We start from the raw sequence: 910,762 nt of genomic DNA on the forward strand, positions 1-910,762 counted from the left end.
CGTTCGAGTCGTCCTTGAGCATCGCCTGCAACCGTTCGCGCTCCGCACGAAAGGACTCGAGGTCGGCCTCGACGTCTCCGTTCGCGAGTTTCTGCCGTTCGGTCGCCGAGAGCTGATCACGTGCAGTGGCGGCGACCTGAAGCCGGTCGAAGTCCTCGTCGCGGGTGAGCGCTCGCACTTCACACAGGCGGTCGACGACGTCCTGGCCGCCGATACGTTCGGCCAGCGGACGGCTGTCACGAATCGCGTAGCGTAGCGTAACCGCGTCGCTGGGCGGCCACTCGAGACACAGTGGGGTGGCGTCGATCCGCTCGAGGTACGTTTGCCGGGTGGCGACGCGGCGCTTGAGTTGGTCGGGGTCGTCGACGTAGTGGCTGAGCTTCGAGCGCGAGTGGTCGGCGTACTCGAGTAGCGTGGGGATCGGATACTCGCCGGCGTCGGTTTCGGCGACGTACTCGCGTAGCTCTGCCGGCGGTCGCTCGAACGGGACGAAGGGGTGCCAGCGACTGCGCTCGAGACAGTCGAAGACGGTGCGTGCGGACTCGTCGTACAGATACGTTTCGAAGGACTCCTGGATCGCCTCGTTGTACACATCGATCGGCTCGTGGAGGCGCTCGACGGGCGCGTCGATGTCGACGTCGGCGAGCGTGAGGAGTCGCTCGTGGTTATCGATTTCGTCATCGAGGTCGGACAGGCGATCGCTTACCGCTTTCCGCGCGGCGACCAGTTCCTCCCGTGCCCGCTCGCGTTCCTCGAGGAGGTCGGCGACCGCTTCGGCTGGCTCCAGGGCACCCTGTGCCCGGTCGAAGTCCGACTCGGTGAGGCGGCGTTTGTCGATCGCGTCGAACGCTGCCTCGAAGGCGTCCCGGTGTGGGAGTTCCGCGGGTAGCCCTTCGACGAGGGTCGAAAACTGGCCCTCGAGCTGGATGTAGTGTTTGAACGTCTCCCGGCCGGAGCCGCTGGCCCGGTCGACGTAGTTCTCGAGGAGTGTGGTGGCGTTGCGATAGGCTTCGGCACCCGTTTCGACGGTCTCGAGGCCACCGGCGTCGTCGATCTCGCGTTCGATCGCGTCGACTCGCTCGCGGGCGCGCTCGAGTCGGCTGGCTGGGTCGTCCTCCGTCGCTGGGTCGGTGGCAGCGTGTGACATAGAGTGCGTTGATATCGGTCGCAGCAGTTACTCGTCGTAGACGGCGTCGGGATCGAACACTCGTTCGCTGACGTTCTCGCCGTCGATCGTTCGATAGAAGCACGAGCGGTGGCCGGTGTGACAGGCACCGCCGGCCTGCTCGACGCGGTACAACAGCGCGTCGGCGTCGCAGTCGACGCGCACCTCCCTGATGGCCTGGGTGTGGCCGCTCGTCTTCCCCTTCTGCCAGAGTTCCTCGCGGCTCCGGGAGTAGTAGTGGGCGACGCCGGTCTCGAGGGTCTCCTCGAGCGCCTCGGGGGAGACGTAGGCGAGCATCAACACGGTACCGGAGTCGGCGTCCTGGGCGATGGCGGGTACGAGGCCGTCCTCGCCGAAGTCGACGTCAACCGTGTCGACCGTGTCGACAGCGGCCGTCCCACCGTCGGTCACGGCGGGATCGTTCCCGGCAACATCGTCGGTCATATCCGAGTGAAAGACCGTCAGGGCTATGGGTCTTTTGCTGGCCTCGATTTCTACCGATCCGTCGACGCACACTCGAGGCAACGCGCTCAGGAGGATACGTCGATGGACGTCCTGAACGGCCACAACTCGAGGGTTCCGTAACAGTTCACAGGCTCAACGGGATACGACCTTCCCCACGGCAAACACCATTACCCCCGTGGCCCTTCCTAGGACTATGAGTTCATCCGACAGAACCACCGTCGAAGACGTCATGTCCTCGCCTCTGGAGACGATTTCGAAGGACGCGACGGTCATGGAAGCCGCACAGCGCATGCGCGAGAAGGACATCAACGCACTGGTCGTCCCGACCACGCCGCGAGCGATCATCAGCAGCACGGACGTCCTCGAGGCCGTCGCCGACGGCAAGGACGTGTCGACGTTGACGGTGGCCGACGTAATGACGACCGACGTCGAGACCGTCACGCCGGATCTCTACATGGAGGAGGTCGCCGCGATGATGACCACCTACGGCATCAAACACCTCCCGGTCGTCGACGACGACTACGTCGGGATGGTCTCTTCGACGGACGTCACCGCCCACCTGTCGTGAGCGGTCGATAGTCCGCCTCGCTTCGCCTTAGCGATTCGTAGAAGTCAGGGTCGTCACAGCAATTCCTGGAAGTCTCGAACCACTCGAGCGGGGGCGTTGGCGTTCGAGTGTCCCGATTGTCTCTGGAATCGGTTCAGTTCCCGCCGACGCGCCGCTCGAGGAAGTCCGCGAGCAGCTCGAACATCCGCAGTTTCTGTTCCTGGTCGGAGGAGGCGTGACCCTCCTCGCCCAGTTCCTCGTACTCGAAGTCCTCGCCCTCCTCGTAGCCGGCCTCGAGCATGGCGTCACGGAAGATTCGCGCCTGGGAGACGGGCACGCGGCGGTCGTTGACCCCGTGGACGAGGAAGATGGGGGCAGCGACGTTCTCGACGTGGGTCACCGGGCTTCGCTCTCGGTAGAGGTCGGGATTCTCCTCAGGCGTGCCGAGGTAGGTCTCCATCAGCTCCGTCCGGAAGTGAGGCATCGTGTTCTCGAACATGTCCTCGAGGTCGGTGAGGCCGATCCAGGCGACGCCGGCCTCGTAGAGCTCGGGGTACTGTACCATCTGCCAGTAGGCCGAGTAGCCGCCGTAGGAACCGCCGAAGACGACGATGTGCTCGTCGTCGAGCCAGTCGTTCTCCGCGAGGACGTGTTCGGTGGCGACGGCGACGTCGCCCTGTTCGGCGCCGGCCCAGTCGTCGTGCAGTTCCCGGACGAACTCGCGGCCACGACCGGTCGAGCCGCGGTAGTTGATCTGCAGGACGGAGTAGCCCAGCGCGGTCAGCACCTGCGTGTAGAGGTTGAACGCTTTCGTACTCCGGGCTCGCGGCCCGCCGTGGGGGTTGACGATCAGCGGTGAGGGGCGCTCACCCGAATCGTAAAACAGCGCGCCGATCTCGAGTTCGTCGTACGGTTCGTACTCGACGGCTGCCTGCGTCGTTTCGGGTACCCCGTCGGAGTCGACCCGAAGGTACTCGGCGTCGGCGAAGTCCTCGGGATCGAACGGGCCGTACTCGGCCTCGAGCAGCGTCTCGTAGCTGTCGGTTTCGAGGTCGTAGACGAGCAATTCGGGTCGCCGCGTCGGCGTCGTGTGCTGGATGAGAACGCGGTCGTCGTCGATGACGACGTTGCCGGGGCCGTACCCCCCGAGCGAGGCGACGCCATCGGGGACGTCGAGTTCGCGGCCCTCGCCGGTCTCGAGGTCGTAGACGACCGGAACGGCGATGGCGTCGCGGCTCCGGGTGACGAGGATTCGCTCGCCGTCGGGGAGGAACGTGCTCCCGCTCTCTTCGAACTCGCCGGTTCCGTACCACTCGATCGTGTCTGTCTTGAGGTCGTAGACGCCCGCCCGACCGAGATCCTCGCTGTTGTCGCTCACGAGCAGTCGGGTGCCGTCGGGGCTCCAGTCGTTCGCCCCTGCTTCGGCGCCGTCGTCACCGATCTCGAGGTTGCGCGGGTTCGAGCCGTCGACGTCCATCACGTAGACGTCCTTGTTGTTGTAGTCGTCAGACTCGTTGGTCGTAAATGCCACTCGATCGCAGTCGGGCGACAGCGTCGCACCACCTGCGGCCCGCTCGTACTCGGTGACCTTCGTGGTCTCGCCGGTCTCGAGGTCGTGGCGATACAGGTTCATCTGACCGTCCCGGGAGGAGCCTAACACGAGCGTTCGGCCGTCGTCGCCGACGTCCTGGATCGCGACCTGCCCGTCCATCTGTACGATCGGTTCGACCGACCCGTCTCGCGAGAGGGCGTGGATGTCGTTTTGCTCGTTGCCGCCTTCGTCGAGGTGAAAGAACACGCGGTCGCCGTCGGTACCCCAGGAGACGTACCACCTGGCGTTTCGGGGAACTTCGCCAGCGGACCACTGCTCGAGGTCGCCGCTCTCGACGTCGAGTACGTGGAGTTCGTTCCGGCCGGAGATGTCGTAGTAGAGGGCGATTTCGTCACCGTCGGGGGACACCGTCGGATGGGCCATCGTCGGGAGCCGTGCCAGTTCTTCGAGCACGTCAGTCTCGGTAGCGTGTGCCATAGACGGTGGTCTCGCGGCACCCTCTTTAGAACTTGGAAATCCGTCACGTTTCGCCGGTTACGGCCGGTCTCGTCACTGATTTTCGAGCGCGTCGCCATCGCGACGGAACCTGGGCTCGAAAACGAATCTCGATCCCTCGAGCGTCTTCGTCGACGAATCACCTTCGACAGCTGTCCGTTCCGATCCGATGATCGTACTGATCCACGCGAAGCGACGACTTTTTGCGTCACGACGGCAGCCTCGATCCATGGACGACGAGACGGTCGGCATCGCGCTCGTGCTGACCTCGGCCATCGGCTTCGGTACGCTGGGCATCTTCGGCGTGCTCGCTGCCGATGAAGGGCTCTCGATTCCGACCGTGCTCGCGCTTCGCTTCTCGCTCGCGGCGGTCGCCGTCTGGGCGGTGCTGTGGTATCGTGGCCGGTTTCGCCTCCTCCGTGGTCGTCTGCTGGCTGTGGCCTTCGCCCTCGGAGCCGTCGGCTACGCCACCCAGAGTGGGCTCTACTTCCTCGGGCTCGAGTTCATGACCGCGGGAATGGTCGCCATCGTCCTCTACACCTACCCGGCGTTCGTCGTCTGTCTCGTCGCGCTCACGAATCCCGATCGAGTGACGAAGATCGTTCTCTTCGCGCTCGGACTGTCGATCGGCGGCGTGGCCCTCATCACCGGTGTCGACCCGGCTGGGGCCGATCCGCGGGGGATCGTGGTCGTGCTGGGCGCGGCGCTCGCGTACTCGCTGTACATCGTGGTGAGTCAGCGGGCGCTCACGTCGGTCGACGCCGAGACGTTGACGGCGTTCGTCCTCCCCGCAGCGGCGATCAGCTTCGTCGTCTTCGGGATCGGGACGAACACGCTCGCGTTGCCAGGGAGTGTGACTGGCTGGGGGGTCGTCCTCGCGATTGCACTCGTCGCGACGGTCGTTCCCGTCCTCACGTTCTTCGCCGGCCTCTCGAGAGTCGGAGCGAGTAGAGCGAGCATCATCAGCACCGCCGAACCGGGCGTTACCGTCGCCCTCGGTGCCCTCGTCTTGCACGAACCGGTCACGGGGGTCACGGTTCTCGGTGGAACCCTCGTGATTACCGGCGTCGTTCTCATCCACCTCGAGGGAGCGTGACGAGAGGCGTTCCTCGAGCGATTTATGATCGACCTTCACCGTGTTCGTCGGTGATCGCGCCTCGCCGTGCTTATACCGCTCGCCGGCCAAGAGCGCTGATATGGATCCGTTCGAGACGCGACCCACTCGCGAGGCCGAAATCGTCCTCGTGGGCCGGTCGAACGTCGGCAAATCGACGCTGATGCGCGAGATTACCGGTCATCGCTTCGACACCGGTGGCAAACCGGGCGTCACCCGTTCTCCCAACCACTACGACTGGGCGTCCGAGGACTTCGTCATCACGGATTTACCCGGCTTCGGCTTCATGAGCGGCGTCGAAGCGGAACGACAGGAACAGATCAAGACCGACATCGTCCAGTACCTCGAGACGTACGCCGACTCGATTCTCGTCGGTATCCTCGTCGTGGACGGCAAGAGTGCCGTCGACATCATCGACCGCCACTCCGGCCCCGACGAAATCCCCTACGACGTCGAGATGTTTCACTTCCTGCGCGAACTCGGCGTCCCGACCGTCGTCGCGGTGAACAAGATGGACAAAGTCGACGACCGGGACGAACGCCTCGACGAACTCTGTGACCGCCTGGGGTTGCACCCGCCGTGGAAACAGTGGCAGGACACGATCGCCCCAATTACGGCCAAACGCGGGCAGATCGATGCGCTCAACGAAGCCGTTCGAACGCACGTGCACGAACAGAATCGGGACGACCTCTTCAAGTTTTTCTGATTCTTCGTCGAACGGTTGTTTTCACACTCGATACACGTCGTCGAGAACGGGATAAAAAAGCCAGCAGTGTCCGATGATCGGGGAGAACTGACCGGGTTCGTTTACTCGTCGTCGCGCTCGCTGTCACCGATTGCGTCGATGACGAACTCGAGTTCCGCGTCCGCTTCGAGCGTGACTTCCTCTTCCTGGGTTTCGAAGTCGTTCTCGCTGTACTCGTCGGCTTCGACTGTGACGAGGTAATCAGCGGGTTCGAAGGTGTCCTCGATCGTTCCTTCGGCAATCTCCGAGCTAAAGTACTTGTCGGAGCCGATGTCGTCGACGAGTTCGACCGTCACGATGACGCCCTCGGAAACAGTGTCGCCATCTTCGTTCTCGAGACGGATCGTCAACGTGTACTCCTCGGTTTCGTCGCCGTCGCCGTTGCCGTTGCCGTTGTCGTCGCCGTTGCCGTTGTCGTCGCCGTCGCCGTTGTCATCGTCGTCGCCGTTACCGTTGCCGTTGTCGTCGCCGTTTCCGTCCATGTCGTCCGTATCGTCAGTGTCGTCGCCATTGTCGTCGTCATCGCCCATACACCCTGCGAGCGGCAGGGTAACGGCTGTGGCGAGACCAAGTCCGAACGTCCGGCGGCTAAGTTTTCGTGACATATCGAAACGAAACACCATTGTTGCAATAAGTCTTTATATCTAAATTCTGAGAACTAATGACTAGCATAGGCTGGATGCAGTGTGTTATTCATGGCAATAATATTGGAACGTGTGTGATGGTGACACGATTGATGGTGTCATTACGCATCGTTTCCGTTCGGTTTGTGCGGGTAACTGACGTTCAACTCACGCTTCGTGGCCGAGTGCTTTCGTCATCCGCAGGCACTCGAGGACGACACCACCCGTCGATTCGTGGTCGACCCACTCGAGGCCCCGCCAGCCGTGGCGTTCGTAAAAGTCGACGGCGTTTTTCGAGGACAACAGGGTCAGCCGCTCGAGGTCGTCGGCTCTGGCCGTCGCCTCCAGGTGCTCGAGAAGCGCGCTTCCGCAGCCTGCTCGTGCGTGATCGGGGTGGACGTAGACGGCTTGCACCTCCCGGTGCTCGGAGGCGAGGTGACCGAACCCGACGACGGCCCCCTCGTGGGTGGCGACCACGAAGTGGTCGTCCTCGCTCTCGACCGGATAGCCGTCGGGATCCTTGTTTGCGGCCCAGGCGTCCACCTGGTCGGGATCGTATGCAGTCGCCCCCAGTTCGCGGATCGCAGCGAGATGAACGGCGACCAGTGCCTCGCTATCCTCAGGGCGTGCGGGTCGAACGGTGACCATGCTGCGATGGATGGTCGCTACGGTACAATCGGTGTCGATCGGGCAGGTAGATCTGTCAGACCGGCCCAACCGACGCGACCGGGTTAGACGACCCGGTTCGTAAACGCTTCGCCTGCCTCGAGTCGACGGACGTTCTCACGGACGAGGTCGCCGATGTCGTGGGCGTAGTCCCTGGTGTACGCGCCACAGTGGGGCGTGACGATCACCTCGTCCATCTCCCACAGCGGCGAGTCTGCGGGCAACGGCTCGGTCTCGAAGACGTCCAGTGCCGCCCCAGCGATGGCACCGGTCTCGAGCGCCTCGATCAGCGCCGATTCGTCGACGACGGGGCCGCGACCGACGTTGACGACGTAGGCGGTTTCGTCCATCGCCTCGAAGACGGCGGCGTCGAACAGGTGATGAGTCTCGTCGGTCAGCGGCAGCGTGGAGACGACGAAGTCGACCCCGGAGACGGCCCCGTACAGCGCCGACACCGGTTCGATCTCCTCGAATCCCGGCACTGGTTTGGGGGTGCGACGAACGCCACGCATCGACACCCCGAGCGCGCCGGCGACCTCGGCGACGCCCTGTCCGAGCGTCCCGGTGCCGACGACGCAGGCACTCGTCCCGGGGAGGGTGAACGCCTCGTCCCAGTCGGGACGCTCCCAGGTCTTCGACTGCTGGTGGGCGACGTGGCGGTGGAGCCGACGGGAAAACGCGAGGAAGAACCCGGCGACCGTCTCGCCGATCGTCCGGTCGTGGATACCCGTGCTATTGGTGAGAACCACGCCTCGATCGTCGAACGTCTCCGCCGGGAAGCGGTCGACCCCGGCCTGAATCGAGTGCACCCACGCGAGGTCGGCGAACGCCTCCCGATGCTCGAGCGTGACGATGGCGTCGCAGTCGTCGACGTCGTCGTCGCCCACGACCGAGACTGCTACGGACAGTTCCTCGAGGTCGCCAGCCAGCACCTCGGGCGGGAAGACGGCGTCGACGGAGTCGTGAATGCCGAGGTGCTCGAGCTCGATAGCTGGGGCGTCATCGTGTGACATATCGGTCGGTACGGGCGTCGACTAATTCAACCTTCGTCCGAACGAGAACACGCCGGTTAGAGCGTGGGCGGCTCGGGTTTAATTCCCTCGTCACACGGGGCTCGGTGGGGGTAACTCTTCGTCACCGCCGCCCATCTCCCCTTCGCCCCGGAACGGTTTCGGTCTATCGCTTCCCGCCGCGGGCGGCGCCGACGTCGACACTTATGCGAGCCAGCCCTCGAGCTCGCGCAGTTCCTCGACCAGCGAGTCGACGTCCGCCGGCTCCAGGGCTCCCCGTTCGGTGACCACTTCGGTGACGCAGTCGGCGGGCGTGACGTCGAACGTCGGATTCGCGACGTCGACGGGGGCGTCGCCGTCGTAAACCGTTGACCGTGAGCCGGACTCGAGGGGTACCTTCTCCCGGGTGGTAACCTTGTCGCTGGCGGTAACGACGGTGACGGGGACGTCCTCACGGTCGGCGGCGACGGCCAGTCCGCGGGTACCGGTCTTGTTGATGACTGCCCCGCCGGCGTGGATCGTGTCGGCGCCGACGACCACCCTATCGATCTCTTCGCGCGCGAGGAGCGACGCGGCTGCGGCATCGGTGTGTACGGTGACGGGGTGGTCGTCGACGAGCGACTCTGCAACGGCAACGCCCTCGAGCCCGGGCCTGGACTCGGCGACGTAGATCCTGCGCACGTCACTCGTTCGGAGGGCCTCGAGAACGGTGCCCGAGCGCGAGAGCGTCATCACGGTTCCCTCGAGACGGTCGCTCGCCTCCCGTGCGGCATCGGTGTCGGCGGTGGCTGCACGGTCAATTCCCTCGATGGTTTCCTCGAGAACGGCGTCGGCGCAAGGAACGGGATCTTCAGTCGCGCCGTCGGCCCCCTCGCCACCACGGGTCTCGGTAGCGTCCGAGAGCGCCGCCGCCATTGCCCGATTGATCCGGTTGCGCAGGACGGCCATCGACGGCCGAACTTCGAGAACGCGCTCGGCCAGCGCCGTCAGTTCGTCCCACTCCTCGACTGGGTCGGATGCGCCGCCTTCGCGTTCGTCGACGAGGATTGCCGCCCGGTCGCGCACTACCTCGAGCCCTCGCAGTGAGAGCCAGGCCGCGCCGTGGTCGTCGTCCGCGGCGATCGAGCGAACGGTTGGGGCGACCCGCTCGTAGGCGTTCCAGAGGCCGGGAACGGTGTTCCCGTTCACCTCGTCGTCGACGAGCATCGCCGTCGGTGACACCCACTTGACCGCGTCGTGTTCCTCGCTCAGGTCGACTTCGCGCGTCTCACAGTCGAACAGGTACGGATGGACGACCCACGTCCGACCGTACTCGGCGTCCTCGACCTCAAGTTGCCGCCCCGATCGGACGAGCGTCGACGTGTCGGACTCGAGCCCGGTCTCTTCGGTAATCTCGACTCGCACCTGTTCGTCGGGGTTCCCCTCGGCGAAGCCGGAGACGCCGCCCCACTGGCCGGTGTAGGTACCGACCGCGTCGCTCCGACGCGCCAGGAGTATCTCACCGTCGTGTCGCAGGAAGGCGGTCACCACGTGGTCTTCGATCATACTCGGGTCGAGGGGCGAGTGGCAGGAAGTGGTTTCGGACGGCTGTGGAACGTGGCGACAATAGAAGTGGACGACGATGGACGACGATAGAAGCGGTCAACGATGGTGACGACTATTACACTACACTTTCTATAGCAAATGCTATCCTTTATGTAGTATTTACTATCTATTCTGTAGCATTGTGATTGGGCCTGCAGCATCGACACGACGCTACGGTTCCTCCCTCGATCGAGCAGTAACCACCGGGAATCGGCGGTCGACAGTCGAGTGACACTCGAGGAAGCGGCGAGTCCCTCCCCGGCAACGAAGGCACTCCGGAGACCGATGTCGGTGCCTGTCTCCGGTGACGGTGCGTTTTTCACCCCGCTCGCCCACCACCTCCGTATGGAACTGCACGCAGTCCCGGATCTCCCCGAGATCCGACCCGGCGACGACCTCGCCGCCCTCATCGCCGAACGGGCGAACCTCGAGCCCGGGAACGTGCTCACGGTCGCGAGCACGGTCGTCTCGAAAGCCGAGGGGCGCGCCGCCGACCTCTCGGAGTTTCCGGCCGGCCCCCGCGCCCGCGAGATCGCGAGTCGGCTCGAGGAACTCACCGGCGAGGAGAAGGATCCCCGATTCGCCCAGGCGGTGCTCGAGGAGAGCACGGAGCTGGCGATGGATGCGCCGTTTTTACTCACCGAAACGCGCTTTGGCCACGTCTGCGTCAACGCGGGGATCGATCGGTCGAACGTGCCCGATCACGACCTGCTGTTGTTACCGAAACGGCCGACGGAAAGCGCCCAACGGATTCGTCGAGGGCTCGAGACCCGCGGTATCGAGGACGTCGCCGTGATCGTCACCGACACCTGCGGACGACCGTTTCGTCACGGCCAGCGCGGGGTAGCTCTCGGTTGGGCCGGAATCTCCGCCAGCCGCGACTGGCGCGGCGAACACGACCGGGATGGCCGCGAACTGGGAGTTACCGTCCAGTCCGTCGTCGACGAACTCGCGTCGGCGGCAAACCTCGTCACTGGCGAGGGAGCGGATGGTACCCCCGCTGTCGTCGTCCGTGGCTGGTCGTTCGGCGACCTCGAGGGGAGCGACAACCTGTTTCGCGACCTCGAGGGCGATTTCGTCCGCCAGGCGCTGCGCGAGTGGAGGTTCGAGGGCTGATGGACGGGGACACTCGAAAGCCGACCTGGGGGATCGAACTTACGCCCGAACACCCACCCGCCCGACTCGCGAGTCTCGCCGCTCGCGCCGAGGACGAGGGGTTCGACGTCGCGTTCGCGAGCAGCCACTACTTCAACCGCGATCCGTTCGCGACGCTTTCGCTGATGGCCGAGGCGACCGACTCGATTCGACTCGGCCCCGGCGTCGTCAACCCGTTCCAGGATCACCCGGTTCCGCTGGCGGCCCGGGTGGCCACCATCGACGAGGTGAGTGACGGCCGCGGCGTCTACGGCATCGGTGCTGGCGACCGCTCCGCGCTTTCGAACCTCGGCATCGAACACGAGCGCCCACTTCGGCGCGTCCTCGAGTCGTTCTCGGTGGCCCGCGACCTCTGGGCCGGCGATACCATCACTCACGAGGGCACGTTCACCGCTCGCGACGCGTCGCTCAACCTCGAGCCCCGCGACATCCCGGTGTACGTCGGCGCGCAGGGGCCGCACATGCTACGGATGAGCGCGAAACACGCCGACGGGGTGCTGATCAACGCCTCCCACCCGCGCGACCTCGAGTGGGCGGCCGAGCAGGTCGAAATCGGCCTCGCAGATCGGCCGGACGACCGCGGTGCGTTCGAGTCACTTGCGTTCGCCAGCGTCAGCGTGGCCGACACGGACGACGCCGCCAGGGAGGCCGCTCGACCCCCTGTTGCGTTCATCGCCGGCGGGGCGGCTCCACCGGTGATCGAACGCCACGGCCTCGACGTCGAGGCCGTCGAGACCGTCCGCGGACACCTCGAGGCGGGCGACCTCTCGGACGCGTTCGCGGCCGTGACGCCACCAATGATCGACGCGTTTGCCATCGCGGGGACGACCGAGACGGTGGCCGATCAGTTCGCGGACGCACTGTCCTTCGTCGACGGGATCGTCGTGGGCTCGCCGCTGGGGCCGGATCTCGAGGCGGCGATCGAGAAAGCGAGTCGGGCGCTCAGGGTCGCACAACGGGTGTGAAAAGATCGTTCCGGCGGTTCTCTCAGTCGAGCGAGAAGAGACTGGCGATCCCACCGAGGGTCAGGACGCCGAATACGCCCATAGAGACGGCGATGATGACGGTACCTGCGAGCACGAGCAACGGTGCGACGCCCTCGCCCATCGCGACGTCCGCGAAGTACTCGTTCATCTCGATGAGGTTGTCGATGATCGTGTTCAGTAGCGCGACGGTAGCCATACGTGATCGTTCTCACCGGTGGTACTTGGCGATACCGATCGCTGGTGCTTGGCGGGAGTCTCGAGGTCAGGGAGAGCGGTGACGTGGAAGCGGGCGCTCGAGGTCGGAGGCGGGCGGGTGCGTGGAAACCCCTAAGCACCCGCCGTCCGTAGCCGCCCACGTGACCGAGGATCGCTCGCTTTCGGATTTCGTGAACGCAACCGGTGCCAAAGATAGTTCGGGCGGTTCAGGCGGTTCGGACAGGTCGGACGAAGACTCCGGTGGCGACCTCGAAGGCGCCTCCCCCGATGCGGAGCCCGAAACGGACGATCACGCCACATCCACCGATCCAGGGCCTGGAACCTCCGACGCCGACTCGGGTCTCTCGACGTACGCGTGGGGGACGTACACCTGCCGCTCGTGTGGCGAGACGGTCGACCACGTCTGGCGGGTCGAGGACGACCTCGTCTGCTCGAGGTGCGTGCAGTGGTGAGCGGTAGTCTCGACTCGGCAACCCACCGCTGACTGGTCGGACGCTATCGATAACGAAATCTGACCGTCTCGTTGCCTACCAGCACCTCCAGAAGGTTTATGTCTTCATCGTGAGTGTGTACAGACGCAATGGCGAAAGGTACGGTCGCATTCTTCAACGACACTGGCGGTTACGGATTCATCGAAACTGACGACGCGGACGACGACGTGTTCTTCCACATGGAGGACGTCGGCGGCCCTGATCTCGAGGAGGGACAGGAGGTCGAGTTCGACATCGAGCAGGCCGACAAAGGCCCGCGCGCGACGAATCTCGAGCGACTCTAAGTCGATCCGAGCCAGACGGAGGTATCGTTTTCTGATCGCTACGTGGTGAGTGCCGACAGTCGTTTTCACTGACCGAACGCAGGTACAGCTATTTCCCGCTGGAGCCCCGAGAGTGAGTCACACGAATCTCCGAACCCCAGCCGGCGTGTGACCCAGCCGGCGTCCTCGTTGAATCAGTCACAAATTGAAAGGCACAAAACATATGTTGCCCAATCCCAGAACAGGGAGTAACGAGCAGACGTCCAGGGTGTCCCCGCGCCGCTGGCGTCACGACATGGAGCTATGACCGACGCCAACCTTCCACCGCAAACAGAAGCCTCGAACCGCCCCGGAGCCACCGATCCGTTGCCCGTCGAGACGGTCGCCGAACTGATCGAGACCGTTCACAACAACGTTACCCGTGTTATAGTGGGTCACGACGAAGAGGTCGAACACGTCATCACGGCGCTGCTAGCGCGCGGTCACGTCCTCCTCGACGACGTTCCCGGCGTCGGCAAAACGATGCTTGCCCGGTCGATCGCCCGGTCGATCGACTGCCGATTCCGCCGAATCCAGTTTACGCCTGACCTCCTCCCCTCGGACATCACCGGCGTCAACGTGTTCAACCAGAAGACCCGTGAGTTCGAGTTTCAGGCCGGTCCGATCTTCGCGAACGTCGTCCTCGGCGACGAGATCAACCGCGCACCGCCGAAGACCCAGTCGGCGCTGCTCGAGGCTATGGAGGAACTGCAGGTGACCGTCGACGGCGAGACCCGTTCGTTGCCGTCGCCGTTCGTCGTCATCGCCACCCAGAACGCCGTCGAACCAAATCGCACGTACGACCTGCCGTTCGCCGAAATCGACCGGTTCATGAAGAAGCTCACGCTCGGCTATCCGGACACGGAAGAGGAGACGGAGATGCTCGGGCGAACCGTCGGGAACCATCCGATCGAGGCACTCGAGCCCGTTGTCGACCTCGAGTCGATCGTCCGTGCCAGAGCGACCGTCGCCGGGGTCGCCGTCGAAGCCCCCGTTCGAACGTACGCGAGCGAACTGGCCGGCTACACCCGTGAACACGCCCAGATCGGCGCGAGTCCGCGTGGAACCATCGCCCTCCTGCGGGCCGCCCAGGCGCGAGCGATTCTCGACGACCGGGAGTACGTCATCCCCGACGACGTGCAGCACGAGGCTCCGTACTGTTTCGCCCACCGGATCAAACCGGCCTCGAGTTCGGGCAACCAGGAGCGAGACGGCGTCGCCATCGTCGAGGACGCCCTCGAGCGCGTCCGAGTGCCATGAGGTTGTCCAGGCGCGGCTGGGCTGCTCTCGGCGTGATCGCGTTCTGTCTCCTCATGGGGGCGCAGTTCGGGTCGCGGGCACTCGACGCCGTTGTCGCACCGCTGGTGCTCATCCTCGCAGCGGGCGTCGTCACCGCTTACCGCACGACTCGTCCAGAGATCGATCGACTTCCGATCGAGGAGGGCTATCCCAACGAACGCCGGACGGTCGAACTCGCCGTCGAGGTCGAAACGCCGCTGTCGGCGACCGTCGTCGACGCCCTTCCCGACGGTGTCTCGGCCGTCGACGGACGGAACGCAGTCGAGACCACGTTGCTCGACGGCGAGCCCATTCGCTACGAGATCGACCTCGAGTCCCGCGGTCAGCACGCGGTCGGCCCACTGACGGTGACCATCACCGATCTGTTCGGCCTGGTCGAACGCCGGTTCAGGTACGCCCAGACGAGCGACGTCCTCGTCTACCCGCGGGTGTACGATCTTCGAGGCGGCGCGAAACACGACCTCCAGTTACTTCGGGACGCCGTCGGACGGTACGACCGCGAGGAGTTCGATCACCTCCGGGAGTACGAGCGCGGTGACTCGCTCCGTGACATTCACTGGAAATCCGCCGCCAAGCGCGCCGACGGCGAACTCGTCGTCAAGGAGTTCGTCGCAGATGGCCGCGTCGGCTCGGTGGAACTCACCGCCGAGTGTACCCCCGGCTACGCCGACGACCTCGCGACGGCCGTCGCCAGCGTGGCGACCTACCTCCTCCGGGAGGAGGTCGCCGTTGGGGTCGCACTTCCGGAGGCAACGCTCGAGGCCGAAACCGGGGAGCGCCACCAGCTCGAGATGCTCCGACGGTTGGCCGTTCTCGAGCCTGGCGAGGCCGACGACCGAGCGCGAACCGGCGCGGACGTGTTGATCCAGGCGGATACGACCGGTGTGGTCGTGATCGTCGAGGGCCACGAGATTCCGTTCGAGCGACTCAGCGGGCGTATTGACCCGGATACGGTTGCGGGACGGGGTGCGGACGAATCGGCGACCAGCCGGGAACCTGGCTCGAGCGACGATCGATCGAACGCGGGAACGGGAACGGGGGTGTCGGCACACGCATGAGTACCGACTCCCGAACCGTCCCCCGAACGGTATCGACGTCGCTCGAGGAGACGGTCGACGCGTCGGTGTTCAGAACGCTGGCACTGGCCGGCATGATCGTGTTGACGGGCGCGTACGTGCACGTGCTGGCGGACATCACGCGAACGGTCGGTGGTACCCAGTCGCTGTACCTCCTCGTCCTGACGATGGCCGTCACGGCGACGGTGCTCGCCCACGCGATCCAGCCGCGAACCGCTCTCGCGATCGGGCTCGGTGCTGGAGCGATCGGCTTTCTGTACTACCTCGAGGCGACCGGTCACGGGGCTGGTGCGATGATCTTGCAGGCGGACACGTTCCTCTCGGATACGATTACGCTGGCGACCGGGATGTCGATTCTCCAGATGGTCGAAGCAGGAATATGGACGCTCGGGTTCGCTCCGGGGCCGGTGTTTCTGTCGTGGTATCTCGTCATGCGCGAGCGCTACGCGTTGAGCGTCGTTCCGGGTGGAATCGCGCTGGTCTTCCTGGTGTTGACGACGGACGCGACGACCGGGGTGACGGTCGTCGGCGTCGTCGGCGGCATCGCCGCAGTCGGTTTCGGTGAACTCGACCACCGTGGCGGGACGATCGCCCAGGCGGACGTGCTGGCGATTCTGTTCGCGGTGATCGTCGTCCTCTCGATGACGATCACGTTCGTCCCCGGTGGGGCAGCAAGTCCGACGTTCCTGGTCGACAGTGGCCCGAGCACGCTCGACGGCGCGATCGACAGCGACCCGGATCGGACGTCGATCAGCGGGTCGGTCGATCTCTCCCCAGAGGTTCACTTCACGGTCGTGAGCGAGGAACCGACCTACTGGCGAACGGGGGTGTACGACCGCTATACGGGCGACGCCTGGGTCAGAAGCGGGCCAGACGATAGCTACAACACTGCTGGACTACCCACACCGGAGGGCGAATACGACACCGTCAGACAGACGGTCACGATCGAACGCCAACTCCACGTGATGCCCGTTTCGCCCCACCCGACGGCGATCGAGGGCGACATCGCCGAGCACGTCAGCGTCACCGATCACGGCCAGCCGATGCCCGACGGCCCGGTCATCGAGGGCGACACCTACAACGTCGAGAGCGCCGTCATCCGGGCCGACCCCGAGGAACTCACGAACGCGGGCACCGACTACCCCGAGCACGTCACCGACTACTACCTCCAGACGCCGGAGACGCTCTCCTCGGAGTTCGAGACGGCAACCGCCGACATCGTCGGCGACGCCGAGACGCCCTATGAAAAGGCCGTGGCCATCGAGCAGCACTTCCACGACGAGTACGACTACTCCCTCGAGGTCGACCGCCCAGGCGGCAACGCCGCGGAGGAGTTCCTCTTCGAGATGGACGAGGGTTACTGCGTCTACTTCGCGACGACGATGGCCCAGATGCTCCGTGCAGAGGAGATCCCTGCCCGGTACGTCACGGGATACACGTCGGGTCAGCAGGTCGACGATCACGAGTACGTCGTCCGCGGCCTCGATGCCCACGCCTGGGTCGAGGTGTACTTCCCCGAGCACGGCTGGGTCGCTTTCGAGCCGACCCCGTCGTCCGAGCGCGACACCACCCACCAGGAGCGCCTCGAGCAGGCTCGCGAGGACGGCGAAGCGAACGTCGACACCGATACCAGCGAGGACGTCCCGGCTGACGGTATCGAGGACGAAGAGCCCGACATTCCGGAGCCTGACGACGACTTCGAAGACATCATCGATCAAAACGACTCCGACAGCAATCAGTCGTCTCCGGGCATGACGCCTGGATACGAAGGACTCGATCCGGGTGGCGAAGGCGGGACGACGGACGGGAGCGATCTGCTCGAGCCAAGCGACCCCGGATCGGGGCTCCCTGATTCCGATGCGGGCACCGACGGGGCAGAGGAGGAGGACGAGGGTATCCCCGTCGCCCCCGGTGACCTCCTCCTCGGCGTCGCGCTCTTCATCGGCGTCGCTGCCGGCGTTCGCCGCTCGGGAGTTCCCTCCCTGGTCAACCGGGAGGTACGGCTGTACTGGCACGGGTTCCGCGCGGATCCGGTCGCCGACACCGAGCGGGCGTACGACCGTCTCGAGGTACTCCTGGCCCGGCGGTACCGCCCGCGAAAACGGGGGGAATCACCGCGACAATATCTGGAATCGCTGCGCCTGTTCGGCACCGTCGATCCCCGCGCCCGACGGGTCACCAAACTGTACGAACAGGCCCGATACGGTGGCGGCGTCGACCGCGAGGCGGCCGACGAAGCCGTCTCACTGGTCTCCGAACTCGCGCGTGAACAGACGCCAGTCGTGGGACGGCTGTGGCGGTGATTGGTTCGGGTGGCCAATCGAGTCCGTGGGTGTGCTGGAGTCGACTCCTCCGAGCAGTAACCGGTTACTCATCGCCGACTCGAGTTGGCTTTGACTCGAGTCTCGATGCGTGCGCCTCGAGCGTGATCTGGATGCCACTCGCGGCGTGTCGATTTCGTCGGTCGTGAATTTCTCGCGTGGAGCGTGCCGAAGCGTCTGTCGCCCGCTTACCAGAGCTGTGCCTGTGGCGTTCCACACTCCTCACAGAGTGCCGCCAGGTTACCTTTGTACCGGTCGCGAACCAGCGATCCCGCTCGACAGCTCGGACAGCGTCTCCCTTCGAGCGCGCTGAGTAACTGTCGGCCGTCGCCATTGGTTGCTGCCATTACACGATGGACAGTGCGTTCCCGAGAAGTCCTTGGCCTTGCCAGTGCCGGCCCTGGGCTGCTAATCGACACCCGTGAGGCACTGATCGATACCCGTAAACTCGAGGGGGCTCGAGTAACCCTATGCGCCACTTCGTGTTGCTGGCACATGACGTCCCCATCGACGGCGAGTTCTCCCTCGACGACCTCGCGGGCGGAGCGGGTCGACTCGATGCCATCGCTCGCTCGATCACCGCGTCGTTCGTCACCTCACACGGCATTCGAACCGACGTTCGAGTACACGTCGTCGTCCGGGATCAGTTCACGATCACGTTCGACGGCGCTGAACTCCGGCGGCTCAACCCAGACGAACGAAGCACGGCGGCGCTGGTCAGAAACGCCCTCGAGCAGCGCGAGGAAGCGATCGGCGCACTGCCAGCCGAACCAGGCCCGGGGATCGAACTCTATCGACGCGGGTTCGAGGCGACACTCGAGCAGGTCGGATCGGCGGGAACGGTCGTCCAGCTTTACGAGGATGGGGAGGCAATCGTCGACGTGTCCCCGGAGACGCTCGTCGATCCCGTGTTCGTCCTCTCGGATCATCACGACTTCACCGACGAGGAGGCGAACGTGCTCGAGACAGCGGTCGACCGGCGACTCCGACTCGGCCCGACGGTGCTCCACGCCGATCAGGCGATCACGGTTGCTCACCACTATCTCGACACGGACGGCTACGCGCAGTTTTGAGGTTTCAGCGTGATTTTTTGAACTTGGTCACGCACCCGATTCGCGAACGTGAGACGAAGCGCAAAGCCCTAAACCCCACCAGCGAATGTACTCATCGAACCCGACATGTCCACACGGAAGCGCCTCGTCGTCGTCTGTGGTCTCCCCGGCACCGGAAAAACCACCGTCGCGGGCGAACTCACCGACCGACTCGAGGCCGACCTCGTCCGTACCGACGTCGTCCGCAAGGATTGTTTTCCGGATCCCGACTACACCCCCGAGGAGACGCGTGCGACCTACGAGGAGACGCTTTCGCGGGCCGCCACGACGCTCGAGCAGGCGGGAGTCGCGGTCGTGGATGGCACGTTCCGGCGGGAGTCCCTACGCGAGCAGGCACGCGCGGTTGCCGAGGCTGCCGACGCCCGGTTCGATCTGGTTCGGGTGACGTGTGAGACGGACGTCGTCCGGGAACGGATCGCCGAACGGGAGGGTGATGCGAGCGATGCGGACTTCTCGGTCTACACGCTTCTCGAGTCCGAGTTCGAGCCGCCCGAAGAATCGCATCATAGCATCGATAATTCGGGCTCGCTCGAGACGACCCTCGAACAATTGTCGGCGATCTGTGCGACGCTCGAGGCTCGTGCGCCCTGATTAGTATCGAAATCGCCACTATTCGCAAACGTTAAACTGCCAGCTAGCCTGCCCTCGAGTGCGGGCCGGTGGGGTAGCTTGGCATCCTTCGGCCTTCGGGTGGCCGTAACCGCAGTTCGAATCTGCGCCGGCCCATCATTCTTTCCGCATTTCACGACGACGAGCGGAGCGAGGAGTTCGAAATGCGGGCGATGATGACGTCGTGCAGATTCGAGCAGGGAAGTCGCAAGCGCTCGAGCGTAGCGAGAGCGACCGTCTTCCCGTGTTCGATATCTGCGCCGGCCCCTCGTCTCGGTATATAACTGAAAAATAGGTAGTGACCCAAACGACGAAGCTGGCAATTGGGCTCTCGAGGAGCGTTCCGATACGCGTCGTTGACGTGTGCGATATGCTTCGATTTATGTAGCTATTTGATATACAAATCGAAGTAATTGTGGTGTGTTGTGAGCTCTTCTCTTCGAAGCCAGTCGCCTTCGAGCAGCCGATCGTGCCAGTTCCTTTTGATGGGTTTGTCAGAACGCCCTAATGGTGACTACTGGTATCACGGAACGGAGCCACTGATGCCAGCACGCGAGTCACTCGAGTCACGAACCAGACGAGCCGTTCTGCAGGCCGCTGCGGGCGCGTTGGGCGTCGCAGCCATCGGCAGTACGGCGGTAGCGCACAAGGAATCGACCAACGGCGGAACCGGCGATCAGTTCGACGGAGAGCGGCGAGACGCCGCGGCGAACACCGAAGTCGTCGGCTACCACAGCGCCGGCGGCGTCGGCTCCGCCTCCCTCGCCGGGCGACCGGAGGATCCCCACTACGGCGGGTTCAGCGAACTCCGGATCCACGACGACCTGGCGTTCGCGTCCGTCTTCTCCTCGCGTGACGAGACGCCGGACAGGGGGTTAGCGATCTTCGACGTGAGCGACTTCACGCGAGCCGAGTCCCGGAGCGAACTCGAGTCGGTCGACATCAACTGTCTCTCCTTTTTCCGGAACGAGAACGACGCCGCGGCGGTGATGGACGTGAAAGTGAGCGACGACGGGCAGTACGCGTTTCTCTCGAAGCAGCCGCTCACGGCGCTGTTCGGGGAGGTCGACGGCTCGAGCGGGACGGACGACCACGACGGCGGTGCCGACGCGGCGGCACTCGAGGTCGTCGACGTCTCCGATCCGGGGAACCCCGAGTTCGTCACCCAGACGACGCTCTCGGTGTGGACGCTCGGGCCGCACAACGCCTGGTACCACCAGATCGGTGGCCGCGAGTACGTCTTCACCGCCCACGGCGAGGACGGCGTCACCGGCGGGATCAACGTCTTCGCGTTCGACCGCGAATTGGGGACGCTCGAGCACGTCAACTGGTGGAACTACGACAGCGAACTCGCCGAGCCGGAAGTCGGCACCGAGGGCGGCTCGACCTACGTCCACGACGTCGTCGTCCAGGACGACCCCCGGTACGGGATTCCGATCCTGTACGACGCCAACTGGGACGCTGGCACGCGGCTTCTCGACGTGAGCGATCCGACGGACATCGAGGAACTGGGGGTCTTCGAGATGGAGCGCGCCCACCACACCGTCCCCGTACCGACGCTCCTCGGGGGCAAGCGCGTGTTCGTCGCAGGTCACGAGACGCCCGCGAGCCACGCGGATCAGGGGCACGTCCGCACCGACGGCGAGTCCGGTCACTACTACCTGGTTGACGCTGACCCGCTCGACGCGGTGATCGAAGGCGAGGCCGACCCTACCTATCTCGGCATCTCCTCGACGCTCCTCGAGGACGGCGTCGAACCGGCGAGTCGAGAGGCGTTTGAGATGTACGATCCGGAGGCGAAACCGGCGACCGAACTCGACCACTGGATCCTCCTCGAGTCGACCGATCAGACGTTCGACGAAACGCCCGGCTTCGAACACGAAGCCGCGGACGACGACTGGGAGTACGAGGGCTTCGACGACTTCAACCTGAGTGCACACAACCTCGATATCGACACGGACGGCACCGTCGTCGCGGGCCACTACCACGCCGGCACGCGGTTCCTGCGGATCACCGACGACTTCGACCTCGAGGAGACCGGCTACTCCCGCGTCGGCCCCGACGTGCCCGAGGACGCGACGCTCGGGGAACTCACGACCGGAACCCCGTTTCACTGGTCGGCCGTGATCCGGAACGGCGTCACCGTCTCGAGTGGGATCAACGGGGGGCCACAGACGATCGCTCACGACGAGATCGAGGTGGGTACCGACACGCCGGTCGACCTCGAGATCGAACGCGAGGCGGACGCCTCGCTGTTCACCGCCGGCCAGACGAGCCAGGTTCGCGTCCACGTGGACGCTGACGAACCCGTCCGCGTCCGGGATCGGATTCCCGTCGACTGGGAGGTCGTTGCCGGGGACGTCACCGTCGAGGAGCTCGAGGGGTACCGCACGGTCGTGACCTTCGACCACGAAGTCGAGGAAGGGACGCTCCGGTACTACGTGGAGGTTCCCGACGACGCCACGGGCCAGTACGCCGTTGGCCCCCTCGAGTACGCCCGCCCGGATGTCGACGCGCCGTACGGTGGGGGCGTCTCGGTGAACAACCGACTCTGGCGCAAGGAAAACGGCGAAGTCGACGAGGCGACCGTGCTCGGACTGGATCTGTGATGATCTCGGGGAGTGCGAATCGGCACCGCTCCTCGGTGTGATCGTCGAGGCTACTCGCTACTGTCGCTCCGTACGTCTGCTCTTTCACCTACTCCAGCCACTTACTCCTCGAGGCCACCGTATCGACACCGGGACTATACAGATAGCGGGGCTCGCCATCGGGTTTCGTGAATCCGTTCGCCTCGAAGAGCGTGTTCTCCTCGAGGACGACGTCGACGTCGTAGAGCGGCCACTGTTCGTGGTCGATTTCGGCGTATCGAAGCGTGCCATCCTGGGCTTCGGTGTAGTACCGTCTCCGGTCAGTCAGAAAGCTCGCGAGGGTTCCAGGGGCAGCGTGGAACGCGGTTCCCGTGGGCTCGTAGCTCGCCCGAAAGTGAACCGGTCTGGAACCGGGGTGTCGTCTGCGACTCCGGAACCTGATGCGACCGCTGCTTGCACGGATATCGATACTGGCGTAGTAGTACGGCAGGTGATGGAAGAGCCTGGCGCCGAGGACGGCCAGCAACCCGTCCGCATCGAGGCTGAAAAAGTAGACACCAGGGTTGGCGCCGTAGCGAACGTAGGTGCGAAGGTTGAGTTCGGGGAGGCCGATCCCGATGCCGGCCGGGGCGACTCGAGGGCGGACGTCGACGTTCGTAAAGGGAACGACCGAGAGCCAGGCCGCCCCGTCGAACGCCTCGAGGGTGAGGGCGTCGGGGACGGCCGGTTCGACGAGAGCAGGGTCGACTGGCCAGTTGGCAAAGAGCAGGTGACGCCAGCCCATGTGGAGGGAGACGACCATCGTCTGTAGGTCTTCCACGCCAGGGGACAAGATGGTGTCACCAATTTTCGGGAATCACGACCGTCGTCTGTGGTCGATACAGCCGAAGTCGGCGTCGCTGAGACTCGAGTCACAGCCAAGGGACGTTACTCGAGTCACTTTCGCGATTTTCCTGTCCACCCGACAGAAGCTGTACGAATCGTCTCGAGCCCGACTGATAAACTATCTTTGTTATAAATTAGTAGATTTACTAGGCGAAAAACGGAATATAATGTCACTCGGATATTATCCTATGTTTACAAACATAGAATTTTATATACTGTGATGTTGGATGTTACCTCGAACCATGGCAGAATATCACGCACATGGCTGTACCGACACGGAACACACCGGTAGCTGCGGGCAACCGGCTGATATGGACTGGGTGGAGACGAAGATCGATCGACGAAAGCTGACGCTCACGCCTGAGGAGTTCGAGGAACGGGCTCGAGAACACGCCAGAGTACCGGAAGACGAGAACCCTGGCGGTGACGGACTCAGCCGACGATCGGTACTCGGCAAGGCGGCCGGAGTCGCGGCCGCCGGCCTCGCCGCTCCGGTCGTGCTCTCGGGGAACGTCGCCGCCCACGGTACCGACGAGCCGATTTACACGACCTCCAACCTGAACATCCGCGATCACCCCAGCCTCGGCGGAAACGTCGTCAAAACCGCTGAGGAGGGGACGGGCATGATCATCGATGGTGGCCCATGGGACAACGACGGCTACCGCTGGTGGCAGGTGCGGATCAACGGCTGTGGCAACGATAACAGTCGCGTGACGGGCTACTGTGCCGAGGACTGGACGGCCCATCCCAACTTCTCGTACGGAACCTGGGGGTACGTCTCCTCGATCTGGGGCGACGACCGCTCCCACGGCTACCACCGGGGAATCGACATCGCGAACGATTCTGGAACGGCGATCTTCTCCAGTCGTCAGGGTACCGTCACCTACGCCGGCTGGGCGAGTGGCTACGGGAACGTCATTTACATCGACCACGGCGGCGGGTTCGAAACACGGTACGCGCACCTCTCGAACTTCCACGTCAACCAGGGCGACTGGGTGAGCGCTGGTCAGCGTATCGGGGACATGGGGTGTACGGGGAACTGTTCCGGCCCGCATCTCCACTTCGAGGTTCGCGTGAACGGATCGGATCAGAACTGGCCACAGGTTCGACACGCCCAGCAGTGGCTCAATACGGCTATCCCGCGAGATTGGGGACTCGGTGCCGTCTATCCGGGGTATCCGTACTGACAGCTCGAGTTCGAACACGAACGGCACAACCCCGTCAACGCCCGCCATAACGGCGGCTGCTGACGCTATTCGCGTGTCAAAGGTTACTTACCCACGGCTCCGCTCTAGAGAGACAATGAGTCAGGAGGGCGACCAGGAGGGATCCGACCGGAAGAAATACGAGTTCCGGAAGGTCATCGAAGATCTCAACAATTTCGAAGGGTCGGGCACGCAACTCGTGACGATCTACGTCCCCGAAGACCGACAGATCAGCGACGTGGTCGCACACGTCACCCAGGAACACAGCGAAGCCGCGAACATCAAGTCCAAACAGACCCGGACGAACGTCCAGGACGCGCTGACGAGCATCAAGGATCGACTGCGCTACTACGACAACTTCCCGCCGGAAAAGGGGATGGTACTCTTTTCGGGTGCCGTCGACTCCGGTGGCGGCCAGACCGAGATGGTCACCCGCGTCCTCGAGAGCCCACCCCAGCCCGTCGAGTCCTTCCGCTATCACTGCGACTCGGACTTCCTGACTGACCCCCTCGAGTACATGCTCGAGGATCACGGATTGTACGGTCTGATCGTGCTCGACCGGCGCGAGGCGAACGTCGGCTGGCTCAAAGGAAAGCGCATCGAGCCCGTTAAATCCGCCTCCTCGCTCGTTCCCGGCAAGCAGCGAAAAGGTGGCCAGTCCGCCCAGCGGTTCGCCCGCCTGCGACTCGAGGCGATCGACAACTTCTATCAGGAGGTGGCGGGAATGGCGAACGACCTGTTCGTCCCGAAGCGCCACGAACTCGACGGCGTCCTCGTTGGCGGACCCTCCCCGACGAAAGACGAGTTCCTCGACGGTGACTACCTCCACCACGAAATCCAGGACACGGTGCTCGGAAAGTTCGACGTCTCCTACACCGACGAGTCGGGACTCAAGGATCTCGTCGACAACGCAGGCGAGGCCCTCGCCGACGCCGAGGTGATGAAGGACAAAACGCAGATGGAGCGCTTTTTCAAGGAGCTTCACAGCGGGGAACTCGCCACGTACGGGTTCGAGCAGACTCGCACCAACCTCGTGATGGGGTCGGTGGAGAACCTGCTGATCAGCGAGGATCTGCGCAAGGACGTCGTCACCTTCGACTGTGGTGACTGTGGCAACACCGACTACGAACTCATCGACCGACGAAAGGCGACGCCGTCTCACAGCTGTAGCGAGTGTGGGAGCGACGTCGAGGCGACCGAGGACGACCGCGAGGACGCGATCGAGCACCTGATTAACATCGCCGAACAGCGCGGCACCGAGACGAAATTCATCTCGACTGACTTCGAGAAGGGCGAACAGCTCTACAACGCCTTTGGCGGGGTTGCGGGTATTCTGCGGTACAATACGGGCGTCTAACAGACTCCTCACTCGTCGGTGGGCGTCTGAGTCGTCGCCTTCGGCTACACGATACTACCGTCTCGGTTACACCGCACTCGAGTCGCTCGCCGACCATCTGCTCGCAGGTCACGTGACCGAGACCTTTTCCTCACGGCCACTCGTGGCCCTACTAGATGGCGTCTCCATCACGCTCCAATCCGCTCGAGACGATTTCCCGCCGGTACGATCTGTTAGCGGCACTCGAAGCCGACCCGGGGACGAAAGCCGACCTCGAGGCAACGACCGACTCGTCGAGATCGACGGTCGATCGGGGCGTTCGCGAACTCATGACGTTCGGCTTACTCGAGCGAGACGAGGGGCGACTCCGGTTGACTATGGCCGGCCGACTGGCACTCTCGGCGTTTCGGGACGCCAGAAACGCACTCGAGTCGGTCGTCGACGTCAGTCACCTTCTGGCGGCCGTTCCAACTGATGCGCCGCTGTCGATGGCGTTGCTCGAGGGAGCGACGATCCACGAACCCTCCCGTCTGACTCCGAACCAGCCGCTCGAGACGATCGCAAACCGGTTACAGGATGCCGTTCGATTTCGCGGCATTGCGGCGACGGAGCCGATTCCACAGTTTCGACGGATTTTGACCGAACGAACGATCGCTGGCCACCTCGACGCGGAGGTCGTCTTTACCGACGAGTTGCTCTCGTTCGTGCTGGACGACCACGGCGCGTCACTCGAGCGAGTATTTCAGACGGGTCGATTCCACGGTCACGTCGTCGAGTCGATCCCGTACGGACTCGTGCTGCTGGAGACGACGACAACCGCCTACACGTTCGTCGTGGTAACCGACGACGGCGAGACGGTGGGCGTTATCGAGAACGATTCGGAGGCAGCCTACGAGTGGGGGAGCGACGTGTTCCGACGGTTTCAGGCGGCAGGGGTTCGACTGCCGTCCGGTGGGGAGACGTAGCGAGTCGGGTGTCCTGGGCCGACGCGCTCGAGGATCGGGGCCTCGAGATCAGCATGCCCGAATCAGCATGCCATAGGAAGAACGACCCGTCGGGTGATTTTTCACTATAGGCTGTGAACGACTCGGCAATGAGTGCACAGGCATCTGCCTGGGACGTGTATCGACAGGCGCTTCCGGTGATTCTCGTCAGTCTCGTTGCCGGCCTGTTTGCCGGCACGATCCTGGGTAGTGAAACGATGCGAAACGGGATCGAACGCGTCCCGGGAATTCTCGTTCTGTTGCCCGCGTTTCTGGCGACTCGAGGCGGCGTCTACGGCTCGCTCGGTGCCCGACTCTCGAGCGGACTCCACCAGGGACTGATCGAACCCCGGTTCACCCTCGATACTCGCCTCTCGAACGCCATCGTCGCCTCGTTCATCAACGGCATGGTCGTCTCCGTGTTCATCGCGGTCGTCGCGTTTTTCGTTCTCGTCCTCTTCGGTAGCGGCGGGAGCCTGCTCCAGCTCGTCGGCATCATGGTCGTCGCCGGGTTCCTCTCCGCGATACTCATGCTGTCGACCCTCGTTACCGTCGTCTTCGTTGGCTACCGATACGGACACGATCCCGACAACATCGTCGGGCCGCTCGTCACGACACTCGGCGACGTCTTCGGCATCGCCTTCTTGCTCATCGCCATTTACCTCGTCGGGTTGTTCCTATGAGAGACGAGTACGCCGGGGACGACCTCACCGGAATGAGCGAGTCGCTGGGCGACCTCTACGAAGAGGTCACCGGCGCGGACGATGACGACGATCAGTTCGGGCTGGGGGACGACTGGCGGATCGGAACGATGGTGTTCACGATGGTGCCGTTGCTTGCAGCACTATCGCTCCTCCAGATGGTTTCGGGAACCGTCCTCGACACGTTCGAGGAGGTTTTGCTCACCAACCCCGCGCTCTTGATTCTGGTTCCGGTACAGATCGGGACGGCGGGTAACCTCGGATCGATTATGTGTTCTCGCCTGTCGACGCAGTTGCATCTCGGGACGTTCGAACTCTCGCTCGACAACCCGGGCGTTCGAGCGAACGCCGGGGCGGTGCTCGGACTCGGGTTCACTGTGTTCGTGCTCGTCGGCATCGCTGCCTGGGCGATTGGACGAGTGCTCGGCGGCACGCTCTCGCTGGCGGCAGTGCTCACGATTTCGCTGGTGAGCGGGATGCTCCTTTCGGTGTTCGTGGTCGTCGTCAGTGTCGTTTCGGTTTCGACGTCCTACCGGTTGGGGTACGATCCGGACGATACGACGATTCCGGTCGTCACGAACGTGTGTGACATCACCGGCGTGCTCATCCTCTTCACCGTCGTCACGATCGTCCTCTAATACCGATTCGTGGACGTCGTGAGACACTCGAGCGGAGACGTTGGCGTTGGTGTTCTAGCCGTACAGCAATTGCTCGAGCTGGTGGCGTCGACGCTCGAGGTCGATCGCCGGCTCGACCGACGGCTCTGCGAGCAGCCGATCGAGGGCCAGTAAGGGGTCGGCCCCGGCCCGTTCGACGGCCTCGAGTGCGTCCTCGAGGGCCGAGCGGTTCGTCGCCAGCGACGCACACAGGCCGATCGCGAGCGCGAGCGCCACGCCGGCCTCGCCGGTTGGGAACGACGAACTCAGCCGATCGAAGGCCACATCGTCCGTCGTGTCGGTGTCGGCGACCGGTTCGACGCGGAGACAGCGCGGACAGATCGCCGCCGCGTCGGCTTCGTCGGGCGCATATGCTCGAAGCGACGTGGGGACGGCGAACGAAATCGGGGTGGTGTCACAGTCACAAGAATACATCATCGAGAGAAAAACGGTGTTTCGCGGAGGTATTCGGTTGGGCGTCAGTTGGTTCCCGGGACGCCGCTCGCGGTTGCGGGTTCGCGCTCCTCGGCGTCGCGGAGGGCCTGGGCGGCTTCTTCCTCTTCTTCGGCTTCTTTCTTCTCTTTGATCTTCTTCAGCCGGAAGATCTCCTCGCGCTCTTGTTCCTCGAGTTTCTGCTCGATGAACTCCTTGTTCTCGTAGAGTTCCGGGAGGAGTTTGAACTCGAGGGCGTTGACGCGCCGTTTGGTGGTTTCGATCTCCCGGAGCATCTTCTTCATCGCTGTCTCGACCTCGGCGGCGAGGATGATGCTCTGGAGGAGCTCCTCGTAGGCCTCGGCGGCCTCGTCGATGCGGGCAGAGGTGCCCATGATCCCGTAGCCCCGCTGGTCGAGGCTCTTGGTCACTTTCGAGGACTCGATCTGGGGGACGACGACGCCCATGATGTTCTTCGACTCGGTCGTGATCTCGGGGTGTTCCTGCAGGGCCGCCGCCGCGCCACGAACGGCGACGTCACCCTCCATGGCCCGGGCCATGTTGATCGTCTTCTGGGCGCGCTCGTAGTCGTCCGAAAGCTCCCCGCGGACGTCCTGGGCCTGATCCAGAATGTCCATGAACTCCATGATGAGCCCGTCACGTTTCTTCTCGAGGGTTCCGTGCCCGCGCTCGGAGAGGTCGATGCGATCTTCGATCTGCATCAACTCTTTCCGGGTCGGTTTGACGTCCTTGGCCATCTTGTGGGGTGGTTGCGCCCGCAGTCGGATAACTGTTTACAGTTGTGTTCGCCGACTCACCGGCGGGCTACCCCGATTCATGCGAGTACTATCGTGGTCCTGCACGTCAGTGTACATCTGCTTGTCAGGCGTATCGACGATCAGTGTGTACATCGTTTCAGTTGGTACTATTGTCGTCTTCGGCCGTGAGCGCACGCTCTCGTAGCTCCCGTCCCCGTTCTGAATCTACCTCGAGGTCGGGAACCGGTGTCGGCCGTCCATCGGTATCGATCGCGACGTACGTGAAACTCGATTCCGTCGTCTTCTCGGTCGCCCCCGTCCGGGGCTCTTCGCGCCAGGCACGGATGCGAACACGGACGCTCGAGGTACCGGCGGCGTACACGTAGGCCTCGACGAGCGCCGTGTCGCCGATCCCGATCGGTCGCTCGAAGTCGAGTTCGTTCACCTGGGCGGTCACGCATGTTTCGCCGGCAAAACGCATCGCACTCATCGCGCCGACCTCGTCGATCCACTTCATCAGGTTGCCGCCGTGGAGGGTCTCGTTGTTGTTCGCGTGGTTGGGCTGGACGCGAAATCGGTTCCGGATGTGGGTGTCGAGCACCGTTGGCATGCCTTTCGATACCACGGCGTTGATAGTGAGCGTGTGGGTGTGGTGTGTAGATGCGGTATGTGGTGTGAGGGTGTAGATGTAGTGTGCAGTGTGGTGTGTAGATGCAGTATGCAGTGTGAGGGTGTGGATGCGGTATGCGGGTGACAAACCGGTACTCGAGCGATGGCACGGCTCGGAACGACACCGCGGCTCGAGCTAACGGATTTCTCGACTCCCCGTACCGAGTCCTCAGCTATCCCGACCCAACTCAGCCAGCAGATGGCCGACGTGAATCCGGTCGCTCGCTCCTTCGGTCATCTCGAATTCGATGTCGGCGACCAGCCGGTGGATACGCGCCAGTTCCCGACCCTGGTAGCGCTTTCTCGCCACCGACAGCACCTCCTCGAGCACCTCACCGCCGTCGAGGCCCTCGTCCACGAGGAGGTCGTCGAGGGTCGAGCGGGCGTCGGTGAACGCCCCAGTTTCGGCGTCCTCGAGCATCGACTCGATTTCGTCGGCGTAGCCGACCGTCCCGATCGTCTCGTAGGCCGTCGTCATCGTGATCTCGCCTTCGGTCTCGGCGGTCGTCTGGGCGGCCAAGATCGCCTGTCGGAGGTTCCCGTCGGCGTAGCCGGCGACGAACTCGAGGCCATCTCGTTCGTAGTCGACGTCTTCGGCCTCGACGATGCGCTTCAGGACGGTCACGGTCTCTTCGCTCGTGGGCGCGCGCATCGAGACGGGGAAACACCGCGAGCGGATCGGCGGGATGAGTTTCGTGGGCTGGCGGGTGGCGATCACGAACTGGGTCGTCCGGTGGTGTTGCTCCATGATCCGGCGCAACGCCTGCTGGAAGTCCTCGCGGACGTCCTCGGCGTTGTCGAGTAGGACTGTCTTGTAGGTGCCCGACACGGGGGCGTAGCTCGCGGACTCCTTGAGGACGTGGTTGATCATGTCGCGTTTGGACATCGCGGAACGGCCGGTCAGAAAGCTCGCAAAGCGGGGATCGTTCTTGATCTCGGTTTTCGTCCGGCCGAAGAAGTCGGCGACGTTGATGATGATCAGGTCGTTGTCCGGATTACCGCCGGACGGGGTCTGGCGCTCCCCGGAGTCGTCCACGGACGACTCCGGAACTCCGTGGGCTGCCGCCGCGAGTGCCTTCGCCGCCGCCGTCTTCCCGCTTCCCGGCGGGCCCTGGAGGATGAGGTTGATCGGCTCCTCGACAGCTCGTTCGAGATAGCGTCGGGCGTCGTCCTGTGGCAACTCCTCGAGGGTCGGCGCGTAGGTCTCCGTCCACAGCGGCGCGTCCATCGAACTGGCGTAGGGTCGGTGGCGGTAAGAATCGGTCGGTTACCGCTGGATGTCGTAGGTGTTGTTCCAGGCGTGGCCTGCAGCGCGAAATCGGACGCAACCGCCTGTTTTCGCCATCAGTTCGGGCCTAGAACGCCACTAGTCTTCGGACAGTTCGTCGTCGCTCGAGGTGATCGCCGCTTCGATCCGGTCGCCTTCGATGGTGATCGGATCGGCGTCCGGGAAGCCAGTTTCCTCGTCGTACCCGCCGGGTTCGCCGGCATAGAGGACAACGTACAGCGTCTCGTCGCCGGCCTCGGCGTCGAACTCGATGGTGACGTTCTCGTTGTCGCCGGCCGAGAGATTCTCGCTCGTTCCACGCAATGCGTTATCTTCGTTTTCGACGGTCAGGAACCCGTCTTCGGGGAGCGACGCGTTGACGACGGCAGCCGATTCGTTCGCTTCGAGTATCTCGAGTGACGGTTCGATGTCGTACGCCACTGCGAGGACGCTCAGCGCGCCGTGGCCGGTCGTGTAGACGCCGATGGTTCGGTCGCCGGGTTCGAGGTCGGCAGTGTCGATCTCGAAGACGACGGTGCTGGTCTCCTCGGCCTCGAGTTCGACGATACTTCGCTCGCGAACCTCGCCGTCGACGCGCAGGTCGACGTGTTGGCGGGTCTCGACGTCGGTTGGGTTCCGAATTTCGGCACGGATCTCGACCGTCTCGTTGGTCGTTGCCGTCGAGGGAACGTCGATTGATTCGACGTGGAAGGAGTCCGTGGCGATGTCGGTGTCGTTGCTGGTGAGGGTCACGCTCGCCCGATCGCTTACGGGATAGCCGTTTTCGATGTAGGGGCGGTCTTCCTCGCCGTCGCTCGTTTCGAACGCGTAGGTGCCATCACCCGTCGTATCCTGGTGAACAGTTGCCGTCAACTGTCCGAGCAAGTCACCTGAATCGTCCTCGTTTTGCTCGATTGTGACGTTCTCGTGGCTTCCAGCCCCGAGATGTTCGGAGACGGCGACGCGCTCGCCGGCGCTGTTCGTGATCACCACGAATCCGCCGTCCGAGAGCGACACTGATTCGATTTCGACATTGGTGCCGTTGGTGGTCTGATCCTCGAACGTGATCGTCGCTTCGGGTTGGTCGTCGACGCCCATGATCGCTGGTGCCTGTCCGATGACGACGACGGCCGCGACGACGACGGCGACTGTACCCAGTATCGCGACGAGGAGTTTGAGGGTGCTGAATGTAACGCTCGGACTCATCGGGTGTGACAGTTATGGTACCGTACAACGGCATCCGGGTAAAGTGATTCGTTCGTTCCACTGGTGAACGCTCGAGTAGTTGTCAGTTACTGGTCGTCGGACGATTCGAACACACTCCGGTGATCGAGGGTGTGTCACTCGTGGTCTGGCGTCGGTTCTCCCTGGTCGCCACCTGGAATCAGTTGTATGCTGCTCCTGTGCGCACCTGCGGTTCAGCAGGCGTACGCGACACGTGGTTTCCCGGGGCGTCCTCGAGACGAGTCCTGATCCGAAGCGGGTTTAATCGACGCGGACAGAGACGGTGATGATGCAACTGTCAGTCACCTTTCTGGGGACGAGTGGCGCGATTCCGACCACGACGCGGAATCCGAGCAGTCTCTTCGTCGCCCGCGAGGGTGACCAGTTGTTGTTCGACGCCGGGGAGGGAACCCAGCGACAGATGATGCGCTGTGGAACCGGCTTTGCCATCTCCCACGTGTTCGTCACCCACTGCCACGGCGATCACGTCCTGGGCATCCCTGGCTTGCTCCAGACGATGGACTTCAACGACCGGGAAGACCCCCTGTCGATCCACTGTCCGCATGGCACCCGCCGCCAGATTCGCTCGCTCGTCTCGCTACTCGGCAATCGCCCGTCGTTCCCGGTTCGAATCAACGAAGTGAGTGGCGGCGACCTCGCCTACCGCGGCGACGACTACGAGGTTCGGACGTTCGACACCGATCACGACACCAGGTCGATCGGTTACGCGCTGATCGAGGACGAGCGAAAGGGTCGGTTCGACCGCGAGCGCGCCGAAGAGCTGGGCGTCCCCGTTGGGCCGGCCTTCTCCCGGCTCCACGAAGGCAAGTCGGTCGAGCTCGAGAACGGTACCGTCGTCGAACCCGAGCAGGTCGTCGGCGACCCGCGACCGGGCCGAACGGTGGTTTACACCGGCGACACTCGTCCCACGGAGGCGACCGTCGACGTCGCAGACGAACCGGATCTCCTGATCCACGACGCGACGTTCGCCGACGACCGGGTCGACCGGGCGGCGGACACCGCCCACTCGACGGCTCGTCAGGCCGCCAGAATCGCAAATCGAGCCGGTGCGAAACGCCTCGCCCTCGTCCACCTCTCCTCGCGGTACGCTGGCCGTTCGAGCGCCCACCTCGAGGAAGCCCGTGAGGTGTTCGAGCGCGAGGTATTGATCCCCGACGACGGCGACCACCTCGAGATTCCACACCAGGACTGATCCAGTACCGGTGCTCTCGCCCTCTCGAGTAGCCATCGGGATCGCTCGAACTCGATGGGGACGAATGCACCAACTCGAGGCCTGGCACGGACGTGGTGAACGGTTTCATTGTGTGAAACGGTCTTATTCCCGGGATAGGCACAGTTTCATACTGTCGTATTCTCATTTCAAACCATAGTTATGTAACACAACGTGCTTCGAGAAGCCATGGTGAGTCTTTCGTGCTCGAATTCCTGAGTCAGTTCACCGACATCATCTTTCCAGCCGTATACATTCTGTTCTTCATCGGAACGCTTGGCGTGCTCGCGCTCGCCCACTGGGGAGTGGCTCGGCAGGTCTGGCTGGCGGGCTTCTTTGCCACCCTGATCGCGGTAACGCTGGTTGGGATGCCGCTGTTGCCCGTCGTCGAGATGCACAAATTCGCCCAGCCCTCCGACGAGGAGGAAACGTACTACGAAATCCGCGTCGTCGACGCTGCGGGCAACGAGATCGAACTCGACGACCGTGCAACGCCGCCGATGACTGGAACGCGAACGTCGACGGTGGCTGGCGAGATGGCCAACGATTACACCGACGAGGAACGCCTCGAGTTGGGTGGATTCTACCTCGAGGCGATACAGGAGTATCGGGGGATGATCGAGGCGGGCGGGCCGCCGGCCTACGAGCGCCTGCAGCCGCCACGGTACGTCGACGACCACCAGTGGACGGCTGACGAACTCGAGGACTACGAGGAGTTCGAAGCCATTCACATCTACGAGCGAACCGTGATCTACACGGACGACAACACGGCCGTTGCATCGAACGAGGAACGCCACCGCGTCACGATCGACGTGGCAAACGAGACCGTTACGGAGCCTGAACAGACATGAGCGCGTTCATCAACTATTTTGCCGACGAGACCCGATCATCCCCAATCAACCTCGCCGTCGTTCGCGTCCTCGTGGGTGCGTACGTGCTGTGGCGGGTCGTTTCGCTCGACTGGGGGTTCTACCAGGAGTGGCCCCGTCACTTCAACCCACCAATTGACTTTCTGCACCAGGATCTCTTCCTGACGATGTTGGGCTACCAGCAGTGGGTCGTCGCCGCGTTGCTGATCGGGTTCATCGTCGGGTACCGAACCCGTTGGACGGGCGGACTTTCGAGTCTGCTGTTGATGCACATGCTGTCGGTCAAGTCGACGCTCTATCTGGCTGGCACCGTCGAATCGCTGTTCGTCTGTGCGTACATCATCCTCATGTTCGCCCTGTTCCACGACACCGACGACGACGTCCTCTCGGTCGACGCGATTCGTCGAACGGGGGAACAGTCTCTCGAGGAGTTAAACGCGTTCCTCAAGAGCGATCCTGAGCGGACGTACCGCGTGCGCGTGCTCAAGTGGAGCCTTCTCGCCGTCGCCATCATCTACGTCGGGTCGGCGTGGGGGAAGTTCCTGAACGGCCCAATCGACATCTGGCTGTCGGGTGCTAACCTCCAGCGTGACATCCTGTTCAACCGGGAACTGACCGGTATCGAACGGCCGCTCGCCGTACCGTTCGTCGAGAACGAACTGTTGGCGTGGATCGGTTTCGTCGGCACCGCGCTGGTACAGGTGTCGCTGCTCGTCGCGGTCGTACTTGGGGTATCGATCACGCTGCCCGTACTCGGCCTGATCGGCTTCCATCTCTCCGTCATCGCGATGCTCGGGCTCTACTTTATCGACATGATCCTCGTCCTCTCGCTGTTTGCTGCCTGGGACGTCGCTTATCGACGGCTCGCCGCGAGCGAAGACGACACCGTCCAGGTGGTGTACGACGAGCGCTGTTACTTCTGTGCTCGCAGCCTCTACCCGTTCAAACACCTCGACGTCAACGACTCGGTGCAGTTTTACTCCCAGTCCGACGTCCCCCGTGAACTGATCGATCGGGACGACGTCGACCTCGAAAAAGAGCTGTACCTGTTCCACGACGGCGAGGCCTACGGCGGCTACGAGGCGTTTCGACAGCTGTTCGCGCAGTTCCGGGTCTTCCTCCCGCTGACGCTCCTGATGGCGTTGCCGCCGGTCAGAATGGTTGGAAACCGCGTGTACGCCTACATCGCCCGCAACCGAAGTCGCCACTTCGTCTGTAGTATCGACGCAGAGCAGTCCTGATCGAGTCGACCCGCGTCGGATTTATACCTCGTTCGCCCCTATGGCCTTCCGTGAGCACGCGAACGAGTGCACTCGACGCGGTCGTCTTCGGCGTCGACATTCAAAGCGGCGACGTCCGCGGCGATGCCCCTTCCTATGCACTGGTCGTCTACGACGGCGACGAGGAGAACCTCGAGCGGGACGTGGTCTCCCATCGAAAACTCAGACGGTTGATCGCCGACGAGGAACCGGCGATCGTCGCGACCGACAACATGTACGAACTCGCCGCCGACAAGGATCAGTTGATCCACTTTCTGGGGTCGCTCCCGACTGGCACGAAACTCGTCCAGGTGACCGGCGACGAGCGTCCCGAATCGCTCTCACGTGTCGCCAAACGCCACGGCATTCCCTACGCCAAAGAGCCGATGAAGGAAGCGGAGGCGGCCGCCAGGCTGGCCGCCCACAACGTCGGCTACGAGGTCTCGGCGTTCACGAACACGACCGAGGTCAAAGTGTCCCGAGGGCGCTCGACCGGCAAGGGCGGCTGGAGCGCCGACCGCTTCACCCGACGTATCCACGGCTCGGTCAAACGCCGCGCCCGAGAGGTCGAAAACTCCCTCGAGGAGGCCGATCTCGACTTCGAACGCGAGGTCAGGGAGGCCTACGGCGGGTTCGCCAACGCGGTGTTCACCGTCGAGGGACGGCCCGCGGAGATTCCCGTGTCGACCGAACGATCCGGTGACGTTCGGATCGAGATCGAACGCGAACGCCGCGACGGGATCGAGTTCCGCCCGCTCGCGAAGCGTCGCGATCACGTCGTCGTCGGCGTCGACCCCGGTACGACCACCGCCGTCGCCATCGTCAGCCTCGAGGGGGAGGTACTCGACGTCTGGAGTTCGCGCACGAACACCACCGCGGAGGTCATCGAGTGGATCGTCGAGCGCGGTCGGCCGATCATCGTGGCCGCGGACGTGACGCCAATGCCCGAAACTGTCGAAAAGATCCGTCGGAGTTTCGATGCGGCGGGGTGGACGCCCGATCGGGATCTGCCGATCGACGAGAAACAACACCGCACGCGGGACGACCCCTACGACGACGACCACCAGCGGGATTCGATGGCTGCGGCCCTCTACGCGGTCGACGATCACGCCGATCAGTTCGACCGAATCGACCGAAAGCTCCCGCCCGGGATCGATCGCGGGCCGGTCATCGCACGGGTGGTTGCCGGCGGTGAAACCGTCGAAACCGTTCTCGAGGATCTCAGCGAGGACGACGACCCGGACGAGGAGGACCCCGAGCACCAGCCCCGAGAGCTTACCCCTGAGGAGCGCCGAATCCGAGATCTCGAGCGCCAGGTCGAGCGCCTGGAGGGCCACGTCGACACCCTCGAGGGTCGCATCGACGACCGCGACGAACAGATCGAAGACCTCGAGGCCGAACTGGCGGTCACGCGTCGAGAAGAGCGCCGCAAAATTCGGAAGGAACGCGAGGTGTCACGGCTCGAGCGAAAAGCCGACCGTCTCGAGACTGAACGCGACGACGCTCGAGAAGAAGTCGAGGCGTTAAAACGGAAGGTCGAGCGGATGAAAGCGTTGTGGAAACTCGATCACTCGAACTTCGCTGACGTCTCCGAAAAACAGGCCGGGTTGGTGCCAGTGAAGGTGGTCGAGAAGTTCACCAAGGGGGCGATTCGGGAGGCCAACGACGCCTACGGCATCGCGGCGGGCGACGTGGTCTACGTGCGCGATGCGAGCGGCGCTGGTCGCTCGACTGCGGAGCTCCTGGCGAACTTCGAACCGCGCGTCATTCTGAAAGACGGCGGTCTCTCCGACATCGCGGAGGCGATTCTGTTCGACCTCGAGATACCGATCGGCCCCGCGGACGACGTGGCGATGCAGGAAGTCGACGAACTCGCGGTGGCTCGCGACGCCGACGTCGAGGACGTCATCGCCGACTGGCACGAGCGGGCACTCGAGCGCGAGCGCGACCAAAAGGCACAGCTCGTCGATCAGCTCATAAGCGAGCACCGGGCCGGCGACAACGAGGTTTGAGTGATCCGACCGCCGCCGGTCGTCCCTCGAGGTGGTCTCACACAGGTTAGGCCATTCCCCAGGACGAGAGCATGCCCGTCACGATCGATTTAATGAGGAGGCCGACACCGGCGAGCATGAGTGCGATGCCGACGGCGATCAGGATGTTTTGCGATCCGATCAGGGCGATGCCGCCACCGACGAGCAGGATGCCGAGGATGCCGAGCGGACTGAGGTTGTTGCGCATATCCGTGCTGATCAGCCGATCATCTTAATGACGATGGTTTCGCTGCCGCTCGAGAGGGCGTGAGACGGGTCGTGGTCAAAAGCGTGAGATGAATCGTGGTCGAAAGCGTGAGACGGATTGCGGTCGATAAACCGAGGACGGAATCAGAATGTAGTCCCCTTTCAGGCGTCGACTGACGAGTGAAATCGGATGACTGACATCGATTCACTCATCTGTTCAGGCTTGGAACGCCACTAGCCGGAGTCGTCGGCCTCGTCACTATCGCTGTCGTCGCTGTCGTCGGCATCCGAGTCGTCGGAGTCGTCATCGTCGAAGTCGTCGTCATCGTCCGTCGACTCGAGTTCGAAGAGGACGAGCTCGTCTTCGCCATCGATTTCGATGGTCGTTTCGGCGTCTTCATAGCCGTCGGCGGAGACGCTCACGCTGTACTCGCTATCCTCGAGCGTGAACTGGACGACGCCGTTGTCGTCCGTGGTGCCCTCTTCGCTGTGTCCGAACAGTGCTGCGTCCTCCTCGATTTCGATGGTGGCGTCCTCGATGGGATCGCCGTTGTCGTCCTCGACGATCACGGTCAGTGTGGATTCGTCGTTGGAGTCGTCGGAGTCGTCGCTGTCGTCGCTGTCATCGCTGTCGTCGGAGTCGTCGCTGTCGTCGGAGTCGTCGCTGTCATCGGAGTCGTCGCTGTCATCGCTGTCATCGCTGTCATCGGAGTCGTCGCTGTCATCGCTGTCATCGCTGTCGTCGCTATCGTCAGAGTCATCGGATTCATCCGAGTCGTCGTCAGGCTGCTCACCATCGTCGGCACCGTCGTCTGCGTCATCAGTCTCGTCGCCGTCATCTGCATCACCGCCGGCGTCGTCATCGACGTCTGATTCGTCGCCGCTGCTATCGTCGGTCGGCTCCGTTGACTCGCCGTCGTCGTTGTCGTCGTCTCCAGGTGACGATGCCCACGGCGGTAATTCGTCGCCGATACTGCTACCGGCACCGGCGATTCCCGACCCACCGGCTGCGAGTACGAGCCCGGCGAGGAGAAACACGACGCCGACGGAGACCAGCAACAGCTGTACGCCGGTCTGTATCGATCGCGTCTCGGATTGTTGTTTGGTGTCGTGGTGAGACATGGTTATGGGAGGTGTCGTCTCGTTTCAGTCGTAACCGACTGTCGCGCTCGGACGCTAGATCGGATGCTCGAGCCGGTCGCTGTCATCAGTAGAGTTACTACCGTCTGAGGGTTTCATTATACGGCTGATAAGGTCGTTTGTGAGGCAGAATAGGGCTGTTTAGCCATCACTTAGGGGGACGGAGGTCAGCGGGAACCGTGCCCGTGTCCTCCTGGCTGGTGACGCAATGCTCACTCGACGGTCACGCTCTTGGCCAGGTTGCGGGGCTTGTCGATCGGCCGCTCGAGCAGGTCGGCAGCGTGGTAGGACACGAGCTGGAGCTGGACGTTCGCGAGCAGCCCCGCCCAGACGGGGTGGGTGTCCGGTATCTCGAGGGTGGTCTCAGCCACGTCCGCGATCGGGTTGTCCGCGGAGCCAACGGCGATGATGGGTGCGCCACGACTCTGGGCTTCGATGGCGTTCGTCTTGGTCTTTCCGTCGGCGTTGCCCGTACAGATCGCGAAGATGGGCGACTCCTCGGTGACGAGCGCGAGCGGGCCGTGTTTGAGCTGTCCGGCCGCGAACCCTTCGGCGTGCTCGTAGGTGATCTCCTTGAACTTCAACGCGCCCTCGAGCGAGACGGGGTGGCCGAGTCCGCTTCCGATGAAGAAGTACGACTCGCTTCCGAGGTACTCGCGGGCGAGCTCCTCAGCGTGGGTCGACTCGAGGATCGTCTCGACGTGTGCTGGCAGGTCGGCCAGCGTCTCGAGCATCTCGGCCTGGTCGCCGGGCGGGCTCGCTTCCGGAACGTCCTCGGCCAGGCGCTGGGTGAGCAACGCGAGGGTGACCGCCTGGGAGGAGAACGTCTTCGTCGCGGCGACGCCAACCTCCGGTCCGGCGCGGATGTAGAGCGCATCGTCCGATTCGCGGGCGATGGTCGAGCCGACGACGTTGGTGACCGCGAGCGTACGACCCCCGCGGTCGGCCCCTTTTCTGACGGCGTCGAGGGTGTCTGCGGTCTCGCCACTCTGGGTGACCGCGACGACCAGCGTGTTCTCGTCGACCGGCCCGGTGGCCGTCTCGTACTCACTCGCCCGGATGACGTCGGTTCGAACACCGGCCGACCGAAGCAGCTGGGAGCCGTACAGCGCGGCGTGATAGGAGGTGCCACAGGCGACGAACTGGACGGTGTCCACGTCGGCGAACGTTCCCGGCGGGAACTCCTCGAGGGAAATCTCGCCGTCGTCGACGCGGCCGTCGATCGTGTTCGCGAGCGACGACGGCTGATTGTGGATCTCCTTGAGCATGTAGTGATCGTACTCGCCTTTTCCAGCGTCTTCGGGATCCCAGTCGACGGTCTCGACTGATCGCTCGACGGGCGTCCCCTCGGCGTCGGTGAGTCGGTAGGAGTCGGGCTCGAGGACGACGACGTCACCGTCTTCGAGGTAGATTACCTCGTCGGTGTGATCGAGGAACGCCGGCACGTCACTCGCCAGGTACCACTCGTCGGCACCCAGACCGAGGACGAGCGGCGACCCCTTTCGGACGGCGTACACCGCCTCTTCTCCGTCGACGATTGCAGCGATCGCGTAGCTGCCCTCGAGGGTATCGACGGCGCGTCGCACTGCGGTTTCGGTGTCGTCGGTCTCCGAGCGGTACTCGTCGATGAGGTGTGGAATGACCTCGGTGTCGGTATCGCTCTCGAACTCGTGACCGTTCTCCTGGAGTTCGGCCTTGAGCTCGTCGTAGTTCTCGATGACACCGTTGTGGACGACGGCGACGTCACCCGCCGAGTCGGTGTGGGGATGGGCGTTCTCGTCCGTTGGCGGCCCGTGGGTACTCCATCGGGTATGCCCGATCCCCATGTTTCCGTGGGGTTCGTGATCGAGGGACGATTTGAGGTCGGAGACCTCGCCCGAACATTTGTGGACTTTTACGCCGGATCCGTTCTGGACGGCGATTCCGGCGGAGTCGTAGCCACGGTACTCGAGGCTCTCGAGCGATGAGAGCAGCGTTTCCGTCGCGTTGCCGCGACCGATGCGGGCGACGATCCCACACATCAGTGGGTCACCTCCACGCGGGCGGACGCGACATCCCATGACGTTACACCAGAGAGACGACTCGCGGCTGGGTTGGCCACGGGGCTCGTGGGCGCAGTCGGTGCGAATCGATTCGACACAGCGGTCTGGGTTTCGGTGCTGGAGTGTGTCATGGTTGGCTACTACCCATCCATCTTGCCCGGTATCGGGCGGTTGGGTATCTATTCATGCCAACACGGACAGCACCCTTTACTATAAGACGGATAAGGATCTGCCACTCTGTTTTATACCGTCGTTAGCACCTCAGTGGCCCGATTACCGGCGTCTTCGTATCCGGTGTAGCAGCTATCAGGTGTTCCGAGGCGTGATCACTCGACAGACGCATCGTTTCTATTCAGGAATAGTTGCAGTGAGCACGACGGTCGGTATTTCCGACCGAAACTGGCAGTTTCTGGATCGCTGTGCATGCAGGAGGTGATCGTCGGCGACCTTGCACGATGCGGTGTGTCGATTCCGCTCGGATCTGGGAGTCGAGTCGAGATGGTTGCGCCCAACCAGTACTGGGTGTACCGAGGGGGTGTTGCTGGCGATGGACGGGTGGTGTCGACCCTGGTGGGACGACGTCGGTCACGACTGTGTATCGTAACCGCGATCATCTCGACGACACTGTTGTCTGTAGCTGGTGGCTCTCCGGGTCGATTTCAGCCTCACCCGGCACGCGACGGTGGGCGCTCGAACGGATCTGGCCCTGTGGTGGCGAGGTCGACGCACACCAGCTCGCTCGAGTCAGTCAGCGCTCGGATCCTGACTCTGCGCTTTGGTGTATTATAGTAGCCACTGAACGTCACTGCACACCCGATCGCAAGACGTGTCTGCGATGGGTGGATAAATCGCTTCAGGTGGTACTATAGCGGTAGCTCTCCGCTGTTTGTTGTGTTAACGACAGTCTTCGCGGCTGACCGTACTCTGTACGGTCGTAGCTGGTCTCCGATGCCAAACCGTGTTCGGACGCGCCGGCACGAACGTCTACTCGAGGGATCGAGTACGCAAAAAATAGGGGTCGGTGGTGGTGGAAGTGGTCGTAGCGTGTCACACGGTCTGTTGTAGTCGTTTACCGGTGGTTGCCGACACTACTGGCAAGCATCGGTAAACCGGTACAACGACCCGTATCAAGGGTCGGTGGTGTGACAGGGGTGGTGTGTCGAGACTGTCGTTCCCCTGGGGACTGAAGATGGGAGGACACCTCGACGCTCGAGGTGGCCCCCGTGACGGTGGATGGTGAGTGTGGGTTGGTGCGATGTACCCACGGTGTCAACGTGGCCTACGGGAGCGGCTTCTCGACGTTGAGTGGTGTGTCGTCTGTCGGCTGATCCGCGAGCGAGATGACGTTCTCCCGTCCTGCGGACATTTTGTCGATCATCCCATCTTCGTGCATCTGCGAGACGATCCGGCTCACTTTCGATTTCGACCAACCGGTCTCGGTGGTGATCTGGTTTTGCCGGATCTGGCCCTCGTTCTCGACGAGGAGCCTGATTACTTCCCCTTCGTCGCTCAGGAGCTTCGACGGTGTCGAAGCCGAGACGACGTGCTGAAACGAGTGATTGGTACTGATCTGGTGGTCGTCGGGGTCGTCATCCGATCCCGTCGAAAACGACACCGGAACGGAGATGTCGAGATCGAATCGGGACAGGACGTGCGCGAGACGAATGCCGACGAGGCCGCCGATCAGCAGGGACAACACCGTAACCAGGACGACATCCCAGACCGATGCGACGGGGCTCGCGAGGAGCCATTGCATCGCTCCGTCCGATCCCAGCGGCTCGAGGAGCCAGCGAGTAAGCGTTGCGCTCGTTCCATCCCCCTCAAGGATGGTGCGTGCGATCGGAGTTGCGTCGCCAAGGTCGCTGAGTCGACCTATCGTGGTACTGTGCCCGGCGGCGACATGGGAAGTCGAATCTATCATGGTACGGCGTTTGTGCGGTCACCGCGCAGGTCAGGGGTGGGAGCTGCCCGCGCCAACCGCACTCTCTTCTCAGTTCCATACCCCCTTCATTATGGGTTTACTCAGGCCCGTTTAACAGCCTGCTAAGCCTGCGACGGGGCTAATTTGCGAGTTTTCGCCTGAATCCGGCGACAGGCTCCCTCTCGGCGGTGTTGTGTCGGGGCTAGTCTGGCTGCAACGGTTTTACCGGCGCTATAGTAAACGGCTGAAAGACTGTGGGATGGTGATGAGGAATACCCGCTTCGGCGGGAACACACGAAAACCGGTTCGCTCGCGTGATCGAGCGCGACCACAACACAGATACGAGGCACCATGACCCCACCACTCAGCAACACCGAACGACGGACGGACGACCGAGCACGCACCGGGCAGACATTCCATCGGGACGCAGAACGTAAAACGTTCGAACACACCGAACCGGACTCGGACTCGGGCGTGCAACGTACCCGCGAAGCAACCGTCTGTGTCGTCGGACTCGGCTACGTCGGGCTTCCGCTCGCGGTTGGCTTCGGCGAGGCCGCGTTCGACGTCATCGGTTTCGACGTCGATGACGAGAAGGTCGACACGCTCCAGGACGGGGTCGACACGACCGGCGACCTGTCGGACGAACAGATCGAAGAGAGCGGCGTGACGTATACGGCCGATCCGACGACGATCCAGGAAGCCGACTACGTCTTCGTCGCCGTCCCGACGCCGATCGACCGTGACGGCCACCCCGACCTCGACTACGTCGAAAGCGCCGCACGCACCGTCGGCTCGAACATGACCGCCGGAACGACGGTCGTCCTCGAGTCGACGGTCTACCCGGGTGCTACGCGCGAAGTTCTCATGCCCGCACTCGAGGAGTCCTCCGGCTTTGACGCTGGTGAGGATTTCTTCGTCGGGTACTCGCCCGAACGGGCGACGCCCGGTGACGAGGAACACGGGCTCGCAGATGTCGTCAAGGTCGTCAGCGGCCAGAACGAAGCGGTGCTCAACGACGTGGCGGCGCTCTATGAGTCGATCGTCGACGCCGGCGTCCACCGCGCAGCGTCGATCGAGGTTGCTGAGGCGAGCAAAGTCGTCGAGAACACCCAGCGCGACATCAACATCGCGTTCGTCAACGAACTGACGATGGCCCTCGAGGAGATGGACGTCGACGCCCACGCCGTCCTCGAGGCGGCCGGGACGAAGTGGAACTTCCACGACTATCGACCTGGACTGGTCGGCGGTCACTGTATCCCGGTCGATCCGAACTTCCTCGCCTACCGCGCCGAGCAGTCGGGATTCACGCCCGAACTGATCCACGCGGGCCGAGAGGTCAACGAATCCGTCCCCGCCCACCTCGCCGAGATTACGATCAAGGCGCTCAACCGCTGTCACAAGACGCTGTGTAACAGCCGCGTGCTGGTACTCGGCCTCGCCTACAAGCCGAACGTCGACGACATCCGGAGTTCGAAGGTGTCGAACGTCATCGCGCAACTCGAGGACTACGACGTCGACGTCGAGGGCTACGACCCACACGCCGACAACGAGATGGCGCGCGAGGCGTTCGGCATCGAGATGCAAGATCAGCTCTTGTACGAGGGATTCGACGCGGTCATGGTGGCGACTCCTCACGACGAGTTCGCCGCACTGGATCTCGAGGCTGTCGCAGCCGACCTCGCGGAGCAACCCGCCTTGATCGACGTCACGGGGGCGGTCGACGAGGCAGCAGCCGCTAAGGCTGGGTTCGTCTACCGGAGGTTGTAGTCCAATGTCCCTTCTCGATTACGACCGCTCGCCAGCACTCGCGACGACGTCAGCGTTGGCGTTTGCGTCCGTCTCCGCTTTCGCGTCTGTGTTCACGTCAGCGCTCGCGCGAGCACCCGTGCTCGAGAGGGCCTGGCCATCGACACTCGCTTCGTGGCCACCGACACTCGCTTCGGACAGGGGGGTGACCAACTGATGCGCGTGGTCGTGACGATCCAGCACCCTGGACACGTCCACTTCTTCAAACACGCCATCGAGGAGATGGAGGGGCGTGGCCACGAGGTGTACGTCTTCGCCCGTGAGAACGAGGTCGCCGTCGACCTGCTCGAGGCCTACGACATCGACCACGAGGTGCTCGCTGGAGAGTCGGACTCGTTGCTTTCACTGGCGACGGTACAGGCAACGTACGAGGCCCGGTTGCTTCGGCGTGCCCGGCAGGTCAAACCGGACGTCATCACGGCGATCGGTGGCGTTGCCGCCGCCCACGTCGCGACGGCCGTCCGCGCCAGGAGCGTCGTGTTCTACGACACGGAACACGCGAGCCTCATCACGCGGCTTGCTTATCCGTTCGCGGACGTCGTCTGTACGCCCTCGTGTTACCGGGGTGACGTCGGCGCGAAACACCGTCGCTATCCCGGCTACCACGAACTGGCCTACCTGCATCCCGACCGATTCGAACCCGACCGCTCGGTGCGAGACACCATCGACTGCGATCCATCCGACCCGCTCGTCCTGGCACGAATCAGTAGCTGGGGTGCGTCCCACGACGTCGGGCAGGGCGGCTTCGAGAGCGTTCGCGACGTCGTCGAGCGTCTCGAGAACGCCGGGGCCCACGTCGTGTTGACGGCGGAGGGAGATCTGCCGGCCAGCCTCGAGTCCAATCAACTCACAACGGCTCCCGAACGCTTGCACGACTGGCTCGCCGCAGCCGATCTCGTGGTGAGCGAAGGAGCGACGACGGCAGCCGAAGCCGCCGTCCTCGGAACACCAGCGGTGTACGTCAACTCCCAGGCGCTCGGCTACACGACCGAACTCGAGGCCCAGTACGGGCTCCTGTTCGCGTTCTACGACGAAACCCGTCACGCGCGTGCGCTAGAAAAAGCCGTGTCGATCCTCGAGGACGACGACACCGACTGGTCGGCTCGACGGGCCGCCATGTTAGACGAGCGTATCGACGTGACCACGAGAATCGTCACCGAACTCGAGACCGCTGGTCAGGAACGCGTATCCGACCGATCGCCGGTTGTTGCGAATCCGGGGTAGATAGATGAACGTGTTACAGCTCGTCACGTCGCCGCGCCCGTTCTTCGACCAGCAGGTGTCGACCCTCGAAGCACGGGGCGTCGAGTGTACCGTCCTCAGCGTCCCCGGCGAGTACAACGGCGACTCGACGCGTGGCCCACTCGAGTATGCGCGATACTATCCACAGGTTCTCGGGGAGCTTCGTTCGGGTGAGTACGACCTCGTCCACGCGAACTACGGGCTCGTCGCGCCGTTCGCGCTCGCCCAGCCGAAACGGCCGGTCGTCCTCACGCTGTGGGGTACCGACCTGATGAGCGACCAGGACTGGCTGCGGACGATCACCCGGCAGGGCGCTCGGTTTGCCGACGCCGTCGTCGCCCCAAGCCCGGCGATGTCGGCTGCACTCGAGGTCGACCACGAACTCATCCCGTTCGGCGTCGACACCGACCGGTTCAGGCCTGTTTCGAAAGCGGAGGCGCGCGACCAACTCGGCTGGGACACCGACGAACCGATCGCCCTCTTTCCGTACGACCCGTCCCGTGAGGTGAAAGATTACCCGCGAGCCCAACGGGTGGTCGAACGTGCCGACGCCGACGTCGAGTTGCGGGCGGTCACCGGGGTGCCACACGAGGAGATTCCCTTGTACATGAACGCGAGCGACCTGCTGTTGGTCACCTCCGAACGCGAGAGCGGCCCGATGGTCGTCAAGGAGGCCGCCGCGTGTAACGTCCCGATCGTCTCGACCGACGTCGGCTTCGTTCGCGAAACGGTTGGCGACGTCACCGGCTGTGTCGTCAGTGACGACGACGCGGCACTCGTCGACGGTATCGAACGGGCTGCCGAGACGTCGATCCGACCGGACGCACGAGGTGCCATCGACGGACTGAGCCTCGAGTCGATGGGTGATCGGCTGCTCGAGCTGTATTACGACCTGCTCGAGGGGCCGGTGGACGGCAGCACCGATCAGGCTGCGGGGGTGACCCAGCGTGCTTAAGACGATCGATCAGTTGCGACCGTTCAGACTCGACACCGTCGCCGCCATCGCGGGTCTCGCGCTGGCACTGGCGCTGTTACCGCTGCGGCTGTTCGCCTCCCAGATCTACCTCGAGACCGTGCCGATCGTTCTCGGGACGGCGTGTGGGTTGTACCTGCTGTCGCTGTACCACCAGGGGAACGTGACGTCGCTGCCGACGCTGCCAGGGTCGGTTGCGATGACGCTCCCAACGGTCGTGTTGGCTGGTATTTCGGCCATGATCGTCCTTCCGGTGGTGCAGGGTGAGCGTACCCTGTTGTTTTTCGCGCTCTCGAGTCTCGTCGGGACGCTGTTGCTCGTCCAGATCGTCTTCACCGACGACGAGGTGTTTAGCGCGGGCCAGATACTGTTTCAGCTCGTGTGTTTCGCGCTCGTCTTCCGGTTTACGGCGCTGTACGTGACGCCAGGCTACATCGGCATCGACATCTGGACGCACATGGAGCTGGCGAACGCGATCCATCAGGAGCGTTCGCTGGCTGCGATCTCCCACGATAAACACTTCGCGTCGCCATTGTATCACCTGCTGGTCGTCACGGCGTCGTTCCTGTTCGAAGTTCCCCTGCGAACTGCGTTGTACCTGTCCGTCGGGCTCGTGATGCCACTGTCGATTCTGCTGGTGTACGCGACGACGAACCTGCTGGTGCCTGGCCGGTGGGCGACGCTCGCGGCGGCGCTGTATGCCTTCGCCAGCCACGTCTCGCTGTGGGGGATGCACATCATCCCGACGAGCCTGGGACTGGTTTTCTTCCTGGGGCTGGTGTACGCGTTGATCCGAGTCATGCGGATCGAGTACACGCTCCGGGACTTCTCGTTGCTCCTGGTGTTGAGCATCGCCGTTATCCTCACCCACCAGGTGTCGACGTTCATCATGCTCGTACTCCTGGTCGCGGCGTTCATCGCCCAGGTGACGTTCATGATCGGCCCGTTCGGCCTCACGCGCCTGGACACGAGCGTGTTCCGGGCGAAAAAGCCGGTCAACCTCATCGGGCTGGTCGTGTTCAACTTCGGACTGACCATATTTGTCTGGTCTCTAACACCCTATCGCGAGCAATCGTTCCTCGCGACGGTGTTGAGCTTCTTCGGACAAACCATCGAAGAGAGCGCTGGTTTCCTCAACATTGCGAGCCAGACTGACAGCGATTCGGCAGAACAGAGTGCCGCGGCGGCCGATCCGTCACTGCTCGAACAGGCCGTCCCCTACACCGACGCGGCGGGCTTCCTGCTCTTGCTGGGGCTGACGTTCGCCGGCTGTCTGTACGTCGTCCACCGACGTCGCGCCGAGCAGTCGGTGTTCACGCTGTTGCTCGCGGCGGCGTTCATGCTGGTGTTCGTCCTCGGGTTGCCGATGTTCGGCATCCGGAATTTCATCCCGACCCGGTGGTTCGCGTTCCTGTTCGCGCCGATGGCGATCCTCGGCGCGGTCGGGGTTCGCCTGCTGGTACGGGATCTCAACCCGGCGTTCGTCGTCGCCTGTCTGTTACTGGTCGTCCTGGTGTACCCGGGGGCGATGATGCTGGCTGTAGAGAGCAACACCGAGAACCCCGTGTTCTCGAGCCAGCACGAACGACTGGCCTACGACGAATCCGAACTGGTCGCTGCCGGGTCGATCGCCCAGCTGACGGGTTCACCCGACGGACAGGACATTCGCCAGGATCAACGGCTGTACACTGACCACCCCTATCAGACGTTGATCAGTCGAACCGGGGCGTATCAGTCGACGATGGCAGGCACCGTCCCCACTGATGGTACTGCCGACCACGAGTACACGCTGTACCGAACGACGCAGTCGTCCGAAAGCGTCTACTTCCAGGACGAAGACGGGCACGCCCAACTCGGTACCATCGACCGGGCACAGCTCTGTCGACCCGACCAGGCAACGGTGTACACGAACGGTGACGTAACGCTGTGTACGCCGTCGCCGGTCAGCAGCTAGCGATCGCGTTCGCGATCGGGTTCGTCTTTTTGAACGGAGGCTGTCACTCGAGACGGTGTCGTGACCACTGGACAGACACGGCCGGCTACTGCCACGAGTGACCTTTTCCGATTCGGTGCGGAAGTGTCGCCGATGTCTTCACTCCACTCGTTTCTCGCCAGTGGTGCTGGGTTGGGGCTCGGGGCCGCTGCCGATCCAGTTACCAGCCCCGTCAGAAATGTCGACGCCGGTACCCTGCCCGAGGCCGTTCCGTTCGTCGACGATCCGTGGGTCGTGGCAGCAGTCGTCGTCGTTATCGTGTGGGTCGGCTCGGGGATCCTCGTCAATCGCGTCCGTCCGCAACTCGAGGATCGACTTCGTCCGTCGACCGCGAACCTCGGCCTGGTTGTTGCTCGTATCGCCGTCGTCCTCTATGCACTCGTACCATTTGCCGGGTTGCTCGGCTTTCGTCCGCGGAACGTCCTCCTCTCCTTTACCGTGCTCTCGCTCGTCCTGGGGGCGATACTCGCCCCGGTCGGTCGAAGCTACGTGAGTGGACTCTTCATCCTCTTCAACCGGCCCTACGAGGTGGGGGACGTGGTCGAACTCGTCGAACGGGAAGAGCGCGGCTACGTCGACGATATCACCCTCGGCTACACGAAGCTCACGACGCTCGACAACTCGTTTCTGGTGGTGCCAAACGAGACGATGCGCGAACGCGACGTCCGGAACCTCTCGGCGGTCGACGAGCGACTCAGGGAGACGATCTCCGTCTGCATCACCTACGAGAGTGACCTCACTGACGCCTGTTCAATCCTCGAGGACGCCGCTCGATCGGTCGACGGCGTCATCACCGGTGGGCCTTCGATACGGGTTGGCCACACGCCGTTCCCCGCCGAACCGACGACGCTGCTCGAGTCGTTCGGCGACCACGGACTTCACCTCGTGTTGGCGTTCTGGATCGATGACCCATCCCTCGTGGCTGGGATTCGATCCGAGGTTCGACGGGCTATCTGGGACGGTGTCGTTGACACCGACGTCGACATCGCCTACCCACACACGCACGTCGTCTTCGACCAGACCAGCGGTCGAGCCAGGATCGATCTCGGCACATCCGATACAATCGATTCGAACGGCGAACTGTGGGCGGGGTCGGCGTCGCCGCGGGAGTGAACGGTATCGCGGACGATAGCCCCGAACCACCCACAGTCCGGTTATTGAATTCGGTCGGAAACCCACCACCACAGATCCGAGACGAACGGTGCGCCATCGGAGAGCCAGAGCACGACGATTCCACCCCCAAGGCCGATCTGGAGCAGTACCTGTGTCGTCAGTCCATCGCTGAGGAGGATATTCACGTACCTGGCGAAGTAGACGACGAAGTGATCGAGAAGGCCACCGTGATCGTTCGCGGGTGGTGACGCGAGCGGCCACAGTACGACTCGCGGTTCGATACTCCCTCCGCGCAACCATGGGTAGAGCACGTCCGTAAGGAGGTGGGACAGATACGCGATCGAGAAGGCGATTGCGATCGGACGGTCGTTCATCCGGACTGCCAGCAGGGAGATACCGAGACAGACGAACGGGGCGACGAAGATCGAGTGGCCGATGGCGTATCCCGTTTCAGTAATACCGAACGTCCAGGCCAGCGGCTTGTCCACGAGATCAGGTACCTGCGATCCGAGGACGACCGCGGCTGTTTCACGACCCGTTGGTGACCGTCCGCTCACCAGATGTGCGTACAACGAGTAGCAAAGATAGGCAACCGCAAGGTGCTCCCACGGCCACATCCTACTGAACCACGATCGGCAGGTGAATCACCCTGTAGGCGTTTTCGCTGTTGGGGTCGTCCGGTGGGTCACCTTCGTACAGCAACACCGTCAGCCGGAGATCGTCGCCTTGCATCGTCGGCGTTACCTCGAGCGTCTGGTGGTGTTGCTCGCCGTCGGGGACGGTTGCCGATGCGTGTTGCAGCTGTTCGCTCTCGTGGACGGTCGCTTCGTCGCCGTCGTAGCTCACCTGCTCGAGTAACACGACGGTCGTGTACGTCCGTTCCTCGTGTTCGTGGTTGGTTATCAGAACGGGCAGTTCCTGTGTCTCGCCAGCGGTGTACGTCGACTGGTACATCGTCTCGGTGTCGCTGGTCACGTCTTCGGTATCGACGGCGAACTCGGTGAATCCGTCGTGTTGGGGTGGGTTGGCGACGGCGAACCCGGCAGTGGCGACCAACAGGAGTAATCCGATGGCGATGCCGACGTTGTACGGTCGTAGGTTTCGCTTTTCGGACGGTGGTGACTGTGTCTGGGTGAAAAATGGAACCGACAACGGAAGGGTTGGCGTGAACCGTTGATCGGTCGGATATCGGGCACGGGCGATGATCGCAAGTACTGTCAACCCAATGGTGAGTGCTGAAATCCCGAAGATCACTGTTTCGGGCGCAAAACCCCTGGGGGTAACGTGCGTGAAAAGGGCAACTACGGGAACGAGGAATACGCTACATACCACTGACAGGACTAGCCGTTCGATTAGCTCGAGTCCACCGGTGACGAGCAGGGGGTTTCGAAGGCCGGTTCGCTCCGCGTCGAAGGGGTAGTACTCCTCGGACGGGTCGTCCGGAAACAGTACTGAAACCAGGGCATACCCCGGTAAAACGAGGAGTAGCGGCAATGCAATGACGATCCGTCCAACGCCTGGAACACCGAGTAAGAGGCCGAACGAAAGGGCACCAGTCACCAGGATGACGAGCGCCAGATCGAGGAACCACCAGTTCGTATCGCTCATACGCGTCGTGTAAACGAGGTGCTGGGGGATTATTACAGGCTCAATAAGTGGTGACTCGAGTGTGGTGTTGTCCCGTTCTCGTGAACCATCTGTCTGATAACTGACGACGTTTCGATACCGGCCGAAATTCAGTGCGTTGAACCGTCTCGATACGACACGAACGGTTACAAAACAATCGTTAAATTCCTCTTGCTATTCTGTGATGTATATGTTTCTGCATTTGAAAATTTACATCGGAAACTGGCGTCTCAGGGTCTGTGTGGCAGATATGAAAGGTTGTGAAACAAGTTAAAGGGTGCTTGAGGTGGGGATAAAATCAGATGAAACGTACTGTTCAGCAGTGGACTATTTCTATCCTTTATTACCTCCCCCTGATTTGTGGAGACTGGTGCGATGACGTCTACACATATCAGCCCTGAAGAACAGACCCGAGCGGAACCGGCAGAGACGGATGAACCGATGTCGTCTCCGCAGGATGACGACGAGCCAACGGAGTCGTTCTCCAAGGACGAACTCTTCCACCTCCTACAAAACGAGCGCCGTCGTATGGTTCTCGAGTACCTGCGCGGTACCGAAGGCCCCGTTCGTATGCGCGACGTTGCAGAGCAGGTCGCTGCGTGGGAACACGATACGGATGTTCAGAACCTCACTTCCACGCAGCGCCAGCGAGTTTACATCCCGTTATACCAGTCCCATCTGTCGAAACTGGATGAGGCAGGTATTATCGACTACCAGAAAAACCGCGGGATCGTCGAGCGCAAACCGGCAGCTGACTACGTCGATCAGTACCTGCAGGTCGAGCCCGCGGAGAACACGACGAGTACGTCGCCGTCGGTCGGAACCGGTTGGGACGATTACTACCTCGGTGCAACGGCCCTCTGTTACCTCGTGTTGCTCGGGGCCGTGTTCGAGTTGCCGTTCGTCTCGCTGCTCTCCGGTATCGGCCTGAGCGCGCTCATCTTGCTCCTGTTCACCGTCCTGACGGTGCGCCGATTCATCGAGTAACGACGACGTTTTGTTCTTGACGAACGCTCGACCCCATAGCTGGTCGTTTCGCTATTTCGTCCGCGTGCACAGTGATGATTCGACTCTGCGACTCGCTGTTCCGACAACGTATCGATGCGAGGTCGCTCACACGCCGACGGTCATGAACGTAACCATCACGGCGGTTGCGAACGCCAGGCTGAGAAGAGCGACGATAGCAAAGAGGAACCCAATGGATATTCGCCCAAGCGAGGAGTCGAGCAGCCAGTCCTCGTCTCCCGATACCGGGATGTCGACCGTCCCCATCTGTGGATCGAACTCGATGTGACCGTCGGTGTCGAGTTGAGGGAGCCGATTCTGGTACAACTGTTCGTGAATATCCGCCCAGACGGAAACTGGTGGACGCGACGGCCGAAGCAGCTGATCCGTAATTTCGTCGACGGTCACCGGCGTGTTCATCCGCTCGAGAGCGGTCACGAACGCGTCGTCGGAGGATGGGATGACATCCTCCGGCTCGATCGCTGAAGCCGGCTCACGAGCGGTTGTAGAGTTCTGGTAGATGGTGACGTCGACCAGCTGCTCTGTTCCCACGGTGCTGGCAGTGGTTTCGTCTGAAGAAGGGTCTGACGAGGAACGAAACCTGGATGGCGTCAGACGCATATTCCAGGTGAATAGATCCTGGGATATAAGTATTCTCCCGGTTGAGCGAATTAGAACGATTTATGCAACCCGTTCGGTCCGTTTCTCGGTAGACGTTGCCGGCTCTTCTGGATGTATCCAGACGGGCGCGACAGCACGAACACAGGGTGCGTGTCACTCCGGTGTATCGGGATCGAACTGGTGTGTGATGACCACCCGCGCGCAGTAGCGATCAGTTCAGCGGGTAGCGGATACGGCCGTCCGTTCGGCAGGCTGGAGCCACGGGAGTGACGCCGCAGGATCCGTCGACCAGTGCTCGAGCCACGTTCCAATGTCGTTGATCCGCAGTTTGTGTCTGGCAGGGAGGGTGTGAACGTGCTCAAGGTCGGGAAGCAAGCGTTGGTCGAGATTGTACTGCTCGAACAGGTGTCTCCGATCCGGCCACGGTGGCTCGAACGAGGTGATAAATGGCGTCTTGCGGCGGACGAATCCTTCGACTTCGTTGAGGAGTGTCGTCCGATGTGGGCGATCCGGCGGATGGTGACGGAGTAACTCCGGATCGATTCGCTCGCACGCTCGAAGGAACGTCTCCGTCGTTCGGTGGGCCGGTGGCGTCTGGAGGTGCCACTCGAGCAACTCGATGTCCGTGGCCAGAAACGAAGCGAAGAAGTTGTCGGCGAGGTGGTTGTGGAAGGGAACCGACGGCTGGTTGGCGATTCCACAACACGTCAGATTGTTCTGTGTCGTCGCTGCTCGGTGGCTGACGCTCTCGACCTCGTTTCCGACGGCCTCCCTGACGAACGCCTCGGGGTCGACATCAATTGCGAGTCGGTCGGTCAACTCACGGCTCGCGTCGCGATCGTAGCCGTACTTCTGGAGCAACACGTCGACTGGGTTGGGATCCGGATCGAGTCGTTCGAACGGAACACGCTTGCCGAGAACGTCGACCCCGTCCTGGGCGGTGAAATGGCCCCGGTAAAACGTGTCAGAGAGCAGGCCGTGATAGATGGTGTCGACGGCCATCTCGTCCGTGTATCCTGCGTGGTGGATGTGGAGTGACTCTTTCATTCCCTGTGAGTACTGTACCTTCGACCGGTCGGCGTACAGATACCGGTCGTCGGGCTGGAACGCGACGTGGTCGACACCGTACTGTGTTGAGACCCGTTTTGCACCGGCAACCTCCTGGGCGTCTAGTGAGCCGACCGTATAGCTGACCTCGAGATCCGGAATCGCTGAGAGGAAGATTCGCGAGTCGTATCCTGCAGAGAGGAGCAATCCCTTTCTGCCGGGAAGAATCGATCGCCGATCAAGCGCACGCTCGAGGCGGGAAGCGAGTTCCTCGACGTAGTTGAACTCCCGGGGGCTGTAGACGAACCGATCGAACGAATCGACGTCGGTCGCCGTCAAGCGACTGTCGAGTGGCAGTCGATGCATGCCCTCAACAGCGGTCTTCGTCCCAAGAATTAATCCGAGGTGGAGGAACTCGAGCACCCCCTCTCGACGTGGTGTCGGCTCCCCGAGCGTGGCTGCGACGGTCGCTGCGTCGGTGCCGAACAGCCGAACGCCCGGTTCGTTCGTGTAGAAACACTCCCGTGACCGAACCGGGTCAGTCGCGACGAACGCGTCGCCGTCGGCCGGGTCGACGACGGCGAGGTAGGAGCCGTTGAAGCTCTCGAACGCGTCCGGCCCGTCGGTCTCAACGCGTTCGAGCAGCCATCGAGCGGTGTTCGTACCGCCGCTCGGGGCGTAGGCTTCACCCCAGACGACACACGTGCCAGCGTCGCTCTCGTATCGAGCGGACCAGCCGGGGGTTCCCAGGCCTGGATCTCTGATGCCGACTGTGATACTCGAACCGGTGAGCACCGCGTCGAACTCGCTTACCGATCTGAATCGTTCGAAGGTCTCTCTCCCGCCGAACACGCCGAAAAGTTCCTTGTTCATACTCAGGTCACTGTGTGTGGTGTGCGATTGGCGGACACGTACTGGTAGTTGCCCGCACGCACGGTCACGTTGATGGTATCTGTGCCGGTTTCCCCATTTACTATAACGTCGTTAAACGTCGTCTCCAGCCGTCTCTGATGCCTTGCCTGTCGACACCTTCGGAAACACCGGTTAGAATACTCAGTGATGGCGATAACGGTCGGTACGGCGGTCACAGGTCAGGGTCTATCGGATCTATAATAATAGGGGCTCTGTCGGTATGGCTACGTGTCCAATGAAACGAGATCGATCGACCCGCAGACGGTTCCTGACTGCATCGAGCGCTGCCGCACTGACTGTCGGTCTCGCTGGGTGTACCAGCGATTCCGAACCCACGGACGACGATGGCAACGGATCCACGACCGACGACACCAACGGCAGTACCGACGACGTCGGGGACGACGATAATGGCGAGCAGGACGGCGAAGAGGACGGTGTCCCACCGCTCGAGACCCAGTATCACCCCCGAGAAGAGTATCGCCAACCCGGCGAGTCGCTCGACAATTTCGAAGATATTGACGCGTGGGAGATCGTCCGCGGGGAAGGTGAGGCCGACGAGGACATCGTTTTCGACGGCTCACAGAGTCTCAGGCTGACCGCCGAGGACAGCCAAAACATCGTCGTCCAGCGCGACCTCTCTGGCGAGGATCTGACCGACGTGGATCTGTCGTTCGCGGTTCGAACGACGACCCCACAGAACATCACGATCAACGTCCGCCTGGTGGATCTGTACGGTAGTCAGGTCACGTACTCTCTGCGTGAGATCACGTATCGTGACCCCGACGTCGGCTGGTTCCGCTCGAGCCCTGGCGTGTTCGAGGCGGACGAAATCGAGCCGATGATGGACGATCTCGACCGTATCGAGATCCAGGTACTTCACAGCATGGAGGAAGCCGAGGTGTGGATCGACGACCTGCGCACGCACGAGAAACCCGACCAGGGGTACGTCATGTTGGTCTGGGACGACGGGTTCAGTGACTACTACGACGTCGCTTCCCCGATCCACGACGAGTACGAAGTACGGACGGTTCAGGCTCCAGTTCCGCAGTGGTCTGAGGAACGTCGTGACGGTATCATGTCCGTCTCGGAGCTGCAGGAACGCCAGGAAGCCGGTGACGAAATCGTCGTCCACGGAACGCACAATGAACTCCACGAGGTCGAGAGCGAAGACGAGATTGTGGCCCGTCTCGGCGGCGACAAGCGCTGGTTCATCGAAAACGGCTTCGAAGGCGCGAATTACATCGTCTACCCGTACAACAGCTTCGACAAGACGAGCCTCGAGCACATCGGCGAGTACCACTACTGTGGCGGGTTCAACCAGGCCGGGAACGTCAACACGACCGGCGTCTACGGCTTCGATCCCCTGGTGTTGCCACGAACGATCGGTCACGACCTGGACATCTCGAAGCGGTGTGTCGACCTCGCCGCCGAGCACAACCAGTGTACGATCCTGAACTTCCACACGTTCGACGCGGACAATACGATGCCCGAGGACGACTACGAGGAGTTGATCCAGCACATCGTCGACTCAGACATCGAGGTCATCACGTTCGACGACCTCTGGACGATGCGGACGGAGAACCATTGATAGGCCGAAGTGAATAGGCCACCATCACCGCCGACGTACCACACTGGTCTCGCCCTGTCGCCTCGAGACCGACCGGCTGACTCGAGTCACCGAATCTTTTTGCTCGTGGTATGTGAACTCCGTGGCATGTCGCTACGGACGCGTCTGGCGGTACTCACGCCGCTGATTGCCGTTATCACGCTCCCGGTCGCGATGCTCGCGGCCATATTCGCCGGGCCGACCAACGCACTCGCGGTCGTGATCGTCGGCTGGCTCCTGTTGACGCCCGCGTCGGCGATTCTGTTCGGTCATCCTGGCGATGCGTTCGGCACCGCCGATCTCGACGAGGAGATCGAGTCGGTAGTTCGGGAACGAGTGCGAGAGCGCCTCGACGGGCAGACGACGGTGGACGAAGGGACGGAAACCGACCCACTGGCGACCCTCCGGGAGCGCTACGCGAGTGGGGAGATCGACGACGTCGAACTCGAGCGTCGACTCCACATCTTGCTCGAACTCGACGACGCCGATGCCGACGACGTGGCCTCCATCGAGCGAGTGAAGACGACGCTCGAGCCTGATCTCGAAACGTGAGCCACCGCGATGCTCGAGAGGCGGGCGTCGACTGTGACCGTACTCGAGGGTGGGATAGTGAAAGTGACGTGACTCGAGGGACAGACGCTGAAACGGTGCGACGTGAGAAACAGACACCGAAACGCAGTGCCGTCCGTCACGACGACGAATCGCCTGTAGCGCTACGTCGTGCTGAGGGTGATCTCTGCCGTATCGGAACGACCCTCGTCGTCTTCGACCCGAAGAACGATCGGATACTCCGATTCCGCAGAGACCGTGACGTCGACTTGACCGCCCGTTTCGTCCGGATCGTCGTCGTCGGTGATGTACCACTCGTAGCTCACGATGTCGCCGTCCGGGGCATCGGAACAGGTTCCATCGAGTTCGACAGTATCACCCGACTCGAGCGTTCGCTCGGCGGCGTCATCGGGGATCGTTCGAATCTCGGCGGTCGGTGATTCTCCAGGATCATCGTCCGGTTCTTCGGGGTCGGTATCCGGTTCGGTATCCGGTTCTTCGGGTGGCTCATCGACGTCAGGGTCTCCATTATCGCTGCCATCGGGGAACAGTCCGTCGGCGACCAGGCGTTCGACGAGCGCTAGCTGCCAGTGGACGCGCGTCTCGAGGTCGATATCAACCGATAACGTCTCGACGAGGAAGGCGTCGGCACCCAGGTCGCGGGACGCCTTGTGGACGAGCAACCCGGTCGGCTCGGTGTTGGGGCCCGTAAAGCCGCCCGTCATGAAGGCGAGTTTGTCGTCTTCGACGTACTGCTCGTTCACGTACGTGATAGCGTCGTCCGCGGCCGTCGTCACGCCCTGCCCACCGGAGTGGAAGATGGCCTGGCCGACGCCGTCGACCGGGTCGCCGGCGTAGATCCCGATCGATTCGTGGAGGTCGATGACGACGTCCGGGTCGTACTCGAGCAGCACGTCCCAGATAGCCCGGGCGAGTTCCGTTCCCGGCTCGCCGCCTTCGGGGAACTGCCGGTTGAGGTCGCGGCCGTCGGCGTCAGTTCGCGTGCCGTGTTCGATGGCGACGGCGTTCGCCTCGGGGATGGTGATGAGCGTCCCTGCTCCGATTTCCCAGTTCGCGATTTCGCCTGCGGCGACGTAGCCTGCGGTCTCGTTTCCGTGGATACCGCCAATCACGACGACTGTAGGCCCCTCCTGTGGCCCATCGGTGACGTGGACTGTGGTCTCACGGTCAGTCCCCGGCATAATTTCGAAAGACTCCCGAGAGAAGTCGTCGGTATCGCGTGCATGTACAGCGCCGACGCCAAGACTCGCGATCGTACAACTACCAGCTATGGTCAGGAGTGACCGTCGCGAAAGCAAATCACGTGGCATTCCACCCCTCTCTCTCGCCACGGACGTATTTACTATCGCGACTGTAACCGGTAAAATGGGGTGTGAACGCTCGAGCGGCCATAATTGGATCGATCGGTGTTTATTTCACAACATCCTGTTCGAATTTCAAACGGTTGGGTCACCGTGAATCGATGTTCGTGTCTCGAGCGATCCGCTCCGTCGGCGAATTTGTCGATCCGACCCGAAGGGCCGTGTCGGGATCGTTTTCACCGATTGAAACCGTTCATCGACGTCCAACGGTACATACCACCCGGAAAGCGGCTATTCTGCGGTCGACGTTGCACCGACGAGCGCCTGTCGACCCAAGACGGCTGCTACGAGGACGAGGAAAACCGAGGCCACGACCGGGAGCGGACGCCGCCGAACACCCGTTCCGGCGACCCAGAGGAGACCGGGGTAATGACGCGCGGAGACGGCCGCCCGTCGCAGATGCCACGCACCTCGTAGCAGTCGCCCTTCCGCGAGATACCGTTTCGCGATCACGAGCTCGTGGCTCGCGTACACGTCGTATCCCAGGGTCTCGAAGTACTCGACGGCGTCTTCGTGTTTCTCGAGGTACTGACGGTCGGCCCTGTGGACGACGTTTGCAGGCGGGTGGCCGGTTTCTTCGCGAATCACGAGCGGTTCGTCGACGTAGGCGAGCTTTCCTTCGTACAGTACTCGAACGCAGAACTCGGGATCCTGGAACCGGTCGAGCGACTCGTCGAAGCCGTCGATCTCTCTGGCGACGTCCGTCCGAACGAGCAGTGTCGAGCCGGCACCGGGCTGTACCGCGTCGGTGAGTATCTCTCCAATCAGTTCCTCGTCGCCCTCCATCGTCGGTTCCTCGTCCGTTCGCGACAGCGCGTCGGCGATTAGCCCCCGTACGTGTCCGGTCGTTCCCGATAGCTCGTAGGCCGTATCGCAGTAGACGCCGACCCAGTCGGCCGAACGGCCCTCGAGGGCGTTCAGTTGTTTCTCCAGTTTCTTGCGGTGCCAGTAGTCGTCGGAGTCGAGAAAGGCGACGTACTCCCCACGAGCGTGGTCGATGCCCGTGTTCCGGGCGACGTTGGCCCCCTGGTTCGTCGCGTGAACGACGGGGCGAACGCGAGGATCGTCGTAGCTCGCTAACAGCGACGCGGTGTCGTCGGTCGAGCCGTCGTCGACGACGACAACCTCGAGATCCTCGATCGTCTGTTCTAGGGCACTGTCGATGGCGTGTGAGAGCGTGGCCGCTCTGTTGTACGTCGGGATGATCACGCTGACACGTGGCATTTTCCGGTAGTTTAGGGACAGCGGGGATTATTATGCTGGCGCTAAGCTGCAGGATGGCTCATCGGTCGTCACGAACGCCGCTGGGGAAGTCGTTGTTGCTGAGTGCGACGCTCCCCGAGTTGCTGAGTATGCGTAGCGAGACGCGATCAGCATACGATTCGCTGTAGCAGTCTTCGATTACCACGTCGTCCGAGCCGTTGACGACGATCGGGATGTGGTTCGTCCGGAAGTCGCTGTTGGCGACGCGGTAGTTATCGCCCCGGAGCTCGAGGCCGCCTCGATCTTCGCCGGGTTGATCGATAGAGAGCCCATCGAATTGACAGTCGTTCCGTTCGCAGTAGACCGTGTGCCGAATGGGTGATCCACTCGCGTCTCCCGTGATGGCGACGTCTCGAAGGCTGACCTCGCCAGCGTCCTCACCGAGGATACGGAAGGCGTACCCGCTGCCGTCGATGTCGAGATCCACGTTTTCGATCGCCGTCGGGCCCGCTTCCGGATCGATCCGGATTCCCGAGTTACGGCGATTACCGATCGAGATCCGCGCGTTCGAGATCGATGCCTGGTCGACGCCGTTCATCACCCTGATCGCGTCGCCGTTGGGCTCGGGCATCCTGATATCGACGCCGTCGATCTCAAAGCTGGTGCCGTAATCGAGCCGGATCGGATGCTGACGAGTCGCCCGCTCGGGATTCTCGTCGACGACCACGATCGCGTCCCTGATCGTCCCTCGCGGCCCGGACAGGCGGATCGAGGCGGTATCGCTGTTCTCGAACCAGCCACCTCGAACGTCGACCTCGCCGTACTCGGTCGATTTGTAGAGGCCGGTGTCGGGGAACCCGCCGAGCGTACAGTCCCTGAAGACGAGCGTTCCGCGATGGTTGTTGACGAGAATTCCCGTCGGGCCTTTCCACATATTTCCACTGTTTGGGGTATCCTCGACGTGACGGCCACCGTCGAACGCCCGGAAACACTCGACGCGTCCGTGGCCACCGGGCTCGTGTATGTTGAACAGGCCAGGCCCCCAGGTGCCGCTGTCGTGAACGCCGTAAATCGAGACGTCTTTCACGAGGAGCCCGTCTTCGACCTCGGCGTTGATTACGCGGATTCCCGTATGCTCGGCAGTCTGATCGACGGCGAACCCCTCGAACCGGAGATCGCGACCGGGTCTCGAGGCGGTTCCCAGCCTGAACAGTCGATACTGGGGGCCGTCGAACTCGTGGTAGTTCGCCGGCACCAGCGTCGCGTTCTCGCCGACGAACCCGACGTTCTCGAAGTTGGTGAACCGGAGCTGTTCGTCCATGTAGTAGCGCCCTTCCGGGAATTTCAGGAGCGTGTCGTCACCAACCACGTCTCGCAGAACTGGAGTAATGGATTCCTCCCCCGTATTGTCCGCCCCCGCGTCGGTGACGTCCACAACGGTTCCGTACTGCTCGTCGTCGTTCGATGCGGCCGCCGCCCCCGAGACAGAAAGCGCAGCGCCAATGCCAACGATACAGCCCTTCACATACGATCGCCGACCGAGTCGACCCGTTCGTGATTCGTTCGAACTCACGGAACTCCCTGTGAAGTGGGATCACTTGGCTATATTCTCGGTAATACCGGCGCAAACATTGCAGGAATCAAACGATCAATCCACGACCACTTGAACTGTGGCTCTCACAGCGAGGTCGGTGGGAGGCTTATTTGGTCAGTAAATGCGACCAGGCGGTCGAATGAGGGTGTCTACCGGCAGATTTCAGTAATGGTGCTATGATCTGTATAAGAAAGGTCGGATAGTACGAAGTGAGGGTCGATGACGTACAGAAACCGACGATCGTTCGTTACCGCCGTTGCAGCGACCGGAACGTTGGGGCTCGCAGGATGCCTCTCGGACGCGAGCGAGTGGTACGGCGACGACGACAACGACGACGACTCGACCCCCTCCGAAGGAGACGACGACTCGTCACCGTCTGACCCGTCTGATCCATCAGACGACGGTGATGACTCGTCGGAACTCGGGCACTTGCCGGGGGACTCCATCGACGACTTCGAGTCACTCGACGAGTGGGTGACGATGCTCGACGCGGGCGCGCTCGAGGCCGCCAGCGACGACCCCTACGCCGGCAGCCAGTCCGCCCACCTCACCGCAGATGAGGGGACGAGCTACGCCGGAATCTACCGGACGTTCCCCGGTGGAACCGACCTGAGCGACTCCAACTTCTCGGTCGCCGTCAAATTCGCCGAGCAAGAACAGCTCCAGCTCACCCTCGAGGTGTACGCACCGAACTCCCGGAACACGCTCACGATGCGTCGGACGCTCACCGGGCCTGCTGACAGCTGGGTTCGCGTCGACTTCGGTGTCACGAGCATCGATACGCAGCCGGATCTCTCCGACGTCCGCGAGGTCAGGCTGATCGCCCGCCGACGCGGGAGCGACGAGGGGCCGATCGATTGCCAGCTCGACGACCTGCGTGCAGTCGAACGTCCCGAGCGGGGCAGGGTGATGTTCCTGTTCGATGGCACCCTCGAGTCCCACTACACGCACGCGTTCGAGCACATGAACGAGTTCGGATTCGGCGGCGTCGAGGCCGTCATTCCGGAGGCCGTCGGCGAGGACGGCCGGCTCACGATCGACCGGCTCGACGATATGAGCGAGGCTGGCTGGGATATGGCTGCCCGCCCGCGAACGGGTGCGCGAAACATCCACGAGTTCACCCCCGAAGAACAGGAAGGGATGATCCGGCGCACGCGCGCCTACCTCGAGAACCGCGGGTTCGAAGACGGCGCTGACCACTTCGTCACGCCTCGAAACCTGCTCGGCCCAGAGACGATGGAGCTCGTCCGGGAGTACCACGAGCAGGCGTTCCGCTACGGCGGCGGCCCGAACGGGCTCCCGCTGACCGACCCGCACAACCTCGGCGTCTTCTCCGGGGCAGCGGACGAAGAGACCAAACAGTACGTCGACTACGCGGCCGACTACGGCCAGCTCGCCGTGCTCCACTTCGAGGAGATCGGTGAGGACGGCCTGAGCGAAGACGCGTTCGTCGACCTCCTCGAGTACGTCGAGGAGAGTGACGTGGACGTCGTCACCGCGACCGAACTGCTGGAGGGCGAATAATCCACCACGCCTGCGCAGACATCCACATGGACATGGTTCACCACACCGGAGGCGACTGATGTATCAAGATCACACGATTGGCGTCGTCATCCCCGCGTACAACGAGGAGGGGTTCGTCGGTGACGTCATCCGCGAGATGCCCGACTACGTCGACCGGCTGTACGTGATCGACGACTGCTCGACCGACGGCACCTGGTCTGAGATCCTCGAGGCTGCAGCGGCCGATGACGGCGCCGACGCCGACGCCGACGCCGATGCATCCCTCGAGGACACCGAACAGTCGCTCGACCGTCCGGCCGACGAGGAACCCCGTCCCGTCACCGACGGCGGGGCCACGGCGCTCGCGACACGCGCCGAGGTCCACGACCCGGTCGGTCGGGTGTACCCGATCCAGCACCGGGAAAACCTGGGTGCTGGCGGCGCGATCAAGACCGGCTACCTCGCCGCCTACGTCGACGGGGCTGACGTGACCGCGACCGTCGACGCCGACGGCCAGATGGATCTCTCCCAGTTGCCACGACTGCTCGACCCCATCGTCGAGGGGAAGGCAGACTACGCGAAAGGCAACCGACTCATCAACGGGGAGTACCGGGCTGCAATGCCACGATTCCGGCTCTTCGGGAACGCGATACTAACGTTCCTGACGAAGATTGCCTCGGGCTACTGGAAGACGATGGATCCACAGAACGGCTACACGGCCATCTCCCACGAGGCGCTCGAGGCGGTCGATCTCGAGAACCTGTACGAGTACTACGGCTACTGCAACGACCTGCTGGTCAAGCTCAACGCCAGCGGGATGCGCGTCGCCGACGTGGCGATGCCGGCCGTCTACGGCGACGAGGAGTCGAGTATCAGCTACGGGGAGTACATTCCGAAGGTGTCGACGATGCTCCTTCGGGACTTCCTCTGGCGGCTCCGAACGAAGTACCTCGTCCGGGACTTTCACCCGCTCGCCCTGTTTTACCTGTCCGGGGCGGCGGTCGCCGGCATCGGGCTCGTCGGGCTCCTGTGGACGATGCTCACGACGCTGTCGCTCGGCTTCGTGCTGTCCTCGACGAGCTTGCTGGTGTTCGTCGCCGGCTGGGCGCTCATCCTGTTCGCCATGGTGTTCGACATGGCCGAGAGCGAGCACCTCGAGATGCAGGTGTAAATTGGTTTTTCGCGGTATCTGGTTCAGCGATTTAAGAGTGACATCTGGTTCAGCGACTCGAGAGCGTCACCTGTTTTTAGCGACTCGAGAGCGGCGCGACCGCCCCGTTTTGAATGCCGTACGCTGGTCGGCTGGGCTGCGATAGTAACCACTGGCACGTCAATCTACATCCGATCGCCAGCCGTCTCGGTGATCGGTGTACCGACTGGTTGAGTGGTGGCGTCATTCCCACGAGTATCATAAGCCCCTGACTCGAGTATCAGGTCTGGACGAGCAGCGTCTGTTTCCGGGTAGGGTGTCGGCTGCTGGGCAAACCCTTTGTGCCTTCCACGGAATGTAAACCACATGAAACAACCGGAGTGGTTCCGGTCGCTTCCGACCTGGGCCAGGGTCATCGGTGGACTGCTCGGTCTCCTGGTCGTCATGACTGGGCTCTCGATGGTACTTGGTGTCGTCTTCGCCGGAATCGCTCTGGGGCTCGAGTTCGGTAGCGTAACGTTGGGGCTCCTCGCTGCCGTCGTCGGGTTGGTACTCGTCCTCGTTCCAACCGCCGCACTGGTGATGATCCGCACCGGTGACGACCGTGGTGTCGACGCTGGAGACGAGGTCGAAACGCTCAAAGAGCGATATCTCGCCGGTGAGATCGACGAGGCGACGTTCGAGCGACGCGTCACCGAACTGCTCACCGCCGCAGATGCATCCCAGGAGTCGGCCGCGACCGATTTCGATGGGCGGGACGTCGAACGGATGCCGAAGCGCGAACGACAGTGAGTCGACGCACTATTCGTGTCACACAACCTACTTATAATCGCTGCCAGTTGTGGTAACTGATGGCTGGCGACACGGATACGGAGGTGGAACAGTACGTCGGATATCCGCGCCAAACGGTAGTTCTCGAAGCGGTTCGAATCGCCTATGCGATTGGGATCAGTGGTGCGGTAACCGTGGTGATCGCACTCGGCTGGTACTGGTTCGATCCAGGCGTTTCTCCGGGAGCAGAGCGGATAGGCGTATTGCTCTTGATCTTCTTTCCGACAGCGTTCGCTCTCGGACTGTACACGTACGATCGGCGCCACAGACGAGATCTCGTCATTGCCGACGCAGTAGTGCGTGTCGTCAGACCATTTGCCGCACTGATCCGACTTCTCCGGGGCGCCTCGTAATGCGAGACACACTCGAGCTCGAGCAATATAGTAGCCATTGCAAGTCAATGCACATTTGATCGCCAGACATGTCGGCGATCAGTGTGTAAATCGTTGCAGTTGTTACTATAGCACGGCGTAGGCTCCCCTATCGGATCTCTCATCCGGTTGCGAGACGTGGTGCGCTCGCCGGTGACGGCTTTCGATCACCGGAATCAACGGCTTCGTCGGTACGTGACTGCCATACGTTGATGCTTCTTGGTCGGAGAGAGCCGTCGTCTCGCCTCGGGCAAGTCCATCCGACTGGTTACACTTTGAATTTTATACTAATACACTACAACATGTGTGCTATTGTGTATCACCGTTTCAGCCAATTCTCGGGGGACGGCACCGACGTTCTGACAGGAACCGTTCTTGCGGTGAGACCGCGCGGGTTGATCGGTGTGAGATGACGGGTCGAAATCGGCGACGCAGAGGCAACCCGGGAGGGGCGACGACGTGTCCGACTCAGGGTAGAAGTCCGTTGAGCCACGGCCCGATGAAGCCGAGAACGAGTCCAGCGACGAACAACGAGAGCCCGACCGCGAACAACAGCCCCTGGAGCACGCTTGGCGGCGAGGAGACACCACGGGTGCCCTCGAGGCGGCATTCGATCGTTTTCGCTCGTGACCCAACTGGATCGGGGAATTCCGACAGGATCGTAAACGGTTCGGCGAGATCGAGGGCTCCCATGAGGATCGCGAACGCGAGGAAAATGCCGAGGCCGACGGGCGGAACCACGATGAGGGCGACCCACGGGTTGGTGATGGCCGCCGCGAGCGCGAAGATGGGGAGTCCGGCGAGGCCGGTGGCTGCGATGGCACGGCTGAGTCGGGCATCCGCCAGCGGGTCGAATCCGACCAGGCGGGCGCTCCAGACGTGGAAGACGAACATCGATCCGTAGCCGACACTCGTCGCGATAGCCGCGCCGTGCATCCCGTAGCGCGGGATCAGGAGGACGTTCAGGATGACGTTGATTCCCGCAGCGACGCCCGTCGCCGCAACCGGATATCGAAGCGTCCCGTTGCCCTGTGAGACCGCGAGCACCGGGCGTGCGAGGGCAAAGCCGAGTGCACCCGGGAGCAACAGCAACAGCGGGGCGATCGCCGGAGTGGCGTCCGAGCCGAAGTAAATCGGCACGGCGACGTCGGCCAGTGCAGCCAGCCCGACGGCCATCACGGCGGTCAGCAGGAACGTATAGCGCGTGGTTCGTGACGCGAGCGAGCTGATCTTGTCGTGGCGGTTCTGTGACCAGAGTTCAGACGTCGAGTGGACGTACACCGTCTGTAACGCCAGCGGGACGAACCAGAGGAACTCCGCGAGCGTCAACGCGGCACGGTAGTTCCCCACGTCCGAACTCGGGCGGAACTGCTGGAGCATCACGATGTCGATGTGATACAGCGACATCAACAGGAAGACGAGAACGATGCTCATCGAATTGAATGTCAACATCTCCCGGCGGGGGAACCTCGCCGGCGGCTTCGACCTGATACAGGCCAGCGATTCCCGTCGGTGGATGAGTACGAGCCCGATTGCCCCGACGAGCAGGCTCCCGATCAGATGGCCAGCGAGTGCGCCGACGACGCCGAATCCGACGTACACGAGCGGGATCGCGACGACGACGAAGCCGACGGTGTCGAGCACCTTCAGCGGCTCGGAGTAGCGCTCGAGTCCGAACCCCATCAGGGTTTTCCGGGCGTAATCGCGAAACTGCGCGGTGATGACGAGGACAGCGAGCACGACAAAATACAGCTGATACTCCGGGCCGAACGCCAGCGAGACCAGTTCGAAGTAGACGGCGACGAGCAACAACAGCGCGCCGACGCCGGCGAAGAGGATCGCGAGTCGAAGGTAGAATCCAACGACGTAGCCACTCCAGTTGTCGGTCTTGCGATCCTCGGCGAGGTACTTTCGTACTCCGTCGGTGATCCCGGAGCTGACGAAGATCATGTAGATGGCGAACACCGAGAGGACGAACGCGTAGTCGCCAAACCCGGATGGACCGAGGAGCCGGTACAGGAGCGGCGTCGAAAGTGCGGTGACGAGAAGGACGATAACCTTCGCGCTCACGACCGAGAGGACGCCGCTAGCGATACTCCTGTTCACGGTGTCATCCCCCCGTACCAACACGACGACGTGACGACTCCTCGTCGAGAGACCCGCTGCACGCTCACAATATTTTGACAAGGGGTTCCGCCGGGCCTTATTATAGGGCTGTTAAAGGACTCGAGCGGCAAAAATCGAAGCAGGTTGCGGTTTTTGTTGGCCTACTCGAGGGTGTTCGCCCAGGTGTCCACGCCGCTCGCACCGAGGTCACGAATGCCGTTGACCAGTCGGTTCTTCCTGAACGAGGGGTTGCTCGAGGAGGAGTACAGACAGACGGCGTGACGGCCGCCGGTGGACTCGAGGTCGGAATCACGCACGAGGTTGTCAGCACCGATGTCGATGTAGGGGTACTGGCTGGCCCGGAGCGTACTCCGGTAGACGGTCGTGTCTGCTGCCGTGCTGACGATGGCGTTTCGACTCGCTCCATCGCGCCCGGGCTGGGCAATGTCGACGTTGCTGAACCGGCAGTTGTCCCGTTCGACCCGAACTCCGTCGCGGAAGCCACTGGCGTCGCCAGCGCGCCCGGAGACCGAGAGGTGTTCGGCGAGGACTCGATCGTTCGTATTTCCGCCACGGATCCACAGCGGATAGCCGCCCACAGTTTCGTGGACGATTTCTGAGTTCGTGATTGTGACTTCGCCACACTCCGGCGAGAGGACGATTCCGTGGTTGATGTCGTTGCCACGCATGTCGACTCGAACGCGCTCGATACGAGCGCTTTGACAGGAGTTCATCGTGGAGATCGCGTGGCTCGTCGGCATCGGCGACGACACTTCGACGGCAGCGCCGTATATCCGGATGTTATTGCCGTTTTCGACCCGGATTCCCCGTTGCGTCTTGTCCTCCGGGCGGGTGTTGTCGACCCTGATCGTTGGCCACCTGATCTCGCTGTTGTCACCGCCGACGCGGATGTTCGCGCCATTGCTGTTCCGGTAGAGTCCTCCGAGGACGCGTACCCGGCCACCGCCACCAACGGCGTAGAGACCGTTGTTCGGGAACGCCCCAACGACGCAATGTCTGAACGTGAGGGTGCCTTTGTTCTGGTTGGCCTCGATGCCGATTGGGCCGCGCCAGCGGTTACCGGCGTTCGGCGTGTTGTTGATCCAGGCAGCGCCGTCGGGTGCTCGGAACCGTTCGACGATCCCGCTCCCGCTCGGGTCGGTGATGTTGAACAGACCAGGGCCCCACGTTCCGCTGTCGTGTTGGCCGTGGATCGTAACGTCACGCACGGCCATGTCCTGGGAGATATTGGCCTCGATGACACGGATTCCCGTATCTGGGGCCGTCTGATCGACGTCGAAGCCCTCGAATCGGAGCCGTCGACCCGGCCTGTACGTGACGCCGAGACGGAACAGCCGGAACCGCGGGCCGTCGAAGTCGTAGTAGTTCGCCGGCACGAGCGTCGCGTTCTCGCCGACCATCCCGAAGTTATCGAATCCGGTGTACCGGAACTGTTTGTCCATGTAGTACCGGCCTTCGGGGAACACGAGCAGCGTGTCGTCCGCTCGCAGATTCTCCAGAACGGGAGTAATCGACTCCGATCCCGTGTTGTCCGCACCCGCTTCGACGACGTTGATGACGTTCGAGTAGTCGTCGTAGTGGTGTGAGTACTGTCCCGTCGAGGCACTCGCCGTCGAGGCACCCGTCGTCGAGAGCCCGAGCAGCGAGGCACCGGCGACCGCCATTCCCCCCATGAACGTTCGCCGTGATCGACGGCCGATCGAAGATTGTTCGGACGAGTTGTGCGTGCAGTTTGAATCGATCGAGTGAGTTTCAGTCAAATTCTCAGAATCTGAGTCTATCGAGCCGCTTCGTTTCACCATTGATATTCACTTTGGTTAGAGTAACCTATCGGGCCAATAAGTACGGGTTCGGATAGACAGCCTTTAAGTACTATATGTAGACTCCCCCACAGATCCATGTTATACTATCCCACGAATGAAACAGTTGAGCCGTGTGGAATTGGAACATATGGGTTCTGAAAACGCCGATATCGCCTGCTGTCTGTGATTGGTTATCTTGGCTATAATCGCCTACGGGACAGAACCAACCGACATTAATCGACAATTTTCACACGCTGCAGTGGCGGCAACGATACCACCATCGGAACGACTGAACCAATGTACACACTGGCCAGGCGCAGTCTTCGATCGGGTGTGCAGTGATTCAGAGGGTAACGATGTACCGTCGATCGCCCGCCAAGGGGTTGCCAATCGACGGTACGTGACTCCAACGATCATCTCGCTCCTGCAGGCGGCCGAATCGATCGTTAGTCAGCGGTCGCTCCTGACCGCTCACAACCGTGCCGTAGCGCTTGCCAGCAGCGAATTTTGTTCTGACCGCCAGTGTACAGCAGACGCAGTTACCGGCACGGTCAGGAGCCGGTTCGGATGGTATTCGGATACGACCGTCGTCGAACGAACCTGCCTCGCCAACGGGCACCTGGCTATAGTAGCCACTGCAAGCCATTGCACACCTGATCGCCAGACGTATCGGCGATCAGTGGGTGAACCGTTTCAGTTGTTACTGTAGCGCTCGAGTAGTCGCAAACGTCGGGCTCTACAGTACCGATAGTCGCCCGCTGACTGCCGGCATCAGGCCGCAGCTATCGAGTATCGGTTCGGTCTCACGTAATCGGCTGCGAGAAAATCGCGGTCAGCGGTGATTTCGTCGACCGGGTGTTCGATCGTTCTCGAGGGTGGCGGCGATCAACTCGGCGACGGCACGACGATGGCGCTGTGAGACAGCCGACGTGGAGATGCCGAGCTTTTCTGCCAGGTAATCCTGTGACACCGCTCGTGGAATCTCGTAGTAGCCGGCGTAGTACGCCATCGAGAGAATCTCGTGTTGTTGTTCGGTGAGAAAGTAGGTACCGTCGTCAGAGACCATCGAATCGTAGAGCTGGGTCATCCGGAACGATATCGAGTGGCTTCGACAGTAGTCCTGAAACGCGGTCAGCGCGTCGCGGTCGGGCATATGGGTTCGTACCATCCAGTCATCTTCGCCGCTCGTAATCCGGAAGACGAACACCCCATAGGCGGCGCACTTCTCTGGCAGTAAGTCGAGATCCGTCTCGACGGTGATTCGATAGATTGCCCGGTTTTCGAACGTGGCGACGTGTGTCGGGTTCGACACGGTGTGATCGTCCACCATCGTCTCTTCGATGGCATCGTATTCACCGCCGAACACGGACACGAAACACAGGTCGTTCTGGGCAGCCGTGGCACTGTACTCGTACCGAATCGTCACGTCAGGATGTGTCTCGATCGTCGGCATTAACACGAGATCGGGGTGATCGATCGAGAGGGTTGCAACGAATCCCATGGCCACTTGTGTACATCTTGTCCAGTTATGAACAAACGCTCATACTTATACGGCGAGTAACCACTGTTGCAATGGTTGCACGTATCACAAATCGATAGCTGGCGTCGCATTCTGGCAGTCATTGCACCCTGATCAGCATCCATTGCGTCCCACGCCGACTCAATACAAACCGATTATTCCTGCTCCGAATCAGCAGGATACGTTGGGGGTCGCTGTTCAGTTCATGTAGCCCAGGTCGGCGAGTCGCTGTGTGACCGCCTCGTCGGCGTCGTCTCGAGGCGTCGATGTCGCCCCTTCGTACTGTTCGTACGACTCGGCACCTATGGCGTCGACGACCGGAATTACGTCGCCGTCCATCCGATCGCTGTGAGGGAGTCCAAACGCCGCCATGATCGTCGGTGCAACGTCGAAGAGGTGTGCTCGATCGATTGGCGCAGCCTCGTCGACGCCCGCTCCCATCGCGGCGAACACGCCGTCGAGTTTGTGGTTCCACGGCTCTGCCGGAGCGAAGTACTCTCCGTGGAGTTGCTCCGACAGCGCGTGTTCGAAGTCGGTCGGGATCGTCACGATGTCGACGGTCTCGTCTTCGTGCTCGCCGTGGAAATACGCCTCACGTGGGGCGACTGTCTCGAACACGGGTTCCCCTTCGGGCGTCGTCACGCCCTCGAGCGTCTCGATGAGATCCTCACGAACCGACTCGTACTCCGTCGGCGGAACGACGCCGTTTGGCTCACGTCCCTCGAGGTTGATTCGAACGCCGAGTTCGGTTCGTGCACGGACGTACGCCGTCGACGCTTCGAAATCGACCTGTTCGTTCGCCGTTCGCGAGACGTTGGTCGGTGCGTACTTGATCGCGACGTCAGCGAGGCCGACCCGCTCGAGGGCGACTCTGGCGCGACGTGCGGTGAGTCCGAATCGAGCAGCGATGGCGGCGGCACGTTCGGTCATCGTCGGTTCCCAGCTATCGCAGTTTTTCCCCTCGCGAAGCTGATTGCGCATCGGCGTCCACGACGGCATCCCCTTCCCGCCCGTCGTCGTCTCGACGTATCCTTCGTCACGGAGGAAATCGTTGATACGGAACTCGTAGCCCTCGTACGGCCCCATTCCGTGATCGCTCACCAGGAAGACGGTGTCGGGATCGCAGTGGTCGAGAACCGCTCCAATCTGTTCGTCGGTCGCTTCGTACACCGTGTCCACGCGTTCTTCGTCACCCTCGAACTCGTGAAAGACCGTGTCGGGCTTTTGAAACTGAACGAAGCCGAAATCCGGGTCGTACTCGTCAGCGAGGTACCGGAACGCCTCCCCGCGCATCCGGATCAGCCGCTGGTACTCCGCGATTTTCTCGTCGTCAGACACCGAGTCGTCGTCGCGGGCGTAGTTTGGATAGACGCGATACTCACCAATGGCGTCGCGAACGTCCTCGAGCAGTCCCGATGGGTGACAGTTCGGATCTTCGGGACCGATGAACCCCGGGATCAAGGCACCCTCGAAACTGTCCGGTGGGTGAGTGATGGGTGCGTTGACCACGACGCTCGAGTACCCGTGCTGGTTGAGTAGCGTCCACACTGGATGTTCATCGACGTCGTCGCTACTCGTGACGTGCCAGTCGTAGCCGTCGTAGCCAACGAACCCGATGGCACCGTGTTTCCCCGGATTGACGCCCGTGTACATCGATGGCCAGGCGCTCGGCGTCCACGGCGGGATCTGTGACTCGAGCGGGGCACTCACGCCCGTGGTACACAGGTGTTCGATGTTCGGGATTCGATCGGCTTCGAAGAGGCGTTCGAACACTGGCAAACAGCCCGCGTCGATGCCGATGAGAAGCACGTCCATCCCGTCGGTTCCGTTCCGTTTGGTCGATACGTCTCCGTTTTGAGGGGGCTTCCGAGTCATCGTATCATCTGGTTGCACTCCTGTTCGTCCACTGACCGGTCGATTTCCCACTCACCGATCTGTTACGAACGAGTTCCTGTGCGAACCGGTTATTCACGAGAGGACGAAACAACCCTGCACACTTCATTATCGAGCTGTTAAACGGCGATAGAGCCCGCGTAGCCTGTCCCACGACCGACTGGTAGGATCGTTCCAATCGAGACACTTAACCGAGTTCCGACCCTACCACTCAGTGGGAGAGAGAGCCTGGCTGCCGCGATGGCCGCCCCGAATCGGGTCGGCCACCAGACGCGAGCGACCTGTTCGTTCGCGCCCGCGAGGAAAGTCCCCCCACCCGTTGGGCGGGTGACCGGACGCAAGTCCGGAGCGGGAGACCGCTGGCTCTGGAACAGAAACGACACGTCTCGGCCCGATCGATGATGCGTGCGAACCCAACCGCAAGGACGGGGAGTCAACCCGCAGAGAGCGCGCGGTCGTGTACCGACCGCATTAGGTGAGGCGGTGATACCGCCACACAGACGGCCGAGGATCGATGGAACGGCGAACCCTCACCGGTGCAAGTTCCCGTCGCAGGTAGCCCGACAACGCCGCGGTTCGCCGCGGGCGACGCGAACGCTCAGCCGAATGCCGGGATGAACAGAAGGGGGCTTACTCCTCTCACCTATTTCCTCCGTCGAGTGACGACATCCCCTCTCGAGCGACGCGCTCGAGTGTCGACTGCCCACTGCCGACTGCCGTTCGCGAGGAGCGTGCCATAACGCTCGAGCTGGTGCACTCGTCGACCGATGCCGTCGCTGGTTCGGCTCTCCGCACCATCACAAAGCCGGATCTGGCTCAAACCGTCGACAACGACACGTCGATCCCCGTCTCGTGTTCGACGTTGTCGGTGATCGGACACCGTGTTTTCACGCCCTCGAGCCACGCCTCGAGTTCGTCGTCCGTTGCCTCGGCGTCGATCTCGATGTCGACTTCGATCCCCTGGAAGCCGGGCCGGGCGTCGGTCTCCTCGCCCCTGTAGGCCGAATAGTCGACGCCACCCTCGACGGTCACTGACAGCGACTCGATGCGGATATCCATGTCTCGTGCGACCATCGTCCCCGTCGAATTGAGACAGCCGGCGACCGAGCTGAGCATGTACTCGACCGGGTTGACGTCACGACCGATTTCGAACTCTGCGTCGCCCGTGTCGACCGCCATTCGTTTCGGGCTGATGCGAGTTCCCTCGAGCGTGTACCACGATAGTGCCGACTCGTCGTCTTCGTCTACCATACGTGGTCGTTTTCACGCCGTCGAGTAATGTGTTCTGGGTGGTGGCGGCGACACTCGCGGATGGTGTGCGTTCGTCGATCAGATCCCGTTTAGACACCCTGACAGAGTCTATCGACCACGATGCGGGCACTGGGAACGTAACGTCGCGAACAAAGTGAGCGTCCTGACGGAGATTTGAACTCCGGTCCCTGGCTCCGCAAGCCAAGAGGATAGTCCACTACCCTACCAGGACTCATATCCAAGTAACCCGGAGTGCGTTAAAGCCCTTTCGAAAGACCGGTGCCCACCGTCTGGTGATTTTGGGGCGTGTTCCCGCTATGCACGCACCTCGAGTGAGCGTCACGCGTGACTGAACCCCTGTTTCCTCTCGACCTTCACTCGCCTGGGAACCCTATCGTGTTGGCCACGTATCCTGTACCCCTCCCCTGTGAGGCTTATTTGACTGCTAACGCACCGATGAACGGTCATAGGCGGACGCTGTGGCGGCGTGACGATCTCGAGGGAATCGTTGATCGATAAACGCAACGGTAGAATGGTCGAATTTCGTTCGTTCCCTCGTCGAAACGGAGCCGTGATCGCGTGATTCAGCATCTATGCACGTTGATTGTTGCGGCGTGTGAACGGCTGACAATATCTTCGGCCTACTCCCGACGCCCAAAACTGAAACGGTAGCCTGCGGATCGTTTCGACGGCGAGACAGTCTAAACTGGCTGCAATTCGAGTCAATCACGGCGGACGGTGACCGTCGCTTATGTGGCACTCCGTTGGCCCACCAACTGGCACTATGCCAGACAACCCACTCAGCAGACGTCGATTCGTAACCGTAGCTAGCGCATGTACGGTCGCCGCACTCGCGGGCTGTACTGATGAAGGCCCTGGCGACGAGATTGACGACGAGGGCGAACCGGTTGACGACGAGGATGGGCTAGATGACGATGTCGGCGACGACGAGGAAGACGACGACTTCGGCGACGACGAAGAAGATGACGGTGTCGGTGACGATGAAGAAGACGACGACTTCGGCGACGATGAAGAAGACGACGATGTCGGTGACGACGAAGAAGATGACGGTGTCGGCGACGACGAAGAAGACGATGGTGTCGATGACGACGAAGAAGACGACGGTGTCGGTGACGACGAAGAAGATGACGGTGTCGGCGACGACGAAGAAGACGATGACGACACCACGGACTGAGGGGACTGCGTTCGACTACTAACAGATCGAGACTTTTCTTTTTATCGTGCGTTCGAGCCCTGGCTTCGCTGAGACTTTAAATACGAACGCGAACCAGTACCGGTATGAGCCGACGACGACCGAGAGCGCGACGCTCCCGACGACATGCCGATCAGGGGCCTTGGAAGAGTGGTGAGTCATAGTGATTCTTGGAACTGTTGAGACACTCGAGGCAAGCCGTCACTGCTCGCGTGTCTCAGGATCGCCAAGAATCGCTATCAGTCGGACGAACACTGCTACCGGTAGTTCGAGGAATGTTCACTGGTGCCGACAGCAAATGGACAATGCTTATGCGCGGGCTACCCATGCACGAGCATAGAATGAGCGAGATCGAGGGTATTTACGAAGACCTCGAGGCTGACGTCTCCCTCGAGGAGTTTCGCGAGGCCGTCGAGGCCAAAGTCGAGCAGATGGGTGGGCTCGCCGACGAGGAAACGGCGGCGATGCTGATCGCGCACGAACTCGGCGAGAGCGAGGTCAACGGGGTAGCCGACGTCGAACCCGGGATGGAGGAAGCGAAGTTCGTCGCCAAGGTGGTGCGCATCGGCGACCTCCGAACGTTCGAGCGCGACGGCGAGGACGAAGACGGCCGCGTCGTCAACGTCGAAGTCGCCGACGAAACCGGAAGTATCCGGGCGGCGTTCTGGGACGAACACGCCGAGGCGGCGATCAACGAACTCGAGGAAGGCCAGGTATTGAAGATCAAAGGCCGGCCGAAGGAGGGCTTCAGCGGCGTCGAGGTCAGTGTCGACGACGTCCAACCGGACGACGAGACTGAGATCGACGTCCAACTCACCGACACTTACACCGTCGAGGCACTGTCGCTCGGCCTCTCGGACGTGACGCTCGTCGGCGTCGTTCTCGATACCGATTCGGTTCGAACGTTCGACCGGGACGACGGCTCGACGGGTAAAGTCTCGAACCTCACTCTGGGCGATTCGACCGGCCGGATTCGCGTGACCCTCTGGGACGAGCAGGCCGACCTCGCCGACGAGTTCACCCCCGGGGAAACCGTCGAGGTCGTCGACGGCTACGTGCGCGACCGTGACGGCGCGCTCGAGCTCCACGTCGGGAACCGCGGCGCGATCGAAACCGTCGACGAGGACGTGGAGTACGTCCCCGAGAGTACACCGATCGAACAACTCGAGATCGGCGAGACCGTCGACATTGCCGGCGTCGTTCGCTCCGCCGATCCGGTGCGGACGTTCGATCGGGACGACGGCTCCGAGGGGCAGGTACGAAACATTCGCGTCCAGGATGCGACCGGCGACATTCGGGTCGCGATGTGGGGCGAGAAAGCCGACGTGGACGTCGGCCCCGGTGACGAGGTCGCTCTCGCGGACGTCGAGATCAAAGACGGCTGGCAGGACGACCTCGAGGCGTCGGCCGGCTGGCGATCGACGGTAACCATCCTGGGTGACGGCGGTGGCGGTGACGCAGGCGACGCGAGGGACGACGAGTCGACCGGCCTGTCGGCGTTCACCGATGCAGACGGCGGCGCTGAATCGGCGTCAACCGATGAAGAGACCGAGGCCGATTCTGCGTCACCGGCTCCCGATCCGGTCGAGGACGGCGACTCGGACGAACCGATCGAGTTCACGGGCGTCGTCGTTCAGGCTGGCGACCCGGTCGTCCTCGACGACGGCGACACGACGATGAGCGTCGAGACGTCTGCCGACGTCGGACTCGGTGAGGAAGTGACCGCTCGCGGACGAGTTCGTGACGGGCGGCTCGAAGCCGATGACGTCTTCTAGTACCGTTCCAAACGTCGACTGTTGGGTAAACTCGGACGACCACAATCGATTGCACCCACCAGTTCTGGTTTGGAACGCCACTAGCGAAGACGGCCGGTCGCCTGTACGAAAAGCATTAAGAAGGTCAACTTCGGCTATCTGTGTATGAACGTCGAACTCCCGTTCGCTCCGGTGGACACCATCATCCGGCGAAACGCGGGGGAACTTCGGGTAAGCGCGGGCGCGTCTGAGGAACTCGCGAAGGAAATTCAGGTTCACGGGGCACGCCTGGCCGTCGACGCGGCCGAACGCGCGACGGCCGATGGGCGAAAGACGCTGATGGCCGAAGACTTCGAGGTCGAAACGCTCGTCGATAAAGACACACTCGAGTTGCCGGTTGCACCCGTCGATCGGATCGCACGCATCGACATCGACGACAACTACCGCGTCTCGATGGACGCGCGCATCGCACTCGCGGACATCCTCGAGGACTACGCCGATAACGTGGCACGGGCCGCGGCTACACTCGCTCACCATGCCGACCGCCGAACGATCACGGCGGACGATATAGAGACGTACTTCGCCCTCTTTGAGTAACCATATGCGATTTGGGTATAGCGCCACCTGTCTCGACCACGACCCCGGGCCGCGCCATCCGGAGACACCGGATCGCCTCCGGGCGATTCGAGGGGGGCTCAAACACAAACACGAGGTCGAGTACGTCGAGGCCGACCCCGTCTCGATCGATCGTATGGCTGGCGTGCACGACAGGAACTATCTCGAGGACGTCCGTGCGTTCTGTGCCGATGGCGGGGGCAACTGGGATCCGGATACGACTGCCACCGAGGAGACCTGGGATGCCGTCCGGATGAGCGCTGGACTCGCCTGCTGGGCAGCCGAACGAGCGATCGAGGGCGACGACGGACGACAAACGCCGTTTTCGATTGGGCGGCCACCTGGTCATCACGCCGTGGTCGACGACGCAATGGGATTCTGTTTCGTCAACAACGTGGCCGTCGCTGCTCAGTACGCACTCGACGAACACGGCGTCGACCGGGTGGTGGTCCTCGACTGGGACGTCCATCACGGGAACGGAACGCAAGATATCTTTTACGACAGGGAGGACGTGTTCGTCGTCTCCCTCCACGAAAAAGGGCTGTACCCGGGGACGGGTGAGGTCGACGAAACCGGTCGTGGAGCGGGAGCGGGAACGACGATGAACGTCCCGATGCCTGCGGGGGCCCACGACGGCGACTACTGTGCGGCGTTCGACCGGGTGATCCTCCCGCGCTTGAAGACGTACGACCCCGATCTCGTCCTCGTCAGCGCTGGCTTCGATGCGCATCGCCACGATCCGATTTCGCGCATTCGCCTCTCGACGGAGGCGTACGCGCTCATGACCGATGGGATACGATCGTTCGTCGACAACGTGGGCGCTGGACTGGCGTTCGTCCTCGAGGGTGGCTACGGGCTCGAGGTACTCGCCGACAGCGTTGGCCTGGTTCACGAGACGTTCGACGGACGCGATCCACTCGGCCCCGACAACGGTGTGAGCGACGACGTCGATGCGTTGCTCGAAGCGGTATCCGTGACACACGGACTCGAGTAACCCGGGCCTCGATCCGTTCGGTGACACGCGTCATCAAAACGTCACGTCGGGGGCCAACAAACTCATACGAACTGGATGGGTAGGGAATTCGTAATGCATCGCAGAAATGTCCTCACGGGGGCAGGTGTCGTGGGGATTGCAAGTCTCTCGGGATGCCTGGGTGTGCTGGGACTCGACAGCCACGAATCGAAACCGGCCGGCGTCGACGAAGGTGTGCTCGCGGATACCGGCTACGAACAGACGAAGGTCGAACCGATCGGAATCGAAGAGGAGTTCGATGCCGTCCTCTATACGGAGACGATTCGGGTGACGAACTACCTGACCGAACACGAGAAAGCTATCGATCTCGGCCCACTGGGTCGCCAGCGAGCAGCCGTGTTCATGGTGTTGACGACGCCGAAGGTCGAAGTTGCTGGCCGAGAACTCAACCCGGTCGAGGATATGTCGACCGACGAACTCGTCTCCCTCGTCGAGGATAATTACGACGACATCGGTGATATCACCCACCAGGGCGACGAGTCGGTGACGATCCTCGGCGAAGGGACGACAGTCTCCCAATTTAGCGCCGATGCACAGTTCGACGGCCAGGACGTGGACGTACGCATCCACGTGTCAGAGGCCGTGCAAACGGACGACGACCTCGTCGTCGCGATCGGTATCTACCCGGAACAGACGCGCGATCAGGAGGGGCCGAACGTTGGCTCGCTCATGGAGGGCATCATCGAGGATGCCCACGACGATTCGTAGTCTGATTTTCTCTCTGCCTCGGATGCACTCGAGATTCGATCACGGCGTAGGATCGTAAAACCGGGCCAGTGCTCGCGGGAACTCCTCGAGTAGTGCGGTCACCTCGTCATCGACGAGGATGTCGTAGCGTTCTTCGAGGGCGGTTTCGACGTGTGCGCCGAGGCTCACGCCGAAGAGGTCGTCGCTCTCGAGAAACGCGATAGCACTCCGATAGTCGCGTTCGCGCTCGACGACGTACCGATCGCCGTCGAGAAACGGGCCGTAGACGGTGTCGTCGTTCGTATAGGCGTCGAAGAACCCTTCGGCGTGGGTTCGGACGTGCACCGGCGGCCCTTCGTGGCGCTCGATTGCGGGTCGTTCGGTGACTGCGAGCTCGAGGTACAGGACGCCCGTCTCATCGGCGAAGGACTCGGCGCGGAACACCTCGAACCCGCGATCGTCGAGGCCACGTCGTACCCCCTCGAGCGATTTTCTGAGCTGTGGATACAGTTGATCGTCGACAACATCGGGGGCATCGAACCGGATCGCGACCGGTGTCGTGTCCCGGCGCTCGAGGTGCGTCTCGAGGGCGTCGACCTCGAGTGGCTCCGGCGGTTCGGCGTCGAAGAGTCCGGGGTTGGGTGCCTCGAGGAGTTCGCGGGCGTAGTGCTGGACGCGGGCGACGTTTTCGGCCGAGCAGACAGCCGCGACGTTCCGTCCGGGGTCAGTCGGATCGATGACGATCAGTGGGTCATCGAACGTGGCCTGTCCGTGGTCTTCGGGATCGAGTTCGACGGGCGGGTGCCAGTCGGCTGCGGCTTCGAGAAACGAGCGAAAGCCGCCGTACTCGACGACGAGGAGTTCTGTCAGGTAGCCGCTGAACCCTTCAGTCCTGAGGTTCGACCCGTAGGCCCCGATTCCCTTGAGAAACTGCTTGGCAAGGCGAACGTCGTCGACGAGGTCGTCGTCGAGGCGCTCCTCGAGATACCAGTTGTGAAACGGTGTTCTGTCGACAGCCGACCTGATGTCGGTGGCATCCTCCAGGCGAAAGCAGGGGACGAGATCCACGTCGAACCCGTCGTACTCCCCTTTGACGTAGGGATGTTCGGCGTACTCCTCGTGCCCTGAGGGCAACGTTTCGTGCCCGACCTCGAGCCCGTACGTTTCGAGCGTCTGGCGGTCGATCGTCGGTGGAAAGCGAACGAAGATGTCGATGTCTCGATCGCCGCTAATCCAGGTGTCCCGCGCGCTCGAGCCGACCTGGAGGACGTCTGCACCGGGACTGCGGTCGGTTGCGGCTGTCGCCGCGCGCTCGAGCAGCGTTGTGGCGGTTGCTCGAAGGATTGCCCGCTCGTTCTCGTCGGGTTCGATCTCCGCGAGCACTGCTCGAGTGACGGCCTCGAACGTGGGTTCCCCGTCAGTGGACGCGTCGTCGGCCTCGTCGGCGTTCGATTCGCCACGGGCCGTGTCGTCGGTCATTACGGAGGCGTACTCGAGCGATGGGGGAAAGCGTATCGACCTGCAACCGACCTCGTATGTCACCGACGAACACGACCGCGGGAAAAACGAAAGCCCTATCAAATCGACCCGACAACCTGCAGATGAGCCGAAGTAGCTCAGTTGGTAGAGCACCTCGCTGTTAACGAGGCGGTCCCAGGTTCGAGTCCTGGCTTCGGCGCTTTTGTTTCGACCGGTACAAATGGTGCGTGTGCTGTGTCTCTACCTGCTGACGTCTTGCTAACGTTCAAGTGACGTCCTTGCGACGTCTAAATCGTGCTCGGCGACGTCGATCCACAGGCACAAGGTGCCTCCGCTCGAGCACTCGAGTACATGGCCGTGCCTGTCACGATCCTCTGTGGGGCCCTCGGTGCCGGAAAGACGACACTGTTGTCGCAGCTACTCGAGCAAGACGACCGCGAGATCGCCGTCGTCGTCAACGACGTCGGCGAGGTGAACGTCGACGCGGATCTGGTCGAGACGCGTACGGATCTCGAGACCGGTGAGGAGGTCGTCGCCCTCGAGAACGGCTGTATCTGCTGTAGCCTCGGCGGCGACCTCTCTCGTGCCGTCGTGAACCTCTGGAAACGACACGATTTCGATGCGCTCGTCGTCGAAGCCTCCGGCGTCGGCGAACCCGAGCCGATCGCCCACCAGTTCGTCCGCGGTCCAGCCGGCGGCCCATACGATCTCGACGCTATCGTCACGGTGGTCAACGCCCGCCAGTTCTCCGATACGTTCCTCGCGGACGGCACGAGTGAGCCCCCGACGCAGTCAGAGCCGGACGAGGCGGGGACGCGCCCGTTGTCCGATCTCTTGCTCGAGCAAATCGAGTTCTGTGATCTTCTCGTGGTCAACAAATGTGATCTTGTCTCCGAGACCGAACTGGGCGCGGTCGTCGACGCGCTCGAGGCACTCCAGCCGCGTGCGGCGATTCACACGACGTCCTACGGCGATCTCGCGGTCGATACCGTCCTCGACACCGGCCTGTTCGACTTCTCGGTCGCACGGGAGGCCGCGGGATGGAAGCGGGCGATCGACGGTGACGATGGCCACTCGTTTTACGAACATGATCACGACGACTCCGACAATGATCCCGACGACGACGACGACCACGATCATGGGCTACACCACCAAGACGACCATGACCACGATCATGACGGTCACGATCACGCCCGCGACCACGTCCACCCACTAGAACGATACGGCATCGTCGTCGACACCTACCACCGCGTGCGCCCGTTCCACCCTGAGCGACTGGTCGAGTTCCTCGAGCACCCGCCCGACGGACTGATCCGGATGAAAGGCCTCACCTGGGTTGCTGGCCGCGAGGAGCAGGCAATCACGATGAGTCTCGCCGCGACCGAAACCAGCCTCGAGGTCACCGGTAGGTGGATCGCCAGTTTCTCCGCCCAGCAACAGGAGACCTACCGCGCCAGCCAGCCGGATCTCCCCTGGGACGACACCTGGGGCGACCGGGAAACCCGCCTGGCGGTCATCGGTCACGACCTCGAGCTCGACCCTCTGTTCGACCGGCTCGACGAGTGTCTGGTCACCGATGCGGAACTCGAGGCGGGGCCGGAACGTTGGTCGACGTTCGAGAATCCCACGCCGACGGCGATGAATCGGACGGTGGTGGTCTCGAGTGCTGAGCGGGAGTGTTGGTGATGAGCGTGCGAGTGAGGAGCGCTGACGGCTGATCAGGTGGCGCTGAAACGGGCGCGGATTCCGCCTGCGTGGGATGGCTATTTGTCCCTTCGTTCCCCAGACACGCACATGACTGATCCCGACCGACGAACGACGGACGACCACGGCCACGACGTGATCGACCCGCTGTACGTTGCCATCGTGACGGTATCGACCTCGAGAGCGGGCGACGAAGATCCGGACGACCCCGGCGGCGACACCATCCAGGCGTGTTTCGAGAGCGAGGGCCACGAGGTGCGCCGGCGTGAACTGGTACGAGACGACTACGCCGCCATTCGAACGGCCGTCAGGAGCCTGGTCGTCCAGCCCGACGTCGACGTCGTCGTGACGACCGGCGGCACTGGCGTCACCGCCGACGACGTCTCACCAGATGCCGTCTCGGCGTTGTTCGAACGCGAACTACCCGGTTTCGGCGAACTCTTTCGCTCGCTGTCGTGGGATGAGGTCGGCACCCGGGCGATGGCCTCTCGAGCCACTGCGGGAATTACCGCCGACACGCCGGTGTTCTGCCTCCCCGGGAGCACGAACGCCTGTCGGACGGCCTGTGAACAGTTGATCGTTCCCGAGGCTCCACACCTGGCCGGTTTGGCGACCAAACATCGCGTCGGGACGAACACCCAGACCCAGACGCTCGCGGATTTCGACGGGGAGTGATTTGCTAGAGCGAGGGTGAAACCCGTGTTCGCTACGTGTCGTGACCTCGAGTGCGATACACGGTGCGAAGGGAGGCTGGTCTGGACGGTGACTCGAGCCGTATCAGACAGCAAGCGTTAATTAGCCCGCCCGTTTTCTGCCGACTACGGGCCCTTAGCTCAGTCTGGTTAGAGCGCTCGGCTCATAACACGCTCTCATACGTGAGGGGGTGTGGGATACCGAGTGGTCGTTGGTTCAAATCCGGCAGGGCCCATGGAGATCACGAGCGATTGGAATGGAATGCTGACGGATTTCTACCCAGAGCGAAGCGGGTTCTGTAGTTTAAATTCGGCGGAATCAATGAACTATATGGCTTTAGGCTAAGGGGTTTGGAAAACATATGGATCGACCATCTTTTTGCGAATTAACCGGTAGCCAAATCACGAGTCGGAGTTGGGTTCATTTACCTGTTAGCTGTGATTCGCTGCCGCCGTACCTCATTGATCATCGAAGAGAGGCCAGCCAATATGAGAATTGAGTGATACGTGCTTTGTGAAGAGATCGCGTTGTGGTGAGTTATACGCTCTTTTAAGGATATGAACGTCTAATAGGAGGAACATAATTATTAATACCTTTGGCTGGGATTGACAACCACAATGCAACGACGCGCATTCTTAAAGTGTGGTGCCGCTGGGACGACCGGTTTGACAATGGGGCTGGCAGGGTGTCTCGGGGACATCGGAGGTGGAGACGATTTCCCGTCGGAGTCACTTACCTGGATGATCCCGTGGTCGGAAGGTGGTGGGACGGACACGTATGCGCGCCAGTTATCACCGCACATGGAAGAACCACTGGGGGAATCAATTGAGATCGATAACCGTGAAGGTGCCGGCAGTATGGTCGGATCCGAGTGGCTCCACGCACAGGACAACGACGGTCACACGTTTGGTACCGTCAACAGTCCTGGCTGGGACTTCACCTGGCGAGCGCAAGAAATCGATGATTGGCATCCCGACGACTTCGAGCCGATCAGTTATGCCGGCTTCTTCGGATACACGCTCATCGTTAACAACAGGTACGAAATCGAAACCTTTGACGGACTTCGCGACGCGTACGCCGACGGTGACATCACGGGATTCGCCCACCAGGGTGCGGGGAGTGACAGCCACTTGACCACGCTGTTACTCAGAGAAGAGTACGGCCTCGAGTACGACACTGCCGTTCCGTACGACGGTGGTGGTCCGGCGATGGAGGCAGTGATCTCTGACGAAGTCGCAGCCGGCTTCGCAACTAACACTTCCGCGGTCAACGCAGAGGAGTCCGGTGAGGCGAGCGCGATCGTGAACCTCATGGACGTGGATCTGACGGACGTCTGGCCGGATATAGACCGGATCGACAACTACGGGGACAGCCTGGCCTGGATCACCGAGTTCGGACAGATGCAGGTTGCACCGGAGGGGACACCGGAAGACGTACGACAACAAATCTCCGAGGCCGTGGAGGAGGCCATCAATCACGACGATCCCCAGGCGTGGTCAGAAGACACCGGTAACATCCTCGAGTACGGTGATATGGATGCGGCGGCAGACCGACTGGATGGCACTGTTGACAAGATTGAACAGCGGGTTGACGAGGCGATTGGTGGGTTCGACGAGTTCTTGCGAATGGCAGAAGAAGAAGAATAGTCGTACGACCCGCGAATCGCCGTTTCGACACGGAGATAGTGAGGAGAATACGCCGAAGCGAGGGGTAACTCAATGCGATGGTCTCCGACTGCGCTCACTGACACAGCCGTGACGGACGCCAGCGACGGGAAGACACGGCGTTTGATACACTAACTAGACGATGACTCAAGAGGATACACTGGTAGACGACACGAGGCAGATGGCACAACGGCTCGGCCGGAGTGTATCGAAAGTCCTCGAGAAAGTGTTGCGAGAACCGCCGACAATGGAGCACGTTCTGCTCGTACTGTTTCTGGTCACAGGCGTGTACATGTACGTCGGTGCGGCGAATTTTTCCCCGGCGGCGGCTGAATTTCCGCGACGCATCGCTGCCGCGACAGCCTTGCTGTCGTTTCTGATACTCGCGAGGAACTACCTGCGGATCGTCGCACCGGTCGTGACTGTTGCTCTCGGACTGTATGCACTGTACATCGGAGCAAACGCGTTCACCGAAGACGGAAGCGGAGTGGTGTGGCTCGCTCTCGGTATAGCACTCCTCTGTATCGGTATCGTATTCCGGAATTACATCGGTGAGTCCGCCGAATCGTTCGTCGCCGAACCGATGCAGGTGCTCGGGGAGGAGGACATCATCGAGGACGATGAGGACGACGATCAATCGGACGAACAAGCGGAAACGGAGGAGTCAGGCGCGATGTACGTCTACGACATCGACGATCCGAAGGGGCCTGTCGTCACCGGCATTTTGTGTATCGGGTATATGTTGTTGACATTTACGATTGGGATGCTGTACGCGACTCCACTGTTCGTCATAGCCTGGACACTCTGGGTGAAGATGGACAGAGCAAAAGCCGTCGCCCTCGTCCTCATCAGTTTCGTCTGTGCGTATCTGTTCTACGAACTGATCCAGTCGGACATCGCCGAAGGCTGGGTCACCGGGTTCGAACCCCCACCACCTGACGTCTTACTCGAGCTGTTGATACGCTTCCTCAGCTTCCTCAACTGGGGTGTGTGGTTCGTATGAGCCTCGAGACACTGATCGACGCCGTCGCCGTGTTATTCACGTTCGAAACCATGCTCTGGGTCTTCCTGGGGGTCGTCATCGGCATCATCGTCGGCGGTCTGCCTGGTCTCGGCCCACCGCTGGGAATGGCGATCATCCTTCCGTTGACGCTCCCGCTCGATGCGGGGAACGCGATCATCCTCCTGGTCGGCGTCTACAGCGGTTCGATGTACGGCGGATCGATCGCTGCAGTGTTGATCAACACGCCCGGTGTGTCGTCGTCCGCGGCGACGATGTTCGACGGGTATCCGATGTCACAACAGGGGCGGGCAGCGACGGCGCTCTCGATTTCGGCCACTGCGTCCGCCCTCGCGGGATTGTTCACCATTACGGCGCTGATCCTCTTTTCGCCGCTGTTGATCGAGATGGTGCTCGCTGTCGGTACCCCCGAGCGTTTCCTCGTCGCGTTACTCGGGTTAGCGATGATCACTGTCATCACTCGCGGTTCGTTCGCGAAGGGGTTGCTCGCTGGGGCGGCGGGGTTGCTCATCACGACCGTTGGTTCGGCACAGCCGATCGCTATCGATCGACGGTATTCGGATCACATTCTGCTGTTTGACGGGATCGACTTCGTCGCGGTGTTGATCGGCCTGTTCGCCATCGCCGAGATGATGAAACTTGCCGGCCAGGAAGGTGGCATCGCGGAGGGCGACGTTGTGATCGACAGGGCTGGAATCACGGAGGGAATTGTCGCAACGGTCAAACGGCCAGTGACGGTAATCAAGTCCGGCATGATCGGAATGATCGTCGGCGCTATTCCTGGTGCGGGCGCGACCGTGTCGAACTTCGTATCGTACTCCGAGGCGGTTCGATCATCATCGGATCCCGACTCCTTTGGTAGCGGGAACGAAGTTGGCGTCGTTGCCTCTGAAGCGTCCAACAACGGAACCGTCGCGGGCTCGCTCGTCCCGGCGATTTCGTTCGGTATTCCTGGGAGTTCGTCGACCGCCGTCCTCATCGGTGGCCTTCTCATGCACGGGTTACAGCCCGGGCCAAGTATGTTTCAGGCAGACGGCGAGTTACAGCTGACCTACGTCATGCTCCTGGCACTGCTCGTCGGGAACGTAATCATCCTCGTCTTCGGGCTCTCAATGGTCACACAACTCGGCTACCTAACGAAGATCAACACGGACTACATCATCCCGATGGTTGTTGTGCTCTCGTTCTTGGGAACATACGCCCTCCGAATCAACCCTATCGACATTCTGACGATCATCATTTTCGGTGTGATCGGGTTCTACATGGTACGGTACAACTACTCGGTGATCGCGTTCGTCCTTGGCGTGGTGCTCGGTGACATCGCCGAGGCGAACCTCTACACCGCGTTGCAGCTTTCGGGCGGTTCGTACATGATCTTCGTGAATCCGTTCGAGTACGGTAGCAGTCGGTGGCTCTCACTCATTCTGGTGATTCTGATCTTCGCACTGCTGTTTGGCCCGTTTATTAAGCGAGGGATTACCAGTCTGCGTTCTGCCTGAGTGATTCGGTCGTTTTAGGGAGACTCAGCTCGTTTCACGGGGCGAGTCTCATCATTGAATATGACTCCCCATCTCCGGACAGACGTACACAGGGTTGTCCGCCTTTCCGAGGCGAGTACGGATCGGACACCGATTACTCGACGTCACCCCGGAAGTGATACAGGTTCGAACGCTCGCAGTCCTTCATCCGTCAATACGACCGCTCTAAGTGCGATAGGGAAAGGCCGACCACGATCAGACCACCAAGTATCGGAATCACTTCAAACACCTGTAACAACGGCATGATAGCGACGACTCGTGCCAACGTATCAGCTAACCGATCAGTATTCTCGATGTTTGGTGCAGTTATCGATCCTGATTACGAACTGTCCTCGCGTTGCTCCTCGTCGATCGACGAAAAACGGCTCCAGGCACCGAGTAATATTACGAGAAAGAGGACACCGAGTGCAACGCGGAGACCGATCTCCTCCCAGCCCGTTGCCTCGGCGTGGACGAGGCCACCCGCCCAACCGCCGACCACGACGGCGAGCCCGGTCGCGACGATAACCATGATCAGGAGCCGATCGGTGGGAATAGCCATCGGTTGATCTATCACCGTGCGCTCGGTAAGTTCGTTCCCTGAAAGTGCCACGCTGGTTTTCGTCCCTTCACACGCGTGGATTCCTATCTCATCTATCTCATCTCAGGACGGTGTGAGTGCCTCGAGTTCACTGCCAAAGTATCTACACGATGATTCTTGACCACCAACTACCCACTGAGTCGTGACGACGGATACGAGGGAAACGCCTCCCGACGAGCGAATCTCGCCGCCGCATAGCCCCAGAGCATCGTTCGTGAATACGCAGTGTGCCCTAAGCTACACGAGGAGCGACACAACGTTGGTAGAGGCCGGTTGCTGTTCTACCACGACCCGATCATTATAGTATTTTGAACTTTACCGGAAGATAAAAATAACCGGGGTTGAAACCACTGGTGGACAACGCGGTGGTATAACCATGAGTGTGAAACTGCGACGATGGCCGATGTGTCTATCTCTGACATGGGAGACGCCGCCCGGAATTATCAGAGTTGGTAATTTCTGGATGAATTTTTTGATGGGTGAGAGATTGGAGGGAGTCAATGGCTACTGAGGAGGTCGACCAATCTTCCCCCGAGACGTCTTCTGACGGTGGTGGGCCGGGGGATCGGTCGGAAACGCAGGATGCACACGAACCGACGCAGGGGTCAGCGACTCGCGTCGGGTCGTACACGTGGGCCGATTTCATGGCTGAGTACGGCTACGAGGACGAGATCTCGATCCTCTATCCCCACGGGACGAGCGGGCCCGACGATCAGCTCGGACTTGAGACTGACGATCGACCAATCGTTCCACACGGGGACGCCTGGGATCGCGTCGAGTTCGACCCGACCGCACATCTGGGCTACCATCCGGACGACGTCCCCGAGTTGCTGGCGGAGGTGTTCCACCCGAACGCCGATACGCTCGAGGATATCTTTTTGCAGTACGTCGATCCGGAGACGACGCCGGTTCGCAAGGACTTCTACACCTGGGAACACTACAAGTGGGAATACTACTACGACGAGGATGGAAGTCGCCCGCGCAAGAGTGACGGCTCGATCGATCCCTTCGACGAGGAAGCGGCGTTGGGGTTCGACCCGGAGGAGATCCACCAGAAGCTTCACGTGGGCGGCCAGGCGGCGATGGAACTGGACGACGTCGTCGAGGAACGAACCGTCAACGTCAACGAGGAACTCGACGAGGACAAATTCTTTTCGACCGACATCGGCGGGACGACGGTCGTCAATCGGTACGACCTCGAGAAGGCCGTCCCGTTCGCGAAAAAACGTCACTTCAGGGAGGTCGAACGCTACTGGGTCAACAAGCCCTACTCGTTCGTCATAATCTTTCACTCCGAGAAGGAAAACGAGAAGAAATACTACGCGATCGAACCATACCTCAACGAGATCGAGGAGGATCTCCAGGAGTTCCTCTCGGGGAAGTTACGAACGGCGATCAAGTACTCCGACGACGGGATCAAACACACGGCCGACGTCGAGGGTCGGCGGGAAGTGATCGAGGAGGAAACCCGTCGCCTGCTGAAACGGTACGACCTCTTCGAGAAAACCGGTGGCAAGACGAAGAAAGGCATTATCGAGTCGCTGCGGACGCTCCTTGACGAGGACGACGAGCGCCCGACCCGGGGATCCTTCCAACTCGATGGGGTCGAGACGCGACCAGAACCAGCGATCCTCGCGGACGACCCGGATACGCTGAGCGAATACCAGGTCGAAAAGCTCCTGTACCTCCTGAAACGGGATTTCCTGGGGTACGAACGGATCGACCCGATCAAACACGACATCAACGTCGAGGACATCTCCTGTGACGGCTACAACTCGCCGGTGTTCGTCTACCACTCCGGGTACGAGCAGATCATCTCGAACATCTTCCACGGCGAGGACGAACTCGACGACTTCGTCGTGAAACTCGCCCAGCGGTCGGGGAAGGGGATCAGCAAGCGACTGCCACAGGTCGACACGACGCTCCCCGACGGCTCCCGTGCCCAATTAACTCTCGGAAAGGAGGTCTCCGATCACGGGACGAACTACACGATCCGACAGTTCAAGGACGTCCCGTTCACGCCGATCGACCTCATCAACTGGAACACGTTCAGCCTCGACGAGATGGCCTATCTCTGGCTCGCCATCGAGAACCACAAGAGCCTGATCTTCGCTGGCGGGACGGCATCCGGGAAGACGACCAGCCTGAACGCCGTCTCGCTGTTCATCCCGAGCAACACCAAGATCGTCTCCATCGAGGACACCCGCGAGGTCGAACTCCCTCAGCGAAACTGGATCGCGTCGGTGACTCGGCCATCCTTCTCAGACGACGACCAGGGAGACGTCGACGAGTTCGACCTCCTCGAGGCCGCGCTCCGTCAGCGTCCGGACTACATCGTGATGGGTGAGATCCGTGGTGAAGAGGGTCGAACGCTGTTCCAGGTCATGTCGACGGGTCACACGACGTATACGACCTTCCACGCCGACTCCGTCGACGAGGTACTCAAGCGATTTACCACCGACCCCATCAACGTCTCGAAGACGATGTTCACTGCACTGGATCTGGTCTCGATCCAGACCCAGACGCGCGTGCAGGGCCAGAAGGTTCGCCGGAACAAGTCGCTCACCGAGATCAACCACTACGAGGCCGAACACGACGAGATCAACGTCCAGGACGTATACCAGTGGCAGGCCGAAACCGACGAGTATCTCAAGATGGGCGAGTCGAACACCCTCGAGGAGATCAAGTTCGACCGCGGCTGGAGCGACGAGAAACTGCAGACCGAGCTGTTCAAGCGCCAGGTCATCCTGGCATACCTGATCAAAAACGACCTCAACACCTACGCTCAGGTCGCCGCGACGGCGCAGGCGTTCATCAACGACCCGGACACGATCATGACGCTCATCGCCAACGGCCAACTCGAGAACAGCCTCGAGGATCTCCGGGAGATGGAGAGCGTGTTGATCGACGTCGATCCGGAGAAAGAGGAACTCGTCCCGCGACCGGATTCGACCACCGAGACCTACAACCTCGCGATGGATCTGCTCGAGCGGGCCGAGGAATCCCTCTTCGAGGAGTATCGGGGCAACGTCCCGAGCGGACTTGCGAGCGCACTCAGTGACGTCGAACCGGCCGAACCGATCGAGGTCGATCGGGCAGATGTCGACGAGTTCGACTTCGGCGGTGACGTCGACGAGGACGTCTCGGACGAGGCGTGGGATCTCGGCGATGGTTCGACCGAGTTCGGCTTCGATTCGGGCGAGAGTCCGTCCTGGCTCGACGACGACGGTGGATTCGGGATGGACGACGGAAGCGACGAGGCGGAGGCAACGGCGACGGCCGACGCATCGCCAGAAGCGACACCCGATACGGCGACACCGACGTCCGAATCACTACCAGAGACCGGGTCTGCTATCGAAGCTGCCGACACTGACACGCCAGTTCCGGAACTCGAGGGCGAGACTGAACCAGAATCGAGCCGGAACGTGGAACCTGGATCTGGATCGAGTGTGGGGGAAGGGTCGTCTTCGCCCCAGCCTTCGCCCTCGTCCCAACCCGCGCCCTCACCGTCGTCCGATTCCGCCCATGCCGACGACGGGTCGAGCGCTCCGTCCACTCACTCGAGTGGGGACGCAGACAACATCGGAGACGAGGGTGGAACCACCGAACAGACCTTCGAGGGGCTGTTCTCGGATATGGGATCGACGCTCGAGCGCCTCGAAGAGGAGCCCGGCCGTGACCCTGACCTCGTGTCAGATACGGGTGACAAGCCTGACACGTCGGACTTCGATGAGATGTTCCCCGATCGTGGTCTCGATTCGATCTTTGGGTCTGAGTCGCCACCGGAACCCGGTGAGGATGCCGGTTCGCCACCGCCGGGGCCTGGTGCGAACGAGCCCCTCGACCTCGATGAGGGTCGCTCGTCGACGACCGATCAGTCGATGACGGCCGCCGAGACGGACGAAACGTTGTTCGAGGAATCGGGGTCGATCTTCAGCGACGACGCCGACGAATCGTCGGACAGCGATGACGCAGACGACGAGTCCGGCTCGATTTTTAGCGACGATTCGGGAGCGTCGTCCGTCGATGACGACGGGGGATCGATTTTCAGCGACGACGATGCTGATGGATCGATCTTCGATGACGACGACAACGATGACGCAGACGGCGAGTCCGGCTCGATTTTCAGCGATGATGAGGAGGAAACGGACACATGAGCTTACAGCGGAGTGATGGCCCTGGCGGCGTGGCCGCCAGTTCGGACGTTCTGGGGGAGACGTTTTATCCCCTCTACAGTCGGCTGTTCGGGGATGACAGCCAGTTCGTCTCCGACGTCGAGTTGAAACTGGCCCAGGCGCGGATGACCGACACGGTCGAGATGTACCTCTCGCGGTCACTCGGCGTCGGCTTCCTCTCGGGGTTGGTTCTCTGGTTGATGGGCTTGATGCTGGGCTACGGGCTGTTTGCGACCGGCGTCGTGCAGGTCGATACGATCATCGGCATGCCCGTCCGGAACCCGACCGTCCTCGAGGTCATCCAGATGACGCGCATTCCCGCGCTCATCCTCGCGACGGGGCTGTTCTTCGGAACGATCGGATTCGCCCTCGGCTTTGGCTCCCTCGTCGCCATTCCGTACTCGCGAGCGTCGGCGCGCAAACGCGAGATCAACATGCTCATGACCGACTCCGTCTCGTTCATGTACGCACTGTCGGTCGGCGGACTCAACCAGCTCGAGATCCTCGAGGCGATGGCCGAGGCCGACGACACCTACGGCGAGGTCGCAAAGGAGTTCCAGAGCATCGTCCAGGAGACCGAATACTTCGACGTCGACTACCGGACGGCGATTCGCAATCAGGCGATCGAAACCCCGAGTGACGACCTCTCGCAGTTCCTGACGGACATGCTCTCGATCGTCAACAGCGGTGGGGACATGGAGAGCTTCCTCGAAGACAAGAAAGAAAAGCACATGCGGACGGCCAAGCAGGAACAGGAGCTGACTCTCGAGACGCTCGAGCTGTTCGGCGAGATGTACATGACGCTCTCGCTGTTCCCGCTCCTGTTGATCATCATCCTGGTGATCATGCAGATGGTGCCAGATGCCGACGTCGATACGAACCTGCTGTACCTGGCCGTCTATGGCCTGATCCCGCTCACTGGAGTCGGATTTATCGTCCTCGTCTCGACGGTCAAACACGACGAGCCCGGCGATGGCTATCTCACGTCGACCTCGGGTGACGACACCCGGATCAGAAGCGCGCAAGAACAGGGCCTGCTCAATCTGGGGCTGATCGAGCAGTACACCGGCAGCCACCGCGTCTTCGACCGGATCAAAAACCGAGAGGGAACTCACGAGACGGTCAACGTCCTCCGCCGGCCCCACATCTTCTTCCGGGACAACCCGCTGCTCACCCTCGCGCTGACGGTGCCGGCGGCGCTCGTCGTCGTCACGATCGCGATGGCCAACGGCTCGGCACCGACGTCGTGGGAGGGCCTGAAACAGCGTCCAGTCTGGGGAACGTTCATCTACGTCTACGCGCCGCTGTACATCACGATGGTGCCGCTGGCGATCTTCCGCGAGTGGAACGTCCTCTCACGAAGGGCCGTGGTAAAGACGCTCTCGGAAGACCTGCGCAAACTCGCGAGCGCAAACGACACTGGACTTACCCTCCTCGAGTCACTGAAATCGGTGTCGGACACCACCTCCGGGAAACTCGCCCGCGAACTCGAGTTGATGCACACCAAGGTTAACTACGGGATGAGCCTCTCGGAGGCGCTCATCGAGTTCAACAACAAGTATCACATCCCGCGGCTGGCACGGACGATCAAGCTGATCACGAAATCACAAGAAGCGTCGAACCAGATTTCGGCCGTGCTCCGGACGGCCGCCCGCTCGAGCGAGAACAACGACGATATCGAGCGTGAACGCAAGTCCCGAACGCGGATGCAGGTGGTCATCATCATCATGACGTTCATGACGCTGCTGGCGGTGATCGCCATCCTGCAGACCCAGTTCATCGGGACGATGGCCGGACTCGAGACCGGTGGAAGCAGCGACGTCGCTGCCGACGGTGCCGGGAGCCAGTTGGCTGACGCCGATTTCAGTGAGAACGTCGACATCGACTTGCTTTCGGTGTTGTTCTTCCACGCGGTGACGTTGCAGGCGATCCTCTCGGGGTTCATAAGCGGCTACATCCGCGATGCGGATCTCCTGAGCGGGTTGAAGTACGTGATCATCCTCTCGACTATCGCCCTCATTGCCTGGGCACTGGTGGCATGAGATGAGCAAACGGCGTCCACACACGAACACGGTCTCGATCTCGCTGGCCGATCGCGGCCAGACGACGCAGGATTTCGCCGTCGGTATCGGTATCTTCCTGCTCGCCGTGGCGTTCGTCTTCTCGTTCGTCCCGACGCTCATCACGCCGTTCGCGACCTCGACGGCCTCGGAGACCGCACAGGCTGACCGGATCGCTGACGAGATCGTCGCCAACTACTCGGAGGAACCAAACCAGCTCGATCTGACGGCGCTCGAGTCGGCGAACGTGAGCGAGTTGGGCGTTCGGGCAGTCGACGACCACCAGATCGATCGGGTGAACATTACGGTAGTGAACACGAGTGATGGCGGCGGGACGTTCGCCCATCCGGAGGATAGTCCGTACACCGACGAGTCGGCCGGGAGTGCGACGCGACTGGTGACGGTCACCGAGGACGCCGACATCGAGTGCGATAGGGGCTGTAAACTCATCGTGAGGGTGTGGTAACCATGTCAGGACGTCGATCCCAGGCGAGGAAACCGCGCCCACGAGGTGGCCGGCCGCTCTCGTCGACCGACAGAGGTCAGGCCTTTACCCTCGAGGGGTTCGTGGCGGCGTTCATTCTCCTGATCGCGGTGTTGTTCGCGGTGCAGTCGGTGGTCATCACGCCCTCGACCGGCGGGGCGGTGGATCGAACGGCACAGGCACAGCTCCAGCAGCAGACTCAGGACGCGCTGATTATTGCCCAGCAGGAAAATAATCTGTCGGTGATGGTTCGCCAGATCGAATTCGATAATGACGACTTCGATGGGTTCCACAACGAGACTACCGGTGCCCAAGGCGTCTACTCCATGAGCGACTTCGGCAACGAATCGACGCTCGGGGCAGTGTTGAACCAGAACCTGGATGCGGGCCAGCGGTACAACGTGGAGTTGCACTATCAGTCGCTCGATCCCGATGGCGACTCTCCGGAGCCGATCAAACTCGTCGATCAGGGCTCGCCCTCGAGTACGGCGGTGACGGCGAGTTATACGGTCGTGTTACACGGGAACCAGTCGATCACGACACCGGGTGAGAACAGAACGCTCGCTGATGTCTCCGACCCGGATGAGGAGTACATACCCCATCTAAACGACGGTGATTCCCTCTACAACGTCGTCGAAGTACGGGTGGTCGTATGGTGATCGCTATCGGAGACTCGAGCGGCGACCACGCCGGCGGCCACGACCGCGGCCAACTCGTCCTCATCGCCGCAATCACCATCGCGTTCATCCTTCTCGGCGTCGTCGTCGTGTTCAACGGCGTGCTCTACACCCAGACGCTCTCCTCGAGCGCCTCGACCCAGACGGTGTCGGATACCGATCGGACGATGCTCGAGGTGACCGATGGGGTCTGTGCCGTTTCGCCGAACGGTGAACTCGATGATGCTGCGATGGATGACTTGCAGGATCGATATCCAAGCGTCCGATCGGGGTCGACGGCGGCGGCTGTGACGATCGAATATACGCACCCAGATAACAGCACTGTGAACGTAACCGTCACGTACGCGTCGACCGACCTCGAGTTCACGCGAACGGAGACGGTCGACCTCGAGGATTGCCCAGAGGAGGTGGAGGCATGATCGGCCGTTCCGAAACCGATCGCGCCGTCTCCATCGCCATCACCCACGTCCTCACCATCGCGATTACCACAGTGCTCATCTCCGGCCTGCTCATCTCCGCCGGCAGCCTCCTCGCCGGCGAAACCGACCGCAGCGCCCAGCGATCCCTCGATACCATCGGTGAACGCCTCTCGGGCGAGATCTCGAGCGTCGAGCGGTTAGCTGCTGACGGTGAGGCTGAGACAGTGCGATTGACCGTCGAACACCCCTCGATGGTTGCGTCTGAGAGATACACGGTGACGTTGTACAACTCGACGGACTCCGATGTGTGCGCTGACGACGCGCCGTTGCTCACCGGCGACACCAACTGCATGCACCTTCAAACCCAGAGCGGCAGCGTCGACGTCTACGTCCCTGTGACCGCCGACGTCGATGACGAAAGCTCGGTTGCTGGTGGGACGATTACGATCGTGTATGAGGACGATCAAATCACACTCGAGCGTGGTACCTGATGTTCACACGAGAACCCACTGAAACGGACGAACGCGCAGTCTCCGAAGTACTCGCGTTCATCCTCGTGTTCACGATCGTTATCGGCTCGGTGACGATCGTCTCCGTGTTCGGGATGCAGTCGCTGACGAGCTATCAGGAGGGTGAGCAACTGCGCAATGCGGAGCGGGCGATGGATGCCTTGAGCGACAATTTCAACGACGTGGTTCGCTACGATGGGATTACCACCCGTTCCGGGGAACTCAACCTGCGTGATGGATCGATTACGACGAATCACGAGGGGACGGAGCTGTCCATTACCATAGATGGTGGTTCTGATCACACCATCACGACCGGCGGACTCGTCTACGAAGCCGGTAGCGGTACCGACACCATCGCCTACGAGGGCGGCGGCATCTTCCGTGGGGATCACACCGGGAACGTGGCGCTCGAGCGACCGATGATCCGCTGTACTGAGGACACTGCCGTCATCTCATTGCTCGTGATCGAACAGGAGCCACGGACGTTCCAGAGCAGCGAGATCAGCCAGATTTCGATCAGTGAAACCGACTCGATCCGCCGGACGTACACTAACCCCGGCGATGTCACGATCACCGTCGACGACTCCGACTACAAAATGGGCTGGGAACGGACGCTCGAGCAAGGTGAGTGGGACTGGAACGAGGATGATAGTGAAGCGACCTGCACCCCAGACCGCGTAACCATTCACATCGTTACCGCCGAACTCGACTACTGATCCTCCCAGTCGCCGGTCAACATCACACGATAACCGGCTCGACACCCCAGTGCCTCGATGCGCTCGACGTGTTCTTCGACGGTCCCTGCGGTGTTGAGATGGATGCCGTTCGAGAGCTGCTGGCCCTGACTCAACCGATATGCCTCGTCACGACTGACGAGAACGGGGTCGCCGTTAGCTGCAGGCACGTGGCTTGCTGATTCCGATTCCGATTCCACCTCCGGCCAGGGCAGACGAACGCCCGACAGGCCTCGCTCGAGGAGAAACTCCGTGGCGTGGACGAGCGCACCCGTGGAGGTCGAGTGTCCAATCGCGCCGATCGATCCCTGGTCGCTGAAGAATCTGACGACGTACTCGCCGTCTTTGTCATGGTCGCCGTCTCCGTTGTAATCGCCATCCTCGTCCCGACCGGCGTCGGATGGCTCGTCGTCTCCTCGAGTAGCCGTCCCACCCATCTCCACAGGTGCCTCCTCCTCCTCGATCGTTCGATCCGTGTAGTGGACGGCATTCGACGTATCATCACGGGCAGGTTCGCCGGTTTTTTGTGTCGGTTCGCCAGTCTCGGCGTCTGTCCAAGCGGTCGCCGGCTGAAACGGGCTCTCAGCAGGCGAGGACTGAGCGGCAGTCGACGGCGAGGCGGTCGTCTCCCACGCGAACGCCGCGATGAGTGAGTCCAGAAACCGATCGCTGGCTCCCTCGAGTTCGCGAGTGTACGCCTCGCCGGTGACGTCAGCGAGCAGGTCGACCATGGCCGCTCGAACTGCCTCGCGCTCGAGCGCCAGCTTCCGGGCCACGACGGGCCGTGAGTGGCGCTGCAGGCGCTCTGAGAGCGCTCGCCTGGTGTAGTGATCAGCGAGTGGCTCGAGGGTGTTCGGCTTCCACAGGTCACACCGGTGGATGTCGACTGACGCAGTTCCGGCGAGCAACAGCGTCGTCCGGCCGTTGGTGTAGATAGCCCGGTCGACGCCCGTCGCCCCGAGCAGCGGTATCAGTTCGTCCACCCGATCGTCGACGAGGTCGCTCGAGGCAGCTTCGACGGCGACGAAGAGGGCGGGAACGCTATCGATCGTACAGACGTACTCGAGGGTCGTGCCCTGGAGCGAGACGTTGGTCTGACAGTGGTCGTAGACGTCCCATCCCAGTGCCCGAAGGAGGTCGTCGACGATCGAGCGCGTCTCGAGCAGCGTTGTCGGTGGCATCTCCTCGATCCGTGCTCGCGCGAGGCGACTGAACTGGTGAAGTCGGTCAGTACTCATTTTCTCTCAATCGGTCGTCAGAGGGGATGTTTCGACGGCTCGCTCTTAAAGAACGCCTGTTGTACTACACGTGTTCTCAGTCGTGATAATCGTGGGTGAGGATTTATTGTCGATGGTGACTGTCTACGACCGTATGCTAGGCCCGGCGCGAAAAGTTATTCCAAAATTTATCAGACGAAGCTATGCGTTGAAGTTCGCCATAGTGTTGCTGGTGATTGGACTGTCTGTGGGGGCGGTGGGGTATCTCGGTACAAATGAAATTGCAGGGGAGGTACAATCCCAGGTGCAAGAGGATTCGGCGGAACTGGCCCAACAGGAAGCTAGGAACGTTGACAAATGGAATCAGCTGAACCTTCAAGAAGTACAGTCGCTCGAGTCGGCGATGCCGGCCGACGGTCAGGTAGAGTTGGTCGGCCTCAGATCAGATATCGATGGTGCACACAGTATTCATTACGTCAATCTGAACGACGGTGTCGTCCAACAGAGTACGAACGACGAGTTACACGAGCAACCGCTTGACGCCGTTGCTGAGGAACACCAGCTGCTGTGGGCAGCAGAGTTTTCCCAGGTCGAAGGGAACTACGATAGTAACTCTGATTCCTATCAGGATGACGATATGGTCTTTGGCGAGCCAATCGCTAACCTCGCACGAGAGCCAACGGTCGTCCCACACCAGGCGGCCGATGGGACGCCAGTCTTGAGCTACGTTATCAGTAACGACTGGCGAAACGAGTTCATCGTCCTCTCACTCGAGATGGAGTCCTACGCAGACGAGATGATCTATAACGAGGACGACGGTCGCGTCTCGTTCATCGTCATGGAGGGTGTAGACGGTGAGGAGGACGTGGTCGTGATGGATCCAAGTGGTGAGGCGTTCTTCATGGACTACGACCAGGACGACGTCGATCTCGGTACGGTTGGAATCGAGGGAGAGGTGTTTCCCGGTTCCCAACCAGGTGAGGCCCTCAATGCCGCAACGGCAAGTAATTTCCACGACGAGGAATACATCATCTCGGCAGCACGGGTTACCGAAGACAGTCCGTTCCTGGTAGCGGTGCAAACACCCGAATCTGAAGCCTACGGATTCGTTCAGGACGTCCAGCAGTACGGTATCTACGCCTCGATAGGCGGCATTCTGTTCGTGATGCTCATAGGCGGTATCGTCGGCCGGAACACGTCACGCTCGATAGACCGTCTCACGAGCAAAGCCCAGCAGATGGAAGACGGGGATCTCGACGTCGAGTTCGAGACTCAGCGAATCGACAGCATCGGTCGTCTCTACACCGGATTCGCTACGATGCGTGACTCCCTCAAGGCACAGATCCAGAACGCACAGGAAGCACGCGAGGAAGCCGAACAGGCTCGGGCGGAGACCGAAGCGATCAACCGTCATCTCGAGTCGAAAGCCGACGAGTACCGTGGCGTGATGCAAACGTGCGCCGCCGGGGATCTGACCGCGCGGATGGACGCCGACACCGAGAACGAAGCGATGGAGGACATCGCACACGAGTTCAACGCGATGGTCGGCGAACTCGAGGAGACGACCGCCCAGGTCAAAGCGTTCGCGGCCGAAGTGGCCACCGCATCCGAGCAGGTGACGGCCTCGAGCGAGGAAGTCCGCTCGGCCTCCGAGCAGGTGACGGAATCGGTGCAGGAAATCTCCGATGGTGCTGAGCGCCAGAACCGCAGCCTGCAGTCGGTCAATCACGAGATGAGCGGGCTGTCGACGACGATCGAACAGATCGCGGCCTCCTCGAACCAGGTGGCCGACATCGCCGAGCGGACGGCCCAGACGGGCAAACACGGGCGCAAAGCGGCCCAGGACGCGATCGAGGGCATGAACGAGATCGAAGACGAGTCCAAAACTGCCGTCGAGGAAATCGAGCGCCTCGAGGCGGAGATGGAACAGATCGACGAACTGATCGAGTTCATCACGGAAGTCGCCGAGCAGACGAACATGCTGGCGTTGAACGCCAACATCGAGGCGGCGCGTTCCGGTGACTCCGGTGAAGGGTTCTCGGTCGTTGCAGCGGAGGTCAAGGAACTGGCCGAAGAGACGAAGGAGGCTGCTGAGGACATCGAGTCGATTCTCGGGACGATTCAGGAACAGACCGAGCGGACGGCGACGGAGGTGCAACTGACCAGCGATCGGGTCGCCGAACACACCGATTCGGTCGAGCGAGCGTCCGATGCACTCGACGAAATTGCCGAGTACGCCACCGAGACGAACACGGGCGTCCAGGAGATTTCGGCTGCCAGCGAGGAGCAGGCGGCTTCCACGCAGGAAGTGGTCTCGATGGTCGACGAAGCCGCGACGATTTCCGAGGAGACGACGGCCGAGAGCGAGAACGTCGCCGCGGCGGCCGAAGAACAGACCACGGCGCTGACGGAAGTCTCGCGAAGTGCGAGCGACCTGGCGAATCAGGCCGCACAGCTCTCGGAGGCGCTCGATCGGTTCGACACCGACGCGAACCTCGAGTCGACGGCGATTACGTTCGAGGACGATTTAGACGTGTCACCGGAGACCGACCAACTCCCGCCGGTGGAGACGCCACCAGCGGGACGCGAGGCGCTGCCACCCCAGTCGGACTCGGATGCGCCGTCGCTACCGGCGGAGGACGAGGATGACAGCGAGCAGCACACGGAGTCGAAATCCGACGACGTGTCGATTCAGGACGCGGAGTCTGACGATGTGACCGAAGGAGAGAGCGACCACGACGACGCTGACGAAGACGGGGACGACATGTTCACGTTCGGTAACGACGCCTGAGGCGGAACGTCGAACGGCGGTCGGTGCGGTTTTTTCACGAGACGAGCGTCGGTGGGTACTCGATGTGACGAGCTATCGTAGCCACTGAACGCCGATGCACGCCCGATCACAGGCTGGTTCCGGTTACAAGGCTGGTCTGTGATCAGGGGTGTAACTCGTTTCAGTTTGTACTCTCCGTAACCGGGGAGGCTCGAGTCTCGGAATCTGTTCTGACCGGTCATCGCATTCGGCCATCGCCCACCCGCTGCAAGTTGGATGAACTTTCACAGCAAACGTTTATTACCGTGAGCTTACTCTAGGCAGTATGGTTGGTGCGTTACGCAAGATCGTTCCACGACCGATACGGCGGAGTTATGCGCTCAAATTTGCAATCGTCCTTCTCATTTTGGGGATCACGGTTGGGGTAATTGGGGTCGTCGCGACGGACGAGGTGCAGTCGGAAGTCGAGTCGATCGTTCACGACGACCACGGCACGCTCGCCGTCCAACAGGCACAGAGCGTCCGAAACTGGAACGAGAACAACGAGGACGCCGTCGAGGCGATGGCGCGTTCGAGTGCCATCGACGACGGTGAGTCGGAGGCGGTACAGGCGTACATCGACGACGAGATGGATGAACGCCACGGTAGCGGGCGGATGTACCATCAGCTTCACTACATCGACGTCGAATCGGGGGAGGTTCTGGCGAGCACGAAGAAAGATGAGAACCTCAATCCGGTTTTGGAACTCGAGGGTGAGTGGGTCGAAACCCTCGGAGACGTCGATGGGACGGTCAGCACGGAGGTATACATGAGTGGATCGTACGGCGACAACGAGCCACGAATCGCCTACGTGGCGACGGAGGGTGACGTCGCCGATGGGCACGTGCTGGTCTATACGGTTCCGCTCCAGTTTTACGAACAGCAGATGCAAAGCGGCGATTCCGGCGTGGCGATGATCGTCGACGAGGGGGGAATGATTCTCTTTGCGAGCCCGAGCGGGCCAGGGTGGGAGTCCTACGACGAGGATACCCACCCGCTCGAGGAGGCACGTACGCTCTCGGCAGGCAGCGGGACGGGAATGGTGATCGACGGTGCGTCCGGCGTGTTGACCTCGCGAAGCGGCTACGGCATCAATGCAGATGAGGAGTACGTCGTCGGCGCTGCTCCGGTTCCAGGCACCGACTGGGTTGCCCTCGTTCACACGCCCTCGGCGAACGCGTACGGGTTCGTACAGGACATCCAGCGGTACGGCATCTACGCCACACTGGGCATCGTTGCGCTGGTCGTTCTCGTCGGGGCTGCGCTCGGCTTCAATACCTCGAGATCGATCGATCGGCTGACGGGTAAAGCCGAGCAGATGGAGAACGGTGATCTGGACGTCGAACTCGAGTCGCCACGCATCGACAGCATCGGTCGCCTCTACGCCGGGTTCGACAGTATGCGAACCTCGCTCAAGGAGACGATTACTGAGGCCGAAACGGCACGAGCGGAAGCCGAACAGGCTCGGGCGGAGACCGAAGCGATCAACCGTCACCTCGAGTCGAAAGCCGACGAGTACCGTGGCGTGATGCAAACGTGCGCCGCCGGGGATCTGACCGCGCGGATGGACGCCGACACCGAGAACGAAGCGATGGAGGACATCGCACACGAGTTCAACGCGATGGTCGGCGAACTCGAGGAGACGACCGCCCAGGTCAAAGCGTTCGCCACTGACGTCGCGACGGCCTCGGAGCAGGTGACGGCCTCGAGCGAGGAGGTGCGTTCTGCCTCCGAACAGGTGACCGAATCGGTACAGGAGATCTCGGATGGGGCTGAACGACAGAGTCAACGCCTGCAGTCGGTCAACCACGAGATGAGCGGGCTGTCGACGACGACCGAACAGATCGCGGCCTCCTCGAACCAGGTGGCCGACATCGCCGAGCGGACGGCCCAGACGGGCAAACACGGGCGCAAAGCGGCCCAGGACGCGATCGAGGGCATGAACGAGATCGAAGACGAGTCCGAAACCGCCGTCACCGACATCGAGCGCCTCGAGGCGGAGATGGAACAGATCGACGAACTGATCGAGTTCATCGGCGAGGTGGCAAAGGAGACGAACATGCTGGCGTTGAACGCCAACATCGAAGCCTCGCGCTCGAGCACCGGTGACGAGGGGTTCTCGGTCGTCGCGGGCGAGGTCAAAGAGCTCGCCGAGGAGACGAAACAGACGGCAGAGGACATCGAAACTCGCCTCGAGACAATTCAGGCGCTGACGGCGGAGACGGCCGATTCGGTGACGGGAACGAGCGAGCGCGTTGCGGCGAATCGGGATGCCATCGAAGAGGCAGTTTCGGCACTCGACGAGATCGCCGAGTACGCCGAGGAGACGAATACGGGGGTCCAGGAGATTTCGGCGGCGACGGAAGAACAGGCAGCCTCCACGCAGGAGGTGGTCTCGATGACCGCCGAGGCGACGACCATCGCCGAGGAGACGACGGCCGAGAGCGAGAACGTCGCCGCGGCGGCCGAAGAACAGACCACGGCGCTGACGGAAGTCTCGCGAAGTGCGAGCGACCTGGCGAATCAGGCCACAAAGCTCTCGGAGGCGCTCGATCGGTTCGACACCGACGTCGCCGCGGTATCACTCGCCGACGACGAGGCACTTCCTGAATCGGTCACGATTGCCGCCGACACGAGCGGTGTGGACTCCCTCGAGTCGGACGTGTCGACGGTCAATCCAGCTGGCGACGCCGAGGACGTCGACGACGGCCTCGATTCTGCTGGGACTGCAGGCGGCCGCTCGAACGGATCTGATCGCGATGTGGGAACTGACTCGAGTTCGGCAGACGAGTTCGAAACGGACGGAGAGGACGTCTTCACGTTCGGCGAGCAGGGTGACGACGGCGACGACAGGTAATCCCTCAGACAGCGACTCCGCTTTTGTCGACGTGAGACAGGGCCTCTGATTGACCCTCTGTCATTCTTAGTAGTCACTCGGAATTTCGACGAGTGCAGAAGAGCTGCGACGTGCTCGTGAGTGATACGAACTGCCCCAAACTCGAGTGGCGGCGGTCACGCGTCGGGTATCGATACTAACCGGTGAAGCCGGTACGAACTCTCGTAGTTACCGCCCGTCATTGCACATTGCACACCTGATCGCCAGTCGAATCGGCGATCAGTGTGTCTCTCGTTTCGTAGTGAACGTGGAACTGTCGAGACACTCGAGCGCTACCGTCACTGCCTGAGTGTCTCAGAGCTTCCAGGAATCGCAATCAGTTGGTACGCTCGGATGAGACCGCATCCCGCTGGTAGATTCGAAGCCGTCCCTTTCGCACGTCGAATGCGGATTTGACGTTCGGCGGAATCGTTTCGGCCTTCCCGATCACGAGGTAGCCCCCTGAGCGAAGCGAACGGGCGATGGTCTCGAGCATGGACTGTTTGTGCTCGTTGTCGATGTAGATGAACAGGTTGCGACAGATGACGAGGTCGAACCCCGATTTCGGGCCATCGTTGATGAGATCGTGGCGTTCGAACGTGACGTTCTCGGCGACGGTACTCGTGACCTGGTAGGTCTGTGCGGCAGGATCGTGGTCGACGTACTCCTCGTACTCGGAGAGAAACGCGAGCTGGTCACCGAGGTCGACCGTTCGTGACTCCGTGTAGGTGCCGCTGCGGGCGGTCTCGAGTGCGCTCTCGCTGATGTCCGTCGCCAGGATGTGAACGTTCGATGCGTCGATCTCGTCGTCGTCGTGGGCGAGCATCGACAGCGAGTACGGCTCCCGGCCGTCGGCACACGCCGCACTCCAGACGTGGATGCTCTCGTTCTCGGCCGTCAGCCTGCGCAACACGTCGCGAATCCCCTCCCAGACGTCCGGATTCCGAAAAAAGCCGGTGACGTTGATGCTCAACGAGTCGAGGAGTGCTCGTTGTTCTGCTGTCTCGTTTCGGAGTAACTCGAAGTACTCCTCGTAGCTGTCACTGCCGGTACGACGCATCCGAGAGGAGACTCGACGATTGAGATAGCTCGTGTTGTAGTGGCTCGTGGCGAACCCGAGCTCTGCCTCGACGTATTCGAGGAGGCTGGCGAACGTCGCGTCGACGCTCACAGCTCTGTCACTCCATCTTCGCCGTTAGCCGTTCGGACGGTAAGTGTCCCGGTTCCGGGCGTGAACTCGACCGTTCGTCCGTACTTCCCGCCGACGTCTTCGGCGAGCAGCGGGACGCCGAGTTTCTCGAGTTCCTCTTTGGCGGCGTCGACGTTTCGTTGTCCGACGCCGTCGCCGAAGCTCTCGAACTCGAACATATCGGAGCCGCCGGCGATTTTGGCTTTCACGGAGGTGTAGCTGGCCCCGCGTTCGACCATTCGGCGAAGGAGGGCCCGAATCGCCGTGTCCGCGTACTTGCCGGGTTTGATGTCGCTATTTTCGGCTGTGTCCCCGTCTGGAAGCATGACGTGAGCGAGGCCGCCGATATCCGAATCCGGGTCGTACAGCGCCACGGCCAGACAGGAGCCGAGGCCGTAGGATTTGAGCGTGTCGTCGCCTTCACTCACGACGAGTTCGGAAATACCGACCTGCACCGGCTCTGGAATACCCGGTTCGCTTCCGTACGTTTTCATATGTTTTCGACGTCTCCAAACTCTGCGGTCGTCGGCGTCTCGTCGATACGATCGACGTCGAGGTCGTTGAGCGCTCGCTCGAGGTCGTCCTCGTCGGGGATCGCGTACACTTCACAGTCGAACTCGCGGCCGTCGGCGACGACGTGGGTGTCGAAGACGAACGCGAACTCCTGGTTCTCGCCGAGCTGGATGATGACTGGATCGACGGCGGCGGCCCCGATGTCGTGGATGAACTCGGGCGTCGAGTGGTCGATCGTCGTATCGAGGACGTTCGCCCAGCCGTCGAGGAAGCCACTGGCCATGATGTTTCCAAGCTCCTTGATGGCGCTTTTCCCCATCTCGTCGAACGTCTCGCCGTCACCGTCTGTCTCCATCGGCACCATCGCGTCGACGATTTCGTGGGCGGACTTCTCGTCGAACAGAAACAGGAGGTAGCCACTTGGCGTCCCGTCGAACTCGAAGGCAACGCCGACGAGGCGTTCGTTCGAGACCGACTCCGGAATCGTCTCGAGTGAGACGAAGTTGAGCCGCCTGATCTCGACGCTGGTCTCGATGCCGGTCAGCGTCGTCGCCGTCTTGGCGACCTCCTCGGCCCCCTGTTCGGCCATTCGATCGAACCCATCGAGTTTGTCGTACTCGATCCCGTCGCTCGTACGCAGGCGCTCGAGCAGCCCAGCCATCGAGTCGCGGTTGGGGAACAGGTAATGGCTGAACCCGATCTCGTTGCCGACCGCGTTGATGTGGCTCTGAAAGAGCAAGGCGAGATCCTGTTCGCCCGGGGCTTCTTCGATGTCGCCGAAGAACGGCTCGGCCGTCGCCCCTTCGATGAATTCGGGCGTCGAAACGTCGATGACGGTCTCGAGGACGTCGGCCCAGCCATCGACGAAACCGCTGTTCATCACCTGGCCGACCTCGGTGGCCGCGCTCTTGCTCATCTCGTCGAACGCCTCGGCGTCGGCGTCGGCGATCAACATCTGGACGATTCGGAGGGCACTCTGGCGGTCGAAGACGACGACGGAGTGGCCGTCGAGGCCACCACTGAGTTCGACGCGGATGCCGACTTTGTCGGTGCCGTCTTCGAAGTCGTAGCGGATCTCCTTTCCCCGCATGAAGTTGAGCTTCGTGACGCCGACCTGGGTGTCGACGCCAGTCATCTTCGTCAGTCGACCGGCTGCCAGGCCAGCACCTTCCCGGGCCATTCGATAGAACGTTCCGAGGGCGTTGACGTCGAGTTTCATGGGGTGTGCACGTCGATTCCGTTGACCATCTCGACGAACTCCTCGAGTTCTGGGAAGGCGTAGATCTCGGCTTCGATCTGGTAGCTCGGTACCGAGAGGTCGGAATCGAAGAAGAGGGCGAGATCATCGCCGCCGAGACCCGCCGTTCGGACGACAATGTCGCCGGCGGGGGCGTAGACCAGCTGGGGTGCGGCGATATCGATCGCCCGGCCGAGCACGTCGGCCCAGCCGTCGATGAAGCCACTGGCCATCATGTTCCCCATCTCCTCGACTGCACTGCGGGCCATCTTCCCGGAGACGTTCGACATGTCGTCGACGACGTCTCGAAGCATGATCGCGGTGATCTTCTTCGCGCTCGCCTCCGGGAAGAGGATGAGGATGTGTCCGTGTGGCGGATCGAGGAGTCGGACGCGAACGCCGACGCGTTTGCCGGGCTCGAGCTGACTCTTGATGTCGTCGACGTCGATGAAGTTCGTCTTCGTGACCTCCATCTGGGCGTCTTCGCCGGTCAGTTTGCTCATGTTGTCGGCAACGCCGTTCGTTCCGACTTTCGCCATTTCGTTGATAAAGCTCAGCTTCCGAATGTCGACCATCATCGTCATTGGTTTGGATGCCTCCGTAGGTGTTCGTGCCCGCTGCTTGCCGGATGCGGGCGGGGGGTGTGGGTGGGGGTAGGGTGTGTCTGCATACGCTCGTGGGGTACCGTGCTGTTGGTGTTCATAGTGTGTTTACGTCGAGAATGTTGACGACCTCGCCACGGCCGCGAATCGTTGCACCGCTGATGCCGGGAACGCCACTCAGGAAGCCTTCGAACGGCTTGACGACGACCTCCTGTTGGCCGTGTACGGTGTCACAGCGCAGGGCGATCGGCCGACTCGAGTCGCGGATCCGAATCACCATCCCGCCGTCCGGGTCGGTGTATCGGGGCGTCTCGAGCCGACTCGAGAGGTCGAGGACCGGAACGTCCTCGGTTCCTGACGTCACCATCGGTTCGCCATCGACGGTTTCGATGACTCTCGCATCGTCGATGTCGTGAACGGCCTTGATCGGGATCCCGAACTCCTCGCCGCCGATTTCGAAGAACAGGACGTCGGCGATCGCGACCGTCACCGGGAGTTCCATCGTGACCGTCGTCCCTTCGTTGGGGTCGCTGTCGACCGTAACGGTTCCATCCAGATTCTCGATCGTCCGTTTGACGACGTCCATCCCGACGCCGCGGCCACTGACGTCAGTCACTTCCGTCGCGGTCGAGAGACCGGGATGGAACACCAGGTCGTAGACGTCGTCGTCGTCCATCGCGTCCGCTTCGTCGGCGTCGAGTACGTCGGCTTCGACGGCGGCCTCGCGTAACCTGGCGGGATCGAGACCACGGCCGTCGTCGCTGATCTGGATCGTGACCCGGTCTCGAGCGCGATCGGCGGCGAGCCGGACGGTTCCCTCGCGTGGCTTGTCGGCGGCTTCTCGTTCGTCGGGCGACTCGATTCCGTGATCGACCGCGTTTCGCACGAGGTGAATCAGCGGATCGCCGATCTGGCTGAGGATACCTCGGTCGAGTTCGACGGACTCGCCGTCGATTTCGAAGCTGACATCCTTGTCCTGGTCGCGGGCGATGTCCCGAACGGTTCGTGGCAGGCGATTGGCGACGGTCTCGAGGGGAACCAGTCGCACGTCCATCACCGTCTCCTGTAGCTCGGAGGTGATGTCCTCGAGGTCGTCGAGTTCGTGCTCGATCGTCTGTGGGTCGGCACCTTGATCGATCGTGTCCCGGAGTCGAACGCGGGAGGTCACCAGGCCTTCGACCAGATTCAAGAGTGTATCGACCTGTTCGATGTCGACGCGAACCGATTGGGTCTCGTCGGTCTCCGTATCCGATCGATCATCGGTTGCCCGGGATGGAATCGACAGCTCCGGAATCGGCAACGGTGGTACCGATTCGTAGATACGATCGGGATCGGTGCTCGCCGACTCGGTGCCAGCAGTCGACGAATCGCTGTCGAAGCCGCTCGGTTCCTCGAGGTCGAACGCGCTGTCCGTCTCGAAGGATTCCGTGGTGGGCTCGGTATCCGGAACTTCGTCGAACCCGTCGTCTTCGAAGGCGTCGTCGGTAAAGACGTCGTCCTCGACCCCTCCAGCGTCCTCGTCTTCGAAGTCGGAGGACGCTGCTGTCTCGTCGTCCTCGAAGGTGTATTCGTCGTCTGTGACAGCATTGACGTCCTCGATGTCGTTGGCATCATCGATGTCGTGGACGTCGTCGAACGACTCCTCGACGGGGTCGAACTCGCCGTCCTCCACAGTGGCGAAGTCGTCGGCCGATTCGTCGATCGCGTCGAGTCCGAAATCCGCCTCGAAATCGTCCGTCGACTCGTCGGTCGATCCGAGGGTCTCGAGGGTGATGTCGAGGGGTTCGTCTTCGTCAGTTTTGTCGACGGTTTCGTCGTCACCGATGACCTCGTCGCTGATTGTATCGCCCGGTTCGTCGACGCTGCCGTCCTCGGCCTCGTCGATATCGTCTGCGTCTCCATCATCGTCCACATGGACACTGACATCAGCATCGATGTCGCCATCACCGAAGTCGATCCCATCGAGTGCGGCAACGTCCTCAGGCTCGTCGGTTTCCGACGCCGACTCGAGTCTGGCGTCGGCTGCCGTTTCGTCCTCGAGATCGTCGAACGCGAACGCCTCGAAGTCCGCGTCGTCGGGAACGATCGTTTCGTCGTCTGCCCCTTCGCTGTCCGCTACCGCTGGGGCAACATCTTCCGGTTCCACCTCGTCACTCGACGATTCGTCGCCGATGGTCACGTCCTCGAGATCCTCGTCGATATCGAGGAAGCTGTTGTCGTCGACGTCGACGTCCTCACCGAGCAGTTCGTCCATCCCGACCTCATCGTCGCTGTCGAACTCGTCGAACTCGAGTTCGTCGAGTTCGGCCTGCAACTCGTCGAAGCCGACCATCTCGACTTCGTCTTTCAGTTCGGCGAAAACGGCTCCGGCGTCGTCGACGTCGTCACCGTCGGATTCGTCCGCCTCGGCTGCCGATGTCGTTCCCGGCGCCACCGTATCCTGGCTCTCGGTCGCTTTCGTCTCGGCTGCCTCGTCCACGTCGCTCACATCCGTCGCTGTCGCCGCTGTCTCGTCGTCCGATGTCGTGCTTTCGCCGAGCAGATCGTCGAACGAGCCCGCATCGCCCATCTCGTCGAAGACGTCGAGATCGTCGTCCTCCACCTCCTCGACCATGGCATCGAGGTCGTCGAACTCCGAGAACTCCTCGAGCAGTTCGTCGACGGAAAGGTCGTCCGGGTCGATGTCGTGATCCGTCCCGTCGTCACCGATGTCGTCAGTGGGTTCGGCCGTGATTTCGGCTGCCGAGGTCGTCTCCGTGGCCGCCTCGAATTCGTCCGTCACATCGACGATTTCGAAGGCGGCAACCGCTTCGACTGGTTCGAGCGCGGCGGCGATCGCGTCTTCGCCAACAGCGCTTCCGAACACGGCGTCGAAGGAGGTACCGTACTCGTCGTTCGCGATCGCCTCCTGGGAGGGATCGGTACCGATGAAGTCGAAGGCGTCGATCAGCGCTTCGACGACGAGTTGCCCGTTGTTGACGGACTCGTCGTCGACGATCGACAGTCGCACGAAAAACGCGTCGTGTTCGTCGTCCGCCGGGGCCTCGAACCGCGCGAGCACTTGCTCGATATCGGCCGCCGTGGGCGACGACAACGCCGTCGACTCCGCTGGGGGATCGATGTGTGATCGAAGCGCTCCGATCGTCGGCGACGGATCGCGCTCGATCGTCTTCGACGCGGCCGCTTCCTCGAGCATCGCCTCGAGTTCGTCGACGGCATCGAAGACGGCGTCCATCACGGCTGCGGTCACCTCGATCTCGTCGCGACGGATGCCGTCGAGGAGGTCTTCGATCGCGTGGGCGAGATCGCTCGCCCGGGTGAGTCCCATCGCACCGCAGTTTCCTTTGAGGGTATGGGCGGTACGGAAGATCTCCTCCATTGCCTCGTCGTCGTGGGGGTTTCGCTCGAGGGTGAGCAGGGAGTTGTTCAGGCTCGTGATCTGTTCGTCGCTCTCTTGAGCGAAGTCTGTCCAGTAATCAGTCATCGGTCTCACCGTCCGTGGTAAATACGTCGATCAGGCGGTCGATAAGCGCCGGTGCGGGAACTATCTCGTCGACACAGCCGGTTTCGATCGCCTGCTGGGGGATGCCGAACACCGGACTCGTCGCTTCGTCCTGGGCGATCGTGTACCCTCCGGCGCGTTTGATCGCCCGGATGCCGGCCGCTCCGTCACGACCCATACCGGTCAGCACGACGCCACAGAGCGGGTCGTTCACGCGTGTGGCGGCGGTTTCCATCGTCACGTCGATCGCCGGACGAACGCCGTGGACGCGGTCGCCATCCTCGAGACGGACGCGGAGCGCTCCGTTGACGTTGTTAACGACCTGCAGGTGTGAGCCACCTTTAGCGATCAGTACCTCGCCGGCGCGGACGCGGTCGCCGTCACGTGCTTCGGCGACGTCGTAGGCGCTGATCGCATCGAGTCGATCGGCCAGCCGCCTAGTGAAATCGACCGGCATGTGCTGGACGATCAGTACCTTCGCCCCGAGGTCGACCGGAAGGTGGGTGAGGAGCTGCTCGATGATTCGGGGGCCGCCCGTCGATGCGCCAACGATGACGGTCGGGTTCTCGAGCACCGTGTCATCGACAAGGGTCGCTGTGTCGATGGTCGGCGTGTCCGCCTGCCGCCGAGACGAAATCGTTTGGACGCCACCGTCGTCGGTTACGGTGCTTCCACCGCCTGACGGCGTCACCTGACGGCGCTCGGTCGCGCTCACGGCTGCTGTCGCCCGTGCGAGCGCCAGCGTCGAAATACTCGCTTCCGAGAGCTCTTCGACCTTCTCGACGACGGCGTCGGTGAGGTGCCCGATGTTCGTTCCGCCCGATCCATCCGGTTTCTGCAACACGTCCAGCGCCCCGCGTTCGAGGGCGTCGAGGGTGGCTTCGGTACCACGCTCGGTATAGGCGCTCAGCATGAGAATCGGCGTCGGCCGTCGACACATGATGTGCTCGACGGCATCAATCCCGTTCATGCCTGGCATCTCGACGTCCATCGTGATCACGTCCGGCTCGTTCGCCTCGACGAACGCGATGGCGTCTTCGCCGCTCGAGACGGTCGCGACGTCGTAGCCGGCATCTGTGAGCGCGTTACCGACGACTGTTCGGATGAACTGCGAGTCGTCGACAACGAGTACGCCCGTCATGCCGCGACGACGTCAGCGAGGGCTTTCCGTACGCTGGGTTCCTCGAACGGTTTCGTGACGTAGCCGTCCGCACCAGCTTTTACGGCGAGTTTCATCTTCTCTCGTTGCCCAACACTCGTACACATGATGACCCGCGATTTGGGGTCGAGTTTCTTGATCGCGGCCGTCGCCTTGATGCCGTTACACTTGGGCATCACGATATCCATCATGACGATGTCGGGATTCTGTTCCTTGTACAGTTTGACTGCTTCAGCGCCGTTCGACGCCTCTCCAACGATATGGTAATCCTGCTCGAGAATCTGGCGCAGTAGATTACGCATAAAATGAGAGTCGTCTACGATGAGCACCCCTGTCGACATTCAGTTGTACACCAGACTCCGATAGAGATACAACTACCATAAATGCTGTCTCTCGATTATCACACGTGATAAACGACGGCTACACGCGGGTTTGCGGGGGTATGCGCACGTTTTCGCGTGAGCACGATCAGGAACTCACTCGCGTTTGTTACGCTTCTGAACCGGACGCTAACAAGAGTCTGGAGACGTCGACGACTCCGGTCGCCTCGACCACGACGGTTCGTCCCCCCTGCTCTTGCCCGTCGTCCAGATCCGATGTGGGCTCCTCGAGCAGGAACTCGTCGGCGACCACACCGTCTTCGTCGGCCGGTGTGGATGCCGCCCGACTCGTCCCGGCCGCTCCGAACTGGCGTTGACGGGTTCGTTTTCTCGAGCGGCGGCTCGATCGATCACGCCTCGGCGACGGCTTTCGCTCCCGTTCGTTTTCCTGTTCGATGAGCGCCAGTATGAGCGGGTGTTCGATCGCGCCGCCGGCCACCGTCGGGTCGTCGACCGCGTCCGCCTCGAGGACGTTTCGGGCGGGAATCGTGTGGACGCCGAGCACCTCGTCGACGCGGATCGCGGCCGCCTGCTGATCCGTCGGCCGGTCGAAGACGACGAGTCGCTGGGTCGGCGGCGGTGACCCCTCGACCGGGAAGTGAACTCGAGCGTCGATGACCGCCGCGATCTCCCCACGCAAGTCGACCAGGCCGTCGACAGCCAGTGGCGAGCGCGGGACGCGCGTCACGTCGGCTTCGTCCGGTGGATCGGTGATGGTCTTTACATCGTCGACCGGGAGAGCCAGGCGGTGGTCACCGATGGCGATGAAGAGAAACCGCTCGAGTTCCTCCTCGTCGGTCTGTGTGTCGTCCGCCGACTCTCGGTCGCTCGGGTCGTCGATACTGATCCCGAGGAGTCGGTCAGGAATCTCCGGAGGCATTCTGGTCGACTATCTCAGCCCACCCCTAAAACATTGACTCTGTTACAGACGACCAGCCAGTCTGAGCGATCGCTCTTGCTCGAGTGGTGTCCGCACCCGGAAGGCGAAAGGCCCTTAAGTAGTAACCGTCTATCTCAATTCGGACTAGGTCGGGCAGTTAGGCCCTGCTCAGAACCCACATTATGGCCTTCAGTGGGGACCAAAGCCCGTGGGCGTCCGGTCTGACCTGCCGGGGCCCCGGGAGCTAACGTGGAAGCCTCGTCCGTCGGGGACAGCGGTCTACGATGATCGTCCGCAGGGACGTCCCATCGTCGTTAATCGGCGACAATCCATCAGGCGCGGAAGCGAGCAGTGGATCGCCGGACACCTGTCGCTCGACGGGTCGCGGGGTGGAGGAGGCAACCGGGATTCCCCCGGCAGGAACGCCGGGCAACCGCGGGGTCCGCATTCATATTCCATACCACTTTAACGCGAGCCACAGCAACCGGTGCTGACTCGAGTGTTCACCGTCGACTTCTGCTGAATATGCCGTGACCGTAACATCGTTGGTCCTCGAGACCACTGTCGAGCTATGATCAGTCTCGAGCTATCCGTCCGCCAGGGAGACTGCCCGCTGAGCGCCGCGAGTGCGGCTCAGGACGTCGCATTCGTGACTCCCCACTGGCACTACCGCAGCGACCAGGCCCGCCTCGAGCTGCGGATGCTGGTCGCGGGCGCGAGCCGACGCGATCTCGAGTCTGCCCTCGAAACCGTTCGCGCCCACGACGCGACGACGGCCTTCGACCTGCTTGCGAAACAGGATGCGACCGCGCGTGTCCGGCTCACGATGGGGACGACTGCCGTGATGGGGGCCGTCGTTGCCCACGACGGCTACCTCACCGGCCCGTTTCGCAACGTCGACGGCGTCGAACGCTGGGCGCTCGGCTTCGACACCGAGGCGGCGGTCGACGGCGCACTGGCAGCCCTCGAGCGAACCGACGATACGTGCGAGCTCCGCTCGAGACGGACGATCACGCCCGAAACCGCCCTCGAGGAGGTACACGCCGTCGACGCCGGTACTCGGTTGCTCGAGGCCCGGCGAAGCCTGACGCCGACCGAACGGGAGACGGTCACTCGTGCCGTCACGGCTGGCTACTACGACGTGCCACGGTCGATGACCCTTGGCGACCTGGCTGATACGCTCGAGGTGTCGGATGCGGCCGTCTCGAAGACGCTCCGCCGTGCCGAATCGAAGCTGCTGTCGGCGTCGCTCGCGGACTCGAGGCCGCCCCAGTGGCGAACGTGATGCGGTGGGGTGAGACGGCAAATGAGATCGAGACCGACACCGAGAACGGGAAAGTGACCGACAACGAGACCGAGACTGAGACCGACAACGGGGACGGGAACGAGAACGTGAAAGAAGACGAGGGGGAGGGAGAGGGCATGAACCGAATCGAATCGACGACAGGGATCGGTCGACCCCTGATCCACCCCTACACACTACATACCGAGGGCCCACATGATCGACTCGGACGCGAATCGACGGAGTACCCAGCAGGAACGTGGATCACCATCGAACCCAGCACCAAACTGAGAACTGACACGCTCGAGCACAGGGTTAAGATCCTAACGAGAGTACCCATGGTGGTTACCAACCGAATGCAACCGTGATCCGTCAGCTCCGTCCCGTCCGTTCGCTCGCAGTGTACGTCTTCGCCCTCGCACCTCTCGCCGCCGCTGCGTTCTGGGGCGGCCTCTACGTCGTGAGCAAGTGGGGGTTCGCCTCGATCCCGCCGGTCACGCTCGCGTTCGCTCGCGTGGCCGTCGGAGCCGCCACACTGCTGGTCGTCGTCCGGTTCGCCTATCCCACTCGAGCGTTCTCGAGGTGGGACTGGCTCGGCTTTTTCACCCTCGGTGCGGTCGTCGCCGTCTCCATCGTCACGCAGTTTCTCGGGACGGATCTCACGACGGCCAGCCAGGGGTCGCTGATCACGGTCTCGACGCCCGTCTTCACCGTCCTCCTCGGCGTGTTCCTCCTGGGAGAACGCCTCACCCGCCGCGTGGTGGTCGGCATCGGTCTCGCCACTATCGGCACCCTGCTCGTGCTGTCGGGCCAGTACGACCTCGGGTCGATCACCGGCGGGACGACCACCGGTATTGGCATGTTGCTCCTCGCGAGCGTCACCTGGGCCGCCTACACCGTCTTCGGCAAACCGCTGATCGAGCGCTACTCCGCGCTCGAGACCGCGACGTACTCGGCGACGGCGGCGGTGCCGATGCTCGCGCTTCTGGTACCACTCGAGTTGGCGGTGCTCGGTATCTCTCCGGGAGAATTGACGCTGTCCGTCCCGCTCGCGCTCGCGATTGCCTACCTCGGCGTGTTCGGCACGGCAGTTGCCTGGTACCTCTGGTACAAGGGGCTTGAGTACGTCGACGCCAGCGTTGTCTCCGTGTTCTTTTTCGTCCAGCCGGTCGTCGGCGGGCTGCTCGGGGCGACGTTTCTCGGCGAATCGCTCGGCCCGCTGTTTCTTCTCGGCGGCCTCGTGATGGCCGTCGGGGTGTTCCTGATTGCCTCTACGGAATCAGCGTCGACATTGACGGCGGAAGCAGACGGTGACGATCCAGGCGCGTCGTCGGCGGTTGGAATGTCCGATTGACCATCGTTCGAGGCGACACCGAAACGCACAACCTTCCCCGGTGGTAACTCTCGAGTGCCTTCTTTGCGAGGGTAGCCAAGCAGGCCAACGGCGGTGGGCTTAAGACCCGCTCTCGTAGGAGTCCGAGGGTTCAAATCCCTTCCCTCGCATGTGCGACGAACGTCGGTGAGCGACGAGTATACCGCACGATCGGGAGCTCTCACGATCCCTGGCCGCTCGCAACTACTCGAGCGCCGGCAGCGTAAACGAGAACGTCGCTCCCTCGCCGGGTTCGGATTCCACCCAGATACGCCCGCCGTGGCGTTCGACGATCCGTTCACACAGGGCGAGCCCGATCCCGGTACCGGCGTGTTCCTCGCGGGTATGGAGCCGCTGGAACACCTCGAAGACGGTCGCTTGATCCTCGGGTGCGATTCCGATTCCGTCGTCGCGCACCGAAATCTGCCACGTCCGTTCGCGTCGGTCGGCCGTCACGTGAATCCGTGGCGGCTCGTTTCCGCTGTAGGTGATTGCGTTCGAAAACAGATTCTGAAATACCTGCCGCAATTGGCCGGAATCGCCCCGAACACGGGGGAGCGACTCGACCGTTACGTCGGCGTTTGACTCCTCGAGCTGGATGTGCAGATCCTCGAGCACGTCGTCGACGACTGACTCGAGTTCGACCGGTTCGAGCGGGTCGCCCTGCGTATCGACGCGCGAATACTCGAGGAGTCCATTGATCATATCCCGCATACGATCGGCACCGTCGACGGCAAACCCGAGGAACTCCTCGGCGTCGTCGTCTAACTCGTTGGCGTAGCGATGCTCGAGCAGCTGGAGATAGCTCGACACCATTCGCAGGGGTTCCTGGAGGTCGTGGGAGGCCGCATAGGCGAACTGCTCGAGTCGGCGATTCGACTCCTCGAGCTTTCGCTGGCGTTCAGCCTGCTCGGTGATGTCCTGCGCAATCGTCATTCCGGCGAACACCTCGCCGTCGTCGTCGGTGAGCGGCACCACGCGGATAATCCACTCACGACGTGCGTACTCGCCCTCGACCGCGCTGGTCTCCCCCTCGAGTGCGTCACGGAACGCCGACTCGAGGTTCCGGCCAATGTCACCCGGCCACACGTCACGGACGTGTTTTCCCTCGACGTTGCTCGCCGAAAGCGGGAGGTCGTCGAACCCTCGGCCGGCTGCCAGGGTGTATCTGAGCTCGTCGTCGAACATGGTGACGATCCCGTTGGGAAAGTTCTCGGCGAGCGTCCGGTGGCGTTGCTCGGACTTTTTGAGCTGGCGCTCGCGCCGCTTCCGTTCGGTGATGTCCCGGTCGGAGACGATGATCGAGACGACTTCGTCGTCGCCGTTGGTAACGGGTCTGAAAACCCCGTTGAGCGTGTATTGCTCCCCGTTTGGACGGGTGAGGTCGGCCTCGAACTCAACGTACTCACCCGAGGCCGCTCGCGTGGTCCACTCCCTGACGTCACCCCTGACGTCGTCCCCGCTACCCCACCACGGCGTCTCCCAGAACGGCTCGCCGATCACGTCGTCGAGTTCGGGATCGATGTACTCCATCGCCGTCTGGTTGATGTCCATCACGGTGCCGTCCGGCTCGAGCAGTCCGACGAGGATGTTCGGATCCTCGAAAATCGCCTCGAACCGCCGCTCGGTCTGGGCGTTCTCGATCGCTGTCGCGAGGACGTTAGCGACGCTCTGGACGAAGTTGGCGTCGTTCTCCGTAAACTCCCGTTGGTCGGTCGTGTGGACGCCCAGGACACCCCACGGCTCGTCGACCGAACCGATGATGACGCTGATTCCGCTGACGACGTCGTGATCGATGAGCAGATCGGGTCCGTAGAATCGGGCTTCCGCCTGCATATCATCGACGACGACTGGCTGCTCGCTGAGCAGTGTATAGCCCGCCTGTGAGTCCTGGTCGGTCGGTACAGTCGCTGCTCCGACGATCCCATCGTCCCATCCGACGCCGTGTCGAAGGAGGAGCGATTCCGACTGGGGGAGCAACTCGAGCACCTTCGCGTAATCGGCATCGAGCGTGTCGATGACCGCGACCGTGGCGTCCGCCATCAATCGATCGAGATCGTTCCGTTCGAGTGCTTTCACCCCGAGGTCGGCGACAACCTCCTGCTGACGAACGTAAGTTGCAACGTCTTCGTCGACGTTGCTTTGGGGGACGGAGGGCATTTAATCGCTAGATCGCACAAAACTGTATAAGGGTTCTGCTGGATTTTGACACGCGCGGGATGGCTGCCGTTCCATTCCAGTCGCCGTCTCGAGTCTGCCGGTGTGGGCACAACGCTGAATCGGAACCGAAACTGAAACTGAAACTGATACCGAAACCGGAACCTGCAGGGCGTGGTGTTTCCCGCCCACCGCCGTTCTATCCGCTCGAGATGGTCGGGGCGAACTCGGGTTCGGGTTCGGGTTCGGATCCAAATCGGAATCCGAATCGAAATTCGGATCCGGACGCGAACGCGGGCCCGAACGCAGACGACAAGCGAGCGAATGCTGCCGATTCGACACCACAGGGGTCGCGAATCCGTGCGAACCGGACTGGGGTCGCGGTCACGGTCGTATTCGTCCTTTTCGTAGGAATCCTCCACCTGTTCGATGTCCTTGGCTCACTCCCGCCAGTTCAGGGGCTGGGAATCGAAGCCCTTCCGCTGTATCTCCTGTTTGGCGTCCTCGCGGTCGTTCTCGTCACCTGGAGCGTCGTCCGATTTGGCTCGTTTTTCACCCGGTAGCCTCCGTCACGAACATCCACCAACGGTCGTCGCTCGAGCGCCCGTCCACGGGAGTCGTCACCTCGGATTGTCGTCCCCGAGTGCTGCGATCGTCCTGGGTTTCCGGCTTCGAATAATGACGACGTCGTAGGCATCGTCCGTCGCGACACCACGGCCGACGCTGCTGACCGACGCCACCAGGCGTCCCGCGTTTTCGCTCCCGATAAACACCAGTGTCGCCTCGAGGGTCTTGGCGAGTTTCCGAACGCGCTGGGCGATCGTCCCCGTTGGTGCGTAGCGATCGACGACCTCGTAGCGGAACTCGGTGGCTGGACACAGCGCCGTCACCGACTCCCGGAGGTGGGTGATGATCGTCTCGAGATCGAACGATTCGTCCGTTCCGATCCACGACCGATCCCTGGCGTAGTCGGCGTTGTTCCGTGGAATTACGCTGAATGCGATGACGGGTTCCTCGAGGACGGTTCCGAACTGACTCGCCCGGACGAGTGCGGCTTCGGAAAGCGGCGAGCCATCGAATGGAACGAGCAGGGTCATAGTCGACGGTTGCTCTCGGCACAGATATACCCTCCCGGTAAATCTCACCGGACGGTGGCGATTAGCGTACCAGACCTGACTCGGTCGTTCGTCCAGACTCGGTCGTTCGTCCAGACTCGGTCGTTCGACCAGACACCACTCGCTCGACCGAACCTGACTCGCGACAGAAGCGGACGAGTTCGGATCAGCCGACCCGCTCGAGTCGTAGAAGCCGCTACGTCGATGTCGTCGGCAGCCCACCACACGGCGATTCGATGGAGCTTTTCCCGCCGAGGTCAATCGGTCATCTGTGACGAGATTCGACCTCGAGATCAGGCCGGCGACGCCGACAGACGCCGCGGCCATCGCCCGGCTGTACCGACGAGCTTACCGGAGCGCGGCCGATCTCGGCTATCCCTCGCGAATGACCGAGATCGACGCCGAAACGGTCGCCGACTGGCTCGAGCGAGATGCCACCACGCTCGTGGCGCTCGAGTCGACGACGTCGGCGTCGGTTACCAATGACGACGCCGGCAACGATGCTGGTGACGACGCGTTCGTCGGCACCGTCCGCCTGCTCGAGGAACGCGAGGAGCCGTACCTCGAGCGGTTGGCCGTCCACCCCGAGCGACAGGGTGACGGCGTCGCGACGACACTCGTCGACCGAATCGAAACGATCGCTCGTGAGCGCGGGTACGACTGCATTCAGCTGACGACCTTCGACGAACATCCGTTCCTGATCGAGTGGTACCGCTCGCGTGGGTACGAGCCCATCGAACACCACGAGACCGACGACCGTGAGTACGATTTCGTCACGATGGAGAAACCCCTTTCTGCGACGACTCCGGAACCCTGACGCACGAAAAACGGCCAGACACCGTTCGAACGCTCGGTATGGTGACTCTTGGATCTGTCGAGACACTCGAGCGCTACCGTCTCCGATCGAGTGTGTCAGGACTTCCAAGAATCGCTATTACACGCCAGTCCCCGTTCGAAACGACAGGTCGAGCGACGGTGCCGAGTGGGTGAGCGACCCCATCGAGATCACGTCGACGCCTGTGGCGGCGTACTCGGCTACGGTCTCGAGCGTGATCCCGCCGCTGGCCTCCGTCAACAAGCCGCCGTGGTCAGCCTGCTCGAGTGTGTCGACCGCTTCCCGAACGGTTGCCGGGGACATATTGTCGAGGAGGACGATATCGGCTCCCGCGTCGGCCGCCCGAACAGCATCGTCGACGGACTCGACTTCGACGTCGATCTTCGTTGCGAACGAGATTCGGTCGCGAAAGTGTGCCACCGCCTCCTCGAGTCCCATCTCGGCGATGTGGTTGTCCTTGATCATCACCATGTGCGAGAGGTCGAGGCGGTGGGTGTCGCCACCGCCGGCGACGACGGCGCGCTTCTCGAGGCCGCGAAGCCCAGGGGTTGTCTTTCGGGTGGCGGCAATCCGGACGTGAGCTGACTCCTCGCGGGCCACGGCGACGACCCGGGACGTGCGCGTTGCGATTCCCGAGGCGTGACCGACGAGATTCACGGCGACCCGTTCCCCCCGAAGGATGGCTCGAGCGGCCCCTTCGACCTGGAGCACCGTATCGCCAGCGTCGATCGTCGCCCCGTCCGGCACCGCCTCGAGGATGTCGACGCCGAGATACTCGAACACAGCCCGGCCGGCCTCGAGTCCGGCGACGACGCCGGGTTCTTTGGCAACGAGTCGACCGATTGTCGTGCCCGGCACGTCATTGGTGACGTCGTGGTGGCCGAGATCCTCCTGCAGCCAGCGCTCGGTCTGTCCGTCGGCTATCATGGGTGTCAGGTTGGCGTCCCCGCCGATAAACGACCCGTTTTCGCTGATCGCCTCGATCACATTCTTGCCGATCCGCCCGACTCTCGGCGAGCCGATGTCGTGTTCCGGGCCGAGAGATGTTCTCGAGCGTCTTTTCGACGGGTTCGGGACAGGTGGAGGGAAAACGTTAGGTCAGTCTCGCGCCTGTGTCAGTCATGCTAGATGCAATTATCACCCTGTTGGCCGATCTGTTCGAGGAGGTACCGGCCTGGCAGGCGACGCTAATCCTGGTCGGCGTCTCGGTCGCCATCGCGGTCGCCCTCGAAGTGGTCGTCCTCCGGTCGCTGTTGCGATACACCAGTCGAACGAAGACGGAGTACGACTACATCCTCGTGGGCGAACTCAGGATGCCGGTCGTGGTGACCGTGGCGCTCGCCGGGGTCTATCTGTTGACGCAGATCCCGACGGTGAACCAGAATGTGCTCCTGACGACGGAGCAACTGGACATGTTCTTCGGTCGACCCTCGCTCTCGGTGATCATCGTCGCCTGGGCGTTCGCCGCCAACCGGGTCGTCAACCGGTTCGTCGAGGAGGTCAAGGACAAGGGCTCGCGCTTTGACTTCGCGCCAGTCTTTTCGAACGTCTGGACGCTGGTCGTCTTCGTCGGCACGATCGGTGCGCTCATGTCAATCTGGGAGTACAGCATCACGCCGCTACTCGGGGCCGCTGGCGTCGCCGGTATCGCCGTCGGGTTCGCCGCGCGGGACACCGTCGCTAACTTCTTCGGCGGGATCGCGCTCTACTTCGACGACACGTACAAACTCGGCGATTACATCACCCTCGACTCCGGTGAGGCCGGCACCGTCGTCAAAGTCGGCGTTCGATCGACGACGCTCATGATGCGCGACGAGGTGCTGATCACCGTCCCGAACGCTGCGCTCAACGCGTCGAAGGTTGTCAACCAGTCGGCACCCCAGCGTCGCAAACGGCTCAAGGTGCCGATCGGCGTCGCCTACGGGACGGATATCGACGATTTCGAAGCTCTCGTGCTCGAGATCGCCGAGAGCGAATCCCTGGTTCTCGAGTCGCCAAAGCCACGGATGCGGTTTCGGAGCTTCGGTGACTCGGCGCTCGAGTACGAACTCCTGTGCTGGGTCGGCTCGCCCGTCCGGGCGAACAAGGCGCGCCACAAACTGAATCGTGCCATCTACAAAGAACTGATGAACGCGGGGATCGAGATCCCGTTCCCACAGCGGGACGTCCGGGTGATTCCAGCAGACGGCGATACGACCTCGAGTCAGGTACCGGCGGAGACTGTATTACTCGACGATCCCGACTCGAGCGGGAGCGTTCAGGCTGGGGACTAAGATTAAGTGCTCCTGCTCGAATCGACTCACTGACACAATGAACGGCGTGCGGAACTGGCTGCCGGGAGCGATCCTGCTCACGGGCGTATTCTACATCGGCTTCGGCCCGAGCGACCCGTTGTGGCTGTCGCTCGTTTTCAAGGCACTTCCGATGGTGTTGATCATTGCCTACGCAGCCCTCCTGTTGCCACCGCAGCGACGACGGGTACACACGTTCGTACTCGTCGGACTGGGATTCTGTGTGGTCGGCGACGTCACCCTTCACTGGTTTCTGATTGGGCTGACCGCGTTTCTCGTCGGCCACGTCTGCTACCTGGTGGGGTTTCTGACTCGAGCGCGGGCGACGCGGGCTCGGGTTGCGTCAGTCGTCCCACTCGCCCTCTTTGGCGTCGCCATCGGTGTCCCACTGCTGTCGGCGATTCAGAGCGCTGGTGACACGGAACTCCTGCTTCCGGTTGCCCTGTACATCGTGGTGATTTTGTCGATGGCCTGGGCGGCGATTCTGACCGGAAACCGGTGGGCTATCGCCGGCAGCCTGCTGTTCGTCACCTCGGATGCGATCCTCTCGTGGAATATGTTCGTTCAGGATCTGGCGTTTTCAGGGCCGGCGATCATGGTCACCTACTACAGTGCGCAGTTTTTGATCGCTCGAAGCGTCGCTGCGTTTCGGTGATCAGTGCTGTGGATCAGGAGTCACGTTGTGCATGTCATCGACCACGTGGTGACAGCCGACGGAGTCGCGGTTCTCACTCGCCGCTCGAGCGATCAAGAGCGCCGTGACGCTGGCGTTCCTGAGTTCGTAGAGGTCACGAGCCGTTCGCGTCCGAACGTAGGCGTCGACCTCGCCTTTGAGTCGCCGGAGAATCGCGCCCGCTCGAGCGACCTCGTCGTGGGTTCGCTCGAGACCGAGAGCACCGTCCATCGTCTGCTGCAGTCTGGTGAACTTCTCCGCGGCGAACCGCGGTGGGAGGGCGGGATCGCAGTTGCGCAGGTCGGGCGCCTCGACGATTTCGGGTTCGGTCTCGAGTCCTGCGGCGTGCTCGCCGGCGCGAAGGCCCCAGACGAGTCCCTCGAGCAGGCTCGTGCTCGCCAGGCGGTTCGCGCCGTGGACGCCGGTTCGGGAGCACTCGCCCACGGCGTATAGTCGGTCGAGTGTGGTCTGGCCCCGGTGGTCGACCTCGACGCCGCCACAGAGGAAGTGTTCGCAGGGGGCGACGGGGATTCGATCACCCTTCAGGCCGCGCTCGCGACATTTCGCGGCGAGGTCGGGGAACTCGCGCTCGAAGTCGAGCGGAGAGACGTCGAGGACGACTTCTCCCGTTCGCTCGCGTTCCCGGGCAACGGCGCGCGCGACGACGTCCCGCGGAGCGAGTTCGGCGTCCGGGTGGTACTCGTGCATGAACCGTTCGCCGCCGGCGTTCTCGAGCAGCGCTCCCTCGCCGCGGAGGGCTTCGGAGAGGAGGAACGTGGGCTCACCCTCGTCGCCGTCTCGACCCTCGACGCTGCCATTGCCTGCATAGGCCGTCGGATGAAACTGCACGTACTCGAGGTCGGCCACCTCGGCCCCGGCGAGGGCGGCCATGGCGATGCCGTCGCCGGTCGATCCCGCGGGGTTGGTCGACCGGCCGTAGAGCGAACCGATGCCGCCGGTCGCCAGCACGGTCGTTCCGGCGTAGACCGGGTGGCCCGTCGACGACTCGTCGGTCAGCACGCCGTGGACGCGGCCCTCGTGGGTGAGTAACTCGAGGGCCGCGGTGTCGGCGCGAATCTCGACGTTCGCGAGGCCGTCGAGGTGGTTGAGGAACGGGCGCAGGATGTGCGTTCCCGTCGAGGCGTCGACGTGGAGGATGCGCGAGTCGGAGTGGGCGGCCTCCCGGGTGTAGTCGAATTCACCCTCGCTCGTCTCGTCGAAGCCGATCTCGAGGGTCTCGAGCAGCACGTCCTCGACGGCGTCGTCGGCGTGTTCGACCAGAACGTCGACAGCGGCCGGGTCGGCGGTGCCGTCGCTGGCCTCGATAATGTCGGTTTTCAGGCGGTCGGGGTCGCCGCGGGTCGTCGAGATGCCGCCCTGGGCCCAGTCGGTGCTCGCGTCTTCGGGGCGGGTTGCTTTCGTGAGGACGAGGACGTCGGCACCCTCGCGTGCTGCCGCAAGCGCGCTCGCACAGCCGGCGATGCCGGTGCCGACGACGAGGACGTCCGCGGTGTCGGGTGTGCTGGACTCGGTCATGGATTCAGACCTCGAGCATCCGCTCGAGGGCCACCTTCGCTAACTCCTTCTCTTCGGGAGCGACCTCGATGACGTTGCGCTCTCGACCGGCGACCAGTTCCTCGAGCACCCAGGTCAGGTAGTTCGGATCGATCTGACGCATGGCGTTGCAGTCCATGCAGGCGTCGCCACAGAGGGGCACGACCTCGACGTCGGGGTGCCAGCGCTGGAGGTGACGCGTCAGGTGGATTTCGGTGCCGATCGCCCAGGTGTCGCCGGGGTCGGCCTCCTCGACGGTACGACAAATCTCGGCGGTTGAGCCGGCCTTGTCGGCGGCCTCGACGACCTCGCGGCGGCACTCGGGGTGGACGATAACCTTCGCATCCGGGTTCGCGTCGCGAACCTGCTCGATGTGCTCGACGCGGAAGCGTTCGTGCACCTGGCAGTAGCCGTCCCAGAGGACGATGTCCGCCTCGGCGACTTTCTCGGGGTCTTTCCCCGCGGGATCCCAGGGATCCCACGTCGCGATGCGGTCTTCCATCCCGAGTCGGTGGGCGGTGTTCTCACCCAGGTGTTTGTCGGGCAGGAAGAGGACTTTGTCGCCGCGCTCGAACGCCCACTCGAAGGCGCGGTGGGCGTTCGAGGACGTACACACGAGACCGCCCTGACTCGCACAGAACGCCTTCAGGTCGGCGTAGGAGTTCATGTACGTGATCGGGATGATGTCAGTGTCGGGGGCGGCGGCCGTGATCTCCGCCCACGCGGCGTCGACCTGGAGGGCCTCGGCCATCCCCGCCATCGGACAGGAGGCCTCCATACTCGGCAGGATGACGGTCTGGTCGTCGTCGGTGATGATGTCCGCCGACTCGGCCATGAACGTCACGCCGCCGAAGACTACGTACTCAGCGTCGCTCTCGGCGGCTTCGACCGACAACTGGTAGGAGTCGCCCACGAAGTCGGCGTGTTCGACGATCTCCTGGCGCTGATAGTTGTGCCCCAGAATCACCACGTCGTCACCCAGTTCCTCGAGCGCGGCCTCGATCCGCCGCGTGCGTTCGTCGGCTTCGAGCTCGCGATACCTCGGTGGTAATTGCTCGAGCGTATCGTATTTGAAGAGACTGAGTTCGGTGTCCAGCTCCGTTGTTTCCATTGTAACCATTCACGTCACCTGTAGTTGCTACCACATCAGATGCAGGTATTGAAAACATTTTTCCTTCAAAGACCACTCTCGAAAGCCATCGTGATCTCGATCGAGGTGTACTGAGCACCCGGTAGTCGGTAGCCGGTAGCCGGCCTGTTGCCGGATCCGACCGTCACGACGGCCTGAATTGGAACTTTCGCGCTCGTCACCGTAGATGGTGTATGGCACTCGAGGACACCTTCGACCACTTCACCCGACGTGACTGGGATCGAGACGACGTCGACGGCACCGTGCGACTCGCCATCGTCGGTGTCGGCGGCTTCGCGCGCAACCGGGCGATCCCCGGTATCGAGGCGGGACAGTACTGCGAGACGACGACTCTCGTCACGAGTTCACCGGATCGTCTCGAGGACGACCTCGTCGAGGACGTCGACCACTGCATCGATTACGACGCCTACCTCGAGGGGGAGGCCGCCGACGCTTACGACGCGGTGTACGTGGCGACGCCCAATGCCCTCCACGGAAAGTACGCCATCCCGGGCGCCGAACGGGGCAAACACGTCATCTGTGAGAAGCCCCTCGACGTCTCGGTCGAGGCGGCCCGAGATATCGTCGACGCCTGCGAGGCAGCCGGTGTCACCCTGATGACCGCCTATCGTCTCCAGGTCGAACCGACGATCAGACGGGCACGAGACCTGGTCGAATCGGGTGCCATCGGCGACGTCGTCCAGATTCATGGCGGATTCTCTCACCCGCTGCTCGAACACACCGGCCCCGAGACGTGGCGGCTGGATCCCGAACTCTCCGGCGGTGGCGCGCTGGTCGACCTCGGCATCTACCCGCTGAACACCATTCGGTTCGTGCTCGACTGCGATCCCGTCTGCGTCTACGCGAACGCACAGTCGGACGGGGGGCCGTTCGACGAGGTGGACAAACACGTCGCGTTCCAGTTCGTCATGTCGACGGGCGCGACGGCATCCTGTACCGCCAGTTTCGACGCCCACGCCGCCAGTCGGCTCCAGTTCGTCGGCACCGACGGCATGATCTCCGTCTCCTCGCCCTTCGGCGGCACCGTCCCACAGGAGATGGTCGTCGAGAGCGGCGACTTACGCATGGAGTACACCGGCCCGCCGGTCGACGAGGTCAGCGAGGAGTTCGACTACTTCGGCTGCTGTGTCCTGACGGGGACGACGCCCGAACCCGACGGCTACGACGCGCTCGCGGATCTTCGGGTGATCGAGGCGGCCTACGAGTCATACGAGTCAAGAACGGAGATTCGATTCGACTGAGTTCTCGAATTCCTCCCGTGGATCGATGCCCTCTCCTGGGCTCCTTCGGTGGCTTCGAGCGGGCAGCGACCGCGAACCCGCTCGAGCAGTTTCACGGTCGATTCGACGGTTCGTTTTCGTCCGCCGGTCTGACGTGTCGGTTGGTGAGGATCCGTTTGCCCTGGTTGTCGCTTGGAACGTCCAGTCGCGCTCTGCAGTTTTATCTCGATATCTCCCGTACTGGACAGTAGGTACTACTCGCGACGAGGGGCGGGCGCGCCCGCAGGGGGTTTTGTCCGTCTCCTCTCGCGGTAAGCGTTCGCGAGCGATTCGGCACCCCGTGAGCGCATCCGAAATAGCGAGCAACCCATGACAAACCACGATTCGACGAAGACCAACGACCGACACGACGGCCACGAGGGGAGGATCCGCTCCACCAGGCCAACTGATCAGGATTGCCCGTGTTGTCGCGTGTGCGGGTTGACCGCTGGGAAGGGCGACCCCCCTCGAGAGACGCCGACACACCACGAACACGCCTCGATGGACGAGGACGAAAAGGGCAGCGTACACGATCAGGAGATGGGCGACGAACACGTTCACGGGGTGGGCGACGAGCACGACCACGGAACGACAGAGGAACACCGAGACGATCATCGTCACGAGGCACACGTCGACCACGCCGGTCACGAAACGATGTTCAAGCAGCGCTTTTTCGTCTGTCTCGTTCTCGCGCTCCCGGTTCTCTACTACAGTCCGATGCTCCAGGGGTGGTTCGGGTACGCCGCGATCGCGTTCACTGGTAGTTGGCTCGTCGGCCCGCTCTTTGGCACGATCGTCTTCCTCTACGGCGGGATCCCGTTCCTTCGGATGGGCGCTGTCGAGGTGCAAAACCGCGAGCCAGGGATGATGCTGCTGATCTCGTTGGCGATCACCGTCGCGTTCGTCTACAGCGTCGCGGCGATCACGCTGGACATCGGGGAGCCGTTCTTCTGGGAACTCGTCACGCTGGTCGTCATCTTCCTGCTCGGCCACTGGATCGAGATGCGAAGCGTCCGTCGTGCGTCGGGTGCGCTCGACGAACTGGCCGAACTGATGCCGGACACGGCCGAGCGAATGACGGAAGACGGCGACACGGAATCGGTTCGTGTCGATGACCTGCGGGAAGGCAACCTGGTGCTCGTTCGCCCAGGGGCGAACATTCCGGCGGACGGCGTCGTCGAGGAGGGCGAGTCGAACGTCACGGAGGCGATGATCACGGGGGAGTCACGCCCGATCAAGAAAGAACCCGGGGCAGAGGTGATCGGCGGGACGACGAATCGGGACGGGAGCCTCCGTGTTCGCGTCACGGCGACCGGCGACGAAACGACGCTGTCGGGTATCATGCGTCTCGTCGAGGAGGCCCAGGAGAGTCGGTCTCGAACGCAGGTGCTCGCGGATCGGGCGGCAGGCTGGTTGTTTTACGCGGCGATAGCGGTGGCAGCGATTACCGCCGTGGCGTGGACGATCGCCGTCGGATTCGGATTGCCGGTCGTCGAGCGCGTGGTCACGGTGCTCGTCATCGCCTGTCCGCACGCGCTCGGACTCGCCGTTCCGCTGGTCGTCGCGATCAATACGTCGATGGCGGCGAAAAACGGCATGCTCGTTCGCGATCGAATCGCGATGGAGGAAGCGCGGAACCTGGACACGATCGTCTTCGACAAGACGGGAACCCTCACGGAAGGCGAGCAGGGAGTCGTCGATGTCGCCACGACGACTGACTGGGACGAAGACGAACTCCTGGCGGTGATGGCTGCAGCCGAAGCCGACTCCGAACACATGATCGCGGCGGCGATACGTGACGCGGCTCGTGAACGAGGACTTTCCGTACCCGATGTACGAGAGTTCGAGGCGCTCGAAGGACGAGGCGTCCGTGCGACGGTCGACGTGGAAGCTGCTCCAACACCCGGCGTGGACGGTGGGCCCGTACAGGACGGGGAAACGGTCTACGTCGGCGGGCCAAACCTGCTTCGCCACCTCGAGGTCGAACCCAACGCGGATCTCGAGCGGTTCGCCGACGACGCCGGTTCCCGCGGTCAGGGGGTCGTCTACCTGCTCCGAGACGAGGAGGCGGTCGGCGCCGTTGCGCTGGCCGACGTCGTTCGCGACGAGAGTTTCGACGCCATCGACGCGCTCAACTCGATGGGGATCGACGTGGCGATGTTGACCGGTGACTCCGAAGCCGTCGCCCGCGCCGTCGCCGAGGAACTCGGTATCGAGACCTACTTCGCCGAAGTTCTTCCGGACGACAAGGACACGAAAATCGTCGAGCTTCAGGAGCAAGGAAACCTGGTGGCGATGGTGGGCGACGGGGTGAACGACGCGCCGGCCCTCACGCGTGCCGACGTGGGTATCGCCATCGGTTCGGGAACCGACGTCGCCGTGGAGGCCGCCGACGTCGTCCTCGTCGAAAACGACCCTCGAGACGTCGCCCGCCTCGTTCGATTGAGTCGGAAAAGCTACCGGAAGATGCAGGAGAACCTCGTGTGGGCGGCCGGCTACAACGTGTTCGCGCTGCCGCTCGCAGCGGGACTCCTCGCGCCGATCGGGATCCTGTTGTCCCCGGCGGTCGGCGCGATTCTCATGTCGGCCAGTACGGTGATCGTCGCCGTAAACGCCCAGCTGTTACGCCGCGTTGAGCTCTCGGCGTGAAGGCGAGCACATTTTACGATCCATCACCAACGTGCTCCCGTGAAGCGAACGCGCGCCGATGGGGTTGCTCTCATCCTGCTTAGTGTCCTCCTTCTCGCCGGAGGGCTCGTGACGTGGCAGGCCTACCGACAGTGGGTGGCCCTCGAGGAGATGGGGAACCATATGGGTATGTCCGCCACAGCAGTCCACGGCACGCACCCGCTCTGGTACCTCATTGGAACCATCGTTGTCGTTAGCGTCGTCGGTGGCGTGTACGTACTCGTTCGTGAACGACTCATCGACGAAGAGGCGACTACGGCCTCACCTGACGCGAATAAAGGAACCTCTCGTGGGGTCGACCCGACTGACACTCCCATAACGTCTGGCCCTGCTGGTGGTCGGGCGTCGGCGAGCGACGTCCCGGATCGAGACCGACGCGTCCTCGATCTCCTCCCTGAGGACGAACGCCGTGTTCTCGAACCCGTTCTCGAGTCTCCGGGATTGACCCAGATCGCCCTCCGTGATCGGTCGAATTTTTCGAAGAGCAAAGTTAGCCAGACGGTCACCGATCTGGAGAAACGAGGGCTGTTGTATCGCGAACCGCAGGGGAGAACGTATCGCGTCTACCCCGCGGACGATCTCGCGCTGACGGGGTGAAGCCAGGCTCCCGGATTCGGGCGTGATGAACGATCTCCTCGGAACGAAACGGTTAGATCGGTAGAGAAACGTTCTCGGACGATCTCCTCGGTGCGTTCACACCCACATCGGTAACTCCCCGTACGCGTTACTTCCACTCGAGGTATCCAATCATGACGTCCAGAACGAGCGGGTTGATCGTTGCCGTCGTCGTTGTCGTCGCCCTCGTGGGTGCAGTCGGTCTGGTGAACGCAAACGCAGGCTTGGCCGACGAGCGTCCGGGTGACGGTTCGATCGTACATGCCCTCACTCACATGAGCGGTACGTTTACCGGAATGGCTGAACATTCGCACAACCACCACGACCACGACGGATCACACCACGAGACGTGCTCATCCCACGACCACGGCGCTCACCACGAATCCGGTGCACCCCACGACCACGGCGCTCACCACGCCGGTGGTGCCGACCACTGTTGAGCCCGGTTCGAGCAACGGCTCGGTGAACGATCGAATCACGGCCTCCTGGCCGGATATCCGCCGATCCTACCGTTTGAAGTAGCGATTTCGAACGCGCTCGAGGGGGCCTGACGAGTCGTCGTTGCCTGCGGGGTCGGCGGTGTCCGACCCCGCCTCCGCCCCCGACCTCGATTTCGATTTCGATTCCGATGTCGACTGTGTCGACTCGTCGTCCGCAGCCGACCGTTGGCGACGTCGTCGCAGTCGCCGTCGGATCCAGGTGCGGGGCCCCCCGATGCGTCGAACGAAGAAGTTCGGGGCGAACAGGGCGACCAGACCGAACGCGAACAACAGGATTCCAAATGCCAGATCGCCGGATCGAAGGAAGATGGCTCCCGCGACGAACATCGGGCCGGCCATAAAGAGGCCAGCCGCTACCTGCGCCATCCACAGGATCCCCGGTCGTTTCATCGGGTCGACCTTCGAGGGCGGCGGTCTTGACACTCTCGACTCGTCGTCACGTCCGATGGGTGGCTCCAATCGGCCGTTCCCGGATTCTATCATCCCTCGAGACCCTGTCGCCGATGGAACTACGCCACGCCCGCTACAACCCACCGGTATGGACGTCGATGGGTACGAAACCGACCGGGTGGACGGGGTATCGAGGTGCTGACGACGTGAGCTCGTGCCCCAGCGAGAACTCGCCTGCGACCCTCGTCAGGCGATACTACGCCGCTCTCGATAGCCACGACTACGACGAACTCGAGACGATCCTCGCACCCGAGTTCGTCCAGCGACGGCCGGATCGAACGTTCGAAACGCGAGCGGCGTTCGTCCGGTTCATGCGCGACGACCGTCCCACTCCCGACACGCGCCACGAACTCGAGGAACTCGTCGTCGAGGGCGACGGCGACACGGTCGTCGCGCGGGGTCGCGTGATCGACATGGAATCGACGAACGCTGACGCGCCCGGATCCACTGACTCGGACGTCCTCCTCTCGTTCGTCGACACTTTCACGGTCGAATCCGGCCGTCTCGTCCGCCTCGAGACGCGGCTCCGGTAGCGATTCAGGACTCAAACGTACCCTCCAGGCGAACTCCTTCCCACTCGAGATCACAGTCCAGGGTGTTTCGATCCGCCGTGGCGGCCTCGTACTCCTCGCGCAGGATGGTGAACCGGTGCTGGTCGGTCACCTCGCCGTTCGGGCGCGGCGAGTGCTGGCGCAACAGCCCCTCGTGACGGCCACCGTATTTCTCGATGTACTTCTCGATCATGCGCCGGGAGGGGTCGTTTCCGGCCGCACAGGTGGTGTAGTAGGCCTCGAGGTCGTAGCTCTCGAACGTCAGTTCGATGAACACCGATGCGCGTTCCAGCCCGTACTCCCGGCCCCAGTAGGACTCGGCGAGGACGATCTCGGACACCGCCCGCCGTTCGTTCCACTCGGGGCGATAGCCGGTGATGCCGACGAGCGCCCCGTCTTCCGCTTTCGATCGCATCAGATAGCGAGCGATCTCGCGGTCTGCCCACTGCCGTTCGCACTTCTCGAGGAAGGCGGTGACCCGGTCGAGTCGGTTGAATCGGAACCACGGCATGTGCTCGGTCGCCGCCCCCTGCCAGTCCTCCCGCGTCACGAGGACGTAGCACTCGAACGGGTCGACGGTTTCGGGGATCATCGGTTCGAACACGAGGCGATCCGTCTCGATTCGCTCGGGAAAGAGTCCGTGCATCATCTGTATCCGCGTATCAGTTGAATTCGTGGGGTACAATTCCTGACGGTAGTGTTCAGAAACACCGGAACGCTGAAGGGTATTTACGTTCTAGTCGGGAACGAGATTCTGTCTCGCAACGACCAGTCCGGTGAGCGCCGCAGCTACGGATTGGTTCTTCGGAACCCGTACTCGACGTTCAGCCACGTTACGCGTAAATCGCGCCCGACCCGGTTTTATACTGCCCAATAGACACCGTTTTCGACGCCATCTAATTCGATTTCGACACCTCGAGCGTGCTGCTCACTCGTACACCGGCAGGCGCGCCGACCGCTCGGATCCCTCGAGGAACGGTAGCGGCTTCAGGATCGCGGGCACTTCCTCGCCGCCGACGCGAACGGACAATGTACGGCCGTCCTCCTCGAGGCCGTACTCGACCAGGGCCAGCGCGATGGGAGACTCGAACATCGGCGTTCTCGCGGCCCGGGTCACCTCGCCGACGGTGGCGTCGCCGTCGAAGATGGTTGCACCGCCCGCGGGTACCGAGTCACCCTCGAGGGTCAATCCGACCAGTTTCCGGCTCGGTTGGCCGCGATTTTCCACTCGGGAGACGACCTCCTGGCCGACGTAACACCCCTTCTCGAAATCGAGGGCCAGCCGCAGGCCGAGAACGTTCGGGACGGTTCCCTCTAGTTCGCTCGAAAAGAGCGGGGAACCGGCCTCGAGGGTCAGCGTCTCCCAGGTTCGGTAGCCGAACGGGGCGGCGTTCAGTCCCTGGGTGGAGAGGACGTCGTGGACGTCGGCCGCATCGTCGGCGCTGCAGACGACCTCGTAGCTCTCCTCGCCGGCCAGTCCCTCGGTTCGAATCACGCTCACGCCGGCGTCGCCCATCGACCCGCGAACGAACGAAAATCGCTCGTCGGGCGACCCGGGGCCGGTGAGGACGCTGGCGATCTTCTCGGTCGCCGTCGGCCCGTGGACGCCGAAGACGGCGAACTCGTCGGTTGCGTCCCGGATATCGACGTCCTGGATGAACACCTTCTCCGACCAGTCGGCGGCGATGTCGGCGGCCTGATCCGGCGGGGTGAACAGCAACAGCCGTTCGCCGGCGTTGTAGACGTACAGTTCAGATTCGATCCGCCCCTGGGGGTCGAGGAGGAGGGCGTAACAGCCCTGGCCATCGGCTGCGGGAACGCGATTCGAGACGACGTTATCGACGTACTCGAGCCGATCGTCGCCCTCGACGACGAGCACGCCGTAGGCGACCTCGAGCAGTCCAACGCCGTTTCGGACGGCGCGGTGGGCCCGTTCGGGGCGTCCGTAGTGGTCGACGACGCGCCGGCCGTCGCGCTCGAGGAAGGTTGCACCGTGATCGTCGTGGATCGACTCGATGACGCTCGGCTTCATACGTGTCCTCTGGCGTCGAGCCCCTACGGGCGTTTCGGTGTCCCCGCGTGGGCCGACAGAACGTTTATTCCTCCTCGACCGCCTCCTTCAGCTAGAATGGGAGACAGAGCGGCTGTCGACGATGACTCGAGCGTGGACGGACGGCTGTCGCCGCCGCCGTCGTTCGTCGAACAGGCGAACGTCGGTGAGAACCTCCGCGAGGAGTTCGACCGGGAGTGGCCGGCGTGCTGGAACCGGGCCGGGGAGTGTCTCAGCTGGGAGACGCCCGCCGACTCGGTGCTCGACGATTCGGAACCGCCGTTTTATCGCTGGTTCCCCGGGGGACAGCTCAACGCCGCCTACAACTGCGTCGACCGACACCTCGAGTCCGGCCGAAAGAACCACGCGGCAATCCGCTGGGAGGGCAAAGACGGCGAACGCCGAACCTACACCTACCAGGAACTGTTCGTCGAGGTCAACGAGTGTGCGGCGGCCCTCCGCGACCTCGGGGTCGAGGAAGACGACGTCGTGACGATCTATCTCCCGATGATCCCCGAGTTGCCGATCGCGATGCTCGCGTGTGCGCGCATCGGCGCCCCTCACTCGGTCGTGTTCGCCGGGCTCTCGGCGGCCGCGCTCGCGACCCGGATGGACGCCGCCGAGAGCGACTTTCTGCTCACCTGCGACGGCTACTACCGCCGGGGTGACGCCTTCAACCAGAAACGCAAGGCGGACAACGCCGTCCTCTCCGTCGACGCCGACGTGACGACGGTCGTCGTCGACCGTCTGGGCGAGGAACTCACACACGTCCTCGGCTCGAACGAACACGATTACGACGACCTGCTCGAGACCCACGCCGGGGCGACGGTCGACCCGGTCACTCGCGACGCCGAGGACATGCTGTTCCTGATGTACACCTCGGGAACGACCGGCGAGCCGAAAGGGGTAGTACACTCGACTGGCGGCTACCTCGCCTACGCCGCCTGGACCACACGAACCGTCCTGGACGTCAAGCCCAAGGACACCTACTGGTGTGCGGCCGACATCGGCTGGATCACCGGCCACTCCTACATCGTCTACGGCCCGCTCGCACTCGGGACGACGACGGTGATGTACGAGGGTACGCCTGATTACCCGGACCGCGACCGCCTCTGGGAGCTCGTCGAACGGATGGCCGTGGACGTCTTCTACACCGCACCGACGGCAGTTCGGGCGTTCATGAAGTGGGGGACGGCGTACCCCGAGGCGCACGACCTCTCGAGTCTCCGCCTGCTCGGAACCGTCGGCGAGCCGATCAACCCGCGGGCGTGGCACTGGTATCACGAGCACATCGGCGGCGGGGAGTGCCCGATCGTCGACACCTGGTGGCAAACCGAAACCGGCGGGATCGCGATTTCGACGGTGCCGGGCGTCGACGATATGAAACCCGGCGCGGCTGGGAAGCCACTGCCCGGGATCGAGGTCGACCTGCTCGCCTCGGATGGAACGCCCGTCGATTCCGGCGAAACGGGCTACCTGACGCTCTCCCGACCGTGGCCGGGGATGGCGAAAACGCTGTACGACGGTGACGACCGCCACCTCGAGGAGTACTGGCAGCAGTTTTCAGACCCTGACGCCGGTCGCTGGCGATACGCGAGCGGGGACGCCGCCCGGATGGACGAGGACGGCTACCTGACGATTCTCGGTCGCGTCGACGACGTCATCAACATCTCCGGCCGGCGCTTCAGCACGATGGAGATCGAGTCGGCCATCGTCGGCGTCGAGGGCGTCGCCGAAGCCGCCGTCGTCGGCGGCCCCGACGGCTCGGACGTCTACGCCTACGTGAGCACCGAAAGGGGAACCGAACCGGGTGCGGAACTCGAGGAACGAGTCCTCGCGGGCGTCGAACGGGCGATCGGTTCGATCGCGCAACCGGGAACGATCGTCTTCACGCCCGAATTGCCGAAGACGCGGTCGGGCAAGATCATGCGTCGGTTGCTCGAGGACGTGACGAACGGGGAGCCGCTCGGTGATACGAGCGCGTTACGGAATCCGGAGATCGTCGGCGAAATCCAATCGACGGTCCGTGACCAGTAGGTTTCGCAAACTCGACTCAAACGAAATATGTCCCCCTGCTTCGATACCGAGTTCCATCGTTCAAGACCAAAGACGATATGATATCGATCGCTCAATGGATATGCTTTTATTCGTAATAATTGAAACAGCGAACCATGTCCGGTGGCAACGCTGAATCGGTGGCCCTGACCCCGAGACAGTACGAGGGAATCCTCAACGCCGCCGACACCTATCGCGAGGCCCTCGTCGTTCGTCTCTGTGGCGAGGTGGGGCTCCGACCCGTGGAACTCGCTCGCTTGCGCCCCGGCGACGTCCGCCAGCTTCGAGACGATCCGCCGCGGTACGGACTCGCCGTCAGGGACGGCTCACAGGCTAACCGCGGGAAGAGCGGCGCTGACGTCGACGACAACGACGGCGACAGCACCGACGACCTGGGTTCCGAGACGACCGCTCGAATCGACCGAATCGCCTTCCTCCCGACCCACGTCGAACGCGACCTCCGGCGGTACGCAACCAGCAACGGCATCGACGAGGGCGATCGGCTCGTTCCCGTGACGGCCCGTCGTTTGCAGATGCTCGTAGCCGAGGTCACGACCCGGGCCGGCGAGGTGATCGACGATCCGATGGTCGCGTCGACCTCCTCGAGCGACCTCCGTCGGTACTTCGCCCACCGTGCGCTCGTCGCCCACGACGTGAATCCGCGGGCGGTGAAAGCCGCCGGCGGCTGGCACAGCTTCGAGGCGCTCGAGCCCTACCTGCCGGAACCGTCGCCGGACGAACTGGTCGAGGCGTTCGAACCGCTCGAGCGGCCAGTTGGGGGAACGGCCGCCCATCGACACCGTCACGTGGAAGCGCCACAGCCACGGCTCGAGGCGACTGACGGAGATAACGTGGAGGCAGGATCCGCCGTCGAACGTCGTCACCCCGACCCCGAAACACAGCAGGCGGTCACGGCGGCGCTGCTCGAGGCGTCGACCCACGAGGCGATCGAGGAAGCGGTCTGTGCGGCGCTCCTCGAGGGACGCGCCTACGAGTTCGCCTGGTTCGATCGAACGGCCGTCGCCGGGAACCGACGTACGTGGCGGGTCGCAGACGACCGACGATCTGCGCTGGTCGAGCAGGTGACGACGGCGCTCGAGGCGGTTGATAGGGTTCAATCTACCGACTCGGTGCAAACGGTGGATGTAGCGTACCCGGCGAATTTGGATGGTGACATCGATGCCGACATCGGCGACGCCGACGGCGACGGTGATGGCGGTGATACTGTCACCATTCACGAGAACGTCGTCGAGAGCGACGTCTTCGAGGGTCCCGTCGCGACGGTTCCGATTCGTTACGGGGACACCGTCTACGGCACGCTCGGCCTCGGCGCACATCGATCGGACGCGTTCGACGACCGGGAGCGAGCGTGGCTCGAGACCGTCGGTCGGCAGATCGGCCACGCCATCGCGGCCGTCCGGCGGCGCAACCTCTTGCTCTCCGATGCCGTCGTCGAACTCGAGTTCGTCTGTCGCGACGAGGGCTCGTTTTTCGTCGACGCCGCCGGCCGACTCGACTGCCGGTTCGAACTCGATTCGCTCATCCCCGTCGAGGAGCACACGCAACTGTACTACGTCACCGTGACCGGCGCTGGACCGGCGGCGGTGTTCGACCTCGTCGAGACCGATCCCGGCATCGACGACTGTCGCGTTATCGAGACCTACGAGGGCGGTAGCCGGCTCGAGTTCGTCGTCGAGGGCTCATCGCCGACGCTGACGCTGATGGAGTACGGCGTGACGGTTCTCGAGTCGGTCACCGATGGGGGTGCGACGACGATCACCGCCGAGTGTGCGAGCGATACCGATATCCGAACGGTCGTCGACGGCTTGCGCTCGTCGTTTCCGGGGTCGGAACTCGTCGGCAAACGCACCGTCGAACGATCAGTACAGACGGCCCGTGAGTTCCAGCACGACCTGCACAACCGCCTCACTGACCGCCAGGAAGCGGCGCTCCGGGCGGCGTACTCTGGTGGGTACTACGACTGGCCCCGGGAGAGTACGGCCGAGGAAATCGCCGACGCGATGGGCATCTCCTCGCCGACGCTTCACAACCACCTTAGAAAGGGTCAACACGAACTCCTGCGGACGTTTTTCGATGCCTCGACCGTTGATGGCGATGCGAGGGACAGATAGGTCGTCGCGTCCCGCCGGTCACCGCACGTGTCGGTGAACGCGCCAGGCCGTCTGTGTGACCGCGGCAGTACAGTGGTACACCGTTTACTGTTCCCTCCAAGAGCGTGTGGTCGCTCGAAGCGGCCAACGCTCTTCGTGACACCAGCCGATGACTAACCATCTAGACTCACGCTCATTGGCAACTGATATCGGCCGAAAACCCATCAGATCAGTGCGGTTTTCTCGCCGATTCGGTCGGAAAACGTGACAGTCATCGACACCAAACAATTTTGTGCAGTTAAACCGAGTGTGGAACAATGGTTGAACTGATTTCACTCGAGGACTCGATTTAGTACAGTTAGATCCTGTATTTATCCCCGTTATCTCACAGTGTTGGAGTGTACCATGGCACAGGAAGAACCCGAACTCGAGGCGCGGCTAGCTGCGGGCGAAACGTACGAACCGCCGGCATCGTTCGTTGAGCAGGCGAACGTGAACGATCCCGGCATTTACGACGATTTCGAGGAGAACTGGCCCGACTGCTGGGAGCAGGCGGCCGATCTCGTCAGCTGGTTCGACGAGTACGACACGGTGCTCGAGGACGACGATGCGCCGTTTTACCGCTGGTTCACCGGTGGGACGCTCAACGCCTCCTATAATTGTCTCGACCGCCACGTCGAAGACGGCGCGAAAAATCGTGCGGCGATCAAGTGGGAGGGCGAACTCGGCGAGACGCGCACTTACACCTACGGCGACCTGCTGAACGAGGTGGAGGCGTTCGCCGCCGCCCTTCTGGATCTCGGCGTCGAGGAAGACGACGTCGTCACGCTGTACATGCCGATGATTCCCGAGTTGCCGATCGCGATGCTCGCGTGTGCGCGCATCGGGGCGCCCCACTCGGTCGTCTTCGCCGGCTTCTCCGCGGACGCGCTCGCGACCCGGATGAACGCGGCCGAGAGCGAGTACCTTGTCACCTGCGACGGTTACTACCGCCGGGGTGACGCCCTCGATCACCTCACGAAAGCCAACGAGGGCCTCGAGGGCGTCGACCACGCCGTCGACACCGTGGTCGTCGACCGCCTGGGCGAGACACGTTCCCACTCGCTGACCGATCACCAGCACGACTACGATGCACTCGTCAGCGATAACGCGGGAGCCACCGTCGAGCCGGTCGAGCGAGACGCCGAGGACATGCTGTTCCTGATGTACACCTCGGGAACGACGGGCCAGCCCAAAGGGGTCAAACACACCACGGGTGGCTACCTCTCGTATGCGGCGTGGACGTCTCACGCCGTCCTGGACGTGAAACCCGAGGACACCTACTGGTGTGCGGCCGACATCGGCTGGATCACCGGCCACTCCTACATCGTCTACGGGCCGCTCACGCTGGGCACGACGACGATGATGTACGAGGGAACTCCCGACTATCCCGACAAAGACCGACTGTGGGAACTTATCGAGAAGAACACGGTCGACATCTTCTACACCGCGCCGACGGCGATTCGCGCGTTCATGAAGTGGGGCACCGACTACCCTGACGCCCACGACCTCTCGAGTCTCCGCCTGCTCGGAACCGTGGGCGAACCGATCAACCCCAGAGCGTGGACGTGGTACTACGAACACATCGGCAACGAGTCCTGCCCGGTCGTCGACACCTGGTGGCAGACAGAGACCGGCGGGATGATGATCACCACCCTGCCAGGGATCGGCGAGATGAAACCCGGATCGGCCGGCCCGCCCCTTCCGGGTATCGACGCGAAAATCGTCGACGCCGCTGGCGAGGAAGTCGGTGCGGGGAACGCTGGCTACCTCACGGTACAGAAGCCCTGGCCAGGCATGCTCCGGACGCTCTACAACAACGACGACCGCTTCCTGAACGAGTACTGGCAGGAGTACTCCGACGAGGACGCCGACGAGTGGGTCTACTTCCCCGAGGACGGCGCGAAGATCGACGAGGCCGGCTCCATCACCGTGCTCGGGCGGGTCGACGACGTGATCAACGTCTCGGGCCACCGACTGGGAACGATGGAGATCGAGTCCGCCATCGTCGGTGTCGAGGGCGTCGCCGAGGCCGCCGTCGTCGGCGGTGACCACGAGGTGAAAGGCCAGGCCGTCTACGCCTACGTCATCCCCGAGGACGGCTACGAGGGTGGCACAGACCTCGAGAATGCCATCGTCGAGGGCGTCGAGGACAGTATCGGCCCGATCGCCCGCCCCGAGGAGGTGCTGTTCACACCCGAACTGCCGAAGACGCGCTCGGGCAAGATCATGCGTCGCTTGCTCGAGGACATCGCGAGCGGCAACGAACTCGGCAACACGTCGACCCTTCGGAACCCCGATATCGTCGACGAGATTGCCGCACAGGTCGACGGTAACTGAGCGATCACGCGGTTTTCACGAGTCGATTGACGACCCCCAACCCACGTGACACACCCTATGACAGAGAACGACACTCATGATTCGACTGCTGCCGACGACCCGCCGGCCGTCGAACCCGACGGCGGTGTCAGAACGGACGAGTATCTCGACAAGGAAATCAACATCTTCCGCCCGGCGACCCCGTTTATGCGCGATCACCTGAAAGTGATCTGGGGCGCCTTCATCGCCTGGATTCTCGTCGTCTTCGGTCCCGTCACCGGCGCACTGCTGGCACCCGACCTGTTCGCCGACACGACCGTCCTCGGCGGGTTCCCGCTGCACTTCGTGCTGACGGCGATTTTCACCCCGCTCGGAGCGCTGTTGCTCTCGGTTGCCTACGCAATACAGCGCGACCGACTCGACGCGAAATACGACATCTCCCATGACGTCGATTCTCCCGATGCGGACGCCGTCGCCGCCGACGGAGGTGACCACTGATGGCAACCCTGCTGGAGTCGTGGACGCTCGAGGTGCCTGTATCGGTTCTCGAACCGTCGGCACTCGACAGTGCGCTCGAGGTCGTTGCGCTCGAGACCGCCCTCGACGTCGGCGAGTTCAAGCTGATCCCGGCACTGACCGTGGCGGCGATGCTGGCGCTGTTCCTCGGCGTCGGCTACTTCTTCCGGGTCGCCGCCGTCGACGAGCTGTGGGTCGCTGGCCGTTCGATCGGGAGCATCGAGAACGGAATGGCCATCGGCGCCAACTGGATGTCGGCGGCGTCGTATCTCGGTGTCGCGGCTCTGGTCGCCACCGCCGGCTACTTCGGACTGGCGTACGTCGTCGGCTGGACGACTGGCTACTTCATTTTGCTCATCTTCATGGCGGCCCAGTTCCGCCGCTTCGGGAAGTACACCGCACCCGACTTCGTCGGCGACCGGTTCTACTCCGACTGGGCACGCGGCATCGCCGCGTTCACCACCCTCGCCATCGCGTTCACGTACGCGATCGGTCAGGCGAGCGGCATGGGGCTGATGGCCCAGTACATTTTCGGCATCTCCTACGAAGCCGGGGTCATCCTGCTGATGGGCGTTACCATCGGCTACGTCGCCCTCTCGGGGATGCTCGGGACGACGAAAAACATGGCCATCCAGTACGTCATCCTCATCGTCGCGTTCACCGTCGGCCTGTACGCGACGGGGTGGAGTCAGGGCTGGTCGACCGTCCTTCCGTACCTCGAGTTCGGCTCCGAGGTGGCCGAGGCCGCGAGTATCGAGGAACAGTTCGTCGAACCGTTCGCGAACGCGGGCTACTACGCCTGGATCGCGCTGGCGTTCAGTTTGATCGTCGGTACCTGCGGTCTCCCCCACGTCCTCGTTCGGTTCTACACGGTGGACAACGAGCGGACGGCCCGCTGGTCGACCGTCTGGGGGCTGTTCTTCATCTGCCTGCTCTACTGGGGAACAGCCACCTACGCGGCGTGGGGCGGCCTCCTGTACGACCGTGAGGTGACAGACGGCGGCGGCTTCGCTGGCGAGGGCGGGATGTCCGGCGCTGAAGCCGACGCGCTGGTCGTGCTCACGACCCAGCTCGCCGACCTCCCGACCTGGCTCGTCGGTCTTGTCGCGGCCGGTGCCGTCGCCGCAGCACTGGCGACGACCGCCGGGTTGTTCATTTCGGCGTCCTCGGCCGCCGCTCACGACATCTACACGAACCTCTACAAGGAGGACGCGACCCAGCGCGAACAGATGATCGTCGGCCGCGCCACGATCCTGGGCATCGGTGTGCTCGTCACGCTCATCGGGCTCAATCCACCGGCGCTCATCGGCGAACTGGTCGCGATGTCCTTCGCCATCGCGGGCACCGTCTTCTTCCCCGTGTTCTTCCTCGGACTCTGGTGGGAGAACACGACTCGAGAGGGAGCCCTCGCCGGGATGGTAACGGGAATCACCATCTCCTTCGGGGCGATCCTGAACGACACGGCCATCCCGATGTACACCGGGTACGAGGAGGCCGTGATCCCTGCACTCGCTACCTGGCTCCCCGGAACGTCCTCGGCGCTGGTGGGCGTGCCAGTGGTCTTCGCCGCCATTATCGTCGTCTCCATCGTCACGGAGAACCCGCCACGGCAGGTCAAGCGCCTCGTCCGCCAGTGTCACAGCCCCGAGCCGATGCACCGCATGGAATCAGCCGAAGACGCCGCCAGCGGCGGCACACCCGCAGACGACTAACGATGTACGACACCATCCTCATCCCGACCGACGGTAGCGACGTAGCCGAACACGCCATCGAACACGGCCTCGATATCGCCTCGAGATACGAGGCAGACGTCCACGCGCTGTACGTCGTCGACACCACGGCGATGGACATTTCGCTGGGCACCGAACAGGTCGAGCGGATCCGGCGGGGCAAGTTCGGGGAGATGCCCGAGGTTCGCGAGCGAGCGGAGCGCGCCACGGGGACGGTTGCCGAGATGGGGCGCGAACGGGACGTTGCAGTCACGGAAGCGGTCGTCGCCGGCCAGCCCCACCGCCAGATTGCCAGTTACGCCGCCGATCACGACGTCGACCTGATCGTGATGGGGTCGGCCGGCCGTGGGGGCATCAAACGCGCCCTGCTCGGCAGCGTCGCCGAGCGAACCCTCCGGACGACCCACCGGCCGGTGCTGGTGGTCGACGTCCACGACGAATAGGCTCCAGCGGCAGTGCCAGGGTCTCGAGACCTGACGGTGCCGTCGTGATCGTCCGTTTTCGATTTCGATCCAAAAATACGAAAAGTATAGCCAATAACTACACAAGTTATAGTTCATCGATATTCGTCCCCCGAAATCGTCGTCTGCCCGGGCGGGCAATCAGCGGGAAGTGACGACGACAGACCGTCTCAGTCCTCGGTCGCCGCCTCGAGACTCCACACGAAGCCGAAGTAGGCGACGATGCCCGCGAGCATGAACAGGTAGTACGCGAGGTCGGGCCCCTCGAGGATGCGAAAGAGGAGATCGGCGAGGGTCACCCAGACGACGGCGAAGAGGAGGTCGGTGAGAATCCCCCAGCGCTGGTCGCGGGCGGCTGCGAGTCTGGTTCGGAGGTCGGTCATCGTGTGGTTACCGCCCGCCGTTCGGGCTGTTCAGGCCGTCGAACCTGCTCGAGCCGCCCGGATTGGTCACTCTGCTCGAAGCGTTCGGACTGTTCACGTCCGTGCGCTCGCGTACCTGTGCAACGCATGCTGGGAGGGTTCCGTGGCTGTTCGAAAAAGGGTGTCGACGCTCCGCTCCTTCGTTCCCGTACTCGATACCCGCTTACTCCCAGTACTCGGTATCGTCCTCGATCCGATAGTACCCCTCGAGCGACCGTTCGTCCCGACTGCCCGGCGGTGCGCCGACGTAGACCCCGAACTTGTCATCGTCGGGGTACACCGTCACGTCCGGTTCGGTCATCGTCGACAGCATGAGGTATCGAAGCGTCTCCTCGCCGTCGTTGACGACCCGATGGCCGCCGCGTTCGTCCGCCGGGAAGGCCGCGTAGTCCCCGGACTCGAGCGCTTCGTTCCCGTCGGGCGTCCGGAGGAGGCCGCTTCCGGAGAGCACGTACAGCGCCTCCGCGTTCGCCGTGTGGTAGTGATAGGGCCACGAGCGTTTCCCGGGCGGTAGTTCGTACAGGCTACAGCCCAGCCCCGTCGCCTCGAGCGCCCCCGAGAGTTCCTTGCGCCGAAACGTCGCCTCGCCGTGTTCGTACGTCCGCCACTCGAGTTCCGACTCGTTGACCGTTGGCATGGATTCATTCCTCGTTCGGTGGCCAGGCGGTAAATCCTCGGGTCGAACATAGTGGTACACGCGCTGCATCGTTCTCGTCGTGTGCATCGATCGCCGCGGCTTTTTAACCCGGCCGTTGACGGGACGCGTATGGATCGCTCGAGTGCGCTTTCGTTCGGCCGGGACGTCGTCGCCGTCTCCCGCGAGCGACAGCTTTCGGTCACATCCGCGGGGCTCGCGTATCACGTGTTCAACACGCTCGTCCCGTTCGTGATCCTCCTGCTCGTCGCGGTGACGCTCGTCGACTCACTCGAGGTCGCTCTCGAGTCGCTGGAAGCCGATATCGGACTCGAGGCGACGGGGGCGCTGGAGACTCTCGAGGGCGTGACTGGCGACGGCGCGGGTGACCGCTTGCGCGCCGCCGCAATCGCGCTCGTCGTCTTCCTCTGGAGCACCGTTCGCATGTTTCAGGCGACAAACAGCGCCTTTACGGGCGTGTACGGCTCGCGCAAGCACCAGTCGTTCCTCGAGGGGATCGTCAACACCTCGCTCATCACCGCCACGGTCGTGGTTGCAGTCACGCTGGTCGGCATCGTAGGGGTAGCGCTCTCGATCGTCGTCGACGGGACGTGGTTTGCCCTGGTCAGTCCGTTGGTGCTGTTCGGACTCCTCGTCGTCGCCTTCTTCCCCACGTACTACCTGTTTCCCGAGGCCGACGTCTCCGCGCGAGAGGTGCTGCCGGGAACGGTGTTCGCGGCAGTTACCTGGACGATTCTCGCGGTCGGCTTTCGGTTCTACGTGGTCACCGCCGACAGCGTCGCCTTGTTCGGTATCGCCGGGGCTGTACTCCTGTTGCTTACGTGGGTCTACCTCGGCGCGCTCTGTGTCCTCGTGGGCGTCGTCGGCAACGCCGTCCTCGCGGGTCGCGTCGACGTCGATGGGGAGTGGGTGCCGATGGAGGAGCTCTGGTCGCGGTACGTGTGAGCCACCCCGTTCGTGGCCGTCTTCGCGTGCACTCGAGGCGGATTCGTCCTCCCACGCTCGCTCGAACGGGTGCACGCCGTCCGCCTCACCTGTCATCGCTAGCCGTGTTCTCGAACAGCAACTCGAACGCTTTTCGCTCGGCTTTTCGGAGGTGCTGGTGGAACGTCGGCGGTGCCACTCCCATCGATTCGGCGACCGCTTCGCCAGTCGACGTTCGAGGCCACTCGAAGAACCCAGCGTAGTACGCGGCTTCCAGGCAGGCGCGCTGTCGATCGGTGAGGGCTCTGACGAGGTGATGCTGCATTCGCGTTGGATCGTCGCGCGGTCGCGTGACCTGTTTCCGGCGGAGCATCTCCGCCTGTGGGTATTGTTCCGTGATGGCGTCGGTGACGCCCCGAACCTCGGCCGTTGGCGCGAGGTGGATTATCGTCTGGATGTCGCCGTCTTCGATGACGGCCCGTTCGACGTAGCCGCCGAGGGATCCAACGGTCGAAATCACGGGCGGATCGACCATCCGAAGTTCGAACCTGGTCGAATCGTCCGCCGAAAAGGTGGTTACGCCCTTCCAGTGTGGGTGGCGCTCGACGAGGGTACTCAGGGTGTCGGTCGCATCCGGCGTTGCGTTGCCGTAAACGAGGAATTCGCCGTCGCCGAGGGGAACCGTATTCTCGAGCGTGATGGTTCCCTCCATCCCGACCGGCCTGTCGAGGTCAGCAAACGCGTCCTGGATCTGGAACTCGAGTTCGACGAGGTCGTCGCTCAACAGTGCCCGTCGTTGCTCGGCGGCGGCTATCGCGTGGCCGATGATCGTCCCGAGGCGACCGATGATCGCCGTCTCGTCGGCGTCGAACGCGTTCAGTCGGTCGGCGTACACGCCGAGCATGCCATACACGGTTCCCTCGTGAACGATTGGAACCGACGCCATAGCAGTGAATCCGTACTCAGCCGCGGCCTCCCGCCACGGTTCGAACGATGGATCCGAGAAGACGTCCTGGATGGCCTGTGTCTCCTGTTCGCGGATGGCCGTCGCTCCGGGGCCCTCGCTCGTCGGATCGTCCGGATCCATCGAGATCGTAATCTCGTCGACGTAGCCGCGCGTCTCGGCGGTGGCACGCGGTGTGATGGTGTCGGTGGCCGCGTCGACGGCGGCCAGCCACGCGAACTCGTAGGCGTCGGCCGCCGCCAGTGCGTCACAGGCGGCCTGTTCGATCTCCCCCCGAGTCGATTGCTCGATGACGGCGTCCGTGATCTCCCTGCTGACCTCGTTGATGCTGTTGAGCGCCGCGAGTTGTTCGCGCTGGCGCTCGAGTTCGTCTTTGTACTGCGTTCGTTCGGTAACGTTCTGTGACATTCCCAACGCGGCAAAGACATCGCCGTCGTCGTCGCGAACGGGAGTGAAGTTGAACTGGTACGTGTCGTCTCCAATCTCGCTCTCGAACTGTGACCGCTCGCCGTCGAGGGTCGCTTCGTAGTGTGGTATGACGACATTCGCGACCTCTTCGGGGAGCGATTCACGTAGTGAGGTTCCCTCGAGTTCCGCTGCCGTCATATCCGAATCACCCTCTAGCGTCCCACCGAACGCGACGTATCGAAGGCTGGAGTCTACCAGTGCGACGACGCCGTTCGGGAAGTGATCGATGAACGTTTGATAGCGGCGTCTCGACTTCTCGAGTTCGCGCTCGCGCTCGACGCGATCACTGATGTCTCGGACGACGCCGACGTGACCGGTTTCGTCGACCTCGACCGGCAACAGGCCGATACGACTCTCCACGACGAAGGAGGCTCCGTCGGCCCGGTAGAGTTCTTCTTCGAGGACGGCGATGTCCGTATCCCCCAATTCGAGTTCGGTCTGTTTTTCGTTCGCGATTTCGACGAAGTGATCGTCAAACGTTGTTTCCGCGTGGGCACCGAGGAGTTCCTCCCGATCGTATCCCGTCAACGACGCAAACGCATCGTTGACCATCGTGAATCGGCGGTCGCTGTCGAGGACGTAGATTCCCTCGTCGACCGTCTCGAAGATTCGCTCGTATTGCTCTAACGTGCGCTCGCGTTGTTTCTGATCGGTGATTTCGCGGAAGTACACCGAGAGTCCGCTCTCGGACGGGTAAATGGCGTTCGAGAACCACCTGTCGATCGGATCGTAGTAGTCCTCGAAGACGGCCGGTTGCTGGGTGTCCCGCGCCTCGTACAGCGCGCGTTCGAACGGATCGGTGAGAACGACCTCGTCGCGAATGTCTTCGCCGACGGCGGACTCGTCAACCCCCAGGACGCTCGCCGCGTGGTCGTTCAGGTAGCGAAACTGCAGCCGATCGTCGAGCGCGTAGAACCCGTCGGAGATCCGCTCGAACACCTCGTCGAGTTCGGCCTGGAGCTCGTTGCGCTGGCGCTCGAGTCGAAGCTCCATCCGTTTCAGGTCAGTCACGTCTTTCCCGGCAACGATGACTCGTTCGACCGCGCCGTCGTCGTCGAACAGTGGCGCTGCAGTGAGCGACACCCAGTGACGATTGCCGGTCGGATCCGTGTGTTGAACCAGTCGCTCGGTGATCGGCTCCCCGGTTTCGATCACGGTCGGAACCGGGTGCTCCGCCGGCGGAACCGCCTTCCCGTCGGCGTCGTAGACGTTCAAATCCTCGAACGTGACCGTCGGGAGTTCCGGCTCCTCGATTCCCAGTGCGCGTCTCGCCCGGGAGTTCATCCGCTCGAGCGACCCGTCGTCCTCGAAGACTGCAAGCCTGATCGGGGCAGTCTCCAGCAGTCGTTCCGAGAGTTCGCGCTCGCGGTGAACGGTGTCCTCGTGTTGGCGGCGATCGGTCATGTCCCGCGTTACCTTGGTGTACCCCTGCAGCGACCCGTCCGCGTCGCGGATTGCCGTGATGGTGACGTTCGCCCAGAATAGCGAGCCGTCGGCTCGAACACGCCACCCTTCCTCCTGTATCGAGCCGCGTTCGGCGGCCGTGTTCAGGTTCGCCTCGGGAACGCCGTCGTCGCGGTTCGCCTCTGTGTAGAACGTGGCGACGTGTTTTCCGACGATGTCGTCTTTCCCGTAGCCTTTGATCCGTTCGGCACCAGCATTCCAGGTCTGGACGTACCCCTCCGCGTCGAGCAGGAAGATTGCGTACTCCTCGACCGCATCGACCAGTGCCTCGAACTGGACGTGCGCGTCTCGAGGCGACCCCACTCGCGGTTCCCGATCCGTGACGTCAGTACCGGTCGATTCTGGTCGAACCGTCGACTCGCGACCCTGTTCGACACGGGGCGTCGCCGACGGTCGCCACCAGACGCGGGCGTTTGCACCGACTTTTTTGGTTTCGAGCCAACCGTGTTCGACCAGCTGCTCCAGTCGAGCGTAGGTACCTCGATGCCCGAGGTCGTGCGATGCTGCGACGTCCGAGGTCGTGAGCGGTTCGCCACCAACCTCGAACGTCGTGAGCGTTTCCTGGAGGTGGGCAGTCAGCGGTTCCGATCCCATTGGCCTGTATGCAGGCTTCAAGCGTATTAACATTCCGTCGACGGAACTGACGCGGTAGATACGCGTGATGCGGCCGGAGAATCCGTGTTGTGAAGCCCGTTTACCTCGTCTGTATTCGCGTGTTCGAAACCGCACGGACACACCAATCGAACGCACCTAATCACTTCTAGTGTCCCCTTATGCATCTTGAGGGTTATCCCATATATGTATCAACGCTGAACGACTGCCTCCCTTACCATGTCCCATACTCCAGATAACGTGGCCGAAAAACCGTCGAGCGAGTCAGAACTGAGCGCCAGTGACCGGCACGCACTCCTCACGTCGGATCGACGGCGACTGATACTCGACGTCCTCTCGGGGACGACCACCCCGATCGAACTCAAGGAACTCGCTGCTGGAATCGCCGCTCGGGAGGACGGGATCGACGCTACGGACGCGGCGATACGGAACGTACAAATCGACCTCCATCACAACCATCTCCCTTGCTTCGATGCGGCGGGACTCATCGTGTACGACGCCGACGGAACCGTCGTCGACCCGTCACCCCTCGCTGACGTCCGGTTTACCGTCCGGTTCGACGTTGGAGCAGAAGAGTCGTAACCGAGTGCTCCTCGCCTGAGTACGTCGATAGGGACGGCAGCGGTCGATTTTTTGGGTCGGCTCTTTAGTTCGTCACAGCGTCGCGCCTCGCATCGGCGGGGCCAAAACGAAACCACCTAACCTCCGCCACCACTGGGTCGAGCTATGAACGACACCCCCGAGGTCGTCGTCCTCCGTCTCGGTCATCGCCCCGGTCGGGACGAACGGATGACGACGCACGTCGGCCTGACGGCTCGAGCGCTCGGTGCCGACCGCGTGCTCTTCCCCGAGAACGCCGGCCAGTCGCTCGAGACCGTCGCGGACATTACCGACCGATTCGGCGGTCCGTTTGACGTCGACCTCACGGACTCCTCTCGCGGCGTCGTCCGGGACTGGGACGGCGTGGTCGTCCACCTCACGATGTACGGCGAGCGTGTCCAGGACGTGGAAGCCGAAATTCGGGCCGTCCATCTCGAGGATGACGAACCGCTCCTGATCGTCGTCGGCGCGGAGAAGGTTCCGTTCGACGTCTACGAGGAAGCCGACTGGAACGTCGGCGTCACCAACCAGCCCCACTCCGAGGTCGCGGGGCTGGCCGTCTTTTTGGATCGACTGCTCGAGGGTCGGGAACTCGAGCGCGAGTGGACGGATGCCGACCGGCGCGTGGTTCCGATGGAGACCGGGAAGCGGGTGGTGTCGGCGGACGAGGAGTGATCGGTCGGCGGACTGTTCGAGTCGCCCACGGCACTTTCGTCGCCCCTTCGAGCCGTCCGCCTCGATGCCGGCTCCACGTGAGGTAGTGCCCACCACCGAGTAACAAGACTTAATGGCCGTATGCGATTATAACAGGCTAATGGCTTTTGAGGACCTGCTCGAGGATCCGGTCATCCAGAAGTACCTTCACGAGCTCGTCGGTCCAAAGGGGATGCCCGTCGCGGCGGCACCGCCGGACGGGGAGGTTACCGACGAGGAACTCGCGGAGAAGCTGGATCTCGAGCTCAACGACGTGCGGCGAGCGCTGTTCATCCTGTACGAGAACGATCTCGCCACCTATCGTCGCCTCCGCGACGAGGACTCGGGCTGGCTCACCTACCTCTGGACGTTCGAGTACGACAACATCCCCGAGAACCTCGAGGAGGAACTGTACCGGCTCCACGACGCCCTCGAGGATCGCCGGCAGTACGAACAGAACCACGAGTTCTACCTCTGTGAGATCTGTTCGATCCGCTTCGAGTTCGGCGAGGCGATGGACTTCGGCTTCGAGTGCCCCGAGTGTGGGTCGCCAGTGGAGTCGATGGACAACAGCCGGCTCGTCCACGCGATGGACGACCGTCTCGATGCACTCGAGGACGAACTGAACATCGACGTGGAAGGCTAATGGTCGTTCTGGCAACCAAAATCTACGTCGAGGGAGACGCACGCCAGCGCGCGCTCGACTCCCTGCGATCGCTCGTCGACAACGACATCGGCGACCTCGAGGTCGAGTTCGACCTGGGGATCCGCCACGACGACTTCCCCTCCGTGACCATCGAGGGCGAGGACGCCGTCGTCGCCCGCAACGTCCTCCGGGAGGAGTGGGGCGAGATCGTCCCCGACCTCGAGGCCGGGGAGACCTACGTCGGGACGCTCGAGCGCTGGGACGAGGACGGGTTCGTTCTCGATGCGGGCACGGCAGTTCGGATCCCGACCGACCAGCTAGGGCTTGGGCCCGGTTCCCCCGCACAGATCCGTGAGCGGTTCGGGTTAGTCCAGCACCTGCCGATAGAGTTCGTCTACGGCGGCGCTGATGGCGACACCGATGACGGCGAGGATGCCCCCTCTCGCCTCAGCGACGCCGAACGCGACCACCTCTTCGAGTGGTCTCGTGGCGACGGCCGACTGAACGTCAACAGCGCGACACGCGCCGAGGTGCGAGCGACGCTAAACCGCGCCGGCCACGCCCAGGATTACGTCACGGTCGAACGTCTCGGTTTGCTCGAGCAGAGCGTGATCTGCACCGACGACACTGATCCGCCGGGACTGCTCGCGAGTATTGGCTCGTATCTGCCCGCTGAGTTGCGCTGTGTCGTCCCCTGACCCTGACCCGCACCAATGGACGTGAACGTTAACCGCCGCCTCCTCCTCGCAACCGCCGTCGTCGCACTGTTGATGGTGACCGCCGGCTGTTCGATGATCTTCGGGGGCATCTCCGATGAGACGCTCGACGAAGAGCAGGACTACGACGACCTCCGGGATCGGGAGGCGAACGTCACCATCGAGGTTGGCAGCGGTGGCATTATCAGCAGTGGCGAGTTCAGAGCCGTCTACGACCTGAACGATACCGAGGAACTCTCGCTGTACCGGTCGACCTTCTACCGAGAGAACGCTCTCGACATTCGTGCCGTCCGTTACTGGTATCCGAACGGTACGGAACTCACCGGCTCGGAGATCCACGTCGACCAGGGCCGCTCGAGCACCGAGGTACGCGTCCCCGACAGCAACGGGACGCTGGCGTTTACCGGCGACGCGGGCCAGCGAACGTTCTACCTGCCTGCCTTCGTCGACGACTCTTACGAGGTGATCCTTCCGGAGGGGTATCGAACGACGAACTACCTCTTCGGACAGGTGAGTCCAGGCGGGTACGACCGCGAGGTGAGAGACGACCGGGAGCACCTCACCTGGGAGCACACCGGTAGCTCGCTTTCGATTCGGTTTTACCCGAGTCGGGATATTCCAATCTTTATCGGGGTACTCGTCCTGGTCACCACGCTCGGCGGTCTCGGCGTCGCCTACTACTACCGGCAGGTCAAACGGCTCGAAGAACAGCGTAAGGAGATGGGAATCGACGTGGAGATGGATGACGACGACAGGAAGCGACCACCGCCGGGGCGCTGATCGGACGTACCCGCTCTGGATGATGGCTCGCTCTCGTAGGGAAGGTTGTGGACACGTCCCGCCGACCAACGACCGCCGTGGCGAGACCTCGACGATATATTGTCACCCTCTCAGACGTTCTCTTTAAATCCTGGCTGCTGCTCCTTCTCGAGTCGTTGACAGCCGAGTATCAGCGACTCCGGAATATCGTCGGCGACGCTGTATAAGGCTTCGAACACGATAGCGACCTCCTCGAATTTCGGCCCGCGAGACGCAACGAAGGGGTCGTTCTCCCATTCGATGAACCCTTTGTCGGCCAACATCGGCAGGTGGCGGTGATACAGTTCCTGTCGAATCTCGTCGGGATCGCCTGGGACGTTGGGATTGATCGCACTTTCCGGGAGCGGAACGGATTGATCGGCCGGGGCGTCGAGCAGCGAGACGACGAGCTGGCGGCGCGGCTCGGCCGTGATGGCACTGAAAACTCGATCCCACCCTTCGATGGTACGGTGCCCGTTTTCGATCCGTGTGTCCAGTTCCATCATGCCACGTTTTTGGCATACGACCGTATAAACAGTTACCCTAACGACACGATTGATGACTGGTCAGGACGTTGCCGATTGGCGTCGAACGGGTGCGGTCTGCTCGTGCTCCACCGGCAGCACGGATCACGCTGGACTCTCCTTCGGTCTCTGGATCTCGAATGCATCCGACGGATCGTTGCAGGACTCGAGCCGATCAGGACAGCGAGAGGCCGCGAATCTCGACCGAGGAACCCTCCTCGACATGACCGATGATCGCTCCGTCGGTCTCCTCGAGGAGGGTCTCGGCGTCGGCTTCCTCGAGAGCGACGATGAATCCCGTACCCATGTTGAACGTCCGGTGCATCTCCTCGTCGCTGACGTTCCCTTCCTCGGCGATGAACTCGAAAATCGGCTGGATCGGGTGAGGGTTGTCGATCACGTACGTTCGCTCACCCATCCGGAGGAGGTTCGTCCACCCACCGCCGGTGATGTGGGCCGCCGCCCGCACGTCGTGTCGGCGCATCGGCTCGAGCAGGTCGGTGTACAGTCGGGTCGGGCGAAGCAGTTCCTGGCCGATCGTGACCTCCGGGTTCAGCGGGAAGGTGTCGTCGTAGTCGTGGTTCCGGGTTACGGCTTCCCGGGCGAGGGTGAGGCCGTTCGAGTGAACGCCGTTGGAGGGAAAGCCGACCAGCACGTCACCGACGGCGGCTTCCTCCTTGAGGATCTCGCCTTTGAGCGCGAGACCGGCACAGGTGCCCGCGAGGTCGAAGCCGGTGATGACCTCGGGCATGACCGCGGTTTCGCCGCCCAGCAGGGTGAGGTTCGCTTCCTCGAGGCCGACGGCTAACCCTTCGCCGATTTCGGCGGTCAGGTCGTCGTCGGGTTCGTCGATCGCCAGGTAGTCGACGAATGCGACCGGTTCGACGCCCGCGGCGACGAGGTCGTTGACGTTCATCGCGATGCAGTCGATGCCGATGGTCGAGAAGTCCTCGATAGCCTCGGCAACGAGTAGCTTGGTGCCGACGCCGTCGGTCGCTAGCGCGAGGTAGCGGTCGCCGATGTCGAGCAGGCCGGCGTACTCCGTTTTCAGGCCGCTGCCGAACGCCTCGAGTAGCGCCGCCGTCGCGTCCTCGCTGGCGTCGATGTCGACGCCGGTGTCGGCGTAGGTGAGTTCCTGACCGTCCGCGTCGTCGCCGTCGATCGCCTCGCCGGCTTCGTGTTCGTCGCCTCCCGTCGGTGGTGCCTCGCCCTCGTTGCTCATGCTCGAGAGAGCACGGGGCTGAGAGAAAAGAACACCGGTCTTCGATTTCGATTTCGTTTCCGTTTCCGATTTTTGGGTTCCAATTCCACCCCTCAGAACGGCTCCGAGAGATACGCCTTCGGCACCGCGTTCCTGACCGTCACCAGCGGGTCGACGACTTGACTGATCTCGAGGCCGCCGACCAGGCTCGAGAACATGTACGCCTCGGTGTCGTCGAAGCCGTGTTCAGCGGCGAGCAACGCGATGGCGTCCTGATTGGCGAGTTCGCACGCCTCCTCGAGCGTCTCGGCGCTCGCGAGGGGCTTCCAAGCGTCGTCGGTCTCGACGAGGGGACGCTCGAGGGCGACGGCGGGATCGCTAACGACCTCGAGGGTGACGTCGATCTCGGTGGCGATCTCGGAACCGGTGCCACACATCTCGCCGTCGGCCATCACCGCCTTGCAGTCGCCCATCGCGAGCATGGCGCCATCCTGAAAGACGGGGAAGTAGACGGTGTTCCCCGTCGTGATGTCGGTCGTATCGAGGTTGCCACCGTGATCGTGGGGTATCAGCGTGCTGTACCCCTCCTCGTCGTCGCGAGTAGCCACACCGATCGTGCCGATCACCGGATCGACCGGTACCTCGAGGTCGTCGAACGACAGGGTTCCGTCGTCGACCGGCGTCATCTTCGAGCGCGGCGACTCGACATTCTCGTGGCCGTCGAGAAGCCCAAACCCGTCGATCGTCACCACGCGGCCGGCGGGTTCGGTGATCCGGATGTCGTCGATGTGGACGGCGAGGAGGTCACCCGGAGTCGCTCCGGCCACGGCGATCGGCCCCGTTGCCGCGTTGACTTCCTCGGGAACGGACTCGAGAACCTCGTCGTCGTCCATTACGGCACCCTCGAGGCTGTCCGCGGTCTCGACGGTTACCGAATCGCCGGACTCGACGGTGAGCGCGGCCTCGAGATCGGGTGTGAACTCGTAGATCTTGCTGTCCTCGTAGCCGATGGTGTGGTCGGTTCCGGACATAACTCGAGTGGACGGAGGGGCGCGTTCGGTATCAAACCGCATGGTTCCAGCCCGTCCGGTTCAACAGGTATCGGCGGGTGGTGAGCGGTGGCGGGTGTTCGGCCTCCGGCTTCCGCCTCTCGTCGCCAGTCTGTTGCTTCTCGTCGTTAGTCGGTCACACCTTGTCGTCGGCCGCTCACACTCACCCGTCTTCGAAGGTCTCGACCAGTTCGCCGTCCTCGAGCGGATCCGGCGCGTTCGCCTCGTAGGCATCCGGCTCGAGCGTCCCCGCGTCGTCGTACGCAGCCCTGGCGACCCCGCTCTCGTCGATGGCGTAGATCACCCCACTGAAGCCGAGGTCGGCTTCCCAGACGCCGCCGTCGTCCGCACCGGCCGTCGCGCCGGCAGCGCGCAGGAAGAAGACGATCAGCACGTCCTCGTACCAGTCGAACTGCTCTCGGTTCTGGATGCTGTGACCGATCCTGAGGATGTGACTCGACCCAGCGCGCTCACACAGCACGTCGTGGGTGACGTATGCTTCGTCGAACGCCTCGAGGTACGCGATCAGGTCGGCCTCGTCGCCTGTCGCCGGCGGATCGGGGTACGGGATCGTTTCCGCCGTTTCGTACTCGTGCGTGTCGTCCGCGTACTCGACCTCGATGCGTTTCGATTCGCGCTCACACTCGGGCCGTGTCACTTCGCCGTCGAACGACTCGCGAACTGGAACACCCGACTGATCGACGAATCCGGACGACTCGTCGTCGGTCGCGTTCCCGGTGTCTGATTCGTTTCCGTTGCCACCGTCACCTCCGCTCTCGCCGCTCGAGCGACCCGCTCCGTCGTCCAGGCAACCCGCACCCGCCGCTGCACCGAGGGCTGCCAGGAGCGCTCGTCGGTTCATACCTGTCCGTACGAAAACAGGTGTGAAAAAGGCGACCCAGACTGAAAGAGTGGTTTCAGCTTCCGGCGAGGGTCAATCTCGCTCAGAACTGCAGCCCGAACGTCAACACGAACAGCGCGAGCAACCCACCGCAGGTCGCGAACGTGACCGCGAACACCGGTTTGCTCCAGGTGAGCACCGACTTCCCGTCGAGTGGGCCGAACGGGATCATGTTGAAGGCGGCCAGAAACAGGTTGATCAGGACGCCCATGTAACCGATCCGCTCGAGGAGACCGCTCTCGAGTGGCGACCCCAGGAACATAATCGGGAGGAAGAGGCCGGCGAGGGCGACGTTCGTGACCGGGCCGGCGACGGAGATCAGGCCGTTTTCGCGGTCGGTGATGCGCCCGCGGTGGTAGACGGCACCCGGAGCGGCGAACAGAAAGCCGACCAGGGCGCTCATCACTGCCAGAAACAGCATCTGGTAGTCCGCCCGGAACGCCGCGACCTGCCCGAAGTGAATCGCGACCACTTTGTGTGCAAGTTCGTGCAGCAGGAAGGCGACGCCGACGGTAACGAAGCTCAACCCGACCATCGTCGCGAACCCCTCCGGTGTAGCCAGTCCGCGGTGGATCGGCGCAAGCAACAGCGCGAACGCGACGCTCAGCGTGATCCACGCGACGGCGAGGTCGAACAGCTCCTTGTCACTGAACGAGAACGGCGACTGCTGACTGTAGCTCACGTGAGCACCTCGCGGATGAGCTCGAGACTGTTTCGGGCACCTTCCATGAGTTCGCCCATCAGCGCGTCCACGCCGCCGAGTTCGCCGCCGGCGAGCCACGGCAGGACGACCACCGGGAAGAGGAAGGTCGCAATCATGCTCCCGACGTTAGTCAGGGCGACGATCATGATCAGACGGAACAGCGGCACGTCGAACATCTGCTCGATTGCGTCGGTGATGGGCTGGCTCGTGTCGCCGGCGATCTCGTTCAACGTCTGGATGTCAGTGACGTTCACCGGGCGGTGTCTGAGTTCCATGTAGCCGGCGAACCAGCCCGGTGCGAGCAGGGGGTTGATGCTGGTCAGCCAGGCGACGGCACCGCCGACGCCGGCACTCGTCCACCGGGCTCCGGCCAGTCTGGCAAGGGTAAACGCGAACACGCCGTTGAACAGGAACCACGCCAGGAAGATCTGGAGCAAGAACACGTCACGCACGCCGGCCATCAACAGGAGGAAAAAGAAGCCGACGAATCCGATCATCACGAGGTAGCCGAGGAGCTTGGCAATCGAAAATCGACGACCGGAGTCCGTCCCGGTGAGCGTGTCCATCGGGGGCAGCGTCTCGGGATTGGCGAGGAAGCGATCGATGCCGGCTTTGTGGCCTGCGCCGACGACGGCGACGACGTTGTACCCCTGGGAGCGAAGCGCGTGAAGTTTGTGGGCGATAAATGCGTCTCGTTCGTCGATCAGGGCGTTTGCCCCGCGGGGGCTGAACCGCCGGAACTCCTCCATCATCGCGGCGACCACGTCGCCGTCGGTCATCTCCTCGATGTCGATCTCCTCGACATCGTCTACCTCTGCGCTCATCGAATCGAGCAGCAGGCCAACGGTCGCGCCGACGACCACACCCACGCCGAGACCCGCGAGGCCGCCGACCGTTCCCCGGAGGGTCAGGTTACCGGCACTCTCGAGGGTACCGGCGCTAAAGGGGCCGACGAACGTCTCGGTGGCGACCAGCGCACTCATCGCGAGAACGCCGAGAATCGCCCCGGTGAGTACCCGGAGGGACGACCCGCTGAGAACCCCTCCGGTGTACTCGCCGGCGTGCTCGAGCGACGGTAAAAACAACAGACCGATGGAGAGACCGCCGACGACACCGATGCCAACGGCACCGACGTACTGGAGGGTAGTCAGGTCAGTAACGCCCAGCGCAACGGTGCTTTCCAGGGCAAACCATGGACTCATCACGGCGCCGAAGAGGACGCCGGCGAGCAGGCCGAACACCGCTCCGAACGCGAGCGCAAGCGTTCGTGGGTCGGTAATCCCGATGGCGAGGCCCCCGACCATCTTGAGCTTCTCCGTCATCGTCAACCGCGCCCAGAATCGCTGGATAGTGACCTGGATGTCGCGGTCGACGAGGGCGACGCCGTGGCCGTTTTGTTCGGCGGCCTCGATGGCTGCTTTCATGTCCGCGCCGGGCTCGACGTCGAACTGTTCGCCCAGCCGCGACTGGACGTACGAGAGCATCCAGTAGGCTAAAAACTGAAAGACGGTGTTCCCGCTGAGGAGATCTTTGGCTTCGATGTCGTCCGGCGTCCCGCCCTGCATTTGGCGGTAGCGACCTTCGTCGAGTTCGACGGCGACCACGTCGGGGTTTTCCTGCTCGACGGTGTCGTGAACGTCCTCGACGCTGGCCTGGGAGACGTGAGCCGTGCCGAGGACGAACACGGAGCCGCGATCCCGTTCCGGGGGATTCGCCCGGTCGGAAACGGTCGCGTCACCTGCATCACTCATTGTCGGGTACACTCGCCGACGACTTTTACCAGTATCGAAGCGTGTCACTTTTTTGTGTGACCACCGCTGTCACTCGTGTGCGCGCCGTGTGGGCAAATAACGGGGGAGAACGACTACGAAGACTGATTGTACCGCTTCCGAAAGAGTATGCCATGACCGACCTGCTCGAGACACTGATCGAAAACCGCGAGATGGTACAGCCGACTCACGCGAACAACCTCGAGACGACCCACGGTGGCAACGTCATGCTCTGGATGGACGAGATTGGGGCGATGTCAGCGATGCGCTTTTCCGGGGAAACCTGCGTGACCGCACGGGTCGATCGGATGAATTTCGAGCGGCCGATTCAGGTGGGCGACGTGGCGTTCATCTCGGCGTACGTCTACGACGCAGGCCGAACGAGCGCGAAAGTGCGCCTTCGCACGTACCGCGAGGATCTACGAACGGGTGACCGGGAGAAGACGACCGAGTCGGTGTTCACGTTCGTTGCGATAGACGAAGACCGCAAGCCAACGCCGGTGCCGGAGCTGACGGTGAGCACGGATCGCGGCGAGCAGTTGCGACAGGAGGCGCTCGCGTACGATTCCGACGACCGGTGACCCTCGATCCCTGACCGCCGATCACTGGTATGGGACGACGCTGTGTAGGACGGCGGATCATCGTGCCCACTCGAGGTCACGCGAACCGAACCGTTTCCGTCTCCGGGTCGATCGTCAATCGGCCACCGATCGGGATCGGCACCGTCGGCCAGGTGTGGCCGAACTCGATCCCCTGCACGACCGGGGCCTCGGGATTGTACACCCCGAACGCGTCGCTGATCGCCTCCCGCTGGCGACGACGATACTGCCTGCGCCACTCGCTGGGTCGATCCTCGCGGTGTGAGCGTGCCGGCGGCCGGCCGACCAGCACGCCCGAAAATCGCTCGAGGAGACCGCGCTCGCCCAGTGCACGGAGGACGCCGGCGACCCACTCCGGGTCGGGAATCTCTTCTGAGGTCTCGAGTGCGAGTACCGTCCCCTCGAGGGTTGTCGGCTCAGGGAGGTAGCGATCGGCCAGGAACTGCTGATCGAGAATTTCGAGACAGCCACCCCAGACGCGCCCTGAAATGCGCGTTGAACCGCCCGACCAGTGCCAGTCGGGGCTCGGTTCCGTCTCCCGAGGTTCCTCGAGAGCGGCCGGATCGTCCCAGTTCCCCGCCTGATCGGTGAAGCGCTCGGCTGGCTCGAGCTGGCCGATCGACTCCTCGAAGAACGCTCGTTCGGTGTACTCGATGGTGTGCTCGAACAGCGAGCCGTCCATCGCAAGTTCGCTCATCACCGACGGGCCGTAAAAGGAGATGATGCCGAGATTCCACAGGTACAGCGCGAGGTTGGTGTTGTCGCTGTAGCCAAAAAACCGAGTCGGGTTCGCCCGAAGCACCTCAGGCTCGAGGTGTCTGAGCATCCGAATCTGGTCGTTGCCACCGATGACGGCGATCACACCCCGAATCTCCGGGTCTTCGAAGGCGTCCACGACGTCGCGGGCTCGAGCCGCCGGCTGTTCGAAGAGTTCCTCGTTCTCCATCGAGGCCGTCGGGAACTCGATTGGCTCGAGGTCGAATACGGTTCGCAGGCGCTCGAGCCCCAGTTCGTAGACGTGGGGCACCTCCGGGGCGGGGTTCGATGCCGGGGCGACGACGGCGATTCGGTCGCCACGCTCGAGCGGCGGCGGAATGACGAACTCGGATGTGGTCGTGGTCATAGCGCTACTGTTCGCGAGCAGGACAAAATATGCTGGGTTGGTGTGGGAGGCCCTGTCAGATACTCCTACGAGCAATCGGAACCGCGGGGCACCCACCTCGAAAGCCCCACCCGAAAGGGTTGTTCGGCCGGTCGACACGGGCGGGATTGAAAGGGACTTTCGTGGCGGTAACATCGCTTTCAGCCCTGAGGGACCGTACTCTGACCATCTCCGTCGGCGTGATAGGGAGGTGCATCTCACTGTCGGTGTGGGAGGCAGTTGCACCCGTCAGGGACGAATTGGGTCGATAGCACCCGACAACTTGATCCTACCGCCCTCCAGCAAGGACGCCCTCGAGTTCGGCCAACGAATCGAGCACGTACGTCGGTTCTTCTTCAACATCGGCGAGGTCGTCTCGCCCCATCACACCCGTCGTCACGAGCGCGGTACCCATCCCCGCCCGCCGGCCGAGTTCGACGTCCGTGTTCAGCCGATCGCCGACGATCAGCGTCCGTTCGGGCTCGCTCCCGAGGCGCTCGAGGGCGGCGTCGGCGGCGATCGAAGACGGTTTGCCGAGGATTGCATCGACCGACTGGCCGGCGATCGCCTCGAGCGACGCGATTATCGCCCCCGACCCGGGACTCATCCCGCCCTCGGTGGGGATCGTCACGTCCGGATCGGTGCCGTAGAAGGCGTCGGCGGCCTCGAGCGCGACGAGCGCTCGCTGGAGGTCGTCGTAGGACAGGTCGCGGTCGATCGACCCGAGGACGACGTCGGCGGCTTCGGGGTCGTCGGTAACCGTGAGCGAGGCACCCTCGAGCACATTTCGAAGCCGACGCTCGCCGACCAGAAACACCGCGTCGTCGGGATGAGTGCGGGAGAGATACTCGGCGGAGACGGTTGCGGAGGTGAGGACGTAGTGAGGGTCGACCGCGATGTCGTGCACGGATAGCCGCTCGCCGTAGTGGGCCGCCCCGCGGGTTGGATTGTTCGAAAACAGCAGTCGATCACAGTCAGCGTCCCCTATCGCTGTCAATCCCTCGACGGCACCAGGAATGAGCCGTTCGCCACGGACGATAGTGCCGTCGACGTCGAGGATGACTGCGTCGTAGCTCGTCATGTCCTGAGTGAGGGTCGCCAGCGGGTTGAGCGTTCGGTTCGAGACGCTCTCACTGCCTCGACTGGTCGGCGCGATGTCCTGGGAAACCGGGTGCGCGTACGAATTCTTATTCGACACCAGGGCATAGGATCGCCCATGACACTCGAGGTCGAGGCACCCGATCCGCCGGAGCTGTCGTACGTCGATCCGAACGAGTACGAGGACGCGACCGTCGTCGGCGATCCCGACGATATCGACTACCGGCGCGAGGAACTCCAGGGATTTCTCGAGGACGGGGCCTGGGAGGAGGCGTTCGAAATCTGGCGAAAGGACGCCGACTTAGCACCCGAGGCGTTCGATATCGCGACCGATCTCGACCTCTTCTCGCAGTTCGACTTCTTCTGGGACGATTTCGCCGACCGCGTCGGCTACCACGCGCCGGGGATTCCCGAGGACTGGCGCGAACGCGAGTATCACCCGGGACTCGACTCCTGGGGGACGGTCTCTTCGATCAACGCCGAACTCACCGAGTTCGGACAACTGGTCTGTGAGATCCTGAAAGACGAGTACATCGACTGGGAAGCCGAGTACGAACCGCCGGAGGATCTGCCGGACTTCGACTGATTCGGTCGATTCCCGGGGCCGTTGACAGGGTCGATCGAACGGTTCTACTCACTCGCCGGGCATTCGAGCCGCCACCGCGACGGTCTCCGGTCGGTTTCTCGCCTCGAGAATCTCGAAGCCGGCGGACTCGAGGCCATTTCGGACGTCCGCGAGGGAGAACCGTTCGTCCGTCGAGGGGCCGTCCTCGCCGTCTCCATCGGCCGACCAGTCGACGATCGCCAGGCGGCCGCCGGGGCGGAGCACGCGAGCGAGTTCGGTGAGCGCGGCGTCTTCGAAGGTCTCGAGAGCCGCCGAATCTCCTGCCTCGAGATCCTGGATCGTCGGATCGGCGTACTCGTGGTGGGTCATCGTGGAGTACGCGGCGTCGAGGTGGTCGTCGTCGAACGGGAGCGAGTCGATTCCAGCAGTCACGCAGTCGACGTTCTCGGGCAGCCCCTTTTCGCGGTAGAACCCGTGCATCGCCGCCTGCACGTCGACGGCGTAACAGGTGCCCGCGAAGGGGGCTACGTCGTCGGTGTAAAAACCGGTACCGGAGCCGAGATCCGCGACCCTCGTCTCGCTGTCAGCCTCGAGGTCGAGCATGGCCAGCAGTTCTTCGCGCGAGCAGAACCGGTACCGACCGGGATCCTCGAGTGCGTCGGCACGGTCGGTCGGGAACGTGTGAAACCCCGACATTACTGAACCTCCGGGGCGACCTCGTTGCCGAGGCGTTCGATACACGTCCGCATCGCGTCGGTGTCGGTGCCGGGGTGGTAGGTGCGAAAGATCATGTGGATGTCGTTACCGAGGGCCTCTCGGTAGGTCTCGAGTTCGTCGATTACCTGCTCGGGCGTGCCGAAGATCGCCTGGTCTTTGAGTTCCCGTTTGCGGTTGGCCGACAGTTCGTCGACGGGTTCGCCGGAGAATATCTCGGCGTAGCGGCGCTGAATGTAGAGATAGCCCTCGCGCATCGTCTCCCAGGCGGCCTCGCGGGAGTCGCCGACGAAGCCGTGTTTGATCAGGTAGATGGTGAAGTCGCCGTCGATCCCCTCCGATCTTCGAACCGAGCGGATGTCCTCGACGCGTTTCTCGAGCCCGCGAAGCGAGAGCGAGGAGGGCGCACACCAGGCGTCGGCGGTGCGGGCGGCGCGACGGACGGCCGGTTTCGCCTTGCCGCCGAGCATGATCGCGATCGAGTCCTCGGGTTTGGGCGTGACGGTGACGTCCGGGGAGACGTCGTGGAAGTCGGCGTCGTATCCAAGTGGCCCGTCGCTCCAGGCCGCCCGGCAGAGTTCGACCTGTTCCTCGAGGCGGTCGACCCGTTCCTCGCGGGGAACGCCGAAGGCGTCGAACTCTCGAGGGTTCGAGCCGATGGCGAGGCCGAGGGTCAGCCGACCGCCAGAGAGGAGGTCGACCGTCGCCGCGTCCTCGGCGAGTCGAACGCCGTCGTACAGCGGCGCGAGGGCGATGCAGGTGCCGATTTCGACGTCGTCGGTGGCCGCTGCGAGCGCCCCCAGCGTGGGCATCGTCGCCGAGAGGTAGCCGTCCTCGGCGAAGTGGTGTTCGGAGACCCAGGCGCTGTCGAGGCCGGCGTCGTCGATCGTCCGCCCCAGCTCGAGCACTTCGTCGTAGAGGTCGCTCATCGACCGATCGTCGTCGGGTCGTCGCTGGCAGGTGAACAGGCCGGTGCCCAGTTGCATACCGCAAAAATTGCGCGAGGGAGGTAAAGTCGTTTCCACACGATTGTACCCGTTTCGGGTGGCCACCTCGGCGTCACCGTGTTCCTCACTGGCATCAGTCCGGTCGTTAGCTCGGGTTCGCGTCGATGGTTCCGGACACGTCACTCGCTCGAGCGAGTACGCGAGCAACCCGGATCGGCTCCGGACGGCCGCCTTCGGGGGTGAACGCCCGGACGACGCTGGCAGCCACCTCCGGCTCGAGGCCGACGGCTCGGACGTAGACCGTCTCGTTTTCAGTCGGCCCGTCGTCTTTTCCCGCCTTGTCATCCAGGTCGACCGGGTGTCGCCTCGGCAACGCGGCGTATCGCTCGAGCCGCGTCTCGAGTTCGGCCCCGGAAAACGCCTCGCGGAGTCCATCTTCGAGCCCTTCACTCGCTTCGAACGTGACCGCGAGGACGGGGAGACCCGTCCGGTCGGCGAGTTCCTCGAGGTCGAGCAGGTTGTACCAAGCCGGGGCGACCGCCCCGACGAACAGCACGCGAACGTCGGGGCGCTCGAGGGACGCCACCAGCGAGCAGATGCGCTCGGTGGCGTCGAGTTCGCCGACGGTGCAGCGATCGAAGGCCGCACCGTCGAGGACGCGATCGGCCCTGACGACCGCGCCTGCAAGCGTGCTGTGGTCGGCATCCGGACGGTACGATTCGGCCACCCCGAGGGCTCGTGTCCCGCGCTGGACGTTCATCGCAAACGCCTCGAGCGGTGGCTCATCGTCACCAGCAACTCACCCGTCGTCTTTGATCTCCTTGAGCCGATCGAGCAACTCAGAACTCGAGGCTCCGTTCTCGAATTCGATACTGCCCTGGTGGTTGGTTTCATCTGACTGCACCGCGTCTTCATCGTCAAAATCAGCGTCTACGTCTCGTTGTTCGGATTCGTCGTAGCTGCCGAATCCCATGATAAAATGTAGGGACTGTACCCCAATAAGTCCACTGGCGTCCGTCGGAACTGCTTCTGTACCCGAGCCCCTACTCCGACTCGAGGCCCCGACACCAGCGTTTTTGTCCGTCGGCACGGATCGTTCCTTATGGCGGTTCACCACGTCACCGAAGACGCCGAAACGTTCACCTGCAACGCGTTTCTGGTCACCGGCGACCGACCGACGCTCGTCGACGCCGGCGCGATGGACGGCGTCGCCGACGCCGTTCGCGAGCACACGAACGATCTCGAGGCGGTCGTCCTGACCCACCAGCACGGCGACCACGTCGCCGAACTCGAGGCCGTCGTCGACGCGTTCGATCCCGAAGTGTACGCGTTCGCCGACCACCCCCTGCGAACCCACGCCATCGAAGACGGCGACGAGGTGCAGATCGGGGACGAGTCGTTCGCGGTGATCCACACGCCGGGTCACGCCGACGATCACGTTTCGCTCGTCTCCGAGACGGCGGTGTTCAGCGGGGACGTCGTCGTCCACAACGACGGCGCGTTCGACTACGGTAGCTTTGGACGGACGGACATGGCCGGTCAGTCCCGGGAGACGCTGATCGAGAGCATCGAACGGTTGCTCGAGCGCCTTCCTAAGGGCGTCGAGCACCTGTATGCTGGTCACGGGGATGTCTTTCACGGCGACGTTCGAGACGTGATCGAGACGGCGCTCGAGCGAGCAGAAAAGCGGGAGCCGAAGTATCCGGACGAGTAATCGGTTCGACGTGACCTGCCGTCGGCAATTGGTGGTGCCACCGCTCGGTGGCGACTGATTAGTGGATAGGAGAACCGAGAGATCGATCAGGCTGCGCGGGCTTCCTTCGCCTTTGGGCGGAGGTTCTTGTAGCCGCACTTGCGGCACTTCTTCGCTCGCGGGGAGTTGCGAGCGTTACAGCGCATGCAGATCATCTTCTCGAGCGTTCGTTTTTCCGCGGCGTCGAAACTGGCCATACCGTCCAATTGCCGGTGAGCCATATAACGGCTGTGATCCCACCCTGCTGGCAGCCGAAGCGGTAGCCTTACGGTTCGGTCGGCCATCGCCATGCATATGCCAGACGGCGCGCCTCCACCTCGAGCGGCCCGACTCGCTCATCGCGGGCTCCAGGCGATGGGGGTCGGATTTCTCCTGTCCGGGATCGGTGTCGCGTGGGTGCTCCTTCGGCAGGGCGCGCTCACCGTCGGGTTCGTGGCACTCCCGCCACTGTTTCTCGGAGCGATCGGACTCTCGTTGCTGGTCGCGGCCCGGCGTCGAGCGCTCGCGTGGTGAGATAAGCGGCCTCCGATCGCCCGACAATCACTCCTCGTCACCGGCCGACAGTCACTCGTCGGCGAGGTAGTCGTCCTGGACGGCGACGACCTCGCCCGAGTCCGCACAGTCGGCGTACCGCCTGAGCGGTTCCTCGTTGAGCGTCAGGAAGGTTTCCCCCCAGCGAAACGGCTCGAGAAGGTCGGCTGCCGCCTCTTGTTCCCCGAAAATACAGAGGGCTGATGCCAGCGCCTCCGCAGTCGTCAGTTGAAACGGTCGCCCGTAGTTGACGGGGTTAGCGGCGACGAGAAATGGCAACGCACGATGGATTCCGGGCATCGAAAACGCCGCCTCTTCGGCGGATTCCCAGGAGCAATCGAGGGCCACGATTGTGTCGAGGGCGTCGTCGGTGTCGGCGGGCGACAGCGCCTGCTCGGCGTGGGGGTTGAGCACGACGCCGTAGGGAACCTGGCTCATCGACCGGTGAAGGATTGCCCGGTCGAAGCGCTCGAGGCGACGCGCGGTGCACTTTTTCGGGTCGTCGTCGCCCTCGTAGTAGACGTGGCACTCCACACCGAGAAATAGAAACCGCGTATACAAACACGTTGGTATCCGCAAGAAACGGATGCCAATATCCGTTCACGCCTGAAATTCGTTGAGAAATGCTGGAAAATGTTGATCTATTTATAACTGGTCTTGTAAATTATCCAAAATTCGAAACCGACGACGAGACATTTATATACTTTTACCCAAACCTATTGGGTGTAGCAATGGGAACACATAACACATCACGCAGAACGGTGCTCAAGGGTGCGGGGGCGGCTGGGGTAGCAGGCCTCGCAGGGTGTCTCGGTGGCGGTGACGACGACGGCAACGGAGACGTCGACGGTGCCGACGAACTCGGCGAACAATTTCCAGAGATTCACTTCCTCGTACCGACTGCAGGCGTGAACGCGTTCCGGAACGAACTCGCCACGATGGTCGCGGAGAACTGGGAAGAAATTGGCTTCGAGGTCAATCTCGAGGAGCTCGAGTTCGGTGCGCACGTCGATCAGGCAGTCGTCCAGCAGGACTTCGACGCATCGCTCCTCGGCTGGGGTGGAACGCCGGAACGGATCGACCCGCACACGTTCATCTTCGACATGCACCACTCCTCGACGACGGGGGAAGGTGGGCGGAACACGCCGGGCTACGAAAACCCGGAGTACGACGAACTCGCGGAACTGCAGGTGACGCAGGTCGACGAAGACGAACGACAGCAGACGGTGTACGAGGCGCAGGAGATCATCGCTCGCGATCAACCGCGTACTTACGTCGCGAACGAAGGCGGCTTCCACCCGTACGCCAGCTCGCGCGTCGAGAACGTCGAGGCGGGGCTCGGTGAAGGGTTCAACTCGTTCTGGAATATGATTTCGGTCACGCCAACCGAAAGCGATACGGTTCGCTTTGGCTACCCCTCCGAAATTATCTCGCTGAACCCGATGCAGGATCTGGCGACGCCGGACAGGCAGTTCGTCCGCCTCATTTACGATCAACTGTACCGGATCGGCCCGGACGGGATGCCGACGCCGTGGCTTGCCGTCGACGAGCCCGAAATCGAAGACGACGGGATGGTTTACACCGTCGAGGTGCGCGACGACATGACGTTCCACGACGGCGAGGATCTCACGATCGACGACGTCGAGTTCACGTACGAGATGTACGCCGACTCGCCGACGTACGGCTCGCTCGTGGAGAACATCTCGGAGATTGACACCTCCGGAAACGAGATTACCTTCCATCTCGATGAACCGTTTGCCCCGTTTACGGCGAACGTTCTCGGCCAGGTGTACATCTTCCCCGAACACATCTGGGGCGACGTCGAACCGGACGATCTCGCGGACTTCGAGGACGAGAACTGGGTCGGCAGCGGTCCGTTCCAGTTCCAGGACTGGGAGCGCCAAGAGGAACTCCAGCTCTCGGCGTTCGACGACCACTTCGAGACGCCGAACGCGGATACCTTCATCCGTATCCCCGGTGCGGACGTCTCACAGCTCGTGGGCGACCTCGAGGCCGGCCAGCTGGATATGCTCGGTGCGGTTCCACAGCCAGCGGCTATCGAGCGCGTGCGAGACGACGACGACCTCGATATGGAGGAGTTCGCGGCCGTCGGTTACGCGAAGATCGCCTACAACATGCGCCGCGATCATCTGGACGACGTCAACGTTCGCCGCGCACTGTCCTACGGTGTGCCCAAGGAGGACTGGGTCGAACTCGTTCGTGACGGCATGGGAACGGTGACCCACACGACGATCTCGGAGGCCGTCGAGTTCTGGCACAACCCCGATGTCGAGCAGTTCGACGAGGATCTCGACGCTGCACGAGCGGAACTCGCCGAAGGCGGATACGGCTGGGACGACGACGGAATGCTCCACTACGGCGCAGACCAGTAGGCGAACTGCCATCTTTCATGAACGTCTTTCACTATAATCGAATGGTCACGACGACGCACACGAGACGGGGGGAGCGATGGGGCTGAGAGAGTTCGTCATCAGGCGCGTTCTCCAGCTCATCGTGACGTTCTGGGCGTTCTTTACGATCCTGTTCGTCCTGTTCCGGATGATGCCCGGCGATCCGACGTCGATGTTCATCCTCGACGGGATGACACCGGAACAGCGCGAACAACGGATCGCCGAACTCGGGCTCGATCAGCCACTGTACGTTCAGTACGTCGAATACGCCAGGCAACTGCTGACCGGAGACTTCGGCCAGTCGTTCATCTACCGCGACCCGGTCATGGACATCATCGTCGTCCGGTTCATGAACACGATCGTGCTGATGGCGACGGCGCTGTTTTTCGCGTACGTCATCGGGATTACGTTCGGGGCTCTCATGGGCTGGTGGCGCGATTCGAAGTTCGAGCGCGGTGGCATCGTTGTCGCGCTCATCGCTCGATCCTCCCCCGAGTTTTGGGTTGGGATCGTCCTCCTGTCGGTGTTCGTCTACTGGCTCGGCTGGTTCCCCTCGAGCGGAATGCGAACCACCGGTGGCGAACTCGGCGGCGGCTTCATCGCCCGATACGGCTCGGTCGATTTCCTCCGCCATCTGTTCCTGCCAGCCTTGACGGGCGCGATCGTCTATCTGGCGACGCCGACGCTCCTGATGCGGAGTACGATGCTCGACGTCCTCAACGCGGACTTCATCGAGATCAAGAAAGCGGAGGGGCTACCCGAGCGAACCGTCCTGTACAAACACGCCGCCAGAAACTCGATCTTGCCGGTCGTGACGGTCGCGGCGATCGCCACAGGTGCGGCGATGGGCGGTTCCGTCGTCATCGAGACGGTCTTCAACTGGCCCGGCATGGGGCGTGAGATGGTGCGCGCGGTGAACAACAACGATTACCCGGTCGCGATGGCCGCGTTCTTCCTCATGGGATCGGTCGTGATCATCATGAACTTCGTCGCCGACCTGGCCTACGTCTACCTCGATCCGAGGGTGGAGTACGAATGAGCACTGAAACGACATCCCCCATCGACAACGCGATGGGCAAAGTGGGGAGCAGCGTCGACTTCGTTCGGGACAAACTCGAGGTGTTCGAGGGTGACCGACTCGGGCAGATTGGCCTGGCCATCCTGCTCGTGTTCGTCTTCGTCGGCATCTTCGCCCGACCGATCACGATCGACTTCCTCAATATAACGATTCCGGGGCTCGCACCCCACGATCCGACCGAACGGGGCATCGGTGGGCGACTCGAGAGTCCGTCTGCGGCACACCCGCTGGGGACGACCGACCTCGGTCGTGACGTCCTCTCACAGCTCATCGTCGGCACGCGCGTGACGCTGGTCGTCGGCACGCTGGCGGCGTTCATGGCGGTGTTCATCGGCACGAACATCGGCCTCATCAGCGCCTACTTCGGCGGTATCGTCGACGACGTGCTCATGCGAATCACGGACATCGTCTACGGCTTGCCGTTCTTGCCGTTCGCGATCGTGCTCGTCGCGATTCTTGGCAGCAGCATAGTCAACATCATCGCGGCGATCGTGTTAATCCTGTGGCGCTCGACGGCACGTGTGATCCGGTCACAGGTGCTGAGTCACAAGCAACGACCGTACGTCGAGAGCGCACAGGCGATCGGTGCCAGCAACGTCCGAATTATGTATCGGCATATCCTGCCGAACGTCCTGCCACTGGCGTTCCTGTACGCGGCGTTCGCCGTCGCCTACTCGGTCATCGCCGAGGCGAGCCTCGCGTTCCTCGGCTTTGGCGACCCGAACATGCTCTCGTGGGGTAAGATGATCTTCGAGGTGCGCACCGCCAATGCCGTCCGCGAGGCGTGGTGGTGGGTCTTCCCACCGGGTATCGCCATCATGCTGTTCGTGATGTCGGTGTTCTTCATCGGCCGCACGCTCGAGAAAGTGGTCAATCCTGAACTGAGGCATCAAGAATGAGTTTACTCGAGATATCCAATCTGAAGACGTACTACCGGGCCGACGACGGCTGGGTTCGGGCGACCGACGACGTCTCGCTGTCCGTCGACCGCGGCGAAACCGTCGGGCTGGTCGGCGAAAGCGGCAGCGGGAAGACGACGCTGGCGAAGTCGATTATCCGACTGTTCCCGAAAAACGCCGAGATCGTCGACGGTTCGATCGATTACGACGGGACGGAGGTCACCGACCTCTCGGACAGGGAACTGCGCAAGCAGATCCGCTGGTCTGAGATCTCGATGATCCCCCAGAACGCCATGAACGGGTTCGACCCCGTCTACACCGTCGGCGAACAGATCGTCGAGGTCATCCGCTACCACGAAGACGGTACGTCGAAGCAGGAGGCCCGCGAACGGGCCAGGGAACTGTTCGACGACCTGGGTATCGAACCCGACCGCGTCGACGACTACCCCCACCAGTTCTCCGGTGGCATGGCCCAGCGGGCGATGATCGCGCTCGCACTCGCGCTCGATCCGAACATGATTCTGGCCGACGAGCCGACTACCGCGCTCGACGTGGTGATTCAGGATCGCATCCTCGAGACGATCAAGGAGAAACAACGCGAGATCAACAGCGCGATGATCATGATCACCCACGACATGTCGGTGGTCTCGGAGACGTGCGACCGAATCGCCGTCGTCTACGGCGGCCGCATCGTCGAAGTCGCCGACGCGGCGACGATCATCAAGAACCCGCGTCACCCCTACACCCTGGGACTGCGAAACGCCTTCCCGGACATCAGCGACGACGATCAGGAGCTGATCTCGATCCCAGGAACGCCGCCGGATCTGGTCGACCCCGACGAGGGCTGCCGATTCGCGCCGCGGTGTCCGTTCGCCGAGGACGACTGCTGGGAGGTGACGCCCGAACCCGAGGAGTACGAGGACGAGCACCTCGTCGAGTGCCACCGCGCCGACGAGATCGAATATCTGCAGGAGGAAGCCGGCAAGAAGGAGACCTGGCTCGAGCAGGATATCGGGAAGGATGGCGACCTAGCACCCGGGAGCCGAGTCGATGCCGATGCTGATACGGAGGCCGAGGAGGTGACCACCGATGACTGAGGGCCGCGAACTCATCAGTAAACCCGAGTCGGAGCAGTCGTACAAACTCGAGGTACGCAACCTCGAGAAACACTTTCCGGTGAACACGGGCCTCATCTCCCGCATTTTCCGGGGTGAAAGCGACAAGGTCGTCAGAGCCGTCGACGGCGTCTCTCTCGGTATTCGTGAGGGTGAGGCGTTTGGATTGGCCGGCGAATCCGGCTGTGGAAAGACGACCCTCGGCAAGTCGGCGATCCGATTGCTCGAGCCGACGGGTGGAGAACTCTACTTCGATGGGCAGGAGATCACGGACGTCGGGGGAGCCGAACTCAACGCGTTCAGACGCGAGGCCCAGATCATCCACCAGGATCCCTACCAGTCGATCAACCCCCGATTTACCGTCTACAAGTGGGTCAAAGAGCCCCTCGACGTGCACGACATCGGGACGGCCGAAGAGCGCGACGCCCGGGTGTACGAGGTCATCGAGCAGTCCGGCCTCGAACCCGCCGAAGCGTACGTAGACGAGTATCCGAGCGAACTCTCCGGCGGCGAACGCCAGCGCGTCGGCATCGCTCGAGCGCTCGCCCTCGAGCCGTCGTTCCTGCTGGCCGACGAGCCGGCGAGCATGCTCGACGTCTCGATTCGAGCGAGCATCCTCGACCTGTTCAGGCGGCTCCAGACCGAGCTGGGACTGACGGCGGTGTACATCAGTCACGACCTTTCGTTGCTCAAGCACATGTGCGATCGGATCGGGATCATGTACCTCGGCGAACTCGTCGAAGTCGGCCCGGCCGACGAGATCATTAACAATCCCAAACACCCTTACACGCAGGCACTGGTGTCGTCGGTGCCGCGTATCGATCCGGACGTAGATCGGGAGCGAATCGAACTCGTCGGCGAGGTGCCGGATCCCGTCGACGTGCCGAGTGGCTGTCGGTTCCACCCGCGGTGTCCGAAACTCGTCCAGCCCACGAACTACGCGTTCGACCAGGATCACTGGCGAGCGGTCGCCAACTTCAGACGCGACCTGCTCGAGGACGACGTGACGATCACGAGCGAAGCAGCGGAGGTGACGCCCGAGCGGATCCGTTCGTCCTACGAGATCCCGTCGACGCTCTCGGATTCGGCTGCCGAACGCGTTCTCGCCACTGCGCTAACGGAGGTGGCCAACGAGAATCACGAGGTCGCCAAGGATCGCCTCGAGACCGAGTTCGCGACGCCGTGTGAACGTCCGCCGATCGAGATGCACCAGGTGACGCCGAATCAGCAGGCCAAGTGCGTCCTCTACGACGACGTGGGCAGTCGTCAATAGCGTTCATTTTTCCAATCGGGGCGGTGGTCACCGCCCTCGAGTGCGTCGCAGATCCGAGCAGCGAACGGCGAATCCTGCAGCGCAATCGGTGTACCTCGAGCCAACGCGCATTCGGTCTGCTGTAGTCTCATACCAGCGATTGCCCTATCGGGTCGGCAATCACCGGTAAAAAGTTACAGCAAACCGTATCACTCCTCGTGGATCGTCTCGCCCCGGTTCAGTCGCGAGGCGATCCGGAACGTCTGTTCGGCCTCCCGTCGCGTCGGGAAGTGCGCTGCCATGTACCGGGCCGTCGCGACGAACGGCATCCGTCGCGTCCGCTCGTCGACAGCGGGGCCGCTGGCGTCACCCTCGAGATCGCTCGCGCCGCCCTCGAGCAGATCGAACTGGCGGAAGGCGGCCTCGACGTTCTGGAGCGTGTGGAAGCCGGCGTCCTCACGCAGGAGGCCGTGGCCGAGCGTTCGCTTCAGTTCCGTGGGGTCGCCGCCACAGTCGAAGAACTCGCTGACGAGCCGTCCCGCGTCGTTCACGCCGCCCTCGCGGTCGAAGGTGTCGAGCAGTTCCTCGAGGACGTCCTCCGGTTCCCGGCCCGTCTCGTTCTCGCCGGGGGCCGACACCGGCGCGGGCGGGGTGTTGAGGAACCGGTCGAGGTAGACGTTCAGGGCCGCGTCGAAGACGCCGCGGTAGAGGGCGACGGCGTCGGTGCGACGCGTGCTCTGGTGGACGGCGTTGGCGTAGGTGAACGTGTGGTGTACCGTGTTCCAGTCCGAGAACTCGTTGGCGACCCCGAACTGGGCGACTCGAGTGGTGGCCGCCCGCGTGACGGCCGCGGCCAGCTCTTCGGTCGTCGCCCCCGCCAGGATGGCGTCGGCGAGGGCGTCGACGATCGCCCCGGGGTCGTCGCCGAGCAGGATGTCCTGGAAGTCCGCCGGTGGCTCCCACCCGTCGCCCGCCTCCTGGGCCGCCTCCCCCTCGGCTGCCAGCGCCTCGAGGCCGCTCGTCTCTGTCACGTCGCCCCCGTAGACGTCCTCGAGCAACGCGACGAGGTCGATCGGTTGCCGCCACGAGGAGCGCTCGTCGCTTCGGGCGGCGGTCACGAGGGGGTCGACGAGGGAGGCGAGGACGTCGGCGGCGAGACTGGCGTCGTCGGCGGAACCGTCGTCCCAGGCCCAGTCGACGTGCTCGAGACTTTCGAACGCCGTGTTCGCGAAGTCGAGGACGTGGCCGGTCGACAGGTATGGGTGGTCGGTCGCGCCGGTGAAGACGATTTCAGCGACCTCGCTCTCGGTGTGGCCGGCGGCGATCGCCGTCCGAAGACAGCGCTCGGCCCCGTCGGCGTCGCGAACCTCGACGCAGTCGCGGAACCAGCCTTTGAGCCGATCGAAGGCGACGTCGCTCGTCGAAAACGACGGCTGGTCGAAGTTCGGTGGCTCGCCCGCACAGTCGCTCGCGACGTGGCGAACGCCGGTGTAGAGCGCTCGCTTTCGATCCTCGGGTTCGAGGTCGTCGACCACGTTCGCCAAACAGCCCAGGATCGTCGCCCCCGACGACCAGCCCATCTCCCGGTAGCGGGTGGCGAACTCGAGGGTCGTCGCCATCGGCTCTCGGTAGTCGACGCCGGCGTCGAGCAAACCGATCGTGGATTTCCCGATCACCAGCCTGAGGTTCTCCTCGAGCCCCGTCTCCAGCCGGTCGGCCCAGTGTTCGGCGGGCGCTTTCTCGAGCGGCGGATTCGGATCGACGTACACCGTGCCGTCTCGCACCTCGACGGGGTAGGTTCGGACGTCGTCGGCCCACGGATCGAACGTATCGCCACACGAGAGTTCGAACCGGGCGTGGTGCCAGTGACAGGTGAGGATGCCGTCGTCGACGCTCCCCTCCGCGAGCGGAAAGCCCATGTGCGGACAGCGGTTGTCGACGGCTCGAACCTCGCCATCGTGGTAGAAGAGGGCGATCGCCGTGCCGTTTTTCGTGATCAGTTCTCGTCCCTCCGCTTCGAGCGTCTCGAGGTCGACGGCCTCGAGGAAGCCCGTGGTCTCGGATGACATACGAGAAGGATGGACGAGGAGTCCTAAAGGCGTTCCCTGAAGCGCAGTTTTGTAACCGAGCTGATGTTAAGCCGTCATTCGCCGCGACCGTCGTAGACGACCTCCCCGTCGACCATCGTCAGCGCGACGTCGATCTCGTCGATTCGATTCGGCTGTTCCCACGGTGACTCTTCGAGTACCACTATATCGGCTCGCTTGCTGCGCTCGAGCGTCCCCAGTCGATTCTCGTCGAATCCGGCGTAGGCGGCCCCGCTGGTGTACGCCTTCAGCGCCGCCGTCACCGAGAGGCGCTGGGCCTCGACGGGCGCGTTCACCGCGTACTGGACGCCCGCCAGAGGATCGAGGGGCATACAGTCCGAGCCGAACGCGAGGGGGACGCCCGCCTCGAGCACCGAGCGGAACCGATCCAGTTGCCGTCGACGCGCCGTTCCGAGACGCTGGTCGTACATCCCGCCTTCCTGTGCCCACTGGAGGAAGTTCGGCTGCATCGAGGCCACGATGCCGGGGTCGGCCATCCGCTCGAGGTGGTCGTCGCTCGCGAACTCGAGGTGTTCGACCCGGTGGCGGGCCGACGCGACGTTCGGCGTGGCCTCGAAGGCAGAGATCGTCTCCTCGATGGCCTCGTCGCCGATGGCGTGAACGGTCAGCTGGTAGTCGCCGTCGTGGGTCGCATGCGTTGCGATCTCGGCCAACTTGTCGGGGTCGACGACCCACTGGCCGCGTCCGTCGCCGCCGCCCTCGTTCCCGTTGGCGTCGCCGCTGCCGTCGCCATGGACTTCACCGTCGCCGTCGCGTCCCTCCGGCAGGTCGTCGTACGGCTCGAACACTTTCGCCGTCCGGCTGCCGAACGTCCCGTCGGTAAAGGTCTTGATCGCTCCCGTCTGCACGAACCCGGAGCCGCCGTTGGTCACCAGTCCCGTCTCGAGCGCGCTCTCGAGGTGGTCGCTCCAGTAGTCGATTCGCACCCGGCAGGTGAGGTCACCCGCCCGCTCGAGGTCGCGGTACACCCGCGGGGCGTGGGAGTGGCGGACTTTGTCGTGGACACCGGTCACGCCCAGCGCGTTGGCGTGGTCGATCGCCGCGGTCACGAGATCTCTGGTCTCCTCGTAGTCGGCCTCGATGGCGTCCCAGACGGCTTCCGTGGCTTCCTCGACGACGACGCCCGTCGGGTCGCCGCCCTCGGTTTCGACGTCGTAGTCGGGCATCGCGTCGGCGAGTCGCTCGAGGGCGACGCTGTTGAGCGAGGCGTTGTGCATGTCGACGCGCATCGCCACGACGGGCCGGGTTTCGCTCACGGCATCGAGGTCGCTAGCACGGGGGTATCGGTTCTCGGGCCACTCGCTCTCGTCGTAGCCGAAGCCGAGGATCCACTCGCGGTCGTCCTCGGCCTGGTTGCTGAGGGCGTCGATGGCTTCGTCGAGCGTGTCCGCACTCGACAGATCGGCGTGCACCAGGTACTGTCCGAGGTGTTCCATGTGGGTGTGGGCGTCGATGAACCCCGGGAGGACGACGCGGCCACCGCAGTCGATGACCTCGGTCTCGACGCCGTCGAGGAACTCGACTTCGTACTCCCGGTTGACGCGAACGATCTCGCCATCGCGAATCGCCAGCGCCTCCGCGGGTTCCGGCTCGGGTTCGTCTGGGTCGCCGCCGCTGGAGGGATCGCCTGTGAGAGGGTACACCGCCGCGTTTATCAGCACCGTATCGGCCGCTCTGGTCATGTTCGAGGACGGGCGCGGAGAGGTCAAAACGATTGGGAAAGCGGGTGGCGCTGTTCTCGCTCGCTGCTCGAGCCATCGCTCACGGTCAGCACCCGACCAGCAGTCGACGCGGACGCACAAGGAAATCTAGCCAAACCAACACCATTTAACCCACGCGGCACCAACGCGAACCCATGTCCCCAGCTTCGTCCCTCGCGATCGAGACCGACGGCCTCACCAAACGCTACGGCGAGGAGGAGGCCGTCGCCGACCTCGACCTCGAGATCCCAACGGGTGCCGTCTACGGCTTTCTCGGCCCGAACGGGGCCGGAAAGACGACGACGATGCGGATGCTGACGACGCTCACCCGGCCCACCTCGGGGACGGCACGGGTCGCCGGTCACGACGTGACCGACCGGGACGCCGTGACGCCCCACATCGGCTACCTTCCCGAGGAGCCACCCATCTACGACGAACTCACCGGTCGCGAACAGCTCGAGTACGTCGCAGGGCTGCGTGACCTGCCAGCGGAAGCGGCGAGCGAACGCATCGAGTCGCTGCTCGAACGCTTCGACCTCCTCGAGGACGCCGATAAGCGTATCGACGCCTACTCGAAGGGAATGCGCCAGAAGGTCGGCGTGATCCAGGCCGTCCTCCACGAGCCGGCGGTCGCCTTCCTCGACGAGCCGACCAGCGGCCTCGATCCTCGCGCCGCGCGGACGATGCGCGAGACCATCGCCGACCTGGCCGACCAGGAGATGACCATCTTCCTCTCGACGCACATCCTCTCGGTCGTCGACGACCTTGCCGACACCATCGGCGTCCTCCACGACGGTCAACTCGTCGCCGAGGGCGACCCCGAGGCGTTGAAGTCCCGCGCGGAAACCGGCGAGAGCCGGAGCCTCGAGGATGCGTTCCTCGAGATCACGCAGGACGCCCCCCGTCCTCGAGGGGAGGCGGTTTCGGCCGATCAGTCCTGACCATTCTTCGGCCATCCGGGCCGGCGTGTCCGTAACTACACCGATTTCTATCAGTCGACGTAGCCCTCGAACCGCCTGATCGCGTAGCGATAGGAGAGCGCCGGCGCGGCCAGGCCGAGCGGCAGGGCGACCCACGCGGCTCCGGCGATGACCGACGCGGGAATCGTCGCTTCGAGAACTGGTGCCAGCCCGACGAGTGCCGACAGCATCGCGGCGATCAGGTCGGCGGCATCGGCGTAGATGACGGCGGCGGCACCGACCGGGACGGTGAGTCCCAGCGTGTACACCAGGAACGCCGTCTTGCTCGGCATCACCGCCTCCCGCTTGCTCGAGAGGCGAACGCTGCCGAATCGGGGAAACAGCGAGCCGACGCCGATCGCGAGCGCTGGGGAGACGAGGACGCCGACGACGGTGCCGACGACCAGGAGACCGGTCTGAGCGAGCGTAAGCGGGCTCACGAGTCCGACGCCGAGGCTCACGACGACGGCGACCGGGAGCGCGACGAGCGTGCTCGCGACCACCTGACCGGTGACCGCCGCCCGTCCCGATATCGTCGACGTGAGGACGACGGGTCGGGCCCGGCCGAGGTCGCCGAGCGGGTTGAGCGTGAAGAGCGCGCCGGCACCCCAGACGACGTACAGACTGACCAGGACTGCCAGATGGGACGGGATCGTCCCCGTTCGGGCGATCTCATCGACGAAGAAGGCCGCCATGAACAGCGGATAGGCGACGTACAGCAGCCGGATCGGTGCCCGCTTCGTTCGTCGGATCGCGGTGATCGCCACCGTTCGAACCGGCTGGCTCAGCCCCGGCTCGAGCAGGCTCGAGAGCCGACTCGAGGACGGTCGATGCGTGGACGTCGTCTCGGAGTCGTTCCGGTAGGGATCGGCGTACCAGTGGACGGCTCCAATTCGGGTCGCCGCGGTGACAGCGAGGCCGGCGAGGGCGACGGAACCGATCAGCGAGACGGCGAGGTGTGATGTGGAGGGAGAGACGTTCGGCAGGCCGACGAGCAGCAGGTGGCCGGGCCAGCCCAGCGGACTCTCGCCGAACAGGTCGAAGAGAACGATAGTGACGCGGTCGAACCATCCCATCGCGATGGTGCCGAAGTACGCGACGCCGACGAGAACCAGCAGCGGCGTGCGGAAGCGAGCGATCGGCTCGTAGACGGTGATCAGGTGACGGATGCCGAGGCCGACGGCGAACCCGACCGGGAACGTCGTGGCGAGCAGGACGAGGACGACCACCGGGCCGACGACGGCGGGCCAGACGGTGCCGGCTCCGTAGGCGAACGCGCTCGAGAGGACGACCGATATCGGGAGCAACCAGATCCCGAACACGAGGAGTTCGGTACAGATCAGCCCCACGACCGTATTTCGGAGCGGCGTCGACACCAGGATGCTCGAGGGGTGATCCAGGTCGCCGACGGCGGTGACTGTCCGAATCGTCGCCAGGGTAGCCAGTCCGAGCCAGAGGAGAGCGACGCCACCGGTCGCGATCTCGGTCACGGTGATGACGCCGAACGCCTCGACGGTACCGTCGGCGACGGCTTCGCCCGCGACCGGGAGGAGCAACGCGCCGAAGACGAGCACTGGTCCGAGTCCGAACAGGACGGCGAGCGCCAGAAACAGGAGTTTGGTTCGATCGCCGACGGAGACGCGTGCCTTTCGCCGGAACTCCGTCGTCGCGATGGTGGCGGGGACGAACGCCACGGTCACACCTCGTTTGAGCCGGCAGAAGGAGGCGCTATTAGATCGTTCATGGGTTGGCCTGCGACCCCAGTGCTCCTAAATCGTTCGGTTGTTTGTCACCTTTGGTGGTGATTCTGTGGGAGTAGGGCGTTCGAATCGAATGACGGTGGGAGGGGCAGTTGAAAACAGTCAGGGGCCGCTCCCGAGGCCCTGACCGAGGTCGCCGTCTAACCGCTACTCGAGGTTACCCTCAATTTCCGCACGAAGCGTCGCCATGTCGACGACGCGTTCGGCGTGGGCGTTGTGCTGGTGGATCGACTCGTCGTTGGACTGGGACATTCGGATCACGGCGTCGTCGGGGAGGTCGGGGAACTGCTCGAGGACGCCCTCGGCCATCGCCCGAACGCAGTCCTCGACGAACTTCGCGTCGCTGTGGGCCTCGAAGGTCATGTGATCCTCGTCGGGTCGCTTCGCGAGGTTGTAGATGTGGGCGCTCATCGAATCGCGGGCGACGTCGATGACGTCGTTCAGGTCGACGTCGGGCGCACCGTCCGATTCGATCGTCAGCGTGGCATGGCCGCGCTGGGAGTGACCCGGTTGCGGAATCTCGTCCAAGAACTCGGTGATCTTCTCCTCGGGCACCTCGAGATCCTCGAGTTTCTGTTTCGCCCGGGCGACAGACATCCCCTGCGAGCAGGGACAGACGGTCATGCCGACGACATGGGCGCCGATCTCCTCGCGGGTACCCTCCTCGGTCGCCGTCGCGGAGGCGATGATGTCGACGGTATGCTGGGTCTCCCTGTCGCTGGCGGGGGTTTGCTCGCGGCGGATAAACTCCGCTTCCATCGATACCTCCGCTCTGGAGGTGTAGTCGTGTTTCTCGAGCAGGCGTTCGGCGGCGTCGCCACAGACGTCCTCCGCGCGGAGGGCTTCCTCGCGGGTGGCTTCCTCGAGCGTCTCGTCGATGACCTCCATGTTGCGGCTCATGTCCGCGCCCTTGCGCCAGGCGGGGAGGTCGACGAACACCTCGAACTCGGCGGTGAACACGAGCGGGCGTTTGTTCTCTCGAGCGATCTTGACGAGCTTTTCGACGCCGGTGACGCCGACCTGGCTCAGTCCGACGGTGACGTCGGGGGCCGTCGCCTGCACGTCCGGAAGCTGGTGACTCATTGCCGATACTCGGGCCAGAACGTGATTAGGCCTTTCGGAAGGGGTGAGCCGCTCGAGGGTCTGGTCTCCTGTGGTCGAACCAGTGCTCGGGAGTCATTGATGTGGTGTGTTATCATCCATCGTCCATTTAAGTCATTCTCGTCACAAGGAGTAGCTATGAAGGGCATTTTGGCAGTGGTCGTACGTACGAAGAAGCCCCTGCTATCCAGCGTGAACCCATATCGGCTGCTCTCGCCCTGGATTGAAGTAGATGTTCGCTTTGAGAGCTGATTGCTCCGACCCATCGTACTCTACCGGCCACGGGAACTCGCGTTCGTATTCGTCACTCACCGTAATGTGGAGGGTTGCAGGAATCCCGTCGAACGGTATCCGTTCGTCGGCTGTAGACGCATCTAGCTCGACGGTCATATTCTCGAACGCCTCCGCTGGACGTCGCCCTATTCTAATGATGAACGTGTGATCCTCGTCAGAATAATTGTAGACGCCAATCGAATACTGTCTCTGCTCGTCGTCAGCGATGAAATCTATCGCAGAACAACCTGCGAGCGGAATCGTCAAGCCTGCCCCAATACCTGTCAGCACTGATCGACGTCTCATGTCTCTTGGTTGCTCTCCTCTCGTAAAATAGTCACTAAGTTAATTTAAATTATCGTTCCCAGGTAGAGATGGGGTACAGGTTGAGACCCGCATCGACAACGGACAAGGAGTGATTGACTACAACGGCCACAGTCGAATCCTCGAGAATCGATACGGTGTGGCGCGTAGACGAGCGGCGACGCCGTGACGACGGGGTTAAGGGTGTGTGGTGAGTAGTCTCGGCGAATGAGTACTCCGGCGCTCGAGGTCGTCGAGTTTCTGCTCACTACGAGCATCTACTCGGACGACCGTTCGCTCGACGAAAACGATCTCCCGCCGGCGATCCGACGGGTGTTCTGGACTGGTGGGTCAGGTGGATCGGACGACGATGAGGACGACTCGAGCCACACGCGAACGGGCCGCCACCACGGCGGCATCTCGCGCCCGCTTTCGGCGACCAACACGACGGCCAGGGACGCCACCGGCGTCGACCGCCCGTGGAACGCCGTCAGCGACCTCATGTTCACCGAGCGGGACGACTTCTCGGGAACCATCTCGCTGACCGAACGCGAACTCGCCGAGCGGTGGTACCTCGAGCGCACCGACGAGGAACGCCTCCTCGAGAATCCCACGCTCGCGAAACACTTCGAGGGCCGGGACGACCTCGGATTCGAAGTCGAGTACGAGGCCGCCCGCGAGCAAAACCGCCCCATCCAGGCCGATCGGGTCTGGATCGACGGCCTGCTCGAGGAGTTCTTCGCCGACGAGGAGGACGAGGAGATGCTCGACCTCGTCGAAGTCCGCGCACCAGAAGAGATCGAGATGACCCTCGACGACCTGGTATTGACGCCGGATCAGGAGGCCGAAATCGAGAAGATCGCCAAGGCGATCGAACACCGCGATTACCTCGCCCAGATCGGCCTCCGCGAGATCGGGAAGTTGCTGTTCGTCGGCCCACCGGGAACGGCCAAGACGTCGACGGCGCGGGCGCTGGCCCACGACATGGATCTCCCGTTCGTCGAGGTCAAACTCTCGATGATCACGAGCCAGTACCTCGGGGAGACGGCGAAGAACGTCGACAAGACGTTCGAGGTCGCCAAACGGCTCTCGCCGTGTATCCTCTTCATCGACGAGTTCGACTCCGTCGCGAAGACCCGCCGGAGCGACGAACACGCCGCGCTCAAGCGGGCGGTCAACACGCTGCTCAAGAGCATCGACAACGTCTCGCTGATCCAGGATGACGTGTTGCTCATTGGGGCGACGAATCACCCCGATCAGCTCGACGCCGCCGCCTGGCGACGCTTCGACGAAATCGTCAACTTCCCCAAGCCCGACACTGGCATGCGCGAGGGCATCCTCCGGGTGATTACCCACGCAATGGACATCGACGAGTTCGATCCAAAGGCGATCGCCGAGGCCACGGAGGGGTTGACCGGCAGCGACCTCCGGATGGTGCTCCGGGAAGCCGTCCTCGAGGCGCTGACCGAAAACCGGACGACGCTCACCCAGGACGACCTGCTCGAGGCCGTCGCGGACTTCGAGGAACGGGACAACCTGAAGAACATGGACATGATCGACGGCGACCACGACACGCTGGTGGCCGGCGGTGATCTGGGGGCGGCGAGCGATGGTGGGCACGACCATGGCCACGATCACGGGCACGACCACGACCACGACCATTGACGACGACGCGTCAATGACTGTTATCCGTCGATGACGGCTGCACGATTCTACGGGACTGTCACGTAACCGGTAATCGACAGGCACGACTCGGAGGGACGTCAGTTTCCCCAAACGAACCGTCAGTCCGCACGAGCCGTTAGTCCACAGACAGGGGCACTCGCGGCGAGCGATCCCAAATCGACCACCTCCCTTCGTTCCCGACCGACAGGATATTGCCAGTCGACACGCCTCTGACCAGTAGTGAAGCGAAACGACCGTGCGATAGCCGCCTTTACCAGCCTCGGTCACGGCACTTTTCACGGCCTGGAGCTAGCGATTCCGTTGTTCGTTCCGTTGTGGCTCGCCGAGTTCGACGCTTCGCCCACCGCGCTGGGTCTCGTCGTCGCAATCGGCTACGCCCTGATTGGCTTCGTCGCGCCGCTCGCGGGCGTCCTCGCCGATCGGTACGGATCGAAGCGAATCGTTCTCGTCTCCATCGGCGGGATGGGACTCGCCTTTAGTGCCCTGAGCGCCGCCAGTTCGCTCGCCACGCTCGCTGCCGTGCTCATCGTCTGGGGAACCGCTGCTGGCCTCTATCACCCAGCGGGACTCTCGCTCATTAGCCGCGGGGCGACCCGTCGAGGTTCCGTCCTCGCCTGGCACGGTGCCGGTGGGAATCTCGGGATGGTAATCGTTCCCCTCGCCGTCGTCTTCCTGTTACTCGTGGTCGACTGGCGAACCGCCGCCGTCGTCCTCGTCGTCCCCGCTGCACTCTGTGTCACCGTCGGCTTTCTCCTCGAGTTCGAGACCCACGAAATCAGGGACGAACACACGAAACCGTCCGATTCTGCCACCAGAGTCCACACGTCACTTCGCCGGTTTCTCAGGGATACCCGAACGCTCTTCGTCGGTGGCTTCCTGCTCATCCTTGCGATCCAGATGGTATACGGGACGTACTATCGCGGCATATTCACGTTCTTGCCGGACGTCCTCGGTGATTTGCCGGTCTTCGCACCCGTCGCCGTCGGCGCTCACGAACTCGAGGCGAGTCAACTGGCCTACTCGGGGCTCCTGCTTATCGGCGTCTTCGGCCAGTACGCTGGGGGAATGCTCAGCGACCGACGCCAGCCCGAGTGGGTACTACTCGCGACGGTGGCCACGCTCACCGTCGCGTCGCTGTTGTTCGTCCCGGCCGCTAACGCAGGACTGCTCCCGTTGCTCGTTATCTGTGCCATTCTCGGGTTCTGCATCTACGCATTCGCCCCGGTCGTCCAGATCCTCGTCGCTGACTACGTCGCCGATCACCAGCACGGACTCTCATACGGCTACGTCTACCTGGGAACCTTCGGGGTCGGCGCTGGTGGGGCCGCTATCGCTGGAGCCACCCTCGAGTGGGGTGGCACGACCGCGCTGTTTGCTGTTCTCGCCGGTCTCGTCGCGTTGTGTGCGGTACTCGTGGGCGGGCTCGTCGCCGTGGCACCAGCTAGCCAGTAGCTCGTCGCTACCAATCACCTCGAGCGGTGGCTCGACCTGCCAACCCGAAAAACCATCACGAACGTTTTGACGGATTTGTCAGTATCCTCTTGAAGGCGATTGTCGTGGTTCCCTGTATGTCACGGCAGCCAGTCGATCGACGATCAGTACTCAAAGCCTCCGGTGCGCTCGCCGGCGCTAGCGTGCTCGGCTTGCTCGGAACGACACCTGTCACGGCGACCGACGGGATCGAATCTACGAGCGGTGAGACCGAACCGCGATACGACCTCGCCGATCCGGAATCGCAGTACGTCGAGGTCGAGTTCACCTTCGAGAACCGCGACGGCAAGGAAGTGACGGAATCTCCCTCGCTGTATGGCGAGATTATCCGGCCAGTCGACTCGAACGGGGAGATCGTCGAGGACGTCCCCGTTATCCTGACGTACTCGCCGTACAACGACCTCTACCAGGCGCTCAACGGCGGCGACAGTCCAGCGAAAGACGGCATCGCGGAGTTCTTCGTTCCGCGGGGGTACGCTCGAGCCCAGTTCGATCTCATCGGGACGCGCAACTCGGGGGGTTACTACGACTACGGCGGCATCCGCGAGCGTCTCAGCGGAGCCGAACTGATCGACGCCCTCGGCGAGATGGACTGGACGAACGGGAATATCGGCATGATCGGGGGCTCCTACGACGGGACGACCCAGTTGGCGGCCGCCATCGAGGCGCCCGACCACCTGCAAGCGATTATCCCGCAGGTCGCTATCGACCGCTGGTACGACTACCGCTTCCACGGTGCGTGCCCGTGGGACACCTACGGCACGCCGACGCTGTTCGACTTCGGGTTCGGATTGCTCCCGCCGGCGGCCGTCGAGTACCCCGACGAACTGCTCGACTCGCTCACGACGCGGATCGAACCAGGTGAGCGCCTCGAGCACGAGATTCGTTCCTACGAATACGATCCGCCATACGACGAGTTCTGGACGGAACGGGACTACCGCCGCCGCGCGGATCGAGTCGAGTGTGCGGTCATGATGGAAGCCGGCTGGGAGGATCGCAACGTCAAGCGGTGGGGGACGACGCGGTTCTACGAGGCGCTGCCCGACGACCATCCGAAACGGCTCGTGGTCGGCGACTGGGGACACGCCGCCGGTCAGTATCCCGACATCGCGGCCCTCTATCACGGCTGGTTCGACCACTGGCTGGTCGAGGGCGTCGAGACCGACGTTATGGAACTTCCCCCGGTGGACGTCCAGTCGGCGTCTTCGCCCCGAACGCAGTTTGAGACGTGGCCGCCCGCCGATAGTCAGACACTCGCGCTCCCGCTCGTTCGCGACGATCCCGGGGCCGGCGAACTCGAGTTGCTCGGCACCGGCGTCTCGACGTTCGAGGACGGCTCGCCGCCGATCGAGGAGGACGGGATGTTCGCCGAGCGCGCCTCCGGCGACGACCACCTCATGTTCGAAACCTCTGCACTCGAGGACGACGTCCGCATCGCTGGCCGCCTCACGGCCGACCTCCTCGCGGCCTCGGACGACGACACCTGGTTCACGGCCGTCGTCTACGAGCGTCGATCCGACGGCAGCACCCGCATCTTCGCCCGCGGGTTCTGGAACACTCGGTTCCGCCGCGGCATCGACGAGGAGTCGCCAACGCCGACCGATCGAGCCTACCGCGTGCCGATCGAGTGCTGGGACATCGACTGGACGCTCGAGGCTGGCTCCCGGCTCGGTCTCGTCGTCGCCTCGGACAACGCCGACTGGGTACGACACGATCCGGATCTCGAGGGGACGAACCAGGTCGTCCTCGGGGAATCGGCCCTCAGGATGGACGCCATCGTCGACGACGTCGATGCGCCGACCTTCCCCAACGCGACGCTCGCCCGCGACCAGGACGCCTCGGTGTACACGGCCGGTCAGACCGCCCGCGTGACGATCACCGTCGAGGAGACGACCGAGGAGGCGCTCGTTCGCGACCGCCTCCCCGACGGGTGGACAGTGCTCGACGGCGACGACCACACGATTACCGAACTCGAGGGCGCGACCTACGTCGAGTTCGAGGAACCCCTGAACGACGGGGAATCGGTGCGCTACTATGCGGAAGTGCCCGGCGAGACGGGCGACCACGAGTTCGGCCCGCTCGAGTACAGTGCGACCGGCGAACTCTGGGCGAGCGACGCTGATACGTCGGCGGCGGTGACGGTACTCGGGCTGGATACGAGTCTCTAACGGGACGGTACCAATCCGTCGCGGCAAACCGTCGCGGGTAACAGCCTTGTGCCCCACGCCCGTAGCCATCGGCGATGAGGCAGGTGTTATGGACGTGCCGGTCGAGAGGATGTCTCGAGGGAACGATGGAGCGATCGTCGATCCGTAGCTCCGTCAGCGCGGAGAGGTGTCGGTGACCCATGCGCGTCACGCTGCTCGGAACCGGCGACACCACCGGCACGCCGACCGTCGGCTGTGACTGTGAGACTTGCCAGCTCGCCAGGGAACGGAACCTCGAGCGCACCCGATTTTCGGTGCACGTCCAAAACGGGCGGACGGGCGAGTGTCTGTTGGTCGACGCCAGCCCGGACTTTCGCTACCAGTTTCTCCGGGACGGCGTCGCCTTGCCGGACGCGGCGATCATCACCCACATCCACTTCGACCACCTCGACGGGCTGGGCAACGTGTTTCGGCTCCTCCGCGACATCGACGTTTACGCGGCCGACGAAACCGACCCCCAGACCGGCCAGAGCGTCGCCGAGACGATTGAACGCGACTATCACTACCTCGACGCGGTGACCGTCGAGGCGCGACCGCCGCTCGAGCCGTTCGAGACCTGCGGCCTTGAGGTGACCCTGGTGCCGGTTGTCCACCCACCGCTAGTGTGTTACGGGCTCGCGATCGAAGACCCCGAAACGGGTGCGAAGCTCTCGATCACCGGCGATACGACGTACGCGATCCCCGACGAGTCACGGGCGGTGCTCGCCGATCCCGATCTCCTCCTGGCGGAGGCCATCGTGCCCGCCCACCTCTGTGACAAACATCCGATGGGCGGCCGAGACGAAGGCCCCGACGGCGTCCCGCGAACGTTCGGGACGAAACACATGACTCGAGAGGGAGCGCTGGCACTGGCGGACGAGCTCGAGGCCACGAAGACGCGGCTGGTTCACGTCGCACACTTCTATCCCGCCGACGAGGCGTTCGAGGAGCCGCTGGCGATAGACGGCGAGCAGTATGAGTTGTAGCGCAGAGGGAGTCCGGTGATCTAAGAGAACCGATCGAGTCCCGACTGTCGTCGTCGTTTTCCTGCCGGGTCGGCGACCCACGATGTCCACCGGTCGCGTTCGGCTGTGAGATTCACGTCGGGTTCATCCGCAGATTCGTAGCCGGGACACGCCGATCCGCAATCGGCATTCGCGTCGACAACTCGCTCCGCCCACTCGCAGTACGGAAGGGTCGCCCCATCCTGCTCGAGCGGCGTACACCGCGCACAGGCCGGGAAGCCGTACGTCCGCCACCCTTTTCCGTATGCCCGCTCGGCGATTCGCCGCCGGATGCGGGCTTTCTCGGACGGCGAGACGACCGCGATGTCGGTGCGGCCTGGCTGGTACTCGAGCGGCTCGATTCCCGATTGATCGACTGGAAGCGGCGTTGGCTCGCGTATGACCTCGATCGTGACGGAGGCGATACCTGGCTCTCCTGGTAAAAATCCACTTTCTATAGTATTAACCTCGAAATCTATAGTGTTGAATTTCGATAGATCGGTACGGCCACCACCATCACCGCTACCTTCGTCGCTGTTTTCGTCTCTACCCCCACCGCTGACTCTACCTTCGACGCCACCTCGAGTCCCCCGGTGCACCCGCCAGACGCCGACCTCCTCGGGAATTCGGTTGAGATGTGCTCGCGTCACGTAGCTCTCGGTCGCCAGAATCGCCGCATCGACCAGCCCCAGGCTCACGTCGAGTCGCAGCTGGGCCTCGAGGTCGCCCGGCCGGCCGAGGTCGGGCTTGTTCTCGATGCCGATCAGCGACCCATACCAGTCGGGGTAGCGGGCGACCTGGCGGATGTACTCACGACCACGGCGACGTTCGGCCTCGAAGAACCCGATCTCGAGGGCGCGGTCGACGACTCGGCGCGCCGTATCTGGATGGCAGTCAAAACAGTCCTTCCAGTAGCGGGCGCGCCCCGTCCCGACGTCGGCCGCGAGCGCCAGGTCGGGGATTGCCTCGGGCGTGATCGCCGTCCGCTCGTCGAACTCGGGGCCGGGTTCCACGCAGACGATGTCGAGAATCCGTCCGCCCGGGTTGGCGACGCTGCCGCCGAGCTGGCGGGCGAGGAGTCCCAGCCCCTCGTGCCGGCGCTCGAGGGCCCCACAGAGCTCGAGTTCGAACGCAAACTCGCTCACTGTCTCGTCTGGGGGCGCGTCGGACATAAGCCTGTACCGTCGTCTCGAGCACGTGACGCCGAATCGCCTAGACCGAGAAAGGCGTCCGCGCCGTACAGTCGTGATTGTTCGCGTTTAACTCGCCGACGGCGGTGTACTCGCCGGACTCGAGTTGGTCGCCCTGTGCCTCGTAGGTGGCCGTCTCGCCGGCGACGAGCTCCTGGCTGGAGAGCACCTGGGTGAACATACGGGTGTCGGTGAACCGCCAGCGTTCCTCGCCGTCGGATTCGACGGCGAAGTCCGCCTTGCAGCCGTTTCGAAACTGGAACGTGACCGGCTCACTACCCGTATTCTCCACCACCAGCGAGAACGTCGGGACGCCGTCGGTGACCGAGACGTCGAGTGTGCCCTCGAGTGTCATAGCTCTCCGTTCGTCCGACGACCCTATATTCCTTGCGCTGGAGACGAAATAATGGCGGTGGGAGGTCGAACGTCACGACTTTCTATCCCGGATTCGAAAGATGGGTGTGTACGTAGTCGGGTACGAACCCCGCCGGCCGGACGCGAACGCTGATAGGTCGGGAGCGAACGTTGATGGGTCGGGAGCGAACACTGTCGAGAGCCGAACCGACAGCGAGCTTGGAGCCGATAGAACGCCGGACTCGCGCCTCCCCGCTTCAGCGAGCTACCTCAAGGCGGCCGCGCTGGTGCTCAGCGACGCGAACGGGACGCCCACATCTGTGACTCGGCTTCCCCTCGAGCCCGGCACCACGCTCGAGTACACCCTGGGCGATCGCCAGTGCGCCGGATCGCTCGAGGGGGACGTCCACCATCCCTGCGACCGCCCAACTGCACCGTACTGCTCGTACCACACCACCACGTGGGTCTGCGCTCGCTGTACGGGTACCTGCCTGAAAGACGAGATGGACTGTTACGAGGAACACGCGGTCTACCTCGCAGCGTTCGCCCCGGATACGTTCAAGGTCGGGGTCACCCGGAGTTGGCGACTCGAGACCCGCCTCAGAGAGCAGGGTGCCGATCGGGCGGCGCACGTCCACACCGTCTCGAACGGCCGGATCGCTCGCGAACTCGAGGCCGACATCGCCCGGGAACACGGACTCGTCGATCGAGTTCGAACCGACGCGAAACTCGAGAGTCTGGCGGCGACCGTCGACGACGCCTGGGAGTCCCTCCTCGCACGCGAGGCGTTCGACGTCCTCGACCGGGTCGACTTCGAGTGGGAACTCGACCTCGAGCGCCAGCCGGTTCGGGAAGTCATGGCCACGGGCACCGTCGTGGGGACGAAAGGCCGGCTGCTGGTGCTCGAGCGCGGCGGGACGACCTACGCGGTCGACATGCGCGATCTGGTCGGGTACGAACTCGAGGAGGCGGGGCCGGAGTCGACGCGTCGGCTCCAGTCGTCGCTGGGCTCGTTCTCGTGATCACTCGAGCTATCGCAACAGTGCGAGCACCAGTCCGAGCACACTCAAGACGAACACGAGCGCGATCGCGAGGACGAGCGCGGCCAGCAACAGCTCGTCGCTCACGTCGAGTACGTCGATCACCGACAGTGTCGTCCACGCCATAGCCGGTGTGCGCAGTCAGCGCTCCTAACTGTTGTCCTGCGCGACTGTAACTCCCGAGATAACAATCCTTTTCCGACCTGCTCGAGAACTTCGGGTATGGCAGACGAACACGACAACGACGCCGACGCTGGCGAGGAAGCCGGTGAGGAGAGCGAGGAGAAATCCTTCCGCGAGCGCGTCGAGGAGATCCGCGAAAAACGCGAAGCGGAAGCCGAAGAGGGTGAGGGGCCGCCGGAGAGCCCGTTCGGCGGTGGCGGCGGCCCGGGAGGCATGGGTGGTGGTAACCCGCTGGCCCAGATGATGGGCGGCATGATGGGTGGTGGCCCAGGCGGCCCGGGTGCAGGCCCAGGCGGCGACTCCGGCGTCGGAAACGAGGAACTCGTCCGCGAAGTTCGACAGGTTCGGGACGAACTGCGCGACCAGACCCGTGCACTCAACCGGATCGCAGACGCGCTCGAGGACGACTGAGAATCGCTCACAGGCTACTTTCCGCCGTTTTCCGTTTTTTCGCACGTGCCGTCATCCTACGATCAGTGTCGACTCCTGATCCGATCACTCAAGCCTCTATCGAGTGCCGACACCCCCACTCGAGTAGCGACTCGTACAACTGACCCTCACTCGAGCAGCGACTCGTACAATTCCCGCACCCGATCGATCGATCGATCCACCCCGAGCGCCTCCCGTCGCTCGAGGCAGTTCGCCGCCAGCTGCTCTCGGTGCTCGAGCACGGCCCGAATCCCGTCCCTGAACGACTCGAGGTCGCCTCGCTCGTAGTGGATCCCGGTGACGCCATCCTCGACTGTCTCGGTGAGCGCGCCCGCATCGACGGCGACGACGGGCGTTCCCGTGGCGATCGATTCGAGGGCCACCAGCCCTTGGGTTTCGACCGGGCTTGGGAAGGCGAAGGCGTCGAGGCTGGCGTAAAACGCCGGCAGTTCCGACCGCTCGAGGAAGCCGAGAAACCGGGCGTCGACGCCACGGGCGGCGGCGCGTCGTTCGAGTGCGGGACGGGCGGGGCCGTCGCCGGCGAGGACGAGGGTCACCGCCCGGGATTCGACCGCACCGCCGAACCCGGCCACGGCGTCGATCAGTTCCTCGAGACACTTTTCGTGGCCGTGGCGGCCAGTGTAGCCGATCAGGAGCCGGTCGTTTGCTGACTCGAGTCCGTGGTGCGCTCGAAACGACCCCGCTTCCTCGGGTACCGGTCGAAACCGCTCGAGGTCGACGCCGTTGGAGACGACCGCCACCGGCGTGGAGATGCCGACCCGCTCGCGGACGTGCTCTCGGGCGGCCCTCGAGGGGGCGATGACGAGGTCTGCCCGATCGTAGAACCACCGTTCGTACGCCGTAGCCGCGGTTTGCAGCAGGCGTGTGAGACGACCCCGGGGTGTGACGTAGCCGGCGTACTCCGCGGCCGGCGTGTGGTAGCTCGCGACCAGCGGGATATCCTGCGTTCGTGCGTAACGACTCCCGGCCAGCCCGAGTGCGAACGGCGTGTGCGCGTGCACCACGTCGGGCCTCGAGAGCCCGTTCGGAACGGTCGGCTGGCCGAGGCGGAACCCGTCGTAGAACGGAAACGGAAGGCTCCTGACCGGAAACTCGAGGTCGCCGGGGTCGTAGTCGCCGTCGGGGAAGACAACCGCCATCTGGCCGCCCAGGCGGTGAAAGCGTTCCTGCCAGGTACTGACGGTGTAGGTGACGCCGTTGACCGTCGGCAGGTACGTATCGGTGAATGCGGCGACCTGGTCGACCATCGTTGCTCGTCTGGCGACTTTCGGCTCAGCGGCTTAAGTCGGTCGTTCGTCGCTGACCGGCGCTAGCGACGACGTGCTCAGTCTCGGCGGACGTACGACCGAACGCGGGTTGCGCCAGGGATCCGCTCGAGGACGGCTCCGTTTCCGATGGCGTCGTAGACCGACCAGCGACCGACGAGATACTTCGAGAGGGTGACCGAGATCCAGGCGAGGGCGATCCCGGCGACGACGTCGGTTGCCCAGTGAATGCCGAGGTACATCGTCGAGATACAGACGCTGATGCCGAGCCAGGCTGCGAGCCAGAACCAGCCGCGGTAGATGTCGCGAGTTCGATACGATAGTAGTGTGACCGTTACTGCTAGCGAAGTGTGCAGCGACGGGAAGACGTTGGTGTTGCGGTTGACCTGCCTGGTCAGGTGCTGGTACCGTGGATACGTGTCGTACAGCAAGGCGTCGATGAGTTCGGGCATCAGGTTCCGGGGGCCGTAGGCGATGATGATCGCATAACAGACGAGGCCGAGCGTGTAGTTGAGCGTGTAGGCGGTCAGTAGCTCCCGCAACGGGCGCGTGTTCGGGAGCATAAAATACGCGACGACCGGGAAGATGAGCAAGAAGATGTAGCCGTAGATGTAGATGAACGAGAAGTACGCCGTGAGTTCCGGCGTCGCCTGTGCCTGCAGAAAGAGGATGAAGTCCCCTTCGATGTCGTAGATGACCGGTTGGGTTATCTCCCAGTCGATGAGCCAAGAGACGTCGGGGAGGTTCTGCCTGGCAACGCTGTTGAACAGCAACACCGTGACGAGCACGACCGTCACGGGAGCCATCGCCTTCAGACGGCCTGGCCACTCACGGAGCGTTCGAACCAGTCGCTGACGGCCGACGAAGAGGGCCGTCGAGAGCACGATCAGGGTCGTAACGATGATCGCCAGCCGAACGAGCACGTCGACCAGCATCAGGACCTCACCACCAGCGTCTCACCGTCGTACCGATACCCGGCCTCCTCGAACCCCGATCTGGCGGCCGCCGCGTCCAGTTCGCCGCCAGTTCCGTGAAACGGCACGACCGGGTCACCGTCCTCGAACGCGAGCGATTGTGGCATCCACTCGTCGAAAACGGGGGTCGCGATGGGCGTAGCGTACCCCTCGAACACCGTTTCGGCGGCCCAGGCCTTATCGATCAGTCTGGCAACCGCCTGGCGGAAGTACGGGTTGCTACATGGGCCACGACGGACGTTGAATCCCAGGTGGTAGAACTCCTGTGACGTCGTTTGCAACCGACGGAGTTCGTCGGTGTCCTCGAGGTCGCCGAGCGCGTAGGCCTCGAGGGGCGAGATCGTAACGTCGGCGTCGTCGTTTTCGATGAGCGCGATCGCGGACGGGCTTCGGGGATCGATCTGGGCACGAAAGGAGGTGGCCGTTGCTGCCGGGAGGTCGACATCCGGTCTGGTCGTGAAGTGGTCGTCGAAGCGCTCGAGGCTCAGGTGTTCGCGCTCGACGCGTTCGTCGAACCGGAACGGGCCGCTGCCGATCGCCGGCACGTTGTCGACGACGAGTGCCTCCGTGGCGTCCTGGGCCACCCGAACGCCGCGAACGTGTGCCGGATCCGCTCGGGGTTCCCAGATGTGCTGGGGGAGGATCGGGACGGTCAACGCTCGCTCGACGACGGCTTCGGCGGCGTCGACCTCGGCGGCGATCGTGTGGTTGTCCGGCGTCTCGATCGCGTCCGCGTCGATGGCTGACGCGAGCCCGCGATAGTGTGGGGACGGCGCGGGAACGTCGGTCTGCCCCATCGCGGTGTCTGCGAGGAACCGGTACGTAAATTCGACGTCGTCCGCCGTTACCGGCTCGCCGTCGTGGAACGTATGGTCGTCCCTGATCGTCATTTCGAGGCGGCCGTCCTGGTACGTCCACTCACTCGCCAGCCACGGCACCAACTCGTCGGTCTCCGGATCCGGTGTGGCAAGGGAGTCGTACAGCAACTCCATGATCACCGGCTGGTAGCGATACTCGACGGTGAGCGGGTTGACGTTTTCAGACGGGCTCGCGTAAATGACCGTCCCACGGAGGCGTCCCGGCTCGTCCGGATCGGCCTCGGTTCCTGGCTCGAGGTCGAGATAGCCAAGTCGGGTCGCCAGGGCGTGTTCGTTCCAGCCGTCGAAGCGGGTGGTTCGGGCCAGGCGAACCTCTTCGAATCGACAGATGGGGACGAACGGTTGCTCCAGGGCCACGTACTCGAGCAGTTCTTCGACGGCGTCGCGTCGCTCCTCGCCATCGGTCACTCGCTGACGGTCGAGCAGCCGATCGACTGTCGTGTCCGCGACCCCGAACGGATTCTGCCAGCCCGCTTCTTCTGCGTACCGTGAGTACAGCGCTTCGTACAGGAAATCCGGATCGCTGCCGCCCGGGTGACGACCGACGTAGAGGTCGAAGTCGTGATTGATGAGCGTCTCTCGGCGGAACTCCTCGGAGGAACGAAGGCGAATCGAGGTGTCGATGCCGACGGTCTCGAGGTGGTCGGCGAGGCGGCGAACGATCTGGATCGCCTGTCGGTCGCCGTCAGCCGGCTGGGTCGTGATCGAGAGCGAGAGTTGGTCGAGTCGATTTCGGTTGACTGCCGTTCGAAATTCGCGTATGCAGCCGCTGAGGCCGAGTGTAAGTCCGGTTGCCGTCGCTGCGAGCATGGAGCGGCGATCGACCCTTCCCGCGTTTCTAGTCGATGGCTCCGCTACGCTACGCTCGAACTCTGCCTCGCTTGGCCCGGTTGTGGTCACGTTCTCTGCGTTACTTCACCGGTAGCCGTATAACAGTATTGCGCCATCGGTCGGCGAATCGCCACCCGAACGGTTCGCGGCAACCTCACCGACCGTGTTCGTCGATTGCGCGGTCATATACCTCGAGCAGCCGCTCGCCGACGCGTTCGAGGCGGTGTTCGGCAGCGGTTTCCTGGGCGGCTTCGCCGAGACGTTCTCGCAGCCCCGGGTTTGCCGCCAGCCGCTCGAGGGCGCCCCGGAACTCGCGTTCGCTCGAGCAGAACAGGCAGTCGACGCCGTCGGTGTAGAACTCCCGGAAGACGGGGAGGTCGCGGAGGACGACGGCCTTCCCGCAGGCCATCGCCTCGAGGACGGCGATCCCCTGGTTCTCGGCGTGGGTCGGAAACAGAAAGACGTCGCCGGCGGCGAACGCCTCGCGTTTGTCGTCGACCCAGCCGGTGAACGTCACGTTCGGGGGTGGATTTTCTGTCCAGTGGCGAACAACAGGGCTCGCCTGGGGGCCGCTGTCATAGGGGCCGAACCAGACGAACTCGTAGGGCATCCGTACGGCGAGACGGCAAAACGTCGAGAGCCCCTTACGCTCGAACACGTTGCCGACGGCGAAGACGACCAGGTCGTCCGCCGCGAGGCTGAACCGATCGCGCGCCGGTTCTCGAAGGCGATCGACTCCCTCGAGCGAGGCGTGGTCGACCCCGTTCGTGATCGGTTCGATGGGGGCGTCGACCGGGTAGGCCTCGAGGTGGCGTTTCGTCTGCTCGCTGGGACAGCAGACGAGGTCGGCCCGGGAGTACATATAGCGGAGATAGCGTCCGAGCGGCCCGGCGAGCGTGTTCGAGCCACGAAAGCTTCCCCGGAAGTCCTCGCGAGTGACGTGTGCGTGGAGGACGAGCGGGATGCCGTGGCGGTTGGCGTATCGAGCGACGGCAAGCGAACCGGGGCCAATAGCGTTGCAGTGGACGACGTCGTGGACGGCGATGGGCAGTGAGTCACGGAACAGCCTGACGGGAACGCCGGCGAGCGAGCCACCCCACGGATCTGTACAGACCTCAAGGTCGACCGGGTCGACGGGCAACTCGTCGTCACCGCCGTCGGCTCTCGCTCGCTCTCGAAGCCGAGTCAGCGCCCGCCGCTGCTGGGCGGCGGCCGTCCCGATGCCGCTTCGCTGGAGCGCTCTCTCGAGTTCCAGGTAGGTGAGTACGCGCACGGGTTGGTCGTATCGACTGACACAACCGGGAAAGTCGTACCGGTTAGATCTGGCACAACGGCGTTGTTTACGGGTACGTCTCAAACACAACAGCAATAGGCGACCCCCAGTAACAGCGATGTGATGAGCGTCGCCGCCGAACGCATCGACCGCCTCCACGAGCTGGCTCGAGCGGCGGCTGCCGACGGCGAGGACGAACGGGCGAAAGCGTACGTCAGGCTGGCGCGTCGCGTTGCCGAGCGAAACCGGCTGGCGCTCCCGCGGACGTTCAAACGCTTCACGTGTGACGCCTGCGACGCCTACCTCCGGCCCGGCGTGAACGCTCGAGTCCGCCTCCAGAACGGCCACGTCGTCGTTACCTGCGACTGCGGTCACCACGCCCGTTATCCCTACGACCGACACGACGGGTGACGGCTGTACAACGCGACTCGAGACGCCACTGTATCTGGTTCTCGCCGCCGCTTTTGTCTCTTTCACCCCAACGTATTCGGGAACATTGAAACGGACGGCGGCCATATCCCGCGGTATGGACGAACAAGAGCTCAAGCGCCGCGCACACGACCTCGACGTCACCGTGTGGGTCGGCAAGGGCGGGATCGACTCGGTCGTCGACGAACTGAACGACCAGCTCGCGAACGAGAACCTGATCAAGGTCAAGTTCCTCCGGGCGGCTCGAGCGGGCGATCCGACCGAGGAGAAAGCGGCCGACCTCGCTGACCGCGTCAACGGCCAGCTCATCGAGACCCGTGGACACACCGCAGTGATCTATCGATGATTGGGGTTCCCTTGCAGGCCGACGGGGACGACCTCGGTTTTCTCGGTGATCAGCTCGAATCCCTCGTCGGTGACGCCCTGGCGAGTACGCTCGAGAGCGCGATCATCTTCGTTCTCGCGTTTCTCTTCCTCTGGATCGTTGGCCGACTCGTCGTCGGGGCGCTCGTCAAGCGGGCGCTCGATCGGCGCGAACTCGATCGACACGCCCAGAAACCGCTGTTGATGATCACTCGGTTCGCGATTGCGTTCGTCGCCATCGCGATCGCGTTCGGGGCTGCCGATTATGGGAACTTCCTCGTGTCGATGGCCGGCATCGCCGCCGCCGGGGCGCTCGCAGTTGGGTTTGCCATGCAAAGCGTGATCTCGAACTTCGTCGCTGGCGTGTTCATCTACACCGACCGACCGTTTCGCATTGGGGACTGGATCGAGTGGGACAACGGTGATTACTCGGGTATCGTCGAGGACATCAGCCTGCGGGTCACCCGCGTCCGCACGTTCGACAACGAACTGCTGACCGTCCCGAACAGTGAACTCACCGGCGGCGTCCTCATGAACCCCGTCGACGCCGACAGGCTCCGGCAGAAGTTCGTCTTCGGTATCGGGTACGACGACGACATCCAGCAAGCCACCGACATCATCATCGAGGAAGCCAAGCGCCACCCCGACATCATGGAAGACCCTGCACCGAGCGTCCGGCTGACCGAACTCGGCGACTCCGACGTCGGCCTCCAGTCGCGCTTCTGGATCGCCAACCCCTCCCGGGCCGACTTCGTCCGGATCCGCGGGGAGTACGTCCAGTCGGTGAAAGAGCGATTCGACGAGGAGGGCATCGACATCCCCTACCCCGTCCGCACGCTCGAGGGTGCGCTGGGGCTCGAGACCCCGGCGGCGCTCGAGGTGGCGGACGACTGACGTCGTCTTCGAATCCGTTTTTCGTTCCGAAGGGAACACAACGTTGAACAGTCAGCCCTGCCTCTGCTCGAGCGACACGCGATGAACCGACCGCTCGGTCTCGACCCGTTCGCCACCCAGTCGCGCCTCGGTCACGCGCTTACGGTGGGTGGGGGCATCGGAGTCTGCCTGCTTACGTACTTCGGTGCCGTCGCCGCCGTCTACGGCGACCTCTCGGTGCTGGCGCTCGAGGCCAACGTCGAGGCCCAGCGCGTCGGCGGGATGGCCGCCAGCGTCGCCACCTGGACGTACTTCGCGCTGGCGTTCGTCCGGGGCTACGGCGGGCCAGTGTTGAACACCCTGGCGTACCCGCTTGTGATCGTCGTGCTCGCGCCGTTTCCTGCTCGCTGGGCGCTGTACGGTCCGGACGTCTCGGGACTCATCTCGCGGTTCGTCGGCCTCTTCGTCTTCGAACCGATCGTCACGACTGCCCTCGCCGTCGTCCCCGGCCTTAGCTTCTTCATCGTCATCCTGATGGCCTGGGCGTCGCTCATCGGCGAGGAGGCACGTGAGCAGTGGGAACGCCATCATCTCACGCCGTCGTTTTACGAGGCGTTCGTCGACGCGGAGTAGGCACCGGCTCGAGGGCGATTGGACATCTACATCCCAGTCTTGAGCCAAACAGAACCCGACCGAATTTGACCAAATCTCGAGTCCGATACCGAACGCGTTCAAACCAGCAGCGAGATCACGGCCGCGTCGTCGCCCACACCGCCGTCAGTGCGAGCAATACTGCGGGAACGAGCGGGATTATCAATAGCGCGAACAGGTAGCTCGTATCCGGCGGGATCAACAGGATCATACCCGGGGCGACGATAAACGCGAGGACGATCATCCCGACGAGGATCCAGCCCCGGCGGCCGAACTCCCTGTCGATCGACTCCGGGTGGATCGGCTCCTCGAGCCAGGCGTCGTCGTCGCCCGTTCGGTCAGTCGCCTCGTCGCCTCGACGATTTCCGTCCTCGTCGAACGCGTCGGGATCGTGTACATAGCCGGCGTCGTCGCTCGCGGTCACACCCGGATGTTACGAGCGCGTGTGCAAAGCCCTCACGGTTTTACTCGGTCGTTTTTTTTTCGGCGGTTCCGCTCGCGCCAGTCGTTCCGTCACTCGAGTTCGCTATCTGGCTCGACGACGACCTTCCCGAAGCCCTCGCGGTTCTCGAGTAACTCGTGTGCCCGGCCGGTGTCACTCATTGGGAGGACGTCCCTGATCGCAGGTTCGAAGGTGCCGTCCCAGACGAGGGACATTACGTCGTCGACCTGACCGGGCGTCGCCATCGTCGAGCCCAGAATCGTCAGCTGGTTCCAGAAGATTCGTGGGATGTCAGTCTGTGGGCTCGGCCCTGCGGTGCCCCCGCAGGTGACCAGCCGGCCGCCCTTGGCGAGGCTCTTGATCGAATCCTGCCAGGTGCCAGCGCCGATGTAGTCGACGACGACGTCGACCCCGCGTTTGCCGGTCTCGGCGCGTACCCAGTCGGCGAAGTTCTCCTCCTCGTAGTTGACCACGTGGTCGGCCCCGTGCTCTTCGGCGTAACGAAGCTTCGCCTCGCTCGAGCCCGTCGCGTACACCTCCGCACCGGCGTAGTCGGCGATCTGGAGGGCGGCGTGGCCGACGCCGCCGCTGGCCCCGAGGACGAGCACCGATTCGCTCGCCGAGAGGTCGGCCCGGTCAATGAGCATCCGCCAGGCCGTCTGGAAGACCAGGGTGCTCGAGGCGGCGGTCGTCCAGTCGACGTCCGCGGGAACGGGGATCAGGTTGTCCTGGTCGACGGCGGCGTACTCGGCGTGGACGCCGGGGACGTGTTCGCCGACGACGTGGTAGGAGACACACAGCGGGTACTGGCCGCGCCGACAGAACTCACACTCGCCACAGGAGACGCCCGCCGACAGCGCGACGTGGTCCCCTTCCGAAAAACGAGTGACGTTTTCGCCGGTTTCGACGACGACGCCCGCGCCGTCGCTGCCCGGGACGTGGGGCATCTCGAGGTCGAGGCCGGGAAGTCCGCGCCGAACCCAGACGTCGAGGTGGTTGAGCGCGCCCGCTTTCACGTCGATCAGCACGTCCTCGGGACCGACCGTTGGGTCGGGAACCTCGGCGTACTCGATGACGTCGGTGTCTCCGTGGCCGGTGAATGTCACGGCGTGCATACACGTGCCATCGGGGTAATCCGTGAAAAACTTCGTGAGACTGGGCGGAGGGGCGGCCGATCACGTCACTCCACCCGATTGGCCGATACTGACAGCACGCTCGACCACCACACGAGCATCTAACACTATGATACAAACTATATAGTATCTCAGTATGAAAACTATAGTTAAGGTTTTAGACTCGAGCCACCGCCAGGATGTGATTCGCCCAGTCGACGACAGCGGGATCCGTCCGGAGCGCGCGAACCGTCTCCGTGACCGCCTCGACGTGGTCGTCCTCGAGTTCCTCGAGCGGCTGGCGCTCGCCGACGTTCGTCGCGATTCCCTCGAGGCCGACCAGCGCCTGGACGTCGAAGCCGGCGGTTTCGAGGGCGGCCTCGAGTTCAGCCGCCCGGAAGAAGTGACAGCCGGTAAACTCCGGAGACTCGAGATCGTATTCGCGGGCGAAGGTACGGTCGTAGGTTCCGTCGGCGGCAATCGCGTCAACGCCCGGGATGTACTCCGGACTGCGGACGAGATTTTGTAAGACGGCGAGCCGGCTCATCACGGAGATGAACACCGGGCTGTCGGCTCGAGCGACCCGGCGTAGTTCCGACAGCGCGTGCTCCCGATCGGCTGCCTCGACGATGTGTGAGAGCGGGCCACCGGTACAGCAGACGGCGTCGAATAGGTCTCCCCGAAAGGGAAGATTTCGGATGTCGCCCCGCTCGACCGTGACGCGGTCGTCGACGCCGTGTTCGTCGGCTTTCGCTCGAGCGATCTCACACTGACGTTCGCTGATGTCGACGAGTGTCACCTCGTATCCGCGTTCGGCCAGCCAGACCGCGTACCGACCCGCACCGCCACCGGCATCGAGGACGTGGCCGGTTTCGGGCAGGTACCGGGCGAGGTAGTCCGTCGTCCCCTCGAACTCGAGGTGGCCGCCGAGCGTCGCCTCGAGGCGCTCCCACTCTTCGTGTCCGTACTCGTCGTAGTAGCGTTCGGGCTCGAGCGTCGCCAGGCTGTTTTCGTCGTGTACGTCGTGTACGTCGCTCGACCGGACGCCATCGCGCCCGTTCGTATTTACCCCGTTGGGCTCCCTCCCGGACGCTGTTTCGGGATCCGCTTTGGAGGACGATCTCGAGTGAGGCTCCTCGGTCATACGAACGTGTCAAACGGGACACGACAAGTAGACACTGGTTGTGTGGCCTTCGTTAGCACGTCACGGCTGTCGATAGCCACCGCCGCAAGCGTCCGTGTCACGCCGTCTCGTGGGGATTTCCGTGACCGAAACCCTTTATGTACGCCGGTTTTAATCGTGAACAACATGCGGAAAAGTGGGCCGCCAAAAGGACTTATCGCGTATCTCGTCCTCGAGTTGCTCGAGGAGAAACCGCGGTACGGCTACGAGATTCTCAAAGAAATTCGCGACATCAGCGGCGGTCATTGGGAGCCATCGTATGGCTCCGTCTACCCGATTCTGTACAAGTTCGAGGAGAAGGGATGGGCTGAACGGATCGAACGCGAGGACGAACCCGACAGGAAGTACTTCGAACTCACGCCGGAGGGCCAGGTCGAACTCGAGGAACGACGCGAGTCGAGCGCCGAGAAAGCCAGGGACTTCGCGGACGTCATCCTGGGCTTTTTCCACGTCTACGCCGCCTTCTCGACCGACGAGCGCTTCGAGGTACCCGAACTCGAGGACGAGTGGCGCTTCAACGAGGAGTTCAGCGCCTGGGTCGTCGAACAGGTCGTGCGTCACCACGAGTACTACTTCGACACCGAGTTCGAGCGCATCGAGGACACCCCCGAGGAGTTCTACGAGCGCCACGGCGTCGACGACGAGTAAGTTGGATGGCCTCGGGGCGTGACTGCTCCGCCAGGAATTCTCGTCATCGGACAACCGCGCGAGCCCCACACATACCTATTAGTCTGTCTGGCCTGAGCACACAGCTAGGATGTCTGCACAGACGATCGGATTCATCGGACTTGGAATCATGGGCCTACCGATGGCTCGCAACCTCATCGATGCAGGGCACGACGTCGTCGGGCACAACCGCTCGAGCGACCCGACTGCGGAACTCGTCGCGTACGGCGGCGAAGACGGTGGCTCGCCCGCGGGCGTCGCGGAACGGAGCGACGTCGTCCTGCTGTGTCTCCCCGACTCGCCCGACGTCGAGAACATCGTCCTCGGCGAGGGAAACGAAGCGAACCCCGTCATCGACGGCGTGAGCGAGGGGATGACGGTGATCGACCACTCGACCATCTCGCCGACCGTCGCGGAAGCCGTCGCCGACCGCCTGGCCAAGGAGGGGGTCAGCATGCTCGACGCACCCATCTCCGGGGGCGAACAGGGCGCGATCGACGGCACGCTCTCGATCATGGTCGGTGGTGAGGAGTCGACGCTTGAAGCCCACCGCGAGGTACTCGAGGCGATGGGTGAGACGGTCACCCACTGTGGCCCCAGTGGGGCTGGCCAGACGACCAAAGCCTGCAACCAGATCGTCGTCTCCGCACAGATGGTCGGCGTCAGCGAGGCGCTCGTCTTCGCGGAGAAAGCGGGGGCCGACCTCGAGGCCGTCGTCGACGCGATCAGCGGCGGCGCGGCGGGTTGTTGGACGCTCGACAACCGTGCGCCGAATATGATTACGGGCGACTTCGACCCGGGCTTCTTCGCCGAATATCAGTACAAGGATCTCCGCATCGCAACCGCGGCGGGCGAGGAGTTCGGCGCGCCGATCCCCCAGACGTCGGTCGCCCACGAACTGTACAAGACGATGGTCGAAAACGATATGGGGCGAGACGACAACTCCGGCGTGATGCAGGTACTCGAGCTGATGGCCGGGACGGAGGCTCGTATCGACGACTAACGGCGATCCAAGGGGCCTGTCCCCTTTTGGCACTCGATGTATCATTCATACTGTGAAAATAGCTAACATATGGCATGGCGTATTACTGGTGAGCGTTCTTCGTAAATCGGCGCACCCAAACGGTGCCCGTATCGACAGATGCTCCTCGTTACAGAGAGGCAACCATGGCAAAAGCAACAACACCAGACGTTGAACAACTCATGAATGACTACTTTGACTTGCGGAACGGAGATCTCTCGAAGTTGAACGTGCTTTCTGAATCGTTCACATTTTATCTCCCAATCGACGAGATCCACGGCCGGGACGCAGCCGAAGCGATGCAGCACGAGCAGGAGACGGCGTTCCCCGATTTCGAGCTGACCGTAGACGATATGCTCGTCAGCGATGACATCGCCATGTGGGAGTGGACGGTGGCGGGCACACACGAGGGGGAATGGCAGGGTATCCCGTCGACCGGCCGTGAAGTGGAATTCAAGGGAATATCGAAATCAGTGATTTCGGACGGCAAAATCCAGGAAAACTGGGCGTACTTCGACTCCCAATCTCTCATGGATCAACTCGGTGTCACCGAGTAGCGCCCGTAGTTTTTCTTTCGGCCGCCCGCCCGTCAGTTTCGTCATGCATCGTGAATTCCTATTTAGCAACGTGTCTCGAGCAGGTTTTCCGGTTTCAATCGATACAGTCCTTCGTCGTTTGCTACAGCCTAACCCTTCGCCTTTGAGGCGTCAGGCAGGTTGAGGCATTGTGAAGAACACCGTTTCTCCCACCTCGAGTCGAACAGTAGTTGTTCGAAAATGAACTCAGTAGTGACTCGAGTTCGCTCCGGTCAGTCGTGTCTAAATGACCGCTGACCCGTGAACACCATCGCCATCCCGTGTTCGTCCGCTGCCTCGATCACGTCGTCGTCGTTGACCGAGCCACCGGGCTGGATCACCGCTTCGATGCCCGCCTCCGCGGCCGCCTCGAGGCCGTCCGGGAACGGGAAGAAGGCATCGGAGGCCATCACGGCCCCCTCCGCGGACTTGCTTTCGGCGTGCTCCTCGGCTTTCATCGCCGCCAATCGAACCGCGTCGACGCGGGAGACCTGTCCCATGCCGATGCCGACGGTTTCCGTTCCCGTCGCAAAGAGGATTCCGTTCGATTTGACGTGCTTGAGCGTCTGCCACGCGAACACCATCGACTCGAGTTGTTCGTCGGTGGGTTCGTGCTCGGTGACGACCTCGAGGTCGTCGACGGTTACCCGCTGGCCGTCGCGCTCCTGGACGAGTCGGCCGCCGACGATGGGTTTCTCGGTGAAGCGTTCGGTGGGGGTCTCGAGTGCTCGCGGCGAACTGCCGCTCGCTCGTTCCGAGGCGCGTAGCGCCTCGCGCCCAACGTCGAGCACGCGCAGGTTCTTTTTTTCGCACAGGATCTCGAGTGCCTCGTCTGTGTAGCCAGGGGCGACGACGACCTCCTTGAACGAGTCGATGATGGCCTCGGCCGTCTCGGCGTCACACTCGCGGTTGAGCGCGACGATGCCGCCGAAGGCGCTCATCGGGTCGGTCGAGAGCGCGCGGTCGTACGCCTCCGACAGCGTGTTGGCGGTGGCACAGCCGGCGGGATTGGTGTGTTTGATCACCGCGGCAGCGGGCTCGTCGAACTCCTTGATCAGATTGAGCGCGCCGTCGGCGTCGTTGTAGTTGTTGTAGCTGAGCGCTTTTGCTCCCTCGTTCAACTGGTTTGCGTGGACGACGGAGGCCTCCTCGCAGGTGTAGTCGGCGTAGACGGCCGCGTTCTGGTGAGGGTTCTCGCCGTAGCGGAGGGTGTCCAGTCGGTCGCTCGAGGTGAGTCGCCGTGCTGGCAGGCCCTCGTCCTCGTCGGCATCGTCCGCGTCGACTGTAACCTCGCCGGCCTCGAGATCAACGTCGACAACGTCCTCTGCGAACCACTTCACTGCTCGCGGGTACGCGCGGAACTCGCCCTCGTAGAGGACGCGCTCTTTGAGCGCCTCCGTGGTGTCACCGTCGTAGACGGGAATCGGTTCCTGGGTGACGATCGGGCCGCCGTCGACTTCGCCTTCGATCACGTTTCCGTCTCCGTCGGTCGCGTCGGTGACGACGTGTACGGTACAGCCCGTCACGGAAACGCCAGCCTCGAGGGCGTCGCCCCAGGCGTCCATCCCTGGGAACGCCGGCAGGAGTGAGGGGTGAACGTTCAGTGTCGTCGGCTGGGCCTCGAGGAATGTCTCGGAGAGGATCCGCATGTAGCCGTCGAGACAGACCAGGTCGTAGTCGTAGTCAACGAGGGCGGCGGTGACGGCCTCTTCGTGTTCCTGGCGGCTCATTTCGTCCTCGAGCGAGACGACTTCGGTCGGAATCCCGCGGTCAGCCGCGTCATCGAGCACGGGTGCGGCCGCGTTGTTCGTGAGGATCACGGCGACCTCCGCACCGCCAGGCGCTCGATCGGCGATATTCAGCAAATTGCGTCCGCGGTTCCCGGCCAATCCGGCGAGTCGTGTCATACTGGAGGTGCCGACTGCGAACGGCAAAGTGGTTGCGGTCTCGAGCGAGAATATGTGCACAAATGTGTATAAATACCTGGGTGATGTGGCTCGAAAGGACAATCGATGTGCACGGGTGTGGAACGAAATCCGACACGCTTTTGCACACTGCTGGTGCACCCACGGACATGACCGACACGCACGCGCTGTACGCCGTCTCGCCGCTCGACGGCCGCTACGGCTCCCGGACGGAACCGCTGGCTCCCTACGCGAGCGAGGCCGCGCTCATGCGCGCTCGCGTCCGCGTCGAAGTCGAGTATCTGATCGCGCTGGCCGACCTCGAGGCGACGCCCCTCGAACTCGACGCCGACGACCGATCCCACCTTCGCGGGCTGTACGAGGACTTCGACGAAGCGGACGCCCAGCTCGTCAAGACGCTCGAGACGGAGGGGTACGCGGGCTTCGACGCGACCAACCACGACGTCAAGGCCGTCGAGTACTTCGTCCGTCACCGTCTGCCCGAGGGGAGCGACGCCTCGGCGTGGATTCACTTCGGGCTGACCAGCGAGGACGTGAACAACCTCGCCCACCGCCTGCTGGTTCGCGGGGCCGTTGAGGACGTCGTCCTGCCGGCGCTGTTCGAGGTGCGCGACACGCTCGCGGAGATGGCCCGAACCTACCGGGACGTGCCGATGCTGGCACGAACGCACGGCCAGCCGGCCACCCCCACGACGTTCGGGAAAGAATGCGCGGTGTACGCGGCGCGTCTCGGTCGGGCCACCGGCCGCGTGTCGACGGCGACCGACGCCCTCTCGGGCAAACTCGCCGGTGCCTCCGGCACGTACGCGGCCCACATCGCCGCCTATCCAGACGTCGAATGGCGGGCGTTCGCCCGCGAGTTCGTTACGGGGCTGGGTCTCGAGTTCACGTCCCTGTCGACGCAGGTCAACCCCTGTGACGACCTGGCGGCGGTCTTCGACGCCCTCCGGGGGGCGAACAACGTCCTGCTCGACCTCGACCTCGATATCTGGCTGTACGTCTCCGATAGCTACCTCGGCCAGGAGGCTGTCGCGGGCGAGACAGGATCGTCGACGATGCCCCACAAGGTGAACCCCATCGACTTCGAGAACAGCGAGGGGAACCTCTCGAAGGCCAACGCCGACCTCACCTTCCTCGCCGACTACATCACGACCTCCCGACTCCAGCGAGATCTCTCGGATTCGACGGTCAAACGCAACATCGGCGCCGCCTTCGCCCACTGTCTCATCGGGTACACCAAGACCCAGGCCGGCCTCGAGAAGGTCGTCCCCAACGAGCACGTCGTGCGCGAGGAGTTACAGAACACGCCAGCGATCATCGGCGAAGCCGTCCAGACGATCCTTCGCCGTGAGGGCCAGGACGACGCCTACGAGCAGGTGAAGGAACTCACTCGCGGCCGGGAGGTCTCCCTCGAGGACTTTCGTGACCTCTTCGACGACCTCGACGTGAGCGAGGACGTCCGTGAGGAGCTACGGGCGCTGACGCCGGAAACCTACGTCGGCGTTGCGAGCGAGTTAGTCGACGACCTCGAGTAGTGATCTCTGCAAAAAAGACGATTCAGGCCTCCAAGAGGGGATTCAGGCCTTCATCTTTGTGATTTCGTCCATCGGTGGGAGGATACCGAGTTGCTGGAGGAACTCCAGATTGTCGGATTCCGCCCACCGTTCGACGATCAATCCGTCCTCGAGGCGCATCCATACCATGTTCGACCCGGACACCTGTTTCCCCGTCGGTTCCATGCCGCCGTACGATCCATCGTTCGTTCCCTCGAACGTGAAGCGAACGGCGACCGTCTCGTCCTCGGCGATCATCTCCTCGATCGTCACCATCGCATCGGGGAACGCGTTGCGTGCGCTCTCGACGTGACGGACGAATCCCTCGAAGCCCCTCGCCTCCTCGGGAGTGAGCGTCTCGTCCGAGACCGGGTCGTGATTGACGACGGTCTCCGCGATTAGCTCGTCGAGCAGTTCGGTTCGTCCCCTGTTGAAGGCTTCTTCGTAGTACCGCCGTACGACCTCCATGTTCTTCGCTGGTGTAGCCATAGCCAACTCACCGATGGACTCTACGCTTCATAACAGGTTAATGTATTCTGAAATATATCCGGTCGGTCAGCGAAACCGGAGCGTCGCCCGGCCACCGTCACAAAAGCAGCGGGTTGCTTTCCACAGGCATGTGGAACACGGTCTCCAGCCCGAGTGCGGTGCGTACCGAGCAGCGCGGACGAACTACGGGTACTCGACCGCTGTCTCCGCCTCCGATCGTTCCCAGAGCCGCCGTGCAGTCTCCGGGTTGTGAGCAGCGCTCGAGGGCCGTTGGCGCGTTGGGGAGCCACGGACATTGAAGGGGCCGCCCGGGCCGTAGTACGCCCCACCCTCCACGTCAGGGGCGGTCGCGGCGTACAGCGTCGGCAACGCACCCTTCGACGCCGGCTGGGCGAAGAGTGCGTTCGCCAGCCCCATCATCACGAGTTGGAGGCGCGACCCCTTGGCTCGAGCGACCCGGAGCTGCAGGTTCGTGTCGGCGTAGCCCGGATGCACCGCGATGCTTTTCACGCCACGACCGGCGGCCTCGAGCCGCCGCTGTAGTTCTCTCGCAAAGAGGACGTTCGCGAGTTTCGACTGTGCGTAGGCGTCCCAGGGGCCATACGATTGCTCGCCATGGAGATCGTCGAAGTCGATCGACCCCATCTTGTGCATCGTGCTCGAGACGGTGACGACCCGTCCGCCCTCGACCAGGTTCTCGAGCAACAGGCCAGTGAGGGCGAAGTGCCCGAGGTGGTTGACCCCAAATTGTTTCTCGAAGCCGTCCGCAGTCGTCTCGTGCGGGATGCCCATGACGCCCGCGTTGTTCACCAGGACGTCGATCTCGGAGTCTTCCAGTCGGTCGGCGAACGCACGAACGGACTCGAGGCTGGCGAGGTCGAGGTGTTCACGCCACAGGTCGGCCCTCCCGACGTCGGCGTGGATTGCCCCGGCGGCGGCCTCGGATCGGTCGCGACTGCGACAGGCCATCACGACGGTTGCGCCGGCGCGGGCCAGTTCGCGGGCCGTTTCGTGACCGATTCCGCTGTTCGCCCCCGTCACGACCACTGTCGCGTCGGTCACCTCGGGAATGTCCGCGGCAGTCCAGCCCATACGTGGTCGTGGGCCGCGAGCGGTTTGACGGTATGGGTTTCGGAACTCGAGGCGTCGTGACCGATCGCGTCAGGGTCGTTCGATCGTCTCGGAAACGAACTGTCCGCTGTCGTCGTCGTGATCGTGGTCGTTGTCGCGCCACCGCCAGGAACCGATGACCTCCTCCCCGTGATCCCCTTCGAGGCTCACGATCACGTACGACCGATCCGGCCACGCCGCACCGGCGACGTCGGTCTCACTCGGTTCGTGCGGGCCCCGTGGATGGGAGTGATAGAAGCCGACGATCTCCTCGCCTCGATCCTCGAGTTCCTCGAATACGGCGAGTTGCTCCTCGGGGTCGATTCGATACTCCCGTCGTGGTTCCGCGGCGACGTTGCGGGTCGGATACCGGCTGTCGACGCGGCTTCGGTTCGTGTCGAACCCGCCGCCGAAGACGCCACAGCACTCCTCGGGGACGGCCGATCGAGCGTCCTCGACGATGGCTTCCTCGATCGATTCGGGAAGCTCGAGCGTCGGTGCGGTCGTGGTGCCACCGTCCGTGTGGTGGGAGTCTCGCTCGATCACGCTGTCGCCCCGTAATCCGCTCGGAGAACCGACCACGGCACGGCCACGTCAGTCGACGGCCGTTCGTCGAACCGCTCGGGCTGGATGATCGGTGCAAGGAGCTCGAGCGTATCCACGAGTCGCGGCCCGGGTCGGTTGAGGTACTGATCGCCGTCGAGCGCCCAGATGCGGCCCTCCTCGACGGCCGACAGCTCGTCCCACCCTTCGCGGTCGGCCAGATCCGCGAGGTTCTCGGCGGTCTGTGCGAGGTCGAATCCGCACGGGGCGACGATCACGACCTCCGGATCGTAGTCCCGAATTTCGTCCCACTGGCGCGGCCTCGAGCGTTCCCCCACATCGGCCAGCCCGTAGCGTCCGCCGGCCCACTCGACGAGTTCGGTCGTCCAGTGGCCGGCGATCATGACCGGGTTCGTCCAGTCGAAGATGGCTACTCGCGGTCGCTCGCTCGCGTCGATGTCGGTCGTCCGATCCCTGACGGCGTCGATCCGTCCCTCGAGATCGTCGATCACCGTTCGAGCCCGCTGCTCGACGCCGGCGGCCCGCCCGATGCGCTCGACGTCGGCGAATACGTCCGCGACGGAGTGAGGGTCGGTCGTCAGGAGGTCGGGTTCGGCCTCGATCGCGTCGACCGCGCGTTCGATCGCCGCCGTATCGACCGCACAGACGTCGCACATTCCCTGTGTGACGATCAGATCCGGATCGAGCGCCTCGAGCGTGGCGTGGTCGATTTCGTAGACGCCCTCACCGCTCTCGTCGTCGGCCGCCTCGAGCACCTGTTCGTCGATCGCCGCGCTCGAGCCGTCGGTGTCGATCCGTGAGCGGGTGACCGGCGGGTGGTCGAGAACGCGGGGTGGGTAGTCACACTCGTGGGAGACGCCAACCGGCTCGAGCCCGAGGGCACAGGCGATCTCGGTCGCCGAAGGGAGCGTGGTGACGAGGTTCATGCGAGCGGGTTGGGTCTCGAGGGAGAAAAGCGTACGTCGCCGCGGTGCTGTGCTGGGCACTGATCATTGGACACTGGTCACTGGTCACTGATGCCTTGTCTCTAGCCTCTAGTCAACGCCACTAATCCCTGGTCATTCCCCGACGAGCTCGAAGTGGGACACGGCGAGCACCGTTCGCCCGTCCCGTATCTCTCCCTCGCGAACGGCCTCGAGCAGTTCCGCGTAGGCCATCGGAGTCACGCGAATGCTCTCGTCGTGATCGAGTCGTTGCTCGCCCGCCGGCTCACAGCCTCGAGCGACGAAAAAGTGCATGACGGAGTCCGCGAGTCCGTTCGCCGGTTCGACGGTAACCAGCGGCTCGATGGTGTCCGCCACGTGGCCGGTCTCCTCGGCGAGTTCGCGACGGGCGGCCGCCTCGAGATCGTCGTCGTCGGGTTCGGTGGTTCCTACGGGGAGGCCACGATTGATTCGCTCGACTGCCTGACGCCACTCTTCGATGCAGACGACGGTACCGTCGGCGGTGAACGGGAGGATACAGACGCTGGCCGGCTCGGAGAGGTAATCGAAATCGGTTTCGTCGCCATCGGGGAGTCGTACGGTCTGCGTAACGATGTCGAAGCCAGGGCAGGAGTAGGCTACACCGGACTCGCGCGTCTCCCAGGCGAGCGGATCGTCGGGCATACCGGCCGATACGGCGGTCGCTGGGAAAAACGTCGTGGCTCGTGGCCGCTCGAGTGCAATCACACGAGTCGGGCGTTCAGTACCGCGTTCTACGTCGTCAGTTCCGGTCTCACAACTTCCGTGTACTGGCTCTATAACAAAGCCACAGATCGATGAACGTTCGTTTTCAGAGGGTGATCCATGGATCAACTAACAGGTTTCCAACGCGACTTGCTGTACGTCATCGCCGGCATGGAACGGCCGTCGGGCCAGCAAATTCTCGACGATATTAACGAGTACATCGACCAGCCGGTCACACACGGTCGGCTGTATCCGAACCTGGATACGCTGGTCGAAAAGAAACTCGTCGAGAAAGGGCAACTCGACCGACGGACGAACTACTACGCGTTGACCCCGAAGGGTCGGCGCGAATTACAACGACGCCAGGAGTGGGTACAACGATACGTCGACGTCTAACGTTTTTTCACGTTTACGAGCGGCGCGGTGGGTCGAGCCAGCGGGTATCCGTTGTATCCAACGGATTGCCCGTTTCGACCCGGTATTTCCGAGGTGTCGTTGCTGTAGCGACGCTCATTCTATCACCTCATATCGGCCAGCTACTCCACTCGAGTGTCGGCTTCCGGGCGGTGACTGATTCGATACGTGACGGGTCACCCGACTCGCGATCGCGTTCCCAGTTCGAGTAGTGATTGCGCTACTGGCTCCGTGCATCACGCCCGAAAACTGACGACGGAGCCGTCTCGAAATCGAGCGTCAAAACGGGGCGGCCATCCGTTTCGTTCAGGTGTCGTTGTCGTCGTTGTCGTCAGTGTCGTCGGGTTCCTCGTCCGGCTCTTCTTCGGGTTCCTCTTCTGGCTCATCCGGTTCTTCCTCTGGCTCCTCTTCAGGCTCCTCCTCCTCCGGTTCCTCTTCAGGCTCCTCCTCTGATTCGTCGACCGCCGGTGGCCCGTCGACGGTGAGGTTCACCGAGAACGCACGGTCTTCCTGGTCGGCTTCCGGCTCGAGGTACCCTGCTGCGAAGGCCGTGTACGCCGTTCCCATCTCGAGGTCGACGGTGACGGAGGCGACGGCATCGGTGTCTTCGGCTTCGTCGTCTTCGTCGCGCGCTTCGGTTTCGTCGTCAGCCGCTTCCTCGTCGTCGTACTCATCATCGGTTTCCCTCTCGTCGTTGTCGTCGTCAGCTGCTTCCTCGTCGTGGTCGTCGGTTTCGTCAACATCGTTCGCACCGTCCTCGTCGTCCAACTCGTCGTCACCAGCAGCGGGCACGACGTCGAGCGTGTATGACCCCGCCGGAACGGCGACGTAGTTCGTCCCCTCGCCGAAGGCCACGTTCGCGAACAGCGCCTGTCCGCTTTCGCTCTCCTCGACGTCGACCGCTGGCGCGTCCGGTGCGGCGTGAACCAACCGGACGAGCGAGGAACCAGCGTCGGTGAGAACCAGCATCTCGAGGGTGTCGGCCTCGAGTTCGCCGATCGCGGCGATCGTGTAAAACGCGTTGCCGACCGCGAGCTCCTCGTCGTAGACGACCGTTTCCTCGTCGCCGGCAGCGGTCACCCGAACCGAGTAGGTTCCGGGCTCCAGCTCGAGATACGGGGTCACCTGGTCGTAGGCAGCGTCTGAAACGACTCGCTCGTCGTCGACGTAGACGTCGACTGCCGGGGCGTCCGGGGAGAAGTGAGCGACACGAACGCCGCCCGTGGGGGCCGTTCCGTCGTCCGTTTCGTCGTCCGTCCGCTCGTCGTCTTCGTGTTCGCCCATCGCGAAGACGCGTCCGCCCGCGAGTACGCTTCCCGTGCCGACGACACCCAGTGCTTTGAGTGTCGTGCGTCGTGATGTCCTCATAATGCACTCGATACGGGGGACACTGAACGAATAAAGCGAGCCGTCAGTTCCGCGGATTTGGCCGTGGTTTACACTCGACGCGTCCCTGTAGGCTGTCTCTGTGGCCGAGAAACGTTCCCCTACGCGTGGTCGTTAGTCGCTCGAGCACGGTGACAAATATCCGTCTGCCACTGTACGAACGTGTCCGAGAACAGTCCCCTCGAGGCCGCTATACCCCGCCCAGACCGCGTCTCGCTCCCCCTCAGCGAATGTTGTCGGGAACCCGATTCGACGAGTCGCCCTCGAGGAGCAGGGCGAAGCCGCCATCCTCGAGGCCGATAACGCTCACGCCCGACGTAAACGTTGTGTCCCCTCGTCGGCCGATACACGTCCCCTTCCAGCGCCAGCCGGCGGCGGCCACCGTGAGCGCCGTCTCCTCGAGTCGCCGCACTTCGTCGTCGGGATACGGGAGTCCCCAGTGACTCCCGAGGAGTTCCTCGCGGGCGACGGCGAACTGCCGGACGTAATTGGTGTTCACTGCGATCACGGTTCCGTCGGGGTCGACGAGTGCGATCCCATCACCGACAGCTTCGAACGCTGTCAGCACGTTTCGAGTCAGCGTTCGCTGCCGGTGGTGATCGATCAGCCGACGAATCCGTGCAGCCAACCGGTCGCCGTCCCGTTCCCCGGGACGGTGCTGGATTGCCCAGTCGTCCTCGAGCACCGCGTCGAACAGCGCCTCCGATTGTGGCGCCGTATAACAGACGACGGGAAGCGTCGATTCTTGACGCCGAACGCCCGAGAGCACCTCGAGGGCGGTCGCCGGCGATTCGGGGGCCACGCACACGACGCTTTCGACCGCTGGTGATCCGATCGGTGCCGTCTCGACCGTCTCCGCCGTCTGCACCTCGAGCACGTCGGTTCGACCGAGTGCCGTCTCGAGTGTCGTGATCGGGTCTCCGGTACCGATCAACAGGACGGTCGCTGCGGCGTCAGTGTCCGTACCTGTCGTGTGTTTATCGGTTTCGACGGCTGTCATCGTTGTGAACACCTGTTCGGTACCGGCATCGTCTGGGAACTGCGGCGGAACAGCCAGCGGAACGACCGGGAGTCGACCCCGACGATCGGTTCATGCCGGTGGGTACACCGACCCATCGACGGTGACGGTACCGTCGTGTTGAACCGTGATTTCGCGACCGACATATTCGAAGGTGACCGTACACTGGACGTCGTCTCGAAAGAGTTGATCCAGCGCTTCAGGGTCGACTGCCTCGAACAGCGGTACCTCGAGATCGAGTGGATCGACACCACTGTCTTCGGCGATGGCTTCGATCACGCGCATACTCATCGAGTGGGCGGAGGGTCTGGTGTCAATCTGGGGCATCGTTGTTCCGGCCTAAGTGAACGCGGGGTATTTGCCTAGCCGTTTTATGTGTATCCCCAGCGTATATTCGACACTATATGTATAGCGCGGGCTTGACGTGCCCGACTACTCGGCGACGACACTCAGCGGGTACAAGCCAGCTATACGCGTGATTGCTATCGATTCATGGGACTAATGACAGCACACTGTGATGGCGATGCGAGCAGATCCCTCGAGCGTGTCGACAGCGCCTGGTTCGAACTCCTTTCGGTGGCGGGTGACCCACTGGGTGCGGTCGACAGTGTGGGTGTGTTCGCCCTGTGGATCGCTATCAGTGTGGGTGTTCTCGGACTCACCCGCGAGACGGGAAACGGTGGCGGGAGTTCGGGAAACACTGATGACGGCACGCCGACGGGCGACGTCGACGGAAACGACCCACTCGAGGCGCTCCTCGAGGCGATCGACACGCTCGAGGAAGGCACCTACGACATAGCGGTTCCGACGGAACGAGCGGACGAGTACGGCCTGCTCGGTGACCGTCTCGAGGGGCTGGCGGACTCGCTTCGGACGCGATCGGCCGACCTCGAGCGGTATCGCGGCTACACTGACGACCTCGTCGATGCCGTCGACGACGTGTTCATCCTGCTCGAACCGGACGGCACGATTCGACGCTGGAACGAGAGTCTCGTGGCATCGACGAGTTATACATACGAGGACGTCACCTCGATGAACGCCTTCGAGTTCTTCGGTTCGGACGAACGGACGCGAGTCGAGACGGCCGTCGAGACGGCGCTCGAGACCGGTCACGCTCGGATTGAGACCGACGCGGTCGGAGTCGATGGAACGGTCGTACCCTACGAGTTCGTACTTTCGCGTGTCGAAGACCCCGACGGGACGGTACTGTTGGCTGCGGTCGGCCGTGACGTCAGCGACCGAAACGCCCATCGCCAGCGGCTGCGCGAACGCGAACGGCAGCTTTCGACGCTGATGCACAACATCCCGGGCATGGTCTACCGATGCCGGAACGAGCCGACGTGGCCGATGGAGTTCGTCAGCCAGGGCTGTCAGGAACTGACCGGCTATCGGCCCGACCAGCTCGTCGACGGCTCCGTGGTCTGGGCTGACGACGTGCTGGTTACGGACAATTCTGTGCTCTGGGAGCACGTCCAGGGGAGCCTCGAGACCAGGAAGCCGTTTCAGGTCACCTACGAGGCCGAGACGGCGGACGGCAGGCGACGGTGGTTCAAAGAACAGGGACGCGGCGTCTTCGACGATGCGGGAACTCTCGAGGCCCTCGAGGGAGTGATCATCGACGTTACCGACCGCGTCGAGAGCGAGCGCGAACTCGAGCGGACGAGCGAACTCCTCCAGCAGACGCAGCGGGTGGCGAGTGTCGGCGGCTGGGAAATCGACGTCCACGGTGGGGAACCCTACGACGTCCTGTTGACCGATGAGACCTTTCGTATTCGGGGCCTCGAGCCCGCTGATTCGATTCCGCTCGAGCAAGGGATCGAATGGTACCATCCGGACGACCGCCACCGAGTTCGCGAGGCCGTGTATCGGGCCATCGAGGACGGTGTGAGCTACGACCTCGAAGCTCGACTGCACACCGAACGCGGCGACCAGCGGTGGGTCAGAGTAATCGGCGATCCCGTCAGGGAGGACGGTGAAATCGTCATGCTCCGTGGGTCCCTGCAGGATATCACCGAGCGAAAGGAACGCGAGCGCACCCTGACCCGAACTCGCGAGATGCTCGAGCAGAGTCAACACATCGCCGACGTCGGTGGGTGGGTCATCGAACTCGAGGACGGCGAGCCATCGGTCTGCCAGTGGACGGAGAAAGCCGCCGAGATATTCGGTCTGGAGCCAGAGGGCTCGCTGGAATTCGACGAGAGCATAGCGCTGATTCACCCCGACGACCGAGCCCAGGTTCGAACCGCGTTCGAACGAACGGCCGCCACTGGCGACCCCCACGACCTCGAGGTTCGGATCGGTACCGACACCGGGCAGGTTCGCTGGATCAGGACGATCGGGAAGCGCTACACCGACGACGGTGAGCCGAGCCACTTGCAGGGCTCGATCCAGGATATTACCACGCGGAAAGAGCGGGAACTGGCGCTTCAGTCCCTCCACGAAACGACCCGGGAGCTATTACAGGTCGACTCCATCCCGGCGGCCGCGTCGCTGATAACCGAGACTGCAGACGGGGTACTCGACGTTTCCGGCAGTTGTGTGTACGCGTTCGATTCGGAGACGAACACGCTCGACCCCATCGCGAGCTCCGGCGGATTTAGCGGCTACTGCGATGGAGACGTTTCGATCGGGGCCGGTGACGGAGACTCGGTGCTCTGGGAAACGTTTCTAACGGGTACGCAAACGGTCTTTGATGGGGCAGAGGTTACGAGTCAGTCACCCGTGTTCGGTACCCGTGTCGAGGCAGGGCTGGTCGTTCCGATCGGCAACCACGGCGTCTTCGTGGTCGCTCACGACGACGTGATCGACCACGAAACCCGACGTCTCGCCGAGACGCTCGTCGCCACGATGGAGGCGGCGTTCGATCGCCTCGAGAGCGAAGCCGATCTCCGAACCCGCGACGCTGAACTCGAGGCCCAGAATCGCCGGCTCAGCCGACAGATCCAGATCAACGACATCATTCGGACGGTCGATCAGTCGCTCATCGGGGCATCCAGCCAGGCGGACATCGAACGCACGGTCTGTGATCGGTTGAGCGAGAGCGAACACGTCGAACTCGCCTGGATTGGAGGCCTCAACGTCGCCGAAACGGTCGTCGAACCGCGGGCCTGGGCCGGACAGCCCAACGAGTATCTCGATGCCGTCTCCCTCGAGACCGATGTCGACGAACCGGAACTCGCCGTGGCGACGGCACTCACCGAAACGCCGGCGGTCGTCTCGAACGTAGCCGACGACCTGCGGACACCCTGGCGAAAAGCCGCGCTCACACACGACCTGTCCTCGTGTCTGGCAGTCCCCCTCCGCGTCGATGAGTACACGTACGGCGTCCTCGCGGTCTACACCGACGAACCTGGTGCATTCGGCGACCTCGAGCGAACGGTCTTCAGCGAACTCGGTGAAACGATCGCGAACGCGATCACGGCCGTCGAGGCGCGTTCGGCGCTCTCTGCGGAGTCCCACCTCGAGTTGACGCTGCACATCGACGGCACCGACGACGTCCTTGCCCGCCTCGCTGCGGACGCCAACTGTCAGGTGACCTACGAGGGGATGGGGCGACACAGCAGCGACGAGGTGCACCTGTTCGTCATCACCGAGGGTGCCTCGGCGGCAGCCGTTACCGCGATATTGGACGACCTGGTTACCGTCGTCGGTTACCGACGTATCGGTGGCGGTGAGACGGCGTCGTCGGACGAATCCGAACCCGAACGCTGTCACTTCGAGATCACCGTCTCGGGAACGCCGCTTGCCTCGCGGCTTACCCGTCACGGCGGCAGTCCACAATCCATCCGGGCGACTGCATCGGGTATCGACGCCGTCGTCGATTTACCGACTACGGCCGACGTCCGGGAGTTCGTGGACACACTCGGCGAGACCTACGATCACGTCGAATTGCAAGCACGTCAGCACGTCGACCGGGCCATGCACACCAGAGCCCAGGTCGTCACCGAACTGTTCAACGACCTCACCGAGCGCCAACTCGAGGTGCTCCGGACGGCGTACTTCGCGGGCTTTTTCGACTGGCCACGTGAGAGCACCGGTCAGGACATCGCCGATATGCTCGAGGTGAGCCAGCCGACGATCAACAGGCATCTGCGGTTCGCCCAGCAGCGGCTACTCACACAGCTATTCGAGCGAGACGGGGTCGGAACCGGAGGATCACGATCCTGACCGAGAGAGGAACGCCCAAGGCTATTCACGACAAACGGCCGGATATGGATACACACAACCGCTCGGCGGGATACGGCCGCTCACTCCTCGTCGCCGTCGCCTTGACGATTGGGGGGATTATTTCGGCGGAGTTCCTGACGTTGCCGGCGATTCTGGCCGAACCAGGGCTGATATCCGAACCAGCTGAGACCTCCCGAGAGATTAGGACGGCGTTTTTCGTCCTCAACTTTGCCGGCTTCTTCGTCGCAGGAGCAGCCTACCTCTGGTGGACTGAACGCGGTTGGGGGTTCATCGACATCGCGGTTCCGGATCGGCGCGGGTGGCTCATGTCGATCGTCGGAATTCTCGTCAGCATCGGCTTCGTCATCGGTGCGGGGGTACTGTCGACGCTCCTCGACATCCCGCCGTCGTCGAACCAGGTGATCAACTTCATCGGTGAGGATCCAACGATGGTCTTGATCATGATCGCCATCGTTTTCCTGTTCAACGCCCCAGCCGAGGAGTTTCTCTTTCGGGGCGTCATCCAGAAACGCCTCTACGCCTCGTTCACGAAGCTTCACGCCGTCCTCGTCACGAGCGCTATCTTCGCGCTCGTACACCTCCCGGCATACGGGCTCGTTCCCGGCGGCGAATCCGTCCCACCCTCGGCAATCGCGTTCTCCATCACCATCGTCTTCGGCGGTTCAGTCATCTTCGGCTACCTCTACGCGATCACCGACAACCTCTTCGTTCCCATCGCCGCTCACGCGGGTTTCAACGCTTTCCAGTTCGGTACCATGTACATCGTCCTCCAGTACGGCGACGACGAGGACATCGAGGCCATCACCTCGACGCTGCTCGAGGTACTCCCGGTGCTGCTCGAGGTACGGGCCATCGTCGGGGTGTAGTCTCATACCGTCGAACGATTCTTCGGACGATGTGCTCGAGGTTCGCGTGATGCCGAGAACTCGAGCAGGCAGCAAACGGAAACGCAGGCGAAAACGAACACTGAGAACCGAGTGACATGAGTGTGCGAGACCGTCACGTCACCGATTCTGGCGTTATCGATCCTGTACGCCCCGTACGTGCGTCTGTTCGTGGGCCGGAAACAGCGACCCGATCGAGTCCTGCCCGTCGGCCTCCGCGATGAGCGCCCGAAGTTCGGCTTCGTAGTCCGCCCGGGTGATCTCCTCGCTCGGCCCGACGGTGACGTCGAGCGTCGAGTCCACCAGCCGATCGACCGCCTGCCGTCCGAAGCCCGACAGTGGCGCGATGTAATCGACGTCGTGTCGATCCTCGAGGCTCTGGGCCTGTGCCCGCGAGACCGTCGGCACCCGGTCGTCTCGGCGCGTTCCATCTGCGACGGCGTCGAATCCGGACTCGGCCAGCGCTTCGAGGGCGTGCTGGTGTACCCGCTGGATGCCGTTTCGCGGGAAGCCGTCGGTGCGGATCGTCTCGACGGCGTCGGCCGCCACGTCCGGGTCAAGATCCAGGCGTTCGAACGCGAAATCGAGTGATTCGGCGGTGTCGCGCGCGTACGTCCAGTCGTCGGTAATCCCGAACGTTGCCGTCATCAGGGTGACGTCATAGAAGTTATCGAGGAGGAGCGCGGCGAGTGTCGAGTCCTTCCCGCCGCTGTAGAGCAATCCGAGGCGCATCGGACTCGACGGCTGTGTCGGCGTTGACATCGATGTCTGCTCAACGTCGTTTGATGTCAAAGCTCTTCTTCTCGGGCTGGAGTTCCTTGAGTAGCTGTTGCATCTTTTCGTCGTCGATCTTGCCCTGAATCCGTCCGCTCTGGGCCAGCGCGACGATCTGTCGTTCGACCTGTTCGCCGAACTGCTGCTTGCTCATCTTTACCGTGTTGAGTCGCTTTCGTGCCTCGTCGGTCAGATACTGCCGTAAGAGCGCCTGACGCTGGGCTTCGGCCTGTTGCTGGGCGGCCTCCTGTGCTTCGGCGTTGGCCTGTCCTTGCCCCTGACCGGACTGGGACTCGGCGCGCTCCTGAAGCTGCTCCATCTTCTTGCGGCGCAGTTCATCGAGGTCGTCGTCCGATTGTCCACCGTTCATACACACGTGTTGTTTGGGGACGGAGAAAATGATTACGGACGCGGGCGATCAGGAACTGATGACCGATACTCTCGACGACGTCGTATTCGTTTCACGCAATTGCACCGCTGACGGCGATCCGGCCCACGCTATTGCGCTTCCACTACGGAACAGCGAAAGACGATAAACGATCCCTATCAGGCGTAGCGCTCGAGTTCCGGACGGTCGAGGTCGGAGAGAACTTCGCCGGCGGTCTCGTCGAGGAAGCTGCGTCCCTCGGCGGTGATCCGTCGACCCTCACCGTCGGCGGTCTCGACGTAGTCGAGTTCCTCGAGTTGCTGGAGGATCGTGCGGATGACGTTTCGCGAGCCGTCCGATCGCTTGTCGGGGGCGACGCGGTAGCGGTTCGAGCCTGGTTTGCCGCCACCGTACTCGGTGGCGAGGCGCTGGACGCCGACCGGGCCGTCGTCGGCGACCTTCCGAAGCAGGCTGCCCGCGCGGATCGCCCAGAAGTTCTCCTGCTCTGGGGGCAGTTCTCGATCGACACCGTTCTTCGTAAACGCTGCCCACTCCGGTTCCTCGAGGTCGTCGGCGAGGTTCTCGGCGAGCGCTTCGATGAGCGCTTCCGCCGGAACGTCGTACATCGTAGCCATTGGGGTTTCGTTCCCTCTGGCGCCATTTAAGGGCATCGTTGTCCCTCCACCGCCCCGTCGGTGGTTTCGGGTGACAGTGCCACGCACGTCGACCACACGCGTCGCTCGCTGACTCGGTGACCGGCTTCCGGTTCGCTTTTCGCCCTGCCCTTGGTAGGGGGTGTATGGACGAACGGGCCGCGCTCGCGTTGCTCGAGCGCCACCTCGACCCGGTCGGCGACGACGCCGCGATCGTCGACGATCTGGTGATCACGACGGACATGCTCCACGAGCGGACGGACTTCCCGGCCGGGACGACTCGCTATACGGCCGGCTGGCGGTCGGTGGGGGCTTCGCTCTCCGACGTTGCCGCGATGGGGGCGAGCGCGACGGCTGCCGTTGCGGCCTACGCGGCCCCCGAGTTCGATGCGGACGATCTCGAGGCGTTCGTCGACGGGGCGAACGACGTCTGTGATGCCGTCAACGCGGCCTACGTCGGCGGTGACCTCGACACCCATCAGGAGTTTACCGTGGCGACGACTGCAGTGGGCGAAACCACAGCCCCCGTCCTCCGCAGGGGAGCGACCCCGGGCGACGTCGTTTGTGTCACCGGCTCGCTGGGACGGAGCGCGGCCGCCCTCGACCACTTCGACGCCGACAACATAGAGCGGGCGAACGAGCTGTTCAGGTTCGAGCCACGGGTTCGAGCCGGCCGCGAGCTCGCGGACGTGGCGACGGCGATGATGGACTCGAGCGACGGACTGGCCCGCTCGCTCCACCAGCTGGCCGAGGCGTCAGACTGCGGGTTCGCCATCGAAGGGGCGTCGATTCCGGTCGCTTCGGCGCTCGAGGACGCGCTCTCTGAAACGGGCGCGACCGACGCTGAGATTCTCGAGCGGGCGATCTCCTTCGGCGAAGACTTCGAACTGGTGTGTACGATACCCGAATCGGCTGTCGAGGCCGCTCGAGAAGCCATCGACACCGAGTTGACCGTGGTCGGGGCGGTCGTCGACGCTGGCAAGGGCATCACCCTCGACGGGGCGAAACTCGCGGATCGGGGCTATACCCACGGCGGGTGAGCGGCCCCGTATGCGCCCCCTCGAGACTCGCTTATAGCGATTCGTGGACGTCCTGAGCCACTCGAGCGGAGACGGTAGCGCGTGCGTGTCTCGACAGTTTCACGGAACACTATTAGTTGACGATCGAGACCGGTGCTGGCATGAAACAGAGCAGACCGAGACCGAAGGTGACGAGGCCGAGTGCGACCCGCTTTCGATCCAGGCGGTCGTCGTTCACCGGAACGGCTGGCCCCATCGCGGCGAGTAATACGGCGAACAATCCCCAAAACACCCAGATGAACACCGCGTTGCCGCTGTAGCCGTCGACGTAATAGAGGTACGCCGCCAGGGAGAACAACACGCCGGGAACGACGGCTGCGACCGTTTCCTGAAGGTCACCGACCATCGCTCGCATGATGTGACCGCCGTCGAGTTGGCCCACCGGGATGAGGTTCAAGAACGTGATGAACATGCCGACCCAGCCCCCGATGACGACCGGATTGACGTTTTGCGTCGGATCGTCGGCGTACAGTGGCCGATCGACGGCGGCGGCGATCATCTCGAGCATCGGCGGAAAGCCGAGTCGAATCTGGGTCGCGTCGGGGTCGGCTGCACCCTCCGGGACGGGCACCGGCGGCAGATAGAGGCCGATTACGGTGACGACGACGGTGGCGACCAGCCCGGCGAGCGGGCCGGCGACGCCGATGTCGAACAGTGCTTTTCGACTCGGCATCTGGCCTTTCATCTTGATCACCGCTCCCATCGTCCCGATGAGCGTCGGCACCGGCAGGAAGTACGGCAGCGAGGCGTCGACCTGATGGTAGCGACTCAGGACGTAATGGCCCATTTCGTGGACGCCGAGTACGCCGAGAATGGCGACGGTAAACGGCCACGCGCGCCACAGCTCGAGCGGGTCGCCGATCGGGTCGATGCCGTACCACATCGCCCCCGCAAACAGCGTCGAGGCGACCGTCGCCAGGAACAGAACGAGGTTCGTCCAGGGAATGCCGTCGACGCCCAGCGAGAGGGGCTCGGCGACGAGGACGTACTCGCCGCGTTCGACGGTGAGCCGAACGTCGTAGCCGGCCTCGCGGAAGTCACCCCAGAGTTCCCGCATCATCGGCTCGGGTGCCAGTTGTGGCGTCCCGTAGTAGCGAATCTCGTCGCCATCGACCGCGATTTCGTAGACCGGAAACACCGATTCGATCCGCTCGAGGGGCGGACCGTTCCCGGGCACCTCGGCGTCGGCCGAATTCATTGCCTGCTCGTTCGTCGCCACCTCGTATAAATCGACTGTCGTCGGCGTGACGGCTGTGTCATAGTCTCCCGGGGTATGTCGGCGCTCGACGACGGAGTCCGGTTCTGCTGTGGGTGCTGTAGCTCCGTGTCGAACTGGGGGATAGGAGAAACCCCGACGTCGACTGGTGTGCGGCCAGCGACGACGGGGTTTTGTGCGTGTGATCGTCTCGCCGCCCGCCGGTATCAGCGGACGGCTGTGCGTGAGACGGGCGGTCTGGATGCCGCCTGGGTGATCGTCGTACGCGCCGCGTGTGGAGTAGCGCGTACGTGTGGGACCAATTGCAATTCAGGGGGCCGATGACACGACCCGTTCAGGCTGGAGCGACTCGCCACGTGGTCGCACTCGTGTACGACCACTTTTCGATCTCGAGATCCGTCGCGGATTCCGAGAGCTTGACCATCAGGGCACCGATCTCTTTGGGGGAGAGACCGACGTCGTCCGCGATGAACTTTCCTTTGAAGTACATCTCGCCGTCGGCAGCGCGTTCGCGCAGGTACTGTTTGAGGCGGAGTTCTTTGCCGTCCGTGGAGGGTTGGGCTGTCGTGCTCATCGACAGCTATCCGTACCAGTGGGATGATGTTATAAAGGCGGGTTACTTCGAACTGTTTCAAATGTCTTCAGCAATCCAAGGGGTAACACTCGTTTCACCTGTGTTTTCGATACTGTTAAAGGCGGTGTGAGAGGACAGTAGAAGTTTTAAAACTGCTTCTAACGTATTATTGGACGTTTTACACTCCGTCCACTGTGAAGCGGCCACGGTCGCCATAAACCCAATATATTCGACATATTTACCGATCAGGAACGGTCGTGAACCCAGAACGTCTCTTCGACCGTCACCTCTTTTTTGAACAGAGGTACCTCGTCTTTGAGGCGGTTGATACCGTCCTCGACGGTGCGAAACGCCTCTTCGCGGTGGCCGGCAAGCACGACGACGTGGACGATGTCCTCGCCGTTACGGACGACCCCCGTCCGGTGGTACAGTTCGACCCCGTACACGCCCTCACGCGCCTCGAGGTCGGCCTGCAGCGCCGCCATCCGCTGGTCGGCGACGCCGTCGTACTTCTCGAACTCGAGGTACTCCGTTCGGGCGTCCTCTGGGTCGTCTTTCGCGCGAACGCGACCCGTAAACGTTGCGATGGCTCCGGCCTGATCAGCGTCCTGACGTGTTTTGACCCGTTCGACGAGCGACTCGAGCGTCCGATAGGGATCCGTGGCCTCGAGATCAGTCGCCAGGGCCTCCAGATCGAGATTGTTGGGCGTGCCGACGGTCGCGATCACGGGCGATTTCGAGGGTTCGCGTTCGTCGCCGACGACGACCGTCGGATGGCCCGGTATCTCGAGGCCGATGACGACAGCGTACGCGCAGGTGGGCGCGAGTGAGTCGAGCGCATCGGCGACGGTGAGTTCCGTGCCGGAGGCCGTCCAGTCGCCGTCGGCACCGAGGGCGTACGTGACGTCGCCACCGGGGGTAATCCCCGCGTCGCGAAGCGTGTTGAGCCCGTCGGCGATGGTGGCGTCGTAGCGGACGACGCCGACCCGACCGGATCGCGAGAGTTGATCGACGATCCGGTCGGCCGTGCGCTCGAGGCGGTCGTCATTCGCCCCGCCGTCGATGATGCCGAGTACGTACATATCGGAATGGTGGGTGGCGGACGTTTTGTAGCTGTCGTCGGTAGACAACCCCACACGCGGTGGTGACCGGCGTTGACAACCCTTAAGATGGACTCGCGGTTACACCGCGGTAGTATGAAAGTGGTCGTCTCAATCGGTGGGAGCGTACTCGTTCCCGAGCCGGGTGCGGATCGGGTGGCAGCCCACGCCGCCGTCGTCGAAGACCTCGTCGCGGATGGGTGTCGGGTCGGTGCCGTCGTCGGCGGCGGCGGTGTCGCCCGCGAGTACATCGGTGCCGCCCGCGAACTGGGCGCCAACGAGATCGAACTGGATCAACTGGGGATCGACGTTACCCGACTCAACGCCAGACTCCTCATCGCGGCCCTCGGTGAGGACTCGGTGACCGCCCCGGCTCGAGATTACGAAGCCGCGGGCGAGGCGCTCCGGAGGGGCAACGTCTGCGTGATGGGTGGAGTCGCCCCGGCCCAGACGACCGACGCTGTGGGTGCCGCCCTCGCCGAGTACGTCGACGCCGACCTCCTCGTATACGCGACGAGCGTCCCCGGCGTCTACTCTGCGGATCCGAACGAGGACGACACGGCGACGAAGTACGACGAACTCTCGGCGGCGGAACTCGTCGACGTGATCGCCGGCCTCGAGATGAATGCGGGGGCGTCCGCTCCCGTCGACCTGCTCGCCGCGAAGATCATCCAGCGGTCGGGAATGCGAACGATCGTCCTCGACGGCACCGACCCCGAGCGTATCGCCCGCGCCGTCCGGTACGGCGACCACGAGGGAACCGACGTGATCCCCGAGTCGGCGGGTGAAGAGCCGACCTACTGGGCCAGCGATGCACACTGACGGCGATTCCTCGAGCGCTGGTTCGACGGACGAGACGGACGGGATGGACGACACGGAGAGCCCCTACACCCTCCAACGCGAGCGAGAAGCCGAGACCGACGACGCGTTCCACGTCTTCTGGGCCGACGAGGTCGCCGACCGTATCGAGGCCCGCGACCCCGAGGAACCGATCGTCATCAAGGGCGGCATCTCGCCCTCCGGCGTCCCTCACCTGGGGAACATGAACGAGATCATGCGGGGCTACTACGTCGCCGACGTCCTCCGCGAGCGTGGCCACGAGGTTCGCCAGGTGTTCACCAGCGACGACCGCGACCCGCTCCGAAAGCTCCCGCGCACGCTCTGTGACCTCGAGGGGAACCTCGTCGACCTCGGGGACGTCAACGCGGGCGCGCTGGGTCGAAATCTGGGGGCACCCTACACCGACATCCCCGACCCCTTCGGCTGCTGTGACTCCTACGGCGACCACTTCTCGACGATCATCCAGGACAGCGCCGACGCCCTCGAGGTACCCATCGACCTGGTCTCGACGACTGACCTCTACGAATCGGGCGACCTCGATCCTGTCACCGAGTTCGTGCTCGAGCACCGCGAGCGCGCCGCGGCAGTGCTCTCGAACTACCAGGACAAAGTCGACGCCGACTACGTCCCGTTCAACCCGATCTGCGAAGAGTGCGGAAAGGTGACCGAGACCGTGACCGGCGTCGACCTCGAGGCCGGTACCGTCGACTACGCGTGTACGGACATGAAAGCCGGCGACCAGACGATCGGCGGCTGTGGCCACGAGGGCACCGCGACGTTCCGGGAGGGCAAGATGCCCTGGCGCTTCGAGTGGCCCGGTCAGTGGCAGGTGCTCGGCGTCGACTTCGAACCGTTCGGGAAGGATCACGCCGAGGGCTCCTGGCCCAGCGGCGAGGACATCGCTCGCAACGTACTCGATATCGAACCGCCCGTCCCGATGGTCTACGAGTGGTTCACCCTCGACGGCGAGCCGTTCTCCTCCTCGCAGGGCAACGTTATCCTCGTCTCGGAGGTGCTCGAGTTGCTCGAGCCCGACGTGCTTCGGTACTTCTTCGCGAAGGATCCCTCGAAGGCCCGGGATTTCAGCGTCGAACGCCTCGACCTGCTCGTCGACGAGTTCGACCGGTTCGAGGCGACTTACTTCGGCGAGGTCGATGCCGGCGAGGACGAGCAGGCGTTCGCCGACCGCGTCTACCCCCTTGTGGTCGACGACCCGAGCGCGGATCGAATCCGGCTTCCGTACACGTTCGCTGCCGTCCTGGGGATGACCGACGACCCCGAGCTCCGCGAGGAAATTGCCCGCCGGGAAGGGCATATCCCGGAGGATGCCCCGGAGGAAGCCGTCGAGAACGCCCTTTCCCGCGTCGAACAGGCGCGAAACTGGGCCCGGCGCACCGAAAACGAGTTCGACTACGAACTCAAGCGAACGACGATCCCCGACCACGAGTTCGACGAGGCGACCGAGAACGCCCTCGACGACCTCGCGGCGTTCGTCGCCGAGGGTCACGATGGTGAGGCTATTCAAGGCGAAATTTACGAATCTGCGAAACGTCACGACCTCGAGATCGGGGACTTCTTCGGCGCCGGCTACCGGTTGTTCTTCGACGAAGAGCAGGGGCCGAAGCTGGGCCCGTTCCTCGCGAAGGTCGATCGCAACTTCGTCGTGGATCGGCTTCGACGGGAGCGATAACGGTTCCTTGCGTCGCTCGAAACGCCGTTCGCCACGTTCATCGCTGTCCTAATTACAGATTTTGTAGCCAAAACACTTCAAATAGTGACGTAAGCGGGAGGACGCTCGAGCACGCTATCCCGTAACACGATTTTCGTCGCGCCCAGACAAAACGCCTTTGGCCACGCCTCCCCGAAGACGTACCAATGCAGCATGCCACGTCCGTCGCACTGCTCGAGCTCCCAATTTCGGGAACGCTCACGTGGATCCTCGCCGGGATCGCCGCCTACTGGCTCGCGGTTGTCCTCCTCCGTCAGCAAGGGCTCCTCCCCGACTACGTCAACACCCAGGGCCCGATCCTGACCGTCCACACGAAGCGTGGTCGAGACTTCCTGGACTGGCTCGCCGGCCCCAAACGCTTCTGGCGGGCCTGTGCAAACCTCGGCGTCGGTATCTCCATCGTCGTGATGGCCAGCATGTTCGTCTTCTTGCTCACCGCTGCAATCGCCGCTGGACGGGCTCCTCAGCCCTCGAGCGTCCAGCAGCCGACGAACGTCCTGGTCATCCCCGGCGTCAACGAGTTCCTCCCACTGTCGGCGACCCCCGGCATCGTCTTCGGGCTGCTCGTCGGCCTGGTCGTCCACGAGGGCGGCCATGGCCTCCTCTGTCGGGTCGAGGACATCGACATCAACTCGATGGGCGTCGCGATGTTCGCGCTCCTCCCGATCGGCGCGTTCGTCGAGCCCGACCACGAGAGCAGCCGAAAGGCCTCTCGTGGGGGGCAGACCCGGATGTTCGCCGCTGGCGTCACCTTCAACTTTGTGGTGACCATCATCGCCTTCGCGCTCCTTTTCGGCCCCGTTGCTGGCGCGATCGCCGTCGCACCGGGTGCCGCCATCGGCGGCGTCGCCCCCGGCTCACCCGCCGATGCAGCTGGCATCCAGCCGAACGACCGGATTACCGCCGTCGAGGGACAACACGTCGAGTCGAACGACGACCTCTCCGACCGGCTGGAAGACGCCGGGAGCGGCACCGTCACGGTCGAACTCGATGACGAGCGCACGGTAGAGATGCAACAGTCCCTGCCCGTCACGGCGACGATCGACGGGGCACCCGTCGGCCTCGAGCCCGGCGATCTGATTCTCGCCGTCGACGGCGAACCCGTCGTCACCGAGTCCGGCTTCTTCGACGCTGTCGGCGAGTCAGAGACGGTCACCCTGACGGTCAACCGCGACGGCGAAGAGACCGAGATTGCTGACGCCCCGATCGGTAGCGCCGTCCAAATCTCGGGCGACGGGCCGCTCGCCGACGCAGGTGCCCCCGGCGGCGAACTATTCGTCATCACCGAGTTCGACGGCGAGCGAACCCCCTCGTACAGTCACCTCGAGTCCCTCCTCGGCTCGAACGAGCCCGGTGACGAGGTGGTCGTCGCGGGCTACCTCGGTGGCGAACGGGTCAGCTACACCGTCACCCTCGGCGAACGTAGCGAGCGCACCGGCGGCGGAACGGTCGGCTTCTACGGCATCCAGGGCATCTCGGGCGTCGACGTCAACGACGGCGGCCTCGAGCTGTACCCCGCCGAGGAGTACCTGGCAATTCTCGGCGGCGACGCCGACGGCAGCTTCGGCCACGTGACCGACAGCTTCCTCGGCAAGATCGCGTTCGTCCTCTTCTTGCCGATCGTCTCGGTCGTCGAACTCCTCCCGTACAATTTCGCTGGCTTCACCGGCGGTATCGAGAACTTCTACCAGGCACAGGGCCCACTCGCCGGACTGGGCGATTGGACGGTGTTCGCCGTCGCAAACTTGCTGTTCTGGACCGGCTGGATCAACGTCCAGCTCGGCTTCTTCAACTGCATTCCGGCGTTCCCGCTCGACGGCGGGCACATCCTACGGACGAGCACCGAAGCCGTCCTCTCGCGGCTGCCGTTCGATGCGACCCGCGGGATGGTTCGGGTGGTGACGACCACCGTCGGGATCACGATGCTCGTGAGCTTCCTGTTCATGCTGTTCGGCCCGCAGTTGCTCGCGGGCTGAGGGCTGACGCAGTCTCTGTCTCCGTTTCCGTCTCCATCGGCTACCGAGCCCGCTGATATTTATTGGTTGGGAGTACCTTCCTTCGCGTATGGCACCCGATTTCGAACACGTACACGAACTCGAGCCGGCGACCACCGCCGTCGTGGTCGTCGACATGCAAAACGGCTTCTGTCACCCTGACGGCTCGCTGTACGCACCGGGGAGCGAATCTGTCGTCGACCCCATCGTCGACCTCGTCGCTCGAGCGCGGGTGGCGGGCGCGCAGGTGGTCTACACGCGTGACGTCCACCCGCCGGAACAGTTCGAGGACGCCCACTACTACGACGAGTTCGAGCGCTGGGGTGAGCACGTCCTCGAGGGCTCCTGGGAGGCCGAACTCGTCGCGGAACTCGACGTGCGCGAGGACGACCTCGTCGTCGAGAAACACACCTACGACGCGTTTTACCAGACCCAACTCGAGGGCTGGCTGAACGCCCGGGGAATCACCGATCTCCTCCTCTGTGGAACGCTCGCGAACGTCTGCGTCCTCCACACCGGTGGTAGCGCTAGCCTTCGTGACTTCCGCCCAATTCTGCTCGAGGACTGCATCGGCGCGCTCGAGGACGACCACCACGAGTATGCCCTCGAACACGCCTACTGGTTGTTCGGCGAGGTGGCGCCGAGCGACGCGATCGAGTTTCGGTGACTCGGCATCGACCGGGCGCAGGGGCCACTCCGGCACGCGTTTCGCCGAACGACAGGTAATTGACGGCGGAAACGGTACCCCGAATATGGACGCGGCACTCATCATCCTCGACGGCTGGGGCCTGGGCAGCGAGGACGGCGGTCGGAACGCGGTCGAGGCGGCGCACACACCCGTCGTCGACCGGCTGACCGCTACCTGCCCGTCGGGATGCCTCGAGGTCGCCGGCCGCCGGGTCGGCCTGCCGGACGGACAGATGGGAAACAGCGAGGTCGGTCACCTCAACATCGGCGCTGGCCGGGTGGTCTTACAGGAGTACACCCGGATCGCCGACGCCGTCGCCGACGGCAGCTTTCGGGAGAACGACGCCATCAACGCCGCGTTCGACTACGCGCTCGCTCACGACGGACGGGTTCACTTCCTCGGTCTCGTCAGCGACGGCGGCGTCCACGCCGACCAGGAGCACCTCCACGCGCTGATCGGCATGGCTGCCGACCGGGAGGTCGAGGCCGTCACCCACGTGATCACCGACGGTCGGGACACCTCGCCCCACGGCGGGGAGCGCTACCTCGAGACCCTCGAGGCGGTGGTCGAGGAAGCCGGGACGGGCGACGTTGCGACAGTCACCGGCCGGTACTACGCGATGGATCGCGACCAGAACTGGGAGCGAACGAAACGGGCCTACGACGCCATCGTGAATCGGGAGGCCGACTACGAAGCCGAGTCGGCGGTCGATGCCGTGATTGAGTCATACGAGCGCGGCGAGACGGACGAGTTCGTCGAACCGACGCTCGTCGAGGATGGACTGACACTCGAGGACGGTGATGCGGTCGTCTGGTTCAACTTCCGCTCCGACCGGGCGCGTCAGTTGACCCGCCTGCTCGCCGATATTCGCCCCGAGTGGGAGTTCGAGTCGCACCCACCGGAGAGCAAGGTCGTCATGCTCACCGAGTACGACAAGACGTTCGACCTGCCGGTGGCGTTCCCGCCCCACCAGCCCACGCAGGTGCTGGGCGAGGTGCTCGCCGACGCCGGGAAAACCCAGTTGCGGATTGCCGAATCCGAGAAGTACGCCCACGTTACCTACTTCCTCAACGGCGGCCGGGAGGTCGAGTTCCAGGGCGAGATCCGGGAGATCGTCGCCAGCCCCGACGTCCCGACCTACGACCTGCAACCGGAGATGAGCGCCCCCGCGGTCACCGATACCGCTATCGAACACATCGAACGCGACGATCCCGACGTCCTGGTACTCAACTACGCCAACCCCGACATGGTCGGTCACACCGGCGACTACCGCGCAGCTGTCGAGGCCGTTGAGGCCGTCGACACCCAACTCGGCCGCCTGCTCGAGACGCTCGCGGATCACGGTGCCCACGTGTTCGTCACCGCCGATCACGGCAACGCCGATGATATGGGCAGCGAGGAGGAGCCCCACACTGCCCACACCTACAACGACGTCCCGTTCGTCTACGTCGATCCGACGGCCGGCGAGGTGGGGAGCGACTGGGCCGTCCGCGAGGGCGGGACGCTCGCCGACATCGCCCCCACGATGCTCGAGTGTATCGACCTCCGACAGCCGCCGGAGATGACTGGCGAATCGTTGCTCGAGTAGATCGCTCTTGTCGGCCACACAGCGGACGTTTGGGCTCGATTTCCCCGTCGTTTCCGCTGGAAAGGTCGACTTCGGAGCTCGAGGAGCAGGTTCGAGTGCTCGGTGTGATAAAACCGTTCGCTCGAGTGTCCGCTGTCGTTCCGAACTGATGTCGGACGAGACGGGATTCGAACCACGTCTGAGAACCAGTTCGTTTCGCTCGCGGAATCCCGTGTCTAATTCGAATCTCCCTGTGTCGTTCCCGGAGCTCACCGCCGTCTACGGTAGACTCGGGCGGGACGGGATTCGAACCACGGTCGCAGCAAAGCTGCTCCCTGATTCGAATCCCGCACGATCCGTCAACGGCCTCGCGTCGCTCGGCGCGTTGACGGGCGAGACGGGATTCGAACCCGCGATCAGAAGGTTAGGAACCTCCTGCCCTCTCCGCTAGGCCACTCGCCCCGATAAAAATCCTAGTTCGTTTCCGTTTCGGTTTCCGTCTCTGTCTCCGTCTCGGTATCGAACTCATCGTCGTCCGTGACCGGCTCGGTGTCGACGAACTCGTCTTCCTCCTCGTCGTAGTTTCCAGTCTCGCGCATTTCTTCGAGTTCCTTTTCAACTTTCTCCTGCCCCTTCTTGAACTCGCCCATGGCCTCCCCTGTCGACCGAGCCAACTTGGGGATCTTGTTCGCCCCAAAGAGCAAAATGGCGATGAAGAGGATGATCAGGAGTTCCGGACCCCCGGGAACGCCGGGGATGACAAGCGGTGCGATTTCGGCTACCATCTCTATGCGTGGATTACCCGCTGGCAATTATAACCTTTTTGGACCGGCGGGTGAAGCCGCAGGAAGCGAAAACAGTCGTGTATGGCCCCGCTACTGCCGATATTTTGACCCGAGCGGGATCACCGACGGTTCACACTCCCGGAACGTTGGTATGACCGGTTAATTGGCTGTGACGGCCGTTCGAACGCCTGGCGACTTCGATGAGGCGAGTCCCCACTCCCTCCCTCGAGCGACCCGGTCAGAGGCGTCCGAAAACGAAATCCCCTTGCCGGCCGCCCCGGAGGTACCGATATGGTCGACGTCGGCGACATTGCTCCCGAGATCTCGGCACCGGTCGCAACCGGAGATGTCGAATCGTTCACACTCACCGATCGCCTCGAGGAAGAGGCATCGATCGTCCTCGCCTTCTTCCCGGCGGCGTTCACGAGCACTTGCGCCACTGAACTGTCCACGTTCGAGGATCGATTGGGCCGATTCGACGACCTCGAGGCGACAGTGTATGGCGTCAGCGTCGATTCCCCGTTCGCGCTCAACGAGTTCCGATCCCAGCAGGGACTCTCGTTCGATCTGATCAGCGACTTCGAGAAGGAGCTCATTGACGCCTACGACGTCCGGACTGATTTCGCCACCATCGACGTGTACGGTCTAGCCAAACGAGCCGTGTTCGTCGTCGATGCCGATGGTGTGGTGACGTACACATGGGTCAGCGACGATGCGGGCGTTGAACCGGACTACGACGCGGTCGAGGAAGCCGTTGTGAAGGCTTGATGGGGAACGCTTTGCCAGTGTACTGTCGACCGTGCGCCCAGTGCCGGACGAACGGCGATAGCTGACGACAGATCCCTGTGAGGCGTCGATGGCGTGGACGTGCCGCCAGCGGAGCCCTTTTTTGTGTTCCCGACGACCACTGGGGTATGGAACAGAGCGACCCCCTCGATAGCACCAGCGGTGACAGCGGTGACGGTCGTCGGGTGTACGATCCCGACGAGGAGCACCACTTCCCTGATGAGAAACTGAACACGGTTCTCGAGTTCATCGAGGAAGATACGGAAATTCAGACCTATCTCGAGGCGCAGAACATCAACGCCGTCGACCGCAAGCGGTACAACGATCACGGCGCGAAACACATCGAAATCGTCCGCAACCGGGCGCTCTGTCTCTACGATCTGCTCAAAGCTGGCGACGTCGATTTCAACGGCGCCCGCCAGCAGGGTCTCGAGGAGGCCGACGAGTCGGTAATCGTCGCCCTCGCGGCGACCCTCCACGACGTGGGCCACATCGTCCACCGCAGCGAGCACGCGTACTACTCGATTCCACTGGCTGCGGACATCCTCGATCGTGTGCTCCCTGAGTTTTACGACGTCGCCGATAGCGTCCGGGTGAAAGGCGAAGTCCTCCACGCAATTCTCTGTCACCACACCGCCGAAACGCCCCTGACGACCGAAGCGGGCGTTATCCGGGTTGCCGACGCCCTCGACATGGAGCGTGGTCGCTCGCGCATCCCCTACGAGCAGGGCGGACGTGGGATCAACACGCTCTCGAGCCAGGCGATCAGTCGCGTCTCCCTCCACGAGGGCGAAGCGACTCCCGTGATGGTCGAAATCGCGATGACGAACGCCGCCGGCGTCTATCAGGTCGACAACCTGTTGAAAGCGAAGCTCAAGGGATCGGGTCTCGAGGACGAGATCCGAATCGTCGCGGTCAACACGAACGAGAACCGGGAGCAACTCGTCGAGCGGATCGAGCTGTGACGACGTCGATGCACGGGCTGTGCTGTACTCGAGGCGCTGGTGGCGTCACTCGATGACTGCCGGCGACCGAACCTCGAGATCGGGATCGAACACTCGCGAGGGAGATGACGGCATGGATACTGAGAACGAGCGTGAGGAGGACTGGCCCGACCCATCACCAGGGATTGCCTCGGCCATCGACCGTCGCGGCCTCGCCGTTCGACTCGTGTGTGCCGTTGGCGTCCTGATCGTCCTGCTCGTCCTCACCCGTGGGTTTCTGGACGATTCGCTGGCGTTGCTCTGGACGCCAACGGAACCGCTCGCGCAGTGGTCGATGCTCGTGATGCTCCACGCCTTTGGCTACGTGCTGGTGCCGCTGATGGTCGGCTCGTTTCTCGCGGATCTCCTCCTCGAGTACGTCCTCGAGACGCCGGAAAACGATCCGTAGTGTGCGGTTGCAGGAAAGAGCTATCGTGCGGTCTGGACGACCCGGTACTGCCCGTCGGCGCGCTCGACGTAACCGCGCTCGCGCAGCGTTCCGAGAATCGAGAGTGCCGATCCCTTGTCGACGTTGAGATCCGTACAGAGGTCGTCGACCGTCGCGTCGTCACAGACGGCGAGCGAGAGATAGAGGAGCTTCGCCTGTGATGACTCGAGATCGGTCGGCACTGTCAGGTTCGTCTGTCGAACGGTGGTTTGCATACTACACCGTCCGGAGTTCGACGATATTAAAACTGTGTATCGTCAATCGTCGATAATCCGTCGCTCGAGTGAGCACCAGACTGGGCTTCGGCCACGACGATCCAGAGCGCTTTTGGTGGCGGTGTTCCCACTCGTAATGCTATGGCAATCAAACTCGTAGTTCTCGCGCTCCTGACCGGCTTTCTCGCCGGTGCAGTGTTTGCGTTCGTGGAGGTTCCGATCCCGGCCCCGCCGGAACTCCCCGGCATCATGGGTATCGTCGGCATCTACCTCGGCTACAAAGCCGTGCAGGCAGCTGGCGTCTCGGTCGACTTGCTCGAGGCCGTCGGTCTGTAGCCGGTCGCTCGCTTGAACAACTCGCCCAGGATGCGACCAGCGGTGGTACACTGGTCGAGAACCGCCGTTGTAGCCCGCCGTTCGACTATCGCTTCGTGCAGTAATTGCCGACGTTCTCTTCGACTATCGTCGATGTCACCGTGTGACGAACGCGACGCTCGCTCGGTAGCGTCTCACTGCGTGCTCGTGGGTCGTTGAATTCCCGGACAGTGGCTCGCACGTCGGTGCACGCTGGTCGAAACAGCGATGGAGGAAAGTGGTGTGGTAGGGGTACCCGGGTCAGTGGTCGGACTACTCGAGGTCGAAGCGGTCGAGGTGCATCACCTTGTTCCACGTATCGACGAAGTCACGGACGAACTTCTCCTCGGCGTCGTCGGCACCGTAGACTTCTGAGATGGCGCGAAGCCGGGCGTTCGAACCGAAGAGGAGATCCACGCGGGAGGCCTTCCACTCGACCTCGCCTGTTTCGCGGTCGCGCAGTTCGAAGATCTCTTCGGACTCCGAAACCGGCTCCCACTCGTAGTCCATGGTGAGCAGGGTCTGGAAGAAGTCGTTGGTCAGCGTCTCCGGTCGGTCGGTGAAGACGCCGAGGTCGGAGTCCTGGTAGTTCGCGTTCAGTACGCGCAGGCCGCCGACCAGCACGCTCATCTCGTCGGCCGTCAGCGTCAGGAGGTCGGCTTTGTCCACCAGCAACTCCTCCTGTGAACGGTCGTGATCCCCGTCACCGAGGTAGTTGCGGAACCCGTCGGCGTCCGGCTCGAGCCACTCGAAGGACTCGACGTCGGTTTGTGCCTGCGTCGCGTCGGTACGACCCGGTTCAAACGGCACCTCGACGTCGTAGCCGGCATCGCTCGCGGCCTTCTCGACGGCGGCACAGCCGCCGAGCACGATCAGGTCGGCGAGCGAGACCCTGACGTCGTTGGATCGCGAGCCGTTGAAGTCCTCCTGGATCGCTTCGAGGGTCGAAAGCACCGACTCGAGCTGTTCGGGCTCGTTCGCCTCCCAGTTCCGCTGGGGCTCGAGTCGAATGCGGGCCCCGTTCGGGCCACCGCGCTTGTCGCTGTCGCGGTAGGTCGACGCCGACGCCCAGGCAGTCTTGACCAGCTGGGAGACGGTTAGTTCCGACCCGAGGAGGCGCTCTTTGAGTTCGGTGATCTCCTCCTCGCCGATCAGTTCGTGGTCGACGTCGGGGATGGGATCCTGCCAGAGGAACTCCTCGTCGGGAACTTCCGGGCCGTGGAACCGTTCCGCCGGGCCCATGTCGCGGTGGGTCAGCTTGTACCAGGCCTTCGCGAATGCCTCCTGGAACTCGTCCGGGTTGTCCTGGAATCGCTCGAGAATCTCGCGGTAGTCGGGATCCCGCTTGAGTGCGACGTCCGTCGTCAACATCATCACGTCTTCTTTCTCGGACGGATCTTCGACACCCGGTGCGGCGCCGTCGAGTTCGCCGTTCTGGGTAGTCCACTGCCACGCACCACCGGGGCCCTTCTCGGGCCACCACGTGAAGTCGAGCAGGTTGTCGATGTAGCCCGTGTCCCACTCAATCGGCGTGGCGTTCCACGGCCCTTCGATTCCGCTGGTGATCGTGTCCGCGCCCTTTCCGGAGCCGTAGTCGCTCTCCCAGCCGAGACCCTGCTGCTCGATGGGTGCTTCTTCGGGATCAGGGCCGAGGTGCTCGTCACCGTCGCCTGCGCCGTGAACTTTCCCGAACGTGTGGCCGCCAGCGATGAGTGCGACCGTTTCCTCGTCGTTCATCGCCATGCGACCGAACGACTGTCGAATGTATTTCGCCGACTCTTCCGGATCCGGCTCGCCCTGGGGCCCCTCGGGGTTCACGTAAATGAGACCCATGTGGTCGGCGGCTAGATTGCCCTCGAGGTTGCCCTCTTCGTCGTGACGGTCGCTTCCGAGCCACTCCTCTTCGGGCCCCCAGTCGACGGCCTCGTCTGGTTCGAAGTCGTCCTCGCGTCCGCCGGCGAAGCCGTACGTCTCGAATCCCATTGACTCGAGTGAGACGTTCCCGGCCAGCACCATCAGATCCGCCCACGAGAGTTTGTGGCCGTACTTCTGTTTGACCGGCCAGAGTACCCGGCGTGCCTTGTCGAGGTTCACGTTGTCGGGCCAGCTGTTGAGGGGGGCGAGGCGTTGTCTGCCACCGGACGCGCCGCCGCGGCCATCGCTGGTGCGGTAGGTGCCCGCGCTGTGCCACGCCATTCGGATCATGAGCGGCCCGTAGTGGCCGTAGTCGGCCGGCCACCAGTCCTGGGACGTCGTCAGTACCTCCCTGATGTCTGCCTTCACTTCCTCGAGGTCGAGTGTCTGGAACGCCTCGGCGTAATCGAACTCCTCTCCCATCGGATCGACGGGACGGGCGTTCTGATCGAGGATCTTCAGGTTCAACTTATTCGGCCACCAGTTTTGGCTTGACCCAGTCATCATCGGGCTATTGTTACTTTCGCCTATTAAGATTGCCTAAATCGGAAACGAAGTCTTCACTGAAGACCAATCAATTTTTCGCATTCACGAACTCCGTTCTCGAGGGGTTTCCACACTGAATTACAGCAATACGTAGTTCCCTTCTGAAAACAGTCGGGAACTGAATCTTGATTATTCGATCGATTGGAGAAATTCGTCCAGCGTATCTGTGAGTTCGTCAACCTCTTCCCCGTTAATTTCAGCTGAATACCGGACGATGAACACATCCTTCTCATCAGTGTGGCGAGCTTCGTCAACTTGCTCAATCCCTTTCCAAATCCCTGCGACCACAACCTGGCCGTGTTCTGCGTGGGTGTACGTTTCACCACGATTTACGACCATATCAGAGTCAGAACCCGGCAATTCGTCGGAATCACTCATGTAAATCTGTGATAGCCGCTGGCCCTTGTTTCTGTTGGTAGATGGAATATGTCATTCGCCTGTGCTGAGCGATCTCTCTTCACAAATTGACCCATATCTCGTGTGACATTCGCGCTATGATGCAGCACTCATCGAATAAGTTCCAACTCAACTGTCAGAAACGACGTGATTCACCCAGAGGATGGCTGGAGGAAGGCATCATCATCGACCGCCCCGTCATTACTCTCAGTGCACATCTACGTCGTCGAGTTCGTAATTGATCGCCCAGACGTGGAAATGACGGAAGGCGGGGAATAGTTGCTCAGCTTTCGGTGTCGGTTCGTACTGAACCCGTGGCGGAACTTCGTTGTATTCCTGGCGAACGAGTAAACCAGCCTCAGTCAGTTCCTGCAACCGAACTGAAAGCGTATTCGCAGCGATGTCGAGTGAAGATTCCAGTTCAGAGAACCGTAGTGGGCCGTCGACAAACGCGAACTCCGACAGAATCGCGATCGCATGAGCTTTCCCGAACAGTGACAGCAGATCTTCGACCGTTGTCTCGAGCCGCTTTCGTTGCTTGGACGACAGCGATTCACGCAGGTCACGCGCCTCCCTGGCGGTCAGTCCCAAGCCCAACTGGGGCGACTCTTTATCAGAAGATGCATGCTGAATACAGAGACCCTATGCATCAATCCGCGATACGGTAACCGATTTGATGGCCTTGAACACGGTACCGTCGTACGGAATCCGACACAGCTGACACATGGCAGCCTCCTCTGGCCTATTTGCGGACTCCTGTGGCCGCCATTGACGCGACCGGGAGACGAGTCACGTGACCGCGGTCACGTCAACACATCGACGCAGTTCCCGTTCCAGAACTGGTGACTCTCGATACCGAACCGTTTGGCTCCTGTCGTCGTACTCGAGGAATCCAAGCGTTGCCAACTTCGGGAGTGCGACGTGATGTAACTTCACGGCGATGTGTCTCCGGTTCTCGGTAACCTCATCGTGATCGTGAAGATTCGCGATTAGTTCATCTACCGTGGCGACGTCGCCCTCGCAACCGGCCAGATACTCTACAACCCGGCGACGATATGCGCAGGCCAGCGCCCTGTGAACAGCGGTTTGTGTATCGGTGTCGTTCGGAGGTACGTTCACATCGAGGTGTATCGGCCCACGCCACTTTGGTGACACTATTGTATGCTCAATCCCTTTTTAAGCGGATCAGATCACTCGAAGTCCCTCGCCGACGTGAGCAACACCTGTTGGAGGATCTTTTCGTTCCCTCGGCGAATTCGATTCGAGACGGCCTGTTCGCTGATCTCCAATTCCGCGGCGATATCCTCGAGACTCGTCTCTCGCGGCGTAGCGAAGTAGCCCTGCCGGGTAGCGAGTACCAGTGCCTCGCGCTGTTCTTGTGAGAGGCCGAATCGGTGACCACGCTCGGTCGTTTCGCTCAACGTGTACGTTCGCTCGATGTGAATCGGGATGTCGTGTTCGAGGATGAAGTTATGAAAGAGGGAGAGTTTGTCGTGGTTGGGAAACCGTAGTCGAAAGCTCCACTGACTGTTTCCCCGGGCTTCGAGTACGACCGCATCGGCCACCGCGATCCCCTCGATGAGATCGGTCGGGGCGTCGTGCCATTCGACCCGATACAGGGCGCTGTCGCCCACGACGTCCAGCGACAGGAACTTACTGACCGCTGGATGGGTCTGGACGGTTTCTTCGAACCCGCCGTGATTCTCTCCAGTCGCCCACACGAACGGCATGGTCATGTCCCCCGTCGGGACGATCCGTTCCAGTTCGAGATGCATGGTCTCCGGGCCCGAGAGAACCTCTCCGAGTTTGAAGTCCTCGCCCTCGACGGTAAATTCCAGGATGACGCTCATCACTACCGGCTTCGAGTGCCAGTAATGTAGGGGTTTCCCGACGTGCGGCGATGCCAATTCGTCGATTTCGGCTTGTGTTCCACGAACCTGCTGACACAACTCGTGAGCACCCTCGAGCACACTTTCCCGAGGTTCGATGGGTTTCACAGCCGGTATCGAACGATCCTTGATCTCGAGGGAACAGATGGGCCAGGGCCTACTTTTTGTGCAAGCGCCACCGGTCGATGTACAGGCTCAGATCGTCGCCCGCCCGCTCGAATCGGACGGGCTGTCGGTTACCGGCGGCGGTCACCGCGTAGAATCGACCCGCCTCGAGATCCGCGGGAATCAGCGGCGTCCACGAGCCGTCGCCGATCGGCCCACCGACGCGGAGGCGCAGGATGCCGCCTTCGGGTTCGACCTCTGCTTCTTTGATGGCGCGGTAGGACTCGTACTCGCCCGAAAGCTCCTCGAACCGTTTCTTGCGAGCGAAGAACGGGAGTTTCTGTGGATCCTCGCCGACGAGTGCCGCGAACACGCCCTGGCCGAGCTCTGCTAGCCCGTAGCCAGGTGCCGTGTTCGCCAGCAGGGCGATCCCGACATCGTGTTCGCGGCTGAAACCAGCGTACGCGGTCGAGACGGCGATCGACCCGCCGTGACCGACGAGCGTTTCGTCCGCAACCGTCCGCGTGCGCCAGCCGTAGCCGTACGGTCCCGACGGGGTGTCGGCGTACGCGCCGTAGGCGCGCTCGAGCGTCTCAGCCTCGAGCAGGCGATTCCCGTTGGCCGCGCCGCCTCCAAGGTGCAGACGGAGGTACGACGCCATGTCCGTCACCGGTGCCAACAGTCCGCCGGCGGCGGCGCTGAGTTCCCGGATTGGAACCGGCGTCTCCTCGAGGCCGTCGTCGGTCTTGTGATAGGGCGTCATCCGGTCGTCGAACGCCTCGAAGACTTCGCGGTCGTAGGTCGATCGTCCCATCTCCAGTGGCTCGAGGACGTTTTCGGTCACGTATTCGACGTAGGAGTTCCCCGAAACCGCCTCGACGACGGCCCCGGCGAGCGTGTAGCCGGAGTTGCAGTACATCCAGTGGTCACCGGGGTCGCCGGCAATTTCGTCTCGAGCGCCCTCGAAGTGGGCGAGGAAGTCCTCCCAGGTGCCGAGGGGGACGCCGGCCTCGCCCACCGTCATCTGCCGGGCAATCAGTGCCTCGCTGGTCGCGAGCGAGGGGTAGCCGGAGGTGTGACTCAAGAGGTGGTGGAGCGTGACCGCCTCGGGAACGTCGACGGCGAGGTGATCCGCGACTGGATCCTCGAGTGAGAGCGCGCCCTGGTCGACCAGTTGCAGGATCGAAAGCGAGGCGAACGACTTCGACACCGAACCGATTCCATAGACGGTATCGGGCGTCGCCGGGTCGTTGGATGCGAGGTCTCGAGAGCCGTAGCCGCGGGCGTACCTGATCCCGTCGCTGTCGGTGATCGCGAGGCTCAATCCGGGGATCGTATCTTCCCGGAGTCGTTCTCGCAGCAGGCTGTCGATGGTGTCGGCGGTGGTCGACTCGAGGGGTGATGGCCTTGGCATGGCTACGGTATCGACGTATGCGCCACCTCGTATGAAGGTTCAGGTGTCCTGTATGAGTGGCCGCGATCCGAGTCGGCTGGCCGGGCGGACAACCGGCAACCGCGAACGAGACGGGAGCCCTTTTGAGGCCGCCGGGAGGAGAGCAACCGACGGTGGATCCTGACGACACAGGCGGTGGCAAAGAGGGCCCGATGGTCGACAGCGACGGCAGTGGCGGTGGCAATACCGATATCGATACTGATCCCGAGTCGGCACACGGTGCTGGCGACGATCCCGAATCGAGGTCGACTGACGAAGCGGCCTCGATCGAGTCTGGTTCGACCCCGGAATCGAACGCGGGTGACCCCGTCGAGGATCGCAAAGGGATCGACATGACGACGGGGTCGATCCCGCCGAAACTCGCCCAGCTCGCCTGGCCGCTGGTGCTCGGCAACCTCTTACAGACGTTTTACAACCTGGCTGATATGTTCTGGGTCGGTCGCGTCAGCGCCGAAGCGGTCGCGGCCGTCTCGCTCATGTTTCCGCTCTCGTGGATGTTCGTCTCGACGGCGATGGGGCTGACGGCGGCGACCATCGCGCTCGTCTCCCAGCACGTCGGTGCGGGTGACCAGCGCGCGGCCGACCGCGTCGTCGGCCAGACGATTCTGCTCGCCCTCGCGGTCTCGAGCGTCCTCGCCACGCTCGGCCTGTACTTTAGACACCCGCTCTTGCAGCTGATCGGCGCGCGCGACCAGGTGTTCGTCGAGGCGCTGGCGTACATCGAGGTCATCTTTCTTGCCCTGCCGCTCACGTTTCTGTTCTTCGCGTTTCGCTCGTCGTTACAGGGCGCTGGCGACACGAAGACGGCGATGTGGCTGGTGTTGATCTCGGCGGGAATCAACGTCGTCCTCGATCCGTTCTTCATCCTCGGCTGGGGTCCGTTCCCCGAGATGGGGACGCGCGGTGCCGCGGTCGCGACGTTCATCGCCCGTGCGTTCGCCACCCTCGCGGGCGTCTACATCCTGCTCGACGGGCGCTACGGCGTCCGTCTTCGGTTTGGCGACCTCAAACCGAACCTCGGGATTCAGCGCCAGTTGATCGACATCGGTTATCCCGCCACCCTCGACGGCTGGGCGCGAAGTTTCGCCGCCGTCGCGATGGCGGGGTTCGTCGCCCGATTCGGTGCCGCACCGACGGCGGCGTACGGCATCGTCGTTCGCCTCATGTCCGTGACGTGGTCTGTCGCGGGGGCCGTCGGCGACGCGACGTCGACGGGCGTCGGCCAGAACCTCGGGGCCAAAACCCCGGATCGAGCGGCGACGGTGGCAAAGACGGCAACTGCTGGGACGATCCTCTTCATCTTCGCGATCGCCGCACTCGTCTTCGCGTTCCCGGCCCACGCGATGGGCATCTTCGTCGACGATCCCGACGTGATCGCCGAGGGCATCGTCTTCATCCGGATCAATGCTCCCTTCTGGGCGGTCTTCGCCGGCGTCATGGTGATCCAGGGGGCGTTCCGCGGTGCCGGAAACACCCGAGAGGCGATGGTACTCTCGTTCCTCTCGCGGTGGATTTTGCGCGTCCCGGTCGCACTCGTGCTGGCGTTTTCCTGGGCCGTGACGATTCCCGTCGTCGGGGTCACGATCGTCGCGTTCGACTGGGGCGTCGAGGGCATCTGGTGGGCGTTCTCCTTCGGTATGGGCGGGTCGTTCGTCGTCGCCGTGCTGTGGTTCCGGCTGGGTACCTGGCGTAAAGCGGTTATCGGCGACGAAGGGGATTCTCGAGCAACAGACACGGAGACGGACACGGACACGGATGCGAACGGCCACTGACTGTGAACGGACACGAACAGGGATCCACACACGATCGATGAGTGAACACTGCCTCGAGCCAGGTCGTGGAGTCACCGCCCGAGTCAATTCGTGAAGTCTGTCGGTTCGACTCCGAGCGATATGTCAATTATCTGCACCCTAGCCGCAGACAATATATAACCTGCCGACCGTGTTTCACGCGATATCGATGATCGAGGGGACGCTGTTTATGGCCGGCCTCGTGATGGCAACGGTGCTGTCGGCCGTCCTCGGAGGGATGACCTGGCGGTATCGCCGACGGCCCGGAGCGACGCCGTTTCTCCTGCTCGTTGCCGGCCTCGGCATCTGGACGGGCATGGCGTTTCTTGCGTCAGTCGACCCCTCACCCGAGCGGACGCGGTTCTGGTACTATCTTACGTACGCCGGTATTCCGACCGTCGTCCTCGGCTGGTTTCTATTCGCCCTCGAGTTCACCGGGCACGAGGAGTGGATCACCCCGAAAACAGTCGGACTGTTGCTGGTCGAACCGGTTGCCGTCCAGTTAGTCGTGTGGACGAACGAATACCACAACTTATTCTGGCGGGATCTGCCGGAGAACCCCCTCAACCAGGCGTCCTACGAATTGCTGTTCTGGATCCACGTTCTGTACTCCTACGGGCTCTTGCTTGCAGGGTCGATCATCCTCGTTTCGTTCGTACTCTACTCCAAAACGCTGTACCGCGACCAGGTTGCCGCCATCCTGTTCGCCTGTAGCGTACCCTGGGGAACGAACATGGTGTATCTCTTCACGTCGTTCCCGACTGATTTGACGCCGCTGGCGATCGGCGTCTCCTCGATTGCGTTCGCCTGGTCGATGTTTCGATACGGATTCATGGACGTCGTTCCGATCGCTCGAGACACCGTTATCGACGAGATGAGTGATGGCGTTCTCGTCCTCGACGCCCACTGCCGGATCGTCGATTACAATCGGGCCATTCACCCCTTGATCGCGGCCGAAGAATCGACGCTTGTTGGGAGTCACGTCACGGACGTGTTCGCGTTCGGACGATTCAGGGCCGTCGACGAGGAACCGGGGAACGGTACAGATGCGGCATCTGCGAACCTAGCACTCGAAGCGTTCTTCGACGAATCGATCGAAACGGAACGGACGATCGAGGTCGAAACCGTCGTGTCGGACTCCGGGTCTCCGCGAGCGTTCTCGCTCACGCTCTCGCCGTTCTATGCCCGGAAATCGACACAGACCGGCCAGCTGCTCGTTTCCCAGGAGATTACCATCAGTAAACGCCGGGAACGCCAACTCAGCGACCTTGCGGCCGAACTCGAACATCGGACGCGCGAACAGTCGGCACTCATCGAGAACATCCCGGGGTTGGTGTACCGGATGCCCGAGCCCGATTCAGGGACGTGTTCGTTCGTCAGCACGGCGGCGATGGCGGTGACCGGCTATCCACCGGCAGCGTTCGAATCCGGCGAGCGATCGCTCAACGATCTGGTTCACGGCGAGGAGCGCCAACGCGTCCTCGAGCAAAAGCAGGCGGCGATCGCCGACCGAAGCCGGTACGACGTCACGTACCGCATCCGAACTGGGAAGGACGGAACCCGGTGGGTCAGGGACGTCGGCGAGGGAATCGTCACCGACGACGGAGATCTCGCCTCGGTCGTCGGCGTCATCATCGACGTCACCGAGAACAAAGAACGCGAGCAGTTGCAGGTGCTCAACCGCGTGTTGCGCCATAACATCAGAAACGAGATGAACGTGATCAAAGGCTACGCTGGCATGGCAGCGGCGAACGCGTCCGAGGAAGTTGCTCCGGATCTCGCGGTCGTGAGACGAAAGTCCAAGGAAGTGATGCGGATGAGCGAAAAAGCCCGTATCGTCCAGCAACTGTTAGGCACTCAGTCCGGAGCGAACCGAACGCTGAATCTCGTCGATGCCCTCGCCAACGCGCTCGCCCGAATCGACGACCGCTACGGCGAGCGTGTCAGAGGTCGCGTCGACGTTACCGTCAGCGGTGCGCTCGATACGCACGCCGACGGCGATGACCCGTTCGAGAACGACCTGTTCGTCACTGGCTCCGATCTGCTCGCGGTTGGATTATACGAACTCCTCGAGAACGCCATCCTCCACGGCGGCGACAGCCCAACTCTCGAAATCGACGTTCGAGGCCGCGACGGAACCGCGGAACTCCGGATCGCTGACACCGGGCCAGGGCTCCCGGAGACCGAACGGCGGGTGCTCGAGGACGGGCTCGAGTCCCCGCTCGAGCACGGCAGCGGGATGGGGCTGTGGATCGCCCAGTGGGTTTTCACCCCCGATGCCGACCTCGCGTTCGACGCTGACGACGATGGAACTACGGTCTGCGTCACGTTCGGCAGGTCGGGAACCGATCGGGGGGACGAGGTCGACCGACACCAGGAAAGCGACGGCGTCGGTACGTCGTCTGCCGACGTCATTTCCGAGTGGCTCGTGGATACCGATTCGTGAGACTCTAGGAGCCACTGCACGTCAATGCACACCTGATCGCCAGATGTTTCGACGATTAGTGTGTACATCGTTGCAGTTGGTACTACACCGTCGGTGTGGGTTGTACGTGTGCCGAAGTGACACACGGCTCGCGTGTCGGTAGCTTTCTTATGGATTGTTCGTGAGATAGGAGTATGTACCAGCGAGACTTCATGGAGGGAACGCGCGGCACCCAGGCGGTCGACTGGGAGGAGCGAATCGACGTCGCGCGGATGCGACGCGAGCGCAAGGAACGCGCGCTCGGGCGTCTCCAGGCGACCGACCTCGGTGCGATGTTGCTCGTCTCCGACCCGAACATCCGGTACGTGACCGGGCTGGCGATGACCGGCGGCAGCGGGGCCGACCACTACACGGTTCTTACAGAGGAGGGCGACGTGATCCACTGGGATACGGCCGACCACGCGAGCAACCAGCGGTTCAACTGTCCCTGGCTGCACGACGTTCGGTACGCCTGTCCGGGTCTCGGGAACGTCCCCCGGGCATCAGGCCGCGATTCCGCTCGGGACTTTCTCAAAACCAAGATGGCCGAAACAGTCGCAACGGCCCTCGAGGAGTACGGCGTCGCTGACGAGACGCTGGGAATCGATGTCGGCAACGCTGGGCTGGTTGGGGCGTTCGAGTCCATGGGGGTCGAGGTCGACACAGAGACCGCACCCGCGGTGATGGAGGACGCTCGCAGGGTGAAGACCCGGGACGAAATCGAGTGTCTGCGCCAGGTCGCAGCGATCTGTGAGGCCGGCTTCCAGCGGATCACCGAAACGGCGCGGCCGGGCGCGAAAGAGACCGACGTGTGGGGGGCTGCCGTCGAGGAACTCTGGAAACAGGGTGCGTTCGTTGGCGGGGGTTACGTCACCTCCGGGCCGAACACCTGGCCGAAACACCAGGCGAACACCACCGACCGGATGATCCGGCCAGGCGACCTCGTCTACGCCGACTTCTACAACATCGGCTACCTGGGCTATCGCTCGTGTTACTACCGCACGTTCTCCATGGGCGAACCAACACAGGCCCAGCAAGACGCCTACGAGACTGCTCGAGACAACCTGTACGACGTCCTCGAGCGAATCGAACCCGGCGTTACGACCGACGAGATCTGCCAGGGCTTCCCGGACATGGAAGGCGAGCACGCCGACTGGTACGACGCCGACGAACACTGGCAGATGACGACCAACCATTGGGGCCACGGCCTGGGTCTCCAGCTATACGAGGTGCCGCTCATCTGGCGTGGCCTCTCCCCCGACCACCCGATCGAAATCGAGGAGGGAATGACGATGGCCGTCGAGACCCAGGAGCCAGCCGACCGCCAGGGTGTCCGCGTCGAGGAGATGGTCGTCGTTCGTGAGAACGGCGTCGAGATCCTCAGCCAGTGGCCGGTCGAAGAGATCACGACAATCGATTACTGAGTTCTCGAGCCACGACGGTGGGACTGTTGTACCTTCGAGTCACGGACCCCCGGCCTCGAGCCACGACGATTTTTCATCCTCGTCGACGTACTGCCACTTATGGAGTTCGACGTCATCCAGGGCGACATCGCAGCACAGTCGGCGGACGCCTTCGTCAACGCCGCCGGGACGAGCCTCCGGATGGGGTCGGGTGTCGCTGGCGCGCTCAGACGGGGTGCAGGCCCCGAACTCAACGAAGCGGCAATGGCCAAGGGGCCGGTCGACCTTGGCGACGTCGCCGTCACCGACGCATACGACCTCGAGGCCGAGTACGTCATCCACGCGGCGGCGATGCCCCACTACGGCGACGGGGCGGCGACCGCCGAGAGCATTCGTGCGGCCACGCGAAAGAGCCTCGAGCGAGCGGACGACCTCGGGTGTGCGTCGCTCGTGATACCAGCACTTGGCTGTGGTGTCGCCGGATTCGGCCTCGAGGCTGGAGCCGATATCATCGCTCGAGAAATCGAGGCGTACGAACCGACGGCGCTCGAGGACGTCAGGCTCATCGCCTATAGCGACGAGGAGTTCGAGATCATCGAGCGTGTGGCGCAGCCTCACTCGGCGTGAATCGCTTCCTCGTCGAGCCAGAGATACGTGTTACCCGCTACCGGAAGCCGCCCGGTCACGAACGACATCCCCTGTGGAGTTGCCTCGAGCTGACGCCGGTCGACGCGCTGGGTCACGCCGACGTCGTCGACCAACCAGCCGATGTATGCGCCATCGTCGTCGGTGACGCCGAAGACGAGCAGTTTTGGTTCCGGCGGCCGCTCGAGGGAGGCTACTGGGGGAGAAAACACTTGGAACAGGTCGATCACGCGGATCGTTTCCCCGCCGACGGTAATCTCGCCAGCGTGCCAGGGGTCGTCCGCATCGTCGATGACACTGGCGTCACCAACACCGAGGACGGAGGAGAGCCGCCTGGATTCGACGCAGTAGCGATCACCATCGAGCGAAAACGTTACGATGGTGGTTCGATTGCTCCGATCTCCAGAACTGGCAGTCGCTGGCATCTATTTCCCTCAAACACAGTTGAATAAAATAAATGTACCGGGATCCAAGCTGATGGCCACCGATCTGCCTGATCGAACGCGAGGTTACTCGCTCGTGATCGGCTCCCGGGAGATGTCCTGACAGAGTCGTCGATAGACGTTCTTTTCGAGCAACGCCGTCATCGTGTCGTCGACGTTCGCCCGCAACACCGCCAGTCGATCCTCGAGTTTGGCGTACTCCTGGCTGGATTTGCGCTCGGCGTCGGTTTTCTCGGCGTCGAGCAGCGCCTTCTTCGAGGCGAGTGCGAAGAACTCCTGGAGTTGCTGGTCGTACGTCGAGCGCAACTCGAGCTGGTCGATGGTGCCGAGGAGTTCCGATTTCGACACCGGTTTGACGAGGTAGTCGTCGAACCCCATGCCGATGATGTCGAAGTCAGGTTCGACCGCCGTCACCATGGCGACACGACAATCGAGTTGCCGCTCGCGAATCGTCTCGAGGACGGTGTCACCCGACAGTCCCGGCATCCGCCGGTCGAGGAGGACAATGTCGACCGTCCCGTTGATGGCATCGAGCGCTTCGGTGCCGCTGTAGGCCGTCTCGACGGTTGCTCGATCCTCGAGCCAGGTTGCATACAGTGTCGCCAGGTCTGGTTCGTCTTCGACGATCAGGACGTGTTGGTTGGTGGACATTCGATTCGTACCCCCAGTGTCTACTGGTCGTTGACATACTGACTGTGGGGGGATATCAATATAACGGGCGGTTCCCCCAGTTTCGTTCTCGTGAACCAAATGAACGGTTCGAATCGAGGATGAATGGTGTGGTGGTGCGTTCGGGTGGGCGACTGTATTGCGGGAATCAGCGAGGGAGTGCCGGAGTTGGTGTCGGCGTAGCGGTGGTATCGGAGGGGGCCGGCTACTCGAGTTCGTCCTCGATGACCGACCGCAGTGAGGCGAGTTCGCTGGCGGTGGTTTCGAGCGTCTCGTCACCGACAGTGATCGTGAGCGTCCCGTCGGTCGTCGGTCGACCCAGGTCGATCACTGGCGCGCTATCGCCGATGGCTTCCCGTACAGCATCGGGATCGGTCGTCTGGACGAGTACGCGACCGGGCTGTTCGTGGAACAGGGCGCCAGCAGTGTCGTCACTCGAGATGGTGACCTCGAGGCCGACGTCATCCGTGACCATCTCGGCCAGCGCAACGGCCAGCCCGCCGTGGCTGACGTCGTGGGTCGCGAGGGTTTGTTCGGTATTTGCAACGGTTGCAATCGTCTCGATGCGGGCTGCCGGGTCGTCCGGCAGCGTGGGGAACCGGTCGCTGCCGCCGTGCTGGGCGAGGTACTCGGAGCCACCGAGGGCGAACGCTCCGGCCTCGAGGGCGTCGTCGCCGATGAGGAGGAGCGTCGAGTTCTCGCCATCGTCGGCGTCGTCCGCCCCGACGAGTTCGAGCGGCGGGGCGGTGTAGCCGGCTTTCGTGCCGACCATCGCCAGCGTTGGTGTCGGCGGGATCGGCCCACTCACCGAGTCGTTGTACAGCGAGACGTTGCCCCCGACGATCGGTACCGATAGCTCGGCACACATCTCGGCCAGGCCGTCGACGATGCCCTTGAACCCGCCGTAGACGTCGGGCTTCTCGGGATTGCCGCCGTTGAGGCAGTCGACTGCGGCGAGGGGTGTGGCCCCTTTCGCGGCGAGGTTGGTCGCGTTCTCGAGACCGACTGCGCGGGCACCCGTGATCGGATCGGCGCTCGTCCAGTTGGGGGCCGCCCCGGACGAGATCGCGAGCCCCGTCTCGGCTTCCCGGAGCGCGATGATCGCCGCGTCGTCGCCCGGCGGGACGCTCGTCCGGACGCCAACTTCGTGATCGTACTGGCGGTAGATCCACCGTTTCGAGGCCGTGTTCGGCGAGCCGACGACCGCTTCGAACGCGTCCTCGAGAGCCAATTCAGGCAGCTCGGTCTTTGGCTCGCTCGGTTCCTCCCACGCGAGATCGTTCATCGGAGCGCCCTCGCCGAGGAACTCGGCGTCGACGTCGACGACGGTCTCGCCGTCGAAGGTACAGACGTAGTTGCCGTCGGTAACCTCCCCGATGACCGAACAGCCGAGGTCGAACCGCTCGGCGATCTCGCGAACGCGGTCGACATTCTCAGGCGTAACCTCGTAACACATTCGCTCCTGGGACTCCGCGAGCAGGATTTCGAGGCCCGTCATGTTCGGTTCGCGCTGGTGGACAGCCTCGAGGTCGATCGCCGCGCCGAGGCCGCCTTTGGCCACGAGTTCGCTCGAGGCACCGCCGAGACCGGCCGCCCCGAGGTCGCGAGCCGATTCGACGAGGTTCTCCTCGACCAGCACCTCGTTGGCCTCGATGAGCAGCTTTTCGGCGTAGGGGTCGCCGACCTGGACGGCCGGGCGATCCTCGGTTTCGGCGTCCTCAGCGAGATCCTCGCTCGCGAAACTCGCGCCACCGAGGCCGTCCCGTCCGGTCGCGTTACCCACGAGCACGAGTTTGTTCCCCGGCTCCTGGGCGACGGCGGTGACCAGTCGATCGGCGGTGAGGAGGCCGACGCAGGCGACGTTCACCAGCGGGTTCCCCTCGTAGTCGGGGTGAAAGTCGACGCTGCCGGCGACGGTTGGGACGCCGATGCAATTGCCGTAGTGGCTGATGCCGTCGACGACGCCCTCAAAGAGGTACCGGGAGTGTTCGCGGTCGAACGACCCGAAGTAGAGGCTGTCGGCGAGGGCGACCGGATAGGCACCCATCGATAGCGTGTCCCGAACGATGCCGCCGACGCCCGTCGCAGCGCCGTCGAACGGGTCGACGTAGGAAGGGTGGTTGTGGCTCTCGATGCCCAGGGTGATGTAGACGTCCTCGTCGTCATCAGTTCCGCCGTCTTCGTTCCCGTCGACGCTCCCGTCGGCGCTCGAAAACGAACTCGAACTCGAGGGCACCGCCACGACCGCCGCGTCGTCGCCCGGCCCCACGATGACCTGTTCCCCTTCGGACTCGAACGCAGAGAGCAACGGTCTCGAGGATCGGTACGCACAGTGTTCACTCCAGAGGTTTTCGAACAGTGCCGCTTCGGCCGGGGTCGGCTCACGCCCCAGTTCCGCGACGATCAGTTCGTGATCCGAATCGGCTTCGCTCATTCATCTAAGTGGTGAAAGCCGGTCGGTAAATGGGTTTCTATATCCACGTTCGTGCATCGATTTGGATGTCTCGAGCGAGATGAAACCAGTCTTCTGACCGCTGACCCGGCGAGCAATGTAGACACTCACGAACAGCAACACTTTTTGATTTCGCGAGCCGCGGTTCGAATATGAGTGCCGCCAATTCGACCCAGGAACACCCGTTCGAAAACCCGCTGTACCGCTATGCCGTCGGCATCTCGGGTGCCGCAATTCTCGTCTTCATCGCCGTCTTCTACCTCGAGGGGCTGCTCAGATACCTCGTTCTCGGACTCGCCGTCATCGACGCCGTGTTGGTGCCGAAGATCCTCGAGAAAACGATCGAAGCGGCCGAGTAGCACCCGAACGACTACCCAACGCCTTGTTCACTGCCCAATGCGCCTGTCCGACAGTTTTTGTACGATACCGCCGAATCACCGCGCATGAAGACGATCAAGGACAGCGTCCACGACCACATCGAGGTCGATGGGGTGGCTCGAGACCTCCTCGATACCCCGGCGGTACAGCGACTCCGACACATCGCCCAGCTCGGCACGGTCTCGCTCGTCTACCCGTCGGCAAATCACACGCGATTCGAACACAGCCTGGGCGTCTACCACCTCGCCTGTGAGGCCCTCGACCACCTCGGCATCAGCGGAACCGAGGCCGAACGCGTCCAGGCCGCCGCGCTCTTACACGACGTCGGTCACGGCCCGTTCAGCCACAACCTCGAGACGCTCACCCACCGGGAGACCGGTCGCTATCACGACGACGTCCACGAGCTACTGGCGACCGGCGAAGTCGGCGACGTCTTGCGAGCGCACGATCTCGAGCCCGCCGCAGTGGCGGATCTGGTCGCCGGCGAGGGGCGGTTCGGCCAGCTCGTGTCCGGGGAGCTGGACGTCGATCGGATGGACTACCTCGTCCGCGACGCCCACCACACCGGCGTCCCCTACGGAACGATCGACCACGGTCGCCTCGTTCGCGAACTGCGCTTCGTCGACGGCGAACTCGTCCTCGCGGCGGGGAACGTCCAGAGCGCGGAGAGCCTGCTCGTCTCGCGGGCGCTGATGAACCCGACCGTCTACAGCCACAGCGTCGCCCGGATCAGCAAAGCCATGCTCAGACGCGCCGGCGAACAGTTGCTCGAGGCCGAGGCGACCGACGCCGAGACGCTCCAGCGGATGGACGACCACGACCTGATCGTCGCCCTGCGCTCGAGCGATGCCACGAGCGAGTTCTTTCGGCGATTCGACCACCGAACCCTCTACAAACGAGCCGTCTGGGCGGAGATCGACGACGTTCCCGGCGGGATCATCGAGGCCGATCACGAGGCGATCACGACCTTCGAGCGCGAGATAGCCGACGAGGCCGACGTCGACCCCACGTCGGTCATCCTCGACGTGCCCTCCCGACCGTCCATGAAGGAATCCACGACGCGCGTCCTCGTCAACGGCGAGGTTCGCCAGCTCGGTCGCCAGTCGCCGCTCGTGGACGCGCTCAGGGCCGCTCAGTACTCCCAGTGGCGGCTGGGGGTCTACTCGCCGGCGGACGTGCGAGAGCAGGTCGGATCGGCGGCCGTCGACGTCCTCGGCCTCGACATCGAGGGCCCACTCGTGACCGACGTTCGCGACGGGTTGTACGCGACGCTCGATCAGTTCGTTGGGTAATGCTCGAGTGTGAAAAGGTGAACAAGTGAACAGGTGCGTTCCTCTGCGTGTTCACCCGGTCTGCTGATCACTTTCGGCTAAGGTGTCGCCATCGGCTCCGTGGAGCAGGGAGACGTACCTGATCGCGAGGGCCGCTGCGAGGAGTATCGGCACCATCGTGAACACGAGCGCCACGAACGGCACCGTAACGTCGTCCTCGAGCACCAGAACGACCGTCATCGCCGCGATGGTCGGTGCGAGGAGGGCACCGAACACGAGACCGACGCCAGCGAAGACGTATCCCCAGGAGCGGCCCTGGATGAGCCAGACGGCGCCGACGAGGAGGCCGGGGACGACGACGGCGAGGTCGAGGAAGTGCGAGACGAGCGCCTGCGGCCCCATCTCCTCGACCAGCAGTGGTGGGGTTCCGGTCAGCGTGGCCGGGACGAGTTCGGCGAGCCAGAGGACGGCAAGCCCGAGTGCGATAACGAGCAGGAAGCCGCCGTACAGTCGTTCAGAGAGGTGATCGGCGAGTGACTGGCGAACGCCGACTGGGTCGATGGCGACCGTCCCTCCCACGAACGTGAACAGTGAGAGCCCAAACAGGAGAATGTATCCGAGGAAAAACCGGTTGAACGGCACCTGGAGGCCGACGGACGCCCACATGTAGGTCATGTACGCGAGCGCTCCGAGCCAGACGATGTACCCTCGAAGCGATCCGGCGAGGGCGGTGTACAGACCGAGCGCCAGCGCCGGCACGCCGACGACGAGCACCAGGGCGTCCTGGGCGTAGAACTGCGGAAGCAACGCCGGATCGTAGTGCCCTGGCCGGAAGAGTCCGAGTAGGCTCGAGACGACCGAAAGTACGGCGATACCGATGGTTGCAAAGACGTGCCAGCGGCGGATGGCGTGGGACGTCATCGTGTTTCGGGAGGTTGCACACCTCGAGGGACAATAAAATGGGTTCTCGGACGGTAGGATGAGGAAACACACGTCAATACGACGGAATCGTCACTCGACCGCAACCATTGAACGTCCCCGCGCCGAACCACCGGCTATGGAACTCACCGGAACGATTCTGCAGGGCCCCGACCTCGAGCCCCTCGAGGGGCGAGTCGTCGTCGGCGAGGACGGCCGTATCGAGGCGATCGAGGAGACGGTTGTCGACAGCGAGGACATAATCCTGCCAGCGTTCGTCAACGCCCACACCCACGTCGGCGACTCCATCGCGAAGGAGGCCGGCGGCGGCCTCTCGCTCGAGGAACTGGTCGCGCCACCCGATGGGCTCAAACACCGGCTGCTCCGGGCGGCCAGCCACGAGGAACTCGTGGACGCGGTTCGAACCTCCCTCGAGTACATGGAACGCGGCGGTACCGTGGCCTGTTTCGACTTCCGAGAGGGTGGCGTCGGGGGGGTCGAGGTGCTCCGGGCGGCTGCGGAGGGGCAAGCCATCGATGCCTACGCGTTCGCTCGAGAGTCTCTCGAGGCGATGGAAGCCGGCGACGGTTTCGGGGCCAGCGGGGCGAACGACGATACCTTCGACCGCGAGCGGGAGGCGACGCGAGCGGCCAGCAAACCGTTCGCTATTCACGCGGGCGAGGGCGATCCGAGTGATCTCGACCCGGCACTCGATCTCGAGCCCGAGTTCCTGATCCACGTCGTTCACCCCGAACCCGACCACCTCGAGCGAATTGAGGAACAAGCGGTGCCGGTCGTGCTCTGTCCCCGCTCGAACCTGGTGACGGGGGTGGGCTTCCCGCCGGTCGAAGACCTGCTCGAGCGGACGACGCTCGCGTTGGGCACCGACAACGTCATGCTGAATTCGCCGTCGATGTTTCGCGAGATGGAGTTTCTGGCGAAACTGAGCGACGTCCCCGCCCGCGAGATTCTCAAGATGGCGACCGTCAACGGGGCCGACCTGCTGGGGCTCGAGTACGGGGCACTCGAGGTCGGGCGCGTCGGTCGGGTGCTGGTGCTCGACGGCGACTCCCCGAACCTCTCGGGGGTTCGTGACCCCGTTCGGGCGGTGGTTCGACGGGCGGGCGTCGACGACGTCGAGCGGGTTGTCTTCGCCGAGTGAGGCTATCTGCTGAAGACTCGCAGGAAGGCCAGTGACGCGCCGTACACGAACATGAGTGCGAACGCGGTCACCTGCACCCACGTTCCGATGAGGTACGCAATGACGTCCCCCCGCGGTACCCCGATCGAGGCGACCGCGAGGGACACGAACGAGGTGGCGAGCAAAATAGTGGACGTCCGAGGATCTAACGAGTCGGAAAATCGCGTGGGGTGCTGAGAGAGGTAAACGGCCGCGAGGACGATACCGGTGGCGAGGAACGCAAACAGGACGACCGAGGGCTCGAGCCAGACCGTTTCTATCTCGCCCTGGCACCTGGCGTGTCGGTGTGCGTCCTCTTCGACACACAGCCGGGCCTGGGGTAGGAACGCACTCACCGCGTAGAGGGTGGCACTAGCGAGGGCGATGAGTTCACCCCGGTTCGTCGATCGCGTATCGAACCACCAGATGTTCACGAGGGTTCTAAGATCTGTCTTTCAGTCGGGATCTCTTGAATTTTCGGGTCGCACGGCTCTGTCGGGTCGTGATCGTGGGTTCACTCCACGACTCGAGTGCGCTTTGGGACGCGTGTTCGTTCTTGACCGTCGAGGGAAACTGCGCGAACCACGGCCACCCGAACCACAGGCATCACGTCCCTGCCACAAGGGTCGCCCAACGCACCCAGATATATGTACCCCTCGCCACATCGGTCAGGTATGCAGACACTCGAGGTTACGGACGAACAGTATGCAGTGATCCAGCGGTTGCGAGCGGCCATCTCGGCGGACGTCGTCGGCAAGTACGGCTTCGTACGCGAGCAGGACGCCGTGCAGTTTTTGATCGACAATCTCGACGGCGACCTCGAGGCGGCCACCCTCGTCGATGCCGATGCTGACGAGGTCGGGTCGACGGCGACCGACGACGTTGCGGCGGCGGTCGAAGCGGCGATTGCAGGGGAGGAAACCCGGGAGGGTGTCGAGTCGGTCAGTTACGAAGAGGGCGAGGACGTGGTGGACGAGGATGGCGAGTCAGTCGACGATGAAGACGGATCCGGCGATGTCGACGACGACGAGGACTCGAGCGACGGAGATGACGAATCGGCGGACGACAGCAATGAGTCTGACGACACTGATAGCGATGAGTCCGACGATGGTGACAGCGATGGGGACACTGACGATAACGACGAATCGGCGGACGACAGTGACGAGTCCGAAGACACCGCTGATAGCGACGGGGACGATGACAGCACTGGCGGCGCAGCCGACGATGACGACATGCTCGATCGAATGATGAACCTGCTCGAGACCCACGACGACAAGTGGGAGGAGTCGCCGTCGGGGGACTACCGGTACCGGGTGACGCTGCCCGACGGCTCGACGGATGACGTCCAGACCAAAGACGACGTACGAGCGTTGCTGTTCAAGAATTATTAGCGGGTACGAATCGAGGGCGTGAAATCGACGGGATCGGTACGAACGCCCCACTCACCGGTGTTACAATCACATCGAATCCGCTTCTTTCGGCAGCCGTCCTCGAGCAACTCAGACAGAGGTGATCACTGCACGTTTCCGTGACGCTGCGTTGAGCTGTGGCTCGATCTCCTCGAGCCGATCGGTCGGGTAGACGATTCCTCGAGACTGGTCGTACTCGACCATGCCGAACTGAGCCAGTTTTGGGAGGAACGACTGGAACAGTGGGACGTATGCCTCGAGACGTTGCTCGGTCTCGAGTTGGTCGACCGTCGTTCCCTGTTCGTCGGCAGCGACGTATTCTGCAATCGTCCCCATTTTGACGGGGCCGTTTGCCGCGAGCAGGAAGCGAACCGCTGCTCGCTGTCGCGAACTCTCGAGTTGGGGGGTACCGTCCGTTTCTGGGGGCTCGTCGATACTCCGACGCTGATCGGGTGGGCTGTCGGTACGGGGGCTGGGTGAGTGGTGGTCGTCGTCTGCCGATTTCAATCCGTTAAAGTGCAGTGCACACTGTATCGACGTTTCCACCCTGTGAATCATTTGTGCACCCTTCTCTGCCAAATTTCCGCTCGGTTTGTATGCAAACATCGTAGCCCACTGGTCTATATGGATGTCTAGAACCCCGTGACTATCCGTGTTGACCCAAAATATATTGGTGTGGAGTGTTGGGCTCCCACCTGAAATGGCCGGTCGTCGCCAGTGTTGCCGCGTGGAACAACCCTTTTACACGTCCTCACACTCCTGAGTGGTATGAGTGAACGCGAGGTGCTCGAGTTGCTTCGTGAGAACGCGCGATACGACACGGCCGACATCGCGCGAATGACCGACCTCGAGGAGTCAGAGGTCGAGGCAGCCATTGAGGCACTCGAGGCAGTCGGGGTGATCCGGGGCTACCAGCCGGTCGTCGACTGGGATCGCCTCGAGGACGAGCGCGTCCGTGCGGAGGTCGAACTCAACGTAACCCTTGATCGCGAGACGGGCTACGACGACATCGCCGAGCGGTTGGCTCGGTTCCCGCAGGTGACGGCGCTGCGCCTCGTCAGCGGCGACTACGACTTCGACATGGAAGTCGAGGGCGACTCGATCCGCGAAGTGTCCCAGTTCATCAGCGAGAAGGTCGCGCCGGTGCCCGAGATCACCCAGACCGTGACCCACTACATCATGACCTCCTACAAGGAACAGGGGATCGAACTCGGGGACGGCGAGGACGACGACCGGCTGTCCGTGTCGCCATGACGCTCGAGCCCGCCGATCGTGTTCAGGCGGTCGGCCCCTCCGGAATCCGCCGGTTCTTCGAAATCGCCGAGGAGCGCGACGACGTGATCTCACTCGGCGTCGGCGAGCCAGACTTCTCGACGCCGTGGGCGGCCCGCGACGCGGCGATTCAGTCGCTCGAGCACGGTCGAACCTCGTACACGGCCAACCGTGGTATGCGTGAGCTTCGGGAGGCGATTTCGACTTACGTTGCCGACCGGTTTGCCCTCGAGTACGGCGCGGACGAGGAGATTCTCGTCACCGCGGGTGCGAGTGAGGCCGTCGACCTGGCCTTCCGGGCGTTCGTCGATCCAGGCGAAAAGGTGGCGATCGCCCAGCCGTCGTACATCTCCTACGAACCGGGCGTCATCTTTGCTGGCGGCGAGGTCGTGCCAGTGCCGACGGACGAGGCCGACGACTTCCGGCTCACCGTCGACGCCCTCGAGGATGCGGGCGCTGCCGACGCGGAGTTGCTCGTGCTTTGTTACCCAAACAACCCGACGGGAGCCGTCATGAGTCGGGCTGATCTCGAGCCGATTGCCGAGTTCGTCCGCGACAATGATCTCGCGGTGCTGTCGGACGAGATTTACGCCGAGTTGACCTTCGACGACGATTTCGACAGCAATCACGGGGGTTCCGCCAAACACACCTCAATCGCTACCCTACCCAGCATGCGCGAGCGAACGATCGTTTTCAATGGATTCTCGAAGGCCCACGCGATGACCGGTCTGCGACTGGGTTACGCTCTCGGGCCTGCCGAGGCCATCGCCGCGATGAACCGTATCCACCAGTACGGCATGCTCTCGGCGCCGACGACCGCCCAGTACGCCGCGCTCGAGGCACTCGATTCGTGTGCCGACGACGTCGCGACAATGGTCTCACAGTACGACCGTCGCCGGCGATTCGTGCTCTCGCGCTTTCGTGAGATCGGGATGCCCTGTTTCGAGGCCAAGGGTGCGTTCTACGTCTTCCCGGAGGTACCCGATGGCTGGATGGCGAACGAATTTGCCGAGGAACTGCTGCACGAGGAGGGGGTCGCGGTCGTCCCTGGCGACGTCTTCGGCGTCGGTGGCGAGGGTCACCTCCGGGTGTCCTACGCGACGGGGCTCGAGGAACTGCGCGAGGCGCTGGCGCGGATCGAGCGGTTCGTCGCCGAACACGCCTGACTTCGAGGAAGGGCGGTTGACAGCGCAATTCTGGTCTTCCGAACGGCCGATCAATCGTCGCCGAACTCGCTCAAGAGCCGGTCTTCCGGTGCTGGGCGACCCGGGTGGATGCCGTAGAGCCCCATCGCGTAGAGCGCCGTAATCGAGATTGCACACAGGAGCGTGGCTCCGGCAACCGCTTCGAAGATGGTCGTCGGAAGCACCTCGGAAAGTGCCTCACCGAGCGCGGCCGATCCCGCACTCGATGGCGCAGCCACGATTCCGTAGGGAAGGAAGGCGACGAACGCGACCAGCCACCACCGTTTCGTACTACGGCGCAGCTGATCGAGCGGTCGGTGACTCACGCCGCTTACGATGCCGACGAGTCCGATCGAAATGACGAAGAGCGCGGGAACCGTTCGAACGGAGGGTTCCAACCCGCTGTTAATTGCAACACCGATCGCGACCAGGCCGGTCGAAGCTACCAGCGATGTCGCCGACAGTGTGGAGTGACCCTTGCTCATCGTCACGGCGGTAGTGCGTAATTACACAAAGCTCTCTCGAAGCGCGTATCTGCAGGCTATCCCGACAGTCTCGAAATCGGAACGGAGACACAACAAAGGACGTATTACTGGTGCGGATGAGACGTGAAGATAGATGCCGAACACGCGTGATCGAGTGGGGACGGAGGTGATCGTGTGGTTCTGAGACGATTGTGGAAGCGACACGTACGCGGGTGCCCCGACGACTACCAGGCGTATATCTCCCTCCCAACGGAGCCACAGGAGCCGACACTGAGTGAGGTTCAGACGCTCATCGAAGATATCGAATTCGTCTTCGAAGGACGACTGGACGTCTATGCACGAGTCGAACGGCTCGCGATCGTCACGGATCCGGTTCCGAGAGGAGTGGTGGATCCAACGGCGTTCGAAGCGGTTCTCGAGCAACTCGAGGAGCTGTACGCGGACACACACTCACTCGCCCGGATCGAAAAGTGGCGATCGAGTAATAACCGATTGATCAAAACGTACGTCGTCGTTCCGGTCAAGCCGCTCTTTCCGAGATCCGAGCGCCCGAAACGGACTCGGTCGGTTGTCGGGTGAATTGCTGGCGCAGCGGAATTGGTGTGGCGGTGTACCGCCAGTCGCCGACCAATGGCAGGCGATCGGCGGTGCAGTGTTACACCAACTCTGTCAGTCGTCGGAACCAGCACCCGGGCCGGGCTCAGATCCTGCCTCTCGGTCGGATCGCTGGCGTTGGTCACCACTGTACTCGGTGTTGCTTCGTTGTCTCTCCTCGCCGCCTTCGCCCGACGGCGTAACCGCGTTCGTTCGCCCCATCCAGCGGTCGATGTTGTCGGCGACGTAGTCTTTGCCACCCCAGCCGAGGGCGACGCCGACGCCGATCGCCACGGCGGCGGCGAGACCCCACGCGAGCGCTCGCGCGAATACGTAGAGGATTGTGACGTCGATTCCCATCGTGCTGAGACCGATAACGAGTGCCGTGAAGTAGAGGAATACTCTGGCACCGTCCGCGATCCAGCGGGAGTACGCGGTTCGCGTTGCCGCTCGAGTTCGCTCGATCATGTCACCGACGAAATCGGCCACGACGAACCCGAGAACGATCACGAGCAAGCCCGCGATGAACGCCGGCAAGTACGAGACTGCCGTGGAGATCCACTCGGACAACAACGCGATGGCGAGTGCGTTCGCCGCTGCGAGGATCGCGAGACCGTACACGAACCATTTCGCGAGCTTTCCGAACGTTCTCGAGACGGCCTGTTCTGTCCCCCCGAGGATGCGTCCGAGTGGGGTCTCCAGTACCATTCGATCGAGTTCTATTCCGTCGGCGATCCGCATGACCACTCGACCGGCGAGCCGGCCGACGAACCACCCGATGGCCAGGATGACCAGTGCACCGATCAATCGCGGTAGAAACACCGCGAGCTCGGCGATGGGATCTTGCAGCCAGTCGGGAACCTGCTGTATCGGATACGGTTGATGTTGAACCATACGGTCGGATTCGACCGGCATTTGGCTTTACGGTTGAGCTTGCTCTCGACTGTAAATTTCTACTTAATTATTAATGAAGATTGTCATGGCTACGAATCACCACTTTACCGGGAGGGCTGAAGGACCAGCCCGTGATGAAACGAACGACGAACCGGGGCGGTCGTGTCCGGTACGCAGGCGGCGTCAGTCGCTGAAACCGCGTGCCCATCCGCTGACAAACGCTGATTGACTGCTCGAGGCGATTCAGGCGTGGATCTGTCTGGAATCGAGACTCGCGAACGGTGTGGTACCGTCCGACATATAGGATCACGTGAGTATCGACGCCAGCGCCATTTTCCCGGTTGTCACGAACGACGGACTTCCGAACATGTGATATGGTACCACAATTCGCGAATCTACTTTTCCCTCGCGTGCGGCTCTCATGGTATGCTCGACTACCGTCCCCTTCCCGACGCCCAGCGAGACGTCTTCCACGAGTACGTCACCTACGCGTTCAGACCGGAGGACGGCCCGCCGGCGTACGACCCCGACGAACACGACACGCCACAGAGCCGACTCGGCGCGAAGCGCGGGCTGTACCCGGACGGCGCAGACGAAGACACCGAGCCGCTCTGTGTTTGCAACCACTACTGGTTCGACGCCACGGTTCGCGGGGAAAGTCACCCGACGCCCGGCCTCTCGGCGGTCGCCTCGCCACCGGAACATCGCCGCGGTGGCCACGTTCGCCAACTGCTCGAGGCCTCCCTCGAGGAGTACCGCGAACGAGCGGCCCACTTCTCGATCCTGTGGCCGTTTCGCTACCGGTTCTATCACCAGTACGGCTGGGAGACGACCAATCGCCACGTGCTCCTCGAGTGCGACCCCGACGATCTCTCGTTCGCCGGCGAACGCCTCGCGAGCGACCTGACGGCGTCGACGCGGTATCGCCAGCTCGAGGCCGACGAGTGGGAGACGCTCGCACCCGTCTACGAGACCCACGCCGGTCGGCACGATCTGACCCTCGAGCGTGACGGCGACTGGTGGCGCTACCGGGTCTTCCAGCGCTGGACGACCGACCCGTTCGTTTACGTCTGGGAACGCGACGGCGAGCCGGCAGCGTACGTCGCATACACCATCGAGGGCGACTGGGGCGACCGCACGATGATGGTCTCGGACATCGGCTACGTCGACCTTGAGGCCTTTCTCGCCGTCCTGTCGTTCTGTCGGGATCACGACTCCCAGGTGAACGCCGTACAAGTGCGACTGCCAGTCGACACTCCGCTGTACGATGTCGCGCCAGCGCCCGACGCGCTCGAGGCCGAGTACCAGACCGGGCCGATGGTTCGGATCGTCGACGTTACGCGGACGCTCTCGGCACTCTCGTATCCGGATACCGACGCGAGCGTCACGCTCGAGGTGTCCGATCCGCTGGTCGACTGGAACGACGGCAGGTTTGCCCTCACGGTCGACGGCGGCGTCGGTACCTGTGAGCGGGTCGACGGTGACGGCACGAGTGCTGACGTCATCCTCGACATCGCAACGCTCTCACAGTTGGCCGTCGGCAGCCGGTCGGTGGCCGCCCTCGAGCGAGTGGATCGACTCGAAGCTCATGAATCGGTGCTCGCGGTGCTCGAGGGGCTGTTCCCGGAACGACCAGTGTATCTCGGGGACGGGTTCTGAACGCTGTGTGTATCAAAATTCTTTAAATTCTGCCGCGTTGTATCTGGTCAGTTCAGTTCGAACGTACGGCGTTTTATTCTCAACTCGTTACTGCCTGGGTTTTAACTTCTTTAAGAAAATAACCTCGAGTATGGGTGACAGGAAGCCAAACAACCCGCTATCACCGTACTATCCAACCGAGACTCCCAATCTATCGGGGAACGTCCCCAAATGGATCGCAATTGGTGTCCTATTGTGGCTGGTGTTCTGGGGAGGGTGGATCGTTCTGTCCACGCTTGAAATTGTCCCACCGCCACTGTAACAGCGGTGTCAGAGGAGGTCGACCACCACTGGGCTACGTGTTTCACCGTCGCTGATTACTGAAACTACACTCCTGTCATTCTGCTAATTATTCATCATGGAAAACGCGAGAAACGGCGCTCACTCGTCAGATTCGTAGTGCTCGCCCGCGGCCGACGGCATCCGGGTTCGCCCGACGAAGGTGAGCACGACGAGGACGGCGACGTAGGGTATGATGCCGACGAGCGTCGAGGAGACGCTGTAGCCGGCGATCTGCTGGAGCTGTAACTGCAGGGCGTCGAGACCAGCGAAGAGGAACGACGCGAGGAACGCCCCGACCGGGTTGTAGTTCCCGATCAGGTACGCCGTCAGGCCGATCCAGCCACGGCCGTCGACCATCGTGTCGCCGCTGCCGACGAACTGGCCGGTGTTGAGTGCCAGGCCAGCCCCGCCGATACCACAGTAGATCCCCGAGAGGATGACACCAGCATATCGGACTTTCCGGACGTCGATCCCGGCTGTGTCGAGCGATTTTGGATCCTCACCGCTGGCTTCGATCCACATCCCGAACGTGGTGTGATTGAGCAGGTACCACGAGAACGGAACCGCGAGTATCAACAGGAACACCGGTGGGGTAGCGACGAACAGCGATCCGATGCCGGGCAGCGACGAGAGACCGGGAATCGACACGGTCGAAAACGTGCCGACGCTCGGACTGTTCGTCCGGTTCCAGATGATGATGCTCGCGAACGGCGCGAATCCGAGGGCGATCAGCCAGACGGCGAGCCCCGCGATGATCTGATCCGCTTTGAACTCGATGCAGACGATCGCGAACAGGAGGGCGACGAACGTGCTCGCCGCCACCGCGAGGAGGAGCGCCACCCAGGCGTTGGCGCCGATCGGCGTCGCCGTGAGCGCGTACATGCTGGCGATGGCGCCGAACGCGCCGATGATGAGCAACCCCTCGAGGCCGATGTTGATAACGCCGGTCTTCTCGGCGAAGATGCCGCCCATTGCGGCGAAGGCGATGGGAACGGTGAGACGGAACGCGGAGGCGAGGTACGAGGTACTGATCACGCCCGTGACGTCGCCGAGGAGTTGGCGACCGCCGTCGACGAACAGTCCGAGCGCGAGCAATCCAAAGAGAATCGCCCCAATGGCGAGCCCCTGTCGTCGACTCAGTTCGGAAACCGTCGCTCTCAACTGCGATCACCTCCGTCGGCCGCCACCGCAGTCGGATCGGATCCGAACCCGAAGTGCTTGCCCACCATGCGGAAGAACTCCGGCATCGCGATGAACAGGATGATCAGTCCGCGAAGCACCTCGACGAGTTCGTTCGGCACGCCGAGGGTGAGGTTAATGGCCAGGCTCCCGCTCTTCAGACTGCCGAACAACAGCGCCGCGGGTATCACGCCGATCGGATTGTTCCCTGCGAGGATGGAAACGGCGATCCCGTCGAAGCCGAGCGGCGGGATACCGGCCTGCCAGCGGTACTGAACCATCGTGACGTAGATCGCACCGGCGATGCCGCCGAGGGCCCCCGAGAGGGTCATGCTCGTCACGATGTTTCGTTTCGCGTCGACGCCAGCGTACTCCGCGGCGCTCTCCTGTAAGCCGCTCGTCCGCAGGTCGTAGCCGATGACGGTTCGCGTATAGAGTAAGTAGACACCGACGGCGACCAGCAACGCCCCGACGAGGGCGACGACCGAAAACCGCGAGCCGCCGATCGTCGGCGGCAGTCGCGCGACCGCCGGAATCGACTCCGTCTGGACGGAGTCGGTCGTCAGGTCGCCGACGTGTACCTGGACGAGCCAGAACGCGATGCCGATCGCGACGAAGTTGAGCATGATCGTCGTGATCACCTCGTGGGCGTCCGCGTAGGCCTTCATCAATCCCGGAATCATGCCCCAGAAGCCCCCGACGATCGCACCGACGACGATTCCCGTCGGGATCACGAGGAGGGTACCGAACACGTTGTCCGGCACCAATTCACCGAGGTGTAACACGACGAGTGCTGTGGCGAGCGCTCCGAGAATCATCTGTCCCTGCGTGCCGATGTTGAACAGGCCGGCCCGGAACGCGACGGCGACGGAGAGACCGGTGAACAACAGCAGCGTCGTCTCCTGGAGCGTCTGCCCGAGGTCATTCCACGAACCGAACGAACCGTCGAGCATCGTCCAGTACACCTCGAGCGGGTTGTAACAGCCGTAGCCGGCCCCGGGGAAGTAGATGAACGGGTCGGGACAGTCGGCGACGAACCCCGAGACGAAGACGAGGACGGCACCGACGACGATCGCGAACAGGAGCGACGTCACGCTGATGATGATTCGTTCGGCCGCCGAGGCGTCGACGAGTCGATCGAGCGTCGATCGCCAGTCGGCCCGGCTCATGCGGTCGACCTCCGTTCGCTGACCCGTGCACCGTCGACGTCGAGTCCGGACGGTCGTTCACCGGCCATGAGCAGGCCGAGTTCCTCCTCGGTGACGTCGTCGGGATCGACGACGGCCACGATTTCGCCGTCGTGCATGACCGCCAGTCGATCCGAGAGCTGTGTGACCTCGTCGAGCTTCGAGGAGACGAGCAGGACGGCTTTCCCCTCCGCACGCAAGTCGAGCAGTCGGTTGTGGATGAACTCGATGCTGCCGATGTCGACGCCGCGAGTCGGCTGGGAAGCGACGACCAGAGAGGGATCGCGTTCGAACTCCCGGCCGACGATGAACTTCTGCTGGTTGCCACCGGAGAGCGAATGGGCAGTCGCCGTCGGATCGGGGGGACGGACGTCGTACTCCCTGATGACGTCGTCGACGTACTGATCTGTCGCGTCCCAGTCGATCAGTCGACCATCCGAGAACGGCTCGAGGTGCTGGCGGCCGAGCAGCCCGTTCCGACGGAGTTCGTACTCCATCACGAGGCTGCGTTTCTGGCGATCCTCGGCGACGTAGGCCATGCCGGCGCTGGTTCGGGTTCGCCGCGATTCGTTCGTGATGTCCCGCCCGTCGAAGGTGATAGTGCCGGCAGTCGGTCGTCTGAGGCCCGTGACGGCTTCGATCAATGCCGACTGGCCGTTGCCGTCGACGCCGGCGATGCCGAACACCTCGCCCTCGTGAACGCTGAAGCTGACGTCGTCGGTCGCGACGACCCCGCGATCGTCTTCGACGACCAGGCCGTCGACGTCGAGGATGACGTCACCCCGGGTCGCTGCCGTCTTTTCGACGTTGAGCAACACGTCCCGTCCGACCATCATTCGTGCGAGTTCCTCCCGGGTCGCTCCCTCGGCCGGGACGGTACCGACGAGTTTCCCCTTCCGGAGGACGCTGATCTCGTCGGCGGCTGTAAGCGCCTCGCCGAGTTTGTGCGTGATGAAGATGATCGTCTTCTCTTCTGCGATGAGCTCTTCGAGTATCTCGAACAATGCCTCGACTTCCTGTGGGGTGAGCACCGCCGTGGGTTCGTCGAGGATCAGAATGTCCGCACCTCTGTACAGGGATTTGAGAATCTCGACGCGCTGTTGTTCGCCGACGCTGATCTCCTCGATGCGTTCGGTCGGGTCGATGTCGAACCCGTAGCGATCGGCGAGTTCCTGGGTCTCTTGGTTCGCTCGTTCACGATCGCGAACGATTCCACCCCACTTCGTCGGTTCGTTCCCGAGCACGACGTTTTCGGCGACGGTCATCGTGTCCACGAGCATGAAGTGCTGGTGGATCATGCCGATGCCGACGTCCATCGCGTCGCGAGGATCGTCGAAGGTCTGGGGCTGACCGTCGATTCGAATCGTCCCCTCGGTCGGCTCGTACAGCCCGTACAGGACGTTCATCAGCGTCGTCTTTCCGGCACCGTTCTCGCCAATAAGTGCGTGAATAGTGCCGCGTTCGACTCTGAAGTCGACGTCGTCGTTCGCGACGACGCCGGGAAACCGTTTCGTGATCCCGTCGAGGTGAACGGCCGGCGGGGCGGTCTCGTACTGGCTCGACGGACGATCCTCGGAACCCATCGCTTAGAGGTCGTCGAGGTTATCCGGCACGTTGATGTCACCGTCGATGATCGCCTGACGAGACTCGGCGAGCGCGTCGACGATATCCTCAGGCAGTTCGCCTTCGAAGTCCTGCCCGATGACCGCGCTTACACCCTCCTCCTCGAGGCCGAGGTCGTTCAGTCCGCCCTCGAACTCGTCGTTGATGACGGTTTCGATCGACTCGTAGACGGCGGTATCGACGCGCTTGACCATGCTCGCGACGATCACGTCACTGGAGGCCTCGGCGCTAATCGACTGGTCGTCGTCGACGCCGATGGCGAAGCGTCCGGCGGACTGTGCGGCTTCGAACACCCCACCACCGGTTCCGCCGGCAGCGTGGTAGACGACGTCTGCGCCGCCGTCGTACATACTGGTCGCGATCTCCTGGCCGGTCGAGGGGTCGTTCCAGCTGCCAGCGTAGGCCGATGGCGTCTCGATATCTTCGTCGGCGTACTGTGCACCGGCTTTGTATCCGGCCTCGAATCGCTCGATGAGGGCGATTTCCTCGCCACCAACGAAGCCGACTTCGGCTTGGTCGGGGTTCGTCTCGCCGCCCCCGTGAGCGTACTCGGACGTCGACAGCAGGCCGGCGAGGTGGCCGACCTGGAACGATCCCTCGTGCTCGCGGAAAATGTAGTTCGAGACGTTGTCGGCCTCGACGACGGCGTCGACGAGGGCGAAACGCGTGTCGTCGAACTCCTCGGCGTTTTCGACGAGGTCGGTTTCGTGATCGAACCCGATACAGCAGACGAGGTCGATGTCTTCGTCGTTCGCGAACTGTCGCTGCATCTGGTTCATGTCCGCCGGCGAGTCCGGTTCGGCCTCCTGGGAGGTGATGCCGAAGTCGTCCTCCGCCTGCTGGATGCCCGCGTGGGCCATGTCGTTGAATGACTCGTCGCCGAGGCCGCCGGTCGAGTAGATGATCCCGACGGTGATGTCGGCGCCGGCATCACCGTTGCCATTGCCGTTCCCATTTCCGTTGCCGTCGTCGTCGTCACCGTTGCCGTTCCCATTTCCGTTGCCGTCGTCGTCCCCGACGAGGCAACCAGCGATACCCGCCGTCGTTCCCACGCCCACCGACGCGAGAAAGCTCCGTCGTTGCATACAGTTCACAGAGTGTTCGCTACCGGTTTATAGACTTGGTTTTTCGAAAGCGATGGCGAACTAACGTGACATCGACGAACAAAACGCCCCGTTTAGTTTACAACCCTCACTTGCCACGGTGTGGATCGCCGTGGCGAAACGCGTCCAGCATCATTTGCTGGAACCGATCGCCGTCGACCGATTCGATCACGCGCGTCCGGTGTTCCTCGTCGGTCACGCCAAGTTCGTCGACCAGACTGTAGCCGCGGGTCATCCCTTCGCGGTCGTCGACGGCGACGTGGTACGTGGTCGCCTCCTCGACGATATCCGGCTCGAGGAGCGTCGCGACTGTGAGTGAATCGGGCTGGGTCGTGACGTCGTCGCCGAGCGAATCGTGATCTGACTGTTTGTTGAACTCGCGGACGGCTTCAGTGATCGTGAGATAGAAGTCGCCCAGCGGCGTTCCCATGGCCTCGATCTCCTCGAACACGTCGGTGTCGAACGTCGAGTCGCGGACGGTTACGCCCCAGTCGACCAGCTTCGTCTCGAACGCGTCCAGCACGATTGCGGCCGCGTCGGGATCGACCCAGAAGTTGTACTCCGCCGTGGGGGTGATGTTCCCGAGGGTGTTGACGGCCCCGCCCATGATCAACACCTCGTCGAGCAACGCGGGGAGGTCGGGCTCGTGCTGGAGAGCGACTGCGAGATTCGTCAGCGGGGCGATACAGACCAGCGTGATCTCGCCGGGGTTCTCCCGTGCGCTCCGGACGATGAAGTCGACTGCGTGTTCGTCGGCGGATGGGATCCCCGTGTCCGGGAACAGCTCCCCGCCCAGGCCGCCCTCGCCGTGGATGTACTCGGCGAATTTGTGGTCTTTCTGAAGGGGCGAGCGGACGCCCTCGTACACCGGCACCTCGTCGGCCACGCCGGCCTGCTCGAGCGTGTATTTCGCGTTCTCGACCTGGTTGTCGAAGGGAACGTTCCCCGCACAGATCGTCACTCCCTCGATCTCGACGCGGTCGGAGGTAGCGGCGAGCACCAGCGCCTGTGTGTCGTCGCCGGCCGTATCGGTGTCGATGATGATGCGTGTCGGATCGGAATCGGTCATCCCTCGAGGATGGGTGGACGGGTGGGAAGAGTCCTCGGATTGCAGTCGTCTGTACCCATTTCGGGCATCGATTCCCTCGAAACCGCCGGTAATAATTTCGTCACCGGATCCGGCCGGTGACGGCGCCAGCAACCCGTCACCACGCACACTCAAGTGCTCGAGCGCCCACATGCAGCTATAGCTATGGTTCGCGTTCTCTCAGCTGACGACGTCTCGGCGCTGCTCGACCTCGAGGCCCTGCTCCCGGTCGTCGAGGACGCCTTCGCCGCCCAGTACGCGGGCACCGTCGAGCGACCCGAACGGCCACACTACTCGATCGGGATCGGTCGCGGGAAATCACCGGAAACGCCCCAGGGAACGGGGCTCTGTATGCCGGCGTACATCCACGGCTCGCCGTACGCCGCGACCAAACTCGCGACCGTCTTCGAGGGGAACCCGGAACGAGGACTGCCGACCGTCTCGGCACAGATCGCGCTCACCGACGCCGACACCGGTGAGCCGGTCGCCTACCTCGACGGGACGACCGTCACCAGCGCCCGAACCGGCTGTATCGGCGGGCTCGCCGCCCGCACCCTCGCGCTCGAGGAGCCAGTTACCCTCGGCGTCATCGGCGCTGGTACCCAGGCTCGCTGGCAAACGCGCGCAATAGCCGCGGCAACCCCGCTCGAGCGCGTCCGGATCTACTCGCCGAGTAACTCCCGAGAGGCGTGTGCCGCCGACCTCGAGGAGACTCTCGATCCGTCGGTGACCGTGTCGGCCGTCTCGAGTCCGACTGCCGCGCTCGAGGACACGACGGTTATCGTGACTGCCACGCCGAGCACGGAGCCGGTGTTCGACGGGGACGACCTCGAGCCAGGTGCGCTCGTAATCGCCGTCGGTGCGTACACCGAATCCATGCGCGAACTCGACGATCGGACGATCGATCGCGCCGCACTCGTGTACGCGGACGTTCCGGACGAAGCGCGAGAAACGGGCGACCTTCGGGGGCACGGCGGCCTCGAGATCCACCCTTTCGGCGGGCTGTTCGTAACTGACTCGGACGTTCCTGGGAGCGGAGACGATCCGCGGTGTGCTCCCAACGACGTGATCGTGCTCTCGAGCGTCGGTTCGGCCGTCCTTGACGCCGCGACGGCGACACATTTCCACGAACGGGCGGTAGATGCCGGCTACGGCGGCGTTATCGACCTGTAGGTGTGCCGAGCGTGGTGTCAGATCGCGCTGAAGCGGCCACGACACTCAAATACCGTGTCGGGCAAGTATGAGTCAACACACACTTCGATGAGGGGCGGACGAGTGAGCGTCTGGCGGTTGCTCGAGCGGACTCGACGAGTGGGAACGCTCGCCCGTCCCACGGCATTGGTCGCTGTCAACGCACTATTGCCTGTTCCTGTCACGCCATTTTTCGCTTCCGGCACGCTACTGCCTACTCCCGCCACGTCGATACTTCTCGTACACGGTTCCAACCACTCGGGCACTCAGGGTGATCGCCCGTGACCCTCCGTACCCTCCCGATGATCGACCGCGTCGGAGACGCTTTTTTCGCACTCGACACCGACTTTCGCTTCACCTACCTCAACGAGCAGGCCGAGGCGCTCCTCGAGCGCTCCCGTCAGGAACTGATCGGCCGGGTCATGTGGGACGAGTTTCCCGAAACGGTCGAGACGCAGTTTCCCGACGGCTTTTACCAGGCGATGGACGAGCAGGTGGCCGTCTCCTTCGAGGTGTATCACACGCCCCTCGACACCTGGTTCGAAGCCAGAGCCTGGCCCGCCGAGAACGGGCTGTCGGTCTCGATGCGGGACGTCACCGACCGGAAGGAACGGGAGACGAAACTCGCCCGGAACACCGCCGTCGTCGAGGCGATCCAGGACGGCGTGGTGACCCTCGACGACAACAACCGCATCCTGTCGATAAACGCAACGATCGAGGGCGTGTTCGACATCGACGCCGAGAGCGTTCACGGCGAGCACGTCGAGATGCTCCTCGAGCACGCCAACGTCGACCCCGAGGATACCGTTCGCGTCGGCCGAGCGCTCAGCGACGTCGACGTCGGTAACAGCCAGCTTCGAACCCTCGAGTTGCCCTACACCGATGCAAGCGGCGATGCCCGCGTCGCCGACGTCCGAGTGGTGCCGATCGACCACGGCTCGGCGAACCTGGCGTGTATTGCCCGCGATGTGACCGACCAGCGCGAGTACGAACGGATCGTCACCTCCCTCCACGAGGTGACCCGGTGGCTGCTCGACTCGAACGATCCCGAGGAGATCTGCGCCATCGCCGTCCACGCCGGTGGCGACCTCCTCGATCTCCCGATCTGCGGGGTCTGGTTGCTCGACGACGAATACGGCTACCTCGACCCCGTCGCCGGGACGGCCGGTGCCCACGAGGAGTTCGGTGGCCTCCCACGATTTCGCCCGGGCGAGGGGCTCGTCTGGGACGTCTTCGAGAGCGGTGACCTCGCACACTTCGACGACCTCCTGGAGGTCGAGGGGCTGTACAACCCCGAGACGCCCATCCGCTCGGAGGTGATCGCACCCATCGGCACCCATGGGGTGTTGATGACCGGATCGAAACGGCCGAACGACTTCGACGAGACCGATCTCGACTTGCTCTCGACGCTGGTCGAAAATACCCGGGCGGCCCTCGACCGGGCGATTCGTGAACAGGTACTCAAGGAGCGAAGCGACCAGCTCGAGCGCCAGACCGACCGACTCGAGGCGGTCGCGGACATCCTCTCGAACGACCTCAAACACCAGCTCGAGACCGTCGAGACGGCGCTCGAGGAGGACGACGAACCGGCCGACTGGGAATTCCCCCTCGCCAACGACACCGTCTCGACGACGCTCGACCGGGTCGAACACCTCGTCGACGACGTCCGGGAGTTCGCCCGGAACGCGACCGCCGTTGGCCCGCGCACCCGGATCGATCTCGAGGCGGCTATCCAGGAGGCGATCGACGGCTCGAGTCTCGAGCAGCCCGCGATCGTCGTCGACGCCGACGCCACCCTTCGGGCCGACCGCGAGCGATTCACCCACCTGCTCGAGACGGTGTTCGACGATACGGCGGCCCGCGCCGACGGCCCGGTGACGGTTCAGGTTGGGCTCCTCGGCGTCGAGGATCCCGGATCGAACACGCGGGGCTTTTTCCTCATGGACGACGCGGCCGAGATTCCGCCAATCGATCACGACCGGGTGGTCACGCTCGAGTTCGAAAACGGCGACGGATCGGGTGAACGCGGCCTCGGACTGGCGCTCGCGCGAGCGATCGCCGAAGCGCACGACTGGTCGCTCTCGGTCACCAACGGACAACACGGTGGCACCCGCATCGAAATTCGTGACGTGACGACGCTCGAGCGTCACGCCTAGGGTGTGTTCTGTTTGGGTTTTATCGCCAGGTGTGCGGGTGATGTTCAGATTACATGATGAACCACTTGATGATGCAGTCGAAATTCTTCTCGAGTACGTGTGAGTGGTTCGGGACAAAAATATAGAATTTGTATCTATAAGCTTTATTTCCGTAGTATTAAACCAGCTCGAGAGAGCACCGATCAGTAGCAGGATGGATCCCGTCGGTCGTCATCAACAGCACGAACCCGACTAAATCCATCACCTTTTTTGATTGGACACGACGTCGCTCGAGATGTATGTACAAACACGTCGCGCTGTTGGTTCGGAAGGACGACCTCAACCACGAGGCGTTCGTCGACTACTGGCAGAACACCCACACGCCGATCGCCCGCGACATCGAGGGCGTGACGCGCTACCAGACGGTGCTGCCGACGGAACCCGACCACGCCGAGTTCGACGGCCTCGCCGAACTCTACTTCGACACGCTCGAGGAGCTTCACGACGCGCTCGGGAGCCCCGGCTCGCGGGACTACGACCCGACGAAGGAGGTCGCCGCCGAGGCCCGCGCGGACGTGGACAACTTCCTCGACCTCGAGGGACGCCCGCGGTTCATCGGGGAAGAGATCATCCAGAAGGACGAGACCGACGGTGACACGACGGGGCTGTACAAACACTCCGCGTTCCTCGTCCGCCAGGAGGGGATGAGCCACGAGGAGTTCGTCGAGTACTGGCAGGAGAAACACACCCCAATCGCCCGCGAAATCGAAGGCGTCGTCCGGTACGCGACCGTGTTGCCCGCCGATCCCGAAAACGCGGAGTTCGACGGTATCGCCGAACTCTACTTCGAGGATCTCGAGGCGCTGTACGACGCCCTCGGTAGCGAGGGCTCCCGGGACTACGATCCGGATCGCGGCAAGGCGAAGGAGGCCCGCGAGGACGTCGACAACTTCCTCGCGATCGAGGAGCGCCCGCGGTTCATCGGCCAGGAGACGCTGCAGGTCGACCGGACGGACTGATTCGAATGCCAGACGAAACCGACTACGAAACGCAGGTTCGAGACGCCTTCCCGGAACTCGAGGCCATCGCCGACGACGACCTCCGCGAGCAGGTCATCGAGGCGTGGGTGCTCGCGCTCGAGCGCGGCGGCTGGCGCGACGTCCACGACATTCCCTACGCCTGGAACATCCACGAGGTCGACAACGTCGAGCACGTCCGCGGGACGACGAAGGTCGCCCTCGAGTCCGCTGAGATCCAGCGCGAGTTCCACGGTGCCGACCCCGACGAGGACGTCCTGGTCGCAGCCTGTCTGCTCCACGACGTCGGCAAGTGCTACGAGTACGTCGACTTCGTCGACGAGGAACTGGTCGACCCCGACCCGACCTACTGTAGCGAGGAGATCCCCCACTCGATTTCGGGCTACGCGCTGGCCCACGAGGTGGGCTGTCCGCTGGCCGTCCAGCGGGCGATCCCGCACTTCCTTGGCGAGGTGCCGACGCGGACGCTCGAGGCCGAACTCGTCAAGAGCGCAAACTCGGCGAGTTCGAACGCGATCACCCAGGCGACGATGGGGATCACGTTGAAGGAGTGGGTGGCCGAGTACTCCCAGACGACGAAGTAACACCTCGAAGTGGCTCAACGGCTTTCAGCACGTTGAGGGCGGGTAGTTGACTAGTCGATCACGTTTCAGTTGACCAGCGGATCACGTTTTCGTCGGCCCTCGAGACGGTTCCTCGATACCCAACTACCGTCGCAGTTCGTGACGGTTCCTCGATTCCACACCACCCTGTCGTAGACGCTAGAGACGGTTCGTAACGACTCGAGGAACGACCACCCGCCAGACTGTGACTGCTGGAACCGGTGAGTACTCCTGTCTGGCCGGTCGTAGCACCCAGCAGTACCGAATGACGCGAAGCAGGTCGTGGTCGTGGTCGTCGCTCCGGGAGCTCGGCCGTTACGATGCGCTCCTCCTGACGGCACTGATCTGGTTTCTCGCCAAGTTCCTCCGATACGCGTTCCCGCCCCTGTTCGGCCCCTTCCAGGAGACCTACGGCGTCTCGAACACCGTCCTCGGGGCCGCGTTCACCGGCTTCATGCTGGTCTACGCCGCGATGCAGTTCCCCTCCGGCGTGCTTGCAGACCGCCTCGGGTCGGTGACGGTGATCACCGCGGGGGTCGTCCTCGCCTCGCTCGCGGCGCTCGTGCTGGTGGTCGACTCGCCGTTCGTCGTGCTCGTCCTCGCCATGCTCGTGATGGGGGCGGGGACGGGTGCCCACAAGACCGTGGCCGTCCGGTTGCTGGCTCGAGCCTACCCCGCACGAACCGGGCGAGCCCTCGGGTTCCTCGACACTTTCGGCGCGTTCGGCGGCGTCGTCGCCCCGGCCGCGGTCGTCTTCGTCGCGGGGTTGACCCTGTTCGTCGGGACGGGATGGCGACTGCTCTTTTTCGGTGCCGGCGTAGTCGGCCTCGTGCTGGGTCTCGCTTTCCTCACTCGCGTCCCCAGGCGGTTGCCAGGGGAGGCCGTCGGGGCCCCCGTCAGTCGATCCGCATCCGTCGAGTCGGATTCGCCGCGTGACAACGGTGGCAACGGTGACAACGGTAACGCCGATGTAGACGGCGACTCGAGCCCCAGCGAAGCGGATATTACTTCCGATTCGAACTCGAGCACCGCTGATCCCGGCTCGAACAGCACCGAAACCAGCCCGAGCCCCGGCCTCCGCCAGTACGCCGTGCTCTTTCGCGACTACCGGTTCACGGTCTTCGTCCTCGCGACGATCTGTTTCTCGTTCACCTACAACGGCCTGGTCGCGTTCGCCCCGCTGTATTTGACCGACGAGGCGGGACTCGAGGCGACGACGGCGAACTTCCTATACAGCGCTCTGTTCGTCGTCAGCCTCGTTCAGCTCCTCACGGGCGAAGTCAGTGACCGCGTCGGGACGCTGCCGGTGATCGTCGCCGCGCTGGGGCTGGCGTCGGTGGCCATGATCGCCTTCGTCGCCCTGACGGGGCTCGGCTCGGCGCTCGTACTCGGCGCTGCACTCGTCGCCGTCGGACTCGGCTCCCACGGGTTCCGGCCGGTGCGGGGTGCCTACCTGATGGCCGCCGTTCCGGACTCGATCGCCGGCGGGAGTCTCGGCGTCGTTCGAACGCTGCTGATGGGTGCCGGCGCGATTGCCCCTGCCATCGTTGGCTTCCTCTCCGAGACGGCCGGCTTCCGACCGGCGTTCTGGCTCCTCGCAGCGACCATCTGTGTCGCGACCGTGCTCTGTGCGTACCTGCTCGCGACCGACGCGACGACGTTTCGGGGCTCGAGGGCGATGACGTAGGTATAGTCCTGCTGATATGTGGCTTCCGGTGGCGCCGACTACATATACATCCGGTCGTTCGGAAAGTCCCGGCTGTGGAGGGATTGTTCCTCCTGCTGGAGCTCCTGTAACCGGTCGGCGAGCGTCTGATAGTATTGTTGCATCTCCTCGGACTGCCGCCGAAGTTCGCGTTCATCGACGCCGACGCCGTACAGTTCGCTCACCGCCTCGAGCAGTCTGAGCGTGGCGTCGAAATCGGCGCCCGGGGGGTGTGTTGGGGTGGTGAGTACGCCGACGGCGGGGGGATCGTCCTCGAGACTGCGCACGAGTAGTTCGGCGTTGACACCGTCGAGGACGCCGCCGGGAAGGGGATCGACGGTGGACGCGTGTTCCCCCTCGAAGTGGGCGGATCGGAAGTCGGGCGAGCCACTGTAGTAGACGCGGTGTTCCTCTTCTCGGTGCGGATAGGGGGCGCCGTGGACGATACCGATCTCTTCGACACTGGCGCTCCGTGCCCACTCGAGAACGGCAGCGGCAAACGTTTCGGCGGCCCAGACCGGGATGAATCGTTCGCTGATCAACACCGACAGGTCTGTGTCCACGATTCGCTCGAGTCGAATCGGATGGCGGGGCACGCCGTCGGCGATCGGAACGACGTCCGGAAGGCCGCGACTCTCTACTCGCCCGAGCGGTGTCGTCTCTCGATGCTCGAGCAGGTAATCGACCGTCGTGAGTCCTGCCGCTCCGATGTCGACCGTTCCGAGAAGGAGCGTTCGACCCGGTGTGGCGTCGACTCGAGTCTGCACCGTGAACGAGGGAGTTCCTTCCAGCGCCATACGCGTGCTTCGACACAGAGAGATATAGTGGGGGAGGGTGTCTCGACGACCAGTGGGGTGAATAGCCGAAGTGAGTGGGCAGCCGAAAGACGAAGACGACAAAGTTCATGGCGGTTCGCCCCAAGGTGCCGTCGATGCCACGCTGTCCGTCCTGTGATCGGCTCGTCATCCGAAACGAACTGTTCGAGTCCGCGTACGAGTGTCCCTTCAGCGACTGCGGGGCCCCGCTTCTCGGCCGAACGTCGTATCCGGTGTTCGGCCCTAACGACCACGACCACGACCACAGCCACGGACACGACGAGCACGGAGACGTGTCCTCGAGCGAGCACGAGGAACTCACGCACTGACCGCGACCCGGTTCGTCGTGTTGCCGTCGCCCGTCTCTCGTTCGCCGTCCTCGTTCACCGCCCCCGTTCGACGACACCCCACGTGACGACCAGACCTTTTTGCCTGCTCGGTGTACGACCCTCGATGTCGAGCACACCGCCGAACGTCCTGTTCGTTCTGACCGACCAGGAACGCTACGACTGTACGGCTCCGAACGGACCACCTGTCGAGACGCCGGCGTTCGACCGTTTTTCGAGTGCGGGACTGCGCTTCTCACAGGCGTTCACCCCGATCAGCATCTGCACGAGCGCCCGTGCCTCGTTGCTCACCGGATTGTTCCCCCACGCTCACGGGATGTTGAACAACTCCCACGAGGCGGACGCCATTCAGCCGAACCTCCCACTGGATCTACCAACGTTTTCCGAACAGCTACGCAAAGCGGGGTACGACCTGACCTACACCGGCAAGTGGCACGTCGGCCGCGACCAGACGCCTGCCGATTTCGGCTTCGAGTACCTCGGCGGAAGCGACGTCCACCACGACGACATCGACTCCGACTTTCGGGACTACCGTCAGTCCCGGGGCACGCCCATCGATGAGACTGAACTCGAGGACGAGATATACACTCACGGCGATCCGGATACCGGGACGCTCGTCGCGGCGACGACGCCAATCGAGGTCGAGGACACCCGGGCGTACTTTCTCGCTGAACGAACGATCGAGGCACTCGAGGCTCACGCGAACGGCCGTGGGGGCACCTCGAACGGTCGCGGGGATGGCTCGAACGACCGCGACGGCACCTCGAACGCAGCCCATTCGACCCCCTTCTTCCACCGGGCGGACTTCTACGGCCCCCACCATCCCTACGTCGTCCCCGAACCCTACGCCTCGATGTACGACCCTGACGACCTCGAGCCGTGGGCCAGCTACGCCGAAACCTACGCGGGAAAACCCGCCGTCCACGAGCAGTTCCTGCACTACCGGGGCGTCGACGGGTTCGACTGGGAGATGTGGGCCGAGGCCGTCGCCAAGTACTTCGGCTTCGTATCCCTCATCGACGACCAGTTTGGACGCATCCTCGAGACGCTCGAGCGCCTCGGTTTGGCGGAGTCGACGGTCGTCGTCCACGCGTCCGATCACGGCGACTTCACGGGCGCCCATCGCCAGTTCAACAAGGGGCCGCTGATGTACGACGACACCTATCACATCCCGTTGCAGGTACGTTGGCCCGGGGTCACCGAGGCGGGATCGACCTGTGAGGCACCCGCCCACCTCCACGACCTGGCGGCGACGTTTCTCGAGATCGCCGGAGAAGCCGTCCCGGAGTCGTTTCACGCCCGTAGCCTCGTCCCGCTCCTCGAGGGAAACGTCCCCGCCTCCTGGCCTGACTCGATTTTCGCGCAGTACCACGGCGAGGAGTTCGGCCTCTACTCCCAGCGGATGGTTCGCACTCGCTCACACAAGTTCGTCTACAACGGCCCGGATCGAAACGAGCTGTACGACCTCGAGGCCGATCCGGCAGAACTGCAGAACCTGATTGACCACCCCGACTACGCTGACGTGCGGGCGGCGATGGCCGACCGCCTTCGCGACTGGATGATCGAAACCGAGGATCCAAACCGGAAATGGGTACCAGAGACGCTCTCGTCAGCTATCCACGAGTGAACTCGTGCTCGTGGGCTTTCGTCTTGTCCCTGTGTGACCCCCGCGAGCACCCCGACCCCCTGTCAGAGGTACCCGAGATCTGCCAGCCGCTCTTTCGTTCCCTCCCGCATCTCGGGCGGGGACTTGGCCGTCGCTGGGCTGTTGACGCCCTCCAGTCCATCGAAGTGGGACTCGAGTTGGCGTCGAAGTCGGTCGGCTTTCTCCGGTCGCTTTGTGGCGATATTCGTCGCTTCGGTCGGATCGCGCTCGAGGTCGTGTAACCGTTCGAAACCACCGTCGCCGCGGACGTACTTGTAGCGGTCGGTGCGAATCGACTGCAGCCGCCGATCGTAGGTGTACACGTGCTCCGGCAGCGTTCCGAACCGATCCTCGAGGCGTTCGATCGACGGCTGTGGCGAGACGTACTCGGCGTAGACGGCCTCGCGTTCTCGTTTTCGTTCTCGCTGGCTCCGATCGGCCGTCACCAGTGACCGGCCGTCACTCTGGGACTCGAATGCTGGATCGTCGATCCCGACGGCCTCGAGCAGCGTGTTCGGAAGGTCGAGCAACTGCACCAGATCCGTGCGCGTTCCCCCGCCGGTGAACGGCCCGCCGTGGATCAGGAGGGGGACGTGCAACACGGTATCGTAGAGGTTGTACTGGTGACCGAAAAACCCGTGATCGCCGATGTTTTCGCCGTGATCCCCGCAGACGACCAGCAACGTGTCCTCCCAGAGACCGGCGTTTTCGAGCCCGGAACTGAGGCGGGCGAGCTGGCTGTCGACGTAGGCGAGTTCGGCGCGGTAGAGCCCGTGAAGGGCCGCAAACTCTGACTCCGTCAACTCGTAGTCTTCGCAGTCGAACGCGCGCGGATCCTGTCTGATCGCCATCGCCTCCTCGACGTCCCAGTCGTCGGGGAGAAAGTGCTCGGCGAACTCGCTGGGCGGGTCGTACGCAATGTGGGGTTCGATGTAGTTACAGAACAGAAAAAACGGACGGTCGTCCGACCGCTTGTGGAGCCAGTCGACCATCCAGTCCGTCGAACGGTCGGCCCCATCGTCTCCGGTCGGCTGGAGCACCTCGCTGTAGAGGACGTTCGCCAGGTTGATCAGCGGATTGCCGTCGAACAGTCGACCCCGCGTGGCCTCGAGTTTTTCCCGGAGATCCTCACCCCGGACGACGGTTCCCATGTCGACGTCCGACTGAATGTACTGCCAGCCCCGTCGGAGGTCGTCGAAGCCCCGGTCGAAGCCGAACTCGTCGGTGATCCAGGTGTTGTTCGTGACACCGACCGTTTCGTACCCGGCGTCCAGAAACGCTTCCGGCAACGTCCGCAGGCTCGAGTCGAGGTAGGTGTGGCCGCCGTGGGTACCGTGTTCGGCGGTGTACGTGCCCGTGAACATGGCCGCGTGTGATGGCACCGTCCAGGGGGCGGTCGCGAACGCGCGTTCGAACGTCGTGCCCGCCTCGCCGAGCCGAGCGAGCGTCGGCATCGTCTCCCGTGAGACGCTCGCCTTTCGGGCCGTATCGAGGACGACGAACACGACGTTCGGGGCCGTTTGATGGGTCTGTACATCACGTCCGTTGGACTCGCCCGCAGACATACCATCCCTTCCACCACATGCGGGGAAGGCCATCGGGCCGGCGTATGCAGGGCCTACATTCGTCGAGGTACGGCCTCGAGACCGACGAATTCAACACTGAACGGCGTCACCTCCCACGTAATGCGGGCCTATCGCCTCGCCTACGACGGGACGGACTACTTCGGCTTTCAGCGTCAGCCCAACGTTCCGACCGTCGAGGACAAGGTGTTCGACGCTCTGCGAAATCTCGATGTGCTGGCCACTGACGCCAGGAAACCGGCGGGGTACGCCGCCGCAGGCCGAACTGACGCCGGTGTCTCCGCGCTCGCCCAGACGATCGCGTTCGAGGCGCCCGACTGGCTCTCCCCCCGTGCGTTCAACTCGGCACTCTCGGCCGATATACGGGCATGGGCCAGCGCTGAGGCCCCGGCGGACTTTCACGCGACCCACCACGCAACACGCCGGACGTACTCCTACCACCTCTACGCGCCTCGAGACCGGGATTCGCCACCGTCGGCGGTCGCGGGCGCACGACCCGTTGACGACGACCGTGTCCACGCCGCCCTCGAGGCGCTCTCGGGCACTCACGACGTCGCGAACCTGACGCCTGACGACGAGGGAACCCGGCGCACGCTCACGCTCGAGGCCGAACGCGACGGTTCGTTTCTCGAGATCACGGTCAGTGCACCCGGATTCGCCCGCGAACTCGTTCGACGACTGGTCGCACTGGTTCACGCGGTCGCCACCGGGGCGGAACCCCTCGCGAAGATCGATCGAGTGCTCGACCCGGAGCCACTTCCCGGCCACGAGGGGATTGCGCCCGCCCCGCCGGAGCCGCTGGTGCTCACCGATGTAACGTACCCAGTACTCACATTCGAGCGGGACACGGAAGCCGCTCGACGGACGCACGAGATTTTCGAGCGACTACGTCTCGAGCGAACGACGGGGGCTCGAGTTGCAAAGCAACTGTGTCAGGGGCTCGAGTGAACTGGCCGTGCTGGTCAACGGGCCCGCTTTGAGACTCACAAATCTGGGATTCGTTCGAGACTAGAGCATTTGAAACACCATCGATTGGATGGTGTTCGGTAGATTCGACGACCGCCCAAACGGATCGAGTGGTTTCCGATTCGTGATACGTAGTTTCGGTGCGAGATCAATAGGAATCGACGATTTCCCTCGCAATCGGCTTCATTGTCGACAAATCCCTTGCTGTAATGGCTATGTGCGATATTTAGGGCTATATATCACTATGTTACAGTATGTGTGGCTATTTTTTCAGTATCGTACGTGTCTCTGATATTCAAATTAATTAATGACGTCTCTGCAACTGTGGTGGATGCATGGATCAACCAACCACGTACCGTATCCGCCGTGAAGAAGGATTTATCGGGCAGGTACATCCCCTCCACGAGTCACCACCTGGAACTGCCATTCAGTTCACCGAAGACGTGCCGTCGTCTTTCCATGGACGGTCGTAACGCCAGCCCATGCTCTCTGAACCCTGGATCTCCTGGCTTCCGCCGAACGTCCTGAAACTCCTCGTGGCCGTTGCCCTGGGCATGTTTCTCGGTCTCGAGCGCGAGTGGTCCGAGAAGGACGCCGGTATTCGAACGTTCGCGCTGATCACGCTCGCCGGAGCGGTGTTCACGATACTCGAGACGCCTGCACTGTTGATCATCGCCGGAGTCCTCGTCCTCGCCCAGGGAATATTACTCGGGATTCGCGGCGTCTATCGGGACGAATCCGGTCTCTCGTTGACGACATCGATCAGCATGATCGTCGCCTTTGGCGTCGGCATCCTCGTCGCCTCCGGCCACTTCATCGAGGGTGTCATCGTCGCCCTGTTGTCGTCGATGCTGTTGGTACTGCGCCGGGAACTCCACGGATTCGCTCAGGATCTCTCGAAGGAGGAGGTTCGAAGCGCCAGCGAACTCGCCATTCTGGCGTTCGTGGTGTACCCGCTACTCCCCGACGAACAGCTCGGGCCCTGGAACGCGATCAATCCGCGGGTCGTCTGGCTGCTCGTCATCGCGATGAGCGCCATCGGCTTCGTCAACTACATCATCATCCAGAAGTACGGGACTCGAGGCATCGGCGTCAGCGGGTTCGTCGGCGGCCTCGTCAACTCGACGGCCGTCGTCGGCGAAATCGCGACCCGGTCGCGCCGAAACGAAACGTTCGCCGGGCTCGCCGTCAGCGGCATCCTGCTCGCCGACGCTGCGATGGCATTTCGCAACACCCTCATCATCCTCTTTTTCCTCCCGGAACTGGCCCTCGTCATCGGGGCACCGTTGCTCGCGATCACGATCGCTGGAATCGCCCTCTCGATCGTCCAGGGTAACTGGGACGTGGAGTTCACGGCCGAACTCGACTCCCCATTCAGCCTCCAGAGCGCCCTCAAATTCGGCACGCTCTTTCTGTTCGTCCTCGTGCTCTCTGCGGCCGCCCAGGCGACGTTTGGCTCCACCGGCTTCTTCGTCACTGCCTTCTTTAGCGGGCTGATCTCGAGTGGCTCCGTCGCGACGACGGCAGTCGTTCTCGTCGGCTCCGGGCAGCTGTCGGTCACCGACGCCGCGCTGGGCGTCGTCGTCGCCACCTCCGCGAGTATTCTCGTCAAAATCGGGTTTGCGGCGACCGTCGACCGATCGCTGATCAAGCCGGTGGGGGCCGCGAGCCTGGTACTTATCGCCACCGGGACGGTTGCGACCATCGTGCCGTTTTTGGTGGCGTGAGCGCTCGAGGCTAGATCGTGCTGCGTTCTGGAACCCGGAATGTCCGACGGTTACTCGAGTCCCGCCCCCTTCGGGGACTGGCCCGATCGTTCGTCCAATTCGTCGAGACCGTTGGTGACCGGAACCCTCACCGATACGCGAGCGACCAGGAACGGTGAGGGTTCACTCGAGTGAGAGGGGGCGAAGGTTTCCGAAAGTCTGACCTTTTTCCGTGGCAGTCGTGAACGCCGAATCCGTTGTGCCATGGACGGATCCGATCCACACGGCAGCTTCGAGGACATCCGCGACGAGGTCGACGGCGATCCGATGTGGAAGCTGGTCGACTACGTCACGCCCTACTGGCTCCCGCTGACCGTCGGCTTCCTCTCGACGATGATCAACCGTGCGGCACGGCTGTTTCCGGCTTTGATGATCGCGGCGGCGATCGACCTCGTGATCACCGCCTCGGGGAGCGGCGACAGCCTGCTGGCCGCCGCGGGGATCATCCCCGCCGAACCGGTACCGGAAGAACAGGTTGGCGATCGACTGAGCCTGCTCTACTACCTGGGCGGACTCACCATCGCCGCCTACGGGATCCAGTCGATCACACACTTCGGGGCGCGCTACTTCTTCCAGACGACCGCCCAGCGCATCCAGCACGACCTGCGACTGGACACCTACGACCACATGCAGCGGCTCTCGCTCGACTTCTTCAACAACCACCAGACCGGCGGGATGATGGCGATCCTGAACAGCGACGTCAACCGACTCGAGGAGTTCTTCAACAACGAACTCCGTCAGATCACCGAGGCGGTGTTGATCTTCGCGCTGGTCGGCGGCTACATGCTCTACACGGCCCCCTGGCTGGGCGTGCTGGTATTACTTCCGGTGCCGATCATCGCGCTCATCACGACCAAGTTCATCATCTGGATCGAGCCAAAGTACAAGCGGATCCGCGAACTCGTTGCACGGTTGAACACCCGACTCGCGAACAATCTGGGCGGGGCGGCCATCGTGAAGTCCTTCGACCGCTACGACGTGGAGAATCGGCGCGTCGAAGTTCAGAGCGAGGGCTACCGTGACGAACAGATCAGCGCCATCACAGTGCGAAAGGCGTTTTTCGCCTCGCTTCGCCTCATCGTCGGGGCGATGTTCGTCGCCATCCTCGTCCTCGGCGGTCGCTCGGCGATCACCGCGGGTGGGCTCACGGCCGGGACGTTCGTCGTTTTCTTCATGTACCTCCGGGAACTCGACGGGCCGATGACTCGCATCGGCAAGACTGCGAACAACTACCAGAAGGCAAAATCCAGCGCCGAGCGAGTCTTCGGCATTCTGGCGACCGACGCCGACATCCAGTCGCCGTCGAACGCACACAGCCCCGACACCCTCGAGGGCGACGTCGACTTCGACGGCGTCGATTTCAGCTACGCCGACGACGGCGAGCAAATCCTGGATGACGTGTCCCTCGAGGTCGAGGCGGGTGAAACGGTCGGCTTCGCGGGCACCAGTGGCTCCGGCAAGTCGACGCTGTTGAAACTCCCGACCCGGTTTTACGATGTCGACTCGGGAACGGTTCGGATCGACGAGAACGACGTCCGCGAGTACGACCTTCAGACACTCAGGGATCGGATCGGGGTCGTCGAACAGGATCCGTACATGTTCTCGGGTACGATTCGGGAGAACGTCGCCTACGGGGACGACGAGGCGTTCCAGACGGTTCTCGAGGCCGAAGACGAGGTTCCGGCGGGTGTCGACGAACGGATTCGAACGGCCGCGAAGGCAGCCGGTGCCCACCGGTTCATCGAGGAGCTCCCCGAGGGTTACGACACGATGGTCGGCGAACGTGGCGTCAAACTCTCGGGTGGGCAACGTCAGCGCGTCTCCATCGCCCGGACGATCCTCAACGATCCGGACGTGATCGTGCTGGACGAGGCGACGAGCGACGTCGACACCGAGACCGAGTCGCTCATCCAGCGGAACCTGGACGAACTCACCGCCGATCGGACGGCGTTCGTCATCGCCCACCGGCTGTCGACGATCCAGGACGCCGATCGCATCGTCGTCATGGAGGACGGGGAGATCATCGAGGTCGGCACCCACGAGGAACTGGTGGACGCGTCGGGAACGTACGCCTCCCTCTGGGAGTCTCAGACGAGCGAGGAGGAACACCAGGCGCTCGAGGCCGACGACTGACTTCGGCGGTCAGTTCGCCATCTTCCGATCTTCCGAGACCCACAGGTTCAAACGAGTGCAGGTTGGGAACCGTACCATGGTACGGGATGTTCGACCCTATCTGAGCGCTCGCGGGACGAGGGGGCCGTCGATCACGTCGGACGGTCGGTTAGCGTTCCGCACGGACACGACGGGGACGATGCAAATCTGGATCCTCGAGGAGCCACAGGGGTGGCCGACCCAGCGGACGTTCTACGACGAGCGCGTGTCGTTCGTCTCGTGGTCGCCCACGGGCGACGCGATCGCGTTCGGGAAGGACACCGGCGCAGACGAGCACGACCAGCTGTTCCGGCTCGATCCCGACGACGGGACGATCGAGCAGTTGACGGATCGACCGGATGCGATCCACTCGTGGGGCGGTTGGAGCCCCGAGGGCAATCGGATCGCCTTCACCGCCAACCGTCGCGACGCCGCGCACTTCGACGTGTACGTGATGGCAGTCGACGATCGGCCGACAACCGATGAGGCTCACAATCGAGCGATAACCGGTGTCGAGAACGATCCGACACTCGTGTACGAAGGCGAGGGACGGATCCACGTCGCAGACTGGAGCCCGGATGGCGACCGTCTGCTCGTCGGCAAAGCTCACGCGAGCTCCGACGACGACCTCTTCGTTGTCGACGTCGCGACCGGTGAGGGTCGACACGTCACGCCCCACGAGGGGCACGTGCGCTACGGCCATCCGACGTTCGGCCCCGACGGATCCGCGGTCTACTGCGTGAGCGACGCGAACGCCGACACGATGGAACTCGTTCGGATCGACGTCGAGTCACTCGACGTCGAGACGGTGTTCGACGGGGGCGAGTGGAGCGTCGACGAGTTCGCCTTCGACGCCGCCACCGGGCGACTCGCCTTCGCGCGAAACGTGGACGGCTACGCCGAGGTACAGGCGGGTCGGCTGGTGTCCCCTGCGGCGGTCGCCACCACCGAGGTTGAGATCCCTGAGGGCGTCGCGTCCGACCTGACGATCGGTTCCGGGGGTGATCGGTTGGCGATGACCGTTTCCGCGACCGATCTGAACTACTCCATTTACCTCGTCGACCTGGCTGATGCGCTGGTGGGGAACGCGACCGAACGGAATATCCTCGAGGGGAACGCGCCTGAGGGAAACACGCCAGAGGCTGAGCGCTGGACGGTTCCCTCCGCCGGCGGAATCCCGCTCGAGCGATACCACACGCCCGACCTGATCCGCTACGAGACGTTCGACGACCGGGAGATTCCGGCGTTCTTCACCCTCCCCGATGACGCCAAGGGCGAGTCAGGGGAGACGCCGGTGATCGTCGACATCCACGGCGGCCCCCACTCCCAGCGCCGCCCGTCCTGGCGGAATCGTCCCATCAGACAGTACTTCCTCGATTCCGGTTTCGCCCTCTTCGAACCGAACGTTCGGGGCTCCTCAGGCTACGGCCGCGAGTACGCCGCACTCGACGACGTGGAAAAGCGCATGGATTCGGTTCGCGACGTCGCGGCTGGCGTCGAGTGGCTCCGCGATCATCCGGCGATCGACGGCGACTCGATCGTCTGCTACGGGCGCTCCTACGGCGGGTTCATGGTGCTCGCGTGCATCACCGAGTACCCCGACCTGTGGGCGGCCGCCGTCGACTTCGTCGGCATCGCCGACTGGATCACGTTCCTCGAGAACACCGGCGACTACCGGCGCTCTCACCGCGAGGCCGAGTACGGCTCGCTCGAGGACGACCGGGCGTTCCTCGAGTCGATCAGTCCCATTCACAAGGTCGACCGCATCGAGTGCCCGCTGTTCGTCCAACACGGCGTGAACGACCCCCGTGTGCCGGTGGGCGAAGCACGACAGATCGCTGACGCCGTCGCAGAACAGGGTATCCCCGTCGAAACGTGTCTCTTCGAGGACGAGGGCCACCACACAACTAAACTCGAGAACCGGGTCGAGCAGTTCGAACGGATCGCCGCCTTCCTCGAGGAGCACGTGTAGCGAGATCGCAACTCGAGCGTCGCCGACGGTGCGTGGTCAGTAGGAGGGGCGCTGTGCCTGGATGACGCCGGCGAGTTGCTGGTGTTCGTCGGCGAGCAGTTCGTTCAGGTCGTCACTCGTGATGATCCCGGTCAGTTCACCGTCAGAATCCACGACGGGAAGTCGACGAATGCCGTGTTCGCTCATCAGTTCGGTTGCCTGGTAAAAGCCGTCACCCTGGTCTATCGTACACAGATCCGTCGACATGACGGCTTCGGCGGTTACTTCCGTCGGGTCGTCACCCGCGGCGACGACTCGCACCGCCAGGTCGCGATCCGTGACGATGCCAACGGGCTCGTTGCCGTCGGTGATCACGACGCTGCCGATGTCCTCGTCGTCCATCATCGTCGCGAGTTCGCTGGCCGGTTCGTCTACGGACGCCGTGATGACATCGCTCCGTGCGAGATTTTCGATTGGCATCGTTCCAACTGTCCTTCACCGACGACGGTCATAATGCCAGACCCTACTGGTTGTCTGCGGGTATCGTCACGGGTGCTGACACTGATAGAAGCGCTCTGGTTCGAGTCATCGACACTCGGGATGGAACCGTAGTAGTGGCTCGCAGGGTTGCTCTCGGCGAGAATATGGGCCAACTCGGATTTGAACCGAGAGCCTCCACCTTATCAGAGTGGCGCTCAACCTGATTGAGCTATTGGCCCGCTTCGCAATAGGCAGTTGCGTGGAGGGACGTTTAAACGTTTCTTTCTTGCAGACCCGTGAGAACCGCTAGCGAGCGGTGGCGTCGCCGGTGTCGTCACGGTCGTCCTCATCGTCCTCGAGATCGAACCGTGTATCCCTGGTCTCTTCGTGCCCGGTATCGACCGTGTAGGCGTCTTCGCCGAGGTCGACGGTGTCGTCGGATCCGTCGCTGTGCTCCCCTCGAGCGGTTCCCACCGTAAAACCACCGGCGGAACTCGAGGTGCCGCCGGCCCACGAGGCGCGGGCGGATCCCCCGTCTCCGCTCGAGTCGTCCGGGAAGCCGCTCGTCCAGACGACGCCGCTGGCGAGGCCGTCGGTCTGTTTGTCGAGGTAGGGGACGATGATGAACCGCTTGAGCGCCATCCGGATGGGAATCCGCGTCGGCGGGAGTACGAGCAGGAAGCCGATGGCGTCCGTTACCAGCCCCGGCGTCAGCAGGAACGCGCCAGCGGCGATCAACAATCCACCGTCGAGGAGCTGGTTCGTCGGTGGCTTCCCCGCTGCCAGCGACTGTTGTGTCTTCCGGAGCGTTCTGCGGCCTTCGGCCCGTACGAGTAACATCCCGATGAGGCCGGTCAGGACGACCAGTGCGACCATCCCGACCCACCCTAGCACGTCGTACTGGGAGACGACGATGGCGAGCAACACCGCGTCGAGAAACGGGATGAACAACAACGCGAGGATCCACCGAAGCATTACTCGAGATAGCTGCCCGAGGGTGAAAACCCTTTACTCTCTCTGCAGGCTGGCTGGTTCCTCGATCGTCCTCGAGTCCCGAGCGCGAACCACAGGTGCGTACTGAAAGTCCCGAACGAAGGGCTTACCCCACCGACAGCCCACCGATCGGGTATGGAAGACGTCACGCGGGTCGAGTGGCGCGAGTGGGGGACAACGGCGTTCGACGAGGCAGCCGAGCGCGATGTCCCGGTCTTGCTCTCGCTCACGGCGACCTGGTGCGATCACTGCCACGAGATGGATGCCGAAACGTACGCCGTCCCGACGCTGGCGGCGAACGTCAACGATGGGTTCGTCCCGGTTCGCGTCGACGTGGATCGCCAGCCACGCGTGCGCGACCGGTACAACATGGGCGGCTTTCCGTCGACGGTCTTTCTCGCTCCGGACGGCTCGCTGTTGACTGGCGCCGGCTATCTGGGACAGGATGGATTGCGACAGGTGCTCGAGAGCGTTCGCACCATGTGGCAGGAGAAGGGAGCCGACGCGGGAACGATTCCGCGTCCGCTCCGGGACACCGAGACGCCGTCGGGGTCGCTGACGGCCGACGTCGAACGACAGATGCTCGGCCAGCTCACCGACAGCTACGACGAGGTTGCCGGCGGGTGGGGTGAGCAGCCGAAGTTCCCGCTGCCGGACGCCCTCGAGTTCGCGCTCAAGCGCGACCGGGAGATGGCGTTACGATCGTTCGACGCCGTCTCGGCGAACCTGCTCGACGAACACGAGGGCGGGTTCTATCGGTTTGCCACCGAGCGAAACTGGTCGGGGATCCAGCACGAGAAGCTGCTCGATTCGAACGCAGCGCTCGTGCGGGCGTTCGCGAACGCCTACCTCTACACGGGAGCCGACACCTACCGCCAGCCGGCCGAGCGAACGATCGAGTACCTGACGACGACGCTCTGGACGACTGGCGATACGACTGATGCTGACGGAGCTGCTGAGGAGGAGACGACCGGTACCCGAGGCGCGTTCGCCGGCAGTCAGGCGCCAGGCGATCCAGCGGCATACACCCTCGAGGCCAGCGACCGGGAGGCCACCGCGGAACCGCCAGTGGACGGGACTGTTTTCGCGGGCGCGAACGCACTGGCCGTCGACGCGCTCTGTACCTACCACGCCTACACCGACGACGAACGCGTGCGTCGATACGCCGAGCGTGCCCTGACCACACTTCGGGAGGAACTGCTCGAGAACGGCGTCGTCGTGCACCACCGAACCCCACGGGGCGAGGGTGCTGATGAGACGGACACGAACACGGAACCCGATAATGTGATCGAACGCGGCCTCCTCGCCGACCAGGCGCGCGTGCTCCAGGCGCTGACGACCGCTCGAGCTGTTCTCGGCGAGGGGACGGTCGAGGAGGCGGTAGCCGTCGCGGAGGCGACCGTCGATCGGCTTCGCGACGGGGACTCGTTCGTCGACGGGCCGGCCGACGGTGCGGGTCTGCTCGAGCGTCCGCTACGGCCGCTGAACACGAACGTCGAACTGGCCGACGCGCTCCTCGATCTGGCGGCCATCACGGGCGACGATCGATACGAGACGATCGCTCGCGAAACCCTCGAGGCGTTCGCCGGCGCGAGCGATCGGTTCAACGTCCAGGTCGCCCGGTATGCGAGCGTGACGACGCGCGTGCTTGAGGGAACGCTAGTGATCCGCGTCGGATCGCCTGCCGGCTCCGATCTCCACCGGGCGGCCTGCCGGATCGCCGATCACGAGAAAGTCGTCGTCCCAGACGCTTCCGACGTCCAGGATGGCGAGGCGGTCGCCACTATGGGGGATCGATCGACCGCACCTGTGACAACGCCCGCCGAGTTGAGCGAGCAGCTTGCAACGTTGCTGTCGGCGTAATCTGGGCGCCTCGAGGGAACTCGCCGAGCGATCAAACTACCCAAGCGTTTATACTTGTGGATTACCGTGGTAGGGATATGGCCACGTTACGGGATCTCGGACTCTCTGAGTACGAAGCACGGGCGTACCGGGCACTGCTCAACACCGGCCCCACAACCGCAAAAGAGTTGTCCCGCGCGAGCGACGTCCCGATGGGGCGCATTTACGACGTGCTCAACAGCATCGAACAGTACAATCTGGTGCGTAGTCAGACCGCCAGCCGACCCAAAAAGTACGTCGCCGTCGAGCCCGCGACGGCGCTCGACCGGCTGCTGGACGACAAAAAACGCGAACTCGAGGAGAAAGCAGATCAGTACGAGTCCATCGTCGACGACCTGGCTGCGGAACTCGACGCGGCCGAGCCGGTCGAAGAGCAGTTCTGGACGGCCGCCGTCGGCCCCGATGAGACGATCGACCTGTTGCTCGAGCGCCTCGCTGCCGCCGACCGGAACATCGTGATGGTGGCGGCCGACCCCTCGCCGCAGATCGACATCCGAACGGTCGGCGACGACGTGCTGGCGACGCTCGAGGCGGCGCTCGACCGCGGCGTGTCGGTGAACGTCCTTATGAGCCGCAGTCTGGTGAATGCACTCTCGCCGAGGGTGGGCCGGCGCTATCAGGAAGCGTTGCAGGAACGATCGGATTTCGACGTGCGGACGAACGACGACGTGACCGGCTCGTTCAACGTGATCGACGACGTCGAGGTCGTCATCCAGGTACCGAACCCGCTGGGATCGGGCGAGGCCTTCGGGATGATCGATCTGAAGGATCCGGAGTTCGCCGCGGACGTCCACGAGGAGTTTTTACCGCGGTGGGAAGCGGCGACGCCGTTGACGTTTTGACCGTCGTGGACGGCTCGCTCCGGATTCTTCTCTCAGTATTTCCCGTCTCGCTCTGTATGCCTTTCCCGGTCTCACTCGAGTCCGCAGATCGATGTCTCTCGAGTAGTGGCGTTCTCGGCGACGCAGAAGGGCGGTCAAATGAACGCGTGGGTAAAAGCGCTACTCGCCCTGTTCGGCGAGTTTCAGGTACGGGTCGATCACGTGTCGGTCGATCGCAAGCGAGACGAGTTCGGTTTCCTCGTCGTATCGAACGAGGCCGAAATCACACAGGTACGGCAGGTGCCGGTGATGTAAATCGACGAGGATGCGCTGGTACCAGTCGAAGGACGGGGTGTCCTCTTTCAGGGCGATGTATTCGCCGAGATCGCCGATGTGGATTGCCGCCGGCTTCTGTGCGAGATACGAGAGCGTAAACTGGCGTCGTTCCTCCGCAAAGGCCCCGAACAGGTGGGTGGGGGTGATCTCGACGGTCGCAGGTGCTGTGTTCTGCGGATGCTTGGTTTGTGGCTTCATAGTGGCTCTGTACCGTACCTACGCTCTCGCACCGACCAGTCTCGTCGCCAACTTCAGCAGAGTACGTATCGAGGTGTCGCGCGCATCCACATAACCTTTGTTGTGTGGGTCATATCTAGAAAGAAAATGGTTCAGGGACGTTACCGGTCATTCCTCGAGGAATTCCGGTTTGTAGGCCGATTCGTCGTCGGTCTCTATTTTTTCGATCGTCACCGTCCAGGCGGGGGCGGCAGAAACGGGAGATGTGAGCTGCCACTCGCCTTCGACAATTGTACCGCTGCCGAATGCGGTCGCGATAAGCTCCGTCAGCTCGTGTTCGAAACGCTCGATGGCGCTAGTATCGGGGGAGGGTTGTTGGGTCATGATACGGCGAGCACCGACCGATATGCTCACCCCGTTTCAGGTACGGCGCGGAGATAACGTTGTCTCCTCGAGAATCACCGACGGGACTGTCCCGTTCCGGCCGGTTACACGTCTTTGACAGGCCCAGCCGTCGGTGGACACTGGATCGGAGCTCGCCGTACGGATCAACAACGCTTAGCATCCATGCGCCTCTCGTCGTAGGTATGACCAACGCCGAAACCCTCGCCGACCGCGTCCGGTCGGGGGAGTTGCGACTGCACGAACTCGAGGAACACGCCGACCACGACACCGCCGCGGCGGCCCGTCGGCACCTGCTCGAGACCGACACCGGCGTCGATCTCGAGACGGTCGGCGACTACGCCTTCGACGCCGAAGTGGCCGACTCGGCCATCGAGAACATGATCGGCGCGGCCCAGGTACCGATGGGCGTCGTCGGCCCGGTGACCGTTAACGGCGGGGCCGCGAGCGGGCAGTATCACCTCCCCCTGGCGACGACCGAAGGAGCCCTGCTGGCCTCCGTCAACCGGGGGCTGTCGGTGATCGAATCGGCCGGCGGTGCGAGCGCCCGCGTGACGAAAAACGGGATGACTCGAGCCCCCGTCTTCCGGGTCGACGGCGTCGTCGAAGCCGCCGAAACCGTCGAGTGGGTGGGCGAGAACCTCGAGGCCCTGCGCGAGGCCGCGGAGTCGACGACGAGCCACGGGAAGTTGCTCGACGTCGAACCGTACGTCGTCGGCGATTCGGTCTTTCTGCGGTTCGCCTACGACACGAAGGACGCGATGGGGATGAACATGGCCACGATCGCTACCGGCGAAGCGTGTGCGGTCGTCGAGGAGCACACGCCCGCCTCGCTGGTCGCCCTCTCGGGCAACCTCTGTTCGGACAAGAAACCGGCGGCGATCAACGCCGTCGAGGGTCGGGGCCGATCGGTCACCGCCGACGTCGTCATCCCCGGCGAGGTCGTCGAAGAGCGCCTCCACACCACCGCCGACGCCATCGCGGAGGCCAACACCCGGAAGAACCTCATAGGAAGCGCCAAGGCGGGCAGCCTGGGGTTCAACGCCCACGCGGCCAACGTCATCGGCGCGGCCTTCCTCGCGACGGGGCAGGACGAAGCCCAGGTCGTGGAGGGGGCGAACACGATCACGACGATGGACGCCCGGCCGAACGACGGGGACGAGGGGTCGGCCGACCTCTACGCCTCCGTCTCCCTCGCCTCCCTCGAGGTCGGTACCGTCGGCGGCGGCACGAAACTCCCGACCCAGTCCGAGGCGCTCGAGATTCTGGGCCTGCGCGGCGGGGGCGACCCCGCCGGCAGCAACGCCGACGCCCTCGCGGAGGTGTTCGCGGTGGGCGCGCTCGCGGGCGAACTCTCCCTGCTGGCGGCGCTGGCCTCGCGCCATCTCGCGAGTGCGCACGCGGATCTGGGCCGGTAGTTCGAGCGAATCGGTACTCGAGCACGATCCACGTCCGCCATCGCCGCGAACGAAATACTGACGTGACAGTCACGAAAACGTACACGCAACTATGCCGTCCCTTCGCTCGGTGCTGTCGTCGCTGTTGATCATCGTCGCCGGAATCGTCGTCATGGTCGTCCTCTCGACCGTCGTCTTCTTCGTGACGATTTTCGTCGTCTCGACGGGCTCGAGCCTGGCCGGTTACGACCCGAGCGCCGACTTCGTCGTCCTCTCCTCGGCACTGATCGTCGTCGCCGTCATCCTCACCGGCGGATTCACGCCACGGCTGTCGGGCTCGAGCGAGCCAGAAGAAGAGACCACGTTCGACGACCGAACGTTTCGGTGAGCACCCGCGGGACGTGATCGTGCACTCGCTGCCGGCCGGGACGCCGCGGCGAGGACGTTCCGCGACGTAGTGTGGGTACTCGAATGGCTGAACCGAGTTCGAGTATCTGAATACCGTTGAATGTCGGTCAACACACAGGGATCCCCCGTAGACCACGACTCGAGCAGCGGACTCGAATCAGTCGAACACCCAGGAACCCTACTTATAGGCCTCGAACTCCTTCCCGAAGAGGAGGAAGTACGCCGTCCCGAGGAGGCCGATGACCGTGGCGATGGAGAACGCCAGGACGGGATCGCCCGTGATGAGTTCCTCGCCCGTGAACGGGTTCGAGATGCCCTCCCAGAGAACGCCGCCGAGGGCGGCGCTGGGGATGACGATCAGGTTCCGGAGCAGGTAGTACGAGCCAGTGACGCGCCCGCCAGCGCCCATCTCGGCCGGGCCGACGATCAGCGCCTTGTGCGCTGGTAGCCCCGCAAAGCGCAGGCCGGAGAACGCGAACAGCAGCGCGAGCACGCCCGCAGTGGTGAGCGCGCCGATCCCGCCCTCGGGCACCGAGATCAGCATGATCGGGAAGACGGCGTAGACGAGAAAGCCCATCGCGACGATCGGTTTAAGCCCCACGCGTTCGGCGAGTTTGGCCGCTGGAATCATCACGAGCAGCGCGACGGCCATCTCGAGGCTCAACAGCAGGCCGAAAAACGCCGGCGGCGAGAGGGAATCGCCGACGAGCGGGAGCGCGACGGGGAGGGAGAGGCCGACCGCGAGGAAGTCGGTGACGACGAGGACGAAGAAGATGTAGACCATCCCGTTCGCGAAGCGGACGAGGGTGTCCCCGACGAGCAGCGGACGGAGTTCTGCGGGCATCTCGCGAAGATCCCGTTTGATCTGGGCGACCCCCTCGAACTCCTTGCCGAAGGAGTCTTCGCTCGAGTCGTACAGCTGGTGCTGGACGAGCGTGCCGAGGACACCGAAGACGATGGCGACGACGAGGATGAGCTGGAAGGCGAGCACGACGTCGTCGGCGGCGCCGGTGAACGGCGCGAAGATGATGGCGGCGATCAGCGGGCCGACGAGGAAGGCGGTGCGCCGGAAGCTCTCGGTGCTCGCGAAGCCGGCAGCCAGCTGTGCCGGCGGGACGGCCTGTTTGACGATGGCGTAGGTCGCCCCGAGCCCGAACGATTTCCAGGCTTGAGCGAAGACGAGGCCAACGAAGATGGCGACGATCGAGAGCTCGACCGGACCGACCGCGATTCCCGAGAGGAGCGGGGCGGCGAGCCAGATGCCGAAGCCGACCGTCGCGAGAAAGCCGAACGCGGTGAGGGCATACCGCGAGCCGATGCGATCGGAGATCGCCCCGCCCGGATACGGGTAGACGGCGCTGATTACGTTCCCGAACGTGCCGAAGAGGCCAACGGCGATGCCGGTCGCCCCCAGCGCTACCATGTACTCGGCCATGTAGCGATTGGTCATCTGGAAACCGAGACTGAACGCGAACATCGCCAGCGAGAGGACGATAACGTCCCGCTCGAGCGCGAAAAATTGCCGCCAGGCGTCGAACGGGTCTGCCCCGTCCGTTTCGGTGGGCGACTCCTCGAGACTCATGAGCGCTCGTTTCCGAGTCCAGTTCCAAGGGTGTTTCCGTCCCGGCGAGGCCCACGGCGGTGGATGCTCGATCGTCGGTAGTCGATTCCCCATCGAGGGCCACGCCCTCCCTCATCGAGAGACCGAACCAGTAAAGGCGGGGGGCTTCGTCGTGAGGCACATGACGACGACGCTCGGGACGGCGAGCGCGTCACCCGGCGAGATCGACACGGGCAGACTCGAGGTCGGCGAAACTCGAGATGGGAGCCCGTTCAGTCTCCCGGTCGCCGTGGTCAACGGCGCCGAGCCGGGACAGACGCTCTACATGCAGGCGGCGAGCGACGGCGACGAGTTGAACGGCGTCGGCGTGCTCAACCACGTCGTTCCACAACTCGATCCGGCGGCACTGTCGGGGACGATTCTCCTCGTTGGAATCGTCAACTACCACGCCTTCCAGGTCGCCGAACACCGCAATCCGATCGACGACACGAAGATGAATCGAACCTACCCCGGCAACGAGTCGGGCACCTCGAGCGAACGGATCGCCCACGAGACGTTCCAGGTCGCCCGCCGGGCGGATCTGATCCTGGATCTCCACCAGGGATCGACCAGCCGGATGATCGACGAGGTACGTATCCGCTGTGGCAAACGCCACCGGCTCCACGATGCGTGTCTCGAACTCGCCCAGGCGTTCGGCGTCGAGTGTGGACACATCCTCGACCAGAAAGGGCCGGAGGGTCAGCTCGCTCGGGCGGCACCAGGCGAGGGAATCCCGACGGTCGACCCCGAACTCGGCGGCGCAGTCGGCTGGAACGAATCGAGCATCCGGAAGGGCGTCGCTGGCGTCTTCAACGTCCTTCGTCATTACGACTTCCTCGAGGGTGACGCCGAGTTCACCAGGCAGACGCGGGCAACCGGGTTCGAGCAGTACGGAGCGCCGGCGGGCGGCCTCGTCCGATTTGGCCCCGACCTCGGCGACCGCGTCACGGCCGGTGAGACGCTCTTCACGATCACGTCCCCCTTCGGGGAGCCAAAAGCGACCGTCACGGCCGACACCGACGGAATCTTCTGGCGCACACGACGACTACCGCAGGTGGCGACCGGCGAGTACGTCTGCTCGGTCGGCACCGATATCGACACGATTACTCATGCCTAGCGACCTCTACTGCCCTGACTGTGGAACCGAGTACGCGGCCGGCCCTGACGAACCCTGGCGATGTACCTGCGGACACGCCCTCGAGTTCGTCGCCCGCCCCCATCCCGAGGGGAACCCGCTCCCGCTGTCCCGACTCGACACCTCCGAAGGGCTGTGGACGTTCTTCGAGTTCCTCCCGATCGAAAAACACGTCACGTTCCACGAAGGGTTCACCCCGCTCGTGGATGCCCCCGAGTGGGACGCCCAGTTCAAACTCGAGTACGTCTTCCCGACGGGCTCGTTCAAGGATCGCGGGGCGACGACCACCCTGTCCCGAGCCGTGGAACTCGGCGTCGAGAAGGTGATCGAGGACTCCTCAGGCAACGCCGGTGCGTCGATCGCCGCCTACGCGGCGAAGGCCGGGATCGAGGCGGACATCTACGTGCCTGCGGACGTCAAACAGTCGAAGTTGATGGCAATCCAGCGCGTCGGTGCCAGGCCAGTCCGGGTCGAGGGAAGCCGCGAGGACGTCACCGCCGCGTGTCTCGAGGCCGTCGGGGACGGCGAGGGCTGGTATGCATCCCACGCCTGGAATCCGGCGTTTTTTGCGGGGACGATGACGTTCGCGTTCGAAATCGCTGCCCAGCGCAACTGGACGGTACCCGACGCTGTCGTCCTCCCAATCGGCCACGGGACGCTCTTTCTGGGCGCTTACCGCGGATTCAAGCTCCTCCTCGACGCCGGTATCGTCGACCGGATGCCCCGCTTGCTCGGTGGCCAGGCCGCCGGCTACGCCCCCATCGTCGCCGCGCTCGGCGGCGAGACGACCGATGCCGACGGCGAACGAACCGACATCGCCGACGGCATTCAGATCGCCGAACCTGCTCGTGGCACCCAGATCCTCGAGGCCATCGAGGACACCGACGGCGACGCTATCGCCCTCGGGAGCAACGTGCTCGAGACGACGCTCGACACCCTCCACCGGCACGGATACTACGTCGAACCGACGTGTGCGGCGGCTCCGGCGGCCCTTCGACGGTATCGGGAGGCCGGCGTCATCGACGAGGACGACGACGTCGTCGTCCCGCTCACGGGGAGCGGACTGAAGACGATGTAGTGATTGAGTGGCGACCTGATCGCTCTGCTGTGTCCCTCGAGCCGAGGCACTCGATCGTCGTGTTCTGTCTCGGTCGAACAGGTGACAACCGAGAGTAATGTTTTTACAGGCACATATATTTGTGAATCACATGGGTGGACTACCGGGACGCAAGGCCTCAATGCTGGCCGGTCTCGTCGCCGGCGTCTTGCTCTCCGGGAGCGTCGTCGCGTTCCACGTGTATCTTGCAGGCTTCGAACACAGCGACGGACTCGTTGGGGGAATCGCGGCTCTCTGGGTGTTTGGCGGCGTCTTTCTGTTCGGGGCGCTACCGGGGTATCTCTCGGTGCGATATCGGCTGTTCTCACCGGCTGCCCTCGCGTCGGGCGTCTACGTGCTCGTCCTCTACGAGAGCGTCCCGCACGTACTCGACCGCGAGCAATCTGCCGGTGCGGGGCTGGTGACGACCCTCTTCGATCTGTTTCTCCTGTTCTGGTTCGTGCCGCTCGCCGGCGCACTCGTCGTCGGTGCTATCGAATACGCGATTCGCTATGACGACCCGCTGTCGTCGAAGGAGTGACCTGTCACGTGCATTCGTTCCCTCGGTATCAGCAACACAGGTGAACGGGTGTCGTACCGTCGTCGGTATCACCTCGAGTCTCGTTTTGGCTGCCTTCTCAGGCCGTGGGAATGATCAACTAACCTCATGGTCGTGGGTAGCCAGCAACCACTGATGATGAAAACGGGGAGCCACCGATGGAATCGCGAGACCGAGTCGGCCACGATTGGTGTCGTCAAAGCCGTTGCAGCCGCCACGGACGTCCAACCGGAGGCTATCGAACCGCTCTATGGCTCCGTCGACGGCGACGCGCTGAACAGCCTGCTTGAGCGGGGCGACGACGTCTGTGTGACCTTTCCGTACGCCGGGTTCGACGTCGAGGTGAGGGCGACCACGGTACAGTTGACGGCACCCGCCGACGACGGTGGGTAGCGACGAGACGGAAAGGAGGACTGAGCGATGACACGAGGATGAGGACTGAGCGACGATACGATTTTGAGGGTGGCACTCGAGTGTCCACATAATGACTGATTCCGAGGACGACGCACGGGTACCCGTACAGTGTGACGTGTGTGAAACCCGGACGCGAGTCCCGCTGTCGGAGCTCGCCGAATCCATCGAGCGTCACAACGAGGACGTCCACGACGGCGAGCCGATCGCCGAAGTCGACCCCGACCTCAAGGAACAACTGGCCAACCTCGTGGTCGACGACATGGGATTGCTCGAGGAGGATGCCTGAGGGCACCACCGACTCGAGGCTGCGGGATCCGACGACACTCGACTGGCGGTTGCTCCCCGCGGTGATCGTGGTCGGACTTCTCGTCGTCCGTAGTACCCTGAGCCTGTGGGGTGCCGAGTCATTCCCGTGGGCACTGCTCGTCGGTGCCGCCTTTGGGGCGTTTCTCGTGTTCGGTCCGTTCGCCTGGCTCGCCCGTGGGCTCCTCGAGGCGAGTGCGCGGGAAGTCGCCGTTCTCGTCGGGTTCGGACTGGCCATCCTCGCGCTTCCGTTCGCGCTGACGGCGATGCTGGTACTGGAGCTCCCGTTCTGGTTCGCCGCCGACGCGTTCGTCGTGGGGTCGATCCTCGGCGTCGCTGGCGTGTTCGCGGCCGAACGAACTGGCCTTCCGGAGCGGATCGTCAGCGCGGCGACCGTCGTGATCGAGATGGATGATTGAAGCGGGTGCCTGAGTCGGAAATTCATTTATTCGGTATTTATTTGCTCGAGGCGACGGTCGTTGAGTACTCGACCCTACTACGAGAAGCATAGCGACTGACTACACTATTTGTACCAATAGCGGTGGTGTGTCACTCTTCGAGGTTCGTCACCGTCGCTCGAGTCCCAGCTTCGCCTCGCCATCCTCGAGTTCCTCAAGGGCGGAAATGTCTCGAACCCGACCGAAGACGTTCACGGGTGAGGCTGCACGTGGTTCGTCGGCATCGCTCGCGGGGGTAGGCCCCCAGAACAGACACAGCGCGTTGCCGGCCGGCCAGTAAGCGAGGGCACCTACCGGAACGTCAGTGCGGGCGTTCTCGGCCGACACGTCCACCGGAACCGAAACGTACAGTTCCTCACCCCAGCGGGCAGCGTCGCCCGACAGCGGGAGCGCCTCGCCGATGGCGGCGCGGGTGTTTGGGGCTTCGTCGAGCCAGTCGGCCTCGAGGCGGTGTTCGTCGACGGTGACGACGAGGGCTGCGTCATCGGAATCGCTGGATCCGGACATGGATGCGTGTGCGTCCTCGAGTCCCAAAGTTCCCTTCGACTGCAGGGGGCGCCCGTCCGCGAGGCGCCCCTGCCACTGCGTGTCGCGGCGAGCCAGTCCCGAAATCGTTTTGACCTCCTCACCCGGACAGTCGGTATGCCGACGGAACCGGACACCCAATACGACTCCTCGCTCGGGAGCAAGTTTATTTTCGTCACCGGCGGGGTCATGTCAGGTCTCGGAAAGGGAATCACGGCCGCGAGCACCGGCCGGCTCTTGAAGAACGCGGGCTTCGACGTCACCGCGGTCAAGATCGACCCGTACCTCAACGTCGACGCGGGGACGATGAACCCCTACCAGCACGGGGAAGTCTACGTCCTCAAAGACGGCGGCGAGGTCGACCTCGACCTGGGGAACTACGAGCGCTTCCTCGGAATCGACATGACCTCCGATCACAACGTCACCACCGGGAAAACGTACCAGCACGTGATCGAGAAGGAACGCGCGGGCGACTACCTGGGCAAGACCGTCCAGATCATCCCCCACATCACCGACGACATCAAGCGCCGCATCCGCGAGGCCGCCGAGGGCTCCGACGTCTGTCTCGTCGAGGTCGGCGGCACCGTCGGCGACATCGAGGGGATGCCGTACCTCGAGGCCCTGCGCCAGTTCGCCCACGAGGAACCCGAGGAGAACGTCCTGTTCGTCCACGTCACGCTCGTTCCGTACTCGAAAAACGGCGAGCAAAAGACCAAGCCGACCCAGCACTCGGTGAAGGAGGTGCGCTCGATCGGCCTGCAACCGGACGTGATCGTCGGGCGATCGGATAACAAACTCGACCGTGAGACCAAAGAGAAGATCGCCCTCTTCTGTGACATTCCCACCGAGGCCGTCTTCTCGAACCCAGACGTCGAGGACGTCTACCACGTTCCGCTGGTCGTCGAGGAAGAAGGACTCGACGAGTTCGTCCTCGAGCACTTCGACCTCGCCGCCGATGCGCTCCCGCCCGCAGAGCGCACCCGGGAGTGGCGTGACGTCGTCACTACCGAGAAGACCGAATCCGTCGACATCGCCCTCGTCGGGAAGTACGACCTCGAGGACGCCTACATGTCGATCCACGAGTCGCTGAAACACGCCGGCTTCGAACTCGGGGCCGACGTCAACGCCAAATGGGTGTTCGCCGACGACCTCGCCGACGGTCACGACGGAGAACTCGAGGACGTCGACGGGATCATCGTCCCCGGCGGCTTCGGGATGCGCGGCACGGAGGGGAAGATCGAGGCGATCCGCTACGCCCGCGAGAACGACGTGCCCTTCCTGGGACTCTGTCTGGGCTTCCAGATGGCAGTCGTCGAGTACGCACGCCACGTGCTGGGCCTCGAGGGTGCTCACTCCGCGGAGATGGACGCCGAGACGGAACACCCGGTGATCGACATTCTGCCCGAGCAGTACGAAGTCGAGAACATGGGCGGGACGATGCGCCTCGGCGAGCACACGACGGTGATCGAGCCCGAGACGCTCGCCTACGACCTCTACGGAGACACGTCGTGTGCCGAACGCCACCGCCACCGATACGAGGTCAACCCCAGGTACTTCGAAGACTTCGCGGACGAACCGCTGACGTTCTCGGGCACCGCGGGCAACCGGATGGAGATCCTCGAACTGGAGGGCCATCCGTTCTTCTTTGGCACCCAGTATCACCCCGAGTACAGTTCCCGCCCCGGCAACCCGAGTCCGCCGTTCGTTGGGCTCGTCGAGAGCGTGCTCGAGGTCGGTCGCACAGAAGAGGATGCGGACGCAACCGAAACAGACGAAACGGAGGTTACCCACTGATGGTCGACACAGACACATTCGTTCCGGAGGCCGTAGCAGAGATTGAAGACGAAATCGGTGACGCCAACGCCGTCATCGCCCTCTCGGGCGGCGTCGACTCGAGCGTCGCCGCCGCGCTGGCGTACGAGGCCATCGGCGAGCGGCTGACCCCCGTCTACGTCGACACCGGTCTGATGCGCAAGGGCGAAACCGCCCAGATCCGCGAGACGTTTTCGTTCATGGAGAGCCTGCGGGTCATCGACGCCAAAGATCGGTTCCTCGAGGCGCTGTCGGGCGTCACCGACCCCGAAGAGAAGCGCGCGGTGATCGGCGAGCAGTTCATCCGTGAGTTCGAGCGGGAGGCCCGCGACGCCGACGCCGACTACCTCGTCCAGGGGACGATCTACCCCGACCGCATCGAGAGCGAGGGCGGGATAAAGTCCCACCACAACGTTGGCGGCCTCCCGGACGTAGTCGACTTCGACGGCATCGTCGAACCCGTTCGCGACCTCTACAAGGACGAGGTTCGCGAGGTCGCTCGCCACCTCGGTCTCGACGAACTGGTCGCCGAGCGGATGCCGTTCCCCGGCCCCGGTCTCGCCGTGCGCGTCATCGGCGAGGTCACCGAGGAGAAACTCGAGGTCGCCCGCGACGCCTGCCACGTCGTCGAGGAGGAACTCGAGGAGTACGAGCCCTGGCAGGCACTGGCCGCCGTCATCGGGAAGGCAACGGGTGTCAAAGGTGACAACCGCGTCCACGGCTGGGTCGTCTCCGTGCGGTCGGTCGACTCTCGGGACGGCATGACTGCCCGCGCCCAGGAACTCGACTGGGAGACCCTCCAGCGGATTCAGTCGCGGATCACCGGTCAGAACGAGACCGTGGCTCGCGTCGTCTACGACGTGACCCACAAGCCGCCGGCAACGATCGAGTACGAGTAGCGCCGTCGCTCGCGGTTCGTTTTCGCGTTCTACGTTGCCGACGAACCACGTCCGGCGGTCACGGATCGGTCGTTTACTCGAGCAGGCGTCGCCTGATACTCACTCCTCGTCGACGTCGAGCAACGACCGGTAGCGCTCGAGTTGGTGTGTCGGCACGATCAGCCCGTCTCCTTCCTCGTACTCGATGAGCCCGTACTCCTCGAGCAGTGGGAGGTGCGTGCGGTGGAGCGAGACGTGGATTCGCTGGCGAAGCTGATGGATCGAGGTTTCGACCGTTGGATCGTATTCGGCGTCGGCGATGTGGCCGATCACCGTCTGGACGTTCAGGGACGAGCGGGCGTTACAGAGCGTCGACAACAGCGCCCGACGCCGCGCGGAGGACAGTATTCGGGGTATCGCTGCCCGGTTGAGCGAGTCCACGGCCTGACCGAGCGACCCGGTTTCGAGCCTGGGGACGGCGTTGTCCGAGCCTGTTCGTCCGCGCTCGCTGTTCGCCAACCGACGTGCGTGGAACGTCATTGGATATGCGAAACACTGTCGAACACGATAGATAAAGGGGAACGGTCGTTTCAACGGTGCCGTGTAAATTCATCGATCCCGAACGGTTTCGACGTGCGTAACGCCAGTTTACCCTGTCGATATGGCAGCCTGCGGCGGTGTGGCGTCGCTTCTAGCGTCGGTTGGGACGGCATCAATTTGGCCCGATTTAGCGCTAAACCCGGCTCGAGAGTCACGGAACTCGATACGTTTCGGGGGCTATCGGTTTCCTAAGACCGTCGTATTGATCGCCGATACGTTTGGCGATCAGGTGTGCATTGACTTGCAGTGGCTACTATTGACTCGAGTCGTCCCGCTCACGCCTGCCAGGCGGCGGCTCGAGTCGGTCCGGACAAGCTACCCCGGCGCGGTACCGATGAGGAACCAGAGGTTGAAGATGGTGAAGCCGACGAGCACGGCGACGGTGTAGTAGATCACGGAGACGAGCAGTGTGAGTTTGTAGCCGAGATCGTAGACGATCATGATCGAGGTGTACGCGAGCGCGATCAGAAAGGGGGCGACGACGAGCGGCCCCCACTGCTGGAGGAGAATCGAGGCGAGCGCGAGAATCGGGCCGACGGTGAACGCGTGTTTGAGTCGCACGGTTCCCAGCACGTATCGGGCCGCGATGTGGAGCGTGATGCCGTAAAACGCCGTTGCGAGAAGGAACGTGCCGAGATAGGCGAGGGGGCCCCCTGCCGCTGGCTCGATGCCGCCGCCGGTCACCTGGGCGATCGAAGCGCAGTCCATGGTGGGTGTAGGTGGGCTACCCCTTTGTGTGTGGCGAATAGCGTCGATGCCGATACCGTCGTCGACGTCGAATGCAATGGCTCAGCGTCTCGATCGACGGTGAAAAAACGGTGCCGTGACCCGGTGCCTTACTCGAGCAGGCCGAGATCCTCGAGTCGGGAGACGATCTTGTCGACGGCGTGTTCGGCGTCAGCCGGCTTCTTGCCGCCGGTGATGACGAGCTTACCCGACCCGAACAGCAAGGCGACGACCTCCGGCTCGTCGAGACGGTAGACGAGGCCGGGGAACTGCTCGGGTTCGTACTCGATGTTCTCGAGGCCGAGGCCGATCGCGATGGCGTTGAGGTTGAGGTTCCGTCCGAGGTCGGCACTGGTGACGATGTTCTGGACGACGATTTCCGGATCCTCGTTCACCTGGATCTGGAGTTCGCGCAGTTTGTCGAAGACGATGCGCAGGCTCTCGTGGACGTCGTCGGTACTTTTCGCGCCAGTGCAGACGATCTTCCCCGAGCGGAAGATCAAGGCGGCGGACTTGGGATTCTGGGTGCGGTAGACGAGACCGGGGAACTGTTCGGGGTCGTAGTCGGCCCCCTCGAGGTCCATCGCGACGCTCTGAAGGTCGAGTTCCTGTCCGATGCCGGTCGACGCCACCACGTTTTCGATGTTTATGGTGTCCTTCGGATCCGTCATAAGTCGCTTAAAAAGACGTATTTAAGGTTTATAAAGCTTGGTACTGTGCACTGAAATGTCCGCTTTTTTGGAGGTGTCAGACGGGCGGCTGACGCCCTCTGTGGGATTTTCACGGCCGGTTCGGGGGTGTGATGGCTCTCGGCTCGAGGGCAGTTTGATGGAGCACAGTCTCGAGTGGTGGGTGGTTCGATGGTGTGGGGATGTCCGCTCGAGTTCGGGGGAACAGTGACGGTGTCCTCCCGAGAAGGGGCAGTATGGTCGACTGGGACGAACGATTTCGAACGGGGTCTTATCCGCAGGAACCCGACCCCTCGCCGGTTCTCCGACACTACCTTGCGGACATCCCATCGGGTCGAGCACTCGACGTCGCGACCGGCACGGGGCGCAACGCCGTCTTTCTCGCGGAGGCAGGCTACACCGTCGACGCCATCGATCAGTCGCTCGAGGGACTTCGGATCACGCGCGAGCGGGCGGCCGAACGGGGCGTCGCAAATCGGTTGAATCCCATCCAGGCCGACGTACCAACGTATACGTTTCCGACGGCAGCGTACGATCTGATCACGATCAGCTTCTACCGTGCGGTCGACCGCCTCCCCGACGTCGTGGACGCGCTCGCCGCTGGAGGCTACCTCTTCGTCGAACACCACCTCCGCTCGACGGAGCCGACGCCCTCGGGGCCGAGCACTGACCGATACCGGTTTGCCGCGAACGAACTGTTACACGCGTGTCTCGACCTGACGATCCTGTACTACGACGAGTCGACCGAGGAACGTCCCGAGGACGAACGCCGGGCGAGCGCCCGCTTGCTTGCCCGACGGAGCACCGGAACCAGCCAGTCCTATCCCAGCCGCTGGGATCGGTGACTCGAGTCGGACACTGTCCCAACGACCGTCGTCGGAGGCACCGTTCACACCGAAACGGTAGGCTCATTGTCCGCCCGGCACGTTCACTCGAGTGACGTGTACGTACTCGAGCTCGGCGGCGAGGACGATGCGTTTGCAGCCTGCGAGAGTCGCCACGCCGCCGCCGGCGTCTCTCGAATCGCGCCGGGGCTGGCGGTCGCCGACGTCATCGCCCCCGAACGCGTTCGGGGCCTGGCGTACACCCACGCTGCCAGCCGCCTTCTCGGACGCACCGACGCCTCCCTAGAGAGCGCTCGCATTCTGCTCGAGGCAGCCTCCATCGACCGCGAGGGATCCGTCGCGGTGCGGGCAACCGATGTCCACGGCTCGAGCGGCGTCTCCACGACGCGTGTCGAACGCGAACTCGGGAGCGTGCTGGTCGACCGGGGGTTTTCTGTCGACCTCGAGGAGCCGGATCACGTGCTCCGGGCGGTGTTTTCGGTCGGCGAACTCGAGCCGGACGCCGTCGATGACTGGACCAGCCTGGCAAATGCAGTCGACGGCCACCAGCCTGTGGATGGCGGTGCCGGCGAAAGAGACGGCGAGCGCGTCTCGGTGTGCGCGCTGGGCTGGCTCGAGGCCGAGAGCGTCCGTGATTTCGGCTCGCGCGCCCCCACGGACAAACCGTTCTTCCAGCCGGGGAGCATGGATCCGTTGCTCGCGCGGGCGGTGGCCAACATCGCCGGCGCGCAGCAGGGACGAACGATCCTGGATCCAATGTGTGGCACCGGCGGGGTGCTCGTCGAGGCCGGTCTCGTGGGGGCGGACGTGATCGGCACCGACGCCCAGCGGAAGATGGCCGCCGGTGCACGGACGAACCTCACGCACTTTCTCGATCGAAATGAACCGTCGCCTACGGGCGTCACTCGTGGTTCGTGGCAGGTGGCCCGCGGTGATGGCACGCAACTCCCACTCGTGGACGACGCCGTCGACGCCGTCGTCTTCGACGCCCCGTACGGCCGCCAGTCGAAGATCGAAACCCACGGCCTCGAGGAGTTGGTCGTGGGTGCACTGGCCGAAGCCCGCCGCGTCGCCGACCGGGCGGTCGTCGTCGCCGATCGATCGTGGGCGGATCCGGCTCGGCGGGCGGGGTGGGAACTCGAGGCGGCGTTCGAACGGCGGGTACACCGGTCGCTGACGCGGTACGTGCTGGTGCTGTCGGCGTGAGCCGATGCGAACGATTTCGCCGTTGATTTCGCCGGCGACGGCGTTTTTTGGACGTGGGAAGGCGCGAACTGGGGGAGCGAAGTCGAGTGCTCGTCGGGAGGACTCCGTCACTATGGGAATGATCGCTGACCATTATTATCCTGGAGCGACGAATGTCACTCGCACCATGAACGCCGAGACCCTGCGATCGAAACTCGAAGCGAGCGGCGAACTGCTGGTCAACGTTACTGATTTCGACCAGCCACTCGAGTTGCACCTCCACGACACCGAGATCGGCGAGGACGTCATCACCGTCGAACTGGCCGACGGCGAACTCGAGTTCAGCACCGACGAGGTCGTCGGCGCGTGGAAACACTACCACTCACTCGCGGACTACGGCCTCGAGTAGGGAGGGCTGTCGCGGCACCGCTCGTTATTTTCGAACGCGAGGAACCCACCAGCTAGCGCCGGCGACGATCAGCCCCACGACGAACGCGACACCCCAACTCGCCAGCGCGATCTCCTCCGCACCGTCTTCGATCCCCAGCCCCTGCCAGAGGACGACGGCCGTCAGCCAGTGGGTGACGCCGAAGCGCCAGACGTGGGTGTAAGTAAGCCGCTTGTCCGATCGGGCCACCAGGCCGAGGATCGTTCCCGGCGTCAGCGCCAGCAGGCTCAGCCACCAGCTGAGAAAGAATCCGTCGTGGTAGATGCCGAACAGGGCGCCCATCGGGAGCGCGACGACGATTGCACACCCGAGGACGATGCCGACGGCCTCGAGTCGGTCTGCGGAGGACATGCTCGAGGGTCGGTTCGGGGTCAAAAGAGCCTCACGATCCCAGTTTGATTACAGGCATACTCACCACTGCGGAACGAGTTCTGTGTTGGTGAATCGGGAGTAAGTGAGGCGCGTCTCCTGCGGCGTTCGCGCCCGCTCGCAATCTCGAGAGACTACCGTCAGGATCGACACTGTTCTGGCTCTGTGCCACTGAACAGCGAGCTTAAGCCGCTTTTGAGACAGGGATGGGGGATTGCCGTTGAACGGAGTAAATCACCGAAACTATCAGTTCCTCGCAAGTATCTGCTATATTCTCTCTATTGGTGTGGGGAAGGTATGCCTGAAGAGACAGGACGTAGATCGGCCACAGGACGCGGTATCGACGGTCGTCGCCGCGAGATAATGATTCTCGGTGCGGCCGCGGCACTCGGAACCGGACTCGGCGCAACCGCGGCGACGGCGTCTCTCGACGGCGGGAAAGACGAACACGATGAGGCGACCGGCCTCTTCCTCGCTGCGATCACTGGCGATCAGCAATCCGATCCGGTTGAGACGATCGCGACGGGCGGTGCGGTATTCAGCATGAACGAAGACGGAAGTGAACTCGAGTACGCGCTGCTGGTCAACGCCATCGACGATGCCAACCAGGCGCACATTCACCTCGGCCAGATCGGTGAGGAGGGCCCGGTCGTGGCGTGGCTCTACCCCGGCCCCGATGCGGACGAACCCGAATTACAGGAGGGACGGTTCGACGGTATCCTCGCGACAGGGACGATCACCGAGGATCATCTCACCGGTGACCTCGAGGGACAGTTGCTCGAGGCGCTCGTCGACGAAATCGACGACGAGAACGCGTACGTCAACGTCCACACCGAGGAGTACCCTGCCGGCGAGATCAGGGGCCAAATCGTGCGGGTCGAAGACGTGGCCGCAGCGTTGCTGGACGAAGATAGAATTGGAGACGACGTCGAGAGAGACGATGCGGAGCCAGTCGAAGATGACGAGGAGCCGGATGTGGATGACGAAGCGGACGTGGATGACGACGATGAACTGGAGGAGGACGAGGAGCCGGATGTGGACGGTGAGGAGCCGGACGAGGACGTTGACGATCTGGACGAGGTATTCACATTCCTCGATTGCCACACCGTTCGCATCGTCGGAGACTTCCCCGAGGCAGTTCTCTACGGTATCGAACTCCTCGAGACCGACCAGGGAGAGGTCGTTCCTGGCGCCATGGGATCTTTCCCGATGGGCCCGGTCGACGGCGAACGAACGATCGATATCGAGCAGGAGCTGTTCGAGGGGGTCATTATCTCGGCGGCTGTTGTGTTAGACGGACCGTTCTCGGAAGGTACACCGGTTCACGAGCGGATCCACCCGGAGAGGGATCAGTGCATCGAACAGCTGTTCGAGGATGCCGGTCTCGAGCCGCCGGATCTCACCGAAGTGCCTGAGACGGATGACGATGAGGCCGATAACGAATCTGATACGGACGAGGATACCAATACCTGATCGAGACGGAATTCGATTGATGTTTCGGCAGCGAAGAAAGTCGCCACGATCGAAATTGAGGCTGATACGGGCGCTGAACCTATAGTAACAACTGAAACGGTTCACACACTGATCGCCGATACGGCTGGCGATCAGGTGTGCACTACGTGCAGTGGCTACTATAGTCTTCGTTCCATACCCATCGTGCAACAATCGTTTCGTCCGAGTCGATCTCACTGAAACGCTCGCGCACGTGTTCGACGGCCACAAACGTTCGGTAATGGTGACTGTCAATCGTGGTTCAGTGCTGCGGTTTCGGCCGGCTGCGGGCGTTGAAACAGCCGTTCGCTCGTCGGATCGGAAATCGCCCTAAACACCTTGGAACGCACGTCTTGCCGTTCAGTCCACTGCGGTAGGTACGGTCGATCGATGAACCGGTCGACGCGTGTCGATTTCGGGAGCAATCTCGCGTCGGCGACCTGTCTCGGAACCACCATCTGTCACCCCCACTACCATGCAACTCAGCCTCGAACTCGAATACTGGATCGTCGACGACACGGGTGCCCTCGCACCAGCCGCGCCGGTGCTCGAGCGCATCGACGACCTACACGCCGAGAGCGCCGACGCCATGCTCGAGGTCGTCACCGACCCCTGTGACACCGTGCCCGAACTCCGCGAGGAAGTCACTGCCAGACTCCGGGAGGCGATCGACGTCGCTCGAGCGGAGGGTCGCCACCTCGTCCCCCTCGGAACCCCGCTCAACGCCGAGTCGATCAGCACGAGCGATGGGCCCCGGACGGCGATTCAGCGCCAAATCCTCGGTGAGCCGTTCGACAACGCCACGCGCTGTGCCGGCACGCACCTGCACGTCGACCAGATCGACGGGGCGGAAACCGACCAGTTGAACCTGCTGACCGCGCTAGATCCGGCGTTCGCGCTCGTCGCGAGTTCGCCGTACCACCGCGGGCACAACGTGGCCGCTTGTGCGCGACCACACGTCTACCGGCGAACCTGTTACGGCGACTATCCTCAGCTCGGTCGGCTGTGGCCCTACGTAGAGACACTCGAGGAGTGGGACGAGCGAATCGACACCACGTTCGATCGCTTCCGCCAGGAGGCGCTGGCTCGCGGCGTCGATCCGGCGACGTTCGACGAGCACTTCGCCCCGGAGAACTCGATCTGGGCACCGATTCGACTGCGCGAAACGTACGACACGGTCGAGTGGCGCGCGCCAGACGTGGCGCTGCCTGGACAGGTACTGCAACTCGCCGAAGATGTCCGCGACATCCTGGCTCTCGCCGCGGACAGGCGTGTCGAGATCGGTGATCGTGCCGGTGTCACGGCGTCAACTGTTTCGATCCCGTCGTTCGAGCGATTACAACACTACGTGCGGATGGCCATCAACAACGGGATCGACGCGCCCCCGCTCGAGCGTTATCTGCAGACGATGGGGTTCGACCCCACCGATTACCGCCCGATCTCGGCGGAGTTCGACACTGCCTCGGTGTCACCGGCGCGAGCGCGGTGGCTCCGACTCCGGTACGCCGACCGGCTCGAGCGGGAGGTCGAAGCGCTCGCCGGAACCCAATCGCGGGCGCGTGAGCCGGCGATCCAGCCGATCTGAGCCTCTTCGTCGTGGTTTTCACCGGATCCTAATGGGACACGGACTCGAATCTCAATTGGACTCGGACAGCGGTAACGCGACGTTGGCCAGCGTGTCGCCGGCTCTGACCGTTGCTTCCTGGGTCAACACGTAGAGGACGCCGTCTCGATCGGCAGTGACCCGCTGCTTTTCTTCGAACGTTAGCGGATCGAACACGCTTCCCAGGAACGTCCCCTTCGTCACGCGCTCCCCGACGTGCAGCTCCGGGTCGGGACGGAACAGTCCCGATTCCGTTGCCCTGACGCGACCGAGGTGGTTGCGAGCCAGCGTCGGCGTTCCGTTCGGCTCGGGGTCGGCGCTGAGGATCCCGAGTGATCGAAGCACGTTCAGCAGGCCGCGAACACCCAGTTCGACGGCGTCCTCGAGAATCTGCGTGTGGTTGGCGAGTTCGGGCGTGATACAGGGGATACCGGCCTCGTGGGCCGTCACGCGGAGCTTGCCGTCGAAGTTCCGTTTCACCCACTCTTCTTCGGCATCGTCGTGAGCTGACTCGACGAGCAAGAGGTCGGTGCCGAACGCACGCGCGAGCTCCATCGACGCCTCGTCGCCCTCGGTGACGACGACGTGGGGAAACATCTCGGGACTTCCGGTGTGTAAGTCGATGATGGCGTCGGCCCCACTCGCGGTGTCCCACAGCCGTGCCGCCATCCGCTCGTGAATCGTGCCGTCCTCGTTCCCCGGCCAGACCCGGTTCATGTTCGGGTTGACGTCGTCGAGCGCCGCGGGGCTGGTGTAGGAAACGCGGTCGAACGTGATCGGATTCGCGACCGGGACGACGACGACCCGGCCGCGAAGCTCCGCCTCGAGCAGGTGCTCGTGGAGCCTGCGTACGGTCTCGACGCCGTTTATCTCGCGGCCGTGCTGGGCGGCCTGGACGTATAGCGTGGGGCCGGAATCGCCGCTGTCGGTGTCGGTGTCGCCCTCGTAGGTGTGCAAAACGGTTCGGAGCGCCACCCCGGATGGAAGCGTCGCCAGGGTGACGGACGTGGCGTCGTGGCGAGTGGTCACGGCTAGACACAGGCGACATCCGGTATTCAATGTCCGGGGGTACCACCGTCGCTGTTTGGGGAGGAACCGTTCAGAATCACCCTCGACAGCGCGTCGATCGACACACCAGTCCCTTACAAGCCCACGATACAACCCCTTCCAGCCGAACGTTCGTGCATGGACGATACAGCCGTCGACTCGAGCACCCACATCGAGGAGATCGCCGGCGTCGAGGACTTCGCCGACCAGGCTCGACGCCGCGCCGAGACCGAACGCGAGGCCGTCGAGTGGGCGATCGACGAACTCGAGCGGGTGATCGCCGAACAGGGCGTCGACCTCGAGCCGATGCTCGAGTACGCCCACCGAAGTCGGGAAAGTCTGCCCGACCGTCACAGACGGGCGTACGAGACGATGGCCGAGGTGTTCGACGTCGACCGCGACGTCTACGACGTGTACGCCCTCGCCTACGCGGAACTCTGTGAGGAGTTGGCCGAGGGTACTGGTCGCTCCGAGAAGAACCCGATGGGGTGTACGAACGCGCTCGTCCATCCGTCGACGGTCGCCTCGAGCCAGGCGGTCGACACATACTCCACTACCGGGCCGCTCGTCCTCAAGAACCGGGACATCGCAGGACGGGGCACACGCCCGAAGTCGATCATCGAGCAACCCCCGATCGACGACTACTACGGCTTTCTGGCGGTCGATACGTGTGGCACGATTTCGATCTTCAACGGGGTGAACGACCAGGGACTGGTCGCGGCCAACACCTACATCGATTGCGAGCGAGAGGATGTCGATCCGGAAGCCAACTTGCGAAACGGCACGGTCATCCGAACTCTCCTCGAGGAGTGTGCCTCCGTCGACGAGGCACGCGCACAGCTCGAGTCCTACCCGACGCGTCGGCTGAGCGGCCAGACGCTGTTTCTGGCGGATGCGACCGACGCCGCCTTGCTCGAGGTCGATCCCGTGACCGAGCGAATTACTGCCGACGACGATCCCGTCGTGACCCGCACGAACCACTTCGTGCACTCACCGTCGACCCAGTCCGAGAGTTCGACCGAGCGGCGCACGCGCGCACTCGAATTGCTCGAGTCGATGGATCGATTCGACCGCGACGAACTGTGGTCGCTCGCCCGGGATCACGCGAACGGCCCCGGCGACAGGTCGATCTGTCGCCATCCGGAACCCGAAACGGACGAGCCCCATGCATTTGGGCAGCTGACGACGGCGAGTACGGCGATCTTCGAGGGCGGCTCACCTGTGGTCGAGGTCGGGATGGGGAACCCGTGTACGGCCGAGCGGACACGGTGTGTGTTCGGGGAGGCGATTCCAGCCGATCTCCGAACGGGGCAGCGGTGGCTCGAGCGGCTTCACTGATGCTCGAGGAGATCATCTTCGATCGCTGGTGATCCACACGAGGGTGGCCTCGAGAAGATCAAATCGGCATTTGTCACTGCTCGAGATACTGCCTGCTCGAGACTTTATGGCTACTCCCCATCCTCTACCTGTTTATCCAGAGAACTCCCTCCAGTTGAACGGTAGAAAATGAGGATTCCTTCCTGCTTCTTCTCAGTCGTCAGTTGCAACCGACTGTCGGATCCGTGAGAGTGTCGATTCTCCGTGTTTTTCGGTGTGCGTCTGTGTGACCTGACTTGAGACCGATTCGGTTTCTTCGTCCTCGATGATCGATGCGGTGATCAGGCTCTGTACAACCTGTTCGGCTGCACGATCGGCCGCCTCCGAAACGAGATCAGCGTGTTCGGACGGCCCCGTTGTGACCATCGCGTCGGCACGCATCGAGAGCGCTTCGAGCACCTCGTCGAGATCATCGTCGAGATCAAGCGTTCTGAACTCCTCGAGTGCGAAGGCAGTGACTCGCTCGAGCGCGTCCGATTCATCTCCCGGCACGTCGAGAACATCTTGGAGTGTCTGTTCAAGCTCAGTCGCCGTCGCTGTCGCCTGACCTGGGGAGTCGTGAATCTGGGGATCGAGTCCGAGGCCCGCATAGAGTTCTGTCATCGTTGGGTCGTATGCGGTGAGCCCGGCATCCACCCAGTGGTCTTCGGTCGAATTCACCATGTAGCCGGTGAAGGCAGTCTTCTGCCCTTCGCCGATCTGGTTTCCAGGCGAGTGTAGCGAGTCGTCGACGGACTCGATGAGATCCATATCGAATACGTCCTGTTCATCGCCGTAGGTCGGTGCGGCGACGAAGTTCCACCCTTCTCGAAGGTGTGATTTCCCGGGTTCGGCATCACGATGGCCGGGTGGCGTGCCGTCTGGGCCGACCGGTGGATCGTCTGCTCGCTGGAAGTGCATCTCGGCGCGCACGCCTTCGGCTGGCGTTACCTTGAACGCATAGAGCGTGTCGGCGTACTGTAACTCACCATCGCCGGTAACGGACTGCCACGAACCGGAGTTGTGGTTCCACAGTTCGATCTCGCCGGCGAACTCGCCGTATCCATCGACCCCGAGGACGTCGTAGATCGTTAGATCTGTCGGGCCGGGGAAGCCGATAGCGTACGACCCACCTGGATCGAGGTAGAGATCGGTCGCGATCTCCGTTGGTTCGATACTGTCGACGTCCAGTGTCCCGGGCTCGGTCGCTGTGTCGACGGCATCGAGTTCCTCCGGGGGAACCGTCAGATACGGATCGTACGCGATGTCGCCGTCGGCGATGGTCTCGTCGTAGTCACGCTCACCGAGGTAGTTCTCACGACAGTCGAACGGCCCCTCGGGAGCGTTCCATCCGTCGGAAGGCTCACCGCGGAACGGCAAGTCAGTTTGTGAGAGGTCGTTGTACCGAGCCAGGATACCATCGGCATCGAGCCCGAAGGATCCTGGCCCAAGGTCGAGGCCAGTGTCTGCCTCGATGTCGTTTAGCGTGAGCGTAGCCGTGTCGCCAAACTGGCGGAACCCGATGGCGGCGTTTTCGATGCTATTGCCTTCAATGAGCGCCATCGCCGGCTCGAGTCCAAATCCGAACTCTGCGACGCGAATCCCGGTGTGGGCGTCGACGATCTGGTTAGCTTCGATTTCGACATCGACTCCGTCGACGTAGATGCCGTTGTTCCGATCGTCGGAGAAGGGTGCCTCATTGGGGCCGATGATCGTGTTGTTGGCGATGTGGCAGTCTGCTCCCCCATCGAATGGGCCAAAGAGAGCCACACCCGCGCGGTCGCTGTCTTCGTGCTCGAGGTAACACCCCTCGACGGTAACGCGAGTCGCACCACTGACGATGACGCCGCCCTGGAACGAATAATCGGGGCTGTCCGTCACCGTGATGTTCCGGATGGTCGCCCCATCGACGGTGCCAGTGAAGCCGGAGTCGGTGCCGACGCCGATGACCGTCTCGAACGCGGTTACGTCCTCGACGGTGACGTCTGTCGTTTCGCGGAGTTGGACGCCGAACGTCCCGGACGCCGTGACGTTCCTGATGGTCACGTTGTGGGTGCCATCACCGGCGAGTACCCCGGTTCCGATGGCGTTTTTCTCGTCGACCTCGCCATCGACGACGTTCGCTTCGACGTTCTCGAGCGTGACGTCGTCGGCACCGACGTGAATAATGCGTGGGCCTGGCAGATCGCGTTCGTGGATGATCGATGGGGTTGCGCCGTCGACGCCACGAAGCGTGATCCCGGGTGTCTCAATGTACAGTCCCGTCTGGAACCCACGATCTGGGGCATCGCACTCGTACACACCGTCGGCGACTTCGACGGTATCGCCCTCACGGACGAAGTCGACTGCCGCTTGCAGGTCATCGATCTGTTCGGGGACGCGTAGCGGCGACTCGTAGACCGTCGTCGGTCGGAACGTCGCTCCGGTCTCGATTTCCTGTCCGCGCTCACCGAGGGTCACGAATCGGGTAGTGAGTGCGAACTCGCCGATCCGGTCTGCGGTTTGTACGGTGATACCGACCGTTCCATCGTACTCGTCGTATGAGACCGGTTTATCGAACGCGACGTCTTCTCCATCGATCGAGAGTGTGAGGTCATCCTCGCTAAGGAACTGTAATCCGGTGACACCCACTTCCAGTTCGACGAGTGCGTCGACGTCCACCTCGAGGGTGACTGACTCGCCAGGGGCGACTCGTTCGTCTGTCGGGGACACGACGTCGATCGGCGGCGTCGTCGCGGCATGGGTCACCAGGTTCCCGAGCAACGTTTTCCCTGCCGGCGTGATCGCATCCCGATCAACGAACATTCCAAGCCCGAGCGAGGAGGCGTGGACGACCCGCGAGAGGTCGTCTATTGCGAGGCCACTACCGGTCTCGGTGAACCCAACCGAAGTCGTCGCAACCCTTGAGCCAGCGATGTCACCGCGATACCCTTCGAAGTGGGTGTGGAACCCGCTGAAGTAGAGGCCCATCCCGGCCGAAACCACGTCGGGTTCGCTGATCGTGACGCTCTCACCCTCGCCTGCGACCTCCAATGCAGGGTGATCGGCCGTTATCTCGTAGTCGATCGGATACGCGACCGGCATCGCCGATTCGACAGCCACATCGAACGTGTCTCGCGGGTCGCCCGTCACCGTCGAGACCTGTGAGACTGCATCACTCGCGTCGCCGAATTGATCCAGGTAGACCGCCCCGATATCGGGGGCAGACGCCACGTCGACGAACTCCTCGATGAGGGCTGTCTCGTCGCCCAGGTTCTGGACGACGTACCCCTCGTGATCTCGAGCGATAGCTGCGTCAAGTGCCTCGTCCGGTTCGAGGTGGTCGAACTGGTATCGTGGATGCATCTCCTCGGCGAGAATCACCTCGATATCGGCCGCATACCCGCTTCCAGTATCGACGATACCGATTGGAACCGGCTCGTCGTACACGAACGTCAGCCCCGTCGACACGGTGATGGTGTCGCCAATCCCCTCGAACGTGTGCTCGAGTTCGAGGTTACCGACGCCATCGGATTCGGTTCCAACGGTGATCGTCACCGCATCGGAGCGCGTTTCGTCGAAGGTGACGGGCTCGCCGAAGGCTGCTGGCTCGCCGTCGACCTCGAGCCAGGCGTCACCTGCGTAGTCACCGACCTGGTTGACGGTGACGGCGTCAACGTGGGCAACGTTCGCAGTCACATCGAAGGACTCCCCCGCCTCGAGGCCGTCAGGTTGCCCATCGATGATCGCAATTGCGAGGCTATCTCCGAGCGTGAAATCGACCGTCGTGAAGCCGTCATCGACGTCGACGGTCACGGTATCGGGTGTGTAGCCAAAGGCATCCGCTGTCAGCTCATACGTTCCAGCAACCGTCCGAACCTGGAATTCCCCGTGAGAATCCGTCTCCACTGGGAAGCCATCCAGGGTGACGGTGGCATCCGCGATGGGGGAGCCGTCCGAATCAGTGACCGTCCCGATGACACCGCTGTTTGCTGCGACGCGCCCGACGGCGGCGAACGCATCGACGATGCCACGTCCGTATCGCGAATCGGGGTCGTCGGATTCGCCGTCGGGTTTCCAGGCCGTCGCGGCGAGGGCTCGTTTCACCTGCTCAGTGGTGGCCTCTTCGATAGCGGCGGCTCTGATGAGACCGACAACACCGGCCACGTGTGGGGAGGCCATCGACGTCCCGGAGATTGCGTGATACGGGCCATCCGAATGGTCGACTGGAAACGCGCTGGTGACGTCCACACCCGGTGCGGAGACGTTCGGGACGACGTAGGTCTCGGGCCACTCCTCGGGGGCCAGCGATCCCCAGGCGCTTTCGGTCGAGATCGTTTCACCACTCGAGAAGTCAGCGATTTCTTCGTCCTCGTTTGAAGCGCCGATGGCGAACGAGTCGTAGACGTTGGCCGGTGATCCCGACGTGTTCGGGCCGCTGTTGCCCGATGACGACACGACGACCGTGTCCGCCTGGTCTGCGTTTCGAACCGGCTCGATCATCTCACCGACGTAGCCGGTGACGCCGAGACTCATGTTGATCGCGTCGGCGTCTTCTTCGACTGCCCACTCCATCCCGCCGATGATCTGGGCGAACGTCCCGCCCCCATCTGGGAGGACGAGTGCGCCTAACAACGTCGCCCCGGGGGCAACGCCGATCGCTGTGCCGGAGTCATCGCCACCGACCACGGTTCCGCTCACGTGGGTACCGTGATAGTGAGAATCGTAGGGGTCGGCTTCGACCTCCTCGCCATCGCTATCGAACTCGGCGAAGTGATCGGGATCGAGGTCGATATCCGGGTGGTCGGGATCGACGCCGGTGTCAAGAACCGCGATCCGGGCTCCCTCGCCGCGCGAGTCGTACGCATCCCATGCTTCGGGCGCGTCGATCTGGTCGAGACCGTAGGTAACGTCGGTCGTGTCGGTGCTTGTTGGCCCACTCTCTGGATCAGGAATCTCGTAGTGGAAGTTCGGGTGGACATCCGAGACGCCGTCCTGTGCAGTGAGCTGGTCGAGACTGACGGCGTTCGTATCAACCTCGAGGAGGAGGGCGTTCGCGAGCCAAAACTGTTTTTTCACCGTGAGGCCCGCGGTCTCATCGACGTACTCGACGATCGGCTCCTGGCTCTGGTGGGCCGTTGCTTTGAGTTCGTCAACGACGGAGTCTGCGGACGTGAGCAAGGGCACGTCGACGGCATTGGCACGGACGATAACCTCCGTTGTCGCATCGGCGCTCACGCTCGAGGTCGATAACAGCGAGAACATGCCGGCGCCGGCCGTTCCCTGGAGGATGCGTCGTCTCGATACGAGCGTTGCGGCCTCGTTTCTGGGGTCGCAATCTGGGGCCGTCATTTTCTATCGACTGGTTCGAGAACCATAGGGTACCAGCGAGACTCAGAAATGATAAAAATACACACTGTCTGCAATTTCTGAACGCAAGCAAAAATAATATGTGCTCTGGTGATGTATTTAGGAGGTTAGTTGTGGATAAAGTGGTAGAAATACAACACTTTCGGGCCGGACACGGGTTGTGGTATCGGTACGCCCGGTAGACCGGGGCTTGGATAGTGGTTCTGTAGGATGCGTCGGTTGTCGAGTCAGTGACGGTTCGATCCGGTGCGTTCCCGATATCCGACCGCTATGCTCGTTGGTCACCGACTTCTACCGCCCTCCCTCACTAGATATTGTCCAGTGGCGCTCCATTTCCCTCGGGGTGTTCCTCGAAGCGCTCGAGCGCGAAGTACTCGAGATCGACCAGGTCGGTGTCGCCCTCGAGGACGAGGTCGGCCGTGATCTTGCCGACGGCGGGACCGTGCTTGAAGCCGTGTCCGGAGAAGCCACAGCAGAGGTAACAGCCCGCCGGGCCGGCCTGGTCGATGACGAAGTCGTGATCCGGCGTCACCGAATAGATCCCACAGTACTGCCCTTTGATGCCGGCATCCCGCAGGTCGGGGACGTGCTCGCCGAGTTCGTCGACGAGCTCGAGGATGGTCTCCTCGTCGGGTGTGTTGTCGTAGTCGTCGGGATCCGCCTGGTCGGTGTACCGATGCGTGGCGACCAGAATGCCGTCACCGAAATCGGAGCGGATATACCACTCACCACCGGGAAAACTCGTCGTCGGCGTCGGGGAGGGATAGGCGTCGGTGTAATAGGCCGGCGGATCGAGCAACACGACCTGCTCGCGAACGGTCTCGATCGGCACCTCGATCCCCACGGTTTCGGCGAGTTTCGGCGTCCACGGGCCGGCGGCGACGATTACCGTCTCACAATCGATCGTGCCCTGGTCGGTTTCCACGCCAGTGATCTGGCCGTCGTCGGCCTCGAGCGACTGGACTTCGACGCCGGTGATAATCCGAGCGCCGTTCTCGCGGGCTCCGCGAGCGAACCCGAGGGCGGCGTCGGTGCCATCGGAGAAAGCCGCCGCGTCGTCGCTCACCGCGAGGTCGTATCGGTCGGCCACCTCGAACATCGGATACTGCGACGCGATGTCCCCACCGGTGTACTCAGAGACCGGGATCTCCCGGTCGTGAAGGGCCTCGTAGCCGGCTCGAGCGTACGCGCCGCTGTCGCCTGCGGCGTCGGCAAACCGAACAAGCGGCGCGTTCTGGTAGGAGAGACCGGCGTCGAGTTCCTCGGAAAAGCGCTCGTAGAACTGGTGGCTCCACCAGGCCATCTCGGTGTAGATGGTCTCCTCGCCGTAGTGATGGCGAAGGATGGCCGAGGAGTCGCCGGTCGACCCCGAGGCGAGCTGGGACTTCTCGAGGAGCGTGACCGAGCGATCGGTCATCGTCGTGAGGAAGTAGGCGATACTGGTACCCATGACGCCCCCGCCGATGACGAGGATGTCCGAGCGTGCAGGAATGGCGTCGTTTGACATGGTTTGGTGTCACTCGTGTCTCGAGCGATCTCGTCTCGTGCTTCGGTGGTACGACCTGATATGGTTTCCCCCAGTTTCCCAAACGGACTAAGAGAAAACCCTGGGATTTGCCTCGAGGCGATTCACAGTTCGTTCGAGGCTTCCACATCGGTGAGATACCGTCGACTAACCCAGAGAACAACGGCAATGGTACCGGCGACCAGGGCGGGCCACTGGTCGCTACTCAGGTAGAGGCCACCCGAGGGCGGACGGTAGCTCGAGAGGGGCCAGAAGACGGCGTAGGTTTCACCCGTCGCGGTCAGGAGGGCGATGTCGAGGACGTGGTGGGTGGCAACTCCGATCGCCAGCAAAACGATAGCCCGTTTTCGGTACTCGGGAGCGAGCAAAAGCGAAATGAGGAGGGTCACGAGGACGGTACCGACGAGGGTGTGCAGCGGCGACCACGAGAACGGAACGCCGAGGTGGTGGGCGACGAGTCGGTCAGGGACGAACAACTCGATTTTCACGAAATCGGGGGCTAGCGCGCCGAGCATCACCAGGGTCACGTGTTCTCCCCGCAACCACTCGTACCGAAAGCTGAGGCTGACGCCGACGATGTATCCCACTAGCACGTGGGTGAGGACGTCGGCCATTAGCGGCCACCTCGTTTTATGTTCGGGGTGGGCTGGGTGTTCCGGTCGACTTCGTTTTCCCCGTCGAGTTGAGATCGCGCTTTTGCATCTTCGTTGCCTCGAGATCCTGCTTTTGAGCGAGGGACGAACGCGAGCGCCTTCCGGTCGAACCGCCAGCCGTTGAGAAACCGGCCAGCGACCAAGAGCCCGCCGAGGATGGAGACGAGAAACATGTACCCCCGGTCGTCCGGATTCTGGGTTAACCCGTGTTCGACGACGAGTGCCTCTTCGTCTGTGAGCGTCCCGAAGACGGTGACATGATCGCCGGTCTCGAGTGCCCCATCGACGTTTTGCACCTGGTCGTTCGCATCGACGAGCAGGAATCGGCCGTAGCCGCTGGCGCGTGTCGCGATCACGACTGGATCGGTATCGACGATCTGACCGCCGAGAACGACCTGCTCACCGACGTAGGTCTCTGGTGTCGGTGTAACCTCGACGTCGGTGGGGTACTGATGCTCGAGCGGATCGTCGGTGGTCGTCCCGGCCCAGACCATCATGCCGGCCAACAGGCAACACAGGAGTATTCCGGCGAACAGGCGTCCACGCTGCCCAAACAGTTCGCTCGCAGCCATCTCTCGGAGGCTGGACGTGGCGGGGTAAAGTGTTTCTGTATCGGCGGTTGTTCGCGGAGACTCGTTCGTTCTCGAGTCCTGCTACGCTACTCTCTATTGATCGACTCGTGGGACATGACGTACTAACCTGCATCTTCGCCATCAACGAAACTTCCACGATTCAGTTCTGAGAGTTCATAATTGGAAATACCTCTCGTCCGTTCACGAGAGGATGTCTGGTGAAAGTTAAGGGAGTCACATGCCGTTGATAATCAGTGTGAACACCCGCAAAGAGGATGTTGTGTGTATCTCATCGAGTCAACTAGAAACGAGGGCACCCCCTCGAGTGTGGTCGGATGTAATCGCGTATATCTTGGAACTCAGAGATGAGTGAGTCGTCTGCCTCGAGGTAGTCGGGCTCGCAGGATGAACAGTGAGATGTTCGAGAACTGCTTTCACGTAATTCGCTACTCGTTCGAAGGGGACACTGTGGTCCAACGTCGCCAGTGACGGGCCGTAGAGAGAACGAAAGCAAACACGAAGACGAGAGCACACCATCACCCGCGTTGAGTCCGAAGAGGACAAACATATCAAACGCTAGTGTGCTGACATTCCCTAGGCGATGCACTGTTGGCATCTGATTCTTTAGTGGCGCGATGACGGCCTTTCATCCGCATCTCACGTTATTCACATAGATAGGAACTCGATTTGTATTGTGATGATCTGCACTCGATATTCGAATCCGACTTTTCTCGAGTCTTCTTTAAATAGGCTGAAAATTCGAAACCGATAGACCGTAACCGATTATGAAAATTTTAGCCGGGGTCGATTCAATCTAGGTCGGCGCTCGAGGCGAAAACGCATATCCGGGTTACAAGACGTGAGGCGGTTGAATTCTGAACCCACGATTTCACCTATTCGGAAATCACCTCCAGTGCCGATAGGTGCTCCCATCATACCCCCAAAGCGATAGACGGAAACCGATTATGAACGTTCAAGGAAGAGTAGATCGCCCATCCATTGGTCAGAGTGAGAAGGGAAAATCGTCTCAGATTGGAGAATTGCCTGCTCTCGAGAGTCGTCTTTCTTTGACTCATCTGGTCACTTTTTGAAGTTCCACTAATCTACAAGGGTATTTGCGGATAGTAAGCCGACTATGAATGACAGACAATACACTAGAAGTAGAGCAGATCGTCTCTTCTCACTCTACGATCCTCCTAACTGACTATGAACGACCAAGCACAGGTGATGATTCAGGAAGCGGCCGAGGTGGGTAAACGAAGTCAAAAGTGTGTACGACGAAATCGCTGGAGATGAGACCGCTGTTCGTGTATCGAGAATGGATTGTCTCTCACGGAGTGGTGAACAGGGGGTGACATGCGCGAGCCGACGTGACACGAGACATGGCTACGGTCGAATGCGAGAGTCGACGCCGTCCAGTTCAAAACAACGCGTTCAGTTCTCCGCCGGTATCGAGCAGCGAGTCGAACTGTTCGTCGCTCTGTAGTTCTACCTCTGCAGTCGTCTCCTGGGCCTCGATGGCAATCTCCTGCAGTTGATCGATCCGATCGACGGTCGTGACGCCCGAGAGGAGGACAATCGCGCCGGCCTCCTGGGCTCCGGAGATCGGATAATCGCCACCGCGGATCTCCATGCTCCCGGTTTCTTCCTCGAGCCACGTTCGCCCGCGCTCGATCCCCTTTCGGCTCAGGGCCTCGGATGGCCCCGTGGCCACGACGAGTCCGCGGTCGGCACTCGAGACGTCACAGGGGAGGGTAAGACGCCCGAGCGTGGCTTTGCGGACGAGGCTCGTTAGCCGATTCGTCGAGGCGAGTTCGGTACTCGCTTCGTTGCCGGTCACGCGGGAGAGTAGCCCACCCCCGGAGACGTCGACCGGTTCGGTCGCGTACCCCACGGTGGCGACCCCGTCCGAGAGCGTGTTGATGATCTCGGAGGCGTCGACGACGCTCTCGGCGACCTGATCGCCCGCGCTGACTTCGCCGGCGGCGAACAGCCGTCCGAACCGTTCTGCGAGTTCCCGGTTGGTTCGATCGAAACCGCCGCCGACGGATTCGCCGGTCTGTCGCCAGGCGTCGTTGTCGAAGACGAGCAGTGAGTCGACCTCACGCGTGAACGTCCGGAACGATCGGGCGGCGTTGAGCGTGTAGATGCCGCCTTCGTCCTGTCCGGGTAGCACGCCGAGCCCGTAAACGGGTTCGGTGTAGATGCGTTTGAGGTGTTTCGCCAGTACGGGAGCGCCGCCAGAGCCGGTGCCACCGCCCAGACCCGCGACGATCAGGAACGCGTCGAGGTCGTGGACGGGCACGCGGTCGACCGCGTTCTGGATCTCGTCGAGATCCATCTCCGTGATCTGGGCACCCAGGTCGTTGTCGGCGCCCACGCCGTGCCCCTTCACGCGTGACTGGCCGATGAGGACGCGATCCTCCTCGGCGACGTGCTCGAGGCCATGTAGATCGGCCGTCGCGGAGTTGACGGCGATGGCAGCTTCGACGAAGCTCCGGTCGATTGTTTCCTCGAACGCGCAGAAGGCGTCGACGATCTTTCCACCAGCCTGTCCGAACCCGATGAGTGCGAGTTTCATGGTGATTACCGTTCGTGACTCCGCAGTAGTCCCGCCGTACACGCCGTCGCTCGACCGATACGAATCGTCTGTCTCGAGTGGGAACTCGAGCGGAAGCCGTCCGAGTCGACCCCTACCAGACCTATTGTTATGGCTGAATTACTCGAAGTAACGACTGTCTACCCAACGTGAACGTCACTGAGTCTCGACCCATCTACCTGTGTGAACGACCCACATAGCTTAGGTCAACGAAATAGAACGTGCGTGCGATGACTGACACACTCGGAATCGGCTTCATCGGCGCTGGCTTCATTACGAAGACGTTCCACGCGGAGACCCTGCGAAGCATCAGAAATGCTCACGCAGCGGGCGTGATGAACCCGACCGAACGCAAAGCGCAGGCGGTCGCCGACGACTTGCGTTCGGCGGGATGTGGCGATCCGAACGTCTACGGCGACGTTCGCGACCTCGTGCAGGATCCCGACGTCGACGCCGTCTGGGTGACGAGCCCGAACTATACACGCGTCCCAACGGTCGAGGCGATCACCGAGGAAGTCACCCAGGGTGGTGCCGACCTCGAGGGAATCGCCATCGAGAAGCCCCTCGCACGCACCCTCGAGGAGGCCCGACGGGTCGTCGACCTCATCGAGCAGACGTCGCTGAATCATGCCTACCTCGAGAATCAGGTGTACATGCCGGGGGTCGAACGCATGAAGGAACTGCTGTGGGCCGGCGCTGGCGACAGACCCTACCTCGCGCGGTCTGCCGAGGAACACAGCGGCCCCCACTCGAGCTGGTTCTGGGACGGTGAGAAACAGGGCGGCGGCGTGTTGAGCGACATGATGTGTCACTCCCACAAGGTGAACCATCACCTGCTTGCCGATCCTGACGACCCCGACGGGTTGACGCCGATCGCCGTCTCCGGGGACATTTCGACGCTGAAGTGGGGGCGGGACGCCTACGCCGACGAACTGGCCGAGGAGTACGACGTCGATTACCGCACCAGTCCGGCCGAGGACTACGCCCGCGCCTCCGTGTTCTACGAGACGGCTGACGGCGACCTCGTCGTCGGCGAGGCGACAAACTCCTGGTGTTTCGTCGGCGAGGGGCTGCGGATCACCGTCGAACTGCTCGGCCCGGAGTACTCGGGTAGCCTCAACACGCTCGAGTCCGGGACGAACGTGTTCTTCTCGAGCGACGCCGGCGACGAGACGGGCTACGTCGTCGAGAAACAGGAGGCGGGCGAGGGCAGCCTAACGGTCGTCCCCGACGAGGCGACGACCTACGGTTACGTCGCCCAGAATCGCCACGTCGTCGACGCCTTCCGCCGCGGCGAGGACGCCCGCGAGGATCTGTACGACGGCCTCGAGGTCGTTAAACTGTGTATGGCCTCTTACAGGGCAGCCGAGGAGGGGCAACGGATCGATCTCGAGACGACCGATCTCGAGTCGTACGTCCCCGAACCCGCACGTGGCGAGTTCGACGTTGGGATCGAGGGCCTCGAGTAGTGATTTTCGTCCTCCGTCGCCACCACTGCACCCCATCGAGGTTCGGTGGCTCGAGTGGGCTGGTTGTCGAACGAGTGAGTGAAAACGGAATCGCTCTCCTGTCTACTCCTCTTTCTCGTAGGGTTCGCCCACCGACGAGGGCATGCGGGTCTTCCCCCAGAGGGTGAGGACGACGATCACGCCGACGTAGGGAGCGAGTCCCATGAGTCGGGCCGAGATCGCCCGTCCCATGATGGTGATGTCGGCTGTCTGGAACTGGATCTGCAGCATGTCCAGGCCGGCGAAGAGGAGCGCGGCGAGGGCAGCCCCGATCGGGTTGTAGTTACCGAAGAGGTAGGCGACGATGGCGATCCAGCCCCGGCCGTCGACCATCGTATCGCCAGTTCCGATGAAGTCCCCCGCGTGAGCGAGGAGGACGGCGCCGCCCAGGCCGGCCATCGCCCCGGAGAAGATCACCGTCGCGTACCGCACGCGATTGACGTCGATACCGGCGGTATCGAGCGCCTTTGGATTGTCGCCCGCAGCCTGGATCCAGTAGCCGTAGCGGGTGCGGTAGAGGAAGACCCAGGCGGCGATCACCATGATCAGCGTGAGCACGACCAGCGGCGATTGGCTGAAGACGATGGAACCGACGTAGGGGATCTCCACGAGGTACGGAATCGAGTAGTGGTTAATGCTCGCCAGCCCGGGGCTGCGAACCGTGTCCCACAGTAGCGACGCTGCAAACGGCGCGAACCCAAGTCCCATGAACCAGATGGCCAGGCCGGCGACGATCTGATCGGCCTTGTACCGGATCAGGAGTACCGCGTAGAGAACGGTCAGAACGAGCGTGAACGCAACCGCGATGGCGATCGCGAGCCAGATGTGAGGCTGGCTCGGTGACGTTCCACCCATGCCGTACATCGTCGCGGCCGCCGTGATCGCCCCGAAGATCATGAACCCCTCGAGCCCGATGTTGAACACGCCGCTTTTCTCGGCGTAGAGGCCGCCGATGGCCGCGAGCGCGATCGGTGCGGCGCCGACCAGCGTACGGTTGATGAATCCGACGGTGAAAATGCGCCTGAGCGTGACCCAGATGTCATCGAGCGAGACGCCGAAGAAGACGACGCTCACGCCCACGAGCGCGGCCAGCACGAGCACGACGAGCCCGCTTATTCGAACGCCCCGACTGGACGTGTAGTCGGCGACGCTCATCGGTCGTCACCTCCGAGGCCCGTTCGCTTGGCGATCATCCTGAACAGCTCGGGTGCGGCGACGAACAGGACGACGAGCCCGACGATGCCGTCGATCAACTGGACGGGAACGCCGCTGTTGATCTGGACGTACGAACTCGAGGAGTCGAGCGCGCCGAAGAGCAAGGCGGCCGGAACGACGCCGAGTGGGTTGTTCGCCGCGAGCAGGCTGACGGCGATGGCGTCGAAGCCGTAGTTGCCGATGCCGCTCGGGTCGATGAAGTAGCCCTGCACCATGATCGCGAAGACGGCGCCGACGAGGCCGGCGACCATCCCCGAGACGGTCATCGTCGTCACGATCATGCGCTTCGAGGCGACCCCGGAGAACGTGGCCGCCGGCTCCTGGTGGCCGCTGGTCACCATGTCGTAGCCGAAGCTCGTTCGCGTCATGACGACGCTGATGACGACGACGACCGCGAGCGCGAGCAGGAGGCCGACGATCGAGAAGTTGGGGTTTTCGAACACCAGTTGCGGAAATCCAACGTTGTCAGGCAGATACGCGGTTCGCACCGACCGGGCGTCGTCGGGACGTAGCGGGCCGTCGACGGCCCAACCGACCAGCCCGATGGCGATGAAGTTCAACATAATGGTCGTGATGATCTCATTGGCCCCGTAGTAGGCCTTCAGCGCTCCGGGTAACGCCCCGTACAGCCCTCCTGTGACCGCAGCGACGACCAGCCCGAGGACGATCAACACGACGCCGCCGAAAGCGCCGGTCGGTAGAAACGGTGCGACCCAGATGATCGCCAGCACGCAGGAAATTCCGCCGATGATCAACTGCCCCTGGGCGCCGATATTGAACACGCCAGCCCGAAAGGCAACCGCGACGGCAACGCCGGCGAGGATGAACAACGTCGTGTATTGGAGCGTTCTCGAGAACGCCCGTTCGCTGCCGAATGCGCCGACGACCATGTCGCGGGCGAATTGCAGCGGGTCGTGACCGACGGCGGCCACGATCACGAGGCCGATGAGGATCGCCAGTGTGGTCGAACCGATGGCGATGCCGATTCGCTCGTAGACCGACGCGGTGAGCATGCGGTCGGCGGCGCGGTCGAGGCCGCGACGAAGTCGGCCCGGATCGTCGCTCATGACTGCACCTCGCCGTCGGTTCCGACGGTTTCGTCTGTCTCGACCGACTCGCCGTTTTTCCCTTCGAGCGACTGCGATTCGTCCTCGCCCTCGAGTCGCTTCCCCGCCATCAACAGACCGAGTTCCTCCTCGGTGACCGCGTCCGGATCGACGATCTGGATGAACTCACCTTCATACATGACGGCGATACGGTCGGCGAGTTTCTGGATCTCGTCCAGCTTCGAGGAGACGACGACGATGCCGAGTCCCGCATCGCGAAGCTCGATCAGCCGGTTGTGGATGAACTCGATCGAGCCGATGTCGACCCCGCGGGTCGGATGTGCGGCGACCATCACGATCGGATCGTGCCCGATCTCGCGGCCGACGATGAACTTCTGCTGGTTGCCCCCCGAGAGCGAGGCCGCTCTCGTGTCCGGATTCGGTGGCTGGACGTCGAACTCCTCGATGATCTCCTCCGCGTGATCCGAAACGGCGCCCCAGTCGAGCCAGCCGTTGACGGCGTAGGGCTCGACCGTCTGGTTCCCCAGTAAGGTATTTTTGACCAGGTCGTAGTTCTGTACCAGTCCCTCGGTCTGGCGGTCGCCCGGAATGTAGCCGATACCGAGTTCGATTCGATGGCGTCGACTCGTGTCCGTGATGTCGGTTCCCTCGAACCGGATCGTTCCCGATTCGACGGGCCGAAGCCCGGTGAGGGCCTCGGCGAGTTCGGCCTGGCCGTTGCCCTGGACGCCGGCGATGCCGAGTATCTCGCTCTCGCAAACCGTGAGGTCGACGCCGCTGACCTGCTCGAGGCCCCGATCACCAATCACCGAAATCTCCTCGGCGGTGAGTACGGGGTCGCCCACGGGTGTGTCCCGGGTCGCCCGGTCGAACAGCACTTCCCGCCCGACCATCATCCGCGCCAGTTCCTGTTCGCTGGTATCGGCGGCGTCGACCGTTCCGACCGCCTTGCCGTCCCGAAGCACGGTGATCAGGTCGGCGATCTGTAACACTTCGTCGAGTTTGTGCGAGATGAATATTAGCGACCGGCCTGCCTCCCGAAGGTCTTCCATCAGGGCCATCAGTCCGTCGACCTCCTGTGGCGTGAGGACGGCCGTCGGCTCGTCGAGGATGAGCGTCTCGGCCCCCCGGTAGAGGCTCTTGACGATCTCGACGCGCTGGCGGGTGCCGAGATCGAGTTCTTCGACGGGGGTGTCGAGGTGCTGGTCGACGTTGAAGCCGTAGCGCGCACAGATCTCCTCGATGTCGGTTCGTGCCGCCGACTCGTCGACCAGCCCGTTCTCGGTCGGCTCGTGCCCCAGAATAACGTTCTGGAGAACCGTCATCGGCTCGATCAGCTGGAAGTGCTGGTGGATCATGCCGATCCCCTGTTCCATCGCGTCGTGGGGCGATTCGAACGTCTGAGGTTGGCCGTCGACGTAGATCGTGCCCGAATCCTGGTCGTACAACCCGTACAGCACGCTCATGAGCGTCGTCTTGCCAGACCCGTTCTCGCCAAGCAGCGCGTGGATCGCCCCCTCCTCGAGGGTGAAATCGATGTCGTCGTTTGCGACGACGTCACCGAAGGTCTTGGTGATCCCCTCGAGTCTGACGTTCGCCGGTTCGTCACTTACAGCCATGGTACTCCAGTCGATGTATGCATGCGGGCCAAAGGTCAAAAGGTGTGCGGCTCGTTAGCAGCCGGTCGGTCCGCAGCTGAGCTCTATCTCATCGTCGAGGAACGCCTGTCTCGCGGCTTCGATGTTCTCTTCGAGGGAGTCGGGAAGTTCACCTTCGAACTCCTGACCGACGACGAAGTCGATCCCCTCGTTCTCGATGCTGAGGTTCTGTTCGCCCGAGACGCTTCCCCAGTCGTCTTCGTACACCGCTTCGGCGACCATGTACGTGGCCTCGTTGAGGGCTTTGATCGCCGAGCCGAGAATGACGTCTGCGTACTGGTCGTCGGTGACCGACTGGTCGCTGTCGACGCCGAGGGCGAAGCGATCGTTGTCCTGTGCGGCAGAGAACGCCCCTGCGCCCGCTGCGGCCGCGGCGTGCCAGACGATGTCGGCACCGTCGTCGAACTGCGAACTGGCGACCTCGTTCAGCGCTTCGGAGTCGGAGAAGCTGCCACCGTAGCCGGTGAGCACCTCGATGCTGTCGTCGACCCACTCGACGCCTTCGATGTAGGACTGCTCGAAGGCGTTGATCAGGTCGATGTCCTCGCCGCCGGCAAAGCCGACGATGGACTCGTCCGGATCGGTGGAACTATCGTCGTGTTCAATCTCCTCGTGGGTCAACGTTCCGGCAGCGACGCCCGCGAGGAACGACATCTCGTTGTTCATCTCGATCCAGCCCGAGACGTTCTCCGCACCCTCGACGTGGTCGTTGATGAGCATCCAGTACTGATCCGGGTACTGCTCGGAGTTCTCCGCCAGCCCCTCCCAGTGCTGGTAGCCGACCATCACGATGAGATCGTAGGAACCATCCGCAGCGAGGTCTTCCTGCCTGGCCGCGAAGTTGGCGGTCTCGGTCTCTTCGACCTGTGTAACCTCGAACCCGAAGTCGTCAGCTGCCTCCTCGAGCCCCTCGAGGGCGTTGTCGTTGAACGCGTTGTCGCCGAAGCCGGCGTCGCTCGAGATGATGGCGACCTGGTTGTCGGCGTCGGCGTCGCCATTGCCGTTACCGTTCCCGTTGCCATTGCCGTTGCCGTTGCCATTACCGTTACCGTTTCCGTCGTCGTCACCGTTCCCGAGACACCCAGCGATCGCAATGCCACCGAGGGCTGCACTCGAGCCAAGTATCGATCGGCGAGAGATGCGCGATTTAGAGGACTCTACCGGTTCCTTCTCACCATCATTGCCATTGGGTAGCACCATACGTGGAATGTTACTACACAGATATTAAATCTTTTCGACAAACATTTCGACCGACGTTTTGGCTGTATTATCTGAGATAAGTAACAATGTGTGTATGTGTTAGTGGGCTAATTATAGTTCGTAGGTAGCTTCGGGGAAGTACACGTATGTCCAGCCATCAATTCGACAGCCTGGAATCCCACTCGGGAGCGAAACCGATCGGTGCGAAAGTCGGTCAAGATCCCTGGCGAGTCTCACACCGATCTCCAGTCGGCGCAGTGGCAGGGACACGATCGTGGTAGTGTCTGCGCCGATTCGACGGGCGTCAATCGGTGATCTCGGTCGTCGGCTGACCAACAGATCCAGCGAGGCGTTTACGATACACGCCGAGTGCCCCATACAGTCCGATCTCGGTTCCGAGCGGAGTGATCTCGAGTTCCGGCCGGTCGACGAAGCAGTACCGCTCGAGGTAACGATCGATTCCCTCGAGCAGCCAGTCGGCATTGTTGAGCGCGACGCCGCCGCCCACTGTCACGCGACCCGGGTTAAACGAGTTACACAGCGTGCCGATGCCAGCGGCGTTGTACCGGGCGATCCGATCCAGACAGTCGGTCGCGAAGCGATCCCCATCCGATGCGGCGTCGAAAACGTCCTGAGCGGTGAGTTCGCGTTCGATCTCCGAGAGGACGCTCCCATCGCCGTCTCCGTTCTCGAGGCGGTGAGCGACGTACTGTGGGATCCCTCGACCCGAACAGTACGCCTCCCAGGCGCCGGTGACCGCAGCGCTTTCGAGGGGGCCCTCCGGTTCGATCGGGAGGAGACCGAACTCGCCGGCCTGGCCGTGTTCGCCGCGAACGAGGCGACCGTCTTCGACGACACCGCCGCCGATTCCCGTGCCGAAGGTTACGTGGAGCAACGAGCGGACGTCACTCCGTTGCCCGAAGTACCACTCACCGAGTGCGGAGGCACTACAGTCATTTTCGACGACCGTCTCGAGGCCGAACCGACGTTCGATCGGGGTGGACAGATCCAGGTGCTCGATGAGTGCACCGTCCGGCGTATCGAACGCACTGATACACCCTGACTCGGGATCGACCAATCCCGGTGCAGAGATCGCGACAGCATCCAGGGACTCCGATTCCAGCCGCGTCTCGAGTGTGTCGATCAGTTGCGTCTCGAGCGCGTGGGGTCGCGTCGGTTCCGTCGAGACTGCGGTCACAAAATCGCCCTCCGGCGTTCCGACCGTGTAGTGGAAGTTCGTGCTTCCGACGCCGAAGAGCGCAACGCGAGTCATACGACGGACGACAGCACAGAGCGGGAAATGTGTTCGGTTTGCTCGTACGTTTTACGAACCGAGTTTCCAGTTCGCTGGCCGCTCGGCGTGGGGTCTCGAGTTGTGATCGCTCGAAACCAGTCGCTTACGCATCCATCGCCGAGTCCGATACCTCGAGGGCGACGTCGATCGCGTCGATCGCGGCGTCGACGTCTTCCCGGGTGATCGTCAGCGGCGGGGAGATGATCAGCGTGTTGATCATGTTCGCCACGTAGGTGCCGTTCTCGAGGGCGGTCGCCGCCACCTCGTCGACGATGGTCGACCCCTTCGAGAGCTTGTCCGCTCGCGTGCCGAAGGGCTCGCGCCCGTCGCTCCGCTTCGTGAGTTCGATGCCGTGGAACAGGCCGATACCCCGCGTGTCACCCACGCTCGGGTGACTGTCGGCCAGGTCGTCGATCCGACCCTCGAGGTACTCGCTCATCTCGCTCGAACGCTCGATGAGGTTCTCCTTTTGGTAGGTTTCGACGGCGGCGAGCCCGGCGGCGCAGGCGACGGGATGACCTGCGTAGGTGTGGCCGTGAGTCAGCATGTTGTCCTCAAAGTGGTCGGCAATCTCGTCGGTCACAGTAGTCGCCGCGAGCGGCGCATATGCCCCCGAGAGTCCCTTGGCCATCGTCATGATGTCGGGGGTGACGTCGTAGACATCGCTGCCAAACCACTCGCCGGTGCGGCCGAACCCGGTCATGACCTCGTCACAGATGAGCAGTGCGCCGTGGTCGTGGGCGATCTCCTTGAGCCGGGGGAGGTACTCCGGCGGCGGGACGAGGATCCCGTTAGAGCCGACGATCGGTTCGACCAGGACGGCCGCAACCGTGTCGCCCTCGAGCATCAGCATCTCGTCGATGTACTCGAGGCTCTCCATGGGATCGAGCGTCGAGCCGTAGGCGTAGGGGTCGGGCGCTTTGATCATTCCGGGGATACCGGGTTCGGCGGCGAGGCGTCTCGGATCGCCAGTGACGCTGATCGAGCCAGCCGTCGCGCCGTGATAGGAGCGGTAGCGCGAGATGATCTTGTCCTTCCCCGTGTAGAATTTGGCAATTTTGAGGGCGGCTTCGACGGCTTCGGTGCCGCTGGTCGAGAAGAACGTCTTCGAGAGATTGCCTGGGGTGACGTCGGCGAGTTTTTCGCCGAGTTTGGCTCGCGCCTCGGTGGCAAACCCGGGCGCAAAATACGCTCCGTTCTGGGCTTGTTCGGCGATGGCGTCGGCGACGGCATCGGCCGAGTGGCCGAGGTTCGAACACATGAGCTGTGCGGAGAAATCGATGTACTCGGTGCCATCGGCGTCGGTGAACGTCACCCCGTCGCTCTCGACGATCTGTGTCGGTGCGACCTCGCTCTGGTAGGCCCACGTGCCGAAGACGTACTCCTTATCGAGCGCCTCGATTTCGTTGAGATCTGCCGCATAGTCGCCTGTTGCCATCTGTCTACCCCACGTTGACTCTCCATTGATTAATATTTATCCCTGCTCAAAATCGACTGGACAGTGTCCTATCTAAGCTTGTTATTCTAGACTAATTACTTCTCACCACTGTTCGAGAGAATATTGTTCAGCATCTCCAGAACCCTTATAGGGGTGCACGAACAGTCATAGATAAATGTCACACGATAGCTCAGCCTCAGGTGGCGATGTGCGAAACTACGTCGACGGCGACTGGGTCGCCCCGACGGCCGACGACGGCCAGGACGTCGTCAACCCCGCTACCGGGGAGACCCTCGGCTACGTCGGATACAGCTCCGAAGACGACGTGGATGCAGCCGTCCAGGCTGGCGCCGACGCGTTCGAACAGTGGCGACGGACGCCGGTCGAAGCGCGCATCCAGCCGCTGTTCGAACTCAAACCGCTGCTCGAGGAACACCAGCAGGAACTCGCCGAGATTCTCGTTCGAGAGCACGGCAAGACGATTGGCGAGGCCCGCGGCGAACTCCGTCGAGGAATCGAGAACGTCGAGGTCGCCTGCGGTATCCCGACGCTGATGCAGGGGGGCCACGTCCAGAACGCTGCCCCGTCGATCGACGAGACGGCCGTCAGAGAGCCCCTGGGCGTGTTCGCCGCGATCACACCGTTCAACTTCCCCGGCATGATCCCGCTGTGGTTCCTCCCCTATGCGGTGGCGACCGGCAACAGCTTCATCTTGAAACCGAGCGAGCGTGATCCACTCGTCGCCGAGCGGATGTTCGAACTCATCGACGAGGCCGGCTTCCCCGACGGTGTCGTTCAACTGGTCAACGGCAGCGTCGACACCGTCACCGCCCTCATCGAACACGACGGCATCGAAGGAATCTCCTTCGTCGGCAGCACGCCCGTTGCCAAACACGTCTACGAACAGAGCGCCGCCAACGGCAAGCGCGTCCAGGCACAGGGCGGGGCGAAAAACCACGTCATCGTCTCCGAGACCGCCGACCTCGAGTTCGCTGCCGAAAAGACCGTCAGCTCGGCGCTAGCCTGCTCGGGTGAGCGGTGTCTCGCAAACGACGTCGTGCTCGTCGAGGAGTCGGTGTACGAGTCGTTCGTCGACCTCGTCGCCGCGGAAGCCGACCGCCAGGTCGTCGGCAACGGCCTCGAGGAAGACACGACCGTCGGCCCGCTCATCACGCCGGAACACGAACAGCGGGTTCGCGAGTACGTCGAGACGGGTCTCGAGGAGGGGGCCGAACTGGTCGTCGACGGGCGGGACGTCGACGTCGACGAGGCTGGGAACTTCCTCGGCCCGTGTGTCTTCCGGGACGTCACCCCCGAGATGGTCATCTCTCGAGAGGAGATCTTCGGCCCGGTGCTCGGACTGATGCCCGTCGAGAACGTCGCCGAGGGGATCGAGGTCATGAACCGCAGCGACTTCGGCAACGCCGCCAGCCTCTTTACGGGAAGCGGCGCGGAGGCCCGGCAGTTCCGCCACGAGGCCGAGGCCGGAAACCTCGCGGTCAACGCAGGCACCGCCGCGCCGATGGCGTTCTTCCACTTTGGCGGTCAGAAGGACTCGTTCTTCGGCGACCTCCACGCGCAGGCCGAGGACGTCGTCCGATTCTACACCGACGAGACGGTCTACATCGAGCGCTGGCCCGAGGAGTAACGGGCTCGAAGTGGATATACTCTCGAGATCGCTGTAGACTCCCCCCAGACCGCTCGAGAAATTAGAATCGAGTCCAGTCGCTCACTCCTCTTTTTGCACGATTCCCTTCATGTCGTCCGACATCACCGACACGACGCTCGGGGAGCTTTTGATCTCGTCCATGACGAACCGCGAAGAGGTCTCTTTGACGCCGTCGATGCCGACGATTTCGTCGAGCACCTCGTTCATCTGCTCGCGATCCTGGACGCGCATGATGGTGACGAAATCGACGTCCCCCATCGTGTAGTAGACCTGTTCGATGCCGTCGATCCCGGCGAGATCCGTGCCGATGTCCTCGGAGTAGCCCTGCTCGTGTGTCACCGCCACCTCGGTGATCGCCACCATGTCGAGGCCGAACGGCACCGGGTCGAGGTCGGCGGTGACGCCCTTGATCACCCCGCGCTTTTTGAGCTTCTCGAGGCGGTAGTGGATCGCCGATTTCGACAACCCAAGCTCTTCGGAGAGGACGTTGAGGTTGACGTCGAAGTCGTTCTCTATGTACTCGAGCAGGTCGATATCGGTCTGATCGAAGGTCTCGGCTCGAGAGCGAGTTTTTGACATACGCTCAGTTGAGCACGGTGAAACATAAAAGAGGTGTGTTATTTCCGCAATCGTCGGGTCGCCGTCGAGGACACTGGCTATTTTCGGGCGTGGTACCGAACCGCGGATAGTGAACAAAACCGACCACATGGGTCGGGGTTCTCGCCCTGCACCGCCTATAGAGGAATTCTTGACGTCACTCGAGTTCCCGTTCGACGACCAGCCCGTGCTCGTGTGCCTTTCGAGCGACGCCGACCGTCAGCGCGTGGTAGGCACCGCCGAGGTCGGCGTCGATCTGAACGTCGTCCAGGCCGCCGATCACGACAACGTCCGAGAGGACGTCGGCGGCCGAGTGAGTGACTGCAACCGCCGCGTCGGGAGCCAGGTACGGCGTCGTCGACGTCGTGATGGCCTCGGTCACGGCCGGGTCGGCGCCGTCGGCGGGCACCTCGGCCGTGAAGCGCTGACCCTCGTAGCGTAGATCGAGTTCGACACCAGCACCGACGTCTCGGGGCGAAACGGTGATCTTCCCGTCGTTCGTCTCGAACGAAATCGTCTCACCCACGGTCGTCCGGCGTTCGGTACCAGAACGTTCGGTACCGACGTCGGCCACCGCCCTGGCGAGTGCCGGGTTCGGCAGTCCCGCTGGATGGCTGACGACGGCGTCGGGGCCGCGCTCGCTCGAATAACAGATCCGGTGTTCGGGCCTCGTGAAGTCCCACTCGCTGGTGATCCCGACGACGTTCGCGGCCGTGACGCCACCCAGTCGAAGCGGCCCGAGAACGTGTTCGACGACGAAGGCGCGGTTTCTCGAGACGCCCTCGAGCGATTCGACCAGATCGACGCGAACGTCGGCCTTGCGGACGTGCTCGAGGGTCGCCGGAATCCCGTTGATCCGGATGCCCGGCTCGTCGCTCGGTTCGACGCGGACGTACTCGCCTTCGGCGGGTTCGGTGACGGTTCTCATCGGGATCCCTCGATCCCTTTCGCTCCCATTTCCAGCGTCTCGATCGTTCGCTCGAGCAGCCGACGACACGTCTCGACGTCCTCGGCGTCGAACGACTGGCCCGCAGCGCCGGTTCCGAGGGCGAGTTTGTTCGGGCTGGGAACCGCCGTGAACGGCGCGGTCGGTGGGAGCCACGCGTACTCGTCGTCCCCTACGATCGAGACGTGGGCGGCCTCGGCCGCTTCTCGAACCGCTGGGTCGGGAACCGCCCGTTGGACGCCGCTCAGGCGCTCGAGACGAACATTCGTGACGCCCGAACAGTCCTCGAAACGGGCCTCGACAGCGTCGGCCGTCGTCGCTGGCGTCGTCCGGACGTCGAACGCGACGACCATCGTCTCATCGGCGACCTGCATCGACTCGAGCGCGAACGTCGTCATTCCCGTTGTGAACACCCCCAGGTCGTCGTCGTCGACCGGGTAATACTCGTGGTCAGGCTGGGCTGCCTCGAGCACCGACCCCACTCGCTCGTGATCGTCGGCCACGCGATTCCCTGCCGAGCGCTCTAGGGTGACGGTTACCGTCGCCCGGCCGCGAGACACCGTCCCCAGGCGGCCGCCCAGGGGCTCGAGGACGAGCCACGGCCCCTCGGCGGTGAGATCAAATTCTGCCTCCGGGTAGTGCAACCGGGCGTCGGAGTCGGCGGTCACCGTCGCGGCGGCTGCGAGCAGCCCGGCCCGTGCGCCATCAGTGCCGACGTAGGCGTCTCGTTCCGGGCCGCCGTCTTCTGGCTCGATCGTTGCCCGGTCGACGGCCGAGAGCAGGTCGTCGCCCTCGAGTGAGTGAGCCAAGACGTTCACCCCATCGCCGTCGACACCGGCGAGCGCCCGCTCGCGAACGGTCTCGAGCGACGGAAGCTGTCCGTCTTCCAATTCGCCGGAGCCACCCTCAACCATCTAGCTCCCCCATCAAATCGGCCGTGGCCGCGGCCATCACCTTCGCCGCGGTGACGACCTCCTCCGTTGGCACGTACTCGTCTTCGACGTGGGCCTGCTCGAGCAACCCCGGCCCGTAGACGATACACTCCTCGATGCCGGCGTCGTTGACGACGAAGCGCTGGTCGTCCGACCCCGGCGAGACGACGTACTCGGGTTTCCCGTGGTGAGGTTCGATCTCGCGGGCGAACGACTGGGCGACCGTACAGTCCCGGGAGACGATGGCGGGTTCGGCGAACATGATCTCCTCGTACTCGACACGGGTACCGGTCGCGGCCTCGGTCTCGGCCATCAGCGTTTGAATCTCCTCGCGAGCGCTCTCGACGCTCTCTTCGGGTACCAGCACGCGGTAGAACGTCGAGGTACACCGGTCGGGGACGACGTTCTCGGAGTAGCCCGCGTCGATCATCGTCGCCGAGATGTCGGCTCGGGCGGACTCCGACGGGACGACGGGTTCGTCGGTCGTCCGCTCGTGGAGACGGTCGCGGTAGGCGTCGATCCGGGTGAGGAAGTCGTTCATCGCCATCACGGCGTTGTGCCCGTCGTGGGCCATGCAGCCGTGGGCCTTCTCGCCGTGTGTGCGAACTCGGAACTTCAACACGCCGCGGTGGCCGAGACAGATGCGCGAGGAGTCGAAACACTCGGTGTAGACGCAGTAGTCGGTGTTCTCCGCGGAGAGGTGCCCCTCCCGCACCAGTTCACCCAGGCCGGTGAACCCGCCGGTCTCCTCGTCGACGGTCATGCTCTGGGTGATCGTTCCTCGGATTGGTACGTCGAGTTCCCGGAGGGCGTCGATCGCGAGCACGCTCGCGGCGATGCCCGATTTCATATCGCTCGAGCCGCGGGCGTAGAGCTTTCCGTCCTCGAGACGGGGCTCGTAGGGGTCGGTCGCCCAGTCCTCGCCCGCCGGCACCACGTCGAAGTGGCCGGTGAAGTGAATGTCAGGTCCCTCCCGTCCCTCGTCCAGGTGGGCGAGGACGTTCACTCGCTCGTGATCGGTTCGATCCGGGTAGTACTCGGCGACGACGGACTCGGGGACGGTGAGCAGGTCGACGTCGTAGGTGCGCGCCTCGAGCTGGTCGCGGAGGAATTCTGCGCCCTCGCGGTAGTTCATGCCCGGCGGATTTTCGGTCTCAATGCGCAGGAACTCCTCGAGGAATGCGAGGCCCTCCTCGTACTTTCGGTCGACGGCGTCGGTGATCGCGTCGCGTGTCGTCATCTCGTGGCCACCTCAGATGTCACGTCCACCGTCGACCTCGAGCGCCGTCCCCGTTATCATTGCGGCATCCTCGCTGGCGAGGAAGACGGCCGCGGCGGCGACGTCCGTCGGTTCACACAGCCGCCCCAGCGGGATGGTGTCGTGCATCGACTCGACGCTGAGGTCGCCGGCGGCGAAGTCCTGTAACATGGGCGTGTCCGTCGCGACCGGGCAGATGGCGTTGACTCGGATGCCGTCGTCGGCCAGTTCGTAGGCGAGTTGTTTCGTCAGTCCGACCATGCCCGCCTTCGAGGCGACGTACGCCGAGAGGCCGGTTCGTGGCCGTATCGCCGCCGTCGAGGCCGTGTTGAGAATCACGCCGGCGTCGGACTCGCGCAGGTGTGGCACCGCGTACTTCGTTCCGAGGAAGGCGCTTTTGAGGTTGACGTCCTGGATCGCGTCCCACGTCTCTTCGTCGACGTCTTCGACGGGCGTCGACTCCTGTGGAATGCCGGCGTTGTTGTGCAACACGTCCAGGCCGCCGAACTCGGTGACGGCTCGGTCGATCATCCCCTCGACCGCCTCCGGGTCGGAGACGTCGGCGACGTGGGTCACGGCATCCCCGCCGTCGGCGCCGATGGCGTCGGCGGTCGATTCCGCGGCGGTTTCCTCGAGGTCGACGACCAGGACGCTCGCCCCCACGTCGGCGAACCGCCGAGCGGTCGCCTCACCCATGCCCGAGCCAGCGCCGGTCACGATCACGCGTTGGTCACTATCATGCATACTCGAGGATCGATTTGAACAGTCATCAAGTTTTGGGAGGATGCGGCGTTGCTCGAGAAGGCGTGCATTGATTGTGGGGTGTCGAAGAACATATTCCAGTTTTACTGGGTTGTGGGAGAACTATGTTCGGGTAGAGGGCTGTGGAACGCCAGCGTAGATCATCGGATCGCGGCAGATTGAAGTCGCCTCTCGGAATCGAGACTCGGGAGAGCACCGCTCGATCGCTCGATTTGTCGTAGTGACCAGCACCCTAAGCCCGTCGACGGGGACACCGGAGGTGACTCAACGACCGAGGGAGGCCACCTGGTTTGCAGAGGCCAGTACGATTGCACTGCGTGGGCACCTTGCACCGTTCGCACGAAACACAGCGGCTGGAATATTGTCGTCGGCTAGCTATCTTACTCGTGACCACGTGCTATCGACGATGCCATGAGCCAGACGACTATCACAACGCAGGACGGAGAAACGACGTCACTCTCAGCAGAGACACTCGAGTCGTTCGACCACCGCGTGCGCGGGTCGATACTCTTTCCGGCGGACACCGGCTTCGAGGAGGCGACGCGCCTCTGGAACGGGATGATCGAGAAAACGCCCGCCCTGGTCGTCCAGCCAACCGGGACGGCCGACGTCGTCGCGGCAGTCGAGTTCGCCCGCGACCACGACCTCTCGATATCGGTGAAAGGTGGCGGCCACAACATCGCCGGAACCGCCCTCGTCGACGGCGGCCTGACCATCGATCTGTGCCGTCTACGCGGGGTCGTCGTCGATCCAGACTCCCGGACGGCGACGGCCCAGGGCGGCTGTCTCGTCGGCGACGTCGACCGTGAAACGCAACTGCACGGTCTCGCCACCCCGCTCGGCTTCGTCTCCGAGACCGGGCTGGCCGGCCTGACCCTCGGTGGCGGCTTCGGCTACCTGACCCGCCGATTCGGCTGGGCGGTCGACAACCTGCTCGAGGTCGAAATCGTCACCGCCGACGGGGAGGTTCGGCGCGCCAGTCGCGAGACGAACGCGGATCTCTTCTGGGCCGTTCGCGGCGCTGGCCACAACTTCGGCGTCGTCACGTCGTTTACGTTCCAGTTACACGCCGTCGGGCCGACCGTCTACGGCGGGCTAATTGCGTGGCCGTTCGACTCGGCCGAGGACGTCCTCGAGACGTATCGCGCACTCACGGATGAAGCGCCGCGGACGCTCACCGCGTTTCTGATTCTTCGTCGTGCGCCCCCAGCACCGTTCGTTCCCGAGGAGTGGCACGGCAAACGGATCTGTGCGATGGCCGTGTGCTACAGCGGCGACCTCGAGACCGTGGAGGAGGTACTGTCACCGATTCGGGGGCTGGGAGAGCCGGTCGTCGACCTCCTCCAGGAACAGCCGTACACGCAGCTCCAGTCGTACCTCGACGCGACCCAGCCGAAAGGCCACAACTACTACTGGAAGACCGAGTTCGCGTCCGAACTGGGTGACGAGTTCCTGTCGACGATGCGGGAGCTGGCTGCGGAGTGCCCAATCCCGGGCGCACAGTTGCTATTCGCACACGTTGGTGGGGCGCTCAACGAACGCGAGGAAGGCGACGGCGCCGTCGGCAACCGCGACGCTCGCTTCGTGTACGGGGCGGCGGGGATGTGGGAGCCAGACGACCCACAATCGGCGGCCCATCAGCAGTGGATTCGGGAGGCGTGGGAGCAGTTCCAGCCGTTTTCGACCGGCGGGAACTACGTCAACTTCCAGACCGCGGACGACGACGAGAAGCGGTTGCGAGCGACGTACGAGGCGAACTTTGATCGCCTCGTCTCGGCCAAAACGGCGTACGACCCGGACAACGTCTTCCGGTCGAATCGGAACGTTCGTCCAGCCGACCCGACTCGGTGACTCTCTTCGCCCAAGTGACTCACACGGACGGCGGCAGAAAATATATCACTGCGTCTAAGGTTTTGAAAGGTAGGACGGATCGTTCAGGTGCGTAACGATGACTGATAACGAACGGGAGACGACCCCAACCGCTGCGGGCTACATCTATTGGCAGAACGGCGAGACAGCGTGCAAACGAGTCCGTGGGGCGAGAGCGACTACCAGCGCCACTACGTGTGGCCGGGCGTTCGGTCGATGCTCCCCGACCTCACTGGCAAACGGATTCTCGACGCCGGCTGCGGGATCGGCGAGTACACGAATCGTCTCCTCGAACGCGGTGGTGATGTCGTTGGCGTCGATCACAGCGCTCGAGCGATCGGGGTCGCGACCGACCGCTTCGGGGATCGGGCCACGTTTCACCACGCCGATCTCACCGAACCCCTCGCGTTCGCGGCCGACGACGAGTTCGACCTCGTGGTTTCGATCCTCGTTCTGGGACACATCGAACGCTGGCGACCGGTGTTCGAGGAGTTCCGCCGAATCCTCGCTGGCGACGGGGCGCTGCTGTTCGCAGTGATACACCCCATGCGACGGTACCGACGCCACCGTGACGAGTTCGATAGCTACTACGACGTCGATTCGCACACGCTCGAGTGGGGCGACACGGGGGCCACCGTCGAACAGTACCACCGGCCGATCGGTGAGGTCATCCACTCGCTCACGGAGAGCGGCTTTCGACTGGAGGCGTTTCGTGAGATCACCCCACAGGAGGGCTACAGGGAAGCGAATCAAGACCGGTACGAGACGGCCATGCACGAACCGGATACCCTCTGTGTACGGGCTCGTCCGGATAGCGGTGACTGATCGTATTTCCGGCCTACTGTGTGGGGGTGCCTCTCGTATCGGTGCCCTCGAGTTGATATGTTCAGCTACGCGCGTTCACACGCCTCAGCGCGTCATAGCATCGCGAAAAGAAACCCGGTTCACGCACCACGGGGTTCAGCCGCGGGCGGGGTGACGTCCTCCTCGAGGTGGCGTCCGCCGTAGGCAACGCCCACCATCGAGAGGCCCGTGAAGAGCAGGCTCGCGCCGACTACGAAGCCGACGAACCAGGCAGCAGTCACGGGGAAGCCGGCAAAGAGGAAGACTGCCAGGACGAGCGAGAGGACGCCGCTGGCTGCGATCCAGCCACGGCCCGATCCGCTGCCCATGCGAAGGCTCGTGCCCAGTTCCGCCAGGCCGTCGACGATCAGGTAGCCGATGGCCAGCAGCGTGATGGTCATGAGGCCGATGATCGGGTTCACCAGGAGGAGGATCCCGGCCGCGATCGAAACCGCGGCGAGGACGACCTGCCAGCTCGTTCCCGTCCATCCTCTCGCGGTGTAGGCGTGTGCGCCGTGGACGACGCCGCCCAATACCAGCATGGCGCCGATGACGTAGGTGATCGCGATTCCCGTGGCGACGGGAAGGATCATTGCGAGTAGGCCGAGTATCGCGACGACCGCACCCGCTAGCGCAAGTGTTCTCCATCCCTCTTCCAGGGAGTAGGCTCCGGTTTCAGTTGTAACTGTGCTCATGGTATTCACCGGTAGAATGAACGTCGTGTGAGTGTATAGATCTTTTTGACGATTTGACAGTTCATCAGGGGAACGGACTGGTTGATTCGGCTGAGCGACGACGCCGAGGCGTTGATATTCGGATCAGACCATCGGTACGCTGCTCGAGTTGCTGTAGTCGGCACGACGTGTGTCGTGATGGTTTGATTAGTAGGGCGGGTGTCGTGACTCGAGCGTGAATTGCTATGCGTCAGCCATACCGCTTCGAAACAACTGCCACCCCACAGCGTTGGCGTGCTCGCTGTTTCGTCGAGTTAGTCAGCCCAGTGGTGACAGGCCACCGATCCGATTCCCGTGTCTTCGAGGTCAGGATCCTCGACCTCACACTGCCGTTGATCCCCCTCAGCCAACTCGGGCTTCAACTGGCATCGTGGATGGAAGTTACAGCCAGTGGGCGGATCGGCCGGATCCGGCGGCGTGCCCTCGAGGTGAATCCGGTCGTCCGACCGGCCACCAGTGCCGACGGTCGGCACGCTCGAGAGCAGCGACTGCGTGTAGGGGTGTTTGGGATCCTCGAACAGCGTCTCGACGTCGGTCAGTTCGACGATTCGGCCGAGATACATGACGGCCACACGGTCGGCGATATGCCGGACGACGCTCATGTCGTGGCTCACGAACAGGAACGTGAGGTCGTACGTCGTCTGTAACTCCTCGAGCAGCGAGAGGATCTGTGCCTGTACGGAGACGTCGAGTGCACTCACCGGCTCGTCTGCGACGACGATGGATGGATTCAACGCGAGGGCTCGAGCGATCCCGACGCGTTGACACTGCCCGCCGGAGAGCTCGTGGGAGAATCGGTTGAAGTGGTCGTTCGGATCGAGCCCGACGACGTTGAGTAGCTCGCGAACACGCTCGTTCGGGTTCTCGACGCCACCGTGAATGCTCATCGGCTCCTTGATAATTCGTCCGACGGTCATTCGGTCGTTGAGGCTGGCAGAGGGATCCTGGAAAATCATCTGGAGATCCCGCCGAATCCGTCGAAGCTCCGATCTGTCGAGGCTAGCGAGATCCTTGCCATCGTAGCGAACCGTGCCGGCTGTCGGTTCGTGTAACTGGAGAAGCGTTTCAGCCAGCGTGGATTTCCCGCAGCCAGATTCGCCGACGATCGCTAAGGTTTCCCCCGGATAGAGGTCGAAACTCACGCCGTCGACGGCTTTGACGTCACCGACGTGGCGATTGAGGATCCCGCTGGTAATCGGATAATACTTCTTCAGATTTTCGACACTCAAGAGTGGCTCGGTCGTCACACGCTCCTCGGTCGGTGACGGTATGGTCATCGGTGATACTCCTCCGTGTGGATGTAACAGGCGCTCATTCGTTGGGGGCCGAATTCGACGTCGGGTGGGCGCTCCTCTTTACAGAGCGGTTTAGCGTCTGGACACCGGGGGTGGAACCGACAGCCGGATGGCGGGTTGGCGAGGTTCGGTGGCATTCCGTCTATCGGATCCAGTTCACCTGGATTGTCGATTCTGGGGACGCTGTTCAGGAACGTTCGCGTATAGGGATGTTTTGGGTCGGCAATGATCTCCTCGAGCGACCCTTTCTCGGCAATCCGACCGGCGTACATCACGATCACGTCGTCACACACCTCCGAGACGACGCCGAGGTCGTGCGTGATCATCAACAGCGCCATCTCTCGAGTCTCCTGCAATCGTTCGAAGAGATCGATCACCTGGGCCTGAATCGTCACGTCCAGTCCGGTCGTCGGTTCGTCCGCGATCAGCAAGTCCGGCTCACACGCCAGCGCCTGGGCGACGAGTGCACGCTGGGCCATCCCTCCGGAGTACTCGTGTGGATAGCGGTTGACGGCTTCCTCCGCGTTCGGTATCCCGACCTCCTCGAGCAGGCTGATCGCCCGCTCGTGTGCCTCCTGTTTACTAACATCCTCGTGGGCACGAATCCCTTCCGCGATCTGGTAGCCGACCGTGTACGCAGGATCGAGCGCGGAGCGTGGCTCTTGGAACACCATCGCGATTTCGTTGCCGCGAATAGCGCGAAGTTCGTCGGTGCTCATCTCGAGTACGTCGCGCCCTTTCCAGCGGACGGTGCCCGATTTGATCTCGCCGGGCGATTCGATGAGGCGGACGATCGAACGAACAGACACCGATTTCCCACTGCCACTCTCTCCGACGATACCGACGGCATTGCTGGGGGAGACCGTATAAGAAATGTCATCCACTGCAGACACTTCCCCTTCGCTCGTCCGAAAGGTGGTTGTAAGATTTTCAACCTCCAATAACGGGTCTGCCATTTGTGTACATCTGTGTGAGTGAGGACAAAGGCTTTTCCCTGGCCGGTTCGATTTATTCTCGTCTGAAGGAGACATACAAACGCAGGATGCGTCTGTCGTCCACATCTGCACACGTATTTCGGTGGTGGTCTCGGTATCGAAATTTCGTTTAATGATTTACGATACCTGGTCAATATCATTCAATGCTAATTGGGGGCACGGACGCCACAACTTTCGGTAGAGAGGCGCCATCGGCACACTCTTCTCACTGTTTGTGTTTGTACTAATGTCTCCAAAACTGATCTAAACCAGCAGCTATAGGTGGATAGAACAGTATCCTAATAATCATGGACAATATGGAAGATCCTGGTGAGAATGTGGGTGAAAGAAGAAAATTCCTCAAGCTGGCCGGTGTCGTCGGTGCCAGTGCGCTCGCGGGGTGTATGGGTGGTGATGACGATGAAGACGACGGTAACGGGACACCCGACCTCGGCGACGACAACGGCAACGGAGACGATGAACCTGACGAAGTAACCGAGGGTGGAACGCTTCGAGTCGGCTACGAAGCCGACCTGACGGGACTGGATCCGCACAACATTTCGAGCGTCGTCTCGTGGAACGCGATATACAACATCTGTGAGACACTGATCACGTTCGACGACGGTGAAGCGGTCGGTCGACTCGCCGATGACTACGACGTCGACGGAACGACGTATACGTTCCACCTGAAAGAGGGCGTTCAGTTCCACGACGGCTACGGCGAGATGACCGCCGACGACGTGGTCTACTCGTTCGAACGTATGATGGACGAGGAAGCCTCGACGAGTCCAGATCTGCTCGCGACCGTCGAGGACGTGCGTGCCGTCGACGAATACGAGGTCGAAGTCGAACTCCAGGAGACGTTCGGCCCGTTCTTACAGTATCTCGCCCGTGTCCACTGGGTCATCGTGCCAGAAGACGCCGTCGAGGAGCAGGGTGGGAACATCGACGACTTCCAGGAGCCGGTCGGCACCGGACCGTTCGCGTTCGAAGAGTACACCCCGGACAACAGCCTCGTGATGTCGGCGTTCGACGATTATCACGTCGAGGACGCCCCTCACGTCGACGAGGTCGAACTAATCATTACCCCGGATCCGGACTCGCGCGTACTGGCACTACAAAACGACGACCTCGACTTCGCTCGTGAGATTCCGGGTCGACACGCCGAATCCCTCCAGAACGATGACGATACGAAAGTCGCCCTGAGCGAAGCAACCGGGTGGGCAATGATCCACATCAACTGCAGTGAACCACCGTGGGATGATCCCGCCGTCCGACGCGCCGCTGCCCACGTCATCGACCGCGATGCGGTTATCGACGCCGCACTCTTCGGCTTCGGGTCGGCCGGTGTTCAGCCGTTCCCGGAAGGAAACGTCTGGAACTACGACCTCGATAACGAACGCTGGCAGGATCTCGAGGAAGCCCAGCGCATCCTCGAGGAGGCCGGAAACCCGCTCGAGGGCGAAACGCTCGAGATCAAAGTCACCAGCGAGTACTCCATTCAGGAAGCGATGGGCGAAATCATCCAGGCTAACTTCGCCGAAATCGGTGTCGACGTCGAACTCAACAACCAGGAGTGGGGTACTCATCTCAACGACTTCGTCGAATCGAACTTCGGTGCGCTGTCGTTCTCGGTTCCCTACAAGGTCGACCCCGACCGCCACTACTACGGGTTCCTCGTCGAAGACGGGTACAACAAGTACAACGACGAACAACCCGACGCCGACCGCGTCCGTGAGCTCCTCGAGCTTGGTCGCGACGAACTCGACGAGGACGAACGTCTCGATATATACGCCGAACTCGAGGGACTCGTCCAGGAACACGTTCCGTGGGTATCGGTCGCTCACACCGACGACATCAATGGCCTCCGTGCGAACGTTTATGGATTCGAGGAGTGGACGCTTCCGTACGACCGCTACTGGACGATGTGGGTCGACGAGTAGTCGATCCGTCGCCATCTCACGAGATAGCATCACCTCACAACGCTTCACCCCCATATGACGCCAACTAACGTATGACGCAGGTGCACGAGTACGCAATTAAACGAATTTTGTCGGCGATTCCGGTTCTCTTCATCGTCTCGTTCACGATAGTCGCACTCATTCGGATGGTTCCCGGGGATCCAGCCGTCATTATGCTCGGAACCGACGCCGATCCCGAACAACTCGCGGCGCTACGCGAGTCGATGGGGCTGAACCAGCCGTTGTATATTCAGTACATCGACTATATGTCCGGCGTCGTTCGTGGTGACTTCGGCTACTCCTACATGGGAGGGCAGTCAGTAACCGATGCAATTCTCCAGCGCCTTCCGATTACGATCTCGGTCGCAATCGGCGGATTCATCGTTTCCCTGGCCATTGCGATCCCGGCCGGAACGATTAGCGCTGTCAAACAGGATACCTCGAGCGACTACGCCGCACTCACATTCGGGCTGCTCGGCGTCTCCATTCCGAACTTTTGGCTCGGGATTATGTTGTTGATGGTGTTCGCCGTCTGGTTCGGCTGGTTTCCGGTTACCGGATACGTCTCACCACTCGACGATCCGATCGAGGGGATCCGCTATCTCGTCCTCCCGAGTATCACGCTCGGCACCGCAATGGCCGCGATCGTGACGCGGATGCTTCGATCGGAAATGCTCGAAGAAATCCGCATGGAGTACCCGGATTCGCTCCGAATGAAGGGCGTCAGCGAGATGACCGTCCTTCGTCACGTGATGAAGAACGCCTTCATCCCCGTGATTACGGTAATCGGGATGCAGGTCGGATACCTCCTGGGTGGCACGATCGTCATCGAGGAAGTGTTCAGCATCCCCGGGATGGGGCGGCTATTGCTCGATGCGATATACAGCCGAGACTACATGATGTTACAGGGTGTCGTACTGGTCTACACTGCCATGTTCATCGCGGTCAACGCGATCGTGGACATCACGTACTTCTACCTGAATCCAAAGCTGCAAGATCGGTAATATGAGCACGAAACTTCCATCACTGAGCGACTCCAGCGGCACCGAATCAGTACTGCGTCGCCGTACGAAGTTGTTCTGGCGTCGATTCCTGGCGAGCAAACTGGCAGTCGTCGGTGCCGCGATTCTCTCGACGTTCGTGCTGGTCGGCGTGTTCGGCCCGTATCTCGCTCCCCACGACCCCGCGGCAATGAACCCGACACACGCACTCGCGGAGCCGTCGCTGACGCATCCGTTCGGCACTGATCACTACGGACGCGATCTGTTCTCCCGTGTTCTCGCCGGCGCGCGGATCGCACTCATCGTTGCCCTTGGCGTCCCGGTTATCTCCATGACCATTGGCGTTCCCGTCGGTCTCGTCTCCGGCTACTTCGGCGGTCACGTCGACAACGTCCTGATGCGACTGATGGATTCGTTGTTCGCGTTTCCGGCCGTCCTGCTCGGGTTGACACTCGTCGCCGTCTTCGGGACGGGACTGACAAACATCATCATCGCCATCGGTATCGTGTTCATCCCACAGTTTGCCCGTATTACGCGCGGAAGCGCCGTCTCCGCCTCGAAAGAAGAACACGTGAAAGCGGCCAGGGCACTCGGTGGTTCCAACGTCCGAATCATCGCGCTTCACATCTTCCCGTTCTGTATCTCTGCGATCATGGTTCAGGCGACGATCACGGCCGCCGCTGCGATCCTGGTGGAGGCGTCGCTCTCGTTCCTGGGTGTCGGGATGCAGCCACCGGATCCCTCCTGGGGATCGATGCTGCAGGTTGCCAAAGGATATCTCGGCCACGCATGGTGGTTCGGGTTCTTCCCCGGCGTGGCGATCATCTTCGCGGTAATGGGGTTCAACCTGCTCGGCGACGGCCTTCGGGACGTCCTCGATCCGCGGATGGATCCGGATCGGTAAACAGCGAGCAATCCCGGACTCTTTCGTTAAGCTGCCCAGATACTCGAGACTCGAGTCACTCCTCGAGAACGTTCAGTACCGAGCCGACGATCTGCCCCGTTGCCCCCCAGATCGTCGCGTCGTCGTATTCGAATTTCGGCTGGTCGGAGCCGTCGTACTGTTCCTGAAGCACCGCGAGCGGGACGAAGACGAGTTCCTCGACCTCGGTCTCGCAGGGGTCGAACGTTGCATTCGGGTCGACGTGGCCGACGAATGGGACGATCCGGTACCCCGTTTCGGTCGCGACGTCATCGACGCGACCGAGCAGGTCGACGTTCGTGATCGAGACGCCGGTCTCCTCGGTGAATTCGCGTAATGCCGTTTCCCGCGGAAAGTCGTCGCCCGGATTCGACCGTCCGCCGGGAAGCCCAATCTCACCGGCGTGTTCGTCCCGGTACGCGGTTCGTCGGATAAAGACGATCTCGGCCCCGGTCGAATCCGATTCGCGAATCGGGACGACGACCGCACTATCCTGTAACGTCGGATCGGACAACTCGGTCGGGACAACTCCGGTGAGTCGGTTGGCGACCTCTCGTTTCACAGATCGACTCCCCCATCCACGATGGCCGAACGGTTTATTCGAAGCGCGTCTGGTACCGCTGCCAGTGAATCGACCGTCACGTCGGCCAACGGCTGCAAGCGTTCGCTCGTCCGTGCATCTCCGTCGTCGATGAACACGGCGAAATCGGCCACCTCGAACGCGAACCGGTCGTTCACGAAGTCGCCGACCATGACGACCGGTCGATCCTCACCCAGCGACTCGACCGTCCTGCGCTTGTCGACCGCTGACTGGTACGGGTGGACGTTTTCCGCTGGAATACCGACGACGTCTGCGACCGACTGGAGAATGTTCGTCGAGTCTCCGGAGACGATGTGCGGATCGTACCCGTTTTCGGACGCCCAGGCGACGACCTCCGGCGACACCTGAAGCGGCGTTGCCGTGTAGCCGACGACACGAACGACCGTCCTCTCGCCCACGTCGGCGACGAGCTGTGCACCGGCCGGTGGCGTGTTGGTCTTCAGGTGGGACGTCTCGCGATCCATCGTCCGTTCGACTGCCAGCTCGACCTGGTCGGCGACGACTCTGGCAGGAAGGTCTCGTTCCTCGAACAACAGCTCTCGAGCCCGGTCGACCGTCATCTCGCAGTTCGACAGCGCCAGGCGAATCGGGACGTCCGCGGCGTCGAGCACGCTTCCCAGGGGATCGGTGGACTGGAAGGGCTCGAGATCGTCGCAAACGAGATTCACGAGGGCGAACTCGCCCTGGTTGCTCGGCGTGGCAGGAACCGACTCGAGCCAGTCGTATCCCGGTACAACCGTCTTTCGGACGACGGTCGTTTCACTGAGCGTGCCGGAGTTGTCGAAGGCGACGACCGGTGTTGTCATCGTCCATCACTCCGTTTGACGGCACCGTTGAGACTGCAACTGGCGTCGATCATACCGTGTCTGGATACTGGTGTGTGACCGTCCGTGTGCCTCGCGAGTCCGCATCGAGGCTAATCGCCACGGTTTCTGGCAGATTCATGCCCCTCAATAACGTGCCAGATCCCATCAACCTTTGGAAAATAGCTGCAAATTCCGATATATTTCCTAACCTACGGTGTTGGTTATGAATCCTGTTCTCGGAATCCGCACAGAGTAGAATTATCACCAACGAAACCTTCCTCAAATGTACGAATTCACTGCCCGGTTCAGCGATGAATCGCCTCGAGTGGTCTCTCCATCGACTTCGGCAACTGTCTTCGGCTCTGCCGGAATGGATCGAGGCTGGCTGTGCGCGCTAGCCCGCATCAAGCCCCTCGAGCACCCGGACGTGAACCGTGACGAGCTGGTTTTCGTCTCCTCCCGAGTGTGGGCGATGGGCCACCTCGACCGAACGTTCGTCTGTGGAGGGACGGGGCCTCATCTTCGATCGCGAATCGCCTTCGACGACCGTGTGCCCGTCGGCTACCCCCGTGATACGGGTTGCTGCTTGCTCAGCCTTTTTGTGCCCGTTTCGCCTTGTGTCGGCAATGCACGTCACGTTCCTCGGAACGGGTAGCGCGATGCCGGTTGCGGATCGCCATCAGACCGGGATCCTGCTCGAGACGAACGACCAGGTGCTGCTCGTCGATTGCGGTGCGGGAATACTCCACCGGCTCGCCGCGACCGACGTCGGTTACGAAGGCGTCGGAACCGTCCTGTTGACCCACCACCACCTCGACCACGTCAACGACCTCCTGGCGCTGTTGAAAGCACGGTGGCTGGCCGGAGAGGACGAGTTCGAGGTGATCGGGCCGGCCGGAACGGAGGCACTCGTCCACGATCTGCTCTCGATCCACGACTATCTCCAGGATCGGATCGACCTCACCATCAGGGAGGTCGGTTCCCACGAGTTCTCCATCGGTGCGATCGACGTGGACGCGTACCCGACTCGACACTCGATGGACTGTCTGGCCTACCGGTTCTCCACCGAGGACGCCGCTGGCGATTTCACGTTCAGCGGCGACTCCGAAGCATTCGCCGACCTGGCTGCCTTCGCGGACGGCTCGAGCGTTCTCGTGCACGACTGTTCGTTCCCAGACCAGACGGCGACCCCGAATCACGCGTCGCCCGCCGAGTTGGGGGAAGCATTGACGGGCACCGACATCGGCTGCGTCTACCTCACCCACCTCTATCCCCACGTGGACGGCCATCGCGAGTCGATGCTCGAGTCGATCGGTCGCCAGTACGATGGCGAGGTACGATTCGCCGCAGACGGTCTCTCGCTCGAGATCTGACCAGGCTTCCGTTGTGGAGGGGCGATCCAAAATTTCGTTATAGTTCTTGCAAAATTGCGTCCGTCACCGCACGTGTCGAGGCTGACCCACCCATATCCGGTGTGTGCGGCCCCGACGCAAGCACCCCTGTAACGGCTACTCGAACGTCTGTTGCCGCCTCCGCGTAGCCGAGATTCTCGAGCAACATCGCCGCCGAGAGGATCGTCGCAGCCGGATTGGCGACGCCCTTTCCAGCGATATCGGGGGCGCTGCCGTGTACCGGTTCGAACAACCCGCCGCCGGGGCCGAGGTTGGCCGAGGGCAACACGCCCAGCCCGCCGACGAGTCCCGCGGCGAGATCCGAGAGCACGTCGCCGGCGAGATTCGGCATGACCGCGAGTTCGAACGTCTCGGGGGTGAGACAGACGTGCGTCGCGAAGGCGTCCATGAGTACCTCTTCGGTCGGAACATCGTTCTCCTTGGCGACCGCGAGTACGGCGTCTCTGAACCGCCCGTCGGTCTCGCGCATCACGTTCGCCTTGTGAACGACGTGCAGCGTCTCCACGTCGTGGGTTCTCGCGTACTCGCAGGCGAACTCGGCCAGCCGCGTCGCTGCCGACGTACTCGAGACGCGCGTCAGCGTCGAGAGGTCGTCACTTAGGCGTGTCTCGTGGCCAGCATAGACGCCTTCCGTGTTCTCACGCAGGATGACCAGATCCAGGTCGGGACACAGCACGTCGGTTCCGGCGACCGCTCGAGCGGGCCGGACGTTGACGAAGGAGTCGATGGCGTTTCGCAGGGGGATGACGACGTCGGCCGCCGTCTCGCCGACGGCACCCAGGAGGGTTGCATCAGCCCCCAGTACGGCCGTCCGCGTCTCCGCGGGGAGGGCCGTCCCCGTCCGCTCGCGAACGGCATCACCCGCATCGACCTCGACGAACTCGAGATTGCCGACGGCCTCGAGCACGTCGACGGCCGCGGGGACGACCTCCTGGCCGACACCGTCGCCTGGGATGACGGCGATGCGGTCTGTCATCCGAGAACCTCCCGTGGCGGTTCGATCGTTGCGATCCCGATCATCAGGCACCCGGGAGGTTCCCGCCGCCGTCACCGATGTTGATGGCGACGTTTTTCGACTGCACGTAGGACTCGAGCGCTTCCAGCCCCTTCTCCCGGCCGATTCCGCTCCGTTTGTAGCCGCCGAAGGGGGTCTGCTGAGTGTCGACGAACCAGTCGTTGACGTAGACGTTCCCGGCCTCGAGGCGACGTGCCAGGCGGCCCGCCCGGGAGACGTCGCTCGTGAATATCCCGGAGACGAGGCCGTAGTCGACGTCGTTCGCGATCTCGAGTGCCTCGGCTTCGGTGCTGAAGGGTATCACACAGAGCACGGGGCCGAAGATCTCCTCCTGGGCGATCCGCATCTCCGAGGAAACGTCGGTGAACACCGTCGGCGGAACGAAGTAGCCGCGGCGATCCGGCGGGGTGCCGCCGGTGGCGAGGGTCGCCCCCTCTGATTGCCCGACGTCGATATAGCTCGTCACCTTCTCGTACTGCTCGGCGGAGGCGAGTGGCCCCATGTCGGCGTCTTCATCGCCGGGGGCGAGTTCGTAGTCGTCCGCGAGGGAGACGATCCGCTCGACGAACTCGTCGTAGACGGACTCGTGGATCAGGGCCCGGTCGGCGGCCGAACACACCTGTCCCGCGTTCGTGAAGATGGCCGTCGCGACCGTCTCAGCGGTTGCCTCGAGGTCGGCGTCCGGGAAGACGAGTGCCGGGTTCTTCCCACCGAGTTCGAGCGTGACGGGCGTGATCGTCTCGGCGGCCGTCCGCATGATGGTCTGGCCGGTCGGCACGCTGCCGGTGAAGGTGATCGTGTCGATCCCCTCGTGGGACGTGACGGCGGCCCCGGTCTCGCCACCGCCGGGGACGACGTTGATCAGGCCGTCCGGGACGTCCGTCTCCGCACACAGTTCCGCGAGGCGAAGGGAACTCAGCGGGGTCTGGGGGGCCGGTTTGAGGACGACCGCGTTCCCGCCGACCAGCGCGGGTGCGGTGCCGCGGGCGAACAGGTTCCCGGGGAAGTTCCACGGCGTGATCTGGGCGCTCACCCCGTAGGGCTCTCGGATGGTGAAGTCGAGTTTATCGGGGCCGAGCGGGATGCTCCGTCCCTCGAGTTTGTCCGTAAACCCCGCGTAGTACTCGAAGTACCGGGCGGCGCTCTCGATGTCGCTTTTCGCCTGGGAGAGCGGCTTCCCCTGATCGAGGCTCTCGAGGGCGGCCAGTTCGCCCAGGTGGTCGCGTATCTGCTGGCCGATCGCGTAGACGAGCCGACCGCGCTCGGCCGGGGGCATCTCTCGCCACTCCGCGAACGCCTCGCGGGCCGCGGCGACGGCTGCGTCGACGTCCGGTTCCGTACACCGTGCAACGGTGGTGAACGCCTCCTCGGTGGCCGGATTCACCACCTCGTCGTAGCTGTCGTCCGCTGGCGGCGTCCACGCCCCGTCGATGAACGGGTCGTACGCCGACTCGAGGTCGAGGTCTCCTGGGTGCATGGTCGTCTCTTCCCCCCCAGCTATATCACTTCTTGGAAAATTGTACTTTTACTCACCAATGTTCTCTGGATGGTGGTATACTAAGAAATGTTTTCTACGGGCTCATGAGAATGGGCTAATTATTTCATCGAATGGTGGCAACTGCCTTTGCAGTGACGGTGGCGTCCCGCCGAACGTACCCGAGTGGGCGGGACGGAGTCAGTCGATCCTCGCGGTCGAGTGACCATCCGAGTCGACGGTCATGTCGAGAGGTCGAGCACCCAAACTCGCTCACTCCCGAGGCGAATCGTCCTCGGGTACCTCCCGTTCGTAGGTCGTGATCGGTACCACGGTCGATCCAGCGGGTTCGCCGGTGATCGTCGCCGAGACGGTGGTCTCCTCGAGATCCGTGTTCGACTCGAGCGGCTCGTAGCCGTCGTCGGTTGCCACCGCGACGGCTACGTTGGTCGGACTTGCTCCCGGCGGCAGTGCCGAGGGGTCGTACGGCAGCTCGAGACGAAGCACGTCCAGTCCGCCGACGGTGTCGATGGCGTTCAGGTCGACGGGATCGCCCAGGGCACCCGGCGGGGCGTCGGCGTCGCTCTCGATGAGGGTGACGGCGTCGGGGACATCGTCGGCGATGAGCGAGAGTCTGGCGGTGTCCCCACCCGATTCCGGTTCCAGTGTGCTCTCGACGATTCGGTCTGAATCGTAGCCAGGGATCGTCATACAGCCGATCCGGTCGCGACCCGCTAAAGCGTTGAGCCAGCCATCGCGTGCTTGCGGTCGGCTAATCGATTAGGCGTTGACTTCGTCCTCACGGCGCGGTGGCGTCGACGCCTCGACTCACACTGAAAGCACGGGTTGGCTCGCGTACGAGAGCACGTACTCGGCGGCCTTCTCGAGTACCTCCGTGGGGGCGTCGGTGACGGACTCCCGTGGGAGGACGATGAAATCCGCGTCGATCGAATCCGCCGCGTCGAGAACGACGCTGCCGGGGTGGCGGGTTTTGATCGAGGGCGAGAAGCCGTGGGCGACGGAGGTCGTGTACGGGACGTCGTAGGCGTCGGTGACGCCGGCGACCTCCTCGAGGAAGCCCTGGGTGTTGTCGGCGACCTCCTGTTCGTCGACGACGCCCGAGTCCATTCCCTGGACGACCTCACGGCCGAGGACGAACAGGACGTGCACGGAGGCGTCGTAGCGGTCGGCGACGGCGACGGCGTACTCGACGGCGGTGGCTGAGTCCTCGCTGCCGTCCACGGGGGCGAGGACGGTTTCGACGCGGAACGGATCGCTGACGTCCATACCTCATCTGGGGATGCGGGGAGCAAAAAAACCCACTCACCGAGGGGCGAGTGTTGCTGCGGGTAGGCGTAGTGACTCCCCTCGTTCGAACCCCACCGCTCGAGTTCGACTCGCCGTTGGCGTCGACGATCATCGTTCGGTACGACGAGTGTCCTCGAGTGTAGGGGTTGTACAGGACTGCCCGCGTTCACCACCATTTCTCGAGCGAGTCGGGTGCGTTTATACGCTCCGACGAGAATGGTGAAGCATGTTCGATACGGTCGTCGTCGCAACGGACGGCTCAGAGAGCGTCGAACGAGCGGTCGACGTCGCGCTGGATCTGGCGGGCCGGTTCGGGGCCGACGTACACGCCCTCTCGGTCGTCGACGCCGGCGAGGTAGACGCATCACCGGAACAGCTCCGCGAGGAACTCCGAACCGCCCTCGAGACCCACGCCGAGGGCGCCCTCTCGAAAATCCGCGATCAGGCCGGCCCCGGCATTACGACTGCCGTCCGCGAGGGGCGACCCGCGCCGGAGATCAGTACCTACGCGCGGGAGGTCCACGCCGATGTCATCGTCACCGGCACCCGCGGTCGTCACGGCGAGAACCGATTGTTACTCGGGAGCGTCGCCGAACGCATCGTGCGAACCTCACCGATTCCCGTCTTGACGGTGCGTCAACTCCCGGACGAGGAACCGGCGAGTGACGCCGATGCAGTCGCCTGATTCGGATCCTTACCCACTCGTTTATATTTTCTCTCGTGCGTCACACACTCGAGCACTACCCAACCGCTACGCCACTCGAGTTCTGCGACGAGCCACTTGAGTCAGCCCACTCGAGAGACCGGCGGTTACTTCCCCCCAGACTACACAGACACCGTATGGACGAGGATCTCATTTCGAGTTCGAATCTCCCGCTCGCCCGGAAATCCGTCATCCCTGGCACCGGGTTCTTTCTCCCGGACGACGTCGAGGACGGCCTCGAGGAGAAGGAGGCACAGGCGGCCCTCGCCGGTGCGGATGTCGCCGTAATCGCCGACGCCGACGCCGATGGCCTTGCCTGTGTGGCACTCATTCGGGAGGCCTACGACGACGTGCAGGTGGTACCGGAACCACCCGTTGACGACGAGGAGATGGACGACGCAGCGGACGTGGAGGCAATCACCGAGTCGACTGACGCGGGGACGGACGTTCCCCCCGAACCGGAACCTGACGTCGACCCGCTCGAGGAACCCGAGCCGACCCCCCACCGCGTCGCCTTGCTCCCGGCAAGCCCCCACAACGTCGAGGACACCATCCAGCGGGTCGCCGACTACGCTAACCCGGGGATCGACTGCTACGTGTGTGACCTCTGTCCGGACAAGTACGAGTACGTCGAGACCGAACTCGAGGCGCTGCTCGAGGTTGTCGACGATGTCTCGTGGTACGACCACCATCAGTGGGACGAGGACGTCGCCGAGGCCGTCAGGGAGGCGGGCGTCGACCTCGTCGTCGGCGACTCGGAAGAGGAGTGTACCGCGGACGTGGCGCTTCGCTCCCTCGCGTACGACTTCGACGAGCGTTTCGAGACGCTGGCGGCGGTCACCCGTGACCACGACCTCTGGCTGCGCGAGGATCCGCGTAGCGACGACCTGGCGGATTACGCCTACTGGACGGATGCGGCGGAGTACGTCGAAGTCGTCAGGGAGTACGGCGTCGACCTCCCCGAGTGGGTGCAGGCATTCCTCACCGAACGACGAGTCGAGAAGCAAGGGCTCATCGACCGGGCCGTCGCTCGCGCGGAGTTCCGCGAGGTCGGCGGCTACACCGTCGGCGTCACCTACGGCCGCTGTTCACAGAACGAGGTTGCCGAAGCCATGCGCGAACAGGATGCTGACGCGTCGGTGATCGTCAAACCGGCTGGTTCAGCCTCCATTCGGGGCACCGACGCCTTCGAGCGCTGTCACGAGGTGGCGGGGCGGCTCAACGGCGGTGGCCACCCGAAGGCTGCAGGCTGTAAACCAGACATCTACGACGACATGCTGGATTACGCCCAGCACTGGACGACCCGCGGCGCGGTCGCCAAGCAAGTGATTCTCGACGCGTTCGAAGCGGTGCTCGAGGAAGCGGACGAGGTCGACGGGAGCGACGAATCCGAAAACTGAGCCGATCGACCCCGTTTCGTGGATCGATTTACTGTTCACTTTCTATAGTATATTGGTGCAAAAACGGTAGTATTGGAACGACGATAATGCGGATAGCGACTCGAGTACGAACCGGCCACACTTTCGCCCGACGCGAAACGAACTGCCGGTAGTGGATCACCGGATCGATCGAACTGCATCGATCCGTAACCACCCGTGGCTCGAGGAGCGGGAGATAGCGATCTGATGGAAAACAGCCCCCAAACGCCTCAAAAATGGTGCTACGGTGCTTCGCTCGTCTCGATGGAGAACTCCCCGCGCGGGTAGGCGACGCAGGTGAGGACGTACCCCTCCGACATCTCGTTCTCGTCGAGCATCTGCTGGTCGTCGTGTTCGACGAGTTCGTTCGCGTCGCCGGAGATTTTCCCGGAACAGGAGACACAGCTCCCCTCGCGGCAGGCGTACGGCAGATCCCAGCCCTGTTCTTCGCCCTGGTCGAGCAGCGGCTCGTTGTTGGCCACTTCGATCGTCTCGCCCTCCTTGACGAACTCGACTTCGTAGTACTCGATCTCGTCCTCGGGAATGTCGCCGGGGCCGGATTCGGCTTCGGCCTCGCCGCCTTCCTCGAGTTCCGCGCCGGCTTCGCCACCGCCGACGGCTGCGACCGCTCCACCGCCACCGATCGCGCGGTTCATCGGCTCCGGAAAGTCGGTCTCGGGAACGCTCTGTGCACGGTGCTCGAGTACCTCCTGGGTGAGATCCTCGGTCGGGCGCCACGGGGTGCCGCGGGTGAAATGAAGGACGACTGCCCCCACGGTCAGGGCGATCCCGATAATGAGCCCGATCTGGCTATAGTCCATATGCGAGGGATTTGGGTGCAGTGATTTATGTGTGTTGCTCTTTGATCGGCAGCTTGCTCAGAATCAGTTGGCCGATTTCACTCCCGGCGCTGTACTTCGTGACGACCGAAGCCATAGCGCATGCGGTTGGCCAGACGCCGCGAGAACCGCCCGTCGTCGGCTCGAGAGCCAAATCGCTCGGAGAGCGCGGTGTAGATGAGCGGCAGCGGCACCTCCTGGGCGAGCCCCTCCTGGACTGTCCAGGTGCCCGTCGAGCCGCCTTCGATCCGGTCGGCGACGTCGCCGAGGTCGGTGCCTTCCTCACGGAATGCCTCCTCACAGAGTTCGAGCAGCCACGAGCGGATGACCGCGCCGTTGTTCCACACTGAGGCAACGGCCTCGAGGTCGAGGTCGTAGCGGCCCTCGTGGAGCAGTTCGAACCCCTCGCCGTAGGCTTGCATCAGCGCGTACTCGACCCCGTTGTGTACCATCTTGACGTAGTGTCCCGAGCCGGCCGGCCCCATCCGGGCGTGGCCATCCGGGCCGGTTGCGACGGCGTCGAACGCCGGCTCGAGTTCCTCGTAGGCCCACTCGGGGCCGCCGATCATGAGGGAAAAGCCAAGTTCCGCACCGGCGGGGCCGCCCGACGTGCCACAGTCGAGATACGCCGCCGGGCAGGCCTCCGCGCGACGAACGGACTCCTCGTAGTAGGAGTTCCCCCCGTCGACGACGACGTCGTCTGCCTCGATGAGGGGTTCGAGTTCCTCGAGGGTCGCATCGACCGGCGCACCGGCGGGCACCATCAACCAGAGGCGCTTCTCGCTGCCGAGGTGGTCACACAGCTCCGCGATGGAGTCCGCGGGGGTCGCGCCTGCCGCCGCGGCGGCCTCGATTGCCGCCTCGTCGAGGTCGAACGCCACGACGTCGTGACCGGCCGCGAGGACGCGGTCGACGACGATCTGGCCCATCCGTCCGAGTCCGATTACGCCGAGTTCCATGGCCAGTGGTGCGCGCGGATGTGTGGTAGGGGTTGCGGTTTCCGGGAGCGACTCGCTGCTCGATGCGTTTATGGGAGCGCCTACTGGAACACCTCTCGAAGGATACGGGGACGTCGTGTCCGACAGTGCTAGGTGGTGCTGGATCAGTGGTGGCAGTGCAGCTACCATCCGGAGTCGTGACACGACACGCCAGCAACTGGTGTCGGGTGGTGGGTGGCGCTGGAACGCGGGAGTCAGGGCGACCCGACGCGTTCACAGCCCGTGATCGCGTCCGCCACGTCGTCCGATAACTCGGTGTCTCGAGGTGTGTCCGGTTCCGGCTCAGGTTTCGGCCGATCCGATTTCGGTTCCAGTTCCGGTTTTGGTCTCGAGTACGTGGTCGTTCCAGCGGCGTACAGCCGCTGGTGGAGGTCGTTGACGATCGCAGCCGCCGTGTAGCCACATCGGCTGCACACCGTCTCGCCTGCTCGCCCATCCCATTCGAGCCTGTGTTCTCCGGCGTCACAGGCCGATTCCGTCCCCATGAGCATCGATCTGGGGTGGGTCGACCTTAGCTGTTCGCCAACCTCGAGACCACGTAGGCGATTACTTCAGAGTAAGTCGATTCGGCTCAGTAACTGGCTCACGAACGTCGGGGCTCGGCGATTCGAATGGCTCCCACACCGTTCATCCGGCGACCCTACCGACCCCTTCACTCTCAGTGTTCGACGCCCTCGATCATCCGTAGAACTGTCTCCGACTCGGTCTCGATCCCTAGCGGTCGTGGGTAGACGGCGACCCCGATCACGAAGTCGTCGCCGTGGGCCACGGGTTCGGTGAGCTGGAGGGTAACCGGCATCGAGAGCCCCTGCTCGAGGAAAGTCGCTCGAGCGTGGTAGCGAACCAGTGGTGTCGACGAACCGAGGACGGTCACGGACGTCTCGTCGACTCGAGACACGTCCCGAACGTCTCCGTAGTGATCCTGGATCAACTCGACCAGGTCGTCGGTGTCGTAGTCGCCGACGGGATTGAACGTCCGGCCGAGTAGCGACACTTGCGGCGTGGTCAACACGACGACGACGGCGGCCTGTGCTCGGGTGAGGCCGAGGTCGTCGAGCGCCACTGCCCGGTCGTACTCTGCGTACCAGTTTCGGGCTTCGATGGTTCGCTCGAAACCGAATCGGCCGACCGTCTCCTGGATGACGAGCTCTTCGACGGTTCGCTCGGCGTAGCCGGTCGTCGAGAGGACGTCCGGTGAGATGGTCGCCGCAGACGACGAGAGGACGTCACCGGAACGCTCGAGACAGCCGGCACTGACGGCTACTACGCCCGTGCCAGTTGCTGCCAGAAACTGTCGTCGCGACGTGAACGTCATCACCAGAGGCAGGTGCCGAGCCAGCAAATCCCCTTCGGTTTCGGCGAGTCGCGTTCGTCGGGGTTCTGTCGTGTTGCGGTGGGGTTACTGGTACGTGGTCTCGAGAGCGTCGATACGGTACTCTATCGACCAGGGTTTGTAGGCCGACGATGGCGTGACTACAGGCTGATCGACGTCGTGAAAAAGCAACGGTGTACGCGATCCCCCCAGGATCGCCCGTTGTGATGGTGGATTTCCCCCATTGCGCGCCCACGTCCGCCGAACTCCAGCAACCTGTGGTCGCGGCGGTCGTGGTGAGCAGCATCCTGCCTAACGTGCTGCTAACGGCTCCTACCATGGAGTGGCATATAATTGTACATGATTGTCAGTCGGCGCGGTAGATGGCTGAACTGTTCACAACGGATGCCTGAAGACGACGCTGTCGAGGCATGGACAGCTTGAATGTCCAGCTCTTGGATACGAGGGGCGCTGCAATCCAGTGATTGCTTCGATTGACAATGTTCTCGACGTCTGTTGAAACCGTTCGTCACGGCAATTCAATCTTCGTCGGGGAGTCACTCGAGCAACCAGCTCAACACGGCTTTCTGGGCATGCAACCGGTTTTCCGCCTGGTCGAACACGATCGACCGCTCGCTCTCGAGTACCGCGTCGGTGATCTCCTCGCCCCGATGGGCCGGCAGACAGTGCATCACCGCGGCCTCCGGCGCGTGCTCGAGCAGTTCCATGTTGACCTGAAAGCCCTCGAACGCCCGGAGTCGGATCTCGCGTTCGTCCTCCTGACCCATGCTGACCCAGACGTCGGTGTAGATGACGTTCGCATCCGATACGGCGTCAACGGGGTCGTGGGTCGTCGTCGGCGCGGTTCCGAGTTTGGCTGCCCGCTCGAGCACCGACTCGTCGATGCCGTGGTCGGGCGGGGTCGCAACGGTGAGATCGATGCCGGCGAGCGCACAGCCGAGGACGAACGACTGGGCGACGTTGTTCCCATCGCCGATCCACGTGGCCGACACCGAATCGAGGTCGGCGAAGCGTTCGCGGATCGTCAACAGGTCGGCCAGCGTCTGGCAGGGGTGGGCGTCGTCGGTCAACCCGTTGATGATCGGCACGTCGGTGTACTCTGCGAGCACCTCGATGTTCTCGTGTTTGAACACGCGTGCCATTATCGCGTCGACGTACCGTGAGAGCGTTCTCGAGGTGTCTTTCATCGGCTCGCCGCGCCCGAGCTGGATGTCGTCGGCCCCGAGGAAGATGGCGTGGCCGCCGAGATGGGTCATTCCGGTCTCGAAGGAGACGCGGGTTCGCGTACTCGGCTTCTGGAACAGCATGCCGAGCGTCTGTCCGGCCAGATCCTCGTGGCCGTAGCCGCGTTTCGTCGCCAGCTTGTAATCGGCGGCCAGGTCGAGCACGGTGAACAGCTCCGAACGGGAGAGGTCGTCGATATCGAGGAGGTGTCGAACCCCCGAGCCGTCGGTGACGGCGAAGTGTCTCGAGTGGGCCGGTACCGTCTCGTTCCCCGTCACGCTGCCTCACCCCGCAGGCGGCCGGCCACGTCCTCGAGGATCCCGATCGAGCGCTCGAACGCCGACAGCGAGAGGCGCTCGTCGGGCGCGTGATCGAGAGCCGAGTTCCCTGGCCCGTAGGTAACCATCGGGCAGTCCCACGCGCTGGCGTAGATGTTCATGTCGCTGGTGCCGGTCTTCCGGAGGAGCCGCGGCTTTCCGCCCTGGTCTCGAATCGCGACCCGAAACGCACGTGCGACCGTGGTTCGTGGGCTCTCCATCACTGGCGGGATCGTCTCCTTCCAGGAGATGGTGCCGACTTCGAGGGCGGCCTCGGCGGTCTCCCTGACGCTATCGGCGTCAAGATTCGGCGGGATTCGTAGTTGAGCCTCGAGCGTCGCCTCGACGGAGAGGCCGTCGTCGCTGGTGCCGCCCTCGAGGGAAACGGGTTTGGCCGTCACTTGCTCGAAGACGGGTTCATAATCTTCTTCGTCGAACGCATCCTCGACGGCCGACCACCACCGAATCGCCTGCTGGATGGCGTTTGGCTCGGGTCGAGAGGTGTGTCCCGACTCGCTGGTCGCGACGTACGTGCCGGCGAGGAAGCCGCGATAGCCGAGGGTAATGCCGTCGACGCCGGATGGTTCGCCATTGACGACAGCCTCTGGGACGTCGCGGTCGGTCACGAGATGACGTGCGCCGCGGGAGTCAGTCTCTTCCCCGGCGACACCGACGAAGGAGACGCCGGCGTTGACGGCCGCGACGGCCATTGCCGCCAGCGGGCCGGTAGCGTCTACGCTGCCGCGACCCCAGAGCACGTCTTCGCCCGCGTTCGCGACCTCGTCGTCCGTATCGACGGTCTCGACGCGAACCGGAATCTCCCCGGGAACCGTGTCGACGTGCGAGGTCAGAAGCACGGCGTCGTCCGCCGGTGCGCGAACGTTGCCGACGTCGTCGACCCAGACCTCGCGGTCGTGTTCGTCGAAGAACGCGACGAGCACCTCGGCGGCCGCCGCTTCCTCCCAGGAGGGCGACGGCGTCGAGACGAGGTCGATCAGGAGGTCGCGAGCGGACTCGAGCGAGACGGCGGTATCGTCGTCCCCGGTCGCGACGTCTGTGTTCGTCTCCGGATCAGTGCGAGCGGTCGCGGTTGGCTCGCCTCCGTTCACGATTGACTCGCCTCCGTCGGTGCGAGAATCGATTCGAGCGCAGCGACCAGTTCGTCGGCGTGTTTGCGCTCGAGCACGAGCGGTGGGAGCAGCCGAACGACCGTTCGACCCGCCGGAAGGGCGAGTATCTGGTGCTCGAGGGCGAGGTCTCGGAGCACGCGGTTGGCACCTCGTTTGACCTCGATGCCGACCATCAGGCCTTCCCCGCGGACGTCGCGAAGCGGTACGTCGGACGCCTCGAGTTCGGCCTGCAGGTAGTCGCCGACGTCGGCGGCGTTGCCCGCCAGCTGCTCGTCGACGAGGACGTCGATGGTGGCGTTGGCCGCGGCGCAGACGACCGGGTTGCCCGAGAACGTCGACCCGTGGGGGCCGGCCTCCTCGGCAATCCAGTCAGCACAGAGGGTGGCTCCGAGGGGAAGTCCGCTGGCGAGTCCCTTCGCCGTCGTGAGGATATCGGGCGTGACGCCGTCTCCGGCGATTCCCTCGTTCTGGCAGGCCCACGTGGTTCCCGTGCGGCCGAGTCCCGTCTGGATCTCGTCGAAGATCAGCGCCGTGTTCGTGTCCGCGGTAATCTCGCGAGCGGCCGCGAGGTAGCCCGCGGGCGCTGGATTGATCCCGCCTTCGCCCTGGATCGGCTCGAGGATCACCGCGGCGGTGTCGTCGTCGACGGCCGCCTCGAGTTCGTCGCTATCGCCGTAGGTGACGAACTCGACGTCCTCGAGCAGCGGTTCGAACGGCTTCTTGTACTTCGGTTTCCAGGTGGCCGAGAGCGTTCCGGCGGTGCGGCCGTGGAACGCGCGCGTGGCGGCGACGAGCTTCGTCCCACCGGTGGCGCTGCGGGCGAACTTGAGGGCCGCCTCGTTCGCCTCGGTTCCGGAGTTACAGAGCCAGACGTTCTCGAGGACGCCGGGAGCGAGCGCGGCCAGCCTAGTGTGGAGGTCGGTTCGAGCCTTTACGGGGTAGGAGGCCTGCACGAACAGCAACTCGGCGGCCTGTTCTTTCACTGCCTCGACGACCTGTGGATGACAGTGGCCAGTCGGCGTACAGGCGTAACTCGCACCGAAGTCGAGGTAGTCGGTGCCGTCCTCGCTCGTGAGCGTGACGCCTTCGCCCGACTCGATGGTGATCGGTTTCTCGGAGAAGACGAAGCTGTACTCGCTCATTGGCCGGTCACCTCGAGCGTGGCATTGGCGTTGTCGGTTTCAGTCTCGTCATCCAATCCCAGCGCGCCAGGCGTGATCGTCGTCCCGTGCCCATCGAGTGCGTTCGTGACGGGGTCGTTCGCGTTTGCGTCGGCGACGACGACCGACGTGGAACCGGTCTCGAGAGCCTCTTTGGCGGCCATGACCTTCTTCGTCATGAACCCCTCCGCGGCGTCTTCGACGGCGGCGAACGCGTCTTCGGTCGTCGCCTCTTCGATCCTCGTCGCTTCGTCGTCGGGATCGGCGTAGATCCCCGAGACGTCGGTCAGGAGCACGAGGTCGGCCTGAAGCGCTCCTGCGACTGCTGCAGCGGTACGGTCGGCGTCGGCGTTGACTGCGGTGTATCCCCCATCCTTCTCGGCACCGAGGACGGGGCCGCCCACGACCGGAACGTAGCCACCGTCGAGAAGCGTCTCGAGGAGGTCGGCGTTGACGTCCTCGATCGTTCCGGAGTGGTCGCCGCGTTTGATCTTCTTCTTGCCGTCCTCTTTCACGCGAACGGCGGACTTGCGTTTCCCAGCCAGCAGTTTGCCGTCGAGCCCCGAGAGGCCGACGGCGTCGACGCCCTGGTTCTGCAGCCCTTCGACCAGTTCGGTGTTGAGCTTCCCGGGCATGACCATCTTGAAGACCTCCATGGTTCGTTCGTCGGTGAACCGACCGACGATTCCGCCCGGCGTCTCGACGTAGGTCGGTTCCTCGCCGAGGGCCTCGAGCGTCTCGTCGACGGCCGTCGAGCCGCCGTGCACGACGACGACCGACGCGCCGTTGGTGATGAGGTGGGCTACGTCGGCGAGCGCCCCCGCGGGGTCGACCGCGCGAGCCCCGCCGATTTTGACGACGACCGTCTCGCCCTCGACGGTGACACTCGTCATCTACGGTGCCCCCACGGGATGGAGCCCCGCGAACTCGAGTCCGGCGGTCTCCTCGAGTCCCAGTGCGACGTTGGCGGCGTGGACGGCCTGACCGGCCGATCCCTTCATCATGTTGTCGATGGCAGAGAAGACGACGATCCGCTTGTTTGTGGGATCGAGTTCGAAGCCGACTTCGGCGTAGTTCGTGCCCGCGACGGCCTTGGGTTCGGGGTAGCGATAGACGCCGGATCCGCCGGCGGCCATGCGGACGAACGGTTCGTCCTCGTACGTTTCACGGTAGGCTTTCCAGAGGTCTCCTTTCGAGACTGGACTCGAGGGAAAGACGTGGCTCGTCGCGCTCGCGCCGCGAACCATGTCCACGGCGTGGCAGGTGAACGCGACCGAGGTGCCGAGGAACTGCTCGATCTCAGCTTCGTGGCGGTGTCCCGTCGGCGCGTACGGGCGAACGACGCCCGAGCGCTCGGGATGAGAGGAGGCCTCGCCACCGCCGGCACCGCCCTCCGAAGAGCCGACTTTCACGTCGACGACGATCTGTTCCCCACCGTCGAGCACCCCGTGTTCGAACAGCGGGTACAGTCCCAGAATCGTCGCCGTGGCGTTACAGCCACCGCCGGCGATCAATTCGGCGCCCGCGAGATTCTCGCGGTTGATCTCGGGGAGGGCGTACTCGGCTTTCTCGAGGTATTCTGGACTGACGTGCCCGTCGTACCACTCGTCGTACTGTTCTTCAGTATCGAGACGAAAGTCTGCCGAGAGGTCGACGACCGTCTCAGCGACGTCGAAGAACTCGTCGATCTGGCCCATCGAGACGCCGTGCGGCGTCGCCGCGAACAGAACGTCGACGCTCTCGAGATCCGTCGGGTCGCTAAAGCGCAGATCGCTCCCGCGAAGTGGCGGATGCTTCGAGCCGACGCTCTTGCCAGCGGCCGATCGACTCGTAGCCTGCTGAATCTCGAAATTCGGATGGCCGGCGAGGAGGCGTAGCAGTTCGCCGCCCGTGAAGCCGGTGCCGCCGACGACGGAGGCGGTGACGGTCTCGCTGTCGGTCGCCGTCGCGTCGTTGGTGGCCTGTGCCCCCGTCGACATCAGGCGGTCACCTCGAGTGTCGCGTCGTCTTTCTCAGACTCGACTCTCGCCTCGAGCCAGTCGACGACGGCCGCGGGCACGTCCACGTCGACGGCGTCGGTGAGCGCCTTGAACTCGACGGTGTGGTTAACTTCGTGAACCGTGTACCCGCCTGCCGTTTCCATGAGATCGATACCGAGCAGCCCACCGCCGACGGCATCGCTGGCCTTCGCGACCAGCTCAAGCGCCTCGTCGTCGAGCTCGAAAACCTCGGTTTCGGCCCCCTTCGCGGCGTTCGTCAGCCAGTGTTCGGAGGAGCGAGCCATCGCCGCGATGGGGTCGCCGTCGACGGCCAGCACGCGGATGTCGCGGCCGGGCTTCTCGACGAACTCCTGGACGTAGAACACCTTGTGCTCGTAGTGACCCAGGGTCGCCTTGTGTTCGAGGATCGCCTCGGCGGCGTCCCGGGAGTCGATTTTGGCCATCAAGCGGCCCCAGGAACCCACGACGGGTTTCAGGACGCAGGGATACCCGAACGATTCGATGGCCTCGAGCGCGCTATCCTTGGTGAACGCGACCTTCGTCGCGGGCGTGGGCAGGCCCGCGGACTCGAGCGCGAGACTGTTTTTCACCTTGTCGGCACACACCTCCGCCGTCTCGTTGCTGTTAACCACGGGAATCCCGTAGGCTTCACAGAACCGCGTGGCGTAGAGGCTGCGGCTGGTGGCGAGACAGCGGTCGACGACGACGTCGAGGTCGGCGAACGTCTCGCCGGCTTCGCTGATGTCGAAGGTCTGTTTGCGGACGTCGATCTTCTCGACCTCGTGGCCGCGCTCGCGAAGCTCGTTCAGGAGGAGCTTCTCGTCTTTGCGGATCCGGGAGTAGAGTATTCCTACGTTCATGCGAACCACCCGTGAGCGTGAGCTTGGAGCAACTGTGTTGCGACTGTGTGCAAGGTCACTCACCCCAGTCCTCTTCGAGCTCAGGGGCTCGCTCGAGGACTGGCGGCTCGGTGTCGATCACTTCGAGTTCGGCTCCGCAGGTGGTGCAGTCGACGATTTCTCCCACTTCCAGATCGTCGTGCAGGGTCACGTCGGCCCCACACTCAACGCATTCTGTCATTGTACTCCTCTCTCGGCGGTGATTGGACTTAAACCCTTCGAAACTACCAGAAAAATTATGTGACTTATACTACGCTCTAAGAGCGGTGAAAAGGCAATTTTTACGCAAATCCAATTTTGATTATCATCGAAGTGGTATGTTGTCCCCGGGCGGGGACGGCGGCGAAACCGGCGGTCGTCGCCGCAGCGGCACTCTGGCTTCACACATAGCCCGTCACCTCCGATCGCAGGTTGGCATGGGCGTCGTCGAGATCGTCCTCGAGCGCCTGTACGGCTTCTGTATCCGACTCGAGGGCGTTAGCCGCCGACTCGAGCTGGCTCGAGACGGCTTCGGGGGCCGGCCCGCCGGTCGAGTCGCGACTCGCCACGCTCTGGGCGGGATCGAGCGCCGATTCGACGGCCTCGGGGTCGACGTAACCCTCGAGAGGTTCCTCGAGGACGTCCGCCGCGGCGGCGTGGATTGCGTCGTAATCCGCCCCGTGTTCGGCCGCGTGACTCGCGCCTTCACCGCTCGTTCGTTCCGCGGCGCGTTCCGCCGCGCGAGCCACAATCTCGTGCGCCGTCCGGAACGGCAACCCGTTGGCCGCGAGCAAATCCGCGACGCCGGTCGCCGTCGAGAAGCCGGCACCCGCCTCCGCGGCGAGCGCTTCGGCGTTCCAGTCGGCCGTCGCCACCGCACCTGCGGCGACGCGGCTCGCCTCTGACACGGCGTCGACCGTCGACCAGGCGTGGGGGGTCGCCCGCTGCAGGTCGCGGTTGTACGCCCGGGGAAGCCCCTTGAGCGTCGTCGTCAGTCCCTGGACGCCGGCCGCGGCGTCGCCCGCGACCGCCCGAACCAGCTCGAGCGTATCCGGATTCTTCTTCTGGGGCATGATCGATGACGTCGAGGAGTAGTCATCGGAGAGGTAGACGAATCCGCGGTTCGCGAAGATGATCACGTCCTCGGCCAGGCCGGATAGCGTCGTCGCGAGCGTCGACAGCGCCTGGACGGTCTCGAGCAGGAAGTCCCGACTCGAGGAGGCGTCCATCGAGTTCTCGAGCACGCCGTCGAAGCCGAGCAGGTGGGCAGTCCGCTCGCGGTCGATGTCGAACGTCGTTCCCGCGAAGGCGGCCCCGCCCAGCGGCGAGACGTTGGTTCGCGCGTACGCCCCGAGCAGGCGTTCCGTGTCGCGGCGAACCGCTTGCTCGTAGGACAGCGCCCAGTGACCAACGGTGATCGGCTGGGCGGGCTGGAGATGGGTGTAGCCGGGCATCGTCGTCTCGACGTGCTCGCTCGCGACGTCGGCGAGCGCCTCGCGAAGCGCGAGCGTCGCCTCGAGCGCCGCGATGACGTCCTCGCGCAGGCGGTAGCGGATGCAGGTGGCGACCTCGTCGTTGCGACTTCGGGCGGTGTGCATCTTCCCGCCGTCAGCACCGATTTCGTCGATCACTGCGGTCTCGATGGCCTCGTGGACGTCTTCGCCCTCAGGGAGCGCTGCGTGGCCGTCGACCTCGATGGCGTCGAGCGCGTGCAGCACGTCTCCGGCCGTCTCGTCGTCGATGACGTCACACTCAGCGAGCATTACCACGTGGGCGCGGTCAACCGCGAGGTCTGCAGCGAAGATACGCTCGTCGGCCGCGAGCGACGAGAGGAATCCCCGCGCGGGCCCGCCGCTGAACCGGTCGCGGCGAACGACGCTGTCGGCGCCGTTATCGTTCTCGAGCGCCGCGTCGTCCAGGGTATCCTCTTCGGTCATCCTCACTCCTCGTCGGTTTCGGCTCCGCCGTCGGTCGCCATCTCGAGTGACTCCTCACCATCGGTCTCGAGTGACTTGTTCGCCAGACGGCGCTGGAAGCCGTGGTACTTCGCGACGCCCGTGGCGTCCTCCTGTGTGATCTTGCCGACTGTCTCGGTGTCGAAGGAGGCGTGGGCCGCCGAGTACGCCGCGTATTTGCTGTCGCGGGCGACGGCGCGAGCCTGGCCACCCTCGAACTTGATCGTCACCGTTCCGGTGACGCGCTTCTGGGTTTCGGCGATGAACCCCTCCAGCGCGCCCACGAGCGGGGCGTCGACCAGCCCCTCGTAGCCTTTCTGGGCCCACTGGTTGTCGACCTGGGTTTTGAACTGACGTTCCTCCTGGGTCAGGACGAGGCTCTCGAGGGACTCGTGGGCGTTGAGCAGCGTCGTCGCCGCGGGGTGTTCGTAGTTCTCTCTGACCTTGAGCCCGAGCATGCGGTCTTCCATCACGTCCGTGCGACCGACGCCGTGGGAACCGGCGACTTCGTTCAGGTGCTCGATGAGGGCTACCGGTTCCATCTCCTCGCCGTCGAGGGCGACGGGATAGCCGTTCTCGAATTCGATCTCGACGAGTTCCGTCTCGCCGGTTGGCTCTTCGGTCCACTCGTAGATGTCCGCCGGTGGGATGTAGTTGGGGTTCTCGAGTTTGTCCCCCTCGACGGAGCGACTCCAGAGGTTGGTGTCGATCGACCAGTCGCCCTCGTTGCCCCCCTCGACGGGGAGGTTCTTCTCGGCGGCGTACTCTTGTTCCCACGTACGCGTGAGGCCGAGTTCGCGGATGGGCGCGATGACCTCGAGGTCGGAGTCGCGCCAGACGGCTTCGAAGCGAAGTTGGTCGTTACCCTTGCCGGTACAGCCGTGGGCGATGCCCGTACAGCCGTGTTCTTCGGCGACCTCGAGAATCTTGGTCGCGATGACCGGGCGGGCGAGTGCGGTTCCGAGCGGATACCCCTGGTAGGTCGCGTTCGCGCGAACGCCGTCGAGACAGAGCTGGGCGAACTCCGCTCGCGCGTCGACGACGTAGTGTTCGAGGCCGAGGGCCTCGGCGGTCTCTTTGGCTTCGGCGAATTCCGAAGCTGGCTGACCGACGTCTACCGTGACGCCGATAACGTCGTCGTATCCGTATTCTTCCTCGAGCAGCGGGACGCAGATGGTCGTGTCCAGGCCGCCCGAAAACGCGAGTGCAACGCGTGTCATGTCGTACTCGAATACATCGGGAGGATGGACTTAAATTCGTTGGTTTAGGATTTGGAATTTATTGACAGAGCGGACGCTAACCGGGAAAAACAGGGTTTCCTGCAAAGTTGCAATATACCGAGGTCAGGGGATGGAGTAATAGTGGGCCTAAAGGCCCGGTCGTCGTCGTGGGGCGACAGCGCTCGAGCTACCGAGAACAGCGAGTACGGTAGTGGCGAGGTCGCTCATCTGGGAGTACCTAAACGACTCGAGCTATTAAAGGCTACTGGGTGGGCAAATGTTACAGTTCCTGTACTGACATGGTCGACACGAGTTGTGAGCAACTCAATAGCTGCTGTACGGATGCACTGTCGATCGTCGACGGTGTGGCGGGCAATCGGCTGTAACGGCGCACACCGATTTCTATCAGGGCTGGTCGTCGTCCTCGGTCGTCTCCCCGTTTCCGATCGCTGGCTCGACGGACTCCGAAAGAGTCAACACGTTTTCACGACCGATCCGGAACGCGTCGATATCGCCGGACTCGCGAAGGCCGCCGACGACCTGGCTGGTTTTAGCCTCCGTCCACTCGAGTTCGGCGGCGACCTTCTGTTGTTTCATGCGGCCGCCGTGGCGCTCGAGGAGTTGAAGGACGCGCTCTTCGTTGCTCAGCAGATCGTCTGGCGGGGTGACCGGTTGTGGTGTGGTCGGTTCGCCGGATTCCACCGACGATTCCGACCAGGTGTGTGGCGGCAACTGCTCGATGTCGCCGTCTCGAAGGATGAACCAGCCAAGCAGTGCTGCCGCCGCGAGCACGAATAGGCTCCCGAATCCGAGCCAGGACAGCGGAATCAGTGGCTCCGCACTGGATTCGTCCTCGCTCTGACTCGCCGTCTGCTCCATCAACTCGATGATGGGTTCTCCCTCGAGGAAGTCGGTCTGGTCGCCGTTCCAGATGGCGGCCCTGTCACGTCGGTCGTCGGGGAACGGCTCGATCATCGTATCTTCGTACTCCATCGGCCAGGTGACGACCAGTTGCGTCCGGTCGTCGAGTTCGATATGACCGAACGCGTCACCGACCTCGATCCGGTTGAGTTCCACTCGTGCGAACTCCTCCCAGTGGAATTGGAAGCGGACGTACCCCGTCTCCTGTGGCGTCGAGGTTTCCTCGAGTGTGACCTGATGGCCGCGGGCTGACATCTCCCGCCCGGTCACATCCGCCGCCTGTTCGACACGCTCTGACCAGTTCTCCTCGAGCAGTTCGAGGTGCCGTTCGGGGTCGTTTTCGATCTCGTCGCGCACGGATTCCCAGCGGTCGCTGGCGTTTTCGTCGCCGTCGAGCCGGTACCGGTACTCGAGCGTCCAGGTGGCCGTTCCGTTTTCGTAGATCTGAACGTTGATCGCGAGTTCGTCGTATCCCGTCGGTGTCGCGCCGAAACTCGAGGTGTCGTTTTCGGTGATGACGGTCTCATTGCCGTTCGTGGTCTCATTGCCGTTCGTGGTCTCGTTGCCGTTCGTAGTCTCGTTGCCGTCCCCATTGGCATCCGTTGCACTCTCGTTTCCGTCATCTGTCTCGTTGAGCGCACCCAGGGACGTTGCTATCGGAAGCGCGTCCAGTGAACCGACGATCTGGCCGCTCTCGGAGTCACCTTCCATCGTCACTTCATCGATTCCGTTGCTGCCGGGATGTGCACCCATCCCAGCCTCGTATACTCCGGAATCAGCCGCCGCGACCGATGGGAAGCCCGTACAGAGACACCCGAGCACGACGAGCACCATGAGGAGCGCTCGGTGCTCCCTCGCATCCATTGCCCGGTAATGGCATGGCCGGATAAATAGGTCTTTCCGACCTGTTGGTCGTTCTGTGTGTTGGCTGATATACTGACTGGCGTCTTCCCTCGTTGTTACCAGCCACTGTTGAAACCGGTCTCCGCGAACCTGCCCTGGTGGTTCCAGGCCACCGGTTAGGCGGTGAATCGTGACGGCCATCGACCAGGCCACCTCCCGACGAACGCAACGGTTTACAGAGAGGTCATCCATCGAACGCAACGGCTTTTGGAGACCTGACTCGAGCGCCAACTGTGAAAAAACTACACAACTGCCCCCGAGAACCGACCGGAACCGTCACTGTGGACGGTTTACCGCCGTGACTGGAGTCGCTTGCTGACGTACGGTCCATCCTGGTGGTAGCCGAGTTTGTTCCGGTAGTACTCGCGTGCGCCGATCCCCGAGATGACGCTCACCTTGTCGTAGCCCGCCCCCGCCGCGAGTTCCTCGGCCCGTTCCATCAGTTGCGTGCCGTAGCCCTGATGTTGATGCTGGTCACCCTCACTCTCGTCGCCGACCGAGACCTCGCTGCCGTAGACGTGTAGCTCCCGAACCAGGGCCGCGTTCTCGAGTTCTGGCCGAACGGGATCTACGTCGGACGAGTCCGACGAGGATCGCCTCGCTTCGCTCGCCTCACCGTTCGGGAACCGGAGTCGACAGAACCCGATCAGGAGATCCTGTTCGAAGTCCTCGATCGAGATGAAGTGTTCGGTGCCGCCACAGGCCTCGTAGGTCATCACGTCGAGGTCGATCTCTTCGGGTTCGGCGTCGTTCATGCCGACTTCACGACAGCGGATACACTCACACGTCCAGCCGTGTTCGTCCATCCGCTGACGGGCGAGTTGCCGGAGGTTCGACTTCCAGACGCCGGCGTCGATGAAGTCCGCCGGGATGTCCCGCTGGACGCGCTGAAGGCGGGTGTACCGCGGAATCATGTCCTTAATTTCGGCGACGAGGTCGGCGGCTTCCTCGTTCGTCAGGGGCTCGTACTCGTCGTTGTACCACCAGTCGTACGTTGCCGTCCCCCGAACGACGAGGGTCGGATAGATCTTGAGGTAGTCCGGTCGCCACTGGGTCGATTCGAACAGCTCCCGGAAGTCCTCGAGACACATTTCCTTGCTCATTCCCGGCTGGCCAGGCATCATGTGGAAGCCGACCTTGAAGGCCGAGTCCCGGAGGCGGCGGTTCGCGTCGATGGAGTCCTGGGTGCCATGGCCGCGGTGCATCTCCCGGTTGATGCGCTCGTAGGTCGTCTGGACGCCGACTTCGACCTTCGTCCCCCCTAACTCGAGCATTCGATCGATCTGTTCGGGGTCACACCAGTCGGGTTTCGTCTCGAACGTCGTTCCGATATTTCGTACCGAGTTCGTTTCGTTCTCGGCGATCACGTCCTCGAGGTACCGCCACTCGTACGCCGTTGGATCTTGTGCGAAGCTCTCGCCCTCTGCGGGCTCGGGCGCTTTGTCGACGTCGTAGTCGTTCATCGCCTCGAGGGCGCGCTTGACGAACCACTCCTGGTAGTCGTGGCTGCGGGCGGTCATCGTCCCACCCATCAGGATCAACTCGACTTTGTCGACGGGGTGGCCGATCTCGCGCAGTTGCTCGAGGCGGAGGGTCACCTGCCCATAGGGGTCGTAATCGTTCTGGACGCCGCGGGCGGCGGCTGGCTCCTGTCCCGTGTAACTCTGCGAGGACGAGAACTCCGAGTCCGGCCCGCCGGGACAGTACAGACACTTCCCGTGGGGACAGCGCTCGGGGCTGGTCATGATCGCGACGGGGGAGACGCCCGAGGCCGTCCGGACGGGTTTGCGCTGGAGTACCGCCTCGAGTTCCTCGCGGTGTTCCTGGGGAGCGTAATCGAGCAGTTCGGAGTTCTTGGGCACCTTGGGCGCGGAGTGTTCCGAACACGCCGCTAACTTGGCCTTCTCGACCTCGTCACGTTCGATCTCTCCCTCGAGAATGCGCTCGATCAGGGTCTCACAGACCGCCTCGAGCGCGGCTGACTCGCTGGCACCGCTCATCGATATGGTATCACCGTGGCGGCCGGTTAAGGGTATCGCCTCGGTGATAGGGGTGGTAATCGGGTCAAGGGGTGCTCTCGATTCGTGGCAGGCGACCTTTTCGACACGAGTCGCTCTGGTTCGGCCACGAACTGGAGCCGACTCCGGAACGACAGGAAGAAAGACCTTCTTTCCATTCACACAGGGCTGGTGTCGACGCAGTGTGCGCGATTTTGAACACCGTCCACCACTGGCCAACCTGTTGAAATATCGCATATATAATGGTTGCACGCTGGACAATCGACGATTGTACTGGGCTGAACTGTCGGCCGCAGCACGGTTGTTTTCCCCGAACCGTTGTGTTGTTCTATTGATTTATTTTGTTGAACTCCACAACAAATGATTGATATTCATCCACCTCCTTTTTTGTGCCGTGAATACAGACCTCTCCCCCATCGGCAGCGGCATTGACGGATTGGACGACATCCTTTCGGGGGGGTTCGTCCCGGGCCGGATGTACCTCGTCCACGGTCAGCCCGGTTCCGGAAAAACGATGCTCGGCATACACTTCCTCGAGGAAGGGCTAAAGCAAGGGGAGACAGCGTTGTTCGTCCACGGGGAGGAGTCCCGTGAGGAAATCCTCGCGAACGGCGCGGCACTTAACGTCGATATTAGCGATGCGTTCTTTCTGGATCTAGGCCCGGATTCTGCGTTTTTTACGGAAGATTACTCGTACGACCTCGTCGAACCCAGCGAGATCGAACAGGATCGGTACACGCAGGACATTTACGAGGCGATCCGGGAGATCGACCCGGATCGGGTCGTCATCGATCCGATCACGCAACTTCGGTACGTCGAGGCCGATGAGTATCAGTTCCGAAAGCGGATTCTCTCGTTTATGCGATTTCTCAAGGAGCGCAACGTAACCGTCCTCACGACGGCGACACCGTCGTCCGACGTGTACAACACCGAGATTCAATCGCTCAGCGACGGCATCGTCGCGTTGCGGCGAGCGGAAAACGGCCAACGTCGTATCGACGTGACGAAACATCGCGCGCTCGGACAGAAAGAGGGCGATAACGGAATGAAGATACGCGAGAACGGTATCGAGGTCTACCCCCGACTCGATCCCCACATGGGTGAGCGCCCATTCGAGACCGAGTTACTCACGTTTGGGATCGACCAGCTGGACGATTTGACCGGTGGCGGGTTCGACCGCGGCTCGGTGACGTTCATCAGCGGGCCGACGGGTGCCGGGAAGACCTCGACCGGGACGCACTTGCTGGCGAAGGCTGCCGGGAAGGGACTTCGCTCAGTGGTGTACCTGTTCGAGGAGGATTTCCAGACGTACACGCACCGTTCGGAGTCGATCGGACTCCCTATTTCGGAGCTACAGTCGAACGATTTGCTCTCTGCCGTCGAAATCAAGCCGCGAACCTACTCGAGCGAGGAGTTCGCTCACATGGTCGTCGACGACATCGAGGAGAACGGGACGGATATCGTGATGATCGACGGGATCGACGGCTATACGACGGCTATTCAGGGCGCTGAAAGCGATCTGATCAGGAAATACCACGCACTCACCAGGTATCTGAAACAACACGGCGTGACGACGATCACGACGAACGAGATTCCCGAAATTACGGGTATCACCTCCGCGACGGACAACAATCTCAGCTACGTCGCTGACAACATCATGTTCCTGAGCTACGTCGAAATGGACGGGAGCCTTCGAAAGGTCGTTGGCATGTTGAAAAAGCGATCGGGAGCGTTCGAACACAACCTCAGGGAGTTCACGATCACTGCCGACGGAATCGAGGTGGGTGACTCCCTGACTGGCCTGTACGGCATCTTGCAAGGGACGCCACGAGACAACGGTCGGATGGGGTCATCGGAGTAAGCTGTACGGACAATTGTGCCCTCCATACATGAGCACGATCCAACTACTCATCGACGGTGACGGGAATCGGGAGGCGATCCGCGAACTGCTCGCGGGCCAGTACGAAGTACTCACTGAGCAGTCTGCGACGGACGCTGATCTGTACATCGTCGACGACACCTCGTTTCCGAACCACTACGAGCATCTGAGCGACTGTATCGAAGCGAGTGAGCCAGTCTTCTGTCCGGTCATCCTCATTCGTCGGACTGTACATATGTCTCGGCTGTCACTCCCGAAACCCGACGAACACGACGGGCCGCTCCTCGTCGACGACATCGTGGATGCACCCGTCGATCAGAATCAACTGTTTCGACGGATCAACACCCTCCTGATTCGGCGGAACCAGTCCGCACAACTCCAGCACTACGTCTCGAGGCTCGAGGAATCGAACGCCCGGTTAGAGCAGTTCGCCTACGCGGCCTCACACGACCTCCAGGAGCCGCTTCGGATGGTCACGAGCTACTTACAGCTCATCGAGAGCCGGTACGGCGACGAGTTCGACGAGGACGGCGAGGAGTTCCTTGAGTTTGCCATCGACGGTGCCGACCGAATGCGGTCGATGATCGAGGGACTACTCGAGTACTCACGAGTGGATACCGAGGGGAACCCGCTCAAGCCGACCGACATGAATGACGTCGTCGAAGACGTCCGGATGAACCTGGAGATGAAGATCGACGATCACGAGGCCCAGATCGAAGTCGATTCGTTACCGGTCGTCAATGGCGACGAATACCAGCTCCGACAGCTTCTCCAGAACGTCCTCTCGAACGCGATCGAGTACAGCGGCGACGAGCCACCACGCATACGGATCGCTGCCAACCGGAACGGTACGCACTGGAAACTCTCGGTGACGGACAACGGGATCGGTATCGACCCCGACGACCAGGATCGAATCTTCGAGGTGTTCCAGCGACTCCACAGCCGGGACGAGCATCCGGGTACGGGGATTGGGCTCGCCCTCTGTAAGCGGATCATCGAACGACACGGCGGCGACATCTGGGTCGACTCCGAACCCGGCGAGGGGTCGACGGTGACGTTTACACTCCCACCGGCTGAACAATCGGCCGTTTGATGGTGAACGTTGTAACAGTGTGCCATCGTTTGCCGGCATCGAAGTAGGCAAACGGTGGTACGTGACGGCAACGATCCCTGTGAGTCGTTAGCGAAGCAGCTCTCGAACCGTCCGTTTCAACGAGACGAACGCCTGCTCATCGATATCCCGCGGCCGCTCGAGGTCGACTGGAACGATCTCTCGGACGTCACCCGGTTCGGTACCGCCCATCACGACGATTCGATCGGCGAGCGTCACCGCCTCCTCGACGTTGTGGGTGACGAAGAGGATCGTCTTCCCGGTCGTCCGCCAGATCTCGAGCAGTTCTTCGTGGAGCATCGCCCGTGTCTGGGCGTCGAGCGCGCCGAACGGTTCGTCCATGAGGAGGATATCGGGATCGACGGCCAGCGCGCGGGCGATTGCCACCCGCTGTTTCATGCCGCCACTCAACTGAGATGGATAGGTGTCTTCGTGCCCGGAGAGTCCCACAAGGTCGATGAGCCGGCGCGACCGTCGTTCGCACTCGTCGTCGGTGTACGAGCCGTGCTCGAGCCCGAAGCGAACGTTGCCACGAACCGTTCGCCACGGGAACAGGTGGTACTCCTGGAAGACGATGCCGAGGTTGGGTGTCGGCCCAGTGACCGCCTCGTCTCTGAGTCGAACTTCGCCGTCAGTCGGTCTCTCGAGCCCCGCGATGAGCCGGAACAGCGAGGTCTTCCCGCAGCCGGAGGGGCCGACGATGACGACGAACTCGCCTTCTTCGACCGCGAAGGAGACCTCCTCGAGCGCGGTTATCGATCCCTGCTCGCTGTCGTACCGCTTGCTTACCCCGTCGACGTCAACGAGCGGTGTCGAATCGGGGCGTTCCAGACAGTCGTCCGCAGACGCCGATTCGCTCAGTTCTGCCATGCGATCACCCGCTGGCTGACCGAACGGAAGGCCGCGTCGACGATCAGGTAGACGATGCTGAGGACGAGGATATACGCGATCACGCGATCGACGCGTAAGTTGTCTCCGGCGCGGATGATCTGTCGACCGATGCCTGAGACGCCGAAAATCTCGGCGGCGACGACCAGCATCCAGCATCGGCCGATCCCGGTTCGAACGCCGGTGAGGATCGCGGGAAGCGCGGCCGGAATTACGACCGACCGGAGCAATTTCAGGTTGTGCTGCACCCCGAGACTGCGTGCCACGTCGACGAGTTCAGTCGAGACGTTCTCGACGGCGCCGTAGGTCGCGTAGAAGTTGATCCACAGCGCGCCGACGGCCACGATGAACGCCGCGCCGGTGTGATTGATGCCGAACCAGGCGATCGCGAAGCCGATCAACGCTAGCGGCGGTACCGGACGGAGGAGGCGAACGATCGGTGCCATGGCGTCGTCGACCAGTTCACTCCATCCCATGGCAACGCCGAGGCCGATGCCGACGAGCGTGCCGACGATCGTCCCGGGAATCCAGTGGAGCATGCTGTCTCGGAGCGCCACGAGCATCGTCCCGCCCCGGAGTTCATTCAGGAACGCGGCGGCGACGGCGTCCGGCGCCGGAAGGATGTACGGTGGCTGGGTGAACGAGACCGCCCACCAGAGGCCGACGAAGGCGACGATGCCGAAGAGTCCACGGCCGACCCGCCGGCCGGTTGGGAGCCGATCGACCACCGCTCCGGCACCCGACCTGCCGCTCACCAGGCCGGCGTCGGTTGCGTTCGCGGTCTGTCTATCAGCACCCATACTCACGCAACCTCGTCGTACACTGACGTGTCGAAGATGTCCTCGAGGTCGAGGTAGTCGTCGGTCTGTCCGTTCCGATGGGCGAACTCCGCGAAGATCTCCGTGCCGTTCTCGATTTCGCGCGGATCGGTCACGAAGTTCGACAGCGGCGACTCGAGCGCCTGCTGTGCTCGCTCGAGCGGCATCCCGATCCCCTCGCTGACGTGTTCGGCCGTCTCCCCGGGGTTATCGTTGATGAACTCGGTGGCACGGCGGTGTTGCTCGAGGAACTCGCGAGCCACCTCACTTTCGCGAACCTCGTCACTCATCAGGGTCACCGCCGCGGGTTGGCCGGGCATGATCTCTGCCGCCGTCAGAAACGTCGACACCGATGACTCCTCTTCCTGGGCGATCGTCGGCACCGGTTCCATGATGCTGGTACCGTCGATCTCGTCGTTGGCGATCGCCTGCCAGACCGCACTCGCACCGTTGATCTCGATGATCTCGGTGGCCTCCTCGGGTTCGAGGCCGACGTCGGTCTCGAGCCAGTAGCGCAGGAGGACGTCGGGAACGGAACCCTGGGGAAAGGTACCGAACCGGAACGGTGTGCCACGTTCGTCCGTCCAGCGCTCGAAGGCGTCCGCGCCGTGGTCGGCCCACAGTTGCTGGAAGTCGTCGTGAGCCATGATTGCCATCGGTTCGGTGATGTTCGCCGCGGTCACTTTCGCGGGTATTCCCCGGTCGATGACGATCATCGAGGGAACGATGCCGAACATCGCGACGTCGATCTCGCCGCCCCCGTAGGCCTGCACGATCGCCGGGCCGTCGGTGAACTCGCGGGCGTCGACGTCGACGCTTAGTTCGTCGAGGTATCCTTCCCCGTCCATGACGAAGTACTGGAGATCGGGGTAGATCGGCATATACGCCAGCGTGAGTTCCTCGAGATCGCTCCCGAGACAACCCGCTAAACCAGCCGTGCCGGCGGCGACGGCGCCGCCGACTCCCTGAAGGTAGTTACGTCGAGAATACACACGAGTATCATCGGTAGTCATTACCGTCACGTACCGGGCGGGGGTGTTTCTCAGGCCCGGTGGCGGAAAGGTTCGTCCGTATCACTGGCGCCCGAAAACGCCGCCGGTTCGCAAAACCCGGTGACTTTACCGATTTATTGGAAAATCTGTCTCGAAGCGACGTCATAGATCGGCGCAATATCAGCCGCTAGTACCCGTCGTTCCCGGTCTGATTTATCACGAAGAAAGTACGACGTGCCCACGGTTGGGTTGCAGGCTCGTCCCGAGCATCTCGTGTCGGTGCTCGAGCACGCAGCGGCCGCTCGAGGATCCCATCGGCGGGTGCCTCTCGACGGGGAGGCGAATCCATCTCGTTACTGGCTCTATCTTTCGAAGTTGGTATACTATCTGTATCAAAGCACTATAGTGATCAAACTATGTTGATTTCGGGAAATGCGACGCTCGAGACGCCGATGGTCTCTGTAGCTGGGATCTCCGAAACCGGGCGTGGATTCTCACCGATCCGCCTGGTTCTCAACCCAGTCGATGACCGCCTCGGCGGGAATGAACCCCTCTGCGCGCCGGTCGACCGGCTCCCCGTCGACGAACACCACCAACAGGGGAACGCTCCGCACGTCGAACCGCTCGATCAGGGGCGGGTCGTCCCGAGGGTTGATCGTCCCGACAGCAGCGTCGGTCGCCTGGGCGACGCCAGTGAGTACTGGTTCCATCGAGGCGCAGATGCCACACCCCGACGTGTAGAACTCGAGTAAGACGACTGGGTGAGCGTCGACGAACGCCTCGAGCTCGGCTTCGGTCTCGAGCGCGACGGGTCGTTCAGGGGTTTCCTCGAGCGGCAGTTCAGTGTCTGTATCGGGAGTCATACCTTCGGTAGGGGGCCGAGCTACCAAGGTGTTCCGCCGATTGGACGCGACAACTATCACGGCGCGCCGACATTCAGGCACTTTAATAGGGGTCGCTGAGTCCCAACGCTGTATGGAACGCGTTGACGTCGCGATCGTCGGCGGTGGGCCTGCGGGCGCCTCGGCAGCAGAGCGCGCCGCCGCCCACGGCGCCGAGACGATCCTCTTCGAACAGGGTGTACCTCGAGAAGACCGCGAGGGCCTCGGTCCGGATTCGACCGACGCCGCCGGGATGCTCGACTACTGGATCGACATTATGGACTTCGACTACGAGGAGATTCCCGACGAAGTCATCCTCCGGGAACTCGAGGGCACCGAGTTCATCGGCCCCTCGAGTCGCGTCCACCTTCGGACGACGGGCATGGACGCCCGCTATCCGAAGTTCGGCTACACCTTCCACCGCGCCCGGATGGACGACTGGCTCCACGAGCGGGCAACAGAGGCGGGAGCCGACCTGCGTGTCGGGACGGGCGTGAAGAACCTCGAGAGTGACCTCTCGGGGGCCGAACCGATCCACACGCTCACGCTCTCCGATGGGGAGCAACTCGAGGCGACCCACGTAATCCTCGCTGACGGCCCACAGCGTCGGATCACGCTGAACGCGCTGGATCAGTTTCTGGTGGGCAAGAGCGTCTCGGATCACCTCTCACCACCGAAGGCCAACCACATTGCCTACCAGGAGTATCGCGAGTTCCCCGAGGAGCTCTTCACGGAGTTCGAGGACACCCTCAAGTTCTGGTGGGGGTACATGCCCGGGGAAACGGCCTACCCGTGGATCTTCCCCAACGACGGTACCGTCGCCCGCGTCGGCCTGACGATGCCCATCGGGATGACCCTCGAGGACGTGCCCCACCCCGATTCGTACAAGCTCCTGAAGCCGAGCGACGACGGGATTCCGACCGGGAGCGAGTACATCCGCCGCCTGCTCGAACTTGAGTACGGCGACGAGTACGACATCGAGGAGGACATCCCGATCGTCGAGGATCGCGGGAAGTCGAAGGGAACCGAAACGTATCCGATCTCCTCGACGCGTCCGATCGAGTCGCCCGTCGGTGCCAACATCGCCGTCGCCGGCGGCGCGATGGGGACGACCTCGGCGTTTCACGAGGGCGGCTACCACGTGGCCGTCCGCACGGGCAAGATCGCCGGCCGACTCGCGGCGACGGACGGCCTCGAGCACTACAACGACGTCTGGAAGCGGGCGATCGGCGACGAGATCCTCCGGAACGTCGCGTTCGCGGACATCGTCAAGGACTACGAACCCGACGACTGGGACTGGGCGTTCGACGTCGTCAGCGGCATGCAGGGCTCGAGCGACGGGGGCGGCTCCATCCTCGATAAGAAGTACTCGAAGGGGATCGGGGCGACGAAGATCCTCACCGCGTACAAAAAGCGGAAGTTCACATATCGAAACGGGAAATACGTCCAGTTGGCCGAAGACGAGTACGTGTACTGACGGAGACTACTTTTACCGCTCGCTCGAGAGCCGTGCCATCGCCGCCGCGAGCACCCGCGTTGCGGTCGCACAGTCCTCCCAGTCGGTCCACTCGAGCGGGCTGTGGGAGTAACCGCCACGGGAGGGCGCAAAGAGCATCCCGGTATCGGTGACGCGGGCGACGTTCATCGCGTCGTGGGCCGCTCCCGAGTGAAGTGAAAGCGAGTCGACGCCTAACGCGGTCGCCTCGGACTCGAGTGCCTGCTGACAGCGCTCGCTCATCGCGGCTGGATCGACCTCGAGGTGGCGTTCCATCGTCGTTGCCACTCCGCGTTTGCCCTCGAGAGCCTCGAGAACCGTCTCGGCTTCGGTGAGCAACTCGCGCATGACGTCGCCGTCGACGTCCCGAATGTCGACGCCGAGGTCGACAGTGCCCGGGATCACGTTCGTCGCGTTCGGGCTGACGGTACAGTTCCCGACGGTTGCGACCGCGGTGTTGTCACCCGCCTCGGCCGCGTGATTCCCCGCCGCCTCGAGGGCCAGAACGAACTCGCTGGCCGCGGCGAGGGCGTCGGTTCGGTCGGTCATCGCGGTCGCACCGGCGTGGTTGGCCTTGCCTCGGATCTGAACGCTCGAGTGGGAGATGCCCGTGATAGCGGTTACGACGCCCACGGAGACGTCGTGAGACTCGAGAACCGTATCCTGTTCGACGTGCAGTTCCAGGAAGGCGTCCCACTCGCTGGCGTCGAGGCGGCCCTCGCCCCGGTAGCCGATGTCTTCGAGGGCCCGCTCGAGGGTTCGTCCACCGTCTCGCTCGCCGTTTTGCGTCTCGCGACCGTCGCGATCCAGCGCGCCGCCGTCGGTCAGTGCCAGGGCGTTTTCGACCGATCGCTGTCCCGTCGCGACCGACGACCCGAGCAACCCGCCGGCGAAGGTGGCCCCCTCCTCCTCGGTGAACGAGACGACTGTCAGCGGGCGGGCCGGCTCGAATCCGGATTCCTGCAGCGAGCGAATCGCCTCGAGGGCGGCGTACACGCCGAGTTGGCCGTCGAAGATGCCGCCCTCGGGAACCGAGTCGAGGTGGCTGCCAGCCGCGACCGGGGCCTCCCCGGGGTTGGCGCTCGGGGGTGTCCAGGTTCCGGTCAGGTTGCCGACGGCGTCGACGCTGACGTCCAGGCCGGCCCCCTCGAGTCGCTCGATGAGCCTATCTCGGGCGTCACGGTTCGCTTCACTCCCGGTGAGAACCGTTCGGCCGCGCCCTTCGTCGGCCTCGATCGCCCCAATTGATGCGGATTCCTCGAGGTCGGATCGAAGTCGTCCCGTATCGATTTCCATGGTTGTCTCTCGTCTCCCAGGTGAATGTGTATTGTGCCCGGGGGCGTTCGCGCCTACCAGTCGGTGTTGGGCACTCCCTCGAGCGAGATGAACGAACCCCCTTCCCGATGGGTGTCGAACCGAGCCAAACGACCGTCCTCGAGTCAATCGACCACCACGATTTTTCATCTCCGGGCACGTCTCCCCGACCAGCATGTCCGTCGAACACGATATCCGCTCGTTCGTCGACAATCTGGTGTACGAGCAGACGCAGGTACACGACCACGGGGTCGATCTGACGGTCAGCGCCATCTACCGGGTCGCAGGCCCGGGCGCACTCGACTTCGGTGGCGACGAACTCGAGGACGCCGACCTCGAGCCAGTCCCCACTGAACCGAGAGACCCCGAGGACGACTACGAGTGGTGGAACCTCGAGGGAGGCCAGTACGTCGTTCAGTACAACGAGTTCCTAACCGAGACCGACGAGTCGCTCGTGTTACAGCCGCGAAACGAACTGCTGGCACGCGGCGGCTCCCATCCGACGGTGCACGTCGTCTCCCATCTCCCGCTATTGCCACTGTCGGTTCCCGAGGGCGGGTTGTCGATCAAGGAGAACGCCCGGATTTCGACGCTGCTGTGGCCGGCGGGCGGTGACGCCGGTGGTGCGGGATCGGCCGAACCCGTCGACACTCGAGGCGACACGAACCGATAGGATCCGAATACTACTGGCAGGATGGTGGAGTGGCTCCCCAGTACCGACCGTGGCGATGAGCTGTATCCCCTCTTGCTGCCGTCTGTCACCTCGAGCATCGTCTGTACGCCAGGTGGTGTCCGATCGGCCTGGATCTGTACCCTCGATTTCGTTTCCGTTCGTTTAATTGACGGTGACTCCTTCGAACGGCTGTGAACGTCATCGAGAAGTACCAGACGGTGGTCGTCGTGCTGGCGATCGTCGGTGGCGTTCTCGTCGGGCAGGTTACTGGCGTTCCCGGCCTCGCCGAACGACTCATCCTCCCGTTTCTGCTGGTCATGCTGGTCGGAGCGTTTCTCCAAATCCCGCTGGGCAACCTGCGAAAGGCGTTCAGGAATCGCCGCGTCGTCGGGCTGAGCCTCCTGGTCAACTTCGTCTGGAACCCGCTGTTCGCCGTCGTGCTCGGCTTCGTCTTTCTCCGCGAGCATCCGGCGCTGTGGGTCGGGCTGATTATGCTCATGGTGACGCCGTGCACCGACTGGTACCTCATCTTCACCGACATCGCCGACGGCGACGTCCCACTCGCGACGTCGTTGTTGCCGTACAACCTCGTCCTCCAGCTGGTTCTCCTGCCGGTGTATCTCTACCTGTTCGCCGGGGAACTCGTCACGCTGCCCGTCGAGACGTTGGTCGAAAGCGTCGTGCTCGTACTCGTCGTTCCGCTCGTCGTCGCTGCGATAGGTCGGGTAACCCTGCCGAAACTGATGGGGGAGACGTACTTCACGTCTACCCTCTTGCCGGCCCTCGGGCCGGTGCAGATACTCTTTCTCGCGCTCGCAATCGCGGCGATGTTCGCCTCACAGGGGGACGTCATCCTCGACAATCCCGGCGTATTGCTTCTCCTCGCGATCCCCGTGATCGCCTTCTACGCGATCAATTTTGCCCTCGGGATCGGCATTGGACGGCTCGCCGCGTTCAGCTACGAGGAGGTCGTCTGTTTCAACTGTACGATCCTCTCGCGCAACTCGCCGACGGCGCTCGCGATCGCGGTCGTTGCCTTTCCACACGAACCGCTCATCCCGCTGGCGCTGGTGATCGGGCCACTGCTCGAGTTGCCACTGCTCAGCGTCGTTTCGAACCTCCTCCTGGAACTACGGGAGCGAGAGCTATGGGGGCGAACGGAGGCGCTTTCGAGCGGGATGGAGTAGCGAGGGGATCGAACGCTGGTACGCCATTGACCTCCTCCCGCGCCTGAAGTCGCGGGTATGCGCTCGCACTATGTATCAGACCGCCTCGAGCAACGCCCGCACTTTCTCGCTCGAGACCCGATTCGTCGTCTCTCTCCCTTCTTTCAACGCCGTGCCGACGATAGCGCCGTCGGCACCGACATCGAAACAGTCGCCGATCGAGTCGGGGGTGACGCCGCTGCCGACGAACACCGGTACCTCCTGCTCGAGCGCGGCGACCGCCTCCACGACCCGTTCGACGTCCTCAAGCGGCGTCACCTGCCCCGTCCCGCTGCCGGAGACGATCAGGCCATCAGCCCGCCCGCGGGCAGTCGTCTCGATGGCGGTCTGCTCGAGCCCTGCCTCGCCGAGCGGCGTCGCGTGTTTGACGTGGACGTCGGCGAGGATAGCCACGTCGGCCTCGAGTCGGTCGCGGAGCCGAACGGTCTCGTGAGCGCGGCCTTCGACGATTCCCTGGTCGGTCGCGGCGGCCCCGACGTGGACGTTGACGCGGACGAACGACGCACCCGCGGCGGCGGCAATCGACAACGCGGCTTCGGCGTCGTTGCGGAGGACGTTGATCCCAACCGGGACGTCCACGGCGGCGGTCAGCGTCGTCGCCAGCGCGGTCATCTCGGTGACGGTGTGCGTCGGTACCTCGTCGGGAAAGAAGGGCGAATCACCGAAGTTCTCGACGACGATGCCGTCGACACCGCCGTCCTCGAGCGCCGCGGCGTCCTCGAGCATCCGCGTTCTGATCGCCTCGCGAGAGCCCTCGTAGTCGGGAGCGCCCGGGAGCGCCGGAAGATGTACCATGCCGAGGATCGGGCGATCGTTTCCGAACGTCTCGATGAGCGTGTCGGTGTCGTCCATACTCCTGATGCTTGTCGATACGGCATAAATCGCATCGATGTCCCGCTTCGCCGCTTCACTGCCTCCGATCCGTCCCGCTCGAGACGGCGGTATAGGGGAGGACGGATCTGTCGCTCAGCTCCTTCGTACTCGGCCCGAGGCTGTACGCCCGGTAACACCGTCACCGCCAGCGACTCCGGCAAACACGTCGGCCTCCGGGGTTGTTATTCCTCTCGAGACGAAAGCGTCGAGCGATGACGAACCTATTTTCCCCACTCACGCTGCGCGATCTCGAGGTGCCCAATCGGATCGCTGTCTCGCCGATGTGTCAGTACTCCTCGCCGACTGACGGACTGGCCCGGGAGTGGCATCGCGTCCACCTCGGGAGTCGAGCCGTTGGCGGGGCCGGGCTGGTGATGGCCGAGGCGACCGCCGTCGAGGCCAGGGGGCGCATCTCGACGCACGATCTGGGTATCTGGAGCGACGAGCACGCCGCCGCGCTCGAGCCGATCACCGAGTTCATCCGCGCGCAGGGTTCGGTGCCGGCGATCCAGCTCGCCCACGCCGGCCACAAAGCCAGCAAGAACCAGCCCTGGAAGGGGAACGTGCCCGTCCACCCCGACGAGGGAGGCTGGGAGGTGCTCTCCCCGTCGCCGGAAGCGTACCCCTTCGAGAACGAACCCCACGAGATGCGACGAGCGACCCAGGACGACATCGAGGCCGTGATCAAGGCCTTCCGCGAGAGTGCCGAACGATCGCTCGAGGCCGGATTCCAGGTCGCGGAGGTACACGCCGCCCACGGCTACCTCCTCCATCAGTTCCTCTCGCCGGTGACGAACCGCCGGAAGGACGACTACGGCGGGAGCTTCGAGAACCGCACCCGGATCGTGCGGGAGGCGACGGCTGCCGTCCGCGACGTCTGGCCCGAAGAGTGGCCGGTGTTCGTCCGGATCTCGGGTTCCGACTGGCTCGACGACCGGGAATCCTGGGATCTCGAGCAATCGAAGCGCCTCGCCCGCGACCTCGTCGACCTGGGGGTCGACCTGATCGACGTGAGCTCCGGCGGCATCCACCCCGACCAGCAGGGACCGACCGGGCCGAACTACCAGGTACCCCTCGCGGAGGGAATCGGCGACGCCGTCGGCGACGACATCGCCGTCGGTGCCGTCGGCGGCATCACCCAGCCAGAGCAAGCTGACGCCATCGTCCGGAACGACCGGGCCGACCTCGTGCTCGTCGCTCGAGAGTTCCTGCGTGACCCGTATTTCCCGCTTCGATGGGCCGACGATCTCGAGCTCGAGGGGCCCGAGTGGCCGGTACAGTACCGGCGTGCGGTGGGGAAGTAATCCCCCTCGATCCGACGGTAATGTTGTCTCCTGGTTCTCGAGCGTTCGATACCGACAGCCGTGGCGACAATCAGTTCCCGCTCACTCGCCGTCCCACTTGATCGAACAGCCCTGGGACGGCTTCCACTCGAGGTCGACGTCCTCGCCGGCGAGGACGGCGTCGATGGCCTCGCGAATGTGGAATCGCGTCGGCTCGTCGTCGGGGTTCAGGGCGTCGTCGAGGCGACCCTGGTAGACGAGGCGGAACTCCTCGTCGTCGCACTCGAACAGGAACGGGTCGGGCGTACAGACCGCACCGTAGGCCGTCGCCACCGCCTGGGTGGAATCGCGGAGGTAGGCGTCGTAGGAGATCGTTCCATCCTCGACGAGTTCCTGCATCGCCGAGAAGGAGTCCTCGGGGTACTCATCGGCGTCGTTCGGGTTGATGCCGACGACGGCGACGTCGTCGTACTCCGCCGCCAACTCGTTGAGCAGGTCGAACTTCGCCTTCGCGTACGGGCAGTGATTGCAGGTGAACACGACCAGCAGTGCCTCGTTGTCGGCGAACGACGAGAGCGTGTAGGTTTCACCGTCGACGCCCTCGAGTGCGAAACTGGGGGCGGCGTCGCCAGCCTCGAGTTCGGACTCGGACTCTTGTAGTACCATGCCGACCGCTACTGGACGTTTCCCCTTAAGCGGTGTGTTCTCGGCCAACGAGAGAGGCGGGCGGCCACTGTTGGACGGCGGCGACGTCACCGACTCGCGCACCATCACAACGTTTTTATCCCACTCGAGACTACCCCGAGTTACGATGGTAGGTGTCTGCTTTACAGGGCCGTCCGCCCGCTTTTAATCCCCACCTACCGCTTGCTGTGTCGGAACGAACCCGTCAGCGAGCGGTGTACGCGACGCCCGCGGGATCGACCGAGAGGCGCCGCTTCTCCACCGTTGATCCAGTCACACGAGGACACCACCCGAACGAATCCACCGACCGATAGCACGCGCCACAGACCGCACACACCACACAGACCGCACACACCGCACACACCAGATACAATGTCAGAACCCGACTCATCAGACGCAGAATCAGCACAGTCACCGATCGCCGTCGTCCTCCCGGACGGGTCCGAACTCGAGGTCGGCCCCGACGCCACCGTCGAGGACTGCGCCTACGCAATCGGCCCCGGCCTCGGCCGCGACACGATCGCCGGCAAACTCGACGGCGAACTCGTCGCTAAAGAGGAACCCGCCTATGATGGCGCGAAACTCGAGATCGTCACCGACCAGTCAAACGAGTACCTCGACGTCCTCCGACACTCCGCGGCCCACTGTCTCGCCCAGGCCGTCGAGCGCCACTTCGACGACGTAAAACTCGCTATCGGCCCGCCAACGGAGGAGGGCTTTTACTACGATTTCGACGATCTCGACGTCGACGAGAGTGACTTCGCGGCCCTCGAGGCTGAGATCGAGGCCATCATCGACGCCGACTACGAGATCGAACGCGAGGAGGTTTCGATCGAAGAAGCCGAGGAACGGCTGGCCGACGAACCCTACAAACTCGAGTTGCTCGAGGAGTTAGCCGAGGAGGGTGAGTCGGTCACCTTCTACAGCCAGGGTGAGTGGGAGGATCTTTGTGCCGGCCCACACGTCGACTCGACGGGCGAGATCGGCGTCGTCAAACTGCTCGAGATCGCCGGTGCCTACTGGCGCGGGGACGAGGAGAACCCGATGCAGACCCGGATTTACGGAACGGCGTTCGAGGACGAGAGCGACCTCGAGGCCTACCTCACGCGTCGCGAGGAGGCCAAAGAGCGCGACCACCGCAAGATCGGCAACGAGATGGATTTGTTCTCGATCCAGGACGTGACGGGGCCGGGGCTGCCGCTGTATCACCCGCCGGGGAAGACGATCCTCAAGGAACTCGAGGCGTTCGTCGAGGAGATCAACGAGGACGCGGGCTACGACTACGTCGAGACGCCTCACGTTTTCAAGACGAAGCTCTGGGAGCGATCGGGTCACTACGAGAACTACGCCGACGACATGTTCCTCTTCGAGGTGGGCGACGACGAGTTCGGCCTCAAGCCGATGAACTGTCCGGGCCACGCCGCCATCTTCCAGGATCACTCCTGGAGCTATCGCGACCTCCCGATCCGGTACGCCGAGAACGGCAAGGTCTACCGGAAGGAACAGCGCGGCGAACTCTCCGGGCTCTCCCGCGTCTGGGCGTTCACGATCGACGACGGCCACCTGTTCATCCGCCCCGACCAGATCGAACAGGAGGTCGAAGCGATCATGGACGCCATCGACGAGGTGCTCTCGACGTTCGACCTCGAGTACGAGGTCGCGCTCGCGACCCGGCCGGAGAAGTCGGTTGGCTCGGACGAGATCTGGGAGCGTGCGGAGTCACAACTCGAGAACGTTCTCGAGAAACGTAACGTCGACTACGACCTCGAGGCCGGTGACGGCGCGTTCTACGGACCGAAGATCGACTACGCCTTCAAAGACGCCATCGGGCGTAGCTGGGACGGGCCCACGGTGCAACTCGACTTCAACATGCCCGAACGCTTCGACCTCGACTACGTCGGGAAGGACAACGACGAGCACAAGCCGGTGATGATCCACCGGGCGCTGTACGGCAGCTACGAGCGCTTCTTCATGATGCTCATCGAGCACTACGAGGGGAACTTCCCGTTCTGGCTCGCCCCCGAGCAGGTACGCGTCCTCCCGATCTCGGACGCCAACCTCGGCTACGCCCACCGCGTCGCCAACGAGTTCGACGACTTCCGCATCGAGGTCGACCACCGCGACAGCACGCTCGAGCGCAAGATCCGGGCGGCTCACGACGATCGCGTCCCGTACCAGATCATCGTCGGTGACAACGAGGAGGAGGCGGGTACCATCTCGGTTCGCGACCGCTTCGAGGCCCAGGAGTACGACGTCTCGATCGACGAATTCAGCGCCCACCTTGAGGCCGAGCGCGACGAGAAACGCTCGGAACCGGATTTCCTGGCCGACTGAGTGGTGTCCCTGCTCGAGCACTACCACGTCTGATCGTTCGGTTCAGTATTCTCACGGTGGCCGGGAGATGTACCCGCACTGATCTCACCCTCACGTTCCCACAAGTGTGATCAATCCTCGAGATAATTACATCGATGTATTCATAATTGTGCACTCGTGAGTATACCGGTATGAACCGAGCCGAAAAAGCCGCGCTCCAGCTCCGGGCGGTCGACGTGTTGTGTATGCTCAAGGAGACCCGAACGTACGACGAACTCGCCGAGCGAACGGGGCTGCCGGCAGGTGATCTCAACCGGTACGTTAACGGACACGTCCTCCCCGGTACTGACCGCGCTCACAAGATTGTCGAGGACGTCGGTCACGACGCGCTCGCGGCCGAACTCGAGGCGCGCATTCGGGTCGACGACGAGGGCTACGTCGACAACTCCGGCGCCGTCTTCGACCAGCCGTTCCTCGAACTCGTCGCCCCCGTCGTCGCCGAATCGTTCGACTTCGACCGTCCCGACGTCGTCCTGACGGCAGCAACCGACGGTATCACCCTCGCCGCCTCGCTCGCCAGCTACTACGGCACCCGGTGTGCCTACGCGAAAAAGCGCAAGGAGACGGCCGTCGAGGAGTTCATCGAAGCCCGCGAGCGCCTCGAGTCGGGGATCGAACTCACCTACTACCTGCCGGCGGCGGCCATCGACGAGGACGACTGCGTACTCGTCGTCGACGACCTGATCCGGTCGGGGGAAACCCAGGAACTGCTGCTCGACATCGTCGACGCCGCCGGGGCCGACATTGCGGGGGTCTTTGCGCTCATCGCGGCTGGTTCGGACGGGATCGACCGGGCACAGGCGCGAACCGACGCGCCGGTCGGCTCGTTGACGACGGTCTGAGTGCACCTCGAGACGGTTCTCGCAACCGATTCTCCGTCTCGAGTGGTCACTTGAGCATTTCTTCGGTAATCGTATTCGGCAGGAGTTCCCCGAGTGTGTACTCCCTGGGGGGATCGTCGTCGCCTTCGTCACAGAGAATCACGAGGTCGTCGTTCGCGAACTCCACCAGCGTCTGGCGACACATACCACAGGGTGTGACGCCGTCCCGGCGTCCCGAACTCACGGCGAGTCGGGTGAACTCCCGGTGACCGTTCTTGACCGCCTCGGCGATGGCGACTTCCTCGGCGTGGAGGCTGTTGCTGTAGTTGGCGTTCTCGAGGTTACAGCCGACGAAGACTTCGCCGTCGGCGGTCTCGAGGGCGGCCCCGACCCGGTACTCAGAGTAAGGGACGTGGGCTCGCGATTGGATCTCACGAGCGGCATCGATCAGCGCGTCCATGGCTCGAGATTGGCCGGAGGCGACAAAGGGTTCCCGGTGTCTGGATCGAGGGCGGTAAACCCATTCCCAGTGAGTGGGAGTGAGTACCGGGGTGTATGATACTGTGTAGACAAGTGTTTGCTATGAGCCACTCAACCATCCAGCACCACCCGTGTGGTATCAGCGACGGGGAGGACGGGTGCAAACCCGAGCAGATAATCACACTCCTCGCCGAGAACACCGCCCGCCAGCTATTTCTCCACGCGGACGGTCCGACGACCGTCCAGGAGTTCTGTGACGAACTCGACGTGGCGATGACGACTGCCTACCGAACCGTCGAACGACTCGAGGATGCAGGACTATTGAAACGACAGCCACCAACCGCCTCACCACAGACGTACGTCAGAGCGAGCGAACACGTCACAATTACGTACGAAAATCCGGTACGGATCTCGTGCGTGAAAGGCGGCGTTCCGGTGTACTGTGAGCTCTGAGCGGAATTTTGGAACTGGTCACGCTCACACGCACACCCACTAAGCGTCAATATTTCGTTGAATCACTGCCTTCGCGTCGGCAACCAGCGCATCAACGTCGTCGCTCTCGGCGTAGAGTCGGACGTAGGGTTCGGTGCCGCTCGGGCGGACGAGAATCCAGGCGCTATCGGGGAACTCGAGTCGGATCCCGTAATCCGTGTCGACCGTCGCCTCCTCGAACGCCGCCGGTAGCGCCGTCTCGAGGGCGGCCATCGCGGACTCCTTTGCGTCTTCCGGGCAGTCGATCGAGACCTTTCGGTACGGCCGCTCTGAAACGGGTTCGCGGAGGCTGTCGAGCGATCCGGCCTCGAGCGTGAGTGCACTGATTACCGCGGCGCTGGTTACGCCGTCGATCCAGCCGCCGAAGGCGGTGTGGATGTGTTTCCAGGGTTCAGCGGCGAAGACGACTTCCGTCCCCGTCCGGTCGTCGTCGCCATCGGAATCAGTACCGTCGGCCGCCTCGACGCGATCGATCCCCTCGTGGAGGGCCCCCAGTCGAACCCGCTCGACGCGGCCGCCAGCCTCGCGAACGAGTTCGTCGATGCGGGCGGAGGCGTTCGGCGTCGTCACCACGACCGGGTCGTCGACGCTCGCCGTCCCGACGTAGTGGGCGGCGACGAGGGCCAGAATCGTGTCCTCGTGGACGACCTCGCCGGACGGCTCGAGGACGACCAGTCGATCCGCATCGCCGTCGTGCGCGAGACCGAGGTCGAACTCCCCAGCAGCGAGAAACGACGAAAAGTCGGTCAGCGTCTCCGCGGTCGGTTTGCTCGGTCGACCCGGGAAGTGGCCGTCGACGGTGGCGTTGATCGTGACGACGTCGGCTCCGAGGCGCCCGAGCACCTGTGGCGTCGCCAGCGATCCGACGCCGTTCCCGCAGTCGACGGCGACGTTGAGTCCCTCGAGGGGGCGCTCCTCCTCACCGAACCGGCTACGGACGTACGCGGCGACGGCACCCTGGTAGTTGTCGAGGACGTCGCTGCGCCGGGACGAGCCCCACTCGTCCCAAGAGGCTTGCACTGGGTTGTCCACGAGTTCCTCGACCATCTCCTCGGCTTCGCGATCGTACTCGACGCCGTCGACGAACAGCTTGATCCCGTTGTCCGCGGGCGGATTGTGGCTCGCGGTGACCATCACGCCACGTCGGCCCTGGGAGGCGAAGGCGAGTCCCGGAGTCGGCACCTGTCCGACCCGTTCGACGTCTGCGCCGGCGCTCTCGAGGCCGGCCTCGAGGGCAGCGGTGAGAGCTTCCCCGGTCTCGCGGCCGTCCCGACCGAGGACGAACGTCTCGCCTGGCGAGCCAGCTGCCTGTCCGACCGCGAGCGCGAGTGCGGGCGTTATCGCCTCGGCGACCGGCCCGCGGATCCCGGCGGTTCCAAACAAGGTCATGGGGGTGTGTTGCTCGAGGAGCTACTTATCGACACCGTCTCCGTCACTCGGGGATCTGGTTCGCAGTCGGTTAGCACTGTGATGGCGTCGTTCACGTCCGGGAATCGGAATCGAGTCGGTCCTCTACGGCCGATCCAGATACGTCATCGCTTCCTCGTCGCTCACCTGGCCGAAGTCCCGGTAGAACTGTCCGACCGCCTGGAACCAGCGCGGCGTCTGCAACGCGAACACCTCGTCGGCTTCGGTCTCGAGGCGCGATACCGAGTCGGGCGAGCCGACGGGAACGGCGAGCATCACGAACTCGCAGTCGGCCGCCCGCACCTGTCGCAGGCAGGCGATGGCCGTCGCCCCGGTCGCCACGCCGTCGTCGACGATGACGACGCGCTTTCCCTCGAGATCCGGGAGGTCGTCGCCGTCCCGATAGCGGGCGGCTTTGGTCGCGGCGTTCTCGGCTTCCCGCTCTCGCGTGTCTTCGATGATCGCGTCATCGACGTTGAGGTGTGCGATGACCGACTCGTTCAGCCAGACGGAGCCATCGCTCGCGACCGCGCCGAGGGCGAGTTCGGGGTTCGACGGCGCACCCAGCTTGCGCGCCACGACGACGTCGAGGTCGGCCTCGAGCGCATCGGCGACCGGTCGAGCGATGGGGAGTGCACCCCGCGGAATTCCGAGGACGACGTCGGCCTCGATCCCCCGTTCTACCAGCGCGTCGGCCAGTTGGTTCCCGGCGTCGGTTCTGTCGTCGAACATGGAGTCTCGAGCATTCTACCACGTCGTTCCATTTGATCGTTGGCCACGCAGCCGATGGCCGTGGAGCCGATGGGACAAAGCCGCTGTGGCTCTGTCGGCGAGGGAAACGCTGATACGAGCACCGGACAATGATCGGCTATGGGAACAGAGTGGACGGATCGGATCGTCGGCGAGCGAATGACCGTCGATCGGGAGTTCTCGACGCGGATCCAGAGCTCCCGCTTTACGAGCCAGGAGTGGAGCCTGATCATGACCGCGACGGAGTTCGAGATCGAGAACCCCGACGACCCCGAGGCGGCCCGGATCGTCGCCAACACCGAGAAGGTCGAACAGATTCTCCCCGAACTCGAGAACGTTCGCTCGCAGGTGGGCGCGATGGGCGGTGACCCTGGCGCTGGCTCGAGTTCGAGCGGTGGCATCGTCTCCTCGATCAAGGGTGCACTTGGCATGGGCGGTGGCGGTGGAAGCTACGACGAGGAACGCGAGGCCGCCGAGACGCTGACTCAGGAGTACGCCGACGAACTACAGTCCCAGCTCGAGTCGAAAGGTCGCTGGGAACAGGTTCGATCGCTAGCTGCCGAGTAACCCGGGACGTCAGAGGGATTATTGTCGTCACGCACCACCGATCGCCGAGTCCTGGTAGGCGATCGACGGTACATTGGTACATCGTTGCCTATCAGTCGTCAGCACGACACAACGCTTTCTCGAGTTCGGTCTGTGGCTTCCACGTGGTCGCCAGCAGTGTCGGAACAAACGCGGGCAATGGAGGCATGGCGCGATCCACCGGCCGGCGACGGAAGCCACAGCACCTTTAGGGCTGCCCCGCAACGAGGCAGTCATGGCAGACGACGTCGAGACCACGACCTTTTCGATCGAAACGGCAGACGGCGACACAGACGAGGTAACGCTTCCTTCGGGGCTAGTCGACCTGCTCGCCGAAGGTGACCAGACCCAGGCCGAGACCGTCGGCGACATCACGTTGTTGTCCTTCGCGAGCCGCGCCCACCACATCGTCCACCACGGCGAGGAGCCGAGCGAGGAACTCGAAGCCCAGGAAGCGCGTGCGATGGAGCTGTTCGAGGAGCGCTTCGGCGTCACTTTCGCGGAAGCGACGGGACATCACCACTAGCTCGATATTCGCGCTCGAACCGACTCGTGTCGACCGCTGACCAGTCGGTCGAGATCCCTTTTCCAGGCCGCGTGGCGATGCTCACGACGAGGCTGTACTGTCTGTGAGTTCGACCCCCTCTTCGAGTTCCGCTGTGGCTGAACCGGACGGGTATCACACGATGTGACCGAACAACACACGCGCTCGTAAACCGAACAGTTAAACACGGTTTACGAGACAGTCGAGGTATGGCGACATCCACCAACTCCGTCAACCTCGTCGACGGCGACGTCGCGCAGTCGTTCGCTCGAGCGGCCGTGCTCGCGGCGCTGATCAGCGCGACGGCGTACGTCTCGATCCCGATTCCGTTCTCACCCGTCCCGTTCACCCTGCAGGTGTTGTTCGTGTGCCTCGCCGGCCTCGCACTCGGCCCCGTCTGGGGCCCTGTGTCGATGCTCCTGTATGTCACCGCCGGCGCGGTCGGACTCCCGGTGTTCGCGAACGGCGCGGGCGGTCTCGGCGTCATCGCCGGTCCCACGGGTGGCTACCTCCTCTCCTATCCAATCGCGGCGTTTGTGATCGGACTCTTCGTCCACCGGGGGACGACGCTGCGCGATCCGGCTACAGTTTCGTTGCCGACGCTGGTCGTGAGCGTCGTCGCCGGACTCGTCCTCGTATACGGGATTGGCGTTCCCTGGTTCGGCTGGGTGCAGAACGTTGGGATGGCCGAGGCCGTCGTCGTAGCTATGGTACCCTACCTCCCGTTCGATCTGGTGAAACTCGCGGCAGCCATCGCTATCGTCCGTAGCGGTAGACTGTCGATCGGCAACTGAGCCGATGCTCGAGTTCCGATCGGTTTGCCACGAAATCGTCGGCGTCACCGTCCTCAAGGACGTCTCGCTCGAGATCGACGACGAGGCGTTCGTCGTCCTCGTCGGCGCAAACGGCAGCGGAAAAACCACCCTGTTGCGCCACTGCAACGGGCTGCTCGAGCCGACGTCCGGAGCGGTGCTGGTCGACGGCACCCCCGTCCATTACGACCTGGTCGCCGCCCGAACGGCCGTCGGGATGGTCTTTCAACACCCGCGCGATCAGTTCGTCGCGGCGACGATTGGCGAGGACATCGCCTTCGGCCCGGAAAACCTGGGCCTCGAGCGTGCCGAGATCGACGACCGCGTCACGGCGGCACTCGATGCCGTCCGGCTCGAGGGGCGGGAATCGGATCGTATCGACACCCTCTCCGGCGGCGAACAGTCCCGCGTGGCCATCGCCGGCGCGCTCGCGATGGAACCGACGCACCTCCTGCTCGACGAGCCGTTCACCGGCCTCGACGAGCCCGCTCGCCGGTCGGTGCTCGAGCGGCTGGAATCGCTCTCGCAGGCGGGGACGGGAATCGTCGTCGCGACGCACGATCTTCGGGACGTCGTCCCCCTGGCCGATCGGGTCGTCGGAATGCGCGACGGCCAGGTTGTGATCGACGATCGGCCAGAGGCAGCGCTCGAGGCGCTCGCGGAACTCGACGTCCGCGTTCCAACGGAGGTCGATTGAGGAGACTACCGTGCTCGCCTACGAACCCGACGACACGCTCGCCCATCGGCTGGATCCGCGATCGAAACTCGCCGTCCAGATCGGTTTCGCCGTCGCTGCCATCGTCCATCCGACCCCGCGAGCGCTCACCGTATTGACGCTGCTCGCACTGGCACTCCTGTGGTCGGCCCGCGTGTCGATCCAGCGAGCACTCGTCGCGTACCGATTCGCCTTTCCGCTCTTGCTCGCGGCTCCACTGGTCAGCGCGATCACCATCGGGAGTCCGTGGATCGATCCGCGGCAGGCGCTCGAGCCGGCGCTCGCGAGCTACCGGATCGTGTTGATTCTGCTCGTCAGCGCCGCCTACATTCGATCGACGCCGGTTCGTGCCTCGCGAGCGGCAATCCAGCGAACGTTTCCGGGGAAACCCGGGCAGCTCATCGGGATGGGCGTCGCGCTCGTGTTTCGATTTCTTCCGCTCCTCCGATCCGACCTGCGGACGATTCGAGATGCCTCCGCGGCCCGGCTCGGAACCGAACGCGGGCAGCTCGAGCGGGTAACCCATCTCGGAACCGTGGCGATCGAGCGAGCTTTTCGGCGGGCCGACCGGCTCTCCCTCGCCCTCCAGGCGCGCTGTTTCGCGTGGAACCCGACGCTGCCACCGCTGTCGTTCACGCGACTGGACGCGCCGGCACTCGCGCTGGCGGTTGTGTTGGTAGCATCGGCACTGTTGTGAGTGGACTCTGCCGGAAGGCTCAGGCCGAACTGATCTCCTCGTAAACCGGGTCGCCGTCGCCGACGAGGGCGTCCTCGAGACGCTTTCGAAGCCGATCGGGGTCGGCCGTCCCGCCACCGTTGGCAACGCTTCCGACCGACGTCGGATCGAAAGGGACGTCGAGCGCGTCGTAGACCTCTTCGAGGACGGCCGCGAGCTCGACCGCGGCGTCGACGATGATGATGCCCGAGACGAGCGCGCCATCGCTGCGGACGCGCTGGGCGATGCCGACGACCTTCCGGAGCGAGCCGTCCGCTGACGTGAGCGAAATCGAGTGCGCACCCGGACAGAACGAGTCCGCGGGTTCGCCCCGAACCGGCTCGAGACCCAGGCCCTCGAGCACCCCTTCGACGTCGTTCGTCAGTCGTTCGTAGCGCTCGTCGGTGCCTCGCCGGAAGTCCGCGACCGGTTCCGCGCGGACGAACGCCAGCGCGTTCGTCCCGTCGTAGGCGACCGCCCGGCCGCCGACGCTTCGTTCGACAGGGGGGAAGTCGTGTTCGCGCGCCCGGTTTCGGGCTCGTTCGTATCCCTCGAGTCGCGCGTCCCGACGGCCGAAGGCGATCTGGCGGTGGGGCGCCCAGACGCGGACGGCCCGCTCGCCGGCAGCGGCGAACTCGAGGAGACGCTCGCTCTCGACCCGGTCGACCTCGATGGTCGATGCGCGGCCACGGAGCACCCGGACGGACTCGGGGAGTTCCATAGCCGACACTGCGAGCCGAACTATCTAAACCCCGGCGACACCGACTCGAGGGTGATGACGCGGACGGTCACGCTGGGCCTCGACGTGCTCGAGCGATACACACGGTTTTCGCTCTACAACTCGCCGTACCCGGCTCACGACGACGGCTGTGCGATCGATCTCTATCCCGGTACCCTGCGGGATGGCCGGACGACCTGGGCACCCAGCCCCGTTTCAGGAACCGTCCTCGAGACCCGAACCGTTCGCGCGCCACCGAAACCGTACGCGCCCGAACACGACCACCTGATTCTCATCGAGTGTGATGACTCTGGCCCGCTCGAGGGGCTGGTGACTCGTGTCCTTCACGTCGACCCCATTGTCGAGGCAGGCATGACCGTCGAGGCCGGGGACTCCCTCGGTCGCCTCGTCCGAGCCGGCTTCTTCGCCCCCTGGGTCGACAACCACCTGCACGTCGGGTTTCGCACACCGGAGCAACACCTGCATCGGGCAACCGGCTCGCTGCCGATCGAGCTGGGGCTCGAAGTGACGCCACTCGAGTGGGACGGCACCGGAACGGTCGTCGAAACGGGCGAAACCTACGCGGTTCTCGACGCGCCGCGCCATCCCGACCCGGGTAACGGATTCGTCGGGATCGCTGCTGACTGCGGTAGCGTCTTGGACGGCGGGATTCCCCACTACGACGGCGGTGGTGTCCTCGGTCAGGACAGCGATCGGGATCGGGACAACGGCGACGGCGGGAGTCGACTCAACGGCGAGAGCGACGTTCGACTCAACGGCGACCGACTCGGCGTCAGCCAGGGACGGACGGTCACCTGGGACGACGTCACCGTCACCGTCGACGATACGCCGATCACCGGCCTCTCGTGTTTCTGCGCTCGAGACGACGGCTTCGGCGCGAAGCTCATCTGTCCGAATCGGCCCTTCGAGGTGGGGTCGGACGTACGGGTACGCGTCGAGCGGACTGGAAATGAAGATCTCGAGTCCAGAGATGGTGGTCTCGAGTGAGGGGCGTACATAGAGACTTCGAGTGAGTACCGTGTCCCGTGGGCTCGAGCCCACTGAGCACTGTTCGATTTACTCTTCTTGCAGCGTCTCCCCGTCGATCACACGCCCGACGAACAGCGGCGTCTCGGTCGGCCGATCACGGATGTAGAACAGGAACGGCCGGTCGACGACCATCTCGACGTGATCGGCTGGCGCGCTCTCGTCCATCGCGACTGCCGTCGCCGCCGCGGCTTCGGTACCCTCCTCGTCGACCTCGATGAAGCTCTGGTGGATGATCTCGCTGATCTCGAGCCCGCCGTCGCCGTCGATTCCGCTGAAATCCCCCGCGAGCGGCATCCCGAGGTCTGCCATGACGTCGAGCAGGCTGAACCGCGACTCGATGCCGAATTTCGGCATGGTGAGATCGACCTGAGGAACTGTCGTCGCTTCGAGCAGCGTCGCCAGCCGGTCGACGGAAAACGCTTCCTCGAAGTCCTCGAACTCGCCGTCGGCGGGGAGAATCACGATCATGCTGGTCTCCTGGTTGGCGTAGGGGAGCTCGACGAGCTGGTGCCCCTCGATTTCGGCGTACGGGAGCTCGGTCGACTGGTACATGAGCTCGAGTTCGGTTTCGGAGCCGTCGAGACCCGTGAACGTCCCGGGAGACGTATCGGCGGGATCGAAGTCGTGACGCCACGGCGCGAGGAAGTAGATGGCGTTGGTCAACACGAGCCTGGTGAGACTGGAGATGTCCCCCGGTTGCAACAAATCCTCGATCCGGTCGTTCGTCCGCTCCTCGACCCACGCGTTGATCGTCTCTCGGGCGGCGTCGGTATCCCCCGAAAAGTCCACGAGTTGCATCCCGGCTCCGTAGTATGCCTCGAGCAGGTCGAGGAACTCCTCGCGAAACCCGTACCCCTCCTGGCCCCACAGGGCGTTTCCGGTGGCGAGTTGGAACGCCGGCGTGTCGTCGTTTTCGTCATCGTCGGCACCGTACGGCGTCTCGACCGATTCGCCGTCTTCGTTTCGGCGGGCGAACTCCGCCTCGAGCGCACCGAAAGCGGCGTGGATGTCGTCGCCCTCGAGGCGGAATTGCAGGGCCTCGGCCATCGCTTCGGCGGTCTCCCCGCGGGCGCCGGCGTAGGTCATCGCCAAGGCGACGGAGACGCTGTACGGCGAGACGAAGAGGTTCTGGGTCGGTGCCTCCCCGCGGAGTTGTGCCAGCAGCGTCAGCGAAAAGTCGACGTTCCCCCTGATCTGGGTCGCCAGCGCGTCGTCGTCGATGTCGGGATCGGTCACGAAATCGAGCTGTGGAAACGCCGGGACGTCGTAGTCGTCGAAGCCGTTTCCGTCCGGTTCAGGCGGCGAGGTGTCATCGATCGAGTCGCTATCGCCGTTTCCAGTTCCCGTATCGTCGGTGGCTGGATCGTCCTCACCGCTCAGACAGCCAGCCATCCCGGCGACGAGCGCGCCGGTGAGCGCGAGGACGTGCCGGCGGTCAATCGGTGGTGACGCACGAGTCGGTGTCTCCATAGGTGAGACTCCGCAGGAACCGATAAACCCCTTTGGCAGACTGAAAGAACCATTTTACCGTCTGTGATGGTGTTACGTGCTGGCAATGTGCCGGCGTTCCCACGGTAGTACGCCCACACTGTGACCTCTTTACATCAACAGAAAGTGTTACGTCGCTCGAGGCGATAGAATACGTCGTGACTGCCGTAAACACTGACGTCCTCGTCGAGTTCGCGATACTTCTCATGTACACCATCATCGCGGGCATCCTCACGGCGATGGGTGCGGCTGCGGAGTACCTAAGCGTCCAGCAACTGGGTTCCGGGGAACTGGTCGCCGCTGTCTGGCTCGCTGCCCTCGGCGCGATTATGCTTTACGCGGGCATCTATGGAATCGGCTATCAGAAAGTACTCGTCCGTTTCGTCTAGACAACTGATGCTTTTCCGATGACTCGATGCTCTCGAGCGAGCGCTCAAATTCCGCGTTCGTTTGTTCACCAGTAGCGCGTGCGGTAGCGAACTACCGACGTAAAATCAGCTTGAGCACGTCTTCGTCCTCGAGCACGTGCTGGTCGCCGACCTGTTGCTGGTCGTGAGTGGCACTGGGCCCCGAAACGCGGGCGAACCGGAACCGCTCTTTCATCTCGCCGCCGAGTTTCTCGACGGCCTCCTCGATCGTCGACCCTGCCTGGATCACCAGCGGTTCCTCGTAATCGACACCGCGTCCCGGCTTGTCCATGTAGACCCGGATCAGGTCGAGGTTGTCCCACATCCGATCTTTCAGCGCCTCGAGCCCCTTCTCCTCTTCGGCGCTGATGAACGTCACCTCCTCGGGGTCGAGACCGCGCTCGCGTAGCTGTTCGTCGACGGTCTCCTTGTACTCGGGGGTGATCAGATCGACCTTGTTGACGCAGGTGATCGACGGGATGTACTCCCGGTTCTCCATGAGTCCGTCGATGAGCCGGTCGATGTCGACCTTCTCTCCCAGATTGAGGTCGGCGTTGACGTACCCCTGATCGCGCAGCACCTCCTTGATCGTGTCCTCGTCGAGATCCTGGTCGGCGCTCGAGGTGATCTTGATCCCGTCTTTGATCTTCGGGCGGACGGTTACCCGCGGCGGCTCTTTGTCGACCCGGATGTTGATGTCGTACAGCTCTTCCTGGAGGCGGTCGTACTGTTCGATTTCGAACACCGAGAGGACGAAGAGGATGAGGTCGGCGTTTCGGACGACCGAGAGCACCTGTTTGCCGTCGCCTTTGCCGATCGCTGCCCCTTCGATCAGCCCGGGGACGTCGAGCATCTGGATGTTCGCTCCGCGGTGTTTGCACATCCCCGGGTTCACGTCGAGCGTGGTAAACTCGTACTCGCCAGTTTCGCTTTCGGCGTTCGTCAGCGAGTTCAGCATCGACGACTTGCCGACGCTCGGAAAGCCGACGAGGGCAACTGTCGCATCGCCGGTTTTTTCGACGGAGTAGCCGGTTCCACCGCCGGCCGAGGACTGATTCTGGAGTTTCTCCTTTTTCTCCGCGAGTTTGGACTTTAGCCGGCCGACGTGGGCCTCTGTCGACTTGTTGTAGGGCGTATTGGCGATCTCTTCTTCGATTGCATCGATCTCCTCCTCGAGCCCCATTCTACCTAGAGTCACCCGGCCGTGGCGAAAAACCCTTTCGACCTCACGCGGCGGGGAGGGTCGAGTCACAGCGATTCGTTCCTCGAGAGTGATCCACTCGTTGGTACCGTTTGCAGGCTTACCGACACTTCGACACACATAAACGAGGGGCTTGTCATCCTCCGAGTGTACGCATGCCAGATCCGTCGAGTTTGCGTGATAGTACCCAGATCGTTCTCCCCCAGGAGGCTCTCAGGGGCCTCGAGGCGCAACTCGACGAGGAGTTCACGGTCACGATTTTCCCGGAGGGTGAGCACCATTGTCGGATCATCGGTAGCCCGGTCGAGATCAAACAGGCGAGTGACTTTCTGGCGCGGCAGGGCGTGAGCGTGCCGTAATCCGTCGTACCCAACTGACGGCCACACTATTCCCTGGTAGAAACGGTCGTTTTTCCTGGTAGAAAACAGTCGTTTCGACTTCGAGTACGAGGAGGAATCGAACTCGAGTCTGTCTCGAGTCAGTGACGGAACGCCGTTCGAGAGTAAATCGTCGGGGGAAATTTCACTTGTGCTCGTGCCCGTTATAGTGCTCGTCGCCTTCGTGCGGGGCAATCACCGTTAACAGTTCCTGCCCCAGTTCTCCGGTCACGTCTCGAACCCGGTTCGTTTCGGAATCGTACGCGACCAACCCGGAGTCTTCCAGTTTCGGTAGATGGATATGGTGGAGTGCCGTGTGGACACGTCGTCGATCGGCGTCGGTTGGGGGTTCCCCATCTAACGTATGTTCGGCAACGACGTTTGCGAGTTCGGAAACCGCCATGGCTTGCTCGTCTGCGTCGTTCAGTAACCGAAGAATCGCCCGTCGCTGGTCGTTAGCTACCGCGAGGAGCACTGCTTCGGGAGTGGGTGCGCCCTCGCTTTCAAGAGTCTTGCTCGTCGAAGACGCATCACTCGTCGTGTGATCCATATCCACCTAGTCTGGTGCAAGCCCCCTGAGGGCATCGCATGGTGGATAAGGGTGACGGCCGTGTTAGTCCTCCGTCTTGGGAGGGATGATTGTGTAGGAAACGAGGGCGACAATCGCTCGGCGGAGTCGTTCCGTCACGGCTTGATCGGAAATCTCGAGTTCGTCCGCGAGTTCCTTCGTCGTACAGCCTCTGGGAATGTCGTAGTAGCCGTTCTGGACGGCGAGCGTAATCGCTTCGCGCTGGGGCTTGCTCAAACTGTACCACGGGCCAGCGTCGGGTTTCGTCGGGTTATACACCCGCGTGGCCTCCAACGAGACCTGTGCGTCTTCACAGTGTGACGTAAACTCGCTGAGTGCATCGTGGTTGGGAAATCGCAATTCGAACTCCCAGACGTCGGGAGTGCCGATGGCACTCAGGAGCTGACCATCCGTCTCTCTGATCGCTCGAAAGACGTGGTCGTGGTTCGCATCCCAATCGAGGGTAAAGAGCGCTCGATCCTCGAATACGTCCACTTCCGACGCGTCGTTGACTGCCGGATGCCGCTGGACGTTCTCGAGAAACGAGTGGCGCGTGGTGTTGTGAATCCAGAACAGCGGAACGGTGGCTTCGCCGATCGGAACGAGCGTTTCGAGTTCGATGGAGGTGACCCCTTCCACGTGAAGGATCCGTCCAAGTTCGAAGTCAGCAGATGGAATCTGGAATTCGACGATTACGCTCATTACTTCCCTGTCACAGTCGTTGGGTATGCCCATACAAAACCGGGTGGCATGATACACCAAGCTATCTTATTTGACGACGCGGAATACCACAATCGAACCATGGCACACCACCCACGTGGACTATCGACTGTCATGTCGAACTGGTCTGTATGGCTACCGTGATGGAGTTTACGAGTCCGGCGGACGAGTTCCCGCTGGGGACGGTCTTCGAAAACCTACCGGCGGTATCGGTCGAACTGGAACGACTCATCCCACACGAGACCTTAATCATCCCGTACTTCTGGGTGCGCGGCGCGGAGGCCGAGGATATCGAAGCCGCGTTCGAAGCACACGCCGGGGTGATCAACATCGAACTCATCGACAGCGTCGACGACGAGTATCTCCTGCGTGCGGAGTGGGAGGAGACGTATTTTGGCCTTCTGAGTGCCCTCGCCAGCGCTAACATCGCCGTCCTTTCCGGGGTCGGGACGAACGACGGCTGGCGGTTCGAGGTTCGCGGGGAGAATCGCGAGGCGGTCAGCGAGTTTCGAACGATCTGTCAGAACCACGATATTCCTATCGAGATCACTGCCGTACACGAGTTGCTCCCAGTTCAGGGCGATGGGTACGAACTGACTGAGACCCAGCGAGAAGCGCTGGTGTTGGCCTACGAACGTGGGTACTTCGATTCACCACGCGAGGCGTCACTCGAGGAAGTCGCTACGGAACTCGGCATCACCCAGCAGTCGCTGTCGTCCCGACTCAGACGTGGGCACAGACGGCTCATCGCCGGGACGCTCATCCGCTGATGAGCAACTCCAGTCACGGCCACTGGCTGTATTAATACCTCCTGTATAATCAGTACTGCTTTTAACACGCGTCAAACCGTTAGGATAGGGTAGAACAGAATGATTGCCACACAGTCGGGTGTCGAGTTGGAGTCGCTCGAGTATCAGCAGGACTCGAAGACGTATCGGGCCCAGTACGACCAGGACACGACAACCGCCAGTATGGCTGTCGTCGCGACAGTGACGAACGCCCTGGGGGTGGATCCGCTCGAACTGAATCCGCTTCACGACATCATCGACACTGATGCAGTAAATGAGTTGCTACGGGATCGAAACCTGCCGAACGGGTTCGTCCACCTCTCGTTTAGGTTCGCAGGGTGCGATATCTCGGTCTCAGGCGACGGCGTCGTGACAGCCACCCCTTCCGAACTGGACGGGGGCGCCAACGTGGACACAGGGGCCACACACGTATGACCACTACCGAGGACGCGCTCTCGTCCGACGAAGACTTCCAGGCAGAACTGCAAGCGCTCTTGCTTCGGGCGTACACCGCTGACATAGATCTCGAGGGCGGGTGGGACTGTCGAAACGGCGACGGTCATCCGGACTGGGACGTGATCGTCACCGAAGTTCGCAAACCCGACGAACAGGAGTAGTCGGGTTCAGTCCTGGATTCGACCGAGAAATGCCTCGAGGTAGTCCTCGATGCGGGTTGCGACGCGTTCGCTGTATTCCCAGAGCGCGGCGTTGAGTCGCTCTTCGGTTTCATCGTCGAGCCCCGTTCCGCCCTGGAGAACTGAGTCGGCGGTAATCTGTGGGTGGTACACACAGACGACCCCAAGTGGCATGTCCGAATCGGTGACACCGGCCGTGTGAATGCCGTACCGGTCGGTTCCCCAGACGCCGTCGCCGCCCTGTCGTTCCAGTGCTGAGTCGAGTGCGTCGAGACGCTGCACGTCGTCGTCGGTGAGAATTGATTCGTCCCCCTCGAACAGTTCATTGTATGCCGCCGTTCGAGCCCTGTTCGTCCATTCATCCAGGTGCGATTGTGCTCGTACGACCAGTTGTCGGTCGTCTGCGTCCGTAGCCATAGTCTCCTGACGACGAGCAGGTCAATAACCTTTGGAGGCCGGTTCGGGCTGTTTCGCTGTCTTCCAGCCGACGAGCCGTCTTCCAGGAATGCGTTCGTTTTTTCCAAACTACGCCCATTCGAGCGCCGACCACAGCGTTAACCCGTTCACCCACGTGTGTGTGAGTATGGCAGACACGAAAAAGGGGCGAGAGAAGCAAGCTCATGACGCGGAAAAACGGCAACGAGAGCGGGAAGTGTCGGAAGCGCGTGACCGCGCTGACGAAGCCGAACCGTCGCGTGAGGAACGAATCGAGTGGGACGATCTCGACGAATCCGGCGAAACCGCACCCGAGTGTCACCGCCGCGGGTGTGCCGAACTGGCGGCGTTCGTGGTCGTCGAACGGTACCAGGAGGAGACCGGTCACGGTGCCGTCGAAGCAACGGCCGTCCTGTGTCGAGAACACACCGCCGAGGAGAGTCCCGTGAATCTCGACGGGGCCTACGAGGACTACGTGTTTCGCGTACAACCGCTGGACGGGGCTGTCGAGACGGAGACAACGTAGCTCGACGGCAAGTGACGACTCCGCTCCAGTTGGCCCACGCCCGGGCAGGACGAACTGCTAGCGTTCGGGGTGGGTCGGCCCGTCGAATCCCCCGCGAACCAGGGGTTTCGCGATGTGGCGGCGGGCACACGGCGGCACCTCGTACCAGCCGATCTCGAGGTCACGCTCGAGCCGACGGTCGACCTTCTCCTCGGCGCTGGTTCCACAGTCTCGACAGCGATAGCCCTGATTCCGGCCAGCGCTTTTCATGCGACGGCCACACGACGAACAGGTGGGAGTCACCCGCTCCGTACGGACGAGGTCGCGAACGGCGAATTTCTCGAGTTTGAGCGTCCCTCCCGATACCTCCCCACAGGCGGTGATCCGATCACCGACGTGCAGCGACCGGACGCGGTCGCGAAACCGTTTGGTGGGCTCGAAGGCGGCACACGTGAGTCGGGGGCTCGTTCCGGTAGCCGTCTCGTCAATTGGGGTGTTCGAGCCCTTGGCTCCGTCCCCAACGGCCGGTGGCTCGCCCGCAAGCTCGAAAAAGACGTGGCCGCCGCGACGGGTTGCCGGTTCGCTGGCGACCCACCCCTCGAGTCGGTAGGCGCGGCCGTCGATGGGTTCCGACGCAAATCGTAGCGAGCCGTGGTTGCGCAGATGGACGTCGGTACCCTGGTTCGTCACGAACAGCTGTCGTCCGTCGACCGGTTCGCTTTCGATCGTGTTGGCCACCGTCCGAACGACCTCGGGGTCGTCGCCGCGGATGCCGTGTAAAATCGGCCCGGGCGTGTGTGGCACGCAGACGGTCTCTCCCTCGCCACGGTCGATTGTATCCCAGACCGTCGGATAGCCGCGATCGGCCGCCGTGAAGACGCTCTCCTCGTCGACGGCTCGAGGGGTGCCCCACCGCGCTGGCTCGCGATAGGAGATGTACTCGTAGGTCCAATCCTCGAGCGCGGCCCAGGCACCGATGGCCGCGAGCGCGCCGATGCGGCCGCGGCCGTTTCCGAGCCCCCAGTGGCGGTACCCGCTGTCGGTCGCGACGGTGACGGCGTCCTCGATCGTCAACTGCTCGCGGATGGCGTCCATAGCGAACGACCGAACCCGATCGGGTACTGCGTCGGGGTCGTGATCGGCGACGACGAGTCCTGGATTCGTCCGCTCGTCGGCGGTTTCCGATCGCTTCTCGAGGACGTCTCTTGCCACCGAAAACGCCACGTCGGGATCGTCCTCGATGTGGATCGCCAGGGCGGCGTTCCCTCGCGTCTTGTACCGGACGGCCGGATTGAGCCGGACGAGTACCAGTCGGTCGACGGTGACGTCGTCTCGTTCGCTGAGCGCGGCGGCGATCTCTGTCGCGACGTAGGTCGTACACATCCCGCGCTCGCGGGAATCCGTATCGTCCAGCCCGACGACGGTCATCGGTGGAGGTAGCGGGGCGATCGGTTAACCGGTTTCGTCTCGTCGGACGGCTGAAAAAGTTCTATATAAGGATATCGCTCAGGAAGCCGTCGAATGGCAGACAGCACGTCCCCACCACTGGGGAAACGCTCATATGGGATGAGTGACTTACTTTCCCCTATGTCCCGATCCGCACTGGTCGGCAACGTCACCGCGATGCTCGAGGACGCAGGCTTTACGGTGAGTGACCGGTGTGCGATTCGCCCAAAGAGCTTCGACATCGCTGCCCGCCGCGGTACGGATCTGGTTCTCGTCAAGATTCTGGGCAACGTCGACGCCTTCAACCAGGAAACCGGCCACGAGATGCGACGACTCGGCACTTACCTCGAGGCAACGCCACTGGTCATCGGTCTCCGCAGTCGCGACGAGGATCTAAAACCGGACGTGGTGTACTTCCGCCACGGCGTCCCCGTGTTCAGCCCCGATACGGCGTACAACCTGTTCATCGAGGGCGTACCACCACTGATCTACGCCGCGCCTGGCGGCCTCTACGTCAACATCGACGGCGACTTGCTGGCCGACGAGCGTGAGTCCCGGGAGTGGAGTCTCGGTCGGCTGGCGAACGAACTCGGCGTCTCCCGCCGGACGGTCTCGAAGTACGAAGACGGCATGAACGCCTCCATCGAGGTGGCGATGGCGCTCGAGGATCTGTTCAACGCGCCGCTGACGAGCCCCGTCGACGTGTTCGACGGCGCCGATTCGGTGTACGACCGAGAGACCCCGCCGGAGGAACCGGACGCCGACCCGGACGACGAGGAAGTCGTCGCGGTGTTGACCCGAGCGGGCTATCGCGTCCACCCGACGCTTCGTTCGCCGTTCAAAGCCGTCAGCCAGGACGAAGACGACGACGAGGACGTCGTCCTCACCGGTCACTCCCAGTTCACCAAGGCCGCCGAGAAACGCGCCAGGATCATGAGTTCGATCGGACACGTAACGCACACGCAGTCCGTCTACGTCGTCGACCGGGCCAAACAGGACGCCGTCGACGGTACCGCGCTCGTCGAACGCGAGGAACTCGAGGCGCTGGACGACGCCGCCGAACTCCGGAAGGTCATCCGCGAGCGTGCCGAGCGAGAAGAGGCGGCCTGAGACGGTCTGCTGTCGTCTCTTACCGGTGATAGACCGGGTCGGCAATCACTGAAAAGTTACAGCAAACCGTATGAGACGGTTTCTCGTCATCCTGCGGGTACGGCACGACGGACACCAGCACACTCATACGAGTCAACGAACTACCTCGATCCACGATCTCCGTGTACAGCGTCAACGTCCCCGTCCCTGGACGCGTGAAAGCCCTCGCGAGTGACCTGTATCCGTCGCTCGTCGGCTTCGACACCGTTCGGGAGACCCACTCCTGTCTGCTCAAGCGACTCGGCGACGACCCGCAGGTCGCCCGCCTCCAGCAACGGGCACACCGCGCCCTCGAGGGGTCACCGGCCGTCGAAGCCGAAATTACGGGCATCGACTACTTCGAGGAGCCACCGCTTGGCTCGACGCCGGTCGTCTACCTAGCCGTCGAGAGTCCCGGCCTCGAGCGCATCCACCGGACGCTAACCGAGGCGTTCGATCCCATCGAGGGGCTCGAGGGGCCGGATTACGTCCCTCACGTCACGCTCGCCAGGGGAGGCAATCTCGAGGCGGCGCGTCGGCTGGCCGACCGGGAGATCGAGCCGATCCGCTGGACGGTCACCGAACTCGAGTTCTTCGACGGGACGTACCGACTGCCGGTGAGCCGCGTTTCCCTGCCCGCGTGAGTACGTCACCTCCCTGTTTTCGATAACTTACGTCAACGTTCGCTGAGCGGTGTCGACGGCTGCCAGGGTTCGGGCGGTGCCCTCCCCTCACTGCTCACCGCTTACGGTGCCGGCGGCTCCCCCTCGTACCGGTCGTGATCGGCGTAGAAGTTGAGCATCGCGAACTTGAGTTTTTCCGGGTCGATGTCGATCAGTTCCTCGCGCTCCTCGTGCGGGAACGTCCCGTTGACGCTGTACTTCCCGAGATCGGACTTCGCGCGCCTCGAGTAGCGTCTGTCGAGGAGAATTCGGACGCCGACGTCCTCGGGCGAGCGGATGACCCGGCCGAGCGCCTGGCGGGTCTTTCTGACGGTCGGAATTTCGACGGCGTAGCGCCAGCCGGTTTCGGTGCCGTCGAATGCGGTGTCGTAGGCCTCCTGGACTGCCTCGGCGCGATCGTCCAGGTGGGGGTAGGGAACGCCCACGACGAGCACCGTGTGTGCGTCGTGCCCGTCGAAACTCACTCCCTCGGCGAGCGTACCCCACAGTGAGGTGAAACAGACGGCGTGGTCGTCGGCGACGAACTGCTGGCGCAACTCCTCTGCGCCGACGCCGGGTTCGTCGAGGTAGACCGACGCCTCGGTTCGTCCCTCGAGGCATTCGGCGTACCGGGCCGCCTCGCCGTAGTTCGGGAAGAACGCGAGGGTGTTTCCGGGAGTCATCCTGACGGCGTCGTGGATGCCGTCTGCCACCGCGGCCTGCACCTCCGGATCGTCCCGTGCTGAGGCGAAGAGAGCCGGCGTCTCGACGGCGTAGGTGCGCCGACGCTCCGGGGGGAACTGGAGCCCGTACGCCATCGTGACGCACTCCTCGAGACCGAGGACGTTCTCTGTGACCTCGAAGGGCTGGAGGGTCGCGCTCATCAGGACGGTGCCGGAAACCTCCTCGAACAGTTGGCCGGTGACGTGACGCGGGAGACAGCTGTAGAGTTCGGCGCGACCGTAGATTTCGTCGGTTCCGGAGTCCCGGCGGACGGAGACGACTGGATACAGCCCCTGATCGCCGCCCTCGTTCATCCAGGCGTTGACGAACGCGCCGGCCTGGAGGGTCTGACACTCCGTTCGCGTGGCCGTTTCGCCCTCACGGTAGGCCTCCTCGTACTCCTCGTCGAGTTGCTGGCCGAGTTGCATCGCCGCCTCGAGATCTGGACCGATTCCCTGCCCGGCGTAGCGCTGGAGGAACTCAAGGGTGAGGTCGTCCCGGCGATCTTCGTTGCTGATCGGGACGTCCTCCCAGTTCTCGCCGATCCGTTCGCGCTCGCCGAAGCCGAAGCTATCCTCGTAGGTCTCGACGAGAGCATCGCGGAACGCCTCGAACACGTTCGCGGCGTCGTCGGCCCGTGGATCGCTCGCTTCGGCCAGTTCGTCGAGCGCCGAGTCGAACGTCCGTTCCGAGCAGGCGCGGCTGGCGTGGTCGCGGGCGGCGTCCTCGACGTTGTGGGCCTCGTCGAAGACGGCGATGACGTCCTCGGGGTCGCGACCCAACCAGCGGAAGAACTGCTCGCGGATCATCGGATCGAGCAGATGGTGGTAGTTACAGACGACCAGGTCGACGCCCTCGAGTCCCTCCTTCAGGAGTTCGTAGCCACAGAGTTCCCGCTGGTCGGCGTACTCGTAAATCTCGTCGGGGGTGCGGACGTCCTCGAACAGCCACTCGAAGAAGTCGTCGGTGGCCTCGGTATCGAGCAGGTTGTTTCGATAGTGATCACAGACGTTCGCCTCCTCGAGGTCGTCGATCCGTTCCTCGAGGCTCTCGAGTTCGTCCATGACGGCGCTGCGGGCGTCGGCGGCGGCGGCGCTGCCGCCCTGGCTCGCCTCGAGCAACTCGCGCTGGCGGCGCTCGAGCTGGGCGTAGTCGGATTCTGTGTCGACGAGCGCGCGGGTGTTGTCCCGCAACGCCTGACACTCCTCGTAGCCGACGTCGATGTGGCACATCGATGCCTTCCCCTTGAAGACGACTGCACGGATGGACTCCTCGCGGGTGATCGCTCGGGCTTCGGCGATGAACTGGCGCATCTGCTGGTGGACGTTCGTCGTGATGACCACCGTCTTCCCCTGCTCGCGGGCGACCTCGAGGGCGGGGACGAGCGCCGAGAGGGTCTTTCCGGTGCCACAGGCCCCCTCGAAGAGCACGTTCTGCCCGCGAACGAGGGTGTTGTAGATACGATCCATCGCCTCGCGTTGGTTTGCGTACGGCTCTTCGTAGGGGAAAAACCGCAGGTACTCGCCCACGTCTGACACGCTGGGTGGTTGGGTGCCCATCGGATAAAAGGTCTCTGCTGAAAGTCTCCTTATCTGATATTTGGTGGGGTCGCCACGCGAGCAGGCGCGAGTACTCGGGGGGAGCTTTTTTCGTCCCACTCTCCGTCTCGACAGTCGTGCGTCTGGTTCAGATCACCATCCCAACGGGAAAACGCGATACGGTTCGTCGGTTGCTCGAGGACGAGGGACTCGAGTACACCATGACAGACGAAACGAGTCGGCGTGAGTTCGAAGCCGTTGCGTACGTCCCGCTTCCGCAGCCGGCCGTCGAACCGGTGATGGACAAACTCCGGGCGCTCGGTATGTCTGACGACGCTATTACCGTCGTCGTCGAGGCCAGCACGGTCGTCTCAGAGCGGTTCGAGGAACTCGCCGAGCGCTACGCCGAGGAGAACGACGAGGATCGAATCGGCCGCGAGGAGTTGCGATCGAGCGCGGCCGATCTGATGCCGACGACGCGAAACTATCTCATCCTGACCATCGTGAGTGCCGTCGTCGCGACGGCCGGGCTGTTGCTCAATTCGGCCGCCGTCGTCGTCGGTTCGATGGTGATCGCGCCGCTGGTCGGCCCAGCGCTGTCCGCCAGCGTCGGCACCGTTATCGACGACCACGGCCTGCGGGTTCGGGGTGTGACGTTACAGGCGCTCGGAATCGGCTGTGCGATCGCCAGCGCCGCCATCTTCGCCGGCTTCGTCCAGATGGCGAATCTCGTCCCTCCAGGGATCGAGATACTCGATATCGATCAGATTCGCGAACGCCTCGCGCCGGACTTTCTGGCGCTCGCCATCGCTCTCGGGGCCGGGGTCGCCGGAGCCGTGAGTCTCTCGACGGGCGTCTCGGCGGCGATCGTCGGCGTCATGATCGCCGTTGCCCTGATCCCACCTGCCGCAGTCGTCGGGATCGCTCTCGCCTGGGGCGATACGACGCTCGCCCTCGGCTCAGGCGTGTTCGTTCTCGTCAACGTCCTCTCGATCAACATGGCAGCGCTCGCAGTACTCTGGTACCAGGGCTACCGACCGGAGACCTGGTTCCGCACTTCCACCGCTCGCGTGGAGACGTTGACCCGAATCGGCGTGCTCGCCGTCGTCATCCTCGTTCTCTCGGTGTTTCTTGCCGGCGTTACCTTCGCGAGTTACGAAGGTGCCCTCGCCGAAGAGGAGATCCGCGGTGAAGCCGCAGCAGTCATCGACGAACACCAGGGACTCGTCCTGATGGACGTGACCGTCGAACAGAGCGACCATCCACTCCGTGGCACGCCGGAAACCGTCGTCCTCACGGTAGGCAAGGCTGAATCAGTCGATTCGCCGCCGATTGCACACGAACTGCAGGAACGACTCGAGTCGGAGCCACGGGTGGAGGTGCACTTCGTCGAGGTGCAGGTCAGAGAATGAGCGGTTGAGAGACGACACGCGGAAGCGAGTCGGTGTTCAACCGCCCGCGTTCGAGGGGTGAACCGGAATTCCAACCTCGTGGGAACGAGCGACGGCCCCTACCCCCTTGGGCCCGAACGTGTTCATATGAACTCGACCGACCGACTCTCTCGCCGACGAACGTTGCAACTGACTGGACTCGCCGGAACGGCGCTGCTCGCAGGCTGTCAGGCACCGGTTCAACAGACCGAACCCGAGGCTGACGACGCAGAGGGCGACGAACCAGTGGGATGGGAGAACGTCGAGGAGATCGTTCTCGAGGGACACTTCGACCACTGGATCGGCGTCGAACCGCCGGAGATCGCCGACGAGGAGAACCCCACGTTGGTGCTGTACGCCGGTCGCGAGTACGAACTGACCTGGGAGAACGGCGACGGTGACTTCCACAATCTCGTAATTTGGGACGAGGACGATAACGCCCTCGAGGAGACCGACTACACGGACGAGGAGGGTGCGACTGAGACGCTGACGTTCGAAGCCAGTGAGGAGATGGTTCGGTTCGTCTGTGCACCACACGTGCCGACGATGGACGGAGCTATCGAGGTTCGAACCGAGTAACAGCGGTCGTGAAATGAGGCAGGTGCTACACTCGAGCGCCAGCCTTGGCGTTACTCGTTGTCGTCGGTCTCCGGAACGGACAGCGCCACATCGGCCGGTGCATCGTGTGCACTCGAGGCCCGAACCCGGACGGTCGCATACTCGAGGGCTTCCTCGAACGTCTCCGGGCCGTCGTACCGAGCGCCAAAGAGCGACATGAATCGCTGGGCGAGTTCGTTCGCCCGCTCGAACCGCAACACCGACCGGATCGTCTCGTGTTCGACGAAATCGAGTCCCGGGTAGGCCGTCGTCGTGATCGCGTACCCTGGTTGGTCGCCGCAGTCGATCGAGGCGGGTGCGACCCTGAGGCGCAGGTCTCCGGCATCGTGACGGTAGGTCACGTACGCCATCTCCCGGTCGCGGTCGGCGGGCGTGTACTGGCGGGCGTGTTCGATCGTCCAGTCGGTGGCCACGTCCTCGTAAGCCATCGGAGGCGTTTCTTCGTGTTTCGTCTGGGGCACGTCCTCGCCGATCATCACTCACGTGTAACTCGCCGAAGACGACGTTCGTACCGACTCGAGCAATATTCACGACGGATTCCATCAATTTTGATCTAACGTTGGGTTCTTGCTCCCTCTTCCCTCATATGTCCGCACATTCGTACACTCGTGTTCTGCTCTGGTGGGTTGTGCCTGGTGAGACGATCCACTATCCCGTGTTGTGTGGGTGCTGTCGTTTCCTCGGCGTGTCGCGTTAGGGGCCATACCCGGTCATTTGGCTGGGAGCGAATCGACCGGTTTTCTGTTGCTTTCTTCGACCGTAGTTGTTCGCTGTGAAACGATTCCAGGTGCGTATTTCGTCACCGAAACGATGCTACAGACTGCGTAGTAAACTGATATGAATCCGTTCAATCGGCCGTATGAATCGATCAAGTCGACGCCGATTCCTGCACCGAACTGGGCTGACGATCGCCGCCGGCAGCGTCCTGGCTGCGTCTGGCGGTGGAGCAACCGCGGTCGCATCGTCGGCGAGGGCGGATAGCCACGACTGGCCCTCACTCGGCGGGAACCCGGGCAACAATCCCCTGGTTCCAACCGACCCACACCCGGGTGAGACGGCCGACGTCGCCTGGTCGTACGAGCACGGAGAACCGGGTGGATATTCGACGGATACGGGTGCACTCGCGGTCGCCGGCGGAACGGTGTTACTCACGACCGAAGACGGCGAGGTTCACGCGGTCGATACCGCCGACGGCTCCCTCGAGTGGCGCACCGATCCCATCGGCGCGACGGGAACGCCGGCGGTGATCGGCGACTTCGTTTACGTGGGCGGCGAACGCTTGTCGAAGATCGACGCCGACACCGGCCAGATCTGTTGCCAGACCCGCCTGGGATACGACGAGGAGATTCCGTCGCCGACGGTCGCTGACGGCATCGTATTCGTCGTCGGCGACGGGGTTCTCTACGCCATCGAGGCCAGCGAGAACGCGGAACGGTGGCGCTTCGATCCGCCCGGTGACCCGCTGTACGAACAGCCGGTCGCCGTCGGCGACGGCGCGGTGATCGCCACCAGCGAATCCCGTGCGTTCGCCCTCGAACTCGAGGACGGCACCGAGCGCTGGGTCGACGACGCGTCGGTAGGAGAGAGCGACGATGTCGTGTTCGCGGGGACGAACGACCGGCAGACCGTCTTCCCCGTCGCAACTGACGACTTGGTCGCGATCGGCAGCGTAGACCGGGAGCAATCCGGCATGTGGCCCATCGGTTACACGACGCTCTATGACCTCGAAACCGGCGAGAAGCGCGTCGTCGGTGAGTCGCCGTCGTGGGATTCCGGGGCGATCACCGACGAACGATTCTACGGACTCGATTCCCACAATCTCCGGGGATACGATCAGGGAACTGGAGAGGAGACATGGTCGACCGAGGTCAGCACCTACCACGTATCGTCGGTCGTCGTCACCGAGGAGACCGTGTATGCGGGGCTGCTGATCGACGGTGAGGCCTACGCACCCGAGGATCAGCCCGAGCCGGAGGTCGGTGTCTACGCGTTCGACGCCGAGACGGGCGACGTCGAGTGGACTGTCTCCACAGATGGCGTCCCGGCGCTCGCGCTCGTGGACGGAACGCTCTATGCGGCCAGCACCAGGGACGTGGTCGCGATTCGAGACGAATCAGAAACCGACGCCGGCGGCGACGATTCTGATGATGCTGACGACACTGATGACGAGCACGAAAGTGATGAGCACTCGAGTGACGACACCGACACCGACTCCGACTCCGACTCCAACGACGCCGACGGCGATGACGATACAGACACTGGAACCGACGACGCGACGGACGACGATCAAACGACTACCTCGACGGACGACCCCGCGAGCGAAGGAACGGCGTCGGCCGGCGAAGAAACCGACGACCCGACGCCCGGATTCACGACGGGGGCCGGCATCGCCGGCGGGGCTCTCACCCTCGAGTGGCTCCGACGTCGGGTTAGCGGTGACGAACCCGAGTAAGTCGCTACAAGGCGGTAGACTGGCACCATGACATCCTCCTCGCCGTGAACGGCGAGGTTTCCTCGCGCTGGGGGTATCGCTTACCGACCCACGGAGGCAACTTGCGGGTTCGTATGCTCCTCGTTGAGAACTGAGCGTGGTGACTCTGACCAATCATCGTCGTCCCACTTGAGGCATACAGGCCGTGCCATCGACCGTGTTACCGTCGTCTGCCGTTGACGAGACGCTCCGCGTCTCGTTCGCCAACCAGAACTCGGAGAGTTCTGGTGACGTCTCAAGAACGATTCACTTGCCACGAGGTCGGCGTGCCCCTCGAAACTACACGAACACGTCAGCGTATCCTGATGCCGAATTGTGTCCTCTGTCGAACCACAGTTCGGACACGTCTGACTCGTCCACGCTTCCGACCGAACTTCTACCGACATGCCGTATTCTTCGGCGGTACACGCCAGTCGGTTCAAGAACGCTCTGAACGCCCAGAAGTTGTGTGTCTTCACGTTCGCCTCCACCGACCAGTGAGTTTCCAACACATCGGTCAAATCGCCAACGTACACCATTGAAACGCCTTCTTCGTACAGGCGTTCGATGAGGTTCCGAGCAAGCGCGTCCCGTGCGTGGTCACACCGCTTTGTACGTCGGTCGTACAGGCGTCGGATACGGTGACTACTGTATCGACTGTCCTTCAACAGTGATTGGAGGCGGGCGATTTCTCGCGTGGCTTCGCGGAATCTGTCGAACAGGTCACGTCCTTCGTACAGGTATTGCTTGCCGGTCGTTGTTGTGCAGGCAACGATGTTGTTCGCACCGATGTCCAGAGCGGCTTCTTCCGAAGCCAGTGGTTGTGCCAGTCGAGAATGATTTTCGCTGATTGTGACTGGCTGAAAGGCCCTGAACGTCTGTGCTTGCTCGTCGTAGAACAACTCTAAAGGGCGGGGACTCTCTCCTTGATTCAGGTAGCTGAACGTCCGTTGCAATTTTTCGTGGGTGAAAACGGACGCCTCGAACGCTCTCGAACACTCCCTCGACGGCTCAGTGGTCGGCTCGTGGGTACTCCGCTGTGAACACGTCTTCCACGAGTGGCTCGCCCGTCCCTTCGACCGCCGTCTCGCCAGCTTCGACGCTCGAGTCCTCGCCGGCCGGACTCACGCTCCCCGTCCGGTAGCCGTGGAGGTCGAGCGTGACGTGGTCGAATCCGAGGTCTGTCAGGGGGTCACGGATCGACTCGACGAACGACGGATCGAGGGCTGCCTCGAGTTCTTCCGGGGCGATTTCTATGCGGGCGAGGCCGTCGTGGTCGCGCACGCGGAACTGTTCGAAGCCCCACTGGTGGACGAGCGCCTCGGCGCGTTCGATCCGGCTGAGGCGATCCTCAGTCACGGCCAGCCCCGTCGGGATGCGTGAGGAGAGACACGCCATCGATGGCTTGTCCGCGACCGAGAGACCGTACTGGTCGGCGACCTCGCGCACCTCGTCCTTCGAGAAGTCGTGGGTGAGCAGCGGGGAGTGCACCTCGAGTTCCTCGACGGCGCGGAGTCCCGGTCGGTGGCCCGCAACCGGATCGTCTGCGTTCGTCCCGTCACAGACCGTCTCGATACCGAGCTCGCGAGCGCGCTCGAGCATCTTCCCGAGTCGCATCGTCCGGCAGTGATAACAGCGCTCGTCGTCGTTCGCGATGAAGGCGTCGCTGTCGAGTTCGGAGAATTCGACGATCTCGTGACGGATACCGATCTCCTCGGCGACGCGTCTGGCGTCCTCGAGTTCGGCCGCCGGGAGGGTCTCGCTCTTTGCCGTACACGCCACGGCGTTCTCGCCGAGGGCGTCGTGGGCGAGGGCGGCTACCGTACTCGAGTCGACGCCGCCGGAGAAGGCGACGAGGACGCCGTCGTGTGTTGCGAGGTCGGCGAGGGCGGCCTCGCGTTTGTCCTCGATGGTTGTCATACCCTTCGTTTGGTTCGAACGGCAAAAAGCGCGTTGTAACTGGCTTCTTCCCATTGGCTGCCCGACGTCGGTACAAACAGTTGTCGACTGCGCGACGAACAGCCTACATCAGTCGTCACGAACACTTGTCGACCGCCGTCACGAACACGTGTCGATCGCCGTCTCGAGCACGTCGAGATCGCTATCGAGCCTGACCCGCATGACGTCGCCGCCGACGGGCATCCGTACCTCGAGCCGATACGGATCGCGGCCGACGATTCTGGTGTACTCGTCGCTGACACACCACGGCAGCGTCCAGTATGGTCGCTCGTCGAGGCTGACGCCGCGCTCACGGTGAAAACTGACGACCTCGGAGTGATCGAGCAGGCGCAAACCGGCGGCTGAGCAGAGGGTGTGCCCACACTGGACGCACTCGTGGTCGACGCGGACGTCGACGCCGAGACAGCACCCTTCCTCGCCCTCCTCGACGATGTGCGTCTCCATCCGGCCGCTACACTCCGGACAGACGCCGTCGGCGGCGAGGCAGTGGAGGTGGCGAACCCGATTGTCGAACGCCTCGGTCACCTCCTCGTGCGTCCGGTCGTTCAGTCCACCAGGCGGGAACGAGTACTCGCCGTGACGTTGCCCGCAGTCGGTGCACTCGATGGCCAGTCGTTCGTCCGAGTAGACGCCCTGGAGCGGGCCGCCGCAGGTGACACAGCCGCCCTGGACGGGAAACGGATCGAGGCGGGGATGCTCGTTGAACGAGCCGGCGATCACGGCGTGGACGACCTTCTCGCCGGCGTGTTTGAAGTCGTACCCGCCGTCGACCTGGTCGATGAAATGACCCGAGAGCTTCTGGAGGTGGTAGTTGAACTGCGCCGAATCACGCATCTCGACGGCTCGACGCAGTTCGGAGAACGAAACCGGCCGCTCCTCGGCAGCCCACAGCGCCTCGAGAATCGAGAGTCGCGTCTCGTTGCTAATCAGCGCGAACGCCTCCGCCGGGTCGAGGCAGTCGGTACACTCGAGGATAGTCGACTCGCTCGAGGTGTCGGGGTGGCTCATACGTGATGCTCAATTGGCATCGACTAAAGCGTTCGCTGAAGCTCGTTTTTGTAAAATGTGTGATGGGTCTGGATAGCAAGCGAGCCAGACGATTTATCGCTGGTTGTCACTTATCAATCCGCGTGAATCGATTCGGGACTCGAGCGAGCGTCTTCGCGCTTGTCTGCGTCGTCGTGATGCTCACGGTAGTCGGCGGCGGGGTCGACACCGGTGCCGTTGTCGGTGACGAGCATGGGAGTAACGACGACCGGATACCCGCCAGCGGTGTCGACCATCGAGACGGCCAGGCCTGGTCAGCCCACTCGAGTCACGTTCTCACTCACTCCGACCACGACGAGGCACCTGACCCAGCGGACGGCGAGGTGGCCGACGACGGCGAACTCGAGACCGCGTACTTCCTGATCAGGTACCACGCGGACTACGCGGACGAGGCGGAAACGATCGCCGCCGTCGCCGACGACCACTACGTCGTCCTCCACCAGAAGTTCGGACTCGAGTTGCCCGAGCACCGGACGCAACTCATCGTCGGCCCTCGCGAGAATCAGCCCTGTGACGCCGTCGGCTGTGTCGACCCGCTCAACCGGGTATGGGTGTCGACGGACTCAAGGTCGCTGCTTCACCACGAACTGGTGCACACGATCCAGTTGCGCGAACACTGGTCACCGTTGAACCAGCTTTCCGACCCCGACCCGGGCGAGGGCATGTTCATCGAGGGTACCGCGAAGTACCTCGACGCCTCGGCTGCCCAGATCGAGCGCTCGGCCAGGTTTGATCCCGACGCGATCGACTTGACGTCGTATCCGGAGGGCAGCACCGAGTACGCCGAGCGGGCGCTGTTCGTCGAGTTCGTGATCGAGACCTACGGCCGCGAGGCGTTCGACGCGCTCTATCTCGAGGGCTCCGTCGCGGGGCTCGAAGCGGCGACGGGGGCGTCCTTCGCCGACCTTCGCGCAGACTTCGACGTCCACCTCGATGCCCAACAACAACGCCTGCGCGACGGCGGCGCACCGCTGCCGGCGTTCACCTACGACCCGATCGAACCCGAACCCGAGCAGGAGGTTACCCTCGACGCCCGGACGCCCGACGCAGTCGCCGCCATCGGCCGGACGTGGTACCCTACGGAGCCGGACGCGTTCGCCTGGGATCTCACCGGCGACGGCGAGGTCGACGCGACCGGGCCTACGGCGACGCTCGAGGTGCCGACGACCGGCGAGTGGCCAGCCGAGGTAACGCTCCTGGTCGAAATCGACGGGGAAACCCACGCGGCGACCCAGCGGATCGTCCTCTCTGGCGAGCCGTCGATCGGGGTCGCGGACGCGGCCGTTCCCGATCGCCTCGAGCCCGAGGAGACGGTGTCGGCGACGGTAACCGTCGTAAACGACGATCCCAGACCGACGAGTGACACGCTCGAACTCGTTGTGGGTGACGAACGGGTCGCCTCCACTACCGTGGAGCTGGCACCCGGCGAGGAGCGGACGGTCGAGCTCGAGGGCACCGTCTCCGGCCTCGAGGCGGGCACCTACAGCCTCCGGATCACCGGGTCGGACGAAGATGCCGGTCTCGAGGGGTCGATCGTCCTCGAGGATGGCGGCGATTCCGCGGCCGATACTGACGCGGACGTGGACGGTGACCTCGGTGACGAGGACGGTTCGGGCGTGGCCGACTCGATTCCGGGATTCGGCGTCCTCATGGTGCTGAGTGCGCTCGCCAGCGTCGCTCTCGCGCATCGAGTGTTGGGTTGGTCGCTCGAGGGACGCGGCCGCTCGGCGGGAGCGGACGATTGACCTCGTGTCGCCGAGTGTGCTGTTGATAGGTCTGTGCCACACGGTAGGGCGGTGATCTGCCTCAAACTTCAGATATTGTAGTATTGCGTCGGATATGGCTTCAAAAACTGTAGTAAAATCTCGAGCCACCCGACAACGGGCGTCGTCACGGGTGAGAACTCGAGACCTGGTTGCGGTTCGGCACCCGGTCGCGGTTCGCACCGACGCACTAACCGTGCGCTCGCGTCTCGAACCCTGTGCAGCGCTCACACACGGTGTCGGCCCACACCTGCAGAACAGTAGGTTTATCAATCGCAGAGCGGAACCCCTAGTACAATTACTCACCGTCTTATGGCAGGAAATGGACAACCGGAGGTGAACATCGGACTCGTCGGCCACGTCGATCACGGCAAGACGACGCTGGTGCAGGCCCTGAGCGGCTCGTGGACTGACCAGCACTCAGAGGAGATGAAACGCGGTATCTCCATCAGGCTCGGCTACGCGGACGCGACGTTCCGTCGCTGTCCCGGGGTCGACGAACCCGAGTGTTTCACCGTCGAAGAGGAGTGTCCGGACGGCTCAGAGAGCGAGCCCGTCCGAACCGTGTCGTTCGTCGACGCCCCGGGTCACGAGACCCTGATGGCGACGATGCTCTCGGGAGCATCGCTGATGGACGGAGCCGTGCTGGTCGTTTCAGCATCCGAGCCCGTCCCGCAGCCACAGACTGAAGAACACCTGATGGCGCTCGATATCATCGGTATCGAGAACATCGTTATCGCCCAGAACAAAGTCGACCTGGTCGACGCCGACCGGGCCCGCGAGAACTATCAGCAGATCACGGAGTTCGTCGAGGGCACCGTCGCCGAGGACGCACCCATCGTCCCCATCTCCGCCGGCCAGGAGGTCAACATCGACTACCTGATCGGCGCGATCGAATCGGAGATCCCGACGCCGGATCGCAATCCCGACGACGATCCCCGGATGCACGTCGCCCGCAGTTTCGACATCAACAAGCCGGGGACGACCCACGACAACCTCGCCGGGGGCGTCCTCGGCGGCAGCCTCGTCAAAGGCGAACTCGCCGCCGACGACGAAATCGAGATCCGTCCGGGTCGCCAGGTCGAAGAGGGTGGCCAGACGGAGTACGTGCCGATCCAGACGTCGGTTCGATCGCTCCAGGCGGGGAGCCAGTCCGTCGATACCGCCACGCCCGGCGGACTGCTCGGGGTCGGCACCGGCCTCGATCCCTCGTTGACGAAGGGTGACGCCCTCGCCGGCCGCATCGCCGGCCCGCCGGGGACGCTCCCGCCGACGTGGGAGCAGTTCACCATGGACGTCGACTTGCTCGAGCGCGTCGTCGGCTCCGACGAGAGCGAGACCATCGACGACATCAGCACGGGCGAGCCGCTGATGATGACCGTCGGCACCTCGACGACCGTCGGTGCGGTCACCAGTGCTCGAGAGGGCGAGTGCGAGGTGTCGCTGCAGCGGCCGGTGTGTGCCGAACCCGGCGCGAAGATCGCCATCAACCGTCGAATCGGGGCTCGCTGGCGACTGATCGGCCTCGGTACGCTGCAGGAATAAGGGAGGACATCGATGACCACGCAGGTTGCACTCGATACGAGCGCGCTGATGATGCCGGTGGAACTCGACGTCCGCCTGTTCGACGAACTCGATCGGGTAGCTGGGTCGTACGAGCCGACGACGCCCCAGCCCGTCCTCGAGGAACTGCGTCGCCTCTCGGAGAAGGGCGGCGAGGAGGGAACGGCGGCGAACGTCGGCCACGACCTCGCAACCGAGCGCTGTCTCGTGGTGGACACGGAAGCATCGTACGCGGACGACGCGCTGGTCGAACTCGCCCGGGAGGGCGTCGTCGACTACGTCGTCACGAACGACCTCGCGCTACGCGACCGGGTGCTCGAGACGAACATACCGGTAATTGCATTACGCGGGAGAAACAAGTTGGCAATCACTCAACCATAGATGTACAAACGGGTCAAACTAAAGGATACGGTAGAAGTGCCCCCCGAGGAACTCGGCGACGTCTCGCCAGACCTCGTGAAGCGACTGCTCCAGGACAAACTCGAAGGCCGGATGGACGAGGAGGTCGGCAGCGTCGTCTCCATCACCACTGTTCACGACATCGGTGAGGGAACGGTGTTGCCGAACCGCCCCGGCGTCTACTACGAGGCGGAGTTCAATGCGGTGACGTTCGATCCGCAGATGCAGGAAGTCGTCGACGGAACGATCGTCGAGGTCGTCGAGTTCGGTGCCTTCGTTGGCATCGGCCCCGTCGACGGCCTGCTCCACGTCTCCCAGATCTCCGACGAGTATCTGGCGTTCGATCGGGAGAACCAGCGACTGGCCTCGAGTGAGTCCGACCGCGCGATCGGCGTCGAAGACGCCGTCCGGGCGCGCATCGTGACGAAAAGTATCGACGAACGCAACCCGCGCGATTCGAAGATCGGTCTGACGGCCAAACAGCCCGGACTGGGCAAACACGGCTGGCTGGCCGAGGAGTTCGAAAAGCGCGAAGAAGCCACCGCAGGTGAGTGACCATGGCATCGAATCGACTCGTCTGCCGGGAGTGTCACCTCGTTAACCCGGCAGATGCCGAAACCTGTAACTCCTGTGCGTCGTCGTCGCTCACCGAAGACTGGGCGGGCTACGTCGTCATCGCTCACCCCGAAGAGAGCGAGATTGCCACAGAGATGCAGGTGACCGAACCGGGCGCGTACGCGCTCAAAGTGCGTTAACCGTCCCGACAGTCGTGACTCGAGACGACGGCGACGAGCCCGAACCTGAGCCAGACGCTGGATCAGAATCGGAGACCGACGGCGCGGACACATCGAGCAGTGAGCGCCAGCTTTCACTCCCGCAAGCACTTCGCCACGAACTCAAAGACCCGATGGGTCCGATCGAAACCGACGCACGGGTGCTGCTCGAGTCGATCGACGGCCCGCTGATCACCGTTGGCGACGTGGTCACCTACCACGTCCTCGAGGCCGGTCGCGAACCCGACGTGGCGCTCGTCGACGGACAGACCAAACGGGAGGCCGTCGACGACGAGATCGAGCGCGCGGTTACCGCCGACCCGGCAGCGACGATCACCGTCACGAACCCGCCCGCCGTCCTGACCGAGTCGCTGCTCGAGGCGCTGGTCACGGCGCTCGAGCGCGCGGAGCCGACGACGATTTTCGTCGAGGGCGAGGAGGATCTGGCGGTGTTGCCGGCGCTGTTGGCCGCCCCCGACGGCGCACACGTCGTTTACGGCCAACCTGACGAGGGGATGGTACACGTCCACGTGGACGAGTCTGCTCGAGCACGTGCACGGGCGTTGCTCGAGCGGTTCGAGGGTGATGCGGCTGTGTTGACCCACGTTATCGAGCGGAACGGATAATCACTCTCCCCTGGTTCGTCGAGCAAAAATTCAAACTCGCGAGCGACAGCGTCTATTGTCTTCGTTTGAACTCGACCGACTCACCCGTGATCCTCGTCTGAACTCGACTATATATTGGTCGCTGCGCTGACCGCTGCTGCCCTCCGGTCGCTATGCTGATCACTGCCACACTGGCCACTGCATCCCTTTAAGTACTTCTCGTCACAAGGTAAAGATACGAAGGGCTTTTCGAGGGGAATTTTCTGGTACGCAGCGATAGCGTTCTCGGTATGCTCGAGTCGTCAGCTGACCGTCTTCGAGTAAACACTCTCACTACGGAGCCGACGGTACACTCGAATTGGCAGTGTTCCAGACCTATCACGCGAGCACAATCCGAGCGAGGTTTTTTCACCATCTACGTACCATCCCCACGGGAGGATGAGCCCGAACGGTGTCTCGAGCGGGGCGGGAATCGATCGACCGGCAGGTCTCGAGCACGATCGCCAGCGCCAGGCCATCGAGCTCGAAACCCGGCCAGGGTCGGGCACGCTGTCGCGCGCCGACCACCAGCGCGACGCGACGGTTCGTCGCTGGGGTGTGATCACGCCGAGTGCGACCGTCATCGGCCGCCCGGAATCCCCGGGAGACGATCTCTCCACAAGTATTCGGCGGCTCCACGACGAACAACACGGAGCGACGCCAGGATACAGCGAGCGCGCCCATCGACTCGACCGGCTGCGCACCACCCAGGCGCTCTGTAATGCCCTCGAGGTCACCCCGTGGCAGCGCGACCTCGCGCTTGGCGTGATGGACGAGATCGATCTCACCGAGTTCGGTAGCCAGCGCGCGATTCCGAAGGTCGCACTCGTGGTCATCCGTCACGTCGTCGACGTCGACCGACGATCGTACTTCGGGCTCGACGACATCGACGTCAGTGCGCTCTCACCCGAACGGATGGAGGAACTCTTCGGACAATACCGGGCTCACGACATCACCGACGAGGCGACGTTCAAACGCCTCGCGGCCCAGCACGGGCTGGATACGACGAGTCTGAATCGCTTGCGTCGCGTGCTTAAGGGCCAACTCGAGGACGAGCTGCCTGCCTACGGACGGAACCCGTATCGCGATCCGAATTTACCCCAGGTTACCGAGGACGACGATGCGGCAGACGGGGCAAGCAGTGGCGACGATGCGAACGGCGACGACGAGACTCCCGCCGAACCCGAGTGACCGACGGCCGCGAGTGGACGCACTCGAGGATTGTGGACGCCACTCGAAAATACGTGACTGATACATCAGTTCGGGCTCGAGGATCCGAAAACGGCAGCCACCCCACACCAGCCGCCCGCTTTTGTCGCTGGCGTTCCAATCACCAGGCGATGACGACCGACGCACCTCGTAAGCCGATCACCATCTACGCCGACTACGTTTGCCCCTTCTGTTACCTCGGGCGACAGTCCCTCGAGCAGTATCGACGATCCCGTGACGCCCCACTCCCGATCGAGTGGCATCCGTTCGACCTTCGTCGCGGGAAGCGCGATTCGGAGGGAGCGATCGATCGCGACGTCGACGACGGGAAAGACGACGAGTACTTCGAGCAGGCGAAAGCGAACGTGCGCCGGCTGCAGGAGCGCTACGAGGTCGAGATGGCCCAGGAGCTGGCGATCGAAGTCGACTCCTACGACGCCCAGCTGGCATCGCTGTTCGTCGCGGAAACGGATCCCGAGCGGTGGGAGGCGTTCGACGAGGGGGTGTACGACGCGCTCTGGAAGGACGGGCGAGACATTAGCGACGGGGACGTTCTCGCTGCCATCGGCGACGACATCGGCGTCGGGGCGCAGGACATTCGGACTGCCCTCGCGGACGAGGCGCTTCGCTCCCGGCTCGAGTCGCTGTTCGACGAGGCCGCCGTCGCCGGGATCTCGGGCGTTCCGACGTTCGTTTACGAGGGGTACGCGGCGCAGGGTGCGGTGCCGCCGGCACACCTCGAGCGGCTGGTCGAGGGCGAGTGACCGGCCGTTCTCAGCCACGCATCTCCGCTCACCTGCGTTTCGTCGACAACACTAGTCTCGTCGGGCACTCGGGTCTCGCCAGTCACTCGAGTTACGCCAGTCACTCGAGTTTCTCCAGCGCGTCGAAGAAGTGCACCTCCGGGCCGGCGAGGGTGATCGGGTCGTCGGCGACCGTCACGGTTACGGTTTCGGGTGGCTCGAGTTCCTGGCGCGTTCGGCCGTCGCTGATCGCCCAGGTGGGGCCCCGACCGGAGAGGGTGAGCGTCACCTCGCTGTCGGCACCCACGACCAGCGGCGGCATCGACTCCGCGGCACACATCTGGGTGACGACGAGGGCGTCGACGGTCGGGTGAACGAGCGGCCCGCCCTCGCTCAGGTTATAGGCCGTCGACCCCGTCGGCGTCGAGACGAGCGTGCCGTCGGCCCAGCTTCGGGCGTACGAGACGCCGTCGATCGCCACGTCGACCTCGACCCCGCCGGCCGGCCCGCGTCGCGGCCCGTGGACGACGATCTCGTTGAGCGCTGGCTCGAGCGTCCACCCCTCGCCACTGGCCTGTAGCCGCGGGACGGATCGGCCCTCGATCGTGCTCGTCTCCTGGTGCTCCTCGAGCAGCCCTTCGACCGCGTCGACGGCGGCCGCCGGTGACACCGCGTTGAGAAACCCGACCTCGCCGAGGTTGATACCGATCAGGGGGACGCCGCCGGTTTCGCGGGCGACGAAGAGAAAGGTGCCGTCGCCGCCGATGCTGACGACGAAGGCACAGTCGCCCATCGCGGAGACGGGAACGGCGGGGGCGTCGACCGCATTACCGGTGGCGTCGTCGACCACCGCGTCGGCACCGAATGCGGCGACCGTCCGGACGAGTTCCTCTGCGATGGCTCGAGCCCGCTCGTTGTCTCGCTGGGCGACGATACCGACGTCGGCTACCATGTCCTCTGGTAGCGCACCCGTGCGCAAAAATCCACCTCTGTCTGGGTCGAGCGCTCGTACTCGAGGTGTCTGTGGCAACAACATTCATCGTTGTGGGGCGTTACCTCGGAAGCAGACGCGACCCCAGAGACAGTATGGTGTACCTTACTGGCGGATCGAGATCGGCCGCCCCTGCCACTCGTGGTGGACGTGATAGCCATGAGTGACGAACTCGAGGACGACTGGTTCGAGCGGGCCATCGATGAGCGAGCGGCGAGTGAAAACGAGGGCGCCGAACCGAAAGCTGACGAGCCAGATGGGGAGGGGATGGACGATGCGGACGATGCGGGAGCGGCGAACTCGAGACCGTCGAACGAGGACGACGACCGATCTGCCTCGAGGCCCAGTGACGGCGAGGGCGGCGATGGAGGTGATGGCACCGGCGGCGATAGCGAGGGTGGGACGCTGTTCGACACGGACTTCGCGAGTGCCCTCGAGGGCGTCGAGGTGCCAGAGATGGCCGGGCCTGACGTCGAGGATAACACGAGCGGCGGCGGGCCGACGGACTTCGACGAACTGGATTTCGAACTCGGCGGCCCGGAGACGCCGGACTTCGATGCCGAACTCGATAGCAACCTCGAGCGCATCGATCTCGGGATCGACGGCCTGGATCGAATGATTCAGGGCGGCGTCCCCGTCCGATCCCTGCTGGTCGTGATGGGGCCGGCCGGCACCGGCAAAACCACGTTCGGCCTCCAGTTTCTCTATCACGCCCTCGAGCAGGGGGAGAACGCGGTGTTCATCACGCTCGAGGAGAGCAAACAACGCGTCATCAACAGCGCGACGGAGAAGGGGTACGATTTCGACGAGTACGTCGAATCGGGACAGCTCGCCGTCGTCGACGTCGACCCGGTCGAGATGGCGAACAGTCTGACCTCGATCCGAAACGAGTTGCCCCGCCTGATCGAGAACTTCGGAGCGAGCAGGCTGGTACTCGATTCGGTTTCGCTGCTCGAAATGATGTACGAAAGCCGCGCGAAACGTCGCAACGAGATTTACGACTTCACACGCAGCCTGAAGGAGGCGGGCGTAACGGCCATGTTGACCAGTGAGGCCGCAGAGGAGTCGGCGTACGTCTCCCGGTACGGCATCGTCGAGTACCTTACCGATGCGGTGTTCGTGTTGCAGTACGTCCGTCCCGACGATTTCCGCGAGACGCGGCTAGCGGTCGAGATCCAGAAGATCCGCGACGCGAACCACTCACGTGAGAAAAAGCCCTACGAGATTACGGACGAGGGGCTCTCGGTGTACCAGCAGGCGAATCTGTTTTAAGGGGCGATCACGGATCCGATCGGCTACCGGGGTCGTTCCGGCCAGCAACGAACGATCGTTCCCTGGCGTAAAGTCACACCGTCACCGTGGGAACGCACAGTTTGTGTCTCGAGTGTTGTGTGTTTCGTGATTCGGGACTGGAACTCGGGAACTCGTAACTGGAACTCAAACTGAAACTTGATCTCGAGGCGTGTCCGAATCGAGAATGGAACGATTCTCCAGAGCAATCCTCGACCGCTGGGGGTTGCAGTGTCGAGTTGCCGGACACTCCTGAACAGGCGATCGCTGTCGCTCGAACGGCCGTGAAAACAAAACGAAAAAACGATTCACCGAACCGACTCGCGTCGAACCGGGTTAGCCGAGGAGGTACCGGAGTGGGGGGTAGCGCTCGACCAGCTTCTGACCGCCGACCTCGAGTCCCTCAATGTACTTGTCGGCGCCGAGGATCCGACCCGCGCCGAAGGCGGCGATCGCCATGAAGACGAACGCGTAGATCAGCGTCGAGTCGAACAGGGCCAGGAACTCGCCCTCCCAGCCGCCGAGGTAGAACGCGAGCATCTGGAGCGTGCCGCCGAGGGCCGCCAGGCGGACGAAGCCGCCGAAGATCAGCGCGACCCCGATCAGTACCTGCGTCGTCGGAATGACGACGTTCGTGACCTCCATCAACGCGGCGTTGCTGGCCATGGCGGCGTAGAGCCCGCTGACGGGGCTGACCGGGTCGACACCGTGGACGAGGAACCCGCTAGCGTCGAACGGCTCACCGGTGAACTTGCTGATGCCCGCAAAGAGCATCATACCGCCCATGACGAAACGCAGGGCGACGACGAACCACGCGGTCAGCGCGTGGGGGTAGCCTTCGAGCGTGATGCCGCCGTAGCGGCTTTCGAGTCGGTTTTGAGTAGTTGTGGACATGATCGGTCACCTTACATCCTATCCTTGGGGCTATGGGGTGATAACTCGAGGAGCGTATTCCCGTCTGGCGGGAACGCGTTACAAAATAGCACACTTTCTCGAGAAAAAGTGACGTTTGCAGCCCAGGCGGCTCGAGTGGTGTGCAAACGGACATCGCCAATTCCCGGCGGGTGAGATCGAATAGGGACGTTCTTTTCCCTCGAACGACGACACCTAGTACCGATGTACGAGCGGATCCTCTTTGCCACCGACGGAAGCGCACACGCCGAGACGGTCGCCGAGCACGCGATCGATATCGCCAGTACGCGAACTGCAGACCTCCACGTCATCTCCATCGTCGACGACCGCGCGTTTCTCGTTCTCGACGACGAGCGCGTCAAGGCCGTTCGAAACGATTTGCGCGTGAAAGCGCGCGAGGCCGCTGACGCGGCGGCCAGCCGGGCGGCCGCACACGATGTTCCGGTCGAAACCGTCATCGACACCGGGAACCCGGCCGAATGCATCGTCGACTACGCTGCGGAGTACGACGCCGACCTGATCATCATGGGGACGAGCGGCGACGCCTACGAGCGAAACGTCGTGGGCAGCGTCTCCGAACGCGTCGTCAGAACGGCACCGGTACCGGTTCTTACGGTCGGGCCCGACGCCTGAGTCGGACGACGACACGTCATCGCAACCACGTCGACTAACCTGATTGTCAGGTAACCCTACATTGATACTATTGCTTCCGGTACAGTCGACGTATGCGTCGCTCACTGGTCATCGGACTCGCGCTCCTGGCGATCGCGTTCCTCTTTATGGGTGGCCCATCGCTCCTGTTCTCCCCGTCGACGGCCGACGTCGCCCCCGAGGAGACCGACGAGCCGGAGCTTGAGCTCGTCGAGTTCGAGGATTCCGACAGCTCAATCTGGGCTTTCATGAGCGCCAGGGAGGCACACGACAAGCGAAGCCCGATCAACGTCTTCGTCCGTGGTGACACCGACAACGTCGTTAGAACCCTCACCGAGGAGGGCGACGGCGACTGGGAGGAACTCGACGAGGAAGAGCTAGACGCCGAGTCTGAGACGTTCGCGTTCATCGAGGACGAGGGCCACCACGCGACGGGGACGGAGTGGGGAGATGCTGCGGGGACGACCAGGTACGCTTGGGTCGATCCTGGCGACAGCGATCCCTACTGGATGACCGAGACGCTCCAGCTCGACGACGGCGACTACTACGGCGAGCGTATGCACATTCGCCTCTACGAGAGTCCGAACGATGACGACCAGTGGGTCGCGATGCAGGGCCACACCGAACACTTCGACTGGTTTACGCTCCGCCATCGGGTCGACGGCGTCGAAGAGGCTCAGCTTCGGATCGAACAGGAGTTCATGGAGCTTCCGGGGGTCGATCCCCAGCAGGACGTCGTTCGGATCAACGTCCAGAACTCCGGCCCGTCCGACGCCGACGGCTGGGCGACGAAAATCAACCTTCTCGGGATGACGTTCACGCCGTTCCTGCTGGGAATCGGTCTCGCAGCCGGGAAGACCGTCGCCAGGCAAACTCCCGAGAGCGTCGACCGCCACCTTACCGACGTCGACCGGAAGCGCCTGCAGGCCGCGAGAGATCGGCTCGAGGCCGATCACCTGCTCCTCGCGATGACAATCATCTCGCTGTTCCTCGGAGTTCGCATTGCGGGGGTCGCCCTCGAGCGCTGGACGGAGTTCCTCAGCATGCACATGATCGCGGCGCTCCTGTATCCTGTCATCGCGCTGGGAATTCCGGTCGCGACCTATCTGGTTGCGAGCCGGCTCGAGCGCCGACTCGATGCGGCCGTCGCCGCCTCGCTCTCGCTCGCAGCGGCGATCTGGATCGACTACGGCCTGATGAACGTCGACTCCCTGCCAGTGGACGTCGTCCTTCAGCGGATGCTCGTCATCGTCGCCCTTGGCCTGATCGCGGGTGGTGCGGCTCGCCGGGCGACCCGCGAGAGCCGATTCAACGACATGCTCGTCGTCGGCGTTGCCACGTGGGCCATCGTGCTCGTCGGCACGTTGTTCGGGTACTTCTGAACTGGAATTGGCGTCCCGGTTCGCCAGATCACTCACCAGGCTCGTAGGCCCCGAACAGCGGGAACGAGTCGTTGAACGCCCCGGTCTCGAGGATCGCCGGGTCGTCCGCGAGGTGGCTGTCCTCGTCGATCACGCGGTCGTCGTTGAACCGGAGATCCGTGTTCAGCCCGCTCGCGAGCGCGTTCAGGTTCGCGAAGCCGTCGTCGTCGGTGTCGGCGCTGCCGAGGAGGATCACGGCACCGCCCTCGGTTCGGTATTTTCGGAGGGCGATGATCTCGCCCATCGTGAGTTCCCGCGCTGGTGCCGTCACGAGCACCGCACGCGGCGTCGTCTCCTCGCGAGGGAGCGTCCGCTCGAGGTCGTTGACCTGCCGGAGTCGCGTGCCGACCCCCTCGAGGTAGCGCATGAAGTACTGACAGCGCTCGAGGGAGATCGAACCGGGGGCGTTGAACTGCCCCTGACCACCTGCGATCAGGACGTCCCCGTCGGTCTCCGACAGCGAGTCGATGAGGTTCGCGAGGAACGGGAAGTTGCCGTAGCCGCTCGTGTCGACGAACCCTTCGGCCCCCTCGTACTGTTCGTGGATCAAGAGCCCGCCGACAAGTGCGAGGTTCTTGCGTTCGTCGACGCCGACCAGTGGAACGTCGTCGTAGGCGACCCCGCTCGAGCCGCGTTCCTGGGTCGCTGTCTGACTCGCGTACACCGGGACACGCTCGGGGCGAAGGCGGCCACCGTCGCGGCCCCGGCGGCTTCGGACGCTGCGGGCCTCGGGAACGAACAGCGATTCGACCGGGTCGTTCCGGATCTCCTCGAGAGCGTCGAAATCGGCCCCACTCCAGACGCCGATGCCGTCGGCGAGGGCGGCCTCTTCGATTTCGGCCCACGCGTCGTGTTTCGAGAAGCCCGAGGAGTAGATGCGGGCGTGGCCCGTCTCGATCATCTCGCGGTTGTAGTTCACCGTGTACTGGCCGGCGGGGCCGGCGTCGAAGTCGTCTGGGTCGTAGTACATGTACATCAACAGCCGACCGTAGTTACCCCGTTTCGGCTCGACGGGATCGAACGTGAGCTTGACGCGCCGACCCTCGACGTCGCTCTCGCCGGCTTGCGCGTCGGGTGCCAGCCGCTCGAGCGAGTACGCGGTGGCGTTCGCCCCCCAGGCGTCGAGGTGCTCGAGGTCGTCGATGCCGAACCACTCCTCGGGATCGTTCGTTGCCGTTCCCGTTTCCGGCGTGTCGATGCCGATGTGCCGGACGACGTCCCGGTAGTCGAACTCGCTGTCGAACTCCACCTCGGCGGTATCGCCGTCGAACACTCGAACGACCCGGCCGTAGTACTCGCCGCCCTGTTCGAAGGGGATGGCGATCGACTTCTCCCGGGTTTCGAAGTACGGGAAGTCCGTATTGAGGTTCGACGTGGCGATGTTGAAATCACCCTCGTCGTTGACCTGATCGGAATTGAAGCGGAACGCGAGATCGAGCGCGTCGGCGATCTCGTTCAGGTTCTCCGTCTCGTCGAAGCCGACGGCCTCGTTGCCCTGGCCACCGAAGTCAGACTGATCGAACAGGAAGAGTGCGCCTCCGTCGTCGACGTACGCGGAGAGGGCATCGCGCTCGGCCTGGGTGAACGCCTCCTCGGGGGTCATGACGACCAGGCCGTCGCCGTCCTCGAGTGTTGGGCCGTCTACCTCGCCGAAGTAGTCGAAGCCGGTGTTGAAGTTCCCGCTCGTCGGCACGAAACTGGTTCCGGCATTGTTCGTCCCGTCTTCGACCTGGTCGGCGTTGAACCGGAACGGGAGGGTGAGGTGCTCGGCGATCGCGTTCAGATTGTCGGTCTCCTCGTTGATGTGCTCGGACTCGTCGAACAGCAAGAGCCCGCCGCCGTCGTCGACGAACGTGGAGAGGGCGTCGAGTTCGGCTGATGTAAACGCCTTGCTCGGGGACGCCGTCGCCAGCACGGCCGCCGTCTCGAGCGCCCCGCCGCCTGCAAAGAAGTCGAACGCCTCGTTGACGTTCGTCGTCTGTGGGATGAAGGGTGCCCAGGCGCTGTTGTCGTCGTCGACGACCTGATCGGAATTGAAGCGGAACGCGAGGTCGAGCGCGTCGGCGATGGCGTTGAGTTCTGGTGTCGAGTCGCCGCCGAAGTTCGCCTCGTCGTGGAGGAACACCGCGCCGCCGTCGGTGACGAACGCAGAGAGGGCGTCGAGGGTGTCGTCGGTGAAGTCCTCTCCGGGCGAGGTGATCACCACCAGGTCGGCGTCCGCGAGGCCGCTCTCGAGGTCGCTCGTAGCCTCGACGGTAAAGCCGCGCGATTCGGCGAGGGTGCGGAGCTGACTGTAGTCCTCGAGGCCCAGTGCCTGGCCGTGGCCCTCGTCGTACAGTACGGTTCCCGTCCCGCCGAGTCGATCTTCCCAGGCGTTGACGAGGAACCGTCGGTTGGCGTCGACGTCACTCTCGTCGGTGGCGAAGTCGGCACCGACGCCGACCACGGAGCCGTCGACGGCGACCAGCGGAATGTCGACGTCGTCGGGGTAGGCCACGAAGCCGTTCGGGTCGTGAGCGACCTCGGACTCGATCGTGACGGCGTTCTCGTCGCTGGTGAACGTGATAGTCGCCGTATACTCCTCCTGTGGCGGGTTCTGGAGGCCTTCGATCGTCACGCTCGAATCGCCGACGATGGACGTCGTGAAGATACCGCTGAGGTCGAAGGTGGCACTCGAGCCGCTATAGCTTCCGCTGTTGACGCTGATCTCGCTCGTGTCCGGGCCGCTGCTCAGTTCCCGCGTGAGGACGACCGTCACGTCGTCGTTGGTCAGCCCGTCGAGGCTCGTTCCCTCGGGGTACTCGACGGTAATCGTGTCGACCTCGCCCTCGCCCTCGACGTCGACGTCGTCGAACGACCAGGTGTGCGTCGCCGTGGCCGACGGCGTCGAGGGGACGGCGGCGAGCGTCTGCTCTCCGGCACCGTCGCTCGCATCCTCGTTCTCGGCCGTCGGCTCGGCCCAGACGGCGACCAGGGAGTCGTCGGTCAACGGTGTTCGGTCGGCGGCCAGGAGACTCGCCGTCGAGAAGAACTCGAGTTCCGGCACGGAGCCGTCGCCCTCGAGCAGGTCGTCGGTCGTGGCGAACGCGTAGCCCGCGTCCTCGACGGTCGACGCGAAGTCGGTGAACTTACCAGCGTTCCAGAAGGTGTCGTGTGCCTCGTCCCAGAGGATCGTCGGCGTGTCCGCGGGACTCGACGCCGTGAGGTCGTCGAGGACGTTCACGATGAATTCGGCGTTGGCATCGCTGAAGTTGTCGAAATCGCTGTCGGCGGCGAAGCCGGCGCCGCCGAAGCCGACGACCTGGCCCGCTTTCGCGATGAGCGGAATCGGGTCGTCGTCGTACAGGTACGCGCCGTCGTCCTCGCCGTCAATGTTCTCGGCCGTCGGCTCGGCCCAGACGACGACGTACGCCGGGTTGGTCAGGGCGGTGCCGTCGACGTCGACCAAGCTCGCCGTCGAGTCGAACGTCAGTTCCGAGAGGTCGGTCTCGAGCAACGACTTGGTCGCTTTCAGCTCGTAGCCCGAGTCGGCGGCGTACTGGCGGAACGACTCGTAGTTCTCGAGGGCCAGCCCGTGGAACTGGTCGTGGCCCTCGTCCCACAGCACCGTCCCCTCGCCGCCGATTTTGTCGTCGAAGCAGTTCAGGAGGAAGTGTTCGTTCCCGAAACGAAAGCCGCCCTGGTCGTCGCTGACGAAGTCGACCGAGCCAAAGCCAAGGACGTTCCCGTCCTCGGAGACCAGCGGAATGTCGTTGTCCTCGTAGACGACCGTCTCCGGGCCGTCGGCCGTCGTCTCGAAGTTCTCCGCAGTAGGTTCGGCCCAGACGACCACGACGTCGTCGTCCGCGAGTTCGCTCTCGCCGTCGGCGGCGATTTGGCTCGCCGTCGAGTAAAACGAGAGGTGAGTGAGCTGGCCGTCCTCTGCGGGTACCGTCGACGACTCGAGTGCACCGGCCTGGGGGCTTCCGAGTGCGAGACCGCCGGCTGTGGCCCCGAGCATCGACAGAAACGATCGCCGCCTGAGATTTTCGACCCCGTTGGGTTCCATGGGTCTACATTTTGGTTTTCGGATAAAAACGTTATTAATACTTTTTCAAGTATGGTTGTAGTTCGTCGATTCCCGACCTATTTCTTGGGTGATGAGGGTGAGACTATAGGAACCTCGGACTGAAAGAAGGTGTCGATACCTCGAGCGTCGACGGTGGTCGGGGGTACGTGCCGGGTCGGCGCTGGCAGGGGTGCGTGAAGGCGAGTCCGACGGGAGTGATGAGCGACCGCTCGAGAGGCATTCGAGTAGCACGGTGGACGTAACCAAACGGGACGAAGCCGACGCTCACGACCGATGAGAGCGCGGGGAATATCAATGATGTGGTGGCTGATAAGTCACGAGGTCAGCGTTGGCAACGACAGACCCCACCCCCGCGCGTATAGGGGAACGCCCTCGGTGAAGGTAATCTTGTTGGCTCCGTTCTCGTATCCTACACATCAGGTCTCTCGCCTGCAGTTAGAGGTGGCACGTGTCGTCAATTATGCCGCTGCAGGCGACATCGATACCGTTCGCCTCGAGCGGACTGCCGTCACGTGCAGGCAACCCGGTCGGATTACGCTGTCTCCGACGCCGATGGGAAGCACTCCGCTCGCGACTTTCTGGGGAGCGCGTGCTGAGACGAGAACGCCCACTCCGGTTGCGTGTTTCGCGAGCGGACGCGGAACCTATCGGAGCCACTGCACGTCACTGCACAGTTGATCGCCAGCCGTGTCGGCGATCAGTGTGTAACTCGTTGCAGTTGTCACTATCTCTTGCTGGGATTCGGTCTCGAGGTCGTTCGCGAGCGATGTAGTTTCCCACTCGTATCGATCGACTCGAGATGGCGGCTACAACTCGCCCCCAGTTCGCTTGAATCGCATTATGATGGCAAACACGAATGCGAGTGTGAACAGTATGCCACCGCCGACCCTGAGGACGCCCGCAAGCGATGGGAGATAGTACATCGGGTCGATCCCCTCAAACGCCAGCTGTATACGCTGGCGAGCCCCAAACGCAATGACGATACCGTGTACAGCGACGAGAGCCAGCATCCACCGAGTCGTCTTTTGATCCATAGGTGGTGCTGCAAGACGAACTCATATAGATCTACTACCATTTCGATGTGGGATTGCAGGGATAGGTACTGAACGAGTTTCGTTTCACAGGGCTGACGTGGATGGGTGGATACGGATACCGGCTCCACGTTACTCGAGATTCTGGTTCATCGCTCGCTCAAAACGGAGTGACGCGACCGGTGGGTGGCCGTCCAGACAGATGGGGGAGTTGTTATATATCGGCGCGTGATGTGCGTGGTGTGCGTGAATCGCTCGAAGCGAGCGAACCACTTCGGCACGATCTGTGAGAAACGGATGGCTCGAAAGCGACGGTTCGAACTCGAGTTAGGCACCGTGCTCGGCCAGCCACTTCTGGAACGGGGAACAGTCTTCGATGTGATCCGCGAGGCCCATCAGATGGTGAATTCGATTGGCGTAACTCTCGATGCCGTACTCAGCGCTCCCGACGAGCGCACTGATTTCCTCCCGATACTTCCTGGCACGGTAAGAGGCGTTCCCGTTCTCGAGGTCGAGAATCTCGCCTAGATCCTTGCTCGCTCGATAGGTCGTCGCCGGGTGGGTGCCCAAGTGAGGGGAGGTCATCGATCACCCTACCCGACTCGCTCGGCAACGTTCTTCGGCGTCTCTCTGATCCCCGACTCAGCACGTTCGCTCGTCGCCTCGAGGCCACGGTTTGAAACGGCCTGGTTTTGGGGGCGCTTCCAGGGCTGGTCGTCGACGTCGGCAGCTCGAGGCGTCCGTCCACGGATACAATTGTTCGCCGTCGCCCAAGCAAAGGCACGATGGGATTCGAACCACGGTCGCAGACAAGCTGCTCTCTGATTCGAATCCCACGAGAGCCGCTAAGCACGGCTCACAATCGTTCGCCGGCGTAGCGGGCACGATGGGATTCGAACCCACGACCGTCGGATGTCTTCCCCTCTCGCACCCGCGACAGGGATAGAAGTCCGACGCTCTATCCAGACTGAGCTACGTGCCCTCGCCCTCGTATCGTCGGGCAACCGGTATAAGCAGTGGGGATTTCGCCCTCCCACCGACCAGGGTTGCTACCCCGGCAGCAATCCATTCAGATCCGGATGCGCTCCCATATCCCCGCCCGTCAACGCAACACGATCACGCCGACGTTGCCACTGCTCGTGGCGCACGTAAACGTGAACGGGAACCGACTCGAGCCCCAGCAGAGATGCCAGGGCCAGCCGTTCGTGGCCACTGTGGAGAATACACCGCCCGTCGCGGCCAACGTTCACCCGGATCTCCCCTTTCGCGGCCGGCAGATGTGGATACGGGTCGGCGATCGTCGGATCCGTCACGGTTCGATACTGTCGCCGATCCGTGATCGACACCGCACCCCGCGTCGCGATATCAGTGAGATACCACTCGAGGGCGTTGCGATAGCCAGCTCCCTCGTCTCGCCCACCATCGGCCGTGACAGTCGCTCGAGTCGGGTCGTCTGCCACTTCCACGTGTGACGCACGTCGAACGAGTCGCGCAACCGCTCGATAGCGCTCGGTCTCGAGAAACCGTTCGGTCTCGAGATCCCAGCGACCACGTTCGACGGCCTGGACGTGTGGCGGCGAGGCCGCCTCCAGCGCTCGCCTGCGGGGCTCCGGCAGGGCGTGTCTGATCGCCCCCGGTGATAGCTCGAGAACCCGAAACGGCTCGATCGACCCGGCGTGGTGACGCCCGCAGTGCCACCACGTCTGCCAGCGCAGTCGCTGACGGTGATACCAGCGAGCGAGGGCGATACCCGAGTCGGGGACGTCCGCCTTCCGCTCCGTCTCGGGCTCCGACTCCTCGAGGGTGGGCACTGACGCTTCGACGGTTCCCATCTTCCCTTCGAGACACCCTCGAGACGACCGTAAGTAACCACCGCGTAGGAACGGGTACGCTCGCCGATCCGAATCGAACGGGGACGTTACCGGTGCGCTGGACGCTACAATTTCACAGTTCGTCGTCCGGGTCGTGCTGGCTCGCGACGCGACTGGCTTCGCTGGCGTAGCGTTCCCGGGTCTCCGCGTCGGGAACCGGTTCGAGGTTCTCCACCTGGATAGCGGTGGCGGCGGTAACGGGTGCCCCGTTCTGGAGTGCCGTCGCCGACCGTTCGCGCTGGCGATACCGGCTGCCGTCGGGTGTGGCGTACACGGTCGTGACCAGATTCCGATCGTCGAAGGTTCGTTCGACGAGCCAGCATCGAACCGTGTCGGCGTTCTGGTCTTCGGACATACCAGTACCAACGACGGTGGCGATTGTAGTCGTTGTGCCGCGAACAGTGACCAGTCTCGCACGAACCTGAACTGGTTTATCCGAGGGCTCGCAACCGAGGGGTAATGAGTGAGACACTCGTTGCGTTCGATTTCGACGGCACGCTGTCGGATTCGGAGATGACGGTGCTGCTCGGCGACCGTCTCGACGTCGCCGACGAGATGGCTGCGATCACCGAGCGGGCGATGAACGACGAGATTGGCTACGCCGAGAGCCTCCGCTCCCGGGCGGCCTTGCTCGAGGGACTCTCCAGCGACGATGCCGACGCGGCCTACGGTAACGTCGAACTCCGTCCCGGTGCGGCGGCCCTGCTCGAGACGCTCTCCGAGAACGGGATTACGACGGCCATCCTCACTGGCGGCTTCGAGCGTGGGGTAGAAGCCGCACTCGAGCGCGAGGGTGCCTCGGTCGACCACATCGTCTCGAACTGGCTGCCGTTCGACGACGCAGGGACGTCACTCACTGGCGATGTCGAGGGCCCGCTCATCGAGGGAACCAAAGACGACGCCCTGACGGAACTTGCGGTGGAGACTGGCGTCGACCTCCAGGACACCGTTGCCATCGGTGACGGCGCGAACGACCTGCCCATGCTTCGAGTCGCCGGCCTCGCGATCGGATTCGATCCGAAACCTGCCGTCGAACCTCACTGTGACGTCGTCGTCACCTCGATGGCTGACGTTCGTGAAGAACTGCGTAAGTCAGGCATACTCGAGTAATCCCTTCCTGTCGCCCGCGATTTCACCGGGTACGCGTTTTGTCCCAGTGCTTGCCACATATTTGCCTGCCCGAGAGTCAGGCACTGGCGAAAATAATTTCAACGATTAGTTTATGATACCAATGCCCTTTTACGCACCACCCCAGTAGAACCGCCGATGATGTGGCAAGATATGATCTTCATGATTGGGAGCGGACTCTCGATTTTCTTCCTCGCACCGACCCTCCGTGATGCGGCGGCGCGCGTTCCGCTCGGCACCAGTATCCCCTCGATGGCGATCGGTGTCGTCTACGGCGTCACGTTCGCGACGATGGATATGACGTTCTCGGCACTCGGTGCGCTCGCAGCTGGGTCGATGTGGGCGTTGATCGCCGTGTTTCGATCGCCCGGTCGACAATCGGCGACGCTCACGCGCACCGATGGGCTCGTGCTATTCGTTCAGGACTGCCGTCGCTGGGTCGACCGATCGATTGCGGGTAACGACCCGTTAACGCAGTTCGTGACTGATTCGACAGGCCAGTCGGAATACACTCATACCACGACCGGCCAGCAACACGGAACCCGCTTCGGAACGTCGCACGCAGACGACTGATTTTCACGACCATTCTGGAAGGCAGTGATTGCACCTGTTCAGCGACTGGCGAGGGTCGCGCCGCGCAAGTGGTGGCCGAGAGAAGTTACCCGATTCGCGTTCCGTGACCGTGGCTCACTCCCTCGAGGGACGATACCGGTCGTGATCCGTCTCGTCCGTCGACCGATTTGTGGCTGGCCGGTACCGGTCGTGATCCGTCTCGTCTCCCGATGTGTTAGTCTCCGAAGCGTCCTCCTGGGGGCGATCCGCATGCCCACGAGTAGCGTTCACGCCGCTTTCGAACTCGTCTCTACCGGCCGGTGGCGATCTGTCGACGGGACTCGAGGCGGCGTCACCGCCCGTGGCGAGCGGCGCCTCGCCGGGTTCGGTCGATCCGTCGGCCCGATTCCCGCTGCCGATTCCGAGGAGTGTCGACCAGCGTGAAAGGACGACGCCGATACAGGCGAACGCAAAGACGATGACGATCGTCGAGCCGATGAGCGTCCCGTCGAGGCTAATCGCGATGGTTTCTCCCTCTAAGTTCGACCAGCCGGGACCACCAGTCGTGCCGGTCTCGTCGATCTCGGTTGGGGTGAACCTGGTCACTTGCGCCGTGACCACGACCATCATTAGGTAGCTCGGCACGATCGACGCCGCACAGAGCCCGATCGATTTCGGTGACGACGGTTCGAGCGTTCGCCCGAGCAGGTAGCCCGCGCTAACGAGGGCGAGAACGATAAGTGGGATCAAGAAAACTGTACCGAGCTGGCCGGCCATCGTGTATCGGAGTTCATCTTGCTCGCTCACGTACGTTCCGCCGTGGCTCATGAGCGTGGTAAAGCCGGCCAGTACCCAGGTTGGGGGTGCGCCTTCGGGGATTTCGAATCCGCCTCTGGAAGCCAGGGACAGCTGATAAGCTACCAGATAGATGGTGGCGAACGCGGCCGTCCCAAGTACCGATCCAGGTTTCAGGAACGACCACGGGTCGATGTCGTCGCCTTCGCCACCCTCGTTTATCGGTGGCTCGTTCGGTTCGCCCGGTGTCTCCTTTTGCTCCTCGGGCGGTGTCTCGTACTCGAGTTGTCGCTGGGGGGTCATACGTCACCATCCAAGTAATTTCAAATTATTCTTTCGATCAGTTGACGAGTATTCGAGTGTCATAGCAGGTGCGACGTGACTGGCGCTCTATCGCAACTCGAGTAGCTGGCAAAAAGGGGATGTCAGCCGTCTCGTTTCGCCATCCCTTATTCGACCAGATCCGACCAACGGGGACTGAAATCACCACCGTTCACTTCGAGAACAGACTCGTGTGAACCGGTGCGAACGTCTCGTTCTCGGGCACCGCCGAGTGGACGGTATCGGTGATCGACCGGGCTTGTAAGCCGTCCTCGAGCAGTCCGGCGAGCGGCGGGCCGACGGTTTCTGGTTCGACCAGAAAGGCGTCGTGGCCGTGGTCGGACTCGATGACGTGGTGGGAGACCGGAACCCCCGTCTCGCGACACGCCGCGGCGAGCGCCTCCGCCTGTTCGACGGTGAAGTGCCAGTCGCCGGTAAACGACAGCAAGAGGAGTTCACCCTCGAAGGCGGCGAGCGCGTCGCCGTCGGAGCCATACCCCGACGAGAGGTCGAAGTCGTCCATCGCTCGCGTTAGATAAAGGTAGCTGTTGGCGTCGAACCGGTCGACGAAGCGCTCGGCCTGGTAGTCGAGGTAGGATTCGACCTCGCGATAGGGGAAAAACCCACCTGCAGGATCCGGTGGGCCGTCACGTGTCGCCTCTCGGCCGGCCGCTCGTCGGCCGAACTTCCGATCCATCGAGGACTTCGAGAGATACATGATGTGACCGAGCTGTCTCGCTCGAGCGAGCCCGTCAGTTGGACCGACGGCGTGGCCTGGCTCGTCCGTATCGCCATAATCGTCATTATTATCATCGCCATCATCGCCATCATCGCCGTCACAGTTGGCCCCGCTGTCGTAGTAGTGACCGCCGTTCCAGTCCGGATCGCTCGTGATGGCCCGCCGGGCGACCGCATCGAGGGCGAGACACTGCGGGTCGAGTCTGGGGGCTGTTGCAACGGCGGCAGCGACCTCGACGTCGTCGGGGTACCGCCGAAGCCAGTCGAGGACGTTCATCCCGCCGACCGATCCGCCGACGACTGCTCGCAGGCGGCCGACGCCGAGTTCGTCGAGCAGCCGTCGCTGGGCGCGCGTCCAGTCGCCGACGGTGACGGGCGGGAAGTCGGTGCCGTAGGGCTCGCCGGTCTCCGGGTTACTGCTCGAGGGTCCCGTCGTCCCGTAACACGAGCCCGGAACGTTCGCGCAGACGACGTAGTACTCCGTGGTGTCGATCGCTTTCCCTGGGCCGACGACGTCGCCCCACCAGGCGCGAGCCTGCCCGGCCGTTTCGTCACCGACGTCGGGTCGGCGCGCAACGTGTGCACTTCCCGTGAGGGCGTGACAGACGAGAACGGCGTTACTTGCGGGAACCTCCCGCTCGCCCATGGCGGATCCCGGCCCCGCTCGCCCTCCGTCGAACTCGCCGTACGTCTCGTAGGCGATCTCGAGGCTGGGGATCGACTCCCCGCATTCGAACGTGAACGATCCGATGTCGACGGTGTCTCTGGTCGTCATGGGCGTCACTCCTCTCCCAGGGCAGCCATCGCCGCGTCGATGGCCCCCTCGAGATCGGCCAGCAAATCTGCGGGGTCTTCGATCCCGACCGAAAGACGCACGAGGTCGGAGGTAACACCGGCCTCTGCCTGTTCCTTCGGGGTGAGCTGGCCGTGGGTCGTGCTTGCGGGGTGGATGACCAGCGTCTTTGCGTCGCCGATGTTCGCGAGGAACTGGGCGAGATCGACCGATTCACAGAACGTCTTGCCAGCGTGGTAGCCACCTCGCTCGCGGTCGCCACCCTCGAGACCGAAGGCGATCATCCCGCCGTAGTCAGACAGGTAGCGGGCGGCGTTGCCGTGGGTCGGATGGCTCTCGTGTCCGGGATAGGTGACCCAGGCGACGTCGTCGTGATCACGGAGGTAGTCAGCGACGATGGCGGCGTTCTCACAGTGTTTCTCGATCCGGAGGGGCAGGGTCTCGAGCCCCTGTATTGTCTGCCACGCATCGTGGGGTGATTGCTGGTTGCCGAGGCTGCGCGTCGAGCGGTAGCGGACGGCCGCTGCCAGCGGCGCGTCGGCGAAATCCCGGGCGAAATCGACGTCGTGATAGGCGTGGTTCGGCCCGGCCACTTCGTCGTAGCCGTTGGCACCCCAGTCGAACGTGCCGGCGTCGACGACGACCCCGCCAACCGTCGTTCCAGAGCCGTGGATCCACTTCGTCGTCGACTCCCAGACGACGTCAGCGCCGTGCTCGCAGGGCCGACACAGCGCAGGGGTAGCAAAGGTGTTGTCGACGACCAGTGGGACGCCGTTGTCGTGGGCGATGTCGACCAGTCGATCGAAGTCTGGCGTCACCAGGGAGGGGTTGCCGATCGTCTCGACGTGCACGAACGCGGTGTCCTCGTCGATCGCCTCGGCGTAGGCGTCGTACTCGAGCGTCGGGACGAACTGGGTGTCGATCCCTCGTTTGGTAGCGGTCTTCGCGAAGTAGGCAGTCGTCCCGCCGTAGGTGTCCGTCGAGCAGACGACGTTGTCGCCCGACTCGGCGAGGACGAGGACGATCGAGTCCAGCGCTGCCATCCCGCTGGCTGTCCCGACGGCACCGGCCCCGCTCTCGAGCGACGCCAGCCGATTCTCTAGTGCCTCGACCGTGGGGTTGCTGATCCGGGAGTAGATGTGCCCCTCGCGCTCGAGGGCGTACAGTTCGGCAGCGGTGTCGGCGTCGTCGAAGGTGTAGGAGGTCGTCTGATAGATCGGCACCACCGGCGCGCCGGTCGTCGGATCGCCGTCGTACCCCCCGTGGATGCTCTGGGTGGCAAATCCCGGCGTCGATGGCCCGTCGCTCCCGTCGTCACTCATGTTTTGTATGCATAATCCTGTGGAGACTTATGCACAGCAGTAACGGCAAATACCGTGAGCGACCCGCTCGAGTGGCACACGAGAGACGGGAACACGCCACAGCACTGGTTTCCTATCGTCCGGGGTGGGTACTCGAATAATCACCGATCCTGGCGCGGCTGGCGTCGAAAACGGACGCTTTCATAGTGTCGCCACCCCAACTGGCGTCCGTGCACTCGAGTGACCGGGATCGAGTCGTTCTCGCCGCCGTCGTTTTCGCGGTGCTGTTCTCGCAGCTATTACTCTATCCGGGCATCGGCGACCTCGTCACCGCACTCGGCGCCGACGCTGCGACCTCACCGATTACCGAGACGACCCTCGATGCGAGCATGTGGTTCCTGGTAGCCGAGTTCGGAGCCTACGTCGTTTTCGTCGGAATCTGGGGACTTGCCAGCGATTACACCGCTCGTCGAACCCCGTTTATCGTCGCCAGCGCCCTCGCCGGAGCGGCCGGTTACGCAGGCCTCGCCGTCATCGCCGTGGCCACCACGATCCCCTTCGAGGGCGTCCTCCTCGTCCGGGCCTTTCAGGGCGCGATGACGGTCGGTGCGCTCTCGCTGACGATGACCATGCTCATGGATCTCGAGGGCGGCCACGGCCGGAATATGGGTGCCGCCGGCATCGCCATCGGGCTGGGGGCAGCGACGGGTGCCCCTGTCGGTGGCCAGCTGACCGGCATCGACCCGCTCGCACCACTCGTCGCCGCCGCCGCGTTGCTGTGTCTCGTCGGCCTACTGGTCATCCTCGCCGACGACCGCGCCCCAACCTCGAGCAGAGGGGTGGCGGCTATCCTCGACGGCGTTCGCCGCCGACCGACGCTCTCGATTCCGTACGCCTTTGGCTTCGTCGACCGCCTCACCGCTGGATTCTTTGCCCTCGTCGGCACGCTGTACTTCCAGGACACGTTCGCCGTCGACGCCGCCACGACCGGTCTGTTGCTGGCGTGCTTTTTCGCTCCGTTCGCCCTGTTCCAGTACCCGATGGGCATGCTCTCGGATCGGATCGGACGCACCGTTCCGATCGTCGCCGGCTCGATCAGTTACGGCGTCGGCATCCTGGCAGTTGGGGCGGCACCGAGCGTGACGATTGCGGCCATCACGATGGTACTCGTTGGAGTTCTGGGTGCACTCATCTCCCCGGCGACGATGGCACTCGTGACCGACCTGGCCGACGACGAGGAGCGTGGCCTCGCTATGGCTGGCTTCAATTTGGCAGGTAGTCTCGGCTTCCTCGGCGGGTTCCTCATCGGCGGTACCGTCGCCAGCACTTGGGGGTACGACCTGGCGTTTCTCGTCGTCGGCGGCCTCGAGATTCTGATCGCTCTCGTCGCCGTCCCGGCGTTTCTTCGCTGTTCGATCGGCGCTAGCCCACAGCTCTCACTCGACGAACGGGAGGCGTGAGCGGTTTCGGTCAGTCTGGACTGACGCATCTGCTGGCGAGGAACGCAGCGCATTTCGCTGTCGACCGTGGGATAGTAGGGCTGGCGCTTATTCCGCTCGAGCGCCCATCTATGGCCAATGCGCTCATTCGATTCGCTCTCGCGACGGACGATGATGGCCCTCGCCGGGACTGGCGTGACTGTGGCAGTTGCGGGCTGTGTCGGAAACGGGGACGACGGTGACAGCGGGGATCCGGAGGAGTGGGAGGATGTCTCCGAAATCGAACTCGACGGGCAGGTCGAACAGTGGACGGGCGTCTCACCCGATCCGATCGACGGCGTCGAGAACCCGACGCTCGTGTTGTTCGACGGGAACGAGTACGAACTCACCTGGTACAACCAGGACGGGCAAGAACACAACATCGCATTCGTCGACGACGGTGGCGACATCGTCGTCGACACCGAGTGGACGGACGACGACGAGCAGTCGCTCACGTTCGAAGCGACCGAGGAGATGGTCGAGTATCACTGTGAACCCCATCAGACGTCGATGGTCGGCGACGTCGAGGTACACACGGGCTGATGTGGACTATCGTTAGGCGTTACTGAATCACACCGACGGCCACGAGGGGACTCGTATACCGGTTTCTCGAGGGTAACCTGCACGTGCAAGTCGTCACTCTATTTGACCGTCCATCAAACGAGGAGGTATGGTTCCCAAACCGGCGTATTCGCGACGACGAGTACTTGGATTGACGGGAGTGACACTGACAGCGCTCATTGCGGGTTGTGGCGGCCCCGGTGAAGAAGAAGGCGCTGACGATCCGGCAGAGGATCCAATCGATGAGGAAGAGCCGGCGGAAGAGGAAGAAGAGGAGGAAGAAGAGGAGGAAGAGCCGGCGGAAGAGGAAGAAGAGGAGGAAGAGCCGGCGGAAGAGGAAGAAGAGGAGGAAGATCCGGCGGAAGAAGAGGAAGAAGAGGAGGACGAGGAGGACGCATAAGCCACCGCGGCTCACACTCACAATCGATCCAACTGACCGAATAGCTGTTTCTACACGCATCGAGCGATGCGCACACCGTTGTGTCCTTCCCGGTCAATTACTTGATGCTCGAGGCATTGGAACCTCAACTCGTACCAGTACCGCCTGTGCGTAAACTACCGAGCAGCTTGGCCGCTGCGCTGAACGGGATCAGCCCCTGGATGTGGTGCGATCCCTGCTCGAGTTTCACTCTTCGGCCCCATCAGGGTCTCCTGTCCATCTGGGTCTCCAGCTGACTCGGCCAAAATTTATCACGTTATGGACTAACATGCCAAATTACCATTGTGTGGTGTGGTACCAACCATCTGTGAATATTGGGGTTTCAGACCTCGAAACGTCCGGATAGCAACATAGATATACCTCCGAGCCATTCGAACGATAATGACTGGAAGAAGAGATATCTTGCTCTTTGGCGGGCTGGCACTCGTCTGGGGCACCTCGTTTGCAGCGATCGAGGTCGGACTGGCAACCTTGCCGCCGATCCTCTTCGCTGCGCTCCGTTTCGACGTCGCGGCCCTCCTGTTTGCCGTCGCGGTCGCCCTTACCGGTGCATCCTGGCGGCCGCAAACTCGAGCGGACTGGCTGTTGATCGCCGTCGGCGGTGGCCTCCTGATCGGTGCCCACTTCGCCCTGCTCTTTCTCGGGCAGTCGTACGTCTCGAGTGGGGTTGCCGCGGTCGTCCTGAGTTTGACGCCGATCGTGACGCCGCCACTGGCACTCGCGTTACTCCCGCAGGCGCGAATCCGGCCGCCAGCCGTTCTCGGCATTCTCCTCGGGCTGGTCGGCGTCACCGTGATCGCCATCGGCGGCGGCTCGCTCGACGGCCAGGCAGCCGGCGTCGCCCTCCTCTTCGGGTCGGCAATCGTGTTCGCGCTCGGCTCGGTGTTGACCGAACGGACGAACGGCACGCTCCCCATCGTCTCCTTGCAGGCCTGGGCGATGGGGCTCGGAGCCGTCGTCCTTCACACGCTGAGTGGACTCCACCCCGCGGAGACGATAACGGGTCTCGAGATCAACTTCGCTGCACTTGCCGCCCTGGCGTACCTCGCTATCGTGGCGACGGGCGGGGGCTTTTTCGCCTACTTCGTATTGCTCGAGCGCATCGGTTCGACGGAACTCAGCCTCGTCAACTATGCCGTCCCCGTGGTCGCCGCCGTGGTCGGGTGGCTGGCGCTGGGCGAGTCGATTACCATTGGCACTCTCGCTGGGTTCACACTGATCCTGCTCGGATTCGCGCTGTGTAAACTCGGTGCCCTCTGGCAGACGGCCGCTCCTGCGGTGGGCTATGGCCCGTACCGGCCAAGCGACCCCGATGGCGTCGTCGTTGGCGGCAACGTCTACGTGACGACCGAGGACGAACGACGGCACGGAACGGGGGTTCGAGGAAACGTCGTCGCCGCGGATTGATGCGGCTTCGCCGTTCGTTTCTCGAGTGACGATTTGCGGAGGTGGGTCATTGTTCTATTCTCCGACCGGGCCGCTACTGCACCATTCCAAAGTACCATACCGTCCCCCGACGCAGTAGCACGTACTCAGGTGGTTTGCGTGACCAACGAACGCGAATACAAAGCCGACTATCCCGACAAAACGTTGTATATCCCGGGGCCGACCGAGGTTCGTGAGGACGTCATCGAGGCGATGTGCGAGCCGATGTTCGGCCACCGCATGGATCGCATGACGGATCTGTACACGACCATCATCGAGGACACGAAGACGTTCCTCGGCACCGACAACGACGTGATCGTCCTCACGGGGTCGGGCACGGGCTTCATGGAGCACTCGATCCTCAACCTCGTCGACGAGAACGTCCTCTGTACGACCTGTGGGAGTTTCAGCGAACGCCAGGCCAACATCACCGAGCGCCTCGGCAAGACCGTCGACACCCTCGAGTACGAGTGGGGCCAGGCGGTCAAACCCGAGGACGTCCGCGCATATCTCGAAGAGAGCGACACCGACTACGATGTCGTCACCTGCGTGATGAACGAGAGTTCGACTGGCGTCCGCAACCCCGTCGAGGAGATCGGCGACGTCGTGGCGGAGTACCCGGATACGTACTTTGTCGTCGATGCGGTTTCCGCCCTGGGCGGCGATTACGTCGACATCGACGAGCACAACATTGACGTCATCTTCACGTCGGTACAGAAGGCCTTCGCTATGCCCCCCGGACTTGCCGTCTGCGTCGTCAGCGAGGACGCCTACGAGCGCGAACTCGAGCGCGAGTCGGCGTCGTGGTACGGGGGCTTCCAGCGGACGATAGACTACTACGACCGGAAGGGGCAGACCCACTCGACGCCCGCCATTCCGATCATGCTCGCCTACCGCAAGCAGATGAAATATATGCTCGAGGAAGGCCACGATGCCCGCGACGAGCGTCATCGAGAGATGGCCGAGTACACCCGCGAGTGGGCACACGAGCACTTCGATATGTTCCCCGAGGCGGGCTACGAATCACAGACCGTCAGTTGCATCGAAAACACCCGAGAGATCGACGTCGCCGCAACCATCGAGGCCGTAAGCGAGGAGTACGACATGGTCTTTTCGAACGGCTATGGGTCGGCACTCGGCGAGAAGACGTTCCGGATCGGCCACATGGGCGAACACGACCGCGAGTCGATCGAAGCCTTGACCGACGCCATCGAAGACGTGGCCGGGTTGTAGGATTACAAATCGCTCGAGACGAATTGCACGGCCCGTCTGAAAGGTAATCGCTGTGCTATTCCGTTCAGTGGCCGGGAACACGACTCGAGCATCGCGAGAGGCGTGTGACTCGGGGGAGGGCAGGTGTGTTTCCGACATTGACCGCGAGCGAGGCGACGCCGAGCGAGCGGGCCGACGACTGACCCGAAGCGAACGCAGTGAGTGGAGGGAAAGGAGGAGTGCTTTTGGCCGAGCTTTTGCCGAGTCTCAACGCGATGTGGAGCGCCACTGGCGCTCCCGTCGTGATACGAACGCAGCGTAAAAGGTCGTATTATTGGATGTGGCCTTCTCGCCGCAATTGGTCAGCGTCGGCTTTCTCGTAGCGCCAGGTGATGTCGGCTTTTTCGTCCTGCCAGTCCCAGGGTTCGACGAGGACGACGTCATCCTCACGAATCCAGATTCGCTTTTGCATCTTCCCGGGGATGCGAGCGGTTCGCTCTTTCCCATCAGCACACCGTACCTTCACCCGGTTCGCGCCGAGCATGTTCGTGACGGTCGCGAAGACCTCGTCCTCGTCTGGCATTCGGAGGTTCTTGCGACCACCCTCGTCGTCGCTCATATGGCGGCGTTTACTCTCGGTACGGTTAAGGGTTTATCGTTCCACGCTGATAGAAATCGGGTGCCCCAAACCGTTCGTCGCTATATTTCGGTCTCGAGAGATCGAGACCAACTCCGATAGGATCGGTGAACGAGCGTCCTCAAGGACGACCCACTACGACTCCCCCGATCACTGGCGGCGTTCGGCGGCCACGGCCGTCCTGATGAGACGAGCCAGTCCCAGCGTGAGTACGAAACAGCCGACGAAAACGAGTCCGATGAAGAGGACGAACCCGAGGGCTCGAGCCCCGAGGTCGGAGTAGCCCAGAAACGGCGCTGTAAACCAGTAGCCGACGACGAGGACGAGCACACCGACGGCGATGCGGGCGGACGCTTGCCAGTAGGCGCCGTACTCCTCGGGGGTGAGTTCCATGCTTCGAGGTGTCGAGTGAGGGGTACTAAACCCTGGTGCTCGCCGCTGGTATGCGCTGAAACTCGAGCCCGAGCGAATCCGTCCCTCTCGATGAACCCGACTATCTCGGAACCGAGATGTGAGCCGGTTCCCGTCGATGACAGTAGTCGGCGCTGTGATGAGGGAGCGCCACGCCGTGTCGACACCGTCAAATCACTCGAGTGGCACCTGGCGAGTGTGAGTCCGACCGCTCCCGTCTCCATTCGCCCGGCAACGCTCGCGGACGCCCCAACGCTGGCCCGCCTCTACCGGGACGCCTACGCGTTGAACGTCGAACTGGGGTTTCCATCACGTGCTGCGGAGGCTGATCGAGGAGCCCTCGATAACTGGATCCGAGGCGCCCGGCTGTTCGTCGCCGTCGACGGCGGCAAACTCGTTGGCAGCATTCGCTATCGTGATCACGGGTACTACCACCCCGACGATCCCGAGTTCGGACGACTGGCGGTGCCACCGCGGGCTCGAGGCGCTGGCATCGGAGACGCGTTGATCGATCACGTCGAAGGAGTGGCTCGGCGAGACGGCCACGATCGACTGCGACTGCGAACGTTCGCTGGCCACCCCTTCCTGCCGGAGATGTACCACCGGCGGGGGTATCGAGACGTGCGCGTCCGCGAACTCGAGGGCGCACCGTTCGACGTGTTGCATATGTGTAAACCGCTGTCGGATGCTGGACGATAGCGAGCCACCGCGGGCGGCAACTACAGTTAAGCCATCCCTGTTGCAACGTACAGGTGTTGATGAACGTTCTGTTCGTGGGCTATCTCCTCCTTTTTGGACTCAGCGCACTCGTCTGCGTGCTGAGCGTGAGGCGCTCTCAACACATCCCGAACCGCGAAACGCGGCGGGGACTGACCTGGCTATTGTGGCTCAGCGGCGGCTGGGCAACGGCCCACGTGGGCTACCTGATCGCCCCTACGGCGGGACTGGCCGAGCTGTTCTACCTCGTCGGTCTCGTGATCGGGATCGCAACCGTCGGGCCCTGGCTGTATTTCTGCTCTGCGTTCACCGGGCGGTCGTTGCATCTCGACACCGGCGTGCGTCGGGCGGCGGTCGTGGTCTTTCTCGGTATCGTCGCCGTGAAACTCACCAACCCGATCCACGGCTGGTACTACACGGCCGAACTGGCGACGACGCCGTTCCCCCACCTCGAGATCGGGCACCTCCCGTTGCACTGGGTCGTCATGGGGCTGGCCTATGCCCTCTCGTTCGTCGGCTTTTTCATACTCCTCGAACTGTTCTCACAACTCAGCCACGATACACGCCCGCTCGTGGTGGTACTTGCGCTCACCGGCGCACCGGTCGCCCTCGATTTGTACGCGACGACGACCCCAATACTCGTCGAAACCACCCACTCCGCGGTCGGGGTTGCGTTCTTCGCCGTGGGAATGTTGTACGTCTACCTCGATTCCTTCGAGACGATCCGACTGGCGGCAGCACACGACGACCCGATCGTCGTCATCGACAGCGCCGGCCGCATTGCCGATTACAACGACGATGCCGAATTGCTCTTCTCGGAACTTCATCAGAACGCCATTAACGAACCGCTCGAGGCGATACTCCCCGCGGTGGGGTCGGTGCTCGACACGGAGCGTGCGATTCTCGAACGCGGGTCGCCACGGCGGTACTACCGGATTACCGCCAGCCCGTTCGGTGCCGGCTCGGCCGAAGGGGGACGGATTCTCACCGTCGACGACGTCACGGATCAGGAACAGTACCGTCAGAAACTCGAGCGCCAGAACGATCGATTGGAGAGCTTCGCCAGCATGATTTCACACGATCTCAGGAATCCGCTGTCGGTCGCGAAGGGACACCTCGAGCTGGCTCGGGCTGAACCCGAGGAGGCAACCGAACACCTCGAAATCGTCGCCGAATCACACGACCGAATGGAGGCACTCATCGAGGACGTCCTCGCGTTGGCCCGGCAGGGGCAGCCGATCGACGACAAAACGACGGTCTCACTCGAGGTGGTTGCCAACGACTGCTGGTCGATGGTGTCGACGGCAGGGGCTTCCCTCGAGCTGGACGTCGATAGCGTGGATCGGGTATCCGGTCGACTGTTCGCTGATCCCGACCGCCTCCAGCAACTGCTCGAGAACCTGTTTCGTAACGCCGTGGAACACGGTTCCACGAGCGATTCGCTCGCTGGCGCTCGCAAAGAGACGACCGAACGTGAGCATGGGAACGAGTTGGATACACATTCGACAGCGAGTGTCGAGGTGACAAACGAGAATACCTCTGCGAGCGGGCTAACGATTCGCGTCGGCCTGCTCGAGGACGGACGCGGCTTCTACGTCGAGGACGACGGTGTGGGTATTCCCGAATCGAATCGCCAGTTGGTGTTCGACTCGGGCTACTCCACTGCACAGGATGGTACCGGATTCGGTCTCGCTATCGCCTCTGAAATAGTCGACGCCCACGAGTGGAGTATCGAGGTAACGGCGGGGACAGACGGCGGAGCGCGCTTCGAGATCAGTGGTGTCGAGTTCGCGTCCTGATAGGGAGAGAGCGTTGGGTATCCGCCAGCCCGGTTTTAGACAAAGCGGTTACTCGAGCAGTGCATCGAGTTCGTCGAGGCGCTCGCGATACGTCGAGAGCGCCCGGTCGACCGGTTCGGGCGACCGCATGTCGACGCCGGCGACGTCGAGCAACTCGAGTGGGTACTCTCGCGAACCGCGGCGGAGGAACTCGAGGTAGTCTTCGGCAGCCTCCTCGCCGTTCTCGATGATGTCGTCGGCGATGGCGAGGGCGGCCGAGATCCCCGTCGAGTACTGGTAGACGTAGAACGCCCGGTAGAAGTGCGGGATGCGCATCCACTCGCGAGCGATATTGTCGTCGGTGGCCGCCGGCTCGTAGTACCGATCCTTGAGGTCGCCGTAGACCTCGTCGAGTCGGTCGGCCGTCAGCGGTTCTCCTCCTTCCTCCATGGCGTGGGCCTCGTGTTCGAACTCCGCGAAGAGCGTCTGGCGGTAGAGCGTCGAGCGCACCCGCTCGAGGAACTCGTTGAGGATGGCCTTGCGGAACGCCGGCTCCTCGACGGTCTCGAGTAAGTGGTGGGTCAGGAGGGCCTCGTTGACCGTGCTCGCGACCTCGGCAACGAAGATTTCGTAGCTCGAGTAGACGTAGGGCTGTTCGTCCTTCGTCAGTTCGGAGTGCATCGAGTGGCCGAGTTCGTGGGCCAGGGTGTACATCGAGGCGACGTCGTCCTGATAGTTCATCAGGATATACGGCTGAGTGTCGTACGTGCCGCCGGAGTACGCTCCCGAGCGTTTGCCCTCGTTCTCGTAGACGTCGACCCAGCGCGAGTCGAGCCCGTCGGCCACGCGGGACTGGTACTCCTTGCCCAGGGGCGCGACGGCGTCGACGACGTACTGGGCCGCGTCGTCGTACTCGACGTCCGGCCCTTCGTCGCCGGTGAGGGGCATGTACAGATCCCACATCTGCAGTTCGTCGACCTCGAGGGCTTGGCGTTTGAGTTCGGCGTGACGATGCAGGTGCTCGAGGTTGTCGTTGACGGTCTCGACGAGCGTGTCGTAGACCTCGACGGGGACGTTAGGGCCGTCGAGGGCGGCCTCTCGTGCGGTGTCGTAGCTGCGCGCCTGGGCGAGTTTGACGTCGGTCTTGACGCTGTTTTTGTAGGTCGATGCGACGGTGTTGCGCACGCTCTCCCACTCGTCGAAGTAGGCTTCGTAGACGCGCTGGCGGAAGTCGCGGTCGGGTCGCTTGAGCAAGTTGACGAAGTTGCTCTGGGTGATCTCGACTACCTCTCCGTCGGGATCCTCGACCGTCGGGAACGTCATATCGGCGTTCGAGAGCATGCCGTACACCTCGCCGGGGGAGCCGGTGACCTCACCCAGGTCGGCCAGCAGTGCTTCGATCTCCGCCGACCTGGTGTGCGGTTTCATTCGCAACACGTCGTCGACGTAGTGGTCGTAGGTCTCGAGGTCGGGTTCGTTCTCGACCATGGCATCAAATGCCTCGCGGGTGAGCTCTTGGAGTTCGGGGTCGATGAACGAGGCGGCCGACTGTGCCTCAGCGACCAGCGCTTGTGCTCGCGCACTCAGTGCCTGATACTCCTGATCCGTCGTGTCCTCGTCGCTTCGCATCCGGGCGTAGGAGGCGATCATCGAAATCTCGCGCATGAGCGAATCGCGCAGTTCGAACACCTCGAGCAGCGTCGCTGCGTCCTCGGTCGCTTCTCCCTCGTAGGCGGCGAGTTCGTCGATCAGTTCGCTTGCGTCCTCGTTTGCGTTCTCCCAGTCGTCGTCCGTGGCGTATATGCTCTCGAGATCCCAGGTGTACTCCTCCTCGATCTCCGATCGTGTGGGAACGGAACTCATAGAACCTATTGCGAAACGAAGGTGGTAAAGGGTATCGAAGCGCGATGGCGATCGTCAATCGGTGGTACGATCGGGTGTGTCGAGTCACTCCGCTTGTGTCGATTTTTCGGTCTCGGGTTCGGTCTCACTCGAGTAGCGTTTCGTCCCGTACCGGGTCGCGAGCACGCCGAGGGCGATCAGGACGGCCGTCGGCACTGCAGCCGTCTGAATCAGGTCGTCCCAGAGCGAGAAGACGAAGAGGGTACCTGCGGCGAGATACCCAAGTCGCGTCCGGCCCGTGACGACCGCGACACCGCCGGCCCAGGCGGCCAACACGAGGATCGAAAGGAGGAGAAACCGCTCGTGCGTGTACCCGAACTCGAGTAACAGGACGGGAACCAGCAGGGTGAGGCCGACGATCGCGAGGATCGCACTCCCTCTGAGGATCTCGTGCCAGAGCGCCATTGGTCGTCTCGAGGAGAGGGAGTCCCATAACGGTTGAGATGTCCGACGATCACTGTCTCGGTTCGCCTACAGCCCGAACTCTGGCGAGAATTCGTCGCGAACGGCTCACTCGAGCGACTCGAAATCGGTCGTCAGATCCAGCACTCGCACGCGGTCGGGAACGTCCTCGAGCACGGCCGCGGGCCAGTCGCGATGGCCCAGCGTGAACGAACTGTCGGGATTCGCCTCGACCAGCCGTCGGACGCCGGTGGCGGCCGCTTCGAGCGCCGACCGATCCTGGTGCTGTGGCACTTCCGCAGAGAGCGGATACGTTCGCGAGAGCGCTCGTGGAAACGGCCCGAACGGGGGACGGACGCGCCAGGAGGCGTCGTAGCGCTCGTCGCTCGAGGCGTCGCCCTCCGTGAGAAACACCGAGTCGGGAACGGCGAGGCGCGCGAGGCGCTCGTGGTGGCGCACCACCTCCGGCCGGTTGGCGCTCTCGTGAGAGGTGTAAAAGAACGCACCCTTCGAGACGGGGTCGGTGCGCTCGAGCTGGTCGGCGTGGGCGAGCAGGGCGCGGTAGCCGTCGAGCATCGTCGGGTGCGAACGGGCGCGCTGTTCGACGAGTTCGAGGAGGCGGCCGGCACGAATAGCCTGTTTGATCCGGCGGATTTCGGCGAAGCTGACGTGGAGGTTGTGCCGGGCGAGAGCGGTTTCGCGGGCGTCGTCTGGCATCGCACGGATGTCGTCGACGTCGTGGCTGGTACAGACCGGACACGGGCACGGGAGATACTCCAGGTCTGCGAGATGCTGGGTACCGCTGACGGTCAGATACCGGTCGTCGCGGGCGTACAGCGCGTAGGCTGCCGAGTCGAAGAGGTCACAGCCCATCGCGACCGCCAGCGCGAACATCATGGGGTGGCCCGCCCCAAAGAGGTGGACGGGCGCATCGGCGCCGAGCCCGCGTTTTGCGGCCGCGACCGCGTCGACCATGTCGTCGTAGCGGTAGTCGTTCATCATGGGAACGACGGCGCCAATCGGGAACACGTCCAGCCCGGTGGCGTCGGCGTGGCGGCCGGCTTGCTCGCGCAGATCGGGGTACGTCGACCCCTGAACCGGCGCGTTGACCAGCATCTCACCCGTGTCGACGGTCTCGGCGATTTCGAGGCGTTCCTGGGTGGTCTCGAGGTCGGCTTCTGCGCGCTCGCGGTCGATGTCTGGCGGGGTTGGGATGTCGACGGGGGTGCCGATGTCCGAACCGATATCGCGCTGGAACTCGAGGATCTCTTCGGTGGTGACGCTGATCTCACCGTATTCGGAGAGCTGGAACGAGCCGGAGTCGGTCATGATCGCCCCGTCGAAGCCGAGCAGGTCGTGGAGACCGTCCTCGAGGGCGCGCTCGCGGACGTCGCTGCTGTTGTAGATGATGTAGGCGTTCGTGATCAGGATCTCCGCGCCGAACTCCTCGCCGAGTTGCCCGGGTTCGATCGTATCGAGGTGGGGGTTGATCACGGGCAGGAGGGCGGGCGTTTCGACGGTGGTGTCGGCGCTGGGGACGGTGAGGTCACCGAGGCGGCCGGCGGCGTCTGTCGCCCGGATTTCGAAGCACTCGCGCATCGCTCGAGTGTTAGTGAGCGTGGCGGTAAACGTTCCGTTCCCAGCTGTCAGAAACGCAATCTTGGAATATGCAAGCGACGAACGGATCCGTCGGTGGCGGCACCTACGTCCGCTGTGTCCGCCGGTTTATTCAAAAGCAAACTCGTGAATCTGGCATTATCGGCCGTTTCAGGTCTCAAACCTGTGGTTTTGTCCAAGAAATACTGAAACAGTCGGCTTCATTTACCCCTGTTCCCGGGATAGCTTCGGAGGCATGGTTTCACGACCGCACAAGCTTAGCGTCATATTCGTTGCCCTGGTAGTCGCCCTCGCTGGCGGCCCTGCACTGGCGGGTGCAGCGGCGGGCACAAGTGCGAACGATGACACTGAGTTCGGAGACGTGAGCGTAACGATTGAAAATGTACAGGTCGAGTCCCTCGAACTCGAAAACGTCACACTCGAGAACGTGACGATTGAGGAGCTCAACGTCGAAGAGCTGAACATCGAAGACGATGAGCTCGAGGATGAACTCGACGAAGACGACACCGATGACGACGAGAACGGTGTCGACACCGACGATGATGAGAACGGCGTCGATACGGACGATGACGACAATGGCGTCGACACCGACGATGACGACAATGGCGTCGACACCGACGATGACGACAATGGCGTCGACACCGACGATGACGACAATGGCGTTGGTGACGACGACAATGGCGTTGACACCGACGATGACGAGAACGGCGTCGACGAGCACGAAGACGAGGTAACCATCTCCGACATCGAGATCGAGTCACTCGAACTCGAGAACGTCACCATCGACGACATCAGCTTCGAAGAAGACGAGATGGACGAGAACGGCGTTGGCACCGACGATGACGAGAACGGCGTCGACACCGACGATGACGAGAACGGCGTCGACACCGACGACGACAATGGCGTTGGTGACGACGACGAGAACGGCGTTGACACCGACGATGATGAGAACGGCGTCGACACCGATGACGACGAGATGGACGATGACGAACACGACGTCATCGACGAGGATGCTGACGAAGTCGTCATCGAGAACGTCACCATCGAAGAGATGAACGTCGATCGACTCACGATCGAAGAGCTGGAAATCGAGGACGATGACGGTATCCTCGACCGAATCACCGGCTTCTTCAATGGTCTGTTCGGTGACGACGAAGAGGAAGAAGATGACAACGGTGTCACCGACGACGATGAGAACGACGTCGACACCGATGATGACGAGATGGACGATGACGAGAACGGCGTCGACACCGACGATGACGAGATGGACGATGACGAGAACGGCGTCGACACCGACGATGACAACGATGTCACTGACGACGACGAGATGGACGACGATACTGAAACCCAGGAGATTGAAGAACTCACCATCGAAACCTTCGACATCGAAGAGTTGACCATCGAGTCGATGACCATCGAGTCACTCGAGAGCGCTGAAGACGACGAGATGGATGACGACGAGATGGATGACGACGACGGCGCCGACACGGACACAGACGATACTGAAACCGACGATGACGAGAACGGCGTCGACACCGACGATGACGACAATGGCGTTGGTGACGACGACGACAATGGCGTTGACACCGAAGACGACGAAAACGGCGTCGACACCGACGATGACGACAACGGCGTCACTGACGACGACGAGATGGACGAGATGGACAACGGTGAGACCATCGAGTACATCTCAGCTGGCGAGATGACCGTCGAGGACGGAACCGCTGAAACCGTCACCCTCGGTGATGCGAGCGAACTCGAGGAAGAACTCGACGATGACGACGAGGAAGACGACGATACCACCGACGACGAAAACGACACGACTGATGACGACACCACCGACGACGAAGACGATCAGGCCTCCCTGCCGTTCCTCGGCTAACTAACGAGGAGGCGGCTGTCGCCGTCCCCTGTTCCCGCAGTTTTTTGACCCGCTAACCCGGTGAGAGACATCGTTGGCGGTGTCAGCAGATCTCTCACACCCACTGATCGCCACGCGATGGATGTGGGCAGCACGAACGGAGCAACCTACTCTGTGGTGGATCGAGGTGTGGGTCACGCTCGAAACGCGCGATCACTGCCCCACCACGGACGACGATCGAACACGTGATCGCCACCACGGCGACTCCCGTGTGCATACACACCACCGGTCACTGCCGGCATAGTTTGGCGAAGACATTTATAACCACTGAGGGCATACAGCCTGCTCAACTGAATGGAAGAGAGCATCTCGGGATTCAAAGTGCGCGGCGACTGGGGCGACGTCGTCGAACACGGCGAACGGATCACGCAGGCGTTGCGCGAGACGGGCGTCGACGATCCCGATCTCGACGCAGGGGCACGCTTCGCTCGCGCGTTCGACGAATGGGAGGAGTGGCGACCGAAAGCACACGAGCGCCTCGAGACCGACGTCAGCGAAAAGACCGCCGACCAGGCGAGCGTCGAAGAAGGCAAAGGCGAAAAGGCCGGGAAAGAGCCCGACGAGGATCTCAAAACGGCTGGTGAGAAACTCTCCGAGTCCTACGAGGCGCTCGAGGCCGACGACGCCGACGACGCCGTCGATAGCTGGCGTGAGTCGGTCGATTACGTCGCTCGAGCGGCGGACACGGCAGGCCGGAAGGCGATTCGGCGCGTCGAGGACACGGTCTACAAGAAGGTGATGACCCAGATGGCCCCGTACTACTTCGACAACGCGCTCATCAGCGCCAACATCCAGCAGACCGGTCGGTCGAACGGCACCAAGTTCGTCTTCGAGGTGAACGTCAACGACGACGTACTCAAAGAAGACGTCTCCGGCCTGCTCGCGGCATACGACGACGAGTTCGACCGCTGGCACGTCGAAACCGAGAAGGACACTGAGACGGCCGAGGCGATCGAAGGCGTCGAGCCACCACCGGAGCCGAGCGACAACTCTCGGTCGACGACGAACTGAGCCCGGAGCCTTCTCCGTAGTTCAAAACGCGACGTTTCCAGCTGTCGAAACGCCGTTATCCGAATCCACTCATCGGTCGCTACGAGCCGACACCGAGAGCGCTCGAGGACAACAACGGTTCGAGAACGTTGGTGGTGCACCGACGTGACCGTTTCGTGTCGGCCAGTCCAGTCACTGCAGGTCGGCACACACTTGTATCGGCCGCGAGAAGGGAGGCGGTAGGTAATGGTCGAGCTCGTCACGATCCTGACGTTCGCGCTGGCCGCCCTCGCGAGCCTCTTTATGGCCTGGGCCATCGGCGCTGGCTCGAGCGGTTCGACCCCCTTCGCACCGGCAGTCGGGGCCAACGCCATCTCGGTGATGCGAGCAGGGTTTCTGGTCGGCCTGCTCGGCTTTTTGGGGGCCGTCTTGCAGGGGGCGAACGTCTCCGAAGCGGTCGGGACGGAGCTGATAGACGGTGTCGTCCTCTCACCGGTTGCGGCAACGCTCGGACTGACGATCGCAGCCGTCCTGGTCGCAATCGGCGTCTTCGCTGGCTACCCGATCGCGACCGCGTTTACTGTGACGGGCTCGGTGATCGGCGTCGGCCTCGCGATGGGTGGTGACCCGGCCTGGGCGAAGTACCAGGAGATCGGAGCCCTCTGGATTCTCACGCCGTTCGTCGGCGGCGGGAGCGCCTACGCTATTGCCAGAATCCTCCGTGAGGAGCTGTTCTCCGAACGTGTGCTCATCGTTGGACTCGCGGCGCTCGTCGGCGTCATCGTCGCGAACATCGAGTTCGCCGTCCTCGGATCCAACGGCGGCGCATCGATCGCCGTCGCCGCCGCTCGCGAACTCCCCGGCTCCCTGTTGGTCGGCATCGTCGCTATCACGGCACTGCTGGCTACCCTCTGGGGGCTCGTCTTCTGGTTCGACACGCGAGCGGACGTCGAACGCGGCGAACGTCACTTTCTGCTCGTTCTCGGCGGACTGGTCGCCTTCTCGGCTGGTGGCAGTCAAGTCGGACTCGCCATCGGCCCGCTCATCCCGTTATCCGGCGACCTCGAGATTCCGCTACTCGCGTTGCTCGTCGGTGGTGGCTTCGGCTTGCTCCTTGGCTCCTGGACCGGTGCGCCACGGATGATCAAAGCGATCGCTCAGGATTATTCCTCGCTCGGCCCGAGACGCTCGATCGCTGCGTTGATCCCGTCGTTCGCCATCGCCCAGGTAGCCGTCTTCTACGGAATTCCGGTCTCGTTCAACGAAATCATCGTGAGTTCGATCATCGGCAGCGGATACGCTGCCTCGACTGGCGGCGGCGTGAGTGCCCGGAAGATGGGCTACACCGTTCTCGCGTGGGTCGGGTCGCTCGCAGGTTCGGTCGTCCTGTCGTACACTGGCTATCTGCTCGTGAGTTGGCTGTTGCTGTGATGACGGTTCGAACCCGTCTGCCGGAGTCGAGACCGGGAGATCGAACAGTCTTTATCGTCACAGAAGCGAGCACGAGTATGGCAGAGGCCCAGCGGATCCAGTGGCGACGGGATACGAGTACCTCCCGGACGGTTCGGACGCTCTGGTCGCTCGGCGTCGGGACGTTTTTCGCGACCATTACGATCATCGTTTTCTGGCGGCTGTTCATGTTGACTGGCCAGGCCGGCACGCAGGTGCTCTCGATCACGGTCATCGAGGGGGTATCACTCACGCTCACCACCTGGCAGGTGCTGGTAGTCGGTGTGACACTCGGCGTCACCGTAACGATTCTCGCACTCGGCGTGAGTCGCCATCCCGGTGCACACCTTCGTGGTCTTGCCTCCCGTCTCTCGCTCCCGTCACCTGGTGAGGGAGCTCTCCAGCGGGCGGTCGACGCCGCCGTCGGCACCGTCGTCATGATGGCCATCCTCGGGGGATTGATCGGTGCCGCACGGGTCGTCTCACAGGGTGATTTGCTCGCCGTCGGTGCCGGCCCGTTCACGTTCGTCGCTGCGCTCTCGATCCCACTCGCATTGCTCGCGCTCGTCCTCGCTTCGTTCCTGAGCTCCGTCGGTACGATCGACGAAGACGACGGTGCCCTCTACCTCTTCGACCCCGAGGAGCGAATCGCCCTCGAGCATCTCGAGGCCGTGTCCGTCCGTGCAATCGGCGAGACGGCCATCGTCAGCCTCGAGTACGCCCAGCCGGATGGCCAGTACGTGCCAGGGCCGCGTCGACTGGTCGTTCCCCTCCCCGTGGCTCGGGAGCTAGAAGGGGTCGTTTCCACGTCGTCGCAGATGTAGGTATGCGGTGACACGGTTACAGGGGTGGAACGTCGAGCATAGATTCGTCGCCGAAACAGCCAGGCGTGCTCGAACGGTGCTCACCTGTTTCCGGTTCACCCGTCGTCGTTTCCGTTGTCGTTCTCGCCGCCCTCGTCGCTCTCGTCTCCGTTCTCGAGGTCGTCCTCGTCCTCGGTTGGCGCCTTCTCGAGTCTGGCTTTCATGATCCGGGTGTTCTCGACCTCTTCGACCGTGATGTCGACGCCGTCTTCTTCGTAGTGCATCTCTTCACCCTCCTCGACCAGCCGTCCGGCGCGGTTGAAGATGAAGCCGGCAATGGTCTCGAACTCCTCGCCTTCGGGCAACTCGATGTCGAGGGCTTCGTTGACGTCCTCGATGTTGACTTCGCCGCGCACGATGACGGTGAAGTCGTCGAGGTACTCGATTGGCTCTTCCTCGCCGCCCTCGAGAATTTCGCCGACGATCTCCTCGACCAGATCCTCCATGGTGACCAGCCCCTCGGTCGTTCCGAATTCGTCGATGACGATGGCCATGTGCGTCCGGTTTTCGCGCATCTCCCGGAGCAACTCGTCGACGTTTTTCGATTCAGGCACGTGCAACGTCGGCCGGAGGACATCGTCCATTTTCAGATCGGTCGACTCGCCGTAGTTGAGGTCGCGAACGAGGTCGCGAATGTGGACGACGCCCTGGATGTTGTCGAGACTTCCTTCGTACACCGGAATTCGGGCGTGTCCGCTCTGGATGCTCGTTTCGATCGCCTCGTCGATCCCTGCCTCTCGCGGCACCGCCGTCATGTCGAGTCGGGGGGTCATCACCTCCTTGACGATGGTCTGGTTGAACCGGAAGATCCGGGTCAACATCTCGTGTTCTTCCTCCTCGAGGACGCCCTCGCGTTCGCCTGATTCGATCATCTCCTGGATCTCGTCCCGGGTCACGTAGGGTGTCTCGATGGCGCCGGTCGAGCCAGTAACTTGGTTGACCAGGCGGGTGAGGTAATCGAAGAGGACGACCAGCGGGTACAGCAGGTACTCGGTTGCCTTCAGCGGTTTGGCGATCCGAACCGACCAGGTTTCGGTATTCTCGACGGCGTAGGATTTGGGCGCGCTCTCGCCGAACAGTAATACGATGGCCGTAATGCCCAACGTCGCGAAGATGACGCCGTACAGGCCGCCGAGGTGGATCGAGATGACGGCCGTCGCGATCGAAGACATAGCGATGTTGACGATGTTGTTCCCGACGAGAATCGTCACCAGCAACCGATGTGGGTCGTCCTTGAGCGCTTTCACGCGGTCGGCACCGGGAACTTCCTCCTCGACCATTCCCTCGACGCGGTGTTTCGGTAGTGAGAACATCGCGATCTCGGACGAGGAGAAAAACCCGGACAATCCGATGAGAATAACGACTGCCAGTGCACCGAGAAGCGTCACTGTCGACTCATCGATTTCCCCGCCAACGAGTGGCACCTCGTACGCGAGCACCACGGCCTCGAACAACGAATACGGCATTGACTCCCTGACCTTTCTCACGCGACTGATTAACCCTTTGCCCTTTTCGTCCCGGATCGCCGCCGACGATACCGTTTTCGGGCTCCTCTCCCAATGGCTGGCATGGCCACGTCCACAGACCCACCGCGAACCCTGTACCGACTACAGGCCTGTCCCTACTGCGAACGCGTCGCTCGACGCCTGCAGGAGTACGATCTCGAGTATCGATCACGATTCGTCGAACCGCTGCACTCGAAGCGAGACGTCGTCAAACGGGTCGCTGGTGTCCGAACCGTTCCCGTCCTCGTCGACGAGGAAACCGGCGCGACGATGGCTGAAAGCGCGAACATCGTCGACTACCTGGATGCGACCTATGGCGACGGCTCGCGGACGGACGGCGATGATCTGCGGACGGACGAAGATGACCCGACCACGGACGGAGGCGATGCCTGATGCCCGACTTCGACGTGGTCGAACTCGAGCCACCAGCGAACCCCGACGTCGGCGAGGAGGCTCCCGACTTCACCCGACCGCTCGTCTCCCGGGAGTTCTGGGCTGATCGGGCGCTGACGTCGCTGCTCGAGGACGACGAGCGCGTCGTGGTAGTGTTCACTCCGATGATCGGCTCGTTTGTCTGCCAGTACGTCTGGGACGAACTCGCCGAACGCGGCTGGGACGAGCGGGGCGTCCGTATCGTCGGCGTCACGGCGTCGACGCCCTATTCGATATCGGGTTTCCTCGAGGAACGTGATCTCCCGTTCGAGATCGTTGCGGATCCGGCGAACGGGGTCGCCGAGAAATACGGGATCGCTCACGACCTCGACGACATGGCCGGCATCGCCGAACCCAGACTCGCCTTCTTTACGATCGACTCGGATCGACGCGTCGAGGCCGCGTGGGTCGCTACCGAGTGGCCTGAGTTCCCCGACTACGACGACCTCGAGGCGATGCTTGGGCTCGAGTAGCCACTGGGACGAAGACCGTCTCGAGAGCGGTAGTCTCCCACCCGGAATTATACTGAACGGTTCACGAGTCGAGACTCGAGTCACTGCCTCCGGCATCGAGGCCGGGATAGTCGACGATGATCCCGTCGACGCCGGCCACCCGTAGCTGTTCGAACTGCACCCAGGTGTCGATCGTCCAGACGTTCACGAGCCGACCCTCGCCGTGGGCGATCTCGAGGACGTCGATCGACGGCTCGTCATCGCCCAACCCAGCGTACGATTGACCTGCTAGCCCTGTTCCCGTGATCGCGTTTCGCGGCAGATTGATCGCTTCACAGTCGTATCGTCGGGCGATCTCGACCCCGGCTTCGAGATCACCCCAGACGAGCGTAGCCGCCGGGTATTCGTGGGCGACGTTTCTGGCCGCTGCCAGCGCCCCCTCACAGAACGACGAGAATATCACCTCGCCGTCGAATCGGTCGCAGTCGGCGACGACCCGCTCGACGAACGGCTCCCACAGCGCGCGCTGGTCGTCCCTGGCGGCTTCCTCGAGGTTGACGCCCGGCTGAATCGACGACGAGCCCGGGTTTTTGAGTTCTACGTTGACCCCTATACTCGAGGGGAGGGCATCGAACACCGCCTCGAGCGTCGGCACCGACTCCTCTGTGGCGAGCACGCGCGTCTTCGAGAGCGTCTCGAGTGACGTCTCCCAGAGCACCCCTTCGCCGTCCGTAATCGGCTGCCCGTCACGGGTTCCCTCGAGACGATTGTCGTGAAAGACCACCGGCGTCCCGCAGGCGGCGGGCTGGACGTCGAGTTCGATCATGGTCGTTTCGGATTGGCTGGCGCTCGAGCGGAACGCGGTGAGCGTGTTCTCGGGATATACTCCGGCGAATCCACGGTGGGCGATAACTGCTGGCTTTGGCGTAGTCATAACTGGAGGCAACGCGGGAGTGTGAGTTGTATGTTCTGGCGTGGCGGCCGCTCGGCGGATTCGACCACTCCCGAATCACGAGGGCTGTCAGGGGTCTCGAAGTCCCTCGAAAAGTGCGTCTGGGACGTGCTACTGGCGTAGCGTCCCCAGCGTCTCCGCTGCCTCGTGGGCCGCCTCGAGACACTCCTTCGCGTACCGCGGATCGTCGGCCTCGGCTGCCGCCGCCGCAAAGCGCTCGAGGGCGGCCACGAGTGCGTCGGTGGCGGTCTCGAGGTCGCCGTCGACTGGCGGGGATGCACTCGTTCCGTGTGGTGTCGGATACTGTGGTGATCGTTCCCCGGCCGCTGGTGATGGTGACGCTGTCGGCGACGATGTTGCCTGGTGTTCGGGACTGGCGCGTTCCACTCGCCCCGATTCGGGGGCTGTCACGTCGGTACGTCCATCGGAACCACCAATTGTCGAGTCGGCTGGAGCGGTGGTGTCTGCAGCACCTGTCCCACCGTCGTTGCTCCGCTCGCTTGCGTCGGAAACTGCCGTCTCGGTGGATTGCTGGTCACTTGCTTCCCGTTGTTGGTCACCAACGGAGGCCTCGACGCCCTCCGGCCCCCCGTGACAGCTCGGACAGAACGTCGTCCCCTGCTGACGGAAGAGTGGATCGCCACAGACGTCACAGTGTGTGTTCGTCATCGTCGCCCCCTTCAACAGGAGGTCACTCATCCGCTGGGTCGCCTCGCGGTCTTGCTGATCGCGCTCGTACTTCTTCCGAAGCTTTTCGCGTTCGGCTTCCTTGTCGAAATCGCTCATATCGGGTCTATTGCGCTCCGATGTCGAAAAAGCTGCGCCCCATCGTCGTCGTTTTTATCGCGAGGTGGTCTCGGATCTATCTAAACAGTGTCACGATCGACCGAACTCCCACCCACGCACCCCGCATCACTCCACCCGGTGATACATCCCTTTCGAGGCGGGCCGGGTCTCTTCGAACCCGAATCGCTCGTAGAAGCCGTCGACGTCGGCGATCAGGTTCACGTAGGCAGTCTCGGGGGCGGTCTCCTCGATGTACGCCCACAGGCTTTCCATGATCCGCGTTCCCAGTCCTGTCCCCTGGTGGTCGGGGTGGACTGCCATATCCGAAATGTGGTAGACTGCACCGTCGTCGCCGACGATACGACCCATGCCGACGATGTCACCTGTCGGCTCGTGGATTACGTGGACGGCGAACACCGAGTTCGGCAACCCGCGTTCGACCGCCTCGAGCGACCGCGGGGCCATCCCGGCGGCCTTCCGGAGCGCGAGAAACGCATCGGGAGTCGGTGCGGTGGGCTCGAGTCGGTAGCTGCCGTCTGCTGTGGGTGTCTCGGTCGGTGTGCTATCAGCACCATCGCTCATGGATACTGTGAGATCGCACGCGGTGAAGGCGGTGTCGACTCGGTTAGACCAACGGCACTGGTCGCTTTCAGTCGCTGACGGCTCGTTCGACGGCATCGATGGCTCTGGCGGCCGTCTCGACGCCCTCGATCTCGGGCACGTCGTGGGTCTCGAGGCCGACGACCGGTCGCCCGTAGATCAACGCGAACCCGATCTCGGTGAGCGTTCCCGGCCCGCCCGTGAGTGCGATGACGGCGTCGCCATTGAGCGGTACCATCGCGTTTCGGGCGTGGCCGAGCCCCGTGGCGATCGCCACGTCGACGTACGGATTCGCCTCCGAGCGCTGGCTCGAGGGAAGGATCCCGATGGTCTCCCCGCCTTCGGCTTTCGCTCCCTCGCATACCGCTTCCATCGTTCCGCCGCGGCCGCCACAGACGACCGTGTGATTCCGGCGACCCAACTCACGACCAACCGCCATTGCCCGTTCACGCTGTTCGTCCGTGATCGTGCCGCCGCCGATGACGCTAACGCGCATACTCGAGGTGGCACCGCGAGGGGGCAAGGAGGATTCGATTCGCTCGAGCGCCGTTGGTGGAGTCCGCTCGACTCGAGACACTTCGCCGGCCAGGGAGCGCCAGGCCGTTCGGTGGATGTGGATGCTGCGGGTGTCCGCCACCGTGACAGGATTATCTCCCTGGTAGGCGTGCGTTCTCTGTCATGCCGATCATCCAGTGTAACGGGGCCGACCTTTACTACGAAGCGCACGGATCGGGCCACTCTATCGTCTTCCTCCACGGCGCGTGGGCCGGGTGTCGGTACTTCGAATCGCAGCTGACTGGGCTGTCCACCGAGTATCACACCGTTGCGTTCGATTTTCGTGGACACGGCAGATCCGAACCGACCGATACCGGACACACCCTGGCGCAGTACGCTCGAGACCTCCAGGCCGTTCTCGATCAGCTCTCGCTCGAGGACGTCGTCCTCGTCGGCTGGTCGCTGGGAGCGATCGTCTCCTGGGAATACGTCGATCAGTTCGGTACCGACCGTGTCTCCGGTCTCGTCGACGTCGATATGGAACCGTGCCCGATGGAACGGGACGACTACGAGTATGGTTCCTACAGCGTCGACGGCCTCAAAGCACTCAACAGGCGTATCCAGTCCGATCAGGCGGCGGTCATCGACGAAACGATCGACCTCCTGCTCAAAGACGTACCGTCCCGAGAACGTCGTATCATGATGTACGATGAAATGTCTCGAACGCCGCCACCGATCAAGAGTGCGATGCTCCTGGAACTGGTCTGTGATTACCGGGCAGTCTTGCCCGATATCGACGTCCCGACGCTCGTCTGCGCCGGTGCGGACGAGACGTGGCGGAGTGTCCCGGCCGTCGAGTACGCGGCCGAACTCGTCCCCGATGCTCGAGTCGAATTGTTCGAAGAAAGTGGGCACTGTCTCACCATCGAGGAACCGGAACGGTTCAATCGCGTGGTGAGCGAGTTTGTCGACGCTCGCTGCTATCGTCGTCACTGATATCTGCGCGTATGTCATCTCCAACCTCCATCGATTACGCCCGCTCGATTCGTCGTTGTGCCTCTGACCGCTACGATCGCTACCGCTTTCTCGAGCGGTATTCGTCAATTGACGTTCAACACATCGTCACATCACGCGAACATGCCGTTTTCGACGGATTTAACGCCAGGGCGGGTGGATTTTCACGTGGTATGACGAAAGTTAGCGTGATCGGCGCGGCCGGCACCGTCGGTGCCGCGGCGGGCTACAACATCGCACTGCGGGGGATCGCGGACGAACTCGTCTTCGTGGACATTCCGGACATGGAAGACGACACGATCGGCCAGGCAGCCGACGTCAACCACGGCGCTGCCTACGATTCGAACACGGTCGTTCGCCAGGGCGACTATTCGGCCACCGAGGGGTCTGACGTCGTGGTCATCACCGCGGGCATCCCGCGTCAGCCAGGACAGACTCGAATCGACCTCGCGGGGGACAACGCGCCGATCATGGAGGATATCGGCTCCTCGCTCGCCGAGTACAACGACGACTTCGTGACGATCACGACGTCGAACCCGGTTGACCTGCTCAACCGCCACCTCTACGAGGTCGGCGACCGCTCCCGGGAGAAAGTGATCGGCTTCGGCGGGCGTCTCGACTCCGCCCGCTTCCGGTACGTCCTCTCCCAGCGCTACGACGCTCCGGTCGGAAACGTCGACGCGACCATCCTGGGCGAACACGGCGATGCCCAGGTACCGGCGTTCTCGAAGGTTCGCGTCAACGGCGAGGATCTCGGGTTCACCGACGACGAGAAAGACGAAATTCTGACCGAACTCCAGACCTCGGCGATGAACGTCATCGAGAAGAAAGGCGCGACCGAGTGGGGGCCAGCGACCGGCGTCGCTCACATGGTCGAAGCCGTCATCCGCGACACCGGCGAAGTCCTGCCCGCGAGCGTCAAACTCGAGGGCGAGTTCGGGCACGAGGACACCGCCTTCGGCGTCCCCTGCAAGCTGGGTGCCAACGGCGTCGAGGAAATCGTCGAGTGGGAGCTCTCGGCGTACGAGCGCGAACAACTCGGCGAGGCGGCCGAAAAGCTCGAAGAGCAGTACGAGAAGATCGCGTAAACGGCGACTCGAGTCCGTTCCGGTTTTTGTGTCGACGCAGTACACCCAGGAGCGCTCCGTAGCCGTTGCTCGACCGTTCGATGATTCTCGAGGGGAGTGTGTCTCCACCATGTCAGTACCGAACTCGAGAAGCGGCCACTCTCGGGTCGAGCAACTCGAAACCGTGAGCGAACTAGTCTGCAGAACCGATCTCGGAGACGAGCGCCTCTCAGAACGGGCCGCCGCCCATCCCGCCACCGCCCTGCTGTTGCATCTGTTGCATCATCCGCTGCATCTCCTTGTCCGACCCCATCCCCTGGAACTGCTTGATGGTGCGCTCCATCATCTTGAACTGCTGGAGGAGTTCCCGGACGCTCTCCTCGGAGGTACCCGATCCGCGGGCGATGCGCCGAATCTGACTCGCGCCGATGGCGCGCGGATACTCCTTTTCGGCGTCAGTCATCGAGTCCATGATGACCGAGAACGTGTGCATCCGATCCTGGGTGACGTCCATCGCGTCGTCGGGCAGCTGGTCTTTGATTCCGCCGCCGAAGCCGGGGATCATGTCGAGCACCTGGTCGAGCGGCCCCATGTTGTTCATCGCCTCCATCTGCTTTTGCATGTCGTTGAGCGTGAACTGCCCCTCGAGCATGTTCTCCGGATCCCAGTCGTCTTCGTCCTCGCCGGTCTGTTCCATCGCGCGCTCGACGCGTTCGGCGAGCTGACCCAGGTCACCCATCCCGAGCAGTCGGGAGATGAAGCCGTTGGGCTCGAAGCGTTCGATGTCCTGAACCTCCTCACCGGTACCGAGGAACGCGATCGAGGAGTCGGTCTGATCGACGGCAGTCAGGGCACCCCCACCCTTCGCCGTCCCGTCAAGTTTCGTGATGACGACGCCGTCGATGCCGACCGACTCGTCGAACTGTTGAGCCTGGTCTTTCGCGCCCTGCCCAATCGCCGCGTCGAGGACGAGCAATCCGACGTCGGGATCGACGACGTCCTCGATGTCCTCGATCTCGTCGATCAGGTCGTCCTCGAGGGCGTGGCGACCGGCGGTGTCCACGATGTGGACGTCGGCCTCGCTCGTCGCTTCAAGGCCGTCGCGGGCGATCTGGACGGGGTCGTCGGCGTCGGGGTCGCCGTAGAAGTCGACCTCCGCACGGCGGCACATCTCCTTTGCCTGGTCGTAGGCACCGGGGCGGAACGTGTCCGTCTGGATCACAGCCGGACGCAGCCCCTTCGTCGAGAACCACCACGCCATCTTCGCGGACGTGGTCGTCTTCCCCGACCCCTGGAGGCCGGCCAGCAGGATCGTCTGCTCTTCGAGTGGTAGTTCGGTCGACTCCCCGATGAGGCCGACGAGTTCTTCGTAGACGATACGGAGGACGAAGTCGCGTGCCGGCGTGCCGGCGGGTGGCTCTTCCTCGAGTGAGCGCGTCTTGATGTTGTCCGAGAGCTCCATCACCAGGGAGACGTCAACGTCGGCCGAGAGCAGCGAGCGCTGGATCTCCTTGACGACCTCCTCGACGTCCTCCTCGGAGATACGGGATTTGCCGCGGAGTTTGTCGAGGGTGCCCCGGAGGGAGCTCCCGAGATCGTCGAGTACCATTTGTCCCTTGATAGGCGACGATGCGGTTAAAGCCTTGTCCGTTGGGCTGGCCGTCGGGGGGCATCCTTCTCCTGGGTGCTCGAGCGTCGCCTCTTTGCTCTTGGAACGTCCCCGATGCTCGCTCTAGCGTCGGTCGCCGGTACCGTTTACCCCGATCAGAACGGTCAAATGCTCGAGTCCTCTGGTGGTTGCTATGGAGGTGGCGTTCCGGCTGTTGGCACTGCTTGCGGTGTTGCTCGCCGGAACCGGATTGCGAACGATCGGTGTCTTGAACGCGACCCGAACGGAGCGGCTGAACGCGGTCGCCTACTACGGAGCGCTCCCGGCACTGATTTTCGTCGCAACGTACGATCAGGCGATCGGCTCGCTGGTGTCGCCGGCGCTGTTCGCAGGCGTGCTTCTCGTTTTGCTCTCGACGGCGATTCTCGCCTGGCTCGTCCATCGGAACCGTACCACGGACGAGCGCCGGGGCGTCGCCATCATCCAGTCCTATCACACCAATCTGGCGTATCTCGGGGTTCCGCTCGTCGCGGCGACGTTCGACGCGAACGTCACGGCCATCGCTATCGTGGTTCTCGGCATCGCGTCCCTGATCCAGATCCCGTTGACGATCGTTCTCCTCGTGGCGCTTAACGGCGCTGACACCGACCTGCGTTACCAACTGTCGCGGCTGGCGACGAACCCAATTCTGTTGGCGCTGGTGGCCGGCGCGCTCGTCGGGTCGATCGCCGTCCCCATCCCGGGAACGGTCGTCGTCTGTCTCGACGCTCTCGCCGCACTTGCCCTGCCGCTCGCCTTGCTCTGTGTGGGGGCATCCCTCGAGATCGATCTCCCGGACGTCGACCCCGTCGCAACTGGCGCGGTTACCGCCGTCAAAGTCGCCGCAATGCCCGCCATCGCGTGGCTCGTCTTCTCCGCACTGGCGGTCGACGACGACACGTTCACCGCCGCCGTGGTCATGCTGGCGATGCCGACGGCCGTCTCGACGTACGTCTTCTCGAGCGAACTCGGCGGTGACGAGCAGTTCGCCTCCCTGAACGTGTTCGTCACGACCGTAGTCGGCGTCGCGACGGTGCTGATCGTCGTAATGCTGCTCGGTGGCACCTGAGTGTTACATCCCCTCGGTGGTGTTCAACGTACACGAAGGCCGAACTGCAACCGATCTAACCCCACGAACACCTCCCGCTTTCATTCCATCCGTGTCGGCTGCCCGAACAGCCACTGTGGGCGGGAATGAAAGGGGCTGGCACGATCGATTCCCTGAGTCGAGCGTGCCGGGAGCTTTCGTCGTGGTTGCACCGCGATCCGAGTACGTGCGGTGGTTTCTGAACCCGCCCCACACTCGTACAAACGTTCTTGTACGTGCCGACAGCCACCTCGAGTATGCACGTCGGACTCGTCGCCGATACACACGACAACCTCGAGGCTATCGACCGGGCAACCGACATCTTCGAACAGGAGGGCGTCGACGTGATCGTCCACTGTGGGGACTTCGTCGCCCCGCCCGCGCTCGCTCCGTTCGAGGGTTTCGAACTGCACGGCGTCCTGGGAAACAACGACGGCGAAGTGCTGGGGCTCGCGGCGGCCTTCGATTCGCTGGGGAACCAGAGCGAACTCCACGGCCGCTTCGCCAGCCTCGAGTTCGATGGCCTCTCGATAGCCGCCCTCCACGGCGAGTCATTCGAGACGGTCGACGCGGTAGCTGCCTCAGAAACCTACGATCTCGTCTGTTACGGGCATCACCACGAACGGGAGCACCGCGAATCGGGTCGAGCGACGATCGTCAACCCGGGTGCTCACTTCCCGACGGTACCCGACGAACACCGGACGGTAGCCATTCTCGATACACTCACGGAGACGGTGCGATTCCGGTCGGTGCTCGAGTGAGTGTGGCGTCTTCGCGCGTTATCGTTGCAGTGACTGACTTCACGGCGAACTCGTCTTTATACTGGGCCGCGTCCGCCCAAAAGCTTCAAAATAGGACACATTTTGGTTCGGAAACTATAGTATTATGCTCCACATACTGTAGTTCAGACTGATCTCGAGCCCATCACCTTTACTGGCCACTTGTCGACGAACGTGATAGCAGTAGCCCACCAGGTGGTGAATGCCACCCCTGATTTCGAAGTTCCACACCACAGAGCAACCGCTGTCCGTCGCGTTACTCGTCAAAAAACCGACCGCGTATGGTCGTCAGTAGAACTTTCGGTACGCCACGAACAGGCCACCGACCACGGCGACGCCGATGAGGGCAGTCGTCGTATCGACAGGCAGCAGGGAGGAGTCATCCCCGGTCGCATCCTCGAGATAGGAGCGCACCTCGTCTTCGTCGATCGATGGGAACTCACGATCCCACTCGCCGGGCAGGTGGACGTCCGTGTCCTCGCCGACGTGACGTTTCTCACGCACTTCGGACTCGTCTGCGTTCGCACCGACGTAGCCCTCGGCAGTGATGTAGAACGTCGTGGTTCCGTCTTCGGTTTCGGCGTGGACGGCCGACACGGTCAGTTCGTCGTCGACCTCGAAGGGAACACCTTCGAGTTCGGTCATGTCTTCGAACGCCATCGCCGCCTCGAACTCTGCTTCTTCTTCGGTCACGGACATGGTCGCTCGTGCGATTTCGAACTCGGCTTCGCGGAAGCTCTGAATCGCTTCGAGCACCTCGTCGTCGATCATCGGATCGTTTTCGATGGCTGTCTCGTACTCGTCGAGGACTTGCTCGAGCATCGCGTCCTCGGTGGACTCGAAGTCGTAGGTGACGTGGAGTTCGTCGCCAACGGTTTCCGCGTCGAAGGTCAACTCGGTCTCGGCGGCGAACTGCTCGACGCCGCGGTCTTCGAGTTCGGAGACGTAGTCAGCCCAGTTCTCGGCGTCAGAAGTCATGCTGAACTCGAGGGTCGTCTGGTCGGGCGTCTCGCTCGTGTAGAACTCGATCTCGTTCGTCTGGACGAGATCCGACGCTTGCTGGGCTTCGAGCATCGCCCGCACTTCGTCGAACTGGTCGGCCATCTCGTCGTCGACGTCGTCGATCGATTCGGCGACCTCGACGACGCCTAGAACGACCTCGTCGTAGTTGTCGAGCTCGACGTTCCAGTCGACGGTCACCTGCGACCCATCTGGCTGAACCGAGACGTGCATCTCATCGATTTCGAGGGCGACGAGTCGGTCAGCGATCGCGCGTGCTTCGGTCTCATCGAAGTCGAACTCCGGATCCTGCTGGAGGTTCATCGCGATCATCTCGCTCAGCTGGTCGTTGATCCCGGTGAACTCTACCGTGTACTCGAGTTCGACCATGTCCCCGCTGTAGGCGTAGGATTCGAGGGTCACGTCAGCCTGGCCACCGAGACCCATGGCGACGCCCCGGTACTCGTTCTCGAGGGTGGTTCGGGCGTCCGCTTCACTCTCCCAGTTCCCTTCCGCGTAGGACGGAACCGATCGGATCTCGCTCACGGACAGGTCGTACTGGTCGCCATCCTGGGTGAGCGTGAGGTCGATTGCCTCGTCGTTAGTCGGTCCGGGTTCAGCACCCATCTCCATCGTCATCATGCCGGTGGAACTGAACGTCGTGGCGGTGGTCTCGGTGGTTGCTTCGAACTCGACCCACTGTTCGTCCTCGACCCAGTTATCCTCGACGACAGTCATCGCGAAGTCGATGTCGGAGTGATAGTTCGTCGACGACTGCTCAAGGTCGACGCTGGCCTCGAATTCCTCGAGATCCTCGGTGTCGGTGAACGTCAGATCGGCCGAACTGGCGACCGTTTCCGGCGTCATGTACATCGACATGTCGCCGGTCATCCCGAGTTCGTCCTGGGCGTCCTCGTCCATCTCGCTAAAGTTAGCGTTGTAGAGGACGTGCATCAGTCCGGTCTGGGTCTCGAGTCCGAACGACCCGGCGACTGCTTGCGCCTCGGGGTCGTCGCTCGTTTCCTCGTAGACGAGGACGGCGTCACCGTCCTCGGTTACGTACACTTCGTCCGCTTCGTCGGCACCATCGACGTTCTCTGGGGCTTCTTGGGTGGACGCGAGCGAAGACGATCCGGCCGCCATCGCCGTTGCACCCAGGCTCGCGACGAGCAGGAGCGCCAGAAGGAGGGCACCAATTTGTTTCCCACGATTCATACACTGGAATATGAAATCTTGGAAGTATAATACTTTCTGTAGGGTCGTGCTGTCACCTCGCATGGTTCCGGCGGTGAACGTGGGACGAGCTAGCAAGATGGGGCGTTCACAGGCCGCAGCAATCCGTCGGGCTTTTGACCGCGGACGCCCCAGACGGTACCAGACGAATGGCCCGCTATCACATCGAAACGTACGGCTGTACGTCGAATCGCGGCGAGAGCCGCGAGATCGAGCGACGGCTTCGCGATGCGGGTCACTATCGCGTCGACGGTCCCAGGGCCGCCGACGTGGCAATCTTGAACACCTGTACCGTCGTCGAGAAGACCGAGCGAAACATGCTCGAGCGCGCGGCAGAACTCAGCGAGGAGACTGCCGACCTGTTCGTCACGGGCTGCATGGCGCTCGCCCAGGGCGAGGAGTTCGCGGGCGTCGACGCCGAGGTACTCCACTGGGACGAGGTACCGACGGCGATCACAAACGGCGAGTGTCCGACGACGACCCCCGACGCCGAACCGATCCTGGACGGCGTCGTCGGCATTCTCCCGATCGCTCGTGGCTGTATGTCCGACTGTTCGTACTGCATCACCAAGCAGGCGACGGGCAAGATAGAGTCACCGCCGGTCGAGGAGAACGTCGAGAAAGCGCGCGCGCTCGTTCACGCCGGAGCGAAAGAGATCCGAATCACCGGCCAGGACACCGGCGTCTACGGCTGGGATACGGGCGAACGCAAGCTCCACGAACTCCTCGAGCGAATCTGCGCCATCGAGGGCGACTTCCGTGTCCGCGTGGGCATGGCGAACCCGAAGGGTGTCCACGGCATCCGCGAGGAACTCGCCGCGGTGTTCGTCGAAAACGACGAACTGTACAACTTCTTGCACGCCCCCGTCCAGTCCGGGAGTGACGACGTCCTCGGTGACATGCGCCGGCAACACCAGGTTCGTGAATACCTCGAGATCGTCGAGACGTTCGACGCATCCCTCGAGTACTGGACGCTGTCGACCGACTTCATCGTCGGCTTCCCGACCGAAACCGACCATGATCACGAGCAGTCGATGGCCCTCCTGCGCGAAACGCGACCGGAGAAGATCAACGTCACCCGGTTCTCGAAGCGACCCGGCACCGACGCCGCCGGGATGAAGGGGCTGGGCGGGACGATCAAGAAGGAACGCTCGAAGGCCATGTCCGAACTCAAGATGGAGATTGTCGGGGCGGCCTACGAGGAGATGGTCGGCGAAACCCGGGAAAACGTCCTGGTCGTCGAGGAGGGCACCGGCGACTCCGTGAAGTGTCGGGACGAGGCCTATCGACAGCTCATCGTCCAGCACGCCAGCGAATACGACCTCGTGCCCGGTGACTTCGTCGACCTCGAGGTGACGAGCGCGAACACAGTGTACGCGTTCGCCGAGCCGTTCTAACTCGCTTTTTATCGCCTGCCAGGGCCGACAGTCGATGGATGCGCTCACTCGCCGTCGAACCTGAACCTGACGGCGCTATCTTCGTCCGGAACGATCGCCCCGTCCTGTGCGGCGAACGCCTCGTGCAGCAGGTCGTAGGTGTCCTCGAGCGCTTCGACGATCACCGTCGTCTCGCTGAGCACCGGCATGAAGTTCGTGTCGCCCTCCCAGCGTGGGACGACGTGGGTGTGGAGGTGATCGTCGATCGAGCCACCAGCGCCCTCGCCGAGGTTCAGCCCGGTGTTGAATCCATCCGGCGAGAGCCCAGCCTCGAGCGCGTCGAACGTGCGCTGTTTGAGGCGGGCGTGATCGAGCAGTTGCTCGTTGGTGAGGTCGGTGTACTCGCCCGTGTGTGCGTGCGGGATCACCATCACGTGTCCCGGATTGTACGGCGCGTTGTTCAACAGGACGAACGCGTGTAGGCTTCGGGCGACGAGCAGGTTCTCGCGCTCCTCGGGCCACTCGGGAAGCTCACAGAACACGCACTCGTCGACGTCGGGATTTTTGTCCTCGCGTCGAATCCACTCGATGCGCCACGGCGCGAACACCTGTTTCATAATCGGATCCACTCGAGACGGCGACATAGAAGCATCGGGACGACGACAGCGTACGAACGTCCGCTCGAGTGGGTCGGAACCGTTATTGCCACGTGATACCCTTCACCACGCCGTCTCGCGGTAATCCAAACTTATTCTATTGTCACTTCATTACAGATATAGTGAAATAATTTCTTATATGAGGTTATGAACTATCTAAAACTCTCTGAGAGGTCTATCGGGTGTATTACCACCCCATCTTGCGTTTTTCACAACTCACAACTCGAAATGAAGCGCGGGTTTAATAGCCTCCTAACGTAAGTAATCTCTCAATGGCAACGACAGACAACTCATTTAACGGGATGACCGAACACTGTGAAAACTGCAACCTGGAGACCCTCCACGAGGTGAACGTCCAGATCCGCACCGAGAGTTTGAAAAAGGAGAACGCCCAGTTCTCACGCGAACCGTACCGCGTTACCGAGTGCCAGGGCTGTGGGCACCGCTCAAGCCAGCGGATGAACAACGCCTGAGACGGTACCAACGTCCCCGCTCGTTGCCCGCTCTCACCACCGATCCGTAGGGTTTTCTCGATTTTCGCGACGGGGAAGGTACGTCGCCGATACCGACCATCACACGCAGCAGCAATAGCTCTCGAGTTGGTGGCGCGGTCGATCAGGCTCGAGTCGTCACGTCACACCCGTCCTCGGTGATGATGAGCGTGTGTTCTTTCTGGCTGACCAGACACCCTTCGTCCTCTTTGAGTACCGGGTAGCCGTGAACTACGTTTTGGCGTTTCAGTCGGCGTAGCGCCATCTCGGGACGGTCGGTCTCGAGCCAGCGGGTTGCGAACGGGAGCGTGCGGAACTCTTCCGTTATCTGCTCGAGTGCCTCTCGGGCTTGCCGGTTGCGGACGGCGGCCTCCCGCTCGAGGGAGAAGATCTCCTCGCTCGTTCCCTCAGTGACCTTCCCGCCGCCGTCGGTTGCGAACGGTTCGATAGCGACGACGTCGCCGACCTCGAGGGTCGTCCCCTGGGAGACCGCCCGGTTCGGGATGTTCGGACTGGTGTGTTGTTCCCAGTGGCCCAGGCCGTGGCCGGTGAGGTTGACGACGGGGTTGTAGCCGTAGCCGTCGATGACGCTCTCGATTTCCGCGCCAATGTCACCGGTGTCGACGCCCGGTTCGATCATGTCGATCGCCGTCTCCAGGGCCTCCTCGGATGCCTCGACGAGCTCAGGGTTCCCGGAGAGATCGACCGTGATTGCGGTGTCGGCGAGCCAGCCGTCGATGTGGACGCCGATGTCGAGGTTGATCATCTCCTCGCCAAACGTCGACTCGTCGTCGATCGATGGCGTCCGGTGGGCGGCCTCCTCGTCGATCGAGATGTTCACCGGGAAGGCGGGGTTCCCGCCGAGTTCACGGATCCGATCTTCGGCGTACTCGGCGATTTCGAGGTGGCTCACGCCGACGTCGACGCGGTCGACGGTCTCTTCGCGAACCTGTGCAAGAATCTCGCCGGCTTCGCGGTGTTTCTCGTATTGCTCCGACTCGAGGTCGATCGCGGTGTCGCTCATGCCAGGTGATTAGATGGGTCAGTAAAAAGGGGTTGCGTCACCGGCCGACCACACACGACCTCAGCGCCGAACGCCTTTCACGACGCTCTGGGCAACCAGTCCAACGAGTGCCCACTTCCAGGCGAGGGCGGCGACGACGAGTAGTGCCATCGCTCGCAGTTTCGAGCCGTTCTCGAGGGCCCGTTTCGCTTCGACGACGACGGAGACGACGGTCAGCGTGCGGGTTGCACTCGAACCGAGGAATCGCTTGAGTACCATACGGGCAGGAGGGGACGAAGCGGGATAAGCCGCCCGCCGGGACGCGCAAGCGGTCAGTGACTGGTTCTCGAGCTCGAGCGCCGACGGATCACGCCTTCGAGCGCCGATCGTTTACTCGGGATCGAACCCGCCCGTGAGATAATCGAGTGCCACGAGGACGATTGCACCGACGAGTGTCCAGCCTGCAGCCAGCGCGATGGTCTCGACCGTCCACGTGTGGTGCTCGCTGATGTTGTGCAAGGGTGCCGGCGTCGAGCCCGCGATCAGACTCACCAGGAAGATCAGCGTCAGGTTCCGATGGCGCTCGAGCGCCCGTCGGACGAGGCGAGCGATGGTCAACAGCCCTACCAGCCCGCCCGCCACGAACAGGACGACGGTGGTTCCCGGATCGACGACGGCCTCGAGCGATCCGCCACCGAGGAGCCCCCCAAGCCCGGAGAGGAACGCACTCAGTTCGCTCGAGAGGAAGACGTACTGGCCGAGCAGGATCAAAATGAGCGAGCCAGAGATTCCCGGAAGGATCATCGCGCTGATGGCGAGTGCACCCGCCAGAAGGATTACGATCCCGCCGCTACCCGGCAAGGTGATGACGTTCGCCGCGACGAGTAAGGCGAGTGAGACGCCGGCGAGCGCCGCGAGCACGTGTTCACGGGTCGAGATGCACAGGCCGCGGTAGAGGACGATTGCCGACGCGCCGATGAGGCCCGTGAAGAACCCAAAGAGGGGAACGGGGTGGGTATTCGCAAGGGTCGAAACCGCACTCGCGATCAGCGCCACGGCGGTCACCATTCCCACGCCGAGTGGCAAGAGGAACTGAACGTCCATCTCGAGGATCGCCTCGCGTGCGCGGTCTCGGTGAGCGGGGTGGTATCCTCGCAGAACGGCCACTATTCGCCCCGGGGTAATCGCGGTGATGGCGGCGATTAGTCGTGCGTAGAACCCGAGTAACAATGCTACGGTACCGCCGGAGACGCCCGGCAGCGCGTCGGCGGTACCCATACAGAGGCCGTAGGCGTACACGCGAAAGATGGACAGGCGGTCGAGGAGATGCTCCTGGACGTTATAGCCCACGTCCGAACACCTCTCGAGCGGTTGCTCCCCTCGAGCACCAAAAAGGGCGCTCGAGCGGATAGTCAGCAGACATTGCTGGTGCGTACTTCGTGGAGCCTATAAAACGATTGCACTCGCTGCACGCGAGGAGTCGGCGATGATGGTGGTGTCGTATTGGGTGTGATGGCTTCGTTCCGTTCGCGTTCTCTTTCGTCCTTCAGTCGTCCTCGGGCCCAACACCCGACTCGAGGAACCGATCCTGGAGGTTCCCCGTCGGCATCATACACTGGTCTTTCTTGCCGAACCAGCGATAGCGTCGGTTGGCGACAAAGTCGTAACACCAGTTCCGGAATCGCTTTGGAAGGACGCGAAACGGCCAGAGCAGCCGATAGAGTCCGCCGAGGTGGTACGCAGTCCGGAGCGCAGCGCCTGATTTGACGTAGACGTCGTCACCCTCGATCAGGACGACCGACTCGAGTTCGTCCGTCGGCAGGTCGTGTCGCTCGAGGAGTTCGACGCCGGCGGGCGACTGCAGGGAGGCGTAGTAAAACCGTTCGTCGTCGTCCCGTGGCGCGATGTACTGGACGAACCCGTTACAGAGGTTGCAAACGCCGTCGAAGAGGATGATCGGATCGTCGTCCGGAATCTCGGCGCTCATCTCAGGTCTGGAATTGGGCGTGTCGACAGTTCAGCGTTCCGATTGACGAGGGCGAGGCACACGTCTCGAGGGTAGAGAGGTAGGTTGATCTCGAGCCGGCAACCGCCCACCAGGGGGCAGGCACTACAGAGCTACGACGAGTTCGATCCCGATCCGGTTCCAGTATACTCACTCCCGATTACCTCTCGCATCCGCTCGGCGGTGACCGAACCGACGCCGTCGGCCGCCTGCAACTCGTCTTCGCTGGCGATCATGACCGCCTCGACGGTGCCGAACTCCTCGAGCAACGACCGGGCGGTTACCGGCCCGATTTCGGCGATCGAGGAGACGACGTACTCCTGTTGTTCGCCGAGGGTCTTCGCCCCCTTCTCGCCGTGAACCGAGACCTCGCGGCTCGAGACCTGCTGTTCGCGGGTGGCCATCGTCGCCAGCAATTCGGTCGTGTCGGCCTCGCTCTCGGTTCGGAGGACGCTCGCGCCGAAGTCGACGGCCAGGCTCGAGAGCGCCCCCCGGATCGCGTTCGGGTGGACGTCCCGCTGTTCGTAGATGCCCTCGCCCTCGACGATGACGACCGGTCGCGAGTAGTGACGGGCCATCGCCCCGACCTGCTCGAACACCGAGCGGTCGCCACTGACGAGCGAGTCGACGAAGTCGGCGACCGACTTTCGCTCGACGACGACCCGGTCGGAGCAGACGTAGTCGCCGACGTCGAGCGTCTCGAGGCGGATCTCGATCTCCTCGCGGCGGGAGAGATCGCGGGCGATGTTCGCGTCCATCTCCCGCTGGTCGGCGACGATTTCGACGACGTCGCCCCCGGCGCTGGGTTCGTGTACCTCGAAGGGATCGGATTGCTCGTCCTCGCTGTCCTCGCTGGCTTCGCTGCCGTCGCTGTGCCTGCTTCCGTCGTCGTCCGTTTCGACGCCTTCCCTGTCTCCTGACTCGTCGGCCGCACTCGAGTCGGCGTCCGCCGCGAAATCCTGTAATCCGGGCTGGATGTCATCCCCAACGCTTCCACTCGTGTTCCCTGCACTCGATGTGGATCTGCCGCCCGATCCATCCCCGTTCGAACCGGTGTCGAACGCCTCGAGTGACTGTTGAGCATCGTCGAGTTCGGACTCGAGGTCGCTAGCCATCCCCTTTAGCTCGCGCAACTCACTTTTCATCTCCTTCTCGCGCCGTCGCGAGATCCAGAAATACGCCTCGTCGCGGGTGTCATCGGCCATCAGGACGACGACGCGTCCCTCGGACTGGCGGCCGGTTCGCCCCTTGCGCTGTATCGAACGAATCGCCGTCGGCACTGGTTCGTAAAACAGCACGAGGTCGACTTCGGGCACGTCGAGGCCCTCCTCGGCCACCGAGGTGGAGACGAGCACCTCGAACTCGCCGGCCCGGAACGCGTCGAGCACCTCCTGTTGTTGGTTCTGGGTCATCCCGTCACTGCCCTCCCGATCCCCCTGCCCGACGAAGCGTTTGGCGTCGAAGCTCTCGTTCAGGAAGTCGGTCAAGGCTTCGGCCGTATCCCGGGACTCGGTGAAGACGATGACCCGTTCGCCGCCCTCGAGCCCCAGCGTCTCCGCGAGCAGCATCCGCGTCTTGCGGTACTTGGGGTGGAGTTCGTCGAACGACTCCGCCCGTCGCATCGCTTCGCGCACCCGCGGATCGCTCACGAGACGCTGGCTCGCCTTCGAGGCACCCGACGTGCGAGCCTGGTTGCGCTGGCGTTCGAAGTACCGCCGCAACGCCTCCACGCTCTGTGTTTCGACCAGGGTGACGGCCTGGCGCAGTTTCATCACCTCCGCGTGCACCGACATCCCCTTGAACCCCTCCGATTGGTCGTTGTTGATCAGTTTCTGGAGCTCCGCGCGCATCCGGTTGAGATCCTTCTGGGACTGGTCGGGCTGGGTCGACCGCGCCACGCCCAGCTCCTTGAGTTTCTCGAGGCGCTCGCTGATCACCTCGTTCAGCGCATCCCGGATCTCGATCACCTCGTCGGGCAGGTCGATGCGCTCCCACTCGACTTCGGTGTCGTGGGTGAACTCGGCGACATCGGCGTCCTCCTCGGTCATCACTTCGACCTCCCGCAGCCCGAGGTTTTCACAGACCTCGAGGATGGCCTCCTCGTCACCACCGGGCGAGGCCGACATCCCAGTCACCAACGGACGATCGGCGTCGGCGTGGTAGCGCTCGGCGATGTAATTGTAGGCGTAGTCGCCGGTGGCCCGGTGGCACTCGTCGAACGTGATGTGTGTGACGTCGGCAAGCGAGATCCGAGAGCCCACCAGGTCGTTTTCGATCACCTGCGGGGTCGCCATGATCACCGTCGCGTCCTGCCACAGCGCCGCTCGGTCGTCGGGGCTGACGTCGCCGGTGAAGACGACGATTTCGTCGTCGGGAATCCGGAGTGCCTCCCGGTAGAAGTCGGCGTGTTGCTGGACGAGCGGTTTCGTCGGGGCGAGCATCAACGACTTTCCGCCGACCTCGTCGAGGCGTCGCGCCGTGACAAGTAGGCTCACTGTCGTCTTCCCCAGCCCCGTCGGGAGGCAGACGAGGGTGTGGTCGTTCGCCGCGGTGCCGGCGAGTTTCAGCTGGTAGAGGCGACGCTCGAGGAAGTCAGGCTCGAGCAGGGGGTGGTCGATGGAAGGCGGGTGCTCGTCCGTCGCGGCCATTGCCCGTGATTCGACGCGGTCGCTGTTAAGGGTTGAGATACCGTGGTGAAAGTAAACGGTGGCGACCAGTCATCGGAGGTGCGCTCGAGTGGCCGGGTATCTATCGTGTTCGATACCGTATAGGGTATATGGACGAAATGACTGCGAGGGGCGGGTCGACAGACCGCTCGCTCGAGCGAACGGACATCCTCGAGGCCGTGGCGTTCGTCGTCGCGATCAACGTCGTTGGCGGCCTCCCGGGAATTATCTCGAGCCCCGATAGCGCCTGGTTTCGCGACCTCGAGAAACCCGGCTTCTACCCACCCGAAATCGCGTTCCCCGTGGTCTGGACGCTCCTGTTCACGCTGATGGGCGTCGCTCTCTGGCTGATCTGGCGCTCCTCGAGGACGGGTCGAACTCTCGCGCTCGGTCTCTTCGTCGCGCAGATGGCGGTCAACGTGGCCTGGACGCCCGTCTTCTTTGGCCTCGGAGAACTGTTCGCCGGCCTCGTCGTCATCGCCTCCCTCTGGGTGCTGGTCGCCGCAACGATCGTCGCGTTCCGGGCCGTCGACCGTCGCGCGGCGGCGCTGCTCGTTCCCTATCTCCTCTGGGTGACGTTCGCGGCCGTGCTCAACTACGAACTCTGGCGGCTCAACAGCTGACGCTGCGTCCCTTCCTGCAAACCCGCACGCAACGACCACCCGGCTCAGGAGTCGACGAATGGGTTCGCGCCGTCGACGAGGTTCGTCTTGTACACCCCTCGAGTCGTCGCGAGCGTCCGGTCGTCCGCGTCGACGATCTCGGCCTCGACGACGCCCGTTTCGGCCCCGTAGCGAACTACCTCGGCGGAGCCGTAAATGTCGCCCGTTGCCGGCCGCAGGTAGTCGATTCGCACGTCGAGCGTCGGTCCCGGTGCCCCCTCGACCGAGGCGAGAGCGGCGGCCGAAAGCGAATCCGCGAGGGCGAACGGGACGGCCCCATGGGCGAGCAGCGTCGACTCCGACAGCGAGTGGTAATCCTCGAGTTCGATCGTTCCCTCGACGTAGCCCTCCTCGACCTTAGTGATCTCGAGGCCAACGTGCTCGCCAAAGGGGTACTGTTCGTTAAACCGCTCGTGAACGTTCATGCGTTCGACACTCACGGGGAGACAATGACTGTTTCCCACGTTTGTTCGACGGCCGTTCCAATTGATGGCCGGTTGCTCAGGAGCGTATACCTGATTTAGCGGTCGTGTTGCACGCAGTAGAGAACTCGAGAAGGTATTTAGCCACGGATCGACACGGATGTGGTATGTACGACTTTGCCGTCGTCGGCGTCGGGCCGGCTGGGGCACGGTTCGCCCGCCGGAGCGCCGAAGCCGGATACGACGTCGTCGCCTTCGAACGGGGGGACGTCGGTGAGCCACTGGCGTGTTCGGGCCACGTTAGTACGGACATCTGGTCGTTCACGGGGCCCGGTGCACGCGAGGAACTCTTCCAGAACGAAATCTACGGCGCGCGCTTTCACGTCGGTGGCCCCCACGAACGAAACGGCGAGGACGACCAAGACACCTACCCGTTTTACAAACAGGAGGTCGTCTCGAACGTAATCGACCGCGTTGGCCTCGACCGCCATCTCGCGGATCTCGCCCGCGAGTCCGGTGCGGACGTCCGCGAGCAGCACACCGTCACCGGCCTCGAGGAACACACCGACCGGGTCGAACTCACCGTCAAAGGCCCCGACGGCACCGACACCTACGAGGCGAAGATGGTCGCCGGGTGTGACGGCCCGCGCTCGCGTGTCCGCGAGGCGCTCTCGTTGCCGGAGCCGGGGGAGTTGCTCCACGGCGTCCTCGCGTTTTCGGACGAACCGGACGACGGCAATTTCGTCGACGTTCACCTCACGGCCCCCACCTTCTTCGCCTGGCGCATTCCTCGACACGACGCCGGCGTCGAGTACGGCTTGGCCGCCCCACCTGGCGTCCACGTCACCAAACACTTCGAGGAACTCATCGACGGCTACGAGATCGAGGTCTCACACCGCTGTTCGGGCCTGATCCCCATTGGCCCACCCGATCGCGTGACGACTCGCCGTGGCTTTCTCATCGGCGATGCGGCCGCCCAGACCAAGCCGTTCACCGGCGGCGGCATCCTCTACGGGATGACCGCTGCCGACCACGCCGTCGACCGGATCGACCCCGATCGACCGGGAAGCACCGCCACCTACGAGCGGGCGTGGCGGGACGACCTCGAGCGGGAGATCGAGCTTGGTCACTGGCTCAGGCGGGCGTACTCCCTACCCGAGCCGGTTCAGCGCGTGGGGCTCTCGGTTACGTCTGGCGAAATCGGCGTCCACATGGATCGCCCGACCTCGGTCACCAGCCTCGAGCACCTGAAGGCGATGCTCTTGAGTGGCCGACGCTAACGGAGCGGGATGTCGAACGGTGACTCGAGCAGTCGCTCAGCATTCGAAAACAAACGGAACTCGATCGCAATTATTCGACGACGACGACGCCTTTCTGTCCCATGTTGACGTGTGGTTCACAGTAGTAGCGGTACGTCCCCTCGTCGTCGAAGGTGTGTTCGAAGGTTTCGCCAGCGTCGGAGAGCATGCCGCTGTCGAACTCGCCGTCGTCCTCGGTGACGGTGTGGCCGCCGCCGTCGCCCGTCCACTCCCAGACGACGGTCGTACCGGGGTCGACGACGATCGCTGGCGGATCGTACTGGTAGCCGCTCGGGCCGGTGCCGTTCATGACGGTCACCTCGCCTTCGCCGGTGTGATCCTCGACGCCGTCGTAGTTGTCGACGTTGTCGAACCAGTCGCCGAAGTCGTACTCGTCGTCGGTGCCGCCGTTGTCATCACCGTTGCCGTTCCCGCCGTTGTCGTCGCCGTTGCCGTTCCCACCGTTGTCGTCGTCACTACCGAGACAACCGGCAACGAGTGAGACTGCAAGTGCGCCGCCCGATACCTGGAGGAGTTTCCGTCGGCTGATGTCTGTCGTCATGAGGTTTCCCTACGCGATGATATGGATGGGATATGGTTGACCCTCTCGGTGATTACCACGAACTGGGGATCGGATCGAATATGTTCGGCCGGTTATTTCGATTGGTGGTTCTCTCAATGGGTCACTGATCACACCCAACTCCTGAACCCGCGTTCGACACGGTTTCATCGTCGTGAACGGCCGATAGAGTGACGTACCAGCACGCCAGAGACTCACATGCGCGGGGTGGGGGACATCCGTTAACTCGGTCTGTCGACATCGACAGACAGCAGGCCAGCCACCTGCAAATCACCCCGCGTTTCTCTATGAACGACTCACGATGAGGAACCATCGGTTCCGATCCATCGCTCAACGCGTCCGATAGCATGGCCTCGAGAGGCCGATATCCACTCCCTACCACACGATGGGTCACCGTCTACTTACGGTCGGTAGCGGTGAATCTGGTCACGTACCGTGGCCCCCGCGATCGTTCACTTCCTCGTCGGTGCATCGATTGTCCTTCTGGTAGCGACACCGTTCGTCTCTCGAACCGTCTATCCTACCCCGTGGGCACTTTGGCTCGTCGTGATCGGGGGGCTGTGGGGACTCGCTCCTGACGTGTATCACATTGCCCCGGTCTACCGGTCGGAACTGGTAGCGTTTCACGACAGCCAATGGGCTGACCTGTGTGCCTTCCACTACACGCTCGACCGACCATTCGTTCGTGCGCGGTACGTCGAGAGCATCTTCGGTTCGATTCTCCTCTTTTTGGGTGCCGTCAGCGTGTTCTCGCTCGCAACATGGCGTCGTTCGCGGCTGATCGCACCCGAGACCGACGCCCCCGCCTCGAGAACGTGATCGGTTCCGTTACGTGGAATCGATCCTTCGAACACACTCGACATCCTATTTTCATCCGCCCGACTCGTTCGGTTTCGATCACTGTCCAGATGAATAGCAGTTCTTGGATCTCCTGAGACACTCGAGCGGAGACGGTAGCGCGTGCGTGTCCCGACGGTTCAATAGTTGCTATCAGTTACTCGGTCCCGAGCTGCGCGCTGCTGAGTAGGCACATATTTAAGAGACATGTCTCCGTACTGAACCTATGTCTGCGATCCAGATAGCCAATCTCACCAAGCGATACGGTGATATCGCCGCAAACGACGGCGTCACCTTCGACGTCGAGTCCGGCGAAATCTTTGGCTATCTCGGCCCAAACGGCGCGGGAAAGACGACGACAATCCGTCTCCTGCTCGGTCTCATCAAACCGACGACGGGGACAGCAACCGTACTCGGAACGGACATCCGCGACCGCCGGGCGCTAACCGAAACCAAAGCCACCGTCGGCTACCTGCCAGACACGCTCGGGTTCGACGATCGGCTCACCGGACGGCAGGCACTCGATCACTTCGCGCGAATGCGCGGGGACGAGCGGCGCGAAGAGCTCCTCGAGTTGTTTACCCCGCCGCTCGACCAGTCCATCGAAACGTATTCTGCTGGGAACCGTCGCATGCTCGGGATCGTCCAGGCGTTCATGCACGACCCCAATCTGGTCATCATGGACGAGCCGACGGCCGGCTTAGATCCCCTCAAACAGGATCGCCTCCACCTGTTTCTCGAGGAAGAACGCGAGGACGGTAAGACCATCTTCTTTTCCTCACACATTCTCAGCGAAGTCCAGCGAGTCGCCGACCGCGTCGGGATCATCCGCTCCGGGACGCTCGTCGCCCTCGAGGACATCACCACGCTGTTGAAACGGAGCGGCAAAGACGTTCGGGTTCACTTTGCCGAACCGGTTGACCGGGACGCGTTCGTCACCGAGGCGATGATCGACGTAGAGGCCGTCGATACGTCGATTCAGTTTACGTACACGGGCGAGACGAAACCGTTGCTCGAACACCTCGTCCAGTTCGACGTCCGTGACGTCGATATCGGTGATCCACAGTTGGACGATATCTTCAAACATTACTACGGGGAGGCGTTCCCGGGCGGAGGGGTATGACGGCCATCCTTCGCCAGGAATCACGGCTGTTGCTCCGCGGATCGATCGTCCTGGCCGGGCTGTTCGCTATTCTATCGACCTTCTTACTCGCCGTGTTCCCTGGAATGGCCGAACAAGCAGATGCCATCGAACAGGCGTACCCGGAACACATCCTCGTGTTATTCGGTTTCGAGGAACTGCACACCATCGAAGGGTTCATGGCATCGTACATTTTTCCGTTCGTCTGGGTAATTTTCGCTGGCATCTACTTCGCGTACCTCGGTGGTGGATTGATCGCCGACGATATCCGGTCACGCCGGATGGATCTCACGCTCTCGAACCCGGTTTCCCGGGAGTCGGTGATACTCCAGAAAATCACCTCCCTCTGGGTACCGCTGGTCGTGCTAAACGGGGTGCTGTTCGTCGTCCTGTACGTCGGTTCGCTCGTTCTCGAAGAGTCGGTCAACCCCCTCGCATTGATGATGGCACACCTGCTGTCGATCCCGTATCTTTTGGTCTGTGCCGCGATCGGTCTCGTTCTCTCCGTCGTCCTCGACCGGCCCGGAAGCGCACAGAGTAGTGCCCTCGGGGTGGTGTTTCTCCTCTGGTTGATCGACGGCCTCTCCGAGCTGGAGCCGAATCTCGAGTGGGTGGGCGACCTGACGCCGAGTCGGTACTTCGATCCGGCGGCGATTCTCGTTCACGAAGCGTATCCGTTCGGCGACGCCGTGATTCTTCTGGTGGCGTTTCTCGCCCTACTGGGAATCGCCCTTCTCATCTTCACTCGACGAGACATATGATCATAGACGCTCATCACAGTGACCGGAACACGAACGCCACTCTCAGCGAATCAGCTGGGGCCGAGGAATCAACGACGCTCGAGGAACCGGCCACGGTCAAAGCTCCAGCCATGCTTGCGGAAGCAATGACGGGCGAGGTAATGGGAATGGTGATGGTGGTATGACCGCTATCCTGCGCCTCGAGTCCAGACGACGGCTCCGCGGTTCGCTCCTGTTGACCGTCGCGTTCGCCCTGATATCGATCTTTTACTTCTCGTTTTTCCCGGGCTTTGCGGAGGACGCAGAACAGATTGCGGAGGCGTTCCCTGCGTTCATGCTCGAGATGTTTGGCATCGAGCAACTCCATACGATCGAGGGGTTCATCGCCGCTGAGGTCTACTCCTTCTTCTGGGTCGTCCTCCTCGCCGTCTACTTCGCGTACGCCGGGGCCGGGATGATCGCCGCGGACGTCCGCACTCGAGCCATGGATCTCACTCTCTCGAATCCGGTCTCTCGGGAGTCAGTTATCCTCCAGAAAGTCGGTTCCCTCTGGGTACCACTCGTGGTGTTAAACGTCGGCGTCCCGACCGTCGTCTACGTGGGTTCGGTCGTCATCGACGAAACGATGAATCCCGTCGCGCTGGCGATGGTACACGTGCTTTCTATTCCGTATCTGCTGGTCTGTGCCGGGATTGGTCTCGTTCTGTCCGTCGTCATCGACCGCGTTCGGACGGCTAGAGCGGCCGCCCTGAGTGGCGTCTTGCTTCTCTGGATGATCGACGCCGCTTCGAGATTGAGTGAGGATCTCGAGTGGGTTGGGGCGGTCACCCCCAGCCGATACTACGATGAGACGGCGATTCTCGTGCGCGAAGAGTACGCGTTTACCGATGCAATTCTGTTGCTGGTGGTGTTCGCGTCGCTGGTTACACTCGCTGTCATCATCTTTATTCGTCGGGACATTTGAGTGGGCGCCGTGTCCGTCACGGTTCTTGGCAGCTACCGCACTCGAGTGACCGGGGCCAAACGCCGTCGCGAAACCGGCCGATCACTGCACTACGAACCACCGTCGACGAGTTCGGCCTGGCCGGCCGTTTCATCGACCTCCGTCACGCGGACGGTCGCCTGGATTCCCGTGACCTCAGCCTCGAGAAAGAGGACGAAGCCGCCTTCGGTTTTACAGACGAGCGTGCCGTCGTGTTTCTCGTCGACGATATCGACGATCACTTCGTCCCCCGGTTCTGGTTTTCCGCCCAGCGGCTCTCCACAGCGCCAGCAGTCGGTGTCGTACGCCGCTGTCCCCTCCGGGGCATTGTTCGCTCCACATCGCGGCGTGTCACACTTGATGAACGAGTCGTGCTGGCCGGGTTGATAGCGTCCCACAACGGGTCGTCGACACTGTCGCTCAAAAAGGTGGTGCTCTGGTCGCAACTCCTGGTCTCCAGTGGTTGCTGTGACGACACGAACGTGACCTCTCGAGAGACCACCGATGCACAGCAACCACCCGTCAGGAATTGCGGAACGGCCAGCGGATTCGACCGCACTGGTCACTCCCTGGCGTGTACGGACGACATTCGATCGGGATCGCCCTGCGTCTCGAGCACTGAAACGCCCGTCAGTGAGAACCGCGCGCCGCCTTCGGGTGATTCGGTCACATCGACTGACCAGCCGTGTGCGGTACTGATCTGCTCGACAATCGCGAGTCCGAGTCCGGTACCGTCCGGTGAGGTGGTAATTCCGCGGTCGAACACGTGCGTTCGTCGCTCGGACGCGATCCCTGGCCCATCGTCGTCGATGGCGAACCCACCAGGGATTGCACGGACGGTGACCGAGACGAAACCGTCGGGGAGCGTACCCGATGACGATGTTTCTTTGTACACACCCACCTGCTCTGTGAACGTGACCCGATCCACGTTATCGCTCGTGGAGCAGTACTCCATGGCTTCTTCGTGAGCGTCAGCGACCGAACGGCTCGTGGAGCCATGCTCCACGGCGTTTCGAAACAGATTCTCGAGCAGTTGCTGGAGGCGGTCGGGGTCTGCGGCGATCGTACAGTCGGCTTCGACGCTGAGTTCGGCTTCCGGCGTCCAGACGCTCCCCCAGGCCCGCTGGGCGACCGACTCGAGTGAGACGGGAGTGGGGTCGTCGATTTGTCGGCCAGAACGGGCGAGTTCCAGGAGATCGTCGACGAGACGATCCATTCGATCGGCACCCTCGAGCACCTGCTCGACGTGGTCTGACTCCCCCGTCTGAACTGCGAGTGTGGCGCTACTGCGAACTTCCATGAGCGGGCCCTGCAGGTCGTGGGAGACGATGTTGGCGAACTCCGAGAGGGTCTCGTTTTGCTCGAGGAGTTGGCGCTCGCGACGGATGCGATCGGTCACTTCACGAAAGACGAGCACGCGACCAGCGTTGGGATCGGAGCCAACGGCCGAAGCGGTGCAATCGAAGTAGCGAGTCCCCTCGTCGGTCTCGATGCGCACCTGACGGTGGCCGACCTCGCCGGTTTCGAATGTGGCAACCGTTTCGTCGGCCACGTTCGCAAAGAACGCTCGAGCGGGGGCCCCGATTCCCGCCTCGGCGTTGAAATACTGCTGTGCGACCGCGTTGAAGTCGATTACGCGACCGTCACTGGCGAGGGTCACGACGGCGTGTGGCAGTTCCTCGAGGGCGGTATTCCGGGCGATTGGGACGATATCGAGGAACTCGGCCCGGTAGAGCGCCCAGGACATGATAATCGCGCTACCGACGAACCCGAACGGGCTCAGATCGTGGGGTATCTGCACGAGACCGCTGATCGTCACCAGGTTTGCGATGCCGGTTGGTACCACGGCGACGGCCAGGAGTGCACTCTGTCTGCGTCGCAGGCCGGTCGCCCGGATCGCCTCTGCGGCGAGGACGACCGTTGCACTCGCCATGAGGACGTAGTTGATCGTCGCCTGGATCCAGAACCAGGCGTTCCAGTCCGGTGTCACCCCGTCGGTACCGGCGACGACCGCCGGATCGAACCCGAACTGGTGGAACGGATTCGTCGCGAGTACCAGGAGTTCGAGCCCGACGTAGCCGGCGAGGGCGGCGACGAGCCACCACCGGGGTTCTCGATCGGTCGTGATGCGAACGGCGAGCAACAACCAGCCGACGGTGAGGACGGTCGGCGCGACGAGACGCCCGCTCCAGGCGACAGCCGCGGTGATGTCCCCGTCGACGAGTAGCCCCAGGCTGAGGCTCAACGGCCACAGCGCACAGCCAACGACAGTTACGGCGAACGCCGTACTTCCGGGTGTCCCCGGACGGGTGAGTGGTTTGTGCAAGAATCCGAGGATAATGATCCCGGTTCCGAGGAACGCGAGTCCCAGTGCCGAGACCTCGAGGCTCATTGCGTAGCGGTTCGATCCTACCGTAATAACTGTTGGTAGCCGTTCAGCTACGTGAATTCCTTCAGAAGGGTGAATTGCGTATCATCGAAAACCGGGTCTGAAACGTCGCATCACAAGATAGCGTTTTCGGCCGGGTCGAGGCTGTTCTCGCTGACGATCAGTCGTCGATGAACGTGTTCCCGGTGGTTTTAATATTAGATACTCTAAGTGAATGGTGTGCATGGTTGGTGGTGCCAAAGAATTTGTTCGCGGACAGTGCGACGACGCGCTGAGTCCGACGGGGCGGTTTGTGACAACACAACTCGAGTCCCTCAAGCGAAAAGGATGTAACATACTCGTCACGGGAAATGTGCCGCCTGAAGTGAGCTTTCACGCCACCAGGAACCTGTTCGGTGACGACCAGTGTGAACGATCGAGACAGCGAATTCTCGCGTGTACGGATCTCCATCCGCCCGGAAACCACTACCTGTGGACGGGCTATGAGTCCGAACCCGAGCTGATCTCCTCCGCTGGGCTCCAGCGAAGCATTTCACGGCTTCCTTCGCCGCGAGGAATCGCCGCGGCGGATCTCAACTGGATCTCCGAATTCCAGATGCAGATCTGTGAGGCGATTGCCGAGGCCGACGCCACGACGGACGGCCTCGAGCCGTCGCAGCTCAGGATGTCCGTCATGACGCTTCGGCCGACCATCGAGACGGTTACCCACGATGAGACCGATCGGTTTCTTCGTGTGTTGACCCATCTCGTCGAGGGTGTCTCGGGGATGGCGCATTACCATCTTCCGGTCGACGACGAGGACGAACTCGTCACTCGTCACGCCGACCACTTCGACATCCGCATCGAACTTCGCAACCGCGACCACGTGCCACCGGAGAGCCGGTGGCACTTTCCCGACTGCGGGAAAGCAACACGATGGCACCAACTGTAACCTATGGCAACCAGATTCAAACACCCGGAGATTCGCGAGACGGACAACCGCCTCGAGCTCTGGGATCCGATCGAGCGGTCGACGATGGGGTTCTCCCTTCCCGACTCGGTGACACTCGAACCGGCGAACGCGGACGCGTTTTACTTCCCAGTGGACACCGCCGTCCGATTCGAGACGTCGCTCATCGAGTGTGAGGGCTTACACGACATCCACGTCTGGACGGGCGACGGCGAGTTCGTCGCCGAATCGACCAACGGCGAACCGCTGTTTTTACCCCACGACACCTACCTCTTCGATCTGACCGGCCCAATCAAGACCTACTTCCAGGTCGACGGCCCGCTCCAGGTACTCTCCGACGGTGGCCGTTCCTCGATCGCCTTCGGTGGGGAGACGACGGTGACCCTGGGCATTCGCTCGTTCCACGACAACCCCGCCGGCGAGATCGTCGTCGACGACGATCCCTATACGCTGCTCGAGGCGATTCCGTTTCTTGCGACGTCGCTCAAGACGCTCTCACCGGAGCGGTCGTTCCCCTCGATGCGGGGCCACCCGCCGCGACTCGTTCGTCGCGATTCGACCCCGGAGGAACCGCTCACGGCCGATCTCGAGAAGCCGGATACGGGCATCCACCTCGAGGTGCCGCCGACTTTCCGGCATCTCTACCCGATCGCACCGCTGGCGTTTTACCTCGGCGCGGACGTTCTGCCGGCGTCACAGCCGCGCCTTCGTACCCAGTCCCAGCGCCTCCACCTTCGGTCGATTCACGAGGAGTACGACACGGCAGTTTCACGGCTACTCCAGCACGTATTCTTCCTCGATTGTCTCACCCGAACTGAGGGTTACTTCCAGGTGCCACTGCACGAGCGCCAGCAGTTCGAACTCGCCCTCCGTCATTCGCGCGAGGGGCCGGACGAACTGGATTTCGCCGAGCTGTACGACTTGCCGATCGCCGAACGCGTCGATCGGTACCTCGAGGTGCCGTTCTCGGTGTTCGAGCACTTGCTCCCTGAGTGGCGACTGACGGCCGACGTCCAGCCCGATGCGGAGTATCTGGAGTGCTTGCCGTTCCTCGTCGCCGACCTGGCGACGATTCGGTGCCCGAACCCGACCCCCGTTAGCAGCGTTCCACAGACGCCCCAACCCGTCCAGGACTTCTTCCGGGACGGATCGCTCGATCACAACAGCCTCGAGTTCGTCGAAACGCCACGGTCGAACTCCCTCGAGCAGACGTTCATCGGGGAGTCGAACCCGCTCGACGCCTCGAAGGCGACCCTCGAGTCGTTCGAGTCGCGGTTCCAGCGAACGGCGACTGATCGCGAGGACATCGAGGTTGCGGTGGTGCGCAACGACGAGGAGATGGAAGGCGAACGCGTCGCCGTCTCGGAGTCGTATGGCTCGCTCGAGGAGACCGGGGCGTCGGTTCGATTCCTCGAGAACTGTACGGTCGAGGAACTCCATACCCTGTTCACGTCGGAGACGGACTTCGTCCACTACATCGGCCACGTGGATGGGCGGGGCCTCGAGTGTGCGGACGGCTATTTCGATGCAACGGCCCACGAGGAGTACGGCGTCGGGGCATTCATACTGAACGGCTGTCAGTCGTATAGGCAGGGCGAGGCGTTGATCCGTGGTGGGTGTATCGGCGGCGTCGTGACGGCCTCCGCGGTGTTGAACGAGCCAGCGGTGGAGATCGGTGGAACGTTCGCTCGGTTGCTGGCGGATGGTTTTTCGCTACGGGCGGCGACGACAATTGCGACCGATCAGCGGATCGTCGGGAATCAGTATCTCGTCATTGGGGATGGTGAGGTCAGGATTGCTGATCGGGAGAATACGACACCGATGTTAGGCGAGTTAGAACTCAGGAATGATAATCAATTCGACATCACGATCAAAACCTTTCCAACTAATTGTAATGATATGGGTTGTTTGTTCACTCCTCTTTTGAACGGTGTTGACAAGCGATACTTGTCTTCTGGAGTTATCGATACTATTACGGTTACAAAAGAAGATCTAATCCCTTTCTTTGACCTCTCATCGTTCCCTGTGCAGTATCAGGGCAAACTTGTTTGGAGTAAGGAACTACTCGAGTATTTATAACTAAAAGATCGGTTTACGGGCCCGTGGTCGTTGCTGATGATTCCGCCATGACCGTCCCCGCCTGCGAAAGCAACAACATAGCGGTGAACAGCACGCCGATCATTCGTGGGTGATTCTGTAGGTACGATACTATCGTCGGGGTGTCCGTGTTGGACATACCTCGAGGTGTGAGCGCGACTGTTATTATATTATTTAAAGAGTTCTTACGACAAGATAAAAGATCCAACTCTCATCCCTGATGAATTATTGTGTCATTAGCACACACTGTTCTAATACTCACACCTATCTGAATCAATAACACACTCATTGCGCGTTGCTCGAGTACGGCGATTTCCCCAATTCAGACGGTGTTCAACCGGAACGGAACACGAGGGAGGTGTCTCTCGCAACAAAAGTGGTCAACTGTCTACTGCTATTGAATTCCGTTCAAGCAATAGATTGATACTGGGACAATAACAAGGATGGAATACGAGATTTGGAACCGTTCCACCAACCAACCACCACCACCACCAAATCTCGTAGCACCCATTTTGGGTTGCTCGAGACGAACGTCCGAGCCACGCAATCCCTTTAGTCGATGGCGCTCAATGTCGCCATAGATGACGCGGGTGATACACACGGGCGACACCCATATTGGGTACCAGCAGTACAACGCGCCCGAGCGACGACAGGACTTTCTCGAGGCGTTTGGTGCCGTGGTGGACGACGCGATTGCGGACGATGTCGACGCCGTAGTACACGCAGGCGACCTCTTTCACGATCGACGACCCGGCTTGATCGATCTCCAGGGAACCGTCGAGATTCTTCGCCGACTGGCCGAGGCGGACGTCCCCTTCCTCGCGGTCGTCGGCAACCACGAAGGGAAACGCGATGCCCAGTGGCTCGACCTCTTTGCTGATCTCGGCCTGGCGACGCGACTCGGGCCCGACCCCGTCGTAGTCGATGCGGTGGCGTTCTACGGCCTCGATTTCGTCCCGCGATCGAGACGCGACGACCTCACTTACGACTTCAACGCCGTTCCCGAGGACGCTGACCACGCCGCCCTCGTGAGCCACGGTCTGTTCGAGCCGTTCGCCCACGCCGACTGGGACACCGAGACGGTTCTCGAGGAGGCGTCGGTCGAGTTCGACGCGATGTTGCTCGGAGACAACCACGCCGCCGACACGGCCGAGGTGGCTGACACCTGGGTGACCTACTGTGGGTCGACCGAACGCGCGAGCGCGAGCGAGCGCGACGACCGTGGGTACAATCTGGTGTCCTTCGAAGAGTCCGTTGCAATCAGTCGCCGGAGTGTGCCCGACACCCGGGCGTTCGTTTTCGTCGACGTGGAACTCGACGATGGCGAAGGAATCGACCGCGTCCAGGAACGCGTTCGCGAGTACGAACTCGAAGACGCCGTGGTAATCGTCACGGTCGAAGGGGAGGGGCGGCCGATCACCCCCGCTGGCATCGAGGAACTGGCGATCGAGCGTGGAGCACTCGTTGCCCGGGTGAACGACCGCCGGGAACCTGCCGAGGCAGACGAGGAGGTCTCGGTTAGCTTCGCCGATCCGGACAACGCGGTTCGCGAACGGGTTCGCGAGATGGGGCTCTCGAACGCAGCCCTCGAGATCGACCGTACCGTCCGCGACGGCGAGGTGGCCGATACGAACGTCCGCGAATCAGTCGAACGCCGCGTTCGCGAGTTGCTCGAGTCGGACGATTCGGCGTTCGCGCCCGCGCCAGAGAGAGACCCTGAGGAGGTGACGACGGTCGCAGATGCCCTCTCGAACGGCTGCACTGAAGGGAGCAGCAACGATGTGGTTGACTCGAGCGCCGATGGGGACGAATTCGAAACCGTGATCGAATCCGATGGTTCCGACGGAGCCGAAACGTCCGGAGATGCAGTGGTCGAAGGCGGTGCGGATACGGCTGAATCGGCAGCCGACGAACTCGAAACCGACGTCGACGACGGTGAACCCGAAACTAACGCCGACGACGAAGGCGAAAATTCCGGCGAGCGTGGGAACGCTGACGACTCCGAGGATGTCGGAGACACGGGAACGACCTCACTGGGTGATTTCGCGTGAGAGTCGACTTCCTCAGGCTTCGTAATTTTAAATGCTACGCCGAGGCAGAACTCGGCCTCGAGAACGGCGTCACCGTCGTCCACGGCGTCAACGGCAGCGGCAAATCGACGCTGCTCGAGGCGGTGTTTTTCGCCCTCTACGGTTCGAAAGCGCTCGATGACCGGACGCTGGACGACGTGATCACGACCGGTGAGGAGGAAACCGAGGTCGAACTCGCGTTCACGCACGCGAACACGAGTTATCGCATCGAGCGGGCACTCAAACTCCGGGGCGACCGGGCGGCGACTACGAAGTGCGTCCTCGAGACCCCCGACGGGACGGTCGAAGGCGCACGGGACGTCCGCCGGGAGGTAACCGAACTCCTGCGGATGGACGCCGACGCGTTCGTCAACTGCGCGTACGTTCGACAGGGCGAGGTCAACAAGCTCATTCACGCCTCACCGCGTGAGCGCCAGGACATGATCGACGACCTCCTTCAGCTCGGAGCCCTCGAGGAGTATCGCGAGCGGGCGAGCGAGGCCAGGTTGGGGGTCAAGGACGTCCTCGACAAACAGCAGGGTGCCCTCGAGAAGTTGCGAGAACAGATCGAGTCGAAGGAGGAGAAGAACCTCCACGAGCGACTCAACGGCCTCGAAAGTCGGCGAGCGGACGTGACCGAGAAGATCGACCGATTCGAATCACAGCGGGAAGCGGCCCAGGAGACGCTCGAGAACGCGACGGACGTCCTCGAGCGACACGAGGAGACCCGCGAAGAGATCGAATCCCTCGAGACTGAGATCGAGGAGCTGCGGACGACGATCAGCGAGACCGAACGCGAACGGGAGGAGTTACTCGAGGAGATCCAAAATCTCGGGACGGAACGCGAGGATGCGCTTGAGGAACGACGGGAACTACTGGCCGAACCCGACGTCGATCTCGAGATCGATCCCGATGCCGACGAAAATACCGAGGAAATTTCGTCGACCCTCGAGAACCGAATCGACGAATTCGAGGCCGAAGACGAGGCGCTTCGGGACGACCTGGAGGAGATCCGTGTCGAGATCAACGAGCGATCGAACGAGGCCGAACAGCTCCGTGAACGGGCGGTCGAACTCGAGACAGAAGCGGAGGCGGCGGAGGCTGACGCCGAGGAACTCGCCGAAACGATTGCCGACGACGAGTCGGCGATCGAGAAACGGGAGTCGACGCTCGCGGAACTCGAAGACGAGATCGATGAGATCCGTGAGCAGTTCGCGGATGCACCGATCGACTTCGGTGATGCGACAGCCCATCACGCGGAACTCGAGGACGAACGCGAGGCGTGTCGGTCATCGCTCGCCGACACATCCGCCAAGCTCGACGCCGTGGAGGCCTCCATCGGGGAGGGCGAGGAACTGCTCGAGCAGGGGAAGTGCCCGGAGTGTGGCCAGCCAGTCGAGGACTCCCCGCACGTCGACGTGCTCGAGGAGCGCCGTGCCGAACGTGACGACCTGGAAGCCAAACGAGTCGAACTCGAGGACGACCTCGAGTCGGTCACGGAACGGCTCGAGCGTGCGGATGCGCTGCGTGATGCCGAACGACGCGTCGACGAACTGGAGACGAACCGGGACAACGTTCGACAGTTACTCGAGGAAAAGCGGGAGACGATGGCCGATCGACGCGACCGTCGGGAGACGGGACTCGAGCGAGCGGACGAACTCGAAGCAACCGCCGAAACGAAGCGGGCCGATGCCGAGGACGTCGATGAGGCGGTGGAAGCGTCGCGTGCTCGACTCGGCGAGATCAACGGCGAGCGCGCCGAGCTACGAACCCGACTGGAGACGCTTCGGACGATCGCCACGCTCACGGATCGAATCGACGACCTCGAGCGAGACGCCGAGGGGCTACGCGACCAGCGCGAGAACAAGGCCGAACTGAACGAGGAGCGACGGACGCGCCTATCCGAAAAACGCGATCGAAAGCGCGGACTCGAGGACGAGTTCGACAGTACGCGAATCGAGGAGGCACGACAGGAACGGTCGAACGCGCAGGCGTACCTCGAGAAGGTCGCACCGAAACTCGAGGAACTCGGTGAGACTCGCGAGGGGATCCAGAACGCCATCGGCGCGGTCGAACAGGAACTCGAGGAACTCGAGGCGCTTCGAGAGGACGTCGACCGGGTCGCCGACCGATGTGACGACCTGCAGTCGCTGTACGACGAGGCCGAGACGCTCCAGGCGACCTACGGCGATCTGCGGGCGGAACTGCGCCAGCGAAACGTCGACACGCTCGAGCGACTGCTCAACGAGACGTTCGACCTCGTCTATCAGAACGACTCCTACGCGGCGATCGACCTGGATGGTGAGTACCGCCTGACGGTCTACCAGAAAGATGGCGAGGCTCTCGAACCGGAACAGCTCTCGGGCGGCGAGCGGGCGCTGTTCAATCTGAGTCTGCGGTGTGCGATCTACCGATTGCTGGCGGAGGGTGTCGAAGGGTCGGCACCGATGCCGCCGCTGATCCTGGACGAGCCAACGGTGTTCCTCGATTCGGGGCACGTGACCCAGTTGGTTTCGTTGATCGAGTCGATGCGAACGCTCGGGGTCGAACAGATCGTCGTGGTCAGCCACGACGACGAACTCGTCGGTGCGGCAGACGACCTCGTGCGCGTGGAGAAGGATGCGACTTCGAACCGATCGCGCCTCGAGCGCGGGGAGCCGCCGGAGGCGGCCCTGCTGGCGTCTGACTGAGCACGCACTATCGTTGGCGTCGCTCGATCTCAGTCGGGCTTGCTAACTCGCTCGATCTCAGTCGTCCTCGTCGGTGGTGGATGCGGTTCGAAGCACCGAAATCGCTTGCGTTGCTTCGGAAGTGAGGGTGTAGCCGCGTTCTCCGTTGACGGTCGTCTCCTCGAGCACCCCGGCGGCGTTGAGGACGGTCAGTCGGCCGTGAAGGTCGCTCTCACAGAAGTCGTAGCGATCGAGGATCGTCCGGACGCCCAGTTCGCCGTGGGCGTCGATCTCGAGCACCAGCCCGAGCGTTCGCTCGTCGGGAATACTCAACAGGAGCGTGCGGACGGACTCGTCGATCACGGCGGCGGCCATCTCGAGCGGCGATGCCCCGGGAAGGGTCTCGAGTTGATCAGTTGGGATGTGTCGCGTCTCACCCGTGGCGGGGTCGCGAACGAGACTCGACTCAGACGAGCGTTTCAGGAGCAGGTATCGTCTCCCATCTTCGTCGCGGACTGGTTTCATTGGTCGGAATCTGTCTCCCTGGTCGACCCGGTCGATTCGCTCGTGTTGCCCGAGTGACTCGATTCGCTTGACTCGCTTGATTCGCTCGAGTCGTCTCGAGCCGAGCCGTCCGTTCCGGTGGCAACACGTGTCGAGTCTACGGGCCCGTCAGAGTCGGTATCGTCGCCTGCTGCCTCGTCGTCTTTGTTCGAAAAAGCGGCCGGATCGAACGATCGATAGCGATAGATCGCGAACCCGGTGAGGATCAGACCGCCGGCCAATAGCACCCAGCCGAACTGGGTGTGGCGCTGGAAGATGAGCAACAGTAACCCGAGCGAAGTGGCGATGACGGCGGCCTTCGTGACGAGAACGAGCGCCCAGAACATCGTCACCACCTGTGGGTGGGCATCGCCGGGTTCGGCAGATACCTGTGGGATCGTCAGCGAGTCCGACGTCGGGTCGTGAAACTCGGCTTCGGGGTCGTACTCGTCGGGTTCGTGCTCACTTGGTTCGAAGTCCACGACTGAGCGTTCGGGCAGTACGGTCAAAAAGTGTTCGCGTTGGGAGAGCCGTCAGTTCACAGCACCGCACCGCTCGCGATGGATCAGGCGAGTTCCTCGAGGGAAAGGGGTTGCGTCGTCTCCATCCACGCGAGCGGGTTTTCCGCATCGTAGAAGACGGTACCGTCGTCCGTTTCGTACGCTTCGATCGTGGTGGTTCCATCGGGTTCACCACGCGGTTCGCCACCATCCGTCGTATCGTCGTTCATATGGATAGACACGGCAAGTACCTCACGATATGCTATGTGTTACCATGTTAAATGTCTTGTTGCTTGTTGTTGCCGGCAAGACATGATTATGGGGGTGGGTATCGGCTGGGGGCCGACCGTCGGCTTTCCGTGATCGTCGTCGGCAATTCGCGTGGGTTTTTATCCGGCGCCTCCAAATGCCGACATCATGACTGACGCGGGCCAAACAGGGCTGGATGCCTTCTCGAGCGGGGACGAGGAACGCCCCGACGAGGAGGCCGCACACGTCGCCGGCAACGGCGGTGTGACAGCGGGTGAGGTAATCGACGTCACTGCGGAGACGCTTCCGGACGCCACCGGTGCGTGTGAACTCGCTGTGATGCAGGTCGACTACACCGTCGCGGGTTACGGCGACGACGAGTACCCCATCGTCCACGTCTTCGGTCGGACGATGGACGACGAACTCGAGCACGTCAAGGTGCTCGGTTTTCGGCCCTACTTTTTTGCACCCACCGAGACGCTGTCGGAGGACGCCCTCGAGCGCAACGACCGGATCACGGGCTGGGAGGAAACCGACGAGGACGAGGAACCTTACGAGAGTATTCGTGGTGAACGCCTGACGAAGATCTTCGGCCAGACGCCCCGCGACGTCGGCCAGATGCGCGACGAGTTCGAGCACTACGAGGCGGACATCCTGTTCCCGAATCGGTTGCTGATCGATAAGGACATCCGCAGCGGCGTTCGGGTTCCCGAGCGACGGGACGAGGACGGCACCATCGTCGTCCCCCACGACGAACTCGAGGCCTGCGAAGTGGATGCCGACCCCCGTGTACAGACGTTCGACATCGAGGTCGACGACCGCAACGGCTTCCCGGAGGACGGCGAGGAGCCGATCATCTGTCTGGCCAGCCACGACTCCTACCGGGACGAGTACATCCTGTGGATCTTCGAGGCCGACGAGGGAGACGGCGAAATTCCCGCCGACCTCACCGAGTACGAGCCGATCGAAGGCGATATCGGTCACGAGGTACGCGCGTTCGACGCCGAGGAGGCCATGCTCGAGGCGTTCCTTGAGTACATCGAGGAGACCGACCCCGACCTCCTGACGGGATGGAACTTCGACGACTTCGACGCGCCGTACTTCCTCGACCGTCTCGAGGTGCTGGAGGGGCCACACCACGACTACGATCTCGATCCGGATCGCCTCTCCCGCATCGGCGAAGTCTGGCGAAGCAACTGGGGTGGCCCGGACATCAAGGGGCGGGTCGTCTTCGACCTGCTTTATGGCTACCAGCGGATGGTCTTCTCCGAACTCGATTCCTACCGGCTCGACGCCGTTGGCGAGGCCGAACTCGGCGTCGGCAAGGAGCGCTACGCGGGCTCGATCGGCGACCTCTGGGAGGACGACCCCACTCGTCTGCTCGAGTACAACTTGCGTGACGTCGAACTCTGTGTCGAACTCGATCGCCAGCAGTCGATCGTCGCCTTCTGGGACGAGGTGCGTTCGTTCGTCGGCTGTAAACTCGAGGACGCGCCGACTCCGGGAGACACCGTCGACATGTACGTCCTGCACGAGGCCCACGGGCGATTTGCCCTACCATCGAAGGGGCAACAGGAAGCCGGCGAGGAGTACGAGGGTGGTGCCGTTTTCGATCCGATCACGGGCGTCAAAGAGAACGTCACCGTGCTCGACCTGAAGAGTCTGTACCCGATGTGCATGGTGACGGTCAACGCCTCCCCCGAGACCAAGGTCGACCCCGAAACCTACGACGGTGAGACCCACGTCGCACCCTCGGGAACCCACTTCCGACAGGAACCGGACGGCGTCATGCGGGAGATGATCAACGAACTGCTCGCCGAACGTGAAGAGAAAAAGTCACTTCGAAACGAGCACGAACCCGGCACCCAGGCGTACGAACAGTACGACCGTCAGCAAGGAGCTGTCAAGGTTATTATGAATTCGCTCTACGGCGTTTCGGGGTGGGAACGCTTCCGCCTCTACGACAAGGAGGCTGCGTCCGCGATCACGGCGACCGGCCGGGAAGTGATCGAGTTCACCGAAGAGGCCTCGAACGAAATCGGATACGACGTGGCCTACGGCGACACCGACAGCGTCATGCTCGAGCTCGGCCCCGACGTCTCGACGGAGGAGGCTATCGAGCAGTCGTTCGAAATAGAGGAGTACGTCAACGGCCGGTACGATGACTTCGCGCGCGAGGAACTCAACGCCGACGAGCACCGCTTCCAGATCGAGTTCGAGAAACTCTACCGGCGATTCTTCCAGGCGGGGACGAAAAAGCGCTACGCGGGCCACATCGTCTGGAAGGAGGGCAACGACGTCGACGACATCGACATCACCGGCTTCGAGTACAAACGGTCGGACATCGCTCCCATCACCAAAGAAGTCCAGCATCGAGTGATCGAAATGATCGTTCGGGACGGCGATATCGACGCCGTGACCGACTACGTTGCCGGCGTGATCGACGATTTCCTCGAGGGGGACGTGAGCCTCGAGGAGATCGCGATTCCAGGCGGCATCGGCAAGCGCCTCGACAACTACGACACCGACACGGCCCACGTTCGTGGGGCGAAGTACGCCAACCGCCTCCTGGGGACGAACTTCGACCGGGGCAGCAAGCCGAAACGACTCTACCTCGAGCGCATCGATCCGTCCTTCTTCCGTCGCGTCGAGGAAGAAGAAGGGCTCGACCCCCACACCGACCCGATCTACGGCGCGTTCAAACGCGACCCGGACGTGATCTGTTTCGAGTACGACGACCAGATCCCCGAGGCGTTCGCCGTCGACTACGACAAGATGCTCGAGAAGACGCTGCAAGGGCCGATCGAGCGAATTCTCGAGGCGCTCGGGATGTCCTGGGACGAGGTAAAATCGGGACAGGAACAGACTGGTCTGGATAGCTTCATGTGACGGCGTCTCGAGGTAGTCGACGCTCGAGATCGGGTACTCATCACGTTGGGTGGGGGTTTTAGCCAACCGACCGACCGCTCGAAAACCGTTCCGAACTCGGTTCGGATCTCCGCCTATATTTTACGATCGAGAAAATAATATTCCCGAATTAGCACCTCATCCACTCGGATACGAAACCATTATCAGGCTGACGCTCCACCCTTCAGACGACAGAGGTAACCGACTATATGGCACGTCTTGAACTTAAAAACCTGCACGCGAAAGTGGCTGAGGGCGACGAACAGATTCTCCACGGGGTCGACCTCGAGGTCAACTCCGGCGAGATCCACGCCCTGATGGGGCCGAACGGTTCGGGGAAGTCCACTGCTTCGAAGATCATCGCCGGCCACCCGGCCTACGAGGTCACAGAGGGTGAGGTCTTACTCCACCTCGAAGAGGGCGAATTCGGAGCGGAGATCGAGATTCCAGAGGACAAACGCACCTGGAATCTGCTCGACCTCGAGCCAAACGAGCGCGCAGCGCTGGGCGTCTTCCTCGGCTTCCAGTACCCTGCCGAGATCGAAGGCGTCACGATGACCAACTTCCTCCGGACGGCGCTCAACGCCAAGATCGCAGAGCGTGAGGAGTTGTTCGAGGACGAAGATGAGGAGACCGAGTCAGCGGACGAGGACGACGAACCCGTCCCATCGCCGATGGAAGGGCCTGCCGACGAAGGCGAGATCGGCGTCGGCGAGTTCCAGGATCTCCTCCGGGAGAAGATGGAACAGCTCGACATGGACGAGAAGTTCGCCCACCGCTACCTGAACGCCGGCTTCTCCGGCGGGGAGAAAAAGCAGAACGAAGTGCTCCAGGCGGCCATTCTCGAGCCCTCGATTGCCGTCCTCGACGAGATCGACTCCGGGCTGGACATCGACCGCCTGCAGGACGTCTCCAACGGGATCAACTCGCTGCGCGACGACCAGGGAACGGGCATCCTCCAGATCACGCACTACCAGCGCATCCTCGACTACGTCGAACCCGATCGCGTCCACATCATGCTCGACGGCAAGATCGTCAAGAGCGGCGACGCGAGCCTGGCCGAAGTACTCGAGGACAAGGGGTACGACTGGGTACGTGAGGAAGTCTACGAGACGGCGTAACCAGATTCGACTAGCCAAACCGTAATACCGCTACGGCCGTAACCACAAACATATACCAATCATGAGCTCAGAACAAGACCACCTCAAAGAGACCGACACCGAAGCTCGCTTCGACTTCAAACAGGAGGAGCGCTCGGCCGTCAGATCCGAGAAGGGGCTGACCGAAGAGGTCGTCCGCCTCATCTCCGAAGACAAGGACGAACCCGAGTGGATGCTCGAGCGTCGCCTTCGCGCGCTGAAGCAGTACCAGGCAATGCCGATGCCGACCGACTGGCCGGGTCAGCCCGACCTGTCGGGACTGGACGTCGAAGAGATCGTCCCGTACATTCGCCCGGACGTCGACAAACGTGAAGGCGTCGACGACTGGGACGAACTCCCTGACGACATCAAGGACACCTTCGAGAAACTCGGCATTCCGGAAGCCGAGCGGAAGGCGCTCTCGGGCGTTGGCGCGCAGTACGAGTCCGAGATCGTCTACCAGAACATGCAAGAACAGTGGGAAGAGAAGGGCGTCATCTTCATGAACATGGACCAGGCGGTCAAGGATCATCCCGAGATCGTCAAGGAACACTTCATGACGACCTGTGTCCCCCCGAGCGACAACAAGTTCGCCGCGCTCCACGGCGCCGTCTGGTCGGGCGGCTCGTTCGTCTACGTCCCTGAAGACGTCACGGTCGAGATGCCCGTGCAGGCGTACTTCCGGATGAACTCCGAGGGGATGGGCCAGTTCGAGCACACGCTCATCGTCGCCGAACCCGGTTCGGAGGTTCACTACATCGAGGGCTGTTCCGCACCGAAATACGGCAAGCACAACCTCCACAGCGGGGGCGTCGAGGTCTTCGTCAAGGAGGGTGCGCACGTCCAGTACTCCACCGTACAGAACTGGTCGAAGAACACGTACAACCTCAACACCAAGCGCGCGCTCGTCGAGGAAGACGCCACGATGGAGTGGATCTCCGGCAGCATGGGCTCGAAAGCGACCATGCTCTACCCGTGTTCGATCCTCAAGGGTCGCAACGCGACGGACACCCACATCACCATCGCGTTCGCCGGCGAGGGCCAGGACATCGACACCGGTGCGAAGGTCTACCACAACGCGCCGAACACGAAATCGACGATCGAGTCCAAGTCGATCAGCAAAGACGGTGGCCGTACCAATTACCGCGGCCTCGTCCACATCGCCGACGGTGCCGAAGGATCGAGCACTGCCGTCGAGTGTGACGCGCTGATGTTCGACAACGAGTCGACCTCCGACACCATGCCGTACATGGAAATCGAGGAGTCGAAGGTCGACGTCGCCCACGAGGCGACGGTCGGGAAGATCGGTGACGAGGACATCTTCTACCTCCAGAGCCGCGGCCTGGACGACGACGACGCAAAGAAGATGATCGTCGCCGGCTTCATCGAGCCGATCACCGAAGAACTGCCGATCGAGTACGCGGTCGAACTCAACCGCCTCATCGAACTCGAGATGGAGGGAAGCCTCGGATAATATGAGCACGACACCGACACAGGTACACGCCAATCTCACGGAGGAACAGGTACGCCAGATTTCGGGTGAACTCGCGGAGCCCGAGTGGATGCTCGAGACCCGTCTCGAAGCGCTCGAGGCGCTCGGGACGCTCGACATGCCGAAAGTGATCCGGACGCCGGGTCGCGACTGGACGAACCTCCACGACCTCGACTTCGAGGCGCTGGTCGACCCGCTCAACGCAGCGGAAGAGAAAGACCAGTTCGGCCCCGACGACGTCGACGTGCTCTCGTGGGCCGACGCGCTCGTCGAACACGAGGAACTCGTTCGCAAGCACTTCGGCTCGATCGTCGACCCCCAGGAGAACTACCTGACCGCGCTTTCGACGGCGCTCTTCACGACGGGGACGGTCATCTACGTCCCCGAAGGTGTCGACGCCGAGGACGTCACGATCCGAACGGAGCAAAACTCCCAGTCGCTGTTCAACTATACGCTCGTGATCACCGAGGAGAATTCGTCGGTGACAATCCTCGAGCGCCAGTCCACCGGGACGGAACTCGAGGAGGAGCAGTACTACAGCGGCATCGTCGAAATTGACGCGGGAGAAAACAGCTACGTCCAGTACGGCAGCCTCCAGAACCTCTCGGAGGACTCCTACTGCTTCACCGCCAAGCGCGGCGTGACCGACACCTACGCGACGATCAACTGGATCGAGGGCAACATCGGTTCGAAGCTGACCAAGACCGAAACCTCAACCGTGCTGGAGGGCGACTCCTCGGAGTCTCAGATCGTCGGCGCGTTCTACGGCCACAACGACCAGCACTTCGACCTCGACGTCAAGGTCTGGCACCGCGCCGAGCACACCACCGCGGATCTCGTCACCCGTGGCGTCACCGACGACGTCTCGCGCTCGGTGTACGAGGGCGTCCAGGACGTCGGTCGCGACGCTTGGGACACCAGCTCCTACCAGCGCGAGAACACCCTGATGCTGAGCGACGAGTCCGAGGCCGACGCCTCGCCGAAACTCATCATCAACAACCACGACACCGAGGCGAGCCACTCCGCGACGGTCGGGCAGATCGACGAGGAAGACCTCCTCTACATGACCTCCCGCGGTGTCACCCCACGACTGGCCCGCAACATGCTCGTCGCGGGCTTCTTCGTACCCGTGCTCGAGGAAGTCGCCGTCGACGAACTGCGCGAGGATCTCGAGGCGCTCATCCAGGAGCGACTTCGAGACTGACGCGGACGACGTATCGGGAAGAAGCGTTTTTCAGCGACGCTCGAATAGTTCCGTCTCGAGAGCACAATGGACTCCGACGCCGCCTCACGACGCTCGATACTCGGTCTCTCCGGCGTGGCGAGTCTGTGTTGTCTCGCGCCCGGGGCGTTCGCTGCGACGGGTGGCGGCCTCGCAGGGGTTCTCGGCGCCGGCGGTACCCAAATCCTCGTCACCATACTCACTCTCGGCGCTATCGGTCTCGTTATTCGGCATCGAACGGGCTGCACCGACTGCGAGTCGTAGCTCGAGTCCAACCGTCCGGGACTCCTTGCTCAACCGATCGTGATCCCCGTCTCTTCGTGTGCAGTCTTGGAAGAGTACTAGTATCCCGGAGACACATCCCCGGTATGGACGAGACGGATCGAAGCGACGATGAACAGCGGATGGACGGCCTCGAGGTGACCGCCTGCGAGCGGTGTCCCGAACTCGTCGACTCACGCAGCCAGATCGTCAACGGTGACGGCCCCAACGACGCGGACGTACTTTTCGTGGGCGAGGGCCCGGGGGCAACCGAGGATCGAGAGGGGAAACCGTTCGTGGGTCGCAGCGGCTCCGTACTCGACGAGCAGTTGCGGATCGTCGGCCTCGACCGGGAAACGGTTCGCATCACCAACTGCGTGCGCTGTCGCCCACCGAAGAATCGGGATCCGACGAAGACTGAACTCGCCAACTGTCGAGGCTACCTCGAGACCGAAATCGACCGCCTCGACCCCGAGGTAATCGTTACGTTGGGCAAGGTGCCGAGCGAACACCTCCTCGAGCGGTCGGTCGCGGTGACGAAGGAGGCGGGTACCGTCGAGGACGTTCGACTCGGGGGAACGCCCCGTCGCGTACTGATCTGTCTCCACCCGGCGGCGACGCTGTACGACCGGAGCCAGCTCGAGACTTTCGAGGCGACGCTCGAGACGGCGGCGGAACTGGCGGGGGTCGATAGAAACGGCTCCAGTGGAGGCGGGCAGTCGCGATTGGACGGCTTCTGAACGCGACCGAATTCGGTATGTCATTTATTTTTCGCTAACTCGTTCCTGAAAACGATCGTCTACTAATGGCCGAAGAAGTGTGAAAATCAGCGTAAACTCGAGGAGTGTATGGACAGAGTGTGTCACAATTCGCCAGGACACTGAATGGGTATGTAGGACACATAGAAACTCCTAAATGGGTTCGTTCATACTCTAACCTAATGTCCGATCACAAACGGTGGACAAAAAAGCGGCGAACGTTTCTGAAAGGTGCAGGTGTGACGGCAACGGCGGGTCTCGCTGGTTGTCTCGGTGACCTTGGTGGGAGCGACGATGGTGACGTCGTACGGTTCGTACTCAACCCAGCAGAGGCTGACGTTTCGATCGAAGACCAGTACCAGCCGATGTTCGAGTACCTCGAGGAGGAAACTGGCGCAGAGATTGATCCTGTCCTCACGGACTCGTACGCGGCGACGCTGACCGCACTCCGCGACGATCAGGCCGACATTGCCGACACGTCGCCATCCGCAGCGGTTGCAGGTTCGGACGTCGCCGACGTCATCGGTATTCGGGTTGCCTTCGGTGCCGCACAGTACTTCTCCACGATTACGACGACGCCTGACAGTGGGATCGACGAACTCACTGACCTCGAGGGCGAGGAAGTGTACGCTGGGTCGACGCTGTCGGTCAGTGGAACGCTCGTTCCACTCTTGATGATGAACGAGGCTGGTCTCGACACTGGAACGGCACCTGATGGGGATCCGGTCGACTTCGACATCGCGTACGAAGACCATGCAACTGCTCGAAACCAGATGATCGTTCGAGACGAAGTCAAGGCAGCCCTGTCGGGCGCGTTCGTCTCCGCTCCATTGGTGCCACAGGAGCAGTTCGACGACTATCCAGACTTCGTCGACATCTCTGCGGAGTACGACGGTGCAGGCTCTGACATTGACGACGAAGATGCGGATCCGAACGACGAACTCAAACTGCTCGACGTTTCCGACCCACTTCCTCGTGCGCCACTGATGTCCCGTTCTGACTGGGACGACGGCATCCGTGATGACATCGAAGAAGCGATTCTCAACGTGACTGAGGAGGATCTGCAGCACGACGACGATTACGAGGGTGAGGAACTCTGGTTCACTGGTGTGCAGGAAGGGTCGATTGACGACTACGAACCGATTCAGGACGTTCTCGACACGCTTGGTCTCGAATTCGAAGACCTTGAATAGTCCCGTCAGAAAGAATATTTGGAATCGTGCATGAGTGAAATAGCAGTTGACGGACTAACCAAGGAATTCGGGGATACTGTCGCCTTAGACGACGTATCTTTCGAGATTGAAGACGGTGAATTCGTCATTGTACTCGGCGTCTCTGGCTCCGGTAAGTCGACTCTCCTTCGCTGTATGAACGGGTTGACGAAACCGACGGGTGGGGCTGTGTATATCGATGGATCTCGAGTGACATCGCCGCGTAAAGATGTCGCGATGATCTTCCAACAGCACAACATCATCGGTCAGATGACGGCCTACTCTAACGCCCTCACGGGGGCTTTGAATCGTACGGACTACGTCGAGAGTCTCCTTCAACTCCACGACGAACAGGAAAAGATCGAAGCGCTCGAGGCGCTCAATACTGTTGGCCTACTCGATCAGGCACAACAGCGAACCAGGCGGATGAGCGGTGGACAGCAACAGCGTGTCGGCATCGCTCGAGCCCTCGTCCAGAATCCGCGAACGATGCTCGCAGACGAACCCGTTGCCAGCCTCGATCCGGGAAGTTCACAGCAGGTGATGGGATATCTGCGCCGCGCCGCCGAGGAACGTGGGCTGACGGCGCTGATCAGCCTCCACCAGGTAAATCTCGCCCGGAAATTCGGTGAACGGTTCATCGGTCTCAGAAACGGACAGCTCGTGTTCGATGGGTACCGCGAAGACTTCACGATGGACGTCATCGACGAAATATACGGCGATATCGACACCGAGGGAATGTTCGAGGCATCCGCCGATACGGGCAACACTGAGGGGACATCGGACTCGGATCAGCCACAATCATCCCCGTCAGGTGATTACGTATGAGTACTGATTCCGGTACTGATTACCGAATCAGAGAGCGGTTCGAATCGATCAAGCGAGCGCGCCGAGTCCGATGGATCGGCTACGGTACCCTTATCGGCCTCATCGGATACCTGTTCGCGAGTGCACTCCTCGCAGTTGAATGGTTTAGCACGAATCGACAGTATGGCGTGTTCACTCGGAGGGCGACCGACTTCTTCCCGTTCCTCTCGACTGAGCCGCCGTTTTTCGCTCCCAGTGGGTTTGCTGAGTACGGTGCGTATATCCACGAACGGAGTCTGCTCTACAACCGCGAGCTACTCGGTCAATACCCCGGGCCGCTGAGCGACCCGCTTGGGTTCCTCATTGCGATCCCGGATCTGCTGTTGGCGGTGTTGATCTCCGAAGGAGGGCCACTAACGTTCTTCGGCGTCGCCGGAACGACGCTCTCGATGGCGGTCGCTGGCACGGTCATGGGGTTCCCGTTTGCGCTCCTGTTCGGTATCCTCGGCAGTGAACGCGTGACGCCGTTCCCGTTCAACTTCATCTTCCGTGGGATGATGAGTACCATCCGCGCTATTCCAGCGCTCGTCTGGGCACTCATCTTCATCCCACTATCGGGTCTGGGGCCGGTGACGGCGACGATTGCTATCGCCGTCGACACCGTTGGTAACCTCGGCCGACTGTTCGTCGACGAACTCGAGGAGATCGAGGATGGGCCGATCGAAGCGATGGAGACCACTGGTGCCAGTCGACGGCAAACAATCACCTTCGGGATGCTCAGCCAGGTTCACACGCCGTTCATCGCGTGGACGCTGTACATCTTCGAGATCAACGTGCGTATTGCCGTTGCACTCGGGATCATCGGCGGTGGTGGTCTCGGTCAGGTACTCGAGGTACAGATGGGGCTCTTCGCTTACACGAACGCGATGGCAACCATCCTCGTTATCCTGATCTTGATCATCTCCGTCGAGATGTTCAGTCAGCGGATTCGCGCGCGAATCCGTGCCGATGACACCGAACCAATGGGGCTGTGGGAACTTCTGAAAGGCTTCCCAAAGCGGATGGCCAAATCGCTCGCGAAGTAGCGGTATCCCATTCCGAAGGCTGTGATTCTTTCTCGAAAGAGAACGCACTTGTCTACTGAGGGCAGAGCGGTACCTATGGCTACCACTTCGTCTCCACCCGAGGAGGCCCTCGCCTCAATCGCCATCGTCGACTACGGCCTCGGCAATCTCCGGAGCGTCACCCGCGGCCTCGAGCGTGCCGGAGCAACCGTCGAGATTACCGACGACCCGGCCGATTTCGCTGATGCTGACGGTGTCGTTCTCCCGGGCGTCGGTGCGTTCCGTGAGGGGGTCGAGAACGCCGATCCCCTTCGGGAGGATTTGCTCGCCGTCGTCGAACGCGGTCAGCCACTGTTCGGCATCTGCCTCGGAATGCAAATGCTGCTCACCACGAGCGAAGAGGGGGACAACGAGGGCGAGTCCGCAGTTACGGGCCTCGATCTGATCCCCGGCACGAACGTTCGGTTTTCGGGCGGACAGAAGGTGCCACATATGGGCTGGAATCAACTCGAGGTCGAGCGAGATCACCCGCTCGTCGACGGCGTCGACGGCGAGTACGCCTACTTCGTCCACTCCTACTACGCCGTCCCCGACGACGACGAGGCGACGGTCGCCGCCACGGACTACGAGCAGATGTTCCCGTCCGTGATCGCGAACGAGGACGGCACCGTCTTCGGTACCCAGTTCCACCCCGAAAAGAGCGGCGAGACCGGGCTGCGGATTCTGCGGAACTTCGTCGAGCTCTGTGCGGACGAGGAGTGACGCCGGACGCCGAGAAACGCGATACTCGAGTCGCGTACCCGACGGCGATTGTGAAACCAACACTCGAGCCTGATCCCACGATCACCGCTCTCGCCCCTTCTTCACCGCTCCCGAGCCTTCTGGAAGTCCACACACGCCGATCGCGCCTTTTTTCGATTCGCTCGCTCGCCTCGCCGGATGCCTCCTCCTCGAGCGCGTCGAGTTTCTGAATCAGTTCGGCGATTCGGTCGACCTTCGGCCCCGGTTCGTCCTGCGTGCGGTGTCCATCGAGTTCCTCGGCGAGCCCTTCCTGGATCGAGTCGACCTGTTCTTGCACCGTTCGGTCGGCGACGTCGCTCGCCCGGCGAAGGTGGTCGCGGGCTCGCTCGAGGTGCGGTGGTTCGGTAACCATGACTTGTTCGTGTGCGCTCCCGTGACCCAACAAGTACCAGCCGGCGAACGACGGTTCGCGGCGTGATCGCGTGCGGTTGACCCGCTACCGACCACCTACCCCTCGAGCCACTCGACTGCGTGTTCCTCCTGAGCGCCGAACGCGAAGGAGTCGAAGCGATCGAACGCCATCGGCGGCGGGTGCGGGTAACGATCGCCGATTTCGTCGGGCAGATCCGCGTGGTACCGAATGTGGGTCTCGACGTCGTACGGATACGCCGCGGTGTCGACGCCGACGAAGTCGCCTCGGACGCGGCCGCGCTCGAGTACCCGCCGCCATCGATCGATCGACGCGAGACCGGCCGACTCGACACCGTGGGAGAACAGGGTGGCTCTCACGTCGTCGTACGGCGCCGCGTCGTCCAGATACTCCTCGACGAACTCGGCGTCCGGTTGGGTGTTAAAGGCCGACCAGTAGGGCACCGATCCGGTGCGGAGTGTCCACCATGGCTCGACCAGAGCAAACGACTGCACGAACAGCCGGTTCGCGTCGTACCCCCGTCGGTCGTAGCGGTCGCGGTAAAGGTCAGCGACGAACGGGCTCAGGTCGCGCGGATCGTCGAAACACAGCCGACGAACATCGTACCCTCGGGACGTGGCCACCCGTTCGATGTCGTCCCTGAGCGCGTCGTCGAACCCCCACTCCGCTTCGGAGATCTCGCCGTCGGGTTCCGGCACGTCCCAGCGACGAATATCGGCGTCCTGTTCGGCCAGAAAGCGAGCGATCCGCTCGCTCCCCTCGTAGTACTCCCTGGACTCGAGGCCGCCGAGCCCGCCCAGCTGGAAGCTGTAGCGATCTCCCAGGTTTATCGCTGGCCACTCGTAGCCACACTCGAGGACGATGATCGTGCCACCGGGTTCGAGCACCGTCTCGAGGAAGGACTCGTAGGCCGCCCCGAGCGTTCGAAGCTTGGTTCGAAAGTACGCCAGCTTTCGCACCATCAGGCGATCCTGATTCGGATCGTGCATCTGGTGGAGGGCGACGTCGGGATTGGCTTCGAGAAACGGCGGCGCGTGATGGGCGCCCCAGGCGATGTCCGTGCGAATCTCGTCGGCCCCCATCGATCGCCGGATGGGCAATTGAAACGTCTGGGGGAAAAACGGAACCCCGAGCGCGGCGGCGAGGAAGACGGCCGCTCCGTTGCTCGAGCCGACGATGACTGCCGGATAGCCGCGTTCGGGATACTGGTCGACGACCCACTCCCGAAACGAGTCGACGTCTACGTTGCCCAGTTCGTCGGGGGAGATGCCCTCGCTCGCCCCGCCACAGGTGTAGCCCTTCGTCCGCACGGATCGCGGGAGCGAGTTGAGCAGCGGCGTCAACGGCGTCGCTGCGGGGGAGATCATTCCCAGCCGCGGAAACGCCTCCCCGCAGAGGTAGCTGGCGGTCGCCCGGACGAAGACCGTCGTCGAATCGAAGTTGGGGAGCGCTCTGGGCGTCGACCGCTCACCCGAAAGTACGTTCGAGAGTTTCACGGCTGTTTCTCACCCCGATTGGGGCGGTTTCTCTGTCCCTCCTCTCGAGTAGTGTGGGGATCGAGGCTGGATGCACGCACGCATTCAGACGAGGACCGACGCGGTACGGCTCCGGTCAGTCTATGTCCGGTCGTAGACGGATTCGGTGACGTCACGAGCCCCCTCCCTACCACGTCCCGACTGATAATAGGCGGGTGGTACACTCGAGTGACCACTCTCGATGGGTGATCCGTTACCAGTCACTCGTCACTCGTCGGCCGAAGCTTCAACCGCGTCGATGGTGTACGGCGATAGCATGGTCGACACACCTGATGGCGACAAGCAACCGGCGAGGGTAGCCGAACGGCTCGTCGACGACGAACCGCTACCCGAACCGATCGACGTCGCCGGTCGAACGCTTTCCATACTCAAAGAAGGAGCACGCGGCGGATCACTTGCACTCGCGGTCGGCGGCTTGTTCCTCTGGCGGGGCCTCCACTCGATTCGACAGGGACGAGTCAGAGGCGTCGTTCCAGCCGCTATCGGCGTCGTCGCCGTTCGTGCCGGCCTCCGGAAACGACGGTCAGTCTCGAGCAATGGTGAAACGGAAACGACGCTGGACATCGAAACGAACGATTTCGACCCGACGACCGAAACGAGCGACGAGGACGGATCCGTCTCGGACGAGGCGTACGCTGCGGTGCGTCGGCTGGAGGGGGACCGATCGACGAATTTGGAGTCGGCGTCGGAGTTGACGGGGACAGCTGACGACGAGGAACGTCCTCGCTCCGATTCGGACGAGTCGGTGGAGCCGTCGGCCGATCTCGAGTCGTCGGAACTGTCGGTGGACGACTTCGATCCTCGCCTGGACGATGACGACGGGGCCGACCTCTCGGAGACGGCACGCGCCGACGAACCCGCTGAAGCGACCGGCCCCGCTCCCGAGCAGGCGCAGCCGGCCAGATCGATCGATGCCCAATCCGACCCTGTTTCGGGCGAACCAGGCCCCGATGTCGGCGACGAGAACTATCGAAACGGATCGGACGAAGCTGACGAGTCGATGCGCCAGGATGAAACCGATCCCGACGCGGGACATGCGGCCGACGACGATACCACGGCACTGGACGAGAACGAGGAGGACGAACAGGACGAACAGGGGCGGTGATCCGGCCGCCACTAACTGGTGCATCGATCAATACTCGAAACCTGAAACGAGGCGACTGCGTACTGATGAGGCGGTTGAGGCTCGCTGATCGATACGGACACACCAGCGTCGCCGCTCCAGGAACGGCGTCCGTGGCTAGGGCAGTGGGGTCTATAGAGGGGCCAGAATGAGCGACGATCGAGCACCGTTAGCGTCGGTCGGCGCCCCGGTCGGCTACTACACTCGAGAACTCCACCGGCGGGTGGCCCACTACTGGCGCGTCCGACGTCACGGCTATCCCGACCACGGCTCGCTCGAAACGGCGGCCGACGAGATCATCAGCAGGCGTGCCGACGGGGGGTTTAGATCGGGTGGACACTTTCGCGGGCTCTGGCCGCGCGACCTCTGTTTCTCGGCGACGGGATTGCTCGAGTCCGGGTTCTGCGAGGAACTCCATGCGGCCGTCGAGTGGCTGCTGGCGCGCTACGACGGGACGTTCTTCACCGACGTGCAGTCCGATTACGCGGCGGCGGTTCCCTCATCGGGGGTGGATACGTTTCCGGCGCTGGTAATCGTCCTCGATGCGGTCGACGAGTTGGAGAACCACGCCAGCCACGTCGAAACGCTCGCCGTGCATCACCGCGACCGGTTCTTCGACGAGGAGACCGGTCTCGTCTCCGGTCACGGGAGCGGGTGGTGGGATTCGGCGGCGGATCCTCGCACGGCGTACAACACGGCGATGGTGCTGGCGGCCCTCGAGCGCATGGCCGATGCCGGTATCGAGTCGGCCTACACGGCCAGCCGCGAGCGCATCCGCGCTGCCTGGATCGGCCGGTTGTGGACGGGCGAGTACTTCGCCGAGCACGCGGACTCGACAGTGCTCGCCTGTGACGCGAACGTGGTTCCGCTGTACTTCGGCCTGCTCGAGTCGTCGCGAGCCCGTTCGGTCGCGACGGCGCTCCGGACGCTCGAGACCGGCCGCGGAATCGTCCTTCGGGAGCGGCCGTTCTCGATTCGTGAGGTACACCCGTTCTTTGCACTGCATCGGGACTACCACTACCACGTGTGGCCCTGGAACAGCTTCGTCTACGCCATCGGGCTCGCCCGGTACGGATTTCTCGAGCGGGCGAACCAGGAGGTCGAACGCGTCGAGCGGACGCTCGAACGATACGGTACCTTCCTCGAGAGCTACACGCTCGAGGGGGAGCCGTACGTCAAGCGCGGATACGCGGCGGCGGGTGATTTTACGGTCGCGGCAGCGCTGTGGACTCAGTTCCGATCCCGCGGCGGACGGTAGTCCCGGAGCACGCGGACGACCCGGTCGGGAAGCGGCCACGCGGCGACGAACTCACCTTCGTTGACGAGGACGAGCAGGTGGTCGCGTTCGGAGACGTCAGGAAGCCGTTCGCGGTCGACGACGAGTTGATCCACGGTTCGACCGCCCTCCTCGAGGAGAATGACGACGTGGCGGCCGTCGACGATGCGGTCGACGGTGCCGACGTAGGTTTCGTAAGGGGTGTCTGGGAGGTAATCCTCGATACCGATGGCCGAGTGATCGGTGCTCGCAGCGGGCGGGTTGCGTTCGTGTTCGGCTCCGTTCGATTGCTCGTCGGCAGTTGCACCTGTTACCCCGGCGAGTCCGATTCCGGTCGTGAGTGCACCGATGGTTTCGCGCGCGGTTCGTCGTGTCGTGGATGGCTTTCGTGCCATGGCCGGTTTGGCCGCCCCTTCCGATTTAAACTCGAGCCTCGCTCGATTCTCGCTCGATTGCCGGTTCCCCGATGCTCGAGTAGTCAGGTTCCGTCGACCTACGTATGGCAGCCAACGGCATTCCACAGCCCGGATTCGGCACCTCCGGCCACGAGGGCGATAGCTGCGTCGAGAGCGTCGTCGACGCGCTCGAAACCGGCTATCGCCACATCGATACGGCCCAGATGTACGACAACGAAACCGAAGTCGGGACGGCTCTTGAGCAGGCAGACGTCGACCGCGATGACGTCTTTCTCGCGACGAAGGTACACCCGTCGAACCTCGCGGCCGACGACGTGCGAGAGACTACCGAGGAGAGCCTCGAGCGCCTGGGCGTCGACAGGGTGGATCTGCTGTACGTCCACTGGCCGATCGACGCCTACGACCCCGAGGAGACCCTGCCGGCGATGGACGAGGTGCGCGAGCGGGGACTCACTCGTCACGTCGGCGTGAGCAACTTCACCGTCGAGTTGCTCGAGGAGGCCCGTGAGATCCTCGAGTCCCCGATTCTGGCCCACCAGATCGAGGTACATCCTTTCTTCCAGCAGGACGAACTCGTCTCCGCCGCTCGCGACCACGACGTCACGACGGTCGCGTACTGTCCGATCGCCAAGGGGGACGTCCTCGACGACGGGACGCTCACCGAGATTGCCGACAGCCACAATGCAACAGCTGTCCAGGTGACTCTCGCCTGGCACACCGCTCGAGACGGCGTCGTCGCGATTCCGAAGGCGACTGGCGACCACGTCGCCGAGAACTACAGCTCACTCGAGATCGATCTCACGGAGGACGAACTGGAGCGCATCGAGGAACTCGACCGCGGAGAGCGACTGGTGGATCCGGATCGCGCCGCCTGGAATCGGTGAGTAGCGGTTCGAGCGGTGATCGGTGGAGTTCTCGAGCGGTGATCAACGGTTCGAGCGGATATCTGTTCGATCCGGGTTGGAGACGTCCGCTCGAGCCGGATCGATGACCTCGACCGGGTGGTGGGCATTCCGCGAGAGGAGCGACTCGAGCTGGTCGCCACAGGAGGTGCCGCTGGCGACGACGAGTCGGTCTCTGGTCTCCGCCGTCGTCAACTGCTGGCGAAGGTGGTCGCCGACGTCCATGCTCAACTCGTAGTACTCGCGCTTGTAGCCGAAGCTGCCGGCCATGCCACAGCACTCGACGTCGCTCGTAACCACGTCGTAGCCGAGTCGCTCGAGCGTCGCGACCGTGTATCCTCCGAGCCCGAGCGTTCGCTGCTGGCAGTGGCTGTGGTAGGCGAGGGCGTCGTTGTCGTTCCCGGTTCGCAACGCAGACGGATCGGCGCCGTGCTCGAGCAATCCGTAGACGTACTCGAGGATATCGTAGCTCGCTTCGTTGAGTCGGTCGAACGACGCCTGCGGCAGAAGCCGCTCGTAATCGGCTCGGAACATCGCGAGGTCGGAGGGTTCGATGACGACCACGTCCCGTCCTGCGTCGACGTGTTCGGCGAGCGCGGCGTACACCGCACTCGCGCGCTCGTCCGCGGTTGCGATCATCCCCTGTGAGAGCGGTGCCCGGCCGCTCTCGGGCACCGGTGGGACGCGAACGTGAACGTCCAGCGCCTCGAGAACCCGGACGGCCGCTTTCCCGCGGTCGACGTCGATGTAGTTCGTGTACACGTCCGGGTAGAGGACGACCTCGCGGTCGGCGTTGGCGGCGTCGATCCGCGAACCGCCACGAGCGTCGAACCAGTCGCGGAAGGTCTCTCGGGCGAACGTCGGCAGGTCGCGGCGGTGATCGACGCCGGCGATGCGCTCGAGGCCGCGTCTGACCGGAGCCGAGCCGGCGAGCCAGTTCGACAGCGGGGCCGTCGCGCTCCCGACTTTCGCGAGCGTCTCGTAGTTCCCGAAGAGGCGTTTTTGCAGGTCGATACCGCCCGGTTCCTCGTCGGGCGTGAGTCCCTCGACGAGGAAATCGAATCGGTCGTGCTCGCCCCCGCGATTGACTCGGTCGCGGACGACGGTGTTGATCCACGGGATGTCAATTCCGACGGGACAGGCCTCGACGCAACGCGAACAGCCGGTACACAGGTCGTTGAACGAGGCGGCCGATTCGTAGCTGTGTACGCCAGCTTCCCAACCGGTTGCGATGCCGCCAGTGTAGGTTTCCCCGCCGAAGGCGTGGCCGCCGACGGACTGGAAGTTCGCGCAGGTGTTCGCACAGGCCGAACACCGGATGCAGTACAGCGTCTCGCGGAGGTGCTCGTCCTCGCGCATGGCCATCCGGCCGTTGTCGATCAACACGAGGTGGAACGCGCGGTCGTCTTCGCGGTCGGCCAGCGGCGTGTCGGGATCGTCGAACGCGACGACCGGCGACGCCGTCGGTGGGGTCAGAAACGACACGTACGACGTGAGATCCTGGCCCGTCCCCGACTTCGCGAGCAGTTCGATAAACGGTGCCAGCTCCTCGACGGAGGGGACGATCTTCTCGACGCCCGCGACGGCGACGTGGGTGTCCGGCACGACGGCCGTCTTCCGGGCGTTCCCCTCGCTCGTGACGAGCATCAGGGTACCCGAGTCGGCGCTGATGAAGTTCGCTCCGGTCATCCCGACGTCGGCATCGGCGATCAGCTCGCCGAGGCGGTCGCTGGCGAACGCCGTCAACTCCTCGGCCGTCTCGAGCGGCTCCTCGAGGTCGAACCAGTGCTCGAAGAGACGGGCGATCTCCTCGCGGGATTTGTGGATCGCCGGGGCGACGATGTGTGAGGGGGCCTCGTCGGCGAGCTGGAGCACCCACTCCCCGAGGTCGGTCTCGACGACGTCGACGCCGTCGCGCTCGAGGGTGTCGTTGACCTCGATCTCCTCGCTGGTCATCGACTTCGATTTCACCAGCCGGTCGGCGTCGCAGTCGGCGACCACCTCCCGGATGTACCGGTTGGCATCCGCGGCGTCCTCCGCGAGGTATACCGTGCCCCCGTTCTCCTCGACGGTTTCGGTGACTTCCTCGACCAACTCGGGAAGCCGTTCGATCGCCGCTTCCTTTATCCCTCGCGCCTCGCGTTTCAGTTCCTCGTAGTCCTCGAGGTCGGCGACGGCGTCGTAGCGACCCTGGTTGAACCCGCGCGTGTTCGCGGCGACGGCGTCCCCCTCGGTCTCGAGCAGGTGGCGAATGTGGGCAGCTTTCGATCGGCGAGCGTCGCTCATGTGTGAACCTCCTCGATGTCACCAGCATTCGAGTTTTCAACACCTGTGTCCCCAGTATCCGCGTCTTCAAGAACGATTACGTGTACATGCTTCGGGCCGTGGGCACCCCGAACCAGCGCTCCCATATCGGCGGTCGCGCTCGGCCCGGTGGCGAGGATGGCGCTCTCCCCGCGCCGGAGCCGAGGCGCGAGGCGGTCGACCGCCGTGCGGACGTCGGGGACGATCGCCGACGCCTCGAGGACGGCGACGTGCGTGTCGGGAAAGAGGCTCACCGGTTCCGCTCCGGCCGGACGCTCCGGAATGAGGACGCTCCCGTAGTCGGCAATGCCGAGGACGGCCGGCGTGACGCCGGTGGTCGCGGCCTCGAGCGTCGCCGGCGTCGGATCGGTGTCGATCCACGACGGTATCGAGACGTCCGCGGCGACCGACTCGAGGGGGACGCCGACCGCGGGTGGGTCGACGACGGACTCGAGTACCGCCGGCAGTTCCGACCGTGTCGTTCTCGTCACGCCACACTCCAGGTCATCGAGCGCGGCCGTGAACCGCTCGAGCGGTGGGCGGTGCTCGCTATGCATACTCCTACCACGGAGGCGGAGACCGTTACTGTTGGGTTCGCGACGGGGACTTATTCCCCCACGGAGGGAAACGTGTTTGTAGATCCCTCCAGATAACGTGACTATATGACTGACCTGGGTGATTTCGAGGCGTTCGATGCGAGCGATACAGCGGACGGCCTCGAGGCCGAGGCTGAGGCCGACGTAGCCGACAGTGACGGCGAGACGGCGCTCGAGGCTGGTGACGGCGCTGACAGACGGACGACTGACGACTTCGAGACGACACCCGTCGATCCCCTAGGAGCCGACACGGGCATCGGTACCATCTGCGTCTCACAGGGACTGCGCGTCGCGACCGACACTGACGAGACGACGCTCCGGGCGTACGTCACCGCCGACAACCGCTCGGCGATTCGGCTCGGAACCTACGTCCTCGCGCAGTATCCCGACGGCGAGCGCCTCTTCTGCCAGATCGCCGGCCTCGAGTACGCCCAGCAGTACCACGCCGACGACGCGACTGAAATCCACGCCAAACGGGCGATGCGTGGCGGTGGTTTCGACCCCGAGAACGAGGCCGACTACAAGTTCGTCGCCGAACTCGAGCCGATCGCGGTGCTCTACTCGGACGACGGCGAACTCAAACGGCGGATGACCGACCGCGTCCCGAAACCCCAGACTGTGATCCAGGCCGCCAGCGACACCGAGGAGATCAAAACGGGGCTGAAGATGCCCGAGGAGGGCGTGTTTCTGGGCCATCTCTCCGTCGGTGGCGAGAAGGTACGCACGAACGCCTCCCCGCCGACGATCGACTACCGGCTCAAGGACGACTACGAGTCGGGCGACCCGCTCGTCTTCCGTCACACCCTGATCGCTGGCGGGACGGGATCCGGGAAGACCCACGGCGCGAAGAACATCCTCCGACAGTACCTCGCCGACGAACGCCGATATCCGATGGCCGACGGCAGGACGGTACAGCCGGCGGTCGTCCAGTTCGACCCGCAGGACGAGTACGCCCAGATGCACGACGACAACCCCGACCTCGAGGACGAGTTCGCCCGCCGAATCGAGCGCGAGGGAGTCGCCTACGGTGGCCACGACGACACGACGGCGTTCGTCCCAAAAGTGGGGGACGCTTCCTACGCGGCGGGTCACCACCGGGCCGAACAGGTCGAGTTCACGATTCCGTTCTCGATGTGTCGTTCCCGCCCGTGGCTCGTCTCCGGCGGCTCGCTCAACGACAACCAGTACGGCGGGTTGACCTACCTGCTCGATCGGTACTTCAAACAGGCCTCGAGTACCTCGTACGCGGGCTTCAAATCGTTCCTCGACGATCCGGCACTCCGTGAGGAACTCGACGAATCGGGTCGGGTTCACGAGGCGACCTACGACGCCGTCCGCCGCCGCGTTTTCGGGTTCGACGACGTGTTCGATCAGGACGCCCGACCCATCACCGATCTGATCTCGGAGTTCGTCGCCCCCGGCCAGCTCAGCGTCGTCCCCACCTACCACATCAACGACTCGCGCGCGACGGAGGCCGTCGTGCTCGCGCTCTCGAGCCTTCTGATCGACCAGAAGCTCTCGAACGATCCGACGTACGATCGGATCAAGGAGACACCCCTCATTTTGGGGATGGACGAGGCTCACAACTTCCTCACCGACGCCGACAGCGTCCAGGCCCGGAAGGTGATTACGAAGTTCACCGAAGCCGCCAAACAGGGCCGTAAGGAGCGCCTCGGTCTCTTTCTCATCACGCAGGATCCCCAGGATATCGACGACGCCGTCTTCAAACAGATCAACACGACCGTCGTGCTCAATCTGGGTGACGAGGATGCGATCAAGAGCGTGAACATCCCGAGCGACCTCGAGTCCAAAGTGCCCTACATGGAGAAAGGCCAGATGGTCGTCTACTCGCCCGACAACTCCGAACCGGTGGAGTTGATCGGGCTCTCGAGGTGTCTCACGCGACACGGACGAGACTGACGACGAAGACGAAGCTGTGTTTCTCCGGCGCTGATCATCCGGGTCGGCCGCTGTATATCGCCCAGGCGATCCACACGAGAATGTACGCGCCCAGCAGTGCGGCGACGACGATGAGACCCTTTTCGACGGGGGACTGTGGCACCTCGAGGACGATGAAAATGGAAAATAGGGTTCGTAACGGCTCGAAGAAGGCGGATATCGCCACTCCACGGAGGGGAGTTGACGACGCAATCGCCGGCAACACGGCCATGTCCGAACGGACGGGTGCCACGGCCATATTCCCACCTCAGATTCCAACTCGTTGGGATTGTGCAAATCCGGAGGGGTTGCGATGTTCGGTGAGCGCACGAGTAAACGAGCGACGCGACGTTGAGAGGTGAACTCGCAGGGCGTCGGCTATCCGGTCAGTCGTCGACTGTCGTGCACCCGGTGATCGTCGACTGTCGTGCCCGACACACCTCTGCTCGACCCGACCCTCGCCCGTCCCAAAATCGCCCCCTCTTTGACACTCGAGCACTTGACCTCGCCTATGACCGAACCGTTGTATCTCGAGGACTCGCGTGTTCGAACGTTCGAGGCGGTCGTCGAACGCACGCTGGAGGACGGCCGCATCGTCCTCAACCGAACCCACTTCTATCCCGAGGGCGGGGGCCAGCCGGCCGATATCGGCGTGCTTCGCCTGGCCTCGAGTAACGCTGCTGGCGTCGAAGTGAACGACACCGCGGACGACGAGACGCTCGAGTGGCGAGTGTCCGACGTCCAGAAACGCGACCGGATCCATCACGTACTCGACCTCGAGTCGGCCCCAACGGTTGACCGTCCCATCACCGAGGTGCTCGCTCCTGGAACCACCGTCGTCGGCGATCTCGACTGGGAACGACGACTGGCACACATGCGCTATCACACGGCCCAGCACCTTCTCTCAGCACACCTTCTCGAGGCATACGACGCGCCGACGACGGGCAATCAGCTCTACGCCGATCGGGCCAGACTCGATTGCGCGTACGAGCGGTTCCACGACGATGACCTCGATGCGATCGAGACAGCGGTCAACGACCGAATTGCCGACGATCTGCCCGTTCGGTGGTACGAACTCGAGCGCGAAACCGCCGAAGACGAATTGGATCTCGAGCGCACGCGCATCGATCTCCTGCCCGAGAGCATCACGGAGATCCGCATCGTCGAAATCGGTGACCTTAACGCGCCGTTCGACCGGGTCGCCTGTGCGGGCACCCACGTCGAGTCGACCGGCGAACTCGGTCGTCTCGAGATCATCGGCCGTGAAACCGCCGGGAGCGACGAGGAACGGATTCGCTTCCGGTTACACGCCTCACCATAACGTCGTGGCACGCACTTCAGGTTTCGTCCACTAACTCCGCGAACTCGCGTTTGAGCGAGAGGACGGTGCGAGTAAACGAACAGACGAGGTCGTCGTGCTGGTTGAAGACCTCGACGTCCATCGTCACGACGCCGCGTTCACCGTCGCTCGTCTCTCGCTTGTCGGTAACCGTCGACTGCACCCGGATGGTGTCGCCGTGAAAGACTGGGTGGGGGTGCTCGACGTCGTCGTAGCTCAGGTTGGCGACGATGGTTCCGTCGGTGGTCTCCGGGATCGAAATCCCCACCGCCAGCGCCATCGTGTAGATGCCGTTGACCAGCCGTTCACCGAACTGGGTCTCGGCGGCGAACGTCTCGTCCAGGTGGAGCGGCTGCTGGTTCATCGTCATGTCACAGAAGCGCTGATTGTCGCTCTCGGAGATCGTTCGTCGACGGTCGTGCTCGATCGTCTCCCCGACTTCGAACTCCTCGTAGTACAGTCCGGGCATCGTCTCGAAAATCCGCCGGGAAGCCCTATAATGGCAGTGGTATCGCGTGGTCGGCCACCGGCGGACGCCCTCGAGGCGAGCAATACTTGCCCCATCCACAGTCTAATGGCAAGGGTTAATAAGTGGCCCTCGGAAAATCTAGTCGAATGCGTCGTCGGGTTGGCTCGATTTACCGACCCGTCGACGGGTTGTTCCCGGACACCGGTGTCGTCAATCTCGCCGTGTCCGTCCCTCAGATACATTATGGAATCCGCTGAACCCACCACCGAAGCAGAATCAGCGACCGAGGCAGAGTCTGCCGTCGACACCGCTCGCGCCCAACTCGAGCGCGCCGCGGCACATCTCGATGTTGACGACGGCATCATCAACCGCCTCCGCCACCCAAGCGGCGTCTACGAGGTTTCGATCCCCCTCAAGCGCGACGACGGCACGACGGAGATTCTCACCGGCTACCGATCCCAGCACAACGACGTTCGCGGGCCGTACAAGGGCGGGATCCGCTATCACCCAGAAGTTTCGAAAGATGAGTGCGTCGCGCTCTCGATGTGGATGACCTGGAAGTGTGCGGTCATGGATATCCCCTTCGGCGGTGCCAAGGGTGGCGTCGTCGTCGACCCGAAGGATCTGAGTGAAGACGAGGAAGAACGGCTGACGCGTCGCCTCTCTCAGGAGCTCCGTCCCGTCATTGGCCCGATGAAGGACATCCCGGCACCGGACATGGGAACGAACCCGCAGATGATGGCGTGGTTCATGGACGCCTACTCGATGCAAGAGGGCGAAACCCACCCCGGTATCGTTACCGGAAAACCGCCTGCCGTCGGTGGCAGCCACGGTCGCGAGGAAGCGCCCGGTCGAAGCGTCGGCATCATCGCCGAGAAAGCGATCGACCACTACGGCTGGGACATCACGGACACGACCGTCGCCGTGCAAGGGTTCGGCAGCGTCGGCGCGTACGCCGCCCGCTATCTCGACGATCAGGGGGCGAGCGTCGTCGCCGTCAGCGACGTCGATGGCGCGATCTACGATCCCGACGGGCTCGACACGAACGACGTCGAAGATCACGATGCCCGCCCGGGTATGGTTTCGGGCTATGATGCCCCTGAAAAGCTCACGAACGCCGAACTGCTCGAACTCGACGTCGACGTCCTCATCCCGGGTGCGATCGGGAACGTCCTGACGGGTGACAACGCCAACAACGTGCAGGCGGATATGATCGTCGAAGGGGCGAACGGTCCAACGACGTCACAGGCGGACACCATCTTCGAGCGACGCGACATTCCGGTGATCCCCGACTTCCTCGCCAACGCCGGCGGGGTCACGGTCTCCTACTTCGAGTGGCTGCAGAACACGAACCGCCGCGCCTGGTCGCTCGAGCGCGTCCACGAGGAACTCGAGGCCGAAATGCTCCGGGCGTGGGAGGCCGTCAAAGCCGAACACGAGGCTCGAGACGTCACCTGGCGGGATGCGGCCTATATCGTCGCCCTCCACCGCGTAGCCGAATCCCACGAAGCGCGTGGGCTCTGGCCCTGACTGGACGGTTTCCACCTCGTATCGCCCGCCCGTCGAATCACAACTCACTTTCAGTACGTTCACTACCCTCCTTCTCGAGAACGAACGTATGGTGCGTCGAAGCGTCCTGTTTACCCCTGGTGATCGACCGGAAATGCTGCGCAAGGCTCCGACGGCCGGTGCCGACGTGATCGTGTTCGACCTCGAGGATGCCGTCTCTCCGGAACGGACACCCGAGGCCCGCCGGCACGTTCGCGACGTGCTCACGGATCCAGCGTTCGACGCTGACGCCGACTGCGAGGTCTGTGTACGGGTCAACGCTGTTCCCGAGGAGGCACACGCCGACCTCGAGGGGATTCTCGGGGGGACGGAAGACGTTCGTCTCGACGCGATCATGAGTCCGAAAGTCGAATCCGCAAACGACGTCGCGCGCCTGACCGATCACGCACGGAGTCACGGGACGTCCGTTCCGGTTCTGGCACTTGTCGAAACGGCACGCGGTGTCCTCGCCGCGCCCGACATTGCTGGTACGGACGGTACAGATGCCCTCGTCTTTGGCGCTGAGGATCTATCGGCGGATATCGGTGCCACCCGAACCGACGAGGGACTCGAGGTGCTGTACGCTCGCGAACGCGTCGTGATCGCCGCAGCGGCGAACGACGTCGACGCTATCGACACCGTCTACACCGACTTTAACGACGAGTCGGGGCTGATCGAGGAGACCGAGTTTGCAATCCAGCTCGGCTACGAGGGCAAGATGGCTATCCACCCGGCACAGGTCGACCCGATCAACGAGGCGTTCACGCCCGCCCCCGCCGAAATCGAGTGGGCCGAGGCCGTCTTCGAGGCCAAACGCGAGGCCGACGCCGACGGCCGAGGCGTCTTCGAGGTCGACGGCGAGATGATCGATGCGCCGTTGATCGCGCAGGCTGAACGAATCCTCGAGCGGGCGGCAGCCGCAGATGCCGAATAATGTGGTTGTAACCCGTCTCCTGACCGGTCGCAACGTTCAGTATGGTCGACGCGCTTTTACTCGCATCTGTAGAAGTCGCTGGTATGACTGCGAACGCGAATCCATTCGAGAGCCTCCAGTCACAGATCGAGGACGCGGCGGTTCACCTCGACGTCGGCGACGACGTCATCGACCGGCTCAAACATCCAGAGCGCGTGCTCGAGACGAACCTGACGGTCGAACTCGACGACGGCTCACTCGAGCGGTTCAGAGCGTACCGATCGCAATTCAACGGTGATCGGGGGCCCTACAAGGGTGGGATCCGGTACCACCCCGGCGTCACCCGTGACGAGGTGAAAGCGCTGTCGGGCTGGATGGTCTACAAGTGCGCCGTCGTGAACATTCCTTACGGCGGCGGGAAAGGTGGCATCGTCATCGATCCTCGTGAATACTCCCAGGCCGAACTCGAGCGTATCACCCGTGCGTTCGCCACCGAGTTGCGGCCTTTTATCGGCGAGGATCGGGACATCCCTGCCCCGGACGTCAACACGGGCCAGCGGGAGATGAACTGGATCAAAGACACCTACGAAACGCTCGAGAACACCACGTCGCCGGGGGTAATCACCGGGAAGGCGATCGAGTCCGGTGGCAGTTACGGGCGCGTCGAGGCGACCGGACGGTCGACGATGTTGACCGCGCGAGAGGCGTTCGACTACCTCGGGAAGGACATCGCGGGGGCGACGGTCGCCGTCCAGGGCTACGGTAACGCCGGCTGGATCGCCGCGAACCTCCTCGAGGAGATTGGCGCGACCGTCGTCGCCGTCTCGGACTCGAGCGGAGCGATCTACGCCGAATCGGGGCTCGATACGCAGGCCGTTCGCTCGTTCAAGACTGATACCGGCACCGTCTCGGACTACGAGGATGCCGACGATGAGTTCTCGAACGAGGAGCTGTTGACCCTCGACGTCGATTTGCTGGTTCCCGCTGCGCTCGAGAACGCGATCGACGAGGAACTGGCACACGACGTACAGGCGGACGTCATCGCCGAGGCGGCTAACGGCCCGCTGACACCTGGTGCAGACCGGGTGTTGGCCGAACAGGATGTCCTCGTCATTCCGGACATTCTCGCCAACGCCGGTGGCGTCACCGTCTCGTACTTCGAGTGGGTACAGAATCGCCAGCGGTTTTACTGGAGCGAAGAGCGCGTCAACGAGGAACTCGAGACCCTCATCGTCGACGCCTTCGACGACCTGGTAGAGACCTACGAAACTCACGACATCGATACCTTCCGAACGGCTGCCTACGTCGTCGCCATCCAGCGGGTCGTCAACGCGTTCGAAGAAGGTGGCACGTTCCCCTGACGGTGACATCGACACCGGTCTCGAGGCGTGCGCGCGTGATTTGGGGATGAACGCCCCCACCACGAACTCACTCACCACGTACGCCTCCACCACGACCGCGCACCTGGCTGCCAGGTCACGACGGCTTTTGTGACGGCTCGAGTCACTAGCTGGACGCCATCGGATGCTGTTCTCCCAGAGTGCGACAGCTGGCCACCCCGAGTTCGAACGCTCGCTCGCAAAACCGTCGAAAATCGAATTACAGAAGGGCCGCGTTCAGGTCTCGATGCCTAACTCGGCGAACGACGGCGTCCGTTCGACGTCGTCACCACATTGTGGACACGAATCCATTTCGTCTGTGATGTACGTCGTCGAACAATCAGAACACGTGTATAGCGGGGTTGGTTGGCGTTCTTTGGCATCCGACGGTTCCGATTCGGGACGCGAGTCTGCCACCGTAAACAATTCAACTACCTGTCCGAGTATACGCGGTGCCATGTCTGCTCGATAGCATTGGCAACGGCCCGGTGCTTAAAGGCAGTGCTCGTTCACAGGGACTGCTACGATCACCGAGTGACGAGCACCGAACGACGAGCTACGAGAGGTGGCTCTCGAGTCGGTCGACGTACGACTCGTTGCCGACGTACACCGGCGTTCGCTGGTGGACGTCCGTCGGTTCGACCGCGAGCAAGGACTGCTCGCCGTCGCTCGAGCGCCCGCCAGCCTGTTCGACGATGTAGCCGATTGGGTTCCCCTCGAACTGAAGACGCAACTTCCCTTCGGGGGCCGACTCGAGCGTCGGATACGCGAAGAGGCCGCCGTAGGTGAGCACCTGGTTGACGTCGCCGATCATCGCCCCGCCGTAGCGGAGTTTGAGTTCGTCTTCGATCTCTCGGACGTACCCTTCGACGTCCGCTGGCCAATCGGGCGTACGTCCCCCGACGCCGTAGACGACCGGTTCTGCGGGAAGTCGCACGTCTTCGCGAACGACGGTTCGTTCGCCGCCGCTCAACTCGTACTCCGTGACGCCGTCGTCGGTGGCCACCATCATCGTCGTGATCGGCCCGTAGAGGACGTAGGCGGCGGCGACGATGGCGTCACCACGAGCGGGCAACGGTTCGTCGTAGACGCCGACGATCGTTCCCATCACGTTGTTCGACTTGAGGTTCGAGGAGCCATCCAGGGGGTCGACGGCGACGGCCAGGCCTGGCTCGAGGCTCCCGCAATCGTGACAGTCGTCCTCCTCCTCGCTCGCGTACTGGACGACGCCGTCGATCGACGACAGCCGCTTTCGGAGGAGCTGGTCGGCCCAGACGTCGGCCTCGAGCTGGGTCTCTCCGCTCGGATTCTCCTCGTCGACGGGGACGCGACGGCCGATGAGCCCCTGACGGATCTCCGTGGCCGTGTAGGCGACGGTGCCGAAGATCGAGTCGACGGTCTCGTCGATCGAGGGAAGCGAGGCGGACATGATCAGGACTGGATGGCGGCGTCGGCAGTTTCGCCCCCGTAGATGACCTTCTCCAGGGCGTCGAGGATCTCTTCTGGGTTCTCACGCTGCCAAACGTTTCGGCCTACCGCGAGCCCCTTCCCGCCGGCGTTGGTGTGGGCTTCGACCGTCGAGAGGAACTCGTAATCGTCGACCTTCGAGCCGCCGCTCATGACGACTTTCATGTCGCCGGCACATTTGACGGCGTGAGCCATCGCTTCCGGATCCCCGGGGTACTTCACTTTCGCGATGTCGGCACCGAGCTCGAGCGCCAGGCGGGTGGCGTAGGAGATGGTCGACGGTTTGGTGTCGTTTTTCAGCCCTTGTCCGCGCGGGTACGACCACATGACGACGGGGAGGTCGTACTCGCGGGCGGCCTCCTGCACCTCGCGGAACTCTTCGGCCATCTCGACCTCGTTGTTCGAGCCACCGTACAGCGTGAAGCCGACGGCGTCGGCACCGATTTCGGCGGCGTAGTCGACCGAGCAGTTGATCGCGGAGTCGGGTTCGCCCATCCAGAGGTTGGAGGTACCGTTGAGTTTCACGAGGAGGTTGACGTCGTCCTCGTAGCTCGGGTAGTAGCCCTCGGCGATCCCCTTTTGGACGGCGATACAGGTGACGGCGTCGTGGGTCGCGGTTTCGAACACTTCGGCCGGGTCGAGTTTGTCCGGTACGTCTTTGAAGTCGACCGGCCCGTGCTCGAGACCGTGATCCATCGCCAGAATCAGGCTGCTTCCGTCGCGAACGATCGGTGAGTCGTCGATTGGTCGCATCTGTCTGACTCTCCACCATCTTCCCATATATGATTGGCGGTGTTATCAGCTGAAAAATACTTTCTCGAGTAGTAAATTGTGTGGGTAGCGGGCTCGAGAAGGGGTGACCGAGTGTCACACTGTTCGGCTTCTGTGAATGTGACAGGTGCTTCGGGGGGTCGAGGGTTGCTGCGATACGACTGCGTTGAAACCCGTAGCTATTGCTGGATGGTGACTTCTACCATGTCCGGTGTGTTGGATTCGTACTGTGGCGGAGATCCGCGCGACGGGCAACAACGTCACGATGACGGCTCCGACGCCAACTCCGGGACACATGACGTTTTCGGTGGTCGTCTTCGTCCGCAGTGAACTCTCTGGAGGTTCGGCGGAAATGTAGTGTTAGTTTACGTTGGTTCGACCACGTACCGAAGCATCGACGACCCAGTAGATCGCGGCGAGGCACGCTGATTTGTACGTTGGCCAGATGACAAATTTTTATTCACTACGTTTGGTTATTGTGCCTATGGAACGAAGCACCGAAGCACCGTACGGAGCACATCTCCGTTCGATTCGATCCGCCATATCTGCTCTAGCGGTAGCGGTTTTAGCCCAGCCCCTGCTAATGGCTGACGAATACTATGGGTTCTTCCTGTTTCTCGTCACACTCGTGCTCATCGTCCACTCGTTCGTACCGACGTTAATGCGCTCGTAACACCCTGGTGTGGTTCTCGGAGGCGAATCCCTGGGTTCCCGACACGGAATCGAACACTACTCGATATACTCGTTGTAAACACTGCCAGAATAGGCGAGCGTTGAGACACTCGGTGTGGGAATGTTGGTCTCTGTCGGCGAACTCAATCGACGAGCTCTCGAGCCGCGTGTCGCCACGTCCGGACGTGTAACACGCTCAGATCGAGCACCTTCGCGACTTCCGTGGCGTTGATCGTCGCGAGTCGCTCGGCGGAATTGATGCCGGCTTCACCGAGCGTCTCGGCCTTTTCGGGGCTGACGCCGGTCACCTTCGTCACCGGCGTGGGCCGTGGCCAGGGACGTTCGCCGTCATCGTCCGACTCGTTGTCGGTCGTTCGAGAGGACGTCCACTCGAACGCCTGCCAGGTCTCGTCGGCGCTGGCGGCCACCCACTCTCGTTCGGCGTCGCCCAGTCCGCGTACCTCGCTCGAGCGCCGGGTGAGGTCGCCGTCGGTTTCGAACGACCAGGGGAGCGACCACTGCCGGCGAAGGGCGTCAGCGGCCGCTTCGTCGACGCCCGCATCCAGCAACATCCGGTACGAACAGTCCCGTCTCGAGACGACCGCCGGGTCGATGCCTGCCTCCTCGAGCGCCTCGCGGTGACGATCCTCGAGGAGACCACCGTGCCTGCCCGTCGTTTCGACCACGTTTTCCTTACTCACCCAATTCACCGAATTAGGTATATCTCTGCAGCCGACACCTTGAATGTTCCCCCTCGAAAATCGCTATCCGGTTCGACGTCTGACGCGTTCGTCGGCCGTTGCTGATTGCACTCGCTCGCTGCTCGTTGCACTCGTGTTCGTCGCCGTCTGTGGGTTACACTCACTGCGTAGGAGACCAACCGGGCATCGCTACACTTACCAGTAAATCGCCAGTACAGTCGGCCATGGTACGCCAGGATATCGATCGCATCGGCGTCGTCGGTGCCGGCACGATGGGCAGCGGCATCGCACAGGTTGCGGCCACCATGGGCTACGACGTGGTCATTCGCGACATCGAGACTGACTTCGTCGAACGCGGTTTCGAGACGATCACCGATAGCCTCGAGCGATTCGCGAGCAAGGACGCGCTCCCGGACGACCCGGAGACGATCCGCGGGCGAATCACGGGGACGACGCAGTTGGCCGACCTCGCCGACTGCGACCTCGTCGTCGAGGCCGCCCTCGAGGACATGGCCGTCAAACAGGACGTCTTCCAGGGCCTCGAGGCCCACTGCGACGACGACGTGTTGCTGGCCACCAACACCAGCACGCTCTCGATTACCTCGATCGCCGCGCCGCTCGAGCACCCAGAGCGCGTCGTCGGCCTCCACTTCATGAACCCGGTACCGATCATGGAGGGCGTCGAAATCGTCGTCGGCGAGAAGACGAGCGACGAGGCGACGGCGCTGGCACACGAGATCGCCGAGGATCTCGGGAAGACGACCTGGGAGTCCGACGACAAACCCGGCTTCGTCACCAACCGAATCCTGATGCCCTGGATCAACGAAGGGATCCGGGCTTTCGACGAAGGCGTCGCGAGCAAGGAAGACATCGACGCGGGGATGGAACTCGGGACGAACGTCCCGATGGGACCGCTGACGCTCGCCGACCACATCGGCCTCGACGTCTGCCTCCACGCCTCCGAGACGATGTACGAGGAACTCGGTGACCGCTACAAGCCTGCCTACCTGCTCAAACGGAAGGTCGAAGCGGGCGATCTCGGCAAGAAGACCGGGAAGGGCTTCTACGAGTACGACTGACAGGCACGACTCTCGAGTCGAGTCCCCTCGAGCGAGGTGGGTTTCCCTCGACGGGACAGATACACTCTCTACCCTCGAGCACAGACGTACTGCATGGACGTTTCGGTTCTGGACACGACGATCGAACTCGACGAGTCGGTGATCGCCGACCCACCCGCCGACGTTCGGTCACAGGTTCGCGAATACGAGCGTGGGGAACGACGATCCTTCGACCTCGAGGTCGCCTTCCCCGCGGGAACAACGGGTGACGTGATGGCCGCGATGCTCGAGATCCCTTACGGCGAGACGCGGACGTACGGTGAACTCGCAGCCGCGCTCGAGACGGCCCCCATCGCCGTTGGGCAAGCGTGTGCCCGCAATCCCGTCCCGCTGGTGGTTCCGTGCCATCGCGTGGTCGGCAGTGACGGCAGCCTCAACGGCTACTCCAGCGGAGACGGCGTCCCGACGAAGCGACGATTGCTGGATCTCGAGGCGCAGGTTGCGGGGACGGAACCAGTGCAGACGCGGTTGGTCGATGACCGTTGACACGTTCGGTGTTCTGGATCCGTAGTCGTTCTCGTGGTTCTCGAAATTGCTTCCAATCGTCTCAGCGAGTCTCGAAAAAGCTGCCCATCTCCCCGGCCACTCGAGCGCACCCTCGACTTTTTATCAGTCGACACGAATGTTCGGCCGATGCCCTCCATCAACACGTTCAGCCGTCGAACGCTCGTCGGCGCTGGCCTCGGTGGGGTCGGTGCCCTGCTCACTGGCAGCATCGCCTGGAACCAGTACGCGAGGCGCAACTACCTGACCGTTCCCACCCTCTCCGCGAGAAACGCCTCCGAAGAACCAGTAACGCTCACAGTCGACGTCGGCATTGACCTCGAGGAGCCACGGACGAGCACGCACCGGCTCGAGGCAGCCGGGCTCGAGGACGGAGCGAACGAAACCTACATCACCGGCCCCTGGATCAAACGCGCACGGCTGTGGGCGATTCGGGCGGTGGCGGGCGAGGAGACGCTCGTCCTCTCGAATTCGGAACTGAACGACCGGGCAAATACCAGGTGGGGAGCCGACGCCATCGAGGTCACGATCGTCGTCACCGCCGATGGGGGCCTCGAGAGCGAGGTCGCCGCGGTGGAGTAGTCACTGCTCGATGACTGCTGGGCACCAACGCAGAAAAGTGGGCCAACGGCTATCGTTTCACTGATGAAGCGGCTTCTCCGACATCTCGCTACGCAACTCCTCGAGCGCCGATCGCGAGATATCTTCCTCGAAGTGCTGGATGACGGCGAACACCTCCGCCCGTGAGATCTTGACGTTCCCCTCGCGGATGACGTCCTCGGGTCGCTCTCGAAGCTCTCGAAGCGTCCCGACGGCGAGCAGGTAAGGAATCGCCCACGCCGACAGCGTGTTGCCGTGGCGTTCCGGCAGCACCTCGAGGTACTGCTGAGCGTCGTCGAGATATCCCTCCGCGCGGCCGGTCACGCGCTTGATCACGTTCGTGACGCCGCTGTGGTGATCCTCGTCGGTCACCGCTTCGACGGCGACGTCCTCTTCTGCGAGCCACTCCGCCGGCAGGTAGACGTTGTTCTCCTCGTGATAGTCCGCCTCGACGTCTTTGGCTATATTGACCAGCTGGAGGAGTAACGCGAACGACCGGGCGTTGTTCCGTAACGTCTCCGCCCGATCCGGCGACGTGCCGCGGGCGACGAGACCCGTAATGAGTGTTCCAACTGTCCCGGCCGCGTACCAGCAGTACTCCTCGAGTTCCTCGAGCGTCTGCAGCCGAAGTCCGCCCTCGTCTGCGTAGCGAGCGGTGAACATCGCCATCCCGTCGACGAGTTCGCGAACGGGTTCGCGCATGATCTCGCGTGGTTCCGCCTCGAGCGATTCGAACGTTCGAACCACTCGTGGCGTCTGGGCGACGACTTCCCAGTCGCTCGTGCGTTCGTCCGGGATCCACGGCTCGACGTCATCGAGGAACGCCTCGGCGTCGAGGTCGCTGGACGGATCGAGCACGTCGTCGTAGGCTTCGAGCAAGGTCGTCTGTTCGGCCGGCGGGATGTGGCCGGCGTCCTCGATGGTGTCCGCGATCCGGCAGAGGAGATATCCCAGGCAGATATGGCGTGCCATCGGTTCCTCCAGTCGATCGATCGTGATCGAGAAGGTGCGTGAGACGCCGTGTACGGCCTCATAACACCACTCGAGGTCGGCGTCAGTAGTTGCGGAGGGTTGGCCCGTAGTCATCTATCGTGTTCTATTAGAGGTCATTCCGGAAAAACACCGCGGTCGCGGTCGATGCTACCCGGGATCCGACGCGCGAGGTAGTGGAATCGATCTGCGTATAACAATAATAAAGGTGCGTCCGGCGAATTTCCACACATGGACTTCAGTCTCTCACCCGAGCAGGCCCAGATTCGCGACATGGTCGCGGAGTTCGTCGACGAGGAGGTCGTCCCCGTCGCGAGCGAGATCGACCACGACGACGAGTTCCCCGCCGACCTCGTCGAACAGATGGGCGAGTTGGGGCTCATGGGCATGCCGTTCCCCGAGGAGTACGGCGGTGCTGGCCTCGATTATCACTCCTATGCCATCGGTATCGAGGAGATTTCCCGGGGTTCGGGTGGCCTGGGAACCGTCGTTGCCGCGCACATCTCGCTCGCGGGGAACATGCTCTACGAGTTCGGTGACGAATCTCAGAAAGAGACCTATCTGACGCCGCTGGCCGAGGGCACCGACATCGGCGCGTTCGCGCTCTCGGAGGCAGGTGCCGGCAGTGACGTTCCCTCGATGACCACGACGGCCGAACGAGACGGGGACGAGTACGTCATCAACGGTAACAAACTCTGGATCTCGAACGGCTCGGTCGCCGACACCGTCACTGTCTTCGCCAAAACCGACCCCGACGCCGGCAACCGCGGCATCTCCTCGTTCGTCGTCCGTCCCGAGGAGGACGACGGCTTCTTGGTCGAAGGCACCGAGGACAAACTGGGCGACAAGGGCTGTCCGACCGCAGAGTTGCGCTTCGACGACCTTCGAATCCCCGCCGACCGTCGCCTCGGCGAGGAGGGCGACGGCTTCATCCACGCGCTGAAGACGCTCAACGGCGGCCGCATCACCATCGCCGCCCGCGGCGTCGGCATCGCTCGAGCGGCCTTCGACGAGGCTCGCTCCTACGCCACCGAGCGCGAACAGTTCGGTCAGCCGATCGGGGACTTCCAGGCGATCAAGCACAAGATCGCCGACATGGACACGAAGATCCAGGCCGCGAAGCTGTTGATGCACAACGCTGCCGACAACAAGATCCGGGGCGAGGACTACATCACCGAGGCCGCCCAGGCGAAACTCTACGCCAGCGAAGTCTCCCGCGAGGTCGCAAACGAGGGCATCCAGATCCACGGCGGCTACGGCTACACGAAGGACTTCCCGGCCGAGCGCTTCTACCGCGACGCCAAACTCAACGAGATCTACGAGGGTACGAGCGAGATTCTGCGGAATACGATCGGCGATCGCCTGCTCGACTGAGCGGCTCCGTGAACTTGCTTTCTGGTCGGTGTCCTCGATATTCGTCTTCTCGAGACTCCTTACTCAGCACCTTCCTCGAGACACTCCCGCACCCACGAGCCGTGTCCGCGGACACGGTCTTCGCCGGCCTGGCTCAGCCGATAGACGTCGTGGAGACCCTGGACGTCCTTCTCGACGAACCCGGCCTTCACGAGCGCCGAGAGCGATCCATAGAACGCCTTCGGCTCGATTCGCTCGTCGTAGTGGGACTCGAGGGCCGATTTGAGTTCTTGGCCGCGTGCCTCGTCCATCGCGGCGAGTAGAAAACAGATGTCGCGCCGTCGTCCACTTTGCAGCCACCGTGTCATGGGTCGTGATTCGGCCGTCGAGGCTACAGTCGTTTCGGTCGCCTCCTGAGCGAGAGACTGAGGTTTGTAGTAACAACTGAAACGGTTTTACACTGATCGCCGACACGTCTGGCGATCGGGTGTACAATGACGTGCAGTGGCTACTATACAGTCGAGATGGCCGTCCTCGCGCTCCATTGGTCTCAATGTGAGTCTTTGAGAATTGGATCTTCTATTTATATGGATCGCAGACTTCGTTACCTCCATGAACACCACAGCGACTACCACGATCTCAACTGTCTCTTCGGACAACCCTGACGAGGTCATCGAAAGCGTTGTCACCGCTGTCGCAGACGCAGCAGGTGTCTCTCCACTGCAGTTACCACCGCTGCTGAATGCGGTCGACCCCGATGCGCTGGATCGGATCGTTCGAACTGGCAGCCATGATCTGACTGTCGAGTTTACCTACCACGGGTATCGAGTACGTGTTTCCGGTGACGGGTACGTCACTGTAAGGGCGCTCGATGACGGGCAGTAGAGTGCGGATTTTTGTACCAACTGTGGCATAGAATATGCGTCACCAGCTCCCCCACCTATCGTCGACCAACACGAGTGGTTTCTCCATCGGTTCGAATCCACAATTCTCCGGTGTGACCGGTATCAGTGCACGATTCCGGTCGCCGGCTGTGCCCGGGCATCCTGCTGATCGCCCACCGGTTCGGCCACTTCGACGGCTGTCGACGCCTGGGTGTCGGCCGTACGGACGGTGACCTCGAGGTCGCCGACGTCGTCCGGCCCGGTCTGGACGGTAACGACGAGTGTCGCCGTTTCGCCGGGGGACAGGGACACGACGTCGGTCGCGGCGTCGGCGAAGTCTCCAACGTCGAAAACGACCTCGCCCTCGCCGGCCGCCTCACCAGTGTTCGTCACGTCCGCGACGATGTCGAACGACGCGCCCGCCTCGACGGTCGCTGGCGCGTCGATGCCCGTCACTTCGAACGCCGGTTCTCCTGGTTCATCGACGGTGATCGTCACCGAATCGCTCCCCGCTTCTGGAGCGGCCACGTCCGGATCGGCGATTCGAACCGTCAGGTCGATGATTCCGACGACGTCCTGTGGAGGATCGACGGTCATCGTGAGCGTCGTCGCTTCGCCGGGCCCGAGCGAGACGTCCTCGGTCACAGCTGCCTCTTGCGGGCCGACGTCGAGAACCACGGGGCTCTCGCCGCTTCCGGCACCCAGGTTCTCCACGTCGACGACGAGTTCGATCGGTTGATCGGGTTCGACGGTTTCTCGAGCGTCGACGATCGAAACGGCGAACGCCGGAGCCAACGTGAGTTCGGCTCCGTCGGCAACTGGGTCACCGTTCGCGTCTAGATAGGGGCCGTCGTGGACGCCCACTGCATCGAGGCTTTCGAAGGCGAACTGCTCGTCACCGGTCAGGTCGCGATGGACGACCGCGACGAGCGTTCGATCCTCGTCGATCGGTTCCTCGAGCGCCACGGTCACGTCTTCGTGCGATCCGGGCTCGAGGTAGTCGGAGACGCCGAGGACTGACTCGTCCTCGATTGGGGCGTCCGCCTCGTAGAGGGCGACGAAGCCGCCTTCCGAGAGGGTCACGTCATCGATAGTTGCGTTCGTCCCATCTGACTCCTGGTCGACGAACGTCAGTTCGGCGGTCGGTCGCTCGCCGAAGCCCAGTTCCTGACAGTCCTCGATAGTCGCGGGGTTCGGATTCTCGAGCACGTTCTCGTCGCCCGCCTCGAGTTCGTCCGGCTGCTCCCCAGTCTGGGAGAGGTGGACGAACTCGACGTAGTGAGTGAACTCGCTGTACGGGTAGAGATCGGTCGTCGAGAGCACCGTCCCGTCCTCGATCGGCTCGTCGACCGTCTCGGCGAGGTCGTCGTCCGTGAGGAGCGTCGGGGTGTCGACCCATGGGCCCTCCAGGTGCGAGATTTGCAGGGAAAGCCCTTCGAACGCGGTGGCATCTTGAATCTCGATCGTCGTACAGTCGAGGAACGTCACCGGTGTGTCGACAGTGTACTCGATCCCGCTCACCGCTATTTCCGCGTCGTCCTCGGCGGCTCTGACGGCAATCTCGATTTCCGCGTCCTCTTCGAGCGACGGATCGAGGTCGAGCGTCAGGTTCTCGACCGACTCGTCGGCTTCGAACGCGTCGCTCCGAACGGTTTCGTCGTCGTAGTGCGCCTCGAGGTAGTACTCGACGTTCGCGGTGGCCCGGTCGACGGTTACCGTTTCGCCGTCGCCACTCTGGTCGGCGACCTCGAGTTCGGCGGTCGGATCGAGGATTTCATCAATTTCGTCTTCGTCTTCAATCTCTACCTCATCATCGACTTCGTCCTCGTCACCGACCTCGACCTCGTACTCGACCGTTGCGGTCGATAGCGCTTCACCGTCTTCGGCGGCGCGGATCGACACGTCAACGTTCGCGTCTTCCTCGAGCGGGGTTTCGAGGTCGAGCGTGAGGCTGGTGGTCGTCGCGTTCGCCTCGAAGCGTTCGCTCTGGACGATCTGATCGTCGGCTCGCGCCTCGACGTAAAACTCGACGTTGGCCGTGGCGTTTTCGATCGTCAGCGATTCTCCGTCGCCGGTTAGATCGTCGATGTCGAGGGTTGCAGTGCGCTCCTCGACGACCGTCACGTCGAACGACGCCGCTATCGGCTCGCCACCCGCTCGGACGTACTGGGGATTCTGGTCGCCGTCGGTATCGACGGAGTCGAACTGTCCGTCGCCGTCGGCGTCCTGGTATGGAACGGCAAACAGCGTGTGCGAGCCGGCCTCGAGCGCGTCGGTCTCGAACTCGGTTCCGGGGACGTCAGCGAACAGCGTAACGGTGACCGAGTCGTGTTCTCCCGGTTCGAGGTAGTCTGAGACGCCGATCACGCTATCGACGCGCTCCCCCTCGAGCCAGCCGGCGTCGTGAATCGCGACAAATCCGCCCTCCGAAAGGGTCACGTCGTCGATCGTGACCGTTTCGCCGTCGATGGTCTGGTCGGCGGTTCGCACCGTTGCGTCGCCGTCGATGGGTTCTTCCTCGGCCGTTCGATCGACCGCGTGCACAGAGGCTCGCTCGCGAACCTCGGCTTCGCCCTCGAGGCCGTCCGCGGCCGATTGCCGGACGGTGTCTGCAGCGGTGTTCTCGGTGATCCGTTGCACCTGTTCGACGGTGACCCGCTGGTTCTGCACCGCGGTCGCGACCGCTGCACACGTCGCTTCGGCGGCCATCTGTATCTGTACGACCGTCACGCGCTGTTCCTGCGTAACCGACAGTGCGCCCTTCGACGCGCCACGGGCGATCGTCTGCACCTGGTGTACGTTCACGGTCTGGGACTGCTTGACCGCACCCGTTCCGGCCCCTCTCGAGGCCGCCTGGATCTGCGTCACGTCGACCACCTGGTGCTGGACAGCCGACTCGACGGCACCTGTCGCGGCACCACGAGCGGCGTACTGCACCTGCGTCACGTGAACCGCCTGTATCTGGACGAGCGACCCCGTCGCCGCACCGACGGCCGCCGCCTGTATCTGCTCGATCGTCGCCTCCTGGCTCTGGTAGATCGCACCCGTCGCGGCACCGAGAGCGGCCTTCTGAATTTGTGTGATCGTTACCTGCTGAATCTGTGTGATCGACAGCGCGCCCTTTCCGGCACCGCGTGCGGCGACCTGCGTCTGTTCGACGGTCACCTGCTGTTTCTGCACGAGCGCCCCTTCGGCGGCACCCATCGCGGCCGTCTGTACTTGCTTGATCGTCACGTGTTGTTGCTGTTCGACGGTGACGGTCTGCCGTTGTTCGACCACACCGTCGAGTACACCGGAAGCCGCGCCAGCGGCCGCGTGTTGCACCTGTTCGACGGTTATCTCCTGGTGCTGGGCGACGTGGTGCTGGGGCGCGTGCTTCTGTTTCTTCGCGCCTTCGAGCGCGCCGTGGGCTGCACCCTGGCTCGCTTCCTGGATGGTACCGACGTGGCCGATTCCCTTCTTCCCGGCCTCGTGTGCTGCACCACCAGCGGCACCGCGAGCGGCGTGCTGGATCTGTTCGACCGTTACTTCCTGGTGTTGGTCGAGCGCCCCGTGACTTGCCCCCCACGCCGCGTTCTGTAGTTGCGTGACGTTCGCCGTCTGGTGCTGGCTCAACGCGCCGGACGTACTGCCGATCACGGCGGACTGGAACTGGGTCTCCGTGACCGTCTGGTGCTGGAGCAACGCGCCGTGTACCGCTCCCGTTGCGGCATGTTGCACCTGCTCGACGGTAGCCTCCTGATGCTGTTCGACGGCCTCGGAGGCGGCCGATTTTGCGGCCAGTCGTTGCTCTTGAGTGACGTTGATGCCCTGTTCCTGGGCGAGTTCGATTCCCTTCTCCGCACCCTCCTCCGCCGCCTCGTGTTTGGACTGTGGAGTGTCATCGTCGTCTTGGGATGGCGACTGCCCGGATTCGTCACCGAACTCGACGAGTTCGATGTTGGTGTCGTTCTCGGCTGCTGCCACGGTAGCACCCGACCCACTCGCACCGGCCGCGGCCGATTCCTGCTGGTTCCCTTCGGTCACGATGTCGCCAATCGATCCACTATCGACCGACAGTCCGGCGGCGCTGACGATCAACCCACCGGCGACCACGCCGACCAGAAGTACAATCAGAACCCCTCTCATCGGTCGACGGAGCCCCTACATCCTGCGTGGAACGCCGACTCGAGCGTGGTTGTTAGATCGATTGGTAGGTCGAGCGTGGTTGGTACGCATTTTCCGGTGTCCGTACGCGGTCGCGGTGAGTTGCTCCAGCCGGTTGGGGAACGCAGAATCATCGACTGAACAGGTCGTCGCGGCGGTATAAACGGATCCTACCGTTCGCTCCCGTTCCAGTCGGTAACCGTCTTTTCCGTTACACCTGGGCGACGGGATGGGTACGCTCGTCCTATCAGGGGTCACAAACTCGAGTCTGCAGCGCTGAGTAGGCGAAGCGCGAGTTCCGAGCGACGTCCACCGAATCTGGAACGTCTCGCCGAGTAATGTCGAATTTCGAACAACGTAATTCTGCGTGGTCGGCGGGACGGACACCGTACGGTGTCGACGACCGTACCTCGAGGACGCGACCAGTCGAGTCCGGATATGCGTTCGTTGTCGTCGAAGGAGATTCGAACTGATTTCGCTCTCGAAACGTGAATACGAGCACTACGGACTACGGACAACGGAATACGGACTACAGCGGATCACCGCGGACGAACAAGCCGGCGTCGTCGGTTTCCCGGTTCTCGGCGTAGAAGTCGTGGTACTCCATGAGTTGAAAGAGCGTGCCCGTCGGGTTCGAGGGCGAGACGAACACCTCCGTCCAGTCGTCGTAAGTCTGGTAGTCGACCGTTCGGTAGCCGACCTCCGAAAGCACTTCTACTGCCCCGTCGATGTCCGCCACTTCGAGCGTCACGTGATGAAGACCGGGCCCCTGCTGACCGAGAAACCGGGTGAGAAACGACTCGGTACCCTCGAGTGGAGCGATGAGTTCGAGCCGGGAGGCGTCCCCGAACCGGTACGTCGCCTACGTGAACTTCTGGTCGGTGACTTCCTCGTGGACTTTTTCGGCACCGAAGGCGAGGAGCTGTCCCTCGGCCTCGTCGATGGCGTCGACGGCGATACCGATGTGGTCGATGCGCATGGCAGGTGGCTCGCTCATGAGTGAGGAGACGGATGGGGTGACAGTAATTCTAGGGTCGCCCTCGAGTTCGACAAAAGGCTCACCAGACTGATGATCGATCGAAGAAACCAAAACCAGGAACTCTTCCAGAAATTCATGGACAACGACGAGGTGCAGGACATCATCACAGAACACCTTCGGAAGGCCGTTTACGAAGCGAGTCAAGAAACAGAGGCCTGAGTCAGCCACGCTATTTCAGAAGATAATTTCTCGCGTCCGTTTGCTTGCTCGTTTTTGCGCTCTCGCTTCCTAACGACCGAACACCACGCTTGACGATTCGGACTAACAGAAGAGTACAAAAAGAACCCGCGGATACTGAAGCCTCCTCGAGATCCGACTCACCGTTCGCAACATCCATTGTGCACTACTCACGGCTGCCAGGATTCAAAACTCCAAGTTAGTAGTCCCGGGCGGATTCGAACCGCCGTCAATGGCTTTCTCTCGTACCAGCCGAAACTGTGTACGTCCAAAGGCCATTATGATTGGCCACTACACCACGGGACTGCGTACTCGAGTCCATCGATTCCGCGTGTCGATGGCTACATCCTGATAGTGGATGGGACAGTAATAGTGTTACCTTTTCCCGTCGGAACCGACCTCGAGCGTGCCCTCCTCTGCGAGCCGATGGCACGACCGACACAGCGACACGACGTTCTCGAGCGTGTGGGCCTCGATTGGCTCATCGAACCGCCTTACAGGGATAACGTGGTGAACGTCCGGGTTTCGTCCGAGGTCGTCTCGAGTACGTCCGCACGCTCGACATCGATAGTCGTCGCGTTCGAGGGCCTGTCGCCGTATCGCCCACCACGACCGTCCGTACGCGATCGGGCCACCGGTCCACTGGTGATGATCCTCGCCGACGATGGTCGATGAAAGCCACTGTCCGTAACACGACAATCACAGAACACACCGCGTTCGTTCGCCTCGAGTCGAGAGGAGTACACGGACAGTGTGGTGTCACACCAGCCACAGTCGACGGACACGCGCTCGCCCGGCTTCGAAGGGTTTTCCGGAAGCAACCCATCTGCCGCTTCGACACACGACGAACAGTACACACCGTCCTTGTTGGAGGGGTAGTACTCGAACGTCGTCCCACAGCACCGACAGGACGCCTCTTCGGTGGCGTCCCGCCAGTTTCCGTTGTTCGACCCGGCGTTCGGATTGCACTCGCTACAGTATCGTCGCCGGGACTTCGGATCGTAGAACTCGAGCCCACACCCGGAACACGTCCGGTTCGGAAGCGGGTTACCGTGTACTTTCGTGTGGTGCTGGCGCATCCCCTGCTCGGTGGGGAACCGTTTTTCGCAGGTCGGACAGCGCATGCCGGCGGTGGCCGCCCGATCGGATAAATAGTCGCGGCTGTTTCATACGGTCTGCTGTAGTCTCTTCCCGGTGATTGCCCTATCGAGTCGGCAATCACCGGAAAACGTTACAGTAAACCGACTCACTCCGCCAGCGAACAGGCCTCGAGGTGTTCACAGCAGTCCGCCTCCGGGTCGAAACAGTCCGGGCACTCGCCCCGGCGGTCGATGATCGTGTCCAGCCGATCGGCGACGGTGTCGTCGATGACGCTCTCGAGGGCGCGGGCCTCGTCGCGGAACTCCTCGACCTCGAGGACGTTCGCGAGGAAGCGCTGGATGATGCAGTACGTCTGGAGGGCATCGTGTGCCCGCTCGAGGCCGTCGTCAGTAAGTTGTGCTCCCTTGTACTTTTCGTGCTCGACGAGCTCTCGTTCCTCGAGTTTGCCGATCATCTCGTTGACGCTCGCTGGACTCACCTCCAGTAGCTCCGCGAGGGTGCCCGTCGAGGCTGGGCCGTCTTCGAGGCGCTGTGCCAGATAGACTGCTTTCAGGTATTGGTCTGCCGTGTTCATCGATGTAGCCCCCCAGTCCGCGTTTGCCCTCCTGTCTGCTCGTTCATGCTCGACGCTCCATGATGTTGGTGACGTCCTGAGCACCCTCCATCTCCTCCTCGCGAATCGCGTACAGCGTCTCGAGCACCCGTTCCCGATCGACGCTGAAGTCCGTCTCGGAGGCTTCTATCGCCTCGATCAGGTCGTCGTAGAACTTGTACGCCGTCTCCTCGTTACAGAGTTGATCGTAGAGCACCCCGTCGGTATCCTCCGGCGGGCCGTAGCGTGCGTCGACGAGCGCATTGATCTCCTCGTAGGCGACCGTTTCGGCGTCGAGGTCGTCGATCAACGTCTCCAGTCGCTCCCGATGTTCGGCGGACTCCTCGGTCGCCTCCGACAGCAACTCCCGCACCTCTTCGTCGATCGCCTCCCGCTCGTCGTCAGGCAACGACTCGAGGTGGTGGGCGGCACGCGACTCGACGACCTCCTCCAGGACGACCCCGATCTGCAGCAATCGGGCGAGTTGGTGGTCGCTCGAGACCCGCTGTCCCAGACTCATACCAACCGATATGGGGGCGACCCTACTTAGTCTCCCGCTTCTCGATCGCTAAGGAGGGTCGCGGTCGTCGATCACGGCTTGCAGTTCTCGGCTTCCACCTGGCGTCTCACGGTGCCATCGTGTCAGCGAAGGCACTATCTATCTGCCGACCGTCGACTCCCGTATGAGCGAGCGCTCGGATGAAACGACGGTGTCCGACGACATCGGTGACTCCACGGCCCAGCGGGGTGAGCCAGCCGACACGGAGACCCTGCTCGAGCAGACAGATCGGCTGCTCGATGGTGAGTCGACGATTCCCCACGGATCGGAGCCGGAACCCGAGACGAGCGGTCACCAGTCCAGAGCGACATCGGAATCGGGATCCAATTCGGACGACGGATCCCGCTTGCGGCTCCGAAACTGGCGTGCAGGGTTCTCGATCCCCTCCCTGGGCGCCCCCTCGTCGTACTTCTCCCCGAAGGCGTTTCTCGTCGTGCTCCTCACCCTGGCGGCCGGAATGGTCGCCGGCGGTGTGTTCCTCCCGCTGGGCGGCATCGGTCGGATCGTCGGCATCGTCGTCGTCGCGTTCGTGATCGGCCTCCTGACGACGAAACGACGGTATCTCGAGCTCGCCTCCGCAGGTGCGGCCGTTGGCGTCGTCGGGTCACTCTTCGATTTCGCGCTCTTGCTACCGACCGACGCCGGCCAGCGGGTGCTCGCGATTGGGGCCGGAGCCGGATTGCTCGCGACCGTCGTGAGTTACTACTTCGGCCGCGACCTGCGAAACGGTTTGTCCCGGGATCTCGACTAGACGTGTCGTTTCTGGTCGTCTGTGAACGTCGTAGCGGTGCGTGATCATCCTGGGGCCGGGTCTGGGGCGCTTGAGGCTTCGACCGCCTGGAGAACGAGGCGGTTGAAGTCAAGCCAGCCGAGAACACGTCGGTCGTCACCACCCGAACGGAGGAACGATACGGCAGTACCTATCGCGCCGTCGGCGTCACGCTCTCGTCGACCGCCTGTTTGACCTGGAGAGCAGCACTCGCTGCCAGTCCGCGTGCTACCTCGTCGCGATCCTCGGCGCTGATCAGATCCTTCGGTGCGTTCTCGAGATCCGGTGTAAATCCAGCACTGACGGGGTGGCCGATCGGCGGCTGGACGGCGACGAGCGCCTGTGGGCCGGTGACCCCACCAGCGACGTCGGCGTCGACGATGTACTCGTCAGGGAGGAACTCCCGCGTCCGGGCGGCGATCTGACTTACGGTGCGCTGGAGCGTCCGCTTTTGCTCGAGCGAGAGTTCCGGAACGTCCGCCGCAGCCCGATGTCCGGCCTGTGTGACCCCTGGTAGCCCCGCGTACGGCGTGTTTCCGTTCATGAGAAATCAGTACCTCCGATAACGGGATGGCGCGTAAAAAGCGTTCGCTTCGAGACATTCATTCGCACACAAAATTGGACAACCCGCAGAACGCATCCGGTTGAAGGTGGAGTTGCCGGCGAAAGCACCCGATAGGGTGATGTCCACGAGGCAACCACGCCTCGAGCGAGTGCTCGATATCAGGTGACTTACTTGCCCCAGAACGGATCTCGCTTCCGGTGTTTCTCGAGGTACATATTCAGCGCTTCGAGTTCGTCGGCCGGAATCTCCGTCGTGAGTTCTTGCTCGAGGATCTTCGCGTGTTTCTCGGGCAGTTGCGTCCAGAGCAGGTCGCCTTCTTTGACCTGGCGGCCGATCGTCGGGCCGTCGATCGCGACCGAGACACGTTCGCCAGCGCGTGCTTCGTCGACGTCTTCGCCCTGTTCCTGGATCCCCTTCACCTGTCCAACGCGAGTTGGCTCGTTGTCCTCCCACTTGACGACGAAGGAGTTGTTCTGGAGCGTTCCGGCGTACACCTCGACGCCGACGACTGCGGGGTCGTTCTGTCGGAAGACGTGATCTTTGAGGACGCGGAACCGGGACGGACGGGTAATATTGTCGAGGATCGTATCCTGCTGGGCGCGCTCGATCGCCTCGACGTGTTCGGTGTACTCCTCGATAAGCTGGTAGATGACGTCGTCGGTGAACAGTTTCACGTCGTCGATCTCCGCTCGGCGTTGAGCGTCCGAGAGGACGTCGACGCTGAATCCGAGGACGGCCTGTTGTTTCGGGTCGTCGGCCGTCGAGGCAACCGAGATGTCCCGTGGGGCGACGTCGCCGACCTCCGCACGGACGATCGGTATCTCCGCCTCGTCGAGGGCGTCGGCCATCGCCTCGAGGCTGCCGAGCGTGTCGGCTTTGACGACGACGCCATCCTCGGCGGTGTCGACGGCTATGTCTGCGAGTTCAGCTTGCACCTCGGAGCGTACGTCCTCGAGGTCGCGATCGCGAACGACGCGGACGGGTGCCCCGGCCATGGCGTCCTCGAGGTCGGGGGCGGCGATTTTGATCCCCGCCGCGGCACCGACCTCGTCGACGTTCTCGAACCGGCTCTCGGTGCGTATCTCCGCCAGCGGCCGGGGCTGGAGCAGCGCACGCACGTCGGTGACGATCGGTTCGTTCAGCCCACCGACGACGATGGTATCGTCCGTCTTGACCGTGCCGTCGTAGAGCACGGTGTCGATCGTCGTCCCGAAGCCCTTCTCTTCTTTGACTTCGAGGACGGTGCCTACGCCGGGGCCAGCCACGTCGATCTCCATCTCCTCTTTCATGTATCGCTGGGAGAGTCCCATCATGACGGCGAGCAGGTCGGGGACGCCCTCCCCCGTGAGTGCGGAGACGGGGACGGCGCCGACGTTGCGCTGGAAGTTCTGGACGCGCCAGTAGAGGTCGGCCGAGAAGCCCTCGTCGGAGAGGTTGCCGATGATCGTATAGAGGCTCTCGTCGAGACGCTGGCGGGTGCGTTCGGACTGGGATTCGTAGGTCTGGGTGATCGGTGTGTCCTCCAGTGGATTCCATCCCGGAACAGTGTCGATCTTGTTCGCAGCGACAATAAACGGCGTCTGGGAGCGTTTGAGAATGTCCAGGGCCTCGAGCGTCTGGGGCTGGAAGCCGTCGTTGACGTCGACGACGAGGATCGCGATGTCGGCAAGTGCGCCCCCGCGCGAGCGAAGGGTTGTAAAGGAGTGGTGGCCGGGCGTGTCGATAAAGAGGAGTCCCGGCAGGTCGAAGTCGTCGGGATTGACGAGTTCGCCGGCGATCGAGGAGACGACGTCGAGGGGGACGGCCGTCGCGCCGATGTGCTGGGTGATCGCGCCTGCTTCGCCCTCGATGACCGCGGAGCCGCGAATTTTGTCGAGGAGACTGGTCTTGCCGTGATCGACGTGTCCGAGGACGGCGACGATTGGGGTTCTGAGAGCCGCTGGATCGTGTTCGTGTGTATCCGAATCAGTGTCCGACATAGTGAACCACCCGAGAAGGTCTTATCAGTATCGTCCGTTGCCCGGTAGTTAAACCCATCGTCACGGCCGAACGGGTGCGGGAGTCCACGTTGTGTAGTGACACTCGGGTGGTGACACTCGAGACGATATTACGAACCGGTCACGCGCCCCCATCCGGTTTATCCCGCCTGTCTGGTATCAAAAGCATTAACATATCAGACTGTGAGTGGAGATCATGGCTCAACCTAACAACACGCCAGAATCGGCCGATGAAGGCGGTGACGAGATCACAACTGATCCGCAGGTCGCCGTCACCGGTGACGGTGACGACGAGAACGAACTGATTAAGGAGTGGGCGCTCTTCGGTGGAATCTTGCTGACCATTGCGGGCCTCGGTGTCGGCCTCTTTTACATTCTGGTGGATGCGATCGACCAGGAAGTCGCGGAAACCGGGAGTCTGTTCGCCTGGGGACTCGGGTCGTCGGTCTCGACTTTGCTCGTCGTCGGCGCGTTCGTTGGCGTCTTCGTCGCCTGGAACCTCGACGTCGCGGACGATTTGGCCTACCGGATCGCCGGTGCAACCATGGCCGCCGGCACGTTCGGCTACGTCGTCGTCAGCGTCCTGTTCCGATCGACGACGAGTGACGTGTCACTCGAGTTCGCCGGCTTGCTCATCAACGCCGCCATCGGCGCGCTGGTCGTCGGCGCTGTCGCCGCGGGAGGCGTCTGGGTTGCCCGGAACAAAGCCCCGGCTGCGATCGGTGTCGGAAGCAAAGACGAGTCGACTGCGGTGTCGACGGCCGACTAAGACGCGGTTCTTCCTGTCGAGCGATCTCCCTCGAGCGACGTGGCTGTTTCCTTCGCTATCATACCGGACGACAATTCTGAGACGCGTCTGACATCCGTCAGCCGTCCCCCCGTGTTTTTAATAGCGATTAGTCAGTACCAGTCTGTATGAGCGAAATACTCGCTGAGAACCTCTCGGGGAAGTCCGTCATGGGGTCTGACGGAACGGAACTGGGACTGCTCTACAACATCACCATGGATCTCAACTCGGGAAAACTCCACGACCTCGTCGTCGACCCCGACGAAGAACTCCCGTCGCGCGCCGTCGACTTCGACAAAAACGAGGCCGGCCGCTTCCTCATCCCCGTCAGCCGCGTCCAGGCGGTAAAAGACTACATCGTCGTCCAACGGTAACGGTATGTATATTCTCGATTCGTCGGCGTTTATCCACGACTTTCACACGACAGCACAGAAGGCAACGATTCCACTCGTCCGTGAGGAACTCGAGGACGAGAGCGCCTATCGCTACGACGCGATGGAAGGGTCGGGGATGCACATTCACATCCCGAACGGCGATACGACCGAGAAAGTACGCCGGGCGGCGCGCGAGTCGGGCGACCTCGATGTCCTCTCCGATACCGACATTCGACTCGTCGCCACGGCGTTCGAACTCGACGGCGTCCTGGTCACCGACGACTACGCGATGCAAAACGTCGCCGAGCGGCTGTCGGTGACCGTCGAACCGATCGCCAGAGAGGGTATCGAGGAAGAACGAAACTGGATCTTCCAGTGTCAGGGCTGTGGGCGAGAGTACGACGACCACGAAGAGCGCTGTCCGATCTGTGGTGCCGACGTGACACGGAAGAATCCGAACTGATCCGCTCATCACGCGAATAGGTCGAACGCATGTCCAGTGCCAACTCGGGCAGCGAGACGGGTGTCTCTCCCCCGTCCTGAACACCAGTGTGGTCTCGTTGTCAAAACGGCTCTACTGAGATGAAGCCCCAGTGTGGCCGATACACACGACCTCACGGATTTCGAGTGCGCTCTCGAACTCGTCGTCCCGTTCCTGACGGCGTCCGATCCGCTCGAGTTGTTCGGTGTGGGCGCGACGAACCGCAGCCGTCTCGCGATCGGTGAATCCTAGTTTCGATCCGATCTCGTCCCAGTGTCCCAGTTCGACCAGGAACACGGCTCGGTCGTCGTCTTCGAACACGCATTCTGCGCTTCGTTGGTACTGCTCGAGGTTAGCGACTAACTGACGTTGTGCCTGCTCGATCAGGTTGGGGAGACTGGACGCTGGAACGCTCGCCTTCGCGGCGGTCAACAGCAGAATTTGTCCGTCGATCGGTTTGGCTGTCATCGATCCTCATCCCCCTGCGCGCATCGCCTTCTGGGCGAACGCCGGCACGAGTTCCTCGAGCACGGCTTCATCACCGTCGAAGACGACCGTCACCTCGGTGAGCGTGAGCGTCGGTCCGATGGTGACCTGCTCGGCACTGAACTGTGCCTGCCAGCCGTCACCGTCGACCGTCTCGTCGTCGGTTCGCTCCCCGCCCAGGTTCTCGAGATATCTGACGACAAGTCGCTCGGAGATGCCGCGGAACGACCGTTCGACGCGTGTCATCGGTCGTGGGTTGGGGCCGCCACTGCGCCGGCGCCCCCTGCAACCGGTGGGAACACCGATAACCGGTCGCCGTCCTCGAGGTCGGTGTCAACGCCCGCCATATGAACGACGTCGCGACCGTTCTTGAGAACGCTCAACTGCGGACGGATCGCCCCGTTCTCGAGCAACTGCCCCTCGAGACCGTCGTACTCCGCCTCGAGGTCTGCGAGGACGTCGCCGACGGTCGTTCCGTCGTCGATGGGCTTCGAACGTTCTTTCTGTCCGACCGCTTCCCGAAAGGTCGCAAAAAACCGAAGCTCGAGTTCCATACTCGAGTATTGGTGGGCGTGGGCATAAGTGTCGGCGGTCGTCCTATCGAAACTGCCGTTCAGGATGGGGCACAATCACTCGAGGCTGTCGTAAATCGACGTGAGCTGTCCGATCGAGTGTTCGACCGAGAGCATCGCTCGCCGCCGGCGACACAGATCGGACAATCGATCCTGCTCATCGAGACACCGCGTAATCGCCCACTGCAGATCGCCGATCGACCCCTGCTGATACCGATAGCCCGTCTCCCCCTGGATCACCGAATCCGTCAGGGCCCCGGCGTTGACCGCGACGACGGGCGTGCCACAGGCCGTCGCCTCGAGCGCGACCAGCCCCTGGGTCTCGACCGGGCTAGGGAAGACGAAAACGTCGAGCGCGGAGTAAAATGCTGGTAGCTCCTCCCGTTCGAGAAAACCGAGAAACCGGACGTCGGCGTCCGACTCAGCCGCCCGTTTCTCGAGGACGTCACGGGCCGGGCCGTCACCTCCGAGGACGAGCGTCATTCCCGTCCCGGTGACAGCCTTGATCGCCTCCTCGAGGTTCTTCTCCTCGCCGTGGCGGCCCGTGTAGCCGAGCAGCGGCCGATCGGTCGGAAGATCGTAGCGCTCACAGAACGACGTTGGATCGACCGGGCGGAAGAACTCGGTGTCGATTCCGTTGGAAACGACCGTCACGTCGACGTCGGCGTCGACCGTCTCAAGGAGGTGATCGCGGGCGAACGCCGTCGGTGCGGTCACGTGATCGACACGCTCGAAAAACGACCGCTCGTACAGTCGGCAGGTTCGTTTGACGCCGTCGAGGACGTTTCCCGAGACGTGCTGGCTGGCGCGGTCGTCGAGCAGCGTGTGGTAGGAGGCGACGACGGGGACGTCGCGTTTCCGGGCGAACCTGATGCCGGTAAAGCCGATCGTAAACGGCGTGTGGACGTGGACGAGATCCGGCGTCTCGAGCCCGTCGGGTACTGCGGGCAAGCCGAGGCGATACTGTGGATACAGCGGCGCTCGAACGCTTCGGATGGGGAACTCGTTCGTGCCAGGATCGTACCCGTTCATTTCCGGGTAGACGACCGGCATCTCGCTCCGGTGGGTGCGCCAGCGATCGCGCCAGAGTTGAATCGTATAGGTAACGCCGTTGACCGTCGGCAAGTAGAGATCTGTGAAGGCGGCGACCGTCTCCGTTCGCGTCATCGCCTTCCGGTTTTCTCCGGAGATCCGAATAGGTTCCGCTGTTGAACAGTTTCGCCTGACATGTTGTAATCGGTCGTGATCGTCTCCGGATGACCGAGCTTCTGCGATAGGCTCGAGTCTCCTGTACGATTTGTGGGCACTCGTGATATCTGGTCAAATAGGCGGTCGCGACACTCAGTCGACGATGTACGTCACGCCGTGGTTCGACAGCAGCGATCGCATCCGCTCGACACCACCGGACGTGTCCCACCCTTCACCGATATAGTGTTTGTACGGGTGGCGAAGCCAGGAGTACTCCCGGTGGGCGAACACTTCGACTGCCTCGCGGCTGTGCTGGTACACCGTCACGTGGAGTTGCCAGTCGGCCATTGGTGATTTCCGTCGAACCCAGCTCCCTGCCGAGAAGCGACCGTCCTCGTGTACCTTCAGCGAGGCGATTGGCTCCGGTGAAAACGCCATCGCCTCGAGATCCGGACGAAAGTCGCTGAGACTCTGCTCGACGGTACCGACGTACTCGGCGGGATGTTGGGTGCACGTCGCGAATCCGCCCAGCGGCTCTTTGATGCGGTGGAGGGTCGGCAGAACGCGACGGCGGACGCGCGTTGCTAGATCGAGTTCGTCACGAATGCTATCTCGATCGTCCTTCGATTGCACGCGACAGTCTAGGGGCGTCGGTGGCAAAATCTTTCTGGCTTTCCGCTCGCGTTGACAGCGGTTCCGATTCGGCTAGTCCGCTTCCAGGCGTCGTCTGATGAGCGAAAACGAACACCCCCACGGGATTTCGACCACTAGTTCAGGAGTGGAACGCCACTAGAGATCCCGTAACCGAATTCCGTCCTCGACCACGCGGGCGTTTCGCTCCCGATCGAGATGCGTTGCGAGATCGTCGTGGTCGTACAACTGGGCGATGACGTCGGCGTAGAGCGTTCGCCACGCGATCGCGTAAATAGGGGATTGTCCCCACGCTCGCAGTTCTGGAACGAGGTCGTCGTAGGTGTCCCGTCGTTTCTCGAACCGTTCGATGGCATCCAGCACGTACCCCGCGGCCTCCGAATCGTCCTCCGCGTTCTCGATGGCCTGGTTCAAACGGGCCTCCCAGCCAGCGACGGCCTGTTGCATATCGATGGCAGCATCGCCGCCGTCCTCGGGGAGGCGCTCGAGAACCGGTTCTGGCACGCCGAGTGAGAGTTCGTCCATATCTGGTTCTCTGCTGGAACGATAAAGAAACCCAGCCTTCCGGTGGTGGTTCGGGCCGCTTCCGTGTTCCACGTCGTGTGCTTGGAACGCCAGTGGCGGTGCGTTCCGGTCGGATTCGCCTGCGTCACCCCATGAAGGGCGAGTTTTCGCAGTGTTGCCGTCAGTTCGAATCACCGCATACCTTTTGGCATTTGGTATAGCATCATTCAGTATATTAGTTCGGTTTCGTGGCCGATTTCTGTTGGAGGATTGATCACTCTCGGGTGTTCGAACGCGTTCCGGCGCCCTCGAGCTCCGTGCCATCGATACAGAATGTCTCACCGCAGCATAATCGGATCGCTACTATCGCTCGTTTATCGGGTCGTTCGAAGAGAGGCTTCGATATCGTGACCGCCGTGCCAGTTTTGCGACGTGGTTCACCACAGTGTTGCCGACCGGTATCTCTACACACCTGTTTTCTCGACTCGACCCTGGGGGTTCGGGCCACGAACTGCTGATGAATTGGCTCCCTCCCCGGTGATCACGCTGTCGGTATGTGGCCTGGTTGTAGTCTGCGATGTGGGGATCCGGGATGTTCGCCAGCGTCGCTGTCGGTCAGTGTGCTCAAGAGACTGGCCTGTAGTCGATGGCTCACTCTGTACTGGCAGTAGACCGACATACTATCTCGCACCTGCCGGCCACCGCGGCCTGCCTCGGACGGGCGGTGGTATTGATCCACTTGCTTCCGACTCGGTTTGTGAGTGTGACGATCGTGTGTTTCGATCCGCCCGTTCCATGGGGAATATCAAGTTGTGATCTGGCTCAGGACGTTCCGGATTCGATCTTCGAGCAATCTCCTCAATCATTGATTCGACCGTTCGTCCTCGGGTGGATTGTCGCCTCGATCCGGTTCAAAAACGGGCATCGACTTCGGCTCCTCTGACCGATGTTCGTGGCCAGGTAAGTTCGGAGTAATAAATAGTATGTTGCTATATGGAATATGTTTCACTCGTACGAGTCAGTTCGCTCTCGAGGCGCTAACAGGCTACTCCACGGCGTACCACCGAGAACGCCTTCAGCGTCGAAGTAGCGACTCTATCACCCGAGTATCGTGCTCGAGCGCCACGACTGGATCGGACGGGTCGTCGTGTTCGTAGATAATCCAGTCCACCTCGACAGCGCGGGCGGCGTCGACGAGCGTGCGAGCGGGACGTCGCCGGTACCAAGGGTACAGGGGCTGTCGCCGTCGACGACTTTCAGATGGACGAGGTCAATTCGATCACCGTATCGTTCGAGCAGTCGAATGGGGTCGCCGCCCGCAGGGGTTGCCCAGCCAATGTCGAGTTCGAACGCGACCGGCGTCGACTCGAGTTCGGTTGCGAGCAGGTCGAAGGCGTGCTCGTGCTCGTCTCCGTCCTCGACCTCCGACTCGAACGGGACGAACTCCTGGTCGTGGTCATGGTAGAACGGTTCGATTTCTCCACTGGCGAGCACGTCACCGAGAGTTCCCAGCCGCGTTGCCGTCTCCTCGAATGCCTGTCGACTCTCGAACGCCTCCGGATCGAGCCAAGGGACGACCAGTCTGGTGCAGCCGAGCGTGTGATAGGTGTCGGCTACTGCCGCAGGTGCTTCCTCGAGGTCGTCGATCGGGACGTGGGCTGCTGCGGGCTCGAGCCCGATTTCCTCGAGTGTTCGTGCGACCGTTCTCGGGGACGTTTCACCGAGGCCGGCGAACTCGACCCCGTCCACGCCGGTCGCCGCGACGACCTCGAGTACGTCCGGGAGGGGCATGTCGAGCGCGCGCAGCGAGTAGAGCTGGACGGCCGTGTGCAGACGCGATGCATTCTGGGTAGGCTAATCAGTGTCCCCGTTGGCGACCACCAATAGCTGTTTATGCCCCTCGAGCGAACAGTCACGATATCGTGATCGTCGACGCGCGCGTGCTCCAGGAGGATTTCGTTCCGAGCGAGGTCGTCCACCGGCACGACGAGGTGAACTACCTCTCGGAGACCCTCGAGCCGCTGCTTAGCGATGATCGCCCGGAGACGTCGTTTCTGTTCGGGCCGACTGGCGTCGGGAAGACCTGCATCGCCCGATACACGCTCACCCAGCTGCAGGCCGAGCGGCCGGGGATCCGGGTGGCGTACCTCAACTGCTGGCAGGCACACACCCGATATCGGGTGCTGTACGGCATTCTCGCGGCCCTCGAGCGAACCCACGACATCCACCATTCGACCCCGAAGACCGAGCTGTTCGATCGGCTCGCTCGAGCCGATCGGAAGCCGATCATCGCCATCCTCGACGAGGTCGACCAGCTTGAGGAGACGGGGGCGCTGTACGACCTCCACCGGCTTGGCCACGTCTCGCTCGTGTTGATCGCCAATCGGGAGGACGAACTCTTCGCCGGGTTCGACGACCGGGTTCGCTCGCGACTACGCGCCGGCACACGCGTCCAGTTCGACCGCTACAGCACTGCGGAACTAGTCGCGATTCTCCGCGAGCGAGCGACGCAAGGCCTCGAACCGGAATCGATCGACGAGCGGCAGTTACGACGGATCGCCGACGCTGCCGCCGGTGACGCGCGCGTCGGCATCGGGATGCTCCGCGCCGCCGCTCGAACGGCCGAGCAGCGGGGACTCGCCTCGATATCGGACGAGGTGCTCGAGGAAGCGATTCCGGACACGCGGGCAGCGATTCGACGCAAGACTATCGACGGCCTGATCGAACACCAGCGGGTGCTGTACGACATCATCGACGAGGCCGGTGAGATCGAACCCCAGGCGCTGTACGCCACGTACGAAGATCGCGTCGAGGATCCGAAAACACACCGAACTCTCCGGAACTACCTGACGAAGATGGTGCACTACGACCTGATCGAAGCAGTCGGGGAGAAACGGGGTCGTACGTATCGGGTGATCGATGGCGAGTACGTCCAAGGTGACGAGCGAGCAGAAATCGAGTAGGGATCGACGAATCCTGTGAGTTGGAGGGAAAACTGGCGGCCACTCGAACGGATCTGAACCAGGATCGGTAATCAGTCGAACACCGCAGGGTCAGCCGCCACTCGTGTGACTCGAAATCGACGGGGTTAGTGACTGGCTTCGGCCGTAGTCTTACAAATCTCGAGGAAGTTCTCGAACACTTCGTCGCCCTGTGCCGTGTGGGCAACTTCGGGGTGCCACTGGACGCCGTAGAGGTTCCGCTCGGTGTCGCTCATCGCCTCGACGCCACAGACGTCGCTCGAGGCCGTGCGCGTGAACCCCTCGGGGAGTTCTTTGACCTCGTCGGCGTGACTCGCCCAGACGCGCGTCTCGGGGGCGAGCGAACCGATGAGCGGGTCGTCCGGCTCGAGTACGTCGACGGTGACGTCGGCGTATCCACCGTAGTCGCCGCTGCCGACGCTGCCGCCGAGTTCGAGAGCCATAATCTGCATCCCGAGACAGATACCGAGGACGGGTCGGCCGTCCTCGAGGTACTGTGGACTCCGGCCGATTCGATCCATGTCGGGGCCGCCCGAGAGGACGATGCCATCGGCCTCGACCTCCTCTGGCGGGGTGTCGTTGTCGATCAACTCGCAGTCGACGCCGAGGTCGCGCAGCGCCCGTTGTTCCAGGTGGGTGAACTGACCGTGATTGTCCACCACGGTGATTGTCGTCATTGGGTCTGGGTAGCCACTCGAACGATAAAAACAGTCCGAAGCATGGGCTGATATCGAGGGTTTCGTCAACGGTGGCCGTCCGTGTCTCCCCCTGGTGACCGTTCCCGGTACGTTTATGCGTTCGTCACCAGAGCGTGTAGGTATGACACTCGATCTCTCGTCGTTCGACCATCCGTCGTGGAAGACGGCTGCTGGAACGGGCGTCGGCTACCTGCTGATTCTTGCGTTGATGACGGCCGTACTGTTCGTACTCCCCTGGCTCGTCTTCACGACACTCTGAGCGGAAGGAGGTGCGGTCAGCGGTCGGACGACGCTAAAACTGTCCTTGCATCGTTCTGTCAATGGATCACGTTATCTCCGGTCGGGAGCACACGTGAAACGGAGCGTTGACAGGGTCGTCCTGATCCGCAATTTCGATTCCCGCGCGGAAACGACGTACCCAGACTCGAGAGCCGACACGCGGCCCGTTAGACGATCCGCTCGTGCTTGCCTTCAGCGGCCAGTGGCGACGTCTTCCATCGACGGAACGACGCCGACCTGTTGTAAGAGGCCGAGGAAATCGGCGAGAACCCACGCCTCGGCGATCCTGCCGTCCTCGATGCGGTTGATGACCAGCCCCTGGATCTCTGCCTCGGTATCGGTTGGGGGGATACCCATGAAGTCGCCATCGTGTGTTCCACGGTAGGTGTACGCGGAACACACGTATTCGCCACTTTCGTCGCTAAACTGAATCCCTTCAGTTGCTTCCAGATCGGAGAACGCGGCGTGGAACATTCCGCATGGATTCGACGGATTCGTCGGTGCCGTGGAGTTCCATTCCCGTCATCGGCCCGTGCTGGACGTAGTCCTCCGTTTGTAGTTCGGCGAGACGGTCGTAATCCCGACCGTTGAAGACATCGCTGTTGAACTGTCGAACGATCTCGATACTTTGCATCCCGGGTGCTGTAGCTGCTATACTCATATCACCACATCTACTAGTACTCCTGCGGGAATAACGAGAGTGGCTCATTCAGTCAGCTGTGGTGAGTAAAACGCGTCGTTCGTCACGAATGTCCTCATCTAAATACAACACCCGTCCAGAACGACTTCGGCTCGAGTCCTCAGTCGCTAGGCGAACGTCTTCGAGACTTCGGGGTTCTCTTCGGATTCGGCTTGCACTTTCGCCCAGGCGTTCATGAAGTCCTCCATGTGAATCTCGGTGCGGTCGTCCCGGATCGCGAACATCCCGGCTTCGGTACAGACGGCTTTGACGTCGGCACCGGAGGCCTCGGGGGTCTCCGCGGCTAGCTGGGTGAAGTCGACGTCGTCGTCGACGTTCATGTTCCGGGTGTGGATCTGGAAGATCAGCTCGCGGCCCTCCTCGGTCGGCTTTGGCACCTCGATGAGGCGGTCGAACCGTCCGGGGCGCAAGATCGCGCGGTCGAGCATGTCGAAGCGGTTCGTGGCCGCGATGATGCGGATGTCACCGCGCTCTTCGAACCCGTCCATCTCCGAGAGGAGCTGCATCATCGTTCGCTGGACTTCGGCGTCGCCGGAGGTCTTCGACTCCGTCCGTTTCGAGGCGATGGCGTCGATCTCGTCGATGAAGATGACGGCGGGTTCGTGCTCTCGGGCGACCTCGAAGAGGTCACGGACGAGCTTTGCCCCCTCGCCAATGAACTTGTGGACGAGTTCGGAGCCGGCCATCTTGATGAAGGTTGCGTCGGTCTGGTTGGCGACGGCCTTCGCGAGCATCGTCTTCCCCGTCCCCGGTGGCCCATAGAGGAGGACGCCACTCGGTGGGTCGATGCCGACTTTGTCGAACATCTCGGGGCTCTTCAGTGGCATTTCGACCGTTTCGCGCACCTCTTGCATCTGCTCTTCGAGGCCGCCGATGTCTTCGTAGTGGACATCGGGGCTCTGGGTCACTTCCATCACCCGCGCCCGAACGTCGGTCTCGCTCGAGAGAGACTTGACGATAGAAAGCGAGTTGTTGACCGCGACGCGGTCGTCGGGGTCGAGATCGTCCCGCATCTCTTCGGTGACTTCCGTCAGCGCCTCCTGGTTGTTGCCGTGTTGTTTGATAATGACGCCCTCGTCGGAAATCTCCTGGACGGTGGCGACGAACAGCGGCGACTGCTTGAGTTTCTTGTTCTCGTGGGTCAGGCGCTCGAGTTTCTGCTGGTACTTGTTGTTCTCGGCGTTCGCATCGAGGAGCTTGTCCCGCATCTCCTCGTTCTGGGACTCGAGTACTTCGAGTCGCTCCTCGAGAGCCCGTATTTTCTCCTGTTGAGACGCCTCGTCCTCGTCGTAAGGCACGTCGACGTCTTCCACAGTGTCGCTCATCACGCACTGGTAGGGCAGTGGATCATAAGAGGCTTCGGGTAGTCTCAGCGCCGAATAGTATTACCGAGGGGAATATTTTAAAACAGCAAATATTATTATGCTGTATTTCGTAGCTTGATTCACAATGAGCATCTCAGAGCCGTTCCAACAGAGCGAACCCGATCGCGGAACGTGGGACGACGTCCGTGACCTTCCCCCGAGCGCAAAGCTCGTCGCGAAGGTACTCGAGTACAACGACACGATGACCCAACAGCAGATCGCCGACGAGAGTCTGTTGCCGGCGAGAACTGTCCGCTACGCGCTCAACCGTCTCGACGAGGAGAACGTGATCGCCTCCCGGTTTTCGTTTTCTGACGCCCGAAAGCGCCTCTACACGCTCGAGATCGACCAGTAGACCGTAGGGATCGTCGTCTGTTCCGACCGAGGCTCGTATAACCGGTTGCATCACCGACGTTTTTCGGGTTTCGTCCGACTCCTCGAGGGTGTCCCCTGCGCTTACTGGAGGCGGATCGACATCTCCTGTTCGAAACTTTCGGCACCACAGAGTTCGAAGCCGACCCGCTCGTAGAGGGCGATTGCCGGCCCGTTCCACCGTTCGACGGTGAGCCACACGTGGTCGACGCCCACTGTCGCGGCATGGCCCAGCAACAGTTCGAGCAACTGTGTGCCGATCCCACCGCGCTGGTAGGCCTGGAGGACGAATATCGCCAACTCCCACTCGACCGAGCCGGGATCCTCGACGGCGCTCGGCTCGTCCGTATCGGGAACGAGCGTCGCGTGGCCGATGATTTCCCCGTCGTGACTCCCGACGACGTTGATCCCATTTTCGAGCAGCGGCTTGAGCCACTGGCGGATTCGATCGCGACCGGTTGGGGGAATCCCCTGGGCACGGTCGGCCGGATCGAACTGGGCGTACATTTCGGTGAGTGCCTCGAGCGGGTCGGTGCCGTCGGATTCCCGTCCTTTCGTATCGGTAGCGTCGGAGCCCCGTCCTCCGGCGCCGGAGCGTCTCGACTCGTCTTCGCGATCACCGATCGCGGCGAATTCGATCGTCCGGGCATCCGGATCCGTGTACGTCGTCGGCGGAGTCGGGAACAACCCGACTGGATCGTCAGGGTAGATCCGCGTGTGTTCGGGCCTCATTGTTATCGAACCAGTTTGACCGTCGTCGTCGCGTTCAACAGAACGAACTCCGTAATCGGCCCGAGTCGAACCTTCCCCATCGGGCTTCGAGTGCCGCCACCGATCACGAGCTGATCGACGGCTTCGCGCTCGGCATAGTCGACGAGTGCACTCCCCGGGTCGCCCTCGAGCCGTATAACCTCGGCGTCGATCCCAGCCACCGAAAGCCGTTCGCGAGCCAGTTCGTGAACCTCCTCGACCGAGCGCTCGGACTCGGGTTTTTTCACGATGGCGACGGTCAACTCGTCGCCGACCGCCTGGACGCGTTCGATCGTCGTCTCGAGCGTCTTTACCGACTCGTCGCTTCCCTCGAGTCCCAACAGGACGTTCATACGCTCGTGTGCGAGGCCCCGGAGGAAAACCGTTGCGCCGGTTGGGGTGTCTCGTACCGTCGTGATTGTCCGGGAGTCGTCGAACGTATGGGTCGCTACCGTGATGAGCGGTCGCTCTCGCGTGCAGGCCACGAGAGGACGTCGGCAACGAGCTCGAGCCCCGGATAGCCGTCGTGTCGCCAGGCGACGAACGCGAGTGCCGCGAGCACGAACTCAGCGAGGAAGAAGGGCTCTCCCAGCGAACTCACGAAGAGGTCGATAATGCTCGGCGCACCGCTCTCGTACGGCTCGACGGACAGCAGGGGCCACAGGAGGTGATTCGGCTCGGTGCCGCCCCACAGCACCGGCAGGGCATCGACGAGCACGTGTGACAGCGCACCGAGTCCGAACGCCGTGCCGTACTCGGGACGGTCATATCGGGCGGTGAACGCGGCCACGAGCAAACAGAGCGGAACCAGCACCAGCAACGAGTGCGCCAGCGTTCGCCCCGTGGGCAACACGCCGAGGTACCACGCGAGCGGTTTGTCGACCAGGTCGGGAAACTGACTCCCGAGGAGCAAGAACGCGACGGGGATTGCCGTCGGCGGCTGATTCGTTCGTGATCGCATCCAGAACGTATACAGAAGATAGGCGATTGCAGCGTGTCCAAGGGGCCACATATGTACTGGATCAGCGAACGTCCAGTGCGGCTATAAACGATGTGACTGATACCTCGGGCTCGCTCTGTTTGGCACTCGGTAATCACTCGGCAGCGGATCGTGGCCGCTCATGACCGCTGTCAAAGCAACAATCTCCCTCGTTCGTCTCAGTTGGAGCAATTGCGGCCGCGGTCGAAACAGTGGTAGCCTCCCGTGGTGTATCGCCGGCAATGCTTGCGATCTTTGCTGATACCCACAGCCAGGCCGGTCACCACCTCGAGGGGGCCTCGCTCACGGCTGCTCGCGAGGCGGATGCCGTGATTCACGCCGGTGACTTCACGAGCAAGCGCGCACTCGCGGCGTTTCAAGAGCTGTGTCCCGTCTTCTATCCCGTTCACGGAAACGCCGACAGCGCCACCGTCACGGATCGGTTACCACCGGTACGGATCGTCGAGTACGACGGATTGCGAATCGCCGTCACCCACCGTCGGTCGGGTGGCGACGTCGGCCTGGCGATGTTCGGGCGTTCGCGCGACGCCGACATCGTCGTCTCGGGGCACACCCACCGGCCGTCAGTTACCGAAACCGACGACGTGACGCTGGTAAACCCGGGCAGTCACGCCCAGCCACGTGGGAATCGCCCCGGGTTCGCGACGCTCGAGCGGGTCGATGCGCACACGTTTACCGGGACGCTATCCGAACCCGACGGGACGTCGATCGACTCGTTTTCAGTCGTCGTCGACCGGTAACGCTCGGTACTCGCGGCTGGTGAGTTCCTCTCGGAAGTGAGCTGTCCAGTTGCCATCGCGTTCTCGCGTACGGACGACGGACGCAAGGCACTCACTGTGAGCGATCAACAGTCGATGAGAAGTTCCAATACCTGACGGCTGGCACGCGGTGGAGGGCCATTACGACGTGAGCGGACGGAACGTCCGGCGTCGAGCATCAGGGGGACAGCGAAGGGGTGTCCGTGAGTGTGGGTGTGGATGTGGGTGATCCGCCTCGAGCGTGGGCGTCCGCCCGACGCGACAATCTCGGCCACCCCTCCTACTGTGGCCCCGGTCGACAACGTAGCATGTCACGTTAGCATCTGACGACCGAGGCACAGTACACCCTATACTGTGGGTATAAAAAGAATCATCCCAAGCTAAAAAATCGATTTTAGCTTGGTGTGGGTTAGTGTCGATCGCCACTGAACTGGCGGGACAGGTGGTGAGGAGGTACGATGGTGTGTTGCGTGGCTGTGTGGTGGTATGTTGCGTGGCTGTGCGATGGTGTGTTGCGTGGCTGTGTGCTAATCCATTGATCGGGCGGATGGCGATTCCGGATGACCGGCCGGTGTAGCGAGGCGATCATGAACCGACACGGGCATCTGAGACTGGCGGCGTCGACGGTATCGAACTGCCGCCGGTGATGTCGACGGTTCCCCGCCCGTCAGCTGCTTCGAGACGTCGAAACGATTTTGAGACCACCGGTATAAACGGGCGGTATGCTCGATTTGATCCCGAACGACCCCGTGATCATCGGAATGGTGGTGCTCCTCCTTTCGTTGATCTTCTTCCTGTATCTCCTGTTGCGACGCACCGTCCTCGAGTTCCGCGACGGAATGGATCGTCGCTGAGGCGAGACTCACAGTTGCGTTCGTCGCTCGAGAATCCGCGTTCAGCACGTGATGACTTGAGAATCCGAGTCCAGCACGAGTGTGGCGACAGTGACGAATTCTCGCGTCCTGTTCACCCCTCGAAGCCAGCGTCGTCCATCACGGCTGCGAACTCCTCGCTGTCGAGGACCGACTCGTAGACGATAGCGGTGGCCATTCCGCCGGGGTAGGATCCCTCGTTCGTCACGTGGTGTACCTTGTGACAGTGTGCAGGGTAGATGCCTGGATCGGAATCGGCCTCGAACTCGAGGGTGTAGCGCTCGGCGGGGCTGATGTTGATCACGTCCTCTTTGTACTGGGCGGCCTCCGGGATGGGGCTGCCGTCTTTCTCGACGACCGTGAACCGGTGGCCGTGGGTGTGGAACGGGTGTGACTCGTAGCCAGCGTTCACGATGTGGAGACGAACGGTGTCGCCCTCATTGACGATGAACGGGGAGCCGTCCTCGGGGTGGAACGTCGAGGGGGCGCTACGGCCGTTGATCGTGTACAGGTTGGGGTTGCGATCGGTGGCGTTGTAGTCGACGTCGGCACCGGCGTAGCGCTCGTGGAGGCGGCTGTCCCACTCCCTGAGCGTGAGGAAGTACTCCCGGTCGGGTGCCTCGTAGTCTTCGGGGTCGACGCGGAGAATGCCGTACATTCCCATATCGAGGTGGGTATCGGTCTCAACGTGGCAGTGATAGAAGTGGGTGCCGGGGACGTCGCCTTCAAGTTCGTAGGTGTGCTCCTCGTCGGGGTTGACCTGCATGCGCGTCGAGACCGGTGCACCGTCGTCGTGCCAGACCTTGCTGACGGCGTGGACGTGTACCGTGTGCGGGTGGTTGTGTTTGGAGTTCTCGAACGTCAACTCGAACGTCTTGCCCTCATCCATCCGGTAGATAGGGCCGGGTACGCTTGGCTCGAGGTCGTCGGCCTGCCAGGCCCAGACTTCAGGAAGTTCGACCGAGCCCCCGTGTGCGTCCGCGGTGACGATTTCGTGACGGGCGGGAACGGTTCGAAGCGTCGAACGGTGATTCTGCTCGGCCAGGTCGACTACCTGCGGTGGTGCCGTATAGGCGTAGTCCGTGAGCGGGCCGTCGTCCTCATCCTCGTCCTCGTTCGAGTCGCCGGAGCCAGTCTGAGCGGGCTCTGACGGTTGCTCGTCGTCCATCCAGCCGAGACAGCCGGCTGCGGCACCGAGAATACCTGCGCCAGCGGTTCCGAGGAGTGCGCGACGGTGCAGCCGGTGGGTCGAATTCGAATCGTCGTGGGACATGAGTTACCTGATGCTTCGAACGGTGACACCAAGGTATATCCAGCCCGTTCCCACGAAGTGGGAAAATGGGTTGCGTGACAATGGCACACGCTCCGATAGTCGCGATGGTTGCTACCGGTGTGTTGTGAAGCGCCTCGAGAACGGTGTCGACGATCCGCATCGAAAACGGCGTCGATAGTGACGTCTGCTGGCTCAGATTCCCTTGCTCATCAGGTGACTGCGCAACACGTCCGCGTCCTTGTTTCCGGTACCGGTGTTGACGATGACGACCGTCGCATCGTCGTCGAACTCCCCACGAGCCCCGAGTTCCCAGGCACCACTCGCCGCGGCCGCACACGTCGGTGCCATCTCGAGGCCCTCGCCTTTCGCGACGGCGATGGCGGCCTCGAGGATCTCCTCGTCGTCGGTGGCGACGGCGCCACCGCCGCTCTCCCGAAGGGCCTCGAGTATCCACGGACTGGCGCCGGGGTCGGGAATCTCGATCCCGCCACAGATCGTGTCGGGATACTCGACGGGGTCGTGTCGATCCTTCCCCTGTTCGAAGGCCTCGACGATGGGTTGACAGCCGGTTGCCTGGGCGGCGTAGAACGCAGGGACGTCGTCAATGAGCCCGAGGTCACGGTACTCCTGGGCGGCCTTGTACATCCCGACCAGACCGACGCCGCCGCCAGTGGGGTAGACGATGGCGTCCGGCACCGCCCACTCGAGCTGTTCGACGATTTCGTACAGCATCGTCTTCTTCCCTTCGTGACGGTAGGGCGTCACGAACGTCTTCACCGAGTACCAGTCGTCGTGTTCGCCCATCGCGTCCTCGTAGGCTGCGCCGGCGTCGCCGATTCGGCCGCCGACGACGGTCATCTCGCCGCCGTGGACGTTCACCATCGCCTTGTTCGTGAAGCCCGATCGGGCCGGGAGAAACACGTGGGAGTCGATATCAGCGCGGCCGGCGTAGGCGGCCGCGGCCTGCCCGGCGTTGCCCGCCGAGGCGAGGGCGACGTCGTTCGCGCCGTGTTGACTCGCCGCTGTCATCGTGACGGTCTGACCGCGATCCTTGAAGGTTCCCGTCGGGTTCCGGCCCTCGTCTTTGATCAACACGCGACTGACGCCTAACTCTTCGGCCAGCTTTTCGCACTCGACCAGTGCCGTCGCACCCTCGTCCATCGTCACCGCCGACGCGCGCGGAAACGGCAACAGCTCTTCGTAGCGCCACATCGAGTCGAACGGGCGCGCCTCGAACGTCTCCCGATCGAGATCGATCGCGTCGTAGTCGTAGCGCGGATCGAGAATCCCGTCACAGTCGGGACAGCGGTGGGTACCGGTTTCGGCGTCGAACGTGGCCCCACAGTCGATGCACTCGAGTCCGGTGAACGCGTCGGTGGTCTCCATACTGCCCTCTTGTGAGGGGGAGACCAAATTCCTGTCCATTGGCGGAGTCGGTTCTGCATGTCGAGGGTTCTACCAACGATACACTTATTGAAGCTATATACTATAAAAACTAAAGTAAAGGATGCTTGGTAGCCCACTGCGTGAGAACAGAAAAACCGAGTCTCGGCTCCTCCTTCGGTCAGGACAGGCCGTCCACTACAGCCGCCCACACCGACTCGAGGTAGCCACCAAGCGTTTCGTTGCGATCGGTGTAGGGCCGATGCCTTTGTCGCTCTCGCCCGAAGGACGAGTATGACACCGCAACGGAACCCCACTGTCGCCGTAGTCGGCGGCGGACTCGCCGGTCTCGTCGCTGCCCGTCACCTGGCTGCCGCCGGCGTCGACGCCACACTCTACGAGCGACGGGACGAGGTCGGCGGCCGCGTCCGTACGCTCGAGCGAGACGGATATCGGTTCGACCGTGGCTTTCAGGTACTGTTCACCGACTATCCGGCGGTTCGGGCGGAACTCGACCTTGAGGCACTGGCCCTTCGGCCGTTCGCACCGGGAGCGGTTATCGCCCGCGACGGCCACCGATCGACCCTGTCGGATCCACTTCGCGACCCGAGGGCGTTGCCCGCAACGCTGCTCAATCGCGACGTGACGCTCGGCGACAAACTGCGCGTCCTCCGGCTCAGGCGGCGACTGGCGGGAACCGATCCCGAGACGATCTTCACGGGGGAGGACACCACCATCCGCGAGTATCTCCACGCACAGGGCTTTTCACAGCGGTTCATCACCCATTTTGCCGCCCCCTTCTACGGCGGCATCACCCTCGATCGCTCCCTCTCGACGTCGAAACGGGTGTTCGAGTACACCTTCCGGACGCTCTCGAGCGGATCGATCGCCGTCCCGGCGGCCGGAATGGGGGCGATACCGGCCCAGATCGCCGACCGAGCGCGTACAGCCGGCGCACGGATCGAGACCGGGGTGACCGTCACAGCCGTCGATGCGAAGGACGACGGCGATGGTGATGGCGACGGCGATATCGATGACGAGAGCGTCACGTACACGCTCGAGGGAGCCACCGATGCAACCGCCGACGCCGTCGTCGTCGCCACCGACCCGCCGACGGCCCGCGAACTCACGAGTCTCGAGTCGATCCCCACAGCAGGCAAGGGCTGTCTCACCCAGTTCTACGCCATGCCAAAGAGGACGGATCTCGAGAGCGGCGGTCGACTGATTCTCAACGCGGACGACGACGCCGGCCCGAACCACGTCGTTCCTCACAGCGAGGTCGCTCCCGAGTACGCCCCCGACGATGCCTCGCTGATCAGCGCGACGTATCTCGCCTGGCCCAACGACGGAGACGGGACGCCCGACGACACCGACGAGATAACCGACGACGAGACGCTGTTCGAGCGTACACGCGCGACTCTCGCCGCCTGGTATCCCGAGCGACGGTTCGGCGACCTCGAGCCCGTCCACACCGAACGGGTGCCGTTCGCCCAGTTCGCTCAGCCGCCGGGGATTCACGATCGATTGCCGTCGGTGTGCGACCCGGACGGGGCGGTGTATCTGGCAGGTGACTATACCCAGTGGTCGTCGATCCAGGGCGCACTCGAGAGCGGGCGGGTTGCGGCGAGCGCCGTGATACGGGATCTCGAGTGAGTCTAGAAAGCCGAGTGCGCTACAACAGTCGTCGACTCTTGCCGAGGGGCGGAAACCACAGCACCGACGCCGATGATTCGTCCCGAACCCCCGGCGCCATCGCGTCTGCGTCTCGAATCAGTGGTGACTGAAAGTCTCGGACTCGGTGATTGTTCACCGTCGCTCCGGCCGCGCTCCTGGTAAAGGCGGGGAGCATCAACACGTCCGCACCCCGGTAGACGTTCTCGCCGTAGAGAAAACAGGGAAGTTTTCGACCGCCGATCGAGAGCGCCGGGTGGTCGTGGCCGACGATGTAGCGCCTGGGTTGGGGCTGGGGTTCGGGGTCGTCGTCTCCCTCGAGCACTGGCCGCTCGTGGCCGTGACAGACCACCGTCTCGCCGTCGGCCAGCCGGTAACACTCGGCCGTCTGCCCGGCGTAGACGGTCTCGAGCATCGAATCGTGATTCCCGGGCGTGACCACGAGGTCGGCGTCAGCGTCCGCGACGGCGCGCTCGAGACGCGTGACGTCCCAGTCGACACCCTCGGGGACGCTCGAGAACGCGTGTAACAGGTCACCGGCGACGACGACCGTCGTCGGGGCCGTTTGCGCCAGAAGCGTCTCGAGTCGGGCGAGAACGTCCCCGCCGTCGTCGATCGGGGCGTCGACTGCCGAGGCGGCGGCCCGCCCCAGGTGGAGGTCGGCCACGACCAGGGTCTCGGCTGCGGGGACGTAGACGGCACGCTCGAGGAACTCGATCGGCACGTCGACGGCGAAGGTGGTGTCGTCGATCGATCGACTCTCGTCCCCCTCGCCGTCAGTCATCGTCCGCCGGGGCTGGTGCCTCCGGGTCACCCACCTCGTCGTGATCGAGCGCATCGGCCAGATCGTACTCGTTGCCGGTGAGTACGAACAGCGCCTCCTCGAGCGGCTCGAGCACCTCGGGGAGGATGCGGATCACGAGGTAGGTGATGCCGACGAGGGCGACGATCGAGAGCGACTGGGCGATGAAGTTGTGGGCGACGAGAAACGAGGTGCGGCTTTCGGGTGCACCCATGAACGTCGTCGTGATGTAGATAAGTGAGTCGTACTGGAACCAGCCGTATGGAGAGGCGAGCGCGATGAACACGTTCCGGACGAGGTTGAGGAACCAGATGACGCCGATGGCGGCCACGAACGCGGTTGCCTTCCGCCGGAGCGGGGCCTTTACAGCCGCGATCAGCCCGCCGAAGATCGCCATGCTTCCGATGCCCGTACAGGCGAGGACGATGTAGGTCGTCCGGCCGGTGACGGTTTCGTCGGGATCGAAGTCAAAGCGGCTCTGGTAGCCGTTGGCCCCTTCGTTGATGCCCGGGCTGTATCCGAACAGTTCCATACCGAAATGCGCCTGGGCGGCCGTCGTCTCGATCAGCCACTGGCGGGCGAACGGAATCGTCTCGACGGGGAGGTAGATGATCCCCATCAGCGCTACGGCTTTCGAGAGCAACAACAGCGACGTGCGTCCACGGTACAGCAGATAGCCCGTATACGTACACAGCGGGAGCGCCGCCAGGCTCAGTATCGTCTGAATCGGGCTCTGGGCGTCGGCGTAGTAGTACGGCGCCATCGTCAGCCAGAAGATGCCGAAGACGACCCAGGCGCCGGCGGCCAGATATCGGGCGGCATCCGTCCGGTCGCGCCACCACAGTCCCATCGCGAGGACGAACGCACCGATCGCGATCCAGGCGAGGGCGTCGGTCGGCGAGATCGGGCCGAGGAGTGCCGGTACCGTCCCAACAGTGGCGACACTCGAGTCGACCCAGGACGTCGACATCGAGATCGAAAGAACCGATTCGGCCGTCTCGAGCGTCTCGAGCGTGGAGGGCGTGGAGGACGGGGAACGCGTGACGGTAGACGACAGGGCCGTCACGGACGAGGAGGACATACTCAGGCGAATTGATGAACTCGGTCGCTATCAACCTGACGCTGTTGTGCTGGGACGGCCAATCGCCGCCGCAACCCCCACAGACCGCGCCATTTTTGGCACTGTCCCGAGAAGGCGGGGGTATGGTCGATGTCCTCGACAACAAGCGGGCGGCCACGCGATTTCGCATCCTCGTCGAGATCGCCGAACGCCAGCCTGCCGTCAGCCAGAGTGAGATCGCCGAGGAAGTCGGCGTGACCAGTCAGGCAGTCAGCGAGTACATCCGGGCGCTCGTCGAGGACGGGTTCGTCGACAAGGAGGGGCGCTCTCGCTACCGCGTCACCAACGAGGGCGTCGACTGGCTCTTTCAGGCCGCCGGCGACGTCCGCCGGTTCGCCGACCACGTCACCGAGGACGTCCTGGGCGCGATGGGCGAGGACGCCGCCATCGCCACCGCTGACCTCGAGACGGGCGCCCCGGTCTCGCTCACCGTGGAGGATGGACTGCTCCACGCCTCCCCCGGTTCCGAGGGACCCGCAACGGGCGTCGCAACGACGGACGCTGCCGCGGGAACCGACGTCGGGGTGACCAGCTTCGAGGGCGTCATCGACCTCGAGCCTGGCTCGGTTACGGTCTGGCAGGTTCCGCCCGTCCGGGCCGGCGGCAGCCAATCGGCCGCAACCGAGGCCATCGTCGACGGCTGTGGCGACGTCGACCTCGTCCTCGCCGCTGGCGTCGAAGCCATCGTGACCCTCGAGCGCGCCGAGATCGATCCGGCGACCACGTTCGCCGTTGGCACCGTCGCCGCTGACGCCGCCGAGAGAGGCCTCGAGGTGGCCGTCGTCGCGACGACCGATGCGGTCGGTCGCGTCACCGACGTGTTGCGAGACGGGGACGTGGCGTACGAAGTGCTCGAGGGCTGAGAACGATTTTGACTATCGAGGCAGTGCGCAGGTTCGAGCCACCGCCAGCATCTCCACCGACGGGTCGGTCACGACGGATTTGGGATCCGCGCTCGCACGATCGCGACAGCGAACGGGATGCCCGTGCGGCCACGGTTGCCTGGATATCGTCGAGAGACGACGACCGATCCCACGGTGTCGTCGTGAAACGGCGACGTGATCCACTCGAGACCGGTCGTTCTAGCAACCTCGAGTTCCACGTATCAATCGATTTGTCGGGATCTGCAGTCACGCCGCGAGTCAGTCGGCGTGCTCGCTCACCGTCGCGTACGCCTCCTGCACCCGTCGGAACGACGCCGTATCGCCGCCGTGGTCGGGATGTACCTGCTTGATTCGCTCGCGGTAGGCCGACCGGACGGCCTCGTGGTCGGCATCGCTCGGGAGCCCGAGCGTCTTGTAGGCCAGCCGAAGTCGCCTCTGCGGATCCATCCGGACGGAATCCGTCGTTGGCTCGGGCTCTGGCACCTCGAATGGCAACCGACCGCCGAGGTGGACGCCCGGCATCTCGTGTTCGACCAGGATGACGTACGTGTCGGTGGTTCGCTGGAGGGTGAAGAACTCCTCGGCGACGAACGTCACCGCCACGTCTCGATCTGGGAGGTAGAACGCGACCGTCACGTCCGTGTCGGGAAGCTGGTACTCCTCGCGGTAGCGCTCGCCGATCGACTGGAGGTACGACCGGATCTCGCCGCGTCTGCGTCCCTCGCTCGAGTATCGGTTCGTGTTCGATTTCCCGTTCCCGTTCCCATCTCCGTTCGCAGTCGTCCCCCTCCCTGGGCCGTAGGAGTCGGGGAACACACGGTTGCCGACGACGAAAATCGCCGTGGCAACGAGACTGAACGCACCGCCGAGAATCAGCCCGGCGAGAACGGCCGGCGGGATTGCCTCGAGGACGCTCGTTGGCACGGGTCGGTGTAGGGTGTCGAGAACAAAGAACTGCTCGCCTCCAGGTGTTCGATCGGCCGAACGTGGCACCGGGAGCCGGGAGTCGGAATCAACCGATATAGCGCAGATCGTCGTCGCTTGGAACCTCCATCGCCTGTTGCTGTTGTTCCATCTCCTGGATCTTGCCGATGACGTCCTCCATCTCGTCTGCACGATCGTCCAGGGAGTCGTACTCGACCTCGAACTCGAGGCGCGCCTCGAGCACGTCCAGAACCGCTCGGGCGCTCTTTGGATCGACGAGGTAGCCGCTGGTTTCGCCCATCAGACAGACGGCGTCGAAGCCACGTTGTTCGCCGAGTCCCAGCAGGAGTCCGGAAACGCCGACGATGCCGCCCGCGGGTTCGTCCTCGCGGAACTCCACGCCCTGTTCCTCGAGCGGCTCGAGCAGCGACTCGTCGGTGACGGCCCCGAGGACGGCGTACTCGTCGATCAGTTCACCTGTCGGGACACCGCCGAGGGCGTACAGCTCACTCGCACCGAACTCCTCGGATATGTCTAAAAACGCGTCCGTGAGCACGTAGTGGCCGGCGTTGGTCTGGGCCTGATGGTCGCCGGTCAACACGAGCATGTCGCGACCCGAGTCGGGCGTCACAGCGTGTATCTCCGCGCACGTCAGACTCGTGACGCCGTCCTCGACGGTTACCTGGGGTGGGAACTCCTGGGAGTAGACGCGCCGAACGAGCGTACTCTCGTCCGCCAGTTCCTCGAGAATGTGGTCGGCGGCGAGTTTGCCCACGTGACCGACGCCGGGAAGTCCCTCGATCAGCACCGGATCCTCGAGGCTGGCCTCGGCAACGGTCTCGATGTCGAGTTCGTCCATACCGTATCAGCGAACGCGACGTTTAAGAGCGCGTCGGTACTCCCCGTGTGCATCGTCGGGATCGAACGGGGCTGGCGCGCTGTTGATGGCATCTGCCCCACACTCGGGACAGGTAACAGAGAGGGTGTAGACCGGACGGTCGTGAGCCGTCTCCCAGTTTGAACAGACGAGAATATCGGATTTCATCGTCGCTGGGGACGCTACTCGTCGTCGGTTCGTCGCTCGCGGTGGTACTCGCCGCTGCCGCCTTCGGATCGAATCGCGTCGATGGCCCGCTCGGCGCTTTCCTCGAGTGCTGCCTCGGCGGTCTTGTAGTTCGGCGCTCGAACCTTGATGCGATATTCTGGGGCACCCACGTAGGTCACCTCGAGTTCGACGCCGTCGGGAATGTCGCCGTTGCCCTCGGCTGCCTCGAGCGCGTTTCGGATGCCGTCGACGCCGCTGGGTGCGGCGTTTTCGAGATCGACGTAGCCCGTCACGTTGACGTACGGTACCGAGACGTTCTCCCGGGCGGTTTCGACGATGGCTTCGAGATCGTCCTCGTCGAGATCGGTGTTCTCGAGGGCTTCGTGGCCGTGAATCGCGGCCTGTTTGAAGCCGTCGTAGAGCGTCCCGTGGGCGGCGAGTAGTTCGTTCGCGATGGCGATGTACTCCTCGTCGTCGATGTCCTCGCCAAAGGCGACTTCCATCCAGTTGTCCGCCTTCTGCTCGTTTTTCCACTCCTGAATCTTGTCCGAGCGCTGGTGATCGTTGACGTCCTTGAGTGAGAGATCGATCTGCTCGTGAGACTCGTCGACGTCGAGGACTTTACAGACGGCAATCTGGCCTTCACGAACGTGGTCGCGGACGTTCTTGATCCAGCCGCTCGCGACCTCGGAGATGTGGATCAAGCCACGCTTGTCCTGGTACTCCTCGAGGTCGACGAAGACGCCGAAGTCCTCGATCTCGTCGATTTTGCCGACGACGAGTTCGCCGGGCTCTGGCCAGCCGCTGTACTTCATCGTGACTCGACGGTCTCGACGATCTCGTGGTCGATCTGGGCTTTGCCGCCGGTCGGAACGGCCAGCGTGGTGCCACAGACGGCACAGGCAACCTCGGAGGCGGCCTTGCCGAAGACGACCTGTTCATTCTCACAGTCACTGCATCGGACGCGGTAGTAGCTTCCTGCCATGTGAATCACTCCTGGAACTCGAGTCGGCCGGCGCGCCATCCCTTGCGGAGGTGAGCCTTGCCACACTCGCTGCATCGGTACTTGAGGTCGGTCTTTTTCGTTGGTTTGTCGCCACTTGGCACCTTCGAGAACTTCCCCGAGTTCCCGATGGTCGAGAGCTGACGGGCTCGCTGTCGGTCGGCAACCTTCTTCATCCCGGTCTGACGGCCGGTTCGAACCTTCTCGACTTCGTGTTCGTGGTGGGACTGGCAGTGCGGGCAGTACGTATTGAATCGACGTGGCATCTGCATGATTAACTCACTTGCAGTGGGCTATGGCACGGCTGTTTAAAACCCGTTTGGTTCGGTTCGACCGACCAGGTCGCTCGAGGAGGTGTGTGAGGGGCACACAAACACCCACAGCGGCCGTATTATTCGTGGGTATCGGTGACCACGACCACTGCCACAGCACTACAAGTGCACCCCGATCCGGGGTGGGGGTGGCTTCGAAGCGCTTAATTCCCCATCGTCCGAATCGTCGCTCATGAAGCGGCTCATCATCCACGGGGATCCGGGCATTCGAAAGGGCGCGGTCATCGAACACGACGGGGAAGAACTGGTTTGCTTCGGCATCAACCGTAACGGTGAGTGGCACGGCCCCGACCGCGTCCAGCTCTGGTGTACCGTCGGCACGGAAGCCGAGTTCGAGGATTTCCAGTACCGGAACTTCACCCCCCACTGGCTCGAGGTCGAACGTGCAGATGCAAGCGAGATCACTGTGATCGAGCCGAAGGGGACGCTGTTCGCCTGATCGCCGCTGTATCGTCTCACTTCGGTGCTCGATAGGTAGCCCTCGGTCTCCGTCGTGCCGTCTCACGCGTTCGTTTTCCGGTTGGTACGGATCGGACAATTACAACGTCTGCGACATCGCCCTGAAGGTCGAACCGACCCGTACCCAGACGCTGTACACCGACAGGCCATCCATAACTAACCCGGCCAGGGTTCACCCGATGGGTAATGTGGCCGTGGGAACACGTGGTCGTCGGCTACCTCGCGTACTCGCTGTTTGCCCACCTGTACTACCGATCGTCGCCGGGTGCGCTCGAGACGATTGCTGTCGTCGTTGCGTCGGTACTCCCGGATTTCATCGACAAACCGCTTGCCTGGGAGTTCGGCGTCTTCGAGAGCGGATACGCGCTCGGTCACTCGGTCTTTTTCGCGGTGCCACTGTGTCTCGTCGTCGGAGTGCTGGCTCGACAGGCTGGTCGGGCCCGGCCGGGACTCGCGTTCGCAATCGGCTATCTACTCCACCTGCCCGCGGACGTAATCCCGATCTATTTCCGACGGGGAACGCTCCCGATCGAACGGATTCTCTGGCCGGTGCGGACGACGCCACCCGATTCGGGGGTGGCGGGATTTCGCGAGCAGTTTCTGACGATGGTCGGCACCTACCGCCACCAGCTCGTCGCCGGTGAGTTATCAAACGTGGAGTGGGTCGGGCTCGGACTGGTCGCGGTGACGGTCGTCCTCTGGCTCGTGGACGGTGCCCCAGTCGCTCGGGAACTGTGTACCGGGAGCGCCCGAGTCGTTCGCCAGTGGGCCGCTCGAGTCAGTAGCTGAAGGGACTGTGGTCGGCTTACGATCAGGTGAGTCTGAGGAACTGGCGATCGTCGGCCACGTCGCTTCTCGCCGGGTATACCACGACGAAATTACCCGCTGTGACCGTCGAGATGCGTTTTGGCAGCGTCATCAGCACCGGGTGCCACCCGACATCGTCCCGGCGTGCACTGACACAGACGACGAGGTCATCCGTCCGAACGACTCGTTCGAGTGTCTCGTAGAGATCGTCCCAGTCGTCGACGGCATCGAACCTGTCCGGAACGTCCGGCTCGACGAGCTGAGAGGCGCGATCGAACTGCTCGGTGGATCCATCGACGACGAGCCCCTGGATCGACACGCCGGTTCGTTCAGCGAGCAGTTTGACGGTGTGAAGCGCTTCGGAAAACCCGTCGTTGTGTTCGATCGAGGGCGGACAGATGAGGACGATTCGTGCCGTCGTATTGAGCGGCTCTCGAACTCTGCCGACGAGGGCGAGCTGTGTGGTTCGGTTCAACACCTGATCGATGATGTGACCGAACGTCCGCTGGGTTCGAGACGGTGCCCCATCCCACCCCATCACGAGCGTCGTAATTTGATTCTCGAGCATCGATCGGACGATTCCGGAGGCAATATTGTGATTTACACGCGTGTGGCGATCGACGTTAACCTCCGCGCCAGCAGCGTACGCGCCAAGTTGCTCGAGGAACGCCTCTGTTTCGGCGATCCTGGCGGACGTCTCGGCACCTGGCCTGACGACCGACACGGTGTGAATCGCCGCTTGTGAACGGGGATCACGAAGAGTAAGCGCGAGGTTGAGCAGAGTCTCTCTGTACTCCGATTCCACCGAGACGGGCACGAGGATTCGTTGTGATCGCTCAGTTGGATCGTACGCCTCGTGATCTCGAGCGCGGACGAGCCCATCACCAGCCCACTCGACGAGCGCCGGACTCACCAGACTCACGACGAGGATCATCAGGACGACGCCATTGATCATGTGTTGGTCGAAGCCGGGCACGCCTGCAGTGAACCCGATCTGGACGATCGCCAGCGCGGCCGCCGCCTGTCCCATCGATAAGCCGGCCATCCCGACGATTTCTTCGTGGGTGTACCCATACGCCCGCCCAGTTACCCAGGCCGCGACGTACTTCGTCACCACGACCATGACGATCAGCGATCCGGCGATGACGAGCGTTTCGATGCCGTCGGCGAGGACGCGGACGTTGACGAGCATTCCGACCGAGAGGAGAAAAAACGGGATGAACAGGGCGTTACCGACGAATTCGATGCGGTTCATCAACGTTCCCGTCTGCGGGATCAGCCGGTTGAGCGCGAGGCCGGCCAGGAACGCACCGATAATGTGCTCGACGCCTGCGAGCGAGGCGAGAAACGCACAGCTAAACAACGTCGCCATCACGAACAGGAACTCGAAGTAGCTCTCTTCGTTGTGGATACGAAAGAACCACCTGGCGATCACGGGGACGAGGAGCCAGACGCCGACGAAAAACGCGGCGAGTCCGACCGCGAGCTGAATCCAAAAGGCTGCATCGAGCGCCCCACCCACGGATGTGACGACGACGGCCAGAACGAGCAACGCCAGCGTGTCCGTGAGGATCGTCCCGCCAACTGTCGCCGTCATGGCTTCGTTCTCGGTGACGCCGAGTCGATTGATGACCGGATACGCGAGCAGCGTGTGTGAAGAAAAGATCGCTGCGAACAGCGAGGCGGCGGCGAGTGAGAGTTCGAGGACGACGATCCCGACGACCGTACCCACGGCCTGGGGAATAACGAACGAGAGGAGTCCGAATACGAGGCTCCGATCCGTGCGTTCGACGAACCGGTTCAGATTGATCTCGAGTGCGGCGACGAACATGAGGTACACGAGGCCAACCTCTCCCAGAAGCTGGATTGTCTCGTCCCGCTCCAGGAGACCGAGTCCATGTGGCCCGATTGCCGCACCGACGAGAATAATGCCGACGATTCCAGGCAACCGGTAGCGCTTGAGTATCAGGGGAGCGACGAGAAAGAGCACCATGGCGAGGCCGAAGATCAGGATCGGATCCTCGAAGGGTGGTGTCAACGGAGCGTCGGTGACCAGGAGTGTTGGCATGCGCCCGGCTATTGCCACACCGGCGAGTACGGTATGTGTGTTCCCCATTTTCAGTAATCGCAGCCACGACTGTGTGATACTGTCACCTGGGTGATGGTGAAAAACCCGCACAGGGCACCCGAATCACAACCCTTAACTACCGTACCGGGTTACGTTGAGCCAGCGGGATGGGATAGCCAGGAGATTCCGGCGGGCTCATAACCCGCAGATCGGTAGTTCAAATCTACCTCCCGCTACTTTTCAGGGATACAACCCGATGAGCGTAGCGAGGAGGCTGTATCCCTGGAAAGCCGATGAGTATTTGAACCAGACGAGACGCGCGCAGCAAACGCGAGCACGTCTCGGCGAGGTTCAAATCTACCTCCCGCTATGTTTTGTCGCGAGCAAATTCGCGAGCGACGGAGATAGCACGAGTAGCTTTGAACTCGACAGCGTGGGTTCGGTTGGTCGTCACGAGATGTTCTACCGCCGTGTCCACAGAGCGATTTTATCACCAGAATGTACGTATCGATATAGTTCGGAATTCGACCTACGGTGAGTGGTCAGGTACTCATCAGGCCAGTGAATTAATCGAGCATTTACGCTAAGTAATGCAGTTTTGGAGCCTCACATCCGTTCAGAACTGGTATGTGATTTCCTCTCAACTGACAACAGTTGTCGTTTGCTTGAAACTCAATACCAAGCCAGTTTCCAGCATGGATTACAAGCAATATTTGTCGGGTGTGGACAAATGGTCGATTCACGGTTTATTTTATTGTGGTACAAAACTCATTACCCTCTCTGATAAAACAGTTCGGAAAGTATTTATGTAGTTAGTCTCTGTATTCTCAATATGCCTCATAAGGACTTACAGGCAACTGGTGTTAATCGACGGAAGGTGCTTTCGCTAGCTGGTGCAGCTGGCGTTGCTGGTATTGCAGGATGTATGGGTGGCAGTGATGACGACGGAAACGGAGACGACGGCAATGGTGTTGGCTCCGATATCGACGATCAGGACGGTGACGTCAGCGAACGTGAGATCCAGCCAGACTGGATTACGCCATCCGGTTCCGAAGCCCAGGATCTGAACCCGCTTCGAATCAACGACACGACCTCCGCCGCACGGCTCACCCCGCTTCTCGACGGCCCATACGGTCTCGACGAGAACGACGAGTTCTACGGCTACTGGTTCGAAGATTACGAGACTGACGACAACCAGACCTGGACATTCTACCTCCGTGACAACCTCGAGTGGGGTAGTGACTACGGCCAGATGACCGCCGATGACTGGGTTTTCCACGTCGAAAACATCGCCCAATACGAGGATAACTGGGCGGGTCACGTGAACCGGTCGAACTGGGACTCCGTTACCGAGGTGACGGCGGTCGACGATACCACTCTCGAGGTGGAGATCGAGGCCCCCGACCCGCTGTTCGTCCGCCAGCCAACGTTCTGGGGAACGCAGATCCTCCCCCAAGCGCTCGTCGAGCCATACTTCGAGGATTACCTCGACGGCAACGAAGACGCCGGGAACGAACTCAACAACGCCGACGCCGTGACGCAGTTCGAATATACTGGCAACCTCGGCCCGTACACGTTCGAAAGCCGATCCATCGAAGACCGGTTCGTCGCCGTTCGTAACGACGATTATTACCTGCGCGGCGAAAACGACGACTGGGAGGACGCACCGTACTTCGAACAGTATACGATCAACATCCTCGAGGAGGAGAGTACCCGTCTGGCGGAGTTCGAGACCCAGGGACTCTCGACGATCGAAATCCCTGCAGACCAGGTCGAGAGTTTCCAGGGCGACGACCGGTTCACGCTCGTCTCCTCGGAAACGCCGTACTGCAGCGTGCAGGTCTACAACCAGCGAGCCAACGGTTGGGAGGAACTTCGCAAACCCGAGATTCGTCGCGCACTCTCGATGGCGATCAACAAAGAGACCATCGCCGACGACATCTACCGTGGCTTCGCGGAGGTCGCCCACACGTTCCAGCCGGAGTACTCCGAGTTCTACGACGACAGCGAAGTCGAACCGGTTGGACAGGGTGACTCCTACGACGTCGCGGAGGCTCGATCCCTGCTCGAGGAGAACCTCAGTGACGGCTACGAGTACGACGGTGATACGCTGCTCGACCCCGACGGGAGCCCGGTCGTCCTGACCTACGTTTACTCGAACGCTTCCGACCTCGTCGAGGACACGGCTCGCTACGTCTCCTCTGAACTCGAGCAACTCGGCATCGAGATCGACGCGACCGGTGTCCCGTTCAACACGATGCTCGAACAGTACGCGATGGTTGCAGAAGACGGCGAACCGCTGGGCATCTTCAACGACCCAGAAGCGGAGGATCCACAGGAACTCACCAGCGCCCGCGAGTGGGATCTGCTGTCCGGAATCGGGTTCAACACGTATCCACGGTCGCCGGCATCGATCGCCGCGTTCTGGACGGCAAGCTCTGGAACGAACTTTTACGGATACGTTCCGGAGGAAGATATCGGGGGCATGATCGAGGAAGGGGCAACCGCTGAGGACTCAGATGAACAGCAAGCGATATTCGCCGAAATCTTCGGCATCCTGAGTCGAGACCTGCCGGTGAACTTCCTGTACTTCCAGGACGACATCTTCGGCTATCAGGAGGAAGTCGTCTTCACCGAGGACCCATCCCCGTCGTGGGGCTACAAGTCCAACAGCTGGTGGATGACCGACGACCCACACAACTAGACGCGAATTACGACGAGGCAGGTGGGCTGATGGTGGCTCATTTGTCGTTTCTTTCCCGTACAACAGACACACCGAAGACTACATACAGTACTACTCAATCAACACATATATCGATCATGTACGATACTCTTGTTCGCAGTTGTGAAACTGTGTCCGTACACCCCTGGGGTGGTGAGACACTATGAGCATGACCTGGTACATCAGCCGACGGGTCGTCTGGGCGCTCATTGCCTCGTTTATCATAATGAGCTTTACGTTCGGACTTCTGGCAGCGTCACCGAATCCAACGACCAGTCAGGTCGCGTTCGACGCTGCACAGGACGGAGCCGATCCACAGGAGGCCGTCGAAACGTACGAAGCCACACGTGGAGAGGATCGACCGCTCTTCGAACAGTACACTGATTTCATGGTCTCGATGTACACGTTAGACTGGGGTGATTCGTTCATCTATCAAACTGACGTGTTAGGGGTGATCGCCGACGCGTGGATCTACTCGGCGATCATCGTTATCCCATCGACCATCCTCGCCGTCCTCATCGGGTTCGGCGTCGGTCTGTACTCAGCGACGAATCAGTACACGAAGACGGACTACGCCGCGACGTTCGCTGCGTTCTTCGGGATCAGTGTCCCCAACTTCTGGTTGGCGATCATGTTGATTTTGATCGGTGGGGTTATGCTCGGCTGGTTCCCGACGAGTTACGACACGGGCGTGTCCTGGTGGTCGCTCGAACACCTCCACCAGCTGATCTTGCCGTTAATCGTTCTCACGACGGCCGCCGTTGCATCCGAGATGCGTTACGCACGCGCTGAAACGCTCGAATACGTCAACGCCGAGTGGACGAAAACCGCTCGAGCGAAGGGGGTCAGCGAGTGGAAAATTATGTTCAGACATATCTTCCGGCCAGCGACACCGGTGTTGATCACGATACTGGTTGCTGACTTCGTAGGGATTATCTTCGCGACCTCGTACGTCATCGAGGTGATTTTTGGCATTCCAGGACTCGGGTTGGTCAGCTACAATGCGATCATCAATCAGGATACGCCACTCGTCCTCGCAACGACGCTGATCCCGGTGATCATCGCGATCCTCGGGAACCTGCTCCAGGACATCCTGTACACCGTGCTCGATCCACGAATTAGCTACGAGGGGAGAAACTAATGGCTACTGACACACCACAATCTCAGTCCGTCGACCTCGATGCGATCGACTGGGAACAGTATGAACGTGGTCGGTTCTACATCGCCAAACAGACGATCATCACGTACGGATCGTTGCTCCTGCTCGCCGTGATGTGGCTCTACGACCACCTCTACGTGGAGGCTCGACATCCGTTCGTCGAGCAGGATCTCGTGCTGTTCGAACTCTCGTTGAATCCGGACAACGTCGACTGGTTGTTCGCGATGACGCTGCTCGCGTTGTTCTGGTTCGTCGTCGTCCCGCTGTGGAAAAACAAGCGGATGACGATGTACTACTGGTCGAAGTTCAAACAAAACACGGCTGCCGTCTGGAGTATGGGCTTTCTCGCCGTGCTGTTCGTCGTGGGAACGGTCGGCCCGCTGATCATCGGCCACCCCGAGCCAAACTGGGGGAACCCGAACGCACCGCCGGTCTTCTTTGGCGGCGATTGGGCCCACCCGTTCGGAACGCACCGAACCGGGGAGGACATCCTCGAGATTACGATCGCTGGCGCGCAGGTGAGCCTGCAGGTCGGACTAATTGCGACGCTGTTCAGTGTCGTTCTCGCGGCGGTCGTCGGTGCAACGGCTGCGTTCTCCGGTGGCTGGCTGGACGAGCTCCTCATGCGCTTCGTCGACCTCCTCATGACGTTCCCGACGTTCTTCCTGATCGTGCTCCTCGTGTACATCTACGGTGGGAGCCTGTTCTTGCTAATCGTCATCCTGGCGTTCACGGGCTGGGGTGGGACGGCACGGTTGATCAGGAGTGAGGCCTTACAGCGCAGCGAAGAAGCGTACATCAGCGCCGCCGAGGCCGCAGGGGCGAGCAAGGCCTACATCATCAGACGCCACATCTTGCCGAACGTCTCAAACACGATCATCACGGCGGCAACGTTGCTGATTCCGATCATGATCCTGACGGAGGCAGTGATCGCGTTCCTCGGATTCGGCGACATGAACGTTTGGTCGTGGGGCCGGATCATCTCGGACGGGCGAAACCACCTGCGAACTGCCTGGTGGGTTGCAACGATTCCAGGAATCTTCCTGTTCTTCACCGTGTTAGCGTTCAACTTCCTCGGTGATGCACTACGAGACGCACTCGATCCACGACACGAAACAGAATAATGACTGACGAACCACTACTCTCGGTACGGGACCTGCAAACGGTGTTTCACACCGACGATGGAACCGTCCACGCCGTTGACGGTGTGAGCTTCGACGTCAAACGCGGTGAGACGGTCTGTATTGTTGGCGAAAGTGGCAGTGGCAAATCCGTGACCACCGAATCGATCACGCGGATCATCCAGATGCCGCCAGGTGAGATTGCCGGCGGCGAGGTACTCTTCGACGGTATGGACATCACGGCGATGTCCGAGAAGGAGATACGCAAGATTCGCGGCGGCCGGATCAGCCACGTCTTCCAGAACCCACAGAGCGCACTGAACCCGGTGTACACCATCGGTGCGCAGATCCGTGAGGCGATTCAAACCCACCAGGATCTCTCCAAAGAAGCGAGTCGCGAACGTGCGATCGAACTCCTCGACGAGGTCGGCATTCCGGAAGCGGCCTCCCGAGTCGACGATTACCCCCACGAGTTCAGCGGCGGCATGAAACAGCGAGCGATCATCGCGATGGCACTCGCGTGTGAACCCGACCTGCTGATCGCCGACGAACCGACGACGGCACTCGACGTCACGATCGAGTCGCAGATCCTCGAACTCCTGCTGGATCTCCAGGACGAGTTCGATATGTCGATCATTTTCGTCACCCACGACCTCGGGGTAGTCGCGGAAATCGCCGACCGAGTGATCGTCATGTACGCGGGGAAGGTCATGGAGCAAGCCGACGTCTTCGACCTCTATGACTCGCCTGCACACCCATATACGCGGGCGCTTCTCAACTGTCTCCCCGGGAACACTGGCACGGTCGAACCGATCGGTGGGACGCTTCCGAGTGTCACCAACCCGCCGGATGGCTGTCGGTTTGCCGACCGGTGTGAGTACGCCATCGATGACTGTTATGTCGGTGAACAACCGTATCTCGTTCCGGTAACGTCGAGCGATCACACTGTCTCGTGTCTTCACTACCACGATGGGTACGATTCGTCGACCGTCCTCGAGGACAACAACCGAACCGGATCGACGACTAACACACAGTTCGTTTCGGAATCAGGAGGTGATCGGTGATGAGGAGTTCGAATCCGTTACTCGAGGTCAAGAATCTCAAAAAACATTATCCAATCACGAAAGGAGTACTCAAACGCGAGATCGGTCGTGTCCGAGCCGTCGATGGGATCAGTCTCTCCGTCGACCGCGGTGAGACCGTTGGACTCGTCGGTGAGTCCGGATGTGGAAAGTCGACAGCTGCGACGACGATTCTCCAACTCGAGGAGGCCACCGATGGACAGGTGTTGTTCGAGGGCGAGGACGTCACGGCCTTCAACAAGCGTGAACTCAAACGGTTCCGTCGTCGGGCACAGATGATCTTCCAGGATCCGGACTCGAGTTTCGATCCACGTATGTCGATCGGGGAGTCCGTCGCCGAGCCCCTGTTGGTTAACGGTATGGACGACCGTCAGCGTCGCCGCGAGATCGTCGAACACCTGCTCGTGAAAGTCGGGCTCCAGGCGTCCGACGCCGACCGGTATCCACACGAGTTCAGTGGCGGACAGAAACAGCGTATCGGATTAGCTCGTGCACTCTCGGTCAACCCAGACTTGCTCGTCGCGGACGAACCGGTGTCGGCGCTAGACGTGTCGATTCAGGCGGAAATCCTCGACATTATGGAGGATCTGCAGGAAGAATTCGGCCTGGGAATCCTGATCATCAGCCATAATCTGGGCGTCATTCGCGAAATCTGTGACCGAGTCGGCGTGATGTACCTCGGCGAAATCGTCGAGGAAGGGCCAACTGAGGAAATCTTCGACAATCCACAGCATCCGTATACGCGAGCGCTTATCTCGTCGATTCCAGTTCCAGATCCACACCACTCTCGAACGGACGTGAAACTATCGGGGGACGTGCCAAGTCCGTCGAACCCACCGACGGGGTGTCGCTTCCATACGCGCTGTCCCGAAGTCATCCAGCCCGAGGCGTACGACTTCGACCAGGAGACGTGGCGAAGCGTGATGGATTACAAATACCGCGTCCACGATCGGTCACTCGACACCGACTCCATTCTGGAGGGAGTCATCACGAAGAGTGAAACCTACGAAGAGACGGATGAAGTGCCGTTCGACCAGTTCGATCAACGCCTGCGTTTGGAATTCGAGATTCCGGACTCGCTCCCCGACGAGCGGGCCGAGGACGCCCTCGGACGGTCGATTCGCCACGTCTATGACGATCAGTTCGACGAAGCGAGTTCGATCCTCGGTGAGGAGTTCGAGACGATCTGCCGACAGGAACGGCCAGAACAGGTACACGTCACTGGCGATCATCGCGCGTCGTGCCACCTTGTAGAAACTGAAGCGGAAACAGTCGTCGATTCGCCAGCACAACCGAGCGACGACTGACGAACGAGTTGCTTTTTACTCGTCGCCGTCTTCGTCGACGATGACGACTTCGCCGTCGACGACGTCGACGTTGATCAGCGTTTTAACGTGGTAGCCAGCGTCGGCAACTTTGTTCTCGCCGCCTTCTTTCTTGATGACGGCGACCGTGTCGACGACTTCAGCACCGATGTCGTCGAGGGCGCCGAGAACGGCGGCGAGGGTGCCGCCGGTCGAGAGCACGTCGTCGAGTACCAGTACGCGCTCGCCTGCGTAGACGTCGTTGATGAACATCTCGTTTTCCGAGTAGCCGGTTTTCTGGGCGATGGAGACCTCGCCCTCGAGGCCGTACTGGCGCTTTCGAATCACGGTAAGCGGAATGTCCGTCATCAGGGAGACGGCCGTCGAGATGTGAATTCCCATTGCCGCGGGAGTGACGATGCGGTCGACGTTCTCGAGGTCAGCTTTTCGCGTGATCCGAATCACGATTTCCCGGAGCAGTGACGGCTCGAGTTTGGGGACGCCGTCGCTGATCGGGTGCACGAAGTAGTGATAGCCCTCCTTTTCGATAATGGGGGCCTCGAGGAGTGACCGTTTCAACTGATCCATGTCGTGGATCAGCGGGATATCGAGTAAAAGCTGACGATACGCGACGACGATGATGTTACTCGGTAACAGCGATGACTATCGTTCCGGTGACGGTACCACGGTCGAGAGATCAACCGCACTCGAGTAGCCGTGCTGACTCCCACAGAACAACACCGCCATCGGGAAGGTCGAAACAATGCACCGCTGTTTACCGATCCAGTGGTGGCAAACGGGGTACGTGACTACAACGATCCCTCTCAGTCGCTCCGTCCGTACCGTAGCTCCGGCGGCTGTTCGCCGTGGCCGAGACGCATGTTTCGCTCGTAGTAGATGTGGGCGATGGCCGTCCCGGTGATCGTCACCGAGATTAACCCTGCCCAGGTAAGCTCCGAGAGGAGCGTCAACGGATAGATGTCGAGCCAGAGGGCGGCAACGAGCGCACAGCCGATCGCCCCCAGTGACAGGTACAGTTCACGCCAGGCGAACTCGCTGCCGGGCACGATCTCGAGGTAGATGTTGAGGTCACTCGTTCGATCGGTCGGTTCGATCACGCCGGCGTCTGAGTCGAATTGGAGTATACCCGCGGCGTCCATCTTGGGGAGGTGCGTTTGCTGGAGGGTCGTGTACACCCGCTTTCGTTGTTCCGGGGTAACCTTCTCGGGAACCGTCTCGTACTCCCAGGCGGCGACCTGCTGGGCGAGATCACCGAGTTCGACGGGACGACTGTCCTGTTTCAAATACTGGAGGACGTATCGGCGTCGCTGATTGCGGAGGACTTCGAAGACCTCTCCTTTCGAGAGCGGGTTCTGGGGGGATTGTTGTGACATCACGATGCCCTCACCTCGTGACACCTGCGCGGAAACCTATCGCCATCGATTGACGGCATGAACGCCACCTATATAGTTCTCGTGACGATCGAATTCGATACAGTTGCACGCTACTCCCCTCGTACTCGTGGGGTGTATTTAATTCCAACCTATCCCGAATCAACGACAACGGCGAGCGATCGAGCGATCTCTGTCGCGAGCGCTTCCTTCGACCCGGAAAACTGCGCGACGTCGTCCGCATGGACGAGGAGCGCTCGCGTTCGATTGGCACCCATGACGCTCGCGTCGTTGGCGACGACGAACGCGGCGTCGACGCGCTCGAGTACCTCTCGTGCGGCATCGATCATCGCCTCGTCGTCGCCGCTCGTTTCGGCTTTGAACGCGACGATAGGGAGATCGGGCTGCTCGTCGCGCACCGTATCGAGGAGCTTCGGCGTCGGTTCGAGGTCGAGGGTCAGTTCCTTCCCGGAGCGCAGTTTCTCTTCGCTGGGCTCGAGGGTGTAGTCGCCGATGGCCGCCGCACAGACGAGTGCGTCCGCCTCTGCACATGCCTCGTGCGTAGCTTCGAGCATCTCACCGGCGGTTTCGACGGGGGTGACGTCGGCGTAGGCGACATCGGCACCGTCGTGGACGAGCGTGACGTCCGCGCCGTGGACGTAACAGGCACGGGCGACGGCTCGTCCCATCTTCCCCGAGGATCGGTTCGTCAGCACACGCACGGGGTCGATCGGTTCGGCGGTCGCCCCGCTCGTGACTACGACGTGGCGACCCTCGAGCGGGCGTTCGCCGACGGCCCGGGCGACCCCACAGACGATCGCCTCCTCAGTCGCGATCTTGGCTTTTCCCTCCTCGATGCGGGGATCGACGAATTCAACGCCCCAGGATTCGACGCGGTCGATGGCCTCGAGCACGCCCGGATGGGTGTACATCGGTTCGTGCATGGCGGGGGCGATCACCACCGGAACGCCGGCACCGAGTGCGGTTGTCGCGCAGGTGGTGACAGGCGTGTCGTCGATCGCGCCGGCGATCTTGCCGACGGTGTTCGCCGTCGCCGGCGCGAGTAGGAGGACATCGGCCCACCCGTCGTTTCCACAGAGGGTGACGTGTTCGACGCCACCAGTAATTTCGGTGACGACGTCGTTCTCGGTCGCAAACTCGAGCGCCCATGGGTGAATGATTCCCCGTGCACTGTCGCTCATCACTGCCCGGACGCTGGCCCCCTGGCGTCGCAACTCGTGGGCAAGTTCGACCGCCTTGACGGCCGCAATGGAACCCGACACCCCGAGTGCGACGTTGACTCCCTCGAGCATTCTCGGTTGCTCTTCGAAGGGAGAGCTAAAATGCGTATGGATGTCGCGGCACCGACGGCGCCAGACTTACTCCCGATCGACGCTCGGGTGCATCGTCGGCCGATCGTCCAGCGGGTCGGCCAGGGCGTCGAGCATCGTCTCGCGCGCCCGTCGGTCGCGCTCGAGACGTTCGTCGTCGTCGATCTCCACACAGCCAGGGGGCACGTCCCGGTCACGACCCGTGAAGTAGCCTTCGGGGGCAACCCAGTCGTGGTAGAACGCGACGTCGGAATCGTGGATCACTGCCAGCGCGACTTTCGCGCCGTGGCCGGCGGCGACGATCGTCTGGTGTGGTTCGCCGGCGATTCGGCCCGCTGCGTAGACGCCATCGACGGCCGTTCGACCGCCGTCGTCGACCTGAAGCATGTACTTGCTGCCGCGCTGTTCCCGTCCGACGTCGAGGGGCACGAGGTACTCGCTGTCGGGCCAGGAGGCGGCGATCACGCGTCTGGCCTCGAGCGGCTCGCCCCCCTCGGTCTCGAGGACGAATCCGGCCTCGAGGTCGCCTTCGTCCCTGGGGGCGACGTGCGTGACTCGCCCGAGTTCGACGGTCGCCCCGGCCGTGTGGGCCTGCTCGCGGGCGAGTTGCAGGTACCGGCGGGCGTCGATCCCGTCCGGAAAGCCGGGGTAGTTCTCGAGGCTGGCGTTTCGGGCCAGGATCGACTCGCCGCCGTCGACGACGAGCGTGTCCAGGCCGTTCCGTGCGGTGAAGATCGATGCGGCGAGACCGGTGACCCCGCCACCGACGATACAGACGTCGCGCATACGGGTTCCTCCGGAAGGCGGCTATAGAAAGACTGCGACTTGGCGTGTGCGTCGTTACTGCTCTCGATACGCATCCTCATCGCCGCCCTCACTTTCACGCTCGCGTTCCCGCGGCGGGTGCCTGTCGCTCGCCGGCGTTCTCGCTCGAGCGTGGCTGTGTGGGCGCGTCGACGGATGGACGGGGTCGTCTCGTTCCGTATCGATTCGCGGAGACGGTTTCCTCGAGTCCTCGTCGCGGTGGCCGTACTGTCGCCGTTCGACCGCCCGCGCACGTCGGTTCGTGTCCCACTCCTGAAACAGCCCGTAGTCGGTCATCGTCTCCATGCCGGCGATGGCCGCCGAGAGTTTGATCCCGATCAGTGGAATATCGGCGACGGAGACGATCACGTCCGCACGGATGATCGCACCATCGCGCAGGAGGACATCGATGACGTCGACGATCGCGTCGTCGGATTTCTTCGGTTTCATCGGTTGGCGTCCCGTTGATCGTCACCGAACGTGGGGGCGAACGAGTACGGCGGCCACGGGCCGGTAAATCGCACCTCGAACCCCGGTTCGGCGGCGATCTCATCGAGCACTGACCCGATCGCCTCTTCGTCGGCCTCGCGGGCCATGACGGTGAGCCGACACAGTCGCTCGCCGGCGTCCGACCGATCGAATTCCCCGCCGAGATCGACCGAGGTTCGGCGCTCGAGTCGCCGCTGCTCACGGGTGCAGTCCTCGAGTTGCGTTTGCAGCCTGTTGGTCACGTTCTCCCGCCGGTGTTGGCGAAGCGTCTTCACTCGCTGATCGACCTGTTTCCGCAGGAGGAACGCCTCGCCCTCCGACGCCGTCTCGATCCGGTCGCGCAGGCTTTTGAGTTCATCGTCCCCCTCGAGTAGCGTCTTCTCGTCCGGCGGCTCCCGCTCGATCACGTCGATCCGGTACTCCCAGTGGCCGCGGAGATCCGCAAGCGTCGACTCGAGGCGGTCGCGCTCCTCTCGGAGCCAGCCGCGAACGGTGTCGTCGTCGCCGCGGATGATGGTGTCGAACTGGAACGGCAGTGGCGTACCGAAGGCGTCCGCCGCCCGGTCGATGACCGTCTGATGGCGAACCAGCCAGCGTTTGACCTCGGCGAGGTCGGCAGAATCGTACAACTCCTCACACGGGTGGACGACGGCCGCTATCGAGGCGTTCTCGAGGCGGACGAGGGAGACTGGTTCGTCGTCGATTCCAGTGGTCGAGAACGAAGCGTCATCGTCATCGCCGAGACTGACCACACAGTAAACGTATCGGCCATCCTCGAAGGTGACTCTCGAGTCGTCGTTATCGGCTGGTGTCGTGTTACCATCCCCGACTGGCGAGTTGTCGTCATCGCCTGGTTCCAGGGGGTCGCCGTCATCGGTCGTCGTGGAGTCACTACTCATCGTCATCACCACCGATCGTTGCGTACCCTGGCCGATCGAGTTCGTCGGCATCGACGTCGAGTCTGGCGATCGCATCCTCCACTAGCCCGTCGAGCTCCATCCGGAGGTCGTCGACGCCGTCTTCGATCCCCTCGTCGGCTTTGAGCTGTTCGATCTCGGCCTCGATCGCCGCAAGCTGACGACCCAGCCGGTCGACCTCCTCCGCGGAGAGCTTCGGCGAGTCCATCCGCCGGACGGCCTCCCGTTCCATCGCCTCGAGGAGGAGTTCGACGACCGTGATGACGAGCGTCATCAGCCCCTGGCGGGCGTCGTCACCCTCGCCGACATTGATCCTGGTCACGCGCTTTCACCATCGGCTTTGGCTGTCTCGGCAGGTGCTTCGTCGTTCGTTTCGTTCGACTCGGACTCATCGACCATCTCGTCGCTCGAGTCGTGCTGGTGGCAGAATCCGTCGTCTTTCGCCGGGCGCGAGCACCGTTCACCCGACGCCGTGAGCGCCTTGCATTGGTCGGTAGTCTGTGATTGAGCTTCAGCGTCCTCGTCACCGCCTCCGTCGTCCGTCAAGTTGACCCCTTGAGTGGGGGCGATCGGCGGGGCCGGCCGCTCCATCTCGGCGAGCTCGGGATCGCCGGCCGCCTCGGCGACACGGCGCATATCCGTCCCCTCGGGGAACTCGAGCCCGTATTTTGCGGCCGTCTCGAAGGAGGCGATCGCCGCTCGAATCTGGATGCCGAGCAACTGGGTGTCGCCGATCGAGACGGCGATGTCGGCGTTGATAACGATGCCTTTGTCGAGCAGGAGTTCGACGACTTCGGCGAGGTCGGCCTGCTGTCGACTCGGCTGGACGGCGTCCACCATCAGCGCTCACCCCGCCGCTTGCGTTCACGTTCGATCTCGAACCGCCTCCCGTAGATCCGCCGTCGGGATGGAGCGGTCGACAATCGCACCTGCTGGGGTACCGTCGAGTACCGGGCGTCGCTGCCCAGGTCGGCGCGACCGACCGGCATCGTCGAGGCGGCCGTCGGATTGCGCGAGTTCGTCCCGCGATCCGTCCGTCGCATCCGTTCGCGGTTCCACTCGTAGAGGTCTTCGAATTCCTCGTGGGCCTCGAGGAGTGCGTCTCGAACGCCGTCGATTCCACGCATTGCGCCCTGCTGGATCGCCACCTGGACGTACTCCGGATCCTCCAGGACGTCGACGTCCATCCTCTCGAACGTTTCCTCGGGTTCGAAGTCCATCCCCGACTCGTCACCCATGAGACCGTCGTCGTCGGTAACCGCCGACACCGCCGATCCGACCAGCGAATCGTCGTCGCCGACGTCGTCGATCGTGTCCGACAGCTCCGCCCCTGCATCCAGGATGTCGCCGAACTCGCTCGCGTTCCACATTCCGACGAGTTCGAGTGCGTCGAGCACCGCACCGAAGTCGATCGCCTCGCTCGGATCTCGTTCCCGTAGCGCCTCCGGGATATCGCCCGTTTCTATCGTCTCGAGTAACTCCTCGAGATCGACGGCATCGGTCAATTCCCCGAGGTCGACCGTCTCGAGGAACGTCGTTAGCACCGATGCGATGTCGGCAAGCGCATCGAAGTTCTCACGCACCGCCTCGCGTTCGTCGCTCTCGAGCGCGTCGATCGACTCGACGTCCTCGAGCAGTTCTTCGAGTCCGGAGAGCGCGGTCTTCCCGGCGTTGATGGCGTCGTCGATATCGATCTCTTCGAGAGCGTCGGTGGCGTCTTCCCCTTCGAGATCGAAATCCACGCTCGCGACCTCGAGTTCGTCGTCGTCACTCATCGGACTCACCTCCGGTATCGGCTGCCCCGGGCCTGGACTCAGACTCTGCCTCGCTCGAAGTCGTGTTGTCGTCTCGCGCTCGTGTCGTCGAATCGGTATCGACCCGGTCACCTCGATCGTCGTCCGCTCTCCGCACCACCACCGTGAGCACGTCGTTGTTTATCGCCGCGGTTTCTGTCGTCTCCGACCACGGAATCTCGACGCGCTCGAGTTCGGTCGTCCCGACGGCGACCACAAGACTGCCATTTTCAACCCCGACCCGAACGTCTCCGGGATCGACGGTCGATAGATCGGCGACGATCTCGAGTTCGTCGTCGTAGCGATTGACGGTCACATCGACAGCAGGCTCGTTTTCTCGAATCCGTCGACGTCGAGGATGACGCTCGAACCCTCTGTCGTTTTCAGACTCGTGATCGCCGACGGCTGACTCGAGTGGATTCATCCGAACGTCCAGATCGACGTCGAACGACGATCGGTCGGAATCTGCCTCGTAGCGGTTCTCCGTGTACGGGTTCTGGTGGTCGCCCGGGATCCCCCGCCGTCGCTGTGGCCGACCACGTCCGGTGCTCGCGTCGTCGATCGCCTCGAACAGCCGGAACAGTTGTGAGATGATGCCGCCGGGTCGATCGGTACGCTCGTCGTCCGGCGGTTCCTCTGCCCCATTCGATTCGCCCGGGTCATGTGGCGGATCTACCATCAGGATCGCACCTCCACTCGGCCGCTCATAAGTTCCTCGTGTACCTCGCGAGCGATCTCGAGGTCGGCCTCGATGTCGGCTTTTCGTCGTTCGTACTCCGTCTCCGACCGCTCACCCAGTTCGTAGAGCAGCCGATTCTCCTTCAGTTCGTCCTCGAGCGCGTCGATGTCGTACAATTCGTCGAGCGCGAGCGTGTGCAGCGTCTCGACGAGGGTGACGAACGGCCGAAAGAGGAGGTCGTCGATGATGATCGCGAAGACGGTGAATAGCATAGTCATCGTTGGGCTCCGATCTGGATGTCGACGAAATTGTACGGGGCGAACGGGCCCGAGTACTGGACGATCACGTCCTCGAGGGACTCCTCGAGCGAGCCGATCGCACTGTCAAACGCCTCTCGATCCGAGCGCTCGACCAGATACGACCGGTTGAGCAACAGTCGATCACTGAATCGACCGTTATCGACCTGTTCGACGGCTAGTGGGTCGAGTTCGTCCGCTACGAGGGATTCGACGTCGTCCTCGCCGACCGTCGCCTCCGGTTCGGTGACGAGTTTGACGCCGAGTTCGACGCGGCCGTCGATTTCGTGGAGCGTGCGTCTGAACGCACTGCGCCCACCACGGAGGACGTTCTTCAGTGCCCGCTCGCTCTCGAAGACCATTCCGAACCGCATCGGCACGATCGTTCGACCCCCATCGCTGGTCATGAGTGCTCTGAGCACCTCGTCGTGTCGTTTGGCGTCCTCGTCGGTCTGTTCGGGGTCGGTGACGTCGATGGGGGAAGCGAGGGCAGCGAGTCGCCCGTGTGTCACCGGGTAGATCTTCGACGCACCCCTGACGGCACCGTTCTCGAGTTTCAGGTCGTTCCCTTCTCCCTCACTTTCGCTCCCGTCCGGATCGACGTCGAAGGTCGTCGCGTCACTCGCGGCGACGATCCCGTAGACGTAGTGGTAACTCGCGTCGGTCACTCTCTGACCTCCGATATCTGTTCGGTCGCAGCAGCTGTAGCCAGGTCACCAGCGACTGGTCGGCAAGCACCTGCAGGACTCTCGTGTAACTGTAGCGACCCCAACCGTCCGTCGACCGTCGGGTGCCGCCGATGTGGACTCCGTTTCATAGTGGGCCTCCCTCGAGTTCGTCGCGTTCGAGTTCGATGCGTGTGCGAGTGCGAGTGTACACGCGATAACGACGGCGTGAACCACCACTCGGTCGTCGACACGTTCAATGGGGGCGCGGGTTATCGTGGTGCTTGCAGATGCAGTCTCCGTTCACACACGCCGAAGGGGAGACAGCCAGCAGATTGCTGTGACTGGTAACCGCCAGTCGATGCTGTGACTGGCAACCGCGCGCCCCCGATAGCTCCCGGAATCCTTAATGGAACGTCCAGCAAAAATTACGATCATGTACGACGATGAGGATCTCGAGACGATCCGCTCCGCCGAGTCCGAGTGGGAGGAGGAAACCCTCGAGCCAGTCCTCGACCGATTCGGTGAACGCAAGGATCGATTCGCGACGATCTCGAACCTCGAGGTCAATCGGCTGTACACGCCCGACGACGTCGAGGGGCTCGATTTCCTCGAGGATCTGGGCTTCCCCGGCGAGGAACCCTACACGCGAGGGCCGTACCCGACGATGTATCGGGGTCGGACGTGGACGATGCGCCAGTTCGCCGGCTTCGGGACGGCCGAAGAGACCAACGAGCGGTTCCACTATCTGATCGAGCAGGGCCAGACCGGGCTGTCGACGGCGTTCGACATGCCCACGCTGATGGGACTCGATTCGGACGACCCGATGAGCGACGGCGAGGTCGGCAGGGAAGGCGTCGCCGTCGACACCCTGCGAGACATGGAGATCCTCTTCGACGGCATCGACGTCGACGATGTCTCCACGAGTTTCACGATCAACCCCTCCGCACCCGTCATCTACGCGATGTACGTCGCCCTGGCCGACCAGCAGGGCGTCCCGCGCGAACGGATCCGCGGCACCCTCCAGAACGACATGTTCAAGGAGTTCATCGCCCAGAAGGAGTGGGTGATCCCGCCGGATCCGTCGCTCAAACTCGTCACCGACGTCGTCGAGTTCAGCGCCGAGGAGACGCCAAAGTTCCACCCCATTTCGGTCTCGGGCTATCACATCCGCGAGGCCGGCTCGACTGCCGTCCAGGAACTCGCCTTCACGCTCGCCGACGGCTTCGGCTACGTCGAAGACGCCATCGAGCGCGGCCTCGAGGTCGACGAGTTCGCCCCTCGGCTGTCGTTCTTCTTCAACTGTCACAACTCCTTCTTCGAGGAGATCGCCAAGTTCCGCGCGGCCCGCCGGATCTATGCCCGCGTGATGGACGAGTGGTACGACGCCGAGCGGGCGGAGTCCAAACGGCTGAAGTTCCACACGCAAACGGCCGGCCAGTCGCTGACGGCCCAGCAGCCGATCAATAACGTCGCTCGGGTGACGATGCAGGCGCTGGCGGGCGTCCTCGGGGGCACGCAGTCGCTGCACACCAACAGCTTCGACGAGGCGCTCGCCCTGCCCAGCGAGAAGGCCGTCCGGGTCGCCCTGCGCACCCAGCAGATAATCGCCGAGGAGTCCGGTGCTGCGGACATCGTCGATCCGCTGGGCGGGTCGTTCGCCGTCGAGGCGCTCACGAACGAGACGGAAAAACGAGCCATGCGCTACATCGAGCACATCCGCGACCTCGGTGACGGCTCGGTTCGCGACGGCATCCTCCAGGGGATCGACGACGGCTACTTCCTCCGGGAGATCCAGGAGGCCTCCTACGAGTACCAGGAACGCGTCGAACGCGAGGAGGAGGTCGTCGTCGGCGTCAACAAGTTCACGATCGACGAGGACACTTCCCCCGACATCCTCCACGTCGACGAAACTACCCAGGATCGCCAGCTGAACCGTCTCGAGCAGACGAAAGCCGACCGCGACGACGAAGCCGTTGAGGCGACGCTGTCGGCGCTCGAGGAGGCGATCGGAAACGACGAGAACACCATTCCATACATCGTCGACGCGGTCAAAGCCTACGCGACGATGGGCGAGATCATGCAGGTGTTCGAACAGCAGTACGGCGCCTACACCGAACAGATAGGGCTCGCCTAGTGGCGTTACAAGCCTGAACTGATGGGTGGAATCGATGATGGTCGTCCGAGTGTCCCCATCAGTCGACGCTTGACGGAGCACTAGATCGGTTTTCGCCTTCTCCCCCGATACGGGGCAGACATTTTTCGATGTCGAGACACGGGATACCGTCTCGAGCCGTCGCAGTGGTGACGTCGGTGTGACCTGGTAAAGCCGATGTTCGCGAAGGTATATCGGACTCACGATCCAATCTCCGGTGTGATTCCGTGAGTGACCCATCGAATGCTGAAACGGATCGCCTCCCGGCGGGAGCGACAATCGGGCGGAGCGCCCTCCGCGTGTCGGATCTCGAGGAGACGACCGAGTTCTATCGAACCGTCGTCGGACTCAGGGTACTCAGTCGATCCGACGCGACGGCGGTGCTCGGCGTCGAGGGGACGCCGCTTCTCGTTCTAGAACGTGATTCGGACGCCCAGCCTCGCCACCGAAGCGCCACCGGCCTCTACCACAACGCGTTTTGGGTTCCTTCCCGCGAGGCGCTCGGCGACGCGCTAAACCGGATCCGGGATCGGTGGCACCTCGGTGGGGCGTCCGACCACGGCGTGAGCGAGGCGCTGTACTGCACCGATCCCGAGGGAAATGGCGTCGAAATCTACCGCGATTATCCCCGCGAGTCGTGGCCGAGTGGTGACGACAATCCCATACGGATGACAACTGAACCGCTAGATCTCGCCACGATCTCGGCGGCCGCCGCGGGTGACGAGCACGTCCCGGCGGGAACCGACGTCGGCCACGTCCACCTGGAAGTATCCTCGCTCGAGTCGTTCAGGACGTTCTACGTGGACGTGCTCGGGTTCGAGGTCACGACGACAGTTCCTGGGGCGGTGTTCGTCTCCGCCGGGGGCTATCACCACCACCTCGGGGCGAACACGTGGCACCACCGAACGGCGTCGGTCGATGGGCGGGGTCTGTCGTGGCTCGAGGTACTCCTTCCAGAAGCGAGCGACCTCGAGGCGCTTCAGGATCGCCTCGAGAGCCACAACGTGCAGGTCACGAAGCGTGAGGAGGGCATATCCGTCGACGACCCCGATGGCATCCAGGTTCGGTGTCGAGTGGGATCGCCGACGTAGACGACTGTTTCCTGGTTCGTCTCCCGATTACAATAGCAGGCGCCTTCGATCGATCACCGAAACGCACTTGTTGCTGACACGAACAGTTCGGACAATGGCCGAAGACGCCGTCCTCCACCGTCTCAACGTGATCATCGTTCTGCTGGTCGCGATACTCGCCATCCTGTTGTGGCCCGTTCTCACTCCGCTCATCCTGTTCGCGAACGTCGTTATCGTCTTGCTCGTGGGACTCGGGCTTAGCTGGGCGCTACTGCAGCGCGTTCGGTGAGCCCGCCACCGTCGTCACCTCATCCGGAACGTCGCCCGACCAGTATCACCCGCGTTTCGTCTCGTCGCTCGTACTCGTCGTAGATCTGAATCCTGATTCCGTGGGATCGACACCGCTCGAGCAGTTCGCCCGGCTGGAACCGGTAGCGATCCCCGGGGCCACTCGTGCTCGCGCTCGAGTCCCCGCTATCGCCCGAAACGACGTAGTGCTCGTAGACGAGGATGCCACCGGGTGTGAGCGCCTCGAGAATCTCCGGCAGCGATCGCCGAGCGTCGAAGAAACTGATGGTGACCAGGTCGTACATCGTCGGCGGAAACCCGTAGCGATCCGCGTCGGCGAGAATCCAGTTGGCCGACACCCCATCCGCCCTGGCTCGAGCTCGAGCGCGCTCGAGGACGATCCGCGAGATGTCGAGGCCGTCGACCGTCCAGCCGTGGGCGGCCAGGTAGCGGGCGTTTCGCCCGCCGCCGGTGGCGACGTCGAGCGCTCGACCCGGCGGGTGGCCGTCGACGGCAGCCTCGAGGATCGGGGAGGGGTCGCCGGGGGAACGGTCGCCTCGAGTTCGAGCCCGGTAGCGGTCGTCCCACCGGTTTCGTTCCTCGTTGGTCACGTCGATCACTTCGACGGGAGCAGCCAAGAATCCCACCCAGTCGGGTATCGGGGGCCGGTCATCGACCAACCATGGACTGACGTTGGGTAATTCTGAACTGACGATACTCGAGCGGGCGTGACCTGCAGAATTATGCGAGGAAATCCTCGACCGTCGGCCGCTCGAGGTCGCCGGGGAACGCCTCGACTGGTGCCTGCACCTCGTCGCCGGAGGCCATCTCCTTCAGCGTAATCTCGTCGTTCTCGAGGTCGCGCTCGCCGACGATCACGGTCGTTTCGGCGTTTATCGAGTCGGCGTAGCCAAGCTGGGCACCGAAGGAACGTCCGGCGACGTCCGTCTCGACGACGTGGCCGCGTTCGCGGAGTTCGCGGCCGATTCTCGAGGCGATGGGTCGCGTATCACCCACCGACAGGACGTAGTAGTCCGTCGTGATCTCCTCGTCGGGCCAGACGCCCGCCCGCTGCATGAGCAAGGGGATGGTCGCGTGACCGGGGGCGACACCAACGGCGGGGGTCGGCTGGCCGCCGAAGGACTCGATGAGGTCGTCGTAGCGGCCGCCGCCGAACACCGATCGGGAGACCTCGCCGGCGGAGTCGAAGCACTCGAAGACGACGCCCGTGTAGTAATCGAGGCCGCGCGCCGTCTCGAGCGAGATCGTACAGAACTCTCGAGCGCCGAAGTCCTCGGCGGCGGCGAGCACCGCCTGCAAGTTTTCGACGGCGTCGGTCACCCGCTCGGTGCCGGAGAACTCGACGACGGCCTCGAGGTCGCCGCTGGCGATGAGGTCGTCGAACTGCGCTGCGTCGTCTGCCGGAAGGCCGGCGTCGACGAGCAGGTCGTGGTACTCGACGCGCTCGATTTTGTCCGACTTGTCGACCGCTCGAATCGCCGCTTCGACGTCGACGTCGGCGTCGTAGGTTTTGAGGACGCCCCCGAGGACGTCCCGGTGGGAGATGCGGAACTCGAAGTGGTCGCTCGTGAGTCCGAGTCCGGTGAGGGCGTCCGCCGCCCACGCGAGGATTTCGGCGTCGGCTTCGGGTTCGGCGGAGCCGAAGATGTCGACGTTGGTCTGGTAGAACTCTCGCTGACGACCCTGCTGTACCTGCTCGTAGCGCCAGAAGGGGCGCGTGGAGAACCACTTGATGGGTTTCGAGAGTTCCTGCTGTTTGGCGACGACCATCCGGGCAACGGTCGGCGTCAGTTCCGGGGTGAGCGTGACGTGGCGGCCACCCTGATCCTCGAATGCGTACAGCTCGTCGACGATCTCGTCGCCGCTCTTGTCCGTCCACATCTCGGCGCGCTCGAGCGCCGGCGTCCCGATTTCGCGAAAGCCGTACTGGCGGGCGGTCTCCTCGAGCGTGTCGATAGCCGCGCGCCGGGCGGCCATCTCGCCGGGATAGAAGTCACGAAAACCCTTGATTCGGTCGTACATGGGAGGTGGTTTGCGGACGGGACACTTCTACTCTTTCGTTCGCTCATCGTGTGTCGTTCGTCTGTGGGATCACATTCGGCATCCCTCTCTCGCAAAAGAGTGGTCACGGTGTCTCTCCACTTTTACTGCAATCCAAACTTCTACTCGGATTAGGATTAGTGGTTTTCGATGGATGACTGGAACGTAGTTGTTTCCGGGGTATCCGGAAACGTGCAACTAACCAACCAGGGATCAACGAGTGTCCCATTTTTCCGATCGTCACTACTGGCCCGTTGACTCGCCGTTTTTGGATTCGTTGCCGGTATCGAACGTCGATTCGACGATATCGTCGCTCGTGTCCCCCATCCAGTGAAACGTTCGCTGGGCCTGGAATCCAATTTCCTCGAACGCCGACTCGGCTGCATCACGTTCGTCGTCGGTCAGTTCGACCAGGTGAATCAGCGGTCGACCCGGAAGGACTCGTGGATTCGCCGAAATACCGATCAGCAACCCCGTGAACGGCGCTTCAATGACGTGGTTCTCCTCGTCGAAGTGATCGGAGATTACGCACATCTTTTCCCCCGCCTCGACGATGGGATGCGGCCCCCACGTCATCTCTACCAGACCGCCCGTGTCCGCGCGCAACCACGTCTTCTCGCTTTCACTCTCGAGAATTTTCCCGAACGTCGGTGGTCGCGAATCGACCTCCGGCAACAGGTTGTACGTCGCCATGACGTTCTCGACGCCCTCGATGGCCCGCTCAATCAGCACGGGCTGGAACCGATCGGCCTCACCCATCTCGATCGTAGCGGTCGGAACGCCGTCTTCGGTGGCCTCCCGTCGTAATGACCCTTCGCTACCGGCGCTGGAAAGTACCAGTTCAGCGCCGAACGCCTCGACGAGACGAGCCACGTCGTCATCGTCTATATCGGCCCGTGCGTGCATGAGCGTCAGTTTGTTCCGGGTCGACGTGTGAAAATCGAGGCCCATGTCGCACCGACTGACGAACTGATCGAATATGTTCTTCGCCATCCGCGACGCCTCCGAACCGTCAGCCAGGCCGGGAAACGAACGGTTCAGGTCGCGGTCGTAGATCGGCAAATACCGCTGTTCGGCTCGATACCCCGGCACGTTGACGACGTGGATGCAGACGAGCGTCCCGTGGAGGTCTGCCGGTTCGTACTCGTTCGCTATCCGTTGAAGCACTTTTACCCCATTTATTTCGTCACCGTGAACCGCAGCAGTCAGAAACAGACGTGGGCCAGGGTGATCGCCGTTAACGATCGTTACTGGCAGTTCGATAGATTGGTCGAGATAGTTCATACCTACCCGATACTCGAAATGACGTTTCTCTCCCGGCTTCACTCGCCACTTTTCGTCCGATTCGGACGGTGAATCGAAGACGAATGCCTCCTGATTAGTGTGATTTGACGACACGGTTCCCTCTCAAATGGAGCAGCGATGGCTGGAAATAGCTGTAGCCTGCGATAGAAACGCGTTGTACGAGACACCCACAGTTACGGATATCGAAAGAAATCGTCCTGTCCAGAAGATGGTAACTGGAAGCGGCCACTTCTGGATCGACTGTGGTGAAGTGTGCAGAAATCAGAACGTGAACCTGTCCGCCGATGTGCTGTCACTGTGAACCGTCGTTCCGAGTGACATTGCGGTTGTCGCTCAACCGCGGGTGAACCGTCTCCCAACCGTTCGGAAGGATCGATCTCTCGAGCAACGGATCGTTCGTGGTCTCCCTCCACTCGAGCAACTCGTCACGAAGTCGACCCCGAACGGCGACAGTCGCTGGATCGTCCGGTTGCTCGTCGGTCGTGAGGTTCTCTTGCTCTAGCGGGTCGGCCTCGAGATCGACGACGACCCGGTCTGCGTCGAGAACGCCAGGCTGGCGCATCAAAAAGCGTGGTCGCTATCCCGGCCTCTCGAGGGGAACCTGCGCTTCGCGAGTTGAGGAAACCTGACCAGTGGAGGGCTAGGGAATCTGATACAGCATCCCCCATCGAGCGTTATCCGGAAAGGAAGTGAAAGACCGCACCCTCCTCACCAGTAGTAACTGGCTTCTCGAGGGCGCGGCTTCCTGACTCAAATCTCTGGATCTCACTCGAGCCCGATAGCACACCCGCTGATCGATACGCAGACCTGATGATCGATAGTTCCACGAGAGGACTGTCCACCGAATGAGTTTCAACAGATCCATACTCGGTTACCAGCACCGGAGAGCCGTTGGCTGACAAAAAGTACTATCGACGGTTCGGCGTCCACTCCTCACAGGCGTCCATATCGTCCATCGTCTCGTCGAATTGGCCACAGTAGGGGGTCATCCCGCCGGACGTCCGGACGTACTGGAAGTGCCGGCAGTTGCCGCAGTAACGGTCGGTCGGCTCGCTCGTCGTTTTTGGCTCGTCGACGATCACGCCATCCCGGCCGTCGCCGTCGTACTCGTCCATCGGCGAGTGGATGTCCTCGGCAACCGCGCCACCGTCGCTCGCTGGCGCGCTCCGGGGCGGGCGCGGCCTCGTTTGCGTGGATTTGCCGCTCGTGGAGACGCTCGAGCCGTCGTACGCGGTTGTCGACGTTGATGTCGACTCAGTCTCGCCGCCGTCCGTATCGCCCTTCGCGTTCGTCTGTGTCTCGACGTCGCCATCGGGCGTCCCCCCGAGGAAACCGATACCGCCCAGGCCGCCACTCGAGGAGTCGACCTCGACCACTTTGGTCTGGTTGCGGCGGGTGACGTTCATCTCGAGCATGCCGCCAGGGTCGTTGCGGGTTTTGAAGTTGACGACACCGATGAACAGACACCACATGGCCGTAAACAGCCCGAGCAAATAGACGACGGACACATGGAGGGTGAGGTTGTCGCCGTGGCCCCGCCAGTGGCCCGGATAGGCGTGCCAGAAGAGGACGACGCCGAGCAGACAGATGCTCGTCCCGATGACGGCAGCCGCCTGGACGCGCCGACTGGCAGGAAGGACGGCGAAGACGCCCAGCAGCGCGAGTGGAACGCCCGTTCCGGCGAGGATTCCGGCCCACAACACGGGTCCGTACTGATCGGTGAACGCACTCGAGAACAGGGTTGTCGTCGCCACGAGCACGGCAACGATACCGAGGAGTGCGCCGACGACGACGAGCGCCAATCCGGCGTACAGCTGCCGGAGGCTCGTCCCCCCTGTCGCACCGTCGTAGACCTCCGTCAGGCTTGTCATGGCTGTCCACACGGCCTCATTCCACAAAACGATACGTCAGACACATGTCGGTGGGAAGACACCTTCACGGAGTGCGAGGAACGCTGATGGCTCATCGCGTCTTATGCTCTCGCGTGGGACAGTCCTTGACTGAGGGCGGCGCGGTGAGGCGTGGGTGTTGTCCTGTGGCGAATTGGAGGTCTGCCGGGGAAACGAAAGCTTGAATCAACGGGCTCACAAACTCTTGCCCATGAGTGATGAGGAAGCCGACTCTCCCGTCATCGAACTCGGCGAGCAGACACCCGTCGACGGTGCGCCGCTCGCTCGTGTCACCTCCCGGCTGCACTGGCCGATCCAGAAGAGTGAAATCGACCGTCTCGAGGGCGACAGCGTCATCCGAACCCCCGACGGTTCACGGACGCTCTCGAGTACGCTCGAGCATATCGACGAGACGTACTTCCAGCGTCGCCAGGAGTTCGAAGCGTACGTCCGAGACGTGATTGGAACGGGCCCCGTCCAGACAGCGAGTGCGGGGGACGCAACCGAATCGGACGACGAGTAAGGAATCGTGGAACGGCTGGGCGGCACTTCGTGGTTGAATTCGATACGAGCCGTCATTGCTGAGCGGTCGTGGTTTCAGAAATCGTTACTCGTCGGTGCCGTCTTGACGGCAATCTGGATGGTCTGGGTTCCATCGGAGCTGCACAAACGAACTGTCTTCGATGCCATCGTCCTGATCGGGGGCCCGCTCGCGCTCGGAGCGACTCACGGCCGACACATCGGGTGGACGATCAACCGCATCGCGATTCGTAACGCAATTTTGCTCTCGCTGTTCGTCCTGCCGTTTTATCTGATCGGCTCGACGTTGCCGACGATCCGTGCGTACTACCCGATGTGGCAGACGTCGCTGGCCCTGGGAGCGTTTCTCCCGCACGCAGTGCAGTTGTTCGTCCTCGCGCTGGCCGCAGAGACGTACTACCGGGGGCTGCTCTGTGTCGGGGTGAAAGAGATTGGTTTCAAGGCTGTCTTCATCAGCCCGATCGTCTACATGATCCACCACGCCTCGAAGCCGCCGATCGAGTTCCTGCTCTCGGGGCCAACGGACGTCCTCTTCGGAGCCGTCGATTACCACTCGAACTCGATCCTTCCCTCCGTCATCGCTCACGGGGCCGGCCTCGTCCTGCTCGACTGGCTCGTCTTGCGAGAACCGCTCTTCGATCCGACGGGGCTCCTCGCGTCCCTCGAGTGGCTTCCGGTGCCGTTGTAGGTGTTTTCTGGTGTTGTTGTCGCTCCCAACTCGTGACCGCCGGTCGCACCGTCGCTGTCGTTTCGAACCCGCGTCGTTTTTGCCCGTGCTGTCGAAGACGTCATATGGCACTTCCAATCGATCCAGCGACGATCGATCCCGACGATATCGGCGAGAAACAGGTCGTCCTCGAGCTAGACCACGAGGAAGCGATCGAACGCGTTCGTGCAGTCTGCACCGACGTCGGCTTCGGCATCCCGGTTGAGTTCTCACCCTCAGAACTACTCAACGAGAAGGTGGACGCAGACCGCGATCCCTACTACGTCCTCGGTGCCTGCAATCCGGCAATCGCCAACCGGGCGCTCGAGGAGACCATGCAAATTGGGGGACTGTTCCCCTGTAACATAGTCATCTGGGAGGAAGAACCGGGTAGACAGCGCGTGTACCATCTTTCGATCATGCGGGTTGCCCAGTTGCTGGGTATCGCCCCCGAGAACGACGCCTGGGATGGGATTCTCGCGAAGACGGGCGAACTTACCGCCGAAACGTTCGAGCGACTCGAGGCGGACGACGCGGCGGTATCGGACGCCTAAATGTGGCGCTGATGGCCGTCTAACTGGGACACTGACGGTCGAACCCCCGATCAGTGTTGGTTGGGATGAGTGGTGCGTTGTCGGGTAAGTGTGGGGCCGTAGAACGGATCTGAACTCGACTCCATCTCGAGGAAACCCCATCTCTTCATTCGAAAAAGATCAACACTTATGGTGGTGACCCGACAGCACATCGCATGGACGTTCGTACCGGGTTTTTTGCGCTCTTGTTGGTGATCCTCGGCTACATCGCCGCGCTGATGGTGTTTCCCCTGTTTCCGTACGTGATGGCGGCCGGTCTTCTCGCGTTCGTCCTCTACCCGACCCAGAAACGCCTCGAGGCTACCCTCGACTCCGTCCCGCTGGCTGAACGGCATCGCTCGAAACTCGTCGCACTTGTTCTCACCGCTGTCGCCATGGTTGCAGCCGTCGTTCCCCTGTTTGTCTTTTCAGTGATCGTCTTTCAGACCGTGTTTTCGTTCCTCTCGGAGTTCGACGGCCCGGCCGCCCTCGATGAACTCGAGGCACTGGGGCGTGACCTGGGACTCGAAGACGAGACGATTGCGGATCTCCAGGGACAGATCCGCTCGACGCTGGAGCCTGACGTCATCACCGATGCCATCGACATCGTCGTCGGCGAGTCGCTTCGCCTCCTGAACATGGGGATCGAGATGGGCATCGGCCTGCTCGTGCTCGTGTTTTTGCTCTATTACTTGCTGGTCGACGGCGACACGTTCGTCGAGTGGGTCGGCGCCGTCGCACCGATCGATCCCGTCGTCCGAGACGAACTGTTCGACGAAGTCAACGTCGTCACCTGGGCGGTCATCAAGAGTCACGTGCTGGTCGCCCTCGCCGAGGGAATCCTCGGTGGGATCGGGCTCTGGCTGGTCGGCGTCTCGAACGTGCCGCTCTGGACGATGGTCATGATCGTCGTCTCGTTCTTGCCGGCGATCGGGGTCTGGCTCGTCTGGGGCCCCGCCGTTGGGTATCTGTTTGCTACCGGCGAACCGATGTTGGCAACCGTGCTATTGCTCTACGGAATCGCCGTCCTCTCGATCGTCGACAACTACCTGCGGGCGATTTTCGTCGATCGAAGCTCTGGGCTGCACCCGGCAGTCGTTCTCATCGGCGTCATCGGCGGTATCTACCTGCTCGGGATCATGGGGCTGTTCCTTGGCCCCGTCCTGCTAGCGGTGTTCAAGGCCGGACTGAACGTCTTCGGGGAGGCCTATGGAAACCTCGAGCCCAGGGAGGCGCTCGCCGAGGCAGCGCGCGACGAACAACCGATGGTGCAACAGCAACTCGATGGGGTCGGAACTGATCCTGACGACGGTACAGATGTAGAAACCGGTTGAGTCCCCGTTCCTCGGGCGTCGTCTCCCGTCTTCACTCGAGGCTCGCGTCCGTCACGCGGATCCGGCCGCGCGTGCCATCCCACTCGGTTTCGTACTCGAGCGCCAGCCGCCGTTGCATGTGTGGGCCGTCGACGACCAGCGTTTCGAACTCGCCGCCTTCCCCCAGCAGGTGGACACCGTAGCGTTCGTTAAGCGCCTCGAGGTCAGCCACCGCCTCGGCGTCGAGGGTGCGCCCGAGCCAGGATTCGTCAAGGCCCGCCGCTGCGACCTGTACGATGACGATTTCGAATCCCGCCTCGAGCATCGCGTCGACGAGTTCGCGCGGATCCTCCCGCCAGAGCGGTGCGAACAGATCACAGCCGAGGCGCTCACACATCGCTTCGATTCGGCTCGTCTGGAACTCGCTCTCGACGGCCCCAGCGGTGACGCCAGCGATGCCGTCCTCGAGGTTGGCGTCGAGGGTCTCCAGGGCTGCCTCGAGTGGTTCGAGTTCGTCGTCCCCTTGCTCGCTCGAGGTGATCGCCGACTCGGCCTCGAAGTCGGCGGGTTCGACGTCGACCAGGGGAATGCCCATGCTCTCGGCAACCAGTCCCGTCAGCTTCGTCTCCGGGACGTGGTACATGTAGGAGTCCCCGACCGGGTGTACCGTGACGAGGCGGTTCACCGTGAGGCCTCTCTCCAGCGCCTGATAGACTGCCCACGCGGAGTCTTTCCCTCCGGAGAAGAGCCCGACCCACGAGCCACTGTCGTCCGTCATACCCGTCGTTTTCGGTCTGCGGACAAAGACGTGACGAGTTCACCTCGCTCTGGTCGAACGAGTATTCCCAGTAGTATTCGGCTGGAAAACCCAATCGCCGCCCGTGATGGACGTGGGTGAGAACGATGGCACTCCCTATTGGTGGCCCCTACTCCTCGTCGAGTTCGTCGAGTTCGTCGAGTTCGTCGTGATCCATCACATCGTCTTCGGCTTCCGCTTTCTCACCGTCATCGGATTCTGCTCTGTTGTCCTCGTCGGCTTCCCCTTCTGCTGCCTTCGAGCCACCGTCGGTCAGCTCGGCCTCGTTTCGCACCGTCTGTGTCTTTTTACCGGACGACGCCCCGCTCAAGTCGTCCTGACGCTCCATGGGTGTCTCCGCATAGCGGGCGGCGATGCGAACCCCGATCAAACTCAATGCGAACCCGAAACTGACGAACATGGCCAGCCGCTGGCCGGACGTGAGTGGGAAGCTCTGAATTCCCCACTGTTCGTCCACCATTACCTGGGGGATGACGAACGGATCGATCTGCCCCTGTTGCTCGAGGAAAAAGCCACTGAACCCGCGAATGACGAGTCCGACGGCGACGACGAGAAACGGCAGATGGAGATAGGAACTTCGGAGGGGCTCCTCGCGAATGAGTTCGTCGAACAGCCGCCCCGCACTCGCGGTGAGGGCGGCCGCGGCGAGCCAGGGGACGCTGTCGAAGACGAACTGCATCGTTGGAACGACCGCTCCCTGTGTCTCTCCGAGGTTCGAGACGCCGAGTGCCCCGATAAATAACCCAACCAGGGAGAGGCCAATGGCGACCACGTAGGTGACGATGGACACCTGCCCGGAGTACAGCGAGTCTTTGAGCTGTCTCCCCAGGCCGGCGAGCAGTTCGTCGATGCTGAATCCTTTGTACAGCAAGAACAGACCGATGACTGCCGTGATCGTCGCTGCCCCCTCGGCCGGGCCGACGAACGTCGCCAGCACCGGGAACACGAGCAACGTGAGCCCGAGCGGAACGAGGATCGTCTGGCGAAGCTCTTCGTCAGCCAGGAACTGCTTGAGCAGATAGTACGTCGATTCGATGTCACGCGCCTGGCGGACGACCACGCGATCGACGGCGTCGACCTGCACCCGGCTTTCGACGATCGGAACGAGCCGTTCGTCCTCGGCGCTGTCGATGACGACGATCGCCGAGTCGGGCTGGTACTCCGCCATGAGTTCGTCGAGCTGGTGGGCGACGGCCCTGTCGGCCGACACCATCGAGTCTCGATCGCCCGAGACGACCGCGACCACGGTCTCCTCGTCGTCGTCGCGAAGGCTCTGGGCGACCCGCAGGGACTCGAGGAGCGTGTTCACCCCCGAGTCCTCCGGATCGGCGAGCCCGACGTCGGTCACGAGCGCGCGGACGGCTTCCCAGCCGACGATCGGCGTCCGCAACCCGGTTCGGCGGCCGACGTCGTCGGTTCGGTCGAGACAGACCACCAGCGTTGTCACGGTTGCCGATGCATTCTCTGCGACGATAAAACCACTCACTCGTTCGGGTGGTTTCGCCGGTAATCTATCACCATGTGTGGCGCAACGTGACGTACGAGCGGGGGTTTTCGTCGGGCTGGTATCTCTCCGGGCAGTCATATCTCCGGACTGTCATCTATCTGGGCTGACTTCTCGTCGAAATCTCCTCGAGGACACCGTTGCCACACGAGTATCCTCTTCCAACCCCGAACCATCGTCCTGGCCGATCGATGTGGCCGTCACCGGATGGAACCCGGCGGGTAATCAGGTCAGAGCCGTAGCCTGAATCCACGGTCGTCGGCGAGACCAGCCACGCCGGCACCGAACGAGTACGCGAGCGACTGGGCACCGCCACCGAGACGGGCCATCAGCGGCCGTTCCGGTTCGAATTCCTCGACGGCGACTTCCCCGAAATCGATCTCGAGGCGCTCGGCGAGGACGCGTTCGACGTCCTCTCGCGTCCCGAGTGCGTCGACGAGACCGAGTTCGTTGGCGTCCGTGCCGAGATAGATTCGCGCTTCGGTCTCCCTGATCAGGTCGGGGTCGAGGTCGCGCCCCTCGCTCACCCGTTCGACGAACGAGTCGTAGTAGCCGTCGACGATTCCCTGCAGGTACTTGCGTTCGTCGTCCTCGAGTTCCTTGATCGGGAGCCCGGCGTCTTTGTACTCGCCGGCGGTGAACTGCTCGTAGGAGAGCCCTACCTTCTCGGCCAGTTCGGTGGCGTTGACGCGCGAGCCGATGACGCCGATCGAGCCGACGATGCTGGCGTCGCGCGCCCAGAGTTCGTCACAGCCGCTGGCGATCCAGTAGCCGCCGCTGGCACAGAGGTCGGTCGTGTACGCGACCGTCGGCCCGTCGAACCGTTCGGCAGCGAGTTTGATGTCGTCACTTGGGACGACCTCGCCGCCGGGGGTGTTGAGTTTGACCAGGAGAGCGTCGACGTTGCCGTCGTCGTTCGCCCGATCGATCTGCTCGACGATGTCGTCTGCGGGCGTCGATCGCGGGCTCGTCGGCATCGGGCCACCACCGCCGTTCCGGGTGATCGGCCCCTCGACGGCGACCTCGGCGACGTTGTAGCGTGGAAACAGGGTGGTCGCGAGGTTCCCGACGAATCGTATGCCGATGCTTACCGTGACGATCGCCAGGACGATGCCGAGCAGTTGTGCGAGCGTGTCCGGGACGATGACGAACACGATAACGGCGAGAACGGTGACGAGAAGCGTTCCGATGACGACGAGGGCGACTCGAGCGACTCGATTCACTGAAACCACCTGTGATGCATACGGCGTAGGTGGGACGCCCATCCCGATAATGATTGGTAGTCCTGGCCTGGCAATCCCGACGGGCCCGGTCGAAACCCACCGCGTTCGAGCGCAGTCGCTCTGTCAGCGGTCGGCTGAAGCGACCGTCGAACGGCGGCTGTCTGGATCGAGCAACGAGTAGCGCCGCTCGAGGCGTGAAAAACGGAAATCTCGAGAACAGCGAAATCGACCTAGAGCAGGCCGGTCTTCTGGAGCTTCATCAGGTCTTCGGTGTCGAGGGTCTCGCCCTCCTTGAACTTCTGATAAATCTCCTCGGCCTCTTCCTTGGCCGCCTCCTTCTTCTTGTCGCGAGCGGACTGGCGCTGTTTCTCCTCTTTCTTGTCCATCTCGCGCAGGCGCTTCTGGACGCGGACGAAGTCCTCGTGGTGACGGTCGGCGGCCTCCTGGGCCTCGACGAAGGACTCGTGCATCTCGTCGGCCTCGTCGCGGATGTCGTCGGCCTCGCGGTAGGCCTCGATCATCTGGTTGTGGTGTTCCTGGGCCTTGTCCGCGAGTTCAGTCACCTTCTGGTGGTGCTGAGAGGCGTCCGAGCGTACTTCCTCGGCTTCCTCGACGAGCTCTTCGAGCCCGTCGTTGTCCTCGAGTTTGTCCTTGCGCTCGGCGTACTCCTCGCGTTTGGACTCGATCTTCTCGATCAGTTCGCGCTCTTCTTCCGAGGAGAGCACTTCGGTCTGTTGTTTGAACTCGAGCTGTTCGATTTCGGACTCGAGTTCCTCGAGGTCTTTGCCCTCGTCGAGCTCCATGTCCGATTTCAGGGTCTCGACTTTGTCGAAGAGCTTGTTGGCCTCGGCGTTGAGCTCGTTACGCTTTTCTTTGTGCTCTTGCACCTGCTCGTTGAGCTCGTCGCGTTTCTCGCGGTGTTCCTGGGCCTCGTCGACTTTCTCGCGCGTCTTTGCGTTGAGCTCGTCGCGCTTGCCGGCGCGCTCGGAGGCCATCTGATTCAGGTCGTTTCGTCGGTCTCGGAGCTGCCCAGCTTTTTTGATGAGCTGCCCTTTGGAGTCGTTCTCGAGATCTTCGTCTGTAAGGTCGATGTTTTTCGATTCGTCTACCATGTGTTGTTACCCTCTGTGCCATACCCGCATCGGCCGGCACGACCGCTCACGACTGGCGAAACCCGGTGAATAAGATTTCCTGTCATCGATCGTCGAGCGATACGCGCCCCGATGGCGTTCTGGTATCGGCTACTACTGCCGCACACCATTTAAATGTACCGGTGTACTCGACTGTGAAAATCGTTAGCAGGGGGCCTGAAACCGTGTGGAGAACCCACATGGAGGTGCGCGGTGCTCTTATAAATCATATCGATTGTGTACCGACCGGTCGTCCAGTTCAACACTGAGTTCGACGGCGTCGGCGTTCGGCGGTACGTCGACCGACCCCGCCGAGGCTGCCCCCATCGCGTTTACCGTCACGGACGTGTCACCCGAACGATCCCCTGCACGCCAGGATACCGTCGTCTCGAGCAGTGTCGACGTATCGTTGACCAGCGTGATGGGCACCTCTTCACCCCCCTTCGGAAGCCGATCGACAACGGCCTGAACTGGTTCGTAGGCCGACGAGAGGGCATCGAACGCCGGTTTTGTGGAGTCGTCGTGGGTGACCATCCCTCTCCCGCCTCCCGGCCCCGTATCACGAAGCGTGGCGGCGACGAACAGCGTGCTCTCGTGGCGACGGAGCGCCTCCGCAACCGTGCGTATCGTCGTCGCCTGATACGCGAGCGAGGCGTCCACGGTATCGGCGTGTCGCTCGAGCAGCGACGGATCGACGCCGGGAACGACGCCAGGGTCGACCTCGTCGGTGGTGATCGATGCCGCGCCGAAGGCTCCAACGTACGAACCCAGTGACGGGTAACGACCGAGGAGCCTCTCGATGTCGGTGGCGTCGAGGTACTGCCAGCCCGGGAAGAGCGTCGTCGCGGTGGCTTCGAGTCCTGGTGCGCCCGTGACCGGTACTGCGACGTACTCGTCGGGAACGATGTCGGCGACTGCCGCCGCCGTACTCCCATCGAACCCGGTGCGCCAGGTTCGCCACCGAAACGCCAGCCTCGAGCGGGAGCCACTCCCCAGGGGCTTCTCGAAGGGATCGACCGGTTCGTTCTGCACACCGACGAGGGCCAGACTCGGATGCGCACCGTAGCGGTCGGTGATCGCCGCCACGTGGCGCTTCCCGCTTTCGACCTCGAGCGCGGAGGCGCTCACCGGGAGATCCTGCCAGACGAGGAGCCCGAGTTCGTCACACGCTGCGTACAGGGCGGGACGTGGTGCGTGACCACGCACGCGTAAGAGCGTCGCATTCAGTTCGGCCGCCCGTTCGGCGTCCGCCCGCGTGTCGTTCCCCGGGAGGCGGGAAACACCACGAGCCCGAACCGGACGCCCGTTGACCACCAGGCCGTCCTCGGTTTCCTCGATCGTTCGCAGTCCGACGACTCGTTCGGTCGAATCGGCCCCGAGTTTTGCTCGCACGGTGTATCGGTGTTGGTCGCCGTACCCCCGTGGCCACCACAGCGCCGGGTCGCGAACCTCGAGCGTCGTCGAGGCCGTCGCCCGTTCGCCTGCGTCGGCCTCGATCGCTACCCGACCCATCGTCCCGCCGCCGCGAAAGCCCTCCGGGCGGAGCGAGAGGGTGATCGAATCGTCGATCGGTTCGTCGCCCACGTCGACGGTGATCTCGACGTCGATGAACGCGTCTTCGCCCTGCCCCTGTCCCTCGAGCCGCGGTGTGACCGCGAAGTCGCTGATGAACGTCCGTGGCCTGACCTGGAGATCCACGCCCCACCAGATCCCGGGGAGTCCGTACGCCGGTGGAACCTCGTCGGTGTCGTAGATCCCGCCGGGCGTTCGAGCCGGATCGAAACACAGGATCAGTTCGTTCTCCACGTTCGGTTCGAACTCGAGTCGAGTCGGCAGGAAGTACGGCTCGTCCGGATCGACGTCCTGTTCGGTGCCGTTGATCCAGACGCCGGTCAACCCTGCCGTCCCGCGGAGGGCAAGTAGCGTCCGATCGTCGTCCGTAGTGCGCGGATCCGCGAACGTCGTTCGGTACGCGATCAGCTCGTCGTCGAAATCGTGTTCTCGAGCCAGCCCCGTCGGTCGACCGGGGACGGAGACGGGGCGAACGTGCTCGAGGGTCGGTGGCCCGCCGTCGACGAACGAGTCGACGATGCCAGCCATCCACTTGCCAGCCATTACCACAGATCACTGAACGGGGGCCAAATAGGTGTTGCGACGTGTGCGAGCGGTCGTTGCGTGGGCTGACGCGCAGACGGCAACCACTTTCACTTTCACTCTCCTGTTGGCGAACGTTAAGGGTGCTGTCGATTCTCCACTCGAGTATGCTCGAGTCCATCGCCTGTACGTGCTATCGGTGTGACCAACCACTCGCGGACGATCAGCTCCAGTTGACGATGACGACCGCGGGAGGTACCCGTCGCGTGTACGAGTGTTCCTGCGAGGCCGTCACGGTGACTGTGGTCAACGAGGAGCGAGTCTAACGGCGGTGGGGGTTCTCGAGACGATACGCGCTCGAGCGACCGATCCGATTCAGCCGACTTAAGAGGGACGACACCCTCGTTTCGACCTAGGTGGCCACACGCAATGTCCGACCTACCGGACGACTTCAACTGCACGATCACGAACTGGGAGTACATCTACAGCCTCTGTCGGGACGTCAGCGACGACGTCCGGCGGGACGAGTTCGAGCCAGACGTCATCGTCGCACTCGCTCGAGGCGGCTGGTTCGCAGGCCGATGCATCTGTGACTTCCTCGGCCTCGACGATTTGACGAGCCTGAAGATGGAACACTACGTCGGTACCGCCGAGAAATCGGGCGAACCGACCATCCGCTATCCGATGCCCGAAGGCAGCGTCCAGGGAAAGGACGTCCTGATCATCGACGACATCGCCGACACCGGCGGCTCGATCAAGCGCGCTCAGGAGTACGTCGAAGACCGCGAGGCGAACACCGTCCGGACGGCGACCCTCCAGTTACTCCAGACCAGCGAGTTCGAACCCGACTACGTCGGCGAACAGCTCGAGGAGTGGGCCTGGGTCGTCTACCCGTGGAACTTCATCGAGGACATGATCGACCTCGTTTCGGGCGTCATGGAGAAGGCCGACCAGGACTCGTTCTCGAAGGCCGACGTCCGCCACTATCTCAACGCGTATCACGACGTCGACCGCATCGAGATGGAGATCGCCCAGCCCAACCGCCTCACCGAGGTGCTGACCGAGATGGAACGGCGCGAGGTCGTCGAAATGACCGCCCCCGGCGAGTGGATGCTGATCGAGTGAGCTGATTATCGCCGGTTATCACTCGAGTGAGCTGAATTTCTCCCTCTATCGGTTCGATTTTCCGCCCCTCACGTCCACTGACGTCGATACGGGCCAGCGAGAGGCCGTGACCTCGACTGGAATCGAGATTCAGGAACCGCGCATCCACCGACGAACCAGCCCGAGGCCCGGGCGGCCGTCGTGCCACCAGAGGACGACGCCGGCGACGAAAATCGCGGCCTCGAGCCACAGCGTCGTGACGGCGACCGAACCGATCGTCCCGAGCGGTTTGACACCGGTGTATTCGGGCATATTGGTAATCGGCCAGAGGAGGAAGCCGAGTTCGTCGTACTCACCCGCGAGCAGGTGCCACGGCACGTCAGCGGCCAGGTGCGAGGCGTAGCCGATTGCGAACGCGATTCCGAGTTCCCGCTGATCGACTCGAGTCGCCACCAACCAGACGGCGAGGACGAGCGGGACGGCTGCCACTACCGAGTGGCCGATCGTTCGCCCGACGTCGACGACACCGACAGCCACGAGTGGTTTGTCGATCAGATCCGGAAGGGTCGCACCGACGAGGGCGGCGAGAACCGGCGCCTCTCGGGGCGCTTCGCCGGTCGCGAATCGAGCGTACGCTACGTAGCAGAGGTACCCGACGACGGGATGGACGAACGGTTGCACGTTTCGGTGTACGGGGGCGAGTCGAAAAATGGTATAGCTCTGGAGCGGCGATCCGTTTCAGCCAGCTCGTTTCTCCTCGAGGAAGGAGTCCCGCCCCGAGCGGGAGGCCCATCGCTGATCGTTACTGGCTGAAATAACTATACTAAGTATAGTTAATCACTTTAGGTATTGTAGTAAATCGTCCATGTTGCGGGCCAGTGATAGGGACTGTCGTAACAATTTACGGCAGAGCGCTCGCCACGGGGTCGCACTCGGCGGTACGTGTCTCCATCTGTCCCGATGAGAGGGGAGGAGACCCGAACCGGGACACGACGAGCGTAGACGACAATTGTTTAGTTCCACTTGTGAATTTGAGTGTCCATGACGAGGAGGGACTCCGAACGACAGGATGGTCTCGAGGCTACTGAGAAACGCATAGCCGAGACCGATGGCGGCGGTGAGGGGGTTGCTGTCGAAACGATCGTCGAGCAGTTGCGAAAACTGCAGGACACCGTCGACGAACAGCACCATGGAGAGATCGAGGAGACGAAACGGATGCTTACACAGCTCCCTGGGTCGCGCACACTCGAACAGCGAATCACGAAGTACACGAGCCGCGACGTCGGGGAAGCAGCCGTGGGCAGCATTATCTTCGCACTGCCACTCCTCGTGGAGGATGGCGTCTTCGAGATTGCAGATCACCTGGTCGACGTTCTGGTCGCCGGTATTCCGGTCTTTCTTCTCGCAAACATCGCGTTCGTGATCGCTCTCACCGCCGGACTGTTGTACGCCGTGGATATCCGCGAAGTCAAGGTCACTAACCCGATTTTCGGCGTTGTCCCGCGACGGCTCACCGGCGTGCTGGCCGTCTCGTTGGTCGTCACCACGATCCTTATGGTCGGCTGGGGCCGTCTCTTTGTGGACGACCCCTCCATGCTTGCGATGGTCGGCCGTATCACCGTCATCTGGGCCGCCGCTGCCCTCGGTGCATCGCTGGGTGATATCCTCCCCGGCGAGAGCAAAGGGACGGATCTAACCGTCGGCAATCTGGACGCGTTCGGCGGCAGTGAAAGCTGACAGTGAACGTCGTACCCCCGTAACACGTCAATTGCGTTCCCCAGTCGGGGTCGGATGCGATCGCGACGCTACCTATCGGATTCGTAGTACGCCCAGAGATACCGACTCGCCAGGCTCCGATGCGGTCGCCACGGCTCGGCAATTTCTCGCATCGCGTCTCTCGAGAGGTCGTTCCCGTCGTTGTACAACAACTCGATGGCACGTCGTACCGCCAGATCACCGAGCGGGAGGACGTCCGGTCGCTGGAGGACGAACATGAGGTACATCCGGGCCGTCCAGTCGCCGACGCCCGTGATGGCCGTCAGCGCCGCTCGCACGTCGTCGTTCGACTGGTCGGCGAGCCCCTCCCGGGTGAAATCGTTCTCGCGGAACGCCGTGGCGACGTTGCGGACGTACGCGAGTTTCTGCCGGCTCAATCCGGCCTCGAGCAGCGCCTCGTCGTCGGCGTCGAGGACGCGCTGTACCGTCACCTCGTGCTCGAGCACGTCGAAGACGCGTTCGCGGACGGCCATCGCCGACGCCGTCGATAGCTGCTGGTTGATGATCGAGACCACGAGTCGCTCGAACTCGTCGACGTCAGGGTCGAGCGGGTGGGGATCGAATCGGTTCACGATCGGTTCCAGGATGGGATCGTTTCGGAGGACGGTCTTGGGTACGGTGGTGGTCACTGGTACCGTTCTGGGGCGGCGGGTGCAAAAATCCGTTGTTCGAGGCGGTGCGTGAGGGTGTTACTCGCCCTCTCGGGTCTGAGAACGTCGGCTGGGCGACCCCTACTCGAGTTGCTCTTCTTCTTCTTCGGGACTGTCTGGAGCGTCCCGGTCGACTCGGCGGCTCACGTCGACCTGGTAGTTCTCGAGGATGTCCCGGCCGAGGATGACTGGATAGTCCATGTGGCTTCGGTCTTCGACACTGGCGGTGACGGTGTGCTGGTTCCCGCCGACGCCGACGACGATGTCGACGACGGGCCGGCTCTTGGAGGTCTTTCGACTACCGGATTTCACGCGCGTGATGGACTTGATCGGGCCGGCACCGATGTCGGCTGCCAGGCGGGTGTCGATGCTCGTCCGGGTCGCTCCCGTGTCGGATTTGGCGTAGACGGTCTTCGACCCGCTCGTTCCCGAGAGGACGATCTCCTCGGTGTAGCCGATGATCGCCGGTTCGCCGGTACCGGGTCGGGTGACGTCCGGCATCGCCGTCGGCGTGGAGTCGTCGAGGTTCGCCGAGAGTTCCCAGACGCGACCCTCGTCTACCTCGCCGCCCGCTCGTTCGATAGCGAGTTTCGCGATATAGGGCGCGGGACTGACGTGGGTCGCCTCGAAGAGGCCTTTGAAGCCGGCCGTGGGGTTCACCTCGAGGACGAACCAGCCGTCCTCGCCCTCGACGATGTCGACGCCGGCGTAATCGAGCCCGATCACCTGGGAGGCATCGACGGCGATTTCTGCGACCTCGTCGGGGAGGGAATCGGTCGCATCTTCGACCGACCCGCCGACGGCGACGTTCGTCCGCCAGTCGTTGTCGGGTGCGTAGCGGTACATCGCGCCGACGACCTCGTCGCCGACGACGTAGACGCGGAGGTCGCGATGTCGCTCGCCGTCCCGATCGATGAGTTTCTGCAAGAACGCATACCGGTTGCCGACCTTGGCGTTGACGTGTTCGTTCGGGCCGACCTTCCAGGTACCCCCGCCGTGCGTGCCGATCGCCGTCTTGTAGACGGCCTCCTCGCCAAAACGGTCTCGAGCTGCGTTCAGCTTCTCGGTACTGAGCGAGAGGTAGACGTCCGGCACCTGAATATCTGCGGTGGTGAGTGCGGCCGCGGTCGCCAGTTTGTGCGAGGCGGTCAGCGTCGTCGCTGGCTCGTTGAGCATCGGGACGAGACGGCTGAGCGTGTCCGCCAGTCCGAGTTCCTCACAGGGCTGTTCCGTATTCGAGAGTAGCATGCGATTCGCGACCACGTCGACGTCCGGATCGATGACGACCTCGTTCCCCTCGACGCTAAGCGTGGTGTTTTCCTCGCGAAGCCACGCCGTGTCGTGACCCAGTGCTTCGACTGCGTTGAGAATCGCCTTCGACTCCTTGCTCGTGTGCAAGCTCAGTACCCCCACTGTGACGGACTCGTCGACTGTCATAGATTCATACTCTCTGGGCACCCGGAAAAGCGTTATCAGTTATCGGCGGGATCCGTGGGCGTTGCGGACAATAAAGCTGCGGTTCTTGGCGATTTCACCTGTTCTCACTGACTGCTCGAGTGAGGGGAGCGCAGTCAGCTGAAATGGGCCGTGCCCTGATTGTAGTGTGGTCGTCTGGGGAGGTAGTGGGAGTTGTGGCGATGATGATTAGCGTGGAGGGGAGGGTCGGTGTCGAGGTGAATTCGGTGCGGAAGTGACGAACTCGCCTCGACGAAGCGTCAACGGGGTGGTGTAATGGATCAACCGATTTGCGTAATCGGTGTCGATTCGCCTGAAAGCGGTCGTCGCTGCCGCGGTGGCGGCTTCCCCGACCACTGCGGGACTCGAGCGACGACACAATATCGTCGAACTCGAGACGTCCACCATCGCGGGACTCGGGTCTGGCTCATTGCTCTGTGCATCCACCCTCCTCCGCAGGATGAACCAGGGCGTACAGCTCGGTGCCGAGTCGCGCCATCTCGAGGTCGGCCTCGAGGCGCTCGATGTGGGTCTCGAGCGTCGCCTGGTCGATCCGGTCGAGGGGCTGCTCGAGGAGCGACGCGAGTGCCGGGTCGAGCCCCTCCAGTGAGCTGCCGGGGCGAGACGGGGCGTTCGTTCGGCCCGCCTCGATCATGGCGTGGATCTCGCGGAGGGTGATGACCGCTCGGCGGAGGGTTCTTATTTCACCCTCGTCCGCTGGCGGCTGAAGCGTCGCCGACAGCGTCGCTTTCGCACGGGTCACGTCCGCTGGTTCGACCGAAAACTCGCGGCAGGCAGCCTCGAGATCGAACGACCCATGGCGGCCGCGAGTAGCAGCAAGTCGGAAGGCGGCGACCGTGAGCACCGCTCGATCGTACTCACAATCGAGTACCGTATCGGCGTGGTCGGCGACCGCTCGAGCGACCTCGGTGACGTCCGGACAGCCCAGTTGCTGGGCAACCTGCTCGACGGACGACCCGTTTTGGGGTGCGGTGTTCCGCGTCATACGAGACGATAGGGAACCCAATTCCTTAGTGACATCTGGGAAAGTATCGTTACTATGATTACTATCATTACTAACGGGATTTTATACACAAACGCACCGCTTTCGAACATCCGTCGCTACGGAAGACGATGGCGAGGCCTGACAAATCCGCCACGTTCAAGCCACTTCCCTTCGAGAGTCGAGCTATGACCAGAGCTGTCTGGGTGAAAGCCGACGACACCGTTGGTGACTGGGACGCCCGACGCAAGCGGATCACGACCGCCCTCGAGGCCGGCGCTGACTGGGTGCTCGTCGACGAACAGGACACCGAACGAGTACGCGAGCTTGGCGACATCTCCGTCGCTGCCTTCCGTACCGACGGGGACGTTACCCTGATCGACGACGCAGAGGATCCGGAACCGGAGAGCCAGCCGGACGCATTCGTCACCGGCAAGGAGGGCGAAGGTGACGGCACCATCGACCTCCCCAACGACTTTTCCGGATCGGCGGATCTCTCGACGCTCCGTCGCAGTAGCCCCGTCGCTCACGGCGCGTACGTCCGCATCCGGGGGAAGGACTACGAAACGTTCGCCGAGGCCGCCGCTGAGGTGGCCGACTACACGATCGTCATCGGCGAGGACTGGACGATCATCCCGCTCGAGAACCTGATCGCCCGCATCGGCGAGGAAACGACGCTCGTCGCCGGCGTCACGACCGCCGAAGAGGCGAAGACGGCGTTCGAAACGCTCGAGATCGGAGCAGACGCCGTCCTTGTCGATACGGACGACCCGGACGAAATCCGCCGTACGGTCGACGTTCGCGACGCCGCCGAACGGGAATCGCTCGACCTCGAGTGGGGAACGGTGACCGAGATCGAACCCGTCGGCTCGGCCGACCGCGTCTGCGTGGATACCGGGAGCCTGTTCGACCACGACGAGGGGATGCTCGTGGGGTCGATGTCACGCGGCCTGGTGTTCGTCCACGCCGAAACGGCCGAGTCGCCGTACGTTGCCTCCCGCCCGTTCCGGGTCAACGCGGGGGCCGTCCACGCGTACGTCCGGACGCCCGAGGGCGGTACGAAGTACCTCTCCGAGCTCAGAAGCGGCGACGAGGTTCAGGTCATCGACACCGCCGGCCACACCCGCGAAGCGATCGTTGGCCGGGTCAAAATCGAGAAACGGCCGATGTTCCGCGTGGCGCTCGAGACCGACGGTGGCGATCACATCGAGACGCTCCTGCAGAACGCCGAGACGATCAAAGTCTCGACGAAAGACGGCCGCCGTGCGGTTACCGATCTCTCACCAGGCGACGCGGTTCGCCTCTACTACGACGACACGGCCCGACACTTCGGCGAAGCCGTCGAAGAGAGCATCATCGAAAAGTAGTTCTCGATAGTCGAATCGGGCTCGAGTCGGTTATTTTCCTCGTTTCGGGCCAGAACTCGAGGCATCGGAGTGGTGGTGCGGTCAGGAGTTGGTGGTGCGACCCTGGGTTGGTGTCGTGGCAACGAGTTGGTGGTGGTACCTCGAGGTGGTGCCGTGGCAACGAGGTGGTGTCGTGCCCCCGAGTGGTAGATGTGATGGTGGCGTAGACGACGCTGGCGACACGTATGAGGTACTGATATCGATTGTGACGAGTATCTGGACTGACAGGAGAAGAGACGACACTCCGATGATGCTGCTGACTGGGTGACAGCACTCGTGACGAAACCAGCTACGGTGACACCGATTCGTCCTCCGCCGGCGGCTCGAGTCGGGTCGTACACCAGTGACAGAACTCGAGTTCCTCATCGAGCGGGCGGTTGCAGTGGGGGCACGTTGGCCCATCGTGGTCGCCGCTCCCACCGACGGCACCGAGACCCCGAAAGAGCGCGTCGGTCGCGGTAAACAGGGCGAGAAACGCCAGGAGGAATCGATCGACGCTGCTGGTTTCCTCGGTGAGAATCGTCCACGTTGCGTCGAATGACGTCATCGCGCTCAACTGCGTCGTCGAAAACGAGATGGCGACCGCCGTGACGAACAACCCGGCGAAGAACAGCGCACGTATCCAGTCACGGAGCACGGCGTGGCCGATGCCGGGGAACACCAGCGAGAGCGAGGCGGCGACGAGCGCACGAACCAGCGTCATACCTGTAGCGAGTCGTTAGTGACCGACACCCTTAACGTTCCGTTTTCGAGTTGGGTACGGAGTCACCACCCGATTGGCTTTCGGTTCGTCGACGTTCTGCACACGATACTCGCCGCACCACACACAGCGCGATCACCGCGGTGGCTCGTCACGTGCACCCAGCGCACTCCGGCGCAGGTGAGAGTGGTGAACCAGCGAGGAGACGCCAAACATCAGGAGGATGATCGCCGAAAGCACCTGTCCGGACAACCCCTGAAACGGGTACACCGAGGCCCAGACGAGTGCGATCAACAGCGTTCCAACCGCGCTCAACCCGAGATAGTACTGACTCCATGGAATGTCGTGTGCGGGGACGTACTCGAGGTACATCTGTACCTCCCGTGCATCCTCCGTCAACTCGACCGTCCCCCTCGAGCGGTCGTACTCGATGATGCCTGCGTCGGCCAGTTTCGGCAGGTGTGACTGGCGCAACGCCGTGTAGATGCGCTTGCGCTTCTTCCAGGAAATGTCCTCGATTGGCATCTCGTACTCCCACGCGGTGAGCGCATCGACGAGTGTTCGCAAGTCGGTTTGTCCCGTTTCGTCACGTTTGAGATAATAGAGAACCCATCGCCTGCGCTGATTGCTCAGCACGGTGAATACCTCGTCTCGAGACGGTGAATCCTCCGGAATCTGTTCTGCAGTACCCCCCAGTGTGTCAATGGCGTGTGGAATATTCGTCACGTGAACCCCCCCAAATGATTCCCATCGTGACGCTCTCTCTTAGATAAGTTAATTAATTGGAACGTAGCCGTGGGTAGCCTCTTGCTGTCCACGAACAGGGAGTCATTATTCGCTCGAGGACGTCGGTTCCTGTCCTGTTTCCCGCTACCCACCGTCGTCGGAGGATCGAACGACCCATTCCACTGGCTGCTCATCTCACCTCCTGTTCGTTGTGTGAGCACGCTTGTCGGTCGTCGAAAGCCCTCCCTGCGTCTCGGTCGCAGAGAAGGTCGTGCCTGCAGGCGCTACCTGTCGCCCCTCCTTGGAGTGTATACACAAACCCGGTTCCATCGATGACAGAGCCAAGCGCGCCCCATGTCGGTCAGTCGGTGTGACCGCACACGGGATCCGCCGGAGAGTACACAGTTATGAAACGACGACAGTTCGTTCTCGGAACCGGTGTGGCAGCGATCGGCGGTGCAACGCTCATCGGCACCGGGGCCTTTTCGGGTGTGGTATCGAAGCGGTCGACGAAAATCAGCGTCGCCCACGACAGGGACGCGTACCTGGGACTGAAACGCAGCGACAGCCCCAATCGAAGCTACGTCGACTACGACGACAAAAAGCACCTGCGGGTTCGGATGGACAAGAAAAACCCCACCGAAGGCGGTGGTCAGGGCGTCAACTCGGATTCGATCTCCTGGTTCGACAACCTCTTTCACATCTGTAACCAGGGGAAAGAGCCGTCGAAGATTTTCGTGCTTAAATCCGGTGACGAACCCGACCGGGTGACGTTCTACCACGGCAACTTCAGCAACGGGTACGAGATCGTCAGCGGCCAGACGCTCGCGGTGAGTGAGTGTCTGGAGGTCGGTCTGTACACGTACACGAAGGATATCGAGGCGCACACGCAGCTGCTCAGGAACGTCATCATCGTCGCCATCGCCGAGAGCGCCTTCACGAAGGAGATGAAACCGGACAATCTGCTCGAGGCGGTCGAGATGCCCGACCGAAAATCCGAGGAGTGGGTGCTCAACGGCGCATGACCGATCCGTCCACGCTGAACCGACGGCAGACGCTGGCTGGGCTCGGCAGCATCGGCCTCGGTGCGCTCGCGCTCGTTGGCGTGTCCTATTGGCGACAGACGTCCGAGACCGCTGTTCGGTCGAACGACGACGATACCACCGTTCACTCGCCGGGGACGTCGAACGGAACCGACGACGACGGAACGGACGACGGTGGCGATCCCATCGACACGGAAAAAAAGCGGAAAATCACTATTCAGCTACCGAAGGGCGACCACGACCGCTTCAACTCCGATTCCATCTCGTTCGTCCACGACGGCTTTTACGTCTGTAACCGGGGGAAATCGGCTGCCAGCGTCTGGATCGACGCGGATCCGGTGACGAACGACCGAGGCGAACCCGCCGTCAGGTTCTATCGTGATGGGAATCTCGGTGACCGAATCGACAGTTCCGACCAGGCGGCCCACCTCGAGGCTGACTCCTGCCTCCGCGTTGGCGTCATGACTCGCACGTTTGGGATTGCCGGCGAGACGACCCTGGTCGAGAAGGTCGACGTTCGAACCGAACGGAAGGATCCTTGACGACACCCGGTTCGAAGCGGGGTGGGAACGCTGTCGTCGGTGGTGGGATATCACAGTCTGTTCGTCCGTCGGTTCCGCTGTCCTAGACGCTCTTCCTTTTCGTGTCTCTATCCCTGCTCCGACTCCTCGAGAACTGATCACACGAGAAGACAGTCACTACTTGGTGTCAGTCACTCATTACTTACCATCACGGATGTTGCCCACTCGTCCGTGATCCGTTTCGCCGCTATCGAGACACGTACCGGCGCGGATCGGGGGTGGGGGACGTTTAGTGTTCGTCGCACAGCGGAACCAGCCGTCGATCGGTGTCACGCAGCAGTGGCTATCGACACCTGGGCCGACCGACACTCCCTGCGCTGTGACCGGATAGATCTCGAGGGACGTGCGCTGGTGGGAAGGGGTGTGACGACACACCAATGACGATTCGTGGGTCTCTCAGCAGCGTCCTCACCGTCGTCGTCGGACTCATTGTCGTGTTGTTGCTCGTTGGTGCTCTCCTTGGCCAGCCGGTGTTGCTGTCGTACGTCGAGACGGGGAGCATGGAGCCGACGATCGAATCGGGCGACGGCTTCATCGCGATTCCGACGGCTGTCAGTGGCCCGGTCGAAACGGGAGACGTCGTCGTCTTCGAGGCCCAGGAGATCGACGGCGGCGGCCTGACGACACACCGTGTCGTCGCGGAGACTGATCACGGCTACGTGACGCGCGGTGATGCAAATATGGTCACCGACCAGGACGGTGCCGAACCGCACGTCACCGACGGCCAGGTCGTCGCCAAAGCGCTCCAGGTGAACGGCGAGGTGGTCACGATCCCGCACCTTGGAACGGCGGTGATGGGCATCCAGAGCGGCCTCGAGGCGACCCAGCTACGCCTGGCCTCGCTGTTGGGGACGGGGGCACTGCTGGGATCGTCCGGCCTGTCGGCGCTCCTGCTCGGGTTCGGCATCGCCGTACTCGCCGTCTCGTTCCTGCTCGAGCGCGGCGCTCGAACCGAGCGCTCTCGAAGTCGCCAACGGCGGCCGCGGCGAGACGTCTTCGACGCGAAGCGAGTCGTCCTCGCACTGGCGCTCGTGATCGCGCTCGTCTCCGCGGGGACGATGGCGACCATGTCGGGGTCGACCGAGACCGGGATCGTCAGCAGCGAGTACGATTCCGGTGCGCACCACGTCATCGCGGCCGGTGAGACCGAGACTCAAACCTACGAAGTGGCCCACAACGGCCCCGTCCCGGTGGTGACGATGTTCGAGCCCTCGAGCGACGGCGTGACCGTCGACGAGGAGCCGAAGCGCCTCGAGCGTGGCGACGCGGTCAACGTAACCGTCGGCGTTACGGCACCACCGGAGACAGGGTACTACCTCCGGTCGTTCTCGGAGTATCGCTACTTCGCGGTGCTTCCCACGCCGGTGATTGCGACGCTGCATACGATCCACCCGTGGCTGGCGGCCGGAGCCGTGACGGTGGTCGTGACGGGGGTGTTCGTGCTCCCGTTCGCGCTGCTCATCGGCACGGGGACAATTCGGACGCGGGAGCGACGGCGAACGGGGCACGGGAAACGTACCTTGTGGTGATTTTCATGGAGACGATAACGCACACACACGACAGATCCGAATTCGGGGGGTATCGACGATGAACGGCGAGCGAGCGATTCTCAGAGCGCGATCGGCGCTCGACCAGTGGTTCGTCCTCGTGGTCGTGGTGCTGGTCGCGCTGAGTGCGTTCGGGGGCTGGATGGCCTACTCCGCGTACGCGGCCGATCCTGCCCCGGACGACGAGCGGACGGTTGAAGTGTGGTCGACCACTGCCGGCTACCACCACAGCGCCGAGGTGCAGGTCGACAACCCGGTGTTCGACGTCGGTGACGAACTGTCGAACCAGCCGGTGTACTACACGCGCATCGCCCCGGAGCTCGAGGGCGAGTTCAGACACCGCTACGACGGCACCGATGGTGTCGTCACCCTCGACGTCGAACTCGAGCGGGTCGTCCGATCGGTCGACGGTGACGCTGGCGAGTACTGGTCGGTGTCCGAATCGCTCGGATCGAGCACGGTCGACGACCTCGAGGCCGGCGAAACGCACACCACGGCGTTCACGCTCGACGTCCCCGGCCTGGCAAACGAAACCGACGAGATCGACTCGAGCCTCGGTAGCACGCCTGGAACCACGGAGACCGTCGTCGTCGCTTACGTCACGCTCGAGGGCACTGTGGACGGCGAGTCGGTGAACCAGACCAATCGATACGAACTGGTAGTCGACCCAGACGGCGACACCTACACCGTCGAGGGGCCAGAAAACGATCGATACGCCGAAGAGCGGACGGAGGCGGTCGAGAGCGATGCGGCGGCCGGGGCCGGCTTCGATCTCGGCGAATCCCTGGGTGGACTGGTGTTGCTCGTCCTCTCGCTGTCGGCGCTTGGCGCTACGACGGTCGCGAAACGACGGGGAGCGCTCACTCCCTCGGCGGCCGACCTCGAGCGCGCCCGTGCCAGACACGAGCGCGAGCAGTTCGACGACTGGATCACTCGCGGCGTGCTTCCCGACGCGGTACTCGATCGCCCGCGGGTGGACGTCGACACGCTCGAGGGGCTGGTCGACGTGGCGATCGATTGTGAGAAGCGGGTGATCGAAGAACAGACCGAGGACGGGCCGTCCTACTGGGTGCTCGACGGGGGGCTGCTGTACGTTTACGAGCCCGTGGAGCCGGTGCTGGAGGGATCCGAAGACGTGCGACCCGGCGACGATGGCGACGCACCACCCGAGGAACCTGTAGTAGAGGGCGTCGAGGTGGACGGCCTCGAGGAAGGGGACGGGACGATTTCGTCCGGGAACGACTGATAGGGATCGTTGTCGTCTCTTCTCGAGAAGCGGCGACACGCGACGGCAATCATCGGGAAACCGTTCAAACCGGTTCGATCGCTCGTTTAATGATGGGAGCGGCAGTGCCGCTCGGCTTACTCGGACTGTCTCGAGATCGACCCCCACGGGTGGCGACGGTCTCGAGGCCGGTAGGATGTCGTTCCCGGTTGGTACTGCTTGGTATCCAATTCCCGACAGATCGTAGCCGGACGCTTCGGCGTCTCACGAGGTGCCTGTCACTACTGCAGGAGGGGGATGTCGCCCCTCCTGTCAGTGTATACACAAGGGTGGTACCGGTGATGGTGGAGATACATGCGTTCAGGTGTGGCGACTGGTTGGTGGTGTGGATGGGGTGTCGGGGGCTGAACGCACTGGAGACACTCATGGAACGACGCAAATTCCTGATCGGTGCTGGGAGTACAGCAATCGGCGCAAGCGCAATCATCGGCTCGGGCGCGTTCAGTCGAATCGAATCGCAGCGGCACGTTTCGATAGCCGTAGCAGAGGATTCGGAGGCGTATCTCGGATTGGAACCGCTCGATACGCTCAACAGCCAGAATTACGTAGCACTCGATGATAACGGGCATCTCTACGTCCAGATCGACGGTGAGGGTGATCAGCAGGACAATGGTGGAGATGGGCCTGAAGGGGTGGGTGTCAACTCTGACTCATCCACTTGGTTCGACGGAATGTTCGATATCTGTAACAACGGCAAGGCAGAAGCAACCGTGAGGATCGACGTTGCTGGTCTGCAGTTCCACTCTTCCTCTGAAGATGGAATCGAACCAGACGACGATTATGGGCGTCCGATCGTCGACGTATTCTATTACGACGACGAAGGAAATGAAGTTTCGATCCTTACAGACTCGGAGGATGAATCATGGGATTATGGTGAAGATCTAACCCTCGATGTAGGCGAGTGTGAAACGATGAACATCCGAACGAACACGAAGGGTATTGATGCGACAATGGATGACGAACCTCTCGTGGAAGGTGATGCAACCGTCGTCGCCGACGCGCCTGGAGCGGGTGAAGTGAACGACTGATTACCCTTCACTATATCAGTGAGAATCGACAAACGAATTCGTTTTTGTTCGAACTAAGGGGTCGGTAGTAAACCTACTTTCAAGGGGATCGAAATCTGTTTATCTATCGAAAGCAAAGAATCGTATCTGTTTTGTTAGTCGTCTTGATTGGGGATGGCTATGGGATCCTTTCGAGTGATCACTCGCTTTATTGAGAGGTATCACGACTATACTATCTAAGAGATTATAGAAATAGCCGGTCTCAACGTTCTTGAACAGTTCTCAGTCTTCGTATTTGTCGACGTCGGCGTGAATCACGATCTCGTCGTCGAACAGCGTGAGATCCTCGAGCCCCTCTGCGTCGACGCCGATACCGATGCACGCACACTCACCAACGTCGAGATCGAACCCGTTCGATTCGCTATCGACAGGGTCGTCCGGGTCGTCTCCCAGGTAGAACCACAGCCGGTCTTCGTACTCGTCAATCTCGAACTCTATCCAGATTCTTGCTCCTTCCTTGCCGTGGTTACAGACCTGGAAGACGTTGTCGAACTCGCCCGTCCGAATCGCCTCCGCCAGTCCCTCGACTTCGAGGTGGCCGTGGTCGTCGAGAGTAACGGTAATCTCGTCGCTGTCCAGTGCTGGACACTCGTCCATCGCGAGGTAAGCGCTCGGGTCTTCGGCCAGCGCGATCGACACGTGTCGTTGTGATTCGGCTCTGCTGAACGCGCCGCTGCCGATCACCACGGTACTCGCGAGCCCAGCTGTACCAACGCCAGTCAGGAATGTTCTCCGTTCCATGTGAAATCACCCGGTGACGACGGGTGGGTCGCCGTTTGCGACCGCCTCCGGGATACGCGAAGTATCACCGCACCCACCCTTTTGTATATGGAGGCAGACGTCGGGTAAGGAGAGCCTGTTCTCTATGGCGGCGGCTCGTTGCTGGATCTATTCGTATTCACAGAAATTTCCGTAACCGCTTCTGGCTGTTCGTGTACTCGAACACCAAAACGGTCGTGGGTCAGGTGCTGAGTGCCGAATGCTGCGTTCCGAGTGTCGAGTGTATGCCCGTGAAACGGCTCGAGCAGCCGGCCGCACAGACAGACGACTGGATCCTGGTAAAACCGGGTGAAATGGATGAAAAGAGCGTCGTATGGCGTGCAATTGACGCTCCAGAGGATGGCGCCGATGTGTTACGGCAATAGCGTTACGCAGTACGTGTACAGCTCGGACAGGTTGTTACCCGGTTCGATGTTCCGAGCATGCATTCGAACGTAGTACTCGCCGTTGAGGCCGCTGACGTCGAGATACTCGGTCGTATCGAACTTCTCGTTGTTGACCAGTCGAACCTCGTAATCGTCGTGATTCCCCATCTGATTCTCGGAAACGACGAGGTAACTGCGGTTTCTCGTGCTGTTGTCCCCTGTATTCTCCCAGATTATTTCGATCTCGTTCCAGTCGGTGAGGTCGACGGCTTCCATCGTGACCCACGTCTCCTCGACGACGTGGTTCCCGGGTCTGATCGCCTGGACGTACAGGTAGGTGTCTCCTTTCTCGTGTGTCGGTTCGTTGCCGTCACCCTGACTGAACCCCTCTATCCAGAAATCCTCGTTTCGCCCTTCACAGTAGAGTTCCTCGCCGACCCGTTCGTCCACGTCGATGGTCACTCGACGCTGTGACTCGACCCGGGTGAACCCACTGGTCGCGGTTATCGTTCCTGCACCCACGAGAACGGTTCCAGTTGCCTGTAACAGTCGACGTCGTTTCATCGATACCCCCTCTCACGTTTCCGGCGACACACCACGGTCACGGACATACACGAACCAAGAACTACAACGTCCATTGTAATCACGCAACTACCCAACCGACAGGCAGTTGCAGTCGTGAACGTTGGCTTCCCATACTGGTTCGAATGCTGTACGAACGGCGGGAATAGTGTCGCTGTGAACGACAAGACGGGGTTCTGGAGGTTGCCAGCACCGATTCGTACTGCTCGTCACCAGCACGGCGTGACACTCGGCGCATTCGAGTCTCGCCTGAGTAATTTCGGTACAACAAGTGTCTCGAACCTCCTCGCGTGCAGTGATTGCCCCATCACACTCCGGACACGCTTCGAGAAACACCCGTAACCCGGCAACGACAGCCCCTTGCTGGTCGTCTTCGAGACGTTCCCACCCGGAACAGTACGCATCCAGCACGGGCACAATCCCCAGATCTGCCAGAAACGCGGCCTCCGAGGGCCACAGGCCGATCCGTTCGCTCTCGTAGGAGGCGGTGTACCTACCAGACGACTCCTCGAGCGCCAGCGCCGACGCTTCGACCTCGAGACGAGCTGCCAGTCGCTCGAGTCGATCGCCTGCCCGCTGAATCGCCGCGATTTCGCCCCGCCAGGCCGTCCGGAAGTCAGGGTCGAGACAGAGGTCGTCTTCGTCGGGACACTCCTCGACGATGGTCGACTCGAGGAGGAACGTCTCGAGGTCGAATGTGTCCACGTCCTCATCATTTGTCTCGAGTACAGCCGTCGACTCTCCGTACTGCGTGCCGAACAGCCGATGGATCGGGGAGGTACCGTTTCGTCAGTTCCGGCGTCCCCGGGACGAGATACCCGCGAAGGACGATCGCTGTCAGACAGCCGACGAACACAACCACACCAGCGAGTGGTGTCACGAGCACCCAGACGACTCCGGTCACGCCGAGCGCGATGAGCGTGTTCACCACCGTACAGGGCAGACAGTGATTCTCGCCCGTGTACTCAGGTTGTCGAATCGACTCGAGCGTCGCTCACTCCAGCGTGCATATCCGTCCGTTTCACGAATGGCGCTATTGGTATGGATTCGTTACTGTCCGGGAAACCGAACTTTTCACTTCAACTTCTCATTCCAATTTTTACTCCGCTTTTGTCACTTCGGACACCAGCCCGGTCGCCTGTGCCTTGCCGTCAACGAGTCACTCGAGGTTCGTCACCAGCTCGGCCAGGGTCTCGAGGTCGTACTGTCCGGGCGCGGTCGCATTCGCGGGATCCACCGGCGCGTAGCCGATCTTCGAGCCGTACACAGGCGCGACGGCTCGCGTGTGCCGCCCGACTTCGCCCATTGCCATCGTCGCCACCCGATCGCCGTGAGCGGTCAACTGCTCTGTGGCTGAGAGTAGAGCCAGCGTATCCGCCGTCGTCTGCGCCGTCACCGCGAGCTTCGCCACGTCGGCGTACTTCCCCGCTTCCGTCAGCGTCCGTACCAGCTCCGGACGCGGCGGCGCCCCCTCGAAATCGTGGCTCGAGGCGACCACCACGACTCCCACTTCGTCGGCCACCTCGAGCACCCCGTCGGCGTCGCCCTCGAGAATCGCCTCGAGTTCCACGTCGACAGCTTCCACGGCATCGAACCGGGCGGCTTCGGCGAGCGCCTCGAGCCGCCCTGCATCGGTTGCCTCACCACCCTCCCACATAGCGCGATTGGTCGCCAGAATCGGCAGGACGCCGTCGTAACGCTCGAGCGCTGGCAGCGGCTCGTCGGCCAGATCCATTCGGAACTCGAGGCAGTCGGCGTGGGCACGCGCTTCGGGTTCGTCGTCGAGGTCGGCTGTTGAGGCAGCGAGTGAAAACGAGTCGAACGCCAGGGTCATACCCGTTGATCGTAGTCGAACGGGAAAAAGTATCCGTCAGCGTCGGTTTTCACACCCATTTGACCGAGGAGCCAGCCCGGTTCGCTCTCGAGCGCGAAAAACGGTCGAAAACGGCAGTCCGATCAGGCGCCGCCGAGGGTATCTTCGGCTTCGAGCAGCTCGTGGTACCGGTTGCGGATCGTTACTTCGGAAATGTCGGCAACGTCGCTCACGGCGGCCTGGGTGGTCTTCTCGTTGGTCAACAGCGCCGCGGCGTACACCGCGGCGGCGGCGAGGCCGACCGGCGACTTGCCGCTGTGGACGCCCTTCTCCTTGGCGTTGCGAAGCAGGCTGCGCGCGCGGTGTTCGGCTTCGTCCGACAGCTCGAGCCCCGACGCGAAGCGGGGGACGTAGCTCTCGGGGTCGGCCGGCTGAACCTCGAGGCCGAGTTCGCGGACGACGTAGCGGTAGGTGCGTGCGATCTCGTTCTTCTCGACGCGGCTCACTTCGGCGATTTCGTCGAGACTTCGCGGGACGCCGGCCTGCCGGGCGGCGGCGTAGACACACGAGGTCGAGACGCCCTCGATCGAGCGGCCGGGGAGGAGATCCTCGTTGAGCGCCCGGCGGTAGATCACGCTGGCGGTCTCGCGGACGTTGTTCGGTAGGCCGAGCGCGCTCGCCATGCGGTCGATCTCGCCGAGGGCCTGCTTGAGGTTGCGCTCTTTGCTGTCGCGGGTGCGGAAGCGCTCGTTCCACTTGCGAAGGCGCTGCATCTTCTCGCGCTGGCGGCTGCCGAGGGAGTTCCCGTAGGCGTCCTTGTTTCGCCAGTCGATGTTCGTCGACAGCCCTTTGTCGTGCATCGTGTTCGTCGTCGGGGCACCGACGCGGGACTTCTTGTTCTTCTCGGCGGAGTCGAACGCGCGCCACTCGGGGCCGCGATCGACGGAGTCTTCCTCGACGACGAGGCCACAGTCCTCACAGATAGTTTCGCCGTGTTCGTCGTCGACGACGAGCTGGCCGGTACACTCCGGACATGCGAGGTCGTTCGCCTCGTTCGCCTGCTCGTTTTCGGTCGTCTGGGGATCGCTGCGTCGGGCTCTGGTGGATAGTCGTGTGTTAGTCATGATGACAGCTCCTCCGGGCCAAAGCAATACGAAGACGCTCGGACGGAGTCGTTACCTACTGCCTTCAGACAGTCAGTATATAAGCATTACGAAAAAATACGGCTACAGTCCTCGAAACCTGGTTATTCGTCGGAAATAGCATTAACAATCCAAACATTAAAATAGATCCGTGTGTGCACCTCGCACGGATTTCGGTTCTTCTTTGGGGGGTTCCGACGAGGGTTCCCGGCATGAACCTCGCGGTTGGGAGTACGAATCCGGTGAAAGTGCAGGCGGTGACCCGTGGTCTCGAGCGATTCTCGCCGACAGTGACCTCGATCGACGTCGAATCCGGCGTCGCCGAACAGCCGTTTGGTCACGACGAGACGATAGCCGGTGCGAAAACACGGGCGAAACGAGCATTCGAGCAAACGGATGCGACCTACGGCGTTGGGCTTGAGGGCGGCGTCGGGAGGTTCGGCGACCCTGGCCAGTTGCATCTCATCATGTGGGCCGCCGTTACCGACGGCGACCGACTCTGCTGTGGAAGTGGCCCGAGTCTCCCGTTACCGGAACCGATCACGGTTCGCCTCGAGGCTGGTGGGGAACTCGGCCCGATCATGGACGACCACCTCGGGACGACCAATATCGCCACGAACGAGGGGGCTGCTGGCGCACTTACTGATGGGTTGATCGACCGAACCGATGCGCTCGCGACCGCAGTCGCCTGTGCGATAGGGCCGTTCGTAACCCCGTATTACGGGGAGTAAGTCCATCCTAGCGCGGACTAGTTGTCTGGGGAGAGTGCATCGGCGTGAAAATCCTCAATTAGCCTCTCGAGAAATAGACTGTTACCGACTGTCTCCACCGAATGTACGGATCTCGACCCCGGTGTTGCCTCCACGAGTCGGTTCGTAATTTCCGTTCGATACGGACGAACACGTGCTCGAAACAGCCGATTTCGATTGAGTCGAACGGTATCGGTGACGACGACCGGAAACACGTTCGGTGCTGCGTTGCTACACGTTCGATCCTGCGTGACTGTACCGTGAAAGAATGTATTAACCGGGCGTACCAACGTCAGGGGTCGGGTGGTGAGGTGGGACGCTCCCGGGTCGAAAAACCGGCAGACGTAATCGGGTTAACTGCCTGTACCAAATCCCCTAAGTCGGCGCCTGTGTTCGCTCCTAGCATGAGCACGGCACTGGCTCCTGACTTGACGAGCAAACAATCGCAGATTTTGCAGTATCTTCGAGAACGCGCTGCGACCAAGACCTATTTCAAATCGCGGCTGATCGGCGAGGAACTCGGGATGACGGCGAAGGAAGTCGGCGCGAACATCACGGCCTTGCAAGAGGGCGATTATGACATCGAGATCGAAAAGTGGGGCTACTCCTCGAGTACGACCTGGAAAGTCGTCGTGTAATCTGCAGCGGCAGGTTTGCTCGCAGTCTCCATTTTGCGATACGCTCTCTGTTTGTGATACGCAGAGTCGAAATCCACGGTTTCTTCGCCGATCGATCCGTCGTCACTCGAGTCTCCCTACTCGAGGCCGGTGTGAGTGAGAAGGGGCAGTACAGCTGTCCCTCAGTACGATGAGTACAGCTGTCCCTCAGTACGATGAGTACAGCTGTCCCTCAGCTCCTCACCTGGTCGTCAGTAGATTCCCATTGGGGCGATGGATATGTCACCCGGACGACCCATCACTCTCGCTAGAGTGTAATGCGCTCCACCAAACCGAGGGTTTCAGCCGTCGTAGCTAATCAACCCGTTGGCGTCCTGTGCCAGCGAGACCGTCCGGTCGTCGAACGAATCGGCGTAGCGAACGAGCAACAACAGCACCGTCTCAGGCCGTTCGACGGCGTAGCCGTTCTCCCGGGAGAGCAATCCGGCCTCCTCGAGTTCGCCCGCGTACTTGCTTACCGTCGGTGCCGACACCTCGAGCGCCCCGGCCAGATCGCTCGCCGTCGCCGAGGGGTTCGCGAGCAGTTCGACGAGCATCCCCCGTGGGGTGCCACGGCGCAGGTAGCCGAGCGCGTTCTTTTCGAACTCGTCGAACCGTGCTGTGGGGACGAACCGCTTGTAATCGCCGTCGCTGTAGGATTCGACGACCTCGAGTTCCTCGAGTCGGCGGAGGTGGTGTTGGGTCTCCCCCGTGCCGAGCTGGAGGTCGTCCCTGATCTTCGAGAAGTGAGCGCCCGGGGTCGTCGAGAGATAGCCAGCGATCGCATCACGGGCGTCGCTCTCGCCCGCATCGGCTTCGGCGGACTCCGAAAAGCGTGCAAGCGGAGAAACGGCTCCGACGGCCGCGAACCGGCGGAGTGTCGACCGTTTCTCCTCGTCGACCCCATCAGAACCTGTCATACTGTTCGTATCACCCGAAAAGCGGTGGAGGGTAAAACGCGTTTCGCTGTCGTTCGTTCTGTGAGGCCAACCAGTTTCGCCGTGGAAAAACGGGTTGGGTCGCTCGAACCGATGCGGATCCGGGAACGGAAGTCTCGAATGAAAACCGGCCGACGTGAAGTCGGACTACTTGCTCGAGGATTCGTCAGGTGTCGTCGATCCCTCGGGTGCCTCCTCGAACTCCTGGCTCATCTCGTCGACCACGTCCTCCCCGCTCGAGATGGTAGCCGTATCCTTGCCCTCCTTGATCGCCTGGGCCTGCTGTTCCATCGCCTCGAGATCCATCTCGGCCTCCTCGTCGATTTCGCCGATGATCTCGGCGATGTCGTCGAGGCCGATGAGTTCGCGGGTCTCCTCGTCGAACGCGAGGCTCTCGAGTTCGGTGCCGTCTTCTTTCACGTCACTGCCCTGGAGGTGTTTGCCGTAGCGCCCGATCATCGAGGAGAGCTCCTGTGGCAGGACGAACGTCGTCGACTCGCTCTGGCCGATTTCGGAAAGGGTGTCCATTCCGCGGTCGATGATGGCACGCTCGCCCATCGACTCGGCCGAACGGGCTCGCAGCACGGTCGAGATGGAATCACCCTGTGCCTCGAGGATCTGGCTCTGTTTCTCACCCTGGGCGCGGATGATCTGGCTCTGTTTGTCACCTTCTGCCTTCTCGACGGCGCTGCGGCGTTCACCCTGTGCCTCGAGGATCATGGCACGACGTTTCCGCTCAGCGGAGGTCTGTTGCTCCATCGCGCGCTGGACGTCCTTCGATGGGTTGACCTCGCGCACTTCGACGCTCTCGACGCGGATCCCCCACTCGTCAGTGGGTTCGTCGAGTTCAGTGCGGATGCGCGCGTTGATCGCCTGACGTTTGTTCAGCGTCTCGTCGAGTTCCATGTCGCCCAACACGGCCCGCAGGGTGGTCTGGGCGAGGTTCGAGACGGCGGTCTTGTAGTCGTCGACCTCGAGGAACGCCTTCTTGGCGTCCATCACGCGGATGTAGACGACGGCGTCGGCGGTCACCGGCGAGTTGTCGCGCGTGATCGCTTCCTGCCGAGGAACGTCGAGCGTCTGGGTTCGCATGTCGAACGTGAACGTCCGCGAAACGAACGGCGGGATCACGTTGATCCCCGGCTCGAGTAGTTTTCTGTACTCCCCGAAGACGGTCAGCGCCCGTTTCTCGTACGCATTAACGATTTCGATGGCGCTCAAGAGCGCAGCGAGCACGACCACGAGGACGAGGGCCCCGATGAAGAGGCCGAACGTTGCCGCCTGTGTGAGTATCAACTCTGGGACCATACGCCACCCTTGCGGTGGTGGTACCAAAAACGTTCCCTTATTTCACTAACATATCTGCCGGGAGCATCGTCCTCAACTCGACTTCTCGGTTTCGGAGAGGGTTTCGTCGGTGGTGTCTCCGTCATCCGATTCCGCTTGCTCAGTCGCGTCTCGAGCCAGTTCCCGATCGATGCTGTCGGTCTCGAGGTCGCCCAGGGCGGCGACGGTGACGACGTTTCCGCCACCGGGATCGAGCACGATGACCTCTTCGCCCTCGTCGATCGTTCCTTCGTACGACCGCGCCGAGTAGTACGGCGAGAATCCGCCGCTGTCGAGTTTGACCTCGCCGTCCCGATTGGTGACGGTTTCGGTGACGTAGCCGGTAGTTCCGGAGAGCGAGTCCGAATCTCGCGTCTGTGCCGTTCCTTTTCCGCCGTAGAAGTCGAACTCGCGGTAGACGTACGTTGCCGCCGCTCCGATCAGGAGCGTCAACCCGGCGAGGATGAACGGGCTAAGGGGCGCTGGAAACAGCACGCCGATGAGTCCAGCGCCGACGAGTGCGACGCCGATGACGATGAGGTGCGCCCCGGGTGAGACCGCCTCGAGTGCCATCAACACGAGTCCGGCGGCCAGAAGTGCCACGGGGAGATTGTCGACGAGGAGTTCGAGCATATCCGACTGTTGGGTCTCAGCCCGATTAAATGTTTACCGACCTAGACCACGGGTCGGGTGACCCGTGGAACCCACGCTGAATCCGTTAGACCACGAGCACTGAACCGAGTCGGTACATGACGAGCACCATAGCGATCGCCCCCAGGACGACGAAAGCCGCGTTTTCGAGTGAGACGTTCCCCGAATCGATCACCTGGTTGTTCGGTTCCGGCCGGTAGGTGTCGTCGGTGTCGTTCGGGGCCGCGGTCTGAATCGACTCGCTCGCGGTCGCCTCCTCGTGCTGGTCGGCCCCCTGTGAGATCGGGATTCGCCCCCACTCGTCCTGATCATCGTGCCCTCGAGGCGGATTGGAGTCGCCATCGGTGACGTCCTCATCGACCAGTGTATCCGGCCCCTCGATGGCTGAGTCGGACGGCCGTGTTTCGTCCGAACGAACGTCTGATGCGTCGTCGCTCATACCCATACGTCGGGTTCCGACGGCAAAAATGCGCGGATCCGTCGAACGTCCTGGCGAATCGCATTCCCTCCGGGTGTAACCGGATTCCCTCCAGGCGTAACCGGATGATCACACGCGTGTGTTTCGATCGTGAACGTTCCCATCGTAGACGACGCCCCGTTCGCCGTCGATCGTGACGATCTGGCCGTCCTCGAGGCCGTCGATCCCTGCATCGCTGACCATCGGAACACGAGTTTCGCGGGCGATGAGCGCCGGGTAGCCTGTCATCCCGGGACGTTCGTCGATAATTCCGCCAATTGTTCCGACGTCGCCCGTGAACTCGGCATCGAAGTGTTCGTCCAGGACGAGAATCGCCCCTGCTGGCACGTCGGTCAGATCCCCATCGTGGACGCGTGTAGCGGCCCCCGTCGCTCGACCGTCGACGACGACGCGGCCGGTCGTCACGGCGTCGGCGGCGACGTGCACCTTCAGCATGTTCGTCGTGTTCGCGCCCTCGAGTTCGGTCATCATCCCACAGAGAACCACGACGGTGTCCCCGCTTTCAGCCGCCCCGGCGTCGAGGGCCGCCTGCACGGCTTTCTCGACGACGGCGTCGGCACCCTGGTTGGAGACACGGGCGTATACGGGCGTTACACCCCACGAGAGAGCGAGTTGTCGTCGCACCCGATGGCTCTGTGTCGACGCGACGACGGGAACGCCGGGTCGGTACTTCGCCGTTTTTCGAGCGGTGTAGCCGGACTCGGTCGCCGCTACGACGGCGTCAGCGCCGATGTCGCGAGCCAGATAGCGCGCCGATCGAGCCAGTGCGTCGGTTCGGGCGTCGCCCGCCGTCGGGACGCGTTGCTCGAGCAACTCGCGATACTCCCCGGAGGATTCGACCTGTCTGACGATGCTGTCCATCGTCTCGACGACGGCCGTCGGATGATCGCCGACGGCTGTCTCCGCCGAGAGCATCACCGCGTCGGTGCCGTCGAGGACGGCGTTTGCCACATCGGAGGCCTCGGCGCGCGTCGGTCGTCGGGAGTGTACCATCGAATCGAGCATCTCGGTCGCCGTGATAACCGGGCTACCGGCGGCTTTGGCCTGGCGGATGATCCGTTTCTGAATCATCGGTACGTCCTCCATCGGACATTCGACGCCGAGGTCGCCTCGAGCCACCATGATCCCGTAGGAGGCGTCGATGATCTCCTCGAGGTTTTCGACGGCTCCCGCGCGTTCGATCTTCGAGATGATGGGAATCTCGGCGTCGAACTCCTCGAGCGTCTCGCTGACCTCGTAGACGTCGTCGGCGTCCCGGACGAAACTCGCGGCGACGAAGTCGGCCTCCGTTTCGGCTGCGAGCTCGAGGTCGCGGCGATCCTTCTCGGTAACGATGTCGAGGTCGAGCGCGACGCCGGGCAGGTTGACGCCTTTTCGTCCTCCGAGATCGCCCCCGGTTTCGACGGTGGCGTGAACCGTCTCACCGTCGGTTTCGGTGACGACTGTCTCGATCAGTCCGTCGTCCAGGAGGATCCGATCGCCCGGTTCGACGGCCCTGATCGACATCGAGAGGCCGACTTCGGTGGGCGACGTCTCGCCGCCCTCGACGAAGCGAATCTCGGTGCCGCTCTCGAGTGGTACCGTCTTGCCGGTCGGGAGCGGCGCGGTTCGAATCTCCGGCCCCTGCGTGTCCAGCATGGTTGCGACGGGGCTGTCAGTATCCTGGTCGACGTCCTTGACCCGCTCGATCAACTCGGCTCGATCCTTGATGGTGCCATGGCTCGCGTTCAGCCGGGCAACGGCCATCCCGGCCTCCGACAGATCGCGAATCGCCGAGCGACTGTTCGTCGCCGGCCCCAGTGTACAGACGATCTTCGCGTTTCTCATACCGGGTGGTTAGCAGACCGCTGTCAAAAAAGGCACGTCCCGAATCGAGCGTTTCGAGCCTGTGGCACCTGCTGGCCCAACGATTTTGTCCGCGGGTGCGATCACGGACGGTATGCCACAGTACGCGTCGTACGTCGACGTCGGCGACCGGAACGTCCAGAACGCCCAGGAACTCGCGTCGATCTGGGGTGAGATTCGGAACGAACTCGAGAGTCACGACGCCGAACTGATCGACTCCTACGCCATCCTCGGGAGCCACGATTTTCTGGTCATCTTCGAAGCACCGGATACGGAGGCCGCGTTTACGGCGGCGTTGACGCTGCACCGTCATGGACTGGATGCCGAGACGATGGTGCTGTTAGATACCGACGACTTTGCGACTATCGTCGACGAAATCTGACGAATGCACGAGGGCGATTAAAGGGGTAGCTGCTCGTCCGTCTGTCATCGTGAGCCTCCCGGATCCTCGATTCAGTCGTGTCTCGAGGTTCCTTGGGTGCGTCTCGAGGGTTCCTGGACACGATTTTCCATCTCGAGGTCGACTATCCCACGAATCTTTCCTGATGCGATCCCGTTACGACGCGATAACCGGATACCGAAGGAGATACCGGATCACCCCGAGCAGGTATGCGAGAATCCAGAAAAAGACGTAGCCAAAGACGCCGACGCGGAGTCGCCGCCGCCAGGCCGGCATGTGCTCGTGGAGGTCGTCGAGATCGACGTCCTGAGTCGGATCGCCGTACAGGTCGTGGGCGAGTTTGACCTGCAAAATGCGGACGATCCCTGTCAGCCCAACAAGTAACATCGCGTACGCCTGAAGGCCGAAAAAGGCGTGAACGGCGACGATCCCACCGATCTGATTCGCCACTCGAGGAATCATCCAGGTGACGACGGGGATCGTGTTCAACGCCAGGCCGATACCGATCACTTGCAGGTGGTAAACGAGGACGTCCCAGCTGACGACGTCGGCGTCGATCATGATCCACGCCCCGTACAGGTAGAACGGAAAGCTGGCGGTAACCATTACGAGCGCCACGGTTGCGACCGCCAGCTCAGACACCATACTCGAGATGTCGGGAGGGGTGAGGAATAAACGAAGCGAAACGCTCGTGAACGGCGGTCGGCCAGGGGATAGCAGCTGTCTCGTTCCACCTGGATGTCACGAAACTCCATTCAACGTAGTACGATTCGACGCAATACGATTGAGCACTCGTCGGCTGCCTTCGCTCGAGACAGCGACAGCACGGGACGATCCCCTGTGTCAGGATGTCTCGACTCACGTGTGAGTCGCAACCGTCACGCTAAGGGAGCCCCAACACGAAGGAGGACGTAATGAGCGACGCTTCCGAGGAGGGTGCCGGCGAACACGTTGGAGACGCATCCACGCCGCCGGACGCGACGGGGGCCACAGCCCACACAGACGAAGACGACCTCGAGGAGCTTCGCAAACGGGTCGAAGAGAAGTACGACTTCGAGAATTTCGGCGCTGCCGACATGGCCGAAATGTCCCCGGAGGAGTGGGACGTCGCCTTCGACCCGGATACCTGGATCACCGGCGACGACCTGCTCGAGCGGGTCGAAAAGGAGCTCAAGGCCAGAGTCGCCGATCGAGAGGTGTTTGCGACCCTCGAGTACGCCGAGGTTGAGGGGCGACGGAGCCTGGTTGCCTACTCCGACACCGACTACGCTATCGTGTACCCCAACGGAACCGTCGAAGGGCGCGGAACGGTCGTCCGGGACGTGAAACCAACTGTCGCACTGTGTTCGATGGACAGCTACGACGTCGAAGAGCCACCCGAGAACTGGCAGCTCCCGGATCCCGGTGAACTTCCGGAAGAACAGAGTGAGTTGGGGAACTGGATGCTCCAGTTGCTGGCGTTTTCGCAGTTGATTATCGGGCTCGTCGCGATCGGTATCTGGATCTACCAGGGACTCGGGTCACAGCTCGTCCTCGGCGTCGCCGGGATGATTCTGATCGTCATTTCGTTCCTCCTGTTTCTGATGGTGGCCAACGCCCGCCTCTCCGATCGGTTCCGAACCGAGGAGTACGAGAGTCGGCTCCGGTCGATCGGTTCCGGTTCGCGCCCGTCGTTTCTGCCGATCGACGACGAGGCGTTCGAAACCACTCGGACAGATCGCTCACAGCTCGAGGAGTAGCTCCGTCTGTGAGATGGTGCGTCGGGAGTAGCGATTCGTTTCGGATCGAGAATCGACGCTGTACTGGACTCGAGCCGATCACCAGCGTCGCCGCCTGGGCCGTGTAGTAACTGCTCGTTGTCGATGGCTGGCCAACGGCGGCATCGGTGGGTTTAAGCAAACCCGTTCCTGAGTCCACATTGTATGAAGAGGCGGGAGTTTATGGTAGCGGCCAGCGGCGTTTCCGGGGGTGCCGTAGCCGCAACTGCTGCGACACCCGTCGCGGCTCAAGACGATGAGAACGGTGACGGCACCGAAACGAACGGTGACGAGGAGACCGAAGACGGCGAGAACGGCGATGCCGAAAATGGTGAGAACGGCGACACCGAGAACGGTAACGGCAACGGTGCCGCTACTGGTGGCGGCACCGAGTACGTCGAGGTCGGTGACAACTACTACGAACCAGACGAGCTGACCATCGAACCCGGAACCACTGTCGTCTGGGAGTGGGTCGGACAGGCCGATCACAACGTCGAACCAACCGAACAGCCGGAAGGAGCCGACTGGGAGGGACACACGGATCTGAAAGCCGACGGCGACTACGAACACACGTTCGACGTCGAAGGGACGTACGATTACGTCTGCACCCCCCACGTCGGCGTCGGTATGGTCGCTTCTATCGACGTCACAGAAGATGCTGACGAAGCCGCTGCGATGGCGGACGTCGACATCGACGAACTCGGCGTACCGATCCAGAAGCACTTCGTCGGCATCGCATCGTTCCTCGCGATTTTCGTCTCGCTCGTCTTCACGTTCTACTTGCTGAAATACGGTGAATCAGCGAACACCAGTAGTCCAGGGAGGAAATAAACATGTCATCGTCAGGAAGCACGTACGGCGATATTCATCGGTACGAACCGCCTCGAGAGAGTACGGCGGCAGCGATCGCGATCGTCCTGTTGACGTTCGTGCAGATCATCTTCGTCTCCCTGTTCGTCTACGGCCTCGCCGCAAACTGGGCGATCGGTGGCCTCGACGCAGGCACCGGCAACATGCTCCTCGGATTCCTGCTGTCGGCGATTTTCATCAACCTCGGATTCATCCTCTTGCTCTACCGCAAGGAGTTTCTGCCGGACGTGATGATCGTCAAGAAGCGCCGTCGCAAGTGGGAAGACCTCTACATTCGCGAGGAGGACGTCGAAGGAACGACGATCGTGGATGGCACAGGTGCATGGGACACGGTCAAACGCGCAATCTACCCCTATTACAAACGATAAACAATGGCTAACGACGACAAATACCCAGTCGAATCGGATCGTCGACGCTTCGTGAAAGGCGTGGTCGGCGGATCCGTCCTTTCGGGCGTGATGGCGACCGGTGCAGTCACCGTCTCCAGCGCGACCAACCCGACCGGTGGCGGTGGCGGTGTGATGAACTACTTCGGTGCGAACCGAACCCTCGGGCCGGCCCCACGCGGCCTCCCCCAGATCCCAATGGAGATCAACGACGACGGGGAATTGCTCGGCGTATGGCCGGAACCCGAGAGCGAAACGCTCGCCGACGGTTCCGAGTACGTCAGATCCGAAGCCGAAATCGGTGGCGTCGAGTACACGACCGAGTGGTACCAGTACTGTGGCCTCCAGACCTTCGATGGTGTCAATCCGGAAGCGGACGGCGAGGACGCCGTGTTCCGCTACGACGCTGGGACGTACGACTGGATGGACGACGTGGGCCAGGGCGAACCGATGCTGACCGAAGACTTCGAGGATTATGCCGAGTGGGACACCCAGATCGGTGACCCCGGACTCGGCAAGCCAGCCACCGGAACCTGGCGCTCCCAGAACGTCCCACCGGAACAGACGGTGCCGATCCTGGTCATCAAAACCGACCAGATCGAACTGGACGAGATGGACGACCGAGCCAGAGAGTGGGTCGAAGCCGCCTGTCCCGAAGACGACGACGGTGGTCGATACATCGCGTTCGTCAACAAGTGTACGCACTTCTGTTGTGTCCCGGGCTACCGGAACCTGGCAGGTGCACCCGACTTCGGGGCCGACAACAAGATTTACTGTAACTGCCACAACTCGGTGTACGACCCGTTCGACATCGTCGAAGAACAGTTCGTGTCGCTACCGCGACCGGAGGACAACTGATGAGTCTCGAGCGCAAAGACGAACACGACCACGGTGCCTGGCTCGCCGAGCGGGATCTCTCACTCATCGAGAAGACGTACCTGATGAGTCTGATCTGGCTCGACAAACGCTTCAGGCTCGTCGACTACCTCGAGTTGCTGGAGGACATGTACTACAAGATCAACCTCCAGATGCCAAAGAGCCACACCGAACAGTACAATCTTGACAACAAGTTCTGGTACTGGTACCCGCTGTACGCACTCGGATCGTTCTCCGTGGTCGCGTATATCGTGGCGGCGATTAGTGGTGCCTTGCTCGGCTTCTACTACGCGCCGTCGACGGCGGGCGAGACGCCCGAAGCCTACCAGACCATCGTTGCGATCATGAAGGATCTGAACTTCGGATTCATGCTCCGGAGTATCCACCGCTGGTCGGCCCAGGTCATGACCGCCGCGGTGTTCTTGCACATGCTCCGGGTGTACTTCACCGGCGCGTACAAGGAACCCCGCGAGGTCAACTGGCTGATCGGCATCATCCTGCTCAGCCTGACGATGGTCTTCGGGTACACCGGCTACCTGCTGCCGTGGAATCAGCTGGCGTTCTGGGCCGGCCAGATCGGCGTCGAGATGGCGCTCGTCGTCCCGTTCGTCGGCGAATGGACGGCACAGCTGCTGTTCGGTGGCTTCAGTCTCGGGCAGCCAACACTCCAGCGGATGTACATCCTGCACGTGTTCGTGTTGCCGTTCGTCGTCACAGCCCTGATCGCACTGCACATTGGCATCGTCTGGATGCAAGGAATCGCGGAACCACACTGATCGACCATGAGCGACACAGACAACGACGTCCGAACCGATGGAAGCGGCCCCGGCATCGTCGCCCCCGACGACGAGGTGCCGACCTGGAGCGAGCGCAAGGAGCGAACCACGGGTCTCTCGAGGCTCACCTACGAGTACTTCGAGCGGGCTCGCCGGGAGGATCAGGATCTCCGCCAGGAGTCGAGTTACGTCGAGCGTGACGTGCTCGGCTTCCCGACCTGGCCACACGAGACGATACGCAATCTCGCGCTGGCGAGTTTCTTCACCGGCATGTTGCTGTTTCTGTCCGCGATGTTGCCACCCCACCTCGGGGATCCGGCGAATCCGGCGGAGACGCCCTCGGTGATCTTGCCCGACTGGTATCTGTACTGGTCGTTCGGACTGCTCCACCTCGAGCCGCTGAACCCAGAGCTGGCAATCGCCGGTGGGGATAAGATCATGTCCGACGAACTGTACGGCGTGCTGGCGAACGTCGTCGTCGTCGGGGCTATCGCAATCGTCCCGTTCCTGAACAAGGGGAGCGCTCGCCGTCCCGTCGAGGAGCCCTTCTGGGCTGCCGTCGGCGTCGGCGGTGTCGTCTTCGCGTTCACCATGAGTATCCTGCCGATCCAGGACATGTTCCCGTGGGGGGTCGCCATTACGTTCGACCTGGCGTTCTTCCTGCCGCTGGTCGCCGCCGCGATCACCTATGCGGTGTTGAAGACGATGCGGGAGGGGTACATGTACGACCTGAACAAGCGGTACTATCGGTTGCGGCCGCCGCGGTAGGGTCGTCGCGTTTTCCGATTTCCCGTGTTCGTGGTTTCGGGTATCCAGGCTGTTAGGCTTCGAACTGCCCTCGAGCATGCCGAGAACGATTGCCTGTCCTCGAGCGTGCCGGAGGACGCCACGGGCAAGTCACAGTACTCTTCTCCCGTCACGCTGTAGGAGTGGTATGAGCGGTTCAGATTCGGACACAGATCCACCGGCGGCTGCCGATGAAGCCGACACCGATCCCGAGGACGGCCCTCGAGTCGGTGCGTCGGGCAAGCGCGAGGTGATCGTGCCGATGCGGTTGTACAAGACGATTACCGTGTTCTCGACGATCATCGCGGTCGTCGGTGTCCTCGGTGGGTTCATCCTCCTTGACGTGGCGACTGACCGGACGCAGGCGGCCGCGTCGGACGTGAGCATCGGAGTGGCACTACTCGGTGTCGGATTGATCGCCGGCGGCGCCGCTACCTACGCCTTTTCGACGCGGTTTCGGACGGCAGGAATGGGAAACGCTAAAGACGACGCCGACGAAGGATCACACAATGGCTGACGAATTCATCAAAGGATTCGCCATCTTCACCGCGGGCATCCTGGTGTGGATGACGTTTGCAGGCTGGTACAACACGCCGTCGTTCTACGACACCCAACTCGTTGGGCCGAATCCAGAAGATCCCGGGACGTACACTGCAATGGCACTGGTCGTCAAAGACGCCGCCCTCTATTTCGCACTGCTCGGTGCGCTCACCTTCTGGGTCGTGATTCCGGCCGGTCGACGCGCTCGAGCACACTACGCGGGTAACTGACGCCCGTTGATCCCTTCTTTCGTTTTCCAGACCGTGAGCACCGGCTGGCACTGGTGCGAGTGGTGACCCCCCGTCCTCGTCTACCGAATCCACCGAGGAGCACAACTCGAGGAGTGCGCTGACGCCAAGGAGAACCGCCGCTGGGTCACCGGTTGAACAGGCTCGAGGGGAGCCACTTCTGCATCCCGGGGCCGAACTCCCCGGCCAGTTGGGCGTCTTTCTCGGTAAACGAATCCGTCAGGACGAGCGTGCCGACGTAGGTCGCGAGGACGACGATCGGGAGGGTGGCGACGATCACCAGATCCGAATTGACGAAGACGACGATCGGGATGCCTACGACCGTCGCGGGGACGCCAGCGAAGACGACTTTGGCGAAGTCTCGAGTGAACGGGTGGATCCTGTCGAGGTAGTAGAGTTCGCCCAGCGTGAGGAACCCGACCACAAAGAGTGCTGTCGCCGATCCGATTGCGGCACCGTTGATGCCGTAGATGGGAACGAGGAGGAAAGAGACGACGAAGTTGGTCACGAAGAGGGTGAGCGTGTTGGCGAAGACGATCCGTGAGTAGCCCATGCCCTGCAACAGCGTGCCGTCGGGGCCGCCGAAGGTGACGTTGAACAGGAACGCGGCCGCGAGCAGGGCAACGACCGCGCTCGCTGCCGTGTACTGTGGCGTGTACATCACCGCGAGGAACGAACTCGCGCCCAACCCGACGATGATCGCAAACGGGAGGGTGATCCCGGCGATCCATCGTGCGGCGACGCGAAACCGCTCCTGGACGAGCGCGGTGTCGTCTCTCGTTTCGGCGATGAGCGGTTTGAACACCGGTGAGAGCGAGTTGAAGATGATCATCAGACCGGAGCCGAGCATGTAGCCGACGCGATAGAAGCCGACGTCTTCGGAGTCGAGGAAGAAGCCGAGTACGAAGTAATCGACGTGACCCATGAGGACGAACACGACGCTCGTCATCGCCAGCGGCACCGAGTACTTGACGAGCGGGCCAGGAGCAACGGGTTCGAACGTTGCGGACATTATTTGCCAGGCCCGGTAGGTGAAGAGTATGGCCCCGACCGTGATCGCGACGAACAACCCGACGACGTAGCCGGCGACGAGACCGAGTAGCCCGAACCCGGCGAGCAACATTACGGCCGTGACGACGAAGCGAACGATTGGACGAACCAGGTCGCGCATGATCACCCGATACTGCAGCTTCTTGATGCTGTAGAAGGATTTCAACAGCACGTTGTAGATGGCGAGCAGCGGAATCGTGACGGTCAACAACAGGAGCGCAACCTGCAGCGACGGTTCACGGAAGAACACGCTGATTTGCTCCGCCGCAATCGCGAGAAACAGCGCGACCAGCGCGGAGGTGACGAGAACGGTGGCGGTGACCTGGACGACGACACCCTTGGCTTTGCCCGGCTCGTCGTCCTCGAGATACTGGGGGACGAAGTAATCGATCGCCAGCGGCAATCCGAGGTTCGCAAACACCTGTAGAAACAGGATTACGGACGTCGCGAGTACCCAGAGGCCGTACACCGATGGGCTCACGAACCGCGTCATCAGCATGACGATGGCAAACGCGAGGACGCCGTTTATCACGTTGCCGACGAACGTGATGCTTCCCTGTTTTGCCAGCGTCGAAACGCCTTCGTCGTGTTCGGTCATGTCGGGTTCAGGTGGGTGTCCTCAGCCGCTATCGGTCAACACGGGAACGCAAACTATTCTCGCTCGTTCATGTGTCCTGGATGCCACGGTCAGACGCTGGTCGCCGGCTCGAGTTCGTAGTCGCTGACTTCCCGTGCTGACTCGCCAAAGGATGGAAACTCCACCTCGAACGGCCAGTCGTCGCCTTCGCTGGTGTCATCGACGTGTTCGATGACGGTGTCGAGTTCCTCGCCCTCGGCGTCGAAGAACGTCGCTCGAATTTCGACGTACGTCGGTTGACGCTCGCCCTCGTTTCTGACCACGCCCCAGATGGAGATGCGTTCGTCTTCGGTTCCCGGATTCTCTCGGATGAGGTCGGACCAGAGGATGACCAGCGACGCCGGTTCGATGATCCCCTCACCGTTTTCCGTGAAATAATCGAGACAGCCCGAGAGTGTCGCCGACCCGAGGGCCGCGAGTGTGAGGAGGGAGCGACGTTTCATACGCTGGGTGGTTCTTCAACTGGTTCCATCTTCAGCCTTCGGGACACGTTTTGTCACACTGGCAACCACTGTGGCCCCTGCGTGTACTGACAATTTCCTCTTCTGGATCGGTAACTGGTTTCGACACGTTTTACTACTAGGTCGTACCACTGGGTAGTATGAACGAGTTCGAACCGTTCAGCGAGGCTGGTGAAGCGGACGTGACGCGCGCAATCGGTCAGGAGTGGACAGCGGAGTTCATGGACTTCTCCGATTCGGACGTCATCATCGTCGGTGGCGGCCCGTCTGGGCTGACGGCGGCGAAAGAACTCGCCGAGCGTGGCGTGAAGACGATGGTCGTCGAGAAGAACAACTACCTCGGCGGCGGTTTCTGGCTCGGTGGCTTCCTGATGAACAAGGTGACCGTTCGCTCCCCGGCACAGGCAGTGCTCGAGGAACTGGACGTCGACTACAAGCAAGCCCAGGACACAGAGGGGCTGTACGTTGCAAACGGCCCACACGCTTGTTCGGCACTGATCAAAGCTGCCTGTGACGCCGGCGCGAAGATGCAGAACATGACGGAGTTCACCGACATCGTCATCCGCGAGGATCACCGCGTTGCCGGCATCGTCATGAACTGGACGCCGGTACACGCGCTCCCGCGAGAGATCACCTGCGTCGACCCCATCGCCGTCGAAGCCGACCTCGTGATCGACGCGACGGGTCACGACGCTATGGCGGTCACCAAACTGGACGAACGCGGTGTGCTCGAGGCACCTGGTGTCAGGGACGCCCGTGACCGTGGACGGGTCATGGATCAGACCGAGTCCGGCCAGTACGGTGCTCCCGGCCACGACTCGCCCGGCCACGACTCGATGTGGGTCGGCCGCTCGGAGGACGCTATCGTCGAACACACCGGCCTCGTCCACGACGGTCTGATCGCGACCGGGATGGCGACGGCGACCGCCTACGGCCTCCCGCGGATGGGGCCGACCTTCGGCGCCATGCTCGTCTCCGGCAAGCGCGCCGCCCAGGTCGCCCTCGAGGAACTCGAGGTCGACGCCGATCCCGTGGAGTTGACGAGTCGGGTTCCCGCTGACGACTGACCACCTCCTTGCTTCTCGAGGACGGACGTTCGCGACGACCGAACCGATTACTCGTCAGAGCGTTCCGACGACTTGATCAGCGATGCAGCGGCGTTTCGCCGGAAACTACACCGTTTTCAGGCTCCTCGAGAAATCCCCGGCATGACCGTTCTCGTAACCGGCGCCACCGGTGGCGCTGGCAGCTGGATCGTCGACGCATTCGCTCGAGATGGGCACGACGTCGTCGGAATCGACCTCGAGCGACCCCCACGAAAACGCGAGGGCGTCACGTTTCTCGAGGCAGATCTCACCGACCAGGGCCAGACCTGGGAGCTGATTCAGACGTACGACCCCGATGCAGTCGTTCACTTCGCCGCGATTCCACGCGTCGAGATCACGTCGGGAACGGAGACGTTCCTGACGAACGTCGAGAGCACCTACCACGTCTTCGAGGCGGCTGGCCAGGCCGGGGCCGACGTCGTCTGGGCCTCGAGCGAGAGCATCTACGGCTCGGTGTTCGCCAACGAACCGTGGCTGCCGGAGTATTTCCCGGTCGACGAGGCACATCCCCTCCGTCCGGAGGATCCGTACGCGACCTCGAAACTCGTCGGCGAGGAACTGGCGGGAATGGCCGCCCGAAAACACGGGATTTCCGTGACCTCGATTCGCCCCTCCTGGATCACGTACCCCGGAAGTCAGCTGATGGCCAGGGTTCGTGAGACGTTCGACCCGGAGACGGCCGATCCCAACGGGAACTTCTGGTCGTACGTCGACGTTCGGGACGTCGTTTCGATCGTCCAGGCGGCCCTCGAGTCGCCCCCGGAGGGTCACGAAAGGTATCTCGCTGCCGCCGAGGACAACTTTCTCGGACGTCCGACGGCCGAGGTTATCGAAGCGGTGTTCGATGGGCTTCCCGAGGACTGTTCGCTCGAGGGTACCCAGTCGGCGTTTTCGACGGCGAAAGCCCAGCGCGAACTCGGTTGGCAGGCCCAGCACACCTGGGAGGAGAGCGAGCTCGAGTCCGTCGACGGGCCGCTGTTTCTCGACTGAATCGTCCCGGTTTGGGTAACCGACGACGACCGTTCGGCTTGGATACCGAGTCGCCCGATTTGCTGGACGGCGCGATGATACTGAGTGACCGATCGCGATGACAACGGCTACACTGGATGGTACCACTATGTTGTTCTATGGTCGAACACGTCTTCCTCTATCGATCACCGACCGCAGTCGGCGACGTCGACGCCGTCGCCGAGTGGCTCGAGCCCCGGATTGATGCGCCTGTCATCGTTCGAGACCGGTTTCTCGCCGGCGATCACGGCGAGGAACTCCCGGAGAAGTTCGTCCGAGCGCGCGTACGGTCGCCCACCGATCCGGAGACTGGAAACACGATGCTGGGAACTGTTCGATACGAATAACGGGCTCTCGAGCAGCCCGAACGGGAGGGTGGCGTCCTCTACGACGGCGTCCAGGTTGGGCGGGCGCTAAACGCTGAACTCCCGGCGGACGAACGGGGACTCGAGTACGCCCACGTAATCGTGCTCGACCGAGCGCTCGCCACCTGGGGCGACCACGATGGGCGATGGCACAAACGGGTGACCGTCCCTGGGCAGCCTGCACTCGTCTCGGTGCCGGGGCTGTACGAAGCGCCGGCGAAACCGGGAGCCTACTACCGGGCCAAGCAACGCGGGGCGCTGGTGTCGGGCGATGCACCGGCCAGGGAAGTGCTCGAACGCGACCTCGAGGGCGACATTTTGATCGAGAACGATCCGCGAACCACCGACGCCCTGTGCGGATACGTGCTGCAGGCGATCCACTACCTCGAGACGGGGGAGTCGTTCTGTTCGGAGCCGACCTGTCGCCTTTACAATGCGCACCGCCACGAGGAACTCATCGCGGCCCAGCTCGAAGCACCCGAGTTTGCCCCGACACGCTGATCGCTACGGATCGAGCGCCACAGCCGTCGATGAGTAGGGGCAGCCGTCGTGGCTTTATCTGGTGATGCGTGGATTCCCTCGAGCGCCGTCAAGACTCCACCAGGTACCGGCTCGAGCAGCAGCTCTCCACCTGCGGGGTGTGTTCAGGAGATGTGTCGAGGCGCTAGTTCGTCACGCCGTACTCGACGTGGACGGTGGGAACGCTCGTCGAATCCGGCGCAGCGTTTCCGTTCCAGTCGACGACGTGGACGTTCGCCAGTTGCCCGGAGAAGCGGAACCGCTGGACGCCGACGTCGATCGTCCCTTCTGCCGCGTTGCCGGAAAGAATCGTCGCGGTCTCGTCAGGCGTTTCGCCGACCATCATGAGATCGCCATCGACCGTGATCTCGAACGCCGAGGGAACGCCTCGGCCGACGATCGTGACGCGGTTTGGAAGTGGTTCTGTGTGCTGTGCCGCTTGCGACGTCTCGTGTACCGGAGTATCGCGTGCCATATCCGTTAACCCGAGTATGCAGGCATAAGCTTTCTTGTCGACACATTGGTAGGATTGGTGGACAGTGATGGATTCGAAACTGTTCACGACAATGATCAAACCCACGGGAGAACGGTTCTGTGGGCGTCAGAGGACGTCTAACTCGCGGGCGTACCACAGCGATGCAACCGGAATCACGGCGGAGACGAGAAGTGTAACCCACCGGTGGTGTTCGAACCAGGCCACGTCGCCCGCCTCGAGTATCACGTTCGAGGGAACCGACACCGCCCAGTGGAGGGTCACGACGGTGAGAACGAGCCCCAGTATGAGCGTCAGCCCGGCAACCAGTTCCGGCTCGGTACGCTGCTGTCGACCGGCGGCAAAGAGGACGATGGCGACGAACGCAAACAGCGAGAGTACCTGTGGCCCGGCGAGCCCTGCGGCATAATAGAACTCGAGGACGCCCGCCGGCGCTTCGAGGACGAAATACGGCACGAACGCAGCGATTACGTACGCGACCGCGGCGACGATGCCGAGCGTCGGTGGCCGCTGGTGGGGACGCATGCTCGAGGGATTGTGTGGAGACGGTTTAATCCCGACGATTGCCTGGATGGGTACCGCTGCGTCGGTTCGGACAGCCACGGAGACGGACAACAACACTCAACACGCTGGATGACTCATCAGCCCACATGGGACTTGGCAGCACCGCAAAGAAGATCCAGGGACTCTCAGACCGCGCTGAAGCGATGTACCGCCAGGTGCAAGAGCTTCAGCAGCGAATCATCAACCTCGAGGACGAAGTCGACGATACCCACGACACGGTGAAAAAGCTCGATCACAACATCACCGAACAACGGGCACTGTTGCTCGCCATCGCCGACGAACACGGGATCGACGGCGAACAGATCCTCGCGGAGGCGGCCATCGACGAGGCCGAAGCTGACGAAGATGGGGACGAAACCGACGACGTCGACGCCGACTCGGACGCTGAGGCTGCGACCACCTCTGAGTAATCTTCCGCGAGTTGTGGGCCGTCTGGTCTGGCGACCGGGAACGACTGGCGGTCGCACCTGATGGGAAGACCTAACAACAGGGGCAACATTTGCCCGCACAATGACGACCCACGAGCAGCCGTTGGATTCGGTGCTCGAGACGATCGGTGAAACGCCACTGGTACGGATCCACGACGCTCCCTCCGGCGTCCCAATCTACGCGAAACTCGAGTCGTTCAATCCCGGTGCCAGCGTCAAAGACCGCATCGGCCGCTACATGCTCGAGCGGATGCTCGAACGCGGCGACCTCGTCGCTGGCGGCACGGTGATCGAACCCACAGCTGGAAACACCGGAATTGGCCTCGCAATCGCCGCCGCCCAGCTGGGACTCGAGGCGATTTTCGTCGTCCCCGAGCGATTCAGCGTCGAAAAACAACAGCTGATGGAGGCCCTCGGCGCGACCATCATTAACACACCCACTTCCGACGGCATGGGCGGTGCCATCGACCGTGCCCACGAACTGGCCGCAGAAATCGACGATGCCGTCGTCCCCCAGCAGTTCTCGAACCCGCTCAACACCGAAGCCCACTACGAGACAACCGCACCGGAGATCTACGACGCTCTCGACGGCAAAGTGGGTGCTGTCGTCGCTGGCTGTGGCACCGCAGGAACACTCATGGGCCTCGCTCGATACGCCCGCGAACAGGATGCCGAGACGTACGTCGCCGCCGTGGAACCGGAGGGATCGCTGTACGGCGAATTCCTCGACCTCGAGCGCGAGGAAGACGAGTACAAGATCGAAGGCATCGGCACCCACAACATCGAGACGAACGAGCTGTTCGACCCCGACTACGTCGACGAGGTCTATGCCGTCGCCGACGAGTCCGCCCACGAGGAACTCAAACGACTCGCCGCCGAGGAAGGCCACCTCGTCGCCTCGAGTGCGAGCGCGGCGAGCCTCGCGGCGAAACACGTTGCGAAGGGGATTGCCACCGGTGAGATCGACGCACCATTCGACTCGGTGGTGACCGTCTTCCCCGACTCGAGCGAGCGGTATCTCTCGAAGGGGATCTATCGGTCGTTCGAGGAGTGGGACAACTGAGCGCCAGTTTTCTCGTCCGTCAAGGTCTGTTTCGGGCTCCGAACGTGTCCTCGGTCTTCACAATCACCTCCAGCTGCACCCCTACAGCTGCAACCGCTGGTGCTCGACCTTCAGACACCGATCCTGCACCACGAGTCGGCCCGCCGCTTCGGCTCGACGTGCCGCCTCGTCGTCGACGATCCCCACTTGCGTCCAGATGACGGCGTCGTCGTCGCGCTCGAGCGCCGCGTCCACGACGTCGGCGACCTCCTCACTCGGGCGGAACACGCAGACGATCTCGACCGGATCGTCCAGGTCGGCAAGCGAGTCGACTGCCTGGCGGTCGAATATCTCCTCGGCAAACGGGTTGACCGGAAGGATTTCGTACCCGTGCTCGAGCATATACGCTGGCACGTAGTGGGCGGGTTTCCCTACCGTATCCGAACAGCCGACTACGGCGATCGTCTCCCGCTCGAGGATCTCGCGCAGCGTCGTATCATCGGTTACTGGCATACCGGGTGGTTTACACTCGAGCGTAGTGAATCCACGGACTATAGCTGCAACTGAAACGGTTCACACACTGATCACCGACACAACTGGCGATCAGGTGTACAATGACGTGCAGTGGCTACGATAGCTCATCGGTAACGGTTTGCTCGTCACCCGACGTCTCGAGCGGGCTAAATTGGCCGGGTCGGTCTCAGGAGAGGCCAGCCGTCCTGATCTGCTGTTCACCGTCCTCCGTCTCGTCGATCTCGACGACGCCGTCGAACAGCTGTTTGAGCGTGTTCATCGTCTGATCATCGTGAGCTGTTGAGTCGATGACGTAGACGCCGAGGGCATCTGCACTCTGTATTCGGCCCGTGAACACGTGCAGGAACCGGAATACCGTCTGTAAGTTCGAGTACATAAGCAGCGTCGAGACGGAGTGGAGCAGAATTCGGTTTTCGGTTAGCCCACGCCCGTCGTAGAACTCCTGCAGGAACTCGGAGAGTTTGATACCGATACCGGTCATATCGACCGGGGAGGACGCGTATTTGATCCGTGGATCGTCGTCTACCGTTCCAATTCCGCGCTGTTTAGTGACACAGTCGACGACGCCAACATCGGGTTTCGGCATGACGGTTCGAGTGGAAAAGTCCCTGAGTACCTTATCAGCGCTATCTTTCGTCGTAACGATGATCGTCCCCTCACTTTCGTCGGCACCGCTGGCAAGGACGTCAAGCGCGAGGTTGCGCTTGCCCGTAAGTGGGGGGCCAGCGATCAGAACGTTTGTTCCCGGGGCAATCGACTCGTCCGGGAGGACTCCAGGGAGGTCGTACATACCAGATACTCACATCCATCGACAGTCACGGCCGACGGCTCCCGCCTCGTGACTGCGTAGTCGTATGGTAAGTAGATGAAGGAAGCAGGTTATAGTACTTTTGATTACTCAGTTCCACAGTATGGTTCTTCTGGCCGATCAGCAGGTGGGCTACCGGCGACTCGTGACTGTTATCCCAGGGTGATCGCGGCTCGCCCAGCGATAAATGCTGCTGCGGCCAGGAACATCCCGTATTTAAGATGCGATTGGCCAGCAGTCGGGTCGTCGAAGCTTTCGACAGCCGCATACAGCATCACCAGATCGGCCGGGATTACAACGAGCAGATACACCACACCGAAGTCCCCACGCAGATACGGCAGCGGACTCGCCAGCACAGCTACGACCAGCAACCCCGCCGCGAGCTGTACAGACCGGCGTTTGCCGATGGCGATCGGTAACGTGTTCAGTCCCTCCTCTCGGTCGCCCTCGATGTCCTCGACGTCCTTGATGATCTCTCGAGTGAGCGTCGCAATTGCGGCGAGCACGAACAGGACGAACGCCGTCCAGAGATCGCCGACGGCCGCGGCCCCGAACAGAAACGTGCTCCCGACGAGGTAAGCGACGAGTGCGTTCCCCACCCCGGGCAGCCCCTTGAAATACTCCGTGTAGGTGACGAGCGCCACGAGGTTGATCGCCGCAATCGTGATCGCCGTGGCCGGGAGCGTCAGCGCGAGCGCAACGGCACCGAGAAACAGGGCGATGCTGAAGACCAGCGCTCCCCGGGGGCTGATTGCCCCCCGTGGAATCGCTCGCTGGGGCTGATTGATGCGGTCGATCTCCCGATCGAAGTAGTCGTTGATCGCGTTTCCAGCACCGACAGCGAGCGCCGTTGCTCCGACCGCCGCAGCCACCTGGGTCGGTGCGTCGGCGACACCACCGGCAACGAACGCACCGATGAACGTCAGTACCGACGCCGCCACGACGTTCAGCGGACGCGTCAACTCGAGTGCGCCGCGACCCGTCTCCCTCATCGTCATACTCCTGACTGTCTAGTGAGCAGGTATAAACGGTGCGATACCCTGTTTTGGCTTCCTGCTGGTCGCTCTCGAGGCCAGGTCTCGAGGGGGTCGAAAACGATACGTGAGCCAATAACGGATACGGGAGCGCACGATCAGGGGCACTGGGAACGTGGCCATACCGTCCTCCCGAGGATCAGTACCATATTTATCCGCTTCAAAAACAACCCCCTGAGCCCCCGTTCACCGTGTCCGTTGTGATCGGTATCGATCACATGCTCACGGACACCTACCGCATCTCTTTGAGATCACAGAGCGTCGCACCTTCGACCGTGATCCAGTGGGTCATCCGCTCGTCGCCGGTCGCACCGGTCGGGACGACAGTCCAGGTGTCGTTCCCATCGGTCAGCAACTCGAGTGCGTCGTCTACTGGGGTGGGCGTTGGCTCGGTAGGGGACTCGGTTACGGTCATGGCTCTACCTGTATGGAGGACACGTACATTACTACACCTACTGGTGATTTTCAGGCTCTGGGAACAGCCTCGATAGCCGGAACGAATGGGCTCGAGACGAGTGTTATCGCGTGACTCGAGGAACCCAAATCGAGTGACTTATACGGGGCGGCAGGAAATCTGGGGTGAGGGCGCTTAGCTCAGTCTGGACAGAGTGCTTGGCTTCGGACCAAGTTGTCGCGGGTTCAAATCCTGCAGCGCCCATTCGTTTTTGTATGGTTGGAATCCAACACCTGGAAGTGACCCGTTTTTATCCCATCATCGCCTGGTTCCACGCCGACGACCATCTGGGTCTGTAGCCGGGGCCGTGAGCCCTTATCAGTAGGGAATACCGTTAACCCCGTGTGACGCCCAACATGACAATGTAGTCATGAAACCGACCGAATTACTGGCAGCGACCGCACAGGACATCGTCCTACAGGCACCGGAGACCCAGCGGGAGATCTTCGAGTTCGTGTTCGAGGACACGCTGCTCGTACTCTCGTTCGTGACGAACATCGCCCTTGCGGGCCTGACGATCCTCTTCATCGTCGCGATGGCCCGGGGGGTAACCGACCCGCGCACGAAACTGATCATCGTCGCGACGATGCTGATCTCGGTCGTCTCGATCTCGAGTTACACCGGGCTTCTTTCGGGACTGACGTTGAGCTTCATCGAAATGCCCGCTGGGCACCCGCTCGCGGGCGAGGAGGTTCTCACGATGTGGGGTCGGTATCTCACCTGGACGTTCTCGACCCCGTTCATCCTGATCGTCCTCGGGATGATCGCCGGCTCGAACCTCACGAAGATCACGACCACCGTCGCGATGACGATCGCGATGTGCGTCACCGGCCTGGCCGCTGCGCTGACGACCTCGTCGTACCTCTTGCGCTGGTGGTGGTTCGTGCTCAGTTCGAGCTTCTTCCTGGTGATCGTCTACGTCATCCTGGTCGACTGGACCCGCGAGGCGGAGCGAACCGGCACCGCGGATCTATTCACGACGCTGAAGATCCTGACGGTCGTCGGCTGGTTCGGCTACCCGATCCTCTGGGCGCTCGGCGTCGAGGGCTTCGCCCTGCTCGAGGTCTGGATGACCTCCTGGGGGTACAGCGTACTCGATATCATCACCAAGTACATCGTCACCGTGCTGATCGTAATGTACGTCGTCGACGAACCAGAGACAATCACCGCCGGCGCCGATTACGGCACCACGCTGAAGGGCGTCGGTTCCCCTACCGACGACTAAGCGGCCGGATTCGGGAAACTTCAGGTCGGTTGCTCGAAAGAGTGGGTGACCATGCTGCGCGAAGCCCGTCCCGATCGCCGGCACGAATCTATCGGTCGGTTGTTTCGAACTGCATTGTGGGCGACGACCCAACCGACCTACGATTCCGTAGAGGGCCACGTCACTCTCTCCTCTCACCTAATTGGTGAGCTATATCGCCACCGACCGGTGGAAGAACAGTCCGTAGTGGATACGAGCGGTCGTTATCGGAATTGTCACGTTTCGGGTACATTTCCAACAGCTTCTCGATGATAGTGGGCAGGTAGACGATTTCGTTGTCGATTTCTTCGATGATCTGGTCGTGGAACTCGCCCAGGACGAGCGGGGCCTTGTGTGTCGTGGTGAACCCGTGGAACAGCTCGGAGTCGCTGAACTACGAGAGGAACCGCTCGACCGGCTGGTAGGGGTCGTCGGGTTCGGCCGGGGTAACCGTCGCGTCCACGAACGGGCCGAGAACGAACTTCTGGTGCACCCATACATTTGTGGGCCGATAATCGCCTGCCTTCGAGGGGATTATCGACTGAACGACTACCATCGGTGTAGCGTTCGATGATTGAGCAGTGGAGTGGTTTTAATCGGGATTCGCACACAGTCAAACCAACCGTAATCGAGAAAATCAATCTCCGATCGAGACACAGTCATCGGCTCTACCGAAAAGTGAGTCTCGAATCAGAATCGTTTCGATCACTAGAGTAGCCACTCCAAGTCATTTTACACCTGGTCGGCAGACGTGTCGGTGATCTGTGTGTAGTCCGATGCAGTTGTTACTTTAGATCAGTCGTCGGTTGTTTCCGGGGTTGCGTCCGCTGGCGCTGGTGATATCTCGAGGTGGCCGGTATCGTAGCCAGCCCAGTCGAACTTCTCCTGGAAGTAGATGGCCACGTGAACCAGTGCGAGCAGGACGGGAACCTCGATCAGCGGGCCAACGACGGTCGCGAAGGCGACGCCGGAGCCGACACCGAAGACGACGACCGCGACGGCGATAGCGAGTTCGAAGTTATTCGAGGCGGCGGTGAACCCGATGGCGGTCGTCGTCGAATAGTCGGCACCGATTCCGCGCCCCATCCCGAAGCTCACGAGGAACATGACGATGAAGTAGATAGTCAGGGGGACGGCAATCCAGAGCACGTCGGTCGGCTGTGCGAGGATGGTGTCACCTTGCGTGGCAAACATCACGATTACCGTGAAGAGGAGCGCGATCAGCGTAACGGGGCTTATCTTGGGAACGAACTCCGCTTCGTACCATTCTTCTCCTCTAGTGTGTACGCCACCAAGGCGGGTGAGTATGCCGCCCACGAAGGGGATGCCGAGGAAGATCGCGATCGCCCAGAATACCTGTTCGACCGTGATGTCGAACGTGCCGATGCCGGCAACCAGCGCGTCCATCCCCAGCAGCGGCGGCAGAAACAGCGCAAAGAACCAGATGTACACCCCATAGGTGATAATCTGGAAGACGCTGTTGAACGCAACCAGTCCAGCAGCGTACTCGCTCGAACCCTCGGCGAGGTCGTTCCATACGAGCACCATCGCGATGCAGCGAGCCATCCCGATGAAGATCAGCCCGAGGAAGTATTCTGGATGGGCCGGGAGCCGTGGGACGAACCCACTGAAGAAGACGACGGCGAGCGCGAACATCAGCGTCGGCCCGATGAGCCAGTTCTGGATGAGGCTCAGACTGAGCACACGCCACTGACTGAACACGCGCGGTAATTGGCGGTAGTTGACCTTCGCCAGTGGCGGATACATCATTGCGATCAGGCCGATTTCGACGAGATAGTAGCTCTGTATCGGCTCGACGACGGACGGGGCGACGTATCCGAGTCCGACGCCGACCGCCATAGCGGCGAAGATCCACACGGTGAGATACTTATCGAGGAAGTCCATCGACCGTGGGTCGCCACAGCTTTTGCACTCACAGTTCGATCCGTGTTCGTGTGCGTCGATGTCACTCACCTGTGGCCTCCGGCTTCCGACCCGTGATACTCGCAGAAACGAGGAACTCGCTTACGTCGACTTCGTCGTCCCACTCGCGGATGAACTGTTCGCTGTCGTCTTTTGGCGAGATGTCGACGTGTTCGAACCCAGCGTCGGTGAGCATCTCCTCGAGTCGGCCGATCGTGGTAGCGCCGGCGACACAGGTTGCAACGGAGTCTGGATCGGCGCGAAGTCCGTCGGGCACGTCTGCGGTTAACACGACGTCCGAGATGGCGAGTCGTCCACCCGGTCGGAGCACTCGAAACGACTCCTGGAAGACCTGTGGCTTGTCCGGTGAGAGGTTCACCACGCAGTTCGAGATGATGACGTCGACGGTCTCGTCTGCGACAGGGAGGTGTTCGATCTCTCCCAGCCGGAAATCGACGTTCACAGTTTCGTTCTCCCTCGCGTTTTCTCGGGCTTTTTCGACCATTTTGGGCGTCATATCGACTCCGATGACCTGTCCGGTCTCACCGACCTGTTGGGCGGCCAGGAAACAGTCGAAGCCACCACCGGATCCGAGATCCACGACCGTCTCGCCTTCGGTGAGCGATGCGAGCGCCTGCGGGTTGCCACAGCCCAGTCCGAGATTTGCCTCACCCTGGACGCTCTCGACGTCGCCCCTCGAGTAGCCAAGTTGTGCTGCCGTCTCGGCAGCACCTTCTGTTTCAGTCTCCTCAGCACCCTCGTCAGCACAACAGCTACCCGGCGAACTGCACTCACTCTTCCCTGTCCCCGCCTCCGCTGCAATTCGGGCGTACCGTTCACGAACGATGCGGCGCTGGGTCGGGTCGTCGAGAGACTCGTCAGCCTCGTCCGTCTTACCCGTGTCGCCCGTCTCGAAATCAGACACGTTGAGTCACCTCCTGTTCGATTTCGTCGAACAATCCACGAACTCGTTGTCTGACCGCATCTCGGATCTCGCGTACCTCCTCGAGGGGCTTCCCATCCGGGTCGTCGAGCGCCCAGTCTCGATTCTCGCCTGCCCAGATTGCTGGACAGATGTTCGACGCTGAACAGCCCATCGTAACGACGATGTCCGTTTGCTCCAGTTCCTCCGGAGTGATGGCTCGCGGCGTCCGCTCATTGAGGTCGAACCCAGCCTCGTCCATCACGTCGACGACGACCTCGTGGACGTGATCCGCCGGTTGGGTTCCGCCAGTAAGAATTTCGACCTCGTCCCCCAATCCCCGGTCTCCTCGTTCCTGTTCGGCAAAGGCCGTGGCCATCTGACTCCGGCCAGCGTTCTGAACGCACACGAACGCCACGCGAAGGCCGGGTGACCTCATCGAGATCCCTCCCGGGTGTGATCGAGCGCATCGAGAAGTGAAGTCGCTCGCTTGGTCGCTTCGTAGTAGCGCCACGTGCCATCCTTGCGGCGCATGACGAGGCCAGCGTCGTATAGGTCGGAGAGCGCGTGGCTCACCGCGCTGTCGCTGACCTCGACGACGGGCGTGATTTCACAGACGCACAGTTCCCGCCCGGCGGTGGCGAGCAGTCGAACGATCGTGTACCGGGTGTCGTTGCTGAGCGTCTTGAGTGCCGCTTGATCGCGTGCGGTATCGGATGGAACGTCCCCAACGTGCCGTTCGAGGTTTTCGATGCGCTCGTCGATATCGGCCGCACAACAGTCGCCCTCTTGATCGGCGATGAGGCGCTCGAGTCGCTCTGACTGACGGTTCATAGTTGTACATCTGAACAACCATTCAGATAAGTCTTCTGAACCCTCTCTGCCCACTTGTCGAGCGCCAGGCAGAGACAGTCGCAATAGGGTTCCTTGCCAGTTGGATGGTGGCTCAGTACCGGAGCCGTAGGGTAGTGACGGTCGATCGAATCGCGCAGTCGTCACTCAGTCTCCTCGCCTTGAGCGTTCGCGACGGCCAGTTCCAGCGCGAAACTCGAGGCAGAGACGATATCGCCGATGCCGACGGTTCCGGCCGGATTGGCGACGACGCGATTCGGACAGGCGACGGCGGTCGGTGTACATAGCGTTCCGTCCGCCGTGGGCTTGCCGATGTCGTCGGCGAGGTGTGTAATCGCATCTCGGCCTTCCTTCGACGGCTCGTACTCGAGCCCGGTCTCGAGATCCGTGGGGGATTTAATGTGTCCACGGGCCGCCTTCGTCGCGGCGTTGATCGCGGCGAACTCCAGTCCGCGTCGAACTGCCTCCGGAGGCAGGTGATCCTCCATAACGGCGAGGTGGTACTCCATAGCGTGGAGTCTGAGACAGTCGGCGCCAAGACGTTTCCGGAGCGATTCGAGCTGTCGGTACTGCGCACGAATCACCTGTTCGGGGTCAGCATCGGCACTCCTCATCGACTCATCAGCGCCCAGACCAGCATCCGACTGGAGCAAGTGGAGTTCGTGTTCGTCAAGGCCAATCACGGTGGCCTCCGGCAGAATCCACTCGGCGATGCTTTCCCGGAGAGCGTCGTCGTGGGTCACGACGTATTCGACGTGGACGTCCAGCCCATCCTTACTCCCGGATCGCAGGCGACGGATAACGTCTCGAGCGTGACGATGGGCTCGTTCGTAGTCGCCGCTGTGTTCGGGCGTGAGGGTGTGATAGCCTGCCAGTAACGCACCGTCGACAACTGCGCCGACCTGGTCGATCACTGCATCGAGATTGCCGGCGTACAGGTCGAACTCGGGCGGTCTCGAGGCGGCGATGAACCGCGACCCCTCCGGTGTGCGGACATCGAAGAGGTCGTCGCCGGCCGCGAATTCGAACACCCAGTTGATCTTCGTCCGATCGGCCGTGGGGGCCTCGTTCAGGGGCACGGGTCGAACCGCCCCGTCCTCGACGAGCGGGTATCGAACTCGCTCCGGGTGGTCGAACTGCGACCGCTGGCGTTCCGACAGCAGGTAGGTGTACAGAATTGGGGCAGCGCCGTAGGCAGAGAGAAGGTTGCTCATGATTCCGGCCTGTCCGCCCAGTTGCTGTGTGTCGGGCGTCAGCGTTGCCTCGAGCGTGGCCGCGAACTCGTCGGTCAACGTCAGTTCGTCGCCCCGACCAGTCGCCATCGCGTGGGTCATCGCCAACGCGAGGTCGCTAAGCGTGTCCAGACGACCTTGTGGCCGGTTCTCACCCGGTGCTTCCGGGCGGTCGAGGGCTGCCTCGAGGTAGTCGTCGACCCGGACGATGGCGTCGACGTTGGCGTTGTACGCGACGAACACTGGCAGATTCTCGAGGGCCTCGAGTGCGGTCTCGAGGTGGGCGTGGCCCCACTCCATTACCTGTTGGTCTTCGACGACCAGGGAGTTAATCCGCCAGGGTGCCTCGGGAATTGGCACCCGGCATTATGGGAGGACGGCCTCGAGGAGTCGAACTGGAGCGAATATTGTCTCGAGGGTGCGTGTAGAACAGCTCTCGTCTGACTCTCTCCGCAGGATGGGGGTGCTGAGAACCTAGAGATATCGTTCCATCTCGTAGTCGCCGCGGTTACGTGCCGTCGTCTCGAAACCGGTCGACCGGTAGAGATTCATCGCGATGCGGTTGGTTCGAGAGACGGTTAGCCAGACGTGAGTCACCCCGTTCGCTCGTCCCTGACCGAGCAAGCCCCGGATGAGTCGAGTTCCGATTCCCGCCGACTGATACGCGGGCTTGACGAAAATGGCCAGTTCGGCCTGCTCGTCGTACGGGACGAGGACGGCGTGGCCGATCACGTCATCCCGGTGGCGTGCGACGGTGTGGAGGCCATCCTCGAGGAGCCCACTGATCCACTGACGTATGCGGGAGTCCCCTCGTGGTGGCAACCCCTGTGATCGCGAGTCATCGCCGAAATGGGTGTACATGTCCACCAGCGGGTGGGAGTCACCGGCGTACGTACTGACCGTGATCGTTCTTCCATCCCGATCGGTGAACGTCGTCGGCGGGAGTGGAAATCGTGATCGCTGGTCGGCTGAGGTGGCCATACGTGAGTTTCGGGACGTATCGTCCTAAGCCTGTCTCGCATTCCCAGTCGCTGGGAGTGGCCCAGACTCGGGGAAGTGTTCATCTGCGCTCTTCCAGAACTGGGTGGGGTTCGGTTGGCTTCAGGCGTTCAGCCACCTCGAGGTCGGCCGGTACGTCATCCGGTACGGATCGTCAGGGAAAAGCCTCGTGCTTTACGGGAAGATGATGTCAACGCTCGCCTGGATTCTGAGACGCTGAAGTGGACGTCACATCGTCCCCTTCCTGGATCGCTTTGGCTTGCTGTTCCATCTCCTCGAGATCTACGTCGACCTCTGCTTCGATTTCGCCGATGATCTCGGCGATGTCGTCCAGGCCGATGAGTTCACGGGTCTCCTCGTCGAACGCGAGGCTCTCGAGTTCCGTACCGTCTTCTTTCACGTCACTGCCCTGGAGGTGTTTGCCGTAGCGCCCGATCATTGAGGACAGCTCCTGTGGCAGGACGAACGTCGTCGACTCGCTCTGGCCGATCTCGGAGAGGGTGTCCATCCCGCGGTCGATGATGGCGCGCTCGCCCATCGATTCGGCCGAGCGGGCTCGCAACACGGTCGAGATGGAATCACCTTGTGCCTCGAGGATCTGACTCTGTTTCTCACCCTGGGCGCGGATGATCTGGCTCTGCTTTTCCCCCTCCGCACGCTCAACGGCACTGCGGCGTTCACCCTGGGCCTCGAGAATCATGGCACGACGTTTCCGCTCGGCGGAGGTCTGTTGCTCCATCGCGCCTTTGACGTCGCGGGAGGGCGTCACTTCGCGCACCTCGACCGCCTCGATGCGGATTCCCCACTCGTCGGTGGGCTCGTCGAGTTCGGTGCGGATCCGGGCGTTGATCTGTTCACGCCTGCTCAGCGTGTCGTCGAGTTCCATGTCGCCGATCACGGCACGGAGGGTGGTTTGAGCGAGGTTGGAAACGGCTCGCGAATAGTCGTCGACCTCGAGGAACGCCTTCTTGGCGTCCATCACGCGGATGTAGATGACGGCGTCGGCGGTCACCGGCGAGTTGTCCCGCGTGATCGCTTCCTGCCGAGGAACGTCGAGCGTCTGGGTTCGCATGTCGAAGCGGTGTACCTGGGAGACGAACGGCGGAACGATGTTCAGCCCTGGTTCGAGGATTTTACGATACTCGCCGAAGATGGTCAGTGCTCCCCGATCGTAGGCATCGATAAAGATGACCATCTGCCAGACGGTAACGGCTGCGACGAACACGACGAGGAGGCCAATCCCGAGTGTCAGTTCGGCTGCCTGCAATGGTGCGTATACGAACTCGTTCATTATCTATACTCGGTGCGGAGGGTCAATAACTCTTGGCCTGCTGTCGTGTCAACTAGTCGTCTCTCGGCCGTATACGAACCGACGGAGATCGCACAGATGCTCGGGCTATCGGTGTCTCCCTCCCCGGAACTGGCTCGAGCGGCGGGATCTGGCGGTCTCAACGCGAAACAGCACCCAGGTCAGGATCAAAAAGTGTCTCCATTCCGGACAGAGCGCTTAACCTTGCCCGTCACTTTCAGGGAAATGAGCGATGATACGCCCCAGCCGCGAACGAGAGCGATCCAGTCAGACGGCATCAGAAAAGACGTCCTCGAGCGAAGAGGGTGTGAGACGTTGTCCGGAGTGTGACTCGGATGCACTCTTGACCGAGGACGGCAGCGGCGAACTCAGTTGTGAGGACTGTGGTCTCATCATCGAGGAGTCCCGGATCGACCGCGGCCCGGAGTGGCGAGCGTTCAACCACTCCGAGCGACAGAGCAAGTCACGCGTGGGCGCGCCGACGACCCAGACGATGCACGACAAGGGGTTGACGACGGCGATCGACTGGAAGGACAAGGACGCCTACGGCCGCTCGCTCTCCTCCGAAAAGCGCAGTCAAATGCACCGACTGCGCAAGTGGCAAGAGCGCATCCGAACCAAGGACGCGGGCGAACGAAACCTGCAGTTCGCGCTCTCCGAGATCGATCGGATGTCCTCGGCGATGGGGATCCCACGATCGGTACGCGAGGTGGCGTGTATGCTGTATCGGCGTGCGCTCGAGGAAGATCTTATTCGCGGCCGATCGATCGAGGGCGTCGCGACCTCGGCACTGTACGCCGCCTGTCGGATCGAGGGCATCCCACGAAGTCTCGAGGAAGTCGCAGCCGTTTCTCGGGTCGATCGCAAGGAAATCGGACGCACCTACCGGTACGTCGCCCAGGAACTCGGCCTCGGGATGGAGCCGGTCGATCCGAAGAAGTACGTCCCCCGATTCTGTTCGGAACTCGAACTCTCCGAGGAAGTGCAGGCGAAGGCGAACGAGATCATCGACGTCACGACCGAAAAGGGTCTGCTGTCGGGAAAATCGCCGACCGGGTACGCCGCCGCCGCGATCTACGCGGCCTCGTTGCTCTGTAACGAGAAGAAGACGCAGCGGGAGGTCGCCAACGTCGCGCAGGTGACAGAAGTGACGATCCGCAACCGGTACCAGGAGCAGATCGAGGCGGTCGGCCTGTACTGATCGGGGTTCACTGCTCGAGCGGTTTTCTCATTTCTCAATTTTCATTTCTCATTTTTCGGTTCGTCGACGCCTGCAATGTTCCACGGGAGACGGAGGCTCGCCAACTAGCGGGACACCTCCCAGAGACGCGTTCGACACCTATCAGAAAAGATGTGTGTGTCTGACGTACGTTTAAGTATCGAGAACAGTCCCTAGTATGTATGCCGAAAAACCGCGTCGAGCGACTCGAGGCGACCGTCAAGGAGCTCGAGTCCACTGTCGAAGGACTAACCGAGGAACTCGTGGAATCGAAAGAGCGCATCCGGGTGCTCGAGGCCGAACTCGACACCGAGATACCGACTCGGGTGCCCGAACGGCGGGCCAGCGCCGCGAAACCGGGCGAGGACGGCGAAACGCCCGAAGCCGCTCAGAACGACGTCGACGAGGCCGCAGCGGAAGCCGAGAATGACGTCGAGGGCGAAGCCGAACTCGAGGAGGAACCAGAAGACTCAGGTACCGACGACATTATTGTCGCATAACCTGTCGACTGACCCGTTACGGACGGGGTCGTCGACGCTCGCTGGCTACGGAGGGCTCGAATGCATATCAAGGCGCTCGTCTTAGACAATTTCAAGAGTTTCGGCCGGAAGACGAAGATCCCGTTTTACGAGGACTTCACCGTCGTTACGGGACCGAACGGCTCCGGGAAGTCGAACATCATCGACGCCGTGTTGTTCGCCCTCGGGTTGGCCCGAACGCGGGGGATCAGAGCGGAGAAACTGACGGATCTCATCTACAACCCCGGTCACGACGGCGATGGAGAGATCGTCGGCCCGCGGGAGGCGATCGTCGAGGTCATTCTGGACAACAGCGACGAGACCCTCACGCGTTCACAGGTCGTCAACGCCGCCGGCAGCGACGACGTCGGCGACTGCGAGGAAGTTCGCATTCGGCGACGGATCAAACGCACCGAGGACAACTACTACTCTTACTACTATCTCAACGATCGCTCGGTCAACCTCTCCGACATCCAGGATTTACTCGCCCAGGCCGGGGTCACCCCCGAGGGGTACAACGTCGTCATGCAGGGTGACGTCACCGAGATCATCAACATGACGCCGTACAACCGGCGACAGATCATCGACGAGATCGCCGGTGTCGCCGAGTTCGATGCGAAAAAAGAGGACGCGTTTGGTGAACTCGAGATCGTCCAGGAACGCATCGACGAGGCCCAGCTTCGGATTCGGGAAAAACGCACCCGCCTCGGCCAACTCGAGGACGAACGCCAGACTGCGATGCGATATCGCCGACTTCGGCGCGAAAAAGAGGAGTACGAAGGCTACCTCAAGGCGAGCGAACTCGAGGACAAACGCGAGGCACTCGAGGGGGTCGAGACGAAGGTCGACGGCCTCGAGGAGGATCTCGAAGATCTCCAGCGTGAACTGGACGAGCGCGAAGGAAAGGTACTTCGCCTCGAGGAAGATCTCGAGGATCTGAACGCCGAAATCGAGCGCAAAGGCGAGGACGAACAGCTGCGGATCAAGAGCGAGATCGAGTCGGTCAAAGGCGACATCTCCCGGCTCGAGGATCGGATCGAGGCGACGACCGAGCGGATCGAGGAGGCCGAATCGACCCGCCGTGGAGCGTTTGTCAAGATCGACCGCAAACAGGAACAGGTCGCCGACCTCGAGAGCGAGATGCGCGAGTACAAACTCGAGAAAGCCTCGCTCAAAGGCGAGATCCAGGAGCGCGAAACCGAACGCGAGGGTCTCGAGAAGGAGATCGACGAGGTCGACACCGAGTACGACGAGGTGAAAGCCGACCTTCGGGAGCGAAAGGACGCCCTCGAGGCGGCCAAAACCGAGAAGAACGACCTCCAGCGCGAACAGGATCGCCTGCTCGACGAAGCGCGACGGCGCTCGAACGAGGTGAGCGAGACGGAAACCGAAATCGAGGAGATCGAAGCGTCGATCCCCGAGATCGAAACACAGCGCAAGGATCTCGAGCGCGAACTCGAGAAGGCCGAGACCAACCGCGAGAACATCACCGTCGTCGTCGACGATCTGCGCGACGAAAAACGTGACTTGCAGTCGAAGCTCGACGACATCGACGACGACCTTCAGGCCAAACAGGCCGAGTACGCCGAACTCGAGGCGAACGCCGGCGAGAGCGGCGACTCGTCGTTCGGCAGGGCGGTGACGACGATCCAGAACGCGGCCATCGACGGCGTCCACGGCCCCGTCGCGGAGCTGGGCAGCGTCGCCGGCGAGTACGCGGTCGCCTGTGAGACTGCCGCCGGCGGACGGCTGGCGAACGTCGTCGTGAAGGACGACGTGATCGGCCAGCAGTGTATCGAGTACCTGAAATCCCGAAACGCGGGGCGGGCGACGTTCCTCCCGATCAGCAAGATGCGCTCGAGAGGCCTTCCGAACGCACCGTCCGATCCCGGCGTCGTCGACTTCGCCTACAACCTCGTCGACTTCGACGACCGCTATTCGGGTATCTTCTCGTACGTGCTCGGCGACACCCTCGTCGTCGAGGACATCGAGACCGCCCGGGCGTACATGGGCGACTATCGGATGGTCACCCTCGACGGCGACCTCGTCGAAAAGAGCGGGGCGATGACCGGTGGCTCGCGAAAGGGATCCCGGTACTCCTTCTCCAGCGGCGGGAAGGGACAACTCGAGCGCGTCGCGACCCAGATCACGAAGCTACAGGACGAAAAGCAGTCCATCCGAACCGATCTTCGGGGCGTCGAAGAGCGTCTCGACGACGCTCGCGACCGCCAGACGGAGGCGGCAGACGAGGTGCGATCGATCGAGAACGAACTCGAGAAACTCGCGGAGAAACGCGACGGCCTCGAAACCGAGATCGATGAGCTCGAGACGAAACTCGAGGAACTCGAGGACGAACGCGAGTCAGTCGACGAGCGGATGACCGAAATCGCCGACGACATCGAGGCGAAAACGGAGACGATCGACGAGATACAGGCCGACATCGACGAGCTCGAGACCGAGTTAGCCGACTCGAAGATTCCGGAGCTGACCGCTCAGATCGAGGAACTCGATGCCGAAATCGACGAGCGCGAGGAGCGGATGGACGCCCTCGATACGAAGCTGAACGAACTCGGCCTCGAAAAGCAGTACGCCGAGGACGCGATCGAAGACCTCCACGACGAGATCGAAACGGCACAGAACCGCAAGGCCGAGTACGAGGACACGATCGCCGACTGCGAGGATGCGATCGCGGAGAAACACGAGGTACTCGAGGCAAAACGCGAGGCCGTCGAGGAACTCGAGGACGAACTCGCCGAGCTCAAAGCCGAACGCACCGAGTGCAAGGAGGCCGTTACGGAGGCCCGAACGGCCCGCGACCAGCAACAGAACCGCGTCCAGACCGTCGAGAGCAAACTCGAGTCCGCCCGCGAACGGGCCGGGGCTCTCGAGTGGGAGATCGAGGCGCTCGAGGAGGAAGTCGGGGAGTACGACCCCGAGGACGTGCCCGACCACGACACGGTGGTCGAGATGGTCGAATTGCTCGAGGCCGATATGGAGGCGCTCGAGCCCGTCAACATGCTCGCGATCGACGAGTACGACGAGGTGCGCTCGGAGCTCGACGACCTGGAGGAGGGGAAGGCGACGCTGGTCGAGGAAGCCGACGGCATTCGCGAGCGGATCGAGCAGTACGAGACGCAGAAGAAGCGGACGTTCATGGACTCTTACGAGGCGATTGCGGAGCACTTCACGGAGATCTTCGAGAAGCTCTCGGAGGGAACCGGCTCGCTCCACCTCGAGGACGAGGACGATCCGTTCGAGGGCGGGTTGACGATGAAAGCCCAGCCGGGTGATAAGCCGATCCAGCGCCTGGATGCGATGTCCGGCGGCGAGAAATCCTTGACCGCCCTGGCGTTCATCTTCGCCATCCAGCGCCACAACCCCGCGCCGTTTTACGCCCTGGACGAGGTCGACGCGTTCCTCGACGCCGTCAACGCCGAGCGCGTCGGCCAGATGGTCGACGAACTCGCCGGCCGGGCTCAGTTCGTGGTGGTCTCACACCGGTCTGCGATGCTCGATCGATCCGAGCGGGCCATCGGTGTCACCATGCAACAGGACAACGTCTCGGCGGTGACCGGTATCGACCTCAGCGGCGACCGCGACGGCGAGGAGGTACCGGCCGATGACTGACGACGAGATCCCCTTACAGATCGCCGGTCACGAGGATCGCGAACGGCCGGGATCAGACGAGAACGGAGATTCACCGTCGGCGGACTCCGTCCTCGCGTTCGACGAGACGGCGGTTTCCGGGACGGCGGGTGACGTGGACGCCGGAATCGACAGCGACCAGGATGACGACGTCGAACCCGTCGAACTCCTCGTCCAGCTCGCCAAAGAAGGCGAGATCGACCCCTGGGACATCGACATCGTCGCCGTCACCGACAAGTTCCTCGAGGCGCTCGACGACGCCGACCTTCGAACGTCCGGCCGAGCGCTGTTTTACGCGAGCGTCCTGCTCCGGATGAAGAGCGACGAGTTGTTCGCCCCCGACGAACCCGAAGAGGAAGAACTCCCACCCTGGGAGGCTCCTTTCGCGGACGACGGAGCCATGGACGGCGACGGCGTGCCCGGGTTCGATCCAATCGAAGGCCTCGAGGCCGAGATGGAACGGCGCCTCGAGCGCAAACACGCTCGCGGCAAACCCGAGACGCTGGACGAACTGGTGCGCGAGCTTCGGGACGCCGAACGGGGCACCTGGTGGAAGTCCTCGCGCAGCTACGACACGAGCGAGTCGCCCTCGGGATTCAACCGTGGGATGCAGGAACTCAGCTATCACTCCGGGGACGACTTTCGGGTCGACGACGAGCCGACGGCTAACGACGTGACCCACACCGCCCACGAGGAGGACATCGAAACGGTCATCGACGACGTCGATGAAACGCTCACTGAGCAGTACGACCGCGGGCGCGAGGAGGTGCTGTACGCCGAAATCGATCACGTCGGTGGGACGCGTGTCATGACCTACCTGGCGTTGCTCTTTCTGGCCCACCGGGGTCGCCTCGTGCTCGAGCAGGACGAACTGTTCGGCGACCTCTGGATCAAGGAGGCGAGCCTCGAGGCCGAGGCGACGGAAGCGATCGCTGACTGAGTCGTGACCGTTGTCAAGGAGGTAGAATTCGAACTGGTGTAGGTTCCCGTAGCGTCGAGTGGGTCGAATCGATCGATACGTTGTCTAGATTATACTACGGATATTATGGTGTATGGGTTCGATTTTCAAAGCTAGTGGCAGCCGAACTGTAGGTGTTACCAACTGAGAGGGGTGACGAAAGCGATAGACTATCGCGAGACCGACGAACCGTCGTCATTTTGTCCCTGGCAGTCAGGAACCGAGTATGGAACGCGTACAAGCGGCACTCGGGGGCCTGGCCGTGGTCGTCCTGCTCTACGGGGGATACATCGTGATTCGGACGCTGACTCGAGCCCTGTATGCGCTGATCTGGTTCACCGAAACGGTCGCGATGTTCGTCTTCGCCCTCCTCATCGGCTACGTGGCGTATCGCGTGCTCTGGGGCGTGAGCGACGATCCGAGGCGGCACTGACGACCACGTGTTGACGGATTCGCGTGTGAGAGACGGGACGGGCCGTTCGCCGTGGACGATGGCCGCTCGTTCGATGTCGCTCCCTTCTTCTCGAGTCGCCGATGGCTGGTGCTCTCTTGATTCCGAGTCGCAGACGGTGGCCGCTCGAGTCGATCACAACGATTTAGGTGTTAACCGGACAACACAAACCAGATGTCGAGACCTGACGACGTCCTCTACCGTGCCCGCCTCGGGTTCTTTGCCCTCCTCCGGAAGTTCCTGCCAGTCGTCCTCCTCATTTTCATGTTCGTCTGGCCGATCCTCCTCCTGCCGACGCCATGGAATGCCCTGCTGGCGTGGGTGAGCCTCCTGGTTGGCCTCTTCACCATCTGGGTCGCCCGCGGCATTCCCCTGTACCCGGCACACACCTTCGGGGTCGAACACCGCGTCGACGAGGACACCTTCGACGGCCCGCGAAAGCACTGTGCCGACTGTGGAACGACCTGTACGCAGGGGCTCCGTCGTCGGTACACCCGCCAGTACGTCCTCTTTGGAATCCCGATCCACACCCTCGAGTGGGGAATCAACGACTACTGTCTCGAGTGTGCCCGACCGGGCGGCGGCCCTGGCGTCGACGAGCGGTCTTCCATCGGCAGAGTGCACCGGAACCACGAGAGCGCCGACCGCGAACTCGAGCGGGCGTTCGAGGGCGAGCGATGACCGGGTCGGAGCGTCCACGGAGCCTCGACCAGCGGGTGCGACGGCTGGCCGACACCCTCGGGTTTACGCTGTTGTGGGGGTGGCTGCTCGTCTCGGTGCTGTTCGTGCCGGCGTGGTTCGGTTACTGGTGGCTTGGGGTGGGTTTGTTTCTCGGGACGCTCGTCCTGTGCTGGCAGGCCGCCGAAGCGTCGACACACCCGGTGTCCACCATCGGGCGTCGAAAGGAGGTCACCCGGACGCGCGTGACGGCCGACGATGAGGAGCTCTGTGACGAGTGCGGCACCGATGCGGCGGGTGGCGAACGCCGACGGTATGCGACCCGCCACGTCCTGTTCGGAACGACGGTCGCCGTCCCCGAGTGGGGCGAGAACGTCTACTGCCAGGACTGTCTCGAGCGGGAAAGCAAGGGTCTGGATCTCCAATCGTCGGTGGACGACGACGCCAGATCTCGGTCGCTCGAGGTGAATTGACGTCCAGGCGAGATACTGCCCCTGAGCCAGCAATGCGGCAATAGTGGGTAGCGAAGTGATTCGCGGTACTGTTGAAATCCCAGATCGGGGATCAGTGTCTGTGGCCACTGCTGAATGCACCACGCATATCTTCCACGGCGCTACGATCCTCATCTGATAGTGGGACGATTCCCAGCGGTGAACAACCCCGACCACAAGGGTCGGGGTTCTCGCCCTGTTCCGCCTATAGATCCGCAATTTCCATCGGCATGCGATAGTACCAACTGAATCGATTCACACACCGATCGCCGATCTGTCTGGCGAACGGGTGTGCATTGACTGTCAGTGGCTATTTTAATTCAAGTGAAACATCTCTGAATAATAGCGTTTCAACAGGGAGTGTTTCCTGTCTCGCTGTGAATCTGCTTATCTTGCTCCAGTATTCGGCCCTCCGGTCGTGCAGGGCTCCCGGATTGACTCGTTATTGGAGATACCTCCTAGTCACAGTTCGTCTTGGTTTCCGCTTTCGCCTCCTCCTTTCGCTTCTCTTTCTTGGATTTCTCCTCATCCGAATGCTCATCGTCGTCACCGTTCTCCGGCGGCTCGTCGTCACCGTTTTCTGGTGGTTCCTCGTCTTCGTCTTTACACTCCCCATCGCTGATAGTGAGGTTCACGTTGTCACCACCTCCATTGAAGTGTGCCGTGGCGCTATTGACGGTTCCACCCCCCGACTTCGTAACAGCAAAATGAACGGCTCCGCCCCCTTCACCGGGACGGTATCCCTGAGCCGTTTCGGTTGATTCGTCATCAAATTCGACGACGAGTTCGGCGTCCGTCTCGATCGTGGTTGACCCTCCTGGAGTTAAGATCCAGTGCCAATATCCATTCCCGCCGGGGCACTCCTGCGTCGCGTGTTCTGAGCCTTGACCATCCCAGTCGACTGTACCCTCGAAGTCGTTCTCTTCTTGCGCGGCCACGGCATAAACGGTCAGTCCGCCAACGGTCGCGCCTCCTAGCGCAAGCAACTGTCTTCGAGTTGGTGTACTCGCCATGCTAAACAGGTAAAGAATCTTATTTTTAGTTATGCGTACGCTGGCCATCTGTACGCCTGATCTGGAAGAGGGTGGCGAGTTCCTACCATTCACCAGCGGAGTCCTGCTGCCAGTAGTTGTGAATTACACATCCGCACATATCGGTTGATTCACCCGCGAAATTTTAATATGGTCAACTTCAACGTACAGTGTCCCATCCTCTGTATTCAGTAGGCCGTTCGTATCACTAAATATTCAATCTGTAGGATCGAGAATACATAGTATCTCGAGTGCTGCGGTGTGGTTCAGAACTCGATGGTTTGGGTCAGCCGTTATCTGAAGTCCGCTGGTTCGGTGTGAGCAACCCGCATCAATCCATTCGGAATCGCGGAATCAACGGAACAGCTTGCTGATGGCCAGTTCGACGTATCTCGTGAACGAAACGGTCGGCGTACCCGGCAGGTAGAGTTCGGGTTCGGACTGTTCGACCGGCACGTTGGTGATGGGATCTCGCGGCTCGTTCGTTTCCATATCTCGGTTATGGGCCAGCGCTATTTACGTATTTCCAAATAATGTTTCGGAGCCGGAAACAATCGATCATCATTGAGAAACAGTGGTTTGGTTGCTAGTGACACGGGTCGTCTATGATCGACGTACCGTCGACGACCAACCGATTTGTGCGCTCCGTCCAAACGACGATGTTCCCCGCCTATCGGTGGACGACCGATGGCGCACTGATCCGATCGTGCGAGTGTGGTTTCGGCGGACGGTGTACGATCGCGAACCCGTTACTCGAGATACTGCCCGGCCAGCAGTTCCACGCGGTCACGGGTCTCCGCCGGAATCGATTCAGTGGGGGTGTTGATCGTCCCCTCGAGGGCCGACCAGGCGTCGCTTTCGAAGTCTTCGGGCATGGTGCGAATGGCGTGTTCGATGACGGCGTTGATCGACTCCTGGTTCGCGGCGGCGTTCTCGAGCACCTCCTCGAGGGTGACCTCGCTGTCTTCCTTCCAGACGTCGTAGTCGGTGACGCCGGTGACGGTCGCGTAGCTCAACTCGGCTTCGCGGGCGAGTTTCGCCTCGGGGATGGTCGTCATGCCGACGACGTCCCAGCCCTGCTCGCGGTAGAACTCACTCTCGGCTTTCGTCGAGTACTGTGGCCCCTCGATGCAGACGTAGGTGCCGCCCTCCTGGACGGTAGCGTCAGTGGCGTCAGTCGCCGCTCGAGCGGATTCCGCGAGGTGGTCGACCATCGCCGGACAGTAGGGGTCAGCAAAGCCCATGTGGACGACCATCCCGTCGCCGAAGAAGGTGGGTGTCCGGTGTTTCGTCCGATCGAAGATCTGATCGGGGACGACGAGCGATTGCGGTGGCAACTCCTCGCGCAGACTGCCGACGGCGTTCGTCGAGATGACGCGGTCGACGCCTGCGTCCTTGAGCGCGTAGATGTTCGCCCGGTAGCTTGCCTGCGTCGGCGTGTGCTGGTGATCCTCGCCGTGGCGCGGGAGGAAGACGACCGCCTCGCCGCCGAGTTCACCGATCGTCAGGTCGTCGCTGGGGTCGCCGTACGGCGTGCTCACCGATTCGGTCGTCACGTTCTCGAGTGGCAGTGCCTCGTAGATGCCGCTTCCGCCGATTACACCGATCGTCATACCACGACCTCGTCACGGAACGCCCTAAACGGTACGGATTCACGTCTCAAAACCAGCACTCGGAGCCACGAACCGGCGCATTGGGGGTGTGTTGAGGGACGAACCGGCAACATGTGAGTGTGTCGAGCGACGAACGGTTAACTCGAGGACGCCATGTGATGCGATATCATCTCCTACGAGTGTTCAAGTAGGTGGAACGCTATTTCGGTTCGTAATGACTTCCGAGGACGATTCTCGTCGCTCTCCCGCCGGGGAGTCGACGGACTCGGGAGCGTCGGGTTCCTCGAGTGATGAGTCGTTCACGGACACTGGTACGAATGCGGGTACGGACTCGAACGCGGACACGGACTTCGGCACGGACTCGAAGGTGAACACCGCCTCGAGCACCGAAGGCAACCTCACGGAAGGATCGCTCATTCGGCCGATGTTCCACCTCGCGTGGCCACTCGTCGTCATCCAGCTGTTGCAAGTCGCCTACAACGTCGGCGACACGTTCTGGCTGGGGGCGCTCTCCCCAGAATCGGTTGGGGCGTTGAGCCTCGCGTTTCCCCTCATTTTCTTCCTGATATCGATTGGAGGCGGGTTCACCGCCGCTGGTGCAATCCTCATCGCCCAGCACACGGGTGCCAAAAGCGGCGAAGGCGGCCTCATCGCCGGCCAGACGCTCTCGTTCATCTCGATCGTCGCGATCGTTCTCGGCGTTCTCGGCTACTTCGTCACGGATCCGATGCTCGCGCTCTTGCCGGCCGATCCGGAGACGCAGGCAACGGTCATTCCCCTGGCGGCCGACTACATGCGCATCTTCTTCCTCGGGATGCCGTTCCTGTTCGGCTTCTTCATCTTCGTCTCGCTAATGCGGGGGTACGGAAACACCCGCGCACCAATGCGGGTGATGGCCGTCAGCGTCGTCATCAACCTCGTGATCGACCCGTTGCTCATCTTCGGCGTCGGTCCGTTCCCCCGCTTCGAGATCCAGGGCGCTGCAATCGCGACGGTATTCTCCCGCGGCGTAGCAACTGCGATCGGGTTCTACATCCTGTTCTACACGGACGTCGGCCCCGAAATCGAACCAGATCACCTCGTTCCCCGTCTCGAGTACGTCTCGAAGATTACCCGATTGGGCGTGCCGACGGCGCTCGAGCAGTCGATGAGTTCCCTTGCCATGATCACGATGACGGCGATGGTGGCGACGTTCCCGCCGGCGGTCGTCGCGGCCTACGGGTTGGGCAATCGCCTCATCTCGCTGGCGTTCCTCCCTGCGATGGGAATGGGCCAGGCAACAGACACGATTGTCGGCCAGAACCTCGGTGCCGGCAAGGCGGATCGGGCGGAGAGAGCGACCTGGGTCGCGTCGGGCGTGGTTGCGGTGATCATGCTCGGTGCCGGGATGATCGCGTTCCTGTTTCCCGAACCGATCGTCGGCGTGTTCATGACGTCAGGACAGGAGGGCACCGCCGAGACGATTCACTACGGCAGTATCTACCTGCAGATCGCCGCCGCCATGTTCGTGTTTATGGGCGTGTTGCAGGTTTTCCTCGGGGCGTTCCGCGGCGCGGGCAACACGAAGACGGCGCTCGTGTTCTCGGTGGTCACGCTCTGGATCGCTCGCGTGCCCGTGAGCTACTACCTGATCTTCGTCGCCGGCTGGGGCACCACGGGCATCTGGATCGGCGTCGTCGTTGGCGACGTCGTCGGTGCCATTGCGGCGCTGGCGTACTTCACGCGGGGGACGTGGAAGGAGTCGATTCTTGAGGACGACGCGGACGGAGAAGACGGCGAACGCGACGAAGACGGCGAATCGGTTCCTGAAGTCGAAGACGACCTCGAGACGCCAGCACCACCCTCGACCGACTGACGATGGGGTTCTGATGGTCGGGTGTCCCACCTGGTGATCGCTGATCGTCGGTGATGTCGTCCCATCACGCCAATTGCCGCATTCAAATCCCGAGTTTCCGAGACTCGTGAACGGATGAGTTCACCCTGTCTCCGAACAGGTGAACGAACCAAAGGCTAAAGAGTGAATCAACCCAATATCCGTGTAATGACTAGCATTCGTTTACTGCGGAGGGATCTATCGTGGGTGTCGAGATAACCGAAACGACGGTCACTGACGAGGAGTTCGAGGCGATGCAGGAGTTCGTCTTCGAGTACCTCTCGGCGAGCGTCGAGAAGGAAAGCGAAGGTGGCCGGATGCGGTGGTACCCCTGGCACTCCGCCGAGTACCGCCACAACCACATCCTCAACGTCGTTTCCCTCGCGGTCGAAATCGCCGAGAACGAGGGTGCCGACCCCGACGTCACGCGCGTCGCCGCGCTGTTCCACGACGTCGCCAAACTCGAGGCCGACCAGGAGCTCCACGCAGAGGCCGGCGCGCGCGTCGCCCGCAAGTACCTCGAGACCCAGGGTGACTTCCCAGAGTCGTTCATCGCGCAGGTGACCCGTGCGATCGAGTACCACTCCTACCAGGGTGACCTCACCGATCTCTCGCTCGAGACCCAGTGCGTGATCGAAGCCGACCTGCTCGATAAGATCGGGGCGAACGGCACGGCCCTGATGCTGCTGCGGATGGGCTACGAAGCCCGCACGCACATGGACGCCGACGAGATGGTCGAGCGCGTCCTCGAGCGCGGGCTGGACGCCGCCTCGAGGGTGCGGAGCGACACCGCCGACGGGATCGCTCATCGTCGGCTCAAGCGCGTGAAGTGGTTCAGCGAGTGGCTCGAGGACGAGATTGCCGCGATGGGCGAGTAGTCTGCGCGTGCGATTCGGGCGTTTCGTCGTTTCCTCGAGTTTACGGCCACGACCACGACCATGACCACGGTTTCGAACGAAACTGGAGAGGCGATCAAGAGTGAGAACGCTGGTTCGAACCGGATCGTTACTCGGCGACGCAAACGCCACCGATTTCACCCATGACTACGGAGACTGTGCCATGAGATACGTGTCTCGAGAGCGGGTGCCCGTCCTGACGGGCGTGTTATCGGTGCTGTCGCTCGCAGTGGTCTTCAGTGCCGCGGGTGGCGTGATTCCCCAGTCGGCGGTACCGACGCCGCCCGAGTGGGTACTCGAGGTGATCCCGACCGTGAACGTCCTCATCAGCCTCACGGCCATCGTGACGATAACTGCCGGGTGGCGAGCGATTCGGAATGGGGACATCGACCGGCATCGCGTTCTGATGGTCGCCTCTGTTGCCCTCTTCGGGGCGTTTCTGGTTCTCTACCTGTACCGCCTCGTGGCGCTCGGGGGCTCCCAGCCGTTCCCCGGCCCGGAGACGATCGAACGGTTCGTCTACCTCCCGGTGCTCGCGATTCACATCCTGCTGGCGGTGATCTGTATCCCGTTGCTCTACTACGTCTTGTTGCTGGCACTGAGTCATCCGGTGAGCGAACTGAGCCGGACGCGCCACCCGACGATTGGTCGGATCGCCGCCTCGCTCTGGCTCGTCTCGTTCGCCCTCGGCGTCGTCGTCTACGTGCTGTTGCACGTGCTGTACTGATCGTGTGTGAGTGCGTGAATCGTCCCTACTGGGACTGTCTATTAGCTGATTCGTACCGTTCTGTTCTGTATGGAAACCGGTCAGGTCACCCTTTATATCGCGACGAGCGTCGACGGATACGTCGCTGACGAGGAGGGAGGTGTCGACTGGCTCGAGGAGTTTCACTCGGGGTCGAGCAGTGCCGAGGATGATGCCGGATTTGACGCATTCTTCGAGACTGTCGATTGTCTCGTGATGGGAGCGACGACGTACGAGCAAGTTCTCGGCTTCGATGCGTGGCCGTATAGGGACAAACCGACGTACGTGTTCACTCATCGGACGCTCCAGCCGGCTACCGAAGCGGTCGAGTTCGTCGACGGTGCCGTGACCGCTCTCTCCACCGAACTTAAACGACGGTACGAGCACGTTTGGTTGGTAGGTGGTGCACAGCTCGCCCAGGCGTTTTTGCGGGGGGCGAGAAATCGACGTTCTTCGACTGTTCCTCGTCCCGGTTCTCCTCAGGGAGGGGATCTCGCTCTTTGCCGGCGAGTACGACCGACAACGACTGCGATTACTCGAAACCGAGTCTCACGACACTGGAATCGTCGAACACCGCTACGAGGTTCTCGAGTAAGCGATGTGAACTGACGTTTTATGACTCGAATGGGTCACGGAGGGTTCCTGACTCACCGTCGTCTGCGTCTTCCCCCTCGTGTTCGGGATGCAGCCTCGCGTACACCGGCCAGAACGGTACCAGCAGCACGGCTCCCACCACGAGAAAGACGACGACAGTCAGGTTCGTCGGCACCACGAGCCACCACAGACCAACAGTGGCCGCGAGCGTGAGGACGACGTGGACGAACACGGCGGCCTGTACACCGAGGTAGCCGTGCATTCCGGCATCGACTGGGTACATTGTTTCGTCTCTCCTGACGGAGCTGTATAAGTTTTATCAGAACGGTCAGCTAGCGAGGGCCTGCTGTATACGGCGATGTCGAGCCTGTAAAACCATCCTTGCTACCCCGCTCGAACGTCAGTCCTCAGTCGTCAGCTTCGAGCGCCGCCCCACCGATACTTGGCCGGGTCACGTCGCGGTCTGTCGGCTCCCCGTCGATGTCGTAGGGGTACTCGCCGGTGACACAGCCCATACAGAGGTCGCTGCGGTCGGTCTCGAGGACGTCGGCGACGGCGTCGGGGGAGAGGTACTCGAGGCTGTCGGCGTCGATGGCCTCGCCGATTTCGGGAATCGACTTGTCGGCGGCGATCAGCTCCTCGCGGGTGGCCATGTCGATCCCCATGTAGCAGGGGGCGACGATCGGCGGGGCACCGATGCGCATGTGCACCTCTTCGGCCCCGCAGTCTTTGAGCAGGCTGACGAGCTGTGTCGAGGTCGTGCCGCGAACGATCGAGTCGTCGATGAGGGTGACGGTCTTGCCCTCGACTGTCGAGGTGATGGGGTTGAGTTTCAGCCGGACGGCCCGCTCGCGTTCGTTCTGGGTCGGCATGATGAACGTCCGCCCGACGTAGCGGTTCTTCATTAGCCCCTCAGCGAACTCCACGCCCTCGTCGTCTTCGGCGCGGGGCTCGCCGTCGGCGGTCGTCTCGTCGGCGGCGTCGGCGTACCCCGAGGCGAACGCCCGCCCGGAGTCGGGGACGGGCATCACGACGTCGGTTTCGACGCCGCTTTCTTCCCAGAGTGCGCGCCCGAGTTTCCGTCGTGATTCGTAGACGAGCGTCCCGTCGATCTGGGAGTCCGGGCGAGCGAAGTAGACGTGTTCGAAAAAGCAGTGGGCGGTCTGGTCGGCGTCGATCAACTGGTAGGAGTCGAAACCGGATCCGTCCGCCTCGAGGACGACGAGTTCGCCAGGACGGACGTCCCGGACGAGTTCCCCGTCGAGGGTGTCGATCGCCGCGGACTCGGAGGCGATGATGTAGCCGTCCTCGAGTTTGCCGATACAGAGTGGCCGATTCCCCTGTGGATCACGGACACCCATCACGGTCTCGTCGTGCATGATCGTCAGCGAGTACGAACCGTGAAGCCGCTGCATCGTACGTTTGACCGCGCGGATGAGGTCTTCGTTGAGGAGGTTGCGTGCGAGGTCGTGGGCGATCACTTCGGTGTCGCCGTCGGAGGTGAACGCGTGGCCCAGGCCCGCCAGTTCGTCCCGAATCTCGTCGGCGTTGACGAGGTTGCCGTTGTGGCTCAGGCCGAGCGAGCCGGATTTGAACGAGACCGAAAACGGCTGTGCACAGGAGGAGTCGAGGCTCCCTGCCGTCGGGTAGCGAACGTGGCCGATCCCGGCCGAGCCGTTGAGCGATTCGAGGTCGCCCTCGTCGAAGGCGTCCCCGACCAGTCCCATCTCGACGTGGCTGTGTTGTTGAAACCCGTCGTGGGTGACGATTCCCGCCGACTCCTGGCCGCGGTGCTGGAGGGCGTAGAGTCCGTAGTACAGCGGCCGTGCCGCATCGCGCTCGTCGAAAGCGATGCCGACGACGCCGCACTTCTCGGTCATTCCTGTTCGCCGGGGTGTCTCGCCCCGCCCATCAGTCATGGTGAGAGCTAGTGGCGGCAGCCGATAAAAATCCCCCGTGTTTGTGCTCGTATCGCTTTTCTCAACGAATGATGTATGCATGGTGGTGTATACCTAGGCGATATTTGACCGGCACGGCGCCCGGAGCCCGCGGATTCTCAAAGTCCGTTTTTGTTGTGGTGGTCACCACCTCGAGCGTGTTCGCCACTAGTGTTCACTCGGTGAGACACAGCACAGTCACAGCATGCTCGAGGACGACGATTTCGTCCGACCGTGAAACGAGGCGAGGAGTGGGTGGTGTGGCTCGTCCCCGGGAACGAGCCGTGGCGGGCCGGGACGACGCGCAGTGCCGGTCGTGACGTGAAAAGCGTCTGTAACCGGCAATGCATAGGTCGGTGGTAGACGAATAAAAAGTCAGTGGTCGCGGCCAGCCGGGGTTGGTCAGGCTCGGGGTCTCAGAACCGCCGATCCCGAAGTGCCGGGAACCGCTCGCGAACCGCTGCCACCGAGTCGGGATCGATCTCAGCCATCACGAGCGTGGGGTCGTCGCCACTCGAGGCGAGGACGGTTCCCCAGGGATCGTACACCGTCGAGCGCCCGAGGAGCGTGGCGTCCTCGAACGTCCCGGAGCCGTTGATGGTGGCGACGTAACACTGATTTTCGATCGCTCGAGCACGCGAGAGCGTCTGCCAGTGCTCGAGTCGGGGATAGGGCCACGCGCTCGGAACCAGCAGAAGGTCGGCCCCCTGATCGATCAGTTGGCGGTAGAGTTCGGGAAAGCGCAGGTCGTAACAGGTGCTCACGCCGACGGTGATCCCACAGACGGTCGCGGTGTCGATTCGTTCACCGGGAACGAGCAGTTCCGTCTCCGCGGAGTCGTAGCCGAAGAGGTGGTGTTTTCGGTAGACGAGTTCGCGCGTGCCGTCCGCCGAAAACAGCACACTGGTGTTCGCGTACCCCTCGTTCGCCGGCGTCTCGTCGGCCTCCGTTGCGGCGAGATCCTCGACGAAACTGCCTGCCAACAGGGCGACGTCGTGTTCGATGGCTGCTTCGCGCAGGCGGGACATCGTGTCACCCTCGAGGGGCTCTGCGGAGGCTGCGTACCGATCGAACGCGAAGTAGCCCACGGTGAAGAGTTCGGGGAGGGCGACGAGGTCGGCTCCGCGTTCGCTCGCGCGTTCGATCGCCTCGAGAGCACGTTCGAGGTTGCCCGTGCGGTCGCCTGATTCGACGGCGAGCTGGGCAAGCCCGACGGTGATCGTACCGGGGATGGCGTTGGCGTGAGCGTGGGTGTTCGTCCGCCGTTCCGCCGTCCCGCCCCGATTCGTCTCCTGTCTGGTCATGTGCTTTCCTCGAGATCACGCTCGAGCGCCCGCTTGAGATTGTCGAGTTCACTGTCGAGGTTTCGCTTGAAGAAGCGTTCGACGCCCGGCAGGTGGCCATCGACGACGAAGGTGTTCTCGAGGCGTGTTCCGCCGTCGATTTCGACGATCTCGTGTTCGCCGGTCACGTCGAGCAGCGACGAGCGCCCGACGAATTTGACGTACTCCGGTGGCCGCCGCGTGACGTCTTCGGTGGAGACGTCGACGGTTCGGGTGACGAGCGGCAGGGGCACCTTCAGGTGCCAGGTGGCTTTTCGTCCCTCCGGGTCGATAGCCGTGTAGTCGGTGACGACACTAATCGCCCGTGCGCGTTTTTCCGGATCGGCGATGAACGCCCAGACGCGCTCCGGTGGGGCCTGCAACTCGAACGAACGGTCGACCCGGACTGTCATATCTCTCTCTGGGTGACTCAAACGGTAAAAAGCCGGTGGATTGGTGCCTAATGGCAGGACTCGATAGCGTAATGGGTTCGTTAGCTCAAGGTGACCTTCCAGGTCGTCGAGCGCGCTCGGCCCCATTTTTCGATGTCGATGTCGTCCGTTTTCTCCGCGAGGTGGGGAAGGCGAACGCCGACCTGTTTCGACGAGAGGCCGATCGCATTGGCGATGTTTTTTGCGCGGAAGTATTGCTCGCCGCGAGCGGCGCTCTCACGAAGGTACGAGATGATCCGCTGTTCTTCCTCGGAGTAGTCGGTCATCGTCCGTATCTACAGTAGGGTGTCTGTAGCCTTAACTCTTGAGTGCTGCCCTCGTGAACGGCTGGACTCAGTTCCAGTTGACGTGCATCCCGACGATCGCGAGCGCGCCGAAAACTATCGCTGCGGCAAAGCCCCAGGCCGCTTCGATCTGTGGAGCGGTCGTGAGCATGACGATGGCACCGAGTACCGCGAGAAGGCCGAACACCAGTCCGAGTCCGAGCCCTTTGTCCGTCGTCTGTGTGTGGTCTGCCATACTGACGCGTTGTGACGGGACGCTCTTAATTGCACCCATTCGGGTCAGTCGGTTCCATTTGGTAGCCTTCGTGTTCGCGTTCCAGTCACTGCTCATCGCTCATCGCAATCCTTGCCTGAGAGCGTTCGTGCCGGAGAGCAGCACCAAAAAACGGCCTACACTGAACCTAGAGGTTTACAAACTCGAGACCGAAATGGTGGTTCAGACGAACGTATGGGTATCCAGACGATCAAATCGATCTTTTTCGGGAGTGTGTTTCGCATCCTCGGCACGTTCGTGTTGGCCCTCGTCGTCACTGTAGGCGGAGCGTTCGCCGCGGGTGTCATCGGCATTCCCGGACTCGAGTCAGTCGACAACGAGTTTGGCGAGGTTGACGACGAACACACTGAGATCCTGACGGATATGACCATCCACAATCCGAACCCGGTCGGGGCTGGTTCGGCGGACGTCGACGCCGAGTTCGTTGTCTCGATGAACGGCATCGAAATGGCTGACGGCGGCGGTGAGGACATTACGCTCGAGCCGGGAACCTCGACGGAATCGTTCCGGACGCAGATGCGAAACGACCGTATTCCCGAGTGGTGGGTAACCCACATCGAGAACGACGAACAGACGCACGTCGAAATCGACGCGACGGTTTCGAGTGGCGTTCTCGATCGATCGACGAGGATCACGGACGAACAAACGGTCGAAACGGATCTCCTCTCGGCGTTCAACTCCGATGAGACGCGGCCGGTCAACGCTGAACGGCCGGTCGTCGACGATCCGTTCCTCTACGTCAACCGCACACGGGGGCAGTGGGGAGGTGTCGACCAGCGTCACACCGAACTCGAACTCGAATTCGACATCTACAACCCACAGAGCTACGCGGTGCCGATGACCGAACTCGGCTACGAGATCACGATGAACGACGTGGTCATCGGCGAGGGGGAGAGCAACCGGGAGTACGTCCTCCAGCCCGGCCGTGAGACGACGGTCGAGACGGTGACGCGCATCGAAAACGACAATCTCGACGACTGGTGGGTGACCCACGTCGAAAACGAGGAGGTCTCCGAACTGCGCATCGAGTTCGTCGCCACGTTCGAACTGGCGTCGGGGACGACGATCACGATACCGCTCGAGTCGCTCACCTACGAGGAGACGGTGGAGACCGATATCTGGGGGAACGAGGAAGACGACTCGGCCGACGATGAGACGTCGGCCTCGAGCGACGAGGATGGATCTGCTTCGAGCGATGACGAGACGCGTACGGACGACGGCACTGATCAGGAAGGAAACGATACCGACGAAACGGGAGATGACGACACTGACGACGACGATTCCGACGACTCCGGAACCGGGGACGACGGCGGAGATGAAGACGACACTGGTGACGACGATGGCGGGGACGAGGACGAGGACGAGGACGACGATGGGTTCCCACTGACGCTGTGACCCACGTCCATTTTCCCCAGTCAGCGATAGGACTATGATGGCGCGCCCTGAACGCAGGGGTATGCCACGGAGTTCATCCGCTCCTGATCGGGTTCTTCTCGAGTAGTACCGCCAGCGACGAGGACGGCGATTCTTCGCCCGATACGCTCGAGGCTGTTACCGTTCGTTCTACCGACGGCGATGGCGTTCAGTTGCGTGTCGATGACACCAGCCGTGAACTCACCCGAGCCGAGGCGATTGCCTTGCAGTCGGCCATCGGCGAGGCGCTGACCACCAGCCGTGAGTACGTCTATACGACCGGTACCCACCGCGAGGACGGCTCGTACGTCGTCTCACGACGTGGTGCCGAGTCTGCGGGCAATCGGAAAGTGTTCGATTCGTTCGGCGACCTCGAGTCGTTGTACCGGGAGGTACCCGCCCGTATCGACGCCGAGGCGATCGGCCAACACGGGATCACCGGCTCGAGGCGACACCTCGTCGTTCGTCACTTCGCCGAACACCCCGCGTTCAACTGCCGCGTGATGAGTCGTCGGCCGCTGATCGCTCGAAAGAACGAGAGGTAGTTGTCCAAAAGTACGCGGGGGATCGCCGGATCAGATCACTTGATGGTCGTGTGCTCGGACTCCTCGTTCAGCGCCAGATTCGCCGCGATTTCGGCGTTTCGCATGGCGTACTGGGCTGTCTGCTGGAGGCTGACGAGCACCTCCCTGACCTGCAGGAGATCCTCGTTTTGCATCTCCGGGAGACCGGCGAGGATCTCGCGTTCCCGGTCGGAGATGTCGTGGAACAGTTTTCGCGCCTCGATCGTCTTGTCGTAGCTGCGCTCGACCGCCGACTCGACGGCGAGGGCCGTGATCTCGTCGACCTCCTCGGTCAGTTCGCGAATCTCGCGCATCACCGAGCTATCGACGTTCAGGGTGTGGCCCTCGGCTTCCATCACGATGTCGGCGATGTCCTCGGCGTTGTCGGCAGTCAGCTCGAGGTTCTTCGCGATCGATCGGTAGCCGATCAGCGGGAAGCCCGATTTGAGGCCGACTGCGCGGGCGAGCGACGGATTCTGGTAGGCTGTAAAGATCAGTCGAAGCAGGAGGACGAAGATCTTGTTCGCCTGACGCTCCCGGTTGAGTGCGCGCTGAGCGAGGTCGGGATTCCCGTGGGCGAGGGCCTTGATCGCCTCCCCACGCATCGTCCGCCCGGTTCGCTCGAGGCGCTCGAGCAGGTTGTCGAGGGTGAAGTCCTCGGGGTCGACCGAACACCGGATCGAGATGCTCTCGGGGGTCTCCTCGATGACGCCGAGCCCCATGAGCTGCGTTTCGGCGCGGTAAACGGCGTTGATGTGGGCCGACTCGAGGGCCCCGTCGGTACACTCGATGCGAATGACTCGCCGCCCGAGGACGTACTGGGCGACGATCGCGCGTTCGACGGCGTCCGCGTCCAGGTTGTCCGTTCGGATGATCGCCTCCGTCTCTTCGAAGCTCGCCGATTCGGGCATGACCGTCAGCGTGCCTTTCCCGCCCATGCGCAGCGAGACCTCGTCGCCTTTCTCGACGCCGTGTTCGCTAGCCCACTCCGCCGGGAGGGTCATCGCCAGCGTTGACGGCCCGAGCCGTTGCACTTTCCGCGTTTCCATGAACCGCTGTAGGCGACGTCGAACCTTAGTCCTGACTATACACACAGTATTCGTTAAACGCTGTTTGTGTGGCCTAGTGTGTCGTGGTTGACTCAAGGCCGACCTTATACGCGACCGAACGGTGTGCGTTCTCCTGGCTGCGGTGCAGCATCTGACGGTGGCGTTCTCGACCTCGAGAAGGGACGGCGTGCTGTCCGTTCGAAGACGAAAAATCACTACCAGTGAGCGTTACTCTGGCTTCGAGTTTCTGCCTCGAGCGATCATACGACTTTCAACAGCCGCGTCGTGAATCGCCCCGTCCGCACCTGCGTCCAACCGCGCAACTCCTCGTCCAGTTCCTCGTCGTCGGTATCGACCCGCAAGGTGCCGAGAGCGTCGAGTTTCTCCGTCGAGGCGACGATCTCGATGTCGGCCGCCCGATCGATTACCGCGGGTGAAATCTGGTGGTTGCCCCGCCCGAAGACGAACCCCTGGCCGCCGATGGGGGAGACCACGATCACGACCGGTTCCTCGAGCACCTCGAGGATCTCGGATTCGCTGGCGTCCCGCGCGAGCACCTCGTCGTCGCGCCAGACGTCGACACCAAGCGGCGAGGGATCGATCCCGAGCGCGGATTCGATCGCACCGACGGTGCTGCCGGGGCCGAAGACGTACGTCGTCTCGCGGTCGATATCGCGGGCGAATCCCTCGGCGAGGGTTTCGACGCTGCCGCCCGAGAGCTGTTTGCTCGACTGGACGCCGCTGGCGACGGGGACGGGGACGACGGCTCTGAGTTCAGCGCGCACCTCGCCCTCGCGATAGGCGTCCTCGTCGATGTCGTTGACCTCACGATCCTCGACCCGGTCGAACTCCGCGGCGATCCGTCCGGCGTCGGCGGGCGTCACGCCGAACACCGACGAGTAGATTTTGACGCCCGCGGGGACGCCGAGCATTGGGGTTCGGTCGTCCGCGTCTGCCGTTGTCGCATCCTCGTCGTTCGACACCTCGCGTTTCTCGCCAGCCGTCTCCTCGAGAACCGACGCCACGTCCACGGCCGTCCCGTCGCCGCCGACGAACAGAACGAGGTCGACGCCTTCCTCGAGGAACGCCCGAACGGCGGCTTTCGTATCGTCGGCAGTGGTGTCGTGTGGGTCGCCGTCACCATCACCGGCCGATTGGTAGACGACGCGTGGCTCGTATCCGGCCGCCCGAACCGCGTCTTCGCCCATCTCGCCGGCGGCGGTGTAGACAGTAAGCTCCGGCCGTCGACGAGCGAGCGCCTTGAGGGCCTTGCGTGCGCGGTCGGGGGCGCGCGCTTCGGCCCCGCGGCGGCGCGCCTCGTCGACCTTCCCGTCGGTACCCTTGAGCCCGACGCGTCCACCCATGCCAGCGATCGGATTGACGACGACCCCGAGTGTCTCCATGCGCGGTGCTTCGGGGGCCGGCAAAAAAGCCGTGTGGCTTTGTCGCTCGAGATTGGGCCTGATCGAACTCGCAGAGATACGGACGGAAGCCACGACTGCAGTCGTCGGTTACTGACGCTGTTTTCTGAACAATTAAGAGGGGCCCCAACACAGGCTCACGTATGATAGAACTCACGTACGCGGTTCTCGAGACCGACTTCCCGATGGTGATCGCTGGCTGGGGCGTCCTCCTCATCAGCCTCCTGATTACGGCGTTCTGGATGCTGTATCTGTACCGCTAACGGTCGCCGGCGTTATCCCTCGAGGTCGTCGACGACGTCGACGCGCTCGCGAAGCCACTGTGTCGCTTCCTCGACAGCACCTTTCTCCCGACTCTGGACGACGATTCGAACCGAGCCACCCGGATAGCTCCCGACGGTGACGTCGAATCGTTCCTGTACCGTCTCGAGCCGGTCGAGCAACGCGCTTTCTGGCTCGTCGACGACGACGATCTCTCGGTAGCGAGGGGCGCCGTTGAACGCGTCACTGACCCGGTTGAACATCACCTTCATCTCTGCCGGGACGCCCGGCAGGACGTACACCGAACCGATGACACACCCAGGCGCGACCCCTTCGTCGTTGTGGAGCGGGCGCGCGCCTCGGGGTATCTCTGCCGTCCCCTCCGTCAGGTCATCACGGATGTAGCCGCCTTCGGCCTCGAGCCACGCCATGGCGTCCTCGTTGAACTCGAGAGACCGGCCGAACGCGGCGGCGACGCCCTGCATCGTCACGTCGTCGTGCGTCGGGCCGAGGCCGCCGGTGACGATGACGGCGTCGTACTCGGCGTGGTACTCGTTGACGACGCGGGCGATCGTACCGACGTCGTCGGGGACGGTGGTCACGCGCTCGACGTCGACGCCGCGCTCGTCGAGTCGTCCGCAGAGCCAGGTGGCGTTCGTGTTCGTTGTGCGTCCCGCGAGGAGTTCGTCCCCGACGGTGACGATGGCGACGTGCATACACGCCAGTTGGGGCTGGTGGAAGAAAGGTATCTCGTCGCAAAACGAAATGGTATATAAAGAGACCGTCGTTTGGGCCACAAGATTCAATTCTGATAATTAGAATGGCAGTGATACGGATGTCACGTGGTGGCTGGACAACTCAACGCGATGGTGAATCGGATGCGCTCCTCTCGGCACTCGGGAGCAAGTACAGCGCAGAGATACTCTGTGCAGCGGGAACCCCGAAATCGGCACAGGCACTGAGCGAGGACATCGAGATCCCGATTGCGACGTGCTACCGGCGGATCGAAGAACTCGTCGCCGCGGGCTTGCTCGAGTGTGAGGGGCGACAGCTCTCGAACGAGGGGCGACGGACGAACATCTACCGGCGGACGCTGGACGAGATCGAGGTCGATTTCTCCGCGGAGGAGCCGCAGTTCTCTCAGAAACGACGAACGGAGGCGAAAAATCAGTTGCAAGACCAGCGCGGGTAGACTGGTTTCGGGGGTGCGTTTTCGGGGACGGGTGGGTACGACTGCGGAGTGGCAACTGAAACGAGTTACACGCGATCACTCGAACGGTCGCGGCGGCAATCTGAGTTCGTCGAGTTCCGGGAGGTGCTTGACGTTGTACACGACCGATGCGTTTTGGGTCGTCGGCGTGCCGACACAGGAGAGCCGAATCCCGCGCTCGAGCATCTCCTCGGGGAGGATGTGATCGACGGGCGTCGACAGATCGCCGTCGGCCATCGCCACGGCGCAGTTCGCACACGCGCCGCCGCGACACGCGAAGGGCCACTTGAACCCCTCGTCCTCCGCGGCCTCGAGCAGCGTCTCGTTCGGGTCGACGCGAAACTGGCCGTAGTCCGGTGCTTCGAGACCGGCCTCGTCGGCCTTCTCGAATACGTCGTCGTCCTCGAGCGTCCAGCCGTAGTCGGCGAGGACGTCGTAGTTGAGGTAGCGGACGCTGGAGGCGGTCGCTCCTGGCGGGGATTCCGCGGTCGCCGCCGGATCAGCGTCGGGATCGAGGCGATCGGCGTCGATTGGCGTCGAATCGCCCTCGAGCAGCTGTTCACGGGCGGCGTGAACCGTTCTGAACTCGCGTACTGACCCGCCGTGGTCGGGGTGGGTTTCTTTGACCCGCCGTCTGAATGCGCGCTCGATTTCCGCCTCGTCGGCGTCGGGATCGATCCGCAGCACCTCGAACGGGGACTCCACATCTCCTGCTAGCGGCATCGGCGTTGAATACCTTTTCCAAACGGTCGAACCCGCCGGTTGTCCCGACGCCTGTGGGTGAAATCTTCGCCATCGGCGGTCGAGCGCAGTCTTCAAGACGCTCGCTTCGAACCTGTGTGACATGCAACTCGAGGAGTACTGGGGCGTCGGGCCGAAAACCCGGGAGACGCTCGCCGAGCAGTTGGGAACCGAACGGGCGATCAGAGCGATCGAGAGCGGCGACGTACGAGCGCTCACCGACGCCGGACTTCCTCGCGGTCGAGCGACGCGCATCCTCCGGCGGGCGACTGGCGGGGCCGGGATGGACACGCTGGCGACGAGCGACGCCCGGTCGGCGTACAAGGAGGTGCTCGACCTCGCGGTCGATCACGCGGTCACCGATCGGGCTGCCGACCGAATTCGGGTTCTGACGCCACTGACGAGCGGTGACGAGATGGAGGCCCGACTCGACGACGTCCTCGCCGCTCGAGACGCCTGGGCCACCTTCGACGAGAACGACCGCGAGACCGTCCTCGCGGCCTACCAGCGCTACGACGACCGCGACGGCAGCGAACACGCCGCCGTCGAAGCCGCCCTCGCGTTGCTCGAGGCCGACGTCGAGACCGGGCCGTTCGGTGCCATCGCCGACCTCGAGAAGACGACGCTCGAGGAGGCGGCGATGGCCCTCGCTGGCCTTGACGCGGGGCGGGTGCGGGAGGGCGCTGACGAGGAACTCGACCGACTGCGTGAGGCCCTGGGTGCCGTCGAGGATATGAACGCGAACGCCCTGGAGGTGATCGAGGACTTGCGCTCGGAGGGCGTTGGCGACGTAGCGGGCTTTCGCGACGCGTTCGAGGATCGCCTGCTCTCGGAGACTCAGGTGACGATTGATCAGGTTCGGGAGGCGATGCCGACGGACGCAGCGGACGCGACCGACTTCGTCGGCGGGACGCTCAGAGGGCTTCGATCCGACCTCACGAGCGCCGTCGACGAGCGGGAGGAGACCGTTCGTACCGACCTCGAGGCCACGCTCTCGACCGATCGGGAGGCGATCGACCAGGCGATATCGGCGGTCGACGACATCGCGTTTCACCTCTCGCTCGCCCGCTTTGCCCTCGCCTACGACTGCACCCGCCCGCAGTTTCGAACGGGTGGCGACGCGGCGGTCTCCGTCGTCGGCGCGAGAAACCTCACGGTCGCTGCGCGAGAGGACGCCACCGTCCAGCCGATCACGTACACGCTGGGCGAACACGGCGTCTCGGCGGAGACGCTCGAGCGGGACGTCGGTCTCGACCGTGGCTCGAAAGCTGGCACTGAAACCGGGGCCGACGACGGCCCCACCGGCGAGGAACGGGTGTCGGTGCTCACCGGGGCCAACAGCGGCGGGAAAACGACCCTGCTCGAGACGCTCTGTCAGGTGACGCTGCTCGCGACGATGGGACTGCCCGTGCCGGCCGAGCGCGCCGAGGTGACGCCCGTCGACGCGCTCGTCTTCCACCGACGCCACGCGAGTTTCAATGCGGGCGTGCTCGAGTCCACGTTGCGCTCGATCGTTCCGCCACTGACGGGTGGCGGGCGCACCCTCATGCTGGTCGACGAGTTCGAGGCGATCACCGAACCCGGCAGCGCGGCGAACCTGCTGCACGGCCTCGTTCGCCTCACCGTCGACCGCGATGCGCTCGGCGTGTTCGTCACCCACCTGGCTGACGACCTCGAGCCGCTGCCCCCAGAAGCCAGGGTGGACGGTATCTTCGCCGAGGGATTGAATCCGGATCTAGAGTTGCTGGTCGACTATCAGCCCCGGTACGGGACGGTCGGCCGGTCGACGCCGGAGTTCATCGTCTCGCGACTGGTGGCAAACGCGACCGATCGGAGCGAGCGGGTCGGCTTCGAGACGCTGGGCGAGGCGGTGGGCAACGACGTCGTGCAGCGGACGCTCGCGGATGCGCGCTGGAGCGAGTCGTAGGAGTCGTCGCTATTCACAGTCGAGATACGGTGCTCGCTCGACCTCGACGTCTCCCATGAACGGATGTCGATACCAGAAGTAAAGATAGAGACAGAACTCCTCGTCCGGAGCGTCTAGATCGTCGAACTCGAGCGTCGATTCCACGTCGTCGACCACCCCGTAGAACCTGGCAGGAATTGAATCGGTAGGTGGCTCGATCGTTGCCGTGATGCTGTCGTTCGCCTCGACTGTTCGGGAGTCCCACTCCAGCGTACCCTTCACGTCGTCATCGTCGTCATCGTCCTCGAGTGCGAGCGCGAAGGCGAACGTCCGTGGCTCGACGTCCCGATTGTCGAGGAGGACGTTCACCTCGCGAATGGTGGCGTCCGTCCTCGAGACGTCGAGACAACCGGCTAACGCGGGCAGGCAGATACCTGCGCTTGCGACGAGGAGTTCTCTTCGAGCGGGCATGGAACGCTGTTATACGCCTCCGGTTTCGTCCTCCTCGAGACAGCCGTCATGAATGCGTATTCCGCCGTTCGATTCGAGCCGTCCAGTCCAGCCGTGGATCGCCCCTTCATCGCTGCAGTTCGCGACGACGCGCTCCGTTCGCGAGTCGCCGTCGACGACGTCAACGGTCATCCAGTACTCCTCGCCTGCAACGACGAGATCGTCCACGGTCAGTGCTGGTGAGTACGACTCGCCGTCGCGAGCGGCTTGGGTGGACGGGATCACTTCCAGGTGCTGGGTTAGAACAGTCTCGTCCCCGTCGGCGACCTCGAGAGCGACTGTGTGTGTTTCCGCTCTGTTGTTGATCACGCCGACCACGACGGGAACAGTTGTATCGGTGAGCCCCAGACACCCGATAAGACCGCACGTCGAGCCGACGGCGATTGCTCGAGCGAGGAGGCCACGTCGATTCATACAGATACTGATTGGAAATTAACCATAAGTGTTCCGTCGACCGGTGGCCGCGAGATGTGACTGTCGGTATTGCGAACGTGCATCGACATTGACGGCCGTTTCACTTCTACTGCGTTGATGTTCCCGTCCACTCGAGCGATACGTCCGAGCCACGACCGTCACGACCCAACTGGGGCCGGGGTGATTCGTCACGACAGGCGTGACGGAGTACCAGTCACCCGAAACACACGCTATTTGGCTCCCCCGCGCTTTTCGAAAGCCATGAGCCAGCACGCCATTACCCTCGCCGTGATCGCCATGTTCGGCTGGGGGCTGTGGACAGTACTCGCGAACGAAGCGACCCAGACGATCGATCCCGAACTCGCGATGATCCTCTCCTACGCCGCGAGCGTCGTGATCGCGCTCGGCTACGTCGCCGTCCAGAACGAGCCGGTCGTCCTCGAGCGAACCGGGGTCACCTACGCCCTGGGTGCCGGCATCTTCGCGGGAATCGGCGCGGTCGCGTTCTACTCCGGGTTGAGCGCCGGCCGAGTGGGCGTCGTCGCGACGATCTCGGCGCTGTACTTCGTCGTCGCTGCCCTCATTGGCATCCTCGTTCTCGGCGAGTCGCTCACGCTGCAAAACGCGCTCGGGATCGCCTTCGCGGTGCTCGCGGTAGTTTTGCTCGCGCAGTAACGCGGTTGGTCAATTTGTGTCGACTCAGTCCCCGGCCGCTTCCGGGGCGTCCGCCGGATCGACGACTTCGCCCGTCTCCGGATAGACGCCAACCTGGTCGCAGATGTCGGCCATCGGGCAGGCGTTGGGATCCTCGAGACACGCCGGCCTGCGCGCCGTACAGAAGTCCCGGCCGAACTGGATCGTGGCGGTGTGGCCGAAGCCGCACTTCTCGGCTGGCACGTCGCGCTCGAGCACCTCGCGAACCGCCTCGTGGTCGGCGTCGGGCGGGGCGATACCGAGCCGGCGGTAGATGCGGTGGACGTGGGTGTCGACGGGAAAGACGCCGTCCCGGCCGCCGGCGAACAGGAGGACGCAGTCGGCCGTCTTCGGGCCGACGCCGGACACTTCGAGGAGGGTCGCCCGAACCTCGTGGGGGTCGCCCTCGCGGACGAACGCGTCGAAGCCAGCCGCCGATCCCCACCGTTCGAGGACCCACTCGGCGGCGTCCACGATGACGCCCGACTTCTGGTTGTAGAGGCCGGCGGCACTGATGGTTTCGGCGAGCGTCGACCGCTCGGCGGCGGCGAGTGCGGCCGCGAGGTCGATGTCGGGGCCGTCGTAGCGCTCGAGCAGGGCGTCGTGGGCGGGCTGGCTCGCGACGTCGCTCGTGTTCTGGCTGAGGATGGTTCGGACGAGACAGGTGAAGGCGTCCTGTCCGCCGTAGGTCTTCTGCCAGTAGCGAGCCCCGAGGCGGTCGACGATGCGCTCCGCTCGTGTGTCGGCGGTCGCCGGGTCGAATGTCGCGGGTGCGCCGCCGCCGGCTTCCCCGCCGCTGATGTTGACCTCGGGTTCGGGATCCGACTCGTGTGGCATACGCGAGCGAACGGGTGGGAGGGACAAAACGACGGCGAAGTCGGTGATCGATCCCCTGGATCACCCGTCTTTCGGAAACCGTTTCGGAAACGGCTGTATCTGACTGTCACCCTCCGAACGCGCCGATATCGACAGATCGACGAATAACGGAAATAACGGAAACACCCCTCCGTCACTTATCAGGATGTCCCTCGAGCCATCGAACGACGATGACACTTCACCTTCACCACGATTCGACGCTCGAGTCCGGACTGACGCTGCTTCGCGTGCCGTCGAGACGGTCGACGGCGGTACACCAACTCGTCTGTGATCACCTCACTGCTGGCGGGGACGGAACGGGCGACGGAACTGAGCCACAGAACGCGTACTGGATCGACGCCGGCAACACGGCGTCGACGCACGTCCTGTACGACGTCGCACCTGGTTCGGGTCGGCAGGTGCTCGAGCCCCTGCGGATCGCTCGGGCGTTCACCGCCTACCAGCACCACTCGCTGGTCAGAGAGGTCACGGCTCGAGCCGACCCCACTACGGCGCTGATCGTCGCCCCGAACGTAGGACTGCTCTACCGCGACGCCGATCTCGCGGGATGGGAGCGAGACGACCTCCTCGAGTCGACCGTGACGATTCTGGCCGAACTCGGACGTTCGCTCGAGTGTCCCGTCCTGATCACCGCCGCCGAGCGCGCGCCGACGAGTACGCTCGAGCACCTCGAGACGGCCGCTGACTCGATGATCGAGTGCACCCAGACCCGTGAGGGACTCCGATTCGACGGCGACGGGCTCGAGACGATGGGCTACTGGCACGGCCGGTACTGGCAGACGACGATCCCCTACTGGGTCGGGTGCTGCGGCCGACTCGACCCCGACGCGGTGCTGGCGGGGGTTCCCCATCGGTCCCATCAGTCGGTCGCCGACCCGCTCGAGAGGATGGAAATGGGGCCGGAGGTGCTCGCCTGATGGGCCGAACGAACCCAACGTATCGGGACGCCCTCCGCGGCCTCGAGCGCGAGTGGGCACCGATGCGGCGGGCGCTGCGCCGGGAGCGCCAGGCCGATTTCGACCGTCTGTTCGATCGGGCGCGAACCGTCGCGGACGCGGCTGGCTACGCGAATACCGCCGATCCCGAGCGGGCGCTGGTGCTGTCGCTGCTGGTGGCCCACGAGACGGCGCTTCGGGAACTCGAGGTTCGCGTGTCCGAACTGGAGGGAGCGGCTTCGATTCACGAGGCCGAGGCCGACGCGGGCGACGGCGACGGTGGCAGTGACTGTGATGTCGACGGTGATAGTGGCAGTAACAGTAGCGGTGACGGCGATGTCGACGATTCGGCGCAAACGGAGGGGACGACCGACCCGTGACGTTCGCGTTCGAATTCGAGGACGGCCTCGTTCGGGAGTGGACGCTGCTCGAGTCGGGGTCGAACTCGAACGATGACGAGGGTTCCCCGGGCGCAACCTACACCGAACGAACCGACTACGTCCCGGCGCTGTTCGTCGGCGGCCCGCTCGAGGCGCTCGAAGCCCTGCGCACGCACCTCGAGGGCGATCCGAAGGTAGCCGAGATGGAATTCGAGGAACGATACCCCAGCCTTCACGCCCACCACGATGGCGAGCGTGCGACCGTGTTGCGCGTCGGCCTCGAGCGCGTCGGCGAGGTGGGAACGCTGGCACGAGAGATCCGGGGCGTCTACGCCCGCGAGCACCACGCGCCGGGGACGCTCCGGCTGTTCGACGTCGACTTCGCGCCCGGATTCCGGTACTGCCTCGACGAGGGGATCGACCCCACCTCGTCGCGCCCGTTGCGGACGCTCGAGATCGGGATCGCCGATCGAGCGCTCGCCGCGGGCGACGTCTCCCGCCTCGAGATCGACGGCGACCCCGTCACCGGCGAACCGGCGGACGTCCTCTGGTCGCTCGGACGCCGCCTCGAGCGCCACGACCCGGACGTGCTCGTGGTGAGCCACGGCGACCTGATTCCGACGCTCGAGCGGGCGGCGACCGACGCGGGTCTCGACGGGTTTCAGCTGGGCCGGCTCCCCGGCTGGACGCAGCTGGCGGGCGAGAGTACGTACACCAGCTACGGCCAGGTCGGTCACTCCCCAGCCCGCTACCGGGTGCCGGGACGGGCGATCGTCGACACGTCGAACAGCTTCCTCTGGCACCAGTCGGGGCTGGCGGGGCTCGAGTACCTCGTTGGACAGTCGAAGCAACCGCTTCAGGAGGCGGCCCGGGCCAGCATCGGGACGATCCTGACGGCGATTCAGATCGGCGTCGCCCGGGAGTGGGACGTGCTCGCACCGCTGAACAAGTGGGAGCCGGAGCGATTTCAATCCGTGTCGACGCTGCACGCGGCCGACCGCGGCGGCTTCACGTTTTCGCCGGAGGTAGGCTATCACGAGGACGTCCACGAGATCGATTTCGCCTCGCTGTATCCGCGGATCATCTGCCAACACAACGTGAGTCCGGAGACGCTCGATTGTGGGTGTTCCGTTGACAGCGAGCGAGCCGGGCGAGCCGGTGAGTCGGCCGACGACGACGGCGAACGGGTTCCCGAACTCGAGTATTACCTCTGCGGGACGGACGGCTTTCTCCCGGCGGTGTTGCGGCCGCTGCTCGACCGACGCGCCGCCTGCAAGCGACGGCTCGAACGCGGCGTCGAGGACGAGGCCGAAGCCGCCCGATTGCGTGGCCACTCGGGGGCGATCAAGTGGGTACTCGTCTCCTGCTTCGGCTACCAGGGCTACCGAAACGCGAAGTTTGGGCGGATCGAGTGCCACGAGGCGATCAACGCCTACGCCCGCGACATCGCCCTCACGGCGAAGGCTCGCCTCGAGGACGCCGGCTGGCACATCGTCCACGGGATCGTCGACAGCCTCTGGGTGGCCCCGCGGGTCGACGACCCGGAACCCATCGCGGACGTGATCGCCGAGATAAGCTGCGACGTCGGCATCGACCTCGAGCACGACGGCCACTACGAGTGGGTGTGTTTCGTCCCCAGACAGGATGCCAGCGTCGGAGACGGCGTCACCGCCGGTGCCCTGACCAAGTACGCCGGCAAGCGAACCACCGGTGAGTTCAAGATCCGCGGCCTCGAGTGTCGACAGCGCCACACCCCGCCGTTCATCGCGGCGTGTCAGCGTGAGTGCCTCGAGGTGCTCGACGATACCCGCGATCCGGAGGCCGTCTGCGATCGCCTGGCGCGACGACTCGGTGACCTGCGCCGGGGTGACGTCGACGTCGCCGAGGTGGCGATTACCAAACGCGTCTCGAAACCGCTCGAGGCCTACCGACAGGAGACGCTCACGGTGGGTGCGTTGCGGCGGTACGCCGCCCACGACGTTCCGCGCCGCCCCGGACAGGCCGTCGAGTACGTCGTCGTCGACGACGATGCTAGCCGAACGCGCGAACGGATTCGGTTGCCGTTCGAACTCGAGACGGACGTCGTACCTGGAACGGAAGCCAAACTCGAGACGGACGTCGAACTCGAGAACGGCCGCCCACAAGCGCCGCCCTACCACAGCGACTACTACGAACGCGCGCTCCTTCGAGCAGGCGAAAGCGTCCTCGCTGCGTTCGGCTGGGACGAGCGGCGAATTCGGCACTATCTCAGTGACGGCCGAACGGTTCAACTATCGACATTCTCCAGCTAACCGACCGATACTGTTAGCTAACCGCCACATTTACCCTCGCTGCACCCATTCACTGTCACAGTACGATGGCAACCAGGGATCGGTCACACGGCAACGGTTCTCTCCAGATTCGACAGCAAGAGGCCGTCGCCGAACTCGGCCAGCGCGCCCTCGAGAGCGACGATCTCGAGCAACTGCTGTCGAACGGGGCCGTCGCCGTCAGCGAGGCGCTTGAGGCCAGGTGCAGCGTGATCGCCGAACGGTTGCCCGACGACTCGTTTCGCCTGCGCCAGGGTGTCGGCTGGTCTATGGACGTTCTCGGCACCAAACTGCGTCACCGGGGCCAGCATCGCTGCTGGGGCGGACGCTCGAGGCTGATGGAGCACGGCCGCCTCTGGGTCGAAACTGTCCCAATGAGGGATCGACGTTCCGATTTCGCCCCCTGCCGTCGTAACGACGGACGCGATTGTCACGTCGGAAGAACGCGGACGAGACGCGTTCACGTCCGAGCGAACCGAATTCCGAATACCGATCGAATGGCGATAGTAACTAATGCCTACCCGTACAACGGTAGATACGGATACCGGAACACGAACGCGACATTCATCACTTGACATCACAGCCATGCACGTAACTGAGCCGATCGACATCCTGTTGGTCGAGGACAATCCGGGCGATGTTCGACTGACACAAGAAGCGTTCAAGGAGGGTCGCATCGACAATACGCTCCACATTACCCGCGATGGCGCCGAAGCCATCTCGTTTTTACGCCGCGAGAACGGGCACGAAGATGCCCCGAAACCGGATCTGATCTTGCTCGATCTGAACCTTCCTCGGAAAAGCGGCGCGGACGTCCTCGAAGTGCTGAAAAACGATCGGAATCTCAGGCGCATCCCGACGATCGTCCTCACGAGCTCGGAAGCCGAAGAGGACATCGTCTCCTCCTACGAGAACTACGCGAACGCCTACCTGACGAAACCGATCGATCCTGACGAGTTCATCGACGCACTGCGAACGTTCGAGACCTTCTGGTTGTCAGTCGTGCAACTTCCACCGAGCGAAGAGTAATGACAGGGGATACACGTCTCGAGATTCTCCTGATCGAGGACAATCCGGGCGATGCGCGCCTCATCGAGGAGATGCTTGGGGAAGCGGAGGAACTGATCGAGCGCATTGGAACGGAGCAGGCCGCAGGTGAGACGCCACACGTCCACCACGAGACCCGACTCGAGAACGGACTGGCCTATCTTATCGGAGCCGACAGCGACGAGGAAGCATCCGGTGACAGTGACGACGATACGAATGGTGGCCACAGCATCGAACGCTCAGCGGAGAGCGAAGCCACGACCACCGACGTCGTGCTCCTCGATCTGAACCTCCCGGATAGCACCGGTCTCGAGACGTTGTCGTCGGTTCTCGAGGCCGCGCCGGAGGTGCCGGTCATCGTCCTCACGGGTCTCCAGGATAGCGATACTGGTATCGAAGCCATTTCGAGAGGTGCCCAGGAGTACCTCGTGAAAGACGAGGTGACGAGCCCGATGCTCGTGCGAACCCTCTCGCACGCAATCGAGCGCCACGAACAACTTCTCGAGCGCGAACGACGACGTCAGGAACTCGAGGCGTTGAACCGACTCAACCGGATCGGTCAGGAGATCACCCACGACGTCCTGACGACGTCGACGCGCGAGGAACTCGAACAGGCGGTCTGTGACCGTCTCGCTGCGGACGACGCCTATCGATTCGCCTGGATGGGCGAAGTGAGCCCGGGCGGCGATCAACTCGTACCGCGGGCCGTTGCCGGGGTCGAGGACGGCTATCTCGACGAGGTGACGATCACCGTTGGGAACGATGCCACGGGACAGGGGCCTTCGGGCAAAGCGATTCAGACGGGGACGATACAGGTGGTGCAGGACATCGTGACGGCGGACAACTACGGCCCCTGGCGGGAATCTGCCCACGAGCGAGGATACCGTTCCTCGGCGGCAATCCCGATCAGTTACGAGGGGCTTCGGTACGGCGTCCTCAACGTTTACTCGGCCCGAGCAGACGCATTTGCGGAGTACGAGCGGACGTTGCTCGGTCGCCTCGGCGACGTCGTTGCGCACGCGATCACGGCGCTCGAGCGAAAGGAGGCGTTATTGACCGACGCCACGCTCGAACTCGAGTTCGTTGCCGAGGAGACGCTTCCGGAGCTCGTCGCGGTGACACAGGACGACGGAAGCGAGGTTCGCTTCAACCAATTTATTCGCTCGAACGAGCGTGTACTGGCGTATGGCTCCGCCAGCGGCGTGGAACAGGAGACGCTGGAGGATGCAATCGAACGGATCGATGGGCTCAGCGACCTTCGGGTTCTGACCCCGGGTCAGGAAGAGTACGATTTCGAACTCACCAAAACGGATGGCATCGACCTGTTCGAGACGGTTGCGACCCACGGTGGCCGGGTCAACTCGGCTCGCATCGAAGACGACTCGCTCCGCTTTGTCATCGAACTCTCCCAGCAAAGTGAGACCGCACAGGTGATCGAAACGGTCGAGTCGGTTTGCCCCGGGGCGACGTTCGTCGCCCAGCGAACGGCCGAACGAAGCGATCCCTCGATTCCTGGCTCGAGCGTCATCGAGACGAAACTCACCGATCGGCAACTCGACGCGCTCGAGACGGCCTACCGGTCCGGCTTCTTCGACTGGCCGCGTACCTCCACGGGCGAGGAGGTCGCTGAACGGCTGGACATCTCGCCGGCCACGTTCACCCAGCACCTGCGGGCGGCCGAACTGAAGTTCTTCGATGCGGTGTTCGCCGGCGAGTCGGCGTCTCCTGGCGAGGAGTGACTGCCGGGCCCATCGGTTCCGTCGCCGATTCTGTTGTCGGGCGTCCAACTGAGTCGTTTGGCCACGTCGTACTCGAGCGACCCGTATCCGTTTGTTGGACACACTCCTCACTCGAGCGACCCGCGTCTGCGCGACCGACCCAGTCGCTCACTCACTCAGTCACTCAGTCGCTCACTCAGTCACACGAGACTGCGTCGAGCATAACGGCACAACCTGGCTGCCAGCACGTCCGAGGGAAACTGCTGCCCGACCGAATCGAACCGCTTACCCCGGATCGGTGGCTACTCGGCCGTATGGCAGGTGGCAGGGACGACGCCCGTGGCGGCACTGACCCGGTTGTCGACGCCGACGGCCTCGAGAAGACCTACGGCGACACCAGTGCGCTCTCGGGCGTGTCGCTGTCGGTCGGACGCGGCGAGGTGTTCGGCCTCATCGGCCCCAACGGTGCGGGGAAGACGACGCTCGTGCGGGCGCTAACGGGGACGACCGTCCCGGATGCGGGATCGGTGACCATCCTCGGCGAGACGCCGGAAGCCGTCGACCGAAACCGCATTGCCGTCCTCCCGCAGGCGTTTTCGCCACCGAATCGACTCACTGCTCGCGAACTCCTCACTTACTACGCGGGGCTGTACGACGACGCCAGCGATCCCGACGCGGTACTCGCTGACGTCGGGCTCGCCGACGACGGCGATACCTGGTACGAGAACCTCTCGGGGGGCCAGCAACGACGGGTCTGCGTCGGTGCCGCAATCGTCAACGACCCCGACCTCCTCTTTCTCGACGAGCCGACGACCGGAATCGATCCGGCCGGCCGACGAACGGTCTGGAACCTGCTCGAGGCGCTCGCGGCCGCCGGAACGACCATCGTACTTACGACCCACGACATGGCCGAAGCAGAGCGGCTGACCGATCGCGTCGGCCTCCTGGCGGATGGGGCGCTCGTCGCCCAGGAAACGCCGACCACGCTGGTCGCCGACCACGGCGGCTCGAGTCGGCTGACGATCGAGGCCGACGATGGAGCCGGATCGACCGGCGGTGCGGGAACAGCCGCGATCGAACGGGCACTCGCCGAACACGCCCTCGAGTACCCCGTCGACTCGTTCGAGCACGGCGTCGTCGTCAACGACATCGAACCGGCCGAAATCGGTCGCGTCGTCGACGCCCTCGAGGCGGCTGACGTCCACTACACCGGCCTCGAGTGGAGCGAACCGGGGCTCGAGGACGTGTATCTGTCGCTGGCGGGGGAAGTCGAACGGGCGGGAACCGATAAGGTCGTGGCCGCAGGCGGTGAGCGCCGATGAGCCGCGTTACCCGACTCCGGGCCGCCGTCGGTGCGGACTGGCGTTCCTTTACTCGCCGGCGGACGGCAGTCTTCTTCACGTTCTTCTTCCCCGTGATCCTGATCGTCATCTTCGGTGCGCTCGTGCGAACCGATCCGACGGGTGGGGGCCTCTTTGCCGAGCCGCCGGCGTACTACGTGCCCGGCTACCTCGCCGTCGTCGTCCTCTTTACGCCCCTCTCGCGACTCGGCAGCGAGGTGGCCCGTCACCGGGAGGGGAATCGATTCGAGAAGCTGGCGACGACGCCACTGTCGCGAGGGGAGTGGCTGCTGGCCCAGACGCTCGTCAACGCGATCATCATCGGCCTGGCGAGTCTCCTGATCCTCGTCCTCGTGGTCGTCCTCACGGGGGCCGACATCGCCTACTCGCCGTGGCTCGTTCCGTACGTGCTCGTCGGCACCGTCTGTTTCTGTGGCATCGGTGCCCTCCTCGGCAGTTACACCGATTCGCAGGACGGTGCCGTCGCCGCGAGCAACGCAATCGGCCTCCCGTTGCTCTTTCTCTCCGAGACGTTCATCGCCCTCGAGCAGTTACCCGGCTGGTTCGGCCCGCTGGTGAACCTCTCGCCGCTGACGTACTTCGCTCGAGGGGTTCGCGCGGCCACGTATCCCGAATCGGCGACCGGGACCGCCGGGGTTGCGGGCACGGGGATCGACCCCGTCCTGGGGAACCTGCTCGTGCTCGCGGCGCTCGCCGTCGTAACGTTCGCCGTCGGGGCGTGGTCGATTCCGCGAACGGATTGAGCGTCGACCAGTCCCCCGCTTAGCGGAACCGTTGTAGTCACGCATAGAACGGTTCGAATACCCTCTCTGTAACTACCCGAGGAACGAGATGTACAGGGCAAGCAGTTACTGGAGCAGCTATTGATCTCCCCATCTACTGTTAAAAATCGTCTGCTGCATACAGAGGATGGATGCAGCACACTGATTCACTTTATTTCGACCCACTGATTCTGAACTACCCGGTATAGAAACCTGCGAATTGACCGCTGAAGAATTAGGTGCGCTACCTTACTCGCCTAAACGAGGTTTGCACTGCGTCGGTGTCTTTACATTGGGTGAACGGCGCGTTGAACTGATACGTTTCTTCGACGGTGAGAGGTTTTCGAGTAAGAACCCATAATTCGGTTCCGTCGTCGACGTACTCCGCATCATACTCGTATAATACCCGGTCGGCGGATTGCTCAGCCATACAACTCACAAATTCTTCGATGGGTTCGAGGGCATTCGTGACGACCCACGGTTCCTTCCGCCGGAACGTCTCTTCGTCAGTTTCTGCGACACCGCCTTGGCCCTGTCCTTGCTGACCGGCTGCAGTTCCTCCAATAATCGCCGTAACGCCTACGACGACCGCTCCTGCAGCGCCTTTTCGTAGCACGGTGCGTCGCGAGACATTCGCACTCGGTTCGATATTTCGTTTCATCGGTATTCCACCCCTCGTCAAGAGGAGCATCACTTCTACCGAGAGAGTCCTATTTAAACAAAGTCGATCGTTTTAGAAACACGGTGACAATATCTACGGGTTACTGGGAAAAGCCCCATCCCTTGACGGCCTTGAGCTTGCAAACCCTCCCTCTGTTCTACTGTCATAAAGCTCATCTATTCCGGTCGTACCTATGGCTTCTGAGTGGCCGGTAGTGGTATGTCCTTCCCCTGTACTGAGCGTTCGACCTTCCGCGTTGATCGCTCCTCAGTCCGTGCGAGATTCGCGCTGTGAGTTCAGCACGGTCGTTGAAACCTATCACCGTTTGAGGATCTCAACAACGCCTTCATACCCTACTCGCTCAGATTGCTCGCACGATGTCGTCTTCCTGGCCACAGAAACAAATTGCCGATCTAGAATTCGAAAAGGGATCGAGATGCCTCGTCTTTAACCGCGAAAGAGTGTCAACGGCGATGTTTGAGGCTATAGAACGGACATGATGGGCGTTTGTGTCGCCCTCCCCCTCAACGACGAGTGCGTATGATGATATCGCGCATATCGGTTCCGGGCTACTAACCCCATGCTCACCCCAACATGGAGTAAAGGTTGGACGTACCAGCTCTTGATTCCAGATTAACTGCTAAAGTGAAAGCGGAAGGTAGGGGTCTCAGTGAATATGCTCCCTAGACTGAAGGGATTCACAGAGGGATGGGCGCTTCTATGATCGTATTGGCCAGACTACCTTGGTGATCATAACCACGACAACTGTCCGGAAGATGTGTGTAGAGGTGGCCTATGGATGAACCTAGGAAGAGCTCTTGGAGTAGGCGATTTTCGCTCGAGATGGCTTTCAGGCCAGAGGAAAGCGTGAGCAGGAGAACGAGAGTGACCCGAAAAGTGGGGCAAATCGCGCTCTCAAAAGTTCATAATCGGTTTCACTCTTGCGTTTTCCGGATTCGCGCTCATCAGGATAAGAATCGCTACGAAGCGAGCCTCGAACCGATTTCACAAAAATGAATTCACTGGTTTAGAGCCTTCTCTGCAGGGATCTCACTCATCCACTCGAGTCGAACGCGTAGCCGACCAGTACACGACTCGAAAGTTCATAATCGGTTCCCTGCTATCGGTTTGGGGGTTCGATACTACACAGAGATCACCGAAGAGGGTGAGACCTCTTCCAAAAAAGAAACCTCACCATAGAGCGCGTCTCGAACCGGTTATGCACGTTTGACGCCTCGAGTCTTGCATCTGCTCAGCGAGTACCGATCACGAAACGAACCTCGCTCGCCCATCAGCCCCGGCAATCATCGAAACATACACGAACGCTCCCTAATCGCCTCGAGAAGCCTTCTACTCGACTATTGGGACACGAGCCTTGCTCTCGAGGAAGATCCTTATCGTGCAACCTTTCCTAGACTATCTTCATAATCGGCCCTCGAACAGAGACCAAACCTATTCTTCCGGACAGAGAACCCGGTTATGAGGTATCTGATACGCGATTAGTCCGTTTTGTTGTAACCCTCAGTAGATTACAGGAGTTGTCTGCTGCATACAGAGAATCGGTGCAGCACGACAATCGTTTGTATTTCACCCAAGGGTAGCGGAACTATTCGGCATATGCGGATTTTGACACTGAACTTCGAGTAAACGACCACGGGTCGGGTGACCCGTGGCTTTTCTTGTTCCCTCAGCCTATGCCGATAGCACTCCACGCGACACGATGTCGCGGGATGAGGATGGGCGGTTTACAGAGCGCCCCGACCCAGACAGGCTCACCTTCCGAACAAACGGTTGGGTTTTGCGAGTCCGGTAATTAACTGATTCAACATCTACACCAGCATGTTTCGCCCACGCTCGCCACGCCACATTCACACTCGCGTTCCGGTCAGCATGGTCTTGCTGAACCTCACACGAATCATTCGTACACCGGAACCGCCGACCTTGACGGTAGCCACGGTGTCCACAACACGAACACGACTTCGAGTTGTACGGCGACTCAACCGTCTCACACGGAATCTGATTCCACGTCACCTTGTAGCGAACCTGCTTCTCGAACTTATGGAACGGGAGTTTGTGCAGACGCCGATTCATGTACGTACCGTACTTGATGGCGTCTCGAATCCCACTCAGGTCCTCGAACACGATAACTGGGTTCGAGAACTGTTGGGCGAACTCCACCACAACCCGAGACAGCCGGTGAAGAACCCACTCAGTGTAGCGTTCTTCTTTCTCCCCGAGTTGGTGATGGATGGAGTGTTGGCCGTGTTCTTGACAGCGTTTCGTGATGGTGTGGTAGCGTTGGCGTTCGGCTTTCACCGTACCGTAGTCAAGCACGAGTGTTCCGAGCGTGTCCATTGTCTCACGATTAAGAGCGGTGAGAGCGATGTTGCGCTCGTTAATATCGACGCCGACGAGAGTGTCAGCGTCTTCGGGTTCAGGCACCTCAACCTCTGTTTTAACCGTGACGTGTAGGTAGTACACGCCATCTCGGTACACAAGTTCAGCCTGTCCCAACGACCACTCATCCTCCGTCAAGGATTCCCCAATCAACGCAAGGTCTTCCGGTCGCCCTCGAAGGTGCCCTTTCACCTTCTTGTACGGCTTCGGACTCACACGGAACTGAACCCGGTCATCCTCGTCGTTGTAGGTGAGGCGGTAGCCTTCGGTGTGCGCCATGACAAGTGGGTAGGCTCCTTTCTTGTCCGTGGCGGGTGGCGACGGTTTTCCGACGTGAGTGTCGTCTTGGTCGTGCCACCAGTTGAGGAGTTCTTTGTAGGAATCCCACGCTTGCAGGGCTTTCCCGACGACCGCGCACTTGTTGTTCCGAAGGAAGTCATCGCGGTCAACTTCCTTCTGAATCTCAGTACGGTTGTATCCGTCTTGTTTGAGTCGGAGTGTGTCGTTGGCGATGTCTCGTGCGGTGAAGCGGGCATCTTTGAGCCACGACCGCTCACCAGACTCTATGCAGAGTCGAGTGCGTGCGGTCTTCGTGACTTCTTCGATACCCATACCTTGACTATCGAATCAAATGATAATAAAAGTAGGGATTAGGATGGGAGAATACAGGAGTCATGCACATTCGATTAGTCTGTGTAAGTATCATTTCGTGTGGTGCCCGAAGTACCGACACGGGTTGTTGGAGTTAGTTCGAGACGAACTTGCGGAATTGTTCCAAGGAACTGCCGAGCGATTCGGTCACGAGATTGTGTCGATGGAGATTGCCCCCGACCACGTTCACTTGTTCGTGAAGACCGGCCCGAAATGGAGTCCTGCCGAGATAGCGAAACAATTCAAAGGTTACTCGGGACGAACGGTTCTCAAGCGTCATCCTGAACTCAAACAGCGGTATTTCTGGGGAAGTGGCCTGTGGAAGGATGGCTACTACGTCGGAACAACGGGTGCAGTTTCCGAGGACGTGGTTCGTCGGTACATCGAGGATACTGAACATTAGGCGAGCGTACGCGATTCACCCACGGGTCAGGTGACCCGTGGAACTCTCGCTGTTATCTTTAGAACGGTTCCGCTGTTTCAGTAGCCATAGCTTCTCCCTCCTCTGCAGTATCGAGTAGAGACGTTCTCGTCTCAGAGGCGGTGAGTATTACATCTCCACTTCTGTTATCGTACTCGATTATTCCGTGATCCTCTAACCGTGGTAGGTGGTTATGCACCAACCTGATTTTTGCATTTTCGAGGGCTTTGTCGGTTTCTACGCGGGTCTCCGAGTGGATGACGAGTATTGTAGCGAGGTCAGAGATTGTGGTGAATCCGTCGTTTTCGGAAAGTTCGGTGAGGATGTGCCGTCGATCAGCATTAGCCAGAATCTCGTGGGCATCCTGCGTGTTCATGTCGAGTCAATGAATGTGGGTCGTACATAAATGGCGAAGCCCTATTCTATTAGGGATAGTTCCACTACCCGCCAATATGATTAGATGTTCGAATACCTACGACAATTTTTCATCTGGACTGAGTGACCAACACCTTCGTAGGTGAATCCGCAATCTGTGCCACATTCGCGGTGTGAGTTCAGCAGACGTTGGACGAGATACCGAAACGCTGACAAGAGGGTCGTGCAAGATACAGAGCATGAGTTTAGCAAGAGAACTTTACTTGTTTCAAAACAGGTCAACGCCCATGAACCAGCCGCTTGTTGACCTTACGAACTGGAAGAAATGGGATTTGAACTACTATTCGTAAGCGATCTGTTCGATAGCAAGTACCAGCCTGTAAAAGAGATAGAGGACGAACAATGAGACTCCGAGAGAGATCAGTGCCACAACTCCCCATATCCAAAGGAAGACCTGCGCGGCAATCACGGCGTAGACAAAACTAATGAGTAAAATGGCGACGATTGCGATACTGTATCGAGCAAGGACTCGTTCCCGAATGTGAACGGAGGACATTGAAGTCTATCGTTTCTAATCAAACAAAAACCCTTCTGATTAAGCAATTCACTAGCCATTATTTCTTATCTAAGTACTTACTGAATCAGCTACTCCAATCTGAAAACGACCCTTTGCAAGATACGCGCTGTCTATTCAGCACACCATCCAGAACATAGATCATCCCTGACAGAGAGGCCGGCGATCAATACTCCCATCTACGTATCGGCTGGTTCACGGAATCAGGCTGGAAAAGCCCCTGGAATCGTTCGATAACACCCTCACACCATTCCCTATCACTCCGCGACGGCATCGGCCATCCGCCCACTGAAATCCCATCCGTAGACGACGGCGGGTTCGATGGTGATCGTCACCTCCGATCGCTCCTCGTCGAGCAGCGATTTCGCGAGCGAGGAGTCCGTCCCGCCGAGATACTCCTCGAGGAGTTCCCGAAGCAGCGTCTTGTCTGGATCCGGGCTAATCGTGGCCGTCCCTGCTCCGCGGACGCCGGCGTACGGTGGCTCGTTGCTCGAGACCTCGAACGCGACCTCCGGGTCGTGCTCGATGTACCGGACGACGTCGGCACTGGCGGCGGTCGCACAGCGGAGGGTTCCGTCCCGGTAGGTGAACCACAGCGAGAGCATCCAGAGCCCACCTGACGGCGTTCGACAGGCGAGCCTGATGGGTATCGTCGCCTCCTCGAGGTAGGTGGTGATCGCCTCGCGGTGGAGCGAGCCGCGGATCTTCATAGGTGACCTCTCACCGAGGGGCCGTAAAAAGACGGTACCAAACGAGCGGGCGACGGATCGACTCTGCAGGGGCGTCGGATCGACTCTTCGGGGACGACAGACGTCACCGCTCTCGGGGCGGCCAGTGCCAGGCGTCCGCCCTGACGACGCCGAGGAGCCGACGGCGACGGTCGGCGTGCTCCTCGAGCGCGTCCTCGAAGGCGTCGTCGGAGACGGTGTCGATGCCAGCGTCGCGAAGCGCCTCGAGGTTGGGCGGGGGCGGTGCCTCGTCGGCCGGCTCGATGAACGCCGATTCGAGGGTCTCGAGGTAGCTGTCCGCGCTCGAGCGGGCGAGGAGAAGGTGTGTCGGGTCGGGGCGCTCGTGATCGCTGACGCCGTGGAGATAGAGCGTGAGCGCCTCGTCGAGGACGGGAACGGCCATCGCGGAGGCCCGATCTGCCTGTTCGCTGTGGTAGTAGTGGAGAATGGGGTAGGCCTCGTGCTGTTCGGCGAGGTGACTTAGCTGGGTCGCCATTGACTCGAGCGGGCGCTCGATGCCTTCGAAGGACTGGCCGTCCCAGCCAGATCGGACGAACGCTTCGCTGTTCGTCCCCAGGCCAGTGACGTCGCTCGCGAACGACCGCTTCTCCGAGACCGCGCCGAGCACCGTCAGCACGTAGGAGATGCCGAGGGTGACGAACGCCATACCGGTCGCCGTCGTGAGCGAACTGGCGATCTCCCAGGCGCTCGATGTTGGGGTGTAATCGCCGTTGCCGTTGGTGAACATCGTGTAGGCGACGTAGTAGAGCCGCCCGACCCAGTCGGCCGGTTCGCCGGTGTGGGTGCCCACGAGCGCGCCCTGGCTGCTGGCAAAGAGGACGGTCCAGCCGAGCCACAGCAGCGCGATCCACATGGCGAGGGTGAGGGTGAGGATGAGCGGCCCGGCGATACCAAGGGTGCGAGAGCCACGCCTGCCGACAGCGCGGAGGATTCGCCAGACACCCGTCGTCAGCCGTCCGGAGAGGGGGCCGGAGCCGCCGTCGACCCAGAGCGTCGTCCAGAGGATGTCGATTACGACGATCGCGAGAATGCCGATTCCGAGGACGAGGTATAGCCACCGCATAGCTCATTGACACCGTCATCGACTGTCAATGGGTGGGGTCGGTATCGACCGTTGATGGGGTCGAGGTGGGTGGTGGGGGAAGTCTCGAGATCGGTGCCCGAAAGGTGTGATCTCGAGAGTCTCGTTGCCGGCCGACGGCTCGAGGAACCTCGAGGCTACCCCAAGGCGAGCCAGGCGAACTCGTAGCTGTAGACGTGATCGAGCAGCAGGTAGGTGACGACGCCCAGGATCAGACTCAGGAGCCACGACCCGGCCGCAAGTCGGCCCACGCGGGCGTGGGCGGTCTGGCGGAGTTCCGCAGGCGTGTGTGTCAGTCCGAGCAACAGCGCGTAGAGCACGAGCGGGACGGCGACGATCGACAGCAGGATGTGGATCGCCAGCATCAGCAGGTAGCCGTAGGTGACCAGGTCGGGGCCGACGAACATTTTCGTGCCGCCGCCACCGACGCGGATCAGGTAGACGACGAGGAACATCAGGATCAGCGCGAAGGCAGTCACCATCGCGAATCGGTGTTTTCCGACCTCGCCGGCGCGGATGAAGTACCAGCCGGCAGCGAGACACACCGTCGTCATCGTGTTGATGAGTGCGATGGCGTGGGAGAAGACGTTCACCTGCTCGTTGGTCAACTCGGGGTAGATGGGCAGATCGAGCAGGAACGTGCCGACGACGAGTCCGTAACCGACGATTGTCAGGACGATCGCCGTCTCGAGCGGGTTGTTCCTGACCCGTCGCTTCGCAGTCGCTGTGGCCATTGGCCGACAGTTGGGAGCAGGGTTGTATCTGTCTTGCCCTTCCGTGCTCGTCGACCGCTGTCGAGGAGACGATGTCGACGGACTCGGGGGAACGATATCGACGGCCTCGAGGATCGGCCATCTGACGTCGGCGGATGAGTTCCGGAGTGGGAATGGCCGACCGAACCCGTGGCACGACAGCCAACAGCCAATAGCCAATAGTCGACAGCCGACAGCCGGCAACCGCCAGCCACACTCCACGCTATCGTTGCGTCGAACGCCACCTTTTTCCCCGTCTGTCGCTCAGATGGAGCTACATGGTCGCACAGACGATGGATCGAGTTCCGAGTCGGATCGTATAGTTCTCACTGGCGGTACCTTGCGTGTGGTGAACGACGATGACAATGGTGCGGAGCACCGCGGCCGCCGTCACGCGGGCCGGCCTCGACGGAATCGCCGTCAAACCCGCTGAGTGTGACGTGCTGGACGCCCGAACCGTCCCCGTCGGGACGATCGCCATCGACTACGAGGGACGAGAGCACCTCCCGAGTACCGAGGCGCTCGAGACGCTCTCGAGGAACGCCGACGTCAGGCTCACGACGCCGGTCAGAGCCGACGGCTTCGACCCCCTCGGCGACGACTCCCTGCTCGAGGTGGTTCCCGAGAACGTCGGCCGCGTGCTCGTCGCTGGCCACCCGGCGTACCTGAGCGAGGGCGAGCGGGAGCGAGCGGTCGCCCCCCGCCTCGGGGCTGCCCTCGAGACGGCACCTGAGTCCTGGGTCGGCACCGAGAGCGTCGAACGGATCGCGATGGCGACCGGGGCCACCCAGTACGACCTGCTCTCGCGGACGACCGAACGCGAGCTACGGGCGCTTCGGGCGGCAGGATTCGAGGGCGATATCGCCGTCTACGCGCCGACGGTGTTGACCGACGACGAGGGAACCGTCCTCGACGCCGTCGGCACGTACGTCGCCCGCCGTCGGCCGGTCGCTCGAGCACTCCCCGAGGGGGCGAACGCGGATTCGACGGCGAGCGGCCGTGCGCGCGAGGTGTTGTTATCGGCTGCCGACGACTACGCCCTCGTCGGTACCGAGGGCGACGTCCGCGCCCAGACCGACGCGCTCCGGAATGCCGGTGCGACGACCGTCGTCGGCTATCCGGCCGCCGGTCTCGAGTCGGTTCTCGAGTAGCCGAGGACGGTGGCTTCGCACGATCTATCGTTCCCCGCACGCCGCGAAAACCACATACACGTAAGTGCCCCGGATGCACATCGTGGCACATGCCACTGCTTGCCGAGCAGACGACGACGGACGCGGCCGACGCGCTCGAAAACGTCGAGGTCGCCGTCCTCCCGACCGGAAGCACCGAACAACACGGCCCGGCGCTGCCGCTGGGCATGGATCACATGGCGGCCCGGGCGTTCGCCCACACCGCCGCCGAGCGAGACGATGCCGTCGTTCTTCCGACCGTTCCAGTCGGCGTCTCGGTCCATCACCGTCAGTTCGACGGGACGCTCTACGTCGAGGCAGCAACGTTCGAGCGCTACGTCAGAGAGACGCTCTCGAGTCTGGCCGAACACGGCGTGAAGAAGGCGGTCGTGGTCAACGGTCACGGCGGCAACTCCGGTGCGCTTCGTCGGGCCGCACGCACGTTGCGGGACGAGCGGACGATGTTCGCACCCCCGTGGAACTGGTGGGACAGCGTTTCCGACCTCTCGGCGGAGCTGTTCGACGAAGCGGGCGGCCACGCCGACGCCATGGAGTCGAGCGTCCTCTGGCACGTCCGCGAGGATCTGATCCACCCGGAACGGCTCGAGGCGGCCGAGGCCGGCGCGAGCGAGGGCTGGGGCGAGACCGTCCACGGAGCCACGCTCGGCTTCGATACGATCGACTTCTCGGACACTGGCGCGGTCGGGAAGCCGACCCAGGCCGTCCCCGAGAAGGGCGAACGGCTGTTCGAAGCCGCCAGCGAGGAACTGTCGGCGCTCGTCGACTGGCTCGCCGACCGGCCGCTCGAGGCCTGCTGGCCGGCCGATCACGTATGAGCGGGGATGCCAGACCAGGGGATCGCGATCCGTCCTCGCCCGACGTAGACGTGGACGTAGCCGTCGGAACCGACGCATTCGTCGACCGCGGTGCCGGCTTCGAGGTCGCGGTCGTCGGTGGGGGAGCCGTCGGCGCGACGGCGGCCTACGATCTCGCCCGCGAGGGGGCCGACGTCACGCTGTACGAGAAAGGCGGGATTGCGAGCGGCTCGAGCGGTCGCGCGGCGGGGGTCTGCTACAATGCGTTCGCCGACAGGCTCGACGCCGATATCGGCACCGAGGCGATCGAACGGTTCCGCGCGCTGTCGGGTGAGGATACCTTCCCGTTCACGGAGTGCCCGTACGTCTGGCTCGCACGCGAGGGGGACGACCAGCGAGTCGAGATCGTTCGAGATGGGATCCGGGCCATGCAGGACAACGGAATCGTCGCCCTCGAGCTCGACGGGGACGAACTCGACGACCGGTTCCCCCACCTGCGAACCGACGACGTCGCGGTCGCCGGGATCGCCGGGGCGGCAGGATACACCGATCCGGCCCGCTACACCGCCTGTCTGGCGGCCGCCGCGAGCGGAGCGGGGGCGACCATCGAAACCGACGCGCCAGTAGCGGTATCCATCGATCCACCGTGCGTCCGCCACTGCGAGACGGGGGCGATACACGAGTTCGACGCCGTTCTTGTCGCTGCGGGTGGGCATACCAAGTCGGTGCTCGCCGATGCTGGCCTCGCCATTGCGATGAAACCCTACCGTGTACAGGCACTGACGGCGTCGGCGTCGCTCCCGGAACCGATGTGTTACGACGCGACGAGTGGCTTCTACGTCCGTCCACATCCCGAAGGGTTGCTCGCCGGGAACGGCACCGAGGAGGTCGAGACCGATCCGGACGAGTACGACCGGGCGGCAAATCCCGGCTTCGCCGCGTCGCTGGGCGAGCGGGTCGCTCATCGCTTTCCCGAGATCGATCCGGGTGCGATCGAGGTGACCCGCGCCTGGGCCGGCGTCTGTACGGCGACGCCCGATCGGGATCCGCTCGTCGGCGAACTCGAGGAAGGCCTCTACGTGGCGACGGGATTCCAGGGCCACGGGTTCATGCGCGCGCCGGCGATCGGGCGACAAATCGCGAACGAGATCCTCGGTGGGGACGGCATCGACGCGTTCGACCCGACGCGATTCGACGGGGACGAATCGTTCGAGATCGTCGAGGGGATGGCGATCGAAGAGGAGTGACAGCCACGTCGCTCACGAGGGTGGACTGATACAGACTGTCTGAACCCGTTGGCAGTCTAGTCGTCGTGCGTCAGCGGCTCCGGTTCGTCGACGTGAGTGTCGTCCGAGTTCGCGTCGGATTTGGCCGTCTGTTCTTCGGAGGCGTCGTCACCGTTGTCATCGTCGTCGGAATCCGCCTTCGGAATCGAAATCTCGAGCGTGCCGACGTCGGTCAGCGTCGCTGTTCCATCGTCCGGGTTGACGAGCGCGTCGTCCGGCAGCTCCGCCTCCCCGTCGAGGGCCATGCCACGGCCGGGAAAGCGCATGTCGAAGCCGTCGTGATACGATCGGAAGCGATCGATACGGATCTTGACGCGTCCCTCGAGATACCGAACCTGGAGGTCGGCTGGCTCGGTGCCGGGGGCGTCGAAGACGACGAGATACGACGTCTCGTTCTCGAGGACGTCGACGGGAATCGAACGGTGCTCCTGGACGTGGCTACTTGCGCGACCAACCTGTCGGTAGACGGCGTCACCGACGGTTTCGCGGAACGATCTGAGACTCACTTGCTATCACCTCTGGGAGGGCTGTCAGGGCGGCGTCTGGCGTCGGGAACCGTCACTACGTGACAGTCGAGTACCCCCTGTCAATTAAGGGTACGACGGCCCCCTTGTTATTCTTTTTGGGTTTTCTAAATAAACGTCAGACGCAACGTCTCATCTCGAGAGGTCAATGGCTCGTTGACCCCGGTCGCGCCTGCACGGGGGCTCGTCCAGAGTCCAGTCACCGCCGCCGGTCAGAGTTTGATTTCCTCGAGACAATCGACGCCACCACAGACGGGACACGCCAGATCCGCGACACCGTGATCGTCGGGGACGTCGTAGGTGTAGTGGTTTTCGAACATGTCGAGGAAGCACGCGTCGTCGGTACACTTGATCTCCTTGGTCGGTGGCATGGGTACAGATAGCCAGACCAGCGGTATCAAAGCACGGGTCGCGGTACTTCGCGATGGCTGCGCTTTCACGGCCGCGACGGGAATCAGACAGTCACGGTTTTACGGATCGGGGCGCTAGCTCGAGCCATGACCACCCCCGAACCGGAATCACTCTCGGTGACCATCGTCGACGGCTACGTCGACGAGCCGGCACACTTCGGGGTTCCGCCGTACGTCTCGACCTATCCGCGGTACACGGCGGGTGCGCTCGTGGACGCGGGCGTCCCGCCCGAGCGAATCACCTACCACACGATCGACGGCCTGCGGGACGTTCCCGACCGGTGGCGCGACGTCGACGAGGCCGACCTCCTCATCTATCTCGGCGGGATGACCGTCCCGGGCAAGTACGTCGGCGGCACGCCAGCCGAACCCGACGAGGTACGGAAACTCGCCTGGACGGCGAGCGGGACGAGCCTGATGGGCGGCCCTGTAAAGTTCGGTATCGGCGACGCCAACGAGGGGGCGACCGAGACCGAACGCCAGGATCTCGACTTCGACTTCGTCGCAAAAGGCGACGTCGAAGCCGCCGTTTACGACTTCCTCGAGAGCGGCCTCGAGGGATTCAACAACCGGATGCGCGACGTGGGGGAGGTGACTCGCTGGGCGCGACAGGGCGCGTTCATCGTCGAACAGCACCCGAACCACCCGGAGTACCTCATCTGCGAACTCGAGACTTCGCGGGGCTGTGCGTACCGATGTTCGTTCTGCACCGAACCGCTGTACGGCAATCTGTCGTTCCGTCCGCCCGAATCCGTGATCGACGAGGTCGATGCGCTCTCCGCTCACGGCGTGAAACACTTCCGACTCGGCCGGCAGGCGGACATTCTCGCCTACGGCGGCGACGGCGAAGCCCCGAACCCGGACGCGCTCCGGGAGCTCTACGGGGGGATCCGCGAGGTCGCGCCCGACCTCGAGACGCTCCACCTCGACAACATGAACCCGATCACCATCGCGAACTGGCCCGAAGCCTCCCGCGAGGGGATCAGGATCATCGCGAAACACAACACACCCGGTGACACGGCCGCGTTCGGCCTCGAGTCCGCCGACCCGGTCGTCCAGGAGGCGAACAACCTGAACGTCACCGCCGAGGAGTGTCTCGAGGCCGTTCGGATCGTCAACGAGGAAGGCGGGTGGCGACCGGGCGAGGAACCGGGAACTGGGCCGTCGACTGACCCCGATCCCGATCCCGGTACCGGCACCGACACCGGTTCGGAACCCGTAGGGCTGCCGAAACTCCTCCCCGGAATCAACCTGCTCCACGGGCTCATGGACGAACGCGAGGAAACCTACGAACGCAACCTCGCGTTCCTCGAGCGGGTGTACGACGACGGGCTCATGCTTCGCCGGGTTAACATCAGGCAGGTAATGGCATTCGCCGGCACGGAGATGTCCGAAACCGGGGCGTCGATCGCGAAGGCACACAAAAAGCAGTTCAAACGGTACAAACGAACGGTTCGCGAGACCATCGACAACCCGATGCTCGAGCGCGTCGCCCCGCCGGGAACGGTGCTTCCGAACGTCCACCTCGAGTATCACCAGGACGGGCGAACGTTCGGCCGCCAGCTGGGTACGTATCCCCTGCTCGTTGGCATCCCGGGCGAGCGCCCGCTCGGGACGGCCATCGATGTCGCAGTGGTCGATCACGGCTACCGCTCGGTAACGGGCGTGCCGTACCCACTCGACCTCAATACAGCGTCGATGGACGAACTGACGGCGATTCCCGGTGTCGGGAAACGTCGTGCGGGCGACGTGGTCGTCAACCGACCGTACGAGTCGATGCCGGAACTGGCGAGAGGCCTCGAGTCGGGCGTCGACGTCTCGTCGTTCGTGACGGTGGGGCAACCGCCGCTGAGTGACTGACTACACGGCACCGAGTGGCGATACTCGCCGCGAGTATTGCGCAATCCGAGCGTCAACGGTCGGTAGTTCTATTACACCTGAGATTCAGACTGAAACCTGAGGGTCTACCTGTGGAAATATCTGAAAAACTCCTGTGTCTTTTCAGCACAGAAGTCTCGGAGGAAGACGACCGTTTCGTCATTGAAATACCACGACAAGAAATCGAGACGGGGGATGTCGAGCCCGGTGACGTGTATCGCGTCGCGCTCATCTCTCGTGAACGAACTACCTCGACTGCGGATACGGGGACGGATGGTTCCGGAACGACGACGAAACCGTCCCAATCGCCATCTCAGCCGACGGCACCGTCGGAGCCCAAACCCCCGGTCGACGTGGGGGAAACGCGCTACGTCGAAATCGAAGACATCGGCAAACAGGGCGACGGTATCGCGCGCGTCGAGCGTGGCTACGTCATCATCGTTCCCGGTGCGGACGTCGGTGATCGCGTCAAAATCGAAGTGACCGAAGTCAAATCGAACTTCGCCGTCGGCGAAATCATCGAAGAAACCTTCTAAGCACCGGTCACCGATTGGGTACCGACTAGTCACCGACTAGGTACCGGTCTGTCGCCGTCACTGCCGAACGTGACGCTACTGGTATCGAGTGACGAGTGACCGGACTGTTCGTCGCCTCGAGCACGGTACGTCCCCGAATTCGCCTCGAGCACGGTACGTCCCCGAATCGTTCTCACGTGAGCGCAAAGAGACCCCTTGCAGGGGTGAAACCCGACACGAAAGGCAGGAGAAAGCCCACGACTCGATGTGTTTCAGGGTGAATACGTCGAGACGCGACGGATTCCGCCCCCTATCGGTTCCACTCGCTCCCGTCGGGTCGTTTCGCCCCTTCGGAATCGTGAACGACGACCGCCCCGTCCGCGTCGACGGGTTCGTACGCCTCGAGCAGGGCGATCGCTTCCTCGAGTTCCCGGATGGCACGCTGCTTGAGCGTCCGGGCAAGTTCCTCGGCGTCCTCGCGGGAGATGTCACGGCCGAGTCCCTCACACTCGTGCGCACGAACGATGCCAGCCTCGTCGACGGGCTCGCCCATCGGCTGGCTCGTTCCCGAAAGCGCGACGCTGAACGGGTAGGTTCGACAGATCAGTGGTCGGTTCTCGTGGACGGTGCACGCACCGATGCCGTCGTCCTCGGTGTAGAACGTACAGTCACCGCAGCCGTCGGTCTGGAGGGCCCACTCGAACGTCTCGCCCTCGAGACCGTTCTCGCCATCCTGAAGACCGTAGGGCATCGGTCGGGCGACGTCGCGCCAGTCGTATTCGTCGGGGTCGGGGTCGGGAGTGCCGTCACCCGACCGCGAGGCTGGTTCGTCCTGGCCAGCGAGCGCTCGCACTTCGTCCGGGAAGGCGGTCGCCGTGTGCTCGTCGTCGCCGTGGCCGCGACAGCACGCCCCACAGCGAGTACACTCGAAACCGATCGACTCGATGGCGGCCGCGATATCGTCGATGGAGAGATCCCTGGCGCGCTCGAGGTCGGCCTCGAGTTCGGAACCAGGTGGGTCTGCGCTCACGGGTGCGGGGACGGTCTGGAGGGGGAAAAGTCAGTCGTCCGCCGCCGAAGGGAGAACCGACCGGATGCGGTCGCCGTCCCACGCCAGTTCCACTGCCCCTTCGACCGCGAGTTTCTCGAGGTGGGCGACGACGGTCGCACGGGCGAGGTCGCGCACGCCCGTGAGGTCGACGTCGTAGGCGGCTTCGAGGATCGCATCAGGGGTTCGCGCCCCGTTCTGGACGGCTGTGCGGACTCGTCGCTCTCGCTGGAGACGGTGATCGATCAGGCGCTCGAGCGTCACCCGCGGCTCGTCGATCACTAGGCCGTGTCCGGGGTACAGTCGCGAGGGTGCCATCGCACGAAGCCGTCGGAGTGACGTCAGGTACGCTCGCATGTCGCCGTCGGGGGCACCGACGACGACGCTTCCCTCCGCGACGGCACAGTCGCCGACGACGATGCTTCCGCCGGGTTGGAGGCGAAACGAGACGTGATCGGTGGCGTGACCGGGCGTATCCAGCATCTCGAGTAGCTCGTCCCCGAGGGCAATCGTCGACCCCGGGGTGAACGTCGCGTCGGGATCGATGCCGGTCGCCTCCGTGAATCGATGGTCGTGACCGTGACGTGCCCAGACGGTTGCGTCGAGCTCGTCGGCGTACGTGGCGACCGCGCCGACGTGATCGGGATGCGTATGCGTGACCAGCACGTGTTCGACGTCGCGCTCGTCGACGGTGCGGTCGAGTGCGGCCGTTCGGCCGGCGGGGTCGATCAGGGCAGCGGGTCGGTCGCCAACGACGTAGGCGTTCGTCTCGCCGCCGGGGGCTCGAGTCGAGACTGGAACCGGGTGCCGCGTGACCGTCATCGAGCTATCGTCGTCACCAGTAACCGTCATCAGGCTATCGTTGTCACCAGCGGCCGTGAAAATGACGGTGTCGAAATCCGACACCGGTATGGCAGCCACACGGTGCGTCGTGTGGGTGGGTGCAATGTGTTCGGTGCGGAGTGCGTCAGGGCGTACTCCGGATCAGTACACAGGATCTCGAGGGTCAGTGGTTCAGGTAGTAAACCTGCTTGCGCGCGTCGCGGAAGCTGTAGCGAGAGCCGATCAGGTCGACGTCCTCGAGGCGGTTGAGGGCGTAGCGAACGGTTCGATCCGGCAGTAGCGACTCCTCGGCGAGTTGCCCCTGGGAGAGCGGCGAGTCTGATTCGAGTACCTTCGCGACGAGTTTGGCACTCGGTGGGAGGTCACGAAGGCGATCGCGGTATTCGGCCTCGGAGAGGATCTCCTCGGCGGCGACGGCATGGTCGTCAGCGGTACTCATGCTCATATCCCTCACGATCCGATCGGTGATGGTAAACCTTCCCTATATGTAGATACGAACAATTGAAGTTATAATAGGTGTTTAAGGCACATACCTATCCGCGTTCCGAGTAGCTATCCCGCGGCAACTCGAGGGCGGGATATGGAGGAAATTCCAGCGGCGTTCATGGATCTGTTCGAACGGAAGACGGTCGCCCACGTGTCGACGATCATGCCGGATGGGACGCCACAGGTGACGCCGGTCTGGATCGACGTTGACGACGAGGGCTACGTGCTGGTAAACACCGCCCGCACCCGCCGCAAGGAGAAAAACGTCCGACAGAATCCGAACATTGGCGTCTCGATCCCGGATCCCGACGATCCCTACCGGTATCTCTCGATCCGGGGGCAAGTCGAGGAGGTGACGACCGAGGGAGCGATCGACCACATCGACAGCCTCACCCAGCGGTACTTCGAGGAGGACGAATACCCGCACCACGGCGACGAGGTCGGCGAGCGAGTTATTTTACGAATCCGGCCGGATCGAGTGATCTCGAGCGGAAACTAGCTGGTTCGTCTCGAGCGCAGGGCCTTCTCAGAACCGCCCCGGTTCGCGGTAGGTGCCGAGGATGCCGTGACAGTCCGGACAGTGGACGATCAGGAGGTCGCCACGCTGGTGTCGGACGAGTGATTCCGTCTCGGGTGCGTGATTACAGTACGGGCAGGTCGGCATATGGTGGTGTATGCTACCGATAAACATAGCTGTTCCACTATCTGACTCCAGTATTGTTTTATCCTCCCGGGAGAGTAGATTCGCCCAGTGTGAAAGGACAGGAATGGTACCAGGCCGACGACGTCGCACAGGAGTACGACGACAAGCGGTTCTCTCGCGGCGGACAACTCATCGACCGGCGCGAGAAAATCGCCGTCCTCGAGGCACTCGGGCCGCTCGAGGATCGTGACGTGCTCGAGATCGCCTGTGGTACCGGGCGGTTTACGGTCATGCTCGCCCAGCAGGGGGCGAACGTCGTCGGACTCGATATCTCTGCAGCGATGTTACAACAGGGACGCCGGAAAGCACAGGCAGCGGGTGTCACTGGGACGCTCGAGTTCCTGCGCGGTGACGCAGGACGACTCCCGTTTCCGGACGACCACTTCGATACGGTGGTCGCCATGCGATTTTTCCACCTCGCTGACGACCCGGCGGCGTTCCTGAGCGAGATGAAACGCGTCGCTCGTGAACAGATCGTCTTCGATACGTTCAACCGCTATAGCTCCCGGAGCGTCTACAACTGGGCCTTGCCGATGGGGTCGCGACTGTACTCGAAGAGCGAAGTGAGCGTTCTACTGGCGAAAAACGGTCTCGAGCTCGTCGATGTCGAGGACGACTTTCTCGTCCCGTACGGGTTGTATCGTGCAATTCCCAACGTCCTCGCAAGTCCGATTCGGACGGTCGACCGGGCAATTGGCCGTGTTCCAGGCTCCGACCATCTGATGTCGGTCTCGTACTGGAACGTCAGACTCTGACAGTAATGTCTCATTTATCCTGACTCTCTCGCGAGAAACCCGGTTTCTTTTAAGTGTCGGAGTCATCTACAGTCTACTATGGAGCCGACGCTCTCGGTAGTCGTGTCGACGCTGAACGACCGAGAGCACTTACTCTCCTGTCTCGACGGCCTCGAGGATCAGCTTCCAGCCTCGAGTGAAGTGATCGTCGTCAACGGCCCATCGTCGGATGGAACGACTGGTGCCGTCCGCGACCGCGACGATGTCGACGTACTGGTCGAAATCTCGGATCGGGCGGCGAGCGTCTCCCGGAATGCTGGCTTCGAGGTGGCTACCGGCGACGTGGTGGCGTTTCTCGGTGACGAGTACGTCATCGAACCTGGCTGGTACGAGGCGGTCGTCGGTGCCATCGAGCGCCAGGCCGACGTCGTCACTGGGCCAGTTCGTGGCCGGCTCTCAGGCGAGCAGCGCGGCACTGAACCGACGACGATACTCGGCCGCTGTGTCACGCCGTTCGAGGGATCGAACGTCGCGGTCGACCGCGCGGTTCTCGAGGCCCTCGACGGGTTCGACGAGTACCTGTCGGTCGCCGAAGCGACCGACTGTGCGCATCGCCTCGCTGGTCTCGAGTACGACGTCACCTGGCGTCCCGAGATGGCCGTTCGTAGCGAAGTGGGAACCGACGGAGGAACGCCGGATCGCGACTGGTTCTGCCGGTTTCAGTCGCTCACGTATCGACTGAGCAAGAACTACGGCCCTCGTCCGTCAGTCGTTGGTCGCGTCGCCTGCCGGGCGGTCGGTGACGGAGCAGGCGGAGCGAGAGGAGTGCTGGCCGGCGAGGGAACGCCAACGGACTGGCTCGGAAACGGCGTCGATGTCCTCCAGGGAAGTGTTCGTGGGTTCGTCGATGGCCTCCGTGCCCGATACGCAGACCGCACAGACCGTCGAAACCCCCACGGTGTTTCCGGCCGCCACGACCGGGCGGTTCGCGTCTACGACCGTCGATCGGACGCTGACGGGGTGTAGCCGATTGTCGGTAGTCGTCGAGAGTGATAATCCTTATACACAGCCGATGAGAATCGCCGCCTATGACAACGCTGCGGTCACCAGGGCCGACGATCGGCGTCGTCGGTGGGGGGCAACTTGGCCGGATGCTCGCCGAGGCCGCCTCACCGCTCGGCGTCGACGTCATCGTGCTCGATCCGACACCCGATTGCCCAGCGGCGGGTGTGAGTCGCGATCATCTCGTCGGCGACTTCGACGACGAAGACGGGATTCGCGAACTCGCCAAACGTGCCGACGTCCTCACATTCGAGATCGAACTTGCCGATCAGGACGTCCTCGAGCACGTTCGCGAGGAGACCGGCGTCCCGGTACACCCCGATCCGACGACGCTGCGAACCATCCACGACAAACTGGTTCAGAAACGAGACCTTGCGGATGCGGGCGTTCCCGTACCGCCGTTTCGGGTCGTCGACGACGTCGAGGATGTTCGCGCTGCCATCGACGACTACGGCGCACCAGTGATGTTGAAAGCCCGAACGGGCGGGTACGACGGTCGTGGCAACGTTCCCGTCGAGTCGAAAGCCGACGCCGAGGCCGCCCTCGAGTCGGTCGCCGGGCCAGCGATGGTCGAGGCGTTCGTCGATTTCGAACGCGAGATTTCGGTTATCGCCGCGGCGGGCTACGGGGAGACGGCAACCTTCCCCGTCGGCGAGAACGTTCACGAGGATGAGATCCTTCGGGAAACGGTCGTTCCCGCGCGCTCGAGCGACGCCGTCCTCGACCGGGCTCGTGACGTCGCCGAAGACGTCCTCGAGGTGATGAACGGCCGGGGGATCTACGGGATCGAACTGTTCGAGACGACCGACGGCGAGATTCTGCTCAACGAAATCGCTCCTCGCCCGCACAACTCCGGTCACTGGACGATCGAAGGGGCCCAGACTTCGCAGTTCGAACAACACGTTCGCGCCGTGCTTGGCTGGCCACTTGGCTCGACGGCACTTCGCGCACCGACGGTGTCGACGAACCTCCTCGGTGATGTCGATCAGTCCCAGCCAGCCCAGCTTACGAACGTCGAACGGATCCTCGAGTCGCCGACGGCCAGCCTCCATTGGTACGGCAAGCGGGAGGTACGGCCGCTCCGGAAGATGGGGCACGTGACGGTCACCGCCGGGGAGGGAGACTCCCGTGGTGACCTGCTCGAGCGCGCTCGGCGGTTGCGCGAGGCCGTGACGTTCGAGTCGAACTGAATCGACCGGAGAACGGAACACCGACTATCCAGGGACGCCAACCGTCGACCACCACCTTTCCATCATCCATGCCAGCCAGCGTCACAGACCTCATCGATAGATTGCACCGCGAAGCCGAACAAGACCGCCCAACGGAGGCGACGCCTGACGTCGGAATCGTCATGGGCAGTGACTCCGACCTCGAGGTGATGATGACCGGTGGCTCCCGTCCCGGTGCATACGACGCCTTCGTCGAGGAACTCGGCTTCGGCGAGCAGACCGACTACGAGAACCCACCCGACGAGCGTTTTACGTTCGAAACGTACGTCACCTCGGCCCACCGAACTCCGGATCTGATGACGGCCTACGCGGAGACGGCCGAAGATCGTGGGATCGAGGTGCTCATCGCCGGGGCCGGCGGGAAGTCGGCCGACCTCCCGAACATGACGGCGTCGATCGCGTACCCACTGCCCGTCATTGGTGTCCCGGTTCAGGAGAAGTCCGTCGATAGCGTGATCGGAATGCCCGCGGGTGCACCACTCGTCGCCGTCGACGCAGGCAAGTCATTCAACGCGGCACTTTCTGCGGCACAGATCCTCGCTCGTCAACACGAAACCGTTCACGAGCGGTTACTCGACTACCACGAGCGATTACGCAGCGATGTCGGGGACGTCTCCCGACGACTCCACGACGGCGGCGTCGAGGCCTACCACGATCGGTGAACACATGGTTACTCGAGGGGGGTGCTTCGGGGCTCTCGCTCTCCGCTTTTTTTGATGGCCATCAAACACGGGACTATCATGTTCGGAGACTTTCGCTCGAGCGATCAGGTTACAGGACGGCGCTGGATGGCGAAATCGGGTGAAAAACAAAGAATCAACCCTTATATGGGTGCGTTTCCAACGGCCGAACGTTACGGAGATGAATGATTGGATAGCCATCGGGGCGCTGGCGCTCGTGGGGCTACTGATTCCGCTCGGCATGATGGCGGTATCGTATCTCCTCCGACCGAGTGTACCCGAGACGAGCAAACGTGCCACCTACGAGAGTGGCGAGGTGCCGACCGGCGGGACGCGCATCCGGTTTAACATCCAGTACTACATGGTTGCGCTTCTTTTCCTGGTCTTCGACATCGAAACCGTCCTGTTGTTCCCGTGGGCGGTCACGTACACCGATGCGCTGGCAGCCGAGGAGTACGGACTCCTCCACGCGCTCGGGCCGATGCTGCTCTTCGTCGCCATCCTCGTCGTCGGACTCGCGTGGGCCTGGCGCAACGGAGCCGTACAGTGGGCGAAGACGCCCGGACAGGTCGAACCTGAGGTCGATCGACCATGAGTAACGAACCAACCCAACAAATCTACGATAGTACCGCTCCCTCGACGGACGACCGTGACGCCCGGATGGGAGCCGGCGTCGACGCCCGGATGAACTCGAAACTTCGGGAGGCGTTCGGATCGTCGCCGTTCATCCTCACCAAGTTCGATCAGTTCATGAACTGGGTGCGCGGATCGTCGATGTTCATGCTGCAGTTCGGGATCGCCTGTTGCAGCATCGAAATGATTCACACGTACGCGATCAAACACGACCTCGACCGGTTCGGGGCCGGTGTCCCGCGTGCATCACCGCGACAGGCCGACGTGATTATCGTCCCCGGGACGATCGTCTCGAAGTTCGGCCCGCGGATGAAACGCGTCTACGACCAGATGCCCGAACCGAAGTTCGTCATCGGCATGGGGTCGTGTACGATCTCGGGCGGCCCGTTCCAGGAGGGATACAACGTCGTCAAGGGGGCAGAGGAGATCATCCCGGTCGACATCCACGTTCCCGGTTGCCCGCCACGACCGGAGGCGCTCATCTACGGCGTCGCCAAACTCCAGGAGCGAATCGCCAACGGCGAGTCCTCGCCGGTCGTCGTCAAGCCGTACGAACTCGAGCAGTTCGGCGACCTACCACGGGACGAGTTAGTGCAAAAGTTGGCCGACCAGATCGACGAGGACGACCTCGTCATGCGCTACAACTGGGCTGATTCACCATGAGCACGGGACTCGAACCCACGCCGGCAGATCTCGAAGTCACCGAGAGCGAACTCGAGGCGCTGATCGGCGATCGTGCGCTCGCGCGTGACGATCACAAGAACGCCCCTGGATTCGTGATCCGTCCGGACGACGTTCAGGACGTGCTGTTCGACCTGCGCGATCAGGCTGGCTTCGATTACCTCTCCTGTGTCACCGCACAGCAGTACGAGGATCGCTACGAGTCGATCTACCACCTGAAGAAGTACGCCGACCCGACCCAGGAAGTCAGCGTCGTCGTGCCGACGTCGACCGATAACCCGGTCAGCCAGACGGCCGAACCCGTCTACCGGGCGGCCGACTGGGCAGAACGGGAGAACTTCGACCTCGTCGGAATCGACTACGAGGGACACCCCGATCCACGGCGCATCCTCCTTCCTGAGACCTGGCAGGGTCATCCGCTCTCGCACGATTACAACCAGGAGAAACCACAGATCGTCACGCTGGCAGAACACGCGAACCCGCTCCAGGCCGACCAGCGCGATTCGGAGACGGACACGATGTTCCTCAACATCGGGCCACACCACCCGGCCACGCACGGTGTGCTCCACGTCAAGGCGGTGCTCGACGGCGAGACCGTCGTCGACGTCGACCCCGACATCGGCTATCTCCACCGCTGTGAGGAGCAGATGTGCCAGCAGGGCACCTACCGACACCAGATTATGCCGTACCCCGACCGCTGGGACTACGTCTCCGCCGGGCTGCTCAACGAGTGGGCTTACGCCCGTGCGGTCGAGGATCTCGCGGACATCGAGGTTCCCGAGTACGCCCAGGTCATCCGGACGATGGGTGCCGAACTGTGCCGAATCGCCGCGCACATGCTGGCGCTCGGGACGTTCGCGCTGGACGTCTTCGGCGACTTCACCGCCGTCTTCCAGTACGCCTTCCGCGACCGTGAGGTCGTCCAGGACATCCTCGAGGATCTCACCGGCCAGCGGCTCATGTTCAACTACTTCCGGCTGGGCGGGGTCGCCTGGGATCTGCCCGAGCCCCGCGAGGAGTTCTTCGAGAAGACGCGTGATTTCCTCGATGATCTGCCGGCGAAAATTTCCGAGTACGAGGATCTGATCGTCACAAACGAAATCTTCCAGATCCGCTGTGTCGACACCGGGATCCTCGAGCCCGAAGTCGCGAAATCCTACGGCGCGACCGGCCCGACCGCTCGTGGATCGGGCATCGACGTCGACCTCCGACGGGACGACCCGTACGGCTACTACGAGAACCTAGAGTGGGACGTCATTACCGAAGACGGGATGGACAACTACTCGCGAGTGCTCGTGCGCATGGGCGAGGTCGAAGAGAGCGCCAAGATCATCGAGCAGTGTATCGACCTGCTCGAGGACTGGCCCGAGGACGACCGCGAGATCCAGAGCAACGTCCCGCGGACGCTCAAGCCGCCAGCCGACACGGAAGTCTACCGCGGCGTCGAGGCCGCAAAGGGCGAACTCGGCATCTACATCCGATCGGACGGGACGGACAAGCCCGGCCGGTTCAAGATCCGCAGTCCGTGTTTCCACAACCTCTCGACGCTGGGTGAGATGACTCGCGGCGAGTACATCCCCGACCTGATCGCTTCGCTTGGAAGCCTCGACATCGTGCTTGGGGAGGTGGATCGATGACCGGGGCGCTCGAGTTCCCGCTTCAGGACGGGCCGGTTTTGCTTCCAGAACGACTCGGCGAACTGACCGGTCTCAACAACCTCGGATTTGGCGGTGAACTCATCGCGACGTTCATCGCGGCGTTCATCGTCGGTAATCTGATGCTGGCGATGACTGGCGTCGCCGGCCCCTGGGCGAAACGAAAGATTACGGCTGCCTTTACCGACCGGATTGCAGTCAACCGTGTCGGTCCGTTCGGGCTGTTGATCATCGTGGCCGACGCCGTTCGACTGCTCGCAAAGGAGAACATCATCCCGGAAAACGTCGATAGACCGGCCTACGACCTCGCGCCGATCGTCGTCGCGGCGTCGGCGATGCTCGGATTCGCCGTCATCCCGATGGGATCGGGCATCCACCTCGCCGACCCCGAAGTCGGTCTGGCGTACGTCTTCGCCGTTGCCGGTATTGCGAGCGTTGGACTGGTCATGGCCGGCTACTCCTCGGCGAACAAGTACTCGCTGCTCGGCGGGCTGCGCGCGGTCGCCCAGAACGTCGCTTACGAGATCCCGCTCGTCGTGACGGGGATGTCCGTCGTCATCTTCGCGGGCACCCTCCAGATGAGCGAGATCGTTGCCGCACAGGCGGAAACGCTGATTTCAATCGGCGGCTTCGACATCCCGATGTGGTACGCGTTCGTCAACCCGTTCGCGTTCGTCCTGTTCCTCGCGGCGAACTTCGCCGAGATTGGACGGAACCCGTTTGACACGCCGGAGGCACCGACCGAAATCGTTGCCGGCTATCAGACGGAGTACTCGAGCGTCTACTTCGTCCTGATCTACCTCGGTGAGTTCTTACACATCTTCCTCGGCGGGGCGATCATCGCGACGATCTTCCTCGGCGGGCCGGCCGGTCCCGGCCCGGCTGAACTGGGTATTCTCTGGTTCCTCGTGAAGATCTGGGCGGTCTTCTTGCTCACCCAGTGGCTCCGCTCGGCGCTCCCCCGCGTCAGAATCGATCAACTCATCGAGATCGGCTGGAAGGGAATGCTCGTCCTCGCGTTCGCGAACCTCGTCCTGACGGCCCTCATCGTGGGGCTGCTCGAGGCCGATCTCACGCTCACGATGGTGATCTTCGCATGATCGGACTCCTCAAATCGATGGCGGTAACGATGAAACACGCACTGGACGGCAACACGTTCACGGTGGAGTATCCGGAGACGACTCCGGACGTCTCGCCGCGATTCCGTGGGGTTCACAAGTTCAGCCAGGAGCGCTGTATCTGGTGTCGTCAGTGTGAGAACGTCTGTCCAAACGACACGATCCAGATCGTGACGGACGATCAGCGCAACGGCGAACAGTACAATCTCCACATCGGGCAGTGCATCTACTGCCGACTGTGTGAGGAAGTCTGTCCCGTCGACGCCATCTTGCTCACCCAGAACTTCGAGTTCACGGGCGATACGAAACACGACCTCGTCTACAACAAAGAACAGCTGAAAGCGGTACCGTGGTACAAGGACATCGATCCGCTCGAGTCCCGTGAACCGGATCGCGGCGGCTGGATCGGCGAGGGAGAAGGAGAGGTCGACTACCAGTAACGAGATCAGCCCATCTCGAAATCTACAAAGGGCATACCCAACCAGACAACACCAATGACATACGAGCTGATCGCGTTCGCGCTGTTCGCCGTCGTTACGCTGGGCAGTGCGGTCGGCGTCGTGCTCTTGCAAGATCCGTGGCATTCGGCGCTCTTGCTGGGCGTGTCGCTGACGAGCGTCGCGGTCTATTACGTGATGCTGGCGGCCGAGTTCGTCGCCATGATGCAGATTCTCGTCTACGTGGGCGGGGTTCTCATCTTGATCACGTTCGCCGTGATGCTGACGCAAACGGAGGAACCGGACGAGGAGGTGAGTCGGGCATGACGACAGGCCCGAAACTCCGACTCGGGAAAACGCTGGTACCGGGCGTTCTCGCCGTGGTACTGTTCGGAATGATGGCCCTGATCACGCTGAACACCGGGTTCAGTACCATGGCTGGCTTCCCGGAGGGCATCTCGATCACCTCGGAGATCGGCTACGCCATGCTCGATTACACGGCGCTCCAGTCCACTGAGGGGGCGATCGGTGACACCGAACCCTTCCTCATTTCGTTCCTGCTGATCGCCATCGTCCTCGACGCCGCACTCGACGCCTCGCTCGTGCTCGCAAAGCGCGAAGAGGCGGGCGAGCCAGTGACGGCGCTCGCGAGTCAGGCCGACTCGAGACCCAGTGGCGGCGACGCAGCCGCGACCGACGGGGGTGAGAACCGATGAGCGTCGGCATCGAACACTACGTCCTGCTGTCGCTGGCCCTGTTCTGTATCGGGCTGTTCGGCGTTCTGACGCGACGAAACGCACTGATGTTCCTGATGTCCGTCGAGTTGATGCTCAACGCGGCGAACATCAATCTGATCGCGTTCGCGTTCTATCACGGCAACCTCACCGGCCAGGTGTTCGCCCTCTTTACGATGGCGCTGGCTGCGGCCGAGGTTGCCGTCGGACTCGGGATCATCCTGGTGTTGTACCGTAACTTCCGTGACGTCGACGTCACGGTTCCATCGGAGATGAGGTGGTAACTGTATGGAAACTGCATTTGAGTTGGCACCGGCGATCGTTCTCCTGCCGCTCGCGGCGTTCGTCGTCGCCCTGCTCTTTGGCGACTACATGCCGAAGAAAGGCGCGTTCGCCGGGATCATTGCGACCGCGGGGTCGCTCGCACTGTCGTTATTCGTGCTCGCGGCGGTCGCGGCCGGCGGGGAGTTTCAGGAGACGTACTTCACGTGGGCGGTCGGTGACGCGGTAAGTGAAACCGGCGAGAGCATGATCGAGTTCACCTTCGGTATCTTGCTCGATCCGCTCTCGGCGCTGATGCTCGTTATCGTGTCGCTGATCGCGTTCCTCGTGCACGTGTTCAGTCTCGGCTACATGAACGACGAAGGCGAAACCGGGCTGCGGCGGTACTACGCCGAACTCGGCCTGTTTACGTTCAGCATGCTCGCGTTTGTCGTCGCCGACAACCTGCTGATGGCGTTTATGTTCTTCGAGCTGGTCGGGCTCTGTTCGTACTTGCTCATCGGGTTCTGGTTCCGCACCGAATCCGCGCCATCGGCCGCGAAGAAGGCGTTCCTGGTCACCCGCTTCGGTGACTACTTCTTCCTGCTCGGGGTCGTCGCCATCGGCGCGACCTTCGGCACGCTCGCCTTCCAGGGCGACGGCTCGTTCGTCGCCGCTGCCGGCGAGGCAATCGACAACGGTGAGACCCTGTTCGGCTTCGGTGCCGAAACCTGGGTCACCATCACCGGCTTGCTGGTGCTGGGCGGTGTGATTGGCAAATCCGCTCAGTTCCCGCTTCACACCTGGCTGCCGGACGCGATGGAAGGCCCGACCACGGTGTCGGCGCTGATCCACGCCGCGACGATGGTCGCCGCCGGTGTCTACCTCGTCGCCCGGATGTTCGGCTACTACGCGCTCAGCCCGACGGCGCTCGCGATCATCGCGTTCGTCGGCGGGTTCACCGCGCTGTTCGCCGCAACGATGGGCGTCGTCAAAGACGACATCAAACAGGTGCTCGCGTACTCGACGATCAGCCAGTACGGCTACATGATGCTCGGCCTGGGCGTCGGCGGTTACGTCGCCGGGGTCTTCCACCTGATGAACCACGCCTTCTTCAAGGCGCTGTTGTTCCTCGGGGCGGGTGCCGTCATCGTGCTCATGCACCACGAACAGGACATGTGGAAGATGGGCGGGCTCAAGGACAAAGCACCCGTCGTCTACTACACGTTCCTCGCCGGTGCGCTCGCGCTCGCCGGCATCGTTCCGTTCTCGGGCTTCTGGTCGAAAGACGAGATCCTGTTCGACGCGATTATCGTCGGCCTGAACGAGCCGATCATCCTCGCCGCGTACGCGATGGGGCTGCTCGCCGTCTTCTTCACCGGCTTCTACACCTTCCGGATGGTCTTCCTGACCTTCCACGGTGAGCCACGAACCGACGCCGCGCGCGATCCACACCCCGTCGGCTGGAACATCAAGTTCCCGCTGCTCACGCTGGGTGTGCTCGCACTCGTCGCCGGTATCGCCAACCTCGCGCCGGTGTACAAGTTAACCGGGATCGAACTCACCTACCTCGAGTTTTGGCTCGACGGGCAGTACGGCGGGTTCGCCGACCTGACCTACAGCGAGTACAGCGACACGACGCACTACGAGGCGGCGTACATCGCTGGCTCCGAGACGGTGACGCTACTGGTCGCTGCCGGGCTCGGGCTCGGATTGGCCGTCGCCGGTGCCGTCTTCGCGATGGTGCTCTACAACGTGCCAGAGCCCGTTGCCCACACCGAGAACCTGGGCAGCGCTCGTACCGTCCTGCGCAGCAACTACTACCAGGACGAGTATCAGGTCTGGATCGCCACGCACCTGACGCTCCCGCTGGCTCGAGCCGCCGACCGGTTCGACCAGACGGTTATCGACGGCGTCGTCAACGGCGTCTCGAGCGTGAGCCTCTTCGGTAGCGGCCGGATGACGCGGTTGCAGTCGGGTGTCGTGACGAACTACGCGGCACTCATTATCGCCGGGTTCATCGCCTTGCTTGTCGTGCTCGGCGTCCTCGGAGGGTGGTTCGTATGATGATCGAGACGCTCCTTGCAGTCACGTTCGCGGGCGCGCTGGTGACGTTCCTCGCGCCCAACCGTATCGCCGGCAAACTAGCCTTCGCCATCAGTCTGATCCCGGCTGGGCTCTCGCTGTGGCTGTACACGGCGTTCGACGGCAGCGGCAACGCACTCGTCGATGGCGGCGAACTCGCCTTCGAATCCCAGACGACGTGGATCCAACTCGGCGCCTACGAGATTTCGTGGTACGTCGGTCTCGACGGCATCAGCCTGCCGCTGGTCGTGCTGACGACGGTGCTCACGACGCTCGCGATCATGAGTTCGTGGACCCCGATCGACATGCGCCAGTCGCAGTTCTACGGGCTGATCCTGTTCATCGAGGCGAACCTGATCGGCGTGTTCGCGGCACTGGACTTCTTCGTCTGGTTCATCTTCTGGGAGGCCGTCCTCATCCCGATGTATCTGTTGATCGGGGTCTGGGGCGGCCCGCGACGGAAGTACGCCGCGATCAAGTTCTTCATCTACACGAACGTCGCGTCGCTGCTGATGTTCGGTGCGTTCATCACGCTGGTCTTCAGCCTCGACGTGACCTCGTTCGCGCTACCCGAGATCACCCAGGCGATGCTCGACGGCGGCCCAGAGAGCTTCGCCGGCATCGCCGGATCCACGATCGCCTCGCTGGTGTTCATCGCGATGTTCATCGGCTTTGCTGTCAAGGTTCCCGTGGTGCCGTTCCACACCTGGCTGCCGGACGCCCACGTCGAGGCCCCGACGCCCGCGTCGGTGCTGCTGGCAGGCGTCCTGCTGAAGATGGGTACCTACGCCCTGCTCCGGTTCAACTTCACGATGTTCCCGGATCAGGTCGCAGCCTACGCGATACCGATCGCAGCCATCGCCGTCATCAGCGTCATCTACGGAGCGATGTTGGCGCTGGCGCAGACCGACCTCAAGCGGATCGTCGCCTACTCGTCGGTGTCGTCGATGGGGTACGTGATCCTCGGATTGATCGCGTTCACTCACTTCGGCGTCGGTGGGGCGACGTTCCAGATGGTTTCCCACGGCCTCATTTCGGGGCTGATGTTCATGGCCGTCGGCGTCATCTACAACGCCACACACACCCGGATGGTCACCGACATGTCCGGGATGGCCGATAAGATGCCCATCGCCGTCGGCATCCTCATCGCCGGTGCGTTCGGCTACATGGGGCTGCCGCTGATGAGCGGGTTCGCCGCGGAGTACTTCATCTTCTTCGGGGCTTTCGGCTCCGAGGTGCTGGCGTACGCACCGCTGTTTACCGCGCTCGCGATGTTCGGCATCGTGATCGTCGCGGGCTACCTGCTGTTCGCGATGCAGCGGACGCTGTTTGGCCCGTACCGGCTCGAGACCGACTACGAGGTCACTCGAGCGCCGCTGCACGACGTCGCGCCGATGTTCGTCCTCCTCGGACTGATCATCGCCCTCGGCGTCGCACCGGAGTTGATCTTCGAAATGATCCTTGATGCAGTTGATCCGATCCTCGCGACTGGAGGTGGTGCCTGATGGCTGACCCGTTCGCGCTCCCAGAGTGGATGGCGCTCGCGCCACCGCTCACGCTCGCGCTGACGGCACTGGTGTTGTTCGGCTACGACAGCATCAATCCGAAGTCGACGAATCGCCCCGTCCTCGCGGGCATCGCGGCTGTCGGGGCTCTAGTGTCGCTCGCCGCCGCGGTCTGGTTCATCCTGGCCGGCACGGGTGCCGAAAACGCCGACGCTGGCTACGACCTGTGGTTCGTCGTCGGCGAGGCCCAGGCCGGCACCGGCGCGATCGACCTCTTCGGCGGCCAGCTGATCGTCGATCAGATGGCGCTGTTCTTCATGGTCGTCGTCGCCGTCGTCACCGCGCTGGTGGCGATCGCGAGCTACGACTACATGGCCGGACACACCTACCAGGCCGAGTACTACTCGCTGCTCTTGCTCGCGGCGACCGGGATGTCGACGATGGCGGCGGCCAACAGCCTCGTCACCATCTTCATCGCGCTCGAGCTCGCCAGCCTGCCGTCGTACGCGCTGGTGGCGATCCTCAAGGACAACCGCGGAAGCGTCGAAGCCGGGCTGAAGTACTTCCTGATCGGTGCGCTCTCCTCGGCAATCTTCGTCTACGGGATCAGCCTCGTCTACGGTGCCACTGGGCACCTGCAACTCGAGGCCATCGCCGAGACCCTCGCCGCCGGCGAGGCCGATGCCTACGGTGGCATCCTCGGCCTGGGCATCCTGATGCTCATCGGTGGCTTCGCGTTCAAGACCGCGAGCGTGCCGTTCCACTTCTGGGCACCAGAGGCCTACGAGGGCGCGCCGGCACCGATCTCGGCGTTCCTCTCCTCGGCCTCGAAGGCGGCCGGCTTCGTGATCCTCTTCCGGGTTTTCACGACGGCGTTCCCGCTCGAGGTCACGACCGACGTCATCGGTCTCGAGTGGACGCACGCGTTCATCATCCTGGCTATCGTCACGATGACGGTCGGGAACTTCGCCGCGGCGACCCAGCAGAACGTCAAGCGGATGCTCGCGTACTCCTCGGTCGGGCACGCTGGCTACGCGTTGATTGGCCTGGCCGGGCTCACCGTCGACGGCGGTGAACTCGTCCTCGGTGCCGCGATGATGCACCTGCTGGTCTACGGCTTCATGAACACCGGTGCGTTCCTGTTCGTCGCCCTGGCGGAGTACTGGGGTGTCGGACGCACCTTCGAGGACTACAACGGCCTGGCGACACGGGCACCGATCGCCTGTACCGCGCTGGCGATCTTCATGTTCAGCCTCGCCGGCATCCCGCCGTTCGGTGGCTTCTGGAGCAAGTACTTCCTGTTCACGGGGGCGCTCGAGGCCGCCGCCGTCAACAGTGCGATGCTCGCAGTCGCGGCGGCGCTGGTGATTAACAGCGCACTGTCGCTGTATTACTACTCGCGGCTGGTAAAGGCGGTCTGGATCAACGACCCAGTTGCGGACTTCGAGCGCGAACTCGCCGGGTCGCCGACGGGGCTGTACGCGGCGATCGTCTTCGCTGCCGTGATGACCGTCGTCCTGTTGCCCGGGTTCGGCCCGGTCGCCGATCTGGCGATCGATGCGGCGAGTGCGGTTATCGTCTCCTGAGCGTCCTCGACTATCGGCTTTTTTCGCGTATCGCTCGTGTGCTTTTCCTGCGCTTCTCGCCTGTTCCTCACCTTCGGGATCGGCACTCTGGACTCGAGCCTTGTCCTCACGGCAGGCTTCTCGGATGTGCGAACCGACCCGGTAGTTTTTACCCGTTAGGGCGGAAAATCGCGGTATGGTGTCCCGGCTCGTCCTCGGGTGCGGGAGCGTCGGACAACGTGTCGTCGAGCGACTGCGAGGACGTACCATCACCGCGGGCTCGAGTGGCGTCTCTCCCTCGGTCGTGGTGGTCACACGAGAAAACGGCGTCGTCGAGACGCTTCGCGAAGAGAACGTCCGCGCCCGGTGTGCTGACCCGGCCGATCCCGAAGTGCTCGCGTCCCTCGAGGTGCCGGACGTCGTGTTCGTCGCCAGCGACTCGGTCTGGGAGAACCGACAGATCCTCGAGGCTGCCCGGGACGCGTTTCCGGACGCGATCACCGTCGCGTATCTGCCGGTTGACGCCGAATCTGTCTCCGACGGGGCGACAGCTGAACAGTCGGACGATCGACGGGCCATACACGACCTCGCGACGACGGTCGTCGATTCCCGGCGGGCGCTCACGACCTGGCTTCTCGAGCGGACGACCCATCCAGTGGCACAGAAGGCAATCGATCTCCGAACCCGACTGGCGCGTATCGACGGGACGCTTGCCGTCGTCGCTCATGACAACCCGGATCCGGACGCGATCGCGAGCGCGGTCGCGTTACGGACACTTGCAGAGTCGATGGGCGTCGATGCCGTTGCCTGCTACTACGGCGAGATTTCCCACCAGGAGAATCGAGCGATGATCAACCTCCTCGATCTCGAGTTGCGGACGCTCGATCCCGACGAGCCCCTGGGTGAGTTCGATGCGTTTGCACTGGTCGACCACTCTCGCCCCGGCGTGAACGATCAGTTGCCGGCGGATCTGGCGATCGACATTGTCATCGACCATCACCCGCCACGCGGGCCGGTTCCGGGGGAGTTCTACGACCTTCGGGAGGGCGTCGGCGCGACGAGTACGATCATGGCCGGCCACCTCGACCGCTTCGGCCTCGAGATCGATTCCCAGATCGCAACCGCATTACTGTACGGCATCCGTGTCGATACCAACGATTTTCGCCGCGAACTGTCACAGGCGGATTTCGAGGCCGCAGCACTGCTCTGGCCCCGGGTCGATTTCACGACGCTCTCCCGAATCGAACAACCGACGATCGAAGGTGATACGCTCGAGACCGTTGCGCGGGCGATCAAGAATCGCACGCAGCGTGGATCGGTCGTCGCCTCGAGCGCAGGCGAGATCACCGATCGAGACGCACTTCCCCAGGCGGCCGAGAAACTGCTCTCGATGGAGGGCGTCGATACGACGCTGGTGTTCGGGTTCCGCGAGGAGATGGTGTACGTCTCCGCGCGAGCCCGTGCCAGCGATATCGACGTCGGCGAGACGCTTCGGGATGCATTCGACCAGATCGGGAGCGCGGGCGGTCATGCCGACATGGCGGGTGCCCAACTCGAGATGGGGATCCTGGCCGAGACGGACGACGCCGAGGAGCGCGAGTCGATTCTGAGCGTCGTCGAGGAGGTGATCACCGATCGCTTTTTCGAGGCAATCGGCACCCGTCCGGGGACGCCGGTCGGCGTGTACAGCCAGACCAGCGCCATGTTGTTTGGCTCGACCCCTGCTGGTGAGTCGGATGAGGACACGCTCGAGTAACCTGCGAAGGAGCGGACAGGTCGGTCGCTGTGATACAGAGAGGGCAGCGTTTTTGCCGACCGCTCCCGAGCGTACTGGTATGCCGATTCCCGCCGACGGAAAACCTCGGGTCAAAGACTACATGACACGCGACGTGGTAACGGTGTCACCCGATGCAACCGTCGAGTCAGTGGCAACGCGGATCGCCGAGAGCGACGAACATAGCGGTTTTCCCGTCTGTGATCGCCGTCGAGTCGAGGGGTTCGTAAGCGCTCGCGACCTGCTTCTGGCCGATGACGACGATCCGATCTTTCGGGTTATGTCACAGGAGTTGATAGTTTCTCACCCGGATATGAAGGTAACCGATGCCGCCCGCGTCATCCTCCGATCGGGGATTCAGAAACTGCCCGTCGTCGACGATGCCGGCAACCTCGTCGGAATCATCTCCAATGCGGACGTGATCCGCAGCCAGATCGAACGGGCGACCCCGGAGAAAGTGGGGAAACTGATGCGAACGCTCGAGAACATTCACGACGTCTCCTTGCGGCAGGATCGACGGATGATCTCGTTGCTCGAGTTGACGCCGACTCAGGGGCGAGTGTACGCGGACGAACTCGAGGGGCGGAAGTACGAACTCGAACGAGGACTGGCCGAACCGCTCGTAATCATCGATAACGCTGGCACCTTGCTCTTAGCCGACGGCCACCACCGGGTGCTGGCGGCGAACCAACTCGACATCGAAGAGATGGACGCCTACGTTATCGTGATCGATCACGAACTCGATCTAGGCATGGCCAAAACCGCAGCAAAGGAGGGACTCGAGCGGATTACCGACATCGAGGTGGTCGATTACGCGAAACATCCGCTGGTGGAGACGACGAAGCGGTTTCAGTGATCGGCGGGGACTCGGACTGGAGGTTCCTCGGGGGACGAATGTCCGAGACGAAACCCCCTACGTCTATGTCGACTCCGTCCACGTCATCGCGTATGGCCGACCAGAGCGTCGACGACATCGGTAGTTCCGACACAGCGTCACGCGCGAACGCGCACGCACAGGCGTCCGTTCGCGGCTTGATCGAGGACGACGGGCGCTATCTCGTGTTGAAACACGACATGCCTTCTGGGCCGATCTGGGGCGTTCCCGGCGGTCGGGCGACCGTCGGGGAGAACCCCCGAGCGGCCGTCGCCCGAGAAGTGTTCGAGGAGACACGTCTCGAGGTCGACGTCGGTGATCCGCTCGAGGCGTTTTCGTACACCTGGGCTGGGGGTGAGAAGGGCGTCGTCTCGGTGATCTTCGAGTGCACCTGCGTTGGCGGCGACCTCGACATCGAGGCGAACACCGATTCCAGCGAACCGATTACCGCTGCTCGGTGGCTCGAGCCCGACGCCGTCGATGACGTGCCGATGGAAGGGGCGCTTCGTCGGTTGATCCGGAATCGGTAGTCGATTGGAAAACAGACCCCATCACGAAAGAGGGTCGTGGCCGACCACTGGCAAGAACTACCGCGAGGCCGGCTCTGTTTCGACGGACACGGCACCCAGCGGCTGGCTACCCTGATCCGTACACGAGCACCGTCTCGGTGTCGCTATCATCTGCCGACTCGATTATCACCGGAAACTCCTGATTGCGCTCGATCGAGGCGGTTTCGTACCCCAGCCGAACGTTGTCAGCTACGCCTCCATCCAGGTCGACCGTCGTTCGGTCGACGACCTCCGGGTCGTGGCCCACGAGCAAGCGAATCTCCTGACTGCCGTCGACGTCACTCACGTTTCGAATCTCGGCCGTCACCTCGAGGTACTCTCCGGTGTCGACGGGTGCGGTGGTGTCGAGGATCTCGATCACGACCCGTGCGTCGACGTTTTCGACCTCGATCTCCTCGAGGCAGGTGCTCGCGTCTGGATTCTCGTGAGTAATCCCCGCGACTGCCGCGTCGTCAGGGTCGGTCGTCACGCCCGTGATGACGGTGCCGTCCGAGCCGTACTCCGGGATCGTGACGACGATGTCGTCGCTCCCGACCGCGACGTCTCGACTATCGCCGAGTTCCAGCACGACCGTGCCCGAAAACGGTGCCTCGACGTCCCGACCGAAGGTAACGCCGTCCTCGAGGTGCGTGTTCCCGTAGAGGCCGTCGTCGTAGAAGCCGGTACTCGCATACACCACGTCGTCGTCGTTGAACGACCCGGTAACCTCCGCTCGAGCACACCCGTCGAACTGAACGGTCGGGTCGCCGTCGTGGGCAGAGCCGTTTTCGTCGTCGCTCTCTTCGCCGTCACCGTCCGCTTCATCTTCATCATCGTCCGCTCCATCGACGTCACCTTCTGCAGACTCCTCATCGTCGTCGCCATCCTCGCGGTCGTCACGCTCGTCGCTCCCATCGGCCTCGCGGTCGTCACGCTCGCCGTCTTCAGCCGACTGGTCGTCCCCCTTCGAGTCCTCGCTCGAACCGTCGTCCACCGACTCAGTGTCGTCGCCCACGTCCTCGTCCTCGAGTTCGAACTCGTCGTCGCCACCCTGCTCAGCGTCCGCGTCGAGACAGCCGGCAACCAGCATGAGACCGCCCACAGTCCCCGCGCCGCCGATTCCAGCGAGAAGCCCCCGACGCGTCTGGCACGCGCTGGCGTGTTGATTTTCGATCCCGTCGTCGCTCGCTCGACCGTCGGTATCGGCTTCCTCGAGCGTCACAGCCCACCAGACACTGATGTCGCTAAAAGGGTTAATTGATGAGATCCGAACCAAACGTGTCACAAGATAGGATTGCTCGCATCCCTCGGGCAGTGGCTGCCGTACCCCGATCGCAGTTACCCACCTATCAGCTCGAGATCCAGTACGTCGAAAACGAGAGCGCAACAGTCGGTCGAAAACGAGAACAACAGACGGTCGAATACGGCCTGTGCGTTCCGGTTACTTCCCTTCGAATTCGGGGTCGCGGTCGGACTGGAAGGCCGACAGCCCCTCCCAGAGGTCGTCCGTCGTGAACAGGTGGCCGAACGAACTCGCCTCGAGTGCCAGCCCGGCGTCTGTGTCGTCGCGGCCGGCCAGCATGGCGCGCTTGGAGAACTCCATCGCGATCGGTGGGCCGGCGGCGAGGTCACGGGCGAATTCCCACGCCCGATCCTCGAACTCCTCGGTGGACACGACCTCGTTCACGAAGCCGTAGTCGTACATCGTCTCCGGCTCGTAGTCGTTTCTCGCGGTGAAGATGATCTCCTTGGCTCGCCCCTCGCCGACGACGTGTTTCAGGCGCTGGGTGCCGCCCCAGCCGGGGATGAGCCCGAGGTTGTGTTCGGGCTGGCCGAACTGCGAGCGCTCGCTGGCGATTCGCATGTCGGCGCAGGTGGCCAGTTCCATCCCGCCGCCGAGGCAGTAGCCGTCGATCGCGGCGAGGACGGGCATCGGGATCTCCTCGAGGCGACCGAACACGCGCTGGCCGAGCCGGGAGAGATCCGCGGCTTCGATACCGCTCCCTGCCGCGGCCGTGGAGGCGTCGAAACCGGCCGAGAACGCGCGGTCTTCGGCACCAGTGAGCAAGATCGCGCGAACGTCCTCGTCGTCGACGAGCGAGTCGAGCGCGTCGTCGATCTCGTTGATCATATCGGTCGTGATCGTGTTCATGCGGTGTGGCCGATCGATGACGAGATTGGCCACGCGTCCGTCGATCTCGACCGCGATATCCTCGTAGTCGTAGCCGTCGGTCTCTTCGTCGTCATCGTCGCCGTAAAAGTTCCCCTCGTCGGCGAAGGTTCGGAGCGCCTCGGATGGCTCGTGTCGCGCCGCATCCGTTTTCTCGTAGGCGTCCTCGAGCGCCTCGAGCAGCTCCGAGAGGCCGCGACCGTCGGCCATCTTCGCGGGGCCGTCCGGGAAGCCCGCGCCGAGTTTCATCGCCTCGTCGATGGCGTCGGGGCCGGCGACGTCGTCGTCGATCAGCTGGGCGACCTCGTCGGCCATCACGGCGAGCAAGCGGTCGGCGATCCACTCTTTCCCTTCGTCGGTCGGGATCTGGACGCCGTCACCGTCCTCGTAGTCGTAGACGCCCTTGCCGGTCTTCTTCCCGAGTTCCTCCGCCTCGACTTTCTCCTCGGTCATCGGACATGGGGCGTACGCGTCGCCGAGAGTCTCGTGCATGTACTCCTGGACGTGCAGGCCCACGTCGAGGCCGACCTGGTCGGTGAGTTCGAACAGCCCCATCGGGAGTCCCATATCGAACTTCGCCGTCGAGTCGATTTCCGCGACGGTGGCCTCGTCCTCGTAGACCATCCACGCCGCTTCGTTCATCAGCGGGACGAGGACGCGGTTCACGATGAACCCCGGACTGTCCTTGTGGACGCGGACGGGCGATTTGTCGACGTCTTCGGCGAGGGCCTCGATCACGTCGAGGGTCTCCTCGTCGGTGTGTGCCCCCGAAATAACCTCGACCAGCGGCATCCGAATCGGCGGATTGAAGAAGTGCATTCCGCAAAAGCGCTCGGGGCGGTCGGTAACCTCCGAGAGTTCGGTGATCGAGAGACTCGAGGTGTTCGTCGCGAAGATGGCGTGGTCGGGGGCGTACTGCTCCACCTCACCGTAGACCTCCTTTTTGATGTCCATCTTCTCGGGAACGGCCTCGATGACGACGTCGACGTCGGCGACTGCCTCCTCGACGTCGACCAGCGGCGTGATGCGCTCGAGCGTCGCGTCCGCGAGATCGTCGCTAATCTGATCTTTTTCGGCGAGTTTGCCGACCGACCACTCGATCTGCTCGTAGCCGTTCCGGACGAACTCCTCGTTGATGTCCCGCAGGGTCACGTCGTAGCCCGCGAGTGCGGCCACTTCCGCGATACCGTGGCCCATGTTCCCCGCTCCGAGAACTGCGATGGTGTTGATATCCTCCAGTTCCATGGGAACGTATGCGTTTGCAACCGGTTTCAACGTTTCCCTCTCGACAGGTGACAACTGTTCTCGAGTTTACTACCGGTTACAAAGTTCTTTATCGTTCAGGACAGAATCAATGGCTATGGACTTTGGACTCTCCGACGAACAACAACAGATCCGCGAGGAAGTGAAACGCTTCGCCGAAAACGAGATCGAACCCGTTGCTACCGAGTACGACGTCGAGGAAAAGTATCCCCACGAGGTCGTCGAAAAGGCCGCAGAGATGGGGCTAACCGGCGCCTACATCCCGATGGAGTACGGCGGCGCGGGCTACTCGATTCTCGACACGGCCATCATCACCGAGGAGCTGTTCGCCTACGATCCCGGCATCGCGCTCTCGATCGTCGCCACCTCCTTCGGCTGTGAGGCGATCATGAACTTCGGAACCGAGGAACAGAAAGAGGAGTTCCTCGAGCCCGTGGCGATGGGCGAAGCCATCTCTGGGGCCGCGATTTCTGAACCCGACACCGGTTCGGACGTCTCTTCCGTCTCCACGCGCGCCGAGAAAGATGGCGACGAGTGGGTGCTCAACGGCACCAAAATGTGGATCACTAACGGCACCGTCGCGGACTTCCTCGTCGTCCTCACGAAGACCGACCCTGACGCCGAGGGTCGTTACAACGGCTTCAGCCAGTTCATCGTCGAGACCGATCGCGACGGCGTCTCGACCGAGAAGATCACCGGCAAGCTCGGGATCCGCGCCTCGGACACCGCCGAAGTCATCCTCGACGACGTGCACGTCCCCGAGGAAAACCTCGTCGGCACCAAAGACGCCGCCTTCCTCCAGCAGATGCAGTTCTTCGACGAGACCCGGACGGCCGTCGCCGCCCAGGGCGTCGGTATCGCGAAGGGAGCGACCGAGGCCGCACTCGAGTACGCCCAGGATCGCGAGCAGTTCGGCCGCTCGATTTCGGAGTTCCAGGCCATCCAGCACAAACTCGCCGACATGGCGACCAAGACCGAGGCCGCCCGCAACCTCACCTACAAGGCGGCCTGGAAGGTCGATCAGGGCGAGGACGTCACCCAGCTGGCCTCGATGGCCAAGGAGTACGCCTCCCGGATCGCCGTCGACGTCGCCGACGAGGCCGTCCAGATCCACGGCGGCGCCGGCTACGTGAACGACTTCCCGGTCGAACGCCTCTACCGCGACGCCAAGATCACCCAGATCTACGAGGGCACGACGGAGATCCAGAAGAACATCATTGCTCGGGAGATGCTCGGGAAGGGTTTCTAACCACCTTTTATTCTGCAGTCTGCTCCGCTGACGGCTCCGCCACACAGCGGAGCGTCCTTCGATAAAAGCTGGGCCAAAAGCACTCCTCCCTCCGTTCCGGACGCGCTGCGTCCTCCACGTTGGTCGTCGGCCCGTGAGCTTAGCTCGCGGTGAGTGACTGGTCGGCAGCCTGCCTTCCCCCGGGAGCGTGCGCCTCTCGCTGTCGCTTGAGACGCGCGCTCGGCCATATGTTTGGTTTTCGGGTCTCGTGGGGTCTCGTGGTGTCTCGTTGGATTTAGTGACTCGAGCACGTTCGTTGATGTGGTGTTCCTCGAGGCGAACGAACACTCACTGTGTGCGATCGGTATCGCCATCATCACTGTCCGAATCCGTATCACCGTCGTCTGAATCCGTGTCCGTGTCAGTATCGCCGTCGTCACTATCCGAATCCGAATCTGAATCCGTATCCCCGTTAGCATCACCATCGACAGGTGCCTCTCTCACACGTGAGCCACGTGAACCAGCTCTCCCCGTACTCCGGATGCCACCAGTCGATTCGTCACGCCCATCGAGGGACGGGTCTTTGTCGTCCAGAGCGGGGTCTCTATCGAGCACGTAGAACACCACGGGTGGCACGACGTACACGCCGATCGCGAGGACGGCGAAGAACGAATCGACGAACACGAGGAGAGCAAACATGGCAAACGCCGCGAGGGTCGCTGCATGGATCTTCGTCTCAGTGTACTCGAGGTAAAACCGCCACAGTCCACGGAGCCACTCGCCGGGGCGCATTTGGTATCCTGTGCAACCCAACGGGAACTTCCCTATTGTAGGTACCCCACCCAATCCATCCCAATCTCGGTCAAGCCCAACCTAACAGGTAGAAATCAGTGCCCAACTGTCTCTCTTCCCTCGGGTTCCTCGGCTGCCGGTCTCTCGGTCGGTTCCTCGAGTGGTGATTCGAACCCGGACGCCACGAGCGGACGGAAACCGTGATTCATTCGTCCCGCAGGAACCCTTTTTGAGCACCGGCCCCTACATCCGATAATGCGAGAGTTCGTCTTCGCCCTCGAGTACGACCCCGGCACGAACCCCGTCGCAGACGTCCTCGAGGCCTACCCGGACACGACCGTCCGTTCGCTCTCCTACCACGTGACGCCCGAGAGCCTCTGGCGGGTCGACCACGCCAGCGGAACCGCAGAGGCGCTCGAGGCGCTCGAGGGAGCCTACGCCGACGCGGACTACTTCGCGGACTGCCTCGTCCGCGACGACTGCGGTGCAACCTGTGAAACCCAGGTACTCGATCGCTCGAGTGACACGCTCGTCGTCTACACGTACTGGGATCGAACCGAGTCGTGTACCTCGGTGCCACACCTTGCGCTCGAACAACTCGGGAGGGGACTACTGTTCGAAACCTACCGCGAGGGACGCCGTCACCGCTGGCGGATCGTCCTCGACGACACGGCACCGATCCACGACTTCTTCAACGCGATGGGTGCCGAAGTGGGCGAGTGCACCGGCATCGAGATGCTGCGACTCACCGACGTCGACCCCGACGGCTCGTTCGACGCCGACCGACCCGTCGACAACGACCTCCCGCCGGAACAACTCGAGGCGCTTCGGGCCGCCGTCGAGTACGGCTACTACGAGACGCCCCGGGACATCGAACTCTCGGAGTTGGCCGAGCGCCTCGAGATACCGCGATCGACGCTCTCTTACCGGCTCCGACGCGCTGAAGCCGCGCTCGCGACCGACCGAATCGCCGACGTCTCGCCGCTCGAACCCTCGCCAGTGCAGTAATAGTTTAGCTATTGATACAAAGGCCCGAAAAGTTGGCGCACGCCAAATAAGCCGTATATCGATCGACCGATTATCAACACCTGATGAGTGAGTCCGCTGGCGACGAGCACCGGCACCGACGCCTCGAGTGTCGGGTGCCGGAGATGGACTGTGCGTCGTGTGCCACGAAGATCGAACGCAGCCTCGAGCGACTCGAGGGAGTGACGACGATCGATCCGGCGGTCGGAACCGGCCGCGTCATCGTCGAGTACGATCCCGAGCGAACGGACGAACGGGCGATCGAACGACAGATCGAGGCCGCCGGGTATGCGGTCGCTGGCATCGGCGGCGACCGAGGAAACCGAACGTACGCCGTCCCGGCGATGGACTGTGCCTCCTGTGCGAGCAAGGTCGAGCGGGCACTCGAGGATCTCGAGGGGTCGGCGATCGACGGCGTCGAGACGATGCCGGCGACCGGTCGGGTAACCGTCTCGGTCGGGGGCGACGAAGTGGACGTCAGCAGCGACCTCGAGGCCCTGGACGCGACCGTCGTCACCGCTATCGAGGGGGCAGGGTACGAAGCCCGGTTGGTCACCGAAGACGGAAACAGCCCACTCGAGGAGCCGACGCCGGTCTGGCGGACGCCGCGTGCCATCTCGACGATGATCGGCGCAGTCGGCGTCGTGATCGGGATGGTGCTCGCGTTCGTGGTCACGGGATCGAACGCCACCGTCGCCGAGGTCGCCGGTCGGGAGTTCGCCATTTCACACCTGCTGTTCATCGCCAGCGCAGCCGTCGCTGGCGTACCGATCCTCCGAAACGGCTACTACTCCGTCCGTACGCGTAGCCTCGACATCGACTTCCTGATGAGCGTCGGGATCGTCGCGAGCGTCGCCACCCACCACCCGTTCGAGGGGGCGATGCTCGCCGTGCTGTTCAGCATCGCGGAACTACTCGAACGCTATTCGATGGATCGGGCGCGCCACTCGCTCCGGGAACTGATGGAACTCTCCCCCGAGACGGCCACGCGCAAGCGAGCCGACGGCAGCGAGGAGGTGGTTCCGGCCGAGGCGCTCGAGCCGGGTGACACCGTCGTCGTTCGACCGGGCGAGAAACTCCCCGCCGACGGCGTCGTCACCGCAGGCACCAGCGCCGTCGATCAGTCGCCGATCACCGGCGAAAGTGTCCCGATCGATCGCTCGAGCGGCGACGAGGTCTACGCGGGAACGATCGCCGAGTCAGGGTATCTCGAGGTCGAAGTGATGAGTGCAGCGGGCGAGTCGACGCTCGCACGGATCGTCGACCTCGTTGCCGACGCCGAGCGCGAGCGCACGAAACGCGAGCAGTTCGTCGACCGGTTCGCCGCCGTCTACACCCCGGCCGTCGTCGTCGCGGCCGTCGCGCTCGCCGCGGGGCCGCCGCTGCTCCTCGGCGGCGCTTGGGACACCTGGTTCCTCCGCGGACTGACGCTGCTGGTGATCGCCTGCCCCTGCGCGTTCGTCATCTCGACGCCCGTGAGCGTCGTCTCGGGGATCACCAGCGCCGCGCGTAACGGCGTGTTGATCAAGGGCGGTCGTCACCTCGAGGCAGTCGGCGAGAGTTCGATTCTCGCCGTCGACAAGACCGGCACCCTGACGACTGGTGACCTGTCGGTGACCGACGTGGTCGCGTTCGAGGACGCCGACGAGGACGAGGTGCTGGCCCGGGCGAGCGCACTCGAGCGCAGGAGCGAGCACCCGATCGGGGCGGCTATCGTCGATCACGCCGCCGAACGAGGGATCGATGACGTCGACAACTCGAACATAACGAACTTCGAGGCGCTCACCGGCCGCGGCGTCCGCGGTGAGATCGACGGACGGCCTCACTACGTCGGGAAACCGGATTTACTCGAGGGGCTCGGATTCGACCTCGAGCACGCCCACGCACGGCCCGACGGCGGGAGCGTCGTGGGGAACGTGTCGAAGCCAGGTTGTGACCGGACGAACTGCCTCGACCTCCTCCAGGAAGTCGTTCCCCGCCTCGAGCGCGAGGGGAAGACGGTTGTACTCGTCAGTACCGACGAGCAGTTGCTCGGGTTGATCGCCGTCGCCGACGGGGTACGACCGGAAGCGGAGTGGGCGGTCTCACAGCTTCAGGAGCAGGGCGTTCGCGTCGTAATGCTCACCGGCGACAACGAGGGCACCGCCCGGGCCATCGCCGAGCAGGTCGGGATCGAGGAGTTCCGCGCCGAACTCCTGCCCGAGGAGAAACTCGAGGCGATTCGCGAACTCGAGGGGCGGTCGGCGGGTGAGGATGTGATTAGGGATGCTGATGGGGACGACGAGGACGAATTCGAAGCCAAGGGGGAGGCTGAAGCCGAAGACGAGGGCGAAACTGACAAGACGAAAACACCAGTCGCCATGCTCGGCGACGGCATCAACGACGCGCCCGCGCTCGCGACGGCCTCCGTTGGCATCGCGATGGGTGCCGCAGGGACGGACACGGCACTCGAGACCGCCGACGTGGCCCTCATGGGCGACGATCTGACCCGCCTCCCATACCTCTACCGGCTGTCGCTGTCGGCGAACGGGGTGATCCGTCAGAACATCGGCTCGAGCCTCGCCGTGAAGGCCGTGCTCGCCGCGGGGGCTCCATTCGGGCTCGTGACGGTGATCCACGCCGTCGTCATCGGCGACATGGGGATGAGTCTCGCCGTGACGGGCAACGCCATGCGGCTGTCCGGGGTCGAGCCGGAGTCGCCGGCGCTCGAGGGGGAGGAGTGAGTTACCGACGGCTAATTTATTCGAGTAGCAAGAGGCACCCTCGATGCTCGAGAGACGGTGAACGAGAAGTAAACTGACCAAACCTACAAACCGGCTGCGTTAGGCCTCGAAGCCGTCCTCGAACCGGAACGTCCCGTCGCGCTGCACGACCTCGTCATCGACCTCGATGAACGAATCCTCGCTCATGTCGACGATCATGTCGACGTGGACGGCCGAATCGTTGGTCTCGTTATCCTCGCCGACGGTGGAGCCGTAGGCTCGGCCGACCGCCAGGTGGACGGTGTCGCCCATCTTCTCGTCGAACAACATGTTGTAGGTGAACTTGGTGATATCCCGGTTCATCCCGATACCCAGCTCACCCAACCGCCGGGCGCCGTCGTCGGTCTCGAGCACCTCAGTAAGCAACCCCTCGTTTTTCGACGCCGAGTGGGAGACGACTTCGCCGTGTTCGAACACGAGATGGGCGTCGGTGATCTCCCGGCCCTGGTGGTACAGCGGCATGTCGAACAGTACCTCGCCCTCGACGCTGTCGCGGACGGGGGCGGTGAAGACCTCGCCGCCGGGAAGGTTACGCTCGCCGTAGTCGTTGAGGGTGTGGTTGCCTGCGACGGACATCGTCAGGTCGGTCGTCTCCCCGCTTTTGATCCGAACCTCGTCCGCCGGGTCGAGAATCTCGACCATCTGCTGTTGGTGTTCCCGGACGGCATCCCAGTCTTTGTTGACGGCGTCCCAGACGAAGTTCTCGTAGCCATCCCGTGACATCTCCGCCAGCTGGGCGTTCGCCGGGGCGGGGAACTGGGTGAGACACCAGCGTTTCGACAGGCGCTCGTTCTGGACGGGGCGGTATGCCTGGCTGTAGGCCGCGCTGACCTCCGGATCGACGTCGCTCGTCTCGGTCGCGTTGTCGCCGGCCCGGATGGCGATGTAGACGTCGGTGTGCTCGATCAACGCGAGTTCGTGTTCGGGCGTTTCGAACTCGGGGTCGTCGTCACCGGCCTCCTGTGCGGCGGCGCGGAGAAAGGCGCGGTGCTGACGCTTGCCGGCGCGTTTGCCTGTCGTGATCGGGTTCGCACCGACGTCGCCGATCACCTCGTGGAGGGCGACGACCAGATCCTCGGCGACGGGATGGGCGTCGATCACCACGTTGTCCCCCGGCTGGAGATCGACGGAGTGGTTCGCGATGACCTGTGCGTGTTCGCGGATTCGCGGATCCATATTCGTGCTTTCGGCGCCCATCCGAATACGTTTTCGTTCCGAAAGTGGCGCTTTTCCTGCATCGTCGCTTCTTTTGCCGACCGCGATCAAGGGGTGCTATGATCGATCTGCGTTCGGATACGGTGACGACCCCCGACGACGCCATGCGCGAAGCGGCCTTCGAATCCCCCGTCGGCGACGACGTCTACGGCGAGGATCCGACGGTGAACGAACTCGAGGCGCGCGCGGCCGACCTCGTCGGCATGGACGCGGCGCTGTACGTGCCGACGGGGACGATGGGCAACCAGATCGCCGTCCGCGAACACACCGAGCACGGTCAGGAGGTGCTCGCCGACCGGGAGAGTCACGTCGTCAAGTGGGAACTGGGCGGGATGGCCCAGCACGCCGGCGTCCAGGTGCGGATGGTCGACGGAGAACGCGGCCTTCCGACGCCCGAACAGCTCGAGGCGGGCTACGTCGCCGAAGACCTTCACCGGCCGGGGACGGGACTGCTCTGTCTGGAGAACACGCACAACGCTCGTGGCGGCCTCGCGATCGATCCTGATCGGATGGCCGAGACGGTCGCCGCAGCGCGCGAACGGGACGTGCCGGTACACCTCGACGGCGCTCGGGTGTTCAACGCCGCGACGGCCCTCGACGTTCCCGTGACCGACATCACCCAGCACGTCGATTCCGTCATGTTCTGTCTCTCGAAGGGGCTCGGCGCGCCGGTCGGGTCGATGCTCGCCGGCGACGCCGACTTCATCGAGGCAGCCCGTCGAACACGCAAACTCTTCGGCGGCGGGATGCGTCAGGTCGGCGTCATCGCCGGGCCGGGACTGTGTGCCCTCGAGAACGTCGACGACCTGGCGGCCGACCACGAGAACGCTCAGGTCTTGGCAGCGGGGTTAGCCGACCTTCCAGGACTCGAGGTGCCGACTCCCGAAACCAACATCGTCCCTGTTAACGTCGCCGGGACGGGACTCGACGTCGACACCGTCCTCGAGCGACTGCGCGACAGCGGCGTGCTCGCGACACCATTTGGCCCGACGACGATCCGATTCTGCACCCACCGAGACGTCTCACGGGATGATATCGAGCAGGCGCTCGAGCGGGTCGAATCGGTGTTCGGCTGAAAACGAGTGGTTCGAGACCCTCGATACTTATCCGATCCCGGTGAAACGTTCCTACAAGGAGGTCACAGACGAGCATGCTCACGGTTGCGTGGTTACTGCTGGTGGCGACGGTCGCGACGATACTCGTTTGGCGAGGCAGTCTGTTTCTCGAGGGCGCTGCCGACAAACTCGCCACTCACTACGGCCTCCCGGCGATCGTCCAGGGCGCGGTGATCGCCGCCATCGGCTCGAGCTTCCCCGAATTGGCCAGCGTGATCATCGCGACGGTTCGCTACGGCGAGTTCGAACTGGGTGTCGCGGCGATCGTCGGGTCGGCGATATTCAACATCCTGATGATCCCGGCGCTGTCGACGCTGGCCCATCGGGACGTGATGGAAGCGACGCGTGCGATCGTCTACCGGGAAGCGCAGTTTTACATCATCGCCGTGGCCACGCTGTTGCTCACCTTTTCGTTGGCCGTGATCTACGTGCCGTCGGGTGGTGAGGAACTCGTCGGGACGCTCACGCGTCCCCTGGCCCTGTTTCCACTGGCGCTGTACGGGTTGTACATCTTCATCCAGTATCTCGAGACGAGGGAGTACCAGCCGAGCACCAGCTCGGTTCGCGTCAACAGCCCCAGACAGTGGGGGTTGCTGATCGTCGGCCTGGTGTTGATCCTCCTCGGCGTCGAACTCCTGGTTCACGCCGCTGTGGAGTTCGGCGTATACTTCGATACACCATCGTTCCTGTGGGGAATCACCATCATCGCGGCCGGGACGAGCCTCCCCGATGCGATCATCAGCGTACGGGCCGCTCGAGCCGGCGATTCGACGGTCAGTCTGGCAAACGTCTTCGGGAGCAATATCTTCGACCTGCTGGTCGCGGTACCGGTCGGCGTCCTCATCGCTGGATCCACGGCGATCGATTTCGCCGTGGCCGCCCCACTGATGGGGTTTCTCGTCGTCGCAACCATCGTCCTGTTCGCGACCACCCGCACCGACTTCGCACTGACCGATCGGGAAGCGTGGCTGTTGCTCGTCCTGTACGCGCTGTTCGTCGCCTGGATGATTCTCGAGAGTACGGGTGTTACACAGATCGTATTGTGACACGGGCTCAAGCGGGGGGGGGGGGGAGTGATGAATTCGGATCGAATTGTGTGGCGCAACCGACTTCAGTCGACGTACAGCGAGTACGCGATGATGAGAAAGCCGCCGAGAACGAGCAGACTCTCAATCAGAATCCCCAGAGCGAGCGTGACTTCGAGCATCTCGAAGAGGAGACCAGCGAGAACGAATCCGAGGGTAACAGTACCAAAGCCCAACGCGAGCAAGCCGAGTTCGCGTCTGTGGGTTCGACGGAACGCCTTGAACGTAAAGTACGTAATTGCGCCGCCGACGACGAGGATCAGCGTTTTGACGACCGCCAGCGCGATCATCACGGTGACGGGGTCGGTATTGTGCGGGCTCATAGTTCTTCGCGCACCTCCGTCCAGAGGTCGGCGAGTCGTTCGTCCGCCGTCCGAGGCGGTCGATCGATGCGGGCCGCCAGCGACCTGTCTTCATCGAGGGCGATCGTGATCTCGGAGAAGGCGACGGTGTATTTGCTGGCGTGGTGGCCGTCACGGCGAATCTCCGTCGATTCCTCGAGGAGGGTTGCCTCGGTGAGCAACTCGAGTTTCCGGTACAGTGTCGACTGTGGGATGTCACAGCGAGCGTTGAGTTCAGCGGCGGTCATTGGTTCATCGAGGTGTCGGATAATGTCTCGGCAGTCAGGATCGTCGAGTGCGCCACAGATCTCCTCGGCCGAGGGGGCAGATTCCGAGGTGATCGGATCCCGTACCATTCGAGCGAACGTTTGTAGAAGGACACTTTAGTCCCATCGATTGGACGGAGTTTCGACTTCAGGAGCGACTCGAGAGCACAGTGTTCGAGGTTCTCACACCGACCCAACGGTTTTTGATCCCCCGCTCGTCGCCAACACCATGGACGCTGACACGTATTTCGATCAGATCGCCTCGGTGTACGACGCCACGTACGACGGTGCGACAGGTGGTGACCTCCCCTTCTATCGTGATCTCGCTCTCGAGGCCGAGGCTGAGGGCCCCGTCCTCGAGGTTGGCTGTGGCACCGGTCGCATTTACCTCGAGTTGCTCGAGACGGGCATCGACGCCGACGGTATCGACGTCTCGAGCGGCATGCTCGAAGTGCTCAGGGAGAAGGCCGCTGAACGGGGACTCGAGCCGTCCGTCCGTGAGGCCAACGTCACGATGTTCGATCCCGAGCGATCGTACGCGCTGGTAATCGTGCCGTTCAGGGCGTTTCTCCACCTCCTCGAGACGGACGAGCAACTGGCGGCCCTCGATCGCATCTACGAGGCCCTCGCCCCTGATGGCCGGTTGGTGCTGAACATCTTTACGCCAAACTTCGCCGTCATCTGTGAGCGCTATGGGACGTGGGAGGAGATCGAGGTGACTGTCGACGGCGACCACTATACCCACCGACGGAAAACCGAACTGACCGACGAGGTCGACCAGCTCGTCACCATCAGATCGGAGATTCGTACCGAAGACGGTGAGCTGCTCGAAGCCAGCGAGACCGACATCGCTCTCGTCTCGAAACGCGAGTGCGACCTCCTCTTTCGACTGTCGCCGTTCGAAGAGTGGGGTGTCAACGGCGGTTTCGATGGCGACCCGCTCGAGTCGTCCAGCCAGGAGATGGTGTGGATGGCTCGACGGAGGGCGTGAGCGGTAGAACCGAAACGAAAAACGGAGCCAGCTGAAACGGAAAACGGAGACGACTACCTGAATCAGGCCTCGAGCGCGAGGCCGGCAACCTCGAGTGCCTCGTCAGGCTCGAGGTTGTCGTGGACGATGCCGGCTACCGCACGCGTGATCGCTTCGGGGTCATCGTGCTGGAAGATCGACCGGCCCATCGAGACGCCCGCGCCGCCGGCGTCCATCGCGCCGCGAACCATCTCGAGGGTTTCACGGTCGGTGCCGCGGGAGCCCCCGGCGATGACGACCGGGAGGCGCGTGGACTCGATGACGTGCTCGAAGCTGTCGGCGTCGCCGCTGTAGCCCGTCTTGACGATGTCCGAGCCGACCTCCTCGGCCAGGCGGACGGCGTGGCCGAGCGCCTGTGGGTCGTCTCCCTCGACGTCCGGGCCGCGGGCGTAGGCCATCGCGAGGACGGGAATGCCGTAGCGACTCGCCTCGGCGGTGAGTTCTGCGAGATCCTCTAGCTGTTTGGGTTCGTACGTCGAGCCGACGTTGATGTGCAGGGAGACGACGTCAGCGCCGGCGCGGATGGCCTCCTCGACGGTGCAGGTCAACCGCTTGTCGTTCGAATCGGGCCCGATGACCGTCGAGGCGTTGACGTGCACGATGTAGCCCGCGTCGTTTTTGTTGGGGTGAACGCGTGGGGCGATCCCTTTCTGGGTCAAGACAGCGTCGGCCCCGCCGCGGGTGACGCCGTCGATGGTCGATTCGATGTCCTTGAGGCCGGTGACGGCCCCAAGTGTGATGCCGTGATCCATCGGGACGATGACGTAGCGTCCGTCCGTCCCGATTCGGTCGAGTCGTGCGTCGAGTCCAGGTGTCGTCATATTGTGAGTGTGTAGCAAAGTGGTGGTTATGGCTGTTCTGGTTCCGGTACGTTTTCACCCGCCCCACGGCGAGCGCCGATCGAAAGTTCGCGAGCCTTCTCCTCGAGCCGTGCCGCAGTTTCTGCGGTCGGATCTCCGTTTTCGTAGCCGTCTGCGACGATATCGACGAGGGCGCTCCCGACGATGATCCCGTCCGCGCCTGCGGCGACGATCGATTCGGCGTGCTCACCGGTCTTGATGCCGAACCCGACCGCCTTCGGCACGTCCCACGAAGCGAGGCGCTCGAGGCTGTCGCCGGTCTGATCGGAGACGTCCTCGCGCGCGCCGGTCGTCCCCAGTCGCGCCTGGACGTAGACGTATCCCGAGACGCGCTCCATCATGCGCTCGAGGCGTTCGCCGCGGGTTGTGGGGGCGACGATGAAGATCAGGTCGAGGCCGAACTCGTCGCAGGCTTCCCGGAGCGGCCCGGCCTCCTCTGCGGGGAGGTCGGGGACGACGAACCCCTCGAGGCCGACCTCAGCAGCGCGCTCGACGAACGGCCGTGGCCCCTCTGCTTGTCCGTATTGAAAAATGAGATTGTAGTAGGTCATACAGACCAGCGGCGCCTCCACGTCGAGTTCCTCGACGAACTCGAAGAACCGCTCGGGCGTCATCCCTGCCTCGAGTGCGCGGATGACCGCTTCCTGGATCGTCGGCCCTTCCGCGATCGGTTCCGAGAAGGGAAGTCCGAGTTCGATCACGTCGGCCCCACCCCGATCCAGTGACTCGACGTACTCGAGCGAGGCCTCGTAGGTTGGATCGCCTGCGGCGAGATACGGGACGAACGCCGGGCCGTCGGCGAACGCGGCGTCGATGCCGTCGGTCATCGCAGACCCCCTTCGAACACCGACATGTCCGGTGCCGCGTCCAGGCCTCGAGCGGCTGTCTCCTCGATTACCGTCTCGAGATCCTTGTCGCCACGACCGGAGACGGTGACGACGACAGTTTCACCGAGCACCTCGTCGGCGTCGTCGACTAGCGCCGCCTCGTGGAGATAGCCAAAGGCGTGTGCCGTCTCGAGGGCCGGGATGATCCCTTCCTCCGTTGAAAGACGGTGGAAGGCCTCGAGAGCGCTTTCGTCGTCGACGGTGACGGGGGTCACGCGACCCTCGTCGACGAGGTGGGCGAGTTCGGGGCCGACGCCGGCGTAGTCCAGGCCCGCCGAGACGCTGTGGGACTCCATGATCTGTCCGTGGGAGTCCTGAAGCAGCGTCGTCCGCGCGCCGTGGAGGACGCCCTCGTCGCCGGTCGCGAGCGTCGCCGAGTTCGGGGCGACGCCCGCTTCCTCGTCGACCTCGAGGGAGGAGCCGCCGGCCTCGACGGCGTACAGGGAAACGTGCTGATCAGGGACAAAGGTATGAAACGACCCCATCGTGTTCGAGCCACCACCTGCGCAGGCGATCACGGAGTCGGGGAGCGAGCCGGTTTGCTCGAGACACTGCGCGCGGGCCTCCTCGGAGATGACCGCCTGAAAGTCGCGCACCATCGCCGGGAACGGATGCGGCCCGACGACGGATCCGATCACGTAGTGGGTGTGCTCGACTGTTCGCGACCAGTCGCGCATGGTTTCCGAAATCGCCTCTTTGAGGGTGCCGCGGCCGGCGTCGACCGGGTTCACCTCGGCCCCGTTGATCCGCATCCGGAACACGTTGGGGCGCTGGCGATTGACGTCCGTTCGGCCCATGTAGATTTCACAGGGCATGTCGAGGTGGGCGGCAGCCATCGCCGTCGCCGTGCCGTGCTGACCCGCACCCGTCTCGGCGATGATTCGTTCCTTGCCCATGTACTTCGCGAGCAGCACCTGTCCGAGGGCGTTGTTCAGCTTGTGGGCACCGCCGTGAACCAGATCCTCCCGTTTGAGGTATACGTCGCGACCGTACCGATCGCTCAACCGATCCGCTCGCTGGAGGGGGGTCGGTCGCCCGCCGAACGCCTCGAGTCGCCGTCGGAACTCGTCCATGAACCCGTCCTCGTTCTCGAGGACGTACCGCTGGTAGGCGTCCTCGAGTTCCTCGAGGGCGGGCATCAGAGCCTCGGGAACGTACTGGCCGCCGAAGCGGCCGAAGGTTCCGTCCTCGGCGTTCGTGTCTCGATTCGAGTCGTTCGTTATTCGAGCGTCCCTGTGCTCCTCGCTCTCACTGGTCGGGTCCGTGCGCGTTCCCCGCGGTGTGTCAGTTTCAGTGTCAGTATCAGTCATGTCGTTTCGACCTCCGCCATCGTCAGTCGCCGCGTATTCGATCGTACGTCACCGTCGGTTTCGCCCGCGTGATCCATGAGGGCACTGCCGACGAGCAAGCCGTCCGCGCCCGCCTCGCGCATCCGGCAGGCATCCTCGGGCGTCGAAATTCCGCTCTCGGCGATCAGGGTCACGTCGTCAGGGACGTGGGGCGCGACGCGCTCGAAGGTTTCGAGATTGACCTCGAGTTTCGTCAGGTCGCGGTTGTTCACGCCGAGGATGTCGGCACCCGCTTCGAGGGCCACCTCGAGTTCTGCCCGATCGTGTACCTCGACGAGTACCTGGAAGCCGCGTTCACGGGCGGCCGCGAGCAGTACTTCGAGGTCGTCGACGAAGCGGACGATGAGCAAGACGAGATCCGATTCGACGACGTCGAGCTGTTCCTCGCGAAGGACGAAGTCCTTGCGCAGCACCGGCACGTCGACCGCGTCGCGAACGCGCCTGAGTGCGGTGGGCGAGCCGCCGAAGTGTGTCGGTTCGGTGAGGACGGAGATCGCTGCTGCACCGCCGTCGACCATCGACTCGGCCAGTTCGACCGGATCGTCCTCACGGTGGCCGTCACTCGTCGGACTGGTCGGTTTCACCTCGGCGATCACCGGCACGCGGCCGTCACTTTCGGCAGTGGTGAGTGCATCGGAGAAGGGACGTGGCTCGACGGTGATCGGGTCGGCTGTCGTCGCGTCGCGATTTCGAGCGGCCTCGAGAATCGAGCGGACGGCCGGGGCAACGTCGCCAACAGGTTCCATTATCGTACATCAATGTACTGATTTATACATAAGGCTTGCGGGATCGGCGGGGGAGGTATCGTTCGAGTCGTCGCAAATCTCCCCCGCATCGGTACCGTATTACGTCGCAACAACCACACAGCGACCATGCACGTCACTATCACGCCCTCGCGCGTTCGCGGTACCGCTCGAGCGCCACCCTCCAAGAGCTACACCCACCGGGCGATCCTCGCGTCGGGATACGCCGCGGAGGCCACCGTCCACGACGCCCTCTGGTCGGCGGACACCCGAGCGACCGCTCGCGCCGTCGAACACTTCGGCGGCGACGTGGCCCGTACAGACGACGGTCGCCTCGAGATCACGGGCTTCGACGGGAGACCGACCGTCCCGGACGACGTCATCGACTGTGCGAATAGCGGGACGACCATGCGGCTGGTTACGGCCACCGCCGCACTCGCGGACGGCACGACCGTCCTCACTGGCGACGACTCCCTCCGCTCTCGCCCACAGGGGCCGCTGCTCGAGGCCATCTCCGACCTCGGCGGCGAGGCGTTCAGCACCCGTGGAAACGGCCAGGCGCCGCTCGTCGTCACGGGGCCGATCGATGGCGGCACCGTGTCGATTCCCGGCGACGTCTCCTCGCAGTACATCTCGGCGCTGTTGATGACCGGTGCCGTAACCGACGACGGTCTCGAAATCGCTCTCGAGACGGAACTCAAATCCGCCCCCTATGTCGACGTCACGCTCGAGGTGCTCGCCGACTTCGGCGTCGAGGCCGACGCCACGGCGGACGGCTTCGCCGTCGCTGGCGCCCAATCCTACGACCCCGACGGCGGAACCTACCACGTTCCCGGCGACTTCTCCTCGATTTCCTACCTCGCCGCGGCAGGTGCCGTCGCCGCGGCCGACGACGAATACGTCCGCGTTCGCGGCGCCCACCCGAGCGCGCAGGGCGACACGGCGATTCTCGAGATTCTCGAGCGCATGGGGGCCGATCTCACCTGGCATCGCGAGGACGGCACTATCGAGGTCGAACGAAGCGATCTCGAGGGCGTGACCGTGTCGGTCGAGGACACGCCCGACCTGCTGCCGACCATCGCGACCCTGGGCGCGATTGCTGAGGGTGACACCCACATCACGAACGCGGAACACGTCCGATTCAAGGAGACCGACCGGGTGAGCGCGATGGCCGAGGAGCTGGGAAAAATGGGCGTCGAGACGACGGAAGAACGCGATTCGCTGACAATCCACGGGAGTGAGTTCGGCCTCGAGGGGGCGACCGTCGACGGTCGCGGCGATCACCGGATCGTCATGTCCCTGGCCGTCGCCGGCCTCGTTGCCGACGGCGAGACGACGATCCGGGGGGCCGAACACGTCGACGTCTCGTTTCCCAACTTCTTCGACGTTCTCTACGATCTCGGTGTGGGCCTCGAGCGGTCGTCCTGAGGGCATGAGACACGAGCGATCGGCTTGACCTGATACACGACGCCCGTGCACCTAACTCGGTCTCGAGAATCACCCGGTCTCGAGAATCGTCTCGAGCATCGTCAGTTCTTGCTCGAGGTCGTCGTCACCGACGGCGGCCATCTCGCTCTCGAGGTGGTCGGCGAACGTCCGGAGTCGGGTGTCGTACCGATCCGAAACCGACAGCGGCACCGACTGCTGTTCCCACTCACCGAGTCGGTGGGATGCCGGGGGGTCGATCCCTTCTGCATCCGCGTCGGCGGTGTCGTCGGGTTCCGTTTCTCCAGCAGCCACCTTGCGCTCGTAAACCGTCCACTCTCGCAGCAAACTGGCGTACCGCGAGAGGAGAATCGACTTCCGGATCGCGTCGCTTTCGTACGTTTCTTCGGCTGTCGGGAACGTGATATGCTCGGTCGTTTCGTGCACCTCACCGTCGCGCGTTTCCCAGCTCGCGGTCAACTCGAGTTCCTCCTCGCCCGCGTGATCGACGTCGACCTGTACCAGCACGACGCCTCCTCTGGCCTCGCCGTCGGTTCGCGGCGAGGGGAATAGGGTGTTGACGTGCATCAGCTCTCCCGTGGCTTCGTCTGCGGCCGTCGAGCCGTACACTCTGACGATGGTGGCGTGCTCGGCCTCTAGTTCGAGCGAGAGGTCGTAGACAAGCGGCGTCACCATGTACTCGAACTCCTCGTCGAGCCGTCGTTCGAACGCCGATTCGGTGTAGACGCTGTAGTAGTTCGCGCCGCGAACCGACGTGATCTGGTCGATCAGGTCGGCGTTGAAGTCGACGCCGACGCCGACGACGGTGGTGTGGTGGTTCGCCTCGGCGTTGGCCTCGAGGCTGCTTCGAAGTTCGTCGGCGTTCGTCTCGCCCCAGTTGATCTGGGCGTCCGTGATCACGATCGAGCGGTTCTCCCTGCGCTCGTGATCTGCTCCTTCGTAATCGGCCATCAGCTCTTCGGCGGCGTCCATCGCCGCGGAGATATTGGTTCCCCCGCCCGCTCGAATGTCCGCCTGAATGTGACCGCGGATGGCATCCATGTCCGTCTTTCCAACTTTCCGAAGCGGTTTCGCGACGGCGGCGTCGCTGTTGAACAGCACGACGCCGAATCGATTGTCCGGACGAAGGTGTCGCGTGAGCGAGACCAGGGCGTCTTTCGCGACGTCCATCTTCGGACGCGTATCGTCCTCGTCGATCTCGCGTTTGTTCCCGTGTTCGTCGTAGTAGTACGCGCCGCCGTACTGGTCGTAGTAGTAGTCGGTGAAACTGGCGCGCATCGAGCCGGAGATGTCGAGAACGATCACGAGGTTGAGGGCAGGGCGCTCGAAATCAGTTTGCGAGAGCCCGGAGTCGAGGCCGACCGAGAGGAACTGCTCGCGCTCGTCCGAGAACGGATCCGGGCTCACGGCGGGCGTGTACGTCGGGCAGAACAGCGATGTGCACGAGCCGTCGCCGCCGGTATCGAAGTAGTACTCGTGGAACAATCCCTCGTAGGCGATGGACGCGGGGGTCGGCAGGTAACCCTCCCTGACGTTCTGCCGGAACGTGGAAACGTCAGCAGCGCCGCCGGCCGCGAGGCCGATGCTGTCGTCGGCGTCAGCTTCGACGGCCTCGCCGTCGGTTCCACCGAATCTGTTAGCCGATCCGTTCCCCGCATCCGCCGGATCGTACTGCCAGTCGTCGATTTTCTCGTCCTCGCTCCCAGTAGATCCGGGAAGTGCGGCCTCCGTACATCCGGCGAGCGCCAGCGAACCAACTCCGGCACAGGCCCTGAGCAGCCGTCGTCGATCGTACACCATTGTCCTGCTCGAGTCGACGAGAACCGACGAATAAAGCGTATCCCAAGGTGAAACGCCGGTTTTACCCAGCGTGAACGGACGTTTTCGAACGACTCACGAGACGAAGGCTTCGACGATCGGCTTACGCCGTGGACTGTGGGTGAGAGTGTTTCACCACCCGCTGGACGTCAGAACACTCGAGCACGAAGTCGTGGTCGAAGGCGGTTGCCGGCGTTTGGTAGCCCGATTCTACTTCGCCGGCGAGCGTCTTTTCGGCGGCCAAAACCACCGACTCGGCCGTAAACGAGTACGGGTTCGGCGTCGACAGTCGGCCGGTGACGGACTCGGTGCCGTTGGTGACTTCACCCCAGACAACGGCTCGGCCGGTCGTCAGTTCGCTCCCGTCGGGGCCGTCCATCGTTGCCTCGACGAGTCGTTCGAGCGTCGATTTGACCGGGTCGAACTCGGCCAGCGACTCGAGCGGAGCGCCCGCTTTGAGGGCATTTATCGTCCGTCTGGTCGAGGCGGCGTACACTCGAACGGAGTCGATGTCCGTGCTGTGGGCCGCCGTGACGACGTCGCCCCAGGGGACGGTCATCGCCGGTTTAACGCCGACCTCGGAACCGAAATCGATGTCGCGGGTGTCGTGAGCCGTTGGCACTTCGACCAGTCGGCCCCGACGTCTGATGATTCCGCCCGAACCGAGCGACTCGACCATGGTCTTCGCTGTCCCGCGCGAGACGGTACTCGAGGTGGCAATCCCAAGGGAGAGCTCAGTAGCGTCGGGGAGTTTCGACGCGAGAAACGCAGCCAGACAGTCGGAGGTCACGACGTCGAATCCGATCCCTGGCAACACGGTGACGTCCGCGTCAGTGGCTCGCTCGTCCATCGAGGCGAGTCGTTCGAACACCTGAAACTCGGCGTTGATGTCGAGATAGTCGGTGCCAGCATCGAGACACGCTTCGACCATCGGCTCCGCCGTGTGAACGAACGGCCCGGCGCAGTTACAGACGACGTCGAACGGCTCGAGCTGGTCGACGAGACTGGTGGTGTCCTGGGTTTCCTCGTCGCTATCGCTCGCCGACGTGGAGTCGTCCCGCTCGCTGCTGTCGGTGGGGTCGTCGGTCTCGACATCGAAGACTCGATAGTCGAGGTCGAGACTGGTGGCCAGGGTTCGAACCTGCTCGCCGTCTCGGCCCGCAAGCACTGGGGAGCCACCGTGTGCGACGGCTTCCCTGGCGATCAGTGAGCCAGTGTAGCCGTAGGCACCGTAGATGAGGAGGCCATCCATGTGGCCCCGGTTCGGGGGGAGTGCCTGTAAACGTCACGTGATCGGGTCGCGGTTCGAAACACGCTTCCGACGGGCCAGAAGCGGGGGTAGATGGCTGTGGAGACACCGTTTGTCCCACTCGAGGCTGTGCCGACCGATTCGACGATGATCGTTACTGCTCGCGACGAAGACGACACGGAACGCGACGTACTCCGTCATCGTACCGGCGACGACGTGGTCGGCTGGCTCGACGCCTGCCAGCACTATCGGCGCGTCCCGATTGGCAAAGACGACGGGGAGACGACGCGAAACGGCGAGTTCGTCTGTGAGAATCACGGCGCGTACTTCGAGGCCGACAGTGGATTGTGTACGTTCGGCCCCTGTGAAGGGGCACGCCTCGAGGCTGTGGAGGTCGCCGTCGACGACGGTATCGTCTACGTGAGCGACGATGTCTACTGCTACACCGGTCTTGGCCTGATCGAACGAGAGTCGGCTGATCGGACATCGACGTCGAACGTACAGTTCTACGAAGTCGGGGGAAAGAACCGAACCTCATACGGACTGTTGTAACGGTTTTCGGGTGATTTCCGACCGTACGGGAAATCACCGGTGAGCGACTACACTAGACGGTATCAGTGGGTCGCCAGTGCAACCAGGTCGTTTTCCTGATCGTACTCGAGCAAGCCGGCTTCGACGAGTCGCGGGAGGTGGTCGTGATACAGCGAGATGTAGACGTCCGCGATCCGTTCGGCCGAGAGTTCGGTGATCGGTCGGTTAGCTTCCTGCTGGGCGACCTCCTCGGCGGCATCGGGCAACGTGAGTTCCTGTTCGTGAGTTCTGAGAACGTCGTAGAGGAGGCGACGGCGCTGATGGCCCAGTGCTTGCAACACCTCGTCGACTGCCGCCGGTGACTCCTGACGAGCGCTGAGCCAGTCGAGGGTGTCGGCTGCGAGATCCGTTGCGGTGTCGCTCCGCTGGGTCGGGTGGCTCATCGACAGTCACCTCGAGCAGCGGCGAAATGAGCGAGTAGAGGTGAGAATCGTCGTCGATTTCGGCCTCGCATTGGTTCCGGGGAGTGAGTCGGTACTCGAGCGAACAGGCGTCCGTTGAAACGGCGACTGGACTCGTCGCCGGATGCAGGCGCTCGGCAGTCGTTCACTCGATAGTTCATACCGGATGATGAACGCGCTGACTGATATTCGTATCGACTTGGAAATAGTTGTCCGAACCGTGTGACTGTCAGTCCGTGCAAACGATTTGGGTAGAGTGGTTTCCGTATTCACTCTCGGGCTCGTTCAACCGTAAACACCGGCTCAGCGACGGACTCGCTCTTGCACTCGGGACACCGGGACGGGAGATTCAGGCGGTCATCGAACCGGTCGAAGCCGCAGTCCCGACACCTCGGCGGCGACACGAGCATCTGTTCGTCCGTTCCATCGATCGATCGGGCGACGTGCTCGAGGTGGCGAAGGATCGATCCCGTCGTTAAATCGAACTCGCTGGCGAGTTCACTCGGCGTTGCTGGTCGTGTTCGAAGCGCGTCGGTGAGTCGCTGTCGCGTCGTCTCGTCGGCTTCCCGCATACCACGCCGTAGTCGCTACACCGGTTTACATGTACCTCCGGCTGGCTCGGGATTGCGTCGGGCGTGTGAGAGCCGACGCAAGTGTGTCGGGCGTGTGGGATCGTCACAGTGGAGTGGACGGGTTCCGAACGCCCTCGGTATGCTACGGAATACGACAAACTCGTTCGCGATCGAATCCCAGCGATTATCGACGAAAACGGTGACCGGTCGGTCACCCACGTCGCCGACGATGCCGAATACGAGCGCCGACTGCTCGAAAAACTCGAGGAAGAGTGTACGGAGGTTCGCGACGAACTGACGCTCGAGGAACTCGAGGAAACCCGTCGACAGAAGTCGGTCGAGCGTGGAGGGTTCGACGACCGGATTGTCCTCGAACGCGTGCACGAGAGCGACCCGTTGTGAGTGCCCTGGAACGTCGGTAGTTGAGCGACAAGGAACGTCGGTAACCAGCGTCGGAAGCAGATACGTTAGCAGACCGATGAAAGGGTAAGGGTCTTACATCCCGCAGGTGAATCGATGACGTATGAAGGCCGTCGTGCTTGCCGGAGGCTACGCGACCCGGTTGTGGCCGATTACCAAACATCGGCCGAAGATGTTTCTCCCCGTCGGTGAGTCGACCGTCATCGATCACATCTTCGCCGAACTCGAGGCAGACGACCGCATCGACGAGGTGTTCGTCAGCACCAACGAACGCTTCGAAGCCGAATTCGAGGCCCACCTCGCTGAATCGCCGTTCGACAAACCGCGGCTGTCGGTCGAAGACACCGCCGAGGAGGACGAGAAGTTCGGCGTCGTCGGCGCGCTCGCCCAGCTCATCGACCGGGAGACCGTCGACGACGACCTCGTCGTGATCGCCGGCGACAACCTCATCAGCTTCGACATCGCCGAGTTCATCGACTACTTCGAACGCCAGGGGACGCCCTCGCTCGCCGCCTACGACGTCGGTTCGCGGGAGAAGGCAAAATCGTACGGCCTCGTCGAACTCGAGGGAGAGCGCGTCGTCGACTTTCAGGAAAAACCGGACGATCCAAAGAGCACCCTCGTATCCATCGCCTGCTACGCGTTCCCCGAAGAGAACCTCTCGTTACTCTCGACGTATCTCGAAGAGGGAAACAACCCCGACGAACCGGGCTGGTTCATCCAGTGGCTCCAGAACCGCGAACCCACCCACGCGTTCACGTTCGAAGGCGCCTGGTTCGACATCGGGACGCCCGACAGCTACCTCGACGCCGTCGCCTGGCACCTGGATGGCGACAATCTGATCGCCGACTCGGCGACCCTCGAGGACGTCACGATCGGCGAGAACGTCCACGTGATGGATGGCGCGACGCTCGAGCACTCGACCGTCGATCACGCCGTGATCTTTCCGGACGCGACCGTCCGCAACGCCGACATTCGACGATCGATCATCGACGAGGAGACCCGACTCGAGAACATGGATCTTGCCGGGGCACTCATCGGCGCTCACACGACGATCACGAACGGCCCGCGGGAGTGACGCCCCTCTCCCGGTCGCCCTTCCGCGGTACTCTCCCCGATACCTGCCCGTCGCGATGCTATTCGACCACATTGTTCCTCGTGACCCTCTCGAAAGAATATATAATCCGGTCGATACACCTATCACGCTCCCGTGTGTTGGCTGTCGACAAGAGTCATGCCGTCACCGCAGGAGGTGCTCGATCGATGTGCCGACGGAACCCCATACGTGGCCCTGTCGACTGACTTCCTCGAGTTCGACAGACCAGCGGGTGACGACCCGCTGTTGCTGGTCGCCACGGCCGCAGCCGCGACGACGGGCCAGACGTACGCGACCGGCGTTCAACCGACCGTCGACCAGTTCGAGTCGACGCTGATCGAATCCGGTCGAGTGACGACCCTCGACGACCTCGCGACGCTCGACCCCGCCGACGAGGACCTTCAAGAGGTCTTCGGGGCGAGCCGGAGTCGTACTGCCCTGCTCCAGATCGCGTCCGTCATCGCTGACCGCCCGGAAGGAGACGAGTTCGAGGCGTTGTGTTCGTGGGCCGCCGAAGCCGACGTCTATCGGTACGAGACGGATCCGATCGGCTCCATCTTGGGGGTCGGCCCCTCCTCGTTTCAGTACCTTCGACAGCTCGCCGGCATCGACACCGCGAAAGCCGACCCGGATCTCGCGGTACTGCTCGATCGGGTCGAGTCGGATTCACAGACGGGGGTTATCGACACCGCCGAACCGCTACGATCCCTGGCGTCCTGTGAGTGGCTCTCGCTGACGACCGAGTATCGGATGATCGAGATTGACTGTCTCGCCTGGTGGCTCGAAGCAGACGAAGACGAACGCGTGGCCGTCACCGAACTCGGGTGACTGGCCTGGTCGAGGGTTCTGAAACGGTTATACGCTGAGCAGGCGCAATACCACGTCCTTCAGGGCGTGGATACGCGCCGTCGATTGATGGAACAATCCACTGCCTGTTGCATGGCTGGATATTCTATTCCGAATCGGTGCTATTATGTTTTCGACATTCATAACTGGTTATGAGGATAGAATCCGATGCGAACCCACCGAACATTCGAGGCGTCGATCACCAACCCACAGCAGGTGAGCGACGATCTCGATCAACTCGGACGGGCCGCGTCGAAACTCTGGAACGTCGGTCGCTACTACGCACAAGAACAGTGGGACGAGACGGGCGAGATCCCCGATGACGGGGAACTCAAATCCGAACTCAAAGGCCACGAACGCTACACGGATCTTCATTCTCAATCCAGTCAGCGCGTTCTCGAACAACTCGCTGAAGCGTTCAACGGCTGGTTCAGAAAGCGTCGGAACGGCGATAGCCGTGCCCGACCGCCCGGCTACCGCAAGCGCGGTGGCTCCCACCCGCGTTCAACCGTGTCGTTCAAGGCGGCTGGCTTCAAGCATGATGCACAGTTCAACCGCGTTCGCCTCTCGAAAGGGCGCAACCTGAAAGAACACCGTTCGGACTTCGTGCTGTGTGAGTACGAGCTACGTCCCGACGTAGACCTCTCCGAGTGGGACATTCAACAGGTTCGGGCCGTCCGTAAGTACGAAGAGTGGCGGCTTCACTTCGTCTGCCGAAAGTCGATTGATCCCGAACCACCGGGTGACGAGACTGCTGGAATTGACCTCGGCATCTCGAACATCGCCGCGCTTTCGTTCGGCGGTGAATCGATCCTCTTCCCCGGCAATGCGCTGAAAGCGGACGAATACTACTTCGGACGGAAGAAGGCAAAGTGTGACGATAGCCGATCCACCGAGCGGCTTCGGCTGGACCGGAAGCGCACGGAACGCCGAACCCACTTCTTGCATACCCTCTCGAAACACATCGTTTCGGAGTGTGTCGAGAAAGGCGTCGGAACCATCGTCATCGGGAACCTCGGTGGTATCCGCGACGACGAGAACGGCGAGTCTCGTAACTGGGGCAAGCACGGCAACCTCGAGCTTCACGGCTGGGCGTTCGACCGCTTCACGTCGATGCTCGACTACAAAGCGGAAGCCAAAGGGATCGACGTGACGGTAGAATCTGAACGCGATACCTCGAAAACGTGTTCTGCCTGCGGAACCAGAGACGGCAACCAGCGGATCGAACGTGGGTTGTACGTCTGTGAAGAGTGCGATACGGTAGCGAACGCGGACGTGAACGGTGCGGAGAATATCCGACGAAAAGTAACTCCGAGTCCGTCACCGGATAGGAGTAACGGCTGGTTGGCACAGCCTGCAGTCCATCTGTTCGATCGTAGCGAGGGCAGTTTCGCCCCGCGAGAACAGGTCGTGGACTGCAAACCGTAATATCCCAACGGCGGTCGGGATTCCACGTCGTTTACGGCGTGGAGGATGTCAATCGTTGCCCGAACTGTCTTCCCCATCGCTCGCCGTGTCCGACGCCCAGGCGAACTCGTGGGCGTCACCGTCGCCGTCGGTGATGGCGGCCGACCCCTGGCTCGGCGGCTCGCCGTCGTAGGTCACTCGCACGAGCAGCCCCAGGTCGACGAGCTGTTGGGTACACGCCTCGTCGTCGTCGCTGGTATCGACGGCGGCGGCCGAAACCGATAATCCGTCCTCGTCGGTTGCCTCGAGCGAGCGCAACTGCAGCGCGTAACAGCCGTTCGTGCCCTGCGTCTCGAGGGCGAGCACGGTCTCAGCGTCGAAGTCGACATCGTCGAGGAGCGACTCGATGGCGTCCCGCTCTGTCTCCTGTCGATCCTCGAGGCCGAGATACGACTCGGCCTCGTCTCGGGTGCGGAATGTTTCGACGGCCGTCTCACCGCCGTCGGCCGTGTACTCGACCGCGTCGTAGTCGGCGACGGTGCCGCTTCCGCTTGGCTCGTCGCCAGACTCCTCGTCCTCGTCCTCGTCTTCGCTCTCCTCTGTGTCGTCCGTTCCGTCTGTGCCGTCGTTTTCACTACCCTCTTCAGTGTCGTCGGATCCGTTCTCGCCGTCGTTCGTATCGTCGGTGTCGTCCGTCTCGTCGTCACCTGGATCACCTCCAGCGCCCGGATCGGACTGGTCGTCGAGACAGCCCGCGAGTGCGGCCGTGCCCGTGATTCCCGCGCCGATCAACAATCGCCGTCGAGTGAGCGTCATATCTGCTGATTGTACGGCTGGGGATGTATAAATCACGGAAGCTAAAACGCGTATTTTACCAAACGAACTGACACGCTCGACCCCGTCGCGCCCACCGAATCCTGGGGATATGGTCGCTGAGATCTTCGATTATCGTGAACCCGGGCGGGGGCGGGAAGCCCGCCCTGGTGAGAGACATGAGCGTACTCGAAGCGGGGGCGAGTCCACTTCGGGTTCGGGCACGGACACAGCACTCGACTGGTCAGCGCGTCGTCACGCTGCCGGTACCGCCACACACCCAACCGGTGTGATCGTGGTTGCCGACAGGTACGGTGCACCGAGCGCGCACCCGACGGGGTTGCGTTCCCCGCACCCGGTCATCCAACGAACGGGGCCTTTGTTATTCTCACGCACACGCTGGTGTATGCAGTCACCACCGTCGACAGGCAAGCACTACCCTGTCGTAGCCGATACCTATACGCTGGGTGACTCCTCAAGCGAGCGTTTGGTCGATGTACTCGAGGATGTTCTCGGATTCGGCCATCGTGACCCCGGTTTCGCCGTCGACGAGGACGGGAACGCCCCGCTGGCCCGAGACGCGTTTGACCTCGTTTCGATCCGAGTGCATGGCATCCGTCCAGACCGTCTCGTACTCGACGCTGGCGTCGTCGAGTGCGTCGGCGACTTTTTCACAAAACGGGCACCCCTCGAGCTGGTACAACGTGCGTGTCATGAGATAGTAGAAGGATCGATCCACAAAAGAACCGACGTTAACGGCGGTACCCACCGGTTTCGAGTAGGCTGTCTCTTCCGACCTGCGTGGGCCCCGGGATCGCTTGGAGATTGCCGCTTCTCAGGAAACGTATCGGCGCTCGTGATGATGGCCGACGTTGCCACACGCCAAACATCAATACCGCTGGCAGGTGTGAACCGTGATATGTCGACCCGGCCAACGCACCAGGATCCGCTTCGAATCGGCATCGTCGGCCTCGGCTACATCGGCTCGACCGTCGGTGAACAGTTCCACCGTCAACCCGATGCCACCGTCGCTGCCGTCTGTGATCTCAGCGCCGAGCGGCGACAAGCGATCGGCGATCGGTTTTCCGTGCCCGAGGATTCCCGGCACGAGGAGTACGCGACGATGCTCGAGGATGCCAAACTCGACGCCGTCCTCATCGGGACCCCACACACGCTTCACTACGAGCAGGTGGTCGCCGCCCTCGAGCGTGGGCTCCACGTCTACTGTGACAAACCGCTGTCGACCGATCTCGATCACGCTCAGGATCTGGTCGAACGAAGCGAGTCGGGGGAGGCGGTGTTGATGGTCGGCTATCAGCGCCACTTGCAGACGGCGTTTCGGCGGGCTCGAAACCGCTTCAGTGTACCCGAGGACGAGGAATTCGATCCAGATCCGGCAGGCGAGCCACGGTGGCTCACCGCGTCGATCACGCAGGACTGGATCACTGATTCCGCAGGAACCTGGCGACTCGACCCCGACCTCTCCGGCGGGGGATTCCTCTACGATACTGGGAGCCACGTCCTCGACGGCGTTCTCTGGACGACCGGGCTCGAACCGGAGTCAGTCGCCGCGAGTATGGACTTTTACGACGACGACCAGCGAGTCGACAGCCGCGCCCACCTCGACGTCACTTTTCGAAACGGTGCCACCGGATCGTTCTCGTTTCATGGTTCGGCTCCGTCCGTTCGTGAACACCTACACATCTGGGACGACGACGGGGCGGTCTATCTCGAGGGCAAGCAATGGCGTTCCCGGCGGGTGTTCGAAATCGACACTGACAGCGGTGAACACCATCCGTACATCGACCCGAGACACCAGCCGTCTCGAGCGGGGGCCTTCCTCGAGAGCGTTCGAACCGGAAGCGACCCGCCCGCGACCGCCCGCGACGCGCTGGCAGTGACGGCGCTGACCGAAGCGGCCTACGAGTCCGCTCGATTAGGGGAGCGCGTTCAGATTCAGCTGTGAGGTGGCGACCTCGAGTCGTCGACTGACCGGTGTCGTGGTGCCAACGGGGGCGTACAATCCACGCGGTGCGGCGGTTGGCTGGCTGTGAGCGGTTCATCCTCGTGCCAATACCGTACGCTATCGATCGGAGAGGATACTCGCCCAGTACTGTCGGGGAAGTATACTGTACTGGCCTGGCAAACCGTCGTAAACGACAGCTTTCGCTCGAGTAGGCGATGGTAACCGGAAGCACATCAGGTGACGAAGGGGATCGCTGCTCGGAGATCGCCACGTGTGCTTGTGGTGCGTCTCCTGAGCGCAATCGGTAGTAATCGGTTCATAGGAACGGTCTCGTCGTCGGTACCGTCTAGATAACTACGAGTGGTCTCGATGTGTCGCCAGCTATGATCGAGTGCACCAACTGTGACACCGCACAGTTCCTGCAGATCACCCAGAGCCGCGTCTACTTCGAGGACGGGGAGTTGATCAACGAGATCATGGAAACGTACGAGTGTACACTCTGTGAGTCGACCGGGCGGTACACTTACAGCGAAAATGGGGAGGATCCGATCCTCGACGGTGACGTCACTGTCACCTCCGAACGGCCAAAGTTTGCGTGACAGGTGCGGTGGCGGTGGTCACCATCACGCACGACTTTCGTAACGATAGACTCTCCATCACGTACGGCTTGCAGCACCATTGGGAGAACCGATCCGCCAGCGTCCTCGAGTGTCACCACGAATATCGCTCGAGACACGCTTCGTATAGCGATTCGTGGACATCCTGAGACACTCGAGCGGAGACGGCAGCGCGTGCGTGTCTCGAGTTCCACGAATCACATTACTGTTCGGCCGACTCCGCGTTCCACCCCCATCCCTGAGCGAATCGTTTCGTGAGCACGCTCAATACGAACAACGTGACGAGCAACCCACCCAGGGCGAACGGATGGTACCCAATCAGCAACTGCCAGAGTCCGTAGCCGATCGTTACGACTCCCATGAGAAGGGCCGTCGCTCCCGCCCGTCGGGAGACGTATGCCGGATCGACGTCGTCGTCGTAGTGGACGTGGAGGTCAGGCCGTCCCCGAAACGCGATAAAGTAGGCGGGGATTAAGATGACGGTACCGGCCACGAGCCAAAACAGCCCCATCACGACGTCGAACGAGACCATCATCTCCACTTCGGTCAGGCGGGCGAATAAGCGCGCCGATCGCTTCCAGTGAACAACGCTCGACTCGAGTGCGAATCGCTTTTCGGATACAAAAGATATTTTCCCGTCGAAGCAAAAGAGATGGTATGAGCACCCGTCCGACGGAAGATCGTATTCTCGAAGTTCTCGAGGAGGACGCCCAGGCGTCCTACGCAGAAATTGCGTCTCGAGCCGACGTGTCGAAGCCGACGGTCAGGAAGTACATCAATCAGCTCGAAGCCGACGGCGTGATCGTGGGGTACTCCGCCGACGTCGACCCGAAGAAGCTATCGAGTCAGACCATTGCACTGGTGGGAATCGACGTGGCCAGCGAACGCTACGTGGAGGCGACCCGGGCGCTGAAAGCCCTCGAGTCGGTCGAAGCGCTGTACAGCTCGAGTGGTGACCACATGCTAATGGCCGAAGTTCGTGCGGCAAACGGCGACGAGTTAGGAGACATCATCGCGACGGACATCCTCGAAATCGGGGGCGTCACCGCGGCCCACCCCTCGTTCTTGCAAGAGCGGCTCAAGTAGGTTCTGTCTCGTTGGCGTGACGCCATCTCCCCATCGTCGCTCGAGCGAGCGCCGGCGGTTACACTGTTTTCACTGTTGCCCTCGTACGACCACCGATGGCGACCTACGAACGATCGACTCGCGTCCGCGCACCGCTCGAGGCCGTCTGGGACTTTCACTCACGTACTGACGGACTCGAGATGCTTACACCCTCCTGGATGAACCTTCGCGTCGAGGCCGTGATCGGGCCCGACGGCGAACGGAACCCCGAGCTGCTCGAGGCCGGATCGGAGGTCGACCTGTCGATCCGCCCGTTCGGTGTCGGGCTGCGCCAGCACTGGACGTCGCTCATCACCGAGCGAGAACGGCGACCGGGGCGGGCCGCTTTCACCGACGAGATGATCCACGGGCCGTTCGACACCTGGGTACACACTCACGCTTTCTTCGCGGACGGCGACGAGACGATCGTCCGTGACCACGTCGAGTATGCGTTGCCGTACGGTGGTCTCGGAGCACTGGCAACGCCGTTCTCGGTCGTCGGTTTCGAGGGGATGTTTCGGGAACGCCACGAGCGAACGACGGAGGTGCTCGAGGTCACGTCCCCGGACGCGGTCGACGTCTCGATCGAGACCCAGGAAGGGCCGTAACCACACGAAACCACCCCCGTCGAGTCTCCAGGAAGTGACGAACCGTCGGGATTGCGACATTCGTCACTGCTTTACTATCACTCGCGTATGATTCGACGTGTTCCGGCGCGACGTGTTCGACCAGGCAGACCTCGAGGTGACCCCAGCCGCTGCCCTCGCGTTCGCCGTTTTCGCCGCGAGTACGAGCGCGATCCTGGTTCGCTGGAGCGTCGCGCCGAGTTCGGTTGCGGCACTCTACCGGGTCGTCTTCACGACGGCGATCGTCGCGCCGATTGCCCTCATCTGGCACCGACACGAGTTCGCCCGCCTCTCCTGGCGTGATCTGGCTGGCGCGACCATCGCCGGGGTCGCCCTCGCCGTCCACTTCGCGGCCTGGTTCGAGAGTCTCAACTACACGAGCGTCGCGGCAAGCGTCACATTGGTGCAAACACAGCCCCTCTTCGTCGCGATCGGGGCCGCACTCCTACTGGGCGAGTACGTCGATCGCCGGACGGTGCTCGGCATCCTCGTCGCCATCGGCGGTGCTGCGGTGATGTCCTTCGGTGGCGCTGGTGAAGCACCGATCGCCGACGCGACGCTCTACGGGAACAGCCTGGCTATCCTCGGCGCGATTACCGTCGCCGGCTACGTGCTCGCCGGGCGCTCGATCCGCCAGCGCGTCTCCCTGTTCCCGTACGTGACGGTCGTCTACACCGCGTGTGCGATCACGCTGTTCGTACTCGTCGGCGTCCAGGGTCACGACTACCTCGCCTACCCACCTCGAGAGTGGCTGCTCTTTCTCGCCATGGCGGTCGGGCCCGGCGTACTGGGCCACACCGTCGTCAACTGGGTGTTGAAACACCTCGAGTCGGTCGTGGTCAGCGTCACCTGGCTGGGCGAACCGGTCGGATCGACGGCGTTGGCGTTCGTTCTCCTCTCTGAGGTGCCCGACGTCGTGACGGTCGTCGGGGGTGCCGTCGTGTTAGCCGGTATTTACTGGACGACAGTCAGTCGACATATCGACTGACTCGGCGTCGAACAGAAAGAAAACCTTAACAAACACCTTCGGACGTATTTCGAAAAAATGGATTCAGGGGGAGAACAATGGAACTCACCGTTCAATCCGGAGCCAAGCATCGCCGTTATCGAGGCCGTTGCAGAAGCCGAAAACGTCCCTCTCGAGGAGTTGTGCCCGCCGGAGTACCCGCCGCTTCACGACGTGATCAACACCGACGCCCTCGACCAACTGTTCGAGTCGCCGGCGACGGACGTCACCGTCACGTTCCCTTATCTGACGTATCAGATATCGCTCGAGAGTAACGGACACGTCGAAATCGATGTTCGCGAAGAGTGAAGCCAGGACGGTGTTGGTCGTGGTGTCTGGTGACCACTGCTTCGTTGCTGGCCAATCAAATTTCTGACAACCTCGCTATATTGTCGAAACATCATTACTCATCTGGCGATTAACAGGAGGCACGATCTCCTGTTTGAAAACGAATTGGTGTTTCGTGGACGGTGGCCAACGACTACGATAATCGAAAATATTCATTTTTACGGGGCATATCTGTGTCGTATATGGAGAGCCACTACGACGTGCTCGGAGTCTCGCCGGATGCCGATTTAGACGAGATCCGGGCGGCGTACCGCCGTTTGTTGAAACGGCACCATCCAGACCAGGGTGGCTCTCGCGACCAGTTTCTTCGAATCAAGCAGGCGTACGAGACAGTTGTGGGCGAACATCCCGACGAGTGGGCTGGTGACGGCACGATACCCTACGGCGAAACCGACCGGACGTACGATCCATCGGACACCAAGCCGCCGGGGGCGGTCGGATTGCAGGTCACGGGAACGGTGCTGACACTGACGCTCGTCGCGCTGGTTCACGACGTCACGCTCGAGGAACTCCTCGAGAAACCGGTTCCCGGTGGCGGCAAGCGGACGGTTGCGTTCTTCACGGTGCACAACACGAGCGAGCGGCCGGTGACCTGGCGCGGGCACGTCCAGACGAGTTTTGTGGGCGACGACGGGTTTCTCTACGAAGGGTCGAATATCCTCCGCCCTCACACGTCGGCCCTTCCAGATCGGTGGTGTGCGGTAGCGACGCCGATTCCGCCGGGGAAAGCACTCGATGCGGTCGTCGTCGGCCAGGAGATTCCCGACGACGTCAGCGTCGAGCGCGTCGTCTACACCCAGGCGTACGTCACCGACGACGGCGAGCGGGAAACAGAACAGTCGCTGTTCAGGATCCGGCCCCGCGTCAGGGAGAGCCTGGACGAGCTTCCGTACGACCGCCGATGACCCGTCTCGAGAGCCGGCCACTGTCACGTGGACTGAGGGTTCCGCTCACCGTTGTAAGCTCGCCGCTTCCGCTCGAAGCCGCTCGACGACGTCGGGTCGACCGGCACACTCGAGCGTGATCGTCTCGCCGGCGTAGGTCACGTCTGCGACGACCGTTCGATCGTACGCTCGGGAGACGAGTGCCATCGCGTCGTCACCAGCTGGAAGCTCGAGGGTTGCCCGTTCCGTGGGCAGTCGATCGACGACCTGTGTACGGAGTGCCTCGAGATTCGTCCCGTCGCGAGCGCTGAGCGGCAGCACCGTCGAGACGTATGATTCGGCGAGCGTGCGACGTCGTTCCTGTTCGGCCTCGGTCAGACGATCGACTTTGTTCAGCGCCGTCAGTAGCTGGTCGTCGTCGACGCCGTGTTCCTCGAGCACGTCGAGTGAAACCTGGAGTCGTCGCTCGAGCGTTTCGGGTGGGTCGCTCCCATCGACGACGAGCACGACGACGTCGGCTGCACTCGCCTCCGAGAGCGTGGCGCTGAAGGAGGCGACCAGGTCGTGGGGCAAGTCGTCGACGTAGCCGACGGTGTCGGTGAGCAACACCGGCCGCCTGCCGAGAGTCGACCGTCGAGTGGTCGTCTCGAGGGTTTCGAACAGTCGGTCGGCGACGCTCGCGGTGGCGTGTTTTTCGGAGCCAGTGTCGCCGGTTCCGTCCGGGTCAGGCTCGTGTTCGACCGTCGACTCCAGTTCGAGGTCGTCGGCAAGCTGGTGCAGCAGCGTCGACTTCCCGGCGTTAGTGTAGCCGGCGATCGTCACGAGGTCGAACCCCTGCTCGCGGCGTTGCTGGCGGAACTGCTCGCTCGGATCCGGGAGGGACGCCAGTTCCCGCTCGAGGCGAGCGATTCGGTCTCGAACGTCGTAGACCGGGGTTCCGCTCTCGGTAACCCGGTTGAGCATCCCTTCCTCGGTCGTTGCGATGAGCCGCGGCAGGTCGTACCGAAGCTGGGCGAGTTCGACCTGCAGGCTCGCTCGCCGGGCGCCGGCACCCATCTCGAAGATGTCGAGAACGAGTCGGTGGCGGTCGATCACCGCTATTCCGTCGGGGAGCGCGTCGACGATGGCGTGGTGCTGACTCGGCGTGAGCCGTGCGTCGACGATGACGGCTTCGATTGCGGTTTCGGTCGCCAGGGTGGCCAGTTCCTCGAGCCGGCCCGCACCGAGGTAGCTCCCGGTGTCGGGGTGACCGGGCTGCGTAACGGCCTCCTCGACGGTGTAGCCGGCTGCTCGAGCGAGGTCGGCGATTTCGTCGGTCGAGACGGGGGTGGTAGTGTCGCGAGAGACGACGAGTGCGGTCGTGTTGCTGTGCGTCGCTGCAGTGTCGCTGGATGGTCGTGACATCGGTCTGTCGTTCTGTGCCGGAACTGCGGGTGGTTCCAGCAGGGCGATTCGACGGTCACCGGTTCACCGATGGCCGTCGCTCGGTTCCGACTGTCATTCCGGGTGTCCAAGCGACTATCGAGTGTTCATCCGACTAACGGGAGCCCACCGATCGCTCGGCGGACACTGTCGTCGCTCGACGACGGCGCGAGACGACCCGGCTCAGCGGAAAGAAAGGGTCTCCATTCGTCGTTCCGACACACTCGAGGATGCCGGAAAGTCGTTTCGGTGGTGTGTCAAAGGATCACGTAGTCGTCTGGAATCGGCACCGCTACACATGTGGAATGATCGCTCGAGTCGGCTAAAAAGAAGTCCCTGACCGGGCTTACTCGCCGAACAGGTCGTCGACGGCCGACCGGGCCGCGAGAGCGGCATCGTCGGCGACGTCGTCAGGGGAGCGTTCCGTCGCATCTTCAGGAACGTTCAGGTAGACGTCGACCTCGAGGACGCCATCCTCGAAGATGACGGTGACGTCGTAGTCACGGACGGCCGACTGCTTGTACGCCGAGAAGATGACGTCTTCGGCGGCGTCCGATGCCGTCTGGACGACGGTCTCGTCGGACGGCTCCGATGCGGTCGACGGATCGGGCGTCATTTACGCGCCGCCAGCACCCGGGCCGCCTGGGCCTGCCGGGCCGCCGCCCATCCCGCCGAGCATGTTCTGCAGTTCATCCTGCAGGCTCTCGAACTGGTTCTGGACGCGCTCTTCCTGTTTCTCGAGGGTCTCGAGGCGGATCTCGAGCGTGTTCACCTTGTCGTCGAGTTGCTCCTGGGCCTCGTCGTAGTCGGTCTGGACGAACAGTTCGCCGACCTGGCGGTACATGGTCGTCTCCTCGTCGACACCGTCGAGTTCGTCGAGGGCCGCTTCGGCGTCGTTGAGTGAGGATTCGGCCTCCTGTTTCTGAACGGCGACCGTCTGTGCGGTCTCCTGGAGATCCTGCAGTTGCTCGATTTTCTCCTGTGCCTCCGGCGGCAGATTGCCTTGCATACTTCGACCGTTGCCCTCCGCACTGATAAAGCCAAGCTTTGCTCTTCGTCAGCGACGTCGGGTACGTCGGCTGGATGACTGCCCGTGCAGCCACGCCTCGAGCCTGTCGACACATTCGGTGGGCATCGCGGCCAGAACCGGCCCACCACCGTCGCTTCGAGCGATCCAGACGATGGTGGTGTCACCGAGCCCCCAGCGTCGGATCATCCAGTTCGATTCCGCCGCCGGCGATCGCTTCAGTTCGTGCGTCGTCTCGAACTCTCCGAACCATCGCCGGCCGCTCGTTCTTTCGTGAGGGAACGAGGTCACCAGGAGCCGATCGTCGGTGAGTCGGCCGGTCGTCGGCAGCCACCACCGCAAGCTCACGATCGCGACGTAGACACCGCCGATCGGTACCAGATACCAGAACGACGACCGCTCGAGGCCGATGGCGAGTGCGAACCCAGCGGCGTGGACGAGGGCACCCAGTCCCGCGAGAACGACGAGGTGCCACAGCGGCGCGTGTTCGACGACCGATCGCTCAGGGTCGCTCGGCTCCGGCAGTCGAACCCGGAGGAACGCCCGACCGGTGTTCGATCGCGAGAGCAAAGAGAGGAGCCAGCCTAGCACGAGGAGACCAGCAACCCCGCTCCCAGCGATGAGGGTGAGTTGGGTACTGCTCGCTGCGACACGCCCCTCGAGGAGCAGTGCGAGCGAGCCGGCGAATAGGAGGGCGACGAAACCGCCGAAGATCGACCACGAGAACCCGAGCAGTCCCTGGAGGAGTCCCGAGTTCGAGGGTGTCAGCTGCCACTCGATCGGATCTTCATCGGTCGGTTCGTCAAGAGACGCTGTTGAAGTCACGGCTCACTTGAGGTGGAGTTGGAGGGGGGTGTAGAATCGCTCGAGCGATTCGAGGATCGGCCGCCGTCGGTGTCGGGTTCGGGGTCGGCGTCGGCGTCGGTACCCGCCAGGTGGGACGAAGCAATCGCCGCGGTTCGCTCGGCGACGTCGACCAGGGAGAACCAGGTATTGAGTGCCGCTCGAAGCGCCGTACTGTCTCGTGCGCGGATGTCGACGGTCACGGTGGTGTCATCACGATCGATCGTCGCCCGGGATCGATCGTCGTCGATCTCGCCGACCTCGCGGGTGACTGCCTCGGTCACGACGGTCGCTCGTGCTGTGGTCTCGTAGTCGAACTCGAGGGTCGCGTTGTGAGGAAACACCGGAAAAACTAGCGACTTAGTTGACGTCGACGGTCTTGACGTCCCGGCTGCGCTCTTTCAGGAGGACGCGGTGACCGCAGTAGGGACAGCGAACGCCCCCGTACTCGTCGAGCTGTACGTCGCGTTTGCATCGGGAGCACTTGTAGCTCATATGTGTGTAATAGGGGTGGAGTGCCGTATGCGTACCGATTACTCGTTCTCCTCGCCCAGGGCGGCACGGATCGACCGTCGAACCGTCTCGCCGGCGGGGGTCTGCGGGCGGTAGGCACCGCCAGCAAAGACTTCGCCCGTTTCCTCGTTCTTCCAGATGCCCGTCCCAATACGGGTGACGTCGTCGCCGTCGACTTTCGACGATCGCATGTCGTGTTCAATCTCCGTGACACGTCGGCGGGCGACGCGTCCGTATCGCGCTCCGAAACGGCCGGCACTGCCGACCCGTCCTCGCTGCTTTTCGGCCATAGTATCGATCACTATCCCCGGCGTTCTGATAAAGGTGTTGAGTTCGATCCGCTGGTACGCTTCCCGTCCCACGCATCGGCTGGTGATCGAAATAGATCCCCGTCACCTGATATCGCTTACCAAATTCGCCCTGGAAACGCACTACTCGTCCTGCAAACCGGCCTCGAGCAACGCTTCGTTCAGGTCGGCCCGAACGGCCTCGCCCAGCTCGCGGTCACGCGCCGTGGTAACGATCCGATTCTCCTGGACGCTCGAGCCATCGCGCAGAAGCATTCGGACGTTCCCGCCGTCGTCCGCTCTCGTTACCTTCGCTCGGAGCCCCGACTGGGAGCCGGTGCCGCCGGCGTCGATCGGTCCGGGGATCACCTTCTTGACGTGGGGGTGTTCGGCGACGGTCTGGATCGCGCGCATTCCCGTTCGTCCACCGATGAGCGTCGAGTGACTACCGCCGATCTTCTCGGCGGGTGCCAGGTCGACCACGTCGAGCGCCCGGTCGCCGCGGCGCTCGAGCACTGCGGTGACGGGGTCGTCGTCGGTGACCCGGTAAAACGTGTAGTGGGTGTCCTCGCGAACGGCCTGCACGACGTCTCGGTCACCTGCCGCGTACACCTCCTCGGGGCGCTTTCGTCGCAGTTCGTCGCCAAGCAACCCGGCGAAATTCCGCAGTTCGACGATTGCGAGGTCGCCTTCCTCGGGGGCGGTGGTGATCGTCGTCTCCCCCAGAACGTCCTCATCGTCGAGCATCGTCAGTGTCGCCCGGTCGCGGGCCGCCTCGAGCACCACCGTCTCGGTGCTTCCCTCTCGGCAGACGAGACAGAAGTCGCCGGGTTTCTCGAGGGGCGATCCGCAGTGGCGACACTCCATAGCCGGGATTGCCCCCGCGGGATTAAAACGGACGTGTTTCGAGGTGGCGCGACGGCTCCTATGACCCACTATCCCAGATCGACCGGATCACACTGCAAGTACTCCCGCATCACGGCTGTCGCGTACGACCCCTTCGGCAGCGAAAACGAGAACGTGCGGGGATTGTCTTCGACCGTGAGCGCCGTCCGGACGAGGATCGCTCGCCGCGTCCCGGTCGAGTCGAACTCGCCGGGCAGGTCGAAATCGGCTTGCTCGAGGTTCAGGTCGTCCAACACAGCCCGTTCGATCTCGCCCGGTTCGCAGTCGGCGAGGGTCGTCTCCGTTCCGACGAGGGGCGCGGTGACGAACGCCCGGCCGCGCTCGCAATGGCGGGTCACCGATTGCACGCGGCGCTCGTCGACGCGCTGGCTGCGATCGACGTCCGGAAGTTCGAGCCCTTCGGGGGCATCCCGGTCGGCGAAACAGACGACGTCGCCGGCGACGGGTCGGTCGAACGGCAGGCCGCGTTCGAGGCGCGTGCTGAGTATCCGGTTGAACACGAACGACTGGGCAGCGTGGACGAACAGCCGCTGAAGGTTCGTGGGAAGGCGCTCGAGGGCACCACGAAACGTCGAGGCGTCCGGCTCACCGCCGTGTTCGGCGAGTTCGTGCAGCATCGACCGCTCGTACTGCAGTCGGTTTGGAAACCGTTCGAGAGCGGTCTGCCAGTCGCGAGTCTTCTCGACGAACGCGCGGGCCGCCTGGGTATCATCGGGTTCGGCCGCCGTCGGTCGCCCCAGGTAGGCCATGACGGCACCTTCCCAGTCGCCGCGGACGATCTCGAGGCCGACTTCGTGGGTGATCGGCCGTTTGCTTCCGAATCGTTGCTGGCCGAAGACGTTGGGGACGCCCACCGTGATCGGGTCGCCGAGTGCGGGGTCGGCGTCGGTTCCAGCGAATGCGGCGAGGTCGTCCGTGATGGCGAGTGTGTTCGTGGCACTCTCGTCGTCGTGATCGCTCACGACCAGTTCGAACGCGTTCCCCGCCAGGTCGCCGAACTCGAGGGAGCGACCCGCCCGCCCGAGAATCTCGATGTCGGCACGATTGAGTTCGGGAATGTCGGTCGGTTCCGCGCCGTAGACCGAAAAGAGCTGAGTGGTCACCGCTCGCTTGTCCTTTGTGCCCGCCCAGGACACGCGTTCGCGGGAGACGCCCAGGCTGTCGGAAAGCCGTCGGGCGAAGTCGTTGGTATCCCAGCCACGGAGCGTCGCCCGGAACACGAGGTGGGGGTAGGCGTCCATCGAGGTGTCCACCGGCTCGGTCGAAAATCGTTCGAGTTCGCGGACGCGAAAGTGGTCGTCCCGGGCGCGTAACCGGCCGCCGGTGCCGTCGGTGTCGGAGACGTAGTACTCGATGCCGACGGCCTGCTCGGTTGGGTGGGCGTGACGCATTCGTTGCTCGAGTGGGCCTCCGGGGCGACGGGGCAAAGTTGCCACGGTTCCTACGCCGCTACGACGAATCGCCGAACGATTCGGATGGAACGCCTCGAGCACGATTCGGATGACTCGTCGTGCACGATCCGATGGTATCCGTCCGAGCAGTTCGTGCCGTTCGAGAGGGGGCAGAGCCGTCTACGGTGATGACAGTTCGATACACCTCATTCTCATCTCTCGTGTCACTGACATTCTTTAGATTGTCTACCGAACTGGCGGGTATGGCTGAAAAACATTCGCCGGAGGACTTCGACAGCGAGACTGAATCGCCGTCACACCGGATTCGCCACCGTCAGATCCAGCCAGACCCTGACGACCCGTATCTCGCTGTCGTCCACCCGATTGCCGAACTCGAGGGCCGTCCGGTCGAGGAGATGCCGCCGCTGTATCAGTACGTCGACCACCTGCTCGAGAACCTCTTCGACGAGCCACCGGCTGAGAAAGCACAGGTGCAACTCTCCTTTTCGTACTACAACTACCGAGTCCAACTCGATCAGCAGGGGAACATGACGATCATCCGCCAGGGCGAGACGATCGATCTCGAGTAGCGACAAGCGTTCGCGAGGGCCGTAAAAGCAATCAGGTGGGCCGCCAATTCGTTTTACAACCGCCGGAATGTGTCTCGTACGCTTCCACGCGTCGACTGTAGCGAAAAATCGGGCCCCGACGCCCGATTTCCCCAGTAGTGTAGGCGTGGAACCCCACTCGATGGCATACCCAGTCCGTCAGCTGGGTGGAACGCTGTCCCGGTACTCGTCCGTCTCCGCTCGGTGATCGACGACCTGGCCGGAGCCATCGCCCATCGGACTCACCGGCTACTCGACGGTCCGGACTCACCGACAGTCGTGGGAGGCGACGACGTATCGATCGCCTCACCCCGGCAACGCGACGATCGAGGCTCCGAATGAACGACAGTTCCAACACGGATACAACGAAGTCGACTCAGGGACGCCCTCGCGTCCTCTGTGTGAGCGCCGACCGGACGACGCGAGCGGCCGTGACCCGGGCGCTGGTCAACAGCGACGTCACTGTCGCCATCGCTCAGTCGTCCACCGATGCGATCGGCCGGCTCGAGTGTGATAGGGTCGACGCGATCGTCGTGGACGCAGCCACCGTTGGGAACGATCACGGGCTGCTCGACGACGTCGAATCACGGTGGCCGGAAATCCCGGCGTTCGTCCACTGGACTGGAACTGACCCACAACAGCGACACCTCCTCGGCGAGATCGTCAGCCGTACGCCGGTAACGGGTACTGCAAACGCGCTGTCGACGACGATCGTTAGTCGGCTCGAGAGCGACACAGCGCCACCACTCGATCGAATTGCCGGCCGGGTGAAACGGCGTCTGGCGGACGCTCGCACGGCCGGCGAGATCGAACGGGCCGTTCGGGAGACGCTCACCGACGACGACGACCGCTACGTCTTCGCCTGGCTCGGTGAGTACGACCCCGGGGAAAGGGAAATCATTCCGTGGATCACGGATCGAACCGGTGTCGACTGGCCCATGCAACGAACGTTTCCGATCGGTTCCGGTCGCGAGCCCCTCCTCGAAGACGTCCTTCGAACGCGGGAGCCCCGGGTCGTCGACCGAATCGACCGAAACGAGCGACGCGTTCCACTCGGCACGGACGCACTCGATCGGGGAGCGGCGTCGGTTGCCGTCCTGGCGCTGGCGACTGCCGAAGAGCGATTCGGCGTGCTGGTGGTCTACGGCACGTCAGCGTTCACCGACGAACAGCGGCGGACGATCGAATCGATCGCCGAGACGGCATCCTACGCGCTCGAGTCGATCGCGATCCGGGGCCGGCTCTCACAGCAAGAACAGTCGCTTCGACGGTACGAACGCCTCGTCGAGGCGGCGGGTGACGGGATGTACGTCGTCGATGGCGACCGCCACTTCACGACGGTCAACGACGCGCTCGTCGAGATGACCGGCTACAGCAGAGAAGGACTGCTCGGCGAGCCGTTGTCGCTGCTGTTCACCGAGCCGCAGGGCGATGAGGTCGAGGACAGGGTGACCGAGGGAGAGCCTATCGAAGACGATGTGTCCAAGGGCGGAACCCGACAGACCGATCATCCACTCGATCGACTCGTCGCAGACGGCGAGCCCACGACGACGTTCGAAACCGTCCTCGAGACCAAATCCGGGACGACGATCCCCTGTGAAACCCAGGCTGCGCTCGTCGCCGCGGACGACACGTTCCGCGGCATCGTCGGTGTCGTCCGTGATATCACCTGTCGAAAGCGCCGTGAGCGACGCCTTCGCGAGCAGAACGAACGCCTCGATGCGTTCGCCGGGATCGTTAGCCACGACCTCCGAAACCCGCTCGGGGTCGCCCAGGGCTATCTCGAGTTAGCCGAGGAAACTGGCTCGACCGACCACCTCGAGACAGTTCACGAGGGGCTCGATCGAATGGAGGCCATCATTGCGGACGTGCTAACGGTCGCTCGAGAGGGCGAGTGGGCCGTCGACGTCGAGTCCCACGACCTCGAGTCGGTCGTGACGGAGGCCTGGGAAAACGTCTCGGTCGACGACGCGAAACTCGAGATCGACTCCACGATCACACTCGAGGCGGATCGTTCGCCGGTGCTCAGGCTGTTCGAAAACCTGTTTCGAAACGCTGTCGAACACGGGATCGAACGGTCGGGGGACGCGACACCGCTTACGATCCGGGCTGGTCGGCTCGAAGAGACCCCCGGCTTTTACGTGGCCGACGATGGGGCCGGTATTCCGGCGTCGATACGCGACGACCTCTTCGACGCCCAGGTGTCGACCGGTTCGGAGGGGATCGGACTTGGTCTCTGGGTCGTCAAAGAGGTGGCCGACGGCCACGGCTGGACGGTGCTGGCGACCAGCGGACCGGACGGAGGGGCCCGATTCGAGTTCCGTTTCGAGAATTAAGATTGGGGGCCGTTTTCGGTCTGTAAATCCTGGAAGGCGCCGACGAAATCATCGTGAGAGGACATATCTGAGACCGTTTCGTCGACCTGTTCGCGGAGCGTTTCGACGCGGTTGCTGAGTTCCTGGTACTCCTCGTGATCGGCCAGTTCGCGGTCGGCCTTTTCGGACTCGAGTAGCGCCTTCTTCGAGACGAGGGCGTAGTACTCCTGAATGTCGCTTTTGTAGTTCGATCGAGTCGATACATTCGCCACCATCTCGAGGAGTTCGTCCTTCGATACGGGCTTGACCAGATAATCGTCGAAGCCCATCTCGATGATGTCGAAGTCGGGGTCGACAGCGGTGACCATCACGACCCGACAGTCGTAGCCCTCGTTCCGGATCTCCTGGAGAACTTCGTCGCCGGAGAGACCGGGCATACGGCGATCGAGCAAAACCACCTCGACGGAGTCGGACATCTTCTCGAGGGCCTCCTCGCCATTGTAGGCCGTAGCGACGGGTCGATCCGTCCCTAGCCAGGCCGCAAAGAGATCGGCGAGGCGGGACTCATCGTCGACGACGAGCACTTCAGGCTCGTCAGTCACCGAGGGCCCCCTCCGTTCTCGTCTTCATTTCAACCACGCGTACCAAATGGTGGCTCTGGTTGATAAATCTCGCGACCAAAACACAGATTTCTTACATGACTCCCGTAAAAACCCGCTGGTTTAGTATCGGGCTCTCCACGGTGGGGTATGGCATCGTCGTTCGATTCGCTCTCGACCCTCTGTGAACGACTGGGGGAACGCTCGTTCGATCGCCCGCCTGCGATCGTCTGCAATGCGCACATCACCGGCTGCAGCGTCGCACGAGCGCTCGCTGCCCACGACGTCCCGATCATCGCGCTCGACCGAAACGGGGACGGGGTGGCACCGTACGCGGACGCCGTGGTCGCAGCGGGGGAGGTCACCTTCCCGCTCGACGACCTCGACGGATTCTGCGAGGATATCGAGCGGGTTTCCAGTTCGCTCGTTCACGATCCCGTCGTATTCCCCTGCATGGACGAGTGGGTACACGCGCTCGCCGAAACTGAACCCGCGGGCGTCCGACTCCCCTTCGCTGCCCAGGACGTCATCGACACCGTACTCGACAAAGAGTCGCTGTACGCACTCGCCGAGGAACTCGAGGTGCCCTACCCGGAGACCTACCGACTCGCGGAGATCGATCCGCTCGAGGCCGCTGCGGCGCTCGAGTACCCGTTCGTCGTCAAACCCGCGAGAAAGCGCGAGTTCGAGGAGCTCCTCGGGACGAACGTCGTCGAAGTGGCCGACGAGGAGGCGTTCCTGGAGGTCGTCGAGCGGGCTCGAGCCGCGGACGTCCGGGTCATGGCCCAGGAGAAAGTACCCATCGCGACCGGTGACGATCGGTCGTTCGCCTCGTACGTCTCCCCCGAGGGCGAAACGATCGGCGTGGTCGGCAATGCTCGCGTCCGCTACCCGCGGGCCTACGGAACGTCGTGTGTCGTCGACGCGGTGACCGATCCGGTGCTGGAAGACCGCGCTCGGTCGGTACTCGAGGCGTCCGGCTATTACGGTATCAGCGAAGCCGAATTCGTCTACGATACGGATCGCGAGGAGTACGTCCTGCTGGACGTCAACACCCGACCGTGGAAGTGGATCTCGATGCCGGTCGAAGCCGGAGTAAACCTCCCGTACGCGGCCTATGCGGACGCCGTCGGCGAGTCGTACGCGGCCGGAGAGTCCCACGAGGCCCGCTGGGTCTATCTTCGAGATTACCTGTCCCTGCTCGCCGGCGATCCATCGGCGAACGACGTCCTCGACAGGGAACAGTGGCGGTTGTTGCTCTCGGGGGCATTCGAGACGACCCGTGGCCTGACCACCGGGGTGTACCGTCCGTCCGATCCCGGGCCGACGTTACAGTTGCTCGAGACTGAGTTCGGGGGCCCCGAGTACTACTGTTCGTGTTAATGGGTGTGTCAGCGGCCCGGATCCACCGGTAAGCGATCCATGGGGGACAATCGCGGAATTCTCTGAGCCGATTCGGTGACGCGTCCTCGAGTGACGGAATCGAGTCCCCTGAACCGCTTCTTACCGGTGTCACGCCACTTTTGTTGGGGGAACAGTAAGCAGGTTCATGAGCACGCAGCCGCTGCACTTCAATCTCTTTACGATGAACGCCGTCGAGCACGTCTCGCCGGGCACCTGGACGATCCCGGGTGACCAGTCCCATCGCTACACCGATCGCGACTACTGGACGTCGGTCGCACGGACGGCCGAACGGGGTGGCCTCGACGCGATCTTCTTCGCCGACGTGCGCGGCATCTACGACGTGTACGAGGGGAACCGCGACCCGGCGATCGAACGCGCGATTCAGACCCCGTCGAACGTCCCGCAGGCACTCGTCCCCGCGATGGCCGAAGTGACCGATCACGTCGGCTTTGCCGTAACCCGATCGACTTCCTACACCCACCCTTACCAGCTCGCGCGCGAACTCTCCACGCTCGATCACGTCACCGACGGCCGGATCGCGTTCAACATCGTCACCTCCTACCTCGAGAGCGCCGCTAGGAATCTCGGCCTCGAGGGACGCATCGAACACGACGAGCGCTACGACCGGGCGGACGAGTTCATGGACGTCTGTTACCGGCTCTGGGAGGACTCCTGGGAGGACGACGCGATCGTCCGCGATGCCAACCCGGGGACGTACACCGACCCGGAAAAGGTGCACGCGATCGACTTCGAGGGCGAGTACTTCTCCGTACCGGGGCCTCACGGCTGTGAGCCCTCGCCCCAGCGGACGCCGGTTCTGTATCAGGCGGGGTCGTCCGATCGGGGTCGTCGGTTCGCCGCCTCGAACGCCGAGGCCGTGTTCGTCTCCCAGCCGACGAAGGAGGCGACCAGAGCGTACGTCGAGGACATGCGCGAACGGGCCACTGCTGCGGGTCGCGACCCCGAGTCGATCAAGTTCTTCCCGGGGATCGTCGTCATCACGGGCGAAACGGAGGCCCTCGCCCGTGAAACACACGAAACATACCGCGACCACGTGAGCGTCGAGGGGACACTCTCGTTGTTGAGCGGCTTCATGGACACGGATCTCTCCACCCTCGACCCCGATCAGCCGGTCGAGCACATCGAGACGGACGCGATCCAGGGAGCGATCAACGCGTTCACGAAAAACGATCCCGACCGCGAGTGGACGGTCGGCGAGGTCGCTCGTTTCGCCGGGCTCGGATCGACCTCGCCGGTGCTCGTCGGATCGCCGGAACAGGTCGTCGACGAACTCGAGGACTGGCGCGACGAGGTCGGGATCCACGGATTCAACCTGAAGGAGGTGACGCGCCCAGGGACGCTCCAGAAATTCGTCGACCTCGTGGTACCGGTGCTCCGCGAGCGCGGACTGATCAGGACGTCCTACGAGGGTTCGACGCTCCGGGAGAACCTGCACGGACAGCGACAATTGGCGGCGGATCACCCCGCGCGCCGGGAGTGATCGGTCTTCGAACGCACTCCCTTACGACGAAACCGTATCCGGGCCGGTGACAGAGTGGGGTCGGTGCTCGTTGATCGTGCTGACGCTCCGTTGAACGGATCCTTTCGGAGCATGAAACGGAACGACTGCCGGTTGCGTGTACTCTGGTTGGTGAGACGCTTTCACTTTTTCGAGGATCAACTCTCGTTCGCTACGTCACGTATTTGCTCGAGTATCTGTACCGGTATTGCGGCGCTCTCGCGATTGGGGAACCCAATAGCGTGGATCCGGTAAGTCAGCGGTCGTCGGAAACAGAAACGCGGCTTGCAGATGCAGCGCCAGTCCACAAACGGCTCCTTGCCCCAGTACCGATTGTTCGCTATGACATCACCACAACGCCGTCCTGACTCCTCGAGCCTCGCAGAAGTCCTCGACCGAATCCTCGACAAAGGCGTCGTCATCGATATCTGGGCTCGCGTCTCGGTCGTCGGGATCGAACTCCTGACCATCGAGGCGCGTGTCGTCGTCGCCTCGGTCGATACATTCCTCCACTACGCCGAGGAGATATCGAAGATAGAACGAGCAACGTCCGAGGGCGACCTCGAGGATCTCGAGGAACTCGAGATCGAACAGCGACCCGAATCGTCCCCGCAATCGGCGGCAGAGTGATCGTCTCGAATGGGCCCTGATTCAGCCAGTCGCGACCGAAAAGTCCGCGGACGAAAGATCCGGAGCGACCGGAACGTCAAGGAACGGCGACGGGCGAAAAAGCGCCAGCAACAGGCGCGTTCAAACGGTGCCCAATCGAACGGAACGACCGGAAGCGCTCGCGAAATTCTTCGATCACCGGAAGACGTCATGCCCGACCCGTTCGTCACGACCGATGCCGTTTCCTCGCTGGCCGACCGAATCGATGGCTGGCTCGAGGCGGATCAGCCCGTCCACGTGATCGGCCCGACCGGCTGTGGAAAGACGGCCCTGGCGCTCGCCTCGGCCGCCCAGCGCGGTCGGCCAGTCGTCTGGATCGACGGCGACGAGGCCGTCGACACCGCGGCGCTCGTCGGCGATCACGCCGGCGGGGAGAAGTACCTCGAGGACGACCGGTACGTCAGCGGCGTCCACAAGCGTACCGAAGTCGTTCGTGAACGGTGGGTCGACAACCCACTCTCGGTCGCCGCCCGGGAGGGCGCGACGCTCGTCTACAACGAGTTCTCGCGCAGCGATCCCGTCGCCCACAACGTCTTGTTGTCCGTGTTCGAGGAGGGCATCCTCGAGCGCCCCGGGAAGCGCGGCGACGACCGGAAGATCGACGTCCACCCCGAGTTCCGCGCGATCCTCACGTCGAACACCGCCGAGTACGCCGGCGTCCACGAACCGCAGGACGCCCTCCTCGATCGGATGGTCGGCGTCCACGTGGACTACTACGATTTCGAGACGGAGTGCGAAATCGTCGCCGCCCACGTCGACGCTACTCGAGAACGGATCGAACACGTCGTCGAGGCGACTCGGCAGCTACGCGAGGAACTCGACATCGTCGTGGGTACTCGTGTCGCGATCACCGCTGCGAAGGGGCTCGCCGTCTTCGACGGTTCGGTGAGTGATGCCGACGCAGACGGCGACGAAGTCGATCACGCGGTACTGACGAACGTCTTCACCGACGTGCTGTCGCCGAAAGTGGCTGGCAACGAGGACGGTGACCACGATGTCGCCAGCCTCGAGTCGACGGTCTCGAGTGCTCTCTAATCCACAGATCGAATCACCCATTCCAACGATGGCCGAAGCACAATCACAAGCAACCGACCAATGCAAGGCGCTCACAGCGTCGGGTGAGCGCTGCTCGCGCCCGGCGAAGGAAGACGGATTCTGCCACCAGCACGACTCGAGTGACGAGACGATCGGCGAGGATCCCGATGACGACGCAATTGACGAGGCCGAGAACGACTCGGGCGACGACTCGAGCGAATCCAGCACAGACGATTCGGCGGGTGCCGACGCCGATCGTCGTGACGAACCCGCAGCCACTGACACCACGGAGACACCAATGCAACAAGAAGAGGTAACCGAACCACAGGCTGTCGACGTCGACGACGTCGACCTCGAGGCAGCGGAGATCGAAGACGACGACCTCGAGGGATTGCTCGCGATCCGAAAACGCATCGAACGAGCGGCCGACTCGATCATCGGCCACCCGCTCGACACCATCAGCGAGATCTCCCCGACTGAGGAGGGGTGGATCGCAGTTGTCGACGTCATCGAACGACGGGCCGTGCCCGACACCCAGGACATCATCGGCCGGTACGAACTCACGCTCGAGGAAGACGGCGCGATTCGAGGGTATCAGCGCCTCGATCGCTACCGCCGCGGTGATACGACCGCGTTCGAATAACTCCGCCACACTCACCATCCCTCGGGTCGTCGCCTCGAGCGTGTGTGCCCACGACGAGCGTCACGTCCACGTCCGTGATAACAACCCTCACGTCCACGTCCACGTTCGAGGCGTCGACGTCGACTCCGAAACCCGTTGTGCCCACTACAACAGCGAACGGGATGTCGTCGCGTTTCGATTCGACTGCTGTGACACCTACTACCCCTGCCACCGGTGTCACGACACCGTAGCCGATCATCGCCCCGTTCCCTGGCCTCGTGACCGGTTCGACGAACCGTCCGTCCTGTGTGGCGTCTGTGATCGACGGTTGACGGTTCCCGAGTACCTCGAGTCCGGGAACGTCTGCCCCTTTTGTGATGCGTCGTTCAACCCCGGTTGTGAGGCACACTATCATTATTACTTCGAGCAATCGGAATCGGACGTGTCTACGGCGGATGGTTCGTAACGGGTGATGGTTCGTAACTGATGTCAGTATGGCGGGCGACCGGACTCGAGTTGGGTGAATTAGGAATCTCTCGTAAGGTGCGCTGTAGCGATGCTCCGACACACGCTCGATCAGCGGACGCCGGCAATCCCCATCGCGAGGAAAAACAGGCCGAATCCGGCGAGGACGACGCCACTGAGCAGCGCAACGGCGGGGGCGAACGCGTCGACTCGGCGGCCGGCTCGAGCGAGCGCTGCGGGGTAGCCGGTGATCCAGACGGCGATGCCGACGAAGAAACCGACCAGCAGTGCAAGACTCCCGGTCTCGACGATGACGGTACCGCCGAGCGTCTCTCCGAGTGCGGGTACGTGTGCGAACACGTCGAGCGTCCCCGGTTTGATCAACCCGATGCCGATGGTGAGCCAGAACCCGATCTGGAGCGGGTTGGTCAACGAGAGGGCGAACGCTTTTTGGAATCCCGTCGCACCGGCCTCGAGGTCGCCGGTGAACGACGCCGTCGAGCGAACCTCTTGCCAGGCGCCGACGGCGAAGACGAGCATGAGAACGCCACCGAGCAGGTACAGTGCAGACTGGAGGGTGGCGTACCGGTCGACGACGGCGACGGCCCCGCCCAGGGCGAGGAAGAAAAAGAGGACGTCCGCGAGCATCGCCCCGAGGCCCGCTTTGAACCCGGCGTTCCAGCCACGGAGGACGCTCTCCTCGGCGATGATGGCGTTCATCGGGCCGGGTGGGGCAGCGAGTGCGAGTCCGAAGACCACGCCGGCAACCAGCGATGTGAGTGTAGGCGACACGACTGTTAGCTGGTTATCGGATTGGGGCGCTCAAAAGATCATCGGAGGCGGAAACCGGCCCTCGTTCGTACTCGAGCGATGCTGGATGGGTGGGGCTCATAGGGATCGTTGTGACAATGTACCGTCGTTTGCTCACCCCAGAGCCAGCAAACGACGGTACGTGACTCCAACGATCCCTATCACTCGAGCATCCCTCTCGTTCGTACCTCGCCGTCCAGTGAGCGAGACAAACCGTCGATACTTAGGCCCCTACCCCCGAATCACACTCCCATGACTCAGGGAGCGGCCGACGATGCCGATGCCGATGCCGCGGCGACGGATGCGGCGGATCCAGCGACCGATGGGACGGCACACGACCGAGACGCGAGTGATGTGACGAACGGGACGGAATCGACCGCTAACTCGTCTGAGACGGCGTCCTCGAGATCCGAACCCACGTCCTCGAGGTCTGAGACGGCGTCCTCAGGCGGGGAGCCTGGATACTCGACGATGGATTCGGGTGGCGTCGACGCCGAGACGACGGACTCCGATGGGGAGTCTGTCGAAGCATCGACGACAACTGACGACCGCTACACGCGAAAGCGGTGCGTTCTCGTCACCGATTGTGACTCGCCGGTCGGGGCGGCAACCGCCCGCGCGTTTCTGGCCGAGGACTGGCTCGTGGTCGCCGCAGCACACGATCGCGAGTCGATCGCCGACCTCGCCGACGCGGGCTGTGAGACGGTCGAACTCGACGTGACCGATCCCGCCCAGGTGGGCCGCGCCGTCGAGCGAACGGTCGAGATCGGTGATGCGATCGACTGCCTCGTCACCAACGCCGGCTACGCCCAGTTGGGGCCGATCGAAGACGTCTCGACGGCGTCGCTCCAGCGCCAGTTCGACGTCAACGTCTACGGCCCACACCGTTTGACGCGGGCAGCCCTCCCGCACATGCGCGCCCAGGGCGAAGGCCGTATCATCAACGTCTCATCGATACTCGGTCGCCTCTCGTTCGCGGGAACGGGCCCCTACGCCGGCTCGAAGCACGCGCTCGAGGCGATGAGCGACGCGCTTCGGGCGGAGGTCGAGGAGTTCGGGCTCGAGGTCGTCGTCGTCGAACCGGGTCCGATCGAGACGGCGATCCCCGACGGCGTCGACGAGGAGGTACCCACTGAACGGACGCCCGCCTACGAGTCGCTGTACGAGCTGTTCGACGAGGCAGAACTGGTGGGCGGGGAGGGCCCGTTGGCCGTCGATCCGGAGGACGTCGCCGCCGCCATCCTCCACGCCGGTACGTGTCCGGAACCGCCCGCCCGCTATCCCGTCGGGCCGGTCGCCGAGTACGGACTGTACGCCCGATTCCTGCCGGATCGGCTACGCGACGCTGTGTACGGGCTGCTCCGGCGTCTCGTCTGATCGCTACTCCCTCTTCGCCACTCTCTCAGTACCACTCGCTCGCCACCATGTTCCACAACCGAGCTACCCACGCCACGACGCCTGCTCGAGAGACCGCCCTCGAGTGTCTCGAGGCCGGTATCCGAGCGACAGTTCCGGAACGGGTCGTCCCGGACACGGTCTCGCTCGAGGACGAGAGACTCTCCATCGACGGCTCCGCGTACGACCTGTCCGGCGTCGATCGCGTCATCGTCATCGGTGGCGGCAAAGCCTCGACTGGGGTGGCCAGGGCGCTCGAGTCGATCCTCGAACCCGCCCTCGCCGACGGCCGTATCGACGCGCTCGAGGGAGCCGTCGTCTCCCGATCAACGGGTGAAACGTCCCCCGTACAAACGTCCCACGTACAGGTGCTCGAGGGCGATCACCCGATCCCTAGCCAGCGAAACCGCGAGGCGACGGCCAGCGTACTCGAGTACGCAGCGGACGCGGCATCCGCTGATCTCGTCCTCGCAACGATCACGGGCGGGGCCAGCGCGCTGTTGACCGCACCGGCAGCGGATATCTCGGTCGAGGCGCTGCGGGAGACGACCGACGCCCTGCTCGAGTCGGGGGCGTCGATCGACGAGATCAACGCCGTACGCAAACACTGCTCCACGATCAAAGGTGGGCACTTAGCCCGGACGGCGGCCCCGGCGAGGGTCGTGACCCTCGCCATCAGCGACGTCGTCGGGGATGACCCCTCGGTGATCGGTAGCGGGCCGACGGTAGCTGACCCGTCGACGTTTTCGGATGCGCTCGCCGTCTGTCGTCGGTACGGCCTCGCGGAGACGCTCCCGGATTCGATACGCCGTCGACTCGAGTCGGGCGCGAACGGCGACCTCGAGGAGACGCCCGACCCGGACGATCCCGCGGTCGCCGCGGCGGACTGGCACTGTCTCGCTGGCACGCGGACGGCCATCGACGCCGCCGAAGCCGTCGCTAGAGAGCGGGGGTATCGGACGCTCGTGCTCTCGAGTCGATTTCGCGGCGAAGCGGCCGACGTCGGGAGTGTACACGCAGCAATCGTCGAGGAGATGCTCGTCCGTGGTGATCCGGTGGAGCCACCCGCAGTGGTGCTCTCGGGTGGCGAGGTGACCGTGACGGTTCGTGATGCTTCGCGGGCGGCTGCGGACGGAGACGCGGGTGGAGGCGAAGGCGTGCATCCGGCCGGCGTCGGCGGGCCAAACCAGGAACTCGCCTTGGCGAGTGCCCTCGAGTTCGCCCAGTCGGGGGTTGATTCGGCCGTCCTCGCGTCGATCGACACCGACGGCATCGACGGCCCAACCGAGGCCTGTGGGGCCATCGTCGACGGCGGAACGCTTCCCGATTCGGAGGCCGTCGATGCGGGGCGTAACGCTCTCGATGCTCACGCCGTGACATCGTTTCTCGAGGAACTGGATTCCATCCTCGAAACGGGGCCGACGGGGACGAACGTGAACGACCTTCGCGTCGTTGTCGTCGACCCGTCGTAGGTCACCCTTCTACAGTCGTCAACGCGGCCCACAGCATTCCTCCAGTGACAGAAAGCGCCGCGATGAGTCCTTCGCCCACTTCGATCACTGCTCCCTCGCCAGGGAGCAGTTCGTGACGAAAGAGCAGCCAGCCGTCGGAGGTACCCAGCACGACCGCGCCGGTGTCGAACCCGAGCGAGAGAAACACCAGCGCAACGAACCCGGCTACGAGGCTGGCGAACGTCCCGACGGCACCGACGACTGCACCGAGCACGACCGCGGGAAGTGGCCCTGTCCGAGTGGGGACGTCGGATCGACCGTACACACCGAGTGCGCCTTCGTCGGCTGGTGGCGGCCCGACGCGAACGGTCGAGGGGTATCGGAGCAACCGAAGCGCCGTCCAGAGGTCGCCGACGGAGCCGGCAGCGTTGGCGGCGACGAAAAAGAGCGGCCAAGTCGCCTCGAGGCCGAGCGCGAGCAGGACGCCGAGGCTCGAGATGACGACGAACGGCGTCACCAGGATGACGAGCATCGTGTTTCGTTCGTAGGTCGCGTCGCTCTCTGCGTAGGCGTACGGGAAGACGAATCGCGCCAGTTGGACGCCGTACCGAGCGTCACCGTTGTATCGGTGCATCGCGACGCCGTGTAACAGTTCGTGGGGCACGGCGACCAATACGAGTGTCCCCACGAGGAGCGCAACGGCCTCGATTGCGTTCGGCAGGGATGACGGGGTGATGACGATCGGCTCGAAGGATTGGCCGAGGAGGAGTCCGTGAAGCCGAACGAACGCGTAACCGAAGCCGAGAAAGGCGACAACGGAGAGCAGCGCCCAGCGGCCGGCGACGGCCCGCGTGGATCGGAGACTCTCGAGGTGCTGATAGCTGGCGTGGTGGTCGGTCGCGGTCACGGCAACAGGTTGGCCTTCGTGACCAGCGAGTTATCGGTGTCGTTTCCGAACCGGTACGCGTTCCCACCCTGCTGTCGCTTACGACTGATCTGGCGCTCGGATCTCGAGGTCGCCGCGTTTGCCCCAACTCGCGTGGATTGCACAGACGTATTCGGCCATCGCGGGACTCGCTTCGATGGTGAGCGACTGGGAGTCGCCCTCGACGTCCATTGGTTCGGTCGCGTAGTCGCCGACGACCGTTTCGTCGTCGTTCCAGACCTCGATATTGTGAGCGTGGCCGTCGGCGTTTCTCCACGTGAGCGTGTACTCCTCGCCCTCGGTGAGGACGAGTGTGGGGTTTTCCTCGTCGGCTATCACCGCTGGTTCCACGCCGGTGAAGCCGGACGAGCGGGCATCGAAGACGAACTCGTCGACGCCCCACGAGTCGGTTTCGTCCTGCTCGTTCGATTCGTTGGTTCCACTGTCATCGGCCCCACTGTCGCTGTCGCTCGATTCCTCATCAGGCGTCTTATTTTCCTCTTCGTTCGCATCAGTGTCGTCTTCGGGGTTCGATTCCGTGTCGGTCTCGTTGCTGGTCGGATCCGCGTCCCGATCAGCGAGACACCCCGACACCAGCCCGACACCGGCGACAACCCCGAGCGCCGACAGGAGTCGTCGGCGCGAGACGTGGTCGAGATCTGTCCGAGTCATCGACCGACACCTCGAGGAACGGGTGAAAAAGTATGGGTTCCGTACTGTCCGTAACGAGTGATTGTCATCGATTTCGACGTGTCCGTTGTCACGCGGGGCGACCGCTCGTGGGGAATCGACAGGTTCCAATCACCCCAACGAGAATCCTTCGACATGACCGAGGAACCTGTGAACGGATCTAACGACGTAACCGACACGGCTCGGAAAGCCGAAGCGAACGGCATCACCGCGACGTACACCGAAACCGATGCTGAACGCCTCCTCGAGTTCGAACGCGAGGGAATCACGGCCGCCATCGCTCAGAATCTCGACGGATACGCCATGCTCAAGGTTCGGACGTCGGAAACGGGCGAGGAACTCGAGCGCTACTACGGATTCGACATGGCGCTCGACCACGTCGGCGAGCGACTCGGCGTCTCGCCACACGACCTGCCGGTTCCCGAAGCGGCCGCGGACATGGGAATGTGAGCGCAACCACTCGAGGGAGGCTCGACCATCGCGGGGTCGTCCCGACGAGGCGAAATCTTCAGGGGGACGACCCTCGAAGTAGCGGTCGATGGCTGCGTACGATGCGGTGTGTTTCGATCTCGACAGTACGCTCTGTGAGCCCTGCCGGGAGCCTGACGAGCGTCTCGAGGCGACGTTCTCCCACGCCGGCGTCGATCCGTTCTGTACGCCCGCCGACCTTCGGATAGCCTCGACATGCGTCCCGACCGCCGAAACCGACCGCGAATTTTTCGAGTGTCTCTTCGAGGCGGCTGCTCGCCAGGCGGATATCGATCCCGCCGTTGCACCCGATCTGGCCAGGTCGCATCTCGAGTTTGCCGATCCCTCCGACGTTCGGTTTCGACCTGGTGCCAAACGCGCCCTTCGTCGGGCGCGGGAGAACGGCCCGGTCGGCCTCATCACCAACGGCGGATGCGAGACACAGACGCAGAAACTCGAGGCGCTCGACCTCCTGGACGCGGTCGACGTGTCCGTGTTCACCGATCCACGGAATGGCGTCCCGCCGAAACCAGATCCGACCCCGTTCGAGCGGGCACTATCCGGCCTCGACACGACGGCGGATGCGGCGATCCACGTCGGCGATTCGCTCCACGCCGACATCGGTGGGGCGAACGCGATGGGGATGGACTCCGCCTGGATCGATCCGGGAATCGAAACGCCCGGGGATCACGAGCCGACCTACGAACTGGCCTCGCTCGAGGAGCTGGACGCGCTGTTGTGACGACGGCCCCTCGGCCGACGGCGTGGTTTTTCACGTGCGCACAGTACCAGCGTAGAGGACGATCACGAATAGCCCGAACAGTGCCGCACCAAGTAGCTGCCTGTCGAGGAGGATCGTTCCGGCGAACATGGCCACGAACACCGCTCCGCCCCAGCGTGCCGGCTGATCGACGTCGTTGGATCTGGCATCGAGTGCGACGGCACCGCCAACGATGGCGTATGCGACGAGCACCACCAACGACGCCAGCCAGACAGTCGGTTCGGCCACGACCTGGAGTGGGTTCATCTCAGTCCTATCGTCCGTCTCTCTCGAAAATTGTATCGGTTCGCCGCTGAACCCGGCGCTTTCGGTCAGGAGTCGGCTCGTGGCAACTCCGCCTCGACGTACTCGAGGAACCGCTCGGGATGTTCGGCGTGGGGCAACTGCGTCGCGTAATCGACCACGACCAGATCCAGGTCGGCCGCGTCGGCGAGTTCGCGCCCGTCGCGCAACGGCACGAGTTTGGCGTCTCGCCCCCAGATCAGGGTGGTCGGTACCTCGAGCGCGGCCAGTTCCGTGGCGAGGTCGATATCGGGATCGAGTGTGCCGGCGACGAAGGAGGCGGGAGCGTACCGCCCACCGGGCTGATGAGCGCTCTTCCAGGCGTACTCGATCGCCTCTCGATCGATCCGGCTTGGATCGTAGTAGCCGTCGCGTTCGTAGAAGTACCGGATGGATGGCTTACTCGCGAGGATGTTGAACAGCGTCGTTCCCAGGATCGGCGTGCGAAGCACTGTTCGCATCCAGGGTCGACGCGCACCGGTGTCGGTGAGCGGGCAGATCAACACCAGTCGTTCCCACTCGCTGTCCCCGGCGGCCTCGACGGCGAACGCACCCGAGAGCGAGGAAGCGATTACGATCGGCTCGTCGGTCGTATCGCGGGTGATGTCCTGGAGGAACTCCGCGTACAGTCCCGGCGAGTAAACGAGCGGCGGCCGATCCGAGCGGCCGAACCCCGGGAGGTCGATGACGGTTACCCGATACGATTCGGCGAGATCTTCGACGATGCGACTAAACTCGTGGCCGCTCGCGCCGGCGTGGATGCTGTGGACGAGCACTACGTCGGGAGCGTCGGGCTCGCCTGAGACGGTATAGGTGACATCCATCCCGCGCCAGCGATACGTTCGTTCGACGCCTGCAAACGGATTGTCGAGCGACCCAGCACGGGTTCTGAGTGCCCGGTTGCCGAGTACGACGCCACCGATCACGCCGACTGTCGCTCCGAGGAGGGTTCGCAATTTCATAGGCGTCCATACGACAGGCGAACCCTTAGCGGTGCGGCTTGTTTTCACGGTCGACCGTCATGGGACGCGATAGAACCGATACCCGTTGATGTCCTCACCTGAGCCGGTCTCGTAGCCGACGCGGATCTGCGAGGAAGGGATTCACACGGCAAAAAACTGAGTCGCACAGTGGGGCATCCATCTGAGGTACCCATCTGGTGGTTTGCTCGAGCGTTACAACTCGAGGGGGAGGAGGACGCTGTCGATGACGTGGATGATCCCGTTGCTCGCGGAGATGTCGGCATCGACGATAGTGGCGGTGTTCCCGACCGCGGTGATCGCCCCCTCCGCGTTCACCGTGAAACGTGCTCCGTCCAGCAAGGTCTCGATGCGTCGCTCACCACGTGGTGGCACGACGCTGTTCGATGCGCGCCGACCGGTGGTGACGTGGTAGGAGACGACCGCCTCGACGGTTCCCGCTCCGAGGGCCTCGTCTATGTCTGCAAACGACTCCAGCTCAATCGCTTCGAGCAACGCCGTGAAGGCGTCGTCAGTTGGGGCGAACACGGTGTACTGCTCGTCGTTCAGCAAGCCAGCAACCAGTTCGCTGTCCGGGTTGGTTTCCGCGATGTAGTCGACGGCTGCAAGGAGGAGATCGAACCCAGCAGCGTCGGCGATCTCGGCTATTGTCTCCTCCCCGGGTGCCACGCCCTTCCCCGGGCCGTTGGCGGCGCCGACACCGGTGCCGAAGACGGTCGCCACACCGGCGATACCAATTCCTTTGAGTACTATTCGTCTGTTCAGAGTCATGTTACCACGTACTACAGGAGGCCTCGCGAGGGAATCGCCTGGTCTCCTAACCAGTAAGGGGAGTTCTTCGACTGGCGGTCGGAAAAGCGAGCCACGGGCGTCGATCGATCCTCAACCTTGGCACGAACCGGTTACCGCGAGTTCGACGCCGCCTCGAGGTGCTCGAACTCGAGTTCCTCGAGGCAGGTTTCGATCGGGTCGAGGGCGTCGTCGGCAATGGTGTAGGGATCGGTTTCTCCACGGCGAACGGCTTCAGCGAGCGCGTCGACCCCGCCGGCACGCTCGAGTTCGCCCTGCAAGAGGGTGTGAACGTCTTCCCTGAGGAGCGTCCTGATCTCCTCGGCGTAGCGCATCCGCGTTCGGTCGGCGAGCGTGCCGGAGTCCTCGAGGTACTGGCGGTGTCCGCCGAGTTCGTCGATGAGGGATCCGACGCCCTCGCCTTTGGTCGCGACGGTTTCGACGACCGGTGGCCGCCACGCCGACTCGGTTTTGTCGGTGTCTATGTCGTCATCATCGGCTATCGCGCCAGCCCCGTGGTGGCCGGCACCGGCGCTCGCGAACCCGCTTCCCTCGCCGAGGTCGATCATCTCGAGGAGTTCCTGCACCGTCCGGTCGGCACCCGAGCGATCGGCCTTGTTAACGACGAAGACGTCGGCGATCTCGAGGATTCCTGCTTTGAGCGTCTGGACGGAGTCGCCCGACCCGGGCGGGACGAGAACGGCGACCGTGTCGGCGGTTCGAACGATGTCGATCTCGTTCTGGCCTGCTCCGACGGTCTCGATGATGATCTTGTCCTTGCCGAACGCGTCCATGGCCTTGACGGCGTCTGCGGTCGCCGTCGAGAGCCCGCCGAGGGTGCCACGGGCGCTCATCGATCGAACGAATACGTCCATGTCGCCGACGGTGGATGCCATTCGGATACGATCCCCGAGGACGGCCCCGCCGGTAAAGGGCGAGGAGGGGTCGATGGCGATGATGCCGACAGTTTCACCGCGCTCGCGGTAGGTCTCAGCGAGTTTATCGACGAGCGTCGACTTGCCGGCACCCGGACTGCCGGTGATGCCGATGACCGATGCGTTCCCCGTGTGGGCGTACAGCTCGGAGACGAGGTCGCGATAACCTGGCGCGCGGTTCTCGATCTTCGAGATGACGCGAGCGAGCGCTCGGTGTTCGCCGGCGAGGAGCGACTCGAGGAGTGCATCGTGTTCCGCACTCATCGGTCAGGAGCGTTCTCACGGACGAACTCGATCGTCTCCTCGATAGACGTCCCCGGGCCGAAGACTGCGGCCACGCCCTCGTCCTTGAGGACGGCTTTGTCCTCGTCCGGAATGACGCCGCCGACGAGCACCAGCGTATCGTCTTTAGCATCGTACTCCTCGAGGCCGTCCATGATCTTCGGGACGAGCGTCTTGTGAGCGCCGGAGAGAATCGAGATGCCCAGTACGTCCACGTCCTCCTGTACCGCCGCCTGGACGATCTCTTCGGGGGCTTTGTGCAGTCCCGAGTAGATCACTTCGAATCCTGCGTCGCGGAACGCTCGTGCGATCACGTGTGCGCCGCGGTCGTGACCGTCGAGGCCGACCTTCGCGACGAGACACCTGATCGACTGCCCTTGCTGTTGGCTCATGGCTCACTCTTTCCCGCCGGAGCGTTTGACTCTAACGGAAATTGGTGATCGTCTTCGAACTGTAGTCGGCGTCCACCGGCAGTTTGAATCGATGCGTCCAAACCCCTGGGTAGCGAGCGGGCTACCAATGAGCGAGCCCACGACGGCGTTTCCCACACCCGACGACGCCTTCTCGGTCGACGTACAGGTGCGCTACCAGGATCTCGACACCCTCGAGCACGTCAATAACGCCGTCTACGTCACCTACTTCGAACACGCACGAACGACCTATCTCGAAACGGTCGCCGATCTCGACCTCGAGACGTACTCGTTCGTCGTCGCCGACCTGCAGGTGACGTTCGAACGCCCCATCACCATGGGAGAATCAGTGGTTGCTGCCGTCGAAACCACGGGACTGGGCGACTCGAGCTGGACGATGACGTACGCCGTCTACGCGGACGGCGAACGGGCGGCAACGGGAGAGACGACGCTCGTGAACCTCGACCCGGAAACGAATCGGTCGGCACCAGTTCCCAGTACGATACGCCACCGAATTGCAGAGTACGAGGGGCTCGAGGCGTAACGTTCGGCCGCGGCGTCTCACCGCTCTCGAGCGGATCCGAGCAGCGACCACTATCCTCAGTCGATCCGTCCGCCGGTCAAGCGAACGACGCCGCCGACCGAGGTCTCGTGAGCGACCGCGCTCGAGCGGTCGCGAAGGCGATCGTGCGCCGTTCGAATCCGCCGATCGAGTCGAGCGGTGAGGTCGTCGTCGTACCGGAGCGTCGTCGTCGGCGGTGTCGACAGGACGACGACGGCTCGAAAGAGGACGTTTACCGGCGGCCCGTACCACGCGTCGCTGCGCGCGGCGTTCACGAGGACGAGGTGACCGCCGGGTGCGAGCAGGTCACACCAGTCGTCGACCGCCCCCGCCGGATCGTCGAGCATCCCAACGACGAACGTGGCGAGGATAGCGTCGATCGGGCCGTCTATCGGCGTCGTCGTCGCATCGCCGCGGACGACGTGGACGTTCTCGTGGCCTTCGGTCAACCGGTGCGCCCGTTCGAGGACTGGTGCCGTGAAGTCGATCCCGATGACGGATCCCTCCGGGCCGACCTGTTCGCGTAGAAACGGCAAGTTCGCGCCCGTTCCACAGCCCATTTCGACGACGGTGTCGCCGGGCTCGAGCCGGCAGGCCATCGCGGCCCGCCGTCGGAGGCTGACGATGCCGGGGGTGCGTCTGGCGAGCAGGTCGTACAGGCTTGCCCAGCGCCCGTAGAACGACTGGGCGTCCTCGTCGGCGGTCATCGTCTTCGTCATTGTAATCGTCTCAGAGCAACTCCCGAATCGAGTGCGCGACGGTCTCCGCGTCAGACCCGAGGACGTACGTGATGGGTTCGATCCCCTCACCGCCGGTCTGATAGAGGACGGTCGCCTCCGGCGTGGCTTCGATCGCCGCCCCGACGCTGGCTTCGATGTCGCCCGTTTCGTCGAACTCCGCGAGTTCGTGGCCACGCTCGGACAACTCGGCGAGCAGCGTTGGGTCGTAGGTGATGTTCACGGCCGCAGAGACCTCGCTCCCGTGGCGTCTCGCCGCGAGCAGGACGGTCGCGACGTGTTCGGAGACGCCGAACTCGGGTTCACCCGGCACCGTCGCTCGTCCCTTGACGTCGAATATCCGGCCGGGGACGCCCGCGACGTCGTCGACGTCTGCGGCGTCGGGCACGCAGGCGACGAGGTTCGAGCCGACAGCGGGGATCAGCCGGGCGAAGCCGCTCGCGTTCTCGAGAATGCGCAGTCCCCGCCGAAGCGACGAGCGCACGCGTTCGCTCGAGCGCAGGGCGCTCTCGGGGTCGTGGACACGAAAGCTCGCGTCGTACTCGGACAGTTCCGGGACGGCTTCTTCGTGGAGCGTCGCCAGCAGATCGCCCGGGCTTTCGAGGTCGCGCACGAGCACTTCGATCTCGACTAAGGCCTGGACGGGAGTCATGTCCCCCGCGGCGAGGCCATCGGTGAGCCGTTCGACCAGCGCCTGGACGCGGTCGTCAGCGGCGATCCGGTCGTTCGTCGCGACGTCGCCGTGGGCGTACTTCGAGACCGCGCTCTGGCTGATCCCGAGCACCTGGGCAACGTCGCTCTGGGTCAGCCCCCGCTCGCGGAGTTCACCGGCGAGCAGTGAGCGGATCGTCGGCAGAAACTCCTCGACCACGAGTTCTTCGACGAATTTCATCTACCTGCCACTAGGAAGGCCGTTGAAATAACTGTAGGGATCGGTTCGAGGGGTTCAGCGGATCGTGGATCGACTAATCGAATCCCCACTCGACAGTGGCCACGCTCGAGTGCGGAACTGTTCTCCGTTCACTCCCCGCCGCGCTCGAGTTGGTCGCCGCCGAACTCGTCGTCGCGTTGGATGCGGGAGGCCTGCGGCCCGTCCTGATCCTGGTACTTCGAGCCGCGCTCGCTCCCGTAGGGTCGCTCCGCTGGCGTCTTCAACTCGGTGAACGTGAGCTGTGAAATGCGCATTCCGGGAGTGAGCGCGACCGGTGCCGTCCCGAGGTTCGACAGCTCGAGGGTGATCTGACCGCGATAGCCTGGATCGCACAGGCCCGCCGTGGCGTGGACGACGACCGCGAGTCGACCGAGCGAGGAGCGGCCCTCCACGTGGGCGATCAGATCGGCTGGAATCTCGACGCGCTCGTGGGTCGTCCCCAGGACGAAGTCGCCGGGGTGGAGGATGAAGTCCTGTTCCTCCTCGACGACCGTCTCGGTGACGTACTCGTCGACTTCGTGTTCTTCGTTCGGGTGGATACAGGGGATGTTCGTCCGCTGGAACTCGAGGAAGCGGTTGCCAAGACGGAGGTCGACGCTCGCGGGCTGAATCTGCAGGTCGTAGTCGTCGATCGGATCGACGACGAGGTCGCCCGCCTCGAGTCGGTCGAGAATGTCCGCGTCGGAGAGGATCATGTACGGTGACTCGAGCGGGGGTGCGTAAATAGTTGCGATCCGTGCTGGTCGGCTGGCGTCAGCGATTTCGCCTCGTCACGTGTCACAACGGGTTCAATCGCCGTCGGCGAGTGCCTCGTCGATCGCTGCCACGATCGACGGTACACTCGTCTCGACGCGGTCGCCGTCGACGATGACCCACGGCGTCCCCTCGACGCCTTGCCGTTCGCCGTACGCTCGCTCGGCCTCGAGCCCCTCCTTGTAGGAAATCTCTTCGGCGTCGGTGCGTACCTGCTCTCCGTCGAATCCGAGGTCGGTTGCGACTTCTTCGATGACCTCGTACGAGTACTGCCCGTGGTAGGTGTAGATCTCGTTGGTGAACGCGAAGAACGCGTCGTCGCCTTCGTGCTCGTGTACCGAGCGGGCGGCACTTGCGACGGCCTCCGACCAGGGTTCCTGAACCGGGATCGGGAAATCGCGGTGTTCGTATCGGATCTGTCCCGGTTCGATGTATGCCTCCTCGATATCCGGAAACATCCGCGTCTTGTACTGGGCACAGCCACCGCAACCGAAGTCTTCGAAGACGGTCACCGTCACGTCGGCATCCGGATCGCCGGCGACGGGAATCTCGAGGAGCGCGTCCTCGTCGATGCCGTCGCCATCTCCGTTCCCGTTCCCGCCTGAATCGTCGCCGCCGAGACACCCGGCGAGGCCGAGGGTGGTACCCGCCGTGAGCGCCGCGAAGCGTCGGCGTGTCAAACTCATGGTCTTTCCTATTGGAGCGGAGCGCAAATAGGTGTCGCAGTTGGCAGCGCACTCGGACAGCGACCGTCCCACCGCCGAGGACTCCGATTTGGATCGGCGGGATTTTACCATCCGTGCCCGTGTTCCCGGTATGAAACAAGCGATCGTCGCCCGAACGGACATCGGGATGGGAACCGGAAAACTCGCTGCACAGGTTGCACACGCCTCCCTTTCGGCGTACGAGAAGGCCGACGACCGTTCCCGCAAGCAGTGGAAAAACGGCGGCCAGAAGAAGGTCGTGCTCAAGGGCTCGAGCGAGCGCGAACTCTACGAACTGAGCGAGATTGCCGATCAGGAAGGGCTGCCAAACGCCGTCGTTCGGGACGCCGGTCACACCCAGCTCGAGCCGGGAACGGTGACCACGCTGGCGGTCGGTCCCGCCGATGACGACCTCGTCGATCGGGTGACCGGCGAACTGTCGCTGTTTTAAGTTTTTGACGAACGACTCGCGCGGATCTGCACCTACGCCTCGAGCGGTCTCAGCGTGGCCACCTCGACCCGCGTCTGTCTCGCCGCCTCGCGAATCCCTTTGCGTCTCGAGCGCCTCTCTCCTGATATGAGTACTGACCCCCACCAGAACCAGCCGGTCGAGACGGGAGGCGCCCCGCTCGAGGACGCAGCGGCCGCAGTCGTCCTCGTTCACGGCCGGGGCGCGCGAGCGTCGGGAATGCTCGAACTGGCTGCGGAGATCGACCCCGACGACGTGGCTTACCTCGCTCCACAGGCCGTTCGGGGTACCTGGTACCCGCAGTCGTTTCTCGCACCCATCGACTCGAACGAGCCCTCCCTGTCCTCGGCGCTCGAGTTGCTCGAATCGACGCTCGAGACAGTTCGAGAGGACGTCCCCCTCGAGCGAACGGTGCTCTGTGGCTTCTCACAGGGTGGCTGTCTCGCCAGCGAGTTCGCCGCCCGCAATGCCCGACGGTATGGCGGCGTTGTCGCCTTCTCCGGCGGTCTCATCGGCCCCGAGGGGACGCCCCGGGAGTACGAGGGATCGCTCGAGGGAACGCCGGCGTTTTTCGGCTGCAGCGACCGTGACCCACACATCCCACTCGAGCGCGTCCACGAGTCCGTGGAGGTGTACGAGGAACTCGAGGCCGACGTGACCGAACGGATTTACGAGGGGATGGGCCACACCGTGAATCAGGACGAACTCGATGCGTTCGCGGAGATCGTCGTCGATGCTGCTGAGCGCTGAAGCCGTACAAGAGACGGCGGATTCAGCCCAGCACCGTTCGCACGTCCTGGGGATCGAGCAGGCCACTTGCCAGTGCCAGACCGGCCCACGTCACTACACCGACGAGAATGATCGCCCCGAGCATCACCAGACTGGAGACGAGCGGCGTCACTGCGAGGACGATCACCGCCATCCCGCCGGTGATCACGACGATTTTGCCGATGCTCGAGACGAGGGTCTTGACCCGAAGCGAGAGTTCGACGTGGACGACGTAGAGGTTCACGGCGACGTAGATCGAGTGGGTGATGACCGTCGCAATCGCCGCGCCGACGACGCCGATCGTCGGAATCAGCACGATGTTGAGCCCGAAGTTTGCCATCGCGGTTCCACCCTTGGCGATCGCTCGCTCGCGGGCGCGCCCGAGGTAGTCGAGACTGTCGCTCGTCAGGTTCGTTATCGCCTGCAAGACCACGAACAGGCAGAGCACCTGTAACACGGGGATCGCGCCAGCGTAATCTCCACCGAAGACCAGTGTCACGAACGGCCCGGCGACGATCGCCAGCCCGGCGGCTGCCGGGATGTAGAGCAACAGCGTGTTCGTCAGCGCCGTTTCGTAGAGTGTTCGAGCGCGCTCGAGGTTTCCGCCCGCTTTCTCCTCGCCGAAGTTCGGCGAAATGGTGAAGCCGAGGGACTCGGCGGGGGCGAGAACGAAGTCGACGATCTGTTTCGCGAGGGTGTAGAAGGCGACGGCCGGATTCGTCAGGAATACCCCGACGAGGACGATGTCGATCTGTTTGTCGACGACGTTCGCGCTCCGGGTCGCCGTCAGCGGGACGCTGTACTCGAGCAGCCGTCTGGGGAGTCCTGGTTCGAACGAGGGGGCGCGCTCGTAAGCGCGGTAAAACTGGAGGTAGAGGACGGTGACACCGAAGACGGCTGCGACAGCGTAGCCGACGATGTAGCCGAAGAAGGCCCCGAGCGCGCCGAAGCCCGCGAGCACGAACACGACGGCGAAAACGAGCCGTGCGACGCCGCCGATCGCCTGGACGGCCGCGCTGTACACTAGGTTGTTGAACCCCTGGAAGGCGACCTGGGTGAAGCCGTTGAACGAATTGACGAGGAGGTAGACCGCTCCCGCGGCCAGGAACGGGGCGACCGTCGGGTCGCCGAGCAGAACCGCGATCTGTTCGTAAAAGAGGAGCAACGCGCCCGTGACGAGTGCGATACACACCAGCTTGACCGCGATTGTCAACTCGATCAGGTGCGGGATCTGGCCGGGATCTTTCTCGCGATAGACCGCGAAGTATCGGGCGGCCGACTTCCCGAGGCCGACGTCGGCGAGCAACTGGACGACGCTCAGGATGCCGATCGCCCAGAACAGGGTGCCGTAGCCGTCCGGGTCGAGGAGATACCGGGCCAGCACGATCATCAACGCCGCACTCGAGAGCATGAAGATGGCTCGAGCGACGAGCGTTGCTTTGAATCCGCGAACGATGTGATCGAGTGAACTCATGTGGTGAAACGGAGGCTGGCGGCTGTCGAACCGCCCCGGAGTGGTTCTCGCGCCTGATCGGGTCGTCGCGTCCGATCAGGTCGACCGGTCGGCCGTGGCCGTCGCCACGCCCGAGTGGTGATGAAACCCGTGATGTCGACTCACTCGTGGGGAGAACGGGGACGTGATTTGTAATGTGGCTCGTTCGTGACCGAACGAGCGGACTACAGTCACGGGACTCGACAGGACGAGCGGGATCCTCGGTGGTAGTGGTTTACCGGCGCTCGAGTCGATCAAACGGGTCGGCCTGTGAGGTTGAACCCAATGAGAACGAGGACGTCGATCAACGGGTATTCCCTGTAACCGGATCGTACAGGGGTGTACGGTGGCATTGACCGATTCCTTTCGATGATAGTCGGATTTTCCGACGTACCACGTGAACGGGATTAATTCGTCTAGCAGAGTACCACATGGTCTCGAAGAATAGCGTCGTTCGACGATTCGACAGCCGGTTGCACGAATCGGTTGCGCTTCACCGACCAGCGTCCCGATTCGAGTCGACGTCGAGAACTGGTTCCGAGTCAGCGTTCACAGGTACGAGGCGTCCCAGCGTGTCGCCTTCCGCTTGTTTCCACACTCGTTACAGACGACCCGTCCCATCGAGTCCATCGCCACGTCGGTGGCGTCACAGTTCCCACAGAACCAGCCGTAGCGCTCGTCGGCGTCCGCGTCCTCGTAGACCGTGTAGAACGGTGCCTTCGAACCGCGTGCGGGTTCGCCGTAACTCACGTACAGCGTTCCCCCGGCGGCATCGATCGCCTCGAGCGCGCGCCACGCTTCACTCGACTCGAGCTCGCCTTCGCTCTCGATGTAGACGTTCTCGGTGTGGGTTTCCGAGCCGACCTCGAGGTCGCGAGAGCCGCTCAGTTCGAACCCGTGGGCGACGTAGAACTCGTTGCCGAACTCGTTCCCGGCGAGGACGGCACCCTGGAGCTGTTCTGCGCCGGCGTCGAGCAGCGCGTCCCGCGTGCGCACGAGCAGCCTGACACCGAGCCCGTTACCACGGTGTGCCGGGTCGACGTGGATCCACTGAATACGGCCGATTCCCTGGGTCTCATCGAGCCACTCGCTCTGGGAGAAGCCGATGATCTCGCCGTCGTCCTCGGCGACGAGAACCACCGTCTCGTCGTGCTCGAGTTCGTCCCCGAGGTCGTCGCCGTACCAGTTGTCGACGGCCTCGTCGATGATCTCCTCGTCGAGGAAGTGGGTGTACGACTCGGAGAGCGAGTGGTGTGCGACTGAACGGATCGCCTCACTGTCGTCGGCAGTGGCTTCACGGATCTCCATGCGCCGACCTACCACGGCCTGTTAGAAAACATCTTCCTCGCGTGCCGGATTTCGAAAGCGGTCGGTTGAACGGTGGTCTCGGGTGGGATGTAAGGTGGGGCGACGGGTTCTGAGCGAGGCGCAGGCGGTCGATCGCGAGCGAGACGCAGGTGGACGCCATAGCCGTTCGTCGATGACACGAGTTATACCGGTGCCGGTGTATGGCTCGAGTATGAGCGAGGAGACCGCCATCTCGAGAGACGAGGATGGCGACGAACTCGGCCCCGACGTCTTCACGTACAACGGTGGTCGGGTCGATCCGGGCGAGTCCGCGAACATTCGGTACGGCATCAGCGAAACTTACCTCGGCGATCCGGTTCGGATCCCGGTGACGGTGATCAACGGCGAGCACCCCGGCCCGACGGTGTTCCTGTCGGCGGCCGCCCACGGCGACGAACTCAACGGAATCGAAGTCGTCCGCGAGGTCGCCCACGACTGGGATCACTCGAATCTCCACGGAACCCTGGTCTGCCTCCCTGTGATGAACGTTCCTGGCTTTCTCGCCCAAGAACGATACCTGCCGATCTACGACCGGGATCTGAACCGCTCGTTCCCCGGGCGTGAGGGGTCGACGAGCGCCCAGCGGATGGCCCACCGAATCTTCACCAACTTCATCGAACCCTGTGACCTCGGGATCGACTTTCACACGTCGACGCGTGGCCGAACGAACATGCTCCACGTTCGGGCAAACATGGAGGATCCGACGATCGAACGACTCGCGAACGCGTTCAGTTCGAACGTGATCATCGCGGGTGAAGGCCCGTCCGGCACGCTCCGACGGGAGGCCAGCGACGCCGGCATTCCGACGATCACCGTCGAGATGGGCGAAGCCCACCGGTTTCAACGTCGGCTTATCGACCGTTCGCTCACCGGTGTCGCCAGTGTCCTGGCCGAGTTCGGCCTGCATCCCCACTCTTCGGTTCACTGGCCTGGGTGGCGGGTCAACATCGACGACGCTGGCGAGAAGACGTGGCTCCGGGCCGACGCGGGCGGGATCGTTGACATGAAACACTCGAGCGGTGAGCTGGTTCGGGAGGGTGAGACGATCTGTGCGATCACGAACCCGTTCAAAGAGGAAGACGACATCGTCACCGTCGATGCGCCGTTCACGGGGTTGCTGGTCGGCGTCCTCGAGAACCCGGTCGTCTACCCGGGGAACCCGCTCTGTCACCTGGTTGGTTTGAGCGACCCAATCCTGACCGCCCTCGAGCGCGAACTCGAGCACCAGGATCCGTTCCTCGAGACGCTCGAGTAGTCTTCCGATCACTGGGGTGCCACCGGATACGCCGCTGCCACCGGAAAACGTACACGGTGAAATCGATAGCGAACGTGTTCGCCTCGCTTGGAGAACACGCCTCTCGAGGTGGGCGCAGATCCAAATCGCTGGCGGAAAACCAGGCAGGATAAAAGTAACTTCTATACCCCCACAGTCCAACCCTCCGCATGAGCGTATGAGTCAGTCTTACAATCGTGGCCTTATCGAGGACTTCGGGCGGTGGAAGGAGTTCTCGGCCGGGATGTGGGCGTGGATCTTCCACAAGTTCACCGGGTGGATCCTGATCGGCTACCTGTTTACCCACATCGCGGTGTTGAGTACCGCCATCTCGGGAGAGCAAGCGTACACGAACACCTTGCAGGGACTCGAAGCCCTGTTCGTCGTCCGACTGCTCGAGGTCGGCTTGCTGGCAGTCGCCGTGTTCCACATCCTGAACGGAATCAGGCTACTGATGGTCGACCTGAATATCGGGCTCGAGGCACAGGACAAAACGTTCTACCTCTCGTTGCTCATCACGGGTGCGATTACCGTGGCGAGCGTACCGACGTTCATGACGGAGGTGGGCTTCTAATGGCAGAACGCTACTCCTCGTTCGCCCCCGGCGGAACCGCGTGGCTGCTCCAGCGCATTACGGCCGCGTTCCTGATCATCGTGTTAGCGTTTCACTTCTTCCTCCTGCACTTCGTCACTCACGCCTGGGAGATTACCTTCGATGGCACCGCGGCCCGGATGGAGAACCTCGGCTACTTCATCACGATGATCCTGTTCCTGATCACGGCGACGTTCCACGGCGTCAACGGCGTCTACAACGCGCTGATCAATCAGGGACTCAGCGGCACGCCGAAGAAGATCGTCCTCGCCATCCTCGTCATCGCCGGCGGGGCGTTGATCGCCCAGGGCATCTGGGTCGCACTCGTCTGGCGGGGGGTCATGTAACATGAGCACGCAACAAGAACAACAGACCGAACCCGAGGAACCGGAGACCCAGGAAGCACCTGCCGACCAGGAGATGAGCGGGCTCGCCTCCCCACAACAACAACGCCTCCAGCGAAAGGAGGCCGGCCGCCTCGAGCGCGAGCGCGCCGCGGCCGAAGACGACCTCGAGGAGGAGACGGTTCACCTCAAGGTGTTCCGCTTCGATCCGGAGGTCGAGGCCAAACAGGAGCCACGGTTCGACGACTTTCACGTCCCGTTCGAACGCGGGATGACCGTCCTCGACGCGCTCATCTTCGCACGAGACGAGTTCGACTCGTCATTGACGTTCCGTCACTCCTGTCGGCAGGCGATCTGTGGGTCGGACGCGTTCTTCGTCAACGGGCGTCAGCGCCTCGGCTGTAAGACGCAGATTTCCGAACTCGACCAGCCCGTTCGCGTCGAGCCCCTGCCACACCAGGAGGTCGTGAAGGATCTGGTCGTCGAGATGGAACACTTCTACGACCAGATGCACGCGGTCGAGCCGTACATGCAACAGGAGGATCTCCCCGAGGGCGACCTTGAGGAGATGCGCCAGTCACGGGAGAACCGTGAGAAGATCAAGATGTCTACGCGCTGTATCTGGTGTGGCGCGTGTATGTCCTCGTGTAACATCGCCGCTGGCGACAACCAGTATCTCGGCCCGGCCGCGATCAACAAGGCCTACCGGTTCGCGATGGACGACCGCGAGGACGAGGAGATCAAAGAGCACCGACTGCGCATCATCGAGCAGGAACACGGCGTCTGGCGCTGCCAGACGCAGTTCTCCTGTACCGAGGTGTGTCCGAAGGACATCCCCCTCACCGAGCACATTCAGGAGCTCAAGCGTGAGGCGGTCAAGAAGAACCTGAAATTCTGGTAACCATGTACGAACACGACGTCATCGTGGTCGGCGGCGGCGGAGCCGGCCTCCGCGCCGCGATCGCGGCACACGAAGCGGGAGCGGACGTAGCGATCGTTACGAAACTCCATCCGGTGCGCAGCCACACCGGTGCCGCGGAGGGCGGCATCAACGCCGCTCTCCGCGAGGGCGACGACTGGGAACTCCACGCCTACGACACGATGAAGGGGTCGGACTACCTCGGCGACGCCCCTGCGATCGAGACGCTGGCGAAAGACGCCCCAGAGGACACGATCACCCTCGAGCACTGGGGGATGCCCTTTTCGCGCGAGGAAGATGGGACGGTCTCCCAGCGCCCCTTTGGCGGCCTGTCGTTCCCCCGAACGACGTACGCCGGTGCGGAGACGGGTCATCACCTGCTGCACGTCCTCTACGAACAGGTCGTCAAACGCGGCGTTCAGATCTACGACGAGTGGTTCGTGATGAACCTCGCCGTCACGGACGAACCCGATCCGAACGACCGAACGTGCCACGGCGTCGTCGCCTACGACGTCCAGTCGGGCAAGATCGAGGGGTTCAAGGCCCGAAACGGGGTCATCATCACGACCGGCGGCCCCGGTCAGGCGTTCGATCACACCACCAACGCCGTCTCCTGTACCGGCGACGGCCAGGCGATGGCCTACCGGGCGGGCGTCCCGCTCGAGGACATGGAGTTCGTCCAGTTCCACCCGACGACGCTGCCGAGCACTGGCGTGCTCATTTCGGAAGGTGTCCGCGGCGAGGGTGGCATCCTCTACAACGAGGACGGCGAACGGTTCATGTTCGAACACGGTTACGCGAACAACGCCGGCGAACTCGCGAGCCGTGACGTCGTCTCCCGCGCCGAGTTGACCGAGGTTAACGAGGGCCGCGGGGTCGAAGACGAGTACGTCCACCTCGACATGCGCCACCTGGGTGCCGAACGAATCCTCGACCGGCTCGAGAACATTCTCCACCTCGCGGAGGACTTCGAGGGCGTCGACGGCCTCGTCGAGCCCATGCCGGTCAAACCCGGCCAGCACTACGAGATGGGTGGTATCGAGACCGACGAGAACGGCAAGACGTGTATCGACGGCCTCTACGCCGCCGGCGAGTGTGCCTGCGTCTCTGTCCACGGGGCGAACCGGCTGGGCGGCAACGCACTCCCGGAACTGGTCGTCTTCGGTAAACGCGCGGGCTATCACGCTGCCGGACGAGATCTCGGCGAGGCCGAAATCGAGACCGGCTACACGGCGGGCGTGGAGGAGGAAACGGACGCCGACCTCCCTGTCACGCCCGGTGAGGCTGGGATCGACGCCAGCGAACCGAGCGCGGACGTCGCCACGGACGGCTCCGGACAGATCGTCGACGCGGATGCGCTCCTCGAGCGGGCCGTCGAGGCCGAACGCGAACGCGTCGCCCACCTGATGGGGCGAGACGACGGCGTCAAACACGCCGACATCCGGGCGAAACTCCAGCAGGCGATGACCCAGGACGTCAACGTCTTCCGCGAGGAGGAAGGGCTCAAACGCGCGCTCAGAGCGATCAAGGAGTGTCGCGAGATGTACCAGGACGTCTACGTCGAGGATCCCTCGCGAACGTTCAACACCGACCTGCAGATGACCTACGAGACCCGGAACCTGATCGACGTCGCCGAGACGATCACCCTCGGCGCGCTCGTGCGAAACGAGTTCCGCGGTGCCCACTGGCGTCTCGAGAATCAGGAGCGTGACGACGAAAATTGGCTCAAACACACGCTCATCTCCTGGAACGCCGGCAAGCCGTCGATCTGGTACCGACCGGTCATCCTCGAGGGCGAGGACAAGACTTACGAGCCGAAGATTCGCAGCTACTAACCTCCTCGCTCGAACGGTTTTTCGACCCTTTTTTGGCGGCTATCTGAAGCGTGACTGTCATAGGGAACGCTGGAACATGTACCGCCGTTTGCCCACCACAGGGTCGGCAAACGGAGGTACGTGACCTACAACGATCCCTATCAGTGGTGGTTCGCAGCCTCTTTAGCTATCGGTCACCAGGCCACGTCCATGAACGCGGCCACCTCCGACGTCGAGAATCACTGTGCCGATCCCATCCGTCACCCTCGAGTCAGCACCTCCTCGAACCCCCACGACAATACTCGTCTCCGGGTGGGTCGCTGATGGCGCGACCACGTCGAAGTGCGCTCGATTCCGAGTCGCTGCGCCGGATGAAGGTTGGATTCGTGTTGCTGGTCGGGCTTTCGGGAGGGATGATGGCGCTCCAGGGCGGAGCCTCACTCCTGGTAATCGGGCTGGCGACACTCACCGGATTGGTCGCTGGTGGGGCGCTTCTGTGGTATCTGACGTGGGTGGCTCGGTAAGGGATGACTCTCGAGGACGGTCGTCCCTCCCTTCAGAATGATCGCCGCTCACCAGGGGTCGCCAGAAGCGAGGTCGATCTCGCTGTCTCCTTTCTCCGACGGACAGATGTCGGCGAGTACGCAGGCCTCACAGTCGGCGGATCGAGCCGAACAGACCGCCCGCCCGTGGTCGATACAGAGGTGGGTGAACTGCTGCCAGGACTCCTCGGGGACGATCTCGAGGAGATCCTGTTCGATCTTTTCGGGGGTGTGCTCGTCAGTCAGGCCCAGACGGCGCGACAGTCGCTGGACGTGCGTGTCGACGACGATTCCCTCGACGATGTCGTGGCCGTGCTGGAGGACGACGTTGGCCGTCTTTCGCCCAACACCTGGGAGGTCGGTGAGTTCGCTCATCGTGTCCGGAACCTCACTATCGTGCTCCTCGACGATCCTGGCACACGCGTTGCGGATATACTTCGCCTTGTTGTTGAAGTAGGTGATCGAGTTGAGCGCTTCGGCGAGTTCCTCCTGGGGCGCCGCGGCGTAGTCTTCGGGCGTCTCGTAGGTCTCGAAGAGCGCTTTCGTCTCTTTGTTGACCCGTTCGTCGGTACACTGCGCGGAAAGGATCACGGCGATCAGGAGTTCGAGGCGATTCGAGTAGCGGAGCGAGATCGTCGAGTCGGGGTACTCGTGTTCGAGTCGATCGACGACTTCGGCCGCCTGCTGTTCGGGCGTCTCGAGTGGGGTTCCCATTGGGAGTGCGTTTCGAGAGCGACCATTTCAGGAATTCGGTTCGTCCATTCGGCGATTCACCAGTTCAGCGGATCAGTGATTCACCAGCTCAGTTGATCGTCGGTTCGACGGTTCGACGGTTTGGCGGATCGACGGTTTGGCGGTTCCGCGGATCGACGGTTCGCCAGTTTGGCGATTCGATGGATCGGCGGTCGGTAGTTCCGCGGATCGGTCGTACTACAGATCGACCCACCGAATCGAACGCACGCCATTCCGTCTCGAGTTAGCACGTGGCATTCTGTCAACCTCGTTTCCTTATTTCGGGTGTTTGGATACAATTATTACCGTCAATGTGGAGGGTTCGGAAAACGCTCCAGGAAAGCGGACGGGAACCGCGCCCGGCCTGGACGTAGCCGAGGGAGCCCGATCACCCACTCATGACCACACAGAACGAACCACTCACGAGACCGCACGAATCACACAACCGGTTCGACGATGCCGTACTGGATGCATTACTCGCCGAACTCAGAACCGACGAAGGCGGTGCCAAACGGGACGCGCTCAGGCGCGCGCTGAACATCGACGCCAGCACCAGCAACGAAGTACGACTCGACACTGTCGAGTCGACGCTGCTCGAACTCGAATCCTACACCGACGCACTGGCCGACTTCCTGGATGAGAACGGGACGGCAGAGACCGTCCTCGCCGACGTTCAGGACGGGCTCGAGGAAACGACCGCGGCGATCGACGTGCTTCGCGAGGCAACGGACGACCTCGAGTCCACGGACGAGACGCTCGCGATTCGAATCGACACGCTCGGGGAGACGGTAGCCGAGGTCGGATCGACGCTCGACCCGCTCGAGGACGCGGTTGCCGACCTGCGATCGGCGTTCGACACGGTACGTGACGAGGTCGGGGCGTCGATCGACGACGTTGACGCTACAATCGAGACGCTTGCTGACGATCTGCAGGAGACGACCGAACGGCTGGAACAGGTCGAACGCGATCAGGCGGCGATCGACGATCGGATCGACCTCGTCGACGACCGGAGAGCAGCCGACCGGGCGGAACTCGAAGCCCAACTCAATGCGCGTGTGGCGGACGTCACCGATCGCCTCGATGGACTCGAGGCTGACCTCCACTCACATCTCGATCTCCGGCTCAGCGAGTTTCGCCAGGAAGTCCGTGCGGAACTCGCCGACCAGGAGGCGTTGCTCGCGAACGATCTCGAGGAAACGGTCGAGACCCGTGTCGAGAAACGAGTCGAGGAGACGGAGACCACACTCGAGCAACAGCTGGCAGAAACCGAGGCCGACCTCCACGACCGCGTCGACGATACCGGCGACCGGCTACAGTCGGTCGTCGACGACCTCGAGGCGGACTTCCAGCACGAGATTGAGACCGTCGTGGATGACTTCGAGGGTGACCTGGAAACCGTCGAAGCGGATCTCGAGGACACAGTGGACGACCGACTCGAGGCGGTCGATGCCACCCTGGACGATGAAACCGAGGCGCTCGATGAGCGGATCGCCGACCTCGAGGCGGCGAAAGCCGAGGCCGAGGCGTGGCGGTCGTCGTTGCAGTCGGCCTTCGGTTCCGAGTGAACGCGAGCCACACGGCCGCCCACTCCGATGCCGTGACCTTTAAGCGGTCGTCACACACCTGTGGGGGTATGAAAGCGACGGCGATGGCCCACCCGATCCAGGGTCTCATCAAGTACCACGGGATGCGCGACGACATCGAGCGACTCCCGTATCACGACAGCATCAGCGTCTGCACCGCGCCGAGTCACACCCGCACCACCGTCGAGTTCTCGATGGACTACGACGAGGACGTCTACGTCGTCGACGGCGAGGAACTCGAGGGTCGCGGCTTCGAGCGCCTCGAGGCGGTCGTCGACAAGGCGCGCAACATGTCCGACGCGGCTCACACCGTCTACCCCGTCCGCATCGAGAGCGAGAACAGCTTCCCTTCGAACGTCGGCCTCGGCTCGTCGTCGTCCGGCTTCGCGGCGGCCGCTAGAGCCCTCGCGGAGGCCGCGGAACTCGACGCCTCCCTCCAGGACATCTCGACCATCGCCCGCGTCGGCTCGGCGTCGGCCGCGCGTTCGGTGACCGGGGCGTTCTCCCAGCTGTACACCGGCCTGAACGACGAGGACTGTCGGTCCCGACGCGTCCCGAGCAACCTCCACGAGGAGCTGAAGATCGTCGTCGGCCTCGTTCCGTACCACAAGGAGACCGAGGACGCCCACGACGAGGCCGCGGACAGCCACATGTTCCAGGCGCGAAACGCCCACATCCACGGCCAGATCGCGAAGATGCGCGACGCCCTCCGCAACGACGACTTCGACCGGGCGTTCGAACTCGCGGAACACGATTCGCTGTCGCTGGCGGCGACGACGATGACCGGCCCCGAGGGCTGGGTGTACTGGCAACCCGCCACGCTGGCCATCTTCAACAAGGTTCGCGAACTCCGCGAGGAAGAAGACATCCCGGCGTACTTCTCGACAGATACCGGTGCCAGCGTCTACGTCAACACCACCGAGGAACACGCCGAAACGGTCGAGGAGGCCATCGCCGAGACCGGCGTCTCGACCACCACGTGGGGCGTCGGCGGCCCAGCGCGGTTACTCGAGGACGAGGACGACCACCTGTTCTAGAACCCACCTTTTGCACTGTCGTCCGGAAGACGCGACGCGTCTTCCGTGATCACGAGACGGCTGCGCCGTCTCGAACGACGTTCTGGCTCACCACCGGCAGCGTTGCTGCCGTACGGATCGCCGTCACTCGGCAAAAGCTGGACCAAAAGCATTCCTCGCTCCCGGTGGTCGCTCGTCAGCACGCTCATTCACTGCGTTCATTCGCGGTGAAAGTCGGTGTACTTTCCTGCCCTTCCCTGGGTCGCGAACCGTCGCCAGCGGGGGCGACGGTTCACTCCCGGCCACCACTGCGGCTGCTGTTTCGTTTCCGGTCAGTGCCGTTTGTACGATTCGGTTTCCTCCAGCCTCGAGCAACTCACCACCGCCGTCACTCGAGCACACTGGAACTTTACCCCTCGCGTCCCAACCACCGGTATGGACGTCCTCGTACTCGGCGCAGGATACGCCGGGCTGACACTCACGCGGCTCCTCGAGCGTGAGATTCCGGACGACGTCGACATTACCCTGGTCGATGAGTCCCCAGCCCATCTGATCCAGCACGAACTCCACCGAGCGATCCGCCGACCTGATGTGGCAGACGAGATCACGATCCCACTGGCGGACGCGGTCGACCGAGCGGCCGTCCGAACTGCTCGCGTCGAGAGTGTTGACACGGACGACCGATCTGTCCACCTCGAGTCCACGGACGAAACGCTCGAATACGACGTGTGTGCCATCTGTCTCGGCGCCGAAACCGCCTTCCACGGCCTCGAGACCGTCCGCGAGCACGCGATCCCGCTGAAACGACTCCATCACGCCGAAATGATTCGGGAGCGAACGCTCGAGTCTCTGGAACGATATCACGCGGGTGAAACCGCCCACCTCGTCGTCGGCGGTGCCGGTCTCTCCGGGATCCAGGTCGCCGGCGAACTCGCCGCCGTGCTCGAGGAGGACGGAATCGATCTCGCATCCACCGACCGGGCATCGGTCACGCTCCTGGAACAGTTCGACACCGTTGCCCCGTCGTTCCCGCCCGAATTCCAGCGCGCGGTAACTGACACGCTCGAAGGCCAGGGTGTCACCCTTCGACCGAATGCGACCGTGATTGGGGCGGATGCGAGATCAGTCACTGTCGAGCTATCAGGTGATGGGAGGCAGTCGGAGACGCTGCCGGCAGACGTCCTCGTCTGGACTGGGGGCATCCGCGGCCCGGCGGCCCTCGACGGCGAGCGACCGGTCGTCAGACGCGACCTTCGTCTCGAAGATCGCACGTTCGTCGTCGGTGACGCCGCACGCGTCGTCGACACCCACGGTGAAGCTGTCCCGGCGAGCGCCCAATCGGCGGTCAGGGAGGCCCGCGCCGTCGCGGAAAACGTCGCCCGACTCGTCGACTACGAGCGCGAAGGCGGCCTGTTCGAGCCGCGACTCGAAGGCTTTCGATTCGAGTCTCCCGGCTGGCTCGTCTCGGTGGGTGACGACGCGGTCGCCCAGGTTGGCCCATCGGTGTTCACCGGCAACGCGGCGAAGGCCCTCAAAACGACCGTCGGCGTCGGTTACCTCTCCTCGGTCGGTGCGATCCGGGAGGCAGTCGACCTCGTCCAGCGGGAGTTCGTCGAGGACGCCGAGCGGGGCGACTCTTCCTCGAGACGGTAAAAAATTCGACGGACGGATCTACGGTCTCACGTCCACTTGTCCAGTCCGGTCTGGACGACGCTCGCTTCGATCCGCTCGAAGCCGCGCTCGACCTCACCTTCGTCGACCCCCCACTCGTCGACGACGTAGGCACGGGCGGCCTCGAGATCCGGTTCCATCGTCGTCTCGTACTCGTAGTCGTCGGTGACGTTCGGGTTACGAAACAGCTGACGGACGCGGTCGGCGTGCTCGACGTGCTCGCCGCGGGCCTCGAGGACGCTCCAGAGATCGCCGTGTTCGGCGATGGCCGAGAGCGCCGTCTTCGGGCCGATGCCGTGGACGCCCTCGTTGAAGTCCGTCCCGATCAGGATGGCCGCGTCGATCAGTTGTTCGAGGGTGAGGTCGTGGGTGGCGAGAGTTGCTGCGAGATCCATCAGTTCGGGATCGCCCTTGCTCGTGAGCTGTCGGAGCGTGTAGGGCGCGCCAAAGAGGAGCGCGTCGTAGTCCTCCGAGCCGACGTAGTCGACATCCCCTCGTCGGGCCATGTGTGCCGCCTGCGCTTCACCCTCTGCGGGTGCCTCGACGATCGGCACGTCGAGCAGCCGAAAGAGTTCCCGGCTGGTCTCCTGGATCGTCGGCGTCAGCCGCTGAGTTCGTGATTCGAGTTGGGCAATTGCAACCGCATCCCCCTCCTCGCGCGCGCGCTCGAGCTGTGCCTCGTAGCTCTCGCGTTGTTCGCGGCGCGATTCGATTTCGTCTGCTTTCAGCTCCGAGGGGCCGCCGTCGAAGACCATCACGGGGACGATGTCGTGTTCGAAGAACTTGGGGAGTCCCTGGATGATCCCGATCAGGTTGGCGACCTCCGTCCCGTCCGCGGTCGTGTACTTCTCGCTCGAGGTCCACTTGACCGTCGTGGTCAGATACCGGTAGAGCCAGTTGTGGGTGTCGACGGCGACGACGCCCTCGACGTCGTCGAACGGCACGTCCTCGATGACGGCGATGTCGCGTAAGGCTGCGTTTCCCATTGGGTCGTCTTTCGCAGGAGAGGGATTTGAAACGTTCCCTCCTCGGTGGCGCTTGGGCCGCTTGGCCTGGGTGTGCTATGGCCGTTCGCTCTCGCTGACGCTCTCGTCTCCGGCTAACTCGTATTAACGTCGTACGGCCGCCCGGGTGGCCCGTCCTCGAGTCGCCGCTCCAGAAACGATCGTTCGCCGTCGGTGAGGTCGCGTTCTGCAAATCGCTCGAGGCCGCGCCGATAGATCCCTTCTGCTGACTCGCTGGGGTAGGCGAGGACGAGTTCGGCGAGGCCGGTCGTCTCCCCGGTGAAACCGAATCCGGCCTTCCAGAGGGCATCGTAGGCGTATGGGTTGTTCACTGCAATTTTCAGCCCGTCGTAGCCGCGCTCGAGCGCGGCGTCACGGACGAACGCAATCAATCGAGGCCCGAGTCCTCGTCCGCGCGCGTTACGGTCGACGGTGACGTATCGGAGCCAGAGTGTCGAGGGATCGGTTCGATCCTCGTTGAACGCGACTGCCCCAACGACATCGCGTTGATAGGGCAAGTCGGTCGCCGTACCTGCGGGATCGCGTTCGCCCGCCGGGTGGTCGACATCGATCGCCGTCGGATCAGACACGCGGGCTACCGCTTTCCCCGTGTTCGACATGACGAACTTCCCCGCGTAGCTGAAGCGTTCGTGGTGGAGTCGCAGGCGCGGCCCGTTCGGTGGCCAGCCACAAATCTCGAGCGTGACGTCCAGACTGTTCGACACGGGTGTTCGAGCCGTGTTTGGTTGGCTTCGCGTGAAAGGGTCTCGGTTCATCCCACTGGACACCCCTGAGGGTAGGTGATCGATGGGTGTCGGAAAGCGACAGGCGCGTCTGCCAACCCATCACTTTTACCATCGACCGTGGTAGCACCGGCCATGAGTAGCGATACGGACACCACAACGGAGGTCGGTATCGACGGTCGTCTTGGCTGGCCAATCAGCGGTGCAATAGGTGGCGCTATCGGCGCGCTTGCCTTTGGACTGCTCGTCTGGCTGGTCGATCCCGCGGTCATCGAGACGACGATCCCCGGTGCCTACGGCCTCGAGTCCACGGGCCTCGTCGGCTGGGCGATCCAGCTGGTTCACGGTGTCGTTCTGGGCTTGCTCTTTGCCTTCGTCGTCACCCGTCAGTCGATACTGGGCGTGCTTCGGACGTCCGTCGAGACGGACGTCCTCGCCCGGACGAGTTTGGCGGCTCGACTGGCCGCGGCGGGGTTCGTCTTCGGCCTCGCTGTCTGGGCAGTGCTCCCCGTCATCTTGTTACCCGTCGTTGCCGGCGTTATTGGTGCCGAACAGGCCGCGGAGTTCCCCGGTCTCGCGGCTGAAGGGCTCGTCGGACACCTGCTGTTCGGTACCGTCCTGGGGGTCGTCTTCGCGCTCACGACTGATCTCTCCGGACGAACCTCGAAAGACGTGCTCGAGGACTCCTGATCGGGCTACACCCGAATACGTGAGCCGAACGTGCTCAGCGACACTCGAGGGTGTGATGCCGTCACATTCTGACACTCGAGCGCGTCAGACTGATCTCGCTCAGTCGAGTGACTCGAGCGTGACCGACTTCGTCTCGTAATCCTCGACGAACGCGCCTTCGCCACCCAGCGTGACGATCTGGCCACCGTCTTCGTTCTCGTCTGTCTCCTGGTCGTCCGGTATCTCGACGATCAGCGCGTTCTCGACGGCGAACGTATCCCGCGTCGGCTCGAGGAGACTCTGTCGCACTCCGACGAGTTGCCCCTCGATGGTTGCGTAGTCGTCCGTTCTAACTGGCCGGGCCTCCGCCCGAATCGCCACTTCGTTACCGGCCTCGAGGTGGAGCGTCGCCTCCAGCACGGCGTGGCGGAAGTCGGTGTAGGTCTGCGGGAGCGTGGACGGTTCGGTGACGTACACCTGCTCGGCCATCGGCCAGTAGTTCCCGAAGAACGAGCCGACGATGATCGGCACGAGCTGGGCCTGCGAGATTGCGATCCCCTGCTTGCCGGAGTTCGATCGGAGGAGCATCTCCCCAGGAGCGAACAGGCCGAGTCGTCGATCCGTGGTGGCGATCATCGGCGCGTTCTCTCCCCAGACCCGAACGACGCTCGCTATGCCCTCGAATCGTTCGGCAGGGAGCGTATCGTTGCCACTGACGAGCAAGATGACGAGAACCCCACGGTCGACCGTCTCGCGTAGCTCGTCTTCGATCTCCTCGAGTAGCGACGCCGGCACCGACAGCGTCACCTCCTCGTTGGCCCGCTCGAGGAGTTCGGTGATTCGCTTCATGATCGTGGTGCGGGTCTTGATGACCTCGAACTCCCGTTCCTGTTCGGTGACGTTTCCGTACCGGGTGGTCAGTTCCGGCTCGAGTGACTGCAGGTCGTTCGTGAGCGAGGCGACGACCTCCTCGGGCGGGTTCGCCCTGATCGTCGTCGGTACGACGTGATCGATGACGTCGACGAATCCCCGCTCGTCGAGCTTCTCGCTGACGCTGTAGACGTAGCGTTTCGAGACGCCGGCGTCGTCGGCGACCGTGCTCGCTTTGGCTTCCCCGTGTTCGAGAATAGTGAGATACGTATCGACTTCCTTCTCCGAGAGACCGAGTTGTCGGAGATGAGCCGCTAACGTCGCGTCGTCCATAGGGTGTGTACGCAGGTCAGGTACAATGAGTGTTCTGTCATCCGATGGGAATTACGTCCGTTCGGCTTCGCTCGAACTGTCAGTCTCCGTCGAGACGCGTGCGTCCTCGACCGGTTCGGCAATCTCGAGGACGCAGACGTCGTCGACGCGCATCGTTGTCCCCTCACGGTCGGTCTCGAGGGTAACCGGTTCGCCAGTGACGAGATCAGTCGTCTCGAGCACGCTGTCGACGGTGACGGTCGCCGTCCCGTCACCAAAGTGAAGGAAGACGGCGAGACGTTGCTCGTCGGTTTCCCGTGTGAAGGCAACGGCGGCGTCGGTGTCGGCGTCGTACGTGAGGTCGTCGAGGTCGCCACGGGAGAGCGCCGGGTTGGTGCGACGCGCAGCGACGAGACGGCGGTGAAACGCCGTCGATTCGCCGTCCCCTTCCCAGGGCATCGGCTGGCGGTAGTCGGTCGCGCCTCGTTCTTGCCCGTAGTAGATCATTGGCACCCCGGGGAGAGTGAGCACGGCCGCGGCGGCCGCCCGCTGGGCGTCGGAACCACAGACGTCGAGATAGCGCGGTTCGTCGTGGTTCTCGATGTAGCGCATGTGGAGCGACCAGTCGGGAAACGCCTCCTGCGCTGGCGTGCGTACCGCTTCGAGGATCGCATCGGCCGGCGTTTCTCCCTTGCCGACCTCGAGCAGTGTCCAGTACAGCGTCGTGTCGTAGTGGACGTCGAACTCGGCTTCGGCGTAAGCCGGGTCGCGTGGAATCGTCTCGTCGAGCAGGAGAAACTCGCTGTCTCGGGCGTTGAGGCGGTCGGACACTTCCTTCCAGAAGCCGTGTGGGACGCCCCAGGCGACGTCACACCGGTAGCCGTCGACGACGTCGGCCCACTCGTCGATGACCTCGAGCATGAACGCGCGTGCCGAGAGCGAGTCGTAGTTGACGTTCGGGATGCCGTGCCAGTTGAAGTAATACTGCGCGACCTCCGTCCCGTCGTCGGGGAGGTACCGGTGTGGCGGGCCGTCCGCGTCGCGTCCACCCTCGAGATCCGGTTCACTCAGGTGGCTCCCCGCGAGCGACTCCCAGACGTACCAGTCGGCGTATCCCTCGACGCCCGCCGCGCTCAGGTCGAAGTGGGCGTGCTCGCGGGCGGTGTGGTTGATCACCAGGTCGAAGACGACCTTGATGCCGGCCTCGTGACAGCGGTCGACGAACGACTCGAACGCCTCTCGCGAGCCGAGATCCGACGCGGTATCGAAGTAGTCCGTCGTGTGATAGCCGTGGGTCGTCGGACTCTCGATGATGGGCGTCAGCCAGAGGCAGTCGACGCCGAGTGACTCAAGGTAAGGTACGCGTCGCTCGAACGACTCGAACGTCGCCTCGTCGGTGAACGAGCGGACGAACACCTCGTAGACGACGGCGTCTCGAATCCACTCGGGCGGGTCGTTCACTCGGTCGACCGCGCCGTCGGGGCCGACGGCCACACAGTCGGCGACGCTGTGACGTTCGCCGACGGCGACGGCGTGTACGCGAACGGGCTCGCTGATGGCGTCGAGCGTCGTGAGCGATAGCCTGGCGGTCGTTCCCTCGACCTCGAGTGCAGTGTCCGAGAGGGTGTCTCGGTCGTCGACGTAGAACTCGACGGCCAGTTCGTCGTCGCCATAGTCGCTATCGGTACCTGCCTCCGTCGCTGCCGTGATCACGACCGCGTCGTCCTCGACGCCGCCATCGAGGTGGATTCGCGGTCGGCCAGGTCCCGGAACTGTCCTGTTCGTCCAGACGTCGCCCTCGCTGCCCTCGTCGCGGATGAACCCGTGGCGATGGTCTCCGGGTGGGAGGTCGACGTCGTACACGTAGGTTCCGTCCTCGAGTTGTGGTCGATCGCGGCCGGCGAGGTGGTCGTTGAACGGGCCGATGATCGACACGTCCTCGGGGTCGTGTTCCGGGAGTTCGTCGCGATCCAGTTCGAATGTCGTCTGTCGACGGACATCCGGGAAGACGCGGAGGCGCTGGGAGGCGGATCCGGCCGGCCCCTCGAGTTCGAAGCGATAGATGCCCGGTGCGTCGGGTTCGACGTGCCCGACCGGCCCCACTGGCGCTTCGAGTGTGCTGTCTGCCGGTTTCTCGAGGAGAGACCACCGGTACGTTGCCGCCGGATCTGGGGTGCGAGGCGCGAGTTCGACCGTCTCGCCGACGGCAGCGAACCGCGGTGGCCCGGGATGGTGCATACGTAGCCATTTCACCCTCGACGCTTACGCCTTAGGACTCCGGGAAGCGTTCTCGAACCGGCCGATGAGGTGTGAACTAATTTTACAACAAATTTTTGTACCCACGCTTCCTCGTGTGCGTCAATGACGCTGCGCGCTGCGCTCGATGATTTCAAACGACACCAGGGGTCGCCGACGGTCTTTCCAGGCGAACGCCGGACGACGACGGGGCGGTTTTCGGGACTCTCGGGCCGAACGGTACACGTCGGTCGCGACGGCTCCCTGCGGGACTTTTCCTACCCACTCACTGGTTGCTACGGGATCGACCGCTCCCGGTTTGGGGTTCGCCTCGATGGCGAGATTACCTGGCTCGAGTCCGTCGAGACGACTGGCCAGGCCTACGTCGGGGACACCGCCCTGATCGAGACGACGTTCGCCGGCGACGGGTTCGAACTCGAGCGCCTGGATCTGACGCTCGAGAATCACCACTTCACGCACGTGACCGTCACCGAGGGGAGGGTAGACGACCTGGCAGTCTTCGTCTCGTTCGCCCCCGGCGGTCGGGACGAACGGATCGGTCAACTCGTCTACGACGAGCCGGGCGTCGTCGAAGTGTACCACCGCGACGAACACGACTTTCTGACGAGTGCCCCCTCCTTCGAGAGCGTCGCGGGACAGCTTCCAGAACGCCTCCACGACGTACTCGACCCCGAGCCAGCGGTGTATCCGAACGGCGACGAAACGGGCCAGTACGAAGACGGTCGGCTCGGCGGCTACGTTCTCGGGTTCGTCCCGTTCGACGACGGAAGCGCGACCGTGCTCTCGTCGCTCGAGGATCGCCCCGATTCAGCTGCCGTCGTCGACGACCTCGCCGATACCGTCGTCGAGTGCAGCGATGCCGCCGCACTCCGTGAAGCCGCACCATCGATTTCGCGCTCCCCGGCCGACAGTGCGCCCGACACCGTCGTCGAGGATCTTCGCGTCCTGGGTGTTCTCTCGAGCGAACGCGGGAGCCGGATGGCCGGCCCCGACTTCGATCCTCACTACGAGTACTCCGGCGGCTACGGCTACACCTGGTTCCGCGACGACGCCGAAATCGCCCGATTCCTCCTCGAGAGCGAACCGATTCTCGACCTCGACCTCGAGACGACCCACGAGCAAAGCGCTGCCTTCTACGCCGACGTCCAGTGTGACGACGGCACCTGGCCACACCGCGTCTGGCCCGACGACGGAACGCTCGCACCGGGGTGGGCGAACGACCGGATCGGCGGCAGCGGGGTCGACTATCAGGCCGATCAGACCGCGAGCGTCCTCTCGTATCTGGCGGGCTACGCGGCCACCAGCGACGATCGGGCGAACGAGGTCGAACCCGTCATCGAGCGCGCTCTCGACGGTCTCGACGATACGCTGGCCGAGGACGGGCTCCCGATCACGTGCCAGAACGCCTGGGAGAACATGGCCGGGCGGTTTACCCACACTTCGGCGACGTTCTTACACGCCTACTCGGTCGTCGCGACCGCGCCGGTCGACACCGACCTTCGCGATCGAAGCGCCGACCACGCCCGGGCCGTCTATCGCGGTCTCGACCGTCTCTGGGACGACGACCGTGGGGTGTTCGCGCTCCGCGAACACACGGATGCTGACGGGACGGTGCGCCTCGATGCGCGCCTCGACTCGAGCACCTTCGCCCTCGTCGACGCACACGAGGCGTTCGCCGAGATCGGGACAGTCGACGAGCAACGGCGCGACCGCCTTCGCCAGCACGTCGACGCCACCCTCGAGGGACTCTTTCGGGAGACTGACGCGATCGCGGGCCTGATCCGGTTCGAGGGTGACGACTGGCGCACCCGTACACAGTCGGCGGAGAAAGTCTGGACGGTCTCGACGGCGTGGGGTGCCAACGCCGCGGTCGCCGCCGCGCAGTTCTTCGAGGACGACGACTACTTCGAGGCGGGTCGAGAACTCCTCGCGGAACTACTCCCCGGTGGCAGTCTGTGTCTCGAGTCGGGCTATCTCCCCGAGCAGGTATTCGACGACGGAACGCCAGACAGCGCGACGCCGCTCGGGTGGCCCCACGCGATTCGACTGGCGACGGTCGCGCAGTTACTCGAGGCCGGAGAGTACGATGCCGTCTCGCAGGTTCGAGCGATGTCCGACTGAGCGCACGGGGACTCGATACCGATCGCCGTACTCCCGACGGATAGGACGGAAACCATCAGTGAATTGAGCGCCTCAGCGGCGTTCTGTTGGTGTCTTCCTGCCCAACGCTCGATCGGTGAGGCTTTATCGGTTCCGTGGCGAGCGTCACCAATGAGACGGCGCGTTGGCACCAGCCTGTATGCTGGGCTGTTGTTCACCGTCCTCGGGGCCGTCGCGTGGATCAGCGGCCAGCCGTTCATCTTCCCGAGTCTCGGCCCATCGGCGTTCATCCTCGCGTTCGACCGTCGCAGCGAGCGCACGCGGACGTACCGCATCGTCGGCAGTCACCTCATCGGTGGGGTCGCCGGATTGCTCGCGTTCACACTGCTCGCGAACGGCGTGTCGATCACGCAGACCCCACCAGCGTACTCGCCGGAGGGGTTCTGGCTCACTACGAGCGCCGTCGTCTCAATCGTGCTCACCACCTGGGCGATGATCGCGACCGATACGATTCATCCACCCGCCTGTGCTACGACACTGATCGTCTCGCTCGGCTTGCTCTCGACACCGACACAGGTCGCCATCATCGTCGTGAGTATCGTGATCCTCGTCGAGTTCCACGCGGCCGTCCTCGCCGTCTTCAAATCGTTCGTTGACGACGAGCCACCACACTACTGATTCTCGTCGCTCGTGGCGTGCCGGAGGGGAACACATTGTGCGGATCGCTCTGCGACTGAGTGCGAGAGTGGAAATAGAGCGAGAACGTGACCGGAAAGAGAGTAAGAACGAGAGCGAGAATACCGCTCGCAGAGAGCCGATCGATTACGCTTCCGGGGGCGTGATCGTCTGATCGCTGTGGTGGAGCAACGATTCGCCTGTTTCGACGTCGAACAACCGGATCTTCGACTCGTCGAACGTGATTTCGATCCGCTCGCCGACGTTCGGTTTGATGTCGGCGTTGACGCGAGCGATGAACCCCTCCTGAATCTCGAGGTAGAGGTAGTTGTCGCTGCCGACCGGTTCGAGGACGTCCACGGCCGTTTCGATGCCGTCGGAACCGGGGTCGGCCACGTAGACGTCCTCGGGTCGAATGCCCATGGTAACCGTCTGGCCGTCCGCAACGTCGAGGTCGTTCGCGTACGCCTGTGAAAGCGAGTACCGGAAGTCCTCCCCGTCGGTCAGCACGATCGAGTTGCCCGATGGTCGAGCAGCGAGCTCGAGGAAGTTCATCGACGGCGAGCCGACGAAGCCGCCAACGAACTCGTTCGCGGGCTTGTCGTAGACCTCGGTCGGCGCGCCGATCTGTTGGAGTTCGCCGTCGCGCAGGATGACGATTTTATCGCCCATCGTCATCGCCTCCTCCTGGTCGTGGGTCACGTAGACGGCGGTGATCCCGAGTTCGTCCTGGAGCCGCTGAATCTCGGCGCGCATCGTCGTCCGCAGCTTCGCGTCGAGGTTACTCAGTGGCTCGTCGAACAGGAAGAGTTTGGGTTCACGAACGATCGCCCGACCGAGGGCAACCCGTTGTTTCTGCCCGCCCGACAGCTCGTCGGGTTTCTGCTCGAGCAGTTCCTCGATGCCCATCATCTCGGCCGCCCACTGCACTTTCTCCTTTCGCTTCGCTTTGGAGAGGTTCGTACTCATTCGGAGGCCGAACTCCATGTTCTGGAAGACCGTCTTGTGCGGGTACAGCGCGTAATTCTGGAACACCATTGCGATGTCCCGATCCCGGGCGCTCTGTTTGGTCACGTCTTCGTCGCCGAGGTAGATCGACCCCTGGGTCGGTTTTTCGAGACCGGCGATCATCCGCAAGGTCGTCGTTTTTCCACACCCCGACGGCCCAACGACGGTAACGAACTCGCCGTCCTCGACCTCGAGATTGACGTCGTCGACTGCGACGATCGTTCCGCGATCGAACTCCTTTCGGAGATTCTCTACTCTCAGACTCGCCATTTCCTAGGTGTGGGCGAATCGTACATATAATTCTTTTCCTCGATTACGAACGATTGATGCACTATTTCGTAGTACTTTTATCAGGGACGATGAGACGGATGGCATAATCAAAGTGAAACGGACATGGGGCCTCGACGTGGTTGCGTTCCGTTTCCTGCCTCGTGTCGCAGTACGCGTCGTACACACGTATGGAATAGTACACCGTATGACACGTATGTGTACCTCTCCACGATGGTGGACGGTGCGAGTATCCGGGGTCGTCGCGAACGGCCTCCGCGGTCGAGAATCTAGTTCGCGGTGAACTCTCGAGGAAGATACCTGGCTCCCGTTTTCAGCGCTCTCCTTGCTACAAACCGACAGCCATACCCAGGTTGGCCGAGTAGCATCTTCCCCATCAGAACTGCCTCATTACGGTAGTGGTTCACACACACATCCAAAGGACTAAATAGGTGAAGTTATAATTCATCACGTATTCACCATGGCAATGGATAGGAGAACGTTGGTGAAGTACCTGGCAGGCGCATCGGCGGCCGGTGCCCTCGCAGGATGTATCAGCACCGAAGAGCCCGACGACGGCAACGGCAACGGGAACGGGAACGGAGACGACGGGAACGGTGGCTCCGAAGACTACGAGGAGGACGAGGACTGGCCGACCGTCGAGCCCCAGGAAGGCGTCGACGGCGAGGCCGACATTTACCACTCCCTCTCGGAAGGTGAACGGGACGACTTCGAGGGGAACATCGACTCCTTTAACGACAGCTACGAAGCGACCATCCGACCGAACGAGGTCGCCGAGCTCGAGGAGACCATCACGGCCGACATCCCAGCGGGTGAAGGTCCGGAGATCCACCTGTGGGCACACGATTGGGTCGGCCGCGACTACGAGGCCGGCTTCCTCAGCGACCAGACCGATCGACTACAGATCGATCTCGACGAGTACTTCGTCCCAGGGGCAGCGGACTCTGTTCAGTACGATGGGGCGATCGTCGGACTCCCACACGCTGCCGAGACCGTCAGCCTGATCTACAACAAAGAGTACGTGGACGAAGCGCCGGAAACGTTCGAGGAGATGCGCGAGATCATGGACGAACACCACGACCCTGGCGGAGAGGGGACGTACGGGCTCTCGTACCCGCTCGACCCGTACTTCTACAGCTCGTGGGTGCACGGGTTCGGCGGCTACTACTACGACGACGACAGCGGCGAACTCGGCCTGACCAACGACGAGAGTGTCGAAGGCTTCGAGTTCATTAAGGAGGAGCTGTACGATCAGTACATGGCCGCTGACTGGGAGTACGACGCGCAGGCGGCGGTGTTCATGGAAGGGAACGCACCGTTCGCGTTCAACGGCCCGTGGTTCGTCGGTGACGTCGACTTCGAAGTCGGCGTGGCTCCGTGGCCCGAAGTCGATGGCCACACCCCGAGCCCGTACACCGGCATTCAGGTACTGTACTTCACGGCCGAAATGGAGGAAGATGACGACCGGGCGGACGCTGCAACCGCCTTCGCCGAGTGGTACACGACGAACACGTCGATCGTGTCCCAGATGGCCGATCAGCACGGCTACATCCCCGTTCACAATGCCTTCGTCCAGGACGACGAGGAGGCCGACGAACTGCCCGAGAACGTGCAGGGCTTCGCCCAGGCCGTCGAACAGGGTGTCCCGATGCCGACCAGTCCCGAGATGAACCAGGTCTGGGAGCCGGTCGAAGAGGAGTTCATCGCCGTTCTCAACGAGAACAAGTCGGCGGCTGAGGCAATGGCCGATGCCGAAGAGCGTATCCGAGACGCCTGGGACTGAAAACCACCTGACCAATGAGTCTTTCTTCAGCCGGAGAACGGTCGCGTGAGCGCTACCAGGAGGTAGTGCCGACGAACGTGCAAGCGTGGATCGACCGCAACGGCGCTGCGTTACTGGTACTGCCGGGACTGTTGCTGTTCTCCACGTTCATGTTTTTCCCCCTGCTGTATACGGTCTACCTGTCGCTGACGGACGCGACTCCGATGAACGTCTTCGCCGGCGATGGACTCCGCGGGGAAGAACAGTTCGTGTACACTGACATCCTCGGACTGCAACTGCCGCTCGGGAACTACGTCGAGGTGCTCGCGGATCCGGTGTTCTGGAACTCGATTGGTGTGACCTGGCTGTTCGTCGGCTTCAGCGTCCTGTTGAAAGTCGCCTTTGGGATCGCACTCGCGATGGTGTTGACGAGCGACCGCATCCGTGGCAAGCGCTACTTGCGTTCGATCGTCATCATCCCGTGGGCGCTCCCGCCGATTTTCACCATCACGATCTGGAGCGGTGTCTTTAGCTCAGCGCGATTCGGGCTGGCGAACCAGTTTCTCATCTGGCTCGGCTTCGAACACCAGGCGTTCTTCCAGGATCGATGGCTGGCGTTTACGACGTACCTCATCACCGAAATGTGGCTCGCGTATCCGTTCATGGTCATCATCACGGTAAGCGCGCTCCAGGCCGTTCCGGACGAACTCATTGATGCCGCAAAAGTCGACGGTGCTGGGTTCTTCCACCGATTCCTGAACGTCACCGCGCCAGCGATCAAGCGACCGGTGATGTTCGCGTCGATCCTGACGGCCGCCGCGTCCTTCCAGCAGTTCCTCATCCCGTACGTGTTCAACCGTGGCGGGCCCGGACGTGACAACGAACTCATTATCCTCTATGGCTACCGCGAAGCGTTCAGCTTCAACGAGTACGGGGCCGGAGCGGCGATTATGCTCACAGCTGTCGTGTTCATCGCGATATTCATGCTGATCGCCGTCTGGAAGGGCAACCTCGCCGAGGGGGTGAACAACTAATGTTAGGAGATATCGTCGGCAAGCGAATCCGCAACGACCTCGAGACAGCACTCAGCAAGCCCGCCGAGTTCCGTGCGGAAGTCGAGTACACGATCGACGGGGTGCGACGAGGGATCATCGATCCGAGAGACGTCGCCAAGACGGTACTCTCGACGATGGCCGTCCTGGCGTTCGTCTTCGTTCTCTTGCTCCCCGTTTACTGGATCCTGATCATCGCCCTGCAGGGCGAAGGAGCGACGCTGTACTCCACGGACAGTGCTGGACTCATCCCGCAGGAGTTCAACCTCGAGGCGTTCATCTGGGTGATCGGCGACATCGCCATCCCGGGTGCCGTCGTCAGCATCAGCCTGCCCTTCATCGACACGATCTACCTCTCGTGGCCGCGTATCGTGTTCTTCGACTCGAGCCCGTACGTCGACACGACGTCTGACTTCCCACGGTACTTCAGAAACAGCATGGTGGTCGGCGCGGCGACCGTCATCATCGCGCTGTCGGTCGTCGTTCCGGCGTCGTACGCACTCTCCCGACGCAAGTTCGTGGGACGGATGAAGCTGCTGTACGGGTACATCCTGTTCACACAGGTCGGTGGCGGCCTCGGAATCGCCGCACTCATCGCGCTGTACACGATCTTCGTCAGCTTCGGCGTCGCGAACAATCGGCTGATACTGGCGATCTACTACGCCGCGATGGCAGTCCCGTTCAACACCTGGCTGTTGAAGACGTACATGGACTCGATCCCGGTCTCCTACGAGGAGGCGGCGATCATGGACGGGGCTTCCCCGTTCCGCGTCGCCTGGGAGGTCGTCCTCCCGCTCGCGAAACCGGGCCTGGCGACGATCTTCATCTTCATCTTCCTCACCGGGTGGATGGAGTTCATCGTCGCCCAGCTGGTGTTGAGTCCCGAGAACTACACCCTGCCCGTCGGCCTGTTCATGCTGGTCGACACCTACTCGGTGCCGTGGGGTCGGTTCTCGGCGTTCGCGCTGGTGTACGCCTCGCCGATCGTCTTCATCTATCTCTTCGCCCAGCGCTACATCGAGGCCGGCCTCTCCTTCGGCGGCGTCGAAGGTTAACCGGCTCACGCGCTCCCGTTTTTCACTCACTACTCAGTTCCGTCCTCGAGTATCCAACAGATATAACGTTCAGTTGGTCGTCGTCCCAGGTGATGACTATCTCTCGAGCGGCCGTCCATCACCGGCCGAAGAGCAATTACGCCTACGCGTACGACGAATCGACCGTACACGTTCGGCTGCGTACGAAGCGCGGCGATGTCGACCGCTGTACGCTCCTCCACGGGGACAAGTTCGACTGGCCCGGAACCGCCTCCAGGACGCCCATGGAGCGCCTCGGAAGCGACGAACGTTTCGACTACTGGCAGGTCGCCGTGCAGCCGCCGTACCGACGCCTTTGTTATGCCTTCAGGCTCGAGGACGACGAGGAGGCGCTGTGGCTCACCGAGTGGGGGCTCGAGTCGGTCGACGAGAATGACTTTCCCACTGCTGGCGAACAGCGACCGTTGCACTACTTCGAGTTCCCGTTCGTGAACCCGGTCGACGTTCACGACCCCCCGGAGTGGGCCAAAGACGCCGTCTTCTACCAGCTCTTTCCCGAACGGTTCGCTAACGGTGATCCCGAGCGCAGCCCGAACAACGTTGAGGAGTGGGGCGGCCAGCCGAAACGGGACAACTTCTTCGGCGGCGACCTCCAGGGAATCATCGACAACCTCGACTATATAGCGAACCTCGGGGTGACCGCACTGTATCTGACGCCGGTGTTCGAATCGACGTCGAATCACAAGTACAACACGACCGACTACCTGCGGATCGACCCCCACTTCGGTGACGAGGAGACGCTGTGTCGGCTGGTAGATGAAGCCCACGACCGTGACATCCGCGTCATGCTGGACGCCGTGTTCAACCACTGTGGCCGGCAGTTCGAGCCGTTCCAGGACGTCTTGGAACACGGCGAGGAATCGGAATACGCCGACTGGTTCCACATCAAGGAGTTCCCCATCGAATTCGAGCCTCGTCCGAACTACGACGCCTTCGCGTTCGAGCCGTACATGCCGAAACTCAACACCGAGAACCCCGAGGTCAAATCGCACCTCCTCGACGTCGCCACCTACTGGATCGAAACCGCCGACATCGACGGCTGGCGACTCGACGTCGCCAACGAGGTCGACCACGAGTTCTGGCGAGAGTTCCGACGGGAGGTCAAGGTGATCAAACCCGAGACCTACATTCTCGGGGAAACGTGGCACGACTCGAGCGCCTGGCTGGAAGGTGACCAGTTCGACTCGGTGATGAACTACCCGTTCAGTTACGCGACCTACGACTTTCTGGCGACCGACGACATCGATGCGACCACGTTCGCCGAGAAGAACACCGCCTTCACGTTCCGGTACTCCGAGCAGGTCACTGACGTCCTCTTCAACCTCCTGAGCAGCCACGATACGCCGCGGATGCTTCACCGCTGTGACGGCGACGAAGACCGGCTCAGGTTGGCGTTTTTCCTCCAGTTGACTTCGCCGGGCACGCCGTGTCTCTACTACGGCGACGAGGTGGGTATGACCGGCGGCCACGATCCGGACTGCCGTCGAACGACGATCTGGGACGAAGACGAGCAAAATCGGGAGCTTCGATCGTTCGTCTCGGAACTCATCGATCTTCGACACGACCACCGTCCGCTTCGACGTGGACGGCTTCGATTCGACGAAGCGCAGTGTGGTGACGACCTGCTCGTGTACCAACGAGTGGGATCCGAGGCGACGGCCACCGTTGCAATCAACCGTGGCGCGGACGCGCTCGAGGTGCGCGTTACGGACGACGACGCGGAGTTGCTATTTACCGTCGGTGACACGTCTCTCGAGACCGAGAACGACACCTGGACGGTACCCGGTTCGTCGGGAGCCGTGTGGATCCAAAACGATTGAGTCGGTCGGCTCAGATCCAGCACCTTTCGAGATAGCCGATCGATGGGGTTCGAACCGCTCGAGCCACAGTTGTCGAGGGGACACGAATCTGCACACTCGAGGATGGATGCGTGTGCAAGTCCAGCATCTACTCGCGTCCTCGTGGAACGCCCGGTATGGTTCAGTTCGGCTACACGCTCTCGAGTGAAGAACACGGCCCCGATCGCCTCGTCGACCTCGCTGTCAGGGCCGAGGAGGCGGGCTTCGACTTCATATCTATCTCGGATCACTTCCACCCGTGGGTCTCCGCCCAGGGTGAATCGCCGTTCGTCTGGAGCACCCTTGGCGCAATTGCCCGCGAGACTGACGAGATCGAGATCGGCGTCGGCGTCACCTGTCCGATCATCCGGATCCACCCGGTCAACGTCGCCCACGCCGTCGCGACGATACAGGTGATGGCCGACGGCCGGTTCACCTTCGGCGTCGGCACGGGCGAGAACCTGAACGAGCACGTCACCGGCGAACGCTGGCCCGAACACCAGGTTCGCCTCGAGATGCTCGATGAGTCGATGCACGTCATGCGCGAACTCTGGACGGGCGAGAACGTCAGCTACCACGGCGAACACTACACCGTCGAGAACGCGAAACTGTTCACCGTCCCCGAGGAGATTCCGGCAATCGTCGTCTCGGCGTTCGGCCCGAAAACGGCCCGGATGGCCGCCGCGAAGGGCGACGGACTGTGGTGTTCCGGTCCGAAAGCGGACGTCGTCGAGGCGTACGAGGAGGCCGGCGGCGAGGGGCCGACGTACACGCAACTGCATAACTGCTACGCCGAAACCGAGGAGGAGGCGATCGACACCGTCTACGAACTGTGGCCGAACGGGTCGATTCCGGGTGAACTCGGCCAGGAGCTCCCCTCACCGGCGCACTTCGAACAGGCCGCAGAACTGGTCGAACGGGAGGACGTCGTCGAGAGTGGAGCGGTCACCGGCCCGGATCCGGAGGCGCACGTCGAGAGCCTCCAGGCGGCGATCGACGCCGGCTACGACCACGTGTACGTCCACCAGATCGGTGACGAACAGGAGCGAGCGATCGCGTTCTACGAGGAGGTGATTCTTCCCGAGGTTCGGTGACCGATCTGTGGTGAGGTCGATCTGATTCGGTCAGGGTTCCCTCAAGGAGACTGCAGCGGGTTCGAGGGACAGTTTTGCGATCGCCGGTAGAGACGAAGGATGCTCAGTACTCCTACTCTGCTCGAAATCAGGGTCGAAAACGCGACCCAGCGTCGGGTCTCAGACGCCCGCGAGTACGAGCGCGTCGACGAGGATCGCCACGAGGACTGCCCCGAGGAAGGCGTTTGAGGCGTGGAACGCCCGGAACGCCGCCCGTTCGGTCTGTTCGAAGTGGAGGTCGACGGCGAACCAGAGGAAGATCCCGCCGAAGAGGACGACCGTTCCGGCGTACACCATCCCGAGGTTCGTGAGCCAGACGAGCGCGACCGCACTGACGAGGGTCGCGCCGAGGTAGTAGAGGATGTGTTTTCGGGTGACGGTCTCCCCTCTGACGACGGGCATCATCGGAAAGCCGCCGCGAGCGTAATCGTCCTGATAGGCCAGCGCGAGGTTGTAGAAGTGGGCGGGCGTCCAGAGGAAGATCAACCCCGCAAGCGCGAGCGCCGGCAGGCCGATTTCGTTCGTGACGGCGGCCCAGCCGATGAGCGCCGGGAGCGCGCCCGCGAAACCGCCGATGACCGTGTTCTGTACCGTATTCGGTTTGAGTACGAGCGTGTAGATCACGCTGTAAAAGACGATCGCAACCAGTCCGAGCGCCGCCGCCAGCACGTTGATCGTCAGGAAGACCGTCATCGACGCGGCGGTCAGGAATGCCCCGAACAACAACGCGTTCCGAACCGGGATCAACTCCGTCGCGAGCGGCCGATCAGCCGTTCGGGACATCTGCTGGTCGACGTCGCGCTCGAGCACGTGGTTGAACGTCCCGGACGCGCCGATGGCGAGCACGCCACCGGTCAACGTCGCGACGATCGTCGAGGGGGTGAGGGAGTCGCCTGCGGCCAGTGCCATTCCGGCAGCGGCGACCAGACAGAGCAGCCACATGAGTCGGGGCTTCATCATCGTGAAGTACGCAAAGGCGGTGAGTTTCACACGCTCGAGTCCGTTCGTTGGAATCGTTCGTGTGGCGGCCGACTCGGTGGTATCTATCGGCTCGGGCGAGACGTCGATCTGGTCGTCCTCGGAACCGGTTCCGATCTCGAGATCCCAGGCGAGCGCGAGGACGATGGCACCAAAGATGACGATTCCCAGGGCGAGGTGAAGGCCGGGGACGAGGGCCTGTGGGCCGAGCGTTGCGGTGAGCGCCCCGATCGCGACCTGTACCGCGAACAGGATAGTGGCGGCGACCAGGGTGCGTGTCACCCGACGGGTGGTGGATCCAAGGAGGGCGATAATCGTCGTGAACGCGAGCAACCCACCGACGAGTACCGCTGCGATTCGGTGGAGCCACGCGATCGCGAGATCGGTCTGACTGAGTGGATCGGCTGGAGCGGTACACGTCGGCCAGGTCGTACACGCGGTGGCCGCGTCGGTGAGGGAGGTGGTGGCGCCGACGATCAGTAGCAGGTAGACACCGAGAACCGTCGCTGTCAGCAGCGACGCAAAGCGCGATCTGGTTTCGATCGGACGCGGAAACGGCGGCGATGACACGGGTCTCTAGATGTGGGTTTGCCTCCGTGTACTTAGGAATCCCGTTTCGACGTTGGATCGGATTCGTCGGGACTCGAGGGCCCATCGCTGTCGAACCCCAGGAATGGTCGATTGTGTGTTGAGTGTCGTTCGATTACGGTACGATTTTCAGCGATGGATCCCTCACCATCACCAGATCCATGGCTGGTTCACTACGGACGACGAGTGGGGTAAGTGGGCGAGTAGACGTCAGCCCAGGAAACGACGGCCAACGAACGGACTCGAGGTGCCCTCGATGAGTTTGCTGGCGATCGTCGGCGCTCTCCTCGTCGTCAGCGGACTCGCGGGAATTCGACTGGCTCCGCGAATGGTCGAGGTGCAAAAGGACCGCGGAATGGCACCGTACGAGACGGACGCAGTTACCGACGAGGATCGAGTCCGCGTGATGAAGGGCTCGGGCGTGTTGATCACGGTCGTCGGATTCGTCCTCATCGTCGTCTCGATCTTTTGACCGAGTTGTAGTTGGCGTCTGGACTCGAGAACCGAGACTCCACGTGTAGAACGTGTGTACCCTCCCGGTCGACACAGCAAAAACGGAGCCTATTCCTGTGACGGTCACACACACGGAGATGTGATTGCAATCGTCGAGAGTCGAGCCGACCGCGCCTCGACGCACATCTGTGAGCACCTCCTCGAACTAACCGACTGGGACGAACGCGAGGACGACGACCGAGCCGACGGTGACGGCGGCGGCACCTACTATCGAACGGCCGGTGCCGAACTACGATCGTTCGACGACCTCCACCTCGAACTCGAGCGGCCAGTCGACGCCTTCGCGGACGAACCCGACCTGCTGGTGTTCGCTTCGCGTCACTCCGGGAATACGGGCCCCCTGCTCACGGCCCACTGCACCGGGAACTTCGGTTCCGCCGAGTTCGGCGGCGACGCCGACGCCGTTGCGGAGGCCTGCCCGAACGCACTGGCCGAACTCCTCGCTGCGTTCGACCGCTACGCCCCTGACGGGTACGATGCCGGCCTCGAGTGTACCCACCACGGACCGACCGCGGTCGGCTGCCCGTCCCTGTTCGCCGAACTCGGCAGCGACGACGAGCAGTGGGACGACCCTGACGCCGCGCGTGCTGTCGCGCGAGCCGTTCTCGACCTCCGTGGCGTCTCACCCCACCGGGAACGACAGCTGGTCGGGTTCGGCGGCAACCACTACGTCCCCAGGTTCGAGCGTATCGTTCGCGAGACGCCGTGGGCGGTCGGTCACGTCGCAGCCGACTGGGCGCTGGAGGCGATGTCCGGCCCGACCGACCATCGAGCGGTCATCGAACAGGCCTTCGCCGCCAGCAACGCAGAGCACGCCGTGATCGACGGCGAGTGGCCCGCCCTCGAGGTCGTGATAACCGATCTGGGTTATCGCGTCGTGAGCGAAACCTGGGTTCGAACCGTCGCCGATCGCCCGCTCGAACTCGTGTCGGCCGTCGAGTCAGCCCTCGGATCCGTCGACGGCGGCGTTCGGTTTGGATCCCAGCGTACCGACGGATTTGCGGTCGTCAATCTCCCGAGCGAGTTGTTCGAGGCCGCGGAGTCAGTCGATCCCGATGCCGTGTGGGAGGTCGTCGAACGGGTCGCGGTCGCGTTCGAGACCCGAAACGGCGGCAGTCGAATCGGAACGCGGGCGGCACTCCCGGCCTCGGTCGCTGACGCTTCTGCTGACGCCGACGGGGGCAGGGCGAAGACGGCGGCCGCACAGGTCGAGGCTGAAATCGTGTCGGTGGCCGCGTCCGTACTCGAGGAGCGGTACGAGACAGTCACCGTCACCGACGACGCCGTTATCGTCGAGGAGGCAGCATTCGACCCGTCGCTGGCCGACAGCGCTGGCGTCCCCGAGGGGCCGAAGTTCGGTCGGCTGGCAAACGGCGAAGCGGTAACCGTCGACGGCGACGTGATCACTCCTTCTGACGTGTGTCGGCGTCGAACGACGTCGTTCCCTCGATAAATATCATCGATGGAGTACAATTACGTATTATATCGATACATCACGCTGTTTTCAACACATCTCTCCAGTGACCTGTAATATCCCCTTACTATGTCAGACGGATGTCTGACTCATGGGGGAAAGATAATAATACTCCATCCGCTAGAAAGGAGCAAGAATGGACTCAATTGTCGAAAATGCCATCGACGAGGCCGAGGATGACTCGGCTGAGAGCTTCCCAGAGGGTGGCCAATCGCCACAGGGCGACGGTGCTACCGGCAGCCCCACGTCCGGGACGATGACTGACGATGAACTGCTCGACGTACTTGACGACCTCCAGACGAACATTACCGTCGTCGGCTGTGGCGGCGCAGGCGGCAACACCGTCGACCGAATGAACGAGGAGGGCATCCACGGCGCGAAACTGGTCGCGGCAAACACCGACGTTCAGCACCTGGTCGAAATCGACGCCGACACGAAGATCCTGATGGGCGAACAGAAGACCTCCGGCCGTGGTGCCGGATCGCTCCCACAGGTCGGCGAGGAAGCCGCCCTCGAGAGCCAGCAGGACATCTACGACGCCATCGACGGCGCCGACATGGTGTTCGTCACGGCGGGTCTCGGCGGCGGCACCGGTACCGGATCGGCTCCGGTCGTCGCGAAAGCCGCCCGCGAGTCGGGCGCGCTGACGATTTCGATCGTCACGACGCCGTTCACGGCGGAGGGCGAGGTTCGACGAACCAACGCCGAAGCCGGTCTCGAGCGCCTGCGCGACGTCAGCGACACCGTCATCGTCGTTCCGAACGACCGCCTGCTCGATTCGGTCGGCAAACTGCCGGTCAAACAGGCGTTCAAGGTCAGCGACGAAGTCCTCATGCGCTCGGTCAAGGGCATCACCGAACTCATCACCAAACCCGGCCTCGTCAACCTGGACTTCGCCGACGTTCGCACTGTGATGGAACGGGGCGGCGTCGCCATGATCGGCCTCGGGGAGTCCGACTCGGAGGCGAAAGCCGAAGACTCCGTCAAGACAGCGCTCCGCTCGCCGTTGCTCGACGTCGACATCTCGGGCGCGAACTCCGCGCTTGTCAACGTCACCGGTGGCAACGACATGTCCATCGAGGAAGCCGAAGGCGTCGTCGAGGAGATCTACGACCGGATCGACCCCGACGCGCGCATCATCTGGGGTACCTCGATCGACGAGAGCCTCGAGGGTCGCATGCGGACGATGATCGTCGTCACCGGCGTCGAATCGCCACAGATCTACGGTCGACCCGAAAGCGAGACCGTCCAGCCACAGGGCCAGGACATCGACTTCGTCGACTGATCGATCGAAGTCCGGAAGCAAGCAAGGAGTAGCGTTTTTGTTGCTATTCGTGAGTCTATAGTCGAACGAACCGCTCGAGGGAGGTCGGTTCACAGGATGGCATCGACGAGACCCCTTTTCGTCTATTACCGTCGCTCACCCAGGACGTGGGTGTGCGGTCGTGTCGACGAGCCCGGCTACGTACACGAGACTACCGACTAACACCATCACACCGACGGGCAATAGCCACGGGAGCACCATCAGCAGCGCCCCGCTGGCCTGTATGCCGAGAACGAGCAGTATCATTGGCGCACAGCATACCGATCCCGACAGCAGTGCGGGCACAGCCGCAGCAACTCCCGTACCGGCACCGATCCCGCAGGCTTTCGGTTGTACGAGAGCGAGGTACGCGAGCGCGAGGTTGACGCCGACCAGTCCCACGAGTATCGCTCCGATGGCGAGGTCGATCGGCGATACCAGCAGCGTCCCGATGCCGAACTCGATCAGAGCGATGGGTTCGAACGAGAGCGCACTCCGTCGTTCGAGCGCCCGTGCAAACGGCTCGTCCACTATAGTGACTGAGACGGTGGCCCCGGATCGAAACCGCATGTGGTCGGTCGCCCAGAGATACGCCCCTAGATAGACGACGGCGGCGAGAACTGACACCGACGCGCCATCGACACGGGTGAACGCAAAACGAGTGACTCGAGTCGTCTGTGAGAGGCGGGCGGCGAATCGTGAGGTGAGTGTGGATGGTGTCATCGGTGGGGGGGGGGGTGTAGTCGTCGGTCGTGAGTGAGTACGAACAGAGGGACGGCGTCAGTCGACGACGGCGGTACTCGGATAAAAGCCGACCCAGGCGAACCACATCGCGTCGAAGGCGTAGACTGACTCGAGCGGGAGCTCGTCGGCTTCGAACTGGGTTCCCTCCGCGTCGTTGACGACAGTGCCTTCGTCGTGATCGTAGCTGTAGTCTGTACCATCCCCCAGGTAGAGGCGTCCAGCGTCGATCCGCTGGTCGTAGACAGCCAGAGAGGAAGACTCGGCTACGTCGCTGGTTTCGCTGGTCGTGTCTTCCTCGTGATCGTCCGCTGGATCGTCCGCCGCCGCGTCGTCGCCGTCACCGGTCGTTTCGACCCCGACCGGCAGCAGGCCTTCGTCCGCGAGTCGCTCGATATCGATCGCGATCGGTCCCGCCGGTGGTCGCGCGCCGAGCACCATCCGCTTGTTCGGATGCCGGTCGTCGGTCGACAGGGACTGGAACATCGTCGGGCTGTCTTCCGCGTAGTATCCCTCGGGAGGGTTGTACGAGCCGTACGGATCACGTCCGTAGTCTCGAACGTAGCCGGTCTCGTCGGTAAGAACGCGCGAGTCCGGATAGGCCTCACGCCACCGGCCCCAGGTCGACCAGTGAACGGGAACCTCCTCGAGTGAGGCTCCAGCGAGCGGCCCGGCGATTGCGGTTCCGAGCATCTGTGGCCACCGGCTATCGCCCTCGCGATCGTACATGATGAGGTTGCTGTTGACCAGATCGCCCGAGACGCCAAACTCGACGTCACCGCGAGAGAACCCCATCGCGGTTCCCGTCAACGGACAGTAGGTGACCGCCACCGGTTCGCCACCCACCTCGTCGTTGACGATTTCGTGATAGACGAGGATAGACTGCGGGTACGCCCGTGCGTCGCCGTCGATCACGACGCCAAAGACCGGGTCGCCGTCGTCGAGCCGGTCTCCGACGTCGTCGGCGGATTCGAACGACGGGCTATCGATCGACGGAATGCCGTTCTTCGGCACGCCGCCGTTGACCGCCTCATCCCGAAGCGACTCGAGGGAGTACTCGAGCGGCAACGACGTGTCGGCTATCGGGAGCGCTGTCTCCGCGATGGCCGATTCGTCGAGATTGGTTGCTGTAGAATCGTCGGGATCTGTGGTCGCGTTCGCGGCCTGGTCAGCCGAATCTTCTCCATCGTAGGATCCACTCCCTTCCCCGAGACAGCCGGCAGTGACGACGACGGTGACGGCCGTTGCCGTGAGTATCGCGCGCCTCGAGAGCCGAGTCATAGGGATATCTACCCACTCGAAGGATGAGTCCATAGCGTGGATGTGTGTTCTTGACACACGACCGGAGAGAATAGTCGGAAATTGGTGTCTCACACGCGGTCAGTATCGGTTTGAGGGCAGGTTACCTGGTGTCACTCGAGGTCACTCGAACGAGTGGTGGCTGGATGTGTCGGCGACCGCGCCGGGGACAAGATTGGTACACTGCTTCGTGAACCGCCTCGGAGTCAAGCCCCGAGGATTCCCGTAGAATACACCGTTACCGGAGTCTGTAGACTTCGACTAATCGTCCGCTGCCGTCGGCTCACTCCCGCCCTCGATGTCGGCCTCGATGCTCGGCGGATACTTGCCACGGTCGAGTTTCAGATCCGATTGCGGGCGCGCCATACAGGTCAATGCGTAGCGCTCGGCTTCCTCCTCGGTGAGCCCGCGGGCGGCCGGCTGGGTAACCTCGCCTTCGAGGATCTCCGCAGAACAGGCTAGACACATCCCGACGCGACAGGAGTACTCCTGGGCGATTCCCTCCTCGAGACAGCGGCTGAGGATCGTTTGCTTGTCCGAGCAGGTGATGGTTTCGCCGGTGCCGACGAACTCCACGGTGTAGTCGGTCATACTGGCCGGTACGAAAGACCGTACTAAAACTCTTTATTCCCAATTTGTCGATACCGAAAGGACGAATTCCCCCGCGAGCCGCCCGACACCGCGAACGCACGAAAAACGTTTTCTTACCTCGGTGAAGACACTCGGGTTATGAGCAGTATGGAGCACTCCGCCACGGCGACGACCCAGCGAAACCAGTCACCGGACGTCGTCGTCGTCGGTGCCGGCACAGCAGGGTGTTACGCCGCGGCAACGATCGCCAGGGCGGGCTACGAGGTCGTCGTTCTCGAGCGAAAGACCGAGGAAGAAGCCGGGCACATCGCCTGCGGCGACGCCCTCAAGGGTGCCGACGCGTTCCCGGAAGCGATACCGAAATCCCAGCTCGAGCCGGCCTTTACCAACACTGACGTCGACCACGGCCGGTTCGAGATCCCACAGGAAGACACGGTGCTCGATATTCCCATTCCGGGCGAACTCGCCGTCATCGACCGCTGGGAGTACGGCCGGCGGGTCATCGAGGGGGCGGCGAACGCCGGGGCCACCTTCCACTACGACACCGTCGTCCAGGACGTGATCCAGGACAACGGCCGAGTGACGGGCGTGACGGCGATGTCTCGAGGGAACGCGTTCACGTACGAGGCCGACCTCGTCGTCGACGGCGCGGGCTCGCTCTCGTTGCTCCAGGACAAAGTCGACTTCACGGACTCCACGTTCGACACGAACGTCAACTACTCGCAGTTCTGTTCGGCCTACCGCGAAATCGTCCACGTCGAGGAACCCGTCGAGTGGTCGGACGCCCTCGTCTTCAAACCGACCGAGCGCGCGGCGGGCTACCTCTGGTACTTCCCCCGCACCGACACCGAGATCAACGCCGGCCTCGGCTTCCAGATGACCGAGGAGCCGATGAAACTCGTCGAGGATCTCAAGTACGACCTGCGCAACCGCCCCGAGTTCGCGGGCGCCCGCGTCGAGGACAAACTCGGTGCCGCCCTCCCCACACGCCGACCCTACGACTCCGCCGTTCATCCTGGATTCGTCGCCGTCGGCGACGCCGCCGGCCACGTCAACCCCACCACCGGCGGTGGCATCGCGGGGGCCGCCTACGCCGGCAAGTACGCCGGCGAACAGGCCATCGAAGCTCTCGAGACCGGCGACGTGAGCGAGGAGGTTCTCTGGCGATACAACGAGCGCGTGATGGATCACTACGGCGCTCGCTACGCCGCCCTGGACGTCTACAACATCCTCTCGACGGCCGTCGACGTCGACGACCTCATGGGGCTGCTCGCGGCGATGCCCGGCGACAAACTCGCCGAAGCCCTCTACTCCGGGAGTACGGACATCGGCCTGAAGCTCAAACTCGAGGCGCTGCTCAAGAGTCGCGGCCACTGGGGCACCATCTGGAACCTCTACCAGACCAAGCGCCGCGCCGACGAGATTCTTGCCCACTACGAACAGTATCCCTCGAGTCCGGACGGCTTCGCGTCCTGGCAGGCCGAACGCGACTACCTCATGCAGAACGTCTACGAGACGACTGGGGCGGATCCGAAGTACTAGGCACCGACCTTTTGCGCTGCGCTCTGACACGCCAGCGCCAACAATGCTGGCGCATGGCGTGTCGACGCTCGGCAAAAGCTCGACCAAAAGCCTTCCTCCCTCCCCTACGGGTTGGTCGTCGGCCCGCTCGCTCACTGACTCACGGGCGTTGCCCGTTCGTCTATCCGCGGCGCTATGCGCCGCGCTTACGATCGCTCGCGGTGAACGTCGGCCAACGGCCTGCCCTTCCCCGACTCACGCGTCGCTCACTGACGTTCGCGTCGCGTTCGTGGCCATAGTTCGCTTGCTACAGGTCGCTTGCTACTACGAACTGTCCGGTAGTATGCCTTGTTCGGGAAATCGGCACGGAAAACGCAAGAAGTCGAACTGGAGTGGTTACTCCGACGACTGCTCGAGACTCACCCGCTCGATAGCGCCCGCGAGCACGTCTATTCCGTGGCGAAGACTCGCCTCGTCCACGTCGAACGTCGACGTGTGGTGGCCGCCCGGGTGATCCGTTCCGACCCCGACATAGCACGCGAGGCCACCGTTCTGTTGCACTTCTCGCATCAGGAACGTCGCATCCTCGCTCCCGCCGAGGTTATCGCGCTCGAGGATCTTCTCGACGCCGTCGACCCCACCAGCGACGTCGGCGACGACCGACACCAACGCCTGGTCGCTCGTCGCACTGGGGGCCTCCGATCCCGTTTCGATCTCGAGTTCACAGTCGTGCATCTCCGCGGCAGCCTTGAGCACTCGCTCGCTCTTTTCGCGCATGTACTCCATCAGTTCGGTCGTCTCACCCCGAACTTCTGCAACGAGTCGGGCCTCCTCGGCGATGATATTCGCCGCCGTTCCGCCTTCGATGACGCCAGCGTTGACGCGCGTGGGGCCATCGGAGTGGCGCGGAATGGCGTACAGGTTCTGGACGGCTGCCGCCAGCGCCTGATTCGCGTTTCGACCCTGTTCCGGGCGGCCGCCAGCGTGGGACGGCTCGCCGGTGAACGTCGCCTCGAGGTGGGCCACCGCGAGGAAGCCGTCGACGCCGGCAACGACCTCGCCGGTGGGGTGGTCGAGGCCGATGTGCACCGCCAGCAGGTAGTCGACGTCGGCGAGGTGGTCGCTCTTTGCCATCGACTTCCCGCCCCCGATGACCTCCTCGGCGGGCTGGAAGAACACCTTCAGCGTGCCCTGGAAGTCGCTGTTGGCGATGGCGTCGATGACGCCGATTCCAATGGTCGCGTGGGCGTCGTGCCCGCAGGCGTGCATCGCTCCCTCGTGTTCCGAACGGAACCCCTCCGCTGCCGGGGCATGGTCGTCGCCGTCGGCTTCCGGCTGTGGCAGGGCGTCGATGTCGACGCGGAGGCCGACCGTCGGCCCCGATCCCTGTTCGAGAACGGCAACAGCACCGGTGTACCCTCCCTCGAGCGACTCGAGGACGTCGGGATCGACGTCGTATTCGGCTGCCTGCTCGTACCAGGAATCGATTTCGTCCCGATCCGGCAGGGCCAGTCGATGCTCGGTTGCGATGGCGTCCGGGCCGACGAACACGTCGAGATCGGCCTCGAGCGACTCGAGCGTCTCGACGACTTTGGCCGTGGTGTAGAATTCCCGCCAGGCGGGCTCTGGTTTTCGGTGTAGGTCTCGCCGTAGCGAGACGAGTGCCTCGTCGTCCATACGCCAGTGCAAGCAGAGCGCCCTCAAAGGCTTGCCGGAGGCGGTACTCCAATCCGGTACTCTCGACAGTCGTTCCCGACGCGATCAGCCGCCGAGGCCGGGCGCAACGATGAAGATCGCCAGCAGGAACACGAGGACGGCGAGGGCGAGCGAGGCTTCGACCCAGGTGTTGTACTCTGGATCGCCGAACAGTCTGAGCCAATCGTCGGCGACGTCGTACAGGAGCGAGAGGCCGAATAGGGCGAACGCGACGACGGCTATTGATAGAATCGCTCCCACGGGTTCGCTCTCGGGGGTCTCCGTCAGAATCGTCAGTACGGCGACCAGCAAGATGAGATACGAGAGTCCGAGCGTCGTCAGGGAGACGAACTTCCGGTAACTCCGTTCCATGGCGTCGACCCGCGGGACGAGTGCGGCGAGTCCGTACGCGAGTGCCGTCACGGTAAGCAACGCCAGCAACAACGAGGTGTCAGCGATGGCCATACCGACCGCTGTGTTCGCTGCCACCATAGTCGTTCGGTCGCCTGCTGTGTGGGATCCGCCGGACTGTCGCTCGAGTGTCCACCGACGGGGACTCGAGCGCGGCTGGCGTACGAACGGTCGTCTCCCCCTTCTAATACGAATTGTCAGCGTCTGCACTCGAGACAGAAATCCGAAAAGGTTCTCGTCAGTTACGTCCGCGCCCCATCCCGTGAATCTGCTCGACTTCGGCCTCGATGTGCACCGAGTCGGGGAAGTTCTGGGAGGCGATGTTGCGCGCGAGGTTGTCGTGGCCGTGGATCTCGAGTTCGCGGGTGAAGACGGTGTACGTCCAGGAGGCGTACTTCCGGTCGTCGTCGGCGTGCAATCGGCGGTGCTGTGGAACGGTGTGTTTCTCCGGTGGATGGGAGTGTGGCCCTTTCAGCGCAGCGCCTTTCTTCTCGGCGGTGGTCTTGATGTCGTCGACGATACCGTCGAGAGCGGCTCTGTCGCCGCTTTGGAGCGTGAGGCGGGTGACGAAGGTCATGGTGTACTGATCCACGGTCACGAGTGAAAAAGGTGCTGAGTTGCGTTCATCGGAGACGAACAGTCCGATATTCTCTTAACGGACGGACTGCTATCTCGAGTAATGGCAGTCGAAGCTACGAGCGCAGGTGCAATCCTCTTCCGCGATACGCGGGGCCGGCGCGAGTATCTTCTACTCAAGAGCCGCCCGGGCGACTGGGAGTTTCCGAAGGGCGGTGTCGAAGGAGATGAAGAACTTCAGCAGACGGCTATCCGCGAAATCAAGGAAGAGGCAGGTATCGATCAGTTCAGACTACTCGACGGCTTTCGCGAGGACTACAGCTACGTCTTCGAAGCGAACGGCAACACGATCCACAAGACCGTCCACCTGTTCGTCGCGAAATCCTACGAGGCGAGCGCGGAGCTCTCGAGAGAGCACCGCGATCTCCAGTGGCGGGATTACGAACAGGCGGTCAACACCGTCACGCAGGACGGGCCGCGCGAAATCTTAGAGCAGGCTCACGAGTACCTCAACGATCTCGAGGACGACGGCGAGATCTGACGGCGACTCGAGTTGCCGTTTTCAGACGACGGAGCCGTCGTGACGCGCAGTGATAACGCTAGTAGCCACTGAACGTCATTACCTTAGTAGCCTCTAGGAGCCACTGAAATCACTGTACACCTTCGAAAGAGAGGCTACGATCTTGTGTGTAAACCGTTTCAGTGGCTACGAGAGGCCTAGTGCCTGTTCTCGAAGGTGGGTAAATCGTAGCACGTCTCCGTTCGGACGCCAACCCAACGTGAGAGAACGTTTTTTTAGCCCCTCTCCCAACTCAACCCGTGGCGCGCAGTGACAGTGAATTCCTGTTCGAACTCCGGTGTTGTCGATGGGCTGAACGTACCTGGCAACCCGACCACCCGGAAACGACGGTACTCGTGGCCCGCCAGCTGGGGACGAAACGCCGTCGTTGGGATACGATCGTCCTCGAGTGTGACCCTGCGGCCCTTCGACACCGCGCGAACTTCGGCCCGGATCGCCTCGGCAGTGATCTTTTGCACGTACTCCGAAACGCCCCCGAGGAGTGGGCATACTACCGCGACTGCCTCCCTGACCCCGGCTACCCGTGGCGGTACGTCCGCGAGTCGATCCACGAAGCCGACGATCGAGGGATCCTCGAGACGCGCCGGTACGGAAATCGGATCGAAATCCGGCGGAAGTGGCCCTATCGTGACTGGGTGAACCGGATCGTCGCCGTCGAGAACAAGCCAGACCTCGACGCCAGCGCGGCACGCGACCTTCGGCCGCAACTCGAGTACGACGTCGCGATGGCGCTCGCCGACGAGGTGTGGGTGGCGACCCGCCGGACTGGCGAGCGCATCGAACCGGCCTTGCTCGAGCGATTGCCAGTCGAAGCGGGGATTCTCACGCTCGATCCGGACACGCTCGAGAGCGAGGTGGCGTGGTATCCGCGGTCGCTCGCCGTCACGGAGGCGGGAACGCGCATCCTCGAGCGGCCTGCCGGGGGCAGCCACGACGCCTCACCGGCAGAGTTCGAGTACGTCGACGCTGCGGAAAAGGCGAGGAAACGCCTCGAGATCGCCGAGCGCGCCTACGAACGCGGCTGGCGGTCGTTCGTCGACACGATGCGACCCGATTGTCGCCACTTCGAGTTACGATCTGAGGGTCAGTTCATGCCGTGGTGTGGCGCGAAGGGCCGCTGTCAGACGGCGTCGGAGTGTAGCAGCCGGTGTCCCGACGTCGAGCCTGAGCCGCCGGCCTGGCGCACCCGAGGGTGGCCCATCGAGGGTGGCCCCGGAAAACGGGTCACACAGTTGCTCGAGGAACGTCGCCGACGGCAGCGCCCAGGATTGGAGTGAAACGGATCGGAGGGCGCACCCCGAGGGTCAGAATCCGACCCTGGCTTACAGCCCGAGTTCGCGTCCGATCACGAGATGCTGTATTTCGCTCGTCCCCTCACCGATCTCCATGAGTTTGGCGTCGCGATAGAACCGCTGTGGAGCGAAGTCGGTGGTGTAACCGTAGCCGCCGAGCACCTGCACGGCGTCCTCGGCGACCTTCCGGGCGGCTTCACTGGCGTCGAGTTTCGCCAGGGCCGACTCCTGGGTCACGGTTTGGCCGTTGTCGTAGCGACAGGCGGCTTTGTGGGTCAGCAGGCGGGCGCGTTCGGTCTTGCGGTGCATGTCGACGAGTTTGTCGCGAATGGCGTCGAACTTACAGATTGGCTTGCCGAACTGCTCGCGCTCTTTGCTGTAGGCGTGGGCGTGTTCGTAGGCACCCTGGGCCAGCCCCGTCGAAATTGCCGCGATGGAGATCCGACCGCCGTCGAGAGTCTTTTTCGTCTGCTCCCAGCCCTCGCCAACCTCGCCAAGCAGGCGATCCTCCGGAAGCCGGACGTCGTCGAGCGAAATTTCGCAGGTCGGGGAGGCGTTGAGCCCCATCTTGTCCCAGACCGTCGTGACCTCGAATCCGTCGTCTTCGTCGGGGTCGACGATGAACGTGGAGATACCGTCGTAGCCCGCACCGGGGTCGGTGACGGCTTTCACGAGTACCGAGCCCGCGACGTTCGCGTTCGTGATGAACTGCTTCGTGCCGTTGAGCACCCACTCGTCTCCATCCTGTTCTGCCCGGGTGTCCATATCGGAGGCGTCCGACCCGCTTCCCGGTTCGGTGAGCGCCCAGCCACCCAGGTACTCCCCCTCCGCGAGCGGGCGGAGCCAGCGCGCTTTCTGTTCCTCGGTGCCGAACAGCTCGAGTGGCTTCGATGCGAGCGAGGTGTGGGCAACGTACGAGAGCGCGACCGACCCGGAGACCCGCCCGAGTTCCTCGCCGACGATGGCGTACATGAGCGTATCGCCGCCGAGTCCGCCGTACGCCTCGTCGATCGGCACCCCCATCATGTCGAGGTCGCCGAGCTGGTCGAACACCTCCTCGGGGAAGCGGTGTTCCTCCTCGATCTCCTGGGCGATCGGTTCGATTTCCTCCTCGCAAAACTCCCTGACGGTGTCCCGGATCATCCGGTGTTCGTCGGGCAGGTCGAAGTCCATGCGCAACACTTGCCGACGGTCGAAATAAAGTCACCGAAGCGTCGTGCCTGTCCGTCACCTGGGCCTGGATTGCTGGCTCACTTGATCCTCGAGCGCTGGTTCGGTGCCGGAACGCTCATCGCTTTTTCGACGACGTGGACGAGGCGACGATCTACGCCTTACCAGCCCCGTCCGTCGTCTCGATCATCGTCGGGTTCCTCGTCATCGTCGCGGTCGTCGTCCCAGTTGCTCGAGGTGTCCCAGCCCGTCCCTTCGTCGTGATCGTCCTGGCCCGTCTCCTCGTCACTGTCGTCGTCCCAGTGGTCACCGTCGCTCGGCTCCTCGGGGACGGAACCGACGCCACCGTCGTGTCGACGGACGGCCGCGCGTCGCTCGGGAATCAGATCAAGCTCCGGGTTCGTATCGCCGAGGAGCAAGAAGCCGTAGTACCGGAAGTAGGAGTCGATCGGCACCCGGATCAGCATGACGGCCAGCAAAACCGTGAGCAGGCCAAGCGCACCGACGGCGACGGCGAGATACAGAGCTGGCCCACCGACGACCACGAGTACCGCCACGGTGATGGCAAACGGGATCACGACGACGAGTGCAGCGATCACGGCCAGGAACGCGAACCCGAAGTTCACGACGACCTGGAGGATCCAGACGAGAAGCACGTAGAGTCCGTACTCCGCGAGGTTCCCGCGGAGTGTGGGGAAAAACCGTTTCCAGGCACTCAACACGCCCCGATCCTCGAGCAGCATGACCTGGGTAACGAAGATAGTCGTGAACCGGCTGATGAGGACGTAGAGGAGCCCGAGAACGAGCGCGGTCAATGCGTAAATCCCGCCGAGAACGGCCAGTGTAACGGTGAATCCGTTGGCCGTGGAGATGACGTACCAGACGGGTACAGCGAGCGGGACGAGAACGGCCAGGAAGAGGCCGATCCTGAACCCGAACAGCCTGAGCCCACGGCCGAGATTCTGGTTGAAATAGCGTCTGAGATGAACCGACTCTGACCGGAGCGACTCGATGAACGTAAACTCCATAATGGCTGCGATGAGCGCGTAGATGAGGCCGAACCCAATCAGGAGGACAACGAGTATCGCGATTGCGTACAACAACTCTTCGAACGTCACCTGGTCACCGAATTCGGCGTTCCACTCCGCCTCGAGTTCCTCGAGGGAGTCGACCCCCTCCATATCGCCCGTGGCGGTACCGCCGTCCGATGCCGGTAGACCTGGGCCACCGACAGTCGCCCCGCCGACGAAAAGGAGGATGATCGCCAGTTTGAGCCACGTTCCGATTTCGATAGGGGTGAGGCGGTCACGCGTGACGTCGATGGCATCACCGAGGTTGTCAATTGCGTACATTCTTCTCTGAACGTAGGTGTTGGAGTTGCAAAATAGTGCGGTATCCGATTCGGACACTCGTGTAGAAGGCGACACGCGGAATATCGAGGGGGTGACGCCGCTCGACTACAATCCTACAGCTCCGCGTATACCGACGGTTCCTCGCCCGCGGCGTTGATAGCGTACACCGTCCACGTCCCGTCTTTGTCACCACCCATACCGGGGGATCCCTGTGGCATCCCCGGAAGCGAAATCCCGCGGATGTCGGGTTCGTCCTCGAGCATCGTTGCAATCGTCTCGACCGGCATATGCCCTTCGACGAGGTAACCGTCCAGTTCGATCGTGTGGCAACTGTACAGGTCGCTCGGGATCTCGTGCTCGTCCTTCACCGATGAGAGGTCGTCAGTGACGACCGTCTCGAGCGACGTCGCGAGGTGGTCGTCGAGGTAGTCCGCGTACACTCCACAGCAGCTACAGTTTGGATCCTGATACAGCGTCGCCGAGGACGCTGCCAGGGGTTCCTCACGCTCCCACGCATCGGTATTGTCGCCCAAACAACCGGCCACAGTGATGGCGAACGTACCCACGCCAGCCGACAGGAACGCCCGCCTCGAGAAATCGGTCATGTGTTTCGACACTCATTGCACGTACGTATCTCTCCCGATCGTTCTAACCGTTTGGGAACTGCCAGGATCGCTCGAGGGCCCCTGCGCTGGGTGCGAACGACCATGGCGTTCAGCACCTGAAGAACCGGCAACACGAGTTCGACTCCGGGAGGCATTTATTACTGGTGCATCTGTACCTCCGATATGGACATCCGCCAACTCGCTCGCGGATCGGTCGAATGGGTGCGCATCGAGCGAGTCGTGCGAACGCTGGCGGAGCGCTACGACCTCGAGGACGTCCGCGTCGAATTCCTCGAAGCCGATAACTGGCTGTCGACCCCCTGTGTGATCAACGACGAGTACTTCGTCAAGATCGTCTCCCGGCAGAACGCCCTCGTTCACGGGGTGTTGACCACCGGCAGAAACGTCGGGGCGTTCTCTTCCGGCACGGAGGGCTTTTTCGACCGATTCGATACCCCGTTACAGATGGTCGAACACGAGTTCGAGGCGACCGAACGGATGCGCGGGGTCGGCCTCAACGTCCCCCGTCCCATCGACGCCTTCGAAGTGAACGGGCTCGGCGTGCTCGTTCTCGAGTATCTCCCCGCGTTTCGGACGCTCGACGAGCTCGAGGACGGGGAGCTCCTCGAGTATGCTCCTACCCTGTTCGACATGCTCGAGACGCTGCACGATCACGGGCTCGCCCACGGCGACCTGCGAGCGGAGAACGTCCTGCTTCGAGACGGCGAACTCTACTTCATCGACGCGACGAGTGTCGACGCTGACCGCATTTCCGAGACGGCAGCGTACGATCTCGCGTGTGCGCTCGCCATCCTCGAACCCCGAACCGGTGCTCGAGACGCCGTCTACGCTGCCGCGAGCGTCTACGACGCCGAGACCTTGCTGTCTGCGCGCTCGTTCCTCGATTTCATCCGCCTGCGGCCGGATCACGAGTTCGATTCGACCCAGCTTCGAAGCGAACTCGAGAAGATGGCCGATCTCAACTCTTGACGCAATGCCGTTTGCGTGCATCCGTCGAACGCCTGGTGGTGGTAGGGTGGTCAGTGGTACAGTGGTATCAGCGTGGCCGACCGAGATTGGGCGATCGTGTCTCGTCAGCGATCACGACCGTTGAAATACAATCGAGGTTGGACACCGGTAATTGCCTGACCCTGCTGCTCCATCGAGCGTCGATCGATGAATCGAATCGTCCCGGTGCTCGGTTCGCCCCATCGCTTCTATAGTGGCCACTGCACGTCATGGCACACCTGATCGCCAGACGTGTCGGCTATCAGTGTGCAAATCGTTACAGTTGTTACTATAGCCTGACGAAACGGTGAGCCGATAGTATAGCAGGCTTTTTCATACCGGTGAGCGAAAATATTGCCGACCATGAGCGATCAAGCACCAGCGGAAACCTACGGCCACTACATCGGGGGCGAGTGGACCGACGGAACCGGCAGCGAGACGTTCGACAGCCAGAACCCGGCAACGGGCGAGACGCTGGCGACATTCCAGCGCGGCACCGAAGACGACGTCGACGCCGCACTCGAGGCGGCCGAGGAAGCGTTCGACGAGTGGCGCGAACTCTCCTACATCGACCGCGCGGAGTACCTCTGGGACGTCTACCACGAGATGCGCGAACGAACGGACGAACTCGCCGAGATCGTCACCAAGGAGTGTGGCAAGGAAATTTCCGAGGGCCGGGCGGACGTCGTCGAGGCTTACCACATGGTCGAGTGGGCCGCAGGCAACGCCCGCCACCCCCACGGCGACGTGGTTCCCTCCGAGGTTGGCGCGAAAGACGCCTACATGCGACGCAAACCGCGCGGCGTCATCGGCTGTATCACGCCGTGGAACTTCCCCGTAGCCATCCCGTTCTGGCACATGGCCATCGCGCTGGTCGAGGGGAACACCGTCGTCTGGAAGCCCGCCGAGCAGACGCCGTGGTGTGGCCAGATCATCGCCGAGATGCTCGAGGACGCGGGCGTCCCCGAGGGCGTGTTCAACATGATACAGGGCTTCGGCGACGCCGGCGCCTCGATCGTCGACGACTCCCGGGTCGACACCGTCCTCTTCACCGGCTCAGCCGAGGTTGGCCACGAAATCGCAGGCAAGGTCGGCGGCGAACCCGGCAAACTCGCGGCCTGTGAGATGGGTGGCAAAAACGGCATCATCGTCACCGAGCAGGCAGATCTCGACATCGCCGTCCACTCCGCCGTCATGTCGAGTTTCAAGACGACCGGCCAGCGCTGTGTCTCGAGTGAGCGCCTGATCGTTCACGAGGAGGTGTACGACGAGTTCAAGGAGCGCTACGTCGAGTTAGCGGAGCAGGTCGCCGTCGGCGACCCACTCGACGAAAACACGTTCATGGGCCCGGCGATCGAACCGGAGCACGTCGAGAAGATCCACCGGCACAACGACCTCGCGAAAAAGGAGGGAGCGGAGGTGCTCGTCGACCGTGCCGACCTCGACGACAACGAGATCCCGGACGGCCACGAGGACGGCCACTGGGTCGGCCCGTTCGTCTACGAGATCGAGTACGACACCGATCTGCGCTGTCTGAAAGAGGAGTGTTTCGGCCCCCACGTCGCGCTCCTGAAGTACTCGGGTGACATCGAGGAGGCCGTCGAGATCCACAACGACACGCCCTACGGGCTGGCCGGGGCGATCATCTCCGAGGATTACCGCCAGATCAACTACTTCCGCGACCACGCCGAACTCGGCCTCGCCTACGCCAACCTGCCGTGTATCGGTGCCGAGGTGCAGTTGCCATTCGGCGGCGTCAAGAAGTCCGGCAACGGCTACCCAAGTGCTCGAGAGGCTATCGAAGCCGTCACCGAGCGTACTGCCTGGACGCTGAACAACTCGAAGGAGATCCAGATGGCCCAGGGGCTGTCGGCGGATATCACGACGCAAGACGACGACTGAGGACAGAGGGCTGACGACTCGCGATTCAGCAGATCCCTCGAGTACGGGTACGCCGCTCGAGCCTTTCGATCCCGTTTCTTTGTACCAGTGCCACAGTGATTCAATGACCGCTCAGCCATAGCGATATTCAGCCGTCGAGAACGGTACGAACAGGTATATCTCGAGACGCCATCGTTCGTCTAGAGCACTCACAGGGGTTCCGGTGTGAAACACGTCGAATACACGCACACGTTCGGGATGGACGAGGAAACCGTCGAGCGTCGGCTTCGGGACGCCGAGACGGGGGTGCTGTCGCTGGCCAGCGGCAGCGATAGCTACGCGATTCCGGTAGCCCACTACTACGACGATCAGCTCTACTTCCGCCTCGGTGTAACCAGGGGGAGTGCGAAACAGGCGTATCTCGAGTCGACCGAGACGGCGTGTTACATCGTCTATGGTACGGAGAAAACCGCAGATCCGCGTAAAATTGACTCCTGGAGCGTCCACGTCACTGGATCGCTCAGCCAGCTTACCGGCGCTGAACGCGATCGGTTCGATACGGCCGAGAGCAACCGACACTTCGCGCCGATCCGTGTCTTCGACGAGGATATCGAGGACATCGAGATCAGTATCGTCGAACTCGAGATTGAGACGATCACCGGCCGAACGACGGGACGTGGCTAGCCGCGGCCTCGAGTAGTGTGTCGACCGCTCTCGTCAGTGTCGGCCAGCTGTGAACAAAACTTCGAATAGCGGAGTGATTAGCTACAAAATGTATAGTCAGCCGTACGACTCGGGGAACCGACGGGATCGCACCGCTCGAGCGCCGATCGCCGGATGAAACGCCGCGGATAGCGGCCGATTCGTAGCGCTTTTGCCGGGTACCGAGAAACCAAGCGGTATGACTGCACCCTGGGACGACTGGAACCACATCCTGAAGCTCGATCCCGACAAGGAGCTTCCCGACGGGGTCACCTACGGCGATCTCTGTGCGACCGGCACGGACGCCATCGAGGTCGGCGGGACGATGGGGATGACCGAGGAGAACATGACGGCCGTCATCGAGGCCTGTGCCGAACACGACGTGCCGCTCTATCAGGAGCCCTCGAATCCGAGCGTCGTCGTCGAGAACGACGCCCTCGCGGGCTACCTCATCCCGACGGTGTTCAACGCCGGGTCGCCGTTCTGGATCACCGGCGCCCACAAGGAGTGGGTTCGGATCGAAGGCGGCCTCGACTGGAGTCGTACCTGGACGGAAGCCTACATCGTGATGAACCCCGACGCTGACGTTGCGGCGCTGACGGAAGCCGACTGCGACCTGAACGAGGACGACGTGGAATCCTACGCGATGATCGCCGAGCGAATGTTCGGCCAAGAGATCATCTACGTCGAGTACTCGGGCACCTACGGCGACGAGTCGATCGTCGAAGCAGCGGGCGACGCCCTCGAGGAGTCGACGCTGTTCTACGGCGGGGGCATCCACGACTACGACTCAGCGTACCGGATGGCCACCCACGCAGACGTGATCGTCGTCGGCAACCTTGCCCACGACGAAGATGTCGATGCCGTCCGCGAGACAGTCGAGGCGGCCAACGACGCCTAAGCGATTCTAACATTCCTGGAACGAGGATTACAGTATATGCTGTCTGGCGTGGTCGTTACGGTATGGCAAACACAATTCTCGTGCCGATCGACGGCTCGGAACCATCCCGCAACGCACTGACTGTGGCGATCGAGGAGTTCGACGACGCGGAACTGATACTGCTCCACGTCATCGAACCGTACAACGTGTTCTCGGTGACCGAAGATGCGGTAAGAGACGACGACATACTCGAGGAACGGCGGTCTGAGCGGGCAGCGCTCCTCGAGGAGTTCGCCGAGACGGCCGTCGACATGAGTGCTGACGTCCGAACCGAACTGATGCTGGGATCGCCGTCGCGGGCGATCGTCGACGCCTGCGAGGAGTTCGACGTCGACCACGTCGTGATGGGAAGTCGGGGCCGAACCGGCCTCTCTCGGATGATTCTCGGGAGCGTCGCCGACACCGTGGTCAAACGGGCACCGGTGACGGTGACGGTGGTTCGTTCGGATTAACGAATCGGTCATCCTCACGTCACCCTGTCGTCCTCACGTCACCCCGTCGCCAACGATTTGTGAACGTTGTCCACCACCCGTTACAGCGACTCGAGCAGGTCGGCCAGCTGCGGCACGACCGTAGCGGCGTCCGCCCGGCGAACCACCGATGCGTGGCGGTCGGCCGGCGTTTCCTCGAGATTGACGATCACGAGTGTGGCCCCGGAACGAACTGCCGCTCGGGGAAGCGACGCCGCGGGTTCGACGACGAGCGAGGAGCCGATGGCGAGGAAGACATCGCTCGCTCGAGTCAGGGATCTTGCTCGTTGAAGCACCGGTTTCGGCAGTTGCTGGCCGAAGAGGACGACGTCGGGTTTGTAGCATCCGCCACAGTCACACCGCGGTGGAACGTCGCCGTCGGCGACACGGTCGAAGACGTGGTCGGCCGCCGTTTTTGCTCCACATTCGACGCACACGACACGGTGAGCGTTGCCGTGGAGTTCGAGGATCGTCGCCTCTGTGTCGTCAGCGATGTCGTCCCCACTGCTGTCCGATTCTTCACTGGCCGCCCACCCGTGTAACCCGTCCGTGTTCTGCGTGATGATCGCCTCGAGGTGACCCGCTCGCCCCAAGCGGGCGAGCGCCTCGTGGGCCGCGTTCGGCTCGTAGTTCGACCCGTACAGCGCCCGCTGTAACTCGAGTCGATCCCGCCAGAAGCCGGTGGGGTCGCGCTGGAATCGCCCGTAGGTGAACTGATCCTCCTCGAAGTGCTCCCAGACGCCGTCGTCGCCACGAAAGGTCGGCACGCCGGAGGGTGCGGAGATGCCAGCGCCGGTCAGCGCGACGACGCAGTCGGCCTCGCTGATTTCCTGGGCCAGGGGCTCGAGGTCGTCCATACCGATCGAACAACCGCTCGCCTGAAAAGCGAGACGGTCACCGGGAGCGCCCCCTCTCGTTCGACAGGCGGTCAGTGACGCCCCGGTTCGCCTCGAGCATAGGCGCTCGCCAGTTTCGTCTCGATGTGTCTGAAGTGTTCGCCGACGGTTCCCGTCGCGACATCGAGGGCCGCTGCGACCTCCGCCTGCGTGGTCTCGCGCGGAATTTCGTAGTAGCCCAGTCGGCTGGCGACGTCGAACACCTCCCGTTGTCGGTCGGTGAGATCGGCGTCGAACGGCCGCGGCGACGGATCGTACTCGCCCAGCCGCAGCACCTCGAGGCCGATCTCCTCGGGGAGGGTGGCGGCCGCCCGCTGAATCGCCTCGCCCGGCCCGATGACTGTCAACTCGAGGCCCCGAACGCCGGGTTCCGTGACTTCGACGTACCGGATCGGCCAGTCGAGCACGATGTCGTGGTCGCGAAGGATTGCCAGTAGATCGGTGACCAGCCCCTCGTTCCGGCACGTTACGTAGGCGACACCGCGGCATTGGTTCTCGTCTCCTCCGTCGCTGACACCGTACTCGAGCGCGTGGCTCGAGTCGGCGAGTCGGGTACGAACCCGTGCAGGGTCGCCGCGGAAGGTCAACAGTTCGATGTACTCGCCGTCACGAACGGGACTGACGTAGCGGATCGATTCGATCGAGACGCCGTCGATGCTGGCAAAGAGCTCGTCGAGGGGGTGAATCGACCCCGTTTTCCAGGTCAGCGTGACCGTTGCATATTGCATTCGCGTTGGCACCTCGAGTGATGTGAACCTGCGTGATTATCTATTATAAGTCTCCCGAGGATACTCGGGAACAGGGATAGCCTGCTTCCGGTCGTGGTAGCGACTATGCGACGGACTCGTTCGAATCCACCACGGCCGCGGCCGCCCGGTCCCGACGGCTTGCCGTTCGTCGGCACGCAGCTTTCGTTTCTCCGCGACCCCTACGGGTTCATGACCGAGACGGCCCGCGAGTACGGCGACATCGTCTCCTGGAAGGATCCAGGCGGGCTCGTCTATCAGCTCAACCACCCCGACTACATCGAGCAGGTGCTCGTTCGGCACAACCAGCACTACGTCAAGGGAGATCTGTTCCAGAACACGCTCAGACCGATCACCGGAAACGGCATTCTGAACAGCGAAGGTGAGGTCTGGCGGCGGAATCGCCACCTGATCCAGCCCGCGTTCCACCCCGACCGGATCCGGGAGTACGCGACGATGATGACCGACTTCACTACCGAGGCGCTCGAGGCGTGGACCGACGGTGAGACTCGCCGGTTCCACGAGGAGATGTCCACGTTGACGCTACGGATCGTGGCTCGAGCGCTCTTCGGCGTCGGCATCGACGACCACGTCGACACGGTCGCGGTTGCGCTCGACGACTTCATGCTGGCGTCGGAGACGCTTTCCCACTACGTGCTGCCGCCGGGGATTCCGACGCCGTCCCGCCGCCGGATCGCTCGCGCACGGGAACGACTCGACGCACTCATCTACGACATGATCGAGGATCGGCGGGCCAACCCGACCGAGGGCGACGTCATCTCGAAACTCCTCGAGGTCAGCGACGAGGACGGAATCACCCTCTCGGACGAGCAGATCCGCGACGAGGTCGTGACGCTGTTGCTCGCCGGTCACGAGACGACGGCGCTCGCCATGACGTTTACCGCCTACCTGCTCTCGACGCATCAGGCGGTCGAGGAGCGACTGGTCGAGGAACTCGAGACCGTCCTCGACGGCGACCCGCCGACGATGGCCGACCTCGACGACCTCGCGTACACCGAGCGAGTCGTCACGGAGTCGATGCGACTGTATCCCCCGGTTCCGGGGATCGTCCGGGAACCGGTCAAACCGGATCTGATCGGCGGCTACGAGATCCCGCCCGGTGCGACCGTCCAGATGCAGCAGTGGGTCGTCCACCGTGACCCCCGCTGGTACGACGACCCGCTGGCGTTTCGGCCCGAGCGCTGGACGCCGGAGATGGAGGCTGACCTGCCGAAACTCGCGTACTTCCCGTTCGCGGCCGGCCCGAGGCGGTGTATCGGTGACCGGTTCGCCATGCTCGAGGCCCGCCTGCTGCTGGCGACGATCTATCAGCGCTACCACCTCGAGTTGGTGCCCGGCACCGACCTCGATCTGATGGCGACGATCACCGCGCGCCCGAAACACGAGATTCCGATGACCGTCCACGAACGCTAACCCGCCGCAGTCGGCCTGGTCATCGCGGCCCGCCGTCTCGAGCGCGAAAGATTGTGCTTAAGTTGTGGCTACGAGAATCGGTGGGTATGCAGGACCGAACCTACACGGCCGATGCCGAGCCGGGCGAGACGGTTACCGTCGCCGGCTGGGTCCACGAGGTGCGCGACCTCGGTGGAATCGCTTTCCTGATCCTTCGTGACACCACGGGCAAGATCCAGGTCAAATTCGAGAAAGACGAGATGGACGAAGAGCTCGTCGAGACCGGCCTCGGCGTCTCCCGCGAGAGCGTGATCACGGTCTCCGGTGCCGTCGACGAGGAGCCACGCGCACCGACGGGCGTCGAGATCACGCCCGTGAGCCTCGATGTCGTCGCCCCGGCCGATCCACAGCTTCCGCTCGACCCCTCCGAGAAAGTCGATGCGGAACTCTCGACCCGCCTCGACAATCGGACGCTCGACCTGCGCAAGGACGACGTGCAGGCTGTCTTCGAGATTCGCGCGGAGATCCTCCGGGCGGCCCGCGAGCACTTCCGCGAGGTCGGCTGTACGGAGATCACGACCCCAAAAATCGTCGCCACGGGTACCGAAGGCGGCACCGAACTCTTCCCGATCACCTACTTCGGGGAGGAGGCGTTCATGAACCAGAGTCCGCAGCTGTTCAAGCAGTTGATGGCCGGCTCCAACCTCGAGCGCGTCTTCGAGATCGGGCCAATCTTCCGCGCCGAAGAACACAACACGCCGCGCCACCTGAACGAGGCGACCTCGATCGACTTCGAGGGGGCGTTCTGTGATCACACCGATGCGATGGACGTCGTGGAAGGCGTCGTCAAGGCTGCGTACGAAGCCGTCTCCGAGAACTGCACCGAGCAGCTCGAGACCCTCGGGCTTGCCGAGGAGTTCGACCTCCCGGAGGGCGACTTCCCGCGGCTCACCTACGAGGAGGCCATCGAGCGCATCAACGCGACCGGCGAACTCGACGAGCAACTGGTCTGGGGTGACGACCTGCCGACCGAGGGGGAGAAGGCCCTTGGTGGGGACGTCGGCGGTCACTACTTCATCACCGACTGGCCGAGCGAGATCAAGCCGTTCTACATCATGGATCACGAGGACGACGAACAGCTCTCGACGGGCTTCGACCTGATGCACCCGAACATGGAACTGGTGTCGGGCGGCCAGCGTGAACACCGCTACGACGAACTCGTCGCCGGGTTCGAACAGCAGGGACTCGATCCCGATCAGTTCGATTACTACACGAAGATGTTCAAGTACGGCATGCCGCCCCACGCCGGGTTCGGTCTCGGCGGCGAGCGCCTTGTCATGACGATGCTCGGACTCGAGAACATTCGAGAGGCTGTTCTGTTCCCGCGAGACCGGCAGCGGCTGTCGCCGTAGACCCGAGCCAGACTCGAGCCCGACTGGAACCGATTCGGCGGTATTTCTGGCAGACCCGAGCGACTATCTGTCACCTCGTTTTCGAGAACCGCATTGAAGGTGATCGCCTTCGTAGCGTCGGGTATGGAAATGGCATCGATCGACCGGGCGGGTGGAGGCAATGAGTGAGCACGAGGACACCCCACTCGAGGAAATCGCTGCGGGCGTGACGATCGGCCTCATTCTGACCGTCGCGTTCGGGTTGCTCGCGCTCGGCGTGTCGTGGTTCTGGATCGTCTTTCCCATCGGGTTTGCAGGGGTACTCCCGGCAGTGATGGGACTCGTGAAACTCTACGAGCGACGCCGTGAACGAGAGCGAGCGGGGGAGGACGAATCCGACGTGGATCCGTTAGATCAACTCCGCGATCGGTATGCTCGCGGTGAACTGAGCGACGCCGAATTCGAGCGAAAGCTCGATCGGTTGCTCGAGACGGAGACACACGACGGAGCGAAACGGGCTGCTCGACGGGATTCTCGGGTAAGTAACGAACAAGAGCGAGTTCTCGACCCAGGTTTCGACCCTGATCTCGACGTCGATGTTGACGTCGACCTCGAGCGGGAGTGAGACCAGCAGCGAGGGCATGAGTAACGGCTCATCGAACCCGAGCCACGTCGCTCGGCCCGTACTCGACGGCGCGGTCGAGCCGTTTAGCAGCCAGTTCGCGAAGCTCCTCGCGAGTCATGTCGCCGGCGAGGAGCGCCTCGACGTTGTCGCGAAGTTGCTCGGCGGCGAGCGTATCCGGAACGGCGACGAAGAGCGCGCCTCGCTCGAGCAGGTCGACCCCCGACTCGACGTTGACTGCGCGGACGATCGTATTGCTCCCGACCTCGAGCGAGAGGACGTGTTTGGCCCACGCTCGGCGGGGCGTCGTGGCGACGATGAGGGCGGCTTCGTCCGCTCGAGCCACCGCCCAGGTGGCGTCGGCCATGGTGTCGCCGAAGACGTAGTTGTCACAGGCCTTCCGAACCTGATCGCGCCGATTGGGATCGGTTTCGATCACCAGGTAAGGGTGATCGAGTTCCTCACAGACGGCGACGAGCTGTTTCCCCTCGCGGTCGAAGCCGGTGATGATGACGTGTTCCGCGAGGTCGTCGGGAACCCGACTCGCCCGGGCGATGGATTCGTGAGATGCGGTGAGCAGCTCTCGACCGACGAGTTGGCGGTACCAGTCCTCGGCGTATCTGGAGATCGCTACCGAGCCGAGCATGGTGATGATCGCCGCGAGGACGATCGCATCGAAGAGGGCTTCCACGAGCAATCCGGCCACCAGCGCCTCGATCGCGATGATGAGCGCGAACTCGCTGACCTGATCGAGGCTATAGCCGGTCAGGAAGGCCGTCCGGGAGTCGTACCCGCGCCAGCGAAGGCTCCCGTAGATGACCAGCGGGTTGAGGACGACGATGACGGCGACGAGGACGGCGGCGACGCCCACCGTCTCGAGGGCGACAACCGGTGCCGACAGCAGCGGGAACGTGAGGAACGCGCCGACGGTGACGAAGAAGATCGGGGCGAAGAAGTCCTCGAGCGAGCCGATGGCGTCCACGACGCCGATGTCGTGAGGGTACTCCGAGGTGACGGCGAGGCCGGCGGCGAACGCGCCGACGACGATCGAGACGCCGGTCAGTTCGGCGAGGGCGACGAAGCCGATGATGAGCGAAATCGCGGTGAGCATCAGAATCTCGACGTCTCCGTCGGCGAGCGTCGCGACTCGATCGAACACGAACCGACGGAAGGCAAGCGCACCGACGAGCAGACCCACACCAGCGAGCATCGTGAGAACGGTGCCGTCCGTGTAGACGACGGCGTGTAACACGAGGATGATGAGAATCGCGGCCACGTCCTCGACGAAGTGGAGGGCTTCGGCGAGTCGTTCGTGGAGGGAACGGAGTCGAACCCGACGCTCGAGGAGGCTCAACGCGACCAGCGACGAACTCAGGGTGCCAGCGATGGCGAAGTAGACCGCCTGAAGTCCGGTAAACCCGACGAGATGGGCGGCCGCGTACGTAATCGTCCCGGTGACCGTTATCTGTACGACGCCGACGAGCCAGGCGTCTCGTCCCAGCGTTTCGTCGGAGAGCGGCTCGAACTGGACGGCGAACGCGAACACGAGGAACGCGATCCCCCACTGAGCGAGATCGAAGAGCTGTCCCTCGTCGATGAAGCCACCGATGAACACGCCGGCGAGCACGTAAAACGGTACCGTCGGGAGCGAGTAGCGACTGGCGACGACGAGCAAGACCGCGGCGACGCTGAAGATCAGGGTCAGCGCGACGATGAACTCGTACTCGCTCATCGTAGACACCTCCAGCCGACGATGTCTCTCCCATCTGCGCCGTCTCTACTACCGTTCTTCTCGTCGACTTTCGTCGCTCGCATCACCAATCACCTCCGGTCGTGTCCGTGGTCGTCCCGCCGCGACGGGGTGGCCGCTCCCCTCCGGTTGCGCGGTCGCGAAGCGCCGACATCGCGTCGGTCGCCGACCGGTCGAAACGTGACCGATCCTCGAGGAACGATCGGACGTACTCCCCGAGCATCTCCCCGGCCAGCACGGATTTGATGACGACGTAATCGGCACCCGCGTCGTACTGCTCGCGGGCCTCGGTGACGTGTTCGGCTGACGTGATCACGACCGCGTCGTCGTCGGCGGCCTCGACGAGTTGCCGATTGACCGAACCCGGCCGAGCCATCGAAAGCACGAACGCAGCCCCCTCGATACCGATGTCGTCTCGAATCTCGCCGTGACGGACATCGCCGTAATGAAAGTCCACGTCGAGCGACCGCAACTCCTCGACGGTGTCGGCCGAGCGGTCGACGACGACGACCTCCTCGAATTTGCCTTGGATCACGGGGAGCGTTTCCCTGACCACTGGGTCGTACCCGACGATCACCGCGTGATCGGTCTTCGGTTCGAGCGCCGAATCGCGTCCCTCGTCGTCGATGAACCGCTCGAGGACGGGTTTGGCCATCCGATAGAGGCGCTCGTTGTAGCGGATGATGTACGTCGAGAGGGTCATCGTGAGCAGGGCCATCAGGCTCAGATAGCCGAGCACCGGCTCCTCGACCAGTTCCTGGCCGACGGCGAGCGTCCCGACGACGAGCGAGAACTCGCTGACCTGTACCATGTTGACCGATCCGAGAAACGCAGTGTCGGGGGCGAAGTTTTCCCGGTCGATCAGGTACAGCATGATCAGGAAGTTGCCGATCATGAGCGCCGCCGAGGCCAGCACCGCTTCGCTCCAGTACGCGGCGAGATACGCCGCCTCGAGCTGGAGGCCGATGCTCGAGAAGAAGACGACGAGAAAGAAGTCAGTCACCGGCCGCATCCGCTCTTTGAGCTCCGTGCTGTAGGGGAGTTGTGCGAGGCTGAGCCCGGCGATGAACGCCCCGACTTCGACCGAGAGGTCGAGGGATTCGGCGACGAAAATGAACACGAACGCCCAGGCGATACCGACGACGAAGAGTGCGTTCCGGTCGCTCGCGACGGCGTCGAGCAGTGGTGGCAACACGTACCGGTAGGCGACGAACGCGGCGATGCCGATAGCGGCCATGAGTCCGAAAATTCTCGCGACGTCGGTGAGCAAGGCACCCGCTGGCCCCTCGAGTCCGGCCCCGACCAGCGCGAGGACGATCACGAGGTAGATGTCCTGGACGATGAGGACGCCGACGTCGATGCGCCCGTGGATCGTTTTCAACGCGTCCTGTTCGTCGAGGAGTTTGACGATCACCGGCGTCGCCCCGAAGACGGTCGCCAGGGCGATGACGACGACGTCCATCCCGCGAAACCCGAGGAAAAACGCGATGGCGAACGCTGCCGCTGTCTGGAGGATCGTCTGGCCGATCGAGATCCTGATGATGGGGCGAAGGATGTCCCGAATGCGATCGAAGCGCATCTCGATGCCGAGGACGAACAACAGGAATCCGAGCCCCAGTTCGGCCATCACGTCGATCAGGGCGTCCTCGGTAACGATGCCGAACAGAACCGGGCCGAGTACGATGCCAGTAACGATGTACGCGACGATGGTCGGTTGGCCTGTCGCCCGGGCAACGTAGCTCAAGACCGTCGCTGTGACGATGATGATCGCGAAATCGGCCGCGAGCGCAATTCCACCGAGTGTCATCGGTTCGAAGTTCTCGAGGGGGTGTCACTGTACGTGCCAACGTCACGGGACTGGCGGGCGAGCACGGGGCTTACGGAACTGGGGTGCAAGCACGCGGAGTCGTCGTTCCGTAGTGGGGGCACCACGACCGCGGACTTTAACGTCGGGGTCGATCCCGGTAGATCAGCCTGGAAATCTTCAACGTTATATCCGCCGGAACCAAACGACGGTCGTATGCGTGAGGAGGCGACGGCGTTCGTACCGGGGCACATCACGGGGTTTTTCAGCGCGCACCCAAACGACGATCCGACGAAAGCTGGTTCTCGCGGCGCCGGGGTAACGCTCACAGATGGCGTGGAGGTCACCGTCCAGCGAGCGGACGAACCGACGCTACTCCTCGATGGGGAGCCAGTCGAGATCGAGCCCGTCCGAATAGTGCTCGAGGCGCTCGAGGCACCCGCACGGGTCGAAGCGACGTCGTCGCTCCCGATCGGTGCGGGCTTTGGCGTGTCGGGGGCGACGGCGCTCGGGACGGCGCTCGCTGCCAACATCGTCTTCGACCGGACGCTGTCGTACAACGAACTGGTGACGATCGCTCACGGCGCCGAGGTACAGGCCGGAACCGGACTGGGGGACGTCGTCGCGCAGGCTCACGGGGGCGTCCCGATCCGACTCGAGCCGGGGGCACCCGCCCACAACGTTATCGATGCCGTGCCGGCGCGGGCCCGGGTCGAGTACGTGTCTTTCGGCGAACTGTCCACCGCGACGGTCCTTACGGGCGATACCGACCAGCTGTCGGCGGCCGGCCAGGAGTCACTGTCGTTGCTCGTCGACGAACCGACGCTCTCATCATTTATCTACGCCTCGCGTCGATTTACGCGCGAAGCGGGACTCCTCACCCCGGACGTGCAGGGGGCACTCAAGGACGTGGCCGCCGTCGACGGGCAGGCGTCGATGGCGATGCTCGGTAACACGGTGTTCGCCCTCGGAACCGGTCTCTCGGACGCCGGGTACGAGCCGTCGGTGTGTTCGACGCATCCGGCGGGGGCGATCCTCAAATAACGCGGACAGTCGATAGAAAAGTCCGGTCAGGCGTCGGAAATACGGTCGTTCTTTTAAATACTCTCGCAACGTATCAGTCGGTAGGAATAGTTGGCGTGTCGAATGGCTATTTAGTACTGGAGAGGGTTCAGTTTGCACGAGCATGGTGTCGTCAGGGATACATTCTGTCCCGCAGAAACGACCGTGACTCGAGTCCAGATTACTGATTTGGCCCGCTCGGTGGCTCCCTTCTTCGTTCAACCGCTACTGCATCGTTCCGCTCGACCCGCGATCCCATCGGATTTCACCCCGAGTGGTGCCGTCTGCAGATCCGTCGTCGATATGTCTGTTGAGTTATTCGTAGCCAGAAGTTTATTATGAATGAGTGTAGTGATGCACTCGAGTTAACGAATGTCTACGCTCCGTGACTTTCATCAAAACCTGTTTCGACTGTACGAACACTACGTGGGGGAACCCGATTCCAAAACGGACGTCTACGGATTCTGGTTCTTCATCGCCGGCTATTTCATCGGTGCGATCGGTTTGCTGGCCTTCGTCGCCGGCTACGCCGGTGGGGACGCGTTCAACCAGATTCGAGCGTCGGGCGTTGCGGCTGCGATCGGCCTCGCGCTCTGTCTGTTCGGAATCGTTCTTTTATTGCCCGTCCGAACGCGGGGGATTCAGGCGAGCGTCGTTGGGCTGGTCGTCGCGCTCGCTGGTGCCATCGCCTTCGGTTTCGTCTATCCAGATCACTGGCGCGGTCACGGGCTCGAGTTGACCGTCGAGGTCGTCACCCTGTATGCGGCTGGCATCGGGATCATCGCCGGCGTCACCGCGCTCGTCCCCATTATCACCGGACGGAAAGGGATGTTCGTCCGGGAGCAAGGCGAGAGCGAGGATCCACCGATTATGACCGGCGACTCACTCGAGGGGGCCCAGTTCGCGGTCTTCCGGAACGAAGCGGGTGACTGGAAGTGGCACGTCCTCCACCTCGAGGCGCTGGCCGAAAGCGAGGGGAGTACGGTTACACGGCCGGAGACGGAGACGAGCATCGAGAAGGTCAAATCTCAGATCGGGTCGGCTGGCCTGATGGAGCTGACGACGTCGGCGTTCCGTCTCCACGAGGACCGAGAGGGAACCTGGCAGTGGACGCTGGCCCGGGACGATGGCAGCGTAGTCGGCACCTGTGCGAGTCAGTTCGACCGCCGTGACGACGCCGAACAGTCGGTCAGCTTCCTCAAAGACCGTGGCCCGGCCGCGGACGTCATCGAGATCGATGGCGCGGCGTTCACGTACACGGAACGACGCGACCAGTGGTTCTGGCAGTTGCTCGACGACGACCGTCAGCCGCTGGCCGAAAGCGAGGACGGCTACCGAACCATGGAGGCCGCCGAGACGGCCGCCCAGACGTTCGCCGAGCGGTTCGATCGGGCCCGTCTGCTCGACATCGACCACGTCGGCGTCGAACTGGAAACGCTCGATGGGGAGTGGTCGTGGCGGTTCGTCGACGAAACGGACGACGAATTCGCCCAGGCGACGACGACATTCGAGACCAAACGCGCGGCCGAGGACGCCGTGGAAGCGATCCTCGCCGAACTCGGCTCGGCGGCCATCACCGTTGCGAGCGAGCCCACCTACGAGTGCTACGAGGCGGACGGTGGCTGGCGCTGGCGGCTGGTCGACGGGAACGAACACGTCGTCGCCACCACTCCAGACACGCTCGAGGGCTACGGGGCGACCGAGGAAGAAACCGGGCTCTTCGCAGACACCGTCACCAGCGCTGACGTCGTAGAAATCGAGGACGCAGAGTACGAAATCTTCCCCACCGAACGGCCGACGGCCGCAGATGGTGGCGAACTCCAACCGGTCACGGACGACGATGGCGACGCGGCGGAAGCGACCGAACCGACGCCCACGCAGGACTGGCACTGGCGACTCGTCACCGAAGACCGGGATATCATCGCTGCGAGTACGGAAGCACACACCGACGAAGAGACCGCTGGCGAGGCGATCGAACGGGTTCGTCAGCAAGCCAGCGAGGCCGATCTGATCGAGTTCGAAAACGCCGCATTCCAGGTTTACGAGGCAGACTCCGGCGAGTGGCGCTGGCGGCTGATCGACGATGACGGCAACGTCCTCGCCGACTCCGGTGAGGAACACACCTCCCGCGGCGACGCGGCCGAAGCGATGATGACACTCAAAGAGCAGGCCCCAGACGCCGAACTCCTCGAGATCGACACCGCGGCGTTCGAAATCTTCGTCAACGAGGACGACGAGTGGGGCTGGCGGTTGATCGACGAGGCGGGGAAACTGGTCGCCGAAGACCCGGCCGTACACCCGACTCGAAGCACGGCCAAACAGGCGATGGAGCGCCTGTTGACCCATCTCGACTCGAACGTGCGGACGATGGACGACGCCATCTTCCAGACCTACGCCGAGGAGGACTGGCACTGGCGGTTCGTGTTACCAGCGGGCGAGACGGTCGCCGTCGACGCGGAAGCCAGTTCCACCCGTGACGAACTCGAGCGATCGATCGACGGGATTCGTGAGGCAGCGGCTGCAGGGCAGTGTACGGCCATCGGTGACGTTTCGATTCAACTGTACGGCAGCGGCAACGGCGAGTGGCGCTGGCGACTGCTGGATCGGGATCGAACGGTCGTCACCGACGCGAGCCGAAGCTACGACGCCCAGCCACTCGCGGAGACCGCAGTCAAGGGCCTCAAGGCGCGCGCAGCGGACGCCCCGATTTTCACGATCGACGAGGCCGCCATTCGGATGACTAACGAGGGCGGCTGGGGCTGGGAACTCATCGACCGCGACCGCGAGGTGTACGCGGGCCCCGCCGACTCGAGATCCTCGAAAGCCGACGCGATGGCCGACGTCGAAGCGGTTCGCCGCCTGGCTCCGATCGCCGGCCGCGTCGACTTCGACGTCGCCTCCTTCGAGCTATTCGCCGCCGAGGACGACCGCTGGCGCTGGCGACTCATCGACGAAAACGGCCAGACCGTCGCGACCGGTTCGGAGGGCCACCCTTCGACCGAAGCGGCCCACGAAGCGCTCGATAACGTTCGCGACATCATCGAGAACGCGAGCATTCTCGAGATCGACAGTGTCTCCTTCGAACTCCACCGGGCGGAGGAGGCCTGGGTCTGGCGGCTGATCGACACCTACGGCGAGGTGCTCGCCGAGAGCACCCAGAGCTACGAACACCGGACGGATGCCAGGGAGGCGATGATGGCGGTCAAAGAACACGCTCCCGAGGGCTGGATTACGTTCACCGACGAGTAGGTGACCGACGTCTCGGGTGGTATTTTTTCATCGATCGGCATCGCAGTAGCCGTCACAGTTGGAAGCGTTTCGTTCCAGCCGTATACATCGAAACTGCTGCTCACGAATAACTCGAGGAACTCACTCCAGAACACTCAATTCGCTTGATCTGGCGTCGCTACGGCTCGATAACGAGTTTCCCGAGGAAGCTGTCCTCGAGTACCGCTCGCTGGGCTTCGCCTGCGTCCTCGAGGGTGTAGCTGTCGGCGATCTCGATCGAGAGTTTGCCGGTGTTCATGAGGTGGGCCACACCCCGCAACGGCACGCGGAGATCCGGGGTGTTGAACATGCTCATGAACTGGTAGTTGACGTCCTTCGAGCGGGCGGCACCGTCGTTGGTGAACCCCGGATCGGGGCTGTTCTCGCCGATGCCGACGACGCGGGCGCTGGTCGCGGCCACGTCCGCGTCGAACTGGAGGTAGTCGTCGAGGCGGTGATCGAGAATCACGTCGACGCCACCGTCGCTCGCCTCCAGGACGGCGTCGGCGAGGTCGTCCCGTCGGTAGTCGAGGACGGTGTCGGCCCCGAGGTCGCGAAGACGGTCGTGGTAGGACGGGTCGGCGGTCGTGATGACGCGGGCGCTGACCGCCTGCGCGATCTGCACCGCCGCGTGGCCGACGCCACCGGAGCCGCCGTGGACGAGACAGTACTCCGCGGGCTCGAGACCCGCGTGGCCGATCAGTGCGCGCCAGGCGGTGACCGCGACGACGCCGGCCGCGCCAGCCTGCGTTGTGTCGACATCGTCGGGGAGGTGGACGACGCGATCGGTCGGGATCGTCGCGTACTCGGCGTAGCCGCCCTGGAAGGACATGTTTCCGATGCCGGTACCGAAAACCCGGTCACCGGTTTCGAACCCCTCGACGTCCCCCCCGACGGCGACGACGGTACCGGCGACGTCGACACCGGGGGTGAACGGCAACGAGACCGGTTCGTAGGAACCGTCGCGGAAGTAGGTGTCGACCGGGTTGACGCCGGCCGAACCCACCTCGAGGAGGAGTTCGTCGTGTGCTGGTTCGGGGCGATCGGTTTCGATTCGGTCGATGACGTCCGGGCCGCCGTGATCGGTGAGTCGAGCAGCGTACATTCGTCTCGAGAGAACGGTATAGAGGCTCATAAAGACAGGTTACGGTTCATAGTCCCTGGGTTCTGTTCGGGTATGTCGGTTCGGGTGGGGTCGACTCGAGGGCTCCAATCGCGCCGTTTTTGATGACTGCGTTCGATCTAGCAACTGTGAGCGAACACGAGACCGTGCCGGCCGAGGTCGAGGACGAGGAGGAGATTCCGACGGATCATCCTCGCTACACAGACCTGGTGACGCGTCACCGAATCGAACGCGGGGTCGAGAAGGGGATCACGCACCTCCAGGGGATGCACGCCGAGGGACGGGGGAGCGCGTTCGACTATCTGCTGGGCGAGGAAACGACGCCCACCGCCGACGAGGCCGAGCGGGCCGCCGCTGCACAGCTGTTACTCGCCGAGAAGCCCGTCCTCTCGATCAACGGCAACGTCGCCGCGCTGGTGCCCGCCGAGATGGTGGCCCTCGCCGACGCCGTCGACGCCGATCTCGAGGTCAACCTCTTCAACCGAACGCCCGAACGCATCGATGCTATCGTAAGTCACCTCCGGGAACACGGCGCGACGGACGTCAAAGGGATCGAGGCCGACGCCCGGATTCCGAACCTCGAGCACGAACGGGCGAAAGTGGATGCGGAAGGGATCTACGCGGCCGACGTTGTCCTGGTTCCCCTCGAGGACGGCGACCGTGCGGAAGCGCTCGAAGCGATGGGGAAGACCGAAATCGTCATCGACCTCAACCCGCTGTCGCGATCGCCACAGGTCGCCGACGTTCCCATCGTGGACAACATCGTCCGCGCGGTGCCGAACATCACGGCCCACGCGGAAGCGCTCGAGGGTGACGGCGCGAGCGACGCCGACCTCGAGGCCATCGTCGACGCGTTCGATCGGGAGGCGGCGCTCGAGGACGCCGAAGCGAGAATTCGAAGTGGCCTCTGATACGTCGTGTGTGCGGTCGTGTATTCGATTTTGCTGACGGTGCTCGGTGAATCAGAATATCGAACCCGCTCAGAACTTGTTGGTAATACGCGGTGAGACGCTGTCCCGGTCGCTCTCCTGATCGGTAATGTAGCTCTCGTAGCCGTCTCCGTCGACCAGCGGAAGCCGCGACTGAAGCGCCAGCCACCGGTCTTTCGCCCAGTAGTACGACACCGAGAGGTGTTCGCTCAGCCGACGCTCGATTCCGGTATCGACCTCGTAGGACAGGTCACCGTCGAGACAGTCGAAATCCCGTTCGGTGAGGAGTCGCCGGGTGAGAGTTACGCCGGTTTCGGCGTCGTACCCCTGTTTCGAGTAGTGGCGGTAGGGATGCCGAATCCAGGAGGTCTCCCAGTGGGCGTAGACGTCGACGGAGTTCGGTCGATCCTCGAGCGCGTGGAGAACGACGTGTAGCTGGTGTGACGCGAGTGGGGAGTCGCGGTAGACCCACGACCCGTCGGCCGTGTTCCCGTCGAGACGGACTTTGACGGCGGCGATCGGGTTACGCGAAAAGCCCAGTTCCTCGAGGGCGGCCTCGAGGTCGGCTTCCGAACAGTGGGCCGTCATGACGTACTCGTCTGCGGTCGTGTGGCTGACGGCGTAGACGCCGAAGGTTCCCTTGAGGAGGTAGTGAAGTTGTGGAATCGTGCTCCGTCTAATGCCGTTGACGAGGTCGTCGCGGTAGCCCATGGAGTGGCGTTTATACGCTGTCAGCACCCAAGAGCCTTGGCCGACGTTCGTAGCGACGTGACTGTCTGTCTCCGTGGCGCGGTACCTGTCCAGTGGGTGTACGTTCGATCGGGGGTAGATCGATCGAACGAGCGAGTGAGTGTGATCGCGCGAAACGAGGGAAAAAGGCGCAATCGAGACGAGCGCCGTTCTAGACGATCGTTTCCCAGAGCGGTCGGATCAGGAAGAACAGCGACTGGTAGGCGATGTAGAGGAAGACGAACGTCGAGGCGAACAGCGCTGCTTTCGGCCGCTCGAGGGGCATCTCCTGGCGCGCTTCGACGAGGCGCGCCTCGAACTCGAAGAAGTCCGCGACCAGCAGGCCGATGGCGAGGGTCGTGAAGACGACGCCGCCGTGGACGTGAACCGTGATGTAGTAGAACCCGCCGAGGACGATCAGGACGTTCGTCACCTCGAGCGCGAGGCTTCGAGAGAGGGCGTCGGCGCCGTCTTCGCGGACGGCGGCGACGTGACTTCGGTGGGTCAGTGCACGAACGAGCAGGTTCACGACGACGAGTCCGAGCAGGACGAACTCGATGAGGGTGACGCTGGCGACGACCTCCTCACCGAGGACGTCGACCGGGCCAAACAGCGCTGGTGATAGCATACCTGAACCACGGTGGTTCGTGCATTAGAATTTTTCCAATGTCTTTCGGCGGGATTCGGCTGTCACGTCGCCCGGTCATTTGTCACTCTAAAATCAGATAATGGGAGTTAGAGGGGTTGTACCGGCCGAAAATGGTGTTCTGAACTCATCCGGCGAACGGGTCGCGACTGAACGGCGTCTCGAGCACCCCGAGTTCGGCGGCCGGATCGACCGCGATATCGACGCGCGCGCCGAACTCGAGCGTCCCGACACGGCGGTCGTCGACACAGAGGGTGACGTCGTCGCCCTCACGTTCGACCGACAGCGAGAGGCCGTCGTCGGGAAGCACCCAGTGGCGGGTGCGCGTGACGAACGGGGCGATGGGGACGACGGCGAGACCCGATATCGCTCCCGACAGCGACGGGCCGTCGGCGGCGCTGGCGTAACCGTGGCTCCCCGCTGGGGTAGCGGCGACCACGCCGTCGGCCCGGAACTGTGCGATCTGTCGCCCGCGGCTGGTGACGCCGTACTCCGAGATGCGAGCCGCTTCGGCGGTCACGAGCGAGACGTCGAACAGCGCGCGGGTTCGGGTTTCCTCGCTCGAGCCAGCATCACTCGAGCCAGCGTCACTCGAGCTTGCATCGCTCGAGACCGACAGAAGCGGATACGCTTCGGTGGTGGCTTCCCCAGCAGCGAGCGCGTCGAATGCGCGCCCCAGCGCATCAGCAGGAATCGGGGAAACGCCCGGGCTGGTGTCGACCGGGAGAACGGGCGACATCGCGGTGGCGTCGGCTCGAGCTACCGCGGTAAGAGCACTGTCGCCGAGAGCCACGACGAGCGTCGGATCGGCAGCGAGAACGGTGTCGGGCCCACCGGTCACGAGGTCGATGGCATCGTCAGATCCTTCGAAGCGACCCGCATCGTCGAGCGCGGTGTGAACCAGCGCCGTCGGATCGCTCACACCGTCTGCGTGGGTCGGCGACGCGGTCGCTGGTTCGACGTCGATCACGCCGATGAGAGGGTCTGGGTCGAGCGTCCACCCGTCGTCGTCCATACCGTCCTTTCCGGGGGATCGATCAAAAACGTGTGCGGTTGTGGTCGATCCAACGTTGGGGGCGTCTCCGATCGTCGCAGGTACCGGTTTTCAGTCGTCGTACGGCCAGTCACCGGTGATCCGCATCCCCTCGGCGAGATCCTGTTCCTCGAGCATTTCGACGATGTCGTCGGGGGTTTTGTGCTCGGTAGTCACGTCTTCGCCCGTGAGGTGGACGACGAGGTCGGTGAGCAATATTGCCTGCTCGCGCAGGTTGCGTTTCTCGATCTTATCGAGCGTGTCGGCGAACGTGTGCCCCCAGCCGCGTCCAACCTCGTCGGAGGTGCTCATGACGTGATATCCCGGGACGCCCCAGCGAGTAAACGGCCAGTGATCGCTGTGGGGGCCGAGGCGAGGAATCGCCTCGACCGGGTGGCCGTGACGGTCAGCGATTTCGTCGGCGGCGTCGGCGAGTGCGTCGAACCCGTGGGTCGTCATCGAGAGCGTCCGTCCCCGGACGACACCGTCGTTGTTCACGATGGCTTTGATCGACTCGTGATCGGTCGTCTCTGCGTGATAGCCCGAACCGACGAGACCGACTTCTTCGGCACCGTAGGCGACGAACTCGACGCGGCTCTCGAGGTCGTCCTCGCGGGCGGCGAGGGCGTGTGCGAGTTCGACGACCATCGCCGTGCCGGCACCGTTGTCCATCGCGCCCTCGGCGATGTCGTGTGCGTCGATGTGGCTCGTGACGAGTACCCGCTCGTCGGTGTCGGGACCGAGTTCGGCGTGGACGTTCTGACTCTCCGCGTCCTCGATCGTCGCTTCGACGCTGACGTCAATCTCCTCGCCGTCGAACCGGCGGGCGAGTCGGGAACCGACCTCGCTCGAGACGCCGACGGCGGGAATTTCGCCGATCGGATCGTCCGCGGTGCCGACGCTGCCGGTCGGCGGGAGACAGCCCTCGACGTGGTTCCGGTAGACGAAGCCGGCCGCACCGTTGACGACCGCGTGGTAGTACTTCTCCCGGCGGTGAACGTACCGGTCGAAGTAGCTCGGAATGTCACTGCGAACCATGACGATCGAGCCCTCGACATCGGCGTCCTCGAAGTCCTCGGGGAGGCCGTAGCCGAGGTCAACGAGCGGCGCGGTCGCCGACGCGGATGGACTGCGAGGCAAGGCGATACAGTCCTGTTCTTCGCCGTCGGTGGTGATCGAACTCTCGCCGCGCTCCCAGCCCTGGATGTCGAACGATTCGAGCCGAGCGTGCCGAGCACCGGCAGCCTCGAGCGCGTCTCGAGTCACTTCGGCCGCCTCGCGCTCGCCGGGGGAACCGGCCATCCGGTTTCCGATATCGACGAGTGCCTCGAGGTGATTCCAGCCGCGATCACTGGTAAAGATGTCGCCAATCCATTCGGACATATGCCGGAGTAAGGTTTGCCCGGCGGCCTAACTGTTGGGGAAGCGGCCGTCCGGAACATCGACGGATCGTCAATATTTGCGCGAACCGCTGGAGGTTTTCTGTTGGATTGTTACATGGGTTTAAATGCCAGTTACGATATCTTGGTGGAGGGGGCAAAAGGCCATAGTTTATTAGCCAGTGGGTCGACTATCCCGATAGAACGTTGGTGCACAACATGGCAAGTCACGTCGATGAAATCGTTCGAGTGTTGCCCACGGTCGAAGACGACGAAGCCGACGAGGAGTCGCCAACACCGTTTTCCGAGGCGACGCTTCTCGAGCTGTATGAAACACAGGTACTCGCTCGAACGTTCGACGAGAAAGCTATCAGCCTCCATCGTCAGGGGCGGATCGGCACGTACGCGCCACTGCAAGGCCAGGAAGCAGCCCAGGTGGGCGCGGCGATGGCGCTCCGCGAGGAGGACTATCTATTTCCGACCTATCGCGACCACGCGATGTATCTCACCCGCGGGCTGCCGCTCTCGGAGGTCGTCCGTCACTTGATGGGACGAGGGAACTACGTCGACCGACAGGACGAATCTGACCTGCGAACGTTCCCGATCACGATTCCGATCGCAACGCAGTTACCACACGCCGTCGGTATCGGAATGGGCGCGAGCTACAAGGGCGACGACGTCGTCGCGATGGCGAGCCTCGGCGATGGGGCGACCTCCGAAGGGGACTTCCACGAAGCGCTCAATTTTGCGGGCGTCTTCGAGGCCCCAGCCGTCTTTTTCTGTCAGAACAACGGCTACGCGATTTCGGTGCCTCGAGAACGACAGACTGCGAGTGCGACCATCGCCCAGAAGGCCGATGCTTACGGCATCGAGGGCGTTCGGGTCGACGGCAACGACGTCCTCGCCGTCTACGACGTCGTCACCGACGCGCTGCAGCACGCTCGTTCGGGCGGCGGCGCGACACTCATCGAAGCCGTAACCTACCGTCGTGGCCCCCACACCACCACCGACGATCCGGACGTCTACCGCGACGAAGACGAGTGTGAGGAGTGGACGGATCCGCTCGAGCGCACGCGGGGGTACCTCGAGGACGTCGTCGGCTGGACGGAAGCGGACGATCAGGAAGTTCGCGAGCGCGCACAGGAACGCGTGCAAGCCGCTGTCGAAACCGCCGAAGCCGAATCCGATCCAGAACCCGAGACGATGTTCGATCACGTCTACGCTGGCGACCATCCGCGCTACCCACACCAGCGCGAGCAGTTGCCGGACGATCCGGTCGTCAATCACTGATAGGGGGAACAATGTACCGCCGTTTGCCACTACGGGGTCTGCAAACGTCGGTGCGTCCCTACAACGATTCCGCTGAATCGTCGACCGTTCGCTACTGGATTCTGCCATCGAGATGCGGCCGAGGGTGCATTTCTACGCACCATGTTATTAGTCGCCTACCGGTTGTGTACGTCCAGTACCGGGAATTAGCCTCTATTCTCGACGTTCCGAGGCGGATAATATACTAAGCCTTAATATGTTATCGCCACTCATTTATTATATGGCCGTTGTTAGCGTCTCGATGCCGGATGCACTCCTCGAACGTCTCGATCAGTTCGCCGACGATCACGGATACACGGGTCGAAGTGAAGTCGTCAGAGAAGCCTCGCGAAACCTCCTCGGAGAGTTCGAGGACACCCGTCTCGAGGATCGGAAACTGATGGGGCTCGTCACCGTCCTGTTCGATTACGAAACGACGAACGTCGAAGAGCAGATGATGCACCTGCGCCACGAACACGAGTCGCTCGTCTCATCGAATTTCCACACCCACGTTGGGGATCACTTCTGTCTGGAGCTGTTCGTTCTCGAGGGTTCACTCGAGGAGATTTCGACGTTCGTGGGTAAGATTCGGGCGACACAGGACGTGCTGTCGGTCGACTATTCGGTCAATCCCGTCGACGGATTCGATCCGCTCTCTCACCAGCACGGATAACGTCGCGGTTTTTGCGGTGGCAGGCTGTCGTTTCGAAGTGTTCGACGAGTGCTCCCGTGTAACCGGTCTCACTTCGTTTGAGAATCTGACTCAGTGACGGACTCGAACTCCACACTGCCACACCGGCACCCGTTCTTTTGACCGATCGGATGAATACTGTTATCCGGGAGAACCCAGGCAGAATACACAGACCCACATTCACAACACCGTGCAGCCGTCTTTACCCAGTCGTCTTTCCCCTTCATGTCTCTCGGTTTCGTCGCGAACTGACCGTGTCCGTAAACGCAGTATCCGAGGGGAACGACAAGACGCCGTTGGTTGTATATACAACCCTTGATGTGTGTCGGGTCGGTTAGCCGTCGTCTGAACGCGTGATCGCAATAGTACTCGTAATGAGGTTCTTGTGTGCCACGTGCAGTCGCTTCGAGAGCGCCTGCTGGGAGATTCCTAACATGGCAGCCAGCTCAGTCATCGTCGCGCGTTGTGGCACCTCGTAGTAGCCGGCCTCGAGGGCGGCAAGCAGCGTGTTTCGCTGTGTTGATGAGAGTTCGAATTGGGCACTCGCCATCGGTTGATTTTGCTCCTGGAGGTGCAGCAGTTCGAACCGAATGTCGTGTTCAGAACAGTAGGCACGAAAGGCAGCGAGATTCTCGTGGTCATCGAATCGCATCCGCAACTCCCATCGACCGTCCTTTCCGACCGCTTTGAGTAGCGTTGCGCCGATTTCGAGATAGGCGGTGACGATCGATTCGACGTTCTTCGTCCACTCGGCTCGATACAGTTTCGAATCGTCCACCTCGTCGATAACGGTGGCGTGGTTCACCGAGCCATCCGCTTCGAACGCCTCCTCGAATGCCTCGAAGTCACCACCGGTGACCCAGAAATACGGCATGATCCGATCCTCCATCGTCGCGACCACCCGCTCGACTTCGACGACCATCTCGGGAGCGGCGGCGAGCACGTGATCTAAAGCGAAGTCGTCGGATGTGACGGCGATCTCCGCGATGAAGCTCATAACTGGCGGGTTCAATGGTGGGTCGAATAAATACGTATGATCGAGCCAAATCTTCGAGACACGTCGTAGACGGTTGTAGGCGTACCTCTCTATGCAGGTTGGGACACACGAAATGGTGAAACGAAGGGCTGGTCACTCGCGGGTATCACGCCCGCAGGAGCAACGAGGGGGGAGTGTTGCCCGGTGGAACTGACCACCGCGAGTGTACTTTCACCAATACGGGGTAGTTACGAAAGCGTTAGTCCAAAATATTTTGGCATCTCTCGAACGGATATCGGTCGACCGGGAGCACGTTCAGCCGAATCAGCAACGGAATCCGACAGCGAAGTCGATAAACCGCCGCCGCCCCAACCCTCATCTATGCAAGCGCTGGTCATCGTGGCACACGGCTCACACTTGAATCCGGGGTCAGCACAGCCGACGTACGACCATGCGGATACGATCCGTGATACGGGTGCCTTCGACGAAGTTCGCGAAGCGTTCTGGAAGGAAGAACCACACTTTCGGGAGGTGATTCGCACCGTCGAATCCGACGAGGTGTTCGTCGTCCCGTTGTTCATCAGCGAGGGGTACTTCACCGAACAGGTGATACCCCGCGAACTCCGCCTCGAGGGCTGGGATCCCGACCTGTGGGACTCGGACGGTACCGACGCCAGCGACGTGTCACTCGCGGTTGGCGACGCGGAGAAGGTCGTCCACTACTGTGGCCCCGTCGGGACGCACGACGCGATGACGGACGTCATCGTCCAGCGAGCGGAGACCGTCACCGGTGACAGTGACGTTGGAGAGGGGTTCGGCCTCGCTGTCGTCGGACACGGCACCGAACGGAACGAGAACTCCGCGAAGGCAATCGAGTACCACACAGAGCGCATTCGAGATCTCGATCGATTCGACGAGGTCGAGGCGCTGTACATGGACGAGGAACCCGAAATCGACGACGTCACCGATTACACGGACGCCAAGGACATCGTCGTCGTCCCGCTGTTCGTCGCGGACGGCTTTCACACCCAGGAGGACATCCCCGAGGATATGGGATTGACCGACGATTTCCGCGAGGGGTGGGACATCCCGGGGGAGGTCGACGGCCAGCGGATCTGGTACGCAGGCGCAGTCGGCACCGAAGCGTTCATGGCCGACGTGATTCTCGAGCGGGCTGCCGACGCGGGTGCGGAACTCGGCGACGCGCTCGAGCAGGTACAGGCACGAACCGGTGGCACGCCAGCGACGGGTGACTGATCGATGCCGGGACAGCGTGACGGGATGCGCTCGGAACTGGAACTCACCGATGCGGTAGGCGAGGCCGTCCTCGAGGCGGTTCGCGAGACCGACAACGCCACCACCGCGATCGATTTCGACGGCCTTCGTATCGGTCAGGACGAGGACGGCTACGTCCTCGAGACACCGGAGACGGCCCACGACGGACTCACCGAGGCCGACCTGGCCGCGGCGCTCGAGTCTGCGGCCCCCTACGTCACCAACTGGCACTTCTGGGAGCGGACGGTCGGTGGCGAGGGAACCGCCAGACGGGCGTTTTTACGCTGGGCGGAGGGTGCCTCGTTCGATACCGACGGTGGAGCCAGTGACGACTCGTCCGACCCCGATTCGGTGTTGCTCGAACGCCACGACGCTCTCGAGTCCGCGTCCGGCGTCGTGCGCCACTGGGGCGAACTCGAGCTGCGGACGCGACTAGCCGACGCCGAGATCGACCAGCGCGGCGAACCCGGCGGCCGGGTCTACGAAATCCGCCACGTCGACGACAGCGCCGAACCGCTCGACGGCCTCGAGCGATACGATGATCCGCGCGAGGCCCGCGACCTCGTCACCTACGACGACCGTGGTCGCTACCGGCCGCTGAAGACCGCACCCAGCCTGGTATCGGGCTGGTGTTTCGACGACCTCTCGAGCAGCGAGTTCGTCGAGACGATTCGCGCGATCTACCCCGCGACGATCGCCAACTGGCACCGCGAACAGCGGGGACGACTCGACGTCGACCACTGGATCGAGACGGCCGAGCGCCAGAGCGGCATCTACGACGTGATCGACGAACTGCCGCGGGAGGCCCTCGAGTGGGTGACCGAGGCCTGTTGTGTCGACTCCCAGTGTCTGAAGCGCCGGAAGTGGCACTTTGACGAGGACGACGAGCTATCGACACCCGGTGGCGACGGCGAGTTCCCCTGCCGGGAACCGTGTTCGCTGGTCATCGCCGCGGCTCGAAAGTGGACGATCCTCGAGTCCGAGAATGAGAAGACGTGGGAACTCGAGTTGACGACGAGCGAGATGAACCAGTTGGCCGAAATCGTGGACGCCGTCGCGGATGGCCGGGTCGACGAGATTCGGGAAGCGGACGTCTACGACGGCGCGAATCGCTATCGGGCACGGTACTTGCGAGCGAAGCGGTTGACGGACGGTTCGCTGGACGCAGACCAAACGGACGACTGAGTCGCTCGCATATTGCTGGCTGCGTGGATCTCGAGTTAGCCCGACGTTTCGGCTACCAGTCGGTGACGGGCGCCGCCTTCACCGACCGCTCCCCCGCTTACCACTCCTCGCCGAGAGCCGCTTTTACCCCACCGTAGCCGCTCGAGCACGTCCAGGTGCGGCCGCTGTCGCTGTGTTCGACCGTGTAATCCGCTCCGCACGAACCACACCGGTACCGTTCGGGCGTCGTCACGGGCTTCGAGGCTCGGTGGCGGGTCGCCCGCCAGTCACAGCTCTCGTTCTGACACCGGAGGACGTACCGAGGCTCGGTGAACGAGGGACAGTGACGCGGTGCCTCGAGACGGGCGGCGACGCGGCGAAATCGCTCCCCGTGGCCGGATTCGCCGAACTGCTGGTACTCCCAGGCGTGGATCAGTTCGTGGCGGACGACCGACGCAAACGTCTCCCACTCGTAGGCCTCGTATGCCGCCCGCGAGAGGACGATCGTCGCCACCTCGCGAGAGTGCTCCCACCGGCAGAGTCCTGCGCGTCGCTTCGCTCGGGCGGACACCGCCCACTCGAGGTGATCCCAGTCGACGTCGATGTCGACGGTTCGAGCGTGAATGCGCGCTCGCGCGAGGAGTTCGTCGTCGACGGTTAACGGTTCGGTATCTGCGTCGCTCACGGATCGATCACTTACAGTCCGATGGCTCGCTGGGCCGGTTCGGTCACCCAGTGATGGGCTTCGTACAGGATGGCCGCGGCGATCACCAGTTCGCCCACGGTGACCAACACGGTGACCAGGTCGGACTGTCTGCTCGAGACCGCGACCCCGACAGGCAGTCCGAACTCCTTTTTCCAGACCGGGTAGAACAGCGCGATGCCGCGCTTGCTCCCGGCGACGTCGAGGATGTAGTGGGTCAACACGCCCAGCCAGACCCACTCGAGGTTGCCGAAGTAGAACGGAAACAGTGCAAATCCGACGAAAATCGGCAGATTGTGGAGGGTCTTGCGGTGGCGACCGAAGGCGGTGTCGACGTCGGGAAAGAGGGCTCCCAGGGTTACCGGCACCCCAATTTCGATCACGGTGGCGAAGGTGGCTTCGTCACCGGCTGGCTCGATGAGATATGCCAGCCCGATGCTCAACAGCACAGCGTTGAGCACGTGTCCTTTCTTGTTCATCGACTTCGACTGTGTAGCCGACCACGAAAAACCTGTCCTCGTGACTGTCCCGCCCCGGGTGGGTTTCGGCCACGGCGCAGCGGCCGTGTTGGCGGGGGTACTGGTCAGCGTATTCGAGGGAGTATCTGCGCACGACCCCGACGGGCGGGCAAACACTTTAGTCGTGTCAGGGAGTACCACACCTCCGAAATGGTTCACGCGTTCATTATGGTGAAAACCGCCGCCGGGAAGTCGGAGGGACTGCTCGCGGACATCCGCGGCCTCGAGAAGGTGACCGGTGCCCACATCGTCGCCGGTAACTACGACATCATCGCCGAAGTCGATGCTCCCGAGGTGTACGATGTCTTGCACGCCGCCTCCGGTGAGGTGCAAAGCCTGGAAGGCGTCACTGAGACGAAAACGTACATCGCGATGGATTGATGCCTCGAGGCGTTCACAGTGTGTGGGCTCTTCCCACCCCTATATTACGTTAATTGTAGAATATTACTATAACAAAGATACCTTTGCGTCTGTGACGCCTTTACGTTCGATACGAACGCTGGCCGATTTTCGACTCGCCCGAGACCTGATTCACCAGGTTGAGGCATCCGATAGTTCGGTGTCCCTGTCTGGCCGATACCACGTGTACACAGTGGACGAACTTTCCCTGACGCTCACAACCGCGGGTCGCTTCGGCCGGAACCTTCATCTCGAGGCCCACTGCTACCCGTTTCCGCCTCACGGCCCGCCTGCTGGGCATTCGTGAGCAACGCGGCAGCCGACCCGCGATAGCTGTAGCCGGGGATAATGCCCTGGGCGTAGGTTCCCTCCACGTACTCGATCAGGGTCTTGGCGTCGTCGACCCCCTCGGTGGCATCCCAGGCGACGTACTCGAGGATCACACGCACCTCGCCCGCGGCCAGATCCCGCTCGATCCGGGGAGTGTCGTGCGTGCTCGTCTGTGCGACCGAAAAGATGTCCTCGAGTCGCCGCTCGAACGTTTCGAACCAGCCGTCTTCGACGACGGGGGCGACGTCGTCGTCGGTCGCCGCATCGAGCGTTGGCATCACGACGGTCACGGTGAATTCGCCGTTACGCTCGCCGTCAGCGGATGTGGCCGTCACGGTCGTTTCGAACACCGTCGTCTCGAGTGCGTAGGCGTGTTCGTCGTCGATCGGTGTGAACGCCTCGTGGCCCTCCAGGGCGTCGTCGACTGGCGGTGGTAACGCTGTCATTGATCGAATGAGGCTCGTCACGAAAAAGGGTGTTACGTTCTCGCCTCCACTCGAGGCTGGATGGGGGGCCGGACGAGGCCGGATAAACGAGAGGCGATCGTTCGCCGAATCAAGACCATCGGTGGCTGTTTGGTTTCGGTGTATAATTCCTGGTTAAGCGGTTTACGAGACGTATAACTACAACGGTTTCCCCCATGAGTCGGTGGTATGGCACTCGATAAATACGCTGCAGAAAAACGTCGCTTCGCTCGCTTGCTCGGTACAGATGGTGAACACGGTTCAGGGCTCCCGATCGGTGAGCAGACCGAATCGACGGATCGGCCGGCAGTCACCGCAGACGATTAATCGATATCGCCTCCCCCCAGGAACGTGTCGAGCGCTGTTGCAACTTCTTCGAAGTCCTTGATCGTCAGTCCGTCCGTGGTGACGAAGACGCCCTCCCGATCGGTTGTCACGCGGATGAGGAACCCGTTGTCGAAGACTCGAATCGTGTAGTTGTAATCACCGAGTTCTGAGCCTTCGTAGGCGGTCTGGGTCGTCTTGAAGCCGCGCCACTCGTGACCGATGAAACTCGTGAGGTCGGCGTCGCGCTCGAGGTCGCCCCGCAAGTAGAGCTGTTCGTAGTCGTCGCGGGTGAAGTACGTCACCGAGCGGAGGCTGTCGCCGACGGTGGTTCGGCAGGTGGTGACGATCCGGTCGGCCGTGTCGTCCGTAATCAATCCCGTCGCCATACAGGGGAAGGATCGCCCGACCGCATAAAAGACGCGGCGGGAGAGCGGAGGAGAGTGGCTGACACCTCGACGTGAACGCCGGCGGAAGGGGGTTGATGGTCTCCTGAACCCAAAGGCAGATGTACCGTCGGCAGGTATGCTCGGTTGTCAGGATGTCTCGAAGCCCGTCGCTCCCCGATACGCCGACACGTGAGATCGATCCGGATCTCCCCGACGATGAACGGCTCGAGGCGCTCAAAGAACACCTCGTGCAGCTAGCCGACGCCAACGAGCAACTGGCTGCACAGCTGGACGCCGCTCACGAGCGGCGAACGCGCCTTGGTGAGAACGTCACTCGCATCGAACGCGAAAACGAAGTACTCAAAAGCTCTTCGCTGTACCTCGCGACCGTCGAAGACTGTCTGGGAACCGAAGTCGTCGTCAAACAACACGGCAACAACCAGGAAGTACTCACCGAGGTCACGACGGAGATGGTAGACGATCTCGATCCGGGCGACCGGGTCGCAGTAAACGATTCCTTCGGGATTCAGCGGATTCTGTCGGCCGAAACCGACGCCCGCGCCCAGACGATGGAGATTACCGAAAAGCCCACCGTCACCTACGACGACATCGGCGGCATCGACGACCAGGTTCGCGAGGTTCGCGAGGCCGTCGAACAGCCACTCGCCGAGCCCGAACTGTTCGAGAACGTCGGTATCGAACCACCCGCCGGTGTGCTCCTGTATGGGCCGCCGGGGACCGGGAAGACGATGCTCGCGAAGGCCGTCGCCAACCAGACCGACGCCACCTTCATCAAGATGGCCGGCTCCGAACTCGTCCGGAAGTTCATCGGCGAGGGTTCACGACTCGTTCGGGATCTCTTCGAGATGGCCCGCGAACGCGAACCCGCCGTCATCTTCATCGACGAAATCGACGCTATCGCCGCCACACGGACGGAGTCGAAGACCTCCGGCGACGCCGAAGTCCAGCGGACGATGATGCAGCTCCTCTCGGAGATGGACGGGTTCGACGAACGCGGCGACATCCGCATCATCGCGGCAACGAATCGCTTCGATATGCTCGATAGTGCAATCCTCCGACCCGGCCGATTCGATCGGCTCATCGAGGTACCCGAACCCGACATCGAGGGGCGAAAACGCATTTTCCAGATCCACACCCGGAACATGAACGTCGAGGACGATGTCGACTTCGTCGACCTCGCCGAGGCGACCGAAGGCTTCTCTGGAGCCGAAATCGAGTCCCTCGCGACGGAGGCCGGGATGTTCGCCATCCGCGACGACCGAACCACGGTCGAACACGCGGACTTCGAGGCCGCCCTCGAGAAGATCGAGGCCGGCGACACCGAAATCGTGACGACGGCGAACTACTTCTTCGACTGATAGTGAGTCGTGGAACTGTCGAGGTACTCGAGGTCTACCGCCTCCGATCGAGTGTCTCGGAATCTCAACGAATCAGTAGAAGCTGGGACTGACGTCGGTTCGACCGACGAGACGGTGAGTCGAGGCCCGATCTACGGGCATCGAAATCGCAAGCCCTTACGCTGCCGATCACCGACCGAGTGGTATGAGCACGATTCGAGTCGTCTGGGGGTCGGCGACCGCGCCGACGAAGATGGCCTCCTACGACGCCGCACTCGCGGATGCGGGTGTCGAAAATTACAACCTCGTTACCGTCTCCTCCGTCATCCCCGCCGACGCCGACGTCGACCCCGTCGGGACGGCTCCCAATCTGGGTTCGATCGGTAACCGACTCACCGTCGTCGAGGCACGCGCGACGACCGCCAGCGTGGGGAGTGCCAGTGCTGCCCTCGCGTGGGTGCAATCGGATCACGGCCGAGGGCCCGGTCTGTTCTACGAAACTGCTGGCGAGGAAGACTCTGAAAGCGTCGAGGCGCGCGTCCTCGAGGGACTGGATGCCGGACAAGATCTCCGAGACTGGGCGTTCGACGATCCCGAGGTGCGCGTCGAGACCGTTTCGGGAACGGTCGAGGGGTACGCGACGGCGGTCGTTCTCGCCGTCTACGGCAAGAGCGAGCCGATTTGCTAGCGCCTCGTATCGAGCCGATCTGTTAGCGAGTCGCTCGAGCGAGCCACTCTGTTGGATCGGTTCGCGTGCCGACTCAAAACGTAAAAAGGCGTCCTCGAATCAGTCGTCGGCCGGTGCCGGTGAATCGCCAGCCGAGACGCCGGTTCCCGGGCCGAGGTCGATACCGAGTTCCGCGAGTTTCTCGTCCGGGACGACGCCGTCGACCCAGCCGCGGTGGTCGTAGTATTCGGCTTTCATCTCCTCGAGTTCGCAGTACTCGCCCTCGCTCGCCCCCTGACCGCGGATGCCGTCCTCGAGGAAGCGGGCGGGAAGTGAGTCGTCGCTGCCGTCGAAGCCGGCGAGGTTGTTGTAGTAGCGCTCGAGGTTGTAGACGCGTTCGCCGGCTTCCATCAGCTCGTCCTCGGTGACGTCGAGGCCGGTCATACCGTTGTACTGGAGGACGTACTCCTCGATGCCTTCGGCGAAGGCGTTGAACTTGCAGATGTCGAAGGAGTCGCTGATGGCGTGGAGATCCTGGAAGGCCGCGGTGAGTTCACCTTTGCCCTCCCACTCGTACGGATCGACCTTCTCGGGAATGCCGAGAATCTCGGCTGCTGGCGTGTATCCGCGGAGGTGACACGCTCCGCGGTTCGAGGTGGCGTAGCCGATCCCCATCCCCTTCATACAGCGTGGGTCGTACGCCGGGATCGTCTGGCCCTTCACAGCTAAGGAGTTGTCTTCGGCGCCTTTGCGCTCGGCGATGCGGCGGGCGCCTTCGGCCAGCAGGTCGGCCAGATCGTCCTCGCGGCGACCGATCCGCTCGATCATGTCGATCATCGTCTCGGAGTCGCCCCACTCGAGTTCGCCTACGCCCTCGAGTTTGCCCTCCTCGGTCATCTCCATCGCCATCGCCATCATGTTGCCCGCTTCGATGGTGTCGATGCCCATGTCGTTACAGCGGTCGATCATGAGGGCGATGTCGTCGCGGTCTGTGTGTCCCGAGTTGGGGCCGAGGGCGAACGCGGACTCGTACTCGTAGGACTCCATCCGGACGTTCATCTCCTCGCCCTTGTGCATCGCCTGGACTTCGACTTCCTTCTTGCAGGCGACCGGACAGGAGTGACACGTCGGTTCGTCGACGAGGATGTTCTCGCGGACGTTCTCCCCCGAAACACGTTCGGCGTCGATGTCGACGTCCAAATCGTCGCGCATCGAGCCCGTGGAGGTGTACTTGCCGTTGCGAGTCGGCAAGCCGTCCATCTCCTCGGTGATATTCATCAGGACGTTCGTCCCGTAGAGCGAGAGACCGCCCTCGTTGGGGGCGGTGACGTCCGATTCGGTGATCGCCTTCATTGCCTGCTGGTGACCCTCTTTGAACGTCTCCGCGTCGGCTGGCTTGGGCATCTTCGTCGTCGACTTGACGACGACCGCTTTCAGTCCCTTGTTGCCCATCACACAGCCGGTACCGCCCCGGCCGGAGGCCCGGTCGTCCTCGTTGATGATACAGGCGTATTTGACCTCGTTTTCGCCGCCCGGCCCGATCGCCATCATCGAGAGATTCTTCCCGTAGGATCCGTCTACCTCCTGCTCGAGCGTGTCGCGCGTCTCGTGGACGCCCATTCCCCACAGGTGGGTGGCGTCCCGAAGTTCGACCTCGCCGTCTTCGATGTAGGCGTAGACGGGGTCGTCCGTCTGGCCCTCGAAGAGCAGACCGTCGAAGCCGGCCCACTTGAGCCGAGCGCCCGACCAGCCGCCGTGGTGACTGTCGGTGACCGTCCCCGTCAGCGGTGATTTGGTGCAGACGGCAATTCGGCCGGACATGGTGACCTGCGTGCCAGAGAGCGGCCCGTTCATAAACGCGAGCAGATTGTCCGGGCCGAGCGGGTCGACGTCAGCCCCCTGCTCGAAGACGTACTTCACGCCGAGCCCACGCGCGCCGATGTACTTTTTCGCATCCTCGTCGTCGATCGACTCGTAGCCAACCGACCCATCGGAGAGGTCGATGCGAGCAACCCGATCTTGAAAACCGCCAAGTTCTGTCATGGTAAACCCTGTTCATTATATTCGTTGTGAAGCCTGTTAGGCGTTCCCACATTACCGTAACCACATGTGGTTACGACAGCTGCGACAGGGCGGTGTGTCGGGGACGCTCCCACGGTCAGAAGATCCACAGGAGGTACCGCACTGGCAAGCACGCTCACCCGGATTCGACCTCGTAACTGTGTGTCGTCAGGTTCGTCGGCGTTCCGATCGAGCAAGAGCAACTGCTGTCGCTCGAGGGGAATCGATCGTAGTGTCATACGTGGCGAGTTCCGCAGAGCGTCGCACACGGAGAATCACGCAGTGGTGCACGCGGAGAATCGACGCGGTGGGTTATATGCACGGGATCGGTACCACTGCGTGACCACTTCCGAAGACACCTCGAACCGAGAAACGGCGGTGTCTATAGCAACAGTGCCACGACTGCCAGGATGATGAATATCAACACGAAGATGCGAGCGATCTCCATGCTGATACCGGCGACGCCACGGGCACCGACGGCGGCGGCGATGATCGCCAGGACGAAGAACACTATCGCCCAGTACAGGAAGCCGCCGCCACCGATTTGAAGCGGAATGTCGAGCATGCGACGGCACCTACCACAGAGCCACATATAAACGCCTGTGACCGTCGTATTTGATTTTTGAGGCTAAGGCGTGACTAGCCAGAAGTAAGTGAGGCTCTTCTCACGTTTGGCCTCTCGCGGACTGTTGGATCTTCGCTCGAGGATCGTCCCATCCATCAAACAGCATAGACCCACACACGAATCCGGGACGAATCGGAGCGGTTTCGACGACAGTCGTGACCACCTGGCTCGCCGTTTTTCCGTGAGTGAAACCGTTTCGGATGGCTCAGTCGTCCCCGAAAAACGCTCGACACAGTTTCGCCTCAGCAGTTCGGAGATGTTCGTGGAACGTCGGTCTCGATACCCCCATCGACTGGGCGAGTTCTTCCCCCGTTGTCGGCCGCGGCCACTCGAAGTAGCCGCCGAGGTAGGCCCGCTGTAACGACGCGAACTGTCGTTCGGTGAGATCCGCCTCGAGGCTGGCTGCAAACTCCTCCTGACTGGCTCCACTTCGTTCTTGCTGTCGGAACGAGATGATGTCTGTTCCCGAATACCGGGCCTCGACCGCCTCGACGACGCTCCGGACGTTCGTTGACTGAGGAATCTCGAGGGTGAGCCGGGCGCTGCCGTCCGCGGTGTCAATAGACTGCACCACCACCCCGCGATCTGACAGCCAGCGGACGATGTCATCGTGGTGTTGCAGTTCGACGAGGGTTCGGTCGTCCCGGTCGACGAGTATCTCGAGTGAGGCGTTTTCGAGGGCATCTCCGGCGGCTTCGAGTGCCTCGACGCTGGCGTTAGTCACGGTGAACAACGAGGCCGTATCGTCGCCGGTTCGGTGCACCGAGCGGCGATATTCGAGGGTGCCGCCGGTGTCCGCGCTGATCGCGACCGGTGGCAGGGCCGGGTCGGTGATTTCGATGTCGACGGCGACGACGGAGTCGGTCGCGAGCATTCGACTCGTCTCGCGGGCGTTGATCCCGCTCCCAACCGCTCGCGTCAGCGCCGAGAGGATCAGTCGTTCGCGGTCGTCTACCTCACGTTCCTCCGGGCTACAGACGACCAGCGTTCCGTACTCGATGCCGTTGTACGTTATCGGGAACGCGGCGTGCGTCCGTCCCTCGAGCGTTGCAACTGCAACCGCTTCCGATCGGAGGCTTCGAGCGGCCGGGTGGTCGTCCGCCATCGACAGGGTGGCCGGTTCGACACCGGCGTTCGCACGCACCGCTACGGTGTCCTTCGCTGGGTCGCGCTCACCGACCCAGGCACCTTCGTAGGCAGGGTCGGTAGCGATTCGCCCACACACTGCCGTCTCGAGATCCGAACGGGTCGTCGCGCCGGTAACGGCGGCCGTTACGTCCTGGATCAACCCCTCCACGCGCTCGAGGATGTACTCGAGTTCTGCCGTTCGTTCCTCGAGGGCGAGCTGGGCCTCCTTCCGGTCGGTGACGTCGTTCTGGAAGCCGACGAAGTTGGTGACGGTGCCTTGCTCGTCTCTGACCGGTGCGATCGTCACTTCGTTCCAGAACTCGGTGCCGTCCTGCCGGTAGTTCCTGACCTCGACGGTGACTGGCTGTTCGTTCTCGATGGCCGTTCGCATCGACTTGACGGCCGTCTCGCTCGAATCAGGCCCCTGAAGGAACCGACAGTTTCGACCGACGATGTCGGCGGCGTCGTATCCCGTGAGCTCCTCGTAGGCCGGGTTGACGTACACGAGCGGGTTGTCCTCGAGATCCGGGTCGGAGAGCGAGAAACCGATCGGCGCTTCGTCGATTGCTCGCGTTTTCACTGCCCGGTCGACGTCGACCGGTTCGGTCGGCTCGAACCGCTGGAGGACGATGGTGACGCCGGTCTCTCCTCGGTGAACACGTGCGTCGTACTCATCTATGTCGAGCGGGACGTGTCTGACGGTTCCAAGCATCGTTTCCTGGATTTCGCTGGCCAACCGTTCCCAGTGCTCGTCGAACGCGTCCCCAGGGGACGTTCCGACGACGTCGTCGGGTAACCCGAAGACGCGCCTCGCCGCATCGTTCGCGAAGACGACCGTCTCATCGTGAACTGCCACGACCGGATCGACGACGTGCTCGAGTGCGGCAGCGGCCCCACGTCCGGATCGGTCCGTGTCGGACTCGCTCATACTCTACAAGGGTAGGGAACGGTAGTAAATCTGTGCCGACTATCACGCGGGTGAACAGTCGTGTCTGCTAATACACAGTGGAATTAAGGGCGGCCGAGTTGTATGGTAACACATGTCTCTCTCCAGAAGCCGATCCCCATTCGAACGCCTGCGCCAGAAATTCGATCGTGCCGACCGACAGTGCACGCAGTGTGGATTCACCACCGAGGATGGGGGCTGGCAGGTGACTGCGTCAGGACGTCACGTGTACTATCAGTTCGATTGCCCGTCCTGTGACGCTACCCTGCGCAAGGAGCTTCGGCTGGAGCCCGTTCGATAACCGACGGTGAGCCGTTCGCACGCTATCGGAAGCACTGAAACGGTTCACACACTGATCGCCCACGGCTGGCGATCAGGTGTCCAATGACGTGCAGTGGCTACTACACGCTCGAGCGATAGCCACTTACTTCTGGAGCGTTAAGTGAACTATCCGAATGGTCGATGAGTACGACTTCTGGTTGCTCGATCTCGACGGCACGCTGGTCGACGTCGAGTGGGGATACACCCGGGAGGTGTTCGACCGAGTCGGTCGTCGACTCGAACGGTCGTTCACCGATCGGGAAGCCGACATCCTGTGGAACGGACTGACTGGTTCCCGCAATGCACAGCTCCTGGCGTGGGGAATCGATCCCGATGCGTTCTGGGAGGCATTCCACGCCGAGGAGGATCCACAGCGGCGGGCCGAACTCACCTACCTCCACGAGGACGCCGCCTTCGTCGCCGATCTCGAGACACCGGTCGGACTGGTCACGCACTGCCAGCAGTTCCTGGCCGATCCGGTGTTAGACCACCTCAACATTCGTGACTGGTTCGACGTCACGCTCTGTTGTACCGAACAGACGGGGTGGAAGCCGGATCCCGAGCCAGTGCAGTCGGTGATGGCCGATCTGGGGGTCGTCGGAAACGGCCACCACGGCGTGCTGGCGGGCGACGGTGCGAACGACGTCGGGGCCGCCTGGAACGCTGGCCTCGATGCAATCCACATCGAGCGCGTCGGTCACGACAGACGTGGCCAGTGTGTCCTCGGTGACTATCGCGTGCAGTCGTTCGACGAACTGTTCTGACCGTACTGATCGTTGCGGACGGCGTGGCCAGCGTTACTGATCGTCGTGGACGTTACTAGTTGTCGTGGACGGTGTCGTCAGCGATACAGATCGTCGCGTGCGGTATCGTCAGCGAGGTCGGCTTGCGACGACTGCTGGCGGTGACTGCCACGGCTGGGCCGCCAACTCGAGTGAAAACAACAGTTAGCTGTTCGACTGTTCGTTCGCCGGTTGTACCTCCGCATCGACAAGCGTGCCGTACGCCCGGCGCAACCGCTCGGAGAGTGCCTGGTGGGAGATTCCCAGTTCGCTAGCGAGTTCCTCCATCGAAATCTGGCGCGGGATCTTGAAATACCCCTTTTCGAACGCGGCCGTCAGCGCCTCGTGTTGCTCCGGAGTCAGCCGCGTGTTCGCCGTCGACACCGTCGTCACGTCCGTGACCCGGATGAGGTCGACCGTGACGCCTTGCTCCTCGAGACGCTCGTGGGTGTCGACGAGGTCTTCGCGCGAGCGAAAGCGCATCTTGAACTGCCACCACCCGTCGACGCCACGCCCTTCGAGCAGCGAGCCACCGGAGGTGAGCAACTCGTCGTAGCGACGCTGGGCCCGCTCACAATCCACGTCGTACAGCAATCGATCGTCCGAACTCGCGACGAGTTCGAACGATTCGACCGTTGGATCGCCAGCGAACGCTCGCTCGATCGTCTCACAGGTCGCACCAGAGACCCATAGCGACGGGAGCGTCTTTGATACCGATGACTCGAGCTCGAGGGTCGCCTCCGGGGCAGCCTCGAGCGTCGAAGACATCGCCATGTCCGACGCCGGAATCTGAAACTCGGCTATCGTCGACATCACTCTGTCTACATCGCTGAGCCGTAAAACTGCTACTTCGAGAAAGGCGACTATCAGGCTCGAGAGACCGTCACACCGACTTATTGGTTCATCTGAGATACTGCTGACTCGAGTTCACTGACGCCGGGTTTGTCCGTGCGGTCGGGGGCAACGAGCACGCGAACGGACTGCTCGTCGATTGGGACGAACTCGAGACCGAGATGGGTCGCCGTCTCACGAAGCCCGAGTGCCACGTCGGCCTCGCCGGCGATCACACGGCGTGCGGGGCTCTCGTGGGCACGCAAGCCGATATCGTATCCCGCAATCGCCGACGCGAGCTCCCGACGTGAGCTTCCTCGGCGGTCGGCGGTGGTTTCCAGGGTAGCGTCGAAGCTGGTTCGCAATCCGGAATCGGTCGTCCGATTGACGAACCGGAGGTCGCGGTCGAGAAGGTCGAAAACCCCCTGCACATCGCCGGGATTCCCTGGCGGAACGATCAACCCCCACTCGCGCGTCCAGGAACCGAGTTCCACGTGGTCGACCGTGCGCTCGAGTGGCCCGGCCACGACGGCGACGTCCGGCACACCGTCTCGAAGGCGACGGAGCGCCGGTCGCGATCCGATGGCGAGATACCGGGGGTGCTCGAGTCGATCCAGTATCCGATTCATCGTCGGGTCGTCCTCGCCGACGCCAAAGAGCGTGGGCGGCCGACTGTCCGGCGAGAACAACCGCACCTCGACCGTCTCCCCGGCCTCGAGGTAGTCGGTGTCGGCGTCGACCTCGACGACCCCGTCGGCCTCGGCGAGGCTCGTCGTCGCCCCGCTCCCCTTATCGACGGGGTAGACCAGCGTCGAGCCGTCCCCATCGGTCGTGATCCCGACGGGAACGAGCCGATGGCGACCCTGCTCTGAGCGTTCTTCTCGCGCCAACCGACCCGTTCGCGTCGCCGTTTCGGGTTCGGGAAGCCCGGCAGCCTCTCGGAGCGCTGGCGCGACGAAGGTTCGGAACACCATCATCGCGGAGACCGGATAGCCAGGGAGACCGACGTACGCCGAGTTTCCACCAGCGACGCTCGAGCCCTCACCGTCGACAGAACCGCTCGACGCCTCACCGGCCGGGTCGTTCGACGAACCACCCTCGAGACGACCCACGAGCATCGGCTTGCCCGGTTTGACACTCACCCCGTGGAGCAACAGTTCGCCCTGTTCCTCGATAACGCGATAGATGACATCGACGGCGCTCGCGCTCGTCGATCCCGACGAGAGGACGAGGTCGCACTCGTCGGCCGCCTGGCGCAAGAGGCGTTCCATCTCCGCCTGCTCATCCCCGGCGTGTGGATACACCACCGCCTCGCCCCCCGCTTCCTCGACGCCCGCCGCAATGGTGTAGCTATTGACGTCGTAGATCTCGCCGCGTGCGCTCTCGAGGTCGCCACCTGGGCGAACGAGTTCGTCGCCCGTCGAGATGATGCCGACCCGCGGGCGAGCGCGGACGGGAACCTCGTCGATTCCGAGCGCCGAGAGTAACCCAATCTCCCGCGGCGTCAGTCGCGTGCCGGGGCCGAGTGCCCGTTCACCTGCGGCCACATCCGCTCCCGCGAACATGACGTTGTCTCCCGGGGCCACGCTGGTTCGGACGAGTACCGTCTCCCCGTCCTCGTCCGTTCGTTCGACCGGCACCATCGCGTCCGCACCGTCCGGCATCACCGCTCCCGTCGAAATTTCGACCGCCTCCCCCGTACCGACCGTTACCCCAGGTTCCTCCCCGGCGTGCACTGCACCGACCAGTTCTAGCGTGGCCGGGTCGGCCTCGTCAGCCCCGAACGTATCGGGTGCCCGGAGGGCGTACCCGTCGAGGCTCGCCCGGTCGAACCCCGGCACGTCCAGTTCGGCGTCCATCCGTGCCACCAACACCCGTCCGCGCGCTTCGGCGAGCGGGACGCGTTCGATTCCGGCCTCGAGCGACAGCGAACGGATCGCCTCGTGAGCCTCCGCCGGCGTCGCCAGATCCCGAAATTCCTTGCGTTCCATGGACGCCGTTTGGGGACGGGGGATAAAAACGTCGAGTGCTTTCGTGGCGTTTCACACGATCTGCTCTCACCTCGACAGTCGCCGGCGGGCCGGTCTGACGGCCGCCTGTTTATATACGATAGCGAGGCAGACCACCCATGCGCTAACTCGAGACACGGGTCATGCCGCGGCTGTGCGACACGGTGGCCCGTGATGAAGACGGTGTGCAGTGTCGCCTGTCTGCCCCTCTACCACGACGGCTCCCAGCACTCCACCGTCACTACCTCGCCCGCTGGAATTCCCTCGCTGGACTCTGGAACGACGACCCAGCCGTCCGCGAGGGCAACGCTCGAGAGAACGCCCGACCCGCTCGCTCGAGTTGGCACGGCAACCACCTCGCCCTCCGTCGACCCACCCGAGTTCGAACCGTCCGATTCCGAATCCTCCGATACCGACTCGAGTGACACCCGAGCGAACGTCCGCGTCCCAGGCTCACTCGGAATCTTGCGCTCGAGGCGCGCCTCGACGGTCGGGTGGGGCGTCGGAACGGTTCCCTGCACCCACGACAGCACCGGTCGGAGGAACTGTACCGCGTTGATGATGCAGGCGACGGGGTAGCCGGGAAGCGCGAGCACCGGCGTCTCCTCGACGATACCGAGACAGACCGGGTGACCTGGTTTCAGCGCGACACCGTGGACGAGTACCTCGCCCAGATCGTCGATCACCTCCGGGAGGAGGTCTCGCTGGCCTACCGACGAGCCGCCGGTGGTGACGACGACGTCCTTCGTCAGGTCGCGCTCGATCGCCACCCGAAGCGCCTCGGGGTCGTCGGTGACGACCTCCCGGTGCGTCGAACGTCCGCCCCACCGCTCGACGAGTCGAGAGACGGTGAGCCCGTTCGTCTCGATCACTTCGCCGGGCGCCGGATCGGCCTGGACGACCTCTTCTCCGGTCGGGATCACACCGACGGTCGGGCGACAGGCGACGAGCGGGGTTCGAACGCCGGCCGAGCGCAACAGGCCGAGATCCGAGGGCCGGAGTCGGTGGCCGGGACCGTAGAGATGCTGACCCGCTTTCACGTCCTCGCCGACTGGAGCGACGTTTTCCCCCACCGCGACGCCGTCGAGCACCTCGAGTTCGCCAACCGACTCGAGCGACTCGGTGTGTTCGAGCATGACGACGGCGTCGGCACCCTCGGGAAGGGCGCTCCCGGTGTGGACGCGGCGAGCGGTTTCCGGTTCGACCGACGTGTCGGCGTCGGCCTCGTCCTCGAGGCGGAGCACCGCGGGCGAGCGCTCGGTCGCCCCGAAGGTGTCCGCCGCTCGCACCCCGTAGCCGTCCATCGCGGCTCGCTCGTAGTGCGGGACGTTCACCTCGGCGGTGATCGATTCGGCCAGCACCCGACCGTCGGCGCGCTCGAGCGGGACGCGTTCGTGCTCACAGCTGACGGTTCGATCCTCGAGTGCCGTCTCGAGGATCGAGCGAGCGTCTTCGACACGGGTTCGAACTTTGAACCCCGATTTCCTGCGGTCGTGGTCGGCACCCTCCATACGTTGAGGGGTGGGGCCGATAGGCAAAAGCGTGCGGGGATGTGTCCCGGGCCGGTGTCGGATTGGTTGCTCGCACAGACCGATCATTTTTCTATCACTCGGTGTTAACGGATGGGTATGCCGACGCTGGTTGTCACCCTCCTCGCCCTCGGCCTCATTGCTGCTATCGCCTTTCTCGGGTACGGCCTCTGGGAACTCCGTCTGGCCTATCGAATCTACGGCACCGATCCCGATACTGTTCTCGACGCAACGAACGGTGGGTCGGTCGAACTCGCTGGAACCGTTGCCGTCGAGAACGACGTTATCGAATCGCCGTTCACCCACACCGACTGCGTCGCGTTTTCGTATACGATCGAAGAGAAGCGATCGCGTTCGAGCAAACACGGGAGTAACACGAAATGGGTCGACATCGATAGCGCGACCTACTGGGTGCCGTTCCGACTCGAGGATCGGTCGGGTTCCGTCCTCGTCAATCCCGATGGTGCCCGCTTTCGACTGACCAGGGACAGCTCGATTCGGGTCAAGGGTGGTGACGAGCCACCGGAACCGATCGCTCGGTTCATCGCGTCGGACGAGGACATTTCGGACGAGAATACCTCGATTTCACTCGGGCCGCTCGAGCTGTCGACGGGCCGGACACGCCGCTACCGCGAGCGGCGGCTCGACGTCGGGGCGTCGGTACACGTGCTGGGAACCGCCCGTCACGATACCACCGTCTCGCGGGACGTCGGCCACGTCAATGCCGTCATCGAAGCCTCGGAGCCGGCGAGAGACGGCTGGCCCGCGTGGCTCCGTCATCGGTTGTTCGGCCCACCGTTCGTGATTTTCGACGTCTCGGAGTCACGGGCCGCCCGTCGCGTCGCGTTCACGGGGCTCTTGTCGACGTTCGTCGGACTGGTCGCCCTCGCACTCGTCCTCGCCGTCCCCTTCCCCCTCGGGATCCTAGGAGGGGTTCACTGAGCGACCGGTACCGCGGGCTTTTTCGTATCGGCGTTCGAACCTGTAGGTATGTCAGCGCTCCGTGACGCGTTGGGTGACCTCTCCGACGCCGTGTTCTTCGATCTTCTCGAGAGCGAGGACGCCTACTTGCTCGTCGTCGACGTGCCGGGCGTCTCCGCCGAGACGATCGACGTCGCCGTCGAGAATGGCCGAATCACGATCGAAGCCCGGCGAGAGAAGGATCTGCCCGGAGAGTACCACTACCTCGAGGAGAACCGGTCGCTGTTTCTGGACGTCGACCTCCCGCTTCCGAACGATGCGACGGAGGCCAAAGCCGAGGCGACCGTCGACCGGGGGGTGCTCGAGTTGATCCTCCCGAAACGATCGGCCGCGGACGAAACGAAAATCGACGTCGTCGCGGATGAAGATCCGGACGAGGGCGACGACGATCCCTCCGATTCACCTCGAGCTGACGGAGACGGCTAACCGGAGGTGACCTGAGCTGGCCACCCTACACGCGTACCGTCGGTTCGTCGTCGTCGCCTGGCACTTCTTGCCGCTGTTGCTGGCGTACGCCCGCGACCGCCGACGATGGCTGCTTTTTGGGCGACCCCGACGGGTCGACCCCGATACGCATCGCCACCGTGCGGAGGTGCTCCTCGAGTCGTTGCTCACGCTGGGGCCGACGTTCATCAAACTCGGGCAGTTGCTGTCGACGCGCCCGGACGTTCTTCCACCGGCATACATCGAGGTGCTCTCGGCGTTACAGGACGAGGTGCCACCAGCCGACTGGGCGGATGCTCGGCCAGTCCTCGAGACTGATCTCGGACCGGTGGACGAACGGTTCGACCAGTTCGACACTGAGGCGATCAGTGGTGCCAGCCTGGGTCAGGTGTATCGAGCCTCGATCGACGGGGAACCGGTCGCCGTCAAGATTCGTCGCCCGGATATCGAGACGCTGGTCGAGGCTGATCTGCGGGTGATTCGATGGTCGCTCCCGATACTGATGCGGTTCGTCGACGAGTCCCGCTCGTTCTCCCTCGAGAACCTCGCCGACGAGTTCGCGAAGACGATTCGCGAGGAGATGGACTACGATCGGGAGGCGGCGATGCTCACCGAGATCCGGTCGAACTTCGATGGTGACGATCGGTTCGTGATCCCGTCGGTGTACGAGGCCTACTCGAGCGAGCGCGTCCTCACGATGGAGTACCTGGGCGGGACGAAGATCAACGACGTCGCTGAACTGGATCGAAAGGGAATCGATCGGGAGCAGATTGCCGAGAACCTCGAGCGCTCGTACCTGCAGATGATCATCGACGACGGCGTCTTTCACGCCGACCCGCATCCGGGTAATCTGGCCGTGACGGATTCGGGACAGATCATCTTCTACGACTTCGGGATGAGCGGTCGGGTCGATCCGTTCGTCCAGGAGAAAATCGTCGAGTTCTACATCGCGGTCGCCAACCAGGACATCGACGCCATCCTCGACGCGCTGATCGAGATCGGTACCTTGAGCCCGGAGGCGGATCGTGCGGTGATGGCCGAGGTGATGGAACTGGCTATCGCGGACGCCCGCGGCGAGGCTATCGAACAGTACCGCGTCCAGCAGATCGTCGGCCAGATCGAGGACTCGATCTACGACTTCCCGTTTCGCCTGCCGAAGAACCTCGCGCTCGTGTTGCGGGTCGCGACTGTCGTGGAAGGCGTCTGCGTGACGCTCGACTCCGATTTCGACTTCATCGCGACTGCGACGGACTATCTCACCGAACAGGGCTACCGCGAGGAGTCCATCCAGCGGGTGCTCGAGGACTCCGCGGGGCGGGTTCGCCAGGCGGGCGAGTCCGTGATCAACGTGCCGCCAAAACTCGAGCGAACGCTCGACCGACTCGAGCGGGACGACCAGTTCGTCCGGATCGGCGTCGAGGACTCCGACCGGGTGTTCGCAAAACTCGCCAAACGGCTCGTGTATGGGATGTTGTTAACGATGTCGCTCTTCTCGATGGGCGTGCTCTACGCGCTCGGTGCGCCCGAAGCGTCGGTCGTCGCCGCCGTGTTTTCGGTCGTGTTGACGGTGTTGCTGTACCGGTCGTTCCGCGGGCCGCGCTCGATCAGGGCCAAACCGCAGTTCACCCGCCAGAACCTTCGAGAGCGACGGGGCGAGGACTGATCTCGGGACGCCACCGTCACCCACGCTTCGAGTCGTACTCGGACAAACGTTCTTCTCACTGGCACTCGAGTGTGCAGTATGGCGTACGACCGACTCGCTGCCCTCGAAGTTCGCATCGACGACGTCGACCACCAGCGACTCGAGCGCGAGACCTCGAGTGACTTCACGCGAGTCACGACGGAGATTGCACTCACTGGGCCCAGTTCAGGCTCTGACACAAGCGCAGGTACCGACGACGGGACGGTCACTGGACTCGGAGAGGACGTCACCTACGACGGAGACGAACACGATGCGATTGCCGAGACGGGGCTCCCGACCGGAAAACTCGAGGGCGCGTTCACGCTCGAGTCGTTCTCCGAGAGGCTCAGCGAGGTCGACCTGTTTCCGGCCGGATCGCCAGATAGAGACGACTTCCGCGACTATCGACGGTGGGCGTTCGAGAGCGCGGCGCTCGATCTGGCGTTGCGTCAGGCCGGAACGACGATGGCAGACGTCGTAGAGCACGAACGCAGTCCCGTTCGGTTCGTCGCGAGCACTCGACTGGGCGACCCGCCGACGCTCGAACGGATCGACCACCTCCGAAGGATCGTCCCGGACGTCGAACTCAAACTGGATCCGACGTCGGACTGGACGGACGACGTTATCGACGGACTGGCGGCGACCGATGCGGTTCGAATCCTCGATTTGAAAGGCCAGTACGAGGGGACGGACGTCGACGCGCCCGGGGATCCGGCGCTATATCGACGACTCGCCGATGCCTTTCCGAACGCGGTACTCGAGGATCCTGCCGTGACGCCGGAGACGAGACCGGTGCTCGAGGACGAGGGCGTCCGAGAGCGCCTGTCCTGGGACGCACCGATCCACGGCGTGGCAGATATCGAGGCGCTCCCGTGGGAACCACGGTGGCTCAACGTCAAACCCTCCCGGTTCGGCTCGCTCGAGACCCTGCTCGAGACGCTCGAGTACTGCACCGAGGCGGGGATTATGTGTTACGGCGGCGGCCAGTTCGAACTCGGCGTTGGTCGGGGCCAGATTCAGCTGCTGGCCTCGCTGTTCTACCCGGACTCGCCGAACGACGTCGCCCCGCGGGCGTACAACGAACCGACGGTCGGAGAGGAGTTGCCGACGAGTCCGCTCGATCCCGATAACGCCGAGGGTTCGAGTGGCTTTCGCTGGTAACCGGTCGCAAAGTGGTCTGTGGTACCTCGAGGCTGCCGGAGTCGGTGCCTCTTTGCCCACCCGTCCCGCTCATCCGCGTATGCAAATCGAACCATTCGGCCTCGAGCGCTGGTTCGCGGCGTACGAACACGAGGCGGACATCATGCTTGCCGAGAGCGGCATCCGGAGCCTGCCGGCGAGCCGTTTCGACACCGACCCCGGCGACCTCGGGTACGTCATCCCGACCGATGGCGACCCCGAGTTCCGCGCCGCGGTGGCGGATCGGTACGACCGCGACCCCGAAGAAGTGCTCTTCACCGTCGGTACCCAGGAGGCGAACTTCCTGGCGTTCCTCTCGATCCTCGAGGACGAACGCTCGCATGCGGTGGTGGTCACACCCACGTATCAGGCGCTTCACGCCGTCCCGGACGCTTTTGGAGACGTGACCAAGGTGTCACTCGAGCCGCCAAACTGGGAACTCGACGTTGACGCCGTTGCCGAGGCGATTCGCCCGGAAACCGATGTCATCGTGCTCAACAACCCGAACAACCCGACCGGGCGCTATCACTCCCTCGAGACCGTCGAGGCGCTGTACGACCTGGCCGAAGACAACGATGCCTACCTCCTCTGTGACGAGGTGTACCGTTTACTGGCCGAGAATCCGTTGCCCCCGGTCGCCAGCCTCGGTGAACACGGACTCTCGACGACCAGCCTGACGAAAGCCTACGGCCTCGCTGGCACCCGGTTCGGCTGGCTCGTGGGCGACCGCGACGTGATCGAGGCCGCCTGGACGTGGAAGGATTACACCACCATCTCGCCGTCGATATTCGGTCAACACGTCGCGAAACAGGCGCTGGGCGAGCAGGAAGACGCGATCCTCGAGGAAAACCGCACTCTCGCGGCCGAACATCGAGCGACCGTGCGGGAGTTCGTCGACGACCACGGACTCGAGTGGTACGACCCGGTCGGCGTCAACGGCTTCGTGACCGTTCCCGACGGGTTCGAGAACGGCACCGAGTTCTGTCGAACCGTCGTCGAGGAGGAGAGTGTGGTTCTCGCACCCGGCGACCTGTTCGGGTTCCCCGGCTACTTCCGGATCGGGTTCGGATTACCAACGGACGAACTCGAAGAGGGGCTAGAGCGCGTCGGTCGCGTCATTTCCTGATCGCGGATCGTTCCCGTCGACTCCTGGCGAGAAGTCGCACACACGGATCCAGGGGAACTCACCTCGTTTGTTCTCACAACGATGGTCGTCACTGTGTTCCGGTACGCTCCGTTCGACTCTACGATCAATCGGGAAAACGTCGGTATCGGGGAGTCGCTACGGAGGGAATGTTGTAACGATGTGCCGGCGATCGCTCACCCGGGATCAGCGATCGTGGTACGTGGCTACAAGGAACCCTCTCAGTCACCTCGAGACCGATACGGTCGACAGCTTCCCCAGAGAACCGGTGCGGTCTCGTCCCCTCCGTCGTCACCGCTCTCGACGTCCCGTCGGAGGTCGATCGGTCGGTACCGCGCGTCAGCACATAACCGGTCGGCCAGGGCAGGCGGAATCGACACTCGCTGGCAGAGCCGCGAGACGAATAGACCGCTCGGCCCAAAGGTGAACTGGACGTCGTAATGACGGACGCGGACGTCTTTCTCCTCGAGAACGGGATGGATCGCCTCGAGCACGCTCGCGACGAACTCGAAGACGAGTTCCATGCTCGGGGGATCGGTCATCCCGAGTTCGACGCGAACGACCGGAACGTACACGGGTTCGTCGTCTTCGATTCGTTCGACGACCGCGAGTTCGCGAACCGCTGGCGGACGCTCAAGGTGCGTCCGTTCGACCGTGTGGCTCTCGGCGAGGCACTCCTCGAGTCGACGAATCCGGTCGCTATGGGATCGATCGAGACGACTGCGCACGATCAGCAAGGCGGCGGTCGCGACGGCGGCCAGCACGAACGTTCCGGCGACCAACAGGAGTTCGGGCATCGACTGGTCAACAGTTGGCGAGCGATTCCAAAAGCGTTCGCTCTTCGTTCGCGAACTCATCGGAGATGGTTTTTGGTTTGGGAACCGGGAACTGCCTGTACCCCACCGGGAACGATCGACGGCGTCTCGAGCCGACTCGCCGGGCAACGAGTTTCAATCCCTTTATGGCGTTCGGTTGAGTACCCCGCTGTATGGCGAAACAGCAGAAAGAAGTTCGCGACCTCGGAGAAGGCGGCTACGTCGTCATCGACGACGCAGCGTGCAAAATCAACTCCTACTCGACAGCCAAACCCGGCAAACACGGCAGCGCCAAGGCCCGCATCGAGGCCAAAGGCGTCTTCGACGGGAAGAAACGCTCGCTCTCACAGCCCGTCGACGCGAAGATCTGGGTGCCGATCATCAACCGCAAACAGGGCCAAGTCGTCTCGACCGACGGCGACGACATGCAGGTGATGGACCTCGAGAGCTACGAGACGTTCACCATGCGGATCCCCGACGACGTCGACGCGTCGCCGGACGACAACATCGAGTACCTCGAGATGGAAGGCCAGCGCAAGATCGTCTGATGTTTCCCGGGGCGACCGCCGATCGATCGGAGGCGAACTTCGTCATCGTCGGTGCGCCCCTCGACGCATCGACGACCTTTCAGCCGGGAACCCGATTCGGGCCCCGGCGCATTCGACACTTTTCGGAGACGTTCGACGATTACGACCACCGGACGGGCTTGCGGTTCACTGAATGCGGTGTCCACGACGAGGGTGACATCCACGCTTGGGACGATGTCTCGGAGTACCTCGAGTTTCTCGAGGGAACGCTCAGGGACGCCGTCTGGGACGAGGCCGTGCCGGTCACCCTCGGGGGCGAACACACCGTCACTGCGGCGGGCGTCGGCGCCGTCGACCCCGACGTGTTCGTCTGTCTCGACGCTCACCTCGACCTACGGAGCGCGTACGATGGTAACCCACTCAGTCACGCGTGCGTGACCAGACGCATCCTCGATGCGGCCGACTTCGAGAACGCGCCAACCGCTGACGTCGAGGTCGAGGAAGCGATCATCCTCGGCGCGCGCACGGGCAACGAAGCGGAGTGGGAGCGAGCCAGTGAAGCGGACGTCACGGTCGTTTCACCCGAGGACGTCGCCGACTTCGTCCCGGAACTCGAGTCCCGCCTCGCGGGCCGGGAAGCCTACCTCAGCGTCGACATCGACGGCGCTGACCCGGCGTATGCGCCTGGGACGGGGACGATGGAGCCTTTCGGGCTCGAGCCTCGTGAGATGCGCGAGGTCGTGCGGGTGGTTGCACCCGCGGCGACGGGGTTCGACGTCGTCGAGGTAAATGACCGGGACGACGGACAGGCCGCGTCACTCGCGGGAAAACTGCTTCGAGAATTCGTGTTTTCACACGCGACGGCCGTCGACGGCGGCGACTAAGTGGGTTCGACTCACTGCGTCCCGTGGCGCAACGCAGAAATAGCGAACGCTCGTAGCCACAGGTGATTCGTGGATGACGCTGTCCGATGAGGCGCTCGATCGATTGGCGGACGTAGTTGAGTTACAGCCGACGAAAAACAGTGAGTTACAGGATCGCTGGGAGCTGGAAAGTGGGAGCGAGGTGCACAGCTACCTCGAGAACGAACTCGGGGACTACTACTTTCGTGACGACAACAGCCTGATTCGGACGACCGCTGAAGCGGCCGAACTGGTCGACGTCGAACCTGGCATCGAACTCACCGAGGACGAAGGGCCGCCCTCGCGCGTTCGCGTGCCGGAACTGCACGCACAGATCATCGAGGTGCTCGCGGAACCGGGGGAACGCTCCCAGAGTGTCGTGTCAGTCCTCCACGACCTGCGCGAGACGTTCGATATCGATCCTGACGTCGAATCGGTGCGATCTGGATTACAGAGCCTCCGTCGCAAGGACGTCGTCGAGGTCGAGTACCGCACGGTGCCGACGTTCCGTCTCGCCATCGAGCGCGACGAACTCGAGGTCGCCGTCGCGGCGTAAGCGCGCCGTCGCGAGGAGGGGGTTCCAGCCGGTCGGTACCGGTCGCCTTTTTACGCTGTGAGTGAGTCACACCCGGTATGGATCGACGCGAACTCGCCCCTCTGATCGACCACACGGTGCTCGGGCCCGAAACGACGCCGGCCGATATCGACGCCGTCCTCGAGGTTGCCGACGAACACGGGATGAACGCCTGTATTCCGCCCTATGCCCTCGAGAGGGCGTCCGAAGCGTACCCGGACGTCACCCTCGCGACGGTGATCGGCTTTCCACACGGCCAGAACGATCACGACGTGAAACGCCGGGAGGGCGTCCTCGCCTGGAAGGCCGGGGCTGACGAACTCGACGTCGTGATCAACGTTGGCCTTCTCCAGGCGGGCGACGTGGAAACCGTCGAAGCCGAACTCGAGGAACTCGTCGCCGCCGTTCCCATCCCGGTCAAGGTGATCATCGAGACGGCGTTGCTGACCGACGAGCAGAAACACGACGCCTGCGAGGCCGCGAAATCGGCAGGCGCAGCGATGGTTAAAACGTCGACCGGGTTCGCCGATGGCGGTGCGACCGTCGAAGACGTCTCGCTGATGAGCGAGTACCTGCCGGTCAAAGCCAGTGGCGGCGTCGGCAGCTACAACGAGGCGATGGCCATGATCGAAGCTGGTGCCGAGCGGATCGGCGCCTCGAGTGGTTCGGCGATTCTCGAGGGTGCACCGGAGGCCTGATCGACGTCTCCGATTTCTTTTTCAGCCCCAGGCCTCCGGCCAAATGTCCGAGGCGCGCATCCCTGGCTCGTAATCCTGCTCGAGCAGTACGTCCCGCAATGTCGGTTCTTCCACCCGTGGGGGCTCCTGTTTCGTGAGCGTTCGCGTCACAAGCGCCGTCAGCATGGCGTGCTCACGAAGGTTTCGCGGATCGACTTTATCTCGCGTATCGGCAGCCGTGTGACCCCAGCCCCGGCCACGTTCGCCGCCGTCGGCCGGTTCGCTGTGAAGCTGGAGTGACGGGACGCCCGCCCGGAGGAACGGCCAGTGATCGCTGAACGGGTGCGGGTCGGGGTCGTGAACGATCGGCTGTCCCCACTGGTCGCTCACGTCGGTGGCCATCTCCGCGAGGGGTTCCGACGCGTGGGAGTACGCCTTCAGATTTCGGAACCGACCCGCCCCGTCGACGTTGACGACCGCCCGAACGGACTCGAGGTCGAGGTCGTCGGCCAGCGCCGCCGCACCGAGTAGGCCGATCTCCTCGCTGCCCACGCCGGCGACGCGGACGCGACACTCGAGGTCGTCCTCGATTTCGGCCAGGATCGAAGCGGCACCCAGTACGGTCGCGATGCCACAGCCGTTGTCGAGGGCCCCCTCCGCGATATCGTGGGCGTCGTAGTGGCCGAGGAGGACGATTTCCTCGTCGGTATCGGGGCCGAGTGTGCCGACCACGTTCTGACTCGAGCCCTGTGTTGTCGACGCCTCGACTGTGAGTGTCGCTCGCGCCGTCTCCTCGCCGCCGGCGTAGTCGGTGAGCCAGTCGTGGGTCTCCCTGCTGACGCCGACGCCGGGCATGGCGGCCTCGCGGTCGAAGCGCAGGGAGCCGGTTGGCGGTAGCTGTCCGGGGACGTGATTGGCGAAGAGGAACGCCTTTGCCCCCGCGTCGACGGCATGACCGAACTTCTCCATGCGATGGACGAAGCGCTGGCCGGGCGGCGTCGTCGTGCTCGCGACGACGATCGCGCCGTCCACGGCGTCGCCGGCTTCCTCGATCTCCTTCGGCGTCCCGTAGCCGACGTCGACCAGCGGGGCCTCGAGGTCGCCGGGCGGCGAGTACGGGAGGGCAATCGCGTCGAACGTTCGCTCGACTGGCTCGGTGACAGTCAGGCTGGTGTGGCCGCGCTCCCAGTACTGGATCGGGAACGAGCGCGTCTCGACGTCGGCGACGCCAGCGTCCGAAAACGCCTCATCGACGATATCCGCCGCAGCGTATTCCCCCGGTGAGCCCCCCATCCGGTGCTCGAGCTGGGTTAATTCCGTGAGCAGATTCCACGACTGGTCGTCTCCCCATGCGTAGCCGAGGGCGGCCTCGAGGGCATCGTTCGTGGTCTCTCTATCCTCGTGTGCAGACATAGCCGCAGTTCCCGGCCGGATGAAGAAAGCCGTTGGGTTGGCGGCGGCCTCCGCCGGTGTACCGTTGACTGTCCACTCTCTACCCCCTTACTGACACTTCCCCTCCATTTTTGTTCCACATAGACTATGCAGAACATAGCCGCGAGAGTTCCTCACACACCCACGTGACGGACTCCCATGAGTTGTGTTTTCACGCAAGAACTTTCATATGCCCGATCGTAATCTCGAGTATGAACAACAGCCTCGTCGTCATCGACGACACCGACCGACACCGATCGCTCCTCGAAACAGCCGGCGAACTCGCCACCGGATCGGGAACCAACCTCGTCTTGTTGCCGCTGACGTCGACCGAGGACGTCAACGCCGAGCGCGATGCAATCGGCCAGATCAGCGCCGAGCGCGTCGCCGCGTACGGAACCGACACGGCCGAACAGCGACTGACCCGAATCGCACACACGGTTGCACGCGACGCACTCGCCGATCTCGACGCCGACGTCGACTACCAGGTCGTTCCCAAAATCGTCGATGCGAAGACGGAAGCGACGGCCATCCTCGACGCTGCCGCGGAACACGGCTGTGATCACATCTTCCTCGTCGGCCGAAAACGCTCCCCGACAGGGAAGGCACTTTTCGGCAACCTCGCTCAGTCGATCATGCTCACGTTCGACGGCCAGGTCACCGTCGAACTCGAGTAATCGAGCGACAAGCGACCTCGGCCCGTGTACCCCGCGCGACCCGCGATCGCGAATCGATTTTTAACGCAGGATTAGGGCCCGACAATGCTGACTCGCGTCCGAATACCATCGGCCGGGTAATCCGGTCTGGGAGCCCAGCCACCCGTTTGGTTCCGCGGTCAATTCCGCTATCCGATTACCCTCGAGGGTCGCCCGGTATCGACAGCCTCTTTCACGCTGCCCGTCCGTGTGCTGGTATGACCGAGTACTTCGAGGTTCACGAGCGCGACGGGGCCGCGCGACTGGGCGAACTCCGCCTCGAGACCCCCCGGACGACGCCGGCACTCGTCGACGACCTGCTCGAAGACGGTGGCTCCCTCTGGGCCGCCGACCGCGAGATCCCCGAAGGCGACGACTCCGCGCTGACCGTCCTCCCCTATCGCGGCTTCCCGGGCGGGACGGCTCCCGAGGTACAGGAGTCGTTCGCCGTCGACTACCCCGACGTCTCCTATCCGAGCGTGTCCGTCGTCTCGAGCGAGACCCCCGCCGACCACGGCACTGACGCCTACGCCGTCTCCGACGTGCAGTCGGTCGTCGGCCACGGGGCGGCCCTCGTCAAGGCCGTCGTGAACGTCAAACAGGAGATTCCCGCCGATACCGCCCTGATCTTCTCCGGCGTCGCCACACCCCGAAACGTCGCCCTGCTCGCGTACGCCGGAGTCGACTGCGTCGACGCGTCCAAAGCCATCGTCGAAGGGACACGAGGGAAGTATTTGACCACCGAGTCGGCGTATTTCCTCGAGGATCTCGAGGAGTTGCCTTGCTCGTGTTCGGCCTGTCAGCAGCCCCGCTCGGCGTTCACCCGACAGGATTGCGCCGACCACAACCGCAACGCACTCGCAGCCGAACTCGCGATCGTTCGCCAGCGCATCCGCGACGGTCGCCTGCGCGACTACATCGAGGGGCAAGCCCGCCACGATCAGTGGCTCACCGCGGCGATGCGAGAACTCGACGCCCAGTGGGGGTATCTCGAGGAGCGCACCCCGATCCTCCGGACGGGGAACCTCGACGCGGCGACCGAGGACACTCTCCGTCGAGTGGAGATCCAGCGCTTTGCCGACCGGGTGACCGGCCGGTACCGAAACCGGTTCGACGCCCCGCTCGTCCTCGTGCCCTGTTCGGCCCGCAAACCCTACAGCGAGTCCCAGAGTCACAGCCAGTTCCATCGGACGATCCAGTGGCGCGGCCACCTCGTCTCGATGACCTCGCCCATCGGCGTCGTCCCCCAGGAACTCGAGACGACGTACCCGGCCCAGCACTACGACACCGTCGTCACGGGACGCTGGTTGGCCGACGAGAAGGACTTCGTCGCCCGCGTCCTCGAGCGGTACCTCGAGCGTAACGAGTACCCACGGATCATCGCCCACGTGCCGGACGAAGGCTACCGCGACATCGTCGGACGGGTCGAGGACGAACTCGATCTCGAGGTGACCTACACCGTCGAGCCGGGTGCCCATCCGACCGACGACGACTCGCTTGCGGCCCTGGGCGATGCCCTCTCGGGCGAGTCAGCGTACCGGAAACGCGAGCGCGAGCACAACACCGTCCGGGCCATTGCCGACTACCTGCTCGGCGACGGTGCCGGCGACGACCTGTTCGAGGAGTTCTCCACGACGAGTCACTACCCACGCCTCCAGATCCGGGACACCGACCCCGAGGAAACCCAGCTCGCCACGATGGTACCCCAGTACGGCACGCTCTCGTTCACCCTCGAGGGCGCACAGCGATGGGTCGAGAGCGACGCCCCGGTCAAACGACTCGAGATCGACGGCTTCGTCCCGCAGGGAAGCGTCCTGGCACCGGGCGTCGTCGACGCCGACGACGACATCCGCGTCGGCGACGAGGTGATCGTCGAGGGGCCACGAGCGTTCGGTGTCGGCCGCGCCGAGATGTTCGGTCGCGAGATGGTCGAGAGCACGCGCGGCATCGCGTGTGAGATTCGTCACGTCGAGGAGAAAGCCTAAGGCGAACCGCGCGTTCGATCGACTCGTATCGACCTACATGGCGACGCTCGCGACACTCACGTTCGGCCTCTTCGCACTCGGCGTCGGCACGCTCGCGTACGTACTCACGGCGAACCTCGAGCGCCAGCCGGAGTACCCGACGCTCATGACCGACAGGATGCGCCTCATCGGGTTACTCATCGCGCTCGCTGGCGGCGGACTGGCCGTGATCTTCCTCGGCTATTCCGTGATCTCGTACGTCGGATAGAGTACTGTAGCGGTCAGATGTCGACGATTCCGGCAGGGTAGCACCGAAATTGGCCCAGAACCGTCCGATTTTTCAAGCTCCTCTTCTTCTCGAGAATCTGTACGAGTTGCTATGGATCTCTTCTTGGTTCTGATTGGCTGCTCGCTCATCGTCGTCGGGCTCGCGTTGCTGGTCGGTACCCGAACGCTCCTGGAGCGACTCGCCGTCACAGAAACGGGGATGGACGCACTCATTTACGGCGGCGTGCTCGGCGGCGCGCTGTCGCTGACGATCGGCGTCGTCGTCGTGCTGATCGGGCTGCTCTGGTGACGGCACGACCCCAAAGTCCGGCACCTGACGGTGAAAGCGTGCTTTCAAGTCCGCCGACGCGAAACCCTGATTTATGAGCCAGACCCCAGCCCCAGGCGATCGCGTCCGCGTCGAGCGCGCGGATCGAACGTACGAAGGCGTGTTGCTCCCCTCGAGCACCGACGACCACCTGGTCGTGAAACTCGAGGGCGGGTACAACGTTGGAATCGACCGCGAGGAAGCCGCCCTCGAACTGCTCGCCGAGGACGTCTACGACGTGGAGACGTCACAGAGCGACGATGGCACTTCCGAAATCGAGTTCGACGACTCGCTACCAACCATCTCGCTCATCTCGACCGGCGGCACCATCGCCTCCACGGTCGACTATCGGACTGGTGCCGTCACGGCACAGTTCGACGCCGAGGACGTCCTTCGGGCGGTTCCCGACCTCGCGGGTCGGGCGAATTACCGCGGCCGGGTCGTCGCGAACATCCTCTCCGAGAACATGGAGCCGCCGATCTGGCAGGATCTCGCGGCGGCGGTGGCCGAGGAGATCGAACTGGGGGCCGACGGCGTCGTCGTCATGCACGGTACAGACACGATGCAGTACTCCGCCTCCGCGCTCGCGTTCATGCTCGAGACGCCCGTCCCGGTCGTCTTCACCGGCAGCCAGCGCTCGGCCGATCGGCCGTCCTCGGACAACGTGATGAACGCCGTCTGTGCCGTCGAAGCCGCGAAGAGCGACTGCGCGGAGGTACTCGTCTGCATGCATGCCAGCGAGAGCGACACCACCTGCGCGCTCCACCGGGGCACCCGCGTCCGGAAGAATCACACCTCCCGACGGGATGCATTCGAGACCGTCGGCAGCGAGCCGCTGGGGACGGTCGACTACGACACCGAAACCGTCGCTCTCTCCGGGGACTATACCGAACGCGGCGACGTCGACCTGGACGTCGACACCGACCTCGAGGAGTCCGTCGAACTCGTCAAGTTCACGCCCGGGATGGATCCTGCGTTCCTCGACGCGGTTTCCGGTTCTGCCGGCCTCGTCCTCGAGGGCACCGGGCTCGGACACGTCCACACCGACCTTATCCCGCAGGTCGAGTCGCTCGTCGAGGACGGTACGACGGTCGTCATGACCAGTCAGTGTCTCGAGGGGCGCGTGTGTGACCGGGTGTACGACACCGGTCGCGACCTGCTGTCGGCGGGAGTTCTCGAGGGTGAGGATATGCTCCCCGGGACGGCGAAAGTCAAACTGATGTGGGCGCTCGCGAACGCGGACGATCCAGCAGAAGCCATGCAAACCTCACTGGCGGGCGAGATTCAGGAACGGTCGGTGCCGTGGGAGAGCCAGTGAGGTGCCTTCGATGACGAACGAGAACTCCACGGCTGCCCCAGACGACCTCGAGATTCGACGCGCCACGCTCGACGACCAGGAAGCCGTCGCCGCGATGACCAGCGACATCTGGAGCGACCGCGGCGGCGACTACCTATCACGGGTCTACCCGGACTGGCTCGAGGAGCCGACCGACGACCACAAACGGACGTTCCTGATGGACGCGGGGGACGCCGTCGCCGGTATCGTCCAGGCCGTAATGCTCTCGGACGACGAAGCCTGGTTCCAGGGACTGCGCGTCCACAGCGACTACCGTCGCCGGGGCGTCAGCCAGCGGCTCAACGAGGCGTGTTTCGACTGGGCAGTCGATCGGGGGGCGACCGTCGGCCGGCTCATGATCTTCTCCTGGAACGCGCCGGCACTCGGCGCGTCCCGGGCTGCTGGCTACGAACCGGACACGGAGTTCAGGTGGGCACATCCGAAGCCCGACGCGGAGGCAGAAGGGCCACATCCGGTCACAACCGCCGGCAACGTAGACCGGGCCTGGCGGTACTGGACGGCGAGCACCGCTCGAGACCACCTCCGCGGGCTCGCGCTCGACCTCGAGGAATCGTGGGCGCTCAGGGAACTCACTCGATCGGATCTCGAGACCCTGGCCGACGAGACGGTCGTGTTCACCGTCGATCGACCCGACGGCGTCGCCGGAATGAGCTACCGAAACCGCACCTACGAGCGCCACAACGACGACGGCGATACCGACCTGTGGGTCGAGTATGGCGTGTCGGCCTGGGACGACATCGACGCCGCACGGTCGCTGTTCGCTTCCATCGCTCGAGATGCGGCGTCGCTCGAGGCCGACCGGACACGCGTGTTGATCCCCGAAACCGTGGGGGTAGTCAGCGATGCCTCCTACGCCGGGGCCCAAATCTCCGAGGAGCCGGATTTCGTCCTCGGTGTGGATCTCAGCGCCTGGTAAGTGCTCGCGTTTTTCCTTTGCGTGACTCGCTCTGGCGGGAGGTATCGTCATCGCATGGAACGGATTCGGCCGTCAGCACCTCGTCCCACACGGAGACGACGAAAGTGTTAACTGCCGTGGGTCGGAGCGTCGAGTATGGGTCTCGGTGATCTCCTGTTTACCTACGAGGAAAAGATGCTCCCGCCGATCGTCGTCGTGACCACGACGCTTCTGATCGCGATTCTCGTCCTCGGCGCGGCGATCCGCGTCCTCCTGACGGTGCTATTCTGACCGTCTCTCGAGTTTCCAAGGTCGACGTCGATACTCGAGGAGACTACGTTTGAGAGCCACCGCTCACCGGTGGAAACAGCGCAAGTTCGTCGTCCTCCTCGAGTTTCGTCTCTAATCCCTGCTCCTGACTGCGGACGTCCTTCCCGTTGCGAAGCACGTTGATCTGTGAGCGGAGTTCTCCGTGCTCGTCCTCGAGTACCCGTTCCGACAGCGCGGATCGATCCGCGAGCAATGCCTCGAGGGCGTCACCCACGGTGTCTCCGGCAC

Annotated in this window: 884 protein-coding genes, 11 tRNA genes, 2 other RNA genes and 10 pseudogenes (2 of these 907 running past the window's edge); 462 read left to right on the forward strand and 445 right to left on the reverse strand. The window is 62.8% G+C overall.

The genetic code is table 11. The features are described 5' to 3' along the window. A protein-coding gene (locus tag NGM68_RS02100) for a DUF7118 family protein (protein WP_252700004.1) crosses the window boundary here: on the reverse strand, positions 1-1,147 show its 5' portion. Its footprint begins 5 nt before the window's first position; the window shows 1,147 of its 1,152 coding nt (coding positions 1-1,147); it begins with the start codon at positions 1,145-1,147; its stop codon lies off the left edge, out of view. A 27-nt stretch (positions 1,148-1,174) separates the two neighbouring features. Continuing rightward, positions 1,175-1,609, reverse strand: a complete 435-nt coding sequence (gene hisI, locus NGM68_RS02105) for a phosphoribosyl-AMP cyclohydrolase (protein ID WP_252700005.1) — start codon at positions 1,607-1,609, stop codon at positions 1,175-1,177. Positions 1,610-1,823: 214 nt separating this feature from the next. Between hisI and NGM68_RS02110 the strand changes: the two genes are divergently transcribed. Next, positions 1,824-2,198 carry a CBS domain-containing protein gene (locus tag NGM68_RS02110; protein WP_252700006.1) on the forward strand — a complete coding sequence of 125 codons (375 nt, stop codon included), beginning with the start codon at positions 1,824-1,826 and terminating at the stop codon, positions 2,196-2,198. 133 nt (positions 2,199-2,331) lie between these two features. Here the strand turns inward: NGM68_RS02110 and NGM68_RS02115 are convergent, their stop codons facing one another. Then, a complete protein-coding gene (locus tag NGM68_RS02115) occupies positions 2,332-4,206 on the reverse strand; it encodes a S9 family peptidase (protein ID WP_252700007.1) in 1,875 nt (624 codons plus the stop codon). A 247-nt stretch (positions 4,207-4,453) separates the two neighbouring features. On the opposite strand from NGM68_RS02115, the gene NGM68_RS02120 reads away from it, so the two are divergent. Both NGM68_RS02120 and engB read left to right on the forward strand, forming a co-directional pair. Then, complete coding sequence (locus NGM68_RS02120; RefSeq protein ID WP_252700008.1) at positions 4,454-5,320, forward strand: EamA family transporter; 867 nt, start codon at positions 4,454-4,456, stop codon at positions 5,318-5,320. A gap of 100 nt (positions 5,321-5,420) precedes the next feature. After that, complete coding sequence (gene engB, locus NGM68_RS02125) at positions 5,421-6,044, forward strand: GTP-binding protein EngB (RefSeq protein ID WP_252700009.1); 624 nt, start codon at positions 5,421-5,423, stop codon at positions 6,042-6,044. A gap of 101 nt (positions 6,045-6,145) precedes the next feature. On the opposite strand, the gene NGM68_RS02130 is transcribed toward engB, so the two are convergent. From NGM68_RS02130 to NGM68_RS02145, 4 genes are all read right to left on the reverse strand, one after another. After that, positions 6,146-6,688 carry a hypothetical protein gene (locus NGM68_RS02130; RefSeq protein WP_252700010.1) on the reverse strand — a complete coding sequence of 181 codons (543 nt, stop codon included), beginning with the start codon at positions 6,686-6,688 and terminating at the stop codon, positions 6,146-6,148. A 186-nt stretch (positions 6,689-6,874) separates the two neighbouring features. Next, positions 6,875-7,354: a GNAT family N-acetyltransferase gene (locus NGM68_RS02135; RefSeq protein ID WP_252700011.1), complete on the reverse strand. Its 480-nt coding sequence runs from the start codon at positions 7,352-7,354 to the stop codon at positions 6,875-6,877. A gap of 83 nt (positions 7,355-7,437) precedes the next feature. Beyond that, positions 7,438-8,385: a D-2-hydroxyacid dehydrogenase gene (ddh, locus tag NGM68_RS02140; RefSeq protein WP_252700012.1), complete on the reverse strand. Its 948-nt coding sequence runs from the start codon at positions 8,383-8,385 to the stop codon at positions 7,438-7,440. Positions 8,386-8,586: 201 nt separating this feature from the next. Beyond that, complete coding sequence (locus NGM68_RS02145; protein ID WP_252700013.1) at positions 8,587-9,927, reverse strand: eIF2B alpha/beta/delta subunit family protein; 1,341 nt, start codon at positions 9,925-9,927, stop codon at positions 8,587-8,589. Between the two features lie 384 nt (positions 9,928-10,311). Between NGM68_RS02145 and NGM68_RS02150 the strand changes: the two genes are divergently transcribed. Both NGM68_RS02150 and NGM68_RS02155 read left to right on the forward strand, forming a co-directional pair. Further along, positions 10,312-11,082: a coenzyme F420-0:L-glutamate ligase gene (locus NGM68_RS02150; RefSeq protein WP_252700014.1), complete on the forward strand. Its 771-nt coding sequence runs from the start codon at positions 10,312-10,314 to the stop codon at positions 11,080-11,082. Next, the gene (locus NGM68_RS02155) at positions 11,082-12,086 is read left to right on the forward strand and encodes a 5,10-methylenetetrahydromethanopterin reductase (protein WP_252700015.1); all 1,005 of its coding nucleotides are present in this window, start codon (positions 11,082-11,084) and stop codon (positions 12,084-12,086) included. The genes NGM68_RS02150 and NGM68_RS02155 overlap by 1 nt, the downstream gene beginning before the upstream one ends. Before the next feature lie 22 nt (positions 12,087-12,108). Here NGM68_RS02155 and NGM68_RS02160 read toward each other — a convergent pair whose 3' ends face one another. Then, the gene (locus tag NGM68_RS02160; RefSeq protein ID WP_252700016.1) at positions 12,109-12,303 is read right to left on the reverse strand and encodes a DUF8024 family protein; all 195 of its coding nucleotides are present in this window, start codon (positions 12,301-12,303) and stop codon (positions 12,109-12,111) included. A 160-nt stretch (positions 12,304-12,463) separates the two neighbouring features. On the opposite strand from NGM68_RS02160, the gene NGM68_RS02165 reads away from it, so the two are divergent. From NGM68_RS02165 to NGM68_RS02185, 5 genes are all read left to right on the forward strand, one after another. Continuing rightward, positions 12,464-12,775 (forward strand): DUF7573 domain-containing protein, encoded by a 312-nt coding sequence (locus tag NGM68_RS02165; RefSeq protein WP_252700017.1) that lies wholly within the window; start codon positions 12,464-12,466, stop codon positions 12,773-12,775. A gap of 128 nt (positions 12,776-12,903) precedes the next feature. Continuing rightward, positions 12,904-13,098, forward strand: a complete 195-nt coding sequence (locus tag NGM68_RS02170) for a cold-shock protein (protein ID WP_117362766.1) — start codon at positions 12,904-12,906, stop codon at positions 13,096-13,098. Between the two features lie 282 nt (positions 13,099-13,380). Then, entirely contained in the window at positions 13,381-14,376 is a 996-nt protein-coding gene (locus NGM68_RS02175) for an AAA family ATPase (protein WP_252700018.1), read from the forward strand. Continuing rightward, positions 14,373-15,473: a DUF58 domain-containing protein gene (locus NGM68_RS02180; RefSeq protein WP_252700019.1), complete on the forward strand. Its 1,101-nt coding sequence runs from the start codon at positions 14,373-14,375 to the stop codon at positions 15,471-15,473. The genes NGM68_RS02175 and NGM68_RS02180 overlap by 4 nt, the downstream gene beginning before the upstream one ends. After that, complete coding sequence (locus NGM68_RS02185) at positions 15,470-17,794, forward strand: transglutaminase TgpA family protein (RefSeq protein ID WP_252700020.1); 2,325 nt, start codon at positions 15,470-15,472, stop codon at positions 17,792-17,794. Before NGM68_RS02180 ends, NGM68_RS02185 begins: the two co-directional genes overlap by 4 nt. Positions 17,795-18,000: 206 nt before the next feature. Here the strand turns inward: NGM68_RS02185 and NGM68_RS02190 are convergent, their stop codons facing one another. Next, the gene (locus NGM68_RS02190; RefSeq protein ID WP_252700021.1) at positions 18,001-18,159 is read right to left on the reverse strand and encodes an HVO_A0556 family zinc finger protein; all 159 of its coding nucleotides are present in this window, start codon (positions 18,157-18,159) and stop codon (positions 18,001-18,003) included. Positions 18,160-18,282: 123 nt separating this feature from the next. Here NGM68_RS02190 and trmY point away from each other — a divergent pair, with 123 nt between their 5' ends. From trmY to NGM68_RS02210, 4 genes are all read left to right on the forward strand, one after another. After that, the gene (gene trmY / locus NGM68_RS02195; RefSeq protein ID WP_252700022.1) at positions 18,283-18,885 is read left to right on the forward strand and encodes a tRNA (pseudouridine(54)-N(1))-methyltransferase TrmY; all 603 of its coding nucleotides are present in this window, start codon (positions 18,283-18,285) and stop codon (positions 18,883-18,885) included. Between the two features lie 105 nt (positions 18,886-18,990). After that, positions 18,991-19,515 (forward strand): P-loop nucleotide/nucleoside kinase family protein, encoded by a 525-nt coding sequence (locus NGM68_RS02200; RefSeq protein WP_252700023.1) that lies wholly within the window; start codon positions 18,991-18,993, stop codon positions 19,513-19,515. 62 nt (positions 19,516-19,577) lie between these two features. Next, a tRNA-Pro gene (locus NGM68_RS02205) sits at positions 19,578-19,650 on the forward strand. Positions 19,651-20,075: 425 nt separating this feature from the next. After that, on the forward strand, positions 20,076-22,142 hold the full coding sequence (locus NGM68_RS02210) for an LVIVD repeat-containing protein (RefSeq protein ID WP_252700024.1): 2,067 nt from the start codon (positions 20,076-20,078) through the stop codon (positions 22,140-22,142). A gap of 88 nt (positions 22,143-22,230) precedes the next feature. Here the strand turns inward: NGM68_RS02210 and NGM68_RS02215 are convergent, their stop codons facing one another. Then, a complete protein-coding gene (locus tag NGM68_RS02215) occupies positions 22,231-22,923 on the reverse strand; it encodes a YqjF family protein (RefSeq protein WP_252701362.1) in 693 nt (230 codons plus the stop codon). 325 nt (positions 22,924-23,248) lie between these two features. Between NGM68_RS02215 and NGM68_RS02220 the strand changes: the two genes are divergently transcribed. From NGM68_RS02220 to NGM68_RS02240, 5 genes are all read left to right on the forward strand, one after another. Continuing rightward, positions 23,249-24,193 (forward strand): M23 family metallopeptidase, encoded by a 945-nt coding sequence (locus NGM68_RS02220; RefSeq protein WP_252700025.1) that lies wholly within the window; start codon positions 23,249-23,251, stop codon positions 24,191-24,193. A 115-nt stretch (positions 24,194-24,308) separates the two neighbouring features. Next, positions 24,309-25,568 (forward strand): peptide chain release factor aRF-1, encoded by a 1,260-nt coding sequence (prf1, locus tag NGM68_RS02225; RefSeq protein ID WP_252700026.1) that lies wholly within the window; start codon positions 24,309-24,311, stop codon positions 25,566-25,568. 155 nt (positions 25,569-25,723) lie between these two features. Beyond that, a complete protein-coding gene (locus tag NGM68_RS02230) occupies positions 25,724-26,512 on the forward strand; it encodes a helix-turn-helix transcriptional regulator (RefSeq protein WP_252700027.1) in 789 nt (262 codons plus the stop codon). 128 nt (positions 26,513-26,640) lie between these two features. Further along, positions 26,641-27,213, forward strand: coding sequence for a magnesium transporter (locus NGM68_RS02235; protein ID WP_252700028.1), 573 nt, complete (start codon positions 26,641-26,643; stop codon positions 27,211-27,213). A 32-nt stretch (positions 27,214-27,245) separates the two neighbouring features. Further along, positions 27,246-27,869, forward strand: coding sequence for a magnesium transporter (locus tag NGM68_RS02240; protein ID WP_425493607.1), 624 nt, complete (start codon positions 27,246-27,248; stop codon positions 27,867-27,869). A gap of 54 nt (positions 27,870-27,923) precedes the next feature. Here the strand turns inward: NGM68_RS02240 and NGM68_RS02245 are convergent, their stop codons facing one another. From NGM68_RS02245 to NGM68_RS02265, 5 genes are all read right to left on the reverse strand, one after another. Further along, positions 27,924-28,322, reverse strand: coding sequence for a DUF6276 family protein (locus tag NGM68_RS02245; RefSeq protein ID WP_252701364.1), 399 nt, complete (start codon positions 28,320-28,322; stop codon positions 27,924-27,926). A 44-nt stretch (positions 28,323-28,366) separates the two neighbouring features. After that, a complete protein-coding gene (locus tag NGM68_RS02250) occupies positions 28,367-29,077 on the reverse strand; it encodes a V-type ATP synthase subunit D (protein WP_252700029.1) in 711 nt (236 codons plus the stop codon). A 157-nt stretch (positions 29,078-29,234) separates the two neighbouring features. Beyond that, on the reverse strand, positions 29,235-29,687 hold the full coding sequence (locus tag NGM68_RS02255; protein ID WP_252700030.1) for an acyl-CoA thioesterase: 453 nt from the start codon (positions 29,685-29,687) through the stop codon (positions 29,235-29,237). Positions 29,688-29,915: 228 nt separating this feature from the next. Further along, the gene (locus NGM68_RS02260; RefSeq protein WP_252700031.1) at positions 29,916-30,974 is read right to left on the reverse strand and encodes an AAA family ATPase; all 1,059 of its coding nucleotides are present in this window, start codon (positions 30,972-30,974) and stop codon (positions 29,916-29,918) included. A 138-nt stretch (positions 30,975-31,112) separates the two neighbouring features. Then, on the reverse strand, positions 31,113-32,219 hold the full coding sequence (locus tag NGM68_RS02265; protein WP_252700032.1) for a DUF7282 domain-containing protein: 1,107 nt from the start codon (positions 32,217-32,219) through the stop codon (positions 31,113-31,115). A 307-nt stretch (positions 32,220-32,526) separates the two neighbouring features. On the opposite strand from NGM68_RS02265, the gene rnz reads away from it, so the two are divergent. The 4 genes from rnz to NGM68_RS02285 all read left to right on the forward strand — a co-directional run bounded on the left by rnz (position 32,527) and on the right by NGM68_RS02285 (position 37,608). Further along, on the forward strand, positions 32,527-33,450 hold the full coding sequence (rnz, locus tag NGM68_RS02270) for a ribonuclease Z (protein ID WP_252700033.1): 924 nt from the start codon (positions 32,527-32,529) through the stop codon (positions 33,448-33,450). Positions 33,451-33,671: 221 nt separating this feature from the next. Then, positions 33,672-34,319, forward strand: coding sequence for a hypothetical protein (locus tag NGM68_RS02275; RefSeq protein ID WP_252700034.1), 648 nt, complete (start codon positions 33,672-33,674; stop codon positions 34,317-34,319). Next, positions 34,316-35,578, forward strand: coding sequence for a thiol-disulfide oxidoreductase DCC family protein (locus NGM68_RS02280; protein ID WP_252700035.1), 1,263 nt, complete (start codon positions 34,316-34,318; stop codon positions 35,576-35,578). Before NGM68_RS02275 ends, NGM68_RS02280 begins: the two co-directional genes overlap by 4 nt. 50 nt (positions 35,579-35,628) lie before the next feature. Next, on the forward strand, positions 35,629-37,608 hold the full coding sequence (locus NGM68_RS02285; protein ID WP_252700036.1) for a DUF460 domain-containing protein: 1,980 nt from the start codon (positions 35,629-35,631) through the stop codon (positions 37,606-37,608). 46 nt (positions 37,609-37,654) lie between these two features. On the opposite strand, the gene NGM68_RS02290 is transcribed toward NGM68_RS02285, so the two are convergent. The 4 genes from NGM68_RS02290 to NGM68_RS02305 form a co-directional block, all read right to left on the reverse strand. Beyond that, a complete protein-coding gene (locus tag NGM68_RS02290; RefSeq protein WP_252700037.1) occupies positions 37,655-37,834 on the reverse strand; it encodes a DUF7470 family protein in 180 nt (59 codons plus the stop codon). 233 nt (positions 37,835-38,067) lie between these two features. After that, positions 38,068-38,955: a carboxypeptidase-like regulatory domain-containing protein gene (locus NGM68_RS02295; RefSeq protein ID WP_252700038.1), complete on the reverse strand. Its 888-nt coding sequence runs from the start codon at positions 38,953-38,955 to the stop codon at positions 38,068-38,070. A 230-nt stretch (positions 38,956-39,185) separates the two neighbouring features. Then, the gene (gene glmS, locus NGM68_RS02300; RefSeq protein WP_252700039.1) at positions 39,186-40,994 is read right to left on the reverse strand and encodes a glutamine--fructose-6-phosphate transaminase (isomerizing); all 1,809 of its coding nucleotides are present in this window, start codon (positions 40,992-40,994) and stop codon (positions 39,186-39,188) included. Between the two features lie 1,300 nt (positions 40,995-42,294). After that, positions 42,295-42,936 carry a helix-turn-helix transcriptional regulator gene (locus tag NGM68_RS02305; RefSeq protein ID WP_252700040.1) on the reverse strand — a complete coding sequence of 214 codons (642 nt, stop codon included), beginning with the start codon at positions 42,934-42,936 and terminating at the stop codon, positions 42,295-42,297. A 351-nt stretch (positions 42,937-43,287) separates the two neighbouring features. On the opposite strand from NGM68_RS02305, the gene NGM68_RS02310 reads away from it, so the two are divergent. Next, complete coding sequence (locus NGM68_RS02310) at positions 43,288-44,706, forward strand: nucleotide sugar dehydrogenase (protein ID WP_252700041.1); 1,419 nt, start codon at positions 43,288-43,290, stop codon at positions 44,704-44,706. An 18-nt stretch (positions 44,707-44,724) separates the two neighbouring features. On the opposite strand, the gene NGM68_RS02315 is transcribed toward NGM68_RS02310, so the two are convergent. Next, complete coding sequence (locus tag NGM68_RS02315; RefSeq protein WP_252700042.1) at positions 44,725-44,898, reverse strand: hypothetical protein; 174 nt, start codon at positions 44,896-44,898, stop codon at positions 44,725-44,727. A gap of 3 nt (positions 44,899-44,901) precedes the next feature. Between NGM68_RS02315 and NGM68_RS02320 the strand changes: the two genes are divergently transcribed. The 4 genes from NGM68_RS02320 to NGM68_RS02335 all read left to right on the forward strand — a co-directional run bounded on the left by NGM68_RS02320 (position 44,902) and on the right by NGM68_RS02335 (position 50,066). Next, positions 44,902-45,969: a DUF354 domain-containing protein gene (locus NGM68_RS02320; protein ID WP_252700043.1), complete on the forward strand. Its 1,068-nt coding sequence runs from the start codon at positions 44,902-44,904 to the stop codon at positions 45,967-45,969. A 4-nt stretch (positions 45,970-45,973) separates the two neighbouring features. Next, positions 45,974-46,942, forward strand: coding sequence for a glycosyltransferase (locus NGM68_RS02325; protein ID WP_252700044.1), 969 nt, complete (start codon positions 45,974-45,976; stop codon positions 46,940-46,942). Then, positions 46,935-48,914 (forward strand): hypothetical protein, encoded by a 1,980-nt coding sequence (locus NGM68_RS02330; RefSeq protein WP_252700045.1) that lies wholly within the window; start codon positions 46,935-46,937, stop codon positions 48,912-48,914. The genes NGM68_RS02325 and NGM68_RS02330 overlap by 8 nt, the downstream gene beginning before the upstream one ends. A gap of 132 nt (positions 48,915-49,046) precedes the next feature. After that, complete coding sequence (locus NGM68_RS02335) at positions 49,047-50,066, forward strand: mechanosensitive ion channel family protein (protein ID WP_252700046.1); 1,020 nt, start codon at positions 49,047-49,049, stop codon at positions 50,064-50,066. Positions 50,067-50,107: 41 nt separating this feature from the next. Here the strand turns inward: NGM68_RS02335 and NGM68_RS02340 are convergent, their stop codons facing one another. Both NGM68_RS02340 and NGM68_RS02345 read right to left on the reverse strand, forming a co-directional pair. Next, entirely contained in the window at positions 50,108-50,683 is a 576-nt protein-coding gene (locus NGM68_RS02340; protein ID WP_256469920.1) for a metal-dependent hydrolase, read from the reverse strand. Position 50,684: 1 nt separating this feature from the next. Then, positions 50,685-51,674, reverse strand: coding sequence for a DUF1616 domain-containing protein (locus NGM68_RS02345; RefSeq protein ID WP_252700048.1), 990 nt, complete (start codon positions 51,672-51,674; stop codon positions 50,685-50,687). Positions 51,675-52,067: 393 nt separating this feature from the next. Between NGM68_RS02345 and NGM68_RS02350 the strand changes: the two genes are divergently transcribed. Then, positions 52,068-52,679, forward strand: coding sequence for a DUF7344 domain-containing protein (locus NGM68_RS02350; RefSeq protein WP_252700049.1), 612 nt, complete (start codon positions 52,068-52,070; stop codon positions 52,677-52,679). Positions 52,680-52,805: 126 nt separating this feature from the next. Here NGM68_RS02350 and NGM68_RS02355 read toward each other — a convergent pair whose 3' ends face one another. Then, the gene (locus tag NGM68_RS02355; RefSeq protein ID WP_252700050.1) at positions 52,806-53,249 is read right to left on the reverse strand and encodes a hypothetical protein; all 444 of its coding nucleotides are present in this window, start codon (positions 53,247-53,249) and stop codon (positions 52,806-52,808) included. 285 nt (positions 53,250-53,534) lie between these two features. Further along, positions 53,535-55,238 carry an asparagine synthetase B family protein gene (locus tag NGM68_RS02360; RefSeq protein WP_252700051.1) on the reverse strand — a complete coding sequence of 568 codons (1,704 nt, stop codon included), beginning with the start codon at positions 55,236-55,238 and terminating at the stop codon, positions 53,535-53,537. Positions 55,239-55,512: 274 nt separating this feature from the next. On the opposite strand from NGM68_RS02360, the gene NGM68_RS02365 reads away from it, so the two are divergent. Both NGM68_RS02365 and NGM68_RS02370 read left to right on the forward strand, forming a co-directional pair. Continuing rightward, a complete protein-coding gene (locus NGM68_RS02365) occupies positions 55,513-56,865 on the forward strand; it encodes a polysaccharide deacetylase family protein (protein WP_252701365.1) in 1,353 nt (450 codons plus the stop codon). Between the two features lie 126 nt (positions 56,866-56,991). After that, positions 56,992-57,435, forward strand: a complete 444-nt coding sequence (locus NGM68_RS02370) for an SHOCT domain-containing protein (protein WP_252700052.1) — start codon at positions 56,992-56,994, stop codon at positions 57,433-57,435. A gap of 161 nt (positions 57,436-57,596) precedes the next feature. Here NGM68_RS02370 and NGM68_RS02375 read toward each other — a convergent pair whose 3' ends face one another. The 3 genes from NGM68_RS02375 to NGM68_RS02385 all read right to left on the reverse strand — a co-directional run bounded on the left by NGM68_RS02375 (position 57,597) and on the right by NGM68_RS02385 (position 61,542). Then, positions 57,597-58,634, reverse strand: coding sequence for a PKD domain-containing protein (locus NGM68_RS02375; protein ID WP_484549499.1), 1,038 nt, complete (start codon positions 58,632-58,634; stop codon positions 57,597-57,599). A gap of 411 nt (positions 58,635-59,045) precedes the next feature. After that, positions 59,046-60,038: a glycosyltransferase family 2 protein gene (locus tag NGM68_RS02380; RefSeq protein WP_252700054.1), complete on the reverse strand. Its 993-nt coding sequence runs from the start codon at positions 60,036-60,038 to the stop codon at positions 59,046-59,048. A gap of 58 nt (positions 60,039-60,096) precedes the next feature. Further along, entirely contained in the window at positions 60,097-61,542 is a 1,446-nt protein-coding gene (locus tag NGM68_RS02385) for a right-handed parallel beta-helix repeat-containing protein (RefSeq protein WP_252700055.1), read from the reverse strand. A gap of 288 nt (positions 61,543-61,830) precedes the next feature. On the opposite strand from NGM68_RS02385, the gene NGM68_RS02390 reads away from it, so the two are divergent. The 4 genes from NGM68_RS02390 (at position 61,831) to NGM68_RS02405 (ending at position 65,448) form a co-directional block, all read left to right on the forward strand. Then, positions 61,831-63,135: a polysaccharide deacetylase family protein gene (locus tag NGM68_RS02390; protein ID WP_252700056.1), complete on the forward strand. Its 1,305-nt coding sequence runs from the start codon at positions 61,831-61,833 to the stop codon at positions 63,133-63,135. A gap of 58 nt (positions 63,136-63,193) precedes the next feature. Then, the gene (locus NGM68_RS02395) at positions 63,194-64,285 is read left to right on the forward strand and encodes a glycosyltransferase family 2 protein (RefSeq protein WP_252700057.1); all 1,092 of its coding nucleotides are present in this window, start codon (positions 63,194-63,196) and stop codon (positions 64,283-64,285) included. A 345-nt stretch (positions 64,286-64,630) separates the two neighbouring features. Beyond that, positions 64,631-65,056, forward strand: coding sequence for an SHOCT domain-containing protein (locus NGM68_RS02400; RefSeq protein WP_252700058.1), 426 nt, complete (start codon positions 64,631-64,633; stop codon positions 65,054-65,056). Between the two features lie 59 nt (positions 65,057-65,115). Beyond that, positions 65,116-65,448, forward strand: coding sequence for a hypothetical protein (locus NGM68_RS02405; protein ID WP_252700059.1), 333 nt, complete (start codon positions 65,116-65,118; stop codon positions 65,446-65,448). A 486-nt stretch (positions 65,449-65,934) separates the two neighbouring features. On the opposite strand, the gene NGM68_RS02410 is transcribed toward NGM68_RS02405, so the two are convergent. From NGM68_RS02410 to NGM68_RS02425, 4 genes are all read right to left on the reverse strand, one after another. Beyond that, positions 65,935-67,572, reverse strand: coding sequence for a flippase (locus NGM68_RS02410; protein ID WP_252700060.1), 1,638 nt, complete (start codon positions 67,570-67,572; stop codon positions 65,935-65,937). Positions 67,573-67,733: 161 nt separating this feature from the next. After that, positions 67,734-69,257 (reverse strand): right-handed parallel beta-helix repeat-containing protein, encoded by a 1,524-nt coding sequence (locus NGM68_RS02415; RefSeq protein ID WP_425493608.1) that lies wholly within the window; start codon positions 69,255-69,257, stop codon positions 67,734-67,736. A 970-nt stretch (positions 69,258-70,227) separates the two neighbouring features. Next, on the reverse strand, positions 70,228-70,896 hold the full coding sequence (locus NGM68_RS02420; RefSeq protein WP_252700062.1) for a helix-turn-helix domain-containing protein: 669 nt from the start codon (positions 70,894-70,896) through the stop codon (positions 70,228-70,230). 216 nt (positions 70,897-71,112) lie between these two features. Beyond that, a complete protein-coding gene (locus NGM68_RS02425; RefSeq protein ID WP_252700063.1) occupies positions 71,113-72,789 on the reverse strand; it encodes an alkaline phosphatase family protein in 1,677 nt (558 codons plus the stop codon). 234 nt (positions 72,790-73,023) lie between these two features. On the opposite strand from NGM68_RS02425, the gene rnpB reads away from it, so the two are divergent. Next, positions 73,024-73,452, forward strand: an RNA gene (gene rnpB, locus NGM68_RS02430) — RNase P RNA component. Positions 73,453-73,623: 171 nt separating this feature from the next. Here the strand turns inward: rnpB and NGM68_RS02435 are convergent. Beyond that, on the reverse strand, positions 73,624-74,058 hold the full coding sequence (locus NGM68_RS02435; protein ID WP_252700064.1) for an OsmC family protein: 435 nt from the start codon (positions 74,056-74,058) through the stop codon (positions 73,624-73,626). Between the two features lie 159 nt (positions 74,059-74,217). After that, positions 74,218-74,290 (reverse strand) — tRNA-Arg (locus NGM68_RS02440). A 552-nt stretch (positions 74,291-74,842) separates the two neighbouring features. Here NGM68_RS02440 and NGM68_RS02445 point away from each other — a divergent pair. The 5 genes from NGM68_RS02445 (at position 74,843) to NGM68_RS02465 (ending at position 79,381) form a co-directional block, all read left to right on the forward strand. Beyond that, positions 74,843-75,253, forward strand: coding sequence for a hypothetical protein (locus tag NGM68_RS02445; protein ID WP_252700065.1), 411 nt, complete (start codon positions 74,843-74,845; stop codon positions 75,251-75,253). A 359-nt stretch (positions 75,254-75,612) separates the two neighbouring features. Further along, positions 75,613-77,046, forward strand: coding sequence for a single-stranded DNA binding protein (locus NGM68_RS02450; RefSeq protein ID WP_252700066.1), 1,434 nt, complete (start codon positions 75,613-75,615; stop codon positions 77,044-77,046). A 144-nt stretch (positions 77,047-77,190) separates the two neighbouring features. After that, a complete protein-coding gene (locus NGM68_RS02455; RefSeq protein ID WP_252700067.1) occupies positions 77,191-77,622 on the forward strand; it encodes a histone in 432 nt (143 codons plus the stop codon). 4 nt (positions 77,623-77,626) lie between these two features. Next, the gene (locus NGM68_RS02460; protein ID WP_252700068.1) at positions 77,627-78,634 is read left to right on the forward strand and encodes a histone deacetylase family protein; all 1,008 of its coding nucleotides are present in this window, start codon (positions 77,627-77,629) and stop codon (positions 78,632-78,634) included. Positions 78,635-78,727: 93 nt separating this feature from the next. Next, positions 78,728-79,381, forward strand: coding sequence for a DUF6517 family protein (locus NGM68_RS02465; RefSeq protein WP_252700069.1), 654 nt, complete (start codon positions 78,728-78,730; stop codon positions 79,379-79,381). Between the two features lie 39 nt (positions 79,382-79,420). On the opposite strand, the gene cca is transcribed toward NGM68_RS02465, so the two are convergent. Beyond that, positions 79,421-80,839: a CCA tRNA nucleotidyltransferase gene (gene cca, locus NGM68_RS02470; protein WP_252700070.1), complete on the reverse strand. Its 1,419-nt coding sequence runs from the start codon at positions 80,837-80,839 to the stop codon at positions 79,421-79,423. A 126-nt stretch (positions 80,840-80,965) separates the two neighbouring features. On the opposite strand from cca, the gene NGM68_RS02475 reads away from it, so the two are divergent. The 7 genes from NGM68_RS02475 to NGM68_RS02505 all read left to right on the forward strand — a co-directional run bounded on the left by NGM68_RS02475 (position 80,966) and on the right by NGM68_RS02505 (position 87,420). Next, positions 80,966-81,038: transfer RNA gene (locus tag NGM68_RS02475), tRNA-Asn, on the forward strand. 152 nt (positions 81,039-81,190) lie between these two features. Continuing rightward, positions 81,191-82,525 (forward strand): CobW family GTP-binding protein, encoded by a 1,335-nt coding sequence (locus tag NGM68_RS02480; protein WP_252701366.1) that lies wholly within the window; start codon positions 81,191-81,193, stop codon positions 82,523-82,525. A 108-nt stretch (positions 82,526-82,633) separates the two neighbouring features. Beyond that, the gene (locus NGM68_RS02485) at positions 82,634-83,218 is read left to right on the forward strand and encodes a MogA/MoaB family molybdenum cofactor biosynthesis protein (protein ID WP_252700071.1); all 585 of its coding nucleotides are present in this window, start codon (positions 82,634-82,636) and stop codon (positions 83,216-83,218) included. Positions 83,219-83,365: 147 nt separating this feature from the next. Next, positions 83,366-83,471 (forward strand) — tRNA-Ile (locus NGM68_RS02490). A gap of 382 nt (positions 83,472-83,853) precedes the next feature. After that, positions 83,854-84,882 (forward strand): Bug family tripartite tricarboxylate transporter substrate binding protein, encoded by a 1,029-nt coding sequence (locus NGM68_RS02495; RefSeq protein ID WP_252700072.1) that lies wholly within the window; start codon positions 83,854-83,856, stop codon positions 84,880-84,882. 265 nt (positions 84,883-85,147) lie between these two features. Beyond that, entirely contained in the window at positions 85,148-85,903 is a 756-nt protein-coding gene (locus tag NGM68_RS02500; RefSeq protein ID WP_252700073.1) for a hypothetical protein, read from the forward strand. Further along, positions 85,900-87,420, forward strand: coding sequence for a tripartite tricarboxylate transporter permease (locus NGM68_RS02505; protein WP_252700074.1), 1,521 nt, complete (start codon positions 85,900-85,902; stop codon positions 87,418-87,420). The genes NGM68_RS02500 and NGM68_RS02505 overlap by 4 nt, the downstream gene beginning before the upstream one ends. Before the next feature lie 358 nt (positions 87,421-87,778). Here the strand turns inward: NGM68_RS02505 and NGM68_RS02510 are convergent, their stop codons facing one another. Further along, the gene (locus NGM68_RS02510; protein ID WP_252700075.1) at positions 87,779-88,000 is read right to left on the reverse strand and encodes a hypothetical protein; all 222 of its coding nucleotides are present in this window, start codon (positions 87,998-88,000) and stop codon (positions 87,779-87,781) included. 539 nt (positions 88,001-88,539) lie between these two features. Between NGM68_RS02510 and NGM68_RS02515 the strand changes: the two genes are divergently transcribed. Genes NGM68_RS02515 through NGM68_RS02545 form a run of 7 tightly spaced genes read left to right on the forward strand, consistent with a single transcriptional unit; the run spans position 88,540 to position 97,079 of the window. Then, positions 88,540-92,196 (forward strand): type II/IV secretion system ATPase subunit, encoded by a 3,657-nt coding sequence (locus NGM68_RS02515; protein ID WP_252700076.1) that lies wholly within the window; start codon positions 88,540-88,542, stop codon positions 92,194-92,196. Next, positions 92,193-94,256, forward strand: a complete 2,064-nt coding sequence (locus tag NGM68_RS02520; RefSeq protein WP_252700077.1) for a type II secretion system F family protein — start codon at positions 92,193-92,195, stop codon at positions 94,254-94,256. Before NGM68_RS02515 ends, NGM68_RS02520 begins: the two co-directional genes overlap by 4 nt. A 1-nt stretch (position 94,257) precedes the next feature. Beyond that, the gene (locus NGM68_RS02525; protein WP_252700078.1) at positions 94,258-94,740 is read left to right on the forward strand and encodes a DUF7287 family protein; all 483 of its coding nucleotides are present in this window, start codon (positions 94,258-94,260) and stop codon (positions 94,738-94,740) included. A 2-nt stretch (positions 94,741-94,742) separates the two neighbouring features. Then, positions 94,743-95,417: a DUF7288 family protein gene (locus NGM68_RS02530; RefSeq protein WP_252700079.1), complete on the forward strand. Its 675-nt coding sequence runs from the start codon at positions 94,743-94,745 to the stop codon at positions 95,415-95,417. Then, a complete protein-coding gene (locus tag NGM68_RS02535) occupies positions 95,411-95,854 on the forward strand; it encodes a DUF7261 family protein (RefSeq protein ID WP_252700080.1) in 444 nt (147 codons plus the stop codon). The genes NGM68_RS02530 and NGM68_RS02535 overlap by 7 nt, the downstream gene beginning before the upstream one ends. Further along, positions 95,851-96,345, forward strand: coding sequence for a DUF7266 family protein (locus NGM68_RS02540; protein ID WP_252700081.1), 495 nt, complete (start codon positions 95,851-95,853; stop codon positions 96,343-96,345). The genes NGM68_RS02535 and NGM68_RS02540 overlap by 4 nt, the downstream gene beginning before the upstream one ends. Beyond that, a complete protein-coding gene (locus NGM68_RS02545; RefSeq protein WP_252700082.1) occupies positions 96,345-97,079 on the forward strand; it encodes a DUF7289 family protein in 735 nt (244 codons plus the stop codon). The genes NGM68_RS02540 and NGM68_RS02545 overlap by 1 nt, the downstream gene beginning before the upstream one ends. Here the strand turns inward: NGM68_RS02545 and NGM68_RS02550 are convergent. Further along, a complete protein-coding gene (locus tag NGM68_RS02550) occupies positions 97,073-98,335 on the reverse strand; it encodes a hypothetical protein (protein ID WP_252700083.1) in 1,263 nt (420 codons plus the stop codon). The genes NGM68_RS02545 and NGM68_RS02550 overlap by 7 nt on opposite strands. Positions 98,336-98,522: 187 nt before the next feature. Here NGM68_RS02550 and NGM68_RS02555 point away from each other — a divergent pair, with 187 nt between their 5' ends. Both NGM68_RS02555 and NGM68_RS02560 read left to right on the forward strand, forming a co-directional pair. Next, positions 98,523-101,105 (forward strand): methyl-accepting chemotaxis protein, encoded by a 2,583-nt coding sequence (locus NGM68_RS02555; protein ID WP_252700084.1) that lies wholly within the window; start codon positions 98,523-98,525, stop codon positions 101,103-101,105. Positions 101,106-101,409: 304 nt separating this feature from the next. Next, entirely contained in the window at positions 101,410-103,980 is a 2,571-nt protein-coding gene (locus NGM68_RS02560; protein WP_252700085.1) for a methyl-accepting chemotaxis protein, read from the forward strand. Between the two features lie 355 nt (positions 103,981-104,335). Here NGM68_RS02560 and NGM68_RS02565 read toward each other — a convergent pair whose 3' ends face one another. The 8 genes from NGM68_RS02565 to NGM68_RS02600 form a co-directional block, all read right to left on the reverse strand. Next, positions 104,336-105,169: a CheR family methyltransferase gene (locus NGM68_RS02565; RefSeq protein WP_252700086.1), complete on the reverse strand. Its 834-nt coding sequence runs from the start codon at positions 105,167-105,169 to the stop codon at positions 104,336-104,338. Further along, the gene (locus NGM68_RS02570) at positions 105,166-105,681 is read right to left on the reverse strand and encodes a chemotaxis protein CheD (RefSeq protein WP_252700087.1); all 516 of its coding nucleotides are present in this window, start codon (positions 105,679-105,681) and stop codon (positions 105,166-105,168) included. The genes NGM68_RS02565 and NGM68_RS02570 overlap by 4 nt, the downstream gene beginning before the upstream one ends. Further along, positions 105,678-106,919, reverse strand: coding sequence for a chemotaxis protein CheC (locus NGM68_RS02575; RefSeq protein ID WP_252700088.1), 1,242 nt, complete (start codon positions 106,917-106,919; stop codon positions 105,678-105,680). Before NGM68_RS02575 ends, NGM68_RS02570 begins: the two co-directional genes overlap by 4 nt. Continuing rightward, on the reverse strand, positions 106,916-107,521 hold the full coding sequence (locus NGM68_RS02580; protein WP_252700089.1) for a chemotaxis protein CheC: 606 nt from the start codon (positions 107,519-107,521) through the stop codon (positions 106,916-106,918). Before NGM68_RS02580 ends, NGM68_RS02575 begins: the two co-directional genes overlap by 4 nt. A gap of 115 nt (positions 107,522-107,636) precedes the next feature. Next, the gene (locus tag NGM68_RS02585; RefSeq protein ID WP_252700090.1) at positions 107,637-111,023 is read right to left on the reverse strand and encodes an ATP-binding protein; all 3,387 of its coding nucleotides are present in this window, start codon (positions 111,021-111,023) and stop codon (positions 107,637-107,639) included. Next, a complete protein-coding gene (cheB, locus tag NGM68_RS02590; RefSeq protein ID WP_252700091.1) occupies positions 111,016-112,182 on the reverse strand; it encodes a chemotaxis-specific protein-glutamate methyltransferase CheB in 1,167 nt (388 codons plus the stop codon). The genes NGM68_RS02585 and cheB overlap by 8 nt, the downstream gene beginning before the upstream one ends. Continuing rightward, complete coding sequence (gene cheY / locus NGM68_RS02595; RefSeq protein WP_252700092.1) at positions 112,179-112,541, reverse strand: chemotaxis protein CheY; 363 nt, start codon at positions 112,539-112,541, stop codon at positions 112,179-112,181. The genes cheB and cheY overlap by 4 nt, the downstream gene beginning before the upstream one ends. 148 nt (positions 112,542-112,689) lie before the next feature. Then, a complete protein-coding gene (locus NGM68_RS02600) occupies positions 112,690-113,460 on the reverse strand; it encodes a chemotaxis protein CheW (protein WP_252700093.1) in 771 nt (256 codons plus the stop codon). Positions 113,461-113,597: 137 nt separating this feature from the next. On the opposite strand from NGM68_RS02600, the gene ffs reads away from it, so the two are divergent. From ffs to NGM68_RS02625, 5 genes are all read left to right on the forward strand, one after another. Beyond that, an RNA gene (gene ffs / locus NGM68_RS02605) (signal recognition particle sRNA) lies at positions 113,598-113,908 on the forward strand. Between the two features lie 123 nt (positions 113,909-114,031). Further along, entirely contained in the window at positions 114,032-114,745 is a 714-nt protein-coding gene (locus tag NGM68_RS02610) for a helix-turn-helix domain-containing protein (protein ID WP_252700094.1), read from the forward strand. Beyond that, on the forward strand, positions 114,745-115,110 hold the full coding sequence (locus NGM68_RS02615) for a hypothetical protein (protein WP_252700095.1): 366 nt from the start codon (positions 114,745-114,747) through the stop codon (positions 115,108-115,110). Before NGM68_RS02610 ends, NGM68_RS02615 begins: the two co-directional genes overlap by 1 nt. Next, the gene (locus NGM68_RS02620) at positions 115,107-116,096 is read left to right on the forward strand and encodes a DMT family transporter (RefSeq protein ID WP_425493595.1); all 990 of its coding nucleotides are present in this window, start codon (positions 115,107-115,109) and stop codon (positions 116,094-116,096) included. The genes NGM68_RS02615 and NGM68_RS02620 overlap by 4 nt, the downstream gene beginning before the upstream one ends. 65 nt (positions 116,097-116,161) lie before the next feature. Continuing rightward, a tRNA-Leu gene (locus NGM68_RS02625) sits at positions 116,162-116,245 on the forward strand. Positions 116,246-116,318: 73 nt separating this feature from the next. On the opposite strand, the gene NGM68_RS02630 is transcribed toward NGM68_RS02625, so the two are convergent. After that, positions 116,319-118,274: an ATP-binding protein gene (locus NGM68_RS02630; RefSeq protein WP_252700096.1), complete on the reverse strand. Its 1,956-nt coding sequence runs from the start codon at positions 118,272-118,274 to the stop codon at positions 116,319-116,321. 59 nt (positions 118,275-118,333) lie between these two features. On the opposite strand from NGM68_RS02630, the gene NGM68_RS02635 reads away from it, so the two are divergent. Next, positions 118,334-118,834, forward strand: a complete 501-nt coding sequence (locus tag NGM68_RS02635) for a hypothetical protein (RefSeq protein ID WP_252700097.1) — start codon at positions 118,334-118,336, stop codon at positions 118,832-118,834. A gap of 57 nt (positions 118,835-118,891) precedes the next feature. On the opposite strand, the gene NGM68_RS02640 is transcribed toward NGM68_RS02635, so the two are convergent. Beyond that, a complete protein-coding gene (locus tag NGM68_RS02640) occupies positions 118,892-119,368 on the reverse strand; it encodes a universal stress protein (RefSeq protein WP_252700098.1) in 477 nt (158 codons plus the stop codon). A 289-nt stretch (positions 119,369-119,657) separates the two neighbouring features. Between NGM68_RS02640 and NGM68_RS02645 the strand changes: the two genes are divergently transcribed. Then, the gene (locus tag NGM68_RS02645; RefSeq protein WP_252700099.1) at positions 119,658-120,203 is read left to right on the forward strand and encodes a GNAT family N-acetyltransferase; all 546 of its coding nucleotides are present in this window, start codon (positions 119,658-119,660) and stop codon (positions 120,201-120,203) included. A 117-nt stretch (positions 120,204-120,320) separates the two neighbouring features. On the opposite strand, the gene nadC is transcribed toward NGM68_RS02645, so the two are convergent. Next, entirely contained in the window at positions 120,321-121,148 is an 828-nt protein-coding gene (gene nadC, locus NGM68_RS02650; RefSeq protein ID WP_252700100.1) for a carboxylating nicotinate-nucleotide diphosphorylase, read from the reverse strand. A 206-nt stretch (positions 121,149-121,354) separates the two neighbouring features. Here nadC and NGM68_RS02655 point away from each other — a divergent pair, with 206 nt between their 5' ends. Next, on the forward strand, positions 121,355-122,494 hold the full coding sequence (locus NGM68_RS02655; RefSeq protein ID WP_425493609.1) for a mechanosensitive ion channel family protein: 1,140 nt from the start codon (positions 121,355-121,357) through the stop codon (positions 122,492-122,494). Positions 122,495-122,531: 37 nt separating this feature from the next. Continuing rightward, positions 122,532-123,167, forward strand: coding sequence for a lysoplasmalogenase (locus NGM68_RS02660; protein ID WP_252700102.1), 636 nt, complete (start codon positions 122,532-122,534; stop codon positions 123,165-123,167). Here the strand turns inward: NGM68_RS02660 and NGM68_RS02665 are convergent, their stop codons facing one another. Continuing rightward, positions 123,168-124,721, reverse strand: coding sequence for an L-aspartate oxidase (locus NGM68_RS02665; RefSeq protein ID WP_252700103.1), 1,554 nt, complete (start codon positions 124,719-124,721; stop codon positions 123,168-123,170). Positions 124,722-124,725: 4 nt separating this feature from the next. Then, positions 124,726-125,859 (reverse strand): quinolinate synthase NadA, encoded by a 1,134-nt coding sequence (gene nadA / locus NGM68_RS02670; RefSeq protein WP_252700104.1) that lies wholly within the window; start codon positions 125,857-125,859, stop codon positions 124,726-124,728. A 203-nt stretch (positions 125,860-126,062) separates the two neighbouring features. Between nadA and gfo6 the strand changes: the two genes are divergently transcribed. The 4 genes from gfo6 (at position 126,063) to NGM68_RS02690 (ending at position 130,891) form a co-directional block, all read left to right on the forward strand. Next, the gene (gfo6, locus tag NGM68_RS02675) at positions 126,063-127,130 is read left to right on the forward strand and encodes a D-xylose 1-dehydrogenase Gfo6 (protein ID WP_252700105.1); all 1,068 of its coding nucleotides are present in this window, start codon (positions 126,063-126,065) and stop codon (positions 127,128-127,130) included. Between the two features lie 348 nt (positions 127,131-127,478). Beyond that, a complete protein-coding gene (locus NGM68_RS02680) occupies positions 127,479-129,797 on the forward strand; it encodes a heavy metal translocating P-type ATPase (protein ID WP_252700106.1) in 2,319 nt (772 codons plus the stop codon). Positions 129,798-129,836: 39 nt separating this feature from the next. After that, the gene (locus tag NGM68_RS02685; protein ID WP_252700107.1) at positions 129,837-130,433 is read left to right on the forward strand and encodes a helix-turn-helix transcriptional regulator; all 597 of its coding nucleotides are present in this window, start codon (positions 129,837-129,839) and stop codon (positions 130,431-130,433) included. 152 nt (positions 130,434-130,585) lie between these two features. Further along, positions 130,586-130,891, forward strand: coding sequence for a hypothetical protein (locus tag NGM68_RS02690; RefSeq protein WP_252700108.1), 306 nt, complete (start codon positions 130,586-130,588; stop codon positions 130,889-130,891). Between the two features lie 66 nt (positions 130,892-130,957). Here the strand turns inward: NGM68_RS02690 and NGM68_RS02695 are convergent, their stop codons facing one another. Then, positions 130,958-131,341 (reverse strand): hypothetical protein, encoded by a 384-nt coding sequence (locus NGM68_RS02695; RefSeq protein WP_252700109.1) that lies wholly within the window; start codon positions 131,339-131,341, stop codon positions 130,958-130,960. Positions 131,342-131,547: 206 nt separating this feature from the next. Between NGM68_RS02695 and NGM68_RS02700 the strand changes: the two genes are divergently transcribed. Further along, entirely contained in the window at positions 131,548-131,934 is a 387-nt protein-coding gene (locus NGM68_RS02700; protein WP_252700110.1) for a nuclear transport factor 2 family protein, read from the forward strand. A 4-nt stretch (positions 131,935-131,938) separates the two neighbouring features. On the opposite strand, the gene NGM68_RS02705 is transcribed toward NGM68_RS02700, so the two are convergent. Next, the gene (locus NGM68_RS02705; protein WP_252700111.1) at positions 131,939-132,598 is read right to left on the reverse strand and encodes a GNAT family N-acetyltransferase; all 660 of its coding nucleotides are present in this window, start codon (positions 132,596-132,598) and stop codon (positions 131,939-131,941) included. Positions 132,599-132,880: 282 nt separating this feature from the next. Beyond that, positions 132,881-133,984, reverse strand: a complete 1,104-nt coding sequence (gene ygfZ, locus NGM68_RS02710; RefSeq protein WP_252700112.1) for a CAF17-like 4Fe-4S cluster assembly/insertion protein YgfZ — start codon at positions 133,982-133,984, stop codon at positions 132,881-132,883. Positions 133,985-134,080: 96 nt separating this feature from the next. Between ygfZ and acs (NGM68_RS02715) the strand changes: the two genes are divergently transcribed. The 6 genes from acs (NGM68_RS02715) to NGM68_RS02740 all read left to right on the forward strand — a co-directional run bounded on the left by acs (NGM68_RS02715) (position 134,081) and on the right by NGM68_RS02740 (position 143,215). Next, positions 134,081-136,039: an acetate--CoA ligase gene (gene acs / locus NGM68_RS02715; protein WP_252700113.1), complete on the forward strand. Its 1,959-nt coding sequence runs from the start codon at positions 134,081-134,083 to the stop codon at positions 136,037-136,039. A 134-nt stretch (positions 136,040-136,173) separates the two neighbouring features. Further along, positions 136,174-138,189, forward strand: coding sequence for a bacterio-opsin activator domain-containing protein (locus tag NGM68_RS02720; protein ID WP_252700114.1), 2,016 nt, complete (start codon positions 136,174-136,176; stop codon positions 138,187-138,189). Between the two features lie 384 nt (positions 138,190-138,573). Next, a complete protein-coding gene (acs, locus tag NGM68_RS02725; RefSeq protein ID WP_252700115.1) occupies positions 138,574-140,547 on the forward strand; it encodes an acetate--CoA ligase in 1,974 nt (657 codons plus the stop codon). A 57-nt stretch (positions 140,548-140,604) separates the two neighbouring features. Beyond that, a complete protein-coding gene (locus tag NGM68_RS02730) occupies positions 140,605-141,024 on the forward strand; it encodes a DUF4212 domain-containing protein (protein ID WP_252700116.1) in 420 nt (139 codons plus the stop codon). Then, complete coding sequence (locus tag NGM68_RS02735; protein ID WP_252700117.1) at positions 141,024-142,754, forward strand: solute symporter family protein; 1,731 nt, start codon at positions 141,024-141,026, stop codon at positions 142,752-142,754. Before NGM68_RS02730 ends, NGM68_RS02735 begins: the two co-directional genes overlap by 1 nt. A 2-nt stretch (positions 142,755-142,756) precedes the next feature. After that, a complete protein-coding gene (locus NGM68_RS02740; RefSeq protein WP_252700118.1) occupies positions 142,757-143,215 on the forward strand; it encodes a universal stress protein in 459 nt (152 codons plus the stop codon). A gap of 188 nt (positions 143,216-143,403) precedes the next feature. Here NGM68_RS02740 and NGM68_RS02745 read toward each other — a convergent pair whose 3' ends face one another. Together NGM68_RS02745 and NGM68_RS02750 are read right to left on the reverse strand one after the other, a co-directional pair. Next, positions 143,404-143,616 carry a DUF8119 family protein gene (locus tag NGM68_RS02745; RefSeq protein WP_252700119.1) on the reverse strand — a complete coding sequence of 71 codons (213 nt, stop codon included), beginning with the start codon at positions 143,614-143,616 and terminating at the stop codon, positions 143,404-143,406. A gap of 202 nt (positions 143,617-143,818) precedes the next feature. After that, positions 143,819-144,292: a cupin domain-containing protein gene (locus NGM68_RS02750; RefSeq protein ID WP_252700120.1), complete on the reverse strand. Its 474-nt coding sequence runs from the start codon at positions 144,290-144,292 to the stop codon at positions 143,819-143,821. A gap of 129 nt (positions 144,293-144,421) precedes the next feature. Between NGM68_RS02750 and NGM68_RS02755 the strand changes: the two genes are divergently transcribed. Continuing rightward, positions 144,422-145,255: a YihY/virulence factor BrkB family protein gene (locus tag NGM68_RS02755; protein ID WP_252700121.1), complete on the forward strand. Its 834-nt coding sequence runs from the start codon at positions 144,422-144,424 to the stop codon at positions 145,253-145,255. 85 nt (positions 145,256-145,340) lie between these two features. Here NGM68_RS02755 and NGM68_RS02760 read toward each other — a convergent pair whose 3' ends face one another. Continuing rightward, the gene (locus tag NGM68_RS02760) at positions 145,341-148,724 is read right to left on the reverse strand and encodes a PAS domain S-box protein (RefSeq protein ID WP_252700122.1); all 3,384 of its coding nucleotides are present in this window, start codon (positions 148,722-148,724) and stop codon (positions 145,341-145,343) included. Between the two features lie 237 nt (positions 148,725-148,961). Here NGM68_RS02760 and NGM68_RS02765 point away from each other — a divergent pair, with 237 nt between their 5' ends. The 5 genes from NGM68_RS02765 to NGM68_RS02785 all read left to right on the forward strand — a co-directional run bounded on the left by NGM68_RS02765 (position 148,962) and on the right by NGM68_RS02785 (position 152,177). Then, positions 148,962-149,324, forward strand: coding sequence for a DUF7344 domain-containing protein (locus NGM68_RS02765; RefSeq protein WP_252700123.1), 363 nt, complete (start codon positions 148,962-148,964; stop codon positions 149,322-149,324). A gap of 144 nt (positions 149,325-149,468) precedes the next feature. Continuing rightward, positions 149,469-150,017, forward strand: a complete 549-nt coding sequence (locus NGM68_RS02770) for a tRNA (cytidine(56)-2'-O)-methyltransferase (RefSeq protein WP_252700124.1) — start codon at positions 149,469-149,471, stop codon at positions 150,015-150,017. Between the two features lie 139 nt (positions 150,018-150,156). Further along, positions 150,157-150,681, forward strand: coding sequence for a transcription factor (locus NGM68_RS02775; RefSeq protein ID WP_252700125.1), 525 nt, complete (start codon positions 150,157-150,159; stop codon positions 150,679-150,681). Further along, on the forward strand, positions 150,681-151,379 hold the full coding sequence (locus NGM68_RS02780) for a DUF2110 family protein (protein WP_252700126.1): 699 nt from the start codon (positions 150,681-150,683) through the stop codon (positions 151,377-151,379). The genes NGM68_RS02775 and NGM68_RS02780 overlap by 1 nt, the downstream gene beginning before the upstream one ends. Before the next feature lie 15 nt (positions 151,380-151,394). Further along, complete coding sequence (locus NGM68_RS02785; RefSeq protein WP_252700127.1) at positions 151,395-152,177, forward strand: DUF5803 family protein; 783 nt, start codon at positions 151,395-151,397, stop codon at positions 152,175-152,177. Positions 152,178-152,287: 110 nt separating this feature from the next. Here NGM68_RS02785 and NGM68_RS02790 read toward each other — a convergent pair whose 3' ends face one another. The 6 genes from NGM68_RS02790 to NGM68_RS02815 form a co-directional block, all read right to left on the reverse strand. Continuing rightward, the gene (locus tag NGM68_RS02790; RefSeq protein WP_425493596.1) at positions 152,288-152,698 is read right to left on the reverse strand and encodes a hypothetical protein; all 411 of its coding nucleotides are present in this window, start codon (positions 152,696-152,698) and stop codon (positions 152,288-152,290) included. Positions 152,699-152,894: 196 nt separating this feature from the next. Continuing rightward, positions 152,895-153,941, reverse strand: coding sequence for a phosphoribosylformylglycinamidine cyclo-ligase (purM, locus tag NGM68_RS02795; RefSeq protein WP_252700129.1), 1,047 nt, complete (start codon positions 153,939-153,941; stop codon positions 152,895-152,897). A gap of 92 nt (positions 153,942-154,033) precedes the next feature. Next, entirely contained in the window at positions 154,034-154,951 is a 918-nt protein-coding gene (locus tag NGM68_RS02800; protein WP_425493610.1) for an acetamidase/formamidase family protein, read from the reverse strand. Between the two features lie 181 nt (positions 154,952-155,132). Beyond that, the gene (locus NGM68_RS02805) at positions 155,133-155,831 is read right to left on the reverse strand and encodes a hypothetical protein (RefSeq protein WP_252700131.1); all 699 of its coding nucleotides are present in this window, start codon (positions 155,829-155,831) and stop codon (positions 155,133-155,135) included. Positions 155,832-155,913: 82 nt separating this feature from the next. Beyond that, on the reverse strand, positions 155,914-156,552 hold the full coding sequence (locus tag NGM68_RS02810; protein ID WP_252700132.1) for a metalloprotease: 639 nt from the start codon (positions 156,550-156,552) through the stop codon (positions 155,914-155,916). Next, positions 156,549-158,324 (reverse strand): TraB/GumN family protein, encoded by a 1,776-nt coding sequence (locus NGM68_RS02815; protein WP_252700133.1) that lies wholly within the window; start codon positions 158,322-158,324, stop codon positions 156,549-156,551. The genes NGM68_RS02810 and NGM68_RS02815 overlap by 4 nt, the downstream gene beginning before the upstream one ends. Positions 158,325-158,476: 152 nt before the next feature. On the opposite strand from NGM68_RS02815, the gene NGM68_RS02820 reads away from it, so the two are divergent. Beyond that, positions 158,477-158,923, forward strand: a complete 447-nt coding sequence (locus tag NGM68_RS02820; RefSeq protein ID WP_252700134.1) for an acyl-CoA thioesterase — start codon at positions 158,477-158,479, stop codon at positions 158,921-158,923. 76 nt (positions 158,924-158,999) lie between these two features. Here the strand turns inward: NGM68_RS02820 and NGM68_RS02825 are convergent, their stop codons facing one another. Both NGM68_RS02825 and NGM68_RS02830 read right to left on the reverse strand, forming a co-directional pair. Further along, positions 159,000-160,064 (reverse strand): S66 family peptidase, encoded by a 1,065-nt coding sequence (locus NGM68_RS02825; RefSeq protein ID WP_252700135.1) that lies wholly within the window; start codon positions 160,062-160,064, stop codon positions 159,000-159,002. 307 nt (positions 160,065-160,371) lie between these two features. Continuing rightward, positions 160,372-161,163 carry an HAD-IIA family hydrolase gene (locus tag NGM68_RS02830; protein WP_252700136.1) on the reverse strand — a complete coding sequence of 264 codons (792 nt, stop codon included), beginning with the start codon at positions 161,161-161,163 and terminating at the stop codon, positions 160,372-160,374. A gap of 135 nt (positions 161,164-161,298) precedes the next feature. Between NGM68_RS02830 and NGM68_RS02835 the strand changes: the two genes are divergently transcribed. After that, positions 161,299-161,766 carry a DUF7992 family protein gene (locus NGM68_RS02835; RefSeq protein WP_252700137.1) on the forward strand — a complete coding sequence of 156 codons (468 nt, stop codon included), beginning with the start codon at positions 161,299-161,301 and terminating at the stop codon, positions 161,764-161,766. A gap of 48 nt (positions 161,767-161,814) precedes the next feature. Here the strand turns inward: NGM68_RS02835 and NGM68_RS02840 are convergent, their stop codons facing one another. The 4 genes from NGM68_RS02840 to NGM68_RS02855 form a co-directional block, all read right to left on the reverse strand. Beyond that, a complete protein-coding gene (locus tag NGM68_RS02840) occupies positions 161,815-162,441 on the reverse strand; it encodes a class I SAM-dependent methyltransferase (RefSeq protein WP_252700138.1) in 627 nt (208 codons plus the stop codon). Further along, positions 162,441-163,445 (reverse strand): LLM class flavin-dependent oxidoreductase, encoded by a 1,005-nt coding sequence (locus tag NGM68_RS02845; protein WP_252700139.1) that lies wholly within the window; start codon positions 163,443-163,445, stop codon positions 162,441-162,443. The genes NGM68_RS02840 and NGM68_RS02845 overlap by 1 nt, the downstream gene beginning before the upstream one ends. Positions 163,446-163,551: 106 nt before the next feature. Continuing rightward, the gene (locus NGM68_RS02850) at positions 163,552-164,166 is read right to left on the reverse strand and encodes an endonuclease dU (RefSeq protein ID WP_252700140.1); all 615 of its coding nucleotides are present in this window, start codon (positions 164,164-164,166) and stop codon (positions 163,552-163,554) included. 39 nt (positions 164,167-164,205) lie between these two features. Continuing rightward, positions 164,206-164,379, reverse strand: coding sequence for a DUF5786 family protein (locus NGM68_RS02855; RefSeq protein WP_252700141.1), 174 nt, complete (start codon positions 164,377-164,379; stop codon positions 164,206-164,208). A 129-nt stretch (positions 164,380-164,508) separates the two neighbouring features. On the opposite strand from NGM68_RS02855, the gene NGM68_RS02860 reads away from it, so the two are divergent. Then, a complete protein-coding gene (locus NGM68_RS02860) occupies positions 164,509-165,120 on the forward strand; it encodes an MBL fold metallo-hydrolase (RefSeq protein WP_252700142.1) in 612 nt (203 codons plus the stop codon). Between the two features lie 86 nt (positions 165,121-165,206). Here NGM68_RS02860 and NGM68_RS02865 read toward each other — a convergent pair whose 3' ends face one another. After that, on the reverse strand, positions 165,207-165,356 hold the full coding sequence (locus tag NGM68_RS02865) for a 50S ribosomal protein L40e (protein ID WP_252700143.1): 150 nt from the start codon (positions 165,354-165,356) through the stop codon (positions 165,207-165,209). 97 nt (positions 165,357-165,453) lie between these two features. On the opposite strand from NGM68_RS02865, the gene NGM68_RS02870 reads away from it, so the two are divergent. Continuing rightward, entirely contained in the window at positions 165,454-165,672 is a 219-nt protein-coding gene (locus NGM68_RS02870; protein WP_252700144.1) for a hypothetical protein, read from the forward strand. A gap of 51 nt (positions 165,673-165,723) precedes the next feature. On the opposite strand, the gene NGM68_RS02875 is transcribed toward NGM68_RS02870, so the two are convergent. Continuing rightward, on the reverse strand, positions 165,724-166,224 hold the full coding sequence (locus NGM68_RS02875) for a DUF367 family protein (protein ID WP_252700145.1): 501 nt from the start codon (positions 166,222-166,224) through the stop codon (positions 165,724-165,726). A gap of 197 nt (positions 166,225-166,421) precedes the next feature. Here NGM68_RS02875 and NGM68_RS02880 point away from each other — a divergent pair, with 197 nt between their 5' ends. The 5 genes from NGM68_RS02880 (at position 166,422) to NGM68_RS02900 (ending at position 172,466) form a co-directional block, all read left to right on the forward strand. Next, entirely contained in the window at positions 166,422-168,083 is a 1,662-nt protein-coding gene (locus tag NGM68_RS02880) for an ABC transporter substrate-binding protein (protein ID WP_252700146.1), read from the forward strand. 76 nt (positions 168,084-168,159) lie between these two features. Beyond that, positions 168,160-169,140, forward strand: a complete 981-nt coding sequence (locus NGM68_RS02885) for an ABC transporter permease (RefSeq protein ID WP_252700147.1) — start codon at positions 168,160-168,162, stop codon at positions 169,138-169,140. Further along, on the forward strand, positions 169,137-170,078 hold the full coding sequence (locus NGM68_RS02890; protein WP_252700148.1) for an ABC transporter permease: 942 nt from the start codon (positions 169,137-169,139) through the stop codon (positions 170,076-170,078). Before NGM68_RS02885 ends, NGM68_RS02890 begins: the two co-directional genes overlap by 4 nt. Further along, positions 170,075-171,175, forward strand: a complete 1,101-nt coding sequence (locus NGM68_RS02895; protein ID WP_252700149.1) for an ABC transporter ATP-binding protein — start codon at positions 170,075-170,077, stop codon at positions 171,173-171,175. The genes NGM68_RS02890 and NGM68_RS02895 overlap by 4 nt, the downstream gene beginning before the upstream one ends. Further along, positions 171,168-172,466, forward strand: a complete 1,299-nt coding sequence (locus NGM68_RS02900) for an ABC transporter ATP-binding protein (RefSeq protein ID WP_252700150.1) — start codon at positions 171,168-171,170, stop codon at positions 172,464-172,466. Before NGM68_RS02895 ends, NGM68_RS02900 begins: the two co-directional genes overlap by 8 nt. Before the next feature lie 188 nt (positions 172,467-172,654). Here the strand turns inward: NGM68_RS02900 and NGM68_RS02905 are convergent, their stop codons facing one another. Together NGM68_RS02905 and NGM68_RS02910 are read right to left on the reverse strand one after the other, a co-directional pair. Next, the gene (locus NGM68_RS02905; RefSeq protein WP_252700151.1) at positions 172,655-174,514 is read right to left on the reverse strand and encodes a Rieske (2Fe-2S) protein; all 1,860 of its coding nucleotides are present in this window, start codon (positions 174,512-174,514) and stop codon (positions 172,655-172,657) included. A 74-nt stretch (positions 174,515-174,588) separates the two neighbouring features. Continuing rightward, a complete protein-coding gene (locus NGM68_RS02910) occupies positions 174,589-176,235 on the reverse strand; it encodes an amidohydrolase (protein ID WP_252700152.1) in 1,647 nt (548 codons plus the stop codon). On the opposite strand from NGM68_RS02910, the gene NGM68_RS18150 reads away from it, so the two are divergent. Further along, the gene (locus NGM68_RS18150; protein ID WP_256469924.1) at positions 176,234-176,365 is read left to right on the forward strand and encodes a hypothetical protein; all 132 of its coding nucleotides are present in this window, start codon (positions 176,234-176,236) and stop codon (positions 176,363-176,365) included. The two genes, NGM68_RS02910 and NGM68_RS18150, sit on opposite strands and share 2 nt — an antisense overlap. A gap of 43 nt (positions 176,366-176,408) precedes the next feature. Next, positions 176,409-177,194, forward strand: a complete 786-nt coding sequence (locus tag NGM68_RS02915; protein WP_252700153.1) for an ABC transporter ATP-binding protein — start codon at positions 176,409-176,411, stop codon at positions 177,192-177,194. A gap of 50 nt (positions 177,195-177,244) precedes the next feature. On the opposite strand, the gene NGM68_RS02920 is transcribed toward NGM68_RS02915, so the two are convergent. The 3 genes from NGM68_RS02920 to NGM68_RS02930 all read right to left on the reverse strand — a co-directional run bounded on the left by NGM68_RS02920 (position 177,245) and on the right by NGM68_RS02930 (position 180,652). After that, positions 177,245-178,906, reverse strand: coding sequence for a hypothetical protein (locus NGM68_RS02920; protein WP_252700154.1), 1,662 nt, complete (start codon positions 178,904-178,906; stop codon positions 177,245-177,247). A gap of 213 nt (positions 178,907-179,119) precedes the next feature. After that, positions 179,120-180,055 carry a GTP cyclohydrolase MptA gene (gene mptA / locus NGM68_RS02925; protein WP_252700155.1) on the reverse strand — a complete coding sequence of 312 codons (936 nt, stop codon included), beginning with the start codon at positions 180,053-180,055 and terminating at the stop codon, positions 179,120-179,122. Between the two features lie 201 nt (positions 180,056-180,256). After that, entirely contained in the window at positions 180,257-180,652 is a 396-nt protein-coding gene (locus tag NGM68_RS02930; RefSeq protein ID WP_252700156.1) for a hypothetical protein, read from the reverse strand. A 225-nt stretch (positions 180,653-180,877) separates the two neighbouring features. On the opposite strand from NGM68_RS02930, the gene NGM68_RS02935 reads away from it, so the two are divergent. The 4 genes from NGM68_RS02935 to NGM68_RS02950 all read left to right on the forward strand — a co-directional run bounded on the left by NGM68_RS02935 (position 180,878) and on the right by NGM68_RS02950 (position 186,998). Further along, entirely contained in the window at positions 180,878-182,314 is a 1,437-nt protein-coding gene (locus NGM68_RS02935) for an ATP-binding protein (RefSeq protein WP_252700157.1), read from the forward strand. A gap of 240 nt (positions 182,315-182,554) precedes the next feature. Further along, a complete protein-coding gene (locus NGM68_RS02940; RefSeq protein ID WP_252700158.1) occupies positions 182,555-183,787 on the forward strand; it encodes an MFS transporter in 1,233 nt (410 codons plus the stop codon). A 116-nt stretch (positions 183,788-183,903) separates the two neighbouring features. Then, positions 183,904-185,994, forward strand: coding sequence for a CocE/NonD family hydrolase (locus tag NGM68_RS02945; RefSeq protein WP_252700159.1), 2,091 nt, complete (start codon positions 183,904-183,906; stop codon positions 185,992-185,994). Between the two features lie 179 nt (positions 185,995-186,173). Further along, complete coding sequence (locus NGM68_RS02950; protein ID WP_252700160.1) at positions 186,174-186,998, forward strand: MBL fold metallo-hydrolase; 825 nt, start codon at positions 186,174-186,176, stop codon at positions 186,996-186,998. A gap of 20 nt (positions 186,999-187,018) precedes the next feature. Here the strand turns inward: NGM68_RS02950 and NGM68_RS02955 are convergent, their stop codons facing one another. Then, a complete protein-coding gene (locus tag NGM68_RS02955) occupies positions 187,019-188,161 on the reverse strand; it encodes a DUF5787 family protein (protein ID WP_252700161.1) in 1,143 nt (380 codons plus the stop codon). Between the two features lie 67 nt (positions 188,162-188,228). Continuing rightward, positions 188,229-188,561, reverse strand: coding sequence for a BsuPI-related putative proteinase inhibitor (locus NGM68_RS02960; protein ID WP_252700162.1), 333 nt, complete (start codon positions 188,559-188,561; stop codon positions 188,229-188,231). A 283-nt stretch (positions 188,562-188,844) separates the two neighbouring features. On the opposite strand from NGM68_RS02960, the gene NGM68_RS02965 reads away from it, so the two are divergent. Then, positions 188,845-189,582 (forward strand): DUF2797 domain-containing protein, encoded by a 738-nt coding sequence (locus NGM68_RS02965; RefSeq protein WP_425493611.1) that lies wholly within the window; start codon positions 188,845-188,847, stop codon positions 189,580-189,582. Positions 189,583-189,591: 9 nt separating this feature from the next. Here NGM68_RS02965 and NGM68_RS18155 read toward each other — a convergent pair whose 3' ends face one another. Beyond that, entirely contained in the window at positions 189,592-189,726 is a 135-nt protein-coding gene (locus NGM68_RS18155; RefSeq protein WP_256469925.1) for a hypothetical protein, read from the reverse strand. Positions 189,727-189,822: 96 nt separating this feature from the next. On the opposite strand from NGM68_RS18155, the gene NGM68_RS02970 reads away from it, so the two are divergent. Further along, positions 189,823-190,194 carry a hypothetical protein gene (locus NGM68_RS02970; protein WP_252700163.1) on the forward strand — a complete coding sequence of 124 codons (372 nt, stop codon included), beginning with the start codon at positions 189,823-189,825 and terminating at the stop codon, positions 190,192-190,194. Positions 190,195-190,340: 146 nt separating this feature from the next. On the opposite strand, the gene NGM68_RS02975 is transcribed toward NGM68_RS02970, so the two are convergent. The 4 genes from NGM68_RS02975 to NGM68_RS02990 form a co-directional block, all read right to left on the reverse strand. Beyond that, positions 190,341-191,480 carry a glycosyltransferase gene (locus tag NGM68_RS02975; protein WP_252700164.1) on the reverse strand — a complete coding sequence of 380 codons (1,140 nt, stop codon included), beginning with the start codon at positions 191,478-191,480 and terminating at the stop codon, positions 190,341-190,343. A gap of 77 nt (positions 191,481-191,557) precedes the next feature. Next, a complete protein-coding gene (locus NGM68_RS02980) occupies positions 191,558-192,433 on the reverse strand; it encodes a phosphatase PAP2 family protein (protein WP_252700165.1) in 876 nt (291 codons plus the stop codon). After that, positions 192,433-194,160, reverse strand: a complete 1,728-nt coding sequence (locus NGM68_RS02985; RefSeq protein WP_252700166.1) for an ABC transporter substrate-binding protein — start codon at positions 194,158-194,160, stop codon at positions 192,433-192,435. The genes NGM68_RS02980 and NGM68_RS02985 overlap by 1 nt, the downstream gene beginning before the upstream one ends. 175 nt (positions 194,161-194,335) lie before the next feature. After that, positions 194,336-195,454: a glycosyltransferase family 4 protein gene (locus tag NGM68_RS02990; protein ID WP_252700167.1), complete on the reverse strand. Its 1,119-nt coding sequence runs from the start codon at positions 195,452-195,454 to the stop codon at positions 194,336-194,338. Between the two features lie 123 nt (positions 195,455-195,577). On the opposite strand from NGM68_RS02990, the gene NGM68_RS02995 reads away from it, so the two are divergent. The 4 genes from NGM68_RS02995 to NGM68_RS03010 all read left to right on the forward strand — a co-directional run bounded on the left by NGM68_RS02995 (position 195,578) and on the right by NGM68_RS03010 (position 197,752). Beyond that, on the forward strand, positions 195,578-195,865 hold the full coding sequence (locus NGM68_RS02995) for a ribonuclease P protein component 4 (RefSeq protein WP_252700168.1): 288 nt from the start codon (positions 195,578-195,580) through the stop codon (positions 195,863-195,865). Positions 195,866-195,980: 115 nt separating this feature from the next. Beyond that, positions 195,981-196,229, forward strand: a complete 249-nt coding sequence (locus NGM68_RS03000) for a YhbY family RNA-binding protein (protein WP_252700169.1) — start codon at positions 195,981-195,983, stop codon at positions 196,227-196,229. Further along, entirely contained in the window at positions 196,226-197,140 is a 915-nt protein-coding gene (locus NGM68_RS03005; RefSeq protein ID WP_252700170.1) for a mechanosensitive ion channel family protein, read from the forward strand. Before NGM68_RS03000 ends, NGM68_RS03005 begins: the two co-directional genes overlap by 4 nt. 81 nt (positions 197,141-197,221) lie before the next feature. Continuing rightward, positions 197,222-197,752 carry a hypothetical protein gene (locus tag NGM68_RS03010; protein ID WP_252700171.1) on the forward strand — a complete coding sequence of 177 codons (531 nt, stop codon included), beginning with the start codon at positions 197,222-197,224 and terminating at the stop codon, positions 197,750-197,752. Positions 197,753-197,867: 115 nt separating this feature from the next. Here the strand turns inward: NGM68_RS03010 and NGM68_RS03015 are convergent, their stop codons facing one another. From NGM68_RS03015 to NGM68_RS03025, 3 genes are all read right to left on the reverse strand, one after another. Next, the gene (locus NGM68_RS03015) at positions 197,868-198,194 is read right to left on the reverse strand and encodes a DUF7977 family protein (protein WP_252700172.1); all 327 of its coding nucleotides are present in this window, start codon (positions 198,192-198,194) and stop codon (positions 197,868-197,870) included. Between the two features lie 89 nt (positions 198,195-198,283). Further along, positions 198,284-199,327 (reverse strand): zinc-binding dehydrogenase, encoded by a 1,044-nt coding sequence (locus NGM68_RS03020; protein WP_252700173.1) that lies wholly within the window; start codon positions 199,325-199,327, stop codon positions 198,284-198,286. Between the two features lie 175 nt (positions 199,328-199,502). After that, the gene (locus NGM68_RS03025; RefSeq protein ID WP_252700174.1) at positions 199,503-200,468 is read right to left on the reverse strand and encodes a class I SAM-dependent methyltransferase; all 966 of its coding nucleotides are present in this window, start codon (positions 200,466-200,468) and stop codon (positions 199,503-199,505) included. 165 nt (positions 200,469-200,633) lie between these two features. On the opposite strand from NGM68_RS03025, the gene NGM68_RS03030 reads away from it, so the two are divergent. The 3 genes from NGM68_RS03030 (at position 200,634) to NGM68_RS03040 (ending at position 202,751) form a co-directional block, all read left to right on the forward strand. Then, positions 200,634-201,155 carry a PadR family transcriptional regulator gene (locus NGM68_RS03030; protein WP_252700175.1) on the forward strand — a complete coding sequence of 174 codons (522 nt, stop codon included), beginning with the start codon at positions 200,634-200,636 and terminating at the stop codon, positions 201,153-201,155. 109 nt (positions 201,156-201,264) lie between these two features. Beyond that, positions 201,265-202,176, forward strand: coding sequence for an NAD(P)-dependent oxidoreductase (locus NGM68_RS03035; protein ID WP_252700176.1), 912 nt, complete (start codon positions 201,265-201,267; stop codon positions 202,174-202,176). 164 nt (positions 202,177-202,340) lie between these two features. Beyond that, entirely contained in the window at positions 202,341-202,751 is a 411-nt protein-coding gene (locus tag NGM68_RS03040; protein WP_252700177.1) for an ester cyclase, read from the forward strand. Positions 202,752-203,002: 251 nt separating this feature from the next. Here NGM68_RS03040 and purH read toward each other — a convergent pair whose 3' ends face one another. After that, entirely contained in the window at positions 203,003-204,676 is a 1,674-nt protein-coding gene (gene purH, locus NGM68_RS03045; RefSeq protein ID WP_252700178.1) for a bifunctional phosphoribosylaminoimidazolecarboxamide formyltransferase/IMP cyclohydrolase, read from the reverse strand. A 167-nt stretch (positions 204,677-204,843) separates the two neighbouring features. Between purH and purB the strand changes: the two genes are divergently transcribed. Next, entirely contained in the window at positions 204,844-206,229 is a 1,386-nt protein-coding gene (purB, locus tag NGM68_RS03050) for an adenylosuccinate lyase (RefSeq protein WP_252700179.1), read from the forward strand. Between the two features lie 42 nt (positions 206,230-206,271). Here the strand turns inward: purB and NGM68_RS03055 are convergent, their stop codons facing one another. From NGM68_RS03055 to NGM68_RS03075, 5 genes are all read right to left on the reverse strand, one after another. Beyond that, positions 206,272-206,736, reverse strand: a complete 465-nt coding sequence (locus NGM68_RS03055; RefSeq protein WP_252700180.1) for an ester cyclase — start codon at positions 206,734-206,736, stop codon at positions 206,272-206,274. A gap of 183 nt (positions 206,737-206,919) precedes the next feature. Further along, positions 206,920-207,828: an oxidoreductase gene (locus tag NGM68_RS03060; RefSeq protein ID WP_252700181.1), complete on the reverse strand. Its 909-nt coding sequence runs from the start codon at positions 207,826-207,828 to the stop codon at positions 206,920-206,922. A gap of 69 nt (positions 207,829-207,897) precedes the next feature. Beyond that, on the reverse strand, positions 207,898-208,392 hold the full coding sequence (locus NGM68_RS03065; RefSeq protein WP_252700182.1) for a desampylase: 495 nt from the start codon (positions 208,390-208,392) through the stop codon (positions 207,898-207,900). After that, positions 208,389-209,336 (reverse strand): ABC transporter substrate-binding protein, encoded by a 948-nt coding sequence (locus NGM68_RS03070; protein ID WP_252700183.1) that lies wholly within the window; start codon positions 209,334-209,336, stop codon positions 208,389-208,391. Before NGM68_RS03070 ends, NGM68_RS03065 begins: the two co-directional genes overlap by 4 nt. A 132-nt stretch (positions 209,337-209,468) precedes the next feature. Continuing rightward, a complete protein-coding gene (locus tag NGM68_RS03075) occupies positions 209,469-210,017 on the reverse strand; it encodes an NUDIX hydrolase (RefSeq protein WP_252700184.1) in 549 nt (182 codons plus the stop codon). A 180-nt stretch (positions 210,018-210,197) separates the two neighbouring features. On the opposite strand from NGM68_RS03075, the gene NGM68_RS03080 reads away from it, so the two are divergent. Continuing rightward, on the forward strand, positions 210,198-210,473 hold the full coding sequence (locus NGM68_RS03080; RefSeq protein ID WP_252700185.1) for a PadR family transcriptional regulator: 276 nt from the start codon (positions 210,198-210,200) through the stop codon (positions 210,471-210,473). A 324-nt stretch (positions 210,474-210,797) separates the two neighbouring features. Here the strand turns inward: NGM68_RS03080 and NGM68_RS03085 are convergent, their stop codons facing one another. From NGM68_RS03085 to NGM68_RS03095, 3 genes are all read right to left on the reverse strand, one after another. Continuing rightward, positions 210,798-211,859: a DUF4397 domain-containing protein gene (locus tag NGM68_RS03085; protein ID WP_252700186.1), complete on the reverse strand. Its 1,062-nt coding sequence runs from the start codon at positions 211,857-211,859 to the stop codon at positions 210,798-210,800. 241 nt (positions 211,860-212,100) lie between these two features. Then, on the reverse strand, positions 212,101-212,877 hold the full coding sequence (locus NGM68_RS03090; protein WP_252700187.1) for a PAS domain-containing protein: 777 nt from the start codon (positions 212,875-212,877) through the stop codon (positions 212,101-212,103). A gap of 90 nt (positions 212,878-212,967) precedes the next feature. After that, a complete protein-coding gene (locus tag NGM68_RS03095; RefSeq protein ID WP_252700188.1) occupies positions 212,968-213,222 on the reverse strand; it encodes a HalOD1 output domain-containing protein in 255 nt (84 codons plus the stop codon). A 174-nt stretch (positions 213,223-213,396) separates the two neighbouring features. Between NGM68_RS03095 and NGM68_RS03100 the strand changes: the two genes are divergently transcribed. Then, positions 213,397-217,062 (forward strand): PAS domain S-box protein, encoded by a 3,666-nt coding sequence (locus tag NGM68_RS03100; protein WP_252700189.1) that lies wholly within the window; start codon positions 213,397-213,399, stop codon positions 217,060-217,062. 44 nt (positions 217,063-217,106) lie between these two features. Next, a complete protein-coding gene (locus tag NGM68_RS03105; RefSeq protein WP_252700190.1) occupies positions 217,107-217,949 on the forward strand; it encodes a CPBP family intramembrane glutamic endopeptidase in 843 nt (280 codons plus the stop codon). Positions 217,950-218,102: 153 nt separating this feature from the next. Here NGM68_RS03105 and NGM68_RS03110 read toward each other — a convergent pair whose 3' ends face one another. The 3 genes from NGM68_RS03110 to NGM68_RS03120 all read right to left on the reverse strand — a co-directional run bounded on the left by NGM68_RS03110 (position 218,103) and on the right by NGM68_RS03120 (position 219,743). Next, on the reverse strand, positions 218,103-218,699 hold the full coding sequence (locus NGM68_RS03110; RefSeq protein ID WP_252701369.1) for a DUF7411 family protein: 597 nt from the start codon (positions 218,697-218,699) through the stop codon (positions 218,103-218,105). A 40-nt stretch (positions 218,700-218,739) separates the two neighbouring features. Continuing rightward, positions 218,740-219,111 carry a DNA-binding protein gene (locus NGM68_RS03115; protein ID WP_252700191.1) on the reverse strand — a complete coding sequence of 124 codons (372 nt, stop codon included), beginning with the start codon at positions 219,109-219,111 and terminating at the stop codon, positions 218,740-218,742. Between the two features lie 176 nt (positions 219,112-219,287). Beyond that, a complete protein-coding gene (locus tag NGM68_RS03120; protein WP_252700192.1) occupies positions 219,288-219,743 on the reverse strand; it encodes a 30S ribosomal protein S19e in 456 nt (151 codons plus the stop codon). A 164-nt stretch (positions 219,744-219,907) separates the two neighbouring features. Here NGM68_RS03120 and thiL point away from each other — a divergent pair, with 164 nt between their 5' ends. Next, positions 219,908-220,801 (forward strand): thiamine-phosphate kinase, encoded by an 894-nt coding sequence (thiL, locus tag NGM68_RS03125; protein WP_252700193.1) that lies wholly within the window; start codon positions 219,908-219,910, stop codon positions 220,799-220,801. 112 nt (positions 220,802-220,913) lie between these two features. Here the strand turns inward: thiL and NGM68_RS03130 are convergent, their stop codons facing one another. From NGM68_RS03130 to NGM68_RS03140, 3 genes are all read right to left on the reverse strand, one after another. Continuing rightward, positions 220,914-222,038, reverse strand: coding sequence for a site-2 protease family protein (locus tag NGM68_RS03130; protein WP_252700194.1), 1,125 nt, complete (start codon positions 222,036-222,038; stop codon positions 220,914-220,916). A 352-nt stretch (positions 222,039-222,390) separates the two neighbouring features. After that, entirely contained in the window at positions 222,391-222,630 is a 240-nt protein-coding gene (locus NGM68_RS03135; RefSeq protein WP_252700195.1) for a DUF7123 family protein, read from the reverse strand. 245 nt (positions 222,631-222,875) lie between these two features. Continuing rightward, entirely contained in the window at positions 222,876-223,712 is an 837-nt protein-coding gene (locus tag NGM68_RS03140; RefSeq protein ID WP_252700196.1) for a molybdopterin synthase, read from the reverse strand. Between the two features lie 114 nt (positions 223,713-223,826). On the opposite strand from NGM68_RS03140, the gene pyrH reads away from it, so the two are divergent. The 5 genes from pyrH (at position 223,827) to gpmI (ending at position 230,569) form a co-directional block, all read left to right on the forward strand. Further along, the gene (pyrH, locus tag NGM68_RS03145; protein ID WP_252700197.1) at positions 223,827-224,552 is read left to right on the forward strand and encodes a UMP kinase; all 726 of its coding nucleotides are present in this window, start codon (positions 223,827-223,829) and stop codon (positions 224,550-224,552) included. Next, on the forward strand, positions 224,542-226,260 hold the full coding sequence (gene lysS, locus NGM68_RS03150; RefSeq protein ID WP_425493597.1) for a lysine--tRNA ligase: 1,719 nt from the start codon (positions 224,542-224,544) through the stop codon (positions 226,258-226,260). The genes pyrH and lysS overlap by 11 nt, the downstream gene beginning before the upstream one ends. A gap of 185 nt (positions 226,261-226,445) precedes the next feature. Next, positions 226,446-228,275, forward strand: coding sequence for a site-2 protease family protein (locus tag NGM68_RS03155; protein ID WP_252700198.1), 1,830 nt, complete (start codon positions 226,446-226,448; stop codon positions 228,273-228,275). Positions 228,276-228,363: 88 nt separating this feature from the next. Then, positions 228,364-228,960, forward strand: a complete 597-nt coding sequence (locus tag NGM68_RS03160; RefSeq protein WP_252700199.1) for a cysteine hydrolase family protein — start codon at positions 228,364-228,366, stop codon at positions 228,958-228,960. Between the two features lie 85 nt (positions 228,961-229,045). Then, entirely contained in the window at positions 229,046-230,569 is a 1,524-nt protein-coding gene (gene gpmI, locus NGM68_RS03165; protein ID WP_252700200.1) for a 2,3-bisphosphoglycerate-independent phosphoglycerate mutase, read from the forward strand. 368 nt (positions 230,570-230,937) lie between these two features. Here the strand turns inward: gpmI and NGM68_RS03170 are convergent. Both NGM68_RS03170 and tatA read right to left on the reverse strand, forming a co-directional pair. Continuing rightward, a tRNA-Arg gene (locus NGM68_RS03170) sits at positions 230,938-231,010 on the reverse strand. An 11-nt stretch (positions 231,011-231,021) separates the two neighbouring features. Further along, positions 231,022-231,333, reverse strand: a complete 312-nt coding sequence (gene tatA / locus NGM68_RS03175; RefSeq protein ID WP_252700201.1) for a twin-arginine translocase TatA/TatE family subunit — start codon at positions 231,331-231,333, stop codon at positions 231,022-231,024. A gap of 291 nt (positions 231,334-231,624) precedes the next feature. On the opposite strand from tatA, the gene NGM68_RS03180 reads away from it, so the two are divergent. The 3 genes from NGM68_RS03180 (at position 231,625) to NGM68_RS03190 (ending at position 233,511) form a co-directional block, all read left to right on the forward strand. Continuing rightward, positions 231,625-232,101: a redoxin domain-containing protein gene (locus tag NGM68_RS03180; protein WP_252700202.1), complete on the forward strand. Its 477-nt coding sequence runs from the start codon at positions 231,625-231,627 to the stop codon at positions 232,099-232,101. A gap of 146 nt (positions 232,102-232,247) precedes the next feature. Continuing rightward, positions 232,248-233,084, forward strand: a complete 837-nt coding sequence (locus tag NGM68_RS03185; RefSeq protein ID WP_252700203.1) for an HD domain-containing protein — start codon at positions 232,248-232,250, stop codon at positions 233,082-233,084. 52 nt (positions 233,085-233,136) lie between these two features. After that, positions 233,137-233,511, forward strand: a complete 375-nt coding sequence (locus NGM68_RS03190; RefSeq protein WP_252700204.1) for a hypothetical protein — start codon at positions 233,137-233,139, stop codon at positions 233,509-233,511. A 20-nt stretch (positions 233,512-233,531) separates the two neighbouring features. Here the strand turns inward: NGM68_RS03190 and NGM68_RS03195 are convergent, their stop codons facing one another. After that, complete coding sequence (locus NGM68_RS03195) at positions 233,532-233,765, reverse strand: helix-turn-helix domain-containing protein (protein WP_252700205.1); 234 nt, start codon at positions 233,763-233,765, stop codon at positions 233,532-233,534. Between the two features lie 141 nt (positions 233,766-233,906). Between NGM68_RS03195 and NGM68_RS03200 the strand changes: the two genes are divergently transcribed. Continuing rightward, positions 233,907-234,101, forward strand: coding sequence for a XapX domain-containing protein (locus NGM68_RS03200; protein WP_252700206.1), 195 nt, complete (start codon positions 233,907-233,909; stop codon positions 234,099-234,101). 291 nt (positions 234,102-234,392) lie between these two features. On the opposite strand, the gene katG is transcribed toward NGM68_RS03200, so the two are convergent. The 6 genes from katG to NGM68_RS03225 form a co-directional block, all read right to left on the reverse strand. Continuing rightward, positions 234,393-236,537: a catalase/peroxidase HPI gene (katG, locus tag NGM68_RS03205; RefSeq protein ID WP_252700207.1), complete on the reverse strand. Its 2,145-nt coding sequence runs from the start codon at positions 236,535-236,537 to the stop codon at positions 234,393-234,395. A 171-nt stretch (positions 236,538-236,708) separates the two neighbouring features. Continuing rightward, positions 236,709-236,957 (reverse strand): hypothetical protein, encoded by a 249-nt coding sequence (locus tag NGM68_RS03210; RefSeq protein ID WP_252700208.1) that lies wholly within the window; start codon positions 236,955-236,957, stop codon positions 236,709-236,711. A 225-nt stretch (positions 236,958-237,182) separates the two neighbouring features. Continuing rightward, positions 237,183-237,566, reverse strand: coding sequence for a winged helix-turn-helix transcriptional regulator (locus tag NGM68_RS03215; protein ID WP_252700209.1), 384 nt, complete (start codon positions 237,564-237,566; stop codon positions 237,183-237,185). A 198-nt stretch (positions 237,567-237,764) separates the two neighbouring features. Next, positions 237,765-238,130, reverse strand: a complete 366-nt coding sequence (locus NGM68_RS18305) for a DUF7344 domain-containing protein (RefSeq protein ID WP_425493598.1) — start codon at positions 238,128-238,130, stop codon at positions 237,765-237,767. A gap of 35 nt (positions 238,131-238,165) precedes the next feature. Then, a complete protein-coding gene (locus tag NGM68_RS03220) occupies positions 238,166-238,825 on the reverse strand; it encodes a helix-turn-helix domain-containing protein (protein ID WP_252700210.1) in 660 nt (219 codons plus the stop codon). 196 nt (positions 238,826-239,021) lie between these two features. Then, positions 239,022-240,383 (reverse strand): serine hydrolase, encoded by a 1,362-nt coding sequence (locus NGM68_RS03225; protein ID WP_252700211.1) that lies wholly within the window; start codon positions 240,381-240,383, stop codon positions 239,022-239,024. A gap of 371 nt (positions 240,384-240,754) precedes the next feature. On the opposite strand from NGM68_RS03225, the gene NGM68_RS03230 reads away from it, so the two are divergent. From NGM68_RS03230 to NGM68_RS03245, 4 genes are all read left to right on the forward strand, one after another. Then, on the forward strand, positions 240,755-242,194 hold the full coding sequence (locus tag NGM68_RS03230) for an MATE family efflux transporter (RefSeq protein WP_252701371.1): 1,440 nt from the start codon (positions 240,755-240,757) through the stop codon (positions 242,192-242,194). 187 nt (positions 242,195-242,381) lie between these two features. Then, on the forward strand, positions 242,382-244,658 hold the full coding sequence (locus tag NGM68_RS03235; protein WP_252700212.1) for a sensor histidine kinase: 2,277 nt from the start codon (positions 242,382-242,384) through the stop codon (positions 244,656-244,658). Between the two features lie 173 nt (positions 244,659-244,831). Next, entirely contained in the window at positions 244,832-246,100 is a 1,269-nt protein-coding gene (locus NGM68_RS03240; RefSeq protein WP_252700213.1) for a M24 family metallopeptidase, read from the forward strand. A 99-nt stretch (positions 246,101-246,199) separates the two neighbouring features. Next, entirely contained in the window at positions 246,200-246,706 is a 507-nt protein-coding gene (locus NGM68_RS03245) for a macro domain-containing protein (RefSeq protein WP_252700214.1), read from the forward strand. Here NGM68_RS03245 and NGM68_RS03250 read toward each other — a convergent pair. From NGM68_RS03250 to purL, 3 genes are all read right to left on the reverse strand, one after another. Next, the gene (locus NGM68_RS03250) at positions 246,694-247,149 is read right to left on the reverse strand and encodes a chemotaxis protein CheW (RefSeq protein WP_252700215.1); all 456 of its coding nucleotides are present in this window, start codon (positions 247,147-247,149) and stop codon (positions 246,694-246,696) included. The two genes, NGM68_RS03245 and NGM68_RS03250, sit on opposite strands and share 13 nt — an antisense overlap. A gap of 84 nt (positions 247,150-247,233) precedes the next feature. Continuing rightward, positions 247,234-247,818, reverse strand: a complete 585-nt coding sequence (locus tag NGM68_RS03255; protein ID WP_252700216.1) for a response regulator transcription factor — start codon at positions 247,816-247,818, stop codon at positions 247,234-247,236. Positions 247,819-248,041: 223 nt separating this feature from the next. Continuing rightward, on the reverse strand, positions 248,042-250,270 hold the full coding sequence (purL, locus tag NGM68_RS03260; RefSeq protein WP_252700217.1) for a phosphoribosylformylglycinamidine synthase subunit PurL: 2,229 nt from the start codon (positions 250,268-250,270) through the stop codon (positions 248,042-248,044). Between the two features lie 170 nt (positions 250,271-250,440). Here purL and NGM68_RS03265 point away from each other — a divergent pair, with 170 nt between their 5' ends. Together NGM68_RS03265 and NGM68_RS03270 are read left to right on the forward strand one after the other, a co-directional pair. Then, the gene (locus NGM68_RS03265; protein ID WP_252700218.1) at positions 250,441-250,647 is read left to right on the forward strand and encodes a hypothetical protein; all 207 of its coding nucleotides are present in this window, start codon (positions 250,441-250,443) and stop codon (positions 250,645-250,647) included. An 84-nt stretch (positions 250,648-250,731) separates the two neighbouring features. After that, on the forward strand, positions 250,732-251,958 hold the full coding sequence (locus NGM68_RS03270) for an HD domain-containing protein (protein ID WP_252700219.1): 1,227 nt from the start codon (positions 250,732-250,734) through the stop codon (positions 251,956-251,958). A gap of 51 nt (positions 251,959-252,009) precedes the next feature. Here the strand turns inward: NGM68_RS03270 and NGM68_RS03275 are convergent, their stop codons facing one another. Further along, positions 252,010-252,858, reverse strand: a complete 849-nt coding sequence (locus tag NGM68_RS03275) for a hypothetical protein (protein ID WP_252700220.1) — start codon at positions 252,856-252,858, stop codon at positions 252,010-252,012. A gap of 136 nt (positions 252,859-252,994) precedes the next feature. Between NGM68_RS03275 and NGM68_RS03280 the strand changes: the two genes are divergently transcribed. Next, positions 252,995-254,017, forward strand: coding sequence for an amidohydrolase family protein (locus tag NGM68_RS03280; RefSeq protein ID WP_252700221.1), 1,023 nt, complete (start codon positions 252,995-252,997; stop codon positions 254,015-254,017). Between the two features lie 2 nt (positions 254,018-254,019). Here NGM68_RS03280 and NGM68_RS03285 read toward each other — a convergent pair whose 3' ends face one another. After that, on the reverse strand, positions 254,020-254,469 hold the full coding sequence (locus NGM68_RS03285) for a hypothetical protein (protein ID WP_252700222.1): 450 nt from the start codon (positions 254,467-254,469) through the stop codon (positions 254,020-254,022). Positions 254,470-254,709: 240 nt separating this feature from the next. Here NGM68_RS03285 and NGM68_RS03290 point away from each other — a divergent pair, with 240 nt between their 5' ends. Then, entirely contained in the window at positions 254,710-255,426 is a 717-nt protein-coding gene (locus tag NGM68_RS03290) for a hypothetical protein (RefSeq protein ID WP_252700223.1), read from the forward strand. 108 nt (positions 255,427-255,534) lie between these two features. Here the strand turns inward: NGM68_RS03290 and NGM68_RS03295 are convergent, their stop codons facing one another. Next, complete coding sequence (locus tag NGM68_RS03295; RefSeq protein WP_252700224.1) at positions 255,535-255,951, reverse strand: DUF7344 domain-containing protein; 417 nt, start codon at positions 255,949-255,951, stop codon at positions 255,535-255,537. A 261-nt stretch (positions 255,952-256,212) separates the two neighbouring features. On the opposite strand from NGM68_RS03295, the gene NGM68_RS03300 reads away from it, so the two are divergent. Both NGM68_RS03300 and NGM68_RS03305 read left to right on the forward strand, forming a co-directional pair. Next, complete coding sequence (locus tag NGM68_RS03300) at positions 256,213-256,698, forward strand: Lrp/AsnC family transcriptional regulator (protein ID WP_252700225.1); 486 nt, start codon at positions 256,213-256,215, stop codon at positions 256,696-256,698. Then, a complete protein-coding gene (locus NGM68_RS03305; protein ID WP_252700226.1) occupies positions 256,695-257,882 on the forward strand; it encodes a pyridoxal phosphate-dependent aminotransferase in 1,188 nt (395 codons plus the stop codon). Before NGM68_RS03300 ends, NGM68_RS03305 begins: the two co-directional genes overlap by 4 nt. 50 nt (positions 257,883-257,932) lie before the next feature. Here NGM68_RS03305 and NGM68_RS03310 read toward each other — a convergent pair whose 3' ends face one another. Further along, on the reverse strand, positions 257,933-258,385 hold the full coding sequence (locus NGM68_RS03310; RefSeq protein WP_252700227.1) for a DUF1467 domain-containing protein: 453 nt from the start codon (positions 258,383-258,385) through the stop codon (positions 257,933-257,935). A 174-nt stretch (positions 258,386-258,559) separates the two neighbouring features. On the opposite strand from NGM68_RS03310, the gene NGM68_RS03315 reads away from it, so the two are divergent. Next, a complete protein-coding gene (locus NGM68_RS03315; protein WP_252700228.1) occupies positions 258,560-258,964 on the forward strand; it encodes a hypothetical protein in 405 nt (134 codons plus the stop codon). Positions 258,965-259,054: 90 nt separating this feature from the next. On the opposite strand, the gene NGM68_RS03320 is transcribed toward NGM68_RS03315, so the two are convergent. Next, positions 259,055-259,873: a mechanosensitive ion channel family protein gene (locus NGM68_RS03320; protein WP_252700229.1), complete on the reverse strand. Its 819-nt coding sequence runs from the start codon at positions 259,871-259,873 to the stop codon at positions 259,055-259,057. Between the two features lie 426 nt (positions 259,874-260,299). Here NGM68_RS03320 and NGM68_RS03325 point away from each other — a divergent pair, with 426 nt between their 5' ends. Continuing rightward, positions 260,300-261,532: a GNAT family N-acetyltransferase gene (locus NGM68_RS03325; protein WP_252700230.1), complete on the forward strand. Its 1,233-nt coding sequence runs from the start codon at positions 260,300-260,302 to the stop codon at positions 261,530-261,532. A 420-nt stretch (positions 261,533-261,952) separates the two neighbouring features. Here NGM68_RS03325 and NGM68_RS03330 read toward each other — a convergent pair whose 3' ends face one another. The 5 genes from NGM68_RS03330 to NGM68_RS03350 all read right to left on the reverse strand — a co-directional run bounded on the left by NGM68_RS03330 (position 261,953) and on the right by NGM68_RS03350 (position 268,014). Beyond that, the gene (locus NGM68_RS03330; protein WP_252700231.1) at positions 261,953-263,014 is read right to left on the reverse strand and encodes an ABC transporter permease; all 1,062 of its coding nucleotides are present in this window, start codon (positions 263,012-263,014) and stop codon (positions 261,953-261,955) included. Continuing rightward, a complete protein-coding gene (locus tag NGM68_RS03335) occupies positions 263,011-264,201 on the reverse strand; it encodes an ABC transporter permease (RefSeq protein ID WP_252700232.1) in 1,191 nt (396 codons plus the stop codon). The genes NGM68_RS03330 and NGM68_RS03335 overlap by 4 nt, the downstream gene beginning before the upstream one ends. Continuing rightward, positions 264,198-265,802 carry an ABC transporter ATP-binding protein gene (locus tag NGM68_RS03340; protein WP_252700233.1) on the reverse strand — a complete coding sequence of 535 codons (1,605 nt, stop codon included), beginning with the start codon at positions 265,800-265,802 and terminating at the stop codon, positions 264,198-264,200. The genes NGM68_RS03335 and NGM68_RS03340 overlap by 4 nt, the downstream gene beginning before the upstream one ends. A gap of 3 nt (positions 265,803-265,805) precedes the next feature. Further along, entirely contained in the window at positions 265,806-266,927 is a 1,122-nt protein-coding gene (locus tag NGM68_RS03345; RefSeq protein ID WP_252700234.1) for a BMP family lipoprotein, read from the reverse strand. A gap of 106 nt (positions 266,928-267,033) precedes the next feature. Continuing rightward, a complete protein-coding gene (locus NGM68_RS03350; RefSeq protein ID WP_425493612.1) occupies positions 267,034-268,014 on the reverse strand; it encodes a nucleoside hydrolase in 981 nt (326 codons plus the stop codon). 183 nt (positions 268,015-268,197) lie between these two features. On the opposite strand from NGM68_RS03350, the gene NGM68_RS03355 reads away from it, so the two are divergent. The 5 genes from NGM68_RS03355 (at position 268,198) to NGM68_RS03375 (ending at position 274,684) form a co-directional block, all read left to right on the forward strand. After that, complete coding sequence (locus NGM68_RS03355) at positions 268,198-269,205, forward strand: ornithine cyclodeaminase family protein (protein ID WP_252700236.1); 1,008 nt, start codon at positions 268,198-268,200, stop codon at positions 269,203-269,205. A 299-nt stretch (positions 269,206-269,504) separates the two neighbouring features. Beyond that, positions 269,505-271,379, forward strand: coding sequence for a sensor histidine kinase (locus NGM68_RS03360; RefSeq protein WP_252700237.1), 1,875 nt, complete (start codon positions 269,505-269,507; stop codon positions 271,377-271,379). A 278-nt stretch (positions 271,380-271,657) separates the two neighbouring features. Next, positions 271,658-272,377 (forward strand): EthD family reductase, encoded by a 720-nt coding sequence (locus tag NGM68_RS03365; RefSeq protein ID WP_252700238.1) that lies wholly within the window; start codon positions 271,658-271,660, stop codon positions 272,375-272,377. A 5-nt stretch (positions 272,378-272,382) separates the two neighbouring features. Beyond that, complete coding sequence (locus tag NGM68_RS03370) at positions 272,383-272,979, forward strand: HD domain-containing protein (protein WP_252700239.1); 597 nt, start codon at positions 272,383-272,385, stop codon at positions 272,977-272,979. Positions 272,980-273,262: 283 nt separating this feature from the next. After that, positions 273,263-274,684: an MFS transporter gene (locus tag NGM68_RS03375; protein ID WP_252701372.1), complete on the forward strand. Its 1,422-nt coding sequence runs from the start codon at positions 273,263-273,265 to the stop codon at positions 274,682-274,684. 38 nt (positions 274,685-274,722) lie between these two features. On the opposite strand, the gene NGM68_RS03380 is transcribed toward NGM68_RS03375, so the two are convergent. Continuing rightward, positions 274,723-275,499 (reverse strand): proteasome assembly chaperone family protein, encoded by a 777-nt coding sequence (locus tag NGM68_RS03380; protein ID WP_252700240.1) that lies wholly within the window; start codon positions 275,497-275,499, stop codon positions 274,723-274,725. Positions 275,500-275,633: 134 nt separating this feature from the next. Here NGM68_RS03380 and NGM68_RS03385 point away from each other — a divergent pair, with 134 nt between their 5' ends. Then, positions 275,634-275,846, forward strand: coding sequence for a hypothetical protein (locus NGM68_RS03385; RefSeq protein WP_252700241.1), 213 nt, complete (start codon positions 275,634-275,636; stop codon positions 275,844-275,846). A 124-nt stretch (positions 275,847-275,970) separates the two neighbouring features. Continuing rightward, the gene (locus NGM68_RS03390; protein WP_252700242.1) at positions 275,971-277,491 is read left to right on the forward strand and encodes a sulfatase family protein; all 1,521 of its coding nucleotides are present in this window, start codon (positions 275,971-275,973) and stop codon (positions 277,489-277,491) included. 62 nt (positions 277,492-277,553) lie between these two features. Here NGM68_RS03390 and NGM68_RS03395 read toward each other — a convergent pair whose 3' ends face one another. Then, the gene (locus NGM68_RS03395; protein ID WP_252700243.1) at positions 277,554-279,074 is read right to left on the reverse strand and encodes a sulfatase family protein; all 1,521 of its coding nucleotides are present in this window, start codon (positions 279,072-279,074) and stop codon (positions 277,554-277,556) included. A 120-nt stretch (positions 279,075-279,194) separates the two neighbouring features. Here NGM68_RS03395 and truA point away from each other — a divergent pair, with 120 nt between their 5' ends. The 4 genes from truA (at position 279,195) to NGM68_RS03415 (ending at position 285,947) form a co-directional block, all read left to right on the forward strand. Then, positions 279,195-280,040, forward strand: coding sequence for a tRNA pseudouridine(38-40) synthase TruA (gene truA / locus NGM68_RS03400; RefSeq protein ID WP_252700244.1), 846 nt, complete (start codon positions 279,195-279,197; stop codon positions 280,038-280,040). A gap of 500 nt (positions 280,041-280,540) precedes the next feature. Continuing rightward, positions 280,541-281,785, forward strand: a complete 1,245-nt coding sequence (locus NGM68_RS03405) for an MgtC/SapB family protein (RefSeq protein ID WP_252700245.1) — start codon at positions 280,541-280,543, stop codon at positions 281,783-281,785. 243 nt (positions 281,786-282,028) lie between these two features. After that, complete coding sequence (locus tag NGM68_RS03410; protein WP_252700246.1) at positions 282,029-283,957, forward strand: ABC transporter ATP-binding protein; 1,929 nt, start codon at positions 282,029-282,031, stop codon at positions 283,955-283,957. A gap of 76 nt (positions 283,958-284,033) precedes the next feature. Further along, positions 284,034-285,947 (forward strand): S9 family peptidase, encoded by a 1,914-nt coding sequence (locus NGM68_RS03415; RefSeq protein WP_252700247.1) that lies wholly within the window; start codon positions 284,034-284,036, stop codon positions 285,945-285,947. 36 nt (positions 285,948-285,983) lie between these two features. Here the strand turns inward: NGM68_RS03415 and NGM68_RS03420 are convergent, their stop codons facing one another. The 3 genes from NGM68_RS03420 to NGM68_RS03430 form a co-directional block, all read right to left on the reverse strand. Further along, positions 285,984-286,406, reverse strand: a complete 423-nt coding sequence (locus NGM68_RS03420) for a CBS domain-containing protein (RefSeq protein WP_252700248.1) — start codon at positions 286,404-286,406, stop codon at positions 285,984-285,986. Positions 286,407-286,571: 165 nt separating this feature from the next. Then, positions 286,572-286,645: transfer RNA gene (locus NGM68_RS03425), tRNA-Ile, on the reverse strand. 67 nt (positions 286,646-286,712) lie between these two features. After that, positions 286,713-287,381 (reverse strand): FxsA family protein, encoded by a 669-nt coding sequence (locus NGM68_RS03430; protein WP_252700249.1) that lies wholly within the window; start codon positions 287,379-287,381, stop codon positions 286,713-286,715. 153 nt (positions 287,382-287,534) lie between these two features. Between NGM68_RS03430 and NGM68_RS03435 the strand changes: the two genes are divergently transcribed. Next, positions 287,535-289,262 carry a DUF255 domain-containing protein gene (locus NGM68_RS03435; protein ID WP_252700250.1) on the forward strand — a complete coding sequence of 576 codons (1,728 nt, stop codon included), beginning with the start codon at positions 287,535-287,537 and terminating at the stop codon, positions 289,260-289,262. A 77-nt stretch (positions 289,263-289,339) separates the two neighbouring features. Then, a complete protein-coding gene (locus NGM68_RS03440; protein WP_252700251.1) occupies positions 289,340-290,143 on the forward strand; it encodes a TrmB family transcriptional regulator in 804 nt (267 codons plus the stop codon). Positions 290,144-290,302: 159 nt separating this feature from the next. Here NGM68_RS03440 and NGM68_RS03445 read toward each other — a convergent pair whose 3' ends face one another. Then, positions 290,303-290,656: a DUF7344 domain-containing protein gene (locus NGM68_RS03445; protein ID WP_252700252.1), complete on the reverse strand. Its 354-nt coding sequence runs from the start codon at positions 290,654-290,656 to the stop codon at positions 290,303-290,305. A 147-nt stretch (positions 290,657-290,803) separates the two neighbouring features. Next, positions 290,804-291,019: a hypothetical protein gene (locus NGM68_RS03450; protein ID WP_252700253.1), complete on the reverse strand. Its 216-nt coding sequence runs from the start codon at positions 291,017-291,019 to the stop codon at positions 290,804-290,806. Between the two features lie 203 nt (positions 291,020-291,222). On the opposite strand from NGM68_RS03450, the gene hmgA reads away from it, so the two are divergent. Beyond that, positions 291,223-292,455: a hydroxymethylglutaryl-CoA reductase (NADPH) gene (gene hmgA, locus NGM68_RS03455; protein ID WP_252700254.1), complete on the forward strand. Its 1,233-nt coding sequence runs from the start codon at positions 291,223-291,225 to the stop codon at positions 292,453-292,455. A 91-nt stretch (positions 292,456-292,546) separates the two neighbouring features. Continuing rightward, positions 292,547-292,822, forward strand: coding sequence for a hypothetical protein (locus NGM68_RS03460; protein WP_252700255.1), 276 nt, complete (start codon positions 292,547-292,549; stop codon positions 292,820-292,822). Between the two features lie 198 nt (positions 292,823-293,020). Here NGM68_RS03460 and NGM68_RS03465 read toward each other — a convergent pair whose 3' ends face one another. Beyond that, positions 293,021-294,424: an MFS transporter gene (locus NGM68_RS03465; protein WP_252700256.1), complete on the reverse strand. Its 1,404-nt coding sequence runs from the start codon at positions 294,422-294,424 to the stop codon at positions 293,021-293,023. A 160-nt stretch (positions 294,425-294,584) separates the two neighbouring features. Here NGM68_RS03465 and NGM68_RS03470 point away from each other — a divergent pair, with 160 nt between their 5' ends. From NGM68_RS03470 to NGM68_RS03495, 6 genes are all read left to right on the forward strand, one after another. Beyond that, a complete protein-coding gene (locus NGM68_RS03470) occupies positions 294,585-295,559 on the forward strand; it encodes a succinylglutamate desuccinylase/aspartoacylase family protein (protein WP_252700257.1) in 975 nt (324 codons plus the stop codon). Beyond that, positions 295,552-296,655 carry a pyridoxal-phosphate dependent enzyme gene (locus tag NGM68_RS03475; RefSeq protein WP_252700258.1) on the forward strand — a complete coding sequence of 368 codons (1,104 nt, stop codon included), beginning with the start codon at positions 295,552-295,554 and terminating at the stop codon, positions 296,653-296,655. Before NGM68_RS03470 ends, NGM68_RS03475 begins: the two co-directional genes overlap by 8 nt. A 130-nt stretch (positions 296,656-296,785) precedes the next feature. After that, positions 296,786-297,214, forward strand: coding sequence for a hypothetical protein (locus NGM68_RS03480; protein ID WP_252700259.1), 429 nt, complete (start codon positions 296,786-296,788; stop codon positions 297,212-297,214). A gap of 153 nt (positions 297,215-297,367) precedes the next feature. Beyond that, positions 297,368-297,625, forward strand: coding sequence for a HalOD1 output domain-containing protein (locus NGM68_RS03485; RefSeq protein ID WP_252700260.1), 258 nt, complete (start codon positions 297,368-297,370; stop codon positions 297,623-297,625). Positions 297,626-297,716: 91 nt separating this feature from the next. Further along, positions 297,717-297,932, forward strand: a complete 216-nt coding sequence (locus tag NGM68_RS03490; RefSeq protein ID WP_252700261.1) for a DUF8149 family protein — start codon at positions 297,717-297,719, stop codon at positions 297,930-297,932. Next, complete coding sequence (locus tag NGM68_RS03495) at positions 297,925-298,368, forward strand: hypothetical protein (protein ID WP_252700262.1); 444 nt, start codon at positions 297,925-297,927, stop codon at positions 298,366-298,368. The genes NGM68_RS03490 and NGM68_RS03495 overlap by 8 nt, the downstream gene beginning before the upstream one ends. Positions 298,369-298,515: 147 nt before the next feature. Here NGM68_RS03495 and NGM68_RS03500 read toward each other — a convergent pair whose 3' ends face one another. Continuing rightward, on the reverse strand, positions 298,516-299,073 hold the full coding sequence (locus NGM68_RS03500) for a cyclophilin-like family protein (protein WP_311136054.1): 558 nt from the start codon (positions 299,071-299,073) through the stop codon (positions 298,516-298,518). Here NGM68_RS03500 and pyrG point away from each other — a divergent pair. Further along, positions 299,050-300,726 (forward strand): glutamine hydrolyzing CTP synthase, encoded by a 1,677-nt coding sequence (pyrG, locus tag NGM68_RS03505; RefSeq protein ID WP_252700263.1) that lies wholly within the window; start codon positions 299,050-299,052, stop codon positions 300,724-300,726. The genes NGM68_RS03500 and pyrG overlap by 24 nt on opposite strands. After that, positions 300,726-301,643 carry a glutamine-hydrolyzing GMP synthase gene (gene guaA, locus NGM68_RS03510; RefSeq protein ID WP_252700264.1) on the forward strand — a complete coding sequence of 306 codons (918 nt, stop codon included), beginning with the start codon at positions 300,726-300,728 and terminating at the stop codon, positions 301,641-301,643. Before pyrG ends, guaA begins: the two co-directional genes overlap by 1 nt. A gap of 99 nt (positions 301,644-301,742) precedes the next feature. Here guaA and NGM68_RS03515 read toward each other — a convergent pair whose 3' ends face one another. The 3 genes from NGM68_RS03515 to NGM68_RS03525 all read right to left on the reverse strand — a co-directional run bounded on the left by NGM68_RS03515 (position 301,743) and on the right by NGM68_RS03525 (position 303,619). Then, complete coding sequence (locus NGM68_RS03515; protein ID WP_252700265.1) at positions 301,743-302,162, reverse strand: DUF7344 domain-containing protein; 420 nt, start codon at positions 302,160-302,162, stop codon at positions 301,743-301,745. Between the two features lie 375 nt (positions 302,163-302,537). Continuing rightward, positions 302,538-302,930 carry a DUF7473 family protein gene (locus NGM68_RS03520; protein WP_252700266.1) on the reverse strand — a complete coding sequence of 131 codons (393 nt, stop codon included), beginning with the start codon at positions 302,928-302,930 and terminating at the stop codon, positions 302,538-302,540. A 128-nt stretch (positions 302,931-303,058) separates the two neighbouring features. Then, positions 303,059-303,619 carry a TATA-box-binding protein gene (locus NGM68_RS03525; RefSeq protein WP_252700267.1) on the reverse strand — a complete coding sequence of 187 codons (561 nt, stop codon included), beginning with the start codon at positions 303,617-303,619 and terminating at the stop codon, positions 303,059-303,061. A 254-nt stretch (positions 303,620-303,873) separates the two neighbouring features. Between NGM68_RS03525 and NGM68_RS03530 the strand changes: the two genes are divergently transcribed. The 3 genes from NGM68_RS03530 to NGM68_RS03540 all read left to right on the forward strand — a co-directional run bounded on the left by NGM68_RS03530 (position 303,874) and on the right by NGM68_RS03540 (position 306,076). Then, positions 303,874-304,482 carry a class I SAM-dependent methyltransferase gene (locus NGM68_RS03530; RefSeq protein ID WP_252700268.1) on the forward strand — a complete coding sequence of 203 codons (609 nt, stop codon included), beginning with the start codon at positions 303,874-303,876 and terminating at the stop codon, positions 304,480-304,482. A gap of 96 nt (positions 304,483-304,578) precedes the next feature. Beyond that, a complete protein-coding gene (locus NGM68_RS03535; RefSeq protein WP_252700269.1) occupies positions 304,579-305,688 on the forward strand; it encodes a TIGR01177 family methyltransferase in 1,110 nt (369 codons plus the stop codon). A gap of 166 nt (positions 305,689-305,854) precedes the next feature. Beyond that, on the forward strand, positions 305,855-306,076 hold the full coding sequence (locus NGM68_RS03540; protein WP_252700270.1) for a hypothetical protein: 222 nt from the start codon (positions 305,855-305,857) through the stop codon (positions 306,074-306,076). 24 nt (positions 306,077-306,100) lie between these two features. On the opposite strand, the gene NGM68_RS03545 is transcribed toward NGM68_RS03540, so the two are convergent. After that, positions 306,101-306,466, reverse strand: a complete 366-nt coding sequence (locus tag NGM68_RS03545; RefSeq protein ID WP_252700271.1) for a hypothetical protein — start codon at positions 306,464-306,466, stop codon at positions 306,101-306,103. A gap of 315 nt (positions 306,467-306,781) precedes the next feature. On the opposite strand from NGM68_RS03545, the gene NGM68_RS03550 reads away from it, so the two are divergent. Together NGM68_RS03550 and NGM68_RS03555 are read left to right on the forward strand one after the other, a co-directional pair. Beyond that, complete coding sequence (locus tag NGM68_RS03550; RefSeq protein WP_252700272.1) at positions 306,782-307,957, forward strand: CHRD domain-containing protein; 1,176 nt, start codon at positions 306,782-306,784, stop codon at positions 307,955-307,957. Between the two features lie 493 nt (positions 307,958-308,450). Next, positions 308,451-309,560 (forward strand): glutamate-cysteine ligase family protein, encoded by a 1,110-nt coding sequence (locus NGM68_RS03555; protein WP_252700273.1) that lies wholly within the window; start codon positions 308,451-308,453, stop codon positions 309,558-309,560. A gap of 51 nt (positions 309,561-309,611) precedes the next feature. Here the strand turns inward: NGM68_RS03555 and NGM68_RS03560 are convergent, their stop codons facing one another. Then, on the reverse strand, positions 309,612-310,607 hold the full coding sequence (locus NGM68_RS03560; RefSeq protein WP_252700274.1) for a succinylglutamate desuccinylase/aspartoacylase family protein: 996 nt from the start codon (positions 310,605-310,607) through the stop codon (positions 309,612-309,614). 156 nt (positions 310,608-310,763) lie between these two features. Here NGM68_RS03560 and NGM68_RS03565 point away from each other — a divergent pair, with 156 nt between their 5' ends. Next, positions 310,764-311,963: a C45 family autoproteolytic acyltransferase/hydrolase gene (locus tag NGM68_RS03565; RefSeq protein WP_252700275.1), complete on the forward strand. Its 1,200-nt coding sequence runs from the start codon at positions 310,764-310,766 to the stop codon at positions 311,961-311,963. Positions 311,964-312,155: 192 nt separating this feature from the next. On the opposite strand, the gene NGM68_RS03570 is transcribed toward NGM68_RS03565, so the two are convergent. The 5 genes from NGM68_RS03570 to NGM68_RS03590 form a co-directional block, all read right to left on the reverse strand. Next, positions 312,156-317,312, reverse strand: coding sequence for a S8 family serine peptidase (locus tag NGM68_RS03570; RefSeq protein ID WP_252700276.1), 5,157 nt, complete (start codon positions 317,310-317,312; stop codon positions 312,156-312,158). 325 nt (positions 317,313-317,637) lie between these two features. Next, positions 317,638-318,837, reverse strand: coding sequence for an NAD(P)/FAD-dependent oxidoreductase (locus NGM68_RS03575; protein WP_252700277.1), 1,200 nt, complete (start codon positions 318,835-318,837; stop codon positions 317,638-317,640). A 122-nt stretch (positions 318,838-318,959) separates the two neighbouring features. Further along, a complete protein-coding gene (locus tag NGM68_RS03580) occupies positions 318,960-319,469 on the reverse strand; it encodes a metal-dependent hydrolase (protein WP_252700278.1) in 510 nt (169 codons plus the stop codon). Beyond that, the gene (locus tag NGM68_RS03585; protein ID WP_252700279.1) at positions 319,469-320,080 is read right to left on the reverse strand and encodes a Slp family lipoprotein; all 612 of its coding nucleotides are present in this window, start codon (positions 320,078-320,080) and stop codon (positions 319,469-319,471) included. The genes NGM68_RS03580 and NGM68_RS03585 overlap by 1 nt, the downstream gene beginning before the upstream one ends. Before the next feature lie 1,420 nt (positions 320,081-321,500). Continuing rightward, a complete protein-coding gene (locus NGM68_RS03590; RefSeq protein WP_252700280.1) occupies positions 321,501-322,661 on the reverse strand; it encodes a tubulin/FtsZ family protein in 1,161 nt (386 codons plus the stop codon). A gap of 248 nt (positions 322,662-322,909) precedes the next feature. Here NGM68_RS03590 and NGM68_RS03595 point away from each other — a divergent pair, with 248 nt between their 5' ends. Further along, positions 322,910-324,148 (forward strand): Gfo/Idh/MocA family protein, encoded by a 1,239-nt coding sequence (locus tag NGM68_RS03595; protein WP_252700281.1) that lies wholly within the window; start codon positions 322,910-322,912, stop codon positions 324,146-324,148. A 102-nt stretch (positions 324,149-324,250) separates the two neighbouring features. Here the strand turns inward: NGM68_RS03595 and NGM68_RS03600 are convergent, their stop codons facing one another. The 6 genes from NGM68_RS03600 to NGM68_RS03625 all read right to left on the reverse strand — a co-directional run bounded on the left by NGM68_RS03600 (position 324,251) and on the right by NGM68_RS03625 (position 332,059). Further along, positions 324,251-325,342, reverse strand: coding sequence for an ABC transporter permease (locus NGM68_RS03600; RefSeq protein ID WP_252700282.1), 1,092 nt, complete (start codon positions 325,340-325,342; stop codon positions 324,251-324,253). After that, on the reverse strand, positions 325,339-326,469 hold the full coding sequence (locus NGM68_RS03605) for an ABC transporter permease (RefSeq protein WP_252700283.1): 1,131 nt from the start codon (positions 326,467-326,469) through the stop codon (positions 325,339-325,341). Before NGM68_RS03605 ends, NGM68_RS03600 begins: the two co-directional genes overlap by 4 nt. Beyond that, positions 326,466-328,088 (reverse strand): ABC transporter ATP-binding protein, encoded by a 1,623-nt coding sequence (locus NGM68_RS03610; protein WP_252700284.1) that lies wholly within the window; start codon positions 328,086-328,088, stop codon positions 326,466-326,468. The genes NGM68_RS03605 and NGM68_RS03610 overlap by 4 nt, the downstream gene beginning before the upstream one ends. A gap of 54 nt (positions 328,089-328,142) precedes the next feature. Then, on the reverse strand, positions 328,143-329,327 hold the full coding sequence (locus NGM68_RS03615) for a BMP family lipoprotein (RefSeq protein WP_252700285.1): 1,185 nt from the start codon (positions 329,325-329,327) through the stop codon (positions 328,143-328,145). Positions 329,328-329,631: 304 nt separating this feature from the next. After that, the gene (locus NGM68_RS03620; RefSeq protein ID WP_252700286.1) at positions 329,632-330,600 is read right to left on the reverse strand and encodes an ROK family protein; all 969 of its coding nucleotides are present in this window, start codon (positions 330,598-330,600) and stop codon (positions 329,632-329,634) included. 124 nt (positions 330,601-330,724) lie between these two features. Further along, positions 330,725-332,059 carry an aminotransferase family protein gene (locus NGM68_RS03625; protein WP_252700287.1) on the reverse strand — a complete coding sequence of 445 codons (1,335 nt, stop codon included), beginning with the start codon at positions 332,057-332,059 and terminating at the stop codon, positions 330,725-330,727. Between the two features lie 175 nt (positions 332,060-332,234). Here NGM68_RS03625 and mmsA point away from each other — a divergent pair, with 175 nt between their 5' ends. Next, the gene (mmsA, locus tag NGM68_RS03630) at positions 332,235-333,707 is read left to right on the forward strand and encodes a CoA-acylating methylmalonate-semialdehyde dehydrogenase (protein WP_252700288.1); all 1,473 of its coding nucleotides are present in this window, start codon (positions 332,235-332,237) and stop codon (positions 333,705-333,707) included. Positions 333,708-333,788: 81 nt separating this feature from the next. Here the strand turns inward: mmsA and NGM68_RS03635 are convergent, their stop codons facing one another. The 5 genes from NGM68_RS03635 to NGM68_RS03655 form a co-directional block, all read right to left on the reverse strand. Continuing rightward, positions 333,789-334,307: an Lrp/AsnC family transcriptional regulator gene (locus NGM68_RS03635; RefSeq protein ID WP_252700289.1), complete on the reverse strand. Its 519-nt coding sequence runs from the start codon at positions 334,305-334,307 to the stop codon at positions 333,789-333,791. 175 nt (positions 334,308-334,482) lie between these two features. Next, positions 334,483-335,253 (reverse strand): hypothetical protein, encoded by a 771-nt coding sequence (locus tag NGM68_RS03640; RefSeq protein WP_252700290.1) that lies wholly within the window; start codon positions 335,251-335,253, stop codon positions 334,483-334,485. Further along, entirely contained in the window at positions 335,250-336,185 is a 936-nt protein-coding gene (locus tag NGM68_RS03645; protein ID WP_252700291.1) for a zinc-binding metallopeptidase family protein, read from the reverse strand. The genes NGM68_RS03640 and NGM68_RS03645 overlap by 4 nt, the downstream gene beginning before the upstream one ends. Next, entirely contained in the window at positions 336,178-337,443 is a 1,266-nt protein-coding gene (locus NGM68_RS03650) for an ArgE/DapE family deacylase (RefSeq protein WP_252700292.1), read from the reverse strand. Before NGM68_RS03650 ends, NGM68_RS03645 begins: the two co-directional genes overlap by 8 nt. Positions 337,444-337,455: 12 nt before the next feature. Continuing rightward, positions 337,456-338,205: an SDR family NAD(P)-dependent oxidoreductase gene (locus NGM68_RS03655; RefSeq protein ID WP_252700293.1), complete on the reverse strand. Its 750-nt coding sequence runs from the start codon at positions 338,203-338,205 to the stop codon at positions 337,456-337,458. Positions 338,206-338,634: 429 nt separating this feature from the next. On the opposite strand from NGM68_RS03655, the gene NGM68_RS03660 reads away from it, so the two are divergent. Both NGM68_RS03660 and NGM68_RS03665 read left to right on the forward strand, forming a co-directional pair. Continuing rightward, positions 338,635-340,074 (forward strand): FAD-binding oxidoreductase, encoded by a 1,440-nt coding sequence (locus NGM68_RS03660; protein WP_252700294.1) that lies wholly within the window; start codon positions 338,635-338,637, stop codon positions 340,072-340,074. A gap of 168 nt (positions 340,075-340,242) precedes the next feature. Continuing rightward, positions 340,243-340,917 carry a class I SAM-dependent methyltransferase gene (locus NGM68_RS03665; RefSeq protein WP_252700295.1) on the forward strand — a complete coding sequence of 225 codons (675 nt, stop codon included), beginning with the start codon at positions 340,243-340,245 and terminating at the stop codon, positions 340,915-340,917. 119 nt (positions 340,918-341,036) lie between these two features. On the opposite strand, the gene NGM68_RS03670 is transcribed toward NGM68_RS03665, so the two are convergent. From NGM68_RS03670 to NGM68_RS03680, 3 genes are all read right to left on the reverse strand, one after another. Further along, positions 341,037-341,630 (reverse strand): HdeD family acid-resistance protein, encoded by a 594-nt coding sequence (locus tag NGM68_RS03670; RefSeq protein ID WP_252700296.1) that lies wholly within the window; start codon positions 341,628-341,630, stop codon positions 341,037-341,039. A 293-nt stretch (positions 341,631-341,923) separates the two neighbouring features. Further along, on the reverse strand, positions 341,924-342,946 hold the full coding sequence (locus tag NGM68_RS03675; RefSeq protein WP_252700297.1) for an ABC transporter ATP-binding protein: 1,023 nt from the start codon (positions 342,944-342,946) through the stop codon (positions 341,924-341,926). Beyond that, a complete protein-coding gene (locus NGM68_RS03680) occupies positions 342,943-344,025 on the reverse strand; it encodes an ABC transporter ATP-binding protein (protein ID WP_311136055.1) in 1,083 nt (360 codons plus the stop codon). The genes NGM68_RS03675 and NGM68_RS03680 overlap by 4 nt, the downstream gene beginning before the upstream one ends. 251 nt (positions 344,026-344,276) lie before the next feature. Here NGM68_RS03680 and NGM68_RS03685 point away from each other — a divergent pair, with 251 nt between their 5' ends. The 3 genes from NGM68_RS03685 to NGM68_RS03695 all read left to right on the forward strand — a co-directional run bounded on the left by NGM68_RS03685 (position 344,277) and on the right by NGM68_RS03695 (position 347,804). Continuing rightward, complete coding sequence (locus NGM68_RS03685) at positions 344,277-345,881, forward strand: ABC transporter substrate-binding protein (RefSeq protein ID WP_252700299.1); 1,605 nt, start codon at positions 344,277-344,279, stop codon at positions 345,879-345,881. 71 nt (positions 345,882-345,952) lie between these two features. Beyond that, positions 345,953-346,903 (forward strand): ABC transporter permease, encoded by a 951-nt coding sequence (locus tag NGM68_RS03690; protein ID WP_252700300.1) that lies wholly within the window; start codon positions 345,953-345,955, stop codon positions 346,901-346,903. Position 346,904: 1 nt separating this feature from the next. Then, on the forward strand, positions 346,905-347,804 hold the full coding sequence (locus tag NGM68_RS03695) for an ABC transporter permease (RefSeq protein ID WP_252700301.1): 900 nt from the start codon (positions 346,905-346,907) through the stop codon (positions 347,802-347,804). Between the two features lie 55 nt (positions 347,805-347,859). Here NGM68_RS03695 and NGM68_RS03700 read toward each other — a convergent pair whose 3' ends face one another. Both NGM68_RS03700 and NGM68_RS03705 read right to left on the reverse strand, forming a co-directional pair. Further along, entirely contained in the window at positions 347,860-348,384 is a 525-nt protein-coding gene (locus tag NGM68_RS03700; RefSeq protein ID WP_252700302.1) for an NUDIX hydrolase, read from the reverse strand. Next, a complete protein-coding gene (locus NGM68_RS03705) occupies positions 348,381-349,229 on the reverse strand; it encodes an HAD family hydrolase (RefSeq protein ID WP_252700303.1) in 849 nt (282 codons plus the stop codon). The genes NGM68_RS03700 and NGM68_RS03705 overlap by 4 nt, the downstream gene beginning before the upstream one ends. 626 nt (positions 349,230-349,855) lie before the next feature. On the opposite strand from NGM68_RS03705, the gene NGM68_RS03710 reads away from it, so the two are divergent. Beyond that, positions 349,856-350,602 carry an MBL fold metallo-hydrolase gene (locus tag NGM68_RS03710; protein WP_252700304.1) on the forward strand — a complete coding sequence of 249 codons (747 nt, stop codon included), beginning with the start codon at positions 349,856-349,858 and terminating at the stop codon, positions 350,600-350,602. Positions 350,603-350,639: 37 nt separating this feature from the next. Here NGM68_RS03710 and NGM68_RS03715 read toward each other — a convergent pair whose 3' ends face one another. From NGM68_RS03715 to NGM68_RS03730, 4 genes are all read right to left on the reverse strand, one after another. Continuing rightward, a complete protein-coding gene (locus NGM68_RS03715; RefSeq protein ID WP_252700305.1) occupies positions 350,640-351,617 on the reverse strand; it encodes an isocitrate/isopropylmalate dehydrogenase family protein in 978 nt (325 codons plus the stop codon). Between the two features lie 43 nt (positions 351,618-351,660). Then, positions 351,661-353,133, reverse strand: a complete 1,473-nt coding sequence (locus tag NGM68_RS03720) for an aldehyde dehydrogenase family protein (protein WP_252700306.1) — start codon at positions 353,131-353,133, stop codon at positions 351,661-351,663. A 270-nt stretch (positions 353,134-353,403) separates the two neighbouring features. Beyond that, on the reverse strand, positions 353,404-353,841 hold the full coding sequence (locus NGM68_RS03725; protein ID WP_252700307.1) for a hypothetical protein: 438 nt from the start codon (positions 353,839-353,841) through the stop codon (positions 353,404-353,406). Between the two features lie 117 nt (positions 353,842-353,958). Continuing rightward, a complete protein-coding gene (locus NGM68_RS03730; protein ID WP_252700308.1) occupies positions 353,959-354,417 on the reverse strand; it encodes a universal stress protein in 459 nt (152 codons plus the stop codon). Positions 354,418-354,664: 247 nt separating this feature from the next. Here NGM68_RS03730 and NGM68_RS03735 point away from each other — a divergent pair, with 247 nt between their 5' ends. Both NGM68_RS03735 and NGM68_RS03740 read left to right on the forward strand, forming a co-directional pair. Continuing rightward, positions 354,665-355,123 carry a universal stress protein gene (locus tag NGM68_RS03735; RefSeq protein ID WP_252700309.1) on the forward strand — a complete coding sequence of 153 codons (459 nt, stop codon included), beginning with the start codon at positions 354,665-354,667 and terminating at the stop codon, positions 355,121-355,123. Positions 355,124-355,278: 155 nt separating this feature from the next. Then, positions 355,279-356,541: a DHH family phosphoesterase gene (locus NGM68_RS03740; RefSeq protein ID WP_252700310.1), complete on the forward strand. Its 1,263-nt coding sequence runs from the start codon at positions 355,279-355,281 to the stop codon at positions 356,539-356,541. A 260-nt stretch (positions 356,542-356,801) separates the two neighbouring features. On the opposite strand, the gene NGM68_RS03745 is transcribed toward NGM68_RS03740, so the two are convergent. The 15 genes from NGM68_RS03745 to NGM68_RS03815 all read right to left on the reverse strand — a co-directional run bounded on the left by NGM68_RS03745 (position 356,802) and on the right by NGM68_RS03815 (position 373,437). Beyond that, the gene (locus NGM68_RS03745; RefSeq protein ID WP_252700311.1) at positions 356,802-357,380 is read right to left on the reverse strand and encodes a 2Fe-2S iron-sulfur cluster-binding protein; all 579 of its coding nucleotides are present in this window, start codon (positions 357,378-357,380) and stop codon (positions 356,802-356,804) included. Between the two features lie 77 nt (positions 357,381-357,457). Beyond that, positions 357,458-358,357, reverse strand: coding sequence for a phosphogluconate dehydrogenase (NAD(+)-dependent, decarboxylating) (gene gnd, locus NGM68_RS03750; RefSeq protein ID WP_252700312.1), 900 nt, complete (start codon positions 358,355-358,357; stop codon positions 357,458-357,460). A 233-nt stretch (positions 358,358-358,590) separates the two neighbouring features. After that, positions 358,591-358,881 carry a hypothetical protein gene (locus NGM68_RS03755; RefSeq protein WP_252700313.1) on the reverse strand — a complete coding sequence of 97 codons (291 nt, stop codon included), beginning with the start codon at positions 358,879-358,881 and terminating at the stop codon, positions 358,591-358,593. A gap of 173 nt (positions 358,882-359,054) precedes the next feature. Continuing rightward, positions 359,055-359,711 carry a DUF6517 family protein gene (locus tag NGM68_RS03760; protein ID WP_252700314.1) on the reverse strand — a complete coding sequence of 219 codons (657 nt, stop codon included), beginning with the start codon at positions 359,709-359,711 and terminating at the stop codon, positions 359,055-359,057. Positions 359,712-360,265: 554 nt separating this feature from the next. Beyond that, positions 360,266-361,231: an ornithine carbamoyltransferase gene (gene argF / locus NGM68_RS03765; protein ID WP_256469926.1), complete on the reverse strand. Its 966-nt coding sequence runs from the start codon at positions 361,229-361,231 to the stop codon at positions 360,266-360,268. After that, positions 361,228-362,379 (reverse strand): [LysW]-lysine hydrolase, encoded by a 1,152-nt coding sequence (locus NGM68_RS03770; protein WP_252700315.1) that lies wholly within the window; start codon positions 362,377-362,379, stop codon positions 361,228-361,230. Before NGM68_RS03770 ends, argF begins: the two co-directional genes overlap by 4 nt. Next, on the reverse strand, positions 362,376-363,542 hold the full coding sequence (locus NGM68_RS03775; RefSeq protein WP_252700316.1) for an aspartate aminotransferase family protein: 1,167 nt from the start codon (positions 363,540-363,542) through the stop codon (positions 362,376-362,378). The genes NGM68_RS03770 and NGM68_RS03775 overlap by 4 nt, the downstream gene beginning before the upstream one ends. Continuing rightward, positions 363,539-364,453 (reverse strand): acetylglutamate/acetylaminoadipate kinase, encoded by a 915-nt coding sequence (locus NGM68_RS03780; protein WP_252700317.1) that lies wholly within the window; start codon positions 364,451-364,453, stop codon positions 363,539-363,541. Before NGM68_RS03780 ends, NGM68_RS03775 begins: the two co-directional genes overlap by 4 nt. Next, positions 364,454-365,539, reverse strand: coding sequence for an N-acetyl-gamma-glutamyl-phosphate reductase (argC, locus tag NGM68_RS03785; protein WP_252700318.1), 1,086 nt, complete (start codon positions 365,537-365,539; stop codon positions 364,454-364,456). After that, positions 365,539-366,420, reverse strand: coding sequence for a lysine biosynthesis protein LysX (gene lysX / locus NGM68_RS03790; RefSeq protein ID WP_252700319.1), 882 nt, complete (start codon positions 366,418-366,420; stop codon positions 365,539-365,541). The genes argC and lysX overlap by 1 nt, the downstream gene beginning before the upstream one ends. Before the next feature lie 55 nt (positions 366,421-366,475). Continuing rightward, positions 366,476-366,640 carry a lysine biosynthesis protein LysW gene (lysW, locus tag NGM68_RS03795; protein ID WP_252700320.1) on the reverse strand — a complete coding sequence of 55 codons (165 nt, stop codon included), beginning with the start codon at positions 366,638-366,640 and terminating at the stop codon, positions 366,476-366,478. Positions 366,641-366,839: 199 nt separating this feature from the next. Continuing rightward, a complete protein-coding gene (argH, locus tag NGM68_RS03800) occupies positions 366,840-368,375 on the reverse strand; it encodes an argininosuccinate lyase (RefSeq protein ID WP_252700321.1) in 1,536 nt (511 codons plus the stop codon). Positions 368,376-368,377: 2 nt separating this feature from the next. Then, positions 368,378-369,613, reverse strand: coding sequence for an argininosuccinate synthase (locus NGM68_RS03805; RefSeq protein ID WP_252700322.1), 1,236 nt, complete (start codon positions 369,611-369,613; stop codon positions 368,378-368,380). A gap of 405 nt (positions 369,614-370,018) precedes the next feature. Continuing rightward, entirely contained in the window at positions 370,019-371,398 is a 1,380-nt protein-coding gene (locus tag NGM68_RS03810; protein ID WP_252700323.1) for a helix-turn-helix transcriptional regulator, read from the reverse strand. A 329-nt stretch (positions 371,399-371,727) separates the two neighbouring features. Beyond that, positions 371,728-373,437 (reverse strand): tRNA uridine(34) 5-carboxymethylaminomethyl modification radical SAM/GNAT enzyme Elp3, encoded by a 1,710-nt coding sequence (locus NGM68_RS03815; RefSeq protein ID WP_252700324.1) that lies wholly within the window; start codon positions 373,435-373,437, stop codon positions 371,728-371,730. Between the two features lie 412 nt (positions 373,438-373,849). Here NGM68_RS03815 and NGM68_RS03820 point away from each other — a divergent pair, with 412 nt between their 5' ends. Then, complete coding sequence (locus NGM68_RS03820) at positions 373,850-375,316, forward strand: ATPase domain-containing protein (RefSeq protein WP_252700325.1); 1,467 nt, start codon at positions 373,850-373,852, stop codon at positions 375,314-375,316. A gap of 28 nt (positions 375,317-375,344) precedes the next feature. After that, complete coding sequence (locus tag NGM68_RS03825) at positions 375,345-376,427, forward strand: sensor histidine kinase (protein WP_252700326.1); 1,083 nt, start codon at positions 375,345-375,347, stop codon at positions 376,425-376,427. Positions 376,428-376,514: 87 nt separating this feature from the next. Here the strand turns inward: NGM68_RS03825 and NGM68_RS03830 are convergent, their stop codons facing one another. From NGM68_RS03830 to NGM68_RS03845, 4 genes are all read right to left on the reverse strand, one after another. Next, a complete protein-coding gene (locus NGM68_RS03830; RefSeq protein WP_252700327.1) occupies positions 376,515-377,315 on the reverse strand; it encodes an ABC transporter ATP-binding protein in 801 nt (266 codons plus the stop codon). Beyond that, positions 377,303-378,133, reverse strand: coding sequence for an ABC transporter permease (locus NGM68_RS03835; RefSeq protein WP_252700328.1), 831 nt, complete (start codon positions 378,131-378,133; stop codon positions 377,303-377,305). Before NGM68_RS03835 ends, NGM68_RS03830 begins: the two co-directional genes overlap by 13 nt. 2 nt (positions 378,134-378,135) lie before the next feature. Next, positions 378,136-379,164, reverse strand: coding sequence for an ABC transporter substrate-binding protein (locus NGM68_RS03840; RefSeq protein ID WP_252700329.1), 1,029 nt, complete (start codon positions 379,162-379,164; stop codon positions 378,136-378,138). 473 nt (positions 379,165-379,637) lie between these two features. Next, positions 379,638-380,006: a thioredoxin family protein gene (locus tag NGM68_RS03845; RefSeq protein WP_252700330.1), complete on the reverse strand. Its 369-nt coding sequence runs from the start codon at positions 380,004-380,006 to the stop codon at positions 379,638-379,640. A gap of 112 nt (positions 380,007-380,118) precedes the next feature. Between NGM68_RS03845 and NGM68_RS03850 the strand changes: the two genes are divergently transcribed. Continuing rightward, the gene (locus NGM68_RS03850) at positions 380,119-381,501 is read left to right on the forward strand and encodes an NAD(P)/FAD-dependent oxidoreductase (RefSeq protein WP_252700331.1); all 1,383 of its coding nucleotides are present in this window, start codon (positions 380,119-380,121) and stop codon (positions 381,499-381,501) included. 12 nt (positions 381,502-381,513) lie between these two features. Here the strand turns inward: NGM68_RS03850 and NGM68_RS03855 are convergent, their stop codons facing one another. Then, positions 381,514-382,815, reverse strand: a complete 1,302-nt coding sequence (locus tag NGM68_RS03855; RefSeq protein ID WP_252700332.1) for a Zn-dependent hydrolase — start codon at positions 382,813-382,815, stop codon at positions 381,514-381,516. Positions 382,816-383,008: 193 nt separating this feature from the next. Here NGM68_RS03855 and NGM68_RS03860 point away from each other — a divergent pair, with 193 nt between their 5' ends. Beyond that, complete coding sequence (locus NGM68_RS03860) at positions 383,009-383,506, forward strand: dCTP deaminase/dUTPase family protein (RefSeq protein ID WP_252700333.1); 498 nt, start codon at positions 383,009-383,011, stop codon at positions 383,504-383,506. A 191-nt stretch (positions 383,507-383,697) separates the two neighbouring features. Continuing rightward, positions 383,698-384,693 carry an arsenic resistance protein gene (locus tag NGM68_RS03865; RefSeq protein ID WP_252700334.1) on the forward strand — a complete coding sequence of 332 codons (996 nt, stop codon included), beginning with the start codon at positions 383,698-383,700 and terminating at the stop codon, positions 384,691-384,693. Between the two features lie 75 nt (positions 384,694-384,768). Here NGM68_RS03865 and NGM68_RS03870 read toward each other — a convergent pair whose 3' ends face one another. Then, positions 384,769-385,584: a BtpA/SgcQ family protein gene (locus NGM68_RS03870; RefSeq protein ID WP_252700335.1), complete on the reverse strand. Its 816-nt coding sequence runs from the start codon at positions 385,582-385,584 to the stop codon at positions 384,769-384,771. A gap of 233 nt (positions 385,585-385,817) precedes the next feature. On the opposite strand from NGM68_RS03870, the gene NGM68_RS03875 reads away from it, so the two are divergent. Continuing rightward, positions 385,818-386,909 carry an NADH:flavin oxidoreductase/NADH oxidase gene (locus NGM68_RS03875; protein ID WP_252700336.1) on the forward strand — a complete coding sequence of 364 codons (1,092 nt, stop codon included), beginning with the start codon at positions 385,818-385,820 and terminating at the stop codon, positions 386,907-386,909. Positions 386,910-386,990: 81 nt separating this feature from the next. Here NGM68_RS03875 and NGM68_RS03880 read toward each other — a convergent pair whose 3' ends face one another. Then, positions 386,991-387,554, reverse strand: a complete 564-nt coding sequence (locus tag NGM68_RS03880; protein ID WP_252700337.1) for a thioredoxin family protein — start codon at positions 387,552-387,554, stop codon at positions 386,991-386,993. Positions 387,555-387,944: 390 nt separating this feature from the next. On the opposite strand from NGM68_RS03880, the gene thrS reads away from it, so the two are divergent. Together thrS and NGM68_RS03890 are read left to right on the forward strand one after the other, a co-directional pair. Continuing rightward, the gene (gene thrS / locus NGM68_RS03885) at positions 387,945-389,906 is read left to right on the forward strand and encodes a threonine--tRNA ligase (RefSeq protein WP_252700338.1); all 1,962 of its coding nucleotides are present in this window, start codon (positions 387,945-387,947) and stop codon (positions 389,904-389,906) included. Between the two features lie 170 nt (positions 389,907-390,076). After that, positions 390,077-390,787 carry a phosphoribosyltransferase family protein gene (locus NGM68_RS03890; protein WP_252700339.1) on the forward strand — a complete coding sequence of 237 codons (711 nt, stop codon included), beginning with the start codon at positions 390,077-390,079 and terminating at the stop codon, positions 390,785-390,787. 46 nt (positions 390,788-390,833) lie between these two features. Here the strand turns inward: NGM68_RS03890 and cdd are convergent, their stop codons facing one another. Next, on the reverse strand, positions 390,834-391,226 hold the full coding sequence (gene cdd / locus NGM68_RS03895; RefSeq protein ID WP_252700340.1) for a cytidine deaminase: 393 nt from the start codon (positions 391,224-391,226) through the stop codon (positions 390,834-390,836). Positions 391,227-391,348: 122 nt separating this feature from the next. Here cdd and NGM68_RS03900 point away from each other — a divergent pair, with 122 nt between their 5' ends. Further along, a complete protein-coding gene (locus NGM68_RS03900; RefSeq protein WP_252700341.1) occupies positions 391,349-391,699 on the forward strand; it encodes a winged helix-turn-helix domain-containing protein in 351 nt (116 codons plus the stop codon). A gap of 39 nt (positions 391,700-391,738) precedes the next feature. Here the strand turns inward: NGM68_RS03900 and NGM68_RS03905 are convergent, their stop codons facing one another. Next, positions 391,739-393,127: a phosphohexomutase domain-containing protein gene (locus NGM68_RS03905; RefSeq protein WP_252700342.1), complete on the reverse strand. Its 1,389-nt coding sequence runs from the start codon at positions 393,125-393,127 to the stop codon at positions 391,739-391,741. A 123-nt stretch (positions 393,128-393,250) separates the two neighbouring features. Next, positions 393,251-393,877, reverse strand: coding sequence for a phosphoribosyltransferase (locus tag NGM68_RS03910; protein WP_252700343.1), 627 nt, complete (start codon positions 393,875-393,877; stop codon positions 393,251-393,253). Positions 393,878-394,015: 138 nt separating this feature from the next. On the opposite strand from NGM68_RS03910, the gene NGM68_RS03915 reads away from it, so the two are divergent. From NGM68_RS03915 to NGM68_RS03935, 5 genes are all read left to right on the forward strand, one after another. Further along, positions 394,016-394,462, forward strand: a complete 447-nt coding sequence (locus tag NGM68_RS03915) for a DUF5799 family protein (RefSeq protein ID WP_252700344.1) — start codon at positions 394,016-394,018, stop codon at positions 394,460-394,462. 253 nt (positions 394,463-394,715) lie between these two features. Next, positions 394,716-395,006 (forward strand): DUF7545 family protein, encoded by a 291-nt coding sequence (locus NGM68_RS03920; RefSeq protein ID WP_252700345.1) that lies wholly within the window; start codon positions 394,716-394,718, stop codon positions 395,004-395,006. Between the two features lie 227 nt (positions 395,007-395,233). Further along, positions 395,234-395,818, forward strand: coding sequence for a biotin transporter BioY (locus tag NGM68_RS03925; RefSeq protein WP_252700346.1), 585 nt, complete (start codon positions 395,234-395,236; stop codon positions 395,816-395,818). Positions 395,819-395,822: 4 nt separating this feature from the next. After that, on the forward strand, positions 395,823-396,533 hold the full coding sequence (locus NGM68_RS03930) for an energy-coupling factor ABC transporter ATP-binding protein (RefSeq protein ID WP_252700347.1): 711 nt from the start codon (positions 395,823-395,825) through the stop codon (positions 396,531-396,533). 10 nt (positions 396,534-396,543) lie between these two features. Next, positions 396,544-397,248 carry an energy-coupling factor transporter transmembrane component T family protein gene (locus tag NGM68_RS03935; protein ID WP_252700348.1) on the forward strand — a complete coding sequence of 235 codons (705 nt, stop codon included), beginning with the start codon at positions 396,544-396,546 and terminating at the stop codon, positions 397,246-397,248. A gap of 19 nt (positions 397,249-397,267) precedes the next feature. Here NGM68_RS03935 and NGM68_RS03940 read toward each other — a convergent pair whose 3' ends face one another. Beyond that, positions 397,268-397,987, reverse strand: coding sequence for a lipoyl protein ligase domain-containing protein (locus NGM68_RS03940; RefSeq protein WP_252700349.1), 720 nt, complete (start codon positions 397,985-397,987; stop codon positions 397,268-397,270). 54 nt (positions 397,988-398,041) lie between these two features. Between NGM68_RS03940 and NGM68_RS03945 the strand changes: the two genes are divergently transcribed. Further along, positions 398,042-398,992, forward strand: coding sequence for a DUF8155 domain-containing protein (locus NGM68_RS03945; protein ID WP_252700350.1), 951 nt, complete (start codon positions 398,042-398,044; stop codon positions 398,990-398,992). Between the two features lie 69 nt (positions 398,993-399,061). Here the strand turns inward: NGM68_RS03945 and NGM68_RS03950 are convergent, their stop codons facing one another. Continuing rightward, a complete protein-coding gene (locus NGM68_RS03950) occupies positions 399,062-400,504 on the reverse strand; it encodes a serpin family protein (RefSeq protein ID WP_252700351.1) in 1,443 nt (480 codons plus the stop codon). A gap of 176 nt (positions 400,505-400,680) precedes the next feature. On the opposite strand from NGM68_RS03950, the gene NGM68_RS03955 reads away from it, so the two are divergent. Then, a complete protein-coding gene (locus NGM68_RS03955) occupies positions 400,681-400,911 on the forward strand; it encodes a DUF8151 family protein (protein ID WP_484549500.1) in 231 nt (76 codons plus the stop codon). A 91-nt stretch (positions 400,912-401,002) separates the two neighbouring features. Here the strand turns inward: NGM68_RS03955 and NGM68_RS03960 are convergent, their stop codons facing one another. Continuing rightward, a complete protein-coding gene (locus tag NGM68_RS03960; RefSeq protein WP_252700352.1) occupies positions 401,003-402,112 on the reverse strand; it encodes an OBG GTPase family GTP-binding protein in 1,110 nt (369 codons plus the stop codon). 173 nt (positions 402,113-402,285) lie between these two features. On the opposite strand from NGM68_RS03960, the gene NGM68_RS03965 reads away from it, so the two are divergent. Next, complete coding sequence (locus NGM68_RS03965; protein ID WP_252700353.1) at positions 402,286-402,489, forward strand: VNG_1110C family protein; 204 nt, start codon at positions 402,286-402,288, stop codon at positions 402,487-402,489. Positions 402,490-402,652: 163 nt separating this feature from the next. On the opposite strand, the gene NGM68_RS03970 is transcribed toward NGM68_RS03965, so the two are convergent. Then, positions 402,653-403,057 (reverse strand): DUF7344 domain-containing protein, encoded by a 405-nt coding sequence (locus NGM68_RS03970; RefSeq protein ID WP_252700354.1) that lies wholly within the window; start codon positions 403,055-403,057, stop codon positions 402,653-402,655. Between the two features lie 63 nt (positions 403,058-403,120). Continuing rightward, positions 403,121-403,777 (reverse strand): helix-turn-helix domain-containing protein, encoded by a 657-nt coding sequence (locus NGM68_RS03975; RefSeq protein WP_252700355.1) that lies wholly within the window; start codon positions 403,775-403,777, stop codon positions 403,121-403,123. A gap of 149 nt (positions 403,778-403,926) precedes the next feature. Here NGM68_RS03975 and NGM68_RS03980 point away from each other — a divergent pair, with 149 nt between their 5' ends. From NGM68_RS03980 to NGM68_RS03990, 3 genes are all read left to right on the forward strand, one after another. Next, complete coding sequence (locus tag NGM68_RS03980) at positions 403,927-404,565, forward strand: helix-turn-helix domain-containing protein (RefSeq protein WP_252700356.1); 639 nt, start codon at positions 403,927-403,929, stop codon at positions 404,563-404,565. Positions 404,566-404,691: 126 nt separating this feature from the next. Beyond that, a complete protein-coding gene (locus tag NGM68_RS03985; protein WP_252700357.1) occupies positions 404,692-405,018 on the forward strand; it encodes a HalOD1 output domain-containing protein in 327 nt (108 codons plus the stop codon). Beyond that, on the forward strand, positions 405,015-405,200 hold the full coding sequence (locus tag NGM68_RS03990) for a hypothetical protein (RefSeq protein ID WP_252700358.1): 186 nt from the start codon (positions 405,015-405,017) through the stop codon (positions 405,198-405,200). Before NGM68_RS03985 ends, NGM68_RS03990 begins: the two co-directional genes overlap by 4 nt. A gap of 6 nt (positions 405,201-405,206) precedes the next feature. Here the strand turns inward: NGM68_RS03990 and NGM68_RS03995 are convergent, their stop codons facing one another. Beyond that, a complete protein-coding gene (locus NGM68_RS03995) occupies positions 405,207-405,635 on the reverse strand; it encodes a DUF7539 family protein (protein ID WP_252700359.1) in 429 nt (142 codons plus the stop codon). A gap of 166 nt (positions 405,636-405,801) precedes the next feature. On the opposite strand from NGM68_RS03995, the gene NGM68_RS04000 reads away from it, so the two are divergent. Further along, positions 405,802-406,179 (forward strand): hypothetical protein, encoded by a 378-nt coding sequence (locus tag NGM68_RS04000; protein ID WP_252700360.1) that lies wholly within the window; start codon positions 405,802-405,804, stop codon positions 406,177-406,179. A gap of 57 nt (positions 406,180-406,236) precedes the next feature. Here NGM68_RS04000 and NGM68_RS04005 read toward each other — a convergent pair whose 3' ends face one another. Further along, positions 406,237-407,586: a tRNA(Ile)(2)-agmatinylcytidine synthase gene (locus NGM68_RS04005; protein ID WP_252700361.1), complete on the reverse strand. Its 1,350-nt coding sequence runs from the start codon at positions 407,584-407,586 to the stop codon at positions 406,237-406,239. Positions 407,587-407,745: 159 nt separating this feature from the next. On the opposite strand from NGM68_RS04005, the gene NGM68_RS04010 reads away from it, so the two are divergent. Beyond that, on the forward strand, positions 407,746-408,714 hold the full coding sequence (locus NGM68_RS04010) for a transcriptional regulator (protein ID WP_252700362.1): 969 nt from the start codon (positions 407,746-407,748) through the stop codon (positions 408,712-408,714). A gap of 161 nt (positions 408,715-408,875) precedes the next feature. Further along, positions 408,876-409,376 carry a 2'-5' RNA ligase family protein gene (locus NGM68_RS04015; protein ID WP_252700363.1) on the forward strand — a complete coding sequence of 167 codons (501 nt, stop codon included), beginning with the start codon at positions 408,876-408,878 and terminating at the stop codon, positions 409,374-409,376. A 101-nt stretch (positions 409,377-409,477) separates the two neighbouring features. Here the strand turns inward: NGM68_RS04015 and NGM68_RS04020 are convergent, their stop codons facing one another. Continuing rightward, positions 409,478-411,655, reverse strand: a complete 2,178-nt coding sequence (locus tag NGM68_RS04020; RefSeq protein ID WP_252700364.1) for an ATP-dependent DNA helicase — start codon at positions 411,653-411,655, stop codon at positions 409,478-409,480. A gap of 137 nt (positions 411,656-411,792) precedes the next feature. Here NGM68_RS04020 and NGM68_RS04025 point away from each other — a divergent pair, with 137 nt between their 5' ends. After that, positions 411,793-413,067 (forward strand): TIGR00341 family protein, encoded by a 1,275-nt coding sequence (locus NGM68_RS04025; RefSeq protein WP_252700365.1) that lies wholly within the window; start codon positions 411,793-411,795, stop codon positions 413,065-413,067. Positions 413,068-413,193: 126 nt separating this feature from the next. Further along, the gene (locus tag NGM68_RS04030; protein WP_252700366.1) at positions 413,194-413,664 is read left to right on the forward strand and encodes a cupredoxin domain-containing protein; all 471 of its coding nucleotides are present in this window, start codon (positions 413,194-413,196) and stop codon (positions 413,662-413,664) included. Between the two features lie 50 nt (positions 413,665-413,714). Here the strand turns inward: NGM68_RS04030 and NGM68_RS04035 are convergent, their stop codons facing one another. Next, complete coding sequence (locus NGM68_RS04035) at positions 413,715-414,131, reverse strand: hypothetical protein (protein WP_252701376.1); 417 nt, start codon at positions 414,129-414,131, stop codon at positions 413,715-413,717. 431 nt (positions 414,132-414,562) lie between these two features. Between NGM68_RS04035 and NGM68_RS04040 the strand changes: the two genes are divergently transcribed. Further along, the gene (locus NGM68_RS04040) at positions 414,563-416,155 is read left to right on the forward strand and encodes an outer membrane protein assembly factor BamB family protein (RefSeq protein WP_252700367.1); all 1,593 of its coding nucleotides are present in this window, start codon (positions 414,563-414,565) and stop codon (positions 416,153-416,155) included. 80 nt (positions 416,156-416,235) lie between these two features. Here the strand turns inward: NGM68_RS04040 and NGM68_RS04045 are convergent. The 3 genes and pseudogenes from NGM68_RS04045 to NGM68_RS04055 all read right to left on the reverse strand — a co-directional run. Continuing rightward, positions 416,236-417,081 (reverse strand): annotated as a pseudogene (locus tag NGM68_RS04045) (transposase); the annotation flags it as partial. 103 nt (positions 417,082-417,184) lie between these two features. Then, the gene (gene larE, locus NGM68_RS04050; protein WP_252700368.1) at positions 417,185-418,093 is read right to left on the reverse strand and encodes an ATP-dependent sacrificial sulfur transferase LarE; all 909 of its coding nucleotides are present in this window, start codon (positions 418,091-418,093) and stop codon (positions 417,185-417,187) included. Positions 418,094-418,231: 138 nt separating this feature from the next. Further along, positions 418,232-419,140 (reverse strand): winged helix-turn-helix domain-containing protein, encoded by a 909-nt coding sequence (locus tag NGM68_RS04055; RefSeq protein ID WP_252700369.1) that lies wholly within the window; start codon positions 419,138-419,140, stop codon positions 418,232-418,234. A gap of 122 nt (positions 419,141-419,262) precedes the next feature. Between NGM68_RS04055 and NGM68_RS04060 the strand changes: the two genes are divergently transcribed. The 8 genes from NGM68_RS04060 to NGM68_RS04095 all read left to right on the forward strand — a co-directional run bounded on the left by NGM68_RS04060 (position 419,263) and on the right by NGM68_RS04095 (position 426,294). Then, positions 419,263-420,924 carry a COG1470 family protein gene (locus NGM68_RS04060; RefSeq protein WP_252700370.1) on the forward strand — a complete coding sequence of 554 codons (1,662 nt, stop codon included), beginning with the start codon at positions 419,263-419,265 and terminating at the stop codon, positions 420,922-420,924. Positions 420,925-421,254: 330 nt separating this feature from the next. Next, positions 421,255-422,487 carry a translation initiation factor IF-2 subunit gamma gene (locus tag NGM68_RS04065; protein WP_252700371.1) on the forward strand — a complete coding sequence of 411 codons (1,233 nt, stop codon included), beginning with the start codon at positions 421,255-421,257 and terminating at the stop codon, positions 422,485-422,487. Between the two features lie 12 nt (positions 422,488-422,499). Beyond that, complete coding sequence (locus NGM68_RS04070; RefSeq protein ID WP_252700372.1) at positions 422,500-422,886, forward strand: type II toxin-antitoxin system VapC family toxin; 387 nt, start codon at positions 422,500-422,502, stop codon at positions 422,884-422,886. Beyond that, positions 422,887-423,459, forward strand: a complete 573-nt coding sequence (locus tag NGM68_RS04075; RefSeq protein WP_252700373.1) for a DNA-directed RNA polymerase — start codon at positions 422,887-422,889, stop codon at positions 423,457-423,459. It begins immediately after the preceding gene. A gap of 2 nt (positions 423,460-423,461) precedes the next feature. Further along, positions 423,462-423,659, forward strand: coding sequence for a transcription elongation factor subunit Spt4 (gene spt4, locus NGM68_RS04080; RefSeq protein WP_252700374.1), 198 nt, complete (start codon positions 423,462-423,464; stop codon positions 423,657-423,659). Between the two features lie 14 nt (positions 423,660-423,673). Then, a complete protein-coding gene (locus NGM68_RS04085) occupies positions 423,674-424,303 on the forward strand; it encodes a GTP-dependent dephospho-CoA kinase family protein (RefSeq protein WP_252700375.1) in 630 nt (209 codons plus the stop codon). Positions 424,304-424,720: 417 nt separating this feature from the next. Continuing rightward, positions 424,721-425,512, forward strand: a complete 792-nt coding sequence (locus NGM68_RS04090) for a DNA-directed RNA polymerase subunit epsilon (protein WP_252700376.1) — start codon at positions 424,721-424,723, stop codon at positions 425,510-425,512. Between the two features lie 149 nt (positions 425,513-425,661). Then, a complete protein-coding gene (locus NGM68_RS04095) occupies positions 425,662-426,294 on the forward strand; it encodes a DsbA family oxidoreductase (protein WP_252700377.1) in 633 nt (210 codons plus the stop codon). A gap of 100 nt (positions 426,295-426,394) precedes the next feature. Here NGM68_RS04095 and NGM68_RS04100 read toward each other — a convergent pair whose 3' ends face one another. Then, positions 426,395-427,225, reverse strand: a complete 831-nt coding sequence (locus NGM68_RS04100; RefSeq protein ID WP_252700378.1) for an NAD(+)/NADH kinase — start codon at positions 427,223-427,225, stop codon at positions 426,395-426,397. A gap of 198 nt (positions 427,226-427,423) precedes the next feature. Between NGM68_RS04100 and NGM68_RS04105 the strand changes: the two genes are divergently transcribed. Then, positions 427,424-428,536: a KaiC domain-containing protein gene (locus NGM68_RS04105; protein ID WP_252700379.1), complete on the forward strand. Its 1,113-nt coding sequence runs from the start codon at positions 427,424-427,426 to the stop codon at positions 428,534-428,536. A 354-nt stretch (positions 428,537-428,890) separates the two neighbouring features. Here the strand turns inward: NGM68_RS04105 and NGM68_RS04110 are convergent, their stop codons facing one another. Then, on the reverse strand, positions 428,891-429,448 hold the full coding sequence (locus NGM68_RS04110; RefSeq protein ID WP_252700380.1) for a DoxX family protein: 558 nt from the start codon (positions 429,446-429,448) through the stop codon (positions 428,891-428,893). 222 nt (positions 429,449-429,670) lie between these two features. On the opposite strand from NGM68_RS04110, the gene NGM68_RS04115 reads away from it, so the two are divergent. Next, the gene (locus NGM68_RS04115; RefSeq protein WP_252700381.1) at positions 429,671-430,099 is read left to right on the forward strand and encodes a universal stress protein; all 429 of its coding nucleotides are present in this window, start codon (positions 429,671-429,673) and stop codon (positions 430,097-430,099) included. A 92-nt stretch (positions 430,100-430,191) separates the two neighbouring features. Next, on the forward strand, positions 430,192-431,499 hold the full coding sequence (locus tag NGM68_RS04120; RefSeq protein ID WP_252700382.1) for a hypothetical protein: 1,308 nt from the start codon (positions 430,192-430,194) through the stop codon (positions 431,497-431,499). A 28-nt stretch (positions 431,500-431,527) separates the two neighbouring features. On the opposite strand, the gene NGM68_RS04125 is transcribed toward NGM68_RS04120, so the two are convergent. The 6 genes and pseudogenes from NGM68_RS04125 to NGM68_RS04150 form a co-directional block, all read right to left on the reverse strand. Then, a complete protein-coding gene (locus NGM68_RS04125) occupies positions 431,528-435,586 on the reverse strand; it encodes a thermonuclease family protein (protein ID WP_252700383.1) in 4,059 nt (1,352 codons plus the stop codon). A gap of 827 nt (positions 435,587-436,413) precedes the next feature. Further along, positions 436,414-436,641: a hypothetical protein gene (locus tag NGM68_RS04130; RefSeq protein WP_252700384.1), complete on the reverse strand. Its 228-nt coding sequence runs from the start codon at positions 436,639-436,641 to the stop codon at positions 436,414-436,416. A 327-nt stretch (positions 436,642-436,968) separates the two neighbouring features. Beyond that, positions 436,969-437,218, reverse strand: a pseudogene (locus tag NGM68_RS04135) (DUF7845 domain-containing protein); the annotation flags it as partial. A gap of 298 nt (positions 437,219-437,516) precedes the next feature. Continuing rightward, a tRNA-Arg gene (locus NGM68_RS04140) sits at positions 437,517-437,620 on the reverse strand. 67 nt (positions 437,621-437,687) lie between these two features. Then, positions 437,688-438,470 (reverse strand): hypothetical protein, encoded by a 783-nt coding sequence (locus tag NGM68_RS04145; protein ID WP_252700385.1) that lies wholly within the window; start codon positions 438,468-438,470, stop codon positions 437,688-437,690. A 112-nt stretch (positions 438,471-438,582) separates the two neighbouring features. Then, complete coding sequence (locus tag NGM68_RS04150) at positions 438,583-438,864, reverse strand: DUF7967 family protein (protein ID WP_252700386.1); 282 nt, start codon at positions 438,862-438,864, stop codon at positions 438,583-438,585. 104 nt (positions 438,865-438,968) lie between these two features. On the opposite strand from NGM68_RS04150, the gene serB reads away from it, so the two are divergent. Then, positions 438,969-439,619 carry a phosphoserine phosphatase SerB gene (serB, locus tag NGM68_RS04155; RefSeq protein WP_252700387.1) on the forward strand — a complete coding sequence of 217 codons (651 nt, stop codon included), beginning with the start codon at positions 438,969-438,971 and terminating at the stop codon, positions 439,617-439,619. Between the two features lie 156 nt (positions 439,620-439,775). After that, entirely contained in the window at positions 439,776-440,210 is a 435-nt protein-coding gene (locus NGM68_RS04160; RefSeq protein ID WP_252700388.1) for a hypothetical protein, read from the forward strand. Between the two features lie 114 nt (positions 440,211-440,324). Here the strand turns inward: NGM68_RS04160 and NGM68_RS04165 are convergent, their stop codons facing one another. The 3 genes from NGM68_RS04165 to NGM68_RS04175 all read right to left on the reverse strand — a co-directional run bounded on the left by NGM68_RS04165 (position 440,325) and on the right by NGM68_RS04175 (position 444,158). Beyond that, a complete protein-coding gene (locus NGM68_RS04165; RefSeq protein WP_252700389.1) occupies positions 440,325-441,287 on the reverse strand; it encodes a DUF7978 family protein in 963 nt (320 codons plus the stop codon). 190 nt (positions 441,288-441,477) lie between these two features. Beyond that, on the reverse strand, positions 441,478-442,818 hold the full coding sequence (locus tag NGM68_RS04170; protein ID WP_252700390.1) for a homoserine O-acetyltransferase family protein: 1,341 nt from the start codon (positions 442,816-442,818) through the stop codon (positions 441,478-441,480). A gap of 5 nt (positions 442,819-442,823) precedes the next feature. Then, positions 442,824-444,158, reverse strand: coding sequence for an O-acetylhomoserine aminocarboxypropyltransferase/cysteine synthase family protein (locus tag NGM68_RS04175; protein WP_252700391.1), 1,335 nt, complete (start codon positions 444,156-444,158; stop codon positions 442,824-442,826). A gap of 209 nt (positions 444,159-444,367) precedes the next feature. On the opposite strand from NGM68_RS04175, the gene NGM68_RS04180 reads away from it, so the two are divergent. From NGM68_RS04180 to NGM68_RS04200, 5 genes are all read left to right on the forward strand, one after another. Beyond that, positions 444,368-445,597, forward strand: coding sequence for an MFS transporter (locus NGM68_RS04180; RefSeq protein ID WP_252700392.1), 1,230 nt, complete (start codon positions 444,368-444,370; stop codon positions 445,595-445,597). Positions 445,598-445,714: 117 nt separating this feature from the next. Further along, a complete protein-coding gene (locus NGM68_RS04185) occupies positions 445,715-446,158 on the forward strand; it encodes a cupredoxin domain-containing protein (protein WP_252700393.1) in 444 nt (147 codons plus the stop codon). 127 nt (positions 446,159-446,285) lie between these two features. Beyond that, positions 446,286-446,576, forward strand: coding sequence for a hypothetical protein (locus tag NGM68_RS04190; protein ID WP_252700394.1), 291 nt, complete (start codon positions 446,286-446,288; stop codon positions 446,574-446,576). Between the two features lie 420 nt (positions 446,577-446,996). After that, the gene (locus tag NGM68_RS04195) at positions 446,997-448,022 is read left to right on the forward strand and encodes a DMT family transporter (RefSeq protein ID WP_252700395.1); all 1,026 of its coding nucleotides are present in this window, start codon (positions 446,997-446,999) and stop codon (positions 448,020-448,022) included. Positions 448,023-448,160: 138 nt separating this feature from the next. Next, positions 448,161-449,273, forward strand: coding sequence for a pyridoxal-phosphate-dependent aminotransferase family protein (locus NGM68_RS04200; RefSeq protein ID WP_252700396.1), 1,113 nt, complete (start codon positions 448,161-448,163; stop codon positions 449,271-449,273). A gap of 310 nt (positions 449,274-449,583) precedes the next feature. Here NGM68_RS04200 and eif1A read toward each other — a convergent pair whose 3' ends face one another. Both eif1A and NGM68_RS04210 read right to left on the reverse strand, forming a co-directional pair. Then, positions 449,584-449,871 (reverse strand): translation initiation factor eIF-1A, encoded by a 288-nt coding sequence (gene eif1A / locus NGM68_RS04205; RefSeq protein ID WP_252700397.1) that lies wholly within the window; start codon positions 449,869-449,871, stop codon positions 449,584-449,586. A 168-nt stretch (positions 449,872-450,039) separates the two neighbouring features. Continuing rightward, positions 450,040-450,282 (reverse strand): hypothetical protein, encoded by a 243-nt coding sequence (locus NGM68_RS04210; protein WP_252700398.1) that lies wholly within the window; start codon positions 450,280-450,282, stop codon positions 450,040-450,042. 216 nt (positions 450,283-450,498) lie between these two features. Here NGM68_RS04210 and NGM68_RS04215 point away from each other — a divergent pair, with 216 nt between their 5' ends. After that, positions 450,499-450,999, forward strand: coding sequence for a GNAT family N-acetyltransferase (locus tag NGM68_RS04215; RefSeq protein WP_252700399.1), 501 nt, complete (start codon positions 450,499-450,501; stop codon positions 450,997-450,999). Positions 451,000-451,058: 59 nt separating this feature from the next. Continuing rightward, positions 451,059-452,816 carry an ATP-binding protein gene (locus NGM68_RS04220; RefSeq protein ID WP_252700400.1) on the forward strand — a complete coding sequence of 586 codons (1,758 nt, stop codon included), beginning with the start codon at positions 451,059-451,061 and terminating at the stop codon, positions 452,814-452,816. Between the two features lie 48 nt (positions 452,817-452,864). On the opposite strand, the gene pepF is transcribed toward NGM68_RS04220, so the two are convergent. The 3 genes from pepF to tgtA all read right to left on the reverse strand — a co-directional run bounded on the left by pepF (position 452,865) and on the right by tgtA (position 456,698). After that, on the reverse strand, positions 452,865-454,658 hold the full coding sequence (gene pepF, locus NGM68_RS04225) for an oligoendopeptidase F (RefSeq protein WP_252700401.1): 1,794 nt from the start codon (positions 454,656-454,658) through the stop codon (positions 452,865-452,867). Between the two features lie 84 nt (positions 454,659-454,742). After that, positions 454,743-455,102 (reverse strand): hypothetical protein, encoded by a 360-nt coding sequence (locus NGM68_RS04230; RefSeq protein ID WP_252700402.1) that lies wholly within the window; start codon positions 455,100-455,102, stop codon positions 454,743-454,745. A 105-nt stretch (positions 455,103-455,207) separates the two neighbouring features. Then, positions 455,208-456,698, reverse strand: coding sequence for a tRNA guanosine(15) transglycosylase TgtA (gene tgtA, locus NGM68_RS04235; protein ID WP_252700403.1), 1,491 nt, complete (start codon positions 456,696-456,698; stop codon positions 455,208-455,210). A gap of 253 nt (positions 456,699-456,951) precedes the next feature. Here tgtA and NGM68_RS04240 point away from each other — a divergent pair, with 253 nt between their 5' ends. The 4 genes from NGM68_RS04240 to NGM68_RS04255 all read left to right on the forward strand — a co-directional run bounded on the left by NGM68_RS04240 (position 456,952) and on the right by NGM68_RS04255 (position 461,900). Then, positions 456,952-458,598, forward strand: a complete 1,647-nt coding sequence (locus tag NGM68_RS04240; RefSeq protein WP_252700404.1) for a hypothetical protein — start codon at positions 456,952-456,954, stop codon at positions 458,596-458,598. Between the two features lie 333 nt (positions 458,599-458,931). Continuing rightward, positions 458,932-459,648 carry a DUF5828 family protein gene (locus tag NGM68_RS04245; RefSeq protein WP_252700405.1) on the forward strand — a complete coding sequence of 239 codons (717 nt, stop codon included), beginning with the start codon at positions 458,932-458,934 and terminating at the stop codon, positions 459,646-459,648. A gap of 225 nt (positions 459,649-459,873) precedes the next feature. Next, positions 459,874-461,058 (forward strand): inorganic phosphate transporter, encoded by a 1,185-nt coding sequence (locus NGM68_RS04250; RefSeq protein ID WP_252700406.1) that lies wholly within the window; start codon positions 459,874-459,876, stop codon positions 461,056-461,058. 77 nt (positions 461,059-461,135) lie between these two features. After that, complete coding sequence (locus NGM68_RS04255) at positions 461,136-461,900, forward strand: hypothetical protein (protein ID WP_252700407.1); 765 nt, start codon at positions 461,136-461,138, stop codon at positions 461,898-461,900. 95 nt (positions 461,901-461,995) lie between these two features. Here NGM68_RS04255 and NGM68_RS04260 read toward each other — a convergent pair whose 3' ends face one another. Continuing rightward, positions 461,996-463,405, reverse strand: coding sequence for a hemolysin family protein (locus NGM68_RS04260; protein WP_252700408.1), 1,410 nt, complete (start codon positions 463,403-463,405; stop codon positions 461,996-461,998). Positions 463,406-463,507: 102 nt separating this feature from the next. Between NGM68_RS04260 and NGM68_RS04265 the strand changes: the two genes are divergently transcribed. Both NGM68_RS04265 and NGM68_RS04270 read left to right on the forward strand, forming a co-directional pair. After that, the gene (locus tag NGM68_RS04265; protein WP_252700409.1) at positions 463,508-463,837 is read left to right on the forward strand and encodes a glutathione S-transferase N-terminal domain-containing protein; all 330 of its coding nucleotides are present in this window, start codon (positions 463,508-463,510) and stop codon (positions 463,835-463,837) included. Next, on the forward strand, positions 463,837-464,349 hold the full coding sequence (locus NGM68_RS04270; RefSeq protein ID WP_252700410.1) for a redoxin domain-containing protein: 513 nt from the start codon (positions 463,837-463,839) through the stop codon (positions 464,347-464,349). Before NGM68_RS04265 ends, NGM68_RS04270 begins: the two co-directional genes overlap by 1 nt. A 61-nt stretch (positions 464,350-464,410) precedes the next feature. On the opposite strand, the gene NGM68_RS04275 is transcribed toward NGM68_RS04270, so the two are convergent. The 4 genes from NGM68_RS04275 to NGM68_RS04290 all read right to left on the reverse strand — a co-directional run bounded on the left by NGM68_RS04275 (position 464,411) and on the right by NGM68_RS04290 (position 467,162). Continuing rightward, positions 464,411-465,262: a glycerophosphodiester phosphodiesterase gene (locus tag NGM68_RS04275; RefSeq protein ID WP_252700411.1), complete on the reverse strand. Its 852-nt coding sequence runs from the start codon at positions 465,260-465,262 to the stop codon at positions 464,411-464,413. 129 nt (positions 465,263-465,391) lie between these two features. Beyond that, positions 465,392-466,066 carry an Sjogren's syndrome/scleroderma autoantigen 1 family protein gene (locus tag NGM68_RS04280; RefSeq protein WP_252700412.1) on the reverse strand — a complete coding sequence of 225 codons (675 nt, stop codon included), beginning with the start codon at positions 466,064-466,066 and terminating at the stop codon, positions 465,392-465,394. A 126-nt stretch (positions 466,067-466,192) separates the two neighbouring features. Beyond that, entirely contained in the window at positions 466,193-466,648 is a 456-nt protein-coding gene (locus NGM68_RS04285; RefSeq protein ID WP_252700413.1) for a GNAT family N-acetyltransferase, read from the reverse strand. Positions 466,649-466,715: 67 nt separating this feature from the next. Continuing rightward, complete coding sequence (locus NGM68_RS04290) at positions 466,716-467,162, reverse strand: TIGR00725 family protein (RefSeq protein WP_252701377.1); 447 nt, start codon at positions 467,160-467,162, stop codon at positions 466,716-466,718. 182 nt (positions 467,163-467,344) lie between these two features. Here NGM68_RS04290 and NGM68_RS04295 point away from each other — a divergent pair, with 182 nt between their 5' ends. Both NGM68_RS04295 and mdh read left to right on the forward strand, forming a co-directional pair. Beyond that, positions 467,345-468,157 (forward strand): alpha/beta fold hydrolase, encoded by an 813-nt coding sequence (locus tag NGM68_RS04295; RefSeq protein WP_252700414.1) that lies wholly within the window; start codon positions 467,345-467,347, stop codon positions 468,155-468,157. Positions 468,158-468,348: 191 nt separating this feature from the next. Beyond that, positions 468,349-469,263 carry a malate dehydrogenase gene (gene mdh / locus NGM68_RS04300; RefSeq protein ID WP_252700415.1) on the forward strand — a complete coding sequence of 305 codons (915 nt, stop codon included), beginning with the start codon at positions 468,349-468,351 and terminating at the stop codon, positions 469,261-469,263. A gap of 208 nt (positions 469,264-469,471) precedes the next feature. Here the strand turns inward: mdh and NGM68_RS04305 are convergent, their stop codons facing one another. Continuing rightward, on the reverse strand, positions 469,472-470,851 hold the full coding sequence (locus NGM68_RS04305) for a signal recognition particle protein Srp54 (protein ID WP_252700416.1): 1,380 nt from the start codon (positions 470,849-470,851) through the stop codon (positions 469,472-469,474). 193 nt (positions 470,852-471,044) lie between these two features. Between NGM68_RS04305 and NGM68_RS04310 the strand changes: the two genes are divergently transcribed. Both NGM68_RS04310 and NGM68_RS04315 read left to right on the forward strand, forming a co-directional pair. Next, positions 471,045-471,959 carry an AEC family transporter gene (locus tag NGM68_RS04310; RefSeq protein ID WP_252700417.1) on the forward strand — a complete coding sequence of 305 codons (915 nt, stop codon included), beginning with the start codon at positions 471,045-471,047 and terminating at the stop codon, positions 471,957-471,959. Between the two features lie 275 nt (positions 471,960-472,234). After that, positions 472,235-472,738 (forward strand): metallophosphoesterase, encoded by a 504-nt coding sequence (locus NGM68_RS04315; RefSeq protein WP_252700418.1) that lies wholly within the window; start codon positions 472,235-472,237, stop codon positions 472,736-472,738. Positions 472,739-473,044: 306 nt separating this feature from the next. On the opposite strand, the gene NGM68_RS04320 is transcribed toward NGM68_RS04315, so the two are convergent. Beyond that, a complete protein-coding gene (locus NGM68_RS04320; protein WP_252700419.1) occupies positions 473,045-474,970 on the reverse strand; it encodes a hypothetical protein in 1,926 nt (641 codons plus the stop codon). A gap of 167 nt (positions 474,971-475,137) precedes the next feature. Here NGM68_RS04320 and NGM68_RS04325 point away from each other — a divergent pair, with 167 nt between their 5' ends. Next, positions 475,138-476,385, forward strand: a complete 1,248-nt coding sequence (locus NGM68_RS04325) for a tRNA (N(6)-L-threonylcarbamoyladenosine(37)-C(2))-methylthiotransferase (RefSeq protein ID WP_252700420.1) — start codon at positions 475,138-475,140, stop codon at positions 476,383-476,385. A gap of 44 nt (positions 476,386-476,429) precedes the next feature. Here the strand turns inward: NGM68_RS04325 and NGM68_RS04330 are convergent, their stop codons facing one another. Further along, positions 476,430-476,981 (reverse strand): HIT family protein, encoded by a 552-nt coding sequence (locus NGM68_RS04330; protein WP_252700421.1) that lies wholly within the window; start codon positions 476,979-476,981, stop codon positions 476,430-476,432. Positions 476,982-477,292: 311 nt separating this feature from the next. Between NGM68_RS04330 and NGM68_RS04335 the strand changes: the two genes are divergently transcribed. Continuing rightward, complete coding sequence (locus tag NGM68_RS04335; RefSeq protein WP_252700422.1) at positions 477,293-477,493, forward strand: DUF7835 family putative zinc beta-ribbon protein; 201 nt, start codon at positions 477,293-477,295, stop codon at positions 477,491-477,493. 142 nt (positions 477,494-477,635) lie between these two features. Here the strand turns inward: NGM68_RS04335 and map are convergent, their stop codons facing one another. The 5 genes from map to NGM68_RS04360 all read right to left on the reverse strand — a co-directional run bounded on the left by map (position 477,636) and on the right by NGM68_RS04360 (position 483,167). Further along, positions 477,636-478,535 carry a type II methionyl aminopeptidase gene (gene map / locus NGM68_RS04340; protein WP_252700423.1) on the reverse strand — a complete coding sequence of 300 codons (900 nt, stop codon included), beginning with the start codon at positions 478,533-478,535 and terminating at the stop codon, positions 477,636-477,638. Between the two features lie 60 nt (positions 478,536-478,595). After that, positions 478,596-478,793, reverse strand: coding sequence for a hypothetical protein (locus tag NGM68_RS04345; RefSeq protein WP_252700424.1), 198 nt, complete (start codon positions 478,791-478,793; stop codon positions 478,596-478,598). A gap of 111 nt (positions 478,794-478,904) precedes the next feature. Next, the gene (locus tag NGM68_RS04350; protein ID WP_252700425.1) at positions 478,905-479,864 is read right to left on the reverse strand and encodes a DUF368 domain-containing protein; all 960 of its coding nucleotides are present in this window, start codon (positions 479,862-479,864) and stop codon (positions 478,905-478,907) included. A 196-nt stretch (positions 479,865-480,060) separates the two neighbouring features. Continuing rightward, positions 480,061-480,501: a thiol-disulfide oxidoreductase DCC family protein gene (locus NGM68_RS04355; protein WP_252700426.1), complete on the reverse strand. Its 441-nt coding sequence runs from the start codon at positions 480,499-480,501 to the stop codon at positions 480,061-480,063. A gap of 131 nt (positions 480,502-480,632) precedes the next feature. After that, the gene (locus NGM68_RS04360) at positions 480,633-483,167 is read right to left on the reverse strand and encodes a DEAD/DEAH box helicase (RefSeq protein ID WP_252700427.1); all 2,535 of its coding nucleotides are present in this window, start codon (positions 483,165-483,167) and stop codon (positions 480,633-480,635) included. Positions 483,168-483,304: 137 nt separating this feature from the next. Between NGM68_RS04360 and NGM68_RS04365 the strand changes: the two genes are divergently transcribed. Beyond that, complete coding sequence (locus NGM68_RS04365) at positions 483,305-483,808, forward strand: TspO/MBR family protein (protein WP_252700428.1); 504 nt, start codon at positions 483,305-483,307, stop codon at positions 483,806-483,808. 44 nt (positions 483,809-483,852) lie between these two features. Here the strand turns inward: NGM68_RS04365 and NGM68_RS04370 are convergent, their stop codons facing one another. After that, complete coding sequence (locus NGM68_RS04370) at positions 483,853-484,272, reverse strand: PaaI family thioesterase (protein ID WP_252700429.1); 420 nt, start codon at positions 484,270-484,272, stop codon at positions 483,853-483,855. A 164-nt stretch (positions 484,273-484,436) separates the two neighbouring features. On the opposite strand from NGM68_RS04370, the gene NGM68_RS04375 reads away from it, so the two are divergent. Further along, positions 484,437-485,549, forward strand: a complete 1,113-nt coding sequence (locus tag NGM68_RS04375; protein ID WP_252700430.1) for a geranylgeranyl reductase family protein — start codon at positions 484,437-484,439, stop codon at positions 485,547-485,549. Positions 485,550-485,619: 70 nt separating this feature from the next. On the opposite strand, the gene NGM68_RS04380 is transcribed toward NGM68_RS04375, so the two are convergent. Further along, the gene (locus tag NGM68_RS04380; RefSeq protein ID WP_252700431.1) at positions 485,620-486,129 is read right to left on the reverse strand and encodes a halocyanin domain-containing protein; all 510 of its coding nucleotides are present in this window, start codon (positions 486,127-486,129) and stop codon (positions 485,620-485,622) included. A gap of 453 nt (positions 486,130-486,582) precedes the next feature. On the opposite strand from NGM68_RS04380, the gene NGM68_RS04385 reads away from it, so the two are divergent. The 5 genes from NGM68_RS04385 (at position 486,583) to NGM68_RS04405 (ending at position 489,829) form a co-directional block, all read left to right on the forward strand. Continuing rightward, a complete protein-coding gene (locus tag NGM68_RS04385; protein WP_252700432.1) occupies positions 486,583-486,966 on the forward strand; it encodes a hypothetical protein in 384 nt (127 codons plus the stop codon). Between the two features lie 244 nt (positions 486,967-487,210). Next, entirely contained in the window at positions 487,211-488,107 is an 897-nt protein-coding gene (locus NGM68_RS04390; RefSeq protein WP_252700433.1) for an ABC transporter ATP-binding protein, read from the forward strand. Continuing rightward, the gene (locus NGM68_RS04395) at positions 488,104-488,886 is read left to right on the forward strand and encodes an ABC transporter permease (RefSeq protein WP_252700434.1); all 783 of its coding nucleotides are present in this window, start codon (positions 488,104-488,106) and stop codon (positions 488,884-488,886) included. Before NGM68_RS04390 ends, NGM68_RS04395 begins: the two co-directional genes overlap by 4 nt. Beyond that, positions 488,883-489,050 (forward strand): hypothetical protein, encoded by a 168-nt coding sequence (locus NGM68_RS04400; protein WP_252700435.1) that lies wholly within the window; start codon positions 488,883-488,885, stop codon positions 489,048-489,050. Before NGM68_RS04395 ends, NGM68_RS04400 begins: the two co-directional genes overlap by 4 nt. Next, complete coding sequence (locus tag NGM68_RS04405; RefSeq protein WP_252700436.1) at positions 489,047-489,829, forward strand: ABC transporter permease subunit; 783 nt, start codon at positions 489,047-489,049, stop codon at positions 489,827-489,829. The genes NGM68_RS04400 and NGM68_RS04405 overlap by 4 nt, the downstream gene beginning before the upstream one ends. 89 nt (positions 489,830-489,918) lie before the next feature. Here NGM68_RS04405 and NGM68_RS04410 read toward each other — a convergent pair whose 3' ends face one another. Beyond that, a complete protein-coding gene (locus NGM68_RS04410) occupies positions 489,919-490,245 on the reverse strand; it encodes a TRAM domain-containing protein (protein WP_252700437.1) in 327 nt (108 codons plus the stop codon). A gap of 164 nt (positions 490,246-490,409) precedes the next feature. Further along, complete coding sequence (locus NGM68_RS04415; RefSeq protein WP_252700438.1) at positions 490,410-492,239, reverse strand: sensor histidine kinase; 1,830 nt, start codon at positions 492,237-492,239, stop codon at positions 490,410-490,412. A 220-nt stretch (positions 492,240-492,459) separates the two neighbouring features. Here NGM68_RS04415 and NGM68_RS04420 point away from each other — a divergent pair, with 220 nt between their 5' ends. Together NGM68_RS04420 and NGM68_RS04425 are read left to right on the forward strand one after the other, a co-directional pair. After that, complete coding sequence (locus NGM68_RS04420; RefSeq protein ID WP_425493599.1) at positions 492,460-493,167, forward strand: DUF7504 family protein; 708 nt, start codon at positions 492,460-492,462, stop codon at positions 493,165-493,167. 3 nt (positions 493,168-493,170) lie between these two features. Then, on the forward strand, positions 493,171-495,264 hold the full coding sequence (locus NGM68_RS04425) for a hypothetical protein (protein ID WP_252700440.1): 2,094 nt from the start codon (positions 493,171-493,173) through the stop codon (positions 495,262-495,264). Between the two features lie 13 nt (positions 495,265-495,277). On the opposite strand, the gene NGM68_RS18310 is transcribed toward NGM68_RS04425, so the two are convergent. Next, positions 495,278-495,421 carry a DUF7503 family protein gene (locus NGM68_RS18310; RefSeq protein ID WP_425493600.1) on the reverse strand — a complete coding sequence of 48 codons (144 nt, stop codon included), beginning with the start codon at positions 495,419-495,421 and terminating at the stop codon, positions 495,278-495,280. A 442-nt stretch (positions 495,422-495,863) separates the two neighbouring features. Here NGM68_RS18310 and mre11 point away from each other — a divergent pair, with 442 nt between their 5' ends. Together mre11 and rad50 are read left to right on the forward strand one after the other, a co-directional pair. Next, positions 495,864-497,333, forward strand: a complete 1,470-nt coding sequence (gene mre11, locus NGM68_RS04430) for a DNA double-strand break repair protein Mre11 (RefSeq protein ID WP_252700441.1) — start codon at positions 495,864-495,866, stop codon at positions 497,331-497,333. After that, positions 497,330-500,041, forward strand: a complete 2,712-nt coding sequence (gene rad50, locus NGM68_RS04435) for a DNA double-strand break repair ATPase Rad50 (protein WP_252700442.1) — start codon at positions 497,330-497,332, stop codon at positions 500,039-500,041. Before mre11 ends, rad50 begins: the two co-directional genes overlap by 4 nt. Before the next feature lie 57 nt (positions 500,042-500,098). Here rad50 and NGM68_RS04440 read toward each other — a convergent pair whose 3' ends face one another. The 3 genes from NGM68_RS04440 to NGM68_RS04450 all read right to left on the reverse strand — a co-directional run bounded on the left by NGM68_RS04440 (position 500,099) and on the right by NGM68_RS04450 (position 501,293). Continuing rightward, positions 500,099-500,545, reverse strand: coding sequence for a DUF7346 family protein (locus NGM68_RS04440; protein WP_252700443.1), 447 nt, complete (start codon positions 500,543-500,545; stop codon positions 500,099-500,101). Next, positions 500,542-501,045 (reverse strand): DUF7322 domain-containing protein, encoded by a 504-nt coding sequence (locus NGM68_RS04445; protein ID WP_252700444.1) that lies wholly within the window; start codon positions 501,043-501,045, stop codon positions 500,542-500,544. Before NGM68_RS04445 ends, NGM68_RS04440 begins: the two co-directional genes overlap by 4 nt. Before the next feature lie 83 nt (positions 501,046-501,128). Beyond that, positions 501,129-501,293, reverse strand: coding sequence for a DUF7331 family protein (locus tag NGM68_RS04450; protein WP_252700445.1), 165 nt, complete (start codon positions 501,291-501,293; stop codon positions 501,129-501,131). Positions 501,294-501,480: 187 nt separating this feature from the next. Here NGM68_RS04450 and NGM68_RS04455 point away from each other — a divergent pair, with 187 nt between their 5' ends. The 10 genes from NGM68_RS04455 (at position 501,481) to hisH (ending at position 512,935) form a co-directional block, all read left to right on the forward strand. Beyond that, positions 501,481-504,201: a DNA-directed DNA polymerase gene (locus tag NGM68_RS04455; protein ID WP_252700446.1), complete on the forward strand. Its 2,721-nt coding sequence runs from the start codon at positions 501,481-501,483 to the stop codon at positions 504,199-504,201. 227 nt (positions 504,202-504,428) lie between these two features. After that, a complete protein-coding gene (locus NGM68_RS04460) occupies positions 504,429-505,340 on the forward strand; it encodes an ABC transporter ATP-binding protein (protein WP_252700447.1) in 912 nt (303 codons plus the stop codon). A 61-nt stretch (positions 505,341-505,401) separates the two neighbouring features. Continuing rightward, positions 505,402-506,832 (forward strand): Fe-S cluster assembly protein SufB, encoded by a 1,431-nt coding sequence (gene sufB, locus NGM68_RS04465; protein ID WP_252700448.1) that lies wholly within the window; start codon positions 505,402-505,404, stop codon positions 506,830-506,832. Position 506,833: 1 nt separating this feature from the next. Continuing rightward, positions 506,834-508,054, forward strand: coding sequence for a Fe-S cluster assembly protein SufD (gene sufD / locus NGM68_RS04470; RefSeq protein WP_252700449.1), 1,221 nt, complete (start codon positions 506,834-506,836; stop codon positions 508,052-508,054). Positions 508,055-508,120: 66 nt separating this feature from the next. Continuing rightward, positions 508,121-508,336 carry a hypothetical protein gene (locus NGM68_RS04475; RefSeq protein WP_252700450.1) on the forward strand — a complete coding sequence of 72 codons (216 nt, stop codon included), beginning with the start codon at positions 508,121-508,123 and terminating at the stop codon, positions 508,334-508,336. Positions 508,337-508,440: 104 nt separating this feature from the next. Beyond that, positions 508,441-509,073: a uracil-DNA glycosylase gene (locus tag NGM68_RS04480; RefSeq protein WP_252700451.1), complete on the forward strand. Its 633-nt coding sequence runs from the start codon at positions 508,441-508,443 to the stop codon at positions 509,071-509,073. A gap of 200 nt (positions 509,074-509,273) precedes the next feature. Then, positions 509,274-510,284, forward strand: a complete 1,011-nt coding sequence (locus NGM68_RS04485; RefSeq protein ID WP_252700452.1) for a substrate-binding domain-containing protein — start codon at positions 509,274-509,276, stop codon at positions 510,282-510,284. Between the two features lie 30 nt (positions 510,285-510,314). Further along, entirely contained in the window at positions 510,315-511,130 is an 816-nt protein-coding gene (phnC, locus tag NGM68_RS04490; protein ID WP_252700453.1) for a phosphonate ABC transporter ATP-binding protein, read from the forward strand. Further along, complete coding sequence (phnE, locus tag NGM68_RS04495; protein WP_252700454.1) at positions 511,127-512,194, forward strand: phosphonate ABC transporter, permease protein PhnE; 1,068 nt, start codon at positions 511,127-511,129, stop codon at positions 512,192-512,194. Before phnC ends, phnE begins: the two co-directional genes overlap by 4 nt. A 75-nt stretch (positions 512,195-512,269) precedes the next feature. Further along, complete coding sequence (gene hisH, locus NGM68_RS04500; protein ID WP_252700455.1) at positions 512,270-512,935, forward strand: imidazole glycerol phosphate synthase subunit HisH; 666 nt, start codon at positions 512,270-512,272, stop codon at positions 512,933-512,935. A 151-nt stretch (positions 512,936-513,086) separates the two neighbouring features. Here the strand turns inward: hisH and NGM68_RS18315 are convergent. Both NGM68_RS18315 and NGM68_RS04505 read right to left on the reverse strand, forming a co-directional pair. Beyond that, positions 513,087-513,326 (reverse strand): annotated as a pseudogene (locus NGM68_RS18315) (DUF7553 family protein); the annotation flags it as partial. A 95-nt stretch (positions 513,327-513,421) separates the two neighbouring features. After that, the gene (locus tag NGM68_RS04505; RefSeq protein ID WP_252700456.1) at positions 513,422-514,840 is read right to left on the reverse strand and encodes a hypothetical protein; all 1,419 of its coding nucleotides are present in this window, start codon (positions 514,838-514,840) and stop codon (positions 513,422-513,424) included. A 295-nt stretch (positions 514,841-515,135) separates the two neighbouring features. Between NGM68_RS04505 and NGM68_RS04510 the strand changes: the two genes are divergently transcribed. Together NGM68_RS04510 and NGM68_RS04515 are read left to right on the forward strand one after the other, a co-directional pair. After that, positions 515,136-515,984 carry an MSCRAMM family adhesin SdrC gene (locus NGM68_RS04510; RefSeq protein ID WP_252700457.1) on the forward strand — a complete coding sequence of 283 codons (849 nt, stop codon included), beginning with the start codon at positions 515,136-515,138 and terminating at the stop codon, positions 515,982-515,984. Positions 515,985-516,150: 166 nt separating this feature from the next. Beyond that, the gene (locus tag NGM68_RS04515) at positions 516,151-517,260 is read left to right on the forward strand and encodes a glucosidase family protein (protein ID WP_252700458.1); all 1,110 of its coding nucleotides are present in this window, start codon (positions 516,151-516,153) and stop codon (positions 517,258-517,260) included. On the opposite strand, the gene NGM68_RS04520 is transcribed toward NGM68_RS04515, so the two are convergent. Continuing rightward, on the reverse strand, positions 517,233-517,673 hold the full coding sequence (locus NGM68_RS04520) for a hypothetical protein (protein WP_252700459.1): 441 nt from the start codon (positions 517,671-517,673) through the stop codon (positions 517,233-517,235). The two genes, NGM68_RS04515 and NGM68_RS04520, sit on opposite strands and share 28 nt — an antisense overlap. 104 nt (positions 517,674-517,777) lie before the next feature. Here NGM68_RS04520 and NGM68_RS04525 point away from each other — a divergent pair, with 104 nt between their 5' ends. Then, on the forward strand, positions 517,778-518,578 hold the full coding sequence (locus NGM68_RS04525; RefSeq protein WP_252700460.1) for an aldo/keto reductase: 801 nt from the start codon (positions 517,778-517,780) through the stop codon (positions 518,576-518,578). 42 nt (positions 518,579-518,620) lie between these two features. Here NGM68_RS04525 and NGM68_RS04530 read toward each other — a convergent pair whose 3' ends face one another. Together NGM68_RS04530 and NGM68_RS04535 are read right to left on the reverse strand one after the other, a co-directional pair. Then, positions 518,621-520,882, reverse strand: a complete 2,262-nt coding sequence (locus NGM68_RS04530; protein ID WP_252700461.1) for an LUD domain-containing protein — start codon at positions 520,880-520,882, stop codon at positions 518,621-518,623. After that, positions 520,879-521,457: an LUD domain-containing protein gene (locus NGM68_RS04535; RefSeq protein WP_252700462.1), complete on the reverse strand. Its 579-nt coding sequence runs from the start codon at positions 521,455-521,457 to the stop codon at positions 520,879-520,881. Before NGM68_RS04535 ends, NGM68_RS04530 begins: the two co-directional genes overlap by 4 nt. A 105-nt stretch (positions 521,458-521,562) precedes the next feature. Between NGM68_RS04535 and NGM68_RS04540 the strand changes: the two genes are divergently transcribed. After that, positions 521,563-523,416, forward strand: coding sequence for an ATP-binding protein (locus tag NGM68_RS04540; protein ID WP_252700463.1), 1,854 nt, complete (start codon positions 521,563-521,565; stop codon positions 523,414-523,416). A 34-nt stretch (positions 523,417-523,450) separates the two neighbouring features. On the opposite strand, the gene NGM68_RS04545 is transcribed toward NGM68_RS04540, so the two are convergent. Beyond that, a complete protein-coding gene (locus tag NGM68_RS04545) occupies positions 523,451-523,693 on the reverse strand; it encodes a hypothetical protein (protein WP_252700464.1) in 243 nt (80 codons plus the stop codon). A gap of 252 nt (positions 523,694-523,945) precedes the next feature. Here NGM68_RS04545 and NGM68_RS04550 point away from each other — a divergent pair, with 252 nt between their 5' ends. Beyond that, the gene (locus tag NGM68_RS04550) at positions 523,946-524,755 is read left to right on the forward strand and encodes an alanyl-tRNA editing protein (RefSeq protein ID WP_252700465.1); all 810 of its coding nucleotides are present in this window, start codon (positions 523,946-523,948) and stop codon (positions 524,753-524,755) included. Between the two features lie 16 nt (positions 524,756-524,771). On the opposite strand, the gene NGM68_RS04555 is transcribed toward NGM68_RS04550, so the two are convergent. After that, complete coding sequence (locus NGM68_RS04555; protein WP_252700466.1) at positions 524,772-525,242, reverse strand: MaoC family dehydratase; 471 nt, start codon at positions 525,240-525,242, stop codon at positions 524,772-524,774. 243 nt (positions 525,243-525,485) lie between these two features. On the opposite strand from NGM68_RS04555, the gene gdhB reads away from it, so the two are divergent. The 3 genes from gdhB to NGM68_RS04570 all read left to right on the forward strand — a co-directional run bounded on the left by gdhB (position 525,486) and on the right by NGM68_RS04570 (position 529,064). Continuing rightward, positions 525,486-526,772, forward strand: coding sequence for a glutamate dehydrogenase GdhB (gdhB, locus tag NGM68_RS04560; protein ID WP_252700467.1), 1,287 nt, complete (start codon positions 525,486-525,488; stop codon positions 526,770-526,772). Between the two features lie 88 nt (positions 526,773-526,860). Further along, positions 526,861-527,724 (forward strand): HpcH/HpaI aldolase/citrate lyase family protein, encoded by an 864-nt coding sequence (locus tag NGM68_RS04565; protein WP_252700468.1) that lies wholly within the window; start codon positions 526,861-526,863, stop codon positions 527,722-527,724. A gap of 83 nt (positions 527,725-527,807) precedes the next feature. Continuing rightward, a complete protein-coding gene (locus NGM68_RS04570) occupies positions 527,808-529,064 on the forward strand; it encodes a Glu/Leu/Phe/Val family dehydrogenase (protein ID WP_252700469.1) in 1,257 nt (418 codons plus the stop codon). Between the two features lie 574 nt (positions 529,065-529,638). Here the strand turns inward: NGM68_RS04570 and NGM68_RS04575 are convergent. From NGM68_RS04575 to NGM68_RS04585, 3 genes and pseudogenes are all read right to left on the reverse strand, one after another. Further along, positions 529,639-530,511 (reverse strand): class 1 fructose-bisphosphatase, encoded by an 873-nt coding sequence (locus NGM68_RS04575; RefSeq protein ID WP_252700470.1) that lies wholly within the window; start codon positions 530,509-530,511, stop codon positions 529,639-529,641. Between the two features lie 2 nt (positions 530,512-530,513). After that, a complete protein-coding gene (locus NGM68_RS04580) occupies positions 530,514-531,302 on the reverse strand; it encodes a class I fructose-bisphosphate aldolase (protein ID WP_252700471.1) in 789 nt (262 codons plus the stop codon). Between the two features lie 833 nt (positions 531,303-532,135). Continuing rightward, positions 532,136-532,645, reverse strand: a pseudogene (locus tag NGM68_RS04585) (hypothetical protein); the annotation flags it as partial. A gap of 272 nt (positions 532,646-532,917) precedes the next feature. Between NGM68_RS04585 and NGM68_RS04590 the strand changes: the two are divergent. From NGM68_RS04590 to NGM68_RS04600, 3 genes are all read left to right on the forward strand, one after another. After that, positions 532,918-533,772: a 3-hydroxyacyl-CoA dehydrogenase family protein gene (locus NGM68_RS04590; RefSeq protein WP_252700472.1), complete on the forward strand. Its 855-nt coding sequence runs from the start codon at positions 532,918-532,920 to the stop codon at positions 533,770-533,772. Between the two features lie 93 nt (positions 533,773-533,865). Further along, positions 533,866-534,297, forward strand: a complete 432-nt coding sequence (locus NGM68_RS04595; RefSeq protein WP_252700473.1) for a methylated-DNA--[protein]-cysteine S-methyltransferase — start codon at positions 533,866-533,868, stop codon at positions 534,295-534,297. Positions 534,298-534,444: 147 nt separating this feature from the next. Beyond that, positions 534,445-534,897 carry a hypothetical protein gene (locus NGM68_RS04600; RefSeq protein WP_252700474.1) on the forward strand — a complete coding sequence of 151 codons (453 nt, stop codon included), beginning with the start codon at positions 534,445-534,447 and terminating at the stop codon, positions 534,895-534,897. A gap of 57 nt (positions 534,898-534,954) precedes the next feature. Here the strand turns inward: NGM68_RS04600 and NGM68_RS04605 are convergent, their stop codons facing one another. Continuing rightward, positions 534,955-536,001: a phytoene/squalene synthase family protein gene (locus NGM68_RS04605; RefSeq protein ID WP_252700475.1), complete on the reverse strand. Its 1,047-nt coding sequence runs from the start codon at positions 535,999-536,001 to the stop codon at positions 534,955-534,957. Between the two features lie 135 nt (positions 536,002-536,136). Between NGM68_RS04605 and NGM68_RS04610 the strand changes: the two genes are divergently transcribed. After that, on the forward strand, positions 536,137-537,279 hold the full coding sequence (locus tag NGM68_RS04610) for an acyl-CoA dehydrogenase (RefSeq protein WP_252700476.1): 1,143 nt from the start codon (positions 536,137-536,139) through the stop codon (positions 537,277-537,279). Positions 537,280-537,338: 59 nt separating this feature from the next. Here NGM68_RS04610 and NGM68_RS04615 read toward each other — a convergent pair whose 3' ends face one another. Next, complete coding sequence (locus NGM68_RS04615; RefSeq protein ID WP_252700477.1) at positions 537,339-537,626, reverse strand: helix-turn-helix transcriptional regulator; 288 nt, start codon at positions 537,624-537,626, stop codon at positions 537,339-537,341. 244 nt (positions 537,627-537,870) lie between these two features. Between NGM68_RS04615 and ddfA the strand changes: the two genes are divergently transcribed. After that, positions 537,871-538,143: a DdfA family disk-determining factor gene (gene ddfA / locus NGM68_RS04620; RefSeq protein ID WP_252700478.1), complete on the forward strand. Its 273-nt coding sequence runs from the start codon at positions 537,871-537,873 to the stop codon at positions 538,141-538,143. Positions 538,144-538,265: 122 nt separating this feature from the next. On the opposite strand, the gene NGM68_RS04625 is transcribed toward ddfA, so the two are convergent. Beyond that, complete coding sequence (locus NGM68_RS04625; protein ID WP_252700479.1) at positions 538,266-542,270, reverse strand: DUF7282 domain-containing protein; 4,005 nt, start codon at positions 542,268-542,270, stop codon at positions 538,266-538,268. A gap of 547 nt (positions 542,271-542,817) precedes the next feature. Continuing rightward, positions 542,818-543,285: pseudogene (locus NGM68_RS04630) on the reverse strand (VOC family protein). Positions 543,286-543,357: 72 nt separating this feature from the next. Here NGM68_RS04630 and NGM68_RS18160 point away from each other — a divergent pair. Then, positions 543,358-543,486, forward strand: a complete 129-nt coding sequence (locus NGM68_RS18160; RefSeq protein WP_256469928.1) for a hypothetical protein — start codon at positions 543,358-543,360, stop codon at positions 543,484-543,486. 221 nt (positions 543,487-543,707) lie between these two features. Here NGM68_RS18160 and NGM68_RS04635 read toward each other — a convergent pair. From NGM68_RS04635 to NGM68_RS04650, 4 genes and pseudogenes are all read right to left on the reverse strand, one after another. After that, positions 543,708-543,810: transfer RNA gene (locus NGM68_RS04635), tRNA-Gln, on the reverse strand. Between the two features lie 69 nt (positions 543,811-543,879). Next, positions 543,880-544,628 (reverse strand): annotated as a pseudogene (locus NGM68_RS04640) (HNH endonuclease). Between the two features lie 122 nt (positions 544,629-544,750). Next, the gene (locus NGM68_RS04645) at positions 544,751-545,179 is read right to left on the reverse strand and encodes a metal-dependent transcriptional regulator (protein ID WP_252700480.1); all 429 of its coding nucleotides are present in this window, start codon (positions 545,177-545,179) and stop codon (positions 544,751-544,753) included. A gap of 43 nt (positions 545,180-545,222) precedes the next feature. After that, positions 545,223-545,717 (reverse strand): ferritin-like domain-containing protein, encoded by a 495-nt coding sequence (locus NGM68_RS04650; protein ID WP_252700481.1) that lies wholly within the window; start codon positions 545,715-545,717, stop codon positions 545,223-545,225. 163 nt (positions 545,718-545,880) lie between these two features. On the opposite strand from NGM68_RS04650, the gene NGM68_RS04655 reads away from it, so the two are divergent. Continuing rightward, on the forward strand, positions 545,881-546,507 hold the full coding sequence (locus NGM68_RS04655) for a DUF456 domain-containing protein (RefSeq protein ID WP_252700482.1): 627 nt from the start codon (positions 545,881-545,883) through the stop codon (positions 546,505-546,507). A gap of 169 nt (positions 546,508-546,676) precedes the next feature. Here NGM68_RS04655 and NGM68_RS04660 read toward each other — a convergent pair whose 3' ends face one another. Together NGM68_RS04660 and infB are read right to left on the reverse strand one after the other, a co-directional pair. Then, positions 546,677-547,069: a DUF5811 family protein gene (locus NGM68_RS04660; RefSeq protein WP_252700483.1), complete on the reverse strand. Its 393-nt coding sequence runs from the start codon at positions 547,067-547,069 to the stop codon at positions 546,677-546,679. Between the two features lie 188 nt (positions 547,070-547,257). Then, positions 547,258-549,069 carry a translation initiation factor IF-2 gene (gene infB, locus NGM68_RS04665; protein WP_252700484.1) on the reverse strand — a complete coding sequence of 604 codons (1,812 nt, stop codon included), beginning with the start codon at positions 549,067-549,069 and terminating at the stop codon, positions 547,258-547,260. A gap of 214 nt (positions 549,070-549,283) precedes the next feature. Here infB and NGM68_RS04670 point away from each other — a divergent pair, with 214 nt between their 5' ends. From NGM68_RS04670 to NGM68_RS04680, 3 genes are all read left to right on the forward strand, one after another. Further along, positions 549,284-549,856 (forward strand): hypothetical protein, encoded by a 573-nt coding sequence (locus tag NGM68_RS04670; protein WP_252700485.1) that lies wholly within the window; start codon positions 549,284-549,286, stop codon positions 549,854-549,856. Positions 549,857-550,002: 146 nt separating this feature from the next. Then, entirely contained in the window at positions 550,003-550,248 is a 246-nt protein-coding gene (locus tag NGM68_RS04675; protein ID WP_252700486.1) for a PRC-barrel domain-containing protein, read from the forward strand. A gap of 4 nt (positions 550,249-550,252) precedes the next feature. After that, a complete protein-coding gene (locus NGM68_RS04680; protein WP_252700487.1) occupies positions 550,253-550,711 on the forward strand; it encodes an NOB1 family endonuclease in 459 nt (152 codons plus the stop codon). A 111-nt stretch (positions 550,712-550,822) separates the two neighbouring features. On the opposite strand, the gene NGM68_RS04685 is transcribed toward NGM68_RS04680, so the two are convergent. From NGM68_RS04685 to NGM68_RS04715, 7 genes are all read right to left on the reverse strand, one after another. After that, complete coding sequence (locus NGM68_RS04685) at positions 550,823-551,197, reverse strand: DUF8048 family protein (protein ID WP_252700488.1); 375 nt, start codon at positions 551,195-551,197, stop codon at positions 550,823-550,825. Positions 551,198-551,203: 6 nt separating this feature from the next. Further along, positions 551,204-551,461 carry a MoaD-like domain-containing protein gene (locus NGM68_RS04690; protein ID WP_252700489.1) on the reverse strand — a complete coding sequence of 86 codons (258 nt, stop codon included), beginning with the start codon at positions 551,459-551,461 and terminating at the stop codon, positions 551,204-551,206. Next, positions 551,458-551,769, reverse strand: coding sequence for a ubiquitin-like small modifier protein 1 (locus NGM68_RS04695; RefSeq protein WP_252700490.1), 312 nt, complete (start codon positions 551,767-551,769; stop codon positions 551,458-551,460). Before NGM68_RS04695 ends, NGM68_RS04690 begins: the two co-directional genes overlap by 4 nt. A gap of 75 nt (positions 551,770-551,844) precedes the next feature. Beyond that, complete coding sequence (locus tag NGM68_RS04700) at positions 551,845-552,954, reverse strand: glycosyltransferase (protein WP_252700491.1); 1,110 nt, start codon at positions 552,952-552,954, stop codon at positions 551,845-551,847. Positions 552,955-553,128: 174 nt separating this feature from the next. Next, positions 553,129-553,608 carry a hypothetical protein gene (locus NGM68_RS04705; protein ID WP_252700492.1) on the reverse strand — a complete coding sequence of 160 codons (480 nt, stop codon included), beginning with the start codon at positions 553,606-553,608 and terminating at the stop codon, positions 553,129-553,131. Between the two features lie 156 nt (positions 553,609-553,764). Continuing rightward, complete coding sequence (locus NGM68_RS04710) at positions 553,765-554,151, reverse strand: DUF7971 family protein (RefSeq protein ID WP_252700493.1); 387 nt, start codon at positions 554,149-554,151, stop codon at positions 553,765-553,767. Between the two features lie 1,077 nt (positions 554,152-555,228). Continuing rightward, positions 555,229-555,921 (reverse strand): sugar phosphate isomerase/epimerase family protein, encoded by a 693-nt coding sequence (locus NGM68_RS04715; protein WP_252700494.1) that lies wholly within the window; start codon positions 555,919-555,921, stop codon positions 555,229-555,231. 131 nt (positions 555,922-556,052) lie between these two features. On the opposite strand from NGM68_RS04715, the gene NGM68_RS04720 reads away from it, so the two are divergent. Further along, positions 556,053-557,093: a Cdc6/Cdc18 family protein gene (locus tag NGM68_RS04720; protein ID WP_252700495.1), complete on the forward strand. Its 1,041-nt coding sequence runs from the start codon at positions 556,053-556,055 to the stop codon at positions 557,091-557,093. A 125-nt stretch (positions 557,094-557,218) separates the two neighbouring features. On the opposite strand, the gene NGM68_RS04725 is transcribed toward NGM68_RS04720, so the two are convergent. Beyond that, entirely contained in the window at positions 557,219-557,788 is a 570-nt protein-coding gene (locus tag NGM68_RS04725) for a GMP synthase subunit A (protein WP_252700496.1), read from the reverse strand. Between the two features lie 142 nt (positions 557,789-557,930). Here NGM68_RS04725 and NGM68_RS04730 point away from each other — a divergent pair, with 142 nt between their 5' ends. Then, positions 557,931-558,068, forward strand: a complete 138-nt coding sequence (locus NGM68_RS04730) for a hypothetical protein (protein WP_252700497.1) — start codon at positions 557,931-557,933, stop codon at positions 558,066-558,068. 212 nt (positions 558,069-558,280) lie between these two features. Here the strand turns inward: NGM68_RS04730 and NGM68_RS04735 are convergent, their stop codons facing one another. From NGM68_RS04735 to pan1, 3 genes are all read right to left on the reverse strand, one after another. Next, positions 558,281-558,562, reverse strand: coding sequence for an ester cyclase (locus NGM68_RS04735; RefSeq protein WP_252700498.1), 282 nt, complete (start codon positions 558,560-558,562; stop codon positions 558,281-558,283). Beyond that, positions 558,525-558,749, reverse strand: a complete 225-nt coding sequence (locus NGM68_RS04740) for a nuclear transport factor 2 family protein (RefSeq protein WP_252700499.1) — start codon at positions 558,747-558,749, stop codon at positions 558,525-558,527. The genes NGM68_RS04735 and NGM68_RS04740 overlap by 38 nt, the downstream gene beginning before the upstream one ends. A 146-nt stretch (positions 558,750-558,895) precedes the next feature. After that, positions 558,896-560,113, reverse strand: coding sequence for a proteasome-activating nucleotidase Pan1 (gene pan1 / locus NGM68_RS04745; protein WP_252700500.1), 1,218 nt, complete (start codon positions 560,111-560,113; stop codon positions 558,896-558,898). Between the two features lie 124 nt (positions 560,114-560,237). Here pan1 and NGM68_RS04750 point away from each other — a divergent pair, with 124 nt between their 5' ends. Next, complete coding sequence (locus NGM68_RS04750) at positions 560,238-560,507, forward strand: MarR family transcriptional regulator (RefSeq protein WP_252700501.1); 270 nt, start codon at positions 560,238-560,240, stop codon at positions 560,505-560,507. Positions 560,508-560,608: 101 nt separating this feature from the next. Here the strand turns inward: NGM68_RS04750 and NGM68_RS04755 are convergent, their stop codons facing one another. From NGM68_RS04755 to NGM68_RS04765, 3 genes are all read right to left on the reverse strand, one after another. Then, positions 560,609-561,256 carry a GNAT family N-acetyltransferase gene (locus NGM68_RS04755; RefSeq protein ID WP_252700502.1) on the reverse strand — a complete coding sequence of 216 codons (648 nt, stop codon included), beginning with the start codon at positions 561,254-561,256 and terminating at the stop codon, positions 560,609-560,611. A gap of 2 nt (positions 561,257-561,258) precedes the next feature. Next, positions 561,259-561,627, reverse strand: coding sequence for a universal stress protein (locus NGM68_RS04760; RefSeq protein WP_252700503.1), 369 nt, complete (start codon positions 561,625-561,627; stop codon positions 561,259-561,261). Positions 561,628-561,722: 95 nt separating this feature from the next. After that, complete coding sequence (locus tag NGM68_RS04765; RefSeq protein WP_252700504.1) at positions 561,723-562,286, reverse strand: metal-dependent hydrolase; 564 nt, start codon at positions 562,284-562,286, stop codon at positions 561,723-561,725. 209 nt (positions 562,287-562,495) lie between these two features. On the opposite strand from NGM68_RS04765, the gene NGM68_RS04770 reads away from it, so the two are divergent. Together NGM68_RS04770 and NGM68_RS18165 are read left to right on the forward strand one after the other, a co-directional pair. Next, positions 562,496-563,014 (forward strand): metallophosphoesterase, encoded by a 519-nt coding sequence (locus NGM68_RS04770; RefSeq protein ID WP_252700505.1) that lies wholly within the window; start codon positions 562,496-562,498, stop codon positions 563,012-563,014. Between the two features lie 740 nt (positions 563,015-563,754). After that, positions 563,755-563,886 carry a DUF7859 family protein gene (locus NGM68_RS18165; protein ID WP_256469930.1) on the forward strand — a complete coding sequence of 44 codons (132 nt, stop codon included), beginning with the start codon at positions 563,755-563,757 and terminating at the stop codon, positions 563,884-563,886. 112 nt (positions 563,887-563,998) lie between these two features. Here the strand turns inward: NGM68_RS18165 and NGM68_RS04775 are convergent, their stop codons facing one another. Together NGM68_RS04775 and NGM68_RS04780 are read right to left on the reverse strand one after the other, a co-directional pair. Next, positions 563,999-565,177 carry a multicopper oxidase domain-containing protein gene (locus NGM68_RS04775; RefSeq protein WP_252700506.1) on the reverse strand — a complete coding sequence of 393 codons (1,179 nt, stop codon included), beginning with the start codon at positions 565,175-565,177 and terminating at the stop codon, positions 563,999-564,001. Positions 565,178-565,369: 192 nt separating this feature from the next. Then, positions 565,370-566,563 (reverse strand): threonine synthase, encoded by a 1,194-nt coding sequence (locus tag NGM68_RS04780; RefSeq protein ID WP_252700507.1) that lies wholly within the window; start codon positions 566,561-566,563, stop codon positions 565,370-565,372. Between the two features lie 291 nt (positions 566,564-566,854). Here NGM68_RS04780 and NGM68_RS04785 point away from each other — a divergent pair, with 291 nt between their 5' ends. Further along, complete coding sequence (locus NGM68_RS04785) at positions 566,855-568,213, forward strand: NAD(P)/FAD-dependent oxidoreductase (protein WP_252700508.1); 1,359 nt, start codon at positions 566,855-566,857, stop codon at positions 568,211-568,213. 19 nt (positions 568,214-568,232) lie between these two features. Here the strand turns inward: NGM68_RS04785 and NGM68_RS04790 are convergent, their stop codons facing one another. Both NGM68_RS04790 and artA read right to left on the reverse strand, forming a co-directional pair. Next, the gene (locus NGM68_RS04790) at positions 568,233-569,015 is read right to left on the reverse strand and encodes a metallophosphoesterase (protein WP_252700509.1); all 783 of its coding nucleotides are present in this window, start codon (positions 569,013-569,015) and stop codon (positions 568,233-568,235) included. Further along, the gene (gene artA, locus NGM68_RS04795) at positions 569,008-570,003 is read right to left on the reverse strand and encodes an archaeosortase A (protein WP_252701378.1); all 996 of its coding nucleotides are present in this window, start codon (positions 570,001-570,003) and stop codon (positions 569,008-569,010) included. Before artA ends, NGM68_RS04790 begins: the two co-directional genes overlap by 8 nt. A gap of 233 nt (positions 570,004-570,236) precedes the next feature. On the opposite strand from artA, the gene NGM68_RS04800 reads away from it, so the two are divergent. After that, positions 570,237-571,016 (forward strand): DUF7839 domain-containing protein, encoded by a 780-nt coding sequence (locus NGM68_RS04800; RefSeq protein ID WP_252700510.1) that lies wholly within the window; start codon positions 570,237-570,239, stop codon positions 571,014-571,016. A 279-nt stretch (positions 571,017-571,295) separates the two neighbouring features. On the opposite strand, the gene NGM68_RS04805 is transcribed toward NGM68_RS04800, so the two are convergent. From NGM68_RS04805 to NGM68_RS04830, 6 genes are all read right to left on the reverse strand, one after another. Further along, complete coding sequence (locus tag NGM68_RS04805) at positions 571,296-571,961, reverse strand: J domain-containing protein (RefSeq protein ID WP_252700511.1); 666 nt, start codon at positions 571,959-571,961, stop codon at positions 571,296-571,298. 88 nt (positions 571,962-572,049) lie between these two features. Then, entirely contained in the window at positions 572,050-572,820 is a 771-nt protein-coding gene (locus NGM68_RS04810) for a proteasome assembly chaperone family protein (protein ID WP_252700512.1), read from the reverse strand. 6 nt (positions 572,821-572,826) lie between these two features. After that, on the reverse strand, positions 572,827-573,006 hold the full coding sequence (locus NGM68_RS04815) for an RNA-protein complex protein Nop10 (RefSeq protein WP_252700513.1): 180 nt from the start codon (positions 573,004-573,006) through the stop codon (positions 572,827-572,829). A 14-nt stretch (positions 573,007-573,020) separates the two neighbouring features. Next, positions 573,021-573,821, reverse strand: coding sequence for a translation initiation factor IF-2 subunit alpha (locus NGM68_RS04820; RefSeq protein ID WP_252700514.1), 801 nt, complete (start codon positions 573,819-573,821; stop codon positions 573,021-573,023). Continuing rightward, positions 573,818-573,991 (reverse strand): 30S ribosomal protein S27e, encoded by a 174-nt coding sequence (locus NGM68_RS04825; protein WP_252700515.1) that lies wholly within the window; start codon positions 573,989-573,991, stop codon positions 573,818-573,820. The genes NGM68_RS04820 and NGM68_RS04825 overlap by 4 nt, the downstream gene beginning before the upstream one ends. 5 nt (positions 573,992-573,996) lie before the next feature. Next, positions 573,997-574,281, reverse strand: coding sequence for a 50S ribosomal protein L44e (locus NGM68_RS04830; RefSeq protein ID WP_252700516.1), 285 nt, complete (start codon positions 574,279-574,281; stop codon positions 573,997-573,999). Positions 574,282-574,513: 232 nt separating this feature from the next. On the opposite strand from NGM68_RS04830, the gene NGM68_RS04835 reads away from it, so the two are divergent. Both NGM68_RS04835 and NGM68_RS04840 read left to right on the forward strand, forming a co-directional pair. After that, positions 574,514-574,780, forward strand: a complete 267-nt coding sequence (locus NGM68_RS04835) for an HAH_0734 family protein (RefSeq protein WP_252700517.1) — start codon at positions 574,514-574,516, stop codon at positions 574,778-574,780. A gap of 206 nt (positions 574,781-574,986) precedes the next feature. Next, positions 574,987-575,589: a metal-dependent hydrolase gene (locus tag NGM68_RS04840; RefSeq protein ID WP_252700518.1), complete on the forward strand. Its 603-nt coding sequence runs from the start codon at positions 574,987-574,989 to the stop codon at positions 575,587-575,589. Positions 575,590-575,611: 22 nt separating this feature from the next. On the opposite strand, the gene NGM68_RS04845 is transcribed toward NGM68_RS04840, so the two are convergent. Continuing rightward, positions 575,612-577,675, reverse strand: coding sequence for a cation:proton antiporter (locus tag NGM68_RS04845; protein WP_252700519.1), 2,064 nt, complete (start codon positions 577,673-577,675; stop codon positions 575,612-575,614). 161 nt (positions 577,676-577,836) lie between these two features. Between NGM68_RS04845 and NGM68_RS04850 the strand changes: the two genes are divergently transcribed. The 6 genes from NGM68_RS04850 (at position 577,837) to NGM68_RS04875 (ending at position 585,066) form a co-directional block, all read left to right on the forward strand. Further along, positions 577,837-577,911: transfer RNA gene (locus NGM68_RS04850), tRNA-Met, on the forward strand. A 689-nt stretch (positions 577,912-578,600) separates the two neighbouring features. Next, the gene (locus tag NGM68_RS04855; protein WP_252700520.1) at positions 578,601-580,379 is read left to right on the forward strand and encodes an ABC transporter substrate-binding protein; all 1,779 of its coding nucleotides are present in this window, start codon (positions 578,601-578,603) and stop codon (positions 580,377-580,379) included. A gap of 181 nt (positions 580,380-580,560) precedes the next feature. Next, the gene (locus tag NGM68_RS04860) at positions 580,561-581,538 is read left to right on the forward strand and encodes an ABC transporter permease (RefSeq protein ID WP_252700521.1); all 978 of its coding nucleotides are present in this window, start codon (positions 580,561-580,563) and stop codon (positions 581,536-581,538) included. After that, the gene (locus NGM68_RS04865) at positions 581,538-582,680 is read left to right on the forward strand and encodes an ABC transporter permease (protein ID WP_252700522.1); all 1,143 of its coding nucleotides are present in this window, start codon (positions 581,538-581,540) and stop codon (positions 582,678-582,680) included. The genes NGM68_RS04860 and NGM68_RS04865 overlap by 1 nt, the downstream gene beginning before the upstream one ends. Further along, positions 582,680-583,741, forward strand: a complete 1,062-nt coding sequence (locus NGM68_RS04870; RefSeq protein WP_252700523.1) for an ABC transporter ATP-binding protein — start codon at positions 582,680-582,682, stop codon at positions 583,739-583,741. Before NGM68_RS04865 ends, NGM68_RS04870 begins: the two co-directional genes overlap by 1 nt. After that, positions 583,741-585,066, forward strand: coding sequence for an ABC transporter ATP-binding protein (locus NGM68_RS04875; RefSeq protein ID WP_252700524.1), 1,326 nt, complete (start codon positions 583,741-583,743; stop codon positions 585,064-585,066). Before NGM68_RS04870 ends, NGM68_RS04875 begins: the two co-directional genes overlap by 1 nt. Positions 585,067-585,081: 15 nt before the next feature. Here NGM68_RS04875 and hpt read toward each other — a convergent pair whose 3' ends face one another. The 12 genes from hpt to NGM68_RS04935 form a co-directional block, all read right to left on the reverse strand. Further along, positions 585,082-585,651: a hypoxanthine/guanine phosphoribosyltransferase gene (gene hpt, locus NGM68_RS04880; protein WP_252700525.1), complete on the reverse strand. Its 570-nt coding sequence runs from the start codon at positions 585,649-585,651 to the stop codon at positions 585,082-585,084. A gap of 236 nt (positions 585,652-585,887) precedes the next feature. After that, positions 585,888-586,457: a DUF7344 domain-containing protein gene (locus tag NGM68_RS04885; protein ID WP_252700526.1), complete on the reverse strand. Its 570-nt coding sequence runs from the start codon at positions 586,455-586,457 to the stop codon at positions 585,888-585,890. A gap of 149 nt (positions 586,458-586,606) precedes the next feature. Continuing rightward, positions 586,607-587,767, reverse strand: coding sequence for a bifunctional phosphopantothenoylcysteine decarboxylase/phosphopantothenate--cysteine ligase CoaBC (gene coaBC, locus NGM68_RS04890; RefSeq protein ID WP_252700527.1), 1,161 nt, complete (start codon positions 587,765-587,767; stop codon positions 586,607-586,609). A gap of 66 nt (positions 587,768-587,833) precedes the next feature. Beyond that, positions 587,834-588,571: an NAD(P)/FAD-dependent oxidoreductase gene (locus tag NGM68_RS04895; protein WP_252700528.1), complete on the reverse strand. Its 738-nt coding sequence runs from the start codon at positions 588,569-588,571 to the stop codon at positions 587,834-587,836. Between the two features lie 54 nt (positions 588,572-588,625). Further along, positions 588,626-589,039 carry a gas vesicle protein GvpM gene (gene gvpM, locus NGM68_RS04900; protein ID WP_252700529.1) on the reverse strand — a complete coding sequence of 138 codons (414 nt, stop codon included), beginning with the start codon at positions 589,037-589,039 and terminating at the stop codon, positions 588,626-588,628. Then, positions 589,036-589,977, reverse strand: coding sequence for a gas vesicle protein GvpL (gene gvpL, locus NGM68_RS04905; protein ID WP_252700530.1), 942 nt, complete (start codon positions 589,975-589,977; stop codon positions 589,036-589,038). The genes gvpM and gvpL overlap by 4 nt, the downstream gene beginning before the upstream one ends. After that, entirely contained in the window at positions 589,970-590,317 is a 348-nt protein-coding gene (locus NGM68_RS04910; RefSeq protein WP_256469933.1) for a gas vesicle protein K, read from the reverse strand. Before NGM68_RS04910 ends, gvpL begins: the two co-directional genes overlap by 8 nt. Continuing rightward, entirely contained in the window at positions 590,314-590,835 is a 522-nt protein-coding gene (gene gvpJ / locus NGM68_RS04915) for a gas vesicle protein GvpJ (protein ID WP_252700531.1), read from the reverse strand. The genes NGM68_RS04910 and gvpJ overlap by 4 nt, the downstream gene beginning before the upstream one ends. Further along, complete coding sequence (locus tag NGM68_RS04920) at positions 590,835-591,770, reverse strand: hypothetical protein (protein ID WP_252700532.1); 936 nt, start codon at positions 591,768-591,770, stop codon at positions 590,835-590,837. Before NGM68_RS04920 ends, gvpJ begins: the two co-directional genes overlap by 1 nt. After that, entirely contained in the window at positions 591,763-592,467 is a 705-nt protein-coding gene (locus NGM68_RS04925) for a gas vesicle protein GvpH (protein WP_252700533.1), read from the reverse strand. Before NGM68_RS04925 ends, NGM68_RS04920 begins: the two co-directional genes overlap by 8 nt. Continuing rightward, positions 592,467-592,739 (reverse strand): gas vesicle protein GvpF, encoded by a 273-nt coding sequence (gene gvpF / locus NGM68_RS04930; protein ID WP_252701380.1) that lies wholly within the window; start codon positions 592,737-592,739, stop codon positions 592,467-592,469. Before gvpF ends, NGM68_RS04925 begins: the two co-directional genes overlap by 1 nt. A gap of 2 nt (positions 592,740-592,741) precedes the next feature. Continuing rightward, entirely contained in the window at positions 592,742-593,431 is a 690-nt protein-coding gene (locus NGM68_RS04935) for a GvpL/GvpF family gas vesicle protein (protein WP_252700534.1), read from the reverse strand. Between the two features lie 433 nt (positions 593,432-593,864). Between NGM68_RS04935 and NGM68_RS04940 the strand changes: the two genes are divergently transcribed. From NGM68_RS04940 to NGM68_RS04950, 3 genes are all read left to right on the forward strand, one after another. Continuing rightward, entirely contained in the window at positions 593,865-595,565 is a 1,701-nt protein-coding gene (locus NGM68_RS04940; RefSeq protein ID WP_252700535.1) for a methylmalonyl-CoA mutase family protein, read from the forward strand. A 245-nt stretch (positions 595,566-595,810) separates the two neighbouring features. Next, positions 595,811-596,674, forward strand: a complete 864-nt coding sequence (locus NGM68_RS04945; RefSeq protein WP_252700536.1) for a VOC family protein — start codon at positions 595,811-595,813, stop codon at positions 596,672-596,674. Between the two features lie 94 nt (positions 596,675-596,768). Next, a complete protein-coding gene (locus NGM68_RS04950; protein ID WP_252700537.1) occupies positions 596,769-596,942 on the forward strand; it encodes a hypothetical protein in 174 nt (57 codons plus the stop codon). 19 nt (positions 596,943-596,961) lie between these two features. Here NGM68_RS04950 and NGM68_RS04955 read toward each other — a convergent pair whose 3' ends face one another. The 5 genes from NGM68_RS04955 to NGM68_RS04975 form a co-directional block, all read right to left on the reverse strand. After that, positions 596,962-597,579, reverse strand: coding sequence for a class I SAM-dependent methyltransferase (locus tag NGM68_RS04955; RefSeq protein WP_252700538.1), 618 nt, complete (start codon positions 597,577-597,579; stop codon positions 596,962-596,964). 103 nt (positions 597,580-597,682) lie between these two features. After that, entirely contained in the window at positions 597,683-598,984 is a 1,302-nt protein-coding gene (hisS, locus tag NGM68_RS04960; RefSeq protein ID WP_252700539.1) for a histidine--tRNA ligase, read from the reverse strand. 261 nt (positions 598,985-599,245) lie between these two features. After that, positions 599,246-600,286 (reverse strand): succinylglutamate desuccinylase/aspartoacylase family protein, encoded by a 1,041-nt coding sequence (locus NGM68_RS04965; protein ID WP_252700540.1) that lies wholly within the window; start codon positions 600,284-600,286, stop codon positions 599,246-599,248. A 313-nt stretch (positions 600,287-600,599) separates the two neighbouring features. After that, complete coding sequence (locus NGM68_RS04970) at positions 600,600-600,869, reverse strand: hypothetical protein (protein ID WP_252700541.1); 270 nt, start codon at positions 600,867-600,869, stop codon at positions 600,600-600,602. A gap of 346 nt (positions 600,870-601,215) precedes the next feature. Next, positions 601,216-602,178, reverse strand: coding sequence for an ABC transporter permease (locus NGM68_RS04975; RefSeq protein WP_252700542.1), 963 nt, complete (start codon positions 602,176-602,178; stop codon positions 601,216-601,218). A gap of 229 nt (positions 602,179-602,407) precedes the next feature. Here NGM68_RS04975 and NGM68_RS04980 point away from each other — a divergent pair, with 229 nt between their 5' ends. The 4 genes from NGM68_RS04980 to NGM68_RS04995 all read left to right on the forward strand — a co-directional run bounded on the left by NGM68_RS04980 (position 602,408) and on the right by NGM68_RS04995 (position 605,348). Next, positions 602,408-602,719 (forward strand): DUF5789 family protein, encoded by a 312-nt coding sequence (locus tag NGM68_RS04980; protein ID WP_252700543.1) that lies wholly within the window; start codon positions 602,408-602,410, stop codon positions 602,717-602,719. Positions 602,720-602,725: 6 nt separating this feature from the next. Next, complete coding sequence (locus NGM68_RS04985) at positions 602,726-603,424, forward strand: CPBP family glutamic-type intramembrane protease (RefSeq protein ID WP_252700544.1); 699 nt, start codon at positions 602,726-602,728, stop codon at positions 603,422-603,424. Positions 603,425-603,528: 104 nt separating this feature from the next. After that, positions 603,529-603,996 (forward strand): DUF302 domain-containing protein, encoded by a 468-nt coding sequence (locus tag NGM68_RS04990; RefSeq protein ID WP_252700545.1) that lies wholly within the window; start codon positions 603,529-603,531, stop codon positions 603,994-603,996. Between the two features lie 194 nt (positions 603,997-604,190). Beyond that, positions 604,191-605,348: an AI-2E family transporter gene (locus NGM68_RS04995; protein ID WP_252700546.1), complete on the forward strand. Its 1,158-nt coding sequence runs from the start codon at positions 604,191-604,193 to the stop codon at positions 605,346-605,348. Positions 605,349-605,379: 31 nt separating this feature from the next. On the opposite strand, the gene NGM68_RS05000 is transcribed toward NGM68_RS04995, so the two are convergent. From NGM68_RS05000 to sppA, 3 genes are all read right to left on the reverse strand, one after another. After that, positions 605,380-606,105 (reverse strand): diphthine--ammonia ligase, encoded by a 726-nt coding sequence (locus tag NGM68_RS05000; protein ID WP_252700547.1) that lies wholly within the window; start codon positions 606,103-606,105, stop codon positions 605,380-605,382. A 148-nt stretch (positions 606,106-606,253) separates the two neighbouring features. After that, positions 606,254-607,591, reverse strand: a complete 1,338-nt coding sequence (locus tag NGM68_RS05005) for a DUF373 family protein (RefSeq protein ID WP_252700548.1) — start codon at positions 607,589-607,591, stop codon at positions 606,254-606,256. 287 nt (positions 607,592-607,878) lie between these two features. Then, positions 607,879-608,880, reverse strand: a complete 1,002-nt coding sequence (sppA, locus tag NGM68_RS05010; RefSeq protein WP_425493613.1) for a signal peptide peptidase SppA — start codon at positions 608,878-608,880, stop codon at positions 607,879-607,881. Between the two features lie 40 nt (positions 608,881-608,920). Between sppA and NGM68_RS18170 the strand changes: the two genes are divergently transcribed. After that, positions 608,921-609,052 (forward strand): hypothetical protein, encoded by a 132-nt coding sequence (locus NGM68_RS18170; RefSeq protein ID WP_256469937.1) that lies wholly within the window; start codon positions 608,921-608,923, stop codon positions 609,050-609,052. A gap of 49 nt (positions 609,053-609,101) precedes the next feature. Here NGM68_RS18170 and NGM68_RS05015 read toward each other — a convergent pair whose 3' ends face one another. Both NGM68_RS05015 and NGM68_RS05020 read right to left on the reverse strand, forming a co-directional pair. Then, positions 609,102-609,983: a coiled-coil protein gene (locus tag NGM68_RS05015; RefSeq protein WP_252700550.1), complete on the reverse strand. Its 882-nt coding sequence runs from the start codon at positions 609,981-609,983 to the stop codon at positions 609,102-609,104. 237 nt (positions 609,984-610,220) lie between these two features. Further along, the gene (locus NGM68_RS05020; RefSeq protein ID WP_252700551.1) at positions 610,221-612,116 is read right to left on the reverse strand and encodes a glycoside hydrolase family 2 protein; all 1,896 of its coding nucleotides are present in this window, start codon (positions 612,114-612,116) and stop codon (positions 610,221-610,223) included. Between the two features lie 146 nt (positions 612,117-612,262). Between NGM68_RS05020 and NGM68_RS05025 the strand changes: the two genes are divergently transcribed. Further along, a complete protein-coding gene (locus tag NGM68_RS05025; protein ID WP_252700552.1) occupies positions 612,263-612,421 on the forward strand; it encodes a hypothetical protein in 159 nt (52 codons plus the stop codon). A 103-nt stretch (positions 612,422-612,524) separates the two neighbouring features. Then, on the forward strand, positions 612,525-613,220 hold the full coding sequence (locus tag NGM68_RS05030; RefSeq protein WP_252700553.1) for a phosphoribosyltransferase: 696 nt from the start codon (positions 612,525-612,527) through the stop codon (positions 613,218-613,220). Between the two features lie 129 nt (positions 613,221-613,349). Here the strand turns inward: NGM68_RS05030 and NGM68_RS05035 are convergent, their stop codons facing one another. Continuing rightward, positions 613,350-613,880 (reverse strand): metal-dependent hydrolase, encoded by a 531-nt coding sequence (locus tag NGM68_RS05035; RefSeq protein ID WP_252700554.1) that lies wholly within the window; start codon positions 613,878-613,880, stop codon positions 613,350-613,352. Between the two features lie 360 nt (positions 613,881-614,240). On the opposite strand from NGM68_RS05035, the gene NGM68_RS05040 reads away from it, so the two are divergent. Beyond that, complete coding sequence (locus NGM68_RS05040; protein ID WP_252700555.1) at positions 614,241-614,936, forward strand: DUF2391 domain-containing protein; 696 nt, start codon at positions 614,241-614,243, stop codon at positions 614,934-614,936. A 68-nt stretch (positions 614,937-615,004) separates the two neighbouring features. On the opposite strand, the gene NGM68_RS05045 is transcribed toward NGM68_RS05040, so the two are convergent. From NGM68_RS05045 to NGM68_RS05055, 3 genes are all read right to left on the reverse strand, one after another. After that, positions 615,005-615,604: a DNA-3-methyladenine glycosylase family protein gene (locus NGM68_RS05045; protein ID WP_252700556.1), complete on the reverse strand. Its 600-nt coding sequence runs from the start codon at positions 615,602-615,604 to the stop codon at positions 615,005-615,007. Between the two features lie 102 nt (positions 615,605-615,706). Then, a complete protein-coding gene (locus tag NGM68_RS05050; RefSeq protein WP_252700557.1) occupies positions 615,707-617,062 on the reverse strand; it encodes a RimK family alpha-L-glutamate ligase in 1,356 nt (451 codons plus the stop codon). A 445-nt stretch (positions 617,063-617,507) separates the two neighbouring features. Then, positions 617,508-618,086, reverse strand: coding sequence for a hypothetical protein (locus tag NGM68_RS05055; RefSeq protein WP_252700558.1), 579 nt, complete (start codon positions 618,084-618,086; stop codon positions 617,508-617,510). Positions 618,087-618,271: 185 nt separating this feature from the next. Here NGM68_RS05055 and NGM68_RS05060 point away from each other — a divergent pair, with 185 nt between their 5' ends. Next, positions 618,272-619,450, forward strand: coding sequence for a 3-dehydroquinate synthase II (locus NGM68_RS05060; RefSeq protein WP_252700559.1), 1,179 nt, complete (start codon positions 618,272-618,274; stop codon positions 619,448-619,450). 328 nt (positions 619,451-619,778) lie between these two features. On the opposite strand, the gene NGM68_RS05065 is transcribed toward NGM68_RS05060, so the two are convergent. Further along, a complete protein-coding gene (locus NGM68_RS05065; protein WP_252700560.1) occupies positions 619,779-620,192 on the reverse strand; it encodes a zinc ribbon domain-containing protein in 414 nt (137 codons plus the stop codon). 132 nt (positions 620,193-620,324) lie between these two features. After that, positions 620,325-620,915, reverse strand: coding sequence for a DUF7344 domain-containing protein (locus NGM68_RS05070; protein WP_252700561.1), 591 nt, complete (start codon positions 620,913-620,915; stop codon positions 620,325-620,327). A gap of 407 nt (positions 620,916-621,322) precedes the next feature. On the opposite strand from NGM68_RS05070, the gene NGM68_RS05075 reads away from it, so the two are divergent. The 5 genes from NGM68_RS05075 (at position 621,323) to NGM68_RS05095 (ending at position 626,399) form a co-directional block, all read left to right on the forward strand. After that, positions 621,323-621,940: a hypothetical protein gene (locus NGM68_RS05075; protein ID WP_252700562.1), complete on the forward strand. Its 618-nt coding sequence runs from the start codon at positions 621,323-621,325 to the stop codon at positions 621,938-621,940. Next, positions 621,937-622,500 (forward strand): hypothetical protein, encoded by a 564-nt coding sequence (locus NGM68_RS05080; protein ID WP_252700563.1) that lies wholly within the window; start codon positions 621,937-621,939, stop codon positions 622,498-622,500. Before NGM68_RS05075 ends, NGM68_RS05080 begins: the two co-directional genes overlap by 4 nt. A 416-nt stretch (positions 622,501-622,916) precedes the next feature. Beyond that, positions 622,917-624,068, forward strand: coding sequence for a signal peptidase I (locus NGM68_RS05085; RefSeq protein WP_252700564.1), 1,152 nt, complete (start codon positions 622,917-622,919; stop codon positions 624,066-624,068). 58 nt (positions 624,069-624,126) lie between these two features. Continuing rightward, complete coding sequence (locus NGM68_RS05090) at positions 624,127-625,332, forward strand: DUF5305 domain-containing protein (protein ID WP_252700565.1); 1,206 nt, start codon at positions 624,127-624,129, stop codon at positions 625,330-625,332. A gap of 320 nt (positions 625,333-625,652) precedes the next feature. Beyond that, positions 625,653-626,399: a DUF1102 domain-containing protein gene (locus NGM68_RS05095; protein WP_252700566.1), complete on the forward strand. Its 747-nt coding sequence runs from the start codon at positions 625,653-625,655 to the stop codon at positions 626,397-626,399. 261 nt (positions 626,400-626,660) lie between these two features. On the opposite strand, the gene NGM68_RS05100 is transcribed toward NGM68_RS05095, so the two are convergent. From NGM68_RS05100 to NGM68_RS05125, 6 genes are all read right to left on the reverse strand, one after another. Next, positions 626,661-627,179, reverse strand: coding sequence for a DUF1102 domain-containing protein (locus NGM68_RS05100; protein ID WP_252700567.1), 519 nt, complete (start codon positions 627,177-627,179; stop codon positions 626,661-626,663). Positions 627,180-627,571: 392 nt separating this feature from the next. Next, positions 627,572-628,147 (reverse strand): hypothetical protein, encoded by a 576-nt coding sequence (locus tag NGM68_RS05105; protein WP_252700568.1) that lies wholly within the window; start codon positions 628,145-628,147, stop codon positions 627,572-627,574. An 87-nt stretch (positions 628,148-628,234) separates the two neighbouring features. Then, positions 628,235-628,870, reverse strand: coding sequence for a DUF8054 domain-containing protein (locus tag NGM68_RS05110; protein ID WP_252700569.1), 636 nt, complete (start codon positions 628,868-628,870; stop codon positions 628,235-628,237). Between the two features lie 7 nt (positions 628,871-628,877). Beyond that, positions 628,878-629,144, reverse strand: coding sequence for a DUF8054 domain-containing protein (locus NGM68_RS05115; protein ID WP_484549504.1), 267 nt, complete (start codon positions 629,142-629,144; stop codon positions 628,878-628,880). Between the two features lie 180 nt (positions 629,145-629,324). Beyond that, positions 629,325-629,999 (reverse strand): type I 3-dehydroquinate dehydratase, encoded by a 675-nt coding sequence (locus NGM68_RS05120; RefSeq protein ID WP_252700571.1) that lies wholly within the window; start codon positions 629,997-629,999, stop codon positions 629,325-629,327. Positions 630,000-630,121: 122 nt separating this feature from the next. Next, the gene (locus NGM68_RS05125; protein WP_252700572.1) at positions 630,122-631,102 is read right to left on the reverse strand and encodes a transcription initiation factor IIB; all 981 of its coding nucleotides are present in this window, start codon (positions 631,100-631,102) and stop codon (positions 630,122-630,124) included. A 230-nt stretch (positions 631,103-631,332) separates the two neighbouring features. On the opposite strand from NGM68_RS05125, the gene yjjX reads away from it, so the two are divergent. Beyond that, on the forward strand, positions 631,333-631,851 hold the full coding sequence (yjjX, locus tag NGM68_RS05130; protein ID WP_252700573.1) for an inosine/xanthosine triphosphatase: 519 nt from the start codon (positions 631,333-631,335) through the stop codon (positions 631,849-631,851). 422 nt (positions 631,852-632,273) lie between these two features. Then, entirely contained in the window at positions 632,274-632,507 is a 234-nt protein-coding gene (locus NGM68_RS05135) for a DUF7123 family protein (RefSeq protein WP_252700574.1), read from the forward strand. Positions 632,508-632,827: 320 nt separating this feature from the next. Here the strand turns inward: NGM68_RS05135 and NGM68_RS05140 are convergent, their stop codons facing one another. The 5 genes from NGM68_RS05140 to pyk all read right to left on the reverse strand — a co-directional run bounded on the left by NGM68_RS05140 (position 632,828) and on the right by pyk (position 637,745). Then, positions 632,828-633,445, reverse strand: a complete 618-nt coding sequence (locus NGM68_RS05140) for a winged helix-turn-helix transcriptional regulator (RefSeq protein WP_252700575.1) — start codon at positions 633,443-633,445, stop codon at positions 632,828-632,830. A 165-nt stretch (positions 633,446-633,610) separates the two neighbouring features. Further along, a complete protein-coding gene (locus NGM68_RS05145; protein WP_252700576.1) occupies positions 633,611-634,771 on the reverse strand; it encodes an SPFH domain-containing protein in 1,161 nt (386 codons plus the stop codon). A 72-nt stretch (positions 634,772-634,843) separates the two neighbouring features. Continuing rightward, entirely contained in the window at positions 634,844-635,422 is a 579-nt protein-coding gene (locus tag NGM68_RS05150; RefSeq protein ID WP_252700577.1) for an NfeD family protein, read from the reverse strand. Positions 635,423-635,507: 85 nt separating this feature from the next. Next, positions 635,508-635,879, reverse strand: a complete 372-nt coding sequence (locus NGM68_RS05155) for a DUF7312 domain-containing protein (RefSeq protein WP_252700578.1) — start codon at positions 635,877-635,879, stop codon at positions 635,508-635,510. A gap of 108 nt (positions 635,880-635,987) precedes the next feature. Beyond that, positions 635,988-637,745, reverse strand: coding sequence for a pyruvate kinase (pyk, locus tag NGM68_RS05160; protein ID WP_252700579.1), 1,758 nt, complete (start codon positions 637,743-637,745; stop codon positions 635,988-635,990). Positions 637,746-637,857: 112 nt separating this feature from the next. Here pyk and NGM68_RS05165 point away from each other — a divergent pair, with 112 nt between their 5' ends. Next, positions 637,858-638,145, forward strand: coding sequence for a GYD domain-containing protein (locus NGM68_RS05165; RefSeq protein ID WP_252700580.1), 288 nt, complete (start codon positions 637,858-637,860; stop codon positions 638,143-638,145). A gap of 174 nt (positions 638,146-638,319) precedes the next feature. On the opposite strand, the gene NGM68_RS05170 is transcribed toward NGM68_RS05165, so the two are convergent. Continuing rightward, the gene (locus tag NGM68_RS05170; RefSeq protein WP_252700581.1) at positions 638,320-638,808 is read right to left on the reverse strand and encodes a DUF7321 family protein; all 489 of its coding nucleotides are present in this window, start codon (positions 638,806-638,808) and stop codon (positions 638,320-638,322) included. A 269-nt stretch (positions 638,809-639,077) separates the two neighbouring features. On the opposite strand from NGM68_RS05170, the gene NGM68_RS05175 reads away from it, so the two are divergent. From NGM68_RS05175 to NGM68_RS05210, 8 genes are all read left to right on the forward strand, one after another. Next, entirely contained in the window at positions 639,078-639,902 is an 825-nt protein-coding gene (locus NGM68_RS05175) for a DUF7319 domain-containing protein (RefSeq protein WP_252700582.1), read from the forward strand. A gap of 183 nt (positions 639,903-640,085) precedes the next feature. Continuing rightward, a complete protein-coding gene (locus NGM68_RS05180; protein WP_252700583.1) occupies positions 640,086-640,751 on the forward strand; it encodes a plastocyanin/azurin family copper-binding protein in 666 nt (221 codons plus the stop codon). Between the two features lie 2 nt (positions 640,752-640,753). Continuing rightward, complete coding sequence (locus NGM68_RS05185; protein ID WP_252700584.1) at positions 640,754-641,158, forward strand: DUF7318 family protein; 405 nt, start codon at positions 640,754-640,756, stop codon at positions 641,156-641,158. A gap of 3 nt (positions 641,159-641,161) precedes the next feature. Next, the gene (locus NGM68_RS05190) at positions 641,162-642,034 is read left to right on the forward strand and encodes a Rieske 2Fe-2S domain-containing protein (RefSeq protein ID WP_252700585.1); all 873 of its coding nucleotides are present in this window, start codon (positions 641,162-641,164) and stop codon (positions 642,032-642,034) included. Further along, complete coding sequence (locus NGM68_RS05195; RefSeq protein ID WP_252700586.1) at positions 642,034-642,828, forward strand: cytochrome b; 795 nt, start codon at positions 642,034-642,036, stop codon at positions 642,826-642,828. Before NGM68_RS05190 ends, NGM68_RS05195 begins: the two co-directional genes overlap by 1 nt. A gap of 6 nt (positions 642,829-642,834) precedes the next feature. Beyond that, entirely contained in the window at positions 642,835-643,596 is a 762-nt protein-coding gene (locus tag NGM68_RS05200; protein ID WP_252700587.1) for a cytochrome b family protein, read from the forward strand. A gap of 166 nt (positions 643,597-643,762) precedes the next feature. Next, a complete protein-coding gene (locus tag NGM68_RS05205; RefSeq protein ID WP_252700588.1) occupies positions 643,763-644,131 on the forward strand; it encodes a DUF7315 family membrane protein in 369 nt (122 codons plus the stop codon). Next, positions 644,124-644,384 carry a DUF7314 family protein gene (locus NGM68_RS05210; protein ID WP_252700589.1) on the forward strand — a complete coding sequence of 87 codons (261 nt, stop codon included), beginning with the start codon at positions 644,124-644,126 and terminating at the stop codon, positions 644,382-644,384. Before NGM68_RS05205 ends, NGM68_RS05210 begins: the two co-directional genes overlap by 8 nt. A 145-nt stretch (positions 644,385-644,529) precedes the next feature. Here the strand turns inward: NGM68_RS05210 and NGM68_RS05215 are convergent, their stop codons facing one another. Both NGM68_RS05215 and NGM68_RS05220 read right to left on the reverse strand, forming a co-directional pair. Continuing rightward, positions 644,530-646,050, reverse strand: coding sequence for a flippase (locus NGM68_RS05215; RefSeq protein WP_252700590.1), 1,521 nt, complete (start codon positions 646,048-646,050; stop codon positions 644,530-644,532). Positions 646,051-646,139: 89 nt separating this feature from the next. Further along, complete coding sequence (locus NGM68_RS05220; protein WP_252700591.1) at positions 646,140-646,532, reverse strand: FxLYD domain-containing protein; 393 nt, start codon at positions 646,530-646,532, stop codon at positions 646,140-646,142. 158 nt (positions 646,533-646,690) lie between these two features. On the opposite strand from NGM68_RS05220, the gene NGM68_RS05225 reads away from it, so the two are divergent. The 3 genes and pseudogenes from NGM68_RS05225 (at position 646,691) to NGM68_RS05235 (ending at position 649,567) form a co-directional block, all read left to right on the forward strand. Next, positions 646,691-647,617 carry a sulfide-dependent adenosine diphosphate thiazole synthase gene (locus NGM68_RS05225; protein WP_252700592.1) on the forward strand — a complete coding sequence of 309 codons (927 nt, stop codon included), beginning with the start codon at positions 646,691-646,693 and terminating at the stop codon, positions 647,615-647,617. A 141-nt stretch (positions 647,618-647,758) separates the two neighbouring features. Continuing rightward, on the forward strand, positions 647,759-648,646 hold the full coding sequence (locus tag NGM68_RS05230; RefSeq protein WP_252700593.1) for an NAD-dependent epimerase/dehydratase family protein: 888 nt from the start codon (positions 647,759-647,761) through the stop codon (positions 648,644-648,646). A 137-nt stretch (positions 648,647-648,783) separates the two neighbouring features. Further along, positions 648,784-649,567, forward strand: a pseudogene (locus tag NGM68_RS05235) (DUF7001 family protein). Positions 649,568-649,693: 126 nt separating this feature from the next. Here NGM68_RS05235 and NGM68_RS05240 read toward each other — a convergent pair. After that, the gene (locus tag NGM68_RS05240; protein ID WP_252700594.1) at positions 649,694-650,023 is read right to left on the reverse strand and encodes a hypothetical protein; all 330 of its coding nucleotides are present in this window, start codon (positions 650,021-650,023) and stop codon (positions 649,694-649,696) included. Between the two features lie 126 nt (positions 650,024-650,149). Continuing rightward, the gene (locus tag NGM68_RS05245; RefSeq protein WP_252700595.1) at positions 650,150-650,644 is read right to left on the reverse strand and encodes a DUF7548 family protein; all 495 of its coding nucleotides are present in this window, start codon (positions 650,642-650,644) and stop codon (positions 650,150-650,152) included. Between the two features lie 47 nt (positions 650,645-650,691). Here NGM68_RS05245 and NGM68_RS05250 point away from each other — a divergent pair, with 47 nt between their 5' ends. Both NGM68_RS05250 and NGM68_RS05255 read left to right on the forward strand, forming a co-directional pair. Continuing rightward, positions 650,692-651,015 carry a DUF5798 family protein gene (locus NGM68_RS05250; RefSeq protein ID WP_252700596.1) on the forward strand — a complete coding sequence of 108 codons (324 nt, stop codon included), beginning with the start codon at positions 650,692-650,694 and terminating at the stop codon, positions 651,013-651,015. 100 nt (positions 651,016-651,115) lie between these two features. After that, entirely contained in the window at positions 651,116-652,096 is a 981-nt protein-coding gene (locus tag NGM68_RS05255) for a PLP-dependent cysteine synthase family protein (protein WP_252700597.1), read from the forward strand. 81 nt (positions 652,097-652,177) lie between these two features. Here NGM68_RS05255 and NGM68_RS05260 read toward each other — a convergent pair whose 3' ends face one another. The 4 genes from NGM68_RS05260 to NGM68_RS05275 all read right to left on the reverse strand — a co-directional run bounded on the left by NGM68_RS05260 (position 652,178) and on the right by NGM68_RS05275 (position 654,866). After that, a complete protein-coding gene (locus NGM68_RS05260; protein WP_252700598.1) occupies positions 652,178-652,588 on the reverse strand; it encodes a CoA-binding protein in 411 nt (136 codons plus the stop codon). A gap of 187 nt (positions 652,589-652,775) precedes the next feature. Then, positions 652,776-653,399, reverse strand: a complete 624-nt coding sequence (locus NGM68_RS05265; RefSeq protein WP_252700599.1) for an RAD55 family ATPase — start codon at positions 653,397-653,399, stop codon at positions 652,776-652,778. 170 nt (positions 653,400-653,569) lie between these two features. Beyond that, positions 653,570-654,415: a geranylgeranylglycerol-phosphate geranylgeranyltransferase gene (locus tag NGM68_RS05270; RefSeq protein ID WP_252700600.1), complete on the reverse strand. Its 846-nt coding sequence runs from the start codon at positions 654,413-654,415 to the stop codon at positions 653,570-653,572. 268 nt (positions 654,416-654,683) lie between these two features. Beyond that, positions 654,684-654,866: a DUF7511 domain-containing protein gene (locus tag NGM68_RS05275; protein ID WP_252700601.1), complete on the reverse strand. Its 183-nt coding sequence runs from the start codon at positions 654,864-654,866 to the stop codon at positions 654,684-654,686. Positions 654,867-655,034: 168 nt separating this feature from the next. On the opposite strand from NGM68_RS05275, the gene NGM68_RS05280 reads away from it, so the two are divergent. Together NGM68_RS05280 and NGM68_RS05285 are read left to right on the forward strand one after the other, a co-directional pair. Beyond that, positions 655,035-655,109, forward strand: a tRNA-Arg gene (locus NGM68_RS05280). A 166-nt stretch (positions 655,110-655,275) separates the two neighbouring features. Next, on the forward strand, positions 655,276-656,130 hold the full coding sequence (locus tag NGM68_RS05285; RefSeq protein ID WP_252700602.1) for a bacteriorhodopsin: 855 nt from the start codon (positions 655,276-655,278) through the stop codon (positions 656,128-656,130). Positions 656,131-656,943: 813 nt separating this feature from the next. Here NGM68_RS05285 and arsB read toward each other — a convergent pair. The 7 genes from arsB to NGM68_RS05320 form a co-directional block, all read right to left on the reverse strand. After that, entirely contained in the window at positions 656,944-658,122 is a 1,179-nt protein-coding gene (gene arsB, locus NGM68_RS05290) for an ACR3 family arsenite efflux transporter (protein ID WP_305884202.1), read from the reverse strand. Next, a complete protein-coding gene (arsM, locus tag NGM68_RS05295) occupies positions 658,115-658,996 on the reverse strand; it encodes an arsenite methyltransferase (RefSeq protein WP_252700604.1) in 882 nt (293 codons plus the stop codon). Before arsM ends, arsB begins: the two co-directional genes overlap by 8 nt. Continuing rightward, positions 658,989-659,432 carry an arsenate-mycothiol transferase ArsC gene (locus NGM68_RS05300; protein ID WP_252700605.1) on the reverse strand — a complete coding sequence of 148 codons (444 nt, stop codon included), beginning with the start codon at positions 659,430-659,432 and terminating at the stop codon, positions 658,989-658,991. The genes arsM and NGM68_RS05300 overlap by 8 nt, the downstream gene beginning before the upstream one ends. Beyond that, positions 659,429-659,827, reverse strand: a complete 399-nt coding sequence (locus tag NGM68_RS05305; protein ID WP_252700606.1) for an ArsR/SmtB family transcription factor — start codon at positions 659,825-659,827, stop codon at positions 659,429-659,431. Before NGM68_RS05305 ends, NGM68_RS05300 begins: the two co-directional genes overlap by 4 nt. 161 nt (positions 659,828-659,988) lie before the next feature. Continuing rightward, complete coding sequence (locus NGM68_RS05310) at positions 659,989-661,377, reverse strand: ADP-dependent glucokinase/phosphofructokinase (protein WP_252700607.1); 1,389 nt, start codon at positions 661,375-661,377, stop codon at positions 659,989-659,991. A gap of 174 nt (positions 661,378-661,551) precedes the next feature. Next, entirely contained in the window at positions 661,552-662,058 is a 507-nt protein-coding gene (locus NGM68_RS05315; RefSeq protein WP_252700608.1) for a GNAT family N-acetyltransferase, read from the reverse strand. A 208-nt stretch (positions 662,059-662,266) separates the two neighbouring features. After that, complete coding sequence (locus NGM68_RS05320) at positions 662,267-663,367, reverse strand: SPFH domain-containing protein (RefSeq protein ID WP_252700609.1); 1,101 nt, start codon at positions 663,365-663,367, stop codon at positions 662,267-662,269. 250 nt (positions 663,368-663,617) lie between these two features. On the opposite strand from NGM68_RS05320, the gene NGM68_RS05325 reads away from it, so the two are divergent. The 7 genes from NGM68_RS05325 (at position 663,618) to NGM68_RS05355 (ending at position 671,327) form a co-directional block, all read left to right on the forward strand. After that, the gene (locus NGM68_RS05325; protein ID WP_252700610.1) at positions 663,618-664,586 is read left to right on the forward strand and encodes a transcription initiation factor IIB; all 969 of its coding nucleotides are present in this window, start codon (positions 663,618-663,620) and stop codon (positions 664,584-664,586) included. A 200-nt stretch (positions 664,587-664,786) separates the two neighbouring features. Next, positions 664,787-665,104 (forward strand): DUF7518 family protein, encoded by a 318-nt coding sequence (locus tag NGM68_RS05330; protein WP_252700611.1) that lies wholly within the window; start codon positions 664,787-664,789, stop codon positions 665,102-665,104. A gap of 60 nt (positions 665,105-665,164) precedes the next feature. Next, a complete protein-coding gene (smc, locus tag NGM68_RS05335) occupies positions 665,165-668,749 on the forward strand; it encodes a chromosome segregation protein SMC (RefSeq protein ID WP_252700612.1) in 3,585 nt (1,194 codons plus the stop codon). Beyond that, complete coding sequence (locus tag NGM68_RS05340) at positions 668,742-669,707, forward strand: segregation and condensation protein A (RefSeq protein WP_252700613.1); 966 nt, start codon at positions 668,742-668,744, stop codon at positions 669,705-669,707. Before smc ends, NGM68_RS05340 begins: the two co-directional genes overlap by 8 nt. 244 nt (positions 669,708-669,951) lie before the next feature. Beyond that, positions 669,952-670,158 carry a hypothetical protein gene (locus tag NGM68_RS05345; protein ID WP_252700614.1) on the forward strand — a complete coding sequence of 69 codons (207 nt, stop codon included), beginning with the start codon at positions 669,952-669,954 and terminating at the stop codon, positions 670,156-670,158. A 192-nt stretch (positions 670,159-670,350) separates the two neighbouring features. Next, positions 670,351-670,857 (forward strand): DUF8108 domain-containing protein, encoded by a 507-nt coding sequence (locus NGM68_RS05350; protein ID WP_252700615.1) that lies wholly within the window; start codon positions 670,351-670,353, stop codon positions 670,855-670,857. After that, entirely contained in the window at positions 670,854-671,327 is a 474-nt protein-coding gene (locus tag NGM68_RS05355; protein WP_252700616.1) for a DUF8108 domain-containing protein, read from the forward strand. Before NGM68_RS05350 ends, NGM68_RS05355 begins: the two co-directional genes overlap by 4 nt. A gap of 476 nt (positions 671,328-671,803) precedes the next feature. Here the strand turns inward: NGM68_RS05355 and NGM68_RS05360 are convergent, their stop codons facing one another. From NGM68_RS05360 to mtnP, 3 genes are all read right to left on the reverse strand, one after another. After that, positions 671,804-672,283 carry a hypothetical protein gene (locus tag NGM68_RS05360; RefSeq protein WP_252700617.1) on the reverse strand — a complete coding sequence of 160 codons (480 nt, stop codon included), beginning with the start codon at positions 672,281-672,283 and terminating at the stop codon, positions 671,804-671,806. A gap of 447 nt (positions 672,284-672,730) precedes the next feature. Continuing rightward, on the reverse strand, positions 672,731-672,868 hold the full coding sequence (locus NGM68_RS05365) for a hypothetical protein (RefSeq protein ID WP_252700618.1): 138 nt from the start codon (positions 672,866-672,868) through the stop codon (positions 672,731-672,733). Positions 672,869-673,125: 257 nt separating this feature from the next. Then, positions 673,126-673,989 (reverse strand): S-methyl-5'-thioadenosine phosphorylase, encoded by an 864-nt coding sequence (gene mtnP / locus NGM68_RS05370; RefSeq protein ID WP_252700619.1) that lies wholly within the window; start codon positions 673,987-673,989, stop codon positions 673,126-673,128. A 424-nt stretch (positions 673,990-674,413) separates the two neighbouring features. Here mtnP and NGM68_RS05375 point away from each other — a divergent pair, with 424 nt between their 5' ends. From NGM68_RS05375 to NGM68_RS05395, 5 genes and pseudogenes are all read left to right on the forward strand, one after another. Beyond that, a complete protein-coding gene (locus NGM68_RS05375) occupies positions 674,414-675,844 on the forward strand; it encodes an MATE family efflux transporter (RefSeq protein WP_252701381.1) in 1,431 nt (476 codons plus the stop codon). Positions 675,845-676,065: 221 nt separating this feature from the next. Further along, positions 676,066-676,740: an HD domain-containing protein gene (locus NGM68_RS05380; RefSeq protein ID WP_252700620.1), complete on the forward strand. Its 675-nt coding sequence runs from the start codon at positions 676,066-676,068 to the stop codon at positions 676,738-676,740. Positions 676,741-676,921: 181 nt separating this feature from the next. Further along, positions 676,922-677,485 (forward strand): DUF420 domain-containing protein, encoded by a 564-nt coding sequence (locus NGM68_RS05385; RefSeq protein WP_252700621.1) that lies wholly within the window; start codon positions 676,922-676,924, stop codon positions 677,483-677,485. Between the two features lie 69 nt (positions 677,486-677,554). Continuing rightward, positions 677,555-677,875: pseudogene (locus NGM68_RS05390) on the forward strand (dihydrofolate reductase family protein); the annotation flags it as partial. 28 nt (positions 677,876-677,903) lie between these two features. Further along, entirely contained in the window at positions 677,904-678,098 is a 195-nt protein-coding gene (locus NGM68_RS05395; protein WP_252701463.1) for a dihydrofolate reductase family protein, read from the forward strand. A gap of 18 nt (positions 678,099-678,116) precedes the next feature. On the opposite strand, the gene NGM68_RS05400 is transcribed toward NGM68_RS05395, so the two are convergent. The 6 genes from NGM68_RS05400 to NGM68_RS05425 form a co-directional block, all read right to left on the reverse strand. Further along, entirely contained in the window at positions 678,117-678,380 is a 264-nt protein-coding gene (locus tag NGM68_RS05400) for a hypothetical protein (protein WP_252700622.1), read from the reverse strand. 124 nt (positions 678,381-678,504) lie between these two features. After that, on the reverse strand, positions 678,505-679,977 hold the full coding sequence (gene purF, locus NGM68_RS05405; protein ID WP_252701382.1) for an amidophosphoribosyltransferase: 1,473 nt from the start codon (positions 679,975-679,977) through the stop codon (positions 678,505-678,507). A 473-nt stretch (positions 679,978-680,450) separates the two neighbouring features. Continuing rightward, positions 680,451-681,338 carry a carbon-nitrogen family hydrolase gene (locus NGM68_RS05410; protein ID WP_252700623.1) on the reverse strand — a complete coding sequence of 296 codons (888 nt, stop codon included), beginning with the start codon at positions 681,336-681,338 and terminating at the stop codon, positions 680,451-680,453. Then, positions 681,335-681,769, reverse strand: a complete 435-nt coding sequence (locus NGM68_RS05415; RefSeq protein WP_252700624.1) for an SRPBCC family protein — start codon at positions 681,767-681,769, stop codon at positions 681,335-681,337. The genes NGM68_RS05410 and NGM68_RS05415 overlap by 4 nt, the downstream gene beginning before the upstream one ends. An 80-nt stretch (positions 681,770-681,849) precedes the next feature. Next, positions 681,850-682,074 carry a DUF7123 family protein gene (locus NGM68_RS05420; protein WP_252700625.1) on the reverse strand — a complete coding sequence of 75 codons (225 nt, stop codon included), beginning with the start codon at positions 682,072-682,074 and terminating at the stop codon, positions 681,850-681,852. 67 nt (positions 682,075-682,141) lie between these two features. Continuing rightward, positions 682,142-682,327, reverse strand: coding sequence for a DUF7525 family protein (locus NGM68_RS05425; RefSeq protein WP_252700626.1), 186 nt, complete (start codon positions 682,325-682,327; stop codon positions 682,142-682,144). Positions 682,328-682,540: 213 nt separating this feature from the next. Here NGM68_RS05425 and NGM68_RS05430 point away from each other — a divergent pair, with 213 nt between their 5' ends. Together NGM68_RS05430 and NGM68_RS05435 are read left to right on the forward strand one after the other, a co-directional pair. Then, positions 682,541-683,761, forward strand: coding sequence for an LEA/WHy family protein (locus tag NGM68_RS05430; RefSeq protein ID WP_252700627.1), 1,221 nt, complete (start codon positions 682,541-682,543; stop codon positions 683,759-683,761). Between the two features lie 191 nt (positions 683,762-683,952). Beyond that, positions 683,953-684,324, forward strand: a complete 372-nt coding sequence (locus NGM68_RS05435; protein WP_252700628.1) for a DUF7528 family protein — start codon at positions 683,953-683,955, stop codon at positions 684,322-684,324. Between the two features lie 35 nt (positions 684,325-684,359). On the opposite strand, the gene NGM68_RS05440 is transcribed toward NGM68_RS05435, so the two are convergent. The 4 genes and pseudogenes from NGM68_RS05440 to NGM68_RS05450 all read right to left on the reverse strand — a co-directional run bounded on the left by NGM68_RS05440 (position 684,360) and on the right by NGM68_RS05450 (position 687,789). Beyond that, positions 684,360-685,280 (reverse strand): PhoU domain-containing protein, encoded by a 921-nt coding sequence (locus NGM68_RS05440; protein WP_425493614.1) that lies wholly within the window; start codon positions 685,278-685,280, stop codon positions 684,360-684,362. Further along, positions 685,254-685,361 (reverse strand): annotated as a pseudogene (locus tag NGM68_RS18320) (AbrB/MazE/SpoVT family DNA-binding domain-containing protein); the annotation flags it as partial. The gene NGM68_RS05440 and the pseudogene NGM68_RS18320, both read right to left, overlap by 27 nt. Positions 685,362-685,651: 290 nt before the next feature. Beyond that, positions 685,652-686,794, reverse strand: a complete 1,143-nt coding sequence (locus NGM68_RS05445; protein WP_252700630.1) for an ATP-NAD kinase family protein — start codon at positions 686,792-686,794, stop codon at positions 685,652-685,654. A gap of 293 nt (positions 686,795-687,087) precedes the next feature. Continuing rightward, a complete protein-coding gene (locus NGM68_RS05450) occupies positions 687,088-687,789 on the reverse strand; it encodes a competence/damage-inducible protein A (protein WP_252700631.1) in 702 nt (233 codons plus the stop codon). Between the two features lie 119 nt (positions 687,790-687,908). On the opposite strand from NGM68_RS05450, the gene NGM68_RS05455 reads away from it, so the two are divergent. Next, the gene (locus NGM68_RS05455; protein WP_252700632.1) at positions 687,909-688,265 is read left to right on the forward strand and encodes a winged helix-turn-helix domain-containing protein; all 357 of its coding nucleotides are present in this window, start codon (positions 687,909-687,911) and stop codon (positions 688,263-688,265) included. Positions 688,266-688,340: 75 nt separating this feature from the next. On the opposite strand, the gene fer is transcribed toward NGM68_RS05455, so the two are convergent. After that, a complete protein-coding gene (gene fer, locus NGM68_RS05460; RefSeq protein WP_252700633.1) occupies positions 688,341-688,988 on the reverse strand; it encodes a ferredoxin Fer in 648 nt (215 codons plus the stop codon). A 139-nt stretch (positions 688,989-689,127) separates the two neighbouring features. Here fer and NGM68_RS05465 point away from each other — a divergent pair, with 139 nt between their 5' ends. Then, positions 689,128-690,951, forward strand: coding sequence for a MutS-related protein (locus NGM68_RS05465; protein ID WP_252700634.1), 1,824 nt, complete (start codon positions 689,128-689,130; stop codon positions 690,949-690,951). Between the two features lie 9 nt (positions 690,952-690,960). Here the strand turns inward: NGM68_RS05465 and NGM68_RS05470 are convergent, their stop codons facing one another. Together NGM68_RS05470 and NGM68_RS05475 are read right to left on the reverse strand one after the other, a co-directional pair. Beyond that, complete coding sequence (locus tag NGM68_RS05470) at positions 690,961-691,401, reverse strand: hypothetical protein (protein WP_252700635.1); 441 nt, start codon at positions 691,399-691,401, stop codon at positions 690,961-690,963. 9 nt (positions 691,402-691,410) lie between these two features. Then, the gene (locus NGM68_RS05475) at positions 691,411-691,854 is read right to left on the reverse strand and encodes a hypothetical protein (protein ID WP_252700636.1); all 444 of its coding nucleotides are present in this window, start codon (positions 691,852-691,854) and stop codon (positions 691,411-691,413) included. A gap of 261 nt (positions 691,855-692,115) precedes the next feature. Between NGM68_RS05475 and NGM68_RS05480 the strand changes: the two genes are divergently transcribed. After that, positions 692,116-692,529, forward strand: coding sequence for an EamA family transporter (locus NGM68_RS05480; protein ID WP_252700637.1), 414 nt, complete (start codon positions 692,116-692,118; stop codon positions 692,527-692,529). 24 nt (positions 692,530-692,553) lie between these two features. Here the strand turns inward: NGM68_RS05480 and NGM68_RS05485 are convergent, their stop codons facing one another. After that, positions 692,554-693,384: an endonuclease III domain-containing protein gene (locus NGM68_RS05485; protein WP_252700638.1), complete on the reverse strand. Its 831-nt coding sequence runs from the start codon at positions 693,382-693,384 to the stop codon at positions 692,554-692,556. A 209-nt stretch (positions 693,385-693,593) separates the two neighbouring features. Between NGM68_RS05485 and NGM68_RS05490 the strand changes: the two genes are divergently transcribed. From NGM68_RS05490 to NGM68_RS05500, 3 genes are read left to right on the forward strand one after another with little or no spacing between them, the layout of a single operon-like run. Further along, positions 693,594-694,340: a hypothetical protein gene (locus NGM68_RS05490; protein WP_252700639.1), complete on the forward strand. Its 747-nt coding sequence runs from the start codon at positions 693,594-693,596 to the stop codon at positions 694,338-694,340. Continuing rightward, the gene (locus tag NGM68_RS05495) at positions 694,340-694,738 is read left to right on the forward strand and encodes a DUF8156 family protein (RefSeq protein ID WP_252700640.1); all 399 of its coding nucleotides are present in this window, start codon (positions 694,340-694,342) and stop codon (positions 694,736-694,738) included. The genes NGM68_RS05490 and NGM68_RS05495 overlap by 1 nt, the downstream gene beginning before the upstream one ends. Next, positions 694,735-697,029, forward strand: coding sequence for a type B DNA-directed DNA polymerase (locus NGM68_RS05500; RefSeq protein ID WP_252700641.1), 2,295 nt, complete (start codon positions 694,735-694,737; stop codon positions 697,027-697,029). The genes NGM68_RS05495 and NGM68_RS05500 overlap by 4 nt, the downstream gene beginning before the upstream one ends. An 83-nt stretch (positions 697,030-697,112) precedes the next feature. Here the strand turns inward: NGM68_RS05500 and NGM68_RS05505 are convergent, their stop codons facing one another. Then, positions 697,113-697,481, reverse strand: coding sequence for a hypothetical protein (locus NGM68_RS05505; RefSeq protein ID WP_252700642.1), 369 nt, complete (start codon positions 697,479-697,481; stop codon positions 697,113-697,115). Positions 697,482-697,632: 151 nt separating this feature from the next. Between NGM68_RS05505 and NGM68_RS05510 the strand changes: the two genes are divergently transcribed. From NGM68_RS05510 to NGM68_RS05525, 4 genes are all read left to right on the forward strand, one after another. Then, positions 697,633-698,076 carry a response regulator gene (locus NGM68_RS05510; RefSeq protein ID WP_252700643.1) on the forward strand — a complete coding sequence of 148 codons (444 nt, stop codon included), beginning with the start codon at positions 697,633-697,635 and terminating at the stop codon, positions 698,074-698,076. Beyond that, the gene (locus NGM68_RS05515) at positions 698,076-699,833 is read left to right on the forward strand and encodes a bacterio-opsin activator domain-containing protein (protein WP_252700644.1); all 1,758 of its coding nucleotides are present in this window, start codon (positions 698,076-698,078) and stop codon (positions 699,831-699,833) included. Before NGM68_RS05510 ends, NGM68_RS05515 begins: the two co-directional genes overlap by 1 nt. Positions 699,834-700,126: 293 nt before the next feature. Continuing rightward, positions 700,127-701,134, forward strand: coding sequence for an ABC transporter ATP-binding protein (locus tag NGM68_RS05520; RefSeq protein ID WP_252700645.1), 1,008 nt, complete (start codon positions 700,127-700,129; stop codon positions 701,132-701,134). After that, positions 701,131-701,916 carry an ABC transporter permease gene (locus tag NGM68_RS05525; protein WP_252700646.1) on the forward strand — a complete coding sequence of 262 codons (786 nt, stop codon included), beginning with the start codon at positions 701,131-701,133 and terminating at the stop codon, positions 701,914-701,916. The genes NGM68_RS05520 and NGM68_RS05525 overlap by 4 nt, the downstream gene beginning before the upstream one ends. Before the next feature lie 262 nt (positions 701,917-702,178). Here the strand turns inward: NGM68_RS05525 and NGM68_RS05530 are convergent, their stop codons facing one another. Together NGM68_RS05530 and NGM68_RS05535 are read right to left on the reverse strand one after the other, a co-directional pair. Beyond that, positions 702,179-702,595: a hypothetical protein gene (locus NGM68_RS05530; RefSeq protein WP_252700647.1), complete on the reverse strand. Its 417-nt coding sequence runs from the start codon at positions 702,593-702,595 to the stop codon at positions 702,179-702,181. Positions 702,596-704,287: 1,692 nt separating this feature from the next. Then, entirely contained in the window at positions 704,288-705,604 is a 1,317-nt protein-coding gene (locus NGM68_RS05535) for a transposase (protein WP_252700648.1), read from the reverse strand. Positions 705,605-705,647: 43 nt separating this feature from the next. On the opposite strand from NGM68_RS05535, the gene tnpA reads away from it, so the two are divergent. Next, a complete protein-coding gene (gene tnpA / locus NGM68_RS05540) occupies positions 705,648-706,046 on the forward strand; it encodes an IS200/IS605 family transposase (RefSeq protein ID WP_252700649.1) in 399 nt (132 codons plus the stop codon). A gap of 58 nt (positions 706,047-706,104) precedes the next feature. Here the strand turns inward: tnpA and NGM68_RS05545 are convergent, their stop codons facing one another. The 5 genes from NGM68_RS05545 to NGM68_RS05560 form a co-directional block, all read right to left on the reverse strand. Further along, positions 706,105-706,440, reverse strand: a complete 336-nt coding sequence (locus tag NGM68_RS05545; protein WP_252700650.1) for a helix-turn-helix domain-containing protein — start codon at positions 706,438-706,440, stop codon at positions 706,105-706,107. A 339-nt stretch (positions 706,441-706,779) separates the two neighbouring features. Then, on the reverse strand, positions 706,780-706,995 hold the full coding sequence (locus tag NGM68_RS18390; protein ID WP_484549501.1) for a DUF8066 domain-containing protein: 216 nt from the start codon (positions 706,993-706,995) through the stop codon (positions 706,780-706,782). Positions 706,996-707,270: 275 nt separating this feature from the next. Then, positions 707,271-707,723: a pyridoxamine 5'-phosphate oxidase family protein gene (locus NGM68_RS05550; RefSeq protein WP_252700651.1), complete on the reverse strand. Its 453-nt coding sequence runs from the start codon at positions 707,721-707,723 to the stop codon at positions 707,271-707,273. A gap of 103 nt (positions 707,724-707,826) precedes the next feature. Then, positions 707,827-708,825 (reverse strand): potassium channel family protein, encoded by a 999-nt coding sequence (locus NGM68_RS05555; RefSeq protein ID WP_252700652.1) that lies wholly within the window; start codon positions 708,823-708,825, stop codon positions 707,827-707,829. A gap of 155 nt (positions 708,826-708,980) precedes the next feature. Further along, the gene (locus tag NGM68_RS05560; RefSeq protein ID WP_252700653.1) at positions 708,981-709,577 is read right to left on the reverse strand and encodes a DUF420 domain-containing protein; all 597 of its coding nucleotides are present in this window, start codon (positions 709,575-709,577) and stop codon (positions 708,981-708,983) included. 383 nt (positions 709,578-709,960) lie between these two features. On the opposite strand from NGM68_RS05560, the gene NGM68_RS05565 reads away from it, so the two are divergent. The 3 genes from NGM68_RS05565 to NGM68_RS05575 all read left to right on the forward strand — a co-directional run bounded on the left by NGM68_RS05565 (position 709,961) and on the right by NGM68_RS05575 (position 712,826). After that, positions 709,961-710,746, forward strand: coding sequence for a DUF7388 family protein (locus tag NGM68_RS05565; protein WP_252701383.1), 786 nt, complete (start codon positions 709,961-709,963; stop codon positions 710,744-710,746). Between the two features lie 89 nt (positions 710,747-710,835). Further along, positions 710,836-711,600, forward strand: coding sequence for a creatininase family protein (locus tag NGM68_RS05570; RefSeq protein WP_252700654.1), 765 nt, complete (start codon positions 710,836-710,838; stop codon positions 711,598-711,600). After that, complete coding sequence (locus tag NGM68_RS05575) at positions 711,597-712,826, forward strand: NAD(P)/FAD-dependent oxidoreductase (protein ID WP_252700655.1); 1,230 nt, start codon at positions 711,597-711,599, stop codon at positions 712,824-712,826. The genes NGM68_RS05570 and NGM68_RS05575 overlap by 4 nt, the downstream gene beginning before the upstream one ends. A gap of 56 nt (positions 712,827-712,882) precedes the next feature. Here the strand turns inward: NGM68_RS05575 and NGM68_RS05580 are convergent, their stop codons facing one another. Both NGM68_RS05580 and NGM68_RS05585 read right to left on the reverse strand, forming a co-directional pair. Further along, the gene (locus NGM68_RS05580) at positions 712,883-713,371 is read right to left on the reverse strand and encodes an Hsp20/alpha crystallin family protein (protein WP_252700656.1); all 489 of its coding nucleotides are present in this window, start codon (positions 713,369-713,371) and stop codon (positions 712,883-712,885) included. 230 nt (positions 713,372-713,601) lie between these two features. Continuing rightward, entirely contained in the window at positions 713,602-713,760 is a 159-nt protein-coding gene (locus NGM68_RS05585) for a DUF7559 family protein (RefSeq protein ID WP_252700657.1), read from the reverse strand. Between the two features lie 126 nt (positions 713,761-713,886). Here NGM68_RS05585 and NGM68_RS05590 point away from each other — a divergent pair, with 126 nt between their 5' ends. Both NGM68_RS05590 and NGM68_RS05595 read left to right on the forward strand, forming a co-directional pair. Beyond that, positions 713,887-715,659, forward strand: a complete 1,773-nt coding sequence (locus tag NGM68_RS05590) for a radical SAM protein (protein WP_252700658.1) — start codon at positions 713,887-713,889, stop codon at positions 715,657-715,659. Positions 715,660-715,769: 110 nt separating this feature from the next. Continuing rightward, positions 715,770-716,213, forward strand: coding sequence for a TRAM domain-containing protein (locus NGM68_RS05595; protein WP_252700659.1), 444 nt, complete (start codon positions 715,770-715,772; stop codon positions 716,211-716,213). Between the two features lie 289 nt (positions 716,214-716,502). On the opposite strand, the gene NGM68_RS05600 is transcribed toward NGM68_RS05595, so the two are convergent. The 3 genes from NGM68_RS05600 to NGM68_RS05610 form a co-directional block, all read right to left on the reverse strand. Then, positions 716,503-717,222: a YkgJ family cysteine cluster protein gene (locus NGM68_RS05600; RefSeq protein ID WP_252700660.1), complete on the reverse strand. Its 720-nt coding sequence runs from the start codon at positions 717,220-717,222 to the stop codon at positions 716,503-716,505. Positions 717,223-717,252: 30 nt separating this feature from the next. Continuing rightward, positions 717,253-718,062 (reverse strand): MBL fold metallo-hydrolase, encoded by an 810-nt coding sequence (locus tag NGM68_RS05605; RefSeq protein WP_252701384.1) that lies wholly within the window; start codon positions 718,060-718,062, stop codon positions 717,253-717,255. Positions 718,063-718,246: 184 nt separating this feature from the next. After that, positions 718,247-718,528, reverse strand: coding sequence for a winged helix-turn-helix transcriptional regulator (locus NGM68_RS05610; protein WP_252700661.1), 282 nt, complete (start codon positions 718,526-718,528; stop codon positions 718,247-718,249). Between the two features lie 135 nt (positions 718,529-718,663). On the opposite strand from NGM68_RS05610, the gene NGM68_RS05615 reads away from it, so the two are divergent. Continuing rightward, positions 718,664-719,068, forward strand: a complete 405-nt coding sequence (locus tag NGM68_RS05615) for a PPOX class F420-dependent oxidoreductase (RefSeq protein ID WP_252700662.1) — start codon at positions 718,664-718,666, stop codon at positions 719,066-719,068. A gap of 27 nt (positions 719,069-719,095) precedes the next feature. Here NGM68_RS05615 and NGM68_RS05620 read toward each other — a convergent pair whose 3' ends face one another. Continuing rightward, complete coding sequence (locus NGM68_RS05620) at positions 719,096-719,233, reverse strand: zf-TFIIB domain-containing protein (RefSeq protein ID WP_252700663.1); 138 nt, start codon at positions 719,231-719,233, stop codon at positions 719,096-719,098. An 89-nt stretch (positions 719,234-719,322) separates the two neighbouring features. Between NGM68_RS05620 and NGM68_RS05625 the strand changes: the two genes are divergently transcribed. From NGM68_RS05625 to NGM68_RS05710, 18 genes are all read left to right on the forward strand, one after another. After that, positions 719,323-720,027, forward strand: a complete 705-nt coding sequence (locus tag NGM68_RS05625) for a class I SAM-dependent methyltransferase (protein ID WP_252700664.1) — start codon at positions 719,323-719,325, stop codon at positions 720,025-720,027. Between the two features lie 78 nt (positions 720,028-720,105). Then, complete coding sequence (locus NGM68_RS05630) at positions 720,106-721,032, forward strand: glycosyltransferase family 2 protein (protein WP_252700665.1); 927 nt, start codon at positions 720,106-720,108, stop codon at positions 721,030-721,032. Positions 721,033-721,094: 62 nt separating this feature from the next. Continuing rightward, positions 721,095-722,258: a 5-(carboxyamino)imidazole ribonucleotide synthase gene (locus NGM68_RS05635; protein WP_252700666.1), complete on the forward strand. Its 1,164-nt coding sequence runs from the start codon at positions 721,095-721,097 to the stop codon at positions 722,256-722,258. A 68-nt stretch (positions 722,259-722,326) separates the two neighbouring features. Next, positions 722,327-722,959, forward strand: coding sequence for an AIR carboxylase family protein (locus tag NGM68_RS05640; protein ID WP_252700667.1), 633 nt, complete (start codon positions 722,327-722,329; stop codon positions 722,957-722,959). A 199-nt stretch (positions 722,960-723,158) separates the two neighbouring features. Further along, a complete protein-coding gene (locus NGM68_RS05645; RefSeq protein WP_305884203.1) occupies positions 723,159-723,572 on the forward strand; it encodes an NADH-quinone oxidoreductase subunit A in 414 nt (137 codons plus the stop codon). Then, positions 723,569-724,273, forward strand: a complete 705-nt coding sequence (locus NGM68_RS05650) for an NADH-quinone oxidoreductase subunit B (protein ID WP_252700668.1) — start codon at positions 723,569-723,571, stop codon at positions 724,271-724,273. The genes NGM68_RS05645 and NGM68_RS05650 overlap by 4 nt, the downstream gene beginning before the upstream one ends. Continuing rightward, on the forward strand, positions 724,270-725,928 hold the full coding sequence (locus NGM68_RS05655) for an NADH-quinone oxidoreductase subunit D (RefSeq protein ID WP_252700669.1): 1,659 nt from the start codon (positions 724,270-724,272) through the stop codon (positions 725,926-725,928). The genes NGM68_RS05650 and NGM68_RS05655 overlap by 4 nt, the downstream gene beginning before the upstream one ends. Then, positions 725,925-727,046, forward strand: a complete 1,122-nt coding sequence (locus tag NGM68_RS05660; protein WP_252700670.1) for a complex I subunit 1/NuoH family protein — start codon at positions 725,925-725,927, stop codon at positions 727,044-727,046. Before NGM68_RS05655 ends, NGM68_RS05660 begins: the two co-directional genes overlap by 4 nt. Continuing rightward, positions 727,043-727,504: a NuoI/complex I 23 kDa subunit family protein gene (locus NGM68_RS05665; protein WP_252700671.1), complete on the forward strand. Its 462-nt coding sequence runs from the start codon at positions 727,043-727,045 to the stop codon at positions 727,502-727,504. The genes NGM68_RS05660 and NGM68_RS05665 overlap by 4 nt, the downstream gene beginning before the upstream one ends. Before the next feature lie 54 nt (positions 727,505-727,558). Continuing rightward, positions 727,559-727,828 (forward strand): NADH-quinone oxidoreductase subunit J, encoded by a 270-nt coding sequence (locus NGM68_RS05670; protein ID WP_252700672.1) that lies wholly within the window; start codon positions 727,559-727,561, stop codon positions 727,826-727,828. Then, entirely contained in the window at positions 727,825-728,217 is a 393-nt protein-coding gene (locus NGM68_RS05675; protein ID WP_252700673.1) for a hypothetical protein, read from the forward strand. Before NGM68_RS05670 ends, NGM68_RS05675 begins: the two co-directional genes overlap by 4 nt. Beyond that, entirely contained in the window at positions 728,214-728,519 is a 306-nt protein-coding gene (nuoK, locus tag NGM68_RS05680) for an NADH-quinone oxidoreductase subunit NuoK (RefSeq protein WP_252700674.1), read from the forward strand. Before NGM68_RS05675 ends, nuoK begins: the two co-directional genes overlap by 4 nt. A 4-nt stretch (positions 728,520-728,523) precedes the next feature. Beyond that, positions 728,524-730,563: an NADH-quinone oxidoreductase subunit L gene (gene nuoL / locus NGM68_RS05685; RefSeq protein WP_252700675.1), complete on the forward strand. Its 2,040-nt coding sequence runs from the start codon at positions 728,524-728,526 to the stop codon at positions 730,561-730,563. After that, positions 730,560-732,086 (forward strand): complex I subunit 4 family protein, encoded by a 1,527-nt coding sequence (locus NGM68_RS05690; RefSeq protein ID WP_252700676.1) that lies wholly within the window; start codon positions 730,560-730,562, stop codon positions 732,084-732,086. The genes nuoL and NGM68_RS05690 overlap by 4 nt, the downstream gene beginning before the upstream one ends. Further along, the gene (locus tag NGM68_RS05695) at positions 732,086-733,672 is read left to right on the forward strand and encodes an NADH-quinone oxidoreductase subunit N (RefSeq protein WP_252700677.1); all 1,587 of its coding nucleotides are present in this window, start codon (positions 732,086-732,088) and stop codon (positions 733,670-733,672) included. The genes NGM68_RS05690 and NGM68_RS05695 overlap by 1 nt, the downstream gene beginning before the upstream one ends. A 175-nt stretch (positions 733,673-733,847) precedes the next feature. Beyond that, a complete protein-coding gene (locus NGM68_RS05700; protein WP_252700678.1) occupies positions 733,848-735,407 on the forward strand; it encodes a DHH family phosphoesterase in 1,560 nt (519 codons plus the stop codon). 79 nt (positions 735,408-735,486) lie between these two features. Beyond that, complete coding sequence (locus tag NGM68_RS05705; protein WP_252700679.1) at positions 735,487-736,281, forward strand: CBS domain-containing protein; 795 nt, start codon at positions 735,487-735,489, stop codon at positions 736,279-736,281. A 92-nt stretch (positions 736,282-736,373) separates the two neighbouring features. After that, positions 736,374-736,829: an NUDIX domain-containing protein gene (locus tag NGM68_RS05710; protein ID WP_252700680.1), complete on the forward strand. Its 456-nt coding sequence runs from the start codon at positions 736,374-736,376 to the stop codon at positions 736,827-736,829. Between the two features lie 106 nt (positions 736,830-736,935). Here NGM68_RS05710 and NGM68_RS05715 read toward each other — a convergent pair whose 3' ends face one another. Further along, positions 736,936-738,069: a hypothetical protein gene (locus NGM68_RS05715; RefSeq protein WP_252700681.1), complete on the reverse strand. Its 1,134-nt coding sequence runs from the start codon at positions 738,067-738,069 to the stop codon at positions 736,936-736,938. Between the two features lie 219 nt (positions 738,070-738,288). Then, positions 738,289-740,262, reverse strand: coding sequence for a 3-hydroxyacyl-CoA dehydrogenase/enoyl-CoA hydratase family protein (locus NGM68_RS05720; RefSeq protein ID WP_252700682.1), 1,974 nt, complete (start codon positions 740,260-740,262; stop codon positions 738,289-738,291). 115 nt (positions 740,263-740,377) lie between these two features. Here NGM68_RS05720 and NGM68_RS05725 point away from each other — a divergent pair, with 115 nt between their 5' ends. Beyond that, positions 740,378-741,529: an acyl-CoA dehydrogenase family protein gene (locus NGM68_RS05725; RefSeq protein WP_252700683.1), complete on the forward strand. Its 1,152-nt coding sequence runs from the start codon at positions 740,378-740,380 to the stop codon at positions 741,527-741,529. A 327-nt stretch (positions 741,530-741,856) separates the two neighbouring features. Here NGM68_RS05725 and NGM68_RS05730 read toward each other — a convergent pair whose 3' ends face one another. Then, the gene (locus NGM68_RS05730) at positions 741,857-742,300 is read right to left on the reverse strand and encodes a hypothetical protein (protein WP_252700684.1); all 444 of its coding nucleotides are present in this window, start codon (positions 742,298-742,300) and stop codon (positions 741,857-741,859) included. A 255-nt stretch (positions 742,301-742,555) separates the two neighbouring features. On the opposite strand from NGM68_RS05730, the gene NGM68_RS05735 reads away from it, so the two are divergent. Together NGM68_RS05735 and NGM68_RS05740 are read left to right on the forward strand one after the other, a co-directional pair. Continuing rightward, complete coding sequence (locus NGM68_RS05735; protein ID WP_252700685.1) at positions 742,556-743,308, forward strand: helix-turn-helix domain-containing protein; 753 nt, start codon at positions 742,556-742,558, stop codon at positions 743,306-743,308. An 83-nt stretch (positions 743,309-743,391) separates the two neighbouring features. After that, positions 743,392-746,049: a heavy metal translocating P-type ATPase gene (locus NGM68_RS05740; RefSeq protein WP_252700686.1), complete on the forward strand. Its 2,658-nt coding sequence runs from the start codon at positions 743,392-743,394 to the stop codon at positions 746,047-746,049. 99 nt (positions 746,050-746,148) lie between these two features. Here NGM68_RS05740 and NGM68_RS05745 read toward each other — a convergent pair whose 3' ends face one another. Continuing rightward, positions 746,149-747,264 carry an aminopeptidase gene (locus tag NGM68_RS05745; protein WP_252700687.1) on the reverse strand — a complete coding sequence of 372 codons (1,116 nt, stop codon included), beginning with the start codon at positions 747,262-747,264 and terminating at the stop codon, positions 746,149-746,151. A gap of 98 nt (positions 747,265-747,362) precedes the next feature. Between NGM68_RS05745 and NGM68_RS05750 the strand changes: the two genes are divergently transcribed. Together NGM68_RS05750 and NGM68_RS05755 are read left to right on the forward strand one after the other, a co-directional pair. Beyond that, entirely contained in the window at positions 747,363-748,379 is a 1,017-nt protein-coding gene (locus tag NGM68_RS05750; protein ID WP_252700688.1) for a threonine aldolase family protein, read from the forward strand. Between the two features lie 74 nt (positions 748,380-748,453). Next, positions 748,454-749,464 (forward strand): sodium:calcium antiporter, encoded by a 1,011-nt coding sequence (locus tag NGM68_RS05755; RefSeq protein WP_252700689.1) that lies wholly within the window; start codon positions 748,454-748,456, stop codon positions 749,462-749,464. Between the two features lie 65 nt (positions 749,465-749,529). On the opposite strand, the gene NGM68_RS05760 is transcribed toward NGM68_RS05755, so the two are convergent. Then, the gene (locus tag NGM68_RS05760; protein WP_252700690.1) at positions 749,530-749,826 is read right to left on the reverse strand and encodes a DUF7521 family protein; all 297 of its coding nucleotides are present in this window, start codon (positions 749,824-749,826) and stop codon (positions 749,530-749,532) included. Next, on the reverse strand, positions 749,823-750,200 hold the full coding sequence (locus NGM68_RS05765; RefSeq protein ID WP_252700691.1) for a winged helix-turn-helix domain-containing protein: 378 nt from the start codon (positions 750,198-750,200) through the stop codon (positions 749,823-749,825). Before NGM68_RS05765 ends, NGM68_RS05760 begins: the two co-directional genes overlap by 4 nt. Positions 750,201-750,339: 139 nt before the next feature. Here NGM68_RS05765 and NGM68_RS05770 point away from each other — a divergent pair, with 139 nt between their 5' ends. Continuing rightward, positions 750,340-751,101: a class I SAM-dependent methyltransferase gene (locus tag NGM68_RS05770; protein ID WP_252700692.1), complete on the forward strand. Its 762-nt coding sequence runs from the start codon at positions 750,340-750,342 to the stop codon at positions 751,099-751,101. 62 nt (positions 751,102-751,163) lie between these two features. Here NGM68_RS05770 and NGM68_RS05775 read toward each other — a convergent pair whose 3' ends face one another. From NGM68_RS05775 to trpC, 4 genes are all read right to left on the reverse strand, one after another. Beyond that, positions 751,164-751,961, reverse strand: a complete 798-nt coding sequence (locus NGM68_RS05775; protein ID WP_252700693.1) for a 2-amino-3,7-dideoxy-D-threo-hept-6-ulosonate synthase — start codon at positions 751,959-751,961, stop codon at positions 751,164-751,166. Between the two features lie 26 nt (positions 751,962-751,987). Continuing rightward, positions 751,988-752,827 (reverse strand): tryptophan synthase subunit alpha, encoded by an 840-nt coding sequence (gene trpA / locus NGM68_RS05780; RefSeq protein WP_252700694.1) that lies wholly within the window; start codon positions 752,825-752,827, stop codon positions 751,988-751,990. Next, positions 752,824-754,026, reverse strand: a complete 1,203-nt coding sequence (gene trpB, locus NGM68_RS05785; protein WP_425493615.1) for a tryptophan synthase subunit beta — start codon at positions 754,024-754,026, stop codon at positions 752,824-752,826. The genes trpA and trpB overlap by 4 nt, the downstream gene beginning before the upstream one ends. Positions 754,027-754,193: 167 nt before the next feature. Then, positions 754,194-754,982 carry an indole-3-glycerol phosphate synthase gene (gene trpC / locus NGM68_RS05790; RefSeq protein WP_252700696.1) on the reverse strand — a complete coding sequence of 263 codons (789 nt, stop codon included), beginning with the start codon at positions 754,980-754,982 and terminating at the stop codon, positions 754,194-754,196. Between the two features lie 126 nt (positions 754,983-755,108). Between trpC and aroA the strand changes: the two genes are divergently transcribed. Next, entirely contained in the window at positions 755,109-756,407 is a 1,299-nt protein-coding gene (gene aroA, locus NGM68_RS05795; protein ID WP_252700697.1) for a 3-phosphoshikimate 1-carboxyvinyltransferase, read from the forward strand. Positions 756,408-756,476: 69 nt separating this feature from the next. On the opposite strand, the gene NGM68_RS05800 is transcribed toward aroA, so the two are convergent. Further along, positions 756,477-758,225, reverse strand: a complete 1,749-nt coding sequence (locus NGM68_RS05800) for a vWA domain-containing protein (RefSeq protein ID WP_252700698.1) — start codon at positions 758,223-758,225, stop codon at positions 756,477-756,479. A gap of 121 nt (positions 758,226-758,346) precedes the next feature. Then, positions 758,347-759,495, reverse strand: coding sequence for a saccharopine dehydrogenase family protein (locus NGM68_RS05805; RefSeq protein WP_252700699.1), 1,149 nt, complete (start codon positions 759,493-759,495; stop codon positions 758,347-758,349). A 90-nt stretch (positions 759,496-759,585) separates the two neighbouring features. On the opposite strand from NGM68_RS05805, the gene NGM68_RS05810 reads away from it, so the two are divergent. Next, positions 759,586-760,044 carry a Rieske (2Fe-2S) protein gene (locus tag NGM68_RS05810; protein ID WP_252700700.1) on the forward strand — a complete coding sequence of 153 codons (459 nt, stop codon included), beginning with the start codon at positions 759,586-759,588 and terminating at the stop codon, positions 760,042-760,044. A 62-nt stretch (positions 760,045-760,106) separates the two neighbouring features. Here the strand turns inward: NGM68_RS05810 and NGM68_RS05815 are convergent, their stop codons facing one another. Next, on the reverse strand, positions 760,107-760,466 hold the full coding sequence (locus NGM68_RS05815) for a DUF7344 domain-containing protein (RefSeq protein WP_252700701.1): 360 nt from the start codon (positions 760,464-760,466) through the stop codon (positions 760,107-760,109). 287 nt (positions 760,467-760,753) lie between these two features. After that, positions 760,754-761,056 (reverse strand): transcriptional regulator, encoded by a 303-nt coding sequence (locus tag NGM68_RS05820; protein WP_252700702.1) that lies wholly within the window; start codon positions 761,054-761,056, stop codon positions 760,754-760,756. 108 nt (positions 761,057-761,164) lie between these two features. On the opposite strand from NGM68_RS05820, the gene NGM68_RS05825 reads away from it, so the two are divergent. The 4 genes from NGM68_RS05825 (at position 761,165) to NGM68_RS05840 (ending at position 764,846) form a co-directional block, all read left to right on the forward strand. Beyond that, complete coding sequence (locus NGM68_RS05825) at positions 761,165-761,458, forward strand: nucleoside triphosphate pyrophosphohydrolase (RefSeq protein ID WP_252700703.1); 294 nt, start codon at positions 761,165-761,167, stop codon at positions 761,456-761,458. Between the two features lie 121 nt (positions 761,459-761,579). After that, positions 761,580-762,554: a nucleotidyltransferase family protein gene (locus NGM68_RS05830; protein ID WP_252700704.1), complete on the forward strand. Its 975-nt coding sequence runs from the start codon at positions 761,580-761,582 to the stop codon at positions 762,552-762,554. A 156-nt stretch (positions 762,555-762,710) separates the two neighbouring features. Then, positions 762,711-763,400, forward strand: coding sequence for a hypothetical protein (locus NGM68_RS05835; RefSeq protein ID WP_252700705.1), 690 nt, complete (start codon positions 762,711-762,713; stop codon positions 763,398-763,400). 186 nt (positions 763,401-763,586) lie between these two features. After that, positions 763,587-764,846: an RNA-guided endonuclease InsQ/TnpB family protein gene (locus NGM68_RS05840; protein ID WP_252700706.1), complete on the forward strand. Its 1,260-nt coding sequence runs from the start codon at positions 763,587-763,589 to the stop codon at positions 764,844-764,846. A gap of 48 nt (positions 764,847-764,894) precedes the next feature. Here NGM68_RS05840 and NGM68_RS05845 read toward each other — a convergent pair whose 3' ends face one another. Together NGM68_RS05845 and NGM68_RS05850 are read right to left on the reverse strand one after the other, a co-directional pair. Then, positions 764,895-765,641 (reverse strand): hypothetical protein, encoded by a 747-nt coding sequence (locus NGM68_RS05845; protein WP_252700707.1) that lies wholly within the window; start codon positions 765,639-765,641, stop codon positions 764,895-764,897. Positions 765,642-766,113: 472 nt separating this feature from the next. Beyond that, positions 766,114-766,353 carry a glutaredoxin family protein gene (locus NGM68_RS05850; RefSeq protein WP_252700708.1) on the reverse strand — a complete coding sequence of 80 codons (240 nt, stop codon included), beginning with the start codon at positions 766,351-766,353 and terminating at the stop codon, positions 766,114-766,116. 204 nt (positions 766,354-766,557) lie between these two features. On the opposite strand from NGM68_RS05850, the gene NGM68_RS05855 reads away from it, so the two are divergent. Both NGM68_RS05855 and NGM68_RS05860 read left to right on the forward strand, forming a co-directional pair. Beyond that, positions 766,558-767,604, forward strand: coding sequence for a Gfo/Idh/MocA family protein (locus NGM68_RS05855; protein ID WP_252700709.1), 1,047 nt, complete (start codon positions 766,558-766,560; stop codon positions 767,602-767,604). A 383-nt stretch (positions 767,605-767,987) separates the two neighbouring features. Next, entirely contained in the window at positions 767,988-768,203 is a 216-nt protein-coding gene (locus NGM68_RS05860) for a hypothetical protein (protein WP_252700710.1), read from the forward strand. Between the two features lie 220 nt (positions 768,204-768,423). On the opposite strand, the gene NGM68_RS05865 is transcribed toward NGM68_RS05860, so the two are convergent. Next, positions 768,424-768,753, reverse strand: coding sequence for a hypothetical protein (locus NGM68_RS05865; protein ID WP_252700711.1), 330 nt, complete (start codon positions 768,751-768,753; stop codon positions 768,424-768,426). 125 nt (positions 768,754-768,878) lie between these two features. Here NGM68_RS05865 and lrpA1 point away from each other — a divergent pair, with 125 nt between their 5' ends. The 5 genes from lrpA1 to NGM68_RS05890 all read left to right on the forward strand — a co-directional run bounded on the left by lrpA1 (position 768,879) and on the right by NGM68_RS05890 (position 772,210). Next, complete coding sequence (gene lrpA1, locus NGM68_RS05870) at positions 768,879-769,307, forward strand: HTH-type transcriptional regulator LrpA1 (RefSeq protein WP_252700712.1); 429 nt, start codon at positions 768,879-768,881, stop codon at positions 769,305-769,307. A 95-nt stretch (positions 769,308-769,402) separates the two neighbouring features. Further along, positions 769,403-769,933, forward strand: a complete 531-nt coding sequence (locus NGM68_RS05875) for an SRPBCC family protein (RefSeq protein ID WP_252700713.1) — start codon at positions 769,403-769,405, stop codon at positions 769,931-769,933. A 97-nt stretch (positions 769,934-770,030) separates the two neighbouring features. Next, positions 770,031-770,939 (forward strand): DMT family transporter, encoded by a 909-nt coding sequence (locus NGM68_RS05880; RefSeq protein ID WP_252700714.1) that lies wholly within the window; start codon positions 770,031-770,033, stop codon positions 770,937-770,939. A 57-nt stretch (positions 770,940-770,996) separates the two neighbouring features. Then, entirely contained in the window at positions 770,997-771,266 is a 270-nt protein-coding gene (locus NGM68_RS05885; RefSeq protein WP_252700715.1) for a HalOD1 output domain-containing protein, read from the forward strand. A 221-nt stretch (positions 771,267-771,487) separates the two neighbouring features. Beyond that, positions 771,488-772,210: a J domain-containing protein gene (locus tag NGM68_RS05890; RefSeq protein WP_252700716.1), complete on the forward strand. Its 723-nt coding sequence runs from the start codon at positions 771,488-771,490 to the stop codon at positions 772,208-772,210. Between the two features lie 45 nt (positions 772,211-772,255). Here the strand turns inward: NGM68_RS05890 and hflX are convergent, their stop codons facing one another. The 9 genes and pseudogenes from hflX to truD form a co-directional block, all read right to left on the reverse strand. Further along, entirely contained in the window at positions 772,256-773,593 is a 1,338-nt protein-coding gene (hflX, locus tag NGM68_RS05895; protein ID WP_252700717.1) for a GTPase HflX, read from the reverse strand. A gap of 364 nt (positions 773,594-773,957) precedes the next feature. Further along, positions 773,958-774,227 carry a DUF3194 domain-containing protein gene (locus tag NGM68_RS05900; RefSeq protein ID WP_252700718.1) on the reverse strand — a complete coding sequence of 90 codons (270 nt, stop codon included), beginning with the start codon at positions 774,225-774,227 and terminating at the stop codon, positions 773,958-773,960. Then, a complete protein-coding gene (locus NGM68_RS05905; RefSeq protein WP_252700719.1) occupies positions 774,228-774,620 on the reverse strand; it encodes a prefoldin subunit beta in 393 nt (130 codons plus the stop codon). 48 nt (positions 774,621-774,668) lie between these two features. Beyond that, complete coding sequence (locus tag NGM68_RS05910; protein ID WP_252700720.1) at positions 774,669-775,463, reverse strand: hypothetical protein; 795 nt, start codon at positions 775,461-775,463, stop codon at positions 774,669-774,671. Positions 775,464-775,570: 107 nt separating this feature from the next. Next, positions 775,571-775,825, reverse strand: a pseudogene (locus NGM68_RS05915) (KEOPS complex subunit Pcc1); the annotation flags it as partial. A gap of 16 nt (positions 775,826-775,841) precedes the next feature. Then, the gene (locus NGM68_RS05920) at positions 775,842-775,976 is read right to left on the reverse strand and encodes a DNA-directed RNA polymerase subunit P (RefSeq protein WP_252700721.1); all 135 of its coding nucleotides are present in this window, start codon (positions 775,974-775,976) and stop codon (positions 775,842-775,844) included. 38 nt (positions 775,977-776,014) lie between these two features. After that, positions 776,015-776,284, reverse strand: a complete 270-nt coding sequence (locus tag NGM68_RS05925; RefSeq protein ID WP_252700722.1) for an eL43 family ribosomal protein — start codon at positions 776,282-776,284, stop codon at positions 776,015-776,017. A gap of 141 nt (positions 776,285-776,425) precedes the next feature. Further along, positions 776,426-777,148 (reverse strand): DUF2103 domain-containing protein, encoded by a 723-nt coding sequence (locus tag NGM68_RS05930; protein ID WP_252700723.1) that lies wholly within the window; start codon positions 777,146-777,148, stop codon positions 776,426-776,428. A 68-nt stretch (positions 777,149-777,216) separates the two neighbouring features. Further along, positions 777,217-778,578, reverse strand: coding sequence for a tRNA pseudouridine(13) synthase TruD (gene truD / locus NGM68_RS05935; RefSeq protein WP_252700724.1), 1,362 nt, complete (start codon positions 778,576-778,578; stop codon positions 777,217-777,219). A 263-nt stretch (positions 778,579-778,841) separates the two neighbouring features. On the opposite strand from truD, the gene NGM68_RS05940 reads away from it, so the two are divergent. Together NGM68_RS05940 and NGM68_RS05945 are read left to right on the forward strand one after the other, a co-directional pair. After that, positions 778,842-779,168 carry a HalOD1 output domain-containing protein gene (locus tag NGM68_RS05940; RefSeq protein WP_252700725.1) on the forward strand — a complete coding sequence of 109 codons (327 nt, stop codon included), beginning with the start codon at positions 778,842-778,844 and terminating at the stop codon, positions 779,166-779,168. A gap of 356 nt (positions 779,169-779,524) precedes the next feature. After that, a complete protein-coding gene (locus tag NGM68_RS05945; RefSeq protein ID WP_252700726.1) occupies positions 779,525-781,522 on the forward strand; it encodes a PAS domain S-box protein in 1,998 nt (665 codons plus the stop codon). Here NGM68_RS05945 and NGM68_RS05950 read toward each other — a convergent pair. Then, complete coding sequence (locus NGM68_RS05950; RefSeq protein WP_252700727.1) at positions 781,519-782,103, reverse strand: HalX domain-containing protein; 585 nt, start codon at positions 782,101-782,103, stop codon at positions 781,519-781,521. The two genes, NGM68_RS05945 and NGM68_RS05950, sit on opposite strands and share 4 nt — an antisense overlap. 147 nt (positions 782,104-782,250) lie before the next feature. Between NGM68_RS05950 and NGM68_RS05955 the strand changes: the two genes are divergently transcribed. The 6 genes from NGM68_RS05955 (at position 782,251) to NGM68_RS05985 (ending at position 787,815) form a co-directional block, all read left to right on the forward strand. After that, positions 782,251-783,483: a carboxylate--amine ligase gene (locus tag NGM68_RS05955; protein ID WP_252700728.1), complete on the forward strand. Its 1,233-nt coding sequence runs from the start codon at positions 782,251-782,253 to the stop codon at positions 783,481-783,483. A 166-nt stretch (positions 783,484-783,649) separates the two neighbouring features. Further along, positions 783,650-785,005, forward strand: coding sequence for an LLM class flavin-dependent oxidoreductase (locus NGM68_RS05960; protein ID WP_252700729.1), 1,356 nt, complete (start codon positions 783,650-783,652; stop codon positions 785,003-785,005). Positions 785,006-785,365: 360 nt separating this feature from the next. Further along, positions 785,366-785,653, forward strand: coding sequence for a gas vesicle protein GvpA (gene gvpA, locus NGM68_RS05965; RefSeq protein WP_252700730.1), 288 nt, complete (start codon positions 785,366-785,368; stop codon positions 785,651-785,653). Positions 785,654-785,662: 9 nt separating this feature from the next. Continuing rightward, on the forward strand, positions 785,663-786,727 hold the full coding sequence (gene gvpN, locus NGM68_RS05970) for a gas vesicle protein GvpN (RefSeq protein WP_252700731.1): 1,065 nt from the start codon (positions 785,663-785,665) through the stop codon (positions 786,725-786,727). A 28-nt stretch (positions 786,728-786,755) separates the two neighbouring features. After that, complete coding sequence (gene gvpO / locus NGM68_RS18230) at positions 786,756-787,370, forward strand: gas vesicle protein GvpO, halophile-type (protein WP_305884204.1); 615 nt, start codon at positions 786,756-786,758, stop codon at positions 787,368-787,370. A 40-nt stretch (positions 787,371-787,410) separates the two neighbouring features. Further along, positions 787,411-787,815 (forward strand): CHY zinc finger protein, encoded by a 405-nt coding sequence (locus NGM68_RS05985; protein WP_252700732.1) that lies wholly within the window; start codon positions 787,411-787,413, stop codon positions 787,813-787,815. Positions 787,816-787,925: 110 nt separating this feature from the next. Here NGM68_RS05985 and NGM68_RS05990 read toward each other — a convergent pair whose 3' ends face one another. Beyond that, a complete protein-coding gene (locus tag NGM68_RS05990) occupies positions 787,926-788,606 on the reverse strand; it encodes a LysE family translocator (RefSeq protein ID WP_256469938.1) in 681 nt (226 codons plus the stop codon). 489 nt (positions 788,607-789,095) lie between these two features. Here NGM68_RS05990 and NGM68_RS05995 point away from each other — a divergent pair, with 489 nt between their 5' ends. Together NGM68_RS05995 and NGM68_RS06000 are read left to right on the forward strand one after the other, a co-directional pair. Beyond that, on the forward strand, positions 789,096-790,001 hold the full coding sequence (locus tag NGM68_RS05995; protein ID WP_252701388.1) for an SDR family oxidoreductase: 906 nt from the start codon (positions 789,096-789,098) through the stop codon (positions 789,999-790,001). Between the two features lie 47 nt (positions 790,002-790,048). Beyond that, positions 790,049-791,491 carry a glycerate kinase type-2 family protein gene (locus tag NGM68_RS06000; RefSeq protein ID WP_252700733.1) on the forward strand — a complete coding sequence of 481 codons (1,443 nt, stop codon included), beginning with the start codon at positions 790,049-790,051 and terminating at the stop codon, positions 791,489-791,491. A gap of 1 nt (position 791,492) precedes the next feature. Here the strand turns inward: NGM68_RS06000 and NGM68_RS06005 are convergent, their stop codons facing one another. Then, positions 791,493-792,377: a DUF3267 domain-containing protein gene (locus NGM68_RS06005; RefSeq protein ID WP_252700734.1), complete on the reverse strand. Its 885-nt coding sequence runs from the start codon at positions 792,375-792,377 to the stop codon at positions 791,493-791,495. A 78-nt stretch (positions 792,378-792,455) separates the two neighbouring features. Next, complete coding sequence (locus NGM68_RS06010) at positions 792,456-793,067, reverse strand: cupredoxin domain-containing protein (RefSeq protein WP_252700735.1); 612 nt, start codon at positions 793,065-793,067, stop codon at positions 792,456-792,458. Positions 793,068-793,220: 153 nt separating this feature from the next. On the opposite strand from NGM68_RS06010, the gene NGM68_RS06015 reads away from it, so the two are divergent. Continuing rightward, the gene (locus NGM68_RS06015) at positions 793,221-793,535 is read left to right on the forward strand and encodes a DUF7111 family protein (RefSeq protein ID WP_252700736.1); all 315 of its coding nucleotides are present in this window, start codon (positions 793,221-793,223) and stop codon (positions 793,533-793,535) included. 88 nt (positions 793,536-793,623) lie between these two features. Further along, on the forward strand, positions 793,624-794,295 hold the full coding sequence (locus tag NGM68_RS06020; protein WP_252700737.1) for an HAD family hydrolase: 672 nt from the start codon (positions 793,624-793,626) through the stop codon (positions 794,293-794,295). A gap of 30 nt (positions 794,296-794,325) precedes the next feature. Here NGM68_RS06020 and NGM68_RS06025 read toward each other — a convergent pair whose 3' ends face one another. The 5 genes from NGM68_RS06025 to NGM68_RS06045 form a co-directional block, all read right to left on the reverse strand. Next, entirely contained in the window at positions 794,326-794,580 is a 255-nt protein-coding gene (locus NGM68_RS06025) for a hypothetical protein (RefSeq protein WP_252700738.1), read from the reverse strand. A 65-nt stretch (positions 794,581-794,645) separates the two neighbouring features. Continuing rightward, a complete protein-coding gene (locus NGM68_RS06030; RefSeq protein WP_252700739.1) occupies positions 794,646-795,578 on the reverse strand; it encodes an alpha/beta fold hydrolase in 933 nt (310 codons plus the stop codon). Positions 795,579-795,791: 213 nt separating this feature from the next. Further along, positions 795,792-796,367, reverse strand: coding sequence for a fasciclin domain-containing protein (locus tag NGM68_RS06035; RefSeq protein WP_252700740.1), 576 nt, complete (start codon positions 796,365-796,367; stop codon positions 795,792-795,794). A 131-nt stretch (positions 796,368-796,498) separates the two neighbouring features. Next, positions 796,499-797,584, reverse strand: coding sequence for a methylmalonyl Co-A mutase-associated GTPase MeaB (meaB, locus tag NGM68_RS06040; protein WP_252700741.1), 1,086 nt, complete (start codon positions 797,582-797,584; stop codon positions 796,499-796,501). Continuing rightward, entirely contained in the window at positions 797,581-797,994 is a 414-nt protein-coding gene (locus NGM68_RS06045; RefSeq protein ID WP_252700742.1) for a cobalamin B12-binding domain-containing protein, read from the reverse strand. Before NGM68_RS06045 ends, meaB begins: the two co-directional genes overlap by 4 nt. 127 nt (positions 797,995-798,121) lie before the next feature. Between NGM68_RS06045 and NGM68_RS06050 the strand changes: the two genes are divergently transcribed. After that, on the forward strand, positions 798,122-798,556 hold the full coding sequence (locus tag NGM68_RS06050) for an acyl-CoA thioesterase (protein WP_252700743.1): 435 nt from the start codon (positions 798,122-798,124) through the stop codon (positions 798,554-798,556). A gap of 56 nt (positions 798,557-798,612) precedes the next feature. Here NGM68_RS06050 and NGM68_RS06055 read toward each other — a convergent pair whose 3' ends face one another. From NGM68_RS06055 to NGM68_RS06070, 4 genes are all read right to left on the reverse strand, one after another. After that, positions 798,613-799,293, reverse strand: coding sequence for a class I SAM-dependent methyltransferase (locus tag NGM68_RS06055; protein WP_252700744.1), 681 nt, complete (start codon positions 799,291-799,293; stop codon positions 798,613-798,615). A gap of 10 nt (positions 799,294-799,303) precedes the next feature. Next, the gene (locus NGM68_RS06060; protein WP_252700745.1) at positions 799,304-800,203 is read right to left on the reverse strand and encodes a thiamine-phosphate synthase family protein; all 900 of its coding nucleotides are present in this window, start codon (positions 800,201-800,203) and stop codon (positions 799,304-799,306) included. A 128-nt stretch (positions 800,204-800,331) separates the two neighbouring features. Further along, a complete protein-coding gene (gene dcd / locus NGM68_RS06065) occupies positions 800,332-800,937 on the reverse strand; it encodes a dCTP deaminase (protein ID WP_252700746.1) in 606 nt (201 codons plus the stop codon). A gap of 93 nt (positions 800,938-801,030) precedes the next feature. Next, positions 801,031-801,681, reverse strand: coding sequence for a DsbA family protein (locus NGM68_RS06070; protein ID WP_252700747.1), 651 nt, complete (start codon positions 801,679-801,681; stop codon positions 801,031-801,033). A 130-nt stretch (positions 801,682-801,811) separates the two neighbouring features. Here NGM68_RS06070 and pth2 point away from each other — a divergent pair, with 130 nt between their 5' ends. Together pth2 and NGM68_RS06080 are read left to right on the forward strand one after the other, a co-directional pair. After that, positions 801,812-802,150 (forward strand): peptidyl-tRNA hydrolase Pth2, encoded by a 339-nt coding sequence (pth2, locus tag NGM68_RS06075; protein WP_252700748.1) that lies wholly within the window; start codon positions 801,812-801,814, stop codon positions 802,148-802,150. Positions 802,151-802,276: 126 nt separating this feature from the next. Beyond that, positions 802,277-802,918 (forward strand): alpha/beta hydrolase, encoded by a 642-nt coding sequence (locus NGM68_RS06080; protein WP_252700749.1) that lies wholly within the window; start codon positions 802,277-802,279, stop codon positions 802,916-802,918. Between the two features lie 22 nt (positions 802,919-802,940). On the opposite strand, the gene NGM68_RS06085 is transcribed toward NGM68_RS06080, so the two are convergent. Together NGM68_RS06085 and NGM68_RS06090 are read right to left on the reverse strand one after the other, a co-directional pair. After that, complete coding sequence (locus tag NGM68_RS06085) at positions 802,941-804,410, reverse strand: flippase (protein WP_252700750.1); 1,470 nt, start codon at positions 804,408-804,410, stop codon at positions 802,941-802,943. Between the two features lie 567 nt (positions 804,411-804,977). Then, on the reverse strand, positions 804,978-805,736 hold the full coding sequence (locus NGM68_RS06090; RefSeq protein WP_252700751.1) for a GNAT family N-acetyltransferase: 759 nt from the start codon (positions 805,734-805,736) through the stop codon (positions 804,978-804,980). Between the two features lie 211 nt (positions 805,737-805,947). Here NGM68_RS06090 and NGM68_RS06095 point away from each other — a divergent pair, with 211 nt between their 5' ends. From NGM68_RS06095 to NGM68_RS06120, 6 genes are all read left to right on the forward strand, one after another. Then, a complete protein-coding gene (locus tag NGM68_RS06095) occupies positions 805,948-807,030 on the forward strand; it encodes a succinylglutamate desuccinylase/aspartoacylase family protein (protein WP_252700752.1) in 1,083 nt (360 codons plus the stop codon). A 196-nt stretch (positions 807,031-807,226) separates the two neighbouring features. Beyond that, positions 807,227-807,622, forward strand: coding sequence for a succinate dehydrogenase, cytochrome b556 subunit (gene sdhC / locus NGM68_RS06100; RefSeq protein ID WP_252700753.1), 396 nt, complete (start codon positions 807,227-807,229; stop codon positions 807,620-807,622). After that, on the forward strand, positions 807,622-807,987 hold the full coding sequence (locus NGM68_RS06105; RefSeq protein ID WP_252700754.1) for a succinate dehydrogenase/fumarate reductase transmembrane subunit: 366 nt from the start codon (positions 807,622-807,624) through the stop codon (positions 807,985-807,987). Before sdhC ends, NGM68_RS06105 begins: the two co-directional genes overlap by 1 nt. A 1-nt stretch (position 807,988) precedes the next feature. Then, complete coding sequence (locus tag NGM68_RS06110; protein ID WP_252700755.1) at positions 807,989-808,885, forward strand: succinate dehydrogenase/fumarate reductase iron-sulfur subunit; 897 nt, start codon at positions 807,989-807,991, stop codon at positions 808,883-808,885. A 2-nt stretch (positions 808,886-808,887) separates the two neighbouring features. Next, positions 808,888-810,738: an FAD-binding protein gene (locus NGM68_RS06115; protein ID WP_252700756.1), complete on the forward strand. Its 1,851-nt coding sequence runs from the start codon at positions 808,888-808,890 to the stop codon at positions 810,736-810,738. 302 nt (positions 810,739-811,040) lie between these two features. Beyond that, positions 811,041-811,241: a hypothetical protein gene (locus NGM68_RS06120; RefSeq protein WP_252700757.1), complete on the forward strand. Its 201-nt coding sequence runs from the start codon at positions 811,041-811,043 to the stop codon at positions 811,239-811,241. A gap of 48 nt (positions 811,242-811,289) precedes the next feature. On the opposite strand, the gene nth is transcribed toward NGM68_RS06120, so the two are convergent. Then, positions 811,290-811,973 (reverse strand): endonuclease III, encoded by a 684-nt coding sequence (gene nth, locus NGM68_RS06125; RefSeq protein ID WP_252700758.1) that lies wholly within the window; start codon positions 811,971-811,973, stop codon positions 811,290-811,292. Positions 811,974-812,389: 416 nt separating this feature from the next. Here nth and NGM68_RS06130 point away from each other — a divergent pair, with 416 nt between their 5' ends. From NGM68_RS06130 to NGM68_RS06140, 3 genes are all read left to right on the forward strand, one after another. Beyond that, a complete protein-coding gene (locus tag NGM68_RS06130) occupies positions 812,390-813,556 on the forward strand; it encodes a coiled-coil domain-containing protein (protein ID WP_252700759.1) in 1,167 nt (388 codons plus the stop codon). A gap of 68 nt (positions 813,557-813,624) precedes the next feature. Further along, positions 813,625-814,611, forward strand: coding sequence for a phosphomevalonate decarboxylase MvaD (gene mvaD, locus NGM68_RS06135; protein WP_252700760.1), 987 nt, complete (start codon positions 813,625-813,627; stop codon positions 814,609-814,611). A gap of 414 nt (positions 814,612-815,025) precedes the next feature. After that, positions 815,026-816,243, forward strand: a complete 1,218-nt coding sequence (locus NGM68_RS06140; protein WP_252700761.1) for an NAD(P)/FAD-dependent oxidoreductase — start codon at positions 815,026-815,028, stop codon at positions 816,241-816,243. A 26-nt stretch (positions 816,244-816,269) separates the two neighbouring features. Here NGM68_RS06140 and fen read toward each other — a convergent pair whose 3' ends face one another. Beyond that, a complete protein-coding gene (gene fen, locus NGM68_RS06145) occupies positions 816,270-817,247 on the reverse strand; it encodes a flap endonuclease-1 (protein WP_252700762.1) in 978 nt (325 codons plus the stop codon). 113 nt (positions 817,248-817,360) lie between these two features. After that, positions 817,361-817,990, reverse strand: coding sequence for a GNAT family N-acetyltransferase (locus NGM68_RS06150; protein WP_252700763.1), 630 nt, complete (start codon positions 817,988-817,990; stop codon positions 817,361-817,363). Between the two features lie 153 nt (positions 817,991-818,143). Between NGM68_RS06150 and NGM68_RS06155 the strand changes: the two genes are divergently transcribed. Beyond that, complete coding sequence (locus tag NGM68_RS06155; RefSeq protein WP_252700764.1) at positions 818,144-818,698, forward strand: hypothetical protein; 555 nt, start codon at positions 818,144-818,146, stop codon at positions 818,696-818,698. A 99-nt stretch (positions 818,699-818,797) separates the two neighbouring features. On the opposite strand, the gene NGM68_RS06160 is transcribed toward NGM68_RS06155, so the two are convergent. Together NGM68_RS06160 and NGM68_RS06165 are read right to left on the reverse strand one after the other, a co-directional pair. After that, positions 818,798-819,880: a TrmB family transcriptional regulator gene (locus NGM68_RS06160; protein WP_252700765.1), complete on the reverse strand. Its 1,083-nt coding sequence runs from the start codon at positions 819,878-819,880 to the stop codon at positions 818,798-818,800. A 51-nt stretch (positions 819,881-819,931) separates the two neighbouring features. Next, positions 819,932-822,097 carry an alpha-amylase family glycosyl hydrolase gene (locus tag NGM68_RS06165; RefSeq protein ID WP_252700766.1) on the reverse strand — a complete coding sequence of 722 codons (2,166 nt, stop codon included), beginning with the start codon at positions 822,095-822,097 and terminating at the stop codon, positions 819,932-819,934. A gap of 123 nt (positions 822,098-822,220) precedes the next feature. Here NGM68_RS06165 and NGM68_RS06170 point away from each other — a divergent pair, with 123 nt between their 5' ends. Both NGM68_RS06170 and NGM68_RS06175 read left to right on the forward strand, forming a co-directional pair. Further along, positions 822,221-824,236 (forward strand): DUF7997 domain-containing protein, encoded by a 2,016-nt coding sequence (locus tag NGM68_RS06170; protein ID WP_252700767.1) that lies wholly within the window; start codon positions 822,221-822,223, stop codon positions 824,234-824,236. A gap of 150 nt (positions 824,237-824,386) precedes the next feature. Continuing rightward, complete coding sequence (locus tag NGM68_RS06175; protein ID WP_252700768.1) at positions 824,387-824,893, forward strand: HPP family protein; 507 nt, start codon at positions 824,387-824,389, stop codon at positions 824,891-824,893. Positions 824,894-825,037: 144 nt separating this feature from the next. On the opposite strand, the gene NGM68_RS06180 is transcribed toward NGM68_RS06175, so the two are convergent. After that, complete coding sequence (locus tag NGM68_RS06180; RefSeq protein ID WP_252700769.1) at positions 825,038-826,168, reverse strand: ABC transporter ATP-binding protein; 1,131 nt, start codon at positions 826,166-826,168, stop codon at positions 825,038-825,040. A 484-nt stretch (positions 826,169-826,652) separates the two neighbouring features. Between NGM68_RS06180 and NGM68_RS06185 the strand changes: the two genes are divergently transcribed. From NGM68_RS06185 to NGM68_RS06205, 5 genes are all read left to right on the forward strand, one after another. After that, on the forward strand, positions 826,653-827,969 hold the full coding sequence (locus tag NGM68_RS06185) for an extracellular solute-binding protein (protein WP_252700770.1): 1,317 nt from the start codon (positions 826,653-826,655) through the stop codon (positions 827,967-827,969). Positions 827,970-827,983: 14 nt separating this feature from the next. Continuing rightward, positions 827,984-828,982 (forward strand): carbohydrate ABC transporter permease, encoded by a 999-nt coding sequence (locus NGM68_RS06190; RefSeq protein ID WP_252700771.1) that lies wholly within the window; start codon positions 827,984-827,986, stop codon positions 828,980-828,982. Continuing rightward, positions 828,982-830,055 (forward strand): sugar ABC transporter permease, encoded by a 1,074-nt coding sequence (locus tag NGM68_RS06195; protein WP_252700772.1) that lies wholly within the window; start codon positions 828,982-828,984, stop codon positions 830,053-830,055. The genes NGM68_RS06190 and NGM68_RS06195 overlap by 1 nt, the downstream gene beginning before the upstream one ends. A gap of 92 nt (positions 830,056-830,147) precedes the next feature. Next, positions 830,148-831,914, forward strand: coding sequence for a glycoside hydrolase family 13 protein (locus tag NGM68_RS06200; protein ID WP_252700773.1), 1,767 nt, complete (start codon positions 830,148-830,150; stop codon positions 831,912-831,914). 155 nt (positions 831,915-832,069) lie between these two features. Next, positions 832,070-833,026, forward strand: a complete 957-nt coding sequence (locus tag NGM68_RS06205) for a TIGR03557 family F420-dependent LLM class oxidoreductase (RefSeq protein ID WP_252700774.1) — start codon at positions 832,070-832,072, stop codon at positions 833,024-833,026. A gap of 159 nt (positions 833,027-833,185) precedes the next feature. On the opposite strand, the gene NGM68_RS06210 is transcribed toward NGM68_RS06205, so the two are convergent. Further along, positions 833,186-834,613, reverse strand: a complete 1,428-nt coding sequence (locus NGM68_RS06210) for a heme o synthase (protein ID WP_252700775.1) — start codon at positions 834,611-834,613, stop codon at positions 833,186-833,188. 274 nt (positions 834,614-834,887) lie between these two features. Here NGM68_RS06210 and NGM68_RS06215 point away from each other — a divergent pair, with 274 nt between their 5' ends. From NGM68_RS06215 to ftsZ, 3 genes are all read left to right on the forward strand, one after another. Then, on the forward strand, positions 834,888-835,103 hold the full coding sequence (locus NGM68_RS06215; protein ID WP_252700776.1) for a hypothetical protein: 216 nt from the start codon (positions 834,888-834,890) through the stop codon (positions 835,101-835,103). 120 nt (positions 835,104-835,223) lie between these two features. After that, positions 835,224-836,597 carry a D-aminoacyl-tRNA deacylase gene (locus NGM68_RS06220; RefSeq protein ID WP_252700777.1) on the forward strand — a complete coding sequence of 458 codons (1,374 nt, stop codon included), beginning with the start codon at positions 835,224-835,226 and terminating at the stop codon, positions 836,595-836,597. 157 nt (positions 836,598-836,754) lie between these two features. Further along, positions 836,755-837,903 (forward strand): cell division protein FtsZ, encoded by a 1,149-nt coding sequence (ftsZ, locus tag NGM68_RS06225; RefSeq protein ID WP_252700778.1) that lies wholly within the window; start codon positions 836,755-836,757, stop codon positions 837,901-837,903. Between the two features lie 135 nt (positions 837,904-838,038). Here the strand turns inward: ftsZ and NGM68_RS06230 are convergent, their stop codons facing one another. The 3 genes from NGM68_RS06230 to NGM68_RS06240 form a co-directional block, all read right to left on the reverse strand. Further along, positions 838,039-838,644, reverse strand: coding sequence for a hypothetical protein (locus NGM68_RS06230; protein ID WP_252700779.1), 606 nt, complete (start codon positions 838,642-838,644; stop codon positions 838,039-838,041). Between the two features lie 57 nt (positions 838,645-838,701). Continuing rightward, positions 838,702-839,943 carry a DUF3179 domain-containing protein gene (locus tag NGM68_RS06235; RefSeq protein WP_252700780.1) on the reverse strand — a complete coding sequence of 414 codons (1,242 nt, stop codon included), beginning with the start codon at positions 839,941-839,943 and terminating at the stop codon, positions 838,702-838,704. Between the two features lie 279 nt (positions 839,944-840,222). After that, positions 840,223-840,552 (reverse strand): 2Fe-2S iron-sulfur cluster-binding protein, encoded by a 330-nt coding sequence (locus NGM68_RS06240; protein ID WP_252700781.1) that lies wholly within the window; start codon positions 840,550-840,552, stop codon positions 840,223-840,225. A gap of 138 nt (positions 840,553-840,690) precedes the next feature. Between NGM68_RS06240 and NGM68_RS06245 the strand changes: the two genes are divergently transcribed. Then, positions 840,691-842,094 (forward strand): geranylgeranyl reductase family protein, encoded by a 1,404-nt coding sequence (locus NGM68_RS06245; RefSeq protein ID WP_252700782.1) that lies wholly within the window; start codon positions 840,691-840,693, stop codon positions 842,092-842,094. A 375-nt stretch (positions 842,095-842,469) separates the two neighbouring features. Here NGM68_RS06245 and NGM68_RS06250 read toward each other — a convergent pair whose 3' ends face one another. The 3 genes from NGM68_RS06250 to NGM68_RS06260 all read right to left on the reverse strand — a co-directional run bounded on the left by NGM68_RS06250 (position 842,470) and on the right by NGM68_RS06260 (position 844,756). Continuing rightward, positions 842,470-843,750 (reverse strand): amidohydrolase, encoded by a 1,281-nt coding sequence (locus tag NGM68_RS06250; protein ID WP_252700783.1) that lies wholly within the window; start codon positions 843,748-843,750, stop codon positions 842,470-842,472. A gap of 84 nt (positions 843,751-843,834) precedes the next feature. Next, a complete protein-coding gene (locus NGM68_RS06255) occupies positions 843,835-844,233 on the reverse strand; it encodes a hypothetical protein (RefSeq protein ID WP_252700784.1) in 399 nt (132 codons plus the stop codon). A 184-nt stretch (positions 844,234-844,417) separates the two neighbouring features. Continuing rightward, positions 844,418-844,756, reverse strand: coding sequence for an uS10/mL48 family ribosomal protein (locus NGM68_RS06260; RefSeq protein ID WP_252700785.1), 339 nt, complete (start codon positions 844,754-844,756; stop codon positions 844,418-844,420). A 102-nt stretch (positions 844,757-844,858) separates the two neighbouring features. On the opposite strand from NGM68_RS06260, the gene NGM68_RS06265 reads away from it, so the two are divergent. Then, on the forward strand, positions 844,859-845,296 hold the full coding sequence (locus NGM68_RS06265; protein ID WP_252700786.1) for a bis(5'-nucleosyl)-tetraphosphatase: 438 nt from the start codon (positions 844,859-844,861) through the stop codon (positions 845,294-845,296). A 278-nt stretch (positions 845,297-845,574) separates the two neighbouring features. Continuing rightward, positions 845,575-846,612, forward strand: a complete 1,038-nt coding sequence (locus tag NGM68_RS06270) for a DUF5787 family protein (RefSeq protein WP_252700787.1) — start codon at positions 845,575-845,577, stop codon at positions 846,610-846,612. 45 nt (positions 846,613-846,657) lie between these two features. Here NGM68_RS06270 and NGM68_RS06275 read toward each other — a convergent pair whose 3' ends face one another. The 3 genes from NGM68_RS06275 to NGM68_RS06285 form a co-directional block, all read right to left on the reverse strand. Then, the gene (locus NGM68_RS06275; protein ID WP_252700788.1) at positions 846,658-847,800 is read right to left on the reverse strand and encodes an acyl-CoA dehydrogenase family protein; all 1,143 of its coding nucleotides are present in this window, start codon (positions 847,798-847,800) and stop codon (positions 846,658-846,660) included. A 158-nt stretch (positions 847,801-847,958) separates the two neighbouring features. Beyond that, positions 847,959-849,149, reverse strand: coding sequence for a DUF7544 domain-containing protein (locus NGM68_RS06280; protein ID WP_252700789.1), 1,191 nt, complete (start codon positions 849,147-849,149; stop codon positions 847,959-847,961). A gap of 113 nt (positions 849,150-849,262) precedes the next feature. Further along, the gene (locus NGM68_RS06285; RefSeq protein ID WP_252700790.1) at positions 849,263-849,754 is read right to left on the reverse strand and encodes a DUF411 domain-containing protein; all 492 of its coding nucleotides are present in this window, start codon (positions 849,752-849,754) and stop codon (positions 849,263-849,265) included. Between the two features lie 183 nt (positions 849,755-849,937). On the opposite strand from NGM68_RS06285, the gene NGM68_RS06290 reads away from it, so the two are divergent. The 5 genes from NGM68_RS06290 to NGM68_RS06310 all read left to right on the forward strand — a co-directional run bounded on the left by NGM68_RS06290 (position 849,938) and on the right by NGM68_RS06310 (position 854,737). Further along, the gene (locus NGM68_RS06290) at positions 849,938-850,744 is read left to right on the forward strand and encodes an RIO1 family regulatory kinase/ATPase domain-containing protein (RefSeq protein ID WP_252700791.1); all 807 of its coding nucleotides are present in this window, start codon (positions 849,938-849,940) and stop codon (positions 850,742-850,744) included. A gap of 381 nt (positions 850,745-851,125) precedes the next feature. Further along, complete coding sequence (locus tag NGM68_RS06295; RefSeq protein WP_252700792.1) at positions 851,126-852,664, forward strand: aldehyde dehydrogenase family protein; 1,539 nt, start codon at positions 851,126-851,128, stop codon at positions 852,662-852,664. 204 nt (positions 852,665-852,868) lie between these two features. Continuing rightward, positions 852,869-853,327 carry a pyridoxamine 5'-phosphate oxidase family protein gene (locus NGM68_RS06300; protein ID WP_252700793.1) on the forward strand — a complete coding sequence of 153 codons (459 nt, stop codon included), beginning with the start codon at positions 852,869-852,871 and terminating at the stop codon, positions 853,325-853,327. Positions 853,328-853,544: 217 nt separating this feature from the next. Beyond that, positions 853,545-854,246 carry a phosphoglycerol geranylgeranyltransferase gene (locus NGM68_RS06305; RefSeq protein WP_252700794.1) on the forward strand — a complete coding sequence of 234 codons (702 nt, stop codon included), beginning with the start codon at positions 853,545-853,547 and terminating at the stop codon, positions 854,244-854,246. A gap of 62 nt (positions 854,247-854,308) precedes the next feature. Beyond that, positions 854,309-854,737 (forward strand): universal stress protein, encoded by a 429-nt coding sequence (locus tag NGM68_RS06310; RefSeq protein ID WP_252700795.1) that lies wholly within the window; start codon positions 854,309-854,311, stop codon positions 854,735-854,737. A gap of 80 nt (positions 854,738-854,817) precedes the next feature. On the opposite strand, the gene NGM68_RS06315 is transcribed toward NGM68_RS06310, so the two are convergent. Both NGM68_RS06315 and NGM68_RS06320 read right to left on the reverse strand, forming a co-directional pair. Further along, the gene (locus NGM68_RS06315; RefSeq protein WP_252700796.1) at positions 854,818-855,612 is read right to left on the reverse strand and encodes an SIR2 family NAD-dependent protein deacylase; all 795 of its coding nucleotides are present in this window, start codon (positions 855,610-855,612) and stop codon (positions 854,818-854,820) included. Positions 855,613-855,683: 71 nt separating this feature from the next. Continuing rightward, positions 855,684-856,379: a helix-turn-helix domain-containing protein gene (locus NGM68_RS06320; protein WP_252700797.1), complete on the reverse strand. Its 696-nt coding sequence runs from the start codon at positions 856,377-856,379 to the stop codon at positions 855,684-855,686. A 105-nt stretch (positions 856,380-856,484) separates the two neighbouring features. Between NGM68_RS06320 and NGM68_RS06325 the strand changes: the two genes are divergently transcribed. The 3 genes from NGM68_RS06325 to NGM68_RS06335 all read left to right on the forward strand — a co-directional run bounded on the left by NGM68_RS06325 (position 856,485) and on the right by NGM68_RS06335 (position 859,826). After that, positions 856,485-857,831 (forward strand): cytochrome P450, encoded by a 1,347-nt coding sequence (locus NGM68_RS06325; protein WP_252700798.1) that lies wholly within the window; start codon positions 856,485-856,487, stop codon positions 857,829-857,831. A gap of 86 nt (positions 857,832-857,917) precedes the next feature. Beyond that, positions 857,918-859,222 (forward strand): aspartate--tRNA(Asn) ligase, encoded by a 1,305-nt coding sequence (aspS, locus tag NGM68_RS06330; RefSeq protein WP_252700799.1) that lies wholly within the window; start codon positions 857,918-857,920, stop codon positions 859,220-859,222. A gap of 160 nt (positions 859,223-859,382) precedes the next feature. Further along, positions 859,383-859,826, forward strand: coding sequence for an SHOCT domain-containing protein (locus NGM68_RS06335; RefSeq protein WP_252700800.1), 444 nt, complete (start codon positions 859,383-859,385; stop codon positions 859,824-859,826). A gap of 28 nt (positions 859,827-859,854) precedes the next feature. Here the strand turns inward: NGM68_RS06335 and NGM68_RS06340 are convergent, their stop codons facing one another. Further along, positions 859,855-861,555 carry a cation:proton antiporter gene (locus NGM68_RS06340; protein ID WP_252700801.1) on the reverse strand — a complete coding sequence of 567 codons (1,701 nt, stop codon included), beginning with the start codon at positions 861,553-861,555 and terminating at the stop codon, positions 859,855-859,857. A gap of 82 nt (positions 861,556-861,637) precedes the next feature. Next, positions 861,638-863,380 (reverse strand): cation:proton antiporter, encoded by a 1,743-nt coding sequence (locus NGM68_RS06345; protein ID WP_252700802.1) that lies wholly within the window; start codon positions 863,378-863,380, stop codon positions 861,638-861,640. 213 nt (positions 863,381-863,593) lie between these two features. Here NGM68_RS06345 and NGM68_RS06350 point away from each other — a divergent pair, with 213 nt between their 5' ends. Beyond that, positions 863,594-864,421 carry a pantoate kinase gene (locus NGM68_RS06350; protein WP_252700803.1) on the forward strand — a complete coding sequence of 276 codons (828 nt, stop codon included), beginning with the start codon at positions 863,594-863,596 and terminating at the stop codon, positions 864,419-864,421. Positions 864,422-864,811: 390 nt separating this feature from the next. Beyond that, on the forward strand, positions 864,812-867,688 hold the full coding sequence (locus tag NGM68_RS06355; protein ID WP_252700804.1) for a DUF1508 domain-containing protein: 2,877 nt from the start codon (positions 864,812-864,814) through the stop codon (positions 867,686-867,688). 157 nt (positions 867,689-867,845) lie between these two features. Here the strand turns inward: NGM68_RS06355 and NGM68_RS06360 are convergent, their stop codons facing one another. After that, entirely contained in the window at positions 867,846-868,811 is a 966-nt protein-coding gene (locus tag NGM68_RS06360) for an NADPH:quinone reductase (RefSeq protein ID WP_252701389.1), read from the reverse strand. A 122-nt stretch (positions 868,812-868,933) separates the two neighbouring features. On the opposite strand from NGM68_RS06360, the gene NGM68_RS06365 reads away from it, so the two are divergent. Next, the gene (locus NGM68_RS06365) at positions 868,934-869,740 is read left to right on the forward strand and encodes a 4-phosphopantoate--beta-alanine ligase (RefSeq protein WP_425493601.1); all 807 of its coding nucleotides are present in this window, start codon (positions 868,934-868,936) and stop codon (positions 869,738-869,740) included. Positions 869,741-869,809: 69 nt separating this feature from the next. Here the strand turns inward: NGM68_RS06365 and NGM68_RS06370 are convergent, their stop codons facing one another. The 4 genes from NGM68_RS06370 to NGM68_RS06385 form a co-directional block, all read right to left on the reverse strand. Continuing rightward, on the reverse strand, positions 869,810-870,469 hold the full coding sequence (locus tag NGM68_RS06370) for a hypothetical protein (protein ID WP_252700806.1): 660 nt from the start codon (positions 870,467-870,469) through the stop codon (positions 869,810-869,812). Positions 870,470-870,659: 190 nt separating this feature from the next. Then, the gene (locus NGM68_RS06375; RefSeq protein ID WP_252700807.1) at positions 870,660-871,115 is read right to left on the reverse strand and encodes a DUF7313 family protein; all 456 of its coding nucleotides are present in this window, start codon (positions 871,113-871,115) and stop codon (positions 870,660-870,662) included. Between the two features lie 145 nt (positions 871,116-871,260). Further along, the gene (locus NGM68_RS06380) at positions 871,261-872,148 is read right to left on the reverse strand and encodes an NAD(+)/NADH kinase (protein WP_252700808.1); all 888 of its coding nucleotides are present in this window, start codon (positions 872,146-872,148) and stop codon (positions 871,261-871,263) included. Positions 872,149-872,238: 90 nt separating this feature from the next. Continuing rightward, on the reverse strand, positions 872,239-873,549 hold the full coding sequence (locus NGM68_RS06385; protein WP_252700809.1) for a M28 family peptidase: 1,311 nt from the start codon (positions 873,547-873,549) through the stop codon (positions 872,239-872,241). 215 nt (positions 873,550-873,764) lie between these two features. Between NGM68_RS06385 and pdhA the strand changes: the two genes are divergently transcribed. Beyond that, positions 873,765-874,835 carry a pyruvate dehydrogenase (acetyl-transferring) E1 component subunit alpha gene (pdhA, locus tag NGM68_RS06390; protein WP_252700810.1) on the forward strand — a complete coding sequence of 357 codons (1,071 nt, stop codon included), beginning with the start codon at positions 873,765-873,767 and terminating at the stop codon, positions 874,833-874,835. A gap of 259 nt (positions 874,836-875,094) precedes the next feature. After that, positions 875,095-875,526, forward strand: coding sequence for a CopG family ribbon-helix-helix protein (locus NGM68_RS06395; protein WP_252700811.1), 432 nt, complete (start codon positions 875,095-875,097; stop codon positions 875,524-875,526). Between the two features lie 352 nt (positions 875,527-875,878). On the opposite strand, the gene NGM68_RS06400 is transcribed toward NGM68_RS06395, so the two are convergent. After that, positions 875,879-876,541 carry a helix-turn-helix domain-containing protein gene (locus tag NGM68_RS06400; protein ID WP_252700812.1) on the reverse strand — a complete coding sequence of 221 codons (663 nt, stop codon included), beginning with the start codon at positions 876,539-876,541 and terminating at the stop codon, positions 875,879-875,881. A 360-nt stretch (positions 876,542-876,901) separates the two neighbouring features. Here NGM68_RS06400 and NGM68_RS06405 point away from each other — a divergent pair, with 360 nt between their 5' ends. Both NGM68_RS06405 and NGM68_RS06410 read left to right on the forward strand, forming a co-directional pair. After that, complete coding sequence (locus NGM68_RS06405; RefSeq protein WP_252700813.1) at positions 876,902-877,777, forward strand: CbiX/SirB N-terminal domain-containing protein; 876 nt, start codon at positions 876,902-876,904, stop codon at positions 877,775-877,777. Between the two features lie 3 nt (positions 877,778-877,780). Further along, positions 877,781-878,980: a DR2241 family protein gene (locus tag NGM68_RS06410; RefSeq protein ID WP_252700814.1), complete on the forward strand. Its 1,200-nt coding sequence runs from the start codon at positions 877,781-877,783 to the stop codon at positions 878,978-878,980. A 97-nt stretch (positions 878,981-879,077) separates the two neighbouring features. On the opposite strand, the gene NGM68_RS06415 is transcribed toward NGM68_RS06410, so the two are convergent. Together NGM68_RS06415 and NGM68_RS06420 are read right to left on the reverse strand one after the other, a co-directional pair. Further along, positions 879,078-879,644, reverse strand: a complete 567-nt coding sequence (locus tag NGM68_RS06415; RefSeq protein WP_252700815.1) for a SprT family zinc-dependent metalloprotease — start codon at positions 879,642-879,644, stop codon at positions 879,078-879,080. 11 nt (positions 879,645-879,655) lie between these two features. Further along, a complete protein-coding gene (locus tag NGM68_RS06420) occupies positions 879,656-880,141 on the reverse strand; it encodes a metal-dependent hydrolase (RefSeq protein WP_252700816.1) in 486 nt (161 codons plus the stop codon). A 189-nt stretch (positions 880,142-880,330) separates the two neighbouring features. On the opposite strand from NGM68_RS06420, the gene NGM68_RS06425 reads away from it, so the two are divergent. Next, entirely contained in the window at positions 880,331-880,561 is a 231-nt protein-coding gene (locus NGM68_RS06425; protein ID WP_252700817.1) for an Lrp/AsnC ligand binding domain-containing protein, read from the forward strand. A gap of 233 nt (positions 880,562-880,794) precedes the next feature. Here the strand turns inward: NGM68_RS06425 and NGM68_RS06430 are convergent, their stop codons facing one another. Beyond that, complete coding sequence (locus NGM68_RS06430; RefSeq protein WP_252700818.1) at positions 880,795-881,355, reverse strand: DUF5813 family protein; 561 nt, start codon at positions 881,353-881,355, stop codon at positions 880,795-880,797. Between the two features lie 207 nt (positions 881,356-881,562). On the opposite strand from NGM68_RS06430, the gene NGM68_RS06435 reads away from it, so the two are divergent. Next, on the forward strand, positions 881,563-881,700 hold the full coding sequence (locus NGM68_RS06435; RefSeq protein WP_252700819.1) for a hypothetical protein: 138 nt from the start codon (positions 881,563-881,565) through the stop codon (positions 881,698-881,700). Here the strand turns inward: NGM68_RS06435 and NGM68_RS06440 are convergent. Then, positions 881,697-882,086 (reverse strand): DUF7522 family protein, encoded by a 390-nt coding sequence (locus NGM68_RS06440; RefSeq protein WP_252700820.1) that lies wholly within the window; start codon positions 882,084-882,086, stop codon positions 881,697-881,699. The genes NGM68_RS06435 and NGM68_RS06440 overlap by 4 nt on opposite strands. 152 nt (positions 882,087-882,238) lie before the next feature. Between NGM68_RS06440 and pan2 the strand changes: the two genes are divergently transcribed. Beyond that, on the forward strand, positions 882,239-883,465 hold the full coding sequence (gene pan2 / locus NGM68_RS06445; protein WP_252700821.1) for a proteasome-activating nucleotidase Pan2: 1,227 nt from the start codon (positions 882,239-882,241) through the stop codon (positions 883,463-883,465). A 184-nt stretch (positions 883,466-883,649) separates the two neighbouring features. Beyond that, entirely contained in the window at positions 883,650-884,132 is a 483-nt protein-coding gene (locus NGM68_RS06450) for a pyruvoyl-dependent arginine decarboxylase (protein ID WP_252700822.1), read from the forward strand. 99 nt (positions 884,133-884,231) lie between these two features. Here the strand turns inward: NGM68_RS06450 and NGM68_RS06455 are convergent, their stop codons facing one another. The 3 genes from NGM68_RS06455 to NGM68_RS06465 all read right to left on the reverse strand — a co-directional run bounded on the left by NGM68_RS06455 (position 884,232) and on the right by NGM68_RS06465 (position 888,853). After that, positions 884,232-886,154, reverse strand: a complete 1,923-nt coding sequence (locus tag NGM68_RS06455; RefSeq protein WP_252700823.1) for an aldehyde ferredoxin oxidoreductase family protein — start codon at positions 886,152-886,154, stop codon at positions 884,232-884,234. Between the two features lie 400 nt (positions 886,155-886,554). Next, on the reverse strand, positions 886,555-886,737 hold the full coding sequence (locus NGM68_RS06460) for a DUF1328 family protein (RefSeq protein WP_252700824.1): 183 nt from the start codon (positions 886,735-886,737) through the stop codon (positions 886,555-886,557). A gap of 265 nt (positions 886,738-887,002) precedes the next feature. Beyond that, positions 887,003-888,853, reverse strand: coding sequence for a bacterio-opsin activator domain-containing protein (locus tag NGM68_RS06465; protein WP_252700825.1), 1,851 nt, complete (start codon positions 888,851-888,853; stop codon positions 887,003-887,005). A gap of 112 nt (positions 888,854-888,965) precedes the next feature. Here NGM68_RS06465 and NGM68_RS06470 point away from each other — a divergent pair, with 112 nt between their 5' ends. Next, entirely contained in the window at positions 888,966-889,172 is a 207-nt protein-coding gene (locus tag NGM68_RS06470; RefSeq protein ID WP_252700826.1) for an HVO_0649 family zinc finger protein, read from the forward strand. Between the two features lie 154 nt (positions 889,173-889,326). Continuing rightward, positions 889,327-889,956, forward strand: coding sequence for an HAD family hydrolase (locus NGM68_RS06475; RefSeq protein WP_252700827.1), 630 nt, complete (start codon positions 889,327-889,329; stop codon positions 889,954-889,956). 183 nt (positions 889,957-890,139) lie between these two features. Here the strand turns inward: NGM68_RS06475 and NGM68_RS06480 are convergent, their stop codons facing one another. From NGM68_RS06480 to NGM68_RS06490, 3 genes are all read right to left on the reverse strand, one after another. After that, positions 890,140-890,787: a helix-turn-helix domain-containing protein gene (locus NGM68_RS06480; protein ID WP_252700828.1), complete on the reverse strand. Its 648-nt coding sequence runs from the start codon at positions 890,785-890,787 to the stop codon at positions 890,140-890,142. 80 nt (positions 890,788-890,867) lie between these two features. Beyond that, positions 890,868-892,796: a molybdopterin biosynthesis protein gene (locus NGM68_RS06485; protein WP_252700829.1), complete on the reverse strand. Its 1,929-nt coding sequence runs from the start codon at positions 892,794-892,796 to the stop codon at positions 890,868-890,870. A 227-nt stretch (positions 892,797-893,023) separates the two neighbouring features. Next, on the reverse strand, positions 893,024-894,325 hold the full coding sequence (locus tag NGM68_RS06490; RefSeq protein WP_252700830.1) for a molybdopterin molybdotransferase MoeA: 1,302 nt from the start codon (positions 894,323-894,325) through the stop codon (positions 893,024-893,026). A gap of 117 nt (positions 894,326-894,442) precedes the next feature. Here NGM68_RS06490 and NGM68_RS06495 point away from each other — a divergent pair, with 117 nt between their 5' ends. The 5 genes from NGM68_RS06495 (at position 894,443) to NGM68_RS06515 (ending at position 899,754) form a co-directional block, all read left to right on the forward strand. Beyond that, on the forward strand, positions 894,443-895,285 hold the full coding sequence (locus NGM68_RS06495) for a GIDE domain-containing protein (RefSeq protein WP_252700831.1): 843 nt from the start codon (positions 894,443-894,445) through the stop codon (positions 895,283-895,285). Positions 895,286-895,333: 48 nt separating this feature from the next. Beyond that, positions 895,334-895,750, forward strand: coding sequence for an Hsp20/alpha crystallin family protein (locus NGM68_RS06500; RefSeq protein ID WP_252700832.1), 417 nt, complete (start codon positions 895,334-895,336; stop codon positions 895,748-895,750). A 76-nt stretch (positions 895,751-895,826) separates the two neighbouring features. After that, the gene (locus NGM68_RS06505) at positions 895,827-897,431 is read left to right on the forward strand and encodes an ABC1 kinase family protein (RefSeq protein WP_252701390.1); all 1,605 of its coding nucleotides are present in this window, start codon (positions 895,827-895,829) and stop codon (positions 897,429-897,431) included. A 78-nt stretch (positions 897,432-897,509) separates the two neighbouring features. Continuing rightward, complete coding sequence (locus NGM68_RS06510; protein ID WP_252700833.1) at positions 897,510-898,610, forward strand: enolase-like domain-containing protein; 1,101 nt, start codon at positions 897,510-897,512, stop codon at positions 898,608-898,610. Positions 898,611-898,689: 79 nt separating this feature from the next. Continuing rightward, on the forward strand, positions 898,690-899,754 hold the full coding sequence (locus NGM68_RS06515; RefSeq protein ID WP_252700834.1) for an aminotransferase class I/II-fold pyridoxal phosphate-dependent enzyme: 1,065 nt from the start codon (positions 898,690-898,692) through the stop codon (positions 899,752-899,754). Positions 899,755-899,993: 239 nt separating this feature from the next. On the opposite strand, the gene NGM68_RS06520 is transcribed toward NGM68_RS06515, so the two are convergent. Beyond that, on the reverse strand, positions 899,994-900,569 hold the full coding sequence (locus tag NGM68_RS06520; protein WP_252700835.1) for a hypothetical protein: 576 nt from the start codon (positions 900,567-900,569) through the stop codon (positions 899,994-899,996). Positions 900,570-900,760: 191 nt separating this feature from the next. Here NGM68_RS06520 and NGM68_RS06525 point away from each other — a divergent pair, with 191 nt between their 5' ends. From NGM68_RS06525 to deoC, 4 genes are all read left to right on the forward strand, one after another. After that, positions 900,761-901,135 (forward strand): translation initiation factor IF-5A, encoded by a 375-nt coding sequence (locus tag NGM68_RS06525; RefSeq protein WP_252700836.1) that lies wholly within the window; start codon positions 900,761-900,763, stop codon positions 901,133-901,135. Next, positions 901,135-901,998 (forward strand): agmatinase, encoded by an 864-nt coding sequence (gene speB, locus NGM68_RS06530; RefSeq protein WP_252700837.1) that lies wholly within the window; start codon positions 901,135-901,137, stop codon positions 901,996-901,998. The genes NGM68_RS06525 and speB overlap by 1 nt, the downstream gene beginning before the upstream one ends. Positions 901,999-902,071: 73 nt before the next feature. Beyond that, positions 902,072-902,572 carry a DUF5797 family protein gene (locus NGM68_RS06535; protein WP_252700838.1) on the forward strand — a complete coding sequence of 167 codons (501 nt, stop codon included), beginning with the start codon at positions 902,072-902,074 and terminating at the stop codon, positions 902,570-902,572. Between the two features lie 77 nt (positions 902,573-902,649). Further along, complete coding sequence (deoC, locus tag NGM68_RS06540) at positions 902,650-903,288, forward strand: deoxyribose-phosphate aldolase (protein ID WP_252700839.1); 639 nt, start codon at positions 902,650-902,652, stop codon at positions 903,286-903,288. A gap of 21 nt (positions 903,289-903,309) precedes the next feature. Here the strand turns inward: deoC and NGM68_RS06545 are convergent, their stop codons facing one another. Continuing rightward, positions 903,310-904,680: a M28 family metallopeptidase gene (locus NGM68_RS06545; protein ID WP_252700840.1), complete on the reverse strand. Its 1,371-nt coding sequence runs from the start codon at positions 904,678-904,680 to the stop codon at positions 903,310-903,312. A 230-nt stretch (positions 904,681-904,910) separates the two neighbouring features. Between NGM68_RS06545 and NGM68_RS06550 the strand changes: the two genes are divergently transcribed. The 7 genes from NGM68_RS06550 (at position 904,911) to NGM68_RS18175 (ending at position 910,495) form a co-directional block, all read left to right on the forward strand. Further along, positions 904,911-905,375, forward strand: a complete 465-nt coding sequence (locus tag NGM68_RS06550; RefSeq protein WP_252700841.1) for a universal stress protein — start codon at positions 904,911-904,913, stop codon at positions 905,373-905,375. Positions 905,376-905,611: 236 nt separating this feature from the next. After that, positions 905,612-907,378, forward strand: a complete 1,767-nt coding sequence (gene arcS / locus NGM68_RS06555; RefSeq protein WP_252700842.1) for an archaeosine synthase subunit alpha — start codon at positions 905,612-905,614, stop codon at positions 907,376-907,378. Positions 907,379-907,415: 37 nt separating this feature from the next. Then, positions 907,416-907,625, forward strand: a complete 210-nt coding sequence (locus NGM68_RS06560; protein WP_252700843.1) for a hypothetical protein — start codon at positions 907,416-907,418, stop codon at positions 907,623-907,625. A 111-nt stretch (positions 907,626-907,736) separates the two neighbouring features. Further along, positions 907,737-907,934: a hypothetical protein gene (locus NGM68_RS06565; protein ID WP_252700844.1), complete on the forward strand. Its 198-nt coding sequence runs from the start codon at positions 907,737-907,739 to the stop codon at positions 907,932-907,934. A 73-nt stretch (positions 907,935-908,007) separates the two neighbouring features. Continuing rightward, a complete protein-coding gene (gene gatD / locus NGM68_RS06570; protein ID WP_252700845.1) occupies positions 908,008-909,270 on the forward strand; it encodes a Glu-tRNA(Gln) amidotransferase subunit GatD in 1,263 nt (420 codons plus the stop codon). A 10-nt stretch (positions 909,271-909,280) separates the two neighbouring features. After that, on the forward strand, positions 909,281-910,225 hold the full coding sequence (locus tag NGM68_RS06575; RefSeq protein ID WP_252700846.1) for a GNAT family N-acetyltransferase: 945 nt from the start codon (positions 909,281-909,283) through the stop codon (positions 910,223-910,225). A gap of 135 nt (positions 910,226-910,360) precedes the next feature. Then, positions 910,361-910,495 (forward strand): hypothetical protein, encoded by a 135-nt coding sequence (locus NGM68_RS18175; RefSeq protein ID WP_256469939.1) that lies wholly within the window; start codon positions 910,361-910,363, stop codon positions 910,493-910,495. Positions 910,496-910,538: 43 nt separating this feature from the next. Here the strand turns inward: NGM68_RS18175 and NGM68_RS06580 are convergent, their stop codons facing one another. Then, positions 910,539-910,762, reverse strand: the 3' portion of a protein-coding gene (locus tag NGM68_RS06580) for a ubiquitin-like small modifier protein 1 (RefSeq protein ID WP_252700847.1). The gene runs 73 nt beyond the window's last position; the window shows 224 of its 297 coding nt (coding positions 74-297); its start codon lies off the right edge, out of view — the gene reads right to left on this strand; it ends in the stop codon at positions 910,539-910,541.

The sequence above is a fragment of the Natronosalvus vescus genome (assembly GCF_023973145.1).
In the GTDB taxonomy this organism is placed as follows: Archaea; Halobacteriota; Halobacteria; order Halobacteriales; family Natrialbaceae; genus Natronosalvus; species Natronosalvus vescus.

Coding starts and splice junctions, on each gene's coding strand:
- hisI (WP_252700005.1), bottom strand. CDS start 1,609: ATGACCGACGATGTTGCCGGGAACGATCCCGCCGTGACCGACGGTGGG.
- NGM68_RS02110 (WP_252700006.1), top strand. CDS start 1,824: ATGAGTTCATCCGACAGAACCACCGTCGAAGACGTCATGTCCTCGCCT.
- NGM68_RS02115 (WP_252700007.1), bottom strand. CDS start 4,206: ATGGCACACGCTACCGAGACTGACGTGCTCGAAGAACTGGCACGGCTC.
- NGM68_RS02120 (WP_252700008.1), top strand. CDS start 4,454: ATGGACGACGAGACGGTCGGCATCGCGCTCGTGCTGACCTCGGCCATC.
- engB (WP_252700009.1), top strand. CDS start 5,421: ATGGATCCGTTCGAGACGCGACCCACTCGCGAGGCCGAAATCGTCCTC.
- NGM68_RS02130 (WP_252700010.1), bottom strand. CDS start 6,688: ATGTCACGAAAACTTAGCCGCCGGACGTTCGGACTTGGTCTCGCCACA.
- NGM68_RS02135 (WP_252700011.1), bottom strand. CDS start 7,354: ATGGTCACCGTTCGACCCGCACGCCCTGAGGATAGCGAGGCACTGGTC.
- ddh (WP_252700012.1), bottom strand. CDS start 8,385: ATGTCACACGATGACGCCCCAGCTATCGAGCTCGAGCACCTCGGCATT.
- NGM68_RS02145 (WP_252700013.1), bottom strand. CDS start 9,927: ATGATCGAAGACCACGTGGTGACCGCCTTCCTGCGACACGACGGTGAG.
- NGM68_RS02150 (WP_252700014.1), top strand. CDS start 10,312: ATGGAACTGCACGCAGTCCCGGATCTCCCCGAGATCCGACCCGGCGAC.
- NGM68_RS02155 (WP_252700015.1), top strand. CDS start 11,082: ATGGACGGGGACACTCGAAAGCCGACCTGGGGGATCGAACTTACGCCC.
- NGM68_RS02160 (WP_252700016.1), bottom strand. CDS start 12,303: ATGGCTACCGTCGCGCTACTGAACACGATCATCGACAACCTCATCGAG.
- NGM68_RS02170 (WP_117362766.1), top strand. CDS start 12,904: ATGGCGAAAGGTACGGTCGCATTCTTCAACGACACTGGCGGTTACGGA.
- NGM68_RS02175 (WP_252700018.1), top strand. CDS start 13,381: ATGACCGACGCCAACCTTCCACCGCAAACAGAAGCCTCGAACCGCCCC.
- NGM68_RS02180 (WP_252700019.1), top strand. CDS start 14,373: ATGAGGTTGTCCAGGCGCGGCTGGGCTGCTCTCGGCGTGATCGCGTTC.
- NGM68_RS02185 (WP_252700020.1), top strand. CDS start 15,470: ATGAGTACCGACTCCCGAACCGTCCCCCGAACGGTATCGACGTCGCTC.
- NGM68_RS02190 (WP_252700021.1), bottom strand. CDS start 18,159: ATGGCAGCAACCAATGGCGACGGCCGACAGTTACTCAGCGCGCTCGAA.
- trmY (WP_252700022.1), top strand. CDS start 18,283: ATGCGCCACTTCGTGTTGCTGGCACATGACGTCCCCATCGACGGCGAG.
- NGM68_RS02200 (WP_252700023.1), top strand. CDS start 18,991: ATGTCCACACGGAAGCGCCTCGTCGTCGTCTGTGGTCTCCCCGGCACC.
- NGM68_RS02210 (WP_252700024.1), top strand. CDS start 20,076: ATGCCAGCACGCGAGTCACTCGAGTCACGAACCAGACGAGCCGTTCTG.
- NGM68_RS02215 (WP_252701362.1), bottom strand. CDS start 22,923: ATGGTCGTCTCCCTCCACATGGGCTGGCGTCACCTGCTCTTTGCCAAC.
- NGM68_RS02220 (WP_252700025.1), top strand. CDS start 23,249: ATGGCAGAATATCACGCACATGGCTGTACCGACACGGAACACACCGGT.
- prf1 (WP_252700026.1), top strand. CDS start 24,309: ATGAGTCAGGAGGGCGACCAGGAGGGATCCGACCGGAAGAAATACGAG.
- NGM68_RS02230 (WP_252700027.1), top strand. CDS start 25,724: ATGGCGTCTCCATCACGCTCCAATCCGCTCGAGACGATTTCCCGCCGG.
- NGM68_RS02235 (WP_252700028.1), top strand. CDS start 26,641: ATGAGTGCACAGGCATCTGCCTGGGACGTGTATCGACAGGCGCTTCCG.
- NGM68_RS02240 (WP_425493607.1), top strand. CDS start 27,246: ATGAGCGAGTCGCTGGGCGACCTCTACGAAGAGGTCACCGGCGCGGAC.
- NGM68_RS02245 (WP_252701364.1), bottom strand. CDS start 28,322: ATGTATTCTTGTGACTGTGACACCACCCCGATTTCGTTCGCCGTCCCC.
- NGM68_RS02250 (WP_252700029.1), bottom strand. CDS start 29,077: ATGGCCAAGGACGTCAAACCGACCCGGAAAGAGTTGATGCAGATCGAA.
- NGM68_RS02255 (WP_252700030.1), bottom strand. CDS start 29,687: ATGCCAACGGTGCTCGACACCCACATCCGGAACCGATTTCGCGTCCAG.
- NGM68_RS02260 (WP_252700031.1), bottom strand. CDS start 30,974: ATGGACGCGCCGCTGTGGACGGAGACCTACGCGCCGACCCTCGAGGAG.
- NGM68_RS02265 (WP_252700032.1), bottom strand. CDS start 32,219: ATGAGTCCGAGCGTTACATTCAGCACCCTCAAACTCCTCGTCGCGATA.
- rnz (WP_252700033.1), top strand. CDS start 32,527: ATGCAACTGTCAGTCACCTTTCTGGGGACGAGTGGCGCGATTCCGACC.
- NGM68_RS02280 (WP_252700035.1), top strand. CDS start 34,316: ATGAGCGCGTTCATCAACTATTTTGCCGACGAGACCCGATCATCCCCA.
- NGM68_RS02290 (WP_252700037.1), bottom strand. CDS start 37,834: ATGCGCAACAACCTCAGTCCGCTCGGCATCCTCGGCATCCTGCTCGTC.
- NGM68_RS02295 (WP_252700038.1), bottom strand. CDS start 38,955: ATGTCTCACCACGACACCAAACAACAATCCGAGACGCGATCGATACAG.
- glmS (WP_252700039.1), bottom strand. CDS start 40,994: ATGTGTGGGATCGTCGCCCGCATCGGTCGCGGCAACGCGACGGAAACG.
- NGM68_RS02305 (WP_252700040.1), bottom strand. CDS start 42,936: ATGATAGATTCGACTTCCCATGTCGCCGCCGGGCACAGTACCACGATA.
- NGM68_RS02310 (WP_252700041.1), top strand. CDS start 43,288: ATGACCCCACCACTCAGCAACACCGAACGACGGACGGACGACCGAGCA.
- NGM68_RS02320 (WP_252700043.1), top strand. CDS start 44,902: ATGCGCGTGGTCGTGACGATCCAGCACCCTGGACACGTCCACTTCTTC.
- NGM68_RS02325 (WP_252700044.1), top strand. CDS start 45,974: ATGAACGTGTTACAGCTCGTCACGTCGCCGCGCCCGTTCTTCGACCAG.
- NGM68_RS02335 (WP_252700046.1), top strand. CDS start 49,047: ATGTCTTCACTCCACTCGTTTCTCGCCAGTGGTGCTGGGTTGGGGCTC.
- NGM68_RS02340 (WP_256469920.1), bottom strand. CDS start 50,683: ATGTGGCCGTGGGAGCACCTTGCGGTTGCCTATCTTTGCTACTCGTTG.
- NGM68_RS02345 (WP_252700048.1), bottom strand. CDS start 51,674: ATGAGCGATACGAACTGGTGGTTCCTCGATCTGGCGCTCGTCATCCTG.
- NGM68_RS02350 (WP_252700049.1), top strand. CDS start 52,068: ATGACGTCTACACATATCAGCCCTGAAGAACAGACCCGAGCGGAACCG.
- NGM68_RS02360 (WP_252700051.1), bottom strand. CDS start 55,238: ATGAACAAGGAACTTTTCGGCGTGTTCGGCGGGAGAGAGACCTTCGAA.
- NGM68_RS02365 (WP_252701365.1), top strand. CDS start 55,513: ATGAAACGAGATCGATCGACCCGCAGACGGTTCCTGACTGCATCGAGC.
- NGM68_RS02370 (WP_252700052.1), top strand. CDS start 56,992: ATGTCGCTACGGACGCGTCTGGCGGTACTCACGCCGCTGATTGCCGTT.
- NGM68_RS02375 (WP_484549499.1), bottom strand. CDS start 58,634: ATGCCGGGGACTGACCGTGAGACCACAGTCCACGTCACCGATGGGCCA.
- NGM68_RS02380 (WP_252700054.1), bottom strand. CDS start 60,038: ATGCCACGTGTCAGCGTGATCATCCCGACGTACAACAGAGCGGCCACG.
- NGM68_RS02390 (WP_252700056.1), top strand. CDS start 61,831: ATGACGTACAGAAACCGACGATCGTTCGTTACCGCCGTTGCAGCGACC.
- NGM68_RS02395 (WP_252700057.1), top strand. CDS start 63,194: ATGTATCAAGATCACACGATTGGCGTCGTCATCCCCGCGTACAACGAG.
- NGM68_RS02400 (WP_252700058.1), top strand. CDS start 64,631: ATGAAACAACCGGAGTGGTTCCGGTCGCTTCCGACCTGGGCCAGGGTC.
- NGM68_RS02405 (WP_252700059.1), top strand. CDS start 65,116: ATGGCTGGCGACACGGATACGGAGGTGGAACAGTACGTCGGATATCCG.
- NGM68_RS02415 (WP_425493608.1), bottom strand. CDS start 69,257: ATGGCGGTCGCCGGTGCCTCGCTGCTCGGGCTCTCGACGACGGGTGCC.
- NGM68_RS02420 (WP_252700062.1), bottom strand. CDS start 70,896: ATGGGATTCGTTGCAACCCTCTCGATCGATCACCCCGATCTCGTGTTA.
- NGM68_RS02425 (WP_252700063.1), bottom strand. CDS start 72,789: ATGACTCGGAAGCCCCCTCAAAACGGAGACGTATCGACCAAACGGAAC.
- NGM68_RS02435 (WP_252700064.1), bottom strand. CDS start 74,058: ATGGTAGACGAAGACGACGAGTCGGCACTATCGTGGTACACGCTCGAG.
- NGM68_RS02445 (WP_252700065.1), top strand. CDS start 74,843: ATGCCAGACAACCCACTCAGCAGACGTCGATTCGTAACCGTAGCTAGC.
- NGM68_RS02450 (WP_252700066.1), top strand. CDS start 75,613: ATGAGCGAGATCGAGGGTATTTACGAAGACCTCGAGGCTGACGTCTCC.
- NGM68_RS02455 (WP_252700067.1), top strand. CDS start 77,191: ATGAACGTCGAACTCCCGTTCGCTCCGGTGGACACCATCATCCGGCGA.
- NGM68_RS02460 (WP_252700068.1), top strand. CDS start 77,627: ATGCGATTTGGGTATAGCGCCACCTGTCTCGACCACGACCCCGGGCCG.
- NGM68_RS02465 (WP_252700069.1), top strand. CDS start 78,728: ATGCATCGCAGAAATGTCCTCACGGGGGCAGGTGTCGTGGGGATTGCA.
- cca (WP_252700070.1), bottom strand. CDS start 80,839: ATGACCGACGACACGGCCCGTGGCGAATCGAACGCCGACGAGGCCGAC.
- NGM68_RS02480 (WP_252701366.1), top strand. CDS start 81,191: ATGGCCGTGCCTGTCACGATCCTCTGTGGGGCCCTCGGTGCCGGAAAG.
- NGM68_RS02485 (WP_252700071.1), top strand. CDS start 82,634: ATGACTGATCCCGACCGACGAACGACGGACGACCACGGCCACGACGTG.
- NGM68_RS02495 (WP_252700072.1), top strand. CDS start 83,854: ATGCAACGACGCGCATTCTTAAAGTGTGGTGCCGCTGGGACGACCGGT.
- NGM68_RS02500 (WP_252700073.1), top strand. CDS start 85,148: ATGGAGCACGTTCTGCTCGTACTGTTTCTGGTCACAGGCGTGTACATG.
- NGM68_RS02505 (WP_252700074.1), top strand. CDS start 85,900: ATGAGCCTCGAGACACTGATCGACGCCGTCGCCGTGTTATTCACGTTC.
- NGM68_RS02510 (WP_252700075.1), bottom strand. CDS start 88,000: ATGGCTATTCCCACCGATCGGCTCCTGATCATGGTTATCGTCGCGACC.
- NGM68_RS02515 (WP_252700076.1), top strand. CDS start 88,540: ATGGCTACTGAGGAGGTCGACCAATCTTCCCCCGAGACGTCTTCTGAC.
- NGM68_RS02520 (WP_252700077.1), top strand. CDS start 92,193: ATGAGCTTACAGCGGAGTGATGGCCCTGGCGGCGTGGCCGCCAGTTCG.
- NGM68_RS02525 (WP_252700078.1), top strand. CDS start 94,258: ATGAGCAAACGGCGTCCACACACGAACACGGTCTCGATCTCGCTGGCC.
- NGM68_RS02530 (WP_252700079.1), top strand. CDS start 94,743: ATGTCAGGACGTCGATCCCAGGCGAGGAAACCGCGCCCACGAGGTGGC.
- NGM68_RS02535 (WP_252700080.1), top strand. CDS start 95,411: ATGGTGATCGCTATCGGAGACTCGAGCGGCGACCACGCCGGCGGCCAC.
- NGM68_RS02540 (WP_252700081.1), top strand. CDS start 95,851: ATGATCGGCCGTTCCGAAACCGATCGCGCCGTCTCCATCGCCATCACC.
- NGM68_RS02545 (WP_252700082.1), top strand. CDS start 96,345: ATGTTCACACGAGAACCCACTGAAACGGACGAACGCGCAGTCTCCGAA.
- NGM68_RS02550 (WP_252700083.1), bottom strand. CDS start 98,335: ATGAGTACTGACCGACTTCACCAGTTCAGTCGCCTCGCGCGAGCACGG.
- NGM68_RS02560 (WP_252700085.1), top strand. CDS start 101,410: ATGGTTGGTGCGTTACGCAAGATCGTTCCACGACCGATACGGCGGAGT.
- NGM68_RS02570 (WP_252700087.1), bottom strand. CDS start 105,681: ATGAAAACGTACGGAAGCGAACCGGGTATTCCAGAGCCGGTGCAGGTC.
- NGM68_RS02575 (WP_252700088.1), bottom strand. CDS start 106,919: ATGAAACTCGACGTCAACGCCCTCGGAACGTTCTATCGAATGGCCCGG.
- NGM68_RS02580 (WP_252700089.1), bottom strand. CDS start 107,521: ATGACGATGATGGTCGACATTCGGAAGCTGAGCTTTATCAACGAAATG.
- NGM68_RS02585 (WP_252700090.1), bottom strand. CDS start 111,023: ATGACTGATTACTGGACAGACTTCGCTCAAGAGAGCGACGAACAGATC.
- cheB (WP_252700091.1), bottom strand. CDS start 112,182: ATGACGGGCGTACTCGTTGTCGACGACTCGCAGTTCATCCGAACAGTC.
- cheY (WP_252700092.1), bottom strand. CDS start 112,541: ATGTCGACAGGGGTGCTCATCGTAGACGACTCTCATTTTATGCGTAAT.
- NGM68_RS02600 (WP_252700093.1), bottom strand. CDS start 113,460: ATGCCTCCGGAGATTCCTGACCGACTCCTCGGGATCAGTATCGACGAC.
- NGM68_RS02610 (WP_252700094.1), top strand. CDS start 114,032: ATGATCAGTCTCGAGCTATCCGTCCGCCAGGGAGACTGCCCGCTGAGC.
- NGM68_RS02615 (WP_252700095.1), top strand. CDS start 114,745: ATGCGGTGGGGTGAGACGGCAAATGAGATCGAGACCGACACCGAGAAC.
- NGM68_RS02630 (WP_252700096.1), bottom strand. CDS start 118,274: ATGCCCTCCGTCCCCCAAAGCAACGTCGACGAAGACGTTGCAACTTAC.
- NGM68_RS02635 (WP_252700097.1), top strand. CDS start 118,334: ATGGCTGCCGTTCCATTCCAGTCGCCGTCTCGAGTCTGCCGGTGTGGG.
- NGM68_RS02640 (WP_252700098.1), bottom strand. CDS start 119,368: ATGACCCTGCTCGTTCCATTCGATGGCTCGCCGCTTTCCGAAGCCGCA.
- nadC (WP_252700100.1), bottom strand. CDS start 121,148: ATGATAGCCGACGGACAGACCGAGCGCTGGCTGCAGGAGGATCTCGGC.
- NGM68_RS02660 (WP_252700102.1), top strand. CDS start 122,532: ATGAACGGCGTGCGGAACTGGCTGCCGGGAGCGATCCTGCTCACGGGC.
- NGM68_RS02665 (WP_252700103.1), bottom strand. CDS start 124,721: ATGACCGAGTCCAGCACACCCGACACCGCGGACGTCCTCGTCGTCGGC.
- nadA (WP_252700104.1), bottom strand. CDS start 125,859: ATGGTTACAATGGAAACAACGGAGCTGGACACCGAACTCAGTCTCTTC.
- gfo6 (WP_252700105.1), top strand. CDS start 126,063: ATGGCACTCGAGGACACCTTCGACCACTTCACCCGACGTGACTGGGAT.
- NGM68_RS02680 (WP_252700106.1), top strand. CDS start 127,479: ATGACAAACCACGATTCGACGAAGACCAACGACCGACACGACGGCCAC.
- NGM68_RS02690 (WP_252700108.1), top strand. CDS start 130,586: ATGACGTCCAGAACGAGCGGGTTGATCGTTGCCGTCGTCGTTGTCGTC.
- NGM68_RS02695 (WP_252700109.1), bottom strand. CDS start 131,341: ATGAAACGACCGGGGATCCTGTGGATGGCGCAGGTAGCGGCTGGCCTC.
- NGM68_RS02705 (WP_252700111.1), bottom strand. CDS start 132,598: ATGCACGGACTCTTTCCCGAGCGAATCGAGACGGATCGCCTCGTGTTC.
- ygfZ (WP_252700112.1), bottom strand. CDS start 133,984: ATGAAGCCGAGCGTCATCGAGTCGATCCACGACGATCACGGTGCAACC.
- acs (WP_252700113.1), top strand. CDS start 134,081: ATGGGAGACAGAGCGGCTGTCGACGATGACTCGAGCGTGGACGGACGG.
- NGM68_RS02720 (WP_252700114.1), top strand. CDS start 136,174: ATGTCCGGTGGCAACGCTGAATCGGTGGCCCTGACCCCGAGACAGTAC.
- acs (WP_252700115.1), top strand. CDS start 138,574: ATGGCACAGGAAGAACCCGAACTCGAGGCGCGGCTAGCTGCGGGCGAA.
- NGM68_RS02730 (WP_252700116.1), top strand. CDS start 140,605: ATGACAGAGAACGACACTCATGATTCGACTGCTGCCGACGACCCGCCG.
- NGM68_RS02735 (WP_252700117.1), top strand. CDS start 141,024: ATGGCAACCCTGCTGGAGTCGTGGACGCTCGAGGTGCCTGTATCGGTT.
- NGM68_RS02740 (WP_252700118.1), top strand. CDS start 142,757: ATGTACGACACCATCCTCATCCCGACCGACGGTAGCGACGTAGCCGAA.
- NGM68_RS02745 (WP_252700119.1), bottom strand. CDS start 143,616: ATGACCGACCTCCGAACCAGACTCGCAGCCGCCCGCGACCAGCGCTGG.
- NGM68_RS02750 (WP_252700120.1), bottom strand. CDS start 144,292: ATGCCAACGGTCAACGAGTCGGAACTCGAGTGGCGGACGTACGAACAC.
- NGM68_RS02755 (WP_252700121.1), top strand. CDS start 144,422: ATGGATCGCTCGAGTGCGCTTTCGTTCGGCCGGGACGTCGTCGCCGTC.
- NGM68_RS02760 (WP_252700122.1), bottom strand. CDS start 148,724: ATGGGATCGGAACCGCTGACTGCCCACCTCCAGGAAACGCTCACGACG.
- NGM68_RS02765 (WP_252700123.1), top strand. CDS start 148,962: ATGTCCCATACTCCAGATAACGTGGCCGAAAAACCGTCGAGCGAGTCA.
- NGM68_RS02770 (WP_252700124.1), top strand. CDS start 149,469: ATGAACGACACCCCCGAGGTCGTCGTCCTCCGTCTCGGTCATCGCCCC.
- NGM68_RS02775 (WP_252700125.1), top strand. CDS start 150,157: ATGGCTTTTGAGGACCTGCTCGAGGATCCGGTCATCCAGAAGTACCTT.
- NGM68_RS02780 (WP_252700126.1), top strand. CDS start 150,681: ATGGTCGTTCTGGCAACCAAAATCTACGTCGAGGGAGACGCACGCCAG.
- NGM68_RS02785 (WP_252700127.1), top strand. CDS start 151,395: ATGGACGTGAACGTTAACCGCCGCCTCCTCCTCGCAACCGCCGTCGTC.
- NGM68_RS02790 (WP_425493596.1), bottom strand. CDS start 152,698: ATGGAACTGGACACACGGATCGAAAACGGGCACCGTACCATCGAAGGG.
- purM (WP_252700129.1), bottom strand. CDS start 153,941: ATGAGCAACGAGGGCGAGGCACCACCGACGGGAGGCGACGAACACGAA.
- NGM68_RS02800 (WP_425493610.1), bottom strand. CDS start 154,951: ATGTCCGGAACCGACCACACCATCGGCTACGAGGACAGCAAGATCTAC.
- NGM68_RS02805 (WP_252700131.1), bottom strand. CDS start 155,831: ATGAACCGACGAGCGCTCCTGGCAGCCCTCGGTGCAGCGGCGGGTGCG.
- NGM68_RS02815 (WP_252700133.1), bottom strand. CDS start 158,324: ATGAGTGATGCAGGTGACGCGACCGTTTCCGACCGGGCGAATCCCCCG.
- NGM68_RS02820 (WP_252700134.1), top strand. CDS start 158,477: ATGACCGACCTGCTCGAGACACTGATCGAAAACCGCGAGATGGTACAG.
- NGM68_RS02825 (WP_252700135.1), bottom strand. CDS start 160,064: ATGACCACGACCACATCCGAGTTCGTCATTCCGCCGCCGCTCGAGCGT.
- NGM68_RS02830 (WP_252700136.1), bottom strand. CDS start 161,163: ATGACGAGCTACGACGCAGTCATCCTCGACGTCGACGGCACTATCGTC.
- NGM68_RS02835 (WP_252700137.1), top strand. CDS start 161,299: ATGACACTCGAGGTCGAGGCACCCGATCCGCCGGAGCTGTCGTACGTC.
- NGM68_RS02840 (WP_252700138.1), bottom strand. CDS start 162,441: ATGTCGGGGTTTCACACGTTCCCGACCGACCGTGCCGACGCACTCGAG.
- NGM68_RS02845 (WP_252700139.1), bottom strand. CDS start 163,445: ATGCAACTGGGCACCGGCCTGTTCACCTGCCAGCGACGACCCGACGAC.
- NGM68_RS02850 (WP_252700140.1), bottom strand. CDS start 164,166: ATGAACGTCCAGCGCGGGACACGAGCCCTCGGGGTGGCCGAATCGTAC.
- NGM68_RS02855 (WP_252700141.1), bottom strand. CDS start 164,379: ATGGGATTCGGCAGCTACGACGAATCCGAACAACGAGACGTAGACGCT.
- NGM68_RS02860 (WP_252700142.1), top strand. CDS start 164,509: ATGGCGGTTCACCACGTCACCGAAGACGCCGAAACGTTCACCTGCAAC.
- NGM68_RS02865 (WP_252700143.1), bottom strand. CDS start 165,356: ATGGCCAGTTTCGACGCCGCGGAAAAACGAACGCTCGAGAAGATGATC.
- NGM68_RS02870 (WP_252700144.1), top strand. CDS start 165,454: ATGCCAGACGGCGCGCCTCCACCTCGAGCGGCCCGACTCGCTCATCGC.
- NGM68_RS02880 (WP_252700146.1), top strand. CDS start 166,422: ATGGGAACACATAACACATCACGCAGAACGGTGCTCAAGGGTGCGGGG.
- NGM68_RS02885 (WP_252700147.1), top strand. CDS start 168,160: ATGGGGCTGAGAGAGTTCGTCATCAGGCGCGTTCTCCAGCTCATCGTG.
- NGM68_RS02890 (WP_252700148.1), top strand. CDS start 169,137: ATGAGCACTGAAACGACATCCCCCATCGACAACGCGATGGGCAAAGTG.
- NGM68_RS02895 (WP_252700149.1), top strand. CDS start 170,075: ATGAGTTTACTCGAGATATCCAATCTGAAGACGTACTACCGGGCCGAC.
- NGM68_RS02900 (WP_252700150.1), top strand. CDS start 171,168: ATGACTGAGGGCCGCGAACTCATCAGTAAACCCGAGTCGGAGCAGTCG.
- NGM68_RS02905 (WP_252700151.1), bottom strand. CDS start 174,514: ATGTCATCCGAGACCACGGGCTTCCTCGAGGCCGTCGACCTCGAGACG.
- NGM68_RS18150 (WP_256469924.1), top strand. CDS start 176,234: ATGTTCGAGGACGGGCGCGGAGAGGTCAAAACGATTGGGAAAGCGGGT.
- NGM68_RS02910 (WP_252700152.1), bottom strand. CDS start 176,235: ATGACCAGAGCGGCCGATACGGTGCTGATAAACGCGGCGGTGTACCCT.
- NGM68_RS02915 (WP_252700153.1), top strand. CDS start 176,409: ATGTCCCCAGCTTCGTCCCTCGCGATCGAGACCGACGGCCTCACCAAA.
- mptA (WP_252700155.1), bottom strand. CDS start 180,055: ATGAGTCACCAGCTTCCGGACGTGCAGGCGACGGCCCCCGACGTCACC.
- NGM68_RS02930 (WP_252700156.1), bottom strand. CDS start 180,652: ATGAGACGTCGATCAGTGCTGACAGGTATTGGGGCAGGCTTGACGATT.
- NGM68_RS02935 (WP_252700157.1), top strand. CDS start 180,878: ATGAGTACTCCGGCGCTCGAGGTCGTCGAGTTTCTGCTCACTACGAGC.
- NGM68_RS02945 (WP_252700159.1), top strand. CDS start 183,904: ATGTCACGGCAGCCAGTCGATCGACGATCAGTACTCAAAGCCTCCGGT.
- NGM68_RS02950 (WP_252700160.1), top strand. CDS start 186,174: ATGCGCGTCACGCTGCTCGGAACCGGCGACACCACCGGCACGCCGACC.
- NGM68_RS02960 (WP_252700162.1), bottom strand. CDS start 188,561: ATGACACTCGAGGGCACACTCGACGTCTCGGTCACCGACGGCGTCCCG.
- NGM68_RS18155 (WP_256469925.1), bottom strand. CDS start 189,726: ATGGCGTGGACGACACTGTCGGTGATCGACGTACTCGACGTGAGCGAC.
- NGM68_RS02970 (WP_252700163.1), top strand. CDS start 189,823: ATGGCAGACGAACACGACAACGACGCCGACGCTGGCGAGGAAGCCGGT.
- NGM68_RS02975 (WP_252700164.1), bottom strand. CDS start 191,480: ATGGTCGACCAGGTCGCCGCATTCACCGATACGTACCTGCCGACGGTC.
- NGM68_RS02980 (WP_252700165.1), bottom strand. CDS start 192,433: ATGCTGGTCGACGTGCTCGTTCGGCTGGCGATCATCGTTACGACCCTG.
- NGM68_RS02985 (WP_252700166.1), bottom strand. CDS start 194,160: ATGCTCGCAGCGACGGCAACCGGACTTACACTCGGCCTCAGCGGCTGC.
- NGM68_RS02995 (WP_252700168.1), top strand. CDS start 195,578: ATGAGCGTCGCCGCCGAACGCATCGACCGCCTCCACGAGCTGGCTCGA.
- NGM68_RS03000 (WP_252700169.1), top strand. CDS start 195,981: ATGGACGAACAAGAGCTCAAGCGCCGCGCACACGACCTCGACGTCACC.
- NGM68_RS03005 (WP_252700170.1), top strand. CDS start 196,226: ATGATTGGGGTTCCCTTGCAGGCCGACGGGGACGACCTCGGTTTTCTC.
- NGM68_RS03010 (WP_252700171.1), top strand. CDS start 197,222: ATGAACCGACCGCTCGGTCTCGACCCGTTCGCCACCCAGTCGCGCCTC.
- NGM68_RS03020 (WP_252700173.1), bottom strand. CDS start 199,327: ATGCACGCCGTGACATTCACCGGCCACGGAGACACCGACGTCATCGAG.
- NGM68_RS03025 (WP_252700174.1), bottom strand. CDS start 200,468: ATGACCGAGGAGCCTCACTCGAGATCGTCCTCCAAAGCGGATCCCGAA.
- NGM68_RS03030 (WP_252700175.1), top strand. CDS start 200,634: ATGCGGAAAAGTGGGCCGCCAAAAGGACTTATCGCGTATCTCGTCCTC.
- NGM68_RS03035 (WP_252700176.1), top strand. CDS start 201,265: ATGTCTGCACAGACGATCGGATTCATCGGACTTGGAATCATGGGCCTA.
- NGM68_RS03040 (WP_252700177.1), top strand. CDS start 202,341: ATGGCAAAAGCAACAACACCAGACGTTGAACAACTCATGAATGACTAC.
- purH (WP_252700178.1), bottom strand. CDS start 204,676: ATGACACGACTCGCCGGATTGGCCGGGAACCGCGGACGCAATTTGCTG.
- purB (WP_252700179.1), top strand. CDS start 204,844: ATGACCGACACGCACGCGCTGTACGCCGTCTCGCCGCTCGACGGCCGC.
- NGM68_RS03055 (WP_252700180.1), bottom strand. CDS start 206,736: ATGGCTACACCAGCGAAGAACATGGAGGTCGTACGGCGGTACTACGAA.
- NGM68_RS03060 (WP_252700181.1), bottom strand. CDS start 207,828: ATGGGCTGGACTGCCGCGGACATTCCCGAGGTGACCGACGCGACAGTG.
- NGM68_RS03070 (WP_252700183.1), bottom strand. CDS start 209,336: ATGAACCTCGTCACCACGCTCCCTTCGGCGACCGAGATCGCCTGTGCC.
- NGM68_RS03075 (WP_252700184.1), bottom strand. CDS start 210,017: ATGCCCGACGATCCGCTCGCCTGGGAGACGCGCGAGTCCGGTGTAGCC.
- NGM68_RS03080 (WP_252700185.1), top strand. CDS start 210,198: ATGGATCAACTAACAGGTTTCCAACGCGACTTGCTGTACGTCATCGCC.
- NGM68_RS03085 (WP_252700186.1), bottom strand. CDS start 211,859: ATGAGGACATCACGACGCACGACACTCAAAGCACTGGGTGTCGTCGGC.
- NGM68_RS03090 (WP_252700187.1), bottom strand. CDS start 212,877: ATGACAGCCGTCGAAACCGATAAACACACGACAGGTACGGACACTGAC.
- NGM68_RS03095 (WP_252700188.1), bottom strand. CDS start 213,222: ATGCCCCAGATTGACACCAGACCCTCCGCCCACTCGATGAGTATGCGC.
- NGM68_RS03100 (WP_252700189.1), top strand. CDS start 213,397: ATGACAGCACACTGTGATGGCGATGCGAGCAGATCCCTCGAGCGTGTC.
- NGM68_RS03105 (WP_252700190.1), top strand. CDS start 217,107: ATGGATACACACAACCGCTCGGCGGGATACGGCCGCTCACTCCTCGTC.
- NGM68_RS03110 (WP_252701369.1), bottom strand. CDS start 218,699: ATGCGCCTCGGATTGCTCTACAGCGGCGGGAAGGACTCGACACTCGCC.
- NGM68_RS03115 (WP_252700191.1), bottom strand. CDS start 219,111: ATGAACGGTGGACAATCGGACGACGACCTCGATGAACTGCGCCGCAAG.
- NGM68_RS03120 (WP_252700192.1), bottom strand. CDS start 219,743: ATGGCTACGATGTACGACGTTCCGGCGGAAGCGCTCATCGAAGCGCTC.
- thiL (WP_252700193.1), top strand. CDS start 219,908: ATGGACGAACGGGCCGCGCTCGCGTTGCTCGAGCGCCACCTCGACCCG.
- NGM68_RS03130 (WP_252700194.1), bottom strand. CDS start 222,038: ATGAATTCGGCCGACGCCGAGGTGCCCGGGAACGGTCCGCCCCTCGAG.
- NGM68_RS03135 (WP_252700195.1), bottom strand. CDS start 222,630: ATGAGCACGACAGCCCAACCCTCCACGGACGGCAAAGAACTCCGCCTC.
- NGM68_RS03140 (WP_252700196.1), bottom strand. CDS start 223,712: ATGTACGTACTCGGCATCATCGACGGCGGGGCGAATGACGACCGCCTC.
- pyrH (WP_252700197.1), top strand. CDS start 223,827: ATGAAAGTGGTCGTCTCAATCGGTGGGAGCGTACTCGTTCCCGAGCCG.
- lysS (WP_425493597.1), top strand. CDS start 224,542: ATGCACACTGACGGCGATTCCTCGAGCGCTGGTTCGACGGACGAGACG.
- NGM68_RS03155 (WP_252700198.1), top strand. CDS start 226,446: ATGCAGCATGCCACGTCCGTCGCACTGCTCGAGCTCCCAATTTCGGGA.
- NGM68_RS03160 (WP_252700199.1), top strand. CDS start 228,364: ATGGCACCCGATTTCGAACACGTACACGAACTCGAGCCGGCGACCACC.
- gpmI (WP_252700200.1), top strand. CDS start 229,046: ATGGACGCGGCACTCATCATCCTCGACGGCTGGGGCCTGGGCAGCGAG.
- tatA (WP_252700201.1), bottom strand. CDS start 231,333: ATGGTAGCCGAAATCGCACCGCTTGTCATCCCCGGCGTTCCCGGGGGT.
- NGM68_RS03180 (WP_252700202.1), top strand. CDS start 231,625: ATGGTCGACGTCGGCGACATTGCTCCCGAGATCTCGGCACCGGTCGCA.
- NGM68_RS03185 (WP_252700203.1), top strand. CDS start 232,248: ATGGAACAGAGCGACCCCCTCGATAGCACCAGCGGTGACAGCGGTGAC.
- NGM68_RS03190 (WP_252700204.1), top strand. CDS start 233,137: ATGACTGCCGGCGACCGAACCTCGAGATCGGGATCGAACACTCGCGAG.
- NGM68_RS03195 (WP_252700205.1), bottom strand. CDS start 233,765: ATGCAAACCACCGTTCGACAGACGAACCTGACAGTGCCGACCGATCTC.
- NGM68_RS03200 (WP_252700206.1), top strand. CDS start 233,907: ATGGCAATCAAACTCGTAGTTCTCGCGCTCCTGACCGGCTTTCTCGCC.
- katG (WP_252700207.1), bottom strand. CDS start 236,537: ATGACTGGGTCAAGCCAAAACTGGTGGCCGAATAAGTTGAACCTGAAG.
- NGM68_RS03210 (WP_252700208.1), bottom strand. CDS start 236,957: ATGAGTGATTCCGACGAATTGCCGGGTTCTGACTCTGATATGGTCGTA.
- NGM68_RS03220 (WP_252700210.1), bottom strand. CDS start 238,825: ATGAGCGTCATCCTGGAATTTACCGTCGAGGGCGAGGACTTCAAACTC.
- NGM68_RS03225 (WP_252700211.1), bottom strand. CDS start 240,383: ATGCCAAGGCCATCACCCCTCGAGTCGACCACCGCCGACACCATCGAC.
- NGM68_RS03230 (WP_252701371.1), top strand. CDS start 240,755: ATGACGACGGGGTCGATCCCGCCGAAACTCGCCCAGCTCGCCTGGCCG.
- NGM68_RS03235 (WP_252700212.1), top strand. CDS start 242,382: ATGATCGAGGGGACGCTGTTTATGGCCGGCCTCGTGATGGCAACGGTG.
- NGM68_RS03240 (WP_252700213.1), top strand. CDS start 244,832: ATGTACCAGCGAGACTTCATGGAGGGAACGCGCGGCACCCAGGCGGTC.
- NGM68_RS03245 (WP_252700214.1), top strand. CDS start 246,200: ATGGAGTTCGACGTCATCCAGGGCGACATCGCAGCACAGTCGGCGGAC.
- NGM68_RS03250 (WP_252700215.1), bottom strand. CDS start 247,149: ATGCCAGCGACTGCCAGTTCTGGAGATCGGAGCAATCGAACCACCATC.
- NGM68_RS03255 (WP_252700216.1), bottom strand. CDS start 247,818: ATGTCCACCAACCAACACGTCCTGATCGTCGAAGACGAACCAGACCTG.
- purL (WP_252700217.1), bottom strand. CDS start 250,270: ATGAGCGAAGCCGATTCGGATCACGAACTGATCGTCGCGGAACTGGGG.
- NGM68_RS03265 (WP_252700218.1), top strand. CDS start 250,441: ATGAGTGCCGCCAATTCGACCCAGGAACACCCGTTCGAAAACCCGCTG.
- NGM68_RS03270 (WP_252700219.1), top strand. CDS start 250,732: ATGAAGACGATCAAGGACAGCGTCCACGACCACATCGAGGTCGATGGG.
- NGM68_RS03275 (WP_252700220.1), bottom strand. CDS start 252,858: ATGACGTCCCACGCCATCCGCCGCTGGCACGTCTTTGCAACCATCGGT.
- NGM68_RS03280 (WP_252700221.1), top strand. CDS start 252,995: ATGGAACTCACCGGAACGATTCTGCAGGGCCCCGACCTCGAGCCCCTC.
- NGM68_RS03290 (WP_252700223.1), top strand. CDS start 254,710: ATGCAGACACTCGAGGTTACGGACGAACAGTATGCAGTGATCCAGCGG.
- NGM68_RS03300 (WP_252700225.1), top strand. CDS start 256,213: ATGAGTGAACGCGAGGTGCTCGAGTTGCTTCGTGAGAACGCGCGATAC.
- NGM68_RS03305 (WP_252700226.1), top strand. CDS start 256,695: ATGACGCTCGAGCCCGCCGATCGTGTTCAGGCGGTCGGCCCCTCCGGA.
- NGM68_RS03310 (WP_252700227.1), bottom strand. CDS start 258,385: ATGAGCAAGGGTCACTCCACACTGTCGGCGACATCGCTGGTAGCTTCG.
- NGM68_RS03320 (WP_252700229.1), bottom strand. CDS start 259,873: ATGGTTCAACATCAACCGTATCCGATACAGCAGGTTCCCGACTGGCTG.
- NGM68_RS03325 (WP_252700230.1), top strand. CDS start 260,300: ATGCTCGACTACCGTCCCCTTCCCGACGCCCAGCGAGACGTCTTCCAC.
- NGM68_RS03335 (WP_252700232.1), bottom strand. CDS start 264,201: ATGAGCCGGGCCGACTGGCGATCGACGCTCGATCGACTCGTCGACGCC.
- NGM68_RS03340 (WP_252700233.1), bottom strand. CDS start 265,802: ATGGGTTCCGAGGATCGTCCGTCGAGCCAGTACGAGACCGCCCCGCCG.
- NGM68_RS03345 (WP_252700234.1), bottom strand. CDS start 266,927: ATGCAACGACGGAGCTTTCTCGCGTCGGTGGGCGTGGGAACGACGGCG.
- NGM68_RS03350 (WP_425493612.1), bottom strand. CDS start 268,014: ATGACCGATTCCGATCCGACACGCATCATCATCGACACCGATACGGCC.
- NGM68_RS03355 (WP_252700236.1), top strand. CDS start 268,198: ATGGTTCGCGTTCTCTCAGCTGACGACGTCTCGGCGCTGCTCGACCTC.
- NGM68_RS03365 (WP_252700238.1), top strand. CDS start 271,658: ATGTACAAACACGTCGCGCTGTTGGTTCGGAAGGACGACCTCAACCAC.
- NGM68_RS03370 (WP_252700239.1), top strand. CDS start 272,383: ATGCCAGACGAAACCGACTACGAAACGCAGGTTCGAGACGCCTTCCCG.
- NGM68_RS03375 (WP_252701372.1), top strand. CDS start 273,263: ATGACGCGAAGCAGGTCGTGGTCGTGGTCGTCGCTCCGGGAGCTCGGC.
- NGM68_RS03380 (WP_252700240.1), bottom strand. CDS start 275,499: ATGGCGCTGGAAGGAACTCCCTCGTTCACGGTGCAGACTCGAGTCGAC.
- NGM68_RS03385 (WP_252700241.1), top strand. CDS start 275,634: ATGCCACGCTGTCCGTCCTGTGATCGGCTCGTCATCCGAAACGAACTG.
- NGM68_RS03390 (WP_252700242.1), top strand. CDS start 275,971: ATGTCGAGCACACCGCCGAACGTCCTGTTCGTTCTGACCGACCAGGAA.
- NGM68_RS03395 (WP_252700243.1), bottom strand. CDS start 279,074: ATGTCTGCGGGCGAGTCCAACGGACGTGATGTACAGACCCATCAAACG.
- truA (WP_252700244.1), top strand. CDS start 279,195: ATGCGGGCCTATCGCCTCGCCTACGACGGGACGGACTACTTCGGCTTT.
- NGM68_RS03405 (WP_252700245.1), top strand. CDS start 280,541: ATGCTCTCTGAACCCTGGATCTCCTGGCTTCCGCCGAACGTCCTGAAA.
- NGM68_RS03410 (WP_252700246.1), top strand. CDS start 282,029: ATGGACGGATCCGATCCACACGGCAGCTTCGAGGACATCCGCGACGAG.
- NGM68_RS03415 (WP_252700247.1), top strand. CDS start 284,034: ATGGTACGGGATGTTCGACCCTATCTGAGCGCTCGCGGGACGAGGGGG.
- NGM68_RS03420 (WP_252700248.1), bottom strand. CDS start 286,406: ATGCCAATCGAAAATCTCGCACGGAGCGATGTCATCACGGCGTCCGTA.
- NGM68_RS03430 (WP_252700249.1), bottom strand. CDS start 287,381: ATGCTTCGGTGGATCCTCGCGTTGTTGTTCATCCCGTTTCTCGACGCG.
- NGM68_RS03435 (WP_252700250.1), top strand. CDS start 287,535: ATGGAAGACGTCACGCGGGTCGAGTGGCGCGAGTGGGGGACAACGGCG.
- NGM68_RS03440 (WP_252700251.1), top strand. CDS start 289,340: ATGGCCACGTTACGGGATCTCGGACTCTCTGAGTACGAAGCACGGGCG.
- NGM68_RS03445 (WP_252700252.1), bottom strand. CDS start 290,656: ATGAAGCCACAAACCAAGCATCCGCAGAACACAGCACCTGCGACCGTC.
- NGM68_RS03450 (WP_252700253.1), bottom strand. CDS start 291,019: ATGACCCAACAACCCTCCCCCGATACTAGCGCCATCGAGCGTTTCGAA.
- hmgA (WP_252700254.1), top strand. CDS start 291,223: ATGACCAACGCCGAAACCCTCGCCGACCGCGTCCGGTCGGGGGAGTTG.
- NGM68_RS03460 (WP_252700255.1), top strand. CDS start 292,547: ATGCCGTCCCTTCGCTCGGTGCTGTCGTCGCTGTTGATCATCGTCGCC.
- NGM68_RS03465 (WP_252700256.1), bottom strand. CDS start 294,424: ATGAGTCTCGAGGAGTCGCCCACCGAAACGGACGGGGCAGACCCGTTC.
- NGM68_RS03470 (WP_252700257.1), top strand. CDS start 294,585: ATGACGACGACGCTCGGGACGGCGAGCGCGTCACCCGGCGAGATCGAC.
- NGM68_RS03475 (WP_252700258.1), top strand. CDS start 295,552: ATGCCTAGCGACCTCTACTGCCCTGACTGTGGAACCGAGTACGCGGCC.
- NGM68_RS03480 (WP_252700259.1), top strand. CDS start 296,786: ATGGGTGGACTACCGGGACGCAAGGCCTCAATGCTGGCCGGTCTCGTC.
- NGM68_RS03485 (WP_252700260.1), top strand. CDS start 297,368: ATGATGAAAACGGGGAGCCACCGATGGAATCGCGAGACCGAGTCGGCC.
- NGM68_RS03490 (WP_252700261.1), top strand. CDS start 297,717: ATGACTGATTCCGAGGACGACGCACGGGTACCCGTACAGTGTGACGTG.
- NGM68_RS03495 (WP_252700262.1), top strand. CDS start 297,925: ATGCCTGAGGGCACCACCGACTCGAGGCTGCGGGATCCGACGACACTC.
- pyrG (WP_252700263.1), top strand. CDS start 299,050: ATGCCGACGGAACCGGACACCCAATACGACTCCTCGCTCGGGAGCAAG.
- guaA (WP_252700264.1), top strand. CDS start 300,726: ATGGTCGACACAGACACATTCGTTCCGGAGGCCGTAGCAGAGATTGAA.
- NGM68_RS03515 (WP_252700265.1), bottom strand. CDS start 302,162: ATGACGTTCCACGCACGTCGGTTGGCGAACAGCGAGCGCGGACGAACA.
- NGM68_RS03520 (WP_252700266.1), bottom strand. CDS start 302,930: ATGGACTGCGCTTCGATCGCCCAGGTGACCGGCGGCGGCATCGAGCCA.
- NGM68_RS03525 (WP_252700267.1), bottom strand. CDS start 303,619: ATGACGGATCCGAAGGACACCATAAACATCGAAAACGTGGTGGCGTCG.
- NGM68_RS03530 (WP_252700268.1), top strand. CDS start 303,874: ATGGTCGACTGGGACGAACGATTTCGAACGGGGTCTTATCCGCAGGAA.
- NGM68_RS03540 (WP_252700270.1), top strand. CDS start 305,855: ATGAACGCCGAGACCCTGCGATCGAAACTCGAAGCGAGCGGCGAACTG.
- NGM68_RS03545 (WP_252700271.1), bottom strand. CDS start 306,466: ATGTCCTCCGCAGACCGACTCGAGGCCGTCGGCATCGTCCTCGGGTGT.
- NGM68_RS03550 (WP_252700272.1), top strand. CDS start 306,782: ATGCCTGAAGAGACAGGACGTAGATCGGCCACAGGACGCGGTATCGAC.
- NGM68_RS03555 (WP_252700273.1), top strand. CDS start 308,451: ATGCAACTCAGCCTCGAACTCGAATACTGGATCGTCGACGACACGGGT.
- NGM68_RS03565 (WP_252700275.1), top strand. CDS start 310,764: ATGGACGATACAGCCGTCGACTCGAGCACCCACATCGAGGAGATCGCC.
- NGM68_RS03570 (WP_252700276.1), bottom strand. CDS start 317,312: ATGACGGCCCCAGATTGCGACCCCAGAAACGAGGCCGCAACGCTCGTA.
- NGM68_RS03575 (WP_252700277.1), bottom strand. CDS start 318,837: ATGTCAAACGACGCCATTCCTGCACGCTCGGACATCCTCGTCATCGGC.
- NGM68_RS03580 (WP_252700278.1), bottom strand. CDS start 319,469: ATGGCCGACGTCCTCACCCACGTGCTAGTGGGATACATCGTCGGCGTC.
- NGM68_RS03585 (WP_252700279.1), bottom strand. CDS start 320,080: ATGGCTGCGAGCGAACTGTTTGGGCAGCGTGGACGCCTGTTCGCCGGA.
- NGM68_RS03590 (WP_252700280.1), bottom strand. CDS start 322,661: ATGAAACTCGCACTCATCGGGTTCGGACAGGCTGGTGGAAAGATCGTC.
- NGM68_RS03595 (WP_252700281.1), top strand. CDS start 322,910: ATGACTGACACACTCGGAATCGGCTTCATCGGCGCTGGCTTCATTACG.
- NGM68_RS03600 (WP_252700282.1), bottom strand. CDS start 325,342: ATGAGCGTCGCCGACTACACGTCCAGTCGGGGCGTTCGAATAAGCGGG.
- NGM68_RS03605 (WP_252700283.1), bottom strand. CDS start 326,469: ATGAGCGACGATCCGGGCCGACTTCGTCGCGGCCTCGACCGCGCCGCC.
- NGM68_RS03610 (WP_252700284.1), bottom strand. CDS start 328,088: ATGGCTGTAAGTGACGAACCGGCGAACGTCAGACTCGAGGGGATCACC.
- NGM68_RS03615 (WP_252700285.1), bottom strand. CDS start 329,327: ATGGTGCTACCCAATGGCAATGATGGTGAGAAGGAACCGGTAGAGTCC.
- NGM68_RS03620 (WP_252700286.1), bottom strand. CDS start 330,600: ATGACTCGCGTTGCGCTCTTCGGCGTCGGAAGCACGAACTTCCACTAC.
- NGM68_RS03625 (WP_252700287.1), bottom strand. CDS start 332,059: ATGGCAACAGGCGACTATGCGGCAGATCTCAACGAAATCGAGGCGCTC.
- mmsA (WP_252700288.1), top strand. CDS start 332,235: ATGTCACACGATAGCTCAGCCTCAGGTGGCGATGTGCGAAACTACGTC.
- NGM68_RS03635 (WP_252700289.1), bottom strand. CDS start 334,307: ATGTCAAAAACTCGCTCTCGAGCCGAGACCTTCGATCAGACCGATATC.
- NGM68_RS03640 (WP_252700290.1), bottom strand. CDS start 335,253: ATGAGAACCGTCACCGAACCCGCCGAAGGCGAGTACGTCCGCGTCGAA.
- NGM68_RS03645 (WP_252700291.1), bottom strand. CDS start 336,185: ATGGTTGAGGGTGGCTCCGGCGAATTGGAAGACGGACAGCTTCCGTCG.
- NGM68_RS03650 (WP_252700292.1), bottom strand. CDS start 337,443: ATGACGACACGCGACGCGATCACCGACGCCGTCGACCGAAAGTACGAG.
- NGM68_RS03655 (WP_252700293.1), bottom strand. CDS start 338,205: ATGCATGATAGTGACCAACGCGTGATCGTGACCGGCGCTGGCTCGGGC.
- NGM68_RS03660 (WP_252700294.1), top strand. CDS start 338,635: ATGAGCCAGACGACTATCACAACGCAGGACGGAGAAACGACGTCACTC.
- NGM68_RS03670 (WP_252700296.1), bottom strand. CDS start 341,630: ATGAGCACAGTTACAACTGAAACCGGAGCCTACTCCCTGGAAGAGGGA.
- NGM68_RS03675 (WP_252700297.1), bottom strand. CDS start 342,946: ATGACCATACCGTCACCGACCGAGGAGCGTGTGACGACCGAGCCACTC.
- NGM68_RS03680 (WP_311136055.1), bottom strand. CDS start 344,025: ATGTGGACGACAGACGCATCCTGCGTTTGTATGTCTCCTTCAGACGAG.
- NGM68_RS03690 (WP_252700300.1), top strand. CDS start 345,953: ATGACGCAGGTGCACGAGTACGCAATTAAACGAATTTTGTCGGCGATT.
- NGM68_RS03695 (WP_252700301.1), top strand. CDS start 346,905: ATGAGCACGAAACTTCCATCACTGAGCGACTCCAGCGGCACCGAATCA.
- NGM68_RS03705 (WP_252700303.1), bottom strand. CDS start 349,229: ATGACAACACCGGTCGTCGCCTTCGACAACTCCGGCACGCTCAGTGAA.
- NGM68_RS03710 (WP_252700304.1), top strand. CDS start 349,856: ATGCACGTCACGTTCCTCGGAACGGGTAGCGCGATGCCGGTTGCGGAT.
- NGM68_RS03715 (WP_252700305.1), bottom strand. CDS start 351,617: ATGACAGACCGCATCGCCGTCATCCCAGGCGACGGTGTCGGCCAGGAG.
- NGM68_RS03720 (WP_252700306.1), bottom strand. CDS start 353,133: ATGCACCCAGGAGACCTCGACCTCGAGTCGGCGTACGACCCGTTCATC.
- NGM68_RS03725 (WP_252700307.1), bottom strand. CDS start 353,841: ATGACGATCCCTGGCTACGATTCAGACCGAATCGTCGAGAGCACACTG.
- NGM68_RS03730 (WP_252700308.1), bottom strand. CDS start 354,417: ATGGACGTCAGCGATCCGTTCCGCGTCGAAACCGTCCTCGCCCCCGTG.
- NGM68_RS03735 (WP_252700309.1), top strand. CDS start 354,665: ATGTTCGATACGGTCGTCGTCGCAACGGACGGCTCAGAGAGCGTCGAA.
- NGM68_RS03740 (WP_252700310.1), top strand. CDS start 355,279: ATGGACGAGGATCTCATTTCGAGTTCGAATCTCCCGCTCGCCCGGAAA.
- NGM68_RS03745 (WP_252700311.1), bottom strand. CDS start 357,380: ATGGACTATAGCCAGATCGGGCTCATTATCGGGATCGCCCTGACCGTG.
- gnd (WP_252700312.1), bottom strand. CDS start 358,357: ATGGAACTCGGCGTAATCGGACTCGGACGGATGGGCCAGATCGTCGTC.
- NGM68_RS03755 (WP_252700313.1), bottom strand. CDS start 358,881: ATGGGGACGGAATCGGCCTGTGACGCCGGAGAACACAGGCTCGAATGG.
- NGM68_RS03760 (WP_252700314.1), bottom strand. CDS start 359,711: ATGACGTTCACGTCGCGACGACAGTTTCTGGCAGCAACTGGCACGGGC.
- NGM68_RS03775 (WP_252700316.1), bottom strand. CDS start 363,542: ATGAGCGAGTACAGCTTCGTCTTCTCCGAGAAACCGATCACCATCGAG.
- NGM68_RS03780 (WP_252700317.1), bottom strand. CDS start 364,453: ATGACGAGTGTCACCGTCGAGGGCGAGACGGTCGTCGTCAAAATCGGC.
- argC (WP_252700318.1), bottom strand. CDS start 365,539: ATGTCGACGGGGGCACAGGCCACCAACGACGCGACGGCGACCGACAGC.
- lysX (WP_252700319.1), bottom strand. CDS start 366,420: ATGAACGTAGGAATACTCTACTCCCGGATCCGCAAAGACGAGAAGCTC.
- lysW (WP_252700320.1), bottom strand. CDS start 366,640: ATGACAGAATGCGTTGAGTGTGGGGCCGACGTGACCCTGCACGACGAT.
- argH (WP_252700321.1), bottom strand. CDS start 368,375: ATGACCGAAGAGGATACCCTGGACGACGCGGCGCTCGAGAACGATAAC.
- NGM68_RS03805 (WP_252700322.1), bottom strand. CDS start 369,613: ATGACACGCGTTGCACTCGCGTTTTCGGGCGGCCTGGACACGACCATC.
- NGM68_RS03810 (WP_252700323.1), bottom strand. CDS start 371,398: ATGGATGCGAGGGAGCACCGAGCGCTCCTCATGGTGCTCGTCGTGCTC.
- NGM68_RS03815 (WP_252700324.1), bottom strand. CDS start 373,437: ATGAGCGGTGCCAGCGAGTCAGCCGCGCTCGAGGCGGTCTGTGAGACC.
- NGM68_RS03825 (WP_252700326.1), top strand. CDS start 375,345: ATGAGCACGATCCAACTACTCATCGACGGTGACGGGAATCGGGAGGCG.
- NGM68_RS03830 (WP_252700327.1), bottom strand. CDS start 377,315: ATGGCAGAACTGAGCGAATCGGCGTCTGCGGACGACTGTCTGGAACGC.
- NGM68_RS03835 (WP_252700328.1), bottom strand. CDS start 378,133: ATGGGTGCTGATAGACAGACCGCGAACGCAACCGACGCCGGCCTGGTG.
- NGM68_RS03840 (WP_252700329.1), bottom strand. CDS start 379,164: ATGACTACCGATGATACTCGTGTGTATTCTCGACGTAACTACCTTCAG.
- NGM68_RS03845 (WP_252700330.1), bottom strand. CDS start 380,006: ATGACTCCCGATACAGACACTGAACTGCCGCTCGAGGAAACCCCTGAA.
- NGM68_RS03850 (WP_252700331.1), top strand. CDS start 380,119: ATGGAACGCGTTGACGTCGCGATCGTCGGCGGTGGGCCTGCGGGCGCC.
- NGM68_RS03855 (WP_252700332.1), bottom strand. CDS start 382,815: ATGGAAATCGATACGGGACGACTTCGATCCGACCTCGAGGAATCCGCA.
- NGM68_RS03860 (WP_252700333.1), top strand. CDS start 383,009: ATGTCCGTCGAACACGATATCCGCTCGTTCGTCGACAATCTGGTGTAC.
- NGM68_RS03870 (WP_252700335.1), bottom strand. CDS start 385,584: ATGGACGACACCGACACGCTCATCGAGACGTTCGGAAACGATCGCCCG.
- NGM68_RS03875 (WP_252700336.1), top strand. CDS start 385,818: ATGACGAACCTATTTTCCCCACTCACGCTGCGCGATCTCGAGGTGCCC.
- NGM68_RS03880 (WP_252700337.1), bottom strand. CDS start 387,554: ATGGTACTACAAGAGTCCGAGTCCGAACTCGAGGCTGGCGACGCCGCC.
- thrS (WP_252700338.1), top strand. CDS start 387,945: ATGTCAGAACCCGACTCATCAGACGCAGAATCAGCACAGTCACCGATC.
- NGM68_RS03890 (WP_252700339.1), top strand. CDS start 390,077: ATGAACCGAGCCGAAAAAGCCGCGCTCCAGCTCCGGGCGGTCGACGTG.
- cdd (WP_252700340.1), bottom strand. CDS start 391,226: ATGGACGCGCTGATCGATGCCGCTCGTGAGATCCAATCGCGAGCCCAC.
- NGM68_RS03900 (WP_252700341.1), top strand. CDS start 391,349: ATGAGCCACTCAACCATCCAGCACCACCCGTGTGGTATCAGCGACGGG.
- NGM68_RS03905 (WP_252700342.1), bottom strand. CDS start 393,127: ATGACCTTGTTTGGAACCGCCGGGATCCGCGGGCCGGTCGCCGAGGCG.
- NGM68_RS03910 (WP_252700343.1), bottom strand. CDS start 393,877: ATGTTCGACGACAGAACCGACGCCGGGAACCAACTGGCCGACGCGCTG.
- NGM68_RS03915 (WP_252700344.1), top strand. CDS start 394,016: ATGGGAACAGAGTGGACGGATCGGATCGTCGGCGAGCGAATGACCGTC.
- NGM68_RS03920 (WP_252700345.1), top strand. CDS start 394,716: ATGGCAGACGACGTCGAGACCACGACCTTTTCGATCGAAACGGCAGAC.
- NGM68_RS03925 (WP_252700346.1), top strand. CDS start 395,234: ATGGCGACATCCACCAACTCCGTCAACCTCGTCGACGGCGACGTCGCG.
- NGM68_RS03930 (WP_252700347.1), top strand. CDS start 395,823: ATGCTCGAGTTCCGATCGGTTTGCCACGAAATCGTCGGCGTCACCGTC.
- NGM68_RS03940 (WP_252700349.1), bottom strand. CDS start 397,987: ATGGAACTCCCCGAGTCCGTCCGGGTGCTCCGTGGCCGCGCATCGACC.
- NGM68_RS03945 (WP_252700350.1), top strand. CDS start 398,042: ATGACGCGGACGGTCACGCTGGGCCTCGACGTGCTCGAGCGATACACA.
- NGM68_RS03950 (WP_252700351.1), bottom strand. CDS start 400,504: ATGGAGACACCGACTCGTGCGTCACCACCGATTGACCGCCGGCACGTC.
- NGM68_RS03960 (WP_252700352.1), bottom strand. CDS start 402,112: ATGGGGCTCGAGGAGGAGATCGATGCAATCGAAGAAGAGATCGCCAAT.
- NGM68_RS03965 (WP_252700353.1), top strand. CDS start 402,286: ATGCCAGATCCGTCGAGTTTGCGTGATAGTACCCAGATCGTTCTCCCC.
- NGM68_RS03970 (WP_252700354.1), bottom strand. CDS start 403,057: ATGGATCACACGACGAGTGATGCGTCTTCGACGAGCAAGACTCTTGAA.
- NGM68_RS03975 (WP_252700355.1), bottom strand. CDS start 403,777: ATGAGCGTAATCGTCGAATTCCAGATTCCATCTGCTGACTTCGAACTT.
- NGM68_RS03980 (WP_252700356.1), top strand. CDS start 403,927: ATGGCTACCGTGATGGAGTTTACGAGTCCGGCGGACGAGTTCCCGCTG.
- NGM68_RS03990 (WP_252700358.1), top strand. CDS start 405,015: ATGACCACTACCGAGGACGCGCTCTCGTCCGACGAAGACTTCCAGGCA.
- NGM68_RS03995 (WP_252700359.1), bottom strand. CDS start 405,635: ATGGCTACGGACGCAGACGACCGACAACTGGTCGTACGAGCACAATCG.
- NGM68_RS04000 (WP_252700360.1), top strand. CDS start 405,802: ATGGCAGACACGAAAAAGGGGCGAGAGAAGCAAGCTCATGACGCGGAA.
- NGM68_RS04005 (WP_252700361.1), bottom strand. CDS start 407,586: ATGACCGTCGTCGGGCTGGACGATACGGATTCCCGCGAGCGCGGGATG.
- NGM68_RS04010 (WP_252700362.1), top strand. CDS start 407,746: ATGTCCCGATCCGCACTGGTCGGCAACGTCACCGCGATGCTCGAGGAC.
- NGM68_RS04030 (WP_252700366.1), top strand. CDS start 413,194: ATGAACTCGACCGACCGACTCTCTCGCCGACGAACGTTGCAACTGACT.
- NGM68_RS04035 (WP_252701376.1), bottom strand. CDS start 414,131: ATGGCTTACGAGGACGTGGCCACCGACTGGACGATCGAACACGCCCGC.
- NGM68_RS04040 (WP_252700367.1), top strand. CDS start 414,563: ATGAATCGATCAAGTCGACGCCGATTCCTGCACCGAACTGGGCTGACG.
- larE (WP_252700368.1), bottom strand. CDS start 418,093: ATGACAACCATCGAGGACAAACGCGAGGCCGCCCTCGCCGACCTCGCA.
- NGM68_RS04055 (WP_252700369.1), bottom strand. CDS start 419,140: ATGAGCCACCCCGACACCTCGAGCGAGTCGACTATCCTCGAGTGTACC.
- NGM68_RS04065 (WP_252700371.1), top strand. CDS start 421,255: ATGGCAGGAAATGGACAACCGGAGGTGAACATCGGACTCGTCGGCCAC.
- NGM68_RS04070 (WP_252700372.1), top strand. CDS start 422,500: ATGACCACGCAGGTTGCACTCGATACGAGCGCGCTGATGATGCCGGTG.
- NGM68_RS04075 (WP_252700373.1), top strand. CDS start 422,887: ATGTACAAACGGGTCAAACTAAAGGATACGGTAGAAGTGCCCCCCGAG.
- spt4 (WP_252700374.1), top strand. CDS start 423,462: ATGGCATCGAATCGACTCGTCTGCCGGGAGTGTCACCTCGTTAACCCG.
- NGM68_RS04090 (WP_252700376.1), top strand. CDS start 424,721: ATGAGCCCGAACGGTGTCTCGAGCGGGGCGGGAATCGATCGACCGGCA.
- NGM68_RS04095 (WP_252700377.1), top strand. CDS start 425,662: ATGACGACCGACGCACCTCGTAAGCCGATCACCATCTACGCCGACTAC.
- NGM68_RS04100 (WP_252700378.1), bottom strand. CDS start 427,225: ATGGTAGCCGACGTCGGTATCGTCGCCCAGCGAGACAACGAGCGGGCT.
- NGM68_RS04105 (WP_252700379.1), top strand. CDS start 427,424: ATGAGTGACGAACTCGAGGACGACTGGTTCGAGCGGGCCATCGATGAG.
- NGM68_RS04110 (WP_252700380.1), bottom strand. CDS start 429,448: ATGTCCACAACTACTCAAAACCGACTCGAAAGCCGCTACGGCGGCATC.
- NGM68_RS04115 (WP_252700381.1), top strand. CDS start 429,671: ATGTACGAGCGGATCCTCTTTGCCACCGACGGAAGCGCACACGCCGAG.
- NGM68_RS04120 (WP_252700382.1), top strand. CDS start 430,192: ATGCGTCGCTCACTGGTCATCGGACTCGCGCTCCTGGCGATCGCGTTC.
- NGM68_RS04125 (WP_252700383.1), bottom strand. CDS start 435,586: ATGGAACCCAACGGGGTCGAAAATCTCAGGCGGCGATCGTTTCTGTCG.
- NGM68_RS04130 (WP_252700384.1), bottom strand. CDS start 436,641: ATGGATCAAAAGACGACTCGGTGGATGCTGGCTCTCGTCGCTGTACAC.
- NGM68_RS04145 (WP_252700385.1), bottom strand. CDS start 438,470: ATGGGAACCGTCGAAGCGTCAGTGCCCACCCTCGAGGAGTCGGAGCCC.
- NGM68_RS04150 (WP_252700386.1), bottom strand. CDS start 438,864: ATGTCCGAAGACCAGAACGCCGACACGGTTCGATGCTGGCTCGTCGAA.
- serB (WP_252700387.1), top strand. CDS start 438,969: ATGAGTGAGACACTCGTTGCGTTCGATTTCGACGGCACGCTGTCGGAT.
- NGM68_RS04160 (WP_252700388.1), top strand. CDS start 439,776: ATGATGTGGCAAGATATGATCTTCATGATTGGGAGCGGACTCTCGATT.
- NGM68_RS04165 (WP_252700389.1), bottom strand. CDS start 441,287: ATGACCCCCCAGCGACAACTCGAGTACGAGACACCGCCCGAGGAGCAA.
- NGM68_RS04170 (WP_252700390.1), bottom strand. CDS start 442,818: ATGACGACCAGAGACACCGTCGACATCGGATCGTTCACGTTCGAATGC.
- NGM68_RS04175 (WP_252700391.1), bottom strand. CDS start 444,158: ATGAGTGACGACGGGAGCGACGGGCCATCGACGCCGGGATTTGCCACC.
- NGM68_RS04185 (WP_252700393.1), top strand. CDS start 445,715: ATGCGCTCATTCGATTCGCTCTCGCGACGGACGATGATGGCCCTCGCC.
- NGM68_RS04190 (WP_252700394.1), top strand. CDS start 446,286: ATGGTTCCCAAACCGGCGTATTCGCGACGACGAGTACTTGGATTGACG.
- NGM68_RS04195 (WP_252700395.1), top strand. CDS start 446,997: ATGACTGGAAGAAGAGATATCTTGCTCTTTGGCGGGCTGGCACTCGTC.
- eif1A (WP_252700397.1), bottom strand. CDS start 449,871: ATGAGCGACGACGAGGGTGGTCGCAAGAACCTCCGAATGCCAGACGAG.
- NGM68_RS04210 (WP_252700398.1), bottom strand. CDS start 450,282: ATGGAACTCACCCCCGAGGAGTACGGCGCCTACTGGCAAGCGTCCGCC.
- NGM68_RS04220 (WP_252700400.1), top strand. CDS start 451,059: ATGAACGTTCTGTTCGTGGGCTATCTCCTCCTTTTTGGACTCAGCGCA.
- pepF (WP_252700401.1), bottom strand. CDS start 454,658: ATGAGTTCCGTTCCCACACGATCGGAGATCGAGGAGGAGTACACCTGG.
- NGM68_RS04230 (WP_252700402.1), bottom strand. CDS start 455,102: ATGGCGCTCTGGCACGAGATCCTCAGAGGGAGTGCGATCCTCGCGATC.
- tgtA (WP_252700403.1), bottom strand. CDS start 456,698: ATGCGCGAGTGCTTCGAAATCCGGGCGACAGACGCCGCCGGCCGCCTC.
- NGM68_RS04240 (WP_252700404.1), top strand. CDS start 456,952: ATGGTTTCACGACCGCACAAGCTTAGCGTCATATTCGTTGCCCTGGTA.
- NGM68_RS04245 (WP_252700405.1), top strand. CDS start 458,932: ATGGAAGAGAGCATCTCGGGATTCAAAGTGCGCGGCGACTGGGGCGAC.
- NGM68_RS04250 (WP_252700406.1), top strand. CDS start 459,874: ATGGTCGAGCTCGTCACGATCCTGACGTTCGCGCTGGCCGCCCTCGCG.
- NGM68_RS04255 (WP_252700407.1), top strand. CDS start 461,136: ATGGCAGAGGCCCAGCGGATCCAGTGGCGACGGGATACGAGTACCTCC.
- NGM68_RS04260 (WP_252700408.1), bottom strand. CDS start 463,405: ATGCCGTATTCGTTGTTCGAGGCCGTGGTGCTCGCGTACGAGGTGCCA.
- NGM68_RS04265 (WP_252700409.1), top strand. CDS start 463,508: ATGGCCACGTCCACAGACCCACCGCGAACCCTGTACCGACTACAGGCC.
- NGM68_RS04270 (WP_252700410.1), top strand. CDS start 463,837: ATGCCCGACTTCGACGTGGTCGAACTCGAGCCACCAGCGAACCCCGAC.
- NGM68_RS04275 (WP_252700411.1), bottom strand. CDS start 465,262: ATGACTACGCCAAAGCCAGCAGTTATCGCCCACCGTGGATTCGCCGGA.
- NGM68_RS04280 (WP_252700412.1), bottom strand. CDS start 466,066: ATGAGCGATTTCGACAAGGAAGCCGAACGCGAAAAGCTTCGGAAGAAG.
- NGM68_RS04285 (WP_252700413.1), bottom strand. CDS start 466,648: ATGAGCGATGGTGCTGATAGCACACCGACCGAGACACCCACAGCAGAC.
- NGM68_RS04290 (WP_252701377.1), bottom strand. CDS start 467,162: ATGCGCGTTAGCGTCATCGGCGGCGGCACGATCACGGACGAACAGCGT.
- NGM68_RS04295 (WP_252700414.1), top strand. CDS start 467,345: ATGCCGATCATCCAGTGTAACGGGGCCGACCTTTACTACGAAGCGCAC.
- mdh (WP_252700415.1), top strand. CDS start 468,349: ATGACGAAAGTTAGCGTGATCGGCGCGGCCGGCACCGTCGGTGCCGCG.
- NGM68_RS04305 (WP_252700416.1), bottom strand. CDS start 470,851: ATGGTACTCGACGATCTCGGGAGCTCCCTCCGGGGCACCCTCGACAAA.
- NGM68_RS04310 (WP_252700417.1), top strand. CDS start 471,045: ATGGAGGTGGCGTTCCGGCTGTTGGCACTGCTTGCGGTGTTGCTCGCC.
- NGM68_RS04315 (WP_252700418.1), top strand. CDS start 472,235: ATGCACGTCGGACTCGTCGCCGATACACACGACAACCTCGAGGCTATC.
- NGM68_RS04320 (WP_252700419.1), bottom strand. CDS start 474,970: ATGAATCGTGGGAAACAAATTGGTGCCCTCCTTCTGGCGCTCCTGCTC.
- NGM68_RS04325 (WP_252700420.1), top strand. CDS start 475,138: ATGGCCCGCTATCACATCGAAACGTACGGCTGTACGTCGAATCGCGGC.
- NGM68_RS04330 (WP_252700421.1), bottom strand. CDS start 476,981: ATGAAACAGGTGTTCGCGCCGTGGCGCATCGAGTGGATTCGACGCGAG.
- NGM68_RS04335 (WP_252700422.1), top strand. CDS start 477,293: ATGGCAACGACAGACAACTCATTTAACGGGATGACCGAACACTGTGAA.
- map (WP_252700423.1), bottom strand. CDS start 478,535: ATGAGCGACACCGCGATCGACCTCGAGTCGGAGCAATACGAGAAACAC.
- NGM68_RS04345 (WP_252700424.1), bottom strand. CDS start 478,793: ATGGTACTCAAGCGATTCCTCGGTTCGAGTGCAACCCGCACGCTGACC.
- NGM68_RS04355 (WP_252700426.1), bottom strand. CDS start 480,501: ATGAGCGCCGAGATTCCGGACGACGATCCGATCATCCTCTTCGACGGC.
- NGM68_RS04360 (WP_252700427.1), bottom strand. CDS start 483,167: ATGGCCGCGACGGACGAGCACCCGCCTTCCATCGACCACCCCCTGCTC.
- NGM68_RS04365 (WP_252700428.1), top strand. CDS start 483,305: ATGACTGCGAGGGGCGGGTCGACAGACCGCTCGCTCGAGCGAACGGAC.
- NGM68_RS04370 (WP_252700429.1), bottom strand. CDS start 484,272: ATGAACGTTCACGAGCGGTTTAACGAACAGTACCCCTTTGGCGAGCAC.
- NGM68_RS04375 (WP_252700430.1), top strand. CDS start 484,437: ATGTACGACTTTGCCGTCGTCGGCGTCGGGCCGGCTGGGGCACGGTTC.
- NGM68_RS04380 (WP_252700431.1), bottom strand. CDS start 486,129: ATGACGACAGACATCAGCCGACGGAAACTCCTCCAGGTATCGGGCGGC.
- NGM68_RS04390 (WP_252700433.1), top strand. CDS start 487,211: ATGTCTGCGATCCAGATAGCCAATCTCACCAAGCGATACGGTGATATC.
- NGM68_RS04395 (WP_252700434.1), top strand. CDS start 488,104: ATGACGGCCATCCTTCGCCAGGAATCACGGCTGTTGCTCCGCGGATCG.
- NGM68_RS04400 (WP_252700435.1), top strand. CDS start 488,883: ATGATCATAGACGCTCATCACAGTGACCGGAACACGAACGCCACTCTC.
- NGM68_RS04405 (WP_252700436.1), top strand. CDS start 489,047: ATGACCGCTATCCTGCGCCTCGAGTCCAGACGACGGCTCCGCGGTTCG.
- NGM68_RS04415 (WP_252700438.1), bottom strand. CDS start 492,239: ATGAGCCTCGAGGTCTCGGCACTGGGACTCGCGTTCCTCGGAACCGGG.
- NGM68_RS04420 (WP_425493599.1), top strand. CDS start 492,460: ATGGTTGGTGGTGCCAAAGAATTTGTTCGCGGACAGTGCGACGACGCG.
- NGM68_RS04425 (WP_252700440.1), top strand. CDS start 493,171: ATGGCAACCAGATTCAAACACCCGGAGATTCGCGAGACGGACAACCGC.
- NGM68_RS18310 (WP_425493600.1), bottom strand. CDS start 495,421: ATGTCCAACACGGACACCCCGACGATAGTATCGTACCTACAGAATCAC.
- mre11 (WP_252700441.1), top strand. CDS start 495,864: ATGACGCGGGTGATACACACGGGCGACACCCATATTGGGTACCAGCAG.
- NGM68_RS04440 (WP_252700443.1), bottom strand. CDS start 500,545: ATGAAACCAGTCCGCGACGAAGATGGGAGACGATACCTGCTCCTGAAA.
- NGM68_RS04450 (WP_252700445.1), bottom strand. CDS start 501,293: ATGAACGACGATACGACGGATGGTGGCGAACCGCGTGGTGAACCCGAT.
- NGM68_RS04455 (WP_252700446.1), top strand. CDS start 501,481: ATGACTGACGCGGGCCAAACAGGGCTGGATGCCTTCTCGAGCGGGGAC.
- NGM68_RS04460 (WP_252700447.1), top strand. CDS start 504,429: ATGGCACGTCTTGAACTTAAAAACCTGCACGCGAAAGTGGCTGAGGGC.
- sufB (WP_252700448.1), top strand. CDS start 505,402: ATGAGCTCAGAACAAGACCACCTCAAAGAGACCGACACCGAAGCTCGC.
- sufD (WP_252700449.1), top strand. CDS start 506,834: ATGAGCACGACACCGACACAGGTACACGCCAATCTCACGGAGGAACAG.
- NGM68_RS04475 (WP_252700450.1), top strand. CDS start 508,121: ATGGACTCCGACGCCGCCTCACGACGCTCGATACTCGGTCTCTCCGGC.
- NGM68_RS04480 (WP_252700451.1), top strand. CDS start 508,441: ATGGACGAGACGGATCGAAGCGACGATGAACAGCGGATGGACGGCCTC.
- NGM68_RS04485 (WP_252700452.1), top strand. CDS start 509,274: ATGTCCGATCACAAACGGTGGACAAAAAAGCGGCGAACGTTTCTGAAA.
- phnC (WP_252700453.1), top strand. CDS start 510,315: ATGAGTGAAATAGCAGTTGACGGACTAACCAAGGAATTCGGGGATACT.
- phnE (WP_252700454.1), top strand. CDS start 511,127: ATGAGTACTGATTCCGGTACTGATTACCGAATCAGAGAGCGGTTCGAA.
- hisH (WP_252700455.1), top strand. CDS start 512,270: ATGGCTACCACTTCGTCTCCACCCGAGGAGGCCCTCGCCTCAATCGCC.
- NGM68_RS04510 (WP_252700457.1), top strand. CDS start 515,136: ATGGTCGACACACCTGATGGCGACAAGCAACCGGCGAGGGTAGCCGAA.
- NGM68_RS04515 (WP_252700458.1), top strand. CDS start 516,151: ATGAGCGACGATCGAGCACCGTTAGCGTCGGTCGGCGCCCCGGTCGGC.
- NGM68_RS04520 (WP_252700459.1), bottom strand. CDS start 517,673: ATGGCACGAAAGCCATCCACGACACGACGAACCGCGCGCGAAACCATC.
- NGM68_RS04525 (WP_252700460.1), top strand. CDS start 517,778: ATGGCAGCCAACGGCATTCCACAGCCCGGATTCGGCACCTCCGGCCAC.
- NGM68_RS04530 (WP_252700461.1), bottom strand. CDS start 520,882: ATGAGCGACGCTCGCCGATCGAAAGCTGCCCACATTCGCCACCTGCTC.
- NGM68_RS04535 (WP_252700462.1), bottom strand. CDS start 521,457: ATGCATAGCGAGCACCGCCCACCGCTCGAGCGGTTCACGGCCGCGCTC.
- NGM68_RS04540 (WP_252700463.1), top strand. CDS start 521,563: ATGACTGACCTGGGTGATTTCGAGGCGTTCGATGCGAGCGATACAGCG.
- NGM68_RS04545 (WP_252700464.1), bottom strand. CDS start 523,693: ATGGCCGTGGCACCCGTCCGTTCGGACATGGCCGTGTTGCCGGCGATT.
- NGM68_RS04550 (WP_252700465.1), top strand. CDS start 523,946: ATGACCGAACCGTTGTATCTCGAGGACTCGCGTGTTCGAACGTTCGAG.
- NGM68_RS04555 (WP_252700466.1), bottom strand. CDS start 525,242: ATGCCCGGACTGTACTACGAGGAGTTCGAAGTCGGGGAGACGATCGAG.
- gdhB (WP_252700467.1), top strand. CDS start 525,486: ATGGAATCCGCTGAACCCACCACCGAAGCAGAATCAGCGACCGAGGCA.
- NGM68_RS04565 (WP_252700468.1), top strand. CDS start 526,861: ATGGTGCGTCGAAGCGTCCTGTTTACCCCTGGTGATCGACCGGAAATG.
- NGM68_RS04570 (WP_252700469.1), top strand. CDS start 527,808: ATGACTGCGAACGCGAATCCATTCGAGAGCCTCCAGTCACAGATCGAG.
- NGM68_RS04575 (WP_252700470.1), bottom strand. CDS start 530,511: ATGTCCGCCTCGCTTCCCTCGATCGACGAGACCGTCGACTCGATCTTC.
- NGM68_RS04580 (WP_252700471.1), bottom strand. CDS start 531,302: ATGCGACCAATCGACGACTCACCGATCGTTCGCGACGGAAGCAGCCTG.
- NGM68_RS04590 (WP_252700472.1), top strand. CDS start 532,918: ATGGTACGCCAGGATATCGATCGCATCGGCGTCGTCGGTGCCGGCACG.
- NGM68_RS04595 (WP_252700473.1), top strand. CDS start 533,866: ATGGACGTTTCGGTTCTGGACACGACGATCGAACTCGACGAGTCGGTG.
- NGM68_RS04600 (WP_252700474.1), top strand. CDS start 534,445: ATGCCCTCCATCAACACGTTCAGCCGTCGAACGCTCGTCGGCGCTGGC.
- NGM68_RS04605 (WP_252700475.1), bottom strand. CDS start 536,001: ATGACTACGGGCCAACCCTCCGCAACTACTGACGCCGACCTCGAGTGG.
- NGM68_RS04610 (WP_252700476.1), top strand. CDS start 536,137: ATGGACTTCAGTCTCTCACCCGAGCAGGCCCAGATTCGCGACATGGTC.
- NGM68_RS04615 (WP_252700477.1), bottom strand. CDS start 537,626: ATGACACGGTGGCTGCAAAGTGGACGACGGCGCGACATCTGTTTTCTA.
- ddfA (WP_252700478.1), top strand. CDS start 537,871: ATGAACACCACAGCGACTACCACGATCTCAACTGTCTCTTCGGACAAC.
- NGM68_RS04625 (WP_252700479.1), bottom strand. CDS start 542,270: ATGAGAGGGGTTCTGATTGTACTTCTGGTCGGCGTGGTCGCCGGTGGG.
- NGM68_RS18160 (WP_256469928.1), top strand. CDS start 543,358: ATGATCGATCGAAGAAACCAAAACCAGGAACTCTTCCAGAAATTCATG.
- NGM68_RS04645 (WP_252700480.1), bottom strand. CDS start 545,179: ATGAACACGGCAGACCAATACCTGAAAGCAGTCTATCTGGCACAGCGC.
- NGM68_RS04650 (WP_252700481.1), bottom strand. CDS start 545,717: ATGAGTCTGGGACAGCGGGTCTCGAGCGACCACCAACTCGCCCGATTG.
- NGM68_RS04655 (WP_252700482.1), top strand. CDS start 545,881: ATGAGCGAGCGCTCGGATGAAACGACGGTGTCCGACGACATCGGTGAC.
- NGM68_RS04660 (WP_252700483.1), bottom strand. CDS start 547,069: ATGAACGGAAACACGCCGTACGCGGGGCTACCAGGGGTCACACAGGCC.
- infB (WP_252700484.1), bottom strand. CDS start 549,069: ATGTCGGACACTGATTCGGATACACACGAACACGATCCAGCGGCTCTC.
- NGM68_RS04670 (WP_252700485.1), top strand. CDS start 549,284: ATGGCTCAACCTAACAACACGCCAGAATCGGCCGATGAAGGCGGTGAC.
- NGM68_RS04675 (WP_252700486.1), top strand. CDS start 550,003: ATGAGCGAAATACTCGCTGAGAACCTCTCGGGGAAGTCCGTCATGGGG.
- NGM68_RS04680 (WP_252700487.1), top strand. CDS start 550,253: ATGTATATTCTCGATTCGTCGGCGTTTATCCACGACTTTCACACGACA.
- NGM68_RS04685 (WP_252700488.1), bottom strand. CDS start 551,197: ATGACAGCCAAACCGATCGACGGACAAATTCTGCTGTTGACCGCCGCG.
- NGM68_RS04690 (WP_252700489.1), bottom strand. CDS start 551,461: ATGACACGCGTCGAACGGTCGTTCCGCGGCATCTCCGAGCGACTTGTC.
- NGM68_RS04695 (WP_252700490.1), bottom strand. CDS start 551,769: ATGGAACTCGAGCTTCGGTTTTTTGCGACCTTTCGGGAAGCGGTCGGA.
- NGM68_RS04700 (WP_252700491.1), bottom strand. CDS start 552,954: ATGACGCGAACGGAGACGGTCGCCGCCTTCACAGATCTCTACTTGCCG.
- NGM68_RS04710 (WP_252700493.1), bottom strand. CDS start 554,151: ATGGACGAACTCTCACTCGGCGTGCCAGAACCGGTTCTCGAGCGCCTC.
- NGM68_RS04715 (WP_252700494.1), bottom strand. CDS start 555,921: ATGCCCCTCCCGGACGTACTCGAGGTCGTCGCGGCGACCGGCGTGGAC.
- NGM68_RS04725 (WP_252700496.1), bottom strand. CDS start 557,788: ATGACGACAATCACCGTGGTGGACAATCACGGTCAGTTCACCCACCTG.
- NGM68_RS04730 (WP_252700497.1), top strand. CDS start 557,931: ATGACACTCGATCTCTCGTCGTTCGACCATCCGTCGTGGAAGACGGCT.
- NGM68_RS04735 (WP_252700498.1), bottom strand. CDS start 558,562: ATGTTCCACGCCGCGTTCTCCGATCTGGAAGCAACTGAAGGGATTCAG.
- NGM68_RS04740 (WP_252700499.1), bottom strand. CDS start 558,749: ATGAGTATAGCAGCTACAGCACCCGGGATGCAAAGTATCGAGATCGTT.
- pan1 (WP_252700500.1), bottom strand. CDS start 560,113: ATGAGCGACACTGTGGAAGACGTCGACGTGCCTTACGACGAGGACGAG.
- NGM68_RS04750 (WP_252700501.1), top strand. CDS start 560,238: ATGAGCATCTCAGAGCCGTTCCAACAGAGCGAACCCGATCGCGGAACG.
- NGM68_RS04755 (WP_252700502.1), bottom strand. CDS start 561,256: ATGAGGCCCGAACACACGCGGATCTACCCTGACGATCCAGTCGGGTTG.
- NGM68_RS04760 (WP_252700503.1), bottom strand. CDS start 561,627: ATGAACGTCCTGTTGGGACTCGAGGGAAGCGACGAGTCGGTAAAGACG.
- NGM68_RS04765 (WP_252700504.1), bottom strand. CDS start 562,286: ATGTGGCCCCTTGGACACGCTGCAATCGCCTATCTTCTGTATACGTTC.
- NGM68_RS04770 (WP_252700505.1), top strand. CDS start 562,496: ATGCTTGCGATCTTTGCTGATACCCACAGCCAGGCCGGTCACCACCTC.
- NGM68_RS18165 (WP_256469930.1), top strand. CDS start 563,755: ATGCTCGATTTGATCCCGAACGACCCCGTGATCATCGGAATGGTGGTG.
- NGM68_RS04775 (WP_252700506.1), bottom strand. CDS start 565,177: ATGTCCCACGACGATTCGAATTCGACCCACCGGCTGCACCGTCGCGCA.
- NGM68_RS04780 (WP_252700507.1), bottom strand. CDS start 566,563: ATGGAGACCACCGACGCGTTCACCGGACTCGAGTGCATCGACTGTGGG.
- NGM68_RS04785 (WP_252700508.1), top strand. CDS start 566,855: ATGACACCGCAACGGAACCCCACTGTCGCCGTAGTCGGCGGCGGACTC.
- NGM68_RS04790 (WP_252700509.1), bottom strand. CDS start 569,015: ATGACTGACGGCGAGGGGGACGAGAGTCGATCGATCGACGACACCACC.
- artA (WP_252701378.1), bottom strand. CDS start 570,003: ATGTCGACGTCCTGGGTCGACTCGAGTGTCGCCACTGTTGGGACGGTA.
- NGM68_RS04800 (WP_252700510.1), top strand. CDS start 570,237: ATGGTCGATGTCCTCGACAACAAGCGGGCGGCCACGCGATTTCGCATC.
- NGM68_RS04810 (WP_252700512.1), bottom strand. CDS start 572,820: ATGGACGAACTCGACATCGAGACCGTTGCCGAGGCCAGCCTCGAGGAT.
- NGM68_RS04815 (WP_252700513.1), bottom strand. CDS start 573,006: ATGAAATCCGATATTCTCGTCTGTTCAAACTGGGAGACGGCTCACGAC.
- NGM68_RS04820 (WP_252700514.1), bottom strand. CDS start 573,821: ATGAAGTACAGCGGCTGGCCAGAGCCCGGCGAACTCGTCGTCGGCAAA.
- NGM68_RS04825 (WP_252700515.1), bottom strand. CDS start 573,991: ATGGCAGGAAGCTACTACCGCGTCCGATGCAGTGACTGTGAGAATGAA.
- NGM68_RS04830 (WP_252700516.1), bottom strand. CDS start 574,281: ATGCAGATGCCACGTCGATTCAATACGTACTGCCCGCACTGCCAGTCC.
- NGM68_RS04835 (WP_252700517.1), top strand. CDS start 574,514: ATGAAGCGGCTCATCATCCACGGGGATCCGGGCATTCGAAAGGGCGCG.
- NGM68_RS04840 (WP_252700518.1), top strand. CDS start 574,987: ATGTGGCCGTGGGAACACGTGGTCGTCGGCTACCTCGCGTACTCGCTG.
- NGM68_RS04845 (WP_252700519.1), bottom strand. CDS start 577,675: ATGCCAACACTCCTGGTCACCGACGCTCCGTTGACACCACCCTTCGAG.
- NGM68_RS04855 (WP_252700520.1), top strand. CDS start 578,601: ATGGGTGGCAGTGATGACGACGGAAACGGAGACGACGGCAATGGTGTT.
- NGM68_RS04860 (WP_252700521.1), top strand. CDS start 580,561: ATGAGCATGACCTGGTACATCAGCCGACGGGTCGTCTGGGCGCTCATT.
- NGM68_RS04865 (WP_252700522.1), top strand. CDS start 581,538: ATGGCTACTGACACACCACAATCTCAGTCCGTCGACCTCGATGCGATC.
- NGM68_RS04870 (WP_252700523.1), top strand. CDS start 582,680: ATGACTGACGAACCACTACTCTCGGTACGGGACCTGCAAACGGTGTTT.
- NGM68_RS04875 (WP_252700524.1), top strand. CDS start 583,741: ATGAGGAGTTCGAATCCGTTACTCGAGGTCAAGAATCTCAAAAAACAT.
- hpt (WP_252700525.1), bottom strand. CDS start 585,651: ATGGATCAGTTGAAACGGTCACTCCTCGAGGCCCCCATTATCGAAAAG.
- NGM68_RS04885 (WP_252700526.1), bottom strand. CDS start 586,457: ATGTCACAACAATCCCCCCAGAACCCGCTCTCGAAAGGAGAGGTCTTC.
- coaBC (WP_252700527.1), bottom strand. CDS start 587,767: ATGCTCGAGGGAGTCAACGTCGCACTCGGGGTGTCGGGTTCCATTGCG.
- NGM68_RS04895 (WP_252700528.1), bottom strand. CDS start 588,571: ATGCGCGACGTCTGTATCGTCGGTGGCGGGGTCACCGGTCTCGCCGCA.
- gvpM (WP_252700529.1), bottom strand. CDS start 589,039: ATGAAACCGAAGAAATCCGACGACGCGATCGTCGACGTCATCGATGTC.
- gvpL (WP_252700530.1), bottom strand. CDS start 589,977: ATGAGTAGTGACTCCACGACGACCGATGACGGCGACCCCCTGGAACCA.
- gvpJ (WP_252700531.1), bottom strand. CDS start 590,835: ATGGTGGACGCCGTCCAGCCGAGTCGACAGCAGGCCGACCTCGCCGAA.
- NGM68_RS04920 (WP_252700532.1), bottom strand. CDS start 591,770: ATGAGTGACGACGACGAACTCGAGGTCGCGAGCGTGGATTTCGATCTC.
- NGM68_RS04925 (WP_252700533.1), bottom strand. CDS start 592,467: ATGGTAGATCCGCCACATGACCCGGGCGAATCGAATGGGGCAGAGGAA.
- gvpF (WP_252701380.1), bottom strand. CDS start 592,739: ATGCTATTCACCGTCTTCGCGATCATCATCGACGACCTCCTCTTTCGG.
- NGM68_RS04940 (WP_252700535.1), top strand. CDS start 593,865: ATGTACGACGATGAGGATCTCGAGACGATCCGCTCCGCCGAGTCCGAG.
- NGM68_RS04950 (WP_252700537.1), top strand. CDS start 596,769: ATGGCCGAAGACGCCGTCCTCCACCGTCTCAACGTGATCATCGTTCTG.
- hisS (WP_252700539.1), bottom strand. CDS start 598,984: ATGTACGACCGAATCAAGGGTTTTCGTGACTTCTATCCCGGCGAGATG.
- NGM68_RS04965 (WP_252700540.1), bottom strand. CDS start 600,286: ATGAACTATCTCGACCAATCTATCGAACTGCCAGTAACGATCGTTAAC.
- NGM68_RS04970 (WP_252700541.1), bottom strand. CDS start 600,869: ATGCGCCAGCCTGGCGTTCTCGACGCAGACCGGGTCGTCGTCGATCTC.
- NGM68_RS04975 (WP_252700542.1), bottom strand. CDS start 602,178: ATGACAAGCCTGACGGAGGTCTACGACGGTGCGACAGGGGGGACGAGC.
- NGM68_RS04980 (WP_252700543.1), top strand. CDS start 602,408: ATGAGTGATGAGGAAGCCGACTCTCCCGTCATCGAACTCGGCGAGCAG.
- NGM68_RS04990 (WP_252700545.1), top strand. CDS start 603,529: ATGGCACTTCCAATCGATCCAGCGACGATCGATCCCGACGATATCGGC.
- NGM68_RS04995 (WP_252700546.1), top strand. CDS start 604,191: ATGGACGTTCGTACCGGGTTTTTTGCGCTCTTGTTGGTGATCCTCGGC.
- NGM68_RS05000 (WP_252700547.1), bottom strand. CDS start 606,105: ATGACGGACGACAGTGGCTCGTGGGTCGGGCTCTTCTCCGGAGGGAAA.
- NGM68_RS18170 (WP_256469937.1), top strand. CDS start 608,921: ATGATTGGTAGTCCTGGCCTGGCAATCCCGACGGGCCCGGTCGAAACC.
- NGM68_RS05015 (WP_252700550.1), bottom strand. CDS start 609,983: ATGGTAGACGAATCGAAAAACATCGACCTTACAGACGAAGATCTCGAG.
- NGM68_RS05020 (WP_252700551.1), bottom strand. CDS start 612,116: ATGGCTGGCAAGTGGATGGCTGGCATCGTCGACTCGTTCGTCGACGGC.
- NGM68_RS05025 (WP_252700552.1), top strand. CDS start 612,263: ATGCTCGAGTCCATCGCCTGTACGTGCTATCGGTGTGACCAACCACTC.
- NGM68_RS05030 (WP_252700553.1), top strand. CDS start 612,525: ATGTCCGACCTACCGGACGACTTCAACTGCACGATCACGAACTGGGAG.
- NGM68_RS05040 (WP_252700555.1), top strand. CDS start 614,241: ATGACGAGGAGGGACTCCGAACGACAGGATGGTCTCGAGGCTACTGAG.
- NGM68_RS05050 (WP_252700557.1), bottom strand. CDS start 617,062: ATGACAGTCGACGAGTCCGTCACAGTGGGGGTACTGAGCTTGCACACG.
- NGM68_RS05055 (WP_252700558.1), bottom strand. CDS start 618,086: ATGACGCGGAACACCGCACCCCAAAACGGGTCGTCCGTCGAGCAGGTT.
- NGM68_RS05060 (WP_252700559.1), top strand. CDS start 618,272: ATGACCAGAGCTGTCTGGGTGAAAGCCGACGACACCGTTGGTGACTGG.
- NGM68_RS05065 (WP_252700560.1), bottom strand. CDS start 620,192: ATGACGCTGGTTCGTGCGCTCGTCGCCGCCTCGCTCTCGCTGGTGTTC.
- NGM68_RS05075 (WP_252700562.1), top strand. CDS start 621,323: ATGAAACGACGACAGTTCGTTCTCGGAACCGGTGTGGCAGCGATCGGC.
- NGM68_RS05080 (WP_252700563.1), top strand. CDS start 621,937: ATGACCGATCCGTCCACGCTGAACCGACGGCAGACGCTGGCTGGGCTC.
- NGM68_RS05085 (WP_252700564.1), top strand. CDS start 622,917: ATGACGATTCGTGGGTCTCTCAGCAGCGTCCTCACCGTCGTCGTCGGA.
- NGM68_RS05090 (WP_252700565.1), top strand. CDS start 624,127: ATGAACGGCGAGCGAGCGATTCTCAGAGCGCGATCGGCGCTCGACCAG.
- NGM68_RS05095 (WP_252700566.1), top strand. CDS start 625,653: ATGGTGGAGATACATGCGTTCAGGTGTGGCGACTGGTTGGTGGTGTGG.
- NGM68_RS05100 (WP_252700567.1), bottom strand. CDS start 627,179: ATGGAACGGAGAACATTCCTGACTGGCGTTGGTACAGCTGGGCTCGCG.
- NGM68_RS05105 (WP_252700568.1), bottom strand. CDS start 628,147: ATGAAACGACGTCGACTGTTACAGGCAACTGGAACCGTTCTCGTGGGT.
- NGM68_RS05120 (WP_252700571.1), bottom strand. CDS start 629,999: ATGACCCTGGCGTTCGACTCGTTTTCACTCGCTGCCTCAACAGCCGAC.
- NGM68_RS05125 (WP_252700572.1), bottom strand. CDS start 631,102: ATGACTAACACACGACTATCCACCAGAGCCCGACGCAGCGATCCCCAG.
- yjjX (WP_252700573.1), top strand. CDS start 631,333: ATGAACCTCGCGGTTGGGAGTACGAATCCGGTGAAAGTGCAGGCGGTG.
- NGM68_RS05135 (WP_252700574.1), top strand. CDS start 632,274: ATGAGCACGGCACTGGCTCCTGACTTGACGAGCAAACAATCGCAGATT.
- NGM68_RS05140 (WP_252700575.1), bottom strand. CDS start 633,445: ATGACAGGTTCTGATGGGGTCGACGAGGAGAAACGGTCGACACTCCGC.
- NGM68_RS05145 (WP_252700576.1), bottom strand. CDS start 634,771: ATGGTCCCAGAGTTGATACTCACACAGGCGGCAACGTTCGGCCTCTTC.
- NGM68_RS05150 (WP_252700577.1), bottom strand. CDS start 635,422: ATGCTCGAACTCCTCGTCGACAATCTCCCCGTGGCACTTCTGGCCGCC.
- NGM68_RS05155 (WP_252700578.1), bottom strand. CDS start 635,879: ATGAGCGACGACGCATCAGACGTTCGTTCGGACGAAACACGGCCGTCC.
- pyk (WP_252700579.1), bottom strand. CDS start 637,745: ATGAGAAACGCGAAGATCGTCTGTACACTGGGGCCGGCGACGAACAGT.
- NGM68_RS05165 (WP_252700580.1), top strand. CDS start 637,858: ATGCCACAGTACGCGTCGTACGTCGACGTCGGCGACCGGAACGTCCAG.
- NGM68_RS05170 (WP_252700581.1), bottom strand. CDS start 638,808: ATGGTGTCTGAGCTGGCGGTCGCAACCGTGGCGCTCGTAATGGTTACC.
- NGM68_RS05175 (WP_252700582.1), top strand. CDS start 639,078: ATGAGCGACGCTTCCGAGGAGGGTGCCGGCGAACACGTTGGAGACGCA.
- NGM68_RS05180 (WP_252700583.1), top strand. CDS start 640,086: ATGAAGAGGCGGGAGTTTATGGTAGCGGCCAGCGGCGTTTCCGGGGGT.
- NGM68_RS05185 (WP_252700584.1), top strand. CDS start 640,754: ATGTCATCGTCAGGAAGCACGTACGGCGATATTCATCGGTACGAACCG.
- NGM68_RS05190 (WP_252700585.1), top strand. CDS start 641,162: ATGGCTAACGACGACAAATACCCAGTCGAATCGGATCGTCGACGCTTC.
- NGM68_RS05195 (WP_252700586.1), top strand. CDS start 642,034: ATGAGTCTCGAGCGCAAAGACGAACACGACCACGGTGCCTGGCTCGCC.
- NGM68_RS05200 (WP_252700587.1), top strand. CDS start 642,835: ATGAGCGACACAGACAACGACGTCCGAACCGATGGAAGCGGCCCCGGC.
- NGM68_RS05205 (WP_252700588.1), top strand. CDS start 643,763: ATGAGCGGTTCAGATTCGGACACAGATCCACCGGCGGCTGCCGATGAA.
- NGM68_RS05210 (WP_252700589.1), top strand. CDS start 644,124: ATGGCTGACGAATTCATCAAAGGATTCGCCATCTTCACCGCGGGCATC.
- NGM68_RS05215 (WP_252700590.1), bottom strand. CDS start 646,050: ATGACCGAACACGACGAAGGCGTTTCGACGCTGGCAAAACAGGGAAGC.
- NGM68_RS05220 (WP_252700591.1), bottom strand. CDS start 646,532: ATGAAACGTCGCTCCCTCCTCACACTCGCGGCCCTCGGGTCGGCGACA.
- NGM68_RS05225 (WP_252700592.1), top strand. CDS start 646,691: ATGAACGAGTTCGAACCGTTCAGCGAGGCTGGTGAAGCGGACGTGACG.
- NGM68_RS05230 (WP_252700593.1), top strand. CDS start 647,759: ATGACCGTTCTCGTAACCGGCGCCACCGGTGGCGCTGGCAGCTGGATC.
- NGM68_RS05240 (WP_252700594.1), bottom strand. CDS start 650,023: ATGGCACGCGATACTCCGGTACACGAGACGTCGCAAGCGGCACAGCAC.
- NGM68_RS05250 (WP_252700596.1), top strand. CDS start 650,692: ATGGGACTTGGCAGCACCGCAAAGAAGATCCAGGGACTCTCAGACCGC.
- NGM68_RS05255 (WP_252700597.1), top strand. CDS start 651,116: ATGACGACCCACGAGCAGCCGTTGGATTCGGTGCTCGAGACGATCGGT.
- NGM68_RS05260 (WP_252700598.1), bottom strand. CDS start 652,588: ATGCCAGTAACCGATGATACGACGCTGCGCGAGATCCTCGAGCGGGAG.
- NGM68_RS05265 (WP_252700599.1), bottom strand. CDS start 653,399: ATGTACGACCTCCCTGGAGTCCTCCCGGACGAGTCGATTGCCCCGGGA.
- NGM68_RS05270 (WP_252700600.1), bottom strand. CDS start 654,415: ATGACGATGAGGGAGACGGGTCGCGGCGCACTCGAGTTGACGCGTCCG.
- NGM68_RS05275 (WP_252700601.1), bottom strand. CDS start 654,866: ATGACCGTAACCGAGTCCCCTACCGAGCCAACGCCCACCCCAGTAGAC.
- NGM68_RS05285 (WP_252700602.1), top strand. CDS start 655,276: ATGAAACCGACCGAATTACTGGCAGCGACCGCACAGGACATCGTCCTA.
- NGM68_RS05300 (WP_252700605.1), bottom strand. CDS start 659,432: ATGAGGTCACCCGGCCTTCGCGTGGCGTTCGTGTGCGTTCAGAACGCT.
- NGM68_RS05305 (WP_252700606.1), bottom strand. CDS start 659,827: ATGAACCGTCAGTCAGAGCGACTCGAGCGCCTCATCGCCGATCAAGAG.
- NGM68_RS05310 (WP_252700607.1), bottom strand. CDS start 661,377: ATGGAGTGGGGCCACGCCCACCTCGAGACCGCACTCGAGGCCCTCGAG.
- NGM68_RS05315 (WP_252700608.1), bottom strand. CDS start 662,058: ATGGCCACCTCAGCCGACCAGCGATCACGATTTCCACTCCCGCCGACG.
- NGM68_RS05320 (WP_252700609.1), bottom strand. CDS start 663,367: ATGAACGAGTTCGTATACGCACCATTGCAGGCAGCCGAACTGACACTC.
- NGM68_RS05325 (WP_252700610.1), top strand. CDS start 663,618: ATGATACGCCCCAGCCGCGAACGAGAGCGATCCAGTCAGACGGCATCA.
- NGM68_RS05330 (WP_252700611.1), top strand. CDS start 664,787: ATGCCGAAAAACCGCGTCGAGCGACTCGAGGCGACCGTCAAGGAGCTC.
- smc (WP_252700612.1), top strand. CDS start 665,165: ATGCATATCAAGGCGCTCGTCTTAGACAATTTCAAGAGTTTCGGCCGG.
- NGM68_RS05340 (WP_252700613.1), top strand. CDS start 668,742: ATGACTGACGACGAGATCCCCTTACAGATCGCCGGTCACGAGGATCGC.
- NGM68_RS05345 (WP_252700614.1), top strand. CDS start 669,952: ATGGAACGCGTACAAGCGGCACTCGGGGGCCTGGCCGTGGTCGTCCTG.
- NGM68_RS05350 (WP_252700615.1), top strand. CDS start 670,351: ATGTCGAGACCTGACGACGTCCTCTACCGTGCCCGCCTCGGGTTCTTT.
- NGM68_RS05355 (WP_252700616.1), top strand. CDS start 670,854: ATGACCGGGTCGGAGCGTCCACGGAGCCTCGACCAGCGGGTGCGACGG.
- NGM68_RS05365 (WP_252700618.1), bottom strand. CDS start 672,868: ATGGAAACGAACGAGCCGCGAGATCCCATCACCAACGTGCCGGTCGAA.
- mtnP (WP_252700619.1), bottom strand. CDS start 673,989: ATGACGATCGGTGTAATCGGCGGAAGCGGCATCTACGAGGCACTGCCA.
- NGM68_RS05375 (WP_252701381.1), top strand. CDS start 674,414: ATGTTCCACCTCGCGTGGCCACTCGTCGTCATCCAGCTGTTGCAAGTC.
- NGM68_RS05385 (WP_252700621.1), top strand. CDS start 676,922: ATGAGATACGTGTCTCGAGAGCGGGTGCCCGTCCTGACGGGCGTGTTA.
- NGM68_RS05400 (WP_252700622.1), bottom strand. CDS start 678,380: ATGTACCCAGTCGATGCCGGAATGCACGGCTACCTCGGTGTACAGGCC.
- purF (WP_252701382.1), bottom strand. CDS start 679,977: ATGACCGAGAAGTGCGGCGTCGTCGGCATCGCTTTCGACGAGCGCGAT.
- NGM68_RS05410 (WP_252700623.1), bottom strand. CDS start 681,338: ATGACCAGACAGGAGACGAATCGGGGCGGGACGGCGGAACGGCGGACG.
- NGM68_RS05415 (WP_252700624.1), bottom strand. CDS start 681,769: ATGACAGTCCGGGTCGACCGTTCGTTCGAGTTGCAGGCCCCACCGGAG.
- NGM68_RS05420 (WP_252700625.1), bottom strand. CDS start 682,074: ATGACCGACTACTCCGAGGAAGAACAGCGGATCATCTCGTACCTTCGT.
- NGM68_RS05425 (WP_252700626.1), bottom strand. CDS start 682,327: ATGGCAGACCACACACAGACGACGGACAAAGGGCTCGGACTCGGACTG.
- NGM68_RS05430 (WP_252700627.1), top strand. CDS start 682,541: ATGGGTATCCAGACGATCAAATCGATCTTTTTCGGGAGTGTGTTTCGC.
- NGM68_RS05440 (WP_425493614.1), bottom strand. CDS start 685,280: ATGGGCGGGAAAGGCACGCTGACGGTCATGCCCGAATCGGCGAGCTTC.
- NGM68_RS05445 (WP_252700630.1), bottom strand. CDS start 686,794: ATGGAGACACTCGGGGTCGTCGTCAATCCGATCGCTGGCATGGGTGGA.
- NGM68_RS05450 (WP_252700631.1), bottom strand. CDS start 687,789: ATGCACGTCGCCATCGTCACCGTCGGGGACGAACTCCTCGCGGGACGC.
- NGM68_RS05455 (WP_252700632.1), top strand. CDS start 687,909: ATGTCACGTGGTGGCTGGACAACTCAACGCGATGGTGAATCGGATGCG.
- NGM68_RS05465 (WP_252700634.1), top strand. CDS start 689,128: ATGCAACTCGAGGAGTACTGGGGCGTCGGGCCGAAAACCCGGGAGACG.
- NGM68_RS05470 (WP_252700635.1), bottom strand. CDS start 691,401: ATGCCCGCTCGAAGAGAACTCCTCGTCGCAAGCGCAGGTATCTGCCTG.
- NGM68_RS05475 (WP_252700636.1), bottom strand. CDS start 691,854: ATGAATCGACGTGGCCTCCTCGCTCGAGCAATCGCCGTCGGCTCGACG.
- NGM68_RS05480 (WP_252700637.1), top strand. CDS start 692,116: ATGAGCCAGCACGCCATTACCCTCGCCGTGATCGCCATGTTCGGCTGG.
- NGM68_RS05485 (WP_252700638.1), bottom strand. CDS start 693,384: ATGCCACACGAGTCGGATCCCGAACCCGAGGTCAACATCAGCGGCGGG.
- NGM68_RS05490 (WP_252700639.1), top strand. CDS start 693,594: ATGACACTTCACCTTCACCACGATTCGACGCTCGAGTCCGGACTGACG.
- NGM68_RS05495 (WP_252700640.1), top strand. CDS start 694,340: ATGGGCCGAACGAACCCAACGTATCGGGACGCCCTCCGCGGCCTCGAG.
- NGM68_RS05510 (WP_252700643.1), top strand. CDS start 697,633: ATGCACGTAACTGAGCCGATCGACATCCTGTTGGTCGAGGACAATCCG.
- NGM68_RS05515 (WP_252700644.1), top strand. CDS start 698,076: ATGACAGGGGATACACGTCTCGAGATTCTCCTGATCGAGGACAATCCG.
- NGM68_RS05520 (WP_252700645.1), top strand. CDS start 700,127: ATGGCAGGTGGCAGGGACGACGCCCGTGGCGGCACTGACCCGGTTGTC.
- NGM68_RS05525 (WP_252700646.1), top strand. CDS start 701,131: ATGAGCCGCGTTACCCGACTCCGGGCCGCCGTCGGTGCGGACTGGCGT.
- NGM68_RS05530 (WP_252700647.1), bottom strand. CDS start 702,595: ATGAAACGAAATATCGAACCGAGTGCGAATGTCTCGCGACGCACCGTG.
- NGM68_RS05535 (WP_252700648.1), bottom strand. CDS start 705,604: ATGGGTATCGAAGAAGTCACGAAGACCGCACGCACTCGACTCTGCATA.
- tnpA (WP_252700649.1), top strand. CDS start 705,648: ATGGGAGAATACAGGAGTCATGCACATTCGATTAGTCTGTGTAAGTAT.
- NGM68_RS05545 (WP_252700650.1), bottom strand. CDS start 706,440: ATGAACACGCAGGATGCCCACGAGATTCTGGCTAATGCTGATCGACGG.
- NGM68_RS18390 (WP_484549501.1), bottom strand. CDS start 706,995: ATGTCCTCCGTTCACATTCGGGAACGAGTCCTTGCTCGATACAGTATC.
- NGM68_RS05550 (WP_252700651.1), bottom strand. CDS start 707,723: ATGAAGATCCGCGGCTCGCTCCACCGCGAGGCGATCACCACCTACCTC.
- NGM68_RS05555 (WP_252700652.1), bottom strand. CDS start 708,825: ATGCGGTGGCTATACCTCGTCCTCGGAATCGGCATTCTCGCGATCGTC.
- NGM68_RS05560 (WP_252700653.1), bottom strand. CDS start 709,577: ATGGCCACAGCGACTGCGAAGCGACGGGTCAGGAACAACCCGCTCGAG.
- NGM68_RS05565 (WP_252701383.1), top strand. CDS start 709,961: ATGGTGCGGAGCACCGCGGCCGCCGTCACGCGGGCCGGCCTCGACGGA.
- NGM68_RS05570 (WP_252700654.1), top strand. CDS start 710,836: ATGCCACTGCTTGCCGAGCAGACGACGACGGACGCGGCCGACGCGCTC.
- NGM68_RS05575 (WP_252700655.1), top strand. CDS start 711,597: ATGAGCGGGGATGCCAGACCAGGGGATCGCGATCCGTCCTCGCCCGAC.
- NGM68_RS05585 (WP_252700657.1), bottom strand. CDS start 713,760: ATGCCACCGACCAAGGAGATCAAGTGTACCGACGACGCGTGCTTCCTC.
- NGM68_RS05590 (WP_252700658.1), top strand. CDS start 713,887: ATGACCACCCCCGAACCGGAATCACTCTCGGTGACCATCGTCGACGGC.
- NGM68_RS05605 (WP_252701384.1), bottom strand. CDS start 718,062: ATGACGGTCACGCGGCACCCGGTTCCAGTCTCGACTCGAGCCCCCGGC.
- NGM68_RS05610 (WP_252700661.1), bottom strand. CDS start 718,528: ATGAGCATGAGTACCGCTGACGACCATGCCGTCGCCGCCGAGGAGATC.
- NGM68_RS05615 (WP_252700662.1), top strand. CDS start 718,664: ATGGAGGAAATTCCAGCGGCGTTCATGGATCTGTTCGAACGGAAGACG.
- NGM68_RS05620 (WP_252700663.1), bottom strand. CDS start 719,233: ATGCCGACCTGCCCGTACTGTAATCACGCACCCGAGACGGAATCACTC.
- NGM68_RS05630 (WP_252700665.1), top strand. CDS start 720,106: ATGGAGCCGACGCTCTCGGTAGTCGTGTCGACGCTGAACGACCGAGAG.
- NGM68_RS05635 (WP_252700666.1), top strand. CDS start 721,095: ATGACAACGCTGCGGTCACCAGGGCCGACGATCGGCGTCGTCGGTGGG.
- NGM68_RS05640 (WP_252700667.1), top strand. CDS start 722,327: ATGCCAGCCAGCGTCACAGACCTCATCGATAGATTGCACCGCGAAGCC.
- NGM68_RS05645 (WP_305884203.1), top strand. CDS start 723,159: ATGAATGATTGGATAGCCATCGGGGCGCTGGCGCTCGTGGGGCTACTG.
- NGM68_RS05650 (WP_252700668.1), top strand. CDS start 723,569: ATGAGTAACGAACCAACCCAACAAATCTACGATAGTACCGCTCCCTCG.
- NGM68_RS05655 (WP_252700669.1), top strand. CDS start 724,270: ATGAGCACGGGACTCGAACCCACGCCGGCAGATCTCGAAGTCACCGAG.
- NGM68_RS05660 (WP_252700670.1), top strand. CDS start 725,925: ATGACCGGGGCGCTCGAGTTCCCGCTTCAGGACGGGCCGGTTTTGCTT.
- NGM68_RS05665 (WP_252700671.1), top strand. CDS start 727,043: ATGATCGGACTCCTCAAATCGATGGCGGTAACGATGAAACACGCACTG.
- NGM68_RS05670 (WP_252700672.1), top strand. CDS start 727,559: ATGACATACGAGCTGATCGCGTTCGCGCTGTTCGCCGTCGTTACGCTG.
- NGM68_RS05675 (WP_252700673.1), top strand. CDS start 727,825: ATGACGACAGGCCCGAAACTCCGACTCGGGAAAACGCTGGTACCGGGC.
- nuoK (WP_252700674.1), top strand. CDS start 728,214: ATGAGCGTCGGCATCGAACACTACGTCCTGCTGTCGCTGGCCCTGTTC.
- nuoL (WP_252700675.1), top strand. CDS start 728,524: ATGGAAACTGCATTTGAGTTGGCACCGGCGATCGTTCTCCTGCCGCTC.
- NGM68_RS05690 (WP_252700676.1), top strand. CDS start 730,560: ATGATGATCGAGACGCTCCTTGCAGTCACGTTCGCGGGCGCGCTGGTG.
- NGM68_RS05695 (WP_252700677.1), top strand. CDS start 732,086: ATGGCTGACCCGTTCGCGCTCCCAGAGTGGATGGCGCTCGCGCCACCG.
- NGM68_RS05700 (WP_252700678.1), top strand. CDS start 733,848: ATGGTGTCCCGGCTCGTCCTCGGGTGCGGGAGCGTCGGACAACGTGTC.
- NGM68_RS05705 (WP_252700679.1), top strand. CDS start 735,487: ATGCCGATTCCCGCCGACGGAAAACCTCGGGTCAAAGACTACATGACA.
- NGM68_RS05710 (WP_252700680.1), top strand. CDS start 736,374: ATGGCCGACCAGAGCGTCGACGACATCGGTAGTTCCGACACAGCGTCA.
- NGM68_RS05720 (WP_252700682.1), bottom strand. CDS start 740,262: ATGGAACTGGAGGATATCAACACCATCGCAGTTCTCGGAGCGGGGAAC.
- NGM68_RS05725 (WP_252700683.1), top strand. CDS start 740,378: ATGGACTTTGGACTCTCCGACGAACAACAACAGATCCGCGAGGAAGTG.
- NGM68_RS05730 (WP_252700684.1), bottom strand. CDS start 742,300: ATGCGCCCCGGCGAGTGGCTCCGTGGACTGTGGCGGTTTTACCTCGAG.
- NGM68_RS05735 (WP_252700685.1), top strand. CDS start 742,556: ATGCGAGAGTTCGTCTTCGCCCTCGAGTACGACCCCGGCACGAACCCC.
- NGM68_RS05740 (WP_252700686.1), top strand. CDS start 743,392: ATGAGTGAGTCCGCTGGCGACGAGCACCGGCACCGACGCCTCGAGTGT.
- NGM68_RS05745 (WP_252700687.1), bottom strand. CDS start 747,264: ATGGATCCGCGAATCCGCGAACACGCACAGGTCATCGCGAACCACTCC.
- NGM68_RS05750 (WP_252700688.1), top strand. CDS start 747,363: ATGATCGATCTGCGTTCGGATACGGTGACGACCCCCGACGACGCCATG.
- NGM68_RS05755 (WP_252700689.1), top strand. CDS start 748,454: ATGCTCACGGTTGCGTGGTTACTGCTGGTGGCGACGGTCGCGACGATA.
- NGM68_RS05760 (WP_252700690.1), bottom strand. CDS start 749,826: ATGAGCCCGCACAATACCGACCCCGTCACCGTGATGATCGCGCTGGCG.
- NGM68_RS05765 (WP_252700691.1), bottom strand. CDS start 750,200: ATGGTACGGGATCCGATCACCTCGGAATCTGCCCCCTCGGCCGAGGAG.
- NGM68_RS05770 (WP_252700692.1), top strand. CDS start 750,340: ATGGACGCTGACACGTATTTCGATCAGATCGCCTCGGTGTACGACGCC.
- NGM68_RS05775 (WP_252700693.1), bottom strand. CDS start 751,961: ATGACGACACCTGGACTCGACGCACGACTCGACCGAATCGGGACGGAC.
- trpA (WP_252700694.1), bottom strand. CDS start 752,827: ATGACCGACGGCATCGACGCCGCGTTCGCCGACGGCCCGGCGTTCGTC.
- trpB (WP_425493615.1), bottom strand. CDS start 754,026: ATGCCCGCCCTCGAGGAACTCGAGGACGCCTACCAGCGGTACGTCCTC.
- trpC (WP_252700696.1), bottom strand. CDS start 754,982: ATGGAACCTGTTGGCGACGTTGCCCCGGCCGTCCGCTCGATTCTCGAG.
- aroA (WP_252700697.1), top strand. CDS start 755,109: ATGCACGTCACTATCACGCCCTCGCGCGTTCGCGGTACCGCTCGAGCG.
- NGM68_RS05800 (WP_252700698.1), bottom strand. CDS start 758,225: ATGGTGTACGATCGACGACGGCTGCTCAGGGCCTGTGCCGGAGTTGGT.
- NGM68_RS05805 (WP_252700699.1), bottom strand. CDS start 759,495: ATGGATGGCCTCCTCATCTACGGTGCCTACGGCTACACTGGCTCACTG.
- NGM68_RS05810 (WP_252700700.1), top strand. CDS start 759,586: ATGGCTGTGGAGACACCGTTTGTCCCACTCGAGGCTGTGCCGACCGAT.
- NGM68_RS05815 (WP_252700701.1), bottom strand. CDS start 760,466: ATGAGCCACCCGACCCAGCGGAGCGACACCGCAACGGATCTCGCAGCC.
- NGM68_RS05820 (WP_252700702.1), bottom strand. CDS start 761,056: ATGCGGGAAGCCGACGAGACGACGCGACAGCGACTCACCGACGCGCTT.
- NGM68_RS05830 (WP_252700704.1), top strand. CDS start 761,580: ATGAAGGCCGTCGTGCTTGCCGGAGGCTACGCGACCCGGTTGTGGCCG.
- NGM68_RS05835 (WP_252700705.1), top strand. CDS start 762,711: ATGCCGTCACCGCAGGAGGTGCTCGATCGATGTGCCGACGGAACCCCA.
- NGM68_RS05840 (WP_252700706.1), top strand. CDS start 763,587: ATGCGAACCCACCGAACATTCGAGGCGTCGATCACCAACCCACAGCAG.
- NGM68_RS05845 (WP_252700707.1), bottom strand. CDS start 765,641: ATGACGCTCACTCGACGGCGATTGTTGATCGGCGCGGGAATCACGGGC.
- NGM68_RS05850 (WP_252700708.1), bottom strand. CDS start 766,353: ATGACACGCACGTTGTACCAGCTCGAGGGGTGCCCGTTTTGTGAAAAA.
- NGM68_RS05855 (WP_252700709.1), top strand. CDS start 766,558: ATGTCGACCCGGCCAACGCACCAGGATCCGCTTCGAATCGGCATCGTC.
- NGM68_RS05860 (WP_252700710.1), top strand. CDS start 767,988: ATGATCGAGTGCACCAACTGTGACACCGCACAGTTCCTGCAGATCACC.
- NGM68_RS05865 (WP_252700711.1), bottom strand. CDS start 768,753: ATGGTCTCGTTCGACGTCGTGATGGGGCTGTTTTGGCTCGTGGCCGGT.
- lrpA1 (WP_252700712.1), top strand. CDS start 768,879: ATGAGCACCCGTCCGACGGAAGATCGTATTCTCGAAGTTCTCGAGGAG.
- NGM68_RS05875 (WP_252700713.1), top strand. CDS start 769,403: ATGGCGACCTACGAACGATCGACTCGCGTCCGCGCACCGCTCGAGGCC.
- NGM68_RS05885 (WP_252700715.1), top strand. CDS start 770,997: ATGGATTCAGGGGGAGAACAATGGAACTCACCGTTCAATCCGGAGCCA.
- NGM68_RS05890 (WP_252700716.1), top strand. CDS start 771,488: ATGGAGAGCCACTACGACGTGCTCGGAGTCTCGCCGGATGCCGATTTA.
- hflX (WP_252700717.1), bottom strand. CDS start 773,593: ATGTCACGACCATCCAGCGACACTGCAGCGACGCACAGCAACACGACC.
- NGM68_RS05900 (WP_252700718.1), bottom strand. CDS start 774,227: ATGACGCCCGATCCGTCGACCGCATCGGAGCCGTCCGACGAGACCGTC.
- NGM68_RS05905 (WP_252700719.1), bottom strand. CDS start 774,620: ATGCAAGGCAATCTGCCGCCGGAGGCACAGGAGAAAATCGAGCAACTG.
- NGM68_RS05920 (WP_252700721.1), bottom strand. CDS start 775,976: ATGAGCTACAAGTGCTCCCGATGCAAACGCGACGTACAGCTCGACGAG.
- NGM68_RS05925 (WP_252700722.1), bottom strand. CDS start 776,284: ATGGCCGAAAAGCAGCGAGGACGGGTCGGCAGTGCCGGCCGTTTCGGA.
- NGM68_RS05930 (WP_252700723.1), bottom strand. CDS start 777,148: ATGGAGTGTCGCCACTGCGGATCGCCCCTCGAGAAACCCGGCGACTTC.
- truD (WP_252700724.1), bottom strand. CDS start 778,578: ATGCGTCACGCCCACCCAACCGAGCAGGCCGTCGGCATCGAGTACTAC.
- NGM68_RS05940 (WP_252700725.1), top strand. CDS start 778,842: ATGGCTGAAAAACATTCGCCGGAGGACTTCGACAGCGAGACTGAATCG.
- NGM68_RS05945 (WP_252700726.1), top strand. CDS start 779,525: ATGAACGACAGTTCCAACACGGATACAACGAAGTCGACTCAGGGACGC.
- NGM68_RS05955 (WP_252700728.1), top strand. CDS start 782,251: ATGGCATCGTCGTTCGATTCGCTCTCGACCCTCTGTGAACGACTGGGG.
- NGM68_RS05960 (WP_252700729.1), top strand. CDS start 783,650: ATGAGCACGCAGCCGCTGCACTTCAATCTCTTTACGATGAACGCCGTC.
- gvpA (WP_252700730.1), top strand. CDS start 785,366: ATGACATCACCACAACGCCGTCCTGACTCCTCGAGCCTCGCAGAAGTC.
- gvpN (WP_252700731.1), top strand. CDS start 785,663: ATGGGCCCTGATTCAGCCAGTCGCGACCGAAAAGTCCGCGGACGAAAG.
- gvpO (WP_305884204.1), top strand. CDS start 786,756: ATGGCCGAAGCACAATCACAAGCAACCGACCAATGCAAGGCGCTCACA.
- NGM68_RS05995 (WP_252701388.1), top strand. CDS start 789,096: ATGGATTCGGGTGGCGTCGACGCCGAGACGACGGACTCCGATGGGGAG.
- NGM68_RS06000 (WP_252700733.1), top strand. CDS start 790,049: ATGTTCCACAACCGAGCTACCCACGCCACGACGCCTGCTCGAGAGACC.
- NGM68_RS06010 (WP_252700735.1), bottom strand. CDS start 793,067: ATGACTCGGACAGATCTCGACCACGTCTCGCGCCGACGACTCCTGTCG.
- NGM68_RS06015 (WP_252700736.1), top strand. CDS start 793,221: ATGACCGAGGAACCTGTGAACGGATCTAACGACGTAACCGACACGGCT.
- NGM68_RS06020 (WP_252700737.1), top strand. CDS start 793,624: ATGGCTGCGTACGATGCGGTGTGTTTCGATCTCGACAGTACGCTCTGT.
- NGM68_RS06025 (WP_252700738.1), bottom strand. CDS start 794,580: ATGAACCCACTCCAGGTCGTGGCCGAACCGACTGTCTGGCTGGCGTCG.
- NGM68_RS06030 (WP_252700739.1), bottom strand. CDS start 795,578: ATGAAATTGCGAACCCTCCTCGGAGCGACAGTCGGCGTGATCGGTGGC.
- NGM68_RS06035 (WP_252700740.1), bottom strand. CDS start 796,367: ATGACTCTGAACAGACGAATAGTACTCAAAGGAATTGGTATCGCCGGT.
- meaB (WP_252700741.1), bottom strand. CDS start 797,584: ATGAGTGCGGAACACGATGCACTCCTCGAGTCGCTCCTCGCCGGCGAA.
- NGM68_RS06045 (WP_252700742.1), bottom strand. CDS start 797,994: ATGAGCCAACAGCAAGGGCAGTCGATCAGGTGTCTCGTCGCGAAGGTC.
- NGM68_RS06050 (WP_252700743.1), top strand. CDS start 798,122: ATGAGCGAGCCCACGACGGCGTTTCCCACACCCGACGACGCCTTCTCG.
- NGM68_RS06055 (WP_252700744.1), bottom strand. CDS start 799,293: ATGACGAAGACGATGACCGCCGACGAGGACGCCCAGTCGTTCTACGGG.
- NGM68_RS06060 (WP_252700745.1), bottom strand. CDS start 800,203: ATGAAATTCGTCGAAGAACTCGTGGTCGAGGAGTTTCTGCCGACGATC.
- dcd (WP_252700746.1), bottom strand. CDS start 800,937: ATGATCCTCTCCGACGCGGACATTCTCGACCGACTCGAGGCGGGCGAC.
- NGM68_RS06070 (WP_252700747.1), bottom strand. CDS start 801,681: ATGAGTTTGACACGCCGACGCTTCGCGGCGCTCACGGCGGGTACCACC.
- pth2 (WP_252700748.1), top strand. CDS start 801,812: ATGAAACAAGCGATCGTCGCCCGAACGGACATCGGGATGGGAACCGGA.
- NGM68_RS06080 (WP_252700749.1), top strand. CDS start 802,277: ATGAGTACTGACCCCCACCAGAACCAGCCGGTCGAGACGGGAGGCGCC.
- NGM68_RS06085 (WP_252700750.1), bottom strand. CDS start 804,410: ATGAGTTCACTCGATCACATCGTTCGCGGATTCAAAGCAACGCTCGTC.
- NGM68_RS06090 (WP_252700751.1), bottom strand. CDS start 805,736: ATGGAGATCCGTGAAGCCACTGCCGACGACAGTGAGGCGATCCGTTCA.
- NGM68_RS06095 (WP_252700752.1), top strand. CDS start 805,948: ATGAGCGAGGAGACCGCCATCTCGAGAGACGAGGATGGCGACGAACTC.
- sdhC (WP_252700753.1), top strand. CDS start 807,227: ATGAGTCAGTCTTACAATCGTGGCCTTATCGAGGACTTCGGGCGGTGG.
- NGM68_RS06105 (WP_252700754.1), top strand. CDS start 807,622: ATGGCAGAACGCTACTCCTCGTTCGCCCCCGGCGGAACCGCGTGGCTG.
- NGM68_RS06110 (WP_252700755.1), top strand. CDS start 807,989: ATGAGCACGCAACAAGAACAACAGACCGAACCCGAGGAACCGGAGACC.
- NGM68_RS06115 (WP_252700756.1), top strand. CDS start 808,888: ATGTACGAACACGACGTCATCGTGGTCGGCGGCGGCGGAGCCGGCCTC.
- NGM68_RS06120 (WP_252700757.1), top strand. CDS start 811,041: ATGGCGCGACCACGTCGAAGTGCGCTCGATTCCGAGTCGCTGCGCCGG.
- nth (WP_252700758.1), bottom strand. CDS start 811,973: ATGGGAACCCCACTCGAGACGCCCGAACAGCAGGCGGCCGAAGTCGTC.
- NGM68_RS06130 (WP_252700759.1), top strand. CDS start 812,390: ATGACCACACAGAACGAACCACTCACGAGACCGCACGAATCACACAAC.
- mvaD (WP_252700760.1), top strand. CDS start 813,625: ATGAAAGCGACGGCGATGGCCCACCCGATCCAGGGTCTCATCAAGTAC.
- NGM68_RS06140 (WP_252700761.1), top strand. CDS start 815,026: ATGGACGTCCTCGTACTCGGCGCAGGATACGCCGGGCTGACACTCACG.
- fen (WP_252700762.1), bottom strand. CDS start 817,247: ATGGGAAACGCAGCCTTACGCGACATCGCCGTCATCGAGGACGTGCCG.
- NGM68_RS06155 (WP_252700764.1), top strand. CDS start 818,144: ATGAGTAGCGATACGGACACCACAACGGAGGTCGGTATCGACGGTCGT.
- NGM68_RS06160 (WP_252700765.1), bottom strand. CDS start 819,880: ATGGACGACGCGACGTTAGCGGCTCATCTCCGACAACTCGGTCTCTCG.
- NGM68_RS06165 (WP_252700766.1), bottom strand. CDS start 822,097: ATGCACCATCCCGGGCCACCGCGGTTCGCTGCCGTCGGCGAGACGGTC.
- NGM68_RS06170 (WP_252700767.1), top strand. CDS start 822,221: ATGACGCTGCGCGCTGCGCTCGATGATTTCAAACGACACCAGGGGTCG.
- NGM68_RS06175 (WP_252700768.1), top strand. CDS start 824,387: ATGAGACGGCGCGTTGGCACCAGCCTGTATGCTGGGCTGTTGTTCACC.
- NGM68_RS06180 (WP_252700769.1), bottom strand. CDS start 826,168: ATGGCGAGTCTGAGAGTAGAGAATCTCCGAAAGGAGTTCGATCGCGGA.
- NGM68_RS06185 (WP_252700770.1), top strand. CDS start 826,653: ATGGATAGGAGAACGTTGGTGAAGTACCTGGCAGGCGCATCGGCGGCC.
- NGM68_RS06190 (WP_252700771.1), top strand. CDS start 827,984: ATGAGTCTTTCTTCAGCCGGAGAACGGTCGCGTGAGCGCTACCAGGAG.
- NGM68_RS06195 (WP_252700772.1), top strand. CDS start 828,982: ATGTTAGGAGATATCGTCGGCAAGCGAATCCGCAACGACCTCGAGACA.
- NGM68_RS06200 (WP_252700773.1), top strand. CDS start 830,148: ATGACTATCTCTCGAGCGGCCGTCCATCACCGGCCGAAGAGCAATTAC.
- NGM68_RS06205 (WP_252700774.1), top strand. CDS start 832,070: ATGGTTCAGTTCGGCTACACGCTCTCGAGTGAAGAACACGGCCCCGAT.
- NGM68_RS06215 (WP_252700776.1), top strand. CDS start 834,888: ATGAGTTTGCTGGCGATCGTCGGCGCTCTCCTCGTCGTCAGCGGACTC.
- ftsZ (WP_252700778.1), top strand. CDS start 836,755: ATGGACTCAATTGTCGAAAATGCCATCGACGAGGCCGAGGATGACTCG.
- NGM68_RS06230 (WP_252700779.1), bottom strand. CDS start 838,644: ATGACACCATCCACACTCACCTCACGATTCGCCGCCCGCCTCTCACAG.
- NGM68_RS06235 (WP_252700780.1), bottom strand. CDS start 839,943: ATGACTCGGCTCTCGAGGCGCGCGATACTCACGGCAACGGCCGTCACC.
- NGM68_RS06240 (WP_252700781.1), bottom strand. CDS start 840,552: ATGACCGACTACACCGTGGAGTTCGTCGGCACCGGCGAAACCATCACC.
- NGM68_RS06245 (WP_252700782.1), top strand. CDS start 840,691: ATGAGCAGTATGGAGCACTCCGCCACGGCGACGACCCAGCGAAACCAG.
- NGM68_RS06250 (WP_252700783.1), bottom strand. CDS start 843,750: ATGGACGACGAGGCACTCGTCTCGCTACGGCGAGACCTACACCGAAAA.
- NGM68_RS06255 (WP_252700784.1), bottom strand. CDS start 844,233: ATGGCCATCGCTGACACCTCGTTGTTGCTGGCGTTGCTTACCGTGACG.
- NGM68_RS06260 (WP_252700785.1), bottom strand. CDS start 844,756: ATGACCTTCGTCACCCGCCTCACGCTCCAAAGCGGCGACAGAGCCGCT.
- NGM68_RS06265 (WP_252700786.1), top strand. CDS start 844,859: ATGGCAGTCGAAGCTACGAGCGCAGGTGCAATCCTCTTCCGCGATACG.
- NGM68_RS06275 (WP_252700788.1), bottom strand. CDS start 847,800: ATGGACTTCGACCTGCCCGACGAACACCGGATGATCCGGGACACCGTC.
- NGM68_RS06280 (WP_252700789.1), bottom strand. CDS start 849,149: ATGTACGCAATTGACAACCTCGGTGATGCCATCGACGTCACGCGTGAC.
- NGM68_RS06285 (WP_252700790.1), bottom strand. CDS start 849,754: ATGACCGATTTCTCGAGGCGGGCGTTCCTGTCGGCTGGCGTGGGTACG.
- NGM68_RS06290 (WP_252700791.1), top strand. CDS start 849,938: ATGGACATCCGCCAACTCGCTCGCGGATCGGTCGAATGGGTGCGCATC.
- NGM68_RS06295 (WP_252700792.1), top strand. CDS start 851,126: ATGAGCGATCAAGCACCAGCGGAAACCTACGGCCACTACATCGGGGGC.
- NGM68_RS06305 (WP_252700794.1), top strand. CDS start 853,545: ATGACTGCACCCTGGGACGACTGGAACCACATCCTGAAGCTCGATCCC.
- NGM68_RS06310 (WP_252700795.1), top strand. CDS start 854,309: ATGGCAAACACAATTCTCGTGCCGATCGACGGCTCGGAACCATCCCGC.
- NGM68_RS06315 (WP_252700796.1), bottom strand. CDS start 855,612: ATGGACGACCTCGAGCCCCTGGCCCAGGAAATCAGCGAGGCCGACTGC.
- NGM68_RS06320 (WP_252700797.1), bottom strand. CDS start 856,379: ATGCAATATGCAACGGTCACGCTGACCTGGAAAACGGGGTCGATTCAC.
- NGM68_RS06325 (WP_252700798.1), top strand. CDS start 856,485: ATGCGACGGACTCGTTCGAATCCACCACGGCCGCGGCCGCCCGGTCCC.
- aspS (WP_252700799.1), top strand. CDS start 857,918: ATGCAGGACCGAACCTACACGGCCGATGCCGAGCCGGGCGAGACGGTT.
- NGM68_RS06335 (WP_252700800.1), top strand. CDS start 859,383: ATGAGTGAGCACGAGGACACCCCACTCGAGGAAATCGCTGCGGGCGTG.
- NGM68_RS06340 (WP_252700801.1), bottom strand. CDS start 861,555: ATGAGCGAGTACGAGTTCATCGTCGCGCTGACCCTGATCTTCAGCGTC.
- NGM68_RS06345 (WP_252700802.1), bottom strand. CDS start 863,380: ATGACACTCGGTGGAATTGCGCTCGCGGCCGATTTCGCGATCATCATC.
- NGM68_RS06350 (WP_252700803.1), top strand. CDS start 863,594: ATGCGTGAGGAGGCGACGGCGTTCGTACCGGGGCACATCACGGGGTTT.
- NGM68_RS06355 (WP_252700804.1), top strand. CDS start 864,812: ATGTCTACGCTCCGTGACTTTCATCAAAACCTGTTTCGACTGTACGAA.
- NGM68_RS06360 (WP_252701389.1), bottom strand. CDS start 868,811: ATGTACGCTGCTCGACTCACCGATCACGGCGGCCCGGACGTCATCGAC.
- NGM68_RS06365 (WP_425493601.1), top strand. CDS start 868,934: ATGACTGCGTTCGATCTAGCAACTGTGAGCGAACACGAGACCGTGCCG.
- NGM68_RS06370 (WP_252700806.1), bottom strand. CDS start 870,469: ATGGGCTACCGCGACGACCTCGTCAACGGCATTAGACGGAGCACGATT.
- NGM68_RS06375 (WP_252700807.1), bottom strand. CDS start 871,115: ATGCTATCACCAGCGCTGTTTGGCCCGGTCGACGTCCTCGGTGAGGAG.
- NGM68_RS06380 (WP_252700808.1), bottom strand. CDS start 872,148: ATGGACGACGACGGGTGGACGCTCGACCCAGACCCTCTCATCGGCGTG.
- NGM68_RS06385 (WP_252700809.1), bottom strand. CDS start 873,549: ATGTCCGAATGGATTGGCGACATCTTTACCAGTGATCGCGGCTGGAAT.
- pdhA (WP_252700810.1), top strand. CDS start 873,765: ATGGCAAGTCACGTCGATGAAATCGTTCGAGTGTTGCCCACGGTCGAA.
- NGM68_RS06395 (WP_252700811.1), top strand. CDS start 875,095: ATGGCCGTTGTTAGCGTCTCGATGCCGGATGCACTCCTCGAACGTCTC.
- NGM68_RS06400 (WP_252700812.1), bottom strand. CDS start 876,541: ATGAGCTTCATCGCGGAGATCGCCGTCACATCCGACGACTTCGCTTTA.
- NGM68_RS06405 (WP_252700813.1), top strand. CDS start 876,902: ATGCAAGCGCTGGTCATCGTGGCACACGGCTCACACTTGAATCCGGGG.
- NGM68_RS06410 (WP_252700814.1), top strand. CDS start 877,781: ATGCCGGGACAGCGTGACGGGATGCGCTCGGAACTGGAACTCACCGAT.
- NGM68_RS06420 (WP_252700816.1), bottom strand. CDS start 880,141: ATGAACAAGAAAGGACACGTGCTCAACGCTGTGCTGTTGAGCATCGGG.
- NGM68_RS06425 (WP_252700817.1), top strand. CDS start 880,331: ATGGTTCACGCGTTCATTATGGTGAAAACCGCCGCCGGGAAGTCGGAG.
- NGM68_RS06430 (WP_252700818.1), bottom strand. CDS start 881,355: ATGACAGCGTTACCACCGCCAGTCGACGACGCCCTGGAGGGCCACGAG.
- NGM68_RS06435 (WP_252700819.1), top strand. CDS start 881,563: ATGGCACTCGATAAATACGCTGCAGAAAAACGTCGCTTCGCTCGCTTG.
- NGM68_RS06440 (WP_252700820.1), bottom strand. CDS start 882,086: ATGGCGACGGGATTGATTACGGACGACACGGCCGACCGGATCGTCACC.
- pan2 (WP_252700821.1), top strand. CDS start 882,239: ATGTCTCGAAGCCCGTCGCTCCCCGATACGCCGACACGTGAGATCGAT.
- NGM68_RS06450 (WP_252700822.1), top strand. CDS start 883,650: ATGAGCACGATTCGAGTCGTCTGGGGGTCGGCGACCGCGCCGACGAAG.
- NGM68_RS06455 (WP_252700823.1), bottom strand. CDS start 886,154: ATGACAGAACTTGGCGGTTTTCAAGATCGGGTTGCTCGCATCGACCTC.
- NGM68_RS06460 (WP_252700824.1), bottom strand. CDS start 886,737: ATGCTCGACATTCCGCTTCAAATCGGTGGCGGCGGCTTCCTGTACTGG.
- NGM68_RS06465 (WP_252700825.1), bottom strand. CDS start 888,853: ATGAGCGAGTCCGACACGGACCGATCCGGACGTGGGGCCGCTGCCGCA.
- NGM68_RS06470 (WP_252700826.1), top strand. CDS start 888,966: ATGTCTCTCTCCAGAAGCCGATCCCCATTCGAACGCCTGCGCCAGAAA.
- NGM68_RS06475 (WP_252700827.1), top strand. CDS start 889,327: ATGGTCGATGAGTACGACTTCTGGTTGCTCGATCTCGACGGCACGCTG.
- NGM68_RS06480 (WP_252700828.1), bottom strand. CDS start 890,787: ATGTCGACGATAGCCGAGTTTCAGATTCCGGCGTCGGACATGGCGATG.
- NGM68_RS06485 (WP_252700829.1), bottom strand. CDS start 892,796: ATGGAACGCAAGGAATTTCGGGATCTGGCGACGCCGGCGGAGGCTCAC.
- NGM68_RS06490 (WP_252700830.1), bottom strand. CDS start 894,325: ATGGAGGGTGCCGACCACGACCGCAGGAAATCGGGGTTCAAAGTTCGA.
- NGM68_RS06495 (WP_252700831.1), top strand. CDS start 894,443: ATGCCGACGCTGGTTGTCACCCTCCTCGCCCTCGGCCTCATTGCTGCT.
- NGM68_RS06500 (WP_252700832.1), top strand. CDS start 895,334: ATGTCAGCGCTCCGTGACGCGTTGGGTGACCTCTCCGACGCCGTGTTC.
- NGM68_RS06510 (WP_252700833.1), top strand. CDS start 897,510: ATGGCGTACGACCGACTCGCTGCCCTCGAAGTTCGCATCGACGACGTC.
- NGM68_RS06515 (WP_252700834.1), top strand. CDS start 898,690: ATGCAAATCGAACCATTCGGCCTCGAGCGCTGGTTCGCGGCGTACGAA.
- NGM68_RS06520 (WP_252700835.1), bottom strand. CDS start 900,569: ATGCCCGAACTCCTGTTGGTCGCCGGAACGTTCGTGCTGGCCGCCGTC.
- NGM68_RS06525 (WP_252700836.1), top strand. CDS start 900,761: ATGGCGAAACAGCAGAAAGAAGTTCGCGACCTCGGAGAAGGCGGCTAC.
- speB (WP_252700837.1), top strand. CDS start 901,135: ATGTTTCCCGGGGCGACCGCCGATCGATCGGAGGCGAACTTCGTCATC.
- NGM68_RS06535 (WP_252700838.1), top strand. CDS start 902,072: ATGACGCTGTCCGATGAGGCGCTCGATCGATTGGCGGACGTAGTTGAG.
- deoC (WP_252700839.1), top strand. CDS start 902,650: ATGGATCGACGCGAACTCGCCCCTCTGATCGACCACACGGTGCTCGGG.
- NGM68_RS06545 (WP_252700840.1), bottom strand. CDS start 904,680: ATGTCTGCACACGAGGATAGAGAGACCACGAACGATGCCCTCGAGGCC.
- NGM68_RS06550 (WP_252700841.1), top strand. CDS start 904,911: ATGAACAACAGCCTCGTCGTCATCGACGACACCGACCGACACCGATCG.
- arcS (WP_252700842.1), top strand. CDS start 905,612: ATGACCGAGTACTTCGAGGTTCACGAGCGCGACGGGGCCGCGCGACTG.
- NGM68_RS06560 (WP_252700843.1), top strand. CDS start 907,416: ATGGCGACGCTCGCGACACTCACGTTCGGCCTCTTCGCACTCGGCGTC.
- NGM68_RS06565 (WP_252700844.1), top strand. CDS start 907,737: ATGGATCTCTTCTTGGTTCTGATTGGCTGCTCGCTCATCGTCGTCGGG.
- gatD (WP_252700845.1), top strand. CDS start 908,008: ATGAGCCAGACCCCAGCCCCAGGCGATCGCGTCCGCGTCGAGCGCGCG.
- NGM68_RS06575 (WP_252700846.1), top strand. CDS start 909,281: ATGACGAACGAGAACTCCACGGCTGCCCCAGACGACCTCGAGATTCGA.
- NGM68_RS18175 (WP_256469939.1), top strand. CDS start 910,361: ATGGGTCTCGGTGATCTCCTGTTTACCTACGAGGAAAAGATGCTCCCG.